The sequence below is a fragment of the Bacillus sp. 1780r2a1 genome (genome assembly GCA_024134725.1).
In the GTDB taxonomy this organism is placed as follows: domain Bacteria; phylum Bacillota; class Bacilli; order Bacillales; family Bacillaceae_H; genus Priestia; species Priestia aryabhattai_A.
The window spans coordinates 908,186-1,830,931 of sequence record CP099863.1 but is presented as its reverse complement, the minus strand read 5'-3'; the positions used below and the strand labels follow the sequence as shown (position 1 = coordinate 1,830,931).

At 37.7% G+C, this 922,746-nt stretch carries 894 protein-coding genes, 2 other RNA genes, 10 pseudogenes, 19 riboswitches and 1 other annotated feature (2 of these 926 only partly in view); of the genes and pseudogenes, 223 read left to right on the top strand and 683 right to left on the bottom strand.

The features are described 5' to 3' along the window. The 14 genes from nadD to NIZ91_09135 all read right to left on the bottom strand — a co-directional run. Positions 1-92, bottom strand: partial view of a nicotinate (nicotinamide) nucleotide adenylyltransferase gene (gene nadD, locus NIZ91_09200; protein ID USY56805.1) — the 5' end (the start) only. It extends 595 nt beyond the left edge of the window; only the first 92 of its 687 coding nucleotides appear in the window; the start codon lies at positions 90-92; the stop codon falls past the left edge of the window. Positions 93-107: 15 nt separating this feature from the next. Next, a complete protein-coding gene (locus tag NIZ91_09195) occupies positions 108-1,577 on the bottom strand; it encodes a nicotinate phosphoribosyltransferase (GenBank protein ID USY56804.1) in 1,470 nt (489 codons plus the stop codon). A gap of 31 nt (positions 1,578-1,608) precedes the next feature. Next, positions 1,609-2,157 carry a cysteine hydrolase gene (locus tag NIZ91_09190; protein USY56803.1) on the bottom strand — a complete coding sequence of 183 codons (549 nt, stop codon included), beginning with the start codon at positions 2,155-2,157 and terminating at the stop codon, positions 1,609-1,611. A 48-nt stretch (positions 2,158-2,205) separates the two neighbouring features. Further along, on the bottom strand, positions 2,206-2,976 hold the full coding sequence (locus NIZ91_09185) for an NUDIX hydrolase (protein USY56802.1): 771 nt from the start codon (positions 2,974-2,976) through the stop codon (positions 2,206-2,208). A gap of 146 nt (positions 2,977-3,122) precedes the next feature. Next, a complete protein-coding gene (locus NIZ91_09180; GenBank protein ID USY56801.1) occupies positions 3,123-3,515 on the bottom strand; it encodes a hypothetical protein in 393 nt (130 codons plus the stop codon). Positions 3,516-3,725: 210 nt separating this feature from the next. Further along, the gene (locus NIZ91_09175; GenBank protein ID USY56800.1) at positions 3,726-4,727 is read right to left on the bottom strand and encodes a nucleotidyltransferase family protein; all 1,002 of its coding nucleotides are present in this window, start codon (positions 4,725-4,727) and stop codon (positions 3,726-3,728) included. A 21-nt stretch (positions 4,728-4,748) separates the two neighbouring features. After that, a complete protein-coding gene (locus NIZ91_09170; GenBank protein ID USY56799.1) occupies positions 4,749-6,566 on the bottom strand; it encodes an ABC transporter ATP-binding protein/permease in 1,818 nt (605 codons plus the stop codon). A gap of 18 nt (positions 6,567-6,584) precedes the next feature. After that, complete coding sequence (locus NIZ91_09165) at positions 6,585-6,992, bottom strand: S24/S26 family peptidase (GenBank protein USY56798.1); 408 nt, start codon at positions 6,990-6,992, stop codon at positions 6,585-6,587. 31 nt (positions 6,993-7,023) lie between these two features. Then, positions 7,024-7,290 (bottom strand): PqqD family protein, encoded by a 267-nt coding sequence (locus NIZ91_09160; GenBank protein USY56797.1) that lies wholly within the window; start codon positions 7,288-7,290, stop codon positions 7,024-7,026. Further along, positions 7,290-8,075 (bottom strand): hypothetical protein, encoded by a 786-nt coding sequence (locus tag NIZ91_09155; GenBank protein USY56796.1) that lies wholly within the window; start codon positions 8,073-8,075, stop codon positions 7,290-7,292. The genes NIZ91_09160 and NIZ91_09155 overlap by 1 nt, the downstream gene beginning before the upstream one ends. A gap of 84 nt (positions 8,076-8,159) precedes the next feature. Then, positions 8,160-8,357, bottom strand: a complete 198-nt coding sequence (locus tag NIZ91_09150; GenBank protein ID USY56795.1) for a hypothetical protein — start codon at positions 8,355-8,357, stop codon at positions 8,160-8,162. A gap of 283 nt (positions 8,358-8,640) precedes the next feature. Continuing rightward, complete coding sequence (locus NIZ91_09145; GenBank protein USY56794.1) at positions 8,641-8,985, bottom strand: helix-turn-helix domain-containing protein; 345 nt, start codon at positions 8,983-8,985, stop codon at positions 8,641-8,643. A 692-nt stretch (positions 8,986-9,677) separates the two neighbouring features. After that, complete coding sequence (gene sinI, locus NIZ91_09140) at positions 9,678-9,962, bottom strand: DNA-binding anti-repressor SinI (GenBank protein ID USY57132.1); 285 nt, start codon at positions 9,960-9,962, stop codon at positions 9,678-9,680. Positions 9,963-10,443: 481 nt separating this feature from the next. Further along, the gene (locus tag NIZ91_09135; protein ID USY56793.1) at positions 10,444-11,277 is read right to left on the bottom strand and encodes a hypothetical protein; all 834 of its coding nucleotides are present in this window, start codon (positions 11,275-11,277) and stop codon (positions 10,444-10,446) included. 150 nt (positions 11,278-11,427) lie between these two features. Here NIZ91_09135 and NIZ91_09130 point away from each other — a divergent pair, with 150 nt between their 5' ends. Next, positions 11,428-12,336 (top strand): VanW family protein, encoded by a 909-nt coding sequence (locus NIZ91_09130; protein ID USY56792.1) that lies wholly within the window; start codon positions 11,428-11,430, stop codon positions 12,334-12,336. Positions 12,337-12,380: 44 nt separating this feature from the next. Here NIZ91_09130 and NIZ91_09125 read toward each other — a convergent pair whose 3' ends face one another. From NIZ91_09125 to NIZ91_09100, 6 genes are all read right to left on the bottom strand, one after another. Then, positions 12,381-13,457 (bottom strand): HAMP domain-containing histidine kinase, encoded by a 1,077-nt coding sequence (locus tag NIZ91_09125; protein ID USY56791.1) that lies wholly within the window; start codon positions 13,455-13,457, stop codon positions 12,381-12,383. Continuing rightward, entirely contained in the window at positions 13,454-14,137 is a 684-nt protein-coding gene (locus NIZ91_09120) for a response regulator transcription factor (protein ID USY56790.1), read from the bottom strand. The genes NIZ91_09125 and NIZ91_09120 overlap by 4 nt, the downstream gene beginning before the upstream one ends. A gap of 16 nt (positions 14,138-14,153) precedes the next feature. Next, positions 14,154-14,708, bottom strand: a complete 555-nt coding sequence (locus NIZ91_09115; protein USY56789.1) for a methyltransferase domain-containing protein — start codon at positions 14,706-14,708, stop codon at positions 14,154-14,156. Between the two features lie 209 nt (positions 14,709-14,917). Beyond that, a complete protein-coding gene (locus NIZ91_09110) occupies positions 14,918-16,042 on the bottom strand; it encodes an FAD-binding oxidoreductase (GenBank protein ID USY56788.1) in 1,125 nt (374 codons plus the stop codon). Between the two features lie 23 nt (positions 16,043-16,065). Beyond that, on the bottom strand, positions 16,066-16,269 hold the full coding sequence (locus tag NIZ91_09105) for a hypothetical protein (protein ID USY56787.1): 204 nt from the start codon (positions 16,267-16,269) through the stop codon (positions 16,066-16,068). After that, positions 16,253-16,681, bottom strand: coding sequence for a hypothetical protein (locus NIZ91_09100; GenBank protein USY56786.1), 429 nt, complete (start codon positions 16,679-16,681; stop codon positions 16,253-16,255). Before NIZ91_09100 ends, NIZ91_09105 begins: the two co-directional genes overlap by 17 nt. 444 nt (positions 16,682-17,125) lie before the next feature. Here NIZ91_09100 and NIZ91_09095 point away from each other — a divergent pair, with 444 nt between their 5' ends. After that, a complete protein-coding gene (locus NIZ91_09095; protein USY56785.1) occupies positions 17,126-18,007 on the top strand; it encodes a PhzF family phenazine biosynthesis protein in 882 nt (293 codons plus the stop codon). A 52-nt stretch (positions 18,008-18,059) separates the two neighbouring features. On the opposite strand, the gene NIZ91_09090 is transcribed toward NIZ91_09095, so the two are convergent. Then, the gene (locus tag NIZ91_09090; GenBank protein USY56784.1) at positions 18,060-18,338 is read right to left on the bottom strand and encodes a hypothetical protein; all 279 of its coding nucleotides are present in this window, start codon (positions 18,336-18,338) and stop codon (positions 18,060-18,062) included. A gap of 110 nt (positions 18,339-18,448) precedes the next feature. Then, positions 18,449-19,501: a C45 family peptidase gene (locus NIZ91_09085; GenBank protein USY56783.1), complete on the bottom strand. Its 1,053-nt coding sequence runs from the start codon at positions 19,499-19,501 to the stop codon at positions 18,449-18,451. 148 nt (positions 19,502-19,649) lie between these two features. On the opposite strand from NIZ91_09085, the gene NIZ91_09080 reads away from it, so the two are divergent. Next, positions 19,650-21,506, top strand: coding sequence for a squalene--hopene cyclase (locus tag NIZ91_09080; GenBank protein ID USY56782.1), 1,857 nt, complete (start codon positions 19,650-19,652; stop codon positions 21,504-21,506). Positions 21,507-21,557: 51 nt separating this feature from the next. On the opposite strand, the gene NIZ91_09075 is transcribed toward NIZ91_09080, so the two are convergent. Genes NIZ91_09075 through NIZ91_09065 form a run of 3 tightly spaced genes read right to left on the bottom strand, consistent with a single transcriptional unit; the run spans position 21,558 to position 23,720 of the window. Beyond that, positions 21,558-22,343 carry an ABC transporter ATP-binding protein gene (locus NIZ91_09075; protein ID USY57131.1) on the bottom strand — a complete coding sequence of 262 codons (786 nt, stop codon included), beginning with the start codon at positions 22,341-22,343 and terminating at the stop codon, positions 21,558-21,560. 1 nt (position 22,344) lies between these two features. Further along, positions 22,345-22,869 carry a GNAT family N-acetyltransferase gene (locus NIZ91_09070; GenBank protein USY56781.1) on the bottom strand — a complete coding sequence of 175 codons (525 nt, stop codon included), beginning with the start codon at positions 22,867-22,869 and terminating at the stop codon, positions 22,345-22,347. 20 nt (positions 22,870-22,889) lie between these two features. After that, positions 22,890-23,720 (bottom strand): AraC family transcriptional regulator, encoded by an 831-nt coding sequence (locus NIZ91_09065; protein ID USY56780.1) that lies wholly within the window; start codon positions 23,718-23,720, stop codon positions 22,890-22,892. Positions 23,721-23,853: 133 nt separating this feature from the next. Between NIZ91_09065 and NIZ91_09060 the strand changes: the two genes are divergently transcribed. Then, positions 23,854-26,961, top strand: a complete 3,108-nt coding sequence (locus NIZ91_09060; protein ID USY56779.1) for a DUF4981 domain-containing protein — start codon at positions 23,854-23,856, stop codon at positions 26,959-26,961. 198 nt (positions 26,962-27,159) lie between these two features. Then, on the top strand, positions 27,160-27,543 hold the full coding sequence (locus tag NIZ91_09055; protein USY56778.1) for an SET domain-containing protein: 384 nt from the start codon (positions 27,160-27,162) through the stop codon (positions 27,541-27,543). Between the two features lie 33 nt (positions 27,544-27,576). On the opposite strand, the gene NIZ91_09050 is transcribed toward NIZ91_09055, so the two are convergent. From NIZ91_09050 to NIZ91_09035, 4 genes are all read right to left on the bottom strand, one after another. After that, entirely contained in the window at positions 27,577-27,966 is a 390-nt protein-coding gene (locus tag NIZ91_09050) for a sporulation protein (GenBank protein USY56777.1), read from the bottom strand. Positions 27,967-28,218: 252 nt separating this feature from the next. Beyond that, entirely contained in the window at positions 28,219-30,135 is a 1,917-nt protein-coding gene (locus tag NIZ91_09045) for a VWA domain-containing protein (GenBank protein USY56776.1), read from the bottom strand. 11 nt (positions 30,136-30,146) lie between these two features. Then, positions 30,147-31,034: a MoxR family ATPase gene (locus NIZ91_09040; protein ID USY56775.1), complete on the bottom strand. Its 888-nt coding sequence runs from the start codon at positions 31,032-31,034 to the stop codon at positions 30,147-30,149. Between the two features lie 96 nt (positions 31,035-31,130). Beyond that, the gene (locus tag NIZ91_09035; protein ID USY57130.1) at positions 31,131-31,361 is read right to left on the bottom strand and encodes a YkvS family protein; all 231 of its coding nucleotides are present in this window, start codon (positions 31,359-31,361) and stop codon (positions 31,131-31,133) included. Positions 31,362-31,787: 426 nt separating this feature from the next. Between NIZ91_09035 and NIZ91_09030 the strand changes: the two genes are divergently transcribed. The 4 genes from NIZ91_09030 to ssrS all read left to right on the top strand — a co-directional run bounded on the left by NIZ91_09030 (position 31,788) and on the right by ssrS (position 34,421). After that, entirely contained in the window at positions 31,788-32,282 is a 495-nt protein-coding gene (locus NIZ91_09030; protein ID USY56774.1) for an RNA polymerase sigma factor, read from the top strand. Further along, positions 32,279-33,439: an anti-sigma factor gene (locus NIZ91_09025; protein USY56773.1), complete on the top strand. Its 1,161-nt coding sequence runs from the start codon at positions 32,279-32,281 to the stop codon at positions 33,437-33,439. Before NIZ91_09030 ends, NIZ91_09025 begins: the two co-directional genes overlap by 4 nt. Before the next feature lie 70 nt (positions 33,440-33,509). Beyond that, positions 33,510-34,133 (top strand): hypothetical protein, encoded by a 624-nt coding sequence (locus NIZ91_09020; GenBank protein ID USY56772.1) that lies wholly within the window; start codon positions 33,510-33,512, stop codon positions 34,131-34,133. Between the two features lie 110 nt (positions 34,134-34,243). Next, a non-coding RNA gene (ssrS, locus tag NIZ91_09015) (6S RNA) lies at positions 34,244-34,421 on the top strand. A gap of 204 nt (positions 34,422-34,625) precedes the next feature. On the opposite strand, the gene NIZ91_09010 is transcribed toward ssrS, so the two are convergent. After that, positions 34,626-35,120 carry a hypothetical protein gene (locus tag NIZ91_09010; protein ID USY56771.1) on the bottom strand — a complete coding sequence of 165 codons (495 nt, stop codon included), beginning with the start codon at positions 35,118-35,120 and terminating at the stop codon, positions 34,626-34,628. A 262-nt stretch (positions 35,121-35,382) separates the two neighbouring features. On the opposite strand from NIZ91_09010, the gene NIZ91_09005 reads away from it, so the two are divergent. Next, the gene (locus tag NIZ91_09005; GenBank protein ID USY56770.1) at positions 35,383-35,811 is read left to right on the top strand and encodes a pyridoxamine 5'-phosphate oxidase family protein; all 429 of its coding nucleotides are present in this window, start codon (positions 35,383-35,385) and stop codon (positions 35,809-35,811) included. A gap of 36 nt (positions 35,812-35,847) precedes the next feature. Here NIZ91_09005 and thiE read toward each other — a convergent pair whose 3' ends face one another. The 5 genes and pseudogenes from thiE to murQ form a co-directional block, all read right to left on the bottom strand. After that, positions 35,848-36,444, bottom strand: coding sequence for a thiamine phosphate synthase (gene thiE / locus NIZ91_09000; protein USY57129.1), 597 nt, complete (start codon positions 36,442-36,444; stop codon positions 35,848-35,850). Positions 36,445-36,497: 53 nt separating this feature from the next. Next, positions 36,498-37,310 (bottom strand): hydroxyethylthiazole kinase, encoded by an 813-nt coding sequence (gene thiM / locus NIZ91_08995; protein USY56769.1) that lies wholly within the window; start codon positions 37,308-37,310, stop codon positions 36,498-36,500. A gap of 60 nt (positions 37,311-37,370) precedes the next feature. Beyond that, positions 37,371-37,483: riboswitch (TPP riboswitch) on the bottom strand. A 166-nt stretch (positions 37,484-37,649) separates the two neighbouring features. Further along, positions 37,650-38,063 carry a PTS glucose transporter subunit IIA gene (locus NIZ91_08990; protein ID USY57128.1) on the bottom strand — a complete coding sequence of 138 codons (414 nt, stop codon included), beginning with the start codon at positions 38,061-38,063 and terminating at the stop codon, positions 37,650-37,652. A 123-nt stretch (positions 38,064-38,186) separates the two neighbouring features. Then, positions 38,187-39,593, bottom strand: a pseudogene (locus NIZ91_08985) (PTS transporter subunit EIIC). A 32-nt stretch (positions 39,594-39,625) separates the two neighbouring features. After that, a complete protein-coding gene (gene murQ / locus NIZ91_08980; protein ID USY56768.1) occupies positions 39,626-40,516 on the bottom strand; it encodes an N-acetylmuramic acid 6-phosphate etherase in 891 nt (296 codons plus the stop codon). A 220-nt stretch (positions 40,517-40,736) separates the two neighbouring features. Between murQ and NIZ91_08975 the strand changes: the two genes are divergently transcribed. The 3 genes from NIZ91_08975 (at position 40,737) to NIZ91_08965 (ending at position 43,408) form a co-directional block, all read left to right on the top strand. Further along, positions 40,737-41,231 (top strand): hypothetical protein, encoded by a 495-nt coding sequence (locus tag NIZ91_08975; GenBank protein ID USY56767.1) that lies wholly within the window; start codon positions 40,737-40,739, stop codon positions 41,229-41,231. A gap of 165 nt (positions 41,232-41,396) precedes the next feature. Then, positions 41,397-42,785: an MFS transporter gene (locus NIZ91_08970; protein ID USY56766.1), complete on the top strand. Its 1,389-nt coding sequence runs from the start codon at positions 41,397-41,399 to the stop codon at positions 42,783-42,785. A gap of 26 nt (positions 42,786-42,811) precedes the next feature. Further along, positions 42,812-43,408 carry a DNA-3-methyladenine glycosylase gene (locus NIZ91_08965; GenBank protein ID USY56765.1) on the top strand — a complete coding sequence of 199 codons (597 nt, stop codon included), beginning with the start codon at positions 42,812-42,814 and terminating at the stop codon, positions 43,406-43,408. Between the two features lie 30 nt (positions 43,409-43,438). Here the strand turns inward: NIZ91_08965 and NIZ91_08960 are convergent, their stop codons facing one another. Genes NIZ91_08960 through NIZ91_08940 form a run of 5 tightly spaced genes read right to left on the bottom strand, consistent with a single transcriptional unit; the run spans position 43,439 to position 48,304 of the window. After that, on the bottom strand, positions 43,439-44,407 hold the full coding sequence (locus NIZ91_08960; protein USY56764.1) for a sugar phosphate isomerase/epimerase: 969 nt from the start codon (positions 44,405-44,407) through the stop codon (positions 43,439-43,441). Between the two features lie 17 nt (positions 44,408-44,424). Next, positions 44,425-45,429 (bottom strand): Gfo/Idh/MocA family oxidoreductase, encoded by a 1,005-nt coding sequence (locus NIZ91_08955; GenBank protein ID USY56763.1) that lies wholly within the window; start codon positions 45,427-45,429, stop codon positions 44,425-44,427. Between the two features lie 13 nt (positions 45,430-45,442). After that, entirely contained in the window at positions 45,443-46,468 is a 1,026-nt protein-coding gene (locus tag NIZ91_08950) for a Gfo/Idh/MocA family oxidoreductase (protein USY56762.1), read from the bottom strand. A gap of 22 nt (positions 46,469-46,490) precedes the next feature. Next, positions 46,491-47,216 carry a ThuA domain-containing protein gene (locus NIZ91_08945; GenBank protein USY56761.1) on the bottom strand — a complete coding sequence of 242 codons (726 nt, stop codon included), beginning with the start codon at positions 47,214-47,216 and terminating at the stop codon, positions 46,491-46,493. Between the two features lie 53 nt (positions 47,217-47,269). Then, entirely contained in the window at positions 47,270-48,304 is a 1,035-nt protein-coding gene (locus NIZ91_08940; GenBank protein USY56760.1) for a LacI family transcriptional regulator, read from the bottom strand. A 323-nt stretch (positions 48,305-48,627) separates the two neighbouring features. Here NIZ91_08940 and NIZ91_08935 point away from each other — a divergent pair, with 323 nt between their 5' ends. After that, the gene (locus tag NIZ91_08935) at positions 48,628-49,203 is read left to right on the top strand and encodes a cell wall hydrolase (GenBank protein USY56759.1); all 576 of its coding nucleotides are present in this window, start codon (positions 48,628-48,630) and stop codon (positions 49,201-49,203) included. A 34-nt stretch (positions 49,204-49,237) separates the two neighbouring features. On the opposite strand, the gene NIZ91_08930 is transcribed toward NIZ91_08935, so the two are convergent. From NIZ91_08930 to NIZ91_08915, 4 genes are all read right to left on the bottom strand, one after another. Next, positions 49,238-50,572 carry a sodium-dependent transporter gene (locus NIZ91_08930; protein ID USY56758.1) on the bottom strand — a complete coding sequence of 445 codons (1,335 nt, stop codon included), beginning with the start codon at positions 50,570-50,572 and terminating at the stop codon, positions 49,238-49,240. Positions 50,573-50,709: 137 nt separating this feature from the next. Then, entirely contained in the window at positions 50,710-50,889 is a 180-nt protein-coding gene (locus tag NIZ91_08925; GenBank protein USY56757.1) for a hypothetical protein, read from the bottom strand. A 262-nt stretch (positions 50,890-51,151) separates the two neighbouring features. After that, positions 51,152-51,895: a tryptophan-rich sensory protein gene (locus NIZ91_08920; GenBank protein USY56756.1), complete on the bottom strand. Its 744-nt coding sequence runs from the start codon at positions 51,893-51,895 to the stop codon at positions 51,152-51,154. Positions 51,896-52,071: 176 nt separating this feature from the next. Next, the gene (locus NIZ91_08915) at positions 52,072-53,448 is read right to left on the bottom strand and encodes a sodium:glutamate symporter (GenBank protein USY56755.1); all 1,377 of its coding nucleotides are present in this window, start codon (positions 53,446-53,448) and stop codon (positions 52,072-52,074) included. Between the two features lie 394 nt (positions 53,449-53,842). Continuing rightward, a riboswitch (TPP riboswitch) is annotated at positions 53,843-53,941 on the top strand. Positions 53,942-54,054: 113 nt separating this feature from the next. Here NIZ91_08915 and tenA point away from each other — a divergent pair. Then, positions 54,055-54,744 carry a thiaminase II gene (gene tenA, locus NIZ91_08910; protein USY56754.1) on the top strand — a complete coding sequence of 230 codons (690 nt, stop codon included), beginning with the start codon at positions 54,055-54,057 and terminating at the stop codon, positions 54,742-54,744. 41 nt (positions 54,745-54,785) lie between these two features. On the opposite strand, the gene NIZ91_08905 is transcribed toward tenA, so the two are convergent. Genes NIZ91_08905 through NIZ91_08895 form a run of 3 tightly spaced genes read right to left on the bottom strand, consistent with a single transcriptional unit; the run spans position 54,786 to position 57,300 of the window. Next, a complete protein-coding gene (locus NIZ91_08905) occupies positions 54,786-56,153 on the bottom strand; it encodes an aldehyde dehydrogenase (protein ID USY57127.1) in 1,368 nt (455 codons plus the stop codon). Positions 56,154-56,202: 49 nt separating this feature from the next. After that, a complete protein-coding gene (locus NIZ91_08900; protein USY56753.1) occupies positions 56,203-56,505 on the bottom strand; it encodes a metalloregulator ArsR/SmtB family transcription factor in 303 nt (100 codons plus the stop codon). A gap of 15 nt (positions 56,506-56,520) precedes the next feature. Then, positions 56,521-57,300, bottom strand: coding sequence for an SDR family oxidoreductase (locus NIZ91_08895; GenBank protein USY56752.1), 780 nt, complete (start codon positions 57,298-57,300; stop codon positions 56,521-56,523). Positions 57,301-57,566: 266 nt separating this feature from the next. Between NIZ91_08895 and NIZ91_08890 the strand changes: the two genes are divergently transcribed. Further along, positions 57,567-58,745, top strand: coding sequence for a MerR family transcriptional regulator (locus NIZ91_08890; GenBank protein ID USY56751.1), 1,179 nt, complete (start codon positions 57,567-57,569; stop codon positions 58,743-58,745). A 33-nt stretch (positions 58,746-58,778) separates the two neighbouring features. On the opposite strand, the gene NIZ91_08885 is transcribed toward NIZ91_08890, so the two are convergent. From NIZ91_08885 to NIZ91_08840, 10 genes are all read right to left on the bottom strand, one after another. Beyond that, entirely contained in the window at positions 58,779-59,732 is a 954-nt protein-coding gene (locus tag NIZ91_08885; GenBank protein USY56750.1) for a nucleoside hydrolase, read from the bottom strand. Positions 59,733-59,765: 33 nt separating this feature from the next. Further along, positions 59,766-61,250, bottom strand: a complete 1,485-nt coding sequence (locus NIZ91_08880) for an NAD(P)/FAD-dependent oxidoreductase (protein USY56749.1) — start codon at positions 61,248-61,250, stop codon at positions 59,766-59,768. Positions 61,251-61,374: 124 nt separating this feature from the next. Further along, positions 61,375-61,956, bottom strand: coding sequence for a superoxide dismutase family protein (locus tag NIZ91_08875; protein ID USY56748.1), 582 nt, complete (start codon positions 61,954-61,956; stop codon positions 61,375-61,377). Positions 61,957-62,310: 354 nt separating this feature from the next. Then, positions 62,311-62,787: a YusW family protein gene (locus NIZ91_08870; GenBank protein ID USY56747.1), complete on the bottom strand. Its 477-nt coding sequence runs from the start codon at positions 62,785-62,787 to the stop codon at positions 62,311-62,313. A 73-nt stretch (positions 62,788-62,860) separates the two neighbouring features. Beyond that, positions 62,861-64,243 (bottom strand): aspartate kinase, encoded by a 1,383-nt coding sequence (locus NIZ91_08865; GenBank protein ID USY56746.1) that lies wholly within the window; start codon positions 64,241-64,243, stop codon positions 62,861-62,863. A gap of 185 nt (positions 64,244-64,428) precedes the next feature. Then, positions 64,429-66,303, bottom strand: a complete 1,875-nt coding sequence (locus tag NIZ91_08860) for a fructose-specific PTS transporter subunit EIIC (protein ID USY56745.1) — start codon at positions 66,301-66,303, stop codon at positions 64,429-64,431. A 12-nt stretch (positions 66,304-66,315) separates the two neighbouring features. After that, positions 66,316-67,230: a 1-phosphofructokinase gene (gene pfkB / locus NIZ91_08855; protein ID USY56744.1), complete on the bottom strand. Its 915-nt coding sequence runs from the start codon at positions 67,228-67,230 to the stop codon at positions 66,316-66,318. Beyond that, complete coding sequence (locus NIZ91_08850; GenBank protein USY56743.1) at positions 67,227-67,979, bottom strand: DeoR/GlpR family DNA-binding transcription regulator; 753 nt, start codon at positions 67,977-67,979, stop codon at positions 67,227-67,229. Before NIZ91_08850 ends, pfkB begins: the two co-directional genes overlap by 4 nt. Positions 67,980-68,319: 340 nt before the next feature. Further along, positions 68,320-68,460, bottom strand: coding sequence for a hypothetical protein (locus NIZ91_08845; protein ID USY56742.1), 141 nt, complete (start codon positions 68,458-68,460; stop codon positions 68,320-68,322). A gap of 153 nt (positions 68,461-68,613) precedes the next feature. After that, on the bottom strand, positions 68,614-68,946 hold the full coding sequence (locus tag NIZ91_08840) for a YolD-like family protein (protein USY56741.1): 333 nt from the start codon (positions 68,944-68,946) through the stop codon (positions 68,614-68,616). A 259-nt stretch (positions 68,947-69,205) separates the two neighbouring features. On the opposite strand from NIZ91_08840, the gene NIZ91_08835 reads away from it, so the two are divergent. Next, positions 69,206-70,045: a YitT family protein gene (locus NIZ91_08835; protein USY57126.1), complete on the top strand. Its 840-nt coding sequence runs from the start codon at positions 69,206-69,208 to the stop codon at positions 70,043-70,045. Between the two features lie 35 nt (positions 70,046-70,080). Here the strand turns inward: NIZ91_08835 and NIZ91_08830 are convergent, their stop codons facing one another. The 8 genes from NIZ91_08830 to NIZ91_08795 all read right to left on the bottom strand — a co-directional run bounded on the left by NIZ91_08830 (position 70,081) and on the right by NIZ91_08795 (position 76,454). Beyond that, on the bottom strand, positions 70,081-70,821 hold the full coding sequence (locus NIZ91_08830) for an ABC transporter permease (GenBank protein USY56740.1): 741 nt from the start codon (positions 70,819-70,821) through the stop codon (positions 70,081-70,083). Next, positions 70,822-71,529: an ABC transporter permease gene (locus NIZ91_08825; protein USY56739.1), complete on the bottom strand. Its 708-nt coding sequence runs from the start codon at positions 71,527-71,529 to the stop codon at positions 70,822-70,824. Further along, positions 71,504-72,433 carry an ABC transporter ATP-binding protein gene (locus tag NIZ91_08820; protein ID USY56738.1) on the bottom strand — a complete coding sequence of 310 codons (930 nt, stop codon included), beginning with the start codon at positions 72,431-72,433 and terminating at the stop codon, positions 71,504-71,506. Before NIZ91_08820 ends, NIZ91_08825 begins: the two co-directional genes overlap by 26 nt. 374 nt (positions 72,434-72,807) lie before the next feature. Continuing rightward, positions 72,808-74,163 (bottom strand): HAMP domain-containing histidine kinase, encoded by a 1,356-nt coding sequence (locus tag NIZ91_08815; GenBank protein USY56737.1) that lies wholly within the window; start codon positions 74,161-74,163, stop codon positions 72,808-72,810. Beyond that, positions 74,160-74,834 carry a response regulator transcription factor gene (locus tag NIZ91_08810; protein USY56736.1) on the bottom strand — a complete coding sequence of 225 codons (675 nt, stop codon included), beginning with the start codon at positions 74,832-74,834 and terminating at the stop codon, positions 74,160-74,162. The genes NIZ91_08815 and NIZ91_08810 overlap by 4 nt, the downstream gene beginning before the upstream one ends. 121 nt (positions 74,835-74,955) lie before the next feature. Next, complete coding sequence (locus NIZ91_08805) at positions 74,956-75,951, bottom strand: ketoacyl-ACP synthase III (GenBank protein ID USY56735.1); 996 nt, start codon at positions 75,949-75,951, stop codon at positions 74,956-74,958. Between the two features lie 154 nt (positions 75,952-76,105). After that, positions 76,106-76,264 (bottom strand): Fur-regulated basic protein FbpA, encoded by a 159-nt coding sequence (locus NIZ91_08800; protein USY56734.1) that lies wholly within the window; start codon positions 76,262-76,264, stop codon positions 76,106-76,108. A 28-nt stretch (positions 76,265-76,292) separates the two neighbouring features. After that, positions 76,293-76,454, bottom strand: a complete 162-nt coding sequence (locus NIZ91_08795) for a YezD family protein (protein ID USY56733.1) — start codon at positions 76,452-76,454, stop codon at positions 76,293-76,295. A 337-nt stretch (positions 76,455-76,791) separates the two neighbouring features. Between NIZ91_08795 and NIZ91_08790 the strand changes: the two genes are divergently transcribed. Continuing rightward, the gene (locus NIZ91_08790; protein ID USY56732.1) at positions 76,792-77,196 is read left to right on the top strand and encodes a GNAT family N-acetyltransferase; all 405 of its coding nucleotides are present in this window, start codon (positions 76,792-76,794) and stop codon (positions 77,194-77,196) included. Positions 77,197-77,222: 26 nt separating this feature from the next. Here NIZ91_08790 and NIZ91_08785 read toward each other — a convergent pair whose 3' ends face one another. The 8 genes from NIZ91_08785 to NIZ91_08750 form a co-directional block, all read right to left on the bottom strand. Then, positions 77,223-78,587 (bottom strand): HAMP domain-containing histidine kinase, encoded by a 1,365-nt coding sequence (locus tag NIZ91_08785; GenBank protein ID USY56731.1) that lies wholly within the window; start codon positions 78,585-78,587, stop codon positions 77,223-77,225. A 1-nt stretch (position 78,588) separates the two neighbouring features. Continuing rightward, positions 78,589-79,266, bottom strand: a complete 678-nt coding sequence (locus NIZ91_08780; protein ID USY56730.1) for a response regulator transcription factor — start codon at positions 79,264-79,266, stop codon at positions 78,589-78,591. Between the two features lie 84 nt (positions 79,267-79,350). Beyond that, on the bottom strand, positions 79,351-80,235 hold the full coding sequence (gene galU / locus NIZ91_08775; protein USY56729.1) for a UTP--glucose-1-phosphate uridylyltransferase GalU: 885 nt from the start codon (positions 80,233-80,235) through the stop codon (positions 79,351-79,353). Beyond that, positions 80,225-80,638, bottom strand: coding sequence for a GtrA family protein (locus NIZ91_08770; GenBank protein USY56728.1), 414 nt, complete (start codon positions 80,636-80,638; stop codon positions 80,225-80,227). The genes galU (NIZ91_08775) and NIZ91_08770 overlap by 11 nt, the downstream gene beginning before the upstream one ends. Further along, complete coding sequence (locus NIZ91_08765; GenBank protein USY56727.1) at positions 80,631-81,593, bottom strand: glycosyltransferase family 2 protein; 963 nt, start codon at positions 81,591-81,593, stop codon at positions 80,631-80,633. The genes NIZ91_08770 and NIZ91_08765 overlap by 8 nt, the downstream gene beginning before the upstream one ends. After that, complete coding sequence (locus tag NIZ91_08760; GenBank protein ID USY56726.1) at positions 81,594-83,774, bottom strand: glycosyltransferase family 39 protein; 2,181 nt, start codon at positions 83,772-83,774, stop codon at positions 81,594-81,596. It lies immediately after the preceding gene. 125 nt (positions 83,775-83,899) lie between these two features. Next, positions 83,900-84,796, bottom strand: a complete 897-nt coding sequence (locus NIZ91_08755) for a manganese catalase family protein (protein ID USY56725.1) — start codon at positions 84,794-84,796, stop codon at positions 83,900-83,902. A gap of 154 nt (positions 84,797-84,950) precedes the next feature. Next, on the bottom strand, positions 84,951-85,187 hold the full coding sequence (locus NIZ91_08750; GenBank protein ID USY56724.1) for a YuzF family protein: 237 nt from the start codon (positions 85,185-85,187) through the stop codon (positions 84,951-84,953). A 148-nt stretch (positions 85,188-85,335) separates the two neighbouring features. Here NIZ91_08750 and NIZ91_08745 point away from each other — a divergent pair, with 148 nt between their 5' ends. Continuing rightward, positions 85,336-85,602 (top strand): diaminopimelate epimerase, encoded by a 267-nt coding sequence (locus NIZ91_08745; GenBank protein USY56723.1) that lies wholly within the window; start codon positions 85,336-85,338, stop codon positions 85,600-85,602. 2 nt (positions 85,603-85,604) lie between these two features. Here the strand turns inward: NIZ91_08745 and NIZ91_08740 are convergent, their stop codons facing one another. From NIZ91_08740 to NIZ91_08705, 8 genes are all read right to left on the bottom strand, one after another. Beyond that, positions 85,605-86,216, bottom strand: coding sequence for a DUF3298 and DUF4163 domain-containing protein (locus tag NIZ91_08740; GenBank protein USY56722.1), 612 nt, complete (start codon positions 86,214-86,216; stop codon positions 85,605-85,607). 93 nt (positions 86,217-86,309) lie between these two features. Next, a complete protein-coding gene (locus tag NIZ91_08735; GenBank protein ID USY56721.1) occupies positions 86,310-87,008 on the bottom strand; it encodes an ABC transporter ATP-binding protein in 699 nt (232 codons plus the stop codon). Between the two features lie 5 nt (positions 87,009-87,013). Continuing rightward, the gene (locus tag NIZ91_08730) at positions 87,014-88,555 is read right to left on the bottom strand and encodes an iron ABC transporter permease (GenBank protein USY57125.1); all 1,542 of its coding nucleotides are present in this window, start codon (positions 88,553-88,555) and stop codon (positions 87,014-87,016) included. A 171-nt stretch (positions 88,556-88,726) separates the two neighbouring features. Continuing rightward, positions 88,727-89,806 carry a Fe(3+) ABC transporter substrate-binding protein gene (locus tag NIZ91_08725; protein USY56720.1) on the bottom strand — a complete coding sequence of 360 codons (1,080 nt, stop codon included), beginning with the start codon at positions 89,804-89,806 and terminating at the stop codon, positions 88,727-88,729. Between the two features lie 131 nt (positions 89,807-89,937). Then, positions 89,938-90,792: a bifunctional methylenetetrahydrofolate dehydrogenase/methenyltetrahydrofolate cyclohydrolase FolD gene (gene folD / locus NIZ91_08720; GenBank protein USY56719.1), complete on the bottom strand. Its 855-nt coding sequence runs from the start codon at positions 90,790-90,792 to the stop codon at positions 89,938-89,940. Between the two features lie 177 nt (positions 90,793-90,969). Continuing rightward, positions 90,970-92,046 (bottom strand): AI-2E family transporter, encoded by a 1,077-nt coding sequence (locus NIZ91_08715; protein ID USY57124.1) that lies wholly within the window; start codon positions 92,044-92,046, stop codon positions 90,970-90,972. Positions 92,047-92,415: 369 nt separating this feature from the next. After that, positions 92,416-93,867 carry an aldehyde dehydrogenase gene (gene aldA / locus NIZ91_08710; GenBank protein USY56718.1) on the bottom strand — a complete coding sequence of 484 codons (1,452 nt, stop codon included), beginning with the start codon at positions 93,865-93,867 and terminating at the stop codon, positions 92,416-92,418. Between the two features lie 105 nt (positions 93,868-93,972). After that, positions 93,973-95,331, bottom strand: a complete 1,359-nt coding sequence (locus NIZ91_08705; GenBank protein ID USY56717.1) for an alpha/beta hydrolase — start codon at positions 95,329-95,331, stop codon at positions 93,973-93,975. Positions 95,332-95,451: 120 nt separating this feature from the next. Between NIZ91_08705 and NIZ91_08700 the strand changes: the two genes are divergently transcribed. After that, positions 95,452-95,829 (top strand): hypothetical protein, encoded by a 378-nt coding sequence (locus tag NIZ91_08700; GenBank protein ID USY56716.1) that lies wholly within the window; start codon positions 95,452-95,454, stop codon positions 95,827-95,829. A gap of 48 nt (positions 95,830-95,877) precedes the next feature. Beyond that, a complete protein-coding gene (locus NIZ91_08695; GenBank protein ID USY56715.1) occupies positions 95,878-96,384 on the top strand; it encodes a hypothetical protein in 507 nt (168 codons plus the stop codon). A 36-nt stretch (positions 96,385-96,420) separates the two neighbouring features. Here the strand turns inward: NIZ91_08695 and gltD are convergent, their stop codons facing one another. Both gltD and gltB read right to left on the bottom strand, forming a co-directional pair. Further along, positions 96,421-97,902: a glutamate synthase small subunit gene (gltD, locus tag NIZ91_08690; GenBank protein USY56714.1), complete on the bottom strand. Its 1,482-nt coding sequence runs from the start codon at positions 97,900-97,902 to the stop codon at positions 96,421-96,423. Positions 97,903-97,918: 16 nt separating this feature from the next. Then, entirely contained in the window at positions 97,919-102,472 is a 4,554-nt protein-coding gene (gltB, locus tag NIZ91_08685) for a glutamate synthase large subunit (GenBank protein ID USY56713.1), read from the bottom strand. A gap of 137 nt (positions 102,473-102,609) precedes the next feature. Here gltB and NIZ91_08680 point away from each other — a divergent pair, with 137 nt between their 5' ends. Beyond that, positions 102,610-103,512: a LysR family transcriptional regulator gene (locus tag NIZ91_08680; GenBank protein ID USY56712.1), complete on the top strand. Its 903-nt coding sequence runs from the start codon at positions 102,610-102,612 to the stop codon at positions 103,510-103,512. Positions 103,513-103,550: 38 nt separating this feature from the next. Here the strand turns inward: NIZ91_08680 and NIZ91_08675 are convergent, their stop codons facing one another. Then, positions 103,551-104,807, bottom strand: a complete 1,257-nt coding sequence (locus NIZ91_08675; protein ID USY56711.1) for an Nramp family divalent metal transporter — start codon at positions 104,805-104,807, stop codon at positions 103,551-103,553. Between the two features lie 169 nt (positions 104,808-104,976). Between NIZ91_08675 and NIZ91_08670 the strand changes: the two genes are divergently transcribed. The 5 genes from NIZ91_08670 (at position 104,977) to NIZ91_08650 (ending at position 110,010) form a co-directional block, all read left to right on the top strand. Beyond that, complete coding sequence (locus NIZ91_08670; GenBank protein ID USY56710.1) at positions 104,977-106,047, top strand: DUF3900 domain-containing protein; 1,071 nt, start codon at positions 104,977-104,979, stop codon at positions 106,045-106,047. Positions 106,048-106,227: 180 nt separating this feature from the next. After that, positions 106,228-106,428, top strand: a complete 201-nt coding sequence (locus NIZ91_08665; GenBank protein ID USY56709.1) for a cold-shock protein — start codon at positions 106,228-106,230, stop codon at positions 106,426-106,428. A gap of 423 nt (positions 106,429-106,851) precedes the next feature. Further along, the gene (locus NIZ91_08660) at positions 106,852-107,907 is read left to right on the top strand and encodes a carboxypeptidase (GenBank protein USY56708.1); all 1,056 of its coding nucleotides are present in this window, start codon (positions 106,852-106,854) and stop codon (positions 107,905-107,907) included. 289 nt (positions 107,908-108,196) lie between these two features. After that, a riboswitch (glycine riboswitch) is annotated at positions 108,197-108,272 on the top strand. 90 nt (positions 108,273-108,362) lie between these two features. Continuing rightward, positions 108,363-108,635, top strand: a complete 273-nt coding sequence (locus tag NIZ91_08655) for an ACT domain-containing protein (GenBank protein USY56707.1) — start codon at positions 108,363-108,365, stop codon at positions 108,633-108,635. A gap of 13 nt (positions 108,636-108,648) precedes the next feature. Continuing rightward, positions 108,649-110,010, top strand: coding sequence for a PFL family protein (locus tag NIZ91_08650; GenBank protein ID USY56706.1), 1,362 nt, complete (start codon positions 108,649-108,651; stop codon positions 110,008-110,010). Positions 110,011-110,214: 204 nt separating this feature from the next. Here NIZ91_08650 and NIZ91_08645 read toward each other — a convergent pair whose 3' ends face one another. The 4 genes from NIZ91_08645 to aspA form a co-directional block, all read right to left on the bottom strand. Next, positions 110,215-111,621, bottom strand: coding sequence for a PH domain-containing protein (locus NIZ91_08645; protein USY56705.1), 1,407 nt, complete (start codon positions 111,619-111,621; stop codon positions 110,215-110,217). Then, entirely contained in the window at positions 111,614-112,096 is a 483-nt protein-coding gene (locus NIZ91_08640) for a PH domain-containing protein (GenBank protein ID USY56704.1), read from the bottom strand. Before NIZ91_08640 ends, NIZ91_08645 begins: the two co-directional genes overlap by 8 nt. Before the next feature lie 145 nt (positions 112,097-112,241). Beyond that, positions 112,242-113,570: an NAD-dependent malic enzyme gene (locus NIZ91_08635; GenBank protein ID USY56703.1), complete on the bottom strand. Its 1,329-nt coding sequence runs from the start codon at positions 113,568-113,570 to the stop codon at positions 112,242-112,244. A gap of 61 nt (positions 113,571-113,631) precedes the next feature. Next, on the bottom strand, positions 113,632-115,062 hold the full coding sequence (gene aspA / locus NIZ91_08630) for an aspartate ammonia-lyase (protein USY56702.1): 1,431 nt from the start codon (positions 115,060-115,062) through the stop codon (positions 113,632-113,634). 301 nt (positions 115,063-115,363) lie between these two features. Here aspA and NIZ91_08625 point away from each other — a divergent pair, with 301 nt between their 5' ends. The 5 genes from NIZ91_08625 (at position 115,364) to NIZ91_08605 (ending at position 119,135) form a co-directional block, all read left to right on the top strand. After that, complete coding sequence (locus tag NIZ91_08625) at positions 115,364-115,948, top strand: TIGR00730 family Rossman fold protein (GenBank protein USY56701.1); 585 nt, start codon at positions 115,364-115,366, stop codon at positions 115,946-115,948. A gap of 106 nt (positions 115,949-116,054) precedes the next feature. Then, positions 116,055-116,750, top strand: a complete 696-nt coding sequence (locus NIZ91_08620; protein ID USY56700.1) for a DUF421 domain-containing protein — start codon at positions 116,055-116,057, stop codon at positions 116,748-116,750. Between the two features lie 37 nt (positions 116,751-116,787). Further along, complete coding sequence (locus NIZ91_08615; protein ID USY56699.1) at positions 116,788-117,519, top strand: ZIP family metal transporter; 732 nt, start codon at positions 116,788-116,790, stop codon at positions 117,517-117,519. Positions 117,520-117,589: 70 nt separating this feature from the next. Beyond that, positions 117,590-118,150 (top strand): DUF4825 domain-containing protein, encoded by a 561-nt coding sequence (locus NIZ91_08610; protein USY56698.1) that lies wholly within the window; start codon positions 117,590-117,592, stop codon positions 118,148-118,150. 163 nt (positions 118,151-118,313) lie between these two features. After that, positions 118,314-119,135, top strand: coding sequence for a Cof-type HAD-IIB family hydrolase (locus NIZ91_08605; protein ID USY56697.1), 822 nt, complete (start codon positions 118,314-118,316; stop codon positions 119,133-119,135). A gap of 30 nt (positions 119,136-119,165) precedes the next feature. Here the strand turns inward: NIZ91_08605 and NIZ91_08600 are convergent, their stop codons facing one another. Together NIZ91_08600 and NIZ91_08595 are read right to left on the bottom strand one after the other, a co-directional pair. Then, the gene (locus NIZ91_08600; GenBank protein ID USY57123.1) at positions 119,166-120,413 is read right to left on the bottom strand and encodes an NAD-dependent malic enzyme; all 1,248 of its coding nucleotides are present in this window, start codon (positions 120,411-120,413) and stop codon (positions 119,166-119,168) included. A gap of 26 nt (positions 120,414-120,439) precedes the next feature. Continuing rightward, positions 120,440-121,783, bottom strand: coding sequence for a 2-hydroxycarboxylate transporter family protein (locus NIZ91_08595; protein ID USY56696.1), 1,344 nt, complete (start codon positions 121,781-121,783; stop codon positions 120,440-120,442). Positions 121,784-122,003: 220 nt separating this feature from the next. Here NIZ91_08595 and NIZ91_08590 point away from each other — a divergent pair, with 220 nt between their 5' ends. Further along, on the top strand, positions 122,004-122,411 hold the full coding sequence (locus NIZ91_08590; GenBank protein ID USY56695.1) for a hypothetical protein: 408 nt from the start codon (positions 122,004-122,006) through the stop codon (positions 122,409-122,411). A 23-nt stretch (positions 122,412-122,434) separates the two neighbouring features. Here NIZ91_08590 and NIZ91_08585 read toward each other — a convergent pair whose 3' ends face one another. The 6 genes from NIZ91_08585 to NIZ91_08560 form a co-directional block, all read right to left on the bottom strand. Beyond that, entirely contained in the window at positions 122,435-123,925 is a 1,491-nt protein-coding gene (locus NIZ91_08585; GenBank protein USY56694.1) for a peptide MFS transporter, read from the bottom strand. Positions 123,926-124,319: 394 nt separating this feature from the next. Next, positions 124,320-125,699: an allantoinase gene (locus tag NIZ91_08580; GenBank protein USY56693.1), complete on the bottom strand. Its 1,380-nt coding sequence runs from the start codon at positions 125,697-125,699 to the stop codon at positions 124,320-124,322. A 147-nt stretch (positions 125,700-125,846) separates the two neighbouring features. Next, complete coding sequence (locus tag NIZ91_08575; GenBank protein USY56692.1) at positions 125,847-127,190, bottom strand: cell wall metabolism sensor histidine kinase WalK; 1,344 nt, start codon at positions 127,188-127,190, stop codon at positions 125,847-125,849. Between the two features lie 28 nt (positions 127,191-127,218). Continuing rightward, positions 127,219-127,890: a response regulator transcription factor gene (locus NIZ91_08570; protein ID USY56691.1), complete on the bottom strand. Its 672-nt coding sequence runs from the start codon at positions 127,888-127,890 to the stop codon at positions 127,219-127,221. Positions 127,891-128,001: 111 nt separating this feature from the next. Continuing rightward, the gene (locus NIZ91_08565) at positions 128,002-128,157 is read right to left on the bottom strand and encodes a hypothetical protein (protein USY56690.1); all 156 of its coding nucleotides are present in this window, start codon (positions 128,155-128,157) and stop codon (positions 128,002-128,004) included. Between the two features lie 31 nt (positions 128,158-128,188). Further along, positions 128,189-129,067 (bottom strand): peptidylprolyl isomerase, encoded by an 879-nt coding sequence (locus NIZ91_08560; protein USY56689.1) that lies wholly within the window; start codon positions 129,065-129,067, stop codon positions 128,189-128,191. A gap of 216 nt (positions 129,068-129,283) precedes the next feature. Here NIZ91_08560 and NIZ91_08555 point away from each other — a divergent pair, with 216 nt between their 5' ends. Then, positions 129,284-129,586 carry an antibiotic biosynthesis monooxygenase gene (locus NIZ91_08555; GenBank protein ID USY56688.1) on the top strand — a complete coding sequence of 101 codons (303 nt, stop codon included), beginning with the start codon at positions 129,284-129,286 and terminating at the stop codon, positions 129,584-129,586. 175 nt (positions 129,587-129,761) lie between these two features. Here NIZ91_08555 and NIZ91_08550 read toward each other — a convergent pair whose 3' ends face one another. From NIZ91_08550 to NIZ91_08540, 3 genes are all read right to left on the bottom strand, one after another. Further along, positions 129,762-131,168 (bottom strand): amino acid permease, encoded by a 1,407-nt coding sequence (locus tag NIZ91_08550; GenBank protein ID USY56687.1) that lies wholly within the window; start codon positions 131,166-131,168, stop codon positions 129,762-129,764. Between the two features lie 199 nt (positions 131,169-131,367). Further along, complete coding sequence (nhaC, locus tag NIZ91_08545) at positions 131,368-132,765, bottom strand: Na+/H+ antiporter NhaC (protein USY56686.1); 1,398 nt, start codon at positions 132,763-132,765, stop codon at positions 131,368-131,370. Between the two features lie 238 nt (positions 132,766-133,003). Continuing rightward, on the bottom strand, positions 133,004-133,696 hold the full coding sequence (locus tag NIZ91_08540; GenBank protein ID USY56685.1) for a DUF2071 domain-containing protein: 693 nt from the start codon (positions 133,694-133,696) through the stop codon (positions 133,004-133,006). 151 nt (positions 133,697-133,847) lie between these two features. Between NIZ91_08540 and NIZ91_08535 the strand changes: the two genes are divergently transcribed. Then, positions 133,848-134,177 carry a hypothetical protein gene (locus NIZ91_08535; protein USY56684.1) on the top strand — a complete coding sequence of 110 codons (330 nt, stop codon included), beginning with the start codon at positions 133,848-133,850 and terminating at the stop codon, positions 134,175-134,177. A gap of 33 nt (positions 134,178-134,210) precedes the next feature. Here the strand turns inward: NIZ91_08535 and motB are convergent, their stop codons facing one another. From motB to NIZ91_08500, 7 genes are all read right to left on the bottom strand, one after another. Then, positions 134,211-135,041: a flagellar motor protein MotB gene (gene motB / locus NIZ91_08530; protein ID USY56683.1), complete on the bottom strand. Its 831-nt coding sequence runs from the start codon at positions 135,039-135,041 to the stop codon at positions 134,211-134,213. Continuing rightward, on the bottom strand, positions 135,034-135,828 hold the full coding sequence (motA, locus tag NIZ91_08525; protein ID USY56682.1) for a flagellar motor stator protein MotA: 795 nt from the start codon (positions 135,826-135,828) through the stop codon (positions 135,034-135,036). Before motA ends, motB begins: the two co-directional genes overlap by 8 nt. Positions 135,829-136,049: 221 nt before the next feature. Then, positions 136,050-136,715, bottom strand: coding sequence for a serine/threonine protein kinase (locus tag NIZ91_08520; GenBank protein ID USY56681.1), 666 nt, complete (start codon positions 136,713-136,715; stop codon positions 136,050-136,052). A gap of 99 nt (positions 136,716-136,814) precedes the next feature. Then, positions 136,815-138,065 carry a cytochrome P450 gene (locus NIZ91_08515; protein USY56680.1) on the bottom strand — a complete coding sequence of 417 codons (1,251 nt, stop codon included), beginning with the start codon at positions 138,063-138,065 and terminating at the stop codon, positions 136,815-136,817. Positions 138,066-138,212: 147 nt separating this feature from the next. Continuing rightward, entirely contained in the window at positions 138,213-139,709 is a 1,497-nt protein-coding gene (locus NIZ91_08510; protein ID USY57122.1) for an aldehyde dehydrogenase family protein, read from the bottom strand. A 427-nt stretch (positions 139,710-140,136) separates the two neighbouring features. After that, positions 140,137-141,531, bottom strand: coding sequence for an L-cystine transporter (locus NIZ91_08505; protein USY57121.1), 1,395 nt, complete (start codon positions 141,529-141,531; stop codon positions 140,137-140,139). 195 nt (positions 141,532-141,726) lie between these two features. Then, positions 141,727-142,095, bottom strand: a complete 369-nt coding sequence (locus tag NIZ91_08500; protein USY56679.1) for a hypothetical protein — start codon at positions 142,093-142,095, stop codon at positions 141,727-141,729. 248 nt (positions 142,096-142,343) lie between these two features. Between NIZ91_08500 and NIZ91_08495 the strand changes: the two genes are divergently transcribed. Both NIZ91_08495 and NIZ91_08490 read left to right on the top strand, forming a co-directional pair. Beyond that, a complete protein-coding gene (locus NIZ91_08495) occupies positions 142,344-143,741 on the top strand; it encodes a M28 family peptidase (GenBank protein USY56678.1) in 1,398 nt (465 codons plus the stop codon). 234 nt (positions 143,742-143,975) lie between these two features. Then, positions 143,976-145,451, top strand: coding sequence for a potassium/proton antiporter (locus tag NIZ91_08490; protein USY56677.1), 1,476 nt, complete (start codon positions 143,976-143,978; stop codon positions 145,449-145,451). Between the two features lie 17 nt (positions 145,452-145,468). On the opposite strand, the gene NIZ91_08485 is transcribed toward NIZ91_08490, so the two are convergent. Together NIZ91_08485 and NIZ91_08480 are read right to left on the bottom strand one after the other, a co-directional pair. Then, entirely contained in the window at positions 145,469-146,245 is a 777-nt protein-coding gene (locus NIZ91_08485; GenBank protein ID USY56676.1) for a polysaccharide deacetylase family protein, read from the bottom strand. A 4-nt stretch (positions 146,246-146,249) separates the two neighbouring features. After that, a complete protein-coding gene (locus NIZ91_08480; protein ID USY56675.1) occupies positions 146,250-146,387 on the bottom strand; it encodes a hypothetical protein in 138 nt (45 codons plus the stop codon). Between the two features lie 185 nt (positions 146,388-146,572). On the opposite strand from NIZ91_08480, the gene NIZ91_08475 reads away from it, so the two are divergent. Together NIZ91_08475 and NIZ91_08470 are read left to right on the top strand one after the other, a co-directional pair. After that, positions 146,573-147,091, top strand: a complete 519-nt coding sequence (locus NIZ91_08475; protein USY56674.1) for a hypothetical protein — start codon at positions 146,573-146,575, stop codon at positions 147,089-147,091. 1 nt (position 147,092) lies between these two features. Further along, positions 147,093-147,731, top strand: a complete 639-nt coding sequence (locus tag NIZ91_08470) for a hypothetical protein (protein ID USY56673.1) — start codon at positions 147,093-147,095, stop codon at positions 147,729-147,731. Between the two features lie 37 nt (positions 147,732-147,768). Here the strand turns inward: NIZ91_08470 and NIZ91_08465 are convergent, their stop codons facing one another. The 5 genes from NIZ91_08465 to NIZ91_08445 form a co-directional block, all read right to left on the bottom strand. Continuing rightward, complete coding sequence (locus NIZ91_08465) at positions 147,769-148,914, bottom strand: toxic anion resistance protein (GenBank protein ID USY56672.1); 1,146 nt, start codon at positions 148,912-148,914, stop codon at positions 147,769-147,771. A 13-nt stretch (positions 148,915-148,927) separates the two neighbouring features. After that, positions 148,928-149,557, bottom strand: a complete 630-nt coding sequence (locus NIZ91_08460) for a 5-bromo-4-chloroindolyl phosphate hydrolysis family protein (GenBank protein USY57120.1) — start codon at positions 149,555-149,557, stop codon at positions 148,928-148,930. A gap of 198 nt (positions 149,558-149,755) precedes the next feature. Continuing rightward, positions 149,756-151,687: an LTA synthase family protein gene (locus tag NIZ91_08455; protein ID USY56671.1), complete on the bottom strand. Its 1,932-nt coding sequence runs from the start codon at positions 151,685-151,687 to the stop codon at positions 149,756-149,758. Positions 151,688-152,307: 620 nt separating this feature from the next. Beyond that, positions 152,308-152,787 (bottom strand): glycosyl-4,4'-diaponeurosporenoate acyltransferase, encoded by a 480-nt coding sequence (locus NIZ91_08450; GenBank protein USY56670.1) that lies wholly within the window; start codon positions 152,785-152,787, stop codon positions 152,308-152,310. Continuing rightward, positions 152,784-153,896, bottom strand: coding sequence for a glycosyltransferase family 2 protein (locus NIZ91_08445; protein USY56669.1), 1,113 nt, complete (start codon positions 153,894-153,896; stop codon positions 152,784-152,786). The genes NIZ91_08450 and NIZ91_08445 overlap by 4 nt, the downstream gene beginning before the upstream one ends. A gap of 142 nt (positions 153,897-154,038) precedes the next feature. Here NIZ91_08445 and crtI point away from each other — a divergent pair, with 142 nt between their 5' ends. Then, the gene (gene crtI / locus NIZ91_08440) at positions 154,039-155,553 is read left to right on the top strand and encodes a phytoene desaturase family protein (GenBank protein ID USY56668.1); all 1,515 of its coding nucleotides are present in this window, start codon (positions 154,039-154,041) and stop codon (positions 155,551-155,553) included. Between the two features lie 56 nt (positions 155,554-155,609). Here the strand turns inward: crtI and NIZ91_08435 are convergent, their stop codons facing one another. Next, on the bottom strand, positions 155,610-156,368 hold the full coding sequence (locus NIZ91_08435; GenBank protein USY56667.1) for an SDR family oxidoreductase: 759 nt from the start codon (positions 156,366-156,368) through the stop codon (positions 155,610-155,612). Between the two features lie 114 nt (positions 156,369-156,482). Between NIZ91_08435 and NIZ91_08430 the strand changes: the two genes are divergently transcribed. Beyond that, positions 156,483-157,853, top strand: coding sequence for an MATE family efflux transporter (locus NIZ91_08430; GenBank protein USY56666.1), 1,371 nt, complete (start codon positions 156,483-156,485; stop codon positions 157,851-157,853). 29 nt (positions 157,854-157,882) lie between these two features. On the opposite strand, the gene NIZ91_08425 is transcribed toward NIZ91_08430, so the two are convergent. Next, complete coding sequence (locus tag NIZ91_08425; GenBank protein USY57119.1) at positions 157,883-158,161, bottom strand: AbrB/MazE/SpoVT family DNA-binding domain-containing protein; 279 nt, start codon at positions 158,159-158,161, stop codon at positions 157,883-157,885. A gap of 361 nt (positions 158,162-158,522) precedes the next feature. Next, positions 158,523-158,921: a helix-turn-helix transcriptional regulator gene (locus NIZ91_08420; GenBank protein USY56665.1), complete on the bottom strand. Its 399-nt coding sequence runs from the start codon at positions 158,919-158,921 to the stop codon at positions 158,523-158,525. A 336-nt stretch (positions 158,922-159,257) separates the two neighbouring features. Between NIZ91_08420 and NIZ91_08415 the strand changes: the two genes are divergently transcribed. Then, positions 159,258-159,692 carry an Hsp20/alpha crystallin family protein gene (locus tag NIZ91_08415; GenBank protein ID USY56664.1) on the top strand — a complete coding sequence of 145 codons (435 nt, stop codon included), beginning with the start codon at positions 159,258-159,260 and terminating at the stop codon, positions 159,690-159,692. Between the two features lie 235 nt (positions 159,693-159,927). Then, positions 159,928-161,322, top strand: a complete 1,395-nt coding sequence (locus NIZ91_08410) for a YjiH family protein (protein USY56663.1) — start codon at positions 159,928-159,930, stop codon at positions 161,320-161,322. A gap of 43 nt (positions 161,323-161,365) precedes the next feature. Here NIZ91_08410 and NIZ91_08405 read toward each other — a convergent pair whose 3' ends face one another. Together NIZ91_08405 and NIZ91_08400 are read right to left on the bottom strand one after the other, a co-directional pair. Continuing rightward, on the bottom strand, positions 161,366-162,109 hold the full coding sequence (locus NIZ91_08405) for an anti-sigma factor (protein ID USY56662.1): 744 nt from the start codon (positions 162,107-162,109) through the stop codon (positions 161,366-161,368). Beyond that, positions 162,106-162,672, bottom strand: a complete 567-nt coding sequence (locus NIZ91_08400; protein USY56661.1) for a sigma-70 family RNA polymerase sigma factor — start codon at positions 162,670-162,672, stop codon at positions 162,106-162,108. Before NIZ91_08400 ends, NIZ91_08405 begins: the two co-directional genes overlap by 4 nt. 155 nt (positions 162,673-162,827) lie before the next feature. On the opposite strand from NIZ91_08400, the gene NIZ91_08395 reads away from it, so the two are divergent. Beyond that, the gene (locus tag NIZ91_08395; GenBank protein USY56660.1) at positions 162,828-163,223 is read left to right on the top strand and encodes a thiol-disulfide oxidoreductase DCC family protein; all 396 of its coding nucleotides are present in this window, start codon (positions 162,828-162,830) and stop codon (positions 163,221-163,223) included. Between the two features lie 48 nt (positions 163,224-163,271). Here NIZ91_08395 and proC read toward each other — a convergent pair whose 3' ends face one another. From proC to NIZ91_08375, 4 genes are read right to left on the bottom strand one after another with little or no spacing between them, the layout of a single operon-like run. Further along, positions 163,272-164,075, bottom strand: coding sequence for a pyrroline-5-carboxylate reductase (gene proC, locus NIZ91_08390; protein ID USY56659.1), 804 nt, complete (start codon positions 164,073-164,075; stop codon positions 163,272-163,274). 1 nt (position 164,076) lies between these two features. Continuing rightward, positions 164,077-164,742, bottom strand: coding sequence for a bacillithiol biosynthesis deacetylase BshB2 (gene bshB2, locus NIZ91_08385; protein USY56658.1), 666 nt, complete (start codon positions 164,740-164,742; stop codon positions 164,077-164,079). Between the two features lie 15 nt (positions 164,743-164,757). Then, positions 164,758-165,105, bottom strand: a complete 348-nt coding sequence (locus NIZ91_08380) for a YojF family protein (protein ID USY56657.1) — start codon at positions 165,103-165,105, stop codon at positions 164,758-164,760. A gap of 46 nt (positions 165,106-165,151) precedes the next feature. Beyond that, the gene (locus tag NIZ91_08375) at positions 165,152-166,039 is read right to left on the bottom strand and encodes a 5'-3' exonuclease (protein USY56656.1); all 888 of its coding nucleotides are present in this window, start codon (positions 166,037-166,039) and stop codon (positions 165,152-165,154) included. Positions 166,040-166,289: 250 nt separating this feature from the next. Here NIZ91_08375 and NIZ91_08370 point away from each other — a divergent pair, with 250 nt between their 5' ends. Then, positions 166,290-166,589, top strand: coding sequence for a hypothetical protein (locus NIZ91_08370; protein ID USY56655.1), 300 nt, complete (start codon positions 166,290-166,292; stop codon positions 166,587-166,589). A gap of 44 nt (positions 166,590-166,633) precedes the next feature. On the opposite strand, the gene NIZ91_08365 is transcribed toward NIZ91_08370, so the two are convergent. Next, positions 166,634-167,401: a GIY-YIG nuclease family protein gene (locus NIZ91_08365; GenBank protein USY56654.1), complete on the bottom strand. Its 768-nt coding sequence runs from the start codon at positions 167,399-167,401 to the stop codon at positions 166,634-166,636. Continuing rightward, complete coding sequence (panE, locus tag NIZ91_08360) at positions 167,398-168,333, bottom strand: 2-dehydropantoate 2-reductase (GenBank protein ID USY56653.1); 936 nt, start codon at positions 168,331-168,333, stop codon at positions 167,398-167,400. Before panE ends, NIZ91_08365 begins: the two co-directional genes overlap by 4 nt. 253 nt (positions 168,334-168,586) lie before the next feature. Between panE and NIZ91_08355 the strand changes: the two genes are divergently transcribed. Further along, entirely contained in the window at positions 168,587-169,507 is a 921-nt protein-coding gene (locus NIZ91_08355) for a GTP-binding protein (protein ID USY56652.1), read from the top strand. Positions 169,508-169,566: 59 nt separating this feature from the next. Here the strand turns inward: NIZ91_08355 and NIZ91_08350 are convergent, their stop codons facing one another. Continuing rightward, positions 169,567-169,704, bottom strand: coding sequence for a hypothetical protein (locus NIZ91_08350; GenBank protein USY57118.1), 138 nt, complete (start codon positions 169,702-169,704; stop codon positions 169,567-169,569). Positions 169,705-169,927: 223 nt separating this feature from the next. Between NIZ91_08350 and NIZ91_08345 the strand changes: the two genes are divergently transcribed. Beyond that, positions 169,928-170,254 (top strand): MerR family transcriptional regulator, encoded by a 327-nt coding sequence (locus NIZ91_08345; protein ID USY56651.1) that lies wholly within the window; start codon positions 169,928-169,930, stop codon positions 170,252-170,254. A gap of 97 nt (positions 170,255-170,351) precedes the next feature. Here NIZ91_08345 and rarD read toward each other — a convergent pair whose 3' ends face one another. The 17 genes from rarD to NIZ91_08260 form a co-directional block, all read right to left on the bottom strand. After that, positions 170,352-171,296 (bottom strand): EamA family transporter RarD, encoded by a 945-nt coding sequence (gene rarD / locus NIZ91_08340; protein ID USY56650.1) that lies wholly within the window; start codon positions 171,294-171,296, stop codon positions 170,352-170,354. Between the two features lie 160 nt (positions 171,297-171,456). Next, a protein-coding gene (locus NIZ91_08335; GenBank protein USY56649.1) for an IS3 family transposase occupies positions 171,457-172,607 on the bottom strand; the annotation gives its coding sequence in 2 pieces (ribosomal slippage) (positions 171,457-172,334 and positions 172,334-172,607; 1,152 coding nt in all). A 115-nt stretch (positions 172,608-172,722) separates the two neighbouring features. Next, on the bottom strand, positions 172,723-173,295 hold the full coding sequence (locus NIZ91_08330; GenBank protein USY56648.1) for a cob(I)yrinic acid a,c-diamide adenosyltransferase: 573 nt from the start codon (positions 173,293-173,295) through the stop codon (positions 172,723-172,725). Then, positions 173,292-173,729: a bifunctional adenosylcobinamide kinase/adenosylcobinamide-phosphate guanylyltransferase gene (locus NIZ91_08325; protein USY56647.1), complete on the bottom strand. Its 438-nt coding sequence runs from the start codon at positions 173,727-173,729 to the stop codon at positions 173,292-173,294. Before NIZ91_08325 ends, NIZ91_08330 begins: the two co-directional genes overlap by 4 nt. Then, positions 173,681-174,295: a phosphoglycerate mutase family protein gene (locus tag NIZ91_08320; protein ID USY56646.1), complete on the bottom strand. Its 615-nt coding sequence runs from the start codon at positions 174,293-174,295 to the stop codon at positions 173,681-173,683. The genes NIZ91_08325 and NIZ91_08320 overlap by 49 nt, the downstream gene beginning before the upstream one ends. Continuing rightward, a complete protein-coding gene (locus NIZ91_08315) occupies positions 174,253-175,035 on the bottom strand; it encodes an adenosylcobinamide-GDP ribazoletransferase (protein ID USY56645.1) in 783 nt (260 codons plus the stop codon). Before NIZ91_08315 ends, NIZ91_08320 begins: the two co-directional genes overlap by 43 nt. After that, a complete protein-coding gene (locus NIZ91_08310; protein ID USY56644.1) occupies positions 175,026-175,586 on the bottom strand; it encodes a bifunctional adenosylcobinamide kinase/adenosylcobinamide-phosphate guanylyltransferase in 561 nt (186 codons plus the stop codon). The genes NIZ91_08315 and NIZ91_08310 overlap by 10 nt, the downstream gene beginning before the upstream one ends. Next, complete coding sequence (gene cobD / locus NIZ91_08305; protein ID USY56643.1) at positions 175,586-176,662, bottom strand: threonine-phosphate decarboxylase CobD; 1,077 nt, start codon at positions 176,660-176,662, stop codon at positions 175,586-175,588. Before cobD ends, NIZ91_08310 begins: the two co-directional genes overlap by 1 nt. Next, complete coding sequence (gene cbiB / locus NIZ91_08300) at positions 176,637-177,620, bottom strand: adenosylcobinamide-phosphate synthase CbiB (GenBank protein ID USY56642.1); 984 nt, start codon at positions 177,618-177,620, stop codon at positions 176,637-176,639. The genes cobD and cbiB overlap by 26 nt, the downstream gene beginning before the upstream one ends. A gap of 5 nt (positions 177,621-177,625) precedes the next feature. Then, entirely contained in the window at positions 177,626-178,234 is a 609-nt protein-coding gene (locus tag NIZ91_08295) for an adenosylcobinamide amidohydrolase (GenBank protein USY56641.1), read from the bottom strand. Between the two features lie 82 nt (positions 178,235-178,316). Next, entirely contained in the window at positions 178,317-179,258 is a 942-nt protein-coding gene (locus NIZ91_08290) for an ABC transporter substrate-binding protein (GenBank protein ID USY56640.1), read from the bottom strand. A 161-nt stretch (positions 179,259-179,419) separates the two neighbouring features. After that, positions 179,420-179,602, bottom strand: a riboswitch (cobalamin riboswitch). A 202-nt stretch (positions 179,603-179,804) separates the two neighbouring features. Beyond that, complete coding sequence (locus NIZ91_08285) at positions 179,805-180,308, bottom strand: DinB family protein (GenBank protein USY56639.1); 504 nt, start codon at positions 180,306-180,308, stop codon at positions 179,805-179,807. Positions 180,309-180,456: 148 nt separating this feature from the next. Next, positions 180,457-180,771 (bottom strand): thioredoxin family protein, encoded by a 315-nt coding sequence (locus NIZ91_08280; GenBank protein USY56638.1) that lies wholly within the window; start codon positions 180,769-180,771, stop codon positions 180,457-180,459. A gap of 120 nt (positions 180,772-180,891) precedes the next feature. Next, the gene (locus NIZ91_08275) at positions 180,892-181,608 is read right to left on the bottom strand and encodes a toxin (protein ID USY56637.1); all 717 of its coding nucleotides are present in this window, start codon (positions 181,606-181,608) and stop codon (positions 180,892-180,894) included. A 152-nt stretch (positions 181,609-181,760) separates the two neighbouring features. Beyond that, a complete protein-coding gene (locus tag NIZ91_08270; protein USY57117.1) occupies positions 181,761-182,363 on the bottom strand; it encodes a YpjP family protein in 603 nt (200 codons plus the stop codon). A 191-nt stretch (positions 182,364-182,554) separates the two neighbouring features. After that, positions 182,555-183,340 carry a class I SAM-dependent methyltransferase gene (locus NIZ91_08265; GenBank protein USY56636.1) on the bottom strand — a complete coding sequence of 262 codons (786 nt, stop codon included), beginning with the start codon at positions 183,338-183,340 and terminating at the stop codon, positions 182,555-182,557. Positions 183,341-183,453: 113 nt separating this feature from the next. Next, the gene (locus tag NIZ91_08260; protein USY56635.1) at positions 183,454-183,888 is read right to left on the bottom strand and encodes a BrxA/BrxB family bacilliredoxin; all 435 of its coding nucleotides are present in this window, start codon (positions 183,886-183,888) and stop codon (positions 183,454-183,456) included. Positions 183,889-184,097: 209 nt separating this feature from the next. Here NIZ91_08260 and NIZ91_08255 point away from each other — a divergent pair, with 209 nt between their 5' ends. Beyond that, a complete protein-coding gene (locus NIZ91_08255) occupies positions 184,098-184,955 on the top strand; it encodes a polysaccharide deacetylase (GenBank protein USY56634.1) in 858 nt (285 codons plus the stop codon). Between the two features lie 32 nt (positions 184,956-184,987). Here the strand turns inward: NIZ91_08255 and NIZ91_08250 are convergent, their stop codons facing one another. The 6 genes from NIZ91_08250 to NIZ91_08225 form a co-directional block, all read right to left on the bottom strand. Beyond that, entirely contained in the window at positions 184,988-186,112 is a 1,125-nt protein-coding gene (locus NIZ91_08250) for a conserved virulence factor C family protein (protein USY56633.1), read from the bottom strand. A 73-nt stretch (positions 186,113-186,185) separates the two neighbouring features. Then, positions 186,186-188,084: an ABC-F family ATP-binding cassette domain-containing protein gene (locus tag NIZ91_08245; GenBank protein ID USY56632.1), complete on the bottom strand. Its 1,899-nt coding sequence runs from the start codon at positions 188,082-188,084 to the stop codon at positions 186,186-186,188. Continuing rightward, the gene (locus NIZ91_08240) at positions 188,065-188,721 is read right to left on the bottom strand and encodes an HD domain-containing protein (protein ID USY56631.1); all 657 of its coding nucleotides are present in this window, start codon (positions 188,719-188,721) and stop codon (positions 188,065-188,067) included. Before NIZ91_08240 ends, NIZ91_08245 begins: the two co-directional genes overlap by 20 nt. 107 nt (positions 188,722-188,828) lie before the next feature. After that, a complete protein-coding gene (locus NIZ91_08235; protein ID USY56630.1) occupies positions 188,829-189,305 on the bottom strand; it encodes a glutathione peroxidase in 477 nt (158 codons plus the stop codon). A 71-nt stretch (positions 189,306-189,376) separates the two neighbouring features. After that, complete coding sequence (locus NIZ91_08230) at positions 189,377-189,913, bottom strand: hypothetical protein (GenBank protein USY56629.1); 537 nt, start codon at positions 189,911-189,913, stop codon at positions 189,377-189,379. A 122-nt stretch (positions 189,914-190,035) separates the two neighbouring features. Further along, the gene (locus tag NIZ91_08225; GenBank protein USY56628.1) at positions 190,036-191,724 is read right to left on the bottom strand and encodes a formate--tetrahydrofolate ligase; all 1,689 of its coding nucleotides are present in this window, start codon (positions 191,722-191,724) and stop codon (positions 190,036-190,038) included. 321 nt (positions 191,725-192,045) lie between these two features. Between NIZ91_08225 and metA the strand changes: the two genes are divergently transcribed. From metA to NIZ91_08210, 3 genes are all read left to right on the top strand, one after another. Then, complete coding sequence (metA, locus tag NIZ91_08220; GenBank protein USY56627.1) at positions 192,046-192,954, top strand: homoserine O-succinyltransferase; 909 nt, start codon at positions 192,046-192,048, stop codon at positions 192,952-192,954. 669 nt (positions 192,955-193,623) lie between these two features. Further along, on the top strand, positions 193,624-194,040 hold the full coding sequence (locus NIZ91_08215) for a YkvA family protein (GenBank protein USY56626.1): 417 nt from the start codon (positions 193,624-193,626) through the stop codon (positions 194,038-194,040). A gap of 188 nt (positions 194,041-194,228) precedes the next feature. Next, complete coding sequence (locus NIZ91_08210; GenBank protein ID USY56625.1) at positions 194,229-194,711, top strand: hypothetical protein; 483 nt, start codon at positions 194,229-194,231, stop codon at positions 194,709-194,711. Positions 194,712-194,897: 186 nt separating this feature from the next. Here NIZ91_08210 and NIZ91_08205 read toward each other — a convergent pair whose 3' ends face one another. The 4 genes from NIZ91_08205 to NIZ91_08190 all read right to left on the bottom strand — a co-directional run bounded on the left by NIZ91_08205 (position 194,898) and on the right by NIZ91_08190 (position 197,974). After that, positions 194,898-195,926 carry an N-acetylmuramoyl-L-alanine amidase gene (locus NIZ91_08205; protein USY56624.1) on the bottom strand — a complete coding sequence of 343 codons (1,029 nt, stop codon included), beginning with the start codon at positions 195,924-195,926 and terminating at the stop codon, positions 194,898-194,900. A 512-nt stretch (positions 195,927-196,438) separates the two neighbouring features. After that, on the bottom strand, positions 196,439-196,852 hold the full coding sequence (locus tag NIZ91_08200) for a DUF4183 domain-containing protein (protein ID USY56623.1): 414 nt from the start codon (positions 196,850-196,852) through the stop codon (positions 196,439-196,441). 18 nt (positions 196,853-196,870) lie between these two features. After that, positions 196,871-197,224: a DUF4183 domain-containing protein gene (locus NIZ91_08195; protein USY56622.1), complete on the bottom strand. Its 354-nt coding sequence runs from the start codon at positions 197,222-197,224 to the stop codon at positions 196,871-196,873. Between the two features lie 72 nt (positions 197,225-197,296). Next, positions 197,297-197,974 carry a class I SAM-dependent methyltransferase gene (locus NIZ91_08190; protein ID USY56621.1) on the bottom strand — a complete coding sequence of 226 codons (678 nt, stop codon included), beginning with the start codon at positions 197,972-197,974 and terminating at the stop codon, positions 197,297-197,299. A 146-nt stretch (positions 197,975-198,120) separates the two neighbouring features. Between NIZ91_08190 and NIZ91_08185 the strand changes: the two genes are divergently transcribed. Next, positions 198,121-198,342, top strand: coding sequence for a DUF3892 domain-containing protein (locus NIZ91_08185; protein USY56620.1), 222 nt, complete (start codon positions 198,121-198,123; stop codon positions 198,340-198,342). 16 nt (positions 198,343-198,358) lie between these two features. Next, on the top strand, positions 198,359-198,505 hold the full coding sequence (locus tag NIZ91_08180) for a hypothetical protein (protein USY56619.1): 147 nt from the start codon (positions 198,359-198,361) through the stop codon (positions 198,503-198,505). A gap of 43 nt (positions 198,506-198,548) precedes the next feature. Here the strand turns inward: NIZ91_08180 and NIZ91_08175 are convergent, their stop codons facing one another. From NIZ91_08175 to NIZ91_08155, 5 genes are all read right to left on the bottom strand, one after another. Then, entirely contained in the window at positions 198,549-199,883 is a 1,335-nt protein-coding gene (locus NIZ91_08175) for an alpha/beta hydrolase-fold protein (protein USY56618.1), read from the bottom strand. Between the two features lie 74 nt (positions 199,884-199,957). Then, positions 199,958-201,112 (bottom strand): ROK family protein, encoded by a 1,155-nt coding sequence (locus NIZ91_08170; protein ID USY56617.1) that lies wholly within the window; start codon positions 201,110-201,112, stop codon positions 199,958-199,960. 75 nt (positions 201,113-201,187) lie between these two features. Then, the gene (locus tag NIZ91_08165; protein USY56616.1) at positions 201,188-202,024 is read right to left on the bottom strand and encodes a sugar ABC transporter permease; all 837 of its coding nucleotides are present in this window, start codon (positions 202,022-202,024) and stop codon (positions 201,188-201,190) included. Position 202,025: 1 nt separating this feature from the next. Beyond that, complete coding sequence (locus NIZ91_08160; protein USY56615.1) at positions 202,026-203,321, bottom strand: sugar ABC transporter permease; 1,296 nt, start codon at positions 203,319-203,321, stop codon at positions 202,026-202,028. A 21-nt stretch (positions 203,322-203,342) separates the two neighbouring features. Beyond that, the gene (locus NIZ91_08155; protein USY57116.1) at positions 203,343-204,593 is read right to left on the bottom strand and encodes an extracellular solute-binding protein; all 1,251 of its coding nucleotides are present in this window, start codon (positions 204,591-204,593) and stop codon (positions 203,343-203,345) included. A gap of 239 nt (positions 204,594-204,832) precedes the next feature. Here NIZ91_08155 and NIZ91_08150 point away from each other — a divergent pair, with 239 nt between their 5' ends. After that, a complete protein-coding gene (locus NIZ91_08150; protein USY56614.1) occupies positions 204,833-206,563 on the top strand; it encodes a glycoside hydrolase family 13 protein in 1,731 nt (576 codons plus the stop codon). A 474-nt stretch (positions 206,564-207,037) separates the two neighbouring features. On the opposite strand, the gene NIZ91_08145 is transcribed toward NIZ91_08150, so the two are convergent. The 17 genes from NIZ91_08145 to NIZ91_08065 form a co-directional block, all read right to left on the bottom strand. Then, positions 207,038-207,913 carry a helix-turn-helix transcriptional regulator gene (locus NIZ91_08145; protein ID USY56613.1) on the bottom strand — a complete coding sequence of 292 codons (876 nt, stop codon included), beginning with the start codon at positions 207,911-207,913 and terminating at the stop codon, positions 207,038-207,040. Positions 207,914-208,180: 267 nt separating this feature from the next. Then, entirely contained in the window at positions 208,181-209,272 is a 1,092-nt protein-coding gene (ribD, locus tag NIZ91_08140; protein ID USY56612.1) for a bifunctional diaminohydroxyphosphoribosylaminopyrimidine deaminase/5-amino-6-(5-phosphoribosylamino)uracil reductase RibD, read from the bottom strand. Then, the gene (locus tag NIZ91_08135) at positions 209,269-210,012 is read right to left on the bottom strand and encodes a GTP cyclohydrolase II (protein ID USY56611.1); all 744 of its coding nucleotides are present in this window, start codon (positions 210,010-210,012) and stop codon (positions 209,269-209,271) included. The genes ribD and NIZ91_08135 overlap by 4 nt, the downstream gene beginning before the upstream one ends. A 282-nt stretch (positions 210,013-210,294) precedes the next feature. Beyond that, positions 210,295-211,503, bottom strand: a complete 1,209-nt coding sequence (locus tag NIZ91_08130; protein ID USY56610.1) for an MFS transporter — start codon at positions 211,501-211,503, stop codon at positions 210,295-210,297. A 199-nt stretch (positions 211,504-211,702) separates the two neighbouring features. After that, a complete protein-coding gene (locus NIZ91_08125; protein USY56609.1) occupies positions 211,703-212,068 on the bottom strand; it encodes a YobA family protein in 366 nt (121 codons plus the stop codon). A gap of 116 nt (positions 212,069-212,184) precedes the next feature. Further along, on the bottom strand, positions 212,185-212,976 hold the full coding sequence (locus NIZ91_08120) for a SurA N-terminal domain-containing protein (protein USY56608.1): 792 nt from the start codon (positions 212,974-212,976) through the stop codon (positions 212,185-212,187). A gap of 226 nt (positions 212,977-213,202) precedes the next feature. Further along, positions 213,203-214,375 (bottom strand): MFS transporter, encoded by a 1,173-nt coding sequence (locus NIZ91_08115; GenBank protein ID USY56607.1) that lies wholly within the window; start codon positions 214,373-214,375, stop codon positions 213,203-213,205. A 12-nt stretch (positions 214,376-214,387) separates the two neighbouring features. Beyond that, positions 214,388-215,134 carry an ABC transporter ATP-binding protein gene (locus NIZ91_08110; GenBank protein USY56606.1) on the bottom strand — a complete coding sequence of 249 codons (747 nt, stop codon included), beginning with the start codon at positions 215,132-215,134 and terminating at the stop codon, positions 214,388-214,390. After that, entirely contained in the window at positions 215,127-215,942 is an 816-nt protein-coding gene (locus NIZ91_08105) for an ABC transporter ATP-binding protein (protein ID USY56605.1), read from the bottom strand. The genes NIZ91_08110 and NIZ91_08105 overlap by 8 nt, the downstream gene beginning before the upstream one ends. 4 nt (positions 215,943-215,946) lie before the next feature. Continuing rightward, on the bottom strand, positions 215,947-216,843 hold the full coding sequence (locus NIZ91_08100) for an ABC transporter permease subunit (protein USY56604.1): 897 nt from the start codon (positions 216,841-216,843) through the stop codon (positions 215,947-215,949). Between the two features lies 1 nt (position 216,844). Next, on the bottom strand, positions 216,845-217,777 hold the full coding sequence (locus NIZ91_08095; GenBank protein USY56603.1) for an ABC transporter permease: 933 nt from the start codon (positions 217,775-217,777) through the stop codon (positions 216,845-216,847). A 56-nt stretch (positions 217,778-217,833) separates the two neighbouring features. Continuing rightward, complete coding sequence (gene nikA / locus NIZ91_08090) at positions 217,834-219,444, bottom strand: nickel ABC transporter substrate-binding protein (GenBank protein ID USY56602.1); 1,611 nt, start codon at positions 219,442-219,444, stop codon at positions 217,834-217,836. 18 nt (positions 219,445-219,462) lie between these two features. Continuing rightward, a complete protein-coding gene (locus tag NIZ91_08085; GenBank protein USY56601.1) occupies positions 219,463-220,770 on the bottom strand; it encodes an opine metallophore biosynthesis dehydrogenase in 1,308 nt (435 codons plus the stop codon). Then, on the bottom strand, positions 220,757-221,572 hold the full coding sequence (locus tag NIZ91_08080; protein USY56600.1) for an SAM-dependent methyltransferase: 816 nt from the start codon (positions 221,570-221,572) through the stop codon (positions 220,757-220,759). Before NIZ91_08080 ends, NIZ91_08085 begins: the two co-directional genes overlap by 14 nt. 23 nt (positions 221,573-221,595) lie before the next feature. After that, positions 221,596-222,432: a diaminopimelate epimerase gene (locus NIZ91_08075; protein ID USY56599.1), complete on the bottom strand. Its 837-nt coding sequence runs from the start codon at positions 222,430-222,432 to the stop codon at positions 221,596-221,598. Positions 222,433-222,799: 367 nt separating this feature from the next. After that, positions 222,800-224,248: a DHA2 family efflux MFS transporter permease subunit gene (locus tag NIZ91_08070; GenBank protein USY56598.1), complete on the bottom strand. Its 1,449-nt coding sequence runs from the start codon at positions 224,246-224,248 to the stop codon at positions 222,800-222,802. Positions 224,249-224,481: 233 nt separating this feature from the next. After that, on the bottom strand, positions 224,482-225,072 hold the full coding sequence (locus tag NIZ91_08065) for a TetR/AcrR family transcriptional regulator (GenBank protein USY56597.1): 591 nt from the start codon (positions 225,070-225,072) through the stop codon (positions 224,482-224,484). A gap of 127 nt (positions 225,073-225,199) precedes the next feature. Here NIZ91_08065 and NIZ91_08060 point away from each other — a divergent pair, with 127 nt between their 5' ends. The 4 genes from NIZ91_08060 (at position 225,200) to NIZ91_08045 (ending at position 229,243) form a co-directional block, all read left to right on the top strand. After that, positions 225,200-226,051 carry an ABC transporter ATP-binding protein gene (locus NIZ91_08060; GenBank protein ID USY56596.1) on the top strand — a complete coding sequence of 284 codons (852 nt, stop codon included), beginning with the start codon at positions 225,200-225,202 and terminating at the stop codon, positions 226,049-226,051. Beyond that, positions 226,048-226,755, top strand: a complete 708-nt coding sequence (locus tag NIZ91_08055; GenBank protein USY56595.1) for a hypothetical protein — start codon at positions 226,048-226,050, stop codon at positions 226,753-226,755. Before NIZ91_08060 ends, NIZ91_08055 begins: the two co-directional genes overlap by 4 nt. Beyond that, the gene (locus tag NIZ91_08050) at positions 226,752-227,705 is read left to right on the top strand and encodes an ABC transporter permease (protein ID USY56594.1); all 954 of its coding nucleotides are present in this window, start codon (positions 226,752-226,754) and stop codon (positions 227,703-227,705) included. The genes NIZ91_08055 and NIZ91_08050 overlap by 4 nt, the downstream gene beginning before the upstream one ends. A 368-nt stretch (positions 227,706-228,073) precedes the next feature. Continuing rightward, entirely contained in the window at positions 228,074-229,243 is a 1,170-nt protein-coding gene (locus NIZ91_08045) for a UDP-glucosyltransferase (GenBank protein USY56593.1), read from the top strand. Between the two features lie 86 nt (positions 229,244-229,329). On the opposite strand, the gene NIZ91_08040 is transcribed toward NIZ91_08045, so the two are convergent. The 12 genes from NIZ91_08040 to NIZ91_07985 all read right to left on the bottom strand — a co-directional run bounded on the left by NIZ91_08040 (position 229,330) and on the right by NIZ91_07985 (position 241,931). Next, complete coding sequence (locus NIZ91_08040; protein ID USY56592.1) at positions 229,330-231,504, bottom strand: DNA topoisomerase III; 2,175 nt, start codon at positions 231,502-231,504, stop codon at positions 229,330-229,332. A gap of 159 nt (positions 231,505-231,663) precedes the next feature. Then, positions 231,664-232,668, bottom strand: coding sequence for an aldo/keto reductase (locus NIZ91_08035; protein ID USY56591.1), 1,005 nt, complete (start codon positions 232,666-232,668; stop codon positions 231,664-231,666). Between the two features lie 216 nt (positions 232,669-232,884). Beyond that, positions 232,885-233,307, bottom strand: coding sequence for a cytidine deaminase (locus NIZ91_08030; protein USY56590.1), 423 nt, complete (start codon positions 233,305-233,307; stop codon positions 232,885-232,887). Then, positions 233,304-234,158, bottom strand: a complete 855-nt coding sequence (locus NIZ91_08025; GenBank protein ID USY56589.1) for an MBL fold metallo-hydrolase — start codon at positions 234,156-234,158, stop codon at positions 233,304-233,306. The genes NIZ91_08030 and NIZ91_08025 overlap by 4 nt, the downstream gene beginning before the upstream one ends. A 111-nt stretch (positions 234,159-234,269) precedes the next feature. Then, positions 234,270-234,746 (bottom strand): nucleoside deaminase, encoded by a 477-nt coding sequence (locus tag NIZ91_08020; GenBank protein USY56588.1) that lies wholly within the window; start codon positions 234,744-234,746, stop codon positions 234,270-234,272. 85 nt (positions 234,747-234,831) lie between these two features. Then, positions 234,832-236,148, bottom strand: a complete 1,317-nt coding sequence (locus NIZ91_08015) for an MATE family efflux transporter (GenBank protein ID USY56587.1) — start codon at positions 236,146-236,148, stop codon at positions 234,832-234,834. Positions 236,149-236,205: 57 nt separating this feature from the next. Then, positions 236,206-237,036, bottom strand: a complete 831-nt coding sequence (gene nikE, locus NIZ91_08010) for a nickel import ATP-binding protein NikE (protein USY56586.1) — start codon at positions 237,034-237,036, stop codon at positions 236,206-236,208. Positions 237,037-237,062: 26 nt separating this feature from the next. After that, positions 237,063-237,866, bottom strand: a complete 804-nt coding sequence (gene nikD, locus NIZ91_08005; GenBank protein ID USY56585.1) for a nickel import ATP-binding protein NikD — start codon at positions 237,864-237,866, stop codon at positions 237,063-237,065. A gap of 5 nt (positions 237,867-237,871) precedes the next feature. Continuing rightward, positions 237,872-238,705 (bottom strand): nickel ABC transporter permease subunit NikC, encoded by an 834-nt coding sequence (gene nikC / locus NIZ91_08000; GenBank protein ID USY56584.1) that lies wholly within the window; start codon positions 238,703-238,705, stop codon positions 237,872-237,874. Positions 238,706-238,710: 5 nt separating this feature from the next. Further along, the gene (nikB, locus tag NIZ91_07995) at positions 238,711-239,646 is read right to left on the bottom strand and encodes a nickel ABC transporter permease subunit NikB (GenBank protein ID USY56583.1); all 936 of its coding nucleotides are present in this window, start codon (positions 239,644-239,646) and stop codon (positions 238,711-238,713) included. A gap of 20 nt (positions 239,647-239,666) precedes the next feature. Continuing rightward, on the bottom strand, positions 239,667-241,232 hold the full coding sequence (gene nikA, locus NIZ91_07990; protein ID USY57115.1) for a nickel ABC transporter substrate-binding protein: 1,566 nt from the start codon (positions 241,230-241,232) through the stop codon (positions 239,667-239,669). A 204-nt stretch (positions 241,233-241,436) separates the two neighbouring features. After that, on the bottom strand, positions 241,437-241,931 hold the full coding sequence (locus NIZ91_07985) for a GNAT family N-acetyltransferase (protein USY56582.1): 495 nt from the start codon (positions 241,929-241,931) through the stop codon (positions 241,437-241,439). A gap of 195 nt (positions 241,932-242,126) precedes the next feature. Between NIZ91_07985 and NIZ91_07980 the strand changes: the two genes are divergently transcribed. From NIZ91_07980 to NIZ91_07960, 5 genes are all read left to right on the top strand, one after another. After that, positions 242,127-242,630 carry a redoxin domain-containing protein gene (locus NIZ91_07980; protein USY56581.1) on the top strand — a complete coding sequence of 168 codons (504 nt, stop codon included), beginning with the start codon at positions 242,127-242,129 and terminating at the stop codon, positions 242,628-242,630. Between the two features lie 141 nt (positions 242,631-242,771). Continuing rightward, positions 242,772-243,131 carry a metalloregulator ArsR/SmtB family transcription factor gene (locus NIZ91_07975; protein ID USY56580.1) on the top strand — a complete coding sequence of 120 codons (360 nt, stop codon included), beginning with the start codon at positions 242,772-242,774 and terminating at the stop codon, positions 243,129-243,131. A gap of 31 nt (positions 243,132-243,162) precedes the next feature. Beyond that, positions 243,163-245,631 (top strand): heavy metal translocating P-type ATPase, encoded by a 2,469-nt coding sequence (locus NIZ91_07970; GenBank protein ID USY56579.1) that lies wholly within the window; start codon positions 243,163-243,165, stop codon positions 245,629-245,631. A gap of 143 nt (positions 245,632-245,774) precedes the next feature. After that, on the top strand, positions 245,775-246,752 hold the full coding sequence (locus tag NIZ91_07965) for an SDR family oxidoreductase (GenBank protein ID USY56578.1): 978 nt from the start codon (positions 245,775-245,777) through the stop codon (positions 246,750-246,752). Between the two features lie 18 nt (positions 246,753-246,770). Then, a complete protein-coding gene (locus NIZ91_07960) occupies positions 246,771-246,935 on the top strand; it encodes a hypothetical protein (protein ID USY56577.1) in 165 nt (54 codons plus the stop codon). Positions 246,936-246,978: 43 nt separating this feature from the next. Here NIZ91_07960 and NIZ91_07955 read toward each other — a convergent pair. The 9 genes and pseudogenes from NIZ91_07955 to NIZ91_07915 all read right to left on the bottom strand — a co-directional run bounded on the left by NIZ91_07955 (position 246,979) and on the right by NIZ91_07915 (position 253,420). Continuing rightward, positions 246,979-247,173 (bottom strand): annotated as a pseudogene (locus NIZ91_07955) (aspartate:proton symporter). Positions 247,174-247,251: 78 nt separating this feature from the next. Then, positions 247,252-248,133 carry a Cof-type HAD-IIB family hydrolase gene (locus tag NIZ91_07950; GenBank protein USY56576.1) on the bottom strand — a complete coding sequence of 294 codons (882 nt, stop codon included), beginning with the start codon at positions 248,131-248,133 and terminating at the stop codon, positions 247,252-247,254. A 143-nt stretch (positions 248,134-248,276) separates the two neighbouring features. Then, positions 248,277-248,561, bottom strand: a complete 285-nt coding sequence (locus tag NIZ91_07945; protein ID USY56575.1) for an adhesin — start codon at positions 248,559-248,561, stop codon at positions 248,277-248,279. 23 nt (positions 248,562-248,584) lie between these two features. Beyond that, a complete protein-coding gene (locus NIZ91_07940) occupies positions 248,585-249,013 on the bottom strand; it encodes a dual specificity protein phosphatase family protein (GenBank protein ID USY56574.1) in 429 nt (142 codons plus the stop codon). Between the two features lie 44 nt (positions 249,014-249,057). Beyond that, positions 249,058-250,830, bottom strand: coding sequence for an arsenical pump-driving ATPase (gene arsA / locus NIZ91_07935; protein USY56573.1), 1,773 nt, complete (start codon positions 250,828-250,830; stop codon positions 249,058-249,060). Between the two features lie 12 nt (positions 250,831-250,842). Continuing rightward, positions 250,843-251,217: an arsenite efflux transporter metallochaperone ArsD gene (arsD, locus tag NIZ91_07930; protein ID USY56572.1), complete on the bottom strand. Its 375-nt coding sequence runs from the start codon at positions 251,215-251,217 to the stop codon at positions 250,843-250,845. 94 nt (positions 251,218-251,311) lie between these two features. After that, positions 251,312-251,731, bottom strand: coding sequence for an arsenate reductase (thioredoxin) (gene arsC, locus NIZ91_07925; GenBank protein USY56571.1), 420 nt, complete (start codon positions 251,729-251,731; stop codon positions 251,312-251,314). A gap of 24 nt (positions 251,732-251,755) precedes the next feature. After that, positions 251,756-253,054, bottom strand: a complete 1,299-nt coding sequence (locus NIZ91_07920; protein ID USY56570.1) for an arsenic transporter — start codon at positions 253,052-253,054, stop codon at positions 251,756-251,758. Positions 253,055-253,069: 15 nt separating this feature from the next. Then, positions 253,070-253,420, bottom strand: a complete 351-nt coding sequence (locus tag NIZ91_07915; protein USY56569.1) for a metalloregulator ArsR/SmtB family transcription factor — start codon at positions 253,418-253,420, stop codon at positions 253,070-253,072. A gap of 256 nt (positions 253,421-253,676) precedes the next feature. On the opposite strand from NIZ91_07915, the gene NIZ91_07910 reads away from it, so the two are divergent. The 3 genes and pseudogenes from NIZ91_07910 to NIZ91_07900 all read left to right on the top strand — a co-directional run bounded on the left by NIZ91_07910 (position 253,677) and on the right by NIZ91_07900 (position 254,613). Beyond that, positions 253,677-253,874 carry a hypothetical protein gene (locus tag NIZ91_07910; GenBank protein ID USY56568.1) on the top strand — a complete coding sequence of 66 codons (198 nt, stop codon included), beginning with the start codon at positions 253,677-253,679 and terminating at the stop codon, positions 253,872-253,874. A 30-nt stretch (positions 253,875-253,904) separates the two neighbouring features. After that, on the top strand, positions 253,905-254,207 hold the full coding sequence (locus NIZ91_07905; GenBank protein ID USY56567.1) for a metalloregulator ArsR/SmtB family transcription factor: 303 nt from the start codon (positions 253,905-253,907) through the stop codon (positions 254,205-254,207). Positions 254,208-254,256: 49 nt separating this feature from the next. Beyond that, positions 254,257-254,613, top strand: a pseudogene (locus NIZ91_07900) (VOC family protein). Between the two features lie 94 nt (positions 254,614-254,707). On the opposite strand, the gene NIZ91_07895 reads toward NIZ91_07900, so the two are convergent. The 6 genes from NIZ91_07895 to NIZ91_07870 all read right to left on the bottom strand — a co-directional run bounded on the left by NIZ91_07895 (position 254,708) and on the right by NIZ91_07870 (position 258,654). Continuing rightward, positions 254,708-255,205: a GNAT family N-acetyltransferase gene (locus NIZ91_07895; GenBank protein ID USY56566.1), complete on the bottom strand. Its 498-nt coding sequence runs from the start codon at positions 255,203-255,205 to the stop codon at positions 254,708-254,710. A 140-nt stretch (positions 255,206-255,345) separates the two neighbouring features. Next, entirely contained in the window at positions 255,346-256,611 is a 1,266-nt protein-coding gene (locus NIZ91_07890) for an FtsW/RodA/SpoVE family cell cycle protein (GenBank protein ID USY56565.1), read from the bottom strand. Positions 256,612-256,615: 4 nt separating this feature from the next. Beyond that, a complete protein-coding gene (locus tag NIZ91_07885) occupies positions 256,616-257,023 on the bottom strand; it encodes a PadR family transcriptional regulator (protein USY56564.1) in 408 nt (135 codons plus the stop codon). Further along, positions 257,008-257,559: a sigma-70 family RNA polymerase sigma factor gene (locus NIZ91_07880; GenBank protein ID USY56563.1), complete on the bottom strand. Its 552-nt coding sequence runs from the start codon at positions 257,557-257,559 to the stop codon at positions 257,008-257,010. The genes NIZ91_07885 and NIZ91_07880 overlap by 16 nt, the downstream gene beginning before the upstream one ends. 145 nt (positions 257,560-257,704) lie before the next feature. Further along, a complete protein-coding gene (locus NIZ91_07875) occupies positions 257,705-258,172 on the bottom strand; it encodes a hypothetical protein (protein USY56562.1) in 468 nt (155 codons plus the stop codon). A 68-nt stretch (positions 258,173-258,240) separates the two neighbouring features. Next, positions 258,241-258,654 carry an Lrp/AsnC family transcriptional regulator gene (locus NIZ91_07870; protein ID USY56561.1) on the bottom strand — a complete coding sequence of 138 codons (414 nt, stop codon included), beginning with the start codon at positions 258,652-258,654 and terminating at the stop codon, positions 258,241-258,243. Positions 258,655-258,771: 117 nt separating this feature from the next. Between NIZ91_07870 and NIZ91_07865 the strand changes: the two genes are divergently transcribed. Both NIZ91_07865 and NIZ91_07860 read left to right on the top strand, forming a co-directional pair. Further along, entirely contained in the window at positions 258,772-259,530 is a 759-nt protein-coding gene (locus NIZ91_07865) for an MBL fold metallo-hydrolase (protein USY56560.1), read from the top strand. Between the two features lie 169 nt (positions 259,531-259,699). Continuing rightward, on the top strand, positions 259,700-260,728 hold the full coding sequence (locus NIZ91_07860) for a beta-lactamase family protein (protein ID USY56559.1): 1,029 nt from the start codon (positions 259,700-259,702) through the stop codon (positions 260,726-260,728). A gap of 51 nt (positions 260,729-260,779) precedes the next feature. On the opposite strand, the gene wrbA is transcribed toward NIZ91_07860, so the two are convergent. The 21 genes and pseudogenes from wrbA to NIZ91_07755 all read right to left on the bottom strand — a co-directional run bounded on the left by wrbA (position 260,780) and on the right by NIZ91_07755 (position 283,774). Then, entirely contained in the window at positions 260,780-261,391 is a 612-nt protein-coding gene (gene wrbA / locus NIZ91_07855) for an NAD(P)H:quinone oxidoreductase (GenBank protein ID USY56558.1), read from the bottom strand. Between the two features lie 167 nt (positions 261,392-261,558). Further along, positions 261,559-262,167, bottom strand: coding sequence for a flavin reductase family protein (locus NIZ91_07850; GenBank protein USY56557.1), 609 nt, complete (start codon positions 262,165-262,167; stop codon positions 261,559-261,561). A 288-nt stretch (positions 262,168-262,455) separates the two neighbouring features. Then, entirely contained in the window at positions 262,456-263,610 is a 1,155-nt protein-coding gene (locus NIZ91_07845) for an FAD-dependent oxidoreductase (GenBank protein ID USY57114.1), read from the bottom strand. Positions 263,611-263,644: 34 nt separating this feature from the next. Continuing rightward, the gene (locus tag NIZ91_07840; GenBank protein ID USY56556.1) at positions 263,645-264,400 is read right to left on the bottom strand and encodes a cyclase family protein; all 756 of its coding nucleotides are present in this window, start codon (positions 264,398-264,400) and stop codon (positions 263,645-263,647) included. Positions 264,401-264,424: 24 nt separating this feature from the next. Next, positions 264,425-265,333, bottom strand: coding sequence for a fumarylacetoacetate hydrolase family protein (locus NIZ91_07835; protein USY56555.1), 909 nt, complete (start codon positions 265,331-265,333; stop codon positions 264,425-264,427). Between the two features lie 21 nt (positions 265,334-265,354). Next, complete coding sequence (locus tag NIZ91_07830; protein ID USY56554.1) at positions 265,355-266,461, bottom strand: alpha/beta hydrolase; 1,107 nt, start codon at positions 266,459-266,461, stop codon at positions 265,355-265,357. A 28-nt stretch (positions 266,462-266,489) separates the two neighbouring features. Further along, a complete protein-coding gene (locus tag NIZ91_07825; GenBank protein USY56553.1) occupies positions 266,490-267,437 on the bottom strand; it encodes a VOC family protein in 948 nt (315 codons plus the stop codon). Between the two features lie 100 nt (positions 267,438-267,537). Further along, positions 267,538-268,473 (bottom strand): AraC family transcriptional regulator, encoded by a 936-nt coding sequence (locus NIZ91_07820; protein ID USY56552.1) that lies wholly within the window; start codon positions 268,471-268,473, stop codon positions 267,538-267,540. 73 nt (positions 268,474-268,546) lie between these two features. Further along, a complete protein-coding gene (locus NIZ91_07815; GenBank protein USY56551.1) occupies positions 268,547-269,959 on the bottom strand; it encodes a DHA2 family efflux MFS transporter permease subunit in 1,413 nt (470 codons plus the stop codon). A gap of 247 nt (positions 269,960-270,206) precedes the next feature. Next, a complete protein-coding gene (locus NIZ91_07810; protein USY56550.1) occupies positions 270,207-271,628 on the bottom strand; it encodes an MFS transporter in 1,422 nt (473 codons plus the stop codon). 438 nt (positions 271,629-272,066) lie between these two features. Next, positions 272,067-273,044: a sugar phosphate isomerase/epimerase gene (locus NIZ91_07805; GenBank protein USY56549.1), complete on the bottom strand. Its 978-nt coding sequence runs from the start codon at positions 273,042-273,044 to the stop codon at positions 272,067-272,069. Next, a complete protein-coding gene (locus tag NIZ91_07800; GenBank protein USY56548.1) occupies positions 273,031-273,501 on the bottom strand; it encodes a DUF6379 domain-containing protein in 471 nt (156 codons plus the stop codon). Before NIZ91_07800 ends, NIZ91_07805 begins: the two co-directional genes overlap by 14 nt. Positions 273,502-273,519: 18 nt before the next feature. Further along, on the bottom strand, positions 273,520-274,653 hold the full coding sequence (locus NIZ91_07795) for a Gfo/Idh/MocA family oxidoreductase (protein USY56547.1): 1,134 nt from the start codon (positions 274,651-274,653) through the stop codon (positions 273,520-273,522). 243 nt (positions 274,654-274,896) lie between these two features. Next, positions 274,897-277,410 carry a helix-turn-helix domain-containing protein gene (locus NIZ91_07790; protein USY56546.1) on the bottom strand — a complete coding sequence of 838 codons (2,514 nt, stop codon included), beginning with the start codon at positions 277,408-277,410 and terminating at the stop codon, positions 274,897-274,899. Between the two features lie 91 nt (positions 277,411-277,501). Further along, positions 277,502-278,491, bottom strand: coding sequence for a sugar phosphate isomerase/epimerase (locus NIZ91_07785; protein USY56545.1), 990 nt, complete (start codon positions 278,489-278,491; stop codon positions 277,502-277,504). A 29-nt stretch (positions 278,492-278,520) separates the two neighbouring features. Next, positions 278,521-278,913, bottom strand: a complete 393-nt coding sequence (locus NIZ91_07780) for a DUF6379 domain-containing protein (protein USY56544.1) — start codon at positions 278,911-278,913, stop codon at positions 278,521-278,523. Positions 278,914-279,169: 256 nt separating this feature from the next. Next, complete coding sequence (locus NIZ91_07775; GenBank protein USY56543.1) at positions 279,170-280,078, bottom strand: sugar phosphate isomerase/epimerase; 909 nt, start codon at positions 280,076-280,078, stop codon at positions 279,170-279,172. A gap of 73 nt (positions 280,079-280,151) precedes the next feature. Continuing rightward, positions 280,152-281,249 (bottom strand): Gfo/Idh/MocA family oxidoreductase, encoded by a 1,098-nt coding sequence (locus NIZ91_07770; protein ID USY56542.1) that lies wholly within the window; start codon positions 281,247-281,249, stop codon positions 280,152-280,154. A gap of 18 nt (positions 281,250-281,267) precedes the next feature. Then, positions 281,268-282,056 carry a sugar phosphate isomerase/epimerase gene (locus NIZ91_07765; GenBank protein ID USY56541.1) on the bottom strand — a complete coding sequence of 263 codons (789 nt, stop codon included), beginning with the start codon at positions 282,054-282,056 and terminating at the stop codon, positions 281,268-281,270. Between the two features lie 573 nt (positions 282,057-282,629). Further along, positions 282,630-282,785, bottom strand: a pseudogene (locus NIZ91_07760) (MFS transporter). 152 nt (positions 282,786-282,937) lie between these two features. Beyond that, positions 282,938-283,774: a LysR family transcriptional regulator gene (locus NIZ91_07755; GenBank protein USY56540.1), complete on the bottom strand. Its 837-nt coding sequence runs from the start codon at positions 283,772-283,774 to the stop codon at positions 282,938-282,940. Between the two features lie 110 nt (positions 283,775-283,884). On the opposite strand from NIZ91_07755, the gene NIZ91_07750 reads away from it, so the two are divergent. Continuing rightward, entirely contained in the window at positions 283,885-284,625 is a 741-nt protein-coding gene (locus tag NIZ91_07750) for an SDR family oxidoreductase (protein USY56539.1), read from the top strand. Positions 284,626-284,651: 26 nt separating this feature from the next. Here the strand turns inward: NIZ91_07750 and NIZ91_07745 are convergent, their stop codons facing one another. The 22 genes from NIZ91_07745 to NIZ91_07640 all read right to left on the bottom strand — a co-directional run bounded on the left by NIZ91_07745 (position 284,652) and on the right by NIZ91_07640 (position 312,780). Beyond that, complete coding sequence (locus tag NIZ91_07745) at positions 284,652-285,737, bottom strand: peptidyl-alpha-hydroxyglycine alpha-amidating lyase family protein (protein USY56538.1); 1,086 nt, start codon at positions 285,735-285,737, stop codon at positions 284,652-284,654. Positions 285,738-285,873: 136 nt separating this feature from the next. Further along, entirely contained in the window at positions 285,874-286,446 is a 573-nt protein-coding gene (locus NIZ91_07740; GenBank protein USY56537.1) for a YdhK family protein, read from the bottom strand. A 127-nt stretch (positions 286,447-286,573) separates the two neighbouring features. After that, a complete protein-coding gene (locus NIZ91_07735; protein ID USY56536.1) occupies positions 286,574-287,251 on the bottom strand; it encodes a response regulator transcription factor in 678 nt (225 codons plus the stop codon). Position 287,252: 1 nt separating this feature from the next. Continuing rightward, a complete protein-coding gene (locus NIZ91_07730) occupies positions 287,253-288,626 on the bottom strand; it encodes an ATP-binding protein (protein ID USY56535.1) in 1,374 nt (457 codons plus the stop codon). A 159-nt stretch (positions 288,627-288,785) separates the two neighbouring features. Then, the gene (locus tag NIZ91_07725) at positions 288,786-289,475 is read right to left on the bottom strand and encodes an N-acetylmannosamine-6-phosphate 2-epimerase (GenBank protein USY56534.1); all 690 of its coding nucleotides are present in this window, start codon (positions 289,473-289,475) and stop codon (positions 288,786-288,788) included. After that, positions 289,469-291,007 carry a DUF4127 family protein gene (locus tag NIZ91_07720; protein USY56533.1) on the bottom strand — a complete coding sequence of 513 codons (1,539 nt, stop codon included), beginning with the start codon at positions 291,005-291,007 and terminating at the stop codon, positions 289,469-289,471. The genes NIZ91_07725 and NIZ91_07720 overlap by 7 nt, the downstream gene beginning before the upstream one ends. A 15-nt stretch (positions 291,008-291,022) precedes the next feature. Continuing rightward, positions 291,023-291,976: an acetylxylan esterase gene (locus NIZ91_07715; GenBank protein ID USY56532.1), complete on the bottom strand. Its 954-nt coding sequence runs from the start codon at positions 291,974-291,976 to the stop codon at positions 291,023-291,025. An 11-nt stretch (positions 291,977-291,987) separates the two neighbouring features. Beyond that, positions 291,988-292,881 carry an ROK family protein gene (locus NIZ91_07710; GenBank protein USY56531.1) on the bottom strand — a complete coding sequence of 298 codons (894 nt, stop codon included), beginning with the start codon at positions 292,879-292,881 and terminating at the stop codon, positions 291,988-291,990. A 14-nt stretch (positions 292,882-292,895) separates the two neighbouring features. After that, the gene (locus tag NIZ91_07705; GenBank protein USY56530.1) at positions 292,896-294,575 is read right to left on the bottom strand and encodes an ROK family protein; all 1,680 of its coding nucleotides are present in this window, start codon (positions 294,573-294,575) and stop codon (positions 292,896-292,898) included. Between the two features lie 43 nt (positions 294,576-294,618). Next, positions 294,619-297,165 (bottom strand): hypothetical protein, encoded by a 2,547-nt coding sequence (locus NIZ91_07700; protein ID USY56529.1) that lies wholly within the window; start codon positions 297,163-297,165, stop codon positions 294,619-294,621. A 3-nt stretch (positions 297,166-297,168) separates the two neighbouring features. Next, positions 297,169-298,509, bottom strand: a complete 1,341-nt coding sequence (locus NIZ91_07695; protein ID USY56528.1) for an FAD-dependent oxidoreductase — start codon at positions 298,507-298,509, stop codon at positions 297,169-297,171. A 75-nt stretch (positions 298,510-298,584) separates the two neighbouring features. Further along, the gene (locus NIZ91_07690) at positions 298,585-299,406 is read right to left on the bottom strand and encodes a carbohydrate ABC transporter permease (GenBank protein ID USY56527.1); all 822 of its coding nucleotides are present in this window, start codon (positions 299,404-299,406) and stop codon (positions 298,585-298,587) included. An 18-nt stretch (positions 299,407-299,424) separates the two neighbouring features. Continuing rightward, complete coding sequence (locus tag NIZ91_07685; protein ID USY56526.1) at positions 299,425-300,363, bottom strand: sugar ABC transporter permease; 939 nt, start codon at positions 300,361-300,363, stop codon at positions 299,425-299,427. Between the two features lie 64 nt (positions 300,364-300,427). Continuing rightward, positions 300,428-301,750: an ABC transporter substrate-binding protein gene (locus tag NIZ91_07680; protein USY56525.1), complete on the bottom strand. Its 1,323-nt coding sequence runs from the start codon at positions 301,748-301,750 to the stop codon at positions 300,428-300,430. A gap of 190 nt (positions 301,751-301,940) precedes the next feature. Then, positions 301,941-304,307: a family 10 glycosylhydrolase gene (locus NIZ91_07675; GenBank protein ID USY56524.1), complete on the bottom strand. Its 2,367-nt coding sequence runs from the start codon at positions 304,305-304,307 to the stop codon at positions 301,941-301,943. 154 nt (positions 304,308-304,461) lie between these two features. Further along, positions 304,462-305,409, bottom strand: coding sequence for a mannose-6-phosphate isomerase, class I (gene manA / locus NIZ91_07670; protein USY56523.1), 948 nt, complete (start codon positions 305,407-305,409; stop codon positions 304,462-304,464). A gap of 145 nt (positions 305,410-305,554) precedes the next feature. After that, positions 305,555-306,505 carry an alpha/beta hydrolase gene (locus NIZ91_07665; protein USY56522.1) on the bottom strand — a complete coding sequence of 317 codons (951 nt, stop codon included), beginning with the start codon at positions 306,503-306,505 and terminating at the stop codon, positions 305,555-305,557. Between the two features lie 60 nt (positions 306,506-306,565). Beyond that, positions 306,566-307,783, bottom strand: coding sequence for an MFS transporter (locus NIZ91_07660; protein USY56521.1), 1,218 nt, complete (start codon positions 307,781-307,783; stop codon positions 306,566-306,568). Positions 307,784-307,838: 55 nt separating this feature from the next. Next, positions 307,839-308,074: a binding site (T-box leader), on the bottom strand. A gap of 72 nt (positions 308,075-308,146) precedes the next feature. Next, positions 308,147-309,346, bottom strand: coding sequence for an MFS transporter (locus NIZ91_07655; GenBank protein ID USY56520.1), 1,200 nt, complete (start codon positions 309,344-309,346; stop codon positions 308,147-308,149). Positions 309,347-309,908: 562 nt separating this feature from the next. Beyond that, positions 309,909-310,508: a response regulator transcription factor gene (locus tag NIZ91_07650; GenBank protein USY56519.1), complete on the bottom strand. Its 600-nt coding sequence runs from the start codon at positions 310,506-310,508 to the stop codon at positions 309,909-309,911. Beyond that, positions 310,505-311,650 carry a sensor histidine kinase gene (locus NIZ91_07645; protein USY56518.1) on the bottom strand — a complete coding sequence of 382 codons (1,146 nt, stop codon included), beginning with the start codon at positions 311,648-311,650 and terminating at the stop codon, positions 310,505-310,507. The genes NIZ91_07650 and NIZ91_07645 overlap by 4 nt, the downstream gene beginning before the upstream one ends. A gap of 77 nt (positions 311,651-311,727) precedes the next feature. Beyond that, a complete protein-coding gene (locus tag NIZ91_07640) occupies positions 311,728-312,780 on the bottom strand; it encodes a fatty acid desaturase (GenBank protein ID USY56517.1) in 1,053 nt (350 codons plus the stop codon). A gap of 589 nt (positions 312,781-313,369) precedes the next feature. Here NIZ91_07640 and NIZ91_07635 point away from each other — a divergent pair. Then, positions 313,370-313,816, top strand: coding sequence for a hypothetical protein (locus NIZ91_07635; protein ID USY56516.1), 447 nt, complete (start codon positions 313,370-313,372; stop codon positions 313,814-313,816). A gap of 71 nt (positions 313,817-313,887) precedes the next feature. On the opposite strand, the gene NIZ91_07630 is transcribed toward NIZ91_07635, so the two are convergent. Next, entirely contained in the window at positions 313,888-314,136 is a 249-nt protein-coding gene (locus NIZ91_07630; GenBank protein ID USY56515.1) for a hypothetical protein, read from the bottom strand. 123 nt (positions 314,137-314,259) lie between these two features. Here NIZ91_07630 and NIZ91_07625 point away from each other — a divergent pair, with 123 nt between their 5' ends. Further along, positions 314,260-314,847 carry a hypothetical protein gene (locus NIZ91_07625; protein USY56514.1) on the top strand — a complete coding sequence of 196 codons (588 nt, stop codon included), beginning with the start codon at positions 314,260-314,262 and terminating at the stop codon, positions 314,845-314,847. Between the two features lie 132 nt (positions 314,848-314,979). Here the strand turns inward: NIZ91_07625 and NIZ91_07620 are convergent. Beyond that, a pseudogene (locus tag NIZ91_07620) lies at positions 314,980-315,321 on the bottom strand (terminase large subunit). A gap of 439 nt (positions 315,322-315,760) precedes the next feature. Next, positions 315,761-316,552 carry a histidinol-phosphatase HisJ family protein gene (locus NIZ91_07615; GenBank protein USY56513.1) on the bottom strand — a complete coding sequence of 264 codons (792 nt, stop codon included), beginning with the start codon at positions 316,550-316,552 and terminating at the stop codon, positions 315,761-315,763. A 219-nt stretch (positions 316,553-316,771) separates the two neighbouring features. On the opposite strand from NIZ91_07615, the gene NIZ91_07610 reads away from it, so the two are divergent. Further along, positions 316,772-317,641 carry a permease gene (locus NIZ91_07610; GenBank protein USY56512.1) on the top strand — a complete coding sequence of 290 codons (870 nt, stop codon included), beginning with the start codon at positions 316,772-316,774 and terminating at the stop codon, positions 317,639-317,641. Positions 317,642-317,653: 12 nt separating this feature from the next. Continuing rightward, on the top strand, positions 317,654-318,493 hold the full coding sequence (locus NIZ91_07605) for a TIGR03943 family protein (GenBank protein USY56511.1): 840 nt from the start codon (positions 317,654-317,656) through the stop codon (positions 318,491-318,493). Positions 318,494-318,535: 42 nt separating this feature from the next. On the opposite strand, the gene NIZ91_07600 is transcribed toward NIZ91_07605, so the two are convergent. The 10 genes from NIZ91_07600 to NIZ91_07555 all read right to left on the bottom strand — a co-directional run bounded on the left by NIZ91_07600 (position 318,536) and on the right by NIZ91_07555 (position 328,348). Continuing rightward, positions 318,536-319,084: a hypothetical protein gene (locus NIZ91_07600; GenBank protein ID USY56510.1), complete on the bottom strand. Its 549-nt coding sequence runs from the start codon at positions 319,082-319,084 to the stop codon at positions 318,536-318,538. A gap of 113 nt (positions 319,085-319,197) precedes the next feature. Beyond that, positions 319,198-319,992, bottom strand: a complete 795-nt coding sequence (locus tag NIZ91_07595) for a class A beta-lactamase-related serine hydrolase (GenBank protein ID USY56509.1) — start codon at positions 319,990-319,992, stop codon at positions 319,198-319,200. Continuing rightward, entirely contained in the window at positions 319,989-320,999 is a 1,011-nt protein-coding gene (locus NIZ91_07590) for an ATP-binding cassette domain-containing protein (GenBank protein ID USY56508.1), read from the bottom strand. The genes NIZ91_07595 and NIZ91_07590 overlap by 4 nt, the downstream gene beginning before the upstream one ends. A gap of 12 nt (positions 321,000-321,011) precedes the next feature. Continuing rightward, complete coding sequence (locus NIZ91_07585; protein USY56507.1) at positions 321,012-321,917, bottom strand: C40 family peptidase; 906 nt, start codon at positions 321,915-321,917, stop codon at positions 321,012-321,014. Between the two features lie 17 nt (positions 321,918-321,934). Continuing rightward, the gene (locus NIZ91_07580; GenBank protein ID USY56506.1) at positions 321,935-322,861 is read right to left on the bottom strand and encodes an LD-carboxypeptidase; all 927 of its coding nucleotides are present in this window, start codon (positions 322,859-322,861) and stop codon (positions 321,935-321,937) included. Between the two features lie 102 nt (positions 322,862-322,963). Next, a complete protein-coding gene (locus NIZ91_07575; GenBank protein ID USY56505.1) occupies positions 322,964-324,583 on the bottom strand; it encodes a peptide ABC transporter substrate-binding protein in 1,620 nt (539 codons plus the stop codon). A 42-nt stretch (positions 324,584-324,625) separates the two neighbouring features. Beyond that, a complete protein-coding gene (locus tag NIZ91_07570) occupies positions 324,626-325,624 on the bottom strand; it encodes an ABC transporter ATP-binding protein (GenBank protein USY56504.1) in 999 nt (332 codons plus the stop codon). 7 nt (positions 325,625-325,631) lie between these two features. Further along, positions 325,632-326,582 carry an ABC transporter permease gene (locus tag NIZ91_07565; protein USY56503.1) on the bottom strand — a complete coding sequence of 317 codons (951 nt, stop codon included), beginning with the start codon at positions 326,580-326,582 and terminating at the stop codon, positions 325,632-325,634. Continuing rightward, positions 326,579-327,508, bottom strand: a complete 930-nt coding sequence (locus NIZ91_07560; protein ID USY56502.1) for an ABC transporter permease — start codon at positions 327,506-327,508, stop codon at positions 326,579-326,581. The genes NIZ91_07565 and NIZ91_07560 overlap by 4 nt, the downstream gene beginning before the upstream one ends. A gap of 15 nt (positions 327,509-327,523) precedes the next feature. Next, positions 327,524-328,348 carry a M55 family metallopeptidase gene (locus NIZ91_07555; GenBank protein ID USY56501.1) on the bottom strand — a complete coding sequence of 275 codons (825 nt, stop codon included), beginning with the start codon at positions 328,346-328,348 and terminating at the stop codon, positions 327,524-327,526. 318 nt (positions 328,349-328,666) lie between these two features. Between NIZ91_07555 and NIZ91_07550 the strand changes: the two genes are divergently transcribed. Continuing rightward, the gene (locus NIZ91_07550) at positions 328,667-329,965 is read left to right on the top strand and encodes a purine/pyrimidine permease (GenBank protein USY56500.1); all 1,299 of its coding nucleotides are present in this window, start codon (positions 328,667-328,669) and stop codon (positions 329,963-329,965) included. Between the two features lie 42 nt (positions 329,966-330,007). On the opposite strand, the gene NIZ91_07545 is transcribed toward NIZ91_07550, so the two are convergent. Beyond that, entirely contained in the window at positions 330,008-334,183 is a 4,176-nt protein-coding gene (locus NIZ91_07545; GenBank protein ID USY56499.1) for a C39 family peptidase, read from the bottom strand. Between the two features lie 222 nt (positions 334,184-334,405). Between NIZ91_07545 and NIZ91_07540 the strand changes: the two genes are divergently transcribed. Further along, complete coding sequence (locus NIZ91_07540; protein USY56498.1) at positions 334,406-334,780, top strand: DUF4183 domain-containing protein; 375 nt, start codon at positions 334,406-334,408, stop codon at positions 334,778-334,780. Positions 334,781-334,834: 54 nt separating this feature from the next. Here NIZ91_07540 and NIZ91_07535 read toward each other — a convergent pair whose 3' ends face one another. Both NIZ91_07535 and NIZ91_07530 read right to left on the bottom strand, forming a co-directional pair. Further along, a complete protein-coding gene (locus NIZ91_07535) occupies positions 334,835-335,215 on the bottom strand; it encodes a DUF4183 domain-containing protein (protein ID USY56497.1) in 381 nt (126 codons plus the stop codon). A gap of 100 nt (positions 335,216-335,315) precedes the next feature. Beyond that, positions 335,316-336,545: an MFS transporter gene (locus NIZ91_07530; protein USY56496.1), complete on the bottom strand. Its 1,230-nt coding sequence runs from the start codon at positions 336,543-336,545 to the stop codon at positions 335,316-335,318. 320 nt (positions 336,546-336,865) lie between these two features. Between NIZ91_07530 and NIZ91_07525 the strand changes: the two genes are divergently transcribed. Next, a complete protein-coding gene (locus tag NIZ91_07525; protein ID USY56495.1) occupies positions 336,866-338,083 on the top strand; it encodes a NupC/NupG family nucleoside CNT transporter in 1,218 nt (405 codons plus the stop codon). A gap of 208 nt (positions 338,084-338,291) precedes the next feature. Here the strand turns inward: NIZ91_07525 and NIZ91_07520 are convergent, their stop codons facing one another. From NIZ91_07520 to NIZ91_07505, 4 genes are all read right to left on the bottom strand, one after another. Continuing rightward, positions 338,292-338,564 (bottom strand): hypothetical protein, encoded by a 273-nt coding sequence (locus NIZ91_07520; protein USY56494.1) that lies wholly within the window; start codon positions 338,562-338,564, stop codon positions 338,292-338,294. 202 nt (positions 338,565-338,766) lie between these two features. Beyond that, on the bottom strand, positions 338,767-339,039 hold the full coding sequence (locus tag NIZ91_07515) for a DUF2564 family protein (protein USY56493.1): 273 nt from the start codon (positions 339,037-339,039) through the stop codon (positions 338,767-338,769). 55 nt (positions 339,040-339,094) lie between these two features. After that, positions 339,095-339,277 carry a zinc-finger domain-containing protein gene (locus NIZ91_07510; GenBank protein USY56492.1) on the bottom strand — a complete coding sequence of 61 codons (183 nt, stop codon included), beginning with the start codon at positions 339,275-339,277 and terminating at the stop codon, positions 339,095-339,097. A 27-nt stretch (positions 339,278-339,304) separates the two neighbouring features. After that, positions 339,305-339,958: a ribonuclease H family protein gene (locus NIZ91_07505; protein USY56491.1), complete on the bottom strand. Its 654-nt coding sequence runs from the start codon at positions 339,956-339,958 to the stop codon at positions 339,305-339,307. A gap of 201 nt (positions 339,959-340,159) precedes the next feature. On the opposite strand from NIZ91_07505, the gene NIZ91_07500 reads away from it, so the two are divergent. After that, the gene (locus NIZ91_07500) at positions 340,160-340,558 is read left to right on the top strand and encodes a reverse transcriptase-like protein (GenBank protein ID USY56490.1); all 399 of its coding nucleotides are present in this window, start codon (positions 340,160-340,162) and stop codon (positions 340,556-340,558) included. Positions 340,559-340,567: 9 nt separating this feature from the next. On the opposite strand, the gene NIZ91_07495 is transcribed toward NIZ91_07500, so the two are convergent. From NIZ91_07495 to NIZ91_07425, 15 genes are all read right to left on the bottom strand, one after another. Beyond that, complete coding sequence (locus NIZ91_07495) at positions 340,568-340,843, bottom strand: DUF6123 family protein (GenBank protein ID USY56489.1); 276 nt, start codon at positions 340,841-340,843, stop codon at positions 340,568-340,570. A gap of 64 nt (positions 340,844-340,907) precedes the next feature. Continuing rightward, the gene (locus tag NIZ91_07490; protein ID USY57113.1) at positions 340,908-341,366 is read right to left on the bottom strand and encodes a divergent PAP2 family protein; all 459 of its coding nucleotides are present in this window, start codon (positions 341,364-341,366) and stop codon (positions 340,908-340,910) included. A gap of 96 nt (positions 341,367-341,462) precedes the next feature. After that, complete coding sequence (locus tag NIZ91_07485; protein ID USY56488.1) at positions 341,463-341,804, bottom strand: hypothetical protein; 342 nt, start codon at positions 341,802-341,804, stop codon at positions 341,463-341,465. Positions 341,805-341,974: 170 nt separating this feature from the next. After that, positions 341,975-342,238: a YpbS family protein gene (locus NIZ91_07480; GenBank protein USY56487.1), complete on the bottom strand. Its 264-nt coding sequence runs from the start codon at positions 342,236-342,238 to the stop codon at positions 341,975-341,977. A 13-nt stretch (positions 342,239-342,251) separates the two neighbouring features. Further along, positions 342,252-343,007, bottom strand: coding sequence for a nucleotidyltransferase domain-containing protein (locus NIZ91_07475; GenBank protein ID USY56486.1), 756 nt, complete (start codon positions 343,005-343,007; stop codon positions 342,252-342,254). Position 343,008: 1 nt separating this feature from the next. Continuing rightward, positions 343,009-346,635 carry a dynamin family protein gene (locus NIZ91_07470; protein ID USY56485.1) on the bottom strand — a complete coding sequence of 1,209 codons (3,627 nt, stop codon included), beginning with the start codon at positions 346,633-346,635 and terminating at the stop codon, positions 343,009-343,011. A 217-nt stretch (positions 346,636-346,852) separates the two neighbouring features. After that, the gene (locus NIZ91_07465; GenBank protein USY56484.1) at positions 346,853-347,233 is read right to left on the bottom strand and encodes a TOBE-like domain-containing protein; all 381 of its coding nucleotides are present in this window, start codon (positions 347,231-347,233) and stop codon (positions 346,853-346,855) included. A gap of 345 nt (positions 347,234-347,578) precedes the next feature. After that, positions 347,579-348,145, bottom strand: a complete 567-nt coding sequence (locus NIZ91_07460; GenBank protein ID USY56483.1) for an isoprenylcysteine carboxyl methyltransferase — start codon at positions 348,143-348,145, stop codon at positions 347,579-347,581. A 1-nt stretch (position 348,146) separates the two neighbouring features. Beyond that, positions 348,147-349,235, bottom strand: coding sequence for a type III polyketide synthase (locus NIZ91_07455; GenBank protein ID USY56482.1), 1,089 nt, complete (start codon positions 349,233-349,235; stop codon positions 348,147-348,149). Positions 349,236-349,431: 196 nt separating this feature from the next. Continuing rightward, positions 349,432-349,971, bottom strand: a complete 540-nt coding sequence (locus NIZ91_07450; GenBank protein ID USY56481.1) for a GNAT family N-acetyltransferase — start codon at positions 349,969-349,971, stop codon at positions 349,432-349,434. A gap of 293 nt (positions 349,972-350,264) precedes the next feature. After that, positions 350,265-351,575 (bottom strand): purine permease, encoded by a 1,311-nt coding sequence (locus tag NIZ91_07445; GenBank protein USY56480.1) that lies wholly within the window; start codon positions 351,573-351,575, stop codon positions 350,265-350,267. Position 351,576: 1 nt separating this feature from the next. Next, a complete protein-coding gene (locus NIZ91_07440; GenBank protein ID USY56479.1) occupies positions 351,577-352,170 on the bottom strand; it encodes a xanthine phosphoribosyltransferase in 594 nt (197 codons plus the stop codon). Between the two features lie 107 nt (positions 352,171-352,277). Continuing rightward, positions 352,278-352,379: riboswitch (purine riboswitch) on the bottom strand. Positions 352,380-352,503: 124 nt separating this feature from the next. Continuing rightward, the gene (locus tag NIZ91_07435) at positions 352,504-354,021 is read right to left on the bottom strand and encodes a carboxypeptidase M32 (GenBank protein USY56478.1); all 1,518 of its coding nucleotides are present in this window, start codon (positions 354,019-354,021) and stop codon (positions 352,504-352,506) included. 142 nt (positions 354,022-354,163) lie between these two features. After that, positions 354,164-356,101, bottom strand: coding sequence for an ATP-dependent DNA helicase (locus NIZ91_07430; GenBank protein USY56477.1), 1,938 nt, complete (start codon positions 356,099-356,101; stop codon positions 354,164-354,166). A gap of 211 nt (positions 356,102-356,312) precedes the next feature. Further along, the gene (locus NIZ91_07425; GenBank protein USY56476.1) at positions 356,313-356,498 is read right to left on the bottom strand and encodes a hypothetical protein; all 186 of its coding nucleotides are present in this window, start codon (positions 356,496-356,498) and stop codon (positions 356,313-356,315) included. A 275-nt stretch (positions 356,499-356,773) separates the two neighbouring features. On the opposite strand from NIZ91_07425, the gene ugpC reads away from it, so the two are divergent. Genes ugpC through NIZ91_07405 form a run of 4 tightly spaced genes read left to right on the top strand, consistent with a single transcriptional unit; the run spans position 356,774 to position 360,890 of the window. Then, entirely contained in the window at positions 356,774-357,871 is a 1,098-nt protein-coding gene (gene ugpC, locus NIZ91_07420; GenBank protein ID USY56475.1) for a sn-glycerol-3-phosphate ABC transporter ATP-binding protein UgpC, read from the top strand. A 24-nt stretch (positions 357,872-357,895) separates the two neighbouring features. Further along, positions 357,896-359,131 carry an extracellular solute-binding protein gene (locus tag NIZ91_07415; GenBank protein ID USY56474.1) on the top strand — a complete coding sequence of 412 codons (1,236 nt, stop codon included), beginning with the start codon at positions 357,896-357,898 and terminating at the stop codon, positions 359,129-359,131. Next, the gene (locus NIZ91_07410; GenBank protein ID USY56473.1) at positions 359,115-360,065 is read left to right on the top strand and encodes a sugar ABC transporter permease; all 951 of its coding nucleotides are present in this window, start codon (positions 359,115-359,117) and stop codon (positions 360,063-360,065) included. The genes NIZ91_07415 and NIZ91_07410 overlap by 17 nt, the downstream gene beginning before the upstream one ends. A gap of 12 nt (positions 360,066-360,077) precedes the next feature. After that, positions 360,078-360,890 carry a carbohydrate ABC transporter permease gene (locus NIZ91_07405; GenBank protein USY56472.1) on the top strand — a complete coding sequence of 271 codons (813 nt, stop codon included), beginning with the start codon at positions 360,078-360,080 and terminating at the stop codon, positions 360,888-360,890. 13 nt (positions 360,891-360,903) lie between these two features. Here the strand turns inward: NIZ91_07405 and NIZ91_07400 are convergent, their stop codons facing one another. The 14 genes from NIZ91_07400 to NIZ91_07335 all read right to left on the bottom strand — a co-directional run bounded on the left by NIZ91_07400 (position 360,904) and on the right by NIZ91_07335 (position 374,086). Next, the gene (locus tag NIZ91_07400) at positions 360,904-361,383 is read right to left on the bottom strand and encodes a hypothetical protein (protein USY56471.1); all 480 of its coding nucleotides are present in this window, start codon (positions 361,381-361,383) and stop codon (positions 360,904-360,906) included. 105 nt (positions 361,384-361,488) lie between these two features. Beyond that, positions 361,489-362,634 (bottom strand): class I SAM-dependent RNA methyltransferase, encoded by a 1,146-nt coding sequence (locus NIZ91_07395; protein ID USY56470.1) that lies wholly within the window; start codon positions 362,632-362,634, stop codon positions 361,489-361,491. A gap of 165 nt (positions 362,635-362,799) precedes the next feature. Continuing rightward, positions 362,800-364,464 (bottom strand): alpha-glucosidase, encoded by a 1,665-nt coding sequence (locus NIZ91_07390; GenBank protein USY56469.1) that lies wholly within the window; start codon positions 364,462-364,464, stop codon positions 362,800-362,802. Positions 364,465-364,601: 137 nt separating this feature from the next. Then, complete coding sequence (locus tag NIZ91_07385) at positions 364,602-365,228, bottom strand: response regulator transcription factor (GenBank protein ID USY56468.1); 627 nt, start codon at positions 365,226-365,228, stop codon at positions 364,602-364,604. Positions 365,229-365,250: 22 nt separating this feature from the next. Further along, positions 365,251-366,279 carry a sensor histidine kinase gene (locus NIZ91_07380; protein USY56467.1) on the bottom strand — a complete coding sequence of 343 codons (1,029 nt, stop codon included), beginning with the start codon at positions 366,277-366,279 and terminating at the stop codon, positions 365,251-365,253. Then, positions 366,276-366,992: a cell wall-active antibiotics response protein LiaF gene (gene liaF, locus NIZ91_07375; protein USY56466.1), complete on the bottom strand. Its 717-nt coding sequence runs from the start codon at positions 366,990-366,992 to the stop codon at positions 366,276-366,278. The genes NIZ91_07380 and liaF overlap by 4 nt, the downstream gene beginning before the upstream one ends. A 124-nt stretch (positions 366,993-367,116) precedes the next feature. Further along, positions 367,117-367,740, bottom strand: coding sequence for a PspA/IM30 family protein (locus tag NIZ91_07370; protein ID USY56465.1), 624 nt, complete (start codon positions 367,738-367,740; stop codon positions 367,117-367,119). A gap of 12 nt (positions 367,741-367,752) precedes the next feature. After that, positions 367,753-368,103, bottom strand: coding sequence for a flagellar basal body rod protein (locus tag NIZ91_07365; GenBank protein USY56464.1), 351 nt, complete (start codon positions 368,101-368,103; stop codon positions 367,753-367,755). Positions 368,104-368,296: 193 nt separating this feature from the next. After that, positions 368,297-368,682, bottom strand: an RNA gene (rnpB, locus tag NIZ91_07360) — RNase P RNA component class B. A gap of 68 nt (positions 368,683-368,750) precedes the next feature. Beyond that, a complete protein-coding gene (gene gpsB / locus NIZ91_07355; protein ID USY56463.1) occupies positions 368,751-369,086 on the bottom strand; it encodes a cell division regulator GpsB in 336 nt (111 codons plus the stop codon). A 103-nt stretch (positions 369,087-369,189) separates the two neighbouring features. After that, positions 369,190-369,741 carry a DUF1273 domain-containing protein gene (locus NIZ91_07350; GenBank protein ID USY56462.1) on the bottom strand — a complete coding sequence of 184 codons (552 nt, stop codon included), beginning with the start codon at positions 369,739-369,741 and terminating at the stop codon, positions 369,190-369,192. Positions 369,742-369,813: 72 nt separating this feature from the next. Beyond that, positions 369,814-370,200 carry a spore coat protein gene (locus NIZ91_07345; protein USY56461.1) on the bottom strand — a complete coding sequence of 129 codons (387 nt, stop codon included), beginning with the start codon at positions 370,198-370,200 and terminating at the stop codon, positions 369,814-369,816. A gap of 352 nt (positions 370,201-370,552) precedes the next feature. Beyond that, positions 370,553-371,806: a ribonuclease H-like domain-containing protein gene (locus tag NIZ91_07340; protein USY56460.1), complete on the bottom strand. Its 1,254-nt coding sequence runs from the start codon at positions 371,804-371,806 to the stop codon at positions 370,553-370,555. A gap of 9 nt (positions 371,807-371,815) precedes the next feature. After that, positions 371,816-374,086 carry a DEAD/DEAH box helicase gene (locus NIZ91_07335; protein ID USY56459.1) on the bottom strand — a complete coding sequence of 757 codons (2,271 nt, stop codon included), beginning with the start codon at positions 374,084-374,086 and terminating at the stop codon, positions 371,816-371,818. 107 nt (positions 374,087-374,193) lie between these two features. Between NIZ91_07335 and NIZ91_07330 the strand changes: the two genes are divergently transcribed. Continuing rightward, positions 374,194-374,445 (top strand): DNA alkylation repair protein, encoded by a 252-nt coding sequence (locus tag NIZ91_07330; protein ID USY56458.1) that lies wholly within the window; start codon positions 374,194-374,196, stop codon positions 374,443-374,445. Positions 374,446-374,484: 39 nt separating this feature from the next. Here NIZ91_07330 and NIZ91_07325 read toward each other — a convergent pair whose 3' ends face one another. Further along, the gene (locus tag NIZ91_07325) at positions 374,485-376,521 is read right to left on the bottom strand and encodes a thioredoxin domain-containing protein (protein USY56457.1); all 2,037 of its coding nucleotides are present in this window, start codon (positions 376,519-376,521) and stop codon (positions 374,485-374,487) included. A 15-nt stretch (positions 376,522-376,536) separates the two neighbouring features. Beyond that, on the bottom strand, positions 376,537-377,007 hold the full coding sequence (locus NIZ91_07320; protein ID USY56456.1) for a GNAT family N-acetyltransferase: 471 nt from the start codon (positions 377,005-377,007) through the stop codon (positions 376,537-376,539). Between the two features lie 155 nt (positions 377,008-377,162). On the opposite strand from NIZ91_07320, the gene NIZ91_07315 reads away from it, so the two are divergent. Then, positions 377,163-377,438: a DUF4282 domain-containing protein gene (locus NIZ91_07315; protein USY56455.1), complete on the top strand. Its 276-nt coding sequence runs from the start codon at positions 377,163-377,165 to the stop codon at positions 377,436-377,438. A gap of 35 nt (positions 377,439-377,473) precedes the next feature. Here NIZ91_07315 and NIZ91_07310 read toward each other — a convergent pair whose 3' ends face one another. The 5 genes from NIZ91_07310 to NIZ91_07290 form a co-directional block, all read right to left on the bottom strand. After that, positions 377,474-378,427 carry a siderophore ABC transporter substrate-binding protein gene (locus NIZ91_07310; protein ID USY56454.1) on the bottom strand — a complete coding sequence of 318 codons (954 nt, stop codon included), beginning with the start codon at positions 378,425-378,427 and terminating at the stop codon, positions 377,474-377,476. A 131-nt stretch (positions 378,428-378,558) separates the two neighbouring features. After that, positions 378,559-379,320, bottom strand: a complete 762-nt coding sequence (locus tag NIZ91_07305) for an ATP-binding cassette domain-containing protein (protein ID USY56453.1) — start codon at positions 379,318-379,320, stop codon at positions 378,559-378,561. Beyond that, the gene (locus tag NIZ91_07300) at positions 379,317-380,267 is read right to left on the bottom strand and encodes an iron chelate uptake ABC transporter family permease subunit (GenBank protein USY56452.1); all 951 of its coding nucleotides are present in this window, start codon (positions 380,265-380,267) and stop codon (positions 379,317-379,319) included. Before NIZ91_07300 ends, NIZ91_07305 begins: the two co-directional genes overlap by 4 nt. Next, positions 380,260-381,210 carry an ABC transporter permease gene (locus NIZ91_07295; GenBank protein ID USY56451.1) on the bottom strand — a complete coding sequence of 317 codons (951 nt, stop codon included), beginning with the start codon at positions 381,208-381,210 and terminating at the stop codon, positions 380,260-380,262. The genes NIZ91_07300 and NIZ91_07295 overlap by 8 nt, the downstream gene beginning before the upstream one ends. A gap of 258 nt (positions 381,211-381,468) precedes the next feature. Beyond that, complete coding sequence (locus NIZ91_07290; GenBank protein USY56450.1) at positions 381,469-381,909, bottom strand: MarR family transcriptional regulator; 441 nt, start codon at positions 381,907-381,909, stop codon at positions 381,469-381,471. 134 nt (positions 381,910-382,043) lie between these two features. Between NIZ91_07290 and NIZ91_07285 the strand changes: the two genes are divergently transcribed. Then, a complete protein-coding gene (locus NIZ91_07285; GenBank protein ID USY56449.1) occupies positions 382,044-382,337 on the top strand; it encodes an antibiotic biosynthesis monooxygenase in 294 nt (97 codons plus the stop codon). Positions 382,338-382,462: 125 nt separating this feature from the next. Then, positions 382,463-382,765: a DUF6509 family protein gene (locus NIZ91_07280; protein USY56448.1), complete on the top strand. Its 303-nt coding sequence runs from the start codon at positions 382,463-382,465 to the stop codon at positions 382,763-382,765. Positions 382,766-382,966: 201 nt separating this feature from the next. On the opposite strand, the gene NIZ91_07275 is transcribed toward NIZ91_07280, so the two are convergent. Beyond that, positions 382,967-383,146, bottom strand: coding sequence for a hypothetical protein (locus tag NIZ91_07275; protein ID USY56447.1), 180 nt, complete (start codon positions 383,144-383,146; stop codon positions 382,967-382,969). A 147-nt stretch (positions 383,147-383,293) separates the two neighbouring features. Between NIZ91_07275 and NIZ91_07270 the strand changes: the two genes are divergently transcribed. Then, complete coding sequence (locus NIZ91_07270; GenBank protein USY56446.1) at positions 383,294-384,196, top strand: AEC family transporter; 903 nt, start codon at positions 383,294-383,296, stop codon at positions 384,194-384,196. 38 nt (positions 384,197-384,234) lie between these two features. Here NIZ91_07270 and NIZ91_07265 read toward each other — a convergent pair whose 3' ends face one another. From NIZ91_07265 to NIZ91_07255, 3 genes are all read right to left on the bottom strand, one after another. Then, positions 384,235-384,849 (bottom strand): acetate uptake transporter, encoded by a 615-nt coding sequence (locus NIZ91_07265; protein USY56445.1) that lies wholly within the window; start codon positions 384,847-384,849, stop codon positions 384,235-384,237. Positions 384,850-384,967: 118 nt separating this feature from the next. Further along, positions 384,968-385,171 (bottom strand): cold-shock protein, encoded by a 204-nt coding sequence (locus tag NIZ91_07260; protein ID USY56444.1) that lies wholly within the window; start codon positions 385,169-385,171, stop codon positions 384,968-384,970. A 337-nt stretch (positions 385,172-385,508) separates the two neighbouring features. After that, positions 385,509-385,679 carry a hypothetical protein gene (locus NIZ91_07255; protein ID USY56443.1) on the bottom strand — a complete coding sequence of 57 codons (171 nt, stop codon included), beginning with the start codon at positions 385,677-385,679 and terminating at the stop codon, positions 385,509-385,511. 114 nt (positions 385,680-385,793) lie between these two features. Here NIZ91_07255 and NIZ91_07250 point away from each other — a divergent pair, with 114 nt between their 5' ends. From NIZ91_07250 to NIZ91_07235, 4 genes are all read left to right on the top strand, one after another. After that, positions 385,794-386,321 carry a YhcN/YlaJ family sporulation lipoprotein gene (locus NIZ91_07250; GenBank protein ID USY56442.1) on the top strand — a complete coding sequence of 176 codons (528 nt, stop codon included), beginning with the start codon at positions 385,794-385,796 and terminating at the stop codon, positions 386,319-386,321. 348 nt (positions 386,322-386,669) lie between these two features. After that, the gene (gene putP, locus NIZ91_07245) at positions 386,670-388,151 is read left to right on the top strand and encodes a sodium/proline symporter PutP (protein USY56441.1); all 1,482 of its coding nucleotides are present in this window, start codon (positions 386,670-386,672) and stop codon (positions 388,149-388,151) included. Positions 388,152-388,262: 111 nt separating this feature from the next. Continuing rightward, positions 388,263-388,928, top strand: coding sequence for an SIMPL domain-containing protein (locus NIZ91_07240; protein ID USY56440.1), 666 nt, complete (start codon positions 388,263-388,265; stop codon positions 388,926-388,928). A gap of 50 nt (positions 388,929-388,978) precedes the next feature. Continuing rightward, positions 388,979-389,245, top strand: a complete 267-nt coding sequence (locus NIZ91_07235; protein USY56439.1) for a hypothetical protein — start codon at positions 388,979-388,981, stop codon at positions 389,243-389,245. Positions 389,246-389,296: 51 nt separating this feature from the next. On the opposite strand, the gene NIZ91_07230 is transcribed toward NIZ91_07235, so the two are convergent. The 4 genes from NIZ91_07230 to NIZ91_07215 form a co-directional block, all read right to left on the bottom strand. Continuing rightward, a complete protein-coding gene (locus NIZ91_07230) occupies positions 389,297-390,475 on the bottom strand; it encodes a PLP-dependent aspartate aminotransferase family protein (protein ID USY56438.1) in 1,179 nt (392 codons plus the stop codon). After that, a complete protein-coding gene (locus tag NIZ91_07225; GenBank protein ID USY56437.1) occupies positions 390,459-391,604 on the bottom strand; it encodes a PLP-dependent aspartate aminotransferase family protein in 1,146 nt (381 codons plus the stop codon). Before NIZ91_07225 ends, NIZ91_07230 begins: the two co-directional genes overlap by 17 nt. A 73-nt stretch (positions 391,605-391,677) precedes the next feature. Further along, a riboswitch (SAM riboswitch) is annotated at positions 391,678-391,802 on the bottom strand. A gap of 94 nt (positions 391,803-391,896) precedes the next feature. Continuing rightward, entirely contained in the window at positions 391,897-392,973 is a 1,077-nt protein-coding gene (locus NIZ91_07220) for a CotH kinase family protein (GenBank protein ID USY56436.1), read from the bottom strand. Positions 392,974-394,066: 1,093 nt separating this feature from the next. Next, complete coding sequence (locus NIZ91_07215; protein USY56435.1) at positions 394,067-394,477, bottom strand: YppG family protein; 411 nt, start codon at positions 394,475-394,477, stop codon at positions 394,067-394,069. 239 nt (positions 394,478-394,716) lie between these two features. Between NIZ91_07215 and NIZ91_07210 the strand changes: the two genes are divergently transcribed. Continuing rightward, on the top strand, positions 394,717-394,908 hold the full coding sequence (locus tag NIZ91_07210; protein ID USY56434.1) for a YppF family protein: 192 nt from the start codon (positions 394,717-394,719) through the stop codon (positions 394,906-394,908). A gap of 121 nt (positions 394,909-395,029) precedes the next feature. Further along, a complete protein-coding gene (locus NIZ91_07205; protein USY56433.1) occupies positions 395,030-395,203 on the top strand; it encodes a hypothetical protein in 174 nt (57 codons plus the stop codon). A 58-nt stretch (positions 395,204-395,261) separates the two neighbouring features. On the opposite strand, the gene NIZ91_07200 is transcribed toward NIZ91_07205, so the two are convergent. The 3 genes from NIZ91_07200 to NIZ91_07190 all read right to left on the bottom strand — a co-directional run bounded on the left by NIZ91_07200 (position 395,262) and on the right by NIZ91_07190 (position 397,234). Then, positions 395,262-395,612 (bottom strand): YppE family protein, encoded by a 351-nt coding sequence (locus NIZ91_07200; protein USY56432.1) that lies wholly within the window; start codon positions 395,610-395,612, stop codon positions 395,262-395,264. A 40-nt stretch (positions 395,613-395,652) separates the two neighbouring features. Next, complete coding sequence (locus tag NIZ91_07195) at positions 395,653-395,898, bottom strand: hypothetical protein (GenBank protein USY56431.1); 246 nt, start codon at positions 395,896-395,898, stop codon at positions 395,653-395,655. A 382-nt stretch (positions 395,899-396,280) separates the two neighbouring features. Continuing rightward, complete coding sequence (locus NIZ91_07190; GenBank protein ID USY56430.1) at positions 396,281-397,234, bottom strand: DUF2515 domain-containing protein; 954 nt, start codon at positions 397,232-397,234, stop codon at positions 396,281-396,283. Positions 397,235-397,350: 116 nt separating this feature from the next. Here NIZ91_07190 and recU point away from each other — a divergent pair, with 116 nt between their 5' ends. Both recU and NIZ91_07180 read left to right on the top strand, forming a co-directional pair. Continuing rightward, positions 397,351-397,953, top strand: coding sequence for a Holliday junction resolvase RecU (recU, locus tag NIZ91_07185; protein USY56429.1), 603 nt, complete (start codon positions 397,351-397,353; stop codon positions 397,951-397,953). Between the two features lie 63 nt (positions 397,954-398,016). After that, positions 398,017-400,758 carry a PBP1A family penicillin-binding protein gene (locus tag NIZ91_07180; GenBank protein ID USY56428.1) on the top strand — a complete coding sequence of 914 codons (2,742 nt, stop codon included), beginning with the start codon at positions 398,017-398,019 and terminating at the stop codon, positions 400,756-400,758. Between the two features lie 25 nt (positions 400,759-400,783). Here the strand turns inward: NIZ91_07180 and NIZ91_07175 are convergent, their stop codons facing one another. The 19 genes from NIZ91_07175 to NIZ91_07085 all read right to left on the bottom strand — a co-directional run bounded on the left by NIZ91_07175 (position 400,784) and on the right by NIZ91_07085 (position 418,401). Then, on the bottom strand, positions 400,784-401,302 hold the full coding sequence (locus NIZ91_07175) for a hypothetical protein (protein ID USY56427.1): 519 nt from the start codon (positions 401,300-401,302) through the stop codon (positions 400,784-400,786). Further along, a complete protein-coding gene (gene nth / locus NIZ91_07170) occupies positions 401,286-401,954 on the bottom strand; it encodes an endonuclease III (protein ID USY56426.1) in 669 nt (222 codons plus the stop codon). The genes NIZ91_07175 and nth overlap by 17 nt, the downstream gene beginning before the upstream one ends. A 153-nt stretch (positions 401,955-402,107) precedes the next feature. Next, the gene (locus NIZ91_07165) at positions 402,108-402,812 is read right to left on the bottom strand and encodes a DnaD domain-containing protein (GenBank protein ID USY56425.1); all 705 of its coding nucleotides are present in this window, start codon (positions 402,810-402,812) and stop codon (positions 402,108-402,110) included. Between the two features lie 213 nt (positions 402,813-403,025). Continuing rightward, positions 403,026-404,318, bottom strand: a complete 1,293-nt coding sequence (gene asnS / locus NIZ91_07160; protein ID USY56424.1) for an asparagine--tRNA ligase — start codon at positions 404,316-404,318, stop codon at positions 403,026-403,028. Positions 404,319-404,469: 151 nt separating this feature from the next. Beyond that, positions 404,470-405,654, bottom strand: a complete 1,185-nt coding sequence (locus tag NIZ91_07155; protein ID USY56423.1) for a pyridoxal phosphate-dependent aminotransferase — start codon at positions 405,652-405,654, stop codon at positions 404,470-404,472. A 128-nt stretch (positions 405,655-405,782) separates the two neighbouring features. Beyond that, positions 405,783-406,274 carry a DUF5590 domain-containing protein gene (locus NIZ91_07150; protein USY56422.1) on the bottom strand — a complete coding sequence of 164 codons (492 nt, stop codon included), beginning with the start codon at positions 406,272-406,274 and terminating at the stop codon, positions 405,783-405,785. An 11-nt stretch (positions 406,275-406,285) separates the two neighbouring features. Then, on the bottom strand, positions 406,286-406,456 hold the full coding sequence (locus tag NIZ91_07145) for a YpmA family protein (GenBank protein ID USY56421.1): 171 nt from the start codon (positions 406,454-406,456) through the stop codon (positions 406,286-406,288). A 186-nt stretch (positions 406,457-406,642) separates the two neighbouring features. Next, the gene (locus NIZ91_07140) at positions 406,643-407,452 is read right to left on the bottom strand and encodes a hydrolase (protein USY56420.1); all 810 of its coding nucleotides are present in this window, start codon (positions 407,450-407,452) and stop codon (positions 406,643-406,645) included. 89 nt (positions 407,453-407,541) lie between these two features. Further along, complete coding sequence (gene dinG / locus NIZ91_07135; protein ID USY56419.1) at positions 407,542-410,346, bottom strand: ATP-dependent DNA helicase DinG; 2,805 nt, start codon at positions 410,344-410,346, stop codon at positions 407,542-407,544. Positions 410,347-410,460: 114 nt separating this feature from the next. Continuing rightward, complete coding sequence (panD, locus tag NIZ91_07130; GenBank protein USY56418.1) at positions 410,461-410,844, bottom strand: aspartate 1-decarboxylase; 384 nt, start codon at positions 410,842-410,844, stop codon at positions 410,461-410,463. A gap of 21 nt (positions 410,845-410,865) precedes the next feature. Beyond that, positions 410,866-411,711, bottom strand: a complete 846-nt coding sequence (gene panC, locus NIZ91_07125; protein ID USY56417.1) for a pantoate--beta-alanine ligase — start codon at positions 411,709-411,711, stop codon at positions 410,866-410,868. 1 nt (position 411,712) lies between these two features. Next, a complete protein-coding gene (gene panB, locus NIZ91_07120; protein USY56416.1) occupies positions 411,713-412,546 on the bottom strand; it encodes a 3-methyl-2-oxobutanoate hydroxymethyltransferase in 834 nt (277 codons plus the stop codon). Positions 412,547-412,820: 274 nt separating this feature from the next. Next, a complete protein-coding gene (locus tag NIZ91_07115) occupies positions 412,821-413,807 on the bottom strand; it encodes a biotin--[acetyl-CoA-carboxylase] ligase (GenBank protein ID USY56415.1) in 987 nt (328 codons plus the stop codon). Then, positions 413,777-414,982 carry a CCA tRNA nucleotidyltransferase gene (locus NIZ91_07110; GenBank protein ID USY56414.1) on the bottom strand — a complete coding sequence of 402 codons (1,206 nt, stop codon included), beginning with the start codon at positions 414,980-414,982 and terminating at the stop codon, positions 413,777-413,779. The genes NIZ91_07115 and NIZ91_07110 overlap by 31 nt, the downstream gene beginning before the upstream one ends. A gap of 15 nt (positions 414,983-414,997) precedes the next feature. Beyond that, positions 414,998-416,125 (bottom strand): N-acetyl-alpha-D-glucosaminyl L-malate synthase BshA, encoded by a 1,128-nt coding sequence (gene bshA, locus NIZ91_07105; protein ID USY56413.1) that lies wholly within the window; start codon positions 416,123-416,125, stop codon positions 414,998-415,000. Next, positions 416,122-416,832 carry a bacillithiol biosynthesis deacetylase BshB1 gene (gene bshB1 / locus NIZ91_07100; protein USY57112.1) on the bottom strand — a complete coding sequence of 237 codons (711 nt, stop codon included), beginning with the start codon at positions 416,830-416,832 and terminating at the stop codon, positions 416,122-416,124. Before bshB1 ends, bshA begins: the two co-directional genes overlap by 4 nt. Before the next feature lie 14 nt (positions 416,833-416,846). Further along, positions 416,847-417,245: a methylglyoxal synthase gene (mgsA, locus tag NIZ91_07095; GenBank protein USY56412.1), complete on the bottom strand. Its 399-nt coding sequence runs from the start codon at positions 417,243-417,245 to the stop codon at positions 416,847-416,849. 12 nt (positions 417,246-417,257) lie between these two features. Then, entirely contained in the window at positions 417,258-418,058 is an 801-nt protein-coding gene (dapB, locus tag NIZ91_07090) for a 4-hydroxy-tetrahydrodipicolinate reductase (protein USY56411.1), read from the bottom strand. A gap of 1 nt (position 418,059) precedes the next feature. Next, complete coding sequence (locus NIZ91_07085) at positions 418,060-418,401, bottom strand: nucleotide pyrophosphohydrolase (protein ID USY56410.1); 342 nt, start codon at positions 418,399-418,401, stop codon at positions 418,060-418,062. A gap of 300 nt (positions 418,402-418,701) precedes the next feature. On the opposite strand from NIZ91_07085, the gene NIZ91_07080 reads away from it, so the two are divergent. Then, complete coding sequence (locus NIZ91_07080; GenBank protein ID USY57111.1) at positions 418,702-419,574, top strand: YitT family protein; 873 nt, start codon at positions 418,702-418,704, stop codon at positions 419,572-419,574. A 302-nt stretch (positions 419,575-419,876) separates the two neighbouring features. Here NIZ91_07080 and NIZ91_07075 read toward each other — a convergent pair whose 3' ends face one another. The 4 genes from NIZ91_07075 to NIZ91_07060 all read right to left on the bottom strand — a co-directional run bounded on the left by NIZ91_07075 (position 419,877) and on the right by NIZ91_07060 (position 423,039). After that, complete coding sequence (locus NIZ91_07075) at positions 419,877-420,554, bottom strand: zinc metallopeptidase (GenBank protein USY56409.1); 678 nt, start codon at positions 420,552-420,554, stop codon at positions 419,877-419,879. A gap of 62 nt (positions 420,555-420,616) precedes the next feature. Further along, the gene (locus NIZ91_07070; GenBank protein ID USY56408.1) at positions 420,617-421,384 is read right to left on the bottom strand and encodes a sporulation protein YpjB; all 768 of its coding nucleotides are present in this window, start codon (positions 421,382-421,384) and stop codon (positions 420,617-420,619) included. Between the two features lie 68 nt (positions 421,385-421,452). Further along, entirely contained in the window at positions 421,453-422,421 is a 969-nt protein-coding gene (locus NIZ91_07065; protein ID USY56407.1) for a CAP domain-containing protein, read from the bottom strand. 198 nt (positions 422,422-422,619) lie between these two features. Then, positions 422,620-423,039, bottom strand: a complete 420-nt coding sequence (locus NIZ91_07060; GenBank protein USY56406.1) for a CBS domain-containing protein — start codon at positions 423,037-423,039, stop codon at positions 422,620-422,622. 172 nt (positions 423,040-423,211) lie between these two features. Here NIZ91_07060 and NIZ91_07055 point away from each other — a divergent pair, with 172 nt between their 5' ends. Beyond that, a complete protein-coding gene (locus NIZ91_07055; GenBank protein USY56405.1) occupies positions 423,212-423,574 on the top strand; it encodes a YugN-like family protein in 363 nt (120 codons plus the stop codon). 35 nt (positions 423,575-423,609) lie between these two features. Here NIZ91_07055 and ctaG read toward each other — a convergent pair whose 3' ends face one another. The 5 genes from ctaG to coxB form a co-directional block, all read right to left on the bottom strand. Beyond that, positions 423,610-424,536, bottom strand: coding sequence for a cytochrome c oxidase assembly factor CtaG (gene ctaG, locus NIZ91_07050; GenBank protein ID USY56404.1), 927 nt, complete (start codon positions 424,534-424,536; stop codon positions 423,610-423,612). A gap of 75 nt (positions 424,537-424,611) precedes the next feature. Continuing rightward, positions 424,612-424,947, bottom strand: coding sequence for a cytochrome c oxidase subunit IVB (gene ctaF / locus NIZ91_07045; protein ID USY56403.1), 336 nt, complete (start codon positions 424,945-424,947; stop codon positions 424,612-424,614). Between the two features lie 4 nt (positions 424,948-424,951). Further along, positions 424,952-425,572 (bottom strand): cytochrome (ubi)quinol oxidase subunit III, encoded by a 621-nt coding sequence (locus tag NIZ91_07040; GenBank protein ID USY56402.1) that lies wholly within the window; start codon positions 425,570-425,572, stop codon positions 424,952-424,954. A 2-nt stretch (positions 425,573-425,574) separates the two neighbouring features. After that, positions 425,575-427,437 (bottom strand): cytochrome c oxidase subunit I, encoded by a 1,863-nt coding sequence (ctaD, locus tag NIZ91_07035; GenBank protein ID USY56401.1) that lies wholly within the window; start codon positions 427,435-427,437, stop codon positions 425,575-425,577. 34 nt (positions 427,438-427,471) lie between these two features. After that, on the bottom strand, positions 427,472-428,527 hold the full coding sequence (gene coxB / locus NIZ91_07030; GenBank protein USY56400.1) for a cytochrome c oxidase subunit II: 1,056 nt from the start codon (positions 428,525-428,527) through the stop codon (positions 427,472-427,474). A gap of 703 nt (positions 428,528-429,230) precedes the next feature. Between coxB and NIZ91_07025 the strand changes: the two genes are divergently transcribed. Further along, positions 429,231-430,136: a heme A synthase gene (locus tag NIZ91_07025; protein USY56399.1), complete on the top strand. Its 906-nt coding sequence runs from the start codon at positions 429,231-429,233 to the stop codon at positions 430,134-430,136. A gap of 33 nt (positions 430,137-430,169) precedes the next feature. Here NIZ91_07025 and pyc read toward each other — a convergent pair whose 3' ends face one another. The 3 genes from pyc to NIZ91_07010 all read right to left on the bottom strand — a co-directional run bounded on the left by pyc (position 430,170) and on the right by NIZ91_07010 (position 435,375). Next, a complete protein-coding gene (pyc, locus tag NIZ91_07020; protein ID USY57110.1) occupies positions 430,170-433,613 on the bottom strand; it encodes a pyruvate carboxylase in 3,444 nt (1,147 codons plus the stop codon). 141 nt (positions 433,614-433,754) lie between these two features. Further along, positions 433,755-434,945, bottom strand: a complete 1,191-nt coding sequence (locus NIZ91_07015; GenBank protein USY56398.1) for an FtsW/RodA/SpoVE family cell cycle protein — start codon at positions 434,943-434,945, stop codon at positions 433,755-433,757. 148 nt (positions 434,946-435,093) lie between these two features. Further along, positions 435,094-435,375, bottom strand: coding sequence for a YlaN family protein (locus tag NIZ91_07010; GenBank protein USY56397.1), 282 nt, complete (start codon positions 435,373-435,375; stop codon positions 435,094-435,096). Positions 435,376-435,634: 259 nt separating this feature from the next. Between NIZ91_07010 and NIZ91_07005 the strand changes: the two genes are divergently transcribed. Continuing rightward, the gene (locus tag NIZ91_07005; protein ID USY56396.1) at positions 435,635-436,132 is read left to right on the top strand and encodes a peptidyl-prolyl cis-trans isomerase; all 498 of its coding nucleotides are present in this window, start codon (positions 435,635-435,637) and stop codon (positions 436,130-436,132) included. 47 nt (positions 436,133-436,179) lie between these two features. Here NIZ91_07005 and NIZ91_07000 read toward each other — a convergent pair whose 3' ends face one another. Continuing rightward, complete coding sequence (locus NIZ91_07000; GenBank protein ID USY56395.1) at positions 436,180-437,508, bottom strand: PhoH family protein; 1,329 nt, start codon at positions 437,506-437,508, stop codon at positions 436,180-436,182. Between the two features lie 216 nt (positions 437,509-437,724). Between NIZ91_07000 and NIZ91_06995 the strand changes: the two genes are divergently transcribed. After that, positions 437,725-438,324 carry a YhcN/YlaJ family sporulation lipoprotein gene (locus NIZ91_06995; GenBank protein ID USY56394.1) on the top strand — a complete coding sequence of 200 codons (600 nt, stop codon included), beginning with the start codon at positions 437,725-437,727 and terminating at the stop codon, positions 438,322-438,324. Between the two features lie 23 nt (positions 438,325-438,347). Here the strand turns inward: NIZ91_06995 and NIZ91_06990 are convergent, their stop codons facing one another. Continuing rightward, entirely contained in the window at positions 438,348-438,803 is a 456-nt protein-coding gene (locus tag NIZ91_06990) for a pyridoxamine 5'-phosphate oxidase family protein (GenBank protein USY56393.1), read from the bottom strand. A 250-nt stretch (positions 438,804-439,053) separates the two neighbouring features. Between NIZ91_06990 and NIZ91_06985 the strand changes: the two genes are divergently transcribed. Next, positions 439,054-439,254 (top strand): YlaI family protein, encoded by a 201-nt coding sequence (locus NIZ91_06985; GenBank protein USY56392.1) that lies wholly within the window; start codon positions 439,054-439,056, stop codon positions 439,252-439,254. Between the two features lie 2 nt (positions 439,255-439,256). Further along, positions 439,257-439,688: a hypothetical protein gene (locus tag NIZ91_06980; GenBank protein ID USY56391.1), complete on the top strand. Its 432-nt coding sequence runs from the start codon at positions 439,257-439,259 to the stop codon at positions 439,686-439,688. Positions 439,689-439,707: 19 nt separating this feature from the next. Here the strand turns inward: NIZ91_06980 and NIZ91_06975 are convergent, their stop codons facing one another. Together NIZ91_06975 and typA are read right to left on the bottom strand one after the other, a co-directional pair. Continuing rightward, positions 439,708-440,025 carry a YlaH-like family protein gene (locus NIZ91_06975; protein ID USY56390.1) on the bottom strand — a complete coding sequence of 106 codons (318 nt, stop codon included), beginning with the start codon at positions 440,023-440,025 and terminating at the stop codon, positions 439,708-439,710. Positions 440,026-440,185: 160 nt separating this feature from the next. Next, positions 440,186-442,024 (bottom strand): translational GTPase TypA, encoded by a 1,839-nt coding sequence (gene typA / locus NIZ91_06970; protein ID USY56389.1) that lies wholly within the window; start codon positions 442,022-442,024, stop codon positions 440,186-440,188. Positions 442,025-442,137: 113 nt separating this feature from the next. On the opposite strand from typA, the gene NIZ91_06965 reads away from it, so the two are divergent. Beyond that, the gene (locus NIZ91_06965; GenBank protein USY56388.1) at positions 442,138-442,323 is read left to right on the top strand and encodes a YlaF family protein; all 186 of its coding nucleotides are present in this window, start codon (positions 442,138-442,140) and stop codon (positions 442,321-442,323) included. A gap of 67 nt (positions 442,324-442,390) precedes the next feature. Here the strand turns inward: NIZ91_06965 and NIZ91_06960 are convergent, their stop codons facing one another. Continuing rightward, the gene (locus NIZ91_06960) at positions 442,391-443,194 is read right to left on the bottom strand and encodes an inositol monophosphatase family protein (protein USY56387.1); all 804 of its coding nucleotides are present in this window, start codon (positions 443,192-443,194) and stop codon (positions 442,391-442,393) included. Between the two features lie 162 nt (positions 443,195-443,356). Beyond that, positions 443,357-443,542: a hypothetical protein gene (locus NIZ91_06955; GenBank protein USY56386.1), complete on the bottom strand. Its 186-nt coding sequence runs from the start codon at positions 443,540-443,542 to the stop codon at positions 443,357-443,359. A 262-nt stretch (positions 443,543-443,804) separates the two neighbouring features. Here NIZ91_06955 and NIZ91_06950 point away from each other — a divergent pair, with 262 nt between their 5' ends. Then, positions 443,805-444,437: a DUF1054 domain-containing protein gene (locus NIZ91_06950; protein ID USY56385.1), complete on the top strand. Its 633-nt coding sequence runs from the start codon at positions 443,805-443,807 to the stop codon at positions 444,435-444,437. A 34-nt stretch (positions 444,438-444,471) separates the two neighbouring features. On the opposite strand, the gene NIZ91_06945 is transcribed toward NIZ91_06950, so the two are convergent. Next, a complete protein-coding gene (locus NIZ91_06945) occupies positions 444,472-444,747 on the bottom strand; it encodes a UPF0223 family protein (protein USY56384.1) in 276 nt (91 codons plus the stop codon). Positions 444,748-445,135: 388 nt separating this feature from the next. On the opposite strand from NIZ91_06945, the gene NIZ91_06940 reads away from it, so the two are divergent. Then, entirely contained in the window at positions 445,136-446,611 is a 1,476-nt protein-coding gene (locus tag NIZ91_06940; protein USY56383.1) for an aminotransferase class I/II-fold pyridoxal phosphate-dependent enzyme, read from the top strand. A 36-nt stretch (positions 446,612-446,647) separates the two neighbouring features. Here the strand turns inward: NIZ91_06940 and NIZ91_06935 are convergent, their stop codons facing one another. Beyond that, positions 446,648-446,773, bottom strand: a complete 126-nt coding sequence (locus tag NIZ91_06935) for a GapA-binding peptide SR1P (GenBank protein USY56382.1) — start codon at positions 446,771-446,773, stop codon at positions 446,648-446,650. A 183-nt stretch (positions 446,774-446,956) separates the two neighbouring features. Next, on the bottom strand, positions 446,957-447,973 hold the full coding sequence (locus NIZ91_06930; GenBank protein USY56381.1) for a M23 family metallopeptidase: 1,017 nt from the start codon (positions 447,971-447,973) through the stop codon (positions 446,957-446,959). A gap of 171 nt (positions 447,974-448,144) precedes the next feature. Here NIZ91_06930 and NIZ91_06925 point away from each other — a divergent pair, with 171 nt between their 5' ends. Next, complete coding sequence (locus NIZ91_06925) at positions 448,145-449,668, top strand: BCCT family transporter (protein ID USY56380.1); 1,524 nt, start codon at positions 448,145-448,147, stop codon at positions 449,666-449,668. A 79-nt stretch (positions 449,669-449,747) separates the two neighbouring features. Here the strand turns inward: NIZ91_06925 and NIZ91_06920 are convergent, their stop codons facing one another. The 6 genes from NIZ91_06920 to NIZ91_06895 all read right to left on the bottom strand — a co-directional run bounded on the left by NIZ91_06920 (position 449,748) and on the right by NIZ91_06895 (position 456,263). Then, positions 449,748-449,990 (bottom strand): hypothetical protein, encoded by a 243-nt coding sequence (locus tag NIZ91_06920; protein ID USY56379.1) that lies wholly within the window; start codon positions 449,988-449,990, stop codon positions 449,748-449,750. A 106-nt stretch (positions 449,991-450,096) separates the two neighbouring features. Then, positions 450,097-451,509, bottom strand: a complete 1,413-nt coding sequence (gene lpdA / locus NIZ91_06915; GenBank protein ID USY56378.1) for a dihydrolipoyl dehydrogenase — start codon at positions 451,507-451,509, stop codon at positions 450,097-450,099. 3 nt (positions 451,510-451,512) lie between these two features. After that, complete coding sequence (locus tag NIZ91_06910; GenBank protein USY56377.1) at positions 451,513-452,844, bottom strand: 2-oxo acid dehydrogenase subunit E2; 1,332 nt, start codon at positions 452,842-452,844, stop codon at positions 451,513-451,515. A 103-nt stretch (positions 452,845-452,947) separates the two neighbouring features. Then, positions 452,948-453,925, bottom strand: coding sequence for an alpha-ketoacid dehydrogenase subunit beta (locus NIZ91_06905; GenBank protein USY56376.1), 978 nt, complete (start codon positions 453,923-453,925; stop codon positions 452,948-452,950). Between the two features lie 3 nt (positions 453,926-453,928). Further along, the gene (gene pdhA / locus NIZ91_06900) at positions 453,929-455,044 is read right to left on the bottom strand and encodes a pyruvate dehydrogenase (acetyl-transferring) E1 component subunit alpha (GenBank protein ID USY56375.1); all 1,116 of its coding nucleotides are present in this window, start codon (positions 455,042-455,044) and stop codon (positions 453,929-453,931) included. Positions 455,045-455,612: 568 nt separating this feature from the next. Continuing rightward, entirely contained in the window at positions 455,613-456,263 is a 651-nt protein-coding gene (locus tag NIZ91_06895) for a YkyA family protein (protein USY56374.1), read from the bottom strand. A 170-nt stretch (positions 456,264-456,433) separates the two neighbouring features. Here NIZ91_06895 and NIZ91_06890 point away from each other — a divergent pair, with 170 nt between their 5' ends. Further along, a complete protein-coding gene (locus NIZ91_06890) occupies positions 456,434-456,571 on the top strand; it encodes a YjcZ family sporulation protein (GenBank protein USY56373.1) in 138 nt (45 codons plus the stop codon). Positions 456,572-456,723: 152 nt separating this feature from the next. After that, complete coding sequence (gene def, locus NIZ91_06885; protein USY56372.1) at positions 456,724-457,278, top strand: peptide deformylase; 555 nt, start codon at positions 456,724-456,726, stop codon at positions 457,276-457,278. 35 nt (positions 457,279-457,313) lie between these two features. Here def and NIZ91_06880 read toward each other — a convergent pair whose 3' ends face one another. Further along, positions 457,314-458,096 carry a Cof-type HAD-IIB family hydrolase gene (locus NIZ91_06880; GenBank protein ID USY56371.1) on the bottom strand — a complete coding sequence of 261 codons (783 nt, stop codon included), beginning with the start codon at positions 458,094-458,096 and terminating at the stop codon, positions 457,314-457,316. A gap of 580 nt (positions 458,097-458,676) precedes the next feature. Here NIZ91_06880 and NIZ91_06875 point away from each other — a divergent pair. Continuing rightward, positions 458,677-458,886 (top strand): DNA-directed RNA polymerase subunit epsilon, encoded by a 210-nt coding sequence (locus tag NIZ91_06875; GenBank protein ID USY56370.1) that lies wholly within the window; start codon positions 458,677-458,679, stop codon positions 458,884-458,886. 5 nt (positions 458,887-458,891) lie between these two features. Further along, complete coding sequence (gene rnjA, locus NIZ91_06870; GenBank protein USY56369.1) at positions 458,892-460,559, top strand: ribonuclease J1; 1,668 nt, start codon at positions 458,892-458,894, stop codon at positions 460,557-460,559. A 29-nt stretch (positions 460,560-460,588) separates the two neighbouring features. On the opposite strand, the gene NIZ91_06865 is transcribed toward rnjA, so the two are convergent. The 8 genes from NIZ91_06865 to NIZ91_06830 all read right to left on the bottom strand — a co-directional run bounded on the left by NIZ91_06865 (position 460,589) and on the right by NIZ91_06830 (position 468,354). Next, entirely contained in the window at positions 460,589-461,683 is a 1,095-nt protein-coding gene (locus NIZ91_06865; GenBank protein ID USY56368.1) for an ABC transporter permease, read from the bottom strand. Next, a complete protein-coding gene (locus NIZ91_06860) occupies positions 461,680-462,942 on the bottom strand; it encodes an ABC transporter permease (GenBank protein USY56367.1) in 1,263 nt (420 codons plus the stop codon). Before NIZ91_06860 ends, NIZ91_06865 begins: the two co-directional genes overlap by 4 nt. A 15-nt stretch (positions 462,943-462,957) precedes the next feature. Continuing rightward, positions 462,958-463,890: an ABC transporter ATP-binding protein gene (locus NIZ91_06855; protein USY56366.1), complete on the bottom strand. Its 933-nt coding sequence runs from the start codon at positions 463,888-463,890 to the stop codon at positions 462,958-462,960. A 146-nt stretch (positions 463,891-464,036) separates the two neighbouring features. Further along, positions 464,037-464,669 (bottom strand): response regulator transcription factor, encoded by a 633-nt coding sequence (locus NIZ91_06850; GenBank protein USY56365.1) that lies wholly within the window; start codon positions 464,667-464,669, stop codon positions 464,037-464,039. 23 nt (positions 464,670-464,692) lie between these two features. Further along, complete coding sequence (locus tag NIZ91_06845; protein USY56364.1) at positions 464,693-465,787, bottom strand: histidine kinase; 1,095 nt, start codon at positions 465,785-465,787, stop codon at positions 464,693-464,695. Positions 465,788-465,894: 107 nt separating this feature from the next. Further along, on the bottom strand, positions 465,895-466,557 hold the full coding sequence (locus NIZ91_06840) for a TrkA family potassium uptake protein (GenBank protein ID USY56363.1): 663 nt from the start codon (positions 466,555-466,557) through the stop codon (positions 465,895-465,897). Between the two features lie 133 nt (positions 466,558-466,690). After that, positions 466,691-467,587, bottom strand: a complete 897-nt coding sequence (gene gnd, locus NIZ91_06835; GenBank protein ID USY56362.1) for a decarboxylating 6-phosphogluconate dehydrogenase — start codon at positions 467,585-467,587, stop codon at positions 466,691-466,693. Positions 467,588-467,811: 224 nt separating this feature from the next. Further along, complete coding sequence (locus NIZ91_06830) at positions 467,812-468,354, bottom strand: peroxiredoxin (protein USY56361.1); 543 nt, start codon at positions 468,352-468,354, stop codon at positions 467,812-467,814. Between the two features lie 342 nt (positions 468,355-468,696). Here NIZ91_06830 and NIZ91_06825 point away from each other — a divergent pair, with 342 nt between their 5' ends. Beyond that, positions 468,697-469,563 (top strand): mechanosensitive ion channel family protein, encoded by an 867-nt coding sequence (locus tag NIZ91_06825; GenBank protein USY56360.1) that lies wholly within the window; start codon positions 468,697-468,699, stop codon positions 469,561-469,563. 30 nt (positions 469,564-469,593) lie between these two features. Here NIZ91_06825 and NIZ91_06820 read toward each other — a convergent pair whose 3' ends face one another. The 4 genes from NIZ91_06820 to NIZ91_06805 all read right to left on the bottom strand — a co-directional run bounded on the left by NIZ91_06820 (position 469,594) and on the right by NIZ91_06805 (position 472,996). After that, complete coding sequence (locus NIZ91_06820; protein USY56359.1) at positions 469,594-470,721, bottom strand: N-acetyldiaminopimelate deacetylase; 1,128 nt, start codon at positions 470,719-470,721, stop codon at positions 469,594-469,596. 65 nt (positions 470,722-470,786) lie between these two features. Beyond that, positions 470,787-471,503 (bottom strand): 2,3,4,5-tetrahydropyridine-2,6-dicarboxylate N-acetyltransferase, encoded by a 717-nt coding sequence (dapD, locus tag NIZ91_06815; protein ID USY56358.1) that lies wholly within the window; start codon positions 471,501-471,503, stop codon positions 470,787-470,789. 119 nt (positions 471,504-471,622) lie between these two features. Beyond that, positions 471,623-472,513: a LysR family transcriptional regulator gene (locus tag NIZ91_06810; protein USY56357.1), complete on the bottom strand. Its 891-nt coding sequence runs from the start codon at positions 472,511-472,513 to the stop codon at positions 471,623-471,625. 246 nt (positions 472,514-472,759) lie between these two features. Beyond that, a complete protein-coding gene (locus tag NIZ91_06805; GenBank protein ID USY56356.1) occupies positions 472,760-472,996 on the bottom strand; it encodes a YkuJ family protein in 237 nt (78 codons plus the stop codon). 230 nt (positions 472,997-473,226) lie between these two features. Between NIZ91_06805 and NIZ91_06800 the strand changes: the two genes are divergently transcribed. Then, positions 473,227-473,463, top strand: coding sequence for a glutathione S-transferase N-terminal domain-containing protein (locus NIZ91_06800; GenBank protein USY56355.1), 237 nt, complete (start codon positions 473,227-473,229; stop codon positions 473,461-473,463). Positions 473,464-473,486: 23 nt separating this feature from the next. Here the strand turns inward: NIZ91_06800 and NIZ91_06795 are convergent, their stop codons facing one another. The 3 genes from NIZ91_06795 to fadH form a co-directional block, all read right to left on the bottom strand. Next, positions 473,487-473,975 carry a DUF3993 domain-containing protein gene (locus tag NIZ91_06795; protein ID USY56354.1) on the bottom strand — a complete coding sequence of 163 codons (489 nt, stop codon included), beginning with the start codon at positions 473,973-473,975 and terminating at the stop codon, positions 473,487-473,489. A 115-nt stretch (positions 473,976-474,090) separates the two neighbouring features. Next, a complete protein-coding gene (locus NIZ91_06790) occupies positions 474,091-475,302 on the bottom strand; it encodes an EAL domain-containing protein (protein USY56353.1) in 1,212 nt (403 codons plus the stop codon). A gap of 246 nt (positions 475,303-475,548) precedes the next feature. Continuing rightward, positions 475,549-476,313 (bottom strand): 2,4-dienoyl-CoA reductase, encoded by a 765-nt coding sequence (gene fadH, locus NIZ91_06785; protein USY56352.1) that lies wholly within the window; start codon positions 476,311-476,313, stop codon positions 475,549-475,551. A 228-nt stretch (positions 476,314-476,541) separates the two neighbouring features. On the opposite strand from fadH, the gene NIZ91_06780 reads away from it, so the two are divergent. After that, the gene (locus tag NIZ91_06780; GenBank protein USY56351.1) at positions 476,542-477,414 is read left to right on the top strand and encodes a metallophosphoesterase; all 873 of its coding nucleotides are present in this window, start codon (positions 476,542-476,544) and stop codon (positions 477,412-477,414) included. A gap of 99 nt (positions 477,415-477,513) precedes the next feature. Further along, positions 477,514-477,780 carry a hypothetical protein gene (locus tag NIZ91_06775; GenBank protein ID USY56350.1) on the top strand — a complete coding sequence of 89 codons (267 nt, stop codon included), beginning with the start codon at positions 477,514-477,516 and terminating at the stop codon, positions 477,778-477,780. A 35-nt stretch (positions 477,781-477,815) separates the two neighbouring features. On the opposite strand, the gene NIZ91_06770 is transcribed toward NIZ91_06775, so the two are convergent. Next, on the bottom strand, positions 477,816-479,921 hold the full coding sequence (locus tag NIZ91_06770; protein ID USY57109.1) for an RNA degradosome polyphosphate kinase: 2,106 nt from the start codon (positions 479,919-479,921) through the stop codon (positions 477,816-477,818). Positions 479,922-480,066: 145 nt separating this feature from the next. Continuing rightward, positions 480,067-481,599 carry a Ppx/GppA family phosphatase gene (locus NIZ91_06765; GenBank protein ID USY56349.1) on the bottom strand — a complete coding sequence of 511 codons (1,533 nt, stop codon included), beginning with the start codon at positions 481,597-481,599 and terminating at the stop codon, positions 480,067-480,069. Between the two features lie 160 nt (positions 481,600-481,759). On the opposite strand from NIZ91_06765, the gene NIZ91_06760 reads away from it, so the two are divergent. Then, positions 481,760-482,269, top strand: coding sequence for a L,D-transpeptidase family protein (locus NIZ91_06760; protein USY56348.1), 510 nt, complete (start codon positions 481,760-481,762; stop codon positions 482,267-482,269). Here the strand turns inward: NIZ91_06760 and NIZ91_06755 are convergent. Further along, on the bottom strand, positions 482,266-483,051 hold the full coding sequence (locus NIZ91_06755) for a glucose-1-dehydrogenase (protein ID USY56347.1): 786 nt from the start codon (positions 483,049-483,051) through the stop codon (positions 482,266-482,268). The genes NIZ91_06760 and NIZ91_06755 overlap by 4 nt on opposite strands. 48 nt (positions 483,052-483,099) lie before the next feature. Continuing rightward, positions 483,100-483,957 (bottom strand): GRP family sugar transporter, encoded by an 858-nt coding sequence (locus NIZ91_06750; GenBank protein ID USY56346.1) that lies wholly within the window; start codon positions 483,955-483,957, stop codon positions 483,100-483,102. Positions 483,958-484,173: 216 nt separating this feature from the next. On the opposite strand from NIZ91_06750, the gene NIZ91_06745 reads away from it, so the two are divergent. Then, positions 484,174-484,644: a YkyB family protein gene (locus NIZ91_06745; protein ID USY56345.1), complete on the top strand. Its 471-nt coding sequence runs from the start codon at positions 484,174-484,176 to the stop codon at positions 484,642-484,644. Positions 484,645-484,716: 72 nt separating this feature from the next. Here NIZ91_06745 and NIZ91_06740 read toward each other — a convergent pair whose 3' ends face one another. Continuing rightward, on the bottom strand, positions 484,717-485,622 hold the full coding sequence (locus NIZ91_06740; GenBank protein USY56344.1) for a chemotaxis protein: 906 nt from the start codon (positions 485,620-485,622) through the stop codon (positions 484,717-484,719). A 309-nt stretch (positions 485,623-485,931) separates the two neighbouring features. Here NIZ91_06740 and NIZ91_06735 point away from each other — a divergent pair, with 309 nt between their 5' ends. The 3 genes from NIZ91_06735 (at position 485,932) to NIZ91_06725 (ending at position 487,957) form a co-directional block, all read left to right on the top strand. Next, complete coding sequence (locus tag NIZ91_06735; GenBank protein ID USY56343.1) at positions 485,932-486,126, top strand: hypothetical protein; 195 nt, start codon at positions 485,932-485,934, stop codon at positions 486,124-486,126. Between the two features lie 346 nt (positions 486,127-486,472). Beyond that, positions 486,473-486,685 (top strand): IDEAL domain-containing protein, encoded by a 213-nt coding sequence (locus NIZ91_06730; GenBank protein USY56342.1) that lies wholly within the window; start codon positions 486,473-486,475, stop codon positions 486,683-486,685. 114 nt (positions 486,686-486,799) lie between these two features. Then, a complete protein-coding gene (locus tag NIZ91_06725; GenBank protein ID USY56341.1) occupies positions 486,800-487,957 on the top strand; it encodes an aminotransferase A in 1,158 nt (385 codons plus the stop codon). A gap of 258 nt (positions 487,958-488,215) precedes the next feature. Here NIZ91_06725 and NIZ91_06720 read toward each other — a convergent pair whose 3' ends face one another. Beyond that, positions 488,216-489,076, bottom strand: a complete 861-nt coding sequence (locus NIZ91_06720) for an NAD(P)-dependent oxidoreductase (GenBank protein USY56340.1) — start codon at positions 489,074-489,076, stop codon at positions 488,216-488,218. A 150-nt stretch (positions 489,077-489,226) separates the two neighbouring features. On the opposite strand from NIZ91_06720, the gene NIZ91_06715 reads away from it, so the two are divergent. Then, a complete protein-coding gene (locus tag NIZ91_06715; GenBank protein USY56339.1) occupies positions 489,227-489,838 on the top strand; it encodes a nitroreductase family protein in 612 nt (203 codons plus the stop codon). Positions 489,839-489,882: 44 nt separating this feature from the next. On the opposite strand, the gene NIZ91_06710 is transcribed toward NIZ91_06715, so the two are convergent. Both NIZ91_06710 and NIZ91_06705 read right to left on the bottom strand, forming a co-directional pair. Continuing rightward, the gene (locus tag NIZ91_06710) at positions 489,883-490,668 is read right to left on the bottom strand and encodes an SDR family oxidoreductase (GenBank protein USY56338.1); all 786 of its coding nucleotides are present in this window, start codon (positions 490,666-490,668) and stop codon (positions 489,883-489,885) included. A 111-nt stretch (positions 490,669-490,779) separates the two neighbouring features. Further along, entirely contained in the window at positions 490,780-491,556 is a 777-nt protein-coding gene (locus tag NIZ91_06705) for a peptide ABC transporter permease (protein ID USY56337.1), read from the bottom strand. A gap of 206 nt (positions 491,557-491,762) precedes the next feature. Between NIZ91_06705 and NIZ91_06700 the strand changes: the two genes are divergently transcribed. From NIZ91_06700 to hxlB, 4 genes are all read left to right on the top strand, one after another. After that, a complete protein-coding gene (locus NIZ91_06700; protein ID USY56336.1) occupies positions 491,763-492,638 on the top strand; it encodes a LysR family transcriptional regulator in 876 nt (291 codons plus the stop codon). Between the two features lie 94 nt (positions 492,639-492,732). After that, on the top strand, positions 492,733-493,095 hold the full coding sequence (locus tag NIZ91_06695; GenBank protein ID USY56335.1) for a winged helix-turn-helix transcriptional regulator: 363 nt from the start codon (positions 492,733-492,735) through the stop codon (positions 493,093-493,095). A gap of 241 nt (positions 493,096-493,336) precedes the next feature. Then, positions 493,337-493,966 (top strand): 3-hexulose-6-phosphate synthase, encoded by a 630-nt coding sequence (hxlA, locus tag NIZ91_06690; protein ID USY56334.1) that lies wholly within the window; start codon positions 493,337-493,339, stop codon positions 493,964-493,966. Between the two features lie 10 nt (positions 493,967-493,976). Then, entirely contained in the window at positions 493,977-494,534 is a 558-nt protein-coding gene (gene hxlB, locus NIZ91_06685; GenBank protein USY56333.1) for a 6-phospho-3-hexuloisomerase, read from the top strand. 97 nt (positions 494,535-494,631) lie between these two features. Here the strand turns inward: hxlB and NIZ91_06680 are convergent, their stop codons facing one another. The 4 genes from NIZ91_06680 to NIZ91_06665 form a co-directional block, all read right to left on the bottom strand. Next, positions 494,632-495,399, bottom strand: coding sequence for a DeoR/GlpR family DNA-binding transcription regulator (locus NIZ91_06680; GenBank protein USY56332.1), 768 nt, complete (start codon positions 495,397-495,399; stop codon positions 494,632-494,634). Between the two features lie 77 nt (positions 495,400-495,476). Then, the gene (tatC, locus tag NIZ91_06675; protein USY56331.1) at positions 495,477-496,223 is read right to left on the bottom strand and encodes a twin-arginine translocase subunit TatC; all 747 of its coding nucleotides are present in this window, start codon (positions 496,221-496,223) and stop codon (positions 495,477-495,479) included. Between the two features lie 66 nt (positions 496,224-496,289). Next, complete coding sequence (locus NIZ91_06670) at positions 496,290-496,472, bottom strand: twin-arginine translocase TatA/TatE family subunit (GenBank protein USY56330.1); 183 nt, start codon at positions 496,470-496,472, stop codon at positions 496,290-496,292. Positions 496,473-496,501: 29 nt separating this feature from the next. Beyond that, positions 496,502-497,914 carry an amidohydrolase family protein gene (locus NIZ91_06665; protein ID USY56329.1) on the bottom strand — a complete coding sequence of 471 codons (1,413 nt, stop codon included), beginning with the start codon at positions 497,912-497,914 and terminating at the stop codon, positions 496,502-496,504. A 346-nt stretch (positions 497,915-498,260) separates the two neighbouring features. Between NIZ91_06665 and NIZ91_06660 the strand changes: the two genes are divergently transcribed. The 3 genes from NIZ91_06660 to NIZ91_06650 all read left to right on the top strand — a co-directional run bounded on the left by NIZ91_06660 (position 498,261) and on the right by NIZ91_06650 (position 500,961). Next, complete coding sequence (locus NIZ91_06660) at positions 498,261-499,541, top strand: uracil/xanthine transporter (protein ID USY56328.1); 1,281 nt, start codon at positions 498,261-498,263, stop codon at positions 499,539-499,541. A 371-nt stretch (positions 499,542-499,912) separates the two neighbouring features. Beyond that, positions 499,913-500,281 (top strand): CidA/LrgA family holin-like protein, encoded by a 369-nt coding sequence (locus NIZ91_06655; GenBank protein ID USY56327.1) that lies wholly within the window; start codon positions 499,913-499,915, stop codon positions 500,279-500,281. After that, positions 500,278-500,961, top strand: coding sequence for an LrgB family protein (locus NIZ91_06650; protein USY56326.1), 684 nt, complete (start codon positions 500,278-500,280; stop codon positions 500,959-500,961). Before NIZ91_06655 ends, NIZ91_06650 begins: the two co-directional genes overlap by 4 nt. 283 nt (positions 500,962-501,244) lie before the next feature. On the opposite strand, the gene ptsP is transcribed toward NIZ91_06650, so the two are convergent. The 9 genes from ptsP to NIZ91_06605 form a co-directional block, all read right to left on the bottom strand. Then, positions 501,245-502,963, bottom strand: coding sequence for a phosphoenolpyruvate--protein phosphotransferase (ptsP, locus tag NIZ91_06645; GenBank protein ID USY56325.1), 1,719 nt, complete (start codon positions 502,961-502,963; stop codon positions 501,245-501,247). Beyond that, on the bottom strand, positions 502,963-503,229 hold the full coding sequence (locus NIZ91_06640; GenBank protein ID USY56324.1) for a phosphocarrier protein HPr: 267 nt from the start codon (positions 503,227-503,229) through the stop codon (positions 502,963-502,965). The genes ptsP and NIZ91_06640 overlap by 1 nt, the downstream gene beginning before the upstream one ends. Positions 503,230-503,247: 18 nt before the next feature. After that, positions 503,248-505,302, bottom strand: a complete 2,055-nt coding sequence (ptsG, locus tag NIZ91_06635) for a glucose-specific PTS transporter subunit IIBC (protein ID USY56323.1) — start codon at positions 505,300-505,302, stop codon at positions 503,248-503,250. Positions 505,303-505,565: 263 nt separating this feature from the next. After that, on the bottom strand, positions 505,566-506,414 hold the full coding sequence (locus tag NIZ91_06630) for a PRD domain-containing protein (protein USY56322.1): 849 nt from the start codon (positions 506,412-506,414) through the stop codon (positions 505,566-505,568). A 221-nt stretch (positions 506,415-506,635) separates the two neighbouring features. Further along, positions 506,636-507,511, bottom strand: a complete 876-nt coding sequence (locus NIZ91_06625; protein USY56321.1) for a hypothetical protein — start codon at positions 507,509-507,511, stop codon at positions 506,636-506,638. Positions 507,512-507,631: 120 nt separating this feature from the next. Continuing rightward, the gene (gene ribE, locus NIZ91_06620) at positions 507,632-508,102 is read right to left on the bottom strand and encodes a 6,7-dimethyl-8-ribityllumazine synthase (protein ID USY56320.1); all 471 of its coding nucleotides are present in this window, start codon (positions 508,100-508,102) and stop codon (positions 507,632-507,634) included. Between the two features lie 43 nt (positions 508,103-508,145). After that, on the bottom strand, positions 508,146-509,339 hold the full coding sequence (locus NIZ91_06615; protein ID USY56319.1) for a bifunctional 3,4-dihydroxy-2-butanone-4-phosphate synthase/GTP cyclohydrolase II: 1,194 nt from the start codon (positions 509,337-509,339) through the stop codon (positions 508,146-508,148). 16 nt (positions 509,340-509,355) lie between these two features. Further along, complete coding sequence (gene ribE, locus NIZ91_06610) at positions 509,356-510,012, bottom strand: riboflavin synthase (GenBank protein USY56318.1); 657 nt, start codon at positions 510,010-510,012, stop codon at positions 509,356-509,358. Between the two features lie 214 nt (positions 510,013-510,226). After that, positions 510,227-510,374: riboswitch (FMN riboswitch) on the bottom strand. A gap of 92 nt (positions 510,375-510,466) precedes the next feature. Beyond that, positions 510,467-511,495, bottom strand: a complete 1,029-nt coding sequence (locus tag NIZ91_06605; protein USY56317.1) for an amino acid/polyamine transporter II — start codon at positions 511,493-511,495, stop codon at positions 510,467-510,469. A 198-nt stretch (positions 511,496-511,693) separates the two neighbouring features. Between NIZ91_06605 and NIZ91_06600 the strand changes: the two genes are divergently transcribed. The 5 genes from NIZ91_06600 to NIZ91_06580 all read left to right on the top strand — a co-directional run bounded on the left by NIZ91_06600 (position 511,694) and on the right by NIZ91_06580 (position 520,879). Then, the gene (locus NIZ91_06600) at positions 511,694-512,596 is read left to right on the top strand and encodes an aldo/keto reductase (protein USY56316.1); all 903 of its coding nucleotides are present in this window, start codon (positions 511,694-511,696) and stop codon (positions 512,594-512,596) included. 243 nt (positions 512,597-512,839) lie between these two features. Continuing rightward, positions 512,840-512,942, top strand: a riboswitch (SAM riboswitch). Between the two features lie 106 nt (positions 512,943-513,048). After that, a complete protein-coding gene (locus tag NIZ91_06595; protein USY56315.1) occupies positions 513,049-514,887 on the top strand; it encodes a bifunctional homocysteine S-methyltransferase/methylenetetrahydrofolate reductase in 1,839 nt (612 codons plus the stop codon). Continuing rightward, the gene (gene metH, locus NIZ91_06590) at positions 514,888-518,331 is read left to right on the top strand and encodes a methionine synthase (protein USY56314.1); all 3,444 of its coding nucleotides are present in this window, start codon (positions 514,888-514,890) and stop codon (positions 518,329-518,331) included. A gap of 178 nt (positions 518,332-518,509) precedes the next feature. Next, complete coding sequence (locus tag NIZ91_06585) at positions 518,510-519,946, top strand: carbon starvation protein A (GenBank protein ID USY56313.1); 1,437 nt, start codon at positions 518,510-518,512, stop codon at positions 519,944-519,946. Between the two features lie 129 nt (positions 519,947-520,075). Then, positions 520,076-520,879, top strand: coding sequence for an HAD family hydrolase (locus NIZ91_06580; GenBank protein ID USY56312.1), 804 nt, complete (start codon positions 520,076-520,078; stop codon positions 520,877-520,879). A 32-nt stretch (positions 520,880-520,911) separates the two neighbouring features. Here the strand turns inward: NIZ91_06580 and NIZ91_06575 are convergent, their stop codons facing one another. From NIZ91_06575 to NIZ91_06555, 5 genes are all read right to left on the bottom strand, one after another. Continuing rightward, the gene (locus NIZ91_06575; protein ID USY56311.1) at positions 520,912-521,118 is read right to left on the bottom strand and encodes a hypothetical protein; all 207 of its coding nucleotides are present in this window, start codon (positions 521,116-521,118) and stop codon (positions 520,912-520,914) included. Positions 521,119-521,167: 49 nt separating this feature from the next. Then, complete coding sequence (locus tag NIZ91_06570; protein USY56310.1) at positions 521,168-521,500, bottom strand: hypothetical protein; 333 nt, start codon at positions 521,498-521,500, stop codon at positions 521,168-521,170. 209 nt (positions 521,501-521,709) lie between these two features. Beyond that, the gene (locus tag NIZ91_06565) at positions 521,710-522,081 is read right to left on the bottom strand and encodes a cytochrome-c oxidase (protein ID USY56309.1); all 372 of its coding nucleotides are present in this window, start codon (positions 522,079-522,081) and stop codon (positions 521,710-521,712) included. 106 nt (positions 522,082-522,187) lie between these two features. Further along, positions 522,188-523,483: an NCS2 family permease gene (locus tag NIZ91_06560; protein USY56308.1), complete on the bottom strand. Its 1,296-nt coding sequence runs from the start codon at positions 523,481-523,483 to the stop codon at positions 522,188-522,190. Between the two features lie 186 nt (positions 523,484-523,669). After that, positions 523,670-524,986 carry a short-chain fatty acid transporter gene (locus NIZ91_06555; GenBank protein USY56307.1) on the bottom strand — a complete coding sequence of 439 codons (1,317 nt, stop codon included), beginning with the start codon at positions 524,984-524,986 and terminating at the stop codon, positions 523,670-523,672. Between the two features lie 789 nt (positions 524,987-525,775). Here NIZ91_06555 and NIZ91_06550 point away from each other — a divergent pair. Next, a complete protein-coding gene (locus tag NIZ91_06550) occupies positions 525,776-526,141 on the top strand; it encodes a YueI family protein (GenBank protein USY56306.1) in 366 nt (121 codons plus the stop codon). 24 nt (positions 526,142-526,165) lie between these two features. On the opposite strand, the gene NIZ91_06545 is transcribed toward NIZ91_06550, so the two are convergent. The 4 genes from NIZ91_06545 to NIZ91_06530 all read right to left on the bottom strand — a co-directional run bounded on the left by NIZ91_06545 (position 526,166) and on the right by NIZ91_06530 (position 528,896). Beyond that, on the bottom strand, positions 526,166-526,912 hold the full coding sequence (locus NIZ91_06545) for a cell wall hydrolase (GenBank protein USY56305.1): 747 nt from the start codon (positions 526,910-526,912) through the stop codon (positions 526,166-526,168). Between the two features lie 521 nt (positions 526,913-527,433). After that, positions 527,434-527,760 carry a hypothetical protein gene (locus NIZ91_06540; GenBank protein USY56304.1) on the bottom strand — a complete coding sequence of 109 codons (327 nt, stop codon included), beginning with the start codon at positions 527,758-527,760 and terminating at the stop codon, positions 527,434-527,436. Positions 527,761-527,830: 70 nt separating this feature from the next. Then, positions 527,831-528,025, bottom strand: a complete 195-nt coding sequence (locus tag NIZ91_06535) for a hypothetical protein (GenBank protein ID USY56303.1) — start codon at positions 528,023-528,025, stop codon at positions 527,831-527,833. Between the two features lie 16 nt (positions 528,026-528,041). Beyond that, positions 528,042-528,896 carry a patatin family protein gene (locus tag NIZ91_06530; protein ID USY57108.1) on the bottom strand — a complete coding sequence of 285 codons (855 nt, stop codon included), beginning with the start codon at positions 528,894-528,896 and terminating at the stop codon, positions 528,042-528,044. A 242-nt stretch (positions 528,897-529,138) separates the two neighbouring features. Between NIZ91_06530 and NIZ91_06525 the strand changes: the two genes are divergently transcribed. Then, positions 529,139-529,324 carry a DUF2187 family protein gene (locus tag NIZ91_06525; GenBank protein USY56302.1) on the top strand — a complete coding sequence of 62 codons (186 nt, stop codon included), beginning with the start codon at positions 529,139-529,141 and terminating at the stop codon, positions 529,322-529,324. Between the two features lie 242 nt (positions 529,325-529,566). Here the strand turns inward: NIZ91_06525 and NIZ91_06520 are convergent, their stop codons facing one another. From NIZ91_06520 to NIZ91_06475, 10 genes are all read right to left on the bottom strand, one after another. After that, positions 529,567-530,268, bottom strand: coding sequence for an NAD-dependent epimerase/dehydratase family protein (locus tag NIZ91_06520; protein ID USY56301.1), 702 nt, complete (start codon positions 530,266-530,268; stop codon positions 529,567-529,569). 66 nt (positions 530,269-530,334) lie between these two features. After that, the gene (queF, locus tag NIZ91_06515; GenBank protein USY56300.1) at positions 530,335-530,832 is read right to left on the bottom strand and encodes a preQ(1) synthase; all 498 of its coding nucleotides are present in this window, start codon (positions 530,830-530,832) and stop codon (positions 530,335-530,337) included. A 99-nt stretch (positions 530,833-530,931) separates the two neighbouring features. Further along, positions 530,932-531,663 (bottom strand): 7-carboxy-7-deazaguanine synthase QueE, encoded by a 732-nt coding sequence (queE, locus tag NIZ91_06510; protein USY56299.1) that lies wholly within the window; start codon positions 531,661-531,663, stop codon positions 530,932-530,934. Then, positions 531,656-532,099, bottom strand: coding sequence for a 6-carboxytetrahydropterin synthase QueD (gene queD, locus NIZ91_06505; protein ID USY56298.1), 444 nt, complete (start codon positions 532,097-532,099; stop codon positions 531,656-531,658). The genes queE and queD overlap by 8 nt, the downstream gene beginning before the upstream one ends. Continuing rightward, the gene (gene queC / locus NIZ91_06500) at positions 532,099-532,761 is read right to left on the bottom strand and encodes a 7-cyano-7-deazaguanine synthase QueC (GenBank protein ID USY56297.1); all 663 of its coding nucleotides are present in this window, start codon (positions 532,759-532,761) and stop codon (positions 532,099-532,101) included. Before queC ends, queD begins: the two co-directional genes overlap by 1 nt. A 172-nt stretch (positions 532,762-532,933) precedes the next feature. Beyond that, positions 532,934-532,977: riboswitch (PreQ1 riboswitch) on the bottom strand. 66 nt (positions 532,978-533,043) lie between these two features. Then, a complete protein-coding gene (locus tag NIZ91_06495; protein ID USY56296.1) occupies positions 533,044-534,150 on the bottom strand; it encodes a spore germination protein in 1,107 nt (368 codons plus the stop codon). 18 nt (positions 534,151-534,168) lie between these two features. After that, positions 534,169-535,269: an endospore germination permease gene (locus NIZ91_06490; protein USY56295.1), complete on the bottom strand. Its 1,101-nt coding sequence runs from the start codon at positions 535,267-535,269 to the stop codon at positions 534,169-534,171. Positions 535,270-535,284: 15 nt separating this feature from the next. Continuing rightward, positions 535,285-535,515, bottom strand: coding sequence for a hypothetical protein (locus NIZ91_06485; GenBank protein USY56294.1), 231 nt, complete (start codon positions 535,513-535,515; stop codon positions 535,285-535,287). 6 nt (positions 535,516-535,521) lie between these two features. Beyond that, positions 535,522-536,724 carry a Ger(x)C family spore germination protein gene (locus NIZ91_06480; protein USY56293.1) on the bottom strand — a complete coding sequence of 401 codons (1,203 nt, stop codon included), beginning with the start codon at positions 536,722-536,724 and terminating at the stop codon, positions 535,522-535,524. Positions 536,725-536,746: 22 nt separating this feature from the next. Continuing rightward, a complete protein-coding gene (locus tag NIZ91_06475; GenBank protein ID USY56292.1) occupies positions 536,747-538,330 on the bottom strand; it encodes a spore germination protein in 1,584 nt (527 codons plus the stop codon). A gap of 246 nt (positions 538,331-538,576) precedes the next feature. Here NIZ91_06475 and NIZ91_06470 point away from each other — a divergent pair, with 246 nt between their 5' ends. Beyond that, positions 538,577-539,296: a 3-ketoacyl-ACP reductase gene (locus tag NIZ91_06470; GenBank protein ID USY56291.1), complete on the top strand. Its 720-nt coding sequence runs from the start codon at positions 538,577-538,579 to the stop codon at positions 539,294-539,296. A gap of 42 nt (positions 539,297-539,338) precedes the next feature. Here NIZ91_06470 and NIZ91_06465 read toward each other — a convergent pair whose 3' ends face one another. The 3 genes from NIZ91_06465 to nhaC (NIZ91_06455) form a co-directional block, all read right to left on the bottom strand. Then, a complete protein-coding gene (locus tag NIZ91_06465) occupies positions 539,339-539,470 on the bottom strand; it encodes a DUF6254 family protein (GenBank protein USY56290.1) in 132 nt (43 codons plus the stop codon). Between the two features lie 71 nt (positions 539,471-539,541). Beyond that, entirely contained in the window at positions 539,542-540,420 is an 879-nt protein-coding gene (locus tag NIZ91_06460; protein USY56289.1) for a prolyl oligopeptidase family serine peptidase, read from the bottom strand. A 293-nt stretch (positions 540,421-540,713) separates the two neighbouring features. Beyond that, positions 540,714-542,087 carry a Na+/H+ antiporter NhaC gene (gene nhaC, locus NIZ91_06455; protein ID USY56288.1) on the bottom strand — a complete coding sequence of 458 codons (1,374 nt, stop codon included), beginning with the start codon at positions 542,085-542,087 and terminating at the stop codon, positions 540,714-540,716. A gap of 600 nt (positions 542,088-542,687) precedes the next feature. Here nhaC (NIZ91_06455) and NIZ91_06450 point away from each other — a divergent pair. After that, positions 542,688-544,826, top strand: coding sequence for an AAA family ATPase (locus NIZ91_06450; protein USY56287.1), 2,139 nt, complete (start codon positions 542,688-542,690; stop codon positions 544,824-544,826). Positions 544,827-544,866: 40 nt separating this feature from the next. Here the strand turns inward: NIZ91_06450 and NIZ91_06445 are convergent, their stop codons facing one another. The 3 genes from NIZ91_06445 to NIZ91_06435 all read right to left on the bottom strand — a co-directional run bounded on the left by NIZ91_06445 (position 544,867) and on the right by NIZ91_06435 (position 547,625). After that, positions 544,867-545,136: a hypothetical protein gene (locus NIZ91_06445; GenBank protein USY56286.1), complete on the bottom strand. Its 270-nt coding sequence runs from the start codon at positions 545,134-545,136 to the stop codon at positions 544,867-544,869. A gap of 202 nt (positions 545,137-545,338) precedes the next feature. Continuing rightward, a complete protein-coding gene (locus NIZ91_06440; protein ID USY56285.1) occupies positions 545,339-547,033 on the bottom strand; it encodes a M3 family oligoendopeptidase in 1,695 nt (564 codons plus the stop codon). A gap of 127 nt (positions 547,034-547,160) precedes the next feature. Further along, the gene (locus tag NIZ91_06435; protein USY56284.1) at positions 547,161-547,625 is read right to left on the bottom strand and encodes a MarR family transcriptional regulator; all 465 of its coding nucleotides are present in this window, start codon (positions 547,623-547,625) and stop codon (positions 547,161-547,163) included. Positions 547,626-547,768: 143 nt separating this feature from the next. Between NIZ91_06435 and NIZ91_06430 the strand changes: the two genes are divergently transcribed. Together NIZ91_06430 and NIZ91_06425 are read left to right on the top strand one after the other, a co-directional pair. Continuing rightward, positions 547,769-548,539, top strand: a complete 771-nt coding sequence (locus NIZ91_06430) for a DUF4931 domain-containing protein (GenBank protein USY56283.1) — start codon at positions 547,769-547,771, stop codon at positions 548,537-548,539. A 144-nt stretch (positions 548,540-548,683) separates the two neighbouring features. Next, positions 548,684-549,415 carry a ZIP family metal transporter gene (locus tag NIZ91_06425; protein ID USY56282.1) on the top strand — a complete coding sequence of 244 codons (732 nt, stop codon included), beginning with the start codon at positions 548,684-548,686 and terminating at the stop codon, positions 549,413-549,415. A 49-nt stretch (positions 549,416-549,464) separates the two neighbouring features. Here NIZ91_06425 and NIZ91_06420 read toward each other — a convergent pair whose 3' ends face one another. The 10 genes from NIZ91_06420 to NIZ91_06375 all read right to left on the bottom strand — a co-directional run bounded on the left by NIZ91_06420 (position 549,465) and on the right by NIZ91_06375 (position 559,752). Beyond that, complete coding sequence (locus tag NIZ91_06420) at positions 549,465-549,704, bottom strand: aspartyl-phosphate phosphatase Spo0E family protein (GenBank protein ID USY56281.1); 240 nt, start codon at positions 549,702-549,704, stop codon at positions 549,465-549,467. A 272-nt stretch (positions 549,705-549,976) separates the two neighbouring features. Continuing rightward, entirely contained in the window at positions 549,977-551,308 is a 1,332-nt protein-coding gene (locus NIZ91_06415; GenBank protein ID USY56280.1) for a CoA-disulfide reductase, read from the bottom strand. Between the two features lie 102 nt (positions 551,309-551,410). After that, positions 551,411-552,430: an ABC transporter permease gene (locus tag NIZ91_06410; protein ID USY56279.1), complete on the bottom strand. Its 1,020-nt coding sequence runs from the start codon at positions 552,428-552,430 to the stop codon at positions 551,411-551,413. After that, positions 552,427-553,932 carry a sugar ABC transporter ATP-binding protein gene (locus NIZ91_06405; GenBank protein ID USY56278.1) on the bottom strand — a complete coding sequence of 502 codons (1,506 nt, stop codon included), beginning with the start codon at positions 553,930-553,932 and terminating at the stop codon, positions 552,427-552,429. The genes NIZ91_06410 and NIZ91_06405 overlap by 4 nt, the downstream gene beginning before the upstream one ends. 12 nt (positions 553,933-553,944) lie before the next feature. Further along, complete coding sequence (locus tag NIZ91_06400) at positions 553,945-555,015, bottom strand: sugar ABC transporter substrate-binding protein (protein USY56277.1); 1,071 nt, start codon at positions 555,013-555,015, stop codon at positions 553,945-553,947. A gap of 186 nt (positions 555,016-555,201) precedes the next feature. Then, positions 555,202-555,717: a cupin domain-containing protein gene (locus NIZ91_06395; protein USY56276.1), complete on the bottom strand. Its 516-nt coding sequence runs from the start codon at positions 555,715-555,717 to the stop codon at positions 555,202-555,204. A gap of 13 nt (positions 555,718-555,730) precedes the next feature. Next, complete coding sequence (locus NIZ91_06390; protein ID USY56275.1) at positions 555,731-556,369, bottom strand: methylthioribulose 1-phosphate dehydratase; 639 nt, start codon at positions 556,367-556,369, stop codon at positions 555,731-555,733. Beyond that, positions 556,366-557,025, bottom strand: coding sequence for a 2-hydroxy-3-keto-5-methylthiopentenyl-1-phosphate phosphatase (locus tag NIZ91_06385; GenBank protein USY57107.1), 660 nt, complete (start codon positions 557,023-557,025; stop codon positions 556,366-556,368). Before NIZ91_06385 ends, NIZ91_06390 begins: the two co-directional genes overlap by 4 nt. Further along, positions 557,025-558,263: a 2,3-diketo-5-methylthiopentyl-1-phosphate enolase gene (gene mtnW / locus NIZ91_06380; protein USY56274.1), complete on the bottom strand. Its 1,239-nt coding sequence runs from the start codon at positions 558,261-558,263 to the stop codon at positions 557,025-557,027. The genes NIZ91_06385 and mtnW overlap by 1 nt, the downstream gene beginning before the upstream one ends. Positions 558,264-558,351: 88 nt before the next feature. Next, positions 558,352-558,459: riboswitch (SAM riboswitch) on the bottom strand. Positions 558,460-558,555: 96 nt separating this feature from the next. Next, positions 558,556-559,752, bottom strand: coding sequence for a pyridoxal phosphate-dependent aminotransferase (locus NIZ91_06375; protein USY56273.1), 1,197 nt, complete (start codon positions 559,750-559,752; stop codon positions 558,556-558,558). A gap of 107 nt (positions 559,753-559,859) precedes the next feature. On the opposite strand from NIZ91_06375, the gene NIZ91_06370 reads away from it, so the two are divergent. The 4 genes from NIZ91_06370 to NIZ91_06355 all read left to right on the top strand — a co-directional run bounded on the left by NIZ91_06370 (position 559,860) and on the right by NIZ91_06355 (position 563,559). Continuing rightward, entirely contained in the window at positions 559,860-560,642 is a 783-nt protein-coding gene (locus NIZ91_06370) for a carbon-nitrogen family hydrolase (protein ID USY56272.1), read from the top strand. Positions 560,643-560,734: 92 nt separating this feature from the next. After that, positions 560,735-560,903: riboswitch (SAM riboswitch) on the top strand. 100 nt (positions 560,904-561,003) lie between these two features. Further along, complete coding sequence (mtnK, locus tag NIZ91_06365) at positions 561,004-562,176, top strand: S-methyl-5-thioribose kinase (GenBank protein ID USY56271.1); 1,173 nt, start codon at positions 561,004-561,006, stop codon at positions 562,174-562,176. Positions 562,177-562,188: 12 nt separating this feature from the next. Further along, on the top strand, positions 562,189-563,235 hold the full coding sequence (mtnA, locus tag NIZ91_06360; GenBank protein USY56270.1) for an S-methyl-5-thioribose-1-phosphate isomerase: 1,047 nt from the start codon (positions 562,189-562,191) through the stop codon (positions 563,233-563,235). Positions 563,236-563,367: 132 nt separating this feature from the next. Further along, entirely contained in the window at positions 563,368-563,559 is a 192-nt protein-coding gene (locus NIZ91_06355; protein USY56269.1) for a hypothetical protein, read from the top strand. Between the two features lie 6 nt (positions 563,560-563,565). On the opposite strand, the gene NIZ91_06350 is transcribed toward NIZ91_06355, so the two are convergent. The 4 genes from NIZ91_06350 to NIZ91_06335 all read right to left on the bottom strand — a co-directional run bounded on the left by NIZ91_06350 (position 563,566) and on the right by NIZ91_06335 (position 568,874). Next, complete coding sequence (locus NIZ91_06350; protein USY57106.1) at positions 563,566-563,976, bottom strand: methylated-DNA--[protein]-cysteine S-methyltransferase; 411 nt, start codon at positions 563,974-563,976, stop codon at positions 563,566-563,568. Positions 563,977-564,091: 115 nt separating this feature from the next. Next, positions 564,092-566,251, bottom strand: coding sequence for a PAS domain S-box protein (locus tag NIZ91_06345; GenBank protein ID USY56268.1), 2,160 nt, complete (start codon positions 566,249-566,251; stop codon positions 564,092-564,094). A gap of 244 nt (positions 566,252-566,495) precedes the next feature. Then, positions 566,496-567,323 carry an ammonia-dependent NAD(+) synthetase gene (gene nadE / locus NIZ91_06340; GenBank protein USY56267.1) on the bottom strand — a complete coding sequence of 276 codons (828 nt, stop codon included), beginning with the start codon at positions 567,321-567,323 and terminating at the stop codon, positions 566,496-566,498. A 33-nt stretch (positions 567,324-567,356) separates the two neighbouring features. Further along, complete coding sequence (locus NIZ91_06335; GenBank protein USY57105.1) at positions 567,357-568,874, bottom strand: nicotinate phosphoribosyltransferase; 1,518 nt, start codon at positions 568,872-568,874, stop codon at positions 567,357-567,359. Positions 568,875-569,092: 218 nt separating this feature from the next. Between NIZ91_06335 and NIZ91_06330 the strand changes: the two genes are divergently transcribed. Further along, positions 569,093-570,862 carry a B12-binding domain-containing radical SAM protein gene (locus NIZ91_06330; protein ID USY56266.1) on the top strand — a complete coding sequence of 590 codons (1,770 nt, stop codon included), beginning with the start codon at positions 569,093-569,095 and terminating at the stop codon, positions 570,860-570,862. A 40-nt stretch (positions 570,863-570,902) separates the two neighbouring features. Here the strand turns inward: NIZ91_06330 and NIZ91_06325 are convergent, their stop codons facing one another. The 6 genes from NIZ91_06325 to phaR all read right to left on the bottom strand — a co-directional run bounded on the left by NIZ91_06325 (position 570,903) and on the right by phaR (position 575,479). After that, positions 570,903-571,076, bottom strand: a complete 174-nt coding sequence (locus NIZ91_06325) for a hypothetical protein (GenBank protein ID USY56265.1) — start codon at positions 571,074-571,076, stop codon at positions 570,903-570,905. After that, entirely contained in the window at positions 571,073-571,234 is a 162-nt protein-coding gene (locus NIZ91_06320; protein USY56264.1) for a hypothetical protein, read from the bottom strand. Before NIZ91_06320 ends, NIZ91_06325 begins: the two co-directional genes overlap by 4 nt. Positions 571,235-571,335: 101 nt before the next feature. Next, a complete protein-coding gene (locus tag NIZ91_06315; protein USY56263.1) occupies positions 571,336-572,691 on the bottom strand; it encodes a TrkH family potassium uptake protein in 1,356 nt (451 codons plus the stop codon). A 258-nt stretch (positions 572,692-572,949) separates the two neighbouring features. After that, positions 572,950-574,038, bottom strand: a complete 1,089-nt coding sequence (locus NIZ91_06310) for a class III poly(R)-hydroxyalkanoic acid synthase subunit PhaC (GenBank protein USY56262.1) — start codon at positions 574,036-574,038, stop codon at positions 572,950-572,952. An 85-nt stretch (positions 574,039-574,123) separates the two neighbouring features. Then, positions 574,124-574,867: a 3-oxoacyl-ACP reductase gene (locus NIZ91_06305; protein ID USY56261.1), complete on the bottom strand. Its 744-nt coding sequence runs from the start codon at positions 574,865-574,867 to the stop codon at positions 574,124-574,126. A gap of 78 nt (positions 574,868-574,945) precedes the next feature. Further along, on the bottom strand, positions 574,946-575,479 hold the full coding sequence (gene phaR, locus NIZ91_06300) for a polyhydroxyalkanoic acid synthase subunit PhaR (GenBank protein ID USY56260.1): 534 nt from the start codon (positions 575,477-575,479) through the stop codon (positions 574,946-574,948). A gap of 442 nt (positions 575,480-575,921) precedes the next feature. On the opposite strand from phaR, the gene phaQ reads away from it, so the two are divergent. From phaQ to NIZ91_06285, 3 genes are all read left to right on the top strand, one after another. Beyond that, positions 575,922-576,290 (top strand): poly-beta-hydroxybutyrate-responsive repressor, encoded by a 369-nt coding sequence (gene phaQ / locus NIZ91_06295; protein ID USY57104.1) that lies wholly within the window; start codon positions 575,922-575,924, stop codon positions 576,288-576,290. Positions 576,291-576,462: 172 nt separating this feature from the next. Then, positions 576,463-576,975, top strand: a complete 513-nt coding sequence (gene phaP / locus NIZ91_06290; protein USY56259.1) for a polyhydroxyalkanoic acid inclusion protein PhaP — start codon at positions 576,463-576,465, stop codon at positions 576,973-576,975. A gap of 143 nt (positions 576,976-577,118) precedes the next feature. Continuing rightward, entirely contained in the window at positions 577,119-577,313 is a 195-nt protein-coding gene (locus NIZ91_06285) for an alpha/beta-type small acid-soluble spore protein (protein USY56258.1), read from the top strand. A gap of 381 nt (positions 577,314-577,694) precedes the next feature. On the opposite strand, the gene NIZ91_06280 is transcribed toward NIZ91_06285, so the two are convergent. From NIZ91_06280 to NIZ91_06265, 4 genes are all read right to left on the bottom strand, one after another. Then, positions 577,695-578,507 carry a TerC family protein gene (locus NIZ91_06280; protein USY56257.1) on the bottom strand — a complete coding sequence of 271 codons (813 nt, stop codon included), beginning with the start codon at positions 578,505-578,507 and terminating at the stop codon, positions 577,695-577,697. A 100-nt stretch (positions 578,508-578,607) separates the two neighbouring features. Next, positions 578,608-578,709: riboswitch (yybP-ykoY riboswitch) on the bottom strand. 70 nt (positions 578,710-578,779) lie between these two features. Beyond that, the gene (locus tag NIZ91_06275; GenBank protein USY56256.1) at positions 578,780-581,800 is read right to left on the bottom strand and encodes a PAS domain S-box protein; all 3,021 of its coding nucleotides are present in this window, start codon (positions 581,798-581,800) and stop codon (positions 578,780-578,782) included. Between the two features lie 90 nt (positions 581,801-581,890). Continuing rightward, positions 581,891-582,643 (bottom strand): LytTR family DNA-binding domain-containing protein, encoded by a 753-nt coding sequence (locus NIZ91_06270; GenBank protein USY56255.1) that lies wholly within the window; start codon positions 582,641-582,643, stop codon positions 581,891-581,893. Between the two features lie 334 nt (positions 582,644-582,977). Continuing rightward, positions 582,978-584,633 (bottom strand): alkaline phosphatase, encoded by a 1,656-nt coding sequence (locus NIZ91_06265; protein ID USY56254.1) that lies wholly within the window; start codon positions 584,631-584,633, stop codon positions 582,978-582,980. Positions 584,634-584,869: 236 nt separating this feature from the next. Between NIZ91_06265 and NIZ91_06260 the strand changes: the two genes are divergently transcribed. Genes NIZ91_06260 through NIZ91_06250 form a run of 3 tightly spaced genes read left to right on the top strand, consistent with a single transcriptional unit; the run spans position 584,870 to position 588,643 of the window. Beyond that, positions 584,870-586,381, top strand: a complete 1,512-nt coding sequence (locus NIZ91_06260) for a spore germination protein (GenBank protein USY56253.1) — start codon at positions 584,870-584,872, stop codon at positions 586,379-586,381. A gap of 19 nt (positions 586,382-586,400) precedes the next feature. Further along, entirely contained in the window at positions 586,401-587,486 is a 1,086-nt protein-coding gene (locus tag NIZ91_06255) for a Ger(x)C family spore germination protein (GenBank protein USY56252.1), read from the top strand. 11 nt (positions 587,487-587,497) lie between these two features. Continuing rightward, positions 587,498-588,643, top strand: coding sequence for a spore germination protein (locus NIZ91_06250; GenBank protein ID USY56251.1), 1,146 nt, complete (start codon positions 587,498-587,500; stop codon positions 588,641-588,643). Between the two features lie 13 nt (positions 588,644-588,656). Here the strand turns inward: NIZ91_06250 and msrB are convergent, their stop codons facing one another. The 7 genes and pseudogenes from msrB to NIZ91_06215 all read right to left on the bottom strand — a co-directional run bounded on the left by msrB (position 588,657) and on the right by NIZ91_06215 (position 595,015). Beyond that, the gene (msrB, locus tag NIZ91_06245; GenBank protein ID USY57103.1) at positions 588,657-589,058 is read right to left on the bottom strand and encodes a peptide-methionine (R)-S-oxide reductase MsrB; all 402 of its coding nucleotides are present in this window, start codon (positions 589,056-589,058) and stop codon (positions 588,657-588,659) included. Between the two features lie 36 nt (positions 589,059-589,094). Next, positions 589,095-589,565: pseudogene (gene msrA, locus NIZ91_06240) on the bottom strand (peptide-methionine (S)-S-oxide reductase MsrA). 176 nt (positions 589,566-589,741) lie between these two features. Beyond that, entirely contained in the window at positions 589,742-591,334 is a 1,593-nt protein-coding gene (locus NIZ91_06235) for an MFS transporter (protein USY56250.1), read from the bottom strand. A gap of 65 nt (positions 591,335-591,399) precedes the next feature. Beyond that, a complete protein-coding gene (locus NIZ91_06230; protein USY56249.1) occupies positions 591,400-591,840 on the bottom strand; it encodes a MarR family transcriptional regulator in 441 nt (146 codons plus the stop codon). 190 nt (positions 591,841-592,030) lie between these two features. Further along, on the bottom strand, positions 592,031-592,690 hold the full coding sequence (locus tag NIZ91_06225; protein ID USY56248.1) for a transcriptional regulator: 660 nt from the start codon (positions 592,688-592,690) through the stop codon (positions 592,031-592,033). 422 nt (positions 592,691-593,112) lie between these two features. Further along, positions 593,113-594,276, bottom strand: a complete 1,164-nt coding sequence (locus NIZ91_06220; protein USY56247.1) for an ABC transporter permease subunit — start codon at positions 594,274-594,276, stop codon at positions 593,113-593,115. Between the two features lies 1 nt (position 594,277). Continuing rightward, on the bottom strand, positions 594,278-595,015 hold the full coding sequence (locus NIZ91_06215) for an ATP-binding cassette domain-containing protein (GenBank protein ID USY56246.1): 738 nt from the start codon (positions 595,013-595,015) through the stop codon (positions 594,278-594,280). Positions 595,016-595,182: 167 nt separating this feature from the next. On the opposite strand from NIZ91_06215, the gene NIZ91_06210 reads away from it, so the two are divergent. From NIZ91_06210 to NIZ91_06195, 4 genes are all read left to right on the top strand, one after another. Continuing rightward, complete coding sequence (locus NIZ91_06210; protein USY56245.1) at positions 595,183-595,881, top strand: LytTR family DNA-binding domain-containing protein; 699 nt, start codon at positions 595,183-595,185, stop codon at positions 595,879-595,881. 12 nt (positions 595,882-595,893) lie between these two features. Beyond that, complete coding sequence (locus tag NIZ91_06205; protein USY56244.1) at positions 595,894-596,826, top strand: GHKL domain-containing protein; 933 nt, start codon at positions 595,894-595,896, stop codon at positions 596,824-596,826. 191 nt (positions 596,827-597,017) lie between these two features. Further along, complete coding sequence (locus NIZ91_06200) at positions 597,018-598,319, top strand: NCS2 family permease (GenBank protein USY56243.1); 1,302 nt, start codon at positions 597,018-597,020, stop codon at positions 598,317-598,319. Between the two features lie 115 nt (positions 598,320-598,434). Then, entirely contained in the window at positions 598,435-599,610 is a 1,176-nt protein-coding gene (locus tag NIZ91_06195) for an MFS transporter (protein ID USY56242.1), read from the top strand. 152 nt (positions 599,611-599,762) lie between these two features. Here NIZ91_06195 and NIZ91_06190 read toward each other — a convergent pair whose 3' ends face one another. Continuing rightward, the gene (locus NIZ91_06190; protein ID USY56241.1) at positions 599,763-600,050 is read right to left on the bottom strand and encodes a hypothetical protein; all 288 of its coding nucleotides are present in this window, start codon (positions 600,048-600,050) and stop codon (positions 599,763-599,765) included. A 318-nt stretch (positions 600,051-600,368) separates the two neighbouring features. Between NIZ91_06190 and NIZ91_06185 the strand changes: the two genes are divergently transcribed. Next, entirely contained in the window at positions 600,369-601,169 is an 801-nt protein-coding gene (locus NIZ91_06185; GenBank protein USY56240.1) for a VOC family protein, read from the top strand. Positions 601,170-601,551: 382 nt separating this feature from the next. On the opposite strand, the gene NIZ91_06180 is transcribed toward NIZ91_06185, so the two are convergent. Beyond that, a complete protein-coding gene (locus NIZ91_06180; protein USY56239.1) occupies positions 601,552-601,800 on the bottom strand; it encodes a hypothetical protein in 249 nt (82 codons plus the stop codon). 68 nt (positions 601,801-601,868) lie between these two features. Beyond that, positions 601,869-601,970, bottom strand: a riboswitch (SAM riboswitch). Between the two features lie 265 nt (positions 601,971-602,235). On the opposite strand from NIZ91_06180, the gene NIZ91_06175 reads away from it, so the two are divergent. The 3 genes from NIZ91_06175 (at position 602,236) to lepB (ending at position 604,639) form a co-directional block, all read left to right on the top strand. Beyond that, a complete protein-coding gene (locus NIZ91_06175) occupies positions 602,236-602,979 on the top strand; it encodes a M48 family metallopeptidase (GenBank protein USY56238.1) in 744 nt (247 codons plus the stop codon). A gap of 189 nt (positions 602,980-603,168) precedes the next feature. Next, positions 603,169-603,492, top strand: coding sequence for a lipopolysaccharide assembly protein LapA domain-containing protein (locus tag NIZ91_06170; GenBank protein USY56237.1), 324 nt, complete (start codon positions 603,169-603,171; stop codon positions 603,490-603,492). A gap of 592 nt (positions 603,493-604,084) precedes the next feature. Further along, positions 604,085-604,639 (top strand): signal peptidase I, encoded by a 555-nt coding sequence (gene lepB, locus NIZ91_06165; protein USY56236.1) that lies wholly within the window; start codon positions 604,085-604,087, stop codon positions 604,637-604,639. Positions 604,640-604,664: 25 nt separating this feature from the next. Here lepB and NIZ91_06160 read toward each other — a convergent pair whose 3' ends face one another. Then, positions 604,665-605,060 (bottom strand): VOC family protein, encoded by a 396-nt coding sequence (locus NIZ91_06160; protein USY56235.1) that lies wholly within the window; start codon positions 605,058-605,060, stop codon positions 604,665-604,667. A 590-nt stretch (positions 605,061-605,650) separates the two neighbouring features. On the opposite strand from NIZ91_06160, the gene NIZ91_06155 reads away from it, so the two are divergent. Next, complete coding sequence (locus tag NIZ91_06155; protein ID USY56234.1) at positions 605,651-606,997, top strand: hemolysin family protein; 1,347 nt, start codon at positions 605,651-605,653, stop codon at positions 606,995-606,997. A gap of 93 nt (positions 606,998-607,090) precedes the next feature. Here NIZ91_06155 and NIZ91_06150 read toward each other — a convergent pair whose 3' ends face one another. The 12 genes from NIZ91_06150 to nagE all read right to left on the bottom strand — a co-directional run bounded on the left by NIZ91_06150 (position 607,091) and on the right by nagE (position 624,067). Next, positions 607,091-607,978, bottom strand: a complete 888-nt coding sequence (locus tag NIZ91_06150) for an alpha/beta fold hydrolase (protein ID USY56233.1) — start codon at positions 607,976-607,978, stop codon at positions 607,091-607,093. 129 nt (positions 607,979-608,107) lie between these two features. Further along, complete coding sequence (locus tag NIZ91_06145) at positions 608,108-609,679, bottom strand: bifunctional metallophosphatase/5'-nucleotidase (GenBank protein USY56232.1); 1,572 nt, start codon at positions 609,677-609,679, stop codon at positions 608,108-608,110. 118 nt (positions 609,680-609,797) lie between these two features. Beyond that, positions 609,798-611,507 carry a thiol reductant ABC exporter subunit CydC gene (cydC, locus tag NIZ91_06140; GenBank protein USY56231.1) on the bottom strand — a complete coding sequence of 570 codons (1,710 nt, stop codon included), beginning with the start codon at positions 611,505-611,507 and terminating at the stop codon, positions 609,798-609,800. Beyond that, positions 611,504-613,234 (bottom strand): thiol reductant ABC exporter subunit CydD, encoded by a 1,731-nt coding sequence (cydD, locus tag NIZ91_06135; protein ID USY56230.1) that lies wholly within the window; start codon positions 613,232-613,234, stop codon positions 611,504-611,506. The genes cydC and cydD overlap by 4 nt, the downstream gene beginning before the upstream one ends. A 151-nt stretch (positions 613,235-613,385) precedes the next feature. After that, complete coding sequence (locus NIZ91_06130) at positions 613,386-614,399, bottom strand: cytochrome d ubiquinol oxidase subunit II (protein USY56229.1); 1,014 nt, start codon at positions 614,397-614,399, stop codon at positions 613,386-613,388. 11 nt (positions 614,400-614,410) lie between these two features. Beyond that, positions 614,411-615,742 (bottom strand): cytochrome ubiquinol oxidase subunit I, encoded by a 1,332-nt coding sequence (locus NIZ91_06125; protein ID USY56228.1) that lies wholly within the window; start codon positions 615,740-615,742, stop codon positions 614,411-614,413. Between the two features lie 235 nt (positions 615,743-615,977). Next, complete coding sequence (locus tag NIZ91_06120) at positions 615,978-616,706, bottom strand: ABC transporter ATP-binding protein (GenBank protein USY56227.1); 729 nt, start codon at positions 616,704-616,706, stop codon at positions 615,978-615,980. Continuing rightward, positions 616,703-617,857, bottom strand: a complete 1,155-nt coding sequence (locus NIZ91_06115; protein ID USY56226.1) for an ABC transporter permease — start codon at positions 617,855-617,857, stop codon at positions 616,703-616,705. Before NIZ91_06115 ends, NIZ91_06120 begins: the two co-directional genes overlap by 4 nt. After that, positions 617,854-619,083, bottom strand: coding sequence for an ABC transporter permease (locus NIZ91_06110; protein ID USY56225.1), 1,230 nt, complete (start codon positions 619,081-619,083; stop codon positions 617,854-617,856). Before NIZ91_06110 ends, NIZ91_06115 begins: the two co-directional genes overlap by 4 nt. A 166-nt stretch (positions 619,084-619,249) precedes the next feature. Continuing rightward, positions 619,250-620,938 carry a hypothetical protein gene (locus NIZ91_06105; GenBank protein ID USY56224.1) on the bottom strand — a complete coding sequence of 563 codons (1,689 nt, stop codon included), beginning with the start codon at positions 620,936-620,938 and terminating at the stop codon, positions 619,250-619,252. Between the two features lie 580 nt (positions 620,939-621,518). After that, positions 621,519-621,833 (bottom strand): hypothetical protein, encoded by a 315-nt coding sequence (locus NIZ91_06100; GenBank protein ID USY56223.1) that lies wholly within the window; start codon positions 621,831-621,833, stop codon positions 621,519-621,521. Positions 621,834-622,189: 356 nt separating this feature from the next. Beyond that, positions 622,190-624,067 carry an N-acetylglucosamine-specific PTS transporter subunit IIBC gene (nagE, locus tag NIZ91_06095; protein ID USY56222.1) on the bottom strand — a complete coding sequence of 626 codons (1,878 nt, stop codon included), beginning with the start codon at positions 624,065-624,067 and terminating at the stop codon, positions 622,190-622,192. Positions 624,068-624,271: 204 nt separating this feature from the next. On the opposite strand from nagE, the gene nagA reads away from it, so the two are divergent. The 3 genes from nagA to NIZ91_06080 are packed head-to-tail and all read left to right on the top strand — an operon-like array spanning position 624,272 to position 626,951. Further along, entirely contained in the window at positions 624,272-625,459 is a 1,188-nt protein-coding gene (gene nagA, locus NIZ91_06090; GenBank protein USY56221.1) for an N-acetylglucosamine-6-phosphate deacetylase, read from the top strand. After that, complete coding sequence (gene nagB, locus NIZ91_06085; GenBank protein USY56220.1) at positions 625,456-626,187, top strand: glucosamine-6-phosphate deaminase; 732 nt, start codon at positions 625,456-625,458, stop codon at positions 626,185-626,187. Before nagA ends, nagB begins: the two co-directional genes overlap by 4 nt. A 38-nt stretch (positions 626,188-626,225) precedes the next feature. Further along, positions 626,226-626,951: a GntR family transcriptional regulator gene (locus tag NIZ91_06080; GenBank protein USY56219.1), complete on the top strand. Its 726-nt coding sequence runs from the start codon at positions 626,226-626,228 to the stop codon at positions 626,949-626,951. A 25-nt stretch (positions 626,952-626,976) separates the two neighbouring features. Here NIZ91_06080 and NIZ91_06075 read toward each other — a convergent pair whose 3' ends face one another. Continuing rightward, positions 626,977-627,501 carry an SUKH-4 family immunity protein gene (locus NIZ91_06075; GenBank protein ID USY56218.1) on the bottom strand — a complete coding sequence of 175 codons (525 nt, stop codon included), beginning with the start codon at positions 627,499-627,501 and terminating at the stop codon, positions 626,977-626,979. A 307-nt stretch (positions 627,502-627,808) separates the two neighbouring features. Between NIZ91_06075 and NIZ91_06070 the strand changes: the two genes are divergently transcribed. The 3 genes from NIZ91_06070 to NIZ91_06060 all read left to right on the top strand — a co-directional run bounded on the left by NIZ91_06070 (position 627,809) and on the right by NIZ91_06060 (position 630,324). Next, the gene (locus NIZ91_06070; protein ID USY56217.1) at positions 627,809-628,177 is read left to right on the top strand and encodes a PilZ domain-containing protein; all 369 of its coding nucleotides are present in this window, start codon (positions 627,809-627,811) and stop codon (positions 628,175-628,177) included. Between the two features lie 124 nt (positions 628,178-628,301). Further along, entirely contained in the window at positions 628,302-629,102 is an 801-nt protein-coding gene (locus NIZ91_06065) for an LCP family protein (protein USY56216.1), read from the top strand. A gap of 196 nt (positions 629,103-629,298) precedes the next feature. Beyond that, on the top strand, positions 629,299-630,324 hold the full coding sequence (locus NIZ91_06060) for a DUF3231 family protein (GenBank protein ID USY56215.1): 1,026 nt from the start codon (positions 629,299-629,301) through the stop codon (positions 630,322-630,324). A 26-nt stretch (positions 630,325-630,350) separates the two neighbouring features. On the opposite strand, the gene NIZ91_06055 is transcribed toward NIZ91_06060, so the two are convergent. Then, positions 630,351-631,094, bottom strand: coding sequence for an SGNH/GDSL hydrolase family protein (locus tag NIZ91_06055; protein ID USY56214.1), 744 nt, complete (start codon positions 631,092-631,094; stop codon positions 630,351-630,353). Positions 631,095-631,397: 303 nt separating this feature from the next. On the opposite strand from NIZ91_06055, the gene NIZ91_06050 reads away from it, so the two are divergent. Then, positions 631,398-631,622 (top strand): hypothetical protein, encoded by a 225-nt coding sequence (locus tag NIZ91_06050; GenBank protein USY56213.1) that lies wholly within the window; start codon positions 631,398-631,400, stop codon positions 631,620-631,622. Between the two features lie 40 nt (positions 631,623-631,662). Here NIZ91_06050 and NIZ91_06045 read toward each other — a convergent pair whose 3' ends face one another. Next, on the bottom strand, positions 631,663-632,502 hold the full coding sequence (locus NIZ91_06045) for an HAD-IIB family hydrolase (GenBank protein ID USY56212.1): 840 nt from the start codon (positions 632,500-632,502) through the stop codon (positions 631,663-631,665). A 79-nt stretch (positions 632,503-632,581) separates the two neighbouring features. On the opposite strand from NIZ91_06045, the gene NIZ91_06040 reads away from it, so the two are divergent. Together NIZ91_06040 and sstT are read left to right on the top strand one after the other, a co-directional pair. Then, the gene (locus NIZ91_06040) at positions 632,582-633,568 is read left to right on the top strand and encodes a LacI family transcriptional regulator (GenBank protein USY56211.1); all 987 of its coding nucleotides are present in this window, start codon (positions 632,582-632,584) and stop codon (positions 633,566-633,568) included. A gap of 285 nt (positions 633,569-633,853) precedes the next feature. Then, positions 633,854-635,083, top strand: a complete 1,230-nt coding sequence (sstT, locus tag NIZ91_06035; protein ID USY57102.1) for a serine/threonine transporter SstT — start codon at positions 633,854-633,856, stop codon at positions 635,081-635,083. Positions 635,084-635,134: 51 nt separating this feature from the next. On the opposite strand, the gene NIZ91_06030 is transcribed toward sstT, so the two are convergent. The 3 genes from NIZ91_06030 to NIZ91_06020 form a co-directional block, all read right to left on the bottom strand. Next, positions 635,135-635,413, bottom strand: a complete 279-nt coding sequence (locus NIZ91_06030; protein ID USY56210.1) for a DUF4176 domain-containing protein — start codon at positions 635,411-635,413, stop codon at positions 635,135-635,137. 318 nt (positions 635,414-635,731) lie between these two features. Then, positions 635,732-636,733, bottom strand: a complete 1,002-nt coding sequence (locus NIZ91_06025; GenBank protein ID USY56209.1) for a hypothetical protein — start codon at positions 636,731-636,733, stop codon at positions 635,732-635,734. 155 nt (positions 636,734-636,888) lie between these two features. Further along, the gene (locus tag NIZ91_06020) at positions 636,889-637,209 is read right to left on the bottom strand and encodes a DUF1433 domain-containing protein (protein USY56208.1); all 321 of its coding nucleotides are present in this window, start codon (positions 637,207-637,209) and stop codon (positions 636,889-636,891) included. Between the two features lie 150 nt (positions 637,210-637,359). On the opposite strand from NIZ91_06020, the gene NIZ91_06015 reads away from it, so the two are divergent. After that, positions 637,360-637,668: a DUF3784 domain-containing protein gene (locus tag NIZ91_06015; GenBank protein USY56207.1), complete on the top strand. Its 309-nt coding sequence runs from the start codon at positions 637,360-637,362 to the stop codon at positions 637,666-637,668. 80 nt (positions 637,669-637,748) lie between these two features. Here the strand turns inward: NIZ91_06015 and NIZ91_06010 are convergent, their stop codons facing one another. Continuing rightward, a complete protein-coding gene (locus NIZ91_06010; GenBank protein ID USY56206.1) occupies positions 637,749-638,063 on the bottom strand; it encodes a DUF2628 domain-containing protein in 315 nt (104 codons plus the stop codon). Between the two features lie 221 nt (positions 638,064-638,284). Continuing rightward, positions 638,285-639,331, bottom strand: a complete 1,047-nt coding sequence (locus NIZ91_06005; protein ID USY56205.1) for a hypothetical protein — start codon at positions 639,329-639,331, stop codon at positions 638,285-638,287. A gap of 143 nt (positions 639,332-639,474) precedes the next feature. Between NIZ91_06005 and NIZ91_06000 the strand changes: the two genes are divergently transcribed. Then, a complete protein-coding gene (locus NIZ91_06000; protein ID USY56204.1) occupies positions 639,475-639,663 on the top strand; it encodes a hypothetical protein in 189 nt (62 codons plus the stop codon). Between the two features lie 46 nt (positions 639,664-639,709). Here NIZ91_06000 and NIZ91_05995 read toward each other — a convergent pair whose 3' ends face one another. Then, positions 639,710-641,185, bottom strand: a complete 1,476-nt coding sequence (locus NIZ91_05995; GenBank protein USY56203.1) for a hypothetical protein — start codon at positions 641,183-641,185, stop codon at positions 639,710-639,712. A gap of 269 nt (positions 641,186-641,454) precedes the next feature. Between NIZ91_05995 and NIZ91_05990 the strand changes: the two genes are divergently transcribed. Next, entirely contained in the window at positions 641,455-642,333 is an 879-nt protein-coding gene (locus tag NIZ91_05990) for an alpha/beta hydrolase (protein ID USY57101.1), read from the top strand. Positions 642,334-642,372: 39 nt separating this feature from the next. Here NIZ91_05990 and NIZ91_05985 read toward each other — a convergent pair whose 3' ends face one another. The 5 genes from NIZ91_05985 to NIZ91_05965 are packed head-to-tail and all read right to left on the bottom strand — an operon-like array spanning position 642,373 to position 647,710. Then, positions 642,373-643,746, bottom strand: a complete 1,374-nt coding sequence (locus tag NIZ91_05985; protein USY56202.1) for a YjiH family protein — start codon at positions 643,744-643,746, stop codon at positions 642,373-642,375. Between the two features lie 33 nt (positions 643,747-643,779). Further along, entirely contained in the window at positions 643,780-644,889 is a 1,110-nt protein-coding gene (gene menC, locus NIZ91_05980) for an o-succinylbenzoate synthase (GenBank protein USY56201.1), read from the bottom strand. A 16-nt stretch (positions 644,890-644,905) separates the two neighbouring features. Further along, positions 644,906-645,730 carry a GNAT family N-acetyltransferase gene (locus NIZ91_05975; protein ID USY56200.1) on the bottom strand — a complete coding sequence of 275 codons (825 nt, stop codon included), beginning with the start codon at positions 645,728-645,730 and terminating at the stop codon, positions 644,906-644,908. Positions 645,731-645,743: 13 nt separating this feature from the next. Continuing rightward, on the bottom strand, positions 645,744-646,574 hold the full coding sequence (locus tag NIZ91_05970; GenBank protein ID USY56199.1) for a MurR/RpiR family transcriptional regulator: 831 nt from the start codon (positions 646,572-646,574) through the stop codon (positions 645,744-645,746). A 5-nt stretch (positions 646,575-646,579) separates the two neighbouring features. Then, positions 646,580-647,710 carry an amidohydrolase gene (locus NIZ91_05965; protein ID USY56198.1) on the bottom strand — a complete coding sequence of 377 codons (1,131 nt, stop codon included), beginning with the start codon at positions 647,708-647,710 and terminating at the stop codon, positions 646,580-646,582. 218 nt (positions 647,711-647,928) lie between these two features. Here NIZ91_05965 and NIZ91_05960 point away from each other — a divergent pair, with 218 nt between their 5' ends. Genes NIZ91_05960 through NIZ91_05950 form a run of 3 tightly spaced genes read left to right on the top strand, consistent with a single transcriptional unit; the run spans position 647,929 to position 649,419 of the window. Continuing rightward, positions 647,929-648,567: an alpha/beta hydrolase gene (locus tag NIZ91_05960; GenBank protein ID USY56197.1), complete on the top strand. Its 639-nt coding sequence runs from the start codon at positions 647,929-647,931 to the stop codon at positions 648,565-648,567. 21 nt (positions 648,568-648,588) lie between these two features. Beyond that, complete coding sequence (locus tag NIZ91_05955) at positions 648,589-649,248, top strand: hypothetical protein (protein USY56196.1); 660 nt, start codon at positions 648,589-648,591, stop codon at positions 649,246-649,248. 21 nt (positions 649,249-649,269) lie between these two features. Next, positions 649,270-649,419, top strand: a complete 150-nt coding sequence (locus tag NIZ91_05950) for a hypothetical protein (GenBank protein ID USY56195.1) — start codon at positions 649,270-649,272, stop codon at positions 649,417-649,419. Between the two features lie 269 nt (positions 649,420-649,688). Here the strand turns inward: NIZ91_05950 and NIZ91_05945 are convergent, their stop codons facing one another. The 11 genes from NIZ91_05945 to NIZ91_05895 form a co-directional block, all read right to left on the bottom strand. Then, positions 649,689-651,032 carry an FAD-dependent oxidoreductase gene (locus NIZ91_05945; GenBank protein USY56194.1) on the bottom strand — a complete coding sequence of 448 codons (1,344 nt, stop codon included), beginning with the start codon at positions 651,030-651,032 and terminating at the stop codon, positions 649,689-649,691. Between the two features lie 82 nt (positions 651,033-651,114). Next, positions 651,115-651,300 (bottom strand): hypothetical protein, encoded by a 186-nt coding sequence (locus NIZ91_05940; protein ID USY56193.1) that lies wholly within the window; start codon positions 651,298-651,300, stop codon positions 651,115-651,117. 200 nt (positions 651,301-651,500) lie between these two features. Next, complete coding sequence (locus NIZ91_05935) at positions 651,501-652,223, bottom strand: TerC family protein (protein ID USY56192.1); 723 nt, start codon at positions 652,221-652,223, stop codon at positions 651,501-651,503. Positions 652,224-652,669: 446 nt separating this feature from the next. Then, complete coding sequence (locus NIZ91_05930) at positions 652,670-653,233, bottom strand: hypothetical protein (protein USY56191.1); 564 nt, start codon at positions 653,231-653,233, stop codon at positions 652,670-652,672. A 20-nt stretch (positions 653,234-653,253) separates the two neighbouring features. Beyond that, positions 653,254-653,664, bottom strand: coding sequence for a ybaK/ebsC family protein (locus NIZ91_05925; protein ID USY56190.1), 411 nt, complete (start codon positions 653,662-653,664; stop codon positions 653,254-653,256). A 90-nt stretch (positions 653,665-653,754) separates the two neighbouring features. Beyond that, entirely contained in the window at positions 653,755-654,180 is a 426-nt protein-coding gene (locus NIZ91_05920; GenBank protein ID USY56189.1) for a hypothetical protein, read from the bottom strand. Beyond that, positions 654,152-655,372 carry an MFS transporter gene (locus NIZ91_05915; protein USY56188.1) on the bottom strand — a complete coding sequence of 407 codons (1,221 nt, stop codon included), beginning with the start codon at positions 655,370-655,372 and terminating at the stop codon, positions 654,152-654,154. Before NIZ91_05915 ends, NIZ91_05920 begins: the two co-directional genes overlap by 29 nt. Positions 655,373-655,399: 27 nt before the next feature. Continuing rightward, positions 655,400-656,008, bottom strand: coding sequence for a dienelactone hydrolase family protein (locus NIZ91_05910; protein USY56187.1), 609 nt, complete (start codon positions 656,006-656,008; stop codon positions 655,400-655,402). A 153-nt stretch (positions 656,009-656,161) separates the two neighbouring features. Further along, a complete protein-coding gene (locus tag NIZ91_05905; GenBank protein USY56186.1) occupies positions 656,162-657,418 on the bottom strand; it encodes a cytochrome P450 in 1,257 nt (418 codons plus the stop codon). 15 nt (positions 657,419-657,433) lie between these two features. Then, on the bottom strand, positions 657,434-658,666 hold the full coding sequence (locus NIZ91_05900; GenBank protein USY56185.1) for an HD domain-containing protein: 1,233 nt from the start codon (positions 658,664-658,666) through the stop codon (positions 657,434-657,436). Between the two features lie 329 nt (positions 658,667-658,995). Further along, positions 658,996-659,099: riboswitch (purine riboswitch) on the bottom strand. Between the two features lie 209 nt (positions 659,100-659,308). Further along, the gene (locus NIZ91_05895) at positions 659,309-659,947 is read right to left on the bottom strand and encodes a LysE family translocator (GenBank protein USY56184.1); all 639 of its coding nucleotides are present in this window, start codon (positions 659,945-659,947) and stop codon (positions 659,309-659,311) included. Between the two features lie 224 nt (positions 659,948-660,171). Here NIZ91_05895 and NIZ91_05890 point away from each other — a divergent pair, with 224 nt between their 5' ends. Beyond that, entirely contained in the window at positions 660,172-660,489 is a 318-nt protein-coding gene (locus NIZ91_05890; protein USY56183.1) for a DUF3243 domain-containing protein, read from the top strand. Positions 660,490-660,901: 412 nt separating this feature from the next. Here the strand turns inward: NIZ91_05890 and NIZ91_05885 are convergent, their stop codons facing one another. The 13 genes from NIZ91_05885 to NIZ91_05825 form a co-directional block, all read right to left on the bottom strand. After that, a complete protein-coding gene (locus tag NIZ91_05885) occupies positions 660,902-661,045 on the bottom strand; it encodes a hypothetical protein (protein ID USY56182.1) in 144 nt (47 codons plus the stop codon). A 235-nt stretch (positions 661,046-661,280) separates the two neighbouring features. Then, positions 661,281-661,580, bottom strand: coding sequence for a contact-dependent growth inhibition system immunity protein (locus NIZ91_05880; GenBank protein ID USY56181.1), 300 nt, complete (start codon positions 661,578-661,580; stop codon positions 661,281-661,283). Between the two features lie 17 nt (positions 661,581-661,597). Continuing rightward, complete coding sequence (locus tag NIZ91_05875; protein ID USY56180.1) at positions 661,598-662,488, bottom strand: WXG100 family type VII secretion target; 891 nt, start codon at positions 662,486-662,488, stop codon at positions 661,598-661,600. 336 nt (positions 662,489-662,824) lie between these two features. Then, complete coding sequence (locus NIZ91_05870; GenBank protein ID USY56179.1) at positions 662,825-663,274, bottom strand: SMI1/KNR4 family protein; 450 nt, start codon at positions 663,272-663,274, stop codon at positions 662,825-662,827. 15 nt (positions 663,275-663,289) lie between these two features. After that, a complete protein-coding gene (locus NIZ91_05865; protein USY56178.1) occupies positions 663,290-664,156 on the bottom strand; it encodes an HNH/ENDO VII family nuclease in 867 nt (288 codons plus the stop codon). Positions 664,157-664,871: 715 nt separating this feature from the next. Continuing rightward, a complete protein-coding gene (locus NIZ91_05860) occupies positions 664,872-665,315 on the bottom strand; it encodes an SMI1/KNR4 family protein (GenBank protein USY56177.1) in 444 nt (147 codons plus the stop codon). A gap of 119 nt (positions 665,316-665,434) precedes the next feature. Then, entirely contained in the window at positions 665,435-665,737 is a 303-nt protein-coding gene (locus NIZ91_05855; GenBank protein USY56176.1) for a contact-dependent growth inhibition system immunity protein, read from the bottom strand. A 19-nt stretch (positions 665,738-665,756) separates the two neighbouring features. Continuing rightward, positions 665,757-666,809, bottom strand: coding sequence for a WXG100 family type VII secretion target (locus NIZ91_05850; GenBank protein USY56175.1), 1,053 nt, complete (start codon positions 666,807-666,809; stop codon positions 665,757-665,759). Between the two features lie 282 nt (positions 666,810-667,091). Continuing rightward, positions 667,092-667,769, bottom strand: coding sequence for a DUF4261 domain-containing protein (locus NIZ91_05845; protein ID USY56174.1), 678 nt, complete (start codon positions 667,767-667,769; stop codon positions 667,092-667,094). Between the two features lie 465 nt (positions 667,770-668,234). Next, positions 668,235-668,768 carry a SecY-interacting protein Syd gene (locus NIZ91_05840; protein ID USY56173.1) on the bottom strand — a complete coding sequence of 178 codons (534 nt, stop codon included), beginning with the start codon at positions 668,766-668,768 and terminating at the stop codon, positions 668,235-668,237. Positions 668,769-668,776: 8 nt separating this feature from the next. Further along, the gene (locus tag NIZ91_05835; protein ID USY56172.1) at positions 668,777-670,972 is read right to left on the bottom strand and encodes a T7SS effector LXG polymorphic toxin; all 2,196 of its coding nucleotides are present in this window, start codon (positions 670,970-670,972) and stop codon (positions 668,777-668,779) included. A gap of 55 nt (positions 670,973-671,027) precedes the next feature. After that, entirely contained in the window at positions 671,028-671,291 is a 264-nt protein-coding gene (locus tag NIZ91_05830; GenBank protein USY56171.1) for a YwqI/YxiC family protein, read from the bottom strand. A 2-nt stretch (positions 671,292-671,293) separates the two neighbouring features. Further along, on the bottom strand, positions 671,294-671,719 hold the full coding sequence (locus NIZ91_05825) for a hypothetical protein (GenBank protein USY56170.1): 426 nt from the start codon (positions 671,717-671,719) through the stop codon (positions 671,294-671,296). Between the two features lie 223 nt (positions 671,720-671,942). Here NIZ91_05825 and NIZ91_05820 point away from each other — a divergent pair, with 223 nt between their 5' ends. Both NIZ91_05820 and NIZ91_05815 read left to right on the top strand, forming a co-directional pair. Beyond that, positions 671,943-672,365, top strand: coding sequence for an Rrf2 family transcriptional regulator (locus tag NIZ91_05820; GenBank protein ID USY56169.1), 423 nt, complete (start codon positions 671,943-671,945; stop codon positions 672,363-672,365). 96 nt (positions 672,366-672,461) lie between these two features. Next, positions 672,462-673,316 carry an SDR family oxidoreductase gene (locus tag NIZ91_05815; GenBank protein USY56168.1) on the top strand — a complete coding sequence of 285 codons (855 nt, stop codon included), beginning with the start codon at positions 672,462-672,464 and terminating at the stop codon, positions 673,314-673,316. A gap of 40 nt (positions 673,317-673,356) precedes the next feature. Here the strand turns inward: NIZ91_05815 and NIZ91_05810 are convergent, their stop codons facing one another. The 12 genes from NIZ91_05810 to NIZ91_05755 form a co-directional block, all read right to left on the bottom strand. After that, positions 673,357-674,124 carry a capsular biosynthesis protein gene (locus tag NIZ91_05810; GenBank protein ID USY56167.1) on the bottom strand — a complete coding sequence of 256 codons (768 nt, stop codon included), beginning with the start codon at positions 674,122-674,124 and terminating at the stop codon, positions 673,357-673,359. Between the two features lie 658 nt (positions 674,125-674,782). Further along, positions 674,783-674,899 carry a zinc-ribbon domain-containing protein gene (locus NIZ91_05805; protein USY56166.1) on the bottom strand — a complete coding sequence of 39 codons (117 nt, stop codon included), beginning with the start codon at positions 674,897-674,899 and terminating at the stop codon, positions 674,783-674,785. A 228-nt stretch (positions 674,900-675,127) separates the two neighbouring features. Further along, positions 675,128-676,267, bottom strand: coding sequence for a nucleotidyltransferase family protein (locus NIZ91_05800; GenBank protein ID USY56165.1), 1,140 nt, complete (start codon positions 676,265-676,267; stop codon positions 675,128-675,130). 55 nt (positions 676,268-676,322) lie between these two features. Beyond that, positions 676,323-676,670 (bottom strand): helix-turn-helix domain-containing protein, encoded by a 348-nt coding sequence (locus NIZ91_05795; protein USY56164.1) that lies wholly within the window; start codon positions 676,668-676,670, stop codon positions 676,323-676,325. 52 nt (positions 676,671-676,722) lie between these two features. Next, on the bottom strand, positions 676,723-678,519 hold the full coding sequence (locus NIZ91_05790) for an ABC transporter ATP-binding protein/permease (protein USY56163.1): 1,797 nt from the start codon (positions 678,517-678,519) through the stop codon (positions 676,723-676,725). A 41-nt stretch (positions 678,520-678,560) separates the two neighbouring features. Then, positions 678,561-679,046: a lasso peptide biosynthesis B2 protein gene (locus NIZ91_05785; protein USY56162.1), complete on the bottom strand. Its 486-nt coding sequence runs from the start codon at positions 679,044-679,046 to the stop codon at positions 678,561-678,563. A 43-nt stretch (positions 679,047-679,089) separates the two neighbouring features. Then, positions 679,090-679,389 (bottom strand): lasso peptide biosynthesis PqqD family chaperone, encoded by a 300-nt coding sequence (locus NIZ91_05780; protein USY56161.1) that lies wholly within the window; start codon positions 679,387-679,389, stop codon positions 679,090-679,092. Then, on the bottom strand, positions 679,386-680,315 hold the full coding sequence (locus NIZ91_05775; GenBank protein ID USY56160.1) for an aldolase: 930 nt from the start codon (positions 680,313-680,315) through the stop codon (positions 679,386-679,388). Before NIZ91_05775 ends, NIZ91_05780 begins: the two co-directional genes overlap by 4 nt. Before the next feature lie 90 nt (positions 680,316-680,405). Continuing rightward, on the bottom strand, positions 680,406-680,531 hold the full coding sequence (locus NIZ91_05770; protein USY56159.1) for a paeninodin family lasso peptide: 126 nt from the start codon (positions 680,529-680,531) through the stop codon (positions 680,406-680,408). Between the two features lie 14 nt (positions 680,532-680,545). Then, the gene (locus NIZ91_05765; protein USY56158.1) at positions 680,546-682,480 is read right to left on the bottom strand and encodes an asparagine synthase-related protein; all 1,935 of its coding nucleotides are present in this window, start codon (positions 682,478-682,480) and stop codon (positions 680,546-680,548) included. Between the two features lie 399 nt (positions 682,481-682,879). Then, positions 682,880-683,644 carry a tyrosine protein phosphatase gene (locus NIZ91_05760; protein USY56157.1) on the bottom strand — a complete coding sequence of 255 codons (765 nt, stop codon included), beginning with the start codon at positions 683,642-683,644 and terminating at the stop codon, positions 682,880-682,882. A 227-nt stretch (positions 683,645-683,871) separates the two neighbouring features. Further along, the gene (locus NIZ91_05755) at positions 683,872-684,633 is read right to left on the bottom strand and encodes an SGNH/GDSL hydrolase family protein (protein USY56156.1); all 762 of its coding nucleotides are present in this window, start codon (positions 684,631-684,633) and stop codon (positions 683,872-683,874) included. A 174-nt stretch (positions 684,634-684,807) separates the two neighbouring features. Here NIZ91_05755 and NIZ91_05750 point away from each other — a divergent pair, with 174 nt between their 5' ends. Beyond that, positions 684,808-685,746, top strand: coding sequence for a LytR family transcriptional regulator (locus tag NIZ91_05750; protein USY56155.1), 939 nt, complete (start codon positions 684,808-684,810; stop codon positions 685,744-685,746). Positions 685,747-685,786: 40 nt separating this feature from the next. On the opposite strand, the gene NIZ91_05745 is transcribed toward NIZ91_05750, so the two are convergent. The 30 genes and pseudogenes from NIZ91_05745 to galU (NIZ91_05600) all read right to left on the bottom strand — a co-directional run bounded on the left by NIZ91_05745 (position 685,787) and on the right by galU (NIZ91_05600) (position 718,193). Continuing rightward, on the bottom strand, positions 685,787-686,164 hold the full coding sequence (locus NIZ91_05745; protein ID USY56154.1) for a hypothetical protein: 378 nt from the start codon (positions 686,162-686,164) through the stop codon (positions 685,787-685,789). A 40-nt stretch (positions 686,165-686,204) separates the two neighbouring features. Then, positions 686,205-687,170: pseudogene (tagH, locus tag NIZ91_05740) on the bottom strand (teichoic acids export ABC transporter ATP-binding subunit TagH). Positions 687,171-687,187: 17 nt separating this feature from the next. Further along, positions 687,188-687,991, bottom strand: a complete 804-nt coding sequence (locus NIZ91_05735; GenBank protein ID USY56153.1) for an ABC transporter permease — start codon at positions 687,989-687,991, stop codon at positions 687,188-687,190. Further along, positions 687,988-689,265: a nucleotide sugar dehydrogenase gene (locus NIZ91_05730; protein ID USY56152.1), complete on the bottom strand. Its 1,278-nt coding sequence runs from the start codon at positions 689,263-689,265 to the stop codon at positions 687,988-687,990. The genes NIZ91_05735 and NIZ91_05730 overlap by 4 nt, the downstream gene beginning before the upstream one ends. A gap of 72 nt (positions 689,266-689,337) precedes the next feature. Next, on the bottom strand, positions 689,338-690,351 hold the full coding sequence (locus tag NIZ91_05725; protein ID USY56151.1) for a glycosyltransferase family 4 protein: 1,014 nt from the start codon (positions 690,349-690,351) through the stop codon (positions 689,338-689,340). A gap of 10 nt (positions 690,352-690,361) precedes the next feature. Further along, entirely contained in the window at positions 690,362-693,868 is a 3,507-nt protein-coding gene (locus tag NIZ91_05720) for a glycosyltransferase (GenBank protein ID USY56150.1), read from the bottom strand. Then, positions 693,865-694,125 (bottom strand): hypothetical protein, encoded by a 261-nt coding sequence (locus tag NIZ91_05715; protein ID USY56149.1) that lies wholly within the window; start codon positions 694,123-694,125, stop codon positions 693,865-693,867. Before NIZ91_05715 ends, NIZ91_05720 begins: the two co-directional genes overlap by 4 nt. A gap of 5 nt (positions 694,126-694,130) precedes the next feature. Continuing rightward, positions 694,131-695,426, bottom strand: coding sequence for a glycosyltransferase (locus NIZ91_05710; protein ID USY56148.1), 1,296 nt, complete (start codon positions 695,424-695,426; stop codon positions 694,131-694,133). Continuing rightward, the gene (locus NIZ91_05705) at positions 695,423-696,676 is read right to left on the bottom strand and encodes a glycosyltransferase family 4 protein (protein ID USY56147.1); all 1,254 of its coding nucleotides are present in this window, start codon (positions 696,674-696,676) and stop codon (positions 695,423-695,425) included. The genes NIZ91_05710 and NIZ91_05705 overlap by 4 nt, the downstream gene beginning before the upstream one ends. A gap of 68 nt (positions 696,677-696,744) precedes the next feature. Continuing rightward, positions 696,745-697,626, bottom strand: coding sequence for a UTP--glucose-1-phosphate uridylyltransferase GalU (galU, locus tag NIZ91_05700; GenBank protein USY56146.1), 882 nt, complete (start codon positions 697,624-697,626; stop codon positions 696,745-696,747). A gap of 32 nt (positions 697,627-697,658) precedes the next feature. Next, on the bottom strand, positions 697,659-698,783 hold the full coding sequence (gene wecB / locus NIZ91_05695) for a UDP-N-acetylglucosamine 2-epimerase (non-hydrolyzing) (protein ID USY56145.1): 1,125 nt from the start codon (positions 698,781-698,783) through the stop codon (positions 697,659-697,661). A gap of 45 nt (positions 698,784-698,828) precedes the next feature. Then, a complete protein-coding gene (locus tag NIZ91_05690) occupies positions 698,829-698,981 on the bottom strand; it encodes a hypothetical protein (GenBank protein USY56144.1) in 153 nt (50 codons plus the stop codon). Positions 698,982-699,001: 20 nt separating this feature from the next. Next, positions 699,002-699,769: a tyrosine protein phosphatase gene (locus NIZ91_05685; protein ID USY56143.1), complete on the bottom strand. Its 768-nt coding sequence runs from the start codon at positions 699,767-699,769 to the stop codon at positions 699,002-699,004. A gap of 284 nt (positions 699,770-700,053) precedes the next feature. Next, positions 700,054-700,719, bottom strand: coding sequence for a CpsD/CapB family tyrosine-protein kinase (locus NIZ91_05680; GenBank protein USY57100.1), 666 nt, complete (start codon positions 700,717-700,719; stop codon positions 700,054-700,056). Between the two features lie 49 nt (positions 700,720-700,768). Beyond that, a complete protein-coding gene (locus tag NIZ91_05675) occupies positions 700,769-701,518 on the bottom strand; it encodes a Wzz/FepE/Etk N-terminal domain-containing protein (GenBank protein USY56142.1) in 750 nt (249 codons plus the stop codon). Between the two features lie 235 nt (positions 701,519-701,753). Next, a complete protein-coding gene (gene manA, locus NIZ91_05670) occupies positions 701,754-702,764 on the bottom strand; it encodes a mannose-6-phosphate isomerase, class I (protein USY57099.1) in 1,011 nt (336 codons plus the stop codon). Continuing rightward, on the bottom strand, positions 702,764-703,849 hold the full coding sequence (locus NIZ91_05665; protein USY56141.1) for a hypothetical protein: 1,086 nt from the start codon (positions 703,847-703,849) through the stop codon (positions 702,764-702,766). Before NIZ91_05665 ends, manA (NIZ91_05670) begins: the two co-directional genes overlap by 1 nt. A gap of 41 nt (positions 703,850-703,890) precedes the next feature. Then, the gene (locus tag NIZ91_05660; GenBank protein USY56140.1) at positions 703,891-705,279 is read right to left on the bottom strand and encodes a sugar phosphate nucleotidyltransferase; all 1,389 of its coding nucleotides are present in this window, start codon (positions 705,277-705,279) and stop codon (positions 703,891-703,893) included. Between the two features lie 57 nt (positions 705,280-705,336). Then, a complete protein-coding gene (locus NIZ91_05655) occupies positions 705,337-706,656 on the bottom strand; it encodes a UDP-glucose/GDP-mannose dehydrogenase family protein (protein ID USY56139.1) in 1,320 nt (439 codons plus the stop codon). A 25-nt stretch (positions 706,657-706,681) separates the two neighbouring features. Continuing rightward, entirely contained in the window at positions 706,682-707,929 is a 1,248-nt protein-coding gene (locus tag NIZ91_05650) for a glycosyltransferase family 4 protein (GenBank protein ID USY56138.1), read from the bottom strand. Beyond that, complete coding sequence (locus NIZ91_05645; GenBank protein ID USY56137.1) at positions 707,926-708,486, bottom strand: putative colanic acid biosynthesis acetyltransferase; 561 nt, start codon at positions 708,484-708,486, stop codon at positions 707,926-707,928. The genes NIZ91_05650 and NIZ91_05645 overlap by 4 nt, the downstream gene beginning before the upstream one ends. Next, complete coding sequence (locus tag NIZ91_05640; protein USY56136.1) at positions 708,483-709,562, bottom strand: glycosyltransferase; 1,080 nt, start codon at positions 709,560-709,562, stop codon at positions 708,483-708,485. The genes NIZ91_05645 and NIZ91_05640 overlap by 4 nt, the downstream gene beginning before the upstream one ends. 65 nt (positions 709,563-709,627) lie before the next feature. Beyond that, a complete protein-coding gene (locus NIZ91_05635) occupies positions 709,628-710,617 on the bottom strand; it encodes a glycosyltransferase (protein USY56135.1) in 990 nt (329 codons plus the stop codon). A 1-nt stretch (position 710,618) separates the two neighbouring features. Then, entirely contained in the window at positions 710,619-712,052 is a 1,434-nt protein-coding gene (locus NIZ91_05630; GenBank protein USY57098.1) for a lipopolysaccharide biosynthesis protein, read from the bottom strand. 71 nt (positions 712,053-712,123) lie between these two features. Then, on the bottom strand, positions 712,124-713,041 hold the full coding sequence (locus tag NIZ91_05625; protein USY56134.1) for a glycosyltransferase family 2 protein: 918 nt from the start codon (positions 713,039-713,041) through the stop codon (positions 712,124-712,126). Then, on the bottom strand, positions 713,035-714,402 hold the full coding sequence (locus NIZ91_05620) for an oligosaccharide repeat unit polymerase (GenBank protein USY56133.1): 1,368 nt from the start codon (positions 714,400-714,402) through the stop codon (positions 713,035-713,037). The genes NIZ91_05625 and NIZ91_05620 overlap by 7 nt, the downstream gene beginning before the upstream one ends. A gap of 100 nt (positions 714,403-714,502) precedes the next feature. Next, positions 714,503-715,582 carry a GDP-mannose 4,6-dehydratase gene (gene gmd / locus NIZ91_05615; protein ID USY56132.1) on the bottom strand — a complete coding sequence of 360 codons (1,080 nt, stop codon included), beginning with the start codon at positions 715,580-715,582 and terminating at the stop codon, positions 714,503-714,505. A gap of 24 nt (positions 715,583-715,606) precedes the next feature. Then, on the bottom strand, positions 715,607-716,548 hold the full coding sequence (locus tag NIZ91_05610; GenBank protein ID USY56131.1) for a GDP-L-fucose synthase: 942 nt from the start codon (positions 716,546-716,548) through the stop codon (positions 715,607-715,609). A 51-nt stretch (positions 716,549-716,599) separates the two neighbouring features. Beyond that, a complete protein-coding gene (locus NIZ91_05605) occupies positions 716,600-717,256 on the bottom strand; it encodes a sugar transferase (protein ID USY57097.1) in 657 nt (218 codons plus the stop codon). Between the two features lie 46 nt (positions 717,257-717,302). Next, positions 717,303-718,193: a UTP--glucose-1-phosphate uridylyltransferase GalU gene (galU, locus tag NIZ91_05600; GenBank protein USY56130.1), complete on the bottom strand. Its 891-nt coding sequence runs from the start codon at positions 718,191-718,193 to the stop codon at positions 717,303-717,305. 704 nt (positions 718,194-718,897) lie between these two features. On the opposite strand from galU (NIZ91_05600), the gene NIZ91_05595 reads away from it, so the two are divergent. Next, on the top strand, positions 718,898-719,344 hold the full coding sequence (locus tag NIZ91_05595; GenBank protein USY56129.1) for a VanZ family protein: 447 nt from the start codon (positions 718,898-718,900) through the stop codon (positions 719,342-719,344). A 40-nt stretch (positions 719,345-719,384) separates the two neighbouring features. Here NIZ91_05595 and NIZ91_05590 read toward each other — a convergent pair whose 3' ends face one another. From NIZ91_05590 to NIZ91_05495, 20 genes and pseudogenes are all read right to left on the bottom strand, one after another. Next, complete coding sequence (locus NIZ91_05590) at positions 719,385-720,098, bottom strand: DUF6270 domain-containing protein (protein USY56128.1); 714 nt, start codon at positions 720,096-720,098, stop codon at positions 719,385-719,387. Between the two features lie 99 nt (positions 720,099-720,197). Continuing rightward, positions 720,198-721,808, bottom strand: a complete 1,611-nt coding sequence (locus tag NIZ91_05585; GenBank protein ID USY56127.1) for a glycosyltransferase family 4 protein — start codon at positions 721,806-721,808, stop codon at positions 720,198-720,200. 16 nt (positions 721,809-721,824) lie between these two features. Continuing rightward, positions 721,825-724,461, bottom strand: a complete 2,637-nt coding sequence (locus NIZ91_05580; protein USY56126.1) for a glycosyltransferase — start codon at positions 724,459-724,461, stop codon at positions 721,825-721,827. A 32-nt stretch (positions 724,462-724,493) separates the two neighbouring features. Then, positions 724,494-725,243 carry a hypothetical protein gene (locus tag NIZ91_05575; protein USY56125.1) on the bottom strand — a complete coding sequence of 250 codons (750 nt, stop codon included), beginning with the start codon at positions 725,241-725,243 and terminating at the stop codon, positions 724,494-724,496. A 197-nt stretch (positions 725,244-725,440) separates the two neighbouring features. After that, entirely contained in the window at positions 725,441-726,469 is a 1,029-nt protein-coding gene (locus NIZ91_05570) for a hypothetical protein (GenBank protein ID USY56124.1), read from the bottom strand. A 121-nt stretch (positions 726,470-726,590) separates the two neighbouring features. Beyond that, complete coding sequence (locus NIZ91_05565; protein USY56123.1) at positions 726,591-730,295, bottom strand: Ig-like domain-containing protein; 3,705 nt, start codon at positions 730,293-730,295, stop codon at positions 726,591-726,593. Between the two features lie 140 nt (positions 730,296-730,435). Next, positions 730,436-730,813: pseudogene (locus NIZ91_05560) on the bottom strand (CAP domain-containing protein). Positions 730,814-730,876: 63 nt separating this feature from the next. Further along, positions 730,877-731,572, bottom strand: a pseudogene (locus NIZ91_05555) (Ig-like domain-containing protein). 248 nt (positions 731,573-731,820) lie between these two features. Then, positions 731,821-734,142 (bottom strand): SpoIID/LytB domain-containing protein, encoded by a 2,322-nt coding sequence (locus tag NIZ91_05550; GenBank protein USY56122.1) that lies wholly within the window; start codon positions 734,140-734,142, stop codon positions 731,821-731,823. 430 nt (positions 734,143-734,572) lie between these two features. Next, positions 734,573-735,040: a competence protein ComK gene (locus tag NIZ91_05545; protein USY56121.1), complete on the bottom strand. Its 468-nt coding sequence runs from the start codon at positions 735,038-735,040 to the stop codon at positions 734,573-734,575. Between the two features lie 127 nt (positions 735,041-735,167). Beyond that, the gene (locus tag NIZ91_05540) at positions 735,168-735,659 is read right to left on the bottom strand and encodes a sigma-70 family RNA polymerase sigma factor (GenBank protein ID USY56120.1); all 492 of its coding nucleotides are present in this window, start codon (positions 735,657-735,659) and stop codon (positions 735,168-735,170) included. Positions 735,660-735,902: 243 nt separating this feature from the next. Continuing rightward, positions 735,903-736,745 carry an SDR family oxidoreductase gene (locus tag NIZ91_05535; protein USY56119.1) on the bottom strand — a complete coding sequence of 281 codons (843 nt, stop codon included), beginning with the start codon at positions 736,743-736,745 and terminating at the stop codon, positions 735,903-735,905. Continuing rightward, a complete protein-coding gene (gene uxuA, locus NIZ91_05530; GenBank protein USY56118.1) occupies positions 736,720-737,811 on the bottom strand; it encodes a mannonate dehydratase in 1,092 nt (363 codons plus the stop codon). The genes NIZ91_05535 and uxuA overlap by 26 nt, the downstream gene beginning before the upstream one ends. A 5-nt stretch (positions 737,812-737,816) precedes the next feature. Beyond that, positions 737,817-739,238, bottom strand: a complete 1,422-nt coding sequence (gene uxaC, locus NIZ91_05525; protein ID USY56117.1) for a glucuronate isomerase — start codon at positions 739,236-739,238, stop codon at positions 737,817-737,819. An 18-nt stretch (positions 739,239-739,256) separates the two neighbouring features. Then, positions 739,257-741,668 (bottom strand): glycoside hydrolase family 31 protein, encoded by a 2,412-nt coding sequence (locus tag NIZ91_05520; GenBank protein USY57096.1) that lies wholly within the window; start codon positions 741,666-741,668, stop codon positions 739,257-739,259. A gap of 26 nt (positions 741,669-741,694) precedes the next feature. Further along, positions 741,695-742,993, bottom strand: a complete 1,299-nt coding sequence (locus tag NIZ91_05515; GenBank protein ID USY56116.1) for a TRAP transporter large permease — start codon at positions 742,991-742,993, stop codon at positions 741,695-741,697. Further along, positions 742,993-743,493: a TRAP transporter small permease gene (locus NIZ91_05510; GenBank protein ID USY56115.1), complete on the bottom strand. Its 501-nt coding sequence runs from the start codon at positions 743,491-743,493 to the stop codon at positions 742,993-742,995. The genes NIZ91_05515 and NIZ91_05510 overlap by 1 nt, the downstream gene beginning before the upstream one ends. 361 nt (positions 743,494-743,854) lie before the next feature. After that, positions 743,855-744,874 carry a TRAP transporter substrate-binding protein gene (locus tag NIZ91_05505; protein USY56114.1) on the bottom strand — a complete coding sequence of 340 codons (1,020 nt, stop codon included), beginning with the start codon at positions 744,872-744,874 and terminating at the stop codon, positions 743,855-743,857. Further along, the gene (locus tag NIZ91_05500) at positions 744,859-745,506 is read right to left on the bottom strand and encodes a bifunctional 4-hydroxy-2-oxoglutarate aldolase/2-dehydro-3-deoxy-phosphogluconate aldolase (GenBank protein USY56113.1); all 648 of its coding nucleotides are present in this window, start codon (positions 745,504-745,506) and stop codon (positions 744,859-744,861) included. Before NIZ91_05500 ends, NIZ91_05505 begins: the two co-directional genes overlap by 16 nt. A 9-nt stretch (positions 745,507-745,515) precedes the next feature. Then, complete coding sequence (locus tag NIZ91_05495) at positions 745,516-746,466, bottom strand: sugar kinase (protein ID USY56112.1); 951 nt, start codon at positions 746,464-746,466, stop codon at positions 745,516-745,518. Positions 746,467-746,717: 251 nt separating this feature from the next. Between NIZ91_05495 and NIZ91_05490 the strand changes: the two genes are divergently transcribed. Next, positions 746,718-747,752 (top strand): LacI family transcriptional regulator, encoded by a 1,035-nt coding sequence (locus tag NIZ91_05490; GenBank protein ID USY56111.1) that lies wholly within the window; start codon positions 746,718-746,720, stop codon positions 747,750-747,752. 38 nt (positions 747,753-747,790) lie between these two features. On the opposite strand, the gene galE is transcribed toward NIZ91_05490, so the two are convergent. Continuing rightward, positions 747,791-748,771, bottom strand: a complete 981-nt coding sequence (galE, locus tag NIZ91_05485) for a UDP-glucose 4-epimerase GalE (protein USY56110.1) — start codon at positions 748,769-748,771, stop codon at positions 747,791-747,793. A 213-nt stretch (positions 748,772-748,984) separates the two neighbouring features. Here galE and NIZ91_05480 point away from each other — a divergent pair, with 213 nt between their 5' ends. The 5 genes from NIZ91_05480 (at position 748,985) to NIZ91_05460 (ending at position 754,133) form a co-directional block, all read left to right on the top strand. After that, positions 748,985-749,470 (top strand): DUF2062 domain-containing protein, encoded by a 486-nt coding sequence (locus tag NIZ91_05480; GenBank protein ID USY56109.1) that lies wholly within the window; start codon positions 748,985-748,987, stop codon positions 749,468-749,470. A gap of 28 nt (positions 749,471-749,498) precedes the next feature. Continuing rightward, positions 749,499-749,993, top strand: coding sequence for a hypothetical protein (locus NIZ91_05475; GenBank protein USY56108.1), 495 nt, complete (start codon positions 749,499-749,501; stop codon positions 749,991-749,993). A 289-nt stretch (positions 749,994-750,282) separates the two neighbouring features. After that, the gene (locus NIZ91_05470) at positions 750,283-751,797 is read left to right on the top strand and encodes a spore germination protein (GenBank protein ID USY56107.1); all 1,515 of its coding nucleotides are present in this window, start codon (positions 750,283-750,285) and stop codon (positions 751,795-751,797) included. A 24-nt stretch (positions 751,798-751,821) separates the two neighbouring features. Further along, complete coding sequence (locus NIZ91_05465; protein ID USY56106.1) at positions 751,822-753,012, top strand: Ger(x)C family spore germination protein; 1,191 nt, start codon at positions 751,822-751,824, stop codon at positions 753,010-753,012. 17 nt (positions 753,013-753,029) lie between these two features. Further along, on the top strand, positions 753,030-754,133 hold the full coding sequence (locus tag NIZ91_05460; protein ID USY56105.1) for a spore germination protein: 1,104 nt from the start codon (positions 753,030-753,032) through the stop codon (positions 754,131-754,133). Here NIZ91_05460 and NIZ91_05455 read toward each other — a convergent pair. From NIZ91_05455 to NIZ91_05425, 7 genes are all read right to left on the bottom strand, one after another. Then, a complete protein-coding gene (locus NIZ91_05455; protein ID USY56104.1) occupies positions 754,128-754,307 on the bottom strand; it encodes a hypothetical protein in 180 nt (59 codons plus the stop codon). The genes NIZ91_05460 and NIZ91_05455 overlap by 6 nt on opposite strands. A 133-nt stretch (positions 754,308-754,440) precedes the next feature. Beyond that, positions 754,441-756,156: an EAL domain-containing protein gene (locus NIZ91_05450; GenBank protein USY56103.1), complete on the bottom strand. Its 1,716-nt coding sequence runs from the start codon at positions 756,154-756,156 to the stop codon at positions 754,441-754,443. 138 nt (positions 756,157-756,294) lie between these two features. Further along, positions 756,295-757,161, bottom strand: a complete 867-nt coding sequence (locus NIZ91_05445) for a polysaccharide deacetylase family protein (protein ID USY56102.1) — start codon at positions 757,159-757,161, stop codon at positions 756,295-756,297. Beyond that, on the bottom strand, positions 757,158-757,619 hold the full coding sequence (gene pgaD / locus NIZ91_05440; protein USY56101.1) for a poly-beta-1,6-N-acetyl-D-glucosamine biosynthesis protein PgaD: 462 nt from the start codon (positions 757,617-757,619) through the stop codon (positions 757,158-757,160). Before pgaD ends, NIZ91_05445 begins: the two co-directional genes overlap by 4 nt. After that, the gene (gene pgaC, locus NIZ91_05435) at positions 757,577-758,833 is read right to left on the bottom strand and encodes a poly-beta-1,6-N-acetyl-D-glucosamine synthase (GenBank protein ID USY56100.1); all 1,257 of its coding nucleotides are present in this window, start codon (positions 758,831-758,833) and stop codon (positions 757,577-757,579) included. Before pgaC ends, pgaD begins: the two co-directional genes overlap by 43 nt. Positions 758,834-759,374: 541 nt before the next feature. Further along, a complete protein-coding gene (locus tag NIZ91_05430) occupies positions 759,375-759,704 on the bottom strand; it encodes a hypothetical protein (protein ID USY56099.1) in 330 nt (109 codons plus the stop codon). Between the two features lie 40 nt (positions 759,705-759,744). Then, positions 759,745-760,341, bottom strand: coding sequence for a hypothetical protein (locus NIZ91_05425; GenBank protein ID USY56098.1), 597 nt, complete (start codon positions 760,339-760,341; stop codon positions 759,745-759,747). Positions 760,342-760,568: 227 nt separating this feature from the next. Between NIZ91_05425 and NIZ91_05420 the strand changes: the two genes are divergently transcribed. Both NIZ91_05420 and NIZ91_05415 read left to right on the top strand, forming a co-directional pair. Further along, positions 760,569-761,720, top strand: a complete 1,152-nt coding sequence (locus tag NIZ91_05420; GenBank protein ID USY56097.1) for a hypothetical protein — start codon at positions 760,569-760,571, stop codon at positions 761,718-761,720. 42 nt (positions 761,721-761,762) lie between these two features. Then, positions 761,763-762,473: a DUF4261 domain-containing protein gene (locus NIZ91_05415; GenBank protein ID USY56096.1), complete on the top strand. Its 711-nt coding sequence runs from the start codon at positions 761,763-761,765 to the stop codon at positions 762,471-762,473. A 57-nt stretch (positions 762,474-762,530) separates the two neighbouring features. On the opposite strand, the gene NIZ91_05410 is transcribed toward NIZ91_05415, so the two are convergent. Both NIZ91_05410 and NIZ91_05405 read right to left on the bottom strand, forming a co-directional pair. Further along, a complete protein-coding gene (locus NIZ91_05410) occupies positions 762,531-763,229 on the bottom strand; it encodes a hypothetical protein (protein ID USY56095.1) in 699 nt (232 codons plus the stop codon). A 161-nt stretch (positions 763,230-763,390) separates the two neighbouring features. After that, the gene (locus NIZ91_05405; GenBank protein ID USY56094.1) at positions 763,391-766,483 is read right to left on the bottom strand and encodes an efflux RND transporter permease subunit; all 3,093 of its coding nucleotides are present in this window, start codon (positions 766,481-766,483) and stop codon (positions 763,391-763,393) included. Between the two features lie 207 nt (positions 766,484-766,690). Here NIZ91_05405 and NIZ91_05400 point away from each other — a divergent pair, with 207 nt between their 5' ends. The 5 genes from NIZ91_05400 to NIZ91_05380 all read left to right on the top strand — a co-directional run bounded on the left by NIZ91_05400 (position 766,691) and on the right by NIZ91_05380 (position 773,358). Further along, a complete protein-coding gene (locus tag NIZ91_05400; GenBank protein USY56093.1) occupies positions 766,691-767,545 on the top strand; it encodes a TetR/AcrR family transcriptional regulator in 855 nt (284 codons plus the stop codon). 260 nt (positions 767,546-767,805) lie between these two features. Continuing rightward, the gene (locus NIZ91_05395) at positions 767,806-769,518 is read left to right on the top strand and encodes a methyl-accepting chemotaxis protein (GenBank protein USY56092.1); all 1,713 of its coding nucleotides are present in this window, start codon (positions 767,806-767,808) and stop codon (positions 769,516-769,518) included. A 135-nt stretch (positions 769,519-769,653) separates the two neighbouring features. Further along, positions 769,654-771,366, top strand: coding sequence for a methyl-accepting chemotaxis protein (locus NIZ91_05390; GenBank protein USY56091.1), 1,713 nt, complete (start codon positions 769,654-769,656; stop codon positions 771,364-771,366). Positions 771,367-771,794: 428 nt separating this feature from the next. Next, positions 771,795-773,048, top strand: a complete 1,254-nt coding sequence (locus NIZ91_05385) for an NlpC/P60 family protein (GenBank protein ID USY56090.1) — start codon at positions 771,795-771,797, stop codon at positions 773,046-773,048. 91 nt (positions 773,049-773,139) lie between these two features. Then, positions 773,140-773,358 (top strand): hypothetical protein, encoded by a 219-nt coding sequence (locus NIZ91_05380; protein ID USY56089.1) that lies wholly within the window; start codon positions 773,140-773,142, stop codon positions 773,356-773,358. Positions 773,359-773,474: 116 nt separating this feature from the next. Here NIZ91_05380 and NIZ91_05375 read toward each other — a convergent pair whose 3' ends face one another. From NIZ91_05375 to NIZ91_05325, 11 genes are all read right to left on the bottom strand, one after another. Then, a complete protein-coding gene (locus NIZ91_05375) occupies positions 773,475-773,927 on the bottom strand; it encodes a GNAT family N-acetyltransferase (protein ID USY56088.1) in 453 nt (150 codons plus the stop codon). 530 nt (positions 773,928-774,457) lie between these two features. Then, on the bottom strand, positions 774,458-776,461 hold the full coding sequence (locus tag NIZ91_05370) for a sensor domain-containing diguanylate cyclase (protein USY56087.1): 2,004 nt from the start codon (positions 776,459-776,461) through the stop codon (positions 774,458-774,460). A gap of 437 nt (positions 776,462-776,898) precedes the next feature. Further along, positions 776,899-777,363, bottom strand: a complete 465-nt coding sequence (locus NIZ91_05365) for a FixH family protein (GenBank protein USY56086.1) — start codon at positions 777,361-777,363, stop codon at positions 776,899-776,901. Between the two features lie 18 nt (positions 777,364-777,381). Further along, a complete protein-coding gene (locus tag NIZ91_05360) occupies positions 777,382-778,731 on the bottom strand; it encodes a PepSY domain-containing protein (protein USY56085.1) in 1,350 nt (449 codons plus the stop codon). A 102-nt stretch (positions 778,732-778,833) separates the two neighbouring features. Then, positions 778,834-780,069 carry a beta-N-acetylhexosaminidase gene (gene nagZ, locus NIZ91_05355; GenBank protein USY56084.1) on the bottom strand — a complete coding sequence of 412 codons (1,236 nt, stop codon included), beginning with the start codon at positions 780,067-780,069 and terminating at the stop codon, positions 778,834-778,836. Positions 780,070-780,071: 2 nt separating this feature from the next. Further along, entirely contained in the window at positions 780,072-781,463 is a 1,392-nt protein-coding gene (locus NIZ91_05350; protein USY56083.1) for a hypothetical protein, read from the bottom strand. A 70-nt stretch (positions 781,464-781,533) separates the two neighbouring features. Then, complete coding sequence (locus tag NIZ91_05345) at positions 781,534-782,418, bottom strand: zinc ribbon domain-containing protein (protein ID USY56082.1); 885 nt, start codon at positions 782,416-782,418, stop codon at positions 781,534-781,536. A gap of 52 nt (positions 782,419-782,470) precedes the next feature. Beyond that, a complete protein-coding gene (locus NIZ91_05340; protein ID USY56081.1) occupies positions 782,471-784,396 on the bottom strand; it encodes a hypothetical protein in 1,926 nt (641 codons plus the stop codon). 256 nt (positions 784,397-784,652) lie between these two features. Continuing rightward, positions 784,653-785,921 carry a PTS ascorbate transporter subunit IIC gene (locus NIZ91_05335; protein USY56080.1) on the bottom strand — a complete coding sequence of 423 codons (1,269 nt, stop codon included), beginning with the start codon at positions 785,919-785,921 and terminating at the stop codon, positions 784,653-784,655. 26 nt (positions 785,922-785,947) lie between these two features. Continuing rightward, positions 785,948-786,214 (bottom strand): PTS sugar transporter subunit IIB, encoded by a 267-nt coding sequence (locus NIZ91_05330; GenBank protein USY56079.1) that lies wholly within the window; start codon positions 786,212-786,214, stop codon positions 785,948-785,950. Beyond that, the gene (locus NIZ91_05325) at positions 786,215-788,278 is read right to left on the bottom strand and encodes a BglG family transcription antiterminator (protein USY56078.1); all 2,064 of its coding nucleotides are present in this window, start codon (positions 788,276-788,278) and stop codon (positions 786,215-786,217) included. A gap of 584 nt (positions 788,279-788,862) precedes the next feature. Here NIZ91_05325 and NIZ91_05320 point away from each other — a divergent pair. From NIZ91_05320 to katA, 3 genes are all read left to right on the top strand, one after another. Continuing rightward, complete coding sequence (locus NIZ91_05320) at positions 788,863-789,156, top strand: WXG100 family type VII secretion target (protein USY56077.1); 294 nt, start codon at positions 788,863-788,865, stop codon at positions 789,154-789,156. A 116-nt stretch (positions 789,157-789,272) separates the two neighbouring features. Then, a protein-coding gene (locus tag NIZ91_05315) for an IS3 family transposase (protein USY56076.1) occupies positions 789,273-790,423 on the top strand; the annotation gives its coding sequence in 2 pieces (ribosomal slippage) (positions 789,273-789,546 and positions 789,546-790,423; 1,152 coding nt in all). Between the two features lie 210 nt (positions 790,424-790,633). Continuing rightward, on the top strand, positions 790,634-792,094 hold the full coding sequence (gene katA, locus NIZ91_05310) for a catalase KatA (GenBank protein ID USY56075.1): 1,461 nt from the start codon (positions 790,634-790,636) through the stop codon (positions 792,092-792,094). 418 nt (positions 792,095-792,512) lie between these two features. On the opposite strand, the gene NIZ91_05305 is transcribed toward katA, so the two are convergent. The 3 genes from NIZ91_05305 to NIZ91_05295 all read right to left on the bottom strand — a co-directional run bounded on the left by NIZ91_05305 (position 792,513) and on the right by NIZ91_05295 (position 795,512). Continuing rightward, a complete protein-coding gene (locus tag NIZ91_05305; GenBank protein ID USY56074.1) occupies positions 792,513-792,647 on the bottom strand; it encodes a YjcZ family sporulation protein in 135 nt (44 codons plus the stop codon). Positions 792,648-792,821: 174 nt separating this feature from the next. Beyond that, positions 792,822-793,757, bottom strand: a complete 936-nt coding sequence (locus NIZ91_05300) for a nucleoside hydrolase (protein USY56073.1) — start codon at positions 793,755-793,757, stop codon at positions 792,822-792,824. Between the two features lie 45 nt (positions 793,758-793,802). Beyond that, positions 793,803-793,902: riboswitch (purine riboswitch) on the bottom strand. 68 nt (positions 793,903-793,970) lie between these two features. Further along, positions 793,971-795,512 carry a diguanylate cyclase gene (locus tag NIZ91_05295; protein ID USY56072.1) on the bottom strand — a complete coding sequence of 514 codons (1,542 nt, stop codon included), beginning with the start codon at positions 795,510-795,512 and terminating at the stop codon, positions 793,971-793,973. A gap of 251 nt (positions 795,513-795,763) precedes the next feature. Continuing rightward, positions 795,764-795,850, top strand: a riboswitch (cyclic di-GMP riboswitch). A 26-nt stretch (positions 795,851-795,876) separates the two neighbouring features. On the opposite strand from NIZ91_05295, the gene sinI (NIZ91_05290) reads away from it, so the two are divergent. Together sinI (NIZ91_05290) and ftsZ are read left to right on the top strand one after the other, a co-directional pair. After that, positions 795,877-796,008: a DNA-binding anti-repressor SinI gene (gene sinI, locus NIZ91_05290; GenBank protein ID USY56071.1), complete on the top strand. Its 132-nt coding sequence runs from the start codon at positions 795,877-795,879 to the stop codon at positions 796,006-796,008. A 566-nt stretch (positions 796,009-796,574) separates the two neighbouring features. Continuing rightward, a complete protein-coding gene (ftsZ, locus tag NIZ91_05285) occupies positions 796,575-797,528 on the top strand; it encodes a cell division protein FtsZ (GenBank protein USY56070.1) in 954 nt (317 codons plus the stop codon). A 56-nt stretch (positions 797,529-797,584) separates the two neighbouring features. Here ftsZ and NIZ91_05280 read toward each other — a convergent pair whose 3' ends face one another. From NIZ91_05280 to iolG, 12 genes are all read right to left on the bottom strand, one after another. Beyond that, positions 797,585-800,065, bottom strand: coding sequence for an EAL domain-containing protein (locus NIZ91_05280; protein USY56069.1), 2,481 nt, complete (start codon positions 800,063-800,065; stop codon positions 797,585-797,587). Positions 800,066-800,206: 141 nt separating this feature from the next. Continuing rightward, complete coding sequence (locus NIZ91_05275) at positions 800,207-800,815, bottom strand: ABC-2 transporter permease (GenBank protein USY56068.1); 609 nt, start codon at positions 800,813-800,815, stop codon at positions 800,207-800,209. Beyond that, positions 800,796-801,677 carry an ABC transporter ATP-binding protein gene (locus NIZ91_05270; GenBank protein ID USY56067.1) on the bottom strand — a complete coding sequence of 294 codons (882 nt, stop codon included), beginning with the start codon at positions 801,675-801,677 and terminating at the stop codon, positions 800,796-800,798. The genes NIZ91_05275 and NIZ91_05270 overlap by 20 nt, the downstream gene beginning before the upstream one ends. Next, positions 801,677-802,054 (bottom strand): GntR family transcriptional regulator, encoded by a 378-nt coding sequence (locus NIZ91_05265; GenBank protein ID USY56066.1) that lies wholly within the window; start codon positions 802,052-802,054, stop codon positions 801,677-801,679. The genes NIZ91_05270 and NIZ91_05265 overlap by 1 nt, the downstream gene beginning before the upstream one ends. A 123-nt stretch (positions 802,055-802,177) precedes the next feature. Continuing rightward, a complete protein-coding gene (locus NIZ91_05260) occupies positions 802,178-804,463 on the bottom strand; it encodes an immune inhibitor A (protein ID USY57095.1) in 2,286 nt (761 codons plus the stop codon). A 573-nt stretch (positions 804,464-805,036) separates the two neighbouring features. Continuing rightward, a complete protein-coding gene (locus tag NIZ91_05255) occupies positions 805,037-805,558 on the bottom strand; it encodes a YtxH domain-containing protein (GenBank protein ID USY56065.1) in 522 nt (173 codons plus the stop codon). 107 nt (positions 805,559-805,665) lie between these two features. After that, positions 805,666-806,457 (bottom strand): 5-deoxy-glucuronate isomerase, encoded by a 792-nt coding sequence (locus NIZ91_05250; protein ID USY56064.1) that lies wholly within the window; start codon positions 806,455-806,457, stop codon positions 805,666-805,668. A gap of 27 nt (positions 806,458-806,484) precedes the next feature. Further along, complete coding sequence (iolE, locus tag NIZ91_05245; protein USY56063.1) at positions 806,485-807,381, bottom strand: myo-inosose-2 dehydratase; 897 nt, start codon at positions 807,379-807,381, stop codon at positions 806,485-806,487. Positions 807,382-807,417: 36 nt separating this feature from the next. After that, entirely contained in the window at positions 807,418-809,352 is a 1,935-nt protein-coding gene (gene iolD / locus NIZ91_05240; GenBank protein USY56062.1) for a 3D-(3,5/4)-trihydroxycyclohexane-1,2-dione acylhydrolase (decyclizing), read from the bottom strand. A gap of 81 nt (positions 809,353-809,433) precedes the next feature. After that, positions 809,434-810,891, bottom strand: coding sequence for a CoA-acylating methylmalonate-semialdehyde dehydrogenase (locus NIZ91_05235; GenBank protein USY56061.1), 1,458 nt, complete (start codon positions 810,889-810,891; stop codon positions 809,434-809,436). A 21-nt stretch (positions 810,892-810,912) separates the two neighbouring features. Then, entirely contained in the window at positions 810,913-811,923 is a 1,011-nt protein-coding gene (gene iolC, locus NIZ91_05230) for a 5-dehydro-2-deoxygluconokinase (GenBank protein ID USY56060.1), read from the bottom strand. 66 nt (positions 811,924-811,989) lie between these two features. Next, the gene (gene iolG / locus NIZ91_05225) at positions 811,990-813,015 is read right to left on the bottom strand and encodes an inositol 2-dehydrogenase (GenBank protein USY56059.1); all 1,026 of its coding nucleotides are present in this window, start codon (positions 813,013-813,015) and stop codon (positions 811,990-811,992) included. A 342-nt stretch (positions 813,016-813,357) separates the two neighbouring features. Between iolG and NIZ91_05220 the strand changes: the two genes are divergently transcribed. Then, on the top strand, positions 813,358-814,632 hold the full coding sequence (locus NIZ91_05220) for an MFS transporter (protein ID USY56058.1): 1,275 nt from the start codon (positions 813,358-813,360) through the stop codon (positions 814,630-814,632). Between the two features lie 50 nt (positions 814,633-814,682). Here NIZ91_05220 and NIZ91_05215 read toward each other — a convergent pair whose 3' ends face one another. The 7 genes from NIZ91_05215 to NIZ91_05185 form a co-directional block, all read right to left on the bottom strand. Next, complete coding sequence (locus NIZ91_05215; protein USY56057.1) at positions 814,683-815,723, bottom strand: Gfo/Idh/MocA family oxidoreductase; 1,041 nt, start codon at positions 815,721-815,723, stop codon at positions 814,683-814,685. Between the two features lie 15 nt (positions 815,724-815,738). After that, positions 815,739-816,743, bottom strand: a complete 1,005-nt coding sequence (locus NIZ91_05210; protein ID USY56056.1) for a LacI family transcriptional regulator — start codon at positions 816,741-816,743, stop codon at positions 815,739-815,741. 144 nt (positions 816,744-816,887) lie between these two features. Then, positions 816,888-817,841, bottom strand: coding sequence for a sugar ABC transporter substrate-binding protein (locus NIZ91_05205; protein ID USY56055.1), 954 nt, complete (start codon positions 817,839-817,841; stop codon positions 816,888-816,890). Positions 817,842-817,890: 49 nt separating this feature from the next. Next, a complete protein-coding gene (locus tag NIZ91_05200; protein USY56054.1) occupies positions 817,891-818,886 on the bottom strand; it encodes an ABC transporter permease in 996 nt (331 codons plus the stop codon). A 5-nt stretch (positions 818,887-818,891) separates the two neighbouring features. After that, positions 818,892-820,400, bottom strand: a complete 1,509-nt coding sequence (locus NIZ91_05195) for a sugar ABC transporter ATP-binding protein (GenBank protein ID USY56053.1) — start codon at positions 820,398-820,400, stop codon at positions 818,892-818,894. A 316-nt stretch (positions 820,401-820,716) separates the two neighbouring features. Next, on the bottom strand, positions 820,717-820,878 hold the full coding sequence (locus tag NIZ91_05190) for a hypothetical protein (GenBank protein ID USY56052.1): 162 nt from the start codon (positions 820,876-820,878) through the stop codon (positions 820,717-820,719). Positions 820,879-820,941: 63 nt separating this feature from the next. Then, positions 820,942-822,069, bottom strand: coding sequence for a 3-methylitaconate isomerase (locus NIZ91_05185; protein USY56051.1), 1,128 nt, complete (start codon positions 822,067-822,069; stop codon positions 820,942-820,944). A 150-nt stretch (positions 822,070-822,219) separates the two neighbouring features. On the opposite strand from NIZ91_05185, the gene NIZ91_05180 reads away from it, so the two are divergent. After that, entirely contained in the window at positions 822,220-823,101 is an 882-nt protein-coding gene (locus NIZ91_05180) for a LysR family transcriptional regulator (GenBank protein USY56050.1), read from the top strand. 184 nt (positions 823,102-823,285) lie between these two features. Next, positions 823,286-824,608: a citrate:proton symporter gene (locus NIZ91_05175; protein ID USY57094.1), complete on the top strand. Its 1,323-nt coding sequence runs from the start codon at positions 823,286-823,288 to the stop codon at positions 824,606-824,608. A 25-nt stretch (positions 824,609-824,633) separates the two neighbouring features. On the opposite strand, the gene yyaC is transcribed toward NIZ91_05175, so the two are convergent. The 4 genes from yyaC to NIZ91_05155 form a co-directional block, all read right to left on the bottom strand. After that, positions 824,634-825,239: a spore protease YyaC gene (gene yyaC, locus NIZ91_05170; protein USY56049.1), complete on the bottom strand. Its 606-nt coding sequence runs from the start codon at positions 825,237-825,239 to the stop codon at positions 824,634-824,636. Between the two features lie 87 nt (positions 825,240-825,326). Next, positions 825,327-825,716, bottom strand: a complete 390-nt coding sequence (locus tag NIZ91_05165; GenBank protein ID USY56048.1) for a hypothetical protein — start codon at positions 825,714-825,716, stop codon at positions 825,327-825,329. Beyond that, positions 825,713-826,483, bottom strand: a complete 771-nt coding sequence (locus NIZ91_05160) for an EAL domain-containing protein (protein ID USY56047.1) — start codon at positions 826,481-826,483, stop codon at positions 825,713-825,715. Before NIZ91_05160 ends, NIZ91_05165 begins: the two co-directional genes overlap by 4 nt. 189 nt (positions 826,484-826,672) lie before the next feature. Then, on the bottom strand, positions 826,673-827,854 hold the full coding sequence (locus NIZ91_05155) for an amidase (GenBank protein ID USY57093.1): 1,182 nt from the start codon (positions 827,852-827,854) through the stop codon (positions 826,673-826,675). Positions 827,855-828,046: 192 nt separating this feature from the next. Here NIZ91_05155 and NIZ91_05150 point away from each other — a divergent pair, with 192 nt between their 5' ends. From NIZ91_05150 to NIZ91_05140, 3 genes are all read left to right on the top strand, one after another. Further along, on the top strand, positions 828,047-828,757 hold the full coding sequence (locus NIZ91_05150) for a M50 family metallopeptidase (protein USY56046.1): 711 nt from the start codon (positions 828,047-828,049) through the stop codon (positions 828,755-828,757). 508 nt (positions 828,758-829,265) lie between these two features. Next, entirely contained in the window at positions 829,266-830,519 is a 1,254-nt protein-coding gene (locus NIZ91_05145) for a peptidoglycan-binding protein (protein ID USY56045.1), read from the top strand. A gap of 314 nt (positions 830,520-830,833) precedes the next feature. Beyond that, entirely contained in the window at positions 830,834-831,022 is a 189-nt protein-coding gene (locus NIZ91_05140) for a hypothetical protein (GenBank protein USY56044.1), read from the top strand. A gap of 30 nt (positions 831,023-831,052) precedes the next feature. Here NIZ91_05140 and NIZ91_05135 read toward each other — a convergent pair whose 3' ends face one another. Further along, positions 831,053-831,955 carry an NAD(P)/FAD-dependent oxidoreductase gene (locus NIZ91_05135; GenBank protein USY56043.1) on the bottom strand — a complete coding sequence of 301 codons (903 nt, stop codon included), beginning with the start codon at positions 831,953-831,955 and terminating at the stop codon, positions 831,053-831,055. 100 nt (positions 831,956-832,055) lie between these two features. After that, positions 832,056-833,942 carry a hypothetical protein gene (locus NIZ91_05130; protein USY56042.1) on the bottom strand — a complete coding sequence of 629 codons (1,887 nt, stop codon included), beginning with the start codon at positions 833,940-833,942 and terminating at the stop codon, positions 832,056-832,058. 140 nt (positions 833,943-834,082) lie between these two features. On the opposite strand from NIZ91_05130, the gene NIZ91_05125 reads away from it, so the two are divergent. Further along, the gene (locus NIZ91_05125; GenBank protein ID USY56041.1) at positions 834,083-834,676 is read left to right on the top strand and encodes a YdbC family protein; all 594 of its coding nucleotides are present in this window, start codon (positions 834,083-834,085) and stop codon (positions 834,674-834,676) included. Between the two features lie 33 nt (positions 834,677-834,709). Here the strand turns inward: NIZ91_05125 and rpiA are convergent, their stop codons facing one another. Beyond that, the gene (rpiA, locus tag NIZ91_05120; protein ID USY56040.1) at positions 834,710-835,378 is read right to left on the bottom strand and encodes a ribose-5-phosphate isomerase RpiA; all 669 of its coding nucleotides are present in this window, start codon (positions 835,376-835,378) and stop codon (positions 834,710-834,712) included. 15 nt (positions 835,379-835,393) lie between these two features. After that, entirely contained in the window at positions 835,394-836,902 is a 1,509-nt protein-coding gene (gene cls, locus NIZ91_05115; GenBank protein ID USY56039.1) for a cardiolipin synthase, read from the bottom strand. Between the two features lie 469 nt (positions 836,903-837,371). On the opposite strand from cls, the gene NIZ91_05110 reads away from it, so the two are divergent. The 3 genes from NIZ91_05110 to NIZ91_05100 all read left to right on the top strand — a co-directional run bounded on the left by NIZ91_05110 (position 837,372) and on the right by NIZ91_05100 (position 839,512). Beyond that, positions 837,372-837,545, top strand: coding sequence for a Fe3+ hydroxamate ABC transporter substrate-binding protein (locus NIZ91_05110; protein USY56038.1), 174 nt, complete (start codon positions 837,372-837,374; stop codon positions 837,543-837,545). Positions 837,546-837,852: 307 nt separating this feature from the next. After that, positions 837,853-838,347 carry an NUDIX hydrolase gene (locus NIZ91_05105; GenBank protein USY56037.1) on the top strand — a complete coding sequence of 165 codons (495 nt, stop codon included), beginning with the start codon at positions 837,853-837,855 and terminating at the stop codon, positions 838,345-838,347. Between the two features lie 55 nt (positions 838,348-838,402). Beyond that, positions 838,403-839,512 (top strand): AI-2E family transporter, encoded by a 1,110-nt coding sequence (locus NIZ91_05100; GenBank protein USY56036.1) that lies wholly within the window; start codon positions 838,403-838,405, stop codon positions 839,510-839,512. 31 nt (positions 839,513-839,543) lie between these two features. Here NIZ91_05100 and NIZ91_05095 read toward each other — a convergent pair whose 3' ends face one another. From NIZ91_05095 to NIZ91_05085, 3 genes are all read right to left on the bottom strand, one after another. After that, positions 839,544-840,227 (bottom strand): haloacid dehalogenase type II, encoded by a 684-nt coding sequence (locus tag NIZ91_05095; GenBank protein ID USY56035.1) that lies wholly within the window; start codon positions 840,225-840,227, stop codon positions 839,544-839,546. Between the two features lie 109 nt (positions 840,228-840,336). Then, positions 840,337-840,810, bottom strand: a complete 474-nt coding sequence (locus NIZ91_05090; protein ID USY56034.1) for a hypothetical protein — start codon at positions 840,808-840,810, stop codon at positions 840,337-840,339. A 342-nt stretch (positions 840,811-841,152) separates the two neighbouring features. Next, positions 841,153-841,320 (bottom strand): hypothetical protein, encoded by a 168-nt coding sequence (locus NIZ91_05085; protein USY56033.1) that lies wholly within the window; start codon positions 841,318-841,320, stop codon positions 841,153-841,155. Positions 841,321-841,480: 160 nt separating this feature from the next. On the opposite strand from NIZ91_05085, the gene NIZ91_05080 reads away from it, so the two are divergent. Then, on the top strand, positions 841,481-841,942 hold the full coding sequence (locus NIZ91_05080) for a staygreen family protein (GenBank protein ID USY56032.1): 462 nt from the start codon (positions 841,481-841,483) through the stop codon (positions 841,940-841,942). Between the two features lie 14 nt (positions 841,943-841,956). Here the strand turns inward: NIZ91_05080 and NIZ91_05075 are convergent, their stop codons facing one another. The 6 genes from NIZ91_05075 to pgsB form a co-directional block, all read right to left on the bottom strand. Then, entirely contained in the window at positions 841,957-843,516 is a 1,560-nt protein-coding gene (locus NIZ91_05075) for a gamma-glutamyltransferase (protein ID USY56031.1), read from the bottom strand. 91 nt (positions 843,517-843,607) lie between these two features. Then, positions 843,608-843,805, bottom strand: a complete 198-nt coding sequence (locus NIZ91_05070) for a CapE family protein (protein ID USY56030.1) — start codon at positions 843,803-843,805, stop codon at positions 843,608-843,610. 16 nt (positions 843,806-843,821) lie between these two features. After that, the gene (locus NIZ91_05065) at positions 843,822-845,387 is read right to left on the bottom strand and encodes a gamma-glutamyltransferase (protein ID USY56029.1); all 1,566 of its coding nucleotides are present in this window, start codon (positions 845,385-845,387) and stop codon (positions 843,822-843,824) included. Between the two features lie 21 nt (positions 845,388-845,408). Beyond that, positions 845,409-846,599, bottom strand: coding sequence for a CapA family protein (locus NIZ91_05060; protein USY57092.1), 1,191 nt, complete (start codon positions 846,597-846,599; stop codon positions 845,409-845,411). Positions 846,600-846,670: 71 nt separating this feature from the next. Beyond that, on the bottom strand, positions 846,671-847,120 hold the full coding sequence (pgsC, locus tag NIZ91_05055) for a poly-gamma-glutamate biosynthesis protein PgsC (protein ID USY56028.1): 450 nt from the start codon (positions 847,118-847,120) through the stop codon (positions 846,671-846,673). A gap of 16 nt (positions 847,121-847,136) precedes the next feature. Continuing rightward, positions 847,137-848,318, bottom strand: a complete 1,182-nt coding sequence (gene pgsB / locus NIZ91_05050; protein USY56027.1) for a poly-gamma-glutamate synthase PgsB — start codon at positions 848,316-848,318, stop codon at positions 847,137-847,139. Positions 848,319-849,005: 687 nt separating this feature from the next. Between pgsB and NIZ91_05045 the strand changes: the two genes are divergently transcribed. From NIZ91_05045 to NIZ91_05025, 5 genes are all read left to right on the top strand, one after another. Continuing rightward, entirely contained in the window at positions 849,006-849,668 is a 663-nt protein-coding gene (locus NIZ91_05045) for a hypothetical protein (protein USY56026.1), read from the top strand. Positions 849,669-849,745: 77 nt separating this feature from the next. After that, complete coding sequence (locus NIZ91_05040) at positions 849,746-850,336, top strand: TetR/AcrR family transcriptional regulator (protein ID USY56025.1); 591 nt, start codon at positions 849,746-849,748, stop codon at positions 850,334-850,336. Positions 850,337-850,360: 24 nt separating this feature from the next. Then, positions 850,361-850,702 (top strand): multidrug efflux SMR transporter, encoded by a 342-nt coding sequence (locus NIZ91_05035; GenBank protein USY56024.1) that lies wholly within the window; start codon positions 850,361-850,363, stop codon positions 850,700-850,702. 1 nt (position 850,703) lies between these two features. Then, on the top strand, positions 850,704-851,018 hold the full coding sequence (locus NIZ91_05030; protein USY56023.1) for a multidrug efflux SMR transporter: 315 nt from the start codon (positions 850,704-850,706) through the stop codon (positions 851,016-851,018). 58 nt (positions 851,019-851,076) lie between these two features. Next, positions 851,077-851,262 carry a twin-arginine translocase TatA/TatE family subunit gene (locus NIZ91_05025; GenBank protein ID USY56022.1) on the top strand — a complete coding sequence of 62 codons (186 nt, stop codon included), beginning with the start codon at positions 851,077-851,079 and terminating at the stop codon, positions 851,260-851,262. A gap of 65 nt (positions 851,263-851,327) precedes the next feature. Here the strand turns inward: NIZ91_05025 and NIZ91_05020 are convergent, their stop codons facing one another. From NIZ91_05020 to NIZ91_04980, 9 genes are all read right to left on the bottom strand, one after another. After that, on the bottom strand, positions 851,328-851,567 hold the full coding sequence (locus tag NIZ91_05020; protein ID USY56021.1) for a helix-turn-helix domain-containing protein: 240 nt from the start codon (positions 851,565-851,567) through the stop codon (positions 851,328-851,330). 6 nt (positions 851,568-851,573) lie between these two features. After that, positions 851,574-851,720, bottom strand: a complete 147-nt coding sequence (locus NIZ91_05015; protein USY56020.1) for a YvrJ family protein — start codon at positions 851,718-851,720, stop codon at positions 851,574-851,576. Beyond that, complete coding sequence (locus tag NIZ91_05010) at positions 851,707-852,315, bottom strand: sigma-70 family RNA polymerase sigma factor (protein ID USY56019.1); 609 nt, start codon at positions 852,313-852,315, stop codon at positions 851,707-851,709. The genes NIZ91_05015 and NIZ91_05010 overlap by 14 nt, the downstream gene beginning before the upstream one ends. A gap of 403 nt (positions 852,316-852,718) precedes the next feature. Further along, the gene (locus NIZ91_05005) at positions 852,719-853,702 is read right to left on the bottom strand and encodes a Gfo/Idh/MocA family oxidoreductase (protein USY56018.1); all 984 of its coding nucleotides are present in this window, start codon (positions 853,700-853,702) and stop codon (positions 852,719-852,721) included. A gap of 409 nt (positions 853,703-854,111) precedes the next feature. Then, the gene (locus tag NIZ91_05000; GenBank protein USY56017.1) at positions 854,112-854,288 is read right to left on the bottom strand and encodes a toxin-antitoxin system HicB family antitoxin; all 177 of its coding nucleotides are present in this window, start codon (positions 854,286-854,288) and stop codon (positions 854,112-854,114) included. Positions 854,289-854,304: 16 nt separating this feature from the next. Beyond that, the gene (locus NIZ91_04995; GenBank protein USY56016.1) at positions 854,305-855,147 is read right to left on the bottom strand and encodes an SPFH domain-containing protein; all 843 of its coding nucleotides are present in this window, start codon (positions 855,145-855,147) and stop codon (positions 854,305-854,307) included. 549 nt (positions 855,148-855,696) lie between these two features. Next, entirely contained in the window at positions 855,697-855,888 is a 192-nt protein-coding gene (locus tag NIZ91_04990; GenBank protein ID USY56015.1) for a hypothetical protein, read from the bottom strand. Between the two features lie 414 nt (positions 855,889-856,302). Beyond that, the gene (locus NIZ91_04985) at positions 856,303-856,626 is read right to left on the bottom strand and encodes a hypothetical protein (GenBank protein ID USY56014.1); all 324 of its coding nucleotides are present in this window, start codon (positions 856,624-856,626) and stop codon (positions 856,303-856,305) included. 251 nt (positions 856,627-856,877) lie between these two features. After that, positions 856,878-857,189 (bottom strand): hypothetical protein, encoded by a 312-nt coding sequence (locus NIZ91_04980; GenBank protein ID USY56013.1) that lies wholly within the window; start codon positions 857,187-857,189, stop codon positions 856,878-856,880. A 230-nt stretch (positions 857,190-857,419) separates the two neighbouring features. Between NIZ91_04980 and NIZ91_04975 the strand changes: the two genes are divergently transcribed. After that, positions 857,420-857,617, top strand: coding sequence for a cold-shock protein (locus NIZ91_04975; GenBank protein USY56012.1), 198 nt, complete (start codon positions 857,420-857,422; stop codon positions 857,615-857,617). A gap of 37 nt (positions 857,618-857,654) precedes the next feature. Here the strand turns inward: NIZ91_04975 and NIZ91_04970 are convergent, their stop codons facing one another. The 4 genes from NIZ91_04970 to NIZ91_04955 form a co-directional block, all read right to left on the bottom strand. Further along, complete coding sequence (locus NIZ91_04970) at positions 857,655-858,980, bottom strand: amidohydrolase family protein (protein USY56011.1); 1,326 nt, start codon at positions 858,978-858,980, stop codon at positions 857,655-857,657. Between the two features lie 511 nt (positions 858,981-859,491). Continuing rightward, positions 859,492-859,593, bottom strand: a riboswitch (purine riboswitch). Positions 859,594-859,712: 119 nt separating this feature from the next. Continuing rightward, positions 859,713-860,360, bottom strand: a complete 648-nt coding sequence (bluB, locus tag NIZ91_04965) for a 5,6-dimethylbenzimidazole synthase (GenBank protein USY56010.1) — start codon at positions 860,358-860,360, stop codon at positions 859,713-859,715. 302 nt (positions 860,361-860,662) lie between these two features. Further along, positions 860,663-861,094 (bottom strand): hypothetical protein, encoded by a 432-nt coding sequence (locus NIZ91_04960; GenBank protein ID USY56009.1) that lies wholly within the window; start codon positions 861,092-861,094, stop codon positions 860,663-860,665. 67 nt (positions 861,095-861,161) lie between these two features. Further along, positions 861,162-861,791, bottom strand: a complete 630-nt coding sequence (locus tag NIZ91_04955; protein ID USY56008.1) for a DUF1643 domain-containing protein — start codon at positions 861,789-861,791, stop codon at positions 861,162-861,164. Positions 861,792-862,019: 228 nt separating this feature from the next. On the opposite strand from NIZ91_04955, the gene NIZ91_04950 reads away from it, so the two are divergent. Further along, positions 862,020-862,673, top strand: coding sequence for a hemolysin III family protein (locus NIZ91_04950; GenBank protein ID USY56007.1), 654 nt, complete (start codon positions 862,020-862,022; stop codon positions 862,671-862,673). A gap of 31 nt (positions 862,674-862,704) precedes the next feature. Here NIZ91_04950 and NIZ91_04945 read toward each other — a convergent pair whose 3' ends face one another. The 10 genes from NIZ91_04945 to NIZ91_04900 all read right to left on the bottom strand — a co-directional run bounded on the left by NIZ91_04945 (position 862,705) and on the right by NIZ91_04900 (position 873,929). Continuing rightward, positions 862,705-863,682 carry a TIGR03943 family protein gene (locus NIZ91_04945; GenBank protein ID USY56006.1) on the bottom strand — a complete coding sequence of 326 codons (978 nt, stop codon included), beginning with the start codon at positions 863,680-863,682 and terminating at the stop codon, positions 862,705-862,707. A 10-nt stretch (positions 863,683-863,692) separates the two neighbouring features. Beyond that, a complete protein-coding gene (locus NIZ91_04940; protein USY56005.1) occupies positions 863,693-864,676 on the bottom strand; it encodes a permease in 984 nt (327 codons plus the stop codon). Positions 864,677-865,011: 335 nt separating this feature from the next. After that, entirely contained in the window at positions 865,012-866,199 is a 1,188-nt protein-coding gene (locus tag NIZ91_04935; GenBank protein USY56004.1) for a divalent metal cation transporter, read from the bottom strand. 9 nt (positions 866,200-866,208) lie between these two features. Next, the gene (locus tag NIZ91_04930; protein USY56003.1) at positions 866,209-866,964 is read right to left on the bottom strand and encodes a LamB/YcsF family protein; all 756 of its coding nucleotides are present in this window, start codon (positions 866,962-866,964) and stop codon (positions 866,209-866,211) included. A 13-nt stretch (positions 866,965-866,977) separates the two neighbouring features. Beyond that, positions 866,978-867,985, bottom strand: a complete 1,008-nt coding sequence (locus NIZ91_04925; GenBank protein ID USY56002.1) for a biotin-dependent carboxyltransferase family protein — start codon at positions 867,983-867,985, stop codon at positions 866,978-866,980. Continuing rightward, positions 867,975-868,694, bottom strand: a complete 720-nt coding sequence (pxpB, locus tag NIZ91_04920) for a 5-oxoprolinase subunit PxpB (protein ID USY56001.1) — start codon at positions 868,692-868,694, stop codon at positions 867,975-867,977. Before pxpB ends, NIZ91_04925 begins: the two co-directional genes overlap by 11 nt. Before the next feature lie 212 nt (positions 868,695-868,906). Beyond that, positions 868,907-869,623, bottom strand: coding sequence for a trehalose operon repressor (gene treR, locus NIZ91_04915; GenBank protein USY56000.1), 717 nt, complete (start codon positions 869,621-869,623; stop codon positions 868,907-868,909). 56 nt (positions 869,624-869,679) lie between these two features. Continuing rightward, the gene (gene treC / locus NIZ91_04910; protein ID USY55999.1) at positions 869,680-871,365 is read right to left on the bottom strand and encodes an alpha,alpha-phosphotrehalase; all 1,686 of its coding nucleotides are present in this window, start codon (positions 871,363-871,365) and stop codon (positions 869,680-869,682) included. A gap of 38 nt (positions 871,366-871,403) precedes the next feature. Then, positions 871,404-872,822, bottom strand: coding sequence for a PTS system trehalose-specific EIIBC component (gene treP, locus NIZ91_04905; protein ID USY55998.1), 1,419 nt, complete (start codon positions 872,820-872,822; stop codon positions 871,404-871,406). 186 nt (positions 872,823-873,008) lie between these two features. After that, positions 873,009-873,929 carry a DMT family transporter gene (locus NIZ91_04900; protein ID USY55997.1) on the bottom strand — a complete coding sequence of 307 codons (921 nt, stop codon included), beginning with the start codon at positions 873,927-873,929 and terminating at the stop codon, positions 873,009-873,011. A 165-nt stretch (positions 873,930-874,094) separates the two neighbouring features. Here NIZ91_04900 and NIZ91_04895 point away from each other — a divergent pair, with 165 nt between their 5' ends. Beyond that, complete coding sequence (locus tag NIZ91_04895) at positions 874,095-874,274, top strand: YvzF family protein (GenBank protein USY55996.1); 180 nt, start codon at positions 874,095-874,097, stop codon at positions 874,272-874,274. Positions 874,275-874,350: 76 nt separating this feature from the next. Further along, the gene (locus tag NIZ91_04890) at positions 874,351-874,863 is read left to right on the top strand and encodes a shikimate kinase (protein USY55995.1); all 513 of its coding nucleotides are present in this window, start codon (positions 874,351-874,353) and stop codon (positions 874,861-874,863) included. Positions 874,864-874,900: 37 nt separating this feature from the next. Here the strand turns inward: NIZ91_04890 and NIZ91_04885 are convergent, their stop codons facing one another. Both NIZ91_04885 and NIZ91_04880 read right to left on the bottom strand, forming a co-directional pair. Next, the gene (locus tag NIZ91_04885; protein ID USY55994.1) at positions 874,901-876,226 is read right to left on the bottom strand and encodes an NCS2 family permease; all 1,326 of its coding nucleotides are present in this window, start codon (positions 876,224-876,226) and stop codon (positions 874,901-874,903) included. Positions 876,227-876,522: 296 nt separating this feature from the next. After that, on the bottom strand, positions 876,523-877,866 hold the full coding sequence (locus NIZ91_04880; GenBank protein ID USY55993.1) for a 5'-deoxyadenosine deaminase: 1,344 nt from the start codon (positions 877,864-877,866) through the stop codon (positions 876,523-876,525). A 417-nt stretch (positions 877,867-878,283) separates the two neighbouring features. On the opposite strand from NIZ91_04880, the gene NIZ91_04875 reads away from it, so the two are divergent. Further along, complete coding sequence (locus NIZ91_04875) at positions 878,284-878,943, top strand: hypothetical protein (GenBank protein USY55992.1); 660 nt, start codon at positions 878,284-878,286, stop codon at positions 878,941-878,943. A 185-nt stretch (positions 878,944-879,128) separates the two neighbouring features. On the opposite strand, the gene NIZ91_04870 is transcribed toward NIZ91_04875, so the two are convergent. From NIZ91_04870 to NIZ91_04795, 16 genes are all read right to left on the bottom strand, one after another. Beyond that, positions 879,129-879,920: a protein-glutamine gamma-glutamyltransferase gene (locus NIZ91_04870; protein ID USY55991.1), complete on the bottom strand. Its 792-nt coding sequence runs from the start codon at positions 879,918-879,920 to the stop codon at positions 879,129-879,131. A gap of 112 nt (positions 879,921-880,032) precedes the next feature. After that, complete coding sequence (locus NIZ91_04865; protein ID USY55990.1) at positions 880,033-881,235, bottom strand: M20 family metallopeptidase; 1,203 nt, start codon at positions 881,233-881,235, stop codon at positions 880,033-880,035. Positions 881,236-881,305: 70 nt separating this feature from the next. Continuing rightward, positions 881,306-881,410: riboswitch (SAM riboswitch) on the bottom strand. 100 nt (positions 881,411-881,510) lie between these two features. Then, a riboswitch (SAM riboswitch) is annotated at positions 881,511-881,608 on the bottom strand. 158 nt (positions 881,609-881,766) lie between these two features. After that, positions 881,767-883,086 (bottom strand): aspartate aminotransferase family protein, encoded by a 1,320-nt coding sequence (locus tag NIZ91_04860; protein USY55989.1) that lies wholly within the window; start codon positions 883,084-883,086, stop codon positions 881,767-881,769. Positions 883,087-883,595: 509 nt separating this feature from the next. Continuing rightward, a complete protein-coding gene (locus NIZ91_04855) occupies positions 883,596-884,282 on the bottom strand; it encodes an HAD hydrolase-like protein (protein ID USY55988.1) in 687 nt (228 codons plus the stop codon). Positions 884,283-884,525: 243 nt separating this feature from the next. Then, on the bottom strand, positions 884,526-885,113 hold the full coding sequence (locus tag NIZ91_04850) for a histidine phosphatase family protein (protein ID USY55987.1): 588 nt from the start codon (positions 885,111-885,113) through the stop codon (positions 884,526-884,528). Between the two features lie 72 nt (positions 885,114-885,185). Beyond that, the gene (locus NIZ91_04845) at positions 885,186-885,665 is read right to left on the bottom strand and encodes a hypothetical protein (GenBank protein ID USY55986.1); all 480 of its coding nucleotides are present in this window, start codon (positions 885,663-885,665) and stop codon (positions 885,186-885,188) included. A gap of 132 nt (positions 885,666-885,797) precedes the next feature. Continuing rightward, positions 885,798-886,256 (bottom strand): flavodoxin, encoded by a 459-nt coding sequence (locus NIZ91_04840; GenBank protein USY55985.1) that lies wholly within the window; start codon positions 886,254-886,256, stop codon positions 885,798-885,800. 23 nt (positions 886,257-886,279) lie between these two features. Beyond that, positions 886,280-886,678 carry a hypothetical protein gene (locus NIZ91_04835; protein USY55984.1) on the bottom strand — a complete coding sequence of 133 codons (399 nt, stop codon included), beginning with the start codon at positions 886,676-886,678 and terminating at the stop codon, positions 886,280-886,282. Between the two features lie 189 nt (positions 886,679-886,867). Next, entirely contained in the window at positions 886,868-887,671 is an 804-nt protein-coding gene (locus NIZ91_04830; GenBank protein ID USY55983.1) for an alpha/beta fold hydrolase, read from the bottom strand. A 78-nt stretch (positions 887,672-887,749) separates the two neighbouring features. Beyond that, positions 887,750-888,121: a DUF1992 domain-containing protein gene (locus NIZ91_04825; protein USY55982.1), complete on the bottom strand. Its 372-nt coding sequence runs from the start codon at positions 888,119-888,121 to the stop codon at positions 887,750-887,752. Between the two features lie 220 nt (positions 888,122-888,341). Then, a complete protein-coding gene (locus tag NIZ91_04820; GenBank protein USY55981.1) occupies positions 888,342-891,218 on the bottom strand; it encodes an ATP-binding protein in 2,877 nt (958 codons plus the stop codon). Continuing rightward, complete coding sequence (locus NIZ91_04815) at positions 891,208-891,576, bottom strand: response regulator (protein USY55980.1); 369 nt, start codon at positions 891,574-891,576, stop codon at positions 891,208-891,210. The genes NIZ91_04820 and NIZ91_04815 overlap by 11 nt, the downstream gene beginning before the upstream one ends. 11 nt (positions 891,577-891,587) lie before the next feature. Then, positions 891,588-894,809, bottom strand: a complete 3,222-nt coding sequence (locus NIZ91_04810; protein ID USY55979.1) for a hypothetical protein — start codon at positions 894,807-894,809, stop codon at positions 891,588-891,590. Then, positions 894,806-896,215 (bottom strand): glycosyltransferase, encoded by a 1,410-nt coding sequence (locus NIZ91_04805; protein USY55978.1) that lies wholly within the window; start codon positions 896,213-896,215, stop codon positions 894,806-894,808. Before NIZ91_04805 ends, NIZ91_04810 begins: the two co-directional genes overlap by 4 nt. Further along, positions 896,208-897,257, bottom strand: a complete 1,050-nt coding sequence (locus NIZ91_04800) for a HEAT repeat domain-containing protein (protein USY55977.1) — start codon at positions 897,255-897,257, stop codon at positions 896,208-896,210. The genes NIZ91_04805 and NIZ91_04800 overlap by 8 nt, the downstream gene beginning before the upstream one ends. A gap of 1 nt (position 897,258) precedes the next feature. Then, positions 897,259-898,863: a diguanylate cyclase gene (locus tag NIZ91_04795; protein ID USY55976.1), complete on the bottom strand. Its 1,605-nt coding sequence runs from the start codon at positions 898,861-898,863 to the stop codon at positions 897,259-897,261. Positions 898,864-899,248: 385 nt separating this feature from the next. On the opposite strand from NIZ91_04795, the gene NIZ91_04790 reads away from it, so the two are divergent. Then, on the top strand, positions 899,249-899,755 hold the full coding sequence (locus NIZ91_04790; GenBank protein ID USY57091.1) for a hypothetical protein: 507 nt from the start codon (positions 899,249-899,251) through the stop codon (positions 899,753-899,755). Positions 899,756-899,811: 56 nt separating this feature from the next. Here the strand turns inward: NIZ91_04790 and NIZ91_04785 are convergent, their stop codons facing one another. The 11 genes and pseudogenes from NIZ91_04785 to NIZ91_04735 form a co-directional block, all read right to left on the bottom strand. Beyond that, positions 899,812-900,555, bottom strand: a complete 744-nt coding sequence (locus NIZ91_04785; protein ID USY55975.1) for a sugar phosphate isomerase/epimerase — start codon at positions 900,553-900,555, stop codon at positions 899,812-899,814. Positions 900,556-900,648: 93 nt separating this feature from the next. Then, a complete protein-coding gene (locus NIZ91_04780) occupies positions 900,649-901,455 on the bottom strand; it encodes a carbohydrate ABC transporter permease (protein ID USY57090.1) in 807 nt (268 codons plus the stop codon). Between the two features lie 77 nt (positions 901,456-901,532). After that, on the bottom strand, positions 901,533-902,384 hold the full coding sequence (locus tag NIZ91_04775) for a sugar ABC transporter permease (protein USY55974.1): 852 nt from the start codon (positions 902,382-902,384) through the stop codon (positions 901,533-901,535). 117 nt (positions 902,385-902,501) lie between these two features. After that, positions 902,502-903,785, bottom strand: a complete 1,284-nt coding sequence (locus tag NIZ91_04770) for a sugar ABC transporter substrate-binding protein (GenBank protein ID USY55973.1) — start codon at positions 903,783-903,785, stop codon at positions 902,502-902,504. Between the two features lie 757 nt (positions 903,786-904,542). Further along, positions 904,543-904,830 (bottom strand): annotated as a pseudogene (locus tag NIZ91_04765) (3D domain-containing protein). A gap of 1,413 nt (positions 904,831-906,243) precedes the next feature. Next, positions 906,244-907,161, bottom strand: coding sequence for a ribose ABC transporter substrate-binding protein RbsB (gene rbsB, locus NIZ91_04760; protein ID USY55972.1), 918 nt, complete (start codon positions 907,159-907,161; stop codon positions 906,244-906,246). A gap of 11 nt (positions 907,162-907,172) precedes the next feature. Next, positions 907,173-908,141 (bottom strand): ribose ABC transporter permease, encoded by a 969-nt coding sequence (gene rbsC / locus NIZ91_04755; protein USY55971.1) that lies wholly within the window; start codon positions 908,139-908,141, stop codon positions 907,173-907,175. A gap of 1 nt (position 908,142) precedes the next feature. Next, a complete protein-coding gene (locus tag NIZ91_04750) occupies positions 908,143-909,624 on the bottom strand; it encodes a sugar ABC transporter ATP-binding protein (GenBank protein USY55970.1) in 1,482 nt (493 codons plus the stop codon). Positions 909,625-909,638: 14 nt separating this feature from the next. Continuing rightward, the gene (gene rbsD / locus NIZ91_04745) at positions 909,639-910,034 is read right to left on the bottom strand and encodes a D-ribose pyranase (GenBank protein ID USY55969.1); all 396 of its coding nucleotides are present in this window, start codon (positions 910,032-910,034) and stop codon (positions 909,639-909,641) included. A gap of 2 nt (positions 910,035-910,036) precedes the next feature. Beyond that, positions 910,037-910,915, bottom strand: a complete 879-nt coding sequence (gene rbsK / locus NIZ91_04740; GenBank protein USY55968.1) for a ribokinase — start codon at positions 910,913-910,915, stop codon at positions 910,037-910,039. 1 nt (position 910,916) lies between these two features. Further along, positions 910,917-911,897 (bottom strand): LacI family transcriptional regulator, encoded by a 981-nt coding sequence (locus tag NIZ91_04735; protein ID USY55967.1) that lies wholly within the window; start codon positions 911,895-911,897, stop codon positions 910,917-910,919. Positions 911,898-912,117: 220 nt separating this feature from the next. Between NIZ91_04735 and NIZ91_04730 the strand changes: the two genes are divergently transcribed. Further along, positions 912,118-913,008: an AraC family transcriptional regulator gene (locus NIZ91_04730; protein USY55966.1), complete on the top strand. Its 891-nt coding sequence runs from the start codon at positions 912,118-912,120 to the stop codon at positions 913,006-913,008. 141 nt (positions 913,009-913,149) lie between these two features. On the opposite strand, the gene NIZ91_04725 is transcribed toward NIZ91_04730, so the two are convergent. Continuing rightward, the gene (locus NIZ91_04725; protein ID USY55965.1) at positions 913,150-913,977 is read right to left on the bottom strand and encodes an aldo/keto reductase; all 828 of its coding nucleotides are present in this window, start codon (positions 913,975-913,977) and stop codon (positions 913,150-913,152) included. Between the two features lie 34 nt (positions 913,978-914,011). Then, positions 914,012-914,761: an IclR family transcriptional regulator gene (locus NIZ91_04720; GenBank protein ID USY55964.1), complete on the bottom strand. Its 750-nt coding sequence runs from the start codon at positions 914,759-914,761 to the stop codon at positions 914,012-914,014. Positions 914,762-915,027: 266 nt separating this feature from the next. On the opposite strand from NIZ91_04720, the gene NIZ91_04715 reads away from it, so the two are divergent. Next, complete coding sequence (locus tag NIZ91_04715) at positions 915,028-915,351, top strand: PadR family transcriptional regulator (GenBank protein USY55963.1); 324 nt, start codon at positions 915,028-915,030, stop codon at positions 915,349-915,351. Between the two features lie 14 nt (positions 915,352-915,365). Continuing rightward, complete coding sequence (locus NIZ91_04710) at positions 915,366-916,130, top strand: hypothetical protein (protein ID USY55962.1); 765 nt, start codon at positions 915,366-915,368, stop codon at positions 916,128-916,130. Positions 916,131-916,138: 8 nt separating this feature from the next. On the opposite strand, the gene NIZ91_04705 is transcribed toward NIZ91_04710, so the two are convergent. Then, a complete protein-coding gene (locus tag NIZ91_04705; GenBank protein ID USY55961.1) occupies positions 916,139-916,450 on the bottom strand; it encodes a hypothetical protein in 312 nt (103 codons plus the stop codon). 411 nt (positions 916,451-916,861) lie between these two features. Between NIZ91_04705 and NIZ91_04700 the strand changes: the two genes are divergently transcribed. Both NIZ91_04700 and NIZ91_04695 read left to right on the top strand, forming a co-directional pair. After that, positions 916,862-917,200 carry a DUF485 domain-containing protein gene (locus tag NIZ91_04700; GenBank protein USY55960.1) on the top strand — a complete coding sequence of 113 codons (339 nt, stop codon included), beginning with the start codon at positions 916,862-916,864 and terminating at the stop codon, positions 917,198-917,200. 17 nt (positions 917,201-917,217) lie between these two features. Next, the gene (locus NIZ91_04695) at positions 917,218-918,768 is read left to right on the top strand and encodes a cation acetate symporter (protein USY55959.1); all 1,551 of its coding nucleotides are present in this window, start codon (positions 917,218-917,220) and stop codon (positions 918,766-918,768) included. A 47-nt stretch (positions 918,769-918,815) separates the two neighbouring features. Here NIZ91_04695 and NIZ91_04690 read toward each other — a convergent pair whose 3' ends face one another. Both NIZ91_04690 and NIZ91_04685 read right to left on the bottom strand, forming a co-directional pair. Continuing rightward, the gene (locus NIZ91_04690) at positions 918,816-919,793 is read right to left on the bottom strand and encodes a zinc-binding dehydrogenase (GenBank protein USY55958.1); all 978 of its coding nucleotides are present in this window, start codon (positions 919,791-919,793) and stop codon (positions 918,816-918,818) included. A gap of 1 nt (position 919,794) precedes the next feature. After that, complete coding sequence (locus NIZ91_04685) at positions 919,795-920,292, bottom strand: lactoylglutathione lyase family protein (GenBank protein USY55957.1); 498 nt, start codon at positions 920,290-920,292, stop codon at positions 919,795-919,797. Positions 920,293-920,465: 173 nt separating this feature from the next. Between NIZ91_04685 and NIZ91_04680 the strand changes: the two genes are divergently transcribed. After that, entirely contained in the window at positions 920,466-920,813 is a 348-nt protein-coding gene (locus NIZ91_04680) for a helix-turn-helix transcriptional regulator (GenBank protein ID USY55956.1), read from the top strand. 37 nt (positions 920,814-920,850) lie between these two features. On the opposite strand, the gene NIZ91_04675 is transcribed toward NIZ91_04680, so the two are convergent. Next, on the bottom strand, positions 920,851-922,746 hold the 3' portion of the coding sequence (locus NIZ91_04675) for a YhgE/Pip domain-containing protein (protein ID USY55955.1). The gene runs 357 nt beyond the window's last position; 1,896 of the gene's 2,253 nt are visible here — the last part of the coding sequence; its start codon lies off the right edge, out of view — the gene reads right to left on this strand; the stop codon is at positions 920,851-920,853.

The following is a 922,746-nucleotide window of genomic DNA, read 5'->3' as shown; positions in this document are numbered from 1 at the left end:
TATATTCCAATCTTTACTCCCGGTGAAGTAAGTTGATTAAGTTGCTTCGTATTATTTAACTGCTTTAGCTCGTTCCACTTGTTTTCTTCCATCTTCAGTATCCCCTTTTAACCTTGATTTAATTTGGACGAAACTTTTTTACGCACTTCATTTATTTGACGCGCTTTGTTTTCCCAGCACTTTTCACTTAAATCAACCGGGTATTCTTCTGGATTTCTCGTGCGCTTATATTCATCCCAAAGCAACTCTAAATTATCTTCTGCATATTGCTGAATCGCCTGTAAATTTGGTGTTTGATACACCAGCTCTCCATTTTTATAAATATCTTGATGAAGTTCTTTCGCCTCAAAGTTGGTTACAAACTTACTGATAAACGTATGAACTGGATGAAACATTTTCAACCTTTCCTCACTTTGCGGATCTTCACCCTCAAGAGTAATGTAATCTCCTTCTGATCGTCCATTCAGCTTATTAATGATACGATATACGCGCTTTAAACCTGGTGTACTTACTTTTTCTGGGTTAGCACTAATTTTAATTGTATCCACCATTTCACCGCTGTCTCCTTCAATAGATACAAGCTTGTATACAGCACCTAATGCCGGCTGATCATATGCCGTAATAAGCTTTGTACCAACACCCCACATATCAATTTGAGCACCTTGAGATTTTAAATGCATAATAGTATCTTCATCAAGGTCATTTGAAGCAACGATTTTTGTATCAACAAATCCAGCCTCATCTAAAAGCTGGCGTGCTTTTTTAGAAAGGTATGTTAAATCTCCACTATCTAATCGAATCGCTCGAAAGTTTATTTTATCGCCTAATTCTTGTGCAACTTTAATAGCATTTGGCACGCCTGATTTTAAGGTATCATACGTATCAACTAAGAATACACAGTCTTTATGGCGGCGAGCGTATTTATGAAACGCTACGTACTCGTCTTTATAAGCTTGAACCATTGAGTGCGCATGCGTTCCTGCCACTGGAATACCAAATTTCTTTCCTGCTCTCACGTTTGACGTGGCCTGAAATCCACCGATGTATGCCGCTCTTGTTCCCCAGATTGCTGCATCCATTTCCTGAGCGCGGCGAGTACCGAATTCCATTGCTATTTGCTCTCCAACTACATGTTTAATTCGAGAAGCTTTTGTAGCAATTAGCGTTTGATAATTGACGATGTTTAAAATAGCTGTTTCAACAAGCTGAGCTTCAATGAGGGGGGCTTCAATTCGTAAAATAGGCTCATTTTGAAACACAAGTTCTCCTTCTACCATTGAGCGAATATTCCCTGTAAAGCGTAGCTCTTTTAAAAAATCTAAATAGTCTTCTTTAAATCCTACTTCTTCACGTAAATACATAATGTCTGATTCTGAAAAACGAAAGCTTTCAATATAATTTATAATGCGCTCTAACCCAGCAAACACTGCATAGCCGTTTCCAAATGGAAGCTTGCGAAAGAATACCTCAAACACTGATTTCTTATTATGAATGCCATCTTCCCAATAAGTTTCACCCATATTAATTTGATACAAATCCGTATGAAGCATAATGCTGTCATCTTTATATAAAGTCATTCTATTTTCCTCCAAATAATCAATGCACAACTTATTTAATAACCGTTGCGTTTAGTGAATTCGTAAAATGAGTTAATGCCCATTCATGCCCTGCTTGGTTAAAACTTGCAACTGCCTTTTCATACACTGTGATATTAAAGCCTTTATTATAGGCATCTACAGCAGTATGCAAAACACAAATATCGGTGCATACCCCTATTAAATGCACTTCAGTAATGCCTCTTTCCCGAAGCTTCATTTCCAAATTTGTGCCTGCAAAAGCACTGTACCTTGTTTTATCCATCCAGTAAGTGTTTTGGCTTTCTGTGTACGTATCATATACCTCTTGTAACCTACCATATAAACTTCTTCCTTTTGTTTCTCTGATATTATGCGGCGGATATAATTTGGTTTCAGGATGGTATTGATCATTTTCTTCGTGCAAATCAATCGCAAATACCACATAGTCACCGTTATCAATAAATTCCTTGGTTAAGCTAACTATTTCCGATTCAATTCGCTGTCCAGGCTCTCCACAAGTTAAAGCTCCCTTATCGTCTACAAAATCATTCGTATAATCAATGTTTATAAGTGCTCTCATTACTTTGCCCCCTTATTGGTAATTAACAATAAACAAATTGTTGAGTAGTTAATACCTAGCTGTGTAGATAGATGTAGCAAAATCTGCATCAATAAACTGATATAGCTTTGTTGGCTTTTTAGATGTTCTAGTTGTTGTTTGTCCCTCTACTTCTTCAATAAAAGGCAGCATGCGAATCTTACGCGCAAACGCCTGATCACTCCGAATTGCTGGATTATCCGTAATTGTAAGCAATACAGCCTGAAGTTCAGAGTAAGTAAACATTTTAGGTAAAAACTTTTGTGCAACCGTCGTTTGTAGGAGATCTTTTTTTATTTCAGTAATGCCATCTTGAATAATTTGAGCGTGATCAAACGCCAATGGCAGTGAAAAAACTTCTTCTAGGTCAAACAACTCAACGTTTGCTGCATCGTCATTCGCTTGCCTTTTTGCCAACATTTCTTCTGGCACAATAGCATAATGAGCATTTGAAATAACCCATCCCCGTGCGTCTCTACCAGGTTTATCGTATATTCCGTACTGCTTCATATGAATACCCGATACGCCCGTTTCTTCTTCTAGTTCACGCTTAGCTGCTTCATAAGCCGATTCGTTAGGGTGTACAAAGCCACCTGGAAGCGCCCATTTACCTGCTTCAATGTTTTGTTCACCTTCGGCATTTAAAATTGCTCGTTGAATCAACATTAATTTTAATACCATTTTTGGTGGTTTATATGCTTCTTTTTCAGTAGCTACAATCGTAAACACAGCAATATCTGCCGTATATCCGTATGGCTTTGGGTATTCTTTTTTTACACTTTTTTGATCATGATTTAACATTGCCCTGTCTCCTGATTGAATTTATAATTAACAATTTGATTAATGTTAATTATACGTACTTTTTTTATAATGTCAACAAAAAGTAGTAAATTTATGCTTGCAAAGAAAAAAGCACCGTCGTATAGAACGACGATGCTTTTTATGTGCTACCTTGCAGCTAGTCCGATAGTAAAACACTTCTCTTTCACCCACTCAATCACATACTCAATTGTTGGGCAATAAATAAACAAATGACAGTCTTGAAGCTTTGTCACGACCGGTAATGCTTCTTTTAAATTTACTCGGACAGCTGGAATTTGATAATCTTTTGAAAATAGAATAACGTGTTCATCATAAATTTTCATCGTTTGTAGCCATTGAATAACCTGCTGAACCTGTTCACATCTTTCTTTGATTAGCACGCGTTTCCAATCAATGGTATTGGTTTTTGTAAAGGGAAATTGTCCCACTAATTTTTCAAAATAAATGCTCGACTGCTTACTTGTCAAGACATCGACTTTATTTCCTAATTCTTCAATTAGTTTTTTAAATGGTTTCATTGTCTACCTCCATCCACTCATCTTACCCTTTCTGAAACAACACTTTCAGAAAATAGCTACATTTACTGTATCATAAATTCCACAGATTCACTTTGATGAGATAGAATGATATTTATGGAATTTTTTTGATAAAAGTGAATGGATAGACCTAAGAAAAGAGCAGAAACCTTCAAAAGCAGTAAAAAGTGGTTTATTTTTGCTACCTCTACTTTATCTGCTGTTATTATACCTTTGAATGCACCACTTTTTTATTTCTTTAAAGCTATACGTAATTAAATCATAGTTAAAAAAACGATGTGATATACGATCAATATATCTTATCAATGAAACTTTAGTATGACGATGGACATAATAGTCGAGCTTGTATTTTTCGTGATTAATAGCCGAGTAAAAACTTAAATGTTCTAACTCAGGATATGTTTGATGAACAATAGATAGCGTTTTTTCTAAACGTTTTCTTGTGTGATGCTGCTTGGAGTCTGTTAGCATTTTTGGAATATCAATTTTACCTTTTAAAATCTCACACATTTGAATGATATCTAAAAAATACTTTGCTGCGTCTAAGTTATGTCGCCATCCATGCAAGCAAATCATATAAAACTCATGCTGAGGGTCTAAGTTTCTAATATATGGATTGTTTTTTTCAGGGGTGGAGGCCGCCCAAAATTCTTCAATGTTTAATACAGACGTGTTACTTCTTAAAATGTTCCAGTGAAGTTCCACCATCAATGGTACGATAGAGCCTGGCATATATTTGCTAAAAGTAACATGAAAATGCCCTTCAATTGGCTCATTCTCAACATTAAATCCCATAGAAATCACGATTTCTTTTGCTTTGGCTAGATTATCTGGCTTAATTAATACGTCAATATCAGAGGTTGGTCTTGCACCTATATGCCCATAGTACCGTTCTGCAAAAGAAGTACCTTTAAGTACAATGACTGCTATACCAAACTCTGTAAGTGCCTTTAAGACATCATCTTTTTCTTTCTTAATAATTAAGTTTTGAAACACTATTTTTTTATAAACTTGTTCAAGTCTGTTACGCATATCTAAAGGTATTTCTTCTAGTTTTCCATATTTTTTTAGCAAGCAATAAACTTGAGAAGACACGGCGTCTTTCTCAATTTCATTTAGTAACTTTTGATAGTCATGTTTTTGATATGCAAGAGGGTGGTCCATGTAAATTTGTTGTATAAATGTATGAATCATTGAACTCTCCTTTCTCTCCTCTCAACATGTGATAGGTTGTTGAGAAGGTTCTTCTTTAAAAAATTGTTTATCATGAAGCTCTCGATATAACCCCTGTTCCTTTATTAGCTCGGTATGAGCACCTACTTGTACAATCTTTCCTTGATCCATTACTACAATAAAATCAGCGTGCTGTATGGTCGACAATCGATGAGCAATAATTAATGTTGTTCGATTCTTCATAAGTTGACTTAAAGATTCCTTAATAAGATGCTCCGCTTCATTATCTAAAGCAGATGTTGCTTCATCTAACAGCAGAATAGGTGCATCTTTTAAAAGCGCTCTTGCAATAGCAACACGTTGTCTTTGCCCACCTGACAATTTAGACCCTCGCTCTCCCACTTCAGTGTCATATCCATTAGCTAAAGCTTCAATATCTTGATGGATATTAGCATGACGTGAAGCTTGATACATCTCATCATCCGTCAAGCAAGGTTTTGCCATTTTTAAATTTTCTCTTACAGTGTCACTGAATAAAAATGTTTCTTGCGGCACATAGGAAATTGAGTTTCTCACTTCTTCAATACTTAAGTTTTGAAGAGGATTACTATCAATTAATACACAACCTAAATCAGGTTCATAAAAACGCTGTAATAATTTAAATAATGTAGACTTGCCACCACCACTTGGCCCAACAATTGCAGTCACTTTTCCAGCTGGTACTTTCAAGTTTAGATTACTAAAAAGGTCTTCACCCTCATTATATTTGAATGAAACATTTCGAAATTCAATTTCACTATGATGAACTGGATATTTAGCCGATTGCTGAGTAGGTAAAGCTTTTGATGTTATTGGCTGTTCAAATACATCTACAATTCGTTCTAAAGCAGATATTGCACGCTGATAGCCTGCCCACTGACCAGCTAACCCTGTAAGTGGTGAAATCAGGTGATTAATTAAATTGACAAAAGTTAATAATGCACCTATTGTAATGACATCACTTGTTACAAAATAAGCTCCAACTACTAGACTAATTAAAAATGCGGTTGAACCAACCGCTTGTCCTCCCGCATAAAACCAGCCTTTAATCTTCGTTTCTTTAAGCTCTAGGTTATAAAGATCCTTAATTTTATTTCCATAGCTTTGAAAGAAGACGTTTTCCAATGTAAAAGACCGAATGATTGTAAGACCTTGAAATGTATCATTCAACTTTCTGATAATCTGACTAATCAACTCATTGACAATTCGACTGTTGTTTCGTAGAAGGATACCAAAAACTGCTCCTCCTAGCATTGCAACCGGGGCTACTGATAGACTAAATAATGAAAGTTTCCAACTAATATTAGTTAGATAAATTAACGCGGCAATTGATATAACTGGAAAGCGAATTAAGTTAATTAATCCCCGGCCGATGACTCCTTCAATTTTATGAATATCGTTTGTAAAGTGTGAAACAAGCTCTCCCGAATGCTTATTAGATATATTTTTTTCACTTAAAAGTAAGAGACGCTTATATAAATCCAAGTTCACGTCTCTTTTTACTGCATTTATAGCAATTGCTTCTAAGTATGTATCAATAAAATTAGTTACGATACTAATAAAAGACAATCCTATTCCTACCAAAACAAACCACTTTAATTTTTCAAAATCGCTGTGGACAGCTGCATCTGTTATATTTCCAAAGAACCAGGCAAACCCCAAGGTTACAGCTATGTCTACAAATAGTAAGACAAACAGTCCAATATAAGCTATCTTATATCGCTTAACATACGGGGCTACCCATACAAAAATGCGCTTCATATCTTTAATTGATAAGTACTGCTCAATGTTTAACCCTTCAATGAATCGTTTAACATTCATGTTCTTACACCTCTATATTCACTTCCCAAGAACGCGATGAATATATATATTTAACAATCTCGATAGAAATGGCAATGAAACTACTAGTCTTCCCCATAGTTTATTTAAGAAGCTTGTAGACTCGATTATCCGATTACCTTTTTTAATTGTTTCTAACTTTCCAATAATTGAACTTGGGCGAATAACATCATCTAGACGTAAGTTCGTATCACCTTTAAATAAGTAAAAGCTTCCTTTGTCGTCTTGTTTCCTAGAAATAAACCGGTGTGCCACAAGCTTTCCTTCTTGAGATTCAAATAAAACAATATCACCCTTTGATAAATAGGATAGATTGCACGTTACAAATCGACAAGAATCTCCTTCTTTAATGTTTGGGTACATACTCATTCCAATTGCGGGAATATTGATCCACCCTTGTTGTTCCATAATCTTTTTCACCAAATAACTTTGACCTGTTTTAGTTTGCATGCTCAATTAAGTTACAACTCGTTAACTCTAGTAAAAAAGACTCTATGTCACTTTCTAACGCATTTATACTCGTTTCATATTTATTTATAATAGCTTGATATAAGCTACTGCTGCTTTGTGGGGTATTTAGTAACGTCCAACAATATTTACCCAGTTCATTAATAGTTGTTACAGTATAAGCATCTGTGTTTAAAATAACCCACTCTTGATCTATTTCCACAATCTCATAATTTTCTTTTCTGATATAACAACTCATTACGAAATCAACTCCCAAAACGTATTGTTTTTTTGAAAATGCAGATGATACACTGGTACTTCATCTGCTACTTGCTTTAACAACTTCATAAGTTGAGAAACCTGCTCTTTTCTATATGACCAGTAAAAAACCTTATCAATTAACTCCACTAGAGCAACGGATTTTCTTTGTTGAATTCTTACATTTCTAGGTGCTTGATATAGTAGTTGAATACTCGCAAGCGGAATGGGTTGTTCAACCTCTTTTGCGTGAAGTTCACTGCGGAACGGTGAATTATATATCATAACGCTACCTGTTTGAACTTTTACTATTGTCGCTTCATCAGATAATAACAATCTAGGCTGTGACAATTGTGCTGCTGTTGATTTTCCAGCCCCAGAGTGGCCTGTAAAAATATGTGCTTGCTCATTGTCTACAGCACAGGATGAATGAAGTAAAATTCCCCAGTTGTGGTGAACGATAAAAGCGCTGTATAGATTCATTGTGGCATGCTTTAAAGCTAATTCATCATACGCCATTATTTTCGCTTTTTTATACCCATGATCTACTTCAATTTTATAATCTGCTCTTTTAAAAGTAATGACATCAAGCTCGTCTTTTGTTTCAACACTGTAATCAGTAAAAGATACGCCATAACCCATCTCTATTTCTATTTGAAGATGGTCGCTATCTTTCTCTCTACGTTCGAAACAGAAAAAATATTGACTAAGAAATGCCCAAGCACGTTTGGAGTCCGTATATATATCAATGTTATGATCAGCAATTCGTGTATGCATGATTTTCATTTTTTTATCTCCTCAATCCATAACTTTTAAAACAGCAGTCAATGGAAACCATTGACTACTAGCCTTACTTTAACAGGAAGCTTCTTACTTCTTCCCATTACCTTTTCCTGGCGTGCCTGCACCACCTGGTGGATTAGGGTTGCCTGGTGGAAAGTTTATTCCATCGTTTCCTGTTCCAGGATGATCTCGGTTTCCCTTGCCCGGATTCCAGCTTTGAGCCGTTTCAAACTGAATAGCTTGATGATTTAGTACTTTGGGCGCTTCATGTACGTTATTTTGCACCTTCTTCTCTCCTCTTTGTTCTTTATTGAGAACGAAACCATGCAAAGATTTCTTTTTAACTAGTTCTTTAGCATGATTACTAGTTCTTTTTCATTATAAAACATTCTTCGTTCTTTTTAAAGAACATTTTTAGAAAAATATAACTATTAAATAACTTTATACAAAAAGTTGCTCTTCTTTATTGCTATAACAAGTTGGTACCTTCATTTAATTTATTAGAATTATATGCATATATACAATCGGAAAGGTGCTTTAAGCTCTTTGATTCTACACTAATCATATTTTATTTATCATTACCTTGTTCTTCTTTTTGCCATTTGATAAATTTCAATATCTCCCTGTACTCACTCAGCTGCTCTTTTTTTACTCCCATTTCTTTTAAATCATTAATAAAATCTACCCATTCCGGTTCTAAAAGCTCGCCTATTTCAGAGTTTGCCTCTACTAGTATTGTGAATTCAACTCCGAGTACCGCGGCTAACTTTTCTACAACTTGTATAGATGGATTTTGATTTACATTTCTTTCGATATTGCTTAGATATGATTTCGATACATTTGCTCTTTCAGCAAGCTCAGAAAGCGTAAGCCCTCGAGATTTACGAATTCTATAAATCTTTTCTCCTATCATTTGTATCCCTCATACTTTTTATTATTTATTCAATTATATTCCTTAACTCTGGTTTCTAGTCATTTATAGCAGAAGATCTATCAGTAGGTAAATTTTATTTTTAATGCTTAAACGGATAGACAGATTGACACCGCTATGATGAAATACCTTTGCACTGATAGCAGCGAAATCAAACTAGAACATTTAAATACCAACATTTCGTTCTTTATAAAGAACGAAACAAGTTATTTTTTTAGTTTCTTTATAGGATATAGCGCTCATTACAATATGCACAGGAAATTATTTAGAAGTTCCTATAATTTTGTGCTTCACATCTTTATAGTGAATACTAAATATAGAAAGCAACAGAAATAACAAATGTTCTTTATAAAGAACATAATTAAAAACTAACACTTTTATTTTTAATTGTCAATCGCTCTGTTTATTATAAACTAATTAAATCTTTACATAGATAAAGCTAAAAAGCAAAAGCGCCCTTATGTACCTTTTATAAAACAGGTATCAATTATTACATTTTGTTATAATAATTGATACCTGTTTCGTTTAATAACAATATGAACAAAATTAAGACTGAAGAATACGTATGATATATCTAGAAATGAATTATTTATCAAGGAAAAATATTTGCAGAAGTATAGAGGATCTGAATGTTAAGAAAATATTATAACAGCTACTGCAGTTGCTAAATTATATCATTGTTTTATTTGTTGCCATTTTTGAAACTCCAAAAACTGCTTAAACTGTTCTTTGCTAACACCCGACTGCGCCGCTTCTTTTGCTAGTTCCATCCACTCCGGGTCTAACTGTGGTTCTTGCTTATTACTGCTATCATTAATAAGCGATTCGACGCTAACATGTAATACGGTTGATACTTTTGTTAAAAACTGAATTGATGGATTAAGCTGAATTCCTCGTTCTACCGATGAAATATAGGATTTAGCTACTCCTGCCCGCGTAGCAAGCTCCGTTAAAGACATTCCTTTTTTTCCTCTTAGTTCTCTGATACGCTGACCAATTTCCAATTATCATCACCCTTAACTGTTACTATTAGAAGCATTATAACATATTTTTTCTAATTTTACTTATGACCAAAACGTTAATTGTAAAACCTCATTAATTAAATGAGTGTACAATTACTTTTTATTCTCAGACGCTTTCTTTCCACCATCGAAATAAAACAATACAGCCACCCACTAAGAAGTCAGTAAAGAATCCTAGCAGCAAAATCTCCAATCTTTTATAGATAAAAAGTCCAGCAATAAACCCAAATAGAATATCCACAAAGATATACTACCCGATGATTCAGCTTTCAACACTATAAAATCTCTTTCTAGCTCTCCTAAAATAAGCCATTTGACTTACTTCAGTATAAAATACATACAATCAAAAGTATAGCATTTTAAGGTACAATTTAACTGTTTTATTAATTGAAATATTTATGTGCTAGCCTCTCCTGACCTACTTAAAATTTACTTGTTTAATTTCCCAAAGGTCATTGACCGCAGACCTCTCTAAGTCAAATTCCATTGATAAACTAGTTTGCCCCTTTCCTTTCTCAACTGCAATGGTTAAAATCTTCACCTTTCCCTTTACAACAAGGGGACTGTTTTCTATTTTTTCTTCAATTTCTTCTTTTTTGTAGTTTAAAGCTTCAATTTTCTTGACTTTTGAATAGATTTTCTGCAATTGCTTCTCACCTACTGCTGCTTTCAACAAAGTTTCATCCTGCTGTTTTACTCCGACTAAGAAAAGCTGAATGAGCTGTTCTGGTGTAGCTGTAGAAACAAATTTCTCAAGATTATCTCCGGCTTTTAATACCATCATTTGATGATCTGGATCTGTATGATTTCGTTTATGTGTAGTGCTGTTTAAAAAATGAATGCAAAAATGGCCTGGAAATCCGTTATCTAGCGCTCCGGCTCCATGTGGCATACCATTCATTGATGCAGCTATAAGCTCTCCCTTTATAGGGATCAAAACTGCTTTTCTATCCCAACTCCACTGGTTGTCATAAATGTATTTCATAACAGCAGTATCCGTTCTTGTTAAGGGTTGTACATCTGCATGCTTGTTTCCGGCTCGTCGCTGCACGTTAAAAGATAAACCAGTATCCATATCAATTATCGTAAATTTCTTACCTTTAGGAAGTAAATATTGAGCTTCTTTCCATGGTATAATTTTACCTTTTTGTACTGTTCCATAATATGTTAAAGGGTGGTTTTTGATTTTTGCATCCGCATGATTTGGCGTGATAAGACCTATAAACAATAAAATAATGAAATATTTATTCATACATAAACCTCTTTCATATACATTTTAGCTTTATTAATATACGACGGTTCATGTATTTTATAATTGGCACTTAATAGCTAAAAAGTAAGCTTTATTCGGTTACATGAAATTCGGGAGCTTATCCATACTAACATTGGGAGGGAAATGCGTATGAAACTAACTTGGATGTTAGGTCTTATGTTGGTTGCTCATCCAACTTCGTTATCAGACCATTTGTTATTAACCGAAGACAATAAACCAATTACAACTATTAACCGTGCGGATATTGAAAATGATATTCCAGGTATTCCACTTATTGATGATGATAAATACGACATGCTACTGAAAAAAATTCAGCCTATTGCCTATAAACCACCTATTAATGCAAAGCTTGATCGTGCGGGCAACATTATTCCTGAACAGCCTGGATCACAGCTCAATAGCGTACTGTTTAAAGAAGAGTTCTACAGAACGTTTTACAATCGTTCACAAACATCTGTTCAGATTCCAAAGATGGCTATTTATCCTAAAGTTGACAGCGAGCTGTTAGCTTCCGTTCGCTCCAAGCAAATTAGTCATTATTATACTTATTTTAATACGCATAATAAAAACCGCTCACACAACATTTCTTTAGCTACAGAAGCTATTAATAATCAAGTTATTTTCCCTGGGGAGACATTCTCGTTTAATCGTACTGTGGGACAACGTACAAAAGAAAAGGGATATCTTCCTGCTAAGATTATTATTAGAGGTGAATTTTCGGAAGGTATTGGTGGTGGAATTTGCCAGGTTTCTTCAACTTTATTTAATGCTGTTGATCGAGCAGGATTAGAAGTGACTCAGCGATTTTCACATAGTAAAACCGTTCACTATGTTCCACCTGGAAGAGATGCTACGGTAAGCTGGTACGGACCGGATTTTAATTTTCGAAACAACTATGACCAGCCGTTACTTATTCGAGCGTATGCAAAAGGGAGCACAGTAAGTATTATGCTCTTTTCAACGAATGACCTTCGTTATGAACCAAAAAGTGTACCTAGCATTCAAAAAGAAAAGCTTGTACCATCGTCTATTGATTAAATAAAAAGATGTGTTCTGCGTGCTATGTGGAACACATCTTTTTATTAAAGAGGGAGCTGTACGTAAACGGCAATCCATTCCCCATCATGCTCAGCCCATACTTCTCCATTATGTAATTCTACAATACGCTTTGAAATAGAGAGACCTAACCCCGCACTTCCATCGTTTGTTCTCGATTTATTTGCACGATAGAATTGATCAAACATTTGATTTGTATCAACTCTTTGATTTGACTGAACCTGGTTATGAATAGAAAATAAAACATCCGTTTCGTTTCTCTTTAGAACAATAAATACATCAGACGGTTTTACTGCATATTTTCTCACGTTATCCAATAAGTTTGTAAATACTCTTACAATTTTGTCAACATCTACACATAACGTCATATCCTTGTTCATTATTTCTAAATTCACTGAAATCCCTTCGCTTTTTAATATGGCATGATACTCACTCGTTAACTGCTGTAACAACAAACTGATGTCTATGTTTGAATAAGTAAGAGCTAAATTAGGGCTTGTTAATTTTGTATACTCGAAAAGATCATTGATCAAATAGTTTAAATTTTGTGTTTTGGCATCAATGATATCTACGTATTCTAGAAACTCTTCTTTATTAAGGTGATGATTTTGCTTTAATAAATCTAGATAGCCAATAATAGAAGTCAATGGAGTACGTAAATCATGAGAAACACTTGAAATTAGTTCATTTTTACTTTGTTCAATTAACCGCTCATGCTCAAACTTCGCCTTTAACTCCGCAGACATTTTGTTAATATTTTGGGTAAGGTTTGCTAGTTCATCATGACCTCTAACTTCTATTTCTACCTCTAAATCACCGTTTGCAATATTTGTAATTTCATTTGAAATCTTTTTTAAATACAGAACTTTTTTCCTAACAAAGAGCAAAAAGCTAACGATAAAAACTCCTACCGTAGTAAGGAGAATTAAAAATAGGATTATGTTATAAAGGGTTGGGTTAATCTCATACGTATGTAAAAGATAAGGTTGTACTACATATTTTGAAAACAATCCCAATATGAAAAAAGCAAGAACATAACTAACAAAAATCGCCAGTAATAGTTGTAAGCTAATTTTTCTAAAAATCACCTTTTTCCATTTCATACTTTGTAGCCAACTCCCCAAACCGTTTTCACATAAATCGGCCTTTTGGGATTTGGCTCAATTTTGTCACGAAGCTTTGTAATATGAACCATTACATTGTTATCTGATTTTAAGAAAGGATCTTTCCATACCTCTTCATATATCTTATCTACACTCAATACAATTCCTTTGTTTCGTACTAATAACTCAAGGATATCAAACTCTTTTGGTGTTAAATGAACTTCTCGACCGTTTACTTTCACACTCCTTGTTTCTGTATTTATCGTTAAGTCTTCAATCTCAATTTCACTTTGAGATTTAGGTTGTGCGTTGTACTTTGTATATCGTCTAAGCTGAGACTTCACTCTTGCTAGTAACTCGAGTGGGTTAAAAGGCTTTGTTAAATAATCGTCTGCTCCTGCAGTTAAACCTTGTATTTTATCCAGGTCTTCAGACTTTGCTGAAAGCATAAGGATTGGAATATGAGCTCTCTTTCGAACTTCAATACACATTTCAATTCCATCCATTTCTGGCATCATCACATCTAAGATTAACAAATCAAATGATTGATTGTTCAGAAGTTCCAAAGCCTCTAACCCGCTTTGGCATTTCCAGACGTTAAAACCCTCGTTCTCTAAGTAAATTCCAATTAAATTTCTAATCTTTTCATCATCATCAACAACCATTATAGCTTTACTCATGTCTATTCTTTCCTTTCTATTTTTGGCAATGAAATATATACGCTGGTGGAAGATTTAAAAATTCTCTTTGAATTTTCATTGAGGAAAAGAACTGTTCAATAAACATTTTTTTCATTTTTGTATACTGAAATGTAATAAACATACCTTCTTTTCTTAAAATAGACGTAGCTTCCTTTAAAATAGAAATTGAAAGGTTTTTTGGCAATGAAGAAAATGGTAATCCGGACACAATGTAGTCAACACATTTTATACCATAACCCTCCAAATATTGCTTGATATGCTCAGCGGATCCATGAATAATATGAACGTTTTTCTCTTCACTATATTCTTCAAGCAGATATTGATAAAATTCTTCATTAATTTCAATTAGCAAAAGAACTGTCCCCTGCTTTCTTCTTTTTAACAGCTCCTTTGTGAAAACCCCTGTACCGGGTCCGTATTCAACAATTACATTAGCCGTTTCAAAATTAATCTCACCTACCATTTTGGCAGCTAAATAACGAGAACTTGGTAAAATTGCTCCTACTGTTCTTGGTTTTTTCGCATATTGAGAAATAAATAATTCACCCATTCTTCATCACTCCATTATCTTTTCTTATTTTTTAGGATAAAAGATAAAAATGAAGATTTTATGGATGAAAATCTTAAGATTTCTTAAGATTTTTTGTCACTATATTAAACTTAGTCGACTAGTGCACACTCTTAATAATTAGTTAGAACATATATTGATTAAATAAACTGAAAGCAAAAGCCGTTTATCTTAGCTTTTGCTTTCAGTTCTTATTGGTTTAGTTGAATTGCACTTGCTACGGAATACTCATCAAGAGGCAGTTCAATTTCTTCTCCAAGCGCAAGTTTAGCAAGCTGTGAGCCTAAATAAGGCCCTACCGTTAAGCCAGATGCTCCAAGCCCATTTGCTAAAAAGACGTTGGAATGTGACGGAACAGGTCCGATAATCGGTAAGAACCCTGGCGTAAACGGCCTAAAGCCTACACGGATTTCATCTATTGCCCCATCGGCTAATCCAGGTGCTATCTCTAAAGCTTTATGCAGCACTTCATAAATCCCACTAGCTGTTACCCGGTAATCAAAGCCTGTGTCATTTTCATGTGTTGCTCCAATTACAATCTTACCTTGTTCAAAAGCAAGTATATATTGATCATTGGGAGGCATGACAACAGGTAAAGAATCTGTTTCTTCTTCATCAAGCTGCAAATGCATAATTTGGGCTTTTTGATACGTAATCTGCAAATCAATCCCAATTGGTTCAAATAGCTCTCTTGCCCACGCTCCTGCCGTAACAATAACATAATCTGCTTCAATAGTAGCTGAACTTGTAAGAACTCCTTTTATTTTTTTCCCTTTATATAAGAGTTCGGCTTTATCATGAATGAGTTTTGCTCCATGTTTTTTGGCCCCTGCAAGCAGAGCTTCACACAATGCTCTGCCATTAACGCGAGCAGCTCCGCTAATGTGAACAGATTGAAAGCCATTTTTTAAAAAGGGAAACTCCCGTTGAGTTTTATCTTCTAACAAGCGCTTGATATCACCAATTTCAGGCGCATCTTCACGCCGCTTGTAAGCACGCTCTTGCATTTTATCAACTTTATTTTCATCTGTATGAATACCGATGGCTCCAACCTTTTGGTAACCTGTACTTGTTTCTCCATCTGCTTCTAAGCTTGCAATTAAGTCTTGATAATATTTTGCTCCGGACTTAGCTAAGCGGTACCAGGCTTTATTACGGCGCTGCGAAAGCCATGGGCATACAATTCCTGCAGCTGCATCTGTTGCTTGTCCATCATGCTTTTTGTCTACAATCGTTACATCTGCTCCTGATTTGGCTAAATGATAAGCAGTTGATGCTCCTAATATCCCTGCTCCGATGACGATATATGTACTCATTTATAACATTCCTTTATTCTCTATTAGTCATTAAGTGATAAAGGTGGTTCTCTACCACTTTGTTCTTTAATTCGCTTATCGATTGCTTCTTTTGTTTGCTTACGAATCTGATTTTTTCGCTCATACTCGTTTTGGTAAAAATCTTTAACCGTCTGATAACGCTCCTTAATAAGATCACGATAATTTTCGGCTTCTTTTTTATTTTTAAACTTAAATGGCTGAAGCAAAAGGTGTCCAGCCTGTTGCTTCAAAAGAAGCTAGTGCTTTTTCAAACTTATCCTGATTGTATGTGCTTGAACTATAGACTACTTCATTGCTTTGACAAGAAGCAAATTTATCACTCTCTTGTTTTGATCCTTTGTGCCCATATACCCGAAGAGATATGTTTGCTCCTGTTAGCAAGCTATTTACATAGTCACGTACCACTTGTTTGCCCAGCTCCATTTTTTGGCCGCCGATTACGCTTCTATTCATACTTTTGCTTGCATCAATTAAACATGCAACGTTTAGCTCTTCGGCATCAGGTATGTTCACCTGCTGAGTTGGCATGTCACTCTCTTCAATTCGAACAACCGAATCTAACTCTTCAAGCTTAATGGCATCTTCTTTTATATTAGCGGCTAATAAAGGAACAACCAAATCGTAAACTTCAATACCTGTTAACTGCTGATCAGCTTTTAATAGTTCTTTTTCTACCGCTTCCTCTTCATAACTACTTCTTTATGTCCCCCCTCTCTCTAGGAATCTCTCTAAGATCTTGCAATGCGCTTTTAGGCTCTGTTGCCCTGCTTTCTCTTCCTTTACTTCAACACCTACCGTTTGTTGCTTATTACCTTTTTCAACTGACTCACTTGATGATGCTGCACAGCTCGTCAGCATAAAAACGGCACTTACGCTAAAAGCAACTGCTACATTTTTTATGTTTTCATGCCCCTTTTCATACTCTATTTATCATTCATATGGTACCACAAAAGATCTATTTGAAATCCAGTTTTTGTATAGCGCAAAATTTGAACTACTTCTTTATCTGCTACCTTCAAGATCTATAAAATTGTGATATGCTAGAGAAAGGAAGGTGACTATATGAAACAAATTAAAGTTAATCAATATGATGCGTTTAGTCGAAAACCACATAAAGGAAACCCTGCAGGAGTTGTTTTTCATGCCGATTCCTTAACTGATCATGAGATGCAGCTCGTTGCAACAAAAGCAAAGTTTAGTGAAACAGCTTTTATTTTACCATCTTCATCCGCAGACTTACATATTCGCTACTTTACTCCTGGACAGGAAGTTGATTTATGTGGACATGCCACCATTGCGTCTATTTACGCACTGTATACGAATAACATGCTCTCAAAAAGAGAACTGACGATTGAAACCAAAGCTGGCATTTTACCAATCAAGATAGAAGATAACGACCAGGTGCTCATTACAATGAATCAAGCAAAGCCTATTTTTCAACCTTTTAAAGGTTCAAAAGATGAATTAGCGGGCGCTCTTGGAATTACAGTCCATGACTTTGCTTCTGATTTACCTATTGTTTACGGAAGCACGGGAAGTTGGACTTTAATTGTGCCATTAAAATCGTTAAATGCTTGTCAAAAAATGCATCCTTTGTCCGAGAAATTCCCTCAAATACTAACAGATTTTCCGAGAGCTTCTATTCACCCTTTTTGCTTTGAAACCATTCATAAAGCAGCACATATGCATGGGCGCCACTTCTCTTCTCCTTATTCAGGGATAGTAGAAGACCCGGTAACAGGGACTGCTTCCGGCGTGATGGGTGCTTACTATGCGACCTATGTTAACAACTCTGCTTTCAGCAGTATGAATCTACTTGTCGAACAAGGACTGGAAATAGAGAGAGACGGGTTGGTGTATGTAAAAATTGAAAACTCCAGTGAATTATGCGTTTCAATTGCTGGTGAAGCTGTCTATGTAGAAACAAAAACAATTTTAATTTAATAAAACACTAAAAAATCGTACATTTTCATGTACGATTTTCCTATGTAGAGACTTATGAAAACACAGCTTGAACGCTCATCACGGTTACAGTTAATACAAGCACTACATTTCCAATAATTAACCAGGGCTTCACGCTTCCACGCTTTCCTTTAATGGCTGTAACAAGTCCAGCTATTGGGAGTAATGCCATTAGAATGACCCAAATTTTTCGGATAATTGCTGATTCTAAATAAAATCCTACTTGCACCATTGTAAATAAAACAATTGTCAGTACAAACAGTAGGCCCGGAATAAATAAATGCACGCCTCTTGGCCTTGATGAATAGTACAAAACATCACTTTCTTTCTATATATAGTTTTAGCTAACAACAACGTTATCATTTACCAAAGGTTTTGACAACTTGTCAGACAAAGTTGTTAACAAAATTTAATAAAAGGTAATCAGTGCTTTATTTCTTCAAATGGAAATGGCTCTGTTGTATGAATAATTCCTTCTAAGTATGATTTATCCAACGCTTTACCTTCTATCCATTCTTTAAAGGAAAAGATGAAGGGCTCAGCTGATCGGCCAATTCCAACTGCTACTTGCAGCGTATGAGGTTCATATGCCACCGTATGCAGCGTTCCAGCTGAATTTTTATAGTCTTCTTTAAAGACTCCATGGACTGGGTCATTGAAAACTTGAAATGCATCCCTTATGGATAGTGCTTGGTCAATATGGTTACGGATATTCTCTAAACGCTCTGTTGATTCAACGAGATGATGGCGATTTTCTTCAATCAATTCATGAAAATGATTTGTACAAGCCATCGCCCCTCCTCTCAATACGCGCACTCCTCTACCTGATGCCTCAACAACAGCTGCATATCCATTCCGATCATAAAGTGAATAGTTAAATGCGTGCCTATGAGGAGCTCTCTCTAAAACAGCTACCGCTTCTTCTGTTGTTTCGCATGATTCCAAAATAAAACGAGCTAACGTACAGCAAATGAAGCCATCTGTTTGCCTACGACGGTTAACAAAATGGTAACCGATTACAAGGCCTTTTTCATTCATGCCATCCATTCGGCCAATCATTCTAGTTCCAAATCCTACGCTAGCAAAACCTCGATCAGGTTGAAAGAGTAAAAATCTTCCCTCGTATGTTTTAGGGTGATAGTCATAGTTGCGCACATACACCCCGTTTTGCATAAGAGCCGAACATCCTGTTTTATCCCAATTTTGTTGATAGCCGCTATACTCGTGAACAACATCTTCAAGCGACCAATCTAACCCTTCACGCAATCCTTCTAGTTCACTCCACAAGTCAGGTGCAAACAAATCATAATACGTTTTAGCCTGGCGTTGATTCGCCTTATAACTTCGAGTTGAACGCTTTCTTCTTTTTAAATGATTTTCTTCAAGCTTTGTACCCTTATGTTGTAACCCTTGTAGTACTCCAAGATTATAATAAGAGCCTCTTCCTTGAATAATCTCTACCTTTATGTCTTTCATTTCCTTTTCACCTCATTTAATCTACTCTTATTTTGCAGGAAATGAACATCGATTTGCAACTTTCAATCCTCATACAAGACATCCAAATGGAATAAAGTTAAAGAGTGAGCGTTTTGAATTAACAAATATTAATTTGAGGTGATGACTAATGCTACAAGAGAAAATAGCAAAAGAAATCCATTATTATATACAAAAAATTCAAAGCAGACAATCAGCTGATGGTTCCTTTCAGTATTGCTTTGAAGGGGGTGTTATGACGGACTCTTTCTTAATTATGCTCTTGCGAAGCATTGAACACCCGGACGAAAAGCTTGTTGAAAAGCTTACGAAGCGAATTGTTTCAAAACAAAATAAGGATGGAGTTTGGACCCTGCACGATGATGAAAAGTCAAATCCTTCTGCGACTCTTCAAGCCTATGCAGCCCTTTTATACTCTGGCTTCTATACGCGCGAAGATCGCATTCTTCGAAAAACAGAGGCATACCTCATTGAAACCAATGCACTATCAAAGGCTCATTTTATGACAAAATGGATGCTTGCAGCAAACGGATTATACGATTGGCCTTCGTTGTTTTATTTACCACTTTCATTTCTAGTCGTTCCGCCTAACGCTCCCCTTAGCTTTTATAATTTAAGCGCTTATGCACGCATTCATTTTATCCCAATGATGATTGTTGCCAATAAAAAATTTTCAGTCACGTCTAAGCACACCCCTTCTCTCAATCATTTGCTGACACGGTCAGAGGAACTAGATATGCAACGAAATATTCAATCATCACCATTTCTTAAGCAAGTTAAGCACTTAACATCCCTTCCATCTTATATTCATCGACTTGGCTATCAAGCGGCCGAACGTTACATGCTGGACCGCTTAGAGGATGATGGGACATTATACAGCTATGCTAGTGCTACATTTTTTATGGTGTACGCTCTATTAGCTCTTGGATATGAGCGTACTTCTCCTATTGTTCAACGGGCCGTTGAAGGGATTTGTGGATTAGCTAGTGAATGCTCGGCTTATACACATATTGAAAATTCTACATCAACGGTATGGGATACAGCTCTTTTAACTTATGCGCTTCAAGAATCCGGCTTATCTTGGAAAAACCCTATGATAAAAAAAGCGACTTCTTATTTACAGAAAAAACAACATTCTCGCTTTGGAGATTGGCGTGTTCATAACCCAGGTATTGAACCAGGCGGATGGGGATTTTCACACAATAACACCATCAACCCTGATTTAGATGACACTTCTGCTGCAATTCGTGCATTAACTAGTCGAGCCGCAGGCGACCCATCTTATTTCCACTCGTGGCAAAAAGGAATCAACTGGCTGTTATCGATGCAAAATCGAGACGGTGGCTTTGCTGCCTTTGAAAAAAACACTGATAGCACGTTGTTTACGTACCTGCCCCTTGAAAATGCAGAAGATGCGGCTACGGATCCTGCAACTGCTGATTTAACGGGCCGGGTACTAGAATGTCTTGGTTCATTTGGAGGTATGAACAAGAATCATCCCAAAATCCAAGCAGCCGTTGAGTGGTTATTAGACAATCAAGAAGAGAATGGCAGTTGGTATGGGCGCTGGGGAGTTTGTTATATATATGGTACTTGGGCAGCTGTTACGGGGCTTTTAGCAGTAGGTGTATCAAAACACGATAAGCAGATTGTAAAAGCAATTAACTGGCTTAAGAGCATCCAACGTTCAGACGGCGGATGGGGAGAATCATGCTCCAGTGCTAAATATAAGCGCTATATGCCATTATCGTTTAGTACACCTTCTCAAACAGCTTGGGCTATAGATGCTCTACTGGGTGTCTGTCCAAAAACTAATCAAGAAATAATAGATGGTGTTTCCTTTTTACTCAATCGCTCAGAACAAACCATGCAGCAGCGAAACTATCCGACCGGCATTGGACTTCCTGGACAATTTTATATTAATTACCACAGCTATAACGACCTTTTTCCTTTATTAGCTCTTTCACATTATCGTGCAAAAACTTAAAAAAACTTCTCCATTGATTGGAGAAGTTTTTTATTTGAAAATTCTATATTTTCAATAGGGAACTTTCTCTTTTAGTGATAGCCACGTACGATCCTGTATTTTTTGAACTCCTACTTCCTGTTCAAAAAACGCAGAAAGCTTCTTTTCCGTTAACAAATCGGCTGTTTTGCCTGCTGAAAACACTCTTCCTTCTTTCATCAACATGGTGTGAGTGAAGCTAGATAAGATCTCTTCCACATGATGCGTCACATAAATAAGAGTTGGACCATCTGGTTCCATCGCAATTTGTTGAATTAACGATAATAATTGCTCTTTGGCCAAAAAATCTAAACCTGTACACGGTTCATCTAGAATAAGAAGCTTTGGAGATGCCATCAATGCGCGTGCAATTAACACTCTCTGACGTTCACCTTGAGATAAAGTGCGATAGGGTTGACTAGCAAGGTGTTTGCACTTAAGCTGATGGAGAAATTGATTTGCACGTTCCACATCTTCCTGAGTTACACTCTCATATAGTCCAATTGAAGCAAACTTCCCACTTAAAACAATTGTTATTGCTGTTTCATCCTCAGGAAATCGCTGCTGTAAAGACGAACTGACCCACCCAATTTCTTTGCGCATTTCTGGCAAATTGGTTTCACCAAACTTATGATTTAAAACGGTAGTTTCTCCTTTAGTTGGCCATATGTATCCATTTATAATATTTAAGAGCGTTGTTTTGCCACATCCATTTAACCCTAGTAAACACCAATGCTCACTTTGATTAATTTTCCACGATATATCGTTTAGCAACAGTTTGTTTTCGCGTATAAGCGAAACATTTGTTAATGTTACAATATTAGTCAACTGACATCCCTCCTGTTTGGATTGAATAAACATCAATAGGTTTATTCCACTTTATAATCTGCTTTTCTTTTTTCATCCCTATTTTCACCACTACTTTTTGCGATGCGTGATGCTTAGGATCTATTAAAGCTGTAATCCTCGTTAATCCAAGCTTGTGAAATCCATAGTTAATACAGCCTTGAGCCGCTTCAGTTGCATAACCTTTCCCCCAAAAATCTTGAAGAAATAAATACCCTAACTCTACCTCTATAACGCCATCAACCTTTTGCAACAACAAGCCACACTGTCCAACAATTTGTTTTTCACCTTTCTTTTCAACGGTCCACAAACTAAAGCCGTAAGACATATCATGATTTCGAACAGATTGAATCCAAAGTTTGGTTTCATCTACGCTTTTTATATGCGGATAGAATTTCATCGCTTTTGGATCACTAAATATTTGAAACAGCGCTTGATCATCAGACGCTCTCATCTTTCTTAAAATTAACCGCTTAGTTTCTATTATAACAAAGCTCATCCCTCGACTCCTTTTTTAATTTATGATGATAAATATAATTTGCGAAACGCTGTAGGGGTCAGGTTTTCATATTTCTTAAACTGCTTAATAAAATAGCTGACATTTTCATATCCAACTAATGCTGCCACCTCTGAGACAGACATTTGGCTATGTTTAATTAAAAGCTCTTTCGCTTTTTGAATGCGCACTCGCGTAACGTATTCGATTGGTCTTAAACCAAAAGCTTGTTGAAATAAAAGGCACGTATACTGAGGTGTTACGTTTAAAGAGTGAGCGATAGCATCTAGAGTCACAACGCTAGCATACGAACCTTCAATATAGTCAATGGCAGGCTGAAGCTGCGCATGATGCTCATGTCTCGTTTTTCTTTCAGACAGCAGGCAATCATTCTGTAAATGAAGCAAAAAGCTATAAATTAACTCAGAAGCCTTTAAGCTACTCGATGACCCTTTGACTTCAAAAGCTAAAATCATATCTTTTAGCTTTTGTAAAAGAGTTTCAGCATATGTTACCTTAACTTTTGTTGAGGTTAGCAAGCCAAATGTACGAAGAGTTTCATTGATTTGTGCTCCGTTAAATGAAACCCAACATACTTCCCATTGTTCACTTAAAGGATAATATTCATGCGGAACGTAGGGAGTTAGAAAAAAGCCTTCGTTCTGTTCAATTGTATATGCTTGATTATTCACACAAAGCTTCCCTTTTCCGCTCATACACTGAATCCACTGAAAGTCTGGAAACTCGTGTTCACGTACAATATGCACTTGGTGTTTCCAATATCCTACACTTGATACATAAAAGGGTAATCTAAGGTCTAACTCTGTCAGCGTGGGAAAAATTGCTTTATCCACTTAACTTCCTCTCCTACTCATCATTCTTCATATGAATTTTGTTATATTTTTTTAAAATTGTCTCATTGATTCGCCTTTTGGTAAGCGTTATCATGTTCATATACCATTATAAATGAATAAGGGATGGATGAACATGTTAAAAACAATTAAAAAATTCAACTACACTCCACCAGCCAACGGATTTCCTGAGTGGAATAATAACCCTGATATTTTCCAGCTAAACCGCTTACCAGCTCATTCAAATACGACGATTTACCAAACGTCAGAACAAGCTTTACACTCTAACACCTCATCTTCTTACTATCAGTCTTTGAATGGAGATTGGCAGTTTCATTGGGTACCGCGCCCAGATGAACGCATTGTGGATTTCTATCGCAAAGATTTTGATCATAGCACGTGGGACTCCATTTCAGTCCCTTCCCATTGGCAACTTCAAGGGTATGATTATCCACAATATACAAACGTAACGTATCCTTGGATACATCATGATGATATCAAAGCGCCTTTTGCGCCAACGAACTATAACCCTGTAGGACAATATACGCGTACTTTTACCGTGGATGAAAGCTGGAAAAACCAACCTATCTATCTTAGTTTCCAAGGAGTAGAGTCTGCTTTTTATGTATGGGTAAACGGTGAACTAGTCGGTTATAGTGAAGATAGCTTTACGCCTGCTGAGTTTGATTTAACCCCTTATATTCAAGAAGGTGAAAATAAATTAGCTGTAGAAGTGTATCGTTGGAGTGACGCTAGTTGGCTTGAAGATCAAGACTTTTGGAGAATGAGTGGGATTTTCAGAGACGTTTATCTCTATTCTACTCCTCCAGTTCATATTTTTGACTTTACCGTCCGCGCACAGCTAGATGAAAATTATGTGAATGGAAAACTAGCAATTTCTGCTGATATCACCAACTATATCGAACAGAGTGCTGAAAATGTAACGCTTGAAGCCATGCTTTATAATGATGAGCTTAAAGAAGTGCTAAACCAGCCGCTGCAAACATCAATTTCAGTACATGAACAAGAGACTGTTTCGCTAGACTCAAGCATTGCCTCACCAAATAAATGGAGCGCAGAAAGTCCTTATCTCTATACGCTTGTACTTACTTTGAAAGATGAAAATGGAAACGTAATTGAAGCGCAAAGCTGCAAGATTGGGTTTCGCACATTTGAACTAAAAGACGGATTAATGAAGATTAACGGGGAAACAATTGTTTTTAGAGGTGTAAATCGCCATGAATTTTCTGCGACGAAAGGTAGAGCCGGCATTACAAAAGAAGAGATGCTTCATGATATTTTATTAATGAAGCAGTTTAATATCAACGCAGTTCGTACCTCTCACTACCCTAATGCTTCAGGCTGGTACGAACTTTGCGATGAGTACGGCCTTTATGTAATTGATGAGACCAATCTGGAGACACACGGGACATGGAGTTACCTGCAAGAAGGTGAACAAGATGCAATTCCAGGAAGTAAGCCTGAATGGAAAGAAAATGTTTTAGATCGCTGTCGTTCTATGTACGAACGTGATAAAAACCACTCTTCTATCGTGATTTGGTCTCTTGGAAACGAATCGTTTGGTGGGGAAAATTTCAAGCATATGTATGATTTCTTCAAGCAAAAAGATGATACGCGTCTCGTTCATTATGAAGGAATATTCCATCACCGAGATTACGATGCATCTGATATCGAAAGCACGATGTATATTAAGCCAGCTGACATTGAAAAATATGCGCTGATGAACCCCAAAAAGCCTTATATTCTCTGTGAGTATAGCCATGCAATGGGGAACTCATGCGGTAATTTAGCTGATTATTGGAATGTTATTAATCAATATCCAATCTTACAAGGTGGCTTCATTTGGGATTGGCGAGACCAAGCTCTTGAAACAACAACACCAGACGGAATTACTTATTTAGCATACGGTGGCGACTTTGGCGAGAGTCCACATGATGGTAATTTCAGCGGGAACGGACTTTTATTTGCTAATGGTGACGTGACGCCAAAGTTATATGAAGTTAAAAAATGCTATGAAGCTGTATCATGGAAAGCTACTGATCTTAAACGAAAAATCTTTACTGTCCAAAATGATTACTTATTTACAAATTTAAAAGATTATGAGTTTACGCTTACAGTAACAAAAAATGGCGAAGACATTTATAACCATTCATTTATAGTAGATGTAAAGCCTCAAACAACAAAAGAGATTCAATTACCATTGGATGATTATAACAAATCTCAGATTAATGATGAATTTATTGCTACTCTATCAATGAAATTAAGAAATCAAACTAAGTGGGCTGACAAAGGGCATGAAGTAGCTTTTGAACAGTTTATTCTACCAGCACAAGTTGTTTTACAACGTGCAGTTGAGACAAAAGCACCACGCTCTATAAAAAATACAAGCCAAGAACTTATGATTAAAGCTGACTCTGCTACTCTTACATTCAACAAACAATCTGGCTTGATGACTTCTTATTTATATAGGGATACCGAATTATTGCTAGATGGATTGCAGCCTAACTTTTGGCGAGCAGTAACGGATAACGATTTGGGTAATAAACTTCAAGAACGCTGCCAAGTTTGGAGAGAAGCAAGCCTTAACAGAGAACTGGAATCGTTTACTGTACAAGAAGAGAAAAGTCATATAACTATTACCACACGCTTTTGGTTTCATTCGCTTGAAAACACAAGCTGTGAAGTTGTATATACTGTAGATAACAGTGGACAGGTTGCTATTCGCCAAACGCTGATTCCGGGCAGTACGCTTCCTGAAATTCCTGAATTTGGCTTACGCTTTACTATGCCAAAAGAATTCAACCAGCTTTCTTGGTATGGAAAAGGACCTCATGAAAATCATTGGGACCGTAATACAGGAGCAAAAGTTGGCTCCTATACAAGCGATGTAAACTCCCAGGTAACACCTTATTTACGTCCACAGGAATGCGGGAATAAAACGGATGTTCGTTCAGCAAGCATTCTCAATGAAAACGGAGTTGGTTTCTTTATTCAGGGTACACCGACGATTGAATTAAGTGCATTACCGTATACTCCGTTTGAGCTTGAAAGTTATGATCATCATTACAAGTTACCTAGTAGTGATAAAACGTCGATTCGCATTAACTATAAGCAAATGGGTGTAGGTGGTGACGATAGCTGGGGAGCCAAAACGCATCCACAATATACGCTGTATGCTAATCGTCCATATGTTCATGAGTTTACGATTAAGCCAATCGTTTAATCATTTAAAAAGAGCGCTGAGTGCGCTCTTTTTTTTAGAAGAAAAGTCTATTTATCTAAAGGGTATAAACACTTTTTTTCTAACCCCTTCTTCTATTGCCCCCCAATTTATTTTTAAAATATGGTTGCTTTCTACATGATTAACTGGCAAGCTTAAAGAGGAACTAAAATTTAGAAGAAAGAATAAATAGGTGAACACATGATTGAAATTAAGGCCTCAACATTAAGTGATGGTGAGTTTAATCGAGGGGTATTTGCAACGCAAGATATTAAAAAAGGTGAGTTAATCCACGAAGCACCTGTTATTGCTTATCCTAACGAAGAGCATGAACACATTGAAAAAACGCTTTTAGCAGATTATTCATTTGAATATGGGATTAATCACTCTGCTATTTTATTAGGCTATGGGATGCTATTTAATCACTCTTATACCCCTAATGCTACTTATGAAATTAATTTTGATAAACACGTATTCGAGTTTTATGCCTATACAGACATTAAAGCTGGGGAAGAAGTGTTAATTAACTATAACGGAGACGTTGACGACCAAGAACTGCTTTGGTTTGATAAGGAAGAAGAATAAAAAAAACAACCTGGGAAAATCCCAGGTTGTTTTTTATTCAGTAATGGTAATGTGATCTTGGTCTTTACTTTCTACTCCTTCGCTAAAAGTTAACCTTGTTTTAAACCTGTATGACCGTTTATCGTTAGAAGGTAAGAGCTCTGCTGGTAAGTCAAATGTAAAAGGAATCTTCTCTTGATGTCCACTTTTAATTTTTCTTGATGTTAAAAGGCTGGTTGAACCAATCACTACTTCTTCCTTGCTGTGATGATCTGTTACAATCAAGTCACATTCAATGCGCGTAATTTCCTGCTCAACAATTCCACCTTTTAAATGAAACTCTCCTTTTACACATTCGTCTTTGCAATACTGATTTTTTAATAAGATTAAATCAATCTGAGCCGCCCCCACACCTAACAGGGACATATATTTTCGTAAAACCATGTTATTTTCTCCTCTAATTCTAATGTCTATATTAAATGAAAAAAGCCTCTACCAATGTGGTAAAGGCTTTAAACATAAATACAGACCTTTACCGTATGGGTAAAGGTCTCGCTAACAATCGTTCGTTGCCAATAAAGCCGAGAGCAACTGCTCTGAAATGACGACTTTATTGTAAAAGCTACTCCCCTCTAGGAGAACATTTTTCATTTATAAGCTTATATTAGTCGATAATCTGTATTTCTGTCAATATTCTTAAATACTTTTATGAAGTAACTTTTTTAAAAGTGGAAATAACACATCCGGTAATTCTTTGATGTCTGGGACTAATATGCTATATTTTCCATACATATTTTGAATTGTTTTTCGCTGTCCCTCATCAATTTCCCCGTTTGACAAGAAAACATTAATTACTTCCATTCCATGTTTTCTTGCTTCAAGTACTGCTTCATGCGTATCAACAATACCATTTTGTTCATATCCCATTGCTGCAGGCTCTCCATCAGAAAACACCAGAAGAAACTTTTGTTTTTCCGTTCTCTTTAACAAGCGTCTTGTCATGTGGCGAATAGCAAATCCGTCACGGTTATCTTCCTCTGGCTCCAGCTGCATAATCTCAGGACCGCTTTTAGGTTTGAGTGATGATTGGAAGTCCATCACTGTCTTTAAATAGTTAGGCTGACTTGTTTCAGTTGCATCATTCGTATCTTCCCAAAAGCCAACAATTTGATGTGGAACTCTCACTGATTTTAGCGCTTCATGGAATAAGATAATGCCAAGCTTTGTTTCATCCATTTTGTCATACATTGATGCTGAGCAATCAACAAGTAAAGAGAAAACCGCGTCAATCTGCGGAGATTCTTGGTCTTTTTTATAGAATAAGCGTGGGTTATCGTCTGTCCATAACTTTAACAACCTCTTATTTAAACGACCAAATTGAAGTTCACTTCTCGGTAACGTTTTTTTGTGCTCTAACGTCTTCTCAATCATTTGCTTGAGCTTTTTTTGAAAAGATGAAATAAGTTGCTTATTTTCACCATACAAAGCAGCTTCTTCGTCTGTGGGAATGGTTGGATCTAAGAACACTGGAAATGCGTACTTATTATCTTTTCCATACTCATAGTCAGCTGCTCCGTCTTTTTCTGGATGCGTTTGGTCCATCGCTTCCATTTGTGAATAATCGTTTCTTGACGTTTTTTGTGAGGCACCTTGAACAATACCAAGCGCTTGATCGCCATCATCTCCTTCACGGACGCCATCACCTAGCATATCTGTTTTAGAACCTTGATCCATATCGAATTGTAAAAAACTTTGCGTTGCTTTACTTGTTTCACGATGCCACATTTCCATTTTCTCTTCATGAATATCTTCATCGCCATCTTGTTCATGCTCCAAAATATCATCGTTTGCAAGTTTCGATTCACGCTTCAAATCATCAAATGTTAGGCCTGTCTCCAGCTCTTCATAATCAAGTTCTGCCAAAAAGAAATACGTATTAAGCATGTCTTTTTCCAAAATATCATCAAACAAATCGACAAGCTCTAAGCAAATACGTGAAATATCTTTAGTGGTTTTCGCTTCATACACCTTTACTAGCTGGCTTCGAATAAACGGCATTGCCATATCAACTTCATTTGTAATAAACGGAATTTCTTCAAACGGGTTTTCCGCTGTTAATAAAAGGTAGATACCGTTAAAGAGCGCATCAGTATGAACGCTTTTAGTTAAGTTTGCATTGATCTGAGTAGCAAAATACTTGCGGTACACATTTCTACGTGTAGCGAAAGCTTTTTTCGTACCAGGTCTTTCTTTCGTACATAAATCTTCCAAACGCAAATCTTCAAAGAGCATAAACAACTGCTTTGCGAGGCTTGATACAGATGAACGCTTCACTTTTTTCAGATACGCGTTTACCTCTTGGAAATCACAGTGGTAATAGCTTCCAACCGCTCTTAAAAACACGTCGCTCTTCAGGCCATACACTTTATCACTATCAGGTCGATTATCCCAGAAGTGACTTAAATAGATAATTTGCTGCAGCGGATCATAGTAAGACGAAACTCGATACTCCACTTCAATATCATCGTTTTTTGTCAATGTTTTGGTTAAATCCGCAAGCTCCATATATAAAAATGAATCAACGTTTTTATCGTTAAACTTAATAAATCTCATAGCGCCACCTCTTATTCAAATAACGTTTCTGCAATGTTTTGAATGGCTGCCTTTTCCCTTTCATCTTCTAACTTTTCAATAATTCCTCTCTTAATAGCACGCAGTGGAGGCATGTATAACGCTAAATCGCACGTATCTAATAGTGCACGAATCGATGCTGCTTCTTCTGAAATATGACCGTTGCTAACCTGCGTAATTAAATCTCCTGAAAGCTGTACAAATTGGTTAATTAACTTTTCATCTTGAAGCTGTGATTGTGTTTTTAATACTTGTCGTAAGCTTTCTCCTTGAATATATGGTACATCGATAACAACAAATCGATTCTTTAATGCTTCGTTTAATGGAACTGTTCCAACATAGCCTTCATTAATGGCCGCTATAACACCAAAGGTTTCTTTTCCTTTTACAACTTCACCTGTAAATGGATTTGTAATCATTTTACGGTAGTCAAGAACACCATTTAAAATTGGTAATGTCTCAGGCTTTGCCATATTAATTTCGTCTATATAAAGAAGCTGCCCTTTCTTCATCGCGTTGATAACTGGTCCAGAAACAAATTCAATCCCTTGCTTTCCATTTTTCTCAGCGATTGTTTTAAAACCTAATAACGCTTCAGCATCTAAATCCACTGAACAGTTAATGCTGTGCATTGGTTGTGAAAACAAATAAGATAATGTTTCTGCAAGCTTTGTTTTACCAGAGCCTGTCGGGCCTTTTAAAAGGACGTTCTTTCCAAGAGCTAGAGCAATAAGAGCATCTTCTAAAATATCAGCTTCTTCTGCAGTATAGCCGCCTTTTCCAATTAAAAATTCATCTTCTGTTGTTAATTTTTGTTTTCTTTCTTGAATGCGAGTAAGTACCTCACTTGGTAATGCTAAATCTGTTAATTCAATTGCCATAATTCATATCCTTTCTCTCGGTTTGCTTTCTTCATTCTACAAGATTTCACTTGGGTTCTCAAAGGTTTTACGTCATGAAAAAAAGTAGGTAGATACCTACTTTTTCACAATTTTATAGTTTTTGTGATTAACGACTGTTTTCATTGATTCGCCCGTTTCAGCGTCTTTTCCAAAATCTACGATGACGGAGTTATCACGAACCACCATGACAATACCTTTATAGCCTTTAAAATCACCTTTTTTGGGCTGAATTGTGTCACCGACTTTTGCTGCTTTTACTTTTGGTGCTTGCTCTTCTGTTCCTTGTGTATTTTCTACATCCATGATGATCCCACCTTTGTATTTTATTAACTATATACATCTTTTCTCTACAAAGCTTGATTTTCACCACTCGTTTGAGCTATCTTGTGACTTTTCCCGAAACTACTTTATTTCAAACGTTTAAATAAAATTTTATGAGAGAAGTTTCAACGAGCGTCATTTTTAAAATGCTATGTACGCCATCAATATGACAATGTATACCTTCTGAGTCTTATCATACCATTTTCTTGCCATTCCGAACACCAATTAAACCTTAGTTTTTAAAAAAAATGACATTTACCACGGAATTTTGTCGAATTTCATCGCATTTTCTCTTCTATATGGTATGCTAACATTTATGTTTTATACGCTTAGAAAACAGTTATATTTTCCTATATTATAATTAGAAACTTTTGACGAACATTTCCGTTAGTTAAAGGAAAGGGGGAGAAAATGGCACCTAAGCATCATTTCGAAGAAATTTATGAACAGCATATGCACGACCTTTTCCGCTATCTTCTCTCTCTTACGCGGCGGAAAGAAGCTGCAGAAGACCTTATGCAAGAAACGTTTTATCGCGTATTACTACATTTAGAAACATATAGCGGTGAAGAAGTAAAACCTTGGTTGTTCAAAATTGCTTATCACGCATTTATTGATTGGTATCGAAAAGAAAAAAAGCGGCCAACTGTTGAACTGGAGGAATGGCATTTTTCACCACAGCCAAGCGCTGAAGATAAAGTGTTTATACAAGACGAAATTAATACGTGGCTTTTAGAAGTATCCACTCTTCCAGAGCCCAAAAGAAACATTGTACTACTTCGTGATTATCACGGTTTTACATATGAAGAAATTGCTGAGATGACTGGCTTTACTCTAGCAAAAGTGAAAATGGATCTTTATAGAGGACGTCAGCAATTAAAGAAAAGAAAGGAAGAGAACGTATGAGCTGTCAAAACATGCAGCACCAATGGAAAAAATACAAAGACGGAACTTTGACAGATGCAGAAATAGAAGAGCTCGAACGTCATACTGAAGAGTGTGATGAATGTATGAATTATCTTCAAAATCTGCTTGATGAAGAAGAAATACAGCCAGTCACTGCTTCCTCTACGTTTGATCACGAAAAAGCAAAACGCTCAATGATAAGAGCGAAATGGAGGCAACGCTTTACTAATGTATTGACTGTGCTAAGTGCTATTACCTTACTCTGGTTAGGAGGCAGCTTTTTATCAGTTATTTATTATTCTTTCACTCATAAAAGTGAATATTTACGAACCGTTGATAAAGCAGCAATCGAATCTGCTTTACCAAACGTATACGTCCAAAACTCAAAAACCGAAGCAAAGCCTTTTTTCCGCTTACAAAACGAATACACGCTGTATAAAGAAGTTGGCCATGAACAAAAGAGTGTCGGACAATATACGTTTCACCACCTATTTGAACGAGTTACAAACGTCGACAAAAACTTTTTAAACGATCATTATAATATGAAGTTATCGTTTGCTTATCCAGAGCGAGTAAAACAAGAAAAAGATCCTTCTTTCTATCAAGATTGGTCAAATGAGACATGGGGAGCACTTGATCAACTTCCAGAAGGCACAGTTAGTGAAGTTGCGCTTTCTTTTGATCAAGCCTATACCATGGAAGAAATTGAAGAAAAACTTAGCTCTACACTTTCTAGCGACATCTCACCCGTCTGGTATGCCTTAGACACTGGTTATGAAACAAAAGGAAGCGATACAAGCAATCCACTTGTAGATTTAACCTCTTCTTTTGGATTCCCATCAATGCTAGAGTTACCGTATTATGAAGAAAAAGAAACCTTTACAGATGAAGAACGCGTCGTACAGATGCTAAAGGTGCTTGCTGATAACGAGCGGACGGTTCAACAAATTAGATGGATGAATCCAGATGATCTTCAGTTAATGAATCGATACAAATTTGTAAAAAAGAACGGTGTTAGAATATATGGCATTGTCTTAACAGGACCAACAAAAGAACTGCTAAAACTAAAGAACGAACCGTCGATCACCTATTCTTCTTTAGGAGAAGTAGAATTATGGAACTGGTTTACTCGTCCCACTCAAGGTACCTTGCATTAAAGCATGAGAACATTACGTTTTCGTGCTTTTCTTTTTACATGCTATGATAAAACGAAAAGGAGTGAGAATTTTGAAGTATTTATCTATGTGGACTTTCCTTATTATTTATGCATGGCTATTAGCACCCGGCAGTAAAGGAAAAAACGACCTCATCATGATAAAGCTAATCTCTGGGCAGTTCACAACGGTGGAGCCACTCGTCGTTATGATTTTTTCATGTTTAGGACTATTCCCTCTTTTATTTGCATCACTAATTATGCCAAACGATTCGTTTAAACTTCCAGGCTGGCCTTTTTCACTGCTCTCCTTTGGATTAGGAGCTTTCGCACTTTTACCTTACTTTGCACTAAAGGGCGAAAAATCAACTATGAATCGCGGGTTTAGCTCTCTAAATAAATGGTTAACTTCACGCACTTTCTTACTGTTTTTGTTGACCATGACTCTTGTTCTTTATTTGTATGGCTTTACAACAGGCTCATTTTCAGGCTATATAGAAGCTTTCAAGCGTTCTCAACTAGTTAGCGTGATGACGATTGATTTCTTTGCCCTTACTTGGTTAACCTATATTCTTTTTAAAGGTCATCGTTACCGATTCGTATGTGTCCTGCCTATCTTAGGGCCCCTCATTTTACTTTTAACGATAAATAACGAAAAAAGCAATACACCTTTAAATACATTTTTTAGCATTAAATAATTATGTTGCATTTCTACAGATATTGCTTTATAATCATCTCTTGTACACATGATTGCGATTGTGTAAAATTCCTAACACACACCATGTATACCTTTTACCAAGGTATACCTACATACCTGCGCTGTGCGTATACTCATGTTGTCTTAAACCTTTGAGTGTTAAAAGGGAGTTCAAAATTCAGTTGCGGATAGCATGCCCTTTTTGGGACGCTAAAACCGATTGTGCGAACACCCACCTAGTTGATCTGGGTATTTAAGACACTTCGGGTTACGGCAGTGCGGGCTTTTTACTTCACTATAGTTTACATAATGATATTATTGTCTATTCAAAAATTCGTAGTAAAGCCTAAAAACATAAAAACGAACAAAAGAGTAGTAAATCATTACGGTTTTCTACTCTTTTTTGTCGACGCCATATAAACTTATTAGACACGTAAAATAAGTATTTTCACTGCCGCTGTATTTTCCCTCAATCAAGAAAATACTTTTAAACTCAATTGTGCTGGTTCAGTGATTCTTTAGATGAATTCTTTTTTGGCTCTAAAGCATCATCTATAAACATTTGATAGAGATAGTTGACTACTGCCATTCCCATACACATTAGAAAAAGATTAAAACGGGAGAGCGTGCCCATTTTATATACGCGAAGCTTTTCACCAAGTGTCGTAAGTGGGTATGCAAACATGTAGTCAAATACAGCATTCAGCAACATATAAGGAATAAACTTTCCGTAGGTTAATCTAAACACCCAAAAGTTCGCAATGAAAAATCCTCCAAATACAAATGAAATATCACTAGAAAGTCTAGGTACAAGTGGCTTTCGTACTCTCCACCATTTAAAACTTTTGGCAAGCTCACTTAGTAAGGAAATGGCTAATGAACTAAACGTAATAACCGGTAAATATCTTTTGAAGGTTTGTTTATCTGTTTTAAATAGCGTTAACCATGGCAGTACTAACAGTGCTAAGTTATATAATCTTGCTATCATTTTTAATTCTCCTTTGATGTATCTATTCCCCCTGCTAAATCCATATACAGACTATTTTGTTCTTATAACGATTTGTTATTCGTTGATAAAAAAGAAACAAATTGCTTATAGTTAAATTGCAATTCTAACCTTGTTTAACTGTCTAAAATCGGCTAGATTATGCCCAACTAGTGGAAAGGTTAATATTCTTACTCCAATGTTTAGGTTTTTTTGAGCGGTGGTATACCTTAAGTAAGACGATAAACTTAAGGAGCTGATTCAAATGAATAAGCAAGAAATGATAGACAAGTTATCGAACTTACTAGATGAAAATCGAGTGGGCACATTAGCAACCGTTGTGAATCAAAAGCCTAATTCTCGCTACATGACGTTTTTCAAAAAAGATGGTGACATTACCTTGTACACCCCGACAAGCATAGCTACGCATAAAGCTGATGAAATTGAGGAAAACGGCAACGTGCATATTTTGCTTGGCTATAGCGGCGAAGGATACGGAGACAATTATGTAGAAGTATCTGGGATTGCTAAAATTAATGATAGTCAAGAGCTAAAGAACCGCTTTTGGAATGACCATATGTCAAAGTGGTTTAATGGACCTGATGACCCTAACTACGTTTTACTTGAAATTACGCCTGCTCATATCAAATTGATGAATGAAGGAAAAGATACACCAATTTCTATAAGCTTATAGTCTAGATAGAAAATGCCTCCTGTGGGAGGCATTTTTTTATTGTATCGCTCGAAGCAACTGTTCTGCCGCTTTCTTAGGTGAACTTGCTAAGCTAATCGCTGTAATAATAGATACTCCGTCAGCACCAGCTTGAATGACTTTCGGAGCATTTTCGGCTGTTATACCCCCAATTCCTACAATGGGGAAATCAATCTTCTCTTGACGAGCTTGCTGAATTAAGTTTGTGCCTTGAACAGCTTTTGTATCTGTTTTTGTAGTGGTTGGAAAGACAGGCCCCATTCCCACATAATCCGCTTTATCTTTAATTGCCTGCTGTAGTTCTTCAATCGAATGAACTGATACACCAATTAGTTGATGAGGAGCTTTTTCTTTCACAATATATGCCTTTTCATCCTCTTGACCAATATGAATACCATCAGCCTCTAATTTAATTGCTAAATCAACATCATCGTTTACAATAAAAGGTATCTCATGCTGTTTACAGATTTGCTGAAGATCATAAGCAAGCTGATACTTTTCTTTCCCTTGCAGAGCTCCGTCTCCTTTTTCACGAAACTGAAACATGGTAATCCCACCAGCAATCGCTTCCCTTAATACAACTCTAGGATCTTCCTTACAATTATTACTCCCCATAATAAAATAAACCTTTAAACAATCTTTAATATTCACCTTTTGTTAGCTCCCTTCTACTGCTGTTCAATTCGTGCCCCTTGTTTTACTTGCTCTGGCTGAACATGATATAAGGCATCTAAAAAAGCTGCCTGAAAACTTCCTGGCCCTTCACCTGCTGCTTTATCAGCTGCAAGTTCAGCTGCAACTTCATATGCACATAATGCTTCAATAACCGCTTCAACTATTCTTTTCTTTTCAACTGCAACAAAAGCACCAATAACGGATGTTAATAAACAACCTGTTCCTGTTACGTTTGCAAGCATTGAATGCCCATTTGTGATAATATAAGCTGAGTCTCCATTACTAACCACATCTTGTACACCCGTTACAACAACAATTGTTTCCAACTGCTTTGCAGCCGTTTTAGCTAATGTAAGGATATCCCCTTCTTCAGATGCTGCATCTACACCTTTTATCGCCCAGCTTTCTCCTACAACATTAGCAATTTCAGCAGCATTCCCACGAATCACTGATATATTTACTTTATTCAATAATTCTCTTGCTTTAGCTGTGCGAAACGGCGTTGCACCCGCTCCCACCGGATCAAATATAACCGGAACGTCTGCCTCATTGGCTGCTTTTCCTGCAATTATCATCGCTTCAACTTCAGCACTTGTTAACGTTCCCATATTAAGTACGAGTGCTCCAGCAATTTTTGCCATATCTGCAACCTCTTCTTTTGCGTAAGCCATTACGGGCGATGCACCTAAAGCGAGTAAACCGTTCGCTGTAAAATTTGTTACAACAACGTTCGTCATATTATGTACTAGAGGCTTCTCTTGTCTCACCTGAGATAATAAATGGCCTATTTCTTTTTGCTTTGTCATTTTTCCGTCCTCCTACCTTTCGATATAAAAAAAGCACCCTGCATGAACGCAAGGTGCTTTTTACAATCTACTTACATTCCCTACGCTGGCATTATCCAACAGGTTCAAATGGTCTATGATGGTTTCCTAATCATACTCTCAGCCTGCATCCGCAAGCTCCCCATTTTATTAAGCTATAGTAAAAGTCTACTATATAAGTAGGTTTTGATGCAACAGTAAAGCTTCTTCTCATTGTTTGCTTAAAATGCACTTAAATCACAATAATTATCTCGACATAACTTATTAAAGTCAGAGAAGCTTTAAATGTTACCTATGAACTAGCGATGTACTTTAATAATCTTATAGTGTGAAAACCTTATCGGTTCCTTGATTATAAAAGCCCTGCTTATTGATTTTTACTGTTTGCTCTTTAGGTAAATTTGTGAAAATGATTGGCGTTACAATCGACTTGGCATTTTCTTTAATATAGTCCAAATCTAACTTAAGAAGAGGCGTACCTCGTTTAACACTTTGTCCCTCTTCTACTAAGCAGGTAAAGCCTTGTCCCTTTAGAGCGACTGTTTCGACTCCAACGTGAATTAGTATTTCTAACCCCTCATCTGTTTTTAAGCCTAGGGCATGCTTTGTAGGGAAAATACTTACTACTTCTCCTTCAATAGGAGAGGTCAGCGTCTCATTAGTAGGAGTAATAGCGAAACCATCTCCCATCATTTTTGAAGAGAACACAGCATCTGGCACTTCCTCTAGGGGCATAACATAGCCATCAAAAGGAAGTTCGAACTCGCTTTCTAACGTTTTATTTTCTTTTGTATGAAGTTCAGTAGCAACTTCAACTTTATTATTGCTCTCAAGTTTTTCTTTGTTAGAATCTCCTAACATAGCATCCTTTGGTACACCGAATAAATAGGTACAGATGAACCCTCCAGCATAACCTGCAGCTAAACCAATAATATACTTCAACCATAAACTATTTGCAATTAGTGGAATTAGAGCTAAACCTGAGGGACCAATCGCAATGGACCCAACATTACCGAACATCCCAATGACAGCCCCGCCAATTCCTCCACCAATACAAGCTGTAATAAATGGTCGACCCAAAGGAAGAATAACTCCATAAATAAGTGGTTCACCAATACCTAAAATACCAACAGGAAGAGCGCCTTTAATAACTGTAGTAAGTGATTCATTTTTACGACAACGAACCCATAATGCTAAAGCTGCTCCTACTTGTCCAGCACCAGACATTGCAAGGATTGGCAGTAAGATGGTCATGCCAGCTGTATTTATCATCTCAATATGAATCGGAATTAATACTTGATGCAGACCTAACATTACTAATGGTAAAAATGCTACCCCTAATACAAAGCCTGCAAAGATGCCTCCACGTTCAAGCGTCCAATCTATTCCTCCAATTAAGTTACTAGAAATTAAGCCAGCAAACGGCATAATAAAGAAGATAGTTAGCAACCCAATAACGAGAAGTGCAATCGTAGGTGTGACAATGATATCTATTGCATCAGGAATAAATCGGCGTAAAAACTTTTCTAAAAAGGAAAGCAACCATACCGCAATTAAAACTCCAATTACACCGCCTTGACCAGCAGATAGCGGCTGATCAGTAAAGATATTTATAATAGGTAACTCTTCTGTGACTCCGGTTAAGAGAGTTATTCCACCAATAACTCCTCCTAAAGCCGGCGTTGCTCCAAATTCTTTTGCTGCGTTGATACCAACGTAGATAGCTAAATAGCTAAAAATTGCATTTTTTATTACATTTAAAATCGTCACATACTGCTGCCATGTGTCTTGATCAAGGTCTCCTGCCGTGATACTATTTGCTAAAATTGATGCAATTCCAGCTATTAAACCCGCACCAACGAAAGCCGGGATTAAAGGTATGAAAATGCTTCCAACTTTTCTTAAAAAATTTTTAAACGGGGTATTATTTTTCTTTTTCAGTTCCGATTTCATATCTGCACCTTTTGACGTTAAGTTCTCAGTCGAACTTCCTTGAGATGCAAGACCTTCGGAATCTTCTTGAATTACGATACCAAATTGTTCAGCAACTTTCGTAACCACTCCTGGCCCTAAGATAATTTGATACGTATCGTCATCAACAACCCCCACTACTCCTTTTACTTGTTTTATACTAGCTTCATTAATATTACTACGATTAACTGGCGTAACTCGAAGCCTTGTCATACAGTGTGTATAGTTAGCTATATTAGAACTACCTCCAAGAGCTTGAAGTAGTTCTTTAGCTATTTGATGATGTTTACTCATAGCTGTTCTTATCTCCTTTATAAATTCGCTACTTATTTAGCAATTGCTTGACGAACAAACCCTTTCGTCGTTTCTAAACGTTGTAGAGATTCTTCATATGAAAGTCCTGTTAAGATCATAACAATAGCAAGTTTAGAATTAGAATTTGTTTTTTCCAAGTATTCCTCTGCTGTCTCATACGTACATGAAGTCGCCTCCATTACGATACGTTTTGCACGCTCCACAAGCTTTTCATTAGTTAATTGTACATCTACCATTAAGTTCCCATAAACTTTTCCAACCCCTACCATAGAAGCTGTTGATAACATATTACAAATGAGCTTTTGTGCAGTTCCAGCTTTCAAGCGAGTAGAACCCGTTAATACCTCAGGACCTGCTACAACTTCAATGCTAATATCAGCTATTCTTCCGATGTCAGAACCTTTGTTACAACTAACTGCTACAGTTGGAGCTCCAATTGAACGAGCATACTCTAAAGCGCCAATAACATAAGGTGTTCGACCACTTGCAGCAATTCCTACCACGATGTCTCCGTTAGTCAGGCCAATGTTTTGCAAATCTTCTTTACCTAAGTCTTTGCTATCCTCTGCTCCTTCAACCGCTTTAATAAAAGCTTTCTCTCCACCAGCCATTAAGCCTAGCACTTCTTCAGGATTTGTACCAAAAGTAGGTGGACACTCTACAGCATCTAATAATCCAATTCGGCCGCTAGTTCCCGCACCTATATAAATAAGACGACCACCTTGTTTTTTTACTTCTATGATTGCTTCTACAGCTTTTGCAATGGAAGGAATTTCATCATTAACGGCTTTAGCCACTTTTTCATCTTCTTTATTCATTGTTGTTAGAAACTCTACAATAGACATTTCGTCTAAATTCATTGTTTTTTCATTACGAGCCTCAGTAGTTAAATTTTCTAGCATTTCTTCTCCTCCTAAACGATTCATTCTGTTAACGTTTACAGTATAAACAATAACTCATTTAAAATTTAATTTCAATAGTTTTTATAAAAATTGAAATTAAATTTTAAAATCCCTCATTACTTATGAAAATTCTTTCTACTTTCGCTACACGAGACAGTAAGAATATTGATACTGTGTCAAGCAGTACGTTCATACACTTAATAATGGAGGTGAAAGTTAAATGAAGAAAAAACTTTTGCTGCTGTTTACTCCACTGCTGTTGCTTTTATCAGCCTGCCTAAACGACCCCGTTCAAGACGATTTATTAAACTACTCAAACAATGAAATTCCCAAGGTCAGTGAAATAGAAATACAGGCGGTTGAAGCATATGACAGCGTATCTGGAGCTAACTACACAGATGATTTTACAATGTACAATACGCTTGTGGATGACGTGATTCCACAGTATCGTGAATTTATTGAAGAACTGGAAAAAATCGAAGTAGAAACAGATGAGCTACGAGCACTTCATGAAGATTACATTAAAGCTGCCAATACTCAGTATAATGCTTTTGCAAAGATTGTCAGTGCTCTTGAGAAACAGGACCCTGAATTAATTGTTGAAGCTAATGTAATGTTAGATGAAGCAAGAAAGGGAATGCGTCAATATGCAAGTGATATTAAAAAGCTTGCCAAAGAGCATAAAGTGACGTTTGAGAAGGAAGAAAAGCTTTAAAAGCGAAATAAAATCAGGTGCGTGCACCTGATTTTATTTCGTAACCCGAAAAAGATTGACAAACGTATCATAAAATTCTATATTTATATACCTGTAGACAAGTTTGAGAATTAATGACATATCATTAAACCTTGTTTAAATATGCTATTTTGTAAGGAGATAAAGATGACTACCACTACTATTACTACGAATGAAGAGAATGAAGAGCATTCAATCTTAGAACCAAAACCATTTAAAGAATCTGTTGTTATTCCTTTTTGGAGTTTGACAGTTATGCTTGTAGTAATGAACACTACAATGTTTAATGTTGCTCTTCCTAAAGTATCCACTGAATTTGCTTTAACATCTTCAACCTCTGCTTGGATTATTACTGGCTATTCTGTTGTTTTTGCGATTGCGACAATTACATATAGTCGACTATCCGACTTCGTTCCGATTAGACAGCTACTAACAACTGGCTTAACGCTTCTTGGAATTGCTTCAATTATCGGCTTTGTTTCGAACAACTTTACAATGTTGTTATTCGCTCGCGTTCTTCAAGCTGCCGGGGCAGCAGCAGTACCTGGACTAGCAATGATTTTAATCACGCGCTATATTCCAAAATCTAGACGTGGTAAATCAATGTCTATGATTTCTTCTGCTGCGTCGCTTGGATTTGGTCTTGGACCTGTTATTGGAGGAGCAGTGACCGAGTATATGGGCTGGAACTTTCTATTCATCGTTACAGGATTAGTTTTGATTTTCATCCCACTATTTCATAAAGTATTACCTGCTGAAGATAAAAAGAAAGTTTATTTTGATATTCTAGGTGGTATCCTAACAGCAGCAGGCGTGACTGGCTTTTTACTATTTTTAACTTCCTATTCGTTGGTACTACTAGCAGTCGGTATTGTAGCTATTATTTTATTAAGCATTCGTATCCGCAAGCACAACCATCCGTTTATTGAGCCCAAGCTTTTTCAAAGTAAAGGCTATTTACTATTAAATGGAATTGGGTTTGCAGCATACATGACTCATTTTGCTACTCTTTTTATTATGCCGTTATTATTGGTACAAGTTTTCCAAAAAAGCTCTGCCGAAATTGGCTTGCTAATTTTCCCAGGTGCTATTCTTTCAGCAGTTGCTTCTCGTTTTATTGGTAAAATTATTGATCAATTTGGAAACAACGTATTAATTCGATTTGGTCATCTGTTTTTATGTCTTGCCGCTATATTATTTACATTTTTTAGCACGGTATCTCCAACAGCAATTCTGTTTGTTTATATGTTTATGAGCGTTGGCTTCACGTCTCTTACGTCTAGCGTAGCGAACGAAATTTCACGTGTTTTACCTTCAGATAGTATTGGTACAGGAATGGGATTCTCACAGCTTTCTCAGTTCGTTGGTGGAGCTACAGGCGTAGCCTTAACAGGAGTAGCAATCGTTTGGCAAAAAAGCTTACCAATTGAAGCAGCATTTCAGAATTTGTTCATCGGCATGACAGTATTAATCATCGTATCATTTATGTTATTTTTAGGATATAAACGTGTTGCGGTAGAAACATCTGAAGATTAACTTAACATAAAGGAAGGGGATTATCTGTGGACGGTACATTATCACTTAAGCCTCTAGATGTTTCATTTTATAAACAACCAACACTATCTTTAGCGAAATCCTTGCTCGGTTGTTTACTTATTCACGAAACAACTGAGGGTACTACTTCTGGATTTATCGTTGAAACAGAAGCCTATATGGGGCCTGAAGACCGCGCTGCACATAGCTTTAATAACCGGCGAACAAAGCGGACGGAAGTGATGTTCGGTGCTCCCGGCAATGTATATACCTATGTCATGCACACCCACTGCCTTGTTAATATTGTCAGCGGCCCAGTTGATAAGCCAGAAGCTGTGTTAATTCGAGCAATCGAACCTTTTAGTGGGATTAATCTTATTCAAGAGCGTCGAAAGCATGCTCTGCCCAAAAATTGGACAAACGGACCTGGAAAGTTAACAAAAGCACTTGCGATTACAATGAATGCTTATGGACATGACATTACTAGTTCACCTCTTTACATCTCAAAAGGATTTACGCCTACATCTATTTCGTCAGGACCAAGGATTGGCATCGATAATTCTGGTGAAGCAAAAGATTACCCTTGGCGATTTTGGATTACGGATCATCCTTATGTATCCAAATAAAACAACGCACTTTAAAGTGCGTTGTTTTATTTATACCCACCACATTTGTGAAGGCTGCTCTTCAATTAAAATACTTTGAAGGTTTGTTACAGCACGATTAAACCCTTCGTTAATTGACATAATTGGGTCTTCATGCTCTATGCTTACAACATAATCATATCCATACGTACGTAAAGCGCTCATCATATCAGACCATTCTGTTAAGCTATGTCCACACCCTACTGAGCGGAATGTCCATGCGCGAGAGCGAACTTCACCATAAGGCTGCATATCTGTTAATCCATACATATTAATGTTTTCTTGATCCAAATACGTATCTTTTGCATGGAAGTGATGAATCGCATTTTCTTTAGCAAGAATTTTAATGGCTGCAACAGGATCAATCCCTTGCCACCACAAATGACTTGGGTCTAAGTTTGCACCAATTGCGTCGCATGTTGCTTCACGTAGCTTTAATAACGTATACGGTGTATGTACTAAAAACCCACCGTGAAGCTCCAAACCAATTTTCACATTGTGCTCTTGTGCATACGCGCCTACTTCTTTCCAATAAGGAATTAATTTTTCTTCCCACTGCCACTTTAAAACGTCACCATACTCATTTGGCCAAGGTGTAACCGGCCAGTTTGGATATTTTGCCCCATCATGATCACCTGCTGTTCCTGAAAAACAATTCACAACTGGGACATCTAGTAACGAAGCTAGTTTAATCGTTTTTAATAGCGTTTCATGAGATTCTTTTGCAAAATTAACCTCTGGTGAGATTGGGTTTCCATGGCAGCTGAATGCACTAATCGTTAATCCACGATCCGTGATTTGATTTTTATACGCTTTTCGTGCAGCTTCATCCTCTAAAAGCTCATCCAACGGACAATGATTGTTTCCAGGATAGCCCCCTGTTCCAATTTCCACTGCATGAAGCCCAGCAGCTTTAACAGTATCCAGCATTTCTTCAAATGATTTATCCGCAAATAATACAGTAAATACCCCTAATTTCAACTTAGTCTCCTCCTCTTTTAGTTCTTACTACTATTATAAATAGCATCAATGATAGCTGATGTTTGAAGCGCTTCTTCCGGCTTTACGACAAGGTCTTCTTTACCTTTACAAGCATTAATAAAATTATTCGCTTGCAATAAGCTATAGTTTTCTTCCCCATCTATCCAAGCTGCTTGGCTGTTTAACAACATGCCATTTTTAGACGTATATAATTCAAACGGAAACACATTGATGCCTCCATTAACACCAGAAATGCTTACATGCTCTTCGTCGTCTGCTATATTAGCTGCCCAAGATGTCTCAAGTAACAACGATGCACCGTTATCAAACTTGATATAGGCTGTAACGTGGTCATCCACTTCAAACGTTTCGTGATTAAACGTCCCCCACTGATTTAGCTGGTTGGGTGACCGACTTAAGTCGTTATACGTAGATCCCATTACTTCTGTATGTTTTGGATTCCCCATTAGCCATACAGCTAAGTCAAGAAGGTGACAGCCGTAGTCGATTAAGCTTCCTCCACCTTGCAAGTCTTTATTAGTGAACACGCCCCATCCTGGTACTTTTCGACGCCTCATTGCTCTTACGCGGGCAACAAGCGGCTTCCCAACTTCATCCATGCTTTTTTTAGCAGCTTGTGCTTCCTTCATGAATCGATAATGATAAGCAATCGCTAGCACTTTATCTGCTTTCTTTGCTTCTTGAATCATTTGCTCGCATTCTGCTTTCGATAAAGCCATTGGCTTTTCACATAACACGTGGATACCAGCTTTTAACGCTTCTATTGCATATTCAGCATGGAATTTATTCGGTGTACAAATACAAACGGCATCGACTTCTGCAAACATGTCTTTGTAGTCAATAAATACATGTGGAATACCATGCTCATTTGCTACTTCCGTTGCGCGCTCAACATTAATATCACTCACGGCCACAATCTCACACTCATCCTGTAGCTGTTTAAATGCTGGAATGTGGCGGCCTACTGCAATACCGCCCACTCCAATAATTCCTACTTTCACAGCTATCACCTCATTACACTTGCTTAATTTGTTTTGTTTCACTAGACTCAAGAGCAGCCAAAATAACAGCTAATGACTTAAATCCTTCTTCGCCTGAAACCGGTGTTTCTGTATCGTTAATGATTGCATCTACAAATTTTTCAACAACGTGAGAGTTGCTCTGACCACCATCATCATTTGATTGAATTTTCCCTAACTCGTACTTCACAACTTCTCCAGTTGCGTATTGAACTACTAATGAATGGTTTGGATCATCTTCTAGGCGTAAAATTGCTTTTTCGCCATAAATGATTGTTGAATTATCTTCTTTGCTTGTGTACGCCCAACTTGCTGCTAGCGTACCCACAATACCGCTTTCTGTTTTTAATACACAAACCGCATTGTCATCTACATCGCCAAAATCTTTTGCAGTTGTTTCAACAAATGCACCAACTTCAACAATTTCTTCCCCTAAAATGTAGCGAAGCAAGTCAGTTTTATGAACACCTAAATCTCCCATCGCTCCAATAAATGCTTCTTCTTTTCTAAAGAACCAGCTGTCCTTACCGTCTACGCTCCACCCTTCTGGACCGCCGTGTCCGAAAGCTGTACGGAAGCTATAGATTCTTCCAACTTCACCGTTTTCAATTAATTGGCGCGCTTTTTGGTGAGATGCTACAAAACGTTGGTTATGAGCAATCATTAGCTTTTTGTCATTTGTTTTAGCTGCTTCTATCATCGCTTCAGCAGATTCTTTTGACGTTGCCATTGGCTTTTCACATAGAACATGTACTCCGCTGTTTAATGCTACAACGGAGATAGGAGCATGCAGGTAGTTCGGTGTACAAACGCTAACTGCATCCACTGTTCCGCTTGCTAATAGCTCTTCATAACTTGTATAAGCCTTTACGCCGTATTCACTTGCTACTTTATTGGCACGCTCTTCGTTAATATCACAAACGGCTACTAGCTCTACATGTTTGTTCATTTTATATTCTGGCAAATGACGATACTGAGCAATACTTCCACAACCGATAACTGCTACTTTTAATTTCTCCATTATTTTTCTCCCCTTTAGTTCCTTAGTTTTTTACCGTAATTTTTTCAAGCGGTTGAGCGTTTCCATATACTGGACGTTTGCGATCAACAGGCTTTGCCCAATTTACAGCGTTTACAATTACGCGTTGGATATCTTTATTGTGGTAAGTTGGATATGTTTCATGTCCTGGTCGGAAGTAAAACACCTTTCCGTTTCCACGCTTATACGTGCATCCGCTGCGGAAGATTTCTCCACCTTCAAACCAACTTGTGAAAACAAGTTCATCTGGAGCGGGAATATCAAAATGCTCTCCATACATTTCTTCACGCTCAAGTTCAATAAATTCTGAAATCCCTTCTGCAATTGGGTGAGAAGGATCGATAACCCATAAGCGCTCTTTTTCATCTGCTTCACGCCATTTTAGATCACAGCTTGTTCCCATTAATGCTTTAAAGATTTTTGAAAAATGTCCCGAATGTAAGACGATTAGTCCCATACCATCCAACACGCGTTGCTGTACTTTTTGGACTACTTCATCCGATACTTCTTCATGAGCTAAATGCCCCCACCAAACAAGCACATCAGTATTTTCAAGAACTTCATCTGTTAACCCATGCTCAGGCTCATCAAGCGTAGCTGTAGCTGCTGTATACCCAGCTTCTTGTAAAAATGAAGCAATAGCGCCGTGAATCCCTTCTGGATAAACTTCTCTTACAACTGGATTTTTTTGCTCGTGACGATTTTCGTTCCATACCGTTACTTTTGTCATTTTTATATCCCCTTTAACACCATTTGTTTTTAGTGAACCGATTAACCTGCCACTTACCTTTTCTTTTTAGCTGTGGACTCCCGCTGAACGAGCTCAGTCGACAGTCGAATATGTTGAAGTGCGGTAGTTTCATTTTCAATTGCTTGAATAATTGATGTGGCAGCTACCGATCCTTTATTAAATACATCTTGACGTACCGTAGTTAAGCTAGGTGTAGCATAACTACTAAACGTTAAATCATCAAATCCTACAATTGAATAATCTTCTGGTATGCGCTTACCTTCTTCTTGTAGCGCTTTCATTATTCCTAATGCTAGCGTATCAGATGAAGCAAAGAATGCAGACATAGAATGTGGACGTGATAATAACTCTTTTCCCACCCTGTATCCATTTTCAAATGAACTATCTAACGCTTCGAATATATGTGATTTGCACGGCTTGATCCCCGCCTCTTTGAGCGCTTTTTCGTAGCCAATAAACCGCTTATGGTCGATAGGGCTATTTGTCATTCGATGAGCAATGAAACCGATTGCACTATGACCTAGCTCAATTAAATGTTTCGTAGCTTGATAGCCACCTTCCTCATCGTTCATCGTAATATGATTGAAATAACGCTCGTACTTATCGTATGTATCTACTAACACGATAGGCTTAGATAACGCTTTCATCTCTTCGTATAAACGATTTGGAAATACGCCTAAAAATACTAGGCCATCTACGTTTCGCTTGCGAATCCATTTCATGCACTCACTTGGACTTTGCACACCTGAAATGAGTAAATCATATCCATTTTTACGAAGTACGTATTCGATTCCACTAATCATTTCACTTTGATAGTGATTATCTTTAAACATCGTAACAAGGGAATCATTCACTAAAGGAAACATAACCGCAATGACGTTTGATTTTCGCTTTGACAAACTTACTGCCGTTAGATTTGGTTCATATTCAAGTTCTTTAACCGCTTTCAAAATTCTCTGTTTTGTTTCATCTGATACTTTGTTAATACCATTTAACACATAAGATACAGCTGCGGGAGAAACTCCTGCGTGCTTTGCAACATCTCGAATCGTTATTTTTCCATTCATATACCCACTCCAGTTAAACGGTTAACTAGTTACACGCTCATTATAATCCACCTTGAATTTCAAGTCAATCCTCTTTTTAGAAATAAGAATAATTATTTGAACTAATTGTATCTTTACGGATAGGTACTCTTCTTCGTTATTTCACTCTTTTAAAGCGCAACGTTTACTATCCATTAAAGATATGGGCATTTATTACGATTATTGTTAAATTTATTTAATATCTTCCTAGACTGGTATGTTTTCATTAATGACAAGACACCTCGTAAGCTGTTACTCTTTAGAACGTGCACGCTAAAACAATACACATCGGAGGTTATAAAACTATGTGGAAAAGATTAGCTATTATTGGTGCTTTAACAGTGCCTATGCTCGGATTAGGGCATTCAGCAAGCGCAGCGGAAACAACGCATCGCGTAGAAAGCGGCGATTCCCTTTATAAAATTGGGATGGAATATGGTGTCTCTATCAAAGATTTAAAAGAGGAAAACAATAAAGAAACTGACGGACTTGCAATCAATGAAACACTAAAAATCCCAAGTTCAATTAGCAGTACAGACAAAGATCTATTAGCTCGTATTATTCATGCAGAAGCAAAAGGAGAGCCTTATCCTGGAAAGGTTGCAGTTGCGACTGTTATCTTAAACCGCGTCGATGATGATGCATTCCCAAATTCTATTCGTGAAGTCATTTACCAAAAAGGCCAGTTTGAACCTGTAAGCAATGGTGAAATTAACAAGCCAGCGGATGCTGAAGCGAAAAAAGCAGTAAATGAAGCGTTAGCATTACACGGACAAGGAAGCGGTTCTCTCTTCTTCTTCAACCCTTCAAAAACAGATAACCAATGGCTACGTCAAAAAGAAGTTACTACTACAATTGGTGACCACGTTTTTGCAAAATAAAAAAAAGCACTCCTTCTGGAGTGCTTTTTTTTGCCTAATAGGCACTAACTAAGTTAAATAAAACCACAATAATAATGAACGGTAACACATATTTAACTAAGATAAACCACGTTGAAAATAGCTTTTCGGACTTGACGCTTCCGGCTTTAAATTCTTCAAACACGTGTTCTTTTTTCATTTTCCATGTAATAAAAATAGCGATTAATAAACTTCCTATAGGAAGCATTAAATTACTTACAAAGAAATCTGCTGTATCAAAAATGTTTCTACCAAACACCGTGACATTCTTTAAAACACCAAATGACAACGCTGAAGGCAATCCTACAAGAAAGACAATCCCCCCTGCTAACATTGCAGATCTCGGGCGTTTTTCCTGCTTTTCTTTTGTAAGAGCCGCCACAATAATTTCGAGTAGTGAAAAAGACGACGTTAACGTTGCAAATAAAAATAACAGCAAGAATAGTGCTAAAAATACAGATCCAAATGGTACTTGCTCAAACACTTGTGGCAATACAACAAAAAGTAATCCTGGCCCTTCGGTTGGCTCCATGCCTAATGCAAATACGGCAGGGAAAATAGCTAGTCCAGCTAGCAATGATACAACCAGATTTAAAATAGAGATGGAACCAGCAGATTTTGTTAAGCTTATGTCTTTTCCTAAATATGAACTATACGTAACCATGCAAGATAAACCCACACATAAAGAAAAGAAAGACTGCCCTAATGCGTACAGGACAGATGTACCTGTAATAGCGCTAAAGTCAGGCTTCAAAAAGAACTCTATACCTTCTGTTGCGCCATCTAGGGTCAAAGAACGAACAACGATAATTAAAAAACAAATAAATAACAAAGGCATCATATATTTATTTGCACGCTCAATCCCTTTTTGAACTCCTCTTGATATAACATATACGTTGATAATCAAAAATAAAGCCTGCGCTCCAATTACGAGATAAGGCTCTGCGATAATCGTATTAAAAAGTGCACCATATTCTTTCCCAGTAAGTAATCCACTAAAGCTCATAATGGTATAAAGCATAATCCATCCGCCTACAACGCTGTAAAAAGACAGCAAGACAAGACAGCTAAGAACACCTACTCTCCCAATCCAAACCCAAGCTGTATTGGGGGCAATTGCCTTATACGCACTAATCGCTTCTTTTCCAGTATGTCTACCAATAATGAATTCCGCTAACAACAGCGGCAATCCAATAAAGAGCGTAAACAGTACAAATAATAAAAAGAATGCTCCTCCACCGCTTGTCCCAGTCACATAGGGAAATTTCCAAATGGCACCAAGACCGATCGCAGCACCTGCAGATGCTAATACGAATCCTAAACGTGAAGACCACTGATTTGCTTTACTCATATAACCAAATTCTCTCCTCTTCTATACTCATCTGAATAGTACTTTATCATATCTCGAAGAGAAAATCATTCTCTATTGCACTTTTTCAAGAAAAACATTGCTTATTTCATTTTCTTACAATAATTTTTCAGTTCTAACTATTCACGAAAAGAAGATTCGTCACCGTCATATGCTTCTTGATTCGAAATAATTTCAATATGCAAATGTCCCTCCTTTTCTAACCTAAGGGCTTCTTGCTCCGCTTCCGCCTGATTTCGGCATGTAATTTGACTATATTCCATGTTTTCTTTATTCGTATACGCTACTAAATAGGTCATTTTTTCCGCTCCTCTTCTACTTTATCACTTATCCTATAGCCTTGAATGCACGTATTTAAACATCCTAGACTATTTTTTTCTTCTCTACATACTTATAGATATAATCAATCCTGTGTAAAGGAGGGTACAGAATGACCTTTATTTTATCTTTTATTCCCATTGTTGTCCCTTTTGGCATATTGATTTGCTTAATTGGTTTTACCTCTTCCTTATTAGAGGAGCGCAACGAAAAAAAGAAACCCTAGCCATCGCTAGGATTTCTTCACTTTCGATAATTACGAATGAGTTGAACAAGGATATTAAGGACCAATATCACAACTACAATCCAAACTGTTGTTACAATTCCTGAATATGCACTTTGCTTAACAGAAATTGCAATAAAAGCCCATACAAACACGAGTGAATATGCAATGTCTCTGTTTTTTCTTGTAAACAGAATACCTAATATTCCTCCCACTATAAGCATAATGATGGCCCACGTCTCTTCACTTAAACCAAATAACGTTTCAATTCCATTAGCTTGGAATACAACAAAGACATTAACAATTGTTGCTACGGAGACCCACCCAATATAAATAGAAATTGGTAACCTCATGAACCACGTTGTCATTCTTGAATTTTGAATAATGGAGTAAATAATCATCAGCGTTACTAAGAATAGAACAATTACGAGTAAGGCAAGAGTGAAATAACGATATTGGAAGATAAAGATCCAAGCACTGTTTAGTAAACAACTAATAAAGAACCAAATACCAATTTTCGCATAAATTTCTTTTTGATCTTCTCTTGCAATAAATTGACGAATAACCCAGATGACCAAAAGCGTATAGATGAGCCCCCATATTGCAAATGCATAACCCGCTGGTGTAAATAGCGTTGGCACACTATCAGACACCTCACCTGTATTTTGCCCACCTATCGGTAACGCGTTTGCTAAATAGTTTACGATTAACACGAGAACGAGACCAATCGCATTTAAGATGCTATAAAAACGAAAATTCGCCATACTATTTCTCCTTTCCTGTAGATGTGAATATAGTCGTCCTAGCTAAAAAGATCAAATAGTAGCTTCTCTTCATTAATACCTCGTCTGAACTAAATTTATGCACTCGTTCACAAAATTTCTTAGAATAGGCCTTTTGACTCCTAAAAAAAATAAAAACTCAGCCTAAGGCTGAGTTTTTATTTTGAGTTTGCTTCTATACTTCTTGATTGACTCGATGATTTCTTTTCGTTTTTCACCCAGCCTCTTGACATTGCAAATAAATAAATAGCGATGCTCGCTCCAAGTGTAATAAGTACAAACAACCAATGCTGGTTCGTTGCGATCATTAACGGAGCAAATGTAATAAGAAGAATCTCTACCGGCGCAATCGGTATATACGCCAATGCATAATCATCAAGTGTTTTACTTTTGCTTTCTGGGTCCGCGATACGCAATAATGCAATTCCCATTGCTGTTGTTCCTGTAATCCAACCCCAAGTAAAAATTCCTCGTTCAAACCAAATTGGACCAAAGAACTTACCAGAAAGAATTCGGAATACAAACCATGCAAACACTAGGCCAAACACTAACAACAGTGCAAAAGGTACGATGTAGCTCGCTACTGCTGATAAACTAATAGAAGCGATACCAAACGCTACTAAAAAGTCTGTTGCGCTTCCGCTAATTCGATTCATTACGTCTGCATTAATATACTGATCGCTGTTCGTTTTCTTCATAATACCTTTAATAGCTAGCCCTACAAGAAATGCTAAGGAGAAAGCTGGTATTGTTACTGAAGGCAACAACGTTTGACCTAACTCACTTAAGTAATAACCACCCAATGCGATAATTGTCACTAACGCTACATGTAAGACAAGTGGATCAACAGCAATCGATGATACCGTATCCATTTTTGTAGAAGTGCGCTTTTCGGGAGGGATTAATCCTGTGCGTAGTTCTCGTGGTAAATCTTCAAATCTTGCAAGGTAATTTGTTTCACCTTTTTTTGAATAATATTTAATAAACGCTAGTCCTACTACAATTGAGCAAATAACACCAATTGTTGCTGATGTCATCGCTAACGATAATCCTTCTTCCCATCCTTGCTTTGCAAATGCGTCTCCCACAGCAGCCGCTGTTCCATGCCCACCAATAAATCCTGCTGCTAATAACAAACCAAACCCTAAGTTTAAATCTCCCCAAACGTTATTTAATAGTAGCAATGAAAATAGTAAACCGACTCCCCACATCGCTAGCATAATCATTTGAGAATATGACCACATACTACCTACGCGGCCAGCTATTTCTTTAAACTTTACACTTTGAGTTGCAATTGGAATCGCACCAAAGATGACCGCAATTAAGATACCTGGATACGTTCCAATTTGATTAGTGAATGGAATGAGACCAATACCGTTTGGCCCTAATGCTAAGCCCAAAATTCCTGCAATAATACTCGCAGGTAAAAATAAATTTTGTACCCACCTGACCTTTGCTCGAATAATGGTACCAGCCACTAATAGAAGTGAGATGAAACCAACATCCACAAATAAATCCCATGCTGATAAATTCATTAAACAACCTCCTTAAAAAATATAATTCCTACTAAATTGACAGGACTAATTTATATTAAACTAAGCAAACTGAAAAGGCCATTTAGCTTCAGCTAAACACCTTTTTAATTTGTAGCTTAATTCTTTAATTGAGCTTGTTTAAACGTAACGAGCTTACGATTATTATAGCATGATAGTGCAGCCTTTGCACATTTCGACAGGATTCGTGACAATTTTCTTATTTTTTCATCAACTACTTCAAGCGTATAGTTACTAGTTTCATAGGTAATTTATCTCGGTTATTTTTTAAACAATATAAATATTCAGATCACTATACTTTGTTACTTTTGAATCATTCTTTCTAAACTTTTGTATAATTCTTTTTTTTATGTTAGATTAAATAGGAACACATGAAAGAATCCACTAGGGGTGCCTTTTGGCTGAGACAAGGAATCTTGATCCCTTTGAACCTGATCTGGTTTATACCAGCGTAGGGAAGTGGTACGGCGTTGTTGTGTCATACATCCACAATTGCCTTTACCACTCCATAGATAATGGGGTGTTTTTTTGTTTTTGTCCCTATTTATACGTGCTCTTCTTGTGGATTCAATTAGGGAGGAATAACAATTGTCATTTTCAGCTCAATTACGCAAGGAAGCATCTTACATTTACGATGCCATTTTTCAACATCCCTTTGTTGTAGGTATTAAGGAGGGAAAAGTTCCAAAAGAAGCTTTAATTCACTATGTAGCACAGGACTATGAGTATTTAACTGCTTTTGTTCGTATATATGGTGCGGCGTTAACAAAATGTAGTACCCGCGATGAAATGGAAGTGTTTAACAACGGTATTTCAATTGTTTTACATAGTGAAGTCCATCCCCATAATAATTTTTGTGAAGTAGCTGGCATTCGATATGAAGACATGAAGCATCAACCATTAGCACCAACAGCCAACCACTATATCAGTCACATGATGACAGTGGCACATACAGGAACACTAGGTGAAATTATTGCTGTTTTATTACCTTGTCCATGGACGTACGTTGAAATTGGGGAACGTATTGCAAACGAAAGAAACATAACACCAGATCATCCTTTTTACGAATGGATTTCCTTTTATACTAACGGAGAAATGAAAGAAACGACAAAGTGGTTTTGTGAAAAATTGGATAATCTAGCAGAAAAAGCTTCTGTTGAGGAACGTCAACGCATGAAAGAACACTTTATAAAAAGCTGTGAACTTGAGTATTTATTTTGGGACATGGCCTATAAACAAGAGCAATGGCCCCTCTCTCAAACCACTGTGCACTCATAACAAACAGGGCTTCTTATAAAGAGAAGCCCTCTCATTTAACGTTATTTTAAGAATTTTTTAATCGTTTTTAAACTTTGATTGTCAGACGGATATTTAAAAGCAAAATCAAACTTTGTCGTTTGTTTCAGAACACTTTTAAAGTGAGAAAACGTTTTAAAACTAGCTTCACCGTGATATTGACCAATTCCACTTTCTCCCACTCCTCCAAACGGAAGGTGTGGGGTTGCTAAGTGCATAATTGTATCGTTAATGCATCCACCACCAAATGAAGTTGTATTGATAATTTGCTGCTGAACGTCTTCACTTTCTGAAAACAAATATAGAGCTAACGGCTTTGCTTTTTGATGAACTGCACTTACAACCTCATCTACACTTTCGTATTCAATAAGGGGTAAAATCGGCCCGAAGATTTCTTCTTGCATCACGCTTGAATCCCATTTTACTTCATCTAAGACAGTTGGAGCAATCTGTAGCGTTTCTTCATTATAAGTACCGCCAATTACAGGTTTTCCATCTTGTAAAAACTCAATTAAACGATCGAAATGTCTCTCACTAACAATTCTGCCATAGCGCCCGCTCGTGAGTGCATCTTCACCATAAAACTGCGTTACGGCTTTTTGAAGCTCAGCAATAAGCTGAACCTTTACATCTTTATGAACTAACAGATAGTCTGGAGCAACGCACGTTTGACCAGCATTCATACTTTTACCAAACATGATGCGCTTGGCCGCAAGTTCAATATTTGCATCCTTATGCACAATACAAGGACTCTTGCCTCCTAACTCTAATGTGACTGGGATGAGCTGCTTTCCTGCTTCTTGCATAATAACTTTTCCAACATTGACACTTCCTGTAAAGAAAATATAATCTAGCGTTTGCTTCAATAAAATTTGAGTCGTTTCCACCGCTCCTTCTATAACTGTAACAAACGAAGGATCAAACGTTTTAGCAATAAGCTCCTCCATTATCCTTGAAACGTTAGGCGTCAGTTCCGACGGCTTGATAATTGCCGTATTACCTGCTGCGATAGCACCAATTAGCGGTGAAATAGCTAGCTGAAACGGGTAATTCCATGGTGCAATAATAAGCGAAACTCCGTAAGGTTCTGGAATAATATAACCTTTTGAACCAATATGAGTCAGCGTCGTCTTTGCTTTTTTAGGTTTCATCCACCCATCTAAATGCTTTAACGTAAAGCGAATTTCTTCTAACAAAATGCCGATTTCAGAAGTGTATGCTTCTACTTCCGATTTGTTTAAATCTTTTTTCAAAGCGTCCATAATCGCTTCTTCATTGGATTTAATCATGGATTGTAAGTCTTTTAGAGCCTGTATTCGAACTGCTTTGGATTTGGTTTTCTGCTCGTAAAAATAGCGCTTTTGTTTCTCTACAATATTACTGATAACCATCTCATCTGTAACGTAATACTCACTATGCTTCATTTTTTCACCTCTTTAATTATAAACATTCAGTTTCCACCGTTGAAATTAAATCTTTTAACAGCTCGACCGCATCTTCTAATGCAAGTGAATAATACCGCTGTGTTCCTTTTTGTTCAATGCTTACAAGCTTTTGATCACGCAATATCTTTAAATGATGAGATACTGCCGGCCGAGATAGTGTTGACTCGTTTGCAATTTCATTGACCGTTAGTGGCTCTTTTTCTGCTAGTAATAAAATGATGTCCTGCCTTGCTGAATCGCTTAATGCTTGAAAGACAGGGATACTTGATCGAAATAATTCCATTGCGCGTGTACTCATAACTTCTTTCCTCTCCTACTTAACTTCTTGCATGCTTCTTACAACTTTTGTAATCAATTTACGTGGCAAAAACCTCGGTAGCATAGTTGCTACTTTAAACTTCGCTCCAGGTATAATCACTGTTTTCCCTTTCATAAATTGTTCATAACCTGTTTTCGCTACGTCTTCCACACGTAGAGCTCCTGATTCAAATAATTTTGAGCTACTTAAATTAGCTCGGTCACTAAATCCTGTCTTAGTAGGACCCGGACACAGTGCACTAATGGTTACGTTAGTATCTTTCAACTCATTTTCCAACGCTTCAGTAAACGATAAAACGTAAGCCTTTGTTGCATAATAAACCGCCATCAATGGTCCAGGTAAAAATGCAGCTACTGATGCAATGTTAAGGATTCGCCCTTCATTCCGCTCCACCATTTCCGGTAAAAATAATTTTGTTAAATAGGTAAGCATTTTTATATTTAAGTCAATCATATCTGCTTCTTCAGACCAAGATATCTCGATAAATGTACCATATAAACCAAAGCCAGCATTGTTGACTAGAAACTCAACTGTAATTCGCTGTTGCTTTATCTCATCGTAAAGTTTTAACGCTTCTTCTTGTTTAGAAAGATCTTTTATACTAATTAAAACCGAAATTGAATAGTTATCTTCAAGCTCTCTCTTTAGCTCTTCAAGCTTTTGTTTACTGCGTGCTACTAAGACAAGTGAGTAGCCATCTTTTGCAAAATGATATGCCAACTGTTTTCCAATTCCACCTGATGCACCTGTAATTAAAGCATATCCTTTTTTCATTTAAAACACCCTTTCTGTTTGTATGTTTAAAAACTTAAACATTTGAACATATCTTACCGAACTTAGTTTATGTTGTCAACTTTTTATACATACGAGCGTTTTACAAATTTCTCTTTTTGTTTACATAAAAGGCTAATGTCGTCTAGTTTTGACAACCTTTGTCACCTAGCAGGAAAAATTAGTTAGATATGGTGAATACAACATACAACGAAAATCAAGCTAGTACATACTTTTATTATTAGGAAAGAATTAGAGGAGGAAAAAAAATGACTGAGATTTATACAATTAAAGCTGTATGTGACCGCCTAAATATAGACCGCCGCACATTAAAAGGGTGGGAAAATTCCTTAAAAGGCTATTTATATATTGATCGAATAGACGGGGCGCGTGTATATACGGAAGAAAAGATTGAGTTACTCAGTGATATTAACCAGCTGTTTGCTGAAAACTGTACCTTAGATGAAGTAAAAGAATACGTACAGCTTGTGAGTCAAGAAACGAAGGTAGTCTATGAAGAAGCTGCTCCGACACAAGTTGATGAATTTGCACCTGCAAATACAGAAGAAATTGAGACACACGATGCAAAGATTACCACCGAACAAACCATTCCTTCTATTGAACAGCCATTAAGTGAAGAAAAAATAGTATCATCTATGGAGGAGTTTGTGAATGAGCAAACTGAGGAGTCTGCTATCGAACCAGAAAAACCATCTGCTCATGATGTCATCGTTCACGAAAGAGAGATGCTGCAAGGTGAGCTTGTAGAAGCTGTTCGACGTTATGAGGATGTTTTTGAAGTACTGAATTCATTTAAAGATGATTTATTAAAAGAAATGCGGGAAGGAATGCGTAATGAAGTGCGTGAAGAAATTGTTGGTGAAGTAAAAAAAGAGCTTGAAAAGAGCGCTAATCAAACGTACGAAATGGTTGAAACTGTAGGAGCCGTTATCTCTGAGTCTTCAGAGCGTAACGCTAAAGAAGTCGAGAATATGTCTAAAAAAATCATTCGTGCCAACGAAAAAGCACTGGATGAAATCTCATCTATTATGGATGAACAATCGCATACCGCGGAGCAGAGCGCTGAAGAAATGAAACTATACATGAAAGATATTGTAACAAACGCCGATGAGTCATCAAAAGAGATGCAATATTTGCTTGACCGCTTTTCTAGCAACTCTACCGTGGCAATGAATCAAGTTAAATTTATGGTCGAAAAACTCTCTAATTCTTCTAGTCATACGACAGAAGAGCTGCGAGATTTAATTGATTCCATGAACGAAGAACGAGTTTACTATTTAAAAGAAATGGAAAAAGAACGAAAGCTTCATCGTCAAAATGTTTCTGAACGAGAGGAAATGTTCAATGATTTTGTTCAAACATTTCGTCAAACGGCTGCTGCTGATATGAAAAGAAAGCGAAAGTGGTGGAAGCTCTTTTTATCATAACAAGTAAAGTCCCCATAACCATGGGGACTTTACTTATATTACAGGCCTAACTAGAATTGTTGTAAGCTCTTTCAAGAATTCCTGTTCATTAATATTCCATGCTATATACGATGGCTCTTTTTGCTCTTCCACTAATGTTCTGGGACGGAAATCTGCGATGCTTTCTCCTTTTGCTTCTCCACTTAACTCTATACTTACTTTACGTTGAACATATTGAATCAGCTTCTCGTTAACTAAAGCCATTAACGGGACGATGTCATGTATAGGCGTCCCTTGTATACCAGGCCATTGCTTTTTATAGGCTTCAAAATAATAAGTATAAATTGGTATGACTAGAGCTTGAAATGGATTTTGACTGGTTGATGATATTTTTTGAATGGTTTCGGGTTTAACAATCACCTTATGTGTAACATTTAATGGATATACCCGAACTTTTTCTGCTCGTTCCATCACTACATTAGCCGCGATAGGGTCACCATGAAAGTTAGCTTCTGCAACAGGTGTAACATTTCCTGGCACCATAAAGGCCCCACCCATTATCAAAAATTCACTTACATACTCATTTAATACATCCCCATGAAGTACAAATAACATAGCTAATTCTGTTAAGCGCCCCGTAGCAACAACCGTAATATTTCCTTTATATGCTTCAATTAATTCAAATGATTTACTAAATGGTTCCACTGGTAACGCATAGGATGAAGAAACATTAATTGGTCCTAACGTTTCTCCATGTATCTCGGGATAAAATACAGAGATTTCACCAGTAATTGGCCCTTTAGCTCCTTCAATAATTGGAATATCTTTACGGTTTGCTAATGTTAAAATATAAGAAGTATTTAAAATTGCATCTTCTTTTGATACATTTCCATATCCGCTCACAACTCCTACTACATTAATATTAGGATGTAAAAGAGCATACATAAGCGCCACGGAATCGTCAATACCTGGGTCCATAAATAACAAGGCGTTAACCTCTGCTCGCAAAGCACACACCTCCCATTTTTTAACACACACATGTTATATAGTATATTTATGTTCAGTGATGCTTTGAAATACATGATACCCACTTACAGATGCTCCAATCGTTCCTGCACCAGGGAAAATCGTATCTCCACAGAGCCATAAACCGTTAATACCTGAGCGGTGAGAAAGGCTGTTAAACAAAGCATGCTCTAGCGTTTGAGGAAATCCGCCTACACCTCCGTGGGCTCTTGATGTGAAACGTTCCCATGCCATGGGTGCACCAGAAATTTGATGAATGGCCCTTTCAATATGTGGAATTAATGTTTTTATGCCCGCAATCATTTTCTTTTCCATTATTTTTTTTCTTTGATCATACGCCTCTCTTGTTTGCCACTTGCTTAAGTCGATATGAGTTGAGGCCGTAATCGTTCGATAGCCTTGTGGTGCTCGTCTCTCGTCATTAGGGTGAGAAATCGATACAAAAATATGTTCACCCTCTGTCATAACTCCTTGCTCTGAAAGAAGGATCTGCTGAAATAAAGAAAGGTTACTCGGTAAATCTTCTTCCTTGATAGCCAAATACATCGTAAATGTACCCCACTGCGGTAACTTTGCTTTCGCTCTCAGCTTTGGGGTTAGTTTCATGTACACATCTTTATCTAGTATTGTGCTTAAGTTTTGAATGGGAACGTTGCACACAACATGAAAAGCATCATAGGCATTATTACGATGGTCATGGATTATCCACCGATTGTCTTTTCTTTCTATTCGCACTGCCTCTCTTCCTTTCAGTGTCTTTCCTCCATAGTCTTCAATGTACATCTGAAGTACTTCTGCAACTTGATACAGTCCTCCCTTTACATAAAACGCTCCTTCGTGATAAATGTCTAGTGCTAAACATGCTAAAACTAACGAGCAAGATGCGCTTGTTGTTTGCATGCTATCAATTAGCTGGCCATCAATAAAATGAACAAAGTCCTTTTCTCCTTGCAAGCCGTGCTTCTTCAGTAACGCTGAGAACGTTTGGGGAAAGTGAGGGATTAACCGTAAAGATGAAAATTCCAGCGCTGCTACAAGCTTTCTCCATTCTGCAAAAGTTTTAGGAGGTAAAATAGGTAAGTGAGCCATGAGTTTTCTCACTTCTAATGCAATTTGCTCCACCTCTTTATAAAAAGACATAATGTTACTCTCATACCCTTTAAATTCTTTCTGTAAGTAAGCGATATGTGCTTGACGATTCTGATAATAAGTGAGTGTTCGGTGAGGGAAATGTACATCCATAACCGTACTGAGCTTTTGAACTTCCACATCAAGACCAAGAAAACGTAAGATTCTTTCATGAACCCCACCTTGTTCAAAACCCATTCCGAGCGTTGCGCCTACAGGAAACGTATACTTACCTCGGTTGAACTTTCCTGCACAGCCCCCCCATTCCCTTGATGCTTCCAACACGGTAACAGAAAACCCTACTTTTGTTAACAAAGCCGCTGCTGTGAGCCCACCGATTCCCCCACCTATTACGACAACTTCTCTATTCACATTCATCACCCTCCTTTCTCTTATTGTGCGCTCCATTTTTTCATGTGACAACTTATAGTCTGCTCCAAAATATCAACAAAAAGAAAAAAGCCGCGAATAACCGCGACTTTCACTAAAAAACATTTTACTTGGTAATAACGCCACAAATAACACGGTCGCCAGAGTTTCCTGCAGGATCCGTTTCATAATCATCTGGACCTGCATGAATAACAAGCGATGAACCGTCAACATCAAGTAATGAATTAGGCTTTCCTTCTTCTAGCGTTACAAGCGAAGCGAAAGTCTCTGCTTTAATTGTCCCTCGCTCATCTGCTTCTAAATTAGGAAGGTCACCACCGTGAGGACCTTTAGGGTTTTTAAATCCATGCTTTCGATCATAGGGATTAAAATGTCCACCTGCCGTTTTGAAATCTGGCACTTCACATTTACCAATTTCGTGAATATGAAAACCATGCCTACCTGGGGTTAGCCCTTTTGCTTCAATTTTAATACGCACTCCATTTTTTTCTTCGGTAAGCGTTGCTATCCCTACCTTTGCTCCTTTTGTATTCATTAATTCTACAGTTAATGGGGCAATCGATCCCTTATTTACTTCTGCTGCTGGTTGATATTCCTCCTGGGAATGTTGATGACCTTGTCCTAATCCACAGGCTGCTAATAGTAAAAAAACTGCGCTGACACAGCATTTCATTACAATTGTTTTCATTCTTTATTCCTCCTTCAGCTGTCATATCATCATCCTTTCACATTTCATAGGTTTTTAGACGTCAAAACAAAAAGAGACCAGGATATAACAAAATGATTCCTTCTCAAGTCAAAGATAAAGCATTACTTTTTTATCATAGATTGTAGAAACAAAGCCTTTCCATCACGCTCCAGATACTTTCTTTCCACGGAGAAAAATCTAAACCTTTCCTTTAATTCTCCTATGTCCTACGCTCTATTCCACTCTTTTTTAAACTTGTTTTTTGAGTCAATAAAAAATCCGAACGATTGAGAGTTGACTCTCAATCGTTCGGACAGATCATTGACTGAAATACTTATGTCTCAGCCTCTTGTTTTATTTGTTAATATTGTATTCTTTTTCAGTTCCATCAGCAAAACGTACTTCTAATTCAAATGATTCATAATCATTTTTTAAATTAAATACCTTTGATACTTCTTTGACAACATCTTCTTCAGATGTATTTTGGTCAAACGTTAATTTTTCAAACTGAGGTGATAGTTCATCAAAAGCCTCGTTGCCTTTTAAGTGATTATCGTTTGCTTCATCGTCAATCTTTGCTTCCATATCATCTTTTTCATTTTCATATTCTACTTCATAGTCATTATTTAAACCTTTATATTCTACATCTAAATCAAACTTTGAGAAATTAAACGCCATATTCTGATCATTTTCGTTGTTTGTTGACTGCTGATCTACGTTATCCTCAACTGGAGCTTCTGGCGGCGGAGATTCCACCTCATCATTGTTACATGCAGCTAAACCTAATAAAGCAGCGAACGATACAGAAAGAACAGATACTTTTTTCAACATAAAAACGCCTCCTTAAATATACGACTACTCTTCGTATACCCAACGAGGCGTTTATTATACACATATTAGTACATTACTTTACGCTTGAATATGAAATACTGTACATTTTATTAAAATAAGTATTGTACAATGCCTGAACAGCTTTTTCAAGTGCATCAGCCTTTACGCCAAACATCATGCTTACTTCTGAAGAACCTTGGTTAATCATTTCTAAATTCACGCCTGCTTTGGCAAATGCTTCTGTAGCTTTAGCCGCAATTCCAACAGAGCTGTTCATTCCTTCTCCTACTACCATTACTAGCGCCAAGTTTCTTTCAATTGAAATGTTATCTACTTCTAGTTCTGTTTGAATGCGGTCAAGTACACGCTCTTCTACTTCCGGCGTTAGCTGATGTTCACGCATAACGACTGAAATGTTATCGATTCCAGATGGCGTATGCTCATATGAAATCCCTTCGTCTTCTAAAATTTGCAAAAGGCGTCTGCCAAATCCGATTTCACGATTTAACAAGTATTTATCAACATGAATGTTGCAGAAGCCTTTATCACCTGCAATGCCTACGACAGGTTGGTCACCAACTTTTCGCTTAGAAACAATGAATGTTCCTTTTGCCTTCGGATTATTTGTGTTCTTAACACATACTGGAATTCCAGATTTAAAGACCGGTTCAAGCGCTTCGTCATGAAATACAGAAAAACCTGCATAAGATAATTCACGCATTTCTCGGTAGGTCACTTCTTTCATTTCACTCGGTTTTTCAACAAGCCTTGGATCTACGCTATAAATTGCATCTACATCTGTAAAGTTCTCATATAAGTCTGCTTTAACACCCGCTGCAACAATAGAACCTGTAATATCAGAACCACCTCTTGAAAATGTCACAATGTTGCCTTGTTCAGAATAACCAAAGAAGCCTGGGATAACTAAAATACCTTCCCGCTCTTTTAACTTCGGTAACTCTTCATACGAAAGCTGCAAAATTCTTGCTCTACCTGGTTCATCTGATACAAAAATACCAGCTTCTTTAGGGTTCACATATGAAGCTTCTTCTCCTAAATGCTGTAGATATGCAGCCATTAACCTTGCATTATTATCTTCACCGCTTGCTTTCAAACAGTCTAATAAGCGGAATGGGTCATCTTTATGTAAAGAAATTAGGGAGTCAATGTTTTCAATGATTTCTGTAATAATCCCTTCAGACATTTCTAACTCAGTCACAATTTCTCGATAACGATCAATGACTTTGCCAAACTCTTCTACATAATCTTCACCTAGCTGAATCTGCCCAGCGAGTGCAATTAATAAATCTGTCATTTTTGTGTCATCAGCATATCGCTTACCTGGTGCAGATACAACAATCATTTTTCTCTCTTTGTCTGCTTGAATGATTTGTGCAACTTGTTTAAATTTCTCTGCGCTTGCAACTGAACTCCCACCAAATTTCGAAACCTTCATCTTTGAGACACTTCCTTACCTGTTTTTAATATTCAACTATTGTAACATAATTTGTCTGACAAAAAAGCCTTCTGTCTAATTTTTCTAATAATTCTTCAGATAATAAACCTATTGTACTCTCAAAAAGAACAAATGTCTACAAGAGAAAAACAAAACCTCCTGCTTTTTGCAGGAGGTTTCAGCTTTTAAACTGTTTTTTTCTTTTTCAATACTCCAACAAGTAGAGCCGTTACAACTGCACCGATAATAATAGCTAGTGCGTATAAGAATGGGTTACCTTCTACTACACCAATTACGAAAATGCCACCGTGAGGAGCTGGTAAACCAATGCCGAATACCATTGTTAATGCACCCGCTACTGCTGCACCAATAACCGCTGCTGGAATTACGCGACCTGGATCTGCTGCTGCGAATGGAATAGCTCCTTCTGTAATAAATGAAGCTCCCAGCGCGTAACATGTTTTTCCTGCTTCACGTTCTTGTTGCGTAAATTTATTTTTGAAGATTGTCGTTGCTAACGCTAAGCCTAATGGAGGAACCATACCACCAGCCATAATTGCAGCATGAGGGCCAAAGTTTCCTGCATCAATCATCGCAATACCAAACGTAAATGCCGCTTTGTTGATTGGACCACCCATGTCAATGGCCATCATACCAGCTAAGATAATTCCTAATAGTACTAAGTTACCCGTTTCAAACCCACTCAACCACTGTGTTAATCCATCATTGATTGCTTTAACCGGATCAATAATGACGTAAAGCATGATCATTCCAGTAACAAATATACCAAATAATGGATATAAAAGAACTGGCTTAATGCCATCTAAAGCCTGTGGTAAACGACTGAATAACTTTTTCAGCCCAAGTACGATATAACCCGCTAAGAAACCTGCGATTAATCCACCTAAAAAACCTGCTTGACCAGTAGAGGCCATTAAACCACCGACCATACCTGGTGCTAAACCTGGACGATCAGCAATACTCATCGCGATGAAACCAGCTAAGACTGGAATCATTAAGCCAAATGCGTTACCGCCACCAATTGTATTTAATGCTGCTGCAAATGCATTATAGGTTGGATCATCGGGTTTAACTGCATCAATTCCAAACATGAACGAGATGGCAATTAAAATCCCGCCTCCTACTACGAATGGAAGCATTGCAGATACACCGCTCATTAAGTGTTTATAAAACCCTTTACGCTCCGAGCTTCCAGAAGAATCATTCTCAGATTTACCACCGTCACCGCTATAAACAGGTGCATCTCCTTTAAGCGCTCGATTAATTAACTCTTCTGGTTTACGAATCCCTTGTGCTACTGGCACTTGAATAACCTTTTTGCCGGCGAAACGAGCCATTTCAACCTGTTTGTCAGCTGCTACGATAATCGCTGTTGCTTTTTCGATTTCTTCAGCTGTTAACGCGTTCTTAATTCCACTGGAACCATTTGTCTCAACTTTAATCGTAACGTTCATTTCTTTTGCTTTTGCTTTTAAACTATCTGCTGCCATATAAGTGTGGGCGATACCCGTTGGACAAGCCGTAACTGCTAAAACTAGCTCATCATCTGACTTTGTATCCACTTCTTCTTCTGGCTGTTCATTCTCAGTTTCTTTATCATCAATTAACTGGATAACTTCATCAATCGACGCAGCACTTAATAATGACTGACGGAAATCTGTATCCATTAGTAACGTCGATAAGCGCGATAACGTTTCTAAGTGTGCATTATTTGCTCCTTCACTCGCTGCAATCATGAAGAATAAGTGTGCCGGCTGACCATCAAGTGATTCGTAATCAAGCCCTTCTTTTGAGCGTCCAAACGCAATCGCTGGCGTCTTTACCGAACTTGTTTTTGCGTGTGGAATCGCAATTCCTTCACCAATTCCTGTTGTACTTTGGGATTCACGGTTTAAAATTGCTTGTTTATATCCTTCACGATCGTTTAAACGACCTGCTTCATCCAGTTTGCCAACTAGCTCATCAATAACATCTGCTTTGGATGAGCTTTGTAGATCAAGAATGATTGTGTCTTTTTTTAATAGCTCTGTAATTCTCATTCTCGTTTCCCCCTACTTTATCTTTGTAATTGAAACTTGTTCTAATAATTCTTCTACATAGCTTTTTTCACATAGTTCAAGTGAAAAAGCTGTAGCACTACCTGATGCCACACCTGTACGGAATGCCTCAAGTAAGTCATTTTCTTTTGTGTAAGCTGCTAAAAAGCCCGCTACGAGTGAGTCACCTGCTCCAACTGAATTCTTAACATTTCCTTTTGGTGCAGTTGCTCGGTACACCGCATCTTTTGTAATCAGCAGTGCTCCATCCCCAGCCATGGAAACTCCTACGTTTTCTGCTCCCATTTCCACTAGCTTTTGACCGTATTGAATTGCATCTTCCACTCCGCTTACCTCAACGTTGAATAATTCGCCAAGCTCGTGGTGATTTGGCTTAATGAAAAATGGGTTATGCTTTACTACATCTAGAAGCGTTTTCCCACTTGCATCCACCACAACTTTTACACCTTTAGCAGTCGCTTGTTGTGCAATCGTTTCATAAATATTTTTTGGAAGCGTTTTCGGAATACTCCCTGCCAACACGAGCATATCCTGCTCTTTCATCTGAGCGATTTGCTGTAAAAGCTCCTGAAGAGCTGCTTCCGAAATCGTAGGACCTTGTCCATTTACTTCTGTTTCAGCTTTTGTTTTTAGTTTTACATTAATGCGAGTATCTTCATTGACCTTTGTAAAAGCTGTTTTAATTTCTTCCTCTTTTAAATAATCTTCGATATAAGTTCCAGTAAACCCACCGATAAAGCCAAGCGCTTTGTTTTCAACGCCTAATCGTTTCAACACGCGAGACACATTAATCCCTTTTCCACCGGGAAACTTTACTTCGCTTGTTGTTCTGTTTAATTCGCCTTCTTGAAAGTCTGTTACATGTACAATGTAATCAACTGAAGGGTTTAACGTACATGTATAGATCATAATTTCACAACCTTTATGTCTGTTTTGTTTGCATATTGTACAAGCACCTCTTGCGGTAGCTCATTTGTAATAACAGTTGCTGCATGTAGGTCTGCTATTTTAGCAAAGCTGGTTTCAAAAAACTTTGTTGAGTCTGCTAGAATATAGGACTCTTGAGATAACTTCATCGCTGTTTGTTTAATGAGCGCTTCCTCAGGATCCGGTGTTGTGTATCCATATTGATGATGAATTCCGTTTGCTCCCATAAAGCATTTATCAAAGCGATACTGCTCTAAACTTAAAAGCGCACCGTTTCCAATTAAAGCTCCAGTCTTATGTTTGACAGCACCACCTGTTAGATAAAGATTAATACCTTCTTCAAGCATTAAATTTAAATGCATAAGTCCATTTGTTACAACAACTACATCTTTTTGCTTTAAAAATGGAATCATTTCATATGTTGTCGTTCCGGCATCTAAAAAGATGCAATCGCCTTCATGGATAAGTGAAGATGCGTATTCAGCAATTCTTTGTTTGTCTTCTACATTTTTATCAGCTTTTTCTATGACGCTTAGTTCAATTCGCTTTTTCTGAATTAATGAAGCACCACCATGAACACGTTTAAGCAGCTGCTCCTCTTCTAATTGACTTAAGTCTCGACGTATTGTGGACTCAGAGGCACCGGTCACTTCAATAAATTCCTGCACTTTAACAAGCTCTTTTTCTTTTAAAAGCTTTAACATTAGCTGATGCCTTTCAGGTGTTAGCATAACGTGACTCCTTTTCCAAAAAAGCGTTTTCATTTATCTTTCATGGTTTTACTTTAACATGCAAATCAATCAAAATCAATCATAAAAAATCAGATTCATTCACTTTTTTAAGTTTTTTAATTAAAACTTACAATTAACGGAAGTGCTTCAATATGTAGACTCCAGTATACTTATAATGAAGTGGATTATTATAACCAAACGTTATAAAACGGTCATATCAATTACTAAACCTGTCAATTTTGAACGTTTATGACTGTTTTATGATAAATAGAGTTTGTCCACTTAAATTTGTCCACACCAAAAAGTTGTCCATTTTTTTGGACAACCATTGGGAAGTTCGTTATTTAAATAAAAACAGCAACATATATAAAATGGATGCTAGCGCTGACGAAATAGCTAAACTAGATGCAAAGCGAACGAGCCTTCTTTTAATAAACTGCGTTAACTCAATTTCTCTCACTTGACTTTTTTCATTTTGCATAGCTTTCCCCTTCTTCTTGACATGGCTACGGAACACTTCTACACTCATTACTCTCTCGTGCTGCCGTAAGCTTTTTTATCAGTATATGCAGAGCCTCTAAAAAAGATACAAAGCCACTGAATATAATAAAAGCTACTTCAAAGTTGAAGTAGCTCAATCTATGCAAAGCATTGCGTTAACCACAAAGCTTTCCCGAATAGAATATGTATAATAAGGACCCGTTGCTAACAGGCGGTTTGATTGCTGATCAATACAATCAATCGTCACGCGATTGTACTTTCGAATGCTGCTTCCTTCATAAACGTGTAGATTAACTAGCTGATGTTGTTCGCACGCTGTATGAAGGATTTGACTAATAACTTCTCTACCTTTTGTTCGTACTGGTGGCGCCTCTAATTTTAAGTGAGAACGATAAATTTCTTTCATCTGTTCTACATGCTCCGGCATCAAAAGCTTTGCATATTCTTTTAGCTCTTCTTGATACAATTTCCTCTCCCCTTTCATTATCCATATTAACGAACATACGTTCTTTTTGTAAAGAAGAAATTATGTTTATTTATCCTAGGATACTTCATTTATTTTATAACTTTTTCATTCTTCCATATGAAGTTCAGCGTGTCAAAAGATTTACCTTTCGTTTTTAAAAAACTAGTCTTTCATTCCAGTAGTCTCCTTGATATAATACATTGTCATGGAGATAGTTTCGTCAGAATGAAATTAATACAATAGAAAGAAGATGTATATGATGGTAAAACGAATAAAAGAAATTATATTAATTTTACTTGGCAGCTTAATTTTTGCTCTTGGTATCAACTATTTCGCCATTCCAAATGAACTTGCAGAAGGCGGCGTAACTGGGATTACTATGATTACCTACTACTTGTTCCAGTGGTCTCCAAGTATAACAAACTTTATTATCAATGGACTGCTTGTTTTGGTTGGATATAAACTTTTACATAAGCGCGTCATTGTCTATACGGTACTTTCTATTGTCTCTACTTCAGTTTTTTTACATCTAACTGAAGAAGCAGGAACACCGCTGGACGATACGCTTTTAGGTGCCATCTTTGCTGGTTTATTTGTTGGAATTGGTCTTGGCCTCGTGTTTAGAGGTGGGGGAACCTCAGGTGGATCTGCGGTTATTGCTCGAATGGCTAACCAATACTTCGATTGGAATATTAGTAGAACTATGCTTGCAATTGATTTAGTCGTTGTAGGAAGTGCCTACTTTGTAATTGGAGGAGAGAAAACGATGTATACCGTTATCGCCCTCTACATTGGTACGAAGGTGCTTGACTATATTATTGAAGGATTGAATCCTCGCAAAGCGGTAACGATAATTTCAACTCGTTCAAACGAAGTTGCTGAACAAGTTAATAGCAAAATGGAGCGTGGCGTTACTGTTTTCACAGCTCACGGCAGCTATACAAAAGAAGCCAAACAAGTACTCTATATTGTGATTAACAAACAAGAGCTTTTAGAGCTAAAACGAATTATTCATAAAGTGGACGACCAAGCATTTGTTGTCGTGCATGATGTACGGGATGTATTTGGTCTCGGCTTTACTTTACCCAAAGCAGGCTAACCCTTCTATATATAATAGAAGGGTTTTTTCACCATTTAGATAGCTTTATGTTTAAAATAGGTTAATCCACTGAGGAAAAAGAAAATAAAGCTTCCTAAAACAGTAATGAGTAATGTTGTTGGCGTAAAGAATAAAAATTGAAAAATACCATCATCTTGGGGCATCATACCGAGAAAAGGCTGTACCCATGGATACCATGGATTAAACCTCTGTGAGTTTACAACCATCAAATTAGGAAGTGTACAAATCACATTAATTACTAGCACTGCTCCAAAACTTGTAAATTTTGTTGCCATAAAAAGCATAAAGGCAGCTATAGGCCACGTAGCTATCCAACCGCTCACAACAATTCCCGTCATTTTAAAAAGAGGCATTGGATCCGTATAGCCAGTAACTTTACCTACTAGAATCCAACTAATAAAAAAGAGGAGCTGAATACATGCCGTACATAGAATAATAGTAATAAATTTACTTAAGTATACTTGACTTCTCTTAACTGGAAGTGTTAAAAATCTGCGCCATCCCCCATTATCATGTTCATGTTTGCAGCTTAGGGATGCTAGCACACCTGTGAATAACGGAAGTAAAAATAAGCTATGCATAAAGCACATTAAAACGAGCGGTGTTAACCATTGATGATTGGGTACAAATTCCTTATCACTACCTTGAAACGCAATCATTGCAGCTATAAGGGGACTTACAATAATAAGCTGAATTGTCATCTTTGATTTATACATTTTATAAACTTCTACTCTTACTAAATCCCATATCGCCATTTACTTCACATCCTTTCTTTGAAAATGTAGAGCTCCTAAAAAGCAAAATAGTGTTCCTACTATAACTCCCATTACCATATACAATTGAGGAAAGTCAGTAAAAATTAAGCTTGGCCACTGCCAAATAAACCAAAACGGCATGTCGCCAGCATACAAGATAAATACGCCCATCATAATTCCTAAAGATAATGCCTTGCTTTGGTTTTGGTACAAAATTGCAATCCAAAGCTGAGTTGCTACTACAGGTATTACAGCAAAAAAAGGATAAAAACTGTTTAAAATCAATTTGCTTATAGAATTAGGTTGACCAAATCCAAATCCTAAACCAACTAGATAGGTTCCTACGAATAATAAACAAGAAGATATAAATAGCATACATAAAACAATTAAAAACTTTGCTACATACAGCATATTTCTTTTTATAGGAAGACTAAGAAGTTGTTTCCACGAACTTTTGTCATACTCGACTGCTGCTAGTTGCGTTGTCAAAATTGTTGCGCCTAAAATAACAACGGTTGGTATAAAGATATTAACCTCATGCATTAATCCTTTCCAAGCATCCGGTTCTTGTGAAAGCAAATAATCTTTTCGGACACCATAGTTCACTACTTGCAGGCTCACGACCCCAAACGGACCTAAGAAAACGAGTAACCATAGTACTTTTCTCTTTATCTTTAACAGCTCAGCCTGCAGTAATATTCGTAGCATGCTGAATCCCTCCAGTCGTTAGCTGTAAGAAAATATCCTCTAAGGAGTGCTCTTGCTCACCAACTCGATAAATGGATATACCGTTTTGAACAAGATTTCTTATCGCTGAAGCTACTTTTTCATTTTCCATATAGGGGATAAAAATTCGATTATTTTCATAAGTAGGTACACAACCACTTGCTAACAGCAAGCTTTTAGTTTTATTTTCATCACTTGTATTGAGCCAAATCCTTTTCTTAGCTTTTTGACGTAGCGATTCAATACTGCCGCTATAAATCATCTGTCCATGCGTAATAATGCCTACCTGAGTTGCTATTTGATCAATTTCATACAAAAGATGGCTTGAAATTAACACCGTTACGCCGTGTTCTTTTGGAAGGTGCTTAATTAAATCTCTAATTTCATGGATTCCTGCTGGATCTAAGCCATTTGTTGGCTCATCTAAAATAAGCAGCTTGGGATTTCCTAAAAGGGAAGCCGCGATGCCTAATCGCTGCTTCATACCCAGAGAGAAGCCACTTACTCGTTGATCCGCGTATTTTGATAAATTTACGATTGAAAGCACTTCATTAATTCTCGCCTTAGGGACTTGTAAAACCATGCGAAGCACTTCTAAATTTTCTCTAGCCGTTAAGTGCGCATAGTACGATGGGCTTTCGACAAGTGATCCAATTTGACGCAAGCTGTGTAAGTGATTGCCATTTATATTGCGCCCAAACAGCTCAATACTTCCTGAAGTAGGTTTCATTAATCCTAATAACATTCGAATCGTTGTGGTTTTGCCGGCACCATTGGGTCCTAAAAATCCATAAATTTCGCCTTCACTAACGGTCAAATCAATCTTGTTTACAACTGCTTTTCCTTTAAACTCTTTCACTAGCTGACTCGTTTTTATAATATTCATATCTTCACCTCTCTTTTTATTATAGAAAGCCAACCTTAAACAAACGGTTTGTTTTGTTTAAATTTCGTTTAAAAAACGAAGGTGAGGTGTAAAATGGACCGTTTCATGCGTTCGAGACACTCCACTTCTTTTCACTACTTTTTTCAATGGATTTGTAAATCAATAAAAAGAGTTTGGCATATAGCAAAATCATTGCTTCTAAAAGTTGAACAATAGTTGATCCTATCTCTGTTAACTGAACAAGTTCGTTCCATTCCACCCTATTCCAAATTGTTTTTTCCTCAACAACAAAAAGCCTGAACAATTAAAAGTTATGAACTCTTAATTATTCAGGTATAGTAGGGGCTGAATTACTTATGCCAAAGCCTTGTTTTTTAATGACTACTTTGGATAATCTTTATAGTTGTACCTTGATCAGAAGTATCAATTTCCCATGCAAGCTCCATTTCTTTTACCATTGCATCTACAACCCCTAGACCAATTCCATACTCCGTGGTCATACAATTTTCTCTAAAGCCCGGACCTTTATCGGAGATGATAATCATTGATTCTGCCTGTGTACTTTCAACACTAATACTAAAGAACTTTCCGCTATGAGCGTGCCTTTTTACATTTTGAAATAAATTATCCATAATACGTTCGAGCCAATTAGAATCGATATACCAAATAACGGACTGTTCAGGAAAGTGAACACGGATGTCAAACCCTTCGTTTTCAAATACAGGGTACCATTGAATAATGACTGTACGAAGCAATTTTATAATATCAACATCCTTTGGTTGATACCTGTACTTCCCACTTTGTAGTAAATTATAAGAAAACAAGTTTTCAATTAAACTACTCACAAAAGAAATCTTATCGTTCATTATGTTGAGTGATTGTTGTCCATCTTTTGTTAAGTTTTCATCTTTTAAATTATATCCATGTGCACGAATGGTTGTTAAAGGCGTTCGGATATCATGTGATAGATTCGTCATAAGTTCACGTCGAATACGTGCTTCTTCTGCTTCTCTCTCTCTAGCCTTTTCTAATTCGCTCACCATTTCATTAAAGGCTTTTTCAAGCTCTCCAATTTCATCATTAGCCGGTGAATCAACATAATTAGGGATTTTCCCCTCTTTAATTTGCATCACCTTTGATAGTGCTGTTAAGCGCTTTCGGATTTTTAAGAAAAACCATAACGAGAGAAGAAAGAATACGCCAATGATCGCTAGCACAAGTACTTCATAAAGATTGCGGTATTTATCATCTATCTGGAACATCGGATACTCTAAAAGCTCTTGATTTATTTGAAATACTAAAAAGCCTTCTTTTTGCTCTGTACCAATAAAAGCAACTACCGTAAAAGGGTCTGAATCGTAGCTTTCTTTCATAAATTCCACCGTGTAGGCAGGCGTCCAGGCTTTAGGTATATCCATATCTTTTGGGATAGAATTCTGTGTCTCCCCATTCTCATCTACCCAAAAGATACGTGCTTCTGGATACTGTTTATGGAAAACACTTAAACGTTCATGAATAACCTTATCAGGTTGGTTACCTAATTGACGCGCCTCTTTATGAACGGCTTCTTCGTAAAAGCTCTTTCCTTTATAAGGTTCATCTAACAGCCCTTCTGACAAGGCTACAGGAAAGAGATAAACAAAATTCAAGATAAAGTATGTTCCAGGCACCACAATTAACGAGAGAATAATAATAACGGCGTACTTGGTCAATAACGAATAACTTTTCATGCCTCTTTTACTCGATAGCCTATTCCTCTAATTGTTTCAATAATAAGAGGTTTAGCTGGATTGATTTCAATTTTTTCACGAAGGTAACGAATGTGAACCATTAATGTTTTATCACCTTCTATATACGCTTCTTTCCAAATCGCTTCATAAATTTGTTCCTTGGTTAAAATTTGATTTAAATGTTGTAAGAAGTAATAAAAGATTTGAAATTGTTTTCCTGTTAATAAAATTTCTTGGGCTGTTTCTTGATTTACAATTTGTTGCGTATCAAGATTTACCTTTAAATGATGGATTGTTAACAAATTTCGATTATGTCGCTGAAATCGTCGTAATAATACTTCAATCCGAGCGGCTAGTTCTTCTGGATGAAATGGCTTGGTAATATAATCATCAGCAAAGCCCAAACCTTCAATTTTATCCTCTAAAGACGTTCGAGCTGATACTATGAATATTGGAATATCTGAAGCTAGTTTTTTCAAGCGCTTGCCAATTGAAAATCCGTCTAAACCTGGAAGCATAATATCTAAAATAACCAAATCTACTTCTTCAATATGCAACAGCGCGCTCTCACCGTCTTCTTTCCAAATGATGTGATAGCCTAGTTTTTCTAACATGGTTTTAATTGGTAGCGCAATTTCTTTATTATCTTCAATATACAAAAGTTGATTCATTAACATCCCCTTATTCCGCTTGGTTTGATAAACCTTTTATAGAAAAAACACCAAGAATATTTTACCATAATTTTGATTATAGAAGAAAAATGGCAATAAAAAAACTAGAGGATTTTCACCTCTAGTTTTTTTCAATACAATTCCAAGTAAGCAATACACCGCAGTGCGTAAGGCCACCACCAAAGCCATACAGTGCAACAACATCTCCCTGCTTCACCTTCTTTTCCTGTATGCCTAAATCAAAAGCAAGAGGAATGGATGCCGATGATGTGTTTCCGCAATACTGTACGCTAGTTAACGTTTGGTCCATTGAAAATCCCAGTTTGGCACTAATCGTTTCAATCATGCGTAAGTTCGCGCTGTGAGGTACAAACCAATTAACATCTCCTGGTTGATAGCCTGCTTTTTCAAGCAGTTTCTTCACCCCTTTTGGTACGGTACGAGCTGCAAATTTATATACTTCACGGCCATTTTGTACAAGATAACCTGACCTATTAATCTCTTTTTCTCCAATATGCGTAGATAAATTCGAACGATATAAGTGCTGCCCACCCGTTCCATCCGTACCATAGTGCGTGGCTAATAAGTGTGCGTCTTGCTCATTATATTCAAGCATCATCGCACCGGCTCCATCTCCAAAAAGAACGCATGTCGTTCGATCTGTATAGTCCGTAATCTTTGACATCACTTCGGAACCCACTACGATTACTTTTTTATGTATTCCAGATGTAATTAATCCATTTGCAACATGAAGTCCGTACGTAAATCCAGCACACGCAGCACTTAAATCAAAGGACGCTGTTTCGCTGATTTGAAAATGTGCTTGAATTTGACTTGCGACGCTTGGTAAGGAATAATCAGGTGTTGTAGTCGCTACAATGATGCAATCTACATCTTCAATGTTTACATCATATCTATCTAATAAATTTTCAATTGCTTTTATCGCTAATGTGGATGTATATTCATCGCTTCTTGCAATTCGACGCTCTTTCATACCAGTTCGCTGAATAATCCACTCATGATCTGTTTCCACTAATGCTTCCAAATCTTCGTTAGTCAATCGGTTCTCAGGTACATACGTACCAATGCCCGTAATTTTCACTGCTGATTTTTTCATTGATTCACCTCAATAAATGGTTTTATACGTCATTATAACATGAGTTATTATAAGCTGGTACTAATTTTATGACTATTTGTAGAACAATTGAAATATCTTTTAATAACATAAGAAAAATCCGCTTTCATCAAGAGAAAGCGGATTTTTTCACTTTTTATTCATTTCGGTAATAACTTCGATACACGTGCTCTAATTCTGTCAATGTTAGCTCAAATAAATGCTGGTCTCCTTTTTTATAAACCCCACTTTTAATTAGGCGGTGAATCAACTCATTCTTTCGCTTAGTTACAGCACTTCGCAATAAGTTTTCCATGTTCATCTCCTTTCTACTGTTTCACTATTTACTTAGAAGCAGATGCTTTTGCTTTTATAAAACGATTCTTTTCCGTATGGTCTACTTGCGTAATTTGACCGTCATGCAATGTAATTAGTACAGAACCATAGTTAATATCACTTAATAACTTCACAATATAATCAATTTTTTCTTGTGTAATAGCTGCCATTTTATCCTTCTCCTTTGGTTTTATCTTTTTATTTATTTACACTGTCAGCAAAAAACAACACCTATAAGTACTTGTAATATGAGCAGAAGATAGTCTCATCATATGCCTCCTCACCTAACCATCTCGATTTGGAGTTGAGATAAAAAAAACTCATACTTTGACAAAGTATGAGCCTTCGGTTGACCGATCAGCAAATTAACTATCTCATTTTTCCAAATAATCTATAGTTATTATATTATTTATACTTTACCTATATGTCAAGTAGGATTTAAAAATTCGAATATTCCTTTTAGTTAAAATATGGTATTATCTATTGTAACTAAAAGGAGGTTTAAATGTGTCAACTACCATCACATATAAAGTAAATCAGCCAATTAATGCCCAACAACTAACTAACGTCTTTGCGTCTTCTGGTATCAATCGCCCTGTTCAAGACTTGACTCGAATTCAGAAAATGCTTAATCATGGGAACTTACTAGTTACAGCTTGGGATGATGAAAAGCTAATTGGAGTCGCTCGCTGTCTAACTGATTTTAGCTATTGCTGCTATGTATCGGACCTTGCCGTATGTAAAGAATATCAACAAAAAGGAATTGGGAAGGCCCTCCTTGCGCAAGTGAAAAAAGCAGCAACTAACCAAGCTGCTATCATTTTGTTATCTGCGCCAAACGCGGTTGAATACTATCCTCGCATTGGTTTTGAACATGTGGACGTTGCTTTTCGTATTCCTCGCTCCAATTAAAAGAGCCTCAAAGCATTTGTATAAACTCAGGTGCTTTGAGACTTTTTATTGGGAAGAAATACGGTGAACGTACTTCCTTTATTTATACGACTTTCAACAGAAATTGATCCCTCATGTAAGTTAATAATTTTTTTAGAAATCGCAAGACCTAATCCATTGCTTTTTAGTGACCTTGATTTATCTACTGTATAAAAGCTTTCGAAAATATAAGTTTGATCTTCTTCATGTATACCAATACCCGTATCCTTTACTGAAACCGTCACCCCTTCGTTTACAGAAGACATCGAAACTGCAATCGTTCCATTTTGATGAGTATATTTAATACTGTTTGAAAGCAGGTTAAGCCATACCTGTTCCAGCAGCTCTTCATCTCCTTCAATCTTAACCTTTTCTAAATCGAGCTCAATTTCAAGTCCCTTCCCTATCCACTGTGGCTCTAATGCCAAAATAACATGACGAATTTGTTCATCCAAATCGTACGTTTTTTGATGAAATGGATGATGCTCAGCATCTAATGACGCTAGTTTTAAAAGATTCGAGCTTAATTGTGAAAGCCTTGTACTTTCTTTTTCAATAATGGTTAAGTATTGCTGCTTTTTATCTTCACTCACAATATTATCTTTTAAAGCTTTTGAAAAGCCTTTAATAGAAGTTAAGGGTGATTGAATTTCATGGGAGACGCTCGCAATAAATTCTTGTCTCATCGTTTCAATTTTGTTGAGTTCTTTTGCCATTTGATTGAAATTTTGAGTTAGCAAACCAATTTCATCGCTAGATACATGCTCAACTTGAACCGAATAATCTCCTTTCCCTACTTTTTTCATCGCTCCACTTAGCCGTTGAATTGGTTTGATAAGAATTGTAGAAACATACGCAAATAAAATAATCCCGATAAACAGTACGCTTATGAGCTGAATAAGCTGCACGTCTTGAATAACGGAAATTTGCCTTTGAGGATGCGACTGAACAAATAACGCATATCTCTGATCGTTTTCAATAAAAGGTATTCCCACAATATTTGGTTTTGGTTTATTAGAGGGCTCACTCTCAACCGTCGAGAACCGATTTCCCTGCAAAACATTGTCTACAACACTTTTGTCAATGGGCAATGTTGGTCCTCGATCACCTAATACTCTTCTATTATATTCAGAATCAACAATGATAAATGAAAAGTGAATAAATGATGCATTGGATAAAAATCGAGCGGCTTCATCTGAACCATTGGCGCCATATAGCTGAATGAACTCCTCACCCATCCGAAACATATCTGGCTCTAACTTATCACCTAGTCTGTCTTTACTTAAAAGTGTTGTAATGGTAATTGTAATAACAACGCTTAGTACAATCGTTATAATAAAGGAAAGCACCAGTTTCAAATAAATTGACTTCACATTAACACCCTTCTAGTTTATAACCTAGCCCTCGAACAGTTTTAATTTCAATGTTCACCTTACGACTACTTTGATTTAAGCGCTCGCGCACCCTTTTGATGTGGACATCAATAGTTCGCTCATCCCCTTCGTAATCATAGCCCCAAATACTTTGGATAAGCTGATCTCTTGTGAAGATTTTCCCAGGTGAACTGGCTAATTTAAACAAGAGTTCAAATTCTTTTAGAGGAAGGCTTTCGACATACTCACCTACATGTACTTCCAGCTTGTTACGATCCAATCGTATATTTTCAATATGAATAATGTTGCTTGCTTCAATTCGGTACCTTCTCAAAAGTGCCTTTACTCTAGCAACTAATTCTTCAGGGTTAAATGGCTTGACAACATAGTCATCTGTTCCAATGTCAAAGCCTTTTAGCTTATCGTGAGCTTCCCCTCTAGCCGTTACCATGAGTACAGGTATATCAAAATATTCTTTAATCTCTCTTGTTAATTCCCAGCCATCTTTATAAGGCATCATAATATCTACCACGGCCAAGTCTACTCTAAATTCCTCCAACTTTTTCCACGCTTCTTCTCCATCACCGGCCTCAATCACTTTAAACCCTTGTGTTTCTAAATAAACTAACATCAATTCTCGAATATGTTGATCATCATCTGCTACTAAAATTTGAATCACGTTTTATTTCCCCCGTCCATTATCATCCTTTATCATGTGACTTTATTATATAAATTAAATATGAATTGAATATGAACAATGCTCTTACCTTGTTTTCCATTGCTCCTGTTGAACAATTTGCTGCAAGTAAGGTAAAAATACATTCCGTAAATCTTCTCTTTTTAAAGCCATTTCAATCATTGCCTGTAAATAACCAAACTTACCACCAATGTCAAAGCGACTTCCTTTTAGTCGCACACTAAAAACCTGTTCATACTGAGATAAATCATTTATTGCATCTGTCAATTGTAATTCATTTCCTACTCCTTTTTCAATTTTTTTTAGTGACTGAAAAATAGAAGGCGTTAAGATATATCTTCCCATAATGGCTACATTGGAAGGTGCTTGCTCAAGCTTTGGCTTTTCTACCACACCTTCGACTGAATATACATCCCCTACCGCAGAGCTTGCTTTAATAATTCCATACTTTGATACATCTTCTTTCTTTACTTCTTTAACACCAATCACCGATTGATTTACTTCTTCATACGTCTTTATAAGCTGCTTCAAAGCTGGCGTTTCACCTACCATTACATCGTCACCAAGCAAGACTGCAAAAGGTTCATCTCCAATAAACTTCTCCGCACACAAAATGGCATGCCCAAGCCCTTGAGGCTCCTGCTGCCTGATATAATGTACGCTTGCCATTTTCGAAATACGCTGTACATTTTCCAATAGTTCATACTTTCCTTTTTCCGCTAGCAGATGCTCTAATTGAACTGACTTATCAAAATGATCTTCAATTGCTTTTTTATGCTTACCTGTAATAAAAATAATGCTTTCAATGCCCGCTTCTACTGCTTCCTCCACAATATACTGCACGGCAGGCTTATCAACGATTGGGAGCATTTCTTTTGGAATAGCTTTTGTGGCTGGTAGAAACCTAGTACCTAACCCTCCAACCGGAATGACAGCTTTTCTAACGTTCATATTGTTCCCTTCCTTCCATTGTTTTTGTAAACACATAGCGATTTGTTAACAAGAAATTAATTCCTAAACTACCTATACTTGCAGCCCCTTTACTTACAAAAAGATTAAAAGAGGCATATTCATGACATAGCCATAAAATCAGTGAACTACAAATGAATGTAACCAAATTGACCGCTAAAAATTTAGTCACTTCCTTAGCCGTTGAGGGTTCTTTTCGTTGAAAGGTCCATTTTCTGTTTAGCATATAGCTATTTGCAACTCCAGTTCCATAAGATAGACACTGAGCAATTAAATAGTACATGCCAAATGACGTGAGCACCATGTAGACACCTAAATCCATTATCGTGTTTAAGACACCAACTGATGAAAATTTTGAAAATGCAAGTAAACCTTTTTTATTCACGATGAGCAAACTTTCTTACCGGCTGTTGCTTGTATGTTTTTCGCACAATATAAAGCGGACGATTTTTGGCTTCGTCATAAATCCGCCCAATATATTCACCAATCATTCCTAAAATCATTAAGATAAAGCCACTAAATAACAGTTGAATAACAATAAGAGATGACCACCCTGCAATTGTGTTGTCCGTAAACAGCTTTAAATATAAAACGATAATAAGATAGACAAAGCCGATAAAAGATAAGGCTATGCCAGTATAGGTTGCTAGCTTTAAAGGCTTGTATGAAAAGGAAGTAAGACCATCAAGCGATAATTTCAGCATCTTTTTCAACGGATATTTTGATTCCCCTGCTGCTCGTTCATCTCGTTCATACTCCAAGGCAATTTGCTTAAAACCAACCCAACTCACAAGACCTCTCACAAATCGATTCTTTTCTTGTAATAGCTTCATTTGATCGCATACTTTACGATCTAACAAGCGAAAATCTCCCGTGTCTAAAGGAATGTCAATATCAGTCATCGATCGCAGTAATCGATAAAACATGGCGGCGGTATGTTTTTTAAAGTACGATTCTCCTTTTCTCTTTGTACGCTTCGCATAGACTACGTCGTAACCTTGCTTCCATTTATCAATCATTTGGAGAATCAATTCAGGTGGATCTTGTAAATCTGCATCAATCACCACAACCGCATCTCCTTTGGCATAATCCATGCCGGCAGTAATTGCAATTTGATGACCAAAGTTACGTGCAAAATCTAACAGCATAACTGACGAGTCTTGTTGACTATATTGAATTAAAATATCAGCTGTTTTATCGCGGCTACCGTCGTTCACGAAGAGAAGCTCATACGCTTCTCCCGTGGACTTCATCACTTCTGTTAAACGATGGTAGGTTGTATGAATAACTTCTTCTTCGTTATAAACGGGAATGACAATGGAATATTTAATTGCACTCATTTACTCTTCTCCTTCCATATCAACATAATAAAGCTTGGAAGCCCCTCCACCGGGACCAACTTGCTGATTATCCTCATTTTCTCGCCATTCTTCAGCAGAAACCTCTGTACCGTTTTCCTGAATCCAGCTAATAATCTCAGCGTTTCCTCCCATTCCTCGATTTCCTATTAAGAAATAATGAACATCTCCGCTTTCAACAAGCTCTTCAAGTTTTGTCACTGTTAGAATGGAATCAGCTCCTGAAAAGCCTCCCATCGTCATTACGGCTTCGCCCGTTTCAATGATATATGGTGCTGCCGTTGTTGAATCAAGGGTAGCAAATAGATACTTTGTTCCATTGCGATTTTTTTCAAGGAACGTAAGAAGAGACTGATTAACCTGTCCGTTCATTCCAGGACCATCATTCCTTTTCTCTCTATTGGTAGGACTCTTTTCATCATTAGGTGCTTCATTCGTACCTACTTGATTGTCATTGTTCATTGAGACATCTTGTTCATCACCTGGAAATGCCATATCATCTATTTGAGGCAGCTGGCCATCTTTGGAAGACGTTGGACCTGCTTCTGGAAGCATGCTGTTTCCACCGTACAAAATTGGTGTCATTGCCCAGTAAAGCGGACCAATCACAAGCACAATAAGTGCTGCTGTCATCATATACGTATTGATTGCTGAGCGCTGCTTTATGACCGCAAGTGCTAAAGCCAATATAATACCGATAATCCCTACAACCAAGATAAATGTAAGACCAATTGTTTCCTTGTCAGGTAGCATAATGCTAACCTGCAACCCAGCTGTTAATGCAATACCTATCGGCAACAGCCACGACTTCCAACCCTCGTTTTTACGATACGCCTTCCATAATACCGGGAGTCCTGCTCCTATTACTGCTGCTATTGGCGGTGCTAGCATGATAAGGTAATACTGATGGAAAAATCCTGCAATGCTAAAGAACAAAGCTACTGGTACTAACCACGCTAACCAAAATATAGTATGAAGAACTTTCGTGCTCAGGGTTTCTTTTAGCCTTACGCCACTCAATAAACCGATAATGCTTACAATCGCTAGTGGTAAAAACCAGCTAATCTGGTCTGCCAGCCCGTCTTGAATTAAGCGAAACACGCCAGGCGTTCCTGTATTAAATCTTCCAGTGTTTCCACCACCAGGACCATTGTTATCTCCGTCCATTTGTGGAGGGAACTGGCCACCTGGTGCATTTTTAAAATTCAAGTCTTGTCCACTATCTAAGTTTGAGTTTTGCTGATTTTCATTGTCACTTGAATCAGCTGTATTTTCTCCAGTTTGCAACTCTTCGTTTGCTAATGGTGGTTCATCTTGCATATTACCGCTTGGAGGTATCGGCTGTTCATTTTGTCCATTGCTACCCCCACTAGACATTTCTCCTGTCAAACGCGAAATACCGTTGTAACCCAGCGCTAACTCTAATACTGAGTTTGTTTCACTACTTCCAATATAAGGTCTTTTATCTTCTGGAATTAAGTCCACAATTGTTGCCCATGAAAGCGATACAACAATTAGTAGTACTGTTGCTCCAGATAATAAGCCTATTTTCTTCTTCCAGTCAATCTTTGCTGCTAGCCAGTAAAATAAGTAAAATGCTGGTAAAACCATATAAGCCTGCATCATTTTCATATTAAATCCAACACCGATGAGCACAAACGCTAGAAACAGCCAGCGGTGTTTCTTCATGGCTACTGCTTTAAATAGCATCCACGTTGCTACTAATAGGATAAAAACGAGTAAACTATCGATATTATTGGTTCGACTAACGGCTGGAACAATTGGCGTTATAGCCATGGTTAGGGCAGCTATTCGCCCCGCAGCTACACCAAATATTTTTTTTATCATGACGTATAGCAAGATAACTGATCCTACTCCTGCTAAAGCCTGAGGCAAAATCACACTCCAACCGTGAAAGCCAAAAATCTTAGCACTAATCGTTTGAATCCAAAACGCAACGGGCGGCTTATCCACCGTTACGAACCCAGCTGGATCAAACGATGCAAAAAAGAAGTTATGTAAATTTTGCATCATGCTTTTGACAGCTGAGGTGTAATATGGATTGACATATTCATCTTCCCATATATTCATAAAGTTTAAGGCTACAGCCAGTGTTAAAATACCCACTAACCATTTATCAATTCTTTTCTGTTTTCTATTCATTCTTTCACTCCTTTATTGATTGTAGAGTTAGTGTAATAGACGAATATGAACTGATTATGAACAATCTTCTTAGGTTAACTATTTATCTACAAAAAAAAGCAGGTGTAATCTACACCTGCTTATCACTATAGTCCTGCGTTACGCTGTAATCGCTTTGCAATCTCTGCGAACTCATCTGGACCTATTCCCGGAGCAAATTCTTCAGTTACTTCTTCTAAGTCTGGAATTTTCCCTCCTTTAGGCGTTCCTTCAATGACTTCTAGCTTCCCACCATCTTCTGGGTGCGTACCTTTCCAAATCTTCGCAATTCCCATATAATCAGCATCACTGAATGTATAGAGACGGCGATGAACACCTTGGTCTTCATATTTTCTAGCAGCATCGAACGATTTATTGCTTAAATTTGGAATTGGCACTAGTTTTGTAACATCCACTCCGGTTGCAATCTCTAACGCTTTGGCGTATGCCACAACGTGAACGCCACCACGAACTAATAAATATCCAATCATTTCACGGGCAACAGGGTTATCCGTCATTTGATATACTCTCATTTTATGGGTTCTTGCCCCGCACTCTAAAAAGAAATTGTGCAATAAGTCCAGAATTAAATTTCCACTATTAAAGACATTTTCTCCTGTCCAAGCCTTTCCCATAGAATCAAACGGATAAGCTGTTTGCGCAGTGGCAATAAAATGCTGGGTATTACGTACATCCTTTGCATTCTGCATTGGCGTAATGTCTGGGTCACCAGGAAACGTAGATCCTTCTAACATAAGATTAATTGTATTAGAGACGAGTTCTACATGCCCAAATTCTTCTGCTGTAATGCTCGCGACTAAATCATAAAATGGACGCAGCTTTTTCTTTGTACGAAAATTAAACGACTGATACATATAGTTATTTAGCGTAGACATTTCTCCAAACTTCCCACCTAATAGCTCTTGTACAGCGGCAGCAGCGTTGGGATCTGGATTTTTCGGCTCTGGTAAATCAATTAATAATTTATCAATCCGCTTAAACATAGCGCATTCCTCCACTCTGTCTCTAAAAAATTCCATCCATTAAGATGTATGAAGTCATAAGGTTGTCTCATTCGCCAAATGAACTTTTATACAAAAAAAGTGCACCTCAACCGTTAAACCATCTAACAATTGAGGTGCACTTTTTCCCTACTTATTATTCAGGCATAATCCAAACAATTTGTTGAATACGTACAAAAAAGCTAGAATCTTTTGATTGAATGACAACGTGATCAATTTTAACATCCTTAACTTTTCCACGTAAATTTCCACGTACGGTTTCAATAACTACTTCTTTACCTTTAACTGATTCAAGAGTCGCAAATACATAAGGATCGACTTGGGTTACCATATAAGGCGCTTCATAATTACGTTCGTCTTGTTCATGAGCCATCCGTTTATCGTCTCCTTTTTTCTATTATCGTTTTAATGTATGCATCATTTTTTTAAACATGAACAGTTATTAACGTACACACTTATCCTTTACATAGCTTGAATCTAGTGAATATAATAAAACAAAAATGAAAAAAGGAAGGCTATTTATGAGCGAAGATTATGCATTTCGATTTCATATTAAAGACTCTTATTCAATAGACAAACCTGCGACAAAAGAAGCCCTTGTTTTCACAAAGATTAAAACAAAAGCAGGGGACACTCTTTTTGAAGGGGACGTACGCGTGCACGTTACTTCCATTGGAATATTTCCTGTACCAAAAGATATTGCAAATGCGGTATCAAATAAATCCCTTCGTCAGCAGTTAGCTGCAGAAGTAAAGCGCTACGTTCGTCCTCACCGAAATTTTTTGTAACCTTATCCAAACATTTGACCAAGAGGTCCTTCGTCTGCGATTATATCTTGAATATCATAAATAGAAATGGGAAAGTAAGGAATCCCATATGCATAGGGTGCTAAATCATAGAGCTGATAAAATAATACAAGCGATTTATCCGCGATATAAAAGTCTTGATCTGGCTTAATTCCCGTATATTCTCCGAGAACCATAATATCGCGCTCTTTAATCTGTACCTCCACGAGCTTAGATAAGCGCTGAACATAATTGCTATTAGGCTTGAATAAATCCTTTAATTTATAGACCTTTCCATTTTTGGTGTTAAAGGTCATAGGTACGACAACGGTTAACCCATGAGCGCCACCTGAAAAAGCATAGTTTATGAGCATTAAGCTCAGCACATCACGCTGATTGTTTTTCAATTCATAGTATCCCGTTTCGGTCGTATCAGGATTTTCTCCGTATCCTTGTTGAACAATTAATTCGTTTGTTCGTTTTAATAGCTTAGCGTTCATTTTATACTGAACTGCTTGATTAGCCATTCCATGAATAACTGGGTAAACAACGTCTAATTTCGGTTTCACGATGCGTTGAGAGTATACAAGAAGCGGCAGCGTAATCAATTTTCCCATCTCCCTTTACACTTGGTTTCAACTTAATGTATTCTCTTCATCTGCATTATACGACAATAAGAAAACAGCCACCTTACAACAAGTGGCTGTTTTTTATCCCAAAGATACGGCTCTCGTTAAGAGCTCTTCTGGCTTTCCAACTCTAATAATTTTACCTTTTTCCATTACAATAACCCGATCTGCTAATTTCTTAGCATCCGTTTGATCATGAGTCACAAAAATTGATGTTATGCCTGTTGTCTTTAATATTACTCTAAGCTCATCTCGTATACGGTGCTGTAAGTCCGTATCTAAGTTACTAAAAGGTTCATCAAACATCAGTAAAGACGGCGATGGTGCTAGCGCCCGAGCTAATGCTACGCGCTGCTGCTGTCCACCGCTTAGTTCATACGGGTAACGCTTTCCATACTCTGTTAATCCAACAAGTTCCAAGACTTCATCAATTCTTGCATACTTTTGCTTCCTCGTCATTTTCTTTAATCCAAACTTGACGTTCTCTTCCACATTCATATGGGGAAATAACGCGTAGTCTTGAAAGACAAGACCCACTCCTCTTTTTTCAGGTTGCATAAACACACGTGAATCACACATCGTTTGACTATTAATGATAATCTGACCTGTCTTTGGAACTTCCAGTCCAGCCAGTAGGCGAAGAACGGTACTTTTTCCACTACCACTTTGTCCGAGTATTGACACAACCTCTCCCTTCATGATCTCGAGGTTAAAATTTTCTATTGTCTCTTTTGAAGCGTTCCGATATTGAAAAGATAAATTATTGACCTGTACATACATAAGCTTTACTCCTTTTCTAGTACTTTATGAAAAAAGAAAATAGATACCCCGCTAATTAAAATAATAAGCATTGATGATACTGCTGCTTCATGAATCATTTCATTTCCTGCATACTCAAATGCTTTCGTCGCTAGCGTACTAAAATTAAAAGGCTGTAAAATTAAAGTTAGAGTTAACTCTTTTAAAATATCGATAAAGACGAGAATAAATCCGCCAAAAATGGCTCCTTTGATAAGCTTCATATCGACTTTAAAAAATGTTTTTGTCATGCTCATTCCTAATGTTCTAGATGCTTCTGTAAACGTTACGCCCACTTTTGAAAAGCCAGCTTCGACTGAGTTGTATCCAATGGATAAAAAGCGAATAACATAAGCAAAGATGAGCATGGCTACACTGACGCTTAGTACTAAAGTGGGTTCTTTACCCATTTGTTCGTACAGAGTGAAAAGCTGTTGGTCAAGAATCAAAAACAGTGCTAATACACCAATTGAAATAACGGCTCCTGGTACAGAATATCCAAGGATAATTACCTTTGAAAAGACTGCTGAAAGCACACCTTGAAAAAGTCTTGTGAAGTTTCCAACCACTAAGGCAATAACAATAATAATGCTTGCTGAAATAAAAGCTACTGATGTTGAATTCCAAATTAACTGCAGAAATTCTTGATTTAAAATTTGTTCATACGTCATAAGCGCCCATTGAGTTAATTGTGCAAACGGAATGAGAAAAGAAACCATAAAAATAAGTAGAAAATATAAAAAAACTCCCCAAGCCTTGACACCTTTTAACCGAACGGGTGTTAAAGGTCTCACTTTTGTCGTTGAATACCCAAACCGCTTGCGTCCTCGAAGGACCTTTTCAATTGTAAGTAAACCAACTACGATGAGCATAAGCATCCCGGAAAGCTTGATGGCTGAACCTAAGTCACTCATGCCAAACCACGCTTGAAAAATAGCGGTACTAAACGTTTGAACACCAAAGTACTTCACTACACCAAAGTCGTTTAGCACTTCTAAACTTACTAAGCTGACGCCACCAATAACGGCGGCACGTGATATAGGCAACACGACGCGAAAGAACAAGCGAAGCGGACTACTTCCTAAAAGTCTAGCATTTTCAATTAAAGATGCGGACTGCTTTTCGAGAAAACTCTTCGTAATAATATAAACATAAGGATATAAAAAAATAGTGAAAATAAAGATGGCTCCTGGTACGTTCATGATAGTAAAGTATTTTTGATTAACGGTGATATCAAATGAATTACGCAGTGTTGCTTGTATCACACCCGTATAATTTAAAATCCCATGATACGTGTACGCACCAATGTAAGGAGGGATGGCTAAGGGTAAGATAAGGCCCCATTTAAAAAATGAACGCATTGGAAAGTCATATGCTGACAAAAGCCACGCTGTACTTACTCCAATAAATGCTGTAAATATAGCCGTCGCACTGACAAGTGTAACGGTTGTTATTAAGTAATTTGCTAGTAAAAATTCTTTAATATGAGTCCAATTTTCGCTAGGTTCTGAGAAAAATTGAACGCTCATAATGAAAATCGGTAACAATACAACAGTAATAAACAAAAAGCTAAAAAATGACCACGTATTAAACTGAATCTTTACCTGCCTGATTAAGTTCAATTACTTCTCCCCACCTTTACTATAAATAGATAGTGCCGTACCTCCAAACGGAAATACGGCATAAAGAGTATCTATTTTTTATTTCCAGCTTACTTCATTAAATAGCTTAACAGCTTCAGCATTCTTTTCACCAAGCTCAGATAAGTTTAGGTCTTGCTCTTTAAACTCTCCCCATGACTTTAAAAGCTCAGATGGCTCTACGTTCGGGTTAACTGGGTACTCATAGTTTGCTTCAGCAAATTTCCCTTGCGCTTCTTCGCTAGACAAGAATTCCATTAACTTAATCGCATTTTCTTTATTTTTAGCATGCTTTGTTAAACCAATACCGCTGACGTTAATGTGTGTACCATCTGTCTCTTGGTTCGGGAAAAACACGCCTACTTGATCTGCTACCTTTACTTCTTCTGGATCTGTAGAGTTTTTCATTACACCGATGTAATACGTATTCATAATAGCAACGTCACCTTCACCAGCAACAACCGCTTTTGCTTGGTCACGATCATTTCCTTGGGGATCACGCGCCATATTTTTCACAATTCCCTTCGCCCACTCTTTTGCTTTGTCTTCACCGTTTAGTGAAATAAACGAAGCAAGAAGCGACTGGTTATAAACGTTTTCAGAAGGCCTTACAAGTACTTTACCTTTCCACTTTGGCTCTGTTAATGCTTCATATGTTGATAAATCTTCTGGCTTCACACGATCTTTTGCATAAACAATTACACGTGCGCGCTTTGTTAAACCAAACCATTCGCTGTCTTTATCACGAAGGTTTGCAGGAATATTGTTATTTAATGTTTCGCTTTCTACATTTTGAAGCAATTCTTTTTCTTTTGCCCAGTGTAATCGACCGGCATCAGACGTTAAGAATAAATCACCTTTTGTTGCTTGTCCCTCTCGAGAAAGACGTTCAATCAGTTCGTTTTCCTCTCCTTTGACAACGTTTACTTTAATACCCGTTTCTTCCGTGAACGCTTTGTATAATGCATCGTCTGTTTCATAGTGACGGCTAGTATATAAGTTTACAACCTCTGGACCTTCCTTTTTATTACTCTTTTTCTCACTTGATGATTGATTGTTTTCTGATACTCCGCAGCCTGCTAAAAACACAAGCGTTAAAACCATTAGCAAACTAAAAAGTTGTGTAAGTTTTTTGTTCATGCCCCATTTTCTCCTCTATGTATATTCTAATGACTACACGTTAATTATTAATGATAATCATTATCAAGTCAATATACTTTTTAAAAATAAATAAAAAAAGGTTCCAACCCAAATGGCTGAAACCTTTATTTTCACACTAAACCGTTAATTGTTTTTGCAGCATCAACTGTATTTTTTAATAGCATCGTAATTGTCATTGGACCAACACCACCAGGTACTGGAGTAATATATCCTGCTACTTCTTTTGCTGGTTCATAATCAATATCACCAACAAGCTTTCCATTTTCCATCGTGTTTCCAACATCAATAACGATAGCACCTGGCTTTAGGTCTTCTGCTTTTACTAAGCGTGGTCGCCCAACGGCAGAGACTAAAATATCAGCTTGTTTAATCATTGCTGATAAATCTTTTGTGCGTGAATGAGCAATCGTTACCGTTGCATTCTCTTGAAGAAGCAGCATAGCAACTGGCTTTCCAACAATGTTGCTGCGACCAATTACAACTGCATGTTTACCTGAAATTTCTTCACCTGAACGCTTGATTAACTCAATGATGCCGTGTGGTGTACATGGAAGGTAGCACTCGTCTCCAATCACCATATTTCCAACGCTTACGGGGTGGAAACCATCTACGTCTTTTTTAGGAGAAATCGCGTTTAACACAGCTTTTTCATCAATATGATTTGGTAATGGCAGCTGTACTAAAATCCCATGTACAGCTTCACTTTCATTAAGCTGTTGAATTTCTTGTAATAGATCTTCTTCTGTAATGTTAACATCACGTTTAATTACTTCTGATGCCACACCAATTTCTTCACATGCTTTTGCTTTAGCTTTTACATAAGAGTGTGAAGCTGGATTATCACCTACTAGAATAACTGTAAGTCCTGGTACAACACCTTGCTCTTTTAACTGTGCGACTTCTTCTTTTAAAGCGGCACGTAATTCTGCTGCTACTTCCTTACCTTTAATAATCGTTGCTGTCATGTAAAACGGCTCCTTCCAAATCTTTATCTACGAATTATATTAAATAATCTAACACAAAAGTTCGTATTTTTTCAACATTTTTATAAAAAACTATTATCTTTTTATCTATAATTCAAAAATAAACGGATAATATCTACAAAAAAACGTGTATGATATACATCACACACGTCGCTTATTCTACTCGTCATTTTCCATTAGTCTACCATAAATGTGGCTAACAACTACTTTTAGAACTGTATACGTCGGAAGTGCCAATAACAACCCTAAGAACCCTACTACGCTACCCGCTATTAATAACAGTAAAATTACGGTTACAGGGTGGACGTCAAGCTTTCTTCCCATTACTTGAGGAGAAATTAAGTTACTTTCAATTTGTTGAATAATTAACACACCTAAAATAACGTAAAGCGCCATATACGGATCTTGAATTAAGCCCATAATAACACCAGGGAGAGTCCCAATGAACGGGCCAATAAACGGGATAAGGTTCGTAAATAATGCAATTAGGGCTAACACAAGTGCATTATCTAACCCAATTAATAAATACCAAATATAAACGCAAACTCCAACGAACATACTGACAATAATTTGCCCTTGGATAAATGCACTTAGTCCTGTGTTTATCTTACTTAAAATTTCGTCAATATCATGACGGTAGCGCTTTGGTGTTAAATGAACAATTCGCTTAGGTAAGTTTTCTCCGTCTTTTAACATATAAAATAATACAAATGGAACGGTAATAATAACAATAATTGTACTAGTTAAAAAGTCAAAGATTTTTAACGTACTTGTACCAATTGTTGTTGCCATATCTCCCACGTTACCAAGTATATCGGTTAAACGTTGCTCTAAATCAAACTTTGTTGCTTCTTCCGCAAAGCGAGCGGTAAACGGTGAATGTTGAAGATCTTTAATTAAATTCATTACGTCTTTCGCAAGCGTTGGAAGGTAATTTGCTAAGGACAACAGCTGTTCCTGAATAATAGGATATAAAAACACAATTCCACCGGTTAAAAGACCAATGAATGAAAGAAAAACAAATAGAATAGCTAATGTTTTTGGGATTTTTGCTCTCATAATTAACCGAACTATAGGGCTTAGTAAGTAATATAAAACCCCTGCAATTAAAATTGGAGCTAAGATAGTTGTAATCATAACCCCAATTGGCTGTAAGATATACTGTACTTTTGACAGCATAAATAAAATTAATAATAACAATAAAATTCCTAATCCACTTTTAAAGAAACGCGGCATTTTCACACGATCTACTCCCTAATTTATCTTGATTTATTTGTTAGCTTTAAAAGCTTAAAAACTCACTCCTCCTTAAGGGTGTATAAATATATGTATTTCGTATATATGTAAATACGAACTATATTTCATGTAGTTTCATATTTTTTAAAATGTTTCACATTGTATTTTATCATACCAAATTAACAGGAAAATTCAAGAAATTCGGTCTCATCGTATACAAAAAAGAGCTAAGGCATAACGAAATGGTCCTTTTAACTTGTTTTTGAAATAAAAAAAGATATCCGAGCTATCAAAAGTGGTTAACTTCTAATAGTTCGGATATCTCGTTAGCTAAAATACTTACGCCCCAGCCACAAACTTGGATAGAGGTTATGAAAAATCTTTATTATATTCCATATAAACGACTTGCGTAACAAGAAAATCTTCTACACCGTGCTTACCATCAGCTCCCCCTAATCCTGATTGTCTCATACCAGCATGATACCCTTGCATGGCTTCAAAGTTTTCTCTGTTTACAAATGTCTCACCGAATTTCAACTCGTTTGCTGCTTTCATTGCCTCATGAATATTATCCGTGTAAATTGATGAGGAAAGACCATACTTTGAATCATTCCCTAGCTCTATGGCTTTATCTAGATCTTTATAAGTCATAATTGGCAAAACTGGGCCAAAGACTTCTTCCTGCATGATTTCCATGTCCTGCGTCACGTTGAGTAAAACGGTAGGTTCATAGAAATAACCTTTTTCTTTTTCTAAACGTTTGCCACCTGTTTGAATTTCGGCACCTTGCTTTACTGCATTTTCTACCATCTTTTCTACTGTTTCAAGGCGCTCTTTACTTACAAGCGGTCCCATTTCCACGTCTTCATCTGTTAAAGGGTTTCCAATTTTCACATTGGACATTTCCTGCGTTATCTTTTTAATAAATTCTTCAGCAACGTCTTCATGAACATATACGCGCTCAGCATTTGTACAAGCTTGGCCTGCGTTCGTAAGACGAGATGTTTTAATACTTTTAACCGCAACGTCTAGATTTGCATTCTTTGTTACGATGGCTGGTGCTTTGCCGCCGAGCTCTAAGTTAACTTTGGTAATGTTTTTCGCTGCTGCTTCCATCACTTTTGTACCCGCTGGAACGCTGCCCGTCATTGTAACAATCCCTACTTTCGGATTGCTTGCCATCGCTGTCCCAATTGTAGACCCTGTTCCTGTAATAAAATTATATACTCCGGCGGGAAGTTCTTTCATGTCTGCAATAATCTTTGTAAATTCAGCAGCTGTGTTTGGTGTTTGTTGACTTGGTTTTAAAACAATGCTACATCCGGTAATCAGAGCTGTTGCTACTTTTCGCGCTAGAATAAACATCGGAAAATTCCAAGGTACTATCCCTGCCACAACGCCAATTGGACGTTTGTACAAAAAGATGTTTTCATTTGGTTGATCACTTGGAATAATTTCTCCTTCAATACGCCGAGCCCATTCTGACATGTAATAAAAATATTCAATGGCAGTGTCAATTTCTCCTTCAGCTTGATCTTTGCTTTTTCCCTGCTCTTCCATAAGTAGTTGTACGAAACGTTCACGCTTTTCTTTTATTTGATTCCCAAGCTTCCGAACCACTTTCCCTCTCTCCACCGAAGGGACTTTTTCCCATTTCTTTTGCGCTTCGTATGCTGCATCGATTGCCTTATTTGCATCTTCTTCTGTACCTTTATAAATTTTTGAAATAACTTCTTCCGTTGAAGGGTTTATCACTTCAATTAATTCTCTCGATTTTGAGTCCGTATACTGTCCGTTAATATACAATTTATGCGTCATCATTTCAGGTCCACTCCTCGTTATCTATTAAATAGTTAATATGCTCTTATTCTGTATCTTCCACTCTCTCTGAATTTTAAACATTAAAAAACAGGGAAGGCATTAAGCCTATCCCTGCGTTGTTAATGGATTCATATGTTGCTTTGTTTTTAAGTTCGTTATTTTATAAGGCTCAGTAGGCGCATGAACAAAATGACTTTCAGGTGGGTCTACCGTATCTTCTACCCATTTAATAAGCAGCTCAAATGCTTGATATACGTATGGAAGCATAGGCTGAAGCTTGCGGTTAGGGTCTACATTCTCATTCCATACAAGTCCATCAATATGATTTCCATTTTCAATCACGTAATGGCGATGCAATTTAGCTTTACCTGCTTTTTTTACTAGCTGTTCATAAGGATACGCATGTACACTAGGGAAAATAAGGGCATCATATGCTGCCGTTACGCTAATTAAAGGCGCTGTAAGTTCTCCTGTGTTTTCAATTTCCTTCACTTTGTCTTTAACTTTCTGTGGACGCTTTGCGTAACTATACTTTTCAAAGATATAATCATGGGACCGGTCACGAATACCTTGCTCATTTAAAGCTAAGTATTCAGGCCACTGTAGTCTTTTAGGGGCTTGAGAATCAAAATGATCTCGATAAATATTAAGTGTTAAAAACCAATAATATTGATCGTGATAAGGCCATAAAAATTCTGTTCCTTTAGGTAATCCCGCTTCGTATAAAGAATGGACTGCTTCAGAGTTCCCATCATATAAAGCAGCCTTTGCAGACTGAATAACCTTTGTAAGAGATGTAATTAAATTAGGGTCTTCTGCTCTCCAAAGTACACCTTCCCACTCTACAGCTCCGTTAAAGAGCTTTGGCTCACCGTTTTTCCCGTCATTTTCTATCGCATATCGAATAACGTAGCCACCATTTGAAATGCCCATACCATATGTAGGAATCTCAGATGCTACTTGAACTGTCTTATAGTGCGTAAGCAAGTATTCTTGAGCGTAGCATACCGTTGCACGAAATTGCCTATTCCATTTAGCAAGTGAAGCCCCTTCTATTGATAAAGCATTTTTGGCTTTCGCGAATGGATCACCTTCTTTATCCTTTCCCGGTGTTCCTTTATCAGAAGCTACAAATGCATACCCTTTAGCTAGCACATAGTCACTAAACAATAAGTCGGTTGACGTCTCACCCCGCGTAGCTGGAATACCGGCAGCAACTAGCTTTCCATTCCAATTATCAGGAATTCTAAGAACGATATTTCCATCTTCTACTCTATCTCTAACTTGAACTCCCGTAATCTCTTGAGGTTGATACATATGATACCATCCTGTTTTTTCTTGTTCATTCCCCCAGGAAACCGGTGCTAAGCCGATGTTGCCATCAACCATAGCTGCAGCAAGCTGAGCTGGATTTTTCGTTGTCAACCAGTTTTCATTTTTACCATTAAATATTTGGACATTCACACTATCAATCTCCCGTCATATTTATATGTTATGGATGATTATCTAGGTGAAAACACTATAGTTAAATTTTACCTCTTTCTGTATAAAAAGTATAGGTAAAGATTATAGGGTGGGATAAAGATGATAAACGCTTGGGAGTTAAGACTTACTTTTATAAGTCCTGCTGTTGCGTCGTATGAGACATGGATAGTAACTGATTTTGACCTTATTAAGGAACAAAACAGTATATCCTACAAAAATCAATGTACTTCTATACTTGGCTCATTCTCTGTTCCTTCCAGTGGGATCAAACCGCTACAAGCATCAATTGAAGTTGACTTGTTAAAAGCTTTTGATTGCTATTATAGTAGCTTACCTGCCAAAGAAACTTTTCTTGATACACCTATTTATATTAACGTTTTCACAAAAAATTCAGCTTACAGTACCTGGGAATACTTTAAAACACCTCGATATTACTTAGAAAAACTTCACCAGTACACAAACCATCCCGTTTACTAATTGATAAACGATTATTTACTTTACACTAATTGAAAGCGAGTGAAATGAATGTATTATTATCACTGGAGCTACCCAGACTATACTCCAAACTATCACACAATGCCTCAATACACCTATGCTGTACCAACAATTAATACGTCTTACGAGGAACCATACCGATATGATGAGAATCAGTATGCATACTTAACTCACCAAGTTGAGTTTATGCGCGCTACTAAAGACGTCGACCGCGTGATGAAAATTTTAAAAAGGCAATATCGAAGCATTTATCGTGAAGCACAACGCGGAGGCATGGACGATAAACTAACCGAATACTTGTTTCGTTCAATTGTAAGGTTTGTAGATGATAACTATAATAGCTTTACAGGAACCATTAACCAAAAAGTTGAGAAAGCATACCGACAGCTTCAGCGAAGAGAACCGTGGATTTTTGAGCTCATGGCGTTATATAGCGTGTCCCCTGCTTCACAAGCTCGTATTACCACAACCGTTTTAACCGTTGCCTTTGAGCATCTCCGCAAGAATCCTGGGCCTGGTGGGCCTAACCCACGCTAAAAAAAGAGGACTACAGTGTAGTCCTCTTTTTGAATGTTATGGCAGTACAGTAGCTCCCATTAAGTAGTGATCTACTTGTTTTGCTACTTCGCGACCTTCATGAATAGCCCATACAATAAGGCTCTGACCACGACGTGCGTCTCCGGCAGCAAATACACCTTCAACATTTGTTGTATATTTTCCGTACGCTGCAGCCACTTTGTTGTTTTTCGTTTCAACACCCAACTGCTCAAGAACAGGTTGTTCAGGCCCTTCAAAACCGATTGCGATAAAGACCAGTTGAGCTGGCCAAACTTTTTCTGTTCCTGGAATTTCATTAAATGTATAACGACCGCTTTCATCAACAAGCTTCTCCATCTGAATTGTATGAAGCTCTTTTAAATGACCATTTTCATCAGCGACAATTTTTTTTGTTTGAATTGAATACTCTCTCGGATCATCTCCGAACTTTGCCTGAGCCTCTTCATATGCATATTCAAGATTAAACACTTGAGGGTACTCTGGCCACATGTTATCAGATGTACGTTCTGTTGGAAGCTGAGGGTGTTTACCAAATTGAACGACGCTACGACATTCTTGACGTAGTGCTGTTGCTACGCAGTCTGCTCCTGTGTCCCCTCCCCCAATGACAATTACATCTTTGCCTTTAGCATCGATATACTGACCGTCTTTAAAATTAGAATCTAGCATACTTTTTGTTGTCGTTGTCAAATAGTCCATTGCAAAATGAATACCTTTTGCTTCTCTACCCTCAATGACTAAATTACGCTGCTTTTGAGCACCCGTACAAAGGATAACCGCATCGTACTGCTCTTGAAGTTCTTCGCGCGTTACGTCTTTGCCCACTTCTGTATTTGTAACAAAATCAATACCTTCTTGCGTTAATAAGCGAATTCTTCTTGCCACTACCTCTTTATCAAGCTTCATATTAGGAATGCCGTATGTTAGCAAGCCACCAGGACGATCTGCACGCTCATATACAGTTACAGAGTGTCCTGCTTGGTTCAGCTGATCTGCACTTGCTAAACCAGCTGGCCCTGAACCGATAATGGCTACCTTTTTCCCCGTACGCTTCTCTGGAATACGCGGTGTAATCCAACCGTTTTCAAACCCTTTATCAATAATTGCTCGTTCAATATTTTTGATTGAAACTGCAGGGTCTGAAATAGCTAATGTACAGGATCCCTCACAAGGCGCTGGACAGACGCGCCCTGTGAATTCAGGGAAGTTATTTGTTTTTACTAAACGATCAAGTGCTTCTTTCCACTGACCTCTATATACTAAATCGTTCCATTCTGGAATCAAATTATAAATTGGACAGCCCGATGTAAAAGCATTAATATCCATCCCCATATGACAAAATGGAGTTGCACAATCCATACATCGTGCTCCTTGTCGACTCAGTGCCTCATCAGATAAAGGAGCAGCATATTCGTTCCAGTCACTTAAACGTTTTAAAGGATCTCTTTCTTTGCCTTTTTCACGTTTAATTTCCATAAATCCTGTTGGTTTTCCCATTTTACTCTCCCCTTTCTTACTGAGCTACCGCTTCTTGTTGTTTTGAAATTGACTTCTTTTCTTGCTGTGCATTTTCTTCAAATGCGCTCATAATTGCTTCCTCTTCAGAAAGCCCTGCTTCTTTTTGTTCTTCAATACGAGTAATCATACGCTTGTAATCATTTGGAATAACTTTTACGAACTTACTAATCATTTGTGACCAGTTCTCTAAAACAAAGGCTGCTTTTTGGCTATTTGTATATTCAAGGTGACGCTCAATCATCGCTTTTACTTCGCCTGCCTCATGAGCTTCTAAACCTTCAAAACCAATCATTTCTTGATTACAAAGCTTCTTAAATTCGTCTTTATCATCTGCCAGTACGTATGCAATACCACCTGACATACCTGCTCCGAAGTTTTTACCAACAGTTCCCAGAACAACAACTCGACCACCTGTCATATATTCACAGCCGTGATCCCCGATACCTTCCACCACAACATGCGCACCGCTGTTACGAACTGCAAATCGCTCACCTGCTCTACCACTTACGTATGCTTCTCCACTTGTTGCACCGATAAAAGCAACGTTTCCAACAATAACATTGTCACCTGAAACGATAGTAGATTGCTTTGGTGCAGATACCGTGATTTTTCCACCTGACAAACCTTTACCAATATAGTCATTGGCATCACCTGTTAAATGGAGCGTCATACCAGTTGGAATAAATGCTCCGAAACTTTGGCCAGCTGAACCTGAGAAGCGAAGCGTAATCGTATCCTCAGCCAATCCTTGCTCACCGTAACGTTTGGTAATTTCACTACCAACAACCGTACCTACCACTCGATTCGTATTATGAATATCTAATGAAAGGTCCACTTGATATTGCTCTTCAATCGCTTGCTGTACAGCAGGTAAGATTTTTTGCACATCTAGAGACTGATCAATTTTATGATTTTGAGGTGTCTTAAACGTACGCACACCATCTACTTGATGTAAAAGTGTTGTCAAATTTAAGTACTGCGCTTTCCAATGTGACTGTGCACGCTCACTAACATGCAGCACATCTGTGCGTCCAACCATCTCTTCCATTGTTTTGAACCCTAGCTCCGCCATAATTTCACGAACTTCTTGTGCAACAAAACGCATATAGTTTACGATATGATCTGGCTCACCCAAGAACTTTTTACGAAGCTCTGGATTTTGTGTTGCTACACCAACAGGACATGTATCTAAATGGCAAGCACGCATCATGATGCAGCCTAATACAATTAGTGGAGCCGTAGCAAACCCATACTCTTCTGCACCTAAAAGTGCTGCCATAACAACGTCTTTTCCTGTCATTAGCTTTCCGTCTGTTTCTAGCACTACCTTCTCGCGAAGGCCGTTTAACATTAGAGTTTGGTGAGCTTCCGCTAAACCTAACTCCCAAGGTAGGCCCGTATGTTTAATACTCGTTTTTGGTGACGCACCTGTTCCACCGTCGTATCCACTAATAACAATTACATCTGCTACACCTTTTGCAACACCAGCAGCAATCGTTCCAACACCTGCTTTTGATACAAGCTTAACGCTAATACGAGCATTACGGTTGGCATTTTTCAAGTCATGAATAAGCTGAGCCAAGTCTTCAATTGAATAAATATCATGATGTGGTGGAGGAGAGATTAATCCCACTCCCGGAGTAGATCCACGAACATCTGCAACCCATGGATATACTTTGTTTCCTGGCAGCTGTCCGCCTTCTCCTGGTTTAGCTCCTTGAGCCATTTTAATTTGCAACTCATCAGCATTTACTAAATAGTGACTTTTCACACCAAATCGTCCTGATGCAATTTGTTTAATGGCACTTCGACGGTTATCACCGTTTTCATCAAGCTCATAGCGTCTTGGATTTTCTCCACCTTCACCACTATTGCTTCTAGCACCTAATTTATTCATTGCAATGGCTAATGCTTCGTGTGCTTCCTCACTCAAAGAACCAAACGACATAGCGCCTGATTTAAAGCGTTTAACAATAGAATCCACAGATTCTACTTCATCGATTGAAAGAGCTGGACGTTCTTGTTTAAAGGCAAACAGGTTACGTAAGAACCCAATACGCTCTTCGTTTGCAGCCTCGGAAAACTGCTTAAATAAATCGTAATCACCTTTTCGACAAGCCCATTGTAAGGTATGAATCGTTTTCGGGTTAAACGCATGATGCTCACCCGTTTTTCGCCATTGGAAGTCACTTCCCGACTCTAAAGTCTGCTCGTATGCTTCAGCATAAGCTAATTGGTGACGTGTACGCGCTTCTCTTCCAATAACGTCTAGACCAATTCCTCCTAATTGAGATGCTGTACCTGTAAAGTAAGCTGCAATAACTTCTTCACCGATTCCAACTGCTTCAAAGATTTGAGCTCCTCGGTAACTTTGCACAGTAGAAATTCCCATTTTAGACATTACTTTTACAACGCCTTCAGTAACTGCTTTTACATACTTTGTTACCGCTACTTGATAAGACGTTTTTAAATTACCAGCTGCAATTTCATAATCATACGTTGCAAATGCTAAATAAGGGTTGATTGCGTCTGCTCCATAACCAATTAAAGCTGCAAAATGATGTACTTCACGAACTTCTCCAGATTCAATAACTAAGCTGACCTTTGTACGACTTCCGCGACGAATTAAATGCTGGTGAAGAGCACTTGCAACTAATAAAATTGGCATCGCAGCACTGTTAGCATTAATATCTCGATCACTCAGGATTAAGATACTAGCACCCTCTACAATTGCTTTTTCTGCATTATTAAATAAGCCTTCTAAAGATGTTTTCAAGTCATCTTTAAATACTGTTGAAAGAACAGCACTCTTGAAACCTTTAATACTATCTTCTTTTAACGTTTGAAGCTGTCCATTCGTTAACACTGGCGTTTCTAGCTGGATGCGGCGACTATTTTCTTCTGTTGGATGCAATAAATTACCTTCTGCACCTAACAGCGTCATTGTTGAAGTAACAAGCTGCTCACGAATTGCATCGATTGGAGGGTTCGTTACTTGCGCAAACAACTGTTTAAAATAATTAAATAGCGATTGAGGTCGATCTGAAAGAACCGCAAGTGGCGTATCATTTCCCATTGAACCTAACGGATCTTTACCTTCATTCACGACCGGTAGTAAATATTTATGAATGTCTTCATACGTATAGCCAAATGCTTTTTGACGCACAACTAAATCGTCAAAAGATTCCGGCTTTTCATCAGCTGAGTGAGCTAACTTTACCATCTGCTCATCTAACCACTGCTGATACGGTGCTGCTTGCGCCATTTCAGCTTTAATTTCTTCGTCTGAAATAATGCGCCCTTCTTCTAAATCAATTAGCAACATTTTTCCTGGGCTTAAACGCTCTTTATAAAGAACATTGTCCTCTTCTACTGGAATAACTCCTACTTCAGAAGAAAGAATAATATAATCATCTTTTGTCACGTAATAACGCGCTGGACGCAATCCATTTCTATCTAAGATTGCACCAATCTGTTTTCCATCAGTAAATGAAATAGCAGTCGGTCCATCCCATGGCTCCATAAGAGCGCTATGGTACTCATAAAATGCACGCTTCTCATCAGACATATGAGGATTCTCAGTCCAAGGTTCTGGAATCATCATCATTGCAGCATGCGCTGGCTTTCTGCCTGCTAACACGAAAAACTCAAGTGCATTATCAAGAATGGACGAGTCGCTGCCTTCGCTATCTAAAATTGGCAGTACTTTATGAAGATCTGAACCAAAAGCTTCTGAAACGAACTGCTGCTCACGTGCTTTCATCCAATTTTGATTTCCACGAAGCGTATTAATTTCGCCGTTGTGAATTAAATAACGATTTGGATGCGCGCGCTCCCAGCTCGGAAACGTATTTGTGCTAAAGCGTGAATGCACTAAAGCAAACGGAGATGTAAAGCTTTCATCTTGTAGGTCAAGGTAAAACGCATCTACTTGCTCTGGTGTTAATAAACCCTTATAAACAATCGTTCTGCTAGATAAACTTGAAAAGTAAACGCGGTTTTTACGCTCTGCTGCCCAATACTCAGCTTGTTTACGAATAATATATAATTTGCGTTCGAACGCCAAATCATCTGTAATGCTTTCATCTGCACCAATAAATACTTGGCGCACGTGCGGACAGCTTTCTTTCGCGACTTTTCCGATTTTTCCGACATTTGTTGGTACAGTTCTCCAACCAATCAGCGCTTGCCCTTCTTGTTCAATTAAAGCATTGATATACGCTTCGATTTCTTGTTGTTCTTGCTCATTATTTGAGAAAAAGATCATGCCTACACCGTAGCGACCTTTTTGAGGTAATGAAAAATCAGTACATGCTTTTGTAAAAAAGTCATGTGGAATTTGAACCATTAATCCCGCTCCATCACCCGTTAGCGGATCACTTCCTTGACCACCACGATGATCTAGTTGACAAAGCATATTTAGTCCTTTTTTTACGATGTCGTGCGATGCCACTCCTTTTAAGTGAGCATATAATCCGATTCCGCATGCATCGTGCTCAAACTCAGGACGGTAGAGACCTTGAGCTTTCGGCATTTGATTGTATGTCATTTTTTTCTCCCCCGTTCGTTTTCTTTATCTATTTATTAAGACCACTTGGTTATATTTTAAGTTTTCAAATTAATATAAACAATATATAATTTAGATGAAACCAATCTCATTTCGAGATATAGAGGAGGAGTAAGCCAATGGAACTTAGACAATTACGCTATTTTATGGAAGTTGCCAGACGTGAGCACGTATCTGAAGCGGCTGAACATTTGCACGTTGCACAGTCTGCTATCAGCCGACAAATTGCCAATTTAGAAGATGAACTGGGCGTGGAGTTATTTCAAAGAGAAGGAAGAAATGTAAAGTTAACGTCGATTGGAAAATTATTTCTAGAACATACGGAAACGGCTATGAAAGCAATTGATTATGCAAAAGAGCAAGTGGATGAATATTTAGATCCTGAGCGAGGAACGATTAAAATCGGATTCCCTACCAGTTTATCAAGTCATCTTTTACCTACGATTATATCTGCGTTTAAAGAGAGTCATCCAAACGTTGCTTTTCACTTAAGACAAGGTTCTTATAAGTTTCTTATTGAATCCGTTAAGAAGCGAGATATTAATATTGCTTTTTTAGGCCCTGTACCTGTAGACGATGAAGATATTGAAGGGCATATTTTATTTACGGAAAAGATACTGGCACTTGTTCCTTCAAGTCATCCCTTAGCAACACAGGAAAATTTACGCCTTCGTGATCTACGTAACGAAGATTTCGTTTTATTCCCAAATGGATTTGTGCTTCGTAAGATTGCCGTGGATGCTTGTAAGCAAGCTGGATTTATGCCGAATATCTCATCTGAAGGTGAAGATTTAGATGCAATTAAAGGTCTAGTCTCAGCAGGTATGGGAATTACACTTTTACCTGAAAGTACGGTCTCTGAAACAACGCCAAGATTCACAACAAAGATTCCTATCCATACTCCTGAAGTGAAACGAACAGTTGGAATGATTATCCCAAGAAACCGAAATTTAGCACCCTCTGATCAAATCTTTTATGAGTTTGTTAAATCCTTTTTTGCTATGTTAGAACAGTATAAATGAAGAGTTTCTTCATTTATACTGTTCTCTTCTATATATAATTAAAATATATTACGCAGTTCGTTTATCATTAGTACAATAAATAATAAAATACAAACAGCCAGCATAACGTTATTCCATAATGGATTACGATATTGTTTTTCTACTCGGTTTGAATTTAAAAGCCAAAGTAATGATAAAGCTAGAAACGGCATAAATAATGCCCCTAACGCACCGTAAGCCATAATAAGGCCAACAGGCTTTCCAATAAACAATAAAAGCATGGAAGGGAATGTTAACCAGATTAAATACGCACGATATGGTTTTGTTTTCTCCACGACCACCCCTGGATTTTTTGGCTCTTTTTTCATAATACGAACAAAGTCAGCAAATAGGTATGGCACACCGTTCCATACGCCTAACAATGACGTAAAGGACGCTGCCCAAAAACCGATTAAAAATAACCAGCGCATTGGTTCATTAAAACGCTCACCTAGCATGCTCGATAACTGGACAAGACCTTGCTCACCACTTAATGTTATGCCTGTCCCAAATAAAAACTCCGCTCCTACGACAAGAAGAGATAGCGTAAAGATAGCGGTTACAATATATGCAACTGCTGAATCAAGACGCATAATTGAAATCCAAGAACGATGGTTCCAACCTTTCTCACGAATCCAATACCCATACGAAGCCATTGTAATAGAGCCACCTACTCCTCCAATTAAAGCCAAAGCGTTCATCAAAGAGCCTTCAGGTACTTTTGGCACCATGCCTAAAGCAAGTGCTGTTAGATTTGGAGAAAGCAATATGGCAGTTCCTACAACCGTAACAAACATGATGCCAACAAAAATAGTCATCAGCTTTTCAACTAATGCATATCTCCCGTTCCAAACTAGTATAAAACCAATAAGTGCATGAATAATCGCCCATGCCCAAAGCGGGAGCTGAGGAAATAAAGCATGCATGGCTAAAGCACACGACGATGAAACAGCGGCTCCAAATACAAATCCCCAAAGAACTGAATATACTCCGAAATAGCTGGTAGCCCATTTCCCCATTGAATTCCAGCCTTCTAAAATAGTTTGTCCAGTTGACAGTTGCCATCTTCCTACACCTTCATTTAAGTAATACTTTAAAATGGCTCCTACGACAATAGCCCATGCGAACGTCATGCCAAGCGTCGCCCCTGCTACTAATGCAGCAACTAAATCCCCAGCTCCAACACCCGTTGCAGCCGTGATTAATCCAGGTCCAACTTTTGAAAGTCTACTCCTCAGACGAGTAGGCGCTTCATTCGTATGTAATTCTACAGTCATACAATTCCCTCCCTTTTTTACTAGACTCTCGTTACCTATTATACTGTTTTTTGTAAATTTTAGAAAGTTTCGTTTTTTCAAGTTTAACTATGCTTTATTTATCATTGACGCTTTTTTCTCTTTTCCACTATACTGAAATGATGAACTCTTAATGAAACAAGGTGAAGCTATGGATTTTAAAATTAATTTCTTATCATTTTACGTCATTCAAGTAGACGGTAAAGACGAACAAGCAGACAAACGCTACAAGCATTTTCAGACGCTAGATACAGAAGAGTATGAAGAGAGCTCAATTAAAGACTTTTTAGACGGTGAGTTTAAAAAGATTGTTAAACGGAAGGTTGAACGTCACCCAAAGGCTGAACAAGTTCCCACAAAACTCGGGTACTTTGTCACAGAACCTGGACACGCTTTGGATTCTAACCCTAACTTTAACTTATTTCATCGCACGCGCTTCGCAACGACAAAAGAAGAGTTTGAGGAAAATAGCGAACAGTTTATTCACGCATATTTAGATACCGCAGCCGTGCGAGGCGGTGCTTTTTTAGTTATATCCGCTGTACCACGCAAATATTTCGATCATGCGTTTGTATTTATTTTAAAATGTGATTTCGAACCAAAAGTAGCTTCAATTACCGATGAGTCAACACTCATTCGCCATGTAGAAATGGCCATTACAACCAAGAACATGAAGTCTATTCAATACCCCTACATGCCTGAAGAAGGCATGGTGGAAGAAAGCGAACTCGTCATTCACCAAGCGTCTCACGCCCGTTACTTTGAAGACTTCTTAAAGTTCATTGACTACAACGAGCCGATGCCTGAGATTATGAAAACACAAGTGATGGATATGGTGCGTGAACACGTCAGCGAAACGTTTGAAGCAGAAAGCGTAGAACTTGAACAGTTTGAGTCGGACATGGAACTGTGGGCAACAAGTGAAAAGCGTGAGCTTCAAGAACGTTTGGATACCCATCAAGTTATGGAAGCTGCTGCTCATATCGTCGAACATACGCCTGATGCCGAGCTTAAAATGAAGCTTGGCGAAACGGAGATTAAAGGACTGTTAGCGGATTTCGGGGAAAATATTCACTTAGCGAAAGTAAACGGACGCTATGTGGCGTTAATTGAAGCGGAATCGATTCTGTTTGAAAAAGGTGCGTCTCCGATTGAGTTTCATAAGCCTGGGGATTTGCACGGGATTATTGAGAAAATCAGCAGTAAGAACTGGGATGAATGAGTGAAATTGATAAAAGTACGTAGTTATTTCTCCCTTTACTTGCAATACTGATTTGTTTCTGTTATGCTTAGGAAGAATTATTTTTGTTCGGTAAGGATTGACAAGTTAACAACTTTCGTCTGAAGATTTGAGCAAGAATAGTAACACAATGTGTGCAAAGCACACGAGGAGGCAACAACTATGGAACAAGGTAAAGTAAAATGGTTTAACGCAGAAAAAGGTTTTGGATTCATCGAGCGCGAAAACGGAGACGATGTATTCGTACATTTCTCAGCAATCCAAAGCGAAGGTTTCAAATCTTTAGATGAAGGTCAAGCTGTAACTTTTGAAGTTGAGCAAGGTCAACGTGGACCTCAAGCTACTAACGTTCAAAAAGCATAATTAATACAGACACCTATGAACAGACTCTACTTGTAGAGTCTGTTTTTAATTTGCAACAAAATTTGGACATAATAAAAACCCTACTCACGAATGAATAGGGAAAATCAAAACACAGATAGTAACTGGTAAAGAAAATGGTAAACTTAGTATAGCATAGTATTCCTATAATACCTAACTTTTTATTCTACCTATGATGATAATCAATAGTTTAGCTCACTCAGCACTACCATTACTCCCCCCTTCTCTCCTAGCTTACCTTCCACTTGCTTGTATGATTGCAATAGGTTATTAATCTTCTCATTAAAATATTCTCAAAATACAGTATTTTAAGCTCATGCCTTTTTTAACTACTTATTCTATTATAAAAGAGTAGCGCTGTGTGTACAGGCATAGCGTATAATCTGATATCTTGGGGGAATTAGGATGACATTGAAAAAGAAAATCACGGTATTATCATTATCTAGTATTATGACATTAGGGGTATTTACATCAACTACACTACCTGCTCAAGCTGTTGGAAACGGTCCAAACGTTGGTCAAAATGAAACGATCAACACGTCAATTCTCCATACATATGAAGAAATGGTAAACTTCTTAAAAACGCAAGAAGCAAAACAAAGCGCAATGAACCTTGAAGTCATTGGACAAACTGTAAAAGGTCGCGACATTCATTTAGTCAAGTACATATCAAATCCAGACAACCCAACCATTTTGTTTTTAACACAGCAGCATGGAAATGAACAACTAACGACTGAAGGAACTCTAGAGTTTATTAAACACCTAGGGACTAATAAAACAAAAGGAATTCTTGACAATGTAAATATTTTAATTGTACCAATGTTGAACGCTGACGGAGCGATGGGCGACGTAAACTTCTCATTGGATGACTATAGAGCAAGCGGAGATCGTCACTTAACTCGTTATAATGCCATGGAAGTAGACTTAAACCGTGACCATGTAAAAAAAGAGCAACCTGAAACAAAGGCTCTTCATAATAACGTATTAAGTAAATATAAGATTGACTACATGATTGATTTGCATCATCAAGGTACACAAAGTGAACGTGACGGAAAACTTGTGTCCGGTTCTATTCTTTATCCAACAAATCCCCAGGTAAAGCCTGAAGTGGTTGAGAAATCGAAAAAGCTAGGGTCTGTTGTCTTTCATTCCGTTGACTCAAAAGGTTGGGGACACCTTGGTAAATATGCTGGCGGTTCTGATAACGCGATTGGCCGTAACGGCGCTGCGACTGAGTATGGTATTGCAACCCTTCTCTTTGAAATGCGCGGAATGTCCGATCACAACAACGAATCATATGTACTTGGTCAAAAAAGCAACGGCTATTTAATTAAACAAACAATCACTACTTTAGACTCAACTGTACGAGCTATTGCGGATGGCTCAATAGAAAAAGCAGATACAAGCTTTTGGGACACGCTTGCTACTCAAACAACTCGTCCTTCTGGAGAAGACGAGTAAGCCAACAATTATTAAAGGAAAGCGACTTCTATACGCTTTCCTTTTTTATTTTTATAAAAATCGTACCTTTTCCCCTTCGCTTATTCTACTTTTAACTGTGACATACCACCTTAAGCAAAAGGACTTCAAAGCACCCCCAGCCTCCCTACGTACACGTGATAAAATAATACAAATGTTCAAAAAAGTTGACTATCCTTTCCTTTGTTGATATGATTTCTCTATTGGTTTTTGAGCCAATACTAAGTTGAATATTCCCCAAGCAATGATTGTTGTGGATAACACTACAACAGGAGCAGCTTCTGGAGAGACCGCACAGGCGGCGCCGAAGGATTCACAATCTCAGGCAAAAGGACAGAAGAGTAACGATACATACGTATGTTATTCGATGACCTATTCGAGATTGGATTCTTCCAATCTCTTTTTTTATTTTCTATATTATTTTTGAGGTGATTATTATGCAACAAAAGCGCGCTGTGGTTAGCGTAATTGGACAAGATCAAGTAGGTATCATTTCGAGCGTCACAACTATCTTATCAAATCAAGGTGTTAATATTCTCGATATTAGTCAGACAATATTACAAGATTTTTTTACAATGATGATGATTGTCGATGTATCAACTACTGAACTAAACTCGCTACAACATTCTTTAAATAACATTAGCGAAGAGCTTGGTTTAAAAATTCACGTGCAGCTTGAAGAAACGTTCCAAGCTATGCACCGCGTATAAAGGAGAAATTAATATGAGCATTGCCTTAACAGAAATGATGGAAACCATCCGCATGGTCCAAATGGAAAACCTTGATATCCGTACAGTAACAATGGGTATTAGTTTAAGAGACTGTGCAGATTCTAACTTTGAAACAATGAATCAAAATGTTTACAATAAAATTGTTTCATATGCAGGCGAATTAAAAGAAACAGCGGAACAGGTTGAAAAAGAATATGGAATTCCAATTGTCAATAAGCGCATATCAATTACTCCTATCGCAGAGATTTTAGGCCATGCAACGGTTGAAGAAACAATTACCCTTGCTAAAACACTAGACCGCGCTGCACAGCAGGTTGGCGTTGATTTTATCGGTGGCTTCTCAGCTCTTATTCATAAAGGAATTTCAAAAAGTGATCAAACGCTACTGGACGCGCTGCCTGAAGCTCTTAGCGTAACAGAACGCGTTTGTTCTTCCATCTCAGTAGCTACCACTCGTACGGGTATTAATATGGATGCTGTGAAACAGCTCGGTATTATTATTAAAGAAGCTGCGGAACGTACAAAAGATCGTGACGGCATTGCTTGTGCAAAACTTGTGGTTTTTTGTAATCCTGTTGAAGACAATCCATTTATGGCCGGAGCTTTTCACGGATCCGGTGAAGGTGAAGTGGTCTTAAATGTAGGTGTTAGTGGTCCTGGTGTTGTTTTAAATGCATTAAAACGTCATCCTAACGCTGATTTAGGTGAAGTATCTGAAGTAATTAAAAAAACGGTATTCAAAATTACGCGCGCTGGTGAGTTAATTGGACGCGTCGTAGCTGAGCGACTAAACGTCCCCTTCGGTATCATGGACTTATCGCTAGCGCCTACTAATGCTATTAACGACAGCGTTGCTGAAATCTTAGAAGAAATTGGTTTAGAACGTGTGGGCACTCACGGTACAATTGCTGCTTTAGCACTTATGAACGATGCTGTAAAAAAAGGTGGTGCAATGGCTAGCTCTTACGTCGGTGGGCTAAGCGGGGCTTTTATTCCCGTAAGTGAAGATAATGGGATGATTAAAGGAATTACTGATGGTTCTCTAAATCTGTCAAAACTTGAAGCGATGACTTGCGTATGTTCCGTTGGTTTAGATATGATCGCCTTAACAGGGGATGTTAGTCCTGCTACGCTTTCCGGAATAATTGCTGATGAAGCGGCAATTGGAATGATTAACAAAAAAACAACGGCTGTACGTGTTATTCCTGTACCCGGTAAAAATGAAGGTGAAATGGTCGAGTTCGGTGGCCTTCTAGGCCGAGCGCCAGTTATGGGTGTTAATCCTTACAGCTCTGAACGATTGGTAAATCGCGGTGGACGAATTCCTGCTCCCTTACAAGCATTGATTAATTAAGTAAAGAGAGTCAGCGGAAGTACTACTCTTCACGCTGACTCTCTTTATAGACTTGCAAGCAGGATTTGCAAATGCAAGAATGACTAGAACTTGCTGTCAACGCAGTAGGAAACTCTTCTTCTGTGCACCAACAAGTAAATTCTTCTTCTTTTAAAACATACTGACAGCCGTTCTGTTTTCCACACAGTGGACACATTCTGCTCATCATACTTTATCTTTCTTAACATCCCAACGTGTAACTTCATCAAAGATTGGTTTCCATATGCGCTCTGGCAAGTAGCCCACTCCATAGGAAGAACCAAGCCCCATCGTTGATACACTAAGATAACGCCACCCTTTTTTCCAAAACCTGCTGCTTGCTTTCACTTTGACATCCTGAATCTTTCTACGCTGCATAATCGTTGTTTTCCGAGTGATAAACTGGGATCGAACACTTAAAAATTCACGTGTCATCATTACGCCTCCTTGGCGATATCCAAACCATGTTAATAGCCAAGCTGCTAGAAAGAGGATAACTACTCCCCACACAAGCTGAACTTTCCAAAAGCTAATTGCTATCACTGCAATACAAGCTGGGATGAAGACATACAACAGCTTATACCAAACATAGTTTCTCACTACGTTTGGCTTATACTCAAGATAATGATAAGTAGGAAGATAATCTGAAAAAACATCCACCATTTCTTTTTTCTTTAGAAATGGGTGTAAATATACTTTTTGTTCTAAATCAGAAGTTACGACTTTTAACGAAATAGCTCCCCAGCCAAATAAACGTTGAAGAAGTCCTTCTTCAACTGTAATTGCCTTAATCTTTTCAAAAGGAACCGTGAGCGAGCGCTTGTTTAATAACCCGTACTGAACTTGAAGATGCTTTTCATAACGCTCCACCACAAAATTACCAAAGCGAATTACGTACAAAATAATAGAAAGTATATACGCTATGCATAAAATAAAAAATACTAATATGATAATAGCTACAATTGACTGGGTAATAATTTGTTCATAAGCATTTTGAATCCATGGGTTGATTAAGTCATCCACGTATTCGTACAGCACACCTAGTCCAGCAAAAATATAGCCAAAGTTTGCCGATAATGCAGCAGCAATTACTAAGCGACTGGTAGGAACCTTTAATGTTTTAATGATATTTTCCCTTTCAGGACTCTCTTCCACTGAAAGAGACTCCCCTGCTTGAAGCATTGTTTTTAACTCGTGAGCATCTTTCATCAAGATGCCCGGCAAATCCACTTCTGCCCCCATTCCTGTTCCACCTGCTGTTTCGATACGAAGTCGTGCAAGTCTAACTAGTCGAAAGAGGAAAGGCTGATCAATTTGAATTGATTGAATACGCGTTAATTGAATAAAACTATTTTCTTTTTTAAAGACGCCTTTTTTGATTCGAATTTCTTTTTCCGTAACTTCATAACGAAATGTTTTCCATTTAATAAATGCAAAAAACAAGCTGATGCCTACAATGATTAAACCTATCCACCAGTATGTCAAAATCTTATCTCGCTGAAGAATAATTAAAAATGCAAATGGTAAAATATTGTCTTTTATGTACTTTGCAGCTTGAACAAGAACGGCAAGAGGATGTAATTTTTTACTCATATTCGTCCTTCACCTCTGCCATCTTTGCGATTGTTTCGCGTAAGTTATTTGCATCTTCTGATTGTAGAGCTGGAAACTCAAGAAACCCTGCAGCTGTTACAACATTAATTGAGGCAAGACCGTATCTACGTAAAATTGGACCCGTAGATGTTTCCACATGTTGTACCTTCACAATCGGCACTTTTGTATGACTCCAGATAAACAAACCTTTTTGTACTTCAATATGCGTCTCTGTTAGTTGGTACGAATACACTTTCATGTAAATGCTGGGGGCGATAACAACATACACAACAAAGCTAACAATTAGCAAAGCTCCAGAAACCCAAAAAACCCAAATCCACCAATTAAAAAAATAAACAAGAACATAATAACCAATTGTGCCAGCTAACCATACTAGATGTGGCAACAACGCTTGAATTCTCATTGCGCTTTTAGCTGCGGAAGGTAGCTTCCCCTGTAAATGTGTAATTTCCATATATATATCCTCTCAATTCATTTATTCTTTCTTTTTATACGCTTGTGCTACCCAAAAAGTTTCAATAATATGTATTTTTTCATATTTTTTCTAATTTGTATATAAAAAACCGCACTGAATTATTTCAGTGCGGTTTTTTTATTCATTATTGATAAACATTCTTTTTTACGTCACTTTGTACTGCTGCGCGCTCTACTGCTTCAGCAACAGCTTCATGTACATTAACATTTAGCGGATGAGGAACTAAATCACCTGGTTTTGTTGAATTTGCAATTGCTTCTGCAGCTGCAACTAGCATTTTGTGAGTAATATCGCGAACACCAGCGTTTAGTACACCGCGGAAGATACCTGGAAATCCTAATACATTATTTACAGAGCGTCCATCTGTCGCATAAATTGCTCCAGCTTCCAATGCATCTTCTTGTTCAATTTCAGGCTTTGGATTTGATAGAGCTAAAATAATTTGTCCTTTTTGTACCCATTCTTTCTTAATAAGTCCTGGTACACCTGTTGTTGCAATAACAATATCGCTTTGCTTCATTAACTCTTCTAGGCTATCAACTGTTTCGCCACCGTATGAACGAAGACGATCTTTTGCTTCTTCAGACTTATCAGCCCCAACTACGCTTTCGACACCATATGCCATCAACATGCGGCAAATTGCAATACCAGCTGCTCCAAGGCCAATTTGACCAACACGCGCTTGTTTTAAGTTAACACCAGCACTGCGACATGCTGAGATAGCTGCAGCTAACGTAACTACCGCCGTTCCGTGCTGATCGTCATGCATAACTGGAATATCCAGCTCTTTCTTCAAGCGCTCTTCCACTTCAAAACAATGCGGAGAACCAATATCTTCAAGTAAAATACCACCAAATCCTGGTGAGATATTTTTAACCGTTTGAATAATTTCTTCCGGACTGTTCACATCTAATAAGATAGGAATAGCATTAATATTAGTAAGCTGATCAAAAAGGGCTGCTTTCCCTTCCATAACAGGCATACCGGCTACTGGTCCAATATTACCTAAACCTAAGATTGCTGTCCCATCTGTTACAACAGCTACAGTGTTGCTAATGCTTGTATAAATTTTTGCTTTTTCTGGCTGTTCTTTAATCGCCATGCATACGTTGGCTACACCTGGTGTGTACACACGTCGTAAATCCGCTAACGTTTCAATTTTCATTTTACTTTTCATTTGAATTTTTCCGCCTTCGTGAGCGTGTAAAACTTCATCTGAAACTGTGTGCAGCGTAATTCCATCCAAGCTACGAACTGCATCTAGTAACTCTTCTAGTTGTTCTTCGCTCTCAACTTGTACGGTAATGCTTCTTCGCGTATAGTTATGGCCTACCTTAACTGTTTCAACTTCTCCAATGTCGCCACCTACGCGACCAATTGCCGTAGCTACTCGTCCTAAATTCCCTGGTACACTTGGTGTTTGAATCATTAAAGTACGAATAATATTGCTCATGTTGACTCCTCCATTTTTATCATTTTAGTGTTAATTCTTAGTCTGTCTACTTGTCCTACGATTATTGACGGTCAAAAAGTGAGTTGCCTGCAATACCTGGATTCGTCATTTCATAAGGGTTTAGGATTAAATCTAGCTCTTCTTCTGTCAATACGTCATGTTGTAAGCAAAGTTCTCGTACAGATTTCCCTGTCATAATAGCTTCTCTTGCAATACGAGAAACAACTTCATATCCTAAGTGTGGGTTAACTGCAGTAATAACGCCTACACTTTTCTCTACATATTCTTTTAATCGCTCTTCGTTTGCCTCAATACCTTCTAAGCAGTATTTTGTAAACGCGTCAAAGCCATTGTTCATGATGCTAATAGACTGCAATAGGTTAAAGACAAGCACAGGTTCCATTACGTTTAACTCAAGCTGCCCTGCTTCTGAAGCCAAACAAATCGTATGGTCATTTCCAATAACTTGGAATGCCACTTGATTAATTAGTTCTGGCATTACTGGATTTACTTTACCAGGCATAATCGAAGATCCGGGCTGGCGAGCAGGAAGACTAATTTCCGCTAAGCCTGCGCGTGGGCCAGAAGCCATTAAGCGTAAATCGTTTGCAATTTTAGACATGTTCATCATGCAGACTTTTAAAGCTGCTGATACTTCTGTATAAGCATCTGTATTTTGCGTTGCATCCACAAGGTGCTCTGCTCCATATAACGGTAGTCCGCTAATATCAGCTAAATACTTCACCACATTCTCAATATATTTCGGATCAGCATTTAAACCCGTTCCTACTGCAGTTGCTCCCATATTCACTTCATATAGATGCTGGCGGGATTGGCTGATACGTTTAATATCACGCTCTAAAACACGACTGTATGCAGCAAATTCTTGTCCTAAACGAATTGGTACTGCATCCTGAAGATGCGTTCTGCCCATTTTAATAATTGGATCAAACTGCTTTGCTTTCTTTTTAAAGACTTCTACCATATTACCCATTGTTGCTAATAAATCATCTAATAGGCGCAATGTTGATAGATGAATAGCGGTAGGGAACACATCATTAGTAGACTGAGACATGTTTACATGACTGTTCGGACTAAGTTTTACATAATCTCCTTTCTCATGGCCCATTAGCTCTAATGCACGATTTGCAATAATTTCATTCATATTCATATTCATTGATGTACCTGCTCCACCTTGAATAGGATCCACAATGAAATACTCATGCCACTGCCCTGCAATCACTTCGTCAGCCGCCTGTACGATAGCGCTTCCAATACCATCGTATAATCGTTTAGTATCCATATTTGCCATGGCAGCTGCTTTTTTGATCATCGCAAGAGCGCGAATCATTTCTTTGTTTACTTTGTATCCAGTGATTGGAAAGTTTTCAACTGCGCGCATTGTTTGGACACCGTAATATACGTCTTTTGGAAGTTCCTTTTCGCCAAGAAAATCTTTTTCAATACGACTTTGCTGTTCCTTTTTCGCCATACCGCGACCTACTTTCTATTAGTTAATTCTTATATGAGTGTGCTTAATTCTCAGCTTTTCCGTTTTAACTAGCGTACTACGCTGCATGACGCCTTCTATTAAACACTTAATATACGCTTTGATTATAAAGAAAATTATACTAATAATCAAGGTAACTCCAAAAGAGGTTTTACTTTTTTTAGTATCAAAACAAAAACGTATGTTCTTATTTGTGGAATCGATTATTTTTTATCATAAAAAAGGGTTTTATCATAAATAAACGAAATGTTATTACTATATATTGTGAAAAGGAGGAATGCACATGAAAGCGATTTGTGTTTTTGCTGGAGCTAATTCTGGTGTTCACCACCACTATAAAAATACTGCTGTAGAACTGGGAGCGTACATGGCTAAACATGATTATAAATTAATTTATGGTGGATCGAAAATGGGCTTGATGGGTGAAGTAGCTAATGAAATGTTAAAGCATGGCGGTCACGTGGTAGGCATTATGCCAAAAGGGCTTTTCAGCGGTGAGATTGTTCATACCGCGCTTACAGAATTGATTGAAGTAAGCAGCATGCACGAGAGAAAAGCCGCCATGCACGATTTGGCTGATGGCTATATTGCCTTGCCAGGAGGGTTTGGTACTTTTGAAGAACTATTTGAAGCACTTTGTTGGGCCCAAATTGGTATTCATAAAAAACCAGTTGGACTACTCAATGTGAACGGATATTATAATGCGTTAATGAGTATGGTTGAACACGCTGTAACAGAGGGCTTTTCACAAGAATCAGCCATTCAGCTTATCAATATTTCAAGCAGCCCGCAGTCGTTAATTTCATCAATGATGAACTTCACTTCTCCTTCCACCCCTTACACAAAATGGAACAATGCTTCTTCATGAATCAAGAAAAGAGTACACTACTGTACTCTTTTTTTATTTGCCGCTTACATATTTCCTATCTCCTTTGGACATTCTCTAAAAAAAGAGAGATTAGGGAGATGGTGTCATGGAGCACCTTTTCGATTTGCTGTTAAGAGGAATATTAGCTTATTTTTCTCTGCTTATTTTAACCAGAATCATGGGAAAAAGAGAGCTATCAAAAATGAATTTTAGTGACTTCGTTGTTGGAATCACCATTGGGTCCATTGCTGCTAAAGGTGCGGTTGATCATAATCAACCTTTTACTAACTATATACCAGCTTTGGTTATCATTCTTGTGCTTGAAATTTTATTTTCTTACCTTTCAATGAAATTTGATAAATTTCGGCTACTAAACAATGGGGAAGCCATTATTTTAATGGAGAATGGGCGAATTCTTGAACAAAATTTAAGGAAGGCACGGTTAAACGTCGAAGAACTTGCTAGTCAGCTTAGACTTCAAAGTATCTTTTCTTTTCAAGACGTAGAGACGGTCCTTATTGAACAAAACGGTGGTTTTAGCGTGCAGTTAAAGTCAAGTCAGCAAGCAGTTACGATGGAAGCAATGAACATTGTTACAAGCAGCAATGGCCTACCTCGGCTCCTCATTAAAGATGGAAAACTTGTTGAAAAAGAGTTAACTGCGTCCTCTTTTACGCTCGACTGGGTACACCAACAGCTTTCTACTCGTAATATCGCGAGCATTTCTGATGTAATGCTTGGTCAAATTGACCGTAGTGGCTTTATCTATATTGATTTATACGAAAAAGAAAAAACGACGTAACAGTATGTAGATTACATCCTAAGAGAGTGTGATATCAATGACTTCTGCGTTTTTATGGGGAGCTTTATCTGGCTCTGCCGTTTTTATAGGCGCTATAATGGCTATTTTTTTGCCTATGAAAAAAAGTATAAACTCATATATTATGGCATTTGGAACGGGAGTATTAATCGGCGCTGCTTCCTATGAACTTCTACAGGAATCTGTCAAAGAAGGCGGCATGCTCTCAACTGCTTTAGGTTTTACTGTTGGAGCAGCAACTTTTACAGTATTCGATTTACTGTTAGCTAGAAAAGGTGGTCTTAATCGAAAGCGTTCTAGCCCCCAGTATACAAATAGTTCAGGTTTAGCTATTTTCGGGGGGACATTAATGGATGCTATTCCAGAATCAATTATGATTGGAGCAAGTCTAATTGAGCAGAATCAAGTCAGTCCACTGCTCGTTATGTCTATTTTCATCAGTAACCTTCCAGAAGGTATTTCCGGAACAACCGGACTTATTAAAAACTCGTTCTCACACAAAAAAGTTGTATTGCTATGGCTATCAGTGGTTCTTATTTCTGCTATCAGTTCATTAGGAGGCTTCATGTTTTTGCAACAGGCTTCACCTTATACAATGAGCTTTATTGCTGCATTTGCGGGAGGAGGCATTATCGCAATGGTAGCTTCTACAATGCTTCCCGAAGCTTTTGAACAAGGTGGCCCTGTTACGGGTTTCATCACGTCACTTGGCCTTTTAACTTCGGTCGTTTTAGATTATTTTTCTTACTAGCTATTGTAAATTTATCTCTTCAATGTATATAATTACAATATTATTTTCAAGCAAAGAATGGAGACTTATCATGCGCAACCCTGTTTTTTTATGTTATTTTTTTGCTTTTATGACCCTATTAGTTGGATGCAACTCTATAAATGACGCTTCTCAAAAGAATGCTTCAATTGACGTTAAAAAACCAACAGCTGCCCACTATTCGTATAATGAAAATCAACATGATGCTACTTCGATTATCAATGAACTTCCTGGACATGAAAATGTTCATAACATAACGTTGCAAACCAAAAAATCCCCTTCTTATATTTCCGTCGATTATACACAAGCATCAACGGAAACAAGTAGGCAGTTTGAACACAATTGGTCAGCAAACCTTACTAAAGAACGAGTTTTTAATAACGCAACAATATTACTTGGATTAATTGACTATGCTGATTCTGTCCACTTTAACGTTCATACTGTTGTTCCTCAAAGCATTACGATTACACGTGCAGAATTAGAAGAATTCCATCAACATCCGCTTAAACCAAATGCTTCAAAGGGCATTCAAAACGTTAGCGCTGAAAATGATGGCAATGAGCATCAAATAAACGAGTTTTTTCGTCGTCATCCAATTACAGAACTAGAGTAACCGCTATGTGCGAAGCATCTTTTAGCTGCTTCGCTTTTATTTGCCTTTTCAATCTTATGTGTGTGATTTAGGCACTCCTTTTCACATGACTTGAACAAAAATTGAACTACCCGTCCTTTTGTAGTACGATATGAACATATTGTCGTAGAAAGGAATTATGAAAATGGCCTATAAAATGATTGTACTAGACTTAGATGATACTCTTTTACGAGATGACCATACAATCTCTCCCCGTACAAAGCAAGCGTTAATGGACGCGCAGGAGGCCGGAGTAAAAGTTGTGCTAGCCTCCGGTAGACCTACCTATGGTATGGTTCATATCGCTGAAGAGCTTCGACTAGCTGATTACGGAAGCTTTATCCTCTCTTTTAACGGAGCAAAGATTATTGATTGGCGTACTAAGGAAGAATTGTTTAGCAGTACATTACCGCCTGAAACCGTTCATCAATTAGATGCATTAAGCAAACAAGAAAACGTATTAATTCATACCTATGTAGGAGATGAGATTGTTACGGAAGTAGAGAACGAGTTTACGAATATTGAAAGTGATATTACTGGATTACCTATTAAACTAGTACCTAACTTTGTTAAAGCAGTAAAAGAACCCGTTGTAAAAGTCTTAATGCTCGCACCAGGTGAAGAGCTGGTTCATGTTGAAGACAAGTTACAAAAACAGCTTGATGGACAGCTAAGCGTTATGCGTTCAAAACCATATTTTTTAGAGTTTACAGAGGTTGGCGTAACGAAAGGAACAAGCCTTAATTTCCTTATTCAAAAGCTAGGTATTACGCGTGAAGAAGTTATTGCTATGGGTGACAGCTATAATGACGTGGCCATGATTGAATTTGCAGGCTTAGGCGTCGCAATGGGTAATGCACCTGAAGATATTAAAAAGCTAGCAAATCACGTAACAGATACAAATATGGACGATGGTGTTGCTAAGGTAGTAGAAGAATTTGTTTTAAGTCGTTTAGCCGTTAAATAAAGAAAAGCCAGCTGACGCTGGCTTTTTTTGTTATTTTGTTGTAACAAGCTCTGGCACTTCGTTCGTTTGAAGCATTTTGCTGCGTAAAGCTTCCACATCGATTTGTTTTCTTGCCACCCCTGAATCCATTGCAGCTTTCGCTACGGCAGCTGCAACATGAGCTGCTACCCTCTTATCGAACGGATCTGGAATTACATAGTCAGCATGGATATTTGTTTCATTAATGAGTCCAGCAATTGCATATACTGCAGCTACTTTCATTTCTTCATTAATTTCCTTTGCTTGTACATCTAATGCCCCGCGGAAAATACCTGGGAAAGCTAATACGTTATTAACTTGGTTTGGAAAATCTGAACGACCTGTACCAATTACCAAAGCCCCCGCTTCTTTTGCTTCTTCTGGCATAATTTCCGGAACTGGATTCGCCATTGCAAAGATAATTGGATCTTCGTTCATTGAGCGAACCATTTCTTGTGTAACGGCTCCTGCTGCTGAAACCCCAACAAAAACATCTGCATTTACCAATGCGTCAGCTAAGGTACCTTCTTGTTGATGTTTATTCGTCATGCGCGCCATTTCTTTTTTAAATGGATTCATGCCAACAGGGCGTCCTTCATAAATAATTCCTTTTGTATCGCATAATATAACATCTCTTACACCCATGCTTAAAAGAAGTTTCACAATTGCAACACCTGCTGCACCAGCACCATTTGCTACAACTTTAATATCTTCAAGTTTTTTATTTGCTAGGCGCAGCGCATTTAATAATCCCGCAGCCGTAACAATTGCCGTCCCGTGCTGGTCATCATGAAAGATTGGAATATTACAAGCTTTCTTTAAACGTTCTTCAATTTCAAAACAGTAAGGTGCTGCAATATCTTCTAAGTTAATACCACCAAATGTAGGTTCAAGAAGCTTAACCGTTTCAACTATCTTGTCTGGATCTTCAGTATCTAAACAAATAGGAAATGCATCGACGTTTGCGAATGACTTAAACAACAGTGCCTTTCCTTCCATAACTGGCATGGAAGCACCCGCCCCAATATTACCTAACCCAAGAACGGCTGTCCCGTTTGAAACAACACCAACCAAATTTCCTTTCATCGTATAATCATAGATTTTTTCAGCATCGTCTGCAATTTCAAGACACGGCTCTGCTACTCCTGGTGAATAAGCAAGGCTTAGATCTTTTGCGCTTTGAACTTCTACTTTAGAATGTACACCAAGTTTTCCTTGTTTTTCTTTATGCATTTTAAGTGCTTCTTCACGTAATGTCATTTTGTTTGTCAACGTCCCTTCTTTTATTAGCTAAATGCTTTCATTAATAATGTTGCAATAATTACCGTAGATGCGCCTCCTAAACGAGTTGCTACCTGAGCAAACGGCATAAGTGACATTCGATTTGATGCTGATAAGATGGCAACATCTCCAGTTCCTCCAAGACCGCTATGGCAGCCGGTAACAATGGCAGCGTCAACCGGATACATTTTTAATAGTTTACCAACAAAGTAACCTGTTCCTACCATTGCAATAACAACAGATGCACAAATTACGATATAAGCAGGTGTAATAATTTTCACAACATCATCTAATGGGATAAACAAAATCCCTAATCCAACCATTAGTGGCCATGTTAAGCTTGATGAAATAAATTTATATAAATGATAAGATCCTTGTTCCATCTTTTTCGGCATAAGCTGTAAAGATTTAACTAGTGTTGCTGCTACAATCATTAATACTGGACCTGGGATTCCTAAAAATTTATGAGCTAAGCTACCAAAGATAAAGAATGAACAAGCGATTAATACACCTGCACCCATTAAAGAGAAATCAACAGGCTTATCAATATTAGTCTCTTCATCCATTTGATCTCCGCCCGCTGTTTTAACTAATACACCGTTACCCGTAAGTTCCGGCTTATTTTCTCCTAGGCGTTTCATCATACCGGCACAGATAACTGCTACGATATTTCCAATTACAGCAGCTGGTATCATTTGTGATACAAACGATTCTGCTGAATTACCCAGCACTTGAGAATAACCAAGGGACAGTGGTAGAATACCTTCACCAATTCCTCCCCCAATAATTGGGACAATAATATAGAAGAAAGTATGCTTAATTTCATAACCAAATAGTAGTCCCACAAGGATACCAACCGCCACTGCTGCCAGTGTCCCAACAACTAATGGAATAAACATTCTGGTGAATCCTTGAATTAAAACCTTTCGATTCATGCCCAAGATACTTCCTGCTACTAACACTGAAATATAAAAATAGAGAAAGTTTGATGTTTTCATCAACGTTGTTACCGCTTCCATAGAAGCAGGGTTAATCAAATTATAAAAAACTAGAATGGAAGGAACAAGCAGTGCTAATATTGCTGGCCCACCAATATCTTTTAAGATAGGAATTTTCATACCTAAGTCGCCAAGTAAAATCCCCATTACCATAATAACTGCAAACCCACCAATCATATCTGGTGGAAGCTGATTGTAAACAGATGCTCCATAAACAATTAGCGCTAACACAACATAAAGTGGAAGTGGCAGTACACCTACTTTTACATCGTTAATTTTGGACAATAGCCCTTTTGATTTCTTAGGTTGTTGATATTCAGAAAACGTTTCCAATTTACGAGCTGTACCCATTACCTTAACCTCCTGTCTTTCTACAAAGTCTATGATACTTAATGTTCAGACAACTTGATACGTTTTGTAACTTTTAAAGCAATTTTGTAACTAAAAAAATTAAATGATTAAAATGTATAGAGCTTGCCATATTCGGCTAGCCTTAAAAGTGTAACGAATATTCCAACAATGTTTTCATACATATATAATAATGACGAATTGAGAGTAGGAGGGAATAGCTATGCTGAAACCTGATACAGCCATCGTTTTGGGTCTAATGATTGAAGAACCGTTTACACGGTTAGATGATGAAGCGATTAGGCACATTGCTGTAAATGAGCTTGAAAATGGACTTGGGGTCTTTAATCAAGCGTCCAATCTTTATTACGAGAAATTTCTTTATTTGGACGAGCACACAAAGGTACAGCTTCGTAAAGAAGTCTTCTCACTTCATTTAACGCTAAATCAAATAAAAAATGCACATGCTAAGGGTTATACATCCGAAGCCGTTCATATCTATCAAATTATTGCTGAAACTGAAAATTCAACGAATGCAATGAACACACTCTTTCAATTTCCTACTTATAACGGTGAAGAAGATGATCAAAGTTACCGGTCATTTATGAATATCTTTGGATCAAAAAAATAAAAGCCGTCTTTTGACGGCTTTTATTAATTAATCCCCTTCATTAATTGTTTAATCTTTGAAGAAGAAAGGAAAATGATGATACCCAGAATAACAGATATTCCACCTAATAATCCAAAGTATGCAGATTGTGAAATTCCTTCATAGAATCGAACAATCTGTGCGTTGATTGCCTGTGCAGCTGCACTTGCTAAGAACCACAAGCTCATCGTTTGTGCAGAGAATGCTTTTGGCGCTAATTTTGTTGTTGTTGATAATCCAACCGGTGATAAGCAAAGCTCACCAATTACAACTAAGAAGAAGCTTAATACAAGCCATAACGGACTTGTTAAATGATCTGCATCACCTGTTACTGACGGGATAACCATTACTAAGAATGAAAAACCGGCAAATAACAAGCCTAAAGAAAATTTTTGTGGTGTAGATGGTTGACGGTCTCCAAGGGACACCCACAGCTTAGCAAATACAGGTGCTAATAAAATAATGAATAATGGGTTAAGTGATTGGAACCAACCTACTGGAATTGTAAAGCTTCCATATGTTAACTGTGTTGATGTTTCAGCATAAATTGCTAAAATTGTTGATCCTTGCTCTTGAATTGCCCAAAACATAACTGCAGAAATAAACAGTGGAATATATGCAAGTAGTCGAGAGCGTTCAACATTTGTAGTTTTTGAGCTACGATACATAACTGTGAAATAAATGATTGGAATAATAACAGCTAGGAAACTAATGAACGCAATAACATTCGTTAGAGTTAAGAAGCCTACCACTCCTGCTACAATTAAAAAGATAGCGAGCACAGCAACGATTAAACCAATAATTCCAAACGTTTTTTTACGTTCACCAGGCTTTAACGGGTTTGGAACTTCTGTACCTGCTAAACCTAGGTTTTTCTTTTTTGTCATAGAAAAAACAATTAATCCACCTAACATTCCAACTGCTGCGGCACCGAAACCTAAATGGAACCCATAGTTTTCTCCAAGCGTAGATACGATTAATGGAGCAATAAATGCTCCTAAGTTAATCCCCATATAGAAAATACTAAATGCGGCATCACGTCGGTTGTCGTTCTCTCTATATAAGTCTCCCACAACACTTGAAACGTTTGGTTTTAATAAACCTGTCCCTAAAATGATAAACAACATAGCTACTAATACGCCGTTAAACCCAGCTGGAATAGCTAAAACGATATGACCAATCATGATCAACACGCCGCCCCAGAACACTGTTCTTGAGGTTCCTAGTATCCGATCAGCAATCCATCCGCCAATAATTCCTGACATGTAAACAAGCGCTCCATAAATGGACATAATAGATGCTGCTGTTCCCTTATCAATACCTAATCCACCTTGGGACACTTCCGTGTATAAATACACGATTAGAAGTGCTTTCATTCCATAATAGGAAAAGCGCTCCCAGAACTCAGTGAAAAATAGCGTAAATAATCCTTTTGGATGGCCAAAAAATCCTTTTTGAGGAACACTTTGGACAATTTTCTCTTTATCAAGCGACATATTTTACATCCTTTCTCTATCTTTCTCCCTTTTTCCCTTGTTTACTAATTTTTAAAATATCAAAAAATTATGATGATATAAAATTAGAAACAATAAAATTTTATTCTTATAAAATGATTCTGTCAATATAAAAAAATGTAAATAAACATATTTTTATGCAACTTTTTTCTTATTTAAGCTTCAGATATAGCTCTATACCTAGCTTATCCTAAATAAAAAACGTTTTGTATTTTTTTATTTTAATTATTCATTTTACTGATTTTTTATAATATCAAACTAATATTTTCTATTTCTTTTTACCCTAGTATTCTTTTAAAGGTATGTCCTTTATCCTATATAATTTTCCAATATAATAAAAATTATGCAATAAAAAAAAGGATGAATGCTTTCATCCTCAACGTACGTTTGTATTTTCTATTTGTTGCACAAATCTTGACTGGTTAAGAGGTTGCTCAAACGTATTAGTGTCAGATTCGTATACGATTTCACCTCCACAAATCGTATAGCGAATCGTACAGCTGAATTTATAGCCTTCATAAATGCTATGCTTGTGTTTAAAAAACATGTGTTGTTGCTTTACGGTGTATGAGTCTTTTAAATCAACAATTGTTAAGTCTGCATCTCCCCCAACTTGAATGCTACCTTTTTGAGGATACAATCCAAAACGCTTAGCAGGAGCTGTTGAAGTTAATTGTGCAATTTTAGTAAGGGGCACGCCTCTTTTTTGATATCCTTCTGTGATCATTGCCTGAAGCGTATACTGCCCTCCCGATATTCCTCCCCACACTTCAAATATATTATCTGATTGCTTCAAGTCCATAGGACACGGAGAGTGATCAGAAGATATCATATCGATTTCACCTTTTTCAATCGATGACCACAATTTCTCTTGTTCTGCCGCTGACCTGAGCGGAGGTGCACATTTAGCCAGCGCTCCAATTTCTTCAAAGTCTTCTTCTCCAAACAGCAAGTAGTGTGGGCAAGTTTCTAAAGTAACGTCTTCTCCTCTTTTTTTAGCATGTACGATTAAATCAACAGCTTCTTTACTACTAATATGTACAAAATGAAGTGAACATCCCGTTTGCTTAGCATACTCTAATGCTTCTTTCACTGCCTCCACTTCCACTTCAATTGGCCTTGTCTCTAAATAACTTCTAATTGATGTAAGCCCCTTTTTCTCTTTTTGTTTTTGAAGCTCTTTAATCGTTTTGTCTTTCTCCGCATGCAAGGCAAGAACCTTGCCCAACTTCGCAATTTCTTTCATACCTTCATATAACGTAAGTCCGTCCGAAAATTCAAACTCTGATCCTGCTTCTGACATAAACGCTTTAAAACCAATTGCTCCTTGCCTTGCCATTTTTTCAAGTTCATCTTTATTACCAGGTACTAATCCTCCCCATAATCCAAAGTTTACAAATGATTTCTTGTTTCCAAGCTGCTTTTTATTTAAAAATGCTTCTTTCGTTATGGTAGGAGGAACACCATTTAGAGGCATATCAAAATAAGTTGTGCACCCTCCTGCTGCCATCGCTTTTGAACCATTATCAAACCCCTCCCAATGTTCTCTTGCAGGCTCATCAAAATGAACATGTATATCAATAGCCCCAGGTAATATATGCATTCCTTCTCCTCTTATTACCTCTTTTGCTTGGCTAGTATCAATAGTAGACTTTAAAGCCATTATTTTACCATCATATATGCCAATATCTATTGTGCGTACCTCATTTTCTAACACAACCGTTCCACTTTTAATAAGCAAGTCATATTTTTTCATCCATAAACCCCTTCCACTTGCATTAGATTACTTTAAACATAACTGAATTTTCTAATTTTTTCATCGTTTAATTTACCCTTTTTTAAAAGATGTTTTGTGCAAACTAGACAAAAAATGTGCCTAGATACGATAGTATCTGGCACATTTTTATTGAGGTAAACTAATTCGAAAAGTGCTTCCTTTCTCAGGTTCACTGTCCACTTTAATTGTCCCTTTGTGCATATCAACAATCCATTTTGCAATAGCTAAACCAAGCCCATGCCCACCCATTTGTCTAGACCTGGATTTGTCCGCCCTGTAAAAGCGATCAAAAATCCTTTTTTGTTCATCTTTATGGATACCGACACCTGTATCAGTCACTCGAATTTCAACTGAATTCGTTCTTTGCTTAACAAACACTTCTACTTGTCCGCCTGGAGTAGTGTATTTAATCCCGTTGTCCAACAATATATACATAAGCTGTGTAAGTTTTTCTTCATCTCCAGAAATGTCTACCTGCTTAGGTGCTTCTAGGTGTAAGCTAATATTTTTAGAATGAGCAAGTGGTTCAACGGACTGTATTACTTTTTCAACCATTTTCTTAACATCAAATCTATTAAAGGCTTGCTGGTTTTTGCTAGCATCTGATCGAGCAAGCGTGAGCAAATCACTTACAAGCTTCGTCATCCTTTTTACTTCTGCTTTCATATTACCGACGAGCTTTTTGGAAAAGGGATCTTCATTTACTTCGTCCTGCATTTCTAGTGCATTAATAGATGATAACATTACGCTTAATGGTGTTCTCAACTCATGAGAAGCATCGGCTACAAACTCTTTTTGCTTTAAAAACGCAGTTTCAATAGGAATCATTGCACGCTTTGACATTAAGCGACTCATGTAAATAGCTACGCCTACAAATAAAACCGTTAACGATAACATGATTACTAACAGCCACTTTAGCAATTGATATAGGAACGAAACATTTTTGCCAATGTAAAGCATCCCTAAAAACTCACCTTTATAGAAGATTGGCTGTCCAGTCATAAGCAAGTCAATACTTACCTTAAATTCATCTTCAGCATGACCATTTCGCTCAAACTGTTCAACATTGGGACGAATTGTTTCAATACGTTCTTTACGCACTTCATTTTCAATTGGAATCCAACCGTTAATTAAATTTAACAACTTCGGCCTCAATCCTTCACTTGCTTCACTCCCCATTAGTAATTGACCTTCTGGGCTGACGACATAGTAAAAGAATGCGTCTTCTCTAGCCACAACAATATCTTGGTATTCATCTTCTACTCGGTCACTTTGCTCAACTAAAAGACTTTTCACAAATTTTGTTTCTTGCTTGAGCAGCATGTTTAAGCTTTGTTGCTGATTGCTGCTAATCACAACGTACACAAGTGAGTAGACGATAAATACAAATAAAAGCAGAAATATCATTAACAGTGCACTGTATCGAAAGGTAAGACGATTTTGCGTTTTGCTAAATAAATCTTGTTTCATGCGGTTACGAGCTCTTCTTATTAACTTTTTAGTCAATTTTATAACCTACTCCACGTATACTTTGGATTAGCTCTTGTTTCCCAAAATAATCTAGTTTCTTTCGCAAAAGCTTGACCGTTGCATCAATAGTTTTAATGGATACATCTGACTCATAGCCCCAAACGCGATCTAAGATAATATCTCTTGATAGAACCTGACCCTTATTTTTCAGTAAAAAGTCCAATAGCTGAAACTCTCTTGGACTAAGCTGAATTGATTTGTCTCCATTATTCATCATTTGACTTGAACGGTTTAAGGTAATTTGATCAATTTCAACAGTTTCTTCAACAATTGGAGCATAGTTGCGACGAGACAAAGCTCTTAGTCTAGCCAACAATTCATCAATTTCAAATGGCTTCACCATATAATCATCTGCCCCAGCATCTAATCCATGTACACGATCTTGAACAGCATCTTTCGCTGTTAGCATTAAGATAGCCCCATTATACCCTTCTTTTCGAAGCTGCTGGCAAATTTCTACTCCATCTCCGTTGGGCATCATCCAATCTAGGATGAGAATATCGTAATGTGCATCAGTAGCATATAGGTAAGCATCACGCCCTTCCGTCACCCACTCGACGTTAAAGCCTGCTTTTTTCTTTAACATATAACTTATTAGCTCTCCTAGTTGTAAATCATCTTCTGCTAATAAAACATTCATATTTTCTCAGCTCCATTCATTTATAAATATACTACTTTATCGCTAGGACATAAACAATCAGCAGGTAGGTTTACCTGCTGATTGTTTATGTCCTTATTCATTTTATCTATGTCAACGGTTAAAAGCATGTTGAGAATGAGAATTTGATTGATTGTTTACACTTTCTGTTACTTGTACCACGCGACGGCATATCTCAGCTCGCACACCGCGTTCTTTTAATTTTTCTACAATTTGTTCTAACTTATTGTAAGGCTTTTGTGTTTTCATTTTAATTCCTCACTTTATTTAGAATAATGGATTACGAAAAATTCTCAATGTCATACTTTTTCTTCGTTTCTTCTAACCAAGTTGAATATTCAGACTGAAATTTATTCTCTAATAAAAGTTGTTTAATTTCATCTTTACTATTTTCATAATTTGCATCTTGAGCTTCTTTTTTATCAGTTACTTTTATAATATGATAACCATACTCCGTTTTTACCGGATTGCTAATGGCATCAGCCTTTAAGTTAAATGCTGCATCGCTGAATTCTTGCACCATATCTTCTTTACTAAAGTATCCCAAGTTTCCTCCATCTTCCTTAGAGGCTGTATCGGTTGAATATTCTTTTGCTAAATCAGCAAACTTTTCACCATCGCTCAGTTTTTTCTTCACTTCATTAGCCGTTTTTTCATCTTTTACAAGAATATGGCTTGCTTTTACCTGCTCCGGCTGATCAAATGAATCTTTGTTTTCATCAAAATATGATTTCATCTCATCCTCAGAGATTTCAATTGTATCTTCTACTAATTTTTTAGCCTTTAAATTTGTTTCTAAATCTTTTTTAACTTCTTTTTCTTTAATACCGCTTGCTTCTAAAGCTTGATTAAACGTGTCTTCCCCGCCATATGATGTGATTAATGCATCAAGCTCTTTATTAAGTTCTTTTTCACTAACTGTTACGCTTTTCTTTTCAGCTTCTTTATTAATGACTTTTTGTTCAATCATTGAATCCAAAACGTCAGTTCCACCTTGAGACATTAACACTTCATATAATTGATCCTTTGTGATTTTGTCTCCATCAACACTCGCTACTGCATCGGTGCGATTGACTTGATATACAACACCCGCAATGATAGCACCAGCAGTAATGATACCAAGAAAAGAAAAAAGCTTTTTCTTTTTCTTCTTATCCATTTTCTTACCTCTCCTAACTTCCATCCATGACTTACGCTATGTATGTAAGCGTAAAAATTATGAGCTTTTTGAACAGTTTTCTTTCTACGTTTTTAACTATACAAAAACAAAATGAAAAGATGGTGAAAGCGTCAAAAAAAGTTTGCTCTGACTATTCACCATGTGAGATAATCTTTGAAGTTATTTATCATACTATAGAAGAAACAGGGGGACATCATGGTTAAAGAAGTTGCTTTTTTTCATATAAAAAAAGATTTATTAGCAGAGTTTGAAGATGCATTTCATCAAGCTGCTCGCGTTATCGCATCCGTACCAGGATATATTGACCATTCTATTCATCGATGTGTTGAAACGGATACAAAATATATGATTATTGTCGAGTGGGAAACTATCGAAAGCCATATGGTGAACTTTGTTCAATCTTCATTATTTGAAGAGTGGGACAAACAAATGGGACGTTTTTTCGAACCCAACATAACAATGGATCATTATATAACTGTTCAAACCTCTAAACATTGACATTCCTATTCAAAAAGCTTATTCTTAACTTAGCACCCTATCCATCACCATTTCGCTTGTTGCGGGACACTTAACCAGTTCGGAATGGATAGGGTGTTTTTCTGTGTTAAATGTTAAAAACATGTGTTAGATAATAAAGCCGCTCGTTTCTATTTATAGAAACGAGCGGCTTTTCTTACTTTGCTTCACTTTGATCTGTAAATACCTTTAATCCTTTACGTCGTCTCCAATAATAAACTGCATAGCATAGCAGCACAAAAGGAATTCCACAATACAAAGCAATACGCTGGCTTGGATCAAATGCCAATCCTACGCAAGATGCTAAGCATAATAAGAATGCAAGAATTGGAACAATAGGATAAAGTGGCGCTTTATACACCAGCTTCCCTACATCATTTCCTTCTTTAATATACTTGCGGCGGAACATATACTGAGAAGCTGCAATACTCATCCAAACAGCTACTACTGCAAATCCTGATATACCGACTAATACCATATACACTGTATCAGCTGCAAATACGCTAGTTAAAAGTGATAAGCAAGCAACCGCCATACTTACAATTAAAGCATTTAATGGTACTCCTTTTGACGTCACCTTTCCAAGTGCAGGGGAAATCATATTTTGCTTAGACAAAGACCAAAGCATGCGAGCACACGCATACAATCCTGAATTGGCAATCGAAAGCAGTGCTGTTAAAATAACAAAATTCATGATATCAGCAGCGTATGGAATACCTATGCGAGCAAATACCGTAACAAAAGGACTCTCTGTCACTCCGGCTTCCTTCCATGGAATAAGTGCGGACAGCACAAAGATAGCTCCAATAAAAAAGAAGAACGTTCGCCACACAATGTTGCGAATGGACTTTGGGACGTCACGCTCTGGGTTTTCACTTTCTCCTGCTGCTATTCCTATTAGCTCTGTACCTGAAAATGCAAAACTAACAGCGACCATCGTGGCTAAGACTGGCGTAAATCCATTCGGAAACATACCGCCTTCTCCTGTAAAGTTAGAAAAGAGTGGCGCAGACTGCCCCTCGATTGAAATAAAACCGAAAATAGCCATTCCTCCAACTATAATAAATACAATAATTGCTACTACTTTAATAAGAGAAAACCAAAACTCTGATTCAGCAAAAAAGCGAACTGACATTGCGTTACATACAAAAATGGTAATCGCAAATAATACGCTCCAAATCCATACCGGCGAATCTGGAAACCAGCGCTGCATTAATAGTCCTACTGCAATAAACTCTGATCCTACGGTGACAACCCAAGTTAACCAATATAACCACCCTACAGCAAATCCTGTTCCTGGTCCGATAAACTTTGTAGCATACACCTGAAATGAACCTGCATGTGGCATAGCTACGCTCAGCTCACCTAAACAAAGCATCACCAAATACATAATAAAACCACCAACTAAATAGGCAAGCATTGCTCCTCCCGGACCAGCTTGTCCGATTGTATAACCAGAACTCAAAAATAAACCTGTTCCAATTACACCTCCGAGCGAAACCATAAATAAGTGACGGCTTTTCATCGTCCGTTTTAAATCATTTTGTCCTTCATGTTGTGCCATTAACTTCACTTCTTTCCTTCTATCTTTCCCAACATTCGTTTACTCACTTTTCCTTATAACTATTTTCAAGAAAAGCAAGTATTCCTATCAGAATCATTGTTTGATTATAACATTTTTCTGATTTTTTACAACATTTCATGAATACAAAATATAAAGATAACGTTTTCAGATAAAATACATAAAAAAAAAACGCTAGCTTTTAGCTAACGTTTTTATTTTCATCCGTTGTATACCAAATGAACTTTCCAGTATAACCATAGATAATAGCAATAATGATAGAAACAAAACTTAACCACATAAATGGTAGATAAGCGAATGTTGATACACCTAAGATTGTCGCTAAAAAGATACCATTATCAGTCCATGGAACCATACCCGAGGTTAACGTTCCTCCTACTTCGGAGTTACGCGCTAATACAAGTCGATTGATTTTTAGACGATCATAGCTATCTTGCATAATCTTTGGCGTTAAAATAAGCGATACGTACATAGCACAACCAAAAATATTCCCTAATAAACCTGTAAAAATCGTAGCAGTCGTCACGTTTCCTGCATTTGTTAAAAACTGTTCAAATTTAGAAAGAAGTACTTTGAGTACACCTAACTCTTCTAGAAGACCACCAAAGCCTAACCCAAAAATAATAACAATAATTGAACCAACCATACTCTCAATCCCACCGCGGTTGAGTAACTCTGTTATAAACGTTATGTCTGACTCGATGGAAAACCCGCTATAAGCTGTATTAAAAGCACTTGATACGCTTAAATCCTGAAAAAGCACTCCCCATATTACACCCAGTAAAGAACCCACTGCAATTGATGGTAGTGACGGCTTTTTTAATGCTAATAATACAATAACAACAACCATTGGAATAAGCATCCACACGTTGATTTGGAACACGTCATGTAAAGATGATTTTAAAAACTCTACTCGCTCACTATCAAAGTTATTACCACCATACATAAATCCAGCAATGGTAAACAAAATAGATGTAACAATGTAAGCTGGAATATCTAAGTAAAGCATTGCTCGCACATGAGCAATTACATCTACTTTTGCCATAGAAGCAGACAAGATTGTACTGTCAGATAGCGGAGATAGCTTGTCTCCGAAATATGCACCCGAAATAACTGCACCAGCTACGAGTGGTAGAGGCATTCCCATTCCTTCCCCTATTGCCATCATTGCAATACCTGCTGTCCCTACTGTTCCCCATGATGTACCCGTTGCAACAGAAGTGATTGAACAAATAACTAAAGTGGCTAATAAAAAGAACGTAGGATTAATAAACTCTAAACCGTAATAAATTAATGATGGAACGATTCCTCCAGAAATCCATGTTCCAATTAGAGCGCCTACTGCTAATAAAATTAGAATAGCTTCTAACCCGTTCCCAATCCCTTTTGTAATCGCTTTCTGTAAAAAATCATATTTATATCCTAAGCGAATACCTAGCGCAATAACGATAAACCATGATATAAAGAGCGCTAATTGGATGGGAAGTTCGAAAATGAGTGCAAATGAAACGACAACCGCTAGAAATAAAAGTAACACGATTACAATTTCACCAATTGAAGGTAACCTTGGTGTTTTCAAAATCAAATCCCCCTAAACTTATGACTTGAATACTAAATGGCTGCAGGATGTAAAAGCGCATACATCTTTTGATAAAAATGTATAATTTGAACAAATTTATGTAAATATACCGTCCGTTCATTCACCTTTTCACATTTAAAAAGGCCATTTTTACCCCATGTAATATTCACTATTTTCACAAGGCAAATAGTACCACAACCTTGTAGAATCATTCAAGACTTTATTTATTTTGACTTCTTCACATCTTTTGAAAAGGATAAAAATACGTAACAAGATGTTGTGCATAATGCACAATTGTTTCACTCTTATTTATTGGTGGGTACGCTGTCGTAAGCGTATTTTTTCTCATAAAATAATGTCCATCTTGTAAAATCCAAGGGTCATGAAAAAGTTTTCCTCGAAAAACTTTCTTTTTGTACACGGTAAAGAGACGGTCCCTGTTTGTTAACCACTCATCCACAGTTCCTTCTTTTGTATGATAAGGAGCTGATATAGGCTTATACGTCAACAATACCTCTTCCTGTTGAAACCCTTTATGCTTCCTTGTACATTCAAAGTTGATCGAATCCTTATATTTATTAACCATTATGTCAGCATGTAGATAAGGTAAATGAAAGAAGCGCCTAGCAATCCATACCGCAAGAGCATTCGTTGCGTCTAAACTAAAAAAATAAACACCCCGTTCACCTTGATACTTCACATATGTTCGTACATTCAATTCATGAAGTTGAGATATGCATGGGACAGACGGCGTACCTTTAAAGCGAATGCCTGTCATTGTAAAAGGAACAAGTGAAATAAACCCCTTCCCTTCAAATGTATCTATTGTTAAAGGCTCTGGTAAAAGTTTTTGTAGCTCTTTTGCAGAAACGGGCCAATGTATAAATAATAGATCTCTCCAAACTTGTTTCATCAGCCAATTGCTTTCCATTATCAACACCTCTTTTCAACTATAGATAGCTTTTCTTTAGTATACACTCCCATCATTTTTAAAATGACGAAAGCTTGTCTATTTACTACTTCTAAATTCTATTGCCTTGCATACTACTAATTAATAACGAGTAAAAAGGAGTGACTTAGGTATGATGCTATATGATTTAAACAATAAACTTTATTATCAAGTATTTAATTCAGCTCAGCCTAAAATGACCGATTCACACCAAGGAAGAAGCTGGGGATACGTAAAGAAGCTTGTGAATGGAAAACCAATTAAATTCTGGCTAGACTATACGTGGGGACGCTTTATGTACTTTAGTTATAATGAAAAATGGTATCGAGTTGAATACTTGCAATCAAATGATAAAAAACAAGTATCTGATTTATTTAATGGTGCTTTAATTGATTTAATTTTAGAGGGAGAAGAGCTTAATCTAGTGCGCGGAACTTATGAAAATCGTCGTCTTTTATTATAATACAAAAATAAAAACACGGACTAAACCGTGTTTTTACTCATTTTCTGCTTCTGTTCGAGGCGTAATTAAAATTTCTACTCGGCGGTTTTTCTTCTTGCCTTCATTCGTTTCATTCGAGGCTACGGGCTTAAATTCACCAAATCCTTTTGCACTAAACATACTTGGGTTTAAGCGATTATTTTCTAGAATAACCTTCATGAAATTAATCGCTCTCATAACGCTAAGCTCCCAATTTGATTGAAAACCTGCATTGCGTATCGGTACATTATCAGTATGACCACTAATGATAATATTACGAGGAGGATCCATCACGAGCAAGTTTGAAATTTCTTTTGCAAGACTTATATCTTCGGATCGAACATCCGCTCTTCCAGATGCAAAAAAGACGTTATCGCGAATTGAAATTAGTAGCCCTTCATCTGTTAGTGAGGTCTGCAACTCGTCTTTAAGACCATTTTGCTCAATATATGTATTTACTTTTTGTTGAACAGTCAACAATTCTTGCTGATCTGCATCGTGAGAACTCTTCTGCTTGTTTTCTTCTGTTAACGGCTTTTCTCCTTCTTTTTCAGTTGGGTCCATTCCATTATCTCTTGCTACATTTTTTCCCGTCGGGTCTTCAGCAGGGAGATTTTCTTCTTTAGGAGTAGGTGGTGTTTGAAACTCTAACACACCTGTTCCCCCTTCAAACATTTCATTAAAGGCTTTTGATAAAGCTTGAAACTTTTGAGCATCAACCGAGCTAATGGCAAACAAAACAATAAATAAGGCAAGTAATAGCGTTAATAAATCCGCGTATGGCAATAGCCAGCTCTCATCAACATGAGCATCCTCTTTTTGTTTTCGCGAACGCTTCTTACTCATTTTCAACCACTTCGCTTTCCTGCAATAGCTTCTTACGCTCAGCTGTTGGCAAATAGGATGCAAGCTTTTGTTCAATCACTTTAGGTGTTTCGCCTTCTAGTAAAGAAAGAACACCTTCAATCATCATATATTTAATTTTGGCTTCTTGCTTAGACTTCCGTTTTAATTTGTTAGCAAATGGATGCCAAAAAACGTATCCCGTAAAAATACCTAGTAATGTGGCAACAAACGCAGCGCTAATAGCATGTCCTAAACTAGTTGTGTCAGCCATGTTTCCTAAAGCGGCAATCAAGCCAATGACTGCTCCAAGTACTCCTAAACTAGGTGCATATGTACCTGCTTGTGAAAAAATAGCTGCGCCAGCCTGATGGCGGTCTTCCATCGCTTCAATTTCTTCAGACAGCACGTCTCTAATGTAATCTGCGCTTTGTCCATCAATTGCTAAATTTAATCCATTTTGTAAGAAGGGGTCTTCTACCTCTGCTGTTTTTGCTTCTAATGATAATAAACCTTCTTTTCGAACAACCTGTGCCCATTCAGAAAACATAAACACAAGATCTTTTGGCGTAGCCATTTTTGGCTCTTTAAAAAGAACGCCAAATAACTTAGGTACCCTTTTTATTTCACTTGTGGGGAACGCAATGACCACCGCCCCGATTGTGCCTACAATAATGATTAAAATGGCCGCAGGATTCATTAAAACTGTTGGGCTGACACCTTTAAGAAACATCCCTACCATTAGTGCAATCAGTGCTAAAATTAAACCCCAAAAAGATGTTTTATCCATTTCTATGTCTCCTATCTTTGTCCGCTCAATGCATCGTGGTTTTAGTATACCTGTCTTTTATTTCGACATTTAAAACGAAATTTTGAATACTTTTTCTATTTTTCTTAAAATAAATGTCAGTACCAGAGCGCTTCCCTAAGAATTTAAAGGTTTATATAAGATAGCTATTTCAATATAAAAAGGCCATCTGCTTTTAATAACGAACTAAGAGCAGATGACCTTCATACATAATTTTTATATTTATTTTTTACTTTGCGATACAAGCGATAGACGTGTCTTGTTAGATTTAATAAAGATGGTGAAATCGCAAGGTGGTACTTTTTTATAATAGGCACATAGATTTTGTGATAAGCTTTCACCAAATCCGTCCACTTTTTATCAATGCCTTCTTTATAGAAATCCGAAATATCAACTACGTATCCGCGCCCATCTTTCATCATTACGTTTTTCCCATGAACATCAAAGGGATTGAGTCCTCTTAATTTAGCATAAGCTAATGCTTCGTTTACATCGTCTATAACTGTTAACGGAATTATAACCCGCTTTTGAACTGCTTCGTATAGCGTAATGCCTTGTAGCCTCTTTAGAATTAAGTAGTTATTTGTATAATAATAAAGCTGAGAATAAGCAGGGTGCTTTCCTAATTTTTTATAGACATTTGCTTCTTTTTTTACCTCTTCAAACGCTCGACCATATACTTTCACTACTAGACCTTCATATAAAGGGTGATAAAAAACAGCTGCGTAGTTGCCTTTTCCAATTAAGATCCATTCATCAGGTACATACTCGACTACAACAGGGTCATGTTCATTTTCACTTTTAATGATTAAGTTAGGCAGTAAGGATGTTTCAACAAGTTCAATAAATTGATTCAGTAGTTTATCCATAAGCTCCTCTATCTGTACCTTTCATAATAGATGCACTTAATGATAGATTTCAATGAGTTTAATGTCAATACGTTCGTGTAGCAATAGTTAGAAAGTCTCTTACAAAGACGTTACAATCGGTAATTTTTCTTTTGTTATCACAATAGACAAAGGTTCTTTCATCTCCAATAAGATTTCTCCCTTTGGATGAATGATAGAACGCACTTTTTTTATATCAAAGGATGTTACAATCGGGAGGACAATTGCCCTTGCCATAGTCATAACATACTCCATTTGAGCCTCAGTTTCTGCAATCATACCAAACGGTAAGTACAGGTGCTTTGGTATGTCTACGTTTAAGTCTAAACAAAAGCGCTCAGGTAAAAACTCATGAGGCTCTAAAAAATAAGCTTCATTTCGATGAAGGCTATAAGGACTAATAAAAATCGTTTCATTTTTTTTAAACACATAGTTATCAACTTGAACAGTTTCTACCGCTTGTTTTCCAAATAACCAAATTGGAGGATAGAGCCTCAGCGACTCTAAAATAACCATACGCATGTATTCATCTTGCTCATGACCTTTTAGCAACTGAACATGTCGTAGAATATCCTCATGCTCACAAAGCGTATACATTAGCCAGCTGCATGCATTACAAATTAAGTCATACGTGATAAAGAATCGCTGAAGAATACCAGATTCATCTTCATTAACAAGTGTATCGTAAATATAACGCTGTTCATCCACTAATTGATTATCATAACGAGATTGAAGACAGGAAACAACGCCTGCTATAGCATCTGTCTCTATCTGATTTTGCTTTCCCACTTTCGGAAGGCGTACTTTTACCATTGAAGGTTGATGTCTTTTAGTGCGTAGCTCAGCTATCTTCTTCAAATGGGTTGTCAAGTCATGATTTTGGGTTACACCAAAAAAACTATGTGCTAACAACCATAGTGCCAACTCTTGCACTTCTTCATTAAATATTCTTAAACTTCCACTTTTCCATAAAGATAAGTACGATTGTATAATTGTACGATGATCAATTCGACAGGTAGAAAAATGCTTTTTTACAAAAGAAGATTTTATATTGGGCATTCCCAACAAAAAATTAAATTCAAATAAATCATGAACATGAAGTGCTCGAACAACATTTTTAATCCCTACATCTACAAAGCTATTGTTTTTTGTAAAGACAACATCTTTTACCATTTGAGGATTTGTTGTTAAGTAAAATTTTCGGTGACCTAGCCGAAAACGTGTTGTCTCCCCATACTCACTGAGATGGCGCAAAAACAAAAGCGGACTTTCTTGAAAATCTTTCAAATGGCCTGTCATGCGATAGGTTGACGGGCCTTGTATTCCTTTCATATCCATCACTTCTTTCTATGGAATTAGTAGTTACTAATTGCTTCCGCAAAATACTAGATGGTTTATGCAACGTATAATTAAAAAAGAGTAGTCCACTAAAGACTACTCTTTTTCACAAATAGATATGCTATTGTTTCAGAAATTGTTTTAAGATTCCATATTAACCCATACACTTTTTACTTCTGTATAGTTATCAAGCGCATAACTACCCATTTCTCTTCCAATCCCAGACTGTTTATAGCCACCGAACGGACTAGCTGCATCAAATACATTGTAGCAGTTAACCCAGATTGTTCCCGCTTTAATACCGTGAGCTATATGGTGAGCTTTCTTCAAGTCTTGTGTCCACACGCCCGCTGCTAATCCGTATGCCGTATCGTTTGCCTTAGCAATTAAATCATCTAAATCATCAAATGGCATAGCTGCAACAACAGGACCAAAAATTTCTTCTCGTGCAATTGTCATGGAATGATCAACATCGGCAAAGATTGTCGGCTCCACAAAGTACCCTTTTTCAAACGGAAGCGAACCTCCTGTTAATACTTCCGCTCCTTCTTCTACACCTTTATCAATATATGACTTGACTCGCTTCTGTTGCTGTGCAGACACAAGCGGGCCCATTGTCGTATCTTCTATTAATCCATTACCCTGTTTAATTACCTTAGACTGTGCCACTAAGTCTGCTAGCACATTATCATATAATTTTTTTTGTACGTATAATCGACTTCCTGCACAACAAACTTGTCCTTGGTTGAACATTACACCTGCCAGCGCTCCCGGAACAGCTTTTGATAAATCTGCATCAGGTAAAATGATATTTGGAGATTTGCCTCCAAGCTCAAGCGTTACTTTCTTTAGGGTTTCACTCGCTTGCTTCATAATCGACTTTCCGACCGCTGTTGATCCCGTAAAGGCAATCTTATCTACCTGTAAGTGGTTTACAAGCGGTTCGCCTGCCGTTTTACCAAATCCCGGAACGACGTTTAGCACTCCTTTAGGAAAGCCTGCTTCCTCAGCAAGACCCGCTAGATAAAGAGCTGATAAAGGCGTTTGTTCTGCTGGTTTCAGTACAATTGTACAACCGCTAGCTAAGGCAGCACCCAGCTTCCATGCTGCCATAAGCAACGGGAAATTCCAAGGGATAATTTGGCCAACCACTCCTAGTGGTTCATGACGCGTATAGTTAAAGTATGCACCTTGTACAGGAATAGTTTGTCCAACAATTTTCGTTGCCCAACCAGCATAGTATCTAAAATGTTCAACAGCTAAAGGAATATCTGCATTTGATGTTTCACGAATTGGTTTCCCATTATCGAGCGTTTCTAATTGAGCAAGTTCAAGTTTATGTTCTTCCATGAGGTCAGCAAGCTTATAAATTAAACGACTTCTTTCCGCCGCAGACATTTTTGTCCACGGTCCATTGTCAAAAGCTTCACGAGCTGCTAACACAGCACGATCAATATCTTCAGCATTCCCTTCAGCTACATCTGCTAACTTTTCACCAGTTGCAGGGTTTACTGTTTCGAATGTCTTTCCAGATGCCGCTTCCACCCATTGGCCGTTAATATATAGCTTCTTTACACCTTGTAAAAATTGCTTCAGTTTTGGACTTACCTCAACTTGTTTTGCTCCAATATTTTGCATCAAATCCATACCTCCTTCAATTTTAGAAAGCGTTACCAAGAATTAGTTTACACTACCCTTTTCAAAAAAATCAACTGATATGTCATATTATTTAGAAATTTTAATCTTCTCACACAAAAGAGAGTGATACATAGCTAAATGATTTACTTTCAAAAAAGAATCATGACTTTTTCTACAGTCGCTAGGTTGTAAGAATAAGTTCATTCCATTGCGCTGCGGACGCTCGCTTTCCACAGGAAGGAAATGCAGTCTCCTTGCTACGAGATTTCAGCTTGCTTTCCTTCTCCTCGTAAGTCTCGTGCTCTACACTTCATTCAACTATTCTATTTAAAAAGTTTTTAAACAAAAAATATCCGAGTGATCGAAAGTAGTTAACTCGCGATCACTCGGATAAATCATTAGCTGAAATACTTATGTCCCAACTTTTTTATGCTTCTGCCGTTTCAGGCGAAATTGTTTTATCATTATAAACTGTTGTATCTAATTCTTTTGTTACTTTACTAGTTATAACACCTGCTGTCATACTTCCACTTACGTTCAATGCTGTACGTCCCATGTCGATAAGAGGTTCTACTGAAATAAGCAATCCTGCTAACGCAACCGGTAAGTCTAGTGCAGATAAAACAAGAAGTGCCGCGAATGTTGCACCTCCACCTACACCTGCTACTCCAAACGAGCTAATAGCTACGATGGCAATCAGTGTGGCGATGAACGATGGTGATAAAGGATTAATACCTACCGTTGGTGCAATCATAACGGCTAACATTGCTGGATAAATACCCGCACAACCATTTTGACCAATCGATAAACCAAATGATCCTGCAAAGTTTGCAATTCCTTCTGGAACGCCAAGCTGTCTTGTTTGCGTGTTCACATTTAACGGTAATGCACCTGCACTTGTACGCGATGTGAAAGCAAATGTTAAAACTGGAAATGCTTTTTTTACATACGTAACCGGGTTTACACCAACAAGCGTTAGTAAAAGTAAATGAACTGCAAACATTGCTGCTAACGCTACATAAGACGCAATAACAAATTTACCGAGCTTGACGATGGCATCAATATCACTCGTAGCAATTGTCTTTGTCATAATGGCTAATACACCATATGGCGTTAAACGCAATATTAATGTAACAACGCGCATCACAATTGCATAAATCATATCAATAATTTTTGAAAAGAGAGCTGCTTCTTCTGGTTTTTTACGCTTTACGCCTAAATAAGCAATTCCAATAAATGCAGCAAAGATAACTACTGCGATTGTTGAAGTTGGTCGTGCTCCGGTTAAATCTAAAAATGGATTTGCAGGCAACAATTCAATGATTTGCTGTGGAATTGTTTGGGCTTGCATTCCCGACAAGTTCTCTTCTAATGCTGCTCCACGCTCAGTTTCAGCTGCACCTTGTTCAATCTGTACAGCTTCTAAATTAAATCCTGTTGTTGTCACAATCCCAATTGCTGCTGCAATGGCTGTTGTTCCAACTAAAATTCCAATAATTAGACCACTGATTTTCCCAATGTTACTCGTTAATTTTAAACGAGTGAACGCCGCCACAATTGAAACAAACACAAGTGGCATAACAATCATCTGCAAAAATTTAACATAACCACTACCAACAATACTAAACCAATCTGATGTTTGAGCTGTCACTTCTGATGTTGGTCCATATACAAATTGAAGAGCAAATCCAAATACAATTCCAAGTCCTAAAGCTGTGAATACACGCTTTGAAAATGAAACGTATTTTTTTTGCATCATATATAAACCAGCGATTAATGCCAGCATGATAATGATGTTAAGAATAACTAAAAATGAAGTCAAAATAATTCCTCCTACAATACTTTCCAAATATAAGTCTCCTTTATTTATATTATAACAATTCCAATAAGTCAACTCGGTTTTCGTTTTTTTTACTATTTTTTCACTTTAATTGTTTGTCATTGTTCATATTTATTATCATTGAAGGTTCAATATAAAAAAACACCCCTTGATTAAGGGGTGTTTTTGCATATGTATTTACATTTCATACAATTCATTTAGCCACCTAACAAATAAATGCTTTGGGAGCTCTAAGTAGTGTAAATCCGTATATTGTATATCAGATAATGTTGTACCTCTTGACATGTAATAATACCACTGCCAACCAATATCTTTTGCGATAGCATACGATCTCGCCAAGTCTTGGCGTGCATCAGGCTGTTGCATATCACTCATCCACTGCTTTTCATCTGCATCGTATTCATAATAATGTAACGTAAATTTGTCACACCAATAAGCGAGCTCTTGATGCGAAAACATATTTTCATCATCACAAACTTGTAACAGTAACATTCTTAGATTCTCAGGCGTATATGGCAATATAATCTTTTGATATGCATCTCTCATTCTTTTACCCTTCCTGCTTCACTTATTTCTTTTATTACATCATGTCCATGAAACTTTATCAATAAGAATTCGATAACGGTTTGATTACTTTTCTTTTACAACCTCTTGTCAATTTTATAATTTTAGACATAAAAAAATAGCATTTTCCCTAAAACACCCATACTAAATAGGAATATTTGCCCTTTTTTTATTTTTATGAATATTATAAATTTTAAATTGTATCTATAATTTCCCAAAGGAGGAACACAATGAAAAGAACAAGAAAGACAATTGTATCCGTTGCTTTAGCAACAAGCTTAGCCCTTTCAATATCTAGTACATATACTGCAGCTGCTCCTGTCGCTCAGTCTTCATCGAGTCAAGCTTACAATGCGGTAGATAAAAAGGTTCTCAACAAAATCAATGTAGATAACATCTACAATGATATTGAGTATTTAGCAAAAACGCCTCGTGTAGCTGGAACTGCGGCTGAGCATAAAGCAGCTTGGTATATCCAGAAAAAATTAAAATCATTTGGTTATAAAGCAAACGTCGAGCCATTTACATTCGTTGGCTATACTGAAGCATCTAAAGTTGAACTTTCAGCAGATGGGACAAGCTATTCTCCTAGCTCTTTCACATACAGCGTAAACGGTAATGTCAGCGCTGAAGTTGTTTATGCTGGTCTTGCAACAAAAGAAGAGTTAGCGACTCAAGACTTAACAGGTAAAGTTGCACTGATTCAACGTGGTTCTATTAGCTTTGGTGAAAAAGTGTTAAATGCAGCCGAAAAGGGAGCTAAAGCCGTAATTATTTATAATAATGCTGATGGTGAGTTAAACGGAACGCTTGGTGGAGCTAATGATGGTTATGTGCCAGCTGTAGCTTTATCAAAAGCAGAGGGTGAACAGCTTCTTGAAAAAGTAAAAGCAGGCACTCTAACGGCTACTGTAAATATTGAAGGTGCTGAAGTTAGCGAACGTATTTCATATAACGTAACCGCAACAAAATCACCAACTGAAAAGAAACGTAACACGGATGATATTATCGTAATTGGGGCTCACCATGACTCAGTTGAGGGTGCGCCTGGTGCAAACGACGACGCATCTGGAACAGCAATGGTTATTGAATTAGCTCGCGTATTAAAGTCTCTACCAACAGATACAGAGCTACGCTTTGTAACATTTGGAGCTGAAGAACTTGGCTTAATTGGTTCTCAAGAGTACGTGGATGGTTTATCTCACGATGAGAAAGATCGTATCGTTGGTATGTTTAACTTAGATATGGTTGGTAGTCGCGATGCTGGTGACTTAGTATTGAAAACAGCAGATGGAAAAGCTAACTTCGTAACAAAATTAGCTCAAGCCTCAAGCCTACGTCTAAATGGTGCTGCTACTCCATATTCAGAAGGTGGACGCAGTGACCATGTGCCGTTCGCAGAAGCGGGCATCCCTGCTGCACTATTTATTCACGATCCAGCTGAGCCATGGTACCATACTCCAGAAGATAGCATTGACAAAATCAGTAAAGAAAAACTTCAAGATGTTGCTGAAATTGTAGGAACTGCCGTGTATGATCGCGCTCGACCAGATCATAAAGGACCAAAAGCTCAAAGAGGACAATCATTTAAAGCACCTGAGCTTTATTATCAGCAAGATCTGAAATAAAAATAAGAGAACTCGGTTATAGAACCGGGTTCTTTTTTAATTAAAACATGCTGAAGCATAATAATCCCTTCTATTCTGACGATTATGGTATACTTTTATTGATACAGCTTTTTTGCTGTAGATTTGGTTATTATAAGGAGGAACATAATGAACGTGACGTTTGCTAACAGCTTTTTATCTGTTACCCATTCAAAAGTAAATTCAACTTAATTATGAAAAAGAGGTGAACAATCATTGAGTTTTACGATTGACAATTTAATTTTCCTTTTATCCATTCTTCTAGTTACGGGAGTCCTAACAGCAAAATTCTCTTCTCGTTTAGGTCTACCTTCCCTCGTACTGTTTATTATTGTAGGTATGATACTCAGTCATTACGTCTACTTTGACAACGCTCTTTTAGCACAAGGTGTCGGAATAATTGCTCTCATTATCATTCTATTTGATGGTGGTATTCAAACGAAGTGGACTGACGTAAAAAGCGTCGTTCGCCCTTCTATTTCTCTTGCTACATTAGGGGTTTTAATTACAACTGTTGTAACCGGTGTGTTAGCAAAGTATATTTTGGATGTTACTTGGCTAGAGGGCTTATTATTTGGAGCAATTGTTGGCTCTACTGATGCAGCAGCCGTTTTTTCCGTTTTAGGATCCAAAAACATTCGTCAAAAACTCACGTCAACTTTAGAAGCAGAGTCAGGTTCTAATGATCCAATGGCGATTTTCTTAACTGTTTCAATTATTGAACTAATCCAAGTACCTGAATCACCTATCTTTACTCTTTTCCTCGATTTTTTCTGGCAAATGGGAATGGGATTAATAATGGGATTAGTGCTAGGAAAAGCTTCTGTATGGATTATTAATCGCATTAATTTAGACTCGTCCGGCCTTTATCCAGTATTATCTCTTGCTTTAGCAGCTTTAACATATGGTGTCACTGCTTTTATTGGAGCAAGTGGCTTGCTAGCTGTTTACATAATGGCTGTTATTATCGGAAATTCCCATTTAACGTATCGTCATGCTATTGTACGATTTAATGAAGGATTTGCCTGGATGATGCAGATTCTTATGTTCATTATTTTAGGACTACTCGTCTTTCCTAAAGAACTTATCCAGGTTACATGGCAAGGTATTTTACTGTCGTTTTTATTAATGCTCGTTGCTCGACCATTAGGTGTTTTCATCAGCATGCTCTTTAGCAAATATACACTGAAAGAGCAGCTATTCATTTCGTGGGGAGGGTTAAAGGGAGCTGTTCCCATTGTTTTAGCTACATACCCAATGATGGCTGGTCTTGAAAACAGTGCGCTTATCTTTAACGTGGTATTCTTCGTTGTTCTTACTTCTGCGTTATTGCAAGGAGCAACAATTTCTCCGCTTGCTAATTACTTGAATTTTTCAGATGGTGAAAAAGAAGTGGTCCCACACAGCTTAGAACTTGTTTCTATGGGAAAAACCAATAATGAGATGATTGAGCTGAAGCTAGTGCCAGATGCTGCAATTTCCGGAAAATCACTTGAAGAAATCCCCTTACCGGAAGACATTTTAATTACAGCTGTTATACGTGAAGAAAAGCTAATCACACCTCGCGGAAATACTAAGATCTTCTCTGGGGATACTCTATATGTTCTTGTATCTAAAAAGAAACGCGAGCGCGTTACAGAATATTTTCAAAAGAAAAAGAACCCTTCTGAAGAGGAAGTATCTACACTTTAAACAAACAAAGGCACCTCCTATTTTAAAGGAGTGCCTTTGTTTGTGTTTTCCTTTTGCATTAAATAAAGGGATTCATAGTTTGGATGATGCTTTAAAAGCTCTGAAATTGTAACAAAACGATATCCTTTTTCTTTTAACTCAGGCAGTATTTGTTTTAGTGCTTGAACTGTTTGCGTACGATTTCCACCTGTATCGTGAAACAAAACAATATCTCCAGAGCTTGCATTTTTCAATACTTGATGAACAATTCTGTCTACACCAGGATTTCTCCAATCAAACGTGTCTTGATGCCACGACCATAATACAACCGTATATTGTTGGTTTTTAGCTGCTTTCACCACTTTATCGTCATAGTAACCAGTAGGAGGCCTAAAGAGATAAGGTTTAATACCTGTTACCTGCTGAATTCTTTCATCAGCCTTTTCGATCTCTCCTTCTATTTTTGCAGTATCTTGACCGCGAACTTCTAGATGACTATACGTATGATTTGCGAGTTCATGCCCTTCTTTAATCTCTCTTTTTGCAATTGTAGGATATTGAGTAACTCGGTCACCTAAAACAAAAAATGTAGCTTTTGCATTGTATTCCTTTAGTAAATCTAGAATAAGCGGCGTATATGTCGGATCTGGCCCATCATCAAACGTTAATGCGATAATCTTTTCTTCACTTGTTGGAACTTCCCAAACAATATCACCTTTTTTCTCATAGTAAAAGCGACTTTTTTTTGCTGCTTGTCCGTTCGATGCACCGGCGAAAAAGAGAAATACGCAAAGAAACAAAAGACTTTTTTTCATACGCTTACCTTCTTTCTTGTTTCTCTATTTGATCTTGCTCTAGCTGTGATATGACAATGGCTCGTAAGTCATTGTCAAAGAATGATTCACTGCACACGTATGAATGTTCTAACGACTCCTCTTGTTTCGGCTTTTCGTTCACTCAATATCCACTCTCTTTCTGTTTAGAATGTTCTTTTAGGTTCTCCCAAATACATGAAAACAAATCGATAAAAACGCAGGTAATGCGTTTACTTTTAATGGAATGGGGAAAAATGTAAGAAATCGAATGTCATGAGCATTTAAGATTGGTTTTGATAATTTCACTTCAGATAAAGGAGACTGTGTATGACCTATCGAATAGTAATAGTAGCTCTGTTTATCTTTACGCTTAGTGCCCTTCAAATAAAAACGAATATATCCCCTTTAGCACATGAGCAAGAAAACGTAAGGGAGAATGCATCCAGTCATCAAGGTTTTTCAATAGAGGTATTACCTAACTATGAATTACAAAAAGAAGAAGAGGGAAAAGACATCATTTTCTCGACTCAATCCCCTCATACGTGGATGAGAATTCAAGTCTTAAAAGTCGATACAACAAATACGCTTACATCGGTCAATTCAGCTACATCTACTTTTGAAGAACAATTTGGAAAAGCTAAAATGATTGCCGACCAGCACCACATTAAGAAGCCACTCATTACTGCTTTTGAAGCCTATACTCATCAAGAAAAAGCATCCTTATATATCGTAAAGGTTCCTAGTAAAGCACAAATACTCATTATTACAACCAACGTAAAAAGAAATTCACCTGATGAACAACAATTGTTCGATATGATTAATAGCATTCAGTTAAAGGAGAGGTAGCGTGCAAAAATATCTGTTAATTCTTTTGACAGCGTTTATGCTGACAGCCTGTGGAACAGCACAAGAAAACTCTAAGTCTGATGACTCTTCTCAGAGCACAAGTGATCAAGTTCCAAAAGAGAGATCACCCAAAGAATCCTCAGATACTTCATCTGATGAACAAACCATTCGACTTCCTGAGCAAATGATGACGTATGAAAACGAAGGTATGCAAGAGGAGAAAATGGGATTTTTAAAAACTAGTGAAAATCAAAAGTATTCTTTATATGTCCTAGAAGGATATACGTTTACAGAAGAAGAACCTCGAAAAGATGTCATCTACTACGATGCTAATGATGCTTTGTGGATGCGTATTGAAGTTCTCCCTAATAACGTGGACTGGGATAAGATAGAGCAAGAAGCCATAAAAGGATTAGAAGCTGTATCTGCTGATGTTCAAAAAAACTCTGTCACATCCTATAATGAGGATCTTTCATTTCGCAGTGTATATTCAGCCAGCAACGACAAGGATCGTATTACTTCGTACTTAGTGAAAGAATCTGACAAACGTCCGGCTATGCGACTTACCATTTTTACTCCGGTTGAAACAGAAAATGTTAATGCCTTTTTAGAAATGACTCGCTCAATCGAGAATTTATAAAGGAAAAAGCCGAACAGTTTTGTTCGGCTTTTTCCATCTATTTTAAATTCATTAACTTGGTTTTCAAGTCTGATTCCATCTGATAAAGCTCCGCTTCTGCTTCTGTTCGCTTCGTGCGGCCTTCCTCTTGAATTTTCAATACTTCTTCAAGCGTAGTAATTAAATCTGATTGTGTTTGTCTAAGCGTTTCAATATTCACGATTCCTCGCTCGTTTTCTTTTGCCACTTCAATTGTATTTTGCTTTAACATTTCTGAATTACGCGTTAATAAATCGTTTGTTGTTTTAGATACTTGCTTTTGAGCTTCCATTGCGGCTTTTTGTCGCAACAACGTAGTAGCAATCACCACTTGATTTTTCCAGAGGGGAATTGCTGTCAAGATAGAGCTTTGAATTTTTTCTACAAGCGTTTGATTTACTTCTTGAATCAAACGAATTTGTGGTGCGCTTTGAACGGCAATCTGTCTACTTAGCTTCAGATCATGAACCCGCTTTTCTAAGCGATTAATAAATTGGCTCAAATCATTTACTTCCTGAGCCATTAAGTAGTCATTCTTCGCTTTTGCTTCTTGTTGAAGTGCAGGAAGTGCCTCGTTTCGAAGTGACTCCAGGCGGTACTCTGCAGCTCCAATATAAATATTTAACGCATCATAAAACTGCTTATTTTTATCGTACAAGCTATCCAACATCGTAATATCACGATAAAGCATTTGCTTAGAGCGCTCTAATTTGTCTGCAATTTTATCAATTTCAACGTTAATACTTTGATATTTAGTTAATAAATTTTGAATTGGCTTTGACAATCCAGAAAATACTCTCCCGATAAACCCTTTTTTCTTCGTTGTAAAATCATCTGGATTAACCTGACGTATCTTAGACATTAGATCGGCTATTACATCTCCCACAGGACCTGTATCCTTCGTTTGCACATGCTGTAAAACAGACTGTGAGAACTGGGAAAGCTCAGACTGTGCAGCTACGCCATACTGAAGAATAGCCTGCTGGTTTTTATAGTCAATTTGCTCAGCAATCTTTTGTGCTTTTTCCTGATATTCAGGTGCTAAACTATTGTACGTTGAAAGTTGCTTAGCTACCGGTTGATCAGCCTGTGTAGCCAAAGTGGGTGATGCAAACGGATCGTTTAAAAGTTCATCTAGCGATTGGTTTTTTTCCAATTCTTTCATATAAACCCCATCCTTACTTCATTCGATTTATTGGCGCATATTCCTCTTCATTTTGAAAATGTTGCTTTAAAACCTTCATTTCTACATCTAAACTTAGTACATCTTGAGAGAGAGCAGAATTTAAAAGCTGATCGTACTGTGCTGAGAGTTCATGTATCACATTTTCAGCTTCATGAATACTTTCTTTTACATCAATACTTTTAGTAGGTTTAGATAATAAAAATACGTAGCGTTCAATAACCGTCACCGTTGCTTGCAGGTAATTTGTAAAAAATGGCTGAACACTTTTATAACGCTCAGGCTCTTTTTCAACCATATCAACCATGCTCTTTCCTACTCTGTATAGCTTAGAAAGCTCTGTCCACATGTGAATTGATTTTAGCTTAAAGCGAGAACTACTAATAACTTTTAATTGTTTACGCGCTTCCTTTACCTGATGCTTGATATAGGCAAGCTCTTCCCTATACGGGTCTTTATATGCAACTCTAACGCTTTTAAAGATAAAGAATATTCCTGTTATTGCAGCAGTGCCAAAGCTTAATAAAATGCTGTCACCTACCCCTACATTAAACCCTAAATAACTAATTGGAATCGTAGCTGTACCAACAGTCCATACGATAAACAATCGTTTTAAGAATGTCATTACTTTCACGTCCGCTCACTCCTTATGTTCTCTATTTATGTTTAACATCGTTTTATTTCATTTAGTAAGGTAAGAATATTATACCATTTAACTTCCAGTTCTAAAATAAATTACCTTTATACGTTATATACGAACGAAACGTAAATAAGTTTCAATTCATATAAAAAAGCGAAGGCATGTTTTGCCTTCGCTTTTTTCTTAGTCACGCTTATTGTAATCGTACTGAGAACGATCTACTGGTTTAAAGCCTTCTGGAGTATGGAAACGTAATAAGTCACCGTACACAAGCTTATCGGACAACTCAAGCTTTTGTTTTACCAGTTCATCGTATTTATCATATTTTTTTGCTTCTTCTTCTGGCAATTGCTCACCAGTTTCATTATTGAATACTTTTTGGTCTACTTTTGTAATCTCAGGTGTTACAAAGTCACCGTTTCTGAACGGAACAATTTCCTGATGATCTTTTGAAAGCAAGTCTGTACCAAAGTCAATATAGTCTTTCGTATCAATACCTAGTAGATGCATAACTGTTGGGCGAATATCAACTTGACCACCATACGTATGCTTCACGCCACCTTCTAAACCAGGAGCATGAATAAACAGTGGTACACGCTGTAATTGCGCTTGTTCAAAGTCACCTACATCTTTTCCAAGTACTTCAGACATTGCTCGCTTATGGTTTTCAGAAATACCATAGTGGTCACCATACATAACAACCATCGTGTTATCGTATAGACCAGAAGCTTTTAAATCATCAAAGAACTGCTTCAATGCCTCATCCAAATAGCGAGACGTTTGGAAGTATTGGTCAACTGATTTATCGCCTGTAGTATGCGGCTCAATTGTTTGGTCTTCCTCATCTAATGGATAAGGGAAATGGTTAGATAGCGTAATAAACTTTGCGCTAAATGGCTGTTTTAATTCTTTTAGATAAGGCATAGAACCTTTAAAGAACGGCTTATCTTCTAAACCATAGTTTAGCGTATCTTCCTCATTCATATCGTAATATGCTGAGTCGAAGAATTTATCGACACCAAATGACTTGTACATTTCATCACGGTTCCAGAATGTCTTACCATTACCATGGAATACTGCATTTGTATAGCCGTTTTGGCCTAAAATGGCTGATCCAGCTTGGTACGTGTTATTTGCTTTTGTTGTAAAAACAGAACCTTGAGGTAATGGGAATATTGAGTTTTCTACCATAAACTCCGCATCCGATGTTTTACCTTGACCTGTTTGATGGAACACGTTATCAAAATAAAGCGTGTTTTTATCATTTCTAAGTGAGTTCATAAACGGCGTAACTTCTTCACCGTTTAATTCATATCCCATCATAAATGTTTGTAATGATTCAAGTGAGATATAAATTACGTTCATATCTTTAGCTTTACCAAAGTATTTTTCATTTGGCTCAGCATAAGTTGCCTTTGCATAGTTTTCAACCTCTGTTACGTCACTGCTGTCAGCTAGAGCTCTTTGCGCTGACGATTTCGAGCTTTGAATAATGTCATAAACTGTATAGTTATATGCACCTAAATATTTAACTAAATAGTTACGGTCAAACGTACGTGTTAAAAGCTGTGGACGATCTGTTTCTGCAATCGCAATATTTGCACTTACAACTAGAACTCCGACTAAAAATACGCTTGTTACAGTACGTTTACTAATTGTTGTAGGTAAATCAAACTTCTTCCACATTACAAGTGCAATTAAAACAAAGAAGTCAATGAAATACAGAATATCTGTTGGCTGAATTAAAGCCATTGCACTTCCACCTAATTGACCAAAGTTATTCGATTGAGTCAAAACAGGTACTGTAATGAAATCATTAAAGAATCGATAATACACAACGTTTGCATACAAAATAAATGATAATAAGAAGTTAATACCTAATAATGCTCGTACCTTTCCTCTCCCTTTAAATAGTAAGGCAAAAGCAAAAAAGATAATTGCTGAACCGAGTGGGTTCATAAATAGTAAAAACTTTTGGATAAAATTCTCAAGACTTAAATTAAATTCAATTTGGTAAACGGCATAAGTTTTAATCCAAAATAACAACACCGCAACTAAAAACAGCGGCAATTGCTTAACAAAAATGTTTTTTCCGTTTGTCATGAGCTGTTTCATATTCCCACCTCTATATCTATTCGAAATTTGAGCTCATTTATTTTAGACGTAAACCTGGATGAATGTTAGTCTAAATTCGTAAAAAGAAATCTCCCTTACAAAAACTGTAAGAGAGCTAAACTGTTCTTTCACATTTTAACTCTTTATAAAAAATTGTCAACACTCTTATTGTATATTTTATTGAAAACATGAAAAAATAACTAGTTGATTGCTTTTTCTATTTATATGCCCAGCCTGTACAAACATCTACTTAAAAATAAATTTATTCCTTTGCTTAATTTATTTTTTGATTAAGCATTTTACTACTATTATGTTAAGTTTGCCGATTTAACACGGCGACGATACGTTGAACATAATGAATTGTATTTCTTAGGCCCTTCCTTTTTTTTCTTTAAAGAAAAAACTCTCTATCTCAATTACATTACTAATTATTCTAACGCTAATTCACTATACTGCCTCGTAATTGATCTCAAAGAAAAGTTGATAAAGAAGAGAGACCAAGTGATATTGTTTCCGTCTTCTTTACCCACATAAAATGCAAATAAAACAATAAAAATTTTTTCTTAGCTATTCCTTTATACATATGAATATCAATAATAAAAAGTCGACACGTACTACTTTTATTCTGAAGTAAGAAGACGCTGCGAAATGCGTGCAATACGAATACGGTTATAACGTTGAATAATAATGAATGGTATATTAACAACGCAAGCATAACATACCATCACCCAACCTACAGAAGGTGAATTCCAAAGAAAGAAGAGAAATGCTGGACAGATGCTCATCCAGTGAGTAAGCTCTGCCCTTTTTGTTTCCATTAAAAACCGAACCGTATACTCAGCAGAACGAGACTCCCAAGTTTTTTTATAGAAACCATGCTTCATTACCTTACCTGCATCCGGTAAAAGAATTTTCCACTTATGAATCCAAACCTTTTTGTATTTATCATCTGTCTCCCACTTCATTCGTTTAAAGATGAGGTAATCTTTCTCAAAAAATGTTATGGGAATGATTCCACAAACGTAGGAGGCAGCCATATGAAAAAAAAGCCATGCGCTAATGTTTATACATGTAATAAAGACAGGGCTAACGTTCATCATTTAAAAAACCTCTTTTTTGCATAATCAACTTGAATCTTTCTCCCTTTCCACGTAACTTTTCTCACCACTGTTGTTTGTAACAGTGAACATGCAAACACGATAAAAAAAAAGAAGAGGTGAATAGGAAAAAGAAAACTCGTTACATAAGAAAACGCTCCGATATGCCGCAGTTTACTGAATAACATAATTCCCATTAATACATAGCTAGTTCCAGCCAATATCGGGTATTGTTGTATAAGAAGCGGCAGAGAAACCACATAGTGAATCATACCGGTAAGCCATAAACTTACAAGAAACAAATAAATCGGTTCTGTTTTTCCAGCTCCCGATACAAAACTTTTGCTCCATCCTCTTATGAGTTCACTAATTCCATTAGGGTACATTCTCATGCTGACTGCACCTCTACCACCCATGCAGTAAACTTCCCCTTGCTGTTCACGAACGTAGTTAGCAAAAGCCATATTTTCAACTACCTCTCCGCAAATTGCTTGGTGACCCCCATAGCGAAAATACTCGCTTTTTTCACAAACCAAACACTGACCAAATCCACCTGATGCTGTTCCATTTTGATTAAATAGGTGAAAGCCCCCTACCGAAGCAAAAACAATATAATGAAAAAAGGCAGATAATGATTCATAAGGCTTCTTAACGCCATGATACGGATGGATAGATAAAAAACCTTTCTTCAATTCAAACACATCATGAATTCGTTTAATTCCACCTTTTTCTACCCACGTATCCGCGTCTAAAAACAATAAGATGGAGCCATTTGCCTTTTTTGCACCATTCCAGCATGCCCAAGATTTTCCTAACCATCCTTTTGGTAGCTTTTTTGGCTTCAAAACAGTTGCTCCCATCTCTGCAGCTATATGAGCAGTCTGGTCTGTAGATCCATCATCAACAACAATAATCTCATACAAGTTGGAACGGTTATCATTAAGCGTGCTTAAAAGCTTTTTGATATTATGCTCTTCATTACGAGCTGGAATAATAACAGAAACTTTCCTTGTTTCTATAGAATACGGCTTTTGAAAGCGCACATGGTGAAACGTTGGAATGCGGGTAATTAAGAGTGAAGTAAGAAGTAGCATGACCACTATAAATGACATTATTTTTCTCCTTATGAATGTATATTTTTACAAAAATTAGGCAAAACAAACAGTTATGAAAAACTCTTTTTCTAAAAATATGCATGGTAATTTTTATTATTATGCTTACCAACTACTCGTTAGTTTATAAGGAGGAATTATAGTGAATAAAAAAGTAATTATCGTTGGATCAGGCTTAGGTGGTCTATCAGCAGCAGTTCGTCTTGCTTCTGACGGCTATAAGGTAACCGTTTTAGAGCAAGGAGAACGTATCGGCGGGAAGTTAAACATGCGTAGTGGGAAAGGCTTCTCATTTGATACGGGTCCCTCTATCCTTACAATGCCTTGGGTGTTAGAACAACTTTTTGAAAGTGCAGGGAAAAACGTGCATGACTACATGAGTATCAAGCGTGTAGAACCTCAATGGCGAACATTTTTTACGGATGGAACTCAAATCGACTTAACAAGCGATTTACCAAAGATGATTACAGAAATTCAAAAGTGTGCACCAGAAGATGTAAACGGCTTTTTTGACTACCTATCCTATGCACATAAAATGTATGAATCAAACTTGAAAAGTTTTTATAAAAAAAGCTTAACGGGCCTAAACGACTTACGTTCTATGCATACTGTCAAAGAGTTGCTGCAGATGGATCCGATGAAATCAATGGATGCAACTACGCGTAAATATTTCTCAAGCAAACACTTGCGCCAGCTCTTTAATTTTTTAATTATGTACATCGGCTCTTCTCCTTATCATGCACCTGCTGTCTTAACGCAGTTGGCTCATGTACAGCTAGGCCTTGGCATTTATTATGTTCAAGGCGGGATGTATAAGATTGCTGAAGGAATTGGTAAACTATTAGATGAATTAGGCGTAGAAATCAAGCTAAATACGCCAGTTGAGAGAATTACAACTGAAGGTTCAAAAGCATCAGGTGTCGTTTTGAAAAACGGAGAAAGCTTAGCTGCAGATTTAGTTGTTTCTAACTTAGAAGTAATACCAACTTATAAAACATTACTGAAAAATCACCCACGAGCAAAGCAACATACAGAACAGCTTGCTAAGTATGAACCAACTGTCTCAGGATTAGTTTTGTTATTAGGGGTTAACAAAAAATACGAGCAGCTTGCTCACCATAACTTCTTTTTCTCAAAAGATCAAAAGCAAGAATTTGATACTATTTTTAATGAAGGTGAAATTGCTTCCGATCCAACTATTTACATTGGTGTTTCATCTAAATCTGATCCAACACAAGCACCTGACGGAAAGGAAAACTTATTCATTCTAACACACGTTCCTCCACTAAAAGAAGGTGAAAACTGGAACGCCATTGAAGAGCAATACAGAGATGTTGTTCTTACGAAACTTGAAGCAATGGGTCTTAACGGCTTGCGCAATAGCATTGAATTTGAAGAAAGATTTACGCCAAATACTCTCCAGCAGCTATACGGTGCAAACGGAGGCTCTATTTACGGAGTAGCAACTGATCGTAAAAAGAATGGTGGCTTTAAAATCCCTGCGCGTAGTCAAATCCTTTCAAACTTATACTTTGTTGGTGGTTCTACTCACCCTGGCGGTGGCGTTCCGATGGTTACTCTATCGGGTCAACTAACTGCTGATGCAATTAATGAAGATTTTCAGCTATCTTCTATTAATAAAAAGCATATCGGTTAATAATAGACAGCTCGCATCCCGCTTAGATTACAAAGCTGGAATGCGAGCTTTTACTATTAAAAATTCATTTTTGATTGCCCACCATCCACATTTAAGCTTGCGCCAACAACCCACGAAGCTTTTTCAGATGCTAGAAAAACGACAGCGTTAGCTACTTCTTCTACAGTTCCAAAACGACCTGCTGGAATTTGATCTTGTACAAACTGGTTAATCTTTTCAGGGTTTTCTTCTAATCGCTTTTTCCAATTACCTGTTTCGTGCAGAATGCTCCCAGGCGCAATACTGTTAACACGAATACCATAAGAAATCACTTCATCTGCAAATGACTTAGTAAAGCTAATTAAAGCAGACTTTGCGTTGTTATATGTTACCTTCCCTCCACTTTCTCGGCCAAAAATAGAAGTAATGTTTACAATAGAGCCTGCTTTTTGCTTTTTCATGTATTCTGCTGCAAGCTTGCTTAAATGAACAGCAGAAAAATAATTAAGCTCCATCGCCTCATAAAATAATGATAAATCTGTTTCTAGCGTTTTTCCTCCATTGCTTCCTCCTGCATTGTTAATTAGAATATCGATGCCTTGAAAGTCCTTTACGACATTTTCCATCAATTGAATACGCTCGTCTTCGTTCGTTACGTCTATTTTATATGTATGAATGTTAGGAAACCTCGCACTTAATCGGTCTAAGTCCTTTTCACTTCGAGCTGCAACTGCAACATCAGCTCCTTCTTCTGCAAAAAGTAAGGCTATTGCTTGGCCAATCCCTTTCGTCCCACCTGTTATAAGCACCTTTTTACCTTGTAGCTTTAAATCCATGTTAACGCCTCCCTGTTTTTATTTAATAGTAATATATTAACTATTCTTTCGCAAAAACAAGCCTCATCGTGGTATAATTTTTCTCGTGTGAACTTGACGGATAGGAGTACAAACATGAATCAAACATTTTCTAAAACGGAAAAGACCAAGCAATTTTTATTTATTTTATTACCTATTTTAATGACGCAGTTTGGAATGTTTTCAATGAGCTTCTTTGATACGATGATGTCAGGTCGTGTTGGGGCAGATGATTTAGCCGGAGTTGCTATTGGATCAAGCCTCTGGATGCCTGTATTCACTGGACTAAGCGGTATTTTGATGTCCGTGACTCCTATTGTAGCTCAGCTAATTGGGGCTGATAAGAAGAAAAATGTTGCGTTTACAGTTATTCAAGGGTTATACGTTTCAATCATCATGGCCTTTATTGTTATTGTCATTGGATTCTTTGTCGTAACTCCCATTCTAAACGCTATGAACCTAGACCCAGACGTGGCTCAGATTGCACTAGATTACTTAGTTGCATTATCAATTGGTATTTTCCCACTATTTATTTATACCGTGTTACGTAACTTTATTGATGCACTCGGCCAAACAAGAACATCGATGTTTATTACCCTTCTTGGCTTGCCTATTAACGTTACGTTAAATTACCTGTTGATTTTTGGGAAACTCGGTTTTCCTAAGCTTGGGGGCGTTGGAGCTGGATATGCTACGGCTATTACTTATTGGTGCATTTTGGCTGTGGCAATTTGGATCATCACAAGAAAAGATCCTTTTCAGTCATTTCAGGTGTTTCGCACAGTTTATAAACCAGCTTTTTCTTCGTTTAAAGAAATACTTGGGATTGGCATTCCAATTGGCTTTGCTATCTTTTTTGAAACAAGTATCTTCTCAGCCGTTACATTATTTATGAGCACATATGACACGGTGACAATTGCTTCTCACCAAGCAGCAATAAACTTTGCATCGTTTCTGTATATGATTCCGCTCAGCATTTCAATGGCTTTAACAATTGTTGTAGGGTTTGAAGCAGGTGCTAAGCGGTTTGAAGATGCAAAGATGTACAGTCGTATCGGTATTTTACTTGCCGTTTGCTTAGCTCTTTTAGGGGCAGTCTTTTTATTTTTCTTCAAAGAAAGTGTAGCTGCTTTATATACAACAGATCCTAAAGTATTAGCCTTAACAACTCATTTCTTAGTTTATGCGGTCTTTTTTCAATTGTCCGATGCAATTCAAGCACCGATTCAGGGTGCTCTTAGAGGATATAAAGACGTGAATATTACCTTCTTTATGGCACTGGTTTCATATTGGGTAATTGGTTTACCGCTAGGATATATATTGGCAAACTATACGGGGCTTGCAGCTTTTGGATATTGGATTGGACTGATTAGCGGTTTGGCAGTAGGTGCAATTGGATTAAGTTATCGCCTTAAAACGATTCAAAAACGATTTATCTTATCAGGCCAGGCTTCAAAAACTGCATAATAAAAAAGAACGTCAAATGACGTTCTTTTTTATTTGTTTAGAGTACGTTGAAGCTCGTTTAGAAGTCGTTCCGCTCCCTTTTTACTTAGCACGACATTCCCATTAGCAAACGTAAGGTTATCACTCGCAATTTCACCAGTTACGGCACAAGCACCGTATGGACTGTATTTCTGTAGAATAATAATGTCTTCATCTACGTATATTTCGACTGGATCACCTGTATTAATGTTTAGAATTCGTCGCAATTCGATTGGAATTACAACGCGACCCAATTCATCTACTTTTCTTACAATACCTGTAGACTTCATAATCTCCATTCCTTTCGTACGATGTAAATCATGCACTTTATGCAATAAAATCTTGTACATCCTTAGTTCTAAAATGCTCTTATTTGGTCCTCATACGTGGATTTTGATTCTCAAAACGTGGCATTTTCGTTTTTAAATTTATGTACAACTTGTATCATATCAATTCAATCTTTATTTATGAATAGTACATAGTCTTTAAAAAATAATCTATCCATATATGTTAAAAGTGTGTATTTAAACCAATTTATACCTATAAACCCATCTTTTTCACTACTATTGACCCATAATATAACTTTTACTAGTAGAAATTGGACGAAATTCCCTCTTTACAAATAACTTTTTTTCAGTTAAAAAGAGGTATTCACGATTGAATACCTCTTGAAACAACGCTAAAGTTATCCCGAATAGCTTTTTGAATCATTGCCTCACATCTTTCTAGTTCCACTTTTAGCTGCTTTTTATATAGTTTTGCTTTTTCCTCTCCACCAGCTGCAAACTTGTAATATACTACTTCCTGCAGCTTCATTCCTTCTTTTTTCTTTTTGACTTGTTTTAATACACCATCTTCAATTAAATCATGTAAAGCTTTATATACTTCCGAATGATTGGGTTTAAAACCAAACGGTCGAAATTCGTCACGCAGGACGTCTAAAAGCCTGAGTCCATATAAGCGCTCTTGCTCGGTCATTGTAATCATATATAACTTTAAAAAAGCACGCTGCTTTAATAGAAATCCACTAGACGTTCGTTTTTCTCTCATACGTATACCTCCACTTCAAGTTTGCTTGAGAATCACTATATAATAATTATACTTTCTTACACTCTCATAATCCTGCTTTTAATAACATAAGTCTAAATATTTAATCCCAGTTAAAACTTTGTTATTTCGTTAAAATAAGAACCTATGTTCTTTATTTTATAATATATACCATAGAAGGTGATTTCTTCAACTATCTTACTTTATTACTTAATAACTACCACGAACGAACACCTATTAAAAAATCGTGTCAAAAAAAGAGCGTCTCCTTCATATATATAAAACAAACCCACAGCGTTTTATAAATAATCAATTATGGTTAATGAGGAGGGAGCTATTATGTCAAAACACTTTGATGATTTAGATTGGAGTTCTCTGCATGACAAAGTTGAAGAGATGTTAGGAACCCACTTTTGGAACGACTTTACCACACTTCTACCTAAAAAATTCCCAGCAATTGATCTTTATGAGACTGAAAAAGAAGGAATTGTTGTGGCTGAGCTTCCTGGTCTTCAATCAGCTAAAGATGTAGAAATTAAAGTAGAACTCAACACCCTTACCATTCAGGGACAGCTTCCCTATTCCTATGAAGTTGCAAAACCGCATTTAAAGATTAATGAACGGCATACAGGAGTATTCATGCGCACGATTAAGCTTCCTTTTCAATTTGTAGAAAATGAAATTAAAGCTAAGTACCGCAATGGATTGTTAGAAATCAAACTCTTAAAGCAAGAAGTAAACCAACAGATTGCAATTGAATTTAATGAAGAATAAGCAGCCGTAACAAAGCTGCTTATTTGTATTTCACTTCCATACAGTTAGCTCTAAAAAATGCTTTTTATTCCGAAAATTTAAATTAAATTAATAACTTTTACTCTCCTATAAAGTGTGTTATTTTTATAACGTTGCTGTTTTAAACATACAATCATTTTATAGATTTATGCATTTAAACACAGCCAGACCTTGCTCTAATTTATACAAAATTTGAGCATACTTCTTTTGAATAACTATGTATGTGCATAATGAGGTGAAAGTATTGAAACAACCCCTTACTGAAAAAAAGTTTGCTTTATCAACTTTATTGATATTCTTACTCCCTTCTCTGCTAGGGATTTTCTTATTTATTGTTCCGTTTTCTTATAAGGGAGAACTAACTATTCCTATTGCTATTTTGGCAAATGCTGTACAAACGATGCTTGAGAGTCAGCTTCCATTAATCATGACAATCATCGTTGTTGCAACAGCAGCTTTTACAATCTTATTTAAATTAACCAAGCCGGCTTTTATAAAGAACAGCTCTTTCCTATCCTCTCTTTTCCTTGTTAGTTGGGTGTGGACTATTACACGCTTTGTTGGTGCTGTATATGTTATCTTAACTTATTTTAAGATTGGACCTGAGGCTGTTTGGTCAGAAAACACAGGTGGGACGCTTTTATATGATTTAATTCCCGTATTATTCTCTGTATTTTTATTTGCTGGCCTTTTACTACCTCTTCTGCTAAATTTCGGTTTACTAGAGCTATGTGGTGCTCTGTTTACAAAGTTTATGCGTCCAATTTTTACGTTACCAGGACGTTCATCTATTGACTGTCTTGCATCATGGTTAGGTGATGGAACAATTGGTGTACTATTGACAAGTAAACAGTATGAAGAAGGTTATTATACAAAGCGTGAAGCTGCGGTAATTGGTACAACATTTTCAGTTGTATCCATTACGTTTACAATTGTTATTCTTTCTTATTTAAAGTTAGAAGCATATATTATCCCATATTACTTAACCGTGTTGCTTATTGGATTGGTTTCAGCTATTATTATGCCGCGTATCCCGCCGTTATCAAGAAAACCTGATACGTATCATGAAAATGCAAAAGACCATACCGTGGCAGACGAAACTATTCCAAAAGAGCATACGTCCTTTTCGTGGGGAATGAAAAAAGCGTTGAATCGAGCAGAAAATAATACAGGAGTTAAAGCGTTCTTTAAAGACGGAATCCAAAACATCCTTGATATGTGGATGGGCGTTGTACCTGTCGTAATGGCAATTGGTACAACTGCACTAATCATCGCAGAATACACGCCAGTATTTAAATGGATTGGCTTACCGTTTGAACCATTGCTTGCACTCTTACAAGTACCAGAAGCAGCAGAGGCTGCTCAAACAATGGTTGTTGGATTTGCTGACATGTTCCTGCCCGCCGTCATTGGATCGAGTATTGAGAGTGAATTGACTCGTTTTGTTATTGCTTGTGTTTCTGTCACACAGCTCATTTATATGTCAGAAGTTGGTGGATTACTCTTAGGTTCAAAAATTCCAATCAAATTCTTGGATCTTGTAATCATCTTCATTCTTCGCACGCTTATTACGCTTCCAATTGCTGTTATCGTAGCAAACATACTATTTTAATAAAAAAAGGTTTCATCAAAATTCGATGAAACCTTTTTTATAATTATAATACAGAGCTAAGCACAATATCACCTTGTGGCAATTCATTGTTAGCATTAGGCTCCAGAGTAATTGCCATCGTATCCCACTGTTGTTTCCGCTGCTCTTCTGTCATTTGATAAATCACTGTTCCGTTCCCATTTTCATCGGCTACAAACGCACCTGCAGGAACAGGCTTGTCACCTTTAATAAGCCACACTTGATAGACTTCATCTTTTTGAAGCTGTTGAAGACCGCTTGCTTGAATGACCACGTTCACTTTTCCATTGTCTTCTACAATAGAAGCGTTTGCGTTTCCTTCTTTAGGGTTTGCGGGCTGTAAAGTAACTGTTTGAATAGAAGTCGCAGGCTGGGATAGTTTTGGACCCTCACTTACCTCATGCTCACTGTCTGACTTTAACAGTAGATAACCATTTCCGACTAATGAGAAAAGTAAGGCCGCTGCTAATAACGGCATCCATCTGCTAGTCGCTCTTAGCTTCTTCTCCTGCTTAATCCCTTCTTTATGATGTGATAACTCACTCGATTGTCCTTCTTCATGAAATACATTTGCTAATACGCGTTCTTTCATACCTGGAGGAGGCGCTTGCTCTGCTGCTAAAAACGTTAAGTCACCAAGTACTTCTTCAAGTTCTTGGAGCTCTTCTTGACAGCTTGAACATGTTTGAAGGTGTGACTGGAAGCTTTTCTTTTCACCAGGTGTTAAATTGTCGTTATAGAAATCAATTAACTTGTCACACATGCTCATGAATCAGCTCTCCTTTCCAAGTCATTACTCAAATAAGTCTTTAATTTCTTCAATGCTAGCCGCACCCTACCTTTAACTGTCCCCAAAGGGATTTCGTGTTCTTCTGCTATTTTTTGTTGTGTTAACCCTCTGAAATAAACGGCGTTAATGATTTGCTTTTGTTCTTCAGAAAGCTGAGAAACTGCTTCTTGCACGCGAAGCTTTTCATCTTGCCACTCTACTTCCTCATCTGGTTTTGCCTGTTTATCCTCTACATAATCAAACACTTCATCTGAAAAAATAGGATCTGATTTTCGCTTTCGAATTAAATCAATCGCTGTGTTTCGAGCAATTGTAAAGAGCCACGAAGAAAATTTCCCTTTTTCTTCATGATAAACACCTTTTCCTCTCCATATCTTAATAAATACTTCCTGTACAACTTCTTCAGCTAAATCAGCCTGGCTTGTTAATCGATACACAAAAGAGTATAAAATCCGTTCATACTTGTCGTATAACAATTCAAGAGCAGCTTGATCTTTTTGCTTTATTCGGTTGTATAAAATAACATCATTTTGTTCTTTCATACCTTTCTCCTTTAACTCATCTGAGTCCTATTATATAATCGTAATAACGTACCTTTTTGGATCACTTTACCTACATCTTTTAAACGTACCTTTCTTTTTGCTAAAACACAAGTATAAGTAGGTTAAATGTTACCTAAGCAGGAGGTTTTTTAGACGTGAGGAAGATTATTTTATTTGATGGTGTGTGCAACCTTTGCAACCACAGTGTTCAATTCATTATAAAGAACGATCACCATGCTGTATTTTCGTTTGCATCTCTGCAATCAGAAGGGGCTGCTCATTTATTAAGCGAGTTTAACTTATCAAGCAATCAACTTGATAGCGTCATTTATTTAGAGGGAAAGAAGCTTTACACTGAATCCACCGCAGCTTTAAAAATTGCTAAGCACCTAAAATCACCTTGGAAATTTGCTTATGTTTTTATTATCGTTCCAACACCACTTCGCAACTTTTTTTATAAAATCATTGCTAAAAACCGCTATAAATGGTTTGGAAAACAGAATGAGTGCATGATTCCAACACCAGATATGAAGAAGCGATTTATTGATTAATTCTTCGCAAAAAAAGAACGTCGTATTAGACGTTCTCTTTTAATACCATTAGATGCTTCCATTCGCCTTTGCATTAGTAGCCTTTACAGCTTGTTGAATCATTTCTTTAAAGCGGTGTTTCTCCATCACTTTTAATCCTTCTGCTGTCGCACCTCCAGGCGTAGTTACCTGCTGCCTTACAGCTGATGGGTTTGCTATATGTTTAATTAAATTAGCAGAACCTGACATCATCTGCAAAACAAGCTTTTGCGCAATTTCTTCAGAAACTCCGTAGCTCATAGCTGAGTCAATTAATGCTTCTGAGAAATAAGCGACAAACGCAGGCGCACTCCCAGTGATAGCCGTAAGGTACTTCACTTCATCTTCCGTACAAAGCTGAGAGGAGCCTATACTATTTAAAATAACTGCTAGCGCTTTTTTATGACTTTCGTCCAGCGAGTTGCCAACTGCATACAACGATATTGACTCACCAATTGTAGCTGCTGTATTTGGCATGATCCATGCCACAGCTGTATGAGCTGGCAGCCTTTCTTCCAAATAGCTAGGGCCAATTCCCGCTGCAACTGTAATGACAAACTGATTGGTTACAAGCCTAGAGAGTTTTTTAAGAACTTCATCATGCACTTCAGGTGGCATTGCTAAAACAATAGTTGTAGCACTTTCGACTTCTGCTTCCCAGTCTTGGGTCACACTGACAACATATTTTTCTTGAAGCTCTTCTAATCGTTTTCTATCGCGTTGGTTTGTCATGACGATGCGTTCATTTATAAAAGCATTCGTATGGATTAAACCAGCTGCAATAGCTTCTGCCATTCGACCTGCTCCAATAAATAATACTTTTTGATTTTTCATCTTAGTCGTCCCACTTATACGTCCAGAATTCTTCTCGAAGAAGCATTCTTTCAAGCTGCGGGTTAGATAATAAAGCATCAACCTCCACGCCGTCAAACATCGCTTCCGTTTGTGAACGGTGTGCCTTTAATGCTTCAATCTTCTTGTCTTTTACACTCGATACGTCGATCACAACGTCAGGGTGACCAATATGCTCGATGCGATCATGTGAGAATGCATGGCACCAGACGATTGGTCGCTCTTCTTTTGGCATTCTTTTTACTGCATGAAGGGTAGCTGCTCCAGTTGCATTATGGTCAGGGTGAACCGCAAATCCTGGATAGTGAGTAATGATATGAGTTGGTTTTACTTCTTGAATAATGGATTCAATACGATTAGCAAACTCTTCAATATCTAAAAACTCTAGTGTTTTATCACGTAAACCCATCATACGTAAGTCTTGAATATCCAAAACTTCAGCTAAATCTTGAAGTTCTTTTTTCCGAATCTTAGGAAGCGTTTCTCGGTTAGCAAACAATGGTCTCCCCATGTTTCTTCCCATTTCACCTAGCGTAATGCAAGCATATGTAACCGGTGTTTCTTTTTGCCTTGCTAAAGTAATCACTCCAGCTGCTCCAAATGCTTCATCGTCGGGGTGTGGAAATACAATTAATAATCGCTCTTGCACAATAATTCTCCTTTCTTACTCAAACGGTTTTTCACTTAATTGAAACGCAACGGCTAGACGACCATCGGAATCGTGGCCTGCTAACAGTAATCTGTTATGCTCGTCAACTTCCCAGTCTGTTAAGCCTTCAGCATAAATCCAACCTAAATCAATTTGAAGCCCTACGCGATATGGTCCTTCGCCTGTAATTTTGCCGCCTAATACGTTCACTTTCCCATTGCGGATAAATGCTCCTACGTTCATTGCTTTTGCATTTACATGAGATGCATATGCTCCATTTGTTGTTTCAAGATGAACATATATATCATTATGAAAAAAAGTTTCTAATTTTGTTTGTACGCTCTCTTTATCAATTGGTTGCAACGTTTTTACTCCTTTCAAGCTTTCCTCTTTTGTATTTTACTAAAAATTACGTTTGAAGCATAATGTTTAGTTCTAGCGGAGTTAATTCTTCTTCCCAAAGTGCTAAGTTTCGCTCAAATTTTACTGTAATCCACTCAATTTGATTAACCACTTCAATATCCGTATCAATCTTTACAAGTTCTAAGCTCAATTCAGCTAACTCTTGACCACTCTTTAGTTTTTTCTTATATCGATTAAAAGTTGCGTCTAAATCTTCAACCTGTGCATAAATTCCTTCAATTGAACCATATTGTTGTATAAGAGGTAATGCAGCTTTCTCACCTACCCCAGGAACACCTGGAATATTATCTGACTTATCGCCTAACAAAGCTTTTACATCCACCCACTGAGAAGGCGATATGCCATAGTCAGTTGTAAAGTCCATAGCTGTATACACCACATCACCTATTTTCGGCTTGGCCACAATTTGCGATACATGTTCATTTAACAGCTGAAACAAATCGCGATCATTGCTGTAAATGTACGCTGGGGATTGTTTTTCTTTTGTCCATTTTAAAGAAAACGCACCAATAACATCATCTGCTTCATAGAGTTCAACCGAGAGCTGAGGAATTCCTACAGCTTCAAAGAAAGCACGCAGTGTCTCATACTGTTGAATTAATGATGCTGGTAAATCATTTCTCGTTTCTTTATAGAAACTATATGCTTGTTTGCGTTTTGTCTCGTTACGCTTTACATCCCATGCAACAATGACATGCGTCGGCTCATATTGCTTAATTAAGTTATTCATTTTTTGAACAACTACACGCACCGCATTTGTAAATAACCCTTTGCTATTGCGAGGCAAATCAGCTTCTTCCCGCCCATATGATGTAGCAAAGTAACAGCGGCTCAGCAAATTAAAGCCGTCAATTAATAATAGTTTTTCGCTCAAACAAACACGTCCTTTTTACTTGTTTAACAACGTTCCACATTGCTGTATTAGCTTGATTTTTTGAAAACATACTATAGCATTATGACCGTTAATCGTCAATTTAACAGCCTGAGAGCTAGTTTTAGGAGACAACTTTTGTAAATACATTATAAAGATGTTAAATTGTTGTTATACTTATGGTGTTTGACTTTCCGATTTATTGACTATGCTATAAAATAAAAACACAGATCACTTTGTATTGAAGGTGAAAATGATGATAAAATTGTTAAAAACAACGGCCGTTGTATTACTTATTACACTATTACTTATTAGTGCTTATAACCATACGATGTCAAGCACGGTCATCATAGTATGCAGTTCGCTTATCTTTTTCTTATTCGTGTTAAGTGACTTCTTTCTTGCACAAAGATCCTGGATATTAAAAGGATTGCAGCTATACATGTCCATTATGTTTTTCATTATCGCTATCTTTGAAATGCATCACGTAGTTAGCTCTTTATGTATACTTTCTATCATTGCCCTTCCACGGGTTATCGATGAAATTGCTTAGGCATTAAAACCAAGCCGTATTAACATACAGCTTGGTTTTGTCGTCTACATATTTACTTTCGTAATTAACCGCTCAGAAATTCTAAGCGCTTCAACTAATCCAAATTTTTGCACTAAGCGAATAGCCTCTTTCATTTCTCTTTTCTTCACCACATGGTGCTGAGTAATATTTAATAAAACCTGCATGACAACCAAATCTTTTAGCGTAAATATAAGATTCTTTTTCATATCACGTTGAAAGAAATATTGTTCTGCCAACAACCTTTCACTCAAAGTAATAATCTCAGCATCGGATAAATGGAGTATCGCTCGTGCTTCACTGCGAGACCATAACCTCTTCGCTTCATCTCCATTTGCCATTTCTCTCACACTAGCCGAAGTAAAACGCTTGTTTCCACCAACTTTTTTAACTTTAGATGTAGGAGGCTTTGTAGCTTTCTTTACCTCTACCTGACAATTAGTATGCTCAGCTCTTAGAGGACGCTCATGCTTATACTTAATTCCATATTGATTATAGATGGGGAAATATGCATTAATTAGCATCGTTTTAAGAGCTTCAATCGTTTCTCTTGAACCTTCTATTTCCAACCAGCCGATAAACGCAATAGGGTGGTTTTCTTGAAAATCACCGTTTTTCAGATGTGCAAATACCCTTTGTTTTAATGAATTCATTGTACTACCAATATAGACAAGTTCCTTTTCTTCATCAAAGAGAAAGTATAGACCTTTTTTTGAGGATAAACTTTGTACCTGTTGTACTGGCACAAGAGACTTTATGACATCTAATTTTGCAAAATCAATTGTTAAACTCACTGACTATCAGTCCCTTTTTGAACTTTCTCATATATCTTTAAATGTTGATAGACAATATGTAAAATGTCTGATTTCACATCATATTTTTGCGCTAACCGCAGGAGGTATCCTTGAAGATGATCCGCTTCAGTCATATACCCCTTTTCAATATCTCGCTGCATAGATGATTTCATACCATACGTCATCGACTCCATTGTTTTCATATGCTGCTGTACAATTCCCTCTGTAACCGGAGCACCTTCTCTGACCATGATTTCATATACTTCTTGAAGAAGGGACTGAATAAACACTCTACCTCCTTCTACATCACGAATAGGTCCAATTGGGGAACGCATTAAGGTAGTAACTCCAGAAAGTGTTGTAATGAATAGATACTTATGCCACATCTCTTGTCCAATTCGATCACTGAGTACAAATGACGTTTTTGTATGACGAAACGCAGCTTCTAAGCGTTCAATTCGATTTGTTTTTTCACCATTAAACTCTCCATAAACAACTCGATGTGCAGGACTTGTTTGAACAATCTCTCCGTCTGCGTTCAATGTCGTTTCAATAAAACAAAGACCGCCTATTACATTATTCTCGCCAAAAGCACTTCGCAACGCCGACAGATGATTAATCCCATTTAAAAGTGGGACAACCGTCGTACCACTTCCTATAAAGGGCTTTACATCAGCTATCGCTTGATCCAGATGATATGCTTTTGTCGAAAATAAAACGCAGTCAAAGGGCTCCACTCCCTCACTAGTGGTTGTAATTAACTTGGGAGAAAATGAATAATCACCATGAATGCTTTTAATGACTAATCCATTTTTTTTAAGCTGTTTTTTTCTTTGACTTCGAACTAAAAATGTAACATCTTCTCCTTTTTCAGCAAGACGCCCACCGAAATAGCCACCTACTCCGCCAGCTCCTAATACTAAAATGCGCATAAAGCATCTCCCTTTCCCTCTATACAATTGCTATCTATTATTCCATTTTAGCATAATAACGTTTTAAAATTGAGAATATTCATTTTATCTTTTCGCTTTTTCCAATTTATTTTCATTTGTGATACCATTTATGTAGTAGAGTAAGTATGCTTTTAATCTATTACCTAGATAGATATATACAAAAATGCAGACATAGTGTATGGTATATAATCATAAATCATAATCATTTCGATTTTATACAGGAGTTAGAAAAATGACAAACAAAACTGAAATTTATATCTTATCCGGCTTTTTAGGAAGCGGGAAAACATCATTGTTAAAAAATGCATTAAAGCAAGAAAAAGAAAACGGCCGTCAAATCGCCGTTATTATGAATGAACTTGGCAAAATCTCTATCGACTCCGATGAAGTAGAAAAAGATACGCCTCTTAAAGAATTACTAAACGGATGCGTTTGCTGCACCATTCAAGGGCAGTTTGAAACACAGCTCCATTCGCTTTTACAAGAAAACAAGCTAGATGCTATTTATATTGAAACAACAGGTGTAGCACATCCAATCGAAGTATTAGATGCATGTATGTCCCCACTCTTCGCTAACGATGTTACTGTAAAGTGTATCGTAACAACAGTAGATGTTCACAGGTGGCAAGACCGCGGTAGCTTAAGTATTCAATTACAAAAGCTACTCCAAGAACAAATTCGACATGCGGATGTCATTTTATTAAACAAATCTGATACATTATCTGAATCAGCTAAAGCAACACTATTGTATGAAATTCAATCGATTAATCCACAAGCAACTTGCTTATTTACAAGTTATTCGTCTATTCAATTGAAGCTTTTAACAAACGCTCAGCTTTCAAAGAAACAAGCACATCAGCAAGCTCATGTTGAAAAACATTTACACTTAAAAACATTTGTTTACGAATTCAAAAACCCGATTGACCTTGAAAAATTTGAAGATTGGCTGCGCCATACACCAGATACGATTTATCGAATGAAAGGGTATCTACGTTTCACACATTCTCCTGATACGTATTCATTTCAATACTCATACGGAATGCCTTTATATATGAAAGAGCTGATGAAAATGCCAACTAACCTTGTTATTATTGGAGAAAATCTTCGTCATGAACAGTTAAAAAAAGAGCTTATCGTTTTAGATCAAGGATAAATATAAAACTCCCGCTGCAGCGGGAGTTTTTTTATTGTATAGGGATTGTTCATCCCTTACTATCCATTTTGGACTCTTCTTAGAATTTCGTAAGCATGGTTACCTGCTAAAACGGTTAACTCTTCAAACTTTTCATCTCTCTTTACATCCAATTCAATAATTTCCGTAGCAAGCTTTAGAACTTGTTTCTTTATCATTTCATTATCGCTCATCTTTTTATTCCTTTCTTATTAGCTTTCTCAGCTCTATTTTATAAGAATTATTTCCTAATTTCATTATCTTTGTTATTTTTCCTTACATTTATCTAAAAAACATTACATAATTGTGTTAGAATATATAACATGTTATAACTTTTTTGTATTTTTTTCCTTTATAATAAAGGATATAACATAATTATCATACACTCAGGGGTGAGGGAGATTGTCCACAAATGAAGCATCTTATCGTGACAAAAAGGTTATGTCAATTGGCATCGTGAAAGAATTGACAGGGCTATCCGAAAGACAGATTCGCTATTACGAAAAACGCAGCTTATTGTTTCCAGAGCGTACGAATACAGGAATTCGAAAGTATTCCTTTTCAGACGTAGAACGGTTAATGGAAATTGCAGATCGTATTGAAGAAGGGGTACAAACAAGCGAAATTCGAACTGAGCTAGCAAAAAAAGATGAAGAAAGAAAAATGAAAGAAGTAAAAAATCAAATGCTGCGCGGGCAGTTAAACGCTCACTTCCAACGCAAGCTATAATATACATACGGTGGTGTGCATTCCTAATACCACCGTCTCCTTTCATTTTCCTCATAAAAAAAGTTCAACATCTAACATATAGATGTTGAACTCTCTATTACAAGCCTACTGAACGGCTCTTTCGAATCTTTGGCTGATGAGTTATCATAAACTTTGTTTTTGCTAGCGCAAAGATAACCGATCCGCCCCAAATAAATAAAAAGGCAATCATATGAACGCTAGAGAATGGTTCATGATAAACAAAAACACCTAAAAGCAAGGTCATCGTCGGTGCAATATACTGTAAGAATCCAACCATAGATAACGGGATTAAAGGGGCACCTTTTGCAAAATATAAAAGCGGCATTGCTGTTGCAACCCCTCCTCCAATTAGCAATAAGCTAGTTGTCGGGTTACTCAATACAAAGCTAGAATGCCCTTTTACATATAGTATAACAAAATACACAAGTGCAATTGGCATAACCATAAACGTTTCTAGAGTCAAACCAACTTTAGCTTCTAGCTGAATGGTCTTTTTCACAAGTCCATATATACCGAAGCTAAACGCAAGCCCTAACGATACCCAAGGAAACTCTCCATAATGAAGTGTTAAAAACAGCACACCGATTGCAGCTAGACCCACTGAGATAATTTGCCAAAAATTCAGCTTTTCTTTTAAAACAACAATACCTAACAGAACGCTCACAAGAGGATTAATATAATAACCTAGACTGGTTTCAATAATCCTTTCATTATTGACAGCCCAAATATAAATAAACCAATTAAGACTAATTAATAAAGACGCCGAAAATAAAATGAGCGTTTTTTTCGGATGACGAAATAAATAACCAACCGTTTCTTTCAAATTACCAAGCTGCCGCGTTATGCACAGCAATAGTATCATAAATAAAAACGACCAAATCACACGGTGTGCTAAAATCTCGTCTGCAGGAACGTTATCTACTAGCTTCCAATATAGTGGAAACACTCCCCACATCACATATGCACTAGCCGTATATATCAAGCCAGCTTGATACGGCTGTCTTACTGTACCCTTATTCATTCTCCTAACCTCTTTTCTCTTTCTTTACACTGTTCTTATTATAGAGGTAACCAATATTTTTTTACAGCCATTTATTTCAGGTTTCGAATATTTCATAAATAAAAACGTGTGGATAAAACGGGACTGACCCCTGTTTTTGAGACAGGAATCAAAACACCTTTTAAACAACCAGTTTTCTGTATTGTACAGGAGACTGGTTGTTTAATTTTGTTTGAATACGGGCATGGTTATAATACGTAATATAGCTTTTGACGGTTTGCTCTACGATGGTAGTCGTAGTGTATGTCAACTCGTCAAGGTAGAACGTTTCAGACTTTAGTGAGGAATGAAACGATTCAATTGAGGCATTATCTGCGGGCGTCCCTTTTCGGGACATACTCATGATAATGCCTTTCTCTTTAATTGTTTGTTGATAAGCATACGATGTGTACACAGAGCCTTGATCACTATGCAACGTGCACCCTTCCGGTAGAGAAGGGAGTTGGTTAAGCGTGTCTAAAACAAACGCGACATTTTGACAATCACCTATGGAATACGCAATAATCTCTCCGTTAAATAAATCTTGAATACTTGAAAGATACAATGGTTTCGGCCCAAAAGGCAAGTACGTAATATCGGTCACGAGCTTTTGGAGAGGGCGTTCAGCTTGAAAGTCACGATTTAATACATTCTCTGCAACCTGATAAGGTTGCCCTGTTCGCTGCCGTTTCTTTCGTTTAACACGACATTGCCAACCGTATTTCTGCATGGTACGCTGCACAAACTTGTGGTTAATCTTCATGGTTCGCTTGAGTACAGCTGTGATTTTTCGATAGCCATATCGAAACTTGTGTGCACGACATTGTTCACCCACTTGCTGTTCCATCCATTTCTTTCGTGTATCCTGTTGACTATGCTGCTTCCAACGGTAGTAAGTGGATCGGGGAATACCAAGATGGAAACAGATTTGATAAATAGGGATTTGTTCTTTTAACTCTTCCACTAGGTTCACTGCGATTTCTGGTACCACTTCCTTTCCAATTCCTTGTACTTTTTTAAAATCTCGATTTGTTGCTTTAACTGTCGGTTCTCAGCCTCTAACTTCGCTGTCTCGCTTTCAAAATCAGGACCTTTTCCATAGGCATATTGCTTGCCTACTGGCTGTTCCAACCGGTGTACATCCCCAGTTTGATACCACTTCATCCACGTTTTTAATTGGGTAGGATTTCGAATGTTTAGTTGTGATAAGACTTCTTTTACAGATACACCGGCTAATCTCATTTCAATTGCCTTTAACTTTAGTTCGACTGGATAACTAACTCTTGTTCCCATAGAAAAAACACCTCCAAGTGATGGTTAGGTACTACATACCCAGTTTTCAACTTAAAGGTGTTTTTTATTTGTCTCACTTTACGGGGTCAGTCCCAAACTATCCACACGTTTTTATTTATTTTGTCTTTCCTTTTTTAAATACTTTCGCACTGCGAATATACTCAACATCTTTCACATTTTCTCGTGAATTGGCAATGCGAGCAGCTGCAAAGAAGTAATCGGATAAACGATTTAAATATTGAAGGACCGCCTCGTTAATTTTAAACTCTCGCTGAACCCCAACAACTAACCTTTCTGCTCTTCTTGTCACCGTGCGGCACACATGAAGTGTGGCTGCCGCTTGTGTTCCGCCTGGCAAAATAAAGCGTTCAATCTCAGGAGCTTCTTTCATATACTCATCAATTTTTCGCTCTAACACTTCAATCATACTTGCTTCAACTTTATAAGGGTGGTCATCTCTAGCAAAAGCTAAATCACTTCCACAGTCAAATAGCTCGTGTTGAATAGTCACAAGCTCTTCTTTTAATTCATTAAATACACTGTCATTTAACTGAGCAATCGCTTGACCTACATAGCTATTTAACTCATCGATTGTTCCGTAAGCTTCCACTCGAATGTCGTCTTTATTTACACGTCCTCCTATTAAACTCGTTTGCCCTTTGTCTCCTGTTTTTGTATAGATATTCATTCCTTTATATCCTCCTTTATTCGATTCGAAATTCCATACCAGATGCGATCAACTGTTTCCGCTTCTGCTACAAGCATTTGATAGACATAGCCACATGCATCACGCCAACTGCGGTCATTTTGGTTTAATGGAACAATCCCTTTTCCAATTTCTGTTCCAATAACAATTATATTTGCTAGCAAATTCTCAGCTCGCCATGCTTGTAATTGTTCATTGAAGTAGCAACACACTTCATCAACAGTTTTACCACTATCAATTAATTCTTTAATGTATCGTTCTATTCCTTCTATAACTATGTATTGATCTCCTTTTACGAGTGTAGGCACTTTTATCGGATTTTCATAGGCACTATACCACGCTGTAATTTGGTTATCATACTGTTTCTTTATCCATTTTCGCTTTCCATTGAACGCACCACCGAATACGAAATGCATGGCTTTCTCTCCCTTATATCATCCTTATTGAAACGCAGTCGGATTCCTTCTCCATACGAAAAAGAATGATCCCAAAATGAGGATTGTTCTAGAAAATAAGAGGCAATGAAACGAAGAGGTCCACCGTGAGTGACAACGGCTGTTAAACTAGCTTTTTGTTGCAACATCAAGTCGACTGTTTGATCCCAAGCTTTCCAAATTCGACTAGAGAAGGCTTCGAAATCCTCTCCGTTCGGCGGTTGTTCTTCAAAAGGAGCATCAATCCACTTTCGATACGCTGAATCATTTTTCAACTGCTCATACGTACACTCTTCCCAATCGCCAAATGAGAGCTCTCTCCAGTTTCTTAAAGCTACATAGGGCTGCTGCGGAAATAAAATTGCGCCCGTTTCTTGCGTACGATACAAATCACTTCCAACGACTAGGTCTGGCACCATATTAGACGCTTTCAACAGTGCGATTCCTTCGCTACTTAGCGACGGATTACTCCATCCAATGTACTGGCGCAGCTTGTTGGGTTCTGTTAAACCGTGCCGAATAAATAGCATATCCACATACTCACCCATACAAGCGTCTCGCCTCCTTCAATCGTTGCTCCAACAACATCTCCCGTAATGCCTCCAAACTGAGCACGATAAAATTTAATCCAGATAAAAACAGCCATTGCACCAATTAAAATCACAGCTTTATTTTCCATGAAATAGACAAGACCTGCAATCATTAGTATGCTCATTGTCGCATAAATCCACTTTTGTCTTTCAGTTGAACCCTTTTGAAAGTATGAAGCTAATCCTGTTTCTTTGGCTGGCTGACCCCAAAGTAAAATCCATCCTGCTACAATACGCGGCAATATAAACGCACTCATAAACGCAGCTAAATCAATTGATTGATGAGTGTTCATCAGCTCATTTATTCCGCTAAAACGAAGAGCTAATAGGGCTAAAATTGATAACACCGCAAACGCACCTATATTAGGATCACTTAAAATCACAAGTTTTTTTTCTCTTGGTTGGTGTGAGAAATAAGCATCACTCACATCCATCCAGCCATCTAAGTGTAAGCCTCCTGTGAGTATTGCGCTGGCTAACATAAGCAAAACTGCAATGGTCACAGAGCTCACTCCTAACGACTCCAGACCTACAAACAAACTATAGCTAACTGCCCCTATACAAGCACCAATCCACGGTAGAAAATAAAGTGCTTTCGCCGTGCGCTTTTCCGTCCATTGAATCGTTTTTGCCGTTGGTAGAATTGTAAAAAACTGAAGGGCTAGGCGTGCGATGACTATCCACTCTTTTACTGCCATGCTGTTTCATCTCCCTTATAGTAATAGGGAATACCCGCTTCTACAGAAATCGCTACGTCTGCTTGATCCACAATCTCTTGATGAATCCTTCCCAGTAACTTCATGTAGATAAACGTCGGTCCTTTTAGAACACCCGATTCAAACAGTTCATTTGATACAATGACAAGGTGCTGACATCGCTTATTCAATTGATGAATCACCTCTATCATTTCATTAACCAGCTCGTTCGCTTTCAAGGTAGATTGCCACTTTTCCTCTTTGGTAAAAAGCTCGTTTGCCAGCCAATTTGTCGCACAGTCTAGCAAAATAAGATCCGTTTCTTGAATCAATGAATAAATACTAGATATGTTATTGGGAACTTCAATAGTCAACCACGACAACCCTGAGTTACTTCGTTGCTGTTGGTGCAACTCAATTCGCTCTTGCATCTCATGATCAGTGACGCGGCTAGTCGCTAGATAGATAGCGCGATTGATCATTAGTTTTTCGACAAAGGACTCTGCCGCTGCTGACTTTCCGCTGCGAACACCACCAGTGACAAACACTAACATTAAGCTTCCACTCCTTTTCTTAACACGCTTAGGAGCTGGTCATTCTCTACTTTTGTTTTGACGGCTAATCTAACATATCGACCATTTAAACCTAGAAAATTTTCAGTATGTCTTGCTACAATTCCTTCTTGCGCTAAAAATGCCAGCCACCCATCGGCAGTATAGCTCGTTGGGATGCTGCATAAATAATAGTTAGTTACTGACTGAGATACGTTAAATCCTAGGTTTTGCAACTCGTTTATCACTCGATTTCTTTCTTTATCAATGTACTCGACCGTCTTATTCACGAACTCGATTTCAGATAAGCACCATTGCCCAATTTGCTGCGCCACACCATTCACACTCCAAGGGGGCTGCTTTTGCTTCAACTTAGTAATAACGTCTTGATGAGCTAAAACATACCCTAACCTTGCTCCAGCAATATTAAACATTTTTGTCATAGACCGAACAACAATTAAATATGGACACCTTTGAATCCACCGATCAAACGAAGAGGCGTCCTTTACAAAATCAATAAACGCTTCATCAACAACCAGATAAGTCTTCTCACGATGAGCTAAGTCAATTAGCTCTTCCCACTCATTTATGTCATACATTCGTCCGGTAGGGTTGTTGGGATGACAAATCCATATCGCTTTTAAGATTGGAAGCTTTTGTTTTATTTCGGACATATTCCAATTCCAATTATCTGTTTCTTCCAGAGAAATATGAATGATTTCACAACCATGAGCTAAACTCGCCTGTTCATATTCAATAAAAGTAGGCTGTAAAATCCCTACCTTTTCGTTTGAAAATATGGAAGCAAGCAAAAAGAAGGCTTCTGCTGCACCGTTTGTTACTAATATTTCACCAGAAGTAAGCTTATGGTGATGGGCAATGAGACCCGTTAACTTTTGCACGTCAGGATCAGGGTAAGAAAAAGCGATTTCTCTAAGCACATCCCAATTTTCACTGATGATATCCGGTGCCCCTAAAGGGTTTGTATTTACGCTAAAATCAATGAATGAACGTTCTGTATTTTGGCCTATCGCCTCTAGAAAAACAGCCGGATTAGCTCCATGTGTAGGTAATGCCAATCAATATCCCTCCTATCAAATAAAAAAACCAAGTACACCAAACGGTCCGCTTCATCACTTGGACTGTTTTAAAAATATGACTAACATTTAAAGAATAAAGGGGATCTCCCATTTTCGCACGATTTGAAACAATTCCTTTATACGTGTTTCGACCTCCGAGCTGAATGCCAAGCAAACCTGCAACAGCACTTTCACCATAGCCGCTGTTTGGGCTCGGGTGTTTAGGTGCATCCCTTTTAATTATGCTAAACACATGCTTTGCTGTAAATTCACTGTGCATTACGTTGCTAATAACCATAATAAACGCTGTCAGCCGACTAGGGATAAAATTCAGCCAGTCATCTAACTTCGCACTAAAGTATCCAAACTTTTCATACATAGGATTTTTATACCCAACCATTGAATCACACGTATTAATACTTCGATAAAAAAAAGCACCCGCTCCACCTAATAAAAAAGCAAAAAACAAAGGAGCTGTAATGCCATCACTGGTATTCTCCGCTACTGTTTCAACTGTTGCTCTAGCAATTTCGCTTTCATCAAGCTGATTGGTATCTCTTCCCACAATCATCCCCACTTGAAAGCGTGCTTCCTGTAAGTCACCTTTTTGTAAAGGGTGTGCTACTTTATAGGCAGCTTCTCCCAAAGACTTTGTTGAAATTGTTGTAGCAATTACCACTCCTTCAACTATAATTCCAATCCAGTATGAGGTTTCGTATAGGGCAATTAAAAGAATTAAAGGTAGTATAAAACACCACACTACCATGCTTAATACAAGAAACAAACCATTCATTCGTTGAAACTTACCTTGATTTAAACGCTTATCAACAAAAGAAATCCATCTTCCAAACCACCTGACGGGATGTGGCCAATTTACAGGATCTCCGATAATAGCATCTAATACAAGCGCTAGTGAGATTGCTAATAAATGCGCTACAATTAATTGTTGAAATTCCATACACATCACCTTTTTTGAATTGTTTCAAGTAAACTTAGTTTAACGAGCTTTCCTACCGCTTGTCCCAGAACCGTCATAGATCCGCCGTACTCATACAAGCTACCTTTTTGGCTCGCAGCAATACAAACGCTATCCGTAGATGTCCCTGTCGCAAGTGTCTGTGTGTTTGGATCTTGCACTCCTAACTCATACAGCATTCGGGTTTTCACTTCTGTTGCTGCAATAAATAACTGTAAAAACGCAGCATCCGTTAACTTTCCATCAATAAATATGAACATATTAATTGTCCCAGGCTGTGAAGAAAATGGAGTAATATCATCACTCGTCAAATCCACAGCATTACCAACTCCGGCAGTAATAATGGATGAGATTGTCAGACCGTCTTTACAATATGTATAAACCGATTTATTGCGCAAATAAACAGCCGTCATTAACCCTACTACTTTATCATAAACGAAGCTTTTTTCTTTTAAAAATGCTCTATATTCTTCGGCTGGTGAATCAGCACGGTAGTATTTATTTACAAAGCGATTATAAAAAACATCGGTCTCAATCATGCCGTCTCCTAGCACACCCGAACTGTACGCTTTAAACGGTGTACTTGTTTTCATCATTAGTAATTCATCATCCTGCTGAAGACGTAACGATAAAAAAGGACCAATTCCTTTTTGAATTGGAATATGGTCCTTTTCTCGATTAATTATACACCTCAGGATATACGGCTTTTGCGAACTCTTCTAACCCTTCTACGATTCGTGGCCCAGGTCGATTTGTTTTATTAGAATCAACGTTTACAATTTGATTTTCTTTTACAGCTGTAATATCACTCCATGCTGGACGGTTTTTAATTTCTTTTGCGTCCCCATCATAGGTTGTAACAATTGTATCTGGATTTAGCTCAACCACTTTCTCTTCCGAAAGTTTTACCCAACCTTCTTCATTTCCAGCTACGTTTTCTGCTCCGATTGTTTTAATCATTTCATCCATAAAAGTACCTTTACCAGTTGTATAAATCTCAGGTGCAGGTGAAACTTCTACCCATACTTTCTTACGATCTTCATCTTTAATTTCTTTCGCTTTTTCTTCAATTTCTGAAACAGCAGCTTTCATTTCGTTCACTGTGTTATCTGCTTCTTCTACTTTATTCGTTAGCTTCCCGATGTTTTCAATTGTTTCATACACGGTGTTAAAATCCGTTGCATCGTTTACAACAAATAGCGGAATACCTGCACTTTCAATCTGCTTGAAAACTTCATCCGACATTCCCATGCTCGAACCGTGAGCTAACACTAGGTCTGGATTCAATGAAATAACTTTTTCCGCGTTGATATTCATATCCCCTACCTGTTCTTTTTCTTTCACACTTGCAGGATAATCATCGTTGCTCGTTACGCCAACTAATTCTTTTTCAAGGCCTAACTCATAAACGATTTCCGTGTTACTTGGCATAAGAGAAACAATTTTCTTAGGTGCTTGTTCAACCGTTACTTCTTCTCCTCTTGCATCTTTAACCGTAACAGCTTGCTCTTCTGTTTGCTTTGTTTGTTCTGTTTGTTTGCTTCCTTCATCAGTTGCGCCACAGGCTGCAAGAACAACAAGGAACATCGCAACAATAACAGATGATAACCACTTTTTCATTTAGATAACCCCTCCTATTTATGTATCGGTTATGAAGTCGCTCAGCACACATAAAAAAACTTTACTTTCAATCGAAAGTAAAGCAGGTAACGTTAAATGATGCGAATGACTTTCGCATTGTTTATGTACGTCAAATACCCTGCTTCCCCTCTCCTCGAAGGTTTCACAGTTGACAATAAGGCAGGTCTCCTGACTTACGTATATGATGTACTAAGCCTTCCCATTTTTCAAACAGTGGCATCTTTAGACATCTAACGTTTACAGTGGCGGGACCGCGTTGGACTTGCACCAAACTTCCCTTTTCACTCAATGTTAAAATTGAGACCTTATTGCTTCACGATTATTCACCTGTCTTAGTATAACGCACTCCATCCAAAATGGAAATAGAAAATCAACATAACGTCCATACATTTTAGGTCAGAAGTTCTATCAAAGTAATAGTAAGGCATAGATGCTTTTGCTATTGTATGGTTACGATAGGCTGAAAATTTAGGGGTAAGTCATTGGAGTCTTTAAAAAGACTCTTTTTTTATAGCCCAATTATCTTTAAAGAGGAGGATTTTCAACGCCTCTACCTTCCCACCCTTCTTTTGTGGGACCGTATACACCAAAAGGTTCAAGCCCAGCTTGACGTATAAGAACCGTAACTTGTCCACGATGATGGATAATATGCTTAATCAATCCCATTAAGATTTGAGCATTCGTCTCTTGTCGCCCAAAGGCTGTTTGTACTTCTTTTAGTGTTTCATCTGTCCACTGCTGGCTAATCGCTTTTGCTACCTGTAAGCTGATTTTATTGAAAGTTTCCGCAAACTCTTTACCACAGGAGGGCATATGTTCAGCATTTTCTAGCTTAGCTATTTCCACCCCAAAATGAACCAAATAGTCTGGAATATTTGTTGTAAAGTGCCATACAATTCTTCCTAGAGTGCGGCCTTCTGCATACACCTTTTGAGTTAACGCTTGATCAGTTAGACCTTCTAAAACTTTTTGAGTAAGCAGGGCTTCCCGGTTCCATTCTTTAATAAAGTCTTCTACTGTTATGTACATTCAAAACCCCTCCACATTACCTTTTATTTCCATACAAGAATTATAAAACATACGTTCGTATTCTGTAAGCTTGTTTTTCATCTAATAATCGGGTTCAAAACTCTATACAATAAAAGCTACTTGCTCATATAAACAAGTAGCTTTCAAATTAGATTGAGCTTAAAAACTCACGCACTGCTTCAGGTGTTTTTGCGTTTGCACTGTGAAGATGTGCAATTTTTTCACCATTTTTATAAACAAGAAGCGATGGAATTCCCATTACATTATTTGCTGCAGAAAGTTCTTCAAATTCATCTTTATCGACTTCAAACCAAGCTTTATCTTGATTTTCTTCAATAATTTCATCAATGAACATGTCAAGGCGTTTACAATCTGGACACCATGTTGTAGTGAAGATACCAACGCTTAGCTCTTGTCCTTTGATTTGTTCATGAAACTGTTTTTCTTCCGTAATTTTTTTCATTAATAAATCCTCCAATAACAAACTTCATACAATTATGTTCATGTTTAACAATCTTTGTCAAATCACTTATCTCTATTATAACGAATTTGTTTTGATTTATCATATTACTTGCTTGGTATCCTAGAAGTTCCGTGCATCAATGACCTTTTGTAAGTAACGAGTTGTTTGTGGAGCATTTTCTTTTAAATAACTACGGGTGAAGGAATTTGCATAATACATTGCAAACACCTCAGCAAAGTATTCTTCTGGATAGTGTAAAAAGTAGTGCTGATTCGGAAATAGAACCTGTTTTTCTTCGTTCCAAATCTTTAAGAATTGATCTTTATGACGGAGATTGTGCAAGATATGACGATCCACCGTATGAGCAATCTCGTGCAGTTCTAAGTTTACCGAACCGTGCCCTTGCCCTTTTTCGCTGTGACCAATTTTCACATAAACCGTTTTTGAACCTCCTGCTCCAGGGACATCATCCCATACCTTACTCGAAAGCTCATAGCCTCTTGGTACTTTCCCTCTTAAAAACAGAAAACCTGGCTCATCAGTTAGTTGCCCATTAAATAACTTTATATTAATTTCTTTTTCAACCATTTCTTTTAAGAGCGGTGACGGTATGCGACTAATATAGTGCAAGCTGGTCATTACTTCTTGTTCGTTATAGCTGTCTTTTGGTACGTAAACTATTTCATTTAGATAGCGAGAAATGTAGGATTGGTTGCTTGTTTCCATTCCAACATCCACATTTTTTAATAGCGTGTAATTTCGTTCAAACGAAGAATATGTTATTGTCGGACCGATTCCGAGCAACAACATGCAAACAAATAAGATTCTCTTTTTCACCTGCTGTTCCTCCCCTAGCTTTATGCTATCACACAAAACAGAAAAGACTTCCAAGCAAATCTTGGCATCTACTCTTCTTACATAGCCTATTATTGAGGAGAAATACAAAAAAACTAGATTTATCAAAATCTAGTTTTAGTCACTGAACCTAATTACGACATCCATTTTGGAGGCATATTACGGTTCCAATAAATTTTCCCTAACGTATAGTGCTTTTGAAAATTATCTTCTGCTTTATGATAATGGAAGTTAAACCAATATCCATCTTTTGGAGGATTCTCCCGCCGCACATGAAAGCGAATCAAATCTTGCCCAGACTGCAGATCATATACATGAAAAATTTTCTCTCCGTAACCCGAAGCTGGATGTTCACTTATCTCTAGGTTTGTAATATCTTGTTCTCTTTCTGTACCAATATCAGTAAGGACTTTTTCAATCTCAGGTAGGACAGCACCACGAAATTCATCTTCAATAACAGGTCCAATTTTCGTTCCAAATTTTTCAACGGACTGTTTCTCTGCTTGGTCCATTGCATATGCAACAAATGAATCAACGTCTTCAAACTTAAAGTGAATAGAGGGAAGCTCAGCATCTTCAAACGTGGTTGTGGAAGGCACAACATCACGTATATATCCTGATTTATGCTGCTTGTCGGCTTTCGCGTCATCAACGTATAAATACTCAGGTGGCGTGACAAGCCCAAATGTAAATACCGTAATTAATACAACGAGCATTCTTTTCAACCATCTAGGCATCATTATCGGTCCTTTCAATTCTTCTTTCATTCAACTATTTTTAATATAGTGTGTATTGTATCACATTTCAATTTTTTTCACCTTTTTTTTAAAACTTTTTTCTCAATTAAAAGATATAGTCAAAAAAATTTTGATGCTGGTTTTAGTTTCCCTCTACCTCTTTTATGGTGAATATAAACCATGTTTTCAGTTTATTTACTTTCATTTATCTCAATAACACCGTAATGAAAAGCTGCTGTTTTGCGCTTATATACATGAAATTGATGATCAAGAAAACGCGTACTTTTATAGTGATCTTTCAACACAACACGCTTCCTTGCAACTCGCTTTGCCTGCGTTATTACTTCCTCCGTTAGCGGTGTGTATAAAGCAAGCTGCTTTAACCCTTGAATTCCGTTAGACTCAGAGAGATTTGCTTCAAACATGGGATCAAAATAGACGATATCAAATGAATTATCTTCACAGCAATGAAGATATGTTTCAAAAGTTTGGTGAACAACAGAAATTCTATTCATCGCTTCATCTATTTCACAAATGCCACTTTTCCACGTTTTTAAGCCATGCTTTAATAAATAGGCCATAAAGCGATTCCCTTCCAGCCCCTTTACCAGCCCGCTTTCTCCGGTGATAAGGCTGGCTATAATACTGTCAGAAGCCAGGCCAAGGGTGCAGTCTAATACACTCATACCAGCTGTTAATTTTGTGGCTTGAATGAACGGGTCTAGTTCACCCTTTAACAGCCGCTTTGCACGAAACATTGCTGAGTTTGGGTGAAAGAAAAATGGTTCTTCTACTTCTTGAATATGTAGTTCCATTCGCTCTTTTCCAACAACTAAAAGATTTGATTTTTCTTTATTCTGCAACGTTTTTACAGATGCTTTCGCTCGAGCAACGTATGGAATGTGTAAATCATTTGCTACGCTTTTAGCAAAGCTGATCATTTCCTCATCCGTTCTGCCAGCTGTCGTTACAATCATTATTTTTACTCCTTTCCTCCTAAGCTACATTTTTTTACACAGAAGAAAAAGGATGCCTGAAGACATCCTTTTTACGCCTTACGTTATTCATCTACTTCGTAGCACACTATAAATTAGCAGTGCTTGTTAAAACCATCTAAAACATTTTCAAAAATAGCTTCTAATGATTGACCTTCAATTTCATGACGTGGAATGAAGTGAACAACTTCTTTACCTTTTAATAACGCCATTGATGGAGAAGATGGCTCAATATCACCAAAATATTCTCTCATCTTTGCCGTTGCTTCTTTGTCTTGGCCAGCAAATACGGTAATCGCTTGATTCGGTTTATTTTCAGCATGTAAAAATGCTTGTGTTGCCGCAGGACGAGCTAATCCAGCAGCACATCCGCATACTGAGTTGACAACAACAAACGTTGTACCTTCTGCATTTTCCATAAACTCTGTTACCGCTTCCTCTGTTGTAAGCTCTTTATACCCTGCACGAGTTAGCTCTTCACGCATCGGCTTCACAAGCTGACGCATATATTCTTCATATGCCATTGACATCGTAATCTTCCTCCTTACAATGATTCATCCACACATCATACTACAAATGCCAGGAAAAATCTAGCTGGAGCTCCCTTTAGTATTACATAAATTGAGAAGAAGCCGCAATTACTAAAATTCGTTCAATTTTTGCCGTATTTTACTATTATTCTTCCATTTTTTATACTATAGTTATAGTTAGAAGTTTATACACAGAAAGGATTTTTTCATTGAGACCGGCTTTACAGAAACCAAAACACTTGTACATTGGAATTAGCTTAGCACTACTCATTTTTCTTTTATTGGCAGTAATCGGTAAATATACGAATGCACAAACAATGAGCCTAGCCGTAAAAGAACCATTGGCTTACACACCAATGCCACAAAAAGAAAATAGTGCAAACTATGCGAATAAGACGTTAAACACATTGCATCACAGCGCATATTTAGCAAATACGCTAAACGACCGCAACGAACCGCTTACTAAACCAGTTTTTATTACGTTTGATGACGGACCCAACAATGATACTCCAAAAATCTTAGATACTCTAAGAGACTATAACGTTAAAGCAACGTTCTTTTTATTAAAGAATCAAATTGATCGCTATCCTGACATCGCTAAACGCATTGTTGCTGAAGGGCATAGTGTCGGGTGTCACGGAGTTTCACATGATATTCATCAGATGTATGGGAAAGATGGAGCCGCTTTAAACGAAATGACAACGTGCCTAAACACTCTTAAAGACGTAACTGGCGTTGACAGCAAGCTCATCCGTGTACCGTTTGGTAGCGTTCCGTACTTAAAAGAACCACATAGAACACAGCTGACTTCTCGTTATCAGCTATGGGATTGGAATATTGATAGTGAGGATTGGGCGTTACGCTCTGCTCCAAAAATTATCCAGTCCATCGAGCCACATATTGAACACGTTAATGCAAGCGGTCAAACACCTGTTATCTTATTTCACGATAAACCTTTTACCGCACAGTCTTTGCCTACTATATTAACGTATTTACATTCTAATCATTATCAGTCTATGACTATTAATAATACAATGAAACCATTGCAATTTCCTTCTCACACATAAAAAGAGCATTCAGCTGAATGCTCTTTTTTTTCTTACCCTTTACGACTTTCCGTCATTTGTTTCCAAACGGAGCCTTTGGCTTCTTCTCCGCCTTCAATTCGTTCAATTGCTAGTTTAATTTGTAAATCGACCTCAAACTCTGGGTCATTTTCAGCTGCTTTTAAAGCTGGTAATGCTGTATCGTTTCCTACCTCGTATAAAAACATCGCTGCTCTCCAGCGTACAAGCTTACTTTTATCTTGCAGTGCTTCACACATCGCAACAATTCCTTCTTCAAATCCTAAATCGGACATACAGTCTCCTGCAGTACGACGAACCGTGACAGACTTATCTTTTAAAGCTTTATACAAAAATGGAAGGACTTCTTTCGATTCAATCATTCCAAGATAGACAGTTGCTAAGCGACGGATGGATGCTTTTTCATCATCAAGTGCTTTATTCAGTACGGGTAAATCCTCCTCTGTAGGATTCATTTGCTCTAAATGAGCATAACGAACTGTCCATTCTTCTTCATCTAACATTTCTTGTGTTACTTTATAGGCTTCGCGTGGCTTTACAACTTGCTCTCCACTTTCTTCTTGCTTTGCAAGCTGGACAAGTCGATTCAAACGCTCCTCAGGATAGGCCGCTGATAACTCTTCTACAACATCTTCTCCAATTGCTTGTAGTTCACCGTAGCGAACGCCTTGCTCTTTCCATTTACGCTCTAATACAACGTTTGATGCAAATTGCTGAACCTCAGCAACCGCTTTTGCAAACCGTTCTGGAAGACCGAATCGCTTCTCCTCTGTTCCGTCCGTTAACTTTACTTGCATAGGAACATTTTTAAATAGCTGAACAGCTACGCTTACTTCTCCGTAATGTTCATTAATCTGCTGATTTTCAGCCTCACCCTGTACGTCTTCTCCAAAAGCTGCGCGAACCTGAGGTAAAATTTGCTTCCAATCATATTTTGCATTACGCTCAACTGCTAAGAAATCAGCAACGTGATATACACCTTTTACACCTTCAACTTTCATGATTTCTTGAATAACTGCTGGGGCTTCATGACTATTATCTTTATTGTAGTTGTTGCTTTTTCCTCCAGGCAACACTTCATTTAAGTTGATTTTCATTGTATTCGGACTTGGTGTGGGTTCAATTGATTTAATCTTCATACACTCATACTCCTCAAATTCATTTTTTTACATTGTAACACGCTCAAAAACAGAGGGTCTAATCACCTGCTTTTTATGCATTTTCAATTTCTTCAATCAGTTCCGAAAGCTCCGTCCAGCGTTCTAGCAGCTCATTTAAATCATCGTTTGCCTGCTCTTGTTCCATTGATAAGGTATGAGCTTTAGAGTAATCACTTCCAGCTCGTTCAATCTCAGCTGTTAAGCGTTCAATTTCCTCTTCTTTCGCTGCAATTTTGTCTTCAATTTCATCCCATTCTTTTTGCTCTTTATATGATAAACGACGCTTTTTCTGCTTTTCTTGCACTCTCGGCTTTTCTTCTTTGATTTTGATCTCTTGTACTTGTTTTTGCTTTTGACGTCTTGCTTCTTCCAGCTGATCTGTATAAGCTCCGTAATAAGTTGAAATAGCCCCTTCTCCTTCAAATACTAATAAGTAGTCAGCGACTTTATCTAAGAAATAACGATCATGTGAAACGGTAATAACAACGCCAGGAAATTCCTCTAAATAATCTTCTAATACCGTTAGCGTTTGTGTATCTAAATCATTTGTTGGCTCGTCTAACAGCAGCACATTCGGTGATGTCATTAGAAGCTTCAATAAATAAAGGCGACGACGTTCTCCACCTGAAAGCTTTCGAATTGGCGTTCCGTGTGCATGAGAAGGAAATAAAAAACGTTCAAGCATTTGCGAAGCTGAAATAACTTTTCCATCCGTCGTTTGGACGATTTCAGCTGATTCTTTGATATAATCTAGCATTCGTTTATTTAAGTCCATATCATCACTTTCTTGCGTATAGTACGCAATCTTAACAGTTTGCCCACGATCAACCTCTCCGCTATCAGGTTCAATACGACCAGCAAGCATGTTTAAAAGCGTTGACTTCCCACTTCCATTTTTACCGACAATCCCAATACGATCTCCTTTTTTCACAATGTGAGTGAAATCGTTCAAGAGCGTCTTACCTTCAAATGCTTTTGACACCTCTTTTAATTCAACAACTTTCTTCCCTAAACGACTGCCTGCTAAACTTATATCCAACCCTTCTTTTTCACTACTTCCTACTTTTCCTTCAAGCTCTTCAAATCGCTGAATTCGCGCTTTTTGCTTCGTTGTTCGCGCCTTGGCACCACGTCGAATCCACGCTAATTCATTACGATATAAATTACTTAACTTGGACTGAGTTGCTCTTTCTTGCTCTTCACGAAGTGCTTTCCCTTCCAAAAACGCTCCGTAATTTCCTTTGTAGCTGTATAAATTCCCACCGTCTAATTCAAAGATGCGATTCGTCACAGCATCTAAAAAATAACGGTCATGTGTTACGAGCAAAACGGCACCTTGATACTTTGCTAAATATTCTTCTAGCCATTTTACAGTTTCATAGTCCAAGTGGTTTGTCGGCTCATCTAGAATTAAAAGATCTGGCGTTTGAATTAAGCTCTGAGCAATAGAGACACGTTTTTTCTGACCACCAGATAATGCCCCAATCTTCTCTTGCATATTTGTAATTCCAAGCTTTGTTAGAACAGCTTGAGCACTAGAGTTTGCTTCCCATGCATTCATTGCATCCATCTTTTGCTGAAGGTTATATAAATTCTGCTGTGCTTTTTCACTTGAAGCATCGCGCTGAAGCTCGTACAGTGCAAGCTCATATTGCTTTAAAAGCTGAAGAAGAGGCGTGTCACCGCTGAAGACCTGCTCTAGTACTGTAAGTTCAGGATTAAAATCAGGGTGTTGAGGCATATACGTAATACGGTAATCCTTCGCGTGCACTACTTCCCCACTATCAGCTATTTCCAGCCCCGCAATAATTTTTAACAGCGTTGACTTTCCTGTACCGTTGACACCGATTAATCCAATTCGCTCACTTTCAGTAATGGTAAAGGTTAAGTGATTAAATAGGTTCTTTTCCCCGTACGTTTTTGTTAATTCTTCAATCGTAATCATTTTCATTTTTATAATTCCACTCTTTCTTAAATTGTGCTAAAAAACCAAGCATATAGTCATGGCGTTCCTTTGCAATTACTTTAGCTGTGTATGTATTCATTCCTTCGTACAACTTCAGTAGCTTTTCATAAAAATGCGCAACGGCCGTTGACTTTCCGTTTCGATATTCCTGCTCTGACATCACGTCTCGAATCTCAATTGAAGGGTTGTATAAGGGTGTCCCTTTAGCTCCTGCATACATAAATGTTCGCGCGATACCTACTGCTCCAATTGCATCCAAGCGATCCGCATCTTGCACAACTTCTCCTTCTAACGTCGTCATTTTCGGTCGGTTTCCACCTTTAAAAGACACTGTTTTTAAAATATGTATAATATGATGACAATCCTTTTGGTTAATTTTGTGAACCATCAGCCACTCTTCTACTTCTTTATATGCTTTATCAACATCAACCACTAGTTTATCATCTACAACATCATGAAATAAAGCAGCCAGTTCGACTACCTGTTTATTGCCGCCTTCTTTTTCACATAGGAGCATAGCTAAATTACGCACGCGATTAATGTGCTGCCAGTCGTGGCCCGTAGTGTCATGTGCGAGCTTTTCTTTCACAAATGCTTCTGCTTCTTTTATCGTTCGCTTCATTTTAGCCTCCTTATGAAACCCATGTATTCAATTTATTTTACCACAAAGACGTTCAAGGTGTTTGAGTAACAAAAAAGCAGATGAACACTATGCTCATCTGCTTTTCCTTATATTAAGTCTTCAATGTCTTTCTTTATATCTTTTGGTGCAGTTTGTGGTGCGTAGCGCTTAATTACCTCTCCTTGACGGTTCACAAGAAATTTGGTGAAATTCCATTTAATCGTTTTAGATCCAAATACACCGGGCGCCTCTTCGGCTAAGTATGTAAATAAAGGATGTGCATGTTCACCTTTTACATCCACTTTATCAAACATCGGAAAAGATACTCCGTAATTCAATTCACAAAACTGTTCAATATCACCGGCACTACCCGGCTCTTGCCCACCAAATTGATTACAAGGGAAGCCAAGAACTTCTACGCCTTGATCCTTCATTTCTTCATAAAGAGCCTGAAGCTCCTTATATTGAGGAGTAAAACCACACTTACTTGCTGTATTAACAATAACCAAAATTTTATCTTCATATTGGGAAAGCGGCACTTCTTCACCTTTAATCGTTTTTGCAGAATACTCATAAACTGACATACATTTGACCTCCATTTAGTAAAGTATCGTTCATACCTTTATTGTAATGCATGAGGTGTCGTTTCAACAATTTATAAGTTCTTATTTTGTGTTTGCTGATCATAGTAACTTTTCAACTGGTCTGTTGTTTGGAGCATATAATCAATCATTTCGATTAAATCGGCCACTTGGTCTTCATAAACAAAACGATTAAATACCACTTTTACTTCAATTTCATATTCGTTAGTATCCACTTTATGAATGACTCGTTGTTCAATTACTCGATTTGCTCCCCATACCTTCTCACATAGCGTTCGAATTTCATTGCAATCTTCATTTGTATAAGCAACAGCTTGCTTAATATAAAAAGCGATAAATACCGTACAGCCCGGCTTTTCCTGCCGAGACGGTGTTAATTCAGCGTGAATATTATCTAAATCAGTTGAAAGCGCTAAGGTTGCCGTACAGCACGAATGCTGCTGAAATGAAATACGATACGTTCTTGTAAAACGGGCTAAGTCCATTAAGTCTTCACGATTTACAACCGATACTTGTCCCGATAAATCTAAATCGTATATTTCTCCTTCCACAACCACTTTTAAATTATCAAATACAATTGGATCAAACATTGTTCCACTACTTTCTTTACAATAAAATAATTTAACCTTTTACTTGTTCTAACCATTTCCTATAATAACATACGCATTTTGGAAAAAATAAGAAAAGACGATGCACCCATCGTCTTTTCTTATTAAAAGATTCCTACTGCTTGTCCGTTCTCGTCGACATCCATATTTAGCGCTGCTGGTTTTTTGGGAAGGCCAGGCATCGTCATAATGGACCCTGTTAAAGCAACTAGAAAACCTGCACCGAGTGATGGCTTAAACTCACGAATTGTGATGCGGAAGTTTTCAGGTCTTCCTAATAAATCTTGGTCATCACTTAACGAATACTGCGTTTTGGCCATACAAATAGGCAAGTAGGACCAGCCATATTGTTCAAATTGAGCGATTTGCTTTTGAGCTTTAGACGAAAAATCTACGCCGCTTGCTCCGTATACTACTTTTGCAATCGTTTCTACTTTTTCTTCAATTGGCGCTGATATATCATAAATGGGTGCGAAGTTTGACTCTTCTGCTTTCATCATATCAAGGAGTTCTCTTGCTAAGTCTACACCACCAGCGCCACCTTTTTCCCACACTTCTGTGAGCGCAACTCTGATATTATTTTCCTCACACCAGCTCATAATCGTTTCAATTTCTCCCGTGCTGTCCGTAATGAACCGATTCACTGCTACCACACATGGAACTCCGAATGCACGGATTGTTTCAATATGCTTTTCTAAATTCTTCATGCCTTCTTTTAGCGCTTCAATATTTTCCTTACTTAGCTCAGTCTTCGGAACACCCCCGTGCATTTTCAACGCGCGTACGGTTGCAACCAGCACAACAGCTTCAGGTTGAATACCTGCCATTCGTGCTTTAATATTTAAGAACTTTTCTGCTCCTAAATCAGCGCCAAATCCTGCTTCTGTGACAACATAGTCACCTAGTTTAGCCGCCATCTTCGTTGCAATGACGCTGTTGCATCCATGGGCAATATTAGCAAATGGACCGCCGTGTATAAGAGCTGGCGTATGCTCTAACGTCTGGACGAGATTAGGCTTAATCGCCTCTTTTAAAAGAAGAGTTAGTGCTCCTTCTGCGTTTAAATCAGCGACCGTTACTGGCTTATTTTGATATGTATAACCCACTACAATGCGAGCTAATCGTTTTTTTAAATCTTGAACGCTTGTTGCTAAACAGAAAATAGCCATGATTTCTGATGCTACTGTAATATCAAACCCATCTTCTCTTGGTACACCTTGAACTGGGCCACCAAGCCCAACTACTACTTGACGAAGTGCACGATCATTTAAATCAACAACGCGCTTCCACGTTACTTTACGCGTATCAATTCCCAACTCGTTCCCTTGGTGAATGTGATTGTCAATAATAGCTGATAGCGCATTATTTGCTGTTGTAATGGCGTGAAGGTCTCCCGTAAAATGAAGATTGATGTCCTCCATCGGTACAACTTGAGCATAGCCACCGCCAGCTGCACCTCCTTTAATCCCCATGACTGGACCTAAAGAAGGTTCACGCATCGCGATAATTGCTTTTTCATCCAACTGTTGAAGCGCTTGTGCCAATCCTACAGTTACCGTAGACTTTCCTTCACCCGCCGGAGTCGGGTTAATGGCCGTCACTAAAATAACCTTACCGTCTTTTTGGTCTTTTAGGCGTTCCATAATATTTAGTGAAAGCTTTCCTTTATAATGACCGTATGGCTCAAGCTCCTCTTCTAAAATACTTAGCTGAGCTGCAATATCCTTAATCGGTTTCATTTTTGCTTCTTGAGCGATTTGTAAATCACTTTTCACTTGTTTCTTGGTTGTCATATTATCCTTCTCCTTTTTCATACAAATGAATGCACGCTCTTTTTACCATTAAAAGAACCTTATTTATGTATATTAGTTCTATCTAAGTATCACCTAGCACTTACTGTTGTATATTGTATCACCTTTGGCTTAAATTACGAATAAGAAACTATACTTTTTCGAAAATTCAGTTGATTAATATTCTGTATATTCATATAATAGTGTATTGTATATAGAAATGAAAATCGTCTTTAAAAACCATTCAAGAGATAAAAATCTGTGCGCTCACCCTATATAGTGTTGATTGCACGTTATATTACGAAAAAACAGGAGGAAGTTTTATTGCCTATTAACATCCCGCGTGATCTACCAGCAAAAGAAATTTTAGAAAAAGAACGTATTTTTATCATGGATGATGTACGGGCATTTAATCAAGAAATTCGCCCTTTAAATATTGCGATTTTAAATTTAATGCCTGAAAAAGAAAAAACGGAAACACAGCTGCTTCGCCTTCTGGGGAACTCACCGTTGCAAGTACATATTACGCTTTTGCACCCGGCAACTCATGAAGCAAAGACAACGAGTAAAAATCATTTGGAACAGTTTTATAAAACCTTTAAGCAAATTAAACACCAAAAGTTTGACGGCATGATCATTACTGGTGCACCAATTGAGCATATTCCATTTGAAGATGTAAATTACTGGTCAGAGCTAACTGAAATTATGGATTGGTGTAAGACAAACGTTACGTCAACGATGCATATTTGTTGGGGAGCTCAAGCTGGGTTATATCATCATTTTAACATTGATAAAAGACCGCTTGACGAAAAGTGTACAGGTGTGTTTACACATACTTCTCTTCAAGAGCCTATTAAGCTTCTTAGAGGCTTTGATGATCTCTTTTTCTCTCCTCATTCACGCCATACAGATGTGGACTTAAACGAAGTGAGAGCTCACCCTGATTTAATGTTGCTATCACACTCAGAAGAAGCTGGTGTCTATTTAGTCATGTCAAAGGATGAAAAGTTCATATTTGTGACGGGTCATCCTGAATATGATGTCCAAACACTACAAGATGAGTTTATGCGCGACAAAACAAAAGGAATGGATGCAAAGCTTCCTGAGCACTATTTTCCGAATGACGATCCAACCCGTGCTCCGCTCAAAACGTGGCGCTCACATGCAAATCTTTTGTTTATGAATTGGCTAAACTATTATGTTTACCAAGAAACGCCTTATGAATGGAAATGAAAGAATCGCTCTGAACTCATTTTTATTTGAGGTTACGCAAAACCTTTGTATATCAACGGTTTCAGGGAGTTCTCCAACTCCCTTGAAAATCCTAGTGTACTTTAAATAACGAAAATGCGTGGTCATTTATGTGGTCGTGTGGTCAATCCATGCGACCTTTTTTATATTATATTCTTTTTTATAAATACACCATATGTCACTTATAGTCTTAACAATACTTCATTAACTGTTTGCTACATACTTATATAGTGATATTAAACAATAAATGATTTTCGTTATCTAGTCTCAAATAACTTTGAGTACGATACAATTTCAGTCTTCTCTCTAAGTAGCTACTGCACCTTTATTGTTGCCAGCCATAAGCACCTTTAAAAAGCATACTTATTTTGGCTGCAATTGTTTTCCTTTTGGAAGTGAAATGAATAAATCACAAATCTTATTAACATCTTTTATAGTCGCAACCTTATTATTTTTACAATTAAAATTGACAGTTTTTTGGCTAATACATTCAGCAATTAATACCTCTTTAATTGATTCATTACCTTATTTAATACCGTAAATATTTTTAATATTTATTTGAATAATTTCCATCAGATTGTTATTCTGCTTTTTTCAATTATTCATCAATAAGTTACTCTGCCAACTTATTTTAATTTATAATTGGGCTGAATGGAGGGTTTAAACATTAATGAAAAAACAAAATGTAATAATAAAATTAAAGAGCTATGCAAAAAATTGAAACAAAATTTATTTGTACTTTTTCTATCTTATAAAGATAAGAGCGTTCCACTTTACGCCAAAGTTGTTGCAATATGCGTAGTAGCATATGCATTTAGTCCTGTTAATTTAATTCCAGACTTTATTCCCGTATTGGGTTATCTTGATGACCTAATTATTGTTCCTATCGGGATTTCTCTTGCATTAAAACTAATACCTTCTCATATAATTGAATCTTATCAACTCCAAGCAGAAGAATTAAAGAAAAATAAAAGGCCTAAAAATTGGTTTGTTGGCTTTCTTATTGTATTAATTTGGATAACTTTTTTGGTTTGGATTATCAAAGTTATGTATGAGCTTTTGAAGTGAATTCAAATGATGAAGTACCGCTATCTTCTTGATAAACAAAATAGATAACTGCATAACTTTCTTAAAATGCACATTAATTCCCACTTAAGACTCTGCCATTTCGTCAAGTAATCGTCTTTATTTTTCACTCTATATAGAATGAAATCAACTAAATAACACATACTAGAAGAAAAATTAGGGTGATTATTTTGAATGCAAGTTTTTTTAGAATTTTTAACGCCATTGTATTATGGGTAATTGTTATTCTTTTTCTTCCTAAAAAATCTTTTAAAAGATTTTTGCCAGTCACATTATTTTGCTCATGTATACTACTGGTTCAAACACTTTTAAATACTATTTTTAAGTGGTGGAAAGTAGAAGGTGGAATCAAGTACATGGTTTTTGATGCATTAGCCTTTATATTTGGACCTTTCTTTACAATTAATCTGTGGGTGTTTCATTTTACAAATGGTAGATTTTTGTTATATTCACTTGTTAATTTAATAATAGACCTTATTTTTTCTCATCCTTTAAATTCACTTTTTCAAAAAATTGGTCATTATCAACTTAAAAAGTTTAATTCTACAATACTTTTCATTATTTCTTTTTCGCTAGCTCTTTTGAATTATGCTTTTCAAAAGTTTATTGAAAAGCCAAAAAAACTAGAAATGAGCCCCAAAATCAGTGAGTAAACTAAATTTTCTATTTTTATAGGACCCTTAACTTAAGTATTTACAGCAATAAAAAGTCAATTAGATTATTATGTCAGTAGCGTTGATGATTCCTTTTTAATTGCATAACCTTGCACTCTGTACAAGTGTAAATGAACGCACCTAATCACAAACAAAGCGGATTCTATATAGAGTCCGCTTATTTCTTTAAAATAATGCACGCCACGTATTCGTACCTATAATTCCATCTGAGGAAAGACCTTTACTGCGCTGGAATGCTTTGACTGCATTTAACGTATTAATACCAAAGATGCCATCAATAGTGCCCGGATTCTGACCAGAAATATAAAGAGCCGCTTGTGCAATCCATGTTAAATTTCCACGAGCTCCTTCTACGACATTTACAACGGCATTTCTTGTATTACTTCCATAAATTCCATCTACGGCTAAGCCCGCATTAAATTGCGTGTTCAGCTCAGACTGTAGACCTTTAATAAGCGCTGCTTTTGTATTAGGGCCATAAACCCCGTCTACAGCAATACCTGTTTTATAGCGAGAGTTTAATGTTTGTTGGATAGTACGAATAACAACATCTCCTGAAGTTGAAGCCGGGGGAGCTGAAGGCTGTGATGGTGCTTTTGGCGGAATTGGAACTGGTGTTGGAGTTGGCTTAGGTATAGCTCCTGATTTTGTAGGTAAATTTAAAAAAGTTGCCATTCCTTTTGCATAGGCGTAGGCTATATTCTGTAAAAACGATTCATTTTTAAGCAAAGTCGCGTCTGCAGCTCGATCAATAAAAGCAATTTCAGTTAGAACAGCTGGCATATTCGTACGGCGAAGCACGGCATAAGAGGCTGTTTTTCTCCCTCGATTTGGATGATTGTAACCACTTATTATTTTCTTTACTTCGTCATGTACTGCATTTCGTAATGAAACAGAGCTAACTCTTCGACCTGTATAAATATAATCTTCATACCCTGTTCCACCTCCAGCGTTCACGTGAATAGACATAAATGCGTCTGCTCCCCATGCGTTTGCTCGACTTGCTCTTTCGCTTAGTGACAAGAAAACATCTGTTGTACGCGTAGTGCGAATAGTAAATCCTGCATATTGATTATTTAAAAATTGAATCATGTATTGCTGCAGTTTTAGTACTAAATTTTTTTCAAGAAGCCCATTTGACACAGCTCCTGAATCTTGTCCACCGTGTCCTGCATCAAGATAAATTTTTTTCATATCGCTTGTCTCCTCCTTATATTTAAATTATGCTATGCTCGCTTATAGCGACACGTACAGAAACCCATTCCCACTATTTTCTAGAGAAAAACACTGCAACTTGAGGTTTAATTTATGTAAATACAGAGTAAATACTATATAAAGAGACTTTTAACAGAATGATGTTAAATGAATCCGTTAATGATAAACAGTATAGCTGTTTATCAGCTCCTCATCATACCTCAGGAGTCTTTACTGAAACGTTAGGGAGTTTTTAAAATGATTACAAAAAAAGAAGCATTTCTGTTTCACCACGAGTTAAATCGGTTGCTGGCAGATTATCGCAATTGTTCATGTTCAAGCATCAGAGACGAGATTTACAAAGATATTCTCTTAATAACAAGTGTCATTCATGAGTTTAAAGAAACCACCTTACATTAGATACAGAGATTCCTTTCCTTTTATATAGGTTCACACACGTAGAAAAGGGAGTAACATCGGTTACTCCCTTTTTTTGCATATACGAAGTATGCTTACGTATTAATGATTGTATCAACGTCCAAGTTCGTAGTAGAAGTAGACGTTGAAGTTACATCTGCAAAATCATCAAGCTCTAATACTACAGGAACACCAACCGGTACATCTGCACTGATTGTCACCTGCGCAGGAGTAATAACGCTTAGTCCGGCTTGTTGGAGTACTCCGTTGATATAAACGTTATACACATTATCTGCTGCCGGTGTAGGCAGTGCTGCAACGGGGTCTCCATTATCGTCTAAAAAGGAAGTAGCGGGAATGGTCGTTGTCCCCCCCACTACCATTCCTGCGGTAACAATTGCCACAAATTTTAAAGAATCCGGACTTACCTCTGTGGTAGTCGTCGTATCAACTGTCCCCGTAACGTTGCTAGAAGCTGTAATAAAAAGCTTAATTAATTCAGCTGGCATATGTTCCTCACACCTTTCCTAAGGTTCAATTTTAATAAATTGTAGAATGAGGGGAACATGCTTTGCTGGAACGTCTGCAGATTTTAAAATAAGTACGCCTCTTTTTACTTCATATAAGGTAGCAGGCTGTAAAACTCCATTAACGAATAGATTAATGTATGACACATAACAAGGGTCCAAAATCATAGAGGTTGAGTGATCGATTACCGCATCCTTGTTGTTATATACGCGCTTTTTCCCATCAGATTGTGTACAAAATTGAGTCACGTTCACTTTTTGAGATAATTTAAACCATTTTTCAACTTGCCCTATTTCAGGAAGCATTAAACGAGGTCGACTTTCCTTTGTTATGTCATGTTTTTTTCGCTCCACGTTCATCCCTCTTTAATCTGACAATCTTACTTCATTGGTATGTTGAATTACATTTGTCTTATGTTATCTTTTTTACATTTTCTTCAATATAAATAACCACAAAAAGGTTAAAGACTGCTTCAGGTTAGGGGACAATGATACAATTGTTTCTTGATTAACTCCTTTTTTATATACACCTTTACCACCTATAACCTCCCAACCATTTTCAGAGGCAAGCTGTTCAAACTCCCACGGCATCATGGTGTTACAGATGACGTTCTCTCCGTATAAGCGTCGGTAGCTATTTGTTCTTGGTTGTGCTGTCGGCCCTAAGATACCTACACATGCGTGTCCTTGTGGTTTCACTATTCGTTTAATCTCATTTAATGCTTCTAATGGCCGTTCTGTCCATTCAAGTACATTAATGAGGACTACACCATCTGCTACATTATCATCAAAAGGTAGATCCATCACATCTGCTGCTTCAAACGTAGCAACATCCTGATGTAATTCTTTGGCCTTTTCAACCATCTCTGTTGATAAATCAACTCCAAATGCTTTGTACCCCGCTTCTGCTAACAGCCTCGTTCCGTATCCGTCACCACACCCAATATCTATGACGATACCATCTTTCTTAATGTGCTGTTGAACTAAAGGGATAACTCCTTTTCTACTGCCGCTTTTCCACATATTTTCACTCTTTTGATTCCAAAACGAAACCTTTTCATTCCACTGTGAATGCGCTTCTTTATGCCAGTTAAATGTTGTCATCTATGTACCTCCTACTATAAATATTTCATTGTTATGTTATTCGTGATGAAAGCTTCTTTACCTTTTAAAACGAATAAAAGTCTTTATGTTAGCCATGCTAAAACTGTGTAGGTTTCTTCATAATCATAACTAAGAGGGTGAAAAGCATGGATCGATTTATTGCGGTTCGTAAAAATGATAAGGGAAACTTAACCGAATTTAAAACACAGACTGGTCAAGTATTAAGCTACGATGAAGCAATGAAACGCGTAACAGCAGGTGAAATCGAACACGTTACAACGTTTATTGGAAAAGATGGCGATACATATATTCGCAGCGTTCCAGACCGGGATGAAACAAACAACTTAGATTCATTACCAACTTTTTAAAAGGAGAATGATGATTATGACAAAGAAAAACAATAAGGGTAGTGCAAATCAAAGCAACCCGAAAACTCAGCATCAAATGGTTGAAATGGGCGAAGAGATTGCAAGTGGAGATAACTCAAAAGGAAACAAACGTAATAAAGATCAAAATAGCAAAACAAATTAAATAATGCATATAAAAAGCAAGAGTCGCAGAGGACCCTTGCTTTTTATAACCATTTTTCCACTGTGAATTTCTTATGAATTGGATGTGTAATCATTATACGATGATAAACTGGAGCACCTGATTCTTTAACTTCTCCTTTTCCATTGTCAAGGTAAAAGCGAAAGCCTAATCCAGTATCAATAGGGAGAATAAACTGATTATAAAAATGGTAAGAATCGACCCTCTTAAGAGGTAAATCAGCGTAAATTCTTAATACATCTGGTAGTGCATCTATGCTTTTAACCTGCATGGAAACTGGCACTCTATCAGATACGTAATCTACAATTTCAATTTCTTTTGAAGTTTTTATTCCTTCGCTCTGAAACTGAACAACAGTCTTGCCCACAGACTTAGGAATAACCGTTCCGTCTTTGGCAATTGAAACAACCCGTTTATCTGCAACCTGATATTCACCTTGAAGCTCAGTTACTTTAACACCATTGCTATATGTTTTCACCGCATTTAGAGAAGCTGCTTTTTCGTTTAAACCAAAGATAGATCGCCCTTTTAATTCCACAGCAGCTAGTTTCGTTTCTTTCCCAAAGAAGTATAGAAGTGGCATATGAACTCTCGCTTCCCAATCTGCTTCTGTATGAGCTGCTGTATCGTCTTGATAGTAAGCTACTTCTTCACCATACTGATATCCACACGTTAATAGCTTATTTGCTATATCTTTTACGTGCTCAACGCGAATTAGAACTCCTTCGTATTCACCAACATCAACCCATATCTTTTTGTGATTTACCTTTTGAACAGGAATATTCACTTGACTGAATTCTTGAAGTGTATGAGGATCAACATAATAAAAGTATGGAGACAAAATGGCAAGCATGCTAAACACGTCCGGTCTCTTTAATCCAATATGGTACGTGATAGCTCCACCTCTAGAAGAACCCATTAGCGCCGTATACTTCGCTTCCTTTTTGGTGCGGAACTGCTCATCAATAAAAGGCTTCACTTCATTAACAATAAATCTTTCGTAAAGCTCTCCTTTCGGTTGAATGCAAGCAAGAGCTGGAGGGACTTGCAAGCTATCTTCATCAAGTGTATGAAAGCTATATTCATTCGCCCGCTCTTCTTTCATATTTTCAATTCCAACAATAATAATCTCTTGCATTTCTCCTTGTTCAATAAGTTTATTTACAACATGATGAATGTTCCAGGATTGGCCGTTAAAAGCTGGATGAAAAATATTTTGACCATCGTGCATATAGAGCACAGGATACTTGGTATCTTGTGCTTGTTCATAACTAGGTGGTAAATAAACATACAAATTACGTTCGTTCTGCAAATAACTAGATTTAAAATTTAAAATTTCAACAATTGAATGTTTGCTCAAACTAATTCACCCTTTTAAATTAATTCATTAAATTAAATAATATATTTAAAAGAAAAGAGCGCTTTTCACACCCTTTACAATTGCTTTTGATAGACGCTATACCATAAAGCTAAACTTCCTGCGCCAATAATCTCAACATGCTCTCCCAAGTTTGATGAAATAACTTCTACTTCTTCTTTTCTAGCTAAAAAAGATCGCTCATTCACTTCCTGTTTGATAATGGAGGTAAGCTCAATTCCCGCAAGAGTTAACGGTCCTGACACAACAATCTTTTTAACATGAACCATATTTACAAATGAGGCAAGAACCACCGCAATTCGTTCCGCTGCTTTTTCAACAACTCGTCTAGCTTTTCCCTCTTGGTTTGCTACTCTCTGTAGCACTTCTTGAATATCTCGAGCTTGAAGCTCTTCTACGATAGCCTGTTCTGATGCATATTGATTAAGGCAGCCATTGCTTCCGCACCAGCATGGTTTTCCATCTGGCAAGTATGTCATATGGCCGAACTCACCTGCTCCTGTTAACCCACTACGGTATAACTCACTTTTCAACACTAAACTTGCACCGATACGATACCCAAGGTATAGACACATAAAATCAGCAACTTGCTTTCCATGTCCAAACATCTTTTCTGCTAAAGCTAGTGCACTTACATTATTATCAAAATAAATAGGGAGCTTTAACTTCTGCTTTAAATACTGCACAATGGGCACATCAGGCCAGCCGATTATATCGTTTCCTAAGAGCTTTCCTTCTTTCAAATCAACTGCTCCCAATGAACCGATTCCAATGCTCGATACGTCTACTTCCTGCATATTAATATACCGACTAATTGTGCCTGCCACAAACTCTAAATACTGCTCCTGGTTAAAATCTACTGGAACAGGAATCCTTTGAACACTTCGTGTCTCACCTTTTAAGTTTACTAATCCCACTCGAATTGTCTCCATGCTAATGTGGACTCCAACTGTCCAATAAGCATTGCCTTGTAAATCTAATGCGATTGATTTTCGACCTACTCGCTTTGTTCCTTCTTGAACATCTCCGCGCTCAACGATAAAGCCTTCCTGAATCAATTCAGCTGTAATATAAGTAATTGTTGCTGGTGTTAGCTGTGTAATCTCAGCAATTTTTTGTCTCGACATCGGTCCGTTTTGCAGCAAAACTCTTAGTACTAATGACTGATTTAGCTGTTTTGTACGCGCTGTATTTTGACCTTTTAATACCATATTTCTCTATCTCCTATTACATCTTCGTATTTACTTGTATCTTTTATTATACCATGCACGCATTAAAATAATAGGTTATCCCTTTGTACCTCCAGCCGTTAAGCCAGATACAAAGTATTTTTGTAGAGCTAAAAAGAGAATGGCTATTGGCAAAGCAATTAAAACGGCACCAGCAGCAAATTGTGTAAAAGAGTTTCCAAACTGTCCACTAATCATTCGATACAATCCAACAGCCAGGGTATACTTCTCTTCTGATCGGAGAATAACTGTCGCCAAAATAAAATCTGTAAAGGGTGTAATAAAGCTAAACAATGCAACAACAGCCAAAATTGGTTTTGCTAGCGGTAAAATAATTTGGTAAAAAATCCGAAAATGTCCTGCTCCATCAATACGAGCAGATTCGTCTAACTCTTTTGGAATCGTATCGAAATATCCCTTAGCTAACCACGTGTTCATCGGTAACAGTCCGCCAACATAAATTAAAATTAAGGCTAAATGCGTATCTAATACGCCGCTTAAATATGCTAATACATAAATTGCAATCAGGGCAGAAAACTGTGGAACCATCTGCAAAATTAAAAATAACATTAGGCTATTTTTGCGTCCCACAAATTGATAACGCGAAAATGAATACGCCATCACTCCAACGAGCGTAACTGCTAAGAGCATAGTGATGACGCTGATTTTGAGCGTATTCCAGTACCACTGTAAGTAATAGGTACCTTCACCGGTAAATAAATCTTTATAATGGGTTAACGTAGGGTTTTTTGGGAACATGGATGAACTTGACAAGCTACTTCCTGGGTTTAAAGAAGATCCGATAATCCATAAAATTGGATAAATAACAATTGCACTCGCCATCACTAATCCACTATAAGTAATCAATTTACGAACGAAGTTTCTTTTGTTCATGTTACATCATGTCCTCCTCTTGGAACGATTTTGTACGTCTAAACTGCCATAGTGCGACACTAATAACAATTAAAGATAAAACCATTGTAATAGCGGCTGCTTTTCCATACTGAGCAGATGATAAAGTTAGCTCATAAATCCATGAAATTAAAATATCACTGCTACCGGCTGTTTGTCCTGCAACTGCCGGTCCACCCCCGTTAAATAAATAAATAACATTAAAGTTATTAAAGTTACTTGTAAACTGCGTAATCATAATTGGAGCAGTTGTAAACAAAATAATTGGAAGGGTAATATGACGAAACTTTTGCCATAAGGATGCCCCGTCAATTGTTGCTGCCTCATACAACTCTTCAGGAATAGATTGAAGAACACCTGTAATCATAGCAAATACGAATGGAAAGCCAACCCACCATTGAATAAAGATTAACGCTACTTTCGTCCAAAGCGGCTCTGTAAGCCACGGAATTGGATTTATACCAAAAAACGCTAAAATATCATTGTTGATTGCACCAAATGTTTCATTAAACATCCCGCTAAAAATAAGGATTGAAATAAACGCTGGAACGGCCCAAGGCAAGATAAAAATGGTTCGAAACACCCGTTTAAATTTAATGTCTTTTTGATTTACCGCTATGGCAAGAACCATCCCCACAGCTATCTGCCCAATAGTTGCAAAAAACGTCCAAACAACCGTCCATGAGAATACAGAAATAAATGTATTGCGCCAAATATCCATCTTAAATAAATCAATAAAATTATTAAATCCATTCCACTCTACTAACCTAGCGGGTGGAGAATTATAAAGGTTATAGTTTGTAAATGCTAATAGCACCATAAAAATAATTGGAAATATAACAACCAGAATTAGCAAGAAAAATCCTGGAGAAATCATGAGATATGGAAAGCCATTGTCTACTAAGTTATGATACTGCTCCTTTAAAGAATGAACGGTTCTGCCCTCATCTTTTTTCTTACCATTTTGATATGCATCGTATAAATTAAACGCATAAATGCATGCTCCCCCTATCAGCAACAAAAGGGCAATAATCCCTTGAACTAATAGAAAAATAGAATGATCTCGAAACGGCTTCGTACCTAACGTAACAATCCCCCAAAGCCCTTCATTCACCAGGTCTTTAAACGTAATGATGAATGCACTACTTAATAGTAGAAAAAACATGCCTTTAAAGAATTGACGATTGTAAAGCTGACCTAGTCCTGGAATAATTGACAATCCCAGCGCTACTTTCCGATGCGACGTCATCATAGTTTGCTCATTAGATGCAATTTTCATTTCTTTTTTACTCCCTTCAAGTTAGCTTCCGTGGTTCGCTTCTATCTGATCTTTGATTGTTTTAACTGCGTCGTCTAAAGCTGTTTTCGGCTCTTCCTTTCCGTTTGCAACAAGCTGAAGCGCTGTCACCATTGGCCCCCAAACTTCACTCATTTCCGGAATGTTTGGCATTGGCTCTCCTACTGCAGCTTGATCAATAATAGCTTTGGCTTTTTCGTTTTTTCGAATAGAAGGATCATTAACTAAGCTTTTAACAGGTGGAATTTCCTCTACTGTTTCGTATCGAACCTTCGCATTTTCAGCATTTGTTAAATGTTCAATTAGCTTTGTAGCCCATTTTTGATAAGGCGAAAAGCTATTTACATGCCACCCTTTTACTCCAATAAATGTTTTCATTGGCTTGTTGTTAGGCAAGAGTGGTAAGGTTGTAGCGCCAACATCAATTCCCGCACTTTTAAAGCTTTCAAAAGACCATGGGCCGCTCATGACTGAGGCCACTTTCCCTTCTGAAAAAAGAGCTTCTAATGTAGAGCCACCATTTTCACCAATAATACCTTTTGGAAACAAGTTTTCGTTGTACCATTTTGAGATGTAGCTGACTCCTTCTATCGCCCCGTCACTATGTAGTCCAATATCAGTTGAATCTAGCGATGTCTTCTCCTCTTTAAACACATAGCTTCCCATACCACTCAATACAGCATTGGCAAAGTAAAAATTATCCCATGGAGCTAAGAAGCCATATCGTCCTGCTTTTTGATCAGATTTTGAAATTTCGTAAAGCTCATTCATCGTTTTAGGCGCTTGCTTCATTAGATCTTTGTTGTATAGAAAAATAGGTGTTTCAATAGCTTTTGGTAGTCCGTAAAGTTTCCCGTCATAAGATTCTGCCTGGATGGACTGGTCTGTAAATGTCGATACGATTGATGAATCCACGTTCACCGGTGCAATGACACCTTCTAGTGCTAGCTGACCGATTTGATCATGAGGTAAAGTTAACACATCAGGGCCCGTTCCAGCCGGACCGTCCAATCGAATTTTCTCTTTAATTTCGTTGGACATCTCCAATTCCTTGTACTCCACTTTAATACCATACTTTTCCTCAAAACTTTTAATAGCTGGCTGCAACGCTATTCCTTTTCCTTTTTCTTCCCATATCACTAGCTTTTTAGGCTTTTGCTCATCTTGCTTTTTCCATTCAGCGTCTCTCTTTTCTTCAATGCCACAGGCACTGACAAGCGTCAAAATAGAGAGAGCTGCAATTATTTTCTTTATCTTCATTATAAAACCCCCTACCCAACAATTAATTAATTGTTTTAATTAATAAGTTTATGGTTCATCATTATAATTCGGTTTTTTCATTCTTGCAAGCACTTACACCATCTTTTTTTATGATATTTTAAATTGAATACCCTTTCATCTCTATTGACACATTCTAAAATTGCTCATAATATAAAGTTGTTATTAATATTAATTAAACAAATTAATAAATTGAAATTGAAAGGATGTTTTTAATGCTTCGTTCTTCTATTTATCATCGCCCGAAAAATAATTTTGCGTACGCATACGATGAAGAAACTCTACATATCCGATTGCAAGCGCAAAAAGGAGATTTACAAGATGTGACTCTTATTCATGGGGACCCTTACATATGGGAAAATGGTCAATGGATTTATTCAACAAGCTCTATGAAACTTGTAGGTTCGGATGACTTGTTCGATTATTGGCAGGCTACCATTCGCCCCCCACATGCTCGCTTACGATATGGGTTTATTTGCAACGATGGAAAAGAAGCTTTAACGTATACGGAAAGAGGATTTTTTGAAGATGTTCCTACCCACTGTCACTACTATTTTGCCTTTCCATTCTTAAATCAAATAGATGTCTTTTCCTCTCCTTCATGGGTAAAAGACACAGTTTGGTATCAGATTTTCCCTGAGCGTTTTGGGAATGGAAATCCAGAATTAAACCCAAAGAACGTCTTGTCATGGGGAGAAGCACCTACTCAAAGCAGCTTCTTTGGTGGCGATTTTGAAGGGGTCATTAACCATCTCGATCACCTTACTGAACTAGGAATTAACGGCATTTATTTTACGCCTATTTTTAAAGCAATGACCAACCATAAATACGATACAATTGATTATTTTGAAATTGACCCACAGTTTGGAGATAAAGAGACATTTAAGCGACTTGTAGACGAATGTCACAAACGCGGTATTAAAATCATGCTTGACGCCGTCTTCAATCATAGCGGCTACTATTTTGAACCGTTTCAAGATGTTATAAAATACGGTGAAAGCTCGAAATACAAGGATTGGTTTCATATTGCCGAATTCCCCCTTAATCCAGGAAACCAGCTATCTTATCGTACGTTTGCCTTTGAGCCTGCCATGCCAAAGTTAAATACAGAAAATAAAGATGTGCAAAATTATTTACTAGAAGTAGCGGAATATTGGATCCGAGAATTTGATATTGACGGATGGAGATTAGATGTAGCGAATGAAGTAGATCATCATTTTTGGCGATTGTTCCGCAACCGAGTAAAAGCAATTAAACCGGACGCATATATCCTAGGTGAAATTTGGCATGATGCAATGCCTTGGCTGCAGGGAGATCAATTTGATGCTGTAATGAACTACCGCTTTACAAACGCAGCAATTGATTTTTTCGCAAAAAAAGAAACTACCGTAGAGCAGTTCCAAAACGAGCTCGTTCACGTGTTGCAATCTTATCCCCAGCACGTAAACGAGGTTGCTTTTAACCTGTTAGGTAGCCATGACACAGCACGAATTTTAACTATATGTGAAGAGGATACAAATCGCTTAAAGTTGCTTTATTTGTTCCAACTTTCCTTTATCGGAACACCTTGTATTTATTACGGTGACGAAATTGGCATGACAGGTGGAGATGATCCTTTATGTCGTAAGTGTATGGAATGGGATACAAATAAACAGGATCTTGATGTATTTCATTTTGTTCAAAAACTTATTTCGCTTCGTAAACAAAGCCCAGCTTTCTCCAAGGGAGAGTTCGCGTTCCAAGCTATGAATGAATCTCTTGTAAGCTATCGCAAAACGCTTGATGATGAAGAGTTACTCATTATTATTAATCCAACAAATCGTTCATTAAATGTTAGTCTTCCAACTTCATTTGCTGACGGCCTTGATTTATGGACAAATGAGCACGTATCAAATGATTTGATGTTAAACGAGAGTGAATTTGTGATTGTGCGTAAAATGAAATAACCAAACTAGCCATGATTATTGTCATGGCTTTTTGGCTATTTTTAGCTATTTAACTTGTGATAAACCTCTCCTTAATTACAAAAAAAGCCCAACCAAGAATAGGTTGGGCTTAACTTATATTTTTATTTCATAGAGGGGGTCTACTGAAAAAAGCTCTACAGCGGACTTATTATTGTGATATTAAGAAAATCGCTATGATCAATGTTGGTTCGGTAAACCTAAAGTTGCTACTTGGTTTTCTTGAGTGACTGCACCAACTGATGCTACGCCTGCCACCAGTGTAAGTGCTAATGTTAATCCTACTAATAATTTTTTCATAGATATTTCCTCCCCTTATTGTGATTAATGTTAGTGTAGCATAAGATTTTTTTTCGTGAATTCGCTGATATGGGCGAATATACCTGTTTAAGCGGCCTTATTCTTCTAATTCGCTTTATTTTCTCGATAATTATAATAATAGGAATATTTTTATTTTTATACAAAAAGTTCATTGATTTCACTTTTCACTAACTCTGTGAACTTTTCATTCCTTTGTAACTGGAAGATATGAACGGATTTCTCTAAGTATTCTTTTCCCTGCTTAACTCTCCCAAGCTTAATTAAGTTTTCACCAGTTTGGTAGTGAAGTTCACCAAACAAATACATAGACTCATTGCTTATACAAAGGTCAATCCCTCTACTGCTGTAGGTAATCGACTCTTCGTATTGTTTCATATCAGCTAATGTTTTTGATAATCCGTATAAAATACGAACCTTTAGCATTTCTTGACGAATTTGTGGTAGTGCCGTTATATGTTTTAACGCTTGTCTATATAATTCTTCTGCATTTTCATATTCTTTTTCTTCATGATAAATGATAGCTACGCTGTTTAAGATCTCTATTTCTTTTTCTTTGTAAAACGTCTTCGACTGCTTGGTATAGTCAATTGCTTCATATAAAAGGCTAAATGCTTTCTCTTTTTGCTTATGCAAGTAATACGTACAAATCCCTTCATGCCATGTTAAAAACTGCTTATTTAGCGTTGTTTGAAACAGTGGACTTTCTTTTTCCTTCTTTATAATATGATCAATCGCCTCATAGTCCCTTTGACGAATATATTGACGAATAAGTGATTTAACTGCATCCACATAGTCTAGTCGGGGAGACTCAACTGTATCAAAAAAATAGTTTACATCTACGCCTAGTCGCTTTGATAGCTTATACAGCGTAATGCTAGAAGGATATTCTTCACCATTTTCAATTTTGCTAATCTGTGCTTGGGTACAAATATCTCTTGCTAACTCTTGTTGCGTTAGCTCCGCCATTTTTCGAAGCTCTCTCATGACACGCCCAATTCTATACTCTCTCATCTCATTCCTCACCCTTATATAGATTTTCAACCAATAGTATTTGTTTCTCTTTCCCTTAAACAAATTCCTTTATGTAAAGACTCAAAATCCGCTTTTTAAACCGGTTCTAGGTCCTTATGTTAAAAAAACGGTAAAAAACAAAATTAGTTTCTAAAATTCCGAAAAATTTAATCCTAATTTTTATTAAATAGAGTATAGAAAAAAACTGCATCTCGATCTGTTAGAATACACCTAACAGATCGAATGCAGTTTTTTAGAAGTTACTTTTTATTCATAAATTGGATACGCACTAAATTTATAATCTTTCCCTAATTGGATTACCGTAACGTTTGTAAACTCTAATGCATCTGACATTTTCTCAATGCCTTTGCCTTCTACAAAAGTTGGGGCTTCTTTACCACCTACAATTTTAGGCGCAATGTAAAGTTCAAGTTTATTGATTAGCTTTTGTTCAATAAACGATGCATTCACCTGTCCTCCTCCTTCGATTAAAAGGGAAGAAACCGAATGTTCACCCACTATTTCAAGCATTTCAGATAAGTTCACATGTTTTTCACCGCTTGTAACAAAAACTTTTACTCCTTGTTCTTCAAGCTGTTTTCTTTTTTCACCATCATGGTTACTCGTTGTAAAAATCCAAGTTGGTGCTTCTTTATCCGTTACGACTTTTGCTTCGATTGGTGTTCTTAGTTTTGAATCCAACACAATACGAACTGGATTGCGGCCGCCTTCAAGGCGTGTTGTGAGGGAAGGGTTATCTTCAATCACTGTTTGAACACCCACAAGAATTGAACCTGTTTCGTGACGAAGCTGATGAACATCTCTTCTAGCGTCTTCTGACGTAATCCATTTACTGTGAGAAGACGCCGTTGCGATCTTTCCATCTAGGGTAATGGCAGATTTTAAAATAACAAATGGTTTTTTTATCGTAATGAAGTGATTAAACACCTCGTTCATTTGACGGGATGCTTCTTCACATATTCCTACTTCAACTTCAATGCCTGCATTCTTTAAGATACTTACTCCTCGTCCTGCCACAAGTGGATTTGGGTCAAGCGTAGCAATGACGACTTTTGAAACTTCTGCTCGAACAAGCGCTTCTGCACAAGGACCGGTGCGACCATGATGCGAACACGGTTCTAACGTAACGTATGCCGTGCTTCCCTTGGCTAACTCACCAGCCATATTTAGCGCATGAATTTCAGCGTGAGGACCCCCTGCTTTTAAATGCGTACCAATTCCCACAATACGATTATCGTTTACAATCACACATCCAACAAGTGGATTTGGGTCCGTTTGCCCTTTTGTAGCTTTTGCATTTTGTATTGCAATGTTCATGTAAAATTCATGACTACTCAAACCAGTACCTCCTCACCTAAATGACCCGAGCGCTGCACTTTTGTTTGAAGGTATTTTTCATTAAACTCTGATACGTCTCCCCAAAGTGGAATGCGTCCTGATAACGAAGCACCGTTTTCTTCTAATGCTATAAGCTTTTTCGGGTTATTTGTAATTAAAATAACCGGCTTTCTACGAATCTGCTTTAGCACGCTGATTGCTTCTTTATACTGACGAGTATCATCAGCAAAACCTAACTCTTCGTTCGCTTCAACCGTATCAAATCCGTTTTCTTGAAGCACGTAAGCCATTGCTTTACTAAATAAGCCGATCCCTCTTCCTTCATGATTTGCTAAATAAAATAAGGCACCAGCTCCGTTTTCCGTAATCATCTTCATGGATTGTTTCAGCTGGAATCCACAGTCACAGCGCTTGCTGCCGAAAATATCACCTGTATGACAAATACTGTGCATGCGAATTAATGCCTGGTCCGCTTCTTTAAAATCTCCGTATACAAGTACGCTAGACTGCTGTAAATCGGCCAAGTTAGCAGAATTCATCTGTTCAACCAGCTCTTCTAAGCTAAGTTCTCCTTGTTCCACATCGTCGGAACGTAACCAAGAATACCATTGAAAGATTTTTGTTTCTCCTTCTAAATTAACTGGTAAACGAATTGGACCTACAACGTATATATAATGATCTTGATTATTAATCACGTTTACTTTATCTTTTAGTGCATCTATCACTTTTTCATTTAACATATTCGTTCCTCCTGACAATCACATTACATTCTTATTTTAAACTAATTAATGTCATCCTTCCAATTTGGATGCTTTACATTTCATTTAGTTACTTTTTGTAAGTTAATTTCATTATAAAAGTTATCTTTATATTTGTAAATCATTTTATCTCAAAGTAAATAGTTTGAACACTATTTATTACGCGTCGATGTGCTATATATAATTTTATAAAGGTAAAGAAACGAAAGAAAAGCACAGCGAACAATTTCTTCACCGTGCTTTTCTAAGCTTTTTCACTATTTTTTATTTATTTACTACTTGTTTTTCCAACGCTACCCTAGAGGCAACTTTTGAATAACGGCCATGTAGTGCGTAATAAGCTACAAGTGCCACTATACCAATCACAGCACATACAATATACATTCCTTGATAACCAATTGAACCAGAGACAATTGCTAAGACAGAGGAGCCAACTCCCAGTCCTGAATCAAACAAAACAAAGAACGTCGCTGTGGCAACTCCACGACGATGCGGTGGAGATACCTTTATGGCAATAGACTGTAAGCTTGATGTTAACGTTCCAAATCCAATTCCAATTAAACCACCAGCAAGTAAGAAAGTCGTTCCTGAAGACGCTTGGCTGATAAGGAACACGCCGATTGTAAACAGTAGAATTGCTGGGTACACAACGAAGTTCTCACCGTAGCGGTCAAACCATTTTCCTGTAAAAGGACGAGATAATAATAAACAAACTGCGTACACCACAAAGAAATAGCTTGCTACGCTTGTAAAGTTCATCTCTTTAGCAAAGACAGACACAAACGAAATAATGCTTGCGTACGCAAATGAAAGTACAAATCCAGCTAATGCAATGGGAAGTGCTTTGAATTCAAATAGGCTTGCTAGGAGAGAAACCTTCACCTCTGTAGAGCTTTTCACCACTTTTAGCGTTGGAACTTTTAGCACCAAGCTACACAGTAACCCCAACACTGAGGCTACAATTGCTACTGTAAAAACAGCTGAATGTCCAGCTGTTTCGACTAGTGTTAATCCCATAAACGGTCCGATTACCATCGCGAGGTTCATAAATGTAGCAAAGTACCCCATTCCTTCTCCACGACGATCATCAGGAATAACGTTTGCTACAATCCCCCCAGTAGCTGTTGTTGCCATTCCAAATCCAACTCCGTGCAGTACGCGAAGCAGCAGCAAACTTGAAAGTGAATTGACTTGACTATATAAAACTGAACCAATTAAAAAAAGCACCGCTCCAATGACTAAAATTCTTTTCTGACCAAAGGTAATCATCCATTTACCGGAGAGCGGGCGAAAAATAATGGCTGAAATTAAAAACACTGTAACAATAAGTCCTAAACTTCCTTTATCTGCTTGTAAAATGTCTGTAGCATATAAAGGAAGCGTAACCGTCATCATATAAAAAACAACAAAAATAAAAAAGCTCGTCATCGAGACGGCTACAAAATCCTTCGTCCATAGCTTTGACTTACTCATTTCATTCCTTCCTTTCCTTTAAACAAATATCATATTGTTTTCCACAAAAATAATTTGTATACAAATTATATGAACTAAAACTATTATAGTGATGATTTCTTTTCATGTCAATCCACTTTTTGGCACCTTCACTCCCGTTTTCTGCTCTCAGAAAACAACCAGGCAAAGTGGATTACATACTTTCCACTTTGCCTGGTTGTTAATTACCTTCTTTAATCACTTGGATTTCTTCGGCATTCCCTTTTGCTGGAACTGTGTACTTGACACTTTCACCTTTCTTTAACCACGCTTTGACCAGTTGACCTTTTTTGTAGGTAACGGATGAATCCGGTACCTTTAAGTAAATCGGTTGAATGGTATCATCACCTAATACTTCGCTTGTCGTATAATTAAGCGCTACGTCCCTAGGAATGACGTTCGCAACTAAAATTTCATTCTCTTTCACTTCCATGATGCGACCTTGGATTACGTACCCTTTGTTATCTTCGCTTTGTTGACTTGAGCATCCTATTAAAACCATAATAAAGCTTATTAATCCTATGAATGCAAGAACCTGTTTTCTCATCGCTTTTATCTACTCCTATTTTAAGGTTCTTTTTATTATAACGTGTTTTTTACCTCTTTTTCCAATTAATCAAAAACGACCCGTATGTATACGGGTCGTTTTTGATTAAGTAAAAGTTAGATTTTCACATCAACTTTCGCTTCTTTTTTCAGCTTTTCAACTTGCTCGCCTACTTTTTCTTGTTTCTTCTGTTGTTCAAGTTGACCTTTAATTTGATCTTTTACTTCTTCATATTTTGGCAGCTGCTGCTGTTGATCTGATCCTGCACTTTCTGCTTGCTTCGCATATTGGTCGTAGTACTCTTTCACTTCTTCATCCGTTACTTCATCAGCTTTAATTTCTTTTTCTACATACTTATTATACTGAATACTTTCACCGAGCTGCTCTTTTAATTGATCCATATTGAGACCTGCTTGTTTTAATACATTGTTAAATTCTTTTTCTGAATCATACTGCTTTTTAGCATCTTCAATTTGCTTATTAATTTCTTCTTCTGATGCTTTATAACCTTTTTCCGTTGCATCTTGAATGAGCAGCGTTTGTCCCACTAAGCTATCGATTGTTTGATCTTTAACCTGCTTAGCAGCATCTTTTGTTGTTGGGTCTTGTCCCATTTGCTGCATTTGCATTTGAGATGTTTGAAGCACTTGATTGTATTCAGACCCTAAAATCTTTTCGTCATTTACAAGCGCTACAGTTTTCTTTTCATCTACCTGCTGCTTTTCTAATTTCTCCTGCATTTCTTTCATTTGCTTTTCTTGTTCTTTTGTTTGTTGCTGCTGTTCTTCCGTTTGAGCTGTTTTCGAATCTTCTTTTTTATCCGCACTGTCGCTAGCATCATTTGATCCACATGCTGCAAGCGCTACGGAAAGTAGTCCAACGATGAAAGGGTATTTCAATTTCTTCATGGTTAATAGAGCTCCTTTCGTCTTTTCAAAAAATTGCTTTCGTTTAGAAAACATCTTGAGGGCATTGTATCGAAACTACTTCTAAAAAGAAAGTAATTCGATCAATTTTACATATCTGTAACAGTATTGAAAAGATTCGTCATTTTATACACCTTTGCTGAGAAAGATGGTAAAAACCTACCAAATCAGTATGTATAACATATCACACTCTACGGAATAAGCATATTCAATTAACAAATTGTTTACGCTTGTCATAAGAAAAGAGAATCATCAAAGCACCTAAACCTGCACAAACCGCGTACATGACCGAATAGGATAAAGCATCTGCAACCGGTCCCATAACTACACTGCCCAATGAAACGCCTAAATCTGCTGTAGCGATGAATAATCCAAGAAGAACGTTACGATTAGTAGCTGGCAATACAAAACTTAAATATGTCGTTAATGTAGGATAAATAATTGCTTGAGCTATTCCCATTAAAATGGCTGCAGCATAAAAGAAAAAAGCTCCTCCAACAACAGCAAAGCTAATTGACTGAGCTGCTAGTGCCAGCATTAATAGTGTACCTGCCATATAGAGAGAGTGCCACTTGCCGTCTGAAGGGATTTTTTTCATTAGCGTGAAGCGCGCTGCAACAACAGTAGCTGCTTGAATCATTAAATACATGCCGGCGTGACTATTTTCCAACTGCTCTGCATAAAGAGGAATGAAGGTTGTAACTGCTCCAAACACCATAGAGGATACGAGCATGATTACGCTACATTTAAATAAGTAAGGATTTTTAAAAAGCTGACTGAACGACTCTTTCATTCCAAGAGGAGGAGGTGATTTTTTCACTTCGTTATGCGTATTCATTGTGGAACCATACCCTACTATTCCTGTCAAAATCGCAAGAGCAACCATCAAAATCGTAAAATAGCTCGCATTATCTGCCTGCCAAATACCAATAGCTAACAGAGGCCCAATAATCCCGGGAATATACGAGCATAAAGAGTAAAGAGAAATCCCTTGTGAACGATTTTCTTCAGGAAGTGCATCGATAATGGCGATTTGCAGTGACATGGAGAAGAAAGCCGTACAAACGCCTTGAAGGATACGAGCGGTAAAATAACCGCCTAAACCTGTAAAGGTATATAAAATTAGCGCTGCGGCATTAATCAGCAAAATAACGCGTAGCACTTTAACAGGACCAAATTTGTGAATAATATAGCCTGCCCATGGTCTAAAAAACATTGTCGTAAACAAGTAAGCACCCATGATGATACCAATTGTTGTATTTGTTGCTCCTAAGCTGTCTCCTTTTAACGGAATAACCACGTTTAGTATGGCATTAGCATTAAAATAGAGAAGCACTAATGCGTATAAACGTAAAAAGGGCCAAGATAGTGCTCCTTTCACTGTTTTCCCCTCCTATAAGCTAATGGTTTTGTTCAACAACGCCTTAGCATATGATGACTTCACGTTTTTTAAATTGCTCACTGACACTACCTCTTCGACTTGTCCTTCTTTAAAAATCATAATCCGGTCGCAAAGGTACGTTGCAGCCTGCAAATCATGCGTAATAAAGATATAGCTCATGTCATAAGCGCTTCTTAATTCCCTTAATAAGATTAAAATTTGAAGCTGAACAGATATGTCTAATGAGCTGACGGCTTCATCGAGTAAGAGGTATTTGGGTTTTGTTGCAATGGCTCTTGCAATACAAACTCTTTGTGCTTCTCCACCTGACAATTCGTGTGGATACTTATGTTTATAAAACGCAGGAAGCCCTACTTGATGTAGTAATTTTTCTATTTCTTTTTCTTGATTTTTTTTGGGTACTTTTACGATTTGAAGAGCCTCCTGAATGGCTTTTTTAACCGTAAAAAAAGGATTCAAGGAAGACGTATAATTTTGAAACACAGCGCTCATTTTCCCCACGCGTGCTTGTACGTTCCTGGTACTTATACCATCGAGTAAAACCTCTCCTTTATCCGGGCGTTCAATGCCAAGAATTAAACGTCCTAGCGTTGACTTACCGCTACCGCTCTCACCAATAATACCTAGGCACTCTCCTGCCACGCATTTAAAACTAACTTTTTTAATGATTTGCTTTTTCTCTTTGGACAAGAGCCCTCCAGATGTATATGATTTTTCAACTTCGCATACGTTAAGCATCGACAGCCCCCCCTACCATTTTCTGAAAATGTTCACTAAGCGTACGCTTTGTTGAGATAAGATATTCCGTATATGGATGTTGAGGCTGTAAAAAAACATTTTGTGTTGCCCCTCTTTCTACGATTTCCCCATCCTTCATTACAAGTACCTGATCTGCCAATTTCTTTACAATTCCTAGATCATGTGAAATAAAAATCATGGCTGACCCAATATTTTCTCGTAAATTGATTAACTGCTCGATTACATCAAACTGAGAAATAGTATCTAATGCAGTCGTTGGCTCGTCAGCAATTAAGACATCTGGTTCTAGCAGTAACGCTAGGACAATCATCAATCGCTGAAGCATTCCTCCTGAAAGTTCATGTGGATATTTGTTCATGACATCCATTGGACTTTGTAGACGCACACGCTTCATTCCATCGATAAGCTTACTCTCCAGGTGCTGGTAGCTCCAATCCGTATGCTGCTTGAGGGTAGCCATCAAATGCATTCCAACAGGATTAGAAGGATTGAAAGCACTCATGCCATTTTGCATGACCATGCAAAGCTCTTTCCCTCTTTTACTTCTCATTTGTTTTTCAGAAAGCTGAAATAAATCTTCTCCCTTTAATAACACGCGACCAGATTGGCTAATTCCTTTCTTATGCAAACGCATGATCGACTTACATGTCATTGACTTGCCACTACCGCTCTCTCCGACTAGAGCTAAGCATTCGCCTTTATCGACTTGAAATGAACTATTATGAATGATGGACGTATTTGTCTGATTATCAATTACTTGCAGCGTTTCTACTATTAATAGACTCATGGTGTTATTTCGCAACCTCCTTTTCATGTAACGGTGATGTTACGATGTGCGCTTCCTTTTGCATTCTAGCTTTTGAGTTCGCAAGCTTCGGGTTTAACGCAACTTGAAGCGCATCTGCTAAGAAGTTAAAAGCTAGAACCACTGTAATAATTGCTAGACTCGGAGGCAGTAATAGTTCTGGTTTTGTGAAAATGACATCTCTAGCTTCATTCAGCATCATACCCCATTCTGGATTTGGTGCTTGAATGCCTAATCCAAGAAACGAAAGACCTGAAATTTGCAAAATGGTAGAGCTAATTGAACTACTTGATATGACCGCAATATCGGCAAAGGTGACTGGAAGCATATGACGGTAAATAATGGTGAAATGATTGAATCCGGACGCTCGCGCAAATTTTACATATTCCAAATCACTATACTGCATCACGGAAACTCGGATTACGCGTGCAAACCAAGCCCACTTCATTAAAATAAACGCAATTAAAATATTTTCTAAGCCAACCCCGAGAATACCTACAACAGCAAGCGTAATGACGTACACAGGAAAAGAAAGCATAGCATCACAGACTCGCATAATAATAGAGTCGATAACACCTTTAAAGTATCCCGCAATGAATCCTAGTAGTCCCCCCAGTACAACCGATAATGATAGCGCGATTAACACATAGATAATGCTAGGACGAATACCGTAAATAAGCCTGGACAATACGCACCTCCCTAAGTGATCATTACCTAGCCAATATTCAAGTGAAGGTGCAGCATATCGTAAAGCCATATTCACTTTAACGGGATCATTTGGCGCTACGACCGGTGCAAAAACCCCCACAATCAACGTTAGGACGATAATCACAAGTGAAGCGAGTCCGAGCTTATCTTTTGCCAAGCCTTTTAATAGTTGCATCCTATTCACCAATCCTTAGCTTCGGGTTTAACGCTGTGTTAACAATGTCTGAGATTGTATTAAACACAACAAAAGCCACCGCGATAATGAGTACGTATGCTTGAATAACAGGAAAGTCCCTGCTTAAAATGGACTTGATGCTTAAACTACCTAGCCCTGGCCATGCAAACACATTTTCAATAACAACCGTCCCACCTAAGATAAGCGGAATGGACATACAAAAAATCGAGATGGATACTTGAAGAGAATTTTTTAAGACAGCGGCTATGATTTTTTTCTCAGATAACCCCGAAGCTCTAGCGTACAAAACATAATCTTCGTTTAGGTTTGCGAGCATAGCGCTACGCACAGTGCGAAAGTATAGTCCGATATGAGTAAAGGCAATTACCGAAACAGGCAAAATATAACTTTTGTACGATTCAAGTCCGCTTGTTGGAAGCAAATCAAGCGTAACGGAAAAATACCAAACCATTACTATGCCGATTAGATATGCTGGAAGTGCTGATAAGAAAAAGAATGTCCCTCTAATAAAACGATCCAGTAATCTGCCTTCTGTTAATGCACAGACAATGCCCAAAATGATGGAAGAACTAATAATGACTACTGATGAAACGAGCGTTAATTTTAACGTATTAAAAAAAGCCGGCCCTAAGAGCACCCAAACAGTTTCATCCTTAACATAAGAATTTCCGAAATCCAATTGAAGACACGAAGCGAGCCAGTTTAAGTATTGAATGATAAAAGGATTATTAAGCCCTAGCTCTTGCCTTGTTTGAGCGATAAGCTCATCAGTAATCACTGGAACATCTTGCGCTTGCAAAACTAATTTAGCAGGATCTTCGGGAGATAAATTGATTAGTACAAATGTTAGAAACGAAATAATAAACAGCAGCGGAATCATTAACAGCAGCCTTTTTACAACATATACACCCATGCTTTATCTTCCTTTCTTTATTTTCAACCACTAAAAAAGGGGGAAATCTCCCCTTTTTACTTTTCAAACTTCATCTGTTCAAACGGTAGTTCATACTGAGTTTGTTTAAACGAAATTCCTTTTAAATTTTCTGGAGCTACTACGGTTACGTTTCCGTTTGTAATTGGAATAAACACCGCTTCATCATGCACAATCGTTAAAATATCAGCATATAGCTTCTTCCGCTCATCTTCAGTAGTTGACGTCATTACTTGTTCAATTTTTTTGTATAGCTCATCGGCGTGAACAATTCCCTTTGTTGTATGCAAATAAGAGGCATCTGAAGTAAACGCAGCAATAGTACTTTGAGGGTCATAAGCTAATCCCCACGTTTGGTTAAATAGTAAGTCATAGTCTCCTGCTGCTCTTCGGTTTGCTATTGACGTTGACTCTTCTCCCGTCAACTTAATTTCTACTCCAATTTCTTTAAGTGCATTTTGAATAAACTCAGCCTGCGTTTTTTGAGACGCAGAGTTGCTGTCATAATAAAGCGTCATTGAAAGCAGCTGGTTATCTTTTGTGCGAATACCGGTTTGTTTATCTTCTTTCCAGCCTGCTTCACTTAAAAGTGCTTTAGCTTTTTTCACATCGTAGCCACGCTTCTTAAGATCTACATCTGCATAATTAACATTTTTAGAAAACAAAGTATTGGCTGGAGTTTCTGTACCCTCAAAAATGGTTTCGCTAATTGTTTTACGGTCAATCGCATACCAAATTGCTTCACGAACTGCTGTTTCACTTACTGGACTAGTTGATTTACTGCTGTTGGCTACAACCATTTTTGTATTCATTTGTTGACTTCTAACGAGCTGATAATCACCTGAATCAACAAGCTGTTGCATTGCTTTTACATCAATGCTGTCTGCACCCCGGTCATCCGTAAAGACAAAGTTCACTTCACCTTTTTGCAATGCTAAAAACGTCGTGTCTCCTTGGGGAAGGACTTTAGCAGTAATTGTCTTAACTTCTGGCTTTCCATTCCAGTAACTTTCGTTTCTTTCAAATGTTGCGTAGTTGTCCACCTTATGCTTTTTTAGAACATATGGACCCGTTCCATGATAACCATCTACACCATCTTTTGTTCCATCATTTTTAAAATCATTCGGTGAGATAAAAACATAAGGTCGCGTCATAGATAATTCAACTAATGTCGGATAATATGGCTCTGATAAAACAAGTTCAATCGTATAGTCATCTACCACGTTACAGCTTACGATTTTAGTAGATAGCTTAATCCATGAGTGTGTTTCTGCATTTTGCTGCACCGCATCAATATTTTTCTTAACTGCTTCTGCATTAAACGGTGCTCCATCATGGAACTTTACACCCTCTCTAAGCTTGAATGTGTAGGTTTTACCGTCTTTTGAAACCTCCCAAGATTCTGCAAGAAGCGGTTTAATTCCTTCTTCCGTATTTTCTACAAGTGATTCATACACCATTCCTTGTGCTGACATTGCACCTGGATAAAGGTGTGGATTCATATCGTTAATGTCCTTGGATGTTGCATAGGTAATTTCATTTTTATTTGTTGCACTTGTACTAGCTTTTTCGTTGTCACTGCATGCACTTGTAGCAAGTAAAGCTGCACATGTAAGCACTGCTAGTGTAAATGATTTTCTTTTTTTCACGTTTGTTCCTCCATTTTTCTATTGTTTTACTATTTGTTTATCAAGAGCTTGATAAATCATGCTTATATCATCTTCAAATGCTAAATTTGAAAATGCGGCTGAAAGCTTTACATCTTCATAAGCTTCTGAGAATGCCCTTACTTTCTCTTTATACGCTGTTAAAAACTGATCAATAGTTGGACAATCACACTCTACGTATCTAGCGATTGCTTGAATCATTTTCAGCCGATAATAATCCTCTTTAGGCATTCGTGGAATATCAAACTTTTGTTCTTTATTCACAAATACGGTTTGAAGCGGAACTGCTGAAAAGTCGAAGTAGCGCCCATGTTGGTCGGGCTCTGAGAATGGATCGACGAGTAAAGATGCATATCGTACATACAGCAAATATTCTTGGTGAATACTCTCTAACTCACTGAACTTTTCGATATCGTGTAAAGACAAACTTTCTCTTCGTACAGGATAATTATCTTCCGTCATAAATTTCAGTAAATTCAATTGTTTAACGTTAAGCCTTGAAATAATGCTCATAATTTCTTTCCATTGATTGAGCATATTCTTAATTAATGAAGGCGTAATCGGCCCTTCTGGATACATTTTATATACGTATTTCAGATGCTTTTCCTCTTTAAAAATATAGCTGAGTGAAAATTCATTCATAAACAAAGGAGGATGCACGTATAGAGAAATGTTTCTCGTCTCTGCTTCAATCGGTGTTTTCATTACTTCAATTGTTAAATTTAACTGTTTGTACAGATTAACAAGCTTTTCAACCGCTTCAGACGAAGAGTTCGTAGAGCCTAAGTAAATCTTCTTTTTTACAGCCGTTGTTAACACTTGATTTGAAGGATAAGAGCTTAACCAACGTGTATCTCCAAAGTATGTAGAAAAACTAATGACCTCAACCTGAGGGTTAAACTGTTTCATATAGTGATGTACTAAGTAATTTGAGCCAAGAGTCGGTGATATTAATATAACGGCCTTCACATCTTTTAACGTATTTTTATGAAGCGAGGTTAATACGTCTAGATATGCATCAGTTGTGACGGCTAAAATAAGCGTATCCCATTCTCCAACCACTTCTTCATACTGAAAAAATATATCATCAACTATAAATTGCCCCTGCATCTTTTCATGCTTTCGATTTTGAACAGCTACCTGAACGAGATGACCGTGTTCAGCTAAGGAAGCAAAAAATTTTTCTGAACGCACAGAAGTCCTTCCTGCAATACCAACTCTACTGCTTAAAGCTTTCTTAAAGTTTAATCCTAGCTGTAAAGCGGTTGGTCCAGTTCCCAACACCAAAACATTCTTAAACGACTTCAACTGCTTCACCCTTTCTTTGTTTTTGATAAAGCGCGATATCAAAAACTTGATTCGGACGCAACACCTGTTCAACGAGCATCCACTTTTCGCTATTGACTTCTTTAAGTGGATAGTTAAACAGTGATTTTAAGTCGTTACCATATCTCATAGCAATCGTTATTTCATCTCTCGTTAGATTATATAGCTGATCTAATAAGTCGTATTTTTCCTTCACAGTAGAGCTGAAAATAACGTGGGTAATATCTTTTAAGCACTCTAACTGGTCCAGTTGACTATTTTGAACTCGCACATTCAGTCCGTCACCTAGTATGCGTAATACTTCTCCACCTAGCTCGATGGCTTCGTCGTCAATATCAATACCAATAACCTCTGCTCCTGTTTTTTTTGCAATCAATAGTGGCGTCATCGGAAAAGCTCCAGAGCCAACTAATAGAACTTTAGAAGTGGGTTTCACTTGGAAATTACCAAACTCTTCTTCAATACAAGACTCGATATTTTTGAAATAATCAGTAATGTTTGATTGTCCACCAAGCAATTGAAGAGCGCGATACTTTTCCATAATCGCTACGCAACGAGCCGAAATCTGCTGTAGTTCTGTAAGTAGTTCCTCATTGATGTCTTCTACCTGAAGTAAGAACCACTTCTCTCTGTTAGATTCATCAATAATAAATGCTGTATATTCGTTAATTAATTTCTCTAGCTCTTCACAATGCTGATCGGTACTGTCGTATTGTGAAGCCCAATAATTAAACTTACCTGAAAAGTCCAGTAGCTTATGTTTAAACTTTAATAGTTCTTCCACACAATCATCTCCAATCTTACGTTTTATACAGTAACAAATGCCTTTCCTTGAGCAACAATGCGAACTGTGCCTTCAATTTGCACATGGCTCACAAATCCATTTTCATACTTTCCAAATACACGAATACCACCGCCAGGCTGCTTAATCTCTGCACTAATCTTTTGTTTTGATAAAAATGCAAGATACGCACCTATTGAAGCTGTTCCAGATCCGCATCCCCTTTCCCATACCATGCTGTTTAGCTTAGGAATATAGATGAGTGGGGCTAAGTAAGATCTGACTTTTTCGTATAGTAACACCCCAATTAGCGTAGTTTCAGGGAAACTTTCTTCTAGGGAGCGTGCAAGTACTTCTGCTGCTGTTTTCATCTCTTCATCAACTTCGTCTACTTCAAGCACAATGTGTAGAAAATCCTCGTACTCAACTGAGTAAGCATGAACATATGTATTCTCGTACTCTATAACTCTGGGTTCAATTCGTTTAGGTAGCGGCATCGCAATGCGACATTTATAGTCATCTTCTACTTTTCGCACCTGACAGGCAATCAACTCCTCAGCTCCTGAAGCTTCAATCGATAAATGTGATATCCCATTTTCCTCAATGCCTCTTTGATGAGTAATAAATGCAGCTAAAGACATACAAGCGTTTCCGCAAAATTCATTTCCAGCCATTTGAAGGTGCCCATCTGCATTTCCATCTTTGGGTTCTTTAATAAAACCTACTTGCTCTGCATACACATGATCGTACGCCATCATCTTTAAAGCTATTTGTTGATAGTCTCCATTGAAATGATGACTCTTAACTAAGATTGTCATGTTTTGTGTAGGACTTAATTTAATAAACTCTACCTCTTGCTTCATCACATCTACCTCTATATCATTTTTATACTCACAAGAAAATAGGAATGATTACTATTTTCAATAACAAGGATTATAACTCGCTTTCTAAATAGTGTCAACAGTGTATAAAATTTCATTTTCTTTTCATAAATAAAGGAAGCTAGGTCATTAAACCTAGCTTCCTTTCCGCTTTACTCCTTAAATTCTCCTGATTTTAAATCTTTTAAGCCTAGTTGATTGTACACCTGCTCAAACTTTCCAACTCCATACTCATTGTCTTTTTGTACACGCAACTTCCTCTTTATATATACTTGAATTTTAATCATTTTTTTACTTTTATAAAAATAAAAAAAGAGCAGTTCAATCTAGAACCACTCTTTTCGTTATCTTAATGTGCTTGCTCTTGGTTATCTACAATAATTCGCTTAATAAAGAACGAAATAATCAAACCAACAACAGCCACGATTGCACCAAAGATAAAGGCATTTTGAACACCCTTGGTAAACGCAAGCACTACATTTAATGGATCGGTTGGGTCTGATACAGATTCCATAAAGCTTCTGGAACCTGACGATAAAATTGAAATTGCAACCGCTGTTCCTACTGCACCGGCTACTTGCTGCAGCGTATTCATAATTGCTGTACCGTGTGGGTAAAGCTCTGGTGGCAGCTCGTTTAAACCATTTGTTTGAGCCGGCATCATAATCATGGAAACGCCAATCATAAGAGCAATATGCAAAGCAACAATAAGCGATGTTGACGTTTCAAGTGAAATCGTTGAAAAGCCAAACATTGTCGCTACTACAATGATAAGACCAGGAATAACTAACCACTTAGGGCCAAAACGGTCGAATAGCCCACCCATTACAGGTGAAAGAAGTCCGTTCACAATTCCTCCTGGAAGAAGCATCAATCCGGCTGCAAATGTTGATAGAGCTAGTGATGTTTGCAAGTATAATGGTAAAATCATCATGGATGACAAAATAACCATCATCGAAACTAAAATTAAGAGAAGACCAACAACAAACATTGGGTACTTAAATGCTGTTAAATCAAGCATTGGCTCTTTCATCTTTACTTGACGAATTGAAAAGACTACCAATCCTAAAATTCCAACAACAAGCGCGATAATTACTTCGGTACTTCCCCAGCCCCCGCCTTCTCCAGCGCTGCTAAAGCCGTACACAATCCCACCAAAGCCAATGGTTGAAAGAATAATGGACAGAATATCAATTTTTGGCTTTGTTGGTGTTGTAACGTTTTGCATAAAAAATGCTCCAAACACTAATGCCACAAGCAGTAATGGCAGTGAAATCCAGAAGATCCAGTGCCAAGTAAGTGTTTTTAAAATCAACCCTGATACTGTTGGACCAACCGCTGGTGCAAACATAATTACAAGACCGATAATCCCCATCGCTCTTCCACGCTTATGAGGCGGAATAATGACCAAAATCGTATTAAACATTAGGGGTAAAAGAAGTGCTGTTCCAATGGCCTGCACCACGCGAGCAATCATTAACACGCTAAATGTTGGTGCGATTGCTGCAATAAACGTGCCAATAATGGAAAAAATGAGTGACGCAATAAATAGCTGCCTCGTTGTAAACCATTGAAGAATGAAACCTGAAATTGGTACTAAAATACCAAGCGTTAATAAGTATCCTGTTGTAAGCCACTGTGCCGTTGTCTCATGAATACCAAAGCCAATAATTAAGTCACGCAGAGCCATATTTAAAGCCGTTTCACTGAATAACCCGATGAACCCAGCGATCAGAAACGAAGCTATAATCGGCAAAGCTTTTACATTCGGAGCCTGTGCAGCCTGCTGGTTACTCATAGTAAATTCCTCCCTCTTACTATCTTTTTATAAGTACATAACAGTATATAAGTAATGTCCTCAGCCTAAAGAAATATACCATTTATAGGATTATCATACAAGTTTAATGATTTGTTAAAAATAAAAAAAGACTTTAAGACATTCTTAAAATCTTTTTAGATACTCAAACTATTATAAAGATAAATCTAATTTTACTAATTATATTAATTAAAATGTAATTTAGACTTTCGACCTTATTCTTTATACCCTGATATACCATATAAGAGAATCCTCAAAATGGTTTCATGATCGTTGACATTTTTTCCGCTAAATAAAATGCTACTTTTAGAAGCCATATCTTGTCTGTAAAGTTCGATTACTTTCATAATCATTTCATTTGGAATCTCTTTTGAAAATATACCTTCACGCTTACCGTCATTAATAAACTCTATTATTAATTCATAAGTCTTTGAAATAAATTCTTCTTCTATCATCTTTTTCATTGCTGGATCATTCATCATTAATTCGATAAACTCTGGATGAAATTGAGTAAGAAGTTCTGTTTTTGTAAAGATTAGCTTAGCTATTTTTTCATCCATTTTTACTTTAGATTTAGTAATCTCTTGAGCAAGTTGCAGCTGTTGAAACAGCACAAACCTCACAATTTCAGTCATTAATCCTTCTTTGCTTCCAAAGTAATTGTAGATTGTAACTACTGAAACCTTTGCTTTTGATGCAATATCGCGAATAGAAACTTTTCTAGGAGATAGCACTTTAAACAATTCAAGAGCTGATTCAATAATTAACTCTCTCTTTTTATCCGTTCTAATTTTAAAACCATCCATTATTTTATTTCACCTCAAAAATATTATAACAAATCATTGATTTTGTTTCAAAATTATTATAAGATTTATAAAAAATGAAACAAAAAGTTAAATTTGTTTCAAAAATAAGAAAAGGGAGAAATATTTTATGCAAAAAGCAATCGAAGTAAATGAACTAACATATTCTTATGACAAAAAAAGTCATGCTGTAAACAATTTATCTTTTGAAGTGAAAAAAGGTGAAATATTTGGATTTTTAGGCCCAAGTGGTGCAGGTAAATCCACTACCATTAAGCTATTAACAAGGCTTATTTCTCCTCCACCCGGTAAAGTATTTATCTTGGGTCAAGATATGTCTAAAGTAAAATATTCTTTTTATAAGAAGATAGGAATTGCTTTTGAAAATGATGTACTGTACCCTACATTAACTGGATACGAAAACTTAATGTTGCACGCTAAAATCTATGGAACACCTAAAGAAGAAGTTCTTGATATGTTAAAGAAAATGGACTTGTTTAAATCCAAAGATAAAAAAGCTGGGGACTATTCTAAAGGTATGAAAACAAGGCTGGTTTTAGCAAGAGCTTTAGTTACAAAGCCAGAAGTTCTATTCATGGATGAACCTACATCAGGTATGGACCCAGAAATAGCAGCTTATGTACGAGAAATTATTTTAAACTTGAATAAAAATGGCACTACCATGTTTCTAACAACGCATGATATGAATGAAGCTGAAAAACTATGTGATCGAATTGCTTTTTTCAATAAAGGCAAGATTATTGAATTAGATACACCAGAAAATTATAAAAAGCGATTTGGTAAACAAGTAGTTACAGTTGAACACAACGGACAAAAGAAAACTTTCTCCAAACAAGATGATTTAACTATGCTAACTAACATTATAAATAGTAAGAGTTTTGACAGCATTCATTCTCAAGAAGCTAGCCTTGAAGAGATTTTCATTAAAGTAGTAGGTCGAGGACTAAAAGGAGAAGCATGATGATTAAAATTGAATTTATTAAGCTAATTAGAAATAATATAGTAGCTTTAATTTTCGGATATATCTTTTGTATGGCTTTAGGAATTAACGTTCTGTCTTTTGGTTTTCAACATATTCAATGGGTCGAACAGTGGATGCCATGGCTAACCATTTTTAATGTTGTTATTTTAATTGACCTTTTGTTCTGGATGGCTGCAATGCAAATATCCGAGGATATTGATACAAATATGATACAAGTTATGAGAACTAGCAGAAGTATTACCCAGTACTTCTTTAGTAAACATGTACTACTTTTGCTTATTATTTTAATAGCTTCATTTCTGGCTGTGATCCCAAGAATAAACGAAATAGAGTTTGTTATACAGTTTTTATTTTTGACCCTCATTCTTTCTCTAGTAATGATTAGCAGTGGTGTTCTGTTAGCTATGATTGTAAAAAAACAAAGTATTGTCATGCTAGTAGGTAGTATTGTTACAGGTTTTATCTTTGCAGTTATGATTAGAGCTATTTTGCCGCTATGGAATATTGATTCTATTCCATTCAATCCATTTGAACCCTTTATTAAGACCTATTACTATCTATATCTAACTGAAGGTCCTGCGCCTAGTTCATATACTGGATTGTTTTTATTTTCAATTATATTTTATGTAGCCAGTATTTTTATCTTTAAAAAGTTAATGTTTGAGAGAGGGTTCAGGTTATGAAGAATACTTTTTTTACTTTTATGCTAAAAGATTTACTACTCGCACGTCGCAATATATTAATCTGGCTTATCATCGCTTTTCCTATATTTACTGCCTTTGGTGCTTCTGGCATAACAGAGACATATTCAGATATGCCAAAGATTGTAGTACTGAAAGATACAAAACAACCTGTAACTATACCAGCTGAAATTATGGTCTATGAAGTAAGTTCTTATGAGGACATGAAAACTAAGGTAAGGGACTTAGACACTAAAATAGGCTTTATGAATGGTAAACTAATCACTGATGGCAGAGAATCTCCTGAGTCTGTAAAAAAAGCAGCAGCAATACTAGATGGTAAACCAATTGAAGCTGGAAAGCTTAGTCCTACATTGTTTAATAAAGTGTATGCTTTTAACCTTTACGGATCATTTTTGTTCTTTGGAATGATTTTGTTATTTAGCCTAGTGGAAGAGAGAAAAAATAAAACAATAGACTTACAGCATGTTCAACCTGCTCATCCTGCTATACCTGTTTTAGCTAAACTAACGGTCGCTTCTATCATTACTTTAGTTGACTTTGTTGTATGTAGCTTTATATTAAACGTTCCTTTTAACATAGTACCGATATTGTTCATCATAATTATCGGCATTTTGCTTGGCACAGTACTTGGTTTATCAATGGCCTTTTACGCGTCAACCGAGACACAAGCTCTCGCCATCTTGAAGCCAATTACATTTGTTTTTCTTATATCGATTCCTGGATTAGGTCTATTTTTAGAATCAGATATTGTACGTATAATAGCTATGTTTAACCCATTTTATTGGTTTCTTCAACTAATCTATAGTTTATATACAAACGATTTAGATCTATCCTATTTATACCTAAGTTTCACTTTATGTATTATAGCTCTCCTATTTATCATAGTGAACTGGCATAGAACGCCTTACGGAAGAAAAAACTCCAATTAATTTTTCAGCAGGTAACAGTAAGGAACCTACAAATCATCGCCTGTAGGTCCCTTACTGTTTTGGTTATAATTTTAGCTATCTACTTCCTTGAACCCTCCGCAATTAAAATCAACTTTACTCTTTCAACTTCTATTTCTGCTGTCTTCCTTTTTATTTTTAGGGACTATTGGAACAGGCTTTCATATATCCATTTCACTATTTTCCACTATATTACTATTATAGAAGCCATATTTATTGCGCCCTTTCAAAAAGTATGATAAAAATGTTTCCATTGCCTACCATTTATTTATGAATGGGGAGCTTACTACATTTGCTTAAAATCAGTACCTAACAGATTTTAAGTATATAGATAAGGAGCCGTGGTTTAAGTGGCAAACATTTTAATGGTTAATTTTCCTGCAGAAGGACATGTCAATCCTACTATCGGTATTGTAAAAGCTTTTACAGAAAGAGGTGACAGCGTCCACTATATTACAGCTGAAAAATTCAGGGGGCGCTTAGAAGGCGCAGGAGCAACCGTACACCTTCAGCCTGATTTGTTAAGCAAATTGGAAATTGATACGCATTCCACACAAGGGTTACATACGTTTTTAAACATGAATATTCAAAATTCCCTGGATACGTTAGAAGTGACAAAGAAATTATGTGAAGAATTTACATTTGATCTTGTGTTTTACGAAAAATTTGGTGCTGGCCAGCTTGTAAGAGACTACTTACAAATTCCTGGCGTGTGCTCATCAGCCTCCTTTTTATTTCCAGAGGAATTTCACAAAAACATGCCTCTATCTCACTTACAACCAAATGAAGAAGCGCTAAATCTTCTTGAAAAAATGAAGATGCAGTACGGTGTGGAGCCAGAAAACATCCAGCAGTTTATGAACAACACTGCTAATTTAACATTTGTATTTACCAGCTCATATTTCCAGCCTAACAATGAGCAATTTGATGAATCAAAAGTCTTCATTGGTCCGACTTTTCCTAACCGTGCTGATAAAGATAACTTTCCTATCAATCTACTAAAGAATGAACAAGTGCTGTTTATTTCAATGGGCACGGTACTTGATCACACTGAAGCTTTTTTCAACATGTGCATTGATGCCTTTGCAGACTTCGATGGTAAAGTGGTCATTGCTGCAGGTGAACGCGCTGACATGAATCAAATTAAAGAAGCACCTGAAAACTTTATCATTTCTGCTTACGTGCCTCAGCTAAAGGTCCTTGAGCACACAGATGTATTTATTACGCACGGAGGCATGAACAGCGTAAACGAAGCCATTCATTTTAACGTTCCAATGGTGGTTATCCCCCATGATAAAGACCAGCCGATGGTTGCCCAGCGCTTAACCGAACTTGATGCTGGATACAGATTGCAAAAAGAGCACGTCAATTCAGATACGCTCAAAAAAGCGGTCAACGAAGTGCTTGCTAATGAGCAGTATAAAAAAGGAATTCAGTCTATTAATCAAAGCTTTCAAGAGTGCGGCGGTGCTAAAGAAGCGGTCCGTATTATTGATCGATTTGTTGCGCGTAAGCTATAAAGAAATTAAACAAAGAACGGAGCTGTTAGGTGACAGCTCCGTTCTTTGTTTAATCTTCAGCTTTAGAAACAACAAATTTTCATCTTTTATTTTTCAAACAAAAACTGCGTTTTATCTCCTTTGAGCTCAAGCTTCGCGTCAAAGGTTTTGTCTCCTTTTTTAAAGCCTTTTATAAGGTTCGTTTGTCCGTCTTTTAACAGCTTTTTCGCATTTGCCTGCGAGATTGTTTTGCCAAGAATCTTTTTTGAAAATGTAAAACTGCACTGATTACTTTGATAATTAGAACAGCCATAAAACGTTCCTTTGTCAACGATGTCACCATCACACTTTTTGCAACTTCCTACTTTTGTTCCGGTCGTCTTGCCTTTTCCACCTTTTTCACCTCTTGTTTGCTTGAACTCGCTGAGATCAAAGCCGTCAAACGACCACTGGTTGCTTTGTTCCTTTGCATCTTCAATTAATTTAAGAGAAAGCTTCTTCGCTTGTTCCATGAATTCTTGAGAAGATGCTTTTCCTTGACCAATTTCATGAAGACGCTGCTCCCACTTAGCCGTCATTTCAGGTGATGCAAGGATACTTGGTCCGATTGATTGAATTAGTACTTTTCCTTTATTCGTGGCAAACACCTGATTCTTCTTCACTTCAATATACTTGCGATCACGTAGGACGCTAATGATTCCTGCACGCGTGGCTTCTGTTCCTAGCCCCTGCGTCTTTGTTAACACTTTTACAAGCTCATTGTCATCTAAATGCTTTCCGGCTGTTTTCATTAGCGTAATAAGCTGACCTTCCGTATAGCGCTTTGGAGGCTGTGTTTTTCCGTTTTTTACCTTTACATCCTGAACAATTCCTTCTTCTTTTTCTTCTAGTGAAGGCAGGTCTTGTTCATCCTCATCCGCGTCTTTTTCTTTTTGCTTCCCATAAATCACTTTGCGCCAGCCTTCTTGGATTTGCTCTTTTCCTTTTGAAATAAACGTTGCCCGTCCTTCGACGATTGTATGAATAGTCGTATAGTCGAAAATGGCTTGCTTATAGTGTGCTGCAATTAATCTTTTGACAATGAGCGTATAGATGTTGGCTTCTTCCCCTGACATTTTAGCTGGATCTGTCACCTGCTCTGTTGGAATAATGGCATAGTGGTCCGTTACTTTCTTTTCGTTTACGTACCGTTTATTGTTCATAATGGACTCAATAGGAAGAGGGAAAAACTCCTTAAATGCACCAAGCTCACTAATCTTTGCAAGCGTATCTGGGAACATTCCCGCTTCTTCTTTTGTCACATAGCTAGAATCAGATCTTGGGTAAGAGATAATCCCTTTCACATACAGCTTTTGCGCAATTTCAAGCGTTTTTTGCGGTGAGTATTTGAACATTTTATTAGCTGTTGCTTGTAATGAGGAAAGGTTGAATAAAAACGGTGCTTGAAACTCTTTGCGCTCCTTTTCAATGGAATCAATAACCGCATTTTTCCCTTTACAAAACTGCATAATTTTATGGGCCATCTGCTCATCGGTCAAGCGAGACTCACCGTCTTTATGCCACTTACCGTGATATATTTTGTTGTCCATATTAAAAGTAGCCAGCACTTCCCAAAACGGTTCAGACTTAAAATTTTCAATTTCGTGCTCGCGCTTAACGATCAAAGCAAGCGTGGGCGTCTGCACTCGTCCTGTCGAAAAAACGTCTGAAATTCCTTTTTTCTGAAGCAAGAGCGTGTATGCTCTAGAAGCGTTCATTCCGATTAACCAATCCGCACACGCTCGGCTTAACGCTTCGTAATAAATATCTCTTGTTTCTTGTTCTTCTAACAGGTTTTCAAAACCGTGTACCACGGCTTTTGGCGTTAGCGAAGAAATCCACAGGCGCTTCATCGGCTTCCTGTTTTTACAAAGGGTTAGGATGATTCGAATGATTGCCTCCCCTTCACGCTCAGCATCACCTGCGATAATAACTTCATTCACTTCTTGTCTATGTAGTAAATCTTTAATAATTGAAAACTGCTTCCACTTTGACTTCGTTACGCGATGTTGAAACTGCGTGGGCACAATCGGGAGCGTATCAAGCGACCATTTTTTCCACTTTTGATCGTACTCTTCGGGTGGTACAAGCTCACATAAATGTCCAATTGCCCACGTTAAATATGCTCCTTCTGGAAACAACTGATTCGGGGCGATCTCCACATAGCCGTCCCGCTTTTTAAACGAAAAAGGCGACGCTAGCTTTAGCCCTTGATCTGGTTTTTCTGCAATAATTACCTTCATTTAGTTAATCACCTTATATCTTTAATTCATTAAAATAGCGTTGCTCAATTGTATTATTTTATCATATAAATGCTTTTAAGAGTATGTTGGAGTGATTAGCACCCTATCAAATAAAAAAACCTCATCTCTACACAAGTAGAAAAATGAGGTTTTTTTCACTTAGTTAGCCGGTAGTGGTACATGTGGTGCCACAAGATTTTCTTTACGCATTTCTTCCCAGAAAGCGGCTGGAATTGCTGTATTTAATGCTTCTTTATCTTCTAAAATACGCTCAGGTCGGCTAGCTCCTGGGATAACAGCCGACACTGCAGGGTTTGCAAGTGCAAACTGTAAAGCAGCAGACTTAATGGTAATATGATGACGCTCAGCAATTGCTTTCATCTTTTCAACTTTGGCTATAATCTCCGGTGATGCTGGTTGATATTCAAAATGTGTGCCACCTGCAAGAACTCCGGAACTATATGGCCCCCCTACTACAATAGCCATGTTGTGTTTTACTGCTGATGGCATTACCCGTTGTAGTGCACGTTCGTGGTCTAAAAGCGTGTAGCGCCCAGCTAAAAGCGATACGTCTGGTTTTGCTTCTTCTAATTCAAGCATTATTTCAATCGGCTCGACACGGTTGACACCAAGCCCCCAACCTTTAATAACCCCTTCTTCACGAAGCTGAGTCAGCACTCGAAAAGCCCCTGTTCTTGCTGATTCAAATTGAGCTAGCCATTCGTCTCCGTAAAAATCTTGCGCTACGTCGTGAATATAAACAAAGTCGATACGATCAGTCTTTAAACGTTCTAGACTTTGTTCAATCGAACGGAGCGTTGCATCTGCACTATAGTCGTTAATAATTTTATTTTTCCTTCCAAATTCAAACAGGCCACCCTTTTCACCAAAATCACGAGCTGAAGGATCTTCTAACTCGTCTAAGATGACTCGTCCAACTTTTGTACTTAAGACATACTCATCTCGATTTCGATGTGATAGTGCTTTTCCCAGTCGAATTTCTGCTAATCCTGCTCCGTAAAAAGGTGCTGAATCAAAATAGCGAATTCCATTTTCCCATGCAGCATCTACTGTAGCTATGGCTCCTTCTTCTGGAATGTTTCTGTACATGTTCCCAAGTGGAGCTGTACCGAATCCAAGCTTACCTTTTAGTATTTCTTTCATTGTTTGCATCTCCTTTTACGATTATATTCTGTAAATTAACCATTTATAAGCTTTTATAAACAATCACATTCATTAGATATGTATTCATTATGACGCGTATAAAGAGATAAAAAAAGTACGTACTTCCAAGTAATATAGTCACTAAAAAGTAACCTCTTCATTAAAAAAAGCCTACTTTTCCTTAGCAGACTTTCCGAGCATTAATCATTACTTCTTTTATCTTCTTGTATACTTAAGAGGAAGTAACTCTCCAACTGTCGTTTTCACTAATTTACCGTCTACTTCCAATATCACGTAGCAGTTTGGTGCATAGTCTGAAATAAGCTCGCGACACATTCCACATGGGCTCACCACTCGAATGGTTCGATCTTCTTCATCACTATAAGGGTGCCTTACAGCTACAATCGTATCAAAGCTTTTATACCCATTTGAAACGGCACTTCCAATAGCGATGGCCTCTGCACAAACGGTCACTCTGCCAATGTACGCTTCAATATGAACAGTAGAGATAATCTCACCTGTTGCTAAGCGAATAGCTGCTCCTACATGATGCTTATCATCTTCATACAGTGCCGTAATCTTTTGCTTAGCCGCTTCAATTAATTCCAAATCATGTTGATTAAGTTCTAATACTTTCATTGCTTTTCCTTCTTTCGGTTACCTTGTAGAAAATAGTCCAGTAGCTCTTTTTCTTCTTCATTAGGACTTCTATGTACCTCTTCCTTAAACTTAGTAAGCATTTCTTGTTCAGACAGATAATCTTCAGCAATTTTGGATAGCTGCTGTAGCTGGTCGAGATATTTAAAGAGCTCAGCTTTTGTTTCTACATGATCATGAGATGTTGCATACCAGTTTGCATTGTAAGAGCGTACTTGTTCGATAACCTTTTCTAACATACTAGAATCATAGCTCCAGCTTCCGCTATAAAAGTCAGGGCTTAAACAATCGCCTAAAAACACCATTTTTTCTTCTGGAATGTAGATGACTGAGGAGTCTTCTGCATGGTCGCCTCCAATATGCTCGATTCGGCAGCTTATGCCCCCTAAATCAACTTCTAAGCTTTTATCAAATGTAATAACAGGTGTTTGAATATGTAAATTAGAGCGGTCAGGCAGCTCTTTTTTTATCATCTCCTGACAAAATTCAATTTCAATTCCATCTCTCACTCGTTGATCTAGCGCCTCGTTATCCCATGCAAACGACTGATATTCTTTTAATCTAGCTTTTGTTAAATCATGTGCAACGCTTACAGCATCAATAGCTTGTAGTCCAAACGTATGGTCCCAGTGCCAATGAGTAAGCGCGACAATATCAATCTTTTTTTCCGTAACGTTTTGAAGCTGCGCTTGAAATAGTTCAGCATGAGCAGGTGAATTACCGCTATCAATCATTAGACAGTGCTTCTCCCCAACAACAGCTGCTAGCAAAGGTCGGTCCGTTTCAGGCTGATGATCTAAATAATAAATGTGTTTACCAATAGGTTTTAACATAACCTTCTCCTTTTTTATCTTACTATTTTTTATTGTACGAAAATTTAAGATTAATTGAAACAGCATATACAATAAAAAACCTGCTGATCATCTTCAGCAGGTTTACTCTCATTATTTCTGATGAAGCCTCACATGCAGCTTCCGAACTTCCTCAGCTAATTCAGGGACAGGTCCTTCTACTTCAATATCCTTCACCACTTCTTGAATCGATAGGTTACGCACAGGTGACGGAGCAACGTTTAGCTCGTGCAGCCACTGGGCTAGCTGGTTCGATGAACTTGCATAGATAATTTTCCCTAACCCAACCCAACCGTGCGCAGCTGAGCACATGGGACAGTGTTCACCTGATGTATAAACAATTGCACGCGCTCGCTCTTCTTTTGATAAGTGCTCGGCTGCATAGCGCGCGATTGAGAATTCAGGGTGCTGCGTATCGTCACCGCTTGAAATACGGTTATAGTCTTCAAAAAGCACGTTGCCATCTTCTGAAACTAGAATAGAACCAAACGGCTGGTTTCCTTCTTCAAGCGCGCTTTCAGCCAATTCCACACAGCGCTTAAGGTGCTTTATATCCTGTTCTGTAATCATCTATATTGCCTCCTATCAGTTATTCTATTTACAGAATAACTGATGCGCGTGTTTCTTTCCAATTTTCTACCCTTTGAAACATTTATTAAGCTGCGTTCGACTGACTTGAAAATCGTTTATTTAAGCTAGGAAGATACATAACTAAAAATACCGACCTTCCAACCGTATATAAAATAAACGCCAGCCAAAGCCCGTGATTATGCCATATAGGCGTCGCAACGACCTGTGCACCTATGTATAAAAGCATCGCATAAATCATTGAGTTTCGAATTGGTGCAATATATGTTGCTCCAGTAAATGCCCCGTACATAACAAGCCCAAAACAAGCCACAAAAGGATATAAAATGAGCCATACTCCATATTCAGTCGCAAGCGTAATCACGCTGGGTAAAGTCGTAAAGAGCTTAACGATTGGTTCTAAGAAAGCTGCGTATACTCCTGCTATTACAAAAGCTACAATAACGGCCCACTTCCTCGATAGAGATAAAGTTTGGATATACAAACTTCGATTTTGGGACCCTACTGCTTTTCCAACAAGAATACTTGAAGCATTTGCAAAGCCATCAAAAAAGTAAGCCATAATATAGTGAATTTGAAATAGTACTGCGTTAGCTGCTAAAAATTCCGTGCCGAACGAAGCACCTTTAGCTGTAAATAAGTTAATAACAACTAACAAACAAATCGTACGTATAAATAAATCTTTATTCACATTAAACATTTTTTTTACAGATGCTGTATCAAATAGAATACCTACTGAAGGTGTTTTCCACTTAAACGGAGATGCTTTAGAAACAATTAATAGTCCTAAACTAAACGCTGTGACTTCGGCTATTAATGTAGAAGCTGCAACGCCTTTAACGCCAAAAGAAAAAACCTCTACGAATAAAATGGCAAGCGTCATATTTAACACGTTCGTGATAATTTGCAACGAGAGCGAATGCTTGATTTTAGCCATTCCCATTAGCCAACCTAAAATCACATAGTTCATTAATGTAAAGGGTGCTCCCCATATACGAATTGTAAAATATTCAACTGCGAATTGGCTTACTGCCGCATCTGGAGACACAATTGCCAAAGCTGCACGCTGAATCGGTACCTGTAGCATAATAAAAATAAGTCCAACGGTTAGAGCGATTAAAAATGGACGCGACAATGCAAGTATTCCTTGCTCAGAGCTGTTGGCTCCATTAGCTTGTGCTGCAAAAGCAGATGTGCTAACGCGCAAAAAACCAAACAGCCAGTATAATGTATTAAAAATAAGGGCTCCAACTGCTACACCGCCAATATACGCTGGATCTGAAAGTCGTCCAACCACGGCCGTGTCGACAGCTCCTAATAAGGGTGTCGTCATCGTTGAAATGGTGAGTGGAATAGCTAAAGCAAGATATGTACGATAATTCAATAAGCCACGCTCCTTTTTTCAAAGATAATAGCCTTGATTATAAAAACCAAGGCTTTTTTACGCATGGGCATACGCTTTTTCTTTTGTTCCAATCGAACGAAAGCGCGGATGCTCTGCAAGAATCGAGCTTCTCATTTCTTTCACTGCTGAATGTTCCGAAGTGAAAAACTCATGTTTTGAATCATACTGTTGTACTAGTTTTCCTTTTTCTAATACTCCAATTCTATCGCTGATTGTATACGCAGCTTTAATATCATGCGTAATGAAAAGATAAGATAGCTGGAAGTCTTCTTTTAATCCTTGCAATAGCTCTAGTATTAATGTTTGGGTCACCATATCCAGGCTACTAACCGCTTCATCTAATACAATTAATTTTGGCTTTAATGCAATTGCCCTTGCAATATTAATTCGCTGCAACTGTCCACCGCTAAACTGATGAGGATATTTCTTCAAATCATTTTCACTAAGTCCTACTCTTTCCAACAGTTCGATAACAGCTTTCTTTTGCTGTGCTATCGTTAAGCTTTCGTAGTTTTCTAGCGGTTCAGCAATAATGCGTTCTGCTGTTAAACGGGGGTTAACCGAAGAATATGAATCTTGAAACACCACTTGAAGATCACGGCGAATTTGCTGATGAATTTTCTTATCTGCTTTGTAAAGATTATGACCTTGAAATAAGACTTCACCATGCTCAGGCTGTTCTAAGCCAAGGATTACTTTCCCTAACGTACTTTTACCGGCTCCACTTGTCCCAAGCAGTCCTAGACATGTTCCTTTTTCTATAGAAAATGAGATATCAGAAAGCACTTCTCTTGAATGGCTTTCTTTTTTAAAAAAACTTCTGCTTTTATAGCGATGGCTAACGTTATTCACTTGTAATAAAGTCATTTCTTCACCTCTTTACGAATTAATGATTAATCTAGATTTAACATGGGTCTAGATTGTAAAAGCTTCTTCGTATACTCATGCTTTGGATAATCAAATAATTTAAATACATCTGTTTGTTCTACGATTTCACCTTTTCTCATAACTGCTACTTGATCAGCCATTTCAGCAATCACGCCTAAATCATGCGAAATTAATAAAATAGCTGACCCATAATCAGCGCGAATATTATTTAAATGAAGTAATACTTTCTTTTGATTATAAACATCAAGAGCAGTTGTCGGTTCATCTGCAATAATAACAGCTGGATTTAAACAAGCCGCAAAAGCAATCATCACGCGCTGAAGCATGCCCCCACTTAGCTGAAAAGGATACTGCTTTAAAATGCTGGCTGGATCAGGTAAATTGACGGCTTTCATCGCTTCCACAGCCATCTCTCTAGCTTGTTTCTTATTCCATTTTGTATGAGAGCGAATCGTTTCAACAAATTGATGCCCAATTGTAAAAACCGGTGTGAAAGCATTCATTGGGTTTTGCATGATAAAGGCAATTTCTTTACCACGAACGGTACGCATTTCTTTTTCATCCAGTCCGTTAAGCTCTTTACCGTTTAGAAGAATACTCCCATCGACATGTACGTTTTTTTGCTGAAACAGCTGTAGGATTGCTGTGCTGGTGACAGTTTTTCCTGAGCCACTTTCTCCTATTAATCCTAGCACTTCGCCACGCTTTAGATTTAAATTAATATTTTGAACCAAAGAAGTGTGGCCACTCGCTGTTTTTTTGTATACGTGTAAATTCTTCACTTGTAAAATATGTTCCAACTTCTTCATTCCTTTTAGAACTGACGTTTGCTTCCATATCGCTCTGATAAAGCTTCACCTAATAAATTAAACGTAACCACGACAAGCATGATGGCTAAGCCTGGATACAGCATTAGTTCAGGGTTTGTTCGAATATAGGATTTCCCTTCATGAATCATTGCGCCCCACTCTGGTGTTGGAGGCTGGACTCCTAGTCCAAGAAAAGACATTGCAGATATATCCATGATGGCCCATCCCATTTCGAGTGTACCCATGACAGCAAGTGGAGGCAGTACGTTTGGGATGATATGCTTTCGAATAATCTTCCATTGTGATGAACCGCTAACTTTCGCAGCAGCAATAAAATTTTGTTCTTTTAAGCTCAGTACCATTCCTCTAAACATCCGCGCGTAATAAGCCCACTGCACAAGGATTAAGGCAAAAACAACCTGTGAAAGTCCTGGTCCAAGTATACCAACAAGTCCAAGAACAAGAATTAGACTTGGAAACGCCATAATACCGTCGCATAGCCTCATTAAAAACTGATCAATCCAACCACCTTTATATCCTGAAAAGGCTCCCACCAATAACCCTATTACCAGTGATGAAACGAAAATAAGCGTCGCAAACCCCAATGAAATGCGCGCTCCATATAAAAGACGTGAAAACGTACAGCGACCTAGATGGTCCGTTCCAAGCGGATATTCAAAAGACGGTGACTGAAGCTTATGAGCTAGATTAACAGCAATTGGATCATTAGGCGCAATGAAAGGAGCGAATATAGCAGTGATAAAAAGAATCCCTAATATAATCGAACAAATTGCAATTACCTTTTGAGATTTAAATAGTTTATAAATGCCTAACTTCATCACTACTATCCTTCTTTCCTTGAAATCCGAGGATCAATGTACATTTGAATTAAATCCACAATCAAACTACTAACAATAAATAAAACAGCCGCAATTAACACATAGCATTGAATGACAGGAATATCTCGATTAAAAATTGCTTCAATAAAATAGCGGCCAAACCCAGGCCACGAAAAGACCGATTCAACGATGATTGTTCCTGTAAGCAACTTACCAAGGTTCATTCCAAGTCCCGTAATCATTGGAGAAATAGCAATCCGTAAGACGTGCTTTGTCATAATTACCCTCTCACTAATTCCTCGTGTTCTAGCAAATAACACATAGGGTTCTTCTAAGTTCTCTAGAACACTCGTACGCAGTAGCCTTGTATACATAGCAATTAGCGGAATAGCAAGGGTAATCGCTGGCAACACAAGATGCTTCCAAGTCCCAATCCCTTCCACCGGAAACAGATCAAGCTTAACAGAAAAGAAAAAGATTAAAATATATCCTAACCAAAATGTAGGAATAGATGCTCCGAAAAAAGAGATGACTCGGCTGATATGGTCAACAGCACTATTCTTCTTTATTCCAGCGATAAACCCTAAAGGGACGCTGACAATGATCGCAATTACAAAGCTTCCAAAAGCTAGCTGCAGCGTAGCTGGCAAGCGGACCATTACTTCATCTAAAACCGGCTGATTTGAAAGATAGGATATGCCGAAGTCAAGCTGGCATATCCTGATAATTGCATGTACATATTGAAGAAAAAATGGTTGATCTAATCCAAATTCTTGTCTTTTTTGCTCTAAAATCTCATCTGTTGGCTGGATATGGGCTGCTGCCAAATATGCTTCAGCTGGATCAACAGACGAAAGATGAATCATTCCAGTTGTAATAAGCATTACAAAAAGAAATACAGGAACAATTGACATCATTCGTTTTAGTATAAAATAGCCCATAACGCACACCTCTTAACTACTTACTGTTTAATGTTAATACCTGCAAATGGATGTTCATCTCGATTAGCAGGGAAAGTAAAGTCTTTTACTTGTTTTTGATAGACTGCTGTTTTCTTAATATAAGAGATAGGTACAATCGCCCCTTGCTCTTGTAAAGATGTTAGAATTGATGTATATAACTCTTGTCGTTCTTTTTCATCCGTTGTTTTTGGAACTTCTACCATTTGTTTAATCAGCTCATCTTTGTTAGAGTAAGCTGAAATAGCTTCCTTAAAGCCGTAACCGTCTGAAGCCACAACGTTTACAAATGTGTGAGGATCATAAGGAGCCCCATAGTTACTAAAGAAGTTAATATCAAACTCATTACCTTTAAATCGCTGAACTTGCTCAGCTAACTCCACGCCAACAATGTTTAGCTTTACACCAAGAGCTGCCCATTCAGCCTGCAGCGTTTCAGCCATTGTTTTTTGAATGTTCTCTGCTGAGTCATACATTAATTCCACTTCTAGTGGCTGTCCGTCTTTTTCTCGCACTTCTTTTCCTTTTGGTAACTTCCATCCAGCTTCATCTAACAACGCTTCAGCCTTTTTCACATCATAATCTACTGGTTTGGCGTCAAGATTTTTTGTATATGGAAAATTCGTCGGTAAAATATTATCCGCTTTCTCCTCTACGCCTGACGTCACGCCTTCAACCATTGCTTCTTTATTAAAACCATACTGTAGTGCTTGACGAACGCGCTCATCTGCAAGCTGTTCCTTTTTCGTGTTCATGACAAGCTGTCTTGTTGCAACAGGTTCTGAAATGCTTGTTTCATAGGTATCATTCGCTTCTAATTGTTTAAACGTATCCAAGCTAATTGAGCCTTCACCGTAGAGCAAGTCTACTTCACCTTTTTCAAAAGCAAGCACTCTCGTTTCTGCATCAGGAATTACTTTCACTTTAATTTTCTCAACTTTTGGAACCTCTCCCCAATAGTTCTCATTTCGCTTATAAATTGCATATTCATCTTTTTTGTATTCATCTAAAATCCAAGGCCCTGTTCCCACTTCTTTTTCAACACCTTTTGACGTATCTCCGTCTTTAGGGAAACCTGCTTCTCCTAAGAAGCGAACTGGTCGAACAACTGCTAGCTCTTGAATTGTTGGATAGTAAGGTTCGGTTAAAGATAGTTGAAACGTGTTGTCATCAATTACATTAACCTGGTCAATTTTGTTCATAAAGCCTAACCAGCTATGTAAATCTTTATTTTTAAGAATTGCGTCAAAATTCTTTTTCACAATCTCTGCATTAAAATCAGTGCCATCAGAGAATTTCACGCCTTTACGTAAGTGAAACGTATAATTCTTGCCATCTTCAGATATTTCCCAAGATTCAGCAAGCTCAGGCTGTAATTTCCCGCCTTCTTGATAGCTTACTAATGGTTCATATACCATCGATTGTGCAAATAATTGGGACGGATTGTATACGTGTGGATTCATTTCTCCCACATCTCTCGGCCAAGCCATCGTTAACATATTATCGTCTTTTTTTACCTCGCTGGCACTATTAGTACAAGCTGTTAAAAAAACTGATAATAAAAGCATACTTATAAAAATACTGTAATAAAATTTCTTCTTAAACACCGTGTTGTCCCCTCTCGAATGACTCTGATAATCATTTTCAATTGTATGAAGAAGAAACTGTATTGTCAATACTTCCTAAGCATATTTGTGAATATTTCTGCATATTCATAAATCATTTGTACTACTAGTATAGAAAACAACCCACACTTCGAACCTACTCTATTTTCACAACATTTCTTTTACGAGATTAAACCAAACTTCACCTGCGTGGGTAGAGTTTGATTTTCCTTCATTATAATAACCGTTTTCTTCATAAAAAGGAACAAGTTCTTCTAAACAAGTAAGCGTAATTCCTTCTCTTTTACGGTTCACGCACACATCTTCCAACTCTTGTAATAGTTTACGAGCAATCCCTTGCCCTCGGTAATCTGGATGAACAACTAAGCTAAGTACGCTTTGGAAGCCTCCCTCCTTTGGATTTAGGTTCGTTTTTTCAAACAAATCATCCGTTAAATAACGTGTAGAAATGACTGGGCCTACGACGTATCCAGTAATTTTCCCTTGTTTATTTTTGGCAATGATAAACGAATCAGCTATAAATTGGATTCTTTCTTTCATTGCGCTTTCAGTTGCCGCTTCTTCAGGAGTGAAGCCCAGTCTTTCAATGACCATTAACTCGCTTAAATCTTGTTCTTTTGGTGTATGATACGTTATGTACATCGTGGGTTCTCCTTTCACTATTATTTTGGATTCTATGTATTCCTCCGTTTATATCCTAACTCAACCTTACTAAAGTTTCATCTCTTTCTATAAAAAGGAATAGTATTTTTTAAGATTACAAACTTCGGATTCGGGGTATTATACATATAGCTTACAAAGTAGTTACTCAAACTTTTATTAAAGGAGAGATTCATAATGGCAAAGTTTCAATTAGGAGATACAATTCCTACCTTTACTCTACCAACAATTACAGGTGAAACATTTTCGTTTGATCAGCATCAACAGGAACATAAAAGCTGGCATTTAATCGTATTTTTCCGCGGAGCATGGTGTCCAGTTTGTGAAAGCGAATTAAAAGATTTTCAGGAACATAAAAGTTTCTTTGATGAACAAAACGTACATCTATTAACGATTTCAACGGACCAACAAGAAAGCTTGCAAGAACTAGCAGAAAAAAATGATTTGACGTTCCCAATATTACAAGACAAAGATTTAACGGCATTAAAAGCATTCGATGTATACTATCATAGTGAAGATTCTCCATATGAAGATCACGGAACGCACGGTGAACCTGCTTATTTCCTTGTTGATGAAAGTGGCAAGCTTCTATACCAACAACAGCAAACGGGCCCATTTGGCCGCCCTGCTGTAACAGAGCTTCGAAAGATTATCAAGTATATTAAAAAGAACCTAAAATAAGAGACCGAAAAAGCACATCATCGCTGCATGATGTGCTTTTTTGTGTACATATCTTGTTTATATTCAAATATTTGTTTGAACGTTTTATTATCTCTGTAATATACTATATTCAAACGATTATTTGAATGAAGGGAGACCTCTATGGCAAAGGATCGCTGTGATATTTATTGTTTCAACGAAGAAAAAGTTAATCGAATTAAGCCATCGATTCATACTGAAAGCATTCAAGCAGTCACAAAAACACTCAAGGCATTAGCAGATGAAACACGGTTAAAAATTGTGCTTGCTCTTTGTCAAAGTGATGAACTATGCGTATGTGATGTAGCAAATATTGTGGAATGCACGGTTGCTACTGCTTCTCATCACCTAAGACTATTACGCAATTTAGATATTGCGAGCTATCGAAAAGAAGGAAAACTTGCCTTTTATTCGTTAACTGATGAGCACGTTAAGCAATTAGTGATAACGATGTTTACAAACGATTCATCCGTAACGAGCTAAGCTTTTTGTATACTATGAGGAGTTGAAAGAAATGGCACATTCAAATCGAGAAAACCATGAAGGAGAAAAAAGCTGTTGCCAAGAACAACATGAAACACAAGCAGCATCCTGCTGCGGTTCAAGCAGTGCCAGTTTACAAAAGCATCATACACATTCGTCTTGTTGTACTAGTGAACTCTCTAAATCTATTAATCTAGCAAGCTCTGGACAAATTGAAACATATCGCATCTATGGAATGGACTGTCCATCGTGTGCTGCTACCATCGAAAAGAGCTTACGAAATTTACAGGACATTCAAGATGTAAACCTAAATTACAGCACGGGAAAATTACAGGTTTCCGCTGCTCATTCATCTGCATTCTCTCCAATTATACGTCAGGTAGAAAAGCTTGGTTTTGACATTGAGCCTCTTCATCACCAAAACTCAAAGACATACCTAATTGAAGGAATAGACTGTGCAGCTTGCGCAAATACCATTGTGAATCACTTAAAAAATGTATCTGGTGTTCAAGATGTTCGCGTCAACTTTTCAACTGGAAAAGCGCAGGTTGACCACGACAACCCTACAGAAGAGATTATTCGTGAAATATCAAAAGCCGGCTATACAGCTACCTTGATTACGAGTAGCAGAACAGTTTCTTCTTCTCAAAAAACAAATACGCTTCCGGTAATTACTTCTGGTGTACTTATTGCATTGGGATTCACCGGCTCTTTCTTTGGAATTCCATTATTAATAAGTAACGTTTTATATGCCATCGCGATGATTATTAGCGGCTACAAGCCCGCAAAAAGTGCGTACTACGGGATAAAAAGCCGTTCACTCGATATGAATGTTTTAATGACCGTTGCTGCACTCGGAGCAGCTATTATTGGTGAATGGTTAGAAGGTGCTACTGTTGTTTGGCTCTTTGCTTTAGGTGTCATGCTTCAAACAAGATCCATTGAACAAACAAGAAACTCTATTCGTAACTTGATGAATTTAGCCCCTCCTGATGCTTGGATAAAAAATGAACATACTTTAATCAAGAAAGCGGTTGAAGCCGTCGCGATTGGTGATGTTCTAGTCGTAAAGCCAGGAGACCGTATTCCTTTAGATGGAGAAATTATCCAAGGTAATTCGAGCATTAATCAAGCCCCTATTACAGGAGAATCCATTCCCGTTGATAAAACGGTTGGTGATACTGTATATGCTGGCACAATTAATGAAAACGGCTCTCTTGAAATTAAAGTAACAAAGCTTGTGAAAGATACAACGATTTCAAAAATTATTCATCTAGTTGAAGAAGCCCAGGAAAAGAAGGCACCTACTCAGGCGTTTATTGATAAGTTCGCTGCTATTTATACACCTATTGTCTTTATTTTAGCTTTATTTGTTATGGTACTCCCACCTTTAGTTGATGGGCTTTGGGGAGAATGGTTTTATAAAGGACTTGAACTTTTAGTCGTAGCGTGTCCTTGTGCTTTAGTTATTTCCACACCGGTCGCGATTGTATCAGCCATTGGCAATGCCGCAAAAAATGGTGTGTTAATTAAAGGCGGAACCTTTTTAGAAAAAGCCGGCTCTATAAGCGCCATTGCGTTTGATAAAACCGGAACACTAACAGAAGGAAAACCAGCTGTTTCAGATGTAATTGCATTGAAATCTGAACAAGATTTACTTGCCGTTATAAAAACCCTCGAAGCTTATTCTAATCATCCAATTGCAAAAGCCATTGTGGCATACGCGGATGAAAGAAACGTTGATACGTTAGACGGAGCTAACTTTAGAAGCATTACCGGAAAAGGTGTTCAGGCAACCATCAACGGAACTAATTATTACGCTGGAAATAAAAAGCTGTTCATTGAACTAGGAACTACTTTTGAAGATTTGCAGACTCACGTTGAGCGTTTTGAAGAAAGCGGGAAAACGATTATTATTGTAGGAACAGAAAAAGAGCTTTTAGGTGTGATTAGCGTAGCAGATACCATTCGTAGCACAACTGTATCTGCTTTACGAAACTTAAAAGATACAAGTATTAAACAAACTGTCATGCTAACGGGTGATCACGAAGGAACTGCCAAAACTATTGCTAAAGAAGCTGGCGTAGAGCGATATTTTGCTAACCTCTTGCCAGAAGACAAAGTAAAAGCCATTCAAAAACTACAGACTGAAGGTTATAAAACCGCAATGGTGGGTGATGGAATTAATGATGCTCCTGCTCTTGCTACCGCTGACCTTGGCATTGCAATGGGCGGAGCTGGGACAGATACAGCAATGGAAACAGCGGATATCGTTCTCATGGCTGATAATCTAGAGAAGCTTCCGCACACCATAAAGCTTAGTCGCAAAACTTTACAGGTTATCAAGCAAAATATTTGGTTTTCTATTATCATTAAAGCTATTGCGTTAATCTTTATCTTTCCCGGTTGGTTGACGCTTTGGATTGCAGTATTAAGTGATACAGGCGCAGCTTTACTCGTTATCTTAAATAGTTTACGGTTATTAAAAATGAAAGAATAACCTTATTACGTAGGAACTTAACACGCGTTATGTTCCTACTTTTTTTATGAATACTCCCCTTCAAAAGAAATATTCTCTTCATTTGTTTATCACAGTGAACATAGAGATGCTATAGAAGTAAATTTGTTCTATAGGAGGTTCATATGAACGAGAGAGATCAAGAACAGTTGCGCCAAATTAAAGAATTACAAGAAAAATTCAAGAGCGAAATGCAAAAGAATCCTTATCCCCTTTATCCAAACTATGGGAATATTACTCAGTTTAAAGAAATTCCCATCAATGTTCCCGAACAGCGTCAGCTTAGTCAACCAGGGGTAGAAAAATTAATGGTTCCGCTTCCAATCATTGAAAATCCAAACTATCAAGGAAGCGGAAAGCTTAAAGGAAAAGTCGCGCTAATTACGGGAGGCGATAGCGGAATTGGTGCAGCCGCTGCCATTGCATTTGCAAAGGAAGGCGCTGATGTCGCCATTGCCTATCTAAACGAACACGAAGATGCAAATCGAACAAAATCTCGGGTTGAAGAACTCGGTCAGCGCTGTTTGCTGTTGCCTGGTGATTTGAGAGAAAAAAAGCAGTGCGTTGCCATTGTTGACCAAACAATTGAAACGTTTGGTAAGCTTGATATCCTTTGCAATCATGTGGGCATTCAATTTCAGCAGCTAGACCTTGTAGATATTACGGATGAACAGTTTGATGAAACGTTTAAAGTCAACATCTATTCTCATTTCTATACGACGCGAGCAGCTCTTCCACATCTAAAAGAAGGAAGCTCAATTATTAATACAGCTTCGGTTGTTGCTTATGTGGGTGAAAAACAGCTTATTGACTACACTGCAACGAAAGCTGCAAACGTTGGATTTACGCGTGCTTTAGCTAAAAGCGTAGCAAAAAAAGGAATTCGTGTGAACGCCGTAGCTCCTGGTAGAACGTGGACACCTCTTATTCCAGCTAGCTTTTCTTCAGACCAAGTGGCCGTATTTGGCTCCTTTAATCCACTCGAGCGTGCAGCCCAACCGTTTGAACTTGCTCCAACATATGTATACTTAGCATCTGATGATTCTAGGTTCGTTACTGGGCAAGTTTTACACGTAGACGGCGGAGAGTCAACAAATTCTTAGTATGAGGAGCTGAACGGAATGAAATATGAATTTAATAAAGAGGTACAGCTGCTGTTAGTAACTCAATCAGATGATAAAGTAAAAATGGTGTACATTCATAATTCGTGGTCCATGCCAAAAATTGGTCCTAGACCGCCTTATTACTGCTATCCAAATTATAAAATGAATAAACCAGTTATTTAAACAAGCTCCCTGATACGTAACGTATCAGGGGGCTTATTGTTTATTAATCATCTTCATCAATAATGGCTTTTGGCAAGCCAGAATGTTTTGCCCAGTAGTAAATCATTAAGGAAATAACAGCAATTAAAAATAGATCTAAAGGGTTCCCTAACACTCCAAGCCCTCCGCCAAATGAACCTAAATAAGAAATAATAATCATAACTACATAGTAAGCGACTAGCCACCACGTTGACTTTATTAACATTAGGTTTCGTTTTTTATAACTTTTTCATACATAAAAAAGCTAACGAGCAAAGTAGCTCGTTAGCTTCTTAGATTATGCGTTAGGCATAATGGGATTGTTTTTTTTCACTTTAAATTTAGAAAGATAATGATAAACGCCGTTTTCATCACAGCTATACTCTGTTACGTCATCTACAATATCTTTAATATGGTCACCGGCATTTTTCATGGCTACTGCATATCCAACGTACTTAAACATTGGCAGGTCGTTATTACTGTCACCGATACCTAAGATATCTTCATGAGGTAAGTTATAGTGCTTTAGCATCTGTTGAATTCCAGTTGCCTTATTCACATTCGCAACCATCACCTCTACGTTATGAGGAGATGAAATGGACATTGTAAAATCCATTTCTTGCTTTAACTTTTCAAGCTCCGCTTTCCATTTATTAATATGTTCATAGGTTCTAGCAAAGAAATAAAACTTGGAGAATTCACTGCCTTCTATTTTCTCTTGCCACTGAATTTCTTCTCCGATAGCTTTTTTTCTTGAAAGCCATTCATTAATTTCAACGCTTTCTGGTTTTGGCTCACGAACTTCATGTTCAACATATTCTCTGTCTTGTTGAAGCGTCATTCGCGGTGCTCCGTATGGGAATAATTCGTAATAAACTTGATTTTTTCGTGCTTTTTCAATGACTCTTTCAACCAATTCACGTGACAGTGAATGCTTAAAGACCATTTCGCCTCCCACATGTCCTGCCATACCATTGGATGTAATGAATCCATCTACTTCAAAGTCTTCAGGCACTAGCTCTGCTATTTCATCAAAAGCTCTTCCTGTTGCAATAAAGACGAAGATTCCTTGTGCACGTAGGTCATCAATAATTTCTTTTGTCTCAATTGTTACTCGATTTGAGCGGTTTAAAATCGTACCGTCCATATCTAAGAAAATAGCTTTAGGCATAAAACTCATAACAATGATTCCCCCTGACTTAAAAATCTTCACTTCGTCAAGTATATCGCTTTCTCCTATTAAACTCAAAAGATGTAGCTTTACACAAGAGCTACGAAACGAAAAAGACTGCACTAATCTGCAGTCTTTTTGTTCCGCTTAACTTAAGAACAGCTATTGTTGACTCCTACTAACACAAAACCTTTCCCTTGCGGATTTTCTTGTACATCAAGTGTTAAATCTTGTGTTGCAAATAACACTTCTTGTTCTATTGCAACGGAAATTCCATTGATTTCTTGAACTTGATCATTTGTGCCAGGAGCCTCTAATGAAAGTCCTATTTGCGGCCCACAGCAACCCTGTCCTTCAGAATAAAAACGAATGCCACTTCCTCCTTGACTTGCAAAGACCTCTAGTAACATTTTTTTCGCTTCGTTTGAGATATTCATGTAGCTCTCCCCCTTCTTTTCATTTAAGCCTCAGGAAACAATCGTTGAAGAGACTCTTTCATTTCAGATTTTACATTAATTTTTGTTCTAACTGCTTTTGCCTTCTCTTCTGCTTCTTCCAGGCTTTTATCTTCACCTAGTGCAAGCAATGTTCCAATCGCAACAGTACCCGTACGATTACTTCCTCCAGCACAATGAAAATATACTTTCTTGCCTTCTTTGTACGCTTTGACAACTTCGTTAATTGCTCTTTGAACGGACTCGTCTTGTTGTTCAGCGTCATCTACAATTGGTACATGGACACGAATCTCTGGTACATCATGATCCAAGGCTTCAGCTCGCAAATCAAAAATAACATCTGCTTTCTCATCTTCCATCATTTCTTTTGCATCTGCTGCTCCACCAATAAAAATACGATTTTTAATTAATTCCTGATACTTTTTAGCACTCATTGCTTTCACCTCTAACTGATTAGTAGTATTGAAAAACATTCTATTTATTTAGCGTATTCTTTCACTTTTTCATACCCAATTTTTTCTTCCTCTTGCCATGGTATAACTGAAACATGTGAAGTTAGTTCTTCACTGATTTTTTTTAGCCAGAGCTTCTCAGTAGAAGCTCGTCCTTTTAATAGACTATCAGCTGTGTTTGTTGCATATAAGCTTTGATTTACAACCCACCATTTCGGCATAATTCCCGCTCGCTTTAAATCTTCTTGAAGACGACTCGATTCAAGAACGGGCGTCGCTTCTGCTAGCGATACAATAACAACGCTCGTTTCTTGCTGATTTCGCAACCGTGGAAGTAACTCTAAGGCGTTTTGTGATAATTCTCCAGTCGAGCGTTCAAGCTCTTTATGATAGGATTGTGTAGCATCCAGTAGCAATAATGTATGACCAGTTGGCGCTGTGTCAATTACTACAATTTCATCTTTTGCTTTTGCTACTACATCTGCAAAGGCTTGAAAAATCGCAATTTCTTCTGTACATGGAGAATTTAAATCTTCTTTTAAGTATTGAATTCCATCTTCATCAAGCTCTTGACGGGCTTTTTTAATTACCTGATTCTTATATTCTTCAACTACTATTTCAGGATTAATACTACTAATTGTTAACCTATCGTTGTTTTCAGTCGAACTTAATAGAGAATCAATATGATTTGCTGGATCTGTTGTTGTCAAATGAACTCTATAACCTTTTTCTACTAAACCAACAGCGATAGCTGATGCTACAGTAGTCTTACCAACTCCGCCTTTTCCCATTGTAAAAATAACTTTAATACCGGTGGTTGAGAAATCATCCACCACATCTTTAAACGATGAAAGGTGCTTATTCACTAGGTTAACACCTTTGACTTCAACCGCTGGCATTACATATGATTTGAATAAATAGCGTAGGCTTTTGACACCCGTTAAAGAATAGGATACATAAGGAAGTGAATACGTTGGCAGCTGTTTTAATTCAACAGGTAGATTCTTTAATGCATTTCGCTGCTTTTTATAAAAAGCTGTAGATACTGAATCTCCACTCATGTAACTTTTCATTAAACCATTAATAATTAAGAGTTGGTTTTTTATACCGATTTCCTTTAACTCTTGTGAAGCTCGATTTGCTTCTTTTAACGAAGCGGCATCTGGTCTTGCTACCAACAGTAGCGTTGTTTGCTCTGGATTTGAAAGTACTTCTACAGCTTTCGCATACTGTTCCTTCTTTTTACCTAAACCAGCTAACGGGCCAAGACAAGAAGCTCCATGTGTGCTTTCTTCAAGAAATCCCGTCCATGCCGTTGGTAATTGTAATAAGCGTAACGTATGGCCTGTTGGCGCCGTATCGAACAAGATAAAATCAAACTGCTGCGTTAGCTCTTTATCTCCCAGTACGTTTGTAAATTCATCAAATGCCGCAATCTCAACTGTACAAGCTCCAGATAATTGCTCTTCCATAGTCGCGATTACTGAATCAGGAAGCTTTCCACGATAGGGATCAATAACTTTTTCTCTATAGCTTCGCGCTGCCTCTTCAGGATCTAAATTGCAAGCGTATAAATTAGATATGGCTGGAATTTTCGTAGGCTTGTTGTTCAGCTCCACTTCAAACACATCTTGTAAGTTAGAAGCAGGATCTGTACTGATTAACAGGACTTGGTTCCCTTCATCCGCTAATGCTACAGCCATTGCGCATGCGGTGGAAGTCTTCCCCACACCACCTTTTCCTGTAAAAAATAAAAACGGTGTTTTATTAACTTTACTAGGCTGTAAAGGTTGAAACATAAACTTTACCTCCTACTTGTTATTTGTGATGTTTAAAGTAATCGGCATGCTTGCGGTTTTACTTTTCACTTTTAAATCTTCTAGATTTACTTCCAGCCATTTTGATATTTCTTCATTTGTAGGATAGCTACTGATCTTTTTGACTTCTCCATCTATAAGAGTAATCGGTAAGCAGTCTGTTCCCTTACTCATAAGCAGAGCGTTAATTTGTTGATTTTCTACAAAATGTCCTGGGTCGCTTGTTAGATTGTAGCGTTCAACCTCTACTACGCCTTTTTTAAGATGAGATATAACAGTAGCAATTCGAGTTAATTCCGGATCCACACTGGGTCCACAAACTCCTGTTGAACAGCACATTGCAGGGTCAAAAATCTCTATTTTCTTCATGCTCAACCTCCCTCTCTAATAAAAGTGTATAATAATATACTTATATTAGATATATAGTAAAAGTCGAGAGGCTAGCTCTCGACTTATCTATTTTTCACTCACCAGTTTCAGCAAAACGTTGAATGCGAGCTCCAATTTCATCACGTACTCGTTGGAAAAACGCCCATTTTTCGTCTTCTGTTCCTTCTGCTTTTGCTGGATCATCAAAGCCCCAGTGCACGCGCTTTACGTGTGGTGGCGTCACTGGACAGTGATCAGCTGCGTGACCACATAACGTCACTACTAAATCTGCAGAATTTAAAATCTCAGGGTCAATTACATCAGATGTTTGATTTGTAATATCAATACCTGCTTCTTTCATTGCTTTTACAGCATTTGGATTTAACCCATGTGCTTCAAGACCTGCACTGTATACATTCCATTCATCACTTAAATACTTTTTTGCCCAACCTTCTGCCATTTGGCTACGGCAAGAGTTACCTGTGCATAGGAAGTAAATTGTTTTTTTTGTCATGTGTAGCATCTCCTTTTTTGTCTGTTATGAAAGTATGAGTAACCAAATATATAAACCAACAAGCGTAATAAACAATGTTGGGATGGTTAAGATAATACCTGTTTTAAAATACGTACCCCAAGAAATTTTCACACCTTTTGTTGAAAGAACGTGAAGCCATAATAAAGTAGCTAAAGAACCAATTGGGGTAATCTTTGGACCTAAATCAGATCCAATAACATTGGCATAAATAAGTGCTTCTCGAATGGTTCCAGATGTCGCAGTGGCATCAATAGCTAATGCGTCAATCATGACAGTCGGCATATTATTCATAATGGATGATAGAATCGCTGCAATAAAGCCCATACCGATTGTTGCCGCAAACAACCCTTGGTCGGCAACTGCTTGAATAACGTTTGCTAACACTTCAGTAAGCCCCGCATTACGAAGACCATACACAACTACGTACATACCAATTGAGAAGAAGACAATTGCCCAAGGTGCACCTTTTAATACAGTTTTTGTTTGAACTGCAGGACTTGTTCTTGCCATAAGCAAGAAGAATACGGCAATGATACCTGCAATAATAGAAACAGGCACGCCTATAAACTCTCCTACAAAGTAACCGACTAGAAGCAGCGCTAAGACAAACCAAGATAAACGGAACATTTTTTGGTCTTTAATCGCTGCTACTGGCTCCTGCAAATGCGTTACATCATAGCGTTTTGGAATGCTTTTTCGGAAATATAAATACAGTACTAAAATACTCGCAAACAGTGCAAAGAAATTTGGAATAATCATGCGAGACGCATATTCCGAGAACGTAATACCGAAAAAGTCAGCAGACACGATGTTTACTAAGTTACTTACCACAAGCGGTAACGATGTTGTATCAGCTATAAATCCACTTGCAATAATAAACGGAAATACCATCTTTTCATCGAGTTTTAATGCTCGAACCATTGCAAGTACAATCGGCGTTAAAATAAGCGCCGCACCGTCATTTGCAAAAAATGCAGCAACTAACGCGCCAAGTAAGGAAACGTACACAAACATACGAATACCATTTCCACCAGCAGCACGCGCCATGTGAAGGGCTGCCCATTCAAAAAAGCCAATTTCATCTAAAATTAATGAGATAATAATAATAGCAATAAACGTTAACGTAGCGTTCCAAACAATTTGCGTTACGTCCCAAACGTCACCAAAGTTAACAACGCCAACTAGAAGGGCAATAACTGCTCCCCCCATCGCCGACCAGCCAATCGATAAATTCTTTGGCTGCCAGATAACAAACACTAAAGTCACCAAAAAGATCAGTGATGCTAAAACAACTGATGTCAAATTTTAACCCTCCAATTACTCACAACAATTAATACGAAGCCCTTTTTCTTCTAACTCTTTTAAGCGTTGATCTTGGCTTGGTATCGACGCAAGTATACTAATTATAAAATGATAATTCTCGCTTTCTTTATTAAGCGAATAAAAGATCCATTGTCCTTTTCGTCTTTCTCTTACTAGCCCTACATCTCTTAGCTTGCGGAGATGCTGACTGATTGCAGGCTGACTTGCACCATAAATATCAACGAATTCACATACACAGCACTCACTATGTTCCATCAGCTTCATCATAGATAATCTCGTTTTATCACCGAGCAGCTTTAGAATTTGAGCCGCTTTTTCCATTTCAACGACCGTTTTAGTTTCCATCGTGACACCTCCCATACAAAAGTGAATTAATATATAATAATTTGCTTATATGTTTATATAAACTATAATATTGTTTGAAATAATTTTCAAGACTTTTTTAGTATAAGCGGTAAAGAAAAAAGTATGAACGTCTTGAGGCATAAGCTAATCTTAATAAATCAAAAAAATTTGATTAAACAACTTGATTTATCTGAAATTTCCATTTATGCTTAATTCATCAAGAAAATTTGATGAAGAAAGTGAAGGTGATGAACAAGTGAGAGTAAACAATTCTGGAAACCTTTCAGTAGAGTACTTTATTTCTTATTTTCAACTAGTTATGAACACTCAAACGATGAAAGCACATGAAGCTAAAGAGCTTATATTTAAACGATTCTTCAACTATGATCCACTTCTTAGAGGCAAAACAACTTATTCTAACTTTGAAAAAGCCTACCTTGCATTTACACAATAAATCAAAAAAAATTGATTAAGGAGCGTTATTATGACACATTCATTCAAACAATATGAACAAAAATTTAAGGCACTTGCTGATGAACGACGATTAGAAATTATGCATGAGCTTTGTCAGCGCGGTCAAACCTGCGTATGTGATTTAACGGATTTTTTTGGTATACCTCAGTCTAAGCTGTCTTATCACTTAAAGATTCTTCTAGACGCTAATCTAATTACGAAAGAAACAAAAGGCACATGGAGCTATTACGCATTAAACGATGAAGAAGTAAATCATCTTTTATCGGATGAGCTCTGCTGTTTATTCCGTAAAGAAAGCTCTTGCTCATCTTAAACTATTAGTTCTGCTAAAAACTCAAAAAATTTCTTAGGGGGAATATTTTATGAAATATGTTCACGTAGGGGTAAACGTCACAAATCTAGACAAATCAGTCGTTTTTTATGAAAAGCTTTTTGGAGTTAAGCCTGTGAAAGTAAAAGTAGATTATGCGAAGTTTTTATTAAATCAACCTGGGCTAAATTTCACGCTAAACGTACGGGATGAAGTAAAAGGAAACCAAATAAATCACTTTGGATTTCAAGTAGAAGCTGCTAACGAAATCCATGAACATAAAGTCCGCTTAGAAAAAGAAGGTTTTTTTGCTCGTGAGGAAATGGATACAAACTGCTGCTATGCCCTACAGGATAAGTTTTGGGTAACAGACCCTGATGGCAACGAATGGGAGTTTTTCTATACAAAAGATAATCAAGCTACTTTTCCTGCTGCAGATACTACTGGCTGCGCTTGTAGCTCTTAAACAGCCAAGCAGCAAGGAGCTACATACTCCTTGCTGCTTACTTATTTATCATCCCCTCACTCTCATCCAAAAACAACTCCATTTCACTACCTTTAAACTGAAATCCTACACTTTTATACAGCGCCTCTCCCGCTTGTGAAGCATGTAGCCACACTCTTTTCACTTCGCGTTTTTGACACTCTTTCATGCATTCTTGAAGGATTCTTCGCGCCAATCCTTGCTTCCGATGAGAAGGAAGTGTATACATATTTAAGAGATAAGCTTCCTTGCCTTTCAAATTTTCTAAATAAGGTGGTCTCGTAAAAAAAGATAAGCCACTCACGCTAACGATCTCTTCTCCATTTTTGGCAACAAACGAGACAAACTCCCCTTTTTCCATTGCTTCTTTTAGGTAACTTTCTGTTGCTTCCATCACTGTCTTTTCTTCTTCCTGTGTTTTAATCTCGTTCACTTCTTTTAACAGTTCAACTCTCAGTGAAATGATCCCCTTTACATCACTGAGCACTGCTTTTTCAATTTTATATGTATGTGCCATATCTATTCCCCTTGTAACTAGATTTGCTAGTGTTAATTTTAATTTAGAGCCTCTATTATGTCCATATATTGGATAACCTTTATAGTTGCGTATAGTCTTATTATGTAAAGTAGAAAAGAGAAAAGAGAAGCTCTTTGTCTTTAGTTCATTGCTGTGTCTTTTCGTCTATATACGCTCAACACCATTCCAATAAAAAAGGAATTAAGAGCAATGGGCATCAAACCATAGCTAATAAACGGCATTGGCATGCTTGTTAATGGGAAAAAGCCAACCAGCATTCCAACGTTTGCAATCAGTTGCGTTGCATATACACTTACAGCTCCAACTAATAGCAGTTTACTATACGAATTGTTTATTTTACCCGTTACTTGTACAATCCGAATCACCAAGAGACTAAGAATTCCTAACAGAATAAGAGCTAATAGCCAGCCGTAATGATAAATAAAACTAAGAAAAACAAAATTCGTGTGAGCTTCTGGAATAAACGCAGTTGTTTCTTTTGTTCCAAACCAACCAGAGCTTTTTATCATTTCATGAACCTGTGGGATTTGAAACCTTAGAGAATTTCCGGTAACGAATTCATAAGGATTAAGAAATGCTAATAGGCTTTCGATTTGATAAGCCTTCATTTGCTGTAGAGAAACTCCTATATAAATAAAAATCATCATAAAAAAGCTACCTAATACTAACATGATTTTTATTTTATTAAACTTGCTCCACCAAATCATAGAAAAGGTCATCACACCATAAATAAAGAATGCGGTTGCGCTCGCCGTCATGCTAAACAAAATAGCGCTTATAGTGAATAAAATCATAAATTGCCAAATTTTAAATTGCCGACTTTGAAAAAAAGACGCCCAAGTTAAATAGAAAAACGGCAGAGCCATTAGGCTTTCAATTGTGAGCGGTCCTACTTTTACAGTAAGAGAAAATACCCCTGAGTCAGATCTATAAATAATATATAAAATTAAAAAACAGCCCACTAAATAAAATCCCAGCCCCTTATTCATCAACTTTCTATAATCAATAAGCATCAAAAGTATGGCAAGCGCTATGCCAAAGACCATAAACAATAACTTATGCACTAAAAAGTAATTGACTTGAGCGTAGCCTATCGCAACTAGTGGTAGAAAACCTAATAGAAGGCTCGTAATTAATAAACTAATTGTAATCCAGTCAATTTTAGGTCGATGAATCTGATTCAGCTTTTGACCTAATACAATAGGGTTGCCCATATGTAAGATGGCCTTTTGCTCTGCCTCATCTGAATCTACGCCTTTTTGTTTCCAATAATCTTTTGCCTCGTTTAAATGATGTTGAAGTTCTTTTGTTACGTATTCTTGAGCCTCTTTTGATTTAATTTGTTCTTTTATCGTTTGTAAAAATGTATTTCTCTGATTAATCATAGCGTTACCCCTCTAAAATTTCATGAAAGCTCAACTTTTTGGATTGCATTCGCTTCTCTGCTTTTTTCAACGCTTTCTTCCCTTGTTGATTTAAGTAATAATACTTAATTTCTTCTGTAGACCATCTTGTATCAATTAATCGTCGACTTTCTAATTCGTGTAATAAGACGTATAGAGCCCCTTCATTATTTTCAAAGTGAAAAATTCCTCTGCTGCGTATTAAACTGCAAAGCTCATACCCATTTTGTTCACTTACTAGCAATTGCATAATTGCTACGAGAATTTCACCTTCACTATGCTGATGGCGTAAAATGGCTTCTTTCACTTTCCTCTTATGAAAAGAGGTAAACTTTAAGCTATTAAACGCTTGTTTATTTACTTTTTGTTTTAATTGTTTTAAACGCTTATCCATTTTTTCTCCTCCAGTGCATTTTTTAAAAGTGCTTTCGCACGTCTAAGCCTTGTTTTAACGGTATTAGTACCGGTTTCAGTCACCAGTGCAATTTCTTTAATTGAGTTCTCTTCAAAATAATATAGGTAAATAACCTCTCGGTACTTAACCGGAAGCAGCATGATTGCTGAAATTAATTGTTGGTCTTCCTGCTTCTGAATAACCTTTTCTTCTATCCCTGATCTATTTATGTAAGAAGTAGGATATTGATTTTCAGTCATAATGACTTTGTTGTTATACCAACTTTTCAAAAAATCTTTACAATGATTGATAGCAATGCGCCAAAGCCATGTTTTAAACTTTGATTTACCATTGTATGTGTGAAGATTTTTATAACACTTAATAAAAATATCTTGAGCTAAATCCTCCGCAATCTCTTTACTATGTACATAAGAATACGCCAGCTTTAATATATCATCTCCATAACAATCCATAATTTCATCTATGACAAAGTCATAATCATTTACTTTAATCCATTCTGCAGTCCATTCTTTCACTTCTTTCTCTCCTTTCACATTATTAGACGACGCTACAAAAAAAAGGTTTTAAATTTCTATTATTTTATTAAACTGGCATCTGCAGAAAAACAGTCTACATTAATAAAAAACCTCACTTGGAAGTGAGGTTTTTGCATTCAACATATTATTTAACAAGTATACTTCCTACGTATTGAGCAGTACCACTTGAGGTTGTAAAGGTAACTTCCAACACATATCTACCTGTACTTTTAGGCATTTCAAATTCTCGATTTTCATTCATTTTAAGTTCAACCTTTTGCTCTTCCTTCCAAAGATTAGCTGCTATAGTTGGGTTCGTCCAAATATCTTCACCGTTTTCTTTGTTTTCTTCAAAATCTAGAAATACTTTTTCATTTCTAGAAGCGTTAATGTCCTTTTGTGATAAGGCGAACTCCCAAATATCATCTACCGTTTTACTTACATCTCCGCTTGATGAAGCCCAGCTAATATTCGCTTCTGTTAACCTTACAGACGAAGCATTTTCTGCGTAGAGATGCGCCGTAGGTGGACCCACATCATAATCTTCAGCTATACACGCAGTGACGATAAAGATTAAAAACACTCCTATGCTTAACCAAGAAACTTTTCTCATCGTATCTCCCTGCTGCATTATTTGAGTTTTACATTCTGTATTAAACTATTCAGCGCAATTTTTTTTAGTCAGCTTTTGTTAATAATTATAGACAGCTTATAGTTAGCATGACCGTTTAAAGATTCTAAAAATTGGTCCAGCTCTTGATTGGAAGGAAAATTACATTCTAATAGATAACAGCCGTCTCCGCTAATTTTATAGTTGTGAACGACGTAGTCACGCTGCGTGTTAATAAACGATAAATAAGGCTCATGATAAGGACTGGTTGTATAAATAGTGATCATTGCATGAACATGATAGCCAAGCTTTTGCTGATTTACTTTAATCGTATACTGCTCAATAATACCAGCGTCATCTAACTTTAAGACTCTCGATGCAGCTGCTTGTCCAGTTAAATGTACCTTTTCACCCAGCTCTTTCATCGTAATCCGACTGTTTTTGGATAGCTCTTTTAGTATGGACAAGTCGGTTTGGTCTAACATAATTTCAAATCCTTTCATTAATCAAGTAAAACGGTGAAAACACTTGATTTTCACTATGTAATATTGGGTTACTTTTACTATAAACTATACGTAAATTAAAGAAAAGGAGCTAAAAACATGAATATCCAACAAATTCGAAATGCAACTCTTGTTCTTACCTATGCGAATAAAACCTTTTTAATTGATCCTATGTTAGCGGATCAAGGTACGTACCCTCCATTTCCAAACTCTGTACGACAAGATCAACCTAATCCACTTGTGCCTCTACCAGTACCTGTAACACAATTATTAAATGTAGATGCAGTGATTCTCACTCACCTGCACTTAGATCATTTTGATGAGACTGCTAAAGAACTATTAGACAAAGATATAAAGTTATTCGTACAAAATGAAGCGGATAAAGCTGAAGTAAAAAAAGCTGGTTTTACAAACATTGAAGTGTTAACTGAACAGACAAAATTTGCAGGCATACAGCTAATTAAAACAAAAGGTGAACATGGCCGCGGTGAGATTCTTAAGCTAACTGGGGAAGTGTGTGGAATTGTCTTTAAGCATGAAGATGAAAAAACGCTGTACGTTGCAGGTGATACAGTTTGGTATGAAGGAGTAAAAGAGAATCTCTCAGCCCACCAGCCAGACGTTATTGTTGTAAATGGTGGAGATAATCAATTCCTTGAAGGCGGCTCACTTGTAATGGGGAAAGAAGACATCCTGCATGTTCATCAGTTTGCTCCTAAAGCAACTATTATTTCCGTTCATATGGAAGCCGTAAATCATTGGACGCTATCAAGAGCTGAATTAAAGCAGTTTGCCATTAAGCATGAAATAACGGATAAGCTCCTCATTCCAGAAGATGGTGAAACTTACTCCTTTTAAATACTTTCAAGAGCCAGGTCCATCAACAGGACCTGTTTTTTTTATACTTCACTTACCTTTAATCTTCTTCTTACTCTACCTAGCAGGAAATCCCAATCACAATATGTAACTACATAAAGAAAGAATTACATGATGTCAAAAGATGTGAACGATGGCGGAGGGAACTACATTGAATACGAATATTTTAAGCGTTATTAGCGATATCCAAAAGAAAGTTAACTTTTCTGGAAGTATTCTTATTAAAGATGAACACCATATACTAGCTGAAAGTAGCTACGGCTATGCCAATCGAGCTGACCAAATAAAAAATAGCCTTGCTACGCGATACGGTATTGCATCTGGCTGTAAGCTCTTTACAGCTATTGCGATTTGTCAGCTTGTAGAAGCAGGCGTCCTTTCGTTTGAAACAAGATTAAAAGATTGCCTTGATATTAATTTTCCTCGTTTTGATGAAATCATTACTGTTCATCACCTTTTAACGCATACAGCTGGAATACCTGACTATTTTGATGAAGAAGTAATGGATGATTTTGAAGAGTTGTGGACAAAAACCCCAATGTACAAAATAAGAAACTTAGAAGAATTTCTTCCTTTTTTCCAATATGAACCGATGAAGTATAAAGTTGAAGAGCAGTTTCATTATAATAATGCCGGTTATATCCTACTCGGCTTAATTATAGAGCAAACAACTCAGCTTTCATTTCATACATACGTAGAAAAAGAGATCCTACATAAAGCACATATGACAAGCTCTGGCTATTTTGAACTCGATGCTTTGCCAAATCATACAGCACTTGGCTACATTGACTTTCCTGACGACAAGTGGAAAACAAACATTTACTCCCTTCCTGTTAAAGGAGGTGCAGATGGCGGGGCGTTTGTAACGGTTTATGACATGAACCGCTTGTGGAATTCTCTTTTAAATCATCAGCTACTCAGTAAGAAATATACTACGCGTTTGCTTACCCCTCATACTGAAACCAATAATGAAAATAGTTTTTATGGTTATGGGGTGTGGATGGAGAAAAGGGAAGATACTATTTTCAAGTATCATGTTATGGGATATGACCCCGGTGTTAGCTTTCACTCTGCTTTTTATCCTAAGTACGGTGTCACTACAGTCATCTGTTCAAACAAATCACATGGAGCCTTTCAGATTATGAAAGCTGTTGAAGAAGAGTTGTGTAACTCTTATTAGCTGCGGATACAAAAAAGCTCAACGTTTAGTTAACGCTGAGCTTTTACCTGATTATTGATTGCCTTGCTTTACCCATCCAGCTACTGTTACTGTACGCTTTGCTTGATGCTTCACTGTTGCTTCCACATCTTCAACCATTTTCCCATTTTGATCAACCGTTACGCTTGTTCCGTAAGGGTTCCCACCTGAACTGAAAATGACTGGATCTGTGTACCCTGGTGATGCAACAAGCGCGCCCCAGTGATGCATTGTTGTGTATAGAGATAAAAGAGTTTGTTCTTGACCACCGTGTGCGTTTTGTGCGGATGTCATCCCACTAACGACTTTGTTTGCTAATTTACCGTTAAACCACAGTCCACCCGTTGTATCTAAGAACTGCTTAACTTGTCCTGGTACGTTTCCGAAACGAGTTGGAATGCTAAAGATAATTGCATCAGCCCACTCTAAATCAGCAAGCGTTACTTCTGGTACAGCAGCTGTTTCTTCTACGTGTGCCTTCCAAGCTGGATTTGAATCAATTGCTGCTTGTGGAGCTGTTTCAGGTACTTTTAATACTTTTACATCTGCACCTGCTTCTTTTGCACCGTCTGCTGCCCACTGCGCCATTTGGTAGTTTGTACCTGTTGAACTATAGTAGATAACCGCTAATTTTACATTTTCCATTTTTTCTTCCTCCTTAGTTGATGTTCCAAATAATTTATCTAAAAATCCCATTTCTCTTCACCTCTATATGCGTATTCATACCGCTGTTTCATCTGGATGAGTAAAATCACCCCCTTAAGTCGGTATTCTGTTTTATTTCTAAGATGTATTGTTACATGAAACTGCTATTATTCTGGTCTTGCAATTGTAAAAGTCTCACCAAGTTTAGCGTAGTCGTTGCCGGCCAAGCGGCTAACAGCTTTAAGGCCGTGTGGATCAATTCGCCCTTTATCATATAGCTGATCTTCAATGTGATACTGAACAACTTTTCCAATAAGCAAGTCGGTACTTGTTTCTTCACCTTCTCCTAAGGGAATTGCCTGTTCAAGTACACATTCAAAGCGAACCTTTGCTTCTTTTACTCCCGGTACCGAAACCTTTTTACTTTCGGTCAAAATCAACTTAGCTACTTCGACTTCACTTTCTTCAGCTGGAAGATTAGCTGCCGTCATATTCACCTGCTCAACATTATCTTCATCGACGATGTGAATCACAAACTCTTTTTTCTCCATAATGTTTCTTGCCGTATCTTTCATTTCGCCGCTTTTACGCTGGACTGAAATCGAGATCATCGGCGGGTTTGCAGAGACAATATTGAAATAGCTAAAAGGTGCTGCGTTAATTATTCCGTTTGTCGACTGCGTTGTCACAAAAGCAATCGGTCTTGGAATAATGCTTCCCGTTAGAAGCTTATAGTTTTCTCTTTCCGTTTGTGCAGATGGATCAATTGATAGCAATGAACTCACTCCTACTTCGTTTTACTATTTAATTCCACGGTCATAAAATGCATAAACTCTAATCTCTATATCATAATTCTCGAATTCGAGATATTTGTCGAAAAAAATATGCATTTTACTTTTGCAAGCCGTAAAAAGAAGTTATTTTTATCTTGAATTCGAGATAATTATAAAACGAATGCTTCTCTTCTGTCAACAGCTAATTAACAGAAACTTTCAAAAGAATACCGAACCTAGAGTTAGATTCGGCTAATAGCATTGCGATAGCGGTTACAACTAAAAATTTGCTTACACGTTCAATTCCTTTAGTATCGGAGCATTCATTTTTTCAAGCGTTTCTTTTACATATTTTCCTACGTCAACTTTTTCTTTTAGCTGATCTGCTGCTTTTAACAGTTCCCATTCTACAAGCTGATTAGAATTTTCAACGATAAGCTTACAGCGCTCAAAACGCTTTTCCATAAATTCTTCTAGCGTTTCTGAAACACTAAGGTTCCGCTTTAGTAAGTCTGCTAGTACAATGACATCTTCAATTGCAATCGATGCTCCTTGACCTAAGTGAGGAGCAGTACCGTGTGCAGCGTCTCCAACGAGCACGACGCGGTTTTTATACCAAGGTTTTGGCATTAAATGCGTAAAAATTGGACGATATACCACTTCGTCTGGATTAACAATATGTTCAGCTACTTCCGCAATGACACCTCCAAATACAGAAATCCGCTTCTTTAATAAATAATGGAGCTCGCTTTTAGGAAATTTGGGATTTCCAGGTTCATGAGTCGTTACAAGCAGATACATCTCTGTTTCAGACATCGGCACCAATCCAGCTTTTGAATCTTTTCCATAATAAAAGAGACCTTTATCAATTTCTTTTCGTCGTGGCAAATTATAGCGCCATACTCCCTGACCGCTATAGCGCTGCTCGACATCGGTAAAAAGTAGGTTTCTCAGGCTTGAATTTGCTCCGTCTGATCCAATTACTAAATCATACGTTTTCGTTATACCATTATCTAACTCTACCGTTACTTTGTGTTCATCGTTTTGAATCTGACTCACGGTTGTGCCCATATAAATCTTCGTATCTGCTTTTTCTACTGCTTTAAACAAAATCTCATGCAGCTTTCGTCTTGAAATTCCGTTGACGCCAGGGTACCCTTCAATTGTTGGAGAAGGAGTGTAAAACAAAAAGTCACCTTGCCCTGTGTAATAATCAAAGCCCGAGTAGGAAGTTCCTTGTTTTATACACGCGTCTGCTAACCCAATTTCGTTTAGCGCTCTAAGCGCGTTAGGTGGTTGAATGATACCAACCCCGTAAACGTTCCAGTCTAACTCTTTTTCAGCAACCTCTACTTCAATTCCAGCTTTTTGGAGTGCTAATGCAGCAGATAAACCGCTAATGCCTCCGCCGACAATTAAAACATTTTGTACCTGTCTATCTTTCATCACTCATCACTCTCCTTTTATACAAAGGTTTAGTTTACGTATTAAGCATAGCTACGGCTCTCGTCCAACCTCCGCTTGCACCTTTTATCTTGACGGGAAAAACTGAAACCTTAAAGCCATAAGGTGGTAATTGATCTAGATTTGCTAGTTTTTCAATTTGACAGTATTCTTTTTCTCTTCCAACATAATGAGCTGCCCATAGCACCCCGTCTCTTGGATTTTTTTTATAATCAGCTGCTTGAACTGCTAACGGAATATCCCAGCCCCAACCGTCTGTCCCCATTACTTTAATGCCTTGTCCAGTCAGCCATAGCGTTGCTTCTGCCGTCACGCCTACATGAATTTCACTGTACTTAACGTTATACCGCTGTTTATCAGCATCACAACGAATCATGACAATATCATACGGCTTTAGTATATAGTTAATGCGCTTAAGTTCAGCTTTTAGATCCTGGACCGTCACCGCATATCCAGGTGGTTTATCGGTAAAATCTAGTACAACACCATCGCTAAAAAACCACTCTAAAGGAAGCTCATCGATTGTTCGAGAAGGCTTTCCTTCAACTGTGGGCCAGTAATGCCACGGAGCATCTACATGGGTTCCGGCATGACTTGTTAAAGTCATAAATTCGCCTGCTAGTCCTTTTCTCTCTGGAAAGTCATCTGGAGAAACTCCAACTAATTTTGCTCCGAAATCTGCCCCTTCTTCATGCGTTTCATATCGAATCGAAAATGGCAGCGGATCTTTCAAATCTTCTTCTATCGAAACGCTAAGGTCAACGATTTTCATTTATATAATTCAATCCTTTCTTCCTTAAACGATTATATTTTTTAATGAACCAAGCTCTGTAATTGATAACTCCACTTCATCCCCCGGCTCCAGCCAACGGTGTACTTCTATCCCAAGCTCCATAATACATCCATAACCAACGGTTCCAGACCCAATAATATCTCCTGGGTATAGCTTCACTCCTTCTGATGCTCTTTCTATCATTTCACCAAACGTATAAAATACTTCTTTAAAATTGCCCTTGGAAAGGACTGCCCCGTTAACACTAGCCGTCATTTCCAAATCAAAACGTCCGTTTACTTTATATGGTTCAAACTCTTCTTTTGTAGCAATATAAGGGCCAATGGATGTTGCAAAATCTTTTCCTTTAGCTGGTCCAAGGAGCACTTTCATTTCTTTCATTTGAAGATCTCTCGCAGACCAATCGTTTAAAATGGTATAACCAAAAATATATTCTTCCGCTTCATCTGCTTTAATATCTATGCCTTCTTTACCAATAATGCACGCCAACTCTAGTTCGTAGTCAAGACGCATACACTTAGCCGGTCTCTTCACTTCTTCATTTGGTCCCTTCAAAGAGTGAGGGTTGGAAAAATAAAAGATTGGCATTTCGTACCATTCAGGTGCCACTTTATCACCATTTCGCTTTGTCGCATTTTTGACATGCTTCTCAAACGCAACAAAATCACGAAAGCTCGGTGGGTTAGAAAGAGGTGGTGCCAGCTTTACCTCGTCAATAGACTGAGAAGAAACTTCCTCTGACTTTAACAGTTCTTGAATGAAAGGCAAATAGCTTTGCTGGTTTTGGATAATTTCTAGCATTGAACTTGGAATGTCTCCGTTGGAAGCTTTCTCTAAATCAATTATTTGATCATCTTTCAAACAACCAGCACGTTGATTCCCTACCTGGTTATAAAAGGTTACAAGTTTCATTTATATAGCCTCCTGCCTCACTTACTTCTCTAATTGTTCCTTGATCCAATCATACATTTCATAGGTTTCTGTAATATTATCAACCTGGCAGTGTGATGAGCCTGGGCTGCTTTTTGGAACAATTTTCAGGCGTCTGGAACACGTTAAATCATTGTATACGTTATACGCATTATCCACTTTATTTTGATGGTCATCTTCACCATGAATAATATAAGTTGGAGCTTTAATTTTGTCAGCTACTCCTCTTAAGTTATAGTGCTGAAGCTTTGCTCGCGCTGCTGACATATCCTCCACTCCAAAAATATGCTGTAAAATTTTTGCTAGCGGATGATTGTCAGGACGCTTCGCCCATACATCGTTATAATCGTACACAGCTCCCCAAATAGCGCATGCTTTAAATCGTGGTTCAAAAGCGGCACAGCGTGCAGCCATATAACCTCCCATTGACACAGCCATAACACCAATTCGATCCCGATCAACATCTAGATTATCTACTGCCCATTCATAAGCAGCCGTCCCAGCTACGTCATAATCATGACGAGAATGGATATGGTGAAGACGAAGAGCTCCACCTTGTCCAGGACCATCTAAAGCTAATAAAGAAATGCCTCGTTCATTTAAAAACTGTGCCGGCCCATAATATAGCTCTTCAGCCGTAGAATCAAGACCTCCAAACATCACCATCATTGGACCATTCTTTTGACCTGGTGCTTCAAAGAAATAACCAGGCAAAGATGCGTGCTCAAATGGAATATTCACTGCTTTTGGTGGATGGTCTAGCAATTCGCTCCCTTTTTTGAACGACTCAACTGACTTTAAATACGTTGGAATTTTGCGCTCATCATCAGGCTGAAGAAAGAATTCAGCGGTTCTGAAATAATTTGCTGAACGTAAATAAGCTTCACGAGCGGTTTCTTTATTACCCTTATCCATTGCATTATTGGCTTTAGATAACGCTTTATGACCTGTGTTCATCCACTCTCGATGAAAGCTTTCAAAATCGCCAAGTTCCATTTTGCTCGCAGCATCTAAAATTTCATTAACCTCTCCTCCCCCAAAATATGATTGGCTAATCATTCTTACAATTTGATATGACCACATATAATTATCAGGAAAATAACGCCACATTCACAAACACTCCTTCATCTCATCGTTGTTATTTAATGATTTTTCCGGATTTATCCCAAGGCATTTCACGACCCCAAGCGTCGTTTGGGTTTTCTTCTAGACTCCAACGATATGGACCAAAGTCCGGCGCAAAGACAAGGTGGGCACCGGCATATAATTCAAATCGATTGCCACCCGGCTCATCTACATAAAAGAAAAATCCTTCAGCAAGAGCATGGCGCGTCGGACCTCCCATCGCTAGTTCGTATCCGCTCTCTAAAATGTGATCTGCAGCTAATAACACTTCTTCACGACTTTCCACCGCATAGCATACATGATTAAAACCACCTGGTTTGCCAGTGTGAGACTTTAAGAATGCAATATCGTGAGAAAGATTGGTTACTGAAAGCCAAGCACCAATTTCTGGGCTTCCAGGCTCTTCTGCATTTAAAAAGATTCCTTCGTTGTAACGGAATCCAATATTTTGATAGAATTCGCGGTCTTTGGCTACATTGTTACTGTGTAGCGTAATATGGTCAAGACGGCGAGGTGAAATACCACGTCCAGGATTTTTTTGCGGACGATTTTTCCACTTACTTTGAAGTAACGTCGGCGCTTCATAAATTTCGACGTCCCAGAATATTTCTTCTAAATGACCATCTGGAGATTGAAACTGATAGGCTTTTCCATGCCCTAAGTCTCCTTCAACCCAACCGATTCCTTGACCCATCTTTTCTAAATACACAGCTGCTTCTTCTAAAGCGACTGGGCTATCAGCACGCCAACCAATATGGCCAAGTCCCGGTTCTGGACCTTCTGTAATTTTCAAACTATGATGGTAATGCTCTCCCCAAGCACGGAAGTAAATGGATTTTCCTCTGCGCCCTGATTCTTCTAAACCAATAACATTCTTGAAAAAGTTAGCTGACTCTTCTAATTTCGGACTCATTAATTCAACGTGTGCAAGATGGGAAAAATAATGTAGATTTTTATACATTTATACTACCTCCTATAATAAAGAATTTTTTGAACGCTGCATTACAGCGCTTTATCTACCTTAATTATAGAAAATAACATTTTTGAAAACGTTTATTTTTTTAAGAAAAATCATACTGTTTTTTATCTTTTTCTAAATATTTATGTAAATATTGACTATCGTTTTTCTCAATAAAATCATATTGTTTTTTATTCTTTTTTCTCCTTTCATTACTTAAGTGGTGTGCGTGCATTTTTCGATACTGATGCGGCGTAGTATGAAATGTATCTTTAAATAATTTATGAAATGAATTTAGATTCGCAAAGCCACACTCTAAAGTAATTTGGATAATGGACATGTCCGTTTCTACTAAATAATGAACAGCATGCTCCAACCGAACGCCGTTTACATATCTTAAGAAAGTTTGCCCCATTTGCTTCTGAAAATATCTTGATACATAAGGCGGTGTTAGCTGTTCAATTGCAGCTAGCTCATCTAATGTAATTGGGTGCATATAATGTTTATGAATATATTCTGTTAATCGACTCATTCGCTCAATATCTTTCTTGGCTGCTCGTATTCCTTTCTCTACTTTAAAGCGACTAACTAATTGATAAAGCAAATCTAGTAAAAGAGAATGGACTTTTAAATCATGATGATTCTTCTTTTTGTCCAAAGTCATATAAAGCTGTGCGAGTAAAGATCGAATCTCATTATACTGTTGCTGATTCTGTTTTCCGGCTGAGTAACATTCAAACTGTACTTGCTCAATCGACTTATAACACTTTTTTATAAACAAAATAGGGATTTGAACCATAAGAATGACATTATCATGATTACTTTCAACACCATGCACTTCGTTGCTATTAATGAGGAGTAAGTCATTTTGTGATAATGTATATTTCTTACTACCAACAAACACATCCACCTGTCCTTTTAGTAAAAATAAGAACTCAATTCGATTATGCCAATGCTTTGATATAACTTTTACGCTTGTCATTATGGTGAACACAGGTAAATCTTCATTCACGCTTACTTGTTCGTAAGGATATTTCATGTTCGTAGCTCCTTTTAGTTTTATAATACGAAAAAGAGATTTACTCATAAGTAAATCTCTTTTTCAATGCTGCTTATTTTTCACTTGCCATTTCAGATGAGCGTACTACACGTTGTTGTTTGGTTAATTTAAGAGCTAATAGTATTGTGAAGCCACTAATGATTGTAATGATGAGAAACGTTGTGCCTAATGCTATTTTTTCAGAGGCTAATCCATTCGTCATATTCATATATAAGCTAACAATTACCGATATTCCAACTGATCCAGCTATTGAAGTTAACGTGCTGTATACTGCTACCCCGTGAGCAATTAAACGTTGAGGAATAGCATTCATCGCAGCTGTTTGTAAAGGTGTCATGACAAGACCAATCCCTACCATTCTAATTGTATACAAAACAACTAATAATGTAATCGAAGACTGTAAACCGCTAAATGATAAAGGAATTGTTGAGAGAGTAATGGTTAAAAAACCTGCAATAACAAGTGATCTAGCTCCTACTTTATCTGTAAAACGGCCTATAAACGGTGACATAATTCCCATCAAGGCGGCACCAGGTAATAAAATGAGTCCTGATTCAAGAGCAGAGACTCCTTCCACTTCCTGCGTATAAATTGGCAACAGCGTTTCCACCCCTAGCATTGTTCCAAATGCAACGGTCATCATCACACAGCAAAATGTAAAAATTTTATATTTAAATACTCTCAGTTCAAGCATTGGATTAGCTAGCTTCAATTGTTGGACAATAAGTGCAATTAGTGCAACAATACCAACCGCTCCAAACATTATTGTCTGTTGATTCATCCACCCTAATTCTCCAGCTAAGCTTAAAGAATAGAGAATGGATCCAAAAGTTATTGTTGATAGGAGAACAGAAGGTATACTTAGTTTTTCAGATTGATTGGTTTCAGTTACATTTTTCAGCGAAAATAATGATATGATTAAAACGACTAATGTTAAAGGTAGCGTGCCGTAGAACAAATATCGCCAAGAAAATATATCAACTACTGCCCCCGCTAACGTAGGAGCTATTGCTGGTGAAAAGCAGATTACAAGCACCATTAGCCCCATAGCTGATCCTCTTTTTTCCCGAGGAGTAATTAATAGAATAATATTGGATACAAGCGGCATGATAATTCCAGCTCCAACAGCTTGAATAAAGCGCGCAGCAAGCAATACGGAAAATGTAGGAGCGATGCCTCCAAGCGTTGTTCCAGCTAAGAAAATGATGACTGAGGTAAAAAAGAGCTGGCGCGTAGAAAATTTACTAATAAAAAATGCTGATACTGGTACAATAATACCGTTAACAAGCATAAATGATGTAATAAGCCACTGCGCTTGACTTGCTTGAATTCCAAAATCACTGATAATTTTTGGAAGTGCTGTAATTAAAATCGTTTGATTTAATAAAGCTAAAAAAACACCTGCCAGTAGAACCATCATCAACAGCTTTCTGTTAACAGGCGGTGTTATCGTTTGTTCCTGCATTTGATCGACTCCTTATATTTTCAATATGATATGTTTATTTACTTTTATTTTAATTGTTTTACTGGTTAAAAACTGCCGCATTTTTTTTATACATGCGGTCATTTTTTATCTTTTCTTTTAAGAGACATACACACAGGTTAAAAATTAACACCTTTTTGTTATCCTTCTGACCACGATAAAGCACGCTTCTCCATAATCGAAGATGCGTGCTTCATATTTAAACTGTAACTATTAGAAAGAGCTGTCTTTACGAGCTTGCACGTTGGTTTAAATCATCCTGAATTGTTTTTAGCTTATCTTCTGTTAAACCGTACAACATAACAGGGACAATGGCTATTAAGAATAAAACCGCTGGAGCAATGTTTACCACAACATTAATACCATTGATGGCTTCTGCCGTTTGTTCAGCATTTGCTTTATATCCAAAGTAACCTAATAAAGCTACTGTTCCAGCTCCACCTAATGCACTTGCAAACTTTGTGGATAAGCTCGTTGCAGCGTAAGCGGTTCCATCAATGCGTATGCCGTTCTTATGCTCAATTTCATCGATGGCATCTGGAACCATTGCAACAACGATTGGTGTTGAAAACTGCATTAATCCGAATACAAAGGTACCAGCAAACAGTAGTGGTAAATTACTGTAATCAACGAAATATAAAAATACTAACGACAACGCAGATCCTGTATAAGCAATATAAAGCATTCTTTTCTTACCAAATCGTTTAGCAAACCTCGCAAAAAGCATAATTCCGAATACTGCTCCTATCGCTGGCAGTGGCATGAATAAAGCAACTAAATCCATTCTTTCAATAACATATAAATAATAATAGATTTGAATGCCTATTCTACCAAAAAATGCGGTCAGAGATAGTAGTAAGATAAAGAAGATACAGATTAATGATTTGCTAGTAAATATAGCTTTTAATGATTTTTCAAAGGATATTTTTCCTGTGTACGTTGGCTGAACCACTTCTTTACATTTAAAGAACACGAGATACAGCATTGGTACAGCTATAAGAGCTAATATAAAAGCAGTAATCGTATAGCCTCGAGCCGTTATCTGTTCTCCCGCTCCTCCACTAAAGAAAACAATAAGCGGCATTGTGATAATGCTAAGTAAAATAGTACCTAAGTTTGTGGAAAGCATCCGAAACGAGCTAAGCGCAGTTCGTTCTCCAGGATCTTTTGTTATAACCGCTCCAAGGGAGCCATAAGGTAAATTTACTAACGTAAATAACATCCCAAGCCCAATGTACGTAAAGATAGCCCAAGCAATTTTAGCTTCTAGACTCCCTCCAAATCCTGGTGCTGTAAAGGTCAGTACGCTAAATAAAGCTAAAAGCGGCGTCCCGTACAAGATATATGGCCTAAATCTGCCGTGCCTTGATTTTGTGCGATCAGCAATCATGCCCATCATAGGATCATTAATTCCATCCCAAATACGAGAGATTAGCATAATCATTGCTACAATTGCTGGTGTAAGACCTACTATATCCGTATAGAAAATTGTTAAGTACGATCCGCTAAATGTCCAGAACAATTGACTACCAAAGTCACCTAAACCATAACTTATCTTCGTTGATAACGGTAACTTTTCAGACGATTCTACCGTAGAATGTGAAACAACCGTTTCTGTTACCGCATGACTCGTATTTAAATTTCTCTCCATTCCCTTCACCCCTTATACATAATTTAAGCAGCTAAATTAATTATTAGATTTTTCTGTCTTCTCCTTCCAATCCACTCTCTTATCTCTAAAAAGAAAACGCTTTCTTGTTTTTATTTTATATAGCTTATCACCCTGTCGATATGTATTTCTTACACCTACAACAGCTAATATTTAATCTCCTTCTTTTTTCATGCTAGAAAAGAAGATTAATAATTCATCTATTTCTTTTGCAGTAGCCCTTAATACAGAAAGAGGTTCCAGTGCTGCAGGCACTAGCTTTCACAGGGAGAAAGCAGAGCGAATTATCTTACACACCATGACACTACTTTTTAAACCTGAATTCCGAACTAACAAAAAATATCCGAGCTATCGAAAGTAGTTAACTCCCAATAGTTCGGATAGATCACTGACTGAACCCCTTATGCCCCAGCCTCTACTTTATACTTGATATTGTCTTCCTAATAACATTTTTTCCATTTGTAAATGCTTTCTAGTCATTTCAACAGCTTGGTCAGATGCTTCATATTCAGACATAATATATCCGTTAAAGTTGGCATCTTGGATCACTTTTAAGATATCTTCATAGGGAATGCTAGCTTCTTCAAGATGGTCGAACATATAGTGAAATTTACCGTGAAAATAAATAACATATGGCATAATATTTTTTAATCCTTCCAAATCCGGCTTGCGAGAAAATGTGACAAAGCCGTACATTCCTTGAAAAGCACCCATAACTGCATTATTAGCTCCTGCTTCAATTAAACGCTTCATGGCTTGGTCTTTTGGAACACCATCATAACGTAAGCTCGCTGCTAGTTCCAACAGCTTGAGAGGAGCTCCTTTTTCTAGCGCTTCGTCCCAGTATACTTTATTAGGTTTTGTAGCGAAACATCCAAAATCCGGTACAAGACCAATATATTCAGATCCTACTCTATCAAACATCTCTACATATGCCTTTGTTTTTTGAGAGGATGGAATCTCCGGGTTGTGAATTTCCACTCCCACTTTTACTCCGTAATTTTCTGCATATGGCGCTAGTTTTTCGATAGCAGCTGGCGATAGATGCGGCTGTGCTCTCATCATCTTACACCCTAATTTGTTAGCCGTCTTTATATCTAAAATCGCTGATTGCACTAACTCATCGTCAGTGAGGTCCCTTCCCGTCATGACACCTCGATCGGCGCTTGCTCCATAGGACACAAAATCAATTCCATAGTGATCTGTCATTGCCTTAAACTCATTAATTACTTTATCTGTCGCATAAGGATATGAAGGAAGCATCGTTGCTCCAACTAGCTCAAAGCCTTCAGCACCGATTTCTCCAGCAGAAGAAATACAATCTTCAAGTGAGAGCTTACCTTTGACAAAATCGGTCGAAAAGCTAAATAATGAAACGCCTAGCTTAATTTGATTCATCGATTTTCACTCCCTTCTTTACCCTTACAGGTAGCGTTTTACTACCAGAAGAATTCAGTACAGCATAATTATGTTTTGGGGTGTTACCCGGAACATACATATAGGCATTTCGTAGTAAAAGCGTTACGTCGATTGTATGCTCTCCATCTTCCAATCCGCCAGGCGCATATACCTTTATTGTTGCTGCTTCATTAACCTTCCAAAACTCTGAAATTAAATAAGGAATTTGTGCCATGGTAAATTCTTTATTATTCAGACAAAACGTCATATCCGTTGGGTCAACTTCTTCACCATCAACCATTACTTTCAATTCTTCAATACATGATAAATAGTGGCCTCGGTAATAGCTAAGTCTTACTTGGAATTCGTAGCCTAACTTTTGATTATTCACATAGGTATGAATAAGACTGTCGTCGCATACTGTATCCACAAATTCTAATCTCATTACAAAAGTCATGATATCCCCTCCCGCTTCTTATTTGTATACCGCAACATTTTCGTTCTGTTCAAACACAACTTCCTTACCAGTTTCTGCCGATTTATAAATAGCGTCTAAAATTTTAGTCACAACAAAAGCTTCTTCTGGTTTCACAAGCGGCTCTTTATCTTCTTCTACTGCTTCTAGCCACTGCTTTGCTTCTAATACTTCTGGAGATTTGCTTCCGCCTTCAAAGTAGGCAATGTTTCCAATTGGTGACTTTCGCTCTTCCACTAAGCGTCCATGGTGGGAAGAGTTATATACAAGCTCTTTCTCTTTAAAGCCCATACCTGAAATGACCTCAGCTCCTCCTTTGGTTCCACAAAGGGTTGTTGCTGCTTCTCTCGCATCTAATACGTTCAATGCCCACGAAGACTCTAAGAAAATAGTTGCTCCGTTTTCCATTTTTATATAGCCAAATGCAGAATCTTCTACTTCAAACGTTTCAGGATCCCATTCACCAAATAAGTTTCCTTCCGTTGCTTCAGGTAACTGACCTAACTTATGAAACACTGATCCAGTTACTGACACAGGTTTGTAGTTATTCATCATCCACAGCGTAATGTCTAGAGCATGTGTTCCAATATCAATTAAAGGTCCACCACCTTGCTGGGATTTATCCGGGAAAACACCCCAAGTTGGTACTGCACGTCTTCTCACCGCGTGAGCTTTTGCAAAGTAAACATCTCCTAGCTCTTCATTTTCACATGACTTATGCAATGCTTGAATTTCTTCACGGAAACGATTTTGATACGCGATTGTAAACTTCTTCCCTGATTTTTTCCATGCATCCATCATTTTTTGAGCCGCTTCAGTAGTGTGAGCCATCGGCTTCTCACACATCACGTGCTTTCCAGCTTCAAATGCCGCTACGGTAATTGGACTGTGCATCACGTTTGGTGTTAAAACATGTACAATATCAATAGTTTCATCTTTCAATAACTCCCGATAATCCTCATACACTTTTGCATCCCCAGTTCCAAACTCACGAGCTGCTTTCTGAGCTCGTTCCACAACTACATCACAAAAAGCAACCATTTCACATCTATCTTTTAAATGAGTTAAAGCTGGAAAATGTTTTTGGTTTGCAATTCCTCCGCAGCCAATGATACCAATTTTTAATTTCTTCATTAGATATACACTCCATTTCATTAATAATTTAAATTGAATCCGTTTACATCTTTAATTTTATCGCTGAATCACTCTTTTTTCTTTTGACTTTTTAATATGTAAACTTTCGATTTTGAGCCTTATTTTTAATGCTTTTCCTACTAATAACAGGAAGGTTAAAAAAGACTACTTAATTTTTAAACTAGTATTAAAGTTGACTAAAAATTTCTTAGCTAAAAAAGGTTAGAATCTTATAGATAGATTCTAACCTCTAATTAATAACGTTACTTCATAAAGTCTTACTTCGTGCGGCTTTAGCTTTCCATTCAGCTTGATCGCATGATTTCCAATCGTATCATGTCCAACCGACATATAAGGAGCACACCTTTGCTTTAGGTATTCTACTTCGTCAGGTTTTATATCATCAACTGAGCCAAAGTTCAGCCACTCATCTAATACACTTCCGTAATGACGGTTAACTTTGCGCTCTTTAATTCGATACGTTCCGTTACTCACTCCTTGTATTTCTATTGAAATATTCAAGTCCTCATTATTCTCAAAAATGCTATATTGCTCATTAATTGTTGTTGTTCCTTCTGGAGATAGGTAATATGCGTAGTCAAAATGCTTGTAATTAAAGCACAAAACCTGATAGCGATCTCCTGATTTTTTCGTTACAATATAATTTTCGCCTTTAGCAACTAAAATCTCTCCTAATTGTTTTAATAATGTAAAGGCATGATAGCTTGGCTTTCGAATTCCGCTTTTTGTTAATAATCCAGCCCCACCATAAATTAAGCTTCTCGCATCCTTAAAATCACTAAAAATATCCGAACACATCCAGTAGCCCATTATATTAATATACCCATTTAAATTATCTATTATATTTTTGGTAATGTATGTGGCTTTAAAACAACTATCGTTTAATAGTTCTCGATTTGAAATAGAAATATTCCATTCAGTAGCATTTAATTCAAGGTTTTGAAAACCTGAGTTTCCTAAAGCATGTTTTACTTGTTGAATTTTATGTTCCATATAATTAGGATTCACAGATAGTACGTTTTGTTTATTTACTTTGGTAGTTTTCCGGTCAACTTCAATTGGATAAAGAGAAATGGATAAAAAATCTGGGTGCACGTCTTTTTTGTGCCATTCTCTAAGAAACAAATTAAGCTTTTCTTTTTCAACATCCATCGTTAAGCCACACCCACCTACTTTAGCTCTTGGAATAATATCGTTAATCGCTGTTTTCAAATAGCTAAATAGCTGAAAATATTCTTCAAACTGTTTGGGATCGTGTCGCTTTGTTGTCTCTGAACGTTCTTTTTCTTGTTCCTGTATGGGATCAATTTCATGACTCCAAATTTCAAAATACCAACTTTCAACCTCTTCAACGCTATATCGCTCGATGCAGTTGAAAAGAAACGCTCTAATTAAACCTCTCCAATCTTCTGGATTTTTTTCACTGCTTCTTTGCAAAAAAAGCGAGTCATTAAATTTTTTAGAGAGGATTTTTGGCTTCGGTCCTAATTCTATAAAAGGTTTCAAGCGATGATTCACTAAAAAGTCTAACACCTTGTTCACATTAGAAAAATTATAGCTGACCTGTTCAGTTGAATAGTCTTCAATATGCATCTCATCGCTGAACACCCCCCAAAACCTTCCATATGTAAAGCTCAACTCTTTTTGTAAAAGCGCTACTTGTTCCTGCATATCTGAGCTTAACAAATCGGTTGCGTATCCTAAGTTAATCATTTTATTCCAATACTTAGTAAAAGCCTGAGCTTTTTCTGCTTTAACCGTATATACTTCTTGCACTGAATTTTCAAGGAGATCAAAATGAACTTGAGACGCTGCGTTAGTACGTAAATAGTGCTTTAGTTCTCTCACCGTCTTCTGTGTGTCCTGTGCTTCCTCCACTATAATCTTTGTTTCTTCGCTTTTCTTATCTAAGAGCTTCTTTTTTCGATAATCGATAGGCTTTTCATGATAATGCTCTGTAAAAACACGATTAAAAGCTGCTAGGTTAGGAAAGCCATTATCTAAAGCAATTCGCGTAATTGACTTATCAGTTAACGTTAATTCGTTAACTGCATAGGCTAATCGAACTTTATTTACGTATTGAGAGAATGTCTTGCCTGTTTGTTTTTTAAAAAACTTAGATAAATAGGGAACAGTAATATACTGAACGCTTGCTACTTCTTCTAAAGATAGCGGCTCTCGAAAATGTGCTCGAACATATTCTAATATTTCACTCAGCCTTTGACTATTTCCTTTGTCTACGGAATCAACATCAACTAGTAAACTCTCTTGCTTCTCTAAGTAAAACGATTCTAACCTTGAAACCAATTTAAGTGTTTTTTCTAACACCTCCACTACTGACGAATGAGGTTGCTTTAGGTAAACAGATAGTAACTCTTCAATGATTAAGCACAGCTTTTGGTTTTCTTTCTGAGGATTTTCAATTGAATTGCAGGTAAATTGTATATTTTCCTGAGACAATAAAGAAGATAATTGGAGGTAATTAAAATGCATGATGCTAAACAAATTATCTGCATTGGACATTAAAGAATGTGGTTCATTAGAATTCACAATGAGGAAATCCTGCTCGTTTAATTGATACAGTTTCTCTCTAACTTTGACATCTAACGTTCCCTTCACAACATAGATTAACTCAATTTCTTTATGTGCATGATTCAAAACGCTTCTTTCTTGCATAGTAAAAATATCAATTAGTTTTAAATCAATTGGCTTTTGCAACGGTTTAGTGCTAATCATAAGATAACCTCCAGCAAACATCTTTTACATCCTTTTATCGTTTACATGTAAGAGAGAAACTGCTTTCTGAGCAGTTTCTCTGCATTTATTATTATGAATCTATTAAGCTTTTTAAGAGCTTTTGATGATTCTTAACTTGCTTTATACTATCTACTTGGGCATAGTCTTGAATATGTCGATTCCCTTCATATTCGCTGTTAATATATCCATTATACCCAGCATCTTGTAAAACTTGAACAATATCCTTATATGGTATACTTGGTTCTTTCAAATCAGATGTAATATCGTAATATTTTCCGTGAACATGCATGATATAAGGAATATAATCCCTCAAAATGTTTGGATCTGTATAGACCAGGTGTCGAGCAAACTCAGCGTAGTTACGATCAACTTCATTTGCATTTTTCATTGCTTGTACGTTTGCTAACGTTTCATCTTTATCCATCCCTTGTGCGTATCTTTCACTCACAAATTTAATAATCTCAGGTGTTCCACCATCTCTTATATACCGTTGCTCCATAACCGGCGGAATTTCTTTTACAAAGATTCCTAAATCAGGCATAATTCCAAACCACTTTGTTCCACTGTCAGTGATGTAGTTCATCCTTTCCTCAAACCACGGGGTACCAAACGTAAATGGTGCATGAACTTCGAGCGCTATTTTCACTCCGTACTCTTCTGCGTACGGAAGACTTTTTTGAACAACCTCAAGAGGAGTGGAAACGAGCGTTCTTAGTATCGAAAACCCTAATTTGTTAGCTAGTTTTAAATCTCTTATCATCATCTCTACATTTTCTTCTAAGGTGAGTGAACGATTTGCAAACAATTTATTATCTAAAAATGCATCATATGCTACGGGTTCTACTTTATAATGGTCCATCCACCCAAACCAAGTATCTACAAATTCATCCGTTACCTTTGGAAATCTTTTTATCATTTGTTCAGGTAAAAGCTCAATTCCCGTTGCACCCGTCTTAGATACCTCTGCAATGCATTGCTCAAGCGTTAGTTCTCCTTTATAAAACTCTTCTTGATAGCTATATAAAGAAACACCTCTTTTAATAAGCCCTTGTTCCCCCATATTTATCCCTCCAAATTTCTATTATCATTTTAGTTAGCAAGTACAAGTTCCTTTGTATCTTCTCCTATATTCGGCCAAGGCAAATATGAAATTCGCAAGCTTATATTTACAGTTATTTCATGTGCACCTTCTGTTAATCCACCTTGTTTAGCAACGAATAATCTTGCTTTTTCTCCAAATTCCCAGCGATTGTTAATAACGGTTGGTAGCTCTTCATAAGGAAATTCTCCAGTTTCTATTTTAAACACCAAATCCTTATGCGGAATCTCTACTTCATCAATTTTTAAATCAATGCTGTTAATAAGAGAAAGGGCAATTCCTCTATAATAAGGAATGCGTAGCTGAATCTCAAAACCAATTACCTCATTGTTTTCTTTCACATTTTTAAAACCGTCTTCACAAATCATGTATTGTTCAAACATTAACCGTTCCTCCCCATCTACACCATATGCTAGGTTATTTCACATTTGCTTCTATCAAACTTTGTAAACGCTTTAGAAAAGTAGCAAAGAATTGAAAAGCATCCCTTATAGATAACCTTGACTACTTTGCCGTGGCAACAATCGATTTCTCCAAATAATATTCTTATTGTTATATTATTACTCCATTCACTCAGTCTTTTCCTATCTTGATTTTAGAGATTGGCTGAATACTCTTGGTGAAAAACATGGTCAACTCTTAGTAAGGAAAGTACTGTTTTAAATAATTTTTACTTAAATTAATAGAGTCTTTTCTTGCTTTTAAAGAGCTTTCAAACGCTTTATCTTCAACTTCAATAACTGCATAGCCGAAGTAACCAATATCAGTCAACGCCGAGATATATTTCCCCCAATCAACATCACCAAGCCCTGGAAGCTTCGGAGAAATATATTCAAGAGGGGTTGCCATTACGCCCACCTCATCCAAACGATTTTTATATATCTTAATATCTTTAAAATGGACATGGTGAATTCGATTTCTAAATTCATAGATTGGCTTTATATAGTCCATTTGCTGCCATACAAAGTGAGACGGATCAAAATTCAAGCCAAAGTTTTGATTCGGAATGAGCTCGAATACTTTTCTAAAAACAGCTGGTGTTGTCATTAAATTTTGTCCACCTGGCCATTCATCTCCAGTAAACAGCATTGGACAGTTTTCAATTGCAATTTTCACCCCTAGCTCTTCCGCAAATTCAACAATAGGCTTCCATACTTCTTTTACAACAAGTAAGTTTTCTTCTATTGTCTGATACTGATTTCTTCCAATAAACGTATTTACCAAGTTAATATCAAGCTTATGAGCCGCTTCAACACACTTTTTGATATGAACAATTGCATGAGAGTTCCTTTCTTCATCATCACTTAAAGGATTAGGATAATAAGCAATAGCTGAAATACGAACTCCTTTTGCCTCGGTATAATTTTTAATATAGTCTACATCTAAAAGATCGACGTCGATATGCGTTACTCCTGCGTATTTACGAAGCGCTTTTCCTCTTGGCCAAGCACAAAGTTCAACGCAAGAAAAACCATTATCCGCTGCAAAATCAATTACTTCTTCAAATGTACAGCCATCCAAAATTGCACTGTTAAAACCTAGTTTCATAAAATAACTCCTCTTCATGTTTAATTTTTCACTGTATAGTAGTGGTAACGCTTTTTATAGCACGTCATCGCCTTTATCCATACGTCGATGATGCGACTTTAAACTGACTTTTGTTTTCTTTAAAAAAGATTGGCTGCTGCTTAGCGGCTGATTCATAAAAATGATCAACTATATTCATCATATAAGCACCGTGTTCAGCTGGAGCCATTAAATCACCTTGTTTCTTAATGGCACTAATAAAATGCTCAAATTCATTCATCAATTTATGTGAAGTAGGAAGCTTAGGCAAAATATCTACGCAAGTGTCTAAAACTTCTGAGTAAATTTTCAACTCTCCGTTGATAATCGTAGCTCCTCCTTTTGAACCGGCTAATTCAATAAACGTTTGATCTTCTTCAATATTAGACGCCCAACTAAAATCAAAATGAATAGTGGCGCCTCTTTCAAGACCAATAAAGCCACTTGCGCTGTCTTCTACGTTAAAGATACCTTTTGGATTTCCCTGGTAACCATTTCGGTTACGCGTTGTGGTTTGATTAAAGTGATGATGAATGGCTCCTGAAACGTATGATGGATTAGGCATTCCCATCAAAAATAGTGCCAAATCTAAATAATGGACCCCTAAATCAATCATAACCCCCCCACCTGCTACTTGTTTATTTGTAAACCAAGTACCTCTGCCTGGTATCCCGCTTCTTCTAATCCATCCTGCTCTAGCTTTATAAATCTCTCCCAAGTGACCTGCATCAATAAATTTTTTTAAATAGACCGCTTCGTTCGTAAAGCGGTTATTAAGGCCCACCATCACTTTTTTTTTGGCTCGATTTTTCGCATGAACAATTCGCTGTGCCTCTGCACCATTAATAGCTAACGGCTTTTCGCAGTGTACGTGTACACCATGTTCTAATGCGTAAACAGCAATATCAGCGTGCAGAGAATTAGGTGTGCAAACGCTAACAAAATCAAGTTTTTCCAGCTTAATCATTTCTTCATAATTTTGATAGAAGCTGTCTGCTCCATATTGCTCTGCTACAGCTTTCGCCTGCTCGATATTCACATCACATACAGCTATAAGCTCAACATTTGGAATCAATAAGTAGTTACTTAAATGCTTTTTTATAGCGTTACTTCCTGCTCCAATCAATCCGTATCTTAACTTTTCATTTTTCATTTCTAACATCCCCTTTTGTCACACTAATAGGTCATTCATATATTTAATTGTGTAATCAATTCCTTTTTCACCTAATTCTTCGGTCCAAACAGATGAGTGAGGCTCTATGCTTAATCCTCCTAAATATCCTTTAACTCTCAGTAAAGAAACAAATGTTTTCCAATCTGTTTGATCCAATCCTGCAGGCGGATCATCAATTCTTATTCCATTGACAAGCAGTGAGCCTTTCAAATGTACATGCTTAAAACGCTGACCCCAGTCCACTGTCTCTTGCAGATAATCTCCTCCAAAGTAACGGCTATGAGATGGATCAAATTTAATTCCTAATTCCTTCAAATGACCGTGTACGATTTTCCACACTTCTGGACTGTGAACAAAATTACCTTTTCGACAATTGTAAGATGACACATCTACACCCTTTTGTTTCCCGTACTCGATTAACAGTGAGAAAAACTGAATGGCTGCTGTACAATTTTCATAGTAGGATAGCTCCTCCACATAGTTACACCCACATACGAAGTTAGAGCACTCTAACTCATTTGCTACATCAATTAGCTGAAAACATTTATCTAATTCTTCTTCAATGATGCGCCCCTTTTTGTCAATGCGTAGCGATTTCCATCTACCAATCGAACCAACATTAACGTTATAGGTTTTTTTATACTGCTTTAACTTCTCCTTTTGATCATAAAATGCTGACACATCTTGCCCTTCATTTATACATAGCTCAACAAAGCTAAGCTCTTTTTGCTGTGCGTATTGAAAGCTTTTTTCAACTGGTTTTGCAATTATACCGAGTTCAAGCATTAAAATAACTCCCTCCTTTGTTTTCCAATAATTCTTTTGTTATATATATCTTATCGAAGCTGAGTCAATCTGACTTTCAAACTCTTAATCAAAGGGGAAGCATTTTTAGACATATATATTTTTCGTTTTTCATTTCAAAAAAAGAGGTTAAAAATCAACGGGTGATTTTTAACCTCTTTTTATACTATCTAACTTTGATGATGTAATTCTTATTAAAGAAAGAAGTAGAAAAGGCCTTCTTCATTAAGATAGGTACGATGATACTTCCTGCTATGCCTGTAAAAGCAAAAAAACCACGATGATTAAATCCAAATAGAACATAACTTAGTGTCCCAATACAACAATCATACAATAAGACATTTGTAATCTGCTTTTTAGACACAGAAGTAATCAGTATTTTAGAAGGCTTCACAATGCGCATTATTGTCTTTCACCTCTTGTTGTTATAATGACTTTTGCTCAGCAATCGTAATTCACTTAATGTCACCCAACTACAATTCCTAAAAGAGTAGCAATTAACCAAGATATTGCGGTGAGTAAACCCGCTGACATAATCTTCATACCGCACATGCCTAGTAAACTATCTACACAGATTTGCATAATTGTATATGAATATGTATAAATGGAAAAAACAATTCCTAATTCCGTTGCCTTCAAGTGAAACGATTCTTAAATTGCAGGCACTGCAACTGGTATGACAACGCGACCAAAGTAATTTTAAATAACCATGTTGCTCAAAAATAATGAACATCTCGTGTGTCCTGTTTTTACTACTTACTCAGTCATAATAGCCTCCTTCTTTTGTTAGTTTGTACGCTGAATGAACTTGTCATTCTAGTGCGTATCACAAATTTTAGAGGGGGAAACAACGTATTTATAAATTATGTTTCGTTTCGTAAAAATCCAGAAAAAGTTTTTAGCCCTTTACTTTTTTCGTGTTCTCCCCTAACGATAAAATGAATTTCAATAGGACCTTCTACTAATTGCTGAATATGAAAGCATTCATTTTTTCTTGTGTTAGCTAAACTTAAAGGAAGTGCACTTATTCCTAACCCGTTTTGAACAGCCTGCATTACCGCTTCTAAAGAATCAAATTCGATTATCTTTTTATTCTCTTGGTTATGTTTTTTTGCATATGCTAGAAGCTTCTTTCGATATACACAATTTAAATCACTGTTTACGATAAGCGCTTTTGATTGATGAACATTTTTATCAAACGAAACAATAGCTATGCTTTCAAAATAAGTATAGACCTTTTGGAAAGCAGTTGGCTCATACTTGCCGCTAATAAACATTCCATCAATATCTCCACTTTCTAACCATTTCATTAACACTTGTTCTTGAGCTGTTTTCACTTTAATCAAAACGGTTGAATAGTTTTCTAAAAAATCGGTAATAAGCTGTGGGATTTTACCTGCTGAAACAGTTTGCGATGCTCCAATTGTCAAGGTTTTTTCGCTTTTTTCACTTGCTAACGTATCTTTAACTTCATTCATTAAGGTTAAAATCCGATTTGTATAGTCAATTAGAATCTCTCCTTCTTTCGTTAACTTTACACCTCTATTCGTTCGTTTAAACAATGAAACCTCTAATTCGTTTTCTAATACCTTGATTCGTTGACTTACGTTAGGCTGAACATAACCTAGCTGTTCTGCTGCTTTTGAAATCGATTTGTTTTCTGCAACTTCTTTAAAAATCTTTAAATCATTGCTTTCCATATCCGCTCTCCTCTTTGATATTAGTTAAAATGATATCTGTATTATTTATAACTATTATACTAATTTTTACCGGGGAGATATAATCATTTCTATAGAAGGGGATGATTCACGTGGAAAATGTAAAAGATAAAGTTTTTATTATCACTGGAGGCGCGACCGGGATTGGAAAAGCAACTGCTATAAAGCTTGCACTAGCTGGCGCAAAAGTCGTTATTAATTATCGAAGTTCAGAAAAAGAAGCGGAAAAACTGCAAAAACGTATTCAAACACTAGGAGGAAAAGCCATTCTTTCAAAAGCAGACGTAGCTAGTCAATCTGACGTTCGTAAAATGATTCAGCAAACTGTACACGCATTTGGGCACATTGATGGTTTAATTAATAATGCAAGTATCACCAGTCAAATTGCAATGAATGACTTACAAAAAGCTTCTGGTGAAATATGGGATTCTTTATACAAGACCAACGTAAAAGGAATGTTTCACTGCGTACAAGAAGCTGTTTCTTATATGAAAAAAGGTGGGTCCATTGTCAATATTGGAAGCGTCGCTGGAGTAACTGGAATTGGTTCATCTATTCCGTATGCTGCAACAAAAGCTGCTATTCATACAATGACAAAGTCCCTCGCAGTTACACTTGCACCTCATATTCGTGTAAACTGTATTGCACCTGGAGCTGTTGATACACCTTGGTGGACTGGGTATGAAGAAAAGATGTATGAGCTTGCAGGGCATTTACCGCTTCAGCGTATATCCTCACCTGAAGAAATTGCTGACAGCATTTTATTTATGCTCACTCAACCATCTATTACAGGGCAGGTAGTCACAATTGATAATGGACAAACACTTACCTAAAAAAGCTATGGAGACCTACTCCATAGCTAATCTTTCTTCTTAAATTCCTGCAAGCGCTCATTTTCTAACTCTGCTACGTAAATATCTCCCTTGCTGTTAACAGCAATATCATGAGGGATTTTTAACTGACCTTTATTTTCTCCCCATGAGCCAAAACGTTGGATGACCTCGCCTTTTGTATTTAACACCACGACTTGATGAGACCCTTTTCCTCCTTCTGGATATAAGCTGTTACCTCCATCCGCTACATAAACGTTCCCGTCATCACCAACCTCGACGCCAAACGGTCTTCCTAACTCTTTAGAATTCCAGCTATCAAGAAAGTTACCGTCCTTGTCGAACACTTGAATACGTGCATTATTTCGATCTGCAACGTAGAGATTCCCGTTTTCGTCATGGCTAATACCATGAGGTAAATTAAATTCACCGTCTTTGTTACCAAGCAAATTCTTTTCCCAAATGAATTTTCCGTTTTGATCAAATTTTACAATTCGGCGATTACGATAGCCATCGCTCACAACGAAAGATCCATCTTTTAATACAGTTACATCCGTTGGTCTCGCAAAGGTATATTCATCCATTCCTGTTGGAAACTTAGGAAGAACGTTTCGGATTCTAAGAGCCGCTTCCATATAAAACGGATAGTCCGACCCAAATGTATCTAACAGTTTTCCTTCAGGCGAAAACTTATAAATTTTATTTTGAGAAATATCCGTTATCCAAACGTTGTCTTCGCTATCAATTTCTAAGCCATGTGGAGACTTAAATAAACCTTTTCCCCACGTATCTTTGACTTCTTTGGTTTGAGCATCCAGCACGACAACCGTGTCTTTATTAATTACTTCATCATTTCCATATGTAGCCGTTGCTCGGTGAAGATAATAAATATTGTCTTTTGAATCAACTGCTACACCACTTGCTTCACCAGCTGTTTTTTTATCTTTTGCTGCCACAGGCCAAACGATATTGGTTTGATACATTTGTGGTATATCTATCGTAACAGGCGCTTCTTTATAAATGGTTTTTGCTTTTCCCAATGAAAAGAACAGTAGAAGTGAAGCGATTCCTCCTATTAGTACTAGGCCCGTGATGATTTTCTTTTTGTGTTTCATATTGTCTTCCTCCTTGCTTATTCTTTTATTAGTATAAGCAGTTTTCAACATTTTTTCAAAAGTCATAGGTTTGAAATTATACTCAGGCCTAAGGCGTAGAAAAAAAGCATAGGATTCAACCTATACTTTGTTATTTTTATTCTTTTGTAAGCTCGCTTTCTGTCACCCACTTATGGTTTTTCACTTCTTCACCGTCAGTTGTAGACATATAATCGACCATGTATACCGTTGTTTTTTCAGCAGAATCAATCGTTCCTTCTGCATCTTCCATGCCTTCCATATGATTTGCTTCAAGAACTACTTTTGTTCCTGCTGGTATCTCTTTTTCACCCGCATCTTTTATTTCTTCTTGAATGACCCACTTATGATTCGTTACCTTCTCTCCGCCGTTTGTAGGCGTGTAAGATACCACATATGCTGTTGTATCATATGCACCGACAATGGTTGCTTCTGCACCTTTCATCCCTGGCATATGATCAGTTATCAGCGTTGCTTTACTTCCGACTTTATACGTTGGGCTTTTAGCTTCTTGTAAACCTTCTGGTACTTCACCTGAGCTAGAGTGATTCATATGTGCATGATCTTCTTCTTTTTGTTCTTGTTTTTGATTATCTTCTGAATTTATCTCTTTGCTCTCATCTTTGTTTCCTGCACATCCTGCTAAACCAAGCATTGCCGCTAGCCCAATCAGAAATAGTGATCTTTTCATCTTCATCCCTCTTTTACAATTTTCTCATTCGCTCACTAGTTTTTTACGAATGGTTTAACGATATACGTTTAGTGTAAAAAAGAAATGTGCAGATTTTATGAAGAAACGAAATTTAAGATGCGATTATTTATGGAACGTCCCATTTATATCCCACTCCCCACACAGTTTGAAGGTGTTGCTCAATTGGAAAGCCAGTGCTTCTAAGCTTTTCCCTGAGATTACGCATATGGGAATCAACCGTTCGCCCTTCAATTTCTGTGTCATAGCCCCAAATCAACGTAACCAAATCTTCACGAGGAAAGACACGATTGGGATGCTTTAAAAATAAACAAAGTAACTCAAATTCTGTTTTGGTCATTGAAATACTCTCACCTTCATAAATAACTTCTCTGCTTTCTTCGTTTATGTGAAGCTCCTTATAGGAAACCTCTTTCTTTTCTACACCGGTTCTTCTCAATACAGCCTGTATTCGAGCCAGTAACTCTTCTTCACTAAACGGTTTTGTAATATAATCATCCGCTCCGCTATTTAAACCTTTTACAACATCCTCCGTTTGATCCCTAGCAGTCAGCATAATAATGGGGACTCTAAACTTAGCTCTAATTTCATTACAAACTGTCCAACCGTCTTTTTTAGGCATCATCAAATCGAGTAGTACTAGCTGAATCATTGGGTTGTTGTTTAGGTGCTTTTCTACCTTTGTAGAATCTTCACACTTCATGCATGAAAAACCATGTGGAGCTAAGTACAGTTCTAATAAGTCCAGCATTCTTACTTCATCATCTACTAATAAAATCGCAGTCATATTAACGCTCCTTTGGCAATGAAATCCTCACGGTTGTTCCTTTTTCTACTATGCTTGTCATCTCTACCTTTCCACCATGTGCCTCTACAATATCTTTTACAATCGATAACCCTAAACCATAGCCTCCATTTTTTCGAGACCTTGATTTATCTACGCGATACAATTTATCAAATACGTATGGGACGTCTTCACTTGGAATTCCCACTCCGTAGTCTTGAATAGACAGCTTGACGTGTGAATTACCTTCTTCAACGCTCATTAAAATCTTTTTTGTTTCAGAATACTTTAAGGCATTATCTAAAACGTTTGTAATGACTTGCATAAAACGCTCCTCATCAATTAGTACGTTTACATGCTTAGGACAATTTAGTTCAATATGGACATTCTTTTCACTTAAAGCTAATTGAAATGCTTCACAGATTTTCACTAAATAAAAGTGAAGTTCAACTTTTTGCTTTTCAATGAGAAACGTATTCTTATCTAAACGAGCAAGCTGAAATAAATCTTTTACAAGTTTTGAAATTCTCGCAGCCTCTTCTTCAATAATCCTTAAATATTTTGTTCGGTTTTCTTCACTTGTTTCATGACGCTTTGCCATATCTGCATAACCTTTTACATACATCAGCGGCGTTTGAAGTTCGTGCGAAATACTGCTCAAAAACTCGTTCCTCTCTTTTTTTAAACGCTGCAGTTCATTGGCAAGCGCTTGAATGGATGTTCCTAACTGCCCAACCTCATCCCGAGAATGCGCCCCCAGTTTTACCATCAAATGACCTTGACTAATCTTTTCTGTCGCATGCTTCATTTTAACTAAAGGTGCTGTGATTAGCTTTGATAAAGCAAATGTTGTAACAATCGCGAATAAAATGGAAATAACACCAGCTATGTAAAAGTGATGCTGGAGGCGATCAATCATTCCTTTGATATCTTTCGTATCTTTAAACATATACACTGTACCAACTTGGCGTTCATTTACTTCAATTGGAGAAGCTGTTGCAATATAAGGATTTTGTTTCCAATCTCTTTGCAAAATCTCCCCTTCATAAGGCAACTGTTTATCTCTCCACTCATTCACAGCCTCTTTTGCTCCTGTAATAAGAGGAGTTGAAGAACTCAACACTTTCCCATTTATGTTGGTAATGACAACATCCGTATCCGTCTCTGACTCCATCAATGCAACGTGACTAAGCGTTACGGGATCACGATGTTGCTCTAATACTTCTCGGTGACTATTTCCTCTTACTCTCAAGCTCTCTAACTCTTCTGAAATACGTGTGTTCGCTAATCCTGTATATAAATAGAAAAATAAACCTGCTTCAATAACCAAGATGAAAACTAAAAACAATAGTCCCAGTTTAATGGATACTTTATTCACTTCTTTCACTTCCCCTGTTAATGTACATCTATTATAAAGGATAGATATGAAGAAAGTGTGCAGATACCCCTTCACAAAATTTGTTTCTATTCACCTTGTTAAAATAAGTACCAAAGAAAAAGAGATACCAATCATAGAGTTGGCATCTCTTTTTCTTTATTATTTAGTAACCTCTTTAATTGCTGCTACGAAACGTTCTGTAATTTGTTGGGGACGCGTAATCGCTCCTCCTACCACTACCGCATGTGCTCCGTACTCTAAAGCCTTTGCCGCTTGCTCAGGTGTAAGAACATTTCCTTCTGCAATAACGGGTACATTTACATGAGCAACAACTTCCTTAAGGAATTCAAAATCATGTTCGTATAGTTTTTTATTTAACGTTTCCTTAGTATATCCGTATAACGTCGTACCTACGCAATCAAAACCTAGAGCTTCAGCTCCTAAACAATCCTCTAATGTCGCACAATCTGCCATCCATTTTTGCTTTGGGAATCTGTTTTTTAATTCTTTAATAAAATCTTGTAACGCTACACCGTTAGGTCTCAAACGATTAGTAGCATCAATTGCAATTAACTCTACCCCTGCTTCAACTAGCTGCTCTACTTCTTTTATAGTAGGTGTAATATAGACCTCTGAATCCGGATACTCTCTTTTTATAATTCCTATCATAGGTACTTTAATGGCCATTTTAATAGCAAGAATATCATTTATTCCGTTGGCACGTATTGCCATTGCGCCACCTCTAGTAACGGCATCAGCCATTTTCTTCATGATATCCGCACCATATAACGCTTCGTCTTCTAATGCCTGACAAGACACGACTAATCCTGATTTTATCTGTTCTAACATTTTTTAGAAACCTCGCTTTGTTCACATTTTAAGATCAAACCACACTCAAACATTCGATTCCAAGGGGCGAACGTTTGAACATCTACACGGGTGATTGTTTCAAAACTGTGATGAATTAATAATTGATAAGCATCCCTTACTCTCTTATTACGCTCTTTATTTACTAACGCAACTTTATCTTTCAAATTAAAATATGTAAGGTTATGTAATGGTAAAAAATCCTCTACCATCTTCATACGCACTTCTGCTTGATAAATATAATCATCAATAATGTGATAGATAATATTTTCAATAATCTTTTGCTTGTTCCCTTGTAGTCCAAGTACGCCTTGACAAAGTGTTGTACCAAGCGAATTACAGTTTGTATTCCATCCTTTATACGATAAAAGTCTGTCTAATAACCTCTCTTCATCAAGCAGCGTAATCAGTTCTTTATCTCCACCATTGGCATACGCACAATCTGCCACAATTACTTGTTTTCCTTGATTTAAAAACTGCTTTATCTGATCTACAAAGGTTAGTAGATGCCTGAAACTTGTATATGTAATATCTTTATCGCTCTGGTCCCATGATTCTTGCATTACGCGCCCGGGGGTATTGTAAGCTAAAATGATATCCGCTTCCGTTGCCGTCTCAGCTAGCTGGCATCCGGCTGCAAAAAGGTGTGCTTTTAAACTTTCTTGATAAGGTCGATCTTCGTACATTGGGATAAGCTGAGGCCCTAAGGTGCTGCTCCATATAGGATAAATTCGTGGGCGCTTTCCTTTTAATTGAGTATAAACACGAGCTAATAATGTTGCCCCTACCTCATCCGCTCCTGGATACATCTGTACATGTTGATGTAAGCGAAGCGCTTCAATTCCTTTCATAACTTTCGCTTGATCTATAGAGGTATAACCATATTCTGAACTGTCATCTTGTGGAATCGCTAAAAATGTAAGAGTTCCTTCTTTTACAAGCTTTAACATGCTCGTATTAATAGTAGAGTTAAAAGCTCTTCGCTCTTCATAGTCGTCTATATACTTTTTCGGAATGGTGTCAATAAGATTTTGAAGCTGTAACTCTTCGTCTTTTTTTAGATGTTCACGCTGCTTTTTATTCTGTAAATACGCCCTTAAGAAAATATGCTCTCCCCATTCTTCGTAATAGTCAGGCTCTTCATCACTCGAACTATATTTGGGAGTTCGCATAATCAAATTTGAAGCATAGATGAGTAAACCTGGATGCTCCTTGCGTAAAGAACGCAAACGCTCGATCCATAAAGTTGCTTCTGTATTTCTTAAATAATGAATTCGAGATGGCAATAGCCCTCCGTATATTAACATATCAATGCTTAAGATAATGGCTTCCACTTCTGAGGCTACGTCCGTTATCCATTTCCAAATCATTTCTTTATCAGCAGGAAGCTTCTTATAACCTAATGCTTCTTGAGGCGGTAAGAAAAGCTTAACCTCTGCTGAAGAATCAGCAATGCGTCTTACATAATCTGTATTACAAGGACGCTCATCAATTGGTAGATATGCAATGTTCACGTAACTTCTCCTTTCTTATAACAAATAACCTGCTAAAAATGCTAACTTCTCTTCATCATGTATTGGCGGCAATTCATGACCATACTCTGGATATATTCTTATATCTTTTCTCGCTGATAGATGTTGATAGAAAGCCAGAGTACCAGGTGAAGGGCAAGTAACATCTTTTAGTCCTACACCTACTAGAGTCGGGCATGTAATGTAACTTGCAAAATTTAAACAGTCTACGTAACTTAACGTTTTCAATACGTCATTTCTCGTTTTATGAAGCGGATCGTGCACTTGAAAGTAATGATTAATTTCTTGATAAGGTCCTTCTGTTGCAAGATTGATAGATTCATGAATAGCAGCTAGAAAAGGAATATCTACAAAGGCTGCACATATTTGAGTTTGTAAGGCCGCTGTCACTGCTGCCAAAGCTCCCCCTTGGCTACTTCCATCAACAAGAACGACAGATTTTTTTGTTAGCGCTCTCAACACATCAACACTCCGATATGCATCCATATATACATAGCTATAGTAATAATCATCTGGACTATGTATCCCCAAAGTCATCCAGCCTGCAGAACCTCCATATGGATAACCATTATTATCTGAAGACTTAATGTTCTGACCGCGTACTTCTACTAACAATATTGGAATGCCTTGAATAGCATATTTAAACATTTGATGTGGTTGCAGAGTATTCCAATTGTAGCCATGAAACACCACTGCTGCAGGTACTTTTTGAGTTGTTCTCTTTGGACGGATATATACAGCATGAATACGCGAATTTCGAAACCCATTAAAAGATACATCCGATACTTCAAGCCCTTCAATCCAGTACGCCCTTTTATTTACTTCAATATTTAACAATTGCTTTGTACTTTCTTCTATGCGCGTACGCCAAAACTCTTCAAAATCGGGCTGCCTTGTTAAGTTTGGTTTTTCGTTAACATTATTCGATTGAAAGAATGTAGAATTGTCCATCAGATGCCTCCTTACTCAGAGGTAGTCTTGGGATTACGAGTGATGAATTGCTTAGCAAAAGCAATCCCTCCTTTTAAACCAGCTAAATCTCCCAATGATGCAGGAACAATATAAGTGTCAAGCTCTTGAAGTAATGGGTGTTGTATGTAATTATTCATGTAAAAGTCAAGCTTTCTGCGAATCATCGGAAATAAGTGTGTCTGTTTCATTACTCCTCCCCCTAAGATTATCCTTTTAGGACTAAGAATGAGGATATAATTCATTAACGCTTGAGCAAGGTAGTCTGCTTCTATCTCCCAACCTTGATGTTGAACAGGAAGGTTATATGCTTTTTCATTCCACCGCTGTTCAATAGCTGGACCTGAAGCCAAACCTTCCAAACAATCTCCGTGGTAAGAGCACACACCTGAAAAGGAATCCCTCGGATGTCTTTTTACAAAAATATGACCCATTTCAGGGTGGCTCATTCCGTGTAAAATATCTCCTCCCACTACTGCACCAACACCAATCCCTGTTCCAACTGTCATATATATGCAGCTATTAAGATCTCTAGCAGCTCCAAAGGTATATTCACCAAAAGCTGCTATGTTTACATCCGTACTGAACGCAATCGGAATAGAAAAATGTTCTTTTAACATTTGAAGAAACGGATAATTAGTCCAAGCTCTTTTTGGAGTTGCGGTGATATAGCCATAGGTTTTACTTTGGCTATCTAAATCAATTGGCCCAAATGAACCTACTCCTAGCGCCTGCAAATTGTATGCAGAAAAATAATCGTATACAGCGTATAACGTTTGCTCAGGCCCTGTTGTTGGAAATGACGTATAATCAATAATATCCCCTTTTTCATTCCCAACACCGCAGACAAACTTTGTTCCTCCCGCTTCAACAGCCCCTATTAACACGTAACTCCCTCCATTTACATAATGCTTTTTTGATTTACTTCCATTTCATTACTCTTTAATTCTTGTAATAGAACGTCTAATAAATAAAAAGAAGAAACCTCATTAATAGAGCAGCTAGCTCCGTTAATATCCTCTGACGCTGGAATTAGTAATCGCATATCTGATACATGGGAAAGAGGAGAATCTTGTTGGCTTGTAATACTGATTGTAAGTGCCCCTAGTTCTTTAGCACGCTCCATCATCTTTACTACATCTGTTGAATAGCCTGAGGAGCTCAATCCTATCACGACTGTATGCTCTCTCATTGCATAAGTAGACATCTCCATTTCGTATAAGTTTGAAAAAGCATCAGCTGCTATTCCTAGTTTCATGAACTTATACTTTAATTGTGTGGCAACAAATGCCATGTCATCTGCTCCGTATAAATAGATTTGCTTCACCTTTTTCAGCTGCTTTTTAAAGACTTCAACATTTTCAATTTTATAAAGGCTATCAAATTTAGCTAGCATATTCATATATGTTTGCTTAACTGCTGTTAAGCTTGTTAATTCTGAATGCTCATAAATTCTTGTACTAACCGTTGCCTCTTTCGCCATTAATCTCAGCTTGTTGTAAGATCCAAATTCTAGCTTCTGACAAAATCGCGTAATGGTTGCTTCAGAAACGTTAATTTGACGTGACATCTCAGAGATTGTTTTGTTTGGAACCGTTTCTAAGTTTAGGATGATATACTTCGCAATCATTTGCTCTCTTTTCGTTAGCTTATGACTATTCGACTCGATAATAGTTGTAATACTCTTTAACGGCTGTAACGCTTCTTGTAATAAGTAGTGTCGAAGTGCTCCAATCATTCCGGCATCATTTAAATTTCTTGCAATTTTAATTTGCACTTTATCTAATACAGCTGGCATCACGTCTTTTTGTAATTGTTTCATAATAAGAGGATATAAATAATCTTTTTGTGCAGTTATTCCGCCCCCGATTATAATCATCTCAGGGTTCATCATATATGCTATTGTGGTAATCCCTTTTGACAGATAATATACCAACCTTTCAATCTCTTGAATGCAAATTTCATCGCCTTGACGGGCAAAGTTAAAAATACCTTTACCGTTTAATTGCTGTTCTGGAATCCCTTTTCGTTTGGCAACATTGTGAACCAATATTCTAGTTGATGCTAACTCCTGAAATTGACTTCCTTCAATGGGAATATATCCAATTTCACCTGCACTAAAGCTATGACCCGTGTGCAGCTTATTATCTAGAATAAAGCTACCTCCAATTCCCGTACCAACTGTTAGACAAAAAATACTTTTAGCATCTTTCCCTGTTCCAATCCACGACTCTGCTAATCCAGCACAATTGACATCATTTTCAACTTCTACGGGCAGGTTAAAATATGCTTCTAATTCTTTTTTTAAAGGCATCCCCGTATACTCTGGAATGAGTGAAGAAGCGTACAGAATTTCTCCTTTTTTTGAGTCCACTTGTCCAGCTGTACTAATACATATCCCGCTAACGCTGTTTGTCTCAAGAAGCTGACTTCCATATTTTTTTACCTTTTCAATAATACGAGGACCGCCTAAGTGTGCTTCTGTTTCACATTCATATTTTTCTACAAACACTCCATCTTCCGTAAGCACACCATATTTAATTAGCGTACCGCCAATATCAAATGCTATAAATTTTCTCATTACCGATCACCTTCATTTCTAAAATCAGAACACTATCGTTCTGCTACTCTCCTCTTTTGACTAAAAGTGTTTTTATTTCCTTTGGCTTAAACGATATTTCTACGTCTGATTTTGCCTCGTACGTGTACATAATTTCATTATCAAAGTTTACTTCACTCAGTTCTGCGACATTAATTCCGAACGATAGCATTGTGGTTTCATTTAGCTCAGATGGATTAAACATTCGTATATAAAACGCACCTTTTCCTGCTTGCATAAATGATGAATGCACAATCTTTTGTGAAGACTGGATAAACAGCTGCTGTTCACGTTCATAAGCCATGGACTGTTGAGTAACAACTGATTGTCTTAACGCTCTTCCATTATTCCACGAATGATTATGCTCCCCCACTATTAAGGCGTACTCAAACTCATATTGACCTAAACACTGTGCACCTTTTACTTCAAAGCTTGGCCCAGCACCATTCCCTCTCGTTCGCAAATCCCGTCTAGATAACCATCCAACGCTTCGAATCATTGTTAAGAATACATAGTCCTCATCTTCTAACCTATCTACTTCATACTCTTGCATACCTCGATGAACAACTTGATGATCATTTGCGATAACACTAGAATACGTTGGATATTGGTTCATGATAGCCTCTTTATCTTTTGGCACATCTACCTGTTTATCTCGAATTGTTTCTCTTCTTCTTGCATCGAACGCTGTATCTGAATAGCTATAATCTGCTGCTCTAACTTGGAAGCCCACACGTAATTTTTGGTCCTTCGCTTGATTATGAACAGCTGTTTTAAAACAAATCTGCTTGTTGTGCTTATAGAGCTTTACTGTTGTAACTATTGTGTTCATCACATTGTGTTTACTTGGACCTGTTCTCTCTTTATTTAATGAAGCGGGTAGATTCATTTCATAATGAAGCGTGAGAGACTGATAGTTTTTTCCTTTTACAACATCTGTTACTTTTACTAGGTTAGCTTTACTCGTTTGATCATTAATAGGAGGTGAATAGTTGTATGTGTCTCCTGCATCAAGTGATGATATTAATTGATGTTGGTTATCGTATACCGTTCCCGTTTTACGATCTTCAACTTTTAGCCCCCTATTATCCCAAGTAATGCGATAAAATTCATTCTCAATAAATGTCTCTTTGGAGTCCGTAATGGTCTCTTGGTGAGCAACCGCTCGTTTAATTTCCACTCTTTTTGTCTCAACACCGTTAAACTCAAGCATGAATAAGACATCGTAGTATACATATTCACCGTAGTGTGGCTCTGCTAAAATATGCCGAAAAAAACCTTCTTTTTGCTCTCTTTTTAATAAATCAAACGATAGTTCTTTTTCATTATAAAACAGTTTAATGGCTCCCAAATCTTGTGTTGCTGGAATTTTTATTTGAGCATATACAGGATACACCGCTGCAAACGGTAGATTATTTATGCAATATAGGTACGAATTTTCAACCGTTTCATCTAAAAATTCAAATGGATATTCATTATTTAATATGTCTTTTTTAAACTGTTCAATTGCGTGAAGTGCTTTTTGAGACCTAACCTCCATTTCTGTATGAACTGCATCAATGCTACAACCACAGATGCTATCATGAGGTTGGTTTTGTAGAATTAACTTCCAAACATATTCCATAAACTGTTCTGAGTTTGTATTTCCATTAGTCCAAACGTTTAAAGCTTCCATAACACTGACAGCCTCGTCTTCACAACGTTGATTATCTCTTTTTAAATAAGAACGAGTCGAATAGACGCCTGGCAGGATAAACACTTTAGATGGATTACGCTGCTCTTCGTAGATCCTCTCAGAAAACTTTTGGCCCTCATACGTTTTGATATAAGCTGACATGGACGACTGCTTAAACGTAATATCTTGGAATTGTTCATTTAATTGAGCAACTCGCTTGTCTAGGTTCTCACATGTGTAAGTATGATCTGCTCCGTTCATCAATAAGAGCTTTCCTTGTGTCACATATGGCTCACTTCTTCTTATATAATCATCGGTCTCTTCAATGAAACCTTTATGTTTTAAAAATGTTTGATAATATCCTTCTTTTAATGGCAAAACCACTGTACGAACAGAACTTCCATCTGCTCCAACCCATTCATTTTCTAATGTGTTTGACACAGCACCTCTCCATATAAGGGCAAAAGGAATATTGTAACCTTGGAAAATTTGCGGCATCTGACTATTATGACCAAAGGTATCTGGAAGATAGCCAATTTTATAAGTTGACCCAGATTCTTTTGCTTTTTTAATGCCAAGTTCCAAGTTTTTTATTATTGATTCTCCAGATACTAAAAATTCATCTGCCAATAAATACCACGGGCCTACTTCTATTTTGCCATTTTTGATATACTGAAGCAGCTTCTCATACTCCGCTTCATTTACAATCTCTTTAAAGTCATCTAAAACAATTGTTTGCCCATCTAAAAAAAAGGATTCAATCTGTCCCTCGTCAAGAAGTCTTTGAACATATCTCAAACCGTTTCGAAGCTTATAGCGAAATTCTTCAAACGTTTCATACCATTCACGATCCCAATGCGTATGGTTTAAAATGTGTACTTCTTTAATTCGATTCATGCTTTATGCCTCCATATGTTCAAGTAACACTTTTATATACGAACCATCAATTTCGTTTAATGGAATATTCGCTTTTAGAGAATAAGCGCAGGCCATTCCAGCAGCTTGGGCCATACTGCGAACAGTCGGCTGAATACGCAAAGAAGCCTGCATAAGGAATGTACTAGAGATATGACGTCCTACTACTATTAGGTTACTAACCTCATATGTGATAAGCGATCGGTACGGAATTTCGTAATACTCACCTTTTGTATACTTCGATTCATTTACATACTGATTCCCTACACTGTGTACGTCAATATACCAATCACCTTGTGCAATTCCATCATTAAAGCGTGCACGATTTACATAGTCTTGCTCTGTTAATACGTATTTTCCAATGATACGATAAGACTCTCTAATTCCCAGCTGCGTCGCTTCCTTTAGTAAATACGCATTAGAAAATCCAGGGATATATTTTTTCAAGAAAGCGGCCAAACGATGGATCATTTCACGGCCTTTAGTTACCGCTTGAGATCGCAACATGGGGCTAGTAGTCTGAAAAACACCTGGGATATGAGGGCAGTTAAATGACATTACCGTTGGTTTTCCAGGCTGCGTAAATGCTTGAAAATATCTGAGGTCCTCTTCTACTAAATCCCCTGCTTCGTATGCGCTTTGAAAGAGGGGTTCTAAGACGTGGCCCTTACCTGGTACCATCGCAATTTCAAAAAAACTGGCGTTTTCAATTTGACAAAATTGTTCGTTTTTTGATAACACATAGTGCCGCAATGTTGGAATGTCTATTCCACCCATTTCAAAACGAAAAGATATCTGTTGATTTTGTCCATCCACATTTCCAGCTTCCACTCTTACTCCGGCACTTCGAGATAACATAGCATCAGCAGTCGCATCCACGAAAGTTTTTCCTTTTATTGCGACGAGACCATCACATGTATTGACAATAATGTATGAAATGTTGTTATTTTCTTTCAGGCAGTCAATATAATTGGCGTCATACAATATATGCCCTTTTCGTTCTATAATCAACTGCTCCAAAACATAGCTCAGGGTTTCTACATTAAACCAACTACATGCTGTGGTACCATCACTCGTGCTGATATTTTCTTTGTGCAGCCTTTCAATAATAAGCTGGTTCACTCGTTGACTTTTTACATAAGTCGGCATCATAGGTGATACTAAGGCATTAGTTTGGGTTCCACCGAGGGATATCATTTTCTCGACAACAAGGGCTGTAAGCCCTTCTTCCAATGCAGCGATAGCTGTCGCAGCACCACCTGTGCCTCCTCCAACAACAACACAATCAACTTCATAAATAACAGGAATAGCCCGATTAAAAAACATAATTTGTTTCAATACGTTCAACCCTTCCCCTGATTTAACTATGACAACCAAAAGTGTATAGTGTAGTTTACCTCCTTACCCTTTTACAGCTCCATCCGTTGCTCCAGAGATAAAATACTTTTGAAGCCAAATAAAAATCAGCAATGTTGGAAGCGTAGTTAAGATTGAAGCAGCGCTAATTAATTTTAAATTAGATCCATCAAAATTCTGAGATAACTGCGCTAATCCAATAGAGAGGGTGTACATACTACTTTCGGTAGAATTCAAAAGAGGCCACAAATAATCTCCCCATGTTCCCATAAATGTAAAAATTGCTAGGGTAACAAGCGTTGGCTTTACCAACGGCAAGGCGACAAGATACCATACCTTCAATTGATTTGCACCATCTAAATAAGCGGATTCCTCTAATTCCTTTGGGATTCGCAAATAAGCTTGTCGCATTAAAAAGATTCCAAATGCCGTAGAAACTTGCATGACTACAAGACCTAGGTACGTGTTGCGTAACCCGAGCTCACCAGCTAGCTGAAATAAAGGAGCCATGTAGAGCTGAAATGGAACCATCATTGTAGAAATAATTAAAGCTAATACTATACTTCGTCCTCTAAAGTTCATTCGAGCTAGAGGATATGCTGCCAAGCTGCAAAATAAAAGATTTAATGGAATTGCTATTATGGTTACAATTGCCGTATTGATAAAATACGTACCGAAGTTAGCTTTATCAAATGCAGTTACAAAGTTATCTATGGTTGGGTTTGCTGGCAAAATGCTTGTATAAATCCCTTCTCCTGGAGATTTCAATCCCATCAATAGCGTAAGCATAAAGGGTCCAATTGTTAAGAAAGTAATTAATATCATTAATAAGTATAGGATGAATTTTTGAGACAATTTCGGTTGCATGTATGTCTTCTCCTCTCATTAAGCTCTTAAATCATCTTCACGTTTACTTGTTACCTTCATTTGAAGAAGTGATGCACCAATTGCTAGGATTAGCAACACAATTCCTGCTGCTGAGGCAATGCTTACATCTAACCTCATAAATTTCTCATAGATGTACATAACTAACGTGGTTGTAGCACCAGATGGTCCACCACCAGTTGTAAGCGCAATTTCTTCAAAAACCTTCATTCCAGCAATGATTGTCATCACAGAAACAAGCGTGAGAGAAGGCGTCAACATTGGAACTGTTATATGGCGAAACTGTTGAAAAATCGACGCTCCATCAATGCTAGCAGACTCATAAACATCTTTTGGGATACTTTGCAAGCCTGCTAAGTAAATAATCATGTAATATCCTAGACCTTTCCACACAGTGATTACAGCAACTGCAACTAGAGCCGTTGTTGATTGTACAAGTAAATTCGTTGGAGCATCAAACAATCCAAGTTTAACAAGAACTGCAGATACAAGTCCGTTTTGTGAATAAAGCATTTTCCACATTAGCGCAGCTACAACCATAGGCGTAATGACAGGAAGGTAATATAGAATTCGAAAGGTCGAAACACCTTTAATTTTCTGATTTACAAGAACCGCTAAGATCATTGGCAAAAAAACATTGAGCGGAAGAACGATAACTAAAAATACTAATGTGTTAACAAGAGCTGTCCAGAAATTTTTATCACCAAATAACTCTTTAAAATTCGCTAGCCCAACATACTCACCCGTACCTGCGATAATTTTATAATCTAATAAACTCCATTTAAATGCTTCTAATATCGGAAACACTAAGAACGTTCCTAAAATGATGATAGAAGGAAGCAAAAAGAGCCACGGGGATAATTGTTTCATGCCTACCTTGCGCTTTTTCTTCGAAATAACGTTTACTTTGTTATGTAATACAACGTGTTCTCTCTCCATACCCTACTCTCCTTTATAAACAAAAAAGAATAGCTTACTAGCAAGCTATTCTTTTTTCTATTACCTAAAACGTTACTTCTTCACCTGTTTCTTCAAACGACTTGTTCCACTCCTCAGCTAACTCTTTTAAAGCTTCTTTTGGCGTAACTTTCCCTTGCAAATTCTTCACAAAGATATTTTTAGTAGCTTCACGTAAGTCTGCACTGTTTTCCGTAGGTGGAATTAATACTTTAGAACGATTTAATGCTTCAGAAGCTTGAAGCATTCCAAATCCTTTTGGCGAATCACCAGGTTTTTTAAAATAGTCATCTTCTAAAGATTCTTTTGTTGATGGAAGAACGGTTCCAGCTGTTTTTGCAAATTCCAACTGATTTTCTGCGTTTGTTACAAACTCAGCTAATGCTACTGCAGCCTCTTTATTTTGCGTTTTCGCCGGTACCGCAAAGTTCATAACAGCTACATTAATCGGTGCTTTTTCGTTTTCTAATGGTTGACCTGCTTTTGATGCACTATATACTTCAGGAGCTCCTGATTCAACAGGGCCTAAAAAGGTTACTCCACCCTCCAAAAAGGAAATGTTACCTGCCATGTATAGTTCTTGACCTGTTTTCAATGAACCTTCAGCCGTTTCTTGTGGAATAATTCCTTCTTTGTACATTTTCTGTGTTACCGTGAAGAATTCTACTAAATCTTTATTATCTTCAAACGTCGCTTTGCCGTTTTCTACAATAGGTGTTCCGTTTGCTATGGATACCATCTTTTCCATGATAGTATTACCATCATTGATAACTGGATAGTAAGAAGGTTTTCCAGTAGCTTCAGTAATAGACTTGGCTGTATCATAAATACCTTTAACTGTAGTTGGTAGCTCCTTCACTCCAGCTTTTTCAAAATGATCGGCGTTATACCAAGATACTGTCGTTGTTAAATACCAAGGCAAAGCATAAAGTTTTTTATCATAAATCCCAGATTGTAGTGGCCCTTCGACAAATGAATCTTTGGCTTTATCACTTACCATATCATCTAACTCTAACAAACCGCCTTGTGCCGCTATGTTAGACATATAATGTGGGTTTAAATTTACAACGTCTGGAACATCATTTCCGGTTAAAGATGTTAATACCTTTTGTTCCATTTCATTTTGCGGAACATCTTCAATAATGACATCGACTTCTGGATGAAGTTTTTCAAAATTTTTCTCGATGTTATCAAAGTATGTATCAAATGGATCCCCAGATAAAGACGCTGTCCAAAGCGTGACTTCTCCAGATAGTTCACCTCCTGAAGGTGCTTTACTGCTAGCATCTTCTTTTCCACAGGCAACCATGCCTGTAGACAGCGCTGCCACAATCGTCCCAACTAATAATTTGTTTTTTTTCTTTCTCATTATCCATTCCCCCTATGAATCTGATAGAAAGCGTTTTCTTTCTTTATAATACAAGGTGAATTGTAGAATATCAATACGTTTTCAAAATTATTTTACTTTTTTATATTTTTTTGAAAATTAATTTCTTTTCGGTATATATGTCATAGAATAAAAAGAGTGGACCTTTTAAATCAAGGCCCGCTCCCTTTGCTTACTGCTGATGATTCAGTGAATAGCTTACCCACATGTTCACTTGCTCTAGATCTTCTTTCATACGCTTTCCAACTGTTTCATTTATTTTTCCTTGGCTGACAAGTTCATTTATTTTGTCTAAGCCATCTCGAACAGCAGAGTCTACTGCTTTCGGGTTTTTCTTCAACAATTTTATAATCTGTTTAACCTGCTTCTCTAAATTCTTTCCGTCCTTACGATTTACTGCTCCTTCTTTTATATAAATCTCGTGAAGAGAACTCATCATTTCTTCTAACAGAACTTGAGATGCCACCAGAGGCTCTTCTCCAGGATTTACTGCCTTTTCTCGCCAAGGCCCTTTGCCAAGAGCATCTACAGACGGAGCACTTGCTTGTCCAAATGCAAACATATTGACACCTGATGTACCATGCTTAGCGGATAATACATCATCTACGGCAGCCATTTCGCTTAAATGGTGATAGAAAGAATAAATTCCAGTATAGTACATTGTTCCTTCAGGCATCAGCTTTTTACTATCTGTTACTGTTTTTTGAATACTGTTGAAATCATGCCCATAAGCCTGCGGTATGACTCCGTCAATATCGTCTTTCCAATCGCTAATCAGCACAGCTTCTGGTCCAGGTTCAGGCGTAGCTGTCATCATAAATTTCTTGTCTATCTTTTTCGATTGAGTGTGTAGCTTGTCTACAAACAAATTTTCTTTTTCTCTCAGCCATTCCTGCCACTTATTCCATTCTTCCTTATCCATTACTGAGTCAATCTCATAAGGATCAACCCCAAACTTTTCTTTATATAATTCACGTACTGCTGTGCTAAACCCGTAGCTTTGATTAGGAGCGTGGTGTGGATAACGCATGTAATCAATGTTTAACCCTTTAATATCATATTTCGTTTGCATTTCTTTATAAACATCTAGCATGAACGTTTGAACATCAGGCTGTGCAATATCTAACCAATAATACTTACTTGCCGTATCTGGTGCTGGCTTTCCTGATTTATTGTCACGCTGAATAGCTGCCCATTCAGGATATTTGCTAAACTGGGAAGGAACTCCCAAACTAGACTCACCAACCATAAATCCATCTGTCCAAGCTTGAATAGTGAGACCACGCTTTTTCCCTTCTTCTATATAAGCCGCTAACAAGTCCTTTCCATACTTTTCATAGTCTCCGTTTTGAAAGCGAGGATGCTGTGCAGGAAGTCCATATTCCTTCATTGTGTCACTAGGGTAAATAGTATAGCCATGAAATGTTGTTTCAAGATAAACGGAGTTAAACCCCGCTTTCTCCATGCGATCGAGCACTTGCTTTACACCAGCCAAAGTAGTTTCTTCTGGACGATACCAAATAGCACGTTGCTCTGCTACATGAGAAGGAAGTGAATAGTAATAAGCGTCATATGCTAATTGGGTAGCTTGTCTAGTTAAATCCAATGCTTTCAGCGGGTTTTCTTCCTGTATCGCTTTGGCTTCTTTCAGCAAAGATTCGGCTTTGCCAGCAGCTTCTTTCGCTTCTTTCATTTCAACGTCTAGAAATTCTTCACCTGCTTTTTTAATTGAAGCATGAGCTTGTTCAATTGCTTTTTGACTTTGATATGCAAAGCTTTCAACATTTTGAGTGATGGTCACTTCACCCGCTTCATTAACCTCTACTTTAGCCCCTATGATTGAATGAGATGAAAGCCAATTAGCTCCTATGCCGTGTCCGCTCACCACAAAGCCGTTTTGAGGAATTTTAGAGTTTCCTCCCCCTAACTTTGTGACAAAACCATTTTCTACTGTGATTTCATAGCCATATTGATTCGTTTTTGTTGTATCACCAAACTTAGAAGTATATACAATTAATTGATCCGGTCCTCTAAACCCATCATATATTGCACCATCTGGATTAGACGCTTTTGTCGGATCAACAGAGTTAGACTTTTTATGCTCAATTTTTGCAACCGGTTCAAGAAGCGTAACTGTTTCACCATTTTGAAGTTGGTTCAAAAAGCCCTCAATCTCGGCTAATGTTTTTGCTCCAGTTGATAAAACTAGACCACCTTCAGGTATTTCACTATCTCCATTTGTTTTTTTAATTACTTCATACGTGTTTAGCCCTACTTTTTTTAAGACTACTTCTTTGCTTCCCATACTTGTTTCGGTATAGTAGCTAAACGCATCATTAAACAAAACTAGCTTATTTTCATTGCCTAGCTGATTTACTTGATTAATAGCTATGCGCTCCCCAGATTCATCTTGAATGGTTAAAACATTAACAGGCGTGACTTGGTTTTCAGCTGATACAGACGAAGACATCCCTAACGAAGATAGAACAATGGTTGAAACAAGAGCAGAATTTACTAATAGCTTAGACTTTGAACTCATGGCTTATCCCTCCCTGATTTGATAACGCTTACAAATTACAAGACTATCAAAATATTTATAAAATTATTTTGATAGTTTTTATTTTAATGAAATTTATTTTCTTTTTAAACCAAAAAAAATATTTTTTAGAAAAAACAGGTACTTCTACCTAATTTTACGGGTGACAAACCATGATTTCACATTCTCCTATAATGTCAACTTCATGGATTAACGCCGGTAACATAAAATGACTCCCTTTTTGGAATAGATATTCTCTATCACGATAGACTAACTTTCCTTCTCCGCTAATGATACTACATAGCAAAAATGGATCGGTTATCAAACGCGAGACTTCTCCATTAACTGCCCATTTATGTACAGAAAAATATTGGCTTTGAATAAACGTTGTGATTGTAATGTTTTTATCTCTAGTTACAGATATCGAATGGTTAAAATCGGTATGAGGAACGTTTGTAACGTCAAGTGCTTTCTCTAAATGTAATTCTCTTTTGTTTCCATTTTTATCAACGCGATCATAATCATAAATTCGATAAGTAGTGTCAGAGTTTTGCTGAATTTCTAATACGAGAGTTCCTTTGCCTAAAGCATGAATGGTGCCGCTTGGTACATAAAAGAAGTCTCCTGGCTTAACTTTAACTTTTTTTAAGAGCTGATCCCATTGACCTTTGGTAATCATTTCTGCAAATTCTTCTTTTGTAGCTGCATGATGACCATAAATGATTTCTGCTCCTTCTTTGCAGTCAAGGATGTACCAACATTCTGTCTTGCCCATTTCTCCTTGCTCAAAAGTTGATGCATATTCGTTTCCTGGATGAACTTGAACGGACAAATCTTCATTCGCATCTAAAATTTTCACTAGTAAAGGAAATTGATCTCTTTCTAAATAATTGAAAATCTCAGGATATTGTTTCCATAGTTCATCTAACGTTTTTGTCGAAAAGGAACCTTTTTCTATCGCCGAAGGTCCATTAGGATGAGCTGATATTCCCCAACACTCACCAACTAATTCTGAAGAAATTTCATAATTAAATACATCCTTTAATGCTGTTCCTCCCCAAATGCGATCATGAAAAACTGGTTTAAAAAAAATTGGTTCTCCCATAAAATAAATTCCCCTTTCACTAATAAAAGTGTAAATACACCCTCTGTACGCATGAATGTTCACGCTGAGTTTATTTTAGAATGATAATTCAGAAAATTGCAAGCGTTTTATTAAATAACTACTAGCAAGATACAACTCATTTTCATTAATTGGTTTGCTTTAAAAAGAGGTTTAGCTCTTCAACTATTTCATGAGAATGTGTCCAATGAAGGTAATGATGTCCGTTTAACATCACCACTTTATGATGATGCTGATTTGCAATTTCCTGCTCATAAAATGATTGTATTGATTTGCCGTTTTTTTCTTTCTGAAAGTTCTTAGCAAAAATTAAGACTGGTACTTTATTTGGAATATTCAAGGATTCCGTTTTATTTATATTTCTTTCTATCTCATTCATTTCCATAATGATGTTTTTGTTGTATCCTTTTATGCTAGTCTTTACCTTTATCATTTTTAACTCTTTGCTAGAATAAGTTCCTGGTTGAGTTATAGGTAAATAAGACTCATCATCACGTTCAACTACTAGACGAGCCACTCCTGTTGGAGCAGCAAATCGAAAAATAATTGGCATCGTTGGGGCCGCTTCACCAAAATACCTTAGCATCTTTGGGAACGTTGGATCAATGCCAACAATGGCTTCCACTTCATCAGGGTAGTGATTGGCATAATACATTGCATAAATGCCTGACACCGAATGAGGCATAAGAATATATGGACCTTGTATGTCTGCTTTTTTCAATGCACTTCTTACTTCTCCAATAATATTTTCAGCCGATCGTTCATCCTCTGTAAAATCACTCCAACCATAACCAAAAGGCTCCACAACTACGACTTTATAGGTATGTGATAACTCGTTCATAAGAGGAGAAAAATCAACAACTGGAGCAGGTGTTCCAAGGCCCGCTAATAATACAATTGTTTGTTTCCCTTTACCTTTTTGATAGATATGCATCTGCTTTCCTTTTACTTCTACAAGATCTCCTAAGGGTGGGTAGCGATTTTCTTCCACAACAGTTAATATTTGATGCAAGGTTATCCATGTTACACATACTATAGCTAAAGATATGTTTACTCTTTTTATTATTTTTTTTAACATATAAGCCCTCCTACGATTTAACTATTAATAAAACGTTTGAAGGCTCATATTGTTGCCAATTTATGTACTAGCGTTTTCTCTTTGAGCAAGCACCCGTAAACTACAAGTCCATAATGCTAAAGCTACAATAACCATTAAAGTTGCTCCCACTATAACGACCAATCGAATGGATAGTACCTCTGTTGCAACTCCAAACAAAGCCGTTACGATTATAATACATAGACTTTCTATCACTCCATATAAGCTTCCAACCCGCCCCATCATTTCAACTGGAATATACGTTTGATAAAATGTATAGAATGCCGTGTTCGCAAATGCCATAGAAAACGATATCAAGGCGCATCCGCAGGCTGCTATAAAAAATGTAGTCGAATTTGTAAATAACATATATCCTCCAGCTGTTAGCATGCTCCCCATGCCAAGGAGCCAAGGTGTAGGAATTTTTTCAACTATTATGGTGTTAAGAAGGGCACCGATAAGTACACCTCCACCAGCTATACTAACCAATAGTCCATACTCTCCCTCTGTTAGCCCTAGCTCTTTTAGTGAAAAAGCTGCTTCTAATGAATCTGTTGCCGTCATTAAAACGTTCATGAAACTAAAGAATAGATAAATACACATAATTCCTACTGCATGTCGACTAAAAGAAAATACCAAATGCCAATCCGCTTTAACCATATGGAAAAAGAACGTTTGAACCTTTTGTGTGGTAAAATCGTTTCTTTCTAAGTTTGGCACATACCACAGCAGGAATACCGAAATCAACAGCGCGACGCTGTTAATGTAAATAGCTAATGCTGGTGTACCAATCATCACTAATACACCCGCAACTGCCGGACCGGTAAAAAACGCTCCTGCATCCAAAAGGCTACGCATAGAGTTAAACCTCTTCCGCTTTTCTTCAGGTAAAAGTTTCGTCATATATGCCATTGATGTTGGCTCATATGCTGCACCTACGGCTGTTATAATTCCAACGAGTACATACATAGCTAAAATGGACGTTGACGAGGCTAACCACAAAATAAAAACAGTTTGCATAAGGTTTAATCCAATCATCAAATACTTTTTGTTTAAACGATCAATTAGACTCCCCGCCCATATATTGGTTAACATAGATGCTGCTGCTCTTACCATATAAAGACCAGAAACAGCTAGGGGTGAGTTCGTCACATCCAGAACAAGTAAATTCAGCGCAATGAAATAAATCCAGCTACCAATCCCCGATATGCCAATACTTGCTAAAAGTAACCCTCTCCCATATAATCCTGTCTTCTTCATTACTCTCTCCCCCTTTAGGGCATAAAAAAACTCGCCCCCAAGACAAAAATACTGTCTTGGGGGCGAGTTTTTATCGCGCTGCCACCCCAGTTTATTGACATGTCACCACATCAATCTCATCAGGTACAATCATACCTTAGCTCTGTAACAGGAGCACCCGTCATATCATCCCTTAAATGTTCCGATATGCCTCTCTGAGACTTGGTTCAACAAATTCACTTTGACCCGTTTTCAGCTACCGGGCTCTCTGTGCAAAGCTTATTTATTTACTCTTCTCTTCACCGTGTTTATTTTTTCTATATATTACCACAAACTATTAAAATATGTAAATAAAAAGAAAGAGCGAGACTTCTCTCTTTCTTTTTATTTATTCACAAGTGCGCTTTGTTTTAGCGTACGCTTTTGCCACACTATCGTAATACCGAGCGTTACAAGTAATAAAACCAGACCTAGTACAAACGGATACATAATTTGTACATCAAATAAAACGCCAGCAAGAGTTGGACCTAATACATTTCCGATACTCATATAAGCGTTGTTCATTCCCATAGCAAACCCTTGTTCATTACCGGCCATCTTCGAAATAAGCGTGTTTAAGACTGGACGAAGAATAGACGTTGCAAGGAAAATAATCAGCGAAATGACAAAGAATAAGCTATAGCTCCTTGTGAACAATGATAATAAAAACCCAAGTGCTGCCACGCCGATAAAAATGTTCAATACCGCAACTTCACCAAATGTGCGAACAATACGATCTACTAGAAACAACTGCACAATAACGCTAACAATTCCTGTTGCTGTAACCATTAAAGCAATTTGCTGCGGGGTAGCTCCAAACTGATTATCCAAAAATAGACCCAGCACTGACTCATACGCCATGAGCCCAAAGCTCATCACAAGAGTAATAACAAGCGGTATAAAATAAGGCATCTTAACAGAGCGTGCTAGTTTCAAAACCATAGACTCATTATCTTGAATAGCCGCTCGTGCTGCTGTAGCTTCTTCTGTTTCACTATTTTCTAATAACATCATTGAAAATAAAACAGCTACAAGAGATACAAGTGCTGAGACTAAAAACGGAACCTTCAAGCCAAAATCAGCTAAAAAGCCACCAATTCCAGGTCCAATTACAATCCCTAGTGACATAGCTGCTGAGACGAGACTGTTTCCTTTTGCACGCTGCTCCATCGTTGTAATATCTGCAACATATGCAAAGATTGCAGGAATAAGTAAAGCGGCACCCACTCCACCAATGACGCGCGATGCATAAAGCAACCAAATTGAATTGACTGCGTAAAAGATAAACATGGATAGCGTTAACCCAGCGAGTCCATATATAATCATTTTTCGTCGACCATATTGATCGGACCACTTTCCTGCAATTGGTGAAAAAATAAGCTGTGCACCTGCAAAAATAGCAATCATTAACCCTGCTGCAGTTCCTCCTTGATTAATTGACTGTAAATATGCAGGCAGGATTGGAATAATAATTCCAAAGCTTCCAACTGCAATAAACATATTAATCATTAAAATAATGATCTTTTTTCTTTGTTCTCCAGACATTCGAGCTGTCTCTCCTCCTATTGGAACACAAAAATAGCATGCTACATCAGTATACTTCATGTTCATTTTTTTCTACACGTAGTATAACTTATACTGCTAGACATGCTGTTGTCAATTAGATAATCTATTCTTTTTTTTCATATAATAAGCGGTAGCGTCGTTAAAAAACGAAGCGCTACCGCTTATGTATAATGGAATGTTGAAATCATGTCAATTTGCTTACTGTTTAATCTGTCTAATCTTTCTTTGAGACTGCTGAAACAAATAAACAAGGTAAGAATGTAATTCGAAGCGATCACCTTGAATGAAGTCACCAAACATTAACTTTTCCTGTTTTACCATTTCTGTTTCATCTCCTCTACTAGTTCAATTAACCATTAAATTTCCCAATCATTATGTTTATTTTATTAGCCATTCTTTTTCAATTAAATAATGTAATGAGAGTAATCATCTCTTCTGCTTTCATTATAAACGAAATCGCTTACAATGTAAAATAATGATATCAGAAAATTTAGAATAAACACAAAAAAGAGAACATAGTAACATGTCCCCTTTTTTCCATTTATTTAAACCAACCCTTTTCTTTAAAGCGCGTAATAGCTTCAATACGATTTTTCACTTCAAGCTTATCCAAAATTGTGGAGATATAGTTTCGTACGGTACCTGTTTTTAAAGACAGCTCTTCTGCAATTTCTTTTGTATTTTTGCCATCAGCTACAAGCTGAAGTACTTCTTTTTCGCGTTCCGTTAGCGGGTTTTCTTCCCCGTATACGTCATCCACAAGCTCAGGAGCATAAATGCGTCTCCCTTGCATAATACTGCGAATGGAGCTTGCTAGCTCTTCGCTTGGGCTATCCTTCAACAAGTAGCCGCTAACTTTTGCTTTTAACGCTCGTTGAAAATAACCAGAGCGTGCAAAAGTCGTTAAAATAATCACTTTGCAATCGAGGTCTTCCAGCTCTTCTGCTGCTTCTAACCCTGTTTTAAGAGGCATTTCAATATCCATGATGCAAATATCGGGATGATGCTGACGCGCAAGAGCTACTGCTTCTTCTCCATTCGATGCTTTCCCAACGACTTCCATATCATCTTCTAAGCTTAACAAAGACCCTAAAGCACCTAACAACATCCGCTGATCCTCAGCTATAACGATTCGAATCATCTCTCTTCCTCCTTTTCCACTTGCTTACGCACGCTCGGAACTTTCACAATTACTTTTGTTCCTTCATCTGATTGAATATCTAGCGTTCCATTGACAAACTCTAACCTTTCTCTCATACCAATAAGTCCGTTACCATGTTGCAAAGCATCTTTACTTGCAATGCCTTGTCCATTATCTTGAATGGTAATCATAATTTCATCTTTAGATTGTACAATATTGACTTCACAGTAAGAGGCTCTGCTATGCTTTACAACGTTTGTTACTGCTTCTTTTAAGCACATGCTTAAAATATTTTCCGTCAGCGGCGAAACGTTTGATAGAGCCAATTCATTATGAATAAATTCTATTTCAGCTACGCTAAGTATTTGTTCTACGCGTACTAGTTCTTCTTTTAATCGAATGCCCCTCATCTGAGACACTAGTTTACGAACTTCATTTAGTGCTGTTCTTGCGGTTTGCTGAACGTCTTTCAATTCTACTCTTGCCTGCTCTGGATCTTTATTAATCAGCTTACGTGCCAAGTCGCTTTTTAATCCAATTAGAGATAGCTTTTGTCCAAGCGTATCGTGAAGGTCACGAGCAATCCTCTGCCTTTCCTCCTGTTTGACCAGCTCTGAGATTCGCTTATTCGCATCTTCTAACTGCTCCTCTAAGCGCTCTCTTTTTTTACGGTTATAGATTGTAAAAGGGAAGATGATGACGCTCATATAAATGATAATCATAACCGGAAGTTGGCGAACAAACAGTTCTTCTTGAGCCACCATATTATAGTTTAGTGAAATTGCTGTACTCACTAAATGAATAATATAAAGCGTAATGAACGTAAGCCATTTTTGAACATTTCCTATGAAATAAGCGAGAAAAAAAGCAAAGTAAAAAGAAAAATAAACGTAGCTAAAAAGCGTCGTCATCGCGATGGATATACTAATGAGGAGGACCGTCCATACATAAATAGGCCAGCCTTTTGATATAAAAGCAAACCGGTAAAAAATAAAGAAGAGAATCGTTAACAAAATACCTAACAAAATGTCATTCATTGAAGAAGACTGAAAAACAAAATAAAAAGGCAGTAAGCTAAAAACTGTCCATATGTAAGGAGACATTCCCGTTATTTTTTGAAAGATCGTATCCTTTTTCTTCATGACGTAAAACCCTCTTTTACTTTCATAATTAATGCCATACGTGATTATCGTATCATAATCACATATGGCATTGGGTATTATTTTACATTTGCTCTAGAATATACAGCTACTCTTTTTTGTCGTTCTTCACGGCTAAATGTTTTTAAATGGTTAAAGCCAACAAATTTCTTTTGGTCTTCGTCCCATAAGTGAAAGCGTAGAGACTCTAAGCTAGTGCGAAGTGTAATTGTCGGTACGTTTTGAAGAGGCTCGGTATTATTATGAGCAGCTTCTAAGTTATAATTGGGAACACGAGGGCTCAAGTGATGAACATGATGATAGCCAATGTTACCCGTTAACCACTGTAGTACTTTTGGAAGTTTGTAAAAAGAGCTTCCTTCAACTGCTGCCTGTACGTACTCCCACTCTTCATCTGCTTCAAAATAAGAGTCTTCAAACTGATGCTGTACGTAAAATAACCAAACGCCCAGTGAACCTGAAATTAAGAAAATCGGACCTTGAACCATTAAGAATGACTGCCATCCTAGTGTGAAACATCCAACTGTCACAATAAGCGCAATCGCAATGTTTGTAACATACGTATTGATACGCTCAGCTCGCTTAGCTCCTTTACGATTAAAACGATTTGTAATCAAGAACACATAGATAGGACCTATCACAAACATCACAAATGGATTGCGGTATAAACGATAAGCAATGCGACGTGAGCGAGGTGCTTCCAAGTATTCGTCTACTGTTAAAATCCACAGGTCACCGATTCCACGCTTATCTAAATTTCCGCTCGTAGCATGGTGGATGGAATGGCTGTGTGCCCATTGGTTGTATGGGAACAAAGTTAATACTCCTGTAATGGTACCGAGAATTTTGTTGTAGCGTCGATTTTTAAAGAAAGAGTTGTGGCAGCAATCATGGAAAATGATAAAAATTCGAACTAAAAAGCCAGCGGCAACCACTCCGATTGCTAAGGTTAATACATATGAAATCGCTAAGCTTTGATAAGCAAGAAACCATAAAGCAAAAAACGGAACAATAGTATTAATCAGTTGAACGATACTGCTTTTCTCATTTGGCTTTTCATAAGGTGCCATTGATTGTCTCAACATTTTTTGTTTTTGTTTTTGTTTAATCATTTGGATTTCCCTTTCACATTCATAATTTATTTAAAATTATAAATATAAAAAGAAACCATGTGTAGTAGTACATGTCACATGACAAATATGACAAATGTCATATCGACGCTCAAAAACCCTTTCATATCATTATCATCCGTTGTGTTGGTATATTCTTTTATTGCTTGTCTATAAATCCACCAATCTCTCTTGAAGCTTGATGTTTCCTGTGTTTTATTCTTAACATCTTTTAATCATGTGAGCATTTTGTGATTGTTTGATTAAACCCGTATGAGCATTTTCATCCACCGTCATACCTTCAAGTTACTCGTGTTTAGTACACTTCCGCCTACTTCTATTAATCTTTTGTGTAAGATAGAATGTTTAAAACATCATTATCCACACTGCAAATTATATGACGAACGCATTGTGCAACTAAATTTTATTAGTTCAAGGAGTTTTCTATAATTATTAAGAACAGGACTATGAATTCTTTTTAGCAATGCTCAACTCTATTTTAAGAGACTTTAAAATAGGTTCGAAGCAAGGACAAGCATACAAAAGTTTTTTGAAACAATGAATATATATATAAAGAAAGGAGGTAATCAATATGAGTTACCATAAAGCAAAAAAATTCTCTGCCACTCAATATGGTAATTTGTGCTGTAAACAAGAGAATGCAACTAAGGTTTTATCAACAGGAGTGTTAGTAAGAAACCGGTCCACTCATTCATCTGTAGTTAATGTTGTAAATTTAAGCGAAATACCAGAGAAGTTTATAATTGAAGTTTGGGATTGGAGTTCTTATCATACCCCCAAAAAATTGTCTGTAAAAATCGGTCAAATTTCCTCCGCTACATTCCCTTATACTCTTGCTCCAAACAATCTAGCTGTATTCTTCACATTTCTCGCACCAGAATATGTAACCTTCTATGAAGTTCGTATCTATTATTCTGGAAGCAAGAAAGTTATTTTCAATGCATATGGAAGAACAGGATCTTCTGAGAGTTTAGAAGGTGAAACAATTCTTCAACATGAATTTACAGAGCTTAATTAGATAGAGCAAAATCAAAATTGATAGTCTTGGTTTGTATGGAAAGTGAATATTATTTAGATTTGCACTACTATTTAGTTCCCTGCCCCAATAACATTAAAACCTTCAAGTTCTACACGCACTACATCTGATTCACTGCTACCTGTGATATTTCTTACGAAAACAGTGTAAATCAGGAAACCATCACCTTTTGGCACATTATAATCTGAACCTGTAAATGTAAATGCTTCTGAGATACCCTCATATGCAGTTGTTAATGTTTTTCTACCAGAACATACTATTGAATCAGTTGCATTAACCCCCCCCCCAACAACTATTTTCAAAAATAAAACCTTTCATCATTAAAGCTATACAAAGTTTTTCAAATCGATATATCCCAGTAGTACAAGCATAATAGTTTAGCAGGAATATAAATATAGTAGATTTCTTAGAAAGGAGGTGAAATATTGTCTGCTTATTATAAAAAAAGTCGTTGTTCTTGTTCTTATTGTTGTTCTTATTGTTGTTCTTATTGTTGTTCTTATCTTTGCTGCTGTGTAATTAAAGGTCCACGGGGGTTCCCAGGACCTCAAGGACCTCCAGGGCCTCAAGGACCTCCGGGTGAAAATTCTTTAACCACTTATGGTGATGCTGGAACAATAGGTGGTGCTATTCCTGTTTCTAATCAAGATTTACCATTAACCACCATGTTTGTTTCTTCAAATACTACCTTGGTAGCAAACCGAATAGTTATTCCTACATCAGGTATTTACGAAGTAGAATATACAACCAATGTCCAACTATACGAAAGAGGATCAGCAATCATATTAGAAATAGCAGTAAATGGAGGGTTTATAGTTAACCAATCTAGAACTCGAGCTGCAAATTACACATTTTTCTCCCCAGAAAGCCCCTCTCTCATTGAAATGGTTATGAGTCGATCCGTATTACTCAATCTAGCTGCTGGTGATCAACTTTCAATTGCTGTTTCATCGGTTGAAGGTTCCGTACAATTACTTGAACCTAATCTAAAGGTTATTAAAATAGATGACTAGTAAGTTTTATCTATTCTAATAAACTTAGTTAGCATAACGTTCCTGTTAGAAATTAAAAGACCGTTGGTTGGAATATACCAAGGGTCTTTTATATAACTCACGTTGATTATCCTTTTAGTTTTCCCCATGCTCTTACCAAGCATTTGAACCACTCACTCTTGCTCCTCCTTTAAGGTCTGATACCTCATAAGCATCTAACGCATACCAGATTGCTGAAAATGTATGAGGGTCTATTGTAAAGTCATCTTCAATGATTTCTCCTTGCTTGTTCACTTTGTATGTTAGGTCTTGTAGTTCATCGATTACATTCACACAAGCATCTGAACAAATGATTTTCTTGAAACGCTTGACCTTCTTTGTGCATTGCAACCTAGATCCTTGAAACTTCTTAGCTAACTCCATTCGAAAACCTTGCTGTTTAAAAAACTTGATAACCTTGGATTCGGCTGAGTCTGCCTTTATCCCCTCTTCAGAGTATTGCTACATGATGCTTTCGTACAAATCTCAGTTTAAGTAAATATCACCATGTACATCGGTAATTGTTTTTTCTGCCCCCCTTTGCATTCAATCGTCGTGTGTTCATCTACCCTCATTCCCTCATTTTAATCCCTACAGGAAGTTAAACAACAACTCCCCCACACAATAGCAACGTTTGCGAAACTATCACTTATAAGTGTTTATATACATTGTTTATTTAACAACATTTCTGTGCGGTTATTGCTAATTACCCCCACCCCGAATTCCTTGCATATTATTACTAACTGCTTAATCCACTTACTCTTGCTTGTTTCTTGAATAAAATCAAAACAACATTCACAAAGTAGTGGTCAAAAAAAAAGCCCGCAAGCCTTCTACATAAAGACTTCTGCGGACACTCATTGACAAATATTCTCTTCTACATTCAACTAACCTTTTAAATCGAAATGGCACTTGGCTGGCGTTTGTCATACGTAAAGACATAGCGGAATCCGCATTCTTTCGCAAGCGCTATTGCTTCGGAAATATGGTCGCCAACCGTTTCAACTTTATGAGAGTCAGAACCTACCGTTAGCAGTTCTCCTCCAAGCTCTTTATATAATTTTAATACCGCTTGAGAAGGTAGCGGTTCACCTAAGCTGCTTCGCATTCCTGAGGTGTTAATTTCAATGCCGATATTGCGCTCAATTGCTTTTGTTAAAATTTCTGTTAGCTGCGGCTTAAACTGGTCAAAATCATAATTTCCGTGCACTTTTATTGCATAGCGCTTCATTAAATCAATATGAGCAAGCACATCGATATCAGCATGCTTCACTAGATTGTAGAGTTCTTCAAAATAACCACCGTATACTTCTTCTACTGTTTTATGTTGTAAATATAAGCGGAGCTTTTTGTCATTGATGTTATGAACAGATCCTAGGATAAAATCTAATTGAAGCGGCTCTAATACCTTTTGATACTCACTTTTTAATAAATGCGGCTCACAAATTTCAATCCCTGCTTTGATAACTAACTTTCCGTCAAACTGCGCACGACACTCTTCAATATCTTCTATATAATGTTTTAAATTAATATGTCCATATGTAGGAGCAAGTGGATTAAGTGAGTAATGTTCTGTAAAGCAAATTTCGTTAATATTACGATGGATAGCTTCTGTGCATACCTCGTTCATAACCGCTTTTGAATCGAATGAATGATTCGTATGATGATGATAGTCCACAATGTACATGTTTCGTTCCTCCCATTCTTCTCCTGAAATCGTATCTTAGCAAAGCTTTCTACTTCTTACAATACTACCCGTTATATAGCTACCTTAACTATTCAAACTAGACAATGAAATGGAAATTTATAAATTCTTTTACATTTAACTATTTTTATATTAAACTATTTTCTGTAAAAGTTGAATGCATGCAAATTTATTTTCTTAAGACAAAATTGGAGTGGTAGTATGAGTTCATCCTTGTTGCAGCTAAACACAATTTTTATCAGTATCCTAATTGAAGCCCTTCCTTTTGTGTTATTGGGTGTATTTATTTCTGGAATTATTCAAATGTTTATTACAGAAGAAATGATGGCAAAAGCCATACCAAAAAATAAAGTAGGCGCTGTTTTTTTAGCAACTTTTATAGGCGCTTTATTTCCAGCTTGTGAATGTGGAATTGTACCTATTACAAGGCGATTAATGGCAAAAGGCGTACCGCTATACGCTGCTATTCCCTTTATGTTTACAGGTCCTATCATTAACCCAGTTGTTTTGTTTTCTACATATGTAGCGTTTGGAAATGACTGGGCCGTTGTATGGGAACGTAGCTCTGTAGCGCTCGTCGTAGCAATTTCAGTTGGCATGCTGTTGACGTTTCAGTTTAAAACAGATCAAACAAAACATAGCGTGTGCGTTAACGTTCAGAAAAAGACATTTGGCCAAAAGCTAGTAGGGACTATCCAGCATTCTATCGATGAGTTTTTTTCAGTCGGTAAATATTTAATCATTGGAGCGCTTATTGCAGCAAGTATGCAAACGTTTATGAAAACATCCATCCTGTTAGATCTTGGGCAGCAGGATTGGTCAGCTCATTTCGTAATGATGGGACTAGCCTACCTTTTATCCCTTTGTTCGTCAGCCGATGCGTTTATTGGAGCATCCTTTCAAAGCACATTTCAAGATAGCGCCATCGTTGCCTTTTTAGTTTTTGGACCAATGTTTGATATTAAAAATACGTTAATGATGTTGAGTCAATTTAAAGCCAAATTTGTGGGCATTTTATTTATTTATACCTTTATAGCTGTCTTTGTTTTTTCAATGCTACTGGTCAGATAAGGAGGAAGCGCGATGATTCGAATTTTAATTTTGATTGGCTTTACGTTTGTCTTCATGCATCTGCATGCTACAGGAGATATTTCAAAGTACATTAATATGAAATATGCATGGATTTCATACAGTACAATTTTTCTCCTATGGTTTATTACCATTGCTGCTTTTATTTTTTATATGAAAGGCGATGAGCATGACCATAATCATGAAGATGGCTGTGATTGCCACAGTCATTCACACGCTCCGCGCAAGCGAGATAAATTCCTTTATCTCATCTATATCGTACCTATTATCACTGCTTTATTTTTACCAATTTCCAAATTAGATTCTAAAATTGTTGAAGCGAAGGGGTTCAATTTTCCAATCTACGAAAAAAATAGCCCCTATGATCAGCACCAATTCCTAGAGCCCGATACAAGTAGCTTTTACGGAGAGGAAGCTTATGACAAAATGATACGCAAAGATTTGAAGCAGTTTGGAAAGAGTGAAAAGCTTAATTTAGAAGATACTGAGTTTTTAAACGCAATGGAAACCATTTATAATTACCCTGGTGAATTTACGGGTAAAACCATTCGCTTAAAAGGATTTTTATACCATAATGATGAGCTGCCAAAAAATCAATATTTTCTTTTTCGCTTTGGAATTATTCATTGCATTGCTGACTCTGGAGCCTTCGGAATGCTTATTGAATTTCCAGATGACGTATCGTTTCAAAATGATGATTGGGTAACAGTAACAGGTAAAATTGATACGATGTATTATCAGCCGTTTAAAAAAACATTACCAATGATTAAAGTCACGAACGTTAAGAAAGAACAGGAACCTGATGATCCTTACGTTTATCGAAACAATCAATGATAAAAAAATCACGTAACGTTTTCTATGTTACGTGATTTTTTCTTATCGACTTTTTTGCTGAGCTTCGAGCAGCTGCGTGTATAAGTGCTGTACTGCAGTTGAAATGGAGTCATCATATCCCACATGATCATAATAGACAGCAATATTTTTTAACATTTCATACGTTTGTGGATCTAAGTTCACTTCAAGCGTAACCTTCTTTGAATCAAAATGATTTGGCACTTCTGGCTCTTCTGCATCTAAGGACGCATGTTCAGCAATTTGAATAGCTTGTTCAACATTTTCAATTTTCCCATACTGCTGCACCCACTTGCGCCCCATAAAAACAGTGTCCTGAACAAATTGCCGATTAGTAGGCGTATCTTTAATATTAAACTGATGATTGTTCACATATACAGATTGATATAAGATGACGCTAATCACTTCATCTTTTAATTTTAGCTTTCTTAATTCATCAATTAAGTCCGCCACATACTTTGGAAGCGGACAAAACGTTCCCCTTACTTCTTTTATTAAATCCATTGCAATTGACTCTGTTGAATTGCGCTTAAACGCTTTTATAATGTCAACCATTGCCGACTCGTTTGTCATACCTACACCACCATTATGGTTAAATACTTTTGTTAGTAAATTCAACCAAAAATTAATTATACAAATCTATTATATAAAAAATATGTGAAAGTTTGTATAGGATGAATGATTGATTATACAATTTGTTGAGTAAGCGCTTCGCTAATAACCTGACCGAGGTCTGCAATTAGCCTCCGTCCATACTCATTATGTTTAAGCCCATCAATTAATACCACAGCATAGCACCTTTTATGATGTGTAAACAGCACACCGCAATCGTGCGTTATTCCGTGCAAATGTCCAGGTTTATTTAAAATAAAACACTTTTCATTCAGCATAGAAGGTAGTTTATCCCGCAGTCGCTGATTAAATAAGCTTTCTTTTAAAAGCTTACGTGAAGGTTCCGAGAGAACATCTTTTCTATAAAGCACTTTCAGGCATGTAAGTAAGTCTGCTGCTGTTGTGACGTTATCTCTTCCTTCCGCGGAAGCTTGAATATCCATCATCTGACGATTGAGCTGGGTATTTTTTAACCCTAAATCCTTGATACACCCCTGTATGCACTCTTGTCCTAGAAGTTTAATTAACAGGTTTGTAGCCGTATTATCAGAAAGAATGAGCATTAAAATAAGTAGTTCTTTAACCGTAGCAGTAGGAGAATACGGATAAACGCTTAATAGTCCATCTCCCCCCACAATATCTGATTGTTTAACAGCAATGGTCTGGTGCGCTAAAATAACGCCGGAATCAATCTGACGACACGCTTCAATTGCAACAAGCAGCTTGATAGTACTAGCAGATGGATACACATTTGTAGCTCCTTGTTCAATTGTTTCTTCAGGAGTTTCAAAGAGATAGCTTACTCTCCCTCTGTACATGGACGACCATTGCTGAACAATCAAGCGAACTTTTTCTTCTACTATACTCATAGTTTACTTGCCGCAATTTCAGAGGTTGAATTTACAATCCCTTCGTTATAAAGGTGACACGCAACAAAATGATTTTCTTCAACTTCCTGCCACTCGGGTTTCACGCTTGCACATGCGTCCATCGCAAACTGACATCGTGTTCTAAATACGCATCCCGACGGTGGGTCAATCGGGCTTGGTAGCTCTCCTTGTAAGACAATACGTTCGCGTGCATCTTCAATATCAGGGTCTGGTATTGGAATTGCTGATAAAAGGGCTTTTGTATAAGGGTGCAGTGGCTTGGTATATAATGAATCGCTTGTTGTCAGCTCAACAAGGTGTCCTAGATACATAACTCCAATACGGCTGCTAATATGCTTGACCATTGACAAGTCATGAGCAATAAACAAATACGTAAGGCCTTTTTCTTCCTGCAATTTTTTTAGCAAATTAACAACCTGAGCCTGAACCGATACGTCCAAAGCAGAAATAGGCTCGTCCGCAATAATACATTCGGGATTTAACGCTAAGGCGCGCGCAATCCCAATCCTTTGACGTTGCCCCCCGCTAAATTCATGAGGGTAACGATTGGCATGTTCACGATTCAAACCAACATCTTCTAACAGCTCATAAACGCGTTCTAAGCGTTCTTTTTTGTTGGGATATAACCCGTGAACTTCCATTGGCTCCGAAATGATTTCCCTTACTGTAGACCTTGGGTTTAAGGACGCATACGGATCTTGAAAAATCATTTGCATATTACGCTGAAACGTAAATTTCTCTTTTTCAGATAGTTTGTGGACATCTTTCCCTTTATAAAGTACTTTACCGCTCGTTCTCTGGTACAGACCAATAATGGTTCGTCCCGTCGTTGACTTTCCACACCCAGACTCTCCTACTAATCCAAACGTTTCACCTTTGTAAATGGAAAATGAAACATTATCTACAGCCTTTAATTCTTTATTTTTAGCAACAGGGAAGTATTTCGTCATATTTTTCACTTCGAGAATAGGCTGTTTCTTTGTCATGTCATTTCCTCCTTATGTCCAGTAGCGACGTATTGCGCAAATTTCATCTTCGTACTCCATTCCTTTGATGGGAATAACCTCAACTGCCTTACCCGTTTTCGGCGAATGAATGATTTGACCATTTCCATAGTACATAGCGACGTGGTGTACAAAACCCTTACCTTGTTCGTAAGCAAAGAATAATAAATCTCCTGGCTCCATTTCTTCATATGAAACTACTTTACCGCTTGTAGCTTGGTCGCTTGCATCGCGAGGAATCGTATATCCATTTGCTTTATGAAGTGAGTAGGTAAAACCTGAACAGTCAAAGCCATATGAGCTCATTCCTCCCCATAAGTAAGGAAGATCTAGAAATCGCTTTCCTTCCGACACGAGATGAGCTCCTGTTTTTGGATGTAGTTCTGCATCAGATTGAACTACATTCACATCTTTAGCCAACATTAGGCCTCTTCCAAGCGGTGTTTCCACTTCAACATGTTCGTTTAGGTATTGAACTACAGGTAAAGTCGTTCGATAGCTAAGCATCAGCTCCGTTTGGTTATCAATTACTAAAAGCGTTTTTCGGGCGATTACTTGGGCAGATGCATCTTGTTTTTGCAGCTCTACTGCCTTTAACTGACTTGCTGGAACCCAACCGGGATATCCGACATTATTTTTTTTAGAAGGCTGACTTGGAATAAGAACGTAGCACCAATTTCCTTCCTGCTTAATCATCTCGACTTCTTCACCAAATAAAAGTTGGGTTTGAACGAGGTTTTCGTTGCATAAAGCGAGTCGGTTTTCATACGTTAAACGACGGAGCCACTCTTTTATATCAACAGGTGATTCTAGTGCCACCTGATCGAGGCTACGAGGTGATTCTGCAGATGTCCACACCGTTGCAACTGACACTGTGACAACGTATCTCTTAGCATTCATTTTATCTTCTCCCTCTATTAATCTACTTTCACTCCGGCTTCTAACTCTACCATTCGTTCATAGGTTGACATGGTTGCATACGCCCCAACAGGCACTGCGACTTGTGGCGAGCAGTGTCCAATTAAAAACCCTTTCATAATTGGCTTTTTTAACCCTTTTAACGGCTGTAATAAAGCTTCTTCTAATGATAAAGAATTCTCTCTTTTTAACGGTTCACACTTATGAAAATCACAAAGCATAATGCCTGCTGCATCTTCAAATTTCCCAGCCAGCTTTAACTGTGTCATCATTCTATCAATGCTGTAGGATTCTTCTTCAATATCTTCAATAAATAAAATCTTCCCCTTTGTCTCCACTTCAAAATCTGTACCAAGCGAACTTGCTAATAATGTGAGGTTACCACCAATTAGCTGTCCGCTGACCTCTCCCTGTTCGATAATTTGAAGGGGAGTAATTTGATCAGTATAATATGTTGACTGAGGAGTAAAAAGTTGTTGAAAAGACTGCTTTGTTTGTTCTTTGACATCATCTTTTCCAATATCCGATGACAGCATTGGCCCGTGAAACGTAATAAGTCCTGTTTTTTGAGAAATAGCCGTATGTAAAAATGTAATATCGCTATAGCCCCAGAATATCTTTGGATTATCTTTAATGAGCTCATAATCTAGTAAATTCGCCATTCTAGCCGTTCCGTAACCACCGCAAGCACAAATAATTCCCTTGACGCTTGGATTAGCAAAAAAAGCATTAATATCCTCTGCGCGCTGTTCATCTGTTCCTGCAAGGTAGCCGTTTTTTTCATAAACTGATTTTCCAACTTGGACCTGAAGGCCTAAGCTTTCTAGATATGCAATTCCCTTTTTTAGCTGCTGTTCTTTTGGCGGGCTAGCTGGTGATACAACGCCCACGATATCTCCTTTTTTCAAAGCAGAAGGTTTTATCATTTAGAAACACCCTTTCCCTTTATGTAATGAAGAGGCTGTGCGAAATAGAGAAGTTGCTCCCATTTTGCACAGCCTGCTTATTCACTACTTTATGAACGATGTTTATTTTTTATCCGCCCATTTTAACTCTAAGTAACCAACCGGGTGACGAACAATTCCAGATACGTTTTCATTTGTCAAAAATACGTAGTTATAGAAGTGAATTGGGATAATTGGCATTTCATCAAATAATAGTTTTTCAGCTTCATACATTAACTCAAATCGTTTCTTTTCATCCGCTTCATTCTTTGCTTCCTGAATTAATTGATCATATTTTTCATTACTCCAAGCCGTACGGTTCATTGAATGCCCCGTTTGGAAGTTTTCTAAGAAATTGATTGGATCCGCGTAATCAGCTAAGAACGAACTACGAGATAACTGGAATTTCAGCGCCTTTTGCTCTTCTTGGAATACGTTCCACTCCATGTTCGCCAGCTTCACATCAACGCCTAGGTTTTCTTTAAACATCTGTTGCAGTGCTTCTGCAATCTTCTTATGCGTGTCATCTGTGCTATACGTTAACGTAACTTGAGGTAGCTTCTCATAGCCCTCTTCTTTCATTCCCTTTTCTAAAAGCTCTTTTGCTTGTTTCACATCTGTTTTGACAAGATCTCCACTCTTTTCTCGGAAATCAGAACCGTTGGCATCCTTAAACCCTTTTGATACAAAGCCATATGCCGGCTCTTCTTTGTTCTTCGTTACATAGTTAACAATTTGATCTTGGTCTACAGCCAAAGCAAACGCTTTACGAATATTGACATTTTGGAACGGTTCTTGATCTAAATTAAGACGATAGAAATAAACTCCTGCTTGATCTTTAATATCTAGGCTATCGTCTTTTAATAACTGGTCGCTTAAATCAGCTGGGATCTCAGATACATCAAGCTCGCCGTTTTGGTACATTTGATATTCTGTATTTGTATTTTCCACCATTGCCCAGTTAACTTTATCTAGCTTTACATTTTTTGCATCCCAATACTGATCGTTGCGCTCCATAACAATATTGCTGTTATGCTTCCACTTCGTTAGCTTAAATGGACCATTTCCAACAAAACTTTTCGCTTCAGCAAACCACTTAGGGTTTTCAGTTGCTACTTTTTCATTAATTGGGAAAAATGCAGGATTTGCAATGACGCTTAGGAAGTAAGCTTGTGGACTATTCAACGTTACTTCAAACGTCTTATCGTCTACCGCTTTTACTTTTACGTCCTCCGCTTTTCCTTTTCCTGTATTAAATTCCTCTCCACCTTCAATAAAATAACCTAAGAAAGCAGCTGGAGATCCTGTTTCAGGGTTTAACAACCGTTTCCAAGCAAATTCAAAGTCTCCTGCGGTTACGTCATCCCCATTCGACCATTTTGCATCTTCACGAATATGAAATGTATAAACTTTGCCATCTTGTGATACGTCCCATTTCTCAGCAATTGCTGCTTCTGGTTCATGTTCTTGTCCTAATCTTGTTAAGCCTTCCATTAAGTTGTTTAACATTTGCCAAGAGTACGAATCAAAACCAATTGGTGGATCAAAAGAAGTTGGCTCTGCACCGTTATTCATATACAATACTTTACCATCTTCCTTCTTGCTACCACCTTCAGGTTCTGCACCTGAGTCACTTGTCGCCGTACAGGCAGCAAGGGTAAATACTAAAATAGACATCATTACTACAGACATAATTCGCTTCATTCTGTTCCCCCTTTTCCTTTACCTATTTATGTATCTATAAGGCTAGCTTATAGTAGATACTAGTTTTTTAGCTCTTTCATCTTGGAGCCAACAGCTGACTGAATGCTCATTTCGAAACAAAATTTCACCAGGATACACGCGATCACACACTTCCATCGCATAAGGACACCGAGCAGCAAAGGAACACCCGATAGGAGGTGCAAATAAGTCTGGAGGCGAACCTGCAATTGGCACAAGGTCTCCACCATCCAAATCAAGACGCGGAACAGACTGTAAGAGCCCCTTTGTATATGGATGCTGTGGTTGATAAAAAATATCTCTTCGCTTTCCTGCTTCAACGATTTTACCTGCATACATGACGGCTATTCGGTCTGCCACTTGGGCGACGACTCCTAAATCATGCGTAATCAAAATAATGGATACGCCTGTTTTTGCTTGAATTTCTTTAAAAAGCTCTAAAATCTGAGCTTGGATCGTTACGTCTAAAGCCGTCGTCGGCTCGTCGGCAATGAGCACTTCCGGTTCACATACAAGAGCCATAGCAATGACAATCCGCTGCCTCATCCCCCCGCTAAATTCATGAGGGTACTGTTTCAAGCGCTCTTTCGGATTTGGAATTCCAACCAAATTGAGCATGTCTAGTGCTTTTTTGTTCGCTACATCTTTCGTAATGTTTTCATGTTGCATCATGCTCTCTGCAATTTGCTGTCCTACCGTAATTGTTGGATTCAATGCAGTCATTGGATCTTGGAAAATCATTGAGATATCTGCGCCGCGTATCTTTCTCATGGCTTTTTCAGAGAGCTTTGCTAAATCCTTTCCCTTAAATAAAATTGACCCTTTTGTAATCTTTCCTGGAGGATTTGGAATTAATCTCATAATGCTTTGAGAAGTTACGCTTTTCCCACATCCCGACTCCCCTACAATCGCAAGTGTTTCACCTTTATATAAATCAAACGATACGCCTCTAACCGCTTGCACCTCACCGCCATATGTAGCAAATTTCACCGTTAAATCTTGAACTTCTAAAACTTTTTCCACTGCGCTTCTACCTCCTTAACTTTGGATCAAGGGCATCTTGTAAACCGTCCCCTAGCACGTTAAATGCAAACATGGTGATAGAAATAAAGAAAGCCGGGAAAAATAAGCGCCACCAATAGCCAGATAGAATCGAAGATAAACCGTCATTTGCCATTACACCCCAGCTGGCAAATGGTGCTTGAACACCTAATCCTAAAAAGCTTAAAAACGCTTCGGCAAATATAGCTGTCGGAACCGTTAACGTCATTTGAACAATAATCGGCCCCATTGTGTTAGGCAATAAATTTTTCTTAATAATCCTTGCTGTTTTGGTCCCAAATGTTTTGGATGCAAGCACAAATTCATAGTTTTTTATTTGTAGAACTTGTCCTCGGACAATTCGGGCCATTCCAATCCAGCCTGTCACGGAAAGTGCGAGGATAATCGTTGATAAACCAGGTCCCATTACCACCATTAACAGGATGACAACCAATAGATAAGGAAGGCCATATAGAACTTCAACAATACGCATCATCACGTTATCTGTGCGACCGCCTTTATAGCCGGCAACGCCTCCATAAATAACTCCGATTATAAAATCAATTAAAGCAGCCATGACCCCAACGAATAGTGAAATTCTTGCTCCATACCACGTTCGAGTAAATACATCCCTTCCTAAATCATCCGTTCCAAACCAGTGTTCTTTTGAAGGTGGCTGATTTTGATTCGCAAATGACGTTTGCGTAACGCTGTGGGGAGAAATCATCGGTCCCACGATAGCCATGATGACTAGCAAAACCAAAAAGATTAATCCTAGCATTGCCAGCTTGTTTTTCAATAACCTTAGCCATGCATCATGCCAATAAGACAAGCTGGGACGCACAACAGCTTCCGCCTCGGTGCGATCTTTTTGCTTTGGTACAAACCATTCATCAGGAATGCTTACTGACTTTTCTGATTTCAGATCACTCATGCTCATCCTTCCTTTCGATGTAGTTTAATTCTTGGATCCAAAATACCATAAGCAATGTCTACTAAAAACAGCATAAAGATTAAAATGGCACTATAAAATACTGTGGTTCCCATAATAACCGGATAATCACGCGTGTTTATACTGTCAACAAAGTATTTTCCCATACCAGGTATAGCAAAAATCTGTTCAATAACAAACGTCCCAGTCAGTACGCTAGCAGCAATTGTTCCCAACACCGTTACCACTGGAAGCAGCGCGTTTCGCAAGGCATGCTTAAATACAATCTTATAAGGAGAAAGCCCTTTAGCTCTTGCCGTTCGAATATAGTCTTGAGTTAACACTTCAATCATACTTGCACGGGTTAAGCGCGCAATGATAGCCATCGGCCCCGTCGCAAGAGCAAGCGTTGGTAAAATCATATGCTTTGGACTTGTCCATGTAGCTGCTGGTAAAATCGCCCAATCAACGGCTAGCTTTTGAATAAGCAGCGTTGCCATAACAAAGTTAGGAATAGAAATTCCGATAACAGCAATTGTCATCGCTAAATAATCTACAATTCCGTTGCGGCGTAGTGCGGCTACAATTCCAAGTGCGATACCTGAAAACACAGCGACAAGTAAAGTAACCATCCCAAGCTCAAAAGAAACTGGAAAGCCTCGTCCCAGCAAATCATTTACTGTTTGAGAAGGCTGCTTAATTGATGGTCCAAAATCAAACGTAACAATTGATTTTATGTACATAAAGTACTGAACAATTAATGGCTCATTTAAGTGATAGTACGACTCTAAATTTTCTTGTACAGCTTCACTCGTAGCTCGCTCTTCATTAAAAGGTGAACCTGGTATAGCATTCATTAAAAAGAATGTTAATGTTACAATGACCCACAATGTGATAATCATTGAAATAAAGCGCTTCAATATGTATGTCTTCATTTTTAATCACACTTTCTAACAAAATGTAGTTCGCATCGCAAGTTCTGTCATAACAAGCATTGCTTGATATGCTTCTAAAATATCTTTCGCTTGAAAGCTAACGATTGTTGAATTAGGTTCAATTTTTGTACCTGGCATTAAATTAGCCCATTCTGCTTGACCGTAATTATTAAATTCGATTCTTAAAGTAGGTTGGTTTGGTGGTAATAAGGGATTTATTAAGTGTTTGTTTTGAATGGCAATTTCAACTTTTTCTTGAAGTAATTGTTCTGCTTTCTTAGGAGTTAGTGTTTGTGCTGCAGAACGAGAAATGGATTTTTTAACAATTGCTGTCGTGACGTTTGGAATGAGTGATGTCGCTTCGATGGCTGTATAATCATCCCCTGCGACAAGTAAAACAGGCACTTCATAATGCCCTGCGACATAAGCATTAAACCCTAGCTCACCAACGGCTACGTCGTTTATATACATATTTCGCACTCCGAAAGTCATAGCGTGTGACATAACGCCAGGCATTCCAGCACGTGAATGGTATCCAATAAACATTGCCCCAGCAAATGAACTATCCAGGCCTTGAACCATTGAATATGGCTTAACGCTACCTGAAATTAAAACGGCTTCAGAGTGCAAATCTTCAACTAACAGGTTATTCATACTTGAATGGCTATCATTTACAACTACTTCTGTACAGCGGTTCTTTAACGCAGCTTCAATGACAGCATTGGCTTCTTGTGTCATAATTCGCCTGCTGCGCTCATAGTTTGCTTCTTGTAAAAAGACGTTACTTTGATCTACAAGGCCAGTAATTCCTTCCATATCGATAGATACGTATAGCTTCATTTTTCCACTCCCTTCTTTAAGTTTAAGAGGTTAATTGTATTAAATATTAAGAAAATTATAAAATATTTACTCCATTTTTTCAATATAATATTAATTATTTTTGGCATAAAATGTTTATTCTTGTCTACCTCACCATCATTCCTACATATTTCGTCAATTTTTGCGACAGCTCTTCTTCTGAATGGATATACCTGCAATATTTCTTTTCTAGATTAATATAAGAGATATCGCTTTCAAAACCTCGATTTCATGGTAAAATGTAAAAAGTTACTAGATAAAACAAACTAGATTAGACAGATTAAACATGAGGTGCATACTATGATTCGTACGTCCATTGCTTCGTTACAATGGTTTTTATTTATGATTTCTAATAGCATTATCGTTCCAATTGTTATCGCTTCTCAATTCAGCCTTTCACCAACAGAATCCATTGAATTTTTACAGCGTACGCTTTTCATTCTTGGAGCATCCGGCTTACTTCAAATCTTCATTGGACATCGATTACCGATTATGGAAGGCCCAGCTGGTGTTTGGTGGGGCGTATTTTCCCTCTATGCCGGCTTAGGAACGGTTTTATTTGGTTCAGGAACGGAAACGCTTCAGGTTTTACAATTCACAATGATTACAAGTGGAATTATTGCTTTATTGATGAGTGCCTTTGGCCTTATCGATAAGCTAGCAAAATATTTCACCCCAACTGTAACCGGTACTTATTTAATTTTACTAGTAGCACAGCTAAGCGGTTCATTCTTAAAAGGTATGCTTGGGGTAACAAGCGATAACCCTGCTATCAAACTTCCAGTCGCGTTAGCTTCAGCTGCTATTTTACTATTAGCTTTTTATATGCTCTCACATCCTGTATTTAATAAGTTCAGTATTATTGTAAGCATTGGTATTGGTTGGGGACTGTTCGCTATTTTAAACTTAACAGATCAAATTACGTTTCAATCGAATCTTTTTTATATCCCTGAACCATTTGCTTTCGGAGCTCCTAGATTGGAATGGAGCATGGTAACAACTGCTTTTTTTGTCACGCTTATCTTAATTACAAACATGCTCGCTTCCATACGCGTTGTGGAATCCGTTTATGAACGCAACGGTACGAAAGCAAAAAGGAGCTATATTAAACAATCAGGCATTGCTTCCGGAATTAGTCAACTGCTTGGAGGTGTCTTCTCTGGTGTCGGTGCAGTTCCGATCTCAGGATCTGGAGGCTTTATTTCAGCAACTGGCATATACAGTCGTTTACCGTTTATTGTAGCGTCTTGTTTATTATTGTTTGTGAGCATTTTTACTCCGCTCACTTCCATTATGTCTAGCTTACCCACAGCCGTAGGCTATGCTGCTATTTTCCCTGTCTTTGCGAGCATGATTGCATTAGGTATACATGAGTTTTCCAATACACCTGCCCCTTATCAGGCTATGAAAAAAGCTGGAATTCCTTTATTCGCAGGAATTGGAGTTATGTTCTTACCAACGGATGCTTTTTCTACACTTCCCCCGTTGGTAACAACATTCTTAAGCAACGGTTTGGTGTTAGGTACGCTCATTATTCTTATTATCGAAGTATACTCATCTTTCCAAGAACGCCGCTTTGCCAAGGAAAGTAGCAAATAAAAAAAGTGCTTTGCAGTTATAACTGCAAAGCACTTTTTTTATTTACTGAATGCGTAGTAAACGAAGATCTTCGTCTTCTTTTGCCATCTCATAAAACTGGCCGCTTTCATCCTGTTCCAATACAAGGTGAAGCTCTTGTTCTGCTTGTTTTATATCTCCTATACTCGCTAGGTAACAAGCTAAATTATAACGAATAAACAAGTCATCATCTTCTTCTAACCGCTTTGCCATAAGCTCCGCTGCAACCTGTGTCTGCCCAGTTAAATGATAGGCAATACCAAGCTCTATATACAGCAAGGTGTTCGATTGACTACTTTCAATTCCTGCATTGAAGATGCCAATAGCTTCATCATATCGTTCCATTCGATTATACAGCTTTCCTAATCCAGCATAAACGTTTGGATCATATTTTTGCTGCTTTAAGAGCATTTTAAACTTTTGTTCTGCCTCTACTACACTTCCTTGCTCACCAAGTAAAATCGCTTCGTATAATAAGAACTCAAAGTTGTGAGGGTCTATACTTAATAAAAACTCTACAAAAGATAAGCCCTTTTTAATACTCTCATCACCATGATCAAGATTAATGATAATATGCATTAAATGATGGCCAATACTAACATCTTCCGTTTCTTTTAGCTTCCTCTCCAGCAAAGAAATAGCTTCATCTTCCATCTGCCTTTCCTCATAAAAACTCGCTAACGCATGCACGGCTTGTACATTTGTGCGATCTAATTTCATAGCTGTTTCATGTAACTCAATAATCATACCAAAAAGCGCAATCATTGTTGCTTTTTCTTTAAACTTTTTAAACGTACGCTTTAGAAAAGTCCTTTCTTCTTCTACTTCACTGAACTCTTCGACTACTGCTTGAAGTGCAACTGCCGTATTCGTATAGATAAATGCTTTTTCTTCATTTGTTACATTTAGTTTCTTTAAATGCGTAGAAAGGGTCAAAAGGTCTTTTCGAGATGGGAAACACTCCAACCATGTTGCATAAAAGAGCTCTTCTTCTACATTTTCTTTAATAAGCTTTAGCATAATTGACTTTGCTTCTTTAAGATTTCCTTTTTGTATGCACCAATTTGCATAGTGATGCTGTACGGCTTGTTGATCAGGATTCATCTCTAAGGCTTTTAACAAGTACTTTTCTTCTTGATTCTCATCACCTTTGGCACCGTACACATAAGCTAAGCTATCCATGATCCACCCTTGAAGAGACGATGTTTCCATGGTCTCTAAATAATGAATGAGTTCTGTATAATCAGATTCTGTCTTACACAATTGTGATAAACGCTCTATATTTACATCCAATGGATCGAATTGTAGCATGGTATATAAGTATTTTTTTTCTGATTCTTCATCTTCTTCCATTCGAGCAATTAGCGCTAAGTTCTCATATGCCCCGCTGTTTCGGTGATCATAATACACGCATAGCTCATAGGCTTCTTTAGCTTTTTCAACTAAATCCATCTCTTTGTAAACTTCGCCTAAGCGATAATATGAAAAAGCATTTGGTTCAACTCTCAGTGCCTCTTCATAAAGAGCCATCGCTTCATCATACCGCTTCTCTTCCTCTAACAGTACACCGGCATAGCATCCATAAAGAATTTCTTTTGGACGGCTTTTCCATTCTTGTTTCAAGAAAGAAACCCCTTGTTCCTGGCGACCAAAGTCATTTATAAACCCTACATAAGATTCTAAAGCTTGATCTAAGTCTGACTCTAGACCAGAAAGGCCTTTTTCGATGAGAGAGATTCCAACTTCTATTCCTTCTTGAAGGTCACGTTCTTTGCAAAAATACAACAGCGCATTCCCTGCGTCTAACCAAGCATCTTGATTATACTCTTCAGTTATTAAAGCTTTTTCGTACAGATTCAATGCTTCTGATAAGCGATCAGCTTGCAAATAAGCATAAGCAAGGCCATTTTGAAGCATTGGTACACGCGCATTTGCAAAGAGTTGAATTGCTTTTTCATATTCTTTGTTTTCAATATAAAGATCTCCAAGCAAGCGGGAAAGCGTTTCGTTACTTTCAACTTGCTTAATTCCTTCACATAAAATAGCTTCAGCTTTTAATGAATCTTCTTTTTCATGCTGATACCAGTCTGCTAAGGAAATGTAAGGATATGGCATATCAGACTGCAGGTGCTTTGCTACCATAAAACCTCGATACGCTTTTTGTCCTTTCTCTAAGCGTTGATCACACTTAGCACGTTCATACCATAAAAATGCGTCTGTGCGATCATGGCGCAATAAATCATCGAAAATAGTTCGAGCTTCTTGAGTCTTTCCAAGATCATTTAAAATTAGTGCATGATTGACTTTTGAAAATGGTTCTTCATCATAAAAGCTTAGTGAAGTATGAGACAATTCATAAGCGTAATCAACATCATCTTTATAGAAATAAGCAAGTGCTAAATAGCTAAGTACAAGATGCTGCTCAATATCTAGCTGCAATGATCGATGAAAATACGTAATCGCCTGTGTATACTGATCATCTTCAAAATAAAGCCTGCCTTTTAAATAATAATAAAGTGAGCTCGTTCGTTTTTCTTTAACCTGTTGTAAGAGCTCGGCTGCTTTTTGCTTTTCATCTGTTCGAAAAAACGCATAAGCTGCATGTAACCTAATGTAATCATTATTTGGATACGTAGTAAGTAGTTTATGTAACCACTCCAACGTAACTTGACGACTATCCTCTCGAAAGATGTGTTTAATACCAAACAACGGAGAAAATGGAATATCTCCATTCGACTCTAGAAGCGCTATTAACTGCTGAATATAGCGCTCTTCATCTTGCTCGACTAGATCTGTTATGCGATATAATTCCTTGAAAAAGTAGTGCTCACGCTCTGAAAGAAACGTAAGTCTTGCTTCTTCTTTACAAATAGCAATGGATAAATAACCTGAGTTTACGTAAAGTCGGTCGAACTCACTATACTCAACCAACTGGGGATTTAGAAAATTAGGATCCTGCACATAGAAAGCCTGTAGCTGATCATTATAACCATAGACCACTTGAACATGAGAAGCATGCTCAAATTCTACACTAACAAGTATCGGTATACCGCTTTGAAGCAGTTGTTTATAAATATCTATAGTCCCTGTAAAAAAACGACAGCTATAGCCAAGACTTTCCGTATATTCCACCGCGCTTGAGAGTTTTGACCCCAGCTGGCTATAAATATGTTCCGCAATTTCATCTTGTGTCTTAGGTTGGTTAAATAAGCTAAGAATCATGCTTAGACTTGCTGGAACACAGTAGTTATCTTTTTGAATAATAGGCTTAATTGGTAACTTCACAGCTTGTCCATCACTCATTAATTTTGCGTACGGTGTATTTTTTAAGCTCTCTTCTTGTTCCACTAATGCTTGTAGTTGGCTTGCATTTTTCAAATAAAAAAAGGCTTCTGCTTTAAGCTGTGTAAAATAAGAATGATACTCTTTTGTAATAAGTATTTGTTCTAATTCACTAACAGCCTCAAGAAGCTCCTCATAGTAATGTAAGTCTTTTAGCTTTCTAACTTTCTCCATATATAACGCAGGGAGCTGGGGATACATGCCTAAAGCTTCATCAATGGTATGTAAAGCTTTTTCATGTTCACCTTTCGCAGCATATAAATCAGCTAAAAATAAAAAACACATGTCCGTTTTTTCATTTTTACTAATGCCTTCACTTAAATAGTATTCTGCTTTTTCCCATTCGCCAGTTTGAATGTAAAAATAGCCCCATTTATCAAACATTCCAGTTTTATTGTATTGCTCAACTTTCTGCATCCATTCTTTCGCTTCATCAACCCGCTTAATTTCTAACAAAATACGTACCATTAGGAAGTAAGCCGTTTCAATTTGTTTTGATGTGACTGTATTTAAATCTGTAGTTTTTAACAATAAATCCAGTTCTCGCTTTGCTTGTAACGTCTTTCCTTCACGAACAAGTTCATCATATAAAAAGATAGCCATTTGAAATGTGCCAAAACGGCGATAACCGTATCGAGTAACTACGGTACTATATCGATACATTAAGCTATCGTCCAATAGGCGAATAAGCTCATATAAATCATCACTCGATTGAAACTTAGCAAGTTTTTGCTTTAAGGTATGATGTGAGGGTGCCTTTTCAAGCTGTTCTAATTCTAAGCGCACAGATTGAAGTCCATCAATAATCCGATGCTCTTCTATATAATTTTTCAACTCTTTTACCGTAATCTCCATCATTCTAGCCACCTCATCTATTCCGTAACCAAATCTTTTAACCGCTCTAATGGTCACTTAACTCTTATCATATCAACGTTTTTAATGTTAGACAATTATTTATTAATAAGGTAATTAATTCCATACTATACCCAACATTAGGGACTTTTTATTGAAAAATTAATATTGTATAAAAAGAAGATTTAGATTAGTAAGAAGAAAGAGGAAAAATCGAGGTGTATCAATGTGAAAAAGTGCAATAAAAACTCTCATTCAATACGAGCTAAACAAGTTACGGACTGGACCAAGCGTTCAATACAGATTTCAACCAAACTTTCTTTGCCACCCTTAAAAATTGCCAAAACAAATATTTCTTACTACTATGCTAGAGCAGATGGGCAACAGCGCATTTTCACAAACAAAGACCAGCTAACAGGATACGGAAACAGCGGCATATTAAATCCTGATTCAGTTTCCTACACTAATTTATTTGTAAATGGCATGCTTCAGCCTCCTGCAATTTATAAAGTGGATGAAGGTAAACTTGAGCTTTTATCCACAGATGTTCCTTCCGAGAATACATTAATTTTACTGCAGTTTATTACAATTTATTTAGTTTAAATTCAATAATAAAAAGAAGCAAACATGTAGCTTTGCTTCTTTCTTATCACTTCATTATGTTGTAACAGTTGTTGACGAAGCTGGTGTAAAGTTAACAACCTCTACAATAATAGGAGTTCCTGCTAAGATAGAGCCGCCTACTGGTACATCAACTGCCACTGAGCCTACGCCCGTAGCACCAGGTGTGTAAGTCGATAACCCTTCCATCTGCAATAAACCATTGATATACACTTGGTAATAGCTATTGCTACTTTCTAGTACAGGAAGTGTCGTTGCTGCTGAGCCATCATCTAAAAAAAAGTCAGCTGCATCGATGGTTAGCGTAGCTCCTCCATTCGTTTGTGCAGTCGTAACATAAAATAATTTTGTATTAACAGGGCTTATGGTTGTAACCGTTGTAGCGGAAGCTAAAATTTTCATAATTTGCAATGCCATCTTCTTTGTCCCTCATTTCACTCATTCATCTTTTCACTCATAGTGTATGGCACAGTGGTACAAGTCGTGAGGGACAAACATCTATCTCTAAGAAATAAAATTAAACCTCAGCTTTTTTAACCTTCATGGCTTCATCTGTTGGTTTGATTGCTTTAAGAACGATAATAGCCCCGATTGCACTAACAAATAAAGACGTTTGGAAAACAGCCATATCAGACCATTTCATTAGCAAAGTATACAATGGGGGACCGGCAGCGACTCCGACGAAGCGCATGGAACTGTAAATTGACGTAATTGTCCCTCGCTCTTCTTTCTCAATGCCTTCGGTAATTAAAGCATCAAGACTTGGAAGTGCAACACCTATTCCGATACCGCCAATTACAAGCGTGATGATAATCATGACAATTGAAGTATTAAAAAATAAGATAGGAAAAGAACAGGCTAATAGAAGAAAACCAAAGAATGAACACCATTTCATCACCACTTTATTCTTACCAATTTTCTTCCCGGCAACATACGAGGCAATGGATAATGCAAGCAATGGAATGGCCATTACAAAGCCTTTTTTTGTATTGATAATGTCATATCTCTCTTCTAGAATTGTTGATAAATAAAAGAGCATTCCAAATAAAACAAGCATAATAATAGCACCTAAAATGAAAATGGCTAACAACCAGCGAATATTTTTATGAAGAGTGCTCTTCACATTTTTAATGAAATCTTTAATGTCTTGTTTCTTTGTATCAGATGACCCTGATTTAGGGGTTTTCACCAAAAAGAGAACAAGTAAAATGGACAACAGACAAAGAATCGGAATAAACCAAAACGGCAAAAACCAAATAAAAGAGGCTAAAAATGCACCTAAAATTGGGCTTAATACTTTACCAAACGTATTAGCAGTTTCAATTAACCCTAACCCTTTCGTTACTTCCTGTTCATCTTCAAACATGTCTCCTACACATGGAATAACCACTGGCATAGCACCGGCAGAACCAATTCCCTGAATGGCCCTTCCAATTAAAATAATCCAAAACGGGCTACTCATTTGCCATGAAGCCCATCCCGTAATTGCTCCACCTATTCCAGCTAAAATCAGACTGGGAATGATGACTTTTTTTCGTCCAAAGCGATCTGATAAATAGCCAGCAATGGGAATTAAAAAAATAGCAAATATCGAGTACACGGTAATAATCATCGAGACCTGCATAGAGCTAATTTTCAATTGCTTTTCAATGACTGGTAAAACAGGTATTAGCATGGAGTTCCCCAATGTCATAATAAGCGGAACGGATGCAAGCGCAAGCAAGTCCATTTTTTTTCTACTTTCCATAGCAGCCTCCAGATAGCGTAATGCTAAACAATTTAAGCATTTTACAAGCAATGCATATCTATATTTTTTTGCTATTTTATCATTTCCTATTCATGCATAAATCACAATCCTATTATTTAACCATCCCTTGTGTATCAAACCTTTCTAAAAGATTAGTCACTCATTTTTTATTCATAAATTATTAAAGTTGGGACAAGATAAAAGAGGAAAAACTCAAAAACCTCTTTCAATTTTCGACAAAAACTATTATATTTAAGTTGTCGTAAGACGTTAGAAGTCTGACGACGTTTCGCTAAAAACATAAAGAAAAGGTGGAGACTATGAATTTCCTTTGGGGTCTATTAGGTATTGCGTTTATCTTTTTGGTAGCGTTTTTATTATCTAGTAATAAAAAAGCAATCAAACCTCGTACTATATTAGTCGGCTTAGCCATTCAAGTTCTATTTGGATTTATCGTCTTAAAATGGAACGTTGGTCGAGCAGCTTTAGAAAAAGTAACAACTGCTGTACAAAATGTTGTAAATTACGCAAATGAAGGGATTTCTTTCTTATTTGGTGCACTATCGGATGCAACTCAGCCTACTGGGTTTATCTTTGCATTTAATGTACTAACATTAATTATTTTCTTCTCTTCTTTAATTGCGGTTCTATACCATTTAGGAATTATGCAGATTATCATTAAGTTCCTTGGTGGCGGATTATCAAAATTACTTGGAACAAGCCAAACAGAATCATTATCTGCTGCAGCAAATATTTTTGTTGGTCAAACCGAAGCACCGTTAGTTATTCGACCATACTTACCGAAAATGACAAGATCAGAGCTTTTTGCTGTTATGACAGGTGGATTAGCATCTGTAGCTGGTTCAGTACTATTTGGGTATGCAGCTTTAGGTGTACCAATCGAATATTTATTAGCAGCAAGCTTTATGGCCGCTCCAGCCGGATTAATTATGGCTAAAATGATTATTCCAGAGACGGAAAAGACGTCAACAGCTGAAGGCGTTGCGATGGAGAAAGATAAAGATACAGTTAACGTAATTGATGCAGCAGCTCGCGGAGCATCTGATGGGTTAAAGCTTGCACTAAACGTAGGAGCAATGCTACTTGCATTCATCGCACTAATTGCATTGTTAAATGGAATTTTGTCTGGAATTGGAAGCCTTTTCAACCTTGAAAACTTTACACTTGACACGATTTTAGGATTTGTTTTTGCACCGATTGCGTTTGTCATTGGTGTTCCTTGGAGCGAAGCAGTACAAGCAGCTGGTTTCATTGGACAAAAGTTTGTATTAAACGAGTTTGTAGCTTACTCTTCTTTCGCTCCACAAATTGATCAGCTTTCTGATAAAACAGTTGCTGTTATCAGCTTCGCACTATGTGGATTTGCTAACTTATCTTCACTTGCTATTTTATTAGGTGGATTAGGCAATATGGCGCCAAGCCGTCGTCCAGAAATAGCACGTTTAGGTTTCCGTGCTATTCTTGCCGGAACGTTAGCTAACCTATTAAGCGCAGCAATTGCAGGTATGTTTATTTAATAAAAAAGAAGCTAAGACATACTATTTTAGTCAATAAAATATCCGAGCTATCGCAAGTGAGATACTTCGATAATTCGGATATTTTTTGTTGATTTGGAAAATAATTTTCAAAAAAATAACGGAATGGAACGAACTTACTAAAACAGTTAGAGCGTAGTAACGTCGTAATTCTTCTTTAGAGAAAAAACTACTTTTTTATTTTCCAACCTTAAATTACATCATCATGATACATAAATTGTTTATCAATAATATGTTCAATGTAAATTGTCGTTAAGTCACTTTTCTTAACATGAGCAACAATCAAACCTAACGGATCTCCAATTGTAAAGCTCGTACCATTATGAAATGTAAGCAGTTTTTCATCGAGATGAAGAACGCGCTTATAGATTTTTTCTCTTTCAATATCAGTCCTCTTTTTGGATGCTTCTGTCGTTGAAAACAAGACGATAATTTCATTTCCTCTCACTTGTGTACGGTACACAGCTCTCACTCCTTATCGACAATCTACTTAATAATAAACAGAATTTTTCGATATCTATTTTCATTATACCTCTAAAACAAAGATTAGTAAATACATCCATAATATTACAGAAACCTAAAACCCTTATGTATATTAGTAAAAAAGCACTCTTTGTATCGCGTTTACTTTGCGATGAAAAGAGTGCTCTTCTCCTGTTACAACCTTATTGCTTTGCCTCAGTTAACTGCTGTTCACAAGCTTTTAAATCCGCCATGCACTTTTGAAGAAACTCCTCATCTACACCTGTTGCATTTGCTTGTGCTGCTTCTAACTCTGTGCGTGCGTTCGCTAGAGCTTCTGTTGCTTCACTAAGCTGTTGCGGACTCATGCTCATTGTTGCAGTTCCAATCATTTTTTGCGCTGATTGAATAGAAACTTGAGCTTGTTGTAAATCATTATAACCTGTCGTTACGTCTTGATTTAAAAAGTTATCCATTCATAAAACACCTCCTATGGATAGGATAAAACAAGACGAAAAAAATTATACAGAACTACTTTTTCGTTAATAGTTCTCCGTACTTTTTAATTTTCTCTCCTACCGTACACTCATTAATACAAAACGATTGCGCATAGGTTTTGCCCCGCTCTTTATTAAACGTTTTTTTTACAAAGCAGTCATTGCAATAGTAATCTAGAAGCTCTGTTACTTCTTCTAACACTTGCTTTCTTTCCATGCTGCATCTCTCCATTTCAATTAATACCTATATTCGTTTTCGACTAGATATGGCAATTCCTTGTAAGGCTTGTGTTGCAAGCTGGTCGGCTTCTTCATTATCCTTACGTGAAATCGGTTCATAAATTGGTTTAATTCCTAATTCTTGTAGCTTATCTTCAATGCGGTCTAAATATTTATTAAAGGTTTCTTCAAAGCAAGGCCATTCACCTGCTAACTGGTTTAACACAACTTGTGAATCTCCTTTAAAGGTCACTTGAATATGATGAACTCCCATTTCTTCTAGCTGCTGTACTGCAAAATAAAAAGCCGCATATTCCGATTCATTATTTGATTCAATTTGCTCAAGCTGCGTATTAACTCGAATGCGCTGTGAGAAACCGTTTTGCGTAAAGTAAATAACAGCACCGAGACCTGCGGCTTGCAGGTCATGATGAAAGCCCCCATCAAAATACACTGTGATGTCATGAGGCTCCGTTTGAACTTCTTCAAACAGCTTCTTGGCTTCTTTTACAGTCCAACGTTGTCCATCTTCACTAATCAAATAAATTTCCTTTGTACGCCCAGTTCTTTCCAAGTCGCCTATGATAATAAACGCTTCGTTTGCATCTGTGAAATCAGAGTAAAACGTCAGTTGCTTTTGTTTGGATGATTTGTAGTGCCATTCAATTTGAAATTTCATCTTTCCAGTTCCTTTCATGGGCAATTTTTGAATACCGCACGTAAACTTTTCTACTTTTTTGTATTTTATCACTCATCTTGTCTTTTCATGACAATTATTATCGCGATTTTACTGTAGTTAGCACTAAATTTTTTTATGGTACAATAGAGTTGATTTAATTGCAACTTATCTGATTAACTAAGCTATATTGGAGTGATCACTATGATAGAAGTATACATTGACGGTGCCTCTGCGGGAAATCCCGGTCCATCTGGCGCGGGAATTATTATAAAAGGTAACGGGGAACACCACCGTTACTCTATTCCCTTGCAAGCGATGAATAATCATGAAGCTGAATTTCATGCTTTAATAAAAGCATTAGAGCTTTGTTTAGAAAAGCAGTATACGATGGTTTCTTTCCGAACCGATTCGCAGATTGTAGATACAGCTATGAACAGAGAATATGTAAAAAATAAAGCTTTTCTTCCTCTCCTCGAAAAAGCGTTAACTCTCTCCAAACAAATTGATTTATTTTTTATTAAGTGGGTTCCAAGCAGCGAAAATAGCGGAGCTGACCAGCTTGCTAGAGAAGCTATTCATCAAAAAGAAGCAGGACTATAAGCTCCTGCTTCAAATCATTCCGGTCTGTTTTAGCACTTGCATCGCCTGTTTTCTCGTCTTTACCTTTTGTGCTGCAAGTTGCTCTAGCAGCGCAACAAAAAAGCTACCATCGAATTCTTTTTGCATTTTTAAGGTCCATTCAATCGAAAAAATAACCATTTCATCCGGCATTTTTGTATATTGCTGACCAAACGCAATAAAACCCTTTGCATCTTCTTTTAAAGAAAAGCCTTTTTCCTCAAGATAAAGAAGGTATTCTTCTAAGGAGTTTACCAATTTTGTCACGATCCGATCCCATCCTTTATAAAGGTTCCCTCTTTATCTTAGCGTATTTATAAAAATTTGACCATTACTTTTCACCAAGCAAATAGCCAACTAATCCTATAGTGACACCTAGGAGGGCACCTGCAAGCACTTCTGCCGGCTGATGTCCAAGCATCTCTTTAAGCTTCTGTTCAGTTAAGTCATGAAAGCCTTTATCGGGAAGACCGGCTAATTTTTCAATTTCTTCATCTAACGTATTTACCTTAATGGTAATTTCACCAGTTTGTCTTCGAATCCCTTGTGCATCATACATAACAATAATTCCAAACACAGTCGCAATTCCGAATTCAATGCTAGAAATACCTTTGGTTAACCCGACGTAGGTAGCCAGAGAAGAAACCCCTGCAGAGTGAGAACTTGGCATTCCACCCGATGCCCCTATCATCGATATGTCCCATACACCTGTTTGATATTTCTTAATAGGAATTTTTAATGCCTGTGCTAACAATATTGAAGAAAGTGACAAGCCAATACCTTTGTTCAACATTCTCACCTCTTTTACTATTGTGTAAAAAAGAAAATGCCGGAAACATTCACTCGCATCATGAATGTTTCTGGCATTTTCGACGCTCACTATGACTTAGTGATTGTTTTTCTTAGAAGCTTTTTTAGAAGCTTTCTTTTGTGCTTTATTATTCATCTTTGCTGATTCTACCTCAGCATAAGAACCAAATTCTTGGTTATATTGGTTGTTTTTAGCACTTTTAGAAGCTTTAAGCTTTTGGTTAGAAGAATTGTTTTGATTTTGTTGTACATTGAATTCAGATGCAAATTCTTCAGCATGTGCACTGTTTGCTTTCTTTGCAGCTTTCGCTTTTTGAGCTTGGTTTGATTTAAACTCAGAAGCAAATTCTGTGTTATGCTTTTGTTTTGCATTGTTATTACGCTGCGCATTTGCATTACCTGATTTTGTACGTCCCATTACAATCTCCTCCTTTGTTTGTACCTTGTTGGTACATTCATTAGTATGGATCTGTTTTGAAATCAAATACTTCGAAAAATAAGGTAACACCGGGAGCTAATGGGCAATTTCCCTCTTGTTTCAATTCAATAAAAAATGAGAGCTGCCATTAGAAAGCAGCTCTCATTTTTTTAATTATTTAAACGCTGAACGTATTCTGCAACCATTTCTTTTGTTACAGACTGACGTGTTGGTACGATTCCATTATTTTTTGCAAGCTCATTAATTTGAGCCGTCACCGCATTAATTGTATCCGTTGAAAATTCTTTGCCTTCTTTACAGAGAAGCACCGCTGCTTCGATTGCTTGCTCACGCATTGTATCTAGTCTGACAAATGCTTTAACAAGTTCATGCTGTTTCTTTGAATGCTCTGATATTGCTTTGTGTACGCTCATTTTTGTTCCTCCATTATGTAGTAAGCTGTTGTGCTAAGAATAAGTTAATATCTTCGAGGCTAGGGTCTTTATGGGGCAAGTTACTTAGCTCCCTTTTAAAATGAGGGAGCTTTGTTTCAAGCAAGGCTTTTATTCCTTTTACCTCACTACTTGTTAAGTGTACAAGCTGTTTTTTAGCATCGCTAAGCTTTGTCATTATCGACACTAAAGAATCATCTTTGAAGCCGTTAACAAGCTCAAAAAACGACGTAGGCGGTAATTTCTTATCTTGAATTAAAAGCGTTAGTGCCATATATGCTCTAGCCATATGAAGAACAACTTTTATATCCTCTATTGTAACAGAAGATTTCAGATTTCTTTTACTATTTTGATGCAAAAGTTTAAAATAATGAAATCCAAGCGCTTTTAGCGAATACTGTTTCTCCATCATAAGACATACCTTTTCGCGAAACTCTTTCACATTGCGATAGTAAATTGATGAATGTATCCATTCATAAAGAGAAGGATTTGATTTTGTAAAAAGATGCAGTGCTTTATACACGTCCCACCCTTGAATATCATAATGTTTATCTATGCTTGTAATGACGTCTTTAGGTCGATATAGCTCAAGGTAGCGTGGGTATTCGTATTTATAAATAAATCGTACATCATAATCACTAGAAGGCGTATGCAGCTCATACGCCCTGCTCCCTGCTTCACACGCAAACAAAATCGTGACATTATGTTGTTTTTCAATTGAATTCAGTATCTCTTCTATATGATCGTTCATCTTATGTCCTTTCAGTTTGATGAGCTACCACGATATCATTGAGTGTACCAATTGTATGATTTAGCGCTTCAATTGGAAAATCTGCATTAACCACTGTTTGAAGCTGTTTATAATAATCATACCATTCTTCTAAAAGCGCCGGCTTATACATTAAAACAAATGCATGAATTTGTTCACTGTAATGATTTTGGAGCTTTACTTGTTCGCTGCGCACATAATCATCAAGCAGCGGCTCAATTTTAGCTTTTAAAGCTTCATGCATTTTAGCTTTTTCATTTTTTTCAAAAAAGCTTTTGCTGTTTTTATAAAGAGCTAAGTCCTTCTGAAATAGTTCGAGATTTTCAAACAAACAGCGACTAACCATCGCACTGCCACTTTCTACAGGAATATCTGGAAGGGCAGGGTGAAACGTTGGTTCATAGCGTTGTAGCTGCCTCATATTCGTTTGATTCCACTCTTTTGTTAAGCGTTGGATATACGTTTCTAAACGTAGCGTTGTCGCTTGAATTTCTTGGGTAACATCAAATGCAACTGCTTGTAAAAGCTGATTAAGACATGCCGCCAACTGTTCTTTCTTATTTCCTTTATCGTCTCTAAGCGTTGCTGGGTTAAACGACTCCTTAAAGAAATCATCATAGCGCTGTAAAACACGCTTCTTGACATAGAAGAGAAGCTCATCGCTTTCCCTTTCTAGCTGCTGTTCTTCATACGTAAATGTCATTTCTGAAACCTTGGCAGAAATTTGTTGATCTTTAATGTGAAGAGATTGCAAATAGCGCTGTTTTTCAACCGCAGATTTTGTTTGAACACCTTTAATTTCATTCATCACGGCAAGTGCTTGATTGAATTCTTCATAAACGGATGCAACTGCTAGCTGAGTTAGCTCATCTGTAATGAAATGATAAAATGGCTTTTGAAAAGCTTTAAACATCGTATCATTACGATTTGTTAACGCCTGTAAGCTTGAAATTGGATAGAGACGTGGAAAGCGAATACCATACTCTTCAAGCTGTGTTTTTACATAATTTTGTACAAGGGTTAGCTCTTCATCAGACTGAGCTAGATCTGCTGCATTGAGTAAAAAGAACATCTTATCTAGTGTAAATACATCTTTTACACGACCAAGCTGAATTAAAAATTCGCGGTCTGCTTTTGAAAACGCATGGTTATAGTACGTAACGAACAAGATAGCATCAGCATTTTTAATATATTCAAACGCAACGCCCGTATGGCGAGCATTAATGGAATCAGCACCTGGTGTATCAACAAGCGTAATTCCCAGCTGCGTCAGCTCACAATCATAGTACAGGTTAATATGCTGTACGAAACAAGCTTTCTCTTCTTTAGCTACGTATGCCTCAAATTCTTTAATCGTAACCGTCACTTCAGAACCCATTACGTTCTTAACATCCTCATAGCCTTTTATCACCGCTTGTAGAAATGAGAAATGCAGCTGGTTTTCTTCTTTCACAGTTAATTTTGGCAATAATTCACTTAGCTCTTCTACGTCTGAAATAGTATGTTTAAACAACTCTAGAGAACTGTTAATATCAGCTACCAGTTGATCCATCGTTTTCATAAGAACTACCACTGTCCGATGAGGATAGTCCTTTGTAGGAGGCATAATTTTGTTAATTGTTGCCGTTGTAGGGTTCGGTGACACAGGCAATACTTTTTCACCAATTAACGCATTAGCAAAAGACGACTTTCCAGCGCTAAAAGCTCCAAATAGTGCTACTGTGAACGTTTGGTTTGCAAGCTTATGACGTTTTTCCTTCAAGCGGCCAATAAACTTTTCAAGCTGTTTAAATGTAGAAAGCACCTTTGTCGACTCATCAATATCTCGAATAACTGCATCGACTTTGGTTTTTGACTGAATGTCTTCCTCTACAGCAACAACTTGTTCTGATTTGCCTGTAGCTGGAGGTGCTTTTACCTCAACCATTGTTCCTACTTCGATTTCTTCTTGTAATAAGTCTAACAGTTTTACCATTTCCAATGGTTCAAGAGGTCTTAAGATATTTAGCTTGTGTGTTAAATCTTGTCGCAAGGCTTGAAGATGCTGCGCAGATCTTTGAACTTGCTCGTAGCCCTCAATAATTCGTTGTTCTTTCACTAACGACTGTTCAATATTTTGCAGAAGTCGTTCTTCTTCTTCTTTCTTTACTTGTTCAATTTCTGTATACAGTTCAGACAGAATACGATTGGTATTTTTCTTAATCGCATCTACTACATCTTTTGTATAAGTAAGGACGTACTCACCGTTAATAGTTGCCCCTGTCTTCACAGCATCCACTAAGTCATGTGGCTCAAACGGTACTTCAAACTGTTGAATGCTAGCCAATAGAGAAGAATCTACGAGCTCTTCATCTTGAATGAGCTGCTGCATATACTGCTGCAAGTGCCACTGCAGCTCTGTTTGAACACGCTCTTTCACATCTTCATAAAAAGCTGTTAGCCGTTCTTTTTTTTCTTCTTCTGTTTTCTTTTTTGTAAACCATACCCCTACTTTAAAGTCTGGCTTGGTTGTTTCTAAAAATGCCTTTGCTTTCTCTCGCATCTCATAAGGAGCTAAATTCGCATTGTTCATAATTTTAGCTGTTTCATTTTGATACGTCGTATAAAAAGCTGTGCGTTTATGTAAGATCAGTTCTTTCTTCGCTATAAGCTCGGTTGCTTCTTCCTTTGCAATTTGATATTCATTTGGACGAAGCTGTGAACGAATATCATCATATTCAAGAAGACTTTCTTCTTCACTGCTTTCTGCAAACTGCATGTGATCTTCTACTACCATTTTCATGGAATCCATAATATGTTGATCTCGATTTTCTTTTTTCTCCATCATTGTGTGCAGATGCTTCTTTAAAACAGCTAATTCATTATAAGAGGATTGCTTATCTTTTAAAGACGTATAGAAAATCCCTTTTGGCCGTACATTCCATTTTAAAAACGCCTCTTCTACAGACTCTTTAAATTCTTGGAAAGTAAGCTGATCGTCTCGGTGCTTATCAACTTGGTTAATAATTAAGAACAAATCTTTATTGGCATCCTGTAACTCTTTTGTAAAGTGGAAATTGAGCTCTGCCTGTACGTGGTTATAATCCATTACGTAAAAAATAACGTCCGCAAGATGAAGAGCAGACTCGGTTGATACACGATGAGCATCATCGGTCGAATCAATTCCAGGTGTATCCATAACAACGATTCCTTTTGGAATTGCTTTCGTTTCAATCGAGAGATGGATAGACTCTACTTCGTCACCATCAACACAAAATGATTTAATTTGTTCATACTCGTATGGTGCTTCATAACGTACTGGCTTTTCTTTTCGGTAATAAACGGTTGCATGCTCTTCACCAGCCTTAACAGACACCAAGTTAGCACTTGTCGGAATTGGGCTTGCAGGCAAAATTGTTTGCCCCATGAGCTCATTAATCATACTCGACTTCCCTGCTGAAAAATGACCGCAAAATGCAATAACAAATTCTTCTTTTTCTTGTTTTCTTAACAACTGAATAACTTTTTCTGCTTGCTTTTCATCTCCAGCATTTATAAAAGCCTCATGTAAATAATAAAGAGAGGATTGTAGAGTTTTATACTTTTGATGCTGAACGCTTACTTGAGACATCCCTTTCGACTCCTTTTGTTAGGCACTTACAATCGTGCACATACTCCATTTCTGCTACTTATTCCTCTTTTCATTTTACTTGATTTTAAAGCGTTTTCCTATAAAAAACTGAATTTTCCGCTTGCTCATTAGTAAGCTATGTACTATGCGACTAAAAGAACACTAGCCACCTCTCAAATTAAACTTGAAAGATGGCTAGTGTCAAATAAACTATAACTCAAATTGAATAATCTTCTGGTATAAAGACTTTGAGCTGTTTAGGACGAATATAAACCTGTTTACCTATACTAAGTTGTAAGAACCTAAAACGTTCTTTCGAAATTTCAGCTTCTAAAAATTCGTCAAACCCTTCACGCTTTAATTCAACTTGAACAATCGGCCCTACCATGTGAATATGACTAATAGTTGCTAAAACCGTATCTTCACTGACCTTTTCGTTTTCAATTTCAAGATCATGAGGACGTACATATCCTACCGCTTGCTTTGCATCACAGTTCATATATTCTGGGACTTCTAATTCGAAATCACCTTGTATTAATTTACCTTTATTGAATGTACTCTTGCAAGCAATATCCAAAGCAGCTCGTGCAGCAGACAAGTTTCTTCAGTAGACTGATAGATACTCGTTTGAATTTTGAAACAATTTATATTATATATTATTTGCAGTTACCCTATATGTCAAGTAGGAATTTATTTTTCGTTTTTTCAAACCAAAAAAACTGCCAAATACTTGGCAGTTTTTATCTATGCTTGAACAACAGCAATTTTATACACGCTGTGCTTTTTCAATATTTTTCATGACATACGTTGCCATACCCGTACACGTTACGAACGTTCCAATTACAAAAAGACTAACCATTATGTCCACCACCGTTTCTTATTGATGAAATTGATAATCTTTATCAGCTACTTACAGTCTATCACGAAAGATAATCATTTTCAATTAGTTTTCTGATTTTTTTAACTGTGGCATAAAACGTAGCTTTCCATCCATGGCTACCTCGTAGTCTGTATAGAGCTTCAGCGCTTCTTCTTCTTTTGGAATACGAACCGAAAGCATCCACATGTTTAATAAACTAAATACAATAAGCGTTAGATACGCTTGAAATAAAAGCGGAATTAAAAGAAATTCCAGCGTGACAATCGTATAGTTTGGATGCTTGATGTATCTGTAAGGTCCCTTTAATACAACGGGAGCTTTGGGCATTACAATAATTTTAGTATTCCAATACTTCCCTAATGAGGCGATAGCCCATACTCTTCCCAGTTGCACCATTAGAAATAAAGTCGCAAATACCCAAAAAGAAGATGAAAAAGAATAGTCTACAAGCTGCATTTCTACAAGCAACGCTACAAAAAAAGCAGCATGCATGGATACCATCCATTTATAATGGTTGCTTCCTGCTTCATATCCACCATTTTGCTTCATCCAGGCCTCGTTACGCTTTGCAATTATAAGTTCTCCTAAACGTTGTAAAATAATCAATGCAAAAATGGTATAAATAAACATGTTATTCCCTCCACTGAAGTAAAACGAGCTCCGAGCTAAAACCTGGTCCAAGCGCTGTTAAGACGCCGTATTCTCCGCTTGGAATTTTTTCTTTCATGAATCGATCCAATACGTACAAAACGGTTGCTGATGACATGTTCCCATGATGTTTTAACACATGAAGAGAGTGGTCAATCATTGAGTCTTCAAGTGAAAGCGTAGATAGATAAGCTTCTAATACCTTCTTCCCACCAGGATGTGCTACGAAATGTCGCAAGTCTTGCGTCGTTAAATTATGACTCGCTAGAAATGTTTGGACTTGATCCCCCAGCCAAGAATCAATAATCGTTGGAATGTCTTTTGAAAAAATAACATATAAACCGTCGTTTCGAATATCCCAGCCCATAACATCCTTAGAATCTGGCATTAGAGTAGACTGAGTATGTAATGTTGCTGGCAGCGTGTCTAATTTTGAAGCGGTCATATCCGATTCATCTCCTGCAATTAAAGCAGCTGCTACTCCGTCAGCAAACAAAGATGTACCAATCAGATTGCTTTTTGAACGATCATTACGCTGAAATGTCAGGCTACAAAGTTCAATTGAAAGCACAAGTACCTTTGCTTTTGGAAACGCTAAGCAATACTCATGTGCTCTTGATACACCTGAAGCTCCTCCTGCACAGCCAAGGCCCCAAATTGGAATACGCTTCGTGTGAGGTGAAAAGGGAAGCTCGTTCATAATCCTGGCTTCAATACTCGGTGTTGCAAGCCCGCTAGTAGAAATGTAAAAGATTGCATCAATTTCTTCATAGGGGACATTCCCAGAAAGGTAAGCTGAATTCGTCAAGCAATTTTCAACAGCTTTTACGCCAAGTTCAATTGCACACTCAATAAATGCATTATTTTTCTCTTCAAACGTGTGGTCTTCTTGAAACCACTTCATCCCTTTAGCAAAGTGCCTGGTTTCAATTTGACCATTTTCAAATACCGTTAACAAGCGATTAATGTCTCGAAATGATTCGGCAAATAGATCCTTTGCAAACTGTGCAGTATCCGATTGCTTCAGCTCATATGGAGGTATACAAAATCCAGTTGACATAATTTTAGGCATGCGTCTCACCTCTTTAATTCGTTATGTATACCATTTGTAATTTTTTAGAAATTTATTCTCAATAAAAAATAAAAAAGCTTTTCCATAAGATATGGAAAAGCCTCGTTTTGAAGAAGTTTTATTTGTTGCGCACACGTTTAGTATAACGTATTTTCCTTAGTATTGAACATGAAATTTTTGGTTTTTGTCTATTTATTTAAAAGAATACAGACATATATATTTCGTCCACGTACTCCTCATTAATATAAGCTTGTTCTTTCATAACCCCTTCTGTCTTAAAGCCGACTTTTTCGTACAATTTATACGCCACTTCATTAGAGGCAAATACCGTTAACGATAGCTTGTGCATGTCATTTTCTTTGCACCAATTTAACGTATAGTCCATTAACTGCTTGCCAATTCCCATACCTTGTACTTTTGAAACTAGCCATGTACGGAAAAGCCCACTATGACGTTTCATTCGAATTTCACCGCGAAGAACGCGCGCAATCCCAACAACTTCACCTTCCACTTCCGCCACAACATACATATGCCCTTGCTTTGATACACTCTCAATAAACTGCTGTTCTTCTTCTACTGTTTTTGGCGCGTCTTTTTGAATAAACTCTCCTGCTTTAATAATTTCTTCCACAGCTGTTGTAATCTCTCTTGCATCACGGGGTTCTGCTGGACGTATTGTGACTTCACGTCCATCCTTTGCTACAAATGTTACCGTATCTTTTTCTGCTGTAATCATCTATATCAACTCCTCTAACCATTCAATAATCACTTTTTCTTATTGTTTGTTTAATTTGCTACTTTACCATTGGAAATGTTTATTTTCGCATGTTGTCCAATAAGCAGACCACTGCTTTTTTGATATACCCAGAGCGTTTATACCTTTAAACCCTTTTAGGAAAATTTATTTTTGCACATCCTTTTGCACTTTGCAAATGGTTTACATAAAGTAAAATAAATAGAAATATTCAAATTATTAAACAAAAAAGCTCTTAATGCTTGTGTTAGACAAGCATTAAGAGCTTTCTACTTTTATTTTGTTAACATTTCTTTTTGTACGGATACTTCTCCATTTCTTACTTTTGAAACCGCCAGTACGTTGAAGACAATATTTAAAATAATAGCCGTAAAGCTACCTGCTACAATTCCATTTCCAGTTAAGATTTGAATTCCTTCTGGAAGCTGTGCAAATAAGTCTGGTACGACCGTTACACCAAGTCCCATTCCAATAGAACATGCAATAATCAGCAGATTTTCTTGCTTTTGTAAATCCACTTCGCTTAAAATTTTAATACCCGATGAGATAACCATTCCGAACATCGCCACCATTGCGCCCCCTAATACAGGGCTTGGTATTACGGTTGTAATCGCAGCAATTTTCGGGATAAGTCCAAGAACAATTAGGATACCGCTCGCTGCAAACACTACGTTTTTAGTACGAACACCCGAAAGCTGAAGTAACCCTACATTTTGAGAATAAGCCGTATAAGGAAATGCATTAAATAAGCCCCCCAGGGTAATAGCTAATCCTTCTGCACGATATCCGCCAGCTAAATCTTTTTCTGTTACTTTTTCTTTGCAAATATCACTAACCGCAAAGTACACACCTGTCGATTCAACAATCCCCACTAATAGCACTAAAAACATTGTTAAAATAGCCGTCACGTCAAACGTAGGCATTCCAAAATAAAAAAAGTGTGGAACGTGAACCCATGCTTCATCACGAACACCTGAAAAGTCTACTTTCCCCATAAACGATGCCGCAATGGTTCCAGCAATCAAACCTGCCAATACAGACACTGATCTCATAAAGCCTTTTGTAAAACGATATAATAAAATAATAAGTAACAGTACCCCAAACCCAAGTGTTAAGTTACTTAAGCTTCCGAAATCTGCGCTTCCTTCTCCACCAGCCAAGTCTTTCATTGCTACAGGAATAAGCGTTATTCCAATAATTGTAACAACAGAACCAGTGACAAGCGGCGGGAAAAAACGAACAAGCTTACCAAGGTATTTTGATAAAATAACAACCATAAGTCCTGCCACAATTATTGAACCATATATACTCGAAACACCATATGAACTTCCTATTTGAATCATTGGGCCTACAGCAGTAAATGTGCATCCCAGTACAACGGGCAAGCCAATACCGAAGAAGCGATTTTTCCAAACCTGTAGAAGCGTAGCAATTCCACACATGAACAAGTCAATTGCGACCAAATAAGTCAGCTGCTGCTGCGTTAATCCAATTGCACCGCCCACGATTAAAGGCACGACAATTGCTCCACCATACATCGCTAGAACATGCTGTAACCCTAATGACAAAACTTTTCCATTTTTCATTTTAAGATGTCACTCCTTGCTTCGTAGGAACAAACGTAACCTGTCCGCCTTTTAGTGATTCGATGCGTGCCAGTGATTCAACCTTCACACCTGTTTCACGAACTAAGCGACCGCCATCTTGAAAAGCTTTTTCAATAACGATCCCTACGCCTCCTACATCAGCACCAGCTTTTTTAACAATATCCATTAAGCCAAGTGCAGCCTGTCCATTTGCCAAAAAATCGTCAATAATTAATACGCGATCAGTTGGTAAAATAAACTTTTCAGCAACGGAAATTTCGTTTTCTTCTTTTTTAGTAAAGGAATATACTTTTGATGTAATTAACCCTTCTTGTAGCGTTAGTGATTTACGCTTGCGAGCAAATACCATTTCTACATTAAGCTTCAGTGCTGCCATAATTGCTGGAGCAATACCAGATGATTCAATGGTTAAAATCTTTGTAATACCTTCTTGTTCAAATCGCTGTCCAAACTCTTCTCCAATTTCTTTCATAAGAATTGGATCCATCTGGTGATTTAAAAACGTATCAACTTTTAAGACCGTATCTGATAATACGATACCGTCTGTTAAAATCTTTTCTTGTAATGCTTTCATCTTATAATTCCTCCAACTTCTTTTTCACAATAAAAAGCTCAAAAACAAAGCTACACCCACGTATGAGTAGAGCAATGTTTTTGAGCTAACCTATCAGACGAAAGCCAAAAGTTTCACCGCTCACTCATAGTCAAACCATTTACGGTGGTTTGGTAGAAACTTACGAGCCATATTCTCGTCATTATATGAGTGCGTTATTGAGTTGTGTTTAGTATACCAATATTCTGCATGTTTGAAAACCTTTTATCGAACATTTTATATTAAAATTTCTAAAAACGTTCGTGAAAATCACAAAAGAAGATAAGATCACTCTTATCTTCTTCGTCTTTTCTATTAAAGAGAGTATACTTTTGTGTATTTTTTTTCTAAATAATCAATTAAATAATTGACGTTTAAACCTTCTCCCGTTACATCATGCAAGATTTCTAACGGCTTTTTCGCTTTTCCATACTGATGAATGTGATACGTTAACCAGTTTGTAATTGCTTTAACATCACCGGTCTCTAACAGCTCATCATAATCTGGTAAGTCTTTTAGCATAGCGTTTTTAAACTGAGCAGCATACATATAACCAAGCGCATAAGAAGGGAAATACCCAAAGCTTCCACCTGCCCAGTGTACATCTTGAAGCACACCTTCTCCATCGTGATTTGGGCGAACACCTAAATATTCTTCATATTTATCATTCCAAATCTCAGGAAGGTCCTTTACTTCAATGTCACCGTTTATTAAGCCTTTTTCAATTTCATAGCGAATCATAATGTGAAGTGGGTACGTTAATTCGTCCGCTTCAATACGAATCAATGAAGGCTGTGACTGATTAATTGCTCGATAGAAATCCTCTAATGATACGTTCTCAAACTGACCGCTTGAATACTTTTTAATTACATCGTAGTTGCGCTTCCAAAATGAAAAGTTTTTGCCCACAAACTTCTCATAAAAGAGCGATTGGGACTCATGAATGCCCATTGATGTACCTTCACAAAGCACTGTGCCAACTAGATCTTCTGAAATGTTTTGTTCGTATAAAGCATGGCCGCATTCATGAATGGTACCAAAGATTGCTGTTCGAAAATCCTTTTCGTCATATTTAGTTGTAATTCTTACATCTCCTGGATTTAAGCCCGTTGCAAATGGATGAACCGTTTCGTCTAAACGACCAGCTTCAAAATCATAGCCAAGCTCTTTTAAAATCGCTAAGCTGAATTCACGCTGCTTATCTTTTGGAAAAGACTTAAATAAAAAGGCTGTTTCTGGCTTATTAGATGAATCTGCAATCTTTTGGACAAGTGGAACAATTCGATTGCGGAGCTGACCAAACACATCATTTAAGATTTCCACCGTCATTCCTGGTTCAAAAAGGTCCAATAAGCGGTTATATTTATTACCTTCGTATCCCCAATATTCTACAAATTTTTGGTTAAACGCTACGATTTTCTCTAAATACGGTTGAAACATTTGAAAATCTGCTTTATCTTTTGCTTCTTCCCACACAGATTCAGCTTTAGAAGTTAAAACAACGTATTCTTTATACTCGTCAGCCGGAATTTTTTTATTAAGCTCGTATTCTTTTTGACACTCTTTTACCGCTTTCTTTGTCGTATCAGATATGTAATGTTGAGCGGTATCAGCAGTCAACTGCTGAATGAATGAAGCCATTTCATTAGAAACAGATAGCTTAAACGCTTCTGAAGACAGCATGCCAATTACTTCAGAACGCTGCTCCACTCCTTTTTTCGGTGCACCTGTACGTAAATCCCAATACATCACACCCATCGCTTCATGATAACTTTTAATTTTTTTCATGAATTCATGAAAATTTTGCTCTACAAGCTGAATATTTTCGTTCATCAAAAACCCTCCCCTTTTTACTTACTAACCTACTATACACTTGTTTCATATAGTCGAGAATCATTTGATTCTCTGCTTTTAGTTTAAAGGTTTTAAACAAAAAAGGATAGCCGTCTGTATAAGACAAACTATCCTCATATCATTAAGCGCGAACTTTTATCGCTGTAGGTAAATTCTTTTCAATAATCGCTTGCACTTTATCATCCGTATTCTCCGGCATGAAAATAGTAATCAAGCCTTCATCTTCATGCGAACGAATTAATCGTCCCACACCTTGCTTTAAACGAAGCAGCATATAAGGCATATCTGCATCCCAAAATGCATCAGCAACCTGTTTTCGCTTAGCTTCAAATACCGGATCATTTGGCGGATATGGAAGTGACCATAAAATAACATTTGAAAGTGACGGACCTGGAATATCAAGACCTTCCCAAAGATGAACCGCACATAAGATTGTTTCTTCTTCACGCTGAAATTGAGAAACTAACTTACTAATTTCTTGATCTCCTTCAAATAAAAACGTATATTCGCTTAGCTCTTTAGATGCTTCTTTAAATAGTGCTAACTCTTCACGTGTATTAAATAGTAGCAGCGCTCGTCCATTTGTTCTTTTAAGCTGTTTCAATGCATAAGCATATTTTTCAGCAAACGCTTCGCTTCCGGCTGCTACTGTTTTGCAGGTAATCTCCATCTTTTCTTCATAATCAAACGGAGACTCTACTGAAAACGATAAAGGTTTTCCAATTCCTAAACTATATGCTAAATAGTCAAATGATGAGTTATCTGAAAGCGTGGCTGACGTAAAGATATATGGAATCTTCTTAGAGAACACGCGCTCTTTTAATACGTCTTTAACAGCCTGTGGCATAATAACAAGCGTTAGCTGCCAATCTTTTTCTTCAAGCCAGTAAATTGCATTTTCATTCTCCATAAATAGACGCATTGAATAGTCAATTTGATCTAAATACTCATCGACAATGCGAAGCGTATATTCATCAACCGTATAGGTTTCACTTTCAAAAACAAGTTCGTTTCCAATATGTTCTAAAAGGCCAAGTAGTTCTTTTCCAACCTTTTGCACACGGCTTGTACGCTCAATTTGCTTACGATTAGATCCAACAATATCTTGACTTGCCTCACTAAGCGCATCGAAAAATAGTGAATACACATCGATTGTATGCTCAATTTTCAGTGCTAATTCTTCACGCACATCATTTTCTAATAAACGCGTTAACAAGTTCTCAAGCGTATCTTCTTTAATTCGGTACGTTAAAGCTTTTTGCGCTGCAAATTCAAGCAGGTGTCCTTCGTCAAACACAACGCAGCTACTTTCTGGTAAGAGCGGTAGCTGACCTTCACGTTTACGAGCTTCAACTGTCCAAATATGCTCCATATAAAAGTCATGAGAGCAAATAATTAAATCCGTAGCTTTGCGATAATGTTCACGTGATAAAGTTAAACCACATCGGTGACGCTGATCACAGGATGAGCAATCTTGGAAAGAATCCCAGTTAATCTGCTGCCATTCTTCATCCGTTAGGTGCGGATACTCTTTACGATCTCCATAATGATAAAACGACTGCATGCCGCTATGGTCATGTACAAAATCAGGTAATGTGTCGTAGATTTCTTCAATGTTTTCATTATCTGTTCGGCTTGTAACTGCATCTAGCTTCTTTAAGCACAGGTACTGATCTTGCGATTTTGCAAGGCGAACATCCATGTTAATATCCAGGATCTTTGATAGCTTTGCAATATCTCCCTCTGCCTTTACAAGCTGTTCAATTAATGTTTCATCTGCACAGGCAATGATAGCAGGCTTGCCAACATAGCGCGCATAGCAAATTGCATATAAAAGATAAACAATCGTCTTCCCCGTACCTACCCCAGCTTCTGCAAAGATAACATTTTTTTCTTTAAACGCTCGTTCAATTTGAAAGGCCATAAAGATTTGCTCATCTCGAAGCTCTAAACCTGCATCTGGAAGGTGATCGTAAAACACGTCTCCAATCCATTCATTCAACTTATCAAAAAAATTCTCATCTCGTCCAATTGTAAAAGGCAATCGCTCTCTCATCATTGATTAATGACTCCTTTAACTATGTAAATATAAACCTTTCAAAAGGTAAATTTATTCATTTTTCAACCGTAAATAACTAACTCAAGCAAAACTTAATTATCTAGTATTGAGAAAGGATTGTCAATATCTATTATTATAGGAACGTAAACAATAAAAAGCTCTGCAAAAGCAGAGCTTAAGGTATTAATATCATATATAAGAGCTACTTGCATTAAGAAAGTGGGCGAAAACACGAGTCCGTGGATGAAATAAAGTTTAAAGCAGCTTCATATTCAGCTTTAGCCTGTTCAAATTGATTCATAAGGTCTGGAGAAAGTTCTCCTCCTTGCTGCATATGCTGATAGCTATTTTCTAATGCTTGACGAATTATTAAAAAATGCTCGTTTGGTCGGACCATCTCAAACACTCTCCTTCTCTCTATAAAAACAGTTATAAGATTATTTTATACAGAACTCTGTTCGTTTATTCATAGAAAAAGGTTATTTCAAAAACACACTTGACAGATAAGAATAATAGACTTTAAAATACATATAAATTTGAAAATTAAAACTTATTAAGAATGCTTACCGGTCAACCGAAAGCTTCTAATAGTCCTTAGGAAACCTTTTTCTTAATGGACTGTTAGAAGCTTTTATTTTTTTCAAAATAAAAGCTTCTGAAAAGGAGATGCAGATGACTACTTTACAACTCGAACATATTTACAAACGCTATTCTCCATCATTAAATGCTGTTGAAGATTTTAATCTTAAAGTGGAAGATGAAGAGTTTATCGTGTTTGTCGGACCCTCAGGCTGTGGAAAATCGACAACCCTTCGTATGATTGCTGGCCTTGAATCCATATCTGAAGGCGTTCTTTTCATTGGTGGCAAGCAAGCAAATGACCTACCTTCAAAAGAACGGGATATTGCAATGGTGTTTCAAAACTATGCTTTATATCCGCATATGACAGTGTATGATAACATCGCGTTCAGCCTGCAAATTAGAAAGTTTCCAAAAGGGGACATTCATGAGCGGGTGGTGCACGCAGCTAAAATATTAGGCTTAGAAGATTATTTAAATCGAAAACCTCGAGCGCTGTCTGGTGGTCAACGCCAACGTGTCGCTCTAGGCAGAGCGATTGTTCGTCAGCCTCAGTTATTTTTGATGGACGAACCATTATCAAACTTGGATGCTAAGCTTCGTGTACAAATGAGAGCGGAAATAACCAAGCTTCACAAGGCCCTAAAGGCAACCGTTATTTACGTCACTCACGACCAAACAGAAGCCATGACAATGGGAACTCGTCTAGTCGTAATGAAAGATGGAAAAATCCAGCAAGTGGGTACGCCTAAGCAAGTCTATACACAACCAGCTAACCTATTTGTAGCAAGCTTCATTGGAACTCCTGGCATGAACTTTATTAAAGGAATTATAAAAAATAAACAGTTTGTGTTTGGTGAATATGTTCTCCCACTTTTACCTTATCAAGCTGCTCAGCTACATAAGCAAGGCTACAACAATCAAACAGTAATCCTCGGTATCCGTCCTGAACATGTAACAATCAGCATGAAAGCAGAAGCTCATTCTATCCATACACAGATTGCAGTAGCTGAGCTTTTAGGAGCTGATTACATTGTATATACCGAGGTAAATGAGCAGCAATTAACTGTGAAAGTTCCTGCAGATTATACGCTGCAGACAGGCCAACGTATTCACATTACCTTATTACTTACTCACGCGCACTTTTTTGATTCAGACTCAAGTGTCCGAATTGAGATAACTGAAAATTAACCTTATAAAAAGGAGACTTATTTTATGAAAAAACTATTAATGCTATTTTTAACACTCTCTATCTTAATTGCAGGGTGCAGTAAAAGCAGTGAATCATCAGGAAAAGCCGATCAAGTTACTATTAACTTTACTCACTGGCGTGGAGAAGATACAAAAGCGTTTGATGAAATTATTGCAAAGTTTGAAAAGGAAAATCCAACTATAAAAGTAGATATGACTATATTCCCTTCTGACTCTTATCAGTCACAAATTCAGGGCTCTTTATTATCTGGAGAAGGAATTGATGTTTTCGCAAGCTTTCCAGGTAGCCAATTTAATACCATCCAAAAAGCTTCAGGGTTTTCAAAGCTAACAGATGAAAAGCTATTGTCATCTTTTGATGAAAAGTTAATTCAAGTTGGAAAAGTAGCAAACGACCAATATGCCCTTCCTTATCAACTTGTTTACAATATTCCTGTGTACAATAAAGATATTTTCAACAAATTAAACTTAGAGGTCCCTAAAAGCTGGGATGAATTTTTAACGGTTTCAGAAACGCTAAAGAAAAATGGCTATACGCCGATTTTATTCTCTGGTGATGTGAGTCCATCTCAATTTATTAATCCGATGATTATGAACAACCAACCGACTGAAAATGCGCTTCATGAAGTTGAACTAGGTAAGCGCAAGCTAACGGATGATTGGTACGTAAAAACACTTTCTCAGATTAAAGAACTAAACGATAAAGGGTATTTCCAAAGAGATGCTCTAGGTACAAAAAAAGAAAGTGCTGCGGCGCTTTTTGCTCAAGAAAAAGGTGCGATGCTTGCACAAGGATCTTACATGATGGCCACTGTCAAACAGCAAAACCCTAAAATTAATCAAGGATTACTCGCTCCAATTACTGTTGATGAAAAAGATGCAGTTTATGAAGGTGTTCATACCACTACATTTTTGCTTGGAATTGCTGAAAAATCAAAACACAAAGAAGCTGCAGAAACATTTCTAGCTTTTCTAGCTGAACCTGAGATTGCATCAGAATACGCTAACGCAACTGGACAGCTTTTAACTACAAAGGATGTAAGCTATAAGTCTCCTGAGCTAGAAGAAAGCGCAAAGTGGACTGAAAAGAAAACTGTATTCCAGCCTCGCTTTACCATTTTAAATGAACGAGTTACTAAGGCTGTAGAAACGTCTGTACAGGATGTTTTATCGGGAGTTAGCCCTACAGAAGCAGCTAAAAAAGCACAAGGAGAGGTTGATCGTGTCGTTGCACAATAACACATCATTGGCGACAGAAACAGAGAAAGCACCCTCTTTCTCTGCTTCTGTTCTTTCTTATTTTCGTATTTCCAAACTAGGTATTTGGTTATTTATTCTTCCAGGTGCCGCTCTTTATAGCATATTTTTTGTTTTTCCAACAATAGCCGCTTTGTTCTTAAGTACAACGGACTGGAACGGCTTGTCTACTTCATTTTCATTTATAGGAATTGATCATTTCATTGAACTATTTTCGCGTGATGCTATTTTTAAACAATCCATTTCAACAAACTTAAAATTCACGCTTACTGTGCTTATTTTCCAAACGGTTTTAAGCCTATGTCTAGCTTTACTTCTTTATAAAAAGTCACGCTTAAACACATTCTATCGTGCTCTATTTTTTGTACCTACTATTATTTCGTCTGTTTCAATCGCATTCACATGGAATTTTATGTACGATCCCAACATAGGTGGCCTTAATTTATTCTTGACTAAAATTGGCTTAGAAAATTTAACACAGTCATGGTTAGGTAACGGAAAAATAGCCATTTTCAGCTTGGCATTTGTGCAGTTTTGGGCACATACCGGGCAAATGCTCATCATCTTTGTGGCAGGGATTCAAGCTATTCCTAAAGAGTTATTTGAAGCAGCGAGTATTGATGGTGCTTCAAAATGGCAGGTTTTTATACGTATTACGTGGCCACTTCTAGCACCAGCGACCATTATGGTTGTGGCTTATACAACTATTCAAAGTTTTAAAGCGTTTGATTTAATCTTGGCTATGACCAACGGTGGACCTTCAAACGCAACTGAAATTCTATCTACCTTTTTATATCACGAAGCCTTTATTAATTTCAGATTTGGCTATGCTTCAGCGGTATCAGTTATTTTCATGCTGATTATCGGGCTATTAACGTTTTTACAGTTTAAAATTTTGAAGCTGACAAAAATATAAAAGGAGATTTTTATGTTTTCTAAAGTATTTAAACAACTCACGCTCTTAGCTTATAGCGTTATCATTATTATTCCATTAACGCTTGTTCTTTTTACAACCTTTAAAACGACGCCAGAGTTATACAATAGTCCCATCGGTCTTCCAACTAGTTGGAGGCTTGAGAACTATAAACATCTGCTTATTTCAGAACCTCTATTTGGCTATATGAAAAACAGTACAATTGTTACTGTAATTAGTACATTTTTCATCTTGCTACTGGCGAGTCTAATTGCTTACGCTATTGTGCAACTTCCTAAAAAATCTGGATGGATTGTTTATAGTTTCTTTATTGTTGGCATGATTGTTCCAACACAAGTAATTATGATCCCTGTCTTTTTGCTAATGAACACGCTAAATTTGTTAAATACGTTAACAGGGGTCATTCTAGTATCGATTAGCTTTTTATTACCAATTGGTGTTTTTATCATAACGGGCTTTATGAAGACTCTTCCGAAAGAACTGTTTGAAGCCGCTCGTATAGACGGAGCTTCGGAATGGAAAATTTATAGCAAGGTTGCCATACCGCTTTCTATTCCGTCTCTCGCAACGATAGGAATTTTTTCTTTTGTTATTGTTTGGAACGATTTACTCTTCCCTCTTCTATTATTGAAATCAAAAGAAGTAAAAACCTTACCAATAGCACTGCTAGACTTCCAAGGGGAATTCTTGACAAACTATCCCATGCTCTTTACAGCGGTAGTGCTATCATCTATTCCTTTAATTATTGCGTACTTATTCTTGCAGCGCTTGTTCATCGCTGGCATGACGGCTGGTGCAGTAAAGTAAAGAGGGTCCATCATCATGATGGACCCTCTTTATTAGACTTTTCAACGATAAAATACTGAAATCCATACATCAATACAGCTTTAAAAAGAAAAATGCCAAGAAGTTGCGGCTTTTCAACCGTTCCAAATTGAAACATCTTAAGTTTCTTTGTCATGGCCTGAAATGGATAAATAAAAAGCCAATCAGCGATTAAGTTCAACAGCATATATAGGCCAAATCTTCCATATGTAAGTCTCATAATCCACAAAGATCCTGGAATGAAAGGTCCCAAAACTAGCGCCATTTCTCCCGTAAGATAGCGTAAAGGAGGCCTTGGAAACGACCACCATTTAAATTTTTTAGCCACGAAGCTTTCTATAAAAATAAATACAGAAATGAATCCAACTGCGTATTTATATTTTTTAATGTATTTTGCACCTAAAAAAGGAACTGTTAACCAAGATAAAACAATCATACTACCAAAGAATATTTTTGCTTCTTTAAATATCTTCAACTGCTCCCACCTCTTTTAGTAGTATGTACAGAATAATTTGGATTATTGAAGATTTCCCATAAAAAATACACATGCTAAGAAGTAAGCATGTGTATTCCAGTTAGATTAATTTGTTTTACGAGGTGGACGAGGTCCCCAATACTGGTAATAGTCAGTTTTAATAAATCCGTTAAAAAGTTTACGTTTTTTAGTCGCGGGCTTGCCGTAATACTGTTCAAACTGCTCATGAGACGTCAGCATGAAAACAGACCATGTATCAAGTTTTGCAAACGCATCACCCATCTCTGCGTACATCGTTTCGACAGAAGGGCGATCGCTTAGACGCTCCCCGTAAGGTGGGTTTCCAACAATAATTCCATATTCTTTTGGAGTCGTGAAGTCACGCACCTGCATTTGCTTAAATTGAATTAAGTCTCCTAGGCCAGCTTCAAATGCGTTTTGCTGCGCTACTTTTATCATACGATGATCAATATCATGCCCAGCAATATCTAGCTCTTGATCATAGTTTGCTAATTCTTCTGCCTCATCGCGTGCTTTATCCCAAATTTCTTGAGACATCCAAGGCCACTCTTCTGAAATAAAGTCACGATTAAAGCCAGGTGCAATGTTTTGACCAATTAACGCTGCCTCTATCGCAATCGTTCCCGAACCACAGAATGCGTCAACAAATGGACGATCGGGATTCCAAGGCGTCAGCATAACCAATGCTGCAGCTAGCGTCTCTTTTAACGGTGCATCACCTTGTCCAACGCGATAGCCACGCTTGTGCAAACCTGCTCCACTTGTATCAATTGTGATTGTTGCAATGTCTTTTAGCAGTGCTACTTCAATTTTAAACGTAGCCCCTTTTTCTTCAAGCCAACCTGTTGTGATACTATAATGCTTTTTCATTTTATCAACGATTGCTTTTTTTACGATACTTTGGCAATCAGACACGCTAAAAAGCTTTGACTTTACCGATTTACCCGACACCGGAAACTCCGCATCCACCGGTAAGTAACGGCCCCAATCAAGGGCTTTTGTTTTTTCAAATAATTCATCAAACGTACGTGCTTTAAATTGACCAACTTCAATTTTCACACGATCTGCCGTGCGCAGCCATAAATTTGCTCTCGCAATGGCTAATTCATCACCTTCAAAGATGACTTTTCCATTATCTACTTCACATTCGTAGCCTAATGCACGAACTTCTTTTGCTACAAGTGATTCAATTCCCATTGCAGCGGTTGCAATAATTTTATACTTTGTCATTTTTCAACCTCATTTTACTCTCTAATAATGAATACTACGTGTAAAAGTACCATATCCACTTGCGGTAGTCAAAAGCTTTCAAAAAGAAAATGCTTAAACTAATTAGAAAAGGCCCACATATGTGAGCCTCAAAATAAGCGCAATCGTTTGCACTAACCTTTATTATTATACAAAATAAACACGTGTTTCGTATGGTTGTAATGTAAACTCTTGAACCATCTCATCGGTTGCTACTTGATAATTGTGAATAAGCAGTTCTTCTTCTTTAACCTTCACTTCTTTTGGCAACTTAAATTCTTGCTGCTTAGAAGATACGTTACATATAACAATTGCTTTTTTGTCATCTAGCGTACGCGTATATGCATAAATTGCAGGATGATTTTCTAGCAATAAATCATACGTTCCGTAGACAAATACTTCATGCTGTTTACGTAACGCCACAAGCTTTTTATAGAAATTTAAAATCGATTCTTCGTCTGAAATCTGCTTCTCTACATTAATATCAACATAGTTTGGATTTACTTTCATCCAAGGTGTTCCTGTTGAAAAACCAGCATTTTTCGTACGATCCCACTGCATTGGTGTACGTGAATTATCACGACCTGTTTCCCAAATCACTTTCATGATTTCTTCATGATCCTGACCTTTTGCACGTTGAATACGATAGTAATTTATCATACCTACATCATTATAATCTTCGATGCGATCAAACTTTACGTTTGTCATTCCTAACTCTTGGCCTTGATAGATAAAAGGTGTACCCTGCATTAAGAAATAGAGTGCAGCTAAGCATTTTGCACTTTCTTCACGGTATTTCATGCTACCGAACTTATTGATTGAACGAATGTGATCGTGATTCTCAAGATAAAGTGCATTCCAACCACCAATTTGTGCTAAACCTTTTTGCCAATTTGTTAAGATTGTTTTGAACTCAATTAAATCTAGAGGTTCACTTTCTCCTTTATCCCAAAGTCCCATGTGTTCAAATTGAAAAATCATATCAAACTTACCGCTCTCAGCGCCTACCCATTCGTCAGCATCGTCCCACGTAACGCCATTTGCTTCACCAACTGTCATAATATCATACTTAGCAAATGTCTCTTCTTTTAATTCTGTTAAATGTTCTTGAATACCAGGACGATTCATGTGGCCTTCAAACGAAGGTACATAATCTAAACCTTCTGGATTTGGTAAGTCTGGAAAACCAGGTACTTTTTTAATATGCGAAATAGCATCTACTCGGAACCCATCAATTCCTTTATCCAGCCACCAATTCACCATATTATATAGCTCTTGTCGAACCGCTTTGTTTTCCCAATTTAGGTCGGGCTGTTTCTTTGAAAATACGTGCAGATAATATTCTTTCGTCTCGTCATCAAACTCCCAAGCAGAACCATTGAAAATGGACTCCCAGTTGTTTGGTTCATTGCCATCATTACCTTCATGCCAAATGTAATAATCACGATAAGGATTATCTTTTGAAGAACGCGCTTCAACAAACCAAGGGTGCTCATCAGATGTATGATTAATAACTAAGTCCATAATTAATTTCATATCTCGTTTATGAACTTCCTCTAACAGCTCATCAAAATCTGCCATGGTACCAAAATCACTCATAATATCTTGATAGTCACTAATATCATAACCATTATCGTCATTTGGTGATTGATAAATCGGACAAATCCAAATAACATCAATCCCGAGATCTTTTAAATAATCAAGCTTTGAAATGACGCCCTGAATATCACCAATTCCATCTCCGTTTGAATCTTTAAAGCTACGCGGATAGATTTGATACGCTACGGCTTCCTTCCACCATTTCTTTTCCATTTGTTCAACTCCTCACAACATTCCATACAAGTAAGCGCTAGCATATAAAGCGCTACCATCATTTTATACTGAAATGCAATAAAAAAACAGCTATTTTATAAAAAAAAGAAGCGAAGGTTTCAAGGAGACCTTCGCTTTTATTTAATTAACTTATGTTGAAAGGCATAGATAACCGCTTGCGTACGATCTTGTACATCGAGCTTACTTAGTAAATTGCTCACATGAGTTTTGACCGTTTTTAAAGCAATAAATAGCTCATCGGCAATTTCTTGATTTGTTTTCCCCTGTGCCATAAGCAACAAGATTTCCATTTCACGTCCAGTTAACAACTCGTGCGGAGAAGAGGGACGACGCATTCTCGTCATCATTTTTCCGGTTACCTCTGGCTCAAGCACAGTCTCTCCTGCATATGTAGCGCGAATAGCTTCCGCAATTTTGCTCGCTTTAGACGTTTTTAACAGGTAACTAGATGCCCCTGCTTCAAGTGCTGGATACACTTTCTCATCATCTAAAAAGCTCGTTACAATGATGATTTTAGCTTCACTCCACTGATCAACAATGAGCTTTGTTGCTTCAATGCCATCCATACCATCCATCACCAAATCCATTAAAATGATATCTGGACGATGCTTTAGTGCTTTCTCTACCGCTTGCTCACCGTTAGCAGCTTCGTCGACAACGTGAATATCTGTCTGAGCAGACAAATACGCTGAGACGCCTATTCGTACCATTTCATGATCATCAACTAACAATACGTTAATCAAAAACAGCTCTCCTTTCTTTTGTCTATTCGTTTTGGATAAGCGGAACCTTTACTTCTAATTTCGTTCCTTGATTTGGTAAACTAACAATTTTCAAGGTAGCCCCTACTTCAACGGCTCGTTCATGCATATTTTGCAATCCATAAGAGCCTACCTTTTCCATTTCCACATCAAAGCCAATCCCATCGTCTTCAATGCGTAGAATAACCAAGCTATCACGCTGAACGAGCAATACCTTCAACATTGATGCTTTAGAATGCCTCAACGCATTGGAGACAGATTCTTGAGCAATTCGAAATAGATGGTCTTCTACTCCTTTATCTAACAAAAATTCTTCCACATTCCACTTCAGCTCCATCGGAACTTTTTGGGCTAATTCTAATAAAAGCTCTGCAATTCCTTCTTGTAACGACTTGCCTTTCAATGCAGCCGGACGCAAATGTAATAGTAGTGCCCTCATTTCTAGCTGAGACTGATTGATCATTCCTTCTACCATTTTCAACTGCTTGCTCTGGGGAGAATCTTCATTCGTTGATTCTGTTAAAGCTGACATGAGCATAGATGCGGCAAAAAGCTGTTGACTCACAGAATCATGAAGCTCACGAGCTAATCGATTTCGTTCTTGAATAATGACTTCTTGAACTCGCTTTTGCTGATCTTCAACTTTTTCATTAGCCATTTTTTGCGACTGTTCCACCTGTTCACTCATTAAGCGCTGAATTTCTTTTGCATTAGATAAAATACTTTCTACCTCTTGAACCGTTGTTTTATCATTCCGGTCTTGATATTGCCGATTTTTCATCTCACGTAATCGATTCTCAACCACTTCAAGCTGCTGTCTCCAAAACAAGCCAGAAGCGCCACCGAAAACTGCTCCCACTGTTAGGCTACTCGTTATGGAAAAAAGAATAAACGGAACGTCAAATACTTCTCGTTCCCATAGCTCTGTAAACTGTTGGATTGGAAATGCCATAAATACGCTAATCGTTATTGTAATAAACGTTGTGAAAGCGACTATGATTCCCCATAGTAACTGGCGCTGAATAATGCTCATATCCGCTTCACCTCTAAACTTCCAACCCCCATTGAAACCATCACTTTGATTTTTTGTGATGCCTTATCAAATTCTGGGGTTTTCATATATACGTTTTGAAGTGGAGCGAAGGGTTGGACATGATCAAAAATGGCAACTGCTCCAGCCATAGAAGAGTGATTAACTGAAATTTCTGTTTCATATGGCACGAAGATGGTTACATTCCCAGCTAACTGTCGGATAAAAATAACCGATTCTCCTTTTGGAAGTACAGTAAAGCTAAGGTCAATTATCACATCGCTCCATACGTTTTGAATATTAATGTCGCTCCATTCATAAACGTTTTCGTCTGTGCGCTGTCGTGATACAAATGAATTCTTCAACAGCTGCCTTTGTGTTCGCAGTGATTCTCGACTTTCTGTTAAAGGCGTAATATATACTGGTTCTTTTTTAGATTTAACAAAATGAAATAAATAATAGAAAAAGATTGCAATAACCAAGAACTGAAATGCGACTGTATTAATTAAGTTTAAAATAGCACCAATAATTCCTATCCAAAATAAGATTTTACCTGACCGCCTTGGTAGACGCTTTCGGCCTATATAGATAAAAGCACCAGCAACAAGGAGTGCAAAAATAAACCCGCTATGAAAAAAGACAACTTCAACAAATAAAATAAAGATCGCTGTAATGATTATGAGATTGAAGTATCCATTGTCTACAATTCTTTTCATGCCGTTCTCCTCCTTTCGCTTCGCAGTGCGTTTCCTTTTGATGAAAAAGGCGCAGCTACTACTACGCCCTTTTTAGAATATCACGTTTTGTCTATGAGATTAAATTTTTTTATCCTAATTACACTTATTTTGCTTCTTTTTGTAAAGCTGCAATTTTGCTATCAATTGTTTGACGATAATAATCAGTATTAATTTGATTTTCTAATTGATCAATATAGCGTTCGATATCCGAAAACTTAGAATATTCATCCGATGCTAGTTCATCGTTGTTTAAAATTGTGTTCATTCGATGATTTGCTCGCGCAACGTTTTCGCGCCCCATCAGTTCCATTCTACGAATATGCATATCCTTCAGTTTATGCTTCATCTCTTCGTATTTGCGCTCTAGTTCATCAAGCTGCTTAGTCACATGCTGAATGGATACGTTTAAACGTTCTGTACGCTCTTCATATTGAGCATGCTCTTTTTGAACAAATTTATACAGGTCATTTTCTTGAGCTTGCAGAGCTACTTCCGCTTGCTGTTGGCGCTTTTCTTTCATTGACTCTGCTAGTTTATATTCACGCACAAGCTGCTCTTTTAATAGATGCTGACGCTCTACTAGCTTTCTAACTCGCTCTGTTTCTTCTTCGGACTGACGCAAATAATAATTCAAAGCGGCAATCGGGTTTTTTTGCTGTTTTTGATCAAGCATATTGTGTAAGTCTGATGAAATTGATTCTTTCATGCGTGTAAAAATATTTTTCATAGTGTTCACTCCTTAATAAGACTGTTTATTTAACTCTGTCCATTGGTTTTCAAAGTTTTGAAATGGATCCTCTGTTTTAGTTATTGTTACTTCACTGTCGTTCCACTTGGTGTATACAAAGTAAAGCGCAATCGCTGCTAATATACCAAACAATGCTGGCACGTTAGCAATCATGCTCAAGATAACAATCACACCAAGCACTGCAAAAGCTGCTTTCTTAAATGAAGATGTTGCCTTTACTACCTGCTTCCATACACCATATAAAATGACAAGCCCTAGCAGCATTAGCATCATCGGTCCTAAGTTAGCAATCAATACAACCGCTGCTGTTAGGCCCAAAATAAATAATCCAAATTTTTTCACCGTGTTGCCTCCTTTCTTTTTCTATTCTCATCTTACCTACAATTCTTTCTTTCCAAAACGAGCTTAAGCTGGATTTTCATCTAAGACCTGAGGCTTAGAACAGAAAAAAGAACACAAAAAAGCTCTTCATGATATGAAGAGCTGGTGCGAATATATTTGGTTAACAACTAGTGTCGACTGCTGTTCAATAGCGTTCTGTAAGCCATGTTTTGTTCCTTTGTACTACAAGCGGCTAGCTACCTCGTACTCCGGTGGTAATTATCTATCTACAAAATGCATGCATTTTGTCCTTCCCTCTGTTCAATTCCTTCAGGAAAGTTCCCCTACCATTATTTGGGTTTCTCGCTCGTGGGGTTTACCTCGTTCCACTCTCATTATTTCTAATGAGACTTCGTCACTGTGGCACTTTCAGAGTATTCAAGCCATATCTTATAAAGACTTAGGCTTTTTCCTCGCCGTTAGCAGTTACGCTACCCTAGCTTATGACTTCACTAGGCACGAACACTACAAGCATCTCAGCCTGTGCGAGCATGGACTTTCCTCTACATCTTCAAAGAGATGCAGCAATTACCCAAACGCTATTGATTACGACCTTTCTAATTATAATAAAAATAGGAGTTAATTGCAACTCCTATTTTTATTATTCATCATTCGTATAACTTGCTACCAAATACGTGCTTCTCAAGATTAGACAAACGTTTTAAAATATCAAAGTTTGTCGTACCAGCTTGCTGCTGTGCTGGTGGCGGCGTGTACGAAGATGCCGTTGTGGATTGTGGACGTTTTGATAACTCTTCCACTTGCTTTTTCAAGCGTAAATTTTCTGCTTGTAATAACTCAATTTCTTCATGAAACGCTTCATAATCTTTAATAATGGAGTCTAAATATTTATCGACTTCCTCTTGATTATAGCCTCTCATTCCTGTTTTAAACTCTTTTTCCAAAATTTCTTTTGCTGTTAAACGAATCTTATCAGCTAACATTTCAATCACCTCGAATACAATAAACCTCTTGTTTATTATAAACCATTTTTTCAGAAATAGCTCAACTTGTCAATTTATCTTGTAAAATGTTTTTCAATATTGTTTAAAAAGATGAAAACTTCTCCTCTTCAACTATATCTTGTAAATCATAGGATGTAATTGTGATGATTGGATAATCGCTCTTTTCAGCCTTATCTTGTGCTACCTTTAACATGAATTTCGGACTACCCTCATGCTCTTCATCATATACAATGCAAATGCCATCACTTTTTTCAATTAAAAATTGATTTTTCAAGCGGAACTGATTAGGACTTTCATACTTCTTTTTTGTGATACTATCCACAAAATCAGCCTGACTCAGAATAAATTCATAAAGTTCTTTATTCGCTTCGTTCCACTTTTCTTCCTGATCTAAAAAAGGGGTTAATACACCAAGCTGTAACTGAGGGTATTCGAGCTGTAAATCAAATACTACTTCCGCAGCCCACAATTCTACACCGAGCTGACCGCTGATTAACACCCATTCAAGTCCTTCTTCGATAAGAGGTACTAAGCGCTTCATGATTGCTTTTTTTATGTATGAAATACCAGGGTGCTGATCATTAAAAATCCCTAATTCAAATGGTTTATAACCTGAAATCGTTAGCACTTTCATCGTGTAAGCACTCCTTTAAACATAAGAATAGGAACTGAAATGTTCAGTTCCTATCAATTCATTTATTTCTTATTAAAATCTTCTTTTTGCACCTGGATATCCTGGCATCATGCCGTTTTCCATTGCTCCCGCTACTTGATTGCCTTGACCTGGCATCATACCTGGCATCATGCCTGGCATTTGAGCACCAGCTACTTGATTCGGCATTCCCGGAGACATTGCCCCACCTACTTGTGTAGGAAATTGTTGCGCCCCACCAAAGAACTGTTGGCTTGTTTGTTGATTTACAACAGATTGTGTTTGTGGAAAATAGTGTACATGTTTAAAGTTCGTTTGATTCACTAGCGTATTATGGCTTGGATGAATATGAGGTACAACTACCTCCTGATTGTTAAACTGTGTACAACATTTTGTTGGATGCACGATTGGTGGCATGCACTTTACTGGTCTTGGATACATGCTGTTTTCCCCTTTCACTGTTTAGTTATTACATTACTACAGTATGTGATAAGGGGTGTACATGTACTAATGTAAACACCTATTTTTCGAAAACTACATCAAAGAAAAGTACGTGTTTTTCATGCTACTAAAAATAATTACCGTCAAACAAACAACTGCGAAAAATGATACTAAAATGACATTTTTCATATTACTTCTCTCCATCTCACCAAAGTTCTATATTTCTGATATAAATTGCTAAAAAAACAATACAACGTCTTATTTTATCAACGTCTGAAAAATAGAACAATATTTAAAATAGAGAAAACGAAAATTTAATAATTTGGAATTTTCAGTAATAAATTGACAATCATTATAAGTTAGAAATATATTTAGTATACTTATCTTTAACCCGATTAACTCGCTTATACAGGGCTTGTATTTTATCATTTTCAATGAACGCTTTTTCTTCTGTCAGCTTTAAGGCTTTTTCTGCATAAAATACCCCACGCTCATAGTTTTTAAACTTATGTTCATATAATTTAGCAAGCTCAACAGCTGCTTCTATTTGAAGAAGTACTGGTGCATTTGACACAACATATAAAAACAACTCTTCTGCCTTTTCAAATTGCTTGTTACGCTTATGCTCAAAAGCAATAGCTCGAATCGCTTGGTATTCTTCATCACTTTTTGCACTAGCTACGTCTTCATACAAAGAGAGAGCTTCTTTCTTCTCACCGAGCTGCTCGTACCAACGAGCGACTTCGAACTTTTCTTTCAAAGTAGCTTGATGTTCAGAAAGAAGCTGCTTTGAAAGGTGAATATAGAGCGTAATTAAAGAAAGAATATCTGACTCATTATGATCCATTACTTCAAATAACCCTTGAGGATTTTTGCTTTCTATGAAATCAAAATAGATCATTGGTGCTAAAAAACCTGGAACATCGTTAACGCGGTCAACGCCTAGTACTTCTTTTTCAACATTTGCAAGCTTAACGGAATCCATTTTATGTTTCCATAGCCTTCTTGAAGCGTGTAGTAAATCAAAATGCCCAAACTTAGGAAGGTTCGGTAAATGGTCTCTCAACAAGGTGTGCCTTGTTTTTACATGAGGCCAATCAAAAGACTTCCCGTTGTAGGTGACAAGAGTTGTATAATCCACGGCTCTTAAAAAACTTTCGTAAAACGCAACTTCACCGCTTGGCTCCGTTAACACATGCTGCCTAAATACCACTTCATTTTCTAACACCTGTGCATAGCCCAGTAAAAAGATGGTTGTGCCTGTTCCCGTACTCAGCCCGGTCGTTTCTGTATCAAAGAAAAATAAATCCGACATTGTATGCCCTTTTGCAGAAAGTGGATGTGACAGCGGAGACTTATTCCATGCTTCTACCACTTTTTTTAGTTCTGAAAATGCATAATGTCCGTGCTTGTGGTCAATCGGATAGCGTACTTCCCGAATCATACAGTAGTTATTCTCGCTAAAATAAGGTTTAGCAAACCTTTCATTCCACTGCTGTTCATAGGCTATTTGCTGATGATCACGCGGCTCACTTTTTAAAACGGGCACTTTTTCTTCCACATGTAAATGCTTTTTCATTCGATTAAGCTTATTTTTTAACGACATTTCTTGCACCTACCTTGCTAGTAATAGCTGAAGCAATGAGAGCGCGTCCTGTTTAGCATGTTCACCTTGTCCTTCTAATCCGATACAGGATGGGCAGCCACTTTCACAGTGACAAGTAGCAATAAGTTGCTGCGCTTCTTCCAACACTTCTTTCATTTGTTCATACACTTTATCACTAAGTCCAATGCCTCCGGGGTAGCGATCATATAAAAAGATGGTTGGTTCTTCATTATGAACGGCTTTCACTTGCGGAACAACATGTAAATCAGAAGGGTCACACATAACCATTAACGGTGCAATTGACTGAATGGTGGTAGCAACCGATAATAGAGCTTGCTCTAACCTTTCTTCTGACTCTTGAAATACTTCTTTTGAAAAACTAAGCCAAACAGCATTTGTATGCAGTTCTTCCTCAGGTAAATGAATTGGACCTGATCCAATATTTTCATGGGTCTCAAATTTAATCTTTTTAAATATGGTAGCCATCGCGCTTACCATTACATCGCCGTACCCCATCGTATAAGAAGATGCTTTCGTTTCTTTATCGGCTTCCAACACTTTTAAGTTAACAGCCAAATTAGCATCTGTGAAATAATCAGCGGTGACCTCACGTACATACGCTTTTTTCTCATCCCAATCTAAATACTCAACTTGATATTGAATACCCTGATGCAAATAAATGGCTTCATCATGTAAAAGCGTCATTGCACTGAAACGATCCATCTCTCCGATGACCTTTACGTTAGCGATATCTGACTGATCAATAATAACGACATTTTCTTGAGAAGCAGATCGTAAACTGATATTGTGAGCTGGAAACGAATCATTCATCCAATACCACTTATCACCGCTTAGGTGAATTACGCGCTCTTCTCCTAAAAACTCCAATACGTCTTCAATATCTACACCGTCAAATGTTTCTCCTTGCTTAAAAGGAAGCTCATACGAAGCACACTTTAAATGATCTACTAAGATAACTAAATTATCAGGATTAATGCGTGCTGTTTCAGGGTTGCGACTAAAGAAATATTCCGGATTTTGAATCATATACTGATCCAGCGGACTCGAACTAGCAACCATTACAATAACAGCTTCTCCATGCCTGCGTCCTGCGCGTCCAGCTTGTTGCCAAGCACTTGCAACCGTTCCAGGATAACCTGTCATCACACATACTTGCAGCTGTCCAATATCTACCCCTAGCTCCAGTGCATTTGTGCTAACTACCCCATAAATCTCCCCACTGCGCAGCCCCTTTTCAATTTCACGTCTCTGCTTAGGTAAATAGCCTCCTCTGTATCCTTGAATCGCTTTACCTTTCAGCTGATTTTTCACAAGCTCTTGTAAGTACGTAAGGATAATCTCAACCCGAACACGACTTCGAGCAAAAACAATTGTTTGAATTTTATTCTTCAGAAACTCTCCTGCAATGTTACGCACCTCAAGAGTAGCGCTTCTTCTAATATTTAACGGCTTATTTACAACAGGTGGATTGTAAAAGATAAAGTGTTTCTTTCCACTCGGTGCTCCGTTATTATCGACAAGCTCCACCTGCTCTCCTAAAAGATGCTCAGCAAGCTCTTTCGGATTGGCAATGGTAGCTGAAGTACATATAAATACCGGCTTACTTCCATAGTAGTGACAAATTCGTTTCAAACGCCGAATAACGTTTGCTACATGACTTCCGAATACGCCTCGATACGTATGAAGCTCATCAATAACGATATACTTTAAATTCTCGAACAATGATACCCATTTTGTATGATGAGGTAAAATAGCAGAGTGAAGCATATCAGGGTTTGTAATAACAACATGACCTGCTTTTCGCACTTTTTGACGAATATTAGCAGGCGTGTCTCCATCATATGTGTAGCTATTAATTGAAGCGTCCATCTCTTCAATCAACTCATTTAACTCCGTCTTTTGATCTTGTGCAAGAGCTTTTGTTGGGAACAAATATAGCGCACGCGACTGCTCATTTTCCATAATACTTTGAAGGACAGGAAGGTTGTAACAAAGCGTCTTTCCGGAAGCAGTAGGCGTAACGGCAACTATATTTTTCTTCTCATACGCATATGTAAAAGCAGTAGCTTGATGCGTATAAAGAGATAGAATTCCTCGCTTTTCTAATCCCTCACGTATTTTCTCATGAATTTGTGAAGGAAATGGGTTTGTTTGGGCTTCTTTTTCTTCAATTGTATGCCAATGAACGATGTTGGATTTAAACTGTTTATTCGTTTGCAACACGTTCATTACTTCTTGTAAATTTTTACGTATTTTCATCTTCATCACCTAGCTTTATTTTAACGAATCTAAGGCCTGTTTCAAATCATTAGTTTTTGTATGTTTTTTCAAAAAAAGGACATCGTAACAACTAGGAGGTGGACAACATGGGAAATCCGTATTTATGTCCAAGCTGTAAAACAAATCGAACGCGCTTTAATATCATTGAGCAAAAAGCGACGGCGGTCAAATTAGATCCTCGCTCTGGTGATGTTGTAACAGAATATACCAATGATTCACTAGATGCTTTCCATGCCCCATACCGTGGTCCAGAACGTCGCATTCAGTGCGCAGCATGTGGTTTAATTGAAGATGAATATACATTTGTAAAACACGCTGAAAGCAAGCAACTATCATAAAAAATACCGCCATAGAGGAATGGCGGTATTTTATTGCTTTTATAAAACTGCTTCGATAGCCTTTTTTATTTCCATAGACGGGCGCTCGCACGCAAAATCTTTACACACATAAATGATTGACTCATTTCTTTGGTCATAGCTCTCTATGAAATGAGCATGTGGCATCAGTTCGTTTTTATTTCCAATTAACCATACAACTTCTGGTATAAATGAAGTCTTCAAAAGCTGTATTTCTTCTAATGTCTCTTTAGCTAACACAATGACTTCTTTTATCCCGATTGCCTGTTCAAGCCTCGCTTGCAAAAACTGCGTGTGGCTACTGGCTTGCATTCGAATAAGTGAATAAAACGTTCGCTCCATCTTTTCAACCATTTGTAATAACTTCTCGTTTCCTGTTCGATGACCTAAACGCAAAAGCTGACAAACAGCGACGCTATTACCGGAAGGAAGAGCACCATCGTACACTTCTTTTTCACGCACAAGCAGTTGCTCTGCATCACTCCCAGTAAAGAAAAAACCACCTTTGTCTTTATCCCAAAATAATGAAGTCATATTCTCAGCAATTGCTTTTGCTTTTGTCAGATACTCTACTTTGAGCGTTGCATCATAAAGGTCGTTATAAGCCCACAATAAAAACGCATAATCATCAATTAAACCTTTTTCTTTTACTTCTCCTTCACGATAGCGAACCATTAAGCGCTCCGTTTTGTACATATTTTCGTGAATAAAAAGCGCAGCCTGCTCAGCTAGCTCTGTAAATGTTTCATTTTGCAATGCCCGTCCAGCCTTTGCTAATGCGCTTATAATCAAGCCGTTCCAAGATGTTAAGATCTTATCATCAACATGAGGGTATATGCGTTTCTGGCGCTCTTTTAACAGCTTTTCATTGCATGTTTTCAGCTTAGCTTCCGTTTCTTTAATGGATTGTTTACTGAGCTTAGCTAGCTCCTCTATTTCCGTTGGTATTAAATGAAGGTGGTTCTTGCCTTCAAAATTCCCTTCTTCCGTAATGCTATATGCACTACAAACAAACTCAGCTTCCTCTTCAGTAAAAAGGTTTGTTATTTCTTCTTTTGACCATACATAATAGGTCCCTTCTGCTCCTTCTGAGTCCGCATCAATTGCGGAATAGAATGCACCTGTTTGACTATCTCTCATTTCACGAATTAAAAATGCAATACTCTCTTCAATTATTTCACGATAGCGCTTCTTTTTTGTCATTTGGTAAGCTTCAATATAAGCATGTAGCAAAAGCCCTTGATCATAGAGCATTTTTTCAAAGTGTGGAATCATCCATTGCTGATCTGTTGAGTACCTCGCAAACCCACCACCAATTTGATCATAGAGACCGCTTGAAGCTAACGAATCGAGCGTTTTTTCAACCATTAATAACGCTGTATCATTATTTGTTAATCGATGATAGCGAAGCAAAAATGTCAGCGTATGCGGCATCGGAAATTTCGGTGATTGCCCAAATCCTCCGTACACTGGATCAAATTGACCAACGAGCTGCTGAAATGCTTGATGAAGAGTACCTTCATCAATTGTGCTGTCTGAAGGAATATGTACAGAAGCTTTTAAACCTTTTACAACCTGCTCTCCTACCTTTTCAACAAAAGGCCGCTCATGCAGAAACTTTTCAGCGAGCTGCGGCAGCGCATCCATCATACCTGGTCTATTGTAAGCGCTATTCTTTGGAAAATAGGTACCCGCATAAAACGGTTTTTGGTCAGGTGTTAAAAAGACGTTTAAAGGCCAACCTCCATGATTGGTCATCATTTGGCACACGCGCATGTAAATAGAATCAATATCTGGACGCTCTTCTCGGTCTACCTTAATGGCAATAAAGTGTCTATTTAATAAATCTGCGACTTCTTCATCTTCAAAGCTTTCTTTTTCCATCACGTGACACCAATGACAAGTACTATATCCAATTGATACAAATACAGGTTTATTTTCACACTTAGCTTTTTCAAAGGCTTCATCTCCCCATGGATACCAATTGACTGGGTTATGTGCGTGCTGGAGCAGGTAAGGAGATTTCTCATGAATCAGTGCGTTAGTATGTTTTTTCATCTTTATCCCTTCTTTCTATAATGGTAGTGTACCGTCTTCTATTACTTTCTCCAAATGAACTAGAGTTAGCTCATCATTTATTTTTGTGGTTCTTACCTCAACAAAACCTTCCTTTTGATAAAGGCGAATAGCTGGTATATTCTTTGATGCTGTAGACACAACTAGCTTAGTAACTGAATAATTCATTTCTACAAAGGCTAGTAATTTTTGAGCAATTCCTTTTTTAAAGTGTACAGGATCAATAAACAGTCGGTAAATATCCAACTCTTTTCCTAACACTTTAAACGAAATAACGCCAGCTAACGTTTCTTCTATGTAGTAACCTAAAAATATTTCTTTGGATTGTTGTAGTTGCAGGAGCGTTTCTTGTAAAGGTGGAATTTCGCGATTATGAATAATTGATGCTTCGACTTCGTATGACCGTTTTTGTAAAGCTAAAATAATTTTCGCTTGTTGATTATTTAGAACATCATTTTCTTTAATCATTAGTTCCTCCGTCTATTCGCATTTTCTACTTTTCTATCATTATATACTTGATTGATAACATTAAAAATATGTTGATTCTGTTCTAAATAGTGAAGTTTGCTTATATGTATAAAAGGACAACACAACTAGTCTACACACCAAAGGGGAGAAATTAAATGAATAGTAGCTTTTTCAACTTCGACAAGATGTTAACACCTTCTATCATTAAAATTGTCTTCATTATTGTCTCTGTCTTAACAATTTTATTAGGGTTTGGATTTATTGTAAGTGGAATTAATAGCATGTATGGTGGTGGTTCCCTTGTCTTTTTAGGCCTAGCATTAATTGTGGTAGGGCCACTATTTACGCGCATTTACTGCGAAACCTTGATTGTTGTATTTAAAATGCATGAAGCTCTTCATAAAATGGCTAAAATAAAAGATCAAGAATAAAAAAGCGATGCGGCTTAAACCGCATCGCTTTTTCGTCATTGTACTGCTTTTTCAATTTCGTTCGCCATCTCAGCTACTGAAAGTAGTCCCCCACCTGATAAGTACCAGTAGTTCGGATTTAAATAAACAATGTTTCCTTCTTTATATGCTTTTGTTTTTTTAATTAATTCATTTTCCAGTGCTTGCTTAGCAGAAGATTCCCCACCTACAACTGCGCTACGGTCCACTACAAACAAGTAATCAGGATTCTTTTCTACGATGTATTCAAACGACACTCCTTGACCATGCGTAGAAGCTTCAATACCAGCATCAACTGGCGTAACTCCTAGCTCATCATGAATAATACCAAAACGTGAACCTGGTCCATATGCGCTTACTTTTCCTTCGTTAACAAGAACAATTAAACCATTTTTCTTTGAAGCTTGAGCTTCTTCTTTCACAGTTGCCATTGTTTTTTCAACAGCTGCTACCTCTTTTTCTACCTCTGCTTCTTTATCAAAGATTTCGCCTAACGTTTGTGCATTTTTCTTAAATGAATCCATATAGTTTTCTGTATCTAAGCCCATATAAATTGTTGGTGCAATTTTAGTAAACTCGTCGTATTGCTCAGCTTGACGCCCTGAGATAACGATTAGATCTGGGTTAATTTCGCTGATTTTCTCAAAATCAGGTTCTTTTAATCCCCCTACATTTTCATATTTCTTATCTTCATATTTTGATAGATAAGAAGGCATGCTGTCTTGGGGCACACCCGTTACGTTAATTCCCAATTTATCCATGGAATCTAACGTACCAAAATCAAAGACTACTACCTTTTCTGGATTTTTTTCTACTTTTGTTTCTCCTAATTCATGCTGAACTGTAATTGTTTCTTCCTTTTTTGCTTCTTTCTTTTCACTATCAGCAGTCGTGCTCGCTTCATTTGATCCGCAAGCTGCAACTACAACTGCAAGCAATGCTGCTAGAAATACCATATATAGCTTCTTCATCTAACTTCCACCTTTTTCATTGTATTTAAAATATATGTGAATTACTCTAATCACCGGGTGCTATTTTTGCACTTCATGTAAAGGGCCCAGTGCTAAATAACCTCTTAATTAAAGCAATAATCACCTTACCTTTAAGCTGAAAAGTAAACGCCTATCTTGTTTCCATTAATGGTTTGAATAGGAATATGCATATCATAGACGTCTAAGAGCACATCTTCTTTAATAATTTCAGCAGTTGCTCCATGCTTAATAAGTTGTCCATTCTTTAAAGCAACAATGTAATCTGAATAGCATGAGGCAAAGTTAATGTCGTGAATAACGATAATAATCGTTTTGCCTAACTCATCCACAAGTCTTCTTAAAACCTTCATGATTTGAACAGAGTGCTTCATATCTAAGTTATTTAAAGGTTCATCAAGCAAGATATAATCCGTATTTTGAGCTAAAACCATTGCAATGTATGCTCGTTGACGCTGTCCACCACTTAGTTCATCAATGTACTTATGCTGCATTTCTTCAAGCTCCATATATGCAATCGCTTCGTCTATATACGCTATATCTTCTTTTTTCAGCTTTCCCTGTGAATATGGGAATCTACCAAATGATACGAGCTCTCGAATTGTAAGCCGCATTGTTAAGTGATTTGTTTGTTTCAAGATTGAAATTTTCTTTGCTAACTCATTGCTTTTGGAATTCATTACATCGTGACCTTCTAGTAAAATTTCGCCTTCATCTCTTTTTAAGATGCGACTAATCATAGATAGGAGCGTACTTTTCCCTGCTCCATTCGGTCCGATGAATGATGTAATTTTCCCCTTATGAATTTGGACAGATACATCATCTATTACTTTTTTGTTTCCATACCTTTTTGTTACGCCATTAACAGCAATCATGTTCTACTCCCCTTTAATAAAAGATAAAGAAAATATGCGCCCCCAATAAAGTTAATAATGACGCTGAGCGTCGTTGAAAATGTGAAGACACGTTCAACTACTAGTAAGCCCCCTACTAAAGAGAAAATACTAATGATAATAGAACCACCTAGTAGATACGTGTGACGATATGTTTTAAACACTTCATGCGCTACGTTAACAACTAGTAAGCCTAAAAACGTAATGGGTCCAACCAATGCTGTTGCGATAGAAATAAAGATGGAAATTAATACCAGAAGCTTCTTTGTCACTGCATCATAGTCAATTCCAAGGTTAATCGCTTCTTCTCTTCCCAGTGATAAAACGTCTAAATACTTAACATACCGAAATCCATATACGCTTAGTATGATAATTAGTAAGAAGGATAGAAAAAGTAGTTCAGTTTGCACATTATTAAAGCTTGCAAACATTCGATCTTGTACAATTAAAAATTCATTCGGATCAATTAATACTTGCATGAAGGAAGAAATACTTTGGAAAAACGTCCCAAAAATTAATCCCACTAACAGTAAAAAATAGATATTACTTTTTCCTTCTTTCTTAAACAACATTTTATAGAGAAGCATAGCAAACAACACCATTGCTACAATTGAAAGCATAAAGTTTATATTTTTATTCATCGTTAAGATATTCATTGAGCCAAACAAGAAAATAAGAAGGGTTTGAATAAGCATATATAAAGAATCTAAGCCGATAATACTCGGTGTTAAAATCCGATTGTTCGTGATTGTTTGAAACACGACGGTCGAAACCGCAATTGAAAACCCTGTTAGAAGAATTGCTGCTAATTTCCCTAAACGCCTTGGCAGAATATAGTCCCAATTACCATTTGATTGATAAAATAAAAATAATAAAGTTACGCCAACTGTCAAGATTGCTAAAACTATTAATTTCAATCGATTACTCATAAGCCTTTCTCCTAATCAACATGTACAAGAATATGCCACTGCCAATGACGCCTACCATCATACCAATTGAAATTTCGTATGGATAAATGATAACTCGCCCTAAAATATCACAAATTAACACAAAAACTGCTCCAAGCAAAGCTGTTTGCGGAAGACTGTTTTTCAAATGATCTCCAGCATACATTGAGACAATATTCGGAATGATTAGTCCTAAAAAAGGAATCATTCCAACCGTTAACAATACAATGGATGACACAAGCGCTACAATGACTAACCCAATGTTCACAATTTGCTTAAATGGTAAGCCCAAATTTGTAGCAAAGTCTTCTCCCATTCCTGCAATCGTAAATTTATTTGCGTACAAGTAGGCAATAACCATCAGTGGGACACTTAAGTAGATCAACTCATATTGCCCTGAAATAATGGTAGAGAAATCACCTTGTAGCCAAGAACCAATGCTTTGAATTAAATCATTTTTATACGCAAAAAAGGTGGTAATTGAACCGATAACATTCCCAAACATTAAACCCACAAGAGGAATAAAGATTCGGTCTTTTACTTTAATAGAATCTAAAATCTTCATAAAAATGAAAGTTCCAACTAAAGCGAAAACAAATGCAACCAACATTTTTTGAATTGGACTAGCCGATGTGAATAACATCAGCGCTACTAAAACACCTAAGCGTGCAGAATCCATGGTTCCAGCAGTCGTTGGAGAAACAAATTTATTTCTTGTAAGCTGCTGCATAATCAACCCGCATATACTTAAGCTTACTCCAGCAATAATGATGCTAATTAATCGTGGAAAACGACTAATTAATAGCACTTGAATTTGCTCTTGATCAAAGGATAAAATTCCGTGAATGTTTACTGGTGATACGCCGATAAATAACGAAATAAGCGATAATAAAAATAGTAGAATAATAAGATACCTAATTTTCACGCTGCTATTCTTCCTTACTATGTATAATTTAAAACAACAATAACGATAATCATTATCAATGATTGATAAAAAATAAAATGATGTCTCCATCACTTGTCTTGTTATCTTACCACTTACTATATGATAATGAAAATCATTATCATATGTCAATAGGATTCCCCTATTTTTTTCTTCATTTCCACATAAAAACTTGTTTAAACAAGTTTTTGTTCAAAAATAGCCTCCATTTGTACTTACCTGACAAACGGAGATTACCTGTTATCTTAAATTATAGCGGATTTTATTTAGTGTTGACAAACAGATTGCTAACTCTTCTTCTGTTAAACCTTCTGATGCATCGCTAATTGTTTGCTGTGCCAGTTTTTCTAATTCTACCTGAATACTTTTTCCGTATTCTGTCAAATAAATTAAGTTAATTCGACGATCCGTTATATGTGGAACTCTCTTTACTAACTCACGCTTAATCATATTATCAATTAAACGTGATACGCTTGCTTGATCGCGTTCATTTTGAATGGCTAGCTGATTTTGAGTTTGGCCATCTTTTTCATATAACCTACTCATAATCTGCCACTGTTCGTATGTAAGAGGATAATCATTATTTTTAAAATGATGATTTAAACGGTTCATCATTAAGCGTGAGGCGTGAAACAATCGATATCCTAGCGAATCATCTAATTTATAGCTTTCCTTGTTCATACTTCCGTGCACTCCTTTTGTTTCAGTTTATCGCACCTTCATCCATATGTCCATGTACAATATACCAAAATGTATATTCCTCCATTTATTTCGAAAGAATAATAATAAAATTTCATTAGTCAAAGGAGATTTTTATGTCCGTTATAATAGTAACCGTCCTCCTCGAGGCAAAGCCAGGTTCTGAGGAAAAACTATACGATGCCTTGCTAAGCGTATTGGCACCGTCAAAGAGTGAAAGTGGATGTATTCAATATGATTTGCATCGCTCCATCGAAGTCCCTTCCATTTTTGTTTTCTACGAACAATGGCGGGATAAACATGCTTTAGATGAACATTTATCAAGTTCCCACTACAAGGATTACCGAAAGCAAACAGAAGCTCTCATTTTAAATCGAACAGTTCATTTATTAAAACTTGTAAATCCTTAAGTAAACAATCATCCTTTGTTCTCTTTTATTATTTAGGCTATAATAAAGAAGCTCTTTAGTTGCTTTTCTCTTACATATTATTAAGCCAGGAGCAATTTTTGTTTCAAACAGAAAGGATAAAACATATGTTTTCAATTCGTGAATACACAGTAGAAAAATTGCAAGATCCATTTGGAATGTTATCAGGTGAACGCTATGAATTTCATCTTTATATCGATGTAGATGAAGAGGATGAGTTATATACAGGCAGTGACTTAGGCCTTCGAACACTTTATATTATTAAAGATGGCGAATCTTCTATTTCTCAACCTTATTTTTATGAAATTTTTACTAATAAGGTGTTAGATTTTGAGCTAGAAGATGATGAAGCCGATGAAGTTCAAACATTTTGTAGCAAGCACCTAGAAGCTGAAAGTACAGAAGAGTAAGGAGAAAGAAGCTCGGACATAAGTATTTCAGCCAATGATAAACCTGAACGATTGAGAGTTTCTCACTTTTAATCGTTCAGGTTATTTTGATTATGAAAATAATTTTGAAAACATGGTGAAGTGGAGCGTAGCGGAATAGCCCTAACGTATTCTGACAATATAAAAAAGTAAGAAAAGGTTTTGGTATGTTCCAGCCTCTTTTTATTTCTTTTTTCCTTCATGTTCCATTAGCTTTTTTACTATCTCTGTAGGCTTCCAGCAGTTAAACTGATACGCAGGCTTCGTTTCGTACCCCAGTCTGGAACAAAAGTAACTCATCCCACTTTCAAGTTTGATACTTTTAAAGTGCTGACAGGTTGCACAACAGTGGAAATTCCGCACGGTTCTTCCCCCTTCTTTTTATATTTTCTTGTATAATAAGTATATTATACTATCACTTTACTTTTCTTTAACATATGATTCTAAGAGCATGATTGCAAAAATTTCTCACTTTATACTTAGATTACCTCTTATAGAAAGGAGAATTTCATGGAATTTTTACAAGTACTACTTCCTATTTTTGGGATTTTTATTCTTGGATTTATCGGCCAAAAGACCATTGGTTTTGATACAAAAAATATCTCCAAAATGTCTTTGTATTTAATGTCTCCAATTCTTGTCTTTCAAACATTTTATACGAATCAACTATCCGTTACATATTTGTATCTAGGCGTCTTTTTACTCATCCTTTGTTTGTCAATCATTGCAGTTGTCAGACTAATTGGGTTTATTCGAAGCTATTCAACAACGGAGACATGTGGCATGATTCTCGCTTCTGCATTTATGAATAATGGTAACTACGGTACTCCTGTAGTCTTATTAGTATTCGGAGCAATGGGATTAGATATAGCAATTGTACTAATGGTTCTTCAACAGCTCATTATGTGTACCGTTGGTGTGTATTATGCTGCAAAAGGAAGCCCCGAAGCTAATGGAATCAAATCTGCTTTGCGTGCTGTTGTAACGATGCCGATTGTATACGGAGCCATCTTAGGGCTGACTTTTCAACTTTTACATATTACGTTAAGTCCACCCGTTGAAGAAGCGGTTAGCTTAGTAGCAAGCGCGACAATTCCAACAGTTATGATTGTTCTAGGAATGCAGCTTGCTAATATCAAATTAAAAAACATTGCGTTTCGAAAGCTGTCTTTTTCATTATCATTGAAACTATTAGTCTCACCAATCCTTGCTTTTATCATTGTTCAATTTTTACCCATCGATCAAATGACAAAGCAAATACTCATTATTATGGCTGCCATGCCAACGGCAGCTAATACCACAATGTATGCGCTCGAGTATAACACTGACACTGAGTTTGTTTCATCATCTACGCTTATTAGCACCTGTTTGAGTCTTATTACTCTTCCGATTGTATTGAGCGTTGTAGTCTAAACAAAAAGAGGAACTGTTATAACAGTTCCTCTTTTTGATCATTTTTTAAAAATCCCAAACGGTTTTCCAATTGGAAGCACTTCTCTTCCAAAATGCGTATTTAATACCGCTGCAGCTGACCCGTAGAATGACATAATTGCAATTAAAAGCTCTGAAAAAGCAGCTAATAAGTGTGTGAAATGGTACATAACATTAAATGAGCTCAATGATAATCCAATAAATAAGAAATCAATAAGAACAAAAATAATGAAAAGAACTTTATTCGTTTCCATTGCCCCCACTGTCATAAACAAGCTAAAAATTAAATAACCGATAAAAGCCATACCTAATTGTCGCCCATCAACTACTGCGAGTTCTTCCCCAAAAACACCTAGCTGCATTAACCATGAAGCAGCTACACCGAACCAAAATAATCCGAAAGCCCCAAATGCAGTCATACCAAACGTATTGTTATGCTTGCCGTCTTGAACAGCTGCGAAAAGTTGCGCAAGACCACCTAAAAAAATAGCCCACGGCAAAATAAAAGCTAGTCCATCTGTTAAGCCTAACTTTTGTGATGATGCTACTAGCGTCACCATTGCTAAACCGAATAATCCAATAGCTGATGGATCAGCAGTTGTAATCTTTACTTCTTGTGCTTTAACTTGACTCATTTTTTACCTCCTAAAATACACATGCTTAAATAAGGTACTTGTTTATCGGGAAGCTGTCAATACATTTTTGTAAAATAGAAAAAGCTACCTGAAATAAGGTAGCTTTTAACAATTAAAATTAAAGTTTTACAACGTTTTCAGCTTGAGGACCACGTTGACCTTCAACGATTTCAAACTCTACGCTTTGGCCTTCTTCTAATGTTTTAAATCCGTCTGTTTGGATAGCTGAGAAATGAACGAATACGTCATTTTCGCCTGGAACTTCGATGAATCCAAATCCTTTTTCACTATTAAACCATTTTACTGTACCTTTAGTAGCCATAAAAACCTCCAAAAAAATGTAAAAATTTTAATATGTTACTCTATATTTACACCGTAAATAAAAAATTCACATATTATAAAGACTTTCTACTACGAAGTAGACTTCCTTTATAACACGTGAATTGTGTATCAACCATCTAGTTCGTAATAAATCCTCTCATTCTAAAATGAGTGAGAGCACTTAAACTTTTATTTAAAAATTAAAAATGTTTACGTTTTCATTCTACAATAAGTTCCTTTAAAATGCAAGCGCTAACGGTAGTTTTTTACATTCTTTCTATAAGCGCTCCAGTAAAGAATGAAAAGCCGAAGCAACAGGTTCGGCTGTCATCTATCTATTATGTAAGCATATTATCTAAATTTTCATCAATAACTTCTTTACGTTGATTTTGTAGCGTTTCGAATAACAATCGTGCTTCTGTTTCTGTTAAAGCAAATGTTGTTTTCTTATGATTATCTCCTGTTTCGCTTCTTATAATTAGCAAGCTTTCTTCAATTCCATGATTCATTCGTACCACTCCTTTTTGTCTTAGTATAAACCTATTCTAAATTTCTATGTATGTTTTTACTTCTTTTAACAAAGCCTAACCAACGAAAGTTATTTTTACAAGGAGGAATGGAACATGATAAAAAAATCACTTTTTGTAGCAGCTAGCTTTGCCACAACCCTATCATTATTTGGATGTAACACTACAGACCAAGGAAAAGATGGTCTTATTAATGATGATACGGTTCGCAACGTTTCATATGAAAACGAAATGGATAACAACATGAATGACGTAACGCAAGAGAAGAAGCGTGATCAATATGCTGAATCACGCATGGAAGTAGCAAACGGTGCAGCTGATCGCGTAAATGCGTTAAGCGAAGTGAAAAATGCAAACGTTATTGTGATGAATCGTAATGCATATGTTGCAGCGGTTTTAGAAGATAAAAAAGAAGGCAAGCTAACAAAAGAAATGGAAGCAAAAATTGCTGATGAAGTTAAGAAAGCAAACAACAATGTGCAAGAAGTATATGTTTCAACAAACCCAGATTTTGTTGATCGCATGAATGGTTATGTAAATAAGTTAGAAGATGGACGCCCAATTACAGGCATTATTGATGAATTTAATGAAGTAGTACGCCGAGTATTTCCAAACAATCGTTAAATTAAAAAAGGTCGTTCTCATACGGCCTTTTTTGTTTTAGAACACGTACATATTTTCAATTAAAAGATCCCATATTAAATAGTAGAAAGCATTAATTTATAAGGTGATTTATTCCAATAAACAAAGATCATTTACATGTTTAAATATTCCGAATAGTTTTACTTTATTTTTATTAGGTAAGCGCTTTCTTCAGCTTTGTTTATGCAATGAAGCAGGTTTCATTGAAAAAATTTCATGTTTAACAACTTGATACTCTGGGAAAAGTTTGTTAGCTTAAAAAACCGTAAGCTGTTTATATGACACGATTTTCCACACGTCATATAGAGAAACAGAAAAAGGAGAGATATTGTGGATATTAGTTTATTTATTTCACTAGCCATTTATTTTATAGGGATGCTAGCTATCGGTTGGTATGCTTATAAAAAATCTACTGATGACATTTCAGGCTACATGCTAGGCGGTCGTGGACTTGGTCCTGCTGTAACAGCCCTATCAGCTGGTGCATCTGACATGAGTGGTTGGATGTTAATGGGTTTACCAGGTGCTATGTATGCTACAGGAGTATCTAGTTTATGGATTGCTGTTGGTTTAACAATCGGAGCATATCTAAATTACTTAATTGTTGCTCCACGTCTTCGCACGTATACAGAAGTAGCAAACGACTCCATTACAATCCCAGATTATTTTGAAAACCGCTTCAATGATACATCTAAAATTCTTAGAACAGTATCAGCCATCGTTATTTTTGTCTTCTTCACTCTTTATACTTCAGCTGGTATGGTATCCGGTGGTACATTATTCGAGTCTGCATTTGGATTAGACTATCGAATTGGTCTATTTGTAACAGCAAGTGTTGTTATTGCTTATACACTATTCGGCGGATTCTTAGCGGTAAGCTTAACTGACTTTGTACAGGGTATTATTATGTTTGTGGCTCTTGTTCTTGTGCCAATTGTAGCGTTTACTGAACTAGGTGGCGTTGGTACAACAATTGATGTCGTTCGTGACATTAACCCAGCCTATTTAGACTTTTTTAGAGGCACAACCGTTGTTGGAATTATCTCATTCTTAGCTTGGGGTCTTGGTTATTTTGGGCAACCTCACATTATTGTTCGATTCATGGCTATTTCGTCCATTAAAGAGTTAAAACCAGCTCGACGCATTGGGATGGGATGGATGATTATTTCCATCATTGGCGCAATGTTTACTGGATTAGTTGGTATTGCTTATGTTGACCAAACTGCCACAACATTGGCAGATCCAGAAACAATCTTTATTAAATTTGCACAAGTATTGTTCCATCCATTTATTACTGGATTTTTACTTGCAGCGATTCTTGCTGCAATTATGAGTACAATTTCGTCTCAGCTACTTGTAACATCAAGTGCTATTACAGAAGACTTTTATAAAGCATTTTTCCGCCGTGAAGCGACAGACAAAGAACTTGTACTAGTAGGACGTCTAGCTGTACTCGGTGTTGCGATTATCGGTATTCTCCTATCGTTAAATCCAAATGATACAATTTTAGGTCTTGTAGGTTATGCATGGGCCGGATTCGGTTCAGCGTTTGGCCCTGCAGTTTTACTAAGCCTATACTGGAAGAAGATGACTCGTTGGGGTGCTCTTGCCGGTATGATTGTTGGTGCTGCTACGGTCTTAATTTGGGTAAACGTACCTGGATTAAGCGATGCGCTTTATGAAATGATTCCTGGGTTCGTACTAAGCTTTTTAGCAGTCATTGTTGTTAGCTTATTAACGAAAGACCCTTCGAAAAGAGTCCAAGGGACTTTTGTTGAAATGGAAGAAACGTTAGAAGAAGAAACGAAATAATTTCAAAGGAAAGCTCGCAAAAAGATATTTGCGAGCTTTTTATTTTCTATACGTAGCCCAAGCTTTTTCTTCATACGTATATAGATAAGAGCCTATAAGGAGGTTAATAATATGCATCCATCCATGTTTCCATATAATCACCAGCCCCCACCATCACGTGAAGAAAACGAGCGTGAGTTAAAAGTAATAGGAGAAGGCCGAATTACTGCTGTTCCTGATGGAATTTCAATTATTATTGGTGTTCGTACAGAAAACTTAAGCGTACAGCAAGCGTTAAAAGAAAATACTACCGTTTCAAATACAATGATTGATGGCTTTCAAAATGCTGGAATTGAACAAAGTGATATTGAAACAGCATCGTTTACTATTAATCCGAAATATGACTACACTGATGGCAAAACGACATTAGTTGGATACGAGGTACAGCATTTATTTGAAGTCCATGTTGAAGATATTAAACAAGCTGGTGAAGTGTACGCTATCTCTGTTGCAAGCGGTGGAAACGTAGCAGAAGATATTCGCTTTTTTGTGAAAGATCCAACACCCTATGAAAAGCAAGCTCTCTCTCAAGCCGTTCAGCACGCTGGAGAAAAAGCAACAGCTATTGCAGATACACTAGGTGTTCCCCTAAATCCTATTCCGCTGGAAGTCAATGAGCGGACGCAACAGCCTCCTGGTGGCTACATAGTGGCAGCTAAGACACTTGGGTCTGCTCCTCCGATTCAAACGCAGTCTTTGACAGTTGTATCAGCTGTGGAAGTGACATACAGATATTAGAAGATGTGTGCTAAACTAATACGTATATTAACCAAAGGAGTTTATACATCATGCTATCAGATGAACAATTGTTTAGCGCCTATCAAAAGCTTTGGATAAATCGTTCTTTTTCCAATCAAGATCATCTTTCTATTAAAGAAAAGCTAACCCAGGCCATTCAAAAAGATTTACAAGATGAAATGACGCACCCTCGAGTTCGAAAATCACCTGAAGTAAAATATGAACTTGCCGTTCAGCGTATTCAAAATAGTAATCTTATTCATAGTGAACAGCTGGCTTTAATTGATCTCTATACAAAACTACTCAAGAATTGCTAAAAAAGAGGTTGTTTCTATTCAGAAATAGAAACAACCTCTTTTCTTCTATTATTATTTAGTTACGACTTTTTCTTGAAAAGAAATTAGCGCATTGTTAAAGTCTTCCCTTAAATCTTCATACTCTTCAAGTCCAACTGATAAGCGTAAAAGTGATTCTGTGATGCCTTTTTGCTCTCTCACTTCCTGTGGAATGCTAGCGTGAGACATTGTCGCTGGGTGTGTTAAGATCGATTCAACTGCGCCCAGGCTTACACCAATTGAAGATAAACGCACGTTTTTTAATATATGCTGAGCGAGTTCATTACTTTTCAATTTAAATGAAATAATTGCTCCGTATCCGTTTGCTTGTTCAGTAATCAATTCATAATCAGGATGTGTCTTCAGCCCTGGATAATAAACCGCTTCAATGTCATCTTGTTTTTCAAGCCATTTAGCTAACTCTAAAGCTGTTTGTTGCTGTTGATCTAATCTCACTTTTAATGTTTTAATACCTCGTAGAAATAAAAAGCAATCCTGTGGCCCCAAAATAGCTCCAAATGCATTTTGAACAAACTTCACTTCGTCAGCAAGTCTTTCATCACTTACAACAACTAATCCACCAATCACATCACTATGACCACTAATATACTTTGTTGCACTATGAATCACAATATTTGCTCCTAAATTAATTGGCTGCTGCAAGTAAGGTGTCATAAACGTATTATCAACAATTGTTAGCAGGCCATAACGTTTAGCTAGTGCTGCAACACTTTTAATATCCGTTACCTGTAGGAAAGGATTTGATGGACTTTCAATGTAAATTGCTTTTGTTTGGCCTGAAATGACTTTCTCTACTTCGTCTACATTTGCCATGTTAACAAAAGTGGTTTTAATGCCAAACTTGGAAAACAATCTTGTTAACACACGATAAGTGCCACCATAAATATCATTTGAAACGATAATTTCATCTCCTGCTTTAAATAAACAAAGAACAGATGATACAGCGGCCATACCTGATGAAAATGCAAATCCTGCAGCTCCGTTTTCAAGCTGCGCAATCGTATTTTCTAAAGCTTCTCGTGTTGGATTACCTGAACGTGAATAATCATAACGCCCACCGTTGGTTTCGTCTTCGAGATTAAAAGTAGACACTTGATAAATTGGAACATTTACCGCTCCGAAATGTCCATCAATACCTGTTTTTGCGTGAATTAACTTTGTGCCGAATGAATGTTTATTGTTTGTATGCATCAAATGCCTCCTTTAAGTCTTGAATTAAATCATCTGCGTGTTCGATTCCAACAGATAAGCGCAATAAACAATTCGTTACGCCGACTCGGTTTCGAATTTCTTCTGGGATGTCTGCATGAGTTTGACGTGCTGGAAACGTCATTAAGCTCTCTACACCACCTAGACTTTCAGCAAAGGTAATAACTTTTATGTTCTCAAGTAAAACTGGCACAATTTTCGGGTCCGTTACAGCAAAGGAAATCATCCCCCCAAAGCCTCCTGCTTGTTGCTTCATTACATGATAGCCTGGGTGTGATTCAAGACCTGGGTAATAAACTTTCTCAACTAACTTATGTTTAGTCAGCCAATTCGAAATTTTCAGTGCATTTTCGTTATGTTTCTCCATGCGTAAAGCAAGCGTTTTAATACCTCGTAACAATAACCAGCTATCTTGCGGACCTAAGATTGCACCAGCTGCATTTTGATAAAAGCGAATTTTTTCACCTAACTCGCAACATCGCGTAACGACTAAGCCAGCCACTACGTCATTGTGACCACCAATGTATTTACTAGCGCTATGAATTACAATATCAGCTCCGAGAGTAAGTGGCCTTTGGTAGTATGGTGACATAAACGTATTATCAACAATTGTTAACAAATCACTTTCTTTAGCAAGTTCAATAATTCCTTTTAAATCCGTTACGTGCATCATTGGGTTGGTTGGTGTTTCAATGAACAATGCTTTCGTATTCTGCTTTACTGCTGCCTTAACTTGATCTAAATGAGCAGTATTCACATACGTTACTTCTATACCTTGCTCAGCAAAAATATCATTTAAAACTCTGTATGTACCACCATATAAATCTTCAGAGACGATTAAATGATCACCGTTTTTAAACAAAGCAAGTACAGCCATAACTCCTGCCATTCCTGAAGCAAATGCCGCTCCAACTTCTCCTGCTTCTAACGCTGTAATCGCTTCTTCTAACGCTGTCCTTGTTGGATTAGCCGTTCTAGCATAGTCATATCCTGTGCTTTCTCCTAAACGGGGATGTGCAAACGTGGATGCTTGATAAATCGGTGTAGTAATAGAGCCTGTAGCAGGGTCTCGATTGACACCTGAACGAACAAGTAGTGTTTCAATATGCATAATGTCCTCTCCTCTTTGCAGTAAATAAAAAAAACTCTTCACAGATGGAAGAGCGTTCGCTTAATCACGACTTCTCTCATCTGTTAAAATACAATCGTATTCCACAGGAATTAGCACCGTTCAAACTTACTGAATAACGTATGATTTGATGGTTGCTGGGCTTCGCAGGGCCAGTCCCTCCGCCACTCTGGATAAGAGTTTTATTAAGTTAATTATTCATTGTGTATACTTTAATAAAAATAACAAAGAATGTCAATAGAATTTTCAAAACAATTTCAATTATCTTATTTATTCAAAAAGACTTCATGGATTTTCTTAAATAGGCTTCTCTTTCTTTAATAAAATTACAAATAAACGCAGGCTCTTGATAAAAGGTTGCTAACTTGTGCTGTAGATACGGATCTTTTTCTACATAAGGTAAAATTAATTGATGAAGGTCTTCAACTCTTGGTTTCATATAATTAACGGTGAACTGATGATCTAACACAGAATTCATTTTTTTAATATACTGATTCTTAAATTTTGATATAGCCAATAAACGTGCTGTTAACGTATTAAACCCTTCCATTCTTACATAGTTACTTTCCATTTCATCTCCATTAACATCGCGTCCCCATGTAGCATCATAATCCCAAGGAAGAAGTTCAAAGCACTTCGTATCACTGTTTCGGTACAAAGCATAGTTATGAACAAAACCATCAAAATTTTGAAGGCAAATTACTCCCACTAACCAAGCCAAATAGCGATCTACTTCTAAGTGCTTTTCAATGTTATCTTCAAATTCTTGATTTGTCCATGTATTTAAATTGTAAATAAAATATTCTAATGCTTCTTCATCTGCTCCATATGCTACTTTTGTTTCGTACCCTGATTGAAGTGATTCTTTTGGCTTCTCATCCAAATCACTCATTAACGAGAAGTTTGCATCTCCGTCTACAGCATAGAAAATAGAGCCTTTTGGCAAATTACGCTTTGTTAAGAAATACTCATTTACCGATTCTAACTGTAAATACACGCCTTCATTTTTCCCGTTAATGGTAAGATGAACAAACTGTGATTTAGGTGATAGTACGCCAAGATCTGAAAAGAAATCCAGCGATAGCTTATTTCGAACTAACGAGGGATCTTTGTATTCTGCATTGAGATGAATTTCGTTGGTTTGCCCAAATTTCTTTGGTGAATAAAACTCCACATAGTACGATTTCTTTCTCATTTCTCGAATGTGTGATCCCCTTAAGGTTAAACCAATTTCATACCTTTTTTTATGGACTTTCATCACTGCAGGTATTGCATCTTCAGACCAAATATCAGCTTTTAACTCTTTAAAATCCCGAACATTAGCAAAAACAGAATAGGTGACAATTCCCATCTCGTTCCCTCCTTTTAGATACATTTTAAATTATATGAGCTCCTCTCCTAATGAGATGCTAGAAACTCCTTGCTTATTTCTTAAAATTCCACGTTTACCTCATAGCAAGTACTGTGCTTTAAGCGTATCTTATGGTGAAAGCAAAAAATGGTTTCTATAAGGAGGTTTTTAGATTGTATATTCAATCTAAGCGTATTCGTAAAGCTGCTGAATCTTTACAAAAATCAGATTTAGGCAAATTTATGTATCAAGAACCAAAAGGTCACTGCTCTAAACGTTCATCTAAAAAAACAGCTCATTCTCATAAAAAGATGGAGGAAAAAACAGCTCATTCTCATAAAAAGACGGAGAAAAAAACAGAAAAGAAAACAAATAAAAGAACGGAAAACAAGTACTGTACAAAAAGATCACGTACTTACAGAAAAGTAACGTGCTTCTGTAAAGAAAAGCACTCCCACACATCTAAGCGTTCTTGCAAAAAACATTCTCACTCCACAAAGCACTCTCATAAAAAGCACCGTTCTTGTAAAAAACACTCTCACTCCACAAAGCACTCTCATAAAAAGTACCGTTCTTGTAAAAAATATTCTCACTCCACAAAGCACTCTCATAAAAAGCACCGTTCTTGTAAAAAACATTCTCACTCCACAAAGCACTCTCATAAAAAGCACCGTTCTTGTAAAAAACATTCTCACTCCACAAAGCACTCTCATAAAAAGCACCGTTCTTGTAAAAAGCATTCTCACTCCACAAAGCACTCTCATAAAAAGCACCGTTCTTGCAAAAAACATTCTCACTCCACAAAGCACTCTCATAAAAAGCACCGTTCTACTCAAACATTTAAACGTTCTCACAAAAAAGAGAACCATTCTTCAAAAAAATCAGGTCATAAGAAAAAAACTGGTCATTTACACTTACCTAACTTAACGAAACATCCAATCACAGGCAAAAAACCAGTTAAAAAATGTCACCATTCTCCTTGCTTCTGTAATCACCCATTTAACCGCTTCTTTAGATAAACTATTACATGCTCTACAAGGCATTATCGCTTCTTGTAGAGCTCTTTTATTCCTTTTACATGCTGTACAACTTTTTATATTTTAAAGATACCAGTAAACCCTTTTACTAAAGTTGTTAATTGATTCATTGCTCCCATCATTTGCCCCGCGGTATTCATCATTTTATTGACGTCGTAATTCCCGTCTGAAGATTTAAATTGAGACATTAACGACTGAAATTGGTTAGGCTGCTGCTTCATTTGCTGATTACCTTTTGGATAAGGATTTGGAAAAGGCATTCCATTTTGATAAAAAGGATATTGCTGTTGATTGTTTACATATTGCATTTGAGGTGGAACTTGAGCATAAGGCTGTTGCGGCAACTGTGTATGATGCCATGGCTGCTGATGGTATTCTGGAAATGGGTACACCTGACTTAAATCAAACCGTTCTTCTTCCCATTGATTCTGCATGTAATATGGATAAGGATTCTGTTGATTATACATACTGGCTCGCTGCCCCCTTTTAAAAATTTTATTATATGGTATGTGGGTACTCAATCTGTGGTGACGCACTACGCCTTTTATTTTTCACTTTATATTTAGAAGAAAGTTGTGAAAAATGTTAGTTTCTGTCGAAAGTTTAAATTTTTCAAAAAAACGAGATAATTTCAATCTATGTTACGATAATTATAAGTGATGCTAACAAGACAAGCACACAAAATGGGGATAAGGAGTGAATTTACATGTATGTGAACGAGCTTCAACAAGCTTTTATGGCTAAAAAACAATATGAGCCAACTTCAAGTAATGAGCTGCTAGACTTCGCGCAGCAGCAGTATTTAAAAGGTTGTTTAACACTATCCGATTATAAAATCGCCGTTCGTGAGCTGGAACAAATCGGAGCTTCAAAACCCGAATTTGCACACGAGAATTAACTGTACTACATTGCCCTCAGCCGATTGTCTGAGGGCTTTTCTATATTTAGCTACTTATACTCCTCTCTACTGTGAGGCATATTAAAAAAGATCGTCCATTTCATTTCAAGGAGGAATTTCCATGAGTCGAGGAAAACACTTTAATCATAAAAAGCAAGGCCATGAACCAACCGTTTCGCAATCAGGACAGCACGTTGCACCAAAACATACTCAAAAAGTCGATTATGTAATTAATACAGTCGGTACGGAAGACGATCCTGCCGTTAGCATCCACGTGCAAAAAGACAACGATTAATTTAATTACAAAACAGTAAAAGCCTAAAAGTGTAAATACACTTTTAGGCTTTTACTGTTTAATCATTCATTAGAATGGACTCTAATACGTACTTATTTGACTGATACATTTGCTTAAAGCGCTTGTCTCGCGTCTCTTGATAAAAAGACTGGAGCACTACGTTTTGCAAGTTTTCACGAAGAGTATCCACTTGATTAATGTGAATATATTTAGGCTTTGTTTCTTTAAGCCACTTGGTAACAAGATCCGTCCACATGTCTAACTCATTAAAAAACTGATCAACATATGGTTTGACTTCTCCAAAGAAATTCACCTCATACTCTGACTTACTTTTAATATTAGATAAACGAGTAAGAGCTAACTCGTTATAGTGATGTAGTACTTTTGTTGCTTCAATCATTGAATTCATATTTGTCACCTCAACGATGACATTGTACCATAAATTATCGTTACACTGTACGTAGTAGTACTTCTCTTCTCCGCCATTCTGATTGAGGTGGGATTTCATAGGCTGCAGCTTCAATTTCTCGTAACGACTGGTCAATACGCTGAACGTGATTGCTATACGCTTCTTCACAAGCAGTAAACGCTTCATTAACTTGTGAAGATAATGTATCTTCTACAACATCTATTTGCTCTAATACATTATCGAATAAACTTAACACTTCGTTCGTATTTACCATTTTCAGCTTCATAGCCATCCCTCCAACTTTTTGTTTAACTACCTATTCTCTTTTTATTTTTAATCTACCTTCATACATGACAAAACTAGTTTCCATTCGGCAAAGAAAGATGTTTTACGCAGAAAATGTTTTAATTTGCACGAATTGAAACAGAGATGAGTGAAAACACTATGACTAGATTGTGCAAGAAATACGTATTGTATGTGCAGTCAACTTTGTTACAACATTCAGTTGGAGGTGTAAGAAGTGGCAAATAAGCATGAACAAAAACAACCAAAAAACAAACCTGAAACAAAAACATTTGGTGACCCTAAAAAATTAAACGGACCAAACCGTCCGTCTACGTAATATGTCCACCTAGATAGAAAAAGCTGTTTATACAAAACAGCTTTTTCTACCTAAAAAACTTCTTTATTCCTACCAAGACATGCAGCTGCTTCTGTTTATTTTGGTACCACTCCGTAATCGGTGTAGGTAAAGATAAATTAAGCTCCTTCATCAGTTTCTTCTCTTTACGCTTTGAAATTTCCCACTGTGCTCTTTTTTTCTCATGATGTGAAACAATTGGAAACGTTGTTCGTAAATAAGGTGTATCTCTTTTTTTTGAATGAAATATGTACTGTTCATAGTCAACACGTGATCCCGTATGAACAGTGGACATTGAAAACTGAAGAAATTTTGGATACAAAGCTTGTGAAAACAGCAGTTCACCAAGCTTTTTACCAAGCTTAATTCGCTCATCTACTTTGGTGAAACTATGTACAGAACACCCATAGATTTCACCTTCTATTGTAGGAAATAAAACAGAGCTGAAATGTAGAGAATCCTGAAAATGAAATAGTAAGCGGTGAAACACTTTCTTTTGATAGAAAGGATGTTCTACTACTGCCGGCTCGATAATATGCTGTTCATTAATAATGAGAGCATGCATGAGCTCAATTTCTCTTTTCTCTCCCCAAAAGGCAGTCCATTTTTCGTACATGAATGGAGATACATAAAAATATTGGAGAAGATGAAAATAAGGCTTCTCGTGCTGTTTTGACACTTCGTATAACAAAAGCTGCGGAAAAGCGTCTTGAAAGATGAGCCAATTTGCTCGCTCGTACGTTAAGAATAATAAATCTCGCGTTTCCGTAGATAGAAGCTCAGGAAACCACTTTCCCTGCAAATCACACATATTCCAGCCTGCGTTTCGTGAGACCATGCTAGCTAGAAACGACCACTTTATTTCAGGGTGATTATTGTAAAAAGTTGCGTAAGCTTCTGTTCTTGATATATTATCAATGTTCAGCTGTTTTGTTTTACGCTTAATTATATCAACTACTTGCTGTTCAAAGCTTGTCAACATGCTGCTTTCTTCCTTTACATTTGGTATGAACACTAAGTATGTTTTCATTCTATCTCAAGTGAAATTTGGTATAATAGAGTGTGCGTGTGTGAAATTAAGCAAAGGAGTGATGGTGTGTGATTCGTTATCCTAACGGAAAAGCATATAACCCTGCTAAACATCCCAACAGTCCTTCCCGGGCCAAAGTTGAGCCGGTATACAGTAATCGAGGTATGACTTTGGAAGAGGATTTAAATGAAACAAATGAGTATTATTTGACACAAGGAATAGCAGTGATTCACAAGAAACCCACACCGATTCAGATTGTGAACGTTGACTATCCTAAGCGAAGTGCTGCCGTTATTAAAGAGGCTTATTTTAAACAAGCTTCTACAACGGATTACAACGGGGTATATAACGGGAAATATATTGATTTCGAAGCAAAGGAAACAAAAAATAAAACGTCTTTTCCCTTACGAAATTTTCACGAACATCAAATTCAACATATGCACCAAATCGTGAAACAAAATGGAATCTCTTTCGTTATATTAATGTTTACTTCTTTGGAAGAAATATACCTTTTTGAAGCACCGTCCCTTTTTCCCTATTGGCAAGATATGAAAAAAGATGGACGAAAATCCATTCCAAAAGCCGATATTGAAAAAAAAGGACATTTAATCGAACTTGGTTACCATCCCAGAATCGATTACATAAAAACTATAGATAAATTGTATTTTTAAGAGTATGATATATATGTTTACGGAAATCATTCTCTTACAATTGTTTGAAAGGTAGGAGCTTTTATGTCAGATAATTATCGCTCGCGTGAAGAACGAAGACGAGCAATGAATGACAACAAACAAACGAACAAACCACAAGGAAACAAGAAAAAGGAAAAGAAAAAAGGCGGCATTTTCCGCAAGATTGTTGCTGCAGTCTTCATTTTAGGTATTATTGGACTGATAGCTGGTGTTGGAACATTTTTCGCTTTAATAAGCGATGCACCTAAAGTTGACGACTCTGTTTTAAAAGACTCGTTTTCATCTAAAATTTACGCAAACGATGGAAAAACAGTCATTAAAGAAGTCGGAGGCGAAAAGCGTACATACGTACAATATGATGAAATTCCTCAGACTGTTAAAAATGCGTTCATTGCAACCGAAGATGTTCGCTTTTATAAACACCATGGAATTGACTTTTATCGAATTGGTGGCGCTGTAGTAGCCAACTTTAAAGAAGGCTTTGGTTCAGAAGGCGCAAGTACCATTACGCAGCAGGTTGTTAAAAATTCATTCTTATCACCTGAAAAAACTGTAAAGCGTAAAGTGCAAGAAATGTGGCTTTCTTATCAGCTAGAGCGCAAATATTCAAAACAGCAAATTCTTGAAATGTATTTAAACAAAATTTACTTCTCGACTGGAGAAGTATACGGTATCGCAAAAGCAGCAGAAACGTTCTACGGCGTGACTGATTTAAACGATTTAACAGTTGATCAAGCCGCTATGCTCGCTGGATTGCCAAAAGCACCGTCAACATATAATCCGTATAAAAACCCAGAGAATGCTACAAAACGCCGTAACACAGTATTAAATTTAATGGCTAAAAACGGATTTATTACGCAAGCTGAAGCAGATCAAGCAAAGCAAGTTGATGTGCAGGCAAATTTAGTTGAACAAAACGAAAAAACGTCAAAATATGATGTGTTCATCGACCAGGTCATTGAAGAAGTACAAGAAAAAACAGATGCTAACGTCTCTTCTTCTGGATTAGAAATCTACACAACGCTTGACGTGGACGCACAAGATTATGTTGATCAATTAATGAATAATCAAATTGTCACCTTCCCTAACGATAAGTTCCAAGCCGGTCTTGTCGTGTTAGACAATGAGACAGGTGCAGTTGAAGCAATCGGTGGAGGTCGTAATCGTGTAGCTGGAGGTTTAAACTTTGCTACTGACATCGAGCGTCAACCAGGTTCAACAATTAAACCGGTTCTTGACTACGGACCTGCCGTTGAGTATTTAAAATGGTCTACCGCAGAACCAATCAAAGATGAACCTCATCAATACTCAAACGGTACACAAATCCGAAACTTCAGCCGCAACTATAAGGGCTGGGTATCTGCTCGTGAAGCGCTAGGACGTTCTTTAAATATCCCTGCTTTAAAAGCCTTCCAAGCCGTGGGAGCTGATAAAGCACAAGAATTTGGAGAAGGCCTAGGACTTGAGCTTGGCGAATCTAGCGGTGAGAAGTTTGCCGAAGCGTTTTCTATCGGTGGATTTACTGAAGGTGTTACGCCAATGGAACTAGCAGGTGCTTACAGTGCGTTTGCTAACGAAGGAATGTTCACAAAACCTTATACGGTAACAAAAGTGAAGTTCTCTGATGGTACAGAATTAGATCTATCACCAAAGCCTAAACGTGCAATGCAAGACTACACGGCGTTTATGGTAACAGACATGATGAAATCTGTTGTTGAAGCACCGTACGGAACGGCACGCGCAGCTCGTGTACCTGGCTTAGAAATCGCAGGTAAAACTGGAACATCTAACTTTGATGCAAAGGAAAAAGCAAGCTTTAATATTCCTGAAGGCGGCGTAAAAGACGTTTGGTTCTCAGGCTTTACTCCAAAGTACACGGTTTCAGTTTGGACAGGATACGAAAAGAATTCCGACGGCTATATTTATAGTGAAAATGAAAAAGCTATGGCAAAAAATATTTTCAAGCAGGTTATTACACACGTATCTCAAGGTGAAGAAAAAGGTAGCTTTAAACAGCCTGATAGTGTTGTAAAACGTGCTGTTGAAAAAGTCTCAAGTAAAGATGTGAAGAAACCAAGTGGTGCAACTCCAAAAGATTCAATTACGTATGAATACTTTGTACGAGGCACAGAGCCAACGAAAGTTTCTCAAATCTTTGTAGAAAAAGAGAAAGAAAAGAAAGAAAAAGAAGCGAAAGAAGAAAAAGCAAAACTTTCGGCTTCCTTCAGCGAAGGTTCTAATGCAATTAACGTTAACTGGTCAGGTGGAGATGATGAAACAGAGTTTACCGTCAATATGACTTCTTCTGATGGTGCAAGCCAAACATTAGCTGATAAAGGAAGTGCTGGCAGTACATCTATCCCATCACCTACTCCAGGTGCGACCTATAGCTTCAGTTTAAGTACAAATAATGCAGGCAGTGCAAGTGCTTCCGTAAAGGTACCACAATCTGCTGAAGAAGAGCCTGAAGAGAATGACGAATCTCAGCCTGGTGATGAAGGGCAAAACCCTGATGAGGGAACGCGTCCTGAAGATGAAAATGATGGTGAAGACACCGATCAGCCAGACAATGACAATTCACAAAACCCTGATCAAGGTGAGCAGCCAGAAACTGAAAATCCAAGTCAACCACCTAGCCAACCTGGAAACGGTAATAATGGAAACAACGGGAATGGTAATGGGAACGGCAATAATGACAATAATGGAAATAACGGCAACGGTAACGGCCAAGGAAACAACCAACAGCCTCCTGCTACTCCAGATCAACAAACTGAAAATGAATAAAAATAAACCGCTCATCGTGAGCGGTTTATTTTTTTAAGCGTATACGCTTAATGGCATACTGCTTTTGTAATTCCTTATATAGTTCACTAAGCTGAACGAATGAGTGATACATTCCAGGCTTTTTCAACAGAAATAGTAGACGCTCAGACGTGTTCACTGGCTTGTATGTAAGCTTTTGAATATCAGCTTCCAGTGCTGTAAGACCTTGAATAGACCTCCCATTAATCCAAAACAGCGCACTTAAAAATCTCCCACTCCATTCCGTAATTACCTCTTTTGCATTTGTCACTTTACGTATAGAAAATTGTTCGTGTAGTATTTTCTCTTGGTTCTTCCATTCTATAAATAACGATGGGATACAATCTTCTAATGAATTCCATGGAGCTTCTAAAAGCTCTTCTTCTTTCGCTACTATGTCATAGATAAAGGCTGGTTGCTGATGTGTCTCCCCCCTCAGCAACGGCGACTGAAACACAATAACATCTTGTGCGAAAAAAAATGGATCACGCTTAAATTCAGGTGGCACTTTAACCTTTGATAGCATGCTCACCTCTCGCCTTCATTCGTTTTTTTCCTTCTCGACACAGCTCCAGCAATGGACAAGTGGGACATTGAGGAGCCTGCGCTTTACAGTGATAGCGGCCAAAGAAAATTAAGCGGTGATGAGTAACTCCCCACTCTTCTTTTGGCACCTTTCGCATCAACGTTTTTTCTACTTCTAATACTGAATCCTTCCAGCGACAAATACCAAGTCTTTTACTAACTCGTTCCACGTGCGTATCAACGGCAATAGCAGGAATACCAAAAGCAACGGAAACGACGACATTAGCTGTCTTTCGGCCCACTCCAGGAAGCTTAGTAAGCTCATCTCTGTCTTGTGGTACTTCACCGTTGTACTCATGAATTAAAAGCTCACACAGCTTTCGAATATTTTTTGCTTTGTTCCGATAAAGTCCTATTGAACGAATGTCTTGCTGAAGCTCTTCTAATGAAACAGCTAGATAATCTTCTGGTGTTTGATATTTTTGAAACAGTTCTTTTGTCACTCTATTTACAAGCGCATCCGTACACTGAGCGGATAGAGCAACTGCAATCACTAGCTCAAATGGATTTTTATGATTTAATTCACAGTGTGCATCAGGAAACATTTCTGCCATTACGTCTAAACAGTGACGAATTTGTGTTAGATTTAACATAGCTTGCTAAAACAACCTTAATTTGTTTTAGCTTTTCACCCCTTTTTATCTTAGTATGTATTATCATGCTAAAAAAGCTGATTTAACATCAGGACACGCCTGAAATTAAATCAGCTTTCCTCTTCCGTTAACCACTCTTAGTAATGGAGTTTATTACTGTTCAAGCCAGTTGAAAAATGGAACAGCTGAGGAATTTTGAGATTGGGAAGGCTTCTGACTTTTAGGTTGTTGATGTTGCCTAAATTTTTGACTATGCGCTCGTGCCTGGTCGATGGTTTTAATACCATTCTTCTTCCACTCAAACAAGATGCGGTCAATGTATCGAAAATTTAATTTTCCGGACATAACTGATTCACGAAGAGCTGTTTTAATAATGATTGGATCATGATGATCTTGGTCTACCCACATAGCTAACGTTTCGCATTCAAACGGCGAAAGCGGACGACCAAACTCTTTTTCAAAAATCGAATATAAATTTATCTCTTCCTGCTCCTGCACTTGCTGCACTTCATTTTGATTTTCCTTCATCAATAAATTAATTAGCTTTCCCCAAAGTGGTTTAAGAGAATATTGCTCGGAAATAACCGAAGAGGAATCATCGAGCTGTTCAATCGTTAGAACACCTTTTTGAATAAGATTTCGAAGTACTTCCATACACTTTGTCGTGGAGACACTCATTTTTGCAGAGAGATCATGTGGAGTGGGAAAGTATTCACCACTATCAATAAATACATTAAGATGCATTAGCATCATAAATTCTGTTTCATCTAAGCCTAGATCGCTATAGTGATTAAACAATAGCTTTGGAATAGAAATAGAGCCTTGCTCAAACCATGCAATCATATCATCTTTTTTCATTTTGGAACACCTCTAAAGTTAGTATATCACGAAGGATAGGTGAAAACGAAAAACTGTTTAGGAAAACTTTCACCATAAAACAAATAAAAATCCACCGTTTTTTAGAAAGGGTGGACGTTTATTTAATGCGTAACAACATTGATTAGAAAAAGATGGCGTCATGCCACCTTTTTCTAGTGTAACAATTTTGTATACAAAGTCACTTCGCTTCTATTAAGGATACAGACGGTTTAATAGACGTGGGAATGGAATGGTTTCACGAACGTGCTCAACGCCACTAATCCATGCTACCGTACGCTCAAGTCCTAACCCGAACCCAGAGTGTGGAACTGATCCGTACTTACGAAGCTCTAAATACCATTTATACGTTTCTGTATCTAGCTCATGTTCTGCTACGCGCTGAGCTAGTAATTCTTGATCGTGGATACGCTCTGATCCACCAATAATTTCACCATAACCTTCAGGAGCAATTAAATCTGCACATAATACTACATCTCCATTTGTTGGGTCTGGCTGCATGTAGAATGGTTTTAATGATGTTGGATAATGCGTGATAAACACTGGCTTATCATAGCTTTCTGCGATAGCCGTTTCGTGTGGTGAACCAAAGTCATCTCCCCACTGAATATCATCGAATCCTTTTTCATGTAAAAATTTCAACGCATCATCATACGTAATACGTGGGAACGGAGCTTTAATTTGTTCTAATTTAGACGTATCTCGACCTAGAACATTTAATTCTAGCTTACAATTTTCTAGTACTGATTGAACCACGTGTGATACATATTCTTCTTGTACCTTTAAGCTATCTTCAAACTGGTAGAATGCCATTTCAGGCTCAATCATCCAGAATTCAATTAAATGACGACGCGTTTTTGACTTTTCTGCACGGAATGTTGGACCAAATGAAAATACTTTTCCAAGTGCCATTGCAGCTGCTTCCATATAAAGTTGGCCACTTTGTGAAAGGAATGCATCTTCATCGAAGTACTTCGTATGGAAAAGTTCTGTTGTACCTTCTGGCGCACTTCCCGTTAAGATTGGAGGATCTACTTTTGTAAACCCATTATCATTAAAGAATTCGTACGTTGCACGAATAATTTCGTTACGAACTTTCATTACAGCGTGTTGACGCTTTGAGCGTAACCATAAGTGACGGTTGTCCATTAAAAACTCTGTTCCGTGTTCTTTTGGCGTAATTGGATAGTCAACTGCTTCATGAATAACTTCTACATCCGTTACTGTTAATTCATATCCAAAAGGTGAACGCTCATCTTCTTGAACAGTTCCTGTTACGTATAAAGAAGATTCTTGCGTTAATGCTTTTGCCTTTTTGAAAACATCTTCCCCTACTTCTGCCTTTACAACAACCCCTTGAATAAATCCAGAGCCGTCTCGAAGCTGTAGGAATGCGATTTTACCACTTGAACGTTTATTTGCTAACCAAGCACCAATTGTTACTTCTTTTCCAACGTGCTTACTTGCTTCAGAAATCGTAATTTTCACGATTAAAATCCCTCCAAAAAACTTACATCCTTTAATTATGTATGCCACCCTATTATACATTTCGACACTCACAATAACAAGTAACAATCACGGGAAACTTATGACATTGTCAATAAAAGAGCGGCTTCTACAGAAGCCGCTCTCCATTACTTTATTTCATGTGTCTTGCCATAAATGACGCAATTCGCGCCACTGCTTTTTCCAATAGTTCAAGCGAAGTAGCGTAGGATAAACGAACATTTTCAGGAGAACCGAATCCTGAACCTGGAACAAGTGCTACTTTTTCTTCTTCTAAAATCGCTTCTACCCAAGCATCTACCGTTTCAAACCCTGTTAGTCTAGCAGCTTCAATAGCGTTAGGGAACAAATAGAATGCACCTTGAGGCTTTAAACAAGAGAAACCAGGAATGTCATTAAGTTGTTTATGAATTACGTTTAAACGCTCTTCAAAGGCTTTGCGCATCATTTCCACGGGCTCTTGCGTTCCGTTATAAGCTGCAATTGTTGCATATTGAGCAATTGAAGTTGGGTTAGATGTGCTGTGACTCGCTAGGTTCGTCATTGCCTTTATGATTGTCTCGTTACCAGCTGCATAACCAATACGCCATCCTGTCATTGAGTGCGATTTAGATACCCCATTGATAATAACGGTTTGCTCTTTGAGCGCTGGTGATAATTCTGCAATCGAAACGTGCTCTGCACCACCATATACTAATTTTTCATAGATTTCATCTGATACGATTAGCACATCATGCTTTAAGCAAACCTCACCGAGTGCTTCTAGCTCTTCACGCGTATAAATCATACCTGTTGGATTACTTGGTGAGTTTAAGATTACGGCTTTTGTTTTACTAGTAATAACTGACTCTAGCTGTGCGGGCGTAATTTTAAATTCATTATTTTCAGAACCTTCGACATAAACCGGTGTACCTTCTGCTAGCTTGACTTGCTCAGGATAACTTACCCAGTAAGGAGTTGGAATGATAACTTCATCTCCCTCATCTAAAATCACTTGAAATAATGTATACAAAGCATGCTTTGCGCCTGAACATACGATAACTTCAGATGACTTGTATGTTAAGTTCTGGTCACGCTTAAACTTTTCAATAATTGCGTCTTTTAAAGGCATAAGTCCGCCTGCAGGTGTATACTTTGTTTGGCCCTCATTCATTGCTTTTACAGATGCTTCTAGTATATGCTGCGGCGTATTAAAATCTGGTTCACCTGCACCTAAGCCAATGACATCATGTCCTGCGGCTTTAAGCTCTTTTGCTTTGGCTGTAATAGCCAATGTCGATGATGGTGTTAAAGCTGATACACGTTTTGCTAATTTCACTAAAATCTCCCCCTATGAACTACGGCTATAACCAGCTATGTAAAGCTGATCATAGCAACAATTTTGCTTTACTCTAAGATGCAAAGCGTTTTATAACACGTATGCATAAACATACGTTATAAATAAACTCATTCAGGTTTTGTTAAGCTATATCGCTTCATAAACTCCCCGCTTGTAAAATCAATATAATAATAAGTTAAATGTTTTTCCTCTTGATCAATATAGGTAACTTCCCATAGCGGCTTTTCATTTTCAATTCCTAGTCGGACTGATTTAATTTCTTTCGGATTTCGATCTCTTTGAACAATTTCTATAGCTTGTTCTTTTGAAATTCCATCGGCTACTTTTTTTAACACCGCTTTTTGTTTTTGACTTTTTGGTACCCAAGCGATAACATCTTCATTTTTATCGTTAATACCTTCTACTACATAAAATGTATGGTCTCCAAAATATGCTTGTGTACTCGTCACAGATTTTAGATTAAAATCTTCTTTTGCCTTGGCTGATGCCTTTTTCTCGTCAACTTGTACATCGTTTACAGCCGCTTTATAAATTGAATGGGTTTGCCACCCTGCTACTAAACATACCATAACAACAATTCCAATAAACCACTTTTTCATCTTATCCCTACTTATGTACGATAAATCGTAAAAATTGCTTTACTTTGATCTTCTTGGTCTAATGCTAGTCCAAACATTAAATCTTTCTTTTTTAACGTTCGATTTAAGCTGTCCACTATTTTATATAAATCAGAAGAATGCTCAATGCGAACGGTTGATAAAACTTCAATTTTGCTTTCCATGTTGTTCCTCCTCTTACCAAACACCTCTAAATAAATGATTATCTGTTTATCATAACACACGGCTTAGCTTTTGGGCTATTGTATTCCCTATCTAAACATAAAATCAAGCTAGGAAAACTCGCTCTGCTATAGCTAAAACCTCTCTATTTTTATTATAATTATCTCTCTTTCTTTTGCAAAAGAAATTTAGGTCGTCTTCTTAAATTTCATAACATCATAAATCGTAGGTGACATTTTAATAGAAAGCGATTCCCTTTTATTTGTATCGTATAACTCGATCCAGCCATCCGTTAACCTTGATGCAAGGTCAGGATGAATGGTGCGATTTTCTTTTGAGAATAAGACACCAATTTGTGGGTTTAGCTGTTTTAAAAACGGCTCTGATAACGGCTCACCTTCACCAAAATTTGCGAGTTTAATCAAGTCTATTTTTCTTACTGGCTTCATAAGCAAATGCTGCTCAATAGTAGATGCAGGGCTACTCATATAAAGCATTTGATGTTCTCCAAATGCTACTATAAAATCCATGGAAGGGAAATTTTCTTCTTCATGATAAAGAACGGATACATGAATATGTTTTGATAGCTGATACATATCCTTAGTTTTCCACATAGTGGTATGCTGAGTTTGTAATTCTTTTGAGCCTTTAGGCACAATTAATTCTTCTACCTGATATTGCTTTGTAACCCAATCAACATTTCCGTTGTATTTCTCGCTTTGCTTTGTAATAATCACTTGGTTAATTTGCTTAATATGGTAAAAATCCAGCCAATAAGCTAGCTCTTTTCGCGATCGTTTACTGCCTGTATTAATTAGAATAACGCGATTCGTCCCGTCTTGTACAAGTGTGGCTTCTCCATCGAATAAAGGAAAAAAGGAAATTGCTGCTTCGTCCTCTTTGAGGCTAAAGTCTACTTGACTAGCTCCCTGAACAATGCAAGCATTGCTGAACAAGCACAGGCAAACTGCCCATATTAACATATTTCGTTTAATCATGTTAAACACACTCACTTCCTTTGTTTTCCACTATTAGGGTGTACATCTACAAGAAAAGCTATGCAAAAAAAGCTTTAGCACATTCCGTGCTAAAGCCTCTTTGACATCCACCATGTTTCAAAATCGTGGAGCGCTACTGAGAATGATTCACTTACGATATCTACATCTGGCAAAGAATGAAGAAAATGAGAGCCATACATCGTTGTAATCATGCGGTTATCTAAAATAAAGATAGATCCTTTATCTTGCTTAGTTCGAATTAGTCTTCCGAATCCCTGCTTAAAACGAATGACAGCTTGAGGGAGCGAATAATCCATAAATGGATTTTTCCCTTCTTTTCGCAGCTGCTCAAATTTTGCTTTTAGAAATGGGTGTCGTGGTGACGCAAAAGGTAAGCGAACAATGATGAGACTAGATACCAGTTCACCAGGGAGGTCAATACCTTCCCACAAGCTGTTCGTTCCTAGTAAAATAGATTGTGAAAACTGCGCAAAGTCTTTTAGTAATCGATTTCGATTACGCGTTGTCACTCCTTGACCAAGGATAACAAATTCCTCTAAATCATTTAATTCTTTCATATACTGATAGGTCATCTTTAACATTTCATAAGAGGTAAATAGTACAAGCATGCGCCCTTTTGTGATAGATGCAATATCTAAGATACTTTCTGCCATAATCGCACTATACTCTTCAAGCGTCACATCATTTACAGCTGGCATATCTTTTGGAATATATACCTTTGCCTGTTTTCGATAGTCAAAAGGAGATGGTATCGTCATTTGCAGTGGTTGAAAATCATACAACCCAAGCTGTTCAATAATATAAGAAAAAGAATGATTCACTGTTAGCGTAGCAGAAGTTAGTATAACGCTTTTCTTTTTCGCAAAAAACGTATCTGCTAACGTGTCCGCCACCGAAAGCGGTTGACGATATAAAAAAGTAGCGTTTGCTGCTCCTTTTGGCTCTATTTCAATCCATGTCACCTCTTCAAGATGTGTTTGAAAGAAAAAGTCTGCAAGCTCGCTTGACAGATGATGAAATTGTTCAATTGCGCTTGTCAACTCGTGAATATGAGACTGTTCTCTTTTTGTAAGCTGCTCGTGATAGGAATCCACCACCTGAAAATCAGCATGTAAAAGAGATAAAATATCATTCATTAAAAAACGCACTCGAGATGCCTGTTCCTGGATGGTATGCCAATGAAGATTGTTCTCTTCTTGAACATTATAACGATAGCTTACTCGTCCAATTTCACTATCCGTTTGCTTATTTTTTTTCATTACATATGCATGGACAAGACGAAATAAGTCATCACATTCAATACGAAGCTTCTCTAGCAGCTCTTCTAGTTTTTTTGCATTTAGCCCTATATCATGTTTCTGACAAAGCTTATGTACTTTGTTTAATAACCCCTTATCTTCTAACAAGCCTATTCTGCTTAATAGAGCATGAATAGAAAAATAATCAAGCCTTCCACCAAGCTCTTCACTTGCAATGGTGTCAAAGTGATGAGCTTCATCAATTACAACTTGCTCATAGCTTGGAAGTAAATTTCGCTTGCTAACCACATCTAATAAAAGAAGCCTGTGATTTGTAATGATAATCTGAGCTTGTGCTGCACGAGCCTGTGCACGATTATAAAAAGAATGTTGATTCCAAGGATGCTTAAAGTCTAAATGGGAAGGATTGCTTTCGTTCAGCTGTTCCCAAAATAGCTTTCCACCGGACGGCAAGTTGATTTCATCAACATCTCCTGTCTCCGTCTCCGTAAGCCAAATCAATAGTTTGGCTTTTGTTAAAATAACGTCATAGTTATGATTGCGCTCTTTTAAAAACTGATTGAATTTTCGAATGCTAAGATAATGCTCACGCCCCTTTAAAACTGCTGCGTTTAATTCAAACGGCATAAGCTTTTTTAACATAGGTATATCTCTTTCCATTAGCTGTTGCTGTAACGTTACGGTATGCGTTGAAACAACGATAGGCCTTTTATGCTGCTGAGCATAAAAAGCAGCCGGAATTAAATAAGCAATCGTTTTTCCAATACCAGTTCCCGCTTCAATAAGCGCATGCTCGTTATCCGTTAAGCTTTCATGGACAGCATTCATCATTTGCTCTTGACCCGTTCTCTTTTCAAATGTGCTAAACACTGACGCTAAATTTTCTTTTTGCTCTTGAAATTCCTCATATGTAACAAGAACTTCCGATGGCTTCACAACAGGCTTTTGCTTTTTTAGCGCTAAGCCATGAACAAAATCATATCCTTCATGATAATCATCTTTCTTTTGATTCATTATACCTTGAATTAACTCACCAATCTCACTTTTTAAATGCAAAGACAGCGTATATAGCTGCTTTAATGTTGCAAGTGGAAGACCATTTAACTTTTCCATTAATAATAGTAAGATTTTCGCCGTCACTTCAGCATCACTGTCTGCTTGATGAGGCTGATCATGATTTAAATTTAAATACTCAGCAAGCTGGTTGAGCTTATACCCCTCTACTGTAGGGAGAAGCATACGCGCTAATTCCACCGTATCCACCGTGGACGGATACAGCTTATCGTATCCATTTTGAGCTAATGACTCCTGGAGGAAATTAAGGTCAAAAGCAACGTTATGTGCTACAAAATAAGCATCTTCTAACAGCTCAATAATTTTCTCGGAAATATCCTCAAACGTCGGGGCACCTTCAACCATGTTTTGATGAATATTTGTCAGTTGTGAAATAAAAGGAGGAATTGGTACATTGGGGTTCAAAAACGTTGAGAAACGCTCAACTATTCGGCCGTTTTCAACAACCACGGCTGCAAATTGAATAATTTGATCTCCTTGTTTTGGAGAATGTCCTGTCGTCTCTAAATCAACAACAACAAAGCGCTTATCCATCATCATGACCTCACCTGCCTGTTCTTATAGTATAAAAGAAAATACCTGCTTCTATACGAAACTACTTATGTAGAGCTTCTATTCGCTCAAAAAAATCCCCCTCGATTAAGGGGGATAATATTATAAAATTGTACCAGCTGGCTCTTGTTTAAGCAATTGTTTAATTTTGTTCTGTTCATCCATGATGGCTACTGTTGGATGATGATCAGCTACTTTTTCTTCTGCTACTAGTACATAAGAGATAATAATAACAACATCTCCGGGCTGTACGAGACGTGCTGCCGCACCGTTTAAACAAACTACTCCGCTGCCTCTCTCTCCCGGTATAACATACGTCTCTAGGCGAGCACCATTGTTATTGTTCACGATTTGTACTTTTTCATTTGGCTGGATACCTACAGCATCAATTAAATCTTCATCAATCGTAATACTTCCCACATAGTTTAAATTTGCTTCTGTCACATGTGCTCTATGAATTTTTGCGTTCATCATTGTTCGAAACATCAGGAAACCCTCTTTCTATGGTCAGATTGCCATAATAATATTATCAATTAATCGAGCTTTAGAGAATTGTATAGCGAGCGCAATAATAACCTGTCCATCTAGCTTATTTAGAGGCTTTAGCTCAGGGTAAGAATAAATCGCTACGTAATCTATTGTACCGCTCGTATTATTTTTAATCGTTCTTTCAATCTGCGCTTTAATTGTCGCAACGTCACGCTCACCGCTTTCAACTAATTGCTTCGCTTCTTGTAGACTTCGATACAAAGCAGGCGCTTCGTTACGCTCAGCATCTAGCAAGTTCACATTTCTTGAACTTTTAGCAAGGCCATCGTCTTCTCGCACCGTATCAACCGCTACGAGCTCAATTGGGAACTTAAAATCAGTAATCAATCCATGCACCACGGCTACTTGCTGAGCATCCTTTTTCCCAAAGTATGCTCGCTTAGGCTGTACAAGATGAAACAGTTTTGTTAGGACTGTTGCAACACCGTCAAAATGACCTGGACGCTTGGCTCCACAAAGCACATCTACACGGTTAGTGACCGATATAGAAATGGAAGCTTGACCAGGATACATTTCATCCACGCTTGGGTAAAATAAATAATCAGCCTCTTCCGCTTTAGCTAAGCGTTCATCACGTTTAAAGTCTCGTGGGTACGTATCAAAGTCCTCGTTTGGTCCGAACTGAGTTGGATTAACAAAAATGCTTAAAACGACCACATCGTTCTCTGCACGCGCCTGTTTAAGTAGCGCAAGGTGACCTTCATGTAGAAATCCCATTGTCGGTACAAATCCGATTGTTTTCCCTTGACGCTGAAGCTGAATCGAAAGCTCTTGCATATCCTTGGCAGTAGAGATAACTTTCATCTTACTTCCCTCCATATAGAGCCGTTAGCTGTTCATCGTTCATGCTAAATGTATGGCTCTCTTCCGGAAATTTTCCAACTTTAACATCGTGTACATACTGAGAAAGTCCTTTTTTTGCAACCTCTCCAATGTTACCAAATGGCTTAACGAATTTTGGAAAGCGCTCAACCCCATACGTCAACACATCATGATAGACAAGCACCTGACCATCCGTTTCTTTTCCTGCTCCAATACCAATGGTTGGAATGCTTAGCTTCTTCGAAATATCTTCTGCTACTTGTTTCGGTACACATTCTAAAACTACTGCTATTGCACCCGCTTGCTCACATTTCACGGCATCTTCAATTAGCTTTTTCGCTTCACTTGCTTCTTTACCTTGTACCTTGTACCCCCCCAGAACACCGACAGACTGTGGTGTTAAACCAAGATGAGCAATAACTGGAATCCCTGCTTGTGTTAATTCTGAAATCGTAAAAATAACATCGTCTGCGCCTTCTATCTTTAGAGCATGCGCCCCGCTTTCTTGCATAATTCGAGCTGCTTGTTTCATCGTTTCTTCTTTTGAAATATGATAAGACATAAAAGGCATATCCGTTACGATAAATGTATTAGGCGCTCCTCTTTTCACTGCTTTTGTATGATGAATCATGTCATCGACCGTCACTGGAATAGTTGAGTCATACCCTAATACAACCATTCCCAATGAATCTCCTACTAAAATCATGTCCACCTCTGATGCTTCCGCATATTTTGCAGACGGGTAGTCGTAAGCAGTAAGCATAACAATCGGTTCTTGTTGCTGTTTCATTTTTAAGAAATCAAGCTTCGTTTTCACAATAAATCTCCTCCTATACTAGAGGAGATGACAACGCAAAAAAAACCTTCTTACACTTAAAAAGGAAGAAGGTTTTTGACAAAAGCAGTCTATAGCTAAACAGCGTGCTTAAGAGCACACGCTTGTCCTTATATATTGTCATCCCTCTGTCCTAGTCTTTTTTAGATCAAGGCAGTTCGTAAACGATAAATTATAAAAAAGAGTATCAGGTGAAGTTCTGTCGATACTACCCTGATACTCGTATTATAAAGAAATATTCTTACATTTTCTAGTTTTATTTCGAAGAGAGTTCAATATCAGCAGAATGAATATGATGAACCGTTCCATAATCATCCTCTAACAGCAGGACGCCATCGTTTGTAATCCCTTTTGCGTACCCTTCAATCGTTGCTTTCAAAGTGCGTGCAACAATCCGCTTTCCAATGCTAATAGAATAAGATTCCCATAAGTGCTTTACTAACCCAAAACCATTTTCTAAATAATCTTCATACAAAGATTCCATCTTTAAGAAAATCGCTTGCATAAGAGCTGCACGATTCACTTCTTTTTGCTCTTCAATTGATAAAGATGTCGCCAAGTGTTGAATATCAGAATCAAAATGTTCTAGCTTTTGATTCACATTGATTCCAATTCCAATAATAACAGAGTGAACTTGCTCAACATCAGCTTGCATCTCAGTTAAGATTCCTACTAGCTTTTTATTGTTCACTAAAATATCGTTTGGCCATTTTATATCGGGTAGTACATTTGTTACTTCTTGTATTGCTTGTACAATTGCTACGGCGGCTAATAGTGTCAGCTGTGGTGCATGCTGTGGTGGAATTGCAGGTCGCAAGATAATACTCATCCACACTCCCGTGTATTTTGGAGAGTACCATTTACGAGCCAAGCGACCTCGACCAGCTGTTTGCTCTTCCGCTACAACTACCGTTCCTTCGACAGCTCCTTCTTGAGCAAGACGATGTGCAATTTTTTGTGTTGACTCCACAGTTTCTTCATAGTAAAGATTTTGACCGATTTTTTTCGTTTGCAGACCAAGAAGCAGCTCATTTGTACTTACTTTATTAGGCTTAGTAACGATGCGATACCCTTTCTTTCGAACAGCTTCTAGTTCATAGCCTTCTTTTCTTAAGTCTTCAATATGTTTCCAAACTGCAGTTCTTGAACAGCCTAGCAAGTCGCTAATGCGCTGCCCAGATACATATTCACCTTCTGCGTTTGTAAACATCTCTAATAACGTTCTTCTAATATCTGTTTGCAAGACTGTACCCACTCCTTTATCGACCCTTTGCTATTTTGTAATTCACCATTCAACACTTTCTTCTCTATATCCTGTAACAAAGTTGAAAGCCATGGACCACCCTTACGATCTACCCATGTCATAACATCTTGGCCCGTAATAGCAAGTTCCTTCATAGAGTGAATAGGAAGCTCTCGATAACGAGAAATAAGCAAAGTTGTATGAAGATAGTTAGTGCTTCTTACTAATTGCAGAACTCGGTTTACTCTTAGGGCAGACTCTTCTCCAAGTTGATACAATGTTTCTTTTGACCAACCATTTTCTAAGACGTCCTCAAGTCCACCAAGCTGAAGCTTCACAGCCTTTATTTGTCGATTAGCAAGCTTCCATTGACGTAAAAATGGATCAGGATCAACCCCTAGCAAATAAAGTAGAAGTGTCCAGCATTCCGATATATCTTCAAGCATCATCCAGTCGTATTTACACAAGCGGCGAAAAGCTTCTTCACCAATATCTAATCCTGGCAAGTGCTCATATAATTTAGTGTCTGCTATGAGCGCAAGCGCTAAAGAAGGGCGTTTACCCAAAAGAAGCTTCTCAAACTCAATGGTAATTCTTTCAACTGATACGTGCTTCAATAGATTTCCATGCTCTGAAATAGCTCTCTTCGTTTTATCTGAAATAGAAAATGCTAGCTGACTAACAAACCGAACCGCTCTCATCATTCGCAGCGCGTCTTCGTGAAAACGTTCTTCTGGATTTCCTACCGTACGGATAAGCTGATTCCGCAAATCTTCTCTACCGTTAAACGGATCAATAATTTCACCTTTTTCATTCATAGCCATGGCGTTGATAGTAAAGTCACGACGTTTTAGATCTTCTACCAGTGATGAAATAAACTGAACGGATGCAGGACGCCTGAAATCTTCATATTCCCCTTCTGATCGAAAGGTAGTAACTTCATATTGCTCTCCTTCATGAAGCACCACAACGGTTCCATGCTCAATCCCCACATGAATTGTTTTTGAAAATAGACTCATAACATCGTCAGGAAGAGCAGATGTTGCAATATCTACATCACCTACTTTTCGCTGTAAGATCATATCTCGAACAGCACCACCAACAAAATAAGCTTCATGTCCAGCTTGCTGTAGTGTGTGAATAATAAATAATGGATGGATGAAAGGCTCTTTCATAATATCCTCCATTCCTTAACGTTGTACAAGATTGTAATAAAGCTGTTCATATTGATTTACAATCTCCGTTGAATGAAATTTTTGATTCACTGCCTGTAAAGCGCCTCTGCTTATTTGTTGATGAAGCTGTTGATTACTTAGCAGCTGAACGGCTTTATCTGCAGCTGTTTCAACGTCTCCTAATTCACAAATATAACCCGTTACGCCATCTTCAATAACCTCTGGGATTCCACCGATTCTTGTACCAATACAAGGTACTCCGCAAGCCATTGCTTCTAGTAACACAAGACCAAAGCTTTCTTTTTCAGAAAACAATAGCTTTAAATCACTAATTGAATAGAGTTCTGCTACGTTATCTTGCTTTCCTAAAAACAACACCGCATCCTCAAGTTCCAATTCTTTTACAAGCTGACTTACATTTCTCATATCTGGACCGTCTCCAACGAGCAACAGCTTAGAAGGAACACGTTCATGAATTCGTTTAAACGCGCGCACAACATCTTGCACTCTCTTAACTTGACGGAAATTTGAAACGTGAATAATGACCTTTTCATCTTCTAAAATTCCATAGTCCTGCTTTAAATTCCCTACATCTTTTCGATAATATTCTCGCTCATCAATAAAGTTATAAACTGTGCAAATATCTTTATCTGGACTAATGAGCTGGTTCGTTTGCTCAATTAACGCGTCAGATACGGCAGTCACACAATCAGATTTTTCAATTGCAAATTTAATTAGTTCTGTTAGCGATGAGTCTTCTCCAAGAACTGTAATATCCGTCCCATGGAGCGTTGTTACTATTTTTAGATTAGGTGACACCATTTGCTTAGCTAGAAACGCACACACCGCATGGGGAATGGCATAATGAGCATGAATTAAATCTAGTTCCTCACGCTGTGCAACTTCTGCCATCTTACTTGCTAGTGCCAAATCATAAGGTGGATACTTAAATACCGAATACTGGTTCACTTCTACTTCATGGAAATAAATATTTGAGTACACCTTGTTTAAGCGAAAAGGCATACTTGATGAAATGAAGTGAATTTCGTGTCCTTTTTCTGCAAGGAGCTTTCCTAATTCAGTTGCAATAACGCCAGAGCCACCAACTGAAGGATAACACGTGATACCAATTTTTAGTTTCATCTAACGCCACCTACTAGGTCATCATAAATAAGTAGGGGCTTCTTAGAAAGAAAACCTTCTGCATACTGAACGCCTACTTCTTTTCCAAACATGCGCTCGCGGCTTTCAACGGTTTCTATGTATCCGTTAACCAGCGGCGTCTCCACGCTTCCTTTCTGTTTGATAAACTGACTTTCATATGCTTGTAAGCTTTGTTTTTTCTTTTCGAATGTATTCGTTACATCAACAGCGAAGTCAGGTTTATGGAAACCATTAATCATATAAAAATACAGTCCATCCGTTCGATGAGCCCCCATGTTTTGTTCTGCCGTGTAGTTACGAATTCCAGCTGAAAATACGGCTTCTTCGACTAGACGCGCGCAGTTTCCATGATCAGGATGACGATCATCAAAATAAGGAGCAAACACAAGTTTCGGCTGACATTTACGTATTACTGATACAATTTCTCTAATGTAGGATTGTTGTAAGAACAGTCCTCTATCCGGTAGCTGTAATTGAATTCGCTTGTGTACACCGAGAAGTTGTCCTGCCTTTTCAGCCTCTTGTTTGCGTAGCTCTACTGTTCCATTTGACGATAGTTCTGCTTCTGTCAAATCACAGATAGCAACCTTTAAACCTTGCTCAGTCATCTTGGCGATGGTACCACCCATGCCGATTTCAACGTCATCAGCATGAGCTCCAAAAGCAAGAACATCTATTTTTTCAATCATTTTATTTCACCCTATTGTTTTAAAATTGAACGCCATTGTAAATCTCCTCGTTCTAAACCATGAATTAGAACCTCAGCTGTTCCCATATTGGTCGCAAGTGGAATAGCATATACATCACAGAGGCGCATAAGTGCTGATACATCTGGCTCATGAGGTTGAGCTGTAAGCGGGTCACGAAAAAAAATAATCATATCCATTTTGTTCTGCGCAACAAGGGCACCAATTTCTTGGTCTCCACCTAATGGTCCAGATTGAAAACGATGAATGGCCAACCCAGTCGCTTCAGAAATTCGCATTCCCGTTGTGCCTGTTGCGAAAAGCTCATGTTCCTTTAAAATATGTTGGTAAGCAGTTGTAAATTGAACCATGTCATTTTTCTTTTTATCATGTGCAATTAATGCTATTTTCATATATGCCTCTCCTTATTCAATGATATTTTCCAGACCATATACAAGCGTATCAACATTTATTACTGCTTCAACTGCAAGCTTTACACCGGACATGAAGGATGCACGATTATACGAATCATGACGAATCTTTAGTCCTTGTCCAAAACCGCCAAATAGTACTTCCTGGTGAGCAATTAACCCAGGTAAGCGTACGCTATGAAGGTGGATCCCATCATACGTAGCTCCTCTTGCCCCCGCTAAAATTTCTTTTTCTTCTGGGTGACCTTGCTGTTTCGTTTCACGAACTTCGCTGATAAGCTCTGCTGTTTTTAACCCTGTTCCAGAAGGTGCATCTAGCTTCTGATCATGGTGAAGCTCAATAATTTCAACATCGTCAAAATATTTTGCCGCCATTTGAGAGAACTTCATCATTAAGATAGCACCGATTGCAAAGTTTGGAGCAATGATACAGCCGATTCCTTTTTCCTCTGCTAATTCTTTTAATTCCGCTAAATCAGTTTCCGAAAAACCTGTTGTTCCGACTACTGGACGGATGCCGTATTCTAACGCTTTTTTCGTATGTACTCTTCCAATTTCAGGCGTTGTTAAATCAACTAATACATCAGCTTCAACAGCTTGAAAGCATTTTTCAATATCTGTAAAGATAGGAGCCTGAACATTTGGCATTCCTTCTACTTCACTAATTAACTTCCCTTCATGAACGCGATCAACTGCAGCTACTAATTCAAATGCTTCCGTCTCTTGAATTAATGTCACAGCTTCTTTTCCCATTCTCCCACGAGGACCTGCAAGTATAATTCGAATTTTTTTCATGTTAATTCTCTCCTTGTTCATCAATTTTTGTCCAACGATCTTTATCACGCGTATTAAATTTCTCCATAACGCGATTATGTGCTTCTTCTAAATCGATATTTAGCGAATTGGCAAAGCAAATTAATACAAATAAAATATCGCCCATTTCCTCTTCAACTGTCCGCTCTGCTTCCGTTGTCTTTTTAGGTTTTTCTCCGTAATAATGATTAATTTCACGCGATAACTCTCCAACTTCTTCAGTCATACGAGCCAGCATCGCCAAAGGGCTAAAGTAGCCTTCTTTAAACTGTCCAATATATTGATCAACTTCAGCCTGCATTTCCTTCATTGATTTGTCCGTCATATATATTCACCTCTTTACCTTCTATGCCTGTCTCATTAAATAATAGATATTTAACTTTTCATTTTTTGTACATTCAACTTCATATTATAACATCTCTTTCCTAAATTTCTTAATAGAAAAGCTTGATTAACAAACATTATAAATGAATAAAGCTGTTCTCTTTAACCGTGCATGATTAAATCTTTAAACGTGTATGATACAAACAAAGCGCTCTGGACGGTTCATTTGGATGATGACACTTCTCTTATTCATCTAGTATGATAGGAAAGAATAGACTCATGTTTATAAAAGGAGGTTTTTATTGTGAAAGGACTAAGGTTTAAGAATATCTTTTTTATTTTGTTAGGTTCAGCTATTTTTGGGTTTGGACTTGTGAATTTCAACATGCAAAACAACCTGGCAGAGGGAGGATTTACTGGTATTACACTGCTTTTATACTTTTTATTTAACATCGACCCTTCCTATTCAAACTTAGTGCTTAACATTCCACTATTCTTTGTTGGATGGAAGCTGTTAGGACGAACTTCATTTTACTACACTATACTCGGAGTTATTAGTCTTTCTGTGTTCTTATGGGTTTTTCAACGGTTTCCAGTCGATATGCCTTTAAAAGATGACATGACGCTTGCTGCTTTATTTGCGGGTGTATTTATTGGAGTTGGCCTTGGAATTATTTTTAGATACGGAGGCACAACGGGTGGAGTTGATATTATCGCTCGTCTCGTTCAGAAATATATTGGATGGAACATGGGCAAAACAATGTTTTTATTCGACTTTCTTGTTATTATTACTTCCCTTATTTATTACTTGACTTATACAGAGGCAATGTATACACTCGTAGCCGTATTTGTCGCTGCTAAAGTTATTGATTTTATTCAAGACGGCGCTTACGCTGCAAAAGGAGCAACCATTATCTCTACTCATAACGAAGAGATTTCAGCAAAAATCATGCAAGAAATGGAGCGTGGAGTGACGATTTTAAAAGGCCAAGGATCTTACTCTAAACAAGAAACTAACGTATTGTACTGTGTCGTAAGTAAAAATGAAATCTTTCGATTAAAACAGGTCATCACTTCTGTTGATGCATATGCGTTTGTAGCGGTGAGTGACGTTCACGATGTACTAGGTGAAGGCTTCACATTAGATGAAAATAAAAAACCTTTAGAACGTTAAGTTATCCATACAAAGAGACTTTACATAACTAAATGCTCCTTTCTCAGGAGAGGAATTATAACGTTTCTACAATAGTTTAATTATAAGAACAGGCTTGTTTCATTGTGCTGCAGACACCCCAGTGCAGGGGTGTCTCAGTCTTTCCTCCTTCTCACGCAGGAGTCGAGTATCCTGCCTTCATTCCTCTCTTTTTTAATTATCTTGCAAAATCAATAAAAAATATCCGAGCTATCGAAAGTAATTAACTCCCGATAATTCGGATATCTCATTGACTGAAATACTTTTGTTCAGACTTATTTCAATTAATCTTCGTTGTTCATTCCTGTGTAAATTAAGATTAAACGCACAAGCTCTAGTACTGCAACCGCTGCTGCTGCAACGTATGTTAAAGCCGCTGCGTTTAGTACTTTTCGCGTCTCACGCTCTTCGTCATTGCGAATCACACCGCTTGATACGAGTAGGTTCATCGCACGATTTGATGCGTTAAACTCAACTGGAAGCGTTACAACCTGGAATAAAACAGCTGCTGCCATAAATACAATACCTAGCAGTAGTAGGCCGCTCATCTGAGCAAAAATTCCAATCATAATTAAAATCCATGAAAAATTTGACCCGATGTTCGCTACCGGTACTAGGGCATGACGCATGCGTAAAAACGAATAGTTTTCATCGTCTTGAATTGCGTGCCCTACTTCGTGGGCTGCTACCGCTGCGCCTGCCACGGATGTTCCGAAGTAGTTATCTTCAGATAATCGTACTACTTTTGAACGTGGATCATAGTGGTCAGACAACACGCCGCGAACTGGCTCAACTTGAACGTTGTACAAGCCGTTTTCGTCCAAGATACGTCGTGCCACTTCAGCACCTGTCATTCCAGAAGAACTGCTTACTTTTGAATATTTTTTATAAGCACTTTTCACTTTAAACTGTGCCCAAATCGGCACTAAAATAATGATGAGAAAATAAACCAAAAACCCCATCTGCACACTCCTTTACTTGTATGGTTGGTACATTTTCATTTTAGACAATTCGAATATGTCCGTCAATCATTTCGCTCTGGCTCAGCCTTTTGAACACGCTCTGCTCGATACTTACGAAAACCAACATACGATAAAGTAAATACAATAATACTTCCTGTCGTGACCATCACCCATATAAGTGACGGATCTACCTTATCTTCTTTTAAGTGTTCAAACAAAGACTGAAAATCTTCTTCTGCTGCTACTAATTCTTGTGAAGACATCACCATTGCATTATCTTGCTTTAAATCTTCGATATGCTGTTCAACACGTTCAATATCCTTATCATCGACATCTACTTGAACACTTGGAGAAATCAGTTCATAGGCTTGCAGTAAACTTTGAAGCTCTTCTTGATACTGCCCATCTTCACCTTTTGATATACTCATTTTCATATCTTGAAACGTGGTAATAACTTCTTTTTCCATTTCTGTCCAGAGGGGTTGATACTCACTTGATAAAGCATCTACTAGTAACCGAAACTGTAATGTTGTACTTACAGGGTTACTGTTTTCATCCCCTAGTGCTCTCTCAACATTTTGAGCCGTTACGACCAGCACTTGATATTCTTTAGCGGATAAATCTAAATCATGTATATTTACGCTAGAAACTTCATGTGAAAATTGTTTCACTAAATTACGCGCTTCATCATATTTTTCTTGCTGAGCAAGGTCTAATGTTTCATCAGCAAGTTGATTTAACTTATCCCAAGTTTGCTGTGTAGCCGCATTAACTGATGTTGTTAATAGTAAAAAAATAAGCATGGCGATGACAGATATTTTCTTGTTCATTCTTGTCCCTCCTCTAGCTTCTATTAGAAACTTATGAGGAATAGGACAAGAGTAGACCTATTAAATCCCTACTTCAAAGGTGTAATAAAGTTTTGCGTATAAAACTTTTCATACACGCCAACACCAAGATGAGTAAAATCATTATTTAAAAGCGCTTTACGGTGACCTTCACTATTTAACCAACCTTCAACCGCAGCTGGACCATCCGTATAGTTAGATGCAATGTTTTCACCAGCCATCCGATACAAGACGTCTCCTTTTTGCAGACGATTTCCTAAATCACCTTGAACTGGAGACTCATGAGCGAAATATTTTAAATCACTCATTTCTTTACTGTGTAAATAAGCTACTTTCGCCGTGTCTTCATCCCATGATAACGAATCTTTTCCATGGCGCTTTCTAATCACATTCGTTAAGTCGATAATTTGCTGGGAAGCTCCCTCTTCAATCTCTTTCCACTCTTCTGGAGAAATTGATGGTGCTTCAGGCAGGCTCCCTCTATACATTACTTCATACGGCTTTTGCTTCACTAAAGTTTCACTATCCATCACGCGGATACTTGATAACGTATTTAAAAATTGATCAAAATAAAGCTGAATATATACATCATCGTACTTTACTAATGGGCGCATCTTTAAATCTTCATCATTCAGTTGAAATTGATAGGAATTCAGCCCTTCTCTTAACTCAACTTCTCGCTCGATTTCAACAGCTTTGTCTACTTCAGATCGAGATTGACCAATTATAAATGGTGCGGTATTTACACTTTGACCAATAGAATATACGCTTACTACTCGATCGCCATCAACTCCTACTTGCATATAGGAGTTAGTGTCGCTTTTATATATCCACCAATCATAGCCATAGGCCGAAGGATCAACACGCATTGGTTCACCATACATGCCCATAACCTGTTCAGGGTGTAAGCCAATTAAATCAATGACATTTTCCCCTTCTATTTCCGGTGCAGCTGTTTCAACTGCACGATTATTTTTAGTCTCATTATTTGAAACTTCTTCTTGTACTGATTCATTCACATACTGCTCCAATAAAGGGATATATTCATCAGCGTATACAAATGCAACGATTAACACGAGAACAAATATAATTTTTTTCAGCGTCAGTTCCTCTCCTTACCTTTTCAAGGGTTTGTAAAGCTATTATACATGTATTGACGTAAAAATAGCTAATAAAAAAGCTATCAACATCCATTGATGCCGACAGCTTTTCTTTAATTAATGAAGTTGATTGGAAATACGAGAAAGAGCTTGACCTGCTTGTTCATCTGTAAAGCGATACGTCGATAAATCTCCTAAAGCGACAACTCCAATCAGCTTGTTTCCTTCTACAACTGGAAGTCTTCTAATTTGGTGATTAGCCATAATTTTCACAGCTTCTTCTACCGTTGATTCGCTGGATACGGTTACTAGCTTATCACTCATGACGTCAGTTACTTTACTGGAATTTGGTTTCTTTTCAGCGATGCCTCGAATAACCAAGTCTCGATCAGTTATTAACCCAATTAATCGATCTTGATCAACAATTGGAATACTACCAACGTTTAACTCTTTCATCTTTAAAGCAACTTCATATACATTATCTAACGTCGTACATGTTTCAACGTCTGTTGTCATTACGTCACGAACATATTTCATTGACTCTCCTCCTTTACATTCAACGTTAGTTTGACCGTTTTCCCCGAAAACTTTCACTTCATTTAAGATTTCTTGGTCTTTTTAACTGAAAATTCGGATAAGCATTGCAAGTTTTATCCAATCATACTATGATGAAAATGGGAGAAACATTTGGTTTAAAGGGGGAAATGGAATGAAATTAGAAGATGTGGATTTTACTGATGTAAAAGTTGATTTAGAGCATGCTGATGAAATTATGAGCAGATTTGGACTAGTGCGAGCTGGACAGTGGGACTACGAGCGGGTAACGTATGATCGAAAGTTTGAAATTCAGCACCATACCTTTTATTTGCGCGTACAAGGTTATGCTGCTGAAGGAGATATTGGCGGCAGACATGCGTTAATTCAATTTATGACGCCATTGCTTGGTAAACACTATTATCCGCACGGCGTAGAGTATGGAGAAGGGGAAAACTTTCCTTCTACGCTAGTTGATCAATGTAAGCGAATTTTAAGCCAGATTCATTCTGAACTTCAAAGCGTTCAAGCTTCCTAATAAAAAGAGTGCTTACAACACTGTAAGCACTCTTTTTATTGAGAAGAAATCGGAGATGAAGTATCATAACCTGCTTCGAGTTCCATTTCCTGCTTCTTATCTTTTTCACGCTCTTTCTTTGCCCACCTAAAAAAGGTATAACCAAGAATGATACCATATACAATTTCTTGAATAATTTTCATGATGACACCACCAAGCTGCTGATCTTCTACCGGAGGCAATACGTTAAACATTTCTGGAGCTAATGCACCCATTGCTTGAATAACGTCTGGTGATACACAAAGTGCTAAAGCATTCACCCATGCCTGTGAGTCCGTATATGTTGCATACAGCGACGTATCAGCAAATATAATTAACGCACAAGCAGGAGTTAATAACATTCCATCAGCAAAAATGTAACCAATTTTTTTCACGCCATTTAATGTCTGATACTCCTCTAGCTTGTTTAAAAGTGGCCACCACATGCAAAAAGAAGCTATAAATAGCAATATGCTAATAATTGCGTGAAGTGTCATATCCGTCTTCACAGTGTCAAAAATAAGCGGGATATGATAAAGGGAAAATAATCCGTTAAAGACCAGCAAAGCAATGAGTGGCTTTGTCAAAAAGCGAAACACTGGCTTAAGACCTTTTTGGTGAACTATTAATCGCGCCATCCATGGGGGTGTTCCAAGGATAAGTAAAGGTGGAATAGCTAAATAAACCAATGCCATTTGAGCCATATGTGCACTAAACATCAAGTGCCCTAGTAAGTCTAACGGACCGCCTTTACATATGTATAGCAGCGCCATTCCAGATATAAAAAACGCTTTTGTTTTGCGATCAACTTCTTTACTTCCTTCAACCTTATATCGATACGGACCTGTGAACAGCAAATAAACAACTGTAACCGCACAAATAACCAAGAAGAAATACGGACTCCATAGCGCTTCGAATCCAAACATTCTTAAATTATTAATCACAATCCGTCCCTCCTTTACTTAGTTGCCAATCGTACATGCTTGAAAAGAGCTAGCAAGCGCTAGCTCTTCTTTAACTTACCACCAAATAATTGTAACAAATGCCCAAACTGTTATAAGTGCTACAAGCACTCCTGAATATAGAAACATCGTTGGCACTTCATGTCCTTTATGATTCATATGCATAAAGTAATAAAGCTGAAAGATAACTTGCACAACTGCTAACAAAATAATAACTGGTACGGTAAACCACCCGGTAAAGCTATCGCTCCATACTGCAAAAAAAGCTACGAGCGTAAGGAAAATCATTAACGCAAACGAGATTAACTGCATTCGCATATCTTCAGCGTTTTTCTTCTTACGATACTGTAAGTCTACCTTTGGGTTACCTGTGTCAGAATGATTTGTTGCCATCTCTTCATCCCACCATTCCCATTAAGTATACAACTGTAAAAATAAACACCCATACAACATCAATGAAATGCCAGTATAAGCTTGCTACATAAAACTTTGGCGCGTTGTATAAATTCAAGCCTCGTTTTGAATTACGGATAAGTAATGAACCAATCCACAATAATCCAAACGTTACGTGAGCTCCATGTGTTCCTACTAAAGCATAAAATGCAGATCCAAATGCACTACTCGTAAACGTATGGCCTTCATGAACATAATGCTTAAACTCATAAATCTCTAATAGTAAGAATGCTAACCCCAACAGCCAAGTAATCCACATCCAGAGCTGCATTTTCTTATAATTAAAGTTTTTCATATGATACATTGCATATACGCTTGTTAATGAACTTGTTAATAAAATCATTGTGGCAATAAATACAAGCGTAATATCAAATAACTCTTCTGCTTTTGGACCTGTATGCGTTGAATTTCTTAACGCTAAGTAAGTTGCAAAAAGCGAAGCAAAAAGTACTGTTTCTCCCCCAAGAAAAAGCCAAAATCCTATGAACTTATTTTTCCCTTCAAGGGTTGATTTCTCAGGCGAATCTGGAAAAGTTTCAGGCGTTAACTTTTGTTCTGCTTCCATCTTTATTTCGCCTCCTCATCAAGCAAGTCTTCTTTATGAATATGATAGCCATGATCATCAATCCATGAACGGAAGAACATGGAGATAAAGGTGATCACTAAGCCGATAATTCCGACTAAGTCTCCCCAACCATAGTCGTTACGGAACAAGAAGCCAAATGCTGAAACAAACAAACCAAAGGAGATAATAAATGGAATGATTGATGAGTTTGGCATATGAATATCACCAAGCGGCTCAGCTGGTGTAATACCGTCTTTGTTTCCAGCACGTTTTTCTAACCAGAAAGTGTCTAATCCACGGACAAGCGGAGTTTGTTTAAAGTTGTATTCTGGTGGCGGAGATGAAATTGCCCACTCCAACGTACGCCCTTCTCCCCATGCATCACCTTTTGCTTTTGGTCCGTTAATGCTTGTTTTGATTACGTTAATAATTAATACAATTGTCGCCACTGCCATAAAGATTGCTCCAGCTGAACTGATTGCATTTCCAAGGTCTAAGCCCTGTCCTGGTAAAAATGTTGCTACACGACGAGGCATACCCATTAAACCTAAGAAATGTTGAATAAAGAACGTTAAGTGGAATCCAATAAAGAATAGCCAAAACGTAATTTTACTAAGCGTTTCATTCAGCATACGACCAAACATTTTTGGCCACCAAAACGTTACTCCTGCAAAGAGAGCATACACAACTCCCCCTACAATAACATAGTGAAAGTGAGCAACGACGAAATACGTGTCATGGAACTGATAGTCCGCTGGTGCCGCGGCAAGCATAACACCCGTCACACCACCAATAACGAATGATGGAATAAACGCTACAGAGTACAGCATCGGTGATGTAAATTCAATACTTCCTCCCCAAAGCGTAAACAGCCAGTTAAAAATCTTAATTCCTGTTGGTACAGCGATCGCCATCGTCGCTACTGCGAAGATTGCGTTTGCAATTGGCCCAAGGCCCGTCGTGAACATATGGTGAGCCCAAACCATGAATCCTAAAAACCCAATTAGCACTGTTGCAAACACCATAGAAGAGTATCCGAACAGTCTCTTTCTAGCAAACGTTGGTAAAATCTCAGAGAAAACTCCAAATGCTGGTAAGATTAGTATGTATACTTCTGGATGTCCGAAAATCCAAAATAAATGTTCCCAAATAATCGTGTTTCCACCCATCGTTGGATCAAAGAAATTCCCACCAAACAAGCGATCAAAAATCATTAAAAATAATCCAACAGTTAAAGCAGGAAATGCAAATAAAATAAGTGCTGATGCCACAAATGTAGTCCATGTAAACAGCGGCATTCTCATGTAAGTCATACCAGGTGCTCTCATGTTAATGATTGTAACAAGAAAGTTAATACCTGCAATCAGCGTTCCGGCACCGGAAATTTGTAGACCTAATGCGTAAAAATCAATTCCGTGCGTAGGCGATGCCAGCGATAGTGAAGCGTATGATGTCCAGCCTGCATCAGGTGCTCCACCTCCTATAAACCAGCTTAAGTTTAGAAACAATCCACCAAAAGCAAATAGCCAAAAGCCAAGTGCATTTAAAAATGGAAATGCTACGTCACGAGCGCCGATTTGAAGCGGTACAACTGCATTCATTAGCGCAAATAACAACGGCATGGCTGCTAAGAAAATCATCGTTGTACCGTGCATTGTTAAGATTTCATTATATGTTCCCATTGCGACAAAGTTATTTTCAGGAACAGCCAGTTGAATTCGAATAAAAAGTGCTTCAATCCCTCCAACTATGAAGAAAAAACCTCCCGCAATTAAATACAAAATGGCGATTTTCTTATGGTCAACGGTTGTTAAATAGTCCCATATCGTCGCCCCTATACCCCTTTTTTGAGTGAGCGTACTCATAGCTAGACCTCCCCTTTTGAAAGCTAATTACCGTTTATTTTTCTTTCAGCTCCAATAAATACTCGGTTAGCTGATCGACTTGTTCATCTGTTAAGTCAGGATATGTATTGCTCATTTTGTTTCCTGGCTTAATTTCTTCAGGGTTTTTGAGCCATTGTTTTAAATTTTCTTCATTATGTTCTAAAACACCTGCAATACGCTCACGATCTGCAAATCCAGCTAGATTTGGAGCCTGACGCGCTTGTTCTGGTCGACCATCCTGCGCTTCAACAGCGTGACAGCCAATACAGCTTTCTGTAAAAATTTCTTCCCCTGCTTTTGCTGAAGCAGTCGATACGTCTGGTTTTACATCCTTAATATCGCTAACCCATGTATCAAACTCTTTACTTGGAAGAGCTTTAACTTTGAAGTCCATATAGGCGTGAGATGGACCACATAGCTCTGCACACTTCCCATAAAAAAGTCCGTTAGCGCTTTCAGCTTTTTCTGAATCAAACACAAGCCAAAACTTGTTCTCATTCTCTGTATTCGTGTCTACTTTTCCGCCCACTGAAGGAATCCAAAAGGAGTGTTTGACATCTGAGGCTTTCACGTTAAAATACACTTTTGTATCCGTTGGCACAACAAGGTCTTGGGATGTAATAATTTTTTGGTTTGGATACTCAAACTCCCACCAATACAAGTTAGCTCTTACATTGACGACAATGGCGTCTTCCTTTTCCATTCCTTTCACATCAGCTAATTTAAACGTATCAGCTACTGTAGGAACTGCTAGGATAACAAGTAGAATAATAGGAATAACAGTCCAAAGAATTTCTAGCTTGTGGTTTCCTTCTACTTGTTTCGGAATCACATCTTCCTCACCTTTGCGGCGTTTAAAACGCACAACTACATACACAAAGATGATTGTAACAACAATAATTACAAGAACCATAATTGCTGTACTAAGCAGCATAAGTGAATACTGCTTTTCTGCCACTTCACCTGCAGGACGAAGCGTTGATAAAAAAGGCTCTCCGCAGCCAGCTAATAGCACGGCTACCAGACTAAACAACGATAAAACACGAAAGTTTAATCGCCATTTTCTCATAGCTTTTCCAACCTCTCTTTCATGGACGTGATTTTCTTATTTATAGCAGACAGCTGCTATAAATAAACTTTCTTCCTTCTATAATAAATTCTAGATTAGAAGAAATCCCCTGTATTTAAATTTTTATGTAGGACTACGGTGTCTAGGAGCTCGTTACGCAAAATAGATGATTTCTTAGCGGTCTCTTTAGGTAAGCATATGTTGTTGAAGCAGTGGTATGAAGAATCCGTTTACAGTTTTGACATCACAAAAACCATCCATTCACAAACATTTCACATTTGTTTCAGATTTCTGAAATCTTACAGCCTGATGTATGAACATGTAAAGATGTAAATCACTATATTTCTCCTGTTTATTAAAGCATATTTTGGAAAGTTTATGTGAAATTTTTTTGAAATAAATATGGATTTTTTTTGTCACCTTGTCTAAAACCCTATCTTCTACTTGATTATTGTATACTATTATAAGTAGAATAAGGTGTTGTATCTTGTCGAATAAGTTTAATAACTTATCTTTCTACCAATACAACCTTACACTTTCTACCATTATAACAAATGAATACATGCTTATGGGAGTTTATTCAAACTTTTTCAATGAAACCTTAAAGCGTTTGCTCTCATCTTAGCCATGTACTTCCATTCGTCTTCCTGTCTAAAGGAAACGTTTAGCGGACTAATTATCATACTTTAGGAAGGTGAATACATTGAAACGTGGATTAAAAGGGCTTTCGGTTATTGTAACGTTAGCAATGCTCCTGATTTTACTTGGAGGAGCACTTGTAACCAAAACTGGATCAGGAGATGGCTGTGGTGACTCCTGGCCTCTATGTAACGGTGAACTAATACCCAGCAACATAACATTTGAACTCGTCATTGAGCTTAGTCACAGACTTGTATCGGGGGCTTCAGGCATCTTAGTACTTTTACTTTGTGTATGGGCTTGGATTGCACTAGGGCATATTCGTGAGGTAAGACCACTTGCTTTTATCTCATTTTTCTTCTTAGTTTTGCAAGCGCTAATCGGTGCCGCTGCAGTTATGTGGGGACAATCGGATGCCGTACTTGCACTACATTTTGGAATTTCACTAATTTCATTTGCATCCGTTCTGTTATTAACCCTCATCATTTTTGAGGTTGATAAAAAGTTTGATGCAGACAGCGTCGTCATCGGTTCCACTATGAAAAAGCATATTTATGGGTCTATCCTTTATACGTACGTTGTTGTCTATACAGGAGCGCTGGTACGCCATAAAGAAGCAAGCCTAGCTTGTCCTGACATCCCATTTTGCTCCAATGCAAACAATTGGCTGCCAGGGGATATTAACCAGTGGATTCAAATGGGACACCGCACAGCTGCTACTTTGATTTTTGTTTGGATCTTAATTGCATTTATTCATGCATTTAAGCACTATCGTGACCAAAAGAACATTTATTATAGCTGGCTAATTGCTTTGGTGTTAGTAACACTTCAAGCTATTTCAGGTATGCTCGTTGTGGTTACTCGTCTAAACTTAGGATTAGCTTTAGCGCACGCTTTAATTATCTCTCTATTATTCGGCGTCTTGAGCTACTTGACTCTCCTAGCTACCCGCAGTAAAAAGACAAAATAAAAAGTACGAGCAGAAATTCTGCTCGTACTTTTTTTAGCTTTCAAATTCAACAAGTAAGTCGCCTGGTTGAATCGCCTCTCCACTTCCTACATGAATATTTTTCACAATACCATCAAACGGTGCTTGTACCGTTGTTTCCATTTTCATTGCTTCTGTAATCATGAGGTGGTCACCTTTTGATACCTTATCACCTTTTTCAACAATAACGCGAATGACTGTTCCAGGCATAGATGCTCCAATTTGATTTGGATTTGTTGGATCAGCCTTCATTTTTGATACAACCGTTGTCTTCACACTTTCATCTTTAATGACAACTTCACGAGGTTGACCATTCAATTCAAAGTAGATTGTACGATTACCGTCAGCTTGCGCTTCTCCGATTGATACAAGGCGAACAATTAATGTTTTCCCTTTTTCAATTTCAATTTCAGCCTCTTCTCCAAGGCGCATTCCATATAAGAAAGTAGCCGTATCAAGTACGGAAATATCACCATATTGCTCAACGGCTTTGTGATAATCCATAAATACTTTCGGATATAAAGCATAGGCTAAGGCATCAAAGCTTGTAACTTGACGTCCTAACTCATGGAATAGCTTTTCCTTAAGGGCATTAAAATCAACATCTTCTAACAGTTCACCCGGACGCACCGTAATTGGCTTTTTACCTTTTAAAATAATTTGTTGAAGCTGCTCAGGGAACCCACCGTGTGGTTGACCTAAATACCCCTCAAATAATTCAATAACTGAATCAGGGAAGTCTAATGATTCACCACGTTCAAATAGCGTTTCTTCCGTTAAGTTATTTTGAACCATAAACAGAGCCATGTCTCCTACAACTTTGGAAGAAGGCGTTACTTTGACAATATCACCAAATAACTGGTTCACACGTGAATACATGTCTTTTACTTCATCCCAGCGGTTTCCAAGACCAACTGCTTTCGCCTGCTGTTGAAGGTTGCTGTATTGACCACCTGGCATTTCATGAACATAAACTTCCGTATGTGGAGCATTCATGCCACTTTCAAAATCTTGATAGTACTTACGTACATCTTCCCAATAGTAAGATAGCTGTTCAAGGTTTTGGATGTCTAATTTTGGCTTACGCTCCGTTCCTTCTAAAGCGTAATATAACGAATTGGCACTTGGCTGCGATGTTAAACCTGCCATTGCGCTTACTGCTACGTCCACAATATCAACGCCTGCTTCAATTGCCTTGGCATATGTTAGAATCCCGTTTCCGCTCGTATCATGCGTGTGAAGATGAATTGGAATATCCACCGTTTCTTTTAATGCAGATACTAAATCGTAAGCTGCTTGAGGCTTTAATAAACCTGCCATATCTTTAATCCCTAAGATATGGGCCCCAGATTGCTCTAGTTCTTTTGCAAGATTTTTGTAGTACGTTAAATCATACTTGCGACGAGATGGATCTAAAATATCGCCCGTATAGCACATTGCTGCTTCGGCAATTTTACCTGTTTGTCGTACGGAATCAATCGCTAACGTCATACCTTCAACCCAGTTTAAGCTATCAAAAATTCGGAACACGTCAATTCCTGCATACGCTGATTTTTCTACAAACTCTTTAATAACGTTATCAGGATAGTTTTTATATCCTACAGCGTTTGACGCACGCAGTAGCATTTGGAATAAAACATTTGGCGCCTCTTGACGGAGCGTCAATAAACGATCCCAAGGGTCTTCTTTCAAAAAGCGATACGCTACATCAAACGTCGCTCCTCCCCACATTTCAAGAGAAAATAAATCCGGTAAGAGTCTTGCTGTTGGATTAGCAATTTGTTTTAAGTCATTTGTACGCACACGTGTTGCTAGTAAAGACTGGTGTCCATCTCGGAACGTGGTATCTGTCAAAAGTACTTCCTTACGCTCCTTCACCCAGTTAACAAGCCCTTCAGCACCTTGTTCATCTAAGATTTGCTTCGTTCCATTTGGTACTGGCATCGATAAGTCTAATTGAGGAACGCGAGGTTTTGTGAAGATTGGTTTTTTCTTTTCAGCTACCCCTGGGAAACCGTTAACCGTAACATTTCCAATGTACGTTAGCATTTTAGTACCACGGTCTTTACGCTTAGGAAATACAAATAATTCTGGCGTAGTATCAATAAAGGACGTATCGTATGCTCCCGTTAAGAACTTTTCATGTTTGACCACGTTCTCAAGGAACGGAATATTTGTTTTAATACCACGAATTCGAAATTCTTTTAAGTTACGAACCATTTTAGACGCTGCTTGATCAAACGTTAAGGCCCACGTTGTTACTTTTACAAGAAGAGAATCGTAGTAAGGCGTAATGACTGCTCCTTGGAAGCTATTGCCCGTGTCAAGACGCACGCCAAATCCACCGCCTGAACGATACGCCATAATCTTACCCGTATCTGGCATAAAGTTGTTTAGTGGATCTTCTGTTGTTACACGAGATTGAATAGCATAACCATGCGTGATAATTTCTTCTTGTTTCGGTATTGCAACAACATCACTATGAAGATCATAACCATCTGCAATTAAAATTTGAGATTGAACGATATCAACACCTGTAATCATTTCTGTAATAGTGTGTTCCACCTGTACCCGAGGGTTTACTTCAATAAAGTAAAACTCCTTACCTGAAACTAAGAACTCTACAGTACCCGCATTTATGTAGCTCACGTTAGCCATAAGCTGTACCGCAGCATCACAAATTTGATCGCGAAGGTCTTCACTTAGCGACAAGCTTGGTGCAACTTCTACTACCTTTTGATGGCGACGCTGTACGGAACAATCACGCTCATATAAATGAACAACATTTCCGCTGTGATCCCCTAAAATCTGCACTTCAATATGTTTTGGGTTTTCAACAAGCGTTTCCACATATACCTCGTCGCTTCCAAATGCAGCTTTCGCTTCTGACTTAGCACGTTCATACGATTCTGCTAGGCTTGCTTCATCGCGAACGACGCGCATGCCGCGACCGCCTCCACCTAAAGCCGCTTTAATCATGAGAGGATACCCGTGCTGTGCAGCAAATTCTTTTGCTTCATCTAATGAATCAATTGGTCCATCCGTTCCTGGAATGACAGGGATATTGGCTTGAATTGCTTGATGACGAGCTTTTACTTTATCTCCAAACATATCTAAATGCTTAGACTTTGGTCCAATAAATATAATGCCCTCTTCTTCACAACGTTTTGCAAATTGGATATTTTCTGACAAAAAACCGTAGCCAGGGTGTATCGCATCAACATCATGTAGCTTTGCCGTTTTAATAATATCTTCGATGTCTAAATATGCATCGATTGGTTTTTTACCCATACCAACCAAATATGCTTCATCTGCTTTGTATCGGTGATAGGAACCCGCATCTTCTTTTGAATAAATTGCCACCGTTCGAATATTTAGCTCCGTACAAGCTCGAAATACTCGAATTGCGATTTCTCCACGATTTGCAACTAGTACTTTTTTTATTTTTTTAGTTACCAGACTCACATCGAATTCTCCCTTCAATCTTTATATAAACTTCAATATATAGCAAAATTGGATAAAAGAAAAGCAAAAATGAACGGAAAGTTATAAATTACCCGTTCATTTTTGCTTTTTTGAGATGATATATATATCCGAATGTTAAGATAAGTCAGGATTAGCATTATTCGGATAAGAAACAACATTGTTCGCCTTTTTGCTATTTTTTTCTTGATAGTTAACAAAGAACGAAATATTAACGACAATCCCCATTGCAATAATTAAACTCAGCAGCGAAGATCCACCATAGCTGATAAACGGAAGCGTTACGCCCGTAATCGGAATAAGGCCGGTTAAACCACCTAGATTGATAAACGCTTGAATTCCAAGCATGGTTGCTACACCGATACAAATAAGGCTAGCAAAAGGGTCGGTTGATCGTTTGGCAAGGGTCAGAATGCGATAGATTAAAAAGCCTAGTAAACCTAAAACAAGAAATACGCCAAAGAAACCAAGCTCTTCTGCAATAACCGCCATGATAAAATCGGTATGTGACTCTGGGAGATAGCCATACTTCTGCACGCTTTCACCCAGACCAAGCCCTTTTAAGCCACCAGAACCGATAGCTAAATAAGAATTTACAAGCTGATACCCCACACCTTGTGCGTGTTGAAATGGATCTGATGCTCCTGTAAAACGTCCGACACGATTTTCAGTCACTTGCCCTGTTAACACACCAATTGTTCCCATTATAGTTAACATGACAATCCCTAATAAAATAAGCTTAAAAAATGTTTTTCGAGATATGCCCGAACAAAGCATGATTGCAACAGCAATAATTAAAATAATCATACCTGTTCCTAAATCAGGTTGAATTGCTACGAATATGAATATACCCATTGTTAAGCCAATCGGGCCAATAAAAGCACGCTTAATATCATTTATGTATTCTTGGCGTTTTCCTAATACAAGCGCTAAGTATAAAATAACCGTTAATTTGGCAAACTCAGCGGGCTGTAAACTCGCTCCAGCTAACTTCAACCAGCTCTGAGCGCCTCCTGCCGTATGTCCCATTAAAAACACAAGCCCCAAGAGCCCAAACGTAGCAAGAACAGCTAAAGGTAGAAGCTTTTGGTACAGCTTGTACGGGAATAAAATGGTTGCTAAAAATACGATTCCCGCAATGATAAGCCAGCCTTTTTGTTTAACATAGAAAAAATCACTGTCCTGTCCATATCGCGTAATACTCGTAATCATGCTAGAGCTGTATACCATCACGAGGCCAATGGTGCAAAGGAGCGCAATGGTAATAATGATAGAATAATCATAGTGCTTAAAGATTTTTTTTAGCATAAACCTCTTCCTTTAAACGTTAATAAGTGATGCCTTTACTCATTTTACTATATATTATCTGCTTTCGCTTTTCTCACGTGAGAATGTAAACGAGCTGTAACAAAAAACTCAAACTATCCTTCTAATAGTTTGAGTTTCACCGTGTGTTTTATTTTTTTGTAAACGCTTCATGCAATGCAGAAAGTTCACGCTCAAGTCGATCTAGCAATGTTTTTCCGACATGCTCATCAATTAAATTTAAACGAACTGCAAAATCAATTTCTCTTGATAAACCAAACATTTGTGTATCTAAAACCTCTTCGTAAAGAGGACATTGTGGCATTGTTAAGTTATCCATTTGAACTTGAATTAATTGCAAAATCTTATCTGCATCAGCTTTTAACAATGCATAAGCTTTTTCACGATGATCTATCATTGTCTCAGGCGTCAAACTCAATCCCTCCGTTTCCGAGCGATTACCTAATCTATCTCTTAATAGTAAGGCTTTACTCGTAAAAAAGCAAGAACTAACATGCATGTCATCAGACCTACGAATTCTCTTACAAATTACGCGTATTATTCATCGCAACTCTCGCTTTATTAATATAGATTTATTATAGCACATTCTATTTTAGTACTTCTACCAAAATCCCGAGTATGGATGACAAATTACAAGAAAGCGCTTATACTTTTAGTAAGGAGGCGTTTTTATGAATTCAATTATTTCGCTACATGGGAAAGTACGTTATCCCCTTACGTTAGATCCTGGAGTTTGGATTTTTGATGATCGAAAAGTAGACTTAACTACTTTTTTTGATATTGAAATCGAAAACGTAGATGAAAATGAACAATACACAAAGGCTGTTTCAAAACATTGGGATCGAGAAATTCAAGAAGGAGCCGTATTCCCACCGACTTTAAAAACAGAAAAAAAATACGAAAAACAAAAATTATTGAACGGTACGTTCGGTATCTCTTTTGCTCCTTTTTTGAAAAATGCTGAGCCTCTAGAAGGTGCAACAGCCGTTACGTTTGTAACAGCTAATCAGTCCGTTAGCTACCCACTAGAAGAGGCTAAAACGCTTATTTTTGGTTTTAGCAAAAATGGAAAGCCATTAACAGAAGATGGCCCAGTACATGTTTATGAGCGCGACGGCTCTAACCGCAACAAACCGCTTACGTACTTAAAAGAAATTATTATTACATAATGAACGAGCGCGCAGACTGGAAAAGCTGCGCGCTCATTTTTCTCTACTTATAAAATATCAGCAGCTAGCTGTGCGAGACCTGAACGTTCCCCTTTAACTAGCCTTACATGACCTGATATTTTCTGTTCTTTAAATTTTTCAACTACATATGTTAATCCATTATTGTATTCATCAAGATATGGATGATCTATTTGAGCAGGGTCACCCATCAGCACAATTTTACTCTTTTCACCAACGCGGGTTAAAATTGTTTTAACCTCATGCTTTGTTAAGTTTTGTGCTTCGTCAATGATAATGAATTGTTCTGGAATACTTCTTCCTCTAATATACGTAAGGGCTTCTACCTCAATTGAACTAAGGCCCGCTAGGATAGCATCCAGTTCCCCAGGTTTTTTTGTGTTAAATAAATACTCTAAATTATCATAAATCGGCTGCATCCATGGTCGAAGCTTTTCTTGCTTTTCACCTGGTAAAAAACCTAAGTCTTTTCCTACCGGTACAATTGGACGTGCAACCAACAACTTCTTAAAGCAACCTAAATCTTCTGTTTGCATTAATCCTGATGCTAAAGCTAATAACGTTTTACCGGTTCCAGCTTTTCCAATAAGGGTAACAAGCTGAACATCATCTCGTAAAAGTAATTCAAGGGCCATGATTTGTTGAACATTTCGCGGCTTAATTCCCCAAATATGGTCATATTCAAAGAGAAGTTTTTTTACTTTTGTAGCGGTTTGATCTACGATACCAATAGCCGAACCTGAACCTCCAAATGCATCTTTCATAACGAGAAATTGGTTTGGAAAGAATGGATGATTTGCAATTTGAGACGTGAGAATCTCCCCATTCTCATAGAAATGATTTAACACTTCTCTAGGAATATACACTTCCACAAATCCTGTATATATACTGTTAAACTCGACAACTCGATCGCTTAAGAAGTCCTCTGCTTTCAAACCGATCGCATCGGCCTTCACGCGTACCAATACATCTTTACTAACAAGAATAACTTCACGACCATCTTCCTTGGTTTCCTCTTCGAGCGACAAATTTTTTGCCACCGCTAAAATACGATTATCATTTGTTTTCTCTACAAAGATTTCCTGTAGTTGATGAAATGAACGGTGGTTGAGCTCAATTCGTAAATGTCCCCCATTTTCCAAAGGAATTTTCTCATGTAATTTCCCATGTTGACGCAAGTTATCAATGAGCTTTGATACTTGTCTCGCATTCCTTCCAACCTCATCCATATTTCTCTTTTTTGAATCTACTTCTTCTAATACTACAGCTGGTATTACAACTTCATTATCATCAAATGAAAAGATTGAATGCGGATCTTGCAATAACACATTTGTATCTAAAACGTAGATTTTTCCCAACAACTCAGCCTCCTACTCCATTTGGTTTCCAGTTAAGGAGTGTAACAAGGAATCCATTCACTTTTATCTTATGTAAACCGCACGCGTGAAGTTCGAGTGAATGGACGGACCATTTGCTTTAAATATATGAACATATGCATAAAGATAGAAGAACTATTGAAAACTAAACACAAATTGCTACAAAAAATGAGCCATTACCAAAGGAGGTATCTCCCAATGAAAAAAGGATTACTTATTGCTAGCTTAGCTTTTTTTGCAATAGCAGGTTGTAACAACAATCAATCACAGATTGAAGAAGGACAAAAAACAGACCGCATCGTTCAGGTGAAAAACTCAACGCCTGAAACTACAACAAAACGCTCTGCTGGGCAAATTTCTCAGCATCTTGTAGGCTTAGCAACAAGCGTTCCAAACGTAAATGATGCCACTGTTATTGTGTTAGGAAAATATGCAATCGTTGGTATTGATGTAAATAATGAAATTGATCGCTCCGAAGTAAGTTCGATTAAATATACGGTAGCAGAAAGCTTAAAAGCAGACCCATACGGAGCAAATTCCGTTGTTATTGCCGATCCTGATACCGTAACGCGATTAAAAGAAATTGCCAGAGAAATTAGACGTGGTCGACCAGTTACAGGCTTTCTCGATGAACTTGCTGCCATCGTAAATCGCGTGATGCCAGAAGTAGCGGAAGAAATTCGCCGTAATCCAGAACCTACTAAAACAAATGATGAAAAGTTAAACAATGAGCAGCAGCAACAATTACGAGATAAGCAAGAAAAACAATCAAATCATCATCTTCAAAAGAATGAATAAGGAATGGACAAGCTTAGTTTATGCTAAGCTTGTTTTAATGCACTCATTACCTGTTTATCTAATTTAGAAGCAGCTATTGGATCATACGTTTTTTCATAAGTCGGATTGACAGAGATTTTAGACCCATAAAACATAACATCCCTTACTTCTTTTATGCTTACTTCAATCAGCGCCAGCTTAATTGGAACGTCTTCCATTCGCTTTTGCGCAACAACTGCCTGTCCTTTGATAGCGTAGCAAGATTCATTTGCAATTAAATTAATAACAACATCCTTACACTGCGAAATATCTTTAACCATTCGGGACTTGCTTGCGACAGCAAAACGGATGATTTCATTGGTTGGAGCATAAATCCATGAAATGGCACTTACATTTGGTCCTTTTGTTTCGTAATCAACGGTTGAAACTGTTACAAAACGTTCTGCTTGTAGCTCTTCGTACAGTGCTTCGACTAAACTGGATTCAACTTCATTTGCCATTTATATCCCTCCCCCCGTTTATGTATACTTACTTGTTTTCTAGACAGAGAATCCTTTTACCTGCTTACTTTTCCTTGTTTTCAAAACTTTTACATTGGTGAACTATTCCGGGCACTTATCTTTAGATTACGCCGTTTATACGCTTAAAGATAAATGCTTTACGTTAAAATAATGACTAAATACATTTTACAGCTTTATAAACAACGTACTTTGGGCTAGAATGTTGTATAGAGAAAAAGAGGTGAGACAGATGAGAGTAAAATGTGTTCTATGCGATAAAATTGAATCAATTGAGGATGAAACGGTTGTAGCAAAAAGACTTCGTAATCGTCCTATACATACATATATGTGCAATGAATGCTCAGAACGTATTGAAGAGCGTACAAAAGAACGAATTGCTACCGGAAACTTTAAGCTATATCAATCCAAACAAACGGAGGAGGACTGGTAAGCATGTTTTATAAAGGAATGGTTGTAGGAGTAATAAGCGGCACTGTGCTAGGTTTGATCTTAAAATGGATAGAGCAGCTGACGTCTAAAAAGGTTTATACACTCTTGTTAAACGTCGATTTTATCCCCTTTATAGGAGACATTAAATGGTCTGAATGGATTGAATTTTGTTTTCATCTAGTCATTGCAGTAGTTATTGGAATTGTTTTTATGTGGATCCAAAATCGATTTCATTACTTATCTTCAGGCCGCATGCTTATTGTAGCCATTTTTTTAACTTTACCTACCATTCCTTTATATTTTCCTCTTACAGCTTTAGCGATTAAAGATACTCCACGTATTGATGACATGTTGGCTTTCTTCTATTGGACGGTGGGCCATATTCTTTTTGCTCTGTCTTTATGGATATGTAGCTTCATTTATAAAAGCCGCTAAGATTTGTGCTTAGCGGCTTTTACATATTTATCGTTGAGTCTTCTTTTTTAGATTGATACAGCCGAATCTTATAAATAATTAAAATAAGCGCTGCCACAACTAACCCTTCTGCTACAGGCAAAAAGATACCTAAAAACGTAAGAACAGTACAGCCGAATCCTAAAAACAAGTAAATGATAATGGATTTTAAAAGAGGCAATTTTTTCGCAAACCCCAATTTATATACAACAATTGACAGCAATAAAATCGTAAGATAAAGCATCCACATTCCCACATCCGAGTTCTTATCAACACGATATAAAGCTGCAAAAAAAGACAGACGATCTTCTACGTTCACCCTAGTTTCCCTCCTTCTATGTCATTCTACCAACGTCTCGTTTTTGAGGTAGACTTCTTTTCTTATCAACATATACAATATTCGACAATAAAGGGTTTTTCACCTCTATAAAAAGCAAAAAAGTTGCTAGAGCATAGCGCTTTAGCAACTTTTTTACTGCTTATTTCATATCAGCATATTTTTTCTTTTTCGCGATTTTTTCACGCTCGTTTTTATCTAGAATCTTTTTACGTAAACGAATAGATTCTGGCGTAATTTCACAATACTCATCATCGTTTAAGTATTCAAGAGATTGTTCTAAAGACATGATACGAGGCTTTTTCATACCTGTTGTTTGATCTTTATTAGCTGAACGCATATTTGTCATTTGTTTCATTTTACAAATGTTAACAACAAGATCATTTTCGCGCGTATGCTCACCAACGATCATTCCTTCATAAACTTCCGTACCTGGCTCTAAGAAGATTGTACCGCGGTCTTCTACACCTTGGATTCCGTAAGTTGATGATTTCCCTGTTTCCATTGATACAAGTACACCTTGACGACGTCCGCCAACTTGACCAGCTTGCATTGGCTGATAGCTATCAAATGAGTGGTTGATGATACCAAAACCACGAGTTAATGATAAGAACTCTGTTGTATATCCAATTAATCCACGAGCTGGTACCATGAAAATAAGGCGAACTTGCCCATTTCCGTTGTTAATCATATCAACCATTTCACCTTTACGAGCACCCATAGATTCCATAATAGAACCAGTATGCTCTTCTGGTACGTCGATTTGAACGCGCTCTACAGGCTCACAGCGTACGCCATCAATTTCACGTACAATTACTTCTGGTTTTGACACCTGAATTTCATAGCCTTCACGACGCATATTTTCAATTAAAATAGATAAATGAAGCTCACCGCGTCCTGATACAACCCATACGTCTGGAGAGTCCGTGTTTTCAACACGAAGACTTACGTCTGTTTCAAGTTCAGACATTAAGCGCTCTTCAATTTTACGAGATGTAACAAATTTACCTTCACGTCCTGCAAACGGTGAATTGTTTACTAGGAACGTCATTTGTAATGTCGGCTCATCGATACGTAATACTGGAAGTGCTTCTTGATGTTCTGACGGACAAACCGTTTCACCCACGTTAATGTCTTCCATTCCCGATACGGCAATTAGATCTCCAGCTTTTGCTTCTTCGATTTCTACACGCTTTAATCCTAGGAAACCGAACATCTTCGTTACGCGGAATTGCTTAACTGAACCATCAAGCTTCATTAAAGCAACTTGCTGTCCTACTTTCATTGTTCCGCGGAATACGCGTCCTACTCCAATACGACCAACGTAATCGTTATAATCAAGCATCGCTACTTGGAATTGAAGCGGCTCTTCGCTGTTGTCAACTGGTGCTGGAATGTGTTCAACAATTGCATCAAATAATGCTTCCATGTTGTCATCTTGCTTCTCAGGATCTACGCTTGCAGTTCCGTTAATTGCTGATGCGTATACAACTGGGAATTCAATTTGCTCTTCGCTTGCACCTAACTCAATAAATAAGTCAATCACTTCATCAACAACTTCAGTTGGACGAGCAAAGTCACGGTCAATTTTGTTTACAACAACAATTGGTGTTAATTTTTGTTCTAATGCTTTCTTTAATACAAAACGTGTTTGAGGCATACAACCTTCGTACGCATCAACAACAAGTAGAACACCGTCTACCATTTTCATAATACGTTCAACTTCTCCACCGAAGTCGGCATGTCCTGGCGTATCCATGATATTGATACGCGTATCTTTATAATTAATAGCTGTATTTTTAGCTAAAATTGTAATTCCACGCTCACGCTCTAGGTCATTTGAGTCCATCGCACGCTCTTCCACGTGCTCGTTTGTACGGAAAGTTCCGGACTGATGTAATAATTTATCTACTAACGTTGTTTTCCCATGGTCTACATGGGCAATAATGGCAATATTACGTAAATCTTTACGAATGTTCACGCATTTCACTCCTATGCTTGTAATAACTAAGCTATTATATCACACTAAATCTAGAATTGCTGAATGATTTTGTTGTACACTATACTTATTGAATAAATTTGGGAGGAATCAACATGAAAAACATTAAGTGGGTATTTGTTTTATATGCAATGCTAGCAACGTTCTCAATTATGGCAATTGGTATATTTATCGGGGAAGGAAGCGCTATCGGTGTAATTGGATCTCTCGTTGTCCTCGTTGCAATTATGGGCTTCGGATTTACAACGAAAAAGAAAATGCGTGAAAAAAATCAGCTATAATTTTTTTCTAAATGAGAGAGAAAAAACGAAACACCCTTGGAACAATTTTATTCTAAGGGTGTTTTTTTTAGCCTTTATACTTAGAAAGATACGTAGACAAAATTTCTTCGTGTAAACCCGGCTTTGCGACAAATACACTGCTTCTGTCTAAAATATCTAAAGGCTTCCCTTTTAAATCGGTTACGACGCCCCCCAGCTCCTCAATTAAAATTTTCCCTGCTGCGAAGTCCCACGGCGCTAAGCGCATCGTAATATAAGCGTCTAACCTTCCTGATGCAACATATGCAAGTTCAATCGCTGCGGACCCATACGACCTTGTTCCTCTCACACGTGTTACCAGAGGTGAAAGCACAGATGGATCGATTCTTCTGTTTTCCGTTACCCACGTTGCGTTTAAGCTGACAATAGACTCTTCAATGCTAACTTGCTTCAAAGGCGGTAGCTGTTGATCATTTATATATGCTCCCTTCCCTTTTCTAGCATGGTACAGCTCATCATGTACAACATCATATATGAATCCAGCTTGTCCAACTCCATTTTCAAAAATACCTACGGAAATAGCAAAATTTCGCTGTTGATGAACAAAGTTCATCGTTCCATCAATCGGGTCAATGACCCAAATAACCCCCTCAGATGTTTCAATTTTTTCGCCATACCCTTCCTCACCTAAGATACGATGGTCTGGAAATACTTCTTTAATCTTCGAAATAAAGAACTGTTCAATATCTTTATCCATATTGGTAACTAAATCATTAGGGTTTGATTTTGTTTCAATCATGAGCTCTCTACTAAAAGAAGCTTTAATTCGATTACCTGCTTCTTTAATCCATTGCTTTGCATATGTATCAACTTGATTCCAAAAATCGCTCATTTATTATTCCCCCTCTTTTTAGATGTCTTATATTAAGCTTAAAAAAACGATTGCAAGATGTCAATTCACAGAACAAAGGAGAGAAGTACTCTCCCTTCTCTCCATTCCCTTTACTATTATATTCGCCAGTTTTTTCTACTCTCATTCCAGAGTAAGCTATCTTTATTGCAGAGCAATCATTTCTTGACGAAGCTTTTCTAGCTTTTGTTTGCACTGATTCTTTTTCTCTTCATTATTTTCAACCATTGCCTCATAAAGCGTAGCTAATTCGTAATCAAGCTCTAATCGAATAACTCCTAGTCTCTTTTGCCCATCATTCTTCTTATACATATTCACCACTTGTTTCATTGATGAAACACCCCTCTCAATAATAATGAATGGTCTCCAAACGGCTTCAATAAAACTAAATTTTCAGAATTTTATTAGATTAGTATAGTCTATGTTGAAGCACAATTTCATGTAACTAAATTGTGTGATTACCTATAAAAAAATGATAGACGTGTTTTTGACAAGCATATGCGAATAAATTGGTGATTATGCCCTTTCTATGGTAAAATCACTACGAAATATGAGATGAATTATCTATTATTAGATATTGGAGGTATTGAATTTGTTTGCAGGATTTTCAGAAGCTGATTTTAACGTATTTACAATAGATGGTTTAGATGAACGTATGGAAGCAATAAAAACACAAATCCGTCCTAAATTCGAAGAATTAAGTACACATTTTGCTCCTACACTTTCCTCATTAACGGGCAATGAAATGTTTGTCCATGTAGCAAAGCATGCGCGTAGAACGGTTAATCCACCAAAAGATACATGGGTAGCATTCGCTCCTAATAAACGTGGCTATAAGATGTTGCCGCACTTCCAAATTGGCCTTTGGGGTACTCACGTTTTCGTTTGGTTTGCAGTTATATACGAAGCACCAATTAAGTCTGTATACGGCAGAATACTCGCTGACCAAATAGACCACATTAAAGAGAAAATTCCTCAATCATTCGTTTGGTCAAAAGACCATACAAAACCCGCTGTTGAAAAAATGAGCGCCCTGTCTGAGACAGAACTTAAGGGATTATTTGAGCGATTAGAACATGTTAAAAAAGCAGAGATTTTATGCGGAATTAACGTATCAAAAGAAGAAGCAGTTAACATGACTGGCCAACAATGGATTGATTTAATTGATGATACATTTAAGACGTTGACTCCTTTATATGAACTAAGTAAAAAAGCGCACGCGTAAAAAAAAGCCGCAAGAACAATCTTGCGGCTTTTCTTCATTTCTTCATACGAATAATGTCACCAGATTCTCCGGCTTTTGCTTGTTGAATTGTTCGATAAGATGAATATCCACTTTGATCTTCAAAGTCATTGCAAATTGTTTTTTCTTCTGCTTTACTTGGAACAATTTCTTTAAATCGACGGTAAATACTCATTAGCTGTTCACGTTCAATTCCTTTTTCATACGCTTTTTCAATGCTTTCAAAAAATTTAACCACATCAATAATTTCTTCTGTACTCCAATCAAGGGAGATAGGATATTGATATTCCATCTAACTCCTCCGCTCACTTTTTTATGTATTTGTCCTAGGACTTTCAAATAATACTTTATCATATGAATTCAGCTTCACAAAACTTTATCACTATGCACAAGCTTACATTCATTTCTTATAATGCGAATATGTTTAAAAAATCCCTTTGCAAACATATTAATAAGTGCTATAATTCATTTGTTTTATTGAATACATAACGAAGAAAACGTATGAAATTACATTTCTTCTTATTGTTTTTATTTTTATAAAACAGTTTACATGTCATGCACATTTAATCAGTGGAGAATGAATCTCCACTGATTCTTAGTTATAGCAATATAGCGCACGGGAGACCTTCATACAAAAGCTGGCTCCACTCATTATTTTATTAAAGAGGTGTTTAGCAAAGTTGACTTCTCAATTCTCAACTCCATTATTCACAGGGTTAGTGGAACATGCAAAAAAAAATCCTACTCAGTTTCATATTCCTGGTCATAAAAAAGGAAACGGTATGGACCCTGAATTTAAAGATTTTATTGGCGACAACGCACTTTCAATTGATTTAATTAATATTGGTCCACTTGATGATTTACATCAGCCAAAAGGCATTATTAAAGAAGCGCAAGACTTAGCCGCTGAAGCGTTCGGAGCAGATCATACCTTCTTTTCTGTTCAAGGAACAAGCGGAGCTATCATGGCAATGGTCATGACAACTTGTGGACCCGGAGATAAAATCATTGTTCCTAGAAACGTTCATAAATCCGTTATGAGCGCCGTTGTGTTTTCTGGAGCTACCCCTGTTTTTATTCATCCGGAAATTGATGAAAATCTTGGTATATCTCATGGAATTACAACTGACGCGGTTAAAAAAGCACTAGCTCAGCATCCCGATGCAAAAGCAGTACTCGTTATTAACCCAACTTACTTCGGAATTTCAGGTGATTTACGTAAAATTGTTGAAGTAGCTCATTCTTATAAGGTACCTGTTTTGGTTGATGAGGCTCACGGTGTTCATATTCATTTCCACGATGAGCTACCGCTATCAGCTATGCAAGCAGGGGCAGATATGGCTGCTACAAGTGTTCACAAACTTGGGGGATCAATGACCCAAAGTTCTATTTTAAACGTTCGTGAGGGGCTTGTATCGCCGCAGCGCGTTCAAGCAATCCTAAGTATGTTAACAACGACTTCTACATCGTATGTCTTACTGGCTTCTTTGGACGTAGCTCGTAAACGATTAGCTACAGAAGGTGAAAAGCTAGCTAATCAAGCCATTGCATTAGCTGCGTATGCGCGCACGGAGCTTAACAAAATCGCACATATTCACTGTATTGGTCGTGAGATTTTAGGAACAAAAGCAACGTACGATTTAGATCCTACAAAGCTTATTATTTCCGTATCAGACCTTGGAATTACAGGATATGACGTGGAGAAGTGGCTGCGCGAGACACACAATATTGAAGTTGAAATGTCCGATTTATATAACGTTTTATGTATTGTAACACCAGGAGACAGCAAAGAAGACATCGATCGCTTACTTAATGCTTTACAGCAGCTGTCGAGGGACGTTCATCATTTAGCTGAAAAAGCAATAAAACCAGCTATCTTACTCCCTGACATTCCAGTCTTAGCAGTTACTCCTCGCGATGCTTTTTATGCTGAAACGGAGGTCGTGCCCTTCCACGAATCAGCTGGTCGAATTATTGCTGAGTTCGTGATGGTGTATCCACCAGGAATTCCAATTTTTATTCCTGGAGAAATTATTACAGAAGAGAATTTGAGTTATATTCAAACAAACTTAGAAGCTGGTCTACCCGTTCAAGGTCCGGAAGATTTTGAACTAAAAACACTCCGTGTAATTAAAGAACATAAAGCAATTCAATAAAAAAGGTGCGCTATAATGCGCACCTTTTTCTATTTATTAGTCTAAATCTTCATGGTTTGCTTGACATTCTCCATCTTTACATTTTGAATATAATCGCGTCACTTTCTCATCTTCAAAATGTTCAATTGTGCAGTTGCAAGTTTGACATACAATAGTTCCCATGTATAACTCCCCTTTGGTTTCAAAGATTTTTGAAAGCGTTTTATTCTTCTTGATATTATAATAGTATGTAACATTTATTCTGTCAATACCAAATTAGTATGTCACATTTATTTTTTCAACCGTCTTTTTTCGACATTCAAACATAAACAAGGCATACACATATGTATGCCTTTATAAGATAAGCTATTCATTATTGTTCAGTTGGCTAATTAATACATGCTTAACGTCTTCTTGTGATAACCCTTTCCAAAACAGCGTACCGTTAATTAGCAAGTCCACATGCAAATGTAATTCTGTATTATCCTTTTGCACCTCTCCGCTTGTACCTGAATTGCCAACATAACCAATTAACGTCTCTTCTGTAACCGCGTCACCTACGCTTAACTCTGAATCGACTTGATTCAGGTGAGCAAATCGTGCCTGCATGCCATTGTCATATTGAATCCATACTTGTCTCCCACGCAGCCTATCGAGAATATAAGCAGGAGTCTTTTGAACCTCTTTACAATATGCTAAATCTTTATTTCGCTGCTCGACCGATTTATAAGGCTTATAATCATGATCTACCCGTACCACTTTTCCTTTCCCCATTCCGTATACTTCAGTTTCTTTATTGACAACTACCCCTGCTGAGTATGTATACCAATCTAACCCTTCATGAAAGCCATGACGATATGTACGATTAGCTCCTGGTAAATGAGAAGGAAACGTATCTGCTTTGGCATTTTCTAACGGCGATGTTAACCCACTCATATATTGCATTACTTCTTCTCTTGTAAACTGCCTAGTACTAACAGCTTGAGCTGCTGATTCATTTGCTTCAGATGATTTTAAAATAGCATAAGATGCCTTCATTTTAACGTAGCTAGGTTCATGTTTTTCCAAAAATGATGCTGACAAAAAAGCTCGGTTGTTTTGAATAAAAAAGTCTTTTTTTGCAAGTGGAACAAGTTCATTATTGATCTGGACTACGGGTACATTTTCAATAAATGTGTAAACGTTGTCTGCAACAACAAGCTGAAGCTGACGATCAATTGGGCTGTATACAGAATTATAAGCAAGTGATTCAGTCGTCATATCTAAATAGGGTTTTCCTTTCTTATATACATACCCTACTTTTTCTTCGGTACTTAACTTCATAAATAAAAAGACGGTACACGCCATTAAAACTGCTACAGTTAGCCATACTCTTTTTTTCATACGGACTCCCCTTTCTATTATTACGTCATTTTGTCCTCTTTGACATTGTCTTAAACGAAAGATGAATCGTATTGCATAGAGACATCATAAAGATGGTTTCATGTATAGTAAAAAAGGTTAAAAGAGAAACTGTACATAAGAGATTTGTTTCACGAAAGGAGTGCGAGCTAATTGAAAAAGCTGACGCCAGTGTTTTTGTTTTCTGTTATTATTGCCGTTTTGTTTATTATTTGGGGAGTCATTCCAGAAAGCACCCTTGGAAGTGCTGCTTTAACACCTGTTACCAATTCTATTCATCAATTTATTATTGAAAAATTTGGCTGGTATTACTTATTAGCTGCTACCCTATTTTTAGGGTTTACGCTATTTTTAATTTTCTCACGCTATGGGAATATTAAGTTAGGTAAGACAGAAGACGAACCTCAATACAGCTATATATCTTGGTTTGCCATGCTGTTTAGTGCAGGGATGGGAATTGGGTTAGTATTCTGGGGAGCTTCTGAACCTATTAACCATTTTCATACGCCCCCTTCCGGAGATGGAAATACAGCAGAAGCTGCTAGAGCGGCCATGCGGTATTCTTTTTTTCACTGGGGATTACATCCTTGGGCTATTTATTCCGTGCTTGCTTTGGCACTTGCGTACTTCCAATTTCGTAAGGGGTATCCTTTTGTAATCAGTAACATTTTGCGTCCTCTCCTAGGTAAACGCTTAGACGGAGGGTTAGGTACGCTTATCAACGTTATTGCCGTGTTTGCAACGGTATTTGGTGTCGCCACATCTCTTGGTTTGGGAGCCATTCAGATTACAGGTGGCCTTTCTTATTTATCTCCAGCTATTGATAACAACTTTACTACACAGCTAATTGTCATTATTTCTGTTACAGTCCTATTTATGCTATCTGCACAAACAGGGCTTAATAAAGGGATTAAATATCTCAGCAATACCAATATTGTCTTAGCTATTTTATTAATGCTGTTCTTGCTGTTTGCTGGCCCTACAAACTTTATAATGGACCTATTCGTCACAACAATCGGGTCTTATATTCAATATTTACCATCCATGAGTTTCCGCTTAAGTCCATTTGATAACAATACGTGGGTTCAGGATTGGACGATTTTTTATTGGGCTTGGTGGATTGCTTGGGCTCCATTTGTTGGAACCTTTATAGCGCGTATTTCCCGCGGACGTACGATTCGAGAGTTTTTAATTGGCGTGTTAGCAGTCCCAACAATATTTGGTGGACTATGGTTTTCTGTATTCGGTGGATCGGCTATTCATTTAGATTACTTTAAAAACATACCGGTTATGGATGTCATTAACGAACGAGGTTCAGAAGTAGCTCTTTTTTATGTATTAGAACAATTTCCATTCGGAACGGTCATGTCCATTATTGCTATTTGTTTAATTGCTACCTTCTTCATTACGTCAGCCGACTCTGCAACATTTGTTCTTGGCATGCAAACGACGAACGGTGACTTAAATCCATCGAATTCCGTGAAGTTCATTTGGGGACTGGTTCAAACTTTAACTGCCGTTATTTTACTTTGGACTGGTGGATTAGATGCGCTTCAGACAGCCGCCATTATTGCTGCACTACCATTTTCAATCGTATTGGTACTTACGGTCTTCTCCCTCATCAAATCGTTTAGAGAAGAATTGAAAAAGGCAAATGTACATCCTAAAAAAATCTAAGAAAAGAAGCATTCCCTTTTTTGGAATGCTTCTTTCACTATGTTATAATTTCACATTAAACGAAATAATCCTTTTATTATCAATTAATAAATAAAAAAAGGATAGTATACCCCAGAAAAAACACAAAAAGAGAGCTACAAGTCAAAAAGAACGCTTTTCTTTTAGAGTGTACATTCATCTCTGCAATTCCATATGCTAAATAAGCAAATACGAAGAAAAGAATAACTTTTGCTGTTAGCTCATCACGTTTTGATAACAGCTCCACCGTCGCATAGCCGGTCCAAACTATCAGCTGTAAGCCATATAAAAAGGGTTTTATCATAGCTCATTCCTCACTTTTAAATCATGCACTTACATCACTTATATGCAGCTTGCCCACGTTTTACAACAAAAAAGCTCGTGCCTTTAGGCACGAGCTTTTTCATATATTATTTTACAATGTGAATTGGGCTTCCAATTGCTACTTCAGCTGCTTCCATTGTAATCTCACCTAATGTTGGGTGAGCATGGATTGTTAATGCAATATCTTCAGCAGTCATACCGCTCTCGATTGCAAGACCAAGTTCAGCGATCATGTCAGATGCGCTTGGACCAGCAATTTGAGCACCGATTACAACGCCATCTTCTTTACGAGTGATTAGCTTTAAGAATCCTTCTGCAGCGTTAAGTGCAAGTGCACGTCCGTTAGCCGCGAATGGGAATTTAGAAGCTTGAATTGCTAAACCTTCTTCTTTCGCTTGTGCTTCTGTGTAACCTACGCTTGCAAGCTCAGGCTCAGAGAATACAACAGCTGGAATTCCTAAGTAGTCAATTTCAGCTGGCTCACCAGCGATTGCTTCAGCAGCAATTTTACCTTCGTAAGAAGCTTTGTGTGCAAGTGGTGGTCCAGAAACGATATCACCAATTGCATAGATGTTGCTTACAGACGTACGGCATTGCTTGTCAGTTTCGATTACACCGCGATCAGTCATTTTTACGCCAACTTGCTCAAGACCAAGCTCGTCAGTGTTTGGACGACGACCAACCGTTACTAATACGTAATCAGCTTCAACTGTTTTTGCTTCTCCACCAACTTCAAACGTTACCTTAACGCCATCAGCAGTTTCTTCTACACCTTTAGCCATCGCTTTAGTGAAGATTTCAACGTTTCCTTTTTTCTTAAGGTTACGTTTTACAAGAGAGCTCATTTGTTTTTCGAAACCAGCTAAGATTTCATCAGCTGCTTCAACAAATGTTACTTCAGTTCCGAAGTTAGCATAAGCAGTACCAAGCTCAGTACCAATGTAACCTCCACCGATTACAACTAATTTTTTAGGAACTTCTTTAAGCGCTAAAGCACCTGTAGAGTTGATTACACGCTCAGAGAATTTGAATCCTGGAATCTCGATTGGACGAGAACCAGTTGCAAGAATTGCATTTTTAAACTTATACGTTTGTGCAGAATTTTCATCCATTACACGTACAGTTTCGCTATCTACGAAGTAAGCTTCACCTTTTACGATGTCTACTTTATTCCCTTTAAGTAAGCCTTCAACACCGCCAGTAAGTTTGTTTACTACGCCGTTTTTGAACTCTTGAACTTTTGTAAAGTCAACAGTTACATTTTCAGCAAAAATACCCATATCTTCTGAGTGTTTTGCTTCTTCGAAGCGGTGACCTGCTGCGATTAATGCTTTTGAAGGAATACAACCAACGTTTAAGCATACACCACCAAGGTTACCTTTTTCAACGATTGTTACTTTTTGTCCTAGTTGAGCTGCACGAATTGCTGCAACGTAACCACCAGGGCCAGCACCAATGACAAGAGTATCAGTTTCGATTGGGAAATCTCCTACTACCATTTATTACGCCTCCATTAATAATAATTCTGGATCATTTAATAAACGCTTAATTTGGTTAAGAGCGTTTTGAGCTGTTGCACCATCAATGATACGGTGGTCAAAGCTTAGAGATAATGCTAATACTGGAGCAATTACAATTTCACCGTCGCGTACAACTGGTTTTTCAGCAATGCGTCCGATACCTAAGATTGCAACTTCTGGGTGGTTAATTACTGGCGTGAACCATTGTCCACCAGCAGAACCGATGTTTGTGATTGTGCAAGAAGCGCCTTTCATTTCAGCAGGAGCTAGCTTACCTTCACGTGCTTTTCCAGCAAGGTCATTAATTTGATCAGAAATCTCAAATACAGACTTGCGGTCAGCATTTTTCACTACAGGTACTAAAAGACCTTTTTCAGTATCAGCCGCGATACCGATGTTGTAGTAGTGTTTTTGGATTACTTCATCAGTAGAATCATCAATAGATGTGTTAAGAGCTGGGAACTTCTTAAGTGCAGAAGTTAATGCTTTAACAACATAAGGTAAGAATGTTAATTTAATACCTTGGTCAGCTGCTACTGATTTGAACTTCTTACGGTGTGCAACAAGTGCTGTTACATCAATTTCGTCCATTAATGTTACGTGAGGCGCTGTTTGCTTAGAGTTAACCATTGCTTTTGCAATTGCACGGCGAATACCGCTCATTTTCTCACGAGTTTCTGGTAAGTCACCTTCTGGAATTGCTGTAGCTGTAGCTGCTGCTTTTGGTGCTGCTTCAGTTGCCGCTGGAGCTTCTTCAGTTGCTGTTGAAGCTGCTGCAGTTGAGCCACCAGATAAGAAGCTATCGATGTCTTCCTTTACGATACGGCCGTTTTTCGCTGATCCTGGAACAGCTTTAATGTCTACACCTTTTTCACGAGCATATTTACGAACTGAAGGCATAGCAATAACTTTGCGGTTTGGATCTACTTCAGCTTGTGGTTGTGCGTTAGCTGCTGCTTTTTCTACGTCTTGTCCAGCTTCAGCTGTTGCTTGAACTTGCTCTTCTTCTTTTGGAGCTTCTTCTTGTTTTGGCGCATCGTCATGGTCGTCGCCTTTGAATTTTAAGTCTTCATAACCAGGAGCATCAAAAGTTACGATAACTTGACCTACAGTTGCTACTGTACCTTCGTCAACCTTAACTTCTAATACTTTACCTTTTACAGGAGATGGGATTTCAACAACAGCTTTGTCGTTTTGTACTTCGGCAAGTACATCATCCTCATCGATTTCATCTCCAGCTTTTACGAACCATTTTACGATTTCACCTTCGTGGATACCTTCACCGATATCCGGCAGTTTAAATTCAAATGCCACGTGTCTTCAACCTCCTAGTTAGTTGCAATATGTTTAGTTGGTTTTTATACCTTATTTACAATAGAAATCAGCAAAATGCTGATTTCTATAGAGTAACAATCAATTAAAATTCAAGAACTTTTTTAGCAGTTGCTACAATATCCTTGTGGTCTGGTAACCAAACGCCCTCTGCTTGAGAGAATGGGAATACTGTATCTGGAGCAGCTACGCGTAATACTGGAGCTTCTAAGCTTAAGATTGCGCGGTCGTTGATTTCAGCTACAACGTTTGAAGCGATACCAGCTTGCTTTTGAGCTTCTTGAACAACAATTGCGCGACCAGTTTTTTCAACTGATGCGATGATTGTTTCGATATCTAAAGGCTGAACTGTACGTAAGTCAACAACTTCTACAGATACGCCTTCTTTTTCTAATTCTTCAGCTGCTTTTAATGATGAATGAACCATTGCACCATAAGCGAAGATTGAAACGTCAGTACCTTCACGTTTTACGTCAGCTTTACCAATTTCAATTGTGTAAGCTTCTTCAGGTACTTCTTGACGGAATGAACGGTATAATTTCATGTGTTCTAAGTAAACAACAGGATCGTTGTCACGGATTGCTGAAATTAAAAGACCTTTTGCATCATATGGAGTTGAAGGAATTACAACTTTTAAACCAGGTTGAGATGCTACTAAACCTTCTAAGCTGTCAGCGTGAAGTTCTGGTGTATGCACGCCACCACCGAATGGTGAACGGAACGTGATTGGTGCGTTCCAACGACCGCCAGAACGGTAGCGCATACGAGCTGCTTGACCAGAAACTGAATCAAGAACTTCATATACGAAACCAAAGAATTGAATTTCAGGTACTGGACGGAAACCTTGAGTCGATAGACCAACAGCAAGACCACCGATACCAGATTCAGCAAGTGGTGTATCGAAAACGCGATCTTCACCGAATTCTTGTTGAAGACCTTCTGTTGCACGGAATACCCCACCGTTTACGCCAACGTCTTCACCAAAAACTAATACGTTTTCGTCGTTTTTCATTTCTGTGCGTAACGCATCAGTGATTGCTTGAATCAATGTCATTTGCGCCATGGCTTACTTCGACTCCTTCTCTTTGTAGATTTCATACTGCTCTTTCAAGTTGAAAGGCATTTCTTCATACATGATATCCATTAAGTCTGTTACTTTTTGTTTTGGATAGTCATCTGCTTTTTTGATTGCATTTTTAATATCTTCTTTAGCTTGCTCGATTACTTTGTTTTCTTCTTCTTCATTCCAGATGCCTTTAGCTTCTAAGAATTTACGGAAGCGTACTAGTGGATCTTTCTTTTCCCACTCAGTATCAAGCTCTGCTGTACGATAACGTGTTGGGTCATCTCCAGCCATTGTATGTGGACCATAACGGTAAGTTAATGTTTCAACTAATGTTGGACCTTCGCCGTTTACTGCGCGCTCACGTGCTTCGCTTACAGCAACATAAACTGCTAATGGATCCATTCCATCTACTTGTACCCCTGGGATACCTACAGCAGCTGCTTTTTGAGCGATTGTTTTAGCTGCAGATTGCTTTTCAACTGGTGTTGAGATTGCAAAACGGTTGTTTTGAACAACGAAGATTGCTGGAGCTTTGAACGCACCCGCAAAGTTCATACCTTCGTAGAAGTCACCTTGTGAAGCTCCGCCGTCACCAGTGTAAGTGATTGCTACTGCTTTTTTACCACGTTTTTTAAGACCTAATGCAACACCCGCTGTTTGAACGATTTGTGCACCGATAATGATTTGTGGTGAAAGTGCGCCTAGATCCTCTGGCATTTGGTTACCGTGTAAGTGACCACGAGAGAATAAGAACGCTTGGTATAATGGAAGACCGTGCCAGATTAATTGTGGTACATCACGGTATCCAGGTAAAATGAAGTCTTCTTTCTCTAATGCAAAGTGAGATGCAATTTGAGAAGCTTCTTGACCAGCTGTTGGTGCATAGAAACCTAAACGACCTTGACGGTTCAATGAAATTGAACGTTGGTCAAGAATACGTGTGTACACCATACGAGTCATTAGTTCTTTTAATTGTTCATCAGATAAATCCGGCATTGCTGATTTATTTACTACTTCGCCCTCTTCATTAAGAATTTGGAACGTTTGGTACTGCTCAGCAATTTTATCAAGTTGCTTTGATACATCAATAATAGCTTTTTTAGTTTTAGCAGCCATCTAAGTCACCTCTTCCTTTCATTTAAGCCTTACTTTTCAATGTGCTAATCAAACAAAAAATACACATTGCTAGGATACCCAAAACGAGCACCTAAAAGTCATTTTTTGTCGACTAGAATTTCATTTGAGTCCGCTACCTGTTTCAACATGTTTTATGTATTCCCGGGCGCACTCGATTCAAACATTTAAGTAAAAGGAAAGTTTAAGCGAAACTTTCATTCCGTTAAACTGTATTAATTATTTCAACAAAATGATTAATACAACACTTACTACGCTAAATAGTGTACACCACATCAAAACGGTTCGTCAATCTATTTACGCTTATAAATTTAAGCTTTTTCCGTTATTCTACTTTAAAAAAACGATAAATTCACCTGTGCTATTACACAAACATCTTCTGTACTACTTGTCTTATAATAACTGTTAAAAAACTTACTTAATGTTACCCCTTAATTTCTTACAAACCCTTTGAATGAAAGCGTTTTATAATTTTTTAACTCGTGTCGAATACTGTTGTATATCAAATAAAAAAACAGCCAAGACTTGTTTCTTTGGCTGTTTTCTGCTTTTATTCTTGATCTGATTTCACCTTTTTATAAAAGCTCTTTTTCTCTTCATTATAAGCATCCGTTGCTTGATTAAACTTTTCACTATTTTCTTGCACCTTTTCGTATATCTCATTAATAGAAGAAATTTGGTTTTCTAAATCGTTTAGCTTGACGTTGTTTTTTCGAAACATTGTATATAGCTCTCTGTCTAGCTCCAGCGATTCTTCATATGAAGCATACAACGAGTCGTATGCTTTGTAGCGACTTTCCATTAAAGTAGCGAGCTTGTTGGCTTGCTTCTCTATATCTTCATCTTTTACCAGTTCAATTTTCCCTTTGGCTTTTTCAAATTCCTCTTTTGAACGCTGCATACTCTCCTGCTCTTTCACTAAATGCCCTTCTCGTTCATCTAATAGCTGGAGCGCTTCCGCTGCTTTTTCATCCACTTTTTCTTTTTCTTTCATTCCAATGGATAAGATTTCTTCATATAGAACATTCTCTTTGTCTTCGAGTTCGACCATCGGTTGTTGCTCTTTTATAAACTGCTTCTCTTGATTAGCAACTTTCTCAAGCGCTTTATAAACCTCTAGCTCTTCTCCGCTTTCTGCTGAACATCCTGCTAAAAGCATCATGCTTATACCCATTGCACTTACTATTTTTTTAGTCTTCATACCTGGTAAATCCTCCCTTATACCAGCACTATTTTATCTTTATTGGCCGAATTAAGCAATTCATCTACACCATTTTATTATCTTTTAATATATTATACTAACCCATCAAGAAAAAACGGTTCAATCGTTTGTGTTTTTTGGGATTCTGTCTGTTCAGGAGTGTGTTAGGTATGTATTACGGAGGATATGGATACGGATGTGGAACTGGTTGTGGCGGTTCAAATAAAGGCTTCGTTCTTTTAATTGTACTATTCATTCTACTTGTTATTATCGGCTGCAGCTGGGGAGGCAATTGGGGCGGCTGTTAATTAGTTAAAAAAGAGAAAGTCAAACGGCTTTCTCTTCTACATATAGCAACCCGGATGACTTTTCATATGTCTTTTGATACACTTTATAGTACTAAATTGACACGTATATGTCATAACTATTAGTACCATATATCGTTAGGGAGATGTGAACAGTGATTACAATGGATAAAATCATTAGGGATGGCCACCCTACTCTACGCAAAGTAGCACAAGAAGTAAAGCTTCCAGCAACAGCTGAAGATAAAGAAACGCTTAGACAACTACTTGAGTATGTTCAAAACAGCCAAGACCCTGAAATTGCAGCCAAGTATAATTTACGTCCTGGCATTGGATTAGCTGCTCCTCAAATCAACGTATCAAAGCGAATGATTGCTATTCAAGCACCTGATGAGCGTGGAAACGTACAAAGCTATGCGCTTTTCAATCCAAAGATTGTAAGCCACTCTGTTGAAAAAACGTATCTAACAAGCGGTGAGGGCTGTTTGTCCGTAGATGAAGAAATACCTGGATTTGTCCCAAGGTATGCGCGTATTACTGTAAAAGGCACCACGTTAGAAGGAGAAGAGGTTAAAATTCGTTTAAAAGGCCTCTTAGCCGTGGTCTTTCAGCATGAAATTGACCACCTTGATGGCGTTATGTTTTATGATCACATTAATAAAACAGAGCCCTTTAAAGAACCTGAAAATGCAAACCCTTATATGCGCTAAAAAAGTAGGAACCGGTCCAGGTTCCTACTTTTCTGTTAAGACAGTAATCCTACAAGCTGAAGACCGTGTGCAATCCCATTATCAGCCACATCTTTTGTTATATACTTTGCCACTTCTTTTACTTCATCATGGGCATTCCCCATCGCTATGCCGTTCCCTACGTATGAGAGCATTTCAATATCATTTAAGCCATCTCCAAATGCATACACATTCTCTTTCTTATAACCTAGCTTATCAATCATAACCTCAATTCCCTTTGCTTTTGACCCACCAGCAGGAAGCACATCCGTGGAGAATTCATGCCAACGAATATAATCAAATTTCTTGAATTTTTCTTCATAAGGTTTCTCTTCACCATCTGTACAGAAAAGAAGTGATTGATAAATTTCGCGATTTTCGTAGTACATAGGGTCGTGATTTGGATGTGTAATACCAAGCTTTAACGTGCTAATGCTTGCTTCAATATGTGGATGAAATTCAATATTGGATCTCATATCATCATGATCTAGATAAACAACCGGGTGATTTTTTTGAGCAGCAAACGCGGTAAGAGCCTGAAGCTCTTGTACATCCAATGGGTTTTTATATAGAACTTCACCATTTAATACGATGTACTGACCATTAAAGCTAATATATGTATCAATACCGAGCTCATCTCGAAGCTCTTTAAACATAAACGGTGCCCGACCTGTTGCAATCGCTACTTCATAGCCTTTTTCCTTGAGCTGATTGACCGCTTGTTTTGTTGAATGAGGTAATTTTTTATCATGATCTAACAATGTACCGTCAATATCAAAAAACACTATTTTTTTGTCCATTGTTTCACCTAACTTTTCTATTTTTTTCGTTTCTCACGTCATTATAACAAACCGTATTCACTTTCTCCATCTTTCCATATATACCCACGAAAGTCTGAAGTATTTTTTCATATACTACAACTATAAATATAGACAGGCATTCACCAGATATAAAGGAGATGAAATTCATGTTAAAAGATTTTCGAAAGCGTCTTTTAAGACGTTGGAATGAATTATTGCGAAAGAAATCAATTGCTTAATTAATTATTTAAGGGCTTTCTATCAATACATTTGCAGGGGGTGTGTCTGCATCGTAAAATAGAATAGCCCTTATTTTCTATTTAAACAAGCAGCTCTATCATCCAAATTTTTTCACAAAATAATATTTTTGTATCAGCTAATCATATGGTTTCTTAATATTTTTTAGGTTTTATCTGTAGAAATAGCCATTATTTTGCTCCTAACGAATTGACTTGTGTTATTTTGATGTCTAAAATGTAGTGAAAGCAAGTTTCTTTAGAAAATACATGAAATACATACACATTTTATATTATAATAAAATAAGTTATTTGAATTTCGGATTTAAGGAGAGAATGAAGTTATGATTTTTAAAGTATATTTTCAAGAAAAATTAACAGAAGTACCAGTTCGTGAAAACACACAGACTGTTTATGTAGAAGGAGATTCTGAACGCGACGTTCGTAAAAAGTTAAAATCGCGTTCAATTAACATTGAATTTGTTCAACTAGTGGACGGAGACTATTTAGAATATGAGCAACACAGCGAAGATTTTAAAGTATTGGAGATATGATAAAAATGAAATTTGTAAAAAATAATCAGACGGCGGTATTCGCTCTAGGTGGACTAGGTGAAATCGGTAAGAATACCTATGCCGTACAGTTTCAAGATGAAATTATCCTTATCGATGCTGGAATTAAGTTTCCAGAAGATGAACTACTGGGTATCGACTATGTCATTCCGGATTACAGCTATCTAGTAAAAAACGCAGATAAAATTCGTGGACTTTTCGTAACACATGGCCATGAGGATCACATTGGTGGAATTCCTTATCTTTTACGCCAAGTAAATATTCCAATTTATGCTGGAAAATTAGCATTAGGATTACTGCGTAACAAGCTTGATGAGCACGGATTACTTAGAAGCGCACAGCTTCATGAAATTACAGAAGATGACGTAATTAAGTTTCGCAAAACATCGGTAACGTTTTTCCGTACAACGCACAGCATTCCTGATTCATACGGTATTGTTGTTAAAACACCAAACGGACAAATTGTACATACAGGTGACTTTAAGTTTGACTTTACACCAGTAGGAGAGCCAGCGAACTTAACAAAGATGGCTGAAATCGGTAAAGACGGCGTATTATGTCTACTATCAGATAGTACAAACAGTGAAATCCCTAACTTTACAATGTCTGAGCGTCGCGTTGGTGACAGCATTCATGACATTTTCCGTAAAGTTGAAGGACGCATTATTTTTGCAACGTTTGCATCTAACATTCATCGTTTGCAACAAGTTGTTGAAGCCGCTGTATTAAACAACCGTAAAATTGCTGTTTTTGGTCGTAGCATGGAAGCCGCAATCGATATTGGCCAGGAGCTTGGCTATATCTCTTGTCCAAAAGATACGTTTATTGAACCATCTCAAATTAATCGTATTCCTGCTAACCGCGTAACAATTTTATGTACGGGTAGTCAAGGTGAACCAATGGCTGCTTTATCACGTATTGCAAACGGTACACACCGTCAAATTCAAATTATTCCTGGAGATACAGTTGTTTTCTCTTCATCACCAATCCCAGGTAATACAGTAAGCGTAAGCAAAACAATTGATATGTTATTCCGTGCTGGTGCTGAAGTTATTCATGGTAAACTGAATGATATTCATACGTCAGGTCACGGTGGACAAGAAGAACAAAAATTAATGCTTCGCTTAATGAAACCAAAGTACTTTATGCCAATTCACGGTGAGTATCGCATGCAAAAAATGCATATCAAGCTAGCAACTGACTGCGGTGTGCAAGAAGAGAACTGTTTCATTATGGATAACGGTGAAGTATTAGCACTAAGCGAAAATGAGGCATCTGTAGCTGGTAAAATCCCATCTGGTTCTGTTTATATTGATGGAAGTGGCATTGGTGATATTGGTAATATCGTACTGCGAGATCGCCGTATTCTATCCGAAGAAGGCCTTGTAATCGTTGTTGTTAGCATCAATATGAAAGACTTTAAAATTGCAGCGGGTCCAGATATTATCTCACGTGGATTTGTTTACATGCGCGAGTCTGGTGACCTAATTAACGATGCACAATCATTAATTACAAAGCACTTAAACAAAGTAATGGAGCGCCGTACGTCTCAATGGTCTGAAATTAAAAATGAAATTACAGATACATTAGCTCCATTCCTCTACGAAAAGACAAAACGTCGTCCAATGATTTTACCAATCATTATGGAAGTATAAGAAAAAGGATTCGCTCACGCGAATCCTTTTTACGTATGTTTCTTTTCTAAAATATTAATTCCAAGAGCCATTAATACCACTGTAATAATGCATAATAAGAGGCTTGAATACATAATTGTTTGCCATGCATGATTATAGAGCACAACTTGCTTTAAAAGGTCCATTCCATATGTTAATGGTACAAACTTTGAAAGTGTGAGCATAACTGGAGATGTGACAATCTCAAGAGGCCAATATGCCCCTCCTATCATTGCCATACTCACCGCTAATAGCGGAATCAGCACGTGATACTGAGCAATGCTTTTGACTACTCCTGCTAAGAACATACATAGAGCAACAGTTGCCAATAAGTAAGGAATCACAACGAGTAAGCTAAGTGCAAATCGACCGTTAAAGTCTATTCCCAGGCCAAAATGAAAGATACTAAAAATAACAATGACTTCTATATAGGCAATTAAAAATGCATATACCAAGTTTCCTGAGTAAAGGTCCACTCTTGAAAGTCTTGAAATAAGAAGGCGGTCCCAAACTCCAATTTTACGGTCCTGCAAAATTTTGAGCACGCTAAATCCAATGGTATATATGATAAAAAATAGTGTAAAGCCAAAGAGGGCCTGCATATTCTCTTGAAGCATAATTCCTTCTGTTTTTTGCATACTTTCTATATTAATTTCAAAGACAGGAGCCTCTTTAATTTGTTTGTTAATTATTTCTGCTTCTTTAGCTGTAAACTCTCGAGCAAGTGCTTTGGTTTGCATGCGCTTTTCGTAATATGTTTTCACATGCTGATGTACTTTTTCTGTAAGTGTTGTTTCGGATGTTAAAATCAACTTAAAATCATTTATTCCTGCTTCTAAAGCTACTTCTGCTTTACCTTCTTTCACTTGCTCTCTCGCTTCTTTTTCATTGCTTTCTTTAAATAGTAAATGCTTGGTTTGGTTTAAGTCCTGAACAAGGGATGTAATATTTTCTTGTTGATCATTACTATACACAAGAATCGTAGTGCTCGTTTGATCAACTTTTCCCATTAAGTACGCGAATACAATAACTAAAAAGAGGGACACCAACACCGCCCATGGATTTCTACGCAGCTGCTTAAATCGACCGATTAAAATCGTATTCACCTTTTCCACCCCTTCCTTCCAAACAACCAGACAGTACTAAACATGACGACAGTCGTCACAAACAACGTAAAGAGTTCTCCTCTAATGTTTTGAATGGATTCTCCTTGCAATACGCGCAAGTAAGCTTGCGTACCAGCTCCGTTTGGAACGATTCCTCCAATTGTTGCAAGCTGGCTTGAAAGCTGTTCAGTCGGAAAAAAGCTTCCTCCTAAAAATGCTAATATCGTAACTACAACATTTCGAAAAATTGAAACCATATCTTCTGAATTCAAGCGATGAACAACAGAGGATAGACATGCGCTAATTCCACCTACAGCCATACTCACAGAAACAGTAATGATAATAAAACCTACTAAGTTCGACCAGATAACCCCAAAGCATATCGCCACGAGACTATATAAAATAAGCAATTGACATAGAGCTAGCAAGAAACCCGTACAGAAAATACTAAAATAATAAAGAGTTGGAGATACGTTAGCAAGAATGATTCGTGACAAGCTATGCGCTTCTTTTTCTACATAAGCGTTCGTAGCTAAGCTAGGAGCAATATAGAGAACAAACATCATGCTCATTCCTATAGCATAGTAAGCAAGAGCTGAGATTGGCTTTTCTTTGTTCGCCGTTTCTTTTTCTCCTAAAGAACCTGCTATCTCGATATTACTTGCTTTTTCAGGATTTACTTGACTAGCATATGTGTATAGAGATAACCTTTGCTGATAAGCTTCCATTATACTAGTTGCTGTATCTGCCCCAATCGATTTATCTTCATTTCGAATAATGGTTAGCGGTGGATTCTCAAAATCTTTATTAAAAAACTGCTTTTGTAACACTTCATATGAGAAACCTTTAGGAAATACTACAATTACGTTATACTCATTGCTTCGCTTAGCTTTTTCAAGTTCTTTATTTGAAAGGTGTTTGACCTTAATAAACTGCATGACTTCTTTGTGTTGAAACGTATTTTGCAGCAAAAACTCTATTGGCTTCATGTGATTAACAGTCGCAAGCATCTGCTTCTTCGCTTCCTCAGGTAACGCTTGTTGGGCTAATTCTTCCTTAAAGTTCTCTATTTCTTGTTCTTCATCTCCTTTAACAACTATCCCAATAGTAGCTTCAAAACCAGGCTTATCAGACATAATACTTCCGAGAGAAAACCCTAAGATTACAATTAAAACAAATGGCATTAATAATAAAATAATAAGTTCTTGAGGGCGTCTAACAAACTGTATGAACTGCTTTTTTAAAAGCGCAAAAAACATCCTGATTCCCCCTCATTAATCTCTTAACGTTCGACCAGTCAAATGTAAAAACACATCTTCAAGCGTAGGTGCTTCAATCTGAACAGAAGAAATCATCATCTCTTGTTCCTCAGCAAACTTAAATAAATCGGCTAGTATATTCACATTTTTGGGAACAGAGAACTGAACAGATCCATCCGTATGCGTTAACTTTGAAACAGCTGGGTGAGACTGTAGCTTATGAATAAGTCCTTCTTTAATCCAATCGGCCTTAAAATGAATAACTTGTTCAGAAGATAAAATACTTCGAAGCTCTTCTTTTGTACCAGAAGCAATAATATTTCCTTTATCCATAATGTAAATGCGATGGCAAAGCTGTTCCACTTCTTCCATATAGTGGCTTGTATAGATTACGCTAATACCATAGTGCTGATTTAAATGCTTAACTGACTCTAAAATATGAAACCTAGACTGCGGATCAATTCCAACGGTTGGTTCATCCATAATTAAAAGCTTTGGACTATGAAGAAGAGCGATACCAATATTAAGTCGTCTTTTCATTCCTCCAGAAAAGATTTTGACACGATCATGCTGGCGATTTGTTAAGCTAATCATATTTAAAATTTCATCTACTTTTTCAGCCAAGTGTTTTCCTTTCATCCTTTGAGTTCTTCCAAAAAAGTCTAGGTTTTCTCTTGCGGTTAATTCATCATATAAAGCTAGTTCTTGAGGTACAACGCCCAGTACTTTTCTCATATGACTTGGATTACCTATGCTGCTTTTCCCATTGATACGTATGTCACCGCTTGACGGTTTAATAAGAGACGAAATCAAAGAAATGGTTGTTGACTTTCCTGCACCGTTTGGCCCTAATAATCCAATTGTTTCGCCGCGTTCCAAAAATAAGCTAACATTATTTACTACTTTCGTTTTTTTGTATACTTTATTTAGTTCGACAACTTCTAGCATGAGGCTTCACTCCCTTATTTTCTTTCTTACTTCATCTTATAAATTCAACACTTTCTTCACCACTTACCTCCGTCACTTCTTCTTCCCCAAACTATGACCTCCGTCACATGACAAAAAATCTTCTGATCGATTGTCAGAAGATTTCTTCACGCTAAGTGATTTTTTACAGCATAAATAGCTAACTGAGTGCGATCACGTAGCTCAAACTTATGTAAAATTTGTGTAAGATGATTCTTAACCGTTCCAATTGATAAATAAAGCTCTGTTGCAATTTCTTTGTTCGTCTTTCCTTCCCCCACAAGCTTGACTAATTCTCGTTCTCTTTTTGTAAGTTCAACTTGTATAGGCTCTGTTGACTCTTGCCTTAATAGCCTTGGCATAATTTTAGCTGTTACATGATCGTGAATACTTAAACCACCGTTCATACAGCTATGAATGGATTGAATGAGATGCTCAGGGTCAGCGGTTTTTAGCATAAACCCATTTGCTCCATATTGAAGAGCCTGCATGGCATACTCCTCATCATTAAAGGTCGTTAACATTAGCACGCGTATTGTCGGCCACTGCGCTTTTATTCTCTGTGTCGATTCAATTCCGTTCATAATTGGCATTGATACGTCCATGATTACAAGATCAATCAAATGGCGTTCCAACTGCTCTAGCGCTTCTTTGCCATTACTCGCTTCTGCTCGCACGCAAAGCGAAACATCCTGTTCAATCATCATTTTAATTCCTGATCGAACAATACTTTGGTCTTCTACAAGTAAAATATGAATCAAGTAATTCACCTTCTTCACGTTCATTAATCTAGTTTAATAATGCCTTCTATAAAAAAATGTTCAGGTGTTTGAAAGTAACTTACTTGCCCATCGATACTTTCAATCCGTTGCTTTAGTGATTTTAACCCAAACCCTTCTCGAAAAGGCGGTGTATCAGTGGCAATGCTATTCTTTATCTGGAAAGATAAATCACCTACTGGTGATAGCATTAAAGTGATTGCTAACTCTCTTGAACTACCATGACGCATGGCGTTTGTAAACCCCTCTTGAATAGCGCGATACAACGCAACGCTTTGAATATTAGACAACGCCAGCGATAATACTCGTTGCTTCACTGTAAACGACACGTTCATATGACTCTCTGATTCTAACTTTCTAATTAAATGAACAACAGATGCTACTCCTTGTAAAGTTGATTTATCCAACTCTTTTACAGCATGACGTGTTTCCGCTAAGCTTTCTTCCGCCAAATGTTTTAATTGGTCCAACTGTACACTTTCTAACTCTTGACTCATCTTTAACACCTGAATATTTAATAATAAAGCCGTTAATTTATGACCGACAGAATCGTGAATATCTCGAGCAATTCTTGTTCTTTCTTCATTTCGAGCAGCTTTCTCTGCCTCCAAACTCATTCGTTTGAGAGAACGGTATTCCCCTCTTAGCTCATCATATAAAAGCTGTTTTTGTTGCGTATCTTCCCTGCTTATACATAATTGATACAAGACGACCCCAATTAGTACAGTTATGATAACTGTTGGCAGTAATGGCACTTCTAGCTTAATCCAGCTTAAGAGTAAAAAAGCAACCATTGTACATACAGCATAGATTCGAAAATAACCCCCATTCACTTCACTAGCTGTCTCAACACTAACATATAGAAAAAGTGCAATTAAAAGTGGAGAGAACGATAGAAAGAACCCTAAGGTTGATAGTACCAATACCTGACACATTTGATTTCCAAACTTCTGCTTCCACAGCGGTTTTGTAAAATAAATAAGCATTGAGAGGAAATTTAAAAAAAGTAATTCAAGAGTATTTACGCTTTCATACACTGAAATAAAAAGCGTAATCCATATTGCTAAAAAAATAGTGGTTTGTATTAAAAATTTTTTCACCTTTCATTCCTCCGATTACTATTGTACTAGCAAAACACCAATAAAATCCATATTTTCTATAAATACATAGTAAAAAACCTGCTTCCATTGATGAAAGCAGGTTTTCATTACATATCTGCGAATTTATTTTCAAATCGATTAATATTTACATCTGCACCAATAACAATTAAAATGTCACCCTGCTTGATTGACTCTGATGCTTGCGGAGAGACAATAATATCTTGGTTCCTCTTAATTGCCACAATATTGATACCATATTTGGCACGGATATCTAAATCAATAAGCGTATTTCCCGCCATTCTTTTACTAGCAACTAACTCAACAATACTATGTTCATCCGATAGCTCTAAATAGTCAAGTACGCTATTGGAAATCATACTATTGGCAATTCTTCTACCCATATCACGCTCTGGATGCACAATAAAGTTAGCTCCAATTTTTGATAGTACCTTAGCATGATAATCGTTTTGCGCTTTTACCGTAATTTTCTTTACGCCTAGCTCTTTTAAAATCAGCGTGGTTAAGATACTTGCTTGAATATTATCACCAATTGCTACTATGACATGATCAAAGTTGCGAATACCTAAACTTTTTAATACACCTTCATCCGTAGAATCTCCTACTACAGCATGTGAAGCAATACTCGCATACTCATTTACTTTCTCTTCATCCGTATCAATTGCCAGTACTTCCATGCCTTGATCGCTTAGTGTTTTACAAATGCTACCGCCAAATCTCCCTAATCCAATTACTGCAAATTCCTTTTTCATGAAAAATCCTCCATAAAGTAACAAGTGAAGTCCATATACTACTTTATTTTACCATAATGTAAGGCTTCTTTCCTTTTTACATAGCAGCTTGCAGAAAAAAAGCTGCGGATTTCCACAGCTTTTAGGCTTTCCTTTACTTCTTCTCTACAGCATGACCACCGAATTCGTTCCGAAGGGCAGCCACAACTTTTCCTGTAAAGGTATCATCTTCTAATGAACGATAGCGCATCATTAGTGAAAGAGCAATAACTGGTGTTGGAACTTGTAAATCTAAAGCTGATTCAACGGTCCATTTTCCTTCTCCAGAAGAGTGCATCACACCTCGGATATCATCCAAACGAGGATCTTTTGAAAAGGCACGTTCCATCAGTTCAATTAACCATGAGCGGATAACAGAGCCATTATTCCATACTCTTGCAACTGCTTCATAGTCATAATTAAACTGACTTTTTTCCAAGACATCAAATCCTTCTGCAATTGCTTGCATCATGCCATATTCAATTCCATTATGCACCATTTTCAAGAAATGGCCGCTTCCTGCATCTCCTGCATATAGATAGCCTTTGTCTACATTGATATCTTTAAAAATAGGTTCAATGTGTGCGAAAGCTTCCTTGTCTCCACCAATCATCATGCAAGCTCCATTTCGTGCTCCTTCCATCCCGCCGCTAGTTCCGACATCAAAAAAGTGAATTCCTTTTTGATGAGCTTTTTCAGCACGACGAACAGAATCTTGATACTTTGAATTTCCACCATCTATAATAATATCTCCTTCATCAAGCAAGTCGTGAAGTTCATTGATTACCTTTTCTGTAAGATCGCCTGCTGGTACCATAACCCAAGCTACTTTAGGCTTTTCTAACTTTTTAACTAATTCTTCTACTGAATGAGCTCCTAAAGCTCCTTGTTCCTCCAACGTTTTAACTGCTTCTTTATTCACGTCAAATGCTACAACTGCATGGTTGTATTCCATCAAGTTTAGAGAAAGGTTAGCTCCCATCTTTCCTAAACCAATCATTCCAATTTGCATCTAAATTCCTCCTTCAATACTAAATTATCGTTAGTATGATATAAATTCGGCATCTTCAAACGTATTTTCCACTTTCTGAACAAACAAAACATAAAAAACACTGATGTCTACTTTTCAGAAACATCAGCATTTATGTATTTTCACTTGGTTTTACCTAACTCTACAGCTGAACTTAGCTGTAAGAAATCTCTTATGTTCATGTTTAGCATACGCTTTTCGTGATTTTATAACGTTGCTTGTCCTGGTCTCCAATTTGCGGGACAAAGCTCACCAGTTTGTAGAGCGTGTAACACTCGCAGCGTTTCATCTACATCTCGGCCGATATTATTATGGTTGACAACAGCATACATTAGTTCTCCTTGAGGACTAATGATAAATAACCCGCGTAAAGCTACGCCTTTCTCTTCAATTAAAACGCCATATTCACGTGAAACAATATGATTTGTATCTGCGGCTAAAGGATAATTAACTGGGCCTAGTCCGTTATCTCGTCGATCTGCTTTAATCCAAGCTAAATGCGTATGAATAGTATCTGTTGAAACACCAATTACTTCTGCCTCTAGCTTTTTAAATTCATCGTAGCGATCTGACAAAGCCGTAATTTCAGTTGGACATACTGCTGTAAAATCCATAGGGTAAAAGAAAAGAACTGTCCATTTCTCTTGTTTCATATTCTCTTCTAAGCTTACTTTTCCAAACTCTTTATTCGGCAGTACTGCTTCCATTTCAAAGCGTGGGGCCTGCTTGGCTACCATGCGTTCTGGCATGAATCATCCCTCCAACATAATAATAAGCTCATGTTTATTCTGCTTTTCATTTAAATATAGTAAATTATACCTATTAATTAGTTATAAACTACATGAAATAGGACGACATACATGGTATGCCCTATTTTTATCTAAGATAAACGAACTTTTTTTGTTCACTTCTAGAAAAAATAGCATTAATGACTTGCAAAAAGGGACAAATTAAGTTTAGCATGTCTAATAGCGGGAATAAAATAATGTACTGAAAGAGCCAGAAACTAAGCAAGTTTTTACATTACATATGGTTATCTTTTTGATTTATTTCCAGTTAAGTGTTTTATGTTTAGAAAGGATGAATTTTTTATGTTAAATTTTTCAGAAGTCAATTGGGAACAGCTTCTGACGGTTGCAGGATTAGTTGTTTTAAAGCTTGTCCTCATCTTAATTGGTTTCTTAATCGTACGTTCCATTGGAACGCGTATTATTGACCGTTCTTTCAACCGTATGATGGAACGTGATACTGTATCAAAAGGTCGAGCACTTACGCTTAAAAGCTTAATGGTAAATGTGTTTTCATACGTTCTTATCTTTATTGTTGTTGTGATGTTACTTGAAACTGTTGGCGTACAAGCGACCGCACTTCTTGCCGGTGCTGGAGTAGTGGGGTTAGCAATCGGTTTTGGCGCTCAAGGACTTGTGAGCGACATCGTTACAGGATTTTTCTTACTGCTGGAAAAACAAATCGATGTAGACGACTATGTAACAACAGGGAGTTTTTCAGGTATTGTTGAATCTGTAGGACTTCGTACAACTCAAATCCGCGGATTTGATGGCACATTGCACTACGTGCCAAATCGTGAGATTACAAGCCTAAGCAATCACTCTCGTGGAAATATGCGAGCACTTGTGGACATCGGCATCTCATATGATGACGATATTGATCGCGCAGCTTCCATCTTACAAGAAGTGTGTGATCGTATTGCACAAGAAGATGAGAACATTGTAGATGGACCAAACGTCCTTGGCGTTCAGGGCCTAGGTGCATCGGACGTTGTGTTACGAGTTGTTGGAAAAACGAAAAACGGCGAACAGTGGGGCGTAGAACGTAAGCTTCGTAAAGCGTTTAAAGAAGCTTTTGACACGCATGGAATTGAAATCCCGTTCCCACACCAAGTATACGTTGAAAAGTCGAATGGCGAATCAACACAGCTTGCTAAAGATAACGGATAATAAAAAACCCCGGAAGCTTCCGGGGTTTTCTTATGCGTTGCCTTTCATTTCAAAGTAGCTAGTGATAAGAGAAATGGCCACCTCAATTGCTTTTTCATCTGGCTGAAGCTTTGAATGATGAAGGCCATACGGAGAATTTACCCCAAGCCAAAACATAAAGCCTGGAATCTCTTTTAGCATATAACCGAAATCTTCTCCCGTCATCGCTTTTTGACAATCAATAACCTCTACTTCTTCTTGGGCTCTCGCAAATGTCATAAATTCCTTTGTCATGTCATGATCATTGTAGACTTGATGATACATGCAACCATAATCAATGACTGTCTCGCACTGATAACCTACTTCCACACCTTTTACAATAGCCTCAATTCGCTCTTTTACACGTGCCATTGACTCAGGAGATAAAGTACGAATGGTCCCTTCAATGTGAGCACGCTCAGCAATAATATTTTGAACCGTTCCAGCAGTAATTTTTCCAACGGTAATTACGGCACTATCTAATGGATCAACGTTTCTAGCCACTATCGTTTGCAGTTGAGAAACCAATTGACAAGCAGCGACTACCATATCATTTGTATTATGCGGGTATGCTGCATGTCCCCCTTTTCCTTTTAAATCAATAAACAGTTCAGATGTGTTCGCAAATAAAAGACCTTCTTTTACTGCAATTGATCCTACTGGATATTCAGGGGCAATGTGTAGCGCCACAATTTGGTCAGGCTTCCACTCTTTCATAATCTCGCTTTCAAGCATTGGCTGAGCCCCACCTGGACCCTCTTCTGCAGGTTGAAAGATAAACAGCAAATGATCATCAATTGGGTAACTTGCAAAGTGTGTTAAGATTCCTAAACCAATACTCATGTGAAAATCATGACCACATGCATGCATTAAACCTTCATGAGTGGACGAAAACTCATACTCGGTTTCTTCCGTAATTGGGAGGCCATCAATATCAGCTCGGTAGCCGATTGTTTTTGTTGGTTTTTTCCCTTTGACCTTTACAAAGATACCGGTTTTCCACGTTTTAATTTCAAGATGTTCTTGAGGAAGACTTTCAATATAGCGCAATAAAAACGCTTGTGTTTTCAATTCTTGAAATCCTAACTCAGGTATTTTATGTAATTCTCTGCGCAAAGCAGCAAATTGAGAAATGTCCACGTGCCATGAATCCTCCTTATAGTTAAGAAAGCGTGGTTGCCCACGCTTTCTGTGTCTTTCGCTTATTAGTCGTTTAGTTGACGAAGCTCTTGTTTAATTTCAGTTTTTGATTTTGTTTTTTCGTCAATTTCTTTAATAACGCGAGCTGGTGTACCTGCTACTACCGTATATGGAGGTACGTCTTCAACTACGATTGCGCCAGCAGCAACAACTGCACCTTTACCCACTGTTACGCCTTCTAGAACAACTGCGTTTGCACCAATCACAACGTCATCTTCAACAACAACTGGCTTTGCAGAAGGTGGCTCAATTACGCCAGCTAACACTGAACCCGCACCGATATGACAGTTTTTACCTACTGTTGCACGTCCACCCATTACAACGTTCATATCAATCATTGTACCTTCACCGATTACAGAACCGATGTTGATTGAAGCACCCATCATAATAACAGCGTTGTCTCCAATCTCGACTTGGTCGCGAATGATTGCACCTGGCTCAATGCGCGCTTTGATATTTTTCATATCTAAAAGTGGAATTGCAGAATTACGACGATCGTTTTCGATAACGTAGTCTTCTACTTTTCCTTCGTTTGCTTGAATTGCTGCTTGAATGTCTTTCCACTCACCGAATACAACACCTGTATTACCAGTTACGAATGTTTTAGAAGAAGCGCCGAAGTCGATTCCTTCTAAATCACCTTTCACATATACTTTTACAGGTGTTGATTTTGTGCTGTTTTGAATAAATGAAATAATTTCGTTTGCATCCATCATTTTCATATTATGTATTCCTCCTAAGTTAGCATTTGCTTCATTTTACTAATGTAACAAAATGAGTTCCACATGACAAGTTAGAAGTCACGTAATTTTCTCATTTCTTCACGTAATGCGCAGATGCATTATGATAGCTCTTTTTCTTGCTGTTCTTTAATATACTCTTTGACAATTTCCATAAATGCACGCACTTGTTTCAGCTTAAACGCTGACTCATATCCTACTAGCCAAGTATCTCTAGTGATTGGTTCTTTATTTTCTTTTAATAGTGGAATCCGATGTAAATGCTGGGCATCTTTCACAGCAATTGACGGTAAAATGGCAAAACCAAGACCATTTAGAGCCATTTGCTTACACGTCTCAATTTGGTCTACAACAATTGTTCGTTTTGGAGTTGTATGAAACTCTCTATGCCACCAATCGAGTATTTCTTGATAGTAAGTAGAATCACTTTTAAATTGAATAAACGGTCGATCATTATTCGGCACCTCAGAAGCATCTTCAATTTCAGTATCTACTAAATACAAAGGGTCCGTAAATAGGTGTTCCTTTACACCTTTCCATTCTGGGTTTCCCCGAATAATTCCAATATGTACTTCATCTTCATAAATATAGCGAAGCATTTCACTGCTCCAACCCGTTACAAGGGAAATTTTTGCATGAGGATATTTATCCATATACTTTTTTAAAACCGCTGGCAACCAATGCTGGCCAATAATAGAGGCTACAGCGAGCTTTAACGTCCCGTATACTTCCGTGTCTAAATGATGTAGATCTTCCTTTACTTGGTCTTCTTTTTCAACAACTTCCTTTGCAAACTGCACAATCTTTTCACCAGCTGGTGTTAAAGAAAGACCTTTTTGGGAACGGATAAAAATTTGAGTATCCCATGCCCGTTCAATTGTTTGCAGGCGCTGCGATAGAGCTGGCTGCGATACAAATAAGCGCTCAGCTGCTTTTCTCATATTTAATTCTTGGGCTAATACGACAAGCATGCGACATTCTACTAATTGCATTTTGCTATTCCTCTCAACACATTGTTTTACTTTTTCACCTTCTAATCATATAAAAAAATGCTTCAGAAAGATAGACAAAAGTTAGTTATTGTCAAGATTCTTTTTAACTTTTTATATAATATGGAGGCCTGCTAGTACGTCAGTTATTCTTGACATATAAAAAGCCTTGGATACACGTAAATGTGCATCCAAGGCTTTCATTCGAATCATCGACAATTCACAGATCTAAGTTGATTAATGGCTTCATTAATGAATTAATTCAAAAATCTCAATTGCAATCATGTCAATATTATCAAATTGATAAACGCTTGGCTTCTCGCCATCTTGATATACTTCAAGTTCAAACGTTTCAGTTTTCGCATGATATTTCACGCTACAAATTCGTTTTCCATCTACTTCGAAGAAGCGTTGTGGTGCTTCACTTCCACTTGCTTGCTCACGGAGATTCACAAGACGAGTTAAAATACCTTGTAATTGTGACATATAATCTCTCCTTTCAACGATTACATCATTACTTACCCTATTTAAGGCTTGTTTATTCATTCTCATTTCTTCAGCATGAATCTTCATGCATAAAAGACACCATTTCACTATATGCCACATACAGAAAAAACACAAGTACTTTACATGAATTTTCGTAAGAAATTGGCTTATTATGGCGTAGTTTGTCGTTTTTGATTATAATATCATATTATACAATAAGGAGTTTTAACATGAAAAACGTAGAATTATATACACAACCATCTTGTCCACCGTGTGAAATTGTTAAACAGTTTTTAAAACACAATAATATTTCATATAAAGAATATGACGTCTCAAAAGATGTAAAAGCCAGAAATCGTATGATTGAAGTATTTCAGTCATATTCAACACCAACGGTTAAAGTTAATGATGATGTGGTAAAAGGCTTTGATTTACAAACACTAGAAAAGCTTTTAGATCTTGCTTAAGTTAAATACCTTATGCGAGAGGATTAACTGGGCTTTTGGTTACTATATGTAAATCCTGATACTTTCCATTTTCCCTCATGGCGAGTCAACGTCAACATCTCATAATGCCCCACATAAGATACGGGGCCATCTTTTACAGCTGGAAAATATTCAAAGACATAAGCTTTTTCCATGGATGGATGAACCGCTACCTTTGTTTGTTCGTCGTATGAAAAATAGGGAATATAATGAAGAGCAAAATCAGAACCGTATACAGTATACCCCTGGGCTTCTTGAACCATATTATCATCTAGAAATTTTTCCGCGTAGCTTTTCTCAAAGTATGGAAGAAGCGTGCTGATTGCCTTTTCCTTTGAATAATGCTCATTCGTTAAACGAAGCTGAGCTTGAAAGGCTTCATGTAGAGCAGTAAAGATTTCGTTGCGGGTATCTCCATCAACTTCAGCCTGAGCAGGCGTATACAAACATGTTACACATAAAAAAATTATTATCGATCCTACTACTTTTTTCATAAACGATCATCCCTTTCGTTTTAATTAGTAATAGCTTTCCTTCTTTTTGACCCCATATTCTTTCATTTTTAGAAATGAAAAAAAGCATGCCTCAGGGTTAGTGAGGCATGCTTTTTTATAATGCGTCTTTCTCATATAAAAAGGCATATGAAATATCGATAAATAAATAATGACCGTTTTCAATTGGATACGAAAAAGTTCGTATATTCTCTCCTGTTTCAATATCGTTATATAAGTCTGATAAAATCCCACGCTGTTCATGGGTCATTCGAATAATATTCTCAAGAAAATACGGACGCCAGCTCCAATTTTTGTGAAGGTACTCTGGCTCGGCAATCCATTCATGTTCTTTCTTTAAAAAGTTTGATGAGCGTTGAAACCCATTCTCGTCGCATACATACACTCGGAAGCATGCGATTGAAAGCTCATTCGCAATATACTGAAGCATCTCGTCATACTCTTCCATCTTGCGGCATTGACTCATTACCTGCTGCATTTTCACCTGGAAGCTCTCCGTTAATTCATAGATAGCCTGTAATTTTTTCTTCTCGTGAGCTATAAACATTTCAAATTGATTTTTCAGCTTATCCTTTAACAGAAAAGGATCAACCAATTCAGCTGATGGCTTATGTAAATAGTAACCTTGAAAGTACCTACCGCCGTTACGCCATGCATATTGCAGTTGATAAGAAGCTTCAATATCTTCATACAGCAGGGTAGCTCCCATTTTACGTGCTAGCAATGATAACGAATACAAAACGTCTTGATAAGATTGTGTCATAGCCGTTTGTCGTAAAATGTGCAGGTCTACTTTTAAAATATCTGGTGAAAGCAAACCAATACGATCTAAGTTACTGCTTTCTTTACCAATATTATCAATTGCCACCTTAATGCCATACGTTTGATAATATTTCAATAAATGCTGAAGAGATTCAATATCACCATTAAAATTGTGCTCGGTAATTTCTAAAACAACTCGATTCAGAGATAGCCCCTTTGTCTCAAAATACTGCAACAGTTCTAACAGAGATTCTCCATGGTCATTCATTAATAAATTGGGATTTTGATTAATAAAGATTAAAAACTCTTCTTTCTGCTCTAAAATGTGATTCAATGCTTTTGTTAAAACCGCATAATCCACTTCAATTCGATATTCATCCGGAATCGCATCATCGTGAAAAAAAGCTCCTAAACTTTCAATCTCGTCATCTTGTTTAATCCTTGCTAACACTTCATACCCAACAATCTTGTGTTCATCCGCACTAAAAATTGCTTGATAATATGGAAGGGTGTTCTCTATGTTTGTTAACACATCTAAAGGATCCATGACGTTCCCCCCTTATCATATAGATTCAATTCAATCCTCTTACTAGACCTTTTGATCTACTTTCATCGGTTTACTGAAGCGCAATGAATATTCAAGCTTTTTGTAGCATTCAATGTGCTCAATTACTATATATACATTTTTAGTAAGTATAATATGAAAATCCTGTTTTTGCTAGTCTTTGAAGTGAAGTAACGCTTGAAGAAAATACAAAAAAGCAGACATTCCGCTGTCTGCTTTTTCCTTTATTTAAAAAGGATATTGGTTTAACCATTGGCCTCCATCCATTGTAATGCATTCACCATTAATGTATGATGCTTCATCCGAAAATAAAAATGCAGCTAGTCCTGCAATTTCTTCTGGTGTACCAAAGCGTCTAAGTGGTACCGAATTAAGTGTACGCGCTTTCATCTTTTCAGATTGAAATAATTTATCTGCTCCACCAGTACGCTCAATTGGTCCAGGAGCGATTGCGTTTACTCGAATACCGTATTTACTTCCCCATTCAACAGCTAATGTTCTTGTCATTGTTAACACCCCAGCCTTAGCTGAAGCTGAATGAATAACTCCAGCACCTGCATTCCATGCATATGTAGCTACGATATTTGTAATGGCTCCTTTAATATTGTGTTCAATCCAGTACTTCCCTACCTCAGAACTACAATAGAACGTACCGTTTAACACAATGTCAATGACGCTTTTCCAACCGTTTACTGAAAGCTCTTCTGCGGGACATATAAAATTTCCTGCAGCATTGTTAATAAGATAATCGATTCGACCAAACTGCTTATGAGTTTCACTCACCATCCGTTTTGCATCTTCAGGATTTCGTACATCCATCTGCACAGGTAACACTTGATTTTCAAATGTTTCAATTTCTGCCTTCGTTTCTTCTAGGCGTTCTAGAGATCTTCCAGTAATTACGACATACGCTCCGTCGCTAGCAAAGCGCTTCGCCATATGTTTGCCCATCCCACTTGAACCACCTGTTACTACCACTACTTTCTCCTTCATTCCGTTATCCCCCTTTTTTATTAAAGCTCTTACTCTTTTATTCTACCTTTTTTTATCTAAAAGAGAAATGAATAGTTATTCATTTCTCTCGAAAATACGTTTTTTTACTACTTGTTTAAGTAAATCAGAGTTTTAAGTTTTATCCTTTTTTCAGAGATGCTATAATTAATCTTTAGCCATTATGAGTAATGTCAATGGAAATATGAAAGAGAATAGGTTGATTTTAAAATGAAAAAGACGTATACACGACGCTCTTTTTTAAAAGGTTTACTTTCTTTATCGCTAGGGACTGTATTAACGACTTCCTTTGGTTATACATATGCGAAGTATATTGAGCCGAGGCGACTGCAGATAACGCGTAAGAGCATCTTTTCAAACAATATTCCAACAGGCTTTCACAATCGAACTATTTTACAATTTAGTGATACTCACCTCGGGCTTTCTTATAACCTTCAGCAGCTAGAAGAACTGGTTAATAAGATTAACAGCCTCAAACCTGATCTCATTTTGTTTACAGGCGATTTAATGGATGCACCGAATGAATATGCTTACCCGCATCGAATTCCGCCTATTTTACAGCGATTAAACTCGCCTCTTGGAAAGTATGCGATTTATGGAAACCATGATCATGGAGGGTACGGTACGACGCTTTATCAAGATATAATCCAGGAATCAAACTTCCAACTTCTAGTGAATGAAGCACGAACAATAACACTTGATAACGGAGAATATATCCATATTTGTGGGTTAGATGATGTGCTGTTAGGAGACCCTCAATATGAACAAACACTTGGTCAACTAGAGTCCTCTACGTTTGCAATTGCTATGATTCATGAACCTGATGTAGCAGTTAAAGCGGCAGCATTCCCAGTTGATTTACAGCTATCAGGGCATAGTCATGGAGGACAGATTCAACTTCCATTTTTCGGACCGTTAATTACGCCTCCTTTCGGTACGGTTTATCCCGAAGGATTTTATAAAGTGGGAGAAAGCGACATGCAGCTGTATGTGAACCGCGGTATCGGCACAACGCGCATTCCCTTTAGGTTTTTAGCTACACCTGAAATTACATTATTCACATTAAAAAAAACGTCTATTTAGACGTTTTTTTGCGATTATACAGGAAACATATAGTAAGACAGACTCATAATGAAACCTACCACCATACACTACATAGACAACATTGAAGGAGGTTGAATTATGTATCATCAATATTATCCGTATGGCGTATATCGTACCGCTCCTAACGGTGAACAGCGCTTTTTTGCTTTTCCATTCGTAGCTGGCCTAGCTGGTGGCTTACTTGGAGGACTAGCAGTGGGCGGATTCGGTGGACGCCCTGGTTGTTGCCCTCCGTTTTACCCATATCCACCTACTCCATACTATGGAGGTCCTGCAGGTCCACCTATTTACAACACTTTCTACGGCGCTCCAGGTACACCAGGGTTTGGCCCTGTTCCCCGATAACAAATGTAAAAGCCGATTTCCATCGGCTTTTTTGTTTACTCTTCATCTTCCATGACTTGATATGCTAATTGCCGAAAAACTTTTTGACTATCAACAGCCTCTTGCCTCCCCTGCTGCAGATAATAGTAATTTCCATTTGCATCCTGCTCTCTAGCTTTTATGTTATCTTCAAGCATAAGATCTAACCATTTTAACGTTCTGTTTTTTAACGGTTCTTCGAGAATTGGAAATAAAATTTCAACGCGCTTTACCATATTTCTCGTCATCATATCAGCGGATGAAAAATACACCTTTTTTTCTCCATTGTGATGAAACGTGTAAATGCGACTATGCTCTAAAAACCTTCCAATAATACTCCTTACTCGAATATTTTCGCTAACTCCTTTTATTTTCGGGCGCAAACAGCATGTGCCGCGGACAATTAAATCAACGGACACACCAGCCTGTGAAGCCTCATATAACTTCATAATTAATACCTTGTCCGTTAATGAATTCATTTTAGCAATAATTCGGCCATTGCCGTGTTTTTGATGACATACTATTTCTTTGTCAATTAGCGCAAGGAAATCATCTCGAATATCAAACGGCGCAACTGATAAGTGATGATAAGCTGGCTTTTGGGTATACCCGCTTAGGTAATTAAAGAAATTGGTTGCATCAACACCAAACTGGCGCTTTGATGTTAAGTAACTGATATCTGTATAAATTTTAGCCGTTGCGTCATTATAATTGCCTGTACCAAGATGAACAAATCTCTCAATTCGGTTGTTGCGTTTCCTTACCACTAGTGTAATTTTGCTATGTGTTTTTAAGTGTGTCATTCCATAGATGACGTGACAACCTGCTTTTTCTAATTCTTTTGCCCATTGAACGTTCTTTTCTTCATCAAACCGTGCTTTTAATTCAACCAATACGGTGACCTGTTTCCCGTTTTCCGCGGCTCTTTGCAACGCTTTTATTACGGGGGAATCTCCGCTTACACGATATAAAGTTTGTTTGATGGCTAATACGTCGGAATCTTCGGCCGCATCGGCTACAAAATCAACAACCGGTTCAAACGACTCGTAGGGATGATGAAATAATAAATCCTGCTCTAACAATTTCTCAAAGATATCTTCATCCGATGCTAGATCTTGCGGCGGCTGTGGGATAAACATTTCAACACCTAAATGTTCATGAGTTACTTTGATTTTGTCGCAAAATGAAAACAGCATGGTTAAATCAAGAGGGGAGTCAACTACGTACACATCTTTCGTATGAATATCTAATACCTGCTTTAAATAGGCTAGAACCTGTTCATCATAATAGGATGCTTTTACTTCTAAGCGAACAGCAGCGCCCCATTTTCGTTTTTTTAGCTCTTTCTCAATTTCTTTTAAAAGATCCCGAGCTCCTTCTTCATGAATAGTCATATCTGCATTTCGCGTAATGCGAAACTGCGTCACAGATGCTACCTCATAACCACTAAACAATTGTTGAATAAAGTGCGCAATTACTTCTTCTAGTAACACAAATGAGCGTTCTAATGAATTTGTTGGTAATTCTATATACCGCTCTAAAACCGCAGGTACCTGAACAATTGCAAGCCTTCCTTTTATCCCTGTAACTTGCTGCTCTTCTCTATCTTCCTTTAATACAACAGCCAAATTTAAACTTTTATTAAGAAGAATCGGAAACGGCCGGTACGCATCGACTGCCATTGGAGTTAATACAGGAAAAACTTGATCTATAAAATAAGATTCTAAAAACTCATGTTGATGCGTCGTTAATTCCTTTATTGAAATAAAGTTGATTTGTTCTTTTTTTAACAAAGGCAATAAAGTATGCATATAGGTTTCAGACTGAACTTTAATAAGCTCATGATTTTTAATTGCGATTGCTGAAAGCTGCTGTTTGGGAGTAAGCCCCGCTTTGTTCTCACGCTTATTAAAGCTGGCTTTTACCTGATCTTTTATTCCCGCTACTCGTACCATGAAAAATTCATCTAAGTTAGAGCTGAAAATCGCTAGAAATTTTAATCGTTCTAAAAGAGCATTTCGCTTATCAATTGCTTCTTCTAATACGCGCTGGTTAAATGCCAACCAGCTCAGCTCCCGGTTATTATAATAAGCAGGGTTTGTCAGTTCATTTTCTTTATCCATCCTGTCTAGCTTTTCCACATTCACCATTTACATTTCCCCCTAAATGCTCTCCTTTTTTAAAATTAACATCTAATTATTAACTAGTTATAAAGATAAGATGAACGACATGTATCTTTTATATTTTGTACAGGAATAGTATCACCTTTTAATTTGTAATGTATTTAAAGTTCAACGCAATCGGTTTTTTCAATACTTTTTCTAAATGCTTTTTTTGTTTTTCAGCTTGGTATTCTTCGGCTTTGTAATTGCCGTTACATACGAGTGTAAAAGTTAACATTGCATCCGTAATCTTGACTTCTATATGTGTTACCACATTACGCTTAGTTGCATTTAAACTTGTTGCTAACTTTAATAATGCTCCTATTAATAAAAGTTTTCTCTGTTCTTCTTTTGAAATCCATTCACGAAAAGGCTCAATATATTGCCTAAACGTGGACTTCCCCTTATAAGAAGCAACTAATGCTAGCTTTAGGCGTTCTAAATGCGTTAAACCGTCAATTGTGCGATTTGCTAACAAATAAAACGTATGCTGACTGCTGGATTCTGAATCAATATATTCTCCCAAATGAAACACTTGAGCCCCTTTTCTCAACAGTTCGAGATCGTCATCTGTTAAGGTGGGTAAAGCATCCACTCGTAGATGCTGAAACAGCATAGTAGCAGTCCGCGTTACTTGTTGAACGTAAATTAGATTAATTTCAAAATCATCAACCAGCTCTTGAAAGCTACGTTCCACTACGTTCGGATACATTGTTCCCTGACTTTGTTCATGGGCTTCTTTATATAACACTCCTTCTCTAAGTCCTTTACGGCTGAGGATAAATGAAGAAGCATTTACTATTTCACACAACCCTTGGAACACTTCTATAGCAGGAATAATCGTATCTGCTCGATCTTTGGATAGTCCTTCTAATTTTTGAAGTTCACTATAGGAGTAAGGAGCTATAATCGTTTTTACTTGCGCAATATCCCTCGGAGACATTCTATATTGATGTACTCCGGCAAGCGGATACTGAATAAAACTTTGGTGGAGCTGAACAAGGTTTCTCGCGCTTCCACCGATTGCTACAATTGGTACACAGCGTTTATGAAGCCAAGAGAGCGTTTGAAATTCGCTTCGTACAAAATTACGGATTCTTTCTCTTTCTTCATCAGTAGGTACATTGTCTTTTACATACTGCAAACGTAAAGAGAGCGCACCAAAAGGAAAGCTATGATATTCAACAAGCTCTCGATTTCGAAAGTACGTGATTTCTGTGCTTCCTCCCCCTATATCAATGGTTACACCTTCTTCTACTGAAGTTGAATTGATAACGGCAAAAAAACCATAAAAAGCCTCTTCATATTCCGATAAAATTTTCATTGAAAAGTCCGTGTTTTCTTTAACAAGTTGGACAATATACTCTTTATTTTTAGCTTGTCTAACCGTAGCAGTCGCTACGCAGCTAACATGCGCTAATTCGTGATGGCGCGTAATAATTTGAAACGTTTGTAGCGTTTGAAGCAAAACATGAATTCCTTCTTCGTTTAATAGACTGTCATTATCTAAATAATTACGTAATCTGGCTACCACTTTCAGGTTTTCAATTTGCTTAAATCCTTTTCCTGCTCTATTCTCATAAATGACTAGTCGCATTGTATTCGATCCAATATCAATCATTCCATGCTTCATCTTCATTTGGGCTCAACACCTTTTATTTTTGGATATATGAAACCTTTAACCTGTCACTCACTTTCTCATCATCCTGTTCATATAGTAACAAATAATGCTATAGACTTATATAATATCGAAAAATTCTGTTAATTTTAAAGAGATATATGATTAAGGAGGGAAAGTCATGCAACATATTGTAAAACAAGGTGAAACATTGTATCAAATTTCGCTCGATTATCGAAGGCCTTCCAACATGATCCTTGCGGCTAATCCAGGTTTAAACCCAAATATTATCGTGCCAGGCCAGGTAATTATTATTCCTAATTTGCCGGATAAAAATACCATTCCATATTCAATTCACGTCTTTATCGCGGAGAGAGAGTTGGAGCTAAGAGAAAATAATGTTGTGAAAGCAACTTATCCAATCGCTGTTGGAAAGATGCTTAGCACAACACCTGTTGGAGATTTCGTTATTGTAAATAGACATCCGAATCCTGGTGGACCATTCGGTACAATGTGGTTAAGCCTCTCAAAACAATCCTATGGTATTCACGGAACGAATGACCCTAGTTCAATAGGAAAAGCTGTTTCAAAAGGATGCATTCGAATGAGAAACGAACAAGTAAACGAACTTGCTTCGATTGTGCCAAATGGTACCGGTGTCTATATTCGTCCTTCTAGAAGAATGAATTAACCTTTTCCTGCTTGAAAACTTGGGTACAAGGTCATTCCACCATCCGCATACAGCGTAATGCCCGTAACATATCTTGCTTCATTAGATGCTAACCAAGCTGCTACGCTTGCAATTTCTTCTGGCTCTCCAATCTTAGCCATTGGAATCAACTTTTCTACATCTGCTTTCGCAGTTGGATCCGAAAATTTTTCAGCATTGATTGGCGTGTTAATGGCACCTGGACCAATTGCATTTACGCGAATTCCTCTTGGGGCATATTCCAATGCTAACGTTTCTGTCATCATTTTAATGCCACCTTTACTTGATGCATAATGAACAAAATGTGGCCACGGAATAATATCATGTACGCTTGACATGTTGATGACCGTGCCTTTGATATTATGCTCAAGCATATAATTAATTGCTTCTCTACATCCCATAAACGTTCCTGATAGGTTAACAGAAATGACTTTGTTCCATTCTTCAAGTGACATTTCATGAGATGGAATTTCTTTTTGAACACCGGCATTGTTCATCATTACATCTAAAGATCCAAATGTCGTATGAGCTGATTCAATCAAACGCTTCATATCTTCTTCTTTAGAAACGTCAGCTTGTACAGCAATTGCTTCTCCACCATTTTGTTTAATTTCTTCCACTACTTTTAAAGCACTTTCACTTTTTGAACGATAGTTCACAACCACTTTCATTTTTTCTTGTCCAAACCTTATTGCAATTGATTTTCCAAGCCCAGTTGCTGCTCCTGTCACGATTGCTACTTTTCCTTCTAAATCTTTATACACAGTAATCGCTCCTTTTCTTTCTGGTTTCGTTTTTTATGAGAGTTTTATTTATTTTTTCGTAAATCCAAGCAGTACTCCACCGACGATAATTAGAATACAGCCGATGATGACAAACGTAATTTGTTTTTTCGATTTCTTTTCACCAAGTAGGAAAATACCACCTAATGTTGAGATAATAATTCCCATTTGTGAGAATGAAAAACTCGTGGCTACTCCAACACGAGGAGCTGCTACTAATAAACCAATATTACCTGTTGCCCAAACAAACCCAGTTAAGATGTTGCGTGTAGCGTATTTGTTAAATGGCTTATGACGAAACGTAAGAAGCAATGCACCTGCTAACATACCTAAAGACTGCGGTAAAATTGCAGACCAACCTTCCACTCCAAACCACTGAACGACGATAAAATAACCTATGTAACCTAATGTTGAGATGAAAAGTGTAAACATCCCTTTACCAAATTGACTTTTCCCATCAGCTTCTTTGTTATTTTTATCGTTTAACGACGTAAAGACTACCCCAACAATAATAAACGCAAGAGCAGCAATTCCAATTAGTAGCTTTGTTTGCGTTGACCATTCACCGAACAGTAACACACCAAATAACGATGTTCCGACTAGCTGCATACCTGTAGAAATAGGCTGTGTTTTTGATACACCTAAATATTCAACAGCTGAGAATTGGTTCATTTGACCAACTGACCAGAATAAACCTGAAACAAAGCCTACGATAAAGATTTTCCATGTAAGTTCAGGTGAAACAATAAAGAACGCTACGATTGAGAATAAAAGCGCTCCTCCAGTTAAACCAATTGTTTGGCTATAAGCTTTGCCTCCTAATTTTGAACTTACAAGTAAAATACTCCCCCACATGACAGCGGGAATTAATGCAATTAAAATATCCACTTCTTTCAACACCTTCTTATGCTTTCAAACTTTTGTTGTATTATTTGTATAACCTCTCATTTTTAAACGAAACCTAAAAGAAAATTATTTTTGAAATTATCCAATCTCGGTGTAATTATTTTCAAATTGGACAAGACGCGCTATAATGAAAGAACTAAGCCTCATAGAGCGACACCTGCTTCATGAAGCGACTAATGAAAGGGAGTGAATTTATTTATGCCTCATTCAACCAACCAAGAAACGTTCAATCCATCCACTGCTGAGATTGCACAAGCTATTTTTACAGTAAACAGGCACGCTAAAGCAGCCCCTGATCCGAAACAGCTCTATACCTTAAAAAAGCTTGCGCTTGAGCAACTGATTTCAGAAGGAAAAGCGAAAAAAGAAGGACTTCATTTTTCACCTAATCCAGGTAAAAGTCAGCAAAAATCAGATGTGCTGGTATCCGTTGGAGATTACTTTTTCCATATGCCTCCTAAGAAAGAGGACTTCAAAGAACTAACACACCTCGGTCACTTAAACCATCAGTATCGAAATCCCAAAACGACAATGTCATTATCTTATGCAAAACGATTACTATCCAAATATACCGGCTTTATATTATCAGCACCTAACCCTGTTCAACCTTCTAATGTTCGTAAACGACAGGCGCCTGTTTTTAAGCCATTAGGTAAAAGCTATTGGTGAGTAAATAAAAAAGTGCCTCAAAGAAACACTTGAGGCACTTTTTTTATTAACTTGATATTGCTCACAACTACTTTATAAAATAAATTCATCAATCATTTGCACTAATTCACCAATTTGTGGTTTACTTACTTGGCCTTGTGCACCAACCATTTTTCCTTTATGACGTAAATCTTCTGTGATTAGAGATGAAAAAATAATAACAGGGAGTGTAGATAAACGGTCATCTTCTTTTATCTTCTTCGTAAGATGATGACCATCCATTTGTGGCATTTCAATATCTGTAATAACTAGTTGTACCTCATCTTCAATGGCATGACCTGACTCTACAAGTGATTGTAGATAAAGCAGCGCATCATACCCGTTTTCAAAAAACTCTGTATTGGCATAGCCTGCTGTTTCCAATGTATCTGAAATCATTTTGCGTAGTAACGGTGAGTCTTCAGCAACTACTAATCGCTTGCTTGACCGTTGACGCTGACCTAATCGCTTAATTTCAGCTTGATTAATTCCAGCTTCAGGATTGACGTCAGTGACAAGTTTTTCAAAATCCAGTAATAAAATCATGTCGCTTTCATCTTTTACCACACCGGTGATTTGAGTTTCTAAGCCTTGGTATAAATCTGAAGGCTTTTCAATTTCCATCCACGATATTCGATGAATTTGTGTGACTTGATGAACGTGAAAAACAATTTTTTGTTGATTGAACTCTGTGACAATAAATTTATCCTTCGCAGGCTGATTCGATGCTGGACGCTTTAACGCCTTCGCAACGTCAACAACAGGCAGAACTTCTCCTCTCAACTCAATAATTCCTTCTATATAAGAATGAGAATTAGGAACCGGTGTAATGGTTACTGGATTAATAATTTCTCGAACTTTAATCACATTAATACCAAAACGAATAGTACCGACTGAGAATTCAACAATTTCTAGCTCATTTGTTCCGCTTTCTAATAGGATTCCTTTATCATGCTGCATAAATTTTCGCCCTTCCATAGTAAAATATACTAATGTAGTGGTCGTCCTTTATTATAGTAATGAAACTTTATAATCGTAAAGTAAAACCACCTAAAAAAATAAATGTTTTTGACATAAAACGTTTTCATCTCTGTATTAGTATTTATCGGTTGAAGACTCGAGAGGTTTAATAACAAATTCTTATCTTTTAGGACATAACCCGTTCACAAAATGTTAACGAAAATCTTTATAATACCTGTGGACGATTGTGCTGAAACCCTTTATACTACACATGATAAACCACAATTACTTAAAGAAGGTGTATGTTTAATGAAAGGTTCTGTCATTCTTTTTAATGATGAAAATCAAATGACAATTATTGAAGATGTAGAAGAAGAGATTTACGAAAACATCAAAGAGCAAGCTGGCACAGATCACTGTATCGTGACACTAGATGACCAAACGGTAGATTTTGGTCATGTATCTCCTGTGTACTGGCGCGAAGGAAACATACACACTGACTGACTCTAAATAAATATAAACATAATGCATAATTGCTTTGAAAGGCTTACAACTTTTGTTGTTAAGCCTTTTTTGTTTGTAGCTATGAGAGGAACTAACACTAGCTTCTGATGTTGGATTGACGTGATTTTCACCACCCTTACGAAGCTTTTACATACATAATAGTTTTAAGTAGATTACCTCTCATTGCATCTCAACTAAATACATAAATGTGGGCAAAATGCTTTCCCATCCAGCAATAAAATCTACTTAAAATACACCAACCATTTATAATTTTTAGAAAACAGAGGGTTACATGAGGCATAAGAGGGTATAGACTAGTAAGTATAATAAAAGGGGTTGTTGAGTGATGAACGATTATCGAAAAAATAAAAATTTCGCCACATCTACTTCATTTAGACCTGTCCAAACATACTATTCAAAAGAAGCAAGTCACTTGTTAAAAAAGTTATCTACTGATTTTAACAAAAAGCATGTAAAAGAATTAATCGATGAAGCGCTTGATAAAAAGGATGAGAAGCTTTTTTACAAATTAACAGCTCGCTATTCTCACCTTTTATAAAGTGAAAGATTAAAACCACAATCTTCTCAATCTGTACTGAGAAGATTGTGGTTTTTTACATGTATACATTATGATAAAATGAGTGAAACACTGTGGAAGGATGAAACGATTAGTATGGAACATTTAATTAGCAAGCGAGTTAAAGGCATTGAACTGTCGGGGATTCGTAAATTTTATAATATGGTAGCTCAATATGATAACGTATTGTCATTAACCATTGGACAACCTGATTTTTTAACCCCCCCTCATGTAAAAGAAGCGGCTAAAGCAGCCATTGATGAAAACGCAACGTCTTATACGCATAATGCAGGAACAATTGAGTTAAGAAAAGCAGCCGCTGAATTTGTACATACAAAATATCAATTATCCTACGATCCAGCATCTGAGGTTATTGTGACAATTGGAGCAAGTCAAGCCATTGACATTGCGATGCGAACGATTTTAGAAGAAGATTCAGAGGTAATTTTACCGGGACCTGTCTACCCAGGATACGAACCTCTCATTAAATTAAACGGTGCTATTCCCGTACATATTGATACAACGCAAACTGGCTTTCGTCTAACTGCCGATTTAATTGAACAACACTTAACAGATAAAACAAGATGTATTATTTTGCCTTACCCTTCAAACCCAACCGGAGTAACACTGTCTAAAGAAGAGCTTCAAGAAATCGCTGCTTTGTTAAAAGATAAAGATATTTTTGTCTTATCGGACGAAATTTATAGTGAACTTGTATTTGAAGGTAATCATCATTCCATTGCAGCAATCCCTGCTATGCGTGATAAAACCATTGTGGTAAATGGTGTATCTAAGTCTCATTCGATGACAGGTTGGCGAATTGGATTATTATTTGCGCCTGCATACTTAACGAAGCACATCTTAAAAGTGCACCAATACAACGTAAGTTGCGCATCATCCATTTCACAAGCTGCTGCTCTTAACGCTTTAACAGTTGGTAAAAATGACGCTGTAGATATGAAAAAAGAATATGAAAGACGATTGAATTATGTATACGAGCGCCTTGTTAAAATGGGATTTGACGTAGAAAAACCTAACGGTGCTTTTTATATTTTCCCATCTATTCAAGCTCTTAACATGTCGTCGTTTGACTTTGCTCTTGAATTAGTAAAAGAAGCAGGCGTAGCTCTTGTTCCTGGTAGTGCATTTTCAGACCTAGGTGAAGGTTATGTTAGACTTTCTTACGCTTATTCAATGGAGACATTGGTTGAAGCAATGGACCGTATGGAAACTTATTTGCAAACAAAAAAGTAACTATTTCACTACCCCATCGTGTATGATAAACACAACTTAAAAACTCACAATATAAACAGACTCCCTCCCCTTTATGAGAGAGTCTGTTTAATTTCTTCTTTTAACGCCTCTGTAAACTTTACCCCTGCATACTCCAGCTGCTTTTCACCTCCCAATTTATTCTCAAATGATTTTTCACATGTCTCTATCTAACAAAAAACAGCGTCTTAGAACGCTGTTTTTTCATGTCGTTTTATATTCAGTGCTCAAAGAGAGCGCTTATTTTTTATATAGCTTATATAAAGCCTGCGTTCCGCTGTTTTGTTCCCCTTGTGCAGCTAGCTGTTCATAGAGTTGATTTGCAAGAGCTAACCCTGGTGTTTCCATTCCCAGCTCGTTTGCTTCTTTTAAAGCAATCTGCATGTCTTTTATAAAATGCTTAATGTAAAACCCCGGTTCAAAATCTCCTTTTATCATACGCGGAGCTAAATTGCTCAAAGACCAGCTGCCCGCTGCTCCTGCAGAAATTGAGCTTAATACGTGCTCTGGATCAAGCCCTGCTTTTTCAGCATAAACAAGCGCTTCCGCAACGCCCATCATATTGGAAGCGATGGTAATTTGGTTACACATTTTTGTATGCTGACCTGCTCCTGCATCACCTTGTAAAATAACGTTTGTTCCCAAAAGCGAAAAGATATCTTTACACGCTTCAAACGCTTCCTTGTCTCCTCCGACCATAATCGTTAATGTTCCGTTTTTAGCCCCAACATCCCCACCAGATACAGGCGCATCTAACGCATGAATCTTTTGTTCTTTCGCTTGTTGGTATATTTCAATAGCTAAGCTTGGTTCCGAAGTGGTCATATCAATAACATATGAACCAGCTTTGGCGTTATGTAAAATTCCTTCTTTGCCAAAATAAATTTCTCTCACATCAGCCGGATAACCTACCATGGTAATAATGATGTCCGAGTCAGCCGCCACGACCGCTGGGCTTTCATTCCACACAGCTCCTTTAGCAATAACCTCTTTTGCTTTTTCTTTTGTACGCGTATATACGTTTACCGGATAGCCTGCCTCTAGTAAATGTACAATCATGCTGCTTCCCATAACACCACTACCAATAAATCCAATTTTCATAACGTCTCCTCTTTTCTTTTCAAGTTCAATGTTTGTGATGACAACCCGTTAGGCATACTAAAGCATATATCTTGACGTACATCCTATAAACAGGATAGAATGTGCATCGATTCCATTGTTTTCATATTTATTTTATTGGAGGTTTTTAATATGTCTAAAGGTTTTTTTGATGTTGTAAGCGAGCGTACATCGATTCGCCACTATGATACATCTGTAAAATTAAGTAAAGAAGAGTTAACCGAGTTACTAGACACAACAGTTAAATCCCCTTCTGCATGGAACTTACAGCACTGGCACTTTGTTGTTATTACAGACGAAGCTGCAAGAGAGCGCTTGCTTCCAATTGCATACAATCAAAAGCAAATTGTTGAAGCAGGTGCAGTTATTGCAGTCTTAGGTGATTTAGAAGCCAACAAAAACACAGACGCTGTATATAACCCATTAGTTGACGCTGGTCATATGACTGCGGAAGTAAAAGACATTTTAGCTGGTCAAATTAATGGCGCTTATAAAAATGCAACGTTTGCACGTGATGCAGCATTCACAAACGCTTCTTTAGCTGCGATGACTTTCATGCTAGCTGCAAAAGCAAAAGGTTATGATACATGCTCAATGGGAGGCTTTAATGCTCAAAAATTCGTTGAAGAATTTAAAATTGAAGACCGCTACATCCCAGTAATGTTAATCTCTGTTGGTAAAGCTGCAAAACCTGCTCATGCTAGTGATCGTTTACCATTAGACCAAGTGACAACATGGATTTAATAAATAATAGAAAACACGCAAACACATCGTTTGCGTGTTTTCTATTAAATGGACTTCACTAACCCACCATCTACTAAAAAGGATTGCCCTGTCATATAAGAATTTGCGCCTGAAGCAATAAACGTCACGACTTTGGCAAATTCCTCAGGGTTCCCATAGCGCCCAAGAGCAATTTGACTTTCCATTTTTGTTTGTACTTCCTCTTTCGTTATCCCTAACTTGTTAGCCCGAATTGAATCCAATTCTCCCACTCGATCCGTTGCAATCCTTCCTGGAGCAACTGTATTAATTAAAATACCATAAGCTGCTAACTCTTCAGCGAGCGTTTTAGTTAAACCAACAATTCCTGTTCGAAACGTATTTGACAAAACAAGACCAGGTATTGGCTCTTTAATGGAAGACGAAGCGATATTAATTATTTTCCCACCGCTTTTCTTCATAACAGGAACTACCGTTCGAGTCATTCGAATAAAGCTCATTAAATTATTTTCAAAGGCCGTGTACCAGTCTTCATCGGTCATTTCTAAAAAGCTTCCTGCCTTAGGTCCGCCCGCATTGTTTACTAAAATATCAATTGTGCCGAACGTTTCTTTTGTAAACCGAACGGCTTGTTCAATATCCTGTAAACTCGCTACGTCCGCTTTGATGTATTGCACATTATGTAATTCTATTTTCTTTAATTCATCTACTACGCTTTGAAGCTTGTCTTCAGAACGACTCGCAATTACAACGTTCGCACCTTCTTTAGCAAGCTGTGTTGCGATCGCTTTACCAAGACCTTGACTCGCTGCAAAAACTAAGGCTGTTTTCTCTTTTAAATGTAATTCCACTTTGACACCGCCCACCTTCTGTTAACTATCTGAATCTTTTTAATAGTATCATAAAATTTGGAGGTTGCTCAAATATTTCAACCCAAAAAAGAGCACCTCTACGATGCTCTTTTACTGTACCTCTTCTAGCGTCCATTCTGCTTCTTTTTTATTAAAAATCAAATAAGCCCTTAATTTACTCTCTTCTTGATTATTAAAACGCTCGTTGTACATATCCTCCATATCCGTGAATCGACCAATTGTATAGACTGGAATATGCAAATCTTTACGTGACTGAGCTTGCTGTTCAAAATCAAAAAGCAATCCGTCTTGCGTCAACATTAAAAGCGTATTAGCTAATACAAGTGGTAAAGCAGGATATTCAGATTTTTTTCGTCGAAACCCAAAACCTTTTTGCTTCAAAGAAGATGCTTTCAAAGGAATAACGCGGCTTATCATATGCTTGATATCATATATATCTCGGTAATACGTTTTATTATAGTAACCATCTTCGCCAGCTAAATAAACAAACTGGTTGCTTAATTTATTCATAAAGGGTGAATGTAACGGTTGTTTCATATGCCCTAAATATAAGAGAGAAGCAACATCTTGTGGCTCCAATAAATCAAGTGAAGACACATCATCTACATCTATCCAACAAAAATCACCGTAATCCGATACATCGTCGTCGACTAATAAAGAAACCTGTTCCTCTTCAAGATAGTCCATATGAGTAGAATAATGGTAATCGCTATCTTCAAATTGATGTTTTAATAACAAAAGGTTCGTGAGAGGACTACGTAATGACTGATAGAACTCTTTAAACGTAATGCCATGCGTGACAAAGCACTTCTCATTTACATTTCCATTTATATAAACGACATCTTTCATTCCTTCTGCTTTACTCAACCTTACTAACCACCTTACCAATTCATTTCAAAGAGTAAATATGTTCCTTCAATTCATTTATTATATCTCTAAAATAAAGAAGGTGTAAATATATATATGCAGTAATTTTTCTGAGAATTTTCCACTTTACTCATTAAAAATTTCTGCATATGATGCTACAATATTCCATAGCCTAAAAACAAATTTTAATTGGAGTGAATGCTTTCATGGATGTACGTCATCTACATTATTTTACTGAGGTTGCTAAGCATAAAAATTTCACGCGTGCTTCAGAAGCTTTACATATCTCACAACCTTCACTAAGTAAGATGGTGAAATCTTTAGAAGAAGAACTTGGAACCCCATTGTTAGATCGTTCCTTTAAAAAAGTAGAATTAACCGATGCTGGAACAATTGTGTATGAACAGGCTGAAAGTATTATTGCTTCTCTACGTGACTTATCAAACTCTTTGTATGACTTAATGCACTTAAAGCGAGGAACCATAAAAATTGGCATCCCCCCTATTATTGGCACATTGTTCTTTCCACCTATTATTAAATCATTTCGAGAGCAATACCCTGACGTCCAAATTCAAATGATTGAGTATGGAGCAAAAAAGATGGAGAAAATCGTAGAACAAGGGGACGTGGACGTGGGAGTTGTGCTACTCCCAGTAAACGAGGACATGTTTTCTTTTACCCCTTTAGCAAAAGAAACTTTGCAGCTCATTGTTCATAAAAACCACTCACTTGCTCGCCATAAAAGCATTTCATTACAAGAATTAAAAAACGAAACCTTTATTTCATTTCACGAAGACTTTACTATGCATGAAATGGTTTATAATGAATGTTTAAAAAGCGGCTTTGAGCCTACCATTGGTTATAAAAGCTCACAGTGGGATTTTATTAGCGAGATGGTTGCTGCTAACTTAGGAATTGCGCTGTTCCCGTATTCTTTGTGTGAGAAAATTGATTTGGAACAGCTTAAAGTTATTGAATTAGAAAACGGAATTCCTTGGGAACTAGCTCTTATTACAAAACAAGATCGCTATATTTCATACGCAACTCAAGCTTTTATCGATCATATTAAACAAACCGTATAACCTCATGTTCCGTAAGCTAAATTTTTGAAAAAATAGAAATACAAGAAGTATAATAAAAGGTACTACGTAATGGATCAAAAACGAGGTGAACCAATTGAGCCAGCTGAATAAAGAATTTAATTGTGAAAAAGAATTAACGCTTGCTATCATCGGCGGAAAGTGGAAAATGCTCATTTTATGGCACTTAGGTCATGAAGGGACAAAGCGGTTTGGTGAATTAAAAGCCTTAATTCCTGATATCACCCCTCGTATGCTGGCAAATCAGCTGCGAGAGCTAGAAGACGATGTAATCGTCCATCGAGAGGTATACCCTGTCGTTCCTCCAAAGGTTGAATATTCGTTAACTGAGCATGGTCAAAGCCTGATGCCAATATTGACAGCTATGTACAGCTGGGGAGAAAACTACCGGGACACTGTACTAGTGAATCAACAAAACAGTGCAGCAGTCAATAAATAAACGTCATAAACTAATTTGTTAGAGATGATGCATTAGGTATCATCTCTATTTTTTAAATTAAATAAAGCGGTTACATAATTGTTGCCACCAAAAGTATACTTCCGTATACTATCAAATTCCATAGTATTTGTGTAAAAAGTGCGTACTTTTAACAACAAATAAAACCAGGTACACTACCTTTACACCTGTTGCTTTGTTACACAACGGTGAATAGATAGAATTTCTAAGGAGTGGAGAAAGCATGGAATTACAATTAGCATTAGACTTGGTAAACATCCCTGAAGCAAAAGAAGTTATTAAAGAAGTCCAAGATCATATTGATATCGTAGAAATCGGGACACCTGTTGTCATTAATGAGGGCTTACGCGCTGTGAAAGAAGTTAAAGAAGCATTTCCAAATTTAAAAGTATTAGCTGATCTTAAAATTATGGACGCTGCTGGTTACGAAGTACAGCAAGCATCAAAAGCTGGCGCTGACATTGTGACAATTCTAGGTGTTGCTGAAGATATGTCAATTAAAGGCGCCGTGGAAGAAGCGAAAAAACAAAACAAAAAAATTCTTGTCGATATGATTGGCATTAAAGATATTAAAAGTCGTGCTCAAGAACTAGATGAGCTTGGCGTTGATTATATTTGTGTTCACACTGGCTACGATTTACAAGCCGTGGGGCAAAATTCCTTTGAAGACTTAGTAACGATTAAGAGCGTTGTAAAAAATGCAAAGACGGCAATTGCTGGTGGTATTAAATTAGAAACGTTACCAGAGGTCGTGAAAGTTCAACCAGATCTCGTTATTGTCGGCGGTGGTATTACAGGGCAAGATGATAAGAAAGCGACAGCTGCTAAAATGAAAGAACTTATTTCAAACTGAGGCACGAACCGTGAATATTAACAGCCATTTACGTCAAATTGTAGACGAGTTGACGCAGACTACCGTTCACATTTCAGATAATGAAGCGGAGCAGCTTGTTAATTCTATCATTGAAGCAAAGCGCGTTTTCGTGACGGGTTCCGGCCGTTCAGGTCTAATGGGAAAATCATTTGCCATGAGAATGATGCACATGGGCATTGATGCTTATGTTATCGGTGAAACCATTACGTCAACATTTACTAAAGATGACCTGCTCATTTTAGGGTCTGGTTCTGGTGAAACAAAAACGCTTATTCCAGTCGCGGAAAAGGCAAAAGAAATTGGAGGCAAAGTCAGCGTTGTAACTATTTCTCCCGAATCAACGCTTGGAATGTTAGCTGACTTTACCATCAAGCTCCCTGGAGCAAAAAAAGACCAAACAAATAGTGACTATCAAACTGTTCAGCCGATGGGATCTCTATTTGAACAAACGCTCTTGCTTTTTTACGATGCGCTTATTCTAAGGTTTATGGAAAAGAAAGACTTAGATACGCACAAAATGTACGGTAAACATGCTAATTTAGAATAGCGAAAACTGTATTTCAAAAAGTGGGGTACCTTTATCCTTAACCTAAAAAAATCACTCTTAAAGAGTGATTTTTTTAGATTAACAGGTACATAAGAGCTTATAAATGTTGATTCACATTAATAACTTCAACTGAATATTTGTTTAATTCTTTTTGTAAATTTAGTGGAAGATCTTCATTAGTAATCAGTACGTCAATTAATTCTAGTTCACAAACTTTTTGAAAAAATAGTTTATTAAATTTACTTGAATCTGCTAGCAAAATCGTTTGCTGAGAGCGTCTAATCATTTCTTTAAGAAGAAGTCCTTCTTCTTCTATTGAAGTTGATAAGCCTTCTTCAGAAATTCCACAAGTACCAATTATGCACTTATCTACCTTATATTCTTGAATACCTTTAATAGCTTTTGATCCGTAGATAGCTTGATGCTGAGAGTTTAAGGTTCCTCCCAATATATTTACTTTAATCTTTTCTTTTCCCACTAATTCGTTTACCACATTTATCGAATTGGTAATTATAGTATGGCTATGGGTTTTCATATGTTTAGCAGCAAACTGTACAGTGGTAGAAGCATCTAGTATCAAGCTCTCTCCATCATTCAGTAAAGACGCCGCATATTCACCGATTTTGTCTTTAATCGTTGAAGACATACTTAGCCTTTCTTTGTAATCATATAGTTCATTAGAGTAGGATCGTTTTTTAGCTCCTCCTCTTATTCTTACCACTTTCCCCAACTCTTCTAGCTTAATCAAATACCTGCGTGCTGTATCTTTCGATACAGCATTTATTTCACATATCGTTTCTATCGTAATTCGTTCATGCTTTTCTAAATACAAAAGAATAGCCTCTAATCGCTCATCTTGTAACATAACTTCACCTCATGAGTCCAATTATATATTTTACTTGAACTTGTTACAACAGAAGGATAAAGCGTGACAATTCACCCTTAATCTAGCTGTGCAGAGTGATCGTCCGCTTCTTCTACTTTCAATTTTTTTCGATATATAATTTTAGACAATGTAATGCTTGCTTCATATAAAAGCAAAAGTGGAATTGTTACAAGAATGTCAGATAGAAAGTCTGGTGGTGTTATAATAATCGACACAACAATCAATAAAAAATAAGCGTATTTTCTAAACTTTTGCAAGCGATGAGGGTTAATAACTCCTATGCTAGTCAAAAACATGATAACGGCTGGCAATTCAAATAAGAAACCAAAGGGTAATGTCATATGAAGCAAAAATCGGAAGTATTTCTCCGTAGTAAAAAAAGTCGCAAACATTTCATCTGATAATGACATTAAAAATGTCAATACCATGGGAGATAGAATAAAATACCCGAAGCTAATTCCTCCCAAAAACAAAAGGCATAAGGCGGGTATATACGCCAAAGCAATTTTTCTTTCTTTCTTTGTTAATGCTGGCTTTACAAAAAGCCATAGCTGGTAAGCTGCAAATGGAAGCGTAGCTGTGATTGCCACAACTGTAGCGATGGTTAGATAAACCATTAATATATCTGTTGGTCCTAACAAAGCAAGCTTAAAAGGTAAATCGCTTACCAACAGATGATAAATATCTTGAACATACAAAAAAGCTCCAAGTACAAAAATGATAAAAAAGATGACAGTAATAATAATTCTCTTTCTTAATTCTTCAAGGTGTTGAATTAAACTCATGTTTTGTTTTTCAAGCATGTTCCTCTCACTCCGTAAAAAAAGAAAGTGTAAGACAATACGTCTACACCTTCCTTTCATTTTGTTTTACTTTACTTCTTTCTCTTTTTTCTCGTTGTCTTCCCCTACTAAATCTCGAGCAGATTTTTTAAACTCACGCAGAGTTGATCCAAAAGCCTTTCCTATTTCAGGAAGTTTTGAAGGTCCAAAAACAATAAGAGCAATAACTAGAATAATAACTAAACCTGGCATTCCGATATTTTGAAGCATATTATCCCTCCCTCACGCGTAGCGCAATTCTATTTCTTTTTATAACTAAGCTCACCAGATGATAGTACACCTTTATGAAGAACAGCGGCGCGCTTCGGCAAGCGTGCTACAGCCTCTGCTGAACAGCTTGCAGGAACAAGCACTACTGAAGCTTCATCTCCTACTTTCGGCCAAACTTGCTTTCCTTCTTTATTCAACGGTGTAATACCTCCCGTTGCAAGTGAAAGTGCTTGAGATAACTGCTCTTCATAAGACCACCCATATAAACCAGCGGCAAGATGCACTTTCTCAAGTGTGTCTCCAATTCCAAGAGAAGACCATGGGTCCATAATGCTGTCATTCCCAAGCATTACGTTTACATTTCGTTGCTGTAGGATTGGAATAGGCATAGTGTTTTTTCCGATTGGAATGGTTGAAGCAATAGAAATTCCTAAAGAAGCTAAACGACTCGCCATTTCGTGAGCTTGACTTTCACTTAGTGAAGCAAGTGAAAAAGCATGGCTAATTGTTACTTTTCCTTGAAGCCCTGCTTCTTCCGTTAAATCCGCAAGGCGATTTACTGATTTTATACCTGTTTCTCCACCTTCATGCAGATGGATGTCAATCCCTGCATTGCTATCAACGGCAATCTGCACCATTGTCTGCAAAGATTTTTCCATATTTCCATCAACTAGCGTAGGATCTAGGCCTCCAACATGAGTAGCGCCTAACTTCATTGCTTCACGCATCAGCGACTCAGATTCTGAAAGAAGAAGTCCATGCTGTGGAAAAGCAACGATTTCATGTGAAATTTTATCTGAATAATTCGCTAAAGCTTTTTGCAACTCTTCAAGGTTGCGAAGGCCTACAGTTGGGTCTACGTTGCAGTGACTTCTAACATAGGTAGAGCCAAAGCCCGCAATCAGTTCAATCAGCTTTTCTGCTCTTTCTTGAGCAGTTGGCAGCAACTCTAAAAGCAGTGTTTTTTCGGCTTCAATAATGTCAAAAATATTTTTTCTGCGTACTGCTCCTCGCCATGGCCCTCCATAAAAAGTTTTATCCAAGTGAATATGCATATCTTTAAACCCTGGAAGTAAAAGAAGACCTTTGGCATCATAACAATCTAAGTCTTTTCGATAGGATTCTTTAAGATCTAATATTTTTGATATCGTTCCTTTTGTTATTTCTAAGTTACGTATGACAGAACGAGTCGCTACTATGTATCCATTTTCGTACTCATATCCGCTTTCTAAGCGAACATTTAATAGCATGAAGGTATCACCTTTTTTGGGACTCTTCTGTGGCTTTTCTTTATCCGGCTTTTTAGCTTCTACATATTCGCCGCTACCGTCCATAAAAAGTCCCATCGCCCCAGACACCCCTAAAACAGCTGAAGCTCCTCCAATTTTTGAAGCTTGACTAATAAAACGCCTGCGTGAAAATTCTTTGCCTTGTTTCTCCACTCTTGCATCCACCCTTTCTTAAGATCAAAAAAGATTTAAAAATTAAAAAATTCTACACAAACTAACTATTCAGATAACTTTAACCCTATTATTTTATTTGATAAGGAAACTTATCTGTTAGTAGATGATAGTAATCATTATAAGTAATAATAAGTTTTTAATCAATACAAATTAATGTATAATAAGTTATATTAAGTTTTTTTAAGTTTTATAGAGCGAATAGAAGCTAAAAATCGAAAAAATAAGCTCCTTAGTGTGTAACTCTTTTTTTAAAATTATTAATAGAATTAAGAATTACAATAAAGTAGATAATGACCTATTCGTTCGATAGAAAGAAGGAGAAAGCGTGAATAAATTATCTTCATCAACAACTATATTGGCTTCTGTTCAATGGTTTTTCTTTATTTTTGCGAATACAGTTGTCGTTCCAATATCAATTGGAGATGCGTTTCAATTAAGTTCTGATCAAATAATTATGACTATCCGCTGTTCATTCTTTTTCACAGGGGTTGCTTGTATAGTACAAGGATTGATTGGTCACCGATATCCTTTATTAGAAGGTCATTCAGGTATGTGGTGGGGACTTATCTTAAGCTTATGTGCTTCTGCTCCTTCAGTGGGTATGACATATACAGAACTTGGAGGTAGTCTTGCATTAGGAATTGTTCTTGCTGGCTTAATAACGATATTAATAGGGACACTGAATCTTGTGCCGCTTCTTCAAAAAATCTTTACACCAATGGTGATGAACGTATATTTATTTTTACTAGCTATTCAGCTTATTTTAATCTTTTTTAAAGGAATGCTAGAATTAAAACCAAACGGGACACTTGACATACCTGTAAGTCTCTTCTCTATAGGACTGGTTATACTAGTAAGCTCCATTAGTATTAAAGGAAAAGGAATTATCAGTAACTTTGCAATTTTAATAGGAATGATTGTAGGCTGGGTATTGTATGTATGGTTATTTCCCAGCAGCTATTCTATTAACTCTTCAACATTCCACTTTTCGTTTTTTCCATGGGGAAAGCCTCAGCTACAGATAGGTATAGTTATTACTGCTTGTTTAGCTGGTATAATGAACGCCACTAATACTATTGCATCACTCAAAGCATCTGAAAAGTTACATGGAGTAAAGGCACAAAGCAAACAATATCGTTCTTCCTTTACCATTACTGGGTTCTTTACTTGTCTAGGTGCTGTGGTAGGTCTTGTTCCTTATGCACCCTTTACATCTACTATTGGTTTTTTAGAGAGTACAAAACTTTTAAGTAAGAGGCCATTTATCATCAGCGGAGGGTTCTTTGCTTTACTTGGACTAATTCCTCCTTTAAGCTCTTTTTTTGCTACTCTACCGGTAACAGTGGGAAACGCTGTATTATTCGTAGCGTATTTACAACTCTTTGGAACGGCATTGCGAAGTATACAGGGATATACATTTAATTCAAAAGCCATCTATCGAATTGCTCTTCCAGCTTTAATAGGGATATCGTTGATGAACTTGTCACCTCAAGTTTTTAAAAGCATTCCCTTTTATATTCGTCCACTAATCAGCAACGGATTATTAATGGGTATCCTAATATCTATTCTGTTAGAAAGATTAATCAAATGGCCTAAATACGAATAGCATCATTAAAGGTCGCCAATTTTTTAAATTCACCAGTATTTCAAAAAATCTATGTAGCTTTTAAAAAACTGATCTCGACATCAAATGAGATCAGTTTTTTATTTATATGCATTTCCTCGCTCTCATCCATACACCTTGTTTAGACATATATTAGCTTTCTCATGCTCTTTAACTATAGTTAAAAGGCATAGTAATTATAGTTATTATATATTTCACGTTATAGCTAAATTTAGGTAAGATATGTTTGTAGCATTCATCTTCTCAATTTATACCTCATCGGTATAAGCCAAAATTACTTTCTTTTTCCCCTTAATAGAGTCGCCAATTAGGCGGCTCTATTATTATGAACAAGCTAAAGGAGGAACATCATAGTGAAGGTTTTAACATTATTTGTTCAAGTTCTTTTTTTCATATTAATCTTTTTTGTTGGTCAACAGATTTCTCAATGGTTAAACCTTCCGATTCCAGGAAGCATTGTTGGATTTGGATTGCTGTTTCTGTTGCTTCATTTAAAAATCATTAAATTAAATTGGGTAGAGCGCGCAGGTAATTTGCTTGTCGGTGAACTATTACTTTTCTTTATTCCAGCTGTTGTCGGTCTAATGAATTATGGAGATGTACTTAAATCATTTGGACTTCAAATTTTAATTATTATTACGATAAGTACCATTGTAGTTATGGCGCTTACTGGAATGATGGCTGAATCTATTTCTAAACGCAAGGAGGTGTCAAACGAATGACTTGGTTAACAGCTTTAGCATTTCCACTTACGCTCGTTGTCTACACGCTTTCGAAATGGCTTTATAAGAAATATAAAACCATTTTGGTTTCGCCTATTTTACTAGCTCCCTGCTTGCTCATCCTATTTTTATTACTCTCACATGGTTCATACGATCAGTATAAGCAAGGAGCAGATTTTATTAGCTACATGCTCGGTCCCGCTACGGTAGCATTTGCTGTGCCGATGTATAAGTATTTTCATCTTCTAAAAAAGCATCGTATAGAAATTGCGGTAAGCGTAGCAACTGGAACTCTTGTAGCAATGATATCTTCCATGGTTTTAGCAGGCCTCTTTCATATGCAAGCTACGCTTGTTCAAAGTATTATTCCACGTTCTGTGACTATTCCTATTGCTATTAACGTATCAGAAACGCTTGGAGGAGATCCGAATATTACAATTTTATTCGTTGTGCTGTCAGGCATTATTGGAACGTTTATTGCGCCTACCCTTATCAAACACCTTGCCCTTCATTCTTCACTAGCTAAAGGCTTACTTTTAGGAGTTGCGTCTCACGGTACAGGCACGGCTCGTGCATTCGAGTTTGGTAAGATTGAAGGTACATTCTCCAGCTTAGGAATGATTGTAGCAGCGCTTTTAACGATTGTGTTTGCAAATATCTTCTTACCACTCCTCTTCTGAGAAAAAGAAGGAACATAAGTATTTCACTCAATGATTTATCCGAGGCATCGCGCGTTAAAAACTGTCGATTCCTCGGATATTTTTGTTAGTTTGTAAGATACTTTTAGAGAAACAGTGGAATGAAGGAGTGTCTGTGGCGTAATGGAACAAACTTACTCTGACCACCTAATACTGTTGAAGAAGTTATGATTTGTTTTTGAGAAGGAAGCATTGAGGTATTTCCCCCCTGGTTATTCATTGTTAATCTAAAAAAAGATGCTCTAGTGACTAGAGCATCTTTTTTTTAGATATGGAATTTTGATTTTACAAATTCAATTACTTCTTCAGTAGAAGACATTGATAAAATCTCATCTAAGTGTGGTTCAATATCCGCTTTTGATAACTGACGGATTTGAGAACGTGCTTTTAAAATAGATGTTGCGCTCATTGAGAACTCATCTAAGCCTAAGCCTAAAAGAATTGGAATTGCGATTTCATCTCCAGCCATTTCTCCACACATACCAACCCACTTGCCTTCTTTATGAGCCGCTTTAATAACCATGTTTACTAAGCGTAAGATTGCTGGGTTATAAGGTTGATATAAGTAAGATACGCGCTCATTCATGCGGTCAGCAGCAAGCGTGTATTGAATTAAATCATTTGTTCCAATTGAGAAGAAGTCTACTTCTTTTGCAAATAAATCTGCGATAACTGCTGAAGAAGGAATTTCAACCATCATACCTACTTCAATGCTATCAGAAACGCTAACGCCCTCTGCTTCAAGCTTTGCTTTTTCTTCTAATAGAATTGCTTTTGCTTGGCGGAACTCGTCAACTGTTGCAATCATTGGGAACATGATTTTTAAGTTTCCATATACGCTAGCACGTAATAACGCACGAAGCTGCGTGCGGAACATATCTTGCATTTCTAAGCATAGACGGATTGCACGGAAACCTAGGAATGGGTTCATTTCTTTAGGTAGGTTCAGATAAGGAAGCTCTTTATCTCCACCGATATCTAAAGTACGAACAACAACAGGCTTGCCTTCCATACGCTCTAATACCGTTTTGTATGATGTGAATTGTTCTTCCTCTGTTGGAAGCTCTTCACGCCCCATATATAAGAACTCCGTACGGTAAAGACCAACGCCTTCACCACCGTTTTCTAATACACCTTTAACATCTTCAGGCGTTCCAATATTAGCAGCAAGTTCTACGTGGTGGTTATCAGCTGAAACTGTTTTTTCATTTACAAGCTTTGCCCACTCAGCTTTTTGTGCTGCATATTCTTCTGCCTTTTTCTCATACGCTTTAACCGTTTCTTCTGATGGGTTAACAATAACGTTTCCATCAAGACCATCAACGATTACAAGTGTACCGTTTTCAATGTCTTCCATAACTGTTTTTGTTCCAACAACAGCTGGAATTTCCATTGAACGTGCCATGATTGCAGAGTGAGACGTACGGCCTCCAATGTCAGTTGTAAACCCTTTTACAAATTTACGATTTAACTGAGCCGTATCAGATGGCGTTAAATCTTCTGCAATAATAACAACTTCCTCAGAAATCATGCTTGGGTTTGAAACGTTTACACCTAAAAGATGTGCTAGTACACGTTTTGTTACGTCACGAATATCTGCTGCACGCTCTTTCATGTACTCATTGTCCATTGACTCAAACATGTTGATGAACATCGCTGCAACTTCGTCTAGTGCGACTTCAGCATTCACGCTTTCACCTGTAATTTTATCTTTAATCGGATTGATTAATTCCGGATCGCTTAACACTAATAAATGTGCTGCAAAGATTTCAGCTTTATCTTCGCCAAGCTCTTTACGCGCATGTTCTTTAATCGCTTCAAGCTCTGATCGAGATGTTGCAAGCGCTGCTTCTAAGCGAGCTACTTCAGCTTCAACGTCTGAAACGGATTTCTTTTCAACGGTTAATTCTGGATTTTCTAGACGAAATGCTTTAGCAATAGCAATGCCGCTAGAAGCGGCAATGCCTTGAATTTCCACTGTCATTATTCGCCTAATCCTTCTTTTTTCATTGTATCTTCAAGAGCTGCAAGTGCATCAGCTTCGTCTGAACCTTCAGCAGAAATTGTGATTGTAGCTCCTTTTTGGATACCTAAAGACATAACGCCCATGATTGATTTTAGGTTTACAGTTTTACCGTTGAACTCTAAGTTGATATCAGAATCGAATTTGCTAGCTGCTTGTACTAAAGTTGTTGCTGGACGTGCGTGAATTCCTGAGTCTGCTGTTACTGTAAATGTTTTTTGTGCCATGTTAAATCAATCTCCTTTTTACTTTGAAATAGTAATAATATTTTGTTCTTGCAGTGAAACTTCGCCTTGCTTTAAGATTTCTACCTTCTCATCTGCTTGTAAGTTTGTAAAGATGACAGGTGTAATCGTAGATGGTGCATTTGATTTTACAAAATCTAAGTCAACTTGTAATAATGGTTGGCCTTGCTTCACTTCGTCACCTTGAGCAACAAGTGCATCAAACCCTTCACCTTTTAAGTTAACCGTGTCAATTCCAAAGTGAATTAGAATTTCTTGCCCAGTCGTTGATTCAATTCCTAAAGCATGCTTCGTCGGGAATAAGTTTACTACCTTTCCATCCACTGGCGCAACTACTGTGCCCGTTTTCGGAATAATCGCAAAACCATCACCCATTAATTTTTGTGAGAATACTTGGTCCGGTACCTCTGATAGCGGAACTAATTCTCCTTCAATTGGTGAAACAATGTCTCCACCGTTTGTGCTTACCGCAGCTTTCGGTGCTTCTTCTACAGCTTTTGGCTGTTCTTTTGGTGCAACAGGCGTTTTTCCATCCATAATGTCTTTAATCTGACTCTTTAACGTATCAGACTTAGGACCAAAGATTGCTTGAATATTGTTACCTACTTCTAGGACACCAGAAGCTCCTAGTTTTTTCAAACGCTCTTTATCAACGCTCTTAACATCGTCAACTGATACACGTAAACGAGTAATACATGCATCTAAGTGCGTAATATTTGGTTGACCACCTAATGCTTCTAGGATATTGCGTGGTAATTCGCCCGCTTCAACTTTATCACCATCTGCATCGTCCGCTTTTTCTTCACGACCTGGTGTGTTTAAATTAAACTTACGAATCGCAAAACGGAAACCAAAGTAGTAAATAACTGCTAGAACAAGACCAACTGGGATTACTAACCACCAATCTGTTCTATTTTGTAACACACCGAATAGGATGTAGTCAATAACCCCACCGGAGAATGTCATACCAATTTTAACATTTAAAATTTCCATGATCATAAACGATAGACCTGCAAACACTGCGTGAATTGCAAACAAAATTGGCGCTACGAATAAGAATGAGAACTCAAGTGGTTCTGTAATACCTGTTAAGAATGATGTTAATGCTGCCGAACCCATGATACCAGCTACATACTTCTTATTTTCAGGACGAGCTTCGTGATAAATAGCAAGCGCTGCTGCTGGTAAACCGAACATCATGAACGGATATTTACCAACTTGGAATGTACCTGCTGTTAATTCAGCACCATCTGCTAATTGTGCCATGAAGATACGTTGGTCTCCACGGAATACTTCACCAGCTTGGTTGACATAAGAACCAAATTCATACCAGAATGGTGAATAGAAAATATGGTGTAAGCCAAACGGAATTAGTGAACGTTCAATAACCCCGAAGATAAATGCTGATAGCGTTAAGTTCGCATCAATCATATTGTTTGAGAATGCATTCAGTGCATTTTGAATGATTGGCCATACTGCTACCATGATTAAACCAATGACAATTGATGATACCGCTGTTGCAATTGGTACAAAGCGCTTACCAGCAAAGAAACCTAAATATGGAGGCAGTTCGATGTTAAAGAAACGGTTGTACATAGCAGCTGCTAGCACCCCAATTATAATACCACCAAACACACCTGTTTGTAACGTTGGAATTCCTAACACACTTGCATATGCCGGATCTTCTAACAACTTAGCAAATTCAACTGGCTTTAAACCATCCAGCCCTTTTACTGTACCCATTGTTACGTTCATAATTAAATAACCAACAATCGCTGCAAGTCCGGCTACGCCTTCCCCTCCAGCTAATCCAATTGCTACCCCTACAGCAAATAGTAAAGGTAAGTTACCAAAAATAATGTCTCCAGCGTTGGACATAACATGAGCAATCATCTGGAACCAGTCAGCATTTAAAGCCGGTAATCTTTCAAGTAATGTTTCATTTTGAAAAGCAGTACCAAATCCAAGTAAGATACCTGCTGCCGGTAAAATCGCAACCGGTAGCATAAGTGCTTTTCCGACTTTTTGTAAGACGCCAAAAAGCTTTTTAAACATGGCGTTTTACCCCCTTTTTATATTTGTATTGTGCAACAAGATAATGTTTTGATACACATTCAGTTCAAACGCTTTCTTTTCAACTAAAAGATGCTGCTTGAAAACAACTGAGTATTTCATTAGTTTGTTCATGATTACGCTTTCTTACAACAAAAAAGGCATGGTGAAAATTGAAACACTAACAAAAGGATAAACCTATCCCTGTTCATGCGTTTCATTTCTCACTCATGCCTGATCGTATCAGTAACACGTATGAAATGATTTTATAAATCAGATTTTGTCATAAGTCGCTGCAGATGCATCGTTAAATAAACGGCTTCTGCTTCATAAACTGGTAAGTGTAGAGCTTGTTGCATAATTTTAATCACTTTCCATGAGACATTGTAACATAGAGGATATTCCTCTTTCAATAGTAAAGCAATTTTTTTTGGTTCTTCGATGACTTCACCTGTCTTCACCCTATCAATTGCAAAATGCAAGTGGCGAATTAGCCTCATATAATGAACAGATTCTTTGTTGACGTCTAGATTTAACGACTCTTCAATGACGTTAATAATCGTTTGAATAAGCTGCGAATCTTGATTTACTTCTAAGATGTTTTTTTCTGTTAACGCGCTGTGAATATGCAATGCAATAAATCCTACTTCTCCTATTGGCAGCTTTACTCCAACTTTTTCATAAATCATTGCTACAACTTCTTCAGCAATTTCAAATTCTTTTGGATAAAGAGCTTTTGTTTCAATTAAAAAAGGATTTTTCAAATCAAGGCCTTGTTGAAAACGCTTTACAGCAAATGCAATATGATCTGTCAGTCCAATGTGAATGTGCTCATTTAAAGGTTTAGATACACGAGCTTGAATATGCGTAATAATATCATTCATCATCTCAATTACATTTTCGTCAACTTGTAACAAAAGCTGCTTATATTGTTCCTGCTCTTCTTCGCTTTTAAGTAAAAACATCTTTTCTACAGCATCCGCATCTATTTCATCGCTTTTCTTTTTATTAAAACCGATGCCTTTGCCAATTAGAACAACCTCTTTATATGCATTGTGTGTAGCAATTAAAACATTGTTATTCAGTACCTTTTTTACAAAAAAGGACTCTCTCACGAATCCTTCACTCCCCTACTTGACTTCAATTACACGTTGTTTTATTGTACGAAAACAGGCAAAAGAACGTCAAATCTTTTGTTTTGTTTCATTTGACATTTATAGCTTAACGAAAGAGCCTCCTTTACAAAAAGTAAATTTTTTCCTTCATTAAATGTTTAATAAGCAAAAGCTTACATTTTTTTATACTAACTTCAAAATAATTTATTGTACGTACTATCTTAGTTCTTATTTCTTATAAACGCAATGAATTTTTTTGAATCAGTTCCATAACATGCATGGATAATAAATTGGTTATATTTAGCTGTAAATAAAATAACCACTATATCTAATAGAACAAAGAACCATAACGAATTCCATTCAGGTAATATAAGTATACCTGTGTATAGTAAAACGACATCAATTATTCGAAAAGTAAGCAAAAAGCAGATGAGCATGATAACAGAACGCTTCAAAACTCCCCAAGAATATAGAGCCGTTAAAATCCATACATAAAGCGTGTTAAAACTAAGTACATCTCGTGTTTCAGATTTAAACCAACCCACATGTATAGAGTGAGTTTTAAACATGGCGATTAAAAGTAGCATGAGCGTCGTATTAATCGCTAATAAGCTAAAGAATAAGGTTACTATATGAATCCATCGTTCAAATCGGTTAGACAGCCACGCGTACCATGTTTTTGCAATGACAAACCCAATTGTCATAAAAATGCCTGTGTAAATCGTTTTCCACCAATAATGCTTATAAACACCTAAAGAGAGAAATAACTCTTCAATTCCCATAAAGATAAAAGATATAAGTACAATATATCGAAACTTGAGCTGGTATGCTCCTATTAAAACAGCGATAACGGGAAATGCAAAGGCTTGTGATACCAACGACCCTAAAATATTATCAAGGTCTGTTTCATGTACAAAATTTGGATTATATTGATAGCTTTTAAATAGTACAAGAATAAAGTACTCCAACACGTACGCTAAACCAATCATAAAGAACAACAAGATGAATAGTTTTTTATCCTTTGTATTCCATAGAGTAAACACAAAGATCAGGACACTTGCGATAATCAAAACTAAAAACGGTATATAATGAGGCATGAAAGTCTCCCTTAACGTAAACTAGTTACTATATAGGGTAAAACTTTTCCTGTAAATTATACATTTGTAAATAGTTAAAAAAACGCTTGTTACAGTTCTAGACTGCAACAAGCGCTTTTATTACCCTTCAATCAAACGAGACAAATTCGCCATTTCGATAGCAGAAGCCGCTGCTTCCCACCCTTTGTTACCAGCTTTTGTTCCTGCACGTTCAATCGCTTGTTCAATTGTTTCTGTCGTTAGCACACCAAAGATAATTGGTACACCCGTTTGTAAACTTTGTGAAGCAACGCCTTTTGCCACTTCGTTACAAACATAATCAAAGTGTGGTGTTGCACCGCGAATAACTGTTCCTAACGTAATTACCGCATCATATTTTTTAGATTCTGCGAATTTTTTTGCAATTAGTGGAATTTCATATGCGCCAGGTACCCAAGCAATATCCACATCTTCTTCTGCTACTCCATGACGTTTTAGCGCGTCTTGTGCTCCACCTAACAATCGGCTTGTAATAAATTCATTAAAACGCCCCACTACAATTGCAACTTTTAATCCAGTACCAACTAAATTCCCCTCAAATACATGACTCATTTTCTATTCCTCCTAGGTTTTTTATGTTTTTATGTGTAAACAATTAAAAATGTAGTAAGTGACCAAGTTTCTTGGCTTTTGTATTTAAATACTTCTCATTTTCTGCTTCCTTTGGCATTTCAATTGGAAGACGTTCAACTACCTCAAGGTCATAACCTTTTAAACCGGTAATTTTACGCGGATTATTGGTTAAAAGCCTCATCTTTTTCACACCTAAATCCTTTAAGATTTGCGCACCGATTCCGTATTCACGAAGATCATCAGCAAACCCTAGTTTTTCATTAGCTTCAACCGTGTCATATCCTTGCTCTTGCAGTTCATATGCTTTTAATTTATTTATTAATCCAATTCCTCTTCCTTCTTGACGCATATACAGAAGAATTCCTGATTGTTCTTCTTCAATTTTTGACAGTGCGGCATGAAGCTGAGGTCCACAATCGCATCGCTTTGACCCAAAAATATCGCCAGTTAAACATTCAGAATGAACGCGAACAAGAACAGGTTCTTCAGGGTTAATGTCACCTTTAACAATAGCTACATGTTCTTTATTATCAATTTTATTTGTATATCCAATTGCTTTAAAGTTACCAAAAGCAGTTGGTAATTGAATTGCCACCTCGCGTTTTACAAGCTCATCATGCTTTCGACGATATGCAATGAGATCTTTAATCGTAATCATCTTTAAGTCAAATTGCTCTGCAATAACGGCAAGATCCGCTACGCGTGCCATAGTGCCATCTTCTTTCATGATTTCACAAATAACACCTGCTGGCTTACCTCCAGCAAGAAGCGCCAAGTCAACGGCAGCTTCTGTATGACCTGCACGTCGTAACACTCCTCCTTTTTTCGCAATTAAAGGAAAAACGTGACCTGGTCTACGAAAATCTGCAGCCTTAGCTGTATCATCAATTAACGCTTGAATGGTTGCAGAACGCTCATGAGCACTAATTCCTGTTGTCGTTGATACATGATCAACACTGACAGTAAAAGCGGTACCGTGCATATCTGTATTTGTTGTTACCATAGGATTAAGCTCTAGTTTAGCAGCTACTTCTTCCGTGATTGGTGTACAAATCAAGCCTCGACCATGCGTTGCCATGAAGTTAACAACTTCGGGAGTCGCTGTTTCAGCTAGTGAAATAAAATCTCCTTCGTTTTCTCGATCTTCATCGTCACATACGATGACAACTTTACCTTTTTTCAAATCATCAATTGCTTCTTCTACTGTATGAAACACGTTTCTCACCTCTCTTTTAATTTGTAAAGCCATGCTTTTCAAGTAAACTTTGCATACTGGAAGGTTTCGGTGCAGGAGCAGATGAAGGCTTCATCATCATTTCTTTAATATATTTTGCTAACATATCACATTCAATGTTCACAACATCTCCTCGTTCTTTTCTTCCAATAATCGTTTCTTTAGCAGTATGTGGAATTAAAGAGATTGTAAAAGAATGATCCGTAACGTTAAATATCGTTAAGCTTGTCCCATCAACAGTAACAGAGCCTTTTAACATCATATAGTGACGAAGACTAGGGTCTACCTTAATTTCGTAATATACCGCATTGCCTCTGCGCTCTTTACTCACAATTGTGCCAATACCATCAACATGACCGCTCACAAAATGACCACCAAACCGTCCATTTGCACTCATCGCTCGCTCTAAGTTAACCTTTGATCCCACTGTCAACAAGTGCAGCGTACTCGCTTTAATCGTTTCTGGCATCACATCAACTGTAAATCGATTAGCTGAAAATGACGTTACTGTCAGACATACACCATTGACTGCAATACTGTCTCCCAGCGAAACGTCCTGTAAGACAACACCTGCGTCAATAGTTAATACAATTGCTTCTTTTCCTTTGTTAATTTGTTTCACTTGACCAATTTCTTCAATAATTCCTGTAAACATTCTTTCACCTTCTTTCCCCATACAATGTACGCAAAAAGCCCCCTTCAACAAATGTCCAAGGGGGTTGTTTTAGAATCAGTGTATACAAAGCATCCACAAATAAGATAGCACTAATAGCGATCTCACTTTGCGACATGCTAAATAAGCAGTTGGATATAACGGTTTTCTAAAAAAGCCATTACGCTTATGTAATCGCTACACATCCACTGTGCTCCTGATCCTTCTCCCATCCAGACTTTTACTGTCGGCTCTAGATTTTAACTAGATCCACCGTTATCGAAAAATTCGAAAACGGGTCACGGGCTTAAAGGCATTGCCTTATCACCGCCGGTTGGGACTTACACCCGACCCCGAAGGATATTTATGTCGACACTATCTGTCGAATTTGTCCTTATTATAACAGAGGCTTCAAGAGTTGTCACACTTTTTAACACATTTTCATTTACCTGCAGAGTCACCTTTTTTCTTTTTTAATACAAAGCATAACCAAAAGCCCTAATCCAATATAACCAAATATTGGATAAAGAACCTTCAACAATTCTCCATATCCAACCTGTGCAACGAGAAAACACAGCGCAAAGATAAAGACAAATGCTCGCTGATTTGAAATTGGCAATATGGATTGGATTTGTCTAGCAATTCCAAATACATTTCCAATTAGTGTGGTAAAAATCTCACCAAAAACTACTAGTAAAAAGAGCCAATTAACGAAGACACCAATATGTTTTACGACTTCACTCATTGGAATATCCAAGTGGTATGCATATGGCAAGTTCGAAAGAGCTAAATGCGTAGCCACCATCATAAAAGTTAATCCGATACCACCTAAAACTGCACCGTTTTTAATGACTTTTCGATCTTTGACTTCACTCCCCAAAGGAACAAGAACAGCTTGTGCTAGTGCTAAATTAAGGGCTACATACAAAAAAGGGCTAATCAGCCAGTTCCACTCCCCTTGAAAATGAGCCGTTGATACTTGTAAAAATGAAAAGTGTGGGAAGTGTGGAATAAAGATTAAGATTGAAAAAGCAAGCATCATGGGCACTACAAGCGAATTAACAAGCAGTAGACCATTTATTCCTTTTGAAACGGATATGTATGCTAGCCCAATTGTCAGGAGCATTCCTACTTGAGGCCAAAGCCCAAGCTGCTCAGCTCCAATCGCTCCCGTACTTGCTAGCATAACCGATGTGACTCCAAATAGAATAATAACGGTAAAGCCATTGATAAGTTTCCCCATAAACGAACCGAATAAATGCGTATTTAATGCTTGATAAGACGTTGCATCAATTGATTGTGCAATGAGCATCATTTTTGCTCCTAACCAAATAAAGAACAGCCCACTAATTAAAATCCCAAATAAACCGATTGAGCCATATTGAGTAAAAAATTGCACAATTTCTTTCCCTGTTGCAAAGCCTGCTCCTACTACAGTGCCAATATAGGTAGCAGCTACTTGCAGCGTCAGCTTCCATTTCGTCAAGTCCTCCACCTCATTTTCTTTGAATCCACCACTTTTATTGTTTATACCAACGGATTTTATCGCGCAGAAAAGTAGCTTGTACTAAACTATATGAGAGGACAAAGTAAAAAAGACGAGTCTTTAAAGATGTAATCGCTTTATCTATCTGTTATAATCAAAGCGAATTTACTATCTAGTCATTTTGAAAAGGGTGAATATATGCAGTACGTACAATTAGCCGAAGACTTAAAATTCTCAAGAATTATTCATGGGTTATGGCGTTTAGCCGATTGGAATTTATCAACAAGCGATACGCAAACTCTCATTGAACAATGCTTAGAGAAAGGTATCACTACATTTGATCACGCAAATATTTATGGTGACTACAGCTGTGAAGGTTTATTTGGGCAAGCGTTAGCGCAAAAACCTTCTTTACGTGAATCCATGCAGCTTGTTACAAAATGTGGCATTAAACTAACGTCTGATAAATATCCAGAGCGTAAAATTAATTTTTATGATACAAGCAAACAACATATTATTAACAGCGCCAATCAGTCGCTCAAAAATTTAAATACGGATTATGTAGATGTTTTACTCATCCACCGTCCAGATCCTTTTATGAATCCACAAGAAGTTGCGGATGCGTTTATCCAGCTTAAAGAAGAAGGAAAAGTTCGTTACTTTGGAGTATCCAACTTTAAACGTTCACAGTTTGACTTACTCCAGTCATTTTTACCTTTTCCACTCATTACGAATCAAATTGAAATCTCGCCTACTTATTTAAATCATTTTGAAGAAGGCACAATTGAACAATGTCAGCAACATAAGATAGCACCGATGGCTTGGTCACCACTAGGCGGTGGATCCATCTTCACCGCTGAAGATGAGCGCTCTATTCGCGTACGAAACAAGCTAATCGAAATCGGCGAAGAAATTGGTGCAAAATCATTAGATCAAGTTGCCTATGCTTGGCTACTGGCTCATCCAGCTACTATTATGCCGATTGTGGGCTCTGGAAAGATGAATCGAATTGACGCTGCAATTGACGCGTTGGATTTAGAAATGAACCGCATGCAGTGGTTCCAAATTTTAGAAGCTTCTAAAGGACGACCTGTTGATTAATACTAGCTTCTTTTTTAACATGGAGACCTTAACAAATTAATTCAATGTATCCTTCCCCACTTCTTACAAGTTGAAGTGGGGATTTTTATGATTTATTAATGAAATTTTCGAAATTGTCTTGTATAATATAAAAAAATCAGATAAATTAGATAATAAGATTAAATTTCATCTTTATCGTTCGTTTTTTGAACAAATACAACTCTGTACTAATTATGATGAACTAAAATAGTACTAATATATGGATTCTTATCACGAGAGGTGGAGGGACTGGCCCTTTGAAACCTCAGCAACCAGTCGAAATGACATGGTGCTAAATCCAGCAAGCAAATCGCTTGGAAGATAAGAAGAAGCAGTCAAGCCTTCTTCTTACAGAAGGCTTTTTCTTGTTTATTCATTTTTTATTTGAATACAACTGATAACAGATGAAATAGAACGTTTAAGGAGGTTTTCAAATGGGGTTACTTGAAGATTTACAATCACGCATTTTAATAGGAGATGGTGCAACTGGTACCCTTCTGTATTCACATGGAATTGATAGTTGCTTTGAAGAGTTAAACATCACAAAGAAAGAAGAAATTCATCGCATTCATCGTGCATATGTAGAAGCGGGTGCAGATGTCATTCAAACCAACACATATGCTGCTAACTATCAAAAGCTTGCACGATATGGTTTAGAAGACGCTGTCAAAGATATTAACGTTGCAGCTGTTCAGATTGCCAAGCAAGCTGCGAAGAAAGACGCATACGTGGTCGGTACATTAGGAGGTATTCGCTCATTTCAAAAAAACGCCATCTCAACAGAAGAAGTAAAGAGAAGTATACGCGAACAGCTTTTTTGGTTGTTAAATGAAGGCGTTGATGGATTGTTATTTGAAACATACTACGATTTTGAAGAGTTAAAAACCGTATTATCTTTGGCTAGAAAAGAAACATCAAAACCGATTATTACACATGTTTCACTTCATGATATTGGTGTATTACAAAACGGTGCATCCCTTTATGATGCATTTCAAGAATTAGAATCTTTAGGTGCAGATGTTGTGGGCCTGAACTGTCGATTAGGTCCTTCCCATATGATTCAATCCCTTGAAGAAGTGCCGCTTTTAAATCGTGCTTTCTTATCAGCTTATCCAAACGCAAGCTTACCAGCTTACGTAGAAGGAAAAGTAGAGTATGCTACAAACGAAGATTATTTCGTTGAAAGTGCAAAAGCTTTTCGCAATCAAGGCGTTCGTTTAGTGGGTGGTTGTTGCGGCACTACGCCGGCTCATGTTCAAGCGATGTCACAAGCATTAAAGCATGAAAAGCCTATTACGCAAAAAACAGTAAAGATTAGACCACTTGTAGAAATCAAAGAGCAAGAGCAAACAAAAGAACCACACCTGCATGATCTTGTGAAAGAGCGACGCTCAATTATCGTTGAGCTTGATCCACCCAAGCAGCTTGGACCAACAAAATTTCTAGAGGGTGCAAAAGCTCTTCATCAGGCTGGTGTTGATGCGGTTACACTTGCAGATAATTCTCTTGCATCACCTCGAGTCAGCAACTTAGCAATGGCATCCCTTATGCAGCAACAAACGGATGCTCGACCGCTTGTTCATATTACTTGTCGTGATCGTAACTTAATTGGACTTCAATCTCACTTAATGGGGCTTCATACGCTTGGCATTAATCAAGTATTAGCCATTACAGGAGATCCATCAAAGATTGGAGATTTCCCAGGAGCTACGTCCGTTTATGACGTCTCTTCATTCGATTTAATTAGCTTAATTGCCCAATTTAATGAAGGGTTATCTTATTCAGGAAAGCCGCTTGGACAAAAAACTAATTTTTCAATTGCAGCGGCATTTAACCCAAACGTCCGACATTTAGATCGTGCAGTTGTCAGACTTGAAAAGAAAATTTCATGCGGTGCTCATTATTTTATTACGCAGCCGCTTTACTCAACAAAACAAATTGAAGAAGTTTACGAAGCAACAAAGCACTTAGATGCTCCAATTTATATCGGCATCATGCCTCTCACAAGTGCTCGTAATGCTCGCTTTATTCATCATGAAGTACCGGGAATCAAATTGTCGGAAGATATTTTAGCACGCATGGATGCTACTGGAGAAGATCGAATTAAAGGTGAAATTGAAGGATTAGCAATCGCAAAAAACTTAATCGATACTGCATATGAATTATTTAACGGTATCTATTTGATTACACCATTTATGCGCTACGAAATGACTGAGATTTTAACTCGTTATATTAACGATAAACAACTTGTAACGACAGAAAGGAAGAACTAAATGACCTCACTAATTCAAGAACAATTACAGAAGCGAATATTAGTCATTGATGGTGCAATGGGAACAATGATTCAAGACGCCAATTTAACAGCTGATGATTTCGGTGGCGAAGAATACGATGGTTGTAATGAATATTTAACACGAACAGCTCCTCACGTTATTCAGCGTATTCATGAAGAATATTTCGCTGCAGGTGCTGATATTATTGAGACCAATACGTTTGGTTCTACTTCTATTGTGTTAGATGAGTACGATTTAGGCCACCTTGCCTACGAACTAAACATCGAAGCGGTAAAACTAGCCGTTGCAGCAAGGGATAAGTTTTCAACGCCTGAATGGCCAAGGTTTGTAGCTGGAGCTATTGGCCCAACAACGAAAACACTTTCCGTAACGGGTGGAATTACTTTTCAAGAACTCGTTGAGTCGTACGAAGAGCAGGTTCGTGGATTGCTAGACGGTGGCGTTGACCTCCTTCTTGTGGAAACATGTCAGGATATGCTAAACGTAAAAGCAGCTTTCTTAGGAATTACAGCTGCATTTGAAGCAGCAAACAAAGAGCTGCCTATTATGATTTCAGGAACAATCGAACCAATGGGAACAACGCTGGCAGGCCAAGATATTGAATCTTTCTATCTATCTTTAGAGCATATCAAGCCCCTATCTGTTGGCTTAAACTGTGCTACAGGTCCTGAATTTATGACTGATCATATTCGCTCTTTATCTGAATTAGCAACATCTGCTGTTAGCTGCTACCCAAACGCTGGTCTTCCAGATGAAGAAGGTAACTATCATGAATCACCTGAACTTCTTGCTCAAAAAATTAAAAGCTTTGCGGATAAAGGTTGGCTAAATTTTGTTGGTGGTTGTTGTGGTACTACGCCTGCTCACATTAAAGCGTTAGCTGATGCGGTGAAAGACGTCGCTCCTCGTCCATTAGACCGAACTGAGCATAACCACGCAGTTTCTGGAATTGAGTCATTAATTTATGACGACTCGATGCGCCCTTTATTTGTAGGTGAACGTACAAACGTTATTGGCTCACGTAAATTTAAACGTCTCATTGCAGAAGGAAAGATTGAAGAAGCTTCTGAAATCGCGCGTGCTCAAGTAAAAAATGGTGCACACGTGATTGATATCTGCTTAGCCGATCCAGATCGCGATGAAATTGAAGATATGGAGCTATTTATCCAAGAGGTGGTAAAGAAAGTCAAAGTGCCTCTTGTTATCGATTCAACCGATGAAGCCGTAATTGAGCGTGCTCTCACCTACTCACAAGGGAAAGCAATTATTAATTCCATTAACTTAGAAGATGGTGAAGAGCGATTTGATGCCATTTTACCACTTGTGAAAAAATTTGGTGCTGCTCTTGTCGTGGGTACAATTGATGAAGAAGGTATGGCAGTTACCGCTGAACGAAAGCTTGAAATCGCAAAGCGCTCACACGATTTACTAGTTCAAAAACACGGATTCAACCCTAAAGATATTATTTTCGATCCTCTTGTTTTCCCTGTTGGTACAGGTGATGAACAGTATATTGGCTCTGCAGAAGAAACGGTAAAAGGAATTAAAATGATAAAAGAAGCATTGCCTGACTGTCAAACCATTCTCGGTGTGAGTAACGTATCGTTTGGCTTGCCGCCTGTTGGACGTGAAGTGCTAAATGCTGTATACCTTTATCACTGTACGCAAGCTGGCCTTGACTATGCCATTGTTAACACAGAAAAGTTAGAGCGCTATGCGTCTATTCCTGAAGCAGAAATTAAGTTAGCAGATGCGCTCCTGTTTACGACTAATGATGAGACGCTAAGCATGTTTACAGACTTTTATCGTGATAAAAAGAAAGAATCAAAAATCGAAGTATCAAATTTAAACCTTGAAGAACGTTTAGCTATGTATATTGTAGAAGGAACAAAAGAAGGACTGCTACCAGACCTCCAAGAAGCGCTTACCAAATATAATGACCCATTGGATATTATTAACGGTCCATTAATGAATGGAATGGCAGAAGTTGGGCGCTTATTTAATGATAACCAGCTAATCGTCGCCGAAGTTCTCCAAAGTGCGGAAGTTATGAAAGCATCCGTTGCCTTTTTAGAACCGCATATGGAAGCATCAGAAAACGATTCTGGTAAAGGGAAAGTGATTTTAGCCACGGTTAAAGGCGATGTTCACGATATCGGTAAAAACTTAGTCGACATTATTTTAAGCAACAACGGCTTTAAAGTGGTCGATTTGGGCATCAAAGTAACTCCTCAACAGCTTATTGAAGCTGTACAAAAAGAAAAGCCTGATATTATTGGGTTATCTGGCCTGTTAGTGAAATCTGCTCAGCAGATGGTATTAACAGCACAAGATCTTACTCAGTCTAAGATCAACGTGCCTATTATGGTAGGAGGCGCTGCTTTGTCTCGTAAGTTTACTGATTTTAAAATTGCGCCTGAATATGAAGGTGCTGTTCTATATGCTAAAGACGCAATGGATGGCCTTTCTCTTGCCAATAAGCTGCAGAACAAAGAAGAGATTACTCAGCTTCTTGAAGATTTGAAAGTTCGTCAAGAAAAGAAAGTATTGTTTAAAGAACGAAAACAACAAGAAAGCACAACTGCAACAGCTGTGTTACAAAGGTCTGCTGTATCAACGGATGCTCCGGTGTTTAGACCATCCGACTTAAAACGTCACGTTGTGAAGCATTACGACTTAGCTCAAGTTTTACCTTACATTAACTGGCAAATGCTTTTAGGCCATCATTTAGGACTTAAAGGTAAAGTTAATAAATTGCTTGCTGAAAAAGATGAACGAGCCGTTCAGTTAAAAGAAACCGTAGATGAACTGCTGGAATTAGCTCTAAAAGAAAACTTAATTAAGCCGGCTGTTATTTATCAATTCTTCCCTGCACAATCTGATGGGAATGATTTAGTGATTTATGACCCTGCTGACCAAAAAACAGAAATTGAGCGCTTCACGTTCCCACGTCAAGAGAAAGGACAATTCCTGTGCTTATCTGATTTTGCTAAGCCTGTTGAAAAAGAAATGGATTACGTCTGCTTCTTCTCAGTTACAGCCGGTACAGGAATCCGCGAACGTGCTGCCCAGTTTAAAGAAAATGGTGAGTTTCTAAAGAGTCACGTTTTCCAAGCGCTGGCACTTGAACTAGCAGAAGGGTTAGCAGAACGTGTTCACCAACAAATTCGAGACCGCTGGGGCTTCCCTGACTCTCCGGACTTTACTATGGCAGAAAGATTTTCTGCTAAGTATCAAGGACAGCGATTCTCTTTTGGCTACCCAGCATGTCCAGACTTAGAAGACCAAGCAAAGCTGTTTAAATTGATTCAGCCTGAAGATGTGGGCATTGAGCTCACTGATGGCTTTATGATGGAGCCTGAAGCTTCTGTTACGGCGCTTGTGTTTGCTCATCCAGAAGCTAAATATTTTAACGTACTATAACAAACAAAGAAAAAGCTACCGCTATGTAACGGTAGCTTTTTCCTATTCCAAACATTAAAAAAACTAAAAAAAATAATTTTTCTGAAAAAATACCTTGTCACCTTCTCTGACATTTGTTAGGATAAGAATATTAAATTTTCAAACAATTAAAACTTTTTCTTTTTAGGAGGATGTTCACATGGTTACTTTTTTCGCTTCTATTGCCCTTTTGATTGGGGGATATGCCATTTACTCAAAAGTGGTTGAGCGAATTTTCGTTATAGATCCAAACAAACAAACACCAGCATATGAAAAGTTTGATTCATTAGACTATGTACCAATGAAATGGTGGAAAGGTTCATTAATCCAGCTCTTAAATATTGCAGGTCTTGGTCCCATATTTGGAGCCGTTATGGGCGCATTATATGGACCAGTAGCGTTCATCTGGATTGTCATCGGCTGTATCTTTGCAGGAGCGGTCCATGATTACTTTTCTGGCATGCTATCTCTTCGTCATGGAGGAGCACAGTACCCAGCTCTAGTTGGTAAATATCTTGGAACAAACATGAGAAAAATCATCAATGTCATTTCTCTTGTGCTTATGATTTTAGTGGCTGCAGCATTCACAGCTGGTCCAGCTCAGTTGATTACAAGCGTTACATCGTTACCTTTTATCATATCGCTGATTATTATTTTTGCTTACTTTATTTTAGCGACGGTTCTACCTGTTAATAAAATTATCGGAAGAATTTATCCTTTATTCGGTGCAGTATTAATTTTCATGGCTATCTCAATTGCATTTGCACTTATTTTCATTTCAAAAGAATCTGTACCAAATTTAACATTAGAAAACCTTCATCCACAAGAGCTGCCAATTTGGCCTCTATTAATGGTAACCATTTCATGTGGTGCTATTTCAGGCTTTCACTGCACACAAAGCCCAATTGTTGCTCGTACCCTAAAGAATGAAAAAGATGGACGTAAAGTGTTTTTTGGAGCGATGATTGGCGAAGGAGTTATTACCTTAATCTGGGCTGCGGCTGCAATGACATTCTTTAACGGAACGGGTGGCCTTCAGGAAGCACTTGCTGCTGGTGGACCGTCTGCTGTAGTAAATGAAATTTCAACATCGTGGCTTGGAACATTAGGAGGTATTCTTGCGATTTTAGGTGTTATCATTTTACCAATTACAACTGGTGATACGGCGCTACGTTCATCTCGTATGATTCTAGAGGACCTTGTTAGTAAGAAAAACAAAGACGCAAAAGGCAGTAAAAAAGCAACGTTTATTTATACATTATCCGTTGCGGTTCCAGCTTTTTATTTATCAACAATTGATTATTCATTTCTTTGGAGATACGTTGGCTGGACCAATCAAGTAGTTGCTACTGTCATGCTTTGGACGGCTACCATTTACTTGCTTCAACACGCTAAAAACCATTGGATTTGTGGAATTCCAGCTATGTTTATGACCGCGGTAGTTTGCTGCTATATCTTTTATGCACCAGAAGGTTTAGGGTTAGATTATGGTTTATCAATGGGGATTGGTACAGTGCTTACTTTATTCGTAGGTGGTTGGTATATTAAACAGATACGTACCTATACTAATCAAAACATTAATACACAAGTAGCATGATAAAAAGGCTTCCTTAAATCGGAAGCCTTTTTGTATGAAATATAAGCGTTTTCTTGTTACAATAAACAGGTATGTCTAACTACTTATGGGTAAAAATATGACCGGTTCATTGAAAGGAGCTTTTTTAAGTTGATCAAACTATTTGTCAGCGACCTTGACGGTACGCTGCTTCATCAAGAAAAATATGTTGAAACACATAATATCGAAGCATTAGTAAAGCTTCAAGAAAGCAATATTGATGTTTGCTTAGCATCAGGACGAATGGATAGTGAAATTCTAAAAATTTCATCTGATATTCGAAATAACTTTCATCGAATTAGTCAAAATGGTGCGTTCGTTTGGACAAGAGATAACCTCTCACTACACGCGAAAGTATTTGAAAGTGCTTTAGCGTCCAGCCTATACAAAAAGACATTAAACCCTAATCATGTTGTCTTGGTGTGTTCAAACGATACTAACTATGTAGAAACGAAAAACGACGTTATTAATGAAATTGAAAAACATATGTTTTTCCCAATTGAAGAACAAGGTGATATGCTGAATTCATTCGGATCTACCCTCTCGCCATCAAAGATTACAATCCTTGGAGACCACTCAGAAATGGTAGCTCTTCAAGCCGATTTAACCGAACAGTTTAAAGAGCACATTGATGCCTACATTTCTGCAAAGAATTGCTTAGATATTATGCCCAAGCACATCAGCAAAGGAAATGCCATTCAAATCTTACTAGATCATTTAGGTTTACTGCCTGAAGAAGTAGCATGTGTGGGAGATTCTTTTAATGATATTCCAATGTTTCAACTAACACCTAATAGCTTTGCGATGGCCACAGCTCCTGAAGAAGTAAAAAAACACGCTTCTACTGTTGTTTCGTCTGTAAGTGAAGCAGCGGAAATCGTGTTAGCAAAAAACAATAGCGTTTCTATTAAATAATAAAAAGTGCGAAGCGGCTGCCTCGCACTTTTTTAATGTCTCTTCCACACTGCACGGAGGTATTCTCCCAGGCTGTGTTGAGCACCATTATCTGTCTTACCTGCTTTTACAAGAGCTTGAATCCGCTCTCTTCTAACGATTGTTAAGATAAGCGTCATAAAGAACAGAATGGAAATGCCCATTACAAATAGCGCTAATAATGACGCTACAATGGTTTCTGGCATTGTTAAAGATGACAAATTACCCCTCTCCTTTCTTTTTGTACAAAGGAAGGAGTTAGTTGAATCGCTATCCTAAAAGATTCTTCTGTTCATATTCATTTTCTGCATACGATTTTAAATCCTGAATTTCTTGATATGCTCCTTCAAGACCTTGCTGTTTTGCCTTTTGATTCATATGGTTATATACCATCTTTACCTTACACACTGTTGCTTTAAGAGATGTTTCTGGGTCAGCATCTTCTTTTAAATGAACATTTGCCAGATCTACAATGGAACGAGCTAATAACTCAACGCTATTGCGCAGCTCAACTTCATTATAGACCGCACGATCTTGAAGCTTAAAACGAATAATCTCATTTGCTAACTCCCTCACACGTACAAACTGCTGCTGTTCATTCATAGTATTTCCGCAGTAAGAAACTTATACCCCACTCTTTAGGCGCAATAAGTAACTAGACTTCTTACGGCTGAGCTCCCCCTTTTATTAGGCCTAGTTTGCTTTTAATAAATCAAAAACGCTTTTCTTATGTTATTTTACTATTAGTTATTCGATAAAATAACTCCGTTTTCCTTTATCTCTTTCCCTTTAATTGCCGATATATTATGCCTCTATTCTGACTTTAAATGTGCTAACACATGATAAACAAACAGTAAAATTCCAACCGTTGTTAAAGTAGCTCCTACTGCTATAACAGGCGTTATGCTCTCCCTATTAAGAACCGTCATTAAAAACAACCCTATCATCATAATAGGAAGGCCTAAGTTATGCAGCCACGCATGCATTTTTGCTAACTTATGATTTGAAAAGCTTGGAAACAAATAATATAAAATTCCGGCTAGCGTTAAAGATGTCCAGCCAAGCAAATTGATATGAACATGTACAGGAGTTAGCTCATAGTTATGTGAAATTGACATGTAGTATCCCAATAAAATTCCCACTGCAAAATAAACCACTGAAATTTTAATTAACTTAATTCCCATTCTCATCCCCCCTGACCATACTTATGCACTACTTTATTCTTTTTTTTAGGGATTTAGAATCATGTACTTAAATAAAAAAAGCAGCTGGCAAACCAGCTGCTTAACTTTATGCAATATAGTGTAAAACAAAGTTTAAGAAAAATAACAACGCAATCACGTACATAAACGCGGATACTTCACGCATTTTGCCAATCGCAAGCTTTAAAAGCGGATATGCAATAAAACCAAAAGCAATCCCGTCAGCAATGCTGTACGTTAGCGGAATTAGAGCGATAATTAAAAACGCTGGGAAACCTTCTGATAAATCTTGAAGATTGATGTTCTTGATATTCTGAATCATCAAGCCACCAATAACAATCAAAATCGGTGCAATAGCACTATCTGGAATTAGCTTAATAAAGGGAATAAAAAACAGTGAACTTAAAAATAAAACGCCTGTGATTAAAGACGTAAGCCCTGTTCTTCCACCCGCTGCAATACCTGATGCTCCTTCAACTGATGCAACAGTTGGGCTTGTGCCAAGGAGACCTGCTAAAGAAGCAGAAACAGCGTTTGCCTGAAAAGCTTTTGAAAACTTTTCCTGTTGGTCCATCATGCCTAATTGGCCATGAATTAATCCAATGTTTTCAAATACAAGTACCATTGTTAATGAGAACACTGCAGCCCAAAACGTAATTTGTCCAAGTGCTGTAAACGAAAACGCACCCAAGCCTGTAAAAAATTCTTGAAAGCTTGTAGAGGTGCTACCGTTCGATTGATTTTGAACACCAAATAACATTGCAATAAGCGTTCCAGCAATCATGCTGAGCAAAAAGTTTCCGCGTATATTTCGAATAAATAACACAATTGTAATCATCAATGTCAACAACGTACTAAGCACAAACGGATCTGATAGATTCCCTAATGCAACAAACGTTGTATCACTTGGAATAACCAATCCACCCTTTTGAAGTCCAATAAATGTTAAGAATAACCCGACTCCAACGGTAATCGCTTCTTTTAAAGAGTGCGGTATCGCAGCCACAAGCTTTATAGATAGCCTTGAAAATGCAAGTACAGTGAACAAGACGCCTGATATAAATACAGCAGCTAGTCCCTCTTGCCACGTTAATCCCATTGATTGTACCATTGTATACGTAAATAACGCGTTAATTCCCATACCGGGAACTAAAATAAGCGGGGCATTTGCCCAAAACGCCATCATTAAACAACCAATAACCGATACAGCAACTGTAGCAAAGATTCCTGCTTCTAGCGGAATACCTGCATCTGATAAAATGGTTGAATTAATCGCAATGATATATACAATTGATAAAAAGGAAATAACGCCCGCAACGCTTTCTTTTCCAAACGTTGTGTCATGATGTTTCAATTGAAACACTTTTTCTAATAACGCTTTCAAATTTTCTTCCTTCTTTTCTCAATATCCCTCACCCACCCAGTGTCTAAAAAAGCCACCGTGGATATTATAGCAAAATCCGTGGCGGTTGCAAGAGAAATTTTACGTTTTCTACAGTAATGCCTACTGCATTTATAGTATCAGCATTTTCCGTTCGCTTATGGATAGCATCTTTTACTAATCCATACATTAGAAAAGAAGTAATCCTAGTGAAATGATGACGCCGCTTATTAATAAAATCATGACGCAATATCCCATGATATCTTTTGCTTTTAACCCAGCAATTGCAAGAGCAGGCAGCGCCCAAAATGGCTGAATCATATTCGTCCAAGCATCTCCCCAAGCTACTGCCATCGCAGCTTTAGCCGTTGGTACATCTAACGCTTGAGCTGCGTCTAAAACTACCGGAGCCTGAACTGCCCACTGCCCGCCTCCTGACGGTACAAAAAAGTTAACAATTCCAGCACTCCAAAAAACAAACATCGCAAACGTTGTTTCAGTTGAAATTGAAACAAAGGCTTCTGAAATCACAGCTGCTAACCCTGACGATACCATGATGCCCATCAACCCTGCATAAAATGGAAACTGAATAATGATGCCACTTGTTCCTTTCACCGCTTCTGTTACCGCTTTCAAAAAGTTGCGAGGTGTACCATGAAACAGGATTCCTAAAAATAAGAACAGAAAATTAACAATATCTAAATTTAATAAAAGTCCTTTTTCTACGAAGTAATAGCTTAAAAAAACGATTCCTACAGCACCAATTGCCCATGAAATAATGGGGCTATTTTCTAAGCGTTCTGCCGGTGTCATATTCTCAGTTTCAGCCGCAGCTGCTTGAAAGTCTTTTAACAGCTCAGGATCTACTACGAATGCGTCTTCCTTCGGTGGCATCATTAATCTATTCACAAGTGGTACAGCCACAAACAACGCCGCTACAATTACTAAGTTAAACGTGGAAAAAATGGTTTGACTTGTTGGAATAAGCCCGATTATATCTTCCGCAAAATGACCTGGTGTCGCAATTGTTAAAGGAACAGAACCTGAAAGCCCTCCATGCCAAATAACAAAGCCGCTGTATGCACTGGCAATTAATAAACGATAGTCGACATACTTCACTTGTTTCGCTAATTCCTTTGAAAACAACGCACCTACAACCAGTCCAAACCCCCAGTTTATGAAGCTTGCTAGCAGAGAGATAACCGATACAAGCACCACTGCTTGTCCTGGAGTCGAAGGCAAACTAGCAAGGCGCGTTAAGCCTTTTTTACATAGAGGACTGCTTGCCAATACGTGTCCTGTTACTAATACAAGAATCATTTGCATAGAAAAAGCCAATAACCCCCAGAAACCTTCTCCCCAATACTGTACTAGGTTTATTGGCGTACTATCTGTAAAAATAAGCCCAAACCCAAACACTGCAAATGTTAAAATAATAACAAATAAAAATGGATCTGGTAAATACCTTTGCATAACCCCGTTGAAAAAACCAACTATGTGTTTCACAGAAGTTCCCCCTTATTCGACTTTTTTTGACGTCATGTATGATATTCGCTTTTTTATTCTTTTTTCCTTTAAAACAGACAAAAGAAGTGAACAGCCGCTCACTTCTTTTCGCCAACAAATCATGCTCCGCAGTATTTCTATGTTTCCTTACTCCGTTTAGCTGAGTAAGCAGGTTTTTCGACGTTTACACTGATAACCCCTTGACAAGTTTAAACGTTATGTTTAGAATTAACTTCCCTAGATTTGAAAATATAAGTGTACAATGTTAGAAATAGTTAGTCTTCCCTGTAATGAAGCACGCCTTGTGGGCGTGCTTCATTTTCATTTATTAAAATAGATACATATGTCTATTACTGCGGGCAATACTACTAACATATTTAGTGCGTGGCTGGTATACAGCTCAGCAAAAAAGAATATAAAAAAAGCGATGAATTTTACGTCCATCGCCCTTTTTATGAAAAGGATAAAATGATTGCATTTTTATAATAAAAAACCCTTTTTTGACCGTGAGTTTAAGGCTTATTCTCCCCTTTATAAACCTCAAAACGTACTATTGTATAAAGTCATCTCCCCAAACAACTTTATACAAACCGAACTGAAATCGCTTACAATCTTAACTTTATGAAATCATTTCCTTTTCGCTCTATGTTCATTAAACACTAATTTTTTCAAAATAGCAACCCTTTTTATCGGATTTCTTTAAGTATGTTCTAAAAGATGATATTTTTATATGAAACTACATATTTTATTGAAACATGGGTAAATGATATATAAGAAGGAGTGACAATCATGAGTGAAAACATCGAAGAATATTTAGAAAGAGGACTATATGGTACGCAAGAAACAAAGCAAGCTGAGCGTAAGTATTTTCTCACTGCTTTACGTGAACGAATTGAAATTGCTTTAACGAAGGGACAGGTAATGAAGCCAACCGTTTATAAAGAAGCTGAAAGAACCATCACTAACGTGCAAAATGGACAAGTCTTTTTAAATGGAACTATTGCCTACTCTTTTTTATCAAAATATATTCAAATAGCAAACAAACATAACGTTCCTTTTACTATTGTACAAAACCTAGAAGCTGACACAGATATCGGCCTCGTGGTCACAGGATCAAAAGGTTCCACTGAAAATGAAATTTTTATTAAAAATTAAAAAGCCGTCATCGACGGCTTTTCTTTATTTTGCAAATACATGATTTCCAATTGTTTTTACAACTTGACGAGAACGAATCCAATCATCTGTAGCTGTGTTAGGATTATAAAAGTAAATGGAATCATTTAAGCGATCTTTTCTCATCAGTGCCTCTTCTACTGCACGATGTGCTTCATCGGATGCTGGCTTATTAATTGAGCCGTTTTGAACAGGAGAAAACGCATAGCTCGTCCCTACTACTTCCATAATTACTCCGTTAACACTGTTTGGAAATTGCTGTGATTCTACGCGATTTAGGACAACGATAGCTACACCTAATTTCCCTTCATACGATTCACCTTTTGCTTCCGCTTCTACTAAGCGCGCTAATAAATCTTTCTCTCCTTGAGAAATAGACATTGCTTCAGGAGCAGGCTGTGGTTCTGCCTTAACTTCTTCTGCTTCAGCAGGCTGATTCGATTCTTCCGTCTCGGCTGCTTTAACGGCTTCTTCTTCAGGTACCTTTGCATCTGAGATTAGCTCATCGATATCTTGACCATTTGGCTTTTCTGGAATACGAAGGGTCTCTCCCTCATAAATCCACTCATCTGTGCGATTATTTTCGTCCATTATATCTTTAATGGTTACACCATATTGTTTACTTAACTGTCCAAGGGTATCTCCCTTGATGACTTTATATTTCGTTTCTGCTACTGCGACTGACTGAATGCTTCCAAGAGCAAACATAGCAGTTAGCATCATGAATAAAGGCTTAACATAACTCTTTTTCATGCGGCAATACCTCCTGAAAATTCGTATGGTACTACTCTAACATAGCGTAGTACCTCTTTCACCGAACGATTCCTTTACATTTCTTTTAGTTTGATTAATAACGTTACGAATCAAACACGATTATGACAATAATCCTATTTATTTGTCATAATGAAGGAATTATTTTGTGCGAGGAGGTAGGTATTACCTTGTTTATATTTCCCTTTTCAGACTTTTGACTCACTTCAAAATCATTTCAATTCTAGAAATAGGTGCACATCTAACTATTCTATAACTACATTTAGTAACAGAAGCAATTAGTTTAAAAGAACTCTAAGCTATATCTTTCCCCAGACATTGTGAGGATATGAGACTCCTATGAGATTAGCGAGTGCTCTGAGACCCTGCATTTTAAGAGAAGGGTTAAACCGAGCCTTGTCGGAAAAGGGGTTACTCGGAGTGGAAGTCACACCTCACTGTATGCGTTCTTCCTTCTTTCAAAACAAAAAAGATGAAGCGCAATTTTACACGCTTCATCTTCTTTAATCCTCAAGCTCTATTTCTACAACATCATAGAAATCAATTACGAGCTTAGCACCTGTATCATCCATAAACGTAAACGCAGATTGATCTTCTGATAAATCTAGGACATAGCCTGACAGTAGCTGTTCACTATTATCATAAACCGTTGTTAATGAAACCTTTTTATGCTCAACAAACGCTTCTTCTAATAATGAATGGAGGTCGTATTCCCGGTCGTCAGCTGGCCGGTTTGTTAACAGCATCCCATATGTCATTTGTCCATTTTTATCTTTCCATATATAATCTGCAAAATAAAATGGTGCTGTACTTTTTCGAAAATCGTCCATGTAATCCCTCCTATAGCTACATATTACCTTCATTATATAAGCGTCTGCTCAAGAAAGCTAGCGTTTCAACTTAACTGCGAGGCGTTTCAGTATAATAATACGTAAAGTGCCCACCTCGACCAGCTACTCCGCGAAAATGCTTGAAATCTTCTCTTCTTACAAGCAAAGGCTGAAATCCTAAAAAATCCTCTTTACGCACGTGCAGCTCTTGAATCTCCCCGTCACGGAGAGCATCTAGCTGCTTCATTACTTCCTCTTGGTTCATTTATATGTACTCCTTTCTACGAAAAGTCCTTTAACCACTCTTTTAGTTTATCATACTGTTCTGCAGCTTCTTCATATCCCTGCTTATATAAAACGTCTAGCTTTGATCGATTTTTCTCCATTCGTCCGACTACCAATGGCTTCTGTGGACGAATCACAAATATATTTCCTGCTTCCTCCTGCTCGTCAATATAAGCAAGCGTATCATTATAAAGCTTATAGCGGTTCTCTAATGCATCAACTAAACCAGGATACTTACGATAATATCGCTTTGTAAACCAGAATGAACTGGATTTTTTCTTTTGATATCCTTTATTTCGCGTTAACACCACAATGTTTTTCTTAAATCCGTCATTCTCTGCTTTTTTTATCGGAATTGGGTCACTAATTCCTCCGTCTAACAGCTGCTTGCCACCATATTCCACTACCTTTGACACAAATGGAAGCGAGCTTGATGCGCGAATGATGGTCAGCAAATCGCTCTCATGATTGTTAAAATAAACAGGTTTTCCTGTTACGCAGTCTGTTGTCCCTACTACAAGCTGTTCAGTTCGCTTATGAAAAGCATCAAAATCAAAGGGAATTAAGCTAGTTGGAATCTCATCAAATACAAAATCCATTCCAAACATCTCACGCGTCTTAAAATAATTTCGTAGTGACAAGTAGCGGGGATCATCTATATAATCTAGATTAGCTCGACGGCTTCTTCCTACTTGTCGCGATAAATAGGAAGTTGCATGACAGGCTCCGGCCGAAACGCCAATCACATAAGGTAAATATAAGTCTTGTTCCATAAAGTAATCAAGAACCCCTGTTGTATAAAGGCCTCTCATACCGCCACCTTCTAATACTAATCCTGTATTTCTCATAATAATTGACACCTTCTATTTCTAATGTTTTAATCACTAAATAATCCTATATGTCAGTACTATATCGAATTACCCTACTTTTGTCGAAGGATTTACTTAAAAAACCATCTTTTTTTACATTTTTTTAAAAAAACCTTTACTAATTAACCAATTTAAGGCAAAATTGAGAAAAAGAAAATAGAAAGCGTTAACTAGATTTACTTTTGAAAATTTTCTAAAAACATTCTGATAAAGGAGCGATTACGATGAAAATTGCAGAAGTAGGAAACATAATTGAATTTAAAAATGGGTTAAAAGGTATTGTAGAAAAAGTAAATGAGAACTCTGTAATTGTTGACTTAACTTATATGACTAACTATCGTGACCTAGACTTAGAACAGCGAACGGTTGTAAACCATAAAAATTACACCATTATCAATCATGCGATGTAACAAATAACCACCTAGTACAAAGTACTAGGTGGTTATTTGTTACAAATCTTTTCCTTTTGCTCTTTACTTAAAATACCGAGTTTGTACAACATATACGCATACTGTTGCGCTTTTTTAACCGATTTCATTTCCTTCCTCCTCATGCTTTTACTTCATTATATGCATGAAACTAAAAAAGTTTCCTTAAGGAAAGAAAAATAGCTACCTCTAAAAAAAGAAAAAAGCCTCTAAATTCGAGGCTTTTACTTTGCAATTACTTTTTTACCATTTGTAAATGAGTAATAACATTCTCCAGTGAAAATATCTTGGCTTTCGTGGATATGAACACCTGCTTTATCTTCCATAGCCGCTTTCATCATTGCTTTTGCAACATTGTAAGCTTTAATTGGTCGATATTTCTTCCATTTACCAATTAGGCAAAATGAGCAAGACTTAAGAGTGTATTCCCCTACTTTTTCAGCTAAACGAAACTCGTTGCGTTTGCCTAACAGTAGTGATGGACGGAAGAAATGCGTCGAACGAATATATAGGCTCGCAATATCTTCTTCCACCTGACCTTTTACCTTACTGTAAAAGAATGGGGAGCGCAGATCAGCACCAATTGCTGTAACGGTTAAAAAGTTCTGACAGCGATTTGCTTCGGCACATTTTGCTGCTTTTAGTGGAAATTCATAGTCCACTTTAATAAACTTCGATTTCGTCTTTGCTTTTTTCATCGTTGTGCCTAAACAACAATAGACATCATCAACTGCAAAATCTTTTTCATACTTTTCAAGCTCTGCAAAATCAATTTCGAGCTGACGTAGCTTTTCATGTTCAATTGGCAATGCCTTTCGAACAAGTACTGTCACATGGCTATATAAGCGATTATCCAAAAGCAACTGTAAAAGTTCTTGACCAATAAGGCCGCTTGCTCCTAGTACTAATGCTGATCTTTGTGACATTCTTTCACCTTCTCACCTTGTTGTTGTTTACATTGGAAAACAGGTTGTTAAGACAACCTGCTTTCATTAACGATTATCAATTGTTTCTGGGTATAAGTCGTGATTCATTAATCGATAAGAAGCCATTTCTTCATATTTTGTACCTGGGCGACCATAGTTTGTATATGGATCAATGGAAATTCCACCGCGTGGCGTAAATTTCCCCCATACCTCAATATAACGTGGATTCATCAGTTTGATTAAATCATTCATAATGATATTCATACAATCTTCATGGAAATCACCATGGTTTCGAAAACTAAACAAATAAAGCTTTAAGGATTTACTCTCAACCATTTTTTCATCAGGTATATAGCTAATATAAATTGTAGCAAAATCGGGCTGACCCGTTTGCGGACATAAGCTTGTAAATTCTGGACAATTAAACTTAACGAAATAATCTCGATTTGGATGCTTGTTATCAAACACCTCTAAAATTTCTGGTGAATACTCAAATAAGTATTTTGTTCCCTGATTGCCTAAAAGCGTTACACCTTCTAATTCCTCTTCTTTACGACCACTCATTTGTGTTTCCTCTCTTTCTACGATTGTCATTCTAACAGCGTTTTTTCATTTTGTACATATCTGTTTTTGTATTTTATTTGTAAATTTTTTAAAGAACGCTTACACGCCTCTTTTATTTCCCCATACAAGTGCATGAACCTGTGGCAATACACGTACATTATTCATATCCGGTGAAGCTACAACAAGATCAATTAACCACTCATATTTCTCTAATAATTTGCGGGTTAATGCATCATCATCCGTTGTCGTCAAATCATCGTTTCCTACTTGGACAAAGAAAGGAACTGATGCATAACGCTGATGAATCTGCTTTGCGTAATTGAAATCTATTTCATCAAACACAACCACTTTAATGCTAATGTGTTGACTTCGTCCTTTGTTTTTCAAACGCTCAATAATATCGTCCAACACTTCGTAATTGGTCTTCATTCCTGAACTTGGTGGCTTAGGTGAAATAGTTAAATCATCAATTTTATAAAACCACTCTTGAAAGCGACTTCCTTGAGTCTCAAGCGCGACTTGCTTTCCATTGTTATGCAAGCGGTCCACCAGTTTATCTAAAGATTTTAACAGCGCTGGATTTCCTCCTGAAATGGTTACATGATCAAAACGATCTCCTCCTAGAGCTTGCAGCTCATGCCAGACTTCTTCATCCGTCAATTGACGAATGTCATTTTTGGCTGACCCATCCCAAGTAAATGCGGAATCACACCAGCTGCATGAATAATCACAGCCAGCTGTACGCACAAACATTGTTTTTCGCCCCACAACCATTCCTTCTCCTTGAATCGTAGGACCAAATATTTCGAGTACAGGAACCTTATTATTCATCTCGCTTCACCTTCTTTGGACGATATACAACGTAGCTTGTAGGAGTTTCACGAACAAACACTTGCACACATACTGGTTTATTTTCAAGCGCATCTAAATGAGCTTGTACAAGTTCATAAATTTTTCGAGCAATCACTTCAGATGTTGGGAAATCATTCGCATCCTCTTCATTAAATAAATGCTTATGATCATTTAAAAGCGTATGGTCGAACTGACCAGACACAATCTTTTTCAACGTAGCAAAATTAACTAAAAAGCCTGATGAATCTAATTCATCACCTGCAATTGTTAGATTCACAAAATACGTATGGCCATGAACCTGCTGACATTTTCCCGCTGACTCATGAGGAACAAAATGCGCAGCGGCAAAGTTCATGTCTTTATTTAATTCGTACGAATAAGGATGTACTACCTGTGGGTAAATTTGCTGAAGCATTACTGTTCCCCTCCTCGTTTCGTTTCAAGGTATTGTTCTAGACCTCTCTTGCGAAGTTTACATGCAGGACACTCTCCGCACCCGTCTGCAATAATACCGTTATAGCAAGTTAATGTATGTTCACGTACATAATCAAGCGCACCTAGTTCATCCGCTAGTCCCCATGTCTCTGCTTTATCAATCCACATTAACGGTGTGTGAATAACAAATTCAAAATCCATTGATAAATTCAGCGTTACGTTGAGGGATTTAACGAATACATCTCTGCAGTCTGGATACCCTGAAAAATCTGTTTCGCATACGCCTGTTACCAAATGACGTGCACCGCTATTTTTAGCTAGTACAGCGGCAAAAGACAAAAAGAGAAGGTTGCGTCCGTCTACAAACGTTGTTGGTAGCTCCCCTTCCTCCTGGCTAATATCAATATCATCTCTTGTCAGTGCGTTAGGGGCTAACTGACTTAACAGCGACATATCTAAAATTGTGTGCTTCACACCAAGGTCTTTTGCAATGGCTTGTGCAACTTCAATCTCTTTACTATGACGCTGACCGTAGCCGAACGTAACGGTTTCCACTTCTTTAAAGTTTTTTAACGCCCAAAATAAACAAGTCGTACTATCTTGTCCACCGCTAAATACAACAATTGCTTTTTCGTTTTTCATTTTTTCGTCTCCTTTTCCTATATAAAGTCAAAGAAGAAAACATTCCGTTATTTAGATCATATAAAAAAAAGAGATTGCAGTGTTTGCAATCTCCCTTAACTAAGAATCCCTTTCTTATAAACAAAGAAACAGGAAAAAAGCCCCTAAAACGGCGCCATTTGTCATCTCACTGATGATCTTAGTTTTTTATAGAGGGAGTTTACGAACCTCTCCCGCACATAGAGCACGGCATTTCTTCTTTCAATTTTCGTTCTTAACTATACCATACTCCCTTTGAAATTGCTATGTACTTCTATTTTTCTTCCTACTTTTCAACTGGAGAATTAGCAGCGTCACAATTGGAATTACAAACTGCATAGGGATGTGAATCCAAACAGGTACCACTTTTAACCCTATATTTAAATGCTTGACCGAGTTATCGGACATAAAAACTGTCGTCGTGAGGATCGAAATTGCAATTAAAAAAATCAACAGCTTGTGACTATTCGTTTGATAAATCTCTTTTATCCCTACAATCGCTGCATATGCGAAAATCGTTACTTTAGCAAATCCACCAATGATGAGAACGCTAATAGCTAGCATATCCATTCGTTGAATAATATCTCCAATATTTACTTGCTGTACAGTTACAATAAGGGGAATCGTCGATGATCCTACCAAGTGTTGACCTAGCGTAGTTAAGCTGATCAAACTTAGCATACTAAGCATAACCCCACCTATAACTACAGCACGTGTTCCCATTTTCCTAAGAGACCGTTCTCCCTTTACAAACTGATTAAACATTAAGAAAACAACCATTTCTCCAAATGGAAACGTCAAGATAAGAGGAAACACGGCTTTAAAAATTGAGTCGATCCCTTCCCCTAAAATGGGTTGCATGCGATCTGGATTCATAACATCAGAAAAGAAGAGTAACAAGAACCCTAATACAATGAAACCAATAAAAACAACTAATAATAAAACGCTCGCTCTTGCAATAGGCTCAACTTCTAAAAAGCATGCATAAGCAATCACTAGCATCATAATCGCTCCAACAATTACTAGCGGTGTGTGATTCATGGATGTTAATAATAATAGCTCACAAAAGTCTCTTAGAACACGGGCACCAATGTAAATAAAATATAGCACGTACAACATGCAAATGATTCTTCCAAGATGTTTTCCAAAAGCAATTTTTAAAATTGTTGGAAACGTGGCTTCCGGGTGTTTTTTATATAAAAGTGTAACAAGAGCAAAGAAAGGTAAATATATTAACATCCCCACTAAAACGGCAATCCATGCAGATTGACGCGCTTCCTGTCCAATACTCACAATGGTTGCACTGCCGAATAAAAACAGAAGCATCATTGAGAACAATTGAAAATTGCTTATTACTAAGCGTGGATGCATTTCTTTCCTCTCCTTTGCTCACTGTGTTGTGACCGACTTCCGTTTAAAAATGCCAATAACTAAAAATATACATGGAATCAATACGCTTAATATAAACAGATAGTACGGCCAATAATTCTGTACAAAGTAGCCAAAATAAGTAGTGTTTGGAATAATATAGTAAGCAGCTGCTGACAAAATCAGTCCAATAGGATAATTTAAAAAATTGGTATTGTTTAAATTGAGAAGCTGGCCCAAGCCTTTTTTCAGGCCATAAAATACAATGGTAATTTTAAAGAAAATTGATAACATCCAAATTATCGCTACCAATACTTCGATATGCTGAATGGTTTGACCAATGGAAATCATTTTTCCTAACAGGTAAGTTGGGTATAAATACATAGAAGCAATATTTGCACCTAAAACTAAAATACAAGACAAAGTCACAATAATAACTGTAAAACCTGAAGCAACTACGCCGTAAAGTAATCCTTTCTTAACATGTTCATACTTTTGAACATGAGGAGTAACCATTAAAATAAGAATTAGTTCCAAAAAAGGATTGGATAAAAAGTAAAAGCTTCCTATATATATTTCGTCTGCTTTTAAATAAAAGAGTGGCAATATGCGTTCAATCTTCATTTGTGGAATATTTAAGATAATTAACAAAACGAATGGAACTAACACCCACGGTAAGAAAATTTCCGAGGTTCTTCCGACCACTTCTATTCCCAAATAGGCAGCATACATAACTGCTATCATGATGAGAATATGAATCCAGCTTGAGTACGTTTCAGGCACAATCTGAGTAGTCATAAAGTTACTAATATCTCTTAGCAAAAAAGAACCCTCTAGTAGCATCACCAGCAAATACAACACGCTAATTATTCCTCCGACATATTTGCCACAAGACTTCTTCGCTATATCAATCAACGTCGATTGAGGGTATTTTTTGATTAACCCTAGTAGAAGCCCTGCAAATAAGAGCCCACTTCCCGTTCCAATAATTGCACAAACCCAAGCGGTGTTTCTTGCCACAGCTAATAATACAGTAGGTACAACTAAAACTGCACTCCCAATGGAGAATACGTAGATTAATGTAAAAAACTGTTTCCCACTTATTACTTCTTTTTGGTTCATACTGGACACCTACACCTAATAAAATGAAGAGAAAGCATCAATGATGGACTGCATCCAAAACTCAAGAGCATACAGCGGAGTTGGAATTGTTATTCGGAAAATAACCGCTACCCACATTACCATTCCTACAGCAGAAAATATTCCATATATCACTATTTCTTTTATTCGTCTTTGTTTATAAAGAGGAAGAATCGCCTTATATGCTAAAAAACTAAATACGCCTAAAAATAGCAGTAAATTTTCCATGCTCCATTAATTCTGCATTTCTTTCATGTATGAGTTATTCAGCGTGCCAAGTCGACGTATTTGTACATCTACTTTTAAGTTCACTTCTAACTCTTCCGAAAAGATTTCATCCCAGTTATCTCTCATTTTGTTCCAATCCTTTACATTTTGCCGGTAAAAGACTTCTCCAAAACCAAAGATGTCACTTTGATAATCGTTTTGTGCTGTTTTAATTGCTCTTTGCATTTTATCTCGCACATCATGTTCAGCTTTTTTCTCTAGTTCAGTAATCATAGCAGGATCTTGCAAGTTAACTTGACACTCTACGTCAGCAACGTTTGCTTCCCCTTTTAAATTCACCTCAATTACAGGCTTTCCATCTTTCATACGACTTTTAATATCCGTACTCGTTCGAAGCATCTCCACTCCAATAATGTCATGAGATTTTTCTTTTTTTTCACATGGAATAACAACGACGGTGCTTTTTACGTTTCCAGTGACGTAGTTGTATCCTTTACTTTCACTTTCATTAAACCAGCCGACAAGTTCATCTCCCTTAAAAATACCAAGGCCTCTAAAGTTTAGAATTGTGTCTTGGTTAATTCGCTGGACATTTTCCATATCTCCCCCTTTTTTACGGTTGCCTTTTACAAGAACAGCGGTTAACACAGGATGTTTGCCCTGGCTCGTTAAGTTACTAATCAGCTCGTTCAGCTTTACACCTCGCGTAGGCGCCCAAACTTTTTGTGACGTATCCAGTGCAGCAAACATATAATTGGCTGGAATTTTTTCGATAGTTGTCAACACATTTAAAACGGATGAAGCGCGTGAATTTTTTGCTACTACGACAAAATAATCGGTTCGCACTTCATGATCTCGTGCGAAAAAATCTAACACTTCAGCAATTCCGTGTTTTGCAATTCCTTCGCTAAGAACCAGCATCCGCAAATGAGATAAGTATATTTTTCTAGGTGATTCAATTGTCATTTTCCTCAGAGCTTCCATGACAGAATCTGCTTTAACCGAATACGTAGTAACGGAGGGACCATTCGTCGGCGTTTGGGCTTGAATGTCACCCGGGTTAATAATTTGAACGGTTAACTCAATTCCATCTTTTACTTCGTCAATACCTACCGCTACGGTGATGGCCAATTCATTTAGCTCTCGACTACTCCAACAGCCTGATAATGGGAGTAGACAGATGCATAATACAAGTACTATTCGTTTCATGCTTCATCCACCTTTATAAAAGCTAGTTCTCATCATTTGACCGTTCACGTACAACATTTTGTTCACTAATGAGCTTTGGTCTCGTATTCATTTTCTTTAGCGAACGACGAATGAGTGCATCTTTTTGATCTCGACTGACAAACGGAGCCATTGGCGTCATATATGGAATGCCAAATGACCGTAAACTGCATAGATGTAGAATCATTAAAATAAGGCCTAAAATAATACCAAACAAGCCAAACGTTGCTGCTAAAAGCATTAAAGCAAAGCGGAGCATCCTTACAGCAATCGCCATATCGTAAGCTGGTGAAACAAAGTTACTGATGGCTGTAATCGATACGACAATAACCATCGCGGGTGACACCAGTCCCGCCTGCACGGCAGCTTCTCCTAATACGAGTGCACCTACAATGGAAATAGCAGAACCTACGGCTCTTGGCAATCGAATTCCTGCCTCGCGTAAAATTTCAAAAACCACTTCCATAATCAACGCTTCAATTACAGCCGGAAAAGGGACACCTTCACGCTGAGCTGCGATGCTAATAAGCAAACCAAACGGAAGCATTTCTTGGTGAAAGGTGGTAAGCGCAACATAAGCAGATGGGGTTAATAAAGCTAAGAAAAAGGCAACGTATCGGATAATACGAATGAGCGTACTAATGTCTGCGCGCTGATAGTAATCTTCAGCAGCTTGAAAGAATTGAATAAATAGAGCCGGAACTAATAAAACAAACGGCGTTCCGTCTACAAAGATTGCTATGCGACCTTCTAACAAACCTGCAGATACTGAATCTGGTCTTTCTGTATTGTAGATAGTTGGAAACGGAGTATAACCTTCATCTTGAATTAGTTCTTCAATGTACCCACTCTCCAATATACCGTCAATATCAATTTTAGAAAGTCGGGACCTTACTTCTTCAATTACTTGCTGATCCGCAATTCCTTTTACATACATAATCGCTACGTCTGTTTGCGTTACTTTACCGATTTGCTGAGACTCCATTCGTAAATTAGGGGATTTAATTCGCCTTCTTACCAGTGCCGTATTGGTACGCAGCGTTTCAGTAAAGCTATCTCTTGGTCCACGTACCACGGTTTGAGCCTGTGGTTCTGAAATGGCTCGTTCTCCCCATCCTCTTGTACTAGCAATGATACACGTTTGATAACCTTCTATGAATAAAGCTGTATCACCTGATAAAACATGTAGGATAACGTCATCTAAAAGAGTGACTTCTTTAATTTCTCCGATTGCTAAGCTGTAATTTTTAATGAGCTCAAACATATTCACAGCACCGTCATCATGAACAAGCTGTTTCGTATGATTGTGCATAATGGATTCCATCGTAAACTCTTGTACACTATCTTCATTCGCCAATCCGTCGATGTAAATAAGGCCTAATCGAAATTTTTCTTCAACTGAAATGGCAAATTCCCGACAAACCACATCTGCACTATCTCCAAGCTCTGTTTTCACCGCATCTAAATTATCTTTTACGCTTTCTAACAGTTCAGTATTGGAAGATGAAGATTCAGCTGTTGGTTGTGATTCATTTTCTTTAGACTTTTTAGATCGACTTTTTAATTCTGATAGTTTTTTTATTCGCATACTTCATCCTCCATTTTTCAAACGGCACAGCATTGCTCTTCAAGTCCTTATAGTTTCTGTTTATGCAGGAAATTTATTCAGCTATCTTGGTATTTTTAACCGCTTTATAGAGCAAGAGCTTTGACAATGCTTCTCTGTATTTTGTAGGATTAGATAAATTGCTAATTTATTTAGCTGCTCATTTAACATGATTTGCAGCTTATTTTTAGCAATAGGGATAATTTAATTCAGAAGGAGTGATGGAAGATGGGACAATCATTACAAGGAAAAGTAGCCATCATTACTGGTGCAGGTAAAGGTATCGGCCGAGCAACAGCGCTTGATTTAGCAAAAGAAGGAGTTAACCTGGGTTTACTAGCACGTACAGAAGCTGATTTAAAAGCCGTTGCCCAAGAAGTGGAAGCACTTGGTGTGAAGGTGGCTTATGCTACAGCCGACGTATCTTCAATTGAAGAAGTAAATAAGGCGGTTGATTACTTACATAACCAACTAGGTAAAGCAGACATTTTAATTAACAATGCGGGTATCGGAAAATTTGGAGGCTTTTTAGAATTATCTCCTGAAGAATGGAAGCAAATTATTGATATCAACTTAATGGGTGTCTATTACGTTACAAGAGCCGTTTTACCACAAATGATTGAGAAAAATGGTGGAGACATCATTAATATCTCTTCTACTGCTGGACAAAAAGGCGCTCCTGTCACAAGTGCATACAGTGCTTCAAAGTTTGGCTTATTAGGTCTAACAGAGTCTCTTGCTCTTGAAGTACGCAAGCATAATATTCGTGTAACTGCTTTAACACCAAGTACGGTTGCTACAGAGCTTGCATATAAAGAAAACCTTACAGACGGTAACCCTGAAAAAGTAATGCAGCCTGAAGATTTAGCAGAAATCATGGTAGCGCAGCTGAAGCTACATCCTCGTATCTTCATCAAATCTGCCGGCATGTGGTCTACTAACCCTTAATTTAAACAACCCAAAAAACCCCCTCGAATCGAGGGGGTTTTATTATTTATTTTTATTTTTTGGCGTAATCTCTTCTGCTAATTCTTCAAATGACTTTACTTTTCCATGAGATGGATTTTGCGACTGTTTACGCACATTCCATTGACGCTCTTGCTGTCTTTTTGATTGTGTCATCGTTTCATCATCCTTTTCTGTAGTGTTCCTTTCTAGGATGTACGAAAAACGGACGAATATGTTTTCCACTTTTATTCAACTAAATGCTGTTGAAACCATTTATCAATCTCTGCATTATACTCATTATAATAGTTGCTTAGTGGATGATCTCCACCTTTGTATAAGACGTATTTATACTCTTTATTTTGTTCTTCAAGCTGCGCTACTAACTTTTCTGCCTGGGTATGGTGTACCTTTTTGTCATGATCTCCTTGTAAAATAAGAAGCGGTGAATTTACTTTATCACTCCAATAGACAACCGATCGGCTTTTATATCGTTCAGGATACATCTTAGGATCTCCAACAATATCTCTTAACACTTGCTTCATTTCAGAGCCCCTTTGATCATAAAACTGAAACATATCCGTAATTCCAGATTGAACAACCACGGCGTCAAAAGATATGCCGTTTTTCATTGTTAAATACGTCATCATTCCACCACGTGAATAGCCAAGCGCTACTTTTTGTTCAGGGTTTACATAAGGCAGCTGTTCTCCCCATTTAATAAGGTTAAGGACGTCATGGATATCGTCTCCACCGTATGTTTCGACCCCTTCACTTCCGCCATTTCCACGATATTGTGTCGTAACCACAACATAACCTTTATCAGCCCATGATGATAAGTAGCGCAAGGTTTTATCTCGAATCATACCATGTTCACGGTTTCCACCACGATTATAAACTAGCAGCGGATATTTTTTATCCACAATGTCTTTAGGCTGTAATAGAAATCCTTTAACTTGTAACCCATCGCTTGGATAAGTGATTTGATATATATCAACATTACTAGCATAAGGTGAAAATAAATGCACTTTTTCTTTGTTTACATCGCCGCTTTCCGCTCGATAAAAAACAGCGGTCACGCCAAGTACAGCGATGGTAAGCAGTACAATGAACCCCCACTTTTTCAAACAGAATCCTCTCCTCAATTAATAACTTTTATCTCTTTTTATGATGAACCGTTTCTTTTTGCCTTACCCTTTTTAAATGTTTGCTAAAAAGGATTTTTGTGGAATCCTTCACAAATTACCTTCTAACTAAACGTTATGGTTTATTGTATTACTACTTTCTCTTTTTTGGAAGAAAAAGATTAAGGCTTCTACTCTCATTACCTTTAACAGCAACAAGTAAACATAATTAGTATAACAAAAAGCCTTGCGTTTTTAAGTAATGCTTAAGAACGCGAGGCTTTTGACTTCATAAATTATTTTTGTTTAGCAATACCGAGACCTGTATAACCCAAAATTACAGCAAATATTGGACATAGTAGACAGAAAAACGCAAAAGGTAAATACTCCACCACAGGAATACCAAGGGTTTGTGAAATAAAAGCTCCGCTTACTCCCCATGGAATTAATGGGTTAATAACCGTTCCTCCATCTTCTAATGTACGAGACAAATTTTTCTCCTTTAAGTTCCACTTTACGTAAAGCGGCTTGAATGTTTGCCCAGGTAATAAAATCGATAAATATTGCTCTCCAGTTATAACGTTAACGCCAATAGATGAAAGAATCGTTGACAGCACTACATCGCCGCTTCTTCGCACTTGCTTAGCTAATCCTTCGATTAAAGCTTGAACAACGCCAAGCTCACGCATCAACCCACCAAGAGCTAGGGCAATAATGACAAGGGACACTGAAAACATCATTGAGTCCAGTCCGCCTTTTGTTACGATAGCATTTACAATTTCGTTGCCGGAATCAATTTGACCACCGCTTTGCAGAGCACCAAGCATGCTTCCTAATGTAACAGTCGGCTGTAACAGTACCCCTGTTATTACGGCAATAATAACTCCAATTACCAAAGTAGGAAGCACATCAAATCGCTTAATAGATAAAATCAATACAACAAGCGGTGATAAAAGTGTTAGGAGATTAAGATTAAACGTATCACCTAACGCATTTTGTACAGCTTCAATATCCCCATAGTTTACTCCCGTTCGATGTGTGCTGATGCCAATGACCAATGCAATCCCAGCCGTTACAATAATACTTGGTAACGTCGTCCATAACATGTGACGAATATGAGTCGTCAACGGTACTCCCACAATCCCGGAAGCAAAGTTGGTCGTATCCGATAACGGAGACATTTTGTCACCAAATACTGCTCCGGAAACAATGATTCCTGCAGCAAGACCTGGGTTTACTCCAATTGCCGTCCCTATACCAAATAAAGCCACTCCAACCGTGCTAATCGTTGTAAACGTACTTCCAGTAAAGCTGGATACCAAGATTGTAATTAAAAGTGCACTAATTAAAAAATACTGCGGTGAAATCCAATTGAATCCATACGATAAAATAGTTGGAATTGTTCCCCCTACCATCCAAGCGGCAATTAATACACCCACAAGCATAAGAATTAAAATGGGCTTAATCCCTACTTTAATTCCTTCTATAATGCCATGTTCAAAAGTTTTCCATTTCACACCCATAAGTGCCCCAATGATACAAAGCGTCACAATACTAATAAGTAATGGAACATGTGGTGCTAAGCCTAATAAAAATAATGATGCAAAAATAAGTCCTAATAAAACAACCACAATCCCGATCGACTGTCCAAATGTTATCTCTTTTTTCATTAACTTGTTCCCCTCAATCTCTTTTTCACTTAAACGCTTTTATGCTTTTATGCACTAAACATAGTTGAAGTATATGGGTTATTCCTACTACTGTCAATCGCTTCTCGTCAAAAAAACAACCTCGTCAATAAATTCCACTCTCTTTTCTATGTTTTGCCCAATTCTAATCGGGTACATTACTTATACTTCTTATTTATAACTATTAAAGGAATAGGTGATTGAAACACAAGATGTAAGACTCTAGGAGATGAGCCAAGCAGCTTAAAATACCGCTGGAACATAATAATCAAGGAGGCAGGTGCGATTCCTGTGGGACTAGCGAGTACTCTGAGATCCTATGAAAAGGGAGCAATTCGAAGCGGAAATCACTCCTTATTATGTGCGTTCTACCTGAATCCTTATATAAAAGATAACAAGCAAAACACAAAATATTCTACTTGAAATAAGAAATAACTTCCAAAACAAAAGTATAAGCAAAACACTTGAAAGTCAAAAAAGGTCAAAGTATAATAAACTCACAAAGGTCAAATATAGTCAAAGTCAAATTGGCTACTTGATCAATGATTACATTCATTTAATTATTCTAAGGAGGTCTTTTAAATGATGTGTCAAAACTGTCAACAACGTGAAGCAACAATTTATTTAAACGTACAAGCTAACCAACAAAAATCACAATATCGTTTATGCCATACATGTTATCAATCATTAATGAAACAAAATAAGATGCCGTCTGGATTTGGAGGTGGTCATTTCATGAACATTGATGATTTATTCAATCAGTTAGCAAACGAACAAGCCATGAATCAATCAGCTCAGCAGCCTACTCCTCAACAAGGAGGAAACGGTGGTGGATTCTTAGACGAATTTGGTCGCAACCTAACACAAATTGCAAAAGCTGGTTTAATTGACCCTGTTATTGGACGTGACGAAGAAATTGAACGCGTCATTGAAATCTTAAACCGCCGTAACAAAAACAACCCTGTTTTAATTGGTGAGCCTGGTGTAGGTAAAACTGCTGTTGTCGAAGGCTTAGCATTAAAAATTGCAGAAGGCGATGTTCCTTCAAAACTCATGAATAAAGACGTATACTTACTAGACGTCGCTGCTCTTGTAGCAAACACGGGTATTCGTGGTCAGTTTGAAGAGCGCATGAAACAGCTAATCAGTGAACTACAGCAGCGCAAAAACGTCATTGTATTCATTGACGAAATTCACTTGCTTGTTGGAGCTGGTTCTGCTGAAGGTTCAATGGATGCAAGCAACATCTTAAAACCAGCATTGGCCAGAGGTGAACTTCAGGTTGTAGGTGCCACAACGCTGAAAGAATACCGCGCTATTGAAAAAGATGCGGCTCTTGAGCGTCGTTTCCAACCTGTAATGGTCCATGAACCATCTGTAGATGAAGCCGTCCAAATTTTAAAAGGCATTCAAAACAAATATGAAGCGTATCACAGCGTTAACTTTACTGAAGATGCCATTAAAGCTTGTGTAAATTTATCACATCGCTATATCCAAGACCGATTCTTACCTGATAAAGCCATTGATTTATTAGATGAAGCTGGCTCAAAAATGAACTTAAAAGCAGGTATTACAAACAAAGATGATATTGATAAGCGACTAAAAGAAATTGCTGTGGCAAAAGAAACAGCTTTAAAAGAAGAAAAATATGAAGCTGCTGCCAAACTTCGTGATGAAGAAGCAAAGCTTGAAAAACAGCTAAACCAAGAGCAAGAAAAAGCTGAAGTTACAGTTGAACATATTCAAGCAATCATTGAAAAGAAAACGGGTATTCCAGTTGGAAAACTCCAAGAAAATGAAGCTCATAAAATGAACAACCTGTCAGCAAACCTTTCTGACAAAGTCATTGGGCAAAGCGAAGCAGTAGAAAAAGTTGCAAAAGCAATTCGTCGCTCTCGTGCTGGGCTCAAAGCGAAACACCGTCCTATTGGATCTTTCTTATTTGTTGGTCCAACAGGGGTTGGTAAGACAGAGCTTACAAAAACTCTAGCAGAAGAAATGTTTGGAACAAAAGATGCGATGATTCGTCTTGATATGAGTGAGTATATGGAAAAGCACGCGGTGTCTAAACTGATTGGTGCACCTCCAGGTTATGTAGGTCATGACGAAGCCGGCCAATTAACTGAAAAAGTTCGTCGTAACCCTTACTCTATTATTTTACTTGATGAAATTGAAAAAGCGCATCCTGACGTTCAGCATATGTTCCTCCAAATCTTAGAGGACGGACGCTTAACTGATAGTCAAGGCCGTACCGTAAGCTTTAAAGATACGGTAATCATTATGACAAGTAACGCAGGTGTAGGAGAAAAGAAAATTACAGTGGGCTTTGAAGCAGAGAATGAAGCACTTAGACATGCTTCTGTTTTAGATTCCCTCTCTGCTTACTTTAAACCAGAATTCTTAAATCGTTTCGATGCGATTATTGAATTTAATCACCTTGAACAAGAACACTTAGTAAAAATTGTTGAGCTTATGCTTCATGAATTAGAAGAAACGCTTAAAGAACAAAACATTGCTCTACAGGTTACAGATAAAGCCAAAGAAGCGCTAGCATCTCTTGGCTACCACCCGGCATTTGGTGCTCGTCCACTGCGTCGCGCTATACAGGAGCACGTTGAGGACCAAATAACTGACCTTTTATTAACAGATGAAGAAATAAACGAAGTTTTCATTGATGCTAATGACCAGCAAAAAATCAGCGTTACTTCTAAACTAAAATAATGAAAAAGCGACTCCCCATTGGAGTCGCTTTCTTTCTATTTTATTGATTATCCTCTTGATCGTCTGTTGATTCTTCTGTTTCATCTTCCTCAGCTGGTTCCTCTGCCTCTTCTGTTGCACCTTGCTCTTCTGTACCTTCTTCTACAGCTTCTTCCTCAACCGGTGTTTCTGCTGGTTCTCCAGTTGTTTCTTCCGCATCTTCCGTTTGCTCTTGATCTGTTGTGTCTTCTCCCTCTTCTGCACTACATGCTGTCATAAGCGTAATTGCTGCAAATGCTCCAAATAATTTGACTAAGAAACTTTTACTCATCGTACCTGTCCCCTTTCAAATCAATTGAGCCACTATGTACGTGCTTCAACATGGCTCCTGAGATGATTATAGTTCAAAAAAAAGGAAAAAAGAGCGTTTTTACAGTCTTCTAACAAACTCTTTACACTATGCTCATTTCTTTATATTTCTCATTCATTTCCTTTACAAAGTAACAAAAGCGAGCCTGTTCAGCTCGCTTCCCTTACAATGATTGATCATCTATACTATTTAAATAGGCTTTAATATCACCAATAACCGACTTTACGCAGCCGTCTTCAAAAGGCGAAAGTAAATTGGCTTCTTTCACAAGCGAGGTAAACGACTTGCTTCCACCAAGCTTACATAAATGCAAATAGTCTCTCCATGCTTGTTCATGATTTTCATTGTCTTTTTTCCAAAATTGAAATGCACAAATTTGGGCCAGCGTGTAATCAATATAATAAAATGGATCGTTGTAAATATGAGATTGCTTTTGCCAGAATCCACCGTTTTCAAGGTATGTTTCGCCATCATAATTTTTAGAAGGCATGTATTTATGTTCTAACTTTCTCCACTCGTTTTTTCGCTCTTCTGGCGTAAGCGTTGGATTTTCATAAACAATATGTTGAAACTCGTCAACTGCTACACCGTAAGGTAAAAAAAGCAGCCCTGAGCTTAAATGCGTGAACTTATACTTTGGTGTGTCTTCTTTAAAGAAACCTTCCATCCATGGCCACGTAAAATACTCCATGCTCATAGAATGAATTTCTGCTGATTCATAAGTTGGCCAGTAATATTCCATTACTCCAATATTTCTGCTTTGATATACTTGAAAAGCATGCCCTGCTTCGTGAGTTAATACATCAATATCACCTGACGTGCCGTTAAAATTCGAAAAAATAAACGGCGCTTTATAACGTTCTAAAAACGTACAGTAGCCCCCACCTGCTTTACCTTTCTTGGCAACTAAATCCATAAGGTTATTATCCATCATAAAACCAAAGAACTCATCTGTTTCTGCTGAAAGCTCACTATACATCTCTTTACCTTTCTCAATAATCCAGTTTGCATCTCCTTTTGGGATTGCATTGCCTGTTTGAAACTCAAACGACTCATCGTAATAAAGTAATTCGTCAACACCAATGCGATTCGCTTGTCTCTTTCTAAGTTCTTCTGCTAATGGCACAATCTCTGTTAAGACTTGCTCTCGAAACGCTTGAACCATCTCTGCATTATAATCTGTACGAGTCATACGTGCATATCCAAGCTCTACAAAATTCTTATATCCCAGTTTCTTTGCCATTTTTGTTCGTACCTGAACTAGCTCATCGTAAATACGATCTAATTCACCTTCATGATCTTTAAAAAATTGAAAGCGTGAAGCAGCAGCATTTTTTCGTATTTCCCTGTTTGGTGACTGCATGAAAGGCTCCAGCTGGGCAAGAGTGCGCTCTTCGCCGTCAAACATAATTTTAGCGGAGGCTATAAGCTTCGTATACTGAGAAGAAAGCTTATTTTCTTTCTGTAAATCTTCAATAATAGATGGATGGAATGTCTTTAAATGGCTTTCAGCTAACGCAAATAACTGCGTTCCTAGTGCAACTTCTAACTCTTCACGAAAACTTGATGAAACAAGTGCTTCATAGTATTCATGCATAAGCTCTTCATACAGAGGACTAATTTCATCAAAATAATCCTGCTCTCTTTGATAAAACTCATTGTTTGTATCAATAGAGTGGCGAATATAACACAAGTTGCTCATCGTACTATAATCTGTTCGCAACTCGTTTAGTTCTTCGATAGCTTCGTACTGCTTTTCAATATTTTTAGCTTCTTTTAAAATAGTAATACTTTGTTTAAACTCTTTTTTCAGCTGATTTAAATCTGGTCTTTCGTATGTATATTGATCAAATGTCACTTCTTTTTCCCCTCTCTTTTTATAAGCTCATTTATGTACTTCGTGATGATTGCTTAATCTCCTCTAATCAATCATCAATGACTGTTTCCCCATACAAAAAAAGCATCAAATCGATGCTTTTTTTGCTTTATTCAGACGGTGTATACTCATCTGCATAGTGTCCAATTTTCTTTAATAGCGAAATGGCTACTTCTTGCTCTTCACTTGTGAGCACCGATAAAAGGCTATGAATACGCATTTCATGGTCAGGAAACATGCTTTCAATCATTTCTTTTCCTGATTCCGTAATTTGCGCATACGTTACGCGACGATCGTTTGGACAAGCTACACGCTCTAAAAAGCTCTTTTTCTCTAGCTTGTCAATAACATACGTGATGCTACCGCTTGCCAATAAGATTTTGCCACCAATTTGTTGAAGAGGCTGTTTTCCTTTATGATATAAAAGCTCTAATACAGCGAATTCAGTTGGGTTCATACCATGTTGTTGAATAAACTTATGAACATGCTCCATAACGGAACGATTCGCTCTTGATAGAACAATGAATAATTTTAAAGATTGATCTAATTCTTCTCGATTTACTGTTGAATCCATTTTTATCAGTTCCTTTTTTAATTTATCTCGATATCAAGATAATACTAAAATTTGGTTAAAAAGTCAACGAAGCAAGCTAAACAGTAGATTTCTGCTAATTGTTCTACTACAATAGATATAATTAGATTAAAAAGGTGAAGCTTATGAAACCATCTCATTTATTTTTTAATTCAGCAATTGGTTCACAAAAACCAGAAACCATTGTAAATCGTCAAAATCCTTGTCCATTCTGTGATGTGGACTCTCTAACCGGCATTATTGAAAGAGAAGATTCAATTATATGGTTAGAAAACAAGTATCCCGTTCTCCAAGATGCTTATCAAACTGTCATTATCGAAACAGATCAATGTCAATCAGAACTATCAGAATATCCAAAAGAGCATTTGTATAAACTGTTTTCATTTGTGACGACTCGCTGGCTACAGATGATCCAGAGCAAAAAATATGAGTCCGTTTTATTCTTTAAAAATCATGGGCCCATGTCAGGTGGTTCTCTTCGCCATCCGCATATGCAAATTATCGGGTTGAAAACATTTGATACAAGCTCAAATATTACAAATGCGCATTTTGAAGGCATTTCAATTCAACAAAACAAAGATATTGAGTTTAACTTATCTATAAAGCCACGCATGGGATTTTTTGAATTTAATATCGTAACATCGAATATTCAAAAACATAATAAAGAAGTAGCCGATTATGTTCAAGCTGCTACTCATTATTTGCTTAATCATTTCCACCGTAGCTGTACGAGCTACAACCTGTTCTTTTATCAGCTGGATGATGGGCGAAGCGCATGTAAAGTTATCCCTCGCTTTGCAACCTCTCCGCTGTTTGTTGGTTATGGAATTCCTCAAGTGTCAAACAAAATTGAAGAGATTGCAAAACAAGTGCATTCCCTTTACTTTTCGAAATAACTGCAATCAAAAAAGCTTGAAGCGATGGCCTTCAAGCTTTTTTCATATGAACATATAAGAGAAGTTCTACTTTCACGAAAAGATAAAGAAGATTATAATGAGTGTAGTAATTACGTGGAACGATAGAAGAAAAAGGAGATTGTTATGACAGATGTACTTATAGGCAGTATTCTTTCTGCACTATCCACAGGGCTTGGTGCTGTGCCGATTTTATTTATGAATCAGGCAGTAACGCATCGCTGGAAAGATGTGCTGCTGGCGTTTACAGCCGGCATTATGATGGCTGCTTCAACAATGAGCTTAATTCCTGAATCCCTTGCAAGCGGGAACTTTTATTCGTTAGCAATTGGGCTTTTACTCGGGGTCATGACGCTTACAATTTTAGAACAAAACATACCTCATATTGATTTAGAGCATTCTAAAACAGGGATTCAGTTTGACGAAAAAGCTTTATTGATTATTGCAGCAATCACGCTACATAACTTGCCGGAAGGACTATCAGTTGGTGTAAGCTATGCATCGGATACAGAAAACACTGGAAACCTGATTGCTTTAGCCATCGGATTACAAAATGCGCCGGAAGGGTTATTGGTTGCTCTGTTTTTAGTACAGCAAAATATCAGTAAGTTGAAAGCATTTTTAATTGCAACATTAACAGGATCTGTAGAAATTATTACGTCGCTACTTGGTTTTTATCTCACTAATTTTGTCGAGTCTCTTGTGTCGTACGGATTAGCATTCGCAGCTGGAGCAATGCTGTTTATCATTTACAAAGAGCTAATACCGGAAAGCCATGGAGATGGAAATGAACGATTTGCAACATATTCTTTCATCATCGGCCTGCTATTTATGGTTTTTCTTATTAACTTCTTTTAAGGTACTAGTAGATACAGGGCAGATTAGAGCACATCTTTGCTGCCCTTTTTTACGATTTTGAAAAAGATAAAAAGCGACCGATTGTTTCTGTAATGCTTGTCCGATCTTCTTCCTCACGCAACAGTTGTTTTTGGTAAAGCGTCAAAAGTTGATCTAACTCTTGGCTACAGGTAATGGTTTCTTCACTTGATAAACCTGTTTTTTCACCAATCTCCACCATTTTTTGTCTTTTCCTCACAATTTGTATAAATAACGCTTCTGATTTACTTTGCTTTTTTAAACCAAACACAAGATCCTCTCCTATTAAAAGAAAATTAGCCTATAACGCATTATTACAAATTCTACTAAATATGTAAATAGAGTCGCAATAATAGACATTTTTCTTATAAAGTTTTTTTTACACTAAAAAAGAAAGCGTTACCAATGTTGATTTTCCAAGCTTTTGTTTTTAGAAAAAAATTCCTCTTCGACAAAACATGCAGATATGACAGCGCATCTACAAATTTTGCAATGTCTCCTTTAAATGATAAACCGACGTGATAGATCCACGTCGGTTTGTCATTATGTGGCTTTTTGAGAAGCAATTTGAACCGCATCCCAAACGGTAGCAAAAGGTGGAGCATAGCTAAGATCCAGCAAGGTTAGCTGCTCAGTTGTTAATCCTGCTGTGATGGCTGTTGCAAACACATCAATTCGCTTAGCTGCTTCTGAATCACCCATAATTTGTGCTCCTAGTATAATATGTGTGTCTTTTTCGTAAACGAGTTTAATTAACATTTTTGTTGCATCTGGATAGTACGGTGTGTGATTATAAGCGTCTACCGTAACTGCTTTATATTGAAGGTTTTCTGCTTTTGCCTCTTTTTCAGTAATTCCAGTTTTAGCAACTTCTAAATCCATAACTTTTAAGATGCTTGTACCAATGACACCTGGGAACCGTTTATTTTCTCCTCCTAGGTTTGCGCCTAAAATTCGTCCTTGCTTATTAGCAATTGTACCAAGTGAAAAATGAACCGGTTTTTTCAACACAAGATGATAGCTGCTTGCACAATCACCCGCTGCATATAGGTGCGGAACGTTGGTTTCCATTTTGTCATTAATGAGAATTGCACCATTTTCTAGCATTCGAATGCCATTTCTCTCTAAGAAAGATGTATTTGGTTTCACTCCCACATTTACAATAACAAGGTCTACTTCATGCGTATTTTTATTGGTACGAACCGCCGTTATCTTTTCATAATCTGCAATTAACTCTTCCACTTCTTCATTCACATGAAAAGCAATATCCTTTTTTAGCTCGTCTTGTATTGGTGTAGCGATTTCTTTGTCAAACATGGACAGTATATGATCTCCACGCTCAATAACAGACACTTGCTTTCCTAATAAATGCATGGTTTCTACTAGTTCCATTCCAATATATCCACCGCCGATAATCACAACTTTTTGTACATTTTCCTCTTTTAAATAACGATGAATATTCGTACTGTCTTCTAACGTCTTTAATGAAAATATATTTTGAGCATCAACCATAAAGGGTGGCCTTACTGCTGAAGCTCCCGTTGCAATAATGAGCTCATCGTACGACACTTCTTGTGACTCATTTGTTTGATGATTATGTACAACAACATATTTCTTTATGTGATTCACTTCTTTTACTTCATGTTGAAGATGAACCGTGATGTCACGCTCTTTAAACTCATCAACTGTTCGAGCGATAAGACTTTCTTGCTTTTTCACAACACCTGATAAATAATACGGCATACCGCATGCACTATATGAAACATCCCGGCCTTTTTCAAATACAATAATTTCGGCTTCTTTGTCTAAGCGACGTAGCTGAGATGCTGCACTCATACCAGCCGCTACGCCTCCAATCACAACAATTCGCTTCATTTTATAGCCCCCTTTTTATTTGCATATTTCCCTTACTTTGCCCGATTTTAAACAAAAAAATTGCACGAAGATGACAAAGTCACCTCGTGCAATCTTGCGTAATTATTTCTTTGAACGGTAGTATGTAAGAGCTAAAGCAGCTGCAAGAACCGTCCCTTTAATAATGTCTTGTGTATAGTACGGAACATTTAACATCGTTAAACCATTTAAGAGGACGCCAATTAAAATAGACCCAAGCAGCGTGCCAATAATATTCGGTTTACCTGCCCCAAATACGGAGAAACCGATATATGCTGCAGCAACAGCATCCATTAGAAAAGGAGCCCCTGCATTCACTTCTCCCACCCCAATTCTTGCTGCTAAAACAACTCCCCCAATCCCTGCTAGTAAGCTCGATAACACATAAGCATACATACGGTAGCGATTGACTGGAATTCCTGAAAGCCTTGCTGCTTCCATATTTCCACCCGTTACATAAAAGAATCGTCCATATTTTGTATATGTAAAGAAAATATGGACAACGAGGACAGCTAGGAGCATAATAATCACTGGCACAGGAACTCCCAGAACATGCCCTTGTCCTAGTGCTAAAAAGGAAAAAATAAAGATTCCAGGTGCACGCTCCCCACCTTCTAAAGGCATATTCGTATAAATAGCCGATCCTTTCGTATAGGTTAACAAGATTCCCTGTACAATAAACATCATTGACAGCGTGGCTAAAATATCAGGAATTTTAACTTTCACCACAAAAAATGCATTCACAAGCCCCACAAGTAGGGAAGCTAAAATTGGAATTAACAATGCTACTAGCAACTCTTGCCGATGCAAGACAAGCATAGATGCTGATAGAATAGTTGCTAAACCAGCCGTCGAGCCAACCGATAAATCAAGGCCATTGACAGTCAATGAAATTGTCACACCTAATGCGATAAGCGTGACAATTGAAATTGAGCGTAAAATATCGCTGATGTTTCCTGGAGTTAAGAAATTGGGTGAAGCAATTGAAAAAAAGATGGTGACTAGTAAAATAGCTACTACTGTACCGTATTTTGTGACAAACTCCATCCACTGTCCTGTTTGTTTTTTTGTTTTTACTTGTTCATTCACTAACTCTGCACTCATACCGTTCCTCCAGACGCGTAATAAAATAATTGTTCATACGTTGCTTCGGCTTTCGATAGTTCTTTTACAATTGTCCCGTTATACATAACGTAGATTCGATCAGCTATGTTGAGTAATTCATCAAATTCACAAGTTGCGTATAAAATGCCTTTTTGTTGTTTGGTTAATTCATTCATTATGGAGAAAATTTCTTGTTTGGATCCGATATCAATGCCTTTTGTGGGCTCATCAAATATATACACGTCAGTCTCTTTTAAAAGCCATTTACCAATGGCTACTTTTTGCTGATTACCACCGCTTAGCGTTTTTACTTCTTGCATAACAGACGCGGCTTTAACTCCAATATTCGTGGCTACAGTCTGAGTGGCTTCTCTTTGTTTTCGCTTTTGTACAAACGTCCACTTCGTAAAATTTTTTAAGCTAGGAAGTGACAAGTTAAGCATAATGGGTTCATTTACTAAAATACCTTCTTTTCGTCTTTCTTCTGGTATGAGAGAAAGCTTATTTTTAATATAGTAGCGCGGAGAGCGATTTACTAAAAGTGGATGGTTGCGCATTGATAAATGTCCGGTTGTTTTGTTTTCCAGACCAAATAAGCTGCGACATAATTCTGTTTTCCCTGCACCGACAAGCCCTGCAATACCAACAACTTCTCCTTCTTTAACATGAAACGAAATACCTTGTAGTACACTTGGTAGAGACAATTGTTCTACACGAAGCAGTTCATCTCCAACTGCTACTTCTTCACGTACCGACTCTTGTGCTATTTGTTTTCCTAGCATAAATGTAATCATTTCTTGAATTGTTGATTGTCCAATTGCTTTTGTCACAATATGCTTTCCATCTTTTAGCACGGTGTACTTGTCGCACAAATCACTAACTTCTTGAAGACGATGGGAAATATAAATAATGCCCACCCCTTTTTGCTTTAAGTTATCCACAACTTCAAACAAGCGCTTTGTTTCATGTTGACTTAGCGGTGCTGTTGGTTCATCCAAGATAATATATTCTGCATCTTGTAAGATGGCACGAGCAAGTAATACTTGCTGCTTTTCTGCTAGCGTTAATTCCGATACATTTTTTTTAACGTTTAACGTTGAACCCAGCGTAGCAAGAGCACTTTTCGCTTCAGTCGCATGCTGCTTCCACTTAACGATTGCAGGGCTACCTTTACTTGTTTGACGGTCCAGCGCAATATTCTCCGCCACCGTTAGGGAGGGGACAAGTGCGACATCGACTTCTTGATGAACAATGGCAATCCCTAAATTTTTCGCATCTTTCGGAGAACGAAGCGTAACAGATTGACCATTTTTGTAAATGTTCCCACTATATTCGGAGTATGCTCCAGATAATATTTTCATTAACGTACTTTTCCCTGCACCGTTTGCTCCTAATAAAGCATGGATTTCGCCTTTTTTCACGGTAAAACCTACATCTTGAAGCGCTTGAAATGATTCAAATGACTTTGCGATATGCTTCATTTCTAATTGTTCAATCGTCATCTGTCTTCTCCTCTACTCTTTTTGATTCCAAGCTTCTACAAATTCACCCACTTGGTCCATGTTAATAGGCGCATCAGGTAAATCATCCTGAGTAATAAGCGTTGGGTTAAACGAGTAATACCTCGGTACGTCTTGGCCAGAAATTCTTTGCAGCACAAACTCCACTTGCTTTGTACCAATGGCTGCTGGATTTACCGCTGCTGATGCTTTCCATGGGCTATTTTCCTCTTGCATCATTTGTAAGTCTTCATCCGATAAATCAACGCCATAAACTTTAATTTCATCTCGGCCTGCTTCTTTAATTGCACGCGTAGCTCCTTTGGCGAATTCGTCCCATGGTGCCCACACGGCTGTAATATCACCTTTATTTGGATACTTTTTCAAGATAGCCGCCATTTTTGTTTGCGTATCTAGCGATGTATTTGATGTAGCATTTCCAAATCGCGCAACTTCTTTTACGTCGGGATAGCGTTCTAGCATAGCTTCATAAATGGTATTTCGCTTTTCCATTGGTGCAAAACCACCAACGAAAATGTACACAATCTTTCCTTCGCCATTAATATCCTGCATCATTTGCTTTAAGCCTTGAAGTGCCAACATGTAGTCATCTTGGTCGATGGTTGTCACACCATCGACATCTAGCTCAACATCAAATGCAACAACAGGAATTCCTTTTGCAACCGCACGCTTTACACCAGGTTCTAGCGTTTCAGAGCGCCCGTGCTTAATAATAATCCCGTCCACATTTTGATTGATTGCTGTATCTAAATAAGCTGCCATCTTTGACTGATCATTGTTGGCATCTGAAACCGTAAGCTGAATACCTTGTTCTTTAGCAGCTGCTGTCGCACCGCTAATATACTGAGCTGCGTGTGTGCCCGTTGTAAACTCCGCAATAAGCGCGACTTTTGTATCTTTACTCACATTTTTAGCTGTAAAATTTGCCTCTGTGCTTTTTTGTTCTTTGACTTGTGGCTTACTTGTCGCGTTTATATCAGGCTGTTCGTTCGTACATCCAACCATGATGAACAGAACAAATAGTAAGAAAATAAATGGACTATACCATTTCTTTGCACGTTTCATCTTCTTCCTCCATCCCTTACTAATCTCATAAAAATAGTAAGAATTATTCCTAGCGCAATGAAGAGCCAGCGCTCACTTAAAGCTTTTTATTGCTTAAGAAAATGCCGCTTCATCAAGAAGAGAAGCGGCATCTTTTGCGTTACCTACGCACACATCCTGCTATTTTTCCTTGTCTACAACTTCAATTTATTCGTAGATTGGCACCCAGCCTTCTGTTGTAACAAAAATACGAACTGCTACTACTTTGCGATCTTCCATTAATGTAAAGTAATGGCGCACGTTCTCCGGAACAGAAATTAAGTCCCCTGGCTCTAATTCAACATCAAAGAATGAACCGTCTTTTCCTTGGATAACGAAAATGCCATGTCCACTAACAATAAAACGAACTTCATCGTCTGTGTGATGGTGTTCACGCTGGAAGTTCTTTAATAGCTCTTCTAAGTTAGGCGTGGTATCCGACAGCGAAATCACATCTTGTGCTTGATAGCCTCGTCTTGAAGAAATATCCTTAATCTCTGCATCAAACGAAGCTAAGATTTCTTCTTTTTCTTCGTCTGTTAAACTAAATTTTTCACGTAAGTTTTCAGGTAGCTTTGTAATATCCCAATTTTCATAAATGACTTCATTGCTAGCTAAAAAGCTTGCTACCTCTTCTTGATTTTCAATACGTGCGTCTGTTTCATGTAAACGAATGTTTGCCATATGTAACTCCCCCTTAAGTAAGTGTTGGTTGGTTATATTTCTTTAGTGAAAGAATTTTCACGTGATAACTAAATAAAAACTCGTATGCTTCTAGCGCTTTTTTCGCTTCAAATGCATTTTTTCCCCATACGGTAATACCGTGGTTGCGAATTAAAACAGCTCCTTGATCAGCCGTTACATATTCAGCAAAGACTTCAGCTAACGTCGGAATGTCTGCATAATTCGGAATAATCGGAACAGTAATCTCTGCATCTTCTTCCCAAATACCAAGTGCTTTAATAATTTCCTGTCCCTTGAACGTTACTTTCCCTTCGTCACCATATAGTTCAGAAATAACGTTGTTATCAATTGTGTGTACATGCAGGCTACATCCAGCGTTTGTATGGTTATAAACTTTAACATGTAAAAGCGTCTCAGCGGAAGGTTTTAGATGCGTTTCTTCCGCTGCGTTTCCACGGCTGTCTACAAGTAAAAAGTCTTCACTTGTACGCTTTCGCTTATCTTTTCCACTCGCTGATACGAAGAAAGTTGTTGGCTCGTCACTGACCTTAATTGATAAGTTCCCACTCGTTCCAAAAAACCAATCTCGTTCTGCAAGTTCCTCTTTTACATCTCCAATTTCTTGCAAGCGCTGCTGTGCTAAAATACTCATACTTCCACCTCCGATAATTCGTTAATATGCTCAATGACATCGTGAAATGTTTCAAACGGACGATGCGGTAAATTTAACTCTTTGCATTTATGAAGTAGAAAATCACGTGCCAATACACAATCAGCCATTTTTGCTGCCTGTAAATCTGTAATGGAATCTCCAATTACAATGATAAAATCTTCGTCTGTTGCCAAGCTTCGTATAATTGACGGCTTGCAGCAGCCACAGCCATTTTGGCAATGTTCATCACATGTATGAGGCCACGTAATTTGAATTGTTTGCCCTGAAAAATCTGAGCCGTTGCAGTAAAGCTTTTCTTGTTCTACTTTCCCTTCTAACATTGGCTCAACAAAAAAATCAATTCCTCCACTGACAATATAAAGCGGAATCTGCTTCTCTTTTGTATAACGAACAAACTCTTCAAACCCTGATCGAATCTCAGAACTTGATAAAATGTATGACACAATCTCTTCTTGTAAAGAAGTAGGTAGTAATGAAAACATCTTCCCTACTCCTTCTTGAACTGATACGCGCTCAGCTAACACATCGTCTTTAATGGTCTCCCATTCGCTGGGAGCAAATTGTTTCATAATGGCAATGATGTTATCGCTGTTTGTGATTGTACCGTCAAAGTCACAGAAAATCTTCATCTCAATCACCCCTTTACTTTCACTGTTCCCCATAAATCAAGTGCTTTTTGCAGCGCTTCATCATTTGTTTCTTCTAAAGTCTGACCAGCAAGCGCAGCGTCGACTGCTGCACGAAATGCTTTTCCTCCACCGATTGCTCCATCCGGATGACCGTGTACGCCTCCACCTGCATTAATAATGCTGTCTACACCAAAATCCGAGATAAGCTGAGGTACCATTCCTGGATGAATACCTGCTGATGGAACCGGGAATGTTTGCTTATACGTATATAGAGGTCTAGTTACCTCGTACGTAATTCCAGCTGTATCTTCAAAAGGCATAGCAACGCTGCCATACGGTGATGGGAATAATGAAAAATCTGCTCCAACCAGACGAAGTAGTTTTCCTAGTAAAAGAGAATTTGAGAATCCATGGAATTCAGATGGTGTTAATGCACCGCTTACTGCTGGGTGAGCCATGATTGGCAAATTAATTTCATCATCTTCCCGAAGAGCTTGGAGTACATCCAGTCCATATGCAAACACGTTAAATAATAGAGCATCAGCTCCTAACTGAGCTGCTTTTCTAGCTTTCTCTTTTAAATCAAATGTACGCCCCGTCAAATTTACAGCATATAGCGTACGATGACCCGTTTCTTTATATACTTCATCAAGCACTTTTTTTCCTTCTGTAATTCGCTGTTCGAACGGTGTCAGTTCATTGTCAAATAGAATTTCATCATCCTTTACAAGATCCACACCTCCAAGCGCTTGTGCACGAAGCTGCTCGGTTAAATAATCTATATCACGCCCAATTACACCTTTAAAAATGCTCATAACAAGAGGACGATCGTACACTTTTAACTTCTCTCGAATGCCTTCAATTCCGAAGCGTGGGCCAGGAAAAGCAGATAATGCTTCTCTAGAAAACTCCAAGTCTAATAATTTAACTTTTCCATCTAATGATAGTTTTCCGAAAACAGTAACTAAAATAGCAGGCAAATCATTTGTATAATTAGCAAGAGGATAGCCAATTTTCACAATCGCTTGCTTTGTCGTTTGCTCTAAATAGTTGTTTACGCGATCGCAATCTTCAAGTGGGGTAATTTCAACTACGCGTCCTTTATGCTTTCTAAGCTGCTCCTGCTCAAGCTGAGGTAGGTTTGTCCAAGAACCTACCGTTAAGCCTAGAGCAATGCCTTCTGCTTTTTTTTCAAAGTTTCCTTTTTCATCATGTAATAAATAACTTGCAACGATTTCACTCATTTGCTTCAAACTCCCTTGCTGTAAATTTCCCATCGTTACGAAATAAAAAAGCCTCTTCTTGTGAGAAAGAAGAGGCTTTTTTGCTCTCTTCTTATCTCTCAGCTACTGCTGCAAGATTTAGCACCGTGCTTAACGAAACGTTAAGTCGGTTGCCGGGCTTCACAGGGCTAGTCCCTCCACCTACTCTTAATAAGAAAATTGCTATTTATATTGTATAATCGATTTTCACACTGATCGTATTCTTCAAAAATATATGTTCATGAATCAACAACTTCTTACATATTAAGCCAACTCAAAAAGAATTGTCAACGTATTTTTTGAATAAATTTAACTTAGCAATTCGATCAACCGCTTCTTTCAACCGTTCTTCATCGGTTAATAAACCTACGCGCACATAGCCTTCTCCGTATTCGCCAAACCCAATTCCAGGAGCAACAACGACGTGAGCTTTTTCCAGTAACAAATCGGAAAATTCTTCTGATGTATAACCTTTTGGCACAGGCAACCATGCAAAAAATGATCCTGGTGGAGCTTCAACGTCCCATCCAATTTCACGCAGTCCATGAATAAGAATCTCACGACGAGATTCGTAGCGTTCTACTAATTCATCTACGCAGTTCTGTGAATCTAGCAAAGCCACCGTGGCTGCTTGCTGAATGCCGCTAAATACACTTACAAATAAGTGATCTTGTAAAAGGTTAATCGCTTCAATCACGCTTTCGTTTCCAACGGCAAAGCCGATTCGCCACCCTGCCATATTATACGTTTTTGATAGCGTATAAATTTCAATGCCAACTTCTTTGGCGCCTGGAGTTTGCATAAAACTAATGGGCTTTTCGCCATCAAATCCAATTGCACCATACGCAAAATCATGCACAATGCACGTATCATACTGACGAGCAAATTCAACTGTTTTTTCAAAAAATGGTGCCGTAGCTACTGCGCCGGTCGGGTTATTTGGATAGTTTAAAAACATTAGCTTGGCTTTTTGCTTCACTTCTTCGCTTATTTCCTCGTAAACTGGCAGAAAGCCATTCTCTTTTTTTAAAGGCATGACTTCCATTTTCGCTCGTGCTAGCTCCACTCCTGACCAATAATCTGGGTAGCCTGGGTCAGGCACTAAAACTGTATCTCCAGGATTAAGTAAGCACTGAGGAATTTCTACTAATCCGGCTTTTCCTCCAAACAAAATAGCTACTTCTTTTTCGGGATCCAGCTGAACACCATATTCTCTTTCGTAAAACGTTGCTGCCGCTTTTTTCAGAAAAGCTTGCCCCCGAAACGGTGAGTACTTGTGGTAGTTTGGGTTTTCACTCGCATCTTGAAGGGCCTTGACGATATGAGGAGGCGTTGGCTGATCTGGATTTCCTTGCCCTAAGTTAATCACGTCATGTCCTTCTTTTATCACCTTTGAAACTTTACTAACAAGGGATGCAAAAAATTGTTTTGGTAAACTTTTTAATAGTTCTGATTGTTCAAATTGCTTCATGTGAACACCTTCTCAAAAAATTCTTGAAATTCTAGTCACAAATAATATATTGTAATAGTCAACTTGTAAAGTCATTTTTATAAAATAAATCGGGATGGTGAAGCTTAATGAGTTTAAAGGTAGCCTGTTTACAGCTTAATCTTGCATTTGGAAATCCTAAAGAAAATTACGAGCATGCTGAAAAAAAAATGAAAGAAGCACTGCTTGAATCTCCAGATATTCTTATATTGCCAGAACTTTTTGATACATCTTATGATTTACAGAACCTCGACGCTATCGCGGACTCTGAAGGAAAGCAAGCGACTAGCTTTTTCTCCGCTTTCGCAAAAACGCACAGCATAAATATCATTGCTGGATCAGTTGCTAAAAAAACAAAAGATGGTGTTACGAATACAATGTATGTCTTTAATCGTGAAGGTGAGGAGGTCGCTCAATATAACAAACTACATTTATTCAAATTGATGAATGAGCACTTATTTTTACAACCAGGTGAAGATAAAAACATCTTTACCCTCGAAAACTCACTATGCGCAGGTGTTATTTGCTACGATATTCGCTTTCCAGAATGGATTCGCGTTCATACAAGCGCAGGTGCAGAACTCCTTTTTGTCGTTGCCCAATGGCCAAAACCAAGACTTGCTCATTGGAAAGCGCTTCTAGTGAGCAGAGCCATTGAAAACCAATGCTACGTGGTTGCTTGCAACCGCTCTGGAGATGACCCCGCTAACACGTTTGCTGGTCACTCGTTAATCATTGACCCTTGGGGAGAAATTATTGCAGAAGCAGGCGAGAGCGAAGAAATACTAACAGCAGCTATTGACTTATCAACCGTAAAAACAATCCGAGAACAAATTCCGGTCTTTACAGATCGTCGTACAGAATTTTATTAAATCTCGCTGTTGACATCCAAAAATTCACATGATAAGATGTTCTCCAGAAGTTACTAATAAGTCAAATAAATCAAAATTAAATAATATCTTTACTCTTATCAAGAGTTGGCTGAGGGATTTGGCCCTATGACGCCCAGCAACCGACCGTAATACCATTGTAAAATGGAGCGCAGCTTTTTTAGCGCTATAAAACAATTCGTTGTTTTATGAAGGCACGGTGCTAATTCCAACAGAAAGAGAAATTTTTCTGGCAGATAAGAGGTTTGAATGATCATCAAGCCTCTTTCACTCACCGAAAGAGGCTTTTATATGTTTTAAAAGCCTCCGGTTATACTTTTATTTTTTATGGAGGTAGATAAAAATGACAATAACAACTTATACATATGAGCCACTAAATGAAATGACAGCAATTAAACTTGTAAAACAACTGAAGTTATTTTCCGAAAGCGAAGCTCTTACGGCTCGTGAAATTGGTGACGGCAATTTAAATCTCGTTTTTTATATTGTAAACGACCAAACCAATAAGTCTGTCATTGTAAAACAAGCTCTTCCTTATGCGAAAGTTGTAGGAGAAAGCTGGCCTTTATCACTCAAGCGCGCAACGATTGAAAGCAATGCGCTCAAACAGTTTGGGAGCTTAACACCCGAACTCGTTCCAGAGGTTTACTACCATGATGAAACGTTAGCTGTCACGGTTATGGAAGACCTGTCTCACCTTACAATTTCTCGTACAGGATTAATCCAAGGAGAAGCCTATCCACTTCTTTCAGAACATGTCGGTAAGTTTTTGGCTCATATCGCGTTTAAGACGTCTGATTTTGCAATTAAGCCTCAGGAGAAAAAAGAGCTGGTTGCTCAATATATCAATCCCGATTTATGCAATATTACCGAAGACTTAGTGTTTACAGATCCGTTTTTTGATTATGATACAAATGAATTTGAAGAAACGCTTAGAAGCGAGGTAGAAGACTTATGGGCAGATGAAGAAACCAAGCTTGAAGTCGCTAAGCTTAAACAAAAGTTTTTAACAAGTAGCCAAACGCTTGTACACGGCGATCTGCACACGGGTAGCATTTTTGCCAGTGAATACGAAACAAAAGTAATTGACCCTGAGTTTGCATTCTATGGCCCATTTGGCTTTGACTTAGGACAATTTGTGGCCAACTTGCTGCTTAATGCTTTGTCTCGTCCTTCACAAAATCGCAGTCTACTTTTTGATCATATCGCTAAAACGTGGGATGTTTTCCAAACAACATGGCAAAGACTTTGGGCTGAATCTGAGGTGGAACCATTCACTAAAAATCCAAACTATTCCGACTATATTTTACAACAAACCTGGACGGATGCGGTTGGCTACGCAGGATGCGAGTTAATTCGACGTACAATTGGATTAGCACACGTAGCGGATATCGATTCATTGCCTGACGACAATCGCTTAAATGTTCAAAAAGCAGCTATCCGCTTAGGACGCTATTTATTGACTCATCAAACAGAAATTAGTGCACATGATTTTGAGAATTTGATTGAAGAATGAAAGGAGCACAACATGACACACACTCTTACACTCCCTCGTTCAGTTGAATGGAAGGAAACGTTTATTTCACTGCTTGACCAGCAGCTATTACCAAACACAGTTGAATATATCGAGCTTCATACCCTACAGGATGTATGGGATGCTATCGTTACGCTAAAAGTACGAGGTGCACCTGCAATTGGCATTACTGCAGCGTTCGGCCTAGCACTTTCGGTCCAAAAATATGAGGTACAGACGATTGAAGAGTTTAAAAACAACCTGCAGGCCGATAAGGAGTTTTTGGCGAGCTCTCGTCCAACAGCCGTCAACTTATTTTGGGCGTTAGACCGCGTAGTAAACAGCATCAATAAAGCGATTTCTGTAAATGAAGCTAAAACACTTGTTATCCATGAAGCGATTCAAATTCAAGCGGAAGATGAAGCTACCTGCTACCGCATAGGTGATTATGCATTATCACTGTTTGATAAAAACAATCGTATTATGACAATTTGTAATGCTGGGTCGATTGCCACAGCGTATTATGGAACTGCTTTGGCACCTTTTCATATTTCAAAAGAACGTGATATTCCACTGAAAGTATTTGCGTGCGAAACACGCCCTGTTCTCCAAGGGTCACGTTTAACGGCATGGGAACTTCAAAAATCAGGCGTAGACGTGACGCTTATCACAGACAGCATGGCTGCACATACCATTAAAACAAAAGGTATTAATGCTATTATTGTCGGAGCTGATCGTATTGCAGCTAACGGTGACACTGCTAATAAAATCGGGACATATGGGCTTGCGCTATTAGCAAAAGCATTTAATATTCCTTTTTATGTAGCAGCTCCAAAATCGACGTTTGATTTATCAATCGCATCAGGAGCTGAAATTCCAATTGAAGAACGCTCGGCAAAAGAAATCACGCATATTGGTGATGTACAAGTGGCTCCAGACAATATTTCTGTTTACAACCCGGCATTTGACGTTACCCCAAGTGAATTAATTACGGCCATCATTACAGAACATGGCATTATTCATTCACCTTCTGCCGATACAATCAAACTTGTATTAAATTAAAAAGAGAGAATCTCAACTTATGATGAGATTCTCTCTTTTTGTAACATAAATGTAACAGTAATTTATCATCTACCTACATATATTATAGTTAGTTTTATCATGTTAAGCGAAATCTGTATGGGAGGGGTAGCTATGACCAAACAAGAACATCCTGACTCAACCTGTAAAAAGCGAAAGCAGCGCGCACGAAAGGAACAATTTCAGCTTTTAGATGTTACAAATCAAACCATTCAGCAAGATCATCAAGACGAAACGTTCACGTCCGTAGATGGTGTATTTGTACAAGGGGAAGGATGGAAGCTAGAGAATGATGATGAAACCTAGCTAGTGCTACGCTAACACAACCTTTCCATTTGCTACTTGTATTCCTTCTAACATTAAAAGTTTCTCTTTTAAATGCACCTGTGTCCCTGCATAACCAGTTAAATCTTTTGAAACGCCAATAACACGATGACAAGGTAAAAAGATAGGTAGGCGATTTCTACGATTCGCTTGTCCTACCGCACGAACAGCTTTTGGCTGTCCAATCATGCTTGCTAACTGTTTATAAGAAATAACTTCTCCATATGATATGTCTTTAAGTGCAGTCCATACCTTTTGCTGAAATTCCGTTCCTACTATTTCTAACGGAAGATCAAATCTTTGCCGCGCTTGAACTACATACTCATGTAGCTGCTTTGTCGCTTCTTTAATATATTCATGGTCTTCTAATAAAGTGACCGTTCCCTTTGTTTGTAACATCAACTCATCAAAAGAAAAGAATAAACCGGAAATCCCTTTATCAGAACATGTGACGTACACATGTTCATTGTCAAACAACGGAATGCTTCCATAATACTTCATCGTTTTCTCCTCTCTATTGTACTTGGGAAACGGGTAACATCACGTGAAATGTTGTACCTATCCCCAACTCACTTTCTACTTCAATATATCCTTTATGTTCTTCTACTATCTTATAAGACACCATTAGTCCCAGTCCAGTTCCTTTTTCTTTTGTGGTATAAAACGGTTCTCCTAGCTTACGAATTCGCTCTGCAGGCATGCCTTCTCCTTCATCTCGAATCGATACTCTCATATAGCGATTGCTATGATGCTTGACTTCTATAGAGATTACTCCTCCGCCTTTCATTACTTCAATTGCATTTTTAATTACATTAATAAAAACTTGTTTTAGCTGATGAGGCTCACAATAAACCTTTGACAATGATGGATCAAAGTCTGTTTCAAATTGAACATTTTCAAGTAAAGCTTGAGCGTTTAACAAATCAATCGTCTCTTGTACGATAACGGCTAGTGATTTCTCTTCAAATTTAATTGCCTGTGGCTTAGCCAATACTAAAAACTCTGTAATAATTGATTCAATCCTCTGCAGCTCAGACGTAATAATATCAAAATAAAGCGAATGATCTTCTTTCATGCTATCTTCAAGCAGCTGAATGAACCCTTTTAATGCGGTCATTGGATTTCTTATTTCATGCGCAATACCAGCTGCCAGCTGTCCTACCACTTGAAGCGTATCAGATTTTCGAATTTGCTCCTCCATCTGCTTCTTCTCCGTTACATCGCGAATAATGGTCATGTATAAGCCTGGTAAGATACCTTTTTTCGTTGAAAACTCGATTTGTTTTACTTTACCGTTAGCTGTCTTATACTGAATATCTCCTTCTCCTTCTCCTTTTATCTCAATCATAGCCTTATGCTCAATAACTAAATCAAAATTAGAGGATGATAAAAACATTTCCATCGTTTGCGAACAAATCTCTTCCTTCGTTTTTTCTAAAATTTCACAAGCAGGTTCATTAACATCAATGATTTTCTGTTCGCCATCCCATAAGATTAAGCCATCCATTGAACCATCAAAAATTTTTCGGAATTTCTGTTCGTTATTTCGAAGCTCTTGTTCCATTTTAGTTCGCTCGCTGATATTGCGAAAAATGGTCAAATTATAGCCTTCAATAATACCTTTCTTTCCTGTGAACTCAAGCTCTTTTTCTTCCCCGTTTGGCATATAAAAAGTAAGTTCTTCACGAATCTCTTCCTGCTCAATAAATTGATAATATAGCTTCCATACATGACGATCTTTCTTATTAATAAACGTTTGAAGATTTGTGCCGATTAGCTGTTCTAACGGTAGCTCAAATGTTCTGGAAGAAGCGGCGTTGGCATTTACAATTACCCCGTCATGACGCCAAATTAAAATAGCCTCAATTGCATCTTCAAAAATGGCTCGAAAGTTTTTCTCACTTCGCAACAATTGCTGCTCCATTCTTCTTTTCTCCGTTACGTCACGCATAATGGACATATAGTAACGGCTATAAATATTTGCGGTTGTCGTGAATTCAAAAAAAGTTACGTCTCCATTTTCAAGTTTAATTGGAAGTTCTCCGCTCGCTTTGCCCTGTTGCTGAAGAAGACGCCATAACTTTTTTAGCTTATAGTGATAGGCTGGCTCAACTAATTCTGTTAACGTTTTTGTTAATAAGTATTCTTTTGAAAAATTCAGCCGGTCACAAAAAGATGGATTGACGTCAATCAGCTGTCCTGCTCGATCGAAAATAACAATTCCATCAACCGCTTCGTTGAATACATCCATAAACATATGCTGACTCAAAAAGCGCTCGTTCTCCACCATTTTTTGTGCTGTAATGTCACGAAAAGTACAAATCGTACTACCAGAAGCTTCGCTTCGCTGTTCACACGTAAACTCTACATATTTTACGATGCCATTTTGCAAACTCATCGTACCTTCATAAGTAAACTTCTGATTTTCTACGAGCGTTGGGTAATAATCATTAATAACGTCATACGGAAACAACATAAGAAAGTCTTTCAATTGACATGCAATCAGTTCATCATAATTCTTTTCAAATAACTGACTGGCTGCTTTATTGACATGCTGAACATAAAAACTCTCGTCAAATACAATAATTGCATCTGAAACTGTATTAAAAATGGCACGCAACTGTTTTACTTCTTCTTGTTGGTCTTGTATCGGTAGCTGCCGATGTGGAGCCATGCCACATCCTCCTTTCTAAACTCTTTCTTCCTATCAAAGAACAAATCTATTTCGACAAATTCCTGCTTTCTTTCACCATTTAACGATTCCTAGGTAGATATGTGCATAGTCATTGATAGGCACATTAGTCACTAATACACTATTATTCTACAAATTTCTTTTTTCACCTTTAAAAAATAAATGAAAATCTTCCTAAAAAAGTCCGCTATGCGTATACCTGTACACATAGCGGACTTTTAAATACTTATTTCCAAAAGTCATCGAATACGGAAATTGGCAGGCTGCGTTTATGAGCCGTTTTAAAGAAATGATTCTCAATTTTCATACTTGCTTCTTCTCCAACTTCTTTACCTTCTAAATAATCATCTATTTGATTATATGTAACTCCTAATGCTTCTTCATCTGGCAGCTGCGGGCGATTTTCTTCTAAATCAGCTGTCGGCTGCTTTAAATATAAATGCTCAGGACAGCCTAATTCTTTTAACAGCTGTTTGCCTTGGCGCTTATTAAGACGGAAAATCGGCACTAAATCTGCCCCACCATCTCCAAATTTCGTAAAGAACCCAGTCACTGCCTCTGCAGAATGGTCGGTACCAAGTACAACTCCTTGATGCATGCCAGCAATCGTATACTGTGCAATCATACGTTCACGTGCTTTTACGTTCCCTTTATTAAAGTCAGAAACAGCTTCACCTGTTGCTTCTTCGACTGCTGTAATCATTGCATCCACAGCAGGCTTAATATTAACAGCAACCGAATGACTTGGTTGAATAAAAGCTAGCGCGTCTTGACAGTCTTGCTCATCCGCTTGTACACCGTACGGTAGACGCACCGCAATAAATTGATAAGTATCTTTCCCCGATTCTTTATTTAATTCTTCTACAGCCATTTGGGCAAGCTTACCTGTTAACGTGGAATCTTGTCCTCCTGAAATGCCTAGCACAAATGAACGTAAAAAAGAGTGTTTCTTCATATACTGCTTTAAAAAATCGACGCTTCTACGAATCTCTTCCTTTGGGTCGATAGCTGACTTTACTTTCATCTCATCAATGATGTATTGTTGCTTCGTCATATGGTCCTCTCCCTATCTTTAATTGTCTAATTGTTATACATGAGTTAATAGCTGAGACGCTCTAGAACGCGCTTCATTGATTTTATCCATCTTGTTGTTCCAACAATTTGTGCTAAGATCTACAGGATATTCAGTTGGTCGCAGCACTTCTTCATTGGATTTGGCAATCATTTTATAATCATCCCATAAATGATTAAGGTTTTGTAAGCAATACGCTCTCATCTCTTCCACTGACGGCTGTTTATATACTAGTTTCCCTGATTTAAAGATTTGCTGATGAATGTTACGCGCATGAAAATCTGTAACAAACTTGCTTACATGAGTATAAACAGGGTGAAACATTTTTAAGTGATGCTCATCATTTGGCTGCTCATTCTGCATGGCGATATAATCGCCTTCCCATTTCCCATTTACTTGATTAACAATACGATATACGTCCTTTAATCCAGGCGTTGATACCTTTTCAGGATTATCTGACAGCTTAATGGTATCGACAAGCTCCCCACTTTCGCCTTCAATTGATACAAGCTTATAAACTGCCCCAAGCGCAGGCTGGTCATATGAAGTAATTAGCTTTGTGCCAATACCCCAACCGTCAATTTTTGCTCCTTGCGCTTTTAAGTCCATGATGCTATGTTCATCTAAATCATTTGAAGCAAAGATACGCGCATTCGGAAAGCCTGCCTCATCTAGCATTCGTCGTGCTTCCTGAGATAAATACGGAAGCTTTCCACTATCTAAACGAATACCTACAAAATTAATGCGATCCCCCATCTCTTGAGCAACGCGAATTGCATTTGGAATTCCTGACTTGAGCGTATTGTACGTATCAACAAGGAAAATGCAGTTCTGATGAGATTCAGCATACTTTTTAAATGCAGTGTATTCATCACGGTACACTTGTACAAGCGCATGAGCATGAGTTCCAGAGATGGGAATGCCAAACACTTTTCCTGCTCGCACGTTGCTTGTTGCATCAAATCCTCCAATATAAGCTGCTCTCGCTCCATATAACGCTGCATCAAGCTCATGAGCTCTCCTTGCCCCAAATTCCATTAAGCGATTATCACTTTGCTCATACACCGCATCTTCTCCAGCTGCTAAGCGAATACGAGAAGCCTTAGTTGCAATTAACGGGTGAAAATTTAAAATGTTTAACAGTGGTGTTTCAATAAGCTGTGCTTCTCCTAACGGTGCATCCACTTGCAGAATAGGTTCATTCGCAAAAATCATTTCACCTTCTACGACGGATTTTACGTTACCCGTAAAACGAATTCCTTTTAAATAATCAATAAACTCATCTTCATAGTGCAACTCACTGGATAAATAGTCGAGATCACTTTCTGAAAATCGAAAATTCGCGATAAAGTCAATCATTCGTTCTAGTCCTGCAAAGACTGCGTAGCCATTATCAAAAGGCATTCGACGAAACGAAGCTTCAAATACAGACCTGCGTTTATGAATTCCATCTTTCCAATATGTATTGGCCATATTTAGCTCATACAAATCTGTATGTAAAGCTAAGCTATCGTCAGCATATCGCCTGCTCATCATTCGTACCCCCAACATTTTTTACAATTCCATTATATTTGTGTAAACCTCTTTACAATAGAGTAAGTATAATACATTCCCTCATTTAAATAAATAAACAGATACTAGAAAAGCTAATTTTCTAAAGAGGATTTCTTATCACTTTTATACTTTACCTGTTAAATGTGCTACAATAGTGAATTGGTTTAAGATTATGTTAAATAAAGGAGCCTTTTTACATGAACATTGTTGTCAGTACATTGAATGCCAAATACATTCACACATCTTTGGCCCTTCGATGTTTAAAAGCCTACGCAGAACCTGACTATCACGTTGAGATGGCTGAATATACGATTAAAGATCCAGCGATGAATATCGTGACGGATTTATATAAGCGCAATCCTGATATCATTGGATTCAGCTGCTATATTTGGAACATTGAAGAAACGATTACAGTCGCACAAATGTTAAAGAAAATTAACCCAAACCTAACAATCATTTTCGGTGGACCGGAAGTAACATATGATATTCCCTACTGGTTAGATCGCATCCCGGAAGCTGATTTCATTGTAATTGGTGAAGGAGAAGAAACGTTCAAGCAACTTTTAGATGAGCTTCATGGAAACCGTCAGTTTGAGAACGTAAGCGGCGTTGCGTTTAGACAAGATGGAAAACACGTAGTGAATCCCCAGCGCAACAAAATTGATCTTCGGGAAATGCCTTCACCTTTCCGCTTTGAAGAAGATCGTAGTTCTTTATCTAAGCGTGTTGTTTATATTGAAACAAGCCGTGGCTGTCCGTTTAGCTGTCAGTTCTGCTTATCTTCTATTGAAGTAGGCGTGCGCTACTTTGACCGTGAGAAAATCAAAGAAGACATTCGCTATCTAATGGATAACGGTGCTAAGACCATCAAATTTGTGGACCGCACGTTCAACATCAGCCGAAGCTATGCTATGGAAATGTTTCAGTTCTTAATTGATGAGCATAAACCTGGTACGGTGTTTCAATTTGAGATTACAGCGGACATCATGCGTCCAGAAGTTATTCAGTTTTTAAATGACCATGCACCAGCTGGACTGTTCCGCTTTGAAATTGGTGTTCAGTCAACAAACGATGCTGTAAACGAGCTTGTAAAGCGTAAGCAAAACTTCACAAAGCTTACTCGTACTGTGACCATGGTTAAAGATGGCGGTAAGATTGATCAGCACTTAGACTTAATTGCAGGCCTTCCTGATGAAGACTACCATTCGTTTAAAAATACATTTAATGACGTATTTGCTCTGCGTCCAGAAGAGCTTCAGCTCGGGTTCTTAAAGATGCTTCGCGGGACAGGTTTACGCCTTAGTGCACAGCGCTACAACTATCAGTTTATGGATCAGTCGCCATATGAAATCTTAAGTAATAACGTTCTGCCGTTTTCTGATGTTGTGCGTATTAAGCACGTTGAGGATATCTTAGAGAAATTCTGGAATGATCACCGTATGGATGAAACAATTGAGTTTCTTGTGGAGAATTGTTACGAAACGCCATTTGATTTCTTCCAAAACTTTGGTACATTTTGGGATGAGATGGGCTGGGCACGTATTGGACATCAACTTGAAGATTTATTTAAACGCTTAAAACAATATATTGAAACGGAAAACTTTGAGAATGAAGCAATCATTGAAGGCTTTATGAAGATTGACTATTTATTTAATCAAAAACATAAACCTCGTAAGCCTTGGTGGGATGATAAGTTAGATAAGCAAGTTCGCTCTCATTACTATCAGCAAATGCTTGCAAACCCGACCGTATTAGGCGATGATTTTGTTCATGAAAACCTAACGGAAAAGGAACTTTACAAGCATACCGTTCTTGAGCTTCTTCCATTTGACTACGCATACTACAAAAACACTGGAAAAGTTGTAGAAAAGCAGTCGTTAGTTTTGTTCTACTATGACCAAAAGGCAAACGAAACGAAGTTGTTTACCGCTCCCGTTGAAGCCTTTGATTTACCAGTAGTAAGCTAATTAAAAAAAGACCTCGATATGCATATCGAGGTCTTTTTTTTTAACAGTTCTTTTTTTGCTTTTTCTTATGTTTCTTTTCAGCTTTTGCAATTTCAGCCATCTCTAAGAGCTTAGCTGCGTTTGGATCACCCATTTCAGGTCCAAACTCCTCTTGTAAAAGCTGTGTTTGCTTTTCTTTGGAATGGGCAAGGTGTCTATGATCTTTTTTCGTCATTTGCTTTGTCCTTGCTTTCCATGCTTTGAATTACGATTTGCTGCTTTATATGTGTCTTCTTTGCCATATTCAGCTGAAAATTCTGTATCAGGTAAGCTTTCTTTTGGCGTTTGATTATTTTTTTGTGCTGGATTATGCGCTACTTTGCGTTTTGCCATTGTAATAACCTCCTCATAAGATTATAAGCATTTGCTCTATACTAGCTTGTGCAAGTGCATAGATCTTATGAGCAGTAAAACCTGTTAAAACGCACAATAAATTACCCAATAATAATGCGTTCTTTAGGATAATGATAATCCGGTTCTGTTTTTGGACGACGAAGCATTAGAATAAATACAAGCATTCCAATCCGACCGATAAACATTAGAATAATAATAAGTATTTTTCCTATATCTGATAAACCACTCGTAATTCCCATTGATAATCCCGTCGTTCCAAATGCTGAACATACTTCAAAAATAATTTCTGTTAAAGAAAATGGCTCTGTGATTGTTAAAGTGATAACAGAGATGGAACAGATAATAATAGCGAACATAGAAACAGCTACAGATTTAGTAATGTCATCTTCATGAATTTCTCGTCTAAAAATCTTAATTGTTTTACTTCCTCTTGCATAATAAAATAAAAATAAAATGTTTAGAGCAAACGTAGTCGTCCGAATCCCTCCACCAACGGAGCTTGGAGATGCTCCAATAAACATCATGGCACTCATAATTAGCAACGTCGGTAACGTAAATTCACTAACATCCATCGTGGCTACTCCACCACTTCTGGTTGCTGCTGATTGAAAGAAGGCATAGAAGAATGCTTCATGCCAAGACTTACCTTCCATAAATGCATTGTGTTCTAAAAGTAAAATTAACAAAGTGCCAACAGCTAATAACGCTAAGAACATAATAGACGTTAATTTGGCAAAAAGAGAAAATTGAAACTTACGCTTTTCTTTCCTTTTTAAGAAAAAGTGCTTTACTTCAATTAGAACCGGAAATCCAATTGCGCCTAGCGTAATTAAGAGTACCGTTACGACTTGAACAAAATAGTCGTTAGCATAAGGAACAAAAGACGCTCCTGTTATATCAAATCCAGCGTTTGTTGTTGCGCTTACAGATGCAAAAAAGCCATGTAAAAATGCTTCTTTCCAATCTAAATAATATTGATGAAAGTGAATCGTTAATACTAAGGCTCCAATTGCTTCAATGGCAAAAATAAGCAGTAGTACATTTCTCATTAAATTAACGAGTCCAGATAGCTTGGATTGATTATGGTCCATCATAATCAATTGACGTTCTTTCAAACCAATTTTCTTTCCGATTAAAAGCCAAATAAATGTACTCAGTGTCATAACACCAATTCCACCTATTTGAAAAATAAATGCTAAAACAAAATATCCAAATGTGCTAAACGTCTCGGCTGTTGAAACAGGTGTGAGGCCTGTTACGCTTACAGCGCTAACAGCAATAAATAAACGGTTAATTAAATCTAATTCCATTCCTGGCTTTAGTGCTGCTGGAATGCTTAAAAGTAAAAAACCAACCGTCACTGCCGTCAAATAAAAGCTGACAATAATTTGTGCTGAGGACATTTGCCTAATTCGGTGTTTCCAATTTCGACGCATGATAGACATTCCTTTTTTTATAATACATAATAGCTTTCCCTTATTTTTAAATATTTCTTCCTTATGTATGATTTTCTTTTTTATTAAAAGAAGAGATAGCTTTATTTAGTATAAAAGAACAAACGACCGTTGTCATTACCAAACGGAAATTTCAGTATATAAAGTTCTTTTTCTCACTAATAATAAAAGCTGCACGTGCAAGAAAACCACCACACGTACAGCCTTTATGTTAATTATATTTTGCTTATTAAAAAACGCTTATTTTGAACGCTTCTGTAGCCAATCACCGATTGTTGGGTATGTTTCTTTTACTGCTTTTGGGCCAAATACAACCGAAACGTGCCCTGTTTGAAGAAGCTTGTATTCTTTATCTTTGCTCGAAACAGCATCCATTAGCGCAGCCACTTGATGCGGCATTGCAATATGGTCTCGGCTTGCAGCGATATTAAGAATATTAGCCTTAATATTCTTTAGATCAACCTTTTGTCCACGAATTTCTAACTCGCCGTTAATGAGCTTATTTTGCTGATAAAAATCTCGAATCCATTGACGATATGCTTCGCCAGGAAATGGAATGCCATCTGCTACCCACTTTTGCATAAGCTTCCAGCTTTCAACAAAACGCTGGTTTTCTGAACGGTCAACTAGCGTTACGTAAGGACCGTAGAAATTCGTAATTGGTTTTAGCATTTTATTACCAAAATCAATCATTTCAGGTGGAATATTACCTAGCGTGTCAACAGCTTTATCTAAGTTAAAGTAGCGTTCATCTAGAAATGCGCCGTATAAACCAGTGTCTGAAAAATCAAACGGGCTTGTCATAAAGATCAAGTTTTTAATTGGTAATTCATCATGTAATGCTGCAAACGCTGCTGTCATCGTACCGCCCATACAATAACCTAACACAGATAAATTAGGTGCTTTTGAATGACGCAGCACTTTTTTTGCAGCGCGCGGAATGTAATCCATAATGTAGTCATCCAATTTCATGCCGCTATCTTCTACGCCAGGTGTACCCCAGTCTAACAGATACACATCAAAACCACGCTCTAGTAAATATTCCACTAGGCTATTGCCAGGTGTTAAGTCAAGAATATATGGCTTATTAATAAGAGCATATACAAGTAAAATTGGCGTTTTGTGCAATCTATCTTGAGTTGGAGTATAACGATACAGCTTCGCTTTATTCTTTTTCCAAATTACTTCCTTTGGCGTTAACCCTACTTCTGGCTCTGCTTCCGTTGTGACAATTTCATAAGCACGCTTAAAGCGTCGAGCTGAGCTTTTATATTCGCTAGGCATTGATTTGATTAACTTTTCCCATTCTTGGATATATGGAGTTGCCATGAAAACATCCACCTTTCTTTTTAATCATGAACGAAAAAGCACAGCCCCGACAAAACGTCAGGGCTACTTTTATATGAAATAACAATTACATGTATAAGCCACCGTTAATGTTTAGTTGTTGACCTGTAATATAAGCTCCGTCTTTAACTAAGTACACAACGCCACGTGCAATTTCGTTTACTTGACCAAAGCGGCGCTTTGGAATTTTCGCAACGATATTAGCACGTACTTCTTCTGGAATTGCCATTACCATTTCAGTCTCAATAAAGCCAGGGCAAATAGCGTTAACCGTTACGTTTGTTTTTGCTAACTCAAGTGCCAGCGACTTTGTAAAGCCTACCATACCAGCTTTTGCAGCTGCGTAGTTTGTTTGTCCAAATCCACCTGCTTGACCGATAATAGATGAAATGTTGATGATGCGGCCTGCTTCTGCTTCTACTAAGTCACCTAAAGCAGCAGAAGTTGTGTTATACACACTATGTAAATTAACATCGATTACTTTCTTCCAATCTTCTTCTCCAAGCTTTTTGAAAGAACGGTCGCGCGTAATACCAGCGTTATTTACTAAGATATCAAGCTGGCCAAACGCTGCTTTTGTTTCTTCAACAAGGTGTTTAGCTTGATCTGCATATGATACGTCTGCTTGAATAGCAATTGCTGAACCGCCATTTTCTCTAATTTCATTGACAATAGCTTCTGCAGATTCTTTACTACTGTTATAGTTTACAGCTACCTTAACACCTTGTGATGCTAATTCACGTGTAATAGCCGCTCCAATTCCTTTAGAGCCACCTGTTACGATTGCTACTTTACCTTGTAATTCTGTCATCAAAAATTCCCCCTGGTCTCATCAATTGTAATTGTTCTACATAAACAGTAGTATGATGTGTTTACTTGTCCCCTTGTCTTACTTTTGAGCCTGTTGCTCACTTTGTTTCTCTGCTTTTACTTGGTCTAAAAGCTCTGCTTTTAGCTGTTCACCTTGTTCTTTAATTTGTTCTTGAATTAACTCTTGAAGCACGGTTTGCGTGTCTTGCTGCTCTTCAAGCAGTGATAATACCTTATCTAGCTTTTTGTCTAATGACTTCACATCTGACTTCAGCTTAGTTACTTCACGCTTGAAAGCTGGGCTATCTTGCTTGTCTTCAAGATCATCGAAACGATCTTCTAACGCCTCTACTTTTTCCTCTACGTTAATGACAAGTGTAGCTACGTTTGCTACGTCTTCTTTTGTTGGAATGTTTACTTGTTGGAAATAGCGCCCTGTTACTTCGTTAATAGCTTGTTGATACTGAAGGTTCATGTTCAGAACGTTTCCCATCATTTGAGAGAACTCTTCTCTGTTCATGTTGTCTCCAATCACTTTTCCCCAGTAAGATTCAGTTTTGTCATATACGTCTTTCCATGCTTGAAACGGATCTAACATCTTTTGCTGTTCCAATTTTCCATCTCCTTTCCACGTAATTAAAAGTGATGGCTTTCAATATGTTCATGGCGAAAACGCCTGTGTACATATTAGGAAGCACGAAGTAAACGCAATCATTATCATCAATAAGAACGCTTACTATTGTTTGATTTGTTTTCTACTTGCGCCAACAAAATGTAAAAGTGTTAAAAATATCTTACGTATACTATTATAGAGTTGTTTGATATGATAAACAATTCCCAATCTTTGATGATTTTTGAAAAGTTTTGACAGAAATTGTCGAAACTCTTGGTTTTTTTGTCGTTTTCTAAAAAAAACCAAGGGAATGATTGACTTTTATCTCACCTAGGTGTAAATTACACATATAGAGACAAATTACCAAAAAGGGGTGATTAACTTGAGTACAAGTAAAGAAGATAACGCCTCTGCTTCAAACTCCGCTAATCTTGAAAAATCGATTAGTGGTGCACCAAAAAACTTTATGATTCCTTTTTTATTACTGAGCCTTCGGGGTTGGAATTTACATGGTTATAAGCTAATTCAGCAGCTGATGAGTTTCGGCTTTACATCAGTCGATCAAGGGAACGTATATCGTACCTTAAGACAGCTTGAAAAAGATAATCTCATTACTTCACAGTGGGATACATCTGCTGAAGGGCCAGCTCGACGTATCTATTCGTTAACGGAAGCTGGCGAGCAATACTTAACGATGTGGGCTTCATCATTAGAGCAATATCAAAATATGCTGGATTCATTCTTTTCTATGTATACTGACATGTTTTTCCCATTCAGCTCAAGTACAAAAAAAGATGAGAATCAAAAGTAATTTTACATGTACAAAAGGAGTCACGTAGTTTGACGCTACGTTTCCTTATATAAAAATAACGGCTATTTCGCGAGCTAGCTGAAATGTTAAGCCTTACATCTACGACAAACATCTCTAACGTTTCATAAATCTATTCTGTTCGCAAGCCAATCAACCGAGGAGGAATTTGATTATGGCAACAGTAAAGTATGAAACAGTAATCGATGCAATGTGGGATCAATGGACAAAAGGACTAGAAAACATCGCTGAAGGAAATAAACAAGTTGAGCTATGGACGTTAAAAACTTTAGAGCAACAACAAGAGTTTGTGTCAAAAGCCGTTGAACAACTTCAAGAAGTTGATAAGCAATGGAAGGCTGAGCTTGAAAATCTTCAGCAAAGAACTGTTGAAAACTTACGCAGAACTGCAGGCAATGCAGTGGCAGACTCATACGAAGAGTGGACAAATCGTATGAGTGAAGCATTAAGCAAGCTACAATCATTATCTGTAAACCAAAGCAAAACTGGTTATACAATGGTGAAACAAGCTCAAGAGCAATACCACCAAGTTATTACACAGCTACTAGAAGAGCAAAAGAAAACGCGTGAAGAGCTTCAACAAGTATCTGATGCATACGTAGAGCAAGTAAAATCTCTACAAAAGTCATTTGCTCAATCAGTTGACCAATATGCAGTTGTAAAATAAAACAAAAAGCCTAACTTCTTCTGAAGTTGGGCTTTTTTTTATCTCCTTCAAACCATTACCAGTATGCTAATAAACCAAGAGTACATACTACGATTACAACGATGATTATTCGTTGAACTTTAACAAAAGGAGAGAATGAAACCATGGCTAAATCAAATAAATTGTTAGTTCCTGGCGTGGGACAATTTTTAGATCAATACAAAGCAGAAATTGCTCAAGAGTTTGGAGTAACGTTAGGTTCTGATACGGTTGCTCGTAGCAACGGATCAGTTGGTGGCGAAATTACAAAACGTCTAGTACAACAAGCTCAAGCTCATTTAAGCGGGCAACACAAATAATTTTAACAACTTCATAATATGGCTAAAAGCAGGTGTTTTAGGCACCTGCTTTTCTAATGCAAAAAAACTGAAACAAAACGCAATGTTTTTTTCCAAAAGACCCATTATCACTTTTCTAAAGTAATCAGGTTTTTATGACCAGTTCGTTCCATTGCGCTCCAAAAATTCGCTTTCCATGGGAAGGATTCTGAGCCTCTTCGCTACGAGAGGCCTCAGTCTTTCCTCTGTTTTCCCCGGAAGTTATGTGTCTTACGCTGCACTCCACTAATCGTCTAAAATGAATTTCCTAATTAGAAAAAAATCCGAACTATAAAAGAGTCGTTAACTCCCAATAGTTCGGATTGATTATGACCTGAAACACTTATGTCGCAGCCTCTTTTATTATTGATGATCTACTTTTTTCAACGCATCCTGTGCATCATCTGAACCTTCAATTTCACTCTGGTTTTTACCCTTGGATAAGAACCAACCGCCAACAGCAATTGCAATTAGTACGATCCAGAAGAAAAGCTTCCATCCTTTTGATTCTGGGAAATGCTCATCAATAATTGCTAATTCAGGGTGAGCAAGCGTATAGACTGCTAATTTGACCCCTACCCAACCAACAATTAAGAAAGCAGCTGTTTCTAAGCCTGGTCGTTGATTTAATAATTTCACAAACCACGTTGCTGCAAAACGCATAATGATTAATCCAATTAATCCACCTGCAAAAATAACGGCGAACTGTCCACCATCTAATCCACCAATTTTAGGTAGTGGCGTATTAGGAAGCGTGACGGCTAGAGCAACCGCTGCAAGAATTGAATCAACTGCAAACGCAATGTCTGCTAACTCTACTTTTAAAACAGTCATCCAAAAACCTGAACCCTTTTTTTCCTTTGTAACTGTTTCATCATGTTTTGACTTTTTCAAATAGCGTTTTACGAGATGATTTATTGCAATAAACAATAAGTACACTGCTCCGATTGCCTGCACTTGCCAAACATCTACTAAGAATGAGATTGCAAATAGTGAACCAAAGCGGAAAATAAATGCTCCCGCTAACCCGTAAAACAATGCTTTTTTACGCTGCTCTTCCGGTAAGTGCTTTACCATAATCGCCATTACAAGCGCATTATCAGCAGCTAAAATTCCTTCTAAGGCGATGAGAACAAGCAGCACCCACCCATATTCTAATAACAATGATGCATCCATAAACATTCTCCTCTCTTTTCTCTCTCTTACTAATCTTTTTCCCTAATTCGGCAAAGAAAACACAAAAAGACCTTTGCCAAATATGGCAAAGGTCTTGCTAAGCATAAATAAATTCGTTATGCCAACAAAGCCGATGGATACAATCCATGGAATGACGACTTTGTTTCAGGTTTCCCTGACGCTACTCCCCTTTACTCCTTAGATGAAGTAAGTGTATTAAGTTATTATCATAATACGTAACTTTTTCCAACTTGTCAATGAAAAACAGTTATTTATTTCTTTACATTCAGTATACGTGCTAACTTGTGTAAAAATGTCTCAATATGAATAGGTTTGGTAATATACTCTTCAATCCCCATACTTACTGCTTTTTCAACATCACCCTGTAGGGCATTAGCGGTAACTGCGATCACAGGTATGTCTTTTAACTGATCTTGGCTTTTGATTACTTTTACTACTTCTTCACCTGATATATCTGGTAAGTTCATATCAAGTAAAATTACCTTTGGATGTATCGTTTGGATAGCTTCAATTCCTTGACGTCCATTTTTTGCAATAAATAGCTCAACGTTGTTATAAGGAGCTAGTACTGACTGCATGAGTTCAATATTCTCATCGTAATCTTCGATATACAGCACGCTAGCCTTCTCTATGGAAGCTATGCTTTGTAACACTGACTTCTCTTTTATTGAAGGGCTCTTGTCAGAAGCTTTTACAACGGGAAATTGAACCCAAAACGTACTACCTATTCCTTCTACACTTTCTACTCCATATGTTCCGTCCATAATTAGCACCAGTTGTTTAACTAGTGATAAGCCGATACCTGTTCCGTCAATCATAACAGATTTGGAGCGATAAAAAGGTTTGAAAATATCTTGAATTTCTGATGATGAAATGCCGATGCCTTCATCTTCTACATAAATCGTTACAACATGCTCATCAGACTTGAAAGCCAATTTAATACTCCCATAAGGCTTAGAATAGCGAACTGCGTTAGTGAGCAAATTAAGCAGGATTTGCTGTAAGCGCAGATTATCTCCATACACGTATACATCTGGCTGCTGTTGTAAAAGCGTCAGGTTCATATTATGCTCTAAGGCAATAGGATGCATTGTTTTATAAGCCTCTTCTAATACCTGCTGAACAGGTAGCGACTCCATATTTAATGAAACGTGCCCACCTTCAATTTTAGACAAGTCCATTGTTTCATTAATTAAATTTAACAAATGCTGACTTGCCCTCATAATTTTTTGAACATGCCCTGTTTGTATAGGAGGCAATTCCTGATCACCTAAAATTTGCGTATAGCCCATAATACTATTGAGGGGTGTTCTTAGCTCATGACTCACTTTTGACAAAAATTCGGTTTTAGTTTGGTTGGCTTTTTCCGCTTCTTCTTTTGCAACCACCAATCGCTTATTTATTTGCAACAGTTCTACTTCTTGCTGTCGCTGCTTAGTAATATCTTTAAATGTTACTACAACGCCCTCATGGTATTCATTATCAGACAAACGCTGCGCATTAATTGAAAGCCAAATAAGCTTATGAGGTGTCACCCATATTCCCATTACAACGTTTTCAACTGCCTTTCCAGTTTTTAAACATCGTACAGATGGAATATCCTCCTTTTGAAAGATTTCACCATTTGGGTGAATCATTCTCCATGCTAAATTCATTGTGTTTATTTGATAAAATTCATCATAACTCATCCCTAAGATACTTGCTGCATGTTCATTCGCCGCAACAATATCTCCCTCACAATTATGAAACACAACTCCTTCTGTCATAGTAGAAAGCACGGATCTATACATAGCTTCACTTCTTTCAAGCTGTACTTGTGCACGATGCAAATTGGTAATATCAATCATGTTACCAATTATTTCAACAACTTGATCGCCCTTTATAACGGGTGTGAGTGTTTCATAATACGGAATCCCTCTGAAAAATCCTTCATATGATAGTGCCTGGCCATTCCATACTTTTTCATATAGGTTATGCTTTTCTTGTAGCTGTTTTCCCTCTAAAAACATGTCTATTGCTTTGCCTACCATCTCATCAGTATCCAAGCCGAATCCCTTTTTCAATTTTCCTTCAGACATGGTATATAGAAACTTACCATTTACTTTTTTTAGCTTAAAAATGACCCCATCATGCTGGTTCATTGTTAATGCTAATTCACTTTGTAAAGTACACAATGCTTCTTGAGCGACTTTTCTTTCTGTAATATCTTTTAAAATCACATATATACCGTGGCTTTCACCGTTTACGATAATGGGCATTTGAGTAACTTCTACATAAATATTTTCTCCATTTTGCTTAATCAACGTTGCGTCATAATGAACAGACGTTCCATCGAGCGATTGTTGAAAAAAGTGTTGAATTCGCTCTGCATCATCAGGTGGAAAAAGCATCAGAAAAGGTAAGTGTTCCATTTCATGCATAGCATACCCAGTGACGTCTTTTCCCTTTGTGTTCATTACGTTAATAAATCCATTAACACTAATAGAGCATACGATATCTGGATTATAGTTAAATAGTGAACGGTACGATGCTTCTTTTATCATATTTGTGTGCGACTCAGCATGTTTTTTATAAGCTGCAATTAACAAAAATAAAATAAGAATTGTAAGGGTAACACTTGCCACCAACCCGGCAAACGGTTCTTGGTATGGCAAAAACTGCCCCCATCGCCTAATAATAAACGTACCTTCCTTTAATGAATAACCCGCTAAGTGAATGTAATGCATAGCTGCAAGTCCACAGCCCGTAACGATTGAGCTCATTACCTTCATCATTTGGTTTTGTTCCAACGTTTTCACATAAAACCAAGCATGAACAATATACGCACCTAGCACAAATGAAATAGTGGCACTGAGCAAGCTGGCCCATGGTTGAACTTGAAGTGCTATGTTGCTTTTTAATGAAAAAAGAAGTATATAGTGCGTCATCAAAAGTGTTATGCCGATTAATATACCTGAAATGATGGACATTTTTTTTATCATGTATAACCAAGAGGATAATAAGCTTCCTAGAAAGGCTACTAATAATGAAGCAATTAATATCCACATATTAATTTGAAACGTGATAGGCGTATAGTAAGAGAGTAAGCCAATAACTTGTACCGCCCACACACCTAACCCAAAGGACAAAGCTGACATCAATACCCATTTTTTTTGAGGACGTGGTGAGCTACTGCTTCTCTCAATTAAATCTAAGGCTGTATAGGCAGATAAAATGCCTACTACTATTGCCAGCAAAACGGTAAATAAATTGTAATTCCCTTCCAGAGTCATTCTCTCCTCTCTCATAAGCAAGACGTAAAAACAGACGAACCGTTTCAAAGGCTCGCCTGCTGTTACGTGCAAGTGTATTTAATTCAACTGTTAATTGACCATTAGATCATGGAGCTGCTTTTGCACTTCTTGAATTTTCAATTTCGAGATATGAGCATATTCATCAAAATTCAAAAAGTAGACTAGGTACGTTTCATTTCTAGGAGTAATATGAGAGACCTTTTCCAGATTAACAATATAAGATCGATGCGTTTGGCTAAAAACGTTTGGATCTAAATACATATAAATATCACTGATGTTTTCATATGTTTCATATGTTCTCAACTGTGTGAATATTAAACATTTCTTTCCTGATTTTTCAATAAAAACAATCTCGTTAATTGGTATATAGTAAGTAGATCCGTTAAATTTAACAGGTAATCGCTTTGCTCTTGATTTAGTTGAATTGTCTTTTTCTTGTTTAGCAAGCGTTTTTTTAGCGCGCTCTAATGCTACATATAACCGTTGCTTTTCAATCGGTTTAACAATATAGTCAAGAGCAGATAATTCGAAAGCTTCAACCGCAAACTGATCATACCCTGTTATAAAGATAAAGCGTAAATCTGGTTTAATCTTCAAACATTCTTTCACAGCTTCTAATCCGCTCATGCTCGGCATATTAATATCTACCAAAATAAGCTCTGGACTTTGTACCATTACTTGCTGAATTAACTCTTCACCATCCCTGCAAGAGCCAATGAGATCAAAGCCAGGTACCTGAGAAATAAAATATTCTAAGATTTCAATTGAATCTATATTATCATCTGCAATTAATACTTTCACAAACGTCGCTCCTTCTAACATTCTTTCTAATCCTTTTACATTATCTATTCCGTTAAATTAAAAACAAAAATGAACATTTATGCTAAGGAGAAAAACCTCGCTAGTTTCTCTCAAATTTAGTAAGTATTTGGATATCAAAAGTGTAGCATATAACCGTAACAACATATATATGAGAAATGAACTAATCAATTCATACACCAAGTCTATCATACTACACTTCTTCCACTTATGCATAAAGGAATGCCTAAAAACCGTATTTTTATATAGGTCTTTTTAACTATTAACAAGAGATGAAACAAAAACAAATAAGCCCACCAGAAGAATTCACTTCCGGTGAGCTATATATTTCAAACGCTTATTTCCCTTTTTTCACAATATCTTCTGCTTGTTTTGATACGAAGAAGCGACCGTTTTTATCTTGCACGACCACGCTATTCATTTCAATTTCTTTCCCATCCACAATCGCAATATTTTTGTTAACAGGAAACTCTACCGTACGCTTGTTTGATTTTACAACTAATACAGGGTTTTGTGGATCTTGTTTATTTACTGTTACGTTAGCACCTTTAAATGCTTTTGTAGCTTCAATAAACAGCTCATCTGTTAGTTTATCTAAGTCGAAATTCATTGCTTTTGCCATATGCTTAGCAAGATCAGTATTATCGTAATGCCCCACAGGACGATCTACTCCGTATGAATACAAGAACATGTCTTCACCCGTATGACCACCTGTCGTAAAGCCTAGGTTTGCACGATTTGCCAGCAGTTTAGATAATGTTACTCCAATTGCATTTTTATCTTTCGCTGCATCTAACTGTTTCTTTTCATCATCCGTTAAGTTGTCTAGACCGTATAAAGCAGCCACTTCTTCTTTGTTTGATAAGTCTTTATTTAGAGAGCTCATTGCACCTTCTAACGTCATTTTCGCTTTTTTCAACGGGTCAATGTACGCTGAAACAGGCGTTGTATCATAGTTTTTATCTGTATTTTTACTTCCGATTGAAATACCGCTATTACCGTGATCTGATACAACAATAACCATTGTATTTTTATCTTTTTTCGCAAACTCGACTGCTTTCCCTACTGCGTTATCAAAAGCTAACACGTCGCTTACCATTCCAACAGGATCGTTTGCATGTGCCGCCCAGTCTGGCTTACTGCCTTCAACGAATAAGAAAAATCCATCCTTGTCCTTTGAAAGCGTAGTAAGTGCTTTATCCGTCATTTCTGAAATTGTCGGCTCTTGAGGCTTTGTTTGTTTACGGTCCATTTCGTAAGCAAGCGCTGAATCTGAGAATGAACCCCAAATTTTATCTGATTTTGATTTTAATAACTCATCGCGATTTTCTACAAAATCATAGCCCTTTTCGTCAATTACTTCAACTAAGTTTTCACCGTCTTTACGATTTTTACTACCTTCTCCTGTGACAAGTGATTGCTTACCACCACCGAGTACAACGTCTATGCCTTGGTATACTTGCTGCTCACCTAGTACATCAAAGTTATTACGATCGTGATGATGGGCTGAAAAACCAGCTGGCGTTGCGTGTTGAATTTCAGAAGTTGCTACAATTCCTGTTGCTTTTCCAGATAGCTTTGCTCCTTCTAGAACATTTGCTACTGGGCGGTACTTGTCTTCTTCTTTTATTTGTTCAACACCAGGTGTTGTGACAAGTGAAGGAAGCACTCCTACATATCCAGAGTTAGATTTATTACCAGTAGCCAATGCTGTTCCTGCTGGTGCTGAATCCGTAATTGCTGATTCAGCTGAATAAGCGCGAACCCCTCCAGCCATTAACTGATCCATATGTAGAGGTGCACCTTTATACCATCTTGCTAATGTTGTTGTGCTTGAGCTTGTTCCGTCCGTTACCATCATAATAACGTTTTTTGGTTTTTTCTCCTGCTGTTTTGGCCCCTTCGCTTCAGTTTCCATTAATGCATTTCCTAATCCAAAAGAACCGAGTGCTACAGCACCAGCAAGCGTTGCCCCTAATAATTTCTTTTTCATTTCATCGTGCTCCCTTCGTATCGCTCTTTTTTCTACATGCTTAAATCTAACAATTTTTTGTAAATGCACTTTTATGGCAATGTAAAGATTCGTTAAAATCGCGTAAATACCTGTTTACAAGCCCATAAACCCTACAAATGCACTAATCCTTCAGAAGAAAAGTTTCATCGCATAAAAAGGAAATACATGAACAAACTACCAATAACAGATGAGGACTGATGATAAGGAGCATACTTATGTTCAAGAGTTTATTTAAAAAGAGAAATGCTGATCAACAACCACAGAAAACTCTGGATGAAATTATTGAGCAATTTAGTAAATCCAGTGATTTTACAACGCTCGCTATTGGAGCTCAGCATAAGAAATACGTCATTACGTACTTTAAACAGCTCGTCCAGATGCAAAGCGTTGAAGATAAAATTATAAAGCCTATTCAGCTCATTGACTTTACGTTAACAAACGTCAACGAAGTCGAAAACGTATTACCGATTGAAGATATCTCTATCACTAAAGATACTCAAGAAATTTTAGAAAAAATGCTTCGCGGATACGTTATGTTTCAACTTCATACAAACGACAGAGAAGTTGCTTTAATTAAGGTTCAAAGTTTTGATACAGGATTTCGCACAGAGAATGAAACTGAAAATGAATTTAGCGTCGTAGGTCCAAAGCTCGGATTTGTAGAAGATCTTGATGTTAATTTATATCTCATGCGAAAAACCTTGATTTCTGAACATTTAGTGTTCAAAGAGATTACGGTCGGGCAAAAGTCCAAAACACGGGTAGTAATTGTTTACCTAGAAAACGTAACGAATCCCCAGCACGTGGATACCATGACACAGCGTTTAGAATCTCTTGACTTTGACGTAATCTTTGACAGCACCATGCTCGAGCAGCTCATTTCAGATAATTCAAATACACCATTTCCTTTGTTTCTAACAACCGAGAGAGTAGACCGCGTATTGTTTACCTTGCTAAATGGCCAAGTGGCCTTTTTCTCAAGCGGTTCTCCTTACGCAGTGACGGGACCATCCACGCTGCTTGATTTTTTTATTTCACCTGAAGACTATTATTTACCGTGGGTGCTAGGCTCATTCTTTCGCTTAATTCGAATGTTTGGCGTATTCTTTTCTATCTTTGCAACGCCGCTATATGTTGCCGTTGTTACCTATCATTATGAAATGTTGCCAAAGGATTTACTGGGACCGATTATTTTTTCACGAACGAATGTCCCTTTCCCCCCTGTGGTAGAAGTATTATTTTTAGAAATTACTATTGAACTGCTTAGAGAAGCAGGAGCAAGACTACCTTCTAAGGTTGGTCAAACGCTTGGGATTGTTGGGGGAATTGTTATTGGGCAAGCAACCGTTGAAGCTGCTTTAACGAGTAACGTCTTACTCATCATTGTTTCTTTAACTGCACTCGCATCGTTTACAACCCCAATTTTTAAAATGTCTAATACGATTCGACTTTTGCGCTTCCCTTTTGTACTGTTTGCAGCCTTGTATGGACTTGTCGGTATTATTTTTGGCTTTTGTTACCTAATTGTTCACCTACTTCGTTTACAGTCTCTTGGTATGCCTTATTTGGTTCCCGTCTATCCATTTCGAGCAAAAAGCCAACGTGATACGTTCCTTAGACTTCCATATAGCAAAACAGCAAAGCGCCCTGGATACTTAAGACCTTTAAGCTGGTTCCGCTACAATCCTGAAAAATCAAAAAAGAAACAAAATCTAGACCGAGAGTAACCAAGGAGGATATACAACAATGAAAAAATTAATAGTTATAGCTTGTTGTAGTCTCTTTCTAATCAGCTGTGCCGACCGCGAAATAATTGATGAAATCCAAGTCGTGAATGCGATTGGATACGATTACGATGAGGACAAAGACAAAATTCGAGGAACCGTTTTATACCCTATCTTTAAATATGGACCAACGGAGGAACCAAGCATCATTGCAGCCAAAGGCGATAGCTCTTTTGATATCCCTCTTCACCTAAACGTTAAGTCTTCGCTTCCTTTGGCATTTGGCCAGTTGCGTAGCGTCATAATTGGTGAAGACTATGCCAAACATGGAATGCGAGATTTAGTCAATACGCTCGCTCGAAATCCCGACTTAGGACGTACCATTAAAGTAGCCATCACAGACGGTAATGCACATGAAATGTTAAGCTCTGTTACGCGAAAGAAAATTAAGGATTATCAGTTTATCTCAAATTTAATTGACCAGAATATTGAAACTGAAAACCTACCACTAACTAACTTACAAACGTTTTTATTTAGTTTTTTTAGCGATGACCGTGATCCTTTTTTACCGCTGTTATCCCAAGAAAAAGATGCAATCAAATTAGAAGGAATTGCATTGTTTAAAAATGAAAAATACATTTCTTCAATTGATATGAAAGAGACCTTTTTACTGAAGCTACTCTTGGATGGGACAAAACACGGTCGTTATACAATGGATATTAAGCACGAGGGACATTCAGGAGAAGTCATTTTGGAAAATCTCCGAACTAAAACAAAGTATACATTAAAAGGGAACCGCCAGAACCCTACCATTGTTGTACATTTACACATTGATGGCCTTGTAAAAGAGTTTCCACAGTGGCTCAGTTTAACAACACCCTCTAATATCAATATGCTTGAAGAAAAGTTAACCTCAAACTTAGAGAAGGATAGCAATAATCTAATTAAAAAGCTTCAAAAATTAGGCGTTGACCCAATTTGCTTTACAGATTACGTTCGCAGCCGTACGCGCAACTTTAACAGCCAACGCTTTAGAGAAAACTATTCAAATATGGATATCCATGTAAAAGCGCATGTAAATTTAGTTCAAACAGGTATCAGTCAATAGGAGGGAGCAAAGTGGAAAACAACGTGAAAGAACAATTTCAAGTCTCTCCGTCCTTTCTGTTCTTTTTAATTCATTCTGTTCAAGTAGGGGTTGGACTACTAGGGTTTCAAAGATACATCGTGAAAGGTGCCGGACATGACGCTTGGATTTCAGTCATTGCCTCTGGCTTAGCCGTTTCTATTCTGTTTTGGATGTGCTTTTATGTACTAAAACGTGAAAATACGGATGTCATCGAAATCCACCGCCTGTATTTCGGAAAATGGATTGGCAATCTCTTTAATATCATTTTATGCCTATACTTTTTCTCTTTTGCAATCACAATTTATCGAACATATATTGAAGTTTTACAGGTCTGGATGTTCCCGCAGCTAACCACTTGGAGTATTTCACTGATCTATCTTCCCCTGATTTATTACATTATTTCAGGTGGTTTTCGCGTCATTACAGGTATTGCATTCTTTGGGGTGATTCTTCCATTACCTTTATTTTTTTCATTATTTTATCCACTGTCGTTAGGTGAAGTAAACAATATCTTACCGATTTTAGATCATAGCTTTGGTGAGTTGTTTACTTCTTTTAAAACAATGACGTTTAGCTACTTGGGGTTTGAATCGATTTTATTTTTTTATCCCTACATTAAAAATGGACCCTCTAGTTACAAGTGGGGGCAAGCTGGCCTTTTATTTACAACAATTCTCTATACATTTTTAACAATTGTAACATTTGTTTATTTTAGTCAAGGGCAGCTTTTAAAAACGATTTGGCCGACGCTTACAATGGCTAAAATAATCGAGATTCCCTTTATCCAACGATTTGAATACATCGTAATTTCGTTATGGCTTCTTGTTGTTTTACCAGCAATTTGTACAACCTTATGGTGCAGCGTTCGAGGGATGAGACGGACGTTTCGCGGAAAATCTACTATTTACTTATTAGCTTTTATGATAATTCTATTAGCTTTTTCAATTTTCTTTGACAATCGAAAAAACATAGATATTTTAAATAACACCGTTTCCCAAATAGGAACATACGTTATTTATCTTTACATTCCTTTTCTATTTATTTTCAGCATTATTCGTTCAAAAATAAAAGGAAGCAAACGAACACCTGAACCACGGCAAGAACCTCAAAAAAAGAGTGAGTCACCTTCATCGTGACCCACTCTTTTTATTAGTTGAATAGCGCTACATACTCACCGTATCCCTCTTCTTCCAGCTTATCTTTAGGGACAAATCGAAGAGCCGCTGAGTTGATGCAGTAGCGTAATCCTCCAGCTTCTGTCGGACCATCTTCAAAAACATGGCCTAAATGTGAATTTGCAGCTTTGCTCCGCACTTCCGTACGAACCATATTATGACTAACATCCATATTTTCCTTTACTTCTTCCTTGTTAATAGGCTTGGTAAAGGAAGGCCATCCGCACCCCGCGTCATATTTATCTCGTGAGCTAAAGAGTGGTTCTCCAGAAACAATGTCTACATAGATTCCTTCTTCTGTATGATTCCAGAATTCATTTCGAAATGGAGGTTCGGTTGCATCGTTTTGTGTTACCTCGTATTGAATTGGCGTCAAGCGTTTTTTCAACTCTTCATCTCGACCGGTATCTTTCCAGTTCTCTTTAATAAACCGATCGCGTCCGGAACCTCGACGGTACATTGAATAGCGAAATTTATTCTTTTTGTAGTAATCTTGATGATACTCTTCCGCTTCATAAAACGGCTTTGCAGGTAAAATTTGAGTTACGATAGGGCTTGAAAAACGGCCGCTCTTTTCTAGCTGTTGCTTTGAAGCTTCGGCTAGCTGCTTTTGCTCATCGGTATGATAAAAGATAGCCGTACGATAAGAGTCTCCGCGGTCAGCAAATTGCCCTCCTGGATCGGTTGGATCAATTTGAGGCCAGTAAAGCTCCAATAATTTTTCATATGAAAACACTTGGGGATCAAACGTAATTTGAACCGCTTCATAGTGCCCTGTTGTTTCTGAACATACTTCTTTATACGTTGGATTTTCAGTATGGCCTCCAGTGTAGCCCGATACGACTTTCAGAATGCCTGGCTGTTCGTCAAACGGCTTTACCATGCACCAAAAGCAGCCTCCAGCAAACGTGGCTAATTGATGGTTAGATTGTGTCAACGAGAAGACCTCCTCTTAAGTATTTATGTTTATTATACGACTGATTAATTAAGACACCAACTATCTTGCTTCAACGACTATTATGTACAGAAAAAAAGGAAGCTATGAAGCTTCCTCTTCGGTTATCCTGCTTTATTTTCATGTCCTTCGTTTTCTTTTTCATCTGTGCGCTGACTCATTCGAAGCGGAATAGCTTTAATAAAGAACGTTAGAACTACACCCGTCACAACAATAAAACCAGCAGTTAGATAAACACCTGTTAGTGAATAGCTTAATGTTTCACGAAGAATAGATACAAAGCCATCAAATGCTTGTTGCATAGATGCCGGTACCTGCTTTTGAATTTCTGCTAAACGCGCAGGGTCCATTAGTACCTGTGGATCTAACCCCTGAAGCTTGGAAGCTAATTCAGGAGGTACAGATGCTCCGCTTACTTCTTCTGTCATGTGACTAGACATACGTGAGTTCATCATTGTTCCCATAATCGCAACTCCAACGGTACCACCAAGCTGACGGAACAATTGACTAGATGCTGTTGCTACACCTAGATAGCGCTGTTCAACAGCATTTTGAATAATTAGCGTAAACACTGGGAAGCTCATTCCTAATCCTAAACCAACTAGAATATTGTTAATGATTACATTTGTTGACGTTGAATCTTGATTCATTGCTGAAAGTGAGAACATTCCAGCTGACATGATGGCTAAACCAATGATTGCTAACCCTTTATACTTACCTGTTTTCGTAATATACTGTCCGCCGAGCGTACTTGCAAGTACCATTGCAAGCGTCATTGGCATCATAATTAACCCAGACGCCGTTGCAGAACGACCAATAACACCTTGAATGAAGAACGGAATGTACATCGCTGCTCCAAACATTCCAGCACCTAAGATAAATCCAACAACGTTTGATAGCGTAAAGATATTGTTACGGAATAAGTGCAGCGGTAGTACCGGACTTTTTGCTTTTCGTTCAACCATAATGAAAACAGCTAGTGAAACAATTGTTCCAATAAATAAGCTAATGATTGGTGTTGACACCCAATCATACTTAGAACCAGCCCATGAGAACGCTAATAGTAGCGGTACAATTGTTGTTGTTAAGAATAGTGAACCGGCATAGTCGACCTTTTCACCTTCTCGTTTTTCAACACTTGGAAACAGCATCCAAATTAAAACAAATGCAACGATACCAAACGGTAAGAATACCCAGAAAACCCAGTGCCAGTTTGCATTATCAACAATCCAACCTCCAAGCGTTGGACCAAATACGCTGGCTAAACCAAATACTGAGCTTAGTAACCCTTGCCAACGACCGCGCTCACGCGGCGTAAATAAATCTCCAACTGCTGTAAATGCAGTCGACATAATTAAACCTCCACCAAGACCTTGAACAGCGCGGAAGATAATTAATTGAATCATCGTGTTTGAAAATCCTGCACATAGTGAACCGATAATGAAAATACCGATTCCTGTTAAAATAAACGGCTTACGCCCGTAAATATCTGAAAGTTTCCCTACTAGAATAGCTGTAATACTGGAAGCTAACATAAAGCTTGTAAATACCCAGCTATAATATTCAATTCCCTGTAGCTCAGCAATAATACGTGGCAATGCAGTACCTACAATCGTTTGGTTTACGGCTGTAAACAGCATTGCTGACATAATTGCAATCATAATGGCTACTTTTTTTCGATGTTCTAAATGTTCCATATGTCTACTCCTTTCGGCAACCAAATAATTCACCTAGTGAATCATTTTTATGGCATACGTATCTCTTAGTTTGACTGTCGTTCCGAAGAACGATCAATTTTTTGAAATAATGTGTTCATAATTTGAATTTCCTCATTTGTAAAATCGTTAAACCGCTCAAAAAAGTACGCTCTTTTTTTTGCTTCAATTTCCTCAAATATAGCATGCCCTTTTTCAGTAATGACAATTTCAACAATTCTTCGATCCGCCTCTGACTTCTTTCGTTCCACGTACCCTTTAGATAAAAGCAAATCCGTCAAAGCTGTAATGTGACTAGCTGATACCTGTAGGTGCTTTGAAATATCGGTTGATTTTTGAGGACCTCCATTTCTTAACATGCGAAGAATCATAAAGGCATTAGTTGATAACTCCGAATCAAATACGCTGTTAATTTCTTGTCGAAGCTGACGAAATACGCTGCGGAACAACAACTCCATTTCATGGAGAAGCTCATGACGTTCTTTCACTACGCACGCTCCTTTCTTTATTGTTATATGATTAAAAAGTTAATAAAATATTTATTTCACTTAGTTAACTAAAATAGTTTTATCAAATAAACATGCATATCGTCAAGATAAAACTTCTTAAAACATAGTATTTTCTTTTTTCAGAAAAAAAGCCATAAAAAAAACATGCTTGCAATAAGCGTAAGCATGTCTAATACGTGAATAATCCTGTTAAAAACGTTCGCCATTTGGGAGGCTTTTTCGCAGCTGCAAACTGACTGTCTTTTAAGCGTGTTTCCAACTCCTCTACTTTTGCTTGGAGCTTTGTCATCTTTTTCGTTAACTGATCAATCTCTTTTCGGTGCTCAAGAAGCTGAAACGTTACCACTTCTCCTGCCTTTTCTTCAGTTCTTTTTTCATTTTCAATCAAGCGCATTAATAGCTGGTCAATTTGACGCTGCATTTCTTGATTAGGCTCTTCCACTACTTTATTCTTCACAGACTGATAGGCTTTAAGCGTTTCTTGCAGTACAGCTACCTGAGCTTCTACATCTTGTAGCTTTTGATTGTCCGTATCATCAGCTGCTATTGAAGCTGCTACTTCTTCATGAGCTGACCACTTATCGTAAAGTTCATCCATTTGCTTTTGAAGCTGCTCAATACGATCATCGCTTGCATCAACTACTTTCACGATCGCTTGTCGATTCCGATTATTCTTAAACTCCTCAAGCTTTATAACATTTTCTTCCGTAAACTCCCAGTGTCCAGCATCATTTCGTTGAATATCAATTTCTGCAAGCTTTGCCCACTTTAAAACCGTACTCGGATGAATTCCTAACTGTTTGGCCACGTCAAGCGTTTTTATTGCCATCGTAATCCCTCCATCTTCTTGTTATACTAGCAACTTCGCTACGAAACAAAGATTCCCTTCATTCGTGACAAAACTAGAAGGGATTCGGCAAAGAAAGTGGGAATTCAACAAAACAGAGAATAAGACATCACGAAATGATTCCTTTAGAAAGATGAAGCATGAAGTTTCTAAACAAGTTAGGTGTAAGAGTAAGTGCATTTCATTGCGCTACAGCCACTCGCTTTCCGCGGGGAGGAACCTGAGCCTCCTCGCTTCGCTGCGGGGTCTCAGCCTTTCCTCTAATTCCCGCAGGAGTCTAGTGTCTTACGCTCCATTGCATTCTTTTTTAATTTTGTTTTCTGAATAAAAAACTGAATTGCTTGAATTTCACCTCTAACAGTTCCCATATATCATTGACTGAAACACTTATGTCCTAGACTTTATTAAGATTTACCAAGCACCCATTTACTCTTTGAAAATAAAATATTCGCAACCGCAAACAAACAGGCAATTACTACTCCTATACTAATCGTGACAAGCCCTATACTTGTTATGTCGAATACACCGTATAGTAGCTGTTTAATAAGCGCATATACGTTATAAACCGGTATAAGAAAATCAATGTTAGTAAATTCGTTAATGGATGTACCCACCAATAGAAAGTATGGAATGAATGCAAGCATAAGAACAGGTGAAGCATAGTTTTGCGCTTCCTTAACCGTATTTGCTAATAGGCTGAAAATAGATAGTATCATGCCTACTAGTAAGGAAAATAATACAATGCCAAGAAATAATGAAAGGCTAAATATCCCCAAATGACTGGACAGATCTAATGCATTTCCCAAATTTTTCGTAAAATATTGAATAAATACGATAAATGTCACTAAAGACAGAATACCACTTACCATGCCAAGTGTTGAAATAGCTAGCCACTTTCCTATAATTAGATGAATTTTTTTTACTGGTGTCATTAATAAAGCTTCCATCGTATTTTTTTCTTTTTCACCAGCAAACATATCATTTGCTGAAGGGAGACACCCTGCTATAATCGTCATAATAATAAGAAGAGGAGCAAACATAGAAACCATTCCAAGTGAACTATCTTCACCATTTACATTTTTTGCTTTGATTACAAACGGCGAGAGCGTTCGTTTATCCACCTCTAATTCCAGTAGCTGTTCATTTACTAAGCCTTTTTGCTGCTGTTCTAATAGTGCACTTACATAGGCATTCGCAGCATCTCCTTTCCCACTTGTAAGATCACTGTATAACGTAATTTCGGGAGAATTTAAGTTTGTCATTTGCTCAGAGAAATTTTGACTGGCTCTTATTGCAATAGAAGCTTCTCCTTCTTCAACCGCTTGTACTGGATTTTCAACTTTCATAACTTCAATACTTTTATCCTGCTTTAACCAACTAGTAACATGCCCGTCAGCTTGTTCACCAATGGCCACTGTAATTGATTTATCTTCTTTACCTGAACCATACGAGTCTACAAAATATAACATTCCTATATTCATGACCATTGGAATCAATACACTGAGATAAATGGTTTTCTTATCGCGTAACGAATCCAGTAATTCTTTTATATATACATGCCAAATCATGTTAAACCCCCCTTATAATACGAGACATAAAGATATAGTTTAAATCTCTGCTTTCTTCTTCTTCATATAGAGATTCATTTGTGCCGTGATATACCATTTTTCCTTTGTGTATCATAATGACAGATTCACAGAGCTGTTCAACTTCCTCCATTATGTGACTGGAAAAGATAATAGTCCTTCCTTCTTTTTTCAAACTTCGCACCAGCTCACGAAACATATTAGCAGCCGTAATATCAAGACCGGTCGTTGGTTCGTCAAACAAGATAACGTCTGGATTATGTAGAAGCGTCCTTGCAATTGCTACCTTTTGACGCATTCCTTTTGAAAATCCTCCTACTTTTCGATCCAAATAGTCGCGCATGCCGAATCGCTTCGCTAACTCTTCAATCCTTACTTTTGTTTCATGTTTACTCATTCCATAAAACTTTGCAAAATAAGATAAGTTTTCCCTTGCCGTCAAGCGGTCGTACAATCCCGTTTCCCCTCCGAACAATACACCCATTCTTTTTTTTACTTTGTTAGGATCTCTATGAATGTTAATACCTTCAATGAAAATGCTACCTTCAGATGGTTCCATAACGGTTGAAATCATTCGCAAAAGCGTCGTTTTCCCCGCTCCATTTTCACCTAAAAGGCCCACAACCTCTCCTTTTTTTATCTTGACGTTTACACTTTGAACCGCTTGAATTTTTTCTTTTTTTTCAACAAAAAGTTTAGATACACCCTTCAGTTCAATCACCTTTATACCCCTTTCCGTTCTGTTGATTGGTTTCATTTTACAAAAGAATATGGAACAAAACACCGAACCTGTCATTAAAAGGTCATTTCCTGTCACGAAGCGTCCCTTTTCACTTCTCAGACATGGTAAAATAATGAAGAAACTTTTAATGCATGTGAGGGTCTGATATGAAGGTTGGATTAGTAGATGATGAAAAGTACGATTTAGAAAAGTTAAAATTATCGTTAAAAAACGCAGATAATCTTGAAATTATTTTTGCAACAAGTGATGCTGAAGAAGCGTACGAAGAAATTAAAAAAGACGAAATTGACTTGCTCATTACAGATATTGAAATGCCTTTGCTTTCAGGATATGAATTAGCCGATTTTATAAATAGCTACGCGCTAAATATTAAAGTCATTTTTGTTACGGGCCATACAGGCTTTGCGGTACACGCTTTTGAATTGAACGTTTTAGACTACATCATGAAACCTTACTCGAAAGAGCGATTATTTAAAGGCATTAATCGATTTTTACAAATTAACGAACCTCAAGGTAGGAAGGATAAGCTTGTCTTAAAACAAAAAAATGAAATGCAAATCATTGATAAAAAAGATATTATTTTTGCTGAACGAACGGGAAGATCAACTACAATTTTTACAACAATAGGAGACTATTCTACTTATCTATCGCTAAATGATTTAGAAAAAGAGCTCAACAAGTCTCATTTCATGCGTTCACATCGTGCTTTTATTATTAATGTTCAATATGTAAAAAATTTTTCTCTCTATACGAAGCACTCTTATTCAATTTCATTTCAACAAACGAACCAAACCGCCCTAATCACTAAAAGCAATTTAGATCGTTTACAGCGGAATTTTTTCTAAAGGAGCTTTTTTATGAAGTACCTCTTATCGATAACTACTCTATGCTCCACTGTTATTTTGCTTAGCAAGCCCCTACCTGCTATCGCTCTTGCATTTATATGGACAGTAGTTTGGACCAGCGTGTATATCTATATAAAACAAGTTACGTTTGAGATTTCTATTTCATTGGTAGCATTTACTTTGTCAATTTGTATAGTAAGCGGTATATGGATTTCTGATTCCTCTATTGTGTCGCTGCTGCTGTTAGCTGTTTTATTAATTTACTATTTCGAAACGGCGAAACTCCATAAACAAATATACCTGACGAATAAGCGTGAAATGGCAGCAAGCTCTGAGCTTTCAAAGACGAACGACTCGTTTCAACAAATACGAGGAGAGCGACATGATTTTATGAAACATATAAGCGCTGTATCCTATCTTATCGATAGCAACCAATATGAAAAAGCTAATGAGTATATTAAACACTATGTCGACGCACTGTATAACACAAATACATACATGAAAGGGGAAAGCGGACATATCGCTTCAGTTCTATATCAATGGAAGCAGCAGGCAGTTCAACATAACATCGAGCTAGTATTTCAGCTTGATTACCCACTGTCACAACTTCCTATTTCAAAGCTTGATCAAATGAACTTGCTAATCAATCTTCTAGAAAACGCCTTTGATGCAGCTATCTGTACTGATAAAAAGCAGATTAAAATTACATCATTTGTAAAAAGTGGTATTTACATACTGGAAGTGACCAATTCAACCCCATCACTCTCTAATGAACTTCAGGACCAACTCTTTAAACAGTTTAATCAAACCACCAAGCTAGGTAGCCACGAAGGTCTTGGTACATTTGTCATTCATGAACTAGTTCAGCAATATAACGGTTACTTAGATTACCTTTATCAAAACCAACGATTAACCATTAAAGTTAAATTTCCAATTGTTGTTTAATTTTCTTCAATGAATTTGCTATTAATGGTACAAACTATGGTACAAACTAATGATGCATACTAGAAAAAATTCATCCTATGAAATCCTATGTAAAATAATATTCTTTTTTAATTAAATGTCTTGCATTTATCTCTAAAAACGAATATTATATATCATGTTGCTTTTAATGTTCGTTATTTTTGGAGGTACTTATGTTTAAGTTACGAGAAGCTAACACGAATGCTAAAACAGAGGTTTTAGCTGGAATTACTACATTTTTAACAATGGTTTATATCGTGGTTGTAAACCCTGTAATTTTATCAGATGCAGGTGTACCATTTGATCAAGTATTTATGGCAACCATCATTTCAGCTGTGATTGGTACACTGTGGATGGCACTTGCCGCTAATTATCCAATTGCAATTGCGCCAGGTATGGGATTAAACGCATATTTTGCATACTCTGTTGTCGGTTCACACGGTAACATCGATTATAGAATTGCTTTTGCGGCCGTGTTTGTCGCAGGTCTTATTTTCGTTATTTTGTCGCTCACGCCGTTTCGTGAGAAATTAATTGAAGCCATTCCAGGAAACTTAAAGCATGGAATTACAGCTGGTATTGGCCTTTTCATCGCCTTTGTCGGCCTTCGTTCAGCAGGTATTATTGTCGCAAACGAATCCAATCTTGTTGGCTTAGGAGATCTTCAATCTCCTGGCGTTGTACTTACTTTAGTTGGATTGGCTATTACGATTGCGTTATACGCAATGAATATCAACGGCGCGTTGTTTTTCGGTATGCTCATTACAGCCGTTATCGCCCTTTTCACAGGTCAACTTTCTTTTGACCAAGGATTTGTATCTGCCCCTTCTCTACCAGAAGGACTTTTAATTACAAACCCGCTAACTGCGTTTGGTGACGTTATTCAGCATGGTTTGTATGCTGTTGTATTTTCTTTCTTACTAGTAACCATTTTTGATACGACAGGTACAATGATTGGTGTAGCACAGCAAGCAGGATTAATGAAAGATAACCATATGCCAAAAGCACGTCAAGCTCTTCTTGCAGATTCTTTCGGTACATCAATTGGTGCAATGTTTGGAACAAGCCCAACAACTGCTTTCATTGAATCTTCAGCTGGTGTTGCTGCCGGTGGACGTACAGGCTTAACTGGCGTAACCGTAGCTCTTTTATTCATTGTTGCTGCATTCTTCAGTCCGCTTGTAAGCGCCGTTTCAGGTATTGCAGCGATTACGTCTCCGGCTTTAATCATTGTAGGTAGCTTAATGATGGGCTCTATTGCAAAGATTAACTGGAGTGAGTTTGATGAAGCATTTCCTGCGTTTCTTGTCATCTTAACAATGCCTCTGACATCAAGCATTGCAACTGGAATTGCGCTAGGATTTATCTCACATCCACTAATGAAGATTGTAAAAGGTAAAGCAAAAGAGGTTCATCCACTTGTTTATGTATTTGCTGTCTTATTCTTATATCAACTTGTGTTTTTACCACATTAAAAGCGGTGCTTATGCATCGCTTTTTATTTTGAGATCCATTGGATTTAAGTGGCATCTCTTTCGTTATTTGGTATACTGAATATACAGAAAACGTCTTCATTGAAAGGAGCTTCACATGAAAAAACAGCTTGGCACGCTTATGTTTGTCTTATTTATGATCTTTGTCGGATTCGGCATCATTATTCCGATTGTGCCAGAAGTCATTCGCACAACTGGAGCTAGCTCGGTTAACCTTGGACTTTTAATGGCAAGCTATTCCATCGCATCTTTTCTAACCGCTCCATTTTGGGGGAGTCTATCTGACCGAAAAGGTAGAAGACCCGTTCTTCTGACGGGCTTAGTTGGATTTAGCGCTAGTTTCTTTATTTTTTCATTTGCTAATGACTCACTCGTTCTGATGTACATATCACGTATTCTTGGAGGTTTATTTGCCGGAGCGGTTATTCCATGTGCATTTGCTTACGCTTCTGATATTACTACGGAAGAAAATCGTACAAAAGCAATGGGGCTTTTAGGAATGACGATTGGGCTTGGCTTTATTTTTGGACCGGCGTTAGGTGGATTGCTATCGTCCGTGAGCTTATTTTTCCCGTTTACCATTTCAGGGATATTAGCACTGATTATGACAACCTTTGCTTTTTTCGCACTGCCAGAATCACTGCAGCGAGAAAAGATTTCTCAGGAAAAGAAAACTACGCTGCAAGATTTCAATACGGATTTTAAAGGCGCAATGAAGTATTTATATTTACTCTCCTTTTTTGGAACGTTTACGCTTGCTGGCCTTGAAGCAACTTTTCAATTTTTTCAAATTGAACGAATTGATGTAACCCCTACCATGATCGGCTGGATGTTTATGGCGAGTGGACTTACGCAAGCTGTTATTCAAGGCGGCGTTTTACAGCGCTTTAAGCAAGGAAATGAAAAAAAATTAATTGCTGTTGGGTTAATTGTCTCAGCTGTCGGATTTGCGTCCATTTTATTTTCATCCAATTTATTTAACGCAACGGTTTTTCTTTGCATCTTTACGGCTGGTAATGCCCTTATTCGCCCTTGTGTACTCGCTCTGATTACCCTTAAAACGAATATTGGCTACGGGTCAGCTTCAGGTATTAATTCATCAATGGATAGCTTAGGAAGGATTTTCGGGCCTCTGATGGGAGCTTTCGCTTTTGAACTAAACAGCATGTATCCATTTTTGATTGGAGCGATATTAACATTTAGTGCGCTCCTTCTGCTTCAGCGTCATATTACACTGGATTATTCACCCAATGAAATAACGCCTAGCTCTTAAAAAGAAAAGACTTTAGTCTTATTGGCTAAAGTCTTTTCTTTTTAAGAACATATAAGCAAAACTAAAACCAGCGCCAATCTTTCATTTCGACACTGCTTTTTAAAACGTAACTGCTTCAGTGTATACGACCTCTTTGTTCTTATCGAATATTTTCACCATATACTTACTATCCAATGCTTCTTCAATTGAAAAGAATTGAGCGATTCATTTTTTGCTAATTCAAGAGAATCAAGTAGTTCGCCTTTGTCTCCGTATAAGTTCACTTTTTTTACATGAGGTACTTTTTCTAAGGAGCGCATTACTCCTATGTAGTTACCTTGCTTTCCTTCCAATGTATTAATTATACTATCTTCCATTCCCTTTTCGAATTTCAGATTGGCGTGACCGTCAAATTCAATAACGCCAAATGTGTGATTGGCTGTTTCGTAAAAAGCTAGCAATACGCTTTCACTAGGTTGCGGCGTTGTTTACAGAAGCACGTTTAATTTTTCTAATTATTTATATTCATTAAATTCCTCCGTTAATTTCTCTTGTTGGTTACTGCATGCTGATAGACATAGAAGAGAGAGGGTGAACAAACGTCCAAATAGCTTTTTGAGACGAAACCTCCACTTTTAATTACCTTAATAACAATATTTTTACATAAATTAAAAAATATGTTTTTTATATAACTTTTATACGCTGAAAATGGAAGAACTTCTTTGGCCTTTGTTCATAAAAGATTTATACTAACGTCATAGCACAAAGGAGGTTTTTTGATGGATATTTACTTTGATCATCTCGTTCATTTCTCCCCAGACCCTCATCAAGCTCAGCGTGATATGAAAGCACATGGCATACAAGTAATTGAAGGAGGGCAGCACGAAAGCTGGGGAACATATAATACCCTCGCTTACTTTCAACTTTCTTACATTGAATGGTTAAGTTTTCATTCACTGAATACACCACCTGGTGCCACCAATACTCCACTGATTCATCGCTTACACCAAGAACAAACTTCTACAGGACAATTTGGACACTTGGCATTTCGCACCTCAAATCTACACATGCTTCAACAACAGCTTTATGAAAAAGGGTTTCACATGGATACAATTATTGATGCTTCTCGTAAAACAAAAAATGGAGAGCTCTTGAAGTGGAAAATGGGCTTTCTAAAAGATCCTAACCCATCCTCTCTTCCTTTGCCCTTTTTTATCGAGTGGGAGCAAAGCGATCAAGAGCGCATAAAATCCCTGCAATCTGCATTTGCTCATCCATTAGGCTACCTTCATATGGATGCTATATACTGCGCTGTACACGATGTCAAGGCCACTGCTAGGAAGTGGGCTCACTTATTGGATGCTAACATGGGGGAGAGTTACAACGACCCATCGCTTCAAGCTACCTGCCTAAAGCTATATACAAATGATGTAACATTCATTTTTTCCCAAGCAAACCAAGGCATTGTAAACGATACGTTATATAAAGTCGGCGAGCGACCTTTTATTGTAAAATGCACAAATAGCAACGTGGAAACTAACTGTAAGGTTCAAGGCGGGACGTTTTGGTTCAGAAAATAACGAAAGAGCTTATATCGCGTTTCTCGCTCGATATAAGCTCTTTTTTCTTTGGCGACTTATTCCTTCAGCACATAAGAAAAAGCGTAGAAACGAGCTCCTACGCTTTTATTCATCGTCCTCTAAGAAGTCCAGTACGCGATCAATAAATTGTTCGCTACCTTCATCATTTCCATGTTCAATCAACAGCTCCATGCTAAACCTCCTTTTTAAATTGTTCGAATATTCTTGTTTTATACCTTACCACAATTTCAACCAAGTTGTAACGGTTATTTTGTGTAAAAATTTCGACAAATACCCTCCCTTTTCAACGAAAAACGAAAAGAAAGAAGATAAGCATCTTACCATGATTGTAGACATGACTGCAATTGATATGAATACAGCTTTAAGCGTATGTACCTTTTAGCCATCCAACTCGCTTCAATTTTGCTATGCAAGCTTCTTTTAAGTCTTCTTCTGTGTAGCTCTCCACTACTTTGCAATCAATTCCAATAGCGTACGTATCTTTCTCGCTCTTCACGACAATTTCGTAAAACGTCTCAAGCTTTCTACAGGTCAAATCATTAATTTCCCTCAATTGCTTTAAAACATCGTTTAGTACTTCTTCATGATTCTTTATAATTGTTTGTGTCATCCGTATCTCTCCTTCTACTAAAATTAAAAAAGCTCATTTTGCTTTAGATGCAAAATGAGCTTTCACCCGTCTTATCACCCAAAGCTAATGCTTTGCTGGTAGGAGCACCTTACATTGGTAGGTTGCTGTGGAGTCGTAGAGCCAGATCTCTCGTCCACTCGTGATAACTTTTTAAATTAGATTTCATTATACCAAATATCTCCTGTTTAGCAAGGATATTTTTTAAATTTTTCTTTTTTTCAGTTTTGTCACTCTTTTTAATCTATGCGTAGTAAAGCAAGAATATTTTCTTTTCTTTACGTAAAAACTAATAAAAAACGTGATGTAAGTCATTAATTAAGCTCTCAGCCTTTTTTTCTGATTATTCTTTCATTTGACCAAACTCTACCTTTGCTTATAAAATGAAGATTTGTAGAAAGGAGCACGAAAAACTATATGTATACGTATCAAATTGGCAATCAAACAATTGACTACAAAATTAAAGTCGTTCCAAATAAAACCGATATTACGGTCCAAATTTGTGACAATGAAGGGGTAACCGTAATTATCCCACGAGGCCTAAACGAGCACAACGTTCGCTCTGTTATTTCTCGTAAAGCGACTTGGATTTTAAAACAACTCAACGGTGGTAACCAACCAACTGAAACAAAAAAACCGGCTGCAAAAAAAGCTGAAAAAGCAAAAGCTGAGAACAAACCTACAGCTGCACCTAAAGCAAAAACGGCATCTTTTGAAAACGATGACAAATTTTCATATTTAGGCCGTCAATATCGCTTAAACATTGTTCGTGATGATGTTGAGCAACCTGAGATGACGTTCCGCGCTAAATTTATCGCAACAGTGCCATCATCTTGGTCTGAACAAGAAACAAACGAAGGAATTCAAAGCCTTTTAACAGAATGGTACCAAGGACGAGCAGGTGAAAAATTCAACGAAGCATTAAAAGCAGTGAAAAAGCAAGCAGCAGATGCACCTGACTCTGTAGCGTGGAAGGAACTGCAAGATACATATGCAACGATGGAAAACGGTGAGCTAGTATTAAACTGGCGTCTACTTCTAGCACCATTAACAACAATTGAATATGTGATTGCTTCACAATTTACAGATGCAGACTCATTATTTGAAGATGCAACAGAGCGTAAACAATGGTTAGAAGAAAACAGCTTACAAGCATTCTAATCAGCTAACAGCAAAACACCCATCCTAAACCAAACAAAGGATGGGTGTTTTTTTTACAATTTGTGTTTTATTAAAACTTAATGATAATAAAAAATGTTTATAGTTGAATAATATAGGTTAAGTATATGTAAAGGCAGTATAAAATTTAATTTTGCTCCTTTATCTATCTTCAGAAAGGATGTGCACCTAATGAAAGGACAAAGCTTTTTCATTTTAGGTCTTATTTTCGCTCTTATTATTGCTATCTTAGCTGTCATTAACAATGAGCCAGTTCAATTTAACTACGTCTTTGGCTCACAAGACTGGCCACTTATTTTAATTATTTTAACATCTGCTGTATTCGGTGGTGTCGTCGCTGCTTCGCTAAGTTTTGTTAAAATAACTCAGCTTAAAAGCAAAAACAAGCAACAAACAAAACGAATTGCAGAACTAGAAACGCAAATAGCCGCTCACTCAGAACCACAAGCTGATCCAGAAAAGCCTCTATCAACGCAAGGGGAACCATCAGCTTAATATATAAGTATACAACCCCCCTGCCTTCCCAGCACTACGGGAAGGCAGGGGTTTTTGGTCTTTCTTCCCCCTTATGATCATTCATTAACTAAAGGATGTATCAGCTATGTCAGTAGCCTGTGAGTGAAACGGGAAATGCGTGACTCCTGCAGGACTAGCGAGCGCTCTGAGACCCCGCAGTTTACGAGGAGGCTTAGACCGAGCCCTGCGGAAAGCGAATAAGCCGAAGTGGAAATCACGACTCATTGCGTGCGTTCTTTCCCTCTTCCACACCCAAACAACACATAGAGACTGCTCGTGTTCTATTCCAAAAGCCCGTGATTGGAACGGAGGATGTGAGACTCCTGCAGGACTAGCGAGTGCTCTGAGACCCCGCAGTTTACGAGGAAGCTTAGACCGAGCCCTGCGGAAAGCGAACACGCCGAAGTGGAAATCACGACTCATTGCGTGCGTTCTTTCCTTCTATGAAAATATAAATAACCCCATATACAAATGGAAATCTTTAGCCAACAATGGTACAATCAATTCTGTTCTTTATTCTTCTAATATCATTTAACCAAACGATTTACTTAACAAAGAAGGTGCTCTTATATTGAGAAAAACTCGCATAAAACGAGAAATCATAATCTATTGCTCTATCGTTCTCGGAACGCTTCTCTTTTCTCTTATTGTGCAACAGTATTTCTTTCAGCCTTATACCGTTAAAGGAGACTCTATGAATCCTACGCTTCAAGAAGGCAACCGCATTATTATTAATAAACTAAGCAACTATCAACGCTTCGATCTCGTCGTTCTTCACTCTCCCCATGACCAGGACGAGTATCTCGTTAAACGAATAATCGGTGTTGCAGGCGAAAAGATTGAATACATTGATGACCAGCTCTATATTAATAACCAAGAAGTAAGTGAACCCCACTTACATAAATACCTACAGCATATCCCAACATACGAACGCTTCACCGAAAACTTCTCTACCGAAGAACTCGTAAATGACGGCACCATTCCTCACGGTTTCGTACTTGTACTTGGAGACAACCGTCGAATAAGCCGCGATGGCCGACACTTCGGATTAACACCTGTCTCGGACATTGTTGGTGAAGTCAACGTGAAGTATTGGCCTCTCACTGATATCAAACTAATGCACTAAAAAAGGAGCGGTGTCCGCTCCTTTTTTAATCCCCCTTCTCTTCGTACAGCTCAAGTGGAAGGCCGTCTGGATCTGCAAAAAACGTAAATAATCTTCCAGTTAACTCATCCACTCGAATTGCTTCTACTTCAATGCCTCTGCTCTCTAACTCTACTTTTGCTGCTTGAACATCTTCAACGGCAAACGCCAAATGTCGAAGACCACACGCCTCTGGTTGTGATGGACGAGACGGAGGATTTGGAAACGAAAACAACTCAATTTGCACTCCCGGCGCTAGCTCTAAGTCTAGCTTATACGAGTCACGATGCTCTCTATATGTCTCTTCTAAAATACGTGCTCTTAGCTTTTCTACATAAAAAACTTTCGATTGCTCATAGTCACTTGCAATAATTGCTACATGGTGAATTCTCTTAAACTCCATTCTTACCCCTCCTATGTAATCAATGCTTTCATGATAACCGAGCACTTATAAAAAGAAAAGAACCATTTACTTTTTTAGGAAATTTACTTTCTTCTTAATCTTTTACTCATTAAATTGTTTTTTGTCATCAAACATAGTTTTATAGTATACTATTTTTTAAATCAATTTTTGAGCGACTATACTATTTATTTCTATTACTACTTGAAAGGAGGTGGTTTTCTGATGGGGTTGCGATGTATAAAGTTAGCAAACTTGCAGAGATGGCATTTATAACAAAGTGCACGATGAATTATTACACAGAAGAATTACTCGTATATTTTCGTCTTATTGAAGCTTTGAAACAAAGAGGACGTTTCTTTAGAAACAGTAAGCAACAATTAGAAAATACATCCCCTATAGAAAACAAGTCCTCCTTCATAACGACGAGCTTACGCACAAACAACGTCATGAAGAGCGCAGGTGAAAAAGGTGCTGTTGGGCAATGTTTGTCAAAAACATTCTCACGCACTCGTTTATCATGCTCTCGGCGTAATTTTGATTATTTACAGGAGGTGTTTACTTACTTTGCTCACGCAGAGTAAGTATGTTCATTGATAACCATTAATTTAATTTTAGTTGCCTTTTTAATTGCTTTAACTGCTTATTTTGTTGCGACAGAGTTTGCGATTGTAAAACTTCGTAGCTCTCGTGTCGATCAGCTCGTAGCAGAAGGTCGAAAAGGAGCGGCTGCAGTAAAAACCGTAACAACTCACTTAGATGAGTACTTATCAGCATGTCAGCTCGGTATTACCATTACAGCACTCGGGTTAGGGTGGCTGGGTGAACCAACGGTTGAGCGCATTCTGAACCCTGTGTTTGCTGACCTTGGGGTACCGTCTTCCGTTTCACACGTGCTTTCGTTTGTAATTGCTTTTGCGTCAGTTACGTTTTTCCACGTCGTTGTCGGAGAATTAGCACCGAAAACGGCAGCAATTCAAAAAGCTGAAACGGTGACGCTTCTATTTGCACCACCGTTAATTGCCTTTTATAAGGTCATGTTTCCTTTTATTTGGTTACTTAACGGCTCAGCTCGCTTATTAACAGGCTTATTCGGGTTAAAACCAGCCTCAGAGCACGAGCTAGCACACAGTGAAGAAGAGCTTCGCATCATCTTGTCAGAAAGCTACAAAGGTGGCGAAATTAATCAATCTGAATACAAATATGTAAACAACATTTTTGAATTTGACAATCGTGTTGCTCGTGAAATCATGGTACCACGAACCGAAATAGCCGTTGTTTCTGAAGACGATACGATTGAAGAATTTTTAAAAGTAGCCGTAGAAGACCGCTATACTCGTTATCCAATTACCATTGATGGAGATAAAGATAATATTATCGGACTTGTGAACATCAAAGAAATTCTAAACGATGTGGTTTTAAATGATGCTGTGCGCAATCAGCCTGTCAAAGCATATATGAAACCAATTATTCAAGTCATTGAATCGGTCCCAATTCATGATTTACTACTATCCATGCAGAAACAGCGTACTCATATGGCAGTGCTAATTGATGAATACGGCGGTACGGCTGGGATTGTAACGGTTGAAGATATCTTAGAGGAGATTGTTGGCGAAATTCGCGATGAGTTTGATACAGATGAAAAGCCATATGTTCAAAAGGTTAGTGAACAACACTTTATCTTCAATTCAAAAGTACTGCTTGATGAAGTGAATCAGCTGTTAGACATTGAACTTGAACATGAAGATATCGATACACTTGGTGGCTGGATGCTTGTTCAAAACATTGATATTCAAGAAAATGAAGCCTTAACTTTATATGGGTATGAATTCACAGCAAAAGAAATGGATGGACATCAAATGAAAGAAGTGGAAGTTCGTCAATTAGCTCGGGAAGAAAGTGAAACAGCACAACCGGAAACTACAGAGGTTGAAGTGTAAGAAAGCATTAAGTAAATAGAGCTTTGACTAATAGAAAAGGGTTTAAATCATGAAAATAAACTGATTTAAACCCTTTTTTCTATTCAACGATTATTACCTGAAATAATTAACAATCGTTTGATTAAACTTATCTTTTTCTTCCTCTTGTAAAAGCAACCCGCTGTCTTTAAAAATTGATACCTTTACGCTCGGATTTAGCTGAACAAACTTTTGCAAATTGCTAATGGGATTAAAGCGTGCTTTTTGTCCCCATAAAATAAGAACTGATTGAGTAATAAACGGAAAAATCGCTTGAATATTAATATTAGCAAAACCAGCTACGAATGAAGCAGGAGCATAGTTAGCATTTGGACACTGGTGAGATGCTCGGTAAAAATCTTCTAATACTTCTTCAGTGACAAGCTCTGGCTTTGTGTAAAACAATGTTTTCAACTGATATTCAATACTTTCTTTAGAAGAAAAAGCATTGTAGACACCATTTCCTACAAAAGGCTGTGTAAACGTATTAAACGTTGTTAGACTGGATTCACACGGTTCGGTATCATTACTCCCTATTCCAGAAGGCGTAATAAGAGCAATCTTTCGAATTAACTTTGGATAATAGTAAGCCACGTATAAACAATACGCAGCAGGTAAGTCCCGGCTTAACACATAGGCTGGCTTTTGAATAACTTGCTGTATAAATTCAGCAATTGCCTGTATGAACACGGTTGGCTTATAGACGATAGGCAACTTTTCTGAGCGTCCAAAACCGGGTAGCTCTAATGCATATACTTTAAAATGCTTAGCCAATACATCTATATTTTCTCTCCAAGTAGCATTTGATGCCCCTAAGCTTACGCTATGTATGAGCAATAGAGGCTTGCCTTCTCCTCTTACAATATAATACAACTCTCCTACATTGCTTTTAAATTTCTTTTCTTCCCCACCTAAAAAATTTCTTGGAATCGACAAACAAAGGGGTTCATATAAGGTGCTCATCTCTTACTCCTTTCACCTTGACTTTCTCCACCTTTTCAATTTATGATATGTCCCCGTAGATTATTTCTTTTCATCAGTAAAAGCATGCTACATGTTGGGTTTAGCACCAATCCTCTTTTTATATTGTTTTTATTGATTCGTAAAGCTCTTTAAATTAACCTCTTCAAAATGCGTAGCTACAGCGTCTACTACAAGGGGACCTTTCTGTAACACTTTTGTACGTTTGAATTTTGAAAAGCCATCTCCACCTTCTTGTAAGTAGTTTGATAAAGCAATCGTATACGTTTGAGTCAGTTCAATCGGCTCACCGCTTTCTGCTTTAATTTCTTCAATCCGCTCACCAAACGGCGCTAATTCATTCCATTCCACTGTAATGCCAGCTGTTTGTAAAGCTGCATCATATTTTTCACTCCACTGCTGCTCTAATACTTCATATAGCTCCTTACCTGTTAGCTCAATTTTGACCAGGTGATGCTCAAAGGGAAAAGCCGTATACAACTCTTTTTTCGTCACGTCTCCCTTAGGAAGGCTTGCTCGAATTCCTCCATGATGGACAAGTGCGATATCCGCCTGCATTTCTTTTCTGCTTGCTTCTGCCACAAGCTGAGCAAGAGGCGACTCAGCCCGCTCATTTTTTTTACGCGTCAGCTTATAAGGAAGCGTTCCGATAGTTTTACCTGTATGCGTACCAAGCTGATCCTTATACGCTTGTAAAAGCGTCATTACCTTTGGGTCTGGCTTTACAGATTCATGTTCTACAGGTACAATTTCCGCTTGTTTGTAGGTAATCTCTTCAGTACGCTTATCAATCCCCAGCTCAACTTGTGAAAAAGCTTTTCCATAGGAGTAAGCCTGAACGAGAAGTTTATCATCAACAATGGTATTAGCATACTGGTGATTGTGAGCTCCAAACATGACGTCTACTTCATCATCTACTTTATATGCCATTTCAGCTAAATCTTCCTTTGGATTACCACCGTTTTGATCTGAGTTTACTGCAATATGTGCTAGAACTACAATGGAACGTACCCCCTGCTCTTTCAGTTGCTGTGCACTTTTATTAATGGCATTTACTTCATCTGTAATTACGACTTCTTGGCGGCTATTTGACAGTACAAAATCGTTTGTATCCGTCGTGACAACTCCAATAAAGCCAATCTTGATTCCATTTATTTTCTTAATGATATATGGGGGAAACACAGTTTTTCCGGTTTTTTTATCTAAAACGTTGGACGAAATGTACTTTGCCGTCGCTCCTTTAAAGCGCCCGGTTTTTTCATGATATCCACCATGAATTAAGCGTTTCATTTCTGCTACTCCACGATCAAATTCATGGTTGCCTGGAGTACCAATATTAACGTTTAGCAAATTCAAGAATTCAATTGTTGGTTCATCATTAAATAACGAAGAAATAGGAGGACTCCCACCGACCATATCACCGATGTGAACGAGAAGCGTGTTCGGGTTTTTTTCTTGGTATGCTTGTAAATGAGAAGCGAGATATTCAGCTCCTCCTACTTTCTTGCCCTGGAGCTGCTGGTATTGATCTAACTGACCGTGAAGATCGTTTATACCTAAAAGCTGTACGTGGATTAAATCATTAGATGAGGCTGTAAAATGCGTTTGAAAAGCATGGTGATACGTAGTAAACAATAAGATGCCTACAAGTAAAAGCATCGCTACTCGCTGAAATAACATCATTTCATATCCCCTCCTCATGCTGTTACCGTTAGGCTATCATAAAAGCATTAAGGAAATATGAACCATATGTAAAGACGAACATAACAAAAAGCGCATCAGTTAACCTGACACGCTTTTATCATGAAAATAAAATACTTTTTTCGACTTGCTTTAACTGATAAAAGTAACCTTGCTTACTCATCAGCTCAGAGAATGACCCAACTTCAACTACTTTTCCTTCATCCATAACCATAATTTGATCCATATGTTCTAAACCAGCAAGACGGTGACTAATGAAGATAAGCGTTGCGTCCTTTGCTTTTTGTGTTAGTTCACCAACCACTTTTTGTTCCGTTAGCAAATCCATTGATGAGAATGGCTCATCCAATAGCCAAATTCGACCTTTTTTCAAAAAGGCTCTAGCCATTGCTAACTTTTGACGCTCGCCTCCAGATAGATTTTCACCTTTTTCTAATATACGATCATCAAGCTCATACGCATGTAGCTCCACTGCTTGTAACGCTGCTTGTAACTCAATATCAGACGCGTCATCATTTGCGAGCAGGAGGTTTTCACGAACCGTTCCGTAAAAAAAGTGGTTTTCCTGCATCACGACATTCGTATAGTTCCACAAATCCTCTTGTTCAACATTCGCTAAGCACTCTTGATTAATAGCTATGGTGCCTGAGGTAGGCTCGTACAGCTTGACGAGTAGCTGAAATAAAGTAGATTTGCCACAACCACTCGGTCCCACAATTGCTGTTTTTGAGCGAGCTGGAAACGTAGCAGAAACATCATTCAGTACGTTGCGATTTCCATAAGCAAATGATAGATTTCTCACCTCTATGTCCATCGGTTCATCTTGAAGAACTGATGAACTGGGCTTCTCTACTTCTTTCACGTTGCCCGTCACGGAAAACAGCTGCGCCGAAGAGCGGCGGCTATCTTCAAAGTGAGTCGGAAATGCAGACATTGGAACGGCATACTCAAATACATTCAGACCGATCATAATAAGCATCGCTAAAAATAACCCGTCCAGTTCCCCTCGCGTGACGTCATAAACACCTACTAAGGTTACAGCCCAGCACACAAACATGGAAATGACTAAGCTCCACGATTGGCTTGCGTTTTCTGCTTCTTGCTTTCGTGCTTGAGCGCGCAAATAACGCGTAGATAATCCCGTGAGCCTTTCTTGCTTTTCCTTTACTTTTTGGTGAACTTTTAAATCTCTAAATCCGTATAAAAACTCCGCTGTTTCTGCCGATAGCTCACTTCTTAACTCTTGAGTAGAGGCTTTTAAGCGCTGCTGCCTCCACGCTGCAAGCACTGGTACAACAAGTCCTGTTAGGAGCATTCCCGCAGCAAGAGTCAGGCTAATCCAAACGGAGTAAAATGATGTAAAGAAAATCGTGCTAATGAATACAAAGAAAAAAACAACTGGCGGGTAAAATACGCGCAGGAAAAAGTTTTGTAAATTTTCTACGTCTCCCACAATTCGTGCCAATAAATCTCCGCTCCGATATTGATGAAGTACGCTTGGCATGAGCGGTTCTAATTTTTCAAAAAAGCGCACGCGCAGATTTCCGAGAATTGTAAAAGTTGCTCGGTGTGAATAATAGCGCTCCGCATATTTGGTCACAGCTTTTGCAATGCCAAACAACTTTAAAAGCGCAAGCATAACCGTTAACGTATACAGCGGTGGAATAAGGGCTGCTTTGGAGATAACATACCCACTTGCACCGAATAAAGAGATGCCGATAATCCCTGCTAATACACCGAATATCGTCGTATATACAATATCCTTTTTTTCTTTCAGTACAATTGTGCTGATGGTCAGTAAGTTTCTCATCTAACACTCTCTCCTTGCTGTGCTTGCATCATGTGACGGTAGCTGGCAACGCGCGTCATTAATTCATGATGCGTTCCTGAATCAATCACTTTTCCCTCTTGCAAATAAACGATTTGATCTGCATTTCGAATCGTATAAAGTCGGTGAGCAACGGTAATCATGGTTGCTCGTTCACTTAGTTCTTTAATCGAAGATTGTAGAATTTGTTCGGTTACTAAATCCAGACCGGTTGTTGGTTCATCAAATACAATAATAGAAGGTTGTTTAATAAAGGCTCTAGCCAACGCAAGGCGCTGTTTCTCACCGCCAGATAAACCTCTTCCCCCTTCACCTATCAACGTATCAAAGCCCGCTTCCATTGACTGAATAAGAGGTAGGAGCCCCGCTTTTTCGGCTGCTTTTATAAGTTCTGCTTCCGTCACTGGCGTTTGTGTACCAAGGCAGATATTTTCTTTAATCGTTCCAGAAAACAAATAAGGATGCTGAGAAATATAGCTGATGGCTTCAAACCAACTGCTTTCACTAATGTCAGCTCGCTGTTTTCCGTTAATGATTACTTGTCCTTGTGTTGGATCAATTAAGCCTGAAATCAATCGAAGTAGCGTTGTTTTTCCCGATCCGTTCGGGCCGATAATCGCTACTTTTTCAAACGGTTTAATGGTTAACGAAACGTCTCTTAATGAAAATGTTCCTTCTTGATACGAAAAATGAACATCATTCAGCACGATAGGAGCAGGCTGATCTTGTTTTAATTTATTATTCCCCCACTTTACTCCGCGTGCGGAAGCAGCAAGCTCTTCTTTGATTTTATTCGTTGCTCCGATGCTACCTCTTCCAGCGTGAAATGCACTACCTAAATCTCGAAGCGATAGATAAAAATCCGGTGCTAGAATTAAGATAAAGAACGATGCGAAAAACGTAATGTTTTCAAATACCACAAGACGTAACCCAAGCTCAAAAGCAATGAGACCAACGCTTAGCATCGCAATAAATTCAAGTGCCAGCGAGGATGAAAATGCTGTTTTTAAAACATCCATTGTCGCATCACGAAATTCAAAACTCTTCTCTTTCATCTTGTCTTTTTGTAACTTTGCTTTTCGCATGAGTTTCAGCGTTGTTAATCCTTGCAAGACATCGAGGAAATGACCTGAAAAAGCCGTCATTTTTTCCATTTGAACATCCGCTTTTTTTTGCGTTTTTAACCCGATTACAATCATATAAATCGGGAAAAATGGTGCGGTTATCATCATGAGTAACCCTGAAAACCAATGCTGCGTAAACACGGCAAGCAAGATAATCAACGGCAAAATGCTCGTTTGGATGACCTGTGGAATATAGAAACTAAAGTAATTATCCACTTCATCAATCGCATCCATCGCTATGCTCGCTTTTTTACCTGTTTGGCCGCTCAACGACGCTTGCAGAGGGTTGTTTGCGTATTTTTCCAAAAGCTCTTCTCGGATTTCCCCCTTCACTTTTTCACCCAGCTTAATTCCTAGTTTTCTTGATAGGTAGATAAACAGCACACGAGCAATTAAGACAATTAGTAAATAAACAAAAGAAGGAAGCACGTCTTGAAACGACGCGTCCTTCAAGAAGATTTGGTCGACGATGTACACAAAGAAATACGCTTGGCCAACTAACATCACACCGTTTAACACCGATGATAGGATGAGCGGAACCATCATTCTTTTATGTGCAAATGCTCGTTTTCTCAGCAGCTCCATACACAATCGGTCTCCTTACATTTAGTTAGCAGTACTTACTGATAAGGGCTTTTTCCTTTTGCCCCCCAGATGAACAAAAATACAATTGCACCAACCACAAGCAAAACAGGTGCTATCATAATTAAAAACGTATTCACATTCCGTCCCTCCTTCACTTCTTACCCTGCACATACTCGTTATCAAATAGAAACAGTCGCATCAATAAGTATAATGATGGAACGAGTAAGCAAAGCCCTGCAACAAAGGAAATGATAAGCGTGATGGCCATTGTATCGTTTGTGAAGCTATCATAGATTGTTACGTGCGGATAGAGTAAATACGGCAAATGCGCCGCTCCGTATCCGTAAAACGCTGTGGCAAACTGCAGCATAACAAAGATAAACGATAAACCGAGACGCTTTTTCTTCCAAATAAAATAAACAGCTCCCACAAAGAACAAGAATGACAAAGTAAATAACCACGATACATCTAACATTTTCGCAAAGTGTTCGCTGTTATGATCTGACATGGACCAAAATACAAGGAAGCTAGCCAAAATCGTAGGTGTGCTCCAAAACAATGCATATTTACGCAAGATACGAAACGCCCCTTCATCTCCTGCTTTGTGCGCGTAAAAGGTTAAAAAACAAGCGGAAATATACAGAACGCTCACTACTGCAAGAAGCACAACAGCCCATGAATAAAAGCTGGTGAACAGCGCCCCGTAGTCAAGCGAGACACTTGTACCGTTTAGCTTAATATAACCACCCTCTGAAATTGTCAAGACGATGGAAAGCGAAGCAGGAATCAAAAGTCCCGTTGCTCCGTATAAAAGCTGGTAGCCTAAGCGCCCTTTGTTTCCATAATGATGAAACGCATAGTAAGAACCACGAAGCGCAATTAAGATGATGGCGATGCTTCCAGGAACCAACAATGCCGTTCCGTAATAATACGCAAGCGACGGGAAAAAACCAACGAGTCCAACATAGAAGAAAATTAAGAATACGTTAGTCACTTCCCATACTGGAGACAAGTAACGGTTGATGACTTTTTGTACAACATGTCCTTTTCCCGTCACCGACGCATAGTAGTTAAAGAAACCTGCTCCAAAGTCAATGGAAGCAACGATTAAATAGCCATATAAAAATGTCCATAGTACGGTGATACCAATTACTTCATAGCTCATAGTAGTCCTCCCTATTCAATCCCGCGTTTTTTTAATTCTTTTTCAACAGGATTTGCTCTAAAGGTACGAATCAGAACCGTCACAGCCGATACAATTAAAATAACGTATAAAGCAGCGAACAAATAAAGCATAATATCAACGTGCTGAGACGTTGTCGCTCCTTCTGCTGTGCGCATAACGCCTCGAATGATCCAAGGCTGACGGCCTTCTTCTGTAAAGAACCATCCTGCTTCAATCGCAAGCATCGCTAGCGGTCCACCGGCTACAATTAAGCTAAGAAGCGGTTTGTTAAGCGGATTCCATGATTTTTTCTTTTTCATTACAATGTAAATAAATGAAATAAGCGCAAGTCCCATTCCAATTGCAACCATCAAGTCGAACATATAGTGAACAACAAGTGGAGGCCAATCTTCTTCAGGATATTCTTCAAGCCCAATAACTTCAGCTCCTGGAGTTCCGTGTGCTAAAATACTGAGCGCATACGGAATTTCAAGCGCGTACTTCACTTCGTTATCTTCGGTTAAAATACCACCTAGAATTAATGAAGCTTCTTCCATTGTTTCAAAATGCCATTCAGCTGCTGCGAGTTTTTCAGGCTGGTAGTTTGCTAAATATTTACCTGATAAATCTCCAACAAGTGCCGTTACAATGGCAAATACAAACGCCACGACCATTGATAAATGCAGCGCTTTTTTATGATAAACGTGATCTCGTCCTCGTAAAATCGCAAAAGCTGCAATAGCTGCAAGCACAAACGCAGACGTTAAATACGCGGATGATAAAACGTGCGACACTTTTGTCGGCGTCGCCGGGTTAAACATCGCTGCGATCGGGTTAATATTTGACAACACGCCGTTTTCATACGTGAAGCCAAGCGGTGCGTTCATAAATGAGTTTACCGTTGTAATAAAGAAACCTGATGCCGTTGCACCAAGCGCAGCTGGAATTAGCAGCAGCAAGTGGTACATTTTGTTTTTGAAGCGATCCCACGTATATAAATAAATTCCGAGGAAAATAGCTTCAAAGAAGAAAGCAAATGTTTCTAAAAAAAGCGGAAAGCTAATCGTTTGACCAGCTACCTGCATAAAGTTTGGCCATAGTAAACTTAGCTGCAGCGCAATTGCTGTACCTGTCACAACACCAACAGCTACCGTGATGATATATCCGCGTGCCCATCTTCTAGCAAGTAAGTGGTAGTGCTCATCGTTTCGTTTAATTCCTATCCATTCAGCAAGTGCAATCAAGAGCGGAACTCCGACTCCTAATGTTGAGAAAATCGTATGCACAGCTAGTGTTAAACCGGTTAAGATTCGACTATACAAGACCGGATCATACTCAAACACAAACATTTCCTCCTTTATGTATGAAGAGAATTCTCCCTTCTCTTAGCAGATTGTAGCCCTTAGTATAAAAACTTCTTTTATAGTTGACCATACAGTTCACCATTTTGTTAAAGTTTGTTCACAATTTCACAATCTTAATTTCGACACAATTTTAGAAGGTTCTGTAAAAAAAGTGCCTAAGTTTTTCACTTAGACACTTTTACTCTTCATTTCTCTTTTTTATTAGGTAGTGGTTCTAATAACCGCGCTGCACCGCTGGATGAAGGAGCTGATAGATAACCGCTTCGTCACTGTTTTGTCTTGTTGCGCTTCTCGCTTCTTCCATCGTACCGATAAACTGTATTTCTCCTTCTTTTAACACAGCAAACCGGTGACATAAACCGAGAATTTCATTTAAGTCATGCGTAATATAAATGACTGTTTTTCCTTCTCTCGTAAGCTTTTGAATGTATCTGCCAATCTCCATTTTCGACTGCAAATCAATTCCAACCGTCGGCTCGTCCATAAGTAAAATCGCCGGTTTATGAATGAGCGCAACAGCAATATTGAGCTTTCGCTTCATTCCCCCTGATAGGCTTTGAACTTTTTCGCTCCATTTCCCCTCTAGCTGTACGGACTTACAAAGCGTTTTGAGCTCATCATCTGATACCGATCGCCCCGTCATTTTGCTCCACAGTCGCATGTTTTCTTTTACCGTTAGCTCTTCCCACAGCGCAATATCTTGCGGGACGTAGCCAATTTGATTACGAATGTGCTTTTTAGCTTTTTTTAATCGCTGACCGTTGATGACCACTTCGCCGCTAGAAGGCTTAGTAAGCGTTGCTAAAATAGATAAAAGCGTAGACTTACCAGCACCGTTTGGTCCTAATAGCCCAAGCACCTCACCTTTTTTCACATGCAAAGATACTTTATTTAATGATTTTTTTCTTCCGTAACGCTTACTTACTTTTTCAATTGAAATCATGTAATCGACCTCACATTCCACACTGCTTTTAACCACAATAAAATGGTGATGACTAGTATTGTTCCAAGCTGCATCCAAAGCTCTTTAGCAAGTACAAGCTGCTGCGTAACCAATAGATGCTGAGGAAGCCATGTAGCAATTGTGCTTAGCTGCTCCGCTATGTCACTGATTGGAAAAAATACTCCCCCGATAATACTGAACATCATGGCAAGTAACAATCCTGCGATGTAGTAGCGACCGATATGACGCGATTCCGTAGCTAACCAAAAGCTAAAAGCTAAGCAAAAGCAGAGATATAGGAGCATTAGCAACAGCACTCTGCTATCTGTCACCGCTCCGATTTTCAAAAAGAAGAAAAAGCTCAGGATTGTTTGGATAATCAAAATAAACCCGTATGCTGCTACCGATTGATTTACATAAGACATAATACCTTTTGGAACGGTCTTCATTCGCTTAAAAATAGGCCCTTTTTCCTTTAGAACCCATTCCATTGCCATAAGCGAAACAATAAGCGTCAAAAAGCCCCACAGCGGAACAGAGCGATTTATAATCTGTTGTTTTTGATCTGGTTGTGCACCTTCTTGTCCATCAGTCACATATTGAATGGTCATTAACGGTTCCGGCTTCCACTGCTCGTCCGTATAGCGATACGCATCTTCCCATAGAGTCGCGGGCTTTTTCCAACGATAGCGTTCATACAGGCGTTCTACTTGAATAGCTGCTTTACTGTTACTTGATAAGCGCGTTACCTCACTGGCAATCACTTCTTCTACAACGCTCGTAGCAACTGATGCTGGCATTTTCACCAGCTCAATCGTTTCTTCATAATCTTCTTTTTTAATATTGTCCATAAAGCCTTCTCGAATGATAAATAAACTATCAACTTCGTTTCGAAGCAGCTGTTTCTCTCCTTCATCCGCCGTTGTAGCTGTCAATTTGATTCTCTCATTCGTAGCAACCCGCTGAATTACTTGTTTGGAAAACTCACTTTGATCTTCATCTGCAATGGCAACTGGAATTTTCACATCGTTCTCAACGTTTTGAAGAAACATTTGGCCTACATAAGCACCTGCAGCAGGCACCACCAGAAGAAGTATAAGTAAAAATGGCTTTCGGATAATCCCCTTTAGCTTTTCCATCATGAGATTCATAGGCTCACTCTCCTTTTTTGAAACAGTGCCGTCCAGAGGAGAGACAAACTGAAAGCAGTGAGCCCGTAAACCACAAGCCAAGTCATGGATTCCGACCAGTCTACCGACTCATAGCCTCCGAATAAACCAAACATCATTTGCAGCGACCAAGCGTTAACCGACCAGGCCTGAAGGGGTAGCAACCACTCTGGTAAATAAACGCTAGGTAAAATATGCCCGCCTACAAGAGAGGCTGCAGCAAGGAAAAGAATGCCTACTAGCTGATACATCTTTTCACTCGTAAAGATAACTTGTAAGAGCGCAAACGTTGCTAAAAATGCGAATGCACTAGCGGCAACGCTGCCAACCAGTTGACCCCACGTGTACGATAGTGACAAACCCAGCTTCTCTATTCCTACTGCGTATAATCCTAGCGATAAAACGAAAACGAGTAAGAACATACAGCTAAACTGGGCAAGGTGAACGTGTAGTGAGGATACTCCGTGAGTCTGCATGCGCTTAAGCACTGCATGTGAATGAAGTCCCTTTACAAAAAGCAGGCTGCTGTAGGTCCAAATCATAAGCAGTAATAAAAAGAATGATAGAATATAATACTGCTTCATATCTTGCTGAAACAAAGATGTTGCTATTCGTTCTTCAAACACGCTTCCTCGATCAAGAACATGAAGCCCAAACGAAAGAAGGCTACGACGAAATTCAGCTTGTCTCTCTGCCGTGCTGGCTCCTTCTTCTTGTAGAAAGTGATCAATTGTATTAATTCCGCTTTGAGCAGCTGATGTATAGTCAGCTGCGCTATCCATCACATAGCGAAACAGCTGAGCTTGAAGCGGCTTGTTTTTATTCCCCACTACAACAAGAGGCATGTTTTCTCCCGTTGCAATTGAATGACTAAATCCATCTGGTAACACAACAAGCGCTGCAATGTCGTTTTTGGACAGCATTTGTTGTGCTTCTGCTTTTGTTGGATAAACAGGATTGATAAGTGAGCTTAGCTGTTCACTTTCCGTTAACTGTTTGATGACGTATTCTGTTTGAAGCGTATCATCTTCATCAACAATTGCCACCGGAAACTTTTGTATCCGTGCTTCATCCTTCATTGTTTCTGTTAATATGACTCCTGCTCCTATTAAAAATAGAACAGGAGCAAGTAGAAGCAGGCTAAAAGACTTCCAGTTTTTTAGCATCGACTTCCATGTGAATGAGCATAAATAAAAGAATATCTTCACCTGCTCTTCTCTCCCTGCATGATTACATTAGAATTGTAACTAGATATGATAGTTTACTATATGGTTGTACAAGTAGATTCAGACCTACTGCAAATCGGATAAATTTAACAAAGCGGATGACATGCTACACGTCATCCGCTTTTGTAAGAACTATTAACCGTTAAGATTAAGAAATATCAAGATCCATCATTAACCCTTGTAAGTTTGTGTAGAACTCTTCTTGAATCTTCATTAAATCAACTGGCGTAATATCTTTTACGTTTTTACCGTTCTTAGAATCAACCGCTGGAATATCCGCCGCGTCTTTTAGTTCAGAATTTGAGTTGATCTTTAAGTTGATATCAGCTGAATCTGTCGGCATACCAACTTTTAAGTTAATATCAAACTTGTAATCTGACTTTCCTTTTGAAGCATCGATGTTTTGATCTTGCTTAAGATCACCGCTGAATGTGTAGCCAGGAGCTTGGTCGCCCAAGTCAAGCGTGAATTTGCGATCTGCCGTTTGTTTTGCATCCGTTTTACCATTCACAACTGAATCCATTGTGAACTTTAAGTTTAGATCTTCTGTTGTTGAATCAGAAGCGTCAATGCTAGCAACTAACTTTTCAGAGCTCTTATCTCCGTCAGCTGTAATATCGTTTGTTACATCAAGTGCTACTTTGCTATCATTGTTGTCATTTCCAATTGTAAGAGCTAGCTGTTGAGCACGCTTGTTATCCCCATACTCTACATCTTTTGTAGCCACTTTTACATTTCCTACGTTGTCTTCGTCATCAGCTGAAGTTGCAGCAAACTCTACGTTACGATCCACAATTACTTCATCATCGTTGATGTAAACTGTTGATTTGAAGCCCTTAGGGAACTTAAGATCTTTCACATCTGTTTTAAATTCATCCAAGCCTTCTTTTAGTTGCTTCTTCACTTCTTTTTCATCTGTTAGTTCAGCCATCTCTGGGTCTGTTGCAGCAGATGATTCAGCAATCGTTGCAATGCGCTTTGCAATGATTGTTTGTAGCTCATCGTCTTTTGCCATTTCAGCTACTAGCTTTTGAACAAATTTTTCAGTTTGTTCTTGATTCATTTCAAGAGTTAGACGCGTGAATTTTAACGTTTCATCGCCTTGTTTATACTCCGCGTTCTTTTCCTTTGTGAAGTAGTCTTCATCTAAGTTATCATAGAAGAACTTTCCGTATTTTGTTGCAATTGCTTTCTTTTCTTTCTCTGTTAGCTCTAAATCTTCTAACTTAATTTGATTTAACTCTAACTTATCTGGACCTGTATACGATGGGTCAAACATACGCATAACTTGACCATATTCATCAAGATTTAAGTAGAAAAATTGATTTGCTAAAATCGGTGCTTTAAAACCAATTTGTTCTTTTGTTTGGTAACCCTCTACATCAAGTGCTTTTGTGTTACCGATATCAAGCGTTAATGAGCCGTATGTTTCTTGTTTTTTAGGATCCTGTTCTGTTTTCACATTAATCGTCGACTTGCTAATCATATCTTGAATCATTTGATAAGATGGATCAGCAGCAAGTGAGTTCATTGAAAAATCACCGCTGATAGAAGCAGCTGAGCTTGATGGTTGCTCTAGTGCTTTTTCCTGGAATGCTAAGCTTTCGCCATATTTCGTTTCAATTTCTTCTGTCATTTTGTTGTATGTATTCACTTCAGATATTAAATATAATTGCTTTGGTGATTTCATGAATACATAGCCAAACGTAACTGCTGCGCCGATAAGCACGAATAAAATTACCAATCCGATAATTAGTTTTGTCGGTGCTTTTTTCGGAGCTGGAGCTGTTTCTAAGGAAGCAGCAGTTTCTTGTCTTGTTTTGTTTTCATCGCTCATGTGTTTTACACCCTCCTGTAAATAATTGTTTGTTTGGTCCCTTGTACATGATAAGGAATCATTACCAGTATTTCTAGTCGTTCGACAAAAAAAGACAATTTTTAGTTCGTTTAGCTGATAAAAAGAGACCCATCAACAGATACAAAGACTCATTTTCTAGTACCCTACATAACTAGTTTAAAACCATTTTCATCACTTTTTACCAAAAATATGAATATACAAAACCCTAACGAAGTAGATGTTTTTATAGTTCGATAGAAGGCTATCCCTTCTCCTCCTTTTTGCTTCATTTTTTTCGATCTTCCAAAAGCTCAACGATGATATGTATATGAACATTGATTTGGCATCATGTTAAAAGAAAGGAAAACGAGCCTTTTTTCACAATAAAAAGCGAACGAGACATAACAAAACAAATTTCAAAGAAGATGAACGCGTTCGTTCCATTGCACTAAGACCACTCGCTTTTTATTCTATTGCCAAACTGATTTTTTCCAACCAACAAAAAACCTGAACGATTAAAAGTGACGAACTCTCAACCGTTCAGGTTTATTATTGACTGAATTACTTATGCCCAGCTCTCTTACGAATTAATTTGAAGTCGCTGTTGAATAAATAGAAATACGTTAACTAAACTGTTTTCTTCAAATACACTCACATCTTGCTTTTTGAATTCACCTTGCTCATGATAATAGCTAATTTGACCAGTTCCTTTTTCCTCGTTCATGTCGATATGAAAGCTAAGCGGCGTTCCTAAAATTGAGCCATCTTCATCTCGTTGAATAATTTGACAAAGCGTTTTATCTCCCTGCGGTTCATATAAGAAATCATAGCCGTACTGACGAGCTAACTTTTCTGTTTGCATAAGAATAATGTTTGTAACTGACGTTTCGTTCATACAATTTCTCCCTTATCTGTACTTACTTCTTGTAGTATATCATAGCTCTTTTTATCGCTTATACTAAAGAAGCTGAAACAAAGCGAAATGTTTTTTCTCAAAAACGAATTATGCCTTTTCTAAAGAACTTAGGCTATAGTAACCAGTCTTTTTATTTCGCTGCAGAGACTCGCTTTCTAAAGGGGAGGAATCTAGTTCTTCTCGCTTCGCAGAAGCTGCGTGTCTTACGCTCCATCCTCATAACTCTCTAACAGTGATTTCACAATCAATAAAAAATCCGAACTACAAAAGAGTAATTAACTCTCACTAGTTCGGATTGATCATTAGCTGAAAGACTTATGTCCCAGCTTCTTTCATTATAATAGTTTGATAACGCCTTTCGTACCTTGTTTCTGATAACCTGTCTTTTTAATCTCTACTTCTTTTCCTTCCGGTAAATTAGTAAACACAACAGGTGTAACAAGTGACGTCGCATTCTTCTTCAGATAATCGAGATTGATTTGTAATAACGGTGTGCCAGGCTCAATACGTTCGCCTTCGTTCACGAGTGTTGTAAATCCTTCACCTTTTAGCTCAACCGTATCGATTCCAACATGGATTAGTAGTTCCAGCCCAGTATCCGTTTTCAAGCCAAACGCGTGCTTCGTTGGGAAAATACTCATGACTTCACCTGAAATTGGTGAATAAAGCGTATCATTAACAGGTTCAATCGCAAACCCATCGCCCATAAGCTTAGCAGAAAACACTTGGTCAGGTACTTTTTCAAGCGGCATAACAAGTCCTTCAAACGGTAAGCTGAATTCTTCAAGTATACCTTCGTTTGGCTTTTGCTCAGTTTTCACCGATGTACTTGCCGTTACTTTTTCACCTCGAACAAGTTGCTTCATCGCATTCGCTACAAATTCGACTTCCGTTCCAACAATGACTTGAACACTCGTTTTTGCAACCTTCATCACACCGCGAGCACCGTTCTTCTTAAGCTGTCCTTCGTTAACTGCACCTGAATCTTTTACCTGTAGGCGCAAGCGTGTTGCACAGTTATCAATTTCAACAAGATTTTCTTTTCCACCTAAACCTTCAATAAAGTGCGCAGCCATGTTCACATATTTATCATCTGATAATACCACCGCTTCTTCACCATCGATTTCATCATCTTCACGACCAGGTGTTTTTAAATTAAGCGCTTTAATCAGCCAATAAAATAACACAAAGTAAATGGCTGCATAAATGAGGCCAATTCCTCCAAGTAAAAGCGGCTTTTGCGCAATCCCAAAGTTTAAGAAATAATCAATGGCCCCCGCTGAAAAACCAAAGCCATGATGAATATCAAGCATAACAGCAAGTCCCATTGAGATTCCCGTTAGCAAAGCATGTACTACATATAAAACAGGAGCAATAAACATAAATAAAAACTCAATCGGTTCTGTAATTCCTGTTAAAAATGACGTAAATGCTAATCCAATAAGCATTCCTGATACGAGCTTTCGCTTTTCTTTTTTAGCAGCCGCTACCATCGCAAGAGCTGCTGCTGGAAGACCAAACATCATTACTGGAAAGAAACCTGTCATAAACGTTCCAGCTGTTGGGTCTCCTTTAAAGAAACGGTTTAAATCACCTGTCGCTCCGTTAAATTCTCCGAATACAAACCATACTAAACTGTTCAAAATATGGTGTAGCCCTAGTGGAATTAGCAAACGGTTTAAAAAGCCAAAAATACCTGCACCAAGAGCACCAGCACCGGTTAGCCATTCACCGATGTTATTAATTTGATCTTGAATTGGAGGCCAAATCACGCCAAACAAACCGGCGATAGCAAGCATGACAACAGACGTAATAATTGGTACAAAGCGTTTACCTGCAAAAAAACCTAGCCATTCCGGCAATTTTATATCTGAAAAACGATTGTATAGAAGTCCTGCTACGGTACCGGCTACAATCCCACCAAGTACGCCCATATCAATGGTCTCATCAAGTGCGACAGCACCTTTTGTTAAAACAAAATAACCAATAACACCTGCAAGAGCAGCTGCCCCACTTCCATCTTTTGATAACCCTACTGCAATGCCAAGAGCAAACAAAAGGGCTAAGTTAGCAAAGATTGCATCTCCCGCTTGCGCCATAAATGGAATATCTAATAAATCAGGTTGACCTAAGCGCAGCAATAATGCCGCAGCGGGCAAGACGGCGATGGGTAGCATAAGCGACTTCCCAATGCGTTGTAAAAATTGAAACATTTCTTCATCCCCTTATCTCTATATTTACTAACATCCTACCACGAGGTGTTCTAGTTGTCTATACCAATTATGCGCTTACATTGCTTATTTATAAATAAAGAAAACACTTACAACATAAATTTTTACAACTGGTCTAGACAACTTACCCTAAACGCGCTACACTAATCATATAAATTTGATAAAGGCAAAGGAGAGACCTATGTTATGAACAAACCGCTGGTCATATACAACGTAACGGTTTACGGCGAAACAATCGTCTATCCAAACGGATACCTTAAAATAGAAAACGGCTCAATAACAGAGTTAGGTAGTATTCACGATTATCAAAGAAGTTCAGACGACCAAGTTATTGAGTATTCCCCTGATTTCATCGTTGTTCCAGGGGCGATTGATGTACACATTCACGGCGCTGCAAATGCAGATGCTATGGATGCTGCAGAACAAGCGCTGCAAAAAATGGCTGCTACTCTTCCAAAAGAAGGAACAACAAGCTTCCTTCCCACTACAATGACGCAATCAGTGGAAGCCATTAACGACGCTCTCATAGTATGTGGTGATTTTGTTACAAATAACCAAAATGACGCTCAAGCAGAAGCGATAGGCATTCACTTAGAAGGTCCTTTCATTTCGGCAAAACGAGCAGGCGCTCAGCCTCTTCATCACATTCAACAGCCAAGCGTCGAGCAGTTTAAACGCTGGCAAGAATTAGCTCAAAACCACATTCGACTTGTGACGCTTGCTCCTGAAGAGTCCGGAGGCACAGATCTTGTGAAGCATTTAAAAGAAACAAACGTAGTGGCTTCAATTGGACATTCCGACGCTACGTATGAAGAGGTAGATGCAGCGATTCAAGCAGGAGCGTCGCACGTCACTCACCTCTACAACGGCATGCGTGGTATTCATCACCGTGAGCCAGGCGTTTTAGGTGCTTCTTATTTACGTAAAGAGTTATACACCGAGCTTATCGTAGATGGCATTCATTCGCGTCAAGAGATGGTAAAGCTTGCTTATGAGCAAATTTCCAGCGAGCGCTTGATTTTAATCACAGATTCATTACGTGCCAAATGGTTAAAAAGCGGGATTTATGATCTTGGAGGTCAGTCAGTTCAGGTTAACGAAACGATGGCTACATTGGAGGATGGCACTCTTGCAGGAAGCATTTTAAAAATGAATGAAGCAATGAAAAACATGATGGACTTTACGGGCTGTAGCATACCGGAAATCATTCAGATGGCTTCTGTTAATCCGGCTAAGCAAATTGGCGTTTTCGATCGTAAAGGAAGTCTTAAAGTAGGAAAAGATGGCGATTGCGTTGTCATGAACAAGCATTTCGACGTACAGCTAACCGTGTGTCGCGGTCATATTGCATATAAACAGGAGGAACAATCATGAACATCATCTCAGTAAAAGACTATAAAGAAATGAGCCAAATGGCAGCTACTATTATTATTAATAAAGTAAAAGCTAATCCTTCAATTAATCTCGGTTTAGCAACTGGTGGGACACCTAAAGGTTTGTATGAAGAGTTGATTCAAGATCACCAAACAAATGGAACTTCTTATGCGCAAGTACACACTTTTAATTTAGATGAGTATGTAGGCCTTGCTGCTGATAACCCAAACAGCTATCGTTATTACATGGTCGAGACTCTCCTAGGCCATTTAGACGTAGATCTTACTCAAACGTTTATTCCTAACGGTACTGCAGAGAATGCACAAGCAGAATGCGAGCGTTACGAAACACTGATTGAACAACATGGCGGTATCGACCTACAAATCTTAGGAATCGGTCATAACGGACACATTGGTTTTAACGAACCTGGTACGCCTTTTTCATCTAAAACTCATGTGGTGACCCTTGCTTCTTCTACGCGCGAAGCAAACGCTCGCTACTTCTCGTCTATTGATGAAGTACCGACTCATGCTATGACTATGGGCATTTCCTCAATTATGAACAGCAATGAAATTTTATTATTAGTATCGGGAGAAGATAAAGCAGATGCTATTTATCATTTACTTGAAGGAAAAATAACGGAAGAATTCCCTGCTTCTATCTTAAAAAATCATCAAAACGTTACAATTATTGCTGATGAGAAAGCATTATCTCGTACAAACTTATAACAGATTGTAGTATGATCGATGTAAAGGAGGAATTGCACATGATTGACAAAAATTCACCTCTGCCGATTTACACACAGATTGAAGATGGAATCCGCGCTCAAGTCGAAAGTGGCGACCTTAAGCCCCACGATGCGATTCCATCCGAACGAGAGTATGCAACACAGTTTCAAATCAGCCGTATGACAGTAAGACAAGCAATTACAAACCTTGTAAACGAAGGCCTTTTATACCGTGAAAAAGGAAGAGGAACGTTTGTCTCAGAACAAAAAATTGAGCAACAGCTCGTTGGCTTAACGAGCTTTACAGAAGATATGAAAGCAAGAGGCTACATGCCAAGTAGCCGCTTGCTTCATTTTGAAATTGTTCCGGCTCCAGCAAAAATTGCATCTCAGCTTTCGATTCCAGTGCACCACCCCATCTATGAAATTAGACGCATTCGACTGGCAGATCAAATTCCTATGGCCATCGAAACGGTCTATATGTCCGCTAATCTAATTAAAGGCGTCACGGAAGCTATTATCCAACAGTCGCTTTATAATCATGTAGAACAACAAAGTGAACTTAAGATTGGACATGCCACTCAAACCCTAGAAGCAATCGTGGCAACAGAAAATGAAACAGAGCACCTGCAGGTAGCAAAAGGCGCTCCTATCCTTCTTATTAAGCGCTATACATTTTTAGAAGATGGAACGCCATTAGAAGTTGTAAGATCCGCTTACAGAGCAGATCGCTACAAGTTTACCGTTAGCATGAACCGGACATAGAAAAAGCCTCGCCGCAAGGCGAGGCTTATTTTGAAAGCGAATCCAATTCGGATTTCCAAAAGCTATGCGGTTTCATCGCTTCTTTATCAATTTCTTCAAACCGCTCGCGCATTTCCCGAATCAATACGTTCGGAACATGACCATCCACTTCAGGACGTTCATCTCGTAATACGAAAGGCTGGATATAGTCGTAAAATAGTTCAACAAACTGCAAAAACTGTACAAGCGATGAGTTGATTAGACGCTCACAGTCATCATTTGAAACATCTAAAAGTACAATGTTACCATTGTCACCATGTAAACAGATAGGATCGCCTAGCTTTGTCATCCCTAAAAACCAATAAAGCTGATAGCGAGCAGATAAATGAAGCGTCTCACACAAAGTGCATAGCTGATTTTTAGAGGACATGAATTCAAACAATGGAGCAACATCTCGCGGTAGCCCAACTTCAGCTAGCAGCCTTTTAGTCTCCAAATCAACTTTAAGCGGTGCTAATTGACTTTTGTCAAACAGTATTCGCTTTTCTTTGCGTTGTTTTACTTTCTTCAACCTCTGTCACTCCCTCTACCCTACTATGCTTATTGTCTACTATTTTATTTACACTGTCACCTATTCGTTTCAGTCATAACATTTCTGTATATTTTGATACAAAAGAATGCATAAATTTCATAAAATATTGACAACACCTTTTCTTTTTCTATAGATTTAATGTAACTGACCGATATAGTGGAGTGAGAAATAGTAGCAAAAGAAGCCTCTCCTCTCTCTTACTATATGTGAAGAAAGCAAGGAATACATCAGCTGAAGGATGCATTTTTCTCCATTTATTCCCTACTTAAAAGGAGCGAGCTGTTTTATGCAATATAAGCGTGAAGAGCCTTTTCGTTTTACATTTACACAGCCTATTGTTGGCACGTTTTTTATTAAAAAATTCGATGGAAAAGAGATCGAAAGCAAACCTGGTCCACTTGCCGTTATTGATTTATCTCCAAGAGGAATGAAGCTAATTACTCCACTAGATCTTCCAGTATTTCAAAAGCCTATTGAGCTTACTGTTAATTTTTCTTTATTGGATGAGAACCTTACAGTTACTGGTTTAGCTGTTTGGAAAGAAAAAGCCAATCATGAATTTTTATACGGAATTGAAGCATTTACAAATGAAAAGCAGCAGCAATTATTATTAAATACATTAAAACAATATGCAAAAGAGTATCGGAAAAGATAGCAGATTATGGCTATCTTTTTTTGGTGCAACCACCTTCCTTTCGCTTCAACATTCTATTCTTGTTTAAGGTTATACCCTCCGTGGAAATAATAAAAACGAAACTGTAAAAAGAAAAGGTGACACAATGAGTAGTAAAGCAAAAAAAGAATGGATTGGTGGCCTTGTTTTGCTTTTATTAATTGGATTTGTTGGAACAAGCATGTTTGGATATGAAACGGTTAAAGCTGCTATGAACGCTGCATACGTACCTCTATCTCATAAGGAACAAATGTCAGAAGAAGCATTAAAGGAAGGAAAGCCTCTTTCTGCACTTCTTATTACGGAAAACCAAGAGCATATCTCATTTGTTCATATGACCGTTAACAAAGAGGATTCAGATGTTCATATGACGAACATTCCAACAGCTTCTATCCTAAAAGAGCGCACACAATCTACCGAGCAGCTGGTGAACAATGCGGAGCAAACGCTTGGTGTTCCCATTGACTACTATGTCATGATTAATCAAAAAAACCTGAAACCAATTGTTGATAAGCTTGATGGTATCATTGTGAATAATCCAACTCTCTTCACGCACGATGAACGCACATTTCCAGCAGGTGAAGTAAGGTTAAACGGTGAAGAGACGCTAGCTTATCTTCAGCCTGTTCATGAACAAGATGTACTCTCTGCTCATGATCGTCAGATACTAGTTGCTAAAGCTATTGTAAAACAAGTGGCTACCATTCCGACATTCACAAAAGCAAAGCCTATTTTAAATGAGCTATCAAATACTGTACAAACAAATTTAACTTTCGATGACCTTTCACTTATACGTAAGCACTATAAAGCAGCATTTGCTAGCGTTACAAAACAAGAATTCCCCAAAACAGAAGCAGAGGTTCAACAGCTGACAAGCAAGCTTCAACAAAAACTTCAGTTATCTTAAAGAACCAAGTAGAGATACTTGGTTCTCCATTTGCTTAAATACAAAATCTTCTACGTGCCTTGTTCACCCTACTATAAATATCCATCTTTCTCTACCGTTCATAAGACCAGATCTTTCTTGCAGGGCATATTCTTATGAAATGCTTCTCATAATCTTTTGCTCTTTGAGAAAAACTAATGATACTGGAGGAATAGGAATGGAAAAACACTTACCCAACTTAACGTCAGCTGAAATTGCATCTTTATGGACAGCTTATGTAAATGACAGCATGGCGACATGTATTTTAGCTTATATGTTAACTCATATTGAAGATAAAGATATTCACGTGCTTGTAAAAGAGGCTCTAACAATGTCTTCTGAGCACATAAGCAGTTTGCAAAAGTTATTTCACCAAGAAAAGTTTGCAATTCCAAATGGATTTGGCAAGCAAGACGTCAATGTAAATGCACCTCGCTTATATACGGATACATTTTGTCTTAGCTATCTTAACCACATGTCAAAGGCTGGAATGATTGGCTACAGCGGATCATTAGCGATGAGTACACGATATGACTTAATTGATTATTTTTCAACTGCTCTGCATAAAACGGCCTCTCTTTATGAAAAGACGACGAAATTAGCACTTGAAAAAGGAATTCTCACACGTCCACCTTACATCTGCATGCCAAGTGAAGTCGATTACATCGACAGTAAGAAATACATAAGCGGCTTTCATTTGTTTAGCAAAAATCGGCCTGTAAATGCCGTGGAGATTTCACACTTATTTTTAAATATCCAAACAAACTTAATTGGCTATAAAATTTGCTTAAGCTTTGCTCAAACAGCTACGTCTAAAGAAGTAAAACAGTTTATGATGAGAGGAAACGAGATCTCTAAAAAGCATATTAAGCTATTTGCAGATACCCTTTTGAACGATCATATCCCTGCTCCAATGAGCCCAGATCTTTGTATTACAAATTCAACAACGCCTGTGTTCTCTGAAAAGCTGATGATGTTTCACATGAGCTTATTAAGCGCTACAGGTACGGGGAATTACGCAACGGCAGCTGCAGCTAGCCAACGGAGCGATCTTGCGTTTAACTATGAAAGAATGTCGCTTGAAATTGGGCGTTATGCAAAAGCTGGAGTGGATATTATGATTAAAAACCAGTGGCTTGAACAACCTCCTGGAACCATCAACAAAGAACAGCTGATTCTTTCTCCAAACAAAAAGCATGAATGAAGACATTCATGCTTTTTGTTACCCGTTTATTTTCCTGTAAACCAGCTGCTTAAATGTTTTCCCCACAGCTTCTTTCCTTCCTCTGTTAGCTCACTTTCTTTTGTGACATAAGGAGCGATTTCATAAGGCCATAACGGAGCGTGATTAAGATAGTAAACGTGATTTTCCTTTGCCTTTCCCCCGACGGCTGCTACCGCTTCTTCGTATGATTCATATTGAGAGGCATACGGTGATGACGGTTGAAGGATAAGTGCTGTTTTTAATTCTTTCACTTGGGAAATGAATGCTTGAAGTTCAGGCAACTCATCATCAATTGGCATTTCTTTCTGATCTTCAACCATTGGAATCTCAGCCAAAACAAGGCTCGGCTTTAGCTTTTGTAAGTCTTGTTGAAAAGAAGAATGAACGAGCTCTTTTGTTGTTTGATCATGGTACGAATAGATTTGGATGTGAAAAACCTCTTGCCCGTATGTAGCTTCTAAAGATTTCTTTACGAAAGATGCCCACTCGTCCTCTTCACTCGCTACCAGCACAAGCGAGATGGGCTTGCCTTTTATAAATGTATCTTCAATCGCACTAACTAAAAATGGCGGTAAATGCTTTGTGTAGCTTGATACATCGGAAAACTGCTTTTGGTGAGGCTGTGCTGTTTCTACCACCGCCGCCTGCGCTTGCCTCTCTATCTTTGTTTCCCAATGCTGAACACCTGCTACCATCACTGCGCTACATGCCGCCAACGCTCCTACTACAACACCGCTTGTCCATTTCATTCAACCGCTCCTTTCAGCATTCACTACCCTTTATTATAAAGGGAATTATGCCTAGAAAACGGGACTTTCGTACGTAAAATCTCTACAAATAAAGAGGTCGTTTGCAACAATTCCTGGGGAAATAACGCTTTTCCATCCAGAAAGCGTCATGTTTTGTCTAACACGCTGATGGATTTGTCGACTCTCTTATTGTAGTATTTTTAAACCTTTTCACTTATTTTAAAAAGTTTAGGACAGGAACCTTTCCATTCTTCTCTTTGTTTTCATACAATACGTTATAACAAGCAAAAGAAGGTGAAAAAAATGTTTTCAAACAGACCTCGTCGTAGACCCGGTTTCCCATTCCCTGGATTTGCAAGAAGACGTCCCCAAAGACGATCTCAAGTAGCTGAATGGATGTCTTATTTTCAAGACGATCAGGGCAATATGGATTATGCAAAGATTGCCGGCGGCGCCCAGCAGGCAAAAGATTTGTACACAAACTTTAAGCCAATGGTTACACCGTATGTAAAAAAGTTTTTAAAATAATCAAAAACACCGACTGCGAACCTGCAGCCGGTGTTTTTGGTTATTTTACCGAACTAAAAACCTGTTGACATACTTCCATAATACCCTCTCCATAAGCAGCTGATGTATGTTGAGCATGAAGGCTTTTTGCCTCATCAGTTGCATTAAACAGCAAATAGCCGTGCTTCACTGCTTTTAACATGTCAATATCATTTCCGCTATCTCCAAAAGCAAGCGTCTGATGATGGGAAACGTCATAATACGCTTTCATGAAATGAACGGTTGCTGCTTTTCCAGTTCCTTTTGGAATAAAGTCGACATCATACGCATTTTCCGGGTCCCCTGCTTTTGGATTACATCGGTTAATATTTACTTCCACTTCGTATTTATCAGCTAACTTCCTAATAATCCCCAAGGCTGAATGAGTATCTTGCTCTGATTTTGTATAATAGTAATAGTTCATTTTATATCCTTGTTGACCAAACTGCGTTTGAGGCGTTAAAACAACCTGATAATCAGTGCAAAGCTGATGTAAAAGCGACTGAACAGCTTCCTTTGAAAATCCGGAAGCTTCAATTTTGGCTTCCCATTCTGATAAACGATTTGTATTTCCTTCTTCATCAATCATATATAGCTCTGTGCCAAGATTACTGGAAATAAAATGAGGCCAATACGTTAAGTTCGCTTTCTGCATTTTTGACTCAATATGTGCGATGCTGCTACCGGTTACCCAGCCAATCTTCACGTGATACTGATGACATACGTCGTGTAAATACATCTCCATTTGTTGCAACATCGCAAGCTGTTCAACCGTGCACGCATGAGGAAAATAGGTTTCATCAAAATCAAAAAAAATCAGTGCGCGCGTCTTTTTTCTGTGAGGATATGTTTTTTTATTCATGTTTCCCTCTCCTTTTGCTTTTTTTTCAGCATACACGCTGGGAACGTTCCCAGGTCAACGCTTAAATGGAGGTTTTTTTATGACAACAATTCTTGATCTTGCTCGCATAAGCGGTCTATCAAAATCTACCGTTTCGCGTGTGTTAAATCAGCACCCACATGTTTCACTAGAAAGCAAAGAAAAAGTAGAAAAAGCCATTGAGCAAATTGGTTACAAGCGAAATGCAAGAGGCGTTCACTTGCGCAAAAAGCAAAATCAGCTCATCGGCTTATTAGTGCCTACCGTCAACCACCCCTACTTTAGCCAGTTAATCAGTGCGCTATCAGAAGCCTGTCGCAAGTCTGGCTATGAAACGGTCATTTATCAAAGTGGGTTTCAACCAAAAGAAGAGCACTATGTCTATGACAAACTCGCACAGCAAGAAATGGACGCTCTTGTTGTGACACATACTTTGTTATCTGAACAAGAAATTAAAGAGTTGGTAGGCAGCAGAATTGTCATCATTTGTAATGAGCAAACTCCTGGAGTTCTATTTGACGTCTTTTCAGTAGATGAAGAACAAGCAATATTTGATGCAACGACCTATTTACTCCAACAAGGCCGAACACGCCTTTTACTTTGTATGGATTATGAACAAACGCCGCTTCAACAAAAAAGGTTATCTGGATTTAAACGTGCTTTAAAAAATGCAGAAATCTCCTACTCAACCAATATGAAAAGAAATAAAATCATGACGATTGACGATGGACTCAGACTTGGAGATCAGCTCTTTCAAGCTGAAAGCTATCCAGATGGTCTGTTGACAGGAAGTGATTTTGTTGCCATGGGTTTGCTTCATAGTGCCCAAAAACATAGCATCAACATTCCGAGTGATGTATCAATTATCGGCTTTGACAACCACTCCATTGGACGCGCGAGCATCCCTTTACTCACAACGATTGATTACCCTCTGCAAAGCATTGCAGATGACGTAGCTAAAGCGCTTGCTCTCCGCGTAAATCAGAATGAAGTGCTTCCTCGTCGTAACCTTTATAAAGCCACACTGATTCTACGAGAAACAACGTAGCACAAAAGACAGGGTGCGTGCACGCCTGATTTTGTGCTTTTTCTTTATTTCAAAAAAATAATTTTCTTTGTTTTATAAAATTTTACACTAGCATTTTTCTCTTTTATAACATATAATCATGCAAGCGGTTGTTTTAGTGGAGTGGACATTTGTACAAAGAAAAAACTTTCTAAAAATTATAAAGATTTTATCTCTTCTCATTCACAAGCAATATTTTTCATGGTAAACTTACTTTTACGTATGAGCAATATGTAGGATATAAAGCATTAATCGGAGGAACATATGATGAAAAATTTATTACACAAATGGAATCAAATTAGTCTAGTTACTCGCATTGTAATCGGGATTATTGTCGGTGTTATTCTAGCATTAACGGTTCCTGAAGGCGCTAAATTCGTTACAATCTTTGGTGCGCTATTTGTTGGTGCATTAAAAGCGGTTGCACCTGTATTGGTATTATTTTTAGTTATGTACGCAATCGCACAGCACAGAAATGGTCAGCAAACAAATATGAAGCCTATTATTGGCTTATACCTTATCGGCACGTTCTTAGCTGGACTTGTTGCCGTCATTGCAAGCTTTATTTTCCCAGTAACGCTAAAACTAAAAGAAAGCGGTGCTGAAGGTTTTGAACCTCCAGGTGGGTTAAGTGAAGTACTCCAAAAGCTATTGTTCAATATCGTGGACAACCCTATAAATGCACTAATGAACGCTAACTATATCGGTATTTTAGCGTGGGCGATCGTACTTGGTATTGCACTTCGCCATGCACCTGATACAACAAAGAACATGATTGGCAACTTTTCAGATGCCATTTCAACAATCGTGCGCTGGGTTATTAACTTAGCACCGCTTGGTATTATGGGCCTTGTATTTGAAGCCCTTGTTACAAATGGATTATCAGCATTGCTTGATTATGGAAAGCTTTTATTAGTTTTATTAGGATGCATGTTCTTTATTGCTCTTGTTGTGAATCCTATTATCGTCTTTATTAACATTCGTAAAAATCCATATCCGCTTGTTTTACAATGCTTAAGAGAAAGCGGGCTTACGGCATTCTTTACACGTAGCTCTGCTGCCAATATCCCAGTGAATATGAATCTATGCAAGAAGCTAGATTTAGATAAAGATACGTATTCAGTATCCATTCCACTAGGCGCAACAATTAACATGGCAGGTGCAGCCGTTACAATTTCTGTATTAACGCTTGCAGCCGTTAACACGCTTGGCATTGAAGTAGACTTTGGTACAGCACTTATTCTTAGCATCGTAGCTGCAATATCAGCATGTGGAGCATCAGGTGTTGCAGGCGGTTCGCTTCTATTAATTCCACTAGCATGTAGCTTATTTGGAATTCCAAATGATGTAGCGATGCAAGTCGTTGCGGTTGGCTTCATCATCGGTGTTTTACAAGACTCATGTGAAACAGCGCTTAACTCTTCTTCAGACGTACTTTTCACGGCAACTGCCGAGTATGGAAAAATGCGTAAAGAAGGGAAAGAAATTAGTCTATAATACAACAGAAGCCTTCTTCACACCGTGAAGAAGGCTTTTCTCTTATCTCTATTATTCTGGCTTTTGTTTTGGCACTTGCTGTAGTACATCTTGAAACTTGACTTCATCTTCATCACGATACCCTTCAAACACTACTTGCTCAACCGCTGCGTGATTAAACACGTATGTATACTGCTCATTGATGAATCCTTCTGGATACGGAACGCCAATATAATCATAAATTTGTTGCTCTTCTCCAAGAGACATTTGCTTACGTCCATAAATAACCAGCTTTTTGTCTCCACCTTTTAACAATACAACAGATCCGTTTGGTAATAGTGCTTGGTTCATGAGTATTCCTCCTGACAAGATGATGTAGTTGATTTACACGTACGCCTAGCTTTTAGTAAATTTTTTTACAGATATGTACTTACAATTAGGTTAACATGTAGGCTTGAAAGGTAAATAGGGAAATTACCTTAAATTACCTATCATCCAATGAGCATTCAGACCTAAAGGGTATTTAAGTACAAAGATATGGTTAGAGAACAAGAAAATGGTGTTTATCAACGACTTTGCTATCTGTAGATGTCGTAGCATAGTAGCTGTATATGAATGCCTTCTATAACGAAAAAAGCCTATCAGGTTATGATGGGCTTTCTTTCTTTATTACTGATGAAACAAAAGTTTAAAGCTTAGGGAACTCCATGTTTTACCGCCGTCTTTAGTCGTATAAAGCTTTTCTTTCGCACAGCCAAATCCAGTGCTTCGGTCAACAAAATGCAAGCAGTGCATATTTTTTAACGCTTCGTTTTGTGCATATATTTTCCCAACATAAAGTGGACTTTGCTGCTCATACAAAGCGCCACTACTTCCATTGGCAATTAAGCAGCTCTTTGAGGTTGGAAATGAAAAAGCTCCCCCGCGGTACGGAACTGCTGGCGTCATGCGCCATGTTTTGCCGAAATTGTTAGAGTAATAGTAAAAAAGGGAGTTTAAAACGGGACCAGTAATCTTAAACGGAACAAAGATGCTTCCATCCACATAAAGAGGCTTGTACGCTGTGGTGTCAGTTGTTAATGGGTAGAGAAGAGCCGCTACGCTTACAAAATACGCTGGACTCCACGTTTTTCCAAAGTCATTTGTTTGATAAAGTGATCGATACAGCTTGTTCCCCTTTACCGTTAAAAAACCAACTTGGTCATTGACAAACGTCAGGCCCGTTACCATTCCATTTATTAAAAAAGAAGAAACCTTATTCCACGTCAATCCGCGGTCGAAAGTTTTATACAGATGTTTTTGTTCACTGGTCATGATGCAAAGCGAGCCATGTGCCTCATTATGAAACTCTATGACAACCTTTTGAATGTGTTCCTGTGCTTTTAAAGGGAGCACAATGACAGCAGAATTCCAGTTCCTGCCTCGGTTCATCGTTCCCCACACTATAAGTGAAGAAGGACTGTTTCTTTTCTCGCTGACCGCGTATGCCGTTGTGCTCGTAAAAGCAAAAGCAGTCAAAACCGGAGCAGATGTTGGCGTGACTTCCTTCCAAGCTTGTCCGCCCGTACTTGTATAGAAAAGAGAGAGACTTTTACTAGCTTTTTGCTGAACTGCAAGCCATCCTTCGCTACTACTTCTCATTTGAATCCATCGATATATATAGTCATTCATTATTTTCACCACTTTAAAAAAATAATTGCTATATATGTATATGCTCCTCTCCTCTGCTTGTCCACGGACATTTGCCACCTTTTTAAAAAGTTTAAGCCTTTTGTGAATGATTCGCTATTGTTTTAGATGTTTTTTATCCAAAAGAATGGTTTCTCTTATTTTAACTGATCAAAAAGCGCTTGATCGACCACGAGCTCACTTTCAATGTCTCCTGCTGGATACGATGCTGTCACGGAAAAGCCAAGTGCTTTGTTGTTATTCACGTAACCACTTATATGGACTCTTTTCTTAGATAACAGCTTTTCTTCCGTAAAAGTGACGGATGAAACATCATGAAACTCTTCTTTTAAATGCGTAACTACCTGAGGCTTTATTTCCTTTGCATAAGCCTTTGCTTCGTGATGTTGAAGCGTATACACCATCACTCCTGCAGCGACAATAGCTAAACCAAAAAGCGTAAGAATTACTTTTTTCATCGACCGCTCCCCTTTATTCTCTTATTCTTAGTTTCTATTATAGCAACGGGGGATTATCTTTTGGGTAAAACATATATGAACTTCCTCTATTCCCTTGTACTACTTTGACTGACTTCACCATACATTAGTTGTAAAAAGGGCGTGTTCATTTTGTTTTTCATTAATTATAATCTGATTTTGATTAGCTTCGTTCTCTTCACCCTCTCCTACTTCATCGGCGTTAAGAAACAAATCTGGCTGCTTCCTGGATTTAACGAGCGCCGCATACGAAACAAAGAAAAAGCAAGCAAACTAGTCGGCTTATCCAGCTTAGCTGGCGGACTCCTTACTCTCACTGCCGGCTTTATCTTAGCCATCCGGCCTGAGATTGTCATTTTCATTCTTATTGCTGGTTACTTCTTCTTGGTCATTTATACGCATAAGAAATTAGGTTCTACTGCAAAAACCAACCTGTCGTAACAGGTTGGTTAGTAGCTTTTCTATCCTTTAACTTATTCTTCTAATAAAAAAAGAGAAACCAGTTGGCTTCTCTTTTTTTATTATGCCGCTGAAGCGACAATTTGCTTCTGTTGTAAAATAAGCTTAGAATGTTCATCAGCTGGACCATAGCCTTTTTCAATTAGCTCTTTTATGTATATTTTGTTATAAACGAAAGAAAAAATAATTCCAGGAATCCATGCACCAAAACCAAAAGTAAATATACCTACTACGACAGCCATAATACACATGATAGCTGCCCATTTTAAATCTCCACGAAAAAGCGCTGGAAAGAATCCAAAGAAAAAGGTTGTCCAACTAAAACCTACTTTTACACTTTTAGTAATTCCACCTTCATTTCGAAGTAAAGCTTTCACATCCGACACATCCTTTCATAATAAGGTTAAGTAGATAAAAATAATTCTAAATACCCATCTTTATCCCAATATAGTATAATAGCATTAGTTCCCAATAATGTTAAGTACTTTTTTACTTTTAAAGTATATTTTATGAAAGATTTAACTATAATCTTTATCGTAAAGAAAATAATTGACTAGATAAAGAACCAACCTGTCGTAACAGGTTGGTTCTTTATGCTTCAGCTATTTTCCGGATCTACAATAGCCGTTATGTCTTCAATATGATGAAGCGTAAACGTTCCTTCGGGTATAAACCAAAAAGCATCGGAAGCACGGTAAGTTTCTTGGACGGTTAACACAATGCTGTCACCTCGCAAGCTAACGTGAACAGTCCCTTGATTGCCTTGACCGTCTTCGTCATAAGTAAACGATGTTTTTCCATTGATAAATTCAGCGTTTTCATTCAAAGCGTCTGTCAATCTCAAACAGTTAGGCGGTTGACACGATTCAATGGAAACAGAAGCGATATTCCCCTTAACAGCTTCAAGGGTAATAAAAGGAGACCCATCATTTTCACCTGTTCCCCACGTTCCGTTGTATGCGCTTAGAGACTCCTCTTTATTAGAGACAATTGGTGCTTCGGAGGAAGCAACCGTTTGGCTTGATTTTACCTCTTTAATATCCGCTAGCTTTAGCTCGCCGTTTTTTAAAACCGCGCTATACTTCCATGAAAAATCAGCTGTTCGCGTCGAACCATCCGGTTTAGTAATCTTGATGCGCTCGGTTGTTTGAATGTGATAGTTTTCTCCACTTCCGCTTGTTGAATCAACGCTAACTGAAACAACTTCTTCTCTTATCCCGCGGCTATATAAATCTGAGACGAGTGATTTTTGTTGATGATATAAAGAACTTCCAGGTTGCAAATACGGCTCTACTTTTGAAAATGAGTTAGTGTTAATGCCTTCTACTAATCCATTAACATAGCCGTTTATTATGGAATCTACTTGATAATTCTCTAATACGTTTGGCTGGCTACTGCTTGTTAGAAGCTCCTTTTTATGTAGAGATGTTTCAGGAATTTTTTCTTGTTTCTCTTCATTTTTTGTGTGTTGTTCTTTCTCATCGTTATCTTCGCTTTCCTCTTTGTCACTGCTGTTGGTTTTTAGCTGTTTTTCTTCTTCACTCAATTGTTTTGACTGAGTAACCTGCTCTGTACTGTTATTCTCTTGACAGGCAGCTAACAAACAAAACAATAGCAAAGACATCATGAAGTAAACCTTTTGCACTGCTATATACACTCCTTCTTGATAGTTATAATAGTATTTTAGTACTAAAAAATAAAAGTTTGATATTTTTTCATAAATTATACAATTATATCAAAAAGAGTTAAACTAATAATACTTACTCTATCAATAAGGAGATCTGACAAATGATTCGAAGGCTTACAAAAGAACTATTACCTCCTTTGCTTTTTGGAACGTTAAGCGTGTTTCTTTTCTATCACTTACCTGAAGACAAAATATATTTGCTCGTCGTAATCTGTCCTTTATCCTACCTTCTTATTTCATTTATTATTGAAAAGATTCTGCCCGATAGACAAGACAAACACGAAGCATAAAATGACACATAAAAGCCAGAGCACAAAAGTGCTCCGGCTTCTTTTCTTATTGAAAAACCTTCCCTTTAGCATCTACATAAATTGATTTCACAATGGTACGCTCAAACGGCTTTCCGTCTTTTGTTTTGCCTTTGATGTCGGCAGTGATATTGTAGACGCCTTCTTCAGCAAAGGAAGCGTTAAACTGCTGGTTTTTCTTTATATCTTTGTGTTGCTTCTTTATCACTTTGCCATTTTTCTTAATGTGTAGCGTTGCGTCTGCTTTTGCAACGTCACCTGAATGAACTACGTCGACAGAAGAAGGAGTTACGTTTTGAAGTTCAATGTCATCGTTTAAGCTACTTTTTACACTTACATTTAAAAAGTATGTTGCTTTCTGATGCTTTGCTTGTACTTTCCATTTTCCTGCTTCAGGAGATGCTACTTGGAACATGTGATGATTTGCGCCCTTAAATACGCCTTCATCAACGGTGCGAATCGCGTTTTTGTACACCTTTCCAGTTGGACTAACAAGCTCAAGGTCATTCATTTTTTGCTCGCTAAGCCAGTCTACTTCAATCTTTGTTGCGCTTTCTTCTACCGTAAACTCTTGTACAGCAGAGCTTGTAAATTCTCCACCTCGGTAAATGTTGCTGCTTTCTTCATGCTGCGTAGTTTCTAATGCGCTGATTTTTGAAGCGGAAAGTGCTTGTGTCGTCGTTAAGTATGGTTTAAACAAATTGAAGGTAGCGCTAGATTTAACAGTTGAGTGATCCCATGAACCCACGCGAACTTCACGACCGTACGGTAAACGAGAACTTGTCACCGTTACAGCTCCGTCGTTAGAGCCGTAGGAGTTCAAATAAACGCCCCCAAAATAAAGCGCTGAACCAAAGCTGCCCCAACTCGTGCCACCAAACGTATAAATTGGGTTTTTCAAGCGATTAGCATGTGAATCCGTTTGGGTACGGTAATTCTTCATATAGCCTGTTTGAAGAGAGTACGTTGCGTCGTTTTGACTGCCGAGAATACCTGTCAACCAGCTTGTCCAGCTGCTGTAGGCTAGGTCTGCAAGCTGAGATCCATGATGCGGACTAGATAGTGTAATCAGATTGGATACATAAGGATATGCTCCTTGGTGTACAAGTGCATTTTGCGTATCGATGCCGCCTTTACTATGCGCAACCACAACGAGCTTTTTGTTCCCAAAGTGACGATAGATTTCTTCAAACTTCTGTTTTAAAATCGGACCGTTTGTCCACATGTTTTTATCCGGATGCACATCGATAAAAGCAGTTTGATAGCCATTTTGATAAGCCGTGTTGTACATATCATTTCCTTCCCACCATGTATTTGAAGAGCTGTTAAAACCATGAACAAATACAACGACAGGTTTAGCGGGATCTACAAAAGCAGGTGTATTTCCTACGTACCATTGACCAGGCACGCCGGATGGATCATCTTTTCCTCCGAATCCTCCTGCCTGCGCACCCAGCGGAACAACAAGCCAGAAAACCATCATCAACATGAACAAACGCCTCATACCGTTCTCCCCTATCTTCAATTGTCTAGGAGGAAGCAGACCTCCCGATTTTAAAATAGCAGGATTATTATAGAAAAAAGAATAGTATTTTCCATAAATACGTATGAAGTCCTAGTAAAATGAGTCAATGGTCCAGCGTTGTCTACTTATCTCTTATTCGATAACCTTCTAGAAGTCTTAATTATTTAAAGACTATGTCTATTTAATTGCTAAAATAAATAACCAGGAGTAAAATATCTCACTGTTGAACTACTTATAAGAGGGAGATGATGAATTTGTTTCAATCTAATTATGTAAATGTAAACGACGTAAACCTGCACTATGTGACAAAGGGTGAAGGAGAGCTTATGTTATTTCTGCACGGCTTTCCTTATTTTTGGTATAACTGGCATCATCAATTAGAAGAGTTCTCAAAGGATTACCGGGTTGTAGCAGTGGATATGAGAGGCTATAACTTATCGGATAAACCAGAAGACGTCTCAGCCTACAAAATGCCAATTTTAATGGAAGATGTCCGCCAATTAATTGAAGCATTCGGTGAAAAGACGTGTACACTTGTAGCACACGACTGGGGTGGCGCAATTGCTTGGGCATTCGCATACACATACCCAGAATATGTGAAGCGTTTAATTATGTTTGATGCGCCTCACCCTTATACGTTCAGACGAGAGCTTTCTGAAAACCCAGCACAGCGCCAAGCAAGCAGCTATATGGGAAAATTTCAACAGCCTGATTCCCATGATTATTTTTTAGCAAATGACTGTGAGAAACTAAAGCAGCTCTTAATTGCACCGGGCCTAGAAAAAGGCTACCTGACAAATGAAGACGCGGAAAAATATATGAAAGCGTGGCAGCAACCAAAAGCGCTTAAGTCCATGCTTCACTACTACCGAGCAGCAGGATTCTATCCGTTTGAAGAAAGTGTAAAGAAACCGCTGAACCTGCCTCATACCATGTTTGAATCGCCAACGCTTATCCTATGGGGAAATGCGGATTCTGCTTTTGAAAACAGCAACTTAGACGGAATTGAAGAATATGTGCGCGACGTAACCATTCACCGCTTTGACGGAGTTGGACATGCCCCTCAGCATGAAAAGCCAAAAGAAGTTAATCGTTTAATAAGAGAGTTTTTGACAAAAACAAGCTAAAAAAAAGCTAGCCTGCTTCCAGAAGCAGGCTAGTCGCAATTAGAATATGAAGTGTGCAATCAGCACGATAAGCGGAAGAGCAATTACTGTGCGAAGGATAAAAACGAGCACAAGATCTTTAAAGCGAATCGGAAGCTTAGATCCCAGAATTAATCCTCCAACCTCAGACATGTACACAAGCTGCGTCACTGATAAGCATGCGATGATAAAGCGCGTCATTTCACTTTCAATCCCACTGCTTAGAATAGCTGGTAAAAACATATCTGCAAAGCCAACTAAGATAGACACAGATGCTTCAGCTGCTTCCGGTACGCCCATCAACCCTAAAAGCGGCACGAACGGTTTTCCAATCCACTCAAAAAACGGTGTATATTCCGCCACAATAACCGAAATCGTCCCGATTGTCATAACAACTGGAATAACAGCAAGCCACATATCCAATACGTTTTTTGTACCGTTTCTAAAGAACGTGGACACGCTTCCATTTTTGCGAGCTTGCTCGATTGCTTTTTCCGTTCCCCATTGAAACGGCGTTTGACCATTTGGAATAAACGATTCATCTTCACGCTCAATCTCTTTAAAATACGTGTTTTTCTTCAGTGATAATGGTGGAATGCGCGGCATGATAAACGCTAGCGCTAACCCTACGGCAACAATTGTTAAATAGTATGGAACGAACATGTGAGCAAGACCAATTTCAGTGATGACAACGATTGAAAACGTAATCGATACAACCGAGAACGTTGTGCTAATAACCGCTGCTTCTCGCTCCGTATAATGCCCGTCTTCATACTGCTTGCTTGTTAGAAACACACCGATTGTCCCGTCTCCAATCCAAGATGCTAAACAGTCCATCGAAGAACGTCCTGGCAGCTTAAAGAGCGGACGCATCAGCTTAGCAAATAAAACTCCACATAAGTCAAGTAAGCCAAAATCTAAAAGCAGTGGTAAGAAAAAGCCAGCAAGTAAAAACGTGGTCAGCAGTACTGGCACCAGGCCTGTTAACAAAAAGCCTCCCGTGTCATCCGAAGTAATAAAAGCGGGACCTACTCCTAACACAACCATTGCCGCAAATAAAAAGCCAAGCGTACGCGCTAGAAAAAACGGAATGCTGACATCAAACAAATTCTTTAAAAACGGCGAGTTCATGATAAAGTTAGGTTTTCCCCACTTGGCAACGCATGTTCCAATAAACGTAACTCCCATTAAAATAGCAGCAATCATTGGAATCGTTGATGCAAATACATCGCCAAGCCAGTTTGCAACAAATGCGACGAAAACGGTCGTTCCATCTTCCAACGGTATCGGAATCATAAATAATAAAATTCCTAATACGGATGGAACAATAAATCGAACATAATCTCCTCTACTATACCCCTTGTCCTGTACCTTCTTTGCTGGAACGCTACTCACTGGCGCTCCCTCCCCCCTTAAAAGTTATAACCCTTAAAGTCTATAAAGCTTACTGTAGTACGTACGCTCTTCAATTCGCTGACGATTTGGTTCAAAACCAATCCCCGGTGTGGTTGGTACGGTAATCACTCCATTTTCAACTGTAATCGCAGGGTCTGTGATATCGCTTGAAAAGTAGCGTGAAGACGCCGATGTGTCGCCAGGAAGCGTAAAATTATCAAGCGTCGTAATTGCAACGTTATGAGCACGTCCTACACCAGCTTCTAGCATCCCCCCACACCAGACAGGTATGCCGTGCTCTTTACAAAGGTCATGAATCTGCTTCGATTCATAGAGTCCACCGACGCGGCCAATTTTAATATTAATAATTTTACAGCTTCCTAACTCAATAGCATGCCTTGCATCATCAAGCGTATAAATGCTTTCATCTAAGCAAAGCGGCGTTTGAAGCTCGCGCTGCAGCTTCGCATGGTCAATGATATCGTCATAAGCAAGCGGCTGTTCAATCATCGTGAGGTTAAATTCATCAAACGCTTTTAAGTGATCAATGTCACCTAGGGTATACGCTGAGTTCGCATCTGCCATCAAGGAAATATCCGGGAAGCGCTTGCGAACTGCTTTTAAAATATCGAGATCCCAGCCTGGCTTTACCTTTAGCTTAATGCGCTTATATCCTTCTTCACAGTTTTTTTCCACCGCTTTTAACAGCTCATACTCTGAATCTTTAATTCCTAAACTAACCCCAACATCAATGGTTTCTTTCGTACCCCCAAGTGCTTTCCAAAGCGGCTGATTATTGCTTCTTGCATATAAGTCCCACATTGCACCTTCAAGCGCTGCTTTCGCCATGGAGTTACCCCGAATCGGTTCAAACAACTTTTGGAGTTCGCTCGGATGGGAAACAGGATGTTGAAGCAAAAGCGGAATTAAATAATCCTCCATGATATGCCAATTTGTTTTGAGCGTTTCTTCTTTATAGTAAGGCTCTGGTGAAGCAACAGACTCTGCCCACCCCGATAGGCCGTTTTTCCCTAAAATTTCTACTAGAATAAACTCTTTATGCGTTTCGGTGAAAATGCTTGTTGTGAACGGTTCTAAAAGTTCCATTTTCACGTGGCGCAAAATAATGTGCTGAATCTCCATCTCGTTTCCCCCTACCTTATTTTTTTGTCACTACGTAGTAATGAATATCTCCGTTTGTTTTCACAAAATCCGTGACTTCATAGCCACCGTCTAGAGCTTTGCTCAATGCTTCTCTTGTTTTTAAGCGCCACTGTAGCGCCAGGTCTTGATTTTTTGCCTTTACCTCTTGATAGCGAGCAGGCACCGCTACGAATAACACGTCATGTATTAACGCAGAGCTCATAGCTGCAGGGGTTGGCAATTCTTGATTATTTAGCACATAGTTCAATAAAATATTTTCTTCGTGAACGTCCCACTCTTCGTACTTCTTTTCTTTTCGCTCCTGTACGCGCTCGCTTTGAATCCACCAGTGCACCACAAAGCGGTCTGACGGTATTCCAGTATTTAGAATGTCGTTTAGTTCACCGTAATAGTTTTCTTTATAAGCTGCTCCAATCCCGCCAAGCTTTCGTAAATTCAAGTTAGCATTTGCCGTTTCAAGTGGGTCATATGTCCACGCAAGCAGCTCATAGCTTAGTTTCTTGGCTTCTTGGCGCTGCGCCCATTTCAGTTTTTGTCCAATACCGTAGCTACGATATTCTTTTAAAATGCCCAAGCTATGAGAGCATAAGTAAGGTTGCTTGCCATCAAAGCCCGGAAATGAATATTGAAACCCAATGAGCTTGCCTTCATGAAAAGCACCTAATACCAGCCCCCCGTTTCGAATCGTTGCAACCATCATTTCAACTGGAACAGGATCTTCTCCCTGCCAAACTGTTCGCTCTAAATCCCCTACTTTTCGCAGCTCTTCGGGATGCTCCACTCGCCGAATGATGAGTTCGTCCATACGTAAATCCGCCATATTATCTCCTCGCTTATTCCATGTATGTATCTTGATGCGTATATAAGCCTTCAAGCTTTTGCTGACGCTTTTGAACGCCAGCAGGATTTTTTTCTTGGTATGCCGTAAGCACCAAGTCTAAAAGCGTAATGACCGGAGCAATCGAGTTGCATCCTGACTGTACATTTGTCTCTGTTAAAAGCGTAATGTCAGCTAGCTCTCCAATCGGTGATAAAACACGATCCGTAACGGCAATTACCGTCACCCCAACTTTTTTCGCGTAAGCGGCAAGCTTTGTCGCTTCTTTTGCATAGCGTGGAAACGAAAGAACAATGACCACTGACTCAGACGTTAAATCGCAAAGGCTTTCTTGAATATCTCCCGGCTGATTGATTAATCGCACACGTTCACGAAGCGTCGAAAGCATCATTGAAAACCAGTGTGCTGCCCCGTATGAAGTTCGGTAGCCGGCAATGAGCACCTGATCTGCATGAATCAGCCTGTCTACCACCTCCCAAATTCTCTGAGTGTTTTCCTCGTTTTCCAAGCGACGAATGATGCTCAGTTCACTTTCTAATACGCGCTTAAGAACGTTTTGATTCTCTTCTTTTTTAACTGTTTTTTCGTGTCCCATTACGCGTTGCTGAATCGCATCTTGCATTTGGGAAAAGCTTTGAAAGCCAAGAGAATACGAAAGGCGAATGACCGTTGTTTCGCTGACTCCCGAGGCACGCCCAATTTCTGCCGCCGTTTGAAACGACGCTTCTTGCAGAGAATCAAGTAAATACTGAGCAACCTTCTTCTGTCCAGATGACAAACGAGGAAACGCTTCTTTTACCACGTGTTCAAACCGCTGTGCACTCATTCTCCTTACACCTCTGCTTTGGATGCCAAAAGAGCAAGGTTAAGATAAATGTTTGTTCCGGTCAAGAGTGCTTCTTTATTAAACGTCATGTCAGGATGATGAAGGCCGTGCTTTAATCCACATCCAAGACCTACCATCGTCGAAGCAACGCCCGTTTCTTTCGTGTACACGTGAAAGTCTTCAGCCCCCTTCGTTTCGCAAGCTGACGCGACTCCTTCATTGCCGATGACAGCTTGAATAGCTTGGGTAGCTCTTTTAATGGTCTCCACGTTTGGAACCGCAGCGTATGTACGCCCTTCAAAATGATAGTCAATTGCTATTTCGTACATCGCAGTCAAATGAGAGATGATGTGTTCCACTCGGGATTTCAATTCATCCATCGCTTCATTTGTATTGGCTCGCAAATCTAGCGCAAACACACCTTCATCAGGGATGACATTGGTGCTGTCTCCTCCAGCTTGGAGCTTCGTCATTTTGACTGAATAATCATTCGTTTTTGTTAAGCGTAACCCCCTCAGCATCTGTACAAGGTCTGCTGCGATTTCAACCGCATTTTTGCCAAGCTCAGGTCGTGACGCATGAGCTTGAACACCGTGGATAATGCCATGAACCGCACAGGCTGAGCCATGTAAAATCACTGGAGATGCTTTTTTATCTTCTACTTCCCACTCAGGTCTTACATGCATACCGTAAAGCTCCGTCACGTTTTGCAAGCATCCCGAGTCAATCATTTGCTTCGCGCCCGCACCCGTTTCTTCTGCTGGTTGAAACAAAAAGCGAATTGTTTTTTGCGGCTTAATGTTCATTTTCTTGAGCACAAGAGCCGTGTACAAAAGCATGGTGCTATGAGCATCGTGCCCGCACGAGTGATTGGCTTTTAGCTCTCCGTCCATCCACTGCACGACCGCATCTAAATCAGCTCGGAACGCTACCCCTTCGGAAGAAGCACCTTGAAGCTCAGCAGTTAAGCCATAATGTTCTGAGAATGTGCGAACGCTGTATCCAGCATCCTCTAACTTCTTTTGAATATAAGCTGACGTTTCTTTTTCCTCGCCGCTCGGTTCTGGATATGTATGCAGATGCTCATAGGTTTTATAAATGTCATTTTTCATCTTTTCTACGTATGACTGGTTCATTCCATCCTCCTCCGCACTCAAAACTTCATATTTATTCATATATGAAGTTTTTCCTTCACTTTATCCTTATACTATCATAACTTTCTGACAATGCACAATAGCTTTAGAGCACTATGAAATATTGGAATATGAACTAAAATACTATGCAAATATATAACCTCTTCAAAAATAATGAAATAAATGTTAAAATAGTAAAAATTAACTAAGGAGAGTAATCGATGAAACAAACACTTCCCTATCACTCTGTTCCTTATACCCACATTCATCGTGGTTCAAAAAAGGTATGTATGATGTTTTCAGGTCTGGGCTATCATTATGAGAAGCCTCTATTCTACTATTCTACGATGCTGATGCTTGAAGAAGGTATTGACGTGGTACACGTTCACTACAGCTACGACCGCGACTTTTTACAGCAGTCGCTTCAAACCGTTGCTCATATGATGATAAAAGACATTGATCCTATTTTGACTCATATTTTAGAAGCATATTCATATGAAGAAATCATTTTTCTAGGAAAGTCGCTGGGTACCGTGCCAATCCTTTACGACTTCATGAAGCAAGACCGCTTTGCAGACACAACAATGCTCCTCTTAACTCCTCTGCTAAACTTTCTTGAGTTATTTACAAGTATTCAAGAAAGCAAGCATCGGGGACTGCTTGTGATTGGAGACCAAGACGTTCACTATGACAAACAAAAGTTTCAGCAGCTTCACGAGACAAATTTTCAGGTGGACATTATAAAAGATGCGGATCATTCATTAGACGTTCATCCCGTAAGTGCCCATGCATCTCTCACAGCTCTCACGAACGTCATGAATAATATGAGAAAGTCTCTACATCTAGTGAAACAACTTTGATTAAAAAGGAGGATACAAACCATGTCAAAAGGAAAGATCGCTTTTTTATTAGTTCTTTTCCTATTAGCGGTTGGAGGCTTCATGACAATGTTTTTTTCAAACAGCTCTGACCAAGTCACTAGTAGCAAAGGTCCAACGTTAAAAAACGAAACCATTAAAAACGTCACGCATTCTCTAACGGCAAGAGAAGATATGCTGCTTAATACTAATCAAGCGTTTGTCTTTGAATATGACTCTGGTAGCAAGAAGAAAGAAGTCGACGTTTGGGTTGAAAAGTATGAAAAGGGGCTATTTGTAAAAAAGCTAAATGAGCTATCTACAGAAGTGGACAAAGAAGGACTGATTATTTTCACTTCTAGCGATATTTATCCGGAAGATGAAGACGGAGAAGAAGTCATTACTATGTTTAACTTAAAGGTTGGAAATCAAACGGGCAGCGCCGGGTTAAGCTTCACAGAAAAAAGGAACATTGAAGAAAAAGAGAACTTAGCTGGCACGTGGGAAGGCTTTTATCAAGACGTACAAAAAATTGATGGAGAAATGCCACTAGGCTACATGGCTTATTCTTCTGAAGATTCCATATCAAGCATTCAGCTAAACTATTTAAAAGATCCAAAAGCTCACGAAAAAGAGCTAAAAGAATACGACAGCATCTATGTTTTAAAATGCCGTTTTCACTAAAAACAAAAGCAGGTGGTAGACATGTTGAAATTCATTGACGACATTGCTGGTTCTCTATATGACGTCATGAAGTTTCTTATACGAAGCTTATGCTATTTCTTGGCTGGAGTATTGATTGTTGCTATTCCCCTTTATGTGATTGTTTTTGTGCTTCAAGCTTTTGGCAAGTAAGAATATCCATAAGGACAAATTAAAATTAAAAAAGAGGTTCAATAATCATTGAAAAAATCGACACCAACTAACCACAGCAAGAAAAAAGACTTCACAGATACAGACTTATTTCTATTTATCGTCATTTTCATTGCGGGTCTTATCTCTATTTTCATTTTACATTAACGGTATACTTCTTTCCTACAAACGCTCAAAGCATTTTGAGCGTTTGTTTATGATAGTCAAATATCAGATTTACCGTACTAGAATACTAGCTTCTTAATAAACCATTACAAAATCTTTTCATTGAACACTTCACCTACATACATCCCGCTCGCCGCTGCTTGAGAAAGCGAATGCGTAACGCCAGAACTATCTCCAATAACGTATAGCCCTTTCACATTGGTTTCGAAGTATTCATCCGTTTCCACAACCGGCGAATAAAACTTCCCGTCCATTCCATAAAGAAGCGTATCTTCGTGAATGCTTTCTCCAAGCAATCCTTCGAGCTTTCTTAAAAAGGCTTCTAATGCAGAAATATAATTAGTTGGAACATAGTTCAATAAGTTCCCCGCGGTAGCGCTAAGCGTTGGCTGAATTCGATTACCGCTCATGTCTTCCTTGGACGTTGCTTTTTGACGTCGCAAGTCGGACAAGCGCTGAACGACAATCTGATCTCCTCCGGCGTTTAGTTCACCAATCACATTTTGCGCATAGGTATTCGCTTCTTGTAGCGTATTAAAATAAGCAGGTGTAAAAAGAGTGAAGTTTAAATTTGCCGTACCGCTTCCTTTTTCTCGGTAATTTTGACCATCTGGCATGACCAACCCCTCTTGATATTTTCTAATAATGCGGCCCTTTGGATTCATACAATATGTATAAGAAATGACGCCTTCATGTTGGGATGCAAGCTTTGTTTCAAACGTATGCTCTAACAAACGATTGAGCTGGCGACCATGCATTTCAACACGTATTCCTAAATCTAAGCGAGTTAATCCTTTCTTCACACCGAGAGCTGAGAATTGTTCTTCAGCCCAGTCGTTCCCTGATCTACCTGTTGCGACCACGACGCGACGTGCTTGTACATCCCCTTTATTTGAAACAATTTTAAACTCATTTTCTTGTTTCTCAATGCGCTGGACGTCTACTTCAAACCATATGTCAATTCGTGACTTCAATACGTCGTATATGCGCTGGAAAATAGCAGTCGAACGAGCTGTTCCTAAGTGTCGAACTTCCGTTGAAAGAAGCTGGAGACCATGTACTTTTGCATTCTTTACAAGTGCTGGATTCACTGTGGAATACAGCTCTACTTCATCCCCTCCGAACGAACAAAGCACATTGTCTACTTCTTTCATGAGACGAAGCGCTTCTTCTGGACCTACTTTTTGCTCTAAATCTCCGCCAAAATCATTGGTGTAGTTAAACTTCCCTTCTGACTTTCCGAGTCCTGCAAAACCGTAATATTTTCCGCACACGTCACAACTGCAAAGCTTCCCTTCATCAAGAGGACATGACCTTTTATGGAGCTGTTTTCCCTTATCAATAAGCAGTACGTTTTGGCTTTGTCTTGCCAGCGTATACGCTAAAAACACCCCGCTTACGCCTGCTCCAATAATGACAACATCATACACATCGCTTCACCTCATACTCTTTTATATACGTAGAAGCTACGCTGGTTAAATACCGAACAGCGTAGCTTCTCGCTCTAGCAATCTATTTGCTGTTTTTACGACGATCGCGGTTTTCACCAACCGCAGCCATCCCTGCAATTAAAAATGGCAAGCTGATCACGAAGGATTGCAGCCACGTAGAACCTAATACTTTGAACAATACAAACACAAGCACTGTCGCAGTAAAATAGATGGGAATAAACTGCTTTGAAAGCCATCGTTCACTCATGTTCATCACTCCTATAGTACAACTTTACAAAGAATCGCAGCACTTCGCAATATGAAAGAGTTTATGACCATTATTTTCTACTTTCTGCTTTCTCCTACATCTTCACGTATGATGCTTCTCTCCTGATCCATGTACTACATTCTATCAAAGATACAGATACTAAAAAAAGAGAGCGAATACCACTCGCTCCCTTTTGCGTATTATGCTGATTGTTTAACCCTATCGTTTTTCTCTTTAATTCTTTTGTTCTTGCTGTACCCAGCAAACAAAATGAGAACAACTACGACTGCTTGAATCAGATAGGTCGCAATCCCGTGATGAATGTGAAGCAGCTCGCCAACGCTTTTGTCTTTTAAAATCATTTCAGCTGCCGTCCAAGCTAAAATTCCAGCTCCAACGTATGCAATCCACGGATACTTGTCCATTGCTTTCACGATTGCTTTTGAACCAAAAATCATAATTGGAATACTAATCAATACGCCAAGAGCAACCATTCCAATATGACCATTTGCAGCCCCAGCAACCGCTACTACGTTATCAAGACTCATCACTGCGTCTGCGATAATAATTGTTTGAATCGCTTTTCCTAAGCCGTTATAAGACTTAATATTTGAACTATCTTCTTCTTCCACCAGTACTTTGTACGCAATCCACAGAAGCAACACGCCGCCGATGATTGTCACAAATGGAATTTTCAGTAGGTATACGATAACTGCCGCAAACCCGATGCGTAGAACGACCGCTCCAAACGTTCCCCAAAAAATCGCTTTGTTTTGCAGCTCTTTTGGTAAATTCCGTGTAGCCATCGCAATTACGACTGCATTATCTCCAGATAAGATAATGTCAATAAGAATGATTTTTAATAACGCAATAATAGCTGTTGATGAAATCGCGACGCCTAAAGTGAAAAGCTCATTTTCCATGCTTATCGTCTTCTCCTTTTTACTTACAGGAACGCTCTCTGTAAGCTGTAATGTGTAAACCAAGAAGCTATTAGTGAACGAAATAAATCCTATAGATTCGTTCAAAAACAAAAAGGCTCCGAGCCTAAGCGTTCGAAACCTCAAAAACCAAACGTCGATCACTCAATGTGCTTTGAAGCACGCTTGACTTTGTTAATAGAATAATTTTACTACATTCTAAATAGTATATCAAAGTAAAAGTTTATATAATAAAAATATTATCCCACTTAACAATTACCTTTCTGCCGAATAATTATAGTCAATAACCGCTCTTGCTATTCCCTCTAAATTGAATCGATTGTCCTCACGCCTAGCGAGAATCCAGTTATTTTGCTTACCTGTCATAATTTTAATTTCACAAAAAAGCATATTCATCTACAACAATGAATACGCTCTTTCTATCTACCTTATGGATACCATGGAAGCTTTGCATCACTATCTATAGCCGCCGTTTGAATTTCTTTACTTAAAAACTCAAACCATTTATGTAGCATTTCGTCTTTTTCTATCTTAGTCCTTTCCTCATCTTCTCGAATTGTATGAGAAAACCAAGCTTTCGTTGCCCATTCAAACTGCAGCTGAGCATAAGCAATTGCCGGAAGACCTGTCTGTTCAAAATTTCCGTTCACCGCAGACGCAACGCTAGCCGCTTGCGGCAATAACTGGTTGGCTATTTTTTCTTTCACTTCAGCATCTTCAAGCTCGTTCCACATCACAAGCTTACCGTCTTGCTGATAAAACACATCAAATGAAGGATTCTTTCCCATATCAATAAGAATAAAAGCTCGATCGACTGAATTACCAGTCACCTTTACCGAATTCACAATAATTTTCTGAGCCATTTCCAGCCAATAATTCATCGCTTCTTCCTCTGATGACTCTACATACATCTCTGCTTCAAGCTCTGCAACAGCTGCTTCTCCTTTATTGACTTCTTCTACTTTTCTAAACAAACGCTGAAAGAATCCCATATTATTCACATGCTATTATTTTATTCAACCTCAATTCCAGCTTCTTTTAACGGCTCTAACACCTCTAGTTCACAAAGAGAAATATAATCTACTTTTGTGAGGTTTTTTAAGTGCTGAAATCCTTCAACTGACTTTACGTCAAATAGCTCATCTTCTCCGTCCCAATCTGGCTTGAGAATATGATAAATTTCGTTCCCACCATCAAAGCAAAGCCAATCCACTTTTTCTAAATCACTCTTTTCTAACGTAAGTTCTTCTAAAAATGTTTTAATTGGAGCAATGGGCTCTGCGCCTGTATACCATTCAAAATCATTCCTATGTTGATCTATCAAACTGTTTAACTCTGTTTGAAATGAAGGGTCTTTATCTAACAACGTTTCAATCACCACTAACTTAAAATTAAAATCTTCAAACATTCCACTCTTGTCCATGTCATTACCTCCAATTTTGTTGCCTTTTAAGAAATTAAAACGGTTATTTAAGAGCTTGTATGAGTTAATAATGTTCAAAGAACCATTCATTCAAATTATTTGAACTGAAAATACGATAGAAGTGAAATCACCATTTATAGAAAAATCATTACAACTATAAATATACAAGTCTTTTTCTTTCATCAGTCTCATTCCCGAATGAGACTGATGGTAACCTAACATTCGCTCTTCTTCCCATACATTAAATATATTTAATACTCCCTGTGAACAACTTAAAGTAAATTCAGATGAGTGTTCGTTCTCCCATATGATAATGGTTTTTTGCTTTAATTTTCCTTCCAGACATATCCCATTATTTGCAACAAAAACTATTCCTTGGTTTCTTGAAGAATTTGAGCTGATAAATTTGACTTTGATTAATTTTTCTTGTTCAAAATGGTAGACATCAGTTTGAATAATATCATCACATGTCATGCTATTTTTAGTGCTATATAGTTTTTCTTTGGTCAGTAGCATCTTTGCTCACCTCTTCTAATTTATTAGTTTGTAAGTTTATATACGTATTCTCATTGAAATCAAGTGCTTTTTTTAATAAATAACATAAAATTAAACACGGAACACATATTAATGCCATACCTAAAAAAGTCAAAGATGGAGAAATAGAGTACAAATATCCACTTCCTAAAGTCAATATGCCACTACCCAAACTTAAAGCAAAAGCTGCATATATACCATGTGCAAACGGAAAATATTTATTTTCAACATGTTCATCTAAATATTTTACAAATGCAAACTGAGTTAGACCGAAGGTAATAGAGTGTAAAATTTGCGAAAAAATAAAAATAGAAACATTACTGAAACTAGCTATAATCAGCCACCTTATAATAGAAAAATTAATGCAATATATTAAAATACTAGTAATACTTTTGTTTTTAAACAAATTATCTGCAATATAAAAGAAAGCTATCTCTGATAACACAGCAAGCACTAATATAGCTCCTGTATAATTTGCTGTCACTCCCATATCTTTTAAAAACAGAACCCCGTAGCTGTAATACGCAGCATGAGCGGATTGAATGATTATACAAATCGTTAACACTAACAAGAATGACTTCGATTTAAATAAACTTAGAGAGGATATCTTAGTTGATGAAACTTTTACTTTTAAAGGTTCTGGAGTACTAAATGATGTAAGAAATAGAAAGACCATACACCCGACAATCATTAAATAAATAATAATGGTTTCATCTGTTAGTGAAATTATTATTCCCGTTAATATCAGTGCAATAATATACCCTATAGAACCATAAGATCTACTTTTCCCATACTGGAGGCCACTTTCTCGTATCAACGTAGAGGCCATAGCTTCATGCATAGCTAAAGGCATAGGATAGATTAAACTTAATAAAATTGTAACTAGGGCTACCCATACTATGTTGTCTACAAATATTAAAGTGATAACTAATAGCACAGATACTAATGGTACGATTCGATTTATTTGAGACAAAGTCAAGTACTTGCAAGCAAGGGGAAATATATAAAGTGTTGTTATTGATCTTGTAATTAAACCAAGTGCAATAATAAACCCCGCTTCATCTGGAGTAAAACCTTTGCTTGTAATTAGCCAGGAAGACCAATACGGTACAAATATTCCAAACGTAAGAAAAAAACCAAAAAACTGAAACGACATCCATCTTTGACTAGTCATTGTATTTCTCCATTTATAAAATTAATTTTAGTTCTTCGTATAGTTCTGTGCTAAAATAAAATTTTCCATTATTTCAAAACACAACTCAGAATCCTCTTGACTATATTCCGAATTCGATTGATCTGTAAAACCATGATTACTGTTTACTTTTACAATATGAACATTGGTTTTCTCTTCTAAGCATTTGATCATATCATTAGTGTTGAATGACTTTTCTTTTTTTGGAAAAAAAAGCAGGGTATCACATGCTGGCATAATATTTAGATAATCTCTTATTCTTGAACCATAAAATCCAATTACACCAGTAAATAAATTTCCTTCATTACTACATAGCCAAGCTATAGTTGCTCCTACACTAAAACCCACTATATACAACTCAGTGTATTCACTTTTTAACTCTCTCGCTAATTTTTTTATTTGATATGCAGCTTCATTAAATCCAATTTTATTAACAAAGTACAGATAAGCCCTATCTTCTTCGCTGTAAGTATAAAGCATTTCTTCACCAAGTAAATTGGGACTTATGACAGTATAATTTAATTTTTTTAACCTTTTACAAACACCTTTAATATGATCATTTAATCCATATATCTCATGAACAACTATAATTGCCCTTCTACACCGTCCACTTTCCAATATTTATACACCTCTAAAATAGTAAATTAGTGGAGAACAAATGCTCCCAGGAGAGAATGCATTACATATAAAACAAGCAAAATAAGAATAGATTATTATATTCTATTCTTATTTTGCAAATATCCCATCAACTCGATAAAAAACAATGTGTCTTTAATATCTTACCGGCATTTTTGCAATCCCTGTAAAAGTAGGGTTAGATGACCAGGTTGGTTTTTTCAAATCATAAAGTGCTTCAATATTAGGAAAACGGGTTACAACTTCCTTGAGAATTTCAACTATCTCCGCACGAGCAAAAGCAGCTGCTATACAAGTATGGTATCCTCCTCCGAAAGCCACATGACGAAACCCTGTTCTGGTTGTATCCATAACATTTGGATTTTCAAATACTCTTTCATCCCTACCAGCGGATGCTAAAAAGAAATACACAGAGTCGTTTTTCTTAATTTGTTGACCATGTATCTCGATATCTTCAGCTGCATGCCTAATAATATATTGAATAGGTCCTTCTAATCTCATTGTTTCATCTAAAACTTTGGGTAACAGTGATTTATCCTGCTTTATGTCATCAATTACATGTGGATTTTCAAATAATAAATGTAAGGTATTACTTAATACAAATTGAGGAATTTTATGACCACCAAATATTAAATGCATCGTTTGAGCAATTAATTGTTCATCAGTTAATTCTCCATCTACCCCAGGAGTATCTGAAATTAGTCGACTTAACAAATCATTCTTTTTTTCTTTCCTTCTTTCTGCAATTGCTTCAGAGAGGTAAGCATAAATTTCTCTTACACTTCCTCTAACTTGTTCACTAATTTCTTTACTAGGAACATGAGAAACAACAAAGTCTTGCATAAACAAAGCAAGGTCATCAGACCATTTAATAAACCTTTCAACTTCTTCTCCTGGTATGCCTAACATTTTACACAGAACCATTGCAGGTATAGGGTGCGCAATTTTTTCAACAAAATCAAAAGAATTCATTTTGCTTTCTACCACTTTATCAATAATTTCAGAAACTATTTTCTTTATCTCTGGTGTAATAAGTTCAATTTCATTCACCAAAAATGCTCGATTCATATATCCACGAAGCTGCGTGTGAACAGGACGATTGTTATATACCATCCATGTTTGAATTATATCTATGATATCTTTAAAATGTTTATCTTCACCTTCAGCAAGATTGCTCATTTTATTTGGAATAACTGGAGTTGAAATAAACTTTTCTCCTGGTAAATTCTTAGACACATCTTCATACCTTGTAATAAACCATGATTGCATCTCTTCATTCCAGTATACAGGTGCTTCGTTTCTTAAGTATTCATAATAAGCATAGCGGTTTTCAAAATATTCTTTGCTATATACGCTAAGCTGTTCTAGAGATTTCTTTTCAATTACACTCATTTGGTAATCCTCCTGCTAAGTTAAAATTATTCTCTCTTCTAAATGGCTTATTAAATGTAAGATTTGGTTTTCTGATAACTGACACATTAAATCACAAACATATCTTGCTTTATTAGTATCATTAGTAATACTTAACAAGTTCTGTACATTTTGCTGTTCTAAAGGGAGTATCGTTACATCTGTATTTAAGCTAAATAAGTATTCAAAGGTTTTGTTTATACGGAGATCTATCTTGGTATCTATACCTTTATTAAATTCACTTTCTAAAAAACATTTACGTGTAATTTGATTCAGCAAAAAAAGCTTTAATTGATCTTGTATAGGAATTTCTAACTCACTATACATTGGATCTATATCATTAACCTTGAGCGATATATTGTTTACAAATTTGCTAATTATTGATTGTTCACACCTTGCTTTTGTTTTATTCTCAATACTATTCAGTATAGGTCCGAGGATATTTTCATTAATATCTTTAATAATATCAGTAACTAAATAAAGCAATTCCTTTGTACCTATATGTTTGAAGATATGTCTTGAATCTTCAAACAGTGTATCAACAGTAAAGTACATATTAACTAATTGAATAAACCTCGTTTTCCCTAAAAAAACTATTAAATCTTTAATATCAGAAATGACATATGATATTGTATCTGCCATGTCTATAATGTATTGTTCTAGGACATTTTCTTGGTATATTGAAAGTAAACGTTCTATATCACCACTCATATATCCATAATATCCCTTAATTAATTCTGTACCTTCTTTTCTAACGTTAGGAATTATTCTTTTATGTTTTAATAATGAAATTAATGTTCTAAAAGTTACATTGAACTGATCACTAATCATTAACCTAATTGTTTGGGCATTTGATTCAAACCCTCCACTTTTAAGCATAATTTGATCTAAAGATCGTTCACCTGTATGCCCGAAAGGAGGGTGTCCAATATCATGAGCAAAACTAATTGCTTTTATTAATTCTTTATTAATTAATTTAATATGGTTCTTTTCCATAATTACATTCAGGTAATCTACGATTAAACATGCGATTTTACATACGTCTAAACTATGAGATAAACGATTATTATAATGTTTAGGATCAGGAATTAACTGCATTTTTTCTGATAATAACTGACATGGCGAAGATTGGAATATTATGTTAAAGTCATGTGAAAAAGGATTATTATATTCTTTGTAATTATCAATAAGTCTTAGATAATCAAAATTTTTATACATACTTTTATCCATAAAAACAAATAATCCTTTCAATTAAAAATTAATGTCAAAGCACTTAATTCGAAAATTTTACAAATAAAAAAACCAAGAAAAAAGAAGTACTTATACTCTACCAAAGGAGATAAGTCTTACTTTCACTCGGTTTTATAAAAATAAATATTAAAAAGACGCACGTATTACTTATGTTAAACACAAGTAACTATGCTTAAATAAAGTGTAAGTGTCTTACAAAGTAATAGCTTAAGAGAATGGGGCTTTGTATCAAATGCTCCCATCTAATAAGTACTAATTATTAAAGTACACCCACACTATTATTCTTTTTAAATTAATTCTTAACACCAATAAAGTAAAATTTAACTCGTAGTCCAATTCTTTATACGGGAATTGGGTAGAGACTCTCAGACCATATTTCTGAGGATATACGATTTTTAAATTTAACATTACAGATAGTAATCTAAGGTGATATTCATAAATTGGAAATGATAACCTGCAGGAAACCACTCTATCATATTACATATTTAAACATTTTTTTACAAGAATTTAAATAAATTTCATATATGTTCTTTAAATCCATTTATAGTTAAATATTACTTTTTTATTTTCCATATAAAAAAGCACTTACTGCCTTCTCAGACTTCAAGTGCTTATTCTTCTTTATATAAACGCTAAAATCTCTTTACCAAACCGAACGATAAACCACACACCATATAAAATCAGCACACCCCCAGCAACCACCGAGATATTTTTCAAAAATTTATCTGTCAAAAGATTTCGACCGAAGTGTACCGTGAAAGCCACGTTCAGATTCCAAAGGATAATTCCCCCTAGAATAAATAAGCTGTAGAGAAAAGAAAGAGAATGAGACATCGTCTGCGTCATTTCCTGTAAGGTAGAGCCATAAACACCAAACCAAAATACAATATTTAAAGGATTCAATAACGCAATTAAAAAGCCAACAGAAAACGTTTTATACCACGGAGCTAAAGTGGTTTTCATATCTTCCTGCTTGAACGAATGCTGTTTCGATAGGCTGCTTAGTCCGAGTTTAATGAGAAAAAAACCACCTAACAAGTATGTAAACACAACCACCAAGTGATGTTGAAATAAATGTTCAGCTCCTAAATAAATGACGACTAGAAACAGGAAATCTCCCGTAACTCCTCCCAGGCCGATAAGCCAAGAAGGCCAAAAACCACCTGCAATTCCTCGCTTGATCATCTCTACTTTAATCGGCCCTAATGGTGCTGCAAGACTGATTCCCAATACCACTAGGTGAATAATTAGAATAGTCACGTTATCCCTCCAACTCCATAGCTTGTCTTTCTATAAGATATGACCGTACCTTTTGAGATAGTCTACTTAGCTGCGAATTGCTGCATAACAGCTCGGTAAAAGATTGAACTACTATGACTAAATACTTATCTAGCACATTTAAATGAAATAATAGGTTTACATACCAATAATTGGGGGACTTAACTTATAAGAACGACATTACTTTATTAGGAGGAGAGTTGAAAATGAACAATAATACGAAAACAGTTGAAAACAAGGTAGAGAATAAGCTAAACGAAATGAGCCAAGAAAAGAAAGACAGAATTCTTGCTAGCTTTACCGAATTCCAAACGTACTTAGGAGATAAAGTTTCAAAAGGTGAGAAACTAGGGTTAAGTGATGATCAGCTGGCTTTAGCAGCTAAAAAAATCGGGGATTACCTAGCAAAACACGAGGAACCACAAAACGCAGAAGAATACTTACTACAAGAGCTATGGAAAGTTGGTAATGATGAGGAACAACGCCACCTTGCTCATATGCTTGTTAAATTGGTTAAAGAGTAACGCGCACTTGGTGTACCGTTTTAAATAGATACCTTTTCATTTGAAAGAAGAATGGATAGTTCATTCTTCTTTTTTGTTTGGCTTTAGCTTTTGTTGATTAAATATAAACATTAAACAAGAATGAGTTTATATGAATATGAGAACGTGAAAAAGCACTTATCGTCTACAGGAGACAATTAAGTGCTTAATTTTTTAATACAATATTTATTTATTAATTACCTTACTGCCTCTTCTTCTCTCCCCATATCTTTCGAAGGTCTGGTAAGTAAATAGCAAGTGGAGTGTCTTCATACGCAGAAACTTCTATTAATGAATTCCTCTCTTTTAACCATTTATATAAATCATCTTCCATAGTTGGAGACAACAAGATTTGTTGTACTATAAACGCAACATCATCATATTGTTGGAAGTCTTATTCTTGATCTTCTAGACCATTACTTATTTCATAAACTGTATCTAATCTACCAATCATCTTTAGTCTGTTTTTGCATTCAATAATTAAGACATTTTTATAACTATATACTTTTAATGCTCGTGTTAAAGAATCGCATCTCATAGTAACTCTACCTGTTTCTGATTTTGAAAACAGCTAGCACAATATGAGCTACATTTCGATTATACTGATTGGTTTCTGGCTGTTGGATACCTATACCTTTTATTATTAAAAGAGAACTATCATCCTACGCTCTCTATTTCTAAGCACATGTTTCCTTACTGTTCAAAACTTTAATATAGATTAACGTAAAAACCTTGAAAGACATTGAATCAATAAAATTTTTGAACCAGTACCTTTACTTTGTTTTTAATCCTTCTCGCATCTGTTCTACTAATGTATACAGCCACTGTAAAGGAGTTACTTCAATAGCTGGAAAATAAACTTCTGTATTACTTTGAATAAATTCTTCTTTCTCTTCTTTTGTTAAATGATTATTTAAGAATTCTTCACAATCATTTATTGTAGACACCAAACATTCTCTACTGACTTCATTTATAAATTCATCTAAGGCTTGCTCAGGAGAACTAATATCTTGATGAAATGTACCTCCTAAAAAATCTTCAAATTCCTCTAAGTAATTATAGTTTTTATCCATAAACCTTTCCCTTCTTTCTATTTAACAGGATATCCTGTTAAAATAAAATTACCATCGTTACTCTTTTTTAGAATAATCTTTGCGTTTGTTACATTCTCCACTACTTCCGAATTTCTTGAAACACTCTTGCCAATTATTTCTCCGTCACCCTGGTATTTTAATTGTAATTTAGGTCTACTATTTGAGTCAGATAGCCACTTTTGAATTTTTTCGATATTCTTAGAGTTATTAAGAACTTTACTAGCAACTTTATCAGCAGTAGCCCTATCTGTAAAAGTAGAAGAGCCGTTAATTCTAGGATTATTTTTTATTCTTTCTAGTAATTCTTCATCAGTTTTTCCAACGTGTCTTTCAATTAAATGACCACCTTTTAGCTCATGTGCAGCCAATCCACCACCAGGTGCAAGAGAACTTGTATCTCCTGGTTTAACATCATCTATACCCTTGGCAATAGCTTTCTCCCCAGTCTTCTGATTACCCCCATTGCCACCATCCACACGCTCAATAAACTGATACCCGTCATTCCCCTTCACAGATCCAACACCTGCATATGCTAAACGGTTATCCAGTCCATTCAGGCCCAAGTTCTGCAGAGCTGACTGCGTACGCACGTTAATGGCTGCGGCACCTTCATTCAGTTTCTTCGTGGCGGCACCGCTGAGTTGTTCAAGCTTCGTCGTTTTTGCGAGCTTGTCCGCTCCCTTTGTGCCGACTATGCTCATGGCAACGTTAGCGGTTAGGTAGGAAAAATAGTGCCCTCTGCTTTTTGCATCGCCGTTTATAACCTGTTCATTCCAAGAGTCTTTAATTTCGTTACCGATGGTTTTAGCTACGCCTTTTGGATCATCCCAAACAGCTTTGACTCTTTCACCGATGCTTTCTGCTGTTTCGACTGGATGCTGGATCATATGTACGAGGTCATTCTACGTCTCGTTAACTGTGTGCGTCATGTCTTTTACATTATGCTGATTGTTTATCTACTTGAGTAACGAACTTTAAAACCATCTTCATTACTTCATACTCTATTACAATCCTTATTTACAAAAAGCACTTGTTGCCTATCAGAAAACCAAGTGCTTTATAGTTAGCTATATAAAATACTCCATTAGATTAAAACGGCATCCCGCATAATTATATGGCAATTTTTTATAAAAAATATCATTATACAAACTCTTAATGGTACAACCATCAAAAGTTTGTGATTTTCAGCAATCTCATTTATAATTTCTTTCTATTTATCTATATTAAAACTCTTCTTCCCATGCTTCTTTTGCATTCAATAACCTTTGTGATAAAAACTCATAAAAATTCTTTGCTGTATTGTAGTCATCAAGTCCACCTTGTCTATCCCATGCTATTACTGGACACTCCTTGTTTTCCATATTACTAGTGTCTAGACAATAAGCATATTCCCCAATATCTTCAATAACTACTAAATTCTCACTCATTCCTAAATCCCTATAACTCTCTGTTTCAATAACAACAGAAGCTATATTAGACTTAGCAACCCCTAAAATATCAACACCAAATAACCCACCGGAGCCATAATTAGTTAAAAACCACTTATAACTTTCTGGCAATTTTAACTGTAGGGTATCTTGAACATAATCAACTTGTTTTTTATCTACTCCACCAGTAAAGTCATCTGATTCCATATTTATCTTAATAAAATTGGTTAATTCCTCTTTATTCATTCAAAATTCCTCCTTTTATAATTCAGCTTTATCTATTTGCTTAGCTCTCCATCTCCAATATTTCGACCTGAAATTTTCATATTGCTTTTTTAACACAGGGTCGTTTCTAAAGCTTCCACCATTCTCCACTAAGCGATGCAATATTTTATCATACTCCTTATGCATACTATCCGGGAGCTCCACCATTGATCCGGGCTCTCTTTGAATTAAATGATGAAGTTCTATAGCAGTCCCATCTTGCCAAATTGGTGCTCTTCCTTTTTTCATTAATTGGAGATTTGTCATACCAGTTTTAGGGTCAATTCTCATATAATCAATATCTAACCTTTGAAAAACCCGTCTGCTAATATCCCTTACTTCTCCATTAACTTTAGTTGTTCCAGTATATTCTACATCCTTATAGTTTTTATATTCTTTACCCGTACCCTCAGCAACCTTCTCATCCCTAACCTTCGTCCCAACCCCATGACCACCATCCACACACTCAATAAACTGATACCCGCCATTCCCCTTCACAGATCCAACACCTGGATATGCTAAACGGTTATCCAGTCCCAAGTTCTGCAGAGCTGACTGCGTACGCACGTTAATAGCTGCGGCACCTTCATTCAGTTTCTTCGTGGCGGCACCACTGAGTTGTTCAAGCTTCGTCGTTTTTGCGAGCTTGTCCGCTCCCTTTGTGCCGACTATGCTCATGGCAACGTTAGCGGTTAGGTAGGAAAAGTAGTGGCCTCTGCTTTCGGCATCGCCATTTATAACCTGTTCGTTCCAGGAGTCTTTAATTTCGTTACCGATGGTTTTAGCTACACCTTTTGGGTCATCCCAAACGGCTTTGACTCCTTCACCGATGCTTTCTGCTGTTTCGACTGGATGCTGGACCATATGTACGAGATCATTCCACGTATCGACACCGGCATCTGTCGCTCCGCCAGCGACGCCATCCCAGCTTCGTTTTGTGACGTCTAGCGCGGTTTTTGTTCCTTGCTTGATGTTTTCAATGCTGACTTCCCAACACGCTTGAGCTTGAACACCCTATAACTTATATATGTATTGTACAGATTAGCCATAGATTATTTATTCAAATAAAAAAGCACTCGTTGTCTTTTTAAAAGGCAAGTGCTTTTAGTTAAATTTTAATTCTTTTAGTTTTTTTGCTTTATTTACTTCCTTAACACTACTAAGCGCCCGCTTAATTATTTTTAAAACTAATTCTGTTTTCACTTAATCTTGCAAATTATACTTCGTCAGGTATGGACCATCAGAGCTTATTTTAATTGCTACATTACTCATCTATCATTCTCCTTATAATTCAAATTATTTTAAACAATTTGAATTATTAAAAGAGAATAAAATATTTTGGATAAATGAACAAATACAAAAAGGAAGACCTTTTCTTTTAGAATTAAATCACCACAACCAATTCAAAGAAAGAAGGTCTTCCTATGAATCAATTTACAACAGATCTTGTTCAAGCTCGAGCAGAGCTACAAATGATGTTTAAAACAAACTAGTGAATAATATCTATAAGAACAACAAATTCGTATTTACACAAAATTATTGAAGGTCCCATTAATTTTCTAAGTAGCCATCTAATTCATTAAAAATGTATATTTATCTCTTCTTTAAGAGCCTTTTCTAAATACTCTTCAAAACTGCTTGCTATAATCTCTTTTCCACCAAAATCAAAATCAAATGTAATGATTTCTGTATTAGGGGAATTAAAACCTACTGGATTCCCTGCACTGTCTACTCCAATAACAATAAAATTCTCATACCCTTCAGGAAGAATATTTCTAAACTGTAGAGATTTCTCTACAAATGATGGTGTAGCAACAAACTCTGCTTCTCTCAATCCTAAAACAATAGCTTCACCAACTGCTCCTGAACCATACTTCAAAAGAAACATTTTAAAGTCCTCAGGTAATTTCACTTTTAGCTCAACTTCAGCTTGCATTACTTCCTCAATATTAACAGTCCCTCCAAATGCTTCTGGGCACATTTCAAGCTCTTCATCAATTGCATTTAACAATTCTATTTTCATTCAATTATCCCCCTTTTAATCATTTCATTAGCATATCTTGCTTTCCAATATTCTTTACAAGTGTAAAAACATAGAAAAACCTTGAAAGGCTTTTAGCCAATTAAGGTTTTTTAATAATGTTATTTTGTTTTAACAGCTTCTCTTATCTGTTCAATAATCTGATAGAGCCACTGAAGTGGTTCTAAACCAGTAGCGGGAAAGTACACACCATCCGCACAAGATTGAATATATTCATTCTTTTCTATATCTGAATAGTCACTTCCAATAAAATCTGTTAAAAAAATAATAGCAAATTCCAGATACTCTTTACTTTCCTCTGTTAATAATTCTTGTAAGGCCTCTTCTGGAGAATCAATATCTTGATGAAAAGTTCCAGCCAAGAACTGAAAAACAGGTTCTTCTAATTTGTTAGAAGACAACATAACATCTCACCCTTTAGTATTAGTTTGGATATCCAGTTAGAATATAATTCCCTGCTCCATCCTTTTTCAAGACAATTCTAGCATTTGTCATACTTTCAACAGTTGTAGAATCTCTTTTTACTCCACGTCCAATAACTTCAGCTCCTTCATAAGATAACACTAACTTTGACTTACTTTGAGGATTACTTATCCAAGCCGCAACTGCTTTTTTGTTATTTAGATTGCTTAAAACCTTACTAGCAACTTTCTCAGCAGTAGCCCTATCTGTAAAAGTAGAAGAGCCGTTAATTCTAGGATTATTTTTTATTCTTTCTAGTAATTCTTCATCAGTTTTTCCAACGTGTCTTTCAATTAAATGACCACCTTTTAGCTCATGTGCAGCCAATCCACCACCAGGTGCAAGAGAACTTGTATCTCCTGGTTTAACATCATGTATACCCTTGGCAATAGCTTTCTCCCCAGTCTTCTGATTACCCCCATTACCACCATCCACACGCTCAATAAACTGATACCCGCCATTCCCCTTCACAGATCCAACACCTGGATATGCTAAACGGTTATCCAGCTTATTTAGACCCAAGTTCTGCAGAGCTGACTGCGTACGCACGTTAATGGCTGCGGCACCTTCATTCAGTTTCTTCTTGGCGGCACCGCTGAGTTGTTCAAGCTTCGTCGTTTTTGCGAGCTTGTCCGCTCCCTTTGTGCCGACTATGCTCATGGCAACGTTAGCGGTTAGGTAGGAAAAATAGTGCCCTCTGCTTTTTGCATCGCCGTTTATAACCTGTTCATTCCAAGAGTCTTTAATTTCGTTACCGATGGTTTTAGCTACGCCTTTTGGATCATCCCAAACGGCTTGTGCGCCTTCTCCAATACTTTGTAACGTTCCTTTTGGGTCTTCTACCATATGTACGAGGTCATTCCACGTATCGACAACGGCATCTGTCGCTCCGCCAGCGACGCCATCCCAGCTTCGTTTTGTGACGTCTAGCGCGGTTTTTGTTCCTTGCTTGATGTTTTCAGCGCTGACTTTCCAGCTTTCTTTGGACACTTCGATGGCAAGCTTTGTGCTCACTTTCGCTTTTGCGAGATTAGATTCTGGTTTGCCTTTGACACCCTATACCTTTTTGTATACATGTAGTGTATCACACCAGTCACAAGGAGATTATTGAACTAAAAAAGCACTCACCGCTTTTTGAACGGGAAGTGCTGTGAAACTACATGATTTCAAATGAAAAGTTGTCAACATTATGCTAGTAATAATTGACTTTGCGTATGTCATGAAATTTCTTGAGGTTTTGGAAACTGGTTAAGATAAAACGATTAGCATCTCAGTGAATTCTCCAATAAAATATCATCATTTATTTTCAGGTCTATGATGACGAACTAAGTTCCACACTCCGTATGGATTATAAAATGGATCATCTTCCTCAAACATTGTACAGTTTTCTTGTTTCAATAAGTATACAGGAGAATTTGGGTCTAAACTAAAGGTTTCTCCATCATTCATTTTTGGATTTTCTATAAGGTTATATAAACAAAACACTTTAAATAATTTCTCGACTTCATTCCCAGTTATACCTTCAGATGGTGTTATAACATCACGATACCCAAAATTATGCATACCAGTAGTGTAAAAAATATTATTTTCACGAGCCATCTGAATAAACGCAGTAAATACTCTTGTAATTTCTTTACTACTTGTTATATCCAACCAGTCATTCTTTGTACGAGCTCTTCCAGAAGATTCAACATTTACCGCAATTCCCCCTGCATGTAATACAGCGCTAGCAACCTCCATAATTTTCATGGCCTTGTCTAAAGAACCGCCTTCCCCAATAATATAAACAATACTTTTGTGTTTTTTCAAATTGTTTATATCTTCTTTAGTAAACGATTCATTTCCTGCTATCTCAAAAGCTTCAGCCACATAATGATTATAATCACTGATTTCTACTTCAAAGAATACCTCTGGTTTTTCAAAGTTTCCTATATGATTACCCATATATATATAACCATTACCATTTCTAGCCATTGCCTCTCTAAATTCATCTCTATTTCCCTAAAATCCAGGTACTCCCAAAATAATCTTTGGCACTTCCACCATAATATCACCTATTATCTCAATTATTATTTTAAATATTTACTACTTCTCCAACCTCTTATTTCACTTTAATGTATCTAAGACTGAATTAACTTTTTCTAAATATAAATCTGGATCGTCCTCTCTTATTTCAACAAGAATTTCCTTAATTACTTGTTTGGTTGAGCTATTTACATTTTCTAATGCCTTAACATAAGGTGCTACTAAACCTCTTGAATTCAAAATTGTCCGATGAATTCTTTCCGCCCAAAATTCTGCATGCGGTAACATTTTAGGTTATGGTTTTTATTATCAAAGCAAATTAGTATTTCTGCTTTTAAAGCTACATTAAAAATAGTGCAAGACAATCCCAAATTAAGTCTTTTTTTAATTACTTTGTCACTTATTGAATTTCCATTATTCGTCCTTAAATTTCAAATGTAAAATGAGACTTTCTAAACTATTGGCTATCTTTTTGTACTCATTTAACTCAAAATCTTCAACAAAAATCTCACCTGTATTGTTGTTTACTACTAATAACATCCCATTTGATTCATAACCGATTGGTATATACTTAAAAGTAAATTCTTTAGATTCTACATAGTCTTTAACAAGCGAAATGAAATAATCTGGTTCAATTCCTGGAATAACAGGGTGTAAATTAACATTATAAGAAGAAATCCAGCCTGTTAATTCTAAAAACCAATACGAATTAAAATACTCCTTAACTGAATTATGTAACTGAACATTATATTGACCTTCAATTTCATCGAAGTTAAATTTCATACTCTTCTCCATTGGTTTCCAAGAAATATATCCATATTCGTCTTCTGTACCGGAGTATATAAATTCAGCCACATCTTCGTTCCATACTATTTTAGGTAATGAATTATTGTATTCCATCCATTTATCTACAAATCTTTCAAAATAAGCTTTTATAACCTCTTTCATATTGGAAATCACTCCTTAATAAATTTCTGTAATAACTCTGAGTAAACTTTATCTTTCCCCCATATTCCTGCTTCTTTTTCTATATTATGAATTCCACCGGAACCTGGATGTAATTTTTGAGGCACTGGAAACGCTTGTCCACCTCCACCAATATGGTGATGAATTAATTTGTCTCCTTTAACACCTTTAAAATCATACTGGGAGAAATATTCCCTAAATACCTTATCATTAACTGGACTATCGGTAAACGGATTCCTTCCCTCTATTATTGCTCTATTATTTGGGCTAAACGCTTCTGGGTGTCTATCAAGTAGTTCACTCCAAAAATACTTTAGATCACGTCTCCACCCCTCAGCATTAGTGTATTTTTCACCTTTTCCACCAAATGGCATCTCAACAACTGTACGTTGATCTGCAATATAAATTGGATCTATATTTTGAAGGTCCACACCACGATATGTTCTAATAGGGTCATTAATATCTTCTATCTTCTTAACCGTTCCTTTAGTACCCTCAGCAACTTTCTCATCCCTAACCTTCGTCCCAACCCCATTACCACCATCCACACGCTCAATAAACTGATACCCGCCATTCCCCTTCACAGATCCAACACCTGGATACGCTAAACGATTATCCAGCTTATTTAGACCCAAGTTCTGCAGAGCTGACTGCGTACGCACGTTAATGGCTGCGGCACCTTCATTCAGTTTCTTCGTGGCAACACCGCTGAGTTGTTCAAGCTTCGTCGTTTTTGCGAGCTTGTCCGCTCCCTTTGTGCCGACTATGCTCATGGCAACGTTAGCGGTTAGGTAGGAAAAGTAGTGGCCTCTGCTTTCGGCATCGCCATTTATAACCTGTTCATTCCAAGAGTCTTTAATTTCGTTACCGATGGTTTTAGCTACGCCTTTTGGATCATCCCAAACGGCTTGTGCTCCTTCTCCAATGCTTTGTAACGTTCCTTTTGGGTCTTCTACCATATGTACGAGATCATTCCACGTATCGACACCGGCATCTGTCGCTCCGCCAGCGACGCCATCCCAGCTTCGTTTTGTGACGTCTAGCGCGGTTTTTGTTCCTTGCTTGATGTTTTCAGCGCCAACTTTCCAGCTTTCTTTGGACACTTCAATGGCAAGCTTTGTGCTCACTTTCGCTTTTGCAAGCCCAGCTGCTGCTTGGGATTGGACATCTGCCCACGTTTCATGAGCTGTGTGCTTCAGTTCCTTTACGCCGTCTGAAACAGCTTGTACGCCGGTGTTCCACCCTGTTTTTGTCGCGGTCCAAGCAGCTTCTGCTCCGTGGGTGACTTGGTCAACGCCTGCGTGAAAACCATCCGTTGTCTTATCCCATGCATGTTCAACGCCACTTGTGACGCTTCCCCAAGCCGCACCCCAAAATCCTTTTTCTTCTTTCTTCTTGGCATGTGGGTTTTCGCATACTTCAAGCGTGAAGCTTTCTTGCGCTTGAATGTTCTTTTGATTTTCGTAGGCTTTTCGCTCGGCTTCTTTGGCTTCCACATACGAAACGGCGCGGCTGTTAGCTTCTCCCTGCATGCCATACACTGGGCTTGCTTTATAGGCATCAAGGTCAAAGTAAAGAGGCGTCGCGTTTCCTGCTTGGCTTGTGGAACTTGTGACGGCTTGAATGTTTTGGGTGACCATATTATAGAAGAATGACAGCCCTTGGTATTCTTGAACGAGATCCGCGTCTAGCTGATTCACGGCTTGGAGCGTATCCTTTCGCTCTTGTTCCGCTTCTTCTAGGTACTGATTGTACTTAGCACTTGAAAAGACGTTGAGCGGTAGGATATGGTCAATCGTATAGAAAATATCCTGCAGAGCGTTTTGCTGCTGGATGATCATTTGCTTAGCTTGCATGTTTCCTTGATGAACGTTTTGGTCTAGAAACGCTTCCGCTACAAATGTACTTCCTTCAAGCTCTGAAGTTCCCATTTTCGCTTCAATGGTTTCAAAAAAAGCTCGGTTTGTTTCAATTAAGTTCAGCCACTGATTAGCAATCTCTGCGTGGCTTTGATAAAAAGCTTTAATATTGTCTGCGCCTTTTCCTTGAAGATCCTCATCTAAAGCGGCGATTCGCTTAAACGCTTTTTGTAACGTTAGTAGTTGCTTTTCCATTTCGTTATATGAACTGATGCGCTCTTTTGCTGTCTCTAGCAGCGCGCTCGCATCATATACAGCGTTTTGCACTCCAAAAAGCTCCTCTCTATTATATACGTTTTCTATCTATCTTTCATCTCACGTCCTAGCTGCGCGCTATCATCTCATCCTGCTCTTTTAGCTGTTTGAGGTTGCTTTCCGTATCCGCTATTTGCTTAGTGAGAAGCTGAATATAATTCGTCATAAGCTGCTGGATTTCCATCTCTTGGTTTTTCATCATCTCCGTAATTTGCAAACGATTGTCTCCAACGCTCTTCATTTCCTTTACGACGATGTCATCTTTCGCTGCCTTTAACGCGTTTAGCTCATTCATGACCGATTCATAGTTTAATTTAATGGTGTTTCCCATGCTTACAGCCTCCCTCTGATGTGACTAATCTTTCGATGCAGCTCCTCCGCTGCTTCTTCTCCTTTATGTACAAGCGAACTTGCTTCCGTTGCCACGAAGCTCAGCCCATTTAATAAAAGCTGTTGACTTTCAAGCTTCACAATTGCCGATTCAATATCCGATAAGTAGTCTTCATACTCATCGTGTAAAATTCGCTTCAGCTCTTCTTTGGCGTTTTCACGCTGTTCATCAAATGAAGTCGCTCGCTTTCCTTTCCATCCTTCTCCAAGCTCTGGATTGGTTACTAAGCTCATATCGTTCATGGAGAGCGTTCTCTCTGACGTCACTTGTTGCTTGGCAGACTCCAACAGCCGAATTTTTTCATTCACTTCCGCTGCTTGATGAGAAATCGTACTTGATAGCCCAGCAATAATCTTTGCGTAATCCACTGACCGCACCTCCGCACAGTATTTTTCCATATTTTATAGTATAAAATAACGAATAATGGTTCTGAATAGGAAGAACCTCTCTTTTTCTACTAATATTTGTGATTTAAATGGAAATGATTAGATGAAAGACCTATACATATTCCATTATTTTCTTCATTGTATATTTTTTATTGACAAATAAATTACATTGTAACTATAATGGTTACAACGGTGGTGATAAGCAATGAAACAAATTAGCAGCCGATTTTCCATGGCCGTTCATACTTTAACTCTAATTGCGGTCGCACCCAGTGAATGCACGGGCGACTTTATTGCAGGAAGCGTGAACACAAACCCTGTCGTTGTGCGAAGAATTATGAGCATGTTGAAAAAAGCTGGCTTAATTGACGTTCGCGCAGGTGTTGGCGGAGCGTCGCTTTTAAAAGAACCGTCGGCTATTACCCTACTCGATGTCTACAAAGCGGTCGATGTGGTTGAAAGTGGACAGTTGTTTAATATTCATGAAAAGCCAAATATCTTATGTCCGGTGGGAAGAACGATTGAAGATTCTCTTTCTGCGGAGCTGCAGGAAGCGCAGGCTGCCATGGAAGAACGATTGAACAAAACGACGATTCAAATGATGATTGAAAAAGCACATGTTAACTAAAGCTCTTTTATGAGCTTTTTTTAAAACATTAGTTGTAACCATTTTAGTTATAACTAGTGTGGTTATAAATATAAAACAAAGTGGAGGAATGAACAGATGAAGCTATTAGTTACAGGAGCAACAGGACAATTTGGTTCCATTGTAGTTGAAACTCTTTTACAAACGGTACCTGTAGAAAATTTAGCAGTGAGCGTACGAAATCCTGAAAAGGCAGCGCACCTAAAAGAAAAAGGAATTGACGTACGTCACGGTGATTTTGATCAACCTGAAACGCTTGCTGAAGCGTTTGCTGATATTGATCGTTTACTGCTTGTATCCACGGATGGAGATAATAAAACGCGCATTCGTCAACATCAAGCTGCTGTTGAAGCGGCAAAGCAAGCGGGCGTTTCGTTCATCGCTTATACAAGCGTCGCAAAAGCAGATGAAAGCACACTTCCCCTTGCAAAAGTTCATCGCGCAACGGAAAAAGCTATTCAGGAATCAGGCATTGCTTATGCTCTTCTTCGCAACAACTGGTATGTAGAAAATGAAGCCGGTACGGTTCAAGGCGTACTTCGCGGAGCGCCTTGGCTAAATCCAACAGGTGACGCGAAAATCAGCTGGGCGTTACGAAGTGACTATGCCCAAGCAGCAGCTGTTGTTTTAGCTGGCAAAGGTCACGAAAATACCGTGTATGAACTAGCAGGCACGCCGCGCACTCAAAATGAACTTGCTGCTATCGCAAGCAGCGTGCTTAAAAAAGACGTGGAAGTCGTAAACGTAGACGATGCTGGATTTAAAGAAGCACTAAGTGGAGCTGGCTTACCAGGCTTTGTTGTTGATATGCTTGTTGAGATGCAAGAGCCAATTCGTCAAGGTTCTCTTAATGTAGAAAGCACTGACTTAGAAAAGCTGCTCGGCCGCACAGCACAACCGCTTGATGTATTCGTTCAGGCGTTGGTAGATTAATAGGCATCAAAAAGGAGAGCCGCGTGTGCTCTCCTTTTTTCTATGCCCAAAGCTTAAAAATCTTCCCTCTCTTCACCGCTTCTGGCTCCTCCATCGCAAGAGCCATTCCTTCAATGACTGCTTCCGCGTTTTCCATAAACGTATAGAGCTGGCCCGTTCCATACTGATCGGAAATAACGTCGTAGGCTTTTGAAAGAGAATAATCCCAATACGTTCGCTCGTCTACGCCTGATGCGATAACGTGAGCGAGTCTGTGCTTGATAAAGGTTGAAGCAGATTTGCGCGCTTGCTTTCCGTTAAGTCCAAGAATACTTCCAGCGCTAAGCTGCGTTACAAAGCCTTTTTTCACAAGGTCGTAGAGTTTATCTGGGTGCTGTTGAAAGACTGGATGACGTTCAGGTGCTTGTAAGATTGGTACAATTCCTTGAAGCTGCAGGTCGTAGAGTAAGCTGTCGAGATTCGCTGGTAGCGTATGATAAGGTAGGGACATTAGTAGATATTTGTCCGTATGGTTCAGTGTAAGAAGCTTTTGTTTTTCATAGTGTTTAAGTAGCTGAGGCGAGGCAGGTACGAGCTGTCCTGGCAAAACGCGAAGTGGAATAAGCGCTTCTTCTAACCAATCGTTGGCGGCGCTCGCATACAAAATAAGCTCATGGCGCGTCACGTCGGACTCTTCCCAAAACAGCGGAGTGGCGACGACGGAGTGAACGCCTTTTTTCACAAGCGAACGCGCCATATTCGTAAACGTCTGCACATCTCTTGGTCCATTATCAATGTTCGGCAAAATAAAGGTTTGAAGATCAATCATTGAACAATGCCCTCCTCCACAAATTGTCTATCTTTATCATACGATGTTTCACGGAGATTCTCTATGGAATTCGCTCGACAACTTATCCAACAATCATTCGTACAATTACAAGAAATACGAAAAGTCCTAACAAAATCCACCAAATTCGCTTATTAATCGTTTGAAAGAAACAAATATAGCTGGAAACAGGTTCAATCCTATCTTCAATAGAGTTTCAACATAAAAAGACAAAAGCTGTAACGAACGAGAGAGTACTACATGAATGTCCGAACCGGCGAGTCCTGCTGACTATCTTTCTATCTTGTTTCACAGCTCTTAGCTTCCTTACCCAAAAAAGAGCGCTCCGAGTATAAGGAAAGCTGTGCCAAAGATTATAACCCAAATAATTTGGTCGTTGCATTTTTTATAAAACCTTGAATACAAAATCATAAAAATAAGGCCAATCCACCATGAACCCGTAAATAACGAACTATAAATTAGAACTAAGATTGCTATAATGATGGAACCTGAAAAGATGAAATCAAAAACAACACTCAACTTCGACTCTTTTCTTTTTTGCTCTGCCTGCATAGAAACCCTCCATTTTTTCGTATCTTCATATATTTTACATATTGTAGAAACGCCTGCATAGAACGAATTGACACTCAGGAAATTAGACCTAAACAAAAAGAATGGCAAGAAGCCATTCTTTTTCTTTTACCATCGTTCCACAACTTGGACAAGCGACCGCATTTTCGGGTAGCTGCTTGCCACACTCTCTACAAAATGCTCCCATGCCTCATTCCCCTTTACTCATACATAATTTTCAAGGTGTGTCTCCCACTCACTGCACAACGGGTATATTGTCACCGTTTATATGTATGCGGAAGAGTTGAAATGCATTTCACTAACATCATTAATTAGCAATTTTCATTAAAGCAAAAAGAGCAGCGAATGCTGACATTCGCTGCTCTTCCACCTTTAGATTGAATAGCAGTACTAACCCTTTCTTCTTGTTTGCTTACTATGAGAGCTTCTTTACTTTCCTTCCCATCCATAAAAATGGCCTCAGCAGGAAATAGAGAAAATGAAGAGGTTTTGGTAATGGCAGTAACTTTGCATCCTTGTAGCTTGGATAAGCTACCGTCATTAAATAACCAACTTTTTGAACAGGAGACTTTAACGAAAGTAAGTATGAAATGATAGATGTAATTTCTTTAGAATCACAAATATATACATATGCTTTTTCTGCTAGCTTCGTTGGTCGGGAACCTTCTGTTGTTGCTTTTAGCTCCTTGTTAACTGGTGTATTCAGCAGCTGAGAACTTAAAATCATTGCCTGCCCGACTAGGTGAGCATAACCTAATTTCTTCATTAATACCTTTACTTGTTGATAATCTAGCTTTTTTTGAAACACTTTATCCATATCTACTAGCCAGCGCAGGCGGAACCAGCCGTGACGTGCCCCATGAACCACAAGGTGCAAAAACAAATCTTCTTCACCTAAAAAAAAGACAGGAGAGCTTGTCAGAGCGCTGCGGCTTTTTCGCTGCCAAAGCTCGTCAAAAGACGGCTCTTTCACCGGAGGGTTATGTAATCGCCAGTGAATTTCAATTTGAATTTTCTTTTGGGAATGCACGTACTCAACATGGTGTGTCTTTCTTTTTGTTCCATTTAATAAAGAAGGCGCTCCATCCTTTACGTAGCCAGAAGCTAAAAGCAGCGCATCTACTTTGTCTAAGTCTGTTTCCCGAACTAAAACATCTAAGTCTTTTGACGTTCGAAGCGAAATATCCCCGTACAAGTGATGAGCAAGAGCTGGACCTTTTAAAAACAACGTTTTGACTTCATTTTCAGCAAATAGCTTGCTTATCTGCTCCATTTCTCCGCTGAGCTGAAGCATCTTAAATGTATTTTTTGTGTACGTCTGCTGTAAGGCTTGGATAATTTCTAACGGAACGATTGTTTGGGGCATGTCCTTTAGTTTCAAATAAATGATGGGCTGGCATCTATGGTGATGAACCAAATCTAAAAATAAGCGCCAGTCAATATTCTGAAGCTGGCCTATGTCTTTCAATTCATTCTTTGATTTTACTAGCTGGATTAAAAGCTTTAGCTCCTTAGATAAAACGGTTAAATCTAATTTAGAATGATTACTCATCATTTCTTTTATACCTGCCTTTATTTTTTAAGAAACTTCCTCTCAAACTTGTAATAAATTAAAGAAATTCATGAAAATCACCTAAAGGAAGCTTCTTTTTTTTGAAAATAACTAAATCCACATGTTTTTTTAATTCCTCCAGCTGCGTAAGCTCCATGTGAATGATTTCATTTTTTACACTACTAATGCTTTCTCTTTCTTTATACGTATCTCTCCACCCAATAAGAGATACAGGAGAAACCCCAAGACCAGCAGCTAGCTTTTGCACAATATCAATTGTTGGATTATCACAAATATTACGTTCTAAATTACTTAAATACGATTTCGTGATCTTAGATCGTTCTGCAAGCTGTGTAAGCGATATGTGCTTTTGCGTTCTTATTTCTTTAACACGGGAACCAATCATGACATTTTCGCACTCTCCTTACAAAATTTATGGTGATTAAAACAGCTCTCACTTATACCAGTTCTAGCTGACCTTTTAACAGCTCCCTAAACGTACCGGCTGGCTGAGCAGCAAGCTGCTGAAACGTGCCTTTTTGCGTAATTTCGCCTTTTTCTAACACAACAATTTGGTCAGCAGCTTCTATCGTTGACAAGCGATGAGCAATAACGATAATCGTCATTTCGCCTTTTAAACGCTCAAGTGATTCTTTAATTTTGTTTTCATTGTTTGTATCCAATGCGCTTGTTGCTTCGTCTAGAATAAGTACAGATGGCTCTTTTAAAATAGCTCTTGCCAAAACGAGGCGCTGACGCTCTCCGCCCGATAACTTTGTTCCTCGGTCTCCAATGACCGTATCGAGCCCTTGCGGCAATTCCTTCACAAACTGTTCTGCCTCAGCAAATTTAAGCGCTTTCCATAATTCATTTTCGCTTGCTTCAGGCTTCACCATCAGTAAGTTCTCCCTTACGCTTGCATGAAACAAAAAGGGATCTTGAGGCACGTAGCTAATGGACTGCCTTAGCGATAAAACGACGTCTCCTTTTAGTTCATTGTCATCTACTAAGACGCTTCCTTTTTCAGGTGAATTCAACCCCATTAACACGTCGATAAGCGTACTTTTTCCAGCTCCCGATGGACCTACAATAGCCGTCATTTGCCTAGGAGGAATGGTAAGGTTAATTCCTTTTAGCACATAGCTTTCACTGTCTTGTTTGTAACGGAAATATACATCTTTGCATTCTATCTCTCGCTGATTACTAGAACGATTTGCGGCTGCTTTGGTTGTTTCTTTCGTAAATTCCCGACTTTTTTTACAGTCTTCCATTAGTTCCAGAAGAGATTGGCAAGCAGGAATGGTTGCGGCTATTTGCTCAACGTTTGACTGAATAGCAGTAAATCTTGGCCACAAGCGGGAAAAGATAAGAATGATGAGTAACAGCTGCTCTTGTTGAGCTTGAAGAAATTCTAAGGAAACAAAGATAAATACGGCAATCAAAAATGCAGACGTCACTTTATATACAAGCTTGGAACTTGATTTCAGTCGAATATATTCTAGCTGTTCGTCACTCATTTTAAGCGTTAAGGATTGCAGCCAGTTAACATGTGACTCTTCTAACGCGTTGCTTTTTATATCTTTCATTCCATTTAGCTGATCCGTTATGCCTGCCATGTATTCTTCTCCAAGCTTAGAGGTTCTACGACCTAAGTATTTTGATCTCTTTACGAACCTTTTAGAAAAATACCCCAAAATAACGCCCAATAGCAAAATGACAACCGTCAAGTTTACGGATAGCCATAAGGCGATAGCAACTTGGATAAACATAAACGTCACGTTTGAAATAAATTGAAGAAAAAAATTGATTCCGCCTATCACACGAGCTAGCTCAGCGGTTAAGAGATTCGTAAGATCTGATTTTCTTTTTCGTAGAAAGAGCCCCCATTCAGAAGCAAGGAGTGAGCTGTAAACCTCCATTCTTAAATGCCGGCTAAACCTTTCTCGAATTCTTACATCTCGAATCGATAGGCTTCTTTGCAGCACGTTTTGTCCAACAATCAGTAACAGATAAAGGCCTAACGCAAAAGGTAGATAGAGACTGTGAGGAACGTTATGAAACAGATTAAAAAATGGGAGTAGCTTGTCTGAACCAACACTCGCGTCAATAATTCCTCCGATGCTCAGCAAGGGAATGATAAGTAAAATGCCAACTCCTTCAAGCAAGCTGACAATCACCATTCCAAATAGGTTAAAATAAAGAATCTTTCCAGAAAATTGGTGTAATCTTTTTACGTAGTATAATAGTGGTGCCAAGTTCTGTCCTCCTAGACTAACCCATAGCCGTATATGATGCTTTAGGTTTTGCTGTGAGTGATTGTCGTTTTTTTATTGTTCATCCGCTTAGAAAACTTCCCGACCACGGTAAACTGCTCTTTTCCTTCCGAACCGGTTACGTATACAGATCCGCTTCTCAGCCACGCATGCGCAATGAGTTTTCCCTGTTTATCCTTTCCGGTTCCAAGGTAAAGCGTGCTTTCAATCTGGCGTCTTTCTAGCATCTTCATACCGGCTACTGCTTTTACTAGACATTGGCTTTCCCAAAACGTATAGTGACTCATTCGATGGATTGCCTTTGAAATATTTTGCAGCACAACATAATCGGATGTGCTTTCGGAAAAGCTTGTTTCTGTCATAGGCTCACCTAGAGTAGGAGCAACTCTTGAAAACGGAAGCGCTTTAAAAATCCTTCCATAGCCTAAGTAATACAAGGCTTCCAGCAATAGTATCTTTTCACTTGTTTCTAAGCATAAAAAATTTCTCATTTTTTTTATTAGTTTCATACCAGCTACTCCTCTCCCTTTACTATTAAATGAAGAGAAGCATTTACTTTTGAGTCGTTACTTGAACTAGCTTTTCCTCATACATATGCTCTAAAAATGACAGAACCTCTTCTTCACACTGCTCTTTGCTCACATCGTATTTCGTCATAATCTTCGTAACTACTTCACTCACAGCGATTGGCGCAGCAATAAGCTCCCACATCTCGCCTCCAGTTGTTCCTAAGTTGTAGTACTTCCCGTTTTCAATATTGAGCATGACTTTTTCATTACCCATATCACTGACTATATTTCCTTCTCGTTGTGTCACAAGATGATTCATTGAAAGTTGTTTTACTCTAGTCATCCTAATCCTCCTTCTTTCATGCTATCTACTACTTTGGCTACCAATTCGTATGGTGTAAACCTTAAAACAGGCCGGATTAACTGAAACGCTGGAACGTTTCTTAAAATAGTTGAGGAGTACTCGAAATGCCATTTCTTTAACCCTAACCTTTGGACAAGCGAACCTCGAAACGTATGGTGATTCAAAATACGGAAGCCTTCTAACCCGTCAGCTTTTCGAATCTCCGCAGACTCTGAAGTGCTTTTCACAAGTTCAAATATTCCTGCCAGTGGAAGAGACTCATTGTAAAAGCTGGCTTTCACTGGTACCGAGTATTTTGTTTCTCGTTCAAATAAAGGCTCGTATTTTCCTTTATCCATCCCGAAGTTAGCTAAGCTTTCTTCCCACAGCTTTTGCTGGGGATAAGATGGCTGGATAAGGGGAACATTGTCTTGTGAAAACGTGACAGGAATGACGTCATCGCTTATGAGCTTATAGCCTTCTTGAATAAAAGCCGAAGCTAACGTAGATTTACCGGCACCAGAGTTTCCTACAATCGCATACGCTTTTCCGTCCACAGCTACCGCGCTCCCGTGTAGAGGGAGTATGCGCTTTTGCATGAGAAGTACCCCCATGCAAGTGCCTAGGATGTAAAGTCTTACTCGATCTTTGTCAAATTCTTTTAGAGGTACTACGATAATTTCGCTGCCGTTTCGTATTGAAAAAAGCGCTGTATTCGGAACTTCAAACGCAACTTCATCTTGGTGTACGGTGAAGCCTTTTTCTTGATTTAAAAGAACTTTAGTTTCTGTGAAGTCTGCTAGTTTAATTGAAACATCTATATTATCACCTGGAAGATCAAGAGAGTTTAATTCTGGAAGCGGCAGCTCGCTCGAAATCGCAAGCCCAAAAGCACTATAAACATAAACGTTTTGTATCCTAACCATTCATTTCACTCCAGATGTCATCAATTTTTTTGAAAACCCTTATACATCTTTACTTGTATAAGGGCAGTCGTTTCCACTCACTACCTGAGATTAACTATAATGAATTGTTTCATCTGGATCAGGCTGTACCGCGTCAGGTATACTTAATCCAGGTCCAGCCATTGTCATGTTCACATCAAGTACTTCTAATACCGGCTTCTCCCATTCTCTTTTCATCGTATCACCTCCCTTCAAGTCAGCCTTTTCATGAATCGATAGAGAATCAAACTGCGCATGAGCACTCTGAAATCATGATGAAATACATATTCAGGCCGCGGGTTGTCTCTTAGATTTTCCATAGCGGATTTAATTACGGCCATATCTACGTATCCTGACATGAAGTCCGCTTTCGTCACCAATTCCATTTCATTCATAAAGAGACTCCAATCCGACGTCATGCGCTGAATTCCGTCTGCTCCTTGTACACCTCTTACTTTTTGATTAAGCCTGATAGTATCTGGAAGAAAGCCTTTGGTTGCTCTTCTAATAAGCGATCGGTCTTGGCCATTTTGTACAAACTGGTTTTCTGGTACGGATAAGCAAAATCGAACAACTCTTAAATCATTTGTAGGATCCCGGTCCCACAGAGAGTGATGTAAAGATAGCTTAGTCGTATACGTTCCGTTTATGCTCCAGTAGTACGGCTTTGCAAATTGAATTCTTTTAATTTCGTATGCACTTTTATCCAACAGTCCTTTTGTATTTACTCCGTGCTGTTCCAGCTTGTCGTATACGCGAAACTTCTGCGCAAAGTCTGGGTTGATAAACGGCGTAAAAGGTGGTGGACTCTTCTTTGAAAGCAGCGAATGCACTTTCGGGAACGCTTTCTTTGCTACAACAGGGAAAACGCGCGATTTTTTGACGCCTAACTGTCGACTGTACAAATGAACTTCACGCAGAAAGCTACCTAGGTTGGCACGCTTTAACAGCTTTGCTTGATAATCGAGAGCCGGCCCCCACGACACCGTCCAGTTTCCTCTTTGACCATTTAGCAGAACGCCCATTCCTTGCTTGGCGGCTTGCTCATAAATTCCTTTTAGCCAAAAGCTATTTTCATAGAATTTGTACGGCGCCTCTACTATATCGAGCCATTCATCAATCTCAGAAAACGGACTTTTTTCTTCAAAGTTGAAGTAGTTATCTTCTATGTTCCCTACGTACTGAACCGTCGATTGAATAAGAGGTTTTTCATTGGCTACTCTGCTTTTAGGTGACCAATCCTGAAAACCATCTATCGGTACGTAGCTAAACGTATGTAATTTTTTATTTTCTTTAGAAAGAGTTCGGGAAGCAAAGCTTGCTACTGAACCCGAATCTAACCCTCCGCTCAAATGAGCGCCAACTTTTTTTCGCGTTCGCAGTTTGGAATTCACAGCTTGTTGAAACACTTCGTAAAAAGCTTCTTCATACTCTTCATTCGACTTTAAACGCAATGGCTCTTGCCTATTGAGCGTGCAGTACCTCTTAAGCTGAAACGTATTACCACGCACCGTAATGGAATGAGACGGAGGCACTTGCTGAATGGCTTTGTAAACCGTTGACGATGCATCCGTCGATTCAAACGTAATGGGGATGGCTAAAAACTCGGCAAGCCATTCTTCATTTATCTCTTTTTTTATGTATGGTAGAGAAAATAACGGATTCATGGCTGTACAAAATGAGAATCTTCTGTCATCTTTATAGAAATAAAGAGTTCGGTTACCAGAAAAATCTCTGGCAGCAAACAGCTGCTGCTTTCGCTCATCCCAAATGACAAAAGCGAAATCACCGACTAGAAACTTTGGCGCTTCTTCTTCCCACTTCTCATACGCCAGTAAAATTAATTCACTATCCGTTATCGTACTCTGTGTATCATGAACGTGTAGCTTCCTAAACAGCTCTTCGCGATTATCAATAATTGCATCTGCCGTGACGGCGATCTGCTTTTCATAGTCATAATAAGGCAGCTGTTCACCCACGGACTCCGGTGTAATCCATTGTGTATGACTGATGAGCGCCACCTTGTCTTTTTTCCATGATCTTGTGTTATCTGCCTGATATTGTGATAAGCACTCCAGGAGACTCATCATATTCTCTTGGGATACCGGATTATTGTTCCTATGATAAATTCCAGCTATGGCACTCATTCTGTCTCCTCTCACGACATAAGATATAGGACTCGTTCTTCATTAAGAACATAAAGTTTATATTTCATCGCCCTTTGTTCTTAATTAAGGACATAATAGCAAATTTATTCCTATTATGACTAGTCATAACTTAGCTTTTCAGGATTAACGGCCAAAAACAATACTTTTATACTAGATAATATGAATCAAAAAAGAGAAGATATATGTATCTATTACCTGTTTAGGTGTGGGGAAAAGTAAATGATATGATGAAGGTTACGGTTTTAAAACAATAGAAACAAATGTAAAAAAGCATTAGTCATAATTCGACCAATGCTTTTATGACTAGTTCGCTATTGAGAACACATGGAGCCACGTAACCCCATATAACAAACCAGCTTGGCTATATGCCTTACTCTTTTAAAATATACCTAAAAACTTCTGTGTTTTCATTCGCTCAGGTCTTTCGCGATAGACCACATCTCCATTTGCAATGGCTTCTGCATTCTCTCTAAGCATAAACTCTTTTGCATTTCCAAATTCTTTTTTTACCACTTCGTATGCATCTTGTAGTGAACTTTTTTCATAGCTTTTAGCATCTGCTCCCGTTGCCACTAAGTGAACACAGCCATGCTCTAAAAACTGAAGTGCAGCTTTCTTCGCTTTGCGTCCATTTTTTCCAGTTAAGCTTTGAGCGGACACTTGTACAATCGCACCATTTTTCACCAGCTGATAAAGCTTTTGTGGATACTTTAAAATGAACTGAGAGCACTCAGGCTCGCTGATTACCGGCACAAGCTCTTTTAACTGCAGCTCGTAGGCAATGGTTTCAAAGTCTTCTCCACCCTTATCAAAAGGCATATGAACAAAGAGATATTTCCCTTTTTCACTTAGCGTCAAATATTCTTGAGAACTGGAGCGTAAAAGGTGCGCTGTTGCTAAAATGCGTTGACCAGGAAGAATCGTAAGAGGTAAATAGGATGATTGTAGCTTTCTATTTGCTTCTTCTACAGATGTAAGAATTTGATGTTTATGCGTCCCCTGCATACTACCGTTAAAGTACGGAGTTGCTATGACGGTCTTTACGCCTTGATCTACTAATTTTTGCGCCATTTGTAAAAACTCACGCTCATCTTTTGGCCCGCTGCCAAATTGAGGTAGAATGTTTGTATAAACGTCTATCATATGTCTACTCCTTACTAATGCATTATCTATATTATTATAATCTACTTAATAGGTATTTTCACACATAGTATCCGACACGCATCGACATATGTGATTTTTTGGTAGTGAAAAAGATGGATTAATACGCGAAATGTGCTAAAAAGGACTCGAAAGGCCTTAATTTTTTCATATACCTGCCGATATAATTAGATTACAAAGTAAAAAAGCGTTCACAATGAACGCTTTTTTTACTCTGCTGCCCAATATTCAATTACCGCTTCCGCCCAAGCTTTGTTCCCTTTTTCATTTGGAGCATTTTTGTCTTCGGTTAAGTACGTTAATAACTCTTCTGAACTCGCTTTTGGCCACTTTTCCCAATGATTGATATATTCATAGCCATGTTCATCTGCAAAAGCTTGCAGCTGCTCTGCTTCTTTCGGGTAGTTAATGGCATTATAGATTGGATGAGAAGGTTGAATAATTGTAACTACGCCGTCTACTTGTTCTTCTACGTGTTTCATAATAATAGACAAGTTATCTAGCGTATTTGTAATGCCAACTACTCCATTATCGTTGGCTAGAAAAGGTTCAAAAATGAGCACATCAGGCTGTGCTGCAATAATCTTTTTGTATGATTGATTCTTCACAAACTGTAACGTGGTCGATTGATCATATTCCTGCACTTCTACCGTCACTAAATCTGATCCATATGTATTCGTTAATTTTTCCTCTACCAAAGCAGGCCAAGCATCACTTTCTTTTGATGTATCTTGGGAACCAGCAATAACAATTTTCAAAGGTTCTCCTGTTTCTTCAGCATTTTGCACCTTTGTTACAATCGCTTCTGGTAAATTTTTTACGTTCCACTCTTTTGCTTCGCTATTTTGAACGGCTACTCTTGTTGGAGAGGCTACGCCCTGTGCGGCAACTTTCTCATTCCAGTACATTTTTCCTACAATAAGAGAAATAACTAAAATAAGAAACGCAATGATGTTAACTGCAATTTTCATTTTCTATCTCCTTTACTAGTGGCTTTCCTTTTTTCTGTTATTATAATATAATTTGAGAGTAATTGAATAAAAATGAGTAAATTTGTCATTTTTTTAATCTTTTTGTCTTAATTCTTAAGAATTAAGGTACACTTGTGTATTTATTATCAAATTTATAAAGAAAGAGAGATTGATATGGAAGAACAGCGTAGAAAAAGAAAGAAGAAGAAAAAAACAGGATTTAAAATTGTTTTAAGCATTTTACTAGTTTTAATTATTGGTATCGGTACCTACTTAGGAGTGCTGTATAGCTCTGTTCAAAGCACGTTTAACCAAACGCATGATCCTTTAACACGAGACGTATCTGAAAAACGCTCAAACAAAGTGAACTTCGGCAATCAAGATCCCATTTCAATTTTACTATTAGGTGTAGATGCGCGTGGCAATGATCGTGGACGCTCTGATAGCCTTATCTTAATGACCGTAAACCCTAAAGATCAATCGATGAAAATGGTAAGTATTCCTCGTGATACCCGTACTGAAATCATCGGTAAAGGCACACAGGACAAAATTAACCATGCGTATGCATTTGGCGGCGTAGATATGGCTGTGAAAACAGTTGAAAACTTCCTAGACGTACCTGTTGATTATTATGTACAAGTCAACATGGAAAGCTTCAAAGACATTGTAGACGCGGTTGGTGGAGTTACGGTGAACAACTCCCTTGCGTTTAACTATGATGGCTATAACTTCTCAAAAGGACAAATTTCGTTAAACGGCGAAGAAGCATTAGCATATTCTCGCATGCGTAAGCAGGACCCAAGAGGTGACTTTGGCCGTCAACAACGTCAGCGTCAAATTATCCAAGCCGTTATTAACGAAGGTGCTAGCGTTAAATCTTTAACGAATTACGGTACAATTTTAGATGCAATCGGTGAAAACGTGAAAACAAACTTAACGTTTGATGATATGAAAGAGATTCAGGCTAACTATCGCGATGCACGCCATACGTTAGATCAGCTTGAAGTTGAAGGCAGCGGTGGCAAAGTGAACGGTGTCTATTACTACAACGTATCAGAAGAAAACCGACAACAGCTATCATCTGCTTTCAAAGAACATTTAAATCTAAACTAAAAAAAGAAGGCTCTCTAAATATAGAGGGCCTTCTACTTTTTTACTCTGCTACAGTTACGCTAACTGCGTCCGTACTTTTTGTCGACTTATTATCTCCAGCTTTTACGAAAACACGAACTGCATACTTGCCTGACTTTTCTAATGGATACTTAAATGAACTATCCGTTGAATAAGAAGTTTTCTTGATAACTTTACCATCTTTATGAACATAATATGCATACTTTAAGTTATCTCCAGTTGCTTTAACTTCTACTTCTAATCTTTTATTCCCAAAATTATTAATAGATGCTTCTTCAATTTTAACTTGGTTATTCTGCTCCACTTGTTTATCTGCTGAAGCTTTATCATTAGAGTCATTGCTACAACCACTGAATAATAATAAACCCGTCACTACAGGAACTAACAATTTTGCTTTCATTTTATTCACCTCAATAATAGATTATTGGCTATGCCTTTTAAAAGAAAAGTAATGCACCTAGTAAAACGGTAAAAAGAGATAAGAATAGTAACTGTAAATTCAACGTCACTTTTTTCCGTTTATCTATCTTGTTTTTTTGATAACGCTTTACACGTTCATCAATAGGATATAGTGGCCCATTATAGGCAACCTTATAGCTATCATCCGTCTCAGTTTCAACTTTCGCCTGCTTTTGGAGCATATCTTGCTTATATTTTTTCTTTTGCCCTTCACTTAACTTATTGAACCAGTCGATAAATTTTTTGTATCTCGCTATTACTCTCCTAGCCTCTCCAAATTGTCGAACTTCACCAAAATGAATCCACATCACCTTATCACAAATAGTTCTAATTTGAGATAGAGAGTGGCTAATAAAGAAGATGGTTTTCCCCTCTTCCTTAAATTCATTAATCTTGGTTACACATTTATCATAAAAGGTTTGATCTCCTACTGATAACGCTTCGTCCACAATTAGAATATCAGGATTTGTGTGAACAGAAATTGCAAATCCTAACCTAGATTTCATACCACTTGAATAATTTTTAACAGGCTGATTCATAAATTTACCTATGTCAGCAAATTCAATAATATCTGGCGTAATTCTTTTTATTTCATCTTTTGTTAATCCATGCATTAAGCACTTTAATTCAATATTCTCTAAACCTGACAAGTTGCTATTTAAGCCTGCTGATATAGCAATTAAGGACGTCTCACCATTAACGGTCATCTGACCAGATGTAGGCGGAACAACTTGTGACAGTAGGTTTGATAGAGTAGATTTGCCTGACCCATTAATACCTACAATCCCAATTGTTTCACCTTCGTACACTGAAAATGAAACATTCCTTAGAGCATAAAAGCCTTCACTTTTCTTTTTAGGAAATAGTATTTCCTTTAACTTATCTGATTTTTTAGCATAGAGTACATACTTCTTGCTAACATTTTCAAATTTAATCTTTAGCTTCATCGATTTAAGCTCCTAGATTATAAGTAATCAATAAATTTATTTCTAAATTTTATGTGTAATATTGATCCTACTAATAATATTAATAAAGTAACAACCCAAAAATATAGTGTATATATCCAATCTTCATAAAACCATCCGGACCCTAAGATAGAATATCTAAATCCTTCTATGATGTAATAAATTGGGTTTAATTCTAATATTGTTTTAAAAATATGAGGTAATCGTGATGGATCCCATAGAATCGGTAATAAGTAGACCATCATTCGCATAATTGATTGTAACGCTTGTTGAAAGTCCCTTACAATCGTTGCAATTGTTGAACCCAAGAGCGTAAAAGCAAACAAGAATACAAAAAGTGCTACTAAGTAATAAGGAAGCTGCAATAAATGCCACCCAGGGTTAACCCCATAGATCATTAAAATTCCAGCTAAAATCAGTAACATAATAAAAAATTGAAAGCTATTACTAATGATTGTAACAGTTGGAAGCACACTAACTGGAAACTTCATTTTGGATACAAGACTTACTCTTGCATAGACACTGTTACATCCTTGGATAATGGCTGGACTAATAAAAAACCAAGGGATAAGTCCAATAAGTAGCCATACAAAGAATGGTACACCATTAATTGGCTGTCCACCTCGAATACCAAGCCCAAATACTAACCAATAAAGAAGAACCTGCGCAGCAGGACTTAAAACCTGCCACACAGCTCCTAGGTAATGCAATTGATATTTGCCTTTGACATCATAAAGAGCCAAGCGAATAATTAAATGAAAGTTTGAGGATTGTTCTTTCAAAATCCTCCCAATTAAGTTCATGCCATTACTTCTACTTTCTTAAGAAACGCATGTAACGTTCCATAGTTAATGTAGTCAAAGTCGTTAGAACGATTAGCTACTACATTTTTCGTATCGAAAATACGCTTTGTTGCCATACCTTCTAGTTCAGACCAGTTTAACTCTTTGAATTCGTTATGATCCGTCAATACTAGGACAAGATCAGAGTTACGTACTGCTTCTTTAATATCTTGTTCTACCCAATCCTGTTCAACGTGTGGATCAAAAGCACGTACTTCATAGTTGCCTTCAGCTTTTAATAGGTCATAGATTTCCATTGCTGGACTTTCGCGAATATCATCTACGTTTCCTTTATACGTTAAACCGAATACCGTTACGATTTTCCCATTAACTTGTTCCATTAACTTGTTTGTGTTTTCAACAACATAGTGTGGCATTGATGTGTTGATTGTTCGTGCTAGATTAATAAGTTGTGCTGTCTTTGGTGCTTTTGCCACAATAAAGTATGGATCTACAGCTAAGCAGTGTCCACCTACTCCAGGTCCTGGTGTATGAAGGTTTACACGTGGGTGCTTATTCGCCATTTCTACTACTTCTAAAGCATTAATTTCTAGTTCGTTACAAACTTTTGTTAATTCGTTTGCCAGTGCGATGTTTACATCACGGAACGTATTTTCCATTAGTTTAGACATTTCTGCTGTTTTCGCATCTGTTTTAATAATTTCACCCTGTACAAATGTGCTGTATACCATTGCACCAGCTTCTGTACAATTTGGCGTCATTCCACCAACAATACGGTTATTATGAATTAACTCATGAAGGATTTGTCCTGGCAGTACACGCTCTGGGCAGTGTACTAAGAAGATATCCTCTCCTACTGTAAACCCAGCAGCTTCAACCAATGGTTTTACATGATCATCCATGCTTCTTGGCGCAATTGTTGATTCAACAATTACAACGTTACCTTTTTCTAAGTATGGAATAACGTTATTTACTGCGCTTAACACGTAAGATAAGTCACAAGATTTATGTTGATCGTCATGGTTTGGTGTTGGTACTGCAATAATAAAAGCATCTGCTTTTTCAGGTTGTAGCGCCGCACGGAACGTTCCTTTTTCAATTACTTCATTTAATGCTTCTTGTAAACCTGGCTCTTCTAAATGAATTTTCCCATTGTTTAACGATTCAATTACGCGTGAGCTCACGTCTACTCCTACAACGTCTACATCATGTTTTGCAAACATAATGGATGTTGGTAATCCGATATATCCTAGTCCTACTGTACAAAGTTTCATTAGTATTTCCTCCTGCTATTAGGTAACTTTATTTTAAATATGCCTAGCATATTTATAAACTGTTTATTATTCTTAATAGTTTAATTGTAAAGAGCTCTTTGAAATTAATTTATCCCATTCAGTCGTAATTGCTTCCACGCTAAAACGATCATTTACATACGCTTTTGCTTTTACAACCACTTCTTTTTGCTGCTCTTTCTCTAGTGAATTAAATTGAAGAACGCTGGCTACGGATTCTTCCACGCTAGAATAAATATATTGCTTTGGATAGATTGTATCACTACCATCCCAATTTAAGATGACAGGATATGCTCCTGATGCCATTCCTTCACTTGGTGATAGGTGAAAGCTTTCAAAGTCACTAGTAGATAAAATAATACCGACTTTTGATAACCATTCAGATACATCACCGAATCCTTCAAAGATCACAGCATCTTTCCAAGGTGCATTGTCAATTCGTGCGAAGATTTCTTCGTAATATGCTCTTTCTTCATCTTTGTTCCATACCCACGGATATTCTTGTGGCATTTTCCCTTTTACATATAGCTTATAGCGATTATCTTCTTGCCATAATTTTCCTAACATATCCACCGCTAAATCTAAACGTTTACGCTGCGGACAGATTCCGATAATCCCCAGATGATACTGAGCGTCTTCTACTTTAGGCTTATTAAGGTGGCCTGTGTCAACAACGTTATAGATCATTGTCATCTTCTCACGTGGAAAACGGAATACGCGGTAGAATTCCTCATATACGTACGGTGAAATAGCAATAATTTTATCAATGTTATCTAAGTTAAAGCTGAAAGGATACATTGTGTCTCTTTCTTGTAAATGCATACGTACAAATAATCGCTGATGAGGCTTTTTATTTTGTGAATACCATACAGCATTTCCTAGTCCCCACTCACAAACAATGACGTCTGCCCAATTTAAGCACTCGTTACTTTTCTCTTCATCATGAGTGTTATGGCCTGTCCACTCATCTGTTCGAATTTCATACGTAGGTTTGCTCGCTAGATTATCCATGATAATACGAGCAAACTTTAAATCGTGTCCTGCAAATAATACTTTTGTTTTTTTCATAGTTAAAACCTCACAGCTCTACTTTTTTTAGAATAGAATCTAGCTGTTTTGCTTCTTTCTGTCCCACATGTACATAGTTAAATTTGTCACTGCTGAAGAATTGCTTACCAAACCTTGCATACGGCGATAAGTCCTGTTTGTTTTTAAACATTTCTAGTACTTCTTCCAGTGAGTGGTTGCTATATACATTTGTTTTCGCAATTGTTCGTTCTGGTGTTAAAGACGTTACGAACTCGTACTCTTGACCACTATTTTTTTCTTGCAGTTTGTTTTTATTTAACGTGTAATATGTTCGTTTTCCAATAAAGTCACTATCCGTAAACGTTGTACTTAGCATTAAATCTAGTAAATAGTTTTCACCATAATAAGAGTCTTGGCTAAAGTACGTTACGTATGGCGTGTTAATCCAGTCACGAATATTTAAGTAGTTATGCATATAGCTGGCTACGAACGTATGAATAGATGACGTATTATACTTGTTGTATACATCTAGATAACCGTCAAATGTGTCGATCAACACGTATAACTTTTTATTTTCGTAACTTTGACGATTAAATTGATTAACGATGTCTTCAAATTCTTCTTTGCTGTTAGCCATTGCTACAACCGTTACAGTTGGTGACTGAGCGACAAAATTCAGACCAATCTTTTCAATCACGTAACTTAGACGATGCGTATAAGTATGTTTCGTTAATACATCACGAATCCCAATCAATGCTTTTTCTTCGTAATATTCGTTGTTCTCTAGAAGCTGTTTAAACTCTTCATATAGTTCTTCTGGATTTTCAGACATATAAACTAAGTTATCAAAGATATGGTTAATACCTTGAGCATACGTACTAATAACAGGTGTACCGCAAGCTAAACCTTCATATACTCGACGCGAGAACATAGTTGGAGACTCTTTTACTGTATTAACGTTAATCATTACTTTATAGCCTTTGTATGCTTTATCAATCTCGTAATACTTTAAGTTTCCTTTTACGAATGGCTGAAAACGATCTGGAAACTGGTGGTTTGGCATTAGGCCTTTTAAGTTTTGGATATAGTTACGATCATAGATATCTAGTCCGACTTTAGCAGCAGCATCTAACAAACGATCCATATCGATACATCTTTCTTCATGATGACGGTAGTAAGAGCCTGCGAAACAAGCTTTACTTTCACGATTTTCGACAATCTTAATAGGATTGTGAATGGCTGGTTGAGCAGCAAACGGTAGCGCAAAAGCATTTTCGTGACCAGCTTGCTCTTGGTAGAATGGCACCATGTTTTCATCTGTGGTAAAGATATAATCAAATCGTCTAGCTGTTTCAATAAAACGATTAAAGTGAACTGGATCTTCTTTATTCCAAAATACAGTAGGAACATTATTTTCTTTACACCATTGTAATAGAGCGAATAGCGGCTTCATGTTTTCTTCGCCGTAGTATCCAACACGCTTATCCCAAACTCCGCCGTTTCCACGCCAAGCAGATTCAACCATAAGTAAGTCCGGTTGCTCTTTTGTCATCACTTCACGCCAGTTGTCAGGAGTCATCTTAATTAATTGACATTCGTGCTCATAAGAAGCTGTCGTAAACTCATCAAAGATAATAGCCATTTTCATTTGCTTTAATGGCTTAGGTGGTAGAACTTCAAACGCATCAATTTCCGTTTTGTCTACATAGTTAATTGGCTCTTCATTTTCAATGCTCTGCATCTCTTTTACAGTGAATTGCTCTACCTCAAACGAGCCTTTGCCAGACACTCGAAGCGCTAAGCGGAACTGCTTAACATCGGGATGCGCTTGTATTTTCGTTGTCCCGTTAAATTTAAGCTGAAGTACCTGTACTTTCTCATTATCAGAATATCCAATAAACATTGGAATAACCGAAACGCCTTCTTCAACTTTTCCTCTAACAGAGAAGTCATACTCAAACCCCTGCTGCATAGTCATTAAAGGATACGTTGGTAATGACGCAAAGTGGTTATTCTTCTCTTTATATGACATGTATACATTTTTACCCGGTTCTAGCTTTGCTTCTCCATGTAAAGAGTTCTCATTTGTTGATAGCTCTGCTAATTTTTTGGATGCAATGAACCAGCTTGAGTGCTTTAAATCTAACGCTAAACTATTCGTAATTTCTATTTCTTGTTCATCGATATTTAATTGAAGCCCTTTAAAATAACCTTGTCCTGAGACTCGAACTAGGAATTGGACCGAATCCGTTTCCTTTTTAAAACGAAGCTCTGTAGAACGATTCACACTTACTTGATGTAACTCTGTTTGTTTGCCTTGATTGTAGCCCATTACATATAAAGTTAAGTCTACGTCTCCGAACATTTGGCTTGTAGGAGTAATTGTATAGTTATAGTTTGGTTGAATCGATAACTCTCTGTTCTTTTCGTTCATCTCATTAATGCAATGTAAATGCAGAAATTCTTGTCCCGTTAACTTTGATTGAAAAAATTGATTCCACGGATGATAAACTACTTTCCCCGTTGATTTTTCCCATCCTTCTAACGATGTTGCATTTAACGGTACTTTAGTCGATGCGTTAATATAATTTGGACGACGATCGATAGAAAAGTCTTCTTTCCACCAGTAAGCTACATTATTTATACTAATAGATTCAACTGAGAATTGACCTTTTCCAGAAACTCGAATTGCTAAACGCATCGCATCAAATTCGATTTCCGGCTTAATTAAACGCTTAGTGTTTAATTTCAATTCATCAGAATAGACTTTTTCATCATTTTTATAAAACACTAAAGCAAGTCTTACATCTACATCCGCATCTTTATCGCCTGTAAACTCAGCAGCAATATTATTAGCTGTTACAGAGATACTTTGCTTAGGAGCCTGTGAAAAAGCTGCATTGCCTTCTTGATGTGAAATATAGGCAAACTGCTTTTGGTCAAAACTCGCATGGAACGTTTGTTCAAATAGATTGTAATAAAGCTTAGTAGATTTAGGTATGTACCAGTTATTTTGGTCTAAAACAATATACTTTCCTTCTGCTACTAACTCTCCTTGACTCCAAAAAGATTGACTGCCTATGAGAATTTTCTCTAACTTGAAGTTTCCATTGCCTTTAATACGAATTGCTAAGCGGACCTTATCCGTGTTTTCAGCAAAGTGGATAAGCTTTTCACTATTCATTTCAACTCTATGAGTAGTTAGTTTCAATTCGTTACTATACTCAATAATGAATAAATCAACTTCCACGCCTTTATCTTTTGTACCCTTAAACGAAACAGTTTCTTCTTGAGATACAGTAATTAATTCTTCTTTGGGAGGAAGTTGAAAATCTAAGTTTTGTTCACGGTATGTTAAATACGTAAATTCATTAGAACTCAAATTAGTAGTGAAAGTTTTTTGTTCTGGACTAAAGGAAACGTCAATATTGTGCTTTTTAAACCAGCCGTTTGTCATTTCAAGCTCAGCGAACTCAAAATTTGTTATTCGCTGAGACATTGCCCACTTTCTCTTTTGAGTAATCAATTTCATACGATCTTGAATATCAATAATCATCTTTGATTCCCCTTTGATGCTTTTTGCTTAAATATGCGTCTTCTTACTTGCCAATACTTCAGCGTAAGTTTTCCTAAGAACGATTGTGTAAGAGCAGAGTAACGCTTTTCTAATAGCTCATAACGCTTTTGCAAATCATTATATTCTTTTAATTCGCGCTCTCTTAAATTCAGCTGCACGATTAGTTCTTTTTTTACTAACTCTAACTCTTGCTCTAGTACATCAGTCGGGACTCTACTTTTTAATTGCGTGCTCATTGCCTCTACCTCTCCAATGCTCGTGTTTGGTAAACTTTCAAGAAATTAACCTGTTCATTTTCCCAATTATATTTAAATTTAGCAGTTCTACAATTCCTGCTCATTTGATCTCGTAAAGCTGGATTTTCAAGTAACTTGTTAACCGCTTCAGCAATTTCAACATAATTATGTGAATCTACACACAAACCTACATGCTCTGTTTCTACCACTTTCTTAATCTCTGGAAAGTCACAAGCTACAACTGGTACATCGCTCATAATGTATTCGAATAGCTTGTTAGAAGAAGCCGAATAGTGGTTAAAACAAACATTATTTAATACTTGAAAACCTAGATAAGCATTTCTTGTATAGTGTGGAAGCTCATCTAATGGTACTTTTGAAATGAATTTAACCTTATGTTGAAGATTCATTTCTTCAACCATTTTTTCAAGCGTTGGCTTAATTCTTCCATCCCCAACAAACACAAGAACCCCTTCTTTAAATAAAGGAGCTGCTTTTACTAAATTTTCAAGACCTCTTCCAGTTTGGATGCCGCCTTGGTAAAGCAGGATTTTTTCATCTCGTTGCAAGTTTAATAGCGTGTGCATATCTGCTTTCTTTTTTACATCTTTCTTAGGTTGAAACGGATAGTTATATACAACGTGTGGGTAGAACCCATATAAATCTTCATTATATTTAGCTCTGGTATGATTTTCGACGATCATCGTATCAATTCTCTTAATGAAAAAGGCTTCCATCTTTGGATAGAACCCACTGTCATAGCCAGTACGACTCGTCTGGACTTCATGAGAATCATACACTAGTTTCTTTCGCTTAAATCGTAGCTTTGAACAAATATAACCTTGAGGTAACGTATTTAAATCATTGGAATGATAGACATCATACTTCTTACTAAATCCTTTTAAAATCATCCGCAAAATGATGCTGCCTCTAACCCATACCACTTGAAGTTTTGTTTTTAAAAGTGCCAGTGCAAAAATAGTTAAAGGTACCACAATAAAAGGTGCTAGGTAAGCGAGAGCTGCCCATGCTAGAAAAACAAATGGAAGAACCAATTTATTTCTCATTATAAAACGATAAAAAGATTTTAATATCACTAGAGACGATGGGTAACGCTGTACGCGATGGACGTGAAAGTTCTCATTCACTTCTTCAAACTGCTTTAAGCCTTTGAGCTTAGGATCATGAATGCAAATTAAGTCCACTGCATATCCTTCTTCGGATAGTGCTGTACATTCTCTTAGTACACGCGCATCATTCGTAAAATGATTCCATACAAACATGCATACATTTTTTTTCATAGTACTTCAGCTTTATCTCCTGATTCTACTTGGTTTAATTTAAAGGTTGCTAACTTACGATTTTCAATTAAGTTAATTAACACATGAATATTGTTTTCCCAATAGAAGTGTTCTTTCACATATCGCAAACCATTACTCCCCATCTCTTTACGCAAAGACGGATTAGTGTACAGATGTAAAATGTGACGTACCACTTCATCGACGTCGTGAGAATCCGAAACAATTCCCACTCGTTTTGATTCAATAACTTCTTGAGCATATCCGGACACAGCAGCAACAATTGGTATGCCTCGAGTCATATAATCAACAATTTTACCTGGCAAAACCGTTTCAAATACTTCTTTACCGTTCAGCGTTACTAACCCAATATGATGTTGAGAAATAATATCTAGACACTTCTTTCTAGTCGTTGGCTTAATGAAGTTAACGTTAGTTAACTGATGTTGATCTTTAAACTTGATAAATTCTTTCTTTTTAAAGCCGTATCCCATCACATTTAGTTCAATGTCATAGTCATTTAATTGCTTGGCCACTTCCATTAGAACGTTTACGTCTTGAGCTAAACCAATATTCCCCGCATAAATTACCTTAAACTTGCCTTGACCTGCCTCTTGAAATGATACTTCATCTTCCTTAGCAGCGTTGGGCATAAAATGTATTTTTTCTAATGAGATATTATAGTTCTCAACAATAAAGTCAATAAACCCTCTACTGTTGACAATAATTTGGTCTGATTTAATATATAGCAGCTTTTCAAGCTTACTAAAGAGTGATATAACAAACGGATAATTAAATACCCCTACGCCTTTTAACGATTCTGGCCACAAGTCTCTGATATCTAAGATTAGCTTACTACGATAATGGTATTTTGCTACTAATCCTACCACCGCAATAAAAATGGGCGGAGACGTCACGAATACCACATCATATTTTCTTCGATCAAAAAGGATAAATAAAAGCATCTTCAAGGCCATTTCTAAATAAAACCACAAGCGATTCATAATACTTCTAGAATACTTGCGATTTTTCACTTGGATGCGCGTTACATCACGTTCTTCCTCAATCAAATCATCATCCCAAAATTGATTGTCACTATAAATCTTTTTGTTAGGATACATCGGATCTGTTGTTAAGACGTTTACTTCATACTCTTCTTCTTTTAATAATTTATAGATATTTTTTATACGATTACCCGCACTGCCAATTTCCGGATAGAAATTTTGTGAAATCACAAGTACTCTTTTTGACAATCCCTTTTCACTCCAATACGACTTCATCAATTGAGAAGATCGCGCTTCTCAATTGATGAAAGCTGACATTAAGCGTCTACTTTTTCTCTTTTTAACAATTCCTCCATAAAGTTCAGAAGATTGTTTCTCAAGTCATCATGCTGCAAAGCGAATTCTAATGTCGTTTCAATAAACCCTAACTTTTCACCTACATCATAGCGGCGCCCTTCAAAATCATAGGCAAATACGCGCTGAATTTCGTTTAGCTTCTGAATCGCATCTGTTAGCTGAATTTCTCCACCAGCACCAATTTCTTGTTCTTCTAAGAAACGGAAAATCTCTGGTGTGAAAACATAGCGCCCCATAATAGCTAAGTTAGAAGGTGCCGTTCCAGGAGCAGGCTTTTCAACAAATGTATTTACTTGATAGCGACGTCCCTTGTTAGAAATCGGATCCACAATTCCGTAGCGGTGTGTTTGGTCATCATTAACTGTCTGTACGCCAATAACTGATGATAGCGTTGTATCATATTCATTCATTAATTGGCGTAGAGCAGGTGTTTCAGCCTGCACGATGTCGTCACCTAAAAGCACAGCAAATGGCTCATCACCGATAAATTTACGTGCACACCATACAGCGTGTCCTAATCCTTTTGGTTCTTTTTGGCGAATATAATGAATCTCTACATTTGAAGACTGACGCACTTTTTCTAGAATGTCGAACTTCTCTTTTTCTACTAAATTATTTTCTAACTCTGGTGCATAGTCAAAATGATCTTCAATTGCGCGTTTACCTTTACCCGTTACGATGATAATGTCTTCAATCCCCGACTCAATTGCTTCTTCTACAATGTATTGAATTGTTGGCTTATCTACAATGGGTAACATTTCTTTTGGCATTGCTTTTGTAGCTGGCAAGAATCTTGTTCCTAGCCCTGCTGCTGGAATAATTGCTTTTCTAACTTTTTGCATAAGAGAATCCCCTTTTCATTTGCAATTTAGAATTATTTACTTTCACTTTTGAAATATTGAATAATTGCATCTGCAATACGTTGTGATGCAAAGCCATCTCCATACGGATTTGATGCTTTGGACATGCGCTCATACTCTTCTTTATTCGTTAATAATTCTTTCGCAAGGCGGTAAATTGTTTCTTCTTCAACACCCGCAAGCTTTAATGTGCCTGCTTCAATTCCTTCCGGACGCTCAGTTGTATCGCGTAATACAAGAACCGGCACTCCTAAAGATGGCGCTTCTTCTTGTACACCGCCAGAATCCGTTAAGATGATGTGTGCACGTGATGCAAAGTTATGGAAATCTACTACCTCTAACGGCTCGATTAAGTGAATGCGTGAGTCATCACCTAGTACTTCATCTGCTAGTTCACGAACAACTGGATTTAAGTGAACCGGGTATACTACCTGTACATCGTCATGTTCTTCTACAATCCGTTTAATTGCTCGGAACATGTTGCGCATCGGCTCTCCTAAATTTTCGCGACGATGCGCTGTTAATAAAATTAAACGATCGTCACCGATTCCATCTAACACAGGATGAGAATATTCTTCTAAAACAGTTGTTTTTAACGCGTCGATTGCCGTATTACCTGTCACGACAATGCTGCTTTCCTGTTTGTTTTCTTCTAATAGGTTTGCTGATGACTTTGAAGTTGGAGCAAAATGCAAGTCAGCTAATACGCCTGTTAATTGACGGTTCATCTCTTCTGGGTACGGAGAATACTTATTCCATGTACGTAAGCCTGCTTCTACGTGACCAACTTTAATTTGATTGTAGAATGCTGCTAATCCAGCAATAAATGTTGTTGTTGTATCACCATGAACCAATACGATATCGGGCTGTACTTTCCCCATAACGTCGTTTAGTCCTTGCAAGCCTCGCGTTGTTACATCCATTAGCGTTTGACGATCTTTCATAATGTTTAAGTCGTAGTCTGGCTTAATATCAAATACGTGCAGTACTTGGTCTAACATTTCACGATGCTGGGCTGTTACTGTCACAATTGATTCAAACTCTTCTGAGCGTTTATTTAGCTCAAGTACTAGCGGAGCCATTTTAATCGCTTCTGGTCTCGTTCCAAAAATCGTCATTACTTTAATGCGTCTTTCCATGCTGTCACCTATTCTTTCTTAATTTTTTTAAAGAACTAGTCGTAACTAGTTAACATTTCGATGCAGTTCTTTTTCTTTCTTTTTGATAGATTGAAGAACTAATCGTTTAATCTCTTCAAGCTGCTCAATTGATGCATCTTGGTTAATGTAGCGAATCGTTTTCTTTACATTCTTAGGTAAGGTATCAAAATTCTTCATCGTTTATCACTCAATTATTCTTAAAATAGTCCTAAAAACTTTTTTCTTCTAACATGCTCAGGCGGCTCTTTAAAACATGCTTGTCCATTAATAACATGCTCGGCATTATCTAAGAACATATAAACCGTATCAAGTCCGTACTCTTTTTGGACAAGGCTCACCGCTTGCTCCATATTAAAATTTCGATGCTTCAAATCATGTGAGTCTGACGCAATAAAATGAATTAGATTGGCTTCTAATAATTGATTCGAAAAATTTTTAATTTTCTTTCCGAACTGACCAGTTATACTGGAAGCTGTAAGCTGGGCTAATGCGCCTTTCTTCACAAACTCATACAGCAATTCAGGTTCTTCTATCAACCTGCTGTTCCGTTCTGGATGTACAATAATCGGTATTAAACCTTCGGATTGTATATCATATAATAATCTCTCTGCATAGCGGGGGACTTGACTGGATGGAAACTCAACAAATATGTACTTGCCTGTATTATTTAACGTAAGGATTTCACCTTTATGATAATCTTGTAAAATCTCACCATATATACGAATCTCTTGGCCTGGTAAAATAGTCAAAGGTATATTTTCAACCTGCAACCGTTTGTTTAACGTATTGACCGCTTGTTCGATTGTCTGCTTTGTATTAAAGTAACGGCCATTTTGATGGTGAGGTGTAGCGACAATTTTTTTAATACCCTGGGATACAGCTCTTTTAGCCATTTCTACACTCATCTCTTCGTGAACAGATCCATCGTCAATTCCAGGTAAAATGTGACAATGTAAATCAATCATACCAACACCTCATCCTTCTTAAGACCTACCAAAACACTCTTTATGTTAGCACACTAAACTAGGTATTTCTATGTCTTTTTTTGTCGAAAAGTCTCTATACCTTTTTCATTCTGTCTTATTACACAAACTATTTCCCATTATTCAACCTGATTTTTCGACTTTTTACAGACGAAAAACCGCATTTTACGACATATAAAGACTACAGATATACGTCACTTTTATTTTATGGAAGTAAACACAAATAAGACACGAAGACTTCTCTAAAGAAGTCTTCGTGTCTTATTTTATTGACCAGAACCATAGTAATAGTAATAATTACCTTCTTCTTGTGGTCTGCCATTTAGTACAACACCCAACAGCTTACCTTTTTGCTTCTGCAAAATATCTTTTGCTTTTAACACAGCTTCACGTTCTGTTTGTCTACTGCGAACAACAAGTAAAATCCCCTCACATTTATTAGCTAAAATATGAGAATCCGTAACGGGTAACACTGGTGGTGTATCAAAGATCACCATATCAAATTGCTTATACATCTCTTGAATTAAGCTTTCCATCGCTTGTGAAGCTAACAACTCAGATGGGTTAGGCGGAATTGGTCCACTAGTTAGCACCCATAGGTTGTCCACATGAGACTCTTGGATACCAGATGCTAGATTTGTTTGCTTTGCTAGAACGTTAGTCAAGCCAATATGATTTTCTAACTGAAACGTATACTGTACGCTAGGTTTACGCATATCTGCATCTACAAGCAATACTCTCTTTCCTTGCTGGGCAAAAACAACAGCTAAGTTCGCAGCCGTTGTAGATTTCCCTTCCGATGCTAGAGTTGACGTTACCATAACAGAGCGCATTTCGCCGTCAATACTTGAAAATTGAATATTTGTTCGAATTGTACGATACTGCTCACTTATCGGTGATTTCGGCTTTTTATGAGAGATTAAGCTACGTATATGAGTTAATCGGTTAGATGATGATACGCCTTTTCTTTTCTTAAACAACTTACCCACCGTATGTCTCTCCTCTCACCGCATGATTTGCGCCTGTTGGTGTTACTCGAGTTCCTTCAAGTTCGCGGTCTTTAATTACTGAAATGGAGCCGATAACTGGAAGATCCAATATCGTTTCTACATCTTGCTCGGTCTTGATTGTATTATCCAGGTATTCTAATAAGAAAGCTAAACCAACACCAAGCATAAGCCCAACTACAATCGCAATCGCAATATTCATTAATGGCGCAGGCTTAATTGGGTTTAAGCTGTCAGCTAACTCTGCTTTTGATAGAATACTAACGTTATCAATGCTCATAATGCTAGAAATTTTCTCTTGGAACACATCTGCCGTCGTGTTGGCAATATCCGTTGCGCGCTTCGCGTCCGTGTCTTGTACGACGATATGCGCTACTTGAGAATCCTGGGAGTTCGTTACTTGTACTTGGCCGCTTAGCTGCTTAGCCGTTACGTTTAAATTAAGCTTTTTAACAACATCCTCTAAAATAACAGGACTTGTAATGATCTCGTTGTACGTACTAATTAACTGAATGTTTGTTTGTATCGTGTATGCATTAAGGGGCTGCTGTTCTGAACTTTCTTGATTCACAAGAATTTGCGTTCTTGCTTGATAGACAGGCGTTAACACAAAGAAACTAACGATACCGCTTATCATCGCTGCGATAATTGTAATGAGCGCAATAAGCCAAAGACGTTTCTTTAACGTACCGAACAACTGTCGTAAATCAATTGTCTCTTCCATTGGTGACCTCCGAATTAAAAGATTGTAGCTTCGTAAAGACTCTATTTACCATTATAATTCACAAAACTATTCTTTTCTACATATTCCTGTAAATCTTGTGATTATTTAGTACTGTTTATATCGGCATAGATAGAATATTATTTACTAGATTCATTACATCATTTTTTAATTATTGATTAAAGTTTTCTCTGTCTTACATTTGAGCTAATAACTTTTTTACTGAATGTGTAATTCCTCAAACGTTAGCCATTTCTCTAGCTGTTCCTGCCAAACGATGTTGTACGCCTCCTTTTTGATTTGGGTGAGATGCGATGATTGATAATTGACCCTCTATTTTAAATGTTTCGACTTTATTTGGGAGAATAAAATGATCGCCTTTTTGCAATGGAAACTGACCTTCACTTGTAATCAGCGTTCCTTTCCCGTCGACTACACTTCCAAGCGTAAACGGTCCATCTTGAAATAGCTCAGCAGCTGTGTCAATATCCCATTTATAGACGGTAAAGTAGTCTTCTTCTACAAAGGTCGTAATGGTTGCTCCGTTAACTTTCGTGAATGCTGCCTCTAACTTTGTAGCCGTATGAGGAATTGTTGTTACTTCAATCGCTTTGTCAATATGAAGCTCACGCAGCTGTCCATCTTGTCCTGGGCGTTCGTAGTCATAGACGCGGTACGTTGTATCCGAGCTTTGCTGCGTTTCTAGAACGAGAGTTCCTTTACATAACGCATGGATCGTTCCGCTTGGGACATAGAAAAAGTCACCAGGCTTGATTTTAACCCGCTGCAATAACTCATCCCACTGACCTTCTTGAATCATATGAACAAATTCTTCTTTTGACTTTGCCGAATGTCCGAAAATCATGTCCGCACCCTCATCACAATCAATGATGTACCAACATTCCGTTTTTCCAAGCTCTCCAAATTCATACTCTTTCGCATACTCATCGTTTGGGTGAACCTGTACAGATAAGTCATTGTTCGCGTCTAGGATTTTCGTTAAAAGAGGAAATCGATCGCTTTCAAAGTATCCAAACAAATCAGGACGTTCTAACCATAGCTCGCCTAGCATTTTACCTTCAAGGTCTCCGTAGCGCACCATGCTTTGACCATTGGGATGAGCAGAAATAGCCCAGCACTCACCGGTTTGGTTTGATGGAATCTCATAACCGTACGTATTACTTAGCTGAGTTCCTCCCCAGATTCTCTCTTGGAAAATAGGTTTTAAAAAGATTGGCTGTTTCATTATTACTGAACCTCGTTTACTATTTTTATAATTTTATCTGTAAGCTTATTGAGCTCATTATCTGATTTATAGATTGTTAACGCGTCCAGCTGTTCGTTAAGACTTTCAATTACTTTAAGAAACGGTAGTTCTTCTTGGGAGATAAGCTTGCACAGGTTATGCTCTGTCATATAACGAATCGTATTTCGGTCTTCCTGCATACTTTGACGATTGATGAGTAGAAGTGAACTGCTTCCTGCTAAAGCTTCACTAATCATCCCCCATCCAGCTTTTGTAACAACCACATCAGCTGCTGCAAGATAGTTTTGTGATTCTGTATAAGAAAGTGGAACTTTTACCACGTTATAAGCGTTGATGGAAACATTTTGAGAAACAAGGAATACACAATCTTGACTGTCCCAAAGCTTAAAATCTTGAAGCGTCTTCACATCTACTTTCATGCCTAATCCAAAGAAAATAATAGACTTATCTTTATTTGGATTAAGCTCTCTTTGAATTCTCTTTACTTCGCTGTCTGAAATGTTTCTTGAGAAGAAACCAACCTGCTGATAGCTTGAGCTCCAGTGGCGCTCGTTGTATCCTGCTAATTCAAAGAAAAACGTTACTTTTTCATACTGCTTTTCTAAAAAAGCAAGAAGCTTCATATTAATTAAATCTGTATACGCTCCGTGCCAAGTAAAGTTTGAGATAGCAATCGATGGAATCTTTACCTCATAGGCAGCTGCAATACCTAGAGGTGAAATATCAGAAATGACGCTGACTACTTCATAATCTTCAAGAAACTGCTTTTCTTGTTCGCACAGATAATCCCACTTTACAATCCAAGTTTGTACTTTCTCATTTAAAGCATTCACATCAGGCTCCAGCGAATCATCATGAAGCACATATCCTACGTCAGTAGCAACCTCTCGAAAATAAACTCGGTTTCCATATTCTTTTAATGACTCTTTAACAAAACCCAAAGCAAATGAATGACAAACAATCAGTTTGATATGCGCATCAGCATTTAATAGCTGCCTGATGACCGCAATGCTTCGTCCCGCGTGTCCATATCCATAATCAGAAATATAATAAGCAATTGTTTTCACGATCTTTCCTCCATAAAAAAAGAGCTAGCTACTGCCAGCTCTTATGAAATGACTTTCGGACGTGAGTCTTGAAATTGCTTTACCACATCATCCCATTTAAATAGTAAACGAACGAAATCTTTATCTGAAATGCCACTTCCTGTTTGGACCTCGATAAATTCAAGCTCGTTAATTGCACGGATTCCGTGTTTCTTTCCTGCCGGTAAGTGAATAATATCCCCTGCTTTAACGCGCGTAATAGAATCATCTAACACAAGCTCTCCTTCACCACGAACAATTGTCCACACTTCATCACGTAAACTATGGTAGTGATAGCTTGAGTTTTTCCCTTCTAAGATACAAATACGCTTTGTCACCATCTCATGGTTTTCATCGTACTTTGCATAATCCAATACGCGTGACCAGCCCCACGTACGCTCTTCATACATTGGAGGGTTATTGTAATCAGCGATGAGCTCTTTAATCTTTGGACTAGACGCTTTATCTGACACAAGAATTCCATCTGGACTAGCCGCCACAATAACATCTTTTACTCCCACTACCGTCACTGGAATGTCAAGCTCATTGACTAAGTGCGTATTCGTCGAATCTTCTGTCAGAATACCTTTTCCAATCTGAACAGTCGCCATTTCTTCTGTTAGCGTATTCCACGTCCCAAGGTCTTTCCAATAGCCTTCATACGGAAGAGCAACAATATGCTTAGCATTCTCCACTACTTCATAGTCAAAGCTAATCTTAGGAAGATCTTGATAACTTTTTTCTAAATCATTAAATTCTAATGAGAGCTCTTTTTCTTTTAAAATCTCTAGTAAATAGTCTAATTTAAACGCAAAAACGCCGCAGTTCCAAAGCGCATGAAGGTTTATTAACTCTTCTGCCGCTTCTTCACTCGGCTTTTCTGTAAAGCGTTCCACTGTAAAATGCTCATCAGCATTCACTTGACCATGCGGAACAATATATCCATATTTAGATGATGGGTACGTTGGCTTTACCCCCATCAACGCAAGATCTGCATCAGAGCTTTGTAACACTGCTTCTAGCTCCTTTACTCTTTCAAAAAACGCATCGTTAACGTACGGATCAACCGGAAGTACAACTACCACTTCATCTTCTGAAACCTTTTCTTCTGAATGAAGATAAGCTGCAGCTAAAGCAATTGCGGGAAACGTATCGCGACGTTCAGGTTCGATGATGAGCGGAATGTCTGTACCGACTTGACTGTGAATCATATCACGCTGCATCTTAGACGTGGCAATAACCGTTGATTTTCCTAAGCCAACTGCTTCAATTTGGCTCCAAACACGCTGGACCATTGATTCATTTTGTCCTTCTTTACTTTCTAATACCTTAAGAAATTGCTTTGAACGCGTATCATTTGATAAAGGCCATAATCGTTTTCCAGATCCTCCGGAAAGTAGTACTAGTTTCATAAAATCCCTCCTAAAAAATAAAAAAAATCAGATTTTAAAATCTGATTAACTACTCCCTTATACAAATACCTTGTTTAGATTATGGATTGTTTCACGACCAATTGAATCATACACTAGGTTCTGTTTCTTAACTTCTTCTAGGTTATAACAATTACGCCCATCTAGAACAATTGGTGTTTTCATAAGCTGGCTGTATTTTTCTAATTCAAAATTTTTCACTTCATCCCATTCTGTAAAGATAAAGCAAACGTCCGCATCCTTCAGTGTAGCTTCAATAGAATTACAATACGTAATACCATCTGTATAAAGCTTTTTGAAGTTCTCAACGCCAACTGGATCCCACGCTTTTACGTTCGCGCCATCTTCAATCATAAGCGGAATATTGACAAGCGTTGGCGCTTCACGTAAATCATCCGTTCCCGGCTTAAACGTAAGACCAAGAACCGCAACGTTTAACCCTTGTAAGCTATCGAAATACTTACGAGATTTTTTAATTAGCTTGAGCTTTTGATTTTCATTCACATCAATCGCAGCTTTTACAGTGCGAAGCTCATAGTCATGGAAATTTGCCAGCCAGTGCAGCGCTTTTGTATCTTTTGGGAAACAAGAGCCCCCGTAGCCGATACCTGCATTTAAAAACTTATTACCGATACGACTATCAAAGCCCATCCCGTGTGCTACGTCTTCTACATTTGCTCCGATGATTTCGCAAAGGTTTGCAATCTCATTAATGAAGGAAATTTTCAGCGCAAGGAAATCATTTGATGCGTACTTAATCATTTCGGCGCTTTTGCGGTTTGTCACCACGATAGGAGCCTTGAAGCTTGCATATACTTCTTTTAATACTTCACCCGCCTGCTCGTCTTCTACGCCGAGTACAATTCGTGATGTATGTAACGTATCTTTAACAGCTGTTCCTTGCGATAAAAACTCAGGGTTAGAAGCAACTGAGACTTTCACGTTATGTTTAAGCTTTGATTGAATCAAACTTTCAATCTTATCATTCGTTCCAATTGGTACTGTGGACTTCACGACAACAACACAATCATTTTCAACACTAGCAGCAATTTGTTCTGCTACTTCATACACGTACTTTAAATTCGCAGATCCATCTGCTTTTTCAGGAGTTCCCACTCCAATAAAGATAACGTCTGCATCTCGATACGCTTCTTTGTAATTTGAGGTAAAAAATAATCTCTCCATGTTACGAACCATTAGCTCTTCAAGCCCTGGCTCATAAATTGGAGAGATTCCTGCTTTCATAACTGCTATTTTATTTTCGTCAATGTCTACACATGTAACAGAGTGTTTATGCTCTGCAAGGCAGACGCCTGTTACGAGGCCAACGTAGCCTGTTCCTGCTACTGAGATTTTCAATATTAAGCACCCTTTCACATGTTATTTATGATTCTAGTACTTGCTTTAAAGTTTCACGGTATTTATTAATAGAAATATCACGCTTAAGATGCTGATCTAAATAATCTCTTCCATTTAACCCTAAAGTGACTAACTTTTCTTTCTCAAGACTATATAATTCTTCAATGCTATTAATAATTTCACTATAGTCCTGCGGTTCTACTACTACACCACAACGACTGCTTTCAATTAACATTTGCGCTTCGCTTTCTTGCTCTAATACACCCAATACTGGCTTGCCAGCTGCCATTACCCCATAAATCTTACTTGGAACTGATACACCTTTTATTCCTTTTTGATTAACAACTAAATGAACATCTGCTGCATTTAGCGAGTATTTAATAAATTCTTTTGGCTGATAAGGAAGAAAGTGTACATTGTGAATATCATTTGAATTAACAAATGACTGCATATCTTGTTTTACCGCTCCTTCACCAATAAAAACAAAAGCAATATCTTTGTACTCCTTAAAATGCTCAGTTACTTTAATAATATTTTCAAGATCGTAGTACAAACCGATGTTACCAGAATACATAATAATGAATTTATTCTCCAAATTATTCTCTTTAAGGAATCTTTGTATATTTTTTTCTTTTTTGGACAAAGGAACAATTTCATCTTCATTAGTCCAATTATTAATTACTACATGATTTGGTACATTTTGATTGTTAAATCGCTTTTTGAGTGTTTGGCTCATGTCATTTCCCACTACAATAACGCAATCAGAATAACTACAGTTTAACTTATCTATTTTTTTTGCCCAATTAAAAATAAACTGCTTATTAGTATAGCTAACAGCAGCTGCTTGTTCAGGGTTAAAATCTTGAATATTGTAAATGTGTTTCGCTCTTTTAAAAAATTTACCGATTGTTCCAATTAAACCACCTAAAACAGGAGGCTGTGATATTGTATAAATAGCATCTATATTTTTTTCTTTCAATAAAGCTATTTTCGCTAACATAAAATAAGAGAATATATATCTCATTCGACTCACTTTAGAAGTTTTATCAACTTTAGGTAAGCGAATACGAATAATTTTTATATTCTCTAATTTGTCTTCTTCAAATAATTTAGTTGTAGTTGACTTTTCACCTGCATATCCAGGTTGTGCTGCTATTACTGTAATATCAAAATCACTTTGAAGATTTAAACATAATTCAGTTAATAATTGTCCTGTAGAAGCATAATCCGGATAAAAATAATTGATAACAAAAACAATTTTTTTCTTGGTCATGATAATTCATCTTCCTCAAAACGTCTTTTTATATACTTTGCTGGGGACCCAGCATGAACTTCATTTGCTGATACGTCTTTTACAACTGTACTCCGTGCAGCCACAACAGCCATCTCATTGATTGTTACACCAGGGTAAATAAACACATCACTTGCTACCCATGCCCCATCTTTAATAACTATAGGCTTTGTAATTAGTCCAAAATGAGGATCCTTAATATTATGACTTCCTGTACATAGATAACTTTCTTGAGACACAACACAATTTTCTCCAATATCTATTTTATCTAAACTATAGAACTGAACATTATCCCCAATCCATGAGTAATTTCCTATAGTTACCTTCCATGGATAAGTAAATTTAGCTGTTGACCTAATTTTAACGCCTTTACCTATGTTTGCACCAAACAATCGTAATAAACTGTTTCTCCAATTATACATAGGGTGTAAAGAATATTTAAATAAAGTTCCTTGAACAAGCCACCATATTAATATAAAAACTCCGTTTTTACCTCTAGAGTATAAAGTTTGATTATATTTCGCTAGCTCAATTTTCATTTATATAATACCTCATTAAATATTTTTTCTAGTCTGTTTATATAATCTTTTTCTTTAAACCTATTCAATACTGATTTACGATTATTAAATGCATAAAACCTTATTTTTTGAGTTTGACTAGATAAAGTTCTTAAACAGTCAGTTATTTGAAGAGGAGATTGAGAATTAACAAAATAACCGTTTTCATTATTTACGATATCTTTTATACCTGCATGATTAGTAGTTATAACTGTCAAGCCATTTCCCATTGCTTCAATTATTGATATTGGTTGTCCTTCATACGGATAATATGTTGGTAATGCAAATACGTGTGATTTAGTTAATAATTCTTTTTTCTTTTCTCCTTTAACGATTCCATGATAATAAACCGTCTCTTCAAGATTCCATTCTTTAATCAATTGCAAAAATTCATGCTTCTCTACTTTGGTAAAAAACGCCCCCGCAAAATGAAATCTTATATTTTCGTTTCGCAAAACTTTAGCAGACTTTAAAACATCCATATACCCTTTACTTTTAATAAAGTTACTTAAATATAAAACTTCAAGGGTAGAGTTGCTTTTTAATTGGTCTAGTTTTTGGTTAAAACTTAAATCATCTGTTAAGCTTGATTCTTCAATATAATTTTCACAGACCCTAATCTTTTCAGGACTAATGACATCATCAAAAATACTTTTTAAGCTGTCACCTAAGGCAATCATTATATGAATTTTTGAGATAAGCCTTCGATTTATATATCTTTGAAATTTATTCATTTTCTCATATAAATGTTTATAATAACCACCATGATAATGCAAAATAACTTTTTTTTTCTTCTTTAAAAGAATAGCTAGTATAAGCATATCCCTTAGGTTACCAAATATTGATTGAGAAATAGTAAAATAATACAAATCAGAATTGTTTTTTATTATATTTTTTACATGATTTATAATTCTTTTATTTTCTTTAATGTCAATAGTATTTATAGAATACTCTTTGTTTAAATATTGATTATCTATAATTGTTTGCAATGCCGTAGACAATCCATGCACCGGTGGAGGAAGCTGACCAATAATACATATACTTTTTTTGTCTTTCATAATAGTTCACCTACTAAAACTGTATACTATGTTACTTATAACGAGCTTTATTAAAAATTATATTTTTATGATCTTATACATTGAGAAGCTAAATTTAACAAGCCTAATTTCCTGAAGATTATCTTTGTAATCTTCTTAATATAAAAATAAACGCACTCTGAAAGTTTTTTTGTTAATGTAATACCCTTTATTTTTACAAGCTTTTTAAATTTGTATTTTATGGGTATTTTTGTGTTCAGTAACACTCTAAAAGTAATTATTCTTCGATGCTTAATTATTTTACTAGCTTCCTTTTCATTATTAAATTTATTTAATAAATTATCCATTGAGCTTATCACTTCACAATACGAATCAAATGAATATTTTAGTTTTTCACTTGAAATAGATGTCATAACAGAATTACTTCTATATCGCCTTCTATAATATGTACTAGAGTCATACATCATGTTGTTAGAATATAAAAACACTTCTAAAGTAAATAGCTCATCTTCATGAATAATACTATTTTTAAATTTTATATTATTTTTAACCAGCACTTCTTTTTTTATCAAATATAAACAAGGCATTGCGGCAAAAGTTTTAACACAAGTTGATAAGTGTTCTTGTCTAGAATAAATTTGTTTATCACCGAAATATTCATTGTAATTGTACTTTGTTAATAAATAATTAAAGTTATCATCTGTAAAAGATTCACCAGCAAATCTTACCAAGTCTAAATTATACTTTTCTGCTTTTGAAACTAATGAAGAAACTGCATTAGGTAATATATAATCATCTGAATCTAAAAATAGTATATATTTCCCCTCAGACAAGTTAATACCAATATTCCTACAATATGACTGCCCTTGATTGCTATGAGAAATAAGTTTAATATTTTGATTTTCTTTTTGGTACTTCTTCAGTATTTTTAAACTTCTATCTGTGCTACCGTCATTAATTAAAATAATTTCTATATTTTTATAATTTTGTATAATTATTGATTCTACACATTCTTCTAAATAATCTTCTACATTATATACTGGCACAACTATCGTAACTAGAGGTTTGCACATCATATTACCTCCTAAAAACTTTACTTATAAAAGATAGGTTATTTGTTATTTTTAAACCCAAAATATACACTAAACTCATAAAAAATATTTTTATAAGTAATAACAGTATATTATCCAAATAGTTAAAATATATATTAATAAATTCTAATAATATGAATATTCCAATTGAAATACAGAAAGGGTCTCTTAAGTTTTTATAAAATTCTTTTTGACTGTCATTAAAGATCTTTATCATTAAAAGATAATTTGCTTGAAATAGATTCACCATAAAAGATATTACTAAGGATATTGCTATATATTTAATTTCACCTGTGTTTATTCCTATTATTATACTAATAATATTTAAAGTAGTTGAGAGAATACCAGATAACAATAATAAGTCTGTTCTATTAGTTGATTGAAATATTGCTCCAGTACTACTCAATATCATTTGTACCCAAACAGAAAATCCTAAAATTTGTAAAACAACAATACTTCCCGCCCATTGATTTCCAAATAAGAGAGTGATAATTTCTCGTGATGATGTCATTATAAAAACACTTATAGGCATACCGACTAAAGCTAATAGCTTTGCTATTTTAAGATATGTTACTTTAATAACTTCTTTTTGTTGCTCATATTCCGATAACACTGGTTGGATAACCGGGGTTATTACATTGGTAAACATCTGATTAGGATACAACGATAAAGTATAAGCCTTATCATAAAAAGCAAGTTCTTTTATTGATATATACTTTCCAATTAATAAATTATCTAGATTCCTTGAAAAGTAATTAATAAAATTAAATAAAAATTGATTTTTAGAAAACGCATATATTTTTTTTAAGTTGTCTAATCTTAGATTGATAGTTATTTTTACTTTTGACATACGTAACATAATAATAAAAACTATAATGTTTTTGGAAATTGTATTTACTATAAGAGCGAAATAACTAAAGCCATAATAAGCTAAAATAACCGCTATGATACCAGATATAAAATTACCAAAAATCAATGTTTTATTGACTTCCCAAAATTTCTGTTGTTTTAATAATATTGCATTAGGAACCACATTAATACCGCTAGTAAACAGTGCAAATGACATAACTAAACAAGCATTAACTAAATCTTCGTTATTATAAAAGTGAGCTATTGGTTTTGACATAAATGCAAAAATCACACTCATTATTATGGCAAGTAAGATTGTAAAAGTGAAAATACCATCAATATCTTTTTTATTAATTTCTTTATTTTGTATAACTGCAGGTCCAATTCCAATATCCACTAACATATTAAAAAAAATCAAAAACACATTTATTATTGCAATAATACCAAATTCACTGGGAGTGAGAATACGTGAAAGTATACCTAAGATTATTAATTGAATTAAAAAATTACTATACTTTCCAATGGCACTAAATATAAACCCTTTTTTTAAGCTTTTATTAATTCCTTGCATGCTACTCAAATTATTGATCCCCTTAAGAACTTGTAAAGTATTCTACAAAAAAGGCTTTTTCAACCTCAAAATTATTTTTTAGAAAAAGTGATTCCATAAAGTATGATTCTTTTTGGTAAAAAAATCTTTAAACAATTCTTCATTAATCTTTTTAAGTTTATACCTCTATTAGAAAAAGCATGCAAACTTATGAATAAAGCATCCTTTCTCTTTCTCATATTAACTAGCATATTTACTAATACAATTCCTTTAAAAGCATATTGTGCTCTCTTAGTCAATTTATATTTATTGTTATCAAACCAAAGAATGGAATTATGATAGTTTCCATCATTGCTTATTCTATCTTGTCTATTTCTTTCATCATACCAAATAGTTAAGCACTCATTTAAACATAAGAACATAGCTCCTTTCTCTCTCATTCGCAAACAAAAATCCCAGTCCTGGTGCTTCTTTACCTCCGGATTAAACAAGGTGTTTTTTGCTAATTTACTAGAAACTAAGAAAGTACTAGTTTGTACAATATTTTCATTCACAAAAATATATTCCATAATATCCGTATTTTTAATTAATTTATCATTTGTTACACATCTTTTCTCCTTCTCAGTTTTTAAAATAATTCCTGTAAAACACATTATTTGATCTCTAGGTAATTCCGATTTGTTAATATAATTTAGCTGCCGTTCTAATTTATCTGGAACCCATTCGTCATCCGAATCCAAAAATGCAATGTAATCCCCCTTACTGGATTGAATACCTACATTTCTTGGCTTAGTCCCTTTAGAGTTTTCATCTAATTTAATATACTTAATTCTAGAGTCCTCTATATTAACTATCATCTCTTCTGTATTATCACTTGAAGCATCATCGACTATTATAATTTCATAGTTTTGATATGATTGATTAAAAACAGAATTAAGAGTGTTAATAATAGTATCAGCTCGATTGTAAGTAGGAATTACTATACTAACTAATGGTCTATTATCTAACATTTTTTCCAACCCTTATTCTTAAAGTTTTTTGGTACTATATAGTTATTAATAAAGCTATTAATACTGAACGCAATTCCCCAGAAGATTACTATGTAAGAGAAGCGAATTCCCCAGCCTGTATACCAATTGGGTATGATTGCTGTATTAACAGAAACTTGAATCATTATTGCAACAACCAATAAAGTTAATGTGGTTTTATTGAATTTCTTTTGGAGAAAACCTAGGAAGAATCCAACAGTTAGTAATCCCGTGAAAATCCCTAAATAACCAAAATCATAATAAAATTCTCCTAAGATACTTGGGGCAAAACCACCAACTTGATCAACAGAAAACCCATAAAACTCAACAGCAATAACTCTTCCCAGTTCCACTGGTTTGTCAGGAAAAATAGATCTTGGTATGAAATTCACAAATGGATATATAAATTGTCCCAGTGTATATGTTGGAGAAAATACATCTATAATCCTTGCGAAATTTTCCAAACTATCAAAAGTTGGACTTAAAATAATTGTATCTAACGCATCTCTTAAAATGTTAAGAGAAAAGTCTTCACTACTCCTATTAAACCTAATTAAGATTCCTATCATTAAGCCCAGTATTACAAGAGGTTTAAATATACTTGTGACTTTTTTTAACTTTTTCGGGTTCTGAATAGTTATTAATGCAAAAATAACAATTGATATAATTCTGTATAAAACACCAGAAGATTTACCTGAAATTATAATGTCAAACAAATTAAATACAATATACAACCACGCTAAACTTTTAGCTCTTTTATGAGTTGAATTAAATGCATATATGAGTGCTATAAAAAAGAAATTTGCTGAGAATATTCCATCAAGTATAAAGATTACAAACTTCATATCTCCTGGGATTTTTGATTGATAAGAACTAGTAATATAATTCATTATTCCACCAGCAACACTATACTTATAAATGGCTATAATCATAGTAATCGCTAATAAAATATAAAATGTTAAAGTATTGATACTTACCTTTTCAAAAAAGAAACCTTTTTTTACTTTAAACATTTGACTGAACTTGAATCCTATAAAAATCAATATTGTAGCTATAATCATTAAAAGATATACGAAATTCACTTCGCTACTAGAAAATCTTTGAATATAAGATATCCTATAAAAAGAAAAGCTATTATGAACTAGCCACAATAGAAATAAAAATATAACAATGAGATTATTAGTTATTTTTTTTACTATTAAATACGAAATTATATAAAGATTTAAAAGACAGAATACTGCATACAATAAAATTGATGTTAATCCCGACGGTAATAAGTATTTTATACTTATTGTAAATAGTAAAACACAGAGTACATTTGTATATATAATAAATTTATTCATATATTCACCTAAATGCTAGAATAATACAACTTTTTTTAAGTCAATTATAAGATAAAGTTGAGAAGATATATACATCTTCTCAACTTTATCTTTTCTAAAATCAATCAAACATAACCTTAACTGTATCTTCACTCTCAACCTTCTTCATATCCGCTTCAACCATAATCTTCACTAGCTCTTCAAAAGAAGTCTTCGTTGGATTCCAACCTAATAACGTTCTTGCTTTTGTCGGATCTCCTAAAAGTTGCTCTACTTCAGCTGGACGGAAGAACTTTGGATCAACTTCAACGATTACTTCACCCGTTGCTTTATTGATACCTTTTTCATCTACGCCTTCGCCTTGCCACTCAACTTCAATACCTGTGTGCTTGAATGCTAACTGCACAAACTCACGTACAGAGTGCATTTCACCTGTTGCGATAACAAAGTCTTCTGGCTTATCGTGCTGAAGAATTAACCACATGCATTCAACATAGTCTTTTGCGTAACCCCAGTCGCGTAATGACTCCAGGTTTCCAAGCATCAGCTTATCTTGTTTACCTTGCGCAATACGTGAAGCAGCAAGCGTAATTTTACGCGTTACGAACGTTTCACCGCGACGCTCTGATTCATGGTTGAATAAAATTCCGTTTACTGCGAACATATTATAAGATTCACGGTAGTTTTTTGTAATCCAGAAGCCGTAAATTTTCGCTACGCCGTATGGAGAACGTGGATAAAATGGCGTTGTTTCTCTTTGCGGTACTTCTTGTACTTTACCGAACAGCTCAGAAGTAGACGCTTGATATACGCGTGTTTTATCCGTTAGACCTAAAATACGAACGGCTTCTAGAATATTTAATGTTCCTTTTGCGTCAACGTCTAGCGTGTAGCCAGGCATATCAAAGGATACGCGCACATGAGACTGGGCGGCTAAGTTGTAAATTTCATCTGGCTTAATATCACCAATAATACGTGTGATATTTAGTGCATCAGTTACGTCACCGTAGTGCAGGTGGAAGTTTGAATTATTTAATAGTGCGCTCGCTGCTTCTTCTGTTAGAAGATCTTCTAAACGCTCTTGGTTATAAGATGAGCTGCGACGGATAATTCCGTGTACTTCATATCCTTTTTCTAGTAAAAATTCTGCTAAGTATGATCCGTCTTGTCCTGTTACACCTGTAATCAATGCCTTTTTCATAATATCCTCCAGTTATATCGTCAATTAGTTAATCTTTGTTAGTTCGTTTTCTAAAAACCATTGATATGCTTTTTCTAAACCTTCTTCTAAAGAAGTTGTTGCTTTCCAACCTAAGCTATTAATCTTTGTTACGTCTACTAGCTTACGAGGCGTTCCGTCTGGCTTTGTTGTGTCAAACTGAATCTCACCTTCGTATCCAACAACTGCTTTTACTTTTTCGCCCAGCTCTTTTATCGCAATATCATCACCCACACCGATATTGACAATTTCATTTCCTTCATATGTATCCATTAAGAACACGCATGCATTCGCTAAGTCATCTGAATATAGAAATTCACGTTTTGGTGTTCCCGTTCCCCACATTTCCACAAACGGTGCGTTGCTTTCTTTTGCTTCGTGGAACTTACGAAGTAGCGCTGGTAACACGTGTGATGTTTGTAAATCAAAGTTGTCGTTTGGTCCGTATAGATTTGTTGGCATCGCCGAAATATATTTTGTACCGTATTGACGGTTATAAGACTCGCACATTTTAATACCGGCAATTTTCGCAATTGCGTACGGTTCGTTTGTTGGCTCAAGTTCACCAGTTAATAGGTACTCTTCTTTTAATGGCTGTGGCGCAAGTTTTGGATAAATACATGTGCTGCCTAAAAATAGTAGTTTCTCAACATTATTGCGATGCGACGCATCAATCACATTTGTTTGAATTAACAGGTTGTCGCGAATGAAGTCTGCTGGGTACTCATTATTGGCTACAATTCCGCCTACTTTTGCTGCTGCTAGAAAGACAAACTCTGGCTTTTCTTCTGCAAAGAACGCATCCACTGCGAACTTATCACGCAGATCTAGCTCACCGCTTGTACGATAAACAAGGTTTGTATAACCTTTTTCCTGTAGTTTTGTGAGGATTGCTGAGCCTACTAACCCTCTATGACCAGCAACATAAATTTTTGAATCTTTTCTCATGAAGGATACACCATCTTTCAAAATAGTAAAATGATTTTTTATATTCAATCTTTAAAAAGCGTCTTTGGAACCAAAAAGGACAAGTATGGTTTTAAAGATAATCTTTACGTCTATCAAAAGGCTTCTTGTTTGTATGTATTGCAAATCTAGTTCCACCATTTCTTTAAACCCAATGTTACTTCGCCCGCTGACTTGCCATAAGCCTGTGCAGCCTGGCACAACAAAAAGTCGCTGCTTATCGTAAGAAGTATATTCATCTACTTCTCTTGGCAGTGGAGGTCTTGGTCCGACGAGGCTCATATCTCCTTTTAATACATTGAATAACTGTGGTAGTTCATCAATACTCGTTTTACGAATAAAACGCCCCACTCTTGTGACCCGCGGATCGTTCTTCATTTTAAACATAGCACCCGTCGTTTCGTTTAGCGCTAGAAGCTCTTTTAGCCTTTCTTCTGCATCCGTCACCATTGAGCGGAACTTATACATATTAAATTCTTTTCCATTTTTACCTACGCGTTTTTGCGAAAAGAATACGGGGCCTTTTGGATCCTCTATTTTAATCCAAACTGAAATGACAAGGAATAAAAATGATAGAACAATTATTCCAGCTAATGAACCAACAATATCAGTACTTCGTTTAGTGTATCGATATAAAAATGGTTCATTAACGAAAATCGCGCCTTTTATCTGGGGTGCTTTTGCTTGCATAGCTTTTTGCTGAGCTACTGGTGGCATACTTTTAACACCCCTTTATTTATTTTACGTTCATTGCTGCTTTGTTTTGCTCTACCAGACGTTCCATGATTTCTAAAAGCTGATTTTTCAAGTCGTCATGCTGCAAGGCAAATTCAAGCGTTGTTTCAATAAATCCTAGCTTTTCTCCTACGTCATACCGCTTACCTTCAAAGTCATACGCAAACACGCGTTGAATTTCGTTTAGCTTTTGAATGGCGTCTGTTAACTGAATTTCTCCGCCTGCACCAATTTCTTGCTGTTCTAGGAACATGAAGATTTCAGGAGTAAAAACATAGCGTCCCATAATAGCTAGATTTGATGGTGCCGTACCTGGAGCTGGCTTTTCTACAAACGTATTAACCTGATAGCGACGGCCTTCACTAGAAATTGGATCAACAATTCCGTAGCGATGCGTTTGTTCATCTGCCACCGTTTGCACACCAATAACCGATGATAAGGTGCTTTCATATTCATTCATGAGCTGACGCAGGGAAGGTGTTTCAGCCTGCACAATGTCGTCTCCTAGCAGTACAGCGAACGGCTCATTACCGATAAAGTTGCGAGCGCACCACACAGCATGACCTAAACCTTTTGGTTCTTTTTGACGAATATAATGGATATCAACGTTTGATGATTGACGAACTTTTTCTAATAACTCAAATTTCTCTTTTTCTACTAAGTTATTTTCCAGCTCTGGCGCATAGTCGAAATGATCTTCAATGGCACGCTTACCTTTTCCCGTTACGATAATAATGTCTTCAATACCAGACTGGATTGCTTCTTCAATTATGTACTGAATGGTAGGCTTGTCCACAATAGGAAGCATTTCTTTTGGCATTGCTTTTGTTGCTGGTAAGAAGCGTGTCCCAAGACCCGCTGCCGGAATAATGGCCTTGCGTACTTTTTTCATAGCATAACTCCTCTTTTCATGTTTTAGTAACCAATAAATATAGATATAAATGCTTAAGAAAAGGTTGTATTCATCTCAACCCTTGCGTAAACATTTATAAAAAACAGGGCATCTAACCCTACCTCACACCATGCTAATGACAACAAACGCGTCTAAGGTGCCTTTCTTATATGCCACCCACAGCACAGCCGAGTATCTCCATTGATAAAGGTTAGGAGATATCACCTTTTTTCTTACTTAAATTATCAATTTAATAATTCATTAGGCTTATTCAAAAAGTAATATTACCATAACAATTTATGGTTTTAAATGAGGGTTTTTGTCGTTTGATGTCGACTTTTATACTAAATGCTTAATATAGGACTTTCACTCCTCGAAAAGTCCTTTTTCAGTGCTGTTCTGTTGCAGGATAATCCATTTAATAGTTTTAAAGTCTTTAAAATGAGGAATATATTAGAATTTATTCTTAATATAGATGGAAGACAAGATGAAATGATGCCTATGTAAGATGTTTATCTATCAGCTTTGCTCTTATTTGAATCTAAATACCTAATTAATATGTTTATTATACATTTCAATAGTATAAAAATACCATCCCTTTTTTTGATTTTTTTGTAAAATTATATCGAATGGTCTTTACACTTGCTTTATCTCCCATTTTCTTCTAGGATATAAATTAAAACTAGTTAGAAGAAGGATTACATATGGTAAAGAAACTGATTGCCCTTTTACTTATGCTTGCGATTGCTTATTTTTCACACACGCCTCATTTGCAAGTAACCGATCCCGGTACGTGGAATAACCCTTCTGTATGGGATCACAATGCTACGATTGGATCTGTTCTAAACCCTAGCAGTGAATTTTTCACTGCTTATTCCTACGGCTTTAATACAGAATTCATTTTACGAAAAATTGCGCACATCACGTTCTTTGGAATACTCGCCCTATTGTTCTATTGGAATTTACGAGAATCTAAGACGCGGTACATAAAAGCTTGGATTTTGCTTGCTTTATTTGCCTTTACGGATGAGGTGCACCAAGCGTTTATCGTTGGACGAGATGGGCGCATGGTCGATGTGTTAGTGGATTCATTCGGCGGGGCACTATTTTTATATTTACTTTATCGATTCAAGCAACAGAAAAAAGCGTAGCGAGGACATCCTCGCTACGCTTTTTCATTGGTTATTTTTATTATGCTAAAACGTGTTTTAGCTCGTTTAAAAACTTTTCATAATAAGATGTTTCATAGTGACGAGGAGACAGTCCCCATTTATGATTTTCATCCGCAAATATTTCTTCATCTGTAATTTCCAAATAGGATGCTTTGCTTACATTTTCACCTAGATACTTGTACATAAAATCGAGCTTTTTGTTATTTTCATGAATCTCATCTATATTTTCAAAGCTTTGGATATCACCGTTTGCATCTATGTAACGTTCCTGCCAGAAGGCTTTGTGAATAATGACTTGATCATACTTGCTTTCATTAAGCTTTGCTACTAATTGCTTGGCAGCTGCTTCCCACATTTCGTCTGTTTTCTGTACAACTGCTTTGCCTTTTAATTCTTGCATTAAATTTGATTTATTAAATTCATCAGATAGCGTAAAATATGTTTCTCCACGCTTCATTAAGCGTAAGCGCTCAGACAATAAATCAATAATGAGAACGTTGGACTGAACTTCTTCTAAATACTTAAAAAATTGCTTATTTAAATCATTATAAACGCTTCGCTTTTGAAAATTTGAATCCAGTAAAATTTTATAGATTGAAATCTTCATCGGCTTAGAAGCTAATGAAATAACGTTTGTTCTTGCGAAGTAATTATTAATTTCATATTGATGTTCAAACATTGCAAAGGGATCTCTGGACACACAGCTCCCCAGTATATCAATCTTTTTATTCACGTAATGTAACACTCCTATTTCCATTAGACTACTTTACAAAAGCTACTAAAATATAATATAGCTCTTCTGTACTGTCAATCTTGTAGAGTTTAATCTGTTTTAATGATAAATTTCAGCTAGCTCTTCATTAATGACTTTTTCGATACTGCATTGTTTTCTCATGCGCTTTGCGGCTTCATGAGATTTCTTTTGAAATTCTTCAGGGTGATGATATAGGAAGTCAATGGCATCGGCTAGGCCTTGAGAATCTTCTCTTCCAGCTAAGCAGCCGCACTCATCATCGACAAACTCAGGTATTGCCGTTACGCCATTTGTAATTGGAATTAACCCGCTGCTCATCGCTTCACACATCGATACTCCTTGTGAATCCAGGCGCGTTGGGCACAAGAAAATTCCGTGCTCTTTGTGCAGTTTGGCAATCTCTGTTTGTGGTAAGAAGTAATTATGAATATGAACATTCGAAAAGTGTTTAATTGGCTCTAATGTTGTGTCAAACAATACGCCATGACCATAAATATTAAACTCGAATTCTTCAAAATAATCCTTTTTGGATAGCGCTAGAATTGCTTTTACTGATAGATCATTCGCGTACTTATGAGACGCAAACGGACGAATGCTTAGTATTTTTTTACGCTGATTTGCATCTTTTGGAACGTAGTCAAACATTTTGTCATCGACAACGTTATGAATGATTGAATAGTCTTCAACAAAAGCATTCGTATCTGCTTCCGCCACTGCTTCTTTAAACCATTTCGATACAAAGATAAATTTAATATTTAACGTTTTGCTTTCGTAGACCGACTTCATAAAGTCTGTGCGCTTTTTATTTTCTTTAATTGAGGCTAACGTTTTTTCTAACGCTGCAGCATCTCCACTAAAATTAAACCACCTGCGATACCATTTTTCCGTTTCAACTCCATGAATCCAAATAAGAATTGGCGTCTTTGCAGCTTGACTAGCTTCAATTGCTTCAATCATATGATGATCAACAAAATGAATTAAAATCTTTTTATATTTCTTTCCATTCAGCACGTTCGTTAGTTCTTCTTTGCCACCCGATAAAACAAAGGTATTATTAAATTTGTAATATGCTAAAGACGTTTCCTTAGCATTCAAACGGAATATATCAACAGAGGCACCGTTCTCTTGATAAAGCTCAGCACGTCTATGAACAAACATATTACGGTATAGGTTATTTTTCTCAGGATATACGTTTGTTAACACCAAGTAGTCCGCTTCGTCATTCAAATCATAAATAGATTGCTCTATGTCTTTTAAAGGTGCATCGTAACACGAGATGCTCACTTCTTCTATGTTGGCTTCTCCCGTACCAGACACTCTAAGCATTAGCTCGAGGTTATTTACATTGGCAGGAAAAGAAAGAATTTTTTCAACATCCATTCCAATATACTGGCTAGTAATCTGCTTCCCTTCACCTGTTCCCTTAACAATTAACTGAACATCTAAGCTGTCTGACACGTTCCCTTTAATTGTGGCTGTGTAGACAAATCTCGAATCATATTTTATTGGTATTGCGTTTCTATCAGAAGTTAGAAATGTATAGTTATACTCACTGTCTTTTTTTTGAACTTTGAGAGAAAGAAATGACTCTTTTCTTGCAATCTCAAATTCAAAGCCATCTTTGCGAGAATGGATCCAATCGTCTTTATATACATAAACTTCTGCTGGTTGTAATAATGTTTTTCTCATTTCCTACGCTCCATCATTAAATATTTACTGATGTATCTATGTTAGAATGGACATTTTCATAATCTAAATAAGATAAGTCTTTTACAAAATTAAAGCGATCTGCTGCAAATAACCGATACCCTTTTTTAAACAAGAACTTTAAATTACTTTCAGCTGAAATCTCTTCTTTACCAATATGCTTCCATGCTTTTAGGCTAATGATAGCAGCATCTAAATCTAAACAATCTGTATAGGAATGCTCACTTCTATCATTTATCACGGCAAGTTGTGCAGTTTGGTAATGTGTACGTTTGCCAATAACGTCACTATTAGAATATTTCGTAGCATAATACAAATCTAACAAGTAGTTTTCACCATAAAAATTGCTAGGCTTAAAATAAGCTACATATTTAATATCCTTAAATTCTGGCTTTTCATAGTCTTTAAGGACTTCAATATTGTTAGCCTTTAAATCCTTTGCAACTTGTTTATAACTAAAAGGCTTTTTCAAAATCACTTTCAGTTCTTTTGATTTATAGGCCTGATTACTAAACATGTTCATGACATATTGTAGTTCAGCTAAGCTTTCAACCTGACTCCAAACTCCAATAGCTGGATAAGAATCCTTTAATTCAAACCCCGCTTTTCCTAAGACATAGTTTAATCGACTCTCGTAAGTGTGATATTGTAAAACTTCTCGTAAACCTTGATGAGCTCTTTCTCTGTAATATTTCTCATCCGTTAGCAATCTTTGAAATTCAAGCTCAAAATCTTCTTTTTCGCTGCTCATAAATACAAGGTCATCAAATAAATTTTCAATTCCTTTTGAATATGTACTTACAACAGGAGTATTCGATGCTAAACATTCAAAAACCCTTCTAGAGAACATTGTAGGTGAATCAACTACGCTATTTACGTTAAGAGCTACTTTGTACCCTTTGTAGGCTTTATGAATTTCAGATGCTTTTAAGCTTTGCTTTGTATATTGTCTTAGGTGTTCAGGAAAATAAAATTCCGTTAAATCATTGCCATAGTTGCGATCATAAATAGTCAGTCCATACTTAGCCGCTGATTCTAGTAACATATTCATGTCATACTGGCGTTCAATATATTTATTTGCATAGTACGATCCAGCAAAGCTAATTCCATTCTCTCTCTCGTATAGCTCAATTGGATTATGAATAGCTGGCTGAGCTGCAAATGGCAGTGCAAAAACTTGATCATGATGCAGATTTTGTTTATAGTTTTCCACTGAATTTTCATCTGTAGTAAAGATATAATCAAAGTGTTTAGCCGTTTGAATAAATGAATTGAAATGTACCGGATCTTCTTTATTCCAAAAGATTGTTGGAATATGATTTTCTTTACACCAATTAACAACTTCAAGCAGATCTAGAATATTGGTTTTATTATTGCTAGACACTTTCCTTGTCCACTTTCCGTTGTTTCCGTGCCAAGCTGATTCAACAAATAAAGCATGTGGTTTGTTTGTTGCGAATGTAGCTTTCCAGTTATCTGGACTAAACGTAATTACATCACATTCAGGCTCTAAGCATTGCATCGTAAACTCATCACAAATAACACCTAGCTTTACATCTTTAAGCGTATTCGGGACATCATAGCCAAGTGAACGTAAATGTTTTATTGGTAGAAATCCAGTTTCCTTTTTACTTTGACAAGTTACATCATGTATTTCAACAAACCCAGTTCCTGAGAAGCGTACTGCCATTCGACAAAACTTAGCTTTTGGAAGAACTTTAATCAGTCGCTCTTCGTTTAAATTAACAATCTCTACTTGCTCTTTACTTCCTGTATTCGAATAAAAAATAACAAAAAGTTGCGCAATGGCCGTGTCTTTCTTTTCACCTTTAAAAGTAACTTTATATCGATTATTTGAATCAATTTTTATTGGAAAAACAGTTGGTTTTTGTCCAAAACTAATATTTTGTTCATAACATGAAATATATTGATGCTGCTCTTCTTCTAAATCAAAATCAGCTCTAACTCGACCATTTTTTATGCTAAGATTCTTTAGATGATTTACTTTTGGCACGTACCAATCTTTGGGTGTGAAATTCTTCATTTGTAAAAGATCTTTCCACGTATAATCTTCTACGTTAAATTCAGCTTCTTTTTTCTCTGAAGGTGGTTGAATCAAGCCTTTGACTTGATCTATTTGAATTAGCTGAATTTGTTGGATAACGGTGCTACCTTTCCCGACCACGCGAATAGCAATTCGATAATCGTCTGCATCACCGTCTAACTCGATAACTTCAGTACTGTTCAGTGAAAGGAATTGAGTAGATGTTTTTTTACCTTTTTCATATGCAATAAAAAATAAATCTACCGTAACATCTTTATCTGTTCTACCATGGAAGTTTACAAGGTATTTTTGTTTCTTTTTTAAACCTGTAGTATAAGAGGGAGGGGTACTAAAGCTACCGTTTTGTTCTAGATAGGATACATAAAATGCGTCTCGTTTACTTTGTGAATGTTCGATATATAAAAAGTTTTCTTTAGTCAAGAGAGCTGTCCCAATATTATTGGTGTACCATTTAGTATTCTTTAAGCTTAGTGAATAAGCCGAATTTGTATTGTTAGGGTTTACTATAAAATTCAATGTTTTAAGCTGTTTCTTGTACTCATTATACAAAGGTAAAAACCGATTATTCATTTTGTCCTCCACTATTGTTGTCAATACAATGATTATTTTCTAGATAATTTTTTTCTGAAAGACCAATAAGCTATTGTCATTCTCCCAAGCTTAGAATTTTCTAGTTTCAACATTCTTTCTTCTGTTTTTTCAGAATAAACTTTCAATTCTTCGTATTGCTTACTAAGCTGCTCTTTTTCCTCTTTTAATCTCGCATTTTCAGCTTCAAGTATCTTTCTTTTCTGTTCTTCTTGTTTTAGTTCTTCTTCAGAAGCTTCTAATTGACTTTGAACAGATTTATACTTTACCTGAATTTGTTCTTTATATTGAACAGATTCAACATGATTTAATTCGAGGGCTGCTAACTTCTGCAACAAATCACTTTGTTTACTTTTTAATGTCTCAAGGTCTTGGTTACTAACAAACTCTCTATGCTGAAGAGTTTTCTTTTCATTCTCTAAGTCTTGAACATTTTTTTTCAGTAATAAAACAAGCTCTCTGCTTTCTTTTTGACCGTTTTCTAGTAGTTTCATATCTTTAATGGCTTGTTCATACTTATCTTTATACAATCCTTCTTCGTTATCTTCTATTAACAATTCTGGATGTTCACTTCTAAATAATTCATCTTGCTTTTTCATATCTGCTAACATAAACTCAAGTATTTCCGTAAATTCTCGCTCTAGCTCTTCCTTTTCTCGAACAAGTTTTTGAACGAGTAAAGCTTCTTTTGCACTCTCTACTACTTTTTGATTTTCCCCTACTTTTTTTGTATGTTTATTTCTATCTTTAACGTCTATAGACATATGATTATGTTCCTCCGTTTCCAACTCTCAGTAAAAGACAACAGGCAAATATACCTAATACAGTTTATCATCAAAAGTTGGACAAATAAATAATTTCATTCCTTTATTCTTACTTATCTTACATTTTTTTGATTATCACTCAAAATGAAAATCTGTTTTTACACCTAAGTATAAAAACAGATTTTCCATTCTCTTCTTTAAACTGTGACCCAACTTGTACCTTTTGAAAGTCTCGTTTCTCCTTTTTTAACGAATACCTTTACTGTATATTTACCAGGTTCGGTTACTTGATACTTTAATGTTGAACTATTAGAATACTTTGTTTTTTCGATTGGCCCAGAGTGACCATCTTTATACACATAATAAGCAAAGTGAGCGGTCTTATTCTTTATAAAGCTTTCAGGCACTTGACACGAAACGGAAATGATATTTTCGCTTTCTGTTTCAATTGAAGTATCTTTAATGAAGATTTCACCTGTAATAGCTGACAGTTCATCTAATAGATAAGTAGCAAAGTAAGGTCCCATTTCTGAGTGGCCTTTATATGCTTGAACATCTAGATCATAAGGGATCTCTCGCTCCTCAAGTATTTTCACGAACGGTTTTACATGTTGGTTATAGTGAGAGTCTCCACTTCCAACATGAATGTGAGGCTTCGTTTTATACGTATAATTACTCACAATATCAATATAAAATTGGTTTAAATAATCACGGTGACCTTCCGAATTGCCGCCAGTAATTAATTTTAGTACTGTATCACGCGTATAGTTGTTTACACCGTATAAATAATCTCCAACTTTAAACTGAAATCCTCCTGCTATAAAATGACCAAAGTCATATCTCATGGCAAAGTAAAATGCTGCCGTTCCACCTTTACTTGATCCGCAGGTAATGATGTTTTCTTTTCTAATTTTATTCTCATTTGCTATCTTAAAAATTAGTGCTGCTACTGATACCTCATAGTCTAGTTTTTTATGTTGACCCAAATAGTATGCTGGGTGACCCATACAGTTATCTAAGATAAATAGCCTATGACAATCAATCTCTTGAAGATATCTCACATAGTTGTAAAATGCAGGCTTACCTTCTTGCTCTTTTCCATTAAAGCCTGAAAAAGTCACGGCTAAGTGACTGGAAGGTTTACTTGCTGGTATAAATAAATATTTTATGTCATGAGCTCCTTTGAAGACTTTCTCATTTTCAATGATATATTCTGATAAAGACATAGATACTTTCCCCTCTTACATTTTCTATAATGTTACATATAAGGTTATTTTAACCTTTTTTAACTTTATTACAGAAGAAAACGAATTAACCTTTTCTAGATTAATTCGCTTCTTTTATATCTTATTGTACTACCTTTGATGTATAAGAACTATACAAACCTTTGCTGTTTTTAATCACAACACTTACTTTTGTACCAGAAGTTTGCGCTGGCACTGCAACCGTAAAGTGCCCTGTTGCATCGGTTTTCCCTCGTCCAATGATGGTTGAACCAACTTTCACGTATACAAGGCTATTCCCTTCTGCCGTTCCCGTGACTTTTTTATCTATTGCTTTAATCATGTTGACATTAGGCGCCTGCGGTCTTTTTTGACTAACTATTTTCGATGTGTATTTGCTATAGTTTCCAGCGCTGTCTCGTGCCACTAGGTTTATTTTTGTGCTCACTTTTTGCTTCGGAATAATAACTGTAAAGTTCCCATTCACATCTACTAATCTCTTACCAATAATTGTTGAGCCAACTTTAGCGTATACCGTACTTCCCGCTTCAGCCTTACCTGTTATCTTGGCATCTTCATTCGTGATTTCATTGATAGTAAATATAGCAGGAGGGGTTTTATCTTCAACTATTTTTTTTACTTCTGCACTGCTTGCTCCTTCTTGATTAGTGGATGTAATAATCAAGTTGGTTCCTGCTTTTTGTTTATCAATCGTTACTTCAAAGTGCCCGTCTGCTCTGGTTGTACCCTTATATTCTTTAGCTGATGCTTTTACTGTAATAATTGTATTTGGCTGTCCTGTTCCACTTACTTTTGTATCCAAATCACTAACTTCATTTACATTTGGTGCAGCTGGTGGAGTAGCTTCCTTCTTAACAACTGTCGTATAAGCATAGGGGCTATAGTTACCTGCTGTATCTTTTACTACAACGCTGATTTTCAGCTTTTCCTTTTGTTTAGGTATTGCAACTGAAAATTGACCTCTAGCGTTAGTTTTGCCGCGTCCAATAATTGATGAACCTTTCTTTACATAGACTAAGCTATTTGGTTCAGCCTTACCCGTTACTTTTACATCTTCATTCGTTACTGCGTTTAGAGTAGGCGCATCTGGTCGCGTACGATCTTCCACTTTGACAACCGTAGATTCACTTGTATTGTTTGCTGCATCTGTCGCAGTAATTGTAATTGAAGTATTTGCTTTTTGTTTATCAATTGTCACTTTGAAACTACTGTCTTTTTGAACAACTGAACTATATAATTTACTTCCTATCTTTACAGTAGCCGTCGATCCGGGCTCTGATGTTCCGGTAACCATTGTATCTTGATCCGTAACTGGATTTACAGCTGGCTTTTCAGGTGCCGTTCGATCTACTTCACTTACCGTTACGTATGCATATTTGCTATAATTCCCAGCACTATCTTTTGCAATAACTGATAATTTTGTACCTGCTTTTTGTAAAGGAATTTTCACTTCATAATGTCCCTTACTATCCGCTACCTTGCGAGCTAGGACAGTAGATCCTGACTTGATATAAACTAAGCTACCAGCTTCTGAGGTTCCTGAAATAACCGTATCTTCATTTGTAACTGGTTGAACCGTTGGTAAAGCAGGAGGCGTCTTGTCTTTTACAGTCAGAGAGACCTCAACACTACTATTTCCAGCCTCATCTTTTGCTTTGATTTTTATACTTGTACCTGCTTTTTGTTTTGGAATTGAAATCGTAAATTGGCCTTTTGCATTTGCAGTTCCTGTATACGTTTTTGTTCCAAGCTTAGCCGTTACCTTTACTTCTGAACCAGCTACGCCAGTAATTTTCACATCTTTATCGCTAATCTCGTTTACTTTTGGTGTCTGAACAGGTTCAGTTCCATATACTTTATACGTTTTAGTAGTGGTATGACCAAATACATCCACAAATTTAAACGTTAACTCTTTCTGATTTGTTACATCATAGCCATTTAATCGGAATGTACCGTTGGAATTTAAAGACAGAAGTTTATTATTTAAATAAACGTCTACAACTGGTACGGTGCTTCCTTCTAAATTCACTTTATTGTCTTTGGCATTAAGTGGTGTGTTGTTTAGCTTGAATGGAACATCTGCTAACGGATAGTTTGATGCTGTCATACCATATAGCGAATTGCTGCCACTTACGATTACGTCACCATTATTTAAATATGAATAATAGCCTGAACTAAATAAGAAGCGCTTTGCGTGTACCGTACTAGTCACCCTTAGACCACCGTAGCTTCTCAGTCCTCCAAGTACATATACATTTCCGTTAATCGTTACATTTCCATTTACGGTTAATACCGCGTTCGGTCCAATATATACATCATCATTAATAACTTCGCTATACCACGTTTCATTTCCCGTTACAATACGATGACCTATCGATTCAATTGGAGGCAGAACTTTAAACGTTCCATTTTCTAACCCTTTTGTAACTGTCAGCTTGTTCCCGTTTATATCTGTAATATCAACAGAAGCTGCTTTCCAATCACCGGATTCACCAAACCACCCGTCTCCACTGAACGTTTCTTGGTCTTCTCCTTTACTCAACTCCACTGATTCAATTGTTTTTGAATTCGGCTTTGCATACTTGACAACAACACTTTTTACTAATGTGTCATCCGCTGCTTTTACAGTAATACGATTATATGAATTAGCTTCAATTGTTTCCTGACCTACTTTAATGGATTTGAATGTCGGCTTGACGTTGTCTTCACCTTGGAAGGTGAAGCTTGCTGATTCGAGTGGGCCTTCGATTTGAATTGTATTCTCTACTTGGTCTTGAAGGTAGATGTAATTCACTTCCCATTTCCCAGGCTCCATACTATTTGTAAGGGACAGCTCTCCTTCATACATACCTGTTTCTTTGTTGTATGTTAGCGATACAAATACAGCTTTTTGAGTAATTGGGCTTTTATAATACATAAAGTTATAAGGTTTGATGCCCGATTCTTTATCTGTCGCCTTCACTTGAACTTTAACTGTTTCTCCAGCTTTTACTGATTTCTTATTTATGCTAATGCTTTCAAATGTTGGAGCTGTCACATCTGCTTTTGTTCCCGTTAAAGTAAAACTACCTGATTCAAGCGGGCCATCAATCTGAACTGTATTCTCTACCTGATCTTGAAGATAGATGTAATTCACTTCCCATTTCCCAGGCTCCATACTACCTGTAAGGGACAGCTCTCCTTCATACATACCTGTTTCTTTGTTGTATGTTAGCGATACAAATACAGCTTTTTGAGTAATTGGGCTTTTATAATACATAAAGTTATAAGGTTTGATGCCCGATTCTTTATCTGTCGCCTTCACTTGAACTTTAACTGTTTCTCCAGCTTTTACTGATTTCTTATTTATGCTAATGCTTTCAAATGTTGGAGCTGTCACATCTGCTTTTGTTCCCGTTAAAGTAAAACTACCTGATTCAAGCGGGCCATCAATCTGAACTGTATTCTCTACCTGATCTTGAAGATAGATGTAATTCACTTCCCATTTCCCAGGCTCCATACTACCTGTAAGGGACAGCTCTCCTTCATACATACCTGTTTCTTTGTTGTATGTTAGCGATACAAATACAGCTTTTTGAGTAATTGGGCTTTTATAATACATAAAGTTATAAGGTTTGATGCCTGACTCTTTATCTGTTGCTTTTACTTGAACTTTAACCGTTTCACCGGCTTTCACTGATTTCTTGTCTACGCTAATACTCTCGAATGTAGGAGCTGTTACATCAACTCCAGCAAAAGCAAGATTAGGGGCAATCTGAGAGAACACCAAACAAAATAAAATGAAGAATGTAAACCTTTTAGCTTTCATATACGTCTCTCTCTTTCTATTAAACTTAATGAATAATTTTTATTTTTTGGTTCACCTAAAAGCAAGAACGGTTATTGAACATTTGGAACAGCACTTTGTTTTCCTGACAGTACATCTTCAAACCAGTTATCACTTCTTCCTTCGCGATAAAACATCTGTACCCAATAGTGATCTCCTTCTGTATGTCCAACTCCAATATACGTGAAGCTATTATTCAAAATGTTGGCACGGTGACCAGGACTATTCATCCAACCTTTTACAACTGCTTCTGGACTCGGGTGTCCCCAAGCAATGTTTTCACCAGCTGCTGAATATACAATGCCTGCTTTACTCATCATGTCATAAGGCGTTCCATATGTAGGGCTTGTATGATCAAAATAATGGTTTGTGCTCATATCTTGAGCTTTTTGCTGAGATACTTTCATGAGTGTCGAATCAATCTTTAAAGGTGATAGACCTGCTTTTTCTCTTTCAATATTCGTTAGTTCCACTACCTTTTCTTCAAAAGAAACTTCTTTTTCTGTTACCTTCACCTTACAATAAGGGCTATAATTGCCAGATGTGTCCTTTACTACGACAGCAATTGCTGTATTAGCAGCTTGAGGTGAGATAGTAATAGAATAATTGCCTGAGCTTGTCGCTCGACCTCGTCCTATGATTGTAGAACCTACTTTTACATACACATATGTATTTTTTTCTGCTTTTCCTGTTACAACTTTATCCGTATTCAATACAGCATTTACGGTAGGCGTGCTTGGGTGTGCCTTACCTTGAACGCTTACCTTTGTATAAGGGCTATATTTGCCACTTGTATTTTTAGTCACTACGCTGATAACAGTGTTTACCTTTTGTACAGGGATAGTAACGGAAAAGTTTCCTGAACTTGTCGCTCGACCTCGACCTATAATAGTAGCGCCTACCTTTACATAGACGTATGTATCTTTCTCAGCTTTACCAGTTACCACTTTATCTGTCTCTAGTACCGTATTTACAATAGGGGTAACTACGGGCGTCTTACTCTGAACATTTACTTTCGCATAAGAACTATATGTACCATTGTTATTTTTAGTCACTACGCTAATAAGAGTATTTGCCTTTTGTTTAGGAATAGTAATAGAGAAATTCCCTGAGCTTGTCGTTCGACCTCGACTTATAATAGTAGAACCTACCTTCACATAAACAACAGCACTTTTGTCCCCGCTCCCCGTTATTTTTGTATCTTGATCTGTTATTGTATTAACTTTCGGGGCATTAATTGCCGCACTTGCAGCACTCATATGAAATGGTCCTACATACATCACAGGCGTAATAAAAACCAGAATCATGATTATTAAACTACTTCTTTTCACATAAAATCCTCCACAACCTAAAAAATAGAAATATTATCGATTGTATTATACAGCTAACAGGATAATATAACTAGTACTTTTTTCACCTTTATATGTATAGCGGTAGCAAACGAAATTTTTATTTATTCATACTTTAATAGGCCACTTATTCAAGTGGCCTACTTTTCACTCAGATATCAAGCTTTTTTTACCGTTATATACGTATATGGACTGTAGCCACCTTCACCTTTTACTATAATTCCAATACGTGTATTAATAGGTTGTTTTGTAATACGCACACGGTAGATACCATCAGAACCTGTAGTACCTCGACCGATGACTTCTGAGCCTTTTTTCACGTAGACTAAGCTGCCTGCTTCCGCTCTGCCTCGGACAATTGTCGTTTCATCCTTCACTTCCATAATGGTTGGTGCTTTCGGTACTTCTGCTTTTGCCGTAGCTGTCACTACTGTATACGAATACGGACTGTAACCACCTTCGCCTTTTACCACCACGCCAATCTTTGTTTTCGCTGGCTGTTTCGCAATGCGTACACGGTAGATGCCTGTCGATTCTGTTACCCCTCGACCGATGACTTCTGTTCCTTTTTTCACATAAACTAAGCTGCCCGCTTCCGCTCTGCCTCGGACAATTGTCGTTTCATCCGTCACTTCCATAATGGTTGGTGCTTTCGGTACTTCTGCTTTTGCCGTAGCTGTCACTACTGTATACGAATACGGGCTGTAGCCACCTTCGCCTTTTACTACCACGCCAATCTTCGTTTTCGCTGGCTGTATCGCAATGCGTACACGGTAGATGCCTGTCGATTCTGTTACCCCTCGACCGATGACTTCTGTTCCTTTTTTCACATAAACTAAGCTGCCTGCTTCCGCCCTGCCTCTTACAATTGTCGTTTCATCCGTCACTTCCATAATGGTTGGTGCTTTCGGTGCCTCTGCTTTTGCCGTAGCTGTTACTACTGTATACGAATACGGGCTGTAGCCACCTTCGCCTTTTACTACCACGCCAATCTTTGTTTTCGCTGGCTGTTTCGCAATGCTTACGCGGTAGATACCTGTCGATTCTGTTACTCCTCGACCGATGACTTCTGTTCCCTTTTTCACATAAACTAAGCTGCCTGCTTCCGCCCTGCCTCTTACAATTGTCGTTTCATCCGTCACTTCCATAATGGTTGGTGCAGAAGGAGGTTGTACCTCTATTCTTGGATATGCATCCGTATACTGCTGGCTAATTGTCGTACCAGGATAATAGAATTCTAGTATTGTTGTATAGGAATTACCTTGAGATGCCATAACGCTTGCGCCATATTGGCTTAAACCAACGCCGTGTCCATAGCCTGCTCCTTTAATCACAATAGAATTGCTATCAGAAGTAATGCTTTTCACATATAAGTTTAGCATTGACGTGCCATTAATTAAGCTTTTAACGCTGCTTGCTTTCTCGCCAATTAAATTCCACGTACTTACTTTTAAGTTTCCATTTGAATCAAGTTCATCTTTCACTATGTATTTAACAACTAAATCGCCTCTCGTTGCGCGTTGACCCGTTGTCGGAGCATAGAACTTTACATCTTCAACACTAACAATTTTAATGTCTTTTCCGCTGAACCCGTTCGCGTTCATTTTTTGCTTAATATTATGTGCCATAATGGAATCAACTTCATTGATAGAATTCCACCATGCATTCGAATCTTTCAAATCTTTGTCTACTAAATTAATTTGCTGCTTATTCACAACCTTCGTCCATTCACGTTGAGGGTCATAAGGATCTGGCTTAGATTCAAGGTACGGAAGCTGCGTACTTCCCCAGTAATTAAGGCTAGACTCAATATAGCCGCCGTTACTAGATGAGAAAACCGTTTGAGCAAGAGCCCCGTTGTATTTCACCGTTTCTCCAAATGTTTCATCAACAGCTTGGCTAGTGCGTTCATTCCAATCATAACCACCGTACACTTGTTTATATTGTGTATCATCAATTGCATTGCTATTTATGTAAGTTAAAGCATAAGTTCGAGCAGCAAGTGCTTGTGCTTTTAACGCGTCCATATGCCAATCCGCGTATGCCTCCTTCGGAACTACACCTTTTAGATAGTCTTCCAGAGGTAGCGTATTAATTGGACGTATATACTTATTACCTTCATTTATAAAGCGCATATCACCTAAATATTTTCTGCCATTAATTGATAGAGTTGCGCTATAGGTAGATGGAGTTACTTTAAATGAATCCGCACTAGCTATTCGCTGATCTTCTTCATATATTCTTACGCCAGTGCTTTCTACTTTTACACTGTAAGTCTTACCACTTTCTAATTCTACGTTACTACCTTCAATTTTATATGTTTTAGAAGGCTGAATGGTAATAGACGATTTGTCTCCAAGATAGTTCACTAATTTAACAGAGATTGTCGGTTCAATACCTTGAGCTTTTGCTTCATGTTCAAATGTTCCCCAAGCAAAAATAAAGCTAATTGCTAGGAGTGTTTTAAAAATGCATTTCATCCTTTTGTTTTCACCTTCCTAAGATGTTTTATAAATTAACTGAAATAACGAATATCGTCTACAAACTTTATCGGCTAAAAATAACAGTTTTACAGATGAGAATGCTATTTATCAATTAATCTAGTTAATTTAACGAGAAAATCTAACCCTTTCCACACTTCTTTTACCAAAAAATGCTACTGTCGTATTATACAACTAGAAGGGCAAAATAACTAGTTCTTTTACAGTAAATAAGTTCAATAATATGTATTTGTTCTGGGATAAAGATATAAAAAGAGCTTGATATACTATCAAACTCTTTTAAACAAGTACCATATAAATAGGATGAAAACTGCTTTTCCTAATGAAATTAAAGTTCTATCATTTTGAACATCAGAATTTCTATACTACTTACCCTTAGACATGGTAACTCTACAGTCTAATATGTAGGCTACTTCCGAATATCATGCTGCACCGTTAAAGCCTTACTTAACTTCTCTTTTAAGCTATGCCGGGAAAGTGACGTTGGAAGATGCGTTTGGTCGTGGAAGTAGATAGTCTGGGCCTGCGAAGTTTCTTTTGAAGAAGATAGCGTCTGCGTAACGTCAATATGGGATAAAAAATACCAGCTGCAGCGATGTGATGTTGGAGACTTGGTAGGAATGACAATGAGTTCATTGACTTTATCAATGACAAGCGGAGGTTCTTTCGTGAAGCCAAATCGTTTTCTGACGGCTGTCAGTGCGCCATCAAAGGTTGTGAGGTTCTCGATGCAAGACTCCATGAGTAGCTCTTTACATGTTTTTGTGGAATAATACTCTCCTTTTGCATCCAAAATTTTTGTTTGGTACTGAAAGTGTTGAACTGGCTTCAATGCTTTTGTATCAACGTTTATAACGTAGTTTTCATTTGCTTCCATTTTATCAACCCCTTTATTACTATTTTACAAAAAAGAGTTTTGAATTTCTAGTAGTTTTTACCTATAATTCAAAATTTTTAGTTTACTTCTTAAAAAGCAGAAGGTGATATCCTTCTGCTTCTTAGTTCTATGAATGTGAAAGTGTTTCTTTGAGCTTTTTCCGAGCGGTCTTGCCCCAGTTTTTCACCGCTCCTGTTGAGACGCCGTACTTATCAGCAAGCTCCCTATAGGAGTAACCTCCTAATAGATATTCCAGGATATAAATCTTTTCTCTTGGCGTGAGGTGCTCGATCATGTCATGAATAATAGACGACTGCAAGGCCACGGGAAGCGAATCGTCTGGGTGCGTCACCAACAGCGTGTCTTCCGTTAGTGCTTCTCGCTCGTCTCGTTTTACGCTTGCTTTTAGCTCCATTAAAATGGTGCCGCGCACGGTGCTATAGGCATAGGCTGAAAACGAGCCTTTGCTTTCATCAAACTTTTGGTAGGCTTTCCACAGGTTAATTAAGGCGAGCTGATAGTATTCTTCTTGTTCTTTGTAGATATGGTGCTTTTGAATCATCGAGACAATGAGAGGATGAAACGATTCTGCGACTTGTTCAAACGATAGAGATTTCATGGATTTGTCCTTTTGAAAAGCGCGCTTTTTCTTGTATTCCGCCGGTACGTTTACTTTACCGAAAGTAAGAGATGAAGAACACTGAGCTAATTTGATGGTGAAGATTAGACACGATTCGAACTTTCCTGGGAAATAGTGATATTATTCTACAGAAATGGTGATGATACGTGGTTTTTAGCGATGAAATCAAAAATAGCCGATGCGCACGCAGCGCTCGGCTATTTCTATGATAAAAGCTTCAAATCAAACACCAGAATACGCTGAAAATCCACCGTCAACCGGAATAACAGCACCCGTTACGAAGCGAGACATGCTGTCGTCTGCTAAGTATAGGAGCGTGCCGACCAGGTCTTCTTTGTCTCCAAAGCGGCCCATTGGCGTATGGTCAACGATTTTTTTTGCTCGGTCCGTTGGCGTACCGTCTTCTTTTAATAACAGCTTTTCATTTTGAGCCGTTAAAAAGAATCCTGGTGCAATGGCGTTTACTCGTATATTGGAAGTCGCAAAGTGCACCGCCAACCACTGTGTGAGGTTGTTAATGGCTGCTTTTGAACCGCTGTATGCCGGAATTTTCGTAAGGGGCGTAAAGCCGTTCATAGACGAGATATTAATGATGGTTCCCGCTTCTTTTTGAATCATATCCGCAGCAAACACCTGCGTAGGAAGAAGCGTGCCCATGAAGTTCAAGTCCATCACAAAGCGGACGTCATCCGGCTCAAGATTGAAGAAAGTAACCGTGTTATCACTCAGTTCAGCGTCACAGCTGAAATATTCTTGAGTTGTTGTTGCCTTAGGATGATTCCCTCCTGCTCCGTTTACCAAGAGGTCAATTTCACCCCAGTGGCGATTGATGATTTCCTTTGCTGCTTTTAGGGATGCTTCATTCGTAACGTCTGCGCTGACAGCAAGCGCTTGACCTCCCTCTTGATTGAGCTGATTCGCTAGTGCTTCTGCTTTTTCTAACGTTCGGTTTAAGATGGCCACTTTGGCACCCGCTTTAGCTAGAGCTGCGCTGAAAGCAGCGCCTAACACGCCCGCTCCACCGGTTACAACAGCGACTTTATTTTCTAACGGCAGCGACGTCATGTGTTTTCCCTCCGTTTACGCTTTGCTGGTCTTTTTGAATAGCTTCCCACAGTCCCGTTAAGTACGTTGCACCTAACGCACGGTCAAACAAGCCGTAGCCAGGCTTACCTGTTTCTCCCCAAATCATACGCCCGTGATCCGGACGAATTGGACCGTTATACGAAACGTCATGAAGCGCTTTTAACACTTCGTACATATCCACAGAACCGTACTCAGAAGGATGAGCCGTTTCATTAAATGACTTTTCACCTGTTCGCTTCACGTTTCTCGCATGAACAAAGTGAATTCTCCCCTGTGAGCCAAATTTCCGAACCATCTGTGGTAAATTATTGGTTTCAAGCGCTCCTAAAGAGCCTGTGCAAAAACACAGTCCGTGGTTTGGACTTTCATATAAAGAAAGAAGGCGCTCGATATTTTGTTCATTTGTGATGATGCGCGGCAGTCCAAAGATGGACCAAGGTGGATCATCCGGATGCATAGCCAGGTTAATGCCTACCTGTTCAGCAACAGGGATGACCTGTTCTAAAAAGTAGGAAAGGTTATCCCAAAGTTCTTCTGTTCCTACTGAGCGATATTGTTCAAAAAGCTGAGCCAGCTCTTCTTTCTCATAGCTTGTATCCCAACCCGGCAGCGATAGATTTCCTTTCACTGGATCCATTAGCTCAATGACGCTGTTATCATAGCTAAGGCACGTGGAATCATCTTCTAAACGGTGCTCCAGTGACGACCTCGTCCAGTCGAAAACCGGCATGAAGTTATAGCACACCGTCGTAATGCCGCTTGCACTTAGGTTTTTCAGCGTTTGCTGGAAACTAGCAATATATTGATCACGCGTTGGCAAGCCTAGTTTGATATCTTCATGAACAGGCACGCTTTCAATAACCGTTAGCTCAAGACCTGCGTCTTCAATGTCTTTTTTTAACGTTTGAATTCTACTTTCAGGCCACACTTCACCGACCGGTATATCATAAATAGCGGAAACAATTCCTCTCATACTTGGAATCTGCTTAATATATGTTAATGGAATCGTATCGCTTGTTCCGTACCATCTAAATGACATTTTCATTATGCTTACACTCCCACCTTCAGTTTTGTATTGCTAATGGTAAAGTAGTTCGCTGCGTTGTTATAGCAAATATCTTCAATGATTCCACCGACTTCGTTTACGTCGTCTGGAATTTCTCCCTCTTCCATCCACTGACCAAATAAGTCGCATAAAATCCGGCGGAAATACTCGTGTCGTGCGTAAGATAAGAAGCTTCTCGAGTCCGTCAGCATGCCGATAAACGTACTGATTACGCCGTAGTTGGCTAACACGTTCATTTGACGCAGCATGCCTTCTTTGTGATCGTTAAACCACCAAGCGGTACCGAGCTGCATTTTCCCTTTAATTCCGGCTTGCTGGAAGTTGCCAAGCGTTGAAGCAATCGCTTCTTGTTCAGTAGGGTTTAACGGAAAGACAATGGTTCTTGGTAATTCTCCCTTTACGTTCAGCGCGTCGAAAAATTTGTTCAGCTCTTCGGCAAACTGCTGGTTGGAAATAGAATCATAGCCTGCGTCAGGACCGCTTGTTTTAAACGCTAGCGTATTATTATTTCGAATTGGCCCCAGGTGAAGCTGCATCGCCCAATCCTTACGAGCGTACATTCCACTTAGGTGCTGCATGATAAGCGATACATACTTATGTTCTTCTTCTAAAGAAAGCGCTGCTCCCTCTAGCCTTTTCTTTATGATTTCATTCACTTCATCCGGCTTTGCATCTACGTACGTAAACGTCGTTAGTCCGTGGTCAGCTAAGCGGCAGCCCGCTTCGTGAAATTTGTCTACGTACGCATCAATGTTCGCTATTAAAGACTCCACCGTCACTTCATCAGACGATACGTTCAGAAACGACTGGATATAAGAAGAAAAGTTCTGACTCTGTATGTGAAGAATGGCGTCCGGTCGAAAGGTTGGCAATACCTTTACTGGAAACTCATCATTTTGCTGCAGCTCCACGTGATACGATAAGTCTTCTAACGGATCGTTAATGGTACAAATAACGGAAACGTTTGACTGCTTAATCAGCGATTGCGTTGTGAATTCTGTTGAACGAACGATTTCTTCACAGTGATTCCATATCTTCTCCGCATCTTTTTCTTTCACGACTTCGTGATAGTCAAAGTAGCGTGCTAATTCTAAATGCGTCCAGTGGTAAAGTGGATTGCCGATGAGAAGCGGAACGGCTTTAATCCACGCGATGAATTTTTCCTTAGCAGAAGCTTCTCCCGTAATATAGTATTCTTCAATACCTAACGTACGCATCGCTCGCCACTTATAGTGATCTCCTTCTAACCACGCTTCCGTAGCAGAAGTAAATCTTCTATTTTCAGCGATTTCTTTTGCGCTTAGGTGACAATGGTAGTCATAGATTGGCATGTTTTTGGCAAATTGCTCGTATAGCTTGAAAGCTGCTGGTGTACGCAACATAAAATCTTCTTTTAAGAATCCCATCTTTTGTCTCCTTCCTTCTTACCGAACTCGTACGCTGAAACGTCCATCTTCTACCTTAGTCCATTCATTATTAACGTAGACTTCTCTCGTTTCTCCAGCGGGTACTGTGAAAATCAGTTCTTCATACGGTACCTCATAGTCACCTTTTAAATGAAGAGAAACGTTAATGCGTTCTTCTGTCGTTTCCATATTAATGTTGATTTTCTTACATTGCTCTTCATAGTGCGCCGTAATGCCGTCATCTTCATATAGTTCATAGTGAGATGACTGATTCCCCTTAGAAGGAAACAGTAAAATAGCGCGCTGTTCGTCTGACGTTTCATTAAACGATGGTTCGTTACAATTAATCGGAATGATTGCGCCGCCTTTTACAAGAAGAGGCGGTTTCTCTTCTAACGCTGCTGGTAACGTAACGGATTGACCTCCTTCATAGTAGTCACCCGTATGGAAATCAAACCAGCCGTCTTTGTGATGAGGCAGATACACTTCTCGCACTGTCGCTCCCTTTTCGACAACTGAAGGAACCAGCATAAACTCACCTAACAGGAAGTCATCGTTTTCTTTGAACGTATTTTGATCTCCTTCGAAATCATAGAACGTCGATTTAATCATTGGCTCGTAGTATGCGTGCGCGCGATACAGTGCTGTATATAAATACGGCTGTAAGGTATAGCGAAACTTAATTAAATTGGCAATGGCTTCTGTTGTTTCTTCATACATCCAAGGAACATTTACCGTTTTGTCCTCGTTCCACGAATGAATCGTAAAGCGCGGATAGAAAATTCCGTTTTGCACCCAGCGAACTAACAGCTCTGACTCTGGGGCAGGACCAGCAAATCCTCCCACGTCGTGTCCGATGTTGTAGATTCCAGAAAGGCTTAATCCAACCGCCATCTTGTTGTTATACTTTAACGTCTTCCAGCTCGTGTAGTTATCACCCGTCCATGTTTGCACATAGCGCTGCATGCCCGGTGCACCTGATCTTGAAATTAAATATGGTCTCTCGTTTGGATTATTCTCTTTTTGCGCTTCATACGAAGCTTTCATCATTAAGATTGGCTGTAAGCTTCTTATATAATTGAACGCAAGCGGATTGCCAAAGCCGTTCACTTGAGCTGTTTCAGACCAAATTTCAAACTCATTGTTATCGTTCCAAGTAGATTGAATGCCGTATTTTAATAGCTTGTCTTCGACTTGCGCTTTCCACCACTTAACGGTTTTAGGGTTTGTAAAATCAAGATACGCACCGATATCATCCCAGAACTGAACCATTTCCGGTCCATCTCCTGCTGCGTTCATAATGAACATGTTTTCTTTTTTAAGCTCTTCAAACATGGGATGGTCCTGCAGCAAGCAAGGTTTAATATTGGCACATAAGCGAATTCCTTTATCAGCAAAAGACTGAACGAATCCTTTGATATCCGGAAACTTATCGTGGTTCCAATTGAAAACGTACCGCTTATCGTCAATGGACGTATAGCCAGACGACAGCTGGAAGGAATCACACAAAATGTCATTCTTCTCGCAGTCCGCTAAAAATTGTTCCAGCTGCTCCTGAGCATTTGGCGCATCCGTGTACGTCATCGTGGAACCAGAATAACCTAAGCTCCATTTTGGTGGAAAAATCGTTTTTCCTGTTAACCACGTATAGCGCTTTACAACGCTGCTCACTTCTGGACCAGCGATAAAGTAATAGTCTAAATCACCGGCTTTTTGCTCATAGTAACGATACAAGCCGTGGTAGTTATCCATTTCATTTCCCATATCAAAAATGGACTCTGACGTGCTGTCATAAAACAACCCGTAGGACATTTGTTCTTTTTCATTTCTTGTTATATAAAACGGGATATGCTTATAAAGCGGATCGGTCCACTCCGCATCATATCCCATCGGATCAAGGTTCAGCATGCGAAACCTTCTTCCGTATCGATTGGTTTCACCGGCTTTTTCACCTAATCCATAATACGACTCTTCGTACGTTCGCTGTAAATAATGATACGTAGAGGTTCCAAGCGCTCCGTCAAAGTTATAGGCCTGCGTGTTTCGGTCCATCGCAACCTGTCGCCAGCTATCTTGTTCACTGCGTCTCATCAGCCACGTGATTTTAAAGCCGTCCAGTTTTATTACTGCTTTTAAGAGCTTTGTGTAAACGGTTACGACATCCTCACTCTTTTCAACATGGTAAGCAGGTAAGGTAAACCCCGTAAGGTCAAATCTGCTTCGACCCTCAAACGGAATATCTTCCATATCAGGTGCCACAAGCCACGTCTTTGCTGGTGAAAACTCTTCTCCCTTACTCACCATTACTCGAAACAGATCTTCTTCTAAAATGAAAAGAGATGCATAGTGATGAGAGTCCCCTAGCTTAAACATAAGCTGATTGCTTTTTTCTTTTATTAATGTAAAATGATACGTCTTTGTTAACGTCATCATGTAAGCCTCCTTCATTTTATGTGTTAGTAACCTAGTACTTTAGGTAAAAACAATGAGATTTCCGGTAAAAACGTAACAAGAATAAGAACGACGATAATCGCCAGATAAAAAGGTAAAAGCGGTTTTATTACGTCTTCTAAATCAAGCTTTGCAATGCTAGCACCGACAAATAAAGCGCTGCCAACTGGCGGCGTGATGTTTCCGATACTTAAGTTCAGCACCATCATAATTCCAAAATGAACCGGATCCATTCCAAATTGCTGTACGATTGGCAGGAAAATAGGTGTAAAGATTAAAACAGCTGCTGTGATATCCATAAAGGTACCAATAGCTAATAAAATGATGTTTAAAACAATTAAAATCACGTACATATTCGTGGAGATGCTTAAGATAGCGTCGCTAATTAAAGCCGGCAACCCTGTAAATGCCATCACCCATGACATAACGGAAGATGCGGCAACGAGAAACATAATAACCGACGTAATTGAAACCGTATTTAATAGAATACCTGGCATATCTTTTAACTTCACCGTACGGTAAATCGCAAAAGATAGAATAAACGTATACAACACGGCTATCGCTGAGGCTTCCGTAGCGGTGAAAATTCCTGCAACGATTCCTCCTATCACAACGACAATCATCAGTAGACTCGGTATAGCGTCTAGGAACGTTTTGAAAAATAGTTTTACCGTCACTTTTTCGTTTACGCGGTATCCTTTTTTTCGAGCGATAAGAAACGCAACGACCATACACGCGATTCCCCATAGAATTCCAGGTATGTATCCTGCAATAAATAATGCTGCAATTGACGTTCCACCGCTGACTAACGAGTAGATAATGAGCGTGCCGCTTGGTGGAATAATTAAGCCCGTAGGAGCGGAAGCAATATTCGCTGCTGCTGAAAATCGCGGATCGTATCCTTCTTTTTTCTGCAGCGGACCCATTACGCCGCCGATTGCTGCTGCTGCCGCTACGGATGATCCTGATAAAGAACCAAACATCATGTTTCCAATAATATTAGAGTGAGCTAATGCTCCCGGAGCTTTCCCGACTAACACTTTAGCGAAATTCACAAGCCGGTAAGCAATTCCTCCGTTATTCATTAAGATTCCAGCTAGAATAAAAAAGGGAACGGCTAGTAAAGAAAAGCTGTCAATGCCGGTAACCATTTTCTGAGCTGCTGTAAAAATCGCCATATCCACTGGCATAATCGTAATAATCGTAACTAAAGAGGCAATCACAATACTAAACGAAATTGGAACACTAAATAGAAGTAACAACGTAAATACAAAGACTAAGACGAGACTCGCTTGTAAGGCCATTAATAATTCACCTCTGAATTATTGGATTTGTTTTTCTCTTTAACGCCAAAGCCTAACGTGTTTTGAAGATGAAAGATTGCATAAAATAAAAACAAACATCCTGATACAACTAAGCTTAAATATAAATATTGAATGGGCATTTGCAGCGCTGAAGAAATCTGCCCCACCGCGTTATTCATTGCCAAAGAGCCGCCGTACATGAAGATTGATAGCACAAACAGAACAACTAGAACATCTGTCGCAACCGCAATGACTTTTTGTATACTTTTGGAAAACTTTCGTACGATAAACACAATCGCTAAGTGCTCTTTTTTTCCAAATGCGTAAGCTCCGCCTACCATCGTTAACCAGATGAGCGAATAGCGTAAAAATTCTTCCGTAAATGCACTGGGTGTATTTAAAATAAATCGGCTAAACACCTGCCAGATAGCTGCCAATACCATTAAAACGATTAAGGAACATGTAAGAAATTCTGTAATACGATCAACAATTTTTTTCATTGTTAACCTCCTACTTCATTAGGTAATGATGTTGATAATGTCGTTTTATTGATTTGAGATAGAGGCTGAGACATAATGAAATGGTTTCTTTTAAAACAAGTAGAGTTGTTAGAATATGTTTGTTCCATTACGCTACAGACCCTCGCTTTCCGCGGGGAGGAAGCTGAGCCTCCTCGCTACGCTGCGAGGTCTCAGCTCTTCCTTTATCTCCCGCAGGAGTCGAGTGTCTTACGCTTCATTCCATTCTTTTTCAAACTGGTTTTCTAAATAAACAAAATATTCAAACCATAAAAAGGTTAACTCTCCACAAGTTGGATAGACGATTGATTGAAATCCTCATTTACCGTCCCTATCTCTTCAATTATTTGTTCTGTGCTTGAAAATCTTCAAAATACTTTTTGTAGCTTTCGTTTTTCTTCACGAACTCTTCATGTAACGGCTCAGCAGCTTTAATGAATGGCTCTTTATCGATTTCATACATTTTAACACCTAGCTTTTCAGCCGCTTCTTCTTCCGACTTCACAGCATCTGCCCATACTTTTTTATGACTTTCCGATGATTCTTTCACAGCGTTTGCTAACGTGTCTTTTTGGCTATCCGATAACTTATCCCACGTTTTTGTGCTGACGATTAAAATGTCTGGCACGTACTGGTGCTCTGTTAACGTATACGCTTTTGCTACTTCGCCGTGTTTGTTTACCGTTAAAGCAGTGATGTTGTTTTCCGCTCCGTCAATAATTCCTTGCTGCAGTGACGTGTATACTTCTCCGAACGCCATAGGTGTCGGTGAACCACCCATTGCTTTGATCATAGCAATAGACGTTTGGCTTTCCTGTACGCGAATCTTCATGCCTGCTAAATCTTTTGGTGACTTCACTTCTTTATCACCTGTATAAATATTTCGCTGCCCAGCATCATACCAGCCAAGAGCAATAAAACCTTTGTCTTTTGAAAGTTTATAAATTTCTTGTACGGATTTGCTGTTATCCATTACGTTATAGTAATGTTCTTGGCTTTTAAAAACGTACGGTAGAGAAAAAATTGAGTAGCTGTCTTCAAACGATTCCAATGCGCTAGCGCTGACTTTGGCTAAATCTAATGTGCCTGATTGCACGAGCTCAATGACATCGCGCTCTTGCCCTAACTGCCCGCTTGGAAACACCTGAACATTTACGCTATTATCAGATTCTTCTTTTGCTAGTTTCGTAAACTCTTCCAGCGATTTATGCACAGGATGATCAGTACCCTGATTATGCGCGAGCCTCATGCTAACAGACTTCTCACCGGAGCTGGTAGTAGCTGTTCCTCCCCCTCCACAAGCTGACAGTAACACTAAAGAAGATACACTCACCAATAGGCCTAACTTTATCTTTTTGAACATAACGTCTCCCCCTTATTTAAGCTTTCCTTTACTTGTAAGATTTGCTTGATATATTGACGTAGCCCTTGTTCTCCTTTGGTCTGATACGTTTTATTAAGATCGCTGCCTATTCCTACACAGCTAGCTCCATTTTCAATCCACTCAATTCCTGTCGTTCCGCTAATTCCCCCAGTAGGCATTAGCTTTACATCAGGGAAAATGCTTAGTGATGATTTTATAAATGACTGTCCTACTACCGATGCAGGAAACACTTTAATTAATTTAAACCCTTTGCTTTTTAGCTTTGCAATTTCACTTACGGTCATGCAGCCAGGAATAATCGGAACTTCTGTTACCTGATCAACCACTTCATTTTCTGCATACGGCGTAACAATAAATTCACTGCCTGCATCAATTGATTCTTGAAGCTCCTCGACTGTTTGAACAGTTCCCATTCCAACCGTCACATTGTTTCCGTATCGATTTTTCAGCTTCGTTACGAGCTTAGTAGCTTCCGGGATTGATAGCGTCAACTCAATCGTATTGATTCCTTCTTCAACCAAGATATCGCAAATCTGTTCAGCTTCTTGAAAACTATCCGTTCGAATAACAGGAATAAATTTTGCGGAAATTAACTGATCAATGATTTTCATAAACGAGACTCACCTTTCAACATAGTTATACTCTCCCATCGCGTGTCTTACTTGATCCAAAGTGGGTAACCCTTCGTTATCGCCTTCAACACTAACGACCATAGCTCCAACGATGCTTCCATATTCCAAGCATTCTTTAAACGTTTTTCCCTTTATACGAGCACTGATGAAACCAGCGTCAAAGCCATCTCCAGCCCCAACCGTATCGACAACTAACGGCACATGAACAGCGGGCTGCTCTAGGTATTCACCGTTATGCTCCCCAACGGCTCCGTCAGCACCTTTTTTAATGACAACGGTTTCAATTCCGTATTTTTTAAACGCTTCGATATGATTGCGCTCAGACTGAAGGCCAAAAATTAAATCAGCTTCTTCTTTTGAAGTTAAAATAATATCCACGTCTTTTAGAATCGATAAAATAAATGCTACGGCTTCTTCTGCGCTCCACATTTTCAAGCGAACGTTTGGATCAAATGAAATCTTCAGCCCTTGCTTTTTCGCCATTGAAATGATGGATTTAGTTAATTCAATATTTTGATGATGAATTGAAGGAAATACTCCTGTGATATGTAAAATCTTGAAGTTCTTAACGTATTCCTCAACGATGTCACGCTGAGAAAGCTCTAAGGTAGGAGAATCGTTTCGATAAAAGAATGAACGGCTCTCTCCATTTGCGTGAATTTCTCTAAAATAAACGGAAGTCGGATAGTTATTGGTAAACGTTACGTGTGATAAATCAATGCCTTCTCCTCTCACTTGGTCAAAGACATATTTTCCAAATTCATCGTCCCCTAATTTTGAGATCCAGCCAGGCTTTAAACCTAACCTAGCACAGCCAATCGCAAAGTTAAGCTCCGCTCCCCCCATTCCTCTTTCAAAAGAATGAGAGAATCGTAATGGCCCCTTTTTTCGGGGATGCATGCTAATTAAAGCATCTCCAATCGTTAGTACATCTAACATTCATATCTCATCCTTCACTTTTTTAATAAACCGGTTTAGTATTATATTACACATTGTTGTAATCGTTTACAACAACTTTTTGAAAATTTTTATTACTTTAGTTATAAATAAAGTCGTTACTTCTCTTTATTTAAGCATCATTAGAGAGTCTCTTGCACTATAAGTATGCTTGTCATACATCTTGTTTTTATAAACCGGTTTTTATACTATAGATTTATATCAATCTTTAAACCTGCTGAAAGGAAGCATACATGATGAAAAAAGAAGCGCCTTCCCAAAAGAACGTGACGATCCAAGATGTTGCAAACGCTGCTGGTGTTAGTAAAAGCACCGTTTCACAGTTTATTAATAAACGCTTTAAGTACATGAGTGATGATACGAAGAAAAAAATTGAGCAAACCATTCTTGAGCTAAACTATCGCCCAAACGATTTTGCTCGAAACTTAAAAACAAAGAAAACCAAAATGATCGGCATCATCGTGGCTAATATTAAACATGTGTTTTCAACTGACATCATCAGTGCCGTTGAAAAAAAGCTAAGCGCTCAAGGGCTGCAGGCCATTATTTGCAATTCTGATGATAATCCAGAAAAAGAAAAACAGTTTATTGAACTATTAACCGCTAGGCAAATCGATGGGTTAATCATTTTTCCAACGAACGCTGACGTGACGCTTTATGAAAAGATTTTAGTGGATCAAATCCCCCTTGTCTTAATTGACCGAAAGCTTGAAGGATTAAAAGCAGACACGGTCATTCTCGACAATGAAACGGCTCTTTATTTAGCTGTATCTCACCTTTTAGAAAAGAAACGGAAGAGAATTGCGATGATGACGCTGCCTGTCGAGCAGCACATTACGCCAAGGATCGAACGGATAGAAGGTTTTTATTCTGCTATGAAGCGGTCTCAGCAAGAGGTTATTTCTGATTTTGTTTTCTCTGGTACTTTGCTTGATATACAAACTAGGCTAGCCGAATGGTTATCGAATAAGGAAATGCCTGATGCGATTATTGCAGGGAACGATCTAGTCTTGGAAACTGTGTTAACATTCGTGAAGAACCATAACTTATCCATTCCAAGCGATTTGTCCATCCTTAGCATTGACGATGTGCCTTATGCCAAAGTCTATAACCCAACCTTAACGACCGTCGCACAGCCCACGCAGCAAATGGGTGAAATGGCCGCAACGATTCTGCTTGAAAGGCTGAATAACTCAGGTACACCAGAAGGTTCACTTCCTTTACTGTATCGCTTCCCGCCAACTCTTATGGACAGAGAGTCGTGTTAAAAGTCAAAAAGCCGAGACCTCACGTCTCGGCTTCTTTATTACTTCACTACCTTCACTTGACTTTGATGCCATTTCCATGCAGATGCGATAATCTCTTCTAGCGAACGTTCCGCTTTCCAACCAAGATCACGATGGATTTTATCAGAGGACGCAACAAGTCGAGCTGGGTCTCCAGGACGGCGGTCCGCCATCACGACGTTCGCTTTTTTACCCGTTACGCGCTCGCACGTATCGATGACTTCTTTTACCGAATAGCCAAGGCCGTTTCCTAGATTGTACGTCGCTGTTTTTGTTTCGCTTGCTAAAAGTGACTGAAGCGCAGCGATATGTGCGTTAGCAAGGTCCGTTACGTGAATGTAATCGCGAATGCACGTGCCGTCTTCCGTGTCGTAGTCAGAGCCAAACACGGAAATGTGCTCTCTTTCGCCTAGTAAGTGTTCAAGGATAATCGGGATGAGGTGCGTTTCTGGATCATGCGATTCGCCGATTTCTGCAGTTTCGTACGCGCCCGCTGCGTTAAAGTAGCGAAGCACCACGTATTCCATACCATATGCATGCGCGTAGTCCGCTAAGATGTGTTCAATCATCAGCTTCGAACGGCCGTACGGATTAATTGGATTCGTGCTTGTTTCTTCCGTAATGATGTCAACAGACGGAATGCCGTACGTTGCCGCTGTGGATGAAAAGATGAACTTTTTTACGTTATGTTTCATCATCGTTTTTAATAACGTAAGAGTCGCTGCGACGTTGTTTTCATAGTACTTCACAGGGTCAACAACCGACTCTCCTACTAAGCTGTTCGCCGCAAAATGCATCACTGCTTCGATTTGATAAGTAGAAAATACATGCTCTAAGTCCGCTTCGCTCCCTAAATTTCCTTCTACAAACTGCGCGCGCTCATCAATCGCCCAGCGGTGCCCCGTTGAGAGGTTATCTAAGACAACGACTTCACTTGTTTTCACTAACTCTTTCACGAGGTGGCTACCGATATAGCCAGCTCCTCCAACTACTAAAATCATAAAATCTCTCCTTTAGTCCATTTTGACTAGTTTTATCGTACGCTTTTACCCTGATATTGTAAATGAGTTTTGTGAACTGAAGATGACTACTTTTCTTTATTTTCATTGAATATGCTAAAAAAAGTGCTCCTTCCAGCATTTTCATGATGTAAAATAAGAATATAGTTCTCATCCCTATACATACACGGTTGACTACAGAAAGGAAAGAATGACGTGACCAAACTAACAATTCTCAAGCGCCGTTTTAAATACCTTATTATCAAACTATTGCGACTAAAAGATCATTCTCATAAAGTTGCACTTGGCTTTAGCCTTGGTTCAATTGTAAACTTTGTTCCTACCTTTGGGTTTGGACTGATCCTTTCTGTAGGCTTAGCCAAATTATGTAGAGGCAACAGCATGGCTGGTCTCATTGGCGGAATGCTGTTTATGTGGGCTTTCCCCCTCATGTTTTACTTAAACACCGTAGTCGGTGAATATCTCGTGCCCATCAATCTAGATCATACGTTACTGGAAGTCGCCGATGATGATTTGGCTGATCATCTGGAAACAGGTGCACATATCGGCAAGATATTTCTAGCCGGAATGACCGTAAATATGGTACTGTTTGGCGGTCTACTTTACGCTGGCGTTTATTATATGATTAATCAGTATCGAGCTGAGATTTTATACTACGTTTATAAAAAATGGGTTGTTTAATTTCTTAACAATAAGAGAGGTACTACGCATGCTAAAGACCATTTCCTATCCGTTTCAACCAAAATCCAATCGCTATCTTATCCCTGGGCAGTTTTGGGCTATCCCTTTAAGCAATGGACAATTTTCCTGCGGAAGAGTACTCGAGATTAGCGCTGAGCACACGAAGCATTTCATTGCTGGGCTTATGGACTGGTGCGGGCCTGAGCCACCTACTTCTGAAGATCTAAAAGGATGTGCTATTCTCAAGCAAGGTGATGGCCACGTTAAAATGATTGTGGAAACCGCCTTAAACGGCATGATTTTAGGCTATCGAGACTTAACCTTAGATGAATTAGAAGTAGCTTATTTTCGATCTCAAGAGATGTTTGCCGATGATTGTATGCTCCAAAAAGGGTATACGGAAATTCGTCCCATCACAAAAAAAGAATATGAACAATATCTTACGTTTTCGACGTGGGGATATGAAGTCATTAAATTTCGTGCAGAAGATTGCTTTGTAACAAAAAGTAAATATCTATACTAAAGAGCCTAACTTCCTTAAAGTGTTAGGCTCTTTTATTTATATTTGCTGTATGGCTATAGATACACAAATATTACAATAATCAATGTCATTTTCTTCACGGCTTCTATGCAACTAATAGCAAATAGCGCAGACCAGATTGAACACTAACTTCCCCTGTCTCCTTCCGCTTTACTTCCTCCACCTATTCCTTTACCTATAAGCAATAAACATTTTCTTTTTATACATATTATTGGTTCATAAGAAAAAACTAGAAATACGAACAAATTTATTAATTGGGAAGGTAGAGAAAATGCCTTACGGACGCTTTTTTAAACGAACTAAAGAGGAAACTTCGCCAGAGGCACCAGCGCTACAACCTTTACATAATCGTTTAGATGAGAACGTAGAGAAGTTAAAAATAGCGCTCGGAGACAGCTCAGACTTATTTATTCGCTTTATACATTCACCTCACAACGAAAAAATAAAAATAGCGGTGCTCCACCTTGATGGATTGGCTGATGATGCGATTGTAAACGAACATGTTATTAATCCTTTAATTCAATGGGCAAACGCAACTAAAGAAGCTAATTCGTTGGAGTTAGAAGAAAGCGTAAAAGGCACTTTGGCTGTTTCTCAGCTAACTATAAAAGAAGACTGGGATAGCTTTCTTTCAGCAGTTGTCTCAGGAGATGCAGTTGTCTTGTTAGATGGATGTTCTAAGCTGTTCATTACCAATACACAAAAGCTACAGTCTCGCGCAATAACGGAGCCAACGACGCAAACGGTTGTGAAAGGACCAAAAGATTGTTTTACTGAAAGTCTAAGAACCAATACGTCCTTAATTCGAGCTAAGATCCAAAACCCTTGTTTACGATTAAAAAGTATGAAGATTGGGAAAGTGACGCAAACGGAAGTGGCTATTATGTACATAGAAGGAATAGTAGATAAAGCCATTCAACAAGAAGTTGAGAAGCGACTAAAAAGAATTGATGTAAATAGTATTCTTGAATCAAACTATATTGAAGAATTTATTAAAGATGACAGCAAAACCATCTTTCCTTTAGTCCTAAGCACAGAACGGCCTGATGCGGTAGTAGGAAATTTACTCGAAGGTCGCGTCGCCGTTATTATCCAAGGAACGCCTTATGTGTTAATCACACCCGTTGTTTTTTCTCAGTTCTTTCAATCACCTGAGGATTACTATCAAAATTACTATATTAGCTCTTTTATACGATTACTAAGATTTGTTGCCTTCTTTCTGTCGATGTACGTTTCGTCTATTTACTTGGCGTTAATAACTCATCATCACGGACTTATTCCTACTACGCTGCTGGTAAGCTTAATGGCTCAAAGAGAGATTGTTCCCTTTCCGGCAATCGTGGAAATTATCCTGATGGAATTGGCATTTGAAACGCTTAGAGAGGCTGGTATTCGAATGCCACGAGCGATTGGTCCAGCCGTTTCAATTGTCGGAGCGCTTATATTAGGTCAAGCAGCCGTAGACGCAGGGTTTGTATCAGCAGCTGTTGTTATTATCGTAGCCATTTCCTCCATTAGTAGCTTCACGCTTCCAAACATCAGCATCTCTAGCGTAGCTCGTGGATTTCGGTTTATGTTAATTTTAGTATCTTCATTTATTGGGCTATATGGTATTCTGCTCGTGACGCTGTGTATCTGGCTTCACATGAGCACATTGCGATCATTTGGCATTCTGTATTTTAATCCGTTTGCTCCTTTTAACTTACAAAAACAAAAAGATGGCCTATTTCGTTTTCCTTTGCCATTTCTGTTAAAAAAACCAAATAAACCTAAGGCGATTAAGTAACGCTTGCTTAAAGGACGTTTTCATATGAAAAAAAACCATTTATTTTTATTGATTACTATAATTTTATTCCTGACTTCAGGCTGCTCAAACTATTTAGAACTAAATCAAATCGGAGTAATTACAGGCGTTGGCATTGACCAGAACGATGATCCAAATGAGCCTTATCGAGTAACGTATCAAGTTCTTAACCCAGGCAGTTTAGCTCAAGGGACTTCTAGTGCAGATACAGGCCTGGCCGTTGTGAATTATACGGTGACGGGAGAAACCTTGCTTGAAACCTCACGAAAAGCATCTGCCATCATTCCTAGAAGAAGCACCCTGACACATATGTCACTCGTTGTCGTCAGTGAGAAACTAGCACGAAAGAATCTTGACTCTCTCTTTGATACGTTAGATAGAAGCAAGCAAGGACGAACAAGTTTACCCGTGTTTATTGCTCGAGATAGTACGGCTGAACATGTGCTTAATGGTGTTGAGCCTTTTGAAATCAATCCAGTAAAAAGCATCATCAGTACCAGTGAAAATAACAAAAAACTGTACGGAGCCTCTAATAATATGCTCGTATACGATGCCATATCTGCCCTTTCAAGTAAAGGAAAAGATTTAGCAATTCCAGGTCTCAACATACACAATGATTCTCCGGAAAGCAGTCGAGCAAGTAACTTAGAAACAACAAACCCTTCCGTTATAGAAGTAAATGGATTAGGTATGTTTAAAGAAGGCAAACTAGTTAGGTGGTTAGACGGAGAAAAAGCTCGAGCGGTTCAATTTATTACTTCAGACATAGATAGTACAGTAGTTGCATTGCAATGCAAGCAGGGGAATATAGGCCTGGGAATCAATCGAGTGAAAAGCGAAATAAAAACAGACATACGTCAAAACGAACCTATTATTCATCTAAATTCAACGATGACAGGTGAGATTTTAGAATCATCATGTGAAGCAGACTTAACGGATCCTCACTTATTAAATCGCTATGAGAAGAAATTTGAAAAAGAAATAACAAAACAAATTAAGCAAACGATTGCAATTGCCCAAAAAGAAAAGTCCGATATTTTTGGATTTGGTGATAGTTTGGCTCGGACACACCCAACATACTGGCACAAACATCAAGATAATTGGCGCAACTTATTTTCGAATGCCAAAACATCAATTAAAGTTAACGTAAATATCACAAATACAGGAATGCGAACGAATTCCTATAAGGCAGAGTAAAAGGAGATGAGAAAACATTGATAAAAATAAAAATTGATGGCATCCAGCTCTTTTGTCTAATGGTCGTCTTTATGCTAGGCAGCGCTCTTTTATTAGACATTGGAAAAGGAGCTAAACAGGATGCGTGGCTCGTCCCCTTATTAGCCACTTTTTTTGGGTGCCTTTTGTTTCTAGTGTATATTTCTTTATATAAGAAATACCCTAAAAGCCCACTAACAGAGTACACGATTAAAATTTTCGGGAAGTATCTAGGAGGCATTATAAGCTTCTGTTACGTTATTTATTTTATTTATATTGCTTCGAGAGTACTACGGGACTTTGAAGAATTATTAACGAGCACCACCTATTATCGCACTTCTATCGTGACAGTAGGAATTTGTATGATCCTCGCCTTAATTTACGCCATCTGCGTAGGGATAGAAGGATTCTCCAGAGTAACGTGCCTCTGCTTTTCTATTATTTTAATTACCTTTTTAACGTTAAATAGCCTATATATAATAGGCGGTTATATAAAAGTTGAAAACCTTCAGCCTGTACTTGGAGGTGGAATTAAGAAAGTTTGGAAAGAGCTATTTCCTCTTGGTGTGACGGTGCCTTTTGGAGAGCTCATTACGTTTACAATGATTCTCCCTTATTTAAATAAAACAAGTAAAGCTCTAAAAGTTGGCCTGCTCGCAATTGTAGTCAGTGGGCTTTGGTTATCCTTTAATGGACTTGTCCTTACATCTGTATTAGGAGCAGATATGGCTCTTAGATCTACCTTTCCTGCATTTACGGCTGCTAGCCATATTAATATCGCCAATTTTATTCAGCGCCTAGACACGTTCATTATTGTTCTGATGGTTATGCTGGGGTTTGTTAAAATCGCCATTTATTTCTTTTGTGCGGTCATTGGGGCCAGTGGCTTATTTCGAATAAAAGCTTCACCTCCATTTATTTACTTTATTGGCATTATTATTTTTTTCTCTTCGCTAATGATTGCCCCTAGTTATCAGGCTCATATAGCGGAAGGGTTGAAAGTGGTGCCTTACTTTTTCCATCTGCCTTTTCATATTGGAATTCCACTTCTACTACTGGTTACGGCTTATATTAAGCAAAAAATAAAGCCAGCAGCTTTATAATTCGGGTGGCTGCTGGCGTTTCATCGTTGTGACTATACTAACAATAACAAAGAAAAAGAGAAGTAAAAAGATGAGCAAATAATCTTCCCCTATGCAGGTTTTTAAATAATACCTAAGGTTATGAACGAATTGAAAGATACCATCACCTTGAAGAATATCAATCCATGAACTCATTGAAAGCACTCCAAGGCAAATTAATGGAAAGGACATTAGTTTAACCATGTAATCACGACCTATCTTTTTTATATAACATGTGAAAGATGGCTAAGGAATATGCAGCTCTCATTCACTCTAGCACAAGTTACACTTATCTTAATAACTCGCAAATCTCTCCTGGTGTTAGAGGCTTATAAAAGATGTACCCTTGCCCAATCTGACAGTCTTGTTTCGTTACAAACTCCAGCTGTTCCTGCCTTTCAATTCCTTCAATCGTTAATTCAAAGTTAAGCTGCTTTCCCATTTGAATAATGGTTTGAACAAGCACTTTTCCCACTTCATCCAATTCATCAATAAATGACTTATCAATTTTAAGCGTATTAATTGGCAAATATTTAATGTAGCTAAGTGAAGAGTAGCAAGTTCCAAAATCGTCCATTGCTAATTTCACGCCGAGTTCTCGTAAAGGGATAAGTACTTTATTTAACTCTTCACTATGCTGAATGACGTTTTCCGTAATTTCCATTTCAAGAAAGCCTGGACTAAGCCCCGTTTCTCTTAAAATTGCTTCAACTTCCTTCACAAATTCAGGTGATTTCAGCTGAATGGGCGATACGTTTACGGCTACCTTCTTCATTTGTGAGCTCATGTCAGTCCAAATTTTCATTTGCTTACAAGCTTCTTCTAACACCCACTTCCCAACAGGGACAATCAAACCTCCCTCTTCTAAAATAGGTAAAAATTCGTTAGGTGGAATCACTCCATATTTTTCACTGTTCCAACGAATTAAAGCTTCTGCTCCGATGACTTCAGATGTTTTCAAATCGATTAAAGGCTGATAAGCGAGCTGAAATTCATTTTTTTCTAGCGCATGCTTCAGTTCATTTTCCATATTTAGCGCCTTCATCATTCGTTGGTTGGATGAAGATGAACTTAGCTCATATGTATTTCGTCCATTTCGTTTTGCTACATACATTGCCATATCTGCTTGCTTAATGAGCTGTTCAATTAGTTCATCTACCTCTTCAAAAGCAGCTTGCTTTTTGCATTCTTTTGACAACAAGCTAATGCCAATACTTGTCGAGGTAAAAAACTTATGGCCATTCAAGAAAAATGGTAGCGCCATTTCCTTGACAATTTTTTCAGCCATTTTCTTAATTTCTTCGACTGTATGCAGGTCTTGCAGAACCAGTATAAACTCATCTCCTCCATGCCTTGAGACAAAGCTGGAAGAAGGAACACAGTTTTCTAATCTTTCGGCGACGCGTCTAAGCAGTACATCTCCATAATAATGACCAAGCGTATCGTTAATTGATTTAAAACGATCCAAATCTAGAAATAAAACTGCTACAAGTTCAGGAAACTCATCGGCTATGAAAAGCTTTTTTAGCTGTTTGTTCAACCAGTAGCGATTAGGCAAATTCGTTAACGAATCATAATAAGCCAGCTGCTTAATTTTTTCTTCATACAGCTTACGCTTCGTTATATCATTCCGAATAGATACGTACTGATACGGCTCTCCATTTTCGTCTAAAAAAGGAACGATGGTTGTATCTACCCAGTAGAATGAGCCGTCCTTTGCTTTGTTTCTTATCTCTCCATGCCATACATTACCCGAGCGGATGGTTTGCCATAACTCTTTAAAAAACTGCTTTGGGTGATAATCAGAATTAATAATACGATGGTTCTGGCCGAGGAGTTCATGCCTTTCATATTGGGAAGTTTTGCAGAATTTATCGTTTACGTGGTTAATAAAGCCTTGGCTATCTGTAATTGCTACGATGGATGATTCATTTAACGCTAGCTCAATATCATTCACTTTTTTTAACGTTTCTTTAAACTTACGTTCAAAATTATTGTTTTCCATCACTTGTACACCCTTCTTAAAATTAGATTAATACAATAAAACCCACGAGAATCGTGGGCTTTATATAATTTAATTTATAAAGAACAACTGTCTTACCTTCAGTCGCTGCTACTTGTCGAAACAAGCATACGTTTTATTCTATGACTCTTGACGAAGTAGCCACGGAACAATAAGATCTTGAAAGGTCTTGTTGTATACTACAATTCGATTTAGATAATAGGGATCGTTCTCTTTCGTAATCACGTGCGGTGCAAGAATAGCCGCATGCTTAAACCCTGCATCTTTTACGACCTTCGCTACGTCATCCTTTGTATTACCGTACGGATACGCAAAGTAAACCGGATCGATTCCTAGATGCTGCTTAATGGTTTCTTTACTTTTACGTAAATCTTCACCAAATGCACTGTATTTATTAGGAGTCAAAAATAAAGGCTTATCCCCTTCTAAGCGATGCATATCGTACGTATGGGAACCAATAGTCGCAAGACCACTGTCTGTCATTTCTTTTAACTGATCCCATGAAGCCATACTTAAGTTTTGAAAGTCCTTCGCTCCGACCTGCCCTGCAATGACATACAGCGTAAACGGAATGTTTTCCTTCTTCAAAATTGGAAACGCATTTTCATACACCGTACGGTCAATATCATCAAAAGAAATCCATACGCAGCGATTTGGAAACGTACCTTTTTGCTGATACTCTTCAATATCTGCGGGACTTACAAACGTCGCATCTAATTGCTTGAGCTTTTCTAACTGTGCCTCAAATTCGGTACTGAAGACGCTGTACTTGGTCAACTCGTCAGACTTGGTCATCGATTTAGCGACTCGATTAAACCAATTATGCTTACGTACACGATGATAGTTCAGTCCTAAACATCCATTTGTTTCGAGCTTGTTCTCTAAAGTTGTTGATGACGTCGCTTCTGCTTCCCACTTAAGGGCTTTGAAAGAAAGAAAACCAATTATCACCGCAAAGATAGACATTAGAAACAGATATTTCTTCATGCATATTTCCTCTCTTCAGTATGTTTTAACGGATTTACATCAAACTCAATGTAATGCGCATTCTGAAGAGCTCGAATTTGATCTTTAGACAGTAATTGAAGATTTTCTAAGTCTTTTAGACTTGTATTTGACGGCATTTTTCGCCGAGTTAAATGACCAAACTTTTTTTTATTGTAAATTCTCCATAAAAATAAAGATAAGAAAAAGAAGGCAAAAACGATAAGGCCAAGGACTAAAAATGTTCGAACTTCGCTGTTCGTTGTTTTAAACGCAATTTTCATTACGCTACTGTAACGGTCATTTACACCGATAATAGCTGAAAGAAAGAACCAAACAACCCCTCCACAATACAACCAAAAAACAGATGAAATAATTACGCTTATTACAAATCGAGGAAGCGGCTGCTTAGCTTGAATTATGATTTGCTCTTCGTCAAACCTCGGTCTGGACTGCTCCATGTAGCATAACCTCCCTTCACGCGAGATTTAATAGCACGAGGAAACGCGCTTACTACTACAATTGCATTCACAATCCAGTAAAGAGCTGGATACCAAGCTGCCCAAGCATAATATCGCTTAACGTTGTCATACTTCGAATCAATTTTTAGCGCAATAAGCAGTTGAATTAAACTCATAAACACCAAGGCAAACGAAGTAAATGTAAACCAAAGAAACATCTCTTGCGGACTGCTTGCTGTAAATAGAAGCACTAGCGTTACAAAAAGCCACGAGAAGGACCAGATTGTACTTATCCACTGCTCTAAATATACAATCCAAATTCTGCGTTGTTTCCATTGAAACAGTGCTCTCCAATGGCGAAGCATAACCTCTTGTCCACCTTGAGCCCAGCGAACACGCTGTTTCCAAATCCCTTGCAAGGTTTCAGGCACAAGCATCCAACACAATGCTCGTGGCTCATAGCGAATATCCCAAAAACGCTGCTGGAGCTTCCAGCTTATTGCAATATCTTCGGTAATCATATCTCGGTCCCACAGTCCAACATCTACCAGTGCTTTCTTTCGAAAGGCTACGACTACGCCGGAAACAGTCATGATTTTCCCTAAAATACGCTGAGTTCGTTTAATCGAACCAATAATAGAAGAATACTCAACTAGCTGAATTCGACTTAGCAGCGTATTGCGGTTCCGAATACGCGGATTTCCAGTAACGGCACCTAAGCGCTCTCCTTTATGAAGAAAATGATACATTAAATAATAAGGAGCATCTTGATCTAAAATAGCGTCAGAGTCTAAACAAATCAAAAACTCAGCTTTTGATGCGTGCGCACCCAAGTGCAGCGCGTTGGCTTTCCCTTTATTTTCGTAGAGCTGAATGACGCGAACCTCAGGATGTTTTTTACTGATTTCTTTTAAAATATCGGCTGTTCCGTCGGTACTTCCATCATTAATCAGAATAATTTCTTTGGATGGGTAATCCAACGCTAAAAGATGATGCAGCGTTTCGCTAATCGTTTCTTCTTCGTTATAGCACGGCACGAGAAAGCTAACCAAAGGCCAATCTATTGTTGACACATCAAATTCAGGATCTCGGTCACGATAGCGTATGTAAATAAGCGTACCCGCAATCCAAAATAAAGACATGATAAATGGATACCAGAAAACAAAGCTTGCCAGCTTCTCAAATCCAGGTACCAATACGTGTTGTATATTCATTCCCTTAACTCCTTTTACTAGTAAAAATTGCACATGTTGACTATTGTAACACTAAATTAGTTTAGTGGAACATACAAAAAATGGTTGTTGCAATAATTGAGTCAAAGAGAATTATAGTACAAAAGAATCAAATAGTAAAAGAATGAAGACTCCAAGTGGGTTATCAAGAGGTGAATGATTAAGAACTTATGCTAAAGGGAGAAAGTTTGCTTGGCAGTACTTATTTCGGCTACTATATTGTTATGTAATAATAACGACAATGGGTTTATTTACATAAAATCATTGAATGGTAGTTATGGACAGAAGGGGGTACTTGAGCATTACTCAAGCCTTTTTGAAGAAGAGATTACTTATAGTCCTATCGGGCGTTACCTCAATAATAGCTTTCGGCTATATATCATTAGCGTATTTAACCAAAACAAAGTTTAACCTAACGGCTTCGGTTGGAGGATTTGTATTAGCGGTTTAAAAACAATTCAAAAAACAGCCTAAAAATTTCACGTCTTTAGATTTTTAAGCTGCTTGAATGAAAGTTATTTTGTTACCATTCTCTCCACTCTTCAGTTATATCTTCTTCTGTTTCTAAACCAGCTAAATTAGCCGCTTCAGTAATAAACTCATACAACTCTTCTCTTTCTATCGTCTCAATGAAATAATCAAACTCTTCATTTAAATCATTTAAGCTTAGCACTACTTCTTTCACGCAGCGTAAGATGTCTTGTTCTACACCTTTAGCATCTTTTAATTGGTTTAAATAAAGGTCTAGGACTTCGTCTGTCGCTTGAATATTCTCTACCGTGAATAGCTCGTCTTCTTCCATTCGCTTTTTCCACTCTACAGTTGGTTTACTGCTTTTTAATTTCCCCACCATGTTATGCCCCCTTATTCACTACAAAATGAAACCTATTTATCTACATGTCGTCAACTAACGTAACCAATTCCAAAATTGGCTTCACATCATTCTGTCCTTCGTAAGCTTCAAACTGGATATCTCCAAGTTTTGTTCCGACATCAAACTCACCGATTAAGCTATCAAGCATAATGAAGGCAGCACCGATAAAGTTATCGTCCTCTTCCCTGTAGCCTTTGATATACATCACAATATCTAAACAATCTAGTTCTGAGTTGTGTTCAGACGTAAAGAAGACGTCTTTTGTTTCAAGAATTACATCTTCAAAACACACCTCTTGTTCACTGGATTCCCTCTGCCTGAATGCAACGATTTCGAATTGATCAAGTGAAGGAGCTGCTTCTACAAGCTGCTGTACGGCTGGGAACGCAGGAAGCATACCGTCTGCACTGATGATAAACTCTCTTTTTCCTTCTTTTAACTCGACACCGAACTCAAACGTTACTTCTTTATGATACTTTGACAGCTGTACGCCTAGCTTATTAAACAATATTTCGTAGCTGTTTTCATCCAGCTCAAAATATGCTTCACGATTTTTTTCAAACCAAGACCAAAATTCCGCTGCTGTAATATTTCGCTTAAATAGATTTTTTAACATAGAGCCTCCTAGACGAATGATAGATTTTGGTGATTTTTTATTATTTAAGTTTGAAAATTCACATCTTTTAGTTGATGACAAACACCATTTTTTTCATTACAATTGTAATATTACTGTAATATTTATTGAAATTAAACACATTTTTTCTAGTAAGTTGTAAATTTATCTCCATGCTCATTTAATGAAACAAAACAATCAAACTATAAACTCACATAAAAGGTGAAGACATGAAAAAAAAGGTGCTTATACTGAGCTTGTCAATGTTCGGATTATTGTCCACAAATACGTTTATACCGACCAAGGTGCTGGCTACAACTGCCGTTGAGCCAAATGAAAACACCGCTCCTGAAGAGGACTTGGACGTACTGTATGAACGTGTATATGATGATGGCTATGCGCTGGGAGAAAGCGACGGGTATAGCGGTGAAAAATACATAAGCCTTGACGGGAATAACCAGCTTGCAGCTTACCCCTCAGAAGCTGCCCAGTGGTTCATGCTAGGCTATTCGGTTGGCTTTGAAAGCGGAAAGCGAAGCAAAACAGACGAAGAAAAAGCTGAAAAAGAAGCTGACTATAGCGCTGGTGAAAAAATAGGATACGAAGTTGGAATCCAAGACTATGAGAACGCGACAGTCGCTTATACGCCTCCTACTATGAAAAGCAAGTCGGCTGACTGGAACGAAGGCTTCACGTTTGGCTATGAAAAAGCGATTGAAACGATGAATCTTTCCGTCAAAGCAAGAGAAGAAGGCTACCAGCAAGGCTTACAGGATGAAGCGATGTCAGTACCAGAACTGTATGCCGAAGATCCTATGACGCAAAAAGCATTTGAAGAAGGGTTTCAAAAAGCCATGAGCGAAAAAGAAGCGGCTGAAAATGTCCAGTATGAAAAAGAAGGATACAAGCTTGGATACAGCATGGAGCCGCTCACTGTTCCTGATGGACTTACGCCTGCAGCCACTGAAGCATTTACAAAAGGCTACAATAAAGGTGAAAAGAAACGCTTAGAAGATGTGAAGATGGAAGGGTTTAATGCTGCTTTTCTGAATGAAAAGTACAAAGCACCAAAAGTGTATGAATCGAACGTTCAGCTTCTAGAAGTCTACCAACAAGGCTTCGTTTCTAATAAAAAAGCTGCCAAGTTCAAAAAACAAGCGTACCAAGACGGCTGGAAGTTAGGCACCAAAATGGATGTCCCTGCTGCCTATAAGAAAAACAAAGCGGCGGTGACAGCGTACAAAGAATACTATCAGCTTGGACAAGAAAAGCAAGAAAAGACGGTTTACGACGTGTTGATTGCCCTCGGTGTCTTGCTGAGTGGAATTGGATTGTTCCGCGTTGTTAGAAAGCGAAAGAAAAAAGGAGATTTTTCTGCTTAGCTTTTTTAGAACGCTATTACGAATGGATAAGGAAGTGTTGTTATGACTGAGATACAGGTCATTCTTGGCGTTCCCGGAACGTGGAAAAATCGAACGGAGTTAATACAAGCTGTTGCTTCTAAAAGCGATGGCTACTTACTAGCTGGTGATATTATTCATTGTGCGAAAAAGAACGTTGGCTTCCAAGTGGAAGTATATGAACATGATCCACAGCTAGTAGAAGCATTTTCGTATGTAAACGATGATCAGCTAATGAAGCAAATAACTAATCATACATTTACCGTTTACGTAATTGCTACGGTGAGTGACTTTGAAGAACTTAAAAATGTTGTAGACGTAGGTGCAGGATTAGTAAAAGCCGGTGGTTTAGCTGTTAAAATTGAAACATCCGGAACTATACATACAAAAGAAGAATGGAAAGAACTCGCTCGTAACCAAGAATATTTCCCTATATACTCCCATTTCGTCATGTTAGTTGGCAATGAGGAAAGCTACTTTTCATGTGGGATGAAAGCCTTTGGATGCCCGGATGTCATCACTTCTTCTGTTCTTCCGCCTGAAGAGGCAGCTGACCTTCTCAATAACTTTAATTTATATAGTTTGATAGAAAAGCCAGCGTTTAAGAGCGGGCAAACGTTTAGCGTTGAAGAAGGTTCCGCCCTCTACCGCATTCAGTGTCTAGAGGATTTTCGATATGAAGAAGACGACCTTTTCTTTAATCCGTTTGGTCTAGTTGAATTAGTAGCAGAATAAAAAAATGGAGGTGTTCGGTACACCTCCATTTTTTGTTATTCACAATGTAATGTTTAACTATTGTTCGTAATAATACGCTTTTACTCCTGGATCGTTTTTTCCTTTTTCTTCGCACCACTGGACAAACCCTTCTTTTCGTTCCTTCGTAAAAGCAGTCCAATTCTTTAGTAACTCTTTATAGTGCTGCAGTTCAAGCTTCACATTCTGTTTAACTTGTAGGTCTTGAACACTAGCATTTAGCTCATACGTTTCCATAATTGTGTTAGTATCTTCTTGTACATCTCCAAGGTATAGATCTTCTGATAGGTGGTGAGTAGAATCCCAAAGCGAGTCGATGTTGAAGTCGATTAATTTCACTAAGCACAGCTGTTCACTACTTCCACCAAGTTCCCATGCTTTCTGTAAATGCCCTCTACTTTCTTCGCTCTGAAGAAATAACCCGTGCCACCTATACGGTCTTGAGTCACTAGGAAAATGCTCTATCCATTTGGAGAGAATGGGCTTTAAAAGATGTTCTTCTAAAGGATGTACGAGTACGAAGTGAACGTCATCTGAGTCTTCCAGCAAAGTAAACAGCCACAACGCAAAGTCCATTTGATCTTCATCATTCCACTGGTTTGCTTCCTCAATGAACAAAGTAAGCTCTTTGAAGCTCTCTCTTCTCAGGCCTTTTTCTTTTAACATACAAAACTTCTTAAACAGAGGATACTCATTTAAACGACCACTGTTTAAAAGCTTTGTTTCGATTGGTTCCATGTAGTCACGCTCCGCTTCTTGCTACCGGCTTTAGAGATAGTCAAATAAACAAACGACCCTCTTCTTAAGGGAAAATTATACAATCTGAATTACTAGAAAGATAGTAGTTTTTGAGTTAACGTTCCAACAAAAAAGCGCCCCTCGGACAGGGACGCTTTCTATTACATTGCTTCTTCTTCAGCTGCTCGACGGTTTTTCTTCAATAGCTTTGATAATGCTTCATATACAATTGGTACAATGACTAGCGTTAACAGCGTTGAGGATGTTAAACCACCGATTACCGTGATGGCTAAGCCTTTTGAAATTAGACCCGCTCCACCTGCACCAAATACCATTGGAGCCATCGCGCCAATCGTTGCGATTGCCGTCATTAGAATTGGACGCAGTCGTGTTGACCCTGCTTCAAGAATCGCGTCACGAATAGACATGCCCGCGCGTTCCATTTCAATAATGCGGTCTACAAGCACAATGGCGTTAGTTACCACGATACCAATTAACATCAGTAGTCCCATCATAACGGATACGGAAATGGTTTCACCTGCAATCCACAGTCCAACAAACGAACCGATAACCGCAAACGGTAATGAAAACAAGATTGCAAATGGTGCTAAACCTTCACCAAACGTTACCACAAGGATAAAGTAAACGATCAGAATCGCTGCCAGCATCGCTACGCCCAGCTGCGTAAAGGATTCCTGCATATCCGCCGCTACTCCCGCAACGTCTACTTTTACACCGCTTGGTAAATCGATATCGTCAATCTTTTTATCGGCTTCAGCTGTTGCTTTTGATACGTCGTCACCGACAACTTTACCCGAAATTGTTGTATAGAATTCCCCTTTATTACGAGCAAGCGTCGTATAGGTTGTTCCTTCTTCTACCTCCACAATTTCAGATAGAGGCATTGGGGTTCCTTGAGCCGTTGGAACTTGTGTCTCCAATAATTCATCCATTGATTTTGGCTCTTTTTTTGCATCGCTTTGAACCGTAACGTTCACTTCTTCTCCGTCTTTGTTAACGGTTGTCAGCACGTCACCAGCGTTTTGGGCCGACAGTGCTCCTGCAATTTGTGCCGTTGTTAATCCATATTGTAGAAGCTCTTGTTGATTCACTTTCATCATGTGTTCAACATATGGATTTTCAAAATCAGACTTGACGTTTTCTAATTCATTTACGTCTTTTAATGCTTTTTCAACGTCTGAAGCTGCTTTATTTAAATCGTCTAAGTTCTTACCGTATAGCGTATAGCTTACTTCATCAGACGACATGCCGCCCATACCAAAGTCTTGTGATTTCCATTCACCTGACTGGTCAAGGTTTGTTGCGTAGTCAAGGACTTCTTCTTTTACGTCAGCAAAGTTCTTCACATCTTCGTCAAAGAATAAGTACATTAACGCTCCGCTTCCGCCCCCCATCATGACTGCTGATGCGTCTGTGCTTGTTTCGTCATTAATTGAGAACTGAATTGTTTCTAAATCATCACGCTTCATGAAATGCTCTTCAACTTTTTCAACGTTTTTGAGCGTTTCTTCTTTGAGCTCACCAGCTGCTGGCGTATACGTTAAGTACACTACTTTTTCTTCTTCTGATCCTAAGAAACTAAAACCAATGAGCGGTGTTAAAGCAAGTGATCCTGCAAGCAGAACAACCGCGACTAGAGATGCAATGATCTTATGATTTAAAACTTTACCTAGGAAACCTTTATACCAGTTTGCTAGCTTCCCGCCTTCTTTATGCGCTTTTACTTCTTTTTCACCTGATAAGTTCTTACGGAATAAGAAGTGAGATAGCGCAGGTACAATTGTAATGGCAACGAGTAGGGATGCGCCTAATGCGAATGCCATTGTTAAAGCAAACGGTCTAAATAATTCACCAACCATACCGCCAACAAACATAAGCGGTGCGAATACAGCAATCGTTACAAGCGTAGACGAAAGAATTGGTTTAAACATTTCAATCGTTGCTTCACGGATTAACGCCCGGCCGCGAAGTTTTTCATCGGACAGATTCATGCGTCGATAAATGTTTTCCACTACAACAATAGAGTCGTCAATAACACGACCAATGGCTACCGTGATAGCTCCTAGCGTCATAATGTTTAATGTAATATCAAGCCAGTTTAGCAGCAGTAGTGCCATAAAGATTGAAACTGGAATTGAGATAATTGAGATAATCGTAGATTTGATGCTGCGCAAGAACAGCAGGATGATGATAACTGCGAATAAACCACCGAATAGTGCTTTCTCTACCATCGTAAATACGGATTCTTCAATCGGTTCACCTTGATCTAGCGTTACATCAATCGCTAAACCGTCAATCTCTTTTTCTTGATCTTTAATTAAATCTTTCACCGCATTAACGACTTCTACGGTATTTGCTTCCTGCGTTTTCGTAATTTGAATTGAAATCGCATCTTTTCCATTTGTACGCGAGATAGATGGTACTTTACCAACTGTTTCAATGGTTGCAATATCCCCTAGTTTCACAAACGGACTTTGATTTTGAGAAGTTGGTGTAACTGGGATTAACACTTCTTTTAAGTCTTCAATCGTTATGATATCACCATCGAGTGAAACAGCTTCTTTCCCTGTTTCAAATTCTTTTAAGCCGAGTGATAGTGACATGTCGCTTGCTTGAACCATTTCTTTGACTTTATCTTCTGTTAAGCCAAGCTCTTTCATTTTCTCTTGATTGTAGACAAGGTTTACTTCTTCAATGTGTTGACCTGTGAGCGTTGCGCCCGCTACACCGTCAATGTTTTCAATTTTAGGAAGAACTGTATCTTGTACTGTTGAAGATAAATCAACAATGTCTTCCTTATCGCTGCTAATTGATAACGCAACAACCGGCATCATGTTCATGCTGATCGCCATAACAGATGGCTCTTCCGCATCTTCCGGCAGCGTGACGTTATCAAGAGCTGCTTCTAGCTCACGCTTTTTCTCATCCATATCCACCCCGTACTCATATTCGATTTGAACCTGAGATACGTTTGCAGATGAGTTTGAGTAAACAGCCTTCACATCTTCCAAGCCTTCGATGTTCTGTTCCATCGGTCTTGATATGTCTTCCATGACCTGTTCTGCCGTCGCTCCTGGATACACGTCCATTACGATTAAGTAAGGAACAGAAATATCAGGTATGCTTTCCATTTTCATTCTCGTTCCAGCATAAATACCTGATACGGTGACAATAATCGTTAACAACCATACGGCTAACTTATTCTTTAAAACGAAATTAACTAACCCCTTCAATAAATAGCACCTTCCTTTTTGCTTAAGTGTTATGCATTCGGTATAATTTTTTAAACTGACTGGTCAGTCAGCACAAAATCAACTATAATTGTCCTAGTGATTATCTGTCAACTATTTTGATAAGGAATGAAAAATTATCCATGACGAATTAAGAGGTTTTGGTCTCTTAAAATCCGGGAAAACTAAGTGTTTAAGGAGGGTTCTTTCATGAATGAGAAAGATACACAAATTATTGAAGCTGGAATGAAGTTATTTGCAACTAAAGGATTTTCAGCAACCTCTGTTCAAGAGATCGCAACAGAAAGCGGTATTTCAAAAGGATCATTTTACTTACATTTCAAATCCAAAGATGATTTATTATTAGCAATCTTACAGCACCAATTTGCGATAATTAGCGAAGCATTCGATAAGCAAACAGCGACCAACCAGAGCCCTCGCGAAAAGTTTATTCACCAGCAGGCTGCATGGTTTTCTCACTTTATTAATCACCGAGAATTTTTTATTATGCTTGCAAAAGAGCAAGCTATACCGCGAAATGAAACGGTTAAGAAATTACTTTTGGAAAAGCAAATAGAAGCACACCGCTATTATCGTCAAAGCATGTTAGATATTTATGGTGCTAATATAGAAGACTACTCGTGGGACTTAACCTTTTTAATTGATGGAATGATTCATTCATATATGCGCGTCATCTTGCTGTCGAATCAAGACGTAGATTTAACTAAGCTCGCAAATTTCATTCTAAGCAGGATGGATAGCATCGTAAAGGATATTCATAACGATACCCCCCTACTCACGAATGACAAAGCAAACGAACTATTATCTCGCTTCCTTTTTGATAATGAAACAAACCTTGAAAAGATTGTAGCCAATTTAGAAGAAGAAATTCAAAAGCTAGATGAAGAAGAGCTGTTCATAACGCTTCAAGTCATTAAAGAAGAAGTAACGAAAGAAAAGCCGCGAATTCCCGTCATTCAAGGAATGCTTTCAAACTTTGATGATTACCCTAGCCTTCATCATTATCGAAACGTCATTTTAGGCTATTATGCAAATAAACAATAAATCTAAGCAGCCAGTCCCCTACCTTTACACAGGTAAGGGACTTTACTCTTTTTTTATAGGTATTCCTTATTCACTACTGTAGGTTTCTTCTATTTATCTTTAGAACCCATTAAATAATCTGTTTCTCCTCTATCTTCGCTTCGTGGTTAGTCTACTCGCAAAGAATATGACATTTTTCAATCGCTTTTTAAACACTTCTCTTTCTCTACCGATATAGTAAATATACTGAATTAAAACTAAATAAGAGAAGAGGAAAGACAATGAACTGGCTACACAATATGAGAACGTCCATGAAGCTAACAACGTTAATTGTAATAGCAGCTCTAGCATTGGGTATTGTAGGGTACATTGGATATGATAGCTTAGCGAAAACAGCCCGCGGCGGGGAAATTATGTATAGCGAGCAGCTTATTCCAAATCAGTACATCAATGAAATCCGTACTGATAATCGTGCATTGGATTCTTATACAATTGAGCTGATGATGACTACTGTAGGTACGCGAAAAAGAGAGCTCAATGATCAAATTAAAAGAACATTACAAAATCAGGAAAATACTCTGAATCTGTTATCTAACACTAAACTTCCACCTGAACAAAAAAAGAAGCTTCAAACGGTACAAGACAATATGGTACAGCTTCGCAATGCACGCAGTGAAGCTATTAATTTCGCGATTCAAAACCGCAATGAGGAAGCCTATAATTTATTTCTCTCTCAGGTTTCTCCACTTCGCAGTGTAACAAACAAAGAATTAGAGACATTACAAAATCTAAATGCGACGCAAGCAAAAGTGATTCATGACCAAAATGAACAAGATCTTCAATCCACGAGTCAACTACTTTTATTTGTATCTATTGGAACTATTATTCTATTAATTTCTGTAGGTGTCGCCATTACTCTGTTTATTACCAAACCGATTCACGCTTTAAAAGATACTGCCTTACTAGCGGCAGATGGTGATTTCACTCATAAAAGCACATATCGAGCAAAAGATGAGATTGGTATTCTCACAAACGCCGTGAATCAAATGATGGACAATACGCGTGCAGTAATTGGGAAAGTAAATACAACCGCTGAACAAGTGGCAGCTTCCGCTGAAGAATTAAGTGCAAGCTCACAGCAAAGTACAAGCGCCAGCGAGCATATTTCAACACTCATGCAAGAACTTGCAAGCGGTGCAGCTTCACAAGTTGGCAACATTGAACATGGAAATCAAGTTATTAATGATATGATTTCATCAACCAATACGGTTCACTCTCACGTGACAAATGCTGTGGGCACTGTAGAAAAGACGGCTTCTATGTCGCTGCAAGGACGCTCAGCTATCACAAAAGTAAGCGAACAGATGATGTCTATTAATGAAAAGGTAAACGGTTTGAATTCCGTATTCAAAAGTTTAGCAGAACGCTCAGAGCAAATTGAACGCATTAACGAAGTAATTACAACCATTGCAAGCCAAACCAATTTGCTTGCTTTAAATGCAGCTATTGAAGCAGCTCGTGCGGGTGAGCATGGAAAAGGATTTGCAGTTGTCGCTTCAGAAGTCCGAAAATTAGCAGAACAATCTGCTCATTCTGCTGAACAAATCTCATCTCTCATTTCACTTATTCAGCGTGAAACATCTGAAACAACCGAATCAATTGAATCGGTATCAAACGAAGTAAAAGAAGGAATGAGTATTGCAACTGAAGCAGGTACATCGTTTACCACAATCAATGATGCAATTATGGACTTAGCAGCTCAAATTCAAGAAGTAACGGCGAGTATTGAAGAAGTATCAAACGGAACCACAGCAGTAACAAACTCTATCATTCAGGTGAAAGCCGTATCGGAACAAGCGGCTGGTAGCACGCAAAATGCATCCGCCGCCACACAACAACAACTCGCTTCAATGGAAGAGATTACGGATTCAGCTAACTCTCTTGCAGAGCTAGCTGGAGAACTCCAGGAATCCATTCGGCATTTCAAAGTATAACGGCCACCCGCTTTTGCGGATGGTTTTTTTATTTATCCAGACAATGTTTTATGACTATAAATTCTCAGGCAAATAGTCCGATATATATAGTAGCTACACTATGCATTTAATTTTATTTTCTAAAGGAGAAAAAGGATGAATATTCTTCGTAATTTAAAGCTTTCATTGAAATTTTTCATTTTACTTACCATAGCCTCTATTTCTCTCATCATTGTTGGAACAATTGGCTACTTGTCCACCCAATTTACTGCTCGTGGGTCTGAAATTATGTATTCGGAACAATTAATTCCAAATAGTCTTGTTCAACAAATCCAGACCAATAACCGTGCTCTTGATACGTTTGTTTTAGAAATGATGGTTACAAAGGAACCAAGGCGTAACGGAGAACTAAATGCTCAGATTACTAGCATCCTTCGCACGCAAGATAAGAACGTAGAAAAGCTTAAAAAGATTAAGATGTTACCAGAACAAAAAAAAGCATTAGCATCATATGAAGAAAAGCTTAATGAACTGCGTGAATTACGCAATCAGGCAATTGAGCTCGCCACTGCAAATAAAAATGATGAAGCATATGAATTATATACAAGCGAAGTAGCCCCTGTTCGTAGTTTTGCCAACCGCTATTTAGCAACGCTTCAAGAATTAAACACACAGCAAGCTGAAGTTATCTATAAACAAAATCAACAAGATGCTAAGGAAGCAACCAATTTAACAGTGATTGTGTTAGGTGTGTCTCTCCTTCTGTTAATGACTATCGGTACCTTTATCGCTCGTTTAATTGCACAGCCCATTCGTGAATTGCGTACATTAGCGTTACAAGCAGCGGACGGCGACTTTACTGTCGAAAGCACTTACAAATCAAAAGATGAAATTGGTGTTCTGACAAATGCATTCACAGATTTGATTCAAAATACTCAACGCGTCATTCACACTACCAATATGACGTCTGAACAGGTAGCAGCCTCTTCTCAGCAGCTTAGCGCCAGCGCTCAGCAAAGCACAGCAGCAAGTCAGCACATTTCAAGCGTGATGCAAGAATTAGCGGATGGTGCAACGCAACAAGCAAGCTCTGTTGAACAGTCACTGCAAGTTATTGAGAATATGGCAATGTCCTCAAGCGTTGTATATGATCATATAGACAAAGCAGCTGCAACAGCTAAAGAAGCCTCAGATCTATCTGCAGAAGGCAGTACAGTCATTCAAACGGTTAATACACAAATGAACTCAATTAACGATACGGTTATTAGTTTATCAACTGTTTTTCAAAGCTTAGCTGAGCGCTCAAACGAAATTGAGCGTATCAACGAAGTAATTACAAATATTGCTGGTCAGACAAATCTTCTGGCGTTAAATGCAGCAATTGAAGCTGCTCGTGCCGGTGAGCATGGGAAAGGATTTGCAGTTGTTGCCGCTGAGGTACGTAAGTTAGCAGAACAATCTGCTCAGTCCGCTGAGCAAATTTCATCGCTTATTACGCTTATCCAGCGTGAAACACAGCAAACAACCGAATCCATTGACTCCGCTTTAGAAGAAGTAAAAGAAGGTATGGACGTGACGACAAAAGCCGGTACATCGTTTGCCACGATTAACAAGACCGTAACCAGCTTAGCAGCTCAAATTAAAGAAGTGACCGCAACAGTCGAACAACTATCGATCGGTACTGCCCAGGTGACACAAGCTATATTCGAAGTAAACGGCGTTGCTGAAGAAGCAGCAAGCAGTACGCAAAATGCAGCTGCAGCAACCGAAGAGCAGCTCGCTTCAATGGAAGAAATCACTTCTTCTTCCACCGCTTTAGCAAGCCTTGCACAAGAACTTCAAGAATCAATTCAACGATTCAAAGTCTAGCAAAAAAGCTCGGACATAAGCAATCCAGCCAATGATCAACCTGAACAGTTGAGAGTTCAGGTTTTTTGTTGATTGAAAAAAACCTTTGGAAATAGAATGAAATGGCGCGCAGGACACTCGACTCCAGCGGAATAAAGAGGGCAAACTGAGATCAAGCAGTTCAGCGAGGAAGTTCAGGTTCCTTCCTTAGGAAAGCGAGTGGCCGTAACCTAATGGAACAAACTGGTTCTGACACCGTAAAGAGAAGGAGAAACGAGAGTGTTCGCCTTTTTGGGAATTTATTTTGTTATGTCTCACCTTCTTTTTATTTTCCAGTTTACTAGTTCTTTTATCTTATTTTACAAACCATTTTATATAAGTCTATTATCCTTTTCGATTCTCTTCCGATAAGAAATATAGATATTTAGAATGATAAGGAGAGAATCAAAATGAAACCCTATAAGCCTTTATTAGTTGCAACACTTAGCGCTGGCCTTTTAACTACACCGCTTTCTTCCCTTTCATCATCACCCGAACATGTAGAAGCTACTGAGACAGCATCAGCTCTACTTACACAAAAAGCAAAAGAAATGCTGGGTGCGCCTCATGCAACAGGAGGCGAATCGCTTGAAGAAGGGTTTGATAGTTCAGGACTCGTACAGTATGTTTGGAAGCAAGCGATTAATGTTAAGCTTCCACGTACATTACTAGAACAATCAAAGCTTGGCGAAACCATTTCTCGTGAAGAAATTAAGCCTGGTGACTTAGTATTTTTTAGCTCACAAGAAAATGGAAGCATAACAAGCGTAGGAATTTATGTAGGAAATGGTGAGATGATTTACCCTTCCCCTTCTAAAGGAAGCGTAATTCAGCAAGATTTCACAAATAGTTCGTTTTGGTCACCGAAGTTCGTGACCGCAAAACGAATTACGTCTTCACCTGAAATTGCTAAAGAAGATCCGCTCGTTGCAGAGGCTCTTAAGCTCATCGGAACACCTTATGTATTTGGCAGTGACTCTATTGAAGAAGGTGTGGACTGTTCAAGCTTTGTTCAGTATGTGTTTGAGCAAGCTAAAGGTGTTTACCTGCCACGCTCAACTGACCAGCAGTGGAAGATAGGAACTGAAATTCCTAAAGAAGATATGCAAGTTGGAGACGTTATTTTCTTTCAAGATACGTACCGCGAAGGTATCTCACACGTTGGAATTTACATTGGAGGCAATCAGTTTATTCACGCTAAGCGCAGTGAAAATGTCGCAATTGACTACGTTTCAAACAGCTACTGGACGTCTAAATTTGCGGGAGTTCGACGTTTTGAAGGATTATCCCTACCGAAAGAAGGGCCCGTTGTATCCATCGCTACAAAATATATCGGAGAAGTGCCTTACTTAAGCGGCGGGACAACTCCTGATGGATTTGATACAGGTGGATTTGTACAGTATGTGTATAAAGAAGCGTTAAACGTGGACTTGCCTCGCTACGGAGCAAGCCAATGGAACGTAGGGACACCAGTTGAGAAAGAAAACCTTCAACCTGGTGACATCGTATTTTTTAAAGCATCCACTTTAAATCCAGCTATTTATATCGGCAATGACTACGTTGTTCACGTCACACCCTCAAAAGGCGTAACCGTGACGAACATCAAGGCAGATAGCTATTGGGCACCTAAATACTACGGAGCAAAGCGTATCCGAGAAAGTTAAAAGTTCTTCTAGAAATTTGAATAATTCCTCTAAAGATGGTAAATTTTTTAATAGGAATATCTATTATACATAACCACTAAGGAGCTTTCTTATGACCGAAGCAAAGAAAAGCATGTTTTTAAGTATTATTTATGCTGTCATTATTTTAAGTGTTTATTTCTTTAATCTGCCGCTGTGGATTGCGTTAGTCATTCTAGCAGTTATTATCGCATTTGAGCTGTTTTCAGCTATTAAAAAAGGTGATAAATTCAAGATGAGTATTAATGCTGTGACGCTTGGGCTCATCATATTAGCAGCAATTATGCTGTAAAAAAACATGAAGAGATCTATTCTCTTCATGTTTTTTCTTATGTTTAATCTTCTAATTTAATTTACCCCTAACGATAGAAGAGGAGCTGGGCCAGTGCCCAACTCCTCTTCTAATTCTTAACGTGCAATATATTTTACAACCGCCATTTCGCGTCCAAAGCGTTCTCCTTCATCAATGAATCCAAGCGATTCATAGAGATGGTGCGCTCTTTCGTTGCTTGGATGATAGCCTACCACTACCTTTGTTACGCTTGAGAGCTCTTTCATCTGTTCAAGCATCAGTTCAGTGGCTAACCTACCAATTCCTTGCCCTTGAAAATGCTGGTCAATCATAATGCGATAGATCCAGTAGGCATCAAGCTCTTCCATGACGGAATTATACATTAGAAAACCAACAATTCTATTTTCAAAATGAATAGCATATGCTTTTAAAGTTGGCTCAAACCTAGACTGTAAAATAGAAACCGCGTTGCTTTCCATAAACTCTTTCTGCGATTCCATCACTTCTAGTTGGCAACATTCATACCAATTCTTTTCATTAATTTCGACTAATTCAATAGATTGCTTCATTCTTTGTTCCCCTTTCATAATAAGGGAACGTATACGTTTAGGCAGACGTTCCCTCCTGTTTCATTGCAAAAATAACAATATACGTATTTGTCATAATGAACGCCTCCTTTACAAAACTACATTTATTTTAAATATTCAGACTAATAGTAGCATAGATAACTATTTTTTAACAGTTATTTTAAATTCTCATCTGCTTTTTTAATAACCTGTCCCTTTCAACCCACTGATTCAATTGGCGGTTGATAGCGCGATTGCTTTAAGAGATAGTCTAAATATATATCCAAATCAAACTGATCCTCTGTAATAAAATCCTCTAACGTTAACTCATTCTTTTCCTTCATTTTTCTCTCTCCCTTCACTGTTTTTTCCGAATATTTAGTTGTTTAAACTTATTATGAAGGTTTTAACAAAAAAGGGAAATGCTTTCTACAAAAGCTCCTATAAAGATATAAAACTTGACACATTCACACCATTCGACAGCATTAGCACAAAAAAAGCAAGAAGTCCTTGTACTTCTTGCTTTTTATTCTCTATTCTAGCTGTTCATCATCGTATAGCGTAACGTTATTTTTGCCAGCACGTTTTCCTTCGTATAGAGCAATATCAGCGCATTCAATCAGCTCTTGTACCGTAGTGCCATCCGTTGGATACATCGCAACTCCAATGGTCGTGGTAACGTTAAGCTCATATTTATCTACTTGCCAAAGTTTTTGAAGGTTCTCTTGAATACGCTGGATAAGCTTATGCACTTGATCTTCTTTTAGTGGGTTCGTATCTTGAAGCACGATGATAAATTCGTCACCGCCAAGTCGATAAATAGCGTCTGTGCTGCGAATCGTTTTTTGTAAATGCTGGGAATACTTAATTAAAAACTCATCCCCTACTTGATGGCCATACGTATCATTAATTTGCTTGAAGTTATCGCAGTCTAAGAAGAGCAACACGAATCCTGGTGTTCCTTTGCTAATGGCTTTGTTTACATTTTGGTAAAGCATTTCACGGTTCGGAAGTTTCGTTAGCCCGTCGTGAAATGCTTCAAAATGGAGCTGGTTTTCCATATGCTTGCGCTCAGTAATATCCGTATGCACAGAAATATACTCAACGATATCACCCTCAAGGTTTTTCAACGGTACCACGGCTTTATACACCCAATAAATCTGACCATATTTATTCCGATTAGCCACTTCCCCGCGCCACACGCTTCCTCCTCGAATGGTACGAAGAAGCTCTTCGTGTTCAGTGTTAAGCCCCACATCTCCATAGTATGAACCAATAGCCTCATCTTCTGAATAACCGGATATATCCACAAACATATCATTGACGTACGTAACGTATCCTTCTTTATTTACCGAAACGACAATGGCTGATTCATCTAACGCGTGCTTCATATTTTCAAGATCTTTCATCGTTTTTGTTAACAGCATTGTTGCCTCGGTTTCTTTCGTATGGTCCTGTAAAACAATGAATAATCCGGTTACATTTTCGTCCACTACGATTGGAACAATACTATAGGTTACAAACATCTTTTCGCCACCCTCATTGCGCATCGTAATTTCGCCTCGATGGGTTTCACCGTCAAAAATATTGGAATGTTTATCTGTATGAAAAACAACGCTAAATTTTTTAATAAGCATGTGATAAGATAAACTTTTTAGCTGCTCAGCGGAATGGCCGGTCATTTTTTCGAGCGCCTCGTTTACTTTAATTAGCTGTCCGTTTAAATCAACAATACACACTCCGCTATTGTGGTGCGTAAAAAGCGATTTATATTTTTCTTTTCCTTTTTCAACCTCTGCTTCTAGTTGCTTTAGAGGTGTAATGTCACGGTAAATCGACGAATATGCTACAACTTCTCCTCTAGAATTATAGATGGGTGAATAGTTAATCGAAACAGGAATTGCTTGTCCATCCTTTGTGATTCTCATTTCTTCATTAATTGTCATCGATTGTCCTGCTCGAACTTTTGCTGGAACCGTTTGAGATTGATAACAAACGTCTTTTGAAAGGACAGGAAGTTCAGAATGCTTCATTCCAATTACTTCGCTTCTATTGAAACCAAACATATGCTCAAAAGCTGCGTTAACACGTAAAACGGTTTCATCCGCTGAAAAGATGATGATGGTATCGGAGGTGTGTTCTAGAAATGATTCAATTAAAGCAAAATTTTCTTCTTTTTCACGCTGGTTATTGATGTGACTCGTAACAGCTAGTATATACATCGTTTGCTCTTCTTGATCCCATATTGGCGTTAATGCTGTTTCATATGCTTCTTTACTCTTGTTAAAAATGTTCACGTCTCGATACGTAGTCGGTTCTTTTGTTTCTTTGACAATTTGATAGTAATGCACAATATACTCATATAACACTTTATTGGTAAGCTTTTTTAGAGGCTGTCCAATCAGTTCTCGTCCATAAATTTCAATAGCTGATTGGTTCATATTTTTATAATAAAATTCGTCTTCTCTTACTTCCATTAAAAATACAAGTTGCTTCATATTATCAAAGAAAAACCGAAAAGATCCTTCATTATACATAATGTTCCTCCAGTAGTTGTCTATTCGTGACACTTCTCTAAAAATAGTCGAATTTAAAGTACAATAAAACAAAGAAAGTTCCAATAGATGCCTAGAATTCTCGCCTCTGTTTCTAATACTTTTTTCTTATTATACAGATTTTCAGACGATTAGACGATATATTTAATCCTTAATACCTATGTTTTTTCCTTTAAATTCAATTTTCCGCTTCTTGATTTATCTACATACTAATTACCTTAAACTATAAAACTATATAAAAAACATGTACTGTTTGTCGAATTTTCCCACATCTATTGGTACCAAAATAAATGCCTAAAAGGATTGTAACTGCACATTTGGTGTTCAATTTAGAGGATTTTACAACCTTTTTCAGATTTCATTCTTTATCTCTTCAATCGAAAAAGCCCTATGAACAAAGCTGCTCATAGGAGTCTCAATTAATGGTGATGTTCATGATGACCTGACGATTTCGATTTCCCTTCCTGAATAGACTTCAGATCTTTTTCAGACAGTTCACCCACAACAAACTGCTCTGTGGGCATAATCGTTGAGTTGTTATTCGCTGCATGAACTGTAATGTTATAGAGTCCGCTTTCTGTCAGTGTGCTCTTTACTTTATAGACACCATCACTCAAAGGCTTTACTAATACATCATCATTTAGTTTTGGCTCATCTTTCTTTTGAATCTGAACATGAAGCATATCTACTTCATTAACTTGTTTATTATCTTGTGTAAACGAAACGTGAATAATTTGTTGTTCATTTGGGTGCATCTCCTCAGGCAAAGTGATTGTTGCTGCCAGCGGCTCTTCTGCCTTGTATAAAGAAGCTGCATCTTCTTTTAGCGAACATGCACTGAGTGCGCTTATGCTTAAGATGAGCACAGAAATTAACTTTTTCATTGAATTTTTGCTCCTTTCTTAAGCGTTTAAAAACGCTTTGAGCACTGGAATATTTCGAATAACTAATACATCTATAAGCCAAATTACAATTAGTGATAACCCAACGAGTGGAAAAATAATACCTAATACAATCATGATAGCCAAGAAAGCTTTCATCTTACGAATACTTGGTGCCTTTGGCGCTCCCAGTTCTTTTTTCGGCTTTCTCTTCAGCCACAAATAAAAGCCGCTTACAGCAAGTAATACAATTCCTAAGCAAATAAGTGCGCTAACGAGCTGATTGATAAGTCCAAATTCCGTTCCTTTATGAAGCGTAATCCCAAATGCAATTGTTTTTCCAAGCCAGCCGTAGTTGTCGTAGCGATAGTCAGCTAATACGGCACCTGAATACTGATCAATATGCATCGTAACTTCATCCTTTGCCTTTGGCGGAAAGGATGAAATAGTATAAACTCCATCTGTCTTGCTTGGAATGATAACCGTATAACCAGGATACAAACCTTCCCGGTCCGCTGTTTCAATCACTTTATCGATAGAAACTGGGATAAGTCCATTAATAGTTGACAGCGGAACATCTAAATTCTCAGCAGCCCAAGGTACCTCTGCAATTTCTTTTGTTTTTACATCTGAAGCCGGGGCGTTACCTACCCAAACCGAAGGGGGATAACCTTCTCCTGAATTCGTAGCTAAAATCTGAAAGTTTGTACCCCAAAAGCCTGACCACGGTAACCCAGTCATAATTAAGAAAAACATGCCTCCTGCGATCCAAAAGCCTGGAACTGCATGAAGGTCTCGGCGAAGCGTATACTTTCCTTTATGAAAGCGCGGAATAACTGTGCCTCCGAGCGTTTTTTTCTTCTTGCGTGGAAACCATAAAAATAACCCCGTTACAAGCAGAACAATCGCCCAACAGGCAACAAGCTCCACAATTCGGTCGCCGACAGTTCCTGCCATCAACTCCCCGTGAATCTCTTCAATCTTATCCATAATTCGGTCATTTGCGTCAAGTTCCCCGATGATCGAGCCATCGTAAGGATTCACAAACACTGTTTTCGTCACTTCGTTTGTTGAAATCCACACCTCGCTTGAGCGCGTATTATTCTCTCCAGGACGAAACTTTGTAACCATTGCGTTCGGGTATTCATTTTTTACGGCATCAATCTGTTCAGTTGCCGCCACCTTTTCACCCTGTGCTTCTACCGTATAATATTCACCGTATAAAGCCTGTTCAATTTGCGGCTTAAACAAATAAATGCCGCCCGTAATTGCCAACACAATAAGAAATGGCGCAATTAAAATCCCCGCATAAAAATGCCAGCGCCAAATTGTTTTATAGATTGACTTCTTGGAATCTTCGCTAGCCTTCATTTTTCCCTCCATGCCCTTTCTCTCTTTTGTACTTACATATATAGCATAAAGTTGTGAGAAAGAAATGAAGTCAGGCCGAATTTGGCCTGACTTCTTCTTTGGTTACTGCCCAACGAGCTGCTCTGCTTTTTGTGGATTTGCAATTTCTTGATTCATCGCTTGTTGTTTGTAGCTCAAAATCCTTTTAACTGATTCATCTAATCGCTCCTCGGAAATTTCACCAGCTTCAACTGCATTTTTAATTCCGCGAAACACTTTTTCTTGGTTTTCAAGCGTATGACACACAAGCAATAAGTCTACGCCTGCCCCAACAGCTTTTGCACCTAAATCTCCATATGTAAAGTATTTATTTACAGCGCCCATTTCTAAGTCATCTGTCACAACCAGCCCTTGGTAGCCAAGCTTTTTTCTTAGTAAATCCGTTATGATAAGAGGGGAAACACTGGCTGGATTTTCTTTATCATAAGCTGGGTACTTCACGTGGGTAACCATCACAAAGAACTGGTTATGATCCACATTATGAATCATACTTGTAAATGGGTAAATATCTTGGTTTTCAAGTTCTTGAGAACTGGCTTTTACATCTGAAGTTTCCACATGCGGGTCAACTGTCGTTCGACCATGACCTGGAAAGTGCTTAAGCGCTCCCGTTATCTTTCCATCATGAAATCCTTTTATCACTTGTTTACTAAATACCGCTGCTTTTTGTGGATTTGTTCCAAAAGATCTTGTATCGGTTTCAGACAGATCTAAGACTGGAGCGAAATTCACGTTGAACCCCATTGCTTTAAGTTCTTGCGCGTTATGATAAGCAGATTCATATACTTTATTTTCATCACTTTGCTTGCCAAGTTCTTGCTGCGCAGGAATAGGAGATACCTTTTCCTTCATACGTACAATTTGACCACCTTCTTGGTCCACACTAATAATTAGAGGAATGTGATGTTCTTGGTTTCGAGCGAGCTTCTGTAGGTTTTGGTTGAGCGTAGCAACCTGCTTTGGGTTTTCCATGTTTCGGTCAAATAAAATAATCCCTCCAACATGGTAATCTTCAATCATTTTTTTCGCATGATCATCCAATTCACCGCTTTGGAAACCAACGACCAGCATCTGACCAATTTTTTCATCTACCGTCATATTGGCTACAAGCTGTTCAATATCATCTTGTGCACCAAAAGCTTCTTCAGAATTAGGTTCGGAACTTGTTTTCTTTACTTGATGATTTGTTTCTTTTTGCACTGCTGGTTTCGCTTTTTCATTGGAAGAGTTGAAGGCTAGAAATGCACCTGCAGCGATAATAAGTATAAGTAGAAAAAATGCTGTATACTTTTTTTTCATTATTACTCTACTCTCGAATCTACTTTTTCAAGATCAGCGCTATCTAACTTCCATTCTCCGTCTTCCTTAACAAGGCTCCAATACCCTTCCCACTCTTGGACAAGTTCCGTTCCGTCATCATTATCATCATAAGATGTCATTTCAACGTAAGCTCTTGCTTCATTTCCACTAACATCAAGAACCTCGATATTCGTTACATTATCAGCGGTGTTTGCTTGTAGCCCTTTTTTCCAGTCGCTTAAATCCACTTTCGATTTTCGGTTTGATGAGAACAAGTCATGTGCTGATGCAAAGCTATCCGATGTAATATAATCGTAGTGAGAACGAACGGCATCTTCAATATCTGTCTCTTCGTCAATTGAATCAGAGGCATCATCTTCCATACTTACTTCGTCAAAATTATCACTCATGCTAAAATAAAGTTCAGCTTCTTCAATATCATCTTCAAGAGTGATAGCTGGTGTTTTCTTTGTTTTTGAACCAAATTTTCGTTCAGCATGGATTTTTACTGATCCATCTAGATTAATCGGACCAATGTATCCAAGTTCTTCAACCGTTTTACCTGTACTTTTCCCGTTTACGAATACAGTTCCGTCAAAGTAATCAGAGTATAACGAAACGTAATGATTTCCCCAGTCAAAATCGGCACTGGTTACTTCATCGTCATCCGTTGATTCAATGGTTTGTTTCATTTCAACGGTGCCATAATCACCTTTTGTAGACAATTTCATTTCGTGTTCTCCAGGTAAAAATGGTCCAACTGTTTGGGATTCATCTGCATTTTTGATAGTATCTACTTTTTGATTATCAATGTAAACATCTGCTTTTTCTAAGTTAGACGTTACTTCCACATACGCAGGCTGAACACGAATCGTATAATGATCAAATAAGACCCATTTCTTGCCGTTAGATTCGATTTGAACGTGTGAAGAGGTAGCTTCATCACCTGTTGCCATTTGCACACGATTTTCATATACATCTGCATCCTTTTTTAACCCTTTTGACATTTCTGTCAGCATTTTTGGATTGTCATGTACATATTTAACAAACTGCTCAACTTGCTGATCACTAGCTTTTAATTCAATCTGACCTTCATTCACAAACTTTTTAACCGTTTTGATGTCTTTATGTTGAACAGCTTCTATGAATGTATCTGAAATGGCAGTTGGTGACATAACCTTTTTATCAACAATGTAGAACCCTCCAAATGCTATCGCACCTAAAGCCACAACAGTAGCTGTGATAACTTTTGCTTTTAATCCCATTACTTTCTTCTGAACAGGAGGTGCACTTTCAGTAGTAGCTGTTTTGGAAGGATTCACAACTTCTCCGCATTCGGGACAAAACGTTTGTTTTTCATTCATTTTATAACCGCAATTATTACAATAACTCATCTTTTATTCTCCTTCACATGAAAAAGCACCGTCTAGCCACGATGCTTTTTCTACGATTTACTCTAATGTGTTACCAGTCACCAAACGTATCCTGAATATTAGAACCCAGACTAGAAACAACGGCTTCAATTAAGTGTCGTCCAAAAAGTACAAGTAAAATTGCCATAACGATATAAGTAAGTAGCGTACCATAGACACTATCTAAGCCATTTGAGTCACTGTGCTTAAAGCTTAAAATTGTAAATGCTACTGTTAGAAATAATCCTAGGATTCCAAAACCTAAGATATATGAAAATAGTGAAATCTTTAATAAAGCGAATACTACACCCACAAGCATCACCGCTGTTGGGGCAATTAAAAATGCACCAAAACGTGCAAAGACATCTTGAATAGAAACATTAACCTTTGCTAGCTTAACAGCTCCAAAAGTTACAAGAGCAATTGCACCAATACATAACATAGAAATAAGTCCATTAATAATAACAATATCCGTGAAATCCAACTTAACTACATTCTTCAAATCTTCTCTTAGATCTATAAAATCTGAGCCTAGCAAAGGCAATAGTAGAACTGAAAATTTATTAAGCACTTTATCTAAGATGGAATCAATTCCAAGATAAATCATTAGCGGTATGCTGATAGCAAACAGAATCATTGTAATAAGTCCATTAATAAACTGCTCTCCACGTACTCCTTGAGCCGTTGCAGTCGGTTTTTTTAGTCCTTGCATAAAGTAGCCGATATACATTTTTGAAATGTTCTTTGCATTTTCGACGTGTTGATTCGGTTGTTGTGGCACTCGTTGTTGTGAATAATTAGGTGTTGCTTGTTGTTGATTTGGCACAGTCTCTACTCCTGCTGCTACTTGTTGAGCAGCCACCTCTTCTAATTTTTTTCCACACTTCACACAAAATTTCCCGCCATCATTTTGATGACCACAGTTTAAACATTGCACGTATAAAACCCTCCTCTAAATATTAGTAGCTATTTATCAGCTATTGTTCTTTTTACTTTGCTTCAGTCGTTTTAACCAGCTTATACACTGCTAATTCACCATCTACATCTTTTACTTGATGGACGGTATTAAAGTTTGCTTGTTTACTAGTCCCATCCGCGTATGAAATTGTATACTCTTCATATGTCGACACTTCATACAAGTTATCCCCTAACTCTTTTACATCTTTCACATTAAACGTATGCAGCTCTTCTGTAATGCCTTTTTCATTTAGATGAGCTGTATAATCCTTCTGTTCTTTATATTTAGGGCCGTTTGGGTCAATGTAAGGTGATGCGATAGAGAAATCTTCGTTATTAATAGAAGAAATGGTTGCGTCCATATAGTCAGCCATAAACGAACCGATTTCATCAGATGAATGATTTGCTTGCGCTTCTTCACTTTCCTCTTTCGGACTTTCATTCACCGTCTCTACGTCTTCAGTTGTTTCACTATCTTTCTTTGATGATGAACTAACGCTTGTTTGATACATTTTTGGCTTATCTTCCATTACTTCTTTCACTTTTTTTGATAACTCACCGTATGTGCTAGAAGCGTCATGAACTAACCACTTTTCTTGTTTTTCATCATAAATTAGCGTGTATTCCGTAAAATTATTATGCTTACTCAGTTTTGGCGTGTCACCTTGGTAGTAATAATCTCCTTCATATTCTTCAAGCCCGTATACCGTCGCCATCCAGTCTCCATCTTCATATCGAATATCCATATCATCTAAGTTAAACGTAGTACCGATATATTTTATTTTGTGGAGACGACCGATACTCTGGTTAGATTGAATTTCTCCTTTTAAATATGCTAGATGATTTGCCGTTACATTTACGGCTTTACTTGGGTCTTGAGCCGTATATGCACTTAACCAGCCTTTGGTTGAACTTACAATCGTATCGATCAGCGTATCTTGTGTTTTTTTATCGGTACCAAAGTTTACGTACACCTCTGACCCATCAATTGCTTGATTAGCAGTCGTAGCTTCTCCCCAAGGCAATTTTGCTTTTACTTGAAGTTTCATAGAACCTTCTGTTAATACTGGACCAAACGTATCGTTTTTTGCTACGTCTACGCCCACGTCTTGTCCATCAATTAATAAGTTAGATGAAATCTCTGCCTCTTCAATTCCGGTATACACCGTAACATCGGAGCCGTCTAATGAAAGGTTGACGTTTTCTGTATCTACTGTGTTAGTAAGCTCTACATTTTCTTTAGCTACTAAGTCCACAAAATCAGCTTTTAATTTACCTTCAATTTTATAAGTACCAGGTAAGTAAGGACCGTATGTATCTTTAAAATCATCCGATGTTGCAGTATCAATTTTTTTATTATCTATGTATAATTCCGTATTTTTATAATTAGTGCTAATATCAATATATACAGGGTCCACTTGAACTGAATATTTATCAAAGATAAGAGCCGTTTTCCCACCTTTATTTAGCCTAATAGAACTATCTTCTAGCTCATTACCTAACGTGCTGACAGCTGAGCCATCCATTGATGCTGACTGTCTCTTTAAAAACTGAATAACGTCTTTTCGTTCATCAGGATTTTTTTTAAAGTAGCTTACAAAGCCTTTGACATCCTTTTCTCCAATTTTCAAACTTGGATCTGTAGATGTTAAAAAACTAGCAACTTTCTTCTCGTCTTCGTTAATCAATGCTCCCTCAAAGTCATCGATGACTTTATTTTTATCAGTCACTGCTTTTCCGTACTGATACCCACCGAATAATACTACAATGGCAGCAATAACCGAGATAACTACCGTCTTTTTCTTTTTCGTCATCGGTGACTTTTGTTCACGTCGTGAGTTTGTAGTTACTGCTTGCTCCGCAGACTGAACTATCTGTTGCTCGAACGGTTTTCCACAATTTTGACAAAAGTGCTCTCCTTCCTTTTTATTTGTTCCACATCCTTTACAAAACCCCATTCGCATAACCTCCCTTTCTATTCTGACCCAAGAATAAAGACGCAGTACATAAGACTTATTTTTGAGTCACATTTTTATATATTAGCATAAATATTCACACATTAAATCATTTATTTTCTATTTAAGGTTAAAAAAACCAAGTCAATAACCTTTCATAAGCAAAAAAGAACTTTTCACTCCCTAAATACTTGATATAAGCATATAAACGCACAAAAAAAGATACAGACCGAAAATATTTCAGTCTGTATCTTTTTATTTACGATAACCCTAATAGTTTCATAATCATTAAAATCAAGATTCCAATGACACCAAAGTCAGAGTCACCAAAGGTTGTTCCTTCAAACCCAACGTCGCCCATGAATACTAATAGAAGAGCTGGAATGAAGCTGATAATTAATCCGTTACAGAACGCTCCTGCCATCGCTCCTCTACGCCCACCTGTTGCATTTCCAAATACACCGGCTGCTGCACCTGTGAAAAAGTGCGGTACGAGACCTGGTACGATGACTTTTAAACCTAGTAAAGGTAAGAAGAACATGGATAATAATCCTGCAATAAAACTGAATAAAAACCCGATAATTACTGCATTCGGTGCGAATGGAAAGACCGTTGGACAGTCAAGGGCTGGCTTCGTGTCAGGCGCAACCTTATCCGCAATTCCTTTAAACGCCGGAACGATTTCAGCAATCAGCATACGAACTCCAGCCAAAATGATGTACACACCGGCTGCAAAAGTAATAGCTTGAATGAATGAGAACACAATAAAGTTTGATCCGCCAGATAAAGTAGACTCAATGTACTCTTGTCCGGCAAACAGTGCCACAACTAAGAAGAAAATCGTCATCGTCAGCGAAACCGCAACGGACGTATCTCTTAAAAACCCTAAAGATTGAGGAACTTTGATTTGTTCCGTTGTTTTTTCTTTGTTCCCGAATATTTTTCCGACTTTTGCTGATACGAAATAGCCGATTGTTCCAAAATGTCCGATGGCAAAATCATCACTTCCCGTAATTTGACGCACGTACGGCTGAAGAAGCGCTGGAAATAATACCATACATAACCCTAAAAGTATGGACCCAATTAACACGAGTGGAACTCCTTGAAGTCCGCCAATTGATAATGTTGCTGCAATTAAGCAAGCCATGAAAAGCGTGTGATGTCCTGTTAAGAAAATATATTTGAAGCGAGTAAACTTTGCTAATAGAATATTGGCAATCATCCCAAATACCATAATTAAAGCGGTAGATGTCCCGAATTTGCTTTGAGCAGCCGCGACAATCGCTTCGTTATTTGGAATAACGCCTGCCACGTTAAAAGCTTTATCAAACATATTGCTGAAAATATCAAGCGATCCCGTTAATACGGTTGCTCCCGCTCCGATAATGATAAAGCCCATAACTGTTTTTAACGTACCGGACACAACGTCCGCGGTTTGCTTGCGCTGAAGAAGTAAACCAACAAGCGCAAACAAACCAACGAGAATGGACGGTGTTCCTAAGATGTCTTTCATAATGATGTCTAACATAGTCTGACCCCCTTATTGATCAGGAATTATGAAACGATTGGCTCTAGCTTTGATTTGATTTCTGGAATGCTCATCATATTTTCCAGCGTCACGATTTGACGCGTACCGTCGTTTAATTGCCCAACAATATCAGCTGCCCCAATGAATACATCGGCTGTTTCCGTTTTTGCTGATGCTAGATCTGTGTGATCTACCTCTGCTGTTTTCCCCATTTCTGTTAACGCTTTCTTTACGTTCATCTCCATAATAAAACTGCTTCCTAATCCATTTCCACATACAACCATAATTTTCATTTACATTTCCTCCTCTGAATATTGATTAATATAAGTTAAAATATGTTCTGCGCTTGAGCTAGCAATGATATCTTCAATGTTACTTGGTTCTCCTAAAAGCTGCGTCAGCTGCACGAGTGCTTTTAGATGCGACTCATTGTCCGTAGCAGCGAGCACAATGATGATTTGAACCAGCTTGTTCCCTCCAAAATCCACCGGCTCATCTAACTTTAATAAGCTCATAGACAGTGAACGAACTCCGTGTTCAGGACGAGCATGTGGAATCGCAACTCCCGGCGTAATAACAACATAAGGTCCTGTTTCTTCTATAGAAGTAACCATAGCTTCCACATAGCTCTTTTCAATAGCACCAATCTTCAAAAGCGGTGCGGCTGCTTCTTCAATGCTTTCTTGCCAACTTGAAACTCTTGGCTTTAGCTGAATCGTTTCAGCCGTTAATAATTCCTTTAGCACCGGCTTTTCCACCTCCTCTAACGAATACTTCGTTGTTTTTTGCACATGCGTCTGCAGCTGTGACTGAAGCGCGCTTTGCAGCTCCTTACGCTGATGAATCGTCGCGTAGCTTTCAATGACCTTCATAACCGCTTCCAGGTTCACTTGGTTGGAAGTGTATCCGTACAGCTCCTGCATGACGTGCTGTTTTAACTTTTCTTTATCCTCTATGCCTAAAATTGGTGGAACAACAAACAGCAGTGCGTTTGTTCGTAAATGAACGGTTGAAAAGATAAGATCATAGCTCAACGAATACGTCGACATCTCGCGCACAGACAAAGCGTCCAAAAATAAAAGATCTGGAAAAAGTTCGCGCAATGTATAGATAAGAATATTACTAATCCCTACACCGTTTGGACAAACGACAATTGCTCGCTTCCTACCATCTAACGTTGTTCCTTGTTTTCTTAACCACCCGCCAAAATAAACGGTAAAGTAGGCAACTTCGCTTTCAGGTATCGGGCAGTCAAGTTCTTTCCTCATCGGCCCAAGCGATTTATTCGTTAAGTGATACAGCTCTGGATACACATTCTTAATACGTTCAACCATCGTATGAGCAGGCGTAAGCTGATACTTCATGCGATAATATGCAGGCTTAAAGTGAACAAATAACTGTTGATATAGCTCTTCTTTTTCCTGCAGTTCAATACAAGACAAGCGCTCAAATTCATCAATAACTGACAGCAAGCAGGTTTCAATCAGTTCGTTTTCTTGAAAAGGCGAAACGTCTTTTGTTCGGTTCATTCCAAGTAAATGAAGCGTTGCATATAGCTTGTCATCCTTGCTCCAGTCGGGTGAAAATGTCTGGCTATATGTTAGTGCTTCTACTACCTTGTACTCATTTGTTTCAACTAAAGGTCGCCAGCTCTCTTGGTATGGCAAGGTGTCGCCCTTACAAATTAATTGATCTAGTGCTAAAAATAAAAATGATAACTCATCTAGCCTTTCATCCGTAAAAGACACGCCAAGCTGATGTTCCGCTGCCTCAAGCTCACTTTGAATATGTTCAAGCTGAGCTTGCTTCGTTCCCCAAATGCACGTAACAACCGGCTGACTGCTGCCGTTTTGCAAAAGCTCATGAATGATTTGCTCAAGAAGATACAGCTTTGACTCATGCTCGCCTTTTATGACATATCCTTTCACTTTTGAATAGTGAATATCTAGACCGTAGCTCTTGGCTTTCTTTTTTAATTTTTGAAGGTCCTTCAACACGGTATTTCGCGAAACGCCTACCGCGCTTTGAAAATGATAAACAGACAGCTCTTCCTCACTAAGAAGCAGCATTAGGTAGAAAACTTGTTCACGATCACTCTCTGAAAACACGTAGCTCTGCTTTGTCAGTTTTGCCTGTAAATCTTTCACTGGAAGACTAGCAATCAAGTAGTATCCTACTTTTCGATCAAACTGAATAGGTTCATAGCCGTGTGCTTCTAACCAGTCATTTGCTTTTTTCATTCCATACTGAACTTGTCTTCTTGTCAGACTGGTCTTTTCTTCAATTTCAGCCATCGTTAAGCTTTTTACCTGCTGCAAGTTCTGCAACAGTGCTGCACTTCGTTCATCTAAAACCATGTTGTGTTCCTCCTTAATCTCTACAATACGCCATAACATCAACAAAGAAAACGTTTTCTAAAACCCTTTCTTGTTCTCTCCGCTGCACACAAATATACTCTGCCGTTATTGTAACAAACTTTTTGTGTGGGCTTTGCTTTATTCAAAATCTGAATTGGATTTAGTATCATAGTAGATTGTCATTCTTTGCGCATTCATTTTATTTACAACTTCTTGAAAACGTATCACGTCATGAATAACATTTGTTTGCAAATCATATGTTTGCTGTCTAGGAACTGTGGTTGTTTGCTTAACCTTACTACTAATTGTTTTTATAGTTTTCCAAGATGAGGCGCTTCTTATGTGCGTTCTACCTCTTACTTCCTGCACACACTTCTTCCAATTCAGGAAACATTAGACCTATTTTACCAGTGGGAATAAAGACCAGAACAACCAAATTTAATCGTTCTTTATAAGTATAAGGGCTTCTATTATATAGAACTATCGATTCGTTTTTGCTAATTTTTTCAAATTTCTTTTGACTGTTACTGGAATTTTTTTTTAAAATAGTAAATGAAAATACATAGTAAAGGAGATGTTTTTCCATGTCAGGAATCATTCGCGTAACGCCTGCTGAACTTCGTGAAATGGCAGCTCGCTATAATAATGAAAGTGGTCAAGTACAAGATTTAGTAGGTCGCCTTGACACTATGAGAAACCAATTACAAGATATGTGGGAAGGTTCTTCTAGCCAAGCATTCATCGCTCAGTACGAAGAATTAAAACCATCATTCGTTGAAATGTCAAACTTGCTTAACAAAATCGCTAAGCAGCTTGATGACTCTGCGAACGTTCTTGAAGACACAGACAACCAAATCGCTAGCCAAATTCGCGGTTAATAAAAAAACGCCTTATCTTTTGGGGACTGACCCCGTAAAGTGAGACAAATAAAAAACACCTTTAAGTTGAAAACTGGGTATGTAGTACCTAACCATCACTTGGAGGTGTTTTTTCTATGGGAACAAGAGTCAGTTATCCAGTCGAACTAAAGTTAAAGGCAATTGAAATGAGATTAGCCGGTGTACCTGTAAAAGAAGTCTTATCACAACTAAACATTCGAAATCCTACCCAATTAAAAACGTGGATGAAGTGGTATCAAACTGGGAATGTACACCGGTTGGAACAGCCAGTAGGCAAGCAATATGCCTATGGAAAAGGTCCTGATTTTGAAAGCGAGACAGCGAAGTTAGAGGCTGAGAACCGACAGTTAAAGCAACAAATCGAGATTTTAAAAAAGTACAAGGAATTGGAAAGGAAGTGGTACCAGAAATCGCAGTGAACCTAGTGGAAGAGTTAAAAGAACAAATCCCTATTTATCAAATCTGTTTCCATCTTGGTATTCCCCGATCCACTTACTACCGTTGGAAGCAGCATAGTCAACAGGATACACGAAAGAAATGGATGGAACAGCAAGTGGGTGAACAATGTCGTGCACACAAGTTTCGATATGGCTATCGAAAAATCACAGCTGTACTCAAGCGAACCATGAAGATTAACCACAAGTTTGTGCAGCGTACCATGCAGAAATACGGTTGGCAATGTCGTGTTAAACGAAAGAAACGGCAGCGAACAGGGCAACCTTATCAGGTTGCAGAGAATGTATTAAATCGTGACTTTCAAGCTGAACGCCCTCTCCAAAAGCTCGTGACCGATATTACGTACTTGCCTTTTGGGCCGAAACCATTGTATCTTTCAAGTATTCAAGATTTATTTAACGGAGAGATTATTGCGTATTCCATAGGTGATTGTCAAAATGTCGCGTTTGTTTTAGACACGCTTAACCAACTCCCTTCTCTACCGGAAGGGTGCACGTTGCATAGTGATCAAGGCTCTGTGTACACATCGTATGCTTATCAACAAACAATTAAAGAGAAAGGCATTATCATGAGTATGTCCCGAAAAGGGACGCCCGCAGATAATGCCTCAATTGAATCGTTTCATTCCTCACTAAAGTCTGAAACGTTCTACCTTGACGAGTTGACATACACTACGACTACCATCGTAGAGCAAACCGTCAAAAGCTATATTACGTATTATAACCATGCCCGTATTCAAACAAAATTAAACAACCAGTCTCCTGTACAATACAGAAAACTGGTTGTTTAAAAGGTGTTTTGATTCCTGTCTCAAAAACAGGGGTCAGTCCCTTTGATAGGGCGTTTTTTTATTAATGTTTTTCCTTCTTTCCCCATATCTATGAAATTAGGAAACCCATTAAAAACTTTCAGTTATTTATAATTATTATAAAAAAATATTGATTTTTATATAATATATGTTATTATCAAACTATCAACTAAAACTTTACGAGGTGATCTTATGACTGAAAATAACAAAAAATTGACGACTAGCTGGGGTGCTCCTGTTGGTGATAACCAAAACTCGATGACAGCTGGATATCGTGGCCCTACGTTAATTCAAGACGTTCATTTATTAGAAAAACTAGCTCACTTTAATCGCGAACGCGTACCAGAGCGTGTTGTGCATGCCAAAGGTGCTGGTGCACATGGTTATTTCGAAGTAACAAACGACGTTTCAAGTTATACAAAAGCAGATTTCCTATCTGAAGTTGGAAAACGTACGCCAATGTTCATTCGCTTCTCAACAGTAGCTGGCGAAAGTGGTTCAGCTGACACGGTTCGTGATCCGCGCGGTTTTGCAGTAAAGTTTTATACAGAAGAAGGAAACTACGACTTAGTTGGGAACAACACGCCGGTATTTTTCATCCGCGATGCAATTAAGTTCCCTGATTTTATTCATACCCAAAAAAGAGATCCGCAAACACATTTAAAAAATCCTAATGCTGTTTGGGACTTCTGGTCTTTATCACCTGAGTCTCTTCATCAAGTAACAATCCTTATGTCCGACCGCGGAATTCCTGCAACATTCCGTCACATGCACGGATTCGGCAGTCATACATTTAAATGGGTAAACAAAGAAGGAGAAGCTGTTTGGGTGAAATATCACTTCAAGACAGAGCAAGGCGTAAAAAACTTGCCAACTGACCTTGCAGCAAAACTCGCTGGTGAAAACCCAGATTATCATACAGAAGATTTATTTAATGCTATTGAAAAAGGCGACTTCCCTGCTTGGAAGCTATATGTACAAATTATGCCTGTTGAAGATGCGGATACATACCGCTTCGATCCGTTCGACGTAACAAAAGTATGGTCTCAAAAAGACTATCCATTAATTGAAGTTGGTCGCATGGTGTTAAATCGCAATCCTGAAAACTATTTTGCAGAAGTTGAACAAGCAGCGTTCTCACCTGGCGCATTCGTTCCTGGTATTGAGGCATCTCCAGATAAAATGCTTCAAGGGCGTCTATTCGCTTATGCAGATGCGCATCGTTACCGCGTAGGTGTCAACCATAATCACCTGCCAATCAACCGTCCAAAATCAGACGTTCACCACTATCAGCGTGATGGACAAATGCGCTTTGACGGCAACGGTGGTGGATCCGTTTACTACGAACCAAACAGCTACGGTGGTCCAACTGAAACGCCTGAACACAAGCAGACAGCTTTCCCTGTTAGCGGCGTAGCAGAAAATGCACCGTATGACCATCATGACCACTACACGCAAGCTGGTGACTTGTACCGCCTAATGTCAACAGAAGAGCGTGAGCGCTTAGTAAACAACATCGTAGAAGCGATGAAGCCAGTTGAAAAAGACGAGATTAAACTTCGTCAAATCGCTCACTTCTACAAAGCTGATCCAGAATACGGCTTGGGCGTGGCAAGGGGCTTGGGACTTGAAGTTCCTAACCTAAAAGCGTAAGCGACTGTTCAGCCATGAGAGGCATTGGAGCTTTTGACTGGGAAACGGCTTTTTCGTTTCGTTGGCAAAAGTGAAATGACCGAATAGGAAAATTTAGACTACCTATTCTCAACTATTATTCTCGTTTCTCAATAACTCTATTTCTCTACTGCCCACGTCAATTGGCGTGGGCAGTCATTTTCAAATGTAGAAAGGATGAAAAAGCAATGGCCAAACAGTGCCCTGTATGTATGACTGAAATCAAACAATTAAAACATACGTTATTATGCAGCTGCGGTGTACGATTAAAAAGGAAGAAAAGCAGCTTATTAAAACATGAAAAAAGCTAGCTGTGCGCTAGCTTCTTTAAGGCCTTTACAATAGGAGAATGAAGAGGAGCATACTCTTAACTGTTGAAGTACTGATCATTTACTTGCTATTAGCAATCGCCTTTGTATCCCCAACAAGCGCAACCGATAATAACTAATAGAATGAAAAGGACGATGATTAAAGCGAAGCCGCTTCCGCCTCCGTAACCACCACAACCGTAACCGCAGTTTCCGTAACCGTACATATTGTCTCACCTCCTCTTGTTGATACTCTCATCATATGTACCGATGCAAAAAATGCTCCTAAAAAATCTAAAGTAAACTTTTGCTTTTACACGAACACCTTTTAGGCTAGTAGGCTTGCGCATATAAGAAAAAGCCCAAACCAGACGGCTTGGACTTCTCAACCTTACATGTATTTATTGCTTTTTAGATAGCTCTGTTATGTAGTGAAAAAACGCTTCTGAATCAACGTCATACACGACATGAACCGGTCTTCCCTCTGCTGTTTCATACGTTCTTCCTTGGCTTGGAACCTTCGTTTCTACCTCGCTACAAACGGTTTTCATCTTCACAAGATCTGGCTTGCCAACAGAAGCGGTTGTTAACACATCCCACAAATAGTACGTGGAATTGGTTTCAAAATGCTCAAGCGGTGGGCACGCAGCGTAGCACTGACCGACGAAATCCACTCCCGTATAGCGTCGAAGCGATGCCCAGTAGTTACGCACTGAAATGGTTAGCGGCACTTGATTGGTGCTTTCAAGAGCCACCATCTCAATTGTTAATCCACTTTTCCACACGCGATCAACGGCTTCTGGATCCCAAAATGCATTCCACTCTGCGGTACCGTCGTGCTCAGGCTCTTGAACGTTTCCTACTTCTTGGAACGTTCCGCCCATCCACACTAGCTTTTCAATTTTCTTTTCAATATCAGGTGCCTCATCAAGCGCTCTAGCAAGGTCTGTGAGTGGCCCTGTAAATAACAGCGTTGTTTTTTCCTGTTCTGCGCGCACCTTTTCAATTAAATGACGATGAGCAGGTTGATCACTGACTGGTGCTTTCATTTGGCCTGACTCATTTAAAATTGGAAGCGCATCAACGAAAAACGTATGCATGCGCCACTCTTTTGGAAATGGATACATCCCTCTTGACGTTGAACGTGCGACTTCCACTTGTTGAGTGCTAAAGCGATCGATAATTTTTCTACTTGCACTAATACCAGGTTCGAGATAGCCATCTGCTGGAATAACCGATACGCCGGTTAACTCCACGTCATCCATTTGCAACAGTAAAAATAAAGATACTAAATCGTCAATTCCTGCATCGTGGTTAAAATACACTTTCTTTTTCATGACTTTTTCATCCCCCTAGGTACACCAAAAACTGCGAAAAATATGCTAAAGAAGCATATTTTTCGCAGTAAGAAATTTGTGGTTTCTATGTATTGCCCTTAAACCATATCATTAAGGATATACGAAAAATAAAAAAAAACCTATATAATTGTTCGCATTTAAAGTTTATTTTATCCTAAACCCCTATCCAAAACAACCTTCTATAATTAATGATCAAACCTCTACACAATTTCGACCTTTTCGTTTTGCGGTATATAGTGCTTGGTCTGCCTTTCGTACAAATTCATCTAACGTACATGATGTGTTTCCTGGTTGTATATCAAAAGCAGCAATACCAAAGCTCGCTGTTACAAACTGTTTCACTTCATTAGCTTCGATTACCGTATTCTGAATAGCTTCCCTCAGCTGCTCTGCCAAGCTGTAAACTTCAGAAAGAGCAGTTGCTGGAAGGTAAATAATAAACTCTTCTCCTCCGTAGCGCCCAACGATATCAGTCGATCGTACATTTTTCTGAACAATTTCACTGATTTTTCTTAACACGGCGTCTCCCATTTCATGCCCGTACGTATCATTGACTGTTTTGAAGTAGTCAATGTCAAACATAATAACAGCTGCTAACCCTCCACGTTTCGTGAGCGATCTGAGCATTTCTTCCGCTTGTCGAACAAAAAATGTGCGATTATACACTCCTGTTAAACCATCAATACTAGCAATCTTCCGAAGTTCTTCCTGCATGTTAACTCGTTCTGTTACGTCACTGAACGTAATCATTTGGCCTAGGTATACTTGGCTCGTGTTGTATATTTCCGAAAACTGAACGTGAAAGTGCTGAATGACTCCAGTTTCGTGACGGTAATCACAATCTTTCCTTTCTTGAATTACAGTTGCTAGTGCTTTATTTTCTTTTACAATGGATAGAACATGCTCACCAACCATTCTATGATGCAGCATGGGAATCACTTGACGAGCGGCATTATTAAAGTCTACCACTATGCCCTTTTGATTTAGTACAACAACGCCTTCTTTCATCGTTTCAAATACCACATCACGAGCGATAGGCACCACGTTAAAAGAACGGAACATAAAGATAGCCACCCCGTGAAACAAGCAGGTCAATCCAATGGAAACAGGTCCCAAATCAATGCCATATGGACTAAGCTTATTTAAATAAAAATAGCTGGCGATAACAGGCGTTAGCAAGCCAAATACCATTAATAAAATTTGCATTTGAAATTGAAAAGCTGATTTTCGAAGTTCCATTAATAGTACAATGACGCTAAGCATGATGCAGACAAACAAATAAAATGAATGGAGATAATGAAACGGACCTGCTACTAAATCTGCCACTGGAAAAGGCGTATCGCTTCGAAATCCCACTTTTTTATAATACAGATGATGCCACTCATTTGTATTGTGAGTGAAAATTGTAATAATTGGAACAGTAAATAAAAGATAATAAAATGCTGGATAAATCTTTTTGCCAACGTAGTTAAAGCACATTAAAACAATGAACGCTGGAATAAATGGAAGCGGTAAATACTCTATGCTTAGCCAAAACTTCACTTCTTCAATTGAAGTACTCATCATTTCAAACATATATCCAAAAGCAAAAACTGCAGACATACAGGTTAAAATGACATAATGCTTAACACCGGGGCCCTCGCGAATTTTAAAGGCACCGTATAAACTTAAAGCTAAAATAAGAACACCTGAACTTCCAACGATTACTACATATTTTAGTAGTTCACTATGCATGACCTATGACTCCATTTTCGTTAAGGTTAGCGTCCGCTATATTATTATACCGTAGCTCATTTTCCTTAGCATATATTTTTCGTTTAAATTACCTATTTTCCATCCATAAAAATCTATAATATTACATTTTATGAGTATATTTACTCATAAATAAGATATTTTTTTCAATTTTATTGAAAACTATACCATATTTCGACACCTTTTTCTTTTTTCTCATTATATACTGTCAGTGATACTAAAAAATAGTTCTCTTCAGAAAAAGGCAAACCTTTTGAAAGAAAGCGACGCAAAGCTACAGATCTAAGGTGGAAAAGCACTATGATGGCTGAGCTCCCTGAAATGGGTAGAGGAGGATATTGAAGTAATGATAAACCAAACAACAATCAGTGTAGAAGAAAATGTACAAGAATGGATTTCACTCATGCAGTATGCAAAGGAGCTTGGTCTCACAACTGAAGAGGTAAAAGATTTTTTACTTCAGAACAAATCCACATGAATAGTCCTCGTATTGCAATATAACACCTTGCGCCTTTAGGTATAAATTATCTGAAGGTTTTTTCTTGTACACTAGTAATAGCAGTAAATAAAAGGAGTGTGAAGAAAAGCTGAATCTAGCATTATTTCTCATTATTGCGGCTCTAGTATTCTATATTCTTGCTTTAAATTCTAAGATTCGTCTGCTCGAAAATCAAATTAAATCGATACCACTCACAAAAGACCAACAAGAGGCACTTACAGCCAAAACCTCTGCTATGATCGAACAAGGAAAAACAAATGTAGAAATTATAAAAGCTATCAGGCAAGATTCAGGTTGGGGTTTGCTTCAAGCAAAACAGTATGTTGATACATTCAAAAGATGACCAAAGTCGAGTTATTTGGTCATCTTTTTTGCGTTTTGATAACGTTTTTCGTCAAATACAGACAGACAACCTTAATTAATGGTACAATGGCGATAAAACAGTGAATTTAACATCATTATGTCAACGGAAATAAAGATGATGATTATTTAAACAATCACTTACCTTTTTTGAACAATCGAATGAAAGAAAGTAGGCTGAACATATGATTGATTTTGATACAGGATCTCCACTAGTGAAAATTAAAGTAGTTGGTGTAGGAGGCGGTGGAAATAATACCGTTAACCGCATGATTGAACACGGTGTACAAGGCGTTGAGTTTATGGCTGTAAACACAGACGCTCAGGCTCTTAATCTATCAAAAGCAGAAAAGCGCATGCAAATTGGCGCTGCCCTAACGCGCGGACTCGGTGCTGGTGCAAATCCTGAAGTTGGACGCGCTGCTGCGGAAGAGAGCAAAGAAGAAATCCAAGATGCTCTTCAAGGTGCCGACATGGTGTTTGTAACAGCAGGCATGGGCGGCGGAACAGGAACAGGTGCAGCACCTGTTGTTGCGGAAATGGCTCGTGAGCTCGGTGCGCTAACAATCGGTGTCGTAACAAAACCGTTCCGTTTTGAAGGAACAAAACGGACGCGTCAAGCAACAGGCGGCGTTGACGAAATGATGAACGCGGTTGATACGCTGATCGTCATTCCAAACGATCGCTTATTAGAAATTGGTGATAAGCGTACGACAATGCTTGATGCCTTCCGCGAAGCTGATAACGTACTTCGTCAAGGTATTCAAGGTATTTCGGACTTAATTTCTATCCCAGGCTTTATTAACCTTGATTTCGCTGACGTAAAGACCATTATGTCTGACCAAGGTTATGCGCTGATGGGAATTGGGATTGCAAGCGGTCCTGATCGTGCTGCTGAAGCGGCAAAGAAAGCAATTTCTAGTCCACTGTTAGACCGTTCAATTGACGGAGCACAAGGAATTCTCATGAATATTACAAGCGGCTCTAATCTCAGCTTATTTGAAGTTCAGGAAGCTGCTGATATCGTGACGTCTGCTTCTGATCAAGAATTAAACATGATCTTCGGTTCCGTTATCAACGAAGACCTTCAAGATAAAGTAATGGTAACCGTTATCGCAACTGGTTTTTCAGAAAGCTAATTAAAAACACTTGGATGATACGTCCAAGTGTTTTTTCATCTTATCTATGATCTATGCTATACATTTGGCGTTAAATACTTCATTCTCAAATAGTCAGCCGCTTTGTCTTCGCACACAGGTTTGCTAAAGATATAGCCTTGAATAAAAGAACATCCCCGATTCTTTAAGAACGAAAGCTGCGCATGCGTTTCCACACCTTCAGCTACAACTTTCATATTCAGCCCTTGTGCGAGGTAGAGCAGACTTTTTGTAATCATTTGATGTTTCTCATTTTCAACAACAGATTGGATAAACGTCTTATCTATTTTTAGTACGTCGAACTCCAGCTTCTGCAAGTGAGATAGCGAGCTAAACCCTGTTCCAAAATCATCTAAAGCAAACGTTACGCCCTGCTTTCTTAAGGTTGTCATCATTTCTTTCACCTGATCTTCATGATGAATGATAGAGTTTTCCGTAATTTCTAGTTCGATAAGCGAGGGATCGATGTCATAGCGTTTTAAGAGCTCTGTGATAAATTCAATAAAGTGCGGTTTCAAAAGGCGCTTCGACGATACGTTAACCGACACTGGCACAACCGTCAGCCCCAACTGCTTCCATTCTTTCAGCTGTTGACATACTTTCTCTAGTACCCAATCACCGATCTTGACAATAAGATCAGACTCCTCAGCCACTGGAATAAACTCTCCAGGTGATACAAATTCCCGCTCTGGGTGTTTCCAGCGAATCAGTGCCTCAAAACTATCAATCTCTCTCGTTTGCGCGTTAATCTTTGGCTGATATTGAAGAAACAGCTCATTGCGTTCAAACGAATTACGCAGCTCTTTTTCTAAATGAAAGCTTGTATACATTTGACTATCCATACAAGGTGAATAGAGCTGCCATTCATTTTTCCCTAACTCTTTTGCTCGATGCAAGGCAAGGCTGGCATTTTTCAAAAGAGTTTTCGCATCTTCTCCATCACGTGGATAAATTGCAATCCCCATACTTGTTGTCGTATGCAAGTCAAGTTCATCCATTTTAACTTCCTTTTCTACCTGTTCAAAAAGCTGTTTGGCAATTGGCATACAATCTTCCAAGCAGTTTGCTGATTCAAAAAACAGTGCAAATTCATCTCCACCGATTCGCGCAAGAGACCCTTTCCCCTGTGTTTTTTGTTGAAGCCGAAGCGCTATCTTTTGCAGCATGCGGTCACCTATATCATGACCTAGGTTATCGTTTAAATGCTTGAAGCGATCAAGATCAAGATAAAAAACAGCAATAGAAGCCTCGTTGTTTTTAGCATGCGTAATTACTTCAGTTAATGTTTGTTCAAACTTACGGCGATTCGGTAAATTGGTTAAGTAATCATAGTGTGCTAGATATTCAATTTCGTCTATATAATGCTTTTTCTCCGTAACATCTTCTATAATTCCATCTAATCGAATGACGTTTCCCTTTTCATCGACATCAGGAACTATCTGATCTTTTAACCATTTAACATTTCCTTTTTTCGTAATAATACGGTAGTAATGACAGATAGGGTCACCCTTCATCAACTTTAATTGTGCTAACTCTACTTTTTCTAAATCATCAGGATGTACACGCTCTTTCCAAAACGATCGATTTTCAATAATCTTTTCTATTGACTCCTCATAGATATCGGCAATGCCATCAGAGCAAAACGTCACTTTGCTTTCACGCACATCTGCTGACCATATCCCAACTTCTAAATTAGCTTGCCTCACAGAAAACCTCTGTTTAACCTGCTTAAACTGTTTTTTTATATGATGTATTTCAGTTACATCATATACAACACCAAGAAGCTGCACAACTTGATTTTGCTCATTCATGACGGGGTCTGCTTTTTCAAATACGATACGTACATCACCATTTGGTTGTATTAAACGATATTTAATACTATAGCTATCACCCCTGTTAATAGCTTGTTTGACAGTTTGATTCATATATTCTTGATCATCCGGATGAACAAACTCCAGCACTTTATCATATGAAGGAAGAAAACCGCTATGTTCTTTAACTCCAAAAATTGAATGCATTTGTCTCGACCAGCAGGATCGATTTTCTAGCACATCATAATACCAGCTTCCGATGTTCGCTAGCTTTTGTTCCATATCCAGCTGGTTTTGAAGCGTTATTAAATGCCACTGCTCTTCCGCCTGTTTTTTACAGATTGCATACACCGCTTGTAATTGTTCATGGATAAAGACTGGAATATAACTCACCATCATCCTCATATTCTTGCCACACTTTGTTTTTAACATTGCTGTAAATTGGACAACTTCACCGTTCAGTGCATATGCAAAATACTTTTCATGATCTAATCCGTACTTTGCAAGTTGAAAAAAAGAGATTCGTCCTTGCACTTCAGTACATACAAAAGCTGAAGCTTGTTCGTTATAAAAAAGTAAATCCCCTTTTTTATCCAACAAAAAAATAGCATATGAGCTAGCTTCTATGAGTGCTGTATTAAAAGTATGAACGTTCATCGCGCCTTGTCTACTAGAGGATACGATGTGATTTAAAAATGAATCATGCATCTAGTTCTCTTTTCTCCTCGCTCTATCAGTCTTATTTTTAATTGTAAAGGTTCAGTTTCATTTTGCAAGACTATCCTTACAAAACTGTCATTATTTTCTTAAGAACAGTATGTTCATTGAGAGCTAGAGAAAAGGAACCACTTAACATGTTTTTTGTTTATAGATAAAAATCGATGTAAGCCACGATAAGAGGTAGAGAAGTAACGCAGGTAAAAGAACAAACAGATAAAGGTCTGAAACATTAAAAGACATGATTGTGCGTGCAACGTTAATTACTTGTTCCTGTAGATTATGAACAAAGGTATTAGCAATAATCATATAGATAACAAACAGCCCAATAAAAGCTATTCCTAAATATTTGCTGTGAAAGATATACGAAACTGGAAAGGCAATGGAAACAAAGATCAAAACGACGCTGATACTAAACACTAATTGCCCCCACTGCATCCCTTCACCATGAATAATCCGGTTTGAAATAGCAATGACCAAAAGCGTAATAACTGCAAACAGGAACGCACCAAGGTATTTAGCTGATACAATCTCTTTACGTGTGTACGGAAGTGAGTTTAGCAAAAGCCGCACAGCGGATTTCTCATCCTCTGAAAAAGCATTCATGATGAGTGCAATGCTAAAGATAATACCTACCCAAGTAGTCGACGTATCAATTAGTAAATAGATAAATAAGATCGGTAATAAAATAATAAATACATTTCTTTGTAATAAAAAGTCTTTACGAATAAGCTGTAGCATGTTCACGCTCCCCCTTTTTTGTATAGAACATAATGTCCTCAAGCGTCGGCTTTTCAATGAGCACTTCTGCACCGAAGATATCGTGTACGCGGTCCTTTTTGTTAGTGAGCGCTTCAAACCCATGATTAGACGTTTGAATGGCTAGAAATTCTTTTTTCGTGTCACGATCTAATAAATCAACTGCCCCTTTTACGAGGGCGTATTCTTCAAAGATTTGATGGTGCTCTTTTGTAAACATATGCTGTCCGTTATGGATAAAGGTAATATAGTCTGCGATTTTATCTAAATCTGTGGTGATATGCGTGGAGAAGAAGATTGTTTTCTCATGATTGAGCATGAGCTCTTGTAGAATCTCTAACAGCTCTCTTCGAAAAATGGGATCTAAGCCAGATGTTGGCTCATCCATCACAATTAAATCTGCATGATGAGACAATGCCATCGTTAAAGAAGCCTTCATCAGCATCCCTTTTGAAAATGTTTTGATTTTTTTACGTAAAGGCAATTCAAAGCGTTCCGCGTACTGTGTAAACAACGTATCATCCCAGTTTCTGTACATGGGCTTAATAATACGATGAAGTTCACGTAACGTAATGTTTTCGTAGTACATATTTTCATCGCATACAAATCCAATCCGTTGTTTGATCTCTTTCTCATGCTTGATGTAGTTCAAGCCAAATACAGAAATGCTCCCTCTATCAGGCTGTAATAGATTCATAATCATTTTAATAATCGTCGACTTTCCTACTCCGTTTCCACCAATTAATCCTGTCACAAAACCTTTGTTTACTGACAGAGATACATCCTTTAGCTGAAATCCGTTAAAGGACTTGGTTACATTATTCAATTCAATCACGCTATTCATTACCTTTCCTCCTCATATAAAATAATTAAAAGCTCTTGAAGTTCCTGCAGCTCAATTCCAATCCCCTTGCTGTTTTGAATGGCAGCTGCTAATTGTTCTTCGATAACTCTTCGCTTTCGCTCCCGAATCATCTCATGATTTTGTTCCGAAACAAATGAGCCTTTTCCCACAATTGAAAAGATAAACCCACCCTTTTCAAGTTCTTCATAAGCACGCTTGGTTGTAATGACGCTAACACCTAAATCCTTAGCAAGCTGACGCATCGATGGTAACGAGGTTCCCGGTTTTAATTCATCCGCTAAGATTTGCTTTTGAATCTGATGGTAAATTTGTTCATATATAGGCTCTTTTGACTGATTTGAAATTACAATATGCATATTCATACCTCTTTTAAATAATGTATATATACTTTATATACATTATATACACATTGTGTTCCTCATTTCAATATTTTCCATAGAAAAAAGCGGTAAGTTTTTCACTTACCGCTTCTGAATCTCTTATTTATGAATCCAAACCGCGCCAGCTGAATTATCTTTCGCTTCGCCAATTACATCGATTTTCAAACCGTGTTTTGGAAGGATGCGGCCTGCATCTTTAATACGATCATCGATATAAGAACGACGGTCGTTAAAGCTTGTTACGCCTTTTGCTTCTTTAGAAGAGATTGTTCCATTTGTTGCATGTGTATATGTCCATGGAAGCGTTGAATCAAATGAGAACGCAGCGTCTGCAATTTGATAACGCGTTGTGTTTGCCGTTGTGCTAATTCCGTTTCCATTAAAGTATAGAACCTTTTTAGGATGTGAATCCACAACCCCTAAGAAACCTTCACCAGGGTGCTGTCCAACCCAGTTATCTAAGTAGCTATCATCAGCATACCACAATAGCATTCCAGTATTGTACTTCGCTCCGCGCGCAAATTGCAGCGCTTTGTCATTTCCAGCGTAGTTTCTCCACTCAACGTAGTAGTAGTTATCCTTGTACATTAAACCATCTGTTTGCTCGAATCCGTCTAGTGTAAACGTTGTTTGTCCTTCTGCATCATCTGTAAATATTACTTTACCATCTACAACAAGTGATGCGTTATCAAGGCCAAAACCTTCTAGCGCTAGTCCACCATCCGTTACGTATTCAAACTGAAGCTTGATTTTCTTACCTTTAAATTGACTTAAATCATAGCTTACATCTACCCATTTACCATTTGTTGTTTCAGCCGAATGATCAGCGTTATTTGCTTTATCACCAATTGTATCTAAAAGAACCTTAGATCCATCTGGCAAAATAGCATTTACATATAAGTAATCATATTCTGCTTCCACTTCATAGTTTGCTTTAAAATCAAATGACGCTTTTGTTGCATTTGTTAAATCTAACTCTTTTGTTGTCATTGCTGTGCGCAGGTCGTCACCTTTTTGACTGTAATAAAACTTCTTACCGAAATCAGTTTTCATCCCTTGCACGGCTTTTTGAGGAAGATTAATCTTCACAATACCTGGGTTTTTAGATTTCGTTACGCTTTGATCAATGATGCTTACAGCGCCAGTCTTGTTAATATCTTTTAAATCCATTTCTTTAATGTTTGCCCAGTTTCCTCCCATTACCTTTTGGAAGAACTCTTTGTTTTGCGGAGAGAAACTCGTTGGCTCTGTTCCAGCAATTTCTCCAGCCCAGCTTCCACCACTCATGATAGACCATACTCCAACCGGCTCACCTTGACCAGAGTATTGCGTATCGTACTCATCTGGAAGACCTAAGTCATGACCATACTCATGAGCGAAAACACCAACCGCTCCGTCTTCCGGCTGAATTGTGTAATCATAAGCAGAAATGTCAGTACCAGGTACTTTATAAGGCTGACCTAGCGTCCAACGGTGTGACCAAATTGCATCATTTCCTAACTTACCGCCACCTGCTTCTTGCCCTGTACCAGCGTGGATAATCATTAAGTGATCAACTAAACCATCCGGCTCGTTTAGGTTGCCGTCACCATCTAAATCATATTGATCAAATTGATCAAATTCCTTTAGATTAATGCCGCTTTTAACAGCTTCTTGAAGCGCTTCTTTTACAAGGTCACGAGGCCCTTTTGGCCCAAGGTTATCATGGCCACCTTTTGGATTATCAGCACCATATTCAGCAGCATTTCCTTTAACTGTTAACCACTCTGATACCGTTCCGTCCATTGTATAGCTTCCGCCAGATTGCTCTTCGTAATATTGCTTGAATGTTTGAACTTTGTTACCGTTAAACAACTTGAATTCTTTATCACCAAACATTAATTTTTCATAATGGTTACGGTTAAAGTCATCAGCGTACATATAACCAGGCTCTTGAACCACGTTATTATGCTTAAAGTCCGCAAATTCAACTAACAGGACAAGCACTTTGTCTGTACGAACTTTACCGTTATATTTTGCATCTTTAGCAGGTTGAACTTTTACTCCGTCACCTTTTCCTTTTGTGACAGCGTTCATGTTCACGTTCTTTGCTTCTTTTACTTTTTCCACATTTTTCGCACGTGCTTGCTTTGCTTTAAGATCAATTTTATTTGGTTTTTGACCTTTCATACTCTCTTTGTGACTGTCTTTATTCTCTATGTATGCTTGGACAGCCTTCTTCACTTCTTGATTTGATGCTTTTTTCGAAATGATGCCTTGCTGCTGCAGCGCCTTTCCTAATCGTTCTTCTGGAACGATATTCATATCAAGCGGTGGACTTTCAAGCTGATCAGCTGTTTTCGCTGATGCACTTGTGGCGTTAAACAGCGGAAGTCCTCCACCGATTGCAACGGTCGTTGCTAGCAACGATGTTCCTAGTACTTTTTTCCATGTAACCAAAGATAATACCCCCCTCAAAATTATCACACTATTAGCAAAATTTATTTTAATCTGAAGTTTCTTGTCGGTCAATAGTTTTTTGCTTTTGTAATAAAGCATTACACACCGCTAAAATCCTACATATTTCTCTATTTAGGTCGTCTTACAACTCGACATTATAGGCTAAAAAGAGGATAAAAAATGTAAAAAAATTGTTAAAATATAACTATAAGAATATTAAACAGACCTATTGAACTATAAGTTGTTTTGTTATGGGTATATATTATTATTTTAAAAATTTTCGCATTCCGGAGATTTTCATATAAAAGAGACTGAGACATAGCTAAATGATTTCCTCTCAAAGACGAAGCCTGACGCTTCTACAATCGCCAAGCTGTAAGAGCAATTTAATTCGTTCCATTACGCTACAAACACTGGCTTTTTAAACCAACAAAAAAACATCCGAGCTATCGCAAGTTAATTTACTTGTGATAGCTCGGATAAATGACTGAAATACTGATGTCCCAGCCTTTTTGTGTTTTATTGATAGTAGGCTGGTTTGTTTGGTATTGTTTCAGGCTGAGGAGTTGGGTTTTTTTTGAGCTCAGGGTTTGTCGGAGTAGCCACTTCTTCACCAGCCTGCTTTACTTTATCACCGATTTCTTGCAGGTCTTCTTGTACAGTTTGCGCAGACTCTACTATTTGAGAAGACTCTTCTTTAATAGACTGTACGGAACCATTTAGTTCATTGTTCACTTTCTCATATAAGCTCTTAAGATCTGACGTTACTTCTTTAATAACACCTGAAGCTACTTTAATGCGATGCTGCCATTCACCTTTTACCTCAGACGGGTTCTCTCGTAAACGCGTGACAAAATCTGTTGTCGAACTTTTAGCGCACTGTGCGCCGGATATAACCTTTGTTCGGGTACGCTTATCCACCAGTGCTACCACACCTCCAACAGCTGCTCCTACCGCAATACCTGTTAGAAGCTTGTTTCCCTTTTGAGAAGGATCTTGCCCTTGAATCGCCTGTGTTTCCTGAGTCGTTACCTGCTTCATCTTATCCACTCTCCCTTTTCAATCAAAGTAGTTGTTAGTGTAGATATTCCCCTTTTCTTTCCTCATAAACTGTGAAAAAACGCCCAACTTTTGTTAGGCGCTTTTCACTACTCTTTTTCCGGCCAAATTTTGGCTCCAGGCTCAAGTAACCACTCATGTTCCTTTTCCATAATGCGCGCATTCCACGGATTACCGTCAAGGTGACGAATCATCCAACAAAAGTACATTGCATACCCTGGAGCGGTCGCTTGAGGATGGTCTAGTTCTCCCGGGATGGTGATAAAGCTATTATGAACAACGCGATGAGCATCTTCACCAACCATTGCACAGCCAAACCCTTGAGGCTTATTAAAGCGATAGTAATAAACTTCCGGCTGGTCATGATGATGGGGAGGATAGCTCGACCACCTACCTGGATAAGAAATCACTTCACCAATAACCATATTTGAATACGGCGCGTTATTGTAATCAAATATGGTACGAATTACTCGCTGAGCTGTTCCGTCCCATACACCTTCTCCCGCTACTTCACTTTGACAATCTGAAGGTATATAAAGCTTAGAAGAAAACATACGATCATTGTCTGTTTTTTGAACAAGGAATTCACTTTTTCTAAGCGACGTAATTTTCACTTCATTATCGCATGCAACGTGAAGGCACCATGGATCTTCTTCAAACACGCTTTCACGCTCTATCTCTTGGACATTACCATCCCACTCAATGCGGATTTTCCCTTCTAATAAAAGTACTGCTGTTTCTTTCTTCGAATCTCGCAATACTTGCTCCGCACCTTCTCTTAAACTATAGATTCCGATATCAAGCATCATATTCTCATGCTTGCTTGCCATATTCGTTAATTCATTGTAGCCTTCTTTTAACTGTCCAAGCTTTTCAAACATTTCTTCCAGCTCCTTACGTTACCTACTTTATAGTCCACTTTTTTCTTTAATAAATTGACGTGCTTTTAACGCATATTCAAACGGATTAGCAATAGCGGGATCTTGTTCGGCTTCAACTACAAACCATCCCGCGTAATCAGACTTAGCAAGCTCTGCAAAGATTGGATCAAAGTTGATGCTCCCGTCTCCTGGTACAGTAAATGCTCCCTGACGAACCGCTTGTAAAAAACTCCATTTCTTCGCTTTCACAGCTTCGACTACGTCGCGTCGCACATCTTTTAAATGAACGTGCTTAATACGTGGCAGATACTTTTTTAAAACATACAGAGGATCTTCACCTGAAAACACTAGATGTCCCGTATCAAACAGCAAGTGGACCAAGTCAGAATCAGTTATCTCCATTAGTCGATCAATCTCAGATGTCGTTTGAATGCCGGTTCCCATATGATGGTGATACACGATATGCATGCCCTTTTCGTTGGCAAGCATCCCTAAGTGATTTAGGCCCAGGGCAAGTCGCTCCCACTCTTCTTCAGTAAACTGGGGCTTTTCATCAAAAAGCGGAGTATGCATAAGTCCTTGAATGCTACGTCCTTGCTCTGACACAACAATTACGCTTGCACCCATTGCGTGTAGAAAGTTACGATGATCAATAAAAGCACTCACCGTTTCCTCCAATGGCTTTGTCGTCAAATATGTGCTGAACCAAGCGCTTGCAATCTCTAATCTACGATGAGACAGCGCTTTTTTTAAAACCTTCACATCACGTGGGTACTTATTGCCCACTTCACTTCCTTTAAAGCCAGCAAGCGCCATTTCACTAATACACTGTTCAAACGTATTTTCTCCACCAAGTTCCGGCATATCATCATTCGTCCACGCAATTGGCGCAATACCAAGCTTAATTACACCTTGTTTAAACATAGCCCTTCTCCCCTTCAAGCTCTTATTCAGTTGTACCTAATACAATCTTGCTTTTGTTAAATGTGTTCTTTTCTCTTCAAACGCTTCTTGTACGCTTTTATTATCAGAAACTTCTGCCACTCCAACATGCCACCATGAGTCGTATCCATTTGTCATGGTCTTTGGCAGTACCTTAATATCAATAAGCGTAGACACTTCTTGTTTCTTCGCGTCTTCAAGAGCAAATCTAAGCTCTTCTAACGTGCGCGCTTCGTACGTTTTCACTCCGTATCCCGCTGCGCTTTGTGCAAAATTAATGCGGAGAATGTTACCATCTAGCTTATTCGACTGTTCGTTTCGGTAGCGAAACTCTGTACCAAAGCTTCCCATTCCATTGCTCATCTGCAAATTGTTGATGCAGCCAAACCCTGAATTATCAAACAATAAAACGTTTATTTTCTTTTTCTCCTGTAAGCTGGTCACCAGCTCTGAATGAAGCATTTGATAACTTCCATCTCCAACCATTGCATAAACTTCTCTATCTGGCTCAGCTAGCTTAGCTCCAAGTGCTCCTGCAATTTCGTAACCCATGCATGAATATCCGTATTCCATGTGATACGTATTGGGCGTGCGCGATGTCCACATCCGCTGAAGATCCCCCGGCAAGCTGCCTGCTGCGCCTACGATAATTGCATCTTCATCAAGTAGATGATTTACTTGACCAATAACGCTTGTTTGCGTTAATGACGTTCTGAGCGCTTCTTTATACTCAGAAAGCACCTCATCAAGCTGTCCGCTTACTTCTGGAACAAATGCTTCCTCTTGGTAACGCACGTGATGTAAACGTTCAAGCTCTGCTTGCCACTTTTGCTTAGCCTCAACGATTTCCGTTCCGTAACCTGAGTGATATCCATGCTGGATTAATTCAGCTGTTAGCTCTCGAAGGGCTTCTTTCGCATCAGCCACTACCTTTACGGCATCCAACTTATTGGCATGAAATTCAGAGATATTCAAGGTTAAAAACTCGACGTCTGGATGCTGAAACAATTCTTTTGAACCCGTTGTAAAATCCGTAAACCTCGTTCCAATTCCAATGACTAGATCTGCTTCACGAGCAATTGAGTTCGCAGCGAGATTACCGGTTACACCTATCCCACCTAGGTTATAAAAGAAATCACTCTCAATAGCACTTTTACCAGCTTGTGTTTCACCAAAAGGAATATGGAATGCTTCTGAAAAAGCTTTTAATTCAGCTGTTGCTTCCGAATAGCGAACTCCCCCACCGCAAATAATAATAGGCTTTTTCTTGCTTACAATAAGCTGAACGGCATCTCTCACACACTCTCTCGTAGGCAAACGCCTTTCCATTCTGTGCACGCGTTTTTTAAAGAAATAGCTAGGAAAATCAAAGGCTTCTCCTTGTACATCTTGCGGCAGCGAAATTGTCACGGCTCCTGTATCAGCTGGATTGGTCAATACGCGTATAGCGTTGATCATTGCCGTCATGAGCTGCTCCGGTCGATTAACGCGATCCCAATATTTACTCACTGCTCGAAAAGCATCATTTGTTGAAAGGGATAAGTCATGAGTTTGTTCGATTTGTTGAAGAACAGGATCAGGCTGACGAGTAGCAAACACATCACCTGGAAGCAATAAAATAGGAATATTATTAGCAGTAGCAGTAGCAGCTGTTGTTACCATGTTGGCAGAACCAGGCCCTACTGAAGAAGTGCACGCCATGATTTGCTTTCTGTGCTTTTGTTTGGCAAATGCCATCGCTGCATTTGCCATACCTTGCTCGTTTCTTCCTTGATAGACTTCCAGTTCTCCCGCATGTTGTTCAAGAGCTTGCCCAATTCCTACCACGTTACCATGACCAAAAATCGTAAAGATTCCTTTGATAAACTTTGTTTCCTTTCCATCCACTTCGACGTACTGCTGGTTTAAGAACTTTACAAGAGCTTGTGCCGTTGTCATTCTTTCCGTTGTCATTTCTTTTTCCCCTTTCATAACAAAGGGAAGTCTTCAGAACAAGCTGTTCCTAATACTCCCCTCTCATTTTTTGTTTACAACTTACCAGCGTGCTGTTACCATTTTCTTTCTTGTATAGAACTCTACACCGTCTGTTCCGTTCGCGTGCAAATCACCATAGAATGAATCCTTCCATCCTGAAAACGGGAAGAATGCCATCGGGGCTGGAACACCTACGTTTACCCCTAACATACCGGATTCAATTTTTTCACGAAACTCACGAACGCTCGAACCGCTGTCTGTATAGATGCACGCACCGTTTGCAAAGCGTGATTGGTTTGCAATATCAATGGCTTCTCCAAGATTGTTAACTCGAATAATTGATAGCACCGGAGCAAAGATTTCATCTTGCCAAATTTTCATTTCCTGCGTAACGTTATCAAAAATAGTTGGGCCAACGAAATATCCGTTCCCTTGAACCGCAGCGTCACTACGGCCATCACGAACAAGCTTAGCACCTTGCTCAATGCCTGATTCAATATAGCCAAGCGTGCGCTCTTTATGTCCTTCACGAATAACTGGACCTAAGAAAACATTTTCTTCGAGACCATTTCCAATCACAATGCGATTTGCTTCTTCAACTAGTCGATTGATCAATTCATCTGCTACGCCTTCTTGCACTGTAACAACAGATGCAGCCATGCAGCGCTCACCAGCGGACCCAAACGCGGCTCCTACAATTTGCTTTGTCGCTACGTCTAAATCAGCATCGTTTAACACGATTGAGTGATTTTTTGCACCAGCTAAAGCCTGAACCCTTTTTAGATTTTCCGTTCCTTTTTTATACACGTATTCGGCTACTGGCTGTGAACCGACAAACGAAATTGCTTTCACGTGCTTATGTTCCAATAGTCCATTTACTACATCATGAGCACCGTTTACAATATTTAGCACGCCTTTTGGCAAACCAGCTTCTTCAAATAACTCTACTAAGCGTGCTGCTAAAAGCGGTGTACGCTCAGATGGTTTCAGCACAAACGTATTTCCGCAAGCGATGGCTAATGGGAACATCCAGCATGGCACCATCATCGGGAAGTTAAACGGCGTAATTCCGCCAATAACGCCGATTGGATAGCGATACATTCCTGATTCAATTCCTGTTGCGATATCAGGCAGCTGCTTGCCCATCATAAGCGTAGGTGCACCTGCAGCGAACTCAACGCACTCAATTCCACGCTGAACTTCACCGTATGCTTCGTTATAAGACTTACCGTTTTCAAGCGTTACAAGCTTTGCTAGCTCATCCCAATGATTAACAAGAAGTTGCTGGTACTTAAACAAAATACGCGCACGCTTTGGCACGGCTACCTGTGACCAAGTTTGAAACGCTTCATTTGCGGTTTCTACTGCGCGATCTACATCTTCTTTTGTCGATAACGGAACGTTAGCAATCACTTCGCCTGTTGCAGGATTGTAAACAGGCTCCGTTCTCGAAGTAGAAGCTTCTACCCATTGTCCACCAATATAGTTTTTAACGTCTTTGACGGCTGTTTGTGTCATCGTGAAATCTCCCCTTTGTTATTAATAAGTTTCCTGTAAAATTTCTTCCGCTGAGCTCATAAACTCTTTAATTTCGGCAGCGGTTGGCATCGCGTCAGAGCAGCTATGACGTGAGATAACAATCGAAGCCGATGCACTTCCAAACCTCATGGCTTCTTTTACATTCATCCCAGTCATCAGGCCATAAATAAAAGCTGATGCATATGAATCGCCAGCACCAAAGGTTTTCAGCACCTTTGTTTTAAAAATGCCGCCGCGATAGGAGTTGCCATCTTTCGTATAGGCGATTGATCCTTCACCACCGTGCTTGATAATCACGATTTTGGCATTATAAGAAAACCATCTATTTGCCGTTACCTCATCACTAGAAGCTTCTAAGTTTAATAGCTTTTCCATCATGTCAAATTCTTCACGTGTACCGATAATCACATCGCATTTCTCTGCGGCCAAGTTATAGTAAGTTGACGTTTCTTCTTCTGAAGCCCACGTATACGGACGATAATCTATATCAAAAAACACTACTACTTCATGTTTTCGTGCATATTCTAACGCTAAGAAAACGGCTTCACGAGATGGACTTTGTGCGAGTGCTGTACCAGAAATTAAAAGTGCTTTTGATTGCTTGATATATGCTTCTGATACGTTGTGGACATCAAGCTTTAAATCTGCAACATTATCACGATACATCAATATACTACAATCCGTCGGGCTTTTAATTTCGGTAAAAGCTAATCCTGTTACCGCTCCTGTACGATCAATTGCAACATGATTCGTATCGATATTGTTCTCTGTGAGATAGGATGTAATAAAACGCCCCATTTGATCATCAGAAACTTTACCGATGAATCCTGTGTTCAAACCAAGGCGAGATACGCCAATTGCAATGTTCGCTGGAGAACCTCCAACATATTTCGTAAACGTCTTTGTTTCTTCCATCGGACGCTGTGTTTCATTAGCATTTAAATCGATACATAATCGTCCAAGGGCAACAAAATCAAGGGGACGGTCTTGCTTAAACTGTAGTTTGTTCATTATCTATCCTCCTGCTTTTTATCAATTAGGTTAAGCGCTTAATCATTTTTCGTGATAAAACGTAATTCATCCATTTGTTACGTATGATTCTTCTAGACGTACAGGTCTTCCTGATAACAGTGATTCTTTTGCTGCTTTCGCAATTCGTTCTGCTTGAAACCCATCATTTCCACTGCAAGTTACAGGTTGATCTGTTAAGCACGCTGTCGCGAATTCTTTTACTTCTTCAACATAGGCTTGCGTATATCGCTCTAAGAAAAAGTATAATGGTTTTTCTTTTACCACGTGTTCACTTGTTGATACCTGAACCGTTGTCGGAATGCAGTTATCAGCTGTCGCTACCCCTTTATTTCCAAAAACTTCGAGTCGTTGATCATAGCCATATACTGCTTGTCGACTGTTATCAATGACACCAAGCGCTCCGTTTTCAAACTTTAGCGTTACAATCGCTGTGTCAATATCCCCTGCTTCTCCGATTGCCGGATCTACTAGTACCGTTCCATGAGCGGAAACCTCAACGACTTCGCTATCCATTATGTAGCGAGCCATATCAAAATCATGAATCATCATATCCATAAATAAGCCGCCAGATGCTCTCACATAATCTATGCTTGGAGGCTGTGGATCACGAGACGTTATCTTTAAGACGTGAGGCTGCCCAATTTCATTTGTTTTTACAAGCTCTCGTACCTTTTTAAAGTTTGGATCAAAGCGGCGATTAAACCCTACTTGAAGCTTCACTCCAGCTGCTTCTACTGCTTTTAACGCATCGTGTGTTTCTTCAACAGAGAAGCTAACCGGCTTTTCACAAAAAATATGTTTTTTTGCTTGAGCAGCTTCTTTAATAATAGCTGCGTGTGTATTGGTTGGTGAACAAATAAACACTGCATCAATTTCACCATCATTTAATAAATCCTGATAGTTCGTTGTTAAGACGTCAATTTCATTTGTTTTAGCCCAATCATGCAGGTGATCTACCACCACATCTGAAACCGCTTTAATTTTAATTTGTGGAATTAGCTTTAAGTTATCAACATGAAGCTTTCCAATTCTTCCTGCTCCTATTATCCCCACCGTTAAAATATGAGTCATTGTTTTATATCCTCCCATCCATACTGTTAACTCTAGTACGCATTGCTCAATTTAAAATTAAGTTAAGCGCTTTCTTAAATTCTATTATACATACATTCTAGTGAATCTCAATATTTTTTTAATTTTTAAATAACTTAATTTCTGAGAAAAACTAAATTATCTTTTTCTAACCTTATTATATAAACATTCAATTGTCCTTTATCAAAGTTAAAATGAATTTTAAAGAGTCCAAAAACCTCATAAATTTAATTGACTTTTCAGAAATGTAACCGTATACTTCTTTTTGTGAATAGAGTTAAGCGCTTTCCTTTCTTAAAAACTTTGAAAGTGGTGGATGGACAAATGAATATGCTTGAAACGAAGAACTCATGGATTGACAGAATGGGCATTCCTTCTAATCTATTTTGGGGCTACATAGGTATCGTTGTATTCATGATTGGAGATGGCCTTGAGCACGGATGGCTATCACCTTATCTAGTAGAACGTGGTTTATCAATGGAACAAGCTGGTTTTTTATTTTCCCTTTATGGTATTACTGTTGCCATTAGCGCATGGTTTTCAGGTGTCCTTGTTCAAATGTGGGGCCCGAGAAAGACAATGATTATTGGCGTTGTTTCATTTATTATTGGTTCTATTGTTTTTATTGGCATAGCTATTCCAAGCTTGAACTATCCTTTAATTCTCTTATCTTATGGACTTCGCGGGTTAGGCTATCCACTTTTTGCTTATTCATTTTTAGTTTGGGTTTCTTATAACACGCCTCAGCAATCATTAGCTAGAGCTGTTGGCTGGTTTTGGTTTGTCTTTGAGCTTGGTCTTAGCGTTATCGGCGCTTTATACTCTAGCATAATGGTAAGCCGAATTGGAGAAGTTGCGACGCTATGGACTGCTTTAGTGTTCGTTGCGATTGGTGCTATTTTATCTATCGTCATTAACAAAGATCGATTTAACGGTAAAATTGTAAGCGATAACAAAACAAAAGAACTTCTAAAAGGTTTAACTATTATGGCTGAGAAGCCGAAAGTAGCGATTGGTGGCGTAGTAAAGATTATTAATTCCGCTGCAAAATTTGGCTTTGTGGTCTTTTTACCAACGTATATGGTTGGTTTTAACTTTACGATTACAGAATGGCTCCAAATATGGGGCACATTATTTTTTGTCAATATTGTCTTTAACCTCATCTTTGGTGTTATTGGTGATAAGTTCGGCTGGGTTAACACCGTAACGTGGTTCGGTGGCGTTGGATGCGGACTAGCTACACTTGCACTTTACTATACACCCCAAATTTTTGGCCATAATTACTGGGCATTGATGCTAGTTGCCTGCTTCTATGGAGCGGCTTTAGCTGGGTACGTGCCGTTAACTGCTCTTGTCCCATCTCTTGCTCCTGATAATAAAGGAGCTGCAATGTCCGTATTGAACTTAGGGTCTGGTCTAGCTGCATTTGTTGGCCCAGCTATTGTGGCATTATTTATCGGTCCTGTCGGTGTCGGTGGCTTAATGTGGATCTTTGCCATCCTTTACTTTGTTGGCGCTTTCCTAACAAGATTTTTAGCATTACCTGAGCAAACCACGAGTTATCAACCTGCAGATCAACACCAAAGGCTGTCCGTATAACTCCATAAAAGGTGTAGAGAACGCCTCACATAATGTGAGGCGTCTTATTGTTACTTTGTGCTAGAGTAAGATTTAACATAAACCAGCTCACCCGTTTCAAATGATTCTTTACACGCATATCCCAATAGCGAAGCCTGCACGCCATCTTTAGCAGTGATAGTTGGCTTGTTCCCCGTTTGAATACAATGAATAAATTCTTCAACCTCTGACAAATATGCCTGTGCGAATCGTTCATTAAAATTGGATACGCACTCCTTCAAAGCACCTGCGTCGTTAAAAATGGTTACCGCGTTCTTTTCAGGAACAGTTCCAATTCGCAGACTTCCTTTTGTACCGATAATTTCTGTTTCAATATGATACCCGTGACGGCTATTTCTTCCTGCTGCAAAAAGACCCATCGTACCATTTGAAAACTTTACAAGAGCCGCTCCTGTTTCTGCATCATTTAACTCTGTGAATGCTGGAACTGAATATGCTCCTCCAATTGCCCACACCTGCTCGGCTTCAGCTCCAAGATACCATCTGGCAAGGTCAAAATCATGCACAGCCATGTCTAAGAATATACCGCCGCTATAGTTTTTTTGGGCAAATTTCAAAAATGATTCCAAGCCTTCCGTAGGATCAAACCCGTAGCAGCGAACCATCACAGGTTCACCTATTGCCCCTTGTTCAATTTGTTTTTTGGCATATGCATATGAATCATCATACCTTCTCATGAAGCCCAGCATAAATACTTTGTCTTGGTGGCGATTAATAATTGTCTCAATCTTTTCCACCTCTTCTAAGTAAAGCCCTAATGGCTTTTCACTGAACACATGATACCCCGCTTCTAATGCTTGCTGAATTTGATCACAGTGGAAATTAGAAGGTGAAGCAATAAAAATGGCATCGAGCTCACTGTTCTGTAACATTTCTTCATAGGATGTATACGTATATGGAATATTCCACTTATCACTTAGTTCGGCTAACTGCTCCGTATTTAAGCCGCAAATTGCTTTTAATTCACAGTTTGGAATGCGAAAAGCTAAATTCTCAGCATGCTGAATTCCAAGCCTGCCTAACCCTACAATTCCTACCTTTACTTTGTTCACAGAACCTCTCCCCTTTTACTCCAATATGTTTTTAACAGACCCCCGCTCGATAAGTTCAGGAGTTAGCATAACCCTTTGTTTAATGGACTCACTTCCGTTAATAGTCTTTAAGAGCTGCGCAAACGTGTATTCAGCCATTTGCGTAATCGGTTGCTCAATGGTTGTTAATCCAGGATCAGCCATTTCAGCATAGATTGTATTGTCAAATCCAATAACCGATAAATCCCCAGGAATAGCTAATCCCTGTTTTCGAGCCTCATTCATAACCGCTACGGCAATTAAGTCCGTACAGGCAAAGACAGCGGTAGGTTTTTTAGGGCCTGATAAAAGTTCACGCGCTGCTCTTTTGGCATCCTCAATAACTGAACGACAGCTAATTACATCACTATCTTCTAAAAGAACCTTCTCTTCGTTTAATGCCTGTGTAAACCCATTTAAACGTGCTTTACTACTGCTACGATCTTGTTCCATAATAATTGCTATTTGACGGTGCCCTTTACTTGTTAAGTGATTTCCTGCTAAATAACCACCTCTTACATCATCTGTGGTCACAACATGAGTGGAAACTGACGGATGATCTACAGAAAACAGAACAAGTGGCAACTCCCTGCTTACAATTTTGTTTACTAACTTAAAATTATTTAGCTCAGTAGCAACCACAATGCCATCTACTTGCTTTTTTAACAAGAGCTCTACATATTCGTTTTCACGTTCTGGCTGATTATCCGTACTACAAAGAAACAGTGTATATCCTGCAGATTGCGCACTATTTTCAAAAGCACGCGCTACCTCTGCAAAAAAGGGATTTGAAATATCTGGTACTAACACACCAATTGTATACGTTTTCTTTCCAGTCAAAGCTGCAGCTACGCTACTTGGTTGATAATCGAGCTCTTCCATGACCTTGTGAACTTTTTTTCTCGTCTTCTCACCGATACGACCTGTTTCGTTAATAACTTTTGATACAGTGGCGATAGAAACTCCAGCTTTTTTCGCTACATCATAAATTGTTGTTTTCATTCTAGTTCTTCTCCTCTTAATCTTCTCTTTTAATTATCTTATCATGAATGAGTTATTCATATCCTTTACAAGGCGCTTTCTACATGGATTCTTAACACGCCCGATTAAGAGTTTCTATCGCACATTAAGAGCTTAACACTGCTATTACTTTGAAATACTCTGTAAAAACTCTAGCTTTTCCTGAGCGTTTTCTTGTGTGATGATATCAATTCCACTATCAATGCGTTTTTCAATTTTTTCACCCTTAATCGTTTTTAACGCATTTTCTACACCTTGATATCCCATGTCGTATGGACTTTGCGCAATCGTACCAGCCATCTTACCAGCAATAATTGATTCAACAGCTTCAACCGTTCCATCCGTACCAATTACAGGAATATCTCCTTTGCCTTCAAGAGCACGTAAAGCGCCAAGTGCCATATCATCATTTGCAGAAAATACACCTTTTACATCTTTATTTTTTTGCATAATGTTTTCCATAACCGACATCGCTTTCGTTTTATCACTATCAGCTGGCTGTTCAGCTACAATCTTCATACCTGCCTTTTCAAGTTCTTCTTTCGCTCCTTTAATACGAGCATCCATTGCTGAATTCCCAAGTGCTCCTGCAATTAAAGCAACGCTATCCCCTTTTTCTAGCATGGATGCAAGAAGTTTTCCGCCTTCTTGACCAGCCGTATAGTTATCTGTACCAATAAATGCCGTTTTTTCCTCAAAATCAGCATCTGTATCAATTAACAGTACTGGTAAATTACCTTGAGTTGCTTGCTTTAAGACAGGTACAACCGTTGAAGGCTGAGATGGTGATACTACAATTGCTCCCGGCATTTGATTGATAGAATCCTCAATCATATTTACCTGTTCAATAACTTGCGATTCAGAAGCTGGTCCAACTATATTTACATCCACACCTAGATCTTTTCCGGCTTCTTTTGCTCCTGCTTCAACATACTTCCAATAAGGACTACTTAGCGTTTTTAACACGACCGTTACGCTTTCTTCTCCTCCTCCAGATGCTTTATCACCACTGCACCCTGCCGCAACTAGTAACCCAGCTGCCATTGTTAACATCCCTAACTTTCTGAATCCTTTTTTCATCATCATTTCCCCCTTTAGAATAGATAACCAAAATGTAAACGCTTAATTTTCATGAGCCTTTTTTACTTTTTCTCTGTCTAAGTACGTCTACATATACTGCTGCGATAATGACAACTCCAATAACCGCCATTTGAAAATCAGCTGAAACATTGAGTAAATTCAGTCCATTTCTTAATACGGCAATGATCATGGCTCCAATTAGCGTTCCCCATACAGTACCTACCCCTCCAAAGAAGCTTGCTCCTCCGATAATAACGGCTGCAATTGCATCTAATTCGTAAGATAAACCAGCGAGCGGGAACGCAGAATTGACGCGTCCAACCATAACAAGTCCAGCCAGCGCTGCCATAAAGCCGCTGATTGTATAAACTATAATGAGAACGCGATCTACATTAATTCCTGATAAGTGGGCTGCTTCTTTATTGCCCCCAATTGCATAAATATATCGGCCTGTTTGTGTTCTTGTTAAAAAGATGTGGAAGATAACGTACATCACAATGACAAGTAAAAAACTGATTGGAATCGGCCCAACAAACTCTCCACCTAAAAATTGAATCATGTAAGGAAAGCCTGCAATAGGAGCTGCAGCAGTAATAATTAACGCAATACCACGAGCAATATTCATCGTGCCAAGCGTTGAGATAAATGGATGAGGCAAGCGAAGTTTTGTAAGTAAAATTCCATTTAACCATCCAAAGAATATACCAACTAATAAACAAACAAGAATACCTAGAATTGGATTCAATCCCATAGTAACAGAGACAATACCCATGACCATAATTGAAACAGCTAGTATTGATCCAACAGATAAATCAATGCCTGCTGTTAAAATAGGTAAAAGCATTCCAAGTGCTAATAGAGCATTAATAGAGGACTGACGAGCGATATTCATAATATTATTTACAGTAAGGAATTTGTCAGATAGCATTGTAAGAATAACGCTTAATATAACAAGACCAATTAAGGCACCAAACTTACCTAAGTAGTGCTTAAGTGACTTCTTTTCGTTATGCATTGGCTTTTTTTGAATAATAACTTCACTCATTACGTTCAGCCTCCTGTCGCTGCTTTCATGATTATTTCTTGATTTGCTTCTTGAATCTCTAAATCAGCCGTAAATTTACCTTCATTCATTACAAGTACACGATCACACATTCCAAGAATTTCTGGTAAATCAGATGAAATCATAAGAACAATTGCACCCTTTTCTACAAGCTCATTCATTAAACGATATACCTCGACTTTGGCACCTACATCAATCCCTCGAGTCGGTTCATCAAAAATGAAAACTTTTGCTTGCGTGCAAAGCCATTTGGCAATAACGACTTTCTGCTGATTGCCACCGCTTAGCTTACGAGCATGAAGCTCAATATTGTCAGGACGTACTCGAAGTTCTTTAATATAGTTGTCTGCTGTTTTCTTAATGGTGTTTAAATTGATAAGATTGTTTTTTTGCTTGAACATTTTTGTATTAGCTAAGGAGATGTTAAAATCTAGAGGTTGATCCAGCAGTAACCCTTCATTCTTTCGATCTTCGGTAATGAATGCAATGCCTGCATTGATGGCGTCTTTAGGTGATTTAATATGAACTTCTTTCTTATCGATATATACGCTTCCGCTTTCTTTTTGGTCAGCGCCAAAGATTGCTCTAGCCAACTCTGTTCTTCCTGCTCCAACCAATCCGGAAATGCCGACAATCTCACCGTATCTCAGGGTAAAGTTAAGCTTTTCTTTAAAACCTTTGACATGAAAATCTTTGATACGAAAACCTTCACCTCCAAGTACAAATGATTGCTTTGGATATTTTTCATCTAGAGTTCTTCCAACCATAAGCTCAATCCACTTATCCGTTGTTGTTGTGCGAACTGGTAGCGTATCAATTTGAAAACCATCTCGTAAAATAGTAATTCGGTCTCCCATTCGCTTAATTTCATCCAGCCTATGAGAAATAAAAACAATTGCAATACCTTTTTTCGTAAGGCCTTCTACTGTTGAATATAACTGTTCAACTTCTGTAGAACTTAGGCTGGCAGTTGGCTCATCCATAATGATTAACTTCGCATCTAAGGTAAGCGCTTTAGCAATTTCTACTAATTGTTGCTGACCAATCCCTAATTCACTGAGCTGCTTATCTGCAAGATCTGGGCTTTGTCCTAGCATGGTCAAGTAGCGCTTTGCTTCTTCTCTCATTTGTTTATGATTTAAAAGAGAAGCCTTTCCACGTTGCTTTAATTCCCTGCCAAGGAAAATATTTTCATAGACTTTCAGCTGTGGAATAACGTTAAGCTCTTGATAAATTGTTGCGATTCCAAGCTTCATAGAATCTACCGGATTGTTAATCTGCACAAGCTTTCCTTCCCAATAAATCTCTCCGTCATCCTTTTCGTAAGCCCCTGTTAAAATTTTAATGAGAGTTGATTTTCCAGCTCCGTTTTCTCCTAACAGAACATGTACTTCTCCAGCTTTAACATTTAAATCAATGCCTTTTAGAACATGGTTATTGGAAAAACTCTTTTTAATTCCTTTCATTATAAGCAACGCTTGATTGTCACCTATCATGTAAAGACCCCTTTCATCTCCTAATTAAAGAAAGCGCTTTCCTAATTGATTTGAATTATAAATAGTTTTATGGAGATTAGCAACAACTTTTTTCAGAAAATTTTTTCTTTTTATAATTATAGGCATGCTTTCTTCCAAGCAAATCTATATTCTAAGATATTAATTATCTCTCCCATACTCTCCAAGTAGTTATGTATTAAAAACTTTCTCTTGCGTATCTATTGAAAACAAAAAAGACTATTCATTGTATGAAATAATAGTTTGTGAAAAAAAAGATATAAAAAAGCCACATGAAATTTTTTCATGTGGCTCTTCCTCACACAACCGTTAACGCCAGCGAAGGATTGCTTGGATACAGAACTTGAGATAAAATCTTGTACCCTTTTTCTTGCTCAAATACCGTACGTGCTTCTTGTTCTGATTCAAACTCAAACATTCTCATTTCATTTTGACTAGAATAGATGGTCACAACCCACATCCTTCGAACCCCTCCGTTTTCATGAAATTATTGTTCTCTATGAACAGCTTTGATAGTTACCGCTTACGCTAACTGGTGCGCAACTTGGTAGTTATGCTTTGTATATACGTACCCCTCTAAAATCATCCTTGCTGTACGCATCACCTTAATGCCTTGCATTTGTCCGGCAATGAAATCTACTTTTGTTTCCATGATACCTGCAGGATGAGCCAAGCGAATGACAGGGCTATGAATATCAACGAGTTTTGAAACAATTGTTCCCTCCAGAAATGCTGAAGCTGTTGTACAAATCGCACCGGTTATAGCTAATGCTTGATGTGGTTTTTGCATAGACATCATACGAATAGCCACATCCATTTCTTCACTTTTCCGTTCCCTTCCTGAGCTGTCCTTATAATTTCTCGGAGGAGCAATAATTGTCATTTTAGGAACAGCTGGTGATTTTATTGTTGCCTCTTCTTTCTTAGCGAATCCGCAAATTTCAGCTGCTTGTGAGCGGATTTCTTCTAAATAATAAAGAGTGTCTTCCGAATATTCAGCAGGCAACTCATAGCCTGTAAGGCCGATATCCTCTGCTTTTACAAATACAAGAGGGTTAGCTACATCGACAATTGATGCTGGTATAAGTCCCTTGGATGTTTTAATCATATCAATAGCATTTCCGGTTGGAAAAAGCTTTCCTGTTACGGCTCCTTCAGCTTGGGTAAATGAAAGATAAATAGGTGAGCCAGTACCTGGAACACCAGGGATTTCATAGGTTCCTTCCGTCTTCACTTGTCCATCTTCTACTTCCACTTCGGCTTTAATAATTTTTTGTGTATTGGTATTAAGTATCGTTACGGTAGTGATTGGTTCTTTTGGTGTCACAAATCCTTGTGCAATTGCATATGGTCCAACAGCTGATGAGATGTTCCCACAGTTTCCTTTAAAATCAACGAGTTGATGATCGACACTAATTTGAGCAAACGTATACTCTACATCTACTCCTTCAATTTCTGATTGCTTAATAATTGCCGCTTTACTAGTTAACGAGTTTGCTCCACCTAATCCATCAATCTGCCTTTGATCTGGACTTCCCATAATATCTAGTAAAAAATCTTTCCAAAGCGCTTGATCACTTGGCATATGGTCCATGTTTAGAAAGATTCCTTTGCTTGTGCCTCCACGCATAATCGTTACAGGAATTCTCATTCATCACACCTTCTTTTATATTCTAATTATTCTTAATTTTCCTATCTCTTTCTTCAAAAATATAGTATGATAAATCTGTTCATAAGTACAATAGATAATTTATTTCAAAAATAAGAAAAAAAACTTATAACTTAGTTTGGGGTGTCAACTATGGATGAAAAAGATTGGATTGCTTTAAAAATACTATTTGAGGAGCGAAATATTAGCCGAGCTTCTGAACGATTATATATTTCTCAGCCAGCTTTAACCTATCGCTTGAAGAATTTAGAGAAAGACTTTGGAACAAGTTTGTTTTTTAAAACGAAAAAAGGAATTGAATTCACTTCTGAAGGTATTTACCTTGCTGAGTATGCACAAGATATGCTGGCTGAGCTTCAAAAAACAAAGGATTATATGCTGAATATGAAACAAGAGGTGCGTGGAACGCTACGCTTAGGTGTCTCTAGCAACTTTGCGCAATATCGCCTGCCAAAGTTACTGAAGAAGTTTTCGCTTCAATATCCTCACGTTCAATTTAACGTCAATACCGGCTGGAGCACAGATATTATGAACCTTCTTGATACATCTGCTGTTCAGCTTGGTATTTTAAGAGGAAACTATGATTGGTACGGCGTAAAGTCTCTACTAACAAAAGAACGGTTATGTCTAATTTCAAAAACAGAGTTAACGATTGACGAATTGCCCAGCCGCCCATTTATCAACTATAAAACTGACAGCTCATTAAAAAACTTAATTAATGACTGGTGGCATGATCAGTTTGCTGAGCCTCCTCGTGTGACGATGGAAACAGACCGTCAAGAGACGTGCAAAGAAATGGTAAAGAATGATTTGGGTTTTTCTATTTTACCTGAAATTTGTTTACAACCTTCAGATAATCTTTTTGTCTATGGACTCTCTTATAAAAACGATGAGCCCGTGCTACGAAATACGTGGCTTATGTATCACCAAGATGTTTTAAACCTATCAACTGTTAAGCACTTCATCGACTTTTTAAATAGAGAAACTGCGAACATTTCACCATTTAACTTATAACTTCTGCGTGAGGTTATAAGTTTTTTTTTGACTTTTTGATAAAAATATATATTTCACTTATCTCCTACCGTGTAATATTCTTAAAACATAGAATTTTTAAACGACTAACAACCACGCAAATTCTTACTGTTTCACAACTCTTATTTGAAAGCGGTTTCTATTAAAAAAAGAGGAGGGGATTACGATTCTTACATTCTTAGGAATCTCAATGGTTATTGTTTTTACGTACTTAATTATGACAAAAAAGTTATCACCTATTAACGCGCTCACAATTGTTCCAATTGTATTCGCCATTATAGGTGGATTTGGATCTAAACTTGGGGAAATGATGCTAGAAGGTTTAAAAGTAGTTGCACCTTCAGCCGCTCTACTGCTGTTTGCTATTTTATTTTTTGGTATTTTAATAGATGCAGGCTTGTTTGATCCGCTTATTAAAAAGATGCTGCAAATTGTAAAAGGAGATCCTGTTAAAATTGCGATTGGAACAGCTATTTTAGCTTCTACTGTTGCGTTAGATGGAGACGGGACAACAACACATATGATTACCATTTCAGCTATGCTACCACTTTATTTACGCTTGGGGATGAATCCGCTAATTCTTGCTATTATTTCACTTCTATCTTTAAGCATTATGAGCGGTATGACACCTTGGGGAGGCCCTGCTACTCGCGCAATTGCTTCACTTGGATTAGATGCTAACGAATTCTTTATCCCATTGCTTCCAACAATGCTTGGTGGTTTATTAACCGTCATTGGTGTTGCTTACGCTCTCGGTAGAAAAGAACGACAGCGTCTGGGAGTTATTGATATTGAATATAAGAAAAATCATGCGGGGGAACTGCCTGAATTAGCAGCTGCTTATGAAGTAGCTCAAACAGAAAGTTTAAAACGCCCCAAATTAATTTGGATCAACTTATTGTTAACGATTGTCGTAATGGTTGTGCTTATTATGGGCGTTATGCCTGTACCTGTTCTCTTCTTAATTGGATTTGTCCTAGCATCCATGATTAACTATCCAAACATCGAACAACAAAAAGAACGCCTACTGGCTCATTCGGGAAATGCGCTTACCGTTGTGACGCTTGTGTTTGCTGCAGGAATTTTCACTGGCATTTTCTCAGGTACCAAAATGGTAGACGCAATCGCTAACTCACTCGTTGCGATTATCCCAGATTCTTTAGGCTCTTTCTTTCCAGTCGTCGTTGCGTTAACAAGCATGCCGTTTACTTTCGTGCTTTCAAACGACGCTTATTACTTTGGCGTGTTACCAATTTTAGCTGAAGCCGGTGCGGCTTATGGCGTAGACCCTGTTGAAATTGCAAGAGCTTCTATTCTTGGGCAGCCTGTTCACTTTTTAAGTCCATTAGTTGCTTCTACACTGCTTCTTGTTGGAATGGTAAAAACGGATATTGGAGAACTGCAGCGCTACGGATTTAAATGGGCCATTATTTGTTCATTATCCATTACCATTATCGCAATTCTAACAGGTGCCATTACCGTTTTATAACGATAAAAGAGCTGTGAAACGAAGTTCACAGCTCTTTTTTATGTTGAGGTATTGTCTTAATTACATCGACAATTGTTTTTGCGATGGTCATAACCGTAAACAATCTCGTGTCATTTAGAAACTGCGTAGCAGGAAATGGATCCACGTAATTGACCATTCCTTTTATATGATAGTCGCCAATTTCAGGGAGCACTTTTGCTAGCGCTTGCCCTGGCACTAGCGGCCCTTCTTTTATTATTACGTCACCCACTTGGCTTTGTTCCCCAAGGCACGCATCGATGCTAATAATGAAAGGCTTTATGAATCGCTTATTCACGTCTTTAATCATCTCTTTTAAATTAAAAGCATGAACCGGTTGCTCTAGCGTACCATATACTTCAAAAGGTATGTCTCTTTCTACTAGCATAGTCCCTACCAACGGACCCAAAGAATCTCCTACGTAGCGATCGGACCCAATACAAAGAAAGACAATATCCCGGTTCTCACGCTGCGCTTTTTGAATAATGCCTAGCAGCTGTGCCGAAGCATATTCCACTTCTCTTTCTTTTTGGCTGCTTTTTGCTTTTACAATCCAAGCCGTTGTTGCAGATTCTTTCTTTTCCTCTTCCGTTCGCTTGAAAAAACTGCCCATCTCCCTCGCCTCACTTTTGTCAGTCCTCTTTCTATTTATTATAGCAAGATTTTGTTACCTCAACAGCTACCGAGCTACTTTTCCCTATTATTCATAAGGCGTGACACTCATCAACCCAATAACTAGTAAGAAGAGAAGAAGCAAAATAAGTGCTAAAGAATCAATGATGATGGGCAAACGAGCGGTCTTTTTAGCAAAGAAATACGAGATACCATAAAATAAAATGGCAAAACATTTACCTGCATACCCAAACACCGTTTGTGAACAGCTGTACACTGATTTTTCATAACGACTGATATACTCGCTCTTAAATAACACAAACTGAATGCCAAGCGCAGCGTTAATCATAATCACAACCAAGATACCTGCTAATAAAAATGGAAGATTAGTGGATAGATAAACGACCATCGTACATCCTAACAGAAATAGTAAACCTATTATGTACCCACACCACTTAATACAGTTCACGTTCCTCAACGAATACCCCCAAAGCTCAACGATTCCCTAAGCTGGTGGTTCTTTAAAAACGTATCGATTGCTGCAGGACGATCTAGTAAATAGCCCTGTACTACCTTAATATCTAATGTAAGCGCGATTGCCAAGTCCTTTTCACATTCGATTCCTTCTAAAATGAGAGTAGTGTTTCCTTCATTATATTGCGATAAGCACTTCACCATTTCTTGCTTTTCTTTTGAATGTGCTAACCCTTTTGAAAAATAGCCATCTAGCTTAATAATGTCTGGACGATGCTCCACAACGTGTTGAAGACTTCCCATCCCTGTACCTACATCATCTATAGCAATTTGAAATCCACATTGACGTAAATAGCTCAGCCCTTCTTTAAACAATGGAGATGACCAAATATTGTGCTCAAACGTACTTTCATTTAGTTCGAATACCACGCGCTTGAAGCTGTTTGGATACATAACTAACAAATGCTGAATAAAAAAGTGAAACTGTTTATCTATTACGGTAGATGGAAAAAGATTCACAAATAGCTTTTTACCTTGTAAAATTTCAAATGGAAAACAATCAATTGCTCCTTCAATCGCCATCATGTCAAGTTCCGCCAACTTTTCATCTTCATGTGCTTGTAAAAATAAATCGATAATAGGTGCATGAGAAGATTGTAGTCTTAACAGTGCTTCAAACCCAACTTTACTCCATTTATTCACACAATAAATCGGCTGATAAACAAACGTAAATTCCTCTTTGTCAAACTGTTTTGAAAAATAAGCTTCCATATTGCTCCCTTATTCCTTTCCATAATCATTGCATTTCGTGCGCTGCTGGTCTATCTGTGCGCAATCAACTCTTCAAACAAAACTTGTTTAGTCAACTATCATTTTATAAATCGGCAAAACACTTGATTATTTTAACACAAAAAACCGCCCACTTTTTGGTAGTGAGCGATTTTTTATCATTTTTATATTTTATTCTTTCAAGGTGACTCTTTCTTTACTTCCCATCCATGCTTGCACCCATGTTAATAATTGCTGGTCTTGATTTCTTCCTGCGATAACGGATAAACCAACAGGAAGCTGATTAACATAACCAGCTGGAATCGTAAGCTGTGGTAACCCTGCTAAACCAGCTAAGCATGTCATCTGCAGCGTATGTAGCCTTCGATTTTGAAGTTCTGGACCGACTGCATTCTTTACAGGGGCTACTCCTAGAGCTGTTGGTAGTACTAAGATTGTTTTCTCATCTAAAAGATGAGTAAGCTCTTTGGTAATCGTTTCACGAACTTGTTTAGCATCTGACATCTCTTCGTCTTTTAGTGTACTAGCCCATTCAAAACGTTCGGCTACATCAGGACCAAATGTAGGGTTAAATCGTTTAATCCATTCTCCGTGAGCGCGCCAAACTTCAATTCCCTGCAGCATACGAAATGCTTCCATGCACTCACTTAGCTTATAAGAAAGCTGTATGTTCTCGTAGCCAACAGGATGATCTTGTAATAATGCCTTCACGTTCTTACCTGCTTCTTCATCTGCTAGTTCAAACAAGTTGCTCACTCCAACAATGTTCTCAAAAGAAGGTTCATGAGCTTGAGACACAAATAAAGCGGATGCAACATCAACCATCGTGTTTATATCTTTTGCCATAAATCCAATCGTATCAAAGCTAGGTGCTAACGGTATTAATCCTTCAACCGATAGTCTCCCGTGCGTCGGCCTAAATCCGTAAATACCGCAATAGCTCGCTGGAATTCGTATTGAACCACCTGTATCCGTTCCAACTGCAAAATCGACGAGACCAGCAGCTACTGCCACCGCTGAACCGCTTGATGACCCCCCTGGAATTCGGTTGTGATTAATTGGATGAAGAGGCGTTCCATAATGAAAATTTTCACCATTTAATCCATACATTAGTTCATCCGTATGCGTTACGCCCGTCAGCTTAGCACCTGAAGCTAGCAAACTTGTAACGACTTCAGCATGATTACTTGCTGGTTCATGAGTACGTAACCAATAAGGATTTCCCGCACTAGCCGTATGTCCTTTTACATCAAAAACATCTTTTAAAGCAAATGTTTTTCCACTTAACAATCCGGCGTTCATCGGCTCTACGATTATTTCTTTATTAAGAAATGCATTCCATTTATCGTTCATCATCACCGCTCCCTTTTCGCTTATGTCTCCTTTAAGCGTAATAACTTGCAGGATGATTGGTCAACGAATGTGTAATAACTTCTAACAAACGTTTAAAGACTGTAAAGATAATAATTTAAAATTGCTCTTTCTGTTTTAAACAGGGTAAAGTAATAGTAGTTTTTGATTTTATACGCAAAGGAATAGAATACTATGTCACAACACACCATTTTGTATGCGTTTATTGTTCTTGCCATTGTTTTAACGAGAGGCATTCCGTTAGCCGGCCGGCAAATGCACGGTCTTAACCAAGGCCTCACACATATAGGACGTTATTTTTCCAATTTAAATACGCTTTTGCATGAGGATGGACATGCTCTTATGGGGATGATTTTCGGAAAAGGTGTAAAGCGAATTGAGCTATACACAAACACAGAAGGAGTAGCAATTACGTCCACCTATGCTGGTGCTCGCGGCTGGCTTCCCCGCGTTATCATTGCACTGGCCGGTTACCCTTTCAGTTCAGCTATGACTTATTTATTCTTCTACCTGCTTGTACAACATCACTACGACCTACTGTTTTATGGATTAGGAGGCATTTTGTTATTTAACCTTCTTTTCTTAGTAAGAAACCGTTACGGAATACTTTGGCTTGTTTCTATCCTTGCCATTTTAGGAGGCGTTTACTACCTAAACTCACCCACTCTCATTATGTATAGCATGATGTTTGTTGGAGCTATTTTGTTGGTTGAGTCTGTTTTATCAGCAGCTGTTATTTTTGTATTAAGTGTCAAGCAACCTTATCATGCTGGTGATGCAACCAGCTTAAAAGAACTCACGATGGTTTCAAGTCGAATTTGGGGACTTTTGTTTTTCGTTCAAGCTTTGTACATAGCTTATTTAAGCGTTACGCTATTACACTAGAGCAGCACCGATACTTGGTGCTGCTCTTACTATTGATACAAAGGAAAAAAGACCTCCCTCTTTTCCTTTTTAGACTTTCTGTCAACTCCCCCTGTCGAACGCTTGTCAAAAAACGACGTTAAAAATCTAGTTATTTTGACATACACACAAGAAAAAGATGTCGAAAATAGTGGGTTCATACAGAGAATTAGAGATAGATACTTCCTCCTATTTTGTCTATATCTGGTATAATAATAGTTATTAAAAACTATTATAGTTTAGAGTTTTTTATGAAAGGACGTGATTACCTACACAAATATATTAGGCCATTCTACTCCTAGAAATGGAGTGAACGTGATCCATAAACATTCGTTTCCTATACTCCTCACTTTATACACTTACGTTCATTCTCGTACTATTTTTACGCAAGGTATCATCTAGATATTGAAAAAGCAAGCGCTATCTTTTTTGAATCATTTGCAGTTGTCAACACATGTAAACGACCAAAAAATAAAAGGGGGATGGTCAGTTGGCAAAGAAAAAAACAAAGGTAAGTGTCTTATTTTTAGCGATAATTTTAGTAATGGGAACTCTTTTCTTCAGCGCAAATAAAACAGAAGCTGCAGGAAGTACAACTCACTTCATTGTCATCAACAAAGCAAACAATCAATTAGCTTATTATAAGAACAATAAGCTCGTTCGTACCTTTTCAGTTGCGACTGGGCGTACGAATTCACTTACACCTGAGGGTAAGTTTCGTATTGTTAATAAGATTGTAAATCGTCCTTATTATACAGGTAAAATACCGGGAGGAGATCCGCGAAATCCACTGGGTAATCGCTGGATGGGAATTAACGCTCGCGGTACAAACGGTACAACGTATGCTATTCACGGTAACAATAATCCTAGTTCCATTGGAAAGTACATAAGCAGCGGATGCGTTCGTATGTACGATAACGAAGTGGAATGGTTATTTAGTCAAGTAACAGTAGGAACTCCAGTTGTGATTACCAATTCTTCAAAATCATTTGACGCGATTGCGGCCGCTAATGGATACAAAGTATCTAACAGCAGCCAGCCTTCTCAACCGACAGTTAGTGGTCTTAAAAAAGGAAGTCGCGGTAATGAAGTTCGCTCTCTTCAGCAAAAGCTCACTTCTCTTGGTTATGATACAAAAGGGGTAGATGGAGTATTTGGTAACAATACAGATACGGCTTTAAGAAGATTCCAAAAAGATCGCGGTTTATCTGTAAACGGCGTGGTTGACTCAGCTACTCAAAAAGCGCTAAATGGAGCAAAACCAGGTGTCAAACCGCCAGCAACAAGCACTGGTTTAAAGAAAGGAAGCCGTGGTAACGAAGTGCGTGCTCTTCAACAAAAGCTTACCTCTCTTGGCTTTAGTACAAAAGGAATTGACGGCATTTTTGGTAATAATACGGATGCTGCTTTGCGTCAGTTTCAAAAAGCTCGCGGACTATCTGTCACTGGAGTCGTTGATGCGGCTACACAAAAAGCACTAAACGGAACAACAGCTAGCAAGCCTTCTTCACCCAGCAAAGGCCCTAGTTTAACATCAGGGCCAACTTTAAAGCTTGGTAGCAAAGGAGATGCTGTAAAAGCTCTACAACAAAAACTTACTTCTCTTGGCTTTAATACAAACGGCGTAGATGGCATGTTTGGTTCTAATACAAGCGCTGCTGTTAAAAAGTTTCAAAGCGCAAACGGCTTAGCTGCTGATGGCATTGTTGGTCCAAACACATATAAAGCTCTTTCTTCTAAATAATACGATTAATTAAAGCAGAGTCTTTACAGGCTCTGCTTTTTCATGGTCTCTATGTATAAACCTTTATTGTGACTAGCATAATACAAGTGAATGTGAAAGTTTACAAGCGCTACTCACCTCACGTAACAAAGAGATTGTTTATCGCCTGCAAAACCTTAACATACTCTTATTTTCAATAGTGAAAAAAGACACAAGGATTTACGAAACAAGTCGAAACTGTCTATGATTGAGTTCTTTTTCTAACGCTTAATTTTAACAATTTCTTTGAATGTCTGCACCGAACGCTGGCGAACTTTCAAAAAGGAGAAGAAACAATGGAGAATTTACGAAAAAGCTTAGGTTTAAACACGATGCTTGTCATTATTTCTTTAAGTATTCCACTCATTTTAATGCAAATTTATGTATCACCCTTAATCGGTTGGACACTGCTTATCTTTAGTCCTATCGGAACGATTATCGGGGCAGTAAATCTGTTTAAGCACCATATCTATACAAGCCAATAACAACCTCTTAAAAAAAGAAGGTTGTTATTTTTATGTTAGCAAACGTTTATGAATCCAAATCGCTGCTTGGACTCCTTCCCCCATGGCTACTGCTGCTTGCTCAGAATGAGCAACTAAATCTCCAGCTGCCCATACGTTTTCCACATTTGTCTCTTTGGTTCGATGATTCGTTAATACATGGTTATTCTCTGTCGTATACACACCCAGCTGTTCTGCTAGATGACTTCGCACCTTATTGCCACCCAACGCTAGAAAACAATGATTGGCATGAATTATTTCACCGCTTTGCAATTCTATCCCTTTAAACTGACTTTTCCCTTCAACCAACACTTTTTTAATTTGTTCATTTTTATACGTTAACTTTTGCTCCTGGAGTTTTCGCTTTGTCTTAGTAGGCAAGACCTTCATTTCTTCGTCAACATAGACAATATCTTTTGTCCAATGAGTCAATGTACAAGCAAGGCTAGCTCCCGCTTCGCCTCTACCAATTATAATGACTCGACTGTCTTTTACTTCATAGCCATCGCAGTCCGGACAAATATACACGCTAATGCCAAGGCAACCAATCAGCTCTGGAAAGCTTGGCAAGTGATCTTTAATACCTGTTGCTAATAAAACCGTTTTACATTGATAACGCTCATCAGCCTTTGTGGTTAAAGCAATAGCTTTTTCGTGCTTAGCTGCCGATATTACGCGGTCAGTTACAAACTGTACGTTGTAGCACATAGCTTGCTTCTTCCCGCGGTCTCTTAGTTCTTCTCCACTTACACCTTCTGGCCACCCCAATAAATTATGATACCTGTTACATAGATTTGAACGACCGTCATTGGAATCAATCACTAAAGTTTTGTGGCAGTATCTCCCAAGCTGAATCGCTGCTTGGAGACCAGCAATTCCGCCTCCAATAATAATGCAATCATAATAGTTTTCCAATGCTATTTGCCCACCTTAAAAGTTTTTTTACCAGTAGTAATATGTACGTTTTCAGCACAAATTATGAACGCACGAAAAAAGCAGCCTTAATCAGCTGCTTTTAATGAATGAAAATTCCTCCATGACTTTCCACCACGTGCTTCACCACATAATATAAACCACGCTCAAACTCTTTGTTCATTTTTGTTTGGAGTAACTTTTTCACGCAGTACTCTCTTTCTTCACCTTTTGTACGCTGAATTGCTGCCCATTCCTTCCCCTCTCTATTTACTCCCTCTTCTAAAACGTATGCTTGAATCGCTAAGAAAAGAGAATTCGCTATGGCTTGGAACGTACGCTGACGATCGGTGGCTGAATGATAAGATGTAGACCACCCTGAAGGCTCAGTCACAAATCCATAGTAAAGCTCAGTCGCTAGCTGACTCGTCAACTCTTCAGGAAATACTTTATCGTCCTGTTGCAGAAGGTGCGAATACAAATGACTAATAGCCTTCGTTATGATTGGAGGAGCCAATATACTAAGATAAATGGGGTTAAGCTCTGCACCAACTTGTTTTGGAGTGCTGCTCACCTGGTTGATGCAAACCATTTTTGACAGCTGATGATCGTCTTCATCACTTCGATTTAAATAGGAGGCGATATCTACACGTACAGCCGTGAGGTAATAAGAAAGCTGGGTAGCAACAGCTTGTTCTTCTCGCTGAATACACGCTTGAATTGCTGCAGATAAACAATGCTTTTTCGCTCGTTCTTCAGCGTATCTTTCACCTTGCAAACGTTCAGCATGAGTAAAAATCATCTGCAGCTTATATCCATATCCATATGAAATTAGCCGTTTTAACTTATCAATCTTTATTTCACGTGAAGCATCATGAGTATATATAATATGATCCGCTTCTTTCACTTGATCATGAAGACTGGTTCCTCTTCTACTATCTTGAATTACAATAAGCTGTTCTTTTACTGAAGGAATAGTGGCATGGATAGACGTAATAAGAGGATAGCAGCTCGCTCCATCTGCTTTTTCCGCTTCTGTCGTCAAGCGATGTAAGGCCGTAAAGTAATGAGCCCGACTTTCCGTTGAAATGAATGCAAACTGAGGCCAGTCATCAATTCCATATGACCAAGTAAAATCACATTTTTCTTTAAATGACCTTTCGATACACGTTAAGAGCGTTTCAATTAGCTGCCGGTACTCCGCTTTTTGTAAAAACAGCTGTTCAAAATCCTCTGTTACTTCCGTACTTTCTTCTAAAACGGTATTTGTGAGACTTTTAATGGATTCAACATACTGAAAGATTCGCTTTGTGCTCTTTGCAGTAGAAGATTGTTCTGTAAAATAGCGAGGACTATAAGGAACCTCTCCAAATAAAGCTTCAAAGTGTAACTCAGGATTCCCATGCACAAGTGCAACTGCAAGATCATAGTCCGTTCCTCCACTCGCATAAACCAAAGCACTTTCAATTACCGTCTTTTCAAGGGTTTCATATACTTGCTGGCGTGACAGAAATGACACTTTTGCTTCATAAGTGGCGCTATGCGTCATTTCATAAACCGTATCGTAACTTGCTTTCCGAAAACGAATTGGAAATTTTTCGCGCGCAGGGTGAATACCAAAAACAGCACGAACGATGGATGTTTTCCCACTTTCCGCTTCCCCGATTAGTGAAATCTGATAAGCATCCGTATCTTTGTTCACTGTTGGAGTATCTGGTTCGTCCACTTCATCATAAAATGCGTTCACCACGCGATGGTCGTAGCGTGCTTTTGCTCGCCCTTTTACGGTGCTTGTCCAATACTCTTCTATACGTAACAGTTCATTCAGTTCTTCAACAAGCACATCTACTTCCTCTTGTTCAGCACATAGATAACGTTTCACAACCGGGTATTTGTTTCCGCTTTTATCTGTTTGAAAAGGATGCTGAAACAACACACACCATCCTTTTCGGCTAACGGATGGAAAAGCTTTTGCTCGAAAAAACTTCATTCTATCTCCCCCACTCTCTATCGCAAGACCTTATAGTTGAAATGTATGGGACGATGGAAGTATGTATGTCTGTAATTTTCGGGATGAAGGCAGGATTTTTATAACAAAGAGCGAACCTTTGATAAAGAGGTGATGAGAGCATGTTGACAAAAATTATAAAAGGCAGCATACCGGTGAATAAAAAGGGGTCATTTTCCTATGCTCAACAGCATTGGGCAGCACTTGCCCATGTCGATGGTTTTATTGGACAGCTAGGGGGATGGAATGTTGAAGATGAAACAGATACGTGCATTATTGCATTATGGAAAGATGAAGACTCTTATCAAGAGTTTATGAAATATACGCACGACTCTATTTTCTACAGCAGCAACCAGGATCAAACCTATACGGCGCTTGATGTATCCATTTCAAACCCTTCACAGTTTATCGGCGGTCGCTACAATTATTATCGAAGCAGCGCAATGGAAACACGTTACTTAATGAAGACTGAAATTGAAGTGGACTTTTATGATCAAAAAGATGTAGAAATATTAGTACAAAGTTTAGTAAATCCTTCATACAGGTGCTTATCTCATATCGTTGCTCCATTAAAGCATAATGAGATAACCATTTTTACGCTTTACAGCGCAGCGTGCCCAACAAAGACGGTTGATACGCTCGTGCACCCTAACGTTTTGCAAGCCCGCCAGTACATATATAAACTAGAACAAAATTGGAACGTTCTATCTCGTTAAAGACTAAAAGCTATGGCAGATGCCATAGCTTTTTTATGGTGTTATCATACAGACTTGCTGATTACGGATTGTAATGACTCGACTAGTCAGATGATTAAACAAACCATTTTCAACTACTCCCGGCATCATATTAAGCGTTACTTCTAACTCATGAGGGCGTTTAATTTCTTGAAAGTGACAGTCAATTATATAGTTTCCATTATCCGTAATAAAAGGCGTATGGTCTTCTAACAATCGAAGACGTGGCACACATCCAAGGTCTCTTATGTGCTTAGCTGTCATTTCCCACCCAAAACGAACCACTTCAACCGGTAAAGGAAACGCCCCAAGCGTTTGAACTAGTTTCGTTGAATCTGCCACGACAATAAATTGCTCAGATGCTTTGGCAATCATCTTTTCACGTAGAAGCGCCCCACCTCCACCCTTTATAAGTGAAAACTGATTGTCTACTTCGTCTGCTCCGTCAATGGCAAGGTTAAGCTTATTAACATCTGCCAGCGTCACGAGAGGAATGCCAACTTGGCGGGCAAGCTTTTCCGTTTCTTTCGAAGTGGGTACTCCTTGTATGCGAAGGCCGTTTTTCACTCGTTCACCAAGCTTTAAAATTGTGTAATAAACGGTTGAGCCTGTTCCTAGACCAACAATCATATCGTCTTTTACAAACTCAGCAGCTTTTTCACCGACGGCTTGTTTTTCAACCATAAACGTACCTCCCCTTTATAATATTCCTGAAAATAAGCGTGCGAAGGACTCTTTTGATCGCTCCATAAGACCTCGCTTATAGAAAGCAACGGGCTTAATGAGCTCGCTGTCTTCCATATCTTCTTCAAAGTGTTTGATTAAATCTTGAATAGCTTTTGAATTCATTAAAAAAGCATTTACTTCAAAGTTTAAGTGAAAGCTTCTCATATCCATATTAGCTGTTCCCACAGAAGCAAAATCATCATCAATAATGACAATTTTTTGGTGCATAAAGCCTTTTTGATAAGAATAAATCTCAATTCCAGAACGAATTAGTTCTCCAAAGTAAGACCTTGTTGCGTACTGAGTCAGAAAACCATCATTGATTTCTGGTACCATAATCCGAACGTCAATCCCTTTTTTAGCAGCGACTTGAAGAGCCATTCGAATCGTTTCATTTGGAACTAAGTAAGGAGTTGAAATCCAAATTGATTTTGTGGCACATGCAATCATAGCATAATAGTATTCGCTCATATTCTCATGAGTATCAGGACCAGTCGCAATGATCTGTGTAAAACCATCTCCTACGACAGGAACGGTCTTTGTGTAGCGCTCTTCAATAATTAAATTTTCTCCGGAAACGTACTCCCAGTCAAATAAAAAAACTGCATGGAGAGTTTGTACGGATTCTCCTACTAGTTTTAAATGCGTATCGCGCCAAAATCCAATTTCTTTGTTTTTCCCCAAGTATTCCATGCCGATGTTTAAGCCGCCGACATAACCAACTTCACCATCAATGACAATGATTTTTCGATGATTGCGGAAGTTAAATTTTTGATTAAAAAAGCCGGCTTGAATTGGCGAAAAGGCATAGACTTTAACGCCGTTGTCTCTTAACTCTTTAACATCTGCTCCTGATAGTGAAATGCTTCCAACGGTATCATAGGTGAAGCGAACTTCGACGCCTTCTTTAGCTTTTTCAATTAGTAAGCTCATAATTTCTTTTCCAAGCTTATCAGAGTGAATCATGTAATACTCCATATGTATAAAGTGTTTTGCACTTTTTAAACTGGCGGTTATTTCAGAGAAGGTTTCCTGTCCGTTTTTTAACACTCTTGCTTTCGTACCGTTATTTACCTTTGTAAATGAAACCCGTTCCGAATACTCGGCAAATGAACGTTGATGAGGGCTTAGAGAAGACAAGTCTATCTTTGCTTCTTTTTCCTTTTCCGTCATGCGCTTCAGTGTTTCACGATTGTTCATTCTCTTTGATTTAAATAAGTAGCCTTTAAGGTAAAGCTGACCTGAATATAAATAAAAGATGTACCCCACAACAGGAAAGAAAAAGAGAACATACATCCAAAGTAGCGTACTATGAGGCGTCCGATTTTCAAGCATTAAGGAATAGATGCTGACGAAGATTAGCACCGCATATAAAGTAACTAGCGCGATTTTCCATTCTTTCGATAAATCTGTAAAGAAAAAAAGATAGGAAGATACGAGCATAAGAAATAAAAAGATAAAGTCGACTCTTCTTTTTTTCATTGTGTATTCTCCAAACTATTGATTAGTTACTCTTGTATTCCCTTTTCTGCATACGTTTAACCCTTGTAAAATCAGCATTTCCATCTGAGCATAAAAATAGTCTTACCGAGCGGTGATTTCCATGGTGATACTCTTTCAGATTGGCATGATGTCCATTTCAAATTGCTCCCTTTCCGCATGGAGAGCGCTGAGCCTCCTCGTATACTGCTGGGTCTCATCTGTCTCGCTAGTCCTGCTAGAGGCTCGCATTCTTCATTCCAATCACGGGCTTTTTTATCGGGAACATTTTGATGAGGGCTGCTCTTTTCTCTAATACTTTAAAAACACTCTCTACTTGGCATATAAGGATGACACTAGATAAATATTCTGTTTTCTTACTGGTAAATAAAAGGGGGTTATTTCCTAAGTTATAGTATTATTAATTAATAGATATAGATTTTTGATTAGACTAAGGAGAGTGGACTATTAAATGTTGTGGGCTAAACCTAAATGTATATATTGTGAAAAAGAAATTAAAGAAGACGACGTTACTTATGTAAAAATGCAATATCCGAAGCGAAAAGGTTTTGCCGAAATTAAAGCATATTTAAGAAATGAAGGTACATTTATTTGTGAAGAGTGCTTTTCTAATAAATTGAAATAACCATTATTCAACTAACTAAAACGTTGTCACACCCTACTAGATAGGTTGAAGCTTAATTCTTTTCTGTGTTAAGTAAAGTGCTTCTCTCTGCTTAGCGTGATTTCCATTTCAAATTGCTCCCTTTCTGAAGGGATCGCATTCTTCATTCCAATCAAGGGCTTCTTTATTGAGAAAACTTTTAATAAGGATTATTTGATGAAATTTCCTATACTGAGCTCGTCAGGAATCTTCTTTTTCACTAGAAAGTTAAGTTGAAACATGTGTTAAAATGGGAATTATTCCATTGGAGAAAGTGGGTGAATATAGAATGGATCGATATGATCGTGCCTTTGGAGTGTATGGCATTTGCATACAAGATGAAGAGATTCTCGTAATTCGCAAAAATCGCGGACCTTATATTCATCGTTTTGATTTACCTGGTGGTCAGCTTGAGCATGGCGAGACGCTGGTGGATGCGATGCAGCGAGAATTCTTAGAAGAAACTGGCTTTAAGGTTAGTATTACGAAGCAAGCAGGTGCAGCTGATTTCCAGTACCCATGCATTTGGAAAGAGTTTACTCACGTTCACCATATTGCGGTATTTTATTACGTCATGATTAAAGGTGGAGAATTGCTACATATGCCGAGTCAATTTGAAGGACAAGATGCAGCTGAAGCACTGTGGATGCCCATTAAAAAACTGGATAAAAACAATGCTTCTCCTCTCGTCTTAAAAGCGATTGAAGCTCATTCACTTTCAGTTTGGCCCCATGACTCAGAAGTCTATAATAGCTGGGAGTTAAAGAAAACGTTTGAACAGTAATTGAATAAGGGTATGATAGTGATATTATTTGAATTGGTTATTTGGAGGTAATGAAGTGTCAAAAGCAAAAAAGTTTCAATTTTGGACGATTCAGCTTGTGCTAATTGCATTGTTCATTTACATTTGCACGAAAATTTCATTTGTATTTGAACCAATTGTTGTCTTTTTCACAACGCTCTTTTTCCCTATTTTAGTATCAGGATTTTTATATTTCTTATTTAGTCCTATTGTCTTTTTTCTTGAGAAAAAGAAAGTTCCTAAAACGGTTGGAATTCTCGTATTATATGCCATTTTCATCGGCATCATCTCGTTTGCGGTTGGAACATTGGGACCAGCTCTTTCGAAAGAAGCCAATCAGTTTGCGGACAAGCTCCCAACTTATGTAGATAAGAGTCAAGAAGCGATTAATAATTTATCAGAAACAAAAGGTTTTCAGTGGATTGTTGAGCAGGAATATGTATCAATTGAAAAAATTGAAGACTCTCTTGCAAACTTTTCATCTACGCTTACTACTGGTGTCACAAGCAGCTTATCAACAATTTTTAGCGTTCTGACTAACATCACGCTTACAATCGTCACTGTGCCTTTTATTTTATTTTATATGTTAAAAGACGGACATAGCTTACCTAAGTATATCGTTAAGCTCTTTCCACCGTCTTATCGTGACGAAGGTCTAAAGATTTTAGAGGAAACGAAAGAAACTGTTGCGACTTATATCCAAGGCCAAATGCTTGTTGCCTTGTTTGTTGGCGTATGTGCTTCCATCGGTTACTTAATTATTGGGCTACCATTTGCACTTGTACTTGGCTTAATTGGTGCCGTAACAAATATCATTCCATACTTAGGACCATTTTTTGGAGCTGCTCCAGCCGTTATTATTGGAATCTTAGACTCTCCTACAAAGGCTTTTTTAGTTATTATTGTAATGGTTATTGTTCAGCAGCTAGAAGGAAACGTTATTTCTCCTCTTATCATGGGAAGAAAGCTTAATATCCACCCGCTGACCATTATCTTACTACTCTTAGTAGCTGGAAACTTAGCAGGAATTTTAGGAATGATTTTAGCCGTGCCGTTCTATGCGGTTGTTAAGACATTGGTGCTTAATATCGTTCGCTTAATCAAGTTACGATCAAGGTCCAAAACAGACCCGCAGGCCTACAGCTAGAATAAAAAAACAGGACGCGCGTCCTGTTTTTTTATTTGACTAAATTCGTTAAGTCATGAATCACGCGATTAGGCGTTAATTCACGATGCTCAGGTACTTGATGATGGCGGTTTACCCACACGGTTGAAAATCCGTAATTCTTTGCTCCAGCAATATCCCACGGATTTGATGATAGGAAAAGCACTTCGTCACGCTCTACTTCTAGCTTATTAGCTGCATAGTGATAACTAGCCATCGCTGGCTTGAACTGTTTGATTTCATCAACAGAAATGACATCATCAAACAAAGGTGCTAACCTATGATGAGCTACAAGCGGATTAATCATGTGCTTAGGTCCGTTTGTAAAAATGGCAAGCAGATAGCCTTTTTCTTTTAAATACGCCAGTACTTGTTTCACTTCAGAATAAAGGTTTAGTCTGGAATAGGCATGAAGTAACGCTTCTTCACTTCCAGGCGTTATCCCTTCATCAACAACATCCACCGCGTAGCGTAATGATTTTTTTGTTAGTTCATAAAAATCAACATAGCGTCCCATAATTTGACTTTGCATAGCGTATTCGATTTGTTTTTGACGCCACAGCTGACTTATTTTTGTTCCTTTATCAGGATAGTATTCTTCACAGGTTTCAATGACGGTATGTACATCAAATAATGTTCCGTATGCATCAAATAAAATGGCTTTAAACTTCATTAACTGACCTCCTCCATTATTCATTGTACCCCCTCTTTAAAAAACATAACGGCGTTTCCATAAAAAAAACTGCATCTCTAACTATTAAACTTTGTCTAAAAGTTAGAGATGCAGTTCAAGTTTGTGCACTTTTTTATTGATTATAATCCCATGCAATGGTCCATTCTCCCTCAGTTTTGACTGCAAACACGCATTGATTAATGGAAAAATTTCCGTATTTCCCTTTATAAATTTGAATCACTTTCATTTGATAAACATCCGTCCACTCTTCACCATCAGCCGTGATTTTCCACGTATCTAGCTTTTCTACTTCGGTAATGTCATAGGAAAATGTTTCGACACCGAAATGATTTAAAAAGACGTGTGCCCGATCTTGAATATAAGCTCCCTTCTCAAAACGAACTTTCATAGCGGGATGAAAGTACTCCCATGAATCAGAGAAGTTCCCTTTCTGCTCAAGATCATAGAATTCCTTAACAACATGCTTAGCATGATATGTAGAAGAAAAAAACGTAAATTGAAATCCCCAAGCTCCTAATGTTAGTAAGGATAACAGTCCTCCAATAATGAGCACTAGTTTTATGAATCGCCTTCGTTTGTTATACAAAAGCTCTGCTCCTTCGCCAGTTGTAGTTTAATTTTCTACTATAAAGCTTATTCATCTAAACAAGCATTTAGCACATTGAATAAACGCAGAGTAAGACGGGACTTCGTTTGATCACTGCTTTTTCTGCTTAGTGGAACTTCCATTTCAATCATGGATTTTTTTATCTGGCACCTTTTGATGAGGACTTTTCTCTCTTTGAGTAATGTAAATACCACTACCCTGCTCGGGATGATTTTTGTTCGAATTCACTTGTTTCCACCATAGCTCATTGAATACAAAATAGTCATCGCTAACAATCATCACAGTCTAAAATAAAAAAAGACCACCTATAAGGGGTCTTTTCTATACAATCTGAAATGCCATTTGCATGGCTGCCAGAAATCCAATAAATACGAGAAACGTCACAAGACCTTCTTTCCAGTCGGGCCTGTCTCCTCGAACAAATTTTGCGATGTCGTATGAAAGCATTGCTGCTAAGAATATGGATAGAACGATATAGAATGGCTCCATCTGACTCCCCCTTTTCCACTTTGTTTTTTAGCGCTCGTTAGTCGCCTACACTTTTATAGATTAGCTGTTTTAGATAGGTGTTGTAAAGGATAGGGTTTTGCATGACTTTTTTTCCTACTGCGGGCATACACTACTTAAAAGCATGAAAGGATGACGCAGGATGGCTACATTTAATCCTGAAGAGTTTAGCGTTACGTACCGACAAGGAGCAACTCCTACCCAACCTCTTTTAAAAAGGCGCTATACGCTGACTTATGTCTCTGAAACGGATTCCTTGTATTTAATTATCGGATCTTCATTTGCTAAAGACGTTCTCAATGAACAGCGAAACGAGCTGTTTGGAGAGTGGATTCATTACAAAGATGCAACCGCTCTTTACTTGTATGTTTTTATTGGCGATCATCATACCGATAAATCAATTCAAGCCATTCGATACGCGATTTTCAACAAAGAGATGCCGGTGCTCTTAACTGCTTTGCGATATGGAGATCATTTCTTCTTTAAGCAAGTGCACAGTTTAGATCAAGCTCCGATTTACGTTCATTATCATTCGAATTATTCCGAGTTTCATACGATTCGCTACATGCAAACCCCATCAGTCTATGAAACGATAAAAAGGTAGCGTCTGCTACCTTTTTAGCTATGCTTCCACACACCGTTTCGACGAGAGTCACCGACACCAGTGATTTTTCCACTACCAAGATCCTGCATAAGAAGCTGGACTCCTCCATAGTAGACGTCGCTTGTTTTGCTTTGTACATCAAAAGCGCTCATTCTCTCGATGACTTCTTCAGGCGTAGTCGGCTCAATATAAAGAGTTTCTTCATCAAAGATAAAACGAGGCGTTTCCACCGCTTTTTCCAATTCTTCTCCTCCTTGAAAATGGCGGGCTAATACTTGGTTTAATACCTGTGGAATACGCGTTCCTCCTGGCGTTCCTACCCCTATTATCCACTCGCCTTCCTTACGAATAATTAAAGGAGCTGTAAACGTTCGCGCTCTTTTTCCAGGCTCAGGATTATTCACGCCGATTGAACCATAGGTATCCGAATTATTGTTAAGAAAAAAGCCATCCACCTGCTTACCGAGCCCGAAAAAGTTGCTTAGCGTATTGGTTGTAGATACGGTTGTACCTTCCTTATCAATGACGACAAAATGCGTTGTACTTTCATGCTCTTGGTCAGAACTCTCCACTGCTCGTTCTTCCGAGTTGTCTAATAAGCTTTCAATATACTCATTGCTAAGGAAACGCTCTACATCCTGCGGGTAAAAAGCAGGATCACTAATCTCTTTTACTCTAGCAGCATACGCTATTTCTTTGATTTTCTTAATAGCCCCATAATCTACGTCTTGCTCGTCTATGTTAACGTTTTCTTTTTCCATCATTTTTAACATTTGAATAACGGTAATACCTGAAAATGGAGGTGGAGCGGCAATGATTTCATTTCCTTTGTATGTTGAAATAACCGGCTTCCTTTCTTCTACTTCATAATTTTGTAAGTCTTCTAACGTTATGTTTGTTTCTTCTTCTAGACGTTTAGCAATGTCCTTTTGATAAAAACCTGCGGCCCCGTTTTGTTTAATGTATGTTAACTGCTCGGCAAGCTCAGGTTGCTTTAGCTCTTCTCCTGCTTTTATGGCTTCTCCCTTTGGAAAGAAGTTCGGTAAATTGCCAGCGTCCATTCGTCCACTTGCGTAATATAACCGACTCGCTAAGAGGTCATCTACTTTAAAACCTTCCTCGGCATACTCAATAGCAGGCTCAATTAACTTTGTCATAGACGTTGTTCCATACTTTTTATTCACATATTCCATTCCTGCCACAAAGCCAGGAACTCCTGTTTTCCCTTTTAAAGAGCTTGGTGCTACTTCACGATAATCAATGAAGGTTGGCTCTTCACCTTCTTTAGCAATCAGCATACCACCACCTCCACCGATGCCCGAGCCATACGGTTCGACAACACCCAGCGCGTAAGATACAGCAATTGCTGCATCTACAGCGTTGCCTCCTTCTTTTAATACGTTCATACCTACATCAACAGCAATGGGATTGGAAGAGCTAACTCCATAAGATGAGTCACCATTGCTAAATAAAGGCGTGTTATTTTCATCGTTATTACGAACAAACCATACTGAACCCGCAATTAATACACATAAAGAAACTCCTCCTATAAGAGCTCTCCTTTTATTCCACATGCTGTTCACTTCTTTCTTTGTTGTATGTAGTATAAAAAAGGCATCGTGTATGACGATGCCTTTTTTATCATGCTAACCGGCGATGATTTACTTACTTATTTAAAGATAATGAAGGCTGCTCAGCTGTTGTTTGTTGTTCAGTTTGCTCCATCATCTTTAAGTTTTTCTCAATTTTCTGCTCTTCAATTGTTGATAAAGTTGTTGGATGCTTTAAAGCTCCTAACGTAACAACAACTCCTGCTACAATGACAACTGGAGCTACTACTCCTACAATACGTTTAACTACCATGACTATTCCTCCTCAATTATTCTGTACTTTTATCCCACAAACCATGCCTTCTTTTATCTGCACTCCCCGAAATCGTATGCTCATTCCTGTCTTGAATGAGGGCTTGTACGCCTCCGTAAAACATTGGATTATCGTTTTCTTTGACGTCATAACCATACGTTTTAAGGCGATCCTTCACATTATTTTCTGGCTCTTTCTCAGGGTAAAGTTTGTCAGAATCAAAAATGACGCGGCTTGACTGCACTGCTTTATCAATTGATTGACCACCATCAAAATAGTTGCCTAGTACCTGCGTTAATACTTGTGGAATTCGATTTCCTCCAGGTGTACCGATTCCCATTACCCACTCGTCGTCGTCACCGCGGATAATAGTAGGCGCTGTAAAGGTACGTGGTCGTTTACCTTCTTCGATTTTATTGATGCCTTCACCGAAAGTACCAAGCGTGTTATTTAAAAAGAAGCCTTCAACGTTTTTTCCACTTCCGAAGAAGTTACTTAGCGTATTAGTTGTAGAAACAACCGTTCCTTCTTTATCAATTACAACAAAATGTGTTGTACTTTCGTGTTCTTCCACATCGCTAACTTTCGTTTTTTTCGTGCGTGTTTCATTAATTTTATTGCCTAACAAATGAACGTAACGATCATCAATCCAGTCTTCAGGAGCCTGTTTAATAAAAGATGGATCAGCCACTTTATCTAATCGATCTTGATAAGTTACTTTGGAAATCTCACCTAAATAGTGATTAAATAAGCTTGGTTTCTCACCTTTTAGTTCCCAAATCTTTTCTTCATCTGCTAGCTTTAGCATTTGAATAAGCGTTACGCCTGAAAACGGTGGCGGAGCACTTATAATGCGATTACCTTTATAGTTGGTTTCTAAAGGCTTTCGCTCAATTGCTTCATAATCGCGCAAGTCTTTTTTGGAAATCTCCGTCTCATCAGCAAGCTCATCACCAATATCCCCACGATAAAAAGCAGAAGCACCTTCTTCTTTAATCGCTGTAAGGGTCTTAGCTAAATCTTTTTGCTTCAAAATTCTCCCTGCTTTAATGGCTTCTTCATTGGGATAAAACTGCTCAAGCTCATCTTCATCTAAGTTTTTTTGATAGGAAATTAACCTGTCATGAAGATCTTGATCTACTTTAAAGCCATCTCTGGCATAGGAAATGGCTGGGTTCATTAGTTCACCCATTGGTTTTGTTGCATAGTTCTGATGAATATATTCCATTCCCGCTACAAATCCTGGAACTCCTTCTTGCTCATCTTTATCTGAATTCGGAGCGACTTCGCGATAATCAATAAACGTAGAATCTCCGTCGGCTGGATCAATCAGCATGCCACCGCCTCCACCGACACCAGAGCCATATGGCTCGACAACGCCTAGTGCATAGGAGATTGCAATCGCTGCATCAACAGCAGTACCACCGTTTTTCAGTACATCCATCCCAACTTTTGTTGCATAAGGATCGGACGTACTAACGGCATATTCTTTTTTAGGAAACAAAAATTGATACGCTACGACGCTAATAATGAGAGAGAAGATGATAACAGCTACAAAAAGCAATTTTCGTTTTTTCATCATCTTTCATCTCCTTTAGCTGAATTATTGTTGTGTGTATACCTCTTCTTTGTTGTTAACAGGAGCGTCTTCACTTTGATTTTGGCGTTCCTGTGATCGTTTCATTACGTGTGAGTGATCAAGCTTAATTTGGAATTTCTTATCTTCTTTTTCTAAACGACCTTCATTTGATGCATACTTTGTTAAGTCGTTGTAGATTCGCTTCATACGCCATGGGTTATCCGTTGGCGTTGGAGTACCTTCTTTAATCACCATTGGAATGACGTCTACCGTAGCTTGACCTTCTTTGTTTAGGTTATACTGAACCATTGCTGTATTTTTCGTGCTTGACCATCCTTGGTCAAAAACAAAGTTTCCTAGACTATAGAAGATAATTGAGCCGTTATAAACATCAAATGATTGTAAAACGTGTGGGTGATGTCCAATAATGATATCTGCACCTGCATCAACCATCGCTTTTGCTAATCCTTGTTGACGTTCACTCGGTTCTACGTCGTACTCTGCACCCCAGTGCGCATTTACAACAACTAAATCTGCATTTTCTTTTGCTTCTTGAATCGTTTCAAAGATAACATCTGGATCTGTATCCAAGATTCCAGGGTTGTTTTTGCCTGCTTTCATTCCGGCAACATATACGTCTGTGAACCCAACAGAGGCAATCTTTACACCATCTACTTCTTTATATGAAACATGCTTTGCTTCTTCTTTATTGCGACCCGCACCAACATAGTTCATACGATTTTTTTCAAAAGATGCAAGCGTATCTTCAAGACCTTTTGTCCCGTAGTCCATCGCATGGTTATTGGCTAGGTTTAATACATCAAAGCCTGCATTTTTTACAGCTTTTAAATCTTCTTCTTCACTGTATAAGTGAATGCTTTTATCAATTTTCTCATAAGAACTTTCTTTATTTGTTAAAACTGGAGACTCATAGTTTCCACTTACATAGTCAGACTCATCAAAGAAAGGCTGAACATTGCGAAATACAAAGTCTTCTCCGTGACGGCTTGTCACTTCTTTAATATGTCGACCCATCATAATATCTCCAACCATTGTTAAGGTGATATCATCACTGGACTCTTTTTTTGCAAGATTAGGATCTTGAAGCGCATCCGAACGCTGAACCCAGCCTGCTAGTGCCAAAACAAGGATTAAAATAGGTGTAAGGATAAGTGCTTGCTTTCCGCTGCTTGGCTTTGTTTTTTTAATAAACATTAATACTTTCTCTTGAAAGTTAAGCTGTTTTTTCTTCACTGACGTTGGCCCTCCTTTCTTCTATCTTTTTATTAAAACAGGTAATAAATTTGCATTACACCAAATGTGATTCCACTTAGTAATACTGTTGTCCCAACTGTTAATGGTACACCTTGTTTTTGCATAGAGTTAGCGATTAATCCTGGTACAATAACCCCGATACCGCGTAGCTCGAATATTTCAAATGGTAGGACTGGATAGAAATAATCAAAAATAACTTTAATTGCAATTCCTGTAATCAACATTGCGGTGAACTTACGACGTCCATATAAAATAACTACTTTTGAAATACCATAAACAACAATTACATAGGTTAGTAAACTAATAACGAATACAACCACAATCATCATTGGCTGATCAAAAATCAGTGCCAAGTAACCTGGAACAATTAATCCAGCAGGCAATACACCTGTTTTTTCTGTGAAAATTAAGCTGAGCGTTATACCCAATACAAGGGCAATATATAAATCTGATCCGAACATGAAATGGCCTCCTAGATTAAACTGCTTTTTTCATCGTTTTCATTTCAATAATCGCTTCTACAAGCGGCTCTGCTGAACCGTGAATATTTCCGACACCATAGACAATGCGATCTTTTAAGTATGGTTTCATGCGCTCAAGGATTTCCTCTGTTGATGCACCTTCCATATCCCAGAACTCTTTCGTTGGTAACGTTCCTTTTGCATAAGCATCCGCTATAGGTGAGGTTGTCTGACCAATAGCAATCATCACGTCTGCTTCTATATAAGGCATTACATCCACTGCGAATTGTTCTGTACGATCCACACGGTCAGGGCGGCAGTTCATGATGACAATCGGAAGCTTAGGACTGTAGTTCATAGAATCTACGCGCTCCCAAATACGAAGTGTTGATGAAGCGTCATTGGCTGCAAATCCGTTTACTAAGAACGCTGGATTGCTTGTATCTCCAAACTTCGTAATTCTCATTGCACCTGGGTCTGGCTGAGCGTTTAGCATTCCTCTCATTGCCGTTTCTTCATCAATACCTAGTGCTTCAGCAACAGCTAAACCGATTGAAGCATTATCCGGGAATACCATGTAATCAAACTTACGTAAATACTCTTCAGAAATACGATCATTATCAGCCACGATTACTTTTGTATTTCGCTCTGCTGCAACCTTTTTGTAATACTCTAAATAAGGACCTTCAATTGTAACAAGGTGTCCATCATAAGGAATTGTTGCTAGGAAAGCTTGGGCAACTTCATCTAAAGTTGGGCCCATTACATCCATGTGATCCTCTAGTACGTTTACAATAACGCCCACTTTGGCTTGAATAAGCTGATTTTGAAATGTAATTTGATAATCTGGCTGAACGGCCATACATTCACATATAAGTGCTTCGGCTCCCATATCAGCAACTTCATTTACAACGCGTCGTTGCTCACCAATATTTGGCCCTTCTTTACGACGGATAATCGGTTCTTCTTCTGAAGTGTGCCAATAAATCATTCGTGCTTGGGTACCAGTTGTTTTCCCAACTGTTTTGTAACCTGCTTCTTTTACAATTCCTGTTATTAGACGCGTAACAGTTGATTTCCCTCGAATACCGTTAACATTTACTCGAACTGGAATTGAACGTAGTTTACGCAAATGTCTACGATACTCCCAAATGCCATAGCCTAGTAAAAATAAGCAGCATAGGACTATTAAGATCATCTCTTATCCTTCTCCTTCCAAAATAGCGCTGACCGCTGAAACAGTTAGCGTTCATCTGCGATTTCGTTTCTCTTCTCTTTGTCTAATTTCATTTTTACTTTTGGGCTCGAGCACCAAATTCAACAGGTCTAAACCTACCACTCGTACGAAGAAACGGTCAATAGCTCAAACGATACATGTTTTTTGTATTGGTTATGAAAGGTCAAGGAACTTTCATAACCCTGTTGTTTCTAAGCATTTCCTCTATACTTTGTGACCATTCGCCTAATAAAAGCCCTTTAATCCTTTATCTTTTTTTATATTTTTTACACATCTACATTACGAAGATGCAATATCTTTAACACATGAAACATTCCTGTAACGTAAAACCCATAAAAAGATTAAAACTGAACTTAATTTTACTTTTTGCTTCATGTCTTTCTAAAGAAACTGTTAAAATACTGACTTTTCACTAAAATGAACATATTCCTATAGTCATTAAAGAAAAAGTAAAATATATAATATAATAGACTCACAAAGAGAGTAGTCAGAAAGGGTACACTAACTACCAAATTCACATACATAGACAAACTTTATAACCAGTTCTTTTTTAGGAAGATAGATGTTCTTTTTTAGGATTGGGCTTTAAATATTTTGGGTATAAAGCTCGTAGACAAATATAAATTCAATAAAAAGGGTGAATACTTAATGGTCGATACCGCGCTTTATTTTTCTTTTACTGCTTTATACATCGCCTTGTTAGGCTGGGGCTTATTTCTTTATAGGAATCGTATAAATCAATCTTTTGCATACTTTTTATTAGTCGTGACGCTGGGACTCATTTATGATAACGGTCTATTAGCAACAGGCATATTTATCGGCGAAGGATCAACTCTTGAGACGCTAAACTTATGGAGGTTTCTAGGTCATGCTTTCTTCACTCCCACTCTTGTGCTTTTTGCTTTGGGTATTGGGAGGCATGCGGAACTGCAATGGGCCAAGAAAAGCGTTACTCTTTATAGCTTTCTCCTTATTACCATTGCCTTAATTCTGTATGAACTCACAGAAATTACGCACCAAACCCTTCAACCAGTAGTAGAATACGGCGTGCTTCGTTATACACTAGTTGGTGGGAGCAGTGGACCACCAATTATGGTGTTAATCGTTACGTTTATTTTACTGCTAGTGAGCATCTCACTTTTTCGTCATACTAAATGGAGCGTGATGATGCTTGGCGTTATTTTAATGATTCTAGGAAGTGCTATGCCGCTCCCAATCGAGAGCGGTGCCGTAACGAATACATTTGAACTTATTTTTATGACAGCATTATTTATGACCATGTCAAAATTCCTTCCAAAAGAAGCAGGATAAGCCTTGCTTCTTTTTTTATAGTTTGATATAGTTTTACCTACCGAACGTTAGGTAGATTAAAAGGGAGGTTATAAAGTATGGAGCATCCATCAACCGTTGACAGAATAAAAGCTGTCGCAATGACAGCTTTCGGCGAGAAAGGCTACACTGACACTTCTTTAGCCCATATCGCTGAGCAAGTAGGCATAAAAAAACCTTCGTTATACGCACATTTCAAAAATAAAGATGAGCTTTTTTTAGCTACGGTCGATGACCTAGTAGCTGTTTTTACTCAAAAGATGCAGAAGATTTTTGATGAACAGAAAGATGCACCCGCTCCTGATCAGTTAAAGCAATTTTTATTTCAGCTCTGCTTTGCGCTACAAGAAGATAGCTTTGGGCAAATGTATAGGCGCTTAATTATGTTTCCTCCTTTTCATTTGCAAACCTTTGTAAAAGAACGTTTTTTAGCAAGTGAAGAGTTATCTGATCGATTATTAACCTCCATCTTTGAACAAGGTATTACGGAGGGAACGATGCGAAACGAGAAAATTGACCGCTACATTAACAGTTTTTATTGCTTAACGGATGGGCTATTTGTTCAACGCTTTTACTACGACCAAGAGCGCTATTCTACCAAAATAGAAGATGCTTGGAGCATTTTTTGGTTAGGTATTAAAAAGGAATAAAAGAATAATAAAGGAGTTTTATTCATGGCTTGGATTTATTTAATTATTGCAGGTTTGTTTGAGATTGTGTGGGCGATGGGGTTGAAGTATTCAGAAGGTTTCACGCAGTTTTGGCCTTCTGTTGCAACATTAATCGCGATTGTCATCAGCTTTTTCTTCTTTTCAAAAGCACTAAAAGACATTGCAGTTGGGACTTCTTATGCCATTTTCACAGGTATTGGCGCAGCTGGAACAGCTGTCATTGGAATGGTTGCCTTAAACGAAGATGCAAGCTTAACAAGAATTTTTTTCTTGGTATTGATGCTTGTTGGTATTGTTGGCATTAAACTGGTATCAAGCGAAGACGATGTAAAGGAGGAAGGCTAATATGGCTTGGATTGCTTTAATTGGAGCAGGAATATGTGAAGTTGGTTTTGTTATCTTTTTAAAACTGTCAGATGGTTTTAAGCGCCTGCTTCCTTCTATTGGGTTTAGCGTATTTAGCCTTGCGAGCTTTTATTTACTTTCATTAGCTCTACGCGAAATCCCAATTGGTACGGCGTATAGCATTTGGACTGGTGTTGGGGCGGTAGGAAGCGTATTGTTAGGGATGTTTCTTTTTAATGAAAAGAAAGATTGGAAGCGTCTTTTATTTATCTCCTTTATCGTCATTGGCGTAATTGGATTAAAATTCACATCTTAACAACATAATCCATGCTATAATGAACTTGTATCTATTCTTTGACTAGGAGACGATGACCATGAACCTTGGTTTTGGAGAAATTGCGCTAATTGTCTTTGTTGCTTTGCTTTTATTCGGTCCGAAAAAGCTGCCTGAGCTTGGAAAAGCAGCAGGAAAAACGCTGCGAGAGTTTAAGCTTGCTACCAAAGGAATGATGGAAGACGATGAAGATGATAAGACAAAGAAAACACAAAAGCAAGTATGACCCTACTTCTTAGTCATAACACATAAACAAAGCAGATGTCCATGTAGACATCTGCTTTTTATTTACTACTTTTGCTGCTCTTCTTTTAAGACAGTTTCCCAAAAACCTGGTGTATACTCAACACTAAATTTTTTTGCTGCTTGGACAATTTTAACATTCAGCTCTTGCTTAATGTCTTCGCGTTCTGTTGTGCACGCTGTTTGAGCTGCTTTCTTCACTTTCGGGGATAGTCTTTGCAGAAGTTCTTCAACAGCTTTTTCATCATCTTTTTTCACTCGTTCAATTAATTTATAAAGAGTTGTCATTCATCATCACTTCTTTCTTAAGTCACTTGAAAGATTTTCTACAGCTTCTTCCAGCTGCTTAATATTTGCTTCAAGCCTCACTAATAAGTAAAACGAAACCACGATAGGAAAGCCAACTTGATTAATAACGGATAACCATTCAACCATGTGCATCCCTTCCTTCTAATTGTTGTTTTAAGTGCATAAGTGAGCGTCGATACTTAAAAGAAACGGCCTGAGGCGAAACATGAAAAAAAGAAGCAATTTCACCATTGGTCCATCCTTCAACAATGCGAAGATGCAAAATAAACTGCTGCTTCCAAGGCAAGGATACGAATGCTTTATAAAGCTCTTCATCTTCAATTTGATGGCTTAAAAATGATCTATTCCACCAGTCTCGATCTGCTACACCAAGCATTTCGCCGTACGTTCGCTGCTCTTCCATTACAATCGGCTGATCCAAGCTTTTTACATACTGTGTCTTCTGGTAAAGCTGCACTTTATCCCGTACAAAGTGCTTACATAACATTGAAATGTAAGACAAAAAGCGAATTTCACTATAAAATTCTTTGAACACTTCATCCACTAACGAAGCGTAGTGCTCACTCTTGTGGCGAAACGTCATTTGTAATAAATCGTAGTGATGATCATTTTTTAAAAAGTTCTTTAATAAAGGAGAAGAAAGTGCTGCTCTATTTTTTCGGTAAAATGCAGAAAAAGATGTTTCTAAATATGGGGGGATAAGATGATGTACAGATTCATTAACCATATAAATAACCTCCTATTTTTTTAAATATAGTAAATAAAAAGGGATAAGCTGAGAAAAAAACAACAAAAACAAGAACATTTGTTCTTGTTTTATATTAAAGGATAAGTATGTTAAAAGTCAAACTGTGGTTTTCAAGCATGTTATTACCAATAAATTAATCCTATATATGAAAATATGGATAAAAAGATTCCGACGTTAAAACATCTATTATTAATGGAAAAGTGACATTTTGGACTGGCTTCTTCTTTTTGTGTTTAGTTTCGCTTCTCTGTTAGGAGATACTTACTTTAAAAATTAGTCCCTACCATTTCTAATCGAGCTTACGTATTTCTTAGTGGGGAGCGTTTATTTCAAAAATCAAAAAGAAGCAGAGGTAATCCTTCTGCTTCTTTGTTGATATGTATTAGTTATCGTTTGGAAAAACGAGGCCGAGCTGACTGCGAACCTTGTCCATCACATGCATTGTTTCATATGAATTTTCAAATGAGTTTACAGTTGATTCTGTTTGCCCACTCTTTAACAGGTCGACAAATTCTTTTATCTCATAATACATCGACGGATGATTCTGTTCGACTGTAAGTTCTTCTACTTCACCATTGTTGTAGCGAATTTCTACTTTTTCGGCACTATTGATTTTATCAATAATCATGCTGCCTTTTTCACCTTGAATTTCGCTTGGAAGGTGTGAGTTTGTGATTTTAGAGTACATCACGACAGCGTCTTTATCATCATATGATAGGGCTACAGCACCTTCTCCATCAACACCTGATTCCAGCATAACACCAGTTGCCTTAACTTCTTTTGGAGCACCGAATAATGTGATCAGCGGATATAAGCAGTATACGCCCAAATCCATAAGAGAACCGTTAGCGAATTTAGGATTAAAGGCGTTTAGTACAATGCCTTCCTTATATTTATCGTAGCGAGAAGAGTATTGACAGTAGCTCGCAAAATAACGACGAACCGGCCCAATTTTATGTAGATTTTCTGCAATGACTTTAAAGTTTGGCATAAGCGTAGATTTCATTGCTTCCATTAATAAAACATTGTTGTTTTTTGCAGCTTGAATCATTTGCGTTACTTCCGTGGCATTGGCTGCAAGTGGCTTTTCACATAGAACATGCTTTCCATTTTTCATGAATAAGATTGCTTGTTCAGCGTGATACGCATTAGGTGACGCAATATAAACTGCATCGAGTTGATCGCTTGTAGCCATTTCTTCTAGGTTAGTAAACGTTGTTGTTACGTTATATTTAGAAGCAAATTCCTGTGCGCGCTCTTCTGTTCTTGAGTACACAGCGGTTAATTTGAAGTCTTCTACGTGACTTGCTGCTTCTAATAATGATTCTGTAATCCAGTTTGTTCCGATAACGCCAAAACGAATCATTTGATTCACTCCTTTTTTTACATATACGTCTTATTGTAGCCTGGTTCAAATTAAAAGTGCAATGAAATCGTTTTAATAATTCACAATGAGCGGAATATGACTTTCTTTTCAGCTCTATGAAACATTTTCTCTGCTCGACCTGATTTCCATTTCAAATTGCACCCTTGCCGCAGGGCGAGCACTCAGCCTCCTTGTATACTGCGGGTCTCACCTGTCTCGCTCATCCTACTGGAGTGGCGCATCTTTCATTCTAGTCACAGGCTTTTGGGCAAGATCAGCCTTTGATGAGGCTTGGTCTCTCTTCTGATAAATCAAAGAACATTCTCTGTTTGGCATGGTATCTTCATATTTACGAATAGGTACTTTTCCTTTGTATACGAAAAAAGCAAGTTGGCATATCGCCAGCTTGCTAGGTTTCGTCACTTTGCTCTTTTTGCTTACTAAGCCGTCCTTCTTTACGCACAGCCTCACGGAGTAAAAATTCAATGTGTCCGTTAACGCTCCGAAATTCATCATGTGCCCAACGCTCTAATAGCTTATAGAGCTCGGGGTCAATTCGCAGTGGGAAACTTTTCTTTTTTGCCATTCCTTCTCACAACCAATTAGTATAAGCTACCTGTATTCACCACAGGCTGTGTTCCTCGATCTGAAATAATTGCGACCATCAAGTTGTTAACCATATTGACTTTACGCTCTTCATCTAAGTCTAGTATACCATCTTGTTCTAATTGCTCAACTGCCATTTGTGCCATGGATACTGCGCCTTCAACAATCTTCTTACGAGCTGATAAAATAGCTGTTGCCTGCTGTCTTTGTAACATAGCGCTTGCAATTTCTGTTGAGTATGCAAGGTGTGTTAAGCGCGCTTCAATTACTTCTACACCGGCAACCTCAAGACGGTCTTGCAGCTCTTTTGCTAATTCATCAGAAATTTCATCTGCGTTTCCGCGAAGCGTAAGCTCTACATTTTCAAACGTATCATAAGGATAACGTGTCGCTACTGCTCGAATTGCTGTTTCACTTTGAATCGCCACAAACTCTTCATACGAATCTACGTCAAACACCGCTTTGGCAGAGTCGACTACTTTAAACACAACAACTGCGGCAATCTCAATTGGGTTTCCTTCTACATCATTTACTTTTAACTTTTTGCTATTGAAATTTCGAACTCGTAGTGAAATGGTACGTCTAATTGTTAGTGGAACAGTTACGAACAAACCACTGCTACGAATACTTCCTAAATATTTTCCAAAGAAAATAACAACCTGAGATTGATTTGGCTGTACAACCGTCACACCGGAAGCTAACAATCCACCAATAGCAATAAGCGGAAGTCCTACAAGCGGCACCTCTTGAATGAGCATAAAAATACCGCCTATGATGGCTGCTAAAATCAACAGAATACCCACAAAACCATTTAAAATCCACGCTTGACGCTCCTGCAAAGTAATCTCCCCTTTGTCTTTATATCTTTTTCATATTATTATGATATCACTTTTAGAAATAAATGTAAATAAAAACCTAAATAATGTATTCTAATTCATGAAATACTAGGCTTTATAAATTTAAGTAGCATCCACCCTTTGGTACTTTGAAATATTCAAATTGTAAATTATCGGTATTTTTTATACAGATGCTTCTTAGGTTTTTAGATGTGTAGGTCAATAAGATTTTTAGACTTGAGGATATTTAGATAGTAAGAAGTGGTAATGGTTGAATGAAAATCTCACGTTACTGCTGGATTCCTATATTAAAGAGGTATCCATGTTTACTTACAAATTGTTTTATAGCATATAAATCAGTCTGTTCTGCAATATATTGCTTACACTCTTTTCCTTCACATATAAGGTTATGCTCCTTGATTCTTGGTATAAACGTTTGTGAGCTGACCTGATGATATATTTTAAGGAAGCATAGTAATTTCTTTCAATAACAAAAAGCTTAGGAAGCAAAAAAGCATCTAATCGCAGTATTAGATGCTTTTTCATAACGTTTTAATTTTTTTCTTCATTTTGGTTAACTACTCTATTTTTCTTCTTATCTAGAGCTATGCTTAAATGATAGATAAATATCAGCAAACCACAAGTAACCATTACCCAACGCATAAACCCATCGAATCTAGGATCAAAAATGTGGCTTAAAGCTATTATAAGCCCTGCTAACATACCGAGAAAATTTAAAAACAAGTAAACAACTCCTCTATTCCATTATTTTCCTCACGATTACATTTTATCATTTTGTATTCATTCGTGATTAACATAATTTTTTTATAGAGATAAAAGTGTTTTAATAGAAGAGTAAATATTTCAAAACAAGAAAGGGAGAACAAATGAACTTTGTTTTTAATTTTATAGTTGAATTCGTTGAAACAATTATTATAATGTGGCTTGTTTCATTTGCGTTAGAAAAACTAAATCTTTATCAGATAGAGAAAAAAATGAAATGGAAATTCATATTTATCCTTTCATTCATATTAGGTCTTATCTTTGCATTAATTGACTTAGCCTTAAATTTAGATGGTATATAAATTTAAGGCTTCTCTTATGAGAAATTCTGTATAATAAAGGTTACTCAAGCTAAATAAACTAAACATATTGTTTTTAACGCCCAAATATTAAGCTAATAATAACTACAACCAACATAAAAATTAGCATTAATACATTAACTTTAACTAGGAATAAGGCCCACTTCTTTTCATTTATGGCAAAGTAAAAAACAACAACATAAAACAATACAGAGATTGTCCCTCTTGCAATAAATTGCGTTCCTAATCCGTAGTCTGTCAGGAAAAAGCATAAACTTAGCAGCAAAGAAAGAATAAAAATGGACAAATATGAGTTGTGAATTAACTTTTTTCTTTTTTGTTCATGTTCAAATAAATACATACGAATACCTCGACGTTGGATTTTATACCATTTTATCAATAATATAACTTCTAATTACTATGTATATCATATATATTGCTAGTTTACATAAATATTATTTCCGAAACTTACCAAAAAAGAAAAAAACGAGCCCTGGATACATAAGAGCTCGTTTGCTTTCTAAATTTATTCTTTATGCAGCTTTTTATATATTCTTAATTTAACAGTCTTTCTTACCACTTAGTAACAGCTCTTTATGAATATAAAAAATAACGTATTTATATGTTAAAATAATTAATTTCTATATCCTCTCATACATCATTTCCTACTAAACCGTTCGTAATCTTTCTAAAAACCATATGCATACATTTAGTTGCTCCTAGCATAACAGCAACAACAGTGATGATTTTGCCCATCATTTGTACAAGTCCATTTTCAATATAACTTTGAAGCACATGACCAACTATGTAAAAGCAACCAACTGCAAGTCCAATGGTCATGATAAAAGTAGCAGCAACTCCAATACGTTGTTGCCAAGTTAGCTTTTCCACCACTTCTCGATTTGCCACTACAACATAAATTAAAACAAAAATAAATATTAATAGAGAAAACAAGTCTTCCATTCTAGTCGCCTCCCCTTCTTTATCCAAATTGTAACATATTAAGTTCTTTTTTGAAGTTAACATAGTTTTTTTCGAAAAAAAGGTTTCTTTTTAAAGAAAAAGTGTTATACTAGGTATATTATTTCTTGTTCGGTGTTGGAAATAGAAAGACTTTCTTTAAAGTGATTTTTATTGAAATTGAGCAGAGATAGTAATATATTCGTGGATTGTTCCACACAGGAGGTACTACAATGGTACAAGGTAAAGTAAAATGGTTTAATGCAGAAAAAGGTTTTGGATTCATCGAAGTTGAAGGTCAAGACGATGTATTCGTACACTTCTCAGCTATCCAAGGCGACGGTTTCAAAACACTTGAAGAAGGTCAAGACGTATCATTTGAAATCGAACAAGGCGCTCGTGGACCACAAGCTGCTAACGTTCAAAAGTAATAATTTAGAAGCACTCACAGCGTGAGTGCTTCTTTTTTTATCCAATTAATAACTGATTCTCTTTCCATAGAGCTGTCAAGTTATGATCCGCTAAGCGCTGATGCGTCTCTTTCACACTAACCCACCTGTTTTGAACATAAACAAAGCGTGTCTCTGGGATTTCAGTCCATATCTCTGGCATTGACTGCACGTTTAGAAGGACGAAGTTTGCTTCATTTCCCTCTTCAATTCCATATTTTCTTTTTCCAATTAATTTGGCTGGAATACTAGTAATCATTCGAAGAAGCTGCTTTTGTTCTTCAGGACTCCCCATATGAGCAACATATCCTGTTAATAAGCCAATTTGTAATAAATCGGCTTTGCCAAACGGATGAAAGGGATCATGAACGTTATCTGAAGCCGTTGCTACGGGAATAGCTGATTTTTGGAGCTCTTTAATTCGCGTTACTCCTCTTCGAATAATGCCTCGATCTTCACGCCCTTGTAAATAAAGATTTGCAGCTGGAAGCGTTACTGCTCCAATTTTAGCATCTTGCATTAAAGTTAAAATTTTCTGAACTTTATCTTCATCCATTCCTGCTAACGAACACAAGTGACCAGCTACTACTTTTCCCTGCATCTTATGAGCAATGGTTTGCTCAGCTAAATAAATGATTGTATCGACATCCGGATTGTCACTTTCATCAATATGCAAATCCAGTGGCAAGTCATACTCTTTAGCAAGAATAAATAAGGCGTCTATATCTTCGTTAGGATCACTAGCTAAATGAGGACAACCTCCAATTGCATCGATTCCTAACTCTACTGCTCTCTCAACTTTTCTCATAATATGGTCATCATGTATGTTTACCGATCCAAATAACGGAACAAGCTGGATTTCCATGTACGGACTGAGCTCATCTCTTGCATCCGCTGCTGCTTGAAGCCCTCTAAATAGAATATCTTCTTCTAATAAACAATTAAAATCAATATGTGTGCGTATAGCTGTCGTTCCGTTTGCTAACGCCTGTAGTGCTGTTTTTACAATACGCTGTCTAATTTCTTCTTCAGAAAACAGCGCAATGCTAGACGCATAGTTTTCAACTGCTTCAGCTAGAGTACCAGAAAGGTTAGGCACTTGAGGTAAAGAGTGAGCTTTATCTAAATGCATGTGCATATCTACAAATCCAGGTAGCATAACTCGCCCTTGAGCATCTAAAGCCGTTTCTTTTCCCAAAATATCTGCGTGCAGCTCTTCAAACTCATCATTTTCCATGTAGCCGTTTTGCAACACAATTGAGGTATACATTCCGTCTGTAATTTTCACTTCAAAAAGTGCATGATCATGAATTAATGGTAAGCGGACGTTAACTAAATGTAACAATCTTAACCCTCTCCTCTATAATCTTTTCTTTTTTGCAAGCGATACTATCTCTTCAGCATATTGGGGAGCTGAAGCTCTTGTTTGCACTAATTCGCTAAATTACCCAAAATACCTTCTTTTTCTTTCGATAAATCATTCGAACACTCGACAAATTCAAGCAAAAAAAAGAAGCAGTGTCCCCACACTGCTTACACAAAGAAAAATGCTAGAAAATAGATAAATGTACTTCCAATGGTTAATGAGGGCTTGCAGAAATGCTAAAGCGTGTAGCTTCGTCTCCCTCCGCTAGCTTGTCTCCCCAGAAAGCTAACGGCACACCCAACGACAAGCATACACAGTGTTGCAATAGATACAATAAGAAAAAGCCCAAAGCAAAGGTAGGTATCTCATAATTGATGAGCAAAAACCTACCCGCCTGGGCTTTTATCCCTTCGGTGTCATGCCGTTCTGTCAAAAACATTAAGCATGTAAATCGCTTGGACCAGACCTTTTCATATTGAAAAGCGGGAACCTAGATTTACTTTTTACTCATAGTCTTGTTATTTACGGTAACAAGGTAGAAACGTTCGAGCCATATTCTCAAACATATATGAGTGACCGTATTCAGCTTTTTCTTGATATAAAGATACCTCGTTTCGACATGCTTGTCAACAATAAAAACGAATATTTTAATTTATAATTGTTAATTCGTTCGTTTTTTATATGAACTCAACTGATTTTGAATCAATCAATTTATTGATTTTTCTCTCCCCACACATCTTCATAGATGAGATGTTCTAGAGATCGGCGCTGAGCCCAATTCGCTTGTTCTAAAATTGGTTTTTCCGGATAATTTTCCGTATACCCTACGGACATGAGCGCTATGGGATCAATATGCGGGGGGATATTTAAAATATCTCGCACATCATTTTTCTTATAAAAGCTCACCCATCCCATCGCCAGTCCCTCAGCGTAAGCAGCAAGCCACATGTTTTGAATGGCACAGGCTGTTGACATAATATCCGTCTCAGGTATTGAATTACGCCCCAGGACGTGTGAACCTCCCCTTGTTGGATCACATGTGACACAAATTGTAAGCGGCGCTTCTTTCAGTCCTTGAATTTTCAGCTCTAAAAAATCTTTCTCTTTTTGGCCTTCATAATGAATAGCCAACGCTCGTCTCTCCTTGTCAGCTGCCCAAGCTAATTTTTCTTTTACGCTATTTGACGAAATTAAAATAAAATTCCAAGGTTGCATAAACCCTACGGATGGCCCGTGGTGAGCAGCATTTAAAATACGATTAATTTTTTCTTCTGATACTTCCTTAGATAAAAATGTTCGAACATCTCGTCGACCATAAATAGCTTTGTATACTGCTTCTTTTTCTTCATGATTAAGCATGACTTTTTCACCTCAATATTTTTTAACTAGAGTGATGTCAATCTATGATATTTACGCCTTACTAGATGAAAATACGATAAGGAGCGCCACAAATATTGATCCATATTTTAACGTTCCTTTTTGAACCAGCAAGCAGCCGTAACTCACCTAATTGGCCAATAATAAATAAAGCACAAAGGAAAAGGTAACTATCATTACCATCACCTTCATGCTTTAGATGATTACCTATACCGTTGTAACGACTTTCTGTATTAAGAAAGGTCTTTTTTTCATTCTAACACGCAGTATTTTATTTGTATATATTATTGTTTGACACTGCAAATATACAAAAATGCTTGGAGTTCACACTGCATCTGCTTTAAGTGCGGTATGGCTTTTGTTAATAATTTCTCGTGTTGCTTCTTATAGCTTTCATGCAGCATTTTTTCAACCTTAATCTTTTCTTCATACAGAACATCAATTTTCTCTTCATTTCCATCCAAAGAAATTGGATTCAAAATGGCGAGATCATAAACAGGTTGTCCATATTCTAATTTATTTAAAATGGAGCGTAATAACGCTTCGTCATGAACATCTAATTCATATAAATAGTTTAATAAACTTCCAAGTTCATCAATGATAGTTAAATCAATTTCTACTTCCTGGACATTGGCTCCTTCTACATATTGAAAGCAAGTTGTATAAATGATTTCATACAACGTTTCCACTCTTTTGAGCGCTTCATCAATTGTCATGTAATGACCTCCTATACAGCATGGTTCATACAATTCTATGATGCAAGAGTTCATTTCATTACGGTCTTCAGCGGAAAATATCAATAATTTCTTCAATAACAGCGGAAGGATCTTCCTCTTGTGCAAACGACTTTATCTCAGTAAATGTAGGCTCAGAAAATTGATCGTTTACCTCTTCAATATAGGAGTAAATCTCTTTTGTTTCTTTCTCACTTTCTGAGAAAGACCATCTTTGTAGTTCAACACTTTGTGGAATATCTTCAACGGCTATAGGGCAGCCATTATCAGTCATCCCTAAGCAGTACATCGGTGTCTTTCCATTTGTACAGATATCCTCTTGCCTATTGTGAATTTCACCTTTATCTCCCCATGCGGCAATTACTAAATGTGCACGATTAACGGCCTGCGTCAAATATTGATTGGTTCCAATTCCGACGGCTTCTTGCTTTGAGAGCTTCGCTAATAATCTCTCATCTTCAGCTTGATAGCTAAATAAATAGACAATTTCTAAAGAACCAAAGCCCCACTGTTGTGCTAACTGCATACATTTCTGCAATTCTTCTTCACTTTGTTGAGTACCTGTATTCATTGGAGATGATAAGATGAACGTTACGGTCCGATCATTTTTTGCACTCCAAGCTACTTTAAAAGAATATTGATATGTTCCTTCTTCGTCGAATATTGCTTCTCTTTTCACTTCCCAATCACCCTCTTCTCTATCATTTCATTCTATATGTATTTTGAAATAGCAAAGGCATGACAACTTTTCTATCTTTTTGGAAAAATTTATCTTACCTTCTCATACATGTGTTTTACAGCTATGAATCACATTCATCTATTGATACAAGCTGTTGTTAAATTAGATAATTTTAAAAAAATGGTCTATAATAAGACCATATATTCTGATAAAGAGAGGATTTTGTAAGTGGCGAATACACATACATTTACAAAAGGTGAAGAGATTGCAAATGCAATCACGCACGGAGTTGGAGTCATCTTAAGCATTGTTGGACTCACTCTTCTTATTGTATTTTCTTCATTACAAGGTACACCTTGGCATATTGTTAGCTTCACGATTTATGGCATTACCATGTTATTACTATACGTATCATCAACGCTTGTTCACAGCTTTCCTGAAGGCAAGGTAAAAGATTTATTTGAAATCTTTGATCATTCCTCCATTTATTTATTTATCGCTGGAACCTATACGCCGTTTTTATTCGTCGTTGTGAAAGGAACAATGGGATGGACCCTCTTTGCTGTTGTATGGGGGATTGCGATTGCAGGAATTGTGTTTAAAGCTTTCTTCGTAAAAAAATTCCTCTTTATTTCAACAGTCCTATACGTATTAATGGGTTGGATGATTGTCTTTGCATGGAATTCTCTAAAAGCAACATTAGAAACACCAGGCTTAGTTTTGCTTGTTATCGGTGGAGTTCTTTATACGATTGGCGCCATTTTTTACGTTTGGCGAGGATTTCGCTTCCATCATATGATTTGGCATTTATTTGTACTTGGAGGAACAGTCACGCATTTTCTTGCGGTTCTTTTATATGTACTACCGATTGCAATTCAATAAAAAAGAGGCGATTTATCGCCTCTTTTTTATTTTAAGACCCACCAGGTGCTACAAGCTGTTCACCTTGATACATCTCATAGACATACGGATTTTTTGGACGATCAATGGATTCGACTTTTTCTATGTTTACGTATGGCAATGAAGCGCCGTTATAAGCTTGTTGGCCAATGGTTCCTTGTACTTTAATCCATTCGTCCGTTTCCAGTTTTGTAGCATTCGAAGCGGTTGAAAGCGTTCCATATACGGATGCATCCGCTACGCAGCAAGATAAGCCAAAGCGGGCGACTACGAATTGATCTCTTTTAAACCCTTCTTCCCGATACACAAAACCTTTTACTTCAATCGTCTTTCCAACAAATTTTTCAACGTTTGTCTCGATGATATTCATGATTGGAATATATTCTTTATCACTTACTACAATATGATCTTGCTTCATTAGCTTAGCTTCTAGTTTTTCATAATACCCTTCTGGTACCTGCTGAGGTACGAACCCTTTGGGATGCTCCAGAGGAACGCCTCCATCCTCCTGTGGCTCTTCAACTTCCGCTCCTAATACTTGGTTCATATACTCTTCTAGTTCAGCATCTGCGCTCTCTTGCAATTCTTGGCGTTGCTCTGGCGTAGGAGTTTCTTTTACTCCTTCTGCAAACTTAATTCCTCTTTTTTCAGCCACTGAGCTTCCTAATGAGTGATTAGGTAATAAAAAGCCGGTCATAATTGGCAGTAAAAATAAGAGATAAATAAACAAGGTCTTAACCTTCCCTTTTTCAAAATGATCATGTTCGCAAGCGCAGCTTCCCCCCTCCTCAACCTTTATACTGCTTCGCCAAATTTGCACAACTCCTAAGAGAAAGAATGTAATGCTAGAAAAATAAATAAACGGCATCATTTTTGGAGCAATAAAGTAAACCATTTGCTCAGTCAAAATAAGCTTAAACATTAAAAGCGCAAACCCAATTAAGAAAATGCCTCGGATATAGGTGATAAACTGTTCATCCATTCGCTTCATAATATCCTCCTCATCCCATTAGCCATCCATACATCATCACAACTCCGTAAACAATAACCGTGATCATTAAAATAAATCGAATAGCAAACTTCTTTTTGAAGAAAGCAAATAGCATAATTGTATTTTTTAAATCAATCATAGGTCCATACACTAAAAAGGCAAGCAGCGCAGTTGGTGTAAACGTATGAGCAAAAGATGAAGCAACAAATGCATCTGCTTCTGAACACAAGGAAAGCACGTAAGCAAACCCCATCATGACTGCAGACGATACGTATTCATTGCTGGCTAAGCTGACAAGAACCTGTCGATCCAAAAACGTTTGAAAAAGGCTGGCAACGAGTGCGCCAAATAATAAATATTTTCCCATATCAAAAAATTCATCGCTCGCATGATAAAGTGTTTGCTTCAGACGATTTCCTTTTCCATGATCTGAATGAACGTGGACGTGGACATCCTTAAGCTGATTTTGATTGCGGAACGTCCAATAAATCGCTAACCCAATGAGCAAACACACAATCACAGCAAGTCCCATTCGACTATATACAATAGACAAATCGGATTGAAATGCATAAAATGTAGAAGCAAATACAATTGGATTTAGAATGGGTGCTCCAACTAAAATAACCATTCCAACATGCAACGGCATTCCTTTTTTCAAAAGCCTTCTTACAACCGGAATAATGGCGCATTCACAAACCGGTAAGATGGCACTAACTACGACGGCCGATACGAGTGCAAGATATGGATTTTTTGGAATCATTCGCTGAATCGCTCGTTCTGATATAAACACTTGAATCAGAGCTGATGCAAACACACCAAGCAAAATAAATGGTATAGCTTCAAAAACAATGCTTAGAAAGATCGTATTGACATTCAGTAAAGATGTCGGAATAGCTAAGTTACTTGTATCTATATCAATAAAGAAAAAACAATACCCAAACAACAGCAGCAGCAACAATCCAACTAACTCTTTACTTACTTTTGATAGCGTCATACTCTATCATCCACCTCCGGCTGTTCTATCATTTTCATTAAGTATTTTTATGTGAATCTATTAACTACCATATGAGGAATAGTAGAGTATTTATGCTAGAAATCATAAAAAGAGTTTGGGACACAACAAAATGATTACTTCTAGAAGACAAACAATAACTATGGCCATACCTTTGGGTTTAACTAGACAACTTCGTTCCATTGCGCTACGGTCCATTCCTGTTTCCAAATATTTTTTCGAATAAATAAAAAACCTGAACAATCAAAAGTTATAAAACTTTTGATTGTTCAGGTACAGTAGGGACTTCACTACTTATGTCTCAGTTCTCTGATGCGTTAAAATAATTGTCCTAGCTGCTTAAAAAGCGTATACACACCCATAACAGCCATAATAACTACAACGAAGGTGCCGAAAATGGTAAGCCAAAGTGGATGCTGATAGTCTCCTACAATTTTTTTCTTATAGGCAGCTACAAGCATTGTACCAAGCGAGATTGGTAAGATTAGCCCATTTAAAGCACCTGCTAAAATTAAGAGAGTAACGGGCTGACCGATAGTTAAAAACACCAATGTTGATATAGTGATAAAACCGATAATGACCCAGTTTTCATATTGAGCAACTTTTTTATTAAATGATTTAATAAATGATACAGACGTATAAGCTGAACCAATGACGGATGTAATTGCAGCTGCCGCCATTACTACACCAAACAGCTTATACCCGATATTTCCTGCTGCGAGCTGAAATACAGATGCGGGTGGGTTATCAGGGTTTAACGTAAACCCTTGACTGATGACGCCCAATGTTGCAAGAAAAAGAAAGATTCGAACGAGTGATGCTATGGTAATACCCGATACAGCACCTCTTGTTACTTCTGGAATAGCAGCTTTCCCTTTAATCCCAGCATCTAACAAGCGATGACCACCAGCAAACGTAATATAACCTCCTACTGTTCCACCTACTAACGTTACGATTGCGATGACATCAATTTGATCTGGCATAAACGATTTAGCAATTGCTTCTCCTACCGGTGGAGAAGACGAAAAGGCAACATAAATCATAAGTAAAATTAAAATGCCTCCCATCAGCTGTGCAAATCGATCCATTAGCTTGCCAGCTTCCTTTACAAGAAACACACCAATGGCAATAACTGCCGTAATAATCGCTCCTACCTGTGGTGAAATGCCAAATAATACGTTTAGTCCTAATCCAGCTCCGCCTACGTTTCCAATATTAAACGCTAGACCTCCAATTACAATCAGAATAGCTAGAAATAAACCTAGTCCCGGTACAACCATATTGGCAATATCTTGCGCTCGCTTTTCTGAAACTGCAATGATTCGCCAAACATTTAGCTGAACACCAATGTCTAATAAAATAGAAAGTAAAATAACAAACCCAAAGCTAGCAGCTAATGCTTGGGTAAACACCGTAGTTTGAGTTAAAAAGCCTGGCCCTACAGCTGATGTAGCCATTAAGAACGCAGCGCCCAGCAAGACGCTCCAATTGCGGTTTGTTTTCATGCTGTCACCTCATCTTGTTTGGATAATAATTCTTTCTTCCTTAAGCTGATGATGAATGGATTTTGCAAATACAATAGCATTCGGTCCGTCCCCATGAATACAAACTGTATCTGCTTCAATTTTTATTTGTTCCCCTTGACGGGTATGTACTTTTCCTTCTTTGATCATGGTAATAACTTGATTGATGGCTTGCTGGGTATCATGAATAACAGAGCCTTTAATCGTTCGAGGCGTTAACGTACCATCTTTTTCATACGTTCGGTCTGCAAACACTTCGTTTGCGGTTGATAAGCCGATTCGCTTTCCAGCTGTAACAAGCGCACTTCCTGCTAGTCCGTACAGAATTACCTCTTCACCTATTGTGTAAATCGCTTCTGCAATTCCTTCTGCTAGCTCTGTGTTCACTGCCGCCATATTATATAATGCGCCATGAGGCTTTACATGATGCAACGGTGCTCCTAAAGCTTGACAAAAAGCTGATAAGGCACCGATTTGATACAGCGTTATATCGAACGCTTCGCGTGCGGAAATAGCCATGTTTCTTCGGCCAAATCCACTTAAGTCAGGCAATCCTGGATGCGCACCAATTGCGACATTTTCTCGAAGCGCTAGCTCGACGGTTCTTTGCATGACAGAAGGGTCCCCAGCATGAAAGCCACAAGCAATATTAGCAGACGTTACGTACGGTAATATCGCTTCGTCATTTCCAATAGTGTAAGCGCCAAAGCTTTCACCCAAATCACAATTCAAATCAATTGTTACCAAAAAGACACCTCCCTTAGTTTTTCATCCTCAGCATTATCTTTAAATGATCAAGTAATTTCTCTTGTTTCATTAAGCGTTTTTGCGCCGTTTTTAATGAAATCATTTTAAACGTCAGCTGTTTTCCAGGCGGTACTTGTGCAAGTGTAGAAAAATCAGTTGACGCTACTTGACCAATTCTCGGATAACCACCTGTTGTCTGGTGGTCAGCTAATAGAATAATCGGTTGACCGTCATTTGGAACTTGAATAGTACCAAACGTAACCCCAGTTGATAGCAGCTCTCGTTGGTTTGTTTGCTTCAGTACTGTACTCTCATTTTGCAATCGATATCCCATTCGATCTGATTGAGGAGTAACTGAATAGCTTGTATTAAAAAAAGACACCTTACTTTCTTCCGTAAACCAACTGTATTCCGGTCCTTCAATTACTGAAATTATTGGATTTTCTTCGTATCGCGGCAGAAAATCTGGATGAATGGTCCAAAATGCTTGCTTGAAAGGCTTATCGGTCTGCTTGGTTATAAGCCGATTACGAATTAGTTCTCCTACTTTTGTTTTAGGGTGACAAAGTAGCCGATCTCCCGCCTGCAGGGCACGCCCTTTAAAGCCACCGATTTCTGGACGTAATGACGTCGATAAGCTTCCCATCACTGGGTTCATAGCAAATGAACCAGATACAGCTAAATAAGCACGACATCCTGATTTTGGAAAACCAAATGCTAACATACTGCCCTTTGATACAAAAACAGGACGCCACATCTTAACGGGTTCATCATCAATTGTTGGTGACAAATCTCCTCCCGTAATTGCGATAAGCGTATCTTCTTCAAACTTAATCTTTGGTCCCATTAAGGTGATTTCTAGTGCTGCTTTTCCCTCTTCATTTCCAACAAGCAAATTTGCAATTCGAAAAGCAAGAGCATCCATAGCTCCACTCACGATAATTCCTTGTTTTTGAAATCCTTGTCTTCCCAAATCCTGAACAGTTGTTAGTAACCCTGGCCGGATGATATTAATACTCATGGTCACCCTCCTTTTGAGCCACATATTCTTCTTTGGTAATCGGTATAAAACGAATGGAGTCTCCCGCTTTTAAAAGAACTGGCTTTTGATCTAGTGGCTTAAATAATGATAGGGGCGTTCGTCCAATGATTTGCCATCCTCCTGGTGTTTCAAGCGGATAAATTCCTGTTTGTTCTCCTGCAATACCAACTGACCCTTTTGGTATGGCCGCTTGAGGATTTCCCTTTCGTGGAGTAGCTAATCGTTTGTTCATTCCACCTAAGTATGGAAAGCCGGGTGCAAACCCAATCATATAAACTAGGTAGTCTTCGGATGAATGAATCTTAATTATTTCTTCTTCCGTAAGTTGATGATAATGTGCAACATGGTCTAAATCAGGCCCAAACTCATGACCATAGCAAACCGGTATTTCAACAATACGAGACGTTGATTCGCCTTCAGTTTTTAGGAGCTGAAGAAGGGCTTCTACTTTATTTTTTACGATTTCATAGGGGGTTTTTCCAACTCGATTAGCAAAATTAGAAGGCTTATAGTAAATCGTTACTGTTGTAAAAGCAGGTACATATTCAATTATGCCTTCAAAACGATTAGCTTCAAGAGTCGCTATAAACTGTTGAACCTTTGTATGTATCGCTGGATGAATAACCTCACCGAATGAGACAACGATACCGCTATCTCCCAATGGATAAATGTTGTATTCAGTGTTCACTCGTTATCCACTCCTTTCTTCCCTTCTATTGTCTCTTGAATGTAATCGTTCAATTCCTACCTCAAAAAAATTACACACTACGTTTCAATTAATCAAAATAATCTCGTTATTTCAAGCTTTCGATCATAATTGTGCCAAAAGACACGGATTATGATTTGGCAAAGCAAAAGAAAAAGCACTAAAGAATTAAGAGAATTTTCCCCCTCTGCTCTTTAAATGCCTCTTCTTGCGAAATCTACAAACCGAAATTTATCCAGCCTGTGTCTCGATTCCGTATATTGAAATAAACTTGCGTCATTAAGATAAACGTAATTTCTTACAACGACGATGTGAGTATAATCTTTTAAATCTAAATAGCGCTCATCATCTTCCGTTACTTCATCTACCGAAATTTCTTTTTTAGCAAAGCTAATGCTTAAACCTACTTCTTTTTCCAAGTACTCATAGATAGACCCTTCACAAATTTCACGAGTTAAATGAGGAACCTTTTTTTGTAAAAAGAAATCCTTGTCTAAGATAATTTTTTCACCATCTATTTCACGCGCACGTACCACCTTCCAAATGGAGTCTCGCGATGTACTGTTTAGCTGCGTGCACAGTTCACTATCAGGCTTAATTAATTCAAAGTCTTCAACCACTGTTCTTGATTCATGTCCAAGTTTTTCAGCCATCTCTTTAAAACTAACAAGTCCTGAAATAGGGAAATCAAATCGCGATACTTCTAACACATAAGATCCCTTGCCTTTAATTTTTTGAATATAACCGTTTTGTGATAAAAGATTCAAGGCTTTTCGAATTGTTTCACGAGACGTGTGATACGCCACCACTAGCTCATTTTCAGAAGGTAGCTTTGTATGAGGTGGCCATCTCTTTTGTTTAATATTTTCCACTAGTTCTTCATAGATTTGCATAAACTTATTTTCTTTCATGACTTCACCTACCTTCGTTTATTTTATAAAAAGAACGATGAGTTGTCACTCATCGTTCACTTTTTAAGACGATATACAATTGATTCATAAGGGCGAAGCTGCACCTTAGCGTATTCTAATGATGAATCATCATAGTTTGATAATAAGATTTCGCTTTTATAGCCTTCGACATCAACCGTTTCAGGTAGCTCAAACGTTACGTCTTTACCATAGAAATTATTCACTACGAGAAGCTTTTCATTCGCTCCGTTTCGCACATATGCAAATATCTCTGGGTGGTTGCTTAAAAGAAGCTCGTAACCTCCGCTTGTAACGATATCATATTCTTTTCTAAGCGCAATTAACATTTGATAATGATAAAAAACGGATGTTTTGTCTTTTAAAGCACCCTCTACGTTTAGCTCTTTGTAGTTAGAAGCCACGTTGATCCAAGGTGTTCCTGACGTAAACCCACCGTGTTCTTTGTCGTTCCACTGTACGGGTGTGCGCGAGTTGTCGCGAGACTTTGCTTTTAAAATTGAAATAATCTCTTCCTTACTCATGCCTTCTTTACGCTTAATTTCATAGATGTTAAGTGATTCTACGTCACGGTAATCGGAAATATCATTGAAGCCTGGATTAGTCATCCCAATCTCTTCACCTTGATAAATATAGGGCGTACCTTGCATCATATGAATAGTTGTGGCAAGCATCTTAGCAGACTTGTCGTGAAACTCCTTGTCATTTCCATAGCGAGAAACTACCCTTGGCTGATCATGGTTACACCAAAATAGTGCGTTCCACCCTCCGCCTTTATTCATCTCAACTTGCCAGGTTGATAAAATATCTTTAAGCTTTAGAAAATCAAAGTCACCAACTGACCACTTTTCACCATTAGGATAATCAACCTTTAAATGATGAAAATTAAACGTCATACTTAACTCTTGACGGTCGGGACGCGTGTAGTTAATACAATGATCGATCGTTGTTGAAGACATCTCTCCGACTGTCATACTATCGTATTTTGAAAATACTTGTTCATTCATTTCTTTCATATACTCATGAACGCGAGGTCCATCCGTATAAAATTTACGACCGTCTCCAGGAGGCGTTTTCCCATCGTCATCTAAAAAGCGCTGATCTTTTGAAATTAAGTTAATAACATCTAATCGAAAGCCATCAACGCCTTTTTCAAACCAAAAGTGCATCATATCATACACTTGTTTACGAACCTTTTCGTTTTCCCAATTTAAGTCCGCCTGCGTTACGTCAAACAAATGAAGATAAGATTGATCTGTTAGTTCATCATGCTCCCACGCAGATCCACCAAATTTGGAAATCCAATTCGTAGGAGCCGAACCATCTTCTTTTTGATCTTTCCAAATGTAAAAATCACGGTACGGATTATCCTTCGATTTTCGTGCTTCCTGAAACCACTTGTGCTCTGTTGAAGTATGGTTCACAACAATATCCATGATAACTTTAATATCGCGGCTATGAGCTTCCTTTAATAAGCGTTCAAAGTCTTCCATCGTGCCATACTCACTATGAATTGAAAAGTAATCGCTAATATCATATCCATTGTCGCGCTGTGGCGATTGATAAATTGGAGTAAGCCATACGACATCAACCCCAAGTGTTTTTAAATAATCTAACTTCTCAATAATTCCATTAATATCTCCAACGCCATTGCCAGACGTATCATAGAAACTCTTCGGATAAATTTGATAAACAACCGACTTTTTCCACCACGGCTGCGTCATCTTCATCACCATCACTTTCTTTACAATTCATTTTGATATTATACTTTTTTCTTCTGTAGCTTTCCAAAAAGTAGCGTTAAAACAAACGGCACAACAATTACAATTGCCATTCCGATCAAAAAAGCTCCCCAATCGCTTGGTAAAATAGATAGCGGTGCAGGAATTCCACCCACTCCAATGGATGCTGCTTTTACACCATTCATTGTAACGATAACACCTGCAATAGCAGAACCAATAATGGCTGAAATAAACGCAAATCGATAACGTAAGTTTACTCCAAACATGGCGGGTTCTGTAATTCCTAACCATGCAGATACCCCTGATGTTAGTGATAACCCGCGAAGTTTTTCATCATTTTTAGCCAATGTCATCATGGCAAATGCAGCTGACCCCTGCGCAATATTTGATAATGCCACCATTGGCCATAAGAACGTACCACCGATGCTACCAATGAGCTGAAGATCCACAGCTAAGAACGTATGATGCATCCCGGTAATAACAAGAGGTGCATACAGTCCACCATAAATGATACCACCGATAAACGGAGCTGTTTCAAACAACCATACAACTCCTGCTGTAATAGCGTTTCCAATTGCAAACGTTACAGGCCCAATTGCAATGAATGCCAGGAATCCCGTTAGTAATAACGCAACAGGTGCTACAACTAAAAGCTGAAAACCATCTGGAATACGCTTTCTTAAAAAGATTTCAATTTTAGCAAGCACTAATGATGCAACTAGTACAGGTAAGACCTGACCTTGATAACCTACCTTTTCAACTTCTAAACCAAATAAGTTCCATGTATCAATGTTACCTTTTTGAAGTGCTTCACCATATCCCCATGCATTTAATAAGTCTGGGTGAACAAGCATCAATCCTAGCACAATACCGAGCAGTGGACTTCCTCCAAAACGATTCACAGCTGACCAACCAATAAGACCCGGTAAAAAGACAAATGCGGTATTTGAAATCAAGTTGATCATACTCGCTAAATCTTTCCATTGTGTATGAACATCTACTAGCGACTTATCATCATAAAAGATCCCTGGCCCCGTTAAGATATTGTTAATCCCCATCAACAAACCAGCCGTTACGATGGCAGGCAAGATTGGAATAAAGATGTCAGCTAATGTTTTAATAGCTCGCTGCAACGGGTTTAAATTTTTCGCAGCTTCATTTTTCACTTCGTCTTTTGATAATTCTCCGATACCTGTAATCGTTACCATTTCTTTATAAACTTTATCAACTGTTCCCTGGCCAATGACCACCTGAAACTGTCCATTTGTTGAAAAGAAGCCTTTGACTAAATCATGATTATTTAGCGCTTCTTCATTTACTTTCTTTTCATCATGCAGCACTAGGCGCAAACGCGTTACGCAGTGAGTTGCTGCTGAAATGTTTTCTTTTCCCCCAACGGCTTCAATGATTTGCTCGACAGATGTACGATTCACAGCCATAATCCTCTTCCTCCTTGTTATCGCTTTCATTTCTTATAAAAGAGGTACCCTTATTTTTAGTTGGGCTAACGTATAAAAACATAGCGTAACTAAAACTTGTATATACATGTATTATGTGTTCTATATTAACCTGTATATACAAGTTAGTCAACAATAAAAAAAGCATTCTTTAAAAGAATGCCTCTCTTACACATGTGAATGTATTGTATTTTTCTTTTGATTGAACCATTTATCAATTAAGCCACTACCTAAGAATACACCTGCTACAATAAATAGAAAGCCAAACAGCTGAGCTGCTTGAATTTCTTCTTGTAAAAAAACAGCTGAACTAACAAGCGCAAAAAATGGATTTAAATTTACAAAAATGGATGACTCTGCTGGTCCAATGTGTTGGACGGCTTGATTGTAAACCATATGTCCAAATGCTGTTGCTAGCAGTGCGGAACCTAAGAACAATAGCCATAAGTCTATTCTTGTTTGTGCCATCGTTTGCAATCCGTGTGGTTCTATAATGAAGCTAATTCCAAGTAAAAACGCTGACCCTGTTATTAGCATCCATCCTGTCATTAAACGCGCATCCAATGTTGTTGAAGCACGTCGAATAAACACATAACTAATGGCCTGCGTTAAGATAGATAAAAAGACAAACAAATCACCTTTTGTTCCACCCGTGACCGCTCCGCTTCCAGCTAATACGATAAAAGCAACTCCAGAAAACCCACTCACTACGCCAACAAACCGGAAGAATGTTAGCCTCGTGCCTAAAAAGAAAACTGCACAAATCGTCGTTAAAATTGGACTTAGCCCCAAAATTAACGCTCCGTTTGACGCACTGGTTTCTTTTAATCCCGTTGACAAAAAGAAGTGATGGCAAACAACGTTAAAAAAACCAACCATCGTAATAAACCCAAGCTCTTTTAACGTAATTTTACGCAGTGATTTTGTAACTTTAAGAAAAACCAAAACGGCAATCCCCGCAAAAAGAATTCGAAAAGCCGTCATCGTAACAGGAGCAAATGCGCCTACAAGTAGCTTGAGCGCAACAACGTTCACTCCCCACAACAACATGACGAATACCAAAACACCGTAAATTTTATATTTATTCAATAACTCTCCCACCTAACGTACTGCTCTTATCCATTATTTTCAACTTCTCTATTGTAACGCTAATATAGTTGAATTTCTAGATATTCTTTACTCGAAATAATTACGAAAATCGACTCTTCGTGATATGATAGCGTAGCAATTACACAGAAAAAGGAGCGCTTATACATGATTGAGGTACGGCTCGCAGGGGACGCCAAAGAAATTGAAGAAATGATTAAAAGCTTCGAAAAACATTACACTATCAAACACCAGTCCCCTGAATATAATCGAAGCAATAACCCTAAATATGCGAATCGTAAAACGACGCGGGTTTATTTATCAATGGAGTTAAAGCAAGCGGACTAATTTGTCTCACTTTTACAAATACTTCAACCTATATTATAATTCCATTAATATTTCATAGATAGAAAGAGGTTACAACATGGAGCAAACCATCGTTTTAGTTGGGTTTATGGGCGTAGGGAAAACAACGATTGGACAAGCACTTGCACGTAAACTAGATTTTCAATTCATTGATACGGACCAGCATATCGAAGCAAGTCTGGGCATGCAAACAACGGAAATTTTTCGTGTTCATGGAGAAGCATTTTTTCGGCAAAAAGAAAAAGAAACGATTTCTCAGCTCGTAAAAGAGAAAAAGACCGTTTTGTCTCTTGGAGGAGGCGCTTTTTTACAAGATGCCATTCGAGATGCTTGCTTACAAGACGGCATTGTTATCTGTTTATCTCTGTCTTTTGATGCGTGGAAAGAACGATTGGATCATTTACTTCCAACACGCCCTATTCTACAAGGAAAAAGTTTAGCAGAGATAGAAGAACTATTTTATAATCGCCAAGCCATTTATCAATCCTATCATCAAAAAATTGTAACCGATACCTTAACACCTGAAGAAGTAGCTGATGAAATTATTAGCTTTGTTCTTAAGGAAAACTAAAAGACGCCTTCTGCTGCTGTGCAGAAGGCGTCTTTTCTTAATGACTCATCATATAGAAGTTAATAAAGAAAGCAACTGTAATAACGTACATCATCCAGTGAATTTCTCGGTAGCGTCCAGTGAAGAGTTTAATAGCAGTATATGAAATAAAACCGAACGCTAACCCTTCAGCAATGCTGTAAGTTAACGGCATCATAATAATGGTTAAAAACGCTGGAACTACTTCCGTAAAATCATCAAAGTTGATGTTTTTGATATCGCTAAGCATTAAGGAACCAATAATAATTAATGCTGGAGCCGTTGCAACTGATGGAATAAAGTCGATTAACGGAGCAAAGAAAAGGGTAAATAAAAACAACACAGCTACTGTTAATGCTTTTAACCCAGTACGTCCACCTTCTGCTATTCCTGTTGCATTTTCAATGTACGTATTCAAAGCTGTACTACCAAATATAGCACTCGCCATTGTTCCAACTGAATCAGCTGCTAGCGCACGATTTAAGTTTGGAATCTTGCCATTTTCATCAACTAAATTTGCTTTTTTAGATAAACCAATTAGCGTTGCCAGCGTATCGAAAAGTTCTACAATTGTAAATGAGAAAACAACAGAGAAAATTCCATATGCAATGGCACCTTTTAGATCCATCTGCATAAACGTGTCACCAATTGTTGGCGGAGTTGCTGAAAACACGTCGCTAATAGCGGTTGGCGGAGCTTGAAACCCAACAATCATTGCTACTGCAGTCGTAGCAAAAATACTAATAATTAACGCACCTTTTACGTGTTTAGCCATTAAAACAGCGGCTAAAATCAAGCCGAATATTGTTAATAACGGCCCCTTGTCCAACACGTTTCCAACACCAACAAATGTTGATTCATTGGCTACAACAAGCCCTGCGTTTTTTAACCCTATAAACGCAACAAACAAGCCAATTCCAACAGCAATTGATGCTTTTAAAACATTCGGAATGGCATCAACGATTTTGCTACGAATACCAGTTACGGTTAATAAAAAGAATAAAATACCAGATATAAAGACTGCACCAAGAGCCGTTTGCCAAGATAGACCTTGTCCTAACACAACCGAATACGTAAAGAATGCATTTAATCCCATACCAGGACCAGTAACAATTGGAAAGTTAGCCCATAACGCCATTAGTAACGTACTGAATACGATAGCATAAATCGTTGCCGCTAACGCTGCTTCTTTTGGAATCCCAGCGTCGGATAAAATAAGCGGATTGACGATAACCATGTAACTAACGGTCATAAAGGTGGTTAAGCCCGCCAAAATTTCTTGTTTTGGCGTTGTTTGACGTTCTGAGAGTTTAAACACGCGCTCTAATATACTACTACGCTCCAAAACATGCGCCTCCCTGTTTATTGTTATAAAATAACCTCAATCTGTGGTGATCAGGCGTCTTGAACAACTAATTTTTTCATTAGAGCTCATACAAAAACATAATAAGCGGCAGAGAAAACTCCACCACTTATTATGGCTAGAACGTACACTTTTCACATCTTGAAGTAAAATCTTTTGTCCTATTATAGTCCTAATTCTAAAAGATGCAAAGACAGAAAACGTTATCATAATAAAACTTTTTATATTCGATTTATTTTTAATTTTCAAATTAAAATAGGAATAAAAAATTTAGCTACTTATGACGTAAGCAGCGATACCCTTTTTAATAAACGTTCAATGGAGCCATTTGCTTCTTTTAAAACAATCTTCTCATCAATTGTTTTTAAAACTCGGTTATCCATCACAATTTGGCCGTCCACCATCGCTATTTCCACATCTCCTCGCGTAGCTGAATAAACAACGCGTGAAATTGGGTCGACTCCGTAAGATGGAAATGTATGAAGCTGATAAAGATTCAGCATCGCTAAGTCTGCCTTTTTTCCAACTTCAATACTTCCAATTTCATTTTCAAGCCCAACAGCTTTTGCTCCACCAATGGTCGCCATCTCTAATACATGCTTTGCATTCATCGCTGTAGGTCCATAGGAAGGCTTATGAATCGTTGCCGCAAGGCGCATTTCATTAAACATATCAAGGTTATTGTTACAAGGCGCACCATCCGCTCCTAAACTTAGGCAAATACCCTGCTCATGAAGATGTGGAATCTCAGCAAACCCTGAAGCAAGCTTCATATTGGAACCTGGACAATGACTCACTTTCACTCCTCTATCTTTAATCACTGCCTTTTCCTGGTCATTCAGCCAGACGCAGTGCGCTAAAATTAACCGCTCATTAGCTAATCCTAAATGATCTAAATATAAAATATTTCGCATGCCTGTTTCTGCTTCTACTATTCGGATTTCCTCTTGGTTTTCAGACGCATGCGTATGTACATGCACATCATATGCTGCAGATAAATGGGCAACCTCTCTTAGTAAATCTTCCGTACACGAAATAACAAATCGGGGAGAAAACGCGTATTGAATGCGATTGTTATAAGAGCCATGCCATTTCTCAAGCAGCCTAACACTTTCCGCAATTGAAGATGCCGTTGTTTCCTGTAATGCTTTTGGCATATTGTCCGCTTTTTTATCCATCATTACTTTGCCAGCGATAGCACGAATACCACTTTGTGCAATGGCTTCAAATGCTGAATCGGTATGATGCACGGTTTCCATATCTACAATGGTTGTGGTGCCACTTTTAATTAGCTCTCCAATACCTAATAATGCGGAGTAATAAATGGATTCCTCATCATGCGCAGCTTCTAAAGGCCAAATTTTCTTTTGAAGCCAATCCATCAACTCCAAATCATCGCCTTGACCACGGAACATTGTTTGGCATAAATGAATGTGAGTGTGAATGAAACCAGGAACAATTGTCCGGTTTGTTCCATCAATGACTCTATCGACCTTTTCTGGTGATAATTCTTTACCAATAGCAGCAATTCGGTCTCCTACTATGTATAGGTCTCCATATACAATGTCATTCCTTTCATTCATTGTAATAATTTCTGCATTTTTAATTAAAATGTGCTGCATTTCTTCAAGCCCCCTAATCTCTCTTTAAATCCATCGTTCTCTTGCGTTTCATTATATATAAACAAATAACTAATTATTCTGTCTATTGAAAAGGTAAAAAAAATTCCTAGCTGGTTTTACACAGCTAGGAAGGTGGATTCACGAAAAATCCCAAGTCCCTTTTTCAAGAGGTTATACGAAATCGCAGGAGAATAATGTGATCTTGAATACATCATATTCTCTTTTTAACAGTAATGCCAGAAAAATGTTAGAAAACCTTACATACTTTTTTTGCACATTGAAATTTTTTAAAGGCATCTTAACATAGTTATTCTAGATTGTTTTAAAAGAAACTTGTCGTTTCTTCAGGAAAATATGGTAAAGTAATAGTCGTTACGATTCTATTTACCTAGTAATTATGGAAAGGGCCGACATCAAATGTTAAAAAAGAAAATGATTTTTTGTTTATCAATCATGCTTTTAGGCTTCTCTTTTCTTGCAACAAAACCTGCTTCAGCAATGGGCACAGAGCCTGAGCGATATACTATCTCTTCATATATTGCTTACCTTAATAGCCAAGGGGAGTCGGATTCAGCAGAACAATTTTCAGCTTTATCTCCTGAAAAGCAAGAAAAAGTTATCTACTACTTAAATCACCCAGACGAACTACTTGATTCGATTGAAGTTACAGAGACCGTTGTTTACGATGACGCACCTACAAGCAATACAGCCGTAGCATCTGCATATGCAACGCCACGTTTTGCCACATTACCGTCTAGTATATCACGCACAGCTTCCTATACAGCAAAGTATACAATTGCGGGATTTACTACAACGCAAGTGAAAGCTACAGTCTATTATTCTACAAGTGGATCGAAGGTTACATCTGTACAAAGCGTGAGTGGAAAAGTAGTGAAAAACGTCAATCCTCTAGTTTCAATTTCAAAACAAAGCTCCAAGACATGGATTTCTTCTAACCGTGCTTACGGACAAATTGATTGGAATTGGAAGGTTGGATTTAAAACAGCTGGTGTAAAACGCCAAACTGTATACGGCACAGCTAGCGGTTCATCAGGTGGTTCATCTTCTACTCTTTAAATAAATTGAGGAGGTATTCTTTATGAAGAAATTGTCGTTGTGGGTTATTAGTATCACAATTGCACTACTTCTTTTATTTATTATAGCAGGATATGCCTCTTTCTATAGTAACTAAGGCATGTTTATTGTTTCACTACTATCATTTATTATAAGAAACCCCCGCTTTGTGAAAGCGGGGGTTTTTATTAACCAATGTATGTGCTTGAGCCAATTTGACTGATAACAAGCGGAAGCTTATCATAGTCAACGTCAACCAAGACATCTCGATGAATATAAAATTGGCTAAGGTAGCGGAAACCAACACGCGTAATGTATGACGTTAAGTAGGCAGACTCTGTTGCGTTTTCTTTTCTTTTTTCATTTAGGCGCTCAATAATTCCTTCAGCGGATTTAACGCCTACGCCGTGTCCAAAATACAAGTCGTTCCCGACGATAATGGTATTTTCACCTTGCCACTGAGGGGTGTCTTCATGGTAATCAGGGTTCTTGAAATAAGCGCAGTCCCCTTCTAAAAAATCATAACCATTATGATTTTTTAGATTCAGATCTTCATCAAACTTACCGCTATACAACACTAGATTCGTAAATAATTGATTGAAATTTCTCTCTCCGATACTCTCTAATACGCCTTTATAAAACACCATAACAATGGCAACTGCACATTCAAACGCATAAAGCGAACCGTTAAAGAAAATATCGTTTAACGCGACGGATGGCAACACGTTCTCTTTTAGCTTGAACCCTCCCTTTTCAGTACGAAGCCAATATACTTCGTTACATTTAGATTCTTTAAAAGTTGCAAACCTTGCACCACTTCTATATAACAAATACGATGCTTCTACAATTCGCAGGCGAGTAGTAAGCTCAAAATCTAACTGCACGATATTATCATAACGATAGATTGCTTGATACTGAGCCATTTTTCTCAAAATCTGTGCTTTATTCGCTTCAAGCATGCTATATGGTACGGCATTCACATTTAGTGCACGACCCTGCACAATAATAATAAGTGCGTCCCCCTTTCACTCACTTTCTCTTTATCATACGAGTGAAAGGAAGCTTTTATGTGAATGAAAGAAGAGGCGTTTTCTAACCTAGGTTTTTATGTCTCTTATTAAATTCGCCTTTTATAGTAAAAAGCGTATCCCCTTCCGTTAATAAGCGCAAACCGATGATAGCAAGGCCCTTTGTTCCCTGAATCAATCCTTTATCGCCTTCTGGAGATTTAGCCGCTTCACGAAATTCATCTGTATGCCATGAAAGCGTTTCGGGACCAATTTTAATATAAGGGTGAATCGTTGGCACCACTTGACTAATGTTTCCTGCATCAGATGAACCAATTCCAGGCTTATGAGCCGTACCTACGTTTTCTCCTAATTCCGTAAAGACTTCTTTAAATACTTGATCAAAAGCGCGGTTTAGCTGCATATGATCTACTTTGTTTTGGATAAAAAATGCGTTGAGCTTGGCTCCTGTTGCCATAGCAGCTCCCTTTGCGATTTGCTGTACTCTTTCTGTGACTTGATCACACTCTTTACGCGTTTGTGCGCGAATATAAAAGCGAGCTTTTGCATAGTCGGGAACAATATTGGGAGCTGTTCCTCCATCTGTGATAATACCATGAATTTTCACATTACTCTTTACATGTTGACGAAGTGCATTTATTCCATTGAATAACTGAATAACAGCATCTAACGCGTTAATACCTTCTTCAGGAGCTGATGCTGCATGAGATGCTTGTCCATAAAATTCAAAATCAATAGGATCCACAGCTAGCGTTGTCCCTGTAATACACGTTTCTTTCCCTGGATGAACCATCATACAAGCATCTAAGTCTTGCACAAGACCCTCTTTTACAAAGCTTCCCTTTGCGCTTCCATTTGGTCCACCTTCTTCAGCTGGTGTTCCTAACACAACGAGTTCTCCTCCTACTTCGTCAAGAACTTGGCTAAGTGCAATTGCTGCTCCTACGCTAGTTGTTCCAATAATATTATGTCCACAAGCATGTCCAAGCCCTGGAAGCGCATCATACTCAGCAAGAAACCCAATTTTCGGCCCTTTCCTTGCAGATGCTTTTCTTGCTAAAAAGGATGTAGCATGACCTGCTACCCCACGCTCTACAGTAAAGTCTGCTTCTTCTAGAAGCTTACATAAAAGAAAAGATGCAAATTTCTCTTCATTTCCGATTTCAGGATGGTCGTGGATCGCATGACTTGTATCTATGTAAGTTTGAGCTTGCTGGTTAATATACTCAATAATGCTTTCTTTAAGCTTTTCTATCTTTGAATTCATTCCTACACCTCATTTACTAAAAATAAAAAGGAAGCTTCATAGAAGAAGCTTCCTTAACTAAAGAACCTGCTTCTTATCATCCAAGCTTCTAAAAGCTTGCTGGAATTAGCACAGTGCAATCAGCCTGTTGCTGAGGTGTCATGGGGCCAGGTCCCTCTACCTCTCTAGATAAGAAAACGTACAGTATGTATTTGTAAAATAATAAAACCTCCACTTACAGTGGCTTAATGACTGTAAGAAGAGGTTGGGATCACGTAATGTAAGAACCAGCTCTCTTCTTATCTATCAAGCACCGCTTGTTGGAGTTGGCACGGTTCAAATGTCCGTTGCCGAGGTTTCACAGGGCCAGTCCCTCCACCTCTCTGGATAAGAAGTTTGTCGAATATTGTAGAATCTTGTTGATAACTTAAATCCTATGTTACACGCTGAACAAGGGAATGTCAATGACTTTTCTGAAAAGATTTTTCTTTCTAACAATATGATACCGCTATCATGACTAGACCAAAAAAAAGAGTGCTTTAAGCACTCTCTTTATACATTAATAGCAACTTTTTGCTCATATAAATAAATGGCATGATCTAGCATAGCAAGACCTTCGTCAATCTGCTCTTTCGTTACGGATAAAGGTGGAACCATGCGAATTACCTCGCTTGCATTGCCGCAGAAATAGAAGAGCACGCCTTGTTCAAGAGCTAAGTCTAGAATTTCAAATAGTGCATCCCCATTCGGTTCACCTGTTTCAGGATGTACAATCTCAATTCCAATCATAAGTCCCACTCCGCGAATGTCTCCAATTAGCGAATGCTTTTCTTTTAACAGCTCTAATTGTTTGAGCGCATAAGCACCCATTTCTTTTGCGTTTTCGAGAAGATTTTCTTCTTGAAGTACTTCAAGCGTAGCGAGCGCAGCTGAACATCCGATTGGATTACCGCCAAACGTAGTACTGTGCGTCCCAAGAGGCCACTTCTTCATAAGCTCTTGTGAAGCAACGGTAGCACTTAGTGGAATGCCTGAAGCAATGCCTTTTGCAATTGCCATAATATCTGGTACGACATCAAATGTCTGCGCAGCAAACCATTCGCCAGTACGTCCAAATCCCGTTTGTACCTCATCAAAAATAAGTAAAATGCCGTGACGATCGCAGATTTCACGAAGTTTTTTCATCCAGCTTTTTGGTGGAATGATGTAGCCACCTTCACCAAGAACGGGCTCTAAAATAACAGCAGCCACTTCTTCTGGCGTTACTTGATGCTTAAACAAAGTATTAAAGTCTTTTTCAAGCTTGTCTTCAAAATAAGCATCTACATTAACACCGTCTGGACATTCTTTTGGATTGGCATATGGAATTTGATATGTTAACCCAGAAGGCTGCTGAAACTGACGGTATTTACTTTTTGAAGTTGTGACGCTTAATGCTCCCATTGAACGTCCATGAAAACAGCCTAAGAATGACACGACGTAAGGTCGTTTTGTTACGTGACGAGCAAGCTTTAACGCGCCTTCAATTGCTTCCGTTCCGCTGTTTCCAAAGAAGAAACAGTCCAAGTTACCAGGCGTAACTTTTCCTAATTCGTCAGCTAATCTCAAGATAGACTCATACATGATAACGCCAGAAGGTCCATGAAGTAACTGGTCAGCTCCATCTTTAATAGCTTGCACAACTTTTGGATGACGATGCCCAACATTGGTTGTTGCAATTCCAGATGTAAAGTCTAGGTATTGTTTGCCGTCTAATCCGTAATAGTAGCATCCTTCTTCTTTTACAACGGGTAGATTTGGATGATCTTTTGCCATAGTAGGCGCTAAAAGCTCAGGCATTCTGTTAAATAGATGTTTCCAATCGTTTGACATAGTAATCCTCCTGTTTGCTAACAAAGTATTTAAAATATTCTAAAAACATTTGATGTCTTTATCATAAATGATGTGTATGCCGGTGTAAATGAGGGTTTTAAGAATATTAATTGCACCCTAAACTACGACTCTATAGGATTTGTATATAAAGTAGATTCGTTTTATTTTTATGCTTTTCTTCTTTTTTAATCTGTTAGTAAAACTTTGATAGAATAATATTTCCGTTTTATTCTACTATGTATTTTTATAAAAATCAATTGCATATATATAAATTCTTTATGGTAATTAGTAGTTCTTATTTAGTTAGTAGGGATGGCTTCTTTTCTTAGTATAATTTAAAAATCACTCTTAATTTGGCGTGATTTTCACTTCGGATTGCTTCCTTTCCGCAGAGCGAGCGCTGAGCCCCCTCGCTAGTCCTGCTGGAGTGGCGCATCCTTCATTCCAATCACGGGCTTTTTATAGGAACAACTTTTAATGAGGCTACTCTTTTATTCTGAGAACTCTCTTTATTTGGCGTGATTTTCACTGACCACTAACCCTTTACACATAGGTACAATTGCTTTGAGTTCAATTAAATCATTTATTACGATATCAGCCTGAGCGAGTTCATGTTCTTGTGCAAAATCGAAATTACATCCTACTGCAATCAAACTATTATTTTTGGCAGCGTTGATATCCGATAGGCGATCTCCTACTACTGCCGCTTGTTTTATATCATATTTTTTTATAATCTCTTTAACTAAATCGCTTTTGTCTAAGGTTTCTATTTGTTCAATACTAAATATTTCAGTGATCCAATTATCCAAACGATAATAACTTACAATAGCTTCTAAATAATCCTTTAAACCATTACTCGCTATGTAAATGGAACAATCATTCTCTGTTAAATAATTAAAAATCTCTTTTACGTTAGGATACAGAGCACCTTTTCCTCTTTTGATATTCTCAATTAATCTATTTAAGAAATAAGCGTCTGCTTGCATTCTTATTTGATTCGAATGATTAGGTAATAAAGCTTCCCATACTTTCGGCAAAGGTACCCCCATAATGTTACGGTATTTATCGATAGGCGTCTCAGCATTCCATTCATTTAGTGAACGTAAATGGTTAAAGGTATCATCCAGTGATATCTCTAAAATTTTATCCGTTTGAAACAACGTTCCATCCATATCAAAAATCAGTGATTTTATCATTACTCTCTCTCCTTTTCACAATTAAAACCTAATCTCTCACTCATAATACCATAAAAAGTAAATAAAACCTTTATGAACCAATTACAAGTTTGTTCCAATGCGCTACGGCTACTCTGTTTCCAACACTGTTTTCACAATCAACAAAAAACCTGAACGCCCAACCGTTCTGGTTTTTTATTAGTTAAATTACTTATGTCCCAGCCTTTGATAGCATCCATACAAATAACGATAAAATTTATCTTATTAAACAAGATGACTGTGGTTGTTTAAGATTTGGAGCTTCCACTTTTTGTCCTCGTAGGTAAAGGTTGTGATGCTCGTATTTTGCAGAGCTGTTTTTCCTGTGCCGTGCTCTCCGTTTGTTACGTAGTGGATAAAGGTATTAATGATGGCTCCGTGGCTCACAACGGCTACCTTTCTTCCTTTGGATTCTTCCATAATTTCCGTTAGACGTTTTAAAAGGCGCTCTTGAATGACTTCTAGTGCTTCCATATCGTATAAAGCTTCGCTTCCCCAATTTGTATCATAATTGGGAACTAGATTTCTTAATGAAGCAACCGGCTTTCCTTCTAGCTGGCCAAAAGAGCGCTCTCTCAATCTTTCACATGTTTCAATGTTATTAATACCGGATGCAGTCGCAATTGCTGCTGCCGTATCGTAAGCTCTCGTTAAATCGCTTGAATATAACTTTTCAATTCCTTCATTCTTTAAAAATCGTGCAACTTGCTGAGCTTGCTTCATGCCTTGCTCATCAAGTCCTATATTGCGCTGCCCTTGAATAAGCTTCTTTTTATTCCATTCGGTCTGTCCATGACGGATTAAGTACAGCATACCCTCACTCCTTTTTCCCTTTATTCTTTATTATAAAGAAAGTTTAAGGGATATTCAGGTGAAAAGTTTACCTTAATCAGGATTACATGATGCTTTTCCATGGCGAAGCACATCAAAGATAGCTTGACCATCACTTGAAGAGTTCTCCGAAAATCTAACGGGTAATAAAGAAAATACCGTATAGTAAACTGAAAAATAAACAAACTGATAAAAGAACAGATTTGCTGTAAAAAAACTAGATTCAATTAAACTATTTACAATAAAGATGGATGCTAAATTAGCCAATGATCCTCCCGCATAGACACAGGCATGAGAAAAACGGTTATCATATTTTAGCTTTTCATATATGCAGACGGAGTCTAAAAAATATATTGATTTCAACTTAATTTTCTTCCATTTAAAGATAGTTCTTCCTTTTCCAATTGTAAAGTTTACCTGTCCTCCGAATAGTAAGGCCATAAAGGAATGACCTGACTGATGGATAATAGATACAATAGGAACAATGAGCAAAAACGAAAACAAAAATTTAGGAATATCATCTAATCCAAACACAGTTCCATCTCCTTTATCATACGATTTGTTACCACTACTATTCCACTTTGTATCTCTTTAAAACCTGTGTTTTTCCGATTTTATTCATTCAATTAAACCAAAAACCTTCTGTACGATTACAGAAGGTTTTTGTTAATAAGCGCTAATATTTAGTTCATTTAAAAAAGTAACAGCAAATGCTTCACAGGCTCGAATATCTTCTTCCATCTCAGGAGCCATTTCAACTTTTAAACCGGTGCAAACAATATCCGCTCCGCACTTTTTTAACCTTTCTTCAAGTAAGTCTACCGCCGCACAGAACTCTGGATAAACGCGGTCCCCAGAACCAAAAGTAGCTCCTTTTTTACCAATTAAGTTGATTTCATTTAAATCGTCATAGAAATCTTCAGCTTCATAAGGTAAATCTCCGTTCCCCCACGTATACGCTCCGAGTAAAATACCATCGTACGCTTGTAAATCTTGTACATCTAATAATTCAAGCTCTTCCATATGTACTTCATGTCCTGCACTCTGAATTTTATGTTTTAACAGATCAGCTATCTCTTCTGTGTTACCAGACATACTTGCATATCCAATTAGAATTTTTGCCATTTATTTACTCCTCTTACTCGCATTTAAACAATTTGTGCATGAATTGTATCCACTTTATCTCTTATCTTTTGCAATTTAAACCGTTTGCTAACCATTGAATGAAATAGTTCGCGGTTTTGCGTATCGAGAGCTTCGTTAATCTTAAAGTTTAAATGATTCATTTGAAGATCTAAATCTAGGATTGAACAAATGACTCCGTTCAGATATAAATCTTGAAGCTCTTCAGTGCTTATGAAACATTGAAACTCTCGATTGACATCCATTAAGGAATGCCATCCTAACGAATCAATATATTTCCGTTCATCAGTCAATGTCCATACGTCTCCTTGGTGAAAGGTAATAACGTGTTGATGACTTTCTCCAGGACAACAGCAGCTTACTTCATGACTAAATGCCTTTACTACGACTAAATGTTTATCCATTGATTTTTCTCCCTTTCTATTTATAAATTTCAATTCAGTCTCTCTAAGACTTCCTTATGTTAAAAAAGCTTATTGTTTCTAATTAGTAATTGATAATTATTATCAGTTTATATGATAATGATTATCAATGTCAACTATACTTTTTTTAATAAACAAAAAAAGCATGTATATGTCATCATATACATGCTTTTAATCTCTTTTTAAAAATTGATAAACGGCTTCATCTACTTCGTTGCTCTCATGTAAATTTGAGTGCGATTCATGAAACGTATGAAAGTGAATATGCTCGGTAAACGAATCAAGTCCATAGGCACTTTCAATCGTCACAACTCCATCAGTCCCATCGCCAATATCTCCAGCTCCGGAAAACACATCAATATGTTTTGCGAAATCTTCTTTTTTAGCATGGATGTCTCTTAATGCAGCAGAGTGAAAGACCAAATCGCGAGCTCCTTCAGACGCCTGATGACTCTTTGCATGTGGATACATTTCCATTAGTTCACCATAGTCTAATCCCTTTAACGGCGATCCAAGCGTTACCAACTTATGAACATCTTTAGGTCTTTCTAAGCTAACTGCTGTAGCAGTTACACCACCCATACTATGGCCTAATAAATCAACAGAGGAAACATGGTACATTTTCTTTAAGTCATCGATAATACGTCCAACCCATTTCGTCTGCTGTTCCAGGCTTGCATCTGCCTTTTTAAACACAATGTGTACCATAGGCAGCTGCCCCGCTAACTTCCCTTTTTGTTTCCACTGTACTGTTCCATCACTTCTCACAATACAATAAGCTGATTTTTGCCCCCAATTGTTTTCTTCAAATCGTTTTATCATCGTACCTAAGCTATTTTGATTTCCTAAATATCCATGTATAAACAAAACAGGTATTTCTCCCGACGAACTTGCACGCTTTGTTTGGGACGAGAAAATATACCAGCAAAAAGCTACTAATAATATAATGCTAAGAAGCAAAATGAATATTCTCAAGCTGCTAGCCTCCGATCGTGCCTTTACCATACTATTTCTCTAAAAGATTGTACTCCTATATTAGCTGTCTCTCGTTTGTTAGTCAAAAAATTTCGCATGAATCTTTCGTTGATACTGACGATAAGAGGGAGAAGACGCCATGCCTTTTTGCTTCACGATTTGCTGTAGCCTTACTTTTTTTTCTGTTAATTTTTGTTCTACATCAGCTTTTTCATCACCGTTACAAACAGCTGCCAGCTGTTCGAGCGTAATGACTTCTTTTTTTAGCTGTTTCTCATCTGAAACCATGCCCGCATTTTTCATCATTCGATATGCTTGACGCAGCTCTTCTGGAATATGACTCAGGTCTTCTAGCTCTAGCGGCTTTCCTGCTCCTGGTAAATTATCGAAATCACCATCGTTAATCGCTTGCTTGATTTTTTCTTCCGCGATAATGTGGGCAATGTCCATATTCCCCCTCCTTTTTATATACTATCGACCAGTTATGACTAATTTATAAAAAAAGCCTCCTTATATCAAATAAGGAGGTGAAAAGTTGTTCAAAGGTCATCATTGTTATGCCTATAGTTTAATAAAACCACATTATGATAGCGTTTTCAAGTTATTTTCAAAAGAAAGAATGGCTTTCACCACTCTTTTTTCATGTCTCGCTCTAGCGTTGTACTTTACACTATTCTGTGTCTGATCGTGGAACTAAGATCTCCCCGTTTCCTTCATTTTTTTCTACAATCATTTGCAAAATTGTATTTGTTAATTTGCTAGGTTGGTACGGTTTCACTAAATAAGCATACGCTCCAAATTCCATGCCTTTATTCTTTTCATCGAGAGCTGAAGAAATAAAAATTGGAATATGTTCAGTAGTTGGATCACCTTTCAGCGTCTTTAAAATATCCCACCCGTTCATCTCATGCTCATGCAGCATAATGTCTAACACAATAGCTTCTGGCGGATTAGCTTGTATCGCTTCTATTGCAGCTTCGCCTCGATCAAAATGTCGAACGTAAAAACCGCTTTCTTTTAGCTCTACTTGCAACAGGCTTGCTAAACTTTTATCATCTTCAATAATGATGATGCTGCGCTTTCCGTCTTCTTTTTCTTGCTCAATTTGTTCAACAGAATGAGTTGTCATTAAAGGCAAGCTAACCGTGAATGTGCTTCCTTTTTTCCATTCTGAATTAACTTTAATCTCACCCTGGTGTGATTTAACGATTTCTTTTACAATAGAAAGCCCTAATCCTGTTCCACCAATTTTTCTCATATCTGAATTATCTACGCGATAAAACTTTGTAAATAGCTTATTTATTGCTTCTTCTGGAATTCCAATTCCTTCATCTTTAATTGAGATATGCACTTTATCATGCTCTGCAAGTGCTTTTATTTGTACATTCCCACCATCTGGCGAATACTTAACAGCATTGTGAATTAAGTTGTTAAATAGCTGTATGAGCTTATCCTCATCACCAAAAACAATAAGATTTTCACTACTTGTAATGATATCAAAGGTATGCTTTCCTGCATTCACCTGCTGAACGTTTATGACTTGCTTTAAAATCGGAACTAAATTCACATAATTTTTGTGATACGTTTGCGTTCCAGATTCCATTTTTTGCACATCAAGAAAATCGTTAATTAAAGCTGTTAAACGCTGAGCTTCTTGGTAAATGGTATTTAAATATTTCGTTTGCCTTTCTGGTCGAAGCGTTTTGTTTAACATAAGTTCTGTGAAGCCTAATACACTCGCTAGCGGTGTTCGAAGTTCATGGCTTACTGTACTAACAAATTCAGATTTCATTTGATCTACTTCAAACTCTTTTGTAATGTCTCGGTGAACAAATAAAACGCCAAAATGCTGACGGTTACGATAAACGTATTCGCTGTATACTTGAATTACACGATTTACTCCTGCAATATTTACTTGATATATGACAGTTGACTGGCGATTTTTAGACATATTAATGGTGTCAGTAATGAATGCTAGCAGCTCTTCACTATTATCTACTCGTTCACTAATTTGCTTCGTCCATTCATCCAACGGTGAGTTAAGAACAGTTTTTGAATGCTGACACCCGAAGATTTCACAAATATTTGTATTCACTTGTAAAACCTTACCTGATACATCCACAAGCTGAATGCCTTCTTTAATAGAATTGAGTACATCCTGAGACAATAAACGATCATGCTCAGACTCTTCGTAAATATTAATTTTCTCTAATGTAAGCGCTACTTGTTTACTTAAAGCGGAGAAAGTATCTAGATCGTTACTTGAAAAATCGTTAGTGTATCGGCTGTAGCACATACAAGCAATCAGTTCACCTTTGGATGAAATGACTGGTACAACAACGTCATATACATACATTTCTTTCTCATGATAAAGCTTCTCTGACTGTTGGCATAGCCGCTTGATAACAATAGGCTGATGTTCTTCTTTAAGCAGAGCTAAATGACTATCTAAGTTTGTAAGAGCTTGGTCTACGGCACTATTTGACAGTCCAATTGAAGCATGCCCTTTTTCATTTAAAAGAGCAATGAATCCATAATCTACTCTCATTACTTTTCGCATGTTTTTTACAATGCTATCTAAGACCTCTTGTTTTTTCAGAGAATTTTTCAATTCATCTATAAAATCATTTCGCGATTCTAATTCATGCTCTCGTTCTTTCATTTTATCTAATGCACTTTGCAATTCATCCTGCTGACTATGCAGCTCATCTTGTTGTGCAGTTAGCTCTTCGTTTTGAGCGAGCAATTCCTGTTCATTCGCCTGTAAGCTCCGTACCATTTTATAAAAAGCGTTGGATAGTACGCCAATTTCATCCTCACGCTTTTCATCTAGCTCATAAGATAAATCTTTACCATCAGCAATTTCACTAGCCACATAAGCAAGCTCGTTCAGGGGCTTTCCAACTCGTTTTAATAGGACCCTTGTTAATACAACGAGCACTAGTAAGCTGAACCCTAACAGACCAATAAAGAACCATTGGCTTTGATTCATATTCGTAGAAGCATCTGCATAAGCTACATCTATTTCATCTGAGAGTTGCTGTTGGTATGCGTTTAAGTCTTGTTGAACTTTTTCAACTCCTGCTGTGGCATCTTTGCGCTTTTGACTCTTACGTATTTCCTCTATTCCCTTCTTAACATACACATCTTTAAATGTTGGCATCGTCTCGGTGAAATAAACATTTACAAAATTATCAAGGTTGCGAATCATAGCTTGATCCTTTTCGTCAGCTAAAAGGAATAGCTCATCAATATTTTGCTGTAGAGCTTCTTTTCTACTCAATGCTTGCTCATACATGCTCTCATTATCAAATGCAATGTAGCCTCGAGCTTGAAGGAAAGCTTCATTTAAATCCTTTTTAATCGCAATAATTAGCTTTTCTTTTTTCGTTAACTCTTGACGCTGCTCGTCAAACGTTTCGGCAATATTTTGTTGAGCGTTAATAAGCACAACAGAACCGATTGCAAACATAACAAAAAACACTAGTATCAGTAAAATAAACTGGGAAGAAATACTCTTTCTTCCCACTTTTAATTTAGTTTTCATTTAAAATATCCTCAACCTTTTCCGCTAGTGCCAAAGGGCTAAATGGCTTTGACATAAAGTGCGTGGCCCCTGCTTCAATGACCCTAGACTGATCAGCAAGTTGATTTTTAGCTGACAATACGAGAATGTGTTTATACTTCTCGCTATTGATTGCTTTTAGCTTCTGAATTACTTCTAAACCGGTAAACACAGGCATCATATAATCCACAATAAGTAAATCAAAGTCTTCTTTTTGTGCATATTCAACAGCTTCTTGACCATCCTGTGCTTCTACTATTTCATGCCCTTCATCTTCCAACGTATCTACAATTAACATACGAAGCACCGCTTCATCTTCAGCAAGTAAAATTTTCGCCATTATTCTCCTCCTCAATGCTGGTTTTTAAAAGTATCTTGTAAAATATAATAAGACGATTTTAACCTCTCGTGATAAGTTGGCTCCTGCCACGTTTCCCATGTATAGTGATAAAAGCTTTCAGATGGCAAACGGTTCTCTTTCATAACTGGAATTGTATCCGTTATTGCTTTTGTTTTGTGATTGACTGCTACAACAGCCAGATCAATTCCATCCAAAGTTACACTTTCTGATAGCTCACCTTTTTTCCATACGTCTCCCATTGCTTCTTTAGAACTCGGATCTTTCATGTTTAATAACGCCCATGGAATACGAATCTCAAAGACACCTGTTTTTTGATTCAAATAATAGTCTGCTAAGCTATCGAAATCCTTGTCTTTGGGATCTGTGGTACCAAACTTAAGCTTTCCAGCTTCGTATGATTCAAACGGAATAGTTTCTTTCTGTCCGCTTTCATTTTTAATTTTAAGCTCTTTATTAAGCGTTAATCGAATTGGATGGAACACCCCGTTATCTTTTTGATTCGCATACGGTACAGTTGGAATCATCTGCAGCTTATGTGCATAAGAAAAATAAAACGTATCATAGTAGCTATCAATCCAAAGATGACTGTTTTCTTTTCCATTAAGTTCAGCGACAAAATCAATGCCTTGTGTTTTTAAGCCTGGTAGCTGCTTTATGTTCGACTGACCTTGATCTTTAATTGTGTTGAAAAGCACATATAAACTTTCATCTTTAAGATTGTCTGACTTCCCTTTTACGTATAAATATCCTTCATCACTCGTTACTTGGAAGTTCTTTAATGAAGAAGAGGAACTGCTTTCTGTTGTTGCTTTCTTCCAATCATCCTCTTTTCCGTCAATAATTACTTTTTGCTCTCGTCCCGGTTCAAAGCTTAGTAAACCAAAATGCTGTTCATTAGTTTGCATATTATTCCAAAACGGTCTGCGGTCAGGATTGTCATAGTCCATTGTATTCCACGTTCGCTTAAACCACTCATCTTGCCATGTGAAAACAAGTCCTCCAGCCATTTTTTCTTCGACGATGTCTTCAAACAAGTGCGTTAGCATTTCTCCTTGTTCTTGTTCTGAATGAAATCCTTGATTCCATCCGTATCGATTGCGGTGTGTTAAACCTCGGGAAGCTGGAATACCAAACTCAGCAACAAGGAGCGGCATGTCGTGAACTTCTTTCATATGCTGCAAGTAACCAGCGTAATTATTTTTTTGGCCACGGTGATCTACATAACTCACATAGCGAGATTCATAGTTTAAAAAATCCGGGTAGTAAGGATAAATATGATACGAAGCAAACAGCCCTGGTTCAAACTCATCCGTTGCATGAATTAGATTTGGATTAACTGTTACTTTATCTTCGTCTACTGAAGGTTCAGATGGATGCGTCAATAAATCCGTCGTCACCCAGTTTGTAAAGCTCATAGGCCTTTGCCATTTGTAATTTCCCTGTTCATAATCAATGGTTTGTTCCATCATTTCAGCGAGCCATACCTCAAACGGCTGTGCTCCTTGTGTATAAATATACTTACCTTTAAAATCCTTCATTCCTTGATGCTTCTCATTAGTTGATAATGCAACGTCTGGGTCCCACTCCACTCCAATCATCCATCCAAGTACATATGGCGAAACATCTGCTTTATACGTCCCGCTTGCATGCCCTGCACGCTTTGGTAGTGTTGCGTTACCGTGAACTAAATCAACTACGCGCTTAATTTCATCTACAAACTCAGATGTATTTTCTTTTGAAAAAGCGTCTTGCGACTCATAAAATACTTCTTCATTAATCCACACACCATGGAAAATGTAAAGAGGCTCTTTTGCTTGCTGATTGTATTCAGCTAGAGCTTCATAAAAACCTGGAGGATGAATCGTATATACCCGAATAGCGTTGGCATTCATTTTACCTATTTGCTTAAACCATCTCATGTACTCTGCCTTTGTAATAGCCGTCTCTCCAGGAAAATGTCCAGGTTTCGCAATCCCCATATTAACACCTTTTACTAGAATGTCTTGCCACTTTCCGTCTTTATAAACCTGCAGATAATCGTCTCCTGCTTTTCCAGTAGATTGATAGTCCTTGCCACTATAGACTTCAATCGGAAGCTTTTGGTCTTTCGCCTCTTTACTTTGAGTGACAACCTCTTTCATTAGCGGAATATATACATTCCAATAGAAAGCAGTCGAATCATCCCTTTGCAAAGATGTGATCCATTTTTTCCAAGTTGGATAAAAAGATGCTTGATGAAAAGCAGGTATTTCTCCTTCATCTGCAAAATCCCCTGCAAAGTAATACGTATCATATTTGCTAGTCTTATGATACGTTACTGCTGGAATCGTTGTTGGAATATTGTGCTCTAAAAGCTTTTGCTTAGCTGAGTCTTTTAAGTTCAACGTATAGGTTGCTTGAATCTCTCTTTCATCTTGTGCTTGGATAACATCAAACCAATACTGATATGCTGCTTCATCATTCAGCCCAAGTTCCTTCTGACCGCTCTTGGTGTACTGAAACCAAACTGGATTATCTTTTAATTCTTTTTCAGTAATTACAATTAGTTCATTTTGTTCATTTACAAATAATAACCCTTTACCTTTGATATCCCATCCTTCTCCAAACTGCTCTCGATACGCTACTTTAGCCCAATTTGGAACTTCACTACTGCTAAAATCTTCAAAATAACGACCAATCCATCCTGTCCAAGTGACATTATAGAGATCGTAAAGCTCTGCTCGTACCTCTTTGGGAGTTGGACTTGCGAACGTATTAAATTCTCCAACAAGAGTTGAATGGTGATCATATAAAGACGTACGGATAAAGGCAATATCTTCTGATGTTACTCCCCCATACAACAGCTTGGAGCGATTGCCTTCTTGCACACCGTCCTTCAAATCCTCTTCATATACTCCGTATCCATCTGCTAAATAAATCATGTCATAGTCATTGTTCTTTGGTAACGAGCGAATTGTATACTTACCGTTATCCTCTGGAACAAATCCTACGTAGTCTTTCTTGGGGTCATAGGCTTTCCCGCCTTTAACTAACTTAGACTGATTTAACATCCACACAAGTCCTTGATGCTCCCGATACTCTGAGTTTGGTACTGTTTTATCAATAATTAATACATTAAAGTCCGTTTTTCCTTTTAAAGCCCATACAATAAATGGAGATACCGCTAGCAATACAATAACCGTAATCCCTGCTGTCCAAAGCCATTTTCTCATTGCGACACACCCTTTCTTTGCATGTCACCCCAGCCTGTTTTCTTACGTAAAACATCAATGAGCCCGTGACAGCGCCAAATTACTGTTAACGGTCGATACCAAAATGATTCTGTAAGCGAGAAGAAAAATAAAATAGCAATATCTCGTACTTTTGGAAATTTTTTGAGACTCCACTCTTCTAGCAATACTGCTGCCATTGAATAGAGCGAACCATAAATAACCATAATCATAAACAGTAAATAAGCAAATTCTAGATATACTCCGCCTACAATAAGAGAAACTAAAATAAATAAGTAACCTGCTAATTCTACAACTGGGCCAATTAGCTCAATAAAAAAGAAATAAGGCATCGATACCATTCCAATACTTCCGTACTTTGGGTTAAACATCATTTTCTTATGTTTCCAAAGGCTATCAAATAAGCCCCGGTGCCAACGGTTACGCTGACGACTTAAATATTTTATTTCATCTGGTGCTTCCGTCCAACAAACAGGATCGGCAATATACACAATCTGCTTTTTTTCTTTCTTATCTTTTAAGAGACGATGAAGGCGAACGATAAGCTCCATATCTTCACCAACTGTTTTTGAATATCCACCAGCTTCAATGACCCAGCGTTTTGAAAATACGCCGAATGCTCCTGAAACAATTAGCAATAAGTTATGCCGACTCAATCCAATTCTCCCCATTAAAAATGCCCGTAAATATTCGATGACCTGCATTACAACAAGTGGCTCTCGTGCTAAACCTACAGATACAACGGCTCCGTTTTCAATTCGACAACCGTTGGCAATCCGAACGCTCCCTCCAGAAACAATTACGTCGCCATTTGAATCAATAATTGGTTTCATTACTTTTAAAAATGCATCGCGTTCTAGTACCGAATCTCCATCGATTGAACAAAAATAAGGATAATGTGAGATGTTAATCCCCGCATTTAAAGCGTCCGATTTCCCTCCATTTTCTTTGTCAATTACATATAAATATTCGTAGATCTCTGATTGATAAAGTGCTTTTATTTGCTTTGTTTGTAACTGCTGTCGTATAACTCGATTGACTTTTTTCAGCTGAAACTCTTCAATTAATTGCTTCATCGTACCGTCTGATGAACCGTCATTAACGACAATTATCTCGTATTCTGGATACTCGATACTAAGAAGAGAACGAACGCTGCCGATGATTCCTTTTTCCTCGTTATACGCAGGAACTAAAATAGATAGTGGTGTTGTGTAGCTAACCTTCAGTAAGTCTTCATAAGGCTGTTTATCATTAAGCTGGTACTGTCTTCTTAATTGCACAGCTGAAATTAAAAACATAACAAAATAAAAAAGGAGTACAACTGCCATATAGATCAATACAGCTGTACCAAGGAAATATAAAACATAATGCCATATGGTATTAAACACTTCGTTCACCACCTTTTTCTAGCCATTCATTCGCCATGTCACGTGCAAAGAGATCTTGTGTTCTCGCTGAAATCACACGTAGCCGCTCATATCCATTTGGAGCCTGAGTAATAGCTTGAGCTGCATTAGATCGAACAAGAAAACTACGATCATTTAATAGCTTCTCTAGCAACAGCAGTGCATCTTCTTCCTGTACTTTACTTAATAACTTTGCTGCCATCATTCTCTCTTCCCATAAATCTGATTTTACATGCTTCACCAAACGCGATGTCTCTGAAACGTAGGAAAGTTGATGCAGTGCTTTTAAAGCTCTAATACGAGCTTCATCTGATGTAGAATAAAGCTGGCTTTCTAAAAGCGAAAGTTGCTCAATTTTCCTATTAATCCCAATCACATCTATTATTGCAAGCTGTACAGCTTCCTTGTGTTCTTTAAATCGAACAACGAACCGTTCAAATTGTTCAGCACTCATCATTCCTAACAAAGATCGGTACGTAAATTCTGAGCGTTTATAGCGATTGCTCAGTAAATATTGTTCATACTTTGGATGTTGAAAAAGCACTAGCATTCTTAATATTTGACTTTCCTCCGCTATCGTAACTCTCTTTTTATCCAGTACCTTTAGAACATCATCCAGGAGTGATACCATGTGTAGCTCTTCAATTGCATATAAAGCATTCATTCGCACGCTCCACCGTCGATGTTTTAGCTGATTGCGATATACATTCCCAAATTCTTTTTTTGCATAGCGTTGAATAAATTCCAGCAACTCTTCGCCATTCACTACTTTTACAAGTCCTAGTAGTAGTTCTTCGACAGCTATAATCTGCACACTATTTTTTGGACTTATCCTTAAACTCTCATCCTGTAAGTACATATACTGCATAAATGACTCTTGAATACTTTCTTTATAATTCTCTACTTGCTCTCTTTTACGATTTACACGGGCTTTTTTCATAAGTAAATACACGAAGAAAATTATCAACAACACAAACAAAATCAAAAACAAATAAAACACCCACTGGATCTTGATGATTTCCATATTATTTCACTCTCTTCATTAACAGCTGCATTCTTGCTTCTAATTCCATTAACTTAAACGGCTTTGTCATATAATCATCTGCTCCTAACTGCAAGGCTCTTTGAATATCATTTTCACTATTCCTTGATGTCAACATCACCACTGTAAATTGATCATGGCGTTTTTCTTTTCTCAATCGCTGGAGTACTTCTAATCCATCCATTTTTGGCATCATTCCGTCTAAGATAACAAAGCAATGAGTATCTTCATTTATAATAGTTGAATTCATAAACTCTAAACCGTCTTTATACGTATGAATTTGCACCTCGTAGCGATTTCCAAGATCAATTCGCCCGAGTAATTCGGTTAACATAGTACGAATGATTGGATCATCGTCAATAATGGCTAAGTTAAATTTCTTCAGCTTCATTTGTTGGTGATAACACGATACTACTACTTGGTTACGCCCTTTTTCCTTTGCTGTATAAAGTGCGCGGTCAGCTTGATTTAATATGTTTTCCAGAGTACTTTCACTACTCACTTCAGCTACCCCAGCTGAAAATGTGACAAAGAAAGTCTGATTATTAATATGGAAAGATTCTTTTCCAAAGCTACTTAAAATACGATTCAATGTTGTTTGTGCTTCTTCAGCATTCGTCCTTGGAAGGTGTAATACAAATTCTTCACCACCATAGCGAAACAGCTGGTCTGTTGTTCGAATATTTGATTTTACATGCTTCACAAATCTCTGTAGGACTTCATCTCCCATTAAATGACCATATGTATCGTTTACTTTTTTAAAATGGTCTAAGTCAATCATAGCGATGCAATAAGCTTCTTTATTACGAATGTAATTTGTTTGTTGCTGCTTATACACTTCGGTTAAATACTTGCGGTTATAAGCACCTGTTAATTCATCTACCAATAAATACTCAGTAAACAGCTTACGGCGTTCTAAGTGACGCTCAATCTTTACTAGACACTCTTCCATATCAAGAGGCTTCGCTAAGAAATCATCTGCTCCCATTTGAAATGCTTTAATCCTTGTTTCTCTACTGTTATCTGCACTAATCATAATTGTCGGAATGAAACGTTGCCTCGCCTGCTCGTTAAAATAAGAAAGTAGTTCAAATCCATCTTCTTCCTGCATGTATACATCTAAAATAAGGCAATCGGGTTTTAATTCATAAAAAGCAGTAATCGCTTTTTCTCTATTTGACGCTACAAAGACGTGCCAGCCTTGCTGTTCAAATTGCTCTTTCAAGTAAATTAAAATGGATAAATCATCATCAATTAATAAAATACTAGCTGATGTTTGAGCTGGCTTATCGTTGGCCATAATTTGCTCAACTTCTACAATCTCATCTTTATAACAAATTTTTATAATATCAATTAGCAGGATCTGTAGTTCTTTTGTATCCCAAGTTGACTGTGGATTTTCAGATATCCCATCCAAAAGCTCTGCTGATACTTTTCCTAAATATTCAAGGCCAATTGTTTGAGACGTACCAGCCAACGAATGCAAGAAACGTTTTACATCTTGGTACTGTACGGGTTGACTTTTTTCAAACCATTCCTGCAACTGCTTGCGTATATTCATTAGCAAAGCTACCTGATATTTTTCCATTTTAGACAACACCTTTTTTGTTTTTTCATTATGCTATATAAAAAACCTTAATATTAACATATAATGGTTTACTTTTTATCAGTTATAAAGACCTACCAATTTCCAAACTATTACTCTAGAAAAATATACCTCATTTTACAATTGCAAACAACCTCTTCAATCTATTAAAATATGGGCTTATGATTGACAATCACTACTTCATTTGTTAGGGTAGTTAACGTTGTTTATTTTATGATATGAACAATATATCCTAGTTATAAATGATAAAAAGAGCACCTCAGTTTTTATTCTTATGACTAATTATTTAATCTATAACCACTACGCTTTTTCCACAATTATTATTTTTCCTAAAATGTAAATTAGATGAAAGGAGATTATATCAGTGTTGAGTGCATTTACTCCATCAGAACCCAAAGATGCGGAAGAATTACAAGAAACATTAGATGAATTAGAATTTCAGTTATATCGCATGCAAGATAACTTAAAAGAAATTGCTAAAAAATATGAGGTCATTGGTGTTGATCAACCTGAAGAAAATGAACTAGTTATTGTATCGGCACAAAATGACGGAAATGAATGCAAAATTATGATTAACAATTGTCATAAAGCGTATAAAGGCGTTTGGGATTTTGCCATTCATGGGGTATATGAAGACGACCACACCATTCATATTGGTGACATTAAAGGGCCAGTTAACAAAGGGTATGGTTCTATCTGCATGAACTATTTAAAAGAAGTAGCTCTTGATCAAAATATACACACTATTAAAGGCGATATCGCAAAGCGCGATTGGGATCACGTTAATCGACTAGTTCATTTTTATGAAAAACACGACTTCCACGTTGAAATTGACTATGATAACCAATGCGGTGAAATTGAATGGACCCCTTAAAACCAAAAACACATCTGCAACAGTTCGTTAACGAAACGAATGTGCAGATGTGTTTTTTATGCATGCTGTAAATAATAGCTTAAGCTTTGTTTAACACTTTCTAACGCTGAACCTTCACATTGATCTTGCTCAATAATCCACCATTTAACATCCATACTTTCAGCTTGATTAAAAATGGCAGTTATGTCCACTCCTCCAGTTCCAAGAGGTGCAAATAGCTGCTTGTCATCTGTCGTCATGTCTTTTAAATGAATTAAACGAGCGCGATCTTGATATTTCTTCATCCATTCAACAGGATTTTCCCCTGCCTTTGTAAGCCAGTATACATCAAACTCTACGCCTACGTTTGTTTCATCTAGAATTGTTTCAAGAGCTGACTTCCCATTTGGTAGTTTCTTCAATTCAAAGTCATGATGGTGATAATAAAGCTTAATACCCTCTTTTGAGCAGCGACGCTCCGCATGATTTAATACGCTGATTAGTTGTTTATAGCCATCTTCTGTTTGTCGCTCTGGCAGTAAATACGGACATACAATCGCTGTATTACCAAGCTCTTTTTCAAACGCAATAACACCTTCCAGGTTCTCTTCAAGCTGTTCTAACGAGATATGACTAGCTGCAACTTGTAAGCCTACTTGCTCTAAAAGCTCTCTTACCTCTTGTGCTGAATATCCCCCATAACCTGCAAACTCTACGCCTTCGTAGCCTAACTCCGCCACTTTTTTAATCGTACCCTTAAAGTCTTTTTCTAACTCATCTCGTAGCGTATAAAGCTGTACTGCTACTGGAATCCTTGTCATATTTTTTCTCCCCTTTGTTTTTGATTTGTTTCTAGCATACAGTGAAAACGTAATCATTTCCAACAAAAAAGCTCCGATAATCGGAGCTTTTTATTATTTTACAGCACTTCCTAACATACCTGAGATAAAATGACGCTGAAGTGCAAGGAAGAAAATAATGATTGGAATTGTTGCAATTGTAACGCCCATCATCACTTGTCCATAGTCAATAAACGATAAGCCAATTAAGCTAGATAACGCAACAGGTAATGTTGCCATTTCATTTGATGTGGTCGCAACAAGAGGCCACATGAAATTGTTCCATTGCGTCATAAACAGGAAGATTGCAGCTGCTGCCATTGCTGGCTTCATAGAAGGCAGCACAATCGTTAAGAAAATTCTAAACTCCCCAGCTCCATCGAGTCGCGCAGCCTCAATTAACTCCGTTGGAAAAGCTAAAAAGTTTTGTCTTAGCAAGAAGATAGCAAATGGATAGCAAAGCTGCGGTGCGATTAACGCGAAATACGTATCCAATAGGTTGAAATTAGACATCATTTGAAACAGCGGTATTAATGTTGCTTGATATGGAATCATCATTGATAGTAAAAACGTTGTAAAAATAAGGTTTCTTCCTTTGAATTCAAACTTAGATAATGCATAAGCCGCTGTCGAACAAACCATTAGCGCTACAATGACATATACAATGGATACAAACATTGAATTAAAGAACACACGTCCTAAGTCAATAGAGGCATTTAAATTTTGAAAGTTCGTCATAAACTGATCGCCAGGTATTAACGTTGGCGGGTTGGTAAACATCTTACCCGATTCGTTTGTAGCACCGATAAACATCCAATAAAATGGAAATATAGAAATGACGGTAAAAATACCTAATAAAAGGTACAAACCAATTTTTCTCAGCAATCCACTTTTTCTTTTTTTATTCGCATTTAACTTTGTATTAACAGTTGTCGTCTGTACTCTCTCTACTACACTCATTATTTATCACCCGTAAATTTAAATTGGAAGAATGTTAATACACCCACTAGTAATACAACAACATATGCAACTGCTGATGCATAACCAAAATCAAAATATTCGAAGCCATTTTGATAAATGTATAAACCAAGCGTCATCGTTGAGTCGGCTGGACCACCTTTAGTTAAGTTAAAAGGCTCATCGAATAATTGTAGCGTTCCAATCGTTGATAAAATGGTTGCAAATAAGATAACTGGTTTAAGCTGTGGAACCGTCACATGGAAAAACTTTTGAAAGCGATTAGCTCCGTCTAAATCGGCAGCTTCATAAACTTCGTGAGACAAGCTTTGTAATGCAGCTAAGAAAATAACCATATTGTAGCCTGTCCAGCGCCAAGTCATGGCCACGATAATTGAAACTTTCGCCCAGAAAGGATCTCCTAGCCATTGTATTGGATCTATACCGATAAACCCAAGTAACGTGTTCATGATTCCTTCATCTTGAAGAATGATGGAGAATAAGATTGAATATGCAACTAAAGACGTCACCGCTGGTAAGAAGAAGGATACGCGGAAAAGTCCTCTTAGCTTCAGGAGCTGGCTGTTTAACGCATTTGCTAATATTAATGCAAGTAGAATCATTACTGGAACTTGAACAATTAAAATGATTCCCGTATTACCAAGCGCTGTCCAGAAAATATCATCTCCAAGTAGGCGCGTGTAGTTTGAAAGACCTGTAAAGGTATATTCACCTGCATCCATTGTTTGAAAGCTTAACAGAAATGAAGAAAAGATTGGATAAATCGTAAATAATGCAAACAAGATCAAGGCAGGTGCAATAAAGACATATGGCAATGATTTATTTGTTTTCATGATGACCTCCGTTTTACACCGCAAGCATGAGACTTTGAGTTGAATCCCCCGCTTCAAAAAAGCAGGGGATCTGGCCAATTCAATGCTTGCTTAACGTTCTATTTTTTTAGTAAATGCTTACTTAATGCGATTTTCCAAACGCTTTTCAGCTGCTTCTAATGTCTTTTTAATGTCTTTGCCATTCGTTACTTCTGATACAGCTTTTACAGCTTCATCATTCGCAAGCGAATAGTTCCCAGTAAAGTTAACTGGTTTAATATCCTGCATTTCATCTGCGAACGTTTTCCAAATCGTTTGGTTGCTGAAGTACTCATCAGGCTGTGTGAATAACTCTGAATCATATACAGTATTTAATGAAGGGAATAATCCACCTTCCATTGCTGCTTCTTGAACTGAATCTGTTGTCGAGAAGTATTCCATAAATTTGTAAGCTTCATCAGCTTTTTTACTGTTTGCTGTTACGACATAGTTACTGCCACCTAGGTTTGAAGCACGATTTCCACCTTTTTCAAATGATGGAAGTAAAAACACGCCCCATTTTCCTTTTAAATCAGGTGCTTGTTGCTCGATTGAACCGTATAACCATGCGCCTGATGGAGAAGATGCTACTTTGCCTTCAGCTAATGCACTGATTGAAGCATCCCAACCAACTGTGTTACGAACAACACCAGCATCTTTTAACTTTTTGTTAAGTTCCATTGCTTGTTGAGACTCTTTAGATGTTAAATTAAGTTCACCTTTATCATCAAAATAGAAGGTACCTTGTTGTGTTAATGCAATACGGAATAATCCGTCATCATTGTTTAAATCAAGACCTAGTAAATCAACGCCGACTTTTTCTTTAATTTTTTTACCAGCAGCAATGTAATCATCCCACGTTTCGATTGTAGCTGGATCTACGCCAGCTTGCTCAAAGAAGTCTGTTCGATAGAAGACACCTGTTGGACCAGCGTCAAATGGGAAGCCATACATGTCACCATCTTTGGAAAGCAGCTGCTTTTTAAATTCAGGGAATTTATCACCGTGCTCATCAAAGCCTTTTTCCGATAGGTTTAAGAATGCTTTTGGAAATGAATTAACGTATCCTTGGAAGCGATCATCTTCCACTAATACGATATCTGGAAGACCTTTACCTCCTGCTTGTAAACCTGTTGTTAGTTTTGAGTAAACGTCTTCACGCCCCATATCTACAACTTTTAATTTAAAGTCTGGATTTTCTTTTTGGTATTCTTCAGCTGCCTTTTCTAAAACAGGAACGTTAATGTTCCATGCCCAAGCAACTACTTCTTTTCCATTACTACCGCTTCCACTTGCTTCGTCTGCTGATTTTCCTCCACATCCCGCTAAGATCAGCGTGAAAATAAGTGTAAAGCTGATAAGACCAAACCAACGCTTCATCATAATCCCCCTCTGAATAAACTCATTTTCTTTTTCTTACAAAATTTGAGTTTGATGTAAACGTTACATAATTCTTTTTTGCCTTTTTGCAAGCTTTATGTAAGCGGATACAATTAACTTAGTTAAATTATATGAAGGATTGACCATTTACTCAATGGTAAAAATAAAAGGCAAAAATGATACATTTTTGCCTTTTGTTTAAATTTATACAGTAAGGAAGGCTTTGCTAAAAGAAGGATAACGTTTGCTAGTAAAGAGAAGAGTTTAGAATAAGTTAACCATTTGTTAACTAAAACCCCTCCGTATAAGTAATTTGAAAATTCAATCACTTGTTGGAATTTAGGTATTTAGCACTCTTTCCTTTATAAAGTTGTAAACAATTGTATTTCACGCTACAAAAATGTAGTTTGCTAGCTGGTGAAAAAGGAAAACAGTTTTTTTTGCTATTGCAAAGAGACTTTTTTGCTAAGGTGACCTTTTAGCAGCAATAATTTATTTAAAGGCACTAACGATTCTCTCTACTTGGCATGCTTTTAATGACCACATTACTTGTTTCTTATAATTTTAACCCCCCTCTTTACTTGGCGTAATTTCCATTATAGCTTGCTTCCTTTCAGCAGCCTCCTCGTAAACTGCAGGGCTTTTTCACAGGAGAAACTTTTGATAAAAACATTTCTTGCCTCTAGTAACTTATATATAACAGTTTGGTGCTTGTAAAATCGGGTAATAAAAAAGCATGGGAAGAGTCCCATGCTTTTTGTTAGTTAAGTACCGTTATTTTTACTGTGCGGCGTCCCCATGACATCGCTGCAGATTGGCTTGGTACGAATACGTCAATTTTATAACCTTTAATTGCGCCACCTGTATCACCAGCAACCGCGACTCCGTATCCTTCTACATACACTTTAGAACCTAAAGGAATGACTGATGGATCAACTGCAATTACTTTTAAGTGAGGGTTAGCTTTTAAATCAATGCCTGTTGCTGTTTTACCACTACAGCCTGCGCAGCTTGCCGTATATGCTGTTGATTGAACATACATCTCTTTGCCACTTACTTTTTCTGGTTTAGACTCAGAAGCAGGCTTAGATGCTGGCTTTGCAGCTGGTTTTGATTCTGTTTTAGCAACTGGTTTTGTGCTTTCAACCTTCTTTTCTTGCTTTACTTCAGCTTTAGCTGTTGCAAGCTCTGCTTGACGTTGAGTTTCTTCTTTTTCAGCTTTAACTGCTTCTTCTTTCTCTTTAGCTACTTTTTCAGCTTGTTCTTTTGCCGCTTGTTGCTCTGCAGAAATTTTATCTTGAATTGTTGCTAACTGTGACTGCAGGCTTGCTTTTTCAGATGAAGCTGATTCAATATCATTTACAACTGCGCTGTACTTCTCTTGCATTTTTGTTAGAGCAGCTTTTTGTTTTGAGATATTTGATTCTAATTCAGCTTTTTTTGCTTTTAAATTAGCTTCTTCATTTTCTAGTACTTTTTCTTGCTTATCAATTTCTTTTTTATCTTTTTCAATCTGATCTAAGTCTTGTTGATGCTGCTTTAAAATATCATTGTCTGCTGATAGAAGCGTTGTTGCTGCACCCATGCGCGCAACTAAGTCACCAAAGCTTTCAGCGTTCATTACCATTTCAAGCATAGCATTCGATTTATCATCATGTTGCAATGCAACTAAACGCTCTTCAATAATGTCTTTACGACTAAGAACTTTTTCTTGAAGCTCTACAATCTCTTCTTTCTTTTTCTCGATCATGCTTTTCGCTTCTTTAATTTTCTTTTCAGTTGAAGCTAATTCTTTCTCATTATCAGAAATAACTTTATGTAAAGAATCTAATTCGCTTTGTAATGCTTTTACGTCCGTATCGATTGACTGTTTCTCTTTTTCTTTTTGTTGAACAGTCTTTTCGCTTTCTTTAAGCTGTTGTTCAGTACTTTGGAGCGCTTCTTCATTCGATTGGGCGTGAGTCTCTGTTATGCCTGCCGTGAAGAACATTCCCGTGACTGCTACAAGAGTCATACGCTTTAAAATTTTCATAAAGTAATAGTCCCCTTTCCTCATAGACATAGTTATACCATAAAAAAGAGGCGAGTTATGTTACAATACCGTTAAAAGTTTCCCATTTTCTGTATATAAGTATAACTTTTTATTCATACATTTACGTGAACCCCTGCTGTATAAAGGTTTTTTTAACTTCTCATCTTTTAAATGACTGTAAAAAAATGTCCAATATACAATGAAGAATTTTGTCAAAAAGTCGTTATGTTACAGAAATATTACATTGTTACAACGAAAAATGGGGTGTTTGTGAACTAATTCACGTAATTATTTTACATTTACTTACTTTTATAGGGTTTTATTTACTTTTTTCTTGGGTGTTATAGTAAAAACATCACATGTCTCTTACTTTCTCACAATAGTAAAGCCTCTTGCCTAGTAAACTAGACAAGAGGCTTTATGTTTTTATTATTCCTTTGTAACAAGTTTTAATGGTGCAGAGATTTTTTCTTCAACTTTTTTACCTTGTAACACATCTTTTGCTGCTTTTACAGCAAGTTCTCCAATAAGTTCTGGTTGCTGAGCAACAGTCGCAGTTAATGCACCTGACTCAACAGCTTTAAGAGCGTCCTCGTTGCCATCAAAACCTATGACTGCAATGTCTTTTCCTGAACTAGTAATTGCTTCAATAGCTCCTAGCGCCATTTCATCATTATGGGCAAATACCGCTTGAATATCAGGGTTTCCTTGCAGGACATTTTCCATCACGGTTAACCCTTTTGTACGATCAAAATCAGCAGATTGTTTAGCTACAACGTCTAATTGCTCATCTGCGATATTATGAAATCCGCTTCCTCGCTCACGCGTTGCTGAAGCTCCAGGTACTCCTTCTAATTCTGCAACTTTTGCATTTTTTCCTAATGTTTTCACCACATACTCTGCAGCCATTTGGCCACCTTTTACGTTATCAGATGCTACCAACGCTTCTACTTTTCCTTTTTCAGATGAACGGTCAAGCGTCACAACCGGTACTCCGATACCATTTGCTGACTGAACTGCTGTGGAGATAGCAGAAGAATCCGTAGGGTTAATAAGCAGCGCGTTAACTCCTTGCTGCAATAAATCTTCTACGTCATTGATTTGTTTGGCAGAGTCGTTTTGTGCATCAACTACAATTACTTCAATACCTTGTTTTTTTGCTTCTTTTACGACACCATTTTTTAATGACACAAAAAATGGGTTATTTAAAGTAGAAACCGATAATCCAATTTTCATATCTTTGATATCTCCACTTTGAGAAGGCTTTGCCCAAGTTGGTGGTTCTAAGGAACATGCCCCTAGTAACAAAATGGACAAAGACATAATAAGTAATAATACTTTTTTCACGTTGATCCCTCCTACGCTGCTTTTTTACGGTCAATTAGTACCGCAATTAAGATAACAATCCCTTTCACAACCATCTGATAGAACGAAGAAACGCCGAGTAAATTTAAGCCGTTATTTAATGTTCCAATGATAAGTGCACCAATCAACGTTCCGACGATTCGTCCTTTACCACCTGTTAAGCTTGTACCACCTAAAACAACTGCTGCGATGGCATCTAATTCATAGGAAGTACCAGCAGTTGGCTGAGCAGAATTTAGACGTGATGTTAAGATTGCTCCGGCTAATGCAGCTAATAATCCAGCTAATGAATAAATCATAATTTTAACGCGCGGTACTTTAATTCCCGAAATAAACGCAGCTTTTTCATTACCGCCAATTGCATACGTGCGACGTCCAAACGGTGTTTTGTGTAAAATAACCCATAATACAATAAATGCAAGCATCATCGTGATAGCTGGTACTGGAATGCCTAAGAAATAACCACGACCGAATAGTTGGAAATAATAATTGTCTCCAAGTCCAGTGATGGGATTACCGTCTGTGTAAACGAGCGTTAAGCCTCTAAAAATAGTCATTGTAGCAAGTGTTGCTATAAAAGGTGCCATTTTCCCTTTTGTAATTAACAAGCCGTTTACTGCGCCCATTGCAGCTCCTAATAAACACCCAATTAAAATCGCTAAGATTGGATCAATTCCTGAGACTATCATCCCAGCCATTAACGCACTGGATAGAGCTAAAATTGAACCGACTGATAAATCAATTCCTCCTGTTAAAATAACAAATGTCATTCCAAATGCAATCAATGCATTAATCGCTACTTGGCGAAGCAAGTTTAAAATATTAAGCGGTTCCAAAAAACTAGGATTTAATACCGATACAATGACTACTAAAATAAAGAGTCCAAGTAGTGGTCCTAGCTTTTGCATCATGTTAGACATATAATTTCCTTTGCTTGACTGTAAATCGTTAGGCGTATTCATATTACTGACCTCCTGTTGCATATGTCATAATTTTTTCTTGCGTTGCTTCTTCTTTTAATAATTCTCCCGCTAGCTTTCCTTCATGAATTACTAAAACGCGATCACTCATACCTAATACTTCTGGAAGTTCTGAAGAGACCATGATAATTGCCACTCCACGTTCTGTTAACTCGTTCATAAGCTGATAAATTTCACGCTTGGCTCCAACATCTACTCCGCGAGTTGGTTCATCTAAAATTAATATCTTCGGTCCGATACCAATCCATTTCGCTATAACTACCTTTTGCTGGTTTCCTCCTGATAAGCTACCCGCACTAATGTCGGCTGACTGCGTTTTAATCGTTAAACGCTTAATAAGCAACTCGACAAACTCTCGCTCACTTTTTTCAGCAATCATTCCTTTTGTTGAAAAACTTTTTAGGTTTGGAAGCGCAATGTTTTCTCGAATTGAAAAATCCAATACAAGCCCTTCGTCTTTTCGATCTTCTGTAATAAAACCGATTCCATGCTTTACTGCTTCGTCTGGTGTTTTAATTTTGACAGGCTGGTTGTTTACCAAAACTTCTCCTGAATCAATAGGATCAAGACCAAAAATAGCACGCATAATTTCAGTGCGTCCAGCTCCCATAAGACCAGCTACTCCAACAACTTCTCCTGATTTTACAGAAAACGAAATATCATGAAAGGCATGTTTTCTTGTTAAGTTTTTTAGCTCCAATACCGTTTCTCCAATTTTAGTTTGCCTGCTTGGGAATCGATCGGTCAGTGAGCGCCCTACCATTTTACGCACAACGTCATCAAAGTTTGTTTCGGGGATCGGTGTTGTGTCTACTGTTTTTCCATCGCGCATAACAGTAATACGATCACAGATGGTAAAAATCTCTTCCATTCGATGTGAAATGTAAACAATGGATACACCTTGGGCTCTTAATCCATTTATTACTTCAAATAGCTTTTCAATTTCACGATCCGTTAACGCTGCTGTTGGTTCATCCATGATAATTACTTTCGCATTCGTCATTAATGCTTTGGCAATTTCAATCATTTGCTGTTCACCCACAGAGCATAAGCTTGCTTCTTGCTCTAGTGGAATGTTGACAGCTAAGCGATCAAATTGCTTTTTGGCCTGCGCTTTCATTTGTTTTGTTTTCAAAATTCCAAACGGTGAGTAAAGTTCTTTTCCAATAAATAAATTTTCAAGAACCGTCATATGAGGCCAAACGTTCAATTCTTGATGAATAAAGGTAACTCCTGCTTGTTCTGCTTCTTTTGGATTTGAGAAATAACGCTCTTGGCCATCAATTTCAATTCTGCCTTCATCTCGCTTATGAAGTCCGGTTAAGATATTCATTAACGTTGATTTTCCTGCACCGTTCTCTCCCATTAATGCATGAACTTCTCCAGGTAGCAGTTCAAAATCAACACCTGAAAGTACTTGGTTTGTACCAAATGCTTTATAAACATTGGACATTTTAATGTGCATACTATTCACCCCTTTTAAAAGATAACTCCTGCTTGTAAAATACAGTTTGCATAGGGCGTTACTTCTCCTGTTCGGATAACGACTTTCGCTTCCTTTGTTAACGCTTTCAGTATTTCGTGTGAAACAAACTGCTTTTCTGTGTCGTGAAAGGCTTCGTTCATATAGTTCATTGTTTCTTTGTTATTTTCCTTAATCTCATGTGCAAGAATTACTTTTTCAATAACCATGTCATCTCTTACTGTATCTACGACGTCTTTAAAACTAGGAACACCTAGCTTTAAAGACAAATCAATACGGGGTACCCCGTCTGGGATTGGTAAACCTGCATCAGCAATGACAATTATATCCGTATGGCCAAGATCTGTTAGCACTTTTGAAATATGACTATTTAAGATTCCGTGACGTTTCATCTCTATAAGTTCCCTTCAACTTGTTCTCTAGTTGGCATACCGCCTTGAGCTCCAAATTTTGTGACAGATAATGAAGCTGCTCTGTTTGCAAAACGAATGCTATCATTCAGACTTTTCTTTTCCGCTAGCGCTACAGCAAAAGCAGCATTAAATGTATCTCCTGCACCTGTTGTATCTACGGCTTCTACTTTATATGAAGGAACAAGCACTTCTTCCTTTTCGTTAAAATAACGAACGCCCGCTTTACCTTCCGTAATAAACAGCTTGTTCGCATATTTATGGAGCACTTCTTCCTTCGGTTTGTCTTTAAATAAAACCGTTGTTTCATGCTCATTTGGCGTTAAGTACGTCACTTGTTCAATAACCTCTTCTTTTAATTCTCTTGCTGGGGCTGGATTTAATAAAAGAGGCACATTAACTTCTTTACAAAGCGAAGCTACGTATTCAACTGTCTCTTCTGGAATCTCTTGCTGGATAAGTACAATGTCGGATGCTTTAACAATTTCTTTTGCCTGGTCTACATATTCTGGCGTAATAAGGTCGTTCGCTCCTTTTACAACAACAATACTGTTATCACCTTCAGCTAGAATAATATGGGCAGTTCCACTTTCCATGTGTGTAACCGGTTCCACATAATCTATGTTAACACCATTCTCTTTAAAATTATTTAAAATGGCTTTTCCATAATGATCATCACCTACTCGGCCAATCATGTATACCTCTGCTCCAAGCCTTGCTGCTGCTACCGCTTGGTTTGCACCTTTTCCTCCCGGAACCGTTTTAAACGATTCTCCAAGCACTGTTTCTCCAGCGCCTGGACGTTTACTTGAAGTAACTACTAAATCCATTGATGAGCTACCAATAACCGAAATTTTCACCATCTTAATCAACCTTTCTTGTTGTATTTCTTTCAATAAACGTAACCGGTAATTCAATATGTTTATCCTGAACAATTTCTTTTTTGATATATTTTAATAACAGTTTTGCTGCTTCTTTTCCCATTTCATAAGCGGGCTGTCTAATTGTTGAAAGTGCTGGAAATAACAGTTCACTTTGAGGAATATCATCAAATCCAATAATTTGTAACTCATCTGGAATTATCTTTCCTAGCCGCAAAGCTTCATGTAAAATAGCTGCTGCTACAATATCATTGCTGGCAATTACTCCATCTGTATTGGCATGCTTTTCAAACAGTTCTTTTGCCCATTTCTTCGCTTCATGAAATGAAAATGAAGTCGTATTCATCACTTGAAAATCGACGTTTGCTGCGCTTAACGTTTCAAGTGCACCTTGAAAACGCTCTTGAGCTGGCTTTACGTTTGGAGGACCTTTTAAAAGAGTAATTTGTTTGCTTCCTCTTTTTATAATTTCTTGTGCAGCAATTTTCCCACCTTCTCTTCCATCCGCATATACTGATGGATATTGAGGCGATGTACGGTCTAAAAAGACAACCGGAAAGCCTAAACCTTCATACGTTTCATCATCAGATATCGTTCTGGCTGTAATCATACCAACAACGTGATTTTGAGTAAACGTATGTAAATAAGCCGCTTCTTTTTTTAGATTTTCATCACTATTTCCAAATAAAAGACGAAATCCTTGGCTATGCACTTCATCTTCAATACCGCGCGCAAGCTGTGGAAAGAATGGGTTCGTAATATCTGGAAGCAACAATCCAATCAAGCGTGACTCACGCTTATATAGAGATCGTGCTACTTCATTTGGACTATAGTTTAGTAATGTAATTGTTTGCATGACTTTTTCTCTCGTATCTTCGCGTACATAGCCTGTGCTATTAAGCACGCGAGAAACCGTCGCAACAGATACACCAGCATGCTTCGCTACGTCTCGAATTGTTACCATACGAATGCCCCCCTCCTTTATATGTAACCGTTTACATTAATAATATATCATGAAATTGCTTTGTTGACAACACAAATATTTTCACCTATTTTCTTTTTCAAAAAAAAACGTACATATATAATAGAAGAAACTCGTTTAAATACCTGTAAATATTGAGCAAGTAATGTTAAGAACCACATGATGTTTATTGGTATAGTAACAATAAGGTAGGTGAAACAAAATGACGTATGAACAGTGTGTCTTAAACACCATTGATTATATTGAAGATCATTTGCATGACTCAATTACTTTAGAGCAGTTAGCTGAAGTAGCTTGTTTTTCTCCATTTCATTACCACCGAGTCTTTCAAACGCTAGTTGGTGAATCCGTCATGGAATACGTGCGAAAACGAAAATTAACGGCTGCAGCTCAACGATTATTTTACACAAATGATAAAGTAATTGATATTGCATTTGACCTTGGCTTTCAATACACCGAATCATTTAATCGATCTTTTAAAAAGGTATATGGACTATCGCCAAAAGAATATCGCAGTGCCAATATGTTGTGTGGACCCCTGCGTGGAAAAGCCTATCTACAAAAACCAGTAACAGGAGGAAACAAAGTGAAACCTATGTTAATCACAAAAGATGCTTTTCACATTATAGGATATGAATTACGAACAAAAAACGTCGACGGTCAAAACAACAAAGATATTCCTGCGTTTTGGACTCATTATCTTAAAAATCAGCTTAGTACTAAGATACCCAAGCCATTATATAAAAACAAAGAGCTAGGAATCTGCACAGACTTTACCCCTTCTACGGGTGAATTTACCTATATAATTGGAATGGAAGTGCAAGAAGATACTGCAGCACCTGAAGGCTTAACATATCGTAGCTTTCCTAAAATAGACTATGCTGTTTTCACAACGCCTAAGTCCAGTGAAGACGACTTTACGTTCTCCATTCAATCTACGTGGAACTATGTTTTCACAGAGTGGTTTCCACAATCAGGATACGAACATTACGGTTCAATGGAGTTTGAGCTGTATGATGAAAGATGCTTTGGAAAAACAGATAAGCAAATTGATTTGTACATTCCGATTCAAAAGAAGCTTAGTAAAGCGTAATTATATAGTAACTATATAATAGAAGAAACTCGTTAACTATATCCAAAGTATCTGTTATATGCTTTGTATACAATAAGACAACATGAACAATAAAAGAGCGTCGCTTTGGAACAAGCGACGCTCTTTATGATTCGTTCTTTATTAAAAGTCAAAGTTATCTGGGTCTGGACCAACGCGATGGTTTTTATTTAGTGCATCGATTTTAGCCATATCGTCTTGAGAAAGTTCAAAGTCAAAGATTGATGCATTTTCAACGATGCGGTGCTCTTTAACAGACTTTGGAATTGTTACAATTTCACTTTGTAAATCCCAGCGTAAAATAACTTGTGCTGTTGATTTACCATGCTTATCTGCAATCTCTTTCAGTACCGCGTTATCTAATAATTCACCTTGAGCTAATGGAGACCATGCTTCAATTTGAATATCATTCTTTTTACAGAAGTCTCGAAGCTCTACTTGAGTTAATAATGGATGAAGCTCTACTTGGTTAACCATTGGTTTTACTTCAGCGTCTTTCATTAAATCTTCTAAGTGATGAATTTGGAAATTCGATACGCCAATTGCTTTTACTTTGCCATCTTTATATAGCTTTTCTAGCGCTCTCCAAGTGTCTTTGTATTTTCCTTCTACCGGCCAGTGAATTAAATATAAATCCAAGTAATCAAGACCTAGTTTATTTAAGCTTGTTTCAAACGCTTCTAACGTTGACTCATAGCCTTGGTCTGCATTCCATACTTTTGTTGTAATGAAAAGATCTTCACGTGGTACACCTGCTTCTTTAATTGCTTGTCCTACGCCTTCTTCATTTTCATAAATTTTGGCTGTATCAATACTTTTGTAACCTGCGTTAATTGCCCATTTCACTGAGTCAACTACCTGCTGTCCATCTTCTACTTTAAATACACCTAGACCAAACCATGGCATTTCAACGCCATTTGCTAACTTTGTTGTTGATTGTAAATTGTTCATTAGAATTCATCCCCTCTATAACTGTATATTTGAATCACAACTTGTGAGTCATTGTGTGAGAAATTGCATCGGCACATTTTTTGACAAGCTTAGCATGATGTTCATCTTTATCTTGAGAAACTCGACCCGAAGGTCCTGAAAGTGCTACAGCAGCAACGACTTGCCCATTTTTTCTTACAGGTGCTGCAATACACCTTAATCCAATTTCCCCCTCTTCATTATCAACCGCATAGCCTTGCTCACGAATTTTATGCAGCTCCGCTTCCAAAGCTGTACGAGATGTAAGAGTATGAGAAGTAAAAATTTCAAACGCCAGTTGTTCAATGATTTGATTTTGCACTTCTTCTGACTGATAGGCAAGAATACACTTTCCAATACCGTTTGCATGAATTGCTTTTTTATTCCCTACTTCTGAATGTGTACGCGTGCTATAGTATTCGCCGCTCACAACTTGAGTTGTCACCATTTTGTTATCAGAAATAACTCCCGCATAAATAGTTTCGTTTGTTTGTTGATTCAGCTTCTCCATTGGTGGAACAGAAAACCAGTTTAAATCGTAGCTGTTCCCACCAGATAGCTGAGATAATAGCACAGCAGAAACGCGATAGCGGTGATCGGCTGTTCTTTCAATGAACTCATTTTGTTCAAGTGTACTCACTAAGCGATACATGGTGCTTTTATTATATTGAAGCACATTCATCATTTCAGAAATTGTCATATTCGGCTCTTTTATTAATAAAGAGAAGATATCTAATCCTTTTTTTAATGTACCCACTTCAGACATTTTAAGCTCCTCCTTTAGCCGAATAATAATTTTATTATAATTACGGTATAATTTTTTATCAAATAAAGAAACTCACTTCAATAAAATTCCCTATAAAAGAGAATATCAAACCCTTCTATAATTGGTATTCCACGATTTTTACTAATTAAACAAGAAAGCACTTGAATATTTTTACAGAAATTAGTATTATGTATCTTGTAATGCAAAATAGTAACATTTTTTAACCCACTATCTTATATTACAAGGTAGTTAAGGAGGAACGGTTTGTGTCTTCAACTCAGATGTTAAAAGGAATTTTAGAAGGCTGTTTATTAGCAGTCATTTCAAAAGGTGAAACATATGGATATGAAATGATTGAAAAATTGGAAGCCCACGGTTTTCATATGGTAAGTGAAGGCAGCATTTACCCACTCCTTCTCCGTATGCAAAAAGAACAGCTTATCACAAGCATTATGAAAGCTTCGCCTAATGGTCCAAAACGAAAGTATTATACGTTAACACCGAAAGGACAACAAGAGCTAAAGGACTTTCAAGAACGTTGGAATTTGTTATCACACAGCGTTAATCAGTTAATGAACAACAAAAAATAGAAAGGGGAATGAATATGACGTTATCAAAAGAAAGCACGGATTTTTTACAAAATTTACGCCTTTATTTGTTTTCAAGCGGAAAAAACGAAAGGGAAACAGAAGATATTATTCTTGAGTTATCTCATCATTTATCAGATGCAGAACAAGACGGGAAAAGTGTTCACCACATTATCGGTCAATCCCCAAAAGCATACATGGAAAGCTTATCAAGTGAAATGAAGCCTGACTTAATGGGATGGTTGAAGTACTTGCCAATGATTATTTTAGGCGTATTTGCTTACAGCTTGCTTGGCGATGCCATTCATGGTGATATTGCATATTCTGCCTACACGCTTATTGGCATGCCTATTTTCATCATGGTTATGGTGCTTATTTTGCTAAGTCTCTTTCGTGTTGTGGCAGCTAGACAATTGTCAGGATTAGCTTTGCTCACTCTGTTTATCCCTTACAGTGTCTTATCGATTGGTGGGTTTATTGCGCTTGTATTTCTAGAGAGAAAGGCAGAAATAAAACTTTTTGTTGTTTCTGGTGGCTTGTACTCACTGAGTGGCTTGGTAAGTGCACTAGCAGCAATCACATTCTTAGTAGCCGTATCAGTTTGGTCCAAAACATGGGTGAGCATTTTAATTCCTATTTTGCTTTATTTACCTGAAGTTATTATAGATTTTCTTTCAATATCAGAGTCTACTGGGTTAGTAGTAAGTTCACTAATTTCATACGCCGCAATTAGTGTTTATATGCTCATCGTCATAAAGAAAACCCAAAAACAATCAGTTTAAATAACGGCTCATTTCGAGCCGTTGTTTTCAAATCTCTCTAGCTGATCTAACTTATTTTCTGCTGCTAGTATTTCGCGCTGCCGTTGTCCCAGTAAATCAAAATGAGGGTAGCCTGAACGATTATCAATATATCTAGAAGGAATATTATATTTCTTTCCCCACTGAATGAGCTTTGCTATATCGCTGCAACCTACTTTTGTTACCGTTGTTGCACCCGGAAATCGTTCATCAATCCAATAGTGAGTTAAAAATGCAATTTCTCCTCGATTCACAGCTTCCTTCCATGCATATAACTCTTCACGCTTTAATCCAAATGCCATCGTGTCACCTTTTTCTATCATCTCATTTTCTGTTATATAACATATTTTTATATTATCTATACAATGTATAACAGAATCATATAAATACCTTCTTAGTAAAAAATGTTTCTTTAATAAATAAACCTATCTTTTTATTATCTCAATAAAAAATATCATTAGGTAAAATAACTTTTTTATGATGTAAATAGCCTTTTTTGAGCTTGTTCATATTATGCTACAATTATATCCAATTCTCTTTCATAGTTATCTCTTCTCTAGCTTTTACTTTTTTACCTCTAGAGGAAATGTCGATATTTCTTAGTTTTTGTCATATAATCTAAATTTACTTTTTTTTCTGAAAACAATATAATGACGGTGTACAGGAACATCTATCCAATATGTTCCAAACTTAATTTAAAGGGGGTATTTTCATTGGCGATGAACGGAAGCTCGTTACAAAAAACCGAAGAACAACCTACCTCACCAGACTATACGAAAATTGTTCAATCTCCATCTTTCCAACAGCTCTTAAAAACAAAACGAAATTTCATTTTACCATTATCACTATTTTTCCTAGCTTTTTATTTTACACTACCTATTTTAACAGCTTATTCTAACGTATTAAATCAACCTGCTTTTTTATCAATGACATGGGCATGGGTATTTGCTTTTGCTCAATTTATTATGACGTGGACACTGTGTATTCTTTATACCCGTCGTGCAGCTAAATTTGACGAACTAGTTGAAGTAATTAAAGCTGAAGCTCGCTAAAGAAGGAGGATCTGTTAATGAATGGACTTGCATTTTCACTATTTCTCGTAATTGTTGGATTAACGCTCGTAATCACATACTTAGCTTCTAAACGAACCAAAACTTCCAGTGATTTCTATACGGCTGACGGAAGCTTAACAGGTCTACAAAATGGAATGGCGATTGCTGGAGATTATATGTCTGCCGCATCATTTTTAGGTATCGCAGGAATGGTAGCGCTTTCTGGATTCGATGGTTTCTTTTACAGCATCGGATTTTTAGTTGCTTACCTTGTTGTGTTGTATGTTGTGGCAGAACCACTTCGTAATCTTGGAAAATATACGATGGCTGACATGATTGCTGCACGCTTTGACCAAAAGAAAGTTCGTGGAGTTGCGGCTTTAAATACTATCACGATTTCAATCTTTTATATGATTGCACAGCTTGTAGGCGCAGGCGCACTTATTCATTTATTACTAGGACTTGACTACGTCTACTCTGTTTTAATCGTTGGTATCTTAATGACAATTTACGTGGTATTTGGTGGCATGACAGCAACAAGCTGGGTTCAAATTGCCAAAGCTATTTTATTAATGATCGGGACATTTATTATTTCCGTGATGGTGTTTGCAAAGTTTGATTTTAGCATCGTAAAAATGTTTTCAGAGATGAAGACAGCAACACCTCTTGGCGAAGGCTTTTTAAATCCTGGAAACAAGTTTACCAACCCGCTTGATATGATTTCTTTAAACTTAGCTTTAGTGCTTGGTACTGCAGGATTACCTCATATTCTTATCCGTTTCTTTACGGTAAAAGACGCAATTACAGCAAGAAAATCCGTTATTTATGCAACATGGATTATCGGTGCGTTTTACATTATGACTATCTTCTTAGGATTTGGTGCAGCAGCCTTTGTTGGATACGATGAAATTATTGCGGCAAACTCTGCTGGTAACATGGCAGCTCCGCTATTAGCCCAAGTTTTAGGCGGAGATTTCTTATTTGCTTTTGTATCAGCCGTTGCGTTTGCAACGATTTTAGCAGTTGTTGCGGGGCTCGTTTTATCAGCAGCTTCAGCTTTTGCACATGACTTTTATAGCCATATCGTTCGTCGTGGTGAGGCAACGGAAAAAGAACAGGTTGTTGCGGCACGCTGGGCATCAATCGGTGTATCAATTATCTCCATTATTCTTGCATTATTTGCTCAAAATATGAACGTAGCCTTTTTAGTAGCACTTGCTTTTGCAGTAGCAGCTAGTGCAAACTTACCAATCATTTTGTTTACGATTTTTTGGAAACGATTTAATACTACAGGTGCAGTAACAGGGATGCTTGTAGGCTTACTAAGCTCCCTTATTCTTGTAGCAATTAGTCCTAACGTTTGGTCACCTGAGGCAGGAGCAGCCATCTTTGTTGGGGAACCGCTTATTACGCTCACTAACCCAGGGATCATTTCAATTCCACTTGGATTCTTAGCTGCTATTATCGGTACGCTTGTCTCAAGTGAAAAAGCAGATGCGAAGAAGTTTGATGAAGTATTAGTTAAAGCAAACACAGGCATGGGCATTCAAGGTCCTGTAAAGCATTAATAAACAAAGAAATAGCTCCCTACACAAGGGGAGCTATTTCTTTATGCTTATAGAACTGCAATGATTTTTCCTGTCACGGTACGACTAGCTAACTGTGTTAATGCTTGTGGAATCTCATCTAAAGAGATGGTTTTCTCAACAAGCGGATCTAGCTTCCCTTCTTTCACAAGTTGCAGCATGACATCTCCTATTTCCTTTAGAGCTGTTTGCTCTTGACGATTAGTTGATTGGTGAGCACTGCCTAATGCAACTTGATGAAAAGAAAGTGGATGTGCAAATGAAATGGCGCTATTCACGTCAGGTGGCCCTGCAATAAAAGCGATTTGCCCGTTAAATGCAAGTGCTTCTAGTGATTTATTTGCATTTTCTCTTCCAACCGTTTCCAGCACAGCATGAACACCTAACCCGTTTGTAATGGCAAGCGTTTCTTCCACAAAATTCCCCTCTTTATAATCAATGGCATAATCAGCACCTAGTGATTTTACGTACGCATGATTTTTTTTAGATGCTGTCGTAATGACGGTCAACCCCGCTTGCTTGGCAAGTTGAATCGCAAAACCGCCTACTCCACCAGCTCCCGCATGAATTAAAATAGATTGACCTTTCTCGATATGAAGCTTAGAGAATAGCGCTTGGTATGCGGTATAGCCGGCACAAGGTAACGCTGCCGCCGCTTCAAACGATACGCCTTGTGGGATAACAGATACCGTATGAGCCGTTGTCACAGCATATTCAGCAAAACCACCTTTTTTCGTTAAGTCACCATGATAGACAACACGATCCCCGACTTGAATATCGGTCACATGTGCACCTACTTCTTCAACAATACCCGCTACGTCTAATCCTAAGATATGGGGATATGACCAGCTTGGGTTTCCACCCGTTGCCGTTTTATAATCAACGGGATTAAGAGCAGCAGCTCGTACGCGTACGACTACTTCTCCAGCATCAGGCACAGGCTTTTCACTATCTCTCACCTTCATGTGTTCCCATTGTCCCTTTTCTTCTAAAAGTAAAGCTTTCATCCTAGTATGCTCCTTCTGAATATGTCAGTTCGTAACTATGCGTATAGATTTCAATTAAATTGCCGAATGGATCTTCACAGTACACCATTTTGTAAGGCTTCTCATTTGGATAATACTCACGAATTGGCATACGTTGCTTTCCACCATGAGCAACAATTTTTTCTGTAAGTCCTTCAATGTCAGGGTCTTGAACGCAGAAATGGAAAATGCCTGTTTTCCAAAATTCAAAGTTATTTTCAGGCGTTTCATTTTGAGGAAACTCAAAGATTTCTACACCAATTTTATCTCCTGTTGCTAAATGCGCAATACGAAACTTCCCCCAGCCAGAGCCAAAAACATCTGTACACATTTGTCCAATTGCACTGTCATCTTCTATAATTTCAGATGGCTCCATAATGACGTACCACCCTAGTACTTCCTTATAAAATTTAACGGCTTCGTCCACATTAGGAACAGAAAGCCCGATATGTGAAAACGAACGTGGATATGGTTGATTCATTATTGTTTCCTCCTTCATATTTAAGATTGGTTTCAGTATAATGGAATCGTACATCCATGAATAGACGGCACTTTCGTGTAACCAGGTTACCAAGAAGTAACCTCCTTAACGAATTCAATTAATAGATTATCCAATTGACATCCTTCTATTACATTGCATAAGGAGAGATAACGTTGAAGGCTACTAAATATAATATTCCTGTAGAAGCTACTCTCGAAGTGATTGGAGGGAAATGGAAGGTTGTAATCCTTTGTCATTTGAAAGAGCAAGCTCTTCGATTCAGCGAGCTACAGCGCGTCATTCCAAACATCACAAAAAAAATGCTCTCTCAGCAGCTGAGAGAGTTAGAACATGACGGCATTATTAAACGTACTTTATATGACGAAATACCACCAAAGGTCGTATACTCGTTAACAACTGAAGGGGAAACGCTAAGAGAAGTGTTAAACCTAATGTGTGCTTGGGGAAGCGAACGCATAGCACAAAGCCCAGATGCTATTAATTTGTTTAAGGAATGCTAAAAAAGCTTAGCCTGGTGAGGGCTAAGCTTTTTTTCTATTAAGCTGTTGCTTCTTCGTCTTCGTTTACTTTGCGAAACTTTCGCACATTCAAGCTGAAGACAATAATGGTTAAGATAATAAATACAAGCGCAAATATTCCTAACACGCCTGCTTGGCTCCAAGCAAATCCATAATCATCACCAACCGAAATGATTTCACGGAATCCTCGAATGGCATACGTCATTGGCAAGAATGGATTAATTACTTGGAAAAATTCAGGTACCAACGCTTTCGGGAACGTTCCTGAGCTTCCTCCAATTTGAAGGAGAAGCATGATAAACGTTAAGAACTGCCCTATCTTACCTAAAGCTGTTGTTAAAAATAACACGAGGGTGAAGAATGTTAAGCCTGTAATTATTGTAAACACATAAAATCTCCACACGCTCGTTACGTGTAAATCAAGTCCCCACAGCAGTACTGTTGCTACGAGAATTGATTGAAAAACAGCCATAAAGGCAATTACGCTAAACTTACTTAAGAACCATGCCAAACCAGACGTCGGCGTAATGGCTGGGTCTTTTAATGAATAAACAGAAGAGAACATCAACGCTCCTGCAAATAATCCAATACATAAGATATACGGTGTTAAGCCCACTCCATACTTATCAACATTGTTCTGTTTGTCATCTTGTAAGTCAGTTGGACTAGCAAACATGCTGTACGTTTTATCATTTGGATTCACTTCTTTGGCATCATTTGCCCCTTCTTGTAGAGAGGAATGAAGCTCACTTGTACCTTCTGCTAATTCAGAAGATCCATCATAAAGCTTACCAGAGCCTTCTTCTAACTCTTTTGTACCGCTAACAAGCTGAGAACCACCTTTGTCTAATTCACCTAAGCCGCTCACCAAGTCTTTTGTTCCTTCAGCAAGCTTGTTTGCACCTTCGCTTGCTTCCCCTAACTTGTTATTAAATGTTGTAAAATTTTTATTAAATTCTTCTTGACCACTTGCTAGCTTAGTCGCACCATTTGATAGTTCTGTGACTCCACTTTGAATTTGTTTACTAGCGTCTGATAGATCAGTCACTGCGCCCTGAATTTGTCCACCGGCTGCTGATAACTCTTTCAGGCCATCTGCTAGCACTTGAACTTGATCAACCTGCGCTTTTAATTCATTCACTTGAGCCTGCTGCTGCTCCATAAATTGTTCAGAAGAAAGTTTTGTAATTTCATCAATAAGCTTTTGCTTTTCTTCATCTGGAATATTTTCATTTTCGTTAATAGAATTTACAATTTGCTGTTGTCTAGTATCAAACGCTTCTTGAGCTGAATCAATTTTTTCTTTCACTGCGTTAATTTCTTGCTTCTTTTGCTCAATTTTCTTAGCAACTTCATTTACTTTTGTATTTGCTTCGTTTAAGCCACTTACGAATTCAGGAAGTTTTTGCTCTAGCTGATTTAAACCACCTACAAAAGCAGGAAGTTTTCCTTCTAACTGATTTAAGCCGTCATCGATGGCTACTGCTCCACCTTTTAGCTCTCCAGAAGCCGTTTCTAATTTCCCACCAGCATCTGTTAGCTCACCTAATCCACTTGCTAGCTTAACTTGATTTTCATTAATAGTTTTAGCACCTTTATTGGCATCGCTAATACCACTTGCTAATTTTGTTACGCCTTCTTCAAAAGTAACAGTGCTATCAGCTAACTTTTTTAGATTATCACGAAGCGTTTTAGAACCATCTTCAATTTTGCCAGCACCATCGCTTGCTTCTTGAAGGCCATCTGCTACCTCTTTAAAACTATCAAACACAGTTTCTGCATACTGCTTTGTTACTTCTTCTTTAATTTGTTCATTTATTTTTGTTACTGCATTTGAACCAATCTGCGCGCCGGAGTAGTTTTTACCAGCGTTCGTATGATAGACAAACTTCATTTTCTTTGGATCTTCATCCAT

Coding starts and splice junctions, on each gene's coding strand:
- NIZ91_09195 (USY56804.1), bottom strand. CDS start 1,577: ATGACTTTATATAAAGATGACAGCATTATGCTTCATACGGATTTGTAT.
- NIZ91_09190 (USY56803.1), bottom strand. CDS start 2,157: ATGAGAGCACTTATAAACATTGATTATACGAATGATTTTGTAGACGAT.
- NIZ91_09185 (USY56802.1), bottom strand. CDS start 2,976: ATGTTAAATCATGATCAAAAAAGTGTAAAAAAAGAATACCCAAAGCCA.
- NIZ91_09180 (USY56801.1), bottom strand. CDS start 3,515: ATGAAACCATTTAAAAAACTAATTGAAGAATTAGGAAATAAAGTCGAT.
- NIZ91_09175 (USY56800.1), bottom strand. CDS start 4,727: ATGATTCATACATTTATACAACAAATTTACATGGACCACCCTCTTGCA.
- NIZ91_09170 (USY56799.1), bottom strand. CDS start 6,566: ATGAATGTTAAACGATTCATTGAAGGGTTAAACATTGAGCAGTACTTA.
- NIZ91_09165 (USY56798.1), bottom strand. CDS start 6,992: ATGGAACAACAAGGGTGGATCAATATTCCCGCAATTGGAATGAGTATG.
- NIZ91_09160 (USY56797.1), bottom strand. CDS start 7,290: ATGAGTTGTTATATCAGAAAAGAAAATTATGAGATTGTGGAAATAGAT.
- NIZ91_09155 (USY56796.1), bottom strand. CDS start 8,075: ATGAAAATCATGCATACACGAATTGCTGATCATAACATTGATATATAT.
- NIZ91_09145 (USY56794.1), bottom strand. CDS start 8,985: ATGATAGGAGAAAAGATTTATAGAATTCGTAAATCTCGAGGGCTTACG.
- sinI (USY57132.1), bottom strand. CDS start 9,962: ATGTCTTTAACGGAGCTTGCTACGCGGGCAGGAGTAGCTAAATCCTAT.
- NIZ91_09135 (USY56793.1), bottom strand. CDS start 11,277: ATGAATAAATATTTCATTATTTTATTGTTTATAGGTCTTATCACGCCA.
- NIZ91_09130 (USY56792.1), top strand. CDS start 11,428: ATGAAACTAACTTGGATGTTAGGTCTTATGTTGGTTGCTCATCCAACT.
- NIZ91_09125 (USY56791.1), bottom strand. CDS start 13,457: ATGAAATGGAAAAAGGTGATTTTTAGAAAAATTAGCTTACAACTATTA.
- NIZ91_09120 (USY56790.1), bottom strand. CDS start 14,137: ATGAGTAAAGCTATAATGGTTGTTGATGATGATGAAAAGATTAGAAAT.
- NIZ91_09115 (USY56789.1), bottom strand. CDS start 14,708: ATGGGTGAATTATTTATTTCTCAATATGCGAAAAAACCAAGAACAGTA.
- NIZ91_09110 (USY56788.1), bottom strand. CDS start 16,042: ATGAGTACATATATCGTCATCGGAGCAGGGATATTAGGAGCATCAACT.
- NIZ91_09095 (USY56785.1), top strand. CDS start 17,126: ATGAAACAAATTAAAGTTAATCAATATGATGCGTTTAGTCGAAAACCA.
- NIZ91_09085 (USY56783.1), bottom strand. CDS start 19,501: ATGAAAGACATAAAGGTAGAGATTATTCAAGGAAGAGGCTCTTATTAT.
- NIZ91_09080 (USY56782.1), top strand. CDS start 19,650: ATGCTACAAGAGAAAATAGCAAAAGAAATCCATTATTATATACAAAAA.
- NIZ91_09070 (USY56781.1), bottom strand. CDS start 22,869: ATGAGCTTTGTTATAATAGAAACTAAGCGGTTAATTTTAAGAAAGATG.
- NIZ91_09060 (USY56779.1), top strand. CDS start 23,854: ATGTTAAAAACAATTAAAAAATTCAACTACACTCCACCAGCCAACGGA.
- NIZ91_09055 (USY56778.1), top strand. CDS start 27,160: ATGATTGAAATTAAGGCCTCAACATTAAGTGATGGTGAGTTTAATCGA.
- NIZ91_09050 (USY56777.1), bottom strand. CDS start 27,966: ATGGTTTTACGAAAATATATGTCCCTGTTAGGTGTGGGGGCGGCTCAG.
- NIZ91_09045 (USY56776.1), bottom strand. CDS start 30,135: ATGAGATTTATTAAGTTTAACGATAAAAACGTTGATTCATTTTTATAT.
- NIZ91_09040 (USY56775.1), bottom strand. CDS start 31,034: ATGGCAATTGAATTAACAGATTTAGCATTACCAAGTGAGGTACTTACT.
- NIZ91_09030 (USY56774.1), top strand. CDS start 31,788: ATGGCACCTAAGCATCATTTCGAAGAAATTTATGAACAGCATATGCAC.
- NIZ91_09025 (USY56773.1), top strand. CDS start 32,279: ATGAGCTGTCAAAACATGCAGCACCAATGGAAAAAATACAAAGACGGA.
- NIZ91_09010 (USY56771.1), bottom strand. CDS start 35,120: ATGATAGCAAGATTATATAACTTAGCACTGTTAGTACTGCCATGGTTA.
- NIZ91_09005 (USY56770.1), top strand. CDS start 35,383: ATGAATAAGCAAGAAATGATAGACAAGTTATCGAACTTACTAGATGAA.
- thiE (USY57129.1), bottom strand. CDS start 36,444: ATGGGGAGTAATAATTGTAAGGAAGATCCTAGAGTTGTATTAAGGGAA.
- thiM (USY56769.1), bottom strand. CDS start 37,310: ATGACAAAGCAAAAAGAAATAGGCCATTTATTATCTCAGGTGAGACAA.
- NIZ91_08990 (USY57128.1), bottom strand. CDS start 38,063: ATGCCCCTAGAGGAAGTGCCAGATGCTGTGTTCTCTTCAAAAATGATG.
- murQ (USY56768.1), bottom strand. CDS start 40,516: ATGCTAGAAAATTTAACTACTGAGGCTCGTAATGAAAAAACAATGAAT.
- NIZ91_08975 (USY56767.1), top strand. CDS start 40,737: ATGAAGAAAAAACTTTTGCTGCTGTTTACTCCACTGCTGTTGCTTTTA.
- NIZ91_08970 (USY56766.1), top strand. CDS start 41,397: ATGACTACCACTACTATTACTACGAATGAAGAGAATGAAGAGCATTCA.
- NIZ91_08950 (USY56762.1), bottom strand. CDS start 46,468: ATGGAGAAATTAAAAGTAGCAGTTATCGGTTGTGGAAGTATTGCTCAG.
- NIZ91_08945 (USY56761.1), bottom strand. CDS start 47,216: ATGACAAAAGTAACGGTATGGAACGAAAATCGTCACGAGCAAAAAAAT.
- NIZ91_08940 (USY56760.1), bottom strand. CDS start 48,304: ATGAATGGAAAAATAACGATTCGAGATGTTGCAAAGCACGCAGGAGTT.
- NIZ91_08935 (USY56759.1), top strand. CDS start 48,628: ATGTGGAAAAGATTAGCTATTATTGGTGCTTTAACAGTGCCTATGCTC.
- NIZ91_08930 (USY56758.1), bottom strand. CDS start 50,572: ATGAGTAAAGCAAATCAGTGGTCTTCACGTTTAGGATTCGTATTAGCA.
- NIZ91_08925 (USY56757.1), bottom strand. CDS start 50,889: ATGACCTATTTAGTAGCGTATACGAATAAAGAAAACATGGAATATAGT.
- NIZ91_08920 (USY56756.1), bottom strand. CDS start 51,895: ATGGCGAATTTTCGTTTTTATAGCATCTTAAATGCGATTGGTCTCGTT.
- NIZ91_08915 (USY56755.1), bottom strand. CDS start 53,448: ATGAATTTATCAGCATGGGATTTATTTGTGGATGTTGGTTTCATCTCA.
- NIZ91_08905 (USY57127.1), bottom strand. CDS start 56,153: ATGGTTATCAGTAATATTGTAGAGAAACAAAAGCGCTATTTTTACGAG.
- NIZ91_08900 (USY56753.1), bottom strand. CDS start 56,505: ATGAGTACACGCGCAATGGAATTATTTCGATCAAGTATCCCTGTCTTT.
- NIZ91_08895 (USY56752.1), bottom strand. CDS start 57,300: ATGAAAAAAGGATATGCTTTAATTACAGGTGCATCAGGTGGAATTGGA.
- NIZ91_08890 (USY56751.1), top strand. CDS start 57,567: ATGACTGAGATTTATACAATTAAAGCTGTATGTGACCGCCTAAATATA.
- NIZ91_08875 (USY56748.1), bottom strand. CDS start 61,956: ATGAAAACAATTGTAATGAAATGCTGTGTCAGCGCAGTTTTTTTACTA.
- NIZ91_08870 (USY56747.1), bottom strand. CDS start 62,787: ATGTTGAAAAAAGTATCTGTTCTTTCTGTATCGTTCGCTGCTTTATTA.
- NIZ91_08865 (USY56746.1), bottom strand. CDS start 64,243: ATGAAGGTTTCGAAATTTGGTGGGAGTTCAGTTGCAAGCGCAGAGAAA.
- NIZ91_08860 (USY56745.1), bottom strand. CDS start 66,303: ATGAGAATTACAGAGCTATTAAAAAAAGACACAATCATTCTTGATCTA.
- pfkB (USY56744.1), bottom strand. CDS start 67,230: ATGATCTATACATGTACGTTAAACCCTTCAGTTGATTACATTGTACAT.
- NIZ91_08850 (USY56743.1), bottom strand. CDS start 67,979: ATGCTAACACCTGAAAGGCATCAGCTAATGTTAAAGCTTTTAAAAGAA.
- NIZ91_08845 (USY56742.1), bottom strand. CDS start 68,460: ATGCAAAATGAAAAAAGTCAAGTGAGAGAAATTGAGTTAACGCAGTTT.
- NIZ91_08835 (USY57126.1), top strand. CDS start 69,206: ATGGTAAAACGAATAAAAGAAATTATATTAATTTTACTTGGCAGCTTA.
- NIZ91_08830 (USY56740.1), bottom strand. CDS start 70,821: ATGGCGATATGGGATTTAGTAAGAGTAGAAGTTTATAAAATGTATAAA.
- NIZ91_08825 (USY56739.1), bottom strand. CDS start 71,529: ATGCTACGAATATTACTGCAGGCTGAGCTGTTAAAGATAAAGAGAAAA.
- NIZ91_08820 (USY56738.1), bottom strand. CDS start 72,433: ATGAATATTATAAAAACGAGTCAGCTAGTGAAAGAGTTTAAAGGAAAA.
- NIZ91_08815 (USY56737.1), bottom strand. CDS start 74,163: ATGAAAAGTTATTCGTTATTGACCAAGTACGCCGTTATTATTATTCTC.
- NIZ91_08810 (USY56736.1), bottom strand. CDS start 74,834: ATGAATCAACTTTTGTATATTGAAGATAATAAAGAAATTGCGCTACCA.
- NIZ91_08805 (USY56735.1), bottom strand. CDS start 75,951: ATGAAAAAATCAGCAGTGAAAATTACGGGCATTGGTACGTATGTACCT.
- NIZ91_08800 (USY56734.1), bottom strand. CDS start 76,264: ATGGAAAACTTATTGCGAAGTGCTGTAACTAAGCGAAAGAATGAGTTG.
- NIZ91_08795 (USY56733.1), bottom strand. CDS start 76,454: ATGGCAGCTATTACACAAGAAAAAATTGATTATATTGTGAAGTTATTA.
- galU (USY56729.1), bottom strand. CDS start 80,235: ATGAACGTTAGAAAAGCTGTCATTCCGGTTGGAGGGTTAGGTACTAGG.
- NIZ91_08765 (USY56727.1), bottom strand. CDS start 81,593: ATGAGTGCAATTAAATATTCCATTGTCATTCCCGTTTATAACGAAGAA.
- NIZ91_08760 (USY56726.1), bottom strand. CDS start 83,774: ATGAATAGAAAACAGAAAAGAATTGATAAATGGTTAGTGGGTATTTTA.
- NIZ91_08755 (USY56725.1), bottom strand. CDS start 84,796: ATGTTTAAGCGGATTGATAAATTATTAATTGATTTACCAGAGCCGAAA.
- NIZ91_08750 (USY56724.1), bottom strand. CDS start 85,187: ATGGCTCATGAACAAGACGAACGTAATTATGAAGCGCCTTATATGGTA.
- NIZ91_08745 (USY56723.1), top strand. CDS start 85,336: ATGAGCGAAGATTATGCATTTCGATTTCATATTAAAGACTCTTATTCA.
- NIZ91_08740 (USY56722.1), bottom strand. CDS start 86,216: ATGGGAAAATTGATTACGCTGCCGCTTCTTGTATACTCTCAACGCATC.
- NIZ91_08735 (USY56721.1), bottom strand. CDS start 87,008: ATGTATGTACAGGTCAATAATTTATCTTTTCAATATCGGAACGCTTCA.
- NIZ91_08730 (USY57125.1), bottom strand. CDS start 88,555: ATGAGCGTTCAATTTTTCTCAGAACCTAGCGAAAATTGGACTCATATT.
- NIZ91_08725 (USY56720.1), bottom strand. CDS start 89,806: ATGAACAAAAAACTTACACAACTTTTTAGTTTGCTAATGGTTTTAACG.
- folD (USY56719.1), bottom strand. CDS start 90,792: ATGACAGCAACGATTATTAAAGGTAAGGAAGTAGCAGCAGAATTACGT.
- NIZ91_08715 (USY57124.1), bottom strand. CDS start 92,046: ATGCCGCGTTTCTTTAAAAGTGGATTAGGAATTTTATTGTTATTATTA.
- aldA (USY56718.1), bottom strand. CDS start 93,867: ATGATGACGCATAAATTGTATATTAACGGACAGTATACGGACTCAAAA.
- NIZ91_08700 (USY56716.1), top strand. CDS start 95,452: ATGATAAACGCTTGGGAGTTAAGACTTACTTTTATAAGTCCTGCTGTT.
- NIZ91_08695 (USY56715.1), top strand. CDS start 95,878: ATGTATTATTATCACTGGAGCTACCCAGACTATACTCCAAACTATCAC.
- gltD (USY56714.1), bottom strand. CDS start 97,902: ATGGGAAAACCAACAGGATTTATGGAAATTAAACGTGAAAAAGGCAAA.
- gltB (USY56713.1), bottom strand. CDS start 102,472: ATGACATACAATCAAATGCCGAAAGCTCAAGGTCTCTACCGTCCTGAG.
- NIZ91_08680 (USY56712.1), top strand. CDS start 102,610: ATGGAACTTAGACAATTACGCTATTTTATGGAAGTTGCCAGACGTGAG.
- NIZ91_08675 (USY56711.1), bottom strand. CDS start 104,807: ATGACTGTAGAATTACATACGAATGAAGCGCCTACTCGTCTGAGGAGT.
- NIZ91_08670 (USY56710.1), top strand. CDS start 104,977: ATGGATTTTAAAATTAATTTCTTATCATTTTACGTCATTCAAGTAGAC.
- NIZ91_08665 (USY56709.1), top strand. CDS start 106,228: ATGGAACAAGGTAAAGTAAAATGGTTTAACGCAGAAAAAGGTTTTGGA.
- NIZ91_08660 (USY56708.1), top strand. CDS start 106,852: ATGACATTGAAAAAGAAAATCACGGTATTATCATTATCTAGTATTATG.
- NIZ91_08655 (USY56707.1), top strand. CDS start 108,363: ATGCAACAAAAGCGCGCTGTGGTTAGCGTAATTGGACAAGATCAAGTA.
- NIZ91_08650 (USY56706.1), top strand. CDS start 108,649: ATGAGCATTGCCTTAACAGAAATGATGGAAACCATCCGCATGGTCCAA.
- NIZ91_08645 (USY56705.1), bottom strand. CDS start 111,621: ATGAGTAAAAAATTACATCCTCTTGCCGTTCTTGTTCAAGCTGCAAAG.
- NIZ91_08640 (USY56704.1), bottom strand. CDS start 112,096: ATGGAAATTACACATTTACAGGGGAAGCTACCTTCCGCAGCTAAAAGC.
- NIZ91_08635 (USY56703.1), bottom strand. CDS start 113,570: ATGAGCAATATTATTCGTACTTTAATGATTCAAACACCAAGTGTACCA.
- aspA (USY56702.1), bottom strand. CDS start 115,062: ATGGCGAAAAAGGAACAGCAAAGTCGTATTGAAAAAGATTTTCTTGGC.
- NIZ91_08625 (USY56701.1), top strand. CDS start 115,364: ATGAAAGCGATTTGTGTTTTTGCTGGAGCTAATTCTGGTGTTCACCAC.
- NIZ91_08620 (USY56700.1), top strand. CDS start 116,055: ATGGAGCACCTTTTCGATTTGCTGTTAAGAGGAATATTAGCTTATTTT.
- NIZ91_08615 (USY56699.1), top strand. CDS start 116,788: ATGACTTCTGCGTTTTTATGGGGAGCTTTATCTGGCTCTGCCGTTTTT.
- NIZ91_08610 (USY56698.1), top strand. CDS start 117,590: ATGCGCAACCCTGTTTTTTTATGTTATTTTTTTGCTTTTATGACCCTA.
- NIZ91_08605 (USY56697.1), top strand. CDS start 118,314: ATGGCCTATAAAATGATTGTACTAGACTTAGATGATACTCTTTTACGA.
- NIZ91_08600 (USY57123.1), bottom strand. CDS start 120,413: ATGACATTACGTGAAGAAGCACTTAAAATGCATAAAGAAAAACAAGGA.
- NIZ91_08595 (USY56696.1), bottom strand. CDS start 121,783: ATGGGTACAGCTCGTAAATTGGAAACGTTTTCTGAATATCAACAACCT.
- NIZ91_08590 (USY56695.1), top strand. CDS start 122,004: ATGCTGAAACCTGATACAGCCATCGTTTTGGGTCTAATGATTGAAGAA.
- NIZ91_08585 (USY56694.1), bottom strand. CDS start 123,925: ATGTCGCTTGATAAAGAGAAAATTGTCCAAAGTGTTCCTCAAAAAGGA.
- NIZ91_08580 (USY56693.1), bottom strand. CDS start 125,699: ATGAAAAAATATGACTTGCTTATTAAAAGTGGAACGGTTGTGTTAGAA.
- NIZ91_08575 (USY56692.1), bottom strand. CDS start 127,190: ATGAAACAAGATTTATTTAGCAAAACGCAAAATCGTCTTACCTTTCGA.
- NIZ91_08570 (USY56691.1), bottom strand. CDS start 127,890: ATGAATGTTTTATTAGCAGAAGATGATTTACAACTAGGAGAGCTAATA.
- NIZ91_08565 (USY56690.1), bottom strand. CDS start 128,157: ATGAAAACACAAAAGCCTTACAATAAGTTAGAACAAATTGTAGAAAAA.
- NIZ91_08560 (USY56689.1), bottom strand. CDS start 129,067: ATGGATAAGAAGAAAAAGAAAAAGCTTTTTTCTTTTCTTGGTATCATT.
- NIZ91_08555 (USY56688.1), top strand. CDS start 129,284: ATGGTTAAAGAAGTTGCTTTTTTTCATATAAAAAAAGATTTATTAGCA.
- NIZ91_08550 (USY56687.1), bottom strand. CDS start 131,168: ATGGCACAACATGAAGGACAAAATGATTTAAAACGGACGATGAAAAGC.
- NIZ91_08540 (USY56685.1), bottom strand. CDS start 133,696: ATGGAAAGCAATTGGCTGATGAAACAAGTTTGGAGAGATCTATTATTT.
- NIZ91_08535 (USY56684.1), top strand. CDS start 133,848: ATGATGCTATATGATTTAAACAATAAACTTTATTATCAAGTATTTAAT.
- motB (USY56683.1), bottom strand. CDS start 135,041: ATGAGTAAGAAGCGTTCGCGAAAACAAAAAGAGGATGCTCATGTTGAT.
- motA (USY56682.1), bottom strand. CDS start 135,828: ATGGATAAAACATCTTTTTGGGGTTTAATTTTAGCACTGATTGCACTA.
- NIZ91_08520 (USY56681.1), bottom strand. CDS start 136,715: ATGGATAAACTACTGAATCAATTTATTGAACTTGTTGAAACATCCTTA.
- NIZ91_08515 (USY56680.1), bottom strand. CDS start 138,065: ATGAAAGGAATACAAGGCCCGTCAACCTATCGCATGACAGGCCATTTG.
- NIZ91_08510 (USY57122.1), bottom strand. CDS start 139,709: ATGCAAAATATTGGAGCAAAACAAGTTGAGGTAAGTCCAAAACTGAAG.
- NIZ91_08500 (USY56679.1), bottom strand. CDS start 142,095: ATGAGAGATGCATATCAAAAGATTATATTGCCATATACGCCTGAGAAT.
- NIZ91_08495 (USY56678.1), top strand. CDS start 142,344: ATGAAAAGAACAAGAAAGACAATTGTATCCGTTGCTTTAGCAACAAGC.
- NIZ91_08485 (USY56676.1), bottom strand. CDS start 146,245: ATGAAAAAAAGTCTTTTGTTTCTTTGCGTATTTCTCTTTTTCGCCGGT.
- NIZ91_08475 (USY56674.1), top strand. CDS start 146,573: ATGACCTATCGAATAGTAATAGTAGCTCTGTTTATCTTTACGCTTAGT.
- NIZ91_08465 (USY56672.1), bottom strand. CDS start 148,914: ATGAAAGAATTGGAAAAAAACCAATCGCTAGATGAACTTTTAAACGAT.
- NIZ91_08460 (USY57120.1), bottom strand. CDS start 149,557: ATGACATTCTTAAAACGATTGTTTATCGTATGGACTGTTGGTACAGCT.
- NIZ91_08455 (USY56671.1), bottom strand. CDS start 151,687: ATGAAACAGCTCATGACAAACGGAAAAAACATTTTTGTTAAGCAATTG.
- NIZ91_08450 (USY56670.1), bottom strand. CDS start 152,787: ATGATGAACGTTAGCCCTGTCTTTATTACATGTATAAACATTAGCGCA.
- NIZ91_08445 (USY56669.1), bottom strand. CDS start 153,896: ATGTCATTTATAGTGGTCATGCTACTTCTTACTTCACTCTTAATTACC.
- NIZ91_08435 (USY56667.1), bottom strand. CDS start 156,368: ATGGATTTAAAGCTACAAGGTAAAAAGGTGCTTATAACAGGTGGGACG.
- NIZ91_08430 (USY56666.1), top strand. CDS start 156,483: ATGAATCAAACATTTTCTAAAACGGAAAAGACCAAGCAATTTTTATTT.
- NIZ91_08425 (USY57119.1), bottom strand. CDS start 158,161: ATGAAGTCTACAGGTATTGTAAGAAAAGTAGATGAATTGGGTCGCGTT.
- NIZ91_08420 (USY56665.1), bottom strand. CDS start 158,921: ATGAGAGAAAAACGAACGTCTAGTGGATTTCTATTAAAGCAGCGTGCT.
- NIZ91_08415 (USY56664.1), top strand. CDS start 159,258: ATGTCAAAACACTTTGATGATTTAGATTGGAGTTCTCTGCATGACAAA.
- NIZ91_08410 (USY56663.1), top strand. CDS start 159,928: ATGTATGTGCATAATGAGGTGAAAGTATTGAAACAACCCCTTACTGAA.
- NIZ91_08405 (USY56662.1), bottom strand. CDS start 162,109: ATGAGCATGTGTGACAAGTTAATTGATTTCTATAACGACAATTTAACA.
- NIZ91_08400 (USY56661.1), bottom strand. CDS start 162,672: ATGAAAGAACAAAATGATGTTATTTTATACAACCGAATAAAGCAAAAA.
- proC (USY56659.1), bottom strand. CDS start 164,075: ATGAAAAATCAAAAAGTATTATTTATTGGAGCAGGTCGAATGGCAGAA.
- NIZ91_08370 (USY56655.1), top strand. CDS start 166,290: ATGATGATAAAATTGTTAAAAACAACGGCCGTTGTATTACTTATTACA.
- panE (USY56653.1), bottom strand. CDS start 168,333: ATGCGCATTTTAGTATTAGGAGCTGGCGGAGTAGGTGGCTATTTCGGT.
- NIZ91_08355 (USY56652.1), top strand. CDS start 168,587: ATGACAAACAAAACTGAAATTTATATCTTATCCGGCTTTTTAGGAAGC.
- NIZ91_08350 (USY57118.1), bottom strand. CDS start 169,704: ATGATAAAGAAACAAGTTCTAAAGCTTGCTACGGAAATTATTGAATTG.
- rarD (USY56650.1), bottom strand. CDS start 171,296: ATGAATAAGGGTACAGTAAGACAGCCGTATCAAGCTGGCTTGATATAT.
- NIZ91_08330 (USY56648.1), bottom strand. CDS start 173,295: ATGAATATCTATACAAAAACAGGAGACAAAGGGCAAACGAGTTTAATA.
- NIZ91_08325 (USY56647.1), bottom strand. CDS start 173,729: ATGCATTTCGTATTCGGTGGTGCGTTCAATGGAAAGCGAAAATGGATA.
- NIZ91_08320 (USY56646.1), bottom strand. CDS start 174,295: ATGGGTGAGTATGTGGATATGCTATTTATTCGGCACGGTTTAACAGAA.
- NIZ91_08315 (USY56645.1), bottom strand. CDS start 175,035: ATGGCAGTAAAAGAGTGGATAGTCATCGCACGCCTAGCCCTTCAGTTT.
- NIZ91_08310 (USY56644.1), bottom strand. CDS start 175,586: ATGTTAGTGTTTGTCACTGGTGGTGTTCGCAGCGGAAAGTCAGCAGCG.
- cbiB (USY56642.1), bottom strand. CDS start 177,620: ATGGAATTTCAACAATTAATTGTAGCGCATTTATTAGCAATCTCACTA.
- NIZ91_08295 (USY56641.1), bottom strand. CDS start 178,234: ATGATGAAAACAAGTACACCGTTTAAAGCGTACAGTTCGGGTGTGCTA.
- NIZ91_08290 (USY56640.1), bottom strand. CDS start 179,258: ATGAAAAAGTGGTTATCATCTGTTATTGTTGCGATGTTCCTTGTTGTT.
- NIZ91_08285 (USY56639.1), bottom strand. CDS start 180,308: ATGTACATAACAGTAGAAGACTTTATTAAAGAATGGAACCGGGAAGCC.
- NIZ91_08280 (USY56638.1), bottom strand. CDS start 180,771: ATGAAAAAAATTACGGAAGAAAAACAGTTTCATGAACAAATCAAAGGA.
- NIZ91_08270 (USY57117.1), bottom strand. CDS start 182,363: ATGCCTAGATGGTTGAAAAGAATGCTCGTTGTATTAATTACGGTATTT.
- NIZ91_08265 (USY56636.1), bottom strand. CDS start 183,340: ATGATTGTAACGACAGCTGGCAGAACGGATGAGGAAATGATCAGCTTT.
- NIZ91_08260 (USY56635.1), bottom strand. CDS start 183,888: ATGTCAATGGCATATGAAGAATATATGCGTCAGCTTGTGAAGCCGATG.
- NIZ91_08250 (USY56633.1), bottom strand. CDS start 186,112: ATGAAGATTAAATCAATTGAACCCACACCAAGTCCGAATACAATGAAA.
- NIZ91_08245 (USY56632.1), bottom strand. CDS start 188,084: ATGAAAATGATTACGATTGAAGAATTAACAAAAACGTACGGGGAAAAG.
- NIZ91_08240 (USY56631.1), bottom strand. CDS start 188,721: ATGAAGCGAACGATAAAAGAAGCAGAAGCATTTGTGAAAGAAAAGCTC.
- NIZ91_08235 (USY56630.1), bottom strand. CDS start 189,305: ATGTCAGTTTATGAGTATTCTGCAAAAACGATTAAAGGTGAAGAAGTG.
- NIZ91_08230 (USY56629.1), bottom strand. CDS start 189,913: ATGTTTGATCCAATTGTATTTGATAATTTAAAAGTGGTTGTGGAAGGA.
- NIZ91_08225 (USY56628.1), bottom strand. CDS start 191,724: ATGACAACCAAGAAACAAGTGAAAAGTGATTTACAAATCGCTCAAGAA.
- NIZ91_08215 (USY56626.1), top strand. CDS start 193,624: ATGGAGGGTTTAAACATTAATGAAAAAACAAAATGTAATAATAAAATT.
- NIZ91_08205 (USY56624.1), bottom strand. CDS start 195,926: ATGAAAAAAATTTATCTTGATGCAGGACACGGTGGACAAGATTCAGGA.
- NIZ91_08200 (USY56623.1), bottom strand. CDS start 196,852: ATGCCAGCTGAATTAATTAAGCTTTTTATTACAGCTTCTAGCAACGTT.
- NIZ91_08190 (USY56621.1), bottom strand. CDS start 197,974: ATGACAACATTTAACTGGCATAAAGAAGCGCATTCACAGTGGAATGAA.
- NIZ91_08185 (USY56620.1), top strand. CDS start 198,121: ATGGATCGATTTATTGCGGTTCGTAAAAATGATAAGGGAAACTTAACC.
- NIZ91_08180 (USY56619.1), top strand. CDS start 198,359: ATGACAAAGAAAAACAATAAGGGTAGTGCAAATCAAAGCAACCCGAAA.
- NIZ91_08170 (USY56617.1), bottom strand. CDS start 201,112: ATGGTATTAAAAGGTCAAAATACAGCGCGTACAAAACAGCTAAATCAG.
- NIZ91_08165 (USY56616.1), bottom strand. CDS start 202,024: ATGAACAAAAGAAACTTCGTTCGTAAATTGATTACTTATAGTGGATTA.
- NIZ91_08160 (USY56615.1), bottom strand. CDS start 203,321: ATGAAAATTGCATCTAATGAGCAAACTATGATGACGTCGCATCGGAAA.
- NIZ91_08150 (USY56614.1), top strand. CDS start 204,833: ATGCTTCGTTCTTCTATTTATCATCGCCCGAAAAATAATTTTGCGTAC.
- NIZ91_08145 (USY56613.1), bottom strand. CDS start 207,913: ATGAGAGAGTATAGAATTGGGCGTGTCATGAGAGAGCTTCGAAAAATG.
- NIZ91_08135 (USY56611.1), bottom strand. CDS start 210,012: ATGTTAAATGAAAAAGTGATAGATGCACTAAAAGATAAAGTAAACGTG.
- NIZ91_08130 (USY56610.1), bottom strand. CDS start 211,503: ATGAGTAAGTCAAAGCTATGGACGAAGGATTTTGTAGCCGTCTCGATG.
- NIZ91_08125 (USY56609.1), bottom strand. CDS start 212,068: ATGAGAAAACAGGTTCTTGCATTCATAGGATTAATAAGCTTTATTATG.
- NIZ91_08120 (USY56608.1), bottom strand. CDS start 212,976: ATGAAGAAATTGAAATACCCTTTCATCGTTGGACTACTTTCCGTAGCG.
- NIZ91_08110 (USY56606.1), bottom strand. CDS start 215,134: ATGCTTAACGTATGCGAAGTTGAAAAATCATATACATCTGGAGGGCTC.
- NIZ91_08105 (USY56605.1), bottom strand. CDS start 215,942: ATGAGTCTATTAATAGTAGAAACGCTGCAAGTAATTGATAATCAGACA.
- NIZ91_08100 (USY56604.1), bottom strand. CDS start 216,843: ATGCAACTATTAAAAGGCTTGGCAAAAGATAAGCTCGGACTCGCTTCA.
- NIZ91_08095 (USY56603.1), bottom strand. CDS start 217,777: ATGGGTGTATATGTTGTAAAAAGGCTGCTGTTAATGATTCCGCTGCTG.
- NIZ91_08075 (USY56599.1), bottom strand. CDS start 222,432: ATGAAGCAAGAGGTAGAGTTTATTAAATTAAGTCCTACACAAAACATG.
- NIZ91_08070 (USY56598.1), bottom strand. CDS start 224,248: ATGAGTAACCAGCAGGCTGCACAGGCTCCGAATGTAAAAGCTTTGCCG.
- NIZ91_08065 (USY56597.1), bottom strand. CDS start 225,072: ATGGATGGTTTTAAAATTAGAACGGATAAAAAGAGAGAGTTAATTATT.
- NIZ91_08060 (USY56596.1), top strand. CDS start 225,200: ATGCAAAAAGCAATCGAAGTAAATGAACTAACATATTCTTATGACAAA.
- NIZ91_08055 (USY56595.1), top strand. CDS start 226,048: ATGATGATTAAAATTGAATTTATTAAGCTAATTAGAAATAATATAGTA.
- NIZ91_08050 (USY56594.1), top strand. CDS start 226,752: ATGAAGAATACTTTTTTTACTTTTATGCTAAAAGATTTACTACTCGCA.
- NIZ91_08040 (USY56592.1), bottom strand. CDS start 231,504: ATGAAGGTAATTATTGCAGAAAAACCAGATCAAGGGCTAAAGCTAGCG.
- NIZ91_08035 (USY56591.1), bottom strand. CDS start 232,668: ATGAAAGAAATACTAAAAGGTAAGCTTGGATTCGGTACAGCTCCACTT.
- NIZ91_08030 (USY56590.1), bottom strand. CDS start 233,307: ATGAAAGTATTAGAACTTAATCAACATGATTTGGAATTAATTGAAGCG.
- NIZ91_08025 (USY56589.1), bottom strand. CDS start 234,158: ATGTTAAAACCTATTGGTAAACACATTTATTATTTAGATCATCAGCCT.
- NIZ91_08020 (USY56588.1), bottom strand. CDS start 234,746: ATGATTACAGAACAGGATATAAAGCACCTTAAGCGCTGTGTGGAATTG.
- nikE (USY56586.1), bottom strand. CDS start 237,036: ATGACTTTATTACAAGTGAATAACGTTAGCCATCGCTATAAAAGCAGA.
- nikD (USY56585.1), bottom strand. CDS start 237,866: ATGAAGAAGTTGGAACATATTTTACAAGTGAAGAATTTACACGTATAC.
- nikC (USY56584.1), bottom strand. CDS start 238,705: ATGAAGTTAGGCATTTATAAACTATTTAAATCTCAAAAGGTAATTGCA.
- nikB (USY56583.1), bottom strand. CDS start 239,646: ATGGGCTATTTTATACTAAAACGAATGATGTCAATTGTTCCTGTATTT.
- nikA (USY57115.1), bottom strand. CDS start 241,232: ATGCTTTTATTATCAGTTTTTTTAACAGCTTGTACTAATAGTGCCAGC.
- NIZ91_07985 (USY56582.1), bottom strand. CDS start 241,931: ATGTACATAACGTATCATACACCAAAAGAACAAGATTTAAGCGAGTTA.
- NIZ91_07980 (USY56581.1), top strand. CDS start 242,127: ATGGCAAAGTTTCAATTAGGAGATACAATTCCTACCTTTACTCTACCA.
- NIZ91_07975 (USY56580.1), top strand. CDS start 242,772: ATGGCAAAGGATCGCTGTGATATTTATTGTTTCAACGAAGAAAAAGTT.
- NIZ91_07970 (USY56579.1), top strand. CDS start 243,163: ATGGCACATTCAAATCGAGAAAACCATGAAGGAGAAAAAAGCTGTTGC.
- NIZ91_07965 (USY56578.1), top strand. CDS start 245,775: ATGAACGAGAGAGATCAAGAACAGTTGCGCCAAATTAAAGAATTACAA.
- NIZ91_07960 (USY56577.1), top strand. CDS start 246,771: ATGAAATATGAATTTAATAAAGAGGTACAGCTGCTGTTAGTAACTCAA.
- NIZ91_07950 (USY56576.1), bottom strand. CDS start 248,133: ATGAGTTTTATGCCTAAAGCTATTTTCTTAGATATGGACGGTACGATT.
- NIZ91_07945 (USY56575.1), bottom strand. CDS start 248,561: ATGAATATCTCAAACGAAGCGAAAAAAATGTTACTAGAGGTCTTTGCA.
- NIZ91_07940 (USY56574.1), bottom strand. CDS start 249,013: ATGAGTGCTAAAAAGTATCAGGAATTAATTAAAAATCGTATTTTTATT.
- arsA (USY56573.1), bottom strand. CDS start 250,830: ATGTTTCAACCTTTACAGCCTAGTAAAGTTAATAAAACACCGTTTTTA.
- arsD (USY56572.1), bottom strand. CDS start 251,217: ATGAAGAAAATAGAGATTTTTGACCCTGCAATGTGCTGTTCAACAGGA.
- arsC (USY56571.1), bottom strand. CDS start 251,731: ATGACAAAAAAAACAATTTACTTCCTATGCACAGGTAACTCTTGCCGT.
- NIZ91_07915 (USY56569.1), bottom strand. CDS start 253,420: ATGGAAACTAAAACGGTCGTTGAAATGGAAAAAGCGGCTCAAATTCTA.
- NIZ91_07905 (USY56567.1), top strand. CDS start 253,905: ATGACACATTCATTCAAACAATATGAACAAAAATTTAAGGCACTTGCT.
- NIZ91_07895 (USY56566.1), bottom strand. CDS start 255,205: ATGGCACATACATATAAAATTGAAAAAGCAGTGCTCAGTGATGTAAAG.
- NIZ91_07890 (USY56565.1), bottom strand. CDS start 256,611: ATGATTAATCAGAGAAATACATTTTTACAAACGATAAAAGAACAAATT.
- NIZ91_07885 (USY56564.1), bottom strand. CDS start 257,023: ATGGATAAGCGTTTAAAACAATTAAAACAAAAAGTAAATAAACAAGCG.
- NIZ91_07875 (USY56562.1), bottom strand. CDS start 258,172: ATGAGAAAAGTTTCTTGGTTAAGCATAGGAGTGTTTTTAATCTTTATC.
- NIZ91_07870 (USY56561.1), bottom strand. CDS start 258,654: ATGTTAGACCAAACCGACTTGTCCATACTAAAAGAGCTATCCAAAAAC.
- NIZ91_07865 (USY56560.1), top strand. CDS start 258,772: ATGAATATCCAACAAATTCGAAATGCAACTCTTGTTCTTACCTATGCG.
- wrbA (USY56558.1), bottom strand. CDS start 261,391: ATGGAAAATGTAAAATTAGCGGTTATCTACTATAGTTCAACAGGTACA.
- NIZ91_07845 (USY57114.1), bottom strand. CDS start 263,610: ATGAAAGATAGACAGGTACAAAATGTTTTAATTGTCGGCGGAGGCATT.
- NIZ91_07840 (USY56556.1), bottom strand. CDS start 264,400: ATGAAAATCGTTGACCTTAGCGTTTCGATAGAAGAAGATTTGAAAGAT.
- NIZ91_07835 (USY56555.1), bottom strand. CDS start 265,333: ATGAAACTTGTAACCTTTTATAACCAGGTAGGGAATCAACGTGCTGGT.
- NIZ91_07830 (USY56554.1), bottom strand. CDS start 266,461: ATGTGGCGTTATTTTCCTGATAATTATATGTGGTCATATCAAATTGTA.
- NIZ91_07825 (USY56553.1), bottom strand. CDS start 267,437: ATGTATAAAAATCTACATTATTTTTCCCATCTTGCACACGTTGAATTA.
- NIZ91_07820 (USY56552.1), bottom strand. CDS start 268,473: ATGAAATATCCTTACGAACAAGTAAGCGTGAATGAAGATTTACCTGTG.
- NIZ91_07815 (USY56551.1), bottom strand. CDS start 269,959: ATGCAGGAACAAACGATAACACCGCCTGTTAACAGAAAGCTGTTGATG.
- NIZ91_07810 (USY56550.1), bottom strand. CDS start 271,628: ATGGAGAGAAATTTAAATACGAGTCATGCGGTAACAGAAACGGTTGTT.
- NIZ91_07805 (USY56549.1), bottom strand. CDS start 273,044: ATGAATCAAATTAAGCTAGGCGTTTCATTATTTAGCTTTTCGACCGAT.
- NIZ91_07800 (USY56548.1), bottom strand. CDS start 273,501: ATGACTTTTGTAATGAGATTAGAATTTGTGGATACAGTATGCGACGAC.
- NIZ91_07795 (USY56547.1), bottom strand. CDS start 274,653: ATGAAGAAATTAAAAATTGGTATCATTGGCTGCGGAGGAATTGCAAAC.
- NIZ91_07790 (USY56546.1), bottom strand. CDS start 277,410: ATGATTAGCACTAAACCGTTGCAAAAGCCAATTGATTTAAAACTAATT.
- NIZ91_07785 (USY56545.1), bottom strand. CDS start 278,491: ATGGGGGAACAAGGGCTTATTAAAAGAGGTGTTTCTTTATATAGCTAT.
- NIZ91_07780 (USY56544.1), bottom strand. CDS start 278,913: ATGTTTGAACAATACATGATTTGTGAAGACGGTTTTAAAAATGTGAAA.
- NIZ91_07775 (USY56543.1), bottom strand. CDS start 280,078: ATGAAACTAGGTTTTAACAGTGCAATTTTGGATGGCTGTACATTTGAA.
- NIZ91_07770 (USY56542.1), bottom strand. CDS start 281,249: ATGAAAAATGAAAAGTTAAGATACGGATTGATTGGAGCAGGAAGTAAC.
- NIZ91_07765 (USY56541.1), bottom strand. CDS start 282,056: ATGCTTGAACTCGGTATAATTGCAAAACCAGTTGAAAAAAGCTTTCAA.
- NIZ91_07755 (USY56540.1), bottom strand. CDS start 283,774: ATGGAAAGCAATGATTTAAAGATTTTTAAAGAAGTTGCAGAAAACAAA.
- NIZ91_07745 (USY56538.1), bottom strand. CDS start 285,737: ATGAAACACAAAAAGAAAATCATCACGGGCCTAGTACTAATAGGAGGA.
- NIZ91_07740 (USY56537.1), bottom strand. CDS start 286,446: ATGAAAAGATCACTATTTCTGATTGGGCTAGCGGCAATGCTTGGTTTA.
- NIZ91_07735 (USY56536.1), bottom strand. CDS start 287,251: ATGACTGCGATTTTATTAGTAGATGATGAAGTAAGAATGCTGGACTTA.
- NIZ91_07725 (USY56534.1), bottom strand. CDS start 289,475: ATGTTAGAACAGATAAAATCAGGATTAGTCGTGTCTTGTCAGGCATTA.
- NIZ91_07715 (USY56532.1), bottom strand. CDS start 291,976: ATGGACAATTCTACATTCTTTCAATCGAATAATGTTAACGAAAAACCA.
- NIZ91_07705 (USY56530.1), bottom strand. CDS start 294,575: ATGAGAAAATTTATAGCATTTGATATTGGCGGTACGCTAATTAAATAT.
- NIZ91_07700 (USY56529.1), bottom strand. CDS start 297,165: ATGAATCGAATTAAAGAAGTACACATTTTAAACCATACGCATTGGGAT.
- NIZ91_07695 (USY56528.1), bottom strand. CDS start 298,509: ATGTTTTTTAATCGGGCTATTCCTGTTATTTATGAAGTTGATTGTGTT.
- NIZ91_07690 (USY56527.1), bottom strand. CDS start 299,406: ATGCAACCGAAATTGTCTCAAAAATTCATCCTATACTTATTAATGATA.
- NIZ91_07685 (USY56526.1), bottom strand. CDS start 300,363: ATGGAGAGAGAACACGTTGTATTACATAACAAAGTAAACGTTATTTCG.
- NIZ91_07680 (USY56525.1), bottom strand. CDS start 301,750: ATGAGAAAGAAAAAAAACAAATTATTAGTTGGGACGATTGTGGCAGCG.
- NIZ91_07675 (USY56524.1), bottom strand. CDS start 304,307: ATGAGTTCAAAGTCTAAGCTATTAGTAAATTCTGCTCTTGTTTCAACC.
- manA (USY56523.1), bottom strand. CDS start 305,409: ATGGGAGAACCAATTTTTTTTAAACCAGTTTTTCATGATCGCATTTGG.
- NIZ91_07665 (USY56522.1), bottom strand. CDS start 306,505: ATGTTAAAAAAAATAATAAAAAGAGTAAACATATCTTTAGCTATAGTA.
- NIZ91_07660 (USY56521.1), bottom strand. CDS start 307,783: ATGAAGAAGACAGGATTATATGGGAGAGGGTTACTTTTAGCAAGTATT.
- NIZ91_07655 (USY56520.1), bottom strand. CDS start 309,346: ATGTCTGGAGAACAAAGAAAAAAGATCATTATTTTAATGATTAATATG.
- NIZ91_07650 (USY56519.1), bottom strand. CDS start 310,508: ATGATTCGAATCGTTATAGCTGAGGATCAGCGGATGTTGTTAGGTGCT.
- NIZ91_07645 (USY56518.1), bottom strand. CDS start 311,650: ATGAAGAAAAAGGATACGATCTTTCAAAAAATAACGGGAATGTCTCCT.
- NIZ91_07640 (USY56517.1), bottom strand. CDS start 312,780: ATGATTAAACAAAAACAAAAACAAAAAATGTTGAGACAATCAATGGCA.
- NIZ91_07635 (USY56516.1), top strand. CDS start 313,370: ATGAGTTACCATAAAGCAAAAAAATTCTCTGCCACTCAATATGGTAAT.
- NIZ91_07615 (USY56513.1), bottom strand. CDS start 316,552: ATGTACATTGTGGACTATCATCATCATACGAATCATTCATTCGATTCA.
- NIZ91_07610 (USY56512.1), top strand. CDS start 316,772: ATGAGTTCATCCTTGTTGCAGCTAAACACAATTTTTATCAGTATCCTA.
- NIZ91_07605 (USY56511.1), top strand. CDS start 317,654: ATGATTCGAATTTTAATTTTGATTGGCTTTACGTTTGTCTTCATGCAT.
- NIZ91_07600 (USY56510.1), bottom strand. CDS start 319,084: ATGACAAACGAGTCGGCAATGGTTGACATTATAAAAGCGTTTAAGCGC.
- NIZ91_07595 (USY56509.1), bottom strand. CDS start 319,992: ATGAGTATAGTAGAAGAAAAAGTTCGCTTGATTGTTCAGCAATGGTCG.
- NIZ91_07590 (USY56508.1), bottom strand. CDS start 320,999: ATGACAAAGAAACAGCCTATTCTCGAAGTGAAAAATATGACGAAATAC.
- NIZ91_07585 (USY56507.1), bottom strand. CDS start 321,917: ATGAATGCTAAGAGATACGTTGTCACAGTGTCAGTTGCAACGGTGTGG.
- NIZ91_07580 (USY56506.1), bottom strand. CDS start 322,861: ATGATAAAACCTTCTGCTTTGAAAAAAGGAGATATCGTGGGCGTTGTA.
- NIZ91_07575 (USY56505.1), bottom strand. CDS start 324,583: ATGAAGCGAATTATGTCTGTAGTAATGATGTCTATTTTAGTATTTACC.
- NIZ91_07565 (USY56503.1), bottom strand. CDS start 326,582: ATGAGCATGAGTGATCTGAAATCAGAAAAGTCAGTAAGCATTCCTGAT.
- NIZ91_07560 (USY56502.1), bottom strand. CDS start 327,508: ATGAAGACATACATATTGAAGCGCTTTATTTCAATGATTATCACATTG.
- NIZ91_07555 (USY56501.1), bottom strand. CDS start 328,348: ATGAAGCTATACGTATCTATCGATATGGAAGGAATTACTGGCCTTGTA.
- NIZ91_07550 (USY56500.1), top strand. CDS start 328,667: ATGATTCGTACGTCCATTGCTTCGTTACAATGGTTTTTATTTATGATT.
- NIZ91_07545 (USY56499.1), bottom strand. CDS start 334,183: ATGATGGAGATTACGGTAAAAGAGTTGAAAAATTATATAGAAGAGCAT.
- NIZ91_07535 (USY56497.1), bottom strand. CDS start 335,215: ATGGCATTGCAAATTATGAAAATTTTAGCTTCCGCTACAACGGTTACA.
- NIZ91_07530 (USY56496.1), bottom strand. CDS start 336,545: ATGGAAAGTAGAAAAAAAATGGACTTGCTTGCGCTTGCATCCGTTCCG.
- NIZ91_07525 (USY56495.1), top strand. CDS start 336,866: ATGAATTTCCTTTGGGGTCTATTAGGTATTGCGTTTATCTTTTTGGTA.
- NIZ91_07515 (USY56493.1), bottom strand. CDS start 339,039: ATGGATAACTTTTTAAATCAAGACGTAACGACAGGTTATAATGATTTA.
- NIZ91_07510 (USY56492.1), bottom strand. CDS start 339,277: ATGGAAAGAAAGCAAGTGTTAGAAGAAGTAACAGAGCTTCTAGATTAC.
- NIZ91_07505 (USY56491.1), bottom strand. CDS start 339,958: ATGAAATTTCAAATTGAATGGCACTACAAATCATCCAAACAAAAGCAA.
- NIZ91_07500 (USY56490.1), top strand. CDS start 340,160: ATGATAGAAGTATACATTGACGGTGCCTCTGCGGGAAATCCCGGTCCA.
- NIZ91_07485 (USY56488.1), bottom strand. CDS start 341,804: ATGGGACGTACAAAATCAGGTAATGCAAATGCGCAGCGTAATAACAAT.
- NIZ91_07480 (USY56487.1), bottom strand. CDS start 342,238: ATGAGCGTACACAAAGCAATATCAGAGCATTCAAAGAAACAGCATGAA.
- NIZ91_07475 (USY56486.1), bottom strand. CDS start 343,007: ATGAACGATCATATAGAAGAGATACTGAATTCAATTGAAAAACAACAT.
- NIZ91_07470 (USY56485.1), bottom strand. CDS start 346,635: ATGTCTCAAGTAAGCGTTCAGCATCAAAAGTATAAAACTCTACAATCC.
- NIZ91_07460 (USY56483.1), bottom strand. CDS start 348,145: ATGTTTATTTATACCATTTTTGCATTGATTATTTTACAACGTTTAGGA.
- NIZ91_07455 (USY56482.1), bottom strand. CDS start 349,235: ATGCCTAAAATTATGTCAACTGGATTTTGTATACCTCCATATGAGCTG.
- NIZ91_07450 (USY56481.1), bottom strand. CDS start 349,971: ATGATTACAGCAGAAAAAGATACGGTAACATTTGTAGCAAAGGATGGA.
- NIZ91_07445 (USY56480.1), bottom strand. CDS start 351,575: ATGAAAAATGGAAAAGTTTTGTCATTAGGGTTACAGCATGTTCTAGCG.
- NIZ91_07440 (USY56479.1), bottom strand. CDS start 352,170: ATGAAAGCATTACAAGAAAAGATTTTAACAGACGGTATCGTATTATCA.
- NIZ91_07435 (USY56478.1), bottom strand. CDS start 354,021: ATGAACGAAAATATTCAGCTTGTAGAGCAAAATTTTCATGAATTCATG.
- NIZ91_07430 (USY56477.1), bottom strand. CDS start 356,101: ATGATGAGAGAGCGATTGCCTTTTACAATTGGACGAGATGAGAATTTT.
- NIZ91_07425 (USY56476.1), bottom strand. CDS start 356,498: ATGGTCCGACCAAACGAGCATTTTTTAATAATTCGTCAAGCATTAGAA.
- ugpC (USY56475.1), top strand. CDS start 356,774: ATGACTACTTTACAACTCGAACATATTTACAAACGCTATTCTCCATCA.
- NIZ91_07415 (USY56474.1), top strand. CDS start 357,896: ATGAAAAAACTATTAATGCTATTTTTAACACTCTCTATCTTAATTGCA.
- NIZ91_07405 (USY56472.1), top strand. CDS start 360,078: ATGTTTTCTAAAGTATTTAAACAACTCACGCTCTTAGCTTATAGCGTT.
- NIZ91_07395 (USY56470.1), bottom strand. CDS start 362,634: ATGACAAAGTATAAAATTATTGCAACCGCTGCAATGGGAATTGAATCA.
- NIZ91_07390 (USY56469.1), bottom strand. CDS start 364,464: ATGGAAAAGAAATGGTGGAAGGAAGCCGTAGCGTATCAAATCTATCCG.
- NIZ91_07380 (USY56467.1), bottom strand. CDS start 366,279: ATGAGCATTATTCAGCGCCAGTTACTATGGGGAATCATAGTCGCTTTC.
- liaF (USY56466.1), bottom strand. CDS start 366,992: ATGAAAAGAATTGTAGACAATGGATACTTCAATCTCATAATCATTACA.
- NIZ91_07370 (USY56465.1), bottom strand. CDS start 367,740: ATGAAAAATATTTTTACACGCATGAAAGAATCAATTTCATCAGACTTA.
- gpsB (USY56463.1), bottom strand. CDS start 369,086: ATGTTAGCTGATAAGATTCGTTTAACAGCAAAAGAAATTTTGGAAAAA.
- NIZ91_07350 (USY56462.1), bottom strand. CDS start 369,741: ATGAAAGTGCTAACGATTTCAGGTTATAAACCATTTGAATTAGGGATT.
- NIZ91_07345 (USY56461.1), bottom strand. CDS start 370,200: ATGTATCCAAGACCAGTAAAGTGCATGCCACCAATCGTGCATCCAACA.
- NIZ91_07340 (USY56460.1), bottom strand. CDS start 371,806: ATGTCGTTAAAAAATAAGCTTAATCGAATGAAAAAGCATTTACATGTG.
- NIZ91_07335 (USY56459.1), bottom strand. CDS start 374,086: ATGAAAATACGTAAAAATTTACAAGAAGTAATGAACGTGTTGCAAACG.
- NIZ91_07330 (USY56458.1), top strand. CDS start 374,194: ATGGGAAATCCGTATTTATGTCCAAGCTGTAAAACAAATCGAACGCGC.
- NIZ91_07325 (USY56457.1), bottom strand. CDS start 376,521: ATGAAAAAACATACTAACGCACTGATTCATGAGAAATCTCCTTACCTG.
- NIZ91_07320 (USY56456.1), bottom strand. CDS start 377,007: ATGATTAAAGAAAATGATGTTCTAAATAATCAACAAGCGAAAATTATT.
- NIZ91_07315 (USY56455.1), top strand. CDS start 377,163: ATGAATAGTAGCTTTTTCAACTTCGACAAGATGTTAACACCTTCTATC.
- NIZ91_07310 (USY56454.1), bottom strand. CDS start 378,427: ATGAAGAAGCTATATATGGTATTTCTAGCAGCATTGCTTGCAGTTGTA.
- NIZ91_07305 (USY56453.1), bottom strand. CDS start 379,320: ATGATTGCTGTTAATGGCGTAACAAAAAGGTATGGAAACAAAAAAGTA.
- NIZ91_07300 (USY56452.1), bottom strand. CDS start 380,267: ATGAGTAATCGATTGAAATTAATAGTTTTAGCAATCTTGACAGTTGGC.
- NIZ91_07290 (USY56450.1), bottom strand. CDS start 381,909: ATGAACAAGGAAAGCTATAAATTAGATGATTCGCTAGGATATCGATTG.
- NIZ91_07285 (USY56449.1), top strand. CDS start 382,044: ATGTCCGTTATAATAGTAACCGTCCTCCTCGAGGCAAAGCCAGGTTCT.
- NIZ91_07280 (USY56448.1), top strand. CDS start 382,463: ATGTTTTCAATTCGTGAATACACAGTAGAAAAATTGCAAGATCCATTT.
- NIZ91_07270 (USY56446.1), top strand. CDS start 383,294: ATGGAATTTTTACAAGTACTACTTCCTATTTTTGGGATTTTTATTCTT.
- NIZ91_07265 (USY56445.1), bottom strand. CDS start 384,849: ATGAGTCAAGTTAAAGCACAAGAAGTAAAGATTACAACTGCTGATCCA.
- NIZ91_07260 (USY56444.1), bottom strand. CDS start 385,171: ATGGCTACTAAAGGTACAGTAAAATGGTTTAATAGTGAAAAAGGATTT.
- NIZ91_07255 (USY56443.1), bottom strand. CDS start 385,679: ATGAATCATGGAATTGAAGAAAGCTTGCTAATTATAAGAAGCGAAACA.
- NIZ91_07250 (USY56442.1), top strand. CDS start 385,794: ATGATAAAAAAATCACTTTTTGTAGCAGCTAGCTTTGCCACAACCCTA.
- NIZ91_07240 (USY56440.1), top strand. CDS start 388,263: ATGCATCCATCCATGTTTCCATATAATCACCAGCCCCCACCATCACGT.
- NIZ91_07235 (USY56439.1), top strand. CDS start 388,979: ATGCTATCAGATGAACAATTGTTTAGCGCCTATCAAAAGCTTTGGATA.
- NIZ91_07230 (USY56438.1), bottom strand. CDS start 390,475: ATGCATACAAACAATAAACATTCATTCGGCACAAAGTTAATTCACGCA.
- NIZ91_07225 (USY56437.1), bottom strand. CDS start 391,604: ATGCATATTGAAACACTACTTGTTCGTTCAGGTGTCAATCGAGACCCT.
- NIZ91_07220 (USY56436.1), bottom strand. CDS start 392,973: ATGGGAATTGTCACCTATTCTGTTTTTGCTAATGTTCGGGATTTTAAA.
- NIZ91_07215 (USY56435.1), bottom strand. CDS start 394,477: ATGTATAATCAACAGAATCCTTATCCATATTACATGCAGAATCAATGG.
- NIZ91_07210 (USY56434.1), top strand. CDS start 394,717: ATGTATGTGAACGAGCTTCAACAAGCTTTTATGGCTAAAAAACAATAT.
- NIZ91_07205 (USY56433.1), top strand. CDS start 395,030: ATGAGTCGAGGAAAACACTTTAATCATAAAAAGCAAGGCCATGAACCA.
- NIZ91_07200 (USY56432.1), bottom strand. CDS start 395,612: ATGAATTCAATGATTGAAGCAACAAAAGTACTACATCACTATAACGAG.
- NIZ91_07195 (USY56431.1), bottom strand. CDS start 395,898: ATGAAGCTGAAAATGGTAAATACGAACGAAGTGTTAAGTTTATTCGAT.
- NIZ91_07190 (USY56430.1), bottom strand. CDS start 397,234: ATGTTGACAAGCTTTGAACAGCAAGTAGTTGATATAATTAAGCGTAAA.
- NIZ91_07180 (USY56428.1), top strand. CDS start 398,017: ATGTCAGATAATTATCGCTCGCGTGAAGAACGAAGACGAGCAATGAAT.
- NIZ91_07175 (USY56427.1), bottom strand. CDS start 401,302: ATGCTATCAAAGGTTAAAGTGCCACCTGAATTTAAGCGTGATCCATTT.
- nth (USY56426.1), bottom strand. CDS start 401,954: ATGTTAAATCTAACACAAATTCGTCACTGTTTAGACGTAATGGCAGAA.
- NIZ91_07165 (USY56425.1), bottom strand. CDS start 402,812: ATGAAAAAAGATGATATGATTGCATGGTTTGAGCAAGGCTCTATTTCT.
- NIZ91_07150 (USY56422.1), bottom strand. CDS start 406,274: ATGAAAAAGTGGTTTATTGGAATTGTTGTTATGGTATGTTTAGTAGCA.
- NIZ91_07145 (USY56421.1), bottom strand. CDS start 406,456: ATGGAAAGCAAAATTGAAGTTTTATCAACCGTTCGCATTGAGCATTCT.
- NIZ91_07140 (USY56420.1), bottom strand. CDS start 407,452: ATGATTAAACGAAATATGTTAATATGGGCAGTTTGCCTGTGCTTGTTC.
- dinG (USY56419.1), bottom strand. CDS start 410,346: ATGATGATGGATAAGCGCTTTGTTGTTGTTGATTTAGAGACGACAGGA.
- panD (USY56418.1), bottom strand. CDS start 410,844: ATGTTTCGAACAATGATGAACGCAAAAATTCATAGAGCACATGTGACA.
- panC (USY56417.1), bottom strand. CDS start 411,711: ATGAAAGTTATCTCTACTGCCAAGGATATGCAAGAGCTTTCGATTCAG.
- NIZ91_07110 (USY56414.1), bottom strand. CDS start 414,982: ATGAAAGAGCCTTTCATCCATCCATTATTTATTATTCACACACTACAG.
- bshA (USY56413.1), bottom strand. CDS start 416,125: ATGAAACTAAAAATTGGTATCACGTGTTATCCTTCAGTTGGTGGCTCT.
- mgsA (USY56412.1), bottom strand. CDS start 417,245: ATGAAAATAGCATTAATTGCACATGATAAAAAGAAAAATGACATGGTT.
- dapB (USY56411.1), bottom strand. CDS start 418,058: ATGAAAAAAATTCGAATTATACTTGCAGGTCCTCGTGGGAGAATGGGA.
- NIZ91_07085 (USY56410.1), bottom strand. CDS start 418,401: ATGACGGACAAATCAATGAAGGAAATGCAGGCTGAAGTTGATCAATAT.
- NIZ91_07075 (USY56409.1), bottom strand. CDS start 420,554: ATGGGGTTTTTGGTTTATTTTCTCATCATTATTTTAGTGCCGATTTGG.
- NIZ91_07070 (USY56408.1), bottom strand. CDS start 421,384: ATGAACAAGAAAATATCTGTCATCGCCATGCTTATTTTTTTACTATTA.
- NIZ91_07060 (USY56406.1), bottom strand. CDS start 423,039: ATGAAATATGTTCGTGACGTAATGACAACAGACGTTGAAACATGTACG.
- NIZ91_07055 (USY56405.1), top strand. CDS start 423,212: ATGAAATTAGAAGATGTGGATTTTACTGATGTAAAAGTTGATTTAGAG.
- ctaF (USY56403.1), bottom strand. CDS start 424,947: ATGGCAACAAATCATTCTGACACAGGTAACCCAAAGGTAGACTTACAG.
- NIZ91_07040 (USY56402.1), bottom strand. CDS start 425,572: ATGGAAGCAGAACAAAAGTTAACGCCTGAAACTTTTCCAGATTCGCCT.
- ctaD (USY56401.1), bottom strand. CDS start 427,437: ATGAGTACGCTCACTCAAAAAAGGGGTATAGGGGCGACGATATGGGAC.
- coxB (USY56400.1), bottom strand. CDS start 428,527: ATGAGAAAATGGCGATTAAACTTTCGTGTTTTATCGTTGTTTAGTCTG.
- NIZ91_07015 (USY56398.1), bottom strand. CDS start 434,945: ATGCTAAAAAAAATCTTTAAGCACTATGATTATTCTATCATTATTACC.
- NIZ91_07005 (USY56396.1), top strand. CDS start 435,635: ATGAATTCAATTATTTCGCTACATGGGAAAGTACGTTATCCCCTTACG.
- NIZ91_06995 (USY56394.1), top strand. CDS start 437,725: ATGAAAAAAGGATTACTTATTGCTAGCTTAGCTTTTTTTGCAATAGCA.
- NIZ91_06990 (USY56393.1), bottom strand. CDS start 438,803: ATGGCAAATGAAGTTGAATCCAGTTTAGTCGAAGCACTGTACGAAGAG.
- NIZ91_06985 (USY56392.1), top strand. CDS start 439,054: ATGAGAGTAAAATGTGTTCTATGCGATAAAATTGAATCAATTGAGGAT.
- NIZ91_06980 (USY56391.1), top strand. CDS start 439,257: ATGTTTTATAAAGGAATGGTTGTAGGAGTAATAAGCGGCACTGTGCTA.
- NIZ91_06965 (USY56388.1), top strand. CDS start 442,138: ATGAAAAACATTAAGTGGGTATTTGTTTTATATGCAATGCTAGCAACG.
- NIZ91_06960 (USY56387.1), bottom strand. CDS start 443,194: ATGAGCGATTTTTGGAATCAAGTTGATACATATGCAAAGCAATGGATT.
- NIZ91_06955 (USY56386.1), bottom strand. CDS start 443,542: ATGAAACAAGTGGTGAATATGTATAAGAAGAATGATGGGCAAAAGAGA.
- NIZ91_06945 (USY56384.1), bottom strand. CDS start 444,747: ATGGAATATCAATATCCTATCTCCCTTGATTGGAGTACAGAAGAAATT.
- NIZ91_06935 (USY56382.1), bottom strand. CDS start 446,773: ATGGGAACTATTGTATGTCAAACTTGCAACTGCACAATTGAACATTTT.
- NIZ91_06930 (USY56381.1), bottom strand. CDS start 447,973: ATGAAAAAAAGAGTATGGCTAACTGTAGCAGTTTTAATGGCGTGTACC.
- NIZ91_06920 (USY56379.1), bottom strand. CDS start 449,990: ATGATAAAACCCTTTTTATATGGCTTACAGCTGATAGTTTGGACCGGC.
- lpdA (USY56378.1), bottom strand. CDS start 451,509: ATGGTAGTAGGAGATTTCCCAATCGAAACTGATACTCTTGTCATTGGT.
- NIZ91_06905 (USY56376.1), bottom strand. CDS start 453,925: ATGGCGCAAATGACATTGATTCAAGCAATCACTGATGCGTTACGCACA.
- pdhA (USY56375.1), bottom strand. CDS start 455,044: ATGGCTGCTAAAACTAAAAAAGCTATTATTGATGTATCAAAGCAACTT.
- NIZ91_06895 (USY56374.1), bottom strand. CDS start 456,263: ATGAAGACTAAAAAAATAGTAAGTGCAATGGGTATAAGCATGATGCTT.
- NIZ91_06890 (USY56373.1), top strand. CDS start 456,434: ATGTATTACGGAGGATATGGATACGGATGTGGAACTGGTTGTGGCGGT.
- NIZ91_06880 (USY56371.1), bottom strand. CDS start 458,096: ATGGACAAAAAAATAGTGTTTTTTGATATTGACGGTACATTGTTAGAT.
- NIZ91_06875 (USY56370.1), top strand. CDS start 458,677: ATGATTTTTAAAGTATATTTTCAAGAAAAATTAACAGAAGTACCAGTT.
- rnjA (USY56369.1), top strand. CDS start 458,892: ATGAAATTTGTAAAAAATAATCAGACGGCGGTATTCGCTCTAGGTGGA.
- NIZ91_06860 (USY56367.1), bottom strand. CDS start 462,942: ATGTTTTTTGCGCTTTTAAAAAAGCAGTTCATACAGTTTGTTAGACGC.
- NIZ91_06855 (USY56366.1), bottom strand. CDS start 463,890: ATGCTAGAAGTTGTCGAACTAAATAAAGTATACAAAAAAACGAAAGTA.
- NIZ91_06840 (USY56363.1), bottom strand. CDS start 466,557: ATGAAAAAGGAATTTGCAGTAATTGGATTAGGGAGATTTGGCGGTAGC.
- gnd (USY56362.1), bottom strand. CDS start 467,587: ATGCAAATTGGAATGATTGGTTTAGGAAAGATGGGAGCTAACCTTTCT.
- NIZ91_06830 (USY56361.1), bottom strand. CDS start 468,354: ATGCCAGAACGCATGGTAGCCAAGCAGGCCCCACGCTTTGAAATGGAA.
- NIZ91_06825 (USY56360.1), top strand. CDS start 468,697: ATGTTAAATTTTTCAGAAGTCAATTGGGAACAGCTTCTGACGGTTGCA.
- dapD (USY56358.1), bottom strand. CDS start 471,503: ATGAAAATGATGGATGCAAACGAAATTATTTCATTTATTCAAAACAGC.
- NIZ91_06810 (USY56357.1), bottom strand. CDS start 472,513: ATGCAATTAGTAGAATGTCGCATGCTTGTCGTATTAGCCCAAGAATTA.
- NIZ91_06805 (USY56356.1), bottom strand. CDS start 472,996: ATGTCACAATTACAAGGTATTTTAACTCGTCTTGTGAATCTCCGTGAG.
- NIZ91_06800 (USY56355.1), top strand. CDS start 473,227: ATGAAAAACGTAGAATTATATACACAACCATCTTGTCCACCGTGTGAA.
- NIZ91_06795 (USY56354.1), bottom strand. CDS start 473,975: ATGAAAAAAGTAGTAGGATCGATAATAATTTTTTTATGTGTAACATGT.
- NIZ91_06790 (USY56353.1), bottom strand. CDS start 475,302: ATGGATCCTTTAGATGTGTTAACAAACATAGAGAACACCCTTCCATAT.
- fadH (USY56352.1), bottom strand. CDS start 476,313: ATGAAGGAGAAAGTAGTGGTAGTAACAGGTGGTTCAAGTGGGATGGGC.
- NIZ91_06780 (USY56351.1), top strand. CDS start 476,542: ATGAAAAAGACGTATACACGACGCTCTTTTTTAAAAGGTTTACTTTCT.
- NIZ91_06775 (USY56350.1), top strand. CDS start 477,514: ATGTATCATCAATATTATCCGTATGGCGTATATCGTACCGCTCCTAAC.
- NIZ91_06770 (USY57109.1), bottom strand. CDS start 479,921: ATGGATAAAGAAAATGAACTGACAAACCCTGCTTATTATAATAACCGG.
- NIZ91_06765 (USY56349.1), bottom strand. CDS start 481,599: ATGAAGATGAAGCATGGAATGATTGATATTGGATCGAATACAATGCGA.
- NIZ91_06760 (USY56348.1), top strand. CDS start 481,760: ATGCAACATATTGTAAAACAAGGTGAAACATTGTATCAAATTTCGCTC.
- NIZ91_06745 (USY56345.1), top strand. CDS start 484,174: ATGCCTCATTCAACCAACCAAGAAACGTTCAATCCATCCACTGCTGAG.
- NIZ91_06740 (USY56344.1), bottom strand. CDS start 485,622: ATGCAGCATGATAAAGGAATCCTATTAGAAAGCGGAACAAATGAGCTA.
- NIZ91_06735 (USY56343.1), top strand. CDS start 485,932: ATGAAAGGTTCTGTCATTCTTTTTAATGATGAAAATCAAATGACAATT.
- NIZ91_06730 (USY56342.1), top strand. CDS start 486,473: ATGAACGATTATCGAAAAAATAAAAATTTCGCCACATCTACTTCATTT.
- NIZ91_06725 (USY56341.1), top strand. CDS start 486,800: ATGGAACATTTAATTAGCAAGCGAGTTAAAGGCATTGAACTGTCGGGG.
- NIZ91_06720 (USY56340.1), bottom strand. CDS start 489,076: ATGAAAATTGGATTTATTGGTAGTGGTGTTATGGGAAGCAGCATGATT.
- NIZ91_06715 (USY56339.1), top strand. CDS start 489,227: ATGTCTAAAGGTTTTTTTGATGTTGTAAGCGAGCGTACATCGATTCGC.
- NIZ91_06700 (USY56336.1), top strand. CDS start 491,763: ATGGATGTACGTCATCTACATTATTTTACTGAGGTTGCTAAGCATAAA.
- hxlA (USY56334.1), top strand. CDS start 493,337: ATGGAATTACAATTAGCATTAGACTTGGTAAACATCCCTGAAGCAAAA.
- NIZ91_06680 (USY56332.1), bottom strand. CDS start 495,399: ATGTTACAAGATGAGCGATTAGAGGCTATTCTTTTGTATTTAGAAAAG.
- tatC (USY56331.1), bottom strand. CDS start 496,223: ATGCTTGAAAAACAAAACATGAGTTTAATTCAACACCTTGAAGAATTA.
- NIZ91_06670 (USY56330.1), bottom strand. CDS start 496,472: ATGCTTCAAAATATCGGAATGCCAGGTTTAGTTATTATTCTAGTTATT.
- NIZ91_06650 (USY56326.1), top strand. CDS start 500,278: ATGACTTGGTTAACAGCTTTAGCATTTCCACTTACGCTCGTTGTCTAC.
- ptsP (USY56325.1), bottom strand. CDS start 502,963: ATGACAGTGGAAATTCAAGGCATTGCCGCTTCTAGCGGCATTGCTATT.
- NIZ91_06640 (USY56324.1), bottom strand. CDS start 503,229: ATGGCACAAAAAACATTTACAGTAACAGCAGACTCAGGAATTCACGCA.
- ptsG (USY56323.1), bottom strand. CDS start 505,302: ATGTTTAAAAAGCTTTTTGGCGTCTTACAAAAAGTCGGAAAAGCACTT.
- NIZ91_06625 (USY56321.1), bottom strand. CDS start 507,511: ATGCCTCATTATATACCGTTTTTAGTTTTGATTATCGCAAGTGTCCTG.
- ribE (USY56320.1), bottom strand. CDS start 508,102: ATGAGTCATGTATTTGAGGGGAATTTAGTTGGTACTGGATTAAAAGTT.
- ribE (USY56318.1), bottom strand. CDS start 510,012: ATGTTTACAGGAATTATTGAAGAAATTGGTCAAGTGAAACAAATTAAC.
- NIZ91_06600 (USY56316.1), top strand. CDS start 511,694: ATGCAGTACGTACAATTAGCCGAAGACTTAAAATTCTCAAGAATTATT.
- NIZ91_06595 (USY56315.1), top strand. CDS start 513,049: ATGGGGTTACTTGAAGATTTACAATCACGCATTTTAATAGGAGATGGT.
- metH (USY56314.1), top strand. CDS start 514,888: ATGACCTCACTAATTCAAGAACAATTACAGAAGCGAATATTAGTCATT.
- NIZ91_06585 (USY56313.1), top strand. CDS start 518,510: ATGGTTACTTTTTTCGCTTCTATTGCCCTTTTGATTGGGGGATATGCC.
- NIZ91_06570 (USY56310.1), bottom strand. CDS start 521,500: ATGAATGAACAGCAGCAGTTTGTACGTGTGAGGGAGTTAGCAAATGAG.
- NIZ91_06565 (USY56309.1), bottom strand. CDS start 522,081: ATGGGAATTAAGTTAATTAAAATTTCAGTGGTTTATTTTGCAGTGGGA.
- NIZ91_06550 (USY56306.1), top strand. CDS start 525,776: ATGAGTGAAAACATCGAAGAATATTTAGAAAGAGGACTATATGGTACG.
- NIZ91_06545 (USY56305.1), bottom strand. CDS start 526,912: ATGAAAAAGAGTTATGTTAAGCCTTTATTCATGATGCTAACTGCTATG.
- NIZ91_06540 (USY56304.1), bottom strand. CDS start 527,760: ATGGACGATTTTCGAAAAAGTACAGCACCATTTTATTTTGCAGATTAT.
- NIZ91_06535 (USY56303.1), bottom strand. CDS start 528,025: ATGAACCAAGAGGAAGTAATGAAGCAGCTAGATGCTCTCCGTGACGGG.
- NIZ91_06525 (USY56302.1), top strand. CDS start 529,139: ATGAAAATTGCAGAAGTAGGAAACATAATTGAATTTAAAAATGGGTTA.
- NIZ91_06520 (USY56301.1), bottom strand. CDS start 530,268: ATGTCACAAAGATCAGCATTAGTACTAGGAGCAAGCGGCCTTATTGGT.
- queF (USY56300.1), bottom strand. CDS start 530,832: ATGAGTGGTCGTAAAGAAGAGGAATTAGAAGGTGTAACGCTTTTAGGC.
- queE (USY56299.1), bottom strand. CDS start 531,663: ATGAATAATAAGGTTCCTGTACTCGAAATATTTGGTCCTACGATTCAA.
- queD (USY56298.1), bottom strand. CDS start 532,099: ATGCTTCAGCAAATTTACCCACAGGTAGTACATCCTTATTCGTACGAA.
- queC (USY56297.1), bottom strand. CDS start 532,761: ATGAAAAACGAAAAAGCAATTGTTGTATTTAGCGGTGGACAAGATAGT.
- NIZ91_06495 (USY56296.1), bottom strand. CDS start 534,150: ATGCATCCACGCTTAGTAATAAGCAATTTTCAATTGTTCTCAATGATG.
- NIZ91_06490 (USY56295.1), bottom strand. CDS start 535,269: ATGAACCAAAAAGAAGTAATAAGTGGGAAACAGTTTTTTACATTAATC.
- NIZ91_06485 (USY56294.1), bottom strand. CDS start 535,515: ATGGAAAATTTACTGCTATTTTTAGGCGTATTTAGTTTTTTAGCATAT.
- NIZ91_06480 (USY56293.1), bottom strand. CDS start 536,724: ATGAAACGAATAGTACTTGTATTATGCATCTGTCTACTCCCATTATCA.
- NIZ91_06475 (USY56292.1), bottom strand. CDS start 538,330: ATGCGAATAAAAAAACTATCAGAATTAAAAAGTCGATCTAAAAAGTCT.
- NIZ91_06470 (USY56291.1), top strand. CDS start 538,577: ATGGGACAATCATTACAAGGAAAAGTAGCCATCATTACTGGTGCAGGT.
- NIZ91_06465 (USY56290.1), bottom strand. CDS start 539,470: ATGACACAATCAAAAAGACAGCAAGAGCGTCAATGGAATGTGCGTAAA.
- nhaC (USY56288.1), bottom strand. CDS start 542,087: ATGAAAAAAGAGATAACATTTGGACAGTCGATCGGGATTGTGGTTGTT.
- NIZ91_06450 (USY56287.1), top strand. CDS start 542,688: ATGATGTGTCAAAACTGTCAACAACGTGAAGCAACAATTTATTTAAAC.
- NIZ91_06445 (USY56286.1), bottom strand. CDS start 545,136: ATGAGTAAAAGTTTCTTAGTCAAATTATTTGGAGCATTTGCAGCAATT.
- NIZ91_06435 (USY56284.1), bottom strand. CDS start 547,625: ATGGATTCAACAGTAAATCGAGAAGAATTAGATCAATCTTTAAAATTA.
- NIZ91_06430 (USY56283.1), top strand. CDS start 547,769: ATGAAACCATCTCATTTATTTTTTAATTCAGCAATTGGTTCACAAAAA.
- NIZ91_06425 (USY56282.1), top strand. CDS start 548,684: ATGACAGATGTACTTATAGGCAGTATTCTTTCTGCACTATCCACAGGG.
- NIZ91_06415 (USY56280.1), bottom strand. CDS start 551,308: ATGAAGCGAATTGTTGTGATTGGAGGCGTAGCGGCTGGTATGAGTGCA.
- NIZ91_06410 (USY56279.1), bottom strand. CDS start 552,430: ATGAGTGCAGAGTTAGTGAATGAACAAGTAAAAACAAAAAAACAAACA.
- NIZ91_06405 (USY56278.1), bottom strand. CDS start 553,932: ATGACGATTGAACAATTAGAAATGAAGCATATCGCAAAGTCATTTGAA.
- NIZ91_06400 (USY56277.1), bottom strand. CDS start 555,015: ATGAAACGTGCAAAGAAATGGTATAGTCCATTTATTTTCTTACTATTT.
- NIZ91_06395 (USY56276.1), bottom strand. CDS start 555,717: ATGGCAAACATTCGTTTACATGAAACAGACGCACGTATTGAAAATCAA.
- NIZ91_06390 (USY56275.1), bottom strand. CDS start 556,369: ATGAGTATTTTAGCACAGCAGCGCTTGCAAGAAATTGGAGATGTAAAA.
- mtnW (USY56274.1), bottom strand. CDS start 558,263: ATGAGTGAAATCGTTGCAAGTTATTTATTACATGATGAAAAAGGAAAC.
- NIZ91_06375 (USY56273.1), bottom strand. CDS start 559,752: ATGAAGCAATTTGAACAATCAGAACTATTAAAAAGTTTACCAAAACAA.
- NIZ91_06370 (USY56272.1), top strand. CDS start 559,860: ATGAGTTTAAAGGTAGCCTGTTTACAGCTTAATCTTGCATTTGGAAAT.
- mtnK (USY56271.1), top strand. CDS start 561,004: ATGACAATAACAACTTATACATATGAGCCACTAAATGAAATGACAGCA.
- mtnA (USY56270.1), top strand. CDS start 562,189: ATGACACACACTCTTACACTCCCTCGTTCAGTTGAATGGAAGGAAACG.
- NIZ91_06355 (USY56269.1), top strand. CDS start 563,368: ATGACCAAACAAGAACATCCTGACTCAACCTGTAAAAAGCGAAAGCAG.
- NIZ91_06350 (USY57106.1), bottom strand. CDS start 563,976: ATGTTACAAACAAAGGGAACGGTCACTTTATTAGAAGACCATGAATAT.
- NIZ91_06345 (USY56268.1), bottom strand. CDS start 566,251: ATGGCTCCACATCGGCAGCTACCGATACAAGACCAACAAGAAGAAGTA.
- nadE (USY56267.1), bottom strand. CDS start 567,323: ATGACGAAGCAACAATACATCATTGATGAGATGAAAGTAAAGTCAGCT.
- NIZ91_06335 (USY57105.1), bottom strand. CDS start 568,874: ATGAGCAGGCGATATGCTGACGATAGCTTAGCTTTACATACAGATTTG.
- NIZ91_06330 (USY56266.1), top strand. CDS start 569,093: ATGAACATTGTTGTCAGTACATTGAATGCCAAATACATTCACACATCT.
- NIZ91_06325 (USY56265.1), bottom strand. CDS start 571,076: ATGACGAAAAAAGATCATAGACACCTTGCCCATTCCAAAGAAAAGCAA.
- NIZ91_06320 (USY56264.1), bottom strand. CDS start 571,234: ATGGCAAAACGCAAAGTAGCGCATAATCCAGCACAAAAAAATAATCAA.
- NIZ91_06315 (USY56263.1), bottom strand. CDS start 572,691: ATGCGTCGAAATTGGAAACACCGAATTAGGCAAATGTCCTCAGCACAA.
- NIZ91_06310 (USY56262.1), bottom strand. CDS start 574,038: ATGGCAACTCCATATATCCAAGAATGGGAAAAGTTAATCAAATCAATG.
- NIZ91_06305 (USY56261.1), bottom strand. CDS start 574,867: ATGACAGAATTACAAGGTAAAGTAGCAATCGTAACAGGTGGCTCTAAA.
- phaP (USY56259.1), top strand. CDS start 576,463: ATGGCAACAGTAAAGTATGAAACAGTAATCGATGCAATGTGGGATCAA.
- NIZ91_06285 (USY56258.1), top strand. CDS start 577,119: ATGGCTAAATCAAATAAATTGTTAGTTCCTGGCGTGGGACAATTTTTA.
- NIZ91_06280 (USY56257.1), bottom strand. CDS start 578,507: ATGGATGCATCATTGTTATTAGAATATGGGTGGGTGCTGCTTGTTCTC.
- NIZ91_06275 (USY56256.1), bottom strand. CDS start 581,800: ATGACTCTGGAAGGGAATTACAATTTATTTACCGTTTTGCTGGCAATA.
- NIZ91_06270 (USY56255.1), bottom strand. CDS start 582,643: ATGTTAGAAGGAGCGACGTTTGTGAAAGTATTAATTGCAGATGATAAT.
- NIZ91_06265 (USY56254.1), bottom strand. CDS start 584,633: ATGAAAAAGAAATTATTAGGGGCAACGCTTGCTGGTGCTGTAGCACTC.
- NIZ91_06260 (USY56253.1), top strand. CDS start 584,870: ATGTTCAAGAGTTTATTTAAAAAGAGAAATGCTGATCAACAACCACAG.
- NIZ91_06255 (USY56252.1), top strand. CDS start 586,401: ATGAAAAAATTAATAGTTATAGCTTGTTGTAGTCTCTTTCTAATCAGC.
- NIZ91_06235 (USY56250.1), bottom strand. CDS start 591,334: ATGGAACATTTAGAACATCGAAAAAAAGTAGCCATTATGATTGCAATT.
- NIZ91_06225 (USY56248.1), bottom strand. CDS start 592,690: ATGGCAATAAAAACGCTTGACGTGGCCAAACAGTTAGGAATTCATCCG.
- NIZ91_06220 (USY56247.1), bottom strand. CDS start 594,276: ATGATTTGGCATGTATATATAAAAGAATTACTGGATTCGTTACGCGAT.
- NIZ91_06210 (USY56245.1), top strand. CDS start 595,183: ATGAAGGTTGGATTAGTAGATGATGAAAAGTACGATTTAGAAAAGTTA.
- NIZ91_06205 (USY56244.1), top strand. CDS start 595,894: ATGAAGTACCTCTTATCGATAACTACTCTATGCTCCACTGTTATTTTG.
- NIZ91_06200 (USY56243.1), top strand. CDS start 597,018: ATGTTTAAGTTACGAGAAGCTAACACGAATGCTAAAACAGAGGTTTTA.
- NIZ91_06195 (USY56242.1), top strand. CDS start 598,435: ATGAAAAAACAGCTTGGCACGCTTATGTTTGTCTTATTTATGATCTTT.
- NIZ91_06185 (USY56240.1), top strand. CDS start 600,369: ATGGATATTTACTTTGATCATCTCGTTCATTTCTCCCCAGACCCTCAT.
- NIZ91_06180 (USY56239.1), bottom strand. CDS start 601,800: ATGACACAAACAATTATAAAGAATCATGAAGAAGTACTAAACGATGTT.
- NIZ91_06175 (USY56238.1), top strand. CDS start 602,236: ATGTATACGTATCAAATTGGCAATCAAACAATTGACTACAAAATTAAA.
- NIZ91_06170 (USY56237.1), top strand. CDS start 603,169: ATGAAAGGACAAAGCTTTTTCATTTTAGGTCTTATTTTCGCTCTTATT.
- NIZ91_06160 (USY56235.1), bottom strand. CDS start 605,060: ATGGAGTTTAAGAGAATTCACCATGTAGCAATTATTGCAAGTGACTAT.
- NIZ91_06150 (USY56233.1), bottom strand. CDS start 607,978: ATGAGCACCTTATATGAACCCCTTTGTTTGTCGATTCCAAGAAATTTT.
- NIZ91_06145 (USY56232.1), bottom strand. CDS start 609,679: ATGATGTTATTTCAGCGAGTAGCGATGCTTTTACTTGTAGGCATCTTA.
- cydC (USY56231.1), bottom strand. CDS start 611,507: ATGAGAAACTTACTGACCATCAGCACAATTGTACTGAAAGAAAAAAAG.
- cydD (USY56230.1), bottom strand. CDS start 613,234: ATGGAGCTGCTGAGAAAACGAGCATTTGCACATAAAAGAATGATGGTT.
- NIZ91_06130 (USY56229.1), bottom strand. CDS start 614,399: ATGAGCTATGAAGTAATTGGTATCACCGTACTATGGACATTTTTATAT.
- NIZ91_06120 (USY56227.1), bottom strand. CDS start 616,706: ATGATTTCAATTGAAAAAGTAAGTAAGCGTTACGGAAGAAAAAAATCA.
- NIZ91_06115 (USY56226.1), bottom strand. CDS start 617,857: ATGAATCTCATGATGGAAAAGCTAAAGGGGATTATCCGAAAGCCATTT.
- NIZ91_06105 (USY56224.1), bottom strand. CDS start 620,938: ATGAGCGATGAAAACAAAACAAGACAAGAAACTGCTGCTTCCTTAGAA.
- NIZ91_06100 (USY56223.1), bottom strand. CDS start 621,833: ATGAACGAAACGTCAGTTACAAACATTATTCTTATGCAAACAGAAAAG.
- nagE (USY56222.1), bottom strand. CDS start 624,067: ATGTTTCAATTTTTACAACGCATTGGGAAGTCGCTTATGCTACCCATC.
- nagA (USY56221.1), top strand. CDS start 624,272: ATGAACAAACCGCTGGTCATATACAACGTAACGGTTTACGGCGAAACA.
- nagB (USY56220.1), top strand. CDS start 625,456: ATGAACATCATCTCAGTAAAAGACTATAAAGAAATGAGCCAAATGGCA.
- NIZ91_06080 (USY56219.1), top strand. CDS start 626,226: ATGATTGACAAAAATTCACCTCTGCCGATTTACACACAGATTGAAGAT.
- NIZ91_06070 (USY56217.1), top strand. CDS start 627,809: ATGCAATATAAGCGTGAAGAGCCTTTTCGTTTTACATTTACACAGCCT.
- NIZ91_06065 (USY56216.1), top strand. CDS start 628,302: ATGAGTAGTAAAGCAAAAAAAGAATGGATTGGTGGCCTTGTTTTGCTT.
- NIZ91_06060 (USY56215.1), top strand. CDS start 629,299: ATGGAAAAACACTTACCCAACTTAACGTCAGCTGAAATTGCATCTTTA.
- NIZ91_06055 (USY56214.1), bottom strand. CDS start 631,094: ATGAAATGGACAAGCGGTGTTGTAGTAGGAGCGTTGGCGGCATGTAGC.
- NIZ91_06050 (USY56213.1), top strand. CDS start 631,398: ATGTTTTCAAACAGACCTCGTCGTAGACCCGGTTTCCCATTCCCTGGA.
- NIZ91_06045 (USY56212.1), bottom strand. CDS start 632,502: ATGAATAAAAAAACATATCCTCACAGAAAAAAGACGCGCGCACTGATT.
- NIZ91_06040 (USY56211.1), top strand. CDS start 632,582: ATGACAACAATTCTTGATCTTGCTCGCATAAGCGGTCTATCAAAATCT.
- sstT (USY57102.1), top strand. CDS start 633,854: ATGAAAAATTTATTACACAAATGGAATCAAATTAGTCTAGTTACTCGC.
- NIZ91_06030 (USY56210.1), bottom strand. CDS start 635,413: ATGAACCAAGCACTATTACCAAACGGATCTGTTGTATTGTTAAAAGGT.
- NIZ91_06025 (USY56209.1), bottom strand. CDS start 636,733: ATGAATGACTATATATATCGATGGATTCAAATGAGAAGTAGTAGCGAA.
- NIZ91_06020 (USY56208.1), bottom strand. CDS start 637,209: ATGAAAAAAGTAATTCTTACGCTTTTTGGTTTAGCTATTGTCGCTGCA.
- NIZ91_06000 (USY56204.1), top strand. CDS start 639,475: ATGATTCGAAGGCTTACAAAAGAACTATTACCTCCTTTGCTTTTTGGA.
- NIZ91_05995 (USY56203.1), bottom strand. CDS start 641,185: ATGAGGCGTTTGTTCATGTTGATGATGGTTTTCTGGCTTGTTGTTCCG.
- NIZ91_05990 (USY57101.1), top strand. CDS start 641,455: ATGAATTTGTTTCAATCTAATTATGTAAATGTAAACGACGTAAACCTG.
- menC (USY56201.1), bottom strand. CDS start 644,889: ATGGAGATTCAGCACATTATTTTGCGCCACGTGAAAATGGAACTTTTA.
- NIZ91_05975 (USY56200.1), bottom strand. CDS start 645,730: ATGGCGGATTTACGTATGGACGAACTCATCATTCGGCGAGTGGAGCAT.
- NIZ91_05970 (USY56199.1), bottom strand. CDS start 646,574: ATGAGTGCACAGCGGTTTGAACACGTGGTAAAAGAAGCGTTTCCTCGT.
- NIZ91_05965 (USY56198.1), bottom strand. CDS start 647,710: ATGAACCAGTCATACGTAGAAAAGATGAAAAATGACATTTATAAAACC.
- NIZ91_05960 (USY56197.1), top strand. CDS start 647,929: ATGAAACAAACACTTCCCTATCACTCTGTTCCTTATACCCACATTCAT.
- NIZ91_05955 (USY56196.1), top strand. CDS start 648,589: ATGTCAAAAGGAAAGATCGCTTTTTTATTAGTTCTTTTCCTATTAGCG.
- NIZ91_05950 (USY56195.1), top strand. CDS start 649,270: ATGTTGAAATTCATTGACGACATTGCTGGTTCTCTATATGACGTCATG.
- NIZ91_05940 (USY56193.1), bottom strand. CDS start 651,300: ATGAGTGAACGATGGCTTTCAAAGCAGTTTATTCCCATCTATTTTACT.
- NIZ91_05935 (USY56192.1), bottom strand. CDS start 652,223: ATGGAAAATGAGCTTTTCACTTTAGGCGTCGCGATTTCATCAACAGCT.
- NIZ91_05930 (USY56191.1), bottom strand. CDS start 653,233: ATGGGATTCTTTCAGCGTTTGTTTAGAAAAGTAGAAGAAGTCAATAAA.
- NIZ91_05925 (USY56190.1), bottom strand. CDS start 653,664: ATGGACAAGAGTGGAATGTTTGAAGATTTTAATTTTAAGTTAGTGGTG.
- NIZ91_05920 (USY56189.1), bottom strand. CDS start 654,180: ATGCTACTGACCAAAGAAAAACTATATAGCACTAAAAATAGCATGACA.
- NIZ91_05915 (USY56188.1), bottom strand. CDS start 655,372: ATGACTAGTCAAAGATGGATGTCGTTTCAGTTTTTTGGTTTTTTTCTT.
- NIZ91_05905 (USY56186.1), bottom strand. CDS start 657,418: ATGAGTGTAATTGAAAAGAAATCTCTAGAACAGCTTAGCGTATATAGC.
- NIZ91_05900 (USY56185.1), bottom strand. CDS start 658,666: ATGGATAAAAGTATGTATAAAAATTTTGATTATCTAAGACTTATTGAT.
- NIZ91_05890 (USY56183.1), top strand. CDS start 660,172: ATGAACAATAATACGAAAACAGTTGAAAACAAGGTAGAGAATAAGCTA.
- NIZ91_05885 (USY56182.1), bottom strand. CDS start 661,045: ATGAGATGCGATTCTTTAACACGAGCATTAAAAGTATATAGTTATAAA.
- NIZ91_05880 (USY56181.1), bottom strand. CDS start 661,580: ATGGATAAAAACTATAATTACTTAGAGGAATTTGAAGATTTTTTAGGA.
- NIZ91_05875 (USY56180.1), bottom strand. CDS start 662,488: ATGATCCAGCATCCAGTCGAAACAGCAGAAAGCATCGGTGAAAGAGTC.
- NIZ91_05870 (USY56179.1), bottom strand. CDS start 663,274: ATGAATAAAGAGGAATTAACCAATTTTATTAAGATAAATATGGAATCA.
- NIZ91_05865 (USY56178.1), bottom strand. CDS start 664,156: ATGGTCCAGCATCCAGTCGAAACAGCAGAAAGCATCGGTGAAGGAGTC.
- NIZ91_05860 (USY56177.1), bottom strand. CDS start 665,315: ATGAAAATAGAATTGTTAAATGCAATTGATGAAGAGCTTGAAATGTGC.
- NIZ91_05855 (USY56176.1), bottom strand. CDS start 665,737: ATGTTGTCTTCTAACAAATTAGAAGAACCTGTTTTTCAGTTCTTGGCT.
- NIZ91_05845 (USY56174.1), bottom strand. CDS start 667,769: ATGGCTAGAAATGGTAATGGTTATATATATATGGGTAATCATATAGGA.
- NIZ91_05840 (USY56173.1), bottom strand. CDS start 668,768: ATGAAAGAGGTTATAAAAGCTTATTTTGAAAGATTTGTAGATAAATGG.
- NIZ91_05830 (USY56171.1), bottom strand. CDS start 671,291: ATGGGAAACACCATTAAATTAAACTATGAATCGGTCATGAATGAGCTA.
- NIZ91_05820 (USY56169.1), top strand. CDS start 671,943: ATGAAACAAATTAGCAGCCGATTTTCCATGGCCGTTCATACTTTAACT.
- NIZ91_05815 (USY56168.1), top strand. CDS start 672,462: ATGAAGCTATTAGTTACAGGAGCAACAGGACAATTTGGTTCCATTGTA.
- NIZ91_05810 (USY56167.1), bottom strand. CDS start 674,124: ATGATTGATCTTCAAACCTTTATTTTGCCGAACATTGATAATGGACCA.
- NIZ91_05805 (USY56166.1), bottom strand. CDS start 674,899: ATGGGAGCATTTTGTAGAGAGTGTGGCAAGCAGCTACCCGAAAATGCG.
- NIZ91_05800 (USY56165.1), bottom strand. CDS start 676,267: ATGATGAGTAATCATTCTAAATTAGATTTAACCGTTTTATCTAAGGAG.
- NIZ91_05795 (USY56164.1), bottom strand. CDS start 676,670: ATGATTGGTTCCCGTGTTAAAGAAATAAGAACGCAAAAGCACATATCG.
- NIZ91_05785 (USY56162.1), bottom strand. CDS start 679,046: ATGAAACTAATAAAAAAAATGAGAAATTTTTTATGCTTAGAAACAAGT.
- NIZ91_05780 (USY56161.1), bottom strand. CDS start 679,389: ATGACTAGAGTAAAACAACTTTCAATGAATCATCTTGTGACACAACGA.
- NIZ91_05775 (USY56160.1), bottom strand. CDS start 680,315: ATGGTTAGGATACAAAACGTTTATGTTTATAGTGCTTTTGGGCTTGCG.
- NIZ91_05770 (USY56159.1), bottom strand. CDS start 680,531: ATGAAAAGAGAATGGGAGAAGCCGGTATTAGAAGTACTTGATGTGAAC.
- NIZ91_05765 (USY56158.1), bottom strand. CDS start 682,480: ATGAGTGCCATAGCTGGAATTTATCATAGGAACAATAATCCGGTATCC.
- NIZ91_05760 (USY56157.1), bottom strand. CDS start 683,644: ATGATAGACGTTTATACAAACATTCTACCTCAATTTGGCAGCGGGCCA.
- NIZ91_05755 (USY56156.1), bottom strand. CDS start 684,633: ATGAAAATTGCAGTTAACATCATTGCGTTTCTTATTTTAGTTATTTCT.
- NIZ91_05750 (USY56155.1), top strand. CDS start 684,808: ATGGAAGAACAGCGTAGAAAAAGAAAGAAGAAGAAAAAAACAGGATTT.
- NIZ91_05745 (USY56154.1), bottom strand. CDS start 686,164: ATGAAAGCAAAATTGTTAGTTCCTGTAGTGACGGGTTTATTATTATTC.
- NIZ91_05735 (USY56153.1), bottom strand. CDS start 687,991: ATGAACTTAATTGGGAGGATTTTGAAAGAACAATCCTCAAACTTTCAT.
- NIZ91_05730 (USY56152.1), bottom strand. CDS start 689,265: ATGAAACTTTGTACAGTAGGACTAGGATATATCGGATTACCAACATCC.
- NIZ91_05725 (USY56151.1), bottom strand. CDS start 690,351: ATGAAAAAAACAAAAGTATTATTTGCAGGACACGATTTAAAGTTTGCT.
- NIZ91_05720 (USY56150.1), bottom strand. CDS start 693,868: ATGATTATTGATATTCAAGATCGTATGAAATTGATTACTCAAAAGAGA.
- NIZ91_05715 (USY56149.1), bottom strand. CDS start 694,125: ATGAGCACGCAATTAAAAAGTAGAGTCCCGACTGATGTACTAGAGCAA.
- NIZ91_05710 (USY56148.1), bottom strand. CDS start 695,426: ATGAAAAAAAATGTATGCATGTTTGTATGGAATCATTTTACGAATGAT.
- galU (USY56146.1), bottom strand. CDS start 697,626: ATGCAAAAAGTTAGAAAAGCAATTATTCCAGCAGCAGGGCTAGGAACA.
- wecB (USY56145.1), bottom strand. CDS start 698,783: ATGGAAAGACGCATTAAAGTAATGACGATTTTTGGAACGAGACCAGAA.
- NIZ91_05690 (USY56144.1), bottom strand. CDS start 698,981: ATGAAGAATTTTGATACCTTACCTAAGAATGTAAAGAAAACGATTCGC.
- NIZ91_05685 (USY56143.1), bottom strand. CDS start 699,769: ATGATTGATTTACATTGTCACATTTTACCTGGAATTGACGATGGATCT.
- NIZ91_05675 (USY56142.1), bottom strand. CDS start 701,518: ATGGAAGAGACAATTGATTTACGACAGTTGTTCGGTACGTTAAAGAAA.
- NIZ91_05660 (USY56140.1), bottom strand. CDS start 705,279: ATGAAACTAGTACTACTTTCCGGAGGATCTGGAAAACGATTATGGCCT.
- NIZ91_05650 (USY56138.1), bottom strand. CDS start 707,929: ATGACCAAGAAAAAAATTGTTTTTGTTATCAATTATTTTTATCCGGAT.
- NIZ91_05645 (USY56137.1), bottom strand. CDS start 708,486: ATGAAAATTGAGCTAGCGAAATATAATCAAACTTTATACTCTAGAGGT.
- NIZ91_05640 (USY56136.1), bottom strand. CDS start 709,562: ATGAAAGACAAAAAAAGTATATGTATTATTGGTCAGCTTCCTCCACCG.
- NIZ91_05635 (USY56135.1), bottom strand. CDS start 710,617: ATGATGTGCAAACCTCTAGTTACGATAGTTGTGCCAGTATATAATGTA.
- NIZ91_05630 (USY57098.1), bottom strand. CDS start 712,052: ATGCAAGGAATTAATAAAAGCTTAAAAAAAGGGTTTATATTTAGTGCC.
- NIZ91_05625 (USY56134.1), bottom strand. CDS start 713,041: ATGTTAGATAATAGACCATTAGTTAGTATAGTAATTCCTACTTACAAT.
- NIZ91_05620 (USY56133.1), bottom strand. CDS start 714,402: ATGAATAAATTTATTATATATACAAATGTACTCTGTGTTTTACTATTT.
- gmd (USY56132.1), bottom strand. CDS start 715,582: ATGAAAAAGGCATTGATTACAGGTGTAACAGGACAAGACGGATCATAC.
- NIZ91_05610 (USY56131.1), bottom strand. CDS start 716,548: ATGAGAAAAGATTCAAAAATTTATGTTGCTGGTCATAGAGGGTTAGTA.
- NIZ91_05605 (USY57097.1), bottom strand. CDS start 717,256: ATGCAAGCAAAAGCACCCCAGATAAAAGGCGCGATTTTCGTTAATGAA.
- galU (USY56130.1), bottom strand. CDS start 718,193: ATGAAAAAAGTACGCAAGGCCATTATTCCGGCAGCGGGTCTTGGGACA.
- NIZ91_05595 (USY56129.1), top strand. CDS start 718,898: ATGGTAAAGAAACTGATTGCCCTTTTACTTATGCTTGCGATTGCTTAT.
- NIZ91_05585 (USY56127.1), bottom strand. CDS start 721,808: ATGAGAAAAACATTATTACAACCAGCAGAAGTTTATGTATATAAAGAC.
- NIZ91_05580 (USY56126.1), bottom strand. CDS start 724,461: ATGAATAATCGGTTTTTACCTTTGTATAATGAGTACAAGAAACAGCTT.
- NIZ91_05575 (USY56125.1), bottom strand. CDS start 725,243: ATGTCTATAGACGTTAAAGATAGAAATAAACATACAAAAAAAGTAGGG.
- NIZ91_05570 (USY56124.1), bottom strand. CDS start 726,469: ATGTCTTTATCAGAATATATCATTGAAAATGAGAAAGTCTTCAAAGGA.
- NIZ91_05565 (USY56123.1), bottom strand. CDS start 730,295: ATGAAAGCTAAAAGGTTTACATTCTTCATTTTATTTTGTTTGGTGTTC.
- NIZ91_05550 (USY56122.1), bottom strand. CDS start 734,142: ATGAAATGCATTTTTAAAACACTCCTAGCAATTAGCTTTATTTTTGCT.
- NIZ91_05545 (USY56121.1), bottom strand. CDS start 735,040: ATGGAAGCAAATGAAAACTACGTTATAAACGTTGATACAAAAGCATTG.
- NIZ91_05540 (USY56120.1), bottom strand. CDS start 735,659: ATGAAATCTCTATCGTTTGAACAAGTCGCAGAATCGTTTCATCCTCTC.
- NIZ91_05535 (USY56119.1), bottom strand. CDS start 736,745: ATGACGTCGCTGCCGTTAGAAAATAAAGTCGCTGTTGTAACCGGTGGA.
- uxuA (USY56118.1), bottom strand. CDS start 737,811: ATGAAAATGTCATTTAGATGGTACGGAACAAGCGATACGATTCCATTA.
- uxaC (USY56117.1), bottom strand. CDS start 739,238: ATGGGATTCTTAAAAGAAGATTTTATGTTGCGTACACCAGCAGCTTTC.
- NIZ91_05520 (USY57096.1), bottom strand. CDS start 741,668: ATGACGTTAACAAAGACGTATCATTTTACATTAATAAAAGAAAAAAGC.
- NIZ91_05515 (USY56116.1), bottom strand. CDS start 742,993: ATGGCCTTACAAGCGAGTCTCGTCTTAGTCTTTGTATTTACGTTGTTA.
- NIZ91_05510 (USY56115.1), bottom strand. CDS start 743,493: ATGAAAAAAATTGTTGATCGTATTACAGAATTTCTTACATGTTCCTTA.
- NIZ91_05505 (USY56114.1), bottom strand. CDS start 744,874: ATGTTCAAAAAGATAAAGTTAGGCCTATTGGTGAGTGTATCTTCTTTA.
- NIZ91_05500 (USY56113.1), bottom strand. CDS start 745,506: ATGAAAATCATTGATCAGTTAATTTCCGCAAAATTTATTCCTGTTATT.
- NIZ91_05495 (USY56112.1), bottom strand. CDS start 746,466: ATGTTAGATGTACTAACGATTGGAGATGCTTTAATTAGCATGCATCCC.
- NIZ91_05490 (USY56111.1), top strand. CDS start 746,718: ATGATGAAAAAAGAAGCGCCTTCCCAAAAGAACGTGACGATCCAAGAT.
- galE (USY56110.1), bottom strand. CDS start 748,771: ATGATTTTAGTAGTTGGAGGAGCTGGCTATATCGGTAGCCACCTCGTG.
- NIZ91_05475 (USY56108.1), top strand. CDS start 749,499: ATGCTAAAGACCATTTCCTATCCGTTTCAACCAAAATCCAATCGCTAT.
- NIZ91_05470 (USY56107.1), top strand. CDS start 750,283: ATGCCTTACGGACGCTTTTTTAAACGAACTAAAGAGGAAACTTCGCCA.
- NIZ91_05465 (USY56106.1), top strand. CDS start 751,822: ATGAAAAAAAACCATTTATTTTTATTGATTACTATAATTTTATTCCTG.
- NIZ91_05455 (USY56104.1), bottom strand. CDS start 754,307: ATGAGTTCATGGATTGATATTCTTCAAGGTGATGGTATCTTTCAATTC.
- NIZ91_05450 (USY56103.1), bottom strand. CDS start 756,156: ATGGAAAACAATAATTTTGAACGTAAGTTTAAAGAAACGTTAAAAAAA.
- NIZ91_05445 (USY56102.1), bottom strand. CDS start 757,161: ATGAAGAAATATCTGTTTCTAATGTCTATCTTTGCGGTGATAATTGGT.
- pgaD (USY56101.1), bottom strand. CDS start 757,619: ATGGAGCAGTCCAGACCGAGGTTTGACGAAGAGCAAATCATAATTCAA.
- pgaC (USY56100.1), bottom strand. CDS start 758,833: ATGAATATACAACACGTATTGGTACCTGGATTTGAGAAGCTGGCAAGC.
- NIZ91_05430 (USY56099.1), bottom strand. CDS start 759,704: ATGGTGGGGAAATTAAAAAGCAGTAAACCAACTGTAGAGTGGAAAAAG.
- NIZ91_05425 (USY56098.1), bottom strand. CDS start 760,341: ATGTTAAAAAATCTATTTAAGCGAAATATTACAGCAGCGGAATTTTGG.
- NIZ91_05420 (USY56097.1), top strand. CDS start 760,569: ATGAAAAAAAAGGTGCTTATACTGAGCTTGTCAATGTTCGGATTATTG.
- NIZ91_05415 (USY56096.1), top strand. CDS start 761,763: ATGACTGAGATACAGGTCATTCTTGGCGTTCCCGGAACGTGGAAAAAT.
- NIZ91_05410 (USY56095.1), bottom strand. CDS start 763,229: ATGGAACCAATCGAAACAAAGCTTTTAAACAGTGGTCGTTTAAATGAG.
- NIZ91_05400 (USY56093.1), top strand. CDS start 766,691: ATGAATGAGAAAGATACACAAATTATTGAAGCTGGAATGAAGTTATTT.
- NIZ91_05395 (USY56092.1), top strand. CDS start 767,806: ATGAACTGGCTACACAATATGAGAACGTCCATGAAGCTAACAACGTTA.
- NIZ91_05390 (USY56091.1), top strand. CDS start 769,654: ATGAATATTCTTCGTAATTTAAAGCTTTCATTGAAATTTTTCATTTTA.
- NIZ91_05385 (USY56090.1), top strand. CDS start 771,795: ATGAAACCCTATAAGCCTTTATTAGTTGCAACACTTAGCGCTGGCCTT.
- NIZ91_05380 (USY56089.1), top strand. CDS start 773,140: ATGACCGAAGCAAAGAAAAGCATGTTTTTAAGTATTATTTATGCTGTC.
- NIZ91_05375 (USY56088.1), bottom strand. CDS start 773,927: ATGAAGCAATCTATTGAATTAGTCGAAATTAATGAAAAGAATTGGTAT.
- NIZ91_05370 (USY56087.1), bottom strand. CDS start 776,461: ATGTATAATGAAGGATCTTTTCGGTTTTTCTTTGATAATATGAAGCAA.
- NIZ91_05365 (USY56086.1), bottom strand. CDS start 777,363: ATGAAAAAGTTAATTTCTGTGCTCATCTTAAGCATAAGCGCACTCAGT.
- NIZ91_05360 (USY56085.1), bottom strand. CDS start 778,731: ATGAAGGCTAGCGAAGATTCCAAGAAGTCAATCTATAAAACAATTTGG.
- nagZ (USY56084.1), bottom strand. CDS start 780,069: ATGAAAAAAAAGTATACAGCATTTTTTCTACTTATACTTATTATCGCT.
- NIZ91_05350 (USY56083.1), bottom strand. CDS start 781,463: ATGAGTTATTGTAATAATTGCGGTTATAAAATGAATGAAAAACAAACG.
- NIZ91_05340 (USY56081.1), bottom strand. CDS start 784,396: ATGGGGTTTTGTAAAGGATGTGGAACAAATAAAAAGGAAGGAGAGCAC.
- NIZ91_05335 (USY56080.1), bottom strand. CDS start 785,921: ATGTTAGACATCATTATGAAAGACATCTTAGGAACACCGTCCATTCTC.
- NIZ91_05330 (USY56079.1), bottom strand. CDS start 786,214: ATGAAAATTATGGTTGTATGTGGAAATGGATTAGGAAGCAGTTTTATT.
- NIZ91_05325 (USY56078.1), bottom strand. CDS start 788,278: ATGGTTTTAGATGAACGAAGTGCAGCACTGTTGCAGAACTTGCAGCAG.
- NIZ91_05320 (USY56077.1), top strand. CDS start 788,863: ATGTCAGGAATCATTCGCGTAACGCCTGCTGAACTTCGTGAAATGGCA.
- katA (USY56075.1), top strand. CDS start 790,634: ATGACTGAAAATAACAAAAAATTGACGACTAGCTGGGGTGCTCCTGTT.
- NIZ91_05305 (USY56074.1), bottom strand. CDS start 792,647: ATGTACGGTTACGGAAACTGCGGTTACGGTTGTGGTGGTTACGGAGGC.
- NIZ91_05300 (USY56073.1), bottom strand. CDS start 793,757: ATGAAAAAGAAAGTGTATTTTAACCACGATGCAGGAATTGACGATTTA.
- NIZ91_05295 (USY56072.1), bottom strand. CDS start 795,512: ATGCATAGTGAACTACTAAAATATGTAGTAATCGTTGGAAGTTCAGGT.
- sinI (USY56071.1), top strand. CDS start 795,877: ATGATAAACCAAACAACAATCAGTGTAGAAGAAAATGTACAAGAATGG.
- ftsZ (USY56070.1), top strand. CDS start 796,575: ATGATTGATTTTGATACAGGATCTCCACTAGTGAAAATTAAAGTAGTT.
- NIZ91_05280 (USY56069.1), bottom strand. CDS start 800,065: ATGCATGATTCATTTTTAAATCACATCGTATCCTCTAGTAGACAAGGC.
- NIZ91_05275 (USY56068.1), bottom strand. CDS start 800,815: ATGCTACAGCTTATTCGTAAAGACTTTTTATTACAAAGAAATGTATTT.
- NIZ91_05270 (USY56067.1), bottom strand. CDS start 801,677: ATGAATAGCGTGATTGAATTGAATAATGTAACCAAGTCCTTTAACGGA.
- NIZ91_05265 (USY56066.1), bottom strand. CDS start 802,054: ATGCATATTGTAATTTCAAATCAGTCAAAAGAGCCTATATATGAACAA.
- NIZ91_05255 (USY56065.1), bottom strand. CDS start 805,558: ATGAAGCAGGTAACGACTCAGGAAACACAGGCGATTCAAGGGCAAGAT.
- NIZ91_05250 (USY56064.1), bottom strand. CDS start 806,457: ATGTTTGAAAAGCTTGGACAGTTAAAAGAAGGCTACAATGAATTAACG.
- iolE (USY56063.1), bottom strand. CDS start 807,381: ATGTTTAAACAAGGTGTAATTAAGCTTGGTATTGCGCCAATTGCGTGG.
- iolD (USY56062.1), bottom strand. CDS start 809,352: ATGACAACGGAAAGAATGACAACGGCACAAGCTCTTGTAAAGTTCTTA.
- NIZ91_05235 (USY56061.1), bottom strand. CDS start 810,891: ATGACACAAACAGCCGTCAAAGACGTTAAAAACTATATTGGTGGACAA.
- iolC (USY56060.1), bottom strand. CDS start 811,923: ATGAACAAACTACAGTTTAAGCAAGACCGTCCCCTTGATTTTGTTGCC.
- iolG (USY56059.1), bottom strand. CDS start 813,015: ATGACTCATATTTTAACGGTGGGGATAATAGGAGCAGGAAGAATTGGA.
- NIZ91_05220 (USY56058.1), top strand. CDS start 813,358: ATGAATATGCTTGAAACGAAGAACTCATGGATTGACAGAATGGGCATT.
- NIZ91_05210 (USY56056.1), bottom strand. CDS start 816,743: ATGAAAACAACAATTTATGATGTAGCGAAAAAAGCTGGAGTTTCTATC.
- NIZ91_05205 (USY56055.1), bottom strand. CDS start 817,841: ATGAAAAAAGGATTCAGAAAGTTAGGGATGTTAACAATGGCAGCTGGG.
- NIZ91_05200 (USY56054.1), bottom strand. CDS start 818,886: ATGAGTGAAGTTATTATTCAAAAAAAGCCAATGCATAACGAAAAGAAG.
- NIZ91_05195 (USY56053.1), bottom strand. CDS start 820,400: ATGATAGGTGACAATCAAGCGTTGCTTATAATGAAAGGAATTAAAAAG.
- NIZ91_05190 (USY56052.1), bottom strand. CDS start 820,878: ATGTGGGTTGTGACCATCTATTCTAGTCAAAATGAAATGAGAATGTTT.
- NIZ91_05185 (USY56051.1), bottom strand. CDS start 822,069: ATGAGAATTCCTGTAACGATTATGCGTGGAGGCACAAGCAAAGGAATC.
- NIZ91_05180 (USY56050.1), top strand. CDS start 822,220: ATGGATGAAAAAGATTGGATTGCTTTAAAAATACTATTTGAGGAGCGA.
- yyaC (USY56049.1), bottom strand. CDS start 825,239: ATGGGCAGTTTTTTCAAGCGAACGGAAGAGGAAAAGAAAGAATCTGCA.
- NIZ91_05160 (USY56047.1), bottom strand. CDS start 826,483: ATGGAAGCTTATTTTTCAAAACAGTTTGACAAAGAGGAATTTACGTTT.
- NIZ91_05155 (USY57093.1), bottom strand. CDS start 827,854: ATGAACGATAAATGGAATGCATTTCTTAATAAAGAAATAATCGTAGAG.
- NIZ91_05150 (USY56046.1), top strand. CDS start 828,047: ATGTCACAACACACCATTTTGTATGCGTTTATTGTTCTTGCCATTGTT.
- NIZ91_05140 (USY56044.1), top strand. CDS start 830,834: ATGGAGAATTTACGAAAAAGCTTAGGTTTAAACACGATGCTTGTCATT.
- NIZ91_05130 (USY56042.1), bottom strand. CDS start 833,942: ATGAAGTTTTTTCGAGCAAAAGCTTTTCCATCCGTTAGCCGAAAAGGA.
- NIZ91_05125 (USY56041.1), top strand. CDS start 834,083: ATGTTGACAAAAATTATAAAAGGCAGCATACCGGTGAATAAAAAGGGG.
- rpiA (USY56040.1), bottom strand. CDS start 835,378: ATGGTTGAAAAACAAGCCGTCGGTGAAAAAGCTGCTGAGTTTGTAAAA.
- cls (USY56039.1), bottom strand. CDS start 836,902: ATGAAAAAAAGAAGAGTCGACTTTATCTTTTTATTTCTTATGCTCGTA.
- NIZ91_05110 (USY56038.1), top strand. CDS start 837,372: ATGTTGTGGGCTAAACCTAAATGTATATATTGTGAAAAAGAAATTAAA.
- NIZ91_05105 (USY56037.1), top strand. CDS start 837,853: ATGGATCGATATGATCGTGCCTTTGGAGTGTATGGCATTTGCATACAA.
- NIZ91_05095 (USY56035.1), bottom strand. CDS start 840,227: ATGAATAATGGAGGAGGTCAGTTAATGAAGTTTAAAGCCATTTTATTT.
- NIZ91_05085 (USY56033.1), bottom strand. CDS start 841,320: ATGGAGCCATTCTATATCGTTCTATCCATATTCTTAGCAGCAATGCTT.
- NIZ91_05080 (USY56032.1), top strand. CDS start 841,481: ATGGCTACATTTAATCCTGAAGAGTTTAGCGTTACGTACCGACAAGGA.
- NIZ91_05075 (USY56031.1), bottom strand. CDS start 843,516: ATGTGGAATAAAAGGAGAGCTCTTATAGGAGGAGTTTCTTTATGTGTA.
- NIZ91_05070 (USY56030.1), bottom strand. CDS start 843,805: ATGGTAGTTAAACGTATTGTAGGAGTAGTAGCTCCAGTTGTCATTGTA.
- NIZ91_05065 (USY56029.1), bottom strand. CDS start 845,387: ATGATGAAAAAACGAAAATTGCTTTTTGTAGCTGTTATCATCTTCTCT.
- NIZ91_05060 (USY57092.1), bottom strand. CDS start 846,599: ATGTTTATTAAAAAAACAAAGCCAAGCAGCGGAAAGCAAGCACTTATC.
- pgsC (USY56028.1), bottom strand. CDS start 847,120: ATGTTCGGATCAGATTTATATATTGCCCTTGTATTGGGTATAACGCTC.
- pgsB (USY56027.1), bottom strand. CDS start 848,318: ATGATCTTAATAGTCCTATGCTGCTTATTTTTACTAGGCTATGGCATT.
- NIZ91_05045 (USY56026.1), top strand. CDS start 849,006: ATGGTCGATACCGCGCTTTATTTTTCTTTTACTGCTTTATACATCGCC.
- NIZ91_05040 (USY56025.1), top strand. CDS start 849,746: ATGGAGCATCCATCAACCGTTGACAGAATAAAAGCTGTCGCAATGACA.
- NIZ91_05035 (USY56024.1), top strand. CDS start 850,361: ATGGCTTGGATTTATTTAATTATTGCAGGTTTGTTTGAGATTGTGTGG.
- NIZ91_05030 (USY56023.1), top strand. CDS start 850,704: ATGGCTTGGATTGCTTTAATTGGAGCAGGAATATGTGAAGTTGGTTTT.
- NIZ91_05025 (USY56022.1), top strand. CDS start 851,077: ATGAACCTTGGTTTTGGAGAAATTGCGCTAATTGTCTTTGTTGCTTTG.
- NIZ91_05020 (USY56021.1), bottom strand. CDS start 851,567: ATGACAACTCTTTATAAATTAATTGAACGAGTGAAAAAAGATGATGAA.
- NIZ91_05015 (USY56020.1), bottom strand. CDS start 851,720: ATGCACATGGTTGAATGGTTATCCGTTATTAATCAAGTTGGCTTTCCT.
- NIZ91_05010 (USY56019.1), bottom strand. CDS start 852,315: ATGGTTAATGAATCTGTACATCATCTTATCCCCCCATATTTAGAAACA.
- NIZ91_05005 (USY56018.1), bottom strand. CDS start 853,702: ATGATTCGTTTTGGCGTTATCGGAACAAACTGGATTACAGAATCATTA.
- NIZ91_05000 (USY56017.1), bottom strand. CDS start 854,288: ATGGCAAAAAAGAAAAGTTTCCCACTGCGAATTGACCCCGAGCTCTAT.
- NIZ91_04980 (USY56013.1), bottom strand. CDS start 857,189: ATGGAAGACTTGTTTTCTCTATTAATATTTATTTTTGTTTTAATTTAT.
- NIZ91_04975 (USY56012.1), top strand. CDS start 857,420: ATGGTACAAGGTAAAGTAAAATGGTTTAATGCAGAAAAAGGTTTTGGA.
- bluB (USY56010.1), bottom strand. CDS start 860,360: ATGCTTAATCATGAAGAAAAAGAAGCAGTATACAAAGCTATTTATGGT.
- NIZ91_04960 (USY56009.1), bottom strand. CDS start 861,094: ATGACAATTGATGAAGCGCTCAAAAGAGTGGAAACGTTGTATGAAATC.
- NIZ91_04945 (USY56006.1), bottom strand. CDS start 863,682: ATGAAGCGAATGGATGAACAGTTTATCACCTATATCCGAGGCATTTTC.
- NIZ91_04940 (USY56005.1), bottom strand. CDS start 864,676: ATGACGCTATCAAAAGTAAGTAAAGAGTTAGTTGGATTGTTGCTGCTG.
- NIZ91_04935 (USY56004.1), bottom strand. CDS start 866,199: ATGAAAACAAACCGCAATTGGAGCGTCTTGCTGGGCGCTGCGTTCTTA.
- NIZ91_04925 (USY56002.1), bottom strand. CDS start 867,985: ATGAGTATTAATATCATCCGGCCAGGGTTACTAACAACTGTTCAGGAT.
- treR (USY56000.1), bottom strand. CDS start 869,623: ATGAAAGAAAATAAGTTTATGCAAATCTATGAAGAACTAGTGGAAAAT.
- treC (USY55999.1), bottom strand. CDS start 871,365: ATGACGCAGCCGTGGTGGAAAAAGTCGGTTGTTTATCAAATTTATCCG.
- treP (USY55998.1), bottom strand. CDS start 872,822: ATGGCTGTGAATCGTACATCTGTCGAGCAAATCATTGAAGCCGTTGGG.
- NIZ91_04895 (USY55996.1), top strand. CDS start 874,095: ATGATTGAGGTACGGCTCGCAGGGGACGCCAAAGAAATTGAAGAAATG.
- NIZ91_04890 (USY55995.1), top strand. CDS start 874,351: ATGGAGCAAACCATCGTTTTAGTTGGGTTTATGGGCGTAGGGAAAACA.
- NIZ91_04880 (USY55993.1), bottom strand. CDS start 877,866: ATGCAGCACATTTTAATTAAAAATGCAGAAATTATTACAATGAATGAA.
- NIZ91_04875 (USY55992.1), top strand. CDS start 878,284: ATGTTAAAAAAGAAAATGATTTTTTGTTTATCAATCATGCTTTTAGGC.
- NIZ91_04865 (USY55990.1), bottom strand. CDS start 881,235: ATGAATTCAAAGATAGAAAAGCTTAAAGAAAGCATTATTGAGTATATT.
- NIZ91_04860 (USY55989.1), bottom strand. CDS start 883,086: ATGTCAAACGATTGGAAACATCTATTTAACAGAATGCCTGAGCTTTTA.
- NIZ91_04855 (USY55988.1), bottom strand. CDS start 884,282: ATGATAAAATCACTGATTTTTGATATGGATGGAACGTTGTTTCAAACG.
- NIZ91_04850 (USY55987.1), bottom strand. CDS start 885,113: ATGCTGTACTTAATCCGTCATGGACAGACCGAATGGAATAAAAAGAAG.
- NIZ91_04840 (USY55985.1), bottom strand. CDS start 886,256: ATGGCAAAAATTCTAATTGGATATGCAAGTATGTCTGGTAACACAGAA.
- NIZ91_04835 (USY55984.1), bottom strand. CDS start 886,678: ATGGATAAACATTTAGTCGTAGTAAAGGCATTTAGTCATGAAGTAAGC.
- NIZ91_04825 (USY55982.1), bottom strand. CDS start 888,121: ATGGACATTGCCCACATTATCGCGGAAGAAAAAATCAAGCAAGCGATT.
- NIZ91_04820 (USY55981.1), bottom strand. CDS start 891,218: ATGAAAACTAAATTAAAAGTGGGAAGAAAGAGTATTTCTTCCCAGTTT.
- NIZ91_04815 (USY55980.1), bottom strand. CDS start 891,576: ATGGCGAAAATTTTACTTGCTGAAGATGAAGCGGTGCTTCGTATGTTA.
- NIZ91_04810 (USY55979.1), bottom strand. CDS start 894,809: ATGAGAAAATGGCTTTGGACAGCAGGGATTACGGTTATTGTATTGCTA.
- NIZ91_04800 (USY55977.1), bottom strand. CDS start 897,257: ATGGAAATCATCAAGATCCAGTGGGTGTTTTATTTGTTTTTGATTTTG.
- NIZ91_04795 (USY55976.1), bottom strand. CDS start 898,863: ATGGAAAAATATCAGGTAGCTTTGCTAATGAATATACGCAAGCAGTTG.
- NIZ91_04785 (USY55975.1), bottom strand. CDS start 900,555: ATGACAAGGATTCCAGTAGCAGTACAGCTTTATACGCTACGAGATGAG.
- NIZ91_04775 (USY55974.1), bottom strand. CDS start 902,384: ATGAAAACAAATAAATCATTGCCATATGTCTTTATTGCACCTGCCTTG.
- NIZ91_04770 (USY55973.1), bottom strand. CDS start 903,785: ATGATGAAGCGTTGGTTTGGTCTTATCAGCTTTACACTTATTTTCACG.
- rbsC (USY55971.1), bottom strand. CDS start 908,141: ATGAATACGCCTAACGATTTACAGTCAAGCAAAGGAAATTATATGTCT.
- NIZ91_04750 (USY55970.1), bottom strand. CDS start 909,624: ATGCACATTAAAATGTCCAATGTTTATAAAGCATTTGGTACAAACCAA.
- rbsD (USY55969.1), bottom strand. CDS start 910,034: ATGAAACGTCACGGAATCTTAAATAGTCATATTTCAAAAGTGCTAACA.
- rbsK (USY55968.1), bottom strand. CDS start 910,915: ATGGTGAAAATTTCGGTTATTGGTAGCTCATCAATGGATTTAGTAGTT.
- NIZ91_04735 (USY55967.1), bottom strand. CDS start 911,897: ATGGTAACAATTCGAGACGTAGCGAAGCATGCTGGTGTATCTGTTGCG.
- NIZ91_04730 (USY55966.1), top strand. CDS start 912,118: ATGACGTATGAACAGTGTGTCTTAAACACCATTGATTATATTGAAGAT.
- NIZ91_04725 (USY55965.1), bottom strand. CDS start 913,977: ATGAACAATTTACAATCAACAACAAAGTTAGCAAATGGCGTTGAAATG.
- NIZ91_04720 (USY55964.1), bottom strand. CDS start 914,761: ATGTCTGAAGTGGGTACATTAAAAAAAGGATTAGATATCTTCTCTTTA.
- NIZ91_04710 (USY55962.1), top strand. CDS start 915,366: ATGACGTTATCAAAAGAAAGCACGGATTTTTTACAAAATTTACGCCTT.
- NIZ91_04705 (USY55961.1), bottom strand. CDS start 916,450: ATGGCATTTGGATTAAAGCGTGAAGAGTTATATGCATGGAAGGAAGCT.
- NIZ91_04695 (USY55959.1), top strand. CDS start 917,218: ATGAATGGACTTGCATTTTCACTATTTCTCGTAATTGTTGGATTAACG.
- NIZ91_04690 (USY55958.1), bottom strand. CDS start 919,793: ATGAAAGCTTTACTTTTAGAAGAAAAGGGACAATGGGAACACATGAAG.
- NIZ91_04685 (USY55957.1), bottom strand. CDS start 920,292: ATGAATCAACCATATCCACGTTCGTTTTCACATATCGGGCTTTCTGTT.